883 protein-coding genes, 11 tRNA genes, 1 pseudogene and 4 riboswitches (2 of these 899 running past the window's edge) are annotated in these 885,329 nt (G+C 71.1%); of the genes and pseudogenes, 448 read left to right on the top strand and 447 right to left on the bottom strand.

Annotated features, from left to right (window positions below):
* The 6 genes from HCU73_RS00300 to acpS form a co-directional block, all read left to right on the top strand.
* On the top strand, positions 1-1,335 hold the 3' portion of the coding sequence (locus HCU73_RS00300) for a RelA/SpoT family protein (protein ID WP_168621416.1). 789 nt of this gene lie to the left of the window's left edge; the window shows 1,335 of its 2,124 coding nt (coding positions 790-2,124); its start codon lies off the left edge, out of view; its stop codon occupies positions 1,333-1,335.
* Between the two features lie 84 nt (positions 1,336-1,419).
* Positions 1,420-2,064 (top strand): DUF2062 domain-containing protein, encoded by a 645-nt coding sequence (locus HCU73_RS00305; RefSeq protein ID WP_168621417.1) that lies wholly within the window; start codon positions 1,420-1,422, stop codon positions 2,062-2,064.
* Positions 2,065-2,098: 34 nt separating this feature from the next.
* On the top strand, positions 2,099-2,842 hold the full coding sequence (locus HCU73_RS00310) for a pyridoxine 5'-phosphate synthase (protein ID WP_168621418.1): 744 nt from the start codon (positions 2,099-2,101) through the stop codon (positions 2,840-2,842).
* Positions 2,839-3,459: a LysE family translocator gene (locus tag HCU73_RS00315; RefSeq protein WP_168621419.1), complete on the top strand. Its 621-nt coding sequence runs from the start codon at positions 2,839-2,841 to the stop codon at positions 3,457-3,459. The genes HCU73_RS00310 and HCU73_RS00315 overlap by 4 nt, the downstream gene beginning before the upstream one ends.
* A gap of 97 nt (positions 3,460-3,556) precedes the next feature.
* Positions 3,557-4,000, top strand: coding sequence for a hypothetical protein (locus HCU73_RS00320; protein ID WP_168621420.1), 444 nt, complete (start codon positions 3,557-3,559; stop codon positions 3,998-4,000).
* A complete protein-coding gene (acpS, locus tag HCU73_RS00325; RefSeq protein WP_168621421.1) occupies positions 3,997-4,452 on the top strand; it encodes a holo-ACP synthase in 456 nt (151 codons plus the stop codon). The genes HCU73_RS00320 and acpS overlap by 4 nt, the downstream gene beginning before the upstream one ends.
* Positions 4,453-4,459: 7 nt before the next feature.
* Here the strand turns inward: acpS and HCU73_RS00330 are convergent, their stop codons facing one another.
* Genes HCU73_RS00330 through def (HCU73_RS00345) form a run of 4 tightly spaced genes read right to left on the bottom strand, consistent with a single transcriptional unit; the run spans position 4,460 to position 6,664 of the window.
* The gene (locus HCU73_RS00330; protein WP_168621422.1) at positions 4,460-4,729 is read right to left on the bottom strand and encodes a hypothetical protein; all 270 of its coding nucleotides are present in this window, start codon (positions 4,727-4,729) and stop codon (positions 4,460-4,462) included.
* A complete protein-coding gene (gene fmt, locus HCU73_RS00335) occupies positions 4,726-5,640 on the bottom strand; it encodes a methionyl-tRNA formyltransferase (RefSeq protein WP_168621423.1) in 915 nt (304 codons plus the stop codon). The genes HCU73_RS00330 and fmt overlap by 4 nt, the downstream gene beginning before the upstream one ends.
* The gene (gene def / locus HCU73_RS00340; RefSeq protein WP_168622318.1) at positions 5,640-6,116 is read right to left on the bottom strand and encodes a peptide deformylase; all 477 of its coding nucleotides are present in this window, start codon (positions 6,114-6,116) and stop codon (positions 5,640-5,642) included. The genes fmt and def (HCU73_RS00340) overlap by 1 nt, the downstream gene beginning before the upstream one ends.
* Positions 6,117-6,139: 23 nt before the next feature.
* The gene (gene def, locus HCU73_RS00345) at positions 6,140-6,664 is read right to left on the bottom strand and encodes a peptide deformylase (protein WP_168621424.1); all 525 of its coding nucleotides are present in this window, start codon (positions 6,662-6,664) and stop codon (positions 6,140-6,142) included.
* Between the two features lie 111 nt (positions 6,665-6,775).
* Between def (HCU73_RS00345) and HCU73_RS00350 the strand changes: the two genes are divergently transcribed.
* The 5 genes from HCU73_RS00350 (at position 6,776) to HCU73_RS00370 (ending at position 11,449) form a co-directional block, all read left to right on the top strand.
* Positions 6,776-7,948, top strand: a complete 1,173-nt coding sequence (locus HCU73_RS00350; protein WP_168621425.1) for a MalY/PatB family protein — start codon at positions 6,776-6,778, stop codon at positions 7,946-7,948.
* 163 nt (positions 7,949-8,111) lie between these two features.
* A complete protein-coding gene (locus tag HCU73_RS00355; protein WP_168621426.1) occupies positions 8,112-9,071 on the top strand; it encodes an L-malyl-CoA/beta-methylmalyl-CoA lyase in 960 nt (319 codons plus the stop codon).
* Between the two features lie 195 nt (positions 9,072-9,266).
* Positions 9,267-9,875 (top strand): LytS/YhcK type 5TM receptor domain-containing protein, encoded by a 609-nt coding sequence (locus HCU73_RS00360; protein WP_168621427.1) that lies wholly within the window; start codon positions 9,267-9,269, stop codon positions 9,873-9,875.
* A gap of 78 nt (positions 9,876-9,953) precedes the next feature.
* Complete coding sequence (locus HCU73_RS00365) at positions 9,954-10,919, top strand: acetyl-CoA carboxylase carboxyltransferase subunit alpha (protein WP_168621428.1); 966 nt, start codon at positions 9,954-9,956, stop codon at positions 10,917-10,919.
* Complete coding sequence (locus HCU73_RS00370; RefSeq protein WP_338051949.1) at positions 10,916-11,449, top strand: CIA30 family protein; 534 nt, start codon at positions 10,916-10,918, stop codon at positions 11,447-11,449. The genes HCU73_RS00365 and HCU73_RS00370 overlap by 4 nt, the downstream gene beginning before the upstream one ends.
* A 110-nt stretch (positions 11,450-11,559) precedes the next feature.
* Here the strand turns inward: HCU73_RS00370 and HCU73_RS00375 are convergent, their stop codons facing one another.
* From HCU73_RS00375 to HCU73_RS00395, 5 genes are read right to left on the bottom strand one after another with little or no spacing between them, the layout of a single operon-like run.
* A complete protein-coding gene (locus HCU73_RS00375; RefSeq protein ID WP_168621429.1) occupies positions 11,560-12,336 on the bottom strand; it encodes a 23S rRNA (adenine(2030)-N(6))-methyltransferase RlmJ in 777 nt (258 codons plus the stop codon).
* 4 nt (positions 12,337-12,340) lie between these two features.
* The gene (locus HCU73_RS00380) at positions 12,341-12,943 is read right to left on the bottom strand and encodes an MSMEG_1061 family FMN-dependent PPOX-type flavoprotein (protein ID WP_168621430.1); all 603 of its coding nucleotides are present in this window, start codon (positions 12,941-12,943) and stop codon (positions 12,341-12,343) included.
* A complete protein-coding gene (locus HCU73_RS00385; RefSeq protein ID WP_168621431.1) occupies positions 12,930-13,652 on the bottom strand; it encodes a lysophospholipid acyltransferase family protein in 723 nt (240 codons plus the stop codon). Before HCU73_RS00385 ends, HCU73_RS00380 begins: the two co-directional genes overlap by 14 nt.
* The gene (locus HCU73_RS00390) at positions 13,652-14,554 is read right to left on the bottom strand and encodes a cell division FtsX domain-containing protein (RefSeq protein WP_168621432.1); all 903 of its coding nucleotides are present in this window, start codon (positions 14,552-14,554) and stop codon (positions 13,652-13,654) included. Before HCU73_RS00390 ends, HCU73_RS00385 begins: the two co-directional genes overlap by 1 nt.
* Positions 14,551-15,225 (bottom strand): ATP-binding cassette domain-containing protein, encoded by a 675-nt coding sequence (locus HCU73_RS00395; protein ID WP_168621433.1) that lies wholly within the window; start codon positions 15,223-15,225, stop codon positions 14,551-14,553. Before HCU73_RS00395 ends, HCU73_RS00390 begins: the two co-directional genes overlap by 4 nt.
* A gap of 182 nt (positions 15,226-15,407) precedes the next feature.
* Between HCU73_RS00395 and HCU73_RS00400 the strand changes: the two genes are divergently transcribed.
* Complete coding sequence (locus HCU73_RS00400) at positions 15,408-16,304, top strand: zinc-ribbon domain-containing protein (protein ID WP_168621434.1); 897 nt, start codon at positions 15,408-15,410, stop codon at positions 16,302-16,304.
* Positions 16,305-16,322: 18 nt separating this feature from the next.
* On the opposite strand, the gene HCU73_RS00405 is transcribed toward HCU73_RS00400, so the two are convergent.
* Together HCU73_RS00405 and lysA are read right to left on the bottom strand one after the other, a co-directional pair.
* Complete coding sequence (locus HCU73_RS00405) at positions 16,323-18,956, bottom strand: DUF4175 domain-containing protein (RefSeq protein WP_239025403.1); 2,634 nt, start codon at positions 18,954-18,956, stop codon at positions 16,323-16,325.
* Between the two features lie 31 nt (positions 18,957-18,987).
* Positions 18,988-20,253 (bottom strand): diaminopimelate decarboxylase, encoded by a 1,266-nt coding sequence (gene lysA / locus HCU73_RS00410; RefSeq protein ID WP_168621435.1) that lies wholly within the window; start codon positions 20,251-20,253, stop codon positions 18,988-18,990.
* A gap of 123 nt (positions 20,254-20,376) precedes the next feature.
* On the opposite strand from lysA, the gene HCU73_RS00415 reads away from it, so the two are divergent.
* Complete coding sequence (locus tag HCU73_RS00415) at positions 20,377-21,351, top strand: quinone oxidoreductase family protein (RefSeq protein ID WP_168621436.1); 975 nt, start codon at positions 20,377-20,379, stop codon at positions 21,349-21,351.
* Between the two features lie 30 nt (positions 21,352-21,381).
* Here the strand turns inward: HCU73_RS00415 and HCU73_RS00420 are convergent, their stop codons facing one another.
* A complete protein-coding gene (locus HCU73_RS00420) occupies positions 21,382-21,696 on the bottom strand; it encodes a DUF2834 domain-containing protein (protein ID WP_168621437.1) in 315 nt (104 codons plus the stop codon).
* Positions 21,697-21,955: 259 nt separating this feature from the next.
* Here HCU73_RS00420 and HCU73_RS00425 point away from each other — a divergent pair, with 259 nt between their 5' ends.
* From HCU73_RS00425 to HCU73_RS00435, 3 genes are all read left to right on the top strand, one after another.
* Positions 21,956-23,608 (top strand): electron transfer flavoprotein-ubiquinone oxidoreductase, encoded by a 1,653-nt coding sequence (locus tag HCU73_RS00425; protein WP_168621438.1) that lies wholly within the window; start codon positions 21,956-21,958, stop codon positions 23,606-23,608.
* 98 nt (positions 23,609-23,706) lie between these two features.
* Complete coding sequence (locus HCU73_RS00430; protein WP_168621439.1) at positions 23,707-25,404, top strand: tetratricopeptide repeat protein; 1,698 nt, start codon at positions 23,707-23,709, stop codon at positions 25,402-25,404.
* Positions 25,401-26,243, top strand: a complete 843-nt coding sequence (locus tag HCU73_RS00435) for a 4-(cytidine 5'-diphospho)-2-C-methyl-D-erythritol kinase (RefSeq protein ID WP_168621440.1) — start codon at positions 25,401-25,403, stop codon at positions 26,241-26,243. The genes HCU73_RS00430 and HCU73_RS00435 overlap by 4 nt, the downstream gene beginning before the upstream one ends.
* 60 nt (positions 26,244-26,303) lie before the next feature.
* Here the strand turns inward: HCU73_RS00435 and HCU73_RS00440 are convergent, their stop codons facing one another.
* The gene (locus HCU73_RS00440; RefSeq protein WP_168621441.1) at positions 26,304-27,305 is read right to left on the bottom strand and encodes a polyprenyl synthetase family protein; all 1,002 of its coding nucleotides are present in this window, start codon (positions 27,303-27,305) and stop codon (positions 26,304-26,306) included.
* A 62-nt stretch (positions 27,306-27,367) separates the two neighbouring features.
* On the opposite strand from HCU73_RS00440, the gene HCU73_RS00445 reads away from it, so the two are divergent.
* From HCU73_RS00445 to HCU73_RS00455, 3 genes are all read left to right on the top strand, one after another.
* Complete coding sequence (locus HCU73_RS00445; protein ID WP_168621442.1) at positions 27,368-27,583, top strand: putative signal transducing protein; 216 nt, start codon at positions 27,368-27,370, stop codon at positions 27,581-27,583.
* Positions 27,580-28,335, top strand: coding sequence for a methyltransferase (locus HCU73_RS00450; protein ID WP_168621443.1), 756 nt, complete (start codon positions 27,580-27,582; stop codon positions 28,333-28,335). Before HCU73_RS00445 ends, HCU73_RS00450 begins: the two co-directional genes overlap by 4 nt.
* Before the next feature lie 105 nt (positions 28,336-28,440).
* Positions 28,441-28,605: a YdcH family protein gene (locus HCU73_RS00455; RefSeq protein ID WP_168621444.1), complete on the top strand. Its 165-nt coding sequence runs from the start codon at positions 28,441-28,443 to the stop codon at positions 28,603-28,605.
* Positions 28,606-28,959: 354 nt separating this feature from the next.
* Here the strand turns inward: HCU73_RS00455 and phbB are convergent, their stop codons facing one another.
* The 3 genes from phbB to HCU73_RS00470 form a co-directional block, all read right to left on the bottom strand.
* Positions 28,960-29,682, bottom strand: coding sequence for an acetoacetyl-CoA reductase (gene phbB / locus HCU73_RS00460; RefSeq protein ID WP_168621445.1), 723 nt, complete (start codon positions 29,680-29,682; stop codon positions 28,960-28,962).
* 133 nt (positions 29,683-29,815) lie between these two features.
* Positions 29,816-30,991, bottom strand: a complete 1,176-nt coding sequence (locus HCU73_RS00465) for an acetyl-CoA C-acetyltransferase (RefSeq protein WP_168621446.1) — start codon at positions 30,989-30,991, stop codon at positions 29,816-29,818.
* Between the two features lie 144 nt (positions 30,992-31,135).
* Entirely contained in the window at positions 31,136-31,957 is an 822-nt protein-coding gene (locus HCU73_RS00470) for an EAL domain-containing protein (RefSeq protein WP_420853570.1), read from the bottom strand.
* Positions 31,958-32,057: 100 nt separating this feature from the next.
* On the opposite strand from HCU73_RS00470, the gene HCU73_RS00475 reads away from it, so the two are divergent.
* Positions 32,058-32,624: a DNA-3-methyladenine glycosylase I gene (locus HCU73_RS00475; RefSeq protein WP_168621447.1), complete on the top strand. Its 567-nt coding sequence runs from the start codon at positions 32,058-32,060 to the stop codon at positions 32,622-32,624.
* 101 nt (positions 32,625-32,725) lie between these two features.
* Here HCU73_RS00475 and HCU73_RS00480 read toward each other — a convergent pair whose 3' ends face one another.
* Entirely contained in the window at positions 32,726-33,286 is a 561-nt protein-coding gene (locus HCU73_RS00480) for a TlpA family protein disulfide reductase (protein ID WP_239025404.1), read from the bottom strand.
* 27 nt (positions 33,287-33,313) lie between these two features.
* Between HCU73_RS00480 and argH (HCU73_RS00485) the strand changes: the two genes are divergently transcribed.
* The 4 genes from argH (HCU73_RS00485) (at position 33,314) to HCU73_RS00500 (ending at position 36,449) form a co-directional block, all read left to right on the top strand.
* A complete protein-coding gene (gene argH / locus HCU73_RS00485) occupies positions 33,314-34,705 on the top strand; it encodes an argininosuccinate lyase (RefSeq protein WP_168621448.1) in 1,392 nt (463 codons plus the stop codon).
* Entirely contained in the window at positions 34,702-34,851 is a 150-nt protein-coding gene (locus HCU73_RS00490; RefSeq protein WP_168621449.1) for an argininosuccinate lyase, read from the top strand. The genes argH (HCU73_RS00485) and HCU73_RS00490 overlap by 4 nt, the downstream gene beginning before the upstream one ends.
* 93 nt (positions 34,852-34,944) lie before the next feature.
* Complete coding sequence (gene greA / locus HCU73_RS00495) at positions 34,945-35,412, top strand: transcription elongation factor GreA (RefSeq protein WP_168621450.1); 468 nt, start codon at positions 34,945-34,947, stop codon at positions 35,410-35,412.
* Positions 35,413-35,447: 35 nt separating this feature from the next.
* A complete protein-coding gene (locus tag HCU73_RS00500) occupies positions 35,448-36,449 on the top strand; it encodes a hypothetical protein (protein WP_168621451.1) in 1,002 nt (333 codons plus the stop codon).
* 121 nt (positions 36,450-36,570) lie between these two features.
* On the opposite strand, the gene HCU73_RS00505 is transcribed toward HCU73_RS00500, so the two are convergent.
* The gene (locus HCU73_RS00505; protein ID WP_168621452.1) at positions 36,571-37,425 is read right to left on the bottom strand and encodes a molybdopterin guanine dinucleotide synthesis; all 855 of its coding nucleotides are present in this window, start codon (positions 37,423-37,425) and stop codon (positions 36,571-36,573) included.
* Positions 37,426-37,595: 170 nt separating this feature from the next.
* Here HCU73_RS00505 and HCU73_RS00510 point away from each other — a divergent pair, with 170 nt between their 5' ends.
* The 5 genes from HCU73_RS00510 to HCU73_RS00530 all read left to right on the top strand — a co-directional run bounded on the left by HCU73_RS00510 (position 37,596) and on the right by HCU73_RS00530 (position 41,411).
* Positions 37,596-38,303 (top strand): AzlC family ABC transporter permease, encoded by a 708-nt coding sequence (locus HCU73_RS00510; RefSeq protein ID WP_168621453.1) that lies wholly within the window; start codon positions 37,596-37,598, stop codon positions 38,301-38,303.
* On the top strand, positions 38,300-38,629 hold the full coding sequence (locus tag HCU73_RS00515; RefSeq protein ID WP_168621454.1) for an AzlD domain-containing protein: 330 nt from the start codon (positions 38,300-38,302) through the stop codon (positions 38,627-38,629). Before HCU73_RS00510 ends, HCU73_RS00515 begins: the two co-directional genes overlap by 4 nt.
* A 106-nt stretch (positions 38,630-38,735) precedes the next feature.
* The gene (locus HCU73_RS00520) at positions 38,736-39,782 is read left to right on the top strand and encodes a sodium-dependent bicarbonate transport family permease (protein WP_168621455.1); all 1,047 of its coding nucleotides are present in this window, start codon (positions 38,736-38,738) and stop codon (positions 39,780-39,782) included.
* A 42-nt stretch (positions 39,783-39,824) separates the two neighbouring features.
* Entirely contained in the window at positions 39,825-40,697 is an 873-nt protein-coding gene (locus tag HCU73_RS00525; protein WP_168621456.1) for a LysR family transcriptional regulator, read from the top strand.
* A 225-nt stretch (positions 40,698-40,922) separates the two neighbouring features.
* Positions 40,923-41,411, top strand: coding sequence for a hypothetical protein (locus tag HCU73_RS00530; RefSeq protein ID WP_168621457.1), 489 nt, complete (start codon positions 40,923-40,925; stop codon positions 41,409-41,411).
* A 93-nt stretch (positions 41,412-41,504) separates the two neighbouring features.
* Here HCU73_RS00530 and HCU73_RS00535 read toward each other — a convergent pair whose 3' ends face one another.
* Complete coding sequence (locus HCU73_RS00535) at positions 41,505-42,335, bottom strand: prephenate dehydratase (protein ID WP_168621458.1); 831 nt, start codon at positions 42,333-42,335, stop codon at positions 41,505-41,507.
* A 105-nt stretch (positions 42,336-42,440) separates the two neighbouring features.
* Between HCU73_RS00535 and HCU73_RS00540 the strand changes: the two genes are divergently transcribed.
* From HCU73_RS00540 to HCU73_RS00560, 5 genes are all read left to right on the top strand, one after another.
* On the top strand, positions 42,441-42,959 hold the full coding sequence (locus HCU73_RS00540) for a c-type cytochrome (RefSeq protein WP_168621459.1): 519 nt from the start codon (positions 42,441-42,443) through the stop codon (positions 42,957-42,959).
* 171 nt (positions 42,960-43,130) lie between these two features.
* Positions 43,131-45,047: an extracellular solute-binding protein gene (locus HCU73_RS00545; protein WP_168621460.1), complete on the top strand. Its 1,917-nt coding sequence runs from the start codon at positions 43,131-43,133 to the stop codon at positions 45,045-45,047.
* A 6-nt stretch (positions 45,048-45,053) separates the two neighbouring features.
* A complete protein-coding gene (locus HCU73_RS00550; RefSeq protein ID WP_168621461.1) occupies positions 45,054-46,208 on the top strand; it encodes a microcin C ABC transporter permease YejB in 1,155 nt (384 codons plus the stop codon).
* Positions 46,209-46,275: 67 nt separating this feature from the next.
* Positions 46,276-47,430, top strand: a complete 1,155-nt coding sequence (locus tag HCU73_RS00555; protein ID WP_168622323.1) for an ABC transporter permease — start codon at positions 46,276-46,278, stop codon at positions 47,428-47,430.
* A 22-nt stretch (positions 47,431-47,452) separates the two neighbouring features.
* Positions 47,453-49,033, top strand: coding sequence for an ABC transporter ATP-binding protein (locus tag HCU73_RS00560; protein WP_168621462.1), 1,581 nt, complete (start codon positions 47,453-47,455; stop codon positions 49,031-49,033).
* A 174-nt stretch (positions 49,034-49,207) separates the two neighbouring features.
* On the opposite strand, the gene hemN is transcribed toward HCU73_RS00560, so the two are convergent.
* Positions 49,208-50,563 carry an oxygen-independent coproporphyrinogen III oxidase gene (gene hemN, locus HCU73_RS00565; protein ID WP_168621463.1) on the bottom strand — a complete coding sequence of 452 codons (1,356 nt, stop codon included), beginning with the start codon at positions 50,561-50,563 and terminating at the stop codon, positions 49,208-49,210.
* Positions 50,564-50,650: 87 nt separating this feature from the next.
* Here hemN and fnrL point away from each other — a divergent pair, with 87 nt between their 5' ends.
* Complete coding sequence (fnrL, locus tag HCU73_RS00570; RefSeq protein WP_168621464.1) at positions 50,651-51,397, top strand: transcriptional regulator FnrL; 747 nt, start codon at positions 50,651-50,653, stop codon at positions 51,395-51,397.
* Positions 51,398-51,506: 109 nt separating this feature from the next.
* Here fnrL and HCU73_RS00575 read toward each other — a convergent pair whose 3' ends face one another.
* Positions 51,507-52,346 (bottom strand): universal stress protein, encoded by an 840-nt coding sequence (locus HCU73_RS00575; protein WP_168621465.1) that lies wholly within the window; start codon positions 52,344-52,346, stop codon positions 51,507-51,509.
* A gap of 197 nt (positions 52,347-52,543) precedes the next feature.
* Between HCU73_RS00575 and ccoN the strand changes: the two genes are divergently transcribed.
* From ccoN to ccoS, 8 genes are all read left to right on the top strand, one after another.
* Complete coding sequence (gene ccoN / locus HCU73_RS00580; RefSeq protein ID WP_168621466.1) at positions 52,544-54,145, top strand: cytochrome-c oxidase, cbb3-type subunit I; 1,602 nt, start codon at positions 52,544-52,546, stop codon at positions 54,143-54,145.
* 14 nt (positions 54,146-54,159) lie between these two features.
* Positions 54,160-54,888, top strand: a complete 729-nt coding sequence (gene ccoO / locus HCU73_RS00585; protein ID WP_168621467.1) for a cytochrome-c oxidase, cbb3-type subunit II — start codon at positions 54,160-54,162, stop codon at positions 54,886-54,888.
* A gap of 15 nt (positions 54,889-54,903) precedes the next feature.
* A complete protein-coding gene (locus HCU73_RS00590; RefSeq protein ID WP_168621468.1) occupies positions 54,904-55,122 on the top strand; it encodes a cbb3-type cytochrome c oxidase subunit 3 in 219 nt (72 codons plus the stop codon).
* Entirely contained in the window at positions 55,119-56,033 is a 915-nt protein-coding gene (ccoP, locus tag HCU73_RS00595; RefSeq protein WP_168621469.1) for a cytochrome-c oxidase, cbb3-type subunit III, read from the top strand. Before HCU73_RS00590 ends, ccoP begins: the two co-directional genes overlap by 4 nt.
* Positions 56,034-56,330: 297 nt before the next feature.
* Entirely contained in the window at positions 56,331-57,752 is a 1,422-nt protein-coding gene (ccoG, locus tag HCU73_RS00600; RefSeq protein WP_168621470.1) for a cytochrome c oxidase accessory protein CcoG, read from the top strand.
* Entirely contained in the window at positions 57,749-58,234 is a 486-nt protein-coding gene (locus tag HCU73_RS00605) for a FixH family protein (RefSeq protein WP_168621471.1), read from the top strand. Before ccoG ends, HCU73_RS00605 begins: the two co-directional genes overlap by 4 nt.
* A gap of 7 nt (positions 58,235-58,241) precedes the next feature.
* The gene (locus HCU73_RS00610) at positions 58,242-60,425 is read left to right on the top strand and encodes a heavy metal translocating P-type ATPase (protein WP_338051950.1); all 2,184 of its coding nucleotides are present in this window, start codon (positions 58,242-58,244) and stop codon (positions 60,423-60,425) included.
* Between the two features lie 7 nt (positions 60,426-60,432).
* Positions 60,433-60,591 carry a cbb3-type cytochrome oxidase assembly protein CcoS gene (gene ccoS, locus HCU73_RS00615; protein WP_168621472.1) on the top strand — a complete coding sequence of 53 codons (159 nt, stop codon included), beginning with the start codon at positions 60,433-60,435 and terminating at the stop codon, positions 60,589-60,591.
* 105 nt (positions 60,592-60,696) lie between these two features.
* Here ccoS and HCU73_RS00620 read toward each other — a convergent pair whose 3' ends face one another.
* Together HCU73_RS00620 and mnmC2 are read right to left on the bottom strand one after the other, a co-directional pair.
* A complete protein-coding gene (locus HCU73_RS00620) occupies positions 60,697-61,575 on the bottom strand; it encodes a DMT family transporter (RefSeq protein WP_168621473.1) in 879 nt (292 codons plus the stop codon).
* Positions 61,572-62,240 (bottom strand): tRNA (5-methylaminomethyl-2-thiouridine)(34)-methyltransferase MnmC2, encoded by a 669-nt coding sequence (gene mnmC2, locus HCU73_RS00625; protein WP_168621474.1) that lies wholly within the window; start codon positions 62,238-62,240, stop codon positions 61,572-61,574. The genes HCU73_RS00620 and mnmC2 overlap by 4 nt, the downstream gene beginning before the upstream one ends.
* A gap of 68 nt (positions 62,241-62,308) precedes the next feature.
* Here mnmC2 and HCU73_RS00630 point away from each other — a divergent pair, with 68 nt between their 5' ends.
* Positions 62,309-63,343, top strand: coding sequence for an NAD(P)/FAD-dependent oxidoreductase (locus HCU73_RS00630; protein WP_168621475.1), 1,035 nt, complete (start codon positions 62,309-62,311; stop codon positions 63,341-63,343).
* On the opposite strand, the gene HCU73_RS00635 is transcribed toward HCU73_RS00630, so the two are convergent.
* On the bottom strand, positions 63,340-63,879 hold the full coding sequence (locus HCU73_RS00635) for an NADPH-dependent FMN reductase (RefSeq protein ID WP_168621476.1): 540 nt from the start codon (positions 63,877-63,879) through the stop codon (positions 63,340-63,342). The two genes, HCU73_RS00630 and HCU73_RS00635, sit on opposite strands and share 4 nt — an antisense overlap.
* 55 nt (positions 63,880-63,934) lie before the next feature.
* On the opposite strand from HCU73_RS00635, the gene HCU73_RS00640 reads away from it, so the two are divergent.
* Complete coding sequence (locus tag HCU73_RS00640) at positions 63,935-65,557, top strand: thiamine pyrophosphate-dependent enzyme (protein ID WP_168621477.1); 1,623 nt, start codon at positions 63,935-63,937, stop codon at positions 65,555-65,557.
* 69 nt (positions 65,558-65,626) lie between these two features.
* Here HCU73_RS00640 and HCU73_RS00645 read toward each other — a convergent pair whose 3' ends face one another.
* Positions 65,627-66,991: a mechanosensitive ion channel family protein gene (locus tag HCU73_RS00645; RefSeq protein ID WP_420853571.1), complete on the bottom strand. Its 1,365-nt coding sequence runs from the start codon at positions 66,989-66,991 to the stop codon at positions 65,627-65,629.
* A gap of 247 nt (positions 66,992-67,238) precedes the next feature.
* Here HCU73_RS00645 and leuC point away from each other — a divergent pair, with 247 nt between their 5' ends.
* Complete coding sequence (leuC, locus tag HCU73_RS00650; protein WP_168621478.1) at positions 67,239-68,642, top strand: 3-isopropylmalate dehydratase large subunit; 1,404 nt, start codon at positions 67,239-67,241, stop codon at positions 68,640-68,642.
* A 79-nt stretch (positions 68,643-68,721) separates the two neighbouring features.
* Here the strand turns inward: leuC and HCU73_RS00655 are convergent, their stop codons facing one another.
* Together HCU73_RS00655 and HCU73_RS00660 are read right to left on the bottom strand one after the other, a co-directional pair.
* The gene (locus HCU73_RS00655) at positions 68,722-69,933 is read right to left on the bottom strand and encodes an MFS transporter (protein ID WP_168621479.1); all 1,212 of its coding nucleotides are present in this window, start codon (positions 69,931-69,933) and stop codon (positions 68,722-68,724) included.
* Between the two features lie 13 nt (positions 69,934-69,946).
* Positions 69,947-71,077: a HupE/UreJ family protein gene (locus HCU73_RS00660; protein WP_168621480.1), complete on the bottom strand. Its 1,131-nt coding sequence runs from the start codon at positions 71,075-71,077 to the stop codon at positions 69,947-69,949.
* 18 nt (positions 71,078-71,095) lie between these two features.
* Between HCU73_RS00660 and HCU73_RS00665 the strand changes: the two genes are divergently transcribed.
* The 10 genes from HCU73_RS00665 (at position 71,096) to HCU73_RS00710 (ending at position 78,422) form a co-directional block, all read left to right on the top strand.
* Entirely contained in the window at positions 71,096-71,905 is an 810-nt protein-coding gene (locus tag HCU73_RS00665) for a DUF4198 domain-containing protein (protein ID WP_168621481.1), read from the top strand.
* A gap of 46 nt (positions 71,906-71,951) precedes the next feature.
* On the top strand, positions 71,952-72,227 hold the full coding sequence (locus HCU73_RS00670) for a toxin (RefSeq protein ID WP_168621482.1): 276 nt from the start codon (positions 71,952-71,954) through the stop codon (positions 72,225-72,227).
* On the top strand, positions 72,224-72,538 hold the full coding sequence (locus HCU73_RS00675; RefSeq protein ID WP_210730443.1) for a CopG family antitoxin: 315 nt from the start codon (positions 72,224-72,226) through the stop codon (positions 72,536-72,538). Before HCU73_RS00670 ends, HCU73_RS00675 begins: the two co-directional genes overlap by 4 nt.
* 70 nt (positions 72,539-72,608) lie before the next feature.
* Positions 72,609-73,214 carry a 3-isopropylmalate dehydratase small subunit gene (leuD, locus tag HCU73_RS00680; RefSeq protein WP_168621484.1) on the top strand — a complete coding sequence of 202 codons (606 nt, stop codon included), beginning with the start codon at positions 72,609-72,611 and terminating at the stop codon, positions 73,212-73,214.
* Between the two features lie 319 nt (positions 73,215-73,533).
* Complete coding sequence (locus HCU73_RS00685) at positions 73,534-74,268, top strand: hypothetical protein (protein ID WP_239025405.1); 735 nt, start codon at positions 73,534-73,536, stop codon at positions 74,266-74,268.
* 149 nt (positions 74,269-74,417) lie between these two features.
* The gene (locus HCU73_RS00690; RefSeq protein ID WP_168621362.1) at positions 74,418-75,314 is read left to right on the top strand and encodes an endonuclease/exonuclease/phosphatase family protein; all 897 of its coding nucleotides are present in this window, start codon (positions 74,418-74,420) and stop codon (positions 75,312-75,314) included.
* Between the two features lie 77 nt (positions 75,315-75,391).
* Positions 75,392-76,495: a 3-isopropylmalate dehydrogenase gene (gene leuB / locus HCU73_RS00695; protein WP_168621486.1), complete on the top strand. Its 1,104-nt coding sequence runs from the start codon at positions 75,392-75,394 to the stop codon at positions 76,493-76,495.
* Between the two features lies 1 nt (position 76,496).
* The gene (locus HCU73_RS00700) at positions 76,497-77,240 is read left to right on the top strand and encodes an SDR family NAD(P)-dependent oxidoreductase (protein ID WP_168621487.1); all 744 of its coding nucleotides are present in this window, start codon (positions 76,497-76,499) and stop codon (positions 77,238-77,240) included.
* A gap of 52 nt (positions 77,241-77,292) precedes the next feature.
* Entirely contained in the window at positions 77,293-78,258 is a 966-nt protein-coding gene (locus tag HCU73_RS00705) for a DMT family transporter (RefSeq protein WP_168621488.1), read from the top strand.
* Between the two features lie 87 nt (positions 78,259-78,345).
* A tRNA-Pro gene (locus HCU73_RS00710) sits at positions 78,346-78,422 on the top strand.
* Between the two features lie 40 nt (positions 78,423-78,462).
* Here the strand turns inward: HCU73_RS00710 and HCU73_RS00715 are convergent.
* The 5 genes from HCU73_RS00715 to HCU73_RS00735 form a co-directional block, all read right to left on the bottom strand.
* Positions 78,463-79,530 (bottom strand): ABC transporter ATP-binding protein, encoded by a 1,068-nt coding sequence (locus HCU73_RS00715; RefSeq protein ID WP_168621489.1) that lies wholly within the window; start codon positions 79,528-79,530, stop codon positions 78,463-78,465.
* The gene (gene argH, locus HCU73_RS00720; protein ID WP_168621490.1) at positions 79,527-81,014 is read right to left on the bottom strand and encodes an argininosuccinate lyase; all 1,488 of its coding nucleotides are present in this window, start codon (positions 81,012-81,014) and stop codon (positions 79,527-79,529) included. Before argH (HCU73_RS00720) ends, HCU73_RS00715 begins: the two co-directional genes overlap by 4 nt.
* 70 nt (positions 81,015-81,084) lie before the next feature.
* Positions 81,085-81,969 carry a carbohydrate ABC transporter permease gene (locus HCU73_RS00725; RefSeq protein ID WP_168621491.1) on the bottom strand — a complete coding sequence of 295 codons (885 nt, stop codon included), beginning with the start codon at positions 81,967-81,969 and terminating at the stop codon, positions 81,085-81,087.
* 1 nt (position 81,970) lies between these two features.
* Entirely contained in the window at positions 81,971-82,909 is a 939-nt protein-coding gene (locus HCU73_RS00730; protein ID WP_168621492.1) for a carbohydrate ABC transporter permease, read from the bottom strand.
* Between the two features lie 75 nt (positions 82,910-82,984).
* Positions 82,985-84,244: an extracellular solute-binding protein gene (locus tag HCU73_RS00735; RefSeq protein WP_210730444.1), complete on the bottom strand. Its 1,260-nt coding sequence runs from the start codon at positions 84,242-84,244 to the stop codon at positions 82,985-82,987.
* A gap of 123 nt (positions 84,245-84,367) precedes the next feature.
* Here HCU73_RS00735 and HCU73_RS00740 point away from each other — a divergent pair, with 123 nt between their 5' ends.
* From HCU73_RS00740 to HCU73_RS00750, 3 genes are read left to right on the top strand one after another with little or no spacing between them, the layout of a single operon-like run.
* Entirely contained in the window at positions 84,368-85,522 is a 1,155-nt protein-coding gene (locus tag HCU73_RS00740; protein ID WP_168621494.1) for an ROK family transcriptional regulator, read from the top strand.
* A 16-nt stretch (positions 85,523-85,538) separates the two neighbouring features.
* The gene (locus HCU73_RS00745; protein WP_168621495.1) at positions 85,539-87,857 is read left to right on the top strand and encodes a PIG-L family deacetylase; all 2,319 of its coding nucleotides are present in this window, start codon (positions 85,539-85,541) and stop codon (positions 87,855-87,857) included.
* Positions 87,854-88,711: a DMT family transporter gene (locus HCU73_RS00750; RefSeq protein WP_168621496.1), complete on the top strand. Its 858-nt coding sequence runs from the start codon at positions 87,854-87,856 to the stop codon at positions 88,709-88,711. Before HCU73_RS00745 ends, HCU73_RS00750 begins: the two co-directional genes overlap by 4 nt.
* Positions 88,712-88,727: 16 nt before the next feature.
* Here the strand turns inward: HCU73_RS00750 and HCU73_RS00755 are convergent, their stop codons facing one another.
* The 8 genes from HCU73_RS00755 to HCU73_RS00790 form a co-directional block, all read right to left on the bottom strand.
* Positions 88,728-89,750 carry an SIS domain-containing protein gene (locus tag HCU73_RS00755; RefSeq protein WP_168621497.1) on the bottom strand — a complete coding sequence of 341 codons (1,023 nt, stop codon included), beginning with the start codon at positions 89,748-89,750 and terminating at the stop codon, positions 88,728-88,730.
* A gap of 105 nt (positions 89,751-89,855) precedes the next feature.
* Positions 89,856-89,930, bottom strand: a tRNA-Gln gene (locus tag HCU73_RS00760).
* A gap of 82 nt (positions 89,931-90,012) precedes the next feature.
* A complete protein-coding gene (gene kdsA, locus HCU73_RS00765) occupies positions 90,013-90,846 on the bottom strand; it encodes a 3-deoxy-8-phosphooctulonate synthase (RefSeq protein ID WP_168621498.1) in 834 nt (277 codons plus the stop codon).
* Between the two features lie 40 nt (positions 90,847-90,886).
* Positions 90,887-92,590: a KpsE/RkpR family capsule polysaccharide export protein gene (locus HCU73_RS00770; protein WP_168621499.1), complete on the bottom strand. Its 1,704-nt coding sequence runs from the start codon at positions 92,588-92,590 to the stop codon at positions 90,887-90,889.
* Positions 92,565-93,227, bottom strand: coding sequence for an ABC transporter ATP-binding protein (locus HCU73_RS00775; protein WP_168621500.1), 663 nt, complete (start codon positions 93,225-93,227; stop codon positions 92,565-92,567). The genes HCU73_RS00770 and HCU73_RS00775 overlap by 26 nt, the downstream gene beginning before the upstream one ends.
* A 188-nt stretch (positions 93,228-93,415) precedes the next feature.
* Positions 93,416-94,678 carry a Na+/H+ antiporter NhaA gene (locus HCU73_RS00780; RefSeq protein ID WP_168621501.1) on the bottom strand — a complete coding sequence of 421 codons (1,263 nt, stop codon included), beginning with the start codon at positions 94,676-94,678 and terminating at the stop codon, positions 93,416-93,418.
* A 60-nt stretch (positions 94,679-94,738) separates the two neighbouring features.
* On the bottom strand, positions 94,739-95,764 hold the full coding sequence (locus tag HCU73_RS00785; RefSeq protein WP_168621502.1) for a permease: 1,026 nt from the start codon (positions 95,762-95,764) through the stop codon (positions 94,739-94,741).
* The gene (locus tag HCU73_RS00790; RefSeq protein WP_168621503.1) at positions 95,757-96,110 is read right to left on the bottom strand and encodes an ArsR/SmtB family transcription factor; all 354 of its coding nucleotides are present in this window, start codon (positions 96,108-96,110) and stop codon (positions 95,757-95,759) included. Before HCU73_RS00790 ends, HCU73_RS00785 begins: the two co-directional genes overlap by 8 nt.
* A 133-nt stretch (positions 96,111-96,243) precedes the next feature.
* Here HCU73_RS00790 and HCU73_RS00795 point away from each other — a divergent pair, with 133 nt between their 5' ends.
* Positions 96,244-96,831, top strand: a complete 588-nt coding sequence (locus tag HCU73_RS00795; RefSeq protein ID WP_168621504.1) for a uracil-DNA glycosylase family protein — start codon at positions 96,244-96,246, stop codon at positions 96,829-96,831.
* Positions 96,828-97,604 (top strand): SseB family protein, encoded by a 777-nt coding sequence (locus HCU73_RS00800; protein WP_168621505.1) that lies wholly within the window; start codon positions 96,828-96,830, stop codon positions 97,602-97,604. The genes HCU73_RS00795 and HCU73_RS00800 overlap by 4 nt, the downstream gene beginning before the upstream one ends.
* Positions 97,605-97,720: 116 nt before the next feature.
* Here HCU73_RS00800 and HCU73_RS00805 read toward each other — a convergent pair whose 3' ends face one another.
* The 8 genes from HCU73_RS00805 to HCU73_RS00840 form a co-directional block, all read right to left on the bottom strand.
* Positions 97,721-98,653 (bottom strand): 2-hydroxyacid dehydrogenase, encoded by a 933-nt coding sequence (locus HCU73_RS00805; protein ID WP_168621506.1) that lies wholly within the window; start codon positions 98,651-98,653, stop codon positions 97,721-97,723.
* A 13-nt stretch (positions 98,654-98,666) separates the two neighbouring features.
* A complete protein-coding gene (gene rodA / locus HCU73_RS00810) occupies positions 98,667-99,806 on the bottom strand; it encodes a rod shape-determining protein RodA (protein WP_168621507.1) in 1,140 nt (379 codons plus the stop codon).
* Positions 99,803-101,755 carry a penicillin-binding protein 2 gene (gene mrdA / locus HCU73_RS00815; RefSeq protein WP_168621508.1) on the bottom strand — a complete coding sequence of 651 codons (1,953 nt, stop codon included), beginning with the start codon at positions 101,753-101,755 and terminating at the stop codon, positions 99,803-99,805. Before mrdA ends, rodA begins: the two co-directional genes overlap by 4 nt.
* A 4-nt stretch (positions 101,756-101,759) precedes the next feature.
* Positions 101,760-102,290: a rod shape-determining protein MreD gene (locus HCU73_RS00820; RefSeq protein WP_168621509.1), complete on the bottom strand. Its 531-nt coding sequence runs from the start codon at positions 102,288-102,290 to the stop codon at positions 101,760-101,762.
* Positions 102,287-103,240 carry a rod shape-determining protein MreC gene (gene mreC / locus HCU73_RS00825; protein WP_168621510.1) on the bottom strand — a complete coding sequence of 318 codons (954 nt, stop codon included), beginning with the start codon at positions 103,238-103,240 and terminating at the stop codon, positions 102,287-102,289. The genes HCU73_RS00820 and mreC overlap by 4 nt, the downstream gene beginning before the upstream one ends.
* Positions 103,241-103,283: 43 nt before the next feature.
* A complete protein-coding gene (locus HCU73_RS00830) occupies positions 103,284-104,321 on the bottom strand; it encodes a rod shape-determining protein (RefSeq protein ID WP_168621511.1) in 1,038 nt (345 codons plus the stop codon).
* Positions 104,322-104,568: 247 nt separating this feature from the next.
* Entirely contained in the window at positions 104,569-106,134 is a 1,566-nt protein-coding gene (locus HCU73_RS00835; RefSeq protein WP_168621512.1) for a 2-isopropylmalate synthase, read from the bottom strand.
* A 277-nt stretch (positions 106,135-106,411) separates the two neighbouring features.
* Entirely contained in the window at positions 106,412-107,206 is a 795-nt protein-coding gene (locus HCU73_RS00840) for a glutathione S-transferase family protein (RefSeq protein WP_168621513.1), read from the bottom strand.
* Positions 107,207-107,283: 77 nt separating this feature from the next.
* On the opposite strand from HCU73_RS00840, the gene HCU73_RS00845 reads away from it, so the two are divergent.
* From HCU73_RS00845 to wrbA, 4 genes are all read left to right on the top strand, one after another.
* Positions 107,284-107,949 carry an SDR family NAD(P)-dependent oxidoreductase gene (locus HCU73_RS00845; protein WP_168621514.1) on the top strand — a complete coding sequence of 222 codons (666 nt, stop codon included), beginning with the start codon at positions 107,284-107,286 and terminating at the stop codon, positions 107,947-107,949.
* Positions 107,946-109,478 (top strand): cryptochrome/photolyase family protein, encoded by a 1,533-nt coding sequence (locus HCU73_RS00850; RefSeq protein WP_168621515.1) that lies wholly within the window; start codon positions 107,946-107,948, stop codon positions 109,476-109,478. The genes HCU73_RS00845 and HCU73_RS00850 overlap by 4 nt, the downstream gene beginning before the upstream one ends.
* Before the next feature lie 107 nt (positions 109,479-109,585).
* Complete coding sequence (locus HCU73_RS00855; RefSeq protein ID WP_168621516.1) at positions 109,586-110,137, top strand: 2OG-Fe(II) oxygenase; 552 nt, start codon at positions 109,586-109,588, stop codon at positions 110,135-110,137.
* 127 nt (positions 110,138-110,264) lie between these two features.
* A complete protein-coding gene (gene wrbA / locus HCU73_RS00860; protein ID WP_168621517.1) occupies positions 110,265-110,855 on the top strand; it encodes an NAD(P)H:quinone oxidoreductase in 591 nt (196 codons plus the stop codon).
* 73 nt (positions 110,856-110,928) lie between these two features.
* Here wrbA and HCU73_RS00865 read toward each other — a convergent pair whose 3' ends face one another.
* The 3 genes from HCU73_RS00865 to HCU73_RS00875 form a co-directional block, all read right to left on the bottom strand.
* Complete coding sequence (locus HCU73_RS00865; RefSeq protein ID WP_168621518.1) at positions 110,929-111,852, bottom strand: MBL fold metallo-hydrolase; 924 nt, start codon at positions 111,850-111,852, stop codon at positions 110,929-110,931.
* Between the two features lie 127 nt (positions 111,853-111,979).
* Positions 111,980-113,104: a sensor histidine kinase gene (locus HCU73_RS00870; protein ID WP_168621519.1), complete on the bottom strand. Its 1,125-nt coding sequence runs from the start codon at positions 113,102-113,104 to the stop codon at positions 111,980-111,982.
* A gap of 108 nt (positions 113,105-113,212) precedes the next feature.
* Positions 113,213-113,629 carry a metallopeptidase family protein gene (locus HCU73_RS00875; RefSeq protein WP_168621520.1) on the bottom strand — a complete coding sequence of 139 codons (417 nt, stop codon included), beginning with the start codon at positions 113,627-113,629 and terminating at the stop codon, positions 113,213-113,215.
* Between the two features lie 66 nt (positions 113,630-113,695).
* Here HCU73_RS00875 and gltX point away from each other — a divergent pair, with 66 nt between their 5' ends.
* Complete coding sequence (gltX, locus tag HCU73_RS00880; RefSeq protein ID WP_168621521.1) at positions 113,696-115,021, top strand: glutamate--tRNA ligase; 1,326 nt, start codon at positions 113,696-113,698, stop codon at positions 115,019-115,021.
* 23 nt (positions 115,022-115,044) lie between these two features.
* On the opposite strand, the gene HCU73_RS00885 is transcribed toward gltX, so the two are convergent.
* Positions 115,045-115,599, bottom strand: a complete 555-nt coding sequence (locus tag HCU73_RS00885) for a gamma-glutamylcyclotransferase family protein (protein ID WP_168621522.1) — start codon at positions 115,597-115,599, stop codon at positions 115,045-115,047.
* Positions 115,600-115,674: 75 nt separating this feature from the next.
* Positions 115,675-115,768: riboswitch (glycine riboswitch) on the top strand.
* A gap of 142 nt (positions 115,769-115,910) precedes the next feature.
* On the opposite strand from HCU73_RS00885, the gene gcvT reads away from it, so the two are divergent.
* The 3 genes from gcvT (at position 115,911) to gcvP (ending at position 120,374) form a co-directional block, all read left to right on the top strand.
* Entirely contained in the window at positions 115,911-117,026 is a 1,116-nt protein-coding gene (gcvT, locus tag HCU73_RS00890) for a glycine cleavage system aminomethyltransferase GcvT (RefSeq protein ID WP_168621523.1), read from the top strand.
* A gap of 22 nt (positions 117,027-117,048) precedes the next feature.
* Positions 117,049-117,411 carry a glycine cleavage system protein GcvH gene (gene gcvH, locus HCU73_RS00895; protein ID WP_168621524.1) on the top strand — a complete coding sequence of 121 codons (363 nt, stop codon included), beginning with the start codon at positions 117,049-117,051 and terminating at the stop codon, positions 117,409-117,411.
* 125 nt (positions 117,412-117,536) lie between these two features.
* A complete protein-coding gene (gcvP, locus tag HCU73_RS00900; protein WP_168621525.1) occupies positions 117,537-120,374 on the top strand; it encodes an aminomethyl-transferring glycine dehydrogenase in 2,838 nt (945 codons plus the stop codon).
* 117 nt (positions 120,375-120,491) lie between these two features.
* Here gcvP and HCU73_RS00905 read toward each other — a convergent pair whose 3' ends face one another.
* Complete coding sequence (locus tag HCU73_RS00905; RefSeq protein ID WP_168621526.1) at positions 120,492-121,037, bottom strand: DUF4329 domain-containing protein; 546 nt, start codon at positions 121,035-121,037, stop codon at positions 120,492-120,494.
* Between the two features lie 145 nt (positions 121,038-121,182).
* Between HCU73_RS00905 and HCU73_RS00910 the strand changes: the two genes are divergently transcribed.
* A complete protein-coding gene (locus HCU73_RS00910) occupies positions 121,183-121,359 on the top strand; it encodes a hypothetical protein (protein WP_168621527.1) in 177 nt (58 codons plus the stop codon).
* Here the strand turns inward: HCU73_RS00910 and HCU73_RS00915 are convergent.
* The 3 genes from HCU73_RS00915 to HCU73_RS00925 all read right to left on the bottom strand — a co-directional run bounded on the left by HCU73_RS00915 (position 121,344) and on the right by HCU73_RS00925 (position 123,376).
* The gene (locus tag HCU73_RS00915; RefSeq protein WP_239025407.1) at positions 121,344-122,546 is read right to left on the bottom strand and encodes a geranylgeranyl reductase family protein; all 1,203 of its coding nucleotides are present in this window, start codon (positions 122,544-122,546) and stop codon (positions 121,344-121,346) included. The two genes, HCU73_RS00910 and HCU73_RS00915, sit on opposite strands and share 16 nt — an antisense overlap.
* A gap of 30 nt (positions 122,547-122,576) precedes the next feature.
* Complete coding sequence (gene trxC / locus HCU73_RS00920) at positions 122,577-123,017, bottom strand: thioredoxin TrxC (RefSeq protein WP_168621529.1); 441 nt, start codon at positions 123,015-123,017, stop codon at positions 122,577-122,579.
* Positions 123,018-123,169: 152 nt separating this feature from the next.
* Positions 123,170-123,376 carry a cold-shock protein gene (locus tag HCU73_RS00925; RefSeq protein WP_168621530.1) on the bottom strand — a complete coding sequence of 69 codons (207 nt, stop codon included), beginning with the start codon at positions 123,374-123,376 and terminating at the stop codon, positions 123,170-123,172.
* A gap of 358 nt (positions 123,377-123,734) precedes the next feature.
* Here HCU73_RS00925 and HCU73_RS00930 point away from each other — a divergent pair, with 358 nt between their 5' ends.
* On the top strand, positions 123,735-125,252 hold the full coding sequence (locus HCU73_RS00930; protein ID WP_420853572.1) for a P-loop ATPase, Sll1717 family: 1,518 nt from the start codon (positions 123,735-123,737) through the stop codon (positions 125,250-125,252).
* Between the two features lie 2 nt (positions 125,253-125,254).
* Here HCU73_RS00930 and ettA read toward each other — a convergent pair whose 3' ends face one another.
* Positions 125,255-126,910: an energy-dependent translational throttle protein EttA gene (ettA, locus tag HCU73_RS00935; protein ID WP_168621532.1), complete on the bottom strand. Its 1,656-nt coding sequence runs from the start codon at positions 126,908-126,910 to the stop codon at positions 125,255-125,257.
* A gap of 383 nt (positions 126,911-127,293) precedes the next feature.
* Here ettA and HCU73_RS00940 point away from each other — a divergent pair, with 383 nt between their 5' ends.
* Together HCU73_RS00940 and HCU73_RS00945 are read left to right on the top strand one after the other, a co-directional pair.
* Positions 127,294-127,521 carry a hypothetical protein gene (locus HCU73_RS00940; RefSeq protein WP_168621533.1) on the top strand — a complete coding sequence of 76 codons (228 nt, stop codon included), beginning with the start codon at positions 127,294-127,296 and terminating at the stop codon, positions 127,519-127,521.
* A gap of 78 nt (positions 127,522-127,599) precedes the next feature.
* Complete coding sequence (locus HCU73_RS00945; RefSeq protein WP_168622326.1) at positions 127,600-128,196, top strand: nicotinate-nucleotide adenylyltransferase; 597 nt, start codon at positions 127,600-127,602, stop codon at positions 128,194-128,196.
* Positions 128,197-128,199: 3 nt separating this feature from the next.
* Here the strand turns inward: HCU73_RS00945 and HCU73_RS00950 are convergent, their stop codons facing one another.
* On the bottom strand, positions 128,200-129,045 hold the full coding sequence (locus tag HCU73_RS00950) for a DMT family transporter (RefSeq protein ID WP_239025408.1): 846 nt from the start codon (positions 129,043-129,045) through the stop codon (positions 128,200-128,202).
* A gap of 129 nt (positions 129,046-129,174) precedes the next feature.
* Here HCU73_RS00950 and dacB point away from each other — a divergent pair, with 129 nt between their 5' ends.
* Both dacB and HCU73_RS00960 read left to right on the top strand, forming a co-directional pair.
* A complete protein-coding gene (gene dacB, locus HCU73_RS00955) occupies positions 129,175-130,656 on the top strand; it encodes a D-alanyl-D-alanine carboxypeptidase/D-alanyl-D-alanine endopeptidase (RefSeq protein WP_168621534.1) in 1,482 nt (493 codons plus the stop codon).
* 96 nt (positions 130,657-130,752) lie between these two features.
* The gene (locus HCU73_RS00960; protein WP_168621535.1) at positions 130,753-132,912 is read left to right on the top strand and encodes an esterase-like activity of phytase family protein; all 2,160 of its coding nucleotides are present in this window, start codon (positions 130,753-130,755) and stop codon (positions 132,910-132,912) included.
* 113 nt (positions 132,913-133,025) lie between these two features.
* Here HCU73_RS00960 and HCU73_RS00965 read toward each other — a convergent pair whose 3' ends face one another.
* Entirely contained in the window at positions 133,026-133,898 is an 873-nt protein-coding gene (locus HCU73_RS00965) for a LysR family transcriptional regulator (protein WP_168621536.1), read from the bottom strand.
* Positions 133,899-133,999: 101 nt separating this feature from the next.
* Here HCU73_RS00965 and HCU73_RS00970 point away from each other — a divergent pair, with 101 nt between their 5' ends.
* A complete protein-coding gene (locus tag HCU73_RS00970) occupies positions 134,000-134,995 on the top strand; it encodes an NAD(P)-dependent alcohol dehydrogenase (protein WP_168621537.1) in 996 nt (331 codons plus the stop codon).
* 6 nt (positions 134,996-135,001) lie between these two features.
* Here the strand turns inward: HCU73_RS00970 and HCU73_RS00975 are convergent, their stop codons facing one another.
* Both HCU73_RS00975 and HCU73_RS00980 read right to left on the bottom strand, forming a co-directional pair.
* Positions 135,002-135,340: a cupin domain-containing protein gene (locus tag HCU73_RS00975; protein ID WP_168621538.1), complete on the bottom strand. Its 339-nt coding sequence runs from the start codon at positions 135,338-135,340 to the stop codon at positions 135,002-135,004.
* 56 nt (positions 135,341-135,396) lie between these two features.
* A complete protein-coding gene (locus HCU73_RS00980; protein WP_168621539.1) occupies positions 135,397-136,869 on the bottom strand; it encodes an ABC transporter substrate-binding protein in 1,473 nt (490 codons plus the stop codon).
* A 227-nt stretch (positions 136,870-137,096) separates the two neighbouring features.
* On the opposite strand from HCU73_RS00980, the gene HCU73_RS00985 reads away from it, so the two are divergent.
* Positions 137,097-137,294 (top strand): hypothetical protein, encoded by a 198-nt coding sequence (locus HCU73_RS00985; protein ID WP_168621540.1) that lies wholly within the window; start codon positions 137,097-137,099, stop codon positions 137,292-137,294.
* Here the strand turns inward: HCU73_RS00985 and HCU73_RS00990 are convergent.
* Positions 137,279-138,574, bottom strand: coding sequence for an acetylornithine deacetylase/succinyl-diaminopimelate desuccinylase family protein (locus HCU73_RS00990; protein ID WP_168621541.1), 1,296 nt, complete (start codon positions 138,572-138,574; stop codon positions 137,279-137,281). The two genes, HCU73_RS00985 and HCU73_RS00990, sit on opposite strands and share 16 nt — an antisense overlap.
* 97 nt (positions 138,575-138,671) lie before the next feature.
* Between HCU73_RS00990 and HCU73_RS00995 the strand changes: the two genes are divergently transcribed.
* Both HCU73_RS00995 and HCU73_RS01000 read left to right on the top strand, forming a co-directional pair.
* The gene (locus tag HCU73_RS00995; RefSeq protein ID WP_168621542.1) at positions 138,672-138,935 is read left to right on the top strand and encodes a hypothetical protein; all 264 of its coding nucleotides are present in this window, start codon (positions 138,672-138,674) and stop codon (positions 138,933-138,935) included.
* A 9-nt stretch (positions 138,936-138,944) separates the two neighbouring features.
* Complete coding sequence (locus HCU73_RS01000; protein WP_168621543.1) at positions 138,945-139,550, top strand: DUF1523 family protein; 606 nt, start codon at positions 138,945-138,947, stop codon at positions 139,548-139,550.
* 37 nt (positions 139,551-139,587) lie between these two features.
* On the opposite strand, the gene HCU73_RS01005 is transcribed toward HCU73_RS01000, so the two are convergent.
* The 3 genes from HCU73_RS01005 to HCU73_RS01015 all read right to left on the bottom strand — a co-directional run bounded on the left by HCU73_RS01005 (position 139,588) and on the right by HCU73_RS01015 (position 143,575).
* Complete coding sequence (locus HCU73_RS01005) at positions 139,588-141,939, bottom strand: aldehyde dehydrogenase family protein (RefSeq protein ID WP_168621544.1); 2,352 nt, start codon at positions 141,937-141,939, stop codon at positions 139,588-139,590.
* 103 nt (positions 141,940-142,042) lie between these two features.
* Complete coding sequence (gene deoC / locus HCU73_RS01010; protein WP_168621545.1) at positions 142,043-143,044, bottom strand: deoxyribose-phosphate aldolase; 1,002 nt, start codon at positions 143,042-143,044, stop codon at positions 142,043-142,045.
* 84 nt (positions 143,045-143,128) lie between these two features.
* A complete protein-coding gene (locus HCU73_RS01015; protein ID WP_168621546.1) occupies positions 143,129-143,575 on the bottom strand; it encodes a DMT family transporter in 447 nt (148 codons plus the stop codon).
* A gap of 118 nt (positions 143,576-143,693) precedes the next feature.
* Here HCU73_RS01015 and rpe point away from each other — a divergent pair, with 118 nt between their 5' ends.
* A complete protein-coding gene (rpe, locus tag HCU73_RS01020; protein WP_168621547.1) occupies positions 143,694-144,374 on the top strand; it encodes a ribulose-phosphate 3-epimerase in 681 nt (226 codons plus the stop codon).
* Positions 144,375-144,438: 64 nt separating this feature from the next.
* Complete coding sequence (locus tag HCU73_RS01025) at positions 144,439-145,410, top strand: zinc transporter ZntB (RefSeq protein WP_168621548.1); 972 nt, start codon at positions 144,439-144,441, stop codon at positions 145,408-145,410.
* Positions 145,411-145,498: 88 nt separating this feature from the next.
* Here HCU73_RS01025 and ccrA read toward each other — a convergent pair whose 3' ends face one another.
* The 5 genes from ccrA to HCU73_RS01050 form a co-directional block, all read right to left on the bottom strand.
* Entirely contained in the window at positions 145,499-146,794 is a 1,296-nt protein-coding gene (gene ccrA, locus HCU73_RS01030) for a crotonyl-CoA carboxylase/reductase (RefSeq protein WP_168621549.1), read from the bottom strand.
* 116 nt (positions 146,795-146,910) lie between these two features.
* A complete protein-coding gene (locus HCU73_RS01035; RefSeq protein WP_168621550.1) occupies positions 146,911-148,326 on the bottom strand; it encodes a 1-acyl-sn-glycerol-3-phosphate acyltransferase in 1,416 nt (471 codons plus the stop codon).
* Positions 148,327-148,380: 54 nt separating this feature from the next.
* Positions 148,381-149,046, bottom strand: coding sequence for a hypothetical protein (locus HCU73_RS01040; RefSeq protein ID WP_168621551.1), 666 nt, complete (start codon positions 149,044-149,046; stop codon positions 148,381-148,383).
* Entirely contained in the window at positions 149,043-149,525 is a 483-nt protein-coding gene (locus HCU73_RS01045; RefSeq protein ID WP_168621552.1) for a hypothetical protein, read from the bottom strand. Before HCU73_RS01045 ends, HCU73_RS01040 begins: the two co-directional genes overlap by 4 nt.
* A gap of 144 nt (positions 149,526-149,669) precedes the next feature.
* Positions 149,670-150,080: a tellurite resistance TerB family protein gene (locus HCU73_RS01050; RefSeq protein WP_168621553.1), complete on the bottom strand. Its 411-nt coding sequence runs from the start codon at positions 150,078-150,080 to the stop codon at positions 149,670-149,672.
* 107 nt (positions 150,081-150,187) lie between these two features.
* On the opposite strand from HCU73_RS01050, the gene HCU73_RS01055 reads away from it, so the two are divergent.
* From HCU73_RS01055 to HCU73_RS01070, 4 genes are all read left to right on the top strand, one after another.
* Positions 150,188-151,837: a lysine--tRNA ligase gene (locus tag HCU73_RS01055; RefSeq protein ID WP_168621554.1), complete on the top strand. Its 1,650-nt coding sequence runs from the start codon at positions 150,188-150,190 to the stop codon at positions 151,835-151,837.
* A 156-nt stretch (positions 151,838-151,993) separates the two neighbouring features.
* Positions 151,994-152,971, top strand: a complete 978-nt coding sequence (locus HCU73_RS01060; protein WP_168621555.1) for a Hint domain-containing protein — start codon at positions 151,994-151,996, stop codon at positions 152,969-152,971.
* A 118-nt stretch (positions 152,972-153,089) separates the two neighbouring features.
* A complete protein-coding gene (locus tag HCU73_RS01065) occupies positions 153,090-153,503 on the top strand; it encodes a DUF4864 domain-containing protein (RefSeq protein WP_168621556.1) in 414 nt (137 codons plus the stop codon).
* 192 nt (positions 153,504-153,695) lie between these two features.
* Positions 153,696-155,987, top strand: coding sequence for a glycosyl hydrolase family 28-related protein (locus tag HCU73_RS01070; RefSeq protein ID WP_168621557.1), 2,292 nt, complete (start codon positions 153,696-153,698; stop codon positions 155,985-155,987).
* Positions 155,988-156,095: 108 nt separating this feature from the next.
* Here HCU73_RS01070 and HCU73_RS01075 read toward each other — a convergent pair whose 3' ends face one another.
* Both HCU73_RS01075 and HCU73_RS01080 read right to left on the bottom strand, forming a co-directional pair.
* Positions 156,096-156,425 carry a type II toxin-antitoxin system RelE/ParE family toxin gene (locus HCU73_RS01075; RefSeq protein WP_168621558.1) on the bottom strand — a complete coding sequence of 110 codons (330 nt, stop codon included), beginning with the start codon at positions 156,423-156,425 and terminating at the stop codon, positions 156,096-156,098.
* Positions 156,426-156,437: 12 nt separating this feature from the next.
* Entirely contained in the window at positions 156,438-156,695 is a 258-nt protein-coding gene (locus HCU73_RS01080) for a type II toxin-antitoxin system ParD family antitoxin (protein ID WP_168621559.1), read from the bottom strand.
* A gap of 129 nt (positions 156,696-156,824) precedes the next feature.
* On the opposite strand from HCU73_RS01080, the gene HCU73_RS01085 reads away from it, so the two are divergent.
* Entirely contained in the window at positions 156,825-157,310 is a 486-nt protein-coding gene (locus HCU73_RS01085) for a DUF427 domain-containing protein (RefSeq protein ID WP_168621560.1), read from the top strand.
* Between the two features lie 3 nt (positions 157,311-157,313).
* On the opposite strand, the gene HCU73_RS01090 is transcribed toward HCU73_RS01085, so the two are convergent.
* Genes HCU73_RS01090 through HCU73_RS01100 form a run of 3 tightly spaced genes read right to left on the bottom strand, consistent with a single transcriptional unit; the run spans position 157,314 to position 159,037 of the window.
* The gene (locus tag HCU73_RS01090; protein WP_168621561.1) at positions 157,314-157,808 is read right to left on the bottom strand and encodes a hypothetical protein; all 495 of its coding nucleotides are present in this window, start codon (positions 157,806-157,808) and stop codon (positions 157,314-157,316) included.
* Positions 157,805-158,284, bottom strand: coding sequence for a HugZ family pyridoxamine 5'-phosphate oxidase (locus tag HCU73_RS01095; RefSeq protein ID WP_168621562.1), 480 nt, complete (start codon positions 158,282-158,284; stop codon positions 157,805-157,807). The genes HCU73_RS01090 and HCU73_RS01095 overlap by 4 nt, the downstream gene beginning before the upstream one ends.
* Positions 158,285-158,305: 21 nt before the next feature.
* The gene (locus tag HCU73_RS01100; RefSeq protein WP_168621563.1) at positions 158,306-159,037 is read right to left on the bottom strand and encodes a hypothetical protein; all 732 of its coding nucleotides are present in this window, start codon (positions 159,035-159,037) and stop codon (positions 158,306-158,308) included.
* A gap of 112 nt (positions 159,038-159,149) precedes the next feature.
* Between HCU73_RS01100 and HCU73_RS01105 the strand changes: the two genes are divergently transcribed.
* From HCU73_RS01105 to HCU73_RS01135, 7 genes are all read left to right on the top strand, one after another.
* Positions 159,150-159,749, top strand: coding sequence for a carboxymuconolactone decarboxylase family protein (locus HCU73_RS01105; RefSeq protein WP_168621564.1), 600 nt, complete (start codon positions 159,150-159,152; stop codon positions 159,747-159,749).
* Positions 159,746-160,582: a DUF6206 family protein gene (locus HCU73_RS01110; protein ID WP_168621565.1), complete on the top strand. Its 837-nt coding sequence runs from the start codon at positions 159,746-159,748 to the stop codon at positions 160,580-160,582. Before HCU73_RS01105 ends, HCU73_RS01110 begins: the two co-directional genes overlap by 4 nt.
* Positions 160,575-161,057 carry a tRNA (cytidine(34)-2'-O)-methyltransferase gene (locus HCU73_RS01115; protein WP_239025409.1) on the top strand — a complete coding sequence of 161 codons (483 nt, stop codon included), beginning with the start codon at positions 160,575-160,577 and terminating at the stop codon, positions 161,055-161,057. Before HCU73_RS01110 ends, HCU73_RS01115 begins: the two co-directional genes overlap by 8 nt.
* Before the next feature lie 117 nt (positions 161,058-161,174).
* A complete protein-coding gene (locus tag HCU73_RS01120) occupies positions 161,175-161,651 on the top strand; it encodes a hypothetical protein (RefSeq protein WP_168621363.1) in 477 nt (158 codons plus the stop codon).
* A gap of 76 nt (positions 161,652-161,727) precedes the next feature.
* Positions 161,728-162,051, top strand: coding sequence for an antibiotic biosynthesis monooxygenase family protein (locus tag HCU73_RS01125; RefSeq protein ID WP_168621566.1), 324 nt, complete (start codon positions 161,728-161,730; stop codon positions 162,049-162,051).
* Positions 162,041-162,361 carry a DUF5665 domain-containing protein gene (locus HCU73_RS01130; RefSeq protein ID WP_168621567.1) on the top strand — a complete coding sequence of 107 codons (321 nt, stop codon included), beginning with the start codon at positions 162,041-162,043 and terminating at the stop codon, positions 162,359-162,361. Before HCU73_RS01125 ends, HCU73_RS01130 begins: the two co-directional genes overlap by 11 nt.
* Before the next feature lie 74 nt (positions 162,362-162,435).
* The gene (locus HCU73_RS01135; RefSeq protein ID WP_168621568.1) at positions 162,436-162,687 is read left to right on the top strand and encodes a TFIIB-type zinc ribbon-containing protein; all 252 of its coding nucleotides are present in this window, start codon (positions 162,436-162,438) and stop codon (positions 162,685-162,687) included.
* Positions 162,688-162,702: 15 nt separating this feature from the next.
* Here the strand turns inward: HCU73_RS01135 and HCU73_RS01140 are convergent, their stop codons facing one another.
* Positions 162,703-164,802 carry a xanthine dehydrogenase family protein molybdopterin-binding subunit gene (locus HCU73_RS01140; RefSeq protein WP_168621569.1) on the bottom strand — a complete coding sequence of 700 codons (2,100 nt, stop codon included), beginning with the start codon at positions 164,800-164,802 and terminating at the stop codon, positions 162,703-162,705.
* 82 nt (positions 164,803-164,884) lie between these two features.
* On the opposite strand from HCU73_RS01140, the gene HCU73_RS01145 reads away from it, so the two are divergent.
* Entirely contained in the window at positions 164,885-165,652 is a 768-nt protein-coding gene (locus HCU73_RS01145) for an aspartate dehydrogenase (protein WP_168621570.1), read from the top strand.
* 230 nt (positions 165,653-165,882) lie between these two features.
* On the opposite strand, the gene HCU73_RS01150 is transcribed toward HCU73_RS01145, so the two are convergent.
* From HCU73_RS01150 to HCU73_RS01165, 4 genes are read right to left on the bottom strand one after another with little or no spacing between them, the layout of a single operon-like run.
* Positions 165,883-166,071 (bottom strand): DUF2783 domain-containing protein, encoded by a 189-nt coding sequence (locus HCU73_RS01150; protein ID WP_210730445.1) that lies wholly within the window; start codon positions 166,069-166,071, stop codon positions 165,883-165,885.
* Entirely contained in the window at positions 166,071-167,684 is a 1,614-nt protein-coding gene (locus tag HCU73_RS01155; protein WP_168621572.1) for an FAD-dependent oxidoreductase, read from the bottom strand. The genes HCU73_RS01150 and HCU73_RS01155 overlap by 1 nt, the downstream gene beginning before the upstream one ends.
* Positions 167,681-168,199 (bottom strand): DinB family protein, encoded by a 519-nt coding sequence (locus tag HCU73_RS01160; protein WP_168621573.1) that lies wholly within the window; start codon positions 168,197-168,199, stop codon positions 167,681-167,683. The genes HCU73_RS01155 and HCU73_RS01160 overlap by 4 nt, the downstream gene beginning before the upstream one ends.
* Positions 168,196-169,143: an MBL fold metallo-hydrolase gene (locus HCU73_RS01165; protein ID WP_168621574.1), complete on the bottom strand. Its 948-nt coding sequence runs from the start codon at positions 169,141-169,143 to the stop codon at positions 168,196-168,198. The genes HCU73_RS01160 and HCU73_RS01165 overlap by 4 nt, the downstream gene beginning before the upstream one ends.
* A gap of 137 nt (positions 169,144-169,280) precedes the next feature.
* Here HCU73_RS01165 and HCU73_RS01170 point away from each other — a divergent pair, with 137 nt between their 5' ends.
* The 4 genes from HCU73_RS01170 (at position 169,281) to HCU73_RS01185 (ending at position 174,904) form a co-directional block, all read left to right on the top strand.
* A complete protein-coding gene (locus HCU73_RS01170; RefSeq protein WP_168621575.1) occupies positions 169,281-170,165 on the top strand; it encodes an NAD(P)-dependent oxidoreductase in 885 nt (294 codons plus the stop codon).
* A gap of 26 nt (positions 170,166-170,191) precedes the next feature.
* Positions 170,192-171,217, top strand: a complete 1,026-nt coding sequence (gene mnmH, locus HCU73_RS01175; protein ID WP_168622329.1) for a tRNA 2-selenouridine(34) synthase MnmH — start codon at positions 170,192-170,194, stop codon at positions 171,215-171,217.
* A gap of 146 nt (positions 171,218-171,363) precedes the next feature.
* Positions 171,364-174,498: a valine--tRNA ligase gene (locus HCU73_RS01180; RefSeq protein ID WP_168621576.1), complete on the top strand. Its 3,135-nt coding sequence runs from the start codon at positions 171,364-171,366 to the stop codon at positions 174,496-174,498.
* 73 nt (positions 174,499-174,571) lie between these two features.
* The gene (locus HCU73_RS01185; protein WP_168621577.1) at positions 174,572-174,904 is read left to right on the top strand and encodes a DnaJ family domain-containing protein; all 333 of its coding nucleotides are present in this window, start codon (positions 174,572-174,574) and stop codon (positions 174,902-174,904) included.
* A gap of 123 nt (positions 174,905-175,027) precedes the next feature.
* Here the strand turns inward: HCU73_RS01185 and HCU73_RS01190 are convergent, their stop codons facing one another.
* The 9 genes from HCU73_RS01190 to HCU73_RS01230 all read right to left on the bottom strand — a co-directional run bounded on the left by HCU73_RS01190 (position 175,028) and on the right by HCU73_RS01230 (position 183,678).
* Positions 175,028-175,441: a TadE/TadG family type IV pilus assembly protein gene (locus HCU73_RS01190; protein ID WP_168621578.1), complete on the bottom strand. Its 414-nt coding sequence runs from the start codon at positions 175,439-175,441 to the stop codon at positions 175,028-175,030.
* 1 nt (position 175,442) lies between these two features.
* Positions 175,443-175,934 carry a TadE/TadG family type IV pilus assembly protein gene (locus HCU73_RS01195; protein ID WP_168621579.1) on the bottom strand — a complete coding sequence of 164 codons (492 nt, stop codon included), beginning with the start codon at positions 175,932-175,934 and terminating at the stop codon, positions 175,443-175,445.
* Position 175,935: 1 nt separating this feature from the next.
* The gene (locus tag HCU73_RS01200; RefSeq protein ID WP_168621580.1) at positions 175,936-177,219 is read right to left on the bottom strand and encodes a CpaE/TadZ family protein; all 1,284 of its coding nucleotides are present in this window, start codon (positions 177,217-177,219) and stop codon (positions 175,936-175,938) included.
* A 26-nt stretch (positions 177,220-177,245) separates the two neighbouring features.
* Positions 177,246-178,436, bottom strand: coding sequence for a Flp pilus assembly protein CpaB (gene cpaB / locus HCU73_RS01205; RefSeq protein ID WP_168621581.1), 1,191 nt, complete (start codon positions 178,434-178,436; stop codon positions 177,246-177,248).
* Positions 178,437-178,518: 82 nt separating this feature from the next.
* Positions 178,519-179,994, bottom strand: coding sequence for a pilus assembly protein TadG-related protein (locus HCU73_RS01210; RefSeq protein WP_168621582.1), 1,476 nt, complete (start codon positions 179,992-179,994; stop codon positions 178,519-178,521).
* A gap of 5 nt (positions 179,995-179,999) precedes the next feature.
* On the bottom strand, positions 180,000-180,920 hold the full coding sequence (locus tag HCU73_RS01215) for a type II secretion system F family protein (protein ID WP_168621583.1): 921 nt from the start codon (positions 180,918-180,920) through the stop codon (positions 180,000-180,002).
* 14 nt (positions 180,921-180,934) lie between these two features.
* On the bottom strand, positions 180,935-181,900 hold the full coding sequence (locus tag HCU73_RS01220; RefSeq protein WP_168621584.1) for a type II secretion system F family protein: 966 nt from the start codon (positions 181,898-181,900) through the stop codon (positions 180,935-180,937).
* Positions 181,897-183,294 (bottom strand): ATPase, T2SS/T4P/T4SS family, encoded by a 1,398-nt coding sequence (locus tag HCU73_RS01225; protein WP_168621585.1) that lies wholly within the window; start codon positions 183,292-183,294, stop codon positions 181,897-181,899. Before HCU73_RS01225 ends, HCU73_RS01220 begins: the two co-directional genes overlap by 4 nt.
* 222 nt (positions 183,295-183,516) lie before the next feature.
* A complete protein-coding gene (locus HCU73_RS01230; RefSeq protein WP_168621586.1) occupies positions 183,517-183,678 on the bottom strand; it encodes a Flp family type IVb pilin in 162 nt (53 codons plus the stop codon).
* A gap of 676 nt (positions 183,679-184,354) precedes the next feature.
* Here HCU73_RS01230 and HCU73_RS01235 point away from each other — a divergent pair.
* Positions 184,355-184,939 carry a hypothetical protein gene (locus HCU73_RS01235; RefSeq protein WP_168621587.1) on the top strand — a complete coding sequence of 195 codons (585 nt, stop codon included), beginning with the start codon at positions 184,355-184,357 and terminating at the stop codon, positions 184,937-184,939.
* 134 nt (positions 184,940-185,073) lie between these two features.
* Here the strand turns inward: HCU73_RS01235 and HCU73_RS01240 are convergent, their stop codons facing one another.
* Together HCU73_RS01240 and HCU73_RS01245 are read right to left on the bottom strand one after the other, a co-directional pair.
* Positions 185,074-187,671, bottom strand: a complete 2,598-nt coding sequence (locus HCU73_RS01240) for an ATP-binding protein (RefSeq protein WP_168621588.1) — start codon at positions 187,669-187,671, stop codon at positions 185,074-185,076.
* Between the two features lie 2 nt (positions 187,672-187,673).
* Positions 187,674-188,186 (bottom strand): putative pterin-binding protein, encoded by a 513-nt coding sequence (locus HCU73_RS01245; protein WP_168621589.1) that lies wholly within the window; start codon positions 188,184-188,186, stop codon positions 187,674-187,676.
* Between the two features lie 235 nt (positions 188,187-188,421).
* Here HCU73_RS01245 and HCU73_RS01250 point away from each other — a divergent pair, with 235 nt between their 5' ends.
* Positions 188,422-189,033 (top strand): response regulator transcription factor, encoded by a 612-nt coding sequence (locus HCU73_RS01250; RefSeq protein WP_210730446.1) that lies wholly within the window; start codon positions 188,422-188,424, stop codon positions 189,031-189,033.
* Positions 189,034-189,211: 178 nt separating this feature from the next.
* Here HCU73_RS01250 and HCU73_RS01255 read toward each other — a convergent pair.
* Together HCU73_RS01255 and ychF are read right to left on the bottom strand one after the other, a co-directional pair.
* A tRNA-Ser gene (locus HCU73_RS01255) sits at positions 189,212-189,301 on the bottom strand.
* An 83-nt stretch (positions 189,302-189,384) separates the two neighbouring features.
* A complete protein-coding gene (gene ychF / locus HCU73_RS01260; protein WP_168622331.1) occupies positions 189,385-190,482 on the bottom strand; it encodes a redox-regulated ATPase YchF in 1,098 nt (365 codons plus the stop codon).
* Positions 190,483-190,681: 199 nt separating this feature from the next.
* Here ychF and HCU73_RS01265 point away from each other — a divergent pair, with 199 nt between their 5' ends.
* The 3 genes from HCU73_RS01265 to HCU73_RS01275 all read left to right on the top strand — a co-directional run bounded on the left by HCU73_RS01265 (position 190,682) and on the right by HCU73_RS01275 (position 194,094).
* Positions 190,682-192,019 (top strand): MATE family efflux transporter, encoded by a 1,338-nt coding sequence (locus tag HCU73_RS01265; RefSeq protein ID WP_168621590.1) that lies wholly within the window; start codon positions 190,682-190,684, stop codon positions 192,017-192,019.
* Positions 192,020-192,073: 54 nt separating this feature from the next.
* Positions 192,074-192,865, top strand: coding sequence for a tryptophan synthase subunit alpha (gene trpA, locus HCU73_RS01270; RefSeq protein WP_168621591.1), 792 nt, complete (start codon positions 192,074-192,076; stop codon positions 192,863-192,865).
* A gap of 503 nt (positions 192,866-193,368) precedes the next feature.
* The gene (locus tag HCU73_RS01275) at positions 193,369-194,094 is read left to right on the top strand and encodes a cobalamin B12-binding domain-containing protein (protein WP_168621592.1); all 726 of its coding nucleotides are present in this window, start codon (positions 193,369-193,371) and stop codon (positions 194,092-194,094) included.
* A gap of 15 nt (positions 194,095-194,109) precedes the next feature.
* On the opposite strand, the gene HCU73_RS01280 is transcribed toward HCU73_RS01275, so the two are convergent.
* Positions 194,110-194,724 (bottom strand): DUF1285 domain-containing protein, encoded by a 615-nt coding sequence (locus HCU73_RS01280; RefSeq protein WP_168621593.1) that lies wholly within the window; start codon positions 194,722-194,724, stop codon positions 194,110-194,112.
* 62 nt (positions 194,725-194,786) lie between these two features.
* On the opposite strand from HCU73_RS01280, the gene HCU73_RS01285 reads away from it, so the two are divergent.
* The 4 genes from HCU73_RS01285 to HCU73_RS01300 all read left to right on the top strand — a co-directional run bounded on the left by HCU73_RS01285 (position 194,787) and on the right by HCU73_RS01300 (position 201,643).
* Positions 194,787-195,794: an AAA family ATPase gene (locus tag HCU73_RS01285; RefSeq protein WP_168621594.1), complete on the top strand. Its 1,008-nt coding sequence runs from the start codon at positions 194,787-194,789 to the stop codon at positions 195,792-195,794.
* Positions 195,791-196,684 (top strand): DUF58 domain-containing protein, encoded by an 894-nt coding sequence (locus HCU73_RS01290; RefSeq protein WP_239025410.1) that lies wholly within the window; start codon positions 195,791-195,793, stop codon positions 196,682-196,684. Before HCU73_RS01285 ends, HCU73_RS01290 begins: the two co-directional genes overlap by 4 nt.
* A 121-nt stretch (positions 196,685-196,805) precedes the next feature.
* The gene (locus HCU73_RS01295) at positions 196,806-199,574 is read left to right on the top strand and encodes a DUF4159 domain-containing protein (protein WP_168621595.1); all 2,769 of its coding nucleotides are present in this window, start codon (positions 196,806-196,808) and stop codon (positions 199,572-199,574) included.
* A gap of 2 nt (positions 199,575-199,576) precedes the next feature.
* Positions 199,577-201,643, top strand: a complete 2,067-nt coding sequence (locus HCU73_RS01300) for a hypothetical protein (RefSeq protein WP_168621596.1) — start codon at positions 199,577-199,579, stop codon at positions 201,641-201,643.
* A gap of 176 nt (positions 201,644-201,819) precedes the next feature.
* Here HCU73_RS01300 and HCU73_RS01305 read toward each other — a convergent pair whose 3' ends face one another.
* Both HCU73_RS01305 and HCU73_RS01310 read right to left on the bottom strand, forming a co-directional pair.
* A complete protein-coding gene (locus tag HCU73_RS01305) occupies positions 201,820-202,044 on the bottom strand; it encodes a hypothetical protein (protein WP_168621597.1) in 225 nt (74 codons plus the stop codon).
* A 113-nt stretch (positions 202,045-202,157) separates the two neighbouring features.
* Positions 202,158-202,568, bottom strand: a complete 411-nt coding sequence (locus tag HCU73_RS01310) for a CopD family protein (protein ID WP_168621598.1) — start codon at positions 202,566-202,568, stop codon at positions 202,158-202,160.
* Positions 202,569-202,695: 127 nt separating this feature from the next.
* Between HCU73_RS01310 and HCU73_RS01315 the strand changes: the two genes are divergently transcribed.
* The 6 genes from HCU73_RS01315 (at position 202,696) to HCU73_RS01340 (ending at position 208,564) form a co-directional block, all read left to right on the top strand.
* The gene (locus HCU73_RS01315; protein WP_168621599.1) at positions 202,696-204,141 is read left to right on the top strand and encodes an FAD-linked oxidase C-terminal domain-containing protein; all 1,446 of its coding nucleotides are present in this window, start codon (positions 202,696-202,698) and stop codon (positions 204,139-204,141) included.
* An 88-nt stretch (positions 204,142-204,229) separates the two neighbouring features.
* The gene (locus HCU73_RS01320) at positions 204,230-205,345 is read left to right on the top strand and encodes an FAD-binding protein (protein WP_168622333.1); all 1,116 of its coding nucleotides are present in this window, start codon (positions 204,230-204,232) and stop codon (positions 205,343-205,345) included.
* A complete protein-coding gene (locus HCU73_RS01325; RefSeq protein WP_210730447.1) occupies positions 205,342-205,698 on the top strand; it encodes a hypothetical protein in 357 nt (118 codons plus the stop codon). Before HCU73_RS01320 ends, HCU73_RS01325 begins: the two co-directional genes overlap by 4 nt.
* 10 nt (positions 205,699-205,708) lie before the next feature.
* Complete coding sequence (glcF, locus tag HCU73_RS01330; RefSeq protein ID WP_168621601.1) at positions 205,709-207,028, top strand: glycolate oxidase subunit GlcF; 1,320 nt, start codon at positions 205,709-205,711, stop codon at positions 207,026-207,028.
* Between the two features lie 94 nt (positions 207,029-207,122).
* The gene (locus tag HCU73_RS01335; RefSeq protein WP_168621602.1) at positions 207,123-207,974 is read left to right on the top strand and encodes a trypsin-like serine peptidase; all 852 of its coding nucleotides are present in this window, start codon (positions 207,123-207,125) and stop codon (positions 207,972-207,974) included.
* Positions 207,975-208,117: 143 nt separating this feature from the next.
* Positions 208,118-208,564 carry an Hsp20 family protein gene (locus tag HCU73_RS01340; RefSeq protein ID WP_168621603.1) on the top strand — a complete coding sequence of 149 codons (447 nt, stop codon included), beginning with the start codon at positions 208,118-208,120 and terminating at the stop codon, positions 208,562-208,564.
* 52 nt (positions 208,565-208,616) lie between these two features.
* Here the strand turns inward: HCU73_RS01340 and HCU73_RS01345 are convergent, their stop codons facing one another.
* Entirely contained in the window at positions 208,617-209,798 is a 1,182-nt protein-coding gene (locus HCU73_RS01345; RefSeq protein ID WP_168621604.1) for an MFS transporter, read from the bottom strand.
* 4 nt (positions 209,799-209,802) lie between these two features.
* A complete protein-coding gene (locus HCU73_RS01350) occupies positions 209,803-210,675 on the bottom strand; it encodes a glycosyltransferase family 2 protein (RefSeq protein WP_168621605.1) in 873 nt (290 codons plus the stop codon).
* A gap of 157 nt (positions 210,676-210,832) precedes the next feature.
* Here HCU73_RS01350 and miaB point away from each other — a divergent pair, with 157 nt between their 5' ends.
* Positions 210,833-212,155: a tRNA (N6-isopentenyl adenosine(37)-C2)-methylthiotransferase MiaB gene (miaB, locus tag HCU73_RS01355; RefSeq protein WP_168621606.1), complete on the top strand. Its 1,323-nt coding sequence runs from the start codon at positions 210,833-210,835 to the stop codon at positions 212,153-212,155.
* 6 nt (positions 212,156-212,161) lie between these two features.
* Here miaB and HCU73_RS01360 read toward each other — a convergent pair whose 3' ends face one another.
* The gene (locus tag HCU73_RS01360; RefSeq protein ID WP_168621607.1) at positions 212,162-212,509 is read right to left on the bottom strand and encodes a hypothetical protein; all 348 of its coding nucleotides are present in this window, start codon (positions 212,507-212,509) and stop codon (positions 212,162-212,164) included.
* Positions 212,510-212,949: 440 nt separating this feature from the next.
* Here HCU73_RS01360 and HCU73_RS01365 point away from each other — a divergent pair, with 440 nt between their 5' ends.
* From HCU73_RS01365 to metK, 8 genes are all read left to right on the top strand, one after another.
* Complete coding sequence (locus HCU73_RS01365) at positions 212,950-213,504, top strand: OmpA family protein (RefSeq protein ID WP_239025411.1); 555 nt, start codon at positions 212,950-212,952, stop codon at positions 213,502-213,504.
* Positions 213,505-213,518: 14 nt separating this feature from the next.
* Entirely contained in the window at positions 213,519-213,875 is a 357-nt protein-coding gene (locus HCU73_RS18590; protein ID WP_210730448.1) for a hypothetical protein, read from the top strand.
* Positions 213,876-214,048: 173 nt separating this feature from the next.
* Positions 214,049-215,059 (top strand): PhoH family protein, encoded by a 1,011-nt coding sequence (locus tag HCU73_RS01375; RefSeq protein ID WP_168621609.1) that lies wholly within the window; start codon positions 214,049-214,051, stop codon positions 215,057-215,059.
* Positions 215,060-215,069: 10 nt separating this feature from the next.
* Positions 215,070-216,368 carry a flavin monoamine oxidase family protein gene (locus HCU73_RS01380; protein ID WP_168621610.1) on the top strand — a complete coding sequence of 433 codons (1,299 nt, stop codon included), beginning with the start codon at positions 215,070-215,072 and terminating at the stop codon, positions 216,366-216,368.
* A 50-nt stretch (positions 216,369-216,418) separates the two neighbouring features.
* Positions 216,419-216,916 carry an rRNA maturation RNase YbeY gene (gene ybeY, locus HCU73_RS01385; RefSeq protein WP_168621611.1) on the top strand — a complete coding sequence of 166 codons (498 nt, stop codon included), beginning with the start codon at positions 216,419-216,421 and terminating at the stop codon, positions 216,914-216,916.
* 43 nt (positions 216,917-216,959) lie between these two features.
* A complete protein-coding gene (locus HCU73_RS01390; protein ID WP_168621612.1) occupies positions 216,960-217,859 on the top strand; it encodes a hemolysin family protein in 900 nt (299 codons plus the stop codon).
* Positions 217,856-219,406, top strand: a complete 1,551-nt coding sequence (gene lnt, locus HCU73_RS01395) for an apolipoprotein N-acyltransferase (RefSeq protein WP_168621613.1) — start codon at positions 217,856-217,858, stop codon at positions 219,404-219,406. The genes HCU73_RS01390 and lnt overlap by 4 nt, the downstream gene beginning before the upstream one ends.
* A 15-nt stretch (positions 219,407-219,421) precedes the next feature.
* A riboswitch (SAM-SAH riboswitch) is annotated at positions 219,422-219,471 on the top strand.
* 10 nt (positions 219,472-219,481) lie between these two features.
* Positions 219,482-220,648 (top strand): methionine adenosyltransferase, encoded by a 1,167-nt coding sequence (gene metK / locus HCU73_RS01400; RefSeq protein ID WP_168622334.1) that lies wholly within the window; start codon positions 219,482-219,484, stop codon positions 220,646-220,648.
* A 1-nt stretch (position 220,649) separates the two neighbouring features.
* Here metK and HCU73_RS01405 read toward each other — a convergent pair whose 3' ends face one another.
* The 3 genes from HCU73_RS01405 to HCU73_RS01415 are packed head-to-tail and all read right to left on the bottom strand — an operon-like array spanning position 220,650 to position 223,929.
* Positions 220,650-221,357, bottom strand: coding sequence for an endonuclease/exonuclease/phosphatase family protein (locus tag HCU73_RS01405; protein WP_168621614.1), 708 nt, complete (start codon positions 221,355-221,357; stop codon positions 220,650-220,652).
* Positions 221,358-221,367: 10 nt separating this feature from the next.
* Positions 221,368-222,783: a cardiolipin synthase gene (cls, locus tag HCU73_RS01410; RefSeq protein ID WP_168621615.1), complete on the bottom strand. Its 1,416-nt coding sequence runs from the start codon at positions 222,781-222,783 to the stop codon at positions 221,368-221,370.
* Positions 222,784-222,795: 12 nt separating this feature from the next.
* Positions 222,796-223,929: a site-2 protease family protein gene (locus tag HCU73_RS01415; RefSeq protein WP_168621616.1), complete on the bottom strand. Its 1,134-nt coding sequence runs from the start codon at positions 223,927-223,929 to the stop codon at positions 222,796-222,798.
* Between the two features lie 138 nt (positions 223,930-224,067).
* On the opposite strand from HCU73_RS01415, the gene trmB reads away from it, so the two are divergent.
* The 7 genes from trmB to HCU73_RS01445 all read left to right on the top strand — a co-directional run bounded on the left by trmB (position 224,068) and on the right by HCU73_RS01445 (position 230,340).
* On the top strand, positions 224,068-224,775 hold the full coding sequence (trmB, locus tag HCU73_RS01420; RefSeq protein WP_168621617.1) for a tRNA (guanine(46)-N(7))-methyltransferase TrmB: 708 nt from the start codon (positions 224,068-224,070) through the stop codon (positions 224,773-224,775).
* A 184-nt stretch (positions 224,776-224,959) separates the two neighbouring features.
* The gene (locus tag HCU73_RS01425; RefSeq protein WP_168621618.1) at positions 224,960-226,330 is read left to right on the top strand and encodes an aspartate aminotransferase family protein; all 1,371 of its coding nucleotides are present in this window, start codon (positions 224,960-224,962) and stop codon (positions 226,328-226,330) included.
* A gap of 89 nt (positions 226,331-226,419) precedes the next feature.
* Positions 226,420-227,073 carry a DUF4178 domain-containing protein gene (locus tag HCU73_RS01430; protein WP_168621619.1) on the top strand — a complete coding sequence of 218 codons (654 nt, stop codon included), beginning with the start codon at positions 226,420-226,422 and terminating at the stop codon, positions 227,071-227,073.
* Complete coding sequence (locus tag HCU73_RS01435) at positions 227,070-228,356, top strand: DUF4178 domain-containing protein (RefSeq protein ID WP_168621620.1); 1,287 nt, start codon at positions 227,070-227,072, stop codon at positions 228,354-228,356. Before HCU73_RS01430 ends, HCU73_RS01435 begins: the two co-directional genes overlap by 4 nt.
* 4 nt (positions 228,357-228,360) lie before the next feature.
* Positions 228,361-228,546, top strand: coding sequence for a hypothetical protein (locus HCU73_RS01440; RefSeq protein WP_168621621.1), 186 nt, complete (start codon positions 228,361-228,363; stop codon positions 228,544-228,546).
* 16 nt (positions 228,547-228,562) lie between these two features.
* Positions 228,563-228,781: a DUF350 domain-containing protein gene (locus HCU73_RS18650; protein ID WP_239025412.1), complete on the top strand. Its 219-nt coding sequence runs from the start codon at positions 228,563-228,565 to the stop codon at positions 228,779-228,781.
* On the top strand, positions 228,778-230,340 hold the full coding sequence (locus tag HCU73_RS01445; RefSeq protein ID WP_239025413.1) for a polyamine aminopropyltransferase: 1,563 nt from the start codon (positions 228,778-228,780) through the stop codon (positions 230,338-230,340). Before HCU73_RS18650 ends, HCU73_RS01445 begins: the two co-directional genes overlap by 4 nt.
* Before the next feature lie 130 nt (positions 230,341-230,470).
* On the opposite strand, the gene HCU73_RS01450 is transcribed toward HCU73_RS01445, so the two are convergent.
* The 3 genes from HCU73_RS01450 to HCU73_RS01460 all read right to left on the bottom strand — a co-directional run bounded on the left by HCU73_RS01450 (position 230,471) and on the right by HCU73_RS01460 (position 232,601).
* Positions 230,471-231,076 (bottom strand): alpha/beta hydrolase, encoded by a 606-nt coding sequence (locus tag HCU73_RS01450; protein ID WP_239025414.1) that lies wholly within the window; start codon positions 231,074-231,076, stop codon positions 230,471-230,473.
* A gap of 41 nt (positions 231,077-231,117) precedes the next feature.
* Entirely contained in the window at positions 231,118-232,038 is a 921-nt protein-coding gene (locus HCU73_RS01455; RefSeq protein ID WP_168621624.1) for a ring-cleaving dioxygenase, read from the bottom strand.
* A 122-nt stretch (positions 232,039-232,160) separates the two neighbouring features.
* A complete protein-coding gene (locus HCU73_RS01460) occupies positions 232,161-232,601 on the bottom strand; it encodes an excinuclease ABC subunit B (protein WP_168621625.1) in 441 nt (146 codons plus the stop codon).
* Positions 232,602-232,712: 111 nt separating this feature from the next.
* On the opposite strand from HCU73_RS01460, the gene HCU73_RS01465 reads away from it, so the two are divergent.
* Positions 232,713-233,315 carry a rhodanese-like domain-containing protein gene (locus tag HCU73_RS01465; RefSeq protein WP_168621626.1) on the top strand — a complete coding sequence of 201 codons (603 nt, stop codon included), beginning with the start codon at positions 232,713-232,715 and terminating at the stop codon, positions 233,313-233,315.
* 64 nt (positions 233,316-233,379) lie between these two features.
* On the opposite strand, the gene HCU73_RS01470 is transcribed toward HCU73_RS01465, so the two are convergent.
* The 5 genes from HCU73_RS01470 to HCU73_RS01490 form a co-directional block, all read right to left on the bottom strand.
* Complete coding sequence (locus HCU73_RS01470; protein ID WP_168621627.1) at positions 233,380-233,718, bottom strand: EamA family transporter; 339 nt, start codon at positions 233,716-233,718, stop codon at positions 233,380-233,382.
* Between the two features lie 137 nt (positions 233,719-233,855).
* On the bottom strand, positions 233,856-234,734 hold the full coding sequence (locus HCU73_RS01475; RefSeq protein ID WP_168621628.1) for a dimethyl sulfoxide reductase anchor subunit family protein: 879 nt from the start codon (positions 234,732-234,734) through the stop codon (positions 233,856-233,858).
* Positions 234,734-235,480 (bottom strand): 4Fe-4S dicluster domain-containing protein, encoded by a 747-nt coding sequence (locus tag HCU73_RS01480; protein WP_168621629.1) that lies wholly within the window; start codon positions 235,478-235,480, stop codon positions 234,734-234,736. Before HCU73_RS01480 ends, HCU73_RS01475 begins: the two co-directional genes overlap by 1 nt.
* Positions 235,481-235,528: 48 nt before the next feature.
* Entirely contained in the window at positions 235,529-236,371 is an 843-nt protein-coding gene (locus HCU73_RS01485) for an alpha/beta fold hydrolase (protein ID WP_168621630.1), read from the bottom strand.
* A 118-nt stretch (positions 236,372-236,489) separates the two neighbouring features.
* Positions 236,490-239,315 (bottom strand): molybdopterin oxidoreductase family protein, encoded by a 2,826-nt coding sequence (locus HCU73_RS01490; RefSeq protein ID WP_168621631.1) that lies wholly within the window; start codon positions 239,313-239,315, stop codon positions 236,490-236,492.
* A gap of 172 nt (positions 239,316-239,487) precedes the next feature.
* On the opposite strand from HCU73_RS01490, the gene HCU73_RS01495 reads away from it, so the two are divergent.
* Positions 239,488-240,723: a Coenzyme F420 hydrogenase/dehydrogenase, beta subunit C-terminal domain gene (locus HCU73_RS01495; protein ID WP_168621632.1), complete on the top strand. Its 1,236-nt coding sequence runs from the start codon at positions 239,488-239,490 to the stop codon at positions 240,721-240,723.
* A 459-nt stretch (positions 240,724-241,182) separates the two neighbouring features.
* Here HCU73_RS01495 and HCU73_RS01500 read toward each other — a convergent pair whose 3' ends face one another.
* A complete protein-coding gene (locus HCU73_RS01500) occupies positions 241,183-242,370 on the bottom strand; it encodes a cupin domain-containing protein (protein WP_168621633.1) in 1,188 nt (395 codons plus the stop codon).
* Between the two features lie 173 nt (positions 242,371-242,543).
* Here HCU73_RS01500 and HCU73_RS01505 point away from each other — a divergent pair, with 173 nt between their 5' ends.
* A complete protein-coding gene (locus HCU73_RS01505; RefSeq protein ID WP_168621634.1) occupies positions 242,544-242,843 on the top strand; it encodes a hypothetical protein in 300 nt (99 codons plus the stop codon).
* Between the two features lie 76 nt (positions 242,844-242,919).
* Here the strand turns inward: HCU73_RS01505 and HCU73_RS01510 are convergent, their stop codons facing one another.
* Both HCU73_RS01510 and HCU73_RS01515 read right to left on the bottom strand, forming a co-directional pair.
* Positions 242,920-243,621 carry a winged helix-turn-helix domain-containing protein gene (locus tag HCU73_RS01510; protein WP_168621635.1) on the bottom strand — a complete coding sequence of 234 codons (702 nt, stop codon included), beginning with the start codon at positions 243,619-243,621 and terminating at the stop codon, positions 242,920-242,922.
* Complete coding sequence (locus HCU73_RS01515; RefSeq protein WP_168621636.1) at positions 243,593-243,877, bottom strand: hypothetical protein; 285 nt, start codon at positions 243,875-243,877, stop codon at positions 243,593-243,595. Before HCU73_RS01515 ends, HCU73_RS01510 begins: the two co-directional genes overlap by 29 nt.
* A 219-nt stretch (positions 243,878-244,096) precedes the next feature.
* On the opposite strand from HCU73_RS01515, the gene HCU73_RS01520 reads away from it, so the two are divergent.
* The 3 genes from HCU73_RS01520 (at position 244,097) to HCU73_RS01530 (ending at position 246,399) form a co-directional block, all read left to right on the top strand.
* Entirely contained in the window at positions 244,097-244,531 is a 435-nt protein-coding gene (locus HCU73_RS01520; RefSeq protein ID WP_168621637.1) for a hypothetical protein, read from the top strand.
* A gap of 45 nt (positions 244,532-244,576) precedes the next feature.
* On the top strand, positions 244,577-245,215 hold the full coding sequence (locus HCU73_RS01525) for a ribonuclease HII (RefSeq protein ID WP_168621638.1): 639 nt from the start codon (positions 244,577-244,579) through the stop codon (positions 245,213-245,215).
* An 80-nt stretch (positions 245,216-245,295) separates the two neighbouring features.
* A complete protein-coding gene (locus tag HCU73_RS01530) occupies positions 245,296-246,399 on the top strand; it encodes a site-specific DNA-methyltransferase (protein ID WP_168621639.1) in 1,104 nt (367 codons plus the stop codon).
* A 241-nt stretch (positions 246,400-246,640) separates the two neighbouring features.
* Here HCU73_RS01530 and HCU73_RS01535 read toward each other — a convergent pair whose 3' ends face one another.
* Entirely contained in the window at positions 246,641-247,597 is a 957-nt protein-coding gene (locus HCU73_RS01535) for an L-threonylcarbamoyladenylate synthase (RefSeq protein ID WP_168621640.1), read from the bottom strand.
* A 131-nt stretch (positions 247,598-247,728) separates the two neighbouring features.
* On the opposite strand from HCU73_RS01535, the gene HCU73_RS01540 reads away from it, so the two are divergent.
* The 4 genes from HCU73_RS01540 to HCU73_RS01555 all read left to right on the top strand — a co-directional run bounded on the left by HCU73_RS01540 (position 247,729) and on the right by HCU73_RS01555 (position 251,327).
* Positions 247,729-249,423 carry an acyl-CoA dehydrogenase family protein gene (locus HCU73_RS01540; RefSeq protein WP_168621641.1) on the top strand — a complete coding sequence of 565 codons (1,695 nt, stop codon included), beginning with the start codon at positions 247,729-247,731 and terminating at the stop codon, positions 249,421-249,423.
* Positions 249,420-250,445: an MBL fold metallo-hydrolase gene (locus HCU73_RS01545; RefSeq protein ID WP_168621642.1), complete on the top strand. Its 1,026-nt coding sequence runs from the start codon at positions 249,420-249,422 to the stop codon at positions 250,443-250,445. Before HCU73_RS01540 ends, HCU73_RS01545 begins: the two co-directional genes overlap by 4 nt.
* A 97-nt stretch (positions 250,446-250,542) precedes the next feature.
* Entirely contained in the window at positions 250,543-250,683 is a 141-nt protein-coding gene (locus HCU73_RS01550) for an aa3-type cytochrome c oxidase subunit IV (protein WP_168621643.1), read from the top strand.
* Positions 250,680-251,327, top strand: coding sequence for a hypothetical protein (locus tag HCU73_RS01555; protein ID WP_168621644.1), 648 nt, complete (start codon positions 250,680-250,682; stop codon positions 251,325-251,327). The genes HCU73_RS01550 and HCU73_RS01555 overlap by 4 nt, the downstream gene beginning before the upstream one ends.
* A 94-nt stretch (positions 251,328-251,421) precedes the next feature.
* Here the strand turns inward: HCU73_RS01555 and rpsU are convergent, their stop codons facing one another.
* A complete protein-coding gene (gene rpsU / locus HCU73_RS01560; RefSeq protein WP_025310998.1) occupies positions 251,422-251,628 on the bottom strand; it encodes a 30S ribosomal protein S21 in 207 nt (68 codons plus the stop codon).
* A gap of 117 nt (positions 251,629-251,745) precedes the next feature.
* On the opposite strand from rpsU, the gene HCU73_RS01565 reads away from it, so the two are divergent.
* Complete coding sequence (locus tag HCU73_RS01565) at positions 251,746-252,435, top strand: COQ9 family protein (protein ID WP_168621645.1); 690 nt, start codon at positions 251,746-251,748, stop codon at positions 252,433-252,435.
* An 80-nt stretch (positions 252,436-252,515) separates the two neighbouring features.
* Positions 252,516-253,496 carry an NAD(P)H-quinone oxidoreductase gene (locus tag HCU73_RS01570; protein ID WP_168621646.1) on the top strand — a complete coding sequence of 327 codons (981 nt, stop codon included), beginning with the start codon at positions 252,516-252,518 and terminating at the stop codon, positions 253,494-253,496.
* Positions 253,497-253,592: 96 nt separating this feature from the next.
* On the opposite strand, the gene HCU73_RS01575 is transcribed toward HCU73_RS01570, so the two are convergent.
* Entirely contained in the window at positions 253,593-254,201 is a 609-nt protein-coding gene (locus HCU73_RS01575) for a CDP-alcohol phosphatidyltransferase family protein (RefSeq protein ID WP_168621647.1), read from the bottom strand.
* 57 nt (positions 254,202-254,258) lie between these two features.
* The gene (locus HCU73_RS01580; protein WP_168621648.1) at positions 254,259-254,963 is read right to left on the bottom strand and encodes an HAD family hydrolase; all 705 of its coding nucleotides are present in this window, start codon (positions 254,961-254,963) and stop codon (positions 254,259-254,261) included.
* A gap of 93 nt (positions 254,964-255,056) precedes the next feature.
* Here HCU73_RS01580 and clpS point away from each other — a divergent pair, with 93 nt between their 5' ends.
* From clpS to HCU73_RS01595, 3 genes are read left to right on the top strand one after another with little or no spacing between them, the layout of a single operon-like run.
* On the top strand, positions 255,057-255,401 hold the full coding sequence (clpS, locus tag HCU73_RS01585) for an ATP-dependent Clp protease adapter ClpS (RefSeq protein ID WP_168622335.1): 345 nt from the start codon (positions 255,057-255,059) through the stop codon (positions 255,399-255,401).
* Positions 255,402-255,420: 19 nt separating this feature from the next.
* On the top strand, positions 255,421-256,413 hold the full coding sequence (locus HCU73_RS01590; protein WP_168621649.1) for a class I SAM-dependent methyltransferase: 993 nt from the start codon (positions 255,421-255,423) through the stop codon (positions 256,411-256,413).
* 30 nt (positions 256,414-256,443) lie between these two features.
* Positions 256,444-257,256 carry an SDR family NAD(P)-dependent oxidoreductase gene (locus HCU73_RS01595; RefSeq protein WP_168621650.1) on the top strand — a complete coding sequence of 271 codons (813 nt, stop codon included), beginning with the start codon at positions 256,444-256,446 and terminating at the stop codon, positions 257,254-257,256.
* 8 nt (positions 257,257-257,264) lie between these two features.
* On the opposite strand, the gene HCU73_RS01600 is transcribed toward HCU73_RS01595, so the two are convergent.
* Positions 257,265-257,846: a DUF4453 domain-containing protein gene (locus HCU73_RS01600; RefSeq protein WP_168621651.1), complete on the bottom strand. Its 582-nt coding sequence runs from the start codon at positions 257,844-257,846 to the stop codon at positions 257,265-257,267.
* A 131-nt stretch (positions 257,847-257,977) separates the two neighbouring features.
* Complete coding sequence (locus tag HCU73_RS01605; RefSeq protein ID WP_168621652.1) at positions 257,978-258,751, bottom strand: DUF1013 domain-containing protein; 774 nt, start codon at positions 258,749-258,751, stop codon at positions 257,978-257,980.
* A 128-nt stretch (positions 258,752-258,879) separates the two neighbouring features.
* Here HCU73_RS01605 and HCU73_RS01610 point away from each other — a divergent pair, with 128 nt between their 5' ends.
* The 3 genes from HCU73_RS01610 to HCU73_RS01620 all read left to right on the top strand — a co-directional run bounded on the left by HCU73_RS01610 (position 258,880) and on the right by HCU73_RS01620 (position 260,276).
* Complete coding sequence (locus HCU73_RS01610) at positions 258,880-259,512, top strand: ribonuclease T2 family protein (RefSeq protein ID WP_168621653.1); 633 nt, start codon at positions 258,880-258,882, stop codon at positions 259,510-259,512.
* A 66-nt stretch (positions 259,513-259,578) separates the two neighbouring features.
* Positions 259,579-259,878, top strand: coding sequence for a type II toxin-antitoxin system HigB family toxin (locus tag HCU73_RS01615; RefSeq protein WP_168621654.1), 300 nt, complete (start codon positions 259,579-259,581; stop codon positions 259,876-259,878).
* The gene (locus HCU73_RS01620; RefSeq protein ID WP_210730449.1) at positions 259,878-260,276 is read left to right on the top strand and encodes a helix-turn-helix domain-containing protein; all 399 of its coding nucleotides are present in this window, start codon (positions 259,878-259,880) and stop codon (positions 260,274-260,276) included. The genes HCU73_RS01615 and HCU73_RS01620 overlap by 1 nt, the downstream gene beginning before the upstream one ends.
* 182 nt (positions 260,277-260,458) lie before the next feature.
* Here the strand turns inward: HCU73_RS01620 and HCU73_RS01625 are convergent, their stop codons facing one another.
* The 4 genes from HCU73_RS01625 to HCU73_RS01640 form a co-directional block, all read right to left on the bottom strand.
* Positions 260,459-261,031: a cob(I)yrinic acid a,c-diamide adenosyltransferase gene (locus HCU73_RS01625; protein WP_168621655.1), complete on the bottom strand. Its 573-nt coding sequence runs from the start codon at positions 261,029-261,031 to the stop codon at positions 260,459-260,461.
* Positions 261,032-261,034: 3 nt separating this feature from the next.
* On the bottom strand, positions 261,035-261,241 hold the full coding sequence (locus HCU73_RS01630; RefSeq protein ID WP_168621656.1) for a twin transmembrane helix small protein: 207 nt from the start codon (positions 261,239-261,241) through the stop codon (positions 261,035-261,037).
* Positions 261,242-261,298: 57 nt separating this feature from the next.
* Complete coding sequence (locus HCU73_RS01635) at positions 261,299-262,120, bottom strand: SDR family NAD(P)-dependent oxidoreductase (protein ID WP_168621657.1); 822 nt, start codon at positions 262,118-262,120, stop codon at positions 261,299-261,301.
* Positions 262,121-262,187: 67 nt separating this feature from the next.
* Complete coding sequence (locus HCU73_RS01640) at positions 262,188-262,688, bottom strand: SH3 domain-containing protein (protein ID WP_168621658.1); 501 nt, start codon at positions 262,686-262,688, stop codon at positions 262,188-262,190.
* A 135-nt stretch (positions 262,689-262,823) separates the two neighbouring features.
* Here HCU73_RS01640 and HCU73_RS01645 point away from each other — a divergent pair, with 135 nt between their 5' ends.
* Positions 262,824-265,139 (top strand): DNA topoisomerase IV subunit A, encoded by a 2,316-nt coding sequence (locus HCU73_RS01645; RefSeq protein ID WP_168621659.1) that lies wholly within the window; start codon positions 262,824-262,826, stop codon positions 265,137-265,139.
* Positions 265,140-265,239: 100 nt separating this feature from the next.
* Here the strand turns inward: HCU73_RS01645 and HCU73_RS01650 are convergent, their stop codons facing one another.
* The 3 genes from HCU73_RS01650 to HCU73_RS01660 form a co-directional block, all read right to left on the bottom strand.
* Positions 265,240-265,611, bottom strand: a complete 372-nt coding sequence (locus tag HCU73_RS01650; RefSeq protein ID WP_168621660.1) for a glyoxalase superfamily protein — start codon at positions 265,609-265,611, stop codon at positions 265,240-265,242.
* A 67-nt stretch (positions 265,612-265,678) separates the two neighbouring features.
* Positions 265,679-266,497, bottom strand: coding sequence for a DUF2189 domain-containing protein (locus tag HCU73_RS01655; protein ID WP_168621661.1), 819 nt, complete (start codon positions 266,495-266,497; stop codon positions 265,679-265,681).
* 163 nt (positions 266,498-266,660) lie between these two features.
* On the bottom strand, positions 266,661-268,034 hold the full coding sequence (locus HCU73_RS01660) for a cytochrome P450 (protein ID WP_168621662.1): 1,374 nt from the start codon (positions 268,032-268,034) through the stop codon (positions 266,661-266,663).
* 124 nt (positions 268,035-268,158) lie between these two features.
* Between HCU73_RS01660 and HCU73_RS01665 the strand changes: the two genes are divergently transcribed.
* Both HCU73_RS01665 and tuf read left to right on the top strand, forming a co-directional pair.
* Positions 268,159-268,803, top strand: coding sequence for a hypothetical protein (locus tag HCU73_RS01665; RefSeq protein WP_210730450.1), 645 nt, complete (start codon positions 268,159-268,161; stop codon positions 268,801-268,803).
* A 130-nt stretch (positions 268,804-268,933) separates the two neighbouring features.
* Complete coding sequence (gene tuf, locus HCU73_RS01670) at positions 268,934-270,109, top strand: elongation factor Tu (RefSeq protein ID WP_168621663.1); 1,176 nt, start codon at positions 268,934-268,936, stop codon at positions 270,107-270,109.
* Between the two features lie 109 nt (positions 270,110-270,218).
* Here the strand turns inward: tuf and HCU73_RS01675 are convergent, their stop codons facing one another.
* The gene (locus tag HCU73_RS01675) at positions 270,219-270,893 is read right to left on the bottom strand and encodes a lysophospholipid acyltransferase family protein (protein WP_168621664.1); all 675 of its coding nucleotides are present in this window, start codon (positions 270,891-270,893) and stop codon (positions 270,219-270,221) included.
* Between the two features lie 128 nt (positions 270,894-271,021).
* On the opposite strand from HCU73_RS01675, the gene gndA reads away from it, so the two are divergent.
* The 3 genes from gndA (at position 271,022) to HCU73_RS01690 (ending at position 273,075) form a co-directional block, all read left to right on the top strand.
* Complete coding sequence (gene gndA / locus HCU73_RS01680; RefSeq protein WP_168621665.1) at positions 271,022-272,431, top strand: NADP-dependent phosphogluconate dehydrogenase; 1,410 nt, start codon at positions 271,022-271,024, stop codon at positions 272,429-272,431.
* Positions 272,432-272,488: 57 nt separating this feature from the next.
* Positions 272,489-272,564: transfer RNA gene (locus tag HCU73_RS01685), tRNA-Trp, on the top strand.
* Between the two features lie 175 nt (positions 272,565-272,739).
* The gene (locus HCU73_RS01690) at positions 272,740-273,075 is read left to right on the top strand and encodes an SH3 domain-containing protein (protein ID WP_168621666.1); all 336 of its coding nucleotides are present in this window, start codon (positions 272,740-272,742) and stop codon (positions 273,073-273,075) included.
* Positions 273,076-273,145: 70 nt separating this feature from the next.
* Here the strand turns inward: HCU73_RS01690 and uvrB are convergent, their stop codons facing one another.
* On the bottom strand, positions 273,146-275,338 hold the full coding sequence (gene uvrB / locus HCU73_RS01695) for an excinuclease ABC subunit UvrB (RefSeq protein ID WP_168621667.1): 2,193 nt from the start codon (positions 275,336-275,338) through the stop codon (positions 273,146-273,148).
* Positions 275,339-275,724: 386 nt separating this feature from the next.
* On the opposite strand from uvrB, the gene HCU73_RS01700 reads away from it, so the two are divergent.
* The 3 genes from HCU73_RS01700 (at position 275,725) to HCU73_RS01710 (ending at position 276,627) form a co-directional block, all read left to right on the top strand.
* Positions 275,725-276,036: an ETC complex I subunit gene (locus tag HCU73_RS01700; RefSeq protein WP_168621668.1), complete on the top strand. Its 312-nt coding sequence runs from the start codon at positions 275,725-275,727 to the stop codon at positions 276,034-276,036.
* On the top strand, positions 276,037-276,507 hold the full coding sequence (locus tag HCU73_RS01705) for a GNAT family N-acetyltransferase (protein WP_168621669.1): 471 nt from the start codon (positions 276,037-276,039) through the stop codon (positions 276,505-276,507).
* 43 nt (positions 276,508-276,550) lie between these two features.
* A tRNA-Arg gene (locus HCU73_RS01710) sits at positions 276,551-276,627 on the top strand.
* A 51-nt stretch (positions 276,628-276,678) separates the two neighbouring features.
* Here HCU73_RS01710 and HCU73_RS01715 read toward each other — a convergent pair.
* Complete coding sequence (locus HCU73_RS01715) at positions 276,679-277,149, bottom strand: hypothetical protein (protein WP_168621670.1); 471 nt, start codon at positions 277,147-277,149, stop codon at positions 276,679-276,681.
* Positions 277,150-277,264: 115 nt separating this feature from the next.
* Between HCU73_RS01715 and HCU73_RS01720 the strand changes: the two genes are divergently transcribed.
* The 9 genes from HCU73_RS01720 (at position 277,265) to HCU73_RS01760 (ending at position 287,152) form a co-directional block, all read left to right on the top strand.
* Positions 277,265-278,746 carry an alginate export family protein gene (locus HCU73_RS01720; RefSeq protein WP_239025415.1) on the top strand — a complete coding sequence of 494 codons (1,482 nt, stop codon included), beginning with the start codon at positions 277,265-277,267 and terminating at the stop codon, positions 278,744-278,746.
* Positions 278,727-280,067 carry a serine hydrolase domain-containing protein gene (locus HCU73_RS01725; RefSeq protein ID WP_168621671.1) on the top strand — a complete coding sequence of 447 codons (1,341 nt, stop codon included), beginning with the start codon at positions 278,727-278,729 and terminating at the stop codon, positions 280,065-280,067. Before HCU73_RS01720 ends, HCU73_RS01725 begins: the two co-directional genes overlap by 20 nt.
* Before the next feature lie 69 nt (positions 280,068-280,136).
* Positions 280,137-280,679, top strand: a complete 543-nt coding sequence (locus HCU73_RS01730) for a hypothetical protein (protein WP_168621672.1) — start codon at positions 280,137-280,139, stop codon at positions 280,677-280,679.
* 44 nt (positions 280,680-280,723) lie between these two features.
* On the top strand, positions 280,724-281,230 hold the full coding sequence (locus HCU73_RS01735) for a hypothetical protein (protein ID WP_168621673.1): 507 nt from the start codon (positions 280,724-280,726) through the stop codon (positions 281,228-281,230).
* Between the two features lie 73 nt (positions 281,231-281,303).
* Positions 281,304-281,912, top strand: coding sequence for a (d)CMP kinase (locus HCU73_RS01740; protein WP_168621674.1), 609 nt, complete (start codon positions 281,304-281,306; stop codon positions 281,910-281,912).
* Positions 281,913-282,121: 209 nt separating this feature from the next.
* A complete protein-coding gene (rpsA, locus tag HCU73_RS01745) occupies positions 282,122-283,801 on the top strand; it encodes a 30S ribosomal protein S1 (protein WP_168621675.1) in 1,680 nt (559 codons plus the stop codon).
* Between the two features lie 332 nt (positions 283,802-284,133).
* A complete protein-coding gene (locus HCU73_RS01750; RefSeq protein WP_168621676.1) occupies positions 284,134-284,685 on the top strand; it encodes a GbsR/MarR family transcriptional regulator in 552 nt (183 codons plus the stop codon).
* Between the two features lie 12 nt (positions 284,686-284,697).
* Positions 284,698-286,134, top strand: a complete 1,437-nt coding sequence (locus HCU73_RS01755) for a cytochrome ubiquinol oxidase subunit I (RefSeq protein WP_168621677.1) — start codon at positions 284,698-284,700, stop codon at positions 286,132-286,134.
* 4 nt (positions 286,135-286,138) lie between these two features.
* Entirely contained in the window at positions 286,139-287,152 is a 1,014-nt protein-coding gene (locus HCU73_RS01760) for a cytochrome d ubiquinol oxidase subunit II (RefSeq protein WP_239025416.1), read from the top strand.
* Positions 287,153-287,162: 10 nt separating this feature from the next.
* Here the strand turns inward: HCU73_RS01760 and HCU73_RS01765 are convergent, their stop codons facing one another.
* The 5 genes from HCU73_RS01765 to trmD form a co-directional block, all read right to left on the bottom strand.
* Positions 287,163-288,056, bottom strand: coding sequence for a sulfotransferase (locus tag HCU73_RS01765; protein ID WP_168621678.1), 894 nt, complete (start codon positions 288,054-288,056; stop codon positions 287,163-287,165).
* A gap of 115 nt (positions 288,057-288,171) precedes the next feature.
* Positions 288,172-288,981 (bottom strand): division plane positioning ATPase MipZ, encoded by an 810-nt coding sequence (locus HCU73_RS01770; protein WP_168621679.1) that lies wholly within the window; start codon positions 288,979-288,981, stop codon positions 288,172-288,174.
* Positions 288,982-289,156: 175 nt separating this feature from the next.
* Positions 289,157-289,378, bottom strand: coding sequence for a 50S ribosomal protein L31 (gene rpmE, locus HCU73_RS01775; protein ID WP_168621680.1), 222 nt, complete (start codon positions 289,376-289,378; stop codon positions 289,157-289,159).
* A gap of 11 nt (positions 289,379-289,389) precedes the next feature.
* The gene (gene rplS / locus HCU73_RS01780; RefSeq protein ID WP_168621681.1) at positions 289,390-289,773 is read right to left on the bottom strand and encodes a 50S ribosomal protein L19; all 384 of its coding nucleotides are present in this window, start codon (positions 289,771-289,773) and stop codon (positions 289,390-289,392) included.
* Positions 289,774-290,041: 268 nt separating this feature from the next.
* Entirely contained in the window at positions 290,042-290,851 is an 810-nt protein-coding gene (gene trmD, locus HCU73_RS01785; protein ID WP_168621682.1) for a tRNA (guanosine(37)-N1)-methyltransferase TrmD, read from the bottom strand.
* A gap of 120 nt (positions 290,852-290,971) precedes the next feature.
* Here trmD and HCU73_RS01790 point away from each other — a divergent pair, with 120 nt between their 5' ends.
* Together HCU73_RS01790 and HCU73_RS01795 are read left to right on the top strand one after the other, a co-directional pair.
* Positions 290,972-291,904 (top strand): ABC transporter ATP-binding protein, encoded by a 933-nt coding sequence (locus tag HCU73_RS01790; RefSeq protein WP_168621683.1) that lies wholly within the window; start codon positions 290,972-290,974, stop codon positions 291,902-291,904.
* Complete coding sequence (locus HCU73_RS01795) at positions 291,901-292,662, top strand: ABC transporter permease (protein WP_168621684.1); 762 nt, start codon at positions 291,901-291,903, stop codon at positions 292,660-292,662. The genes HCU73_RS01790 and HCU73_RS01795 overlap by 4 nt, the downstream gene beginning before the upstream one ends.
* Positions 292,663-292,768: 106 nt before the next feature.
* On the opposite strand, the gene rimM is transcribed toward HCU73_RS01795, so the two are convergent.
* From rimM to HCU73_RS01835, 7 genes are all read right to left on the bottom strand, one after another.
* On the bottom strand, positions 292,769-293,275 hold the full coding sequence (rimM, locus tag HCU73_RS01800) for a ribosome maturation factor RimM (protein ID WP_168621685.1): 507 nt from the start codon (positions 293,273-293,275) through the stop codon (positions 292,769-292,771).
* Between the two features lie 48 nt (positions 293,276-293,323).
* Positions 293,324-293,689 (bottom strand): 30S ribosomal protein S16, encoded by a 366-nt coding sequence (rpsP, locus tag HCU73_RS01805; protein WP_168621686.1) that lies wholly within the window; start codon positions 293,687-293,689, stop codon positions 293,324-293,326.
* 31 nt (positions 293,690-293,720) lie between these two features.
* Positions 293,721-294,026: a chorismate mutase gene (locus tag HCU73_RS01810; RefSeq protein WP_168622339.1), complete on the bottom strand. Its 306-nt coding sequence runs from the start codon at positions 294,024-294,026 to the stop codon at positions 293,721-293,723.
* 26 nt (positions 294,027-294,052) lie between these two features.
* Positions 294,053-294,601: a GNAT family N-acetyltransferase gene (locus HCU73_RS01815; protein WP_168621687.1), complete on the bottom strand. Its 549-nt coding sequence runs from the start codon at positions 294,599-294,601 to the stop codon at positions 294,053-294,055.
* 100 nt (positions 294,602-294,701) lie between these two features.
* Positions 294,702-296,204, bottom strand: a complete 1,503-nt coding sequence (ffh, locus tag HCU73_RS01820) for a signal recognition particle protein (RefSeq protein WP_168621688.1) — start codon at positions 296,202-296,204, stop codon at positions 294,702-294,704.
* A gap of 663 nt (positions 296,205-296,867) precedes the next feature.
* Entirely contained in the window at positions 296,868-297,410 is a 543-nt protein-coding gene (locus HCU73_RS01830; protein WP_168621690.1) for a hypothetical protein, read from the bottom strand.
* A gap of 46 nt (positions 297,411-297,456) precedes the next feature.
* Positions 297,457-298,047, bottom strand: a complete 591-nt coding sequence (locus tag HCU73_RS01835; RefSeq protein WP_168621691.1) for an FMN-dependent NADH-azoreductase — start codon at positions 298,045-298,047, stop codon at positions 297,457-297,459.
* A 111-nt stretch (positions 298,048-298,158) separates the two neighbouring features.
* On the opposite strand from HCU73_RS01835, the gene HCU73_RS01840 reads away from it, so the two are divergent.
* Entirely contained in the window at positions 298,159-299,049 is an 891-nt protein-coding gene (locus HCU73_RS01840; protein WP_168621692.1) for a LysR family transcriptional regulator, read from the top strand.
* A 47-nt stretch (positions 299,050-299,096) separates the two neighbouring features.
* Positions 299,097-299,948 (top strand): DMT family transporter, encoded by an 852-nt coding sequence (locus HCU73_RS01845; RefSeq protein WP_168622340.1) that lies wholly within the window; start codon positions 299,097-299,099, stop codon positions 299,946-299,948.
* Between the two features lie 40 nt (positions 299,949-299,988).
* On the opposite strand, the gene HCU73_RS01850 is transcribed toward HCU73_RS01845, so the two are convergent.
* Positions 299,989-300,324, bottom strand: coding sequence for an ArsR/SmtB family transcription factor (locus HCU73_RS01850; RefSeq protein ID WP_168621693.1), 336 nt, complete (start codon positions 300,322-300,324; stop codon positions 299,989-299,991).
* Positions 300,325-300,555: 231 nt separating this feature from the next.
* Between HCU73_RS01850 and HCU73_RS01855 the strand changes: the two genes are divergently transcribed.
* The 5 genes from HCU73_RS01855 (at position 300,556) to HCU73_RS01875 (ending at position 303,289) form a co-directional block, all read left to right on the top strand.
* Positions 300,556-300,891, top strand: coding sequence for an AtpZ/AtpI family protein (locus HCU73_RS01855; RefSeq protein ID WP_168621694.1), 336 nt, complete (start codon positions 300,556-300,558; stop codon positions 300,889-300,891).
* 106 nt (positions 300,892-300,997) lie between these two features.
* Positions 300,998-301,747, top strand: a complete 750-nt coding sequence (locus tag HCU73_RS01860; RefSeq protein WP_239025446.1) for a F0F1 ATP synthase subunit A — start codon at positions 300,998-301,000, stop codon at positions 301,745-301,747.
* A 71-nt stretch (positions 301,748-301,818) separates the two neighbouring features.
* Positions 301,819-302,055, top strand: coding sequence for a F0F1 ATP synthase subunit C (locus HCU73_RS01865; RefSeq protein ID WP_011453893.1), 237 nt, complete (start codon positions 301,819-301,821; stop codon positions 302,053-302,055).
* Positions 302,056-302,142: 87 nt separating this feature from the next.
* Complete coding sequence (locus HCU73_RS01870) at positions 302,143-302,709, top strand: F0F1 ATP synthase subunit B' (RefSeq protein WP_168621695.1); 567 nt, start codon at positions 302,143-302,145, stop codon at positions 302,707-302,709.
* A 4-nt stretch (positions 302,710-302,713) separates the two neighbouring features.
* Entirely contained in the window at positions 302,714-303,289 is a 576-nt protein-coding gene (locus HCU73_RS01875) for a F0F1 ATP synthase subunit B (protein WP_168621696.1), read from the top strand.
* A 79-nt stretch (positions 303,290-303,368) separates the two neighbouring features.
* Here the strand turns inward: HCU73_RS01875 and HCU73_RS01880 are convergent, their stop codons facing one another.
* From HCU73_RS01880 to HCU73_RS01925, 10 genes are all read right to left on the bottom strand, one after another.
* On the bottom strand, positions 303,369-303,929 hold the full coding sequence (locus HCU73_RS01880) for a hypothetical protein (protein WP_168621697.1): 561 nt from the start codon (positions 303,927-303,929) through the stop codon (positions 303,369-303,371).
* A 76-nt stretch (positions 303,930-304,005) separates the two neighbouring features.
* Positions 304,006-304,998: a P1 family peptidase gene (locus tag HCU73_RS01885; RefSeq protein ID WP_168621698.1), complete on the bottom strand. Its 993-nt coding sequence runs from the start codon at positions 304,996-304,998 to the stop codon at positions 304,006-304,008.
* Positions 304,995-305,345 (bottom strand): hypothetical protein, encoded by a 351-nt coding sequence (locus tag HCU73_RS01890; protein ID WP_168621699.1) that lies wholly within the window; start codon positions 305,343-305,345, stop codon positions 304,995-304,997. The genes HCU73_RS01885 and HCU73_RS01890 overlap by 4 nt, the downstream gene beginning before the upstream one ends.
* Complete coding sequence (locus HCU73_RS01895) at positions 305,342-306,082, bottom strand: glucose 1-dehydrogenase (RefSeq protein ID WP_168621700.1); 741 nt, start codon at positions 306,080-306,082, stop codon at positions 305,342-305,344. Before HCU73_RS01895 ends, HCU73_RS01890 begins: the two co-directional genes overlap by 4 nt.
* On the bottom strand, positions 306,072-306,491 hold the full coding sequence (locus HCU73_RS01900; protein WP_168621701.1) for an acyl-CoA thioesterase: 420 nt from the start codon (positions 306,489-306,491) through the stop codon (positions 306,072-306,074). The genes HCU73_RS01895 and HCU73_RS01900 overlap by 11 nt, the downstream gene beginning before the upstream one ends.
* Positions 306,492-306,495: 4 nt before the next feature.
* Positions 306,496-307,047, bottom strand: coding sequence for a hypothetical protein (locus HCU73_RS01905; protein WP_168621702.1), 552 nt, complete (start codon positions 307,045-307,047; stop codon positions 306,496-306,498).
* Positions 307,048-307,116: 69 nt separating this feature from the next.
* Positions 307,117-308,562 carry an aldehyde dehydrogenase family protein gene (locus HCU73_RS01910; protein WP_168621703.1) on the bottom strand — a complete coding sequence of 482 codons (1,446 nt, stop codon included), beginning with the start codon at positions 308,560-308,562 and terminating at the stop codon, positions 307,117-307,119.
* Positions 308,559-310,136, bottom strand: coding sequence for an ABC transporter ATP-binding protein (locus HCU73_RS01915; protein ID WP_168621704.1), 1,578 nt, complete (start codon positions 310,134-310,136; stop codon positions 308,559-308,561). The genes HCU73_RS01910 and HCU73_RS01915 overlap by 4 nt, the downstream gene beginning before the upstream one ends.
* Before the next feature lie 58 nt (positions 310,137-310,194).
* The gene (locus HCU73_RS01920) at positions 310,195-311,019 is read right to left on the bottom strand and encodes an ABC transporter permease (RefSeq protein ID WP_239025417.1); all 825 of its coding nucleotides are present in this window, start codon (positions 311,017-311,019) and stop codon (positions 310,195-310,197) included.
* A complete protein-coding gene (locus tag HCU73_RS01925) occupies positions 311,016-311,957 on the bottom strand; it encodes an ABC transporter permease (protein WP_168621705.1) in 942 nt (313 codons plus the stop codon). Before HCU73_RS01925 ends, HCU73_RS01920 begins: the two co-directional genes overlap by 4 nt.
* Positions 311,958-312,057: 100 nt before the next feature.
* On the opposite strand from HCU73_RS01925, the gene HCU73_RS01930 reads away from it, so the two are divergent.
* The 4 genes from HCU73_RS01930 to deoD all read left to right on the top strand — a co-directional run bounded on the left by HCU73_RS01930 (position 312,058) and on the right by deoD (position 315,898).
* A complete protein-coding gene (locus HCU73_RS01930) occupies positions 312,058-312,675 on the top strand; it encodes a class I SAM-dependent DNA methyltransferase (protein ID WP_168621706.1) in 618 nt (205 codons plus the stop codon).
* Positions 312,676-312,806: 131 nt separating this feature from the next.
* Positions 312,807-314,774 carry a protein meaA gene (locus HCU73_RS01935; protein ID WP_168621707.1) on the top strand — a complete coding sequence of 656 codons (1,968 nt, stop codon included), beginning with the start codon at positions 312,807-312,809 and terminating at the stop codon, positions 314,772-314,774.
* Positions 314,775-314,871: 97 nt separating this feature from the next.
* Positions 314,872-315,189 carry an H-NS histone family protein gene (locus tag HCU73_RS01940; RefSeq protein WP_168621708.1) on the top strand — a complete coding sequence of 106 codons (318 nt, stop codon included), beginning with the start codon at positions 314,872-314,874 and terminating at the stop codon, positions 315,187-315,189.
* A gap of 4 nt (positions 315,190-315,193) precedes the next feature.
* The gene (gene deoD, locus HCU73_RS01945) at positions 315,194-315,898 is read left to right on the top strand and encodes a purine-nucleoside phosphorylase (RefSeq protein ID WP_168621709.1); all 705 of its coding nucleotides are present in this window, start codon (positions 315,194-315,196) and stop codon (positions 315,896-315,898) included.
* A 72-nt stretch (positions 315,899-315,970) separates the two neighbouring features.
* Here deoD and HCU73_RS01950 read toward each other — a convergent pair whose 3' ends face one another.
* The 15 genes from HCU73_RS01950 to HCU73_RS02020 form a co-directional block, all read right to left on the bottom strand.
* Positions 315,971-316,771, bottom strand: coding sequence for a purine-nucleoside phosphorylase (locus HCU73_RS01950; protein ID WP_168621710.1), 801 nt, complete (start codon positions 316,769-316,771; stop codon positions 315,971-315,973).
* Positions 316,755-317,732: an ABC transporter permease gene (locus tag HCU73_RS01955; RefSeq protein WP_168621711.1), complete on the bottom strand. Its 978-nt coding sequence runs from the start codon at positions 317,730-317,732 to the stop codon at positions 316,755-316,757. The genes HCU73_RS01950 and HCU73_RS01955 overlap by 17 nt, the downstream gene beginning before the upstream one ends.
* Before the next feature lie 4 nt (positions 317,733-317,736).
* Entirely contained in the window at positions 317,737-318,852 is a 1,116-nt protein-coding gene (locus HCU73_RS01960) for an ABC transporter permease (protein WP_168621712.1), read from the bottom strand.
* Between the two features lies 1 nt (position 318,853).
* On the bottom strand, positions 318,854-320,383 hold the full coding sequence (locus tag HCU73_RS01965) for an ABC transporter ATP-binding protein (RefSeq protein ID WP_168621713.1): 1,530 nt from the start codon (positions 320,381-320,383) through the stop codon (positions 318,854-318,856).
* 89 nt (positions 320,384-320,472) lie between these two features.
* Positions 320,473-321,471 carry a BMP family lipoprotein gene (locus HCU73_RS01970; protein ID WP_168621714.1) on the bottom strand — a complete coding sequence of 333 codons (999 nt, stop codon included), beginning with the start codon at positions 321,469-321,471 and terminating at the stop codon, positions 320,473-320,475.
* A gap of 164 nt (positions 321,472-321,635) precedes the next feature.
* Positions 321,636-322,085 (bottom strand): GNAT family N-acetyltransferase, encoded by a 450-nt coding sequence (locus HCU73_RS01975; RefSeq protein WP_168621715.1) that lies wholly within the window; start codon positions 322,083-322,085, stop codon positions 321,636-321,638.
* Positions 322,082-322,741, bottom strand: coding sequence for a tRNA (adenosine(37)-N6)-threonylcarbamoyltransferase complex dimerization subunit type 1 TsaB (gene tsaB, locus HCU73_RS01980; RefSeq protein WP_168622343.1), 660 nt, complete (start codon positions 322,739-322,741; stop codon positions 322,082-322,084). The genes HCU73_RS01975 and tsaB overlap by 4 nt, the downstream gene beginning before the upstream one ends.
* Complete coding sequence (locus HCU73_RS01985) at positions 322,728-323,291, bottom strand: NifU family protein (protein ID WP_168621716.1); 564 nt, start codon at positions 323,289-323,291, stop codon at positions 322,728-322,730. Before HCU73_RS01985 ends, tsaB begins: the two co-directional genes overlap by 14 nt.
* 81 nt (positions 323,292-323,372) lie before the next feature.
* Positions 323,373-323,828, bottom strand: coding sequence for a DUF2267 domain-containing protein (locus tag HCU73_RS01990; protein ID WP_168621717.1), 456 nt, complete (start codon positions 323,826-323,828; stop codon positions 323,373-323,375).
* Positions 323,829-323,835: 7 nt separating this feature from the next.
* Entirely contained in the window at positions 323,836-324,291 is a 456-nt protein-coding gene (locus tag HCU73_RS01995; protein WP_168621718.1) for a universal stress protein, read from the bottom strand.
* 96 nt (positions 324,292-324,387) lie between these two features.
* A complete protein-coding gene (locus tag HCU73_RS02000; RefSeq protein ID WP_168621719.1) occupies positions 324,388-324,738 on the bottom strand; it encodes a YciI family protein in 351 nt (116 codons plus the stop codon).
* Between the two features lie 14 nt (positions 324,739-324,752).
* Positions 324,753-325,340 (bottom strand): hypothetical protein, encoded by a 588-nt coding sequence (locus HCU73_RS02005; RefSeq protein ID WP_168621720.1) that lies wholly within the window; start codon positions 325,338-325,340, stop codon positions 324,753-324,755.
* A gap of 96 nt (positions 325,341-325,436) precedes the next feature.
* Complete coding sequence (locus HCU73_RS02010) at positions 325,437-326,300, bottom strand: branched-chain amino acid aminotransferase (protein WP_168621721.1); 864 nt, start codon at positions 326,298-326,300, stop codon at positions 325,437-325,439.
* Positions 326,301-326,345: 45 nt separating this feature from the next.
* Positions 326,346-326,567 carry a hypothetical protein gene (locus tag HCU73_RS02015; RefSeq protein ID WP_168621722.1) on the bottom strand — a complete coding sequence of 74 codons (222 nt, stop codon included), beginning with the start codon at positions 326,565-326,567 and terminating at the stop codon, positions 326,346-326,348.
* Positions 326,568-326,672: 105 nt separating this feature from the next.
* Positions 326,673-327,167, bottom strand: coding sequence for a VOC family protein (locus tag HCU73_RS02020; RefSeq protein WP_168621723.1), 495 nt, complete (start codon positions 327,165-327,167; stop codon positions 326,673-326,675).
* Positions 327,168-327,321: 154 nt separating this feature from the next.
* On the opposite strand from HCU73_RS02020, the gene HCU73_RS02025 reads away from it, so the two are divergent.
* The 6 genes from HCU73_RS02025 to HCU73_RS02050 all read left to right on the top strand — a co-directional run bounded on the left by HCU73_RS02025 (position 327,322) and on the right by HCU73_RS02050 (position 334,134).
* Positions 327,322-328,950 carry an FAD-binding dehydrogenase gene (locus HCU73_RS02025; protein WP_168621724.1) on the top strand — a complete coding sequence of 543 codons (1,629 nt, stop codon included), beginning with the start codon at positions 327,322-327,324 and terminating at the stop codon, positions 328,948-328,950.
* Between the two features lie 54 nt (positions 328,951-329,004).
* Entirely contained in the window at positions 329,005-329,337 is a 333-nt protein-coding gene (locus HCU73_RS02030; protein WP_168621725.1) for a hypothetical protein, read from the top strand.
* 88 nt (positions 329,338-329,425) lie between these two features.
* The gene (gene creD, locus HCU73_RS02035; protein ID WP_168621726.1) at positions 329,426-330,856 is read left to right on the top strand and encodes a cell envelope integrity protein CreD; all 1,431 of its coding nucleotides are present in this window, start codon (positions 329,426-329,428) and stop codon (positions 330,854-330,856) included.
* A 307-nt stretch (positions 330,857-331,163) separates the two neighbouring features.
* Positions 331,164-332,333, top strand: coding sequence for a type III PLP-dependent enzyme (locus tag HCU73_RS02040; protein ID WP_168621727.1), 1,170 nt, complete (start codon positions 331,164-331,166; stop codon positions 332,331-332,333).
* A 116-nt stretch (positions 332,334-332,449) separates the two neighbouring features.
* Positions 332,450-333,376, top strand: a complete 927-nt coding sequence (locus HCU73_RS02045; protein ID WP_168621728.1) for a sulfite exporter TauE/SafE family protein — start codon at positions 332,450-332,452, stop codon at positions 333,374-333,376.
* Positions 333,373-334,134 carry a TIGR02186 family protein gene (locus HCU73_RS02050; protein WP_168621729.1) on the top strand — a complete coding sequence of 254 codons (762 nt, stop codon included), beginning with the start codon at positions 333,373-333,375 and terminating at the stop codon, positions 334,132-334,134. Before HCU73_RS02045 ends, HCU73_RS02050 begins: the two co-directional genes overlap by 4 nt.
* 86 nt (positions 334,135-334,220) lie before the next feature.
* Here HCU73_RS02050 and HCU73_RS02055 read toward each other — a convergent pair whose 3' ends face one another.
* The 3 genes from HCU73_RS02055 to HCU73_RS02065 form a co-directional block, all read right to left on the bottom strand.
* A complete protein-coding gene (locus tag HCU73_RS02055) occupies positions 334,221-334,955 on the bottom strand; it encodes an SDR family oxidoreductase (protein ID WP_168621730.1) in 735 nt (244 codons plus the stop codon).
* On the bottom strand, positions 334,952-336,478 hold the full coding sequence (locus HCU73_RS02060) for an ATP-dependent DNA helicase (protein WP_168621731.1): 1,527 nt from the start codon (positions 336,476-336,478) through the stop codon (positions 334,952-334,954). Before HCU73_RS02060 ends, HCU73_RS02055 begins: the two co-directional genes overlap by 4 nt.
* Positions 336,479-336,588: 110 nt before the next feature.
* Positions 336,589-337,752 carry an alpha-hydroxy acid oxidase gene (locus HCU73_RS02065; protein ID WP_168621732.1) on the bottom strand — a complete coding sequence of 388 codons (1,164 nt, stop codon included), beginning with the start codon at positions 337,750-337,752 and terminating at the stop codon, positions 336,589-336,591.
* Between the two features lie 145 nt (positions 337,753-337,897).
* Here HCU73_RS02065 and HCU73_RS02070 point away from each other — a divergent pair, with 145 nt between their 5' ends.
* The 3 genes from HCU73_RS02070 (at position 337,898) to HCU73_RS02080 (ending at position 339,726) form a co-directional block, all read left to right on the top strand.
* Complete coding sequence (locus HCU73_RS02070; RefSeq protein WP_168621733.1) at positions 337,898-339,010, top strand: pyridoxal phosphate-dependent aminotransferase; 1,113 nt, start codon at positions 337,898-337,900, stop codon at positions 339,008-339,010.
* Between the two features lie 61 nt (positions 339,011-339,071).
* Positions 339,072-339,443, top strand: coding sequence for a CopM family metallochaperone (copM, locus tag HCU73_RS02075; protein WP_168621734.1), 372 nt, complete (start codon positions 339,072-339,074; stop codon positions 339,441-339,443).
* 70 nt (positions 339,444-339,513) lie between these two features.
* Positions 339,514-339,726: a hypothetical protein gene (locus HCU73_RS02080; protein ID WP_168621735.1), complete on the top strand. Its 213-nt coding sequence runs from the start codon at positions 339,514-339,516 to the stop codon at positions 339,724-339,726.
* Between the two features lie 5 nt (positions 339,727-339,731).
* Here the strand turns inward: HCU73_RS02080 and HCU73_RS02085 are convergent, their stop codons facing one another.
* Complete coding sequence (locus HCU73_RS02085; RefSeq protein ID WP_168621736.1) at positions 339,732-340,931, bottom strand: pyridoxal-phosphate-dependent aminotransferase family protein; 1,200 nt, start codon at positions 340,929-340,931, stop codon at positions 339,732-339,734.
* Between the two features lie 129 nt (positions 340,932-341,060).
* Between HCU73_RS02085 and ygfZ the strand changes: the two genes are divergently transcribed.
* Positions 341,061-341,816, top strand: a complete 756-nt coding sequence (gene ygfZ / locus HCU73_RS02090; protein WP_168621737.1) for a CAF17-like 4Fe-4S cluster assembly/insertion protein YgfZ — start codon at positions 341,061-341,063, stop codon at positions 341,814-341,816.
* A gap of 181 nt (positions 341,817-341,997) precedes the next feature.
* On the top strand, positions 341,998-342,348 hold the full coding sequence (locus HCU73_RS02095) for a hypothetical protein (RefSeq protein WP_168621738.1): 351 nt from the start codon (positions 341,998-342,000) through the stop codon (positions 342,346-342,348).
* Between the two features lie 15 nt (positions 342,349-342,363).
* On the opposite strand, the gene HCU73_RS02100 is transcribed toward HCU73_RS02095, so the two are convergent.
* Genes HCU73_RS02100 through yghU form a run of 3 tightly spaced genes read right to left on the bottom strand, consistent with a single transcriptional unit; the run spans position 342,364 to position 343,909 of the window.
* Entirely contained in the window at positions 342,364-342,819 is a 456-nt protein-coding gene (locus HCU73_RS02100; RefSeq protein WP_168621739.1) for a methylated-DNA--[protein]-cysteine S-methyltransferase, read from the bottom strand.
* A complete protein-coding gene (locus tag HCU73_RS02105) occupies positions 342,816-343,016 on the bottom strand; it encodes a DUF3253 domain-containing protein (RefSeq protein WP_210730502.1) in 201 nt (66 codons plus the stop codon). Before HCU73_RS02105 ends, HCU73_RS02100 begins: the two co-directional genes overlap by 4 nt.
* A gap of 29 nt (positions 343,017-343,045) precedes the next feature.
* The gene (gene yghU, locus HCU73_RS02110) at positions 343,046-343,909 is read right to left on the bottom strand and encodes a glutathione-dependent disulfide-bond oxidoreductase (RefSeq protein WP_168621740.1); all 864 of its coding nucleotides are present in this window, start codon (positions 343,907-343,909) and stop codon (positions 343,046-343,048) included.
* Between the two features lie 145 nt (positions 343,910-344,054).
* Here yghU and lhpI point away from each other — a divergent pair, with 145 nt between their 5' ends.
* Positions 344,055-345,740, top strand: coding sequence for a cis-3-hydroxy-L-proline dehydratase (gene lhpI / locus HCU73_RS02115; protein WP_168621741.1), 1,686 nt, complete (start codon positions 344,055-344,057; stop codon positions 345,738-345,740).
* On the opposite strand, the gene ileS is transcribed toward lhpI, so the two are convergent.
* The gene (gene ileS / locus HCU73_RS02120) at positions 345,737-348,718 is read right to left on the bottom strand and encodes an isoleucine--tRNA ligase (RefSeq protein WP_168621742.1); all 2,982 of its coding nucleotides are present in this window, start codon (positions 348,716-348,718) and stop codon (positions 345,737-345,739) included. The two genes, lhpI and ileS, sit on opposite strands and share 4 nt — an antisense overlap.
* Before the next feature lie 230 nt (positions 348,719-348,948).
* Between ileS and HCU73_RS02125 the strand changes: the two genes are divergently transcribed.
* A complete protein-coding gene (locus tag HCU73_RS02125; protein WP_168621743.1) occupies positions 348,949-350,154 on the top strand; it encodes an FAD-dependent oxidoreductase in 1,206 nt (401 codons plus the stop codon).
* Here the strand turns inward: HCU73_RS02125 and HCU73_RS02130 are convergent.
* Genes HCU73_RS02130 through HCU73_RS02145 form a run of 4 tightly spaced genes read right to left on the bottom strand, consistent with a single transcriptional unit; the run spans position 350,105 to position 355,126 of the window.
* The gene (locus HCU73_RS02130; RefSeq protein WP_168621744.1) at positions 350,105-351,049 is read right to left on the bottom strand and encodes a DMT family transporter; all 945 of its coding nucleotides are present in this window, start codon (positions 351,047-351,049) and stop codon (positions 350,105-350,107) included. The two genes, HCU73_RS02125 and HCU73_RS02130, sit on opposite strands and share 50 nt — an antisense overlap.
* Before the next feature lie 41 nt (positions 351,050-351,090).
* Positions 351,091-352,707 (bottom strand): FAD-dependent oxidoreductase, encoded by a 1,617-nt coding sequence (locus tag HCU73_RS02135; protein ID WP_168621745.1) that lies wholly within the window; start codon positions 352,705-352,707, stop codon positions 351,091-351,093.
* A gap of 5 nt (positions 352,708-352,712) precedes the next feature.
* Entirely contained in the window at positions 352,713-353,714 is a 1,002-nt protein-coding gene (locus HCU73_RS02140) for a YcjF family protein (protein ID WP_168621746.1), read from the bottom strand.
* A complete protein-coding gene (locus tag HCU73_RS02145; RefSeq protein ID WP_168621747.1) occupies positions 353,711-355,126 on the bottom strand; it encodes a YcjX family GTP-binding protein in 1,416 nt (471 codons plus the stop codon). The genes HCU73_RS02140 and HCU73_RS02145 overlap by 4 nt, the downstream gene beginning before the upstream one ends.
* A 123-nt stretch (positions 355,127-355,249) precedes the next feature.
* Between HCU73_RS02145 and truA the strand changes: the two genes are divergently transcribed.
* Positions 355,250-356,017 carry a tRNA pseudouridine(38-40) synthase TruA gene (gene truA, locus HCU73_RS02150; RefSeq protein ID WP_168621748.1) on the top strand — a complete coding sequence of 256 codons (768 nt, stop codon included), beginning with the start codon at positions 355,250-355,252 and terminating at the stop codon, positions 356,015-356,017.
* Positions 356,018-356,141: 124 nt separating this feature from the next.
* On the opposite strand, the gene HCU73_RS02155 is transcribed toward truA, so the two are convergent.
* The 3 genes from HCU73_RS02155 to HCU73_RS02165 form a co-directional block, all read right to left on the bottom strand.
* The gene (locus HCU73_RS02155) at positions 356,142-357,215 is read right to left on the bottom strand and encodes a DUF2235 domain-containing protein (RefSeq protein WP_168621749.1); all 1,074 of its coding nucleotides are present in this window, start codon (positions 357,213-357,215) and stop codon (positions 356,142-356,144) included.
* On the bottom strand, positions 357,202-359,496 hold the full coding sequence (locus tag HCU73_RS02160) for a xanthine dehydrogenase family protein molybdopterin-binding subunit (protein WP_168621750.1): 2,295 nt from the start codon (positions 359,494-359,496) through the stop codon (positions 357,202-357,204). The genes HCU73_RS02155 and HCU73_RS02160 overlap by 14 nt, the downstream gene beginning before the upstream one ends.
* A 74-nt stretch (positions 359,497-359,570) precedes the next feature.
* On the bottom strand, positions 359,571-360,719 hold the full coding sequence (locus HCU73_RS02165) for a type III PLP-dependent enzyme (protein WP_168621751.1): 1,149 nt from the start codon (positions 360,717-360,719) through the stop codon (positions 359,571-359,573).
* A gap of 124 nt (positions 360,720-360,843) precedes the next feature.
* On the opposite strand from HCU73_RS02165, the gene HCU73_RS02170 reads away from it, so the two are divergent.
* The gene (locus tag HCU73_RS02170) at positions 360,844-361,275 is read left to right on the top strand and encodes an Lrp/AsnC family transcriptional regulator (protein WP_168621752.1); all 432 of its coding nucleotides are present in this window, start codon (positions 360,844-360,846) and stop codon (positions 361,273-361,275) included.
* Here HCU73_RS02170 and selD read toward each other — a convergent pair.
* Together selD and hrpB are read right to left on the bottom strand one after the other, a co-directional pair.
* Positions 361,272-363,404 carry a selenide, water dikinase SelD gene (selD, locus tag HCU73_RS02175; RefSeq protein WP_168621753.1) on the bottom strand — a complete coding sequence of 711 codons (2,133 nt, stop codon included), beginning with the start codon at positions 363,402-363,404 and terminating at the stop codon, positions 361,272-361,274. The genes HCU73_RS02170 and selD overlap by 4 nt on opposite strands.
* A 65-nt stretch (positions 363,405-363,469) precedes the next feature.
* Positions 363,470-365,878, bottom strand: a complete 2,409-nt coding sequence (gene hrpB / locus HCU73_RS02180; protein WP_168621754.1) for an ATP-dependent helicase HrpB — start codon at positions 365,876-365,878, stop codon at positions 363,470-363,472.
* A 210-nt stretch (positions 365,879-366,088) separates the two neighbouring features.
* Between hrpB and meaB the strand changes: the two genes are divergently transcribed.
* Entirely contained in the window at positions 366,089-367,087 is a 999-nt protein-coding gene (gene meaB, locus HCU73_RS02185) for a methylmalonyl Co-A mutase-associated GTPase MeaB (RefSeq protein WP_168621755.1), read from the top strand.
* An 83-nt stretch (positions 367,088-367,170) separates the two neighbouring features.
* Positions 367,171-368,058 carry a RadC family protein gene (gene radC, locus HCU73_RS02190; protein WP_168621756.1) on the top strand — a complete coding sequence of 296 codons (888 nt, stop codon included), beginning with the start codon at positions 367,171-367,173 and terminating at the stop codon, positions 368,056-368,058.
* A 16-nt stretch (positions 368,059-368,074) separates the two neighbouring features.
* Here radC and HCU73_RS02195 read toward each other — a convergent pair whose 3' ends face one another.
* The 4 genes from HCU73_RS02195 to dnaG all read right to left on the bottom strand — a co-directional run bounded on the left by HCU73_RS02195 (position 368,075) and on the right by dnaG (position 372,759).
* Positions 368,075-368,344 (bottom strand): HlyU family transcriptional regulator, encoded by a 270-nt coding sequence (locus HCU73_RS02195; RefSeq protein WP_168621757.1) that lies wholly within the window; start codon positions 368,342-368,344, stop codon positions 368,075-368,077.
* Between the two features lie 64 nt (positions 368,345-368,408).
* A complete protein-coding gene (locus HCU73_RS02200; protein WP_168621758.1) occupies positions 368,409-368,639 on the bottom strand; it encodes an RND transporter in 231 nt (76 codons plus the stop codon).
* Between the two features lie 63 nt (positions 368,640-368,702).
* Positions 368,703-370,706, bottom strand: coding sequence for an RNA polymerase sigma factor RpoD (gene rpoD, locus HCU73_RS02205; RefSeq protein WP_168621759.1), 2,004 nt, complete (start codon positions 370,704-370,706; stop codon positions 368,703-368,705).
* Between the two features lie 109 nt (positions 370,707-370,815).
* Complete coding sequence (gene dnaG, locus HCU73_RS02210; protein WP_168621760.1) at positions 370,816-372,759, bottom strand: DNA primase; 1,944 nt, start codon at positions 372,757-372,759, stop codon at positions 370,816-370,818.
* 144 nt (positions 372,760-372,903) lie between these two features.
* Here dnaG and HCU73_RS18595 point away from each other — a divergent pair, with 144 nt between their 5' ends.
* A complete protein-coding gene (locus tag HCU73_RS18595; protein ID WP_210730451.1) occupies positions 372,904-373,362 on the top strand; it encodes a hypothetical protein in 459 nt (152 codons plus the stop codon).
* A complete protein-coding gene (locus tag HCU73_RS02220) occupies positions 373,349-373,795 on the top strand; it encodes a hypothetical protein (protein WP_168621761.1) in 447 nt (148 codons plus the stop codon). Before HCU73_RS18595 ends, HCU73_RS02220 begins: the two co-directional genes overlap by 14 nt.
* 39 nt (positions 373,796-373,834) lie before the next feature.
* On the opposite strand, the gene HCU73_RS02225 is transcribed toward HCU73_RS02220, so the two are convergent.
* The 7 genes from HCU73_RS02225 to HCU73_RS02255 form a co-directional block, all read right to left on the bottom strand.
* Positions 373,835-374,386, bottom strand: coding sequence for a sarcosine oxidase subunit gamma family protein (locus HCU73_RS02225; RefSeq protein ID WP_168621762.1), 552 nt, complete (start codon positions 374,384-374,386; stop codon positions 373,835-373,837).
* The gene (locus HCU73_RS02230) at positions 374,379-377,312 is read right to left on the bottom strand and encodes a sarcosine oxidase subunit alpha family protein (protein ID WP_168621763.1); all 2,934 of its coding nucleotides are present in this window, start codon (positions 377,310-377,312) and stop codon (positions 374,379-374,381) included. The genes HCU73_RS02225 and HCU73_RS02230 overlap by 8 nt, the downstream gene beginning before the upstream one ends.
* Positions 377,302-377,571, bottom strand: a complete 270-nt coding sequence (locus HCU73_RS02235; protein WP_168621764.1) for a sarcosine oxidase subunit delta — start codon at positions 377,569-377,571, stop codon at positions 377,302-377,304. The genes HCU73_RS02230 and HCU73_RS02235 overlap by 11 nt, the downstream gene beginning before the upstream one ends.
* Before the next feature lie 13 nt (positions 377,572-377,584).
* A complete protein-coding gene (locus HCU73_RS02240) occupies positions 377,585-378,838 on the bottom strand; it encodes a sarcosine oxidase subunit beta family protein (RefSeq protein ID WP_168621765.1) in 1,254 nt (417 codons plus the stop codon).
* A gap of 111 nt (positions 378,839-378,949) precedes the next feature.
* Complete coding sequence (locus tag HCU73_RS02245) at positions 378,950-379,522, bottom strand: TadE/TadG family type IV pilus assembly protein (RefSeq protein ID WP_168621766.1); 573 nt, start codon at positions 379,520-379,522, stop codon at positions 378,950-378,952.
* 11 nt (positions 379,523-379,533) lie between these two features.
* Positions 379,534-380,097: a TadE/TadG family type IV pilus assembly protein gene (locus HCU73_RS02250; protein ID WP_168621767.1), complete on the bottom strand. Its 564-nt coding sequence runs from the start codon at positions 380,095-380,097 to the stop codon at positions 379,534-379,536.
* A 12-nt stretch (positions 380,098-380,109) separates the two neighbouring features.
* Positions 380,110-381,762, bottom strand: a complete 1,653-nt coding sequence (locus HCU73_RS02255) for a TadE/TadG family type IV pilus assembly protein (RefSeq protein ID WP_168621768.1) — start codon at positions 381,760-381,762, stop codon at positions 380,110-380,112.
* A 254-nt stretch (positions 381,763-382,016) separates the two neighbouring features.
* Between HCU73_RS02255 and HCU73_RS02260 the strand changes: the two genes are divergently transcribed.
* The gene (locus HCU73_RS02260; protein WP_168621769.1) at positions 382,017-383,450 is read left to right on the top strand and encodes a Glu/Leu/Phe/Val family dehydrogenase; all 1,434 of its coding nucleotides are present in this window, start codon (positions 382,017-382,019) and stop codon (positions 383,448-383,450) included.
* 4 nt (positions 383,451-383,454) lie between these two features.
* Here the strand turns inward: HCU73_RS02260 and HCU73_RS02265 are convergent, their stop codons facing one another.
* Positions 383,455-383,979, bottom strand: a complete 525-nt coding sequence (locus HCU73_RS02265) for a hypothetical protein (RefSeq protein ID WP_168621770.1) — start codon at positions 383,977-383,979, stop codon at positions 383,455-383,457.
* A 58-nt stretch (positions 383,980-384,037) separates the two neighbouring features.
* The gene (locus tag HCU73_RS02270) at positions 384,038-384,994 is read right to left on the bottom strand and encodes an NAD(P)-dependent oxidoreductase (protein ID WP_168621771.1); all 957 of its coding nucleotides are present in this window, start codon (positions 384,992-384,994) and stop codon (positions 384,038-384,040) included.
* A gap of 185 nt (positions 384,995-385,179) precedes the next feature.
* On the opposite strand from HCU73_RS02270, the gene HCU73_RS02275 reads away from it, so the two are divergent.
* Positions 385,180-386,091 (top strand): pirin family protein, encoded by a 912-nt coding sequence (locus HCU73_RS02275; RefSeq protein WP_168621772.1) that lies wholly within the window; start codon positions 385,180-385,182, stop codon positions 386,089-386,091.
* Positions 386,092-386,100: 9 nt separating this feature from the next.
* Here HCU73_RS02275 and HCU73_RS02280 read toward each other — a convergent pair whose 3' ends face one another.
* A complete protein-coding gene (locus HCU73_RS02280) occupies positions 386,101-386,472 on the bottom strand; it encodes a hypothetical protein (protein WP_168621773.1) in 372 nt (123 codons plus the stop codon).
* Positions 386,473-386,586: 114 nt separating this feature from the next.
* Between HCU73_RS02280 and HCU73_RS02285 the strand changes: the two genes are divergently transcribed.
* Positions 386,587-387,345 carry an alpha/beta fold hydrolase gene (locus HCU73_RS02285; protein WP_168621774.1) on the top strand — a complete coding sequence of 253 codons (759 nt, stop codon included), beginning with the start codon at positions 386,587-386,589 and terminating at the stop codon, positions 387,343-387,345.
* On the opposite strand, the gene HCU73_RS02290 is transcribed toward HCU73_RS02285, so the two are convergent.
* Both HCU73_RS02290 and HCU73_RS02295 read right to left on the bottom strand, forming a co-directional pair.
* Positions 387,342-387,833 (bottom strand): cytochrome b, encoded by a 492-nt coding sequence (locus tag HCU73_RS02290; RefSeq protein WP_168621775.1) that lies wholly within the window; start codon positions 387,831-387,833, stop codon positions 387,342-387,344. The genes HCU73_RS02285 and HCU73_RS02290 overlap by 4 nt on opposite strands.
* Before the next feature lie 64 nt (positions 387,834-387,897).
* Positions 387,898-388,077 (bottom strand): CTP synthetase, encoded by a 180-nt coding sequence (locus HCU73_RS02295; RefSeq protein ID WP_239025419.1) that lies wholly within the window; start codon positions 388,075-388,077, stop codon positions 387,898-387,900.
* Positions 388,078-389,097: 1,020 nt separating this feature from the next.
* On the opposite strand from HCU73_RS02295, the gene HCU73_RS02300 reads away from it, so the two are divergent.
* Together HCU73_RS02300 and HCU73_RS02305 are read left to right on the top strand one after the other, a co-directional pair.
* Complete coding sequence (locus tag HCU73_RS02300) at positions 389,098-389,373, top strand: hypothetical protein (protein ID WP_168621776.1); 276 nt, start codon at positions 389,098-389,100, stop codon at positions 389,371-389,373.
* Between the two features lie 133 nt (positions 389,374-389,506).
* Entirely contained in the window at positions 389,507-390,070 is a 564-nt protein-coding gene (locus HCU73_RS02305) for an REP-associated tyrosine transposase (RefSeq protein ID WP_168621777.1), read from the top strand.
* An 83-nt stretch (positions 390,071-390,153) separates the two neighbouring features.
* On the opposite strand, the gene lepA is transcribed toward HCU73_RS02305, so the two are convergent.
* Both lepA and HCU73_RS02315 read right to left on the bottom strand, forming a co-directional pair.
* On the bottom strand, positions 390,154-391,953 hold the full coding sequence (gene lepA / locus HCU73_RS02310) for a translation elongation factor 4 (protein ID WP_168621778.1): 1,800 nt from the start codon (positions 391,951-391,953) through the stop codon (positions 390,154-390,156).
* A 76-nt stretch (positions 391,954-392,029) separates the two neighbouring features.
* Positions 392,030-392,230, bottom strand: a complete 201-nt coding sequence (locus HCU73_RS02315; RefSeq protein WP_168621779.1) for a hypothetical protein — start codon at positions 392,228-392,230, stop codon at positions 392,030-392,032.
* Between the two features lie 230 nt (positions 392,231-392,460).
* On the opposite strand from HCU73_RS02315, the gene HCU73_RS02320 reads away from it, so the two are divergent.
* On the top strand, positions 392,461-392,778 hold the full coding sequence (locus tag HCU73_RS02320) for a hypothetical protein (RefSeq protein ID WP_168621780.1): 318 nt from the start codon (positions 392,461-392,463) through the stop codon (positions 392,776-392,778).
* Here the strand turns inward: HCU73_RS02320 and HCU73_RS02325 are convergent.
* Positions 392,775-393,215 (bottom strand): low molecular weight protein-tyrosine-phosphatase, encoded by a 441-nt coding sequence (locus HCU73_RS02325; protein WP_168621781.1) that lies wholly within the window; start codon positions 393,213-393,215, stop codon positions 392,775-392,777. The two genes, HCU73_RS02320 and HCU73_RS02325, sit on opposite strands and share 4 nt — an antisense overlap.
* A gap of 35 nt (positions 393,216-393,250) precedes the next feature.
* On the opposite strand from HCU73_RS02325, the gene HCU73_RS18655 reads away from it, so the two are divergent.
* Complete coding sequence (locus HCU73_RS18655) at positions 393,251-393,802, top strand: hypothetical protein (protein ID WP_168621782.1); 552 nt, start codon at positions 393,251-393,253, stop codon at positions 393,800-393,802.
* Positions 393,799-394,485 (top strand): Sir2 family NAD-dependent protein deacetylase, encoded by a 687-nt coding sequence (locus tag HCU73_RS18660; protein WP_168621783.1) that lies wholly within the window; start codon positions 393,799-393,801, stop codon positions 394,483-394,485. Before HCU73_RS18655 ends, HCU73_RS18660 begins: the two co-directional genes overlap by 4 nt.
* A 97-nt stretch (positions 394,486-394,582) precedes the next feature.
* Here the strand turns inward: HCU73_RS18660 and HCU73_RS02340 are convergent, their stop codons facing one another.
* Together HCU73_RS02340 and HCU73_RS02345 are read right to left on the bottom strand one after the other, a co-directional pair.
* Positions 394,583-395,083, bottom strand: coding sequence for a copper chaperone PCu(A)C (locus tag HCU73_RS02340; protein ID WP_168621784.1), 501 nt, complete (start codon positions 395,081-395,083; stop codon positions 394,583-394,585).
* Between the two features lie 48 nt (positions 395,084-395,131).
* Positions 395,132-395,500, bottom strand: coding sequence for a hypothetical protein (locus HCU73_RS02345; protein WP_210730454.1), 369 nt, complete (start codon positions 395,498-395,500; stop codon positions 395,132-395,134).
* Positions 395,501-395,669: 169 nt separating this feature from the next.
* Between HCU73_RS02345 and HCU73_RS02350 the strand changes: the two genes are divergently transcribed.
* A complete protein-coding gene (locus HCU73_RS02350; protein ID WP_168621786.1) occupies positions 395,670-395,960 on the top strand; it encodes a DUF1330 domain-containing protein in 291 nt (96 codons plus the stop codon).
* Positions 395,961-396,053: 93 nt separating this feature from the next.
* On the opposite strand, the gene rpmB is transcribed toward HCU73_RS02350, so the two are convergent.
* Positions 396,054-396,344 (bottom strand): 50S ribosomal protein L28, encoded by a 291-nt coding sequence (gene rpmB / locus HCU73_RS02355; RefSeq protein ID WP_168621787.1) that lies wholly within the window; start codon positions 396,342-396,344, stop codon positions 396,054-396,056.
* A 186-nt stretch (positions 396,345-396,530) separates the two neighbouring features.
* Here rpmB and HCU73_RS02360 point away from each other — a divergent pair, with 186 nt between their 5' ends.
* The 4 genes from HCU73_RS02360 to ribD all read left to right on the top strand — a co-directional run bounded on the left by HCU73_RS02360 (position 396,531) and on the right by ribD (position 399,310).
* On the top strand, positions 396,531-397,181 hold the full coding sequence (locus HCU73_RS02360) for a DUF2161 domain-containing phosphodiesterase (RefSeq protein WP_168621788.1): 651 nt from the start codon (positions 396,531-396,533) through the stop codon (positions 397,179-397,181).
* A complete protein-coding gene (locus tag HCU73_RS02365; RefSeq protein ID WP_168621789.1) occupies positions 397,163-397,582 on the top strand; it encodes a secondary thiamine-phosphate synthase enzyme YjbQ in 420 nt (139 codons plus the stop codon). The genes HCU73_RS02360 and HCU73_RS02365 overlap by 19 nt, the downstream gene beginning before the upstream one ends.
* Before the next feature lie 156 nt (positions 397,583-397,738).
* Complete coding sequence (nrdR, locus tag HCU73_RS02370; protein WP_168621790.1) at positions 397,739-398,209, top strand: transcriptional regulator NrdR; 471 nt, start codon at positions 397,739-397,741, stop codon at positions 398,207-398,209.
* A gap of 3 nt (positions 398,210-398,212) precedes the next feature.
* Positions 398,213-399,310: a bifunctional diaminohydroxyphosphoribosylaminopyrimidine deaminase/5-amino-6-(5-phosphoribosylamino)uracil reductase RibD gene (ribD, locus tag HCU73_RS02375; RefSeq protein ID WP_168621791.1), complete on the top strand. Its 1,098-nt coding sequence runs from the start codon at positions 398,213-398,215 to the stop codon at positions 399,308-399,310.
* Positions 399,311-399,451: 141 nt separating this feature from the next.
* On the opposite strand, the gene HCU73_RS02380 is transcribed toward ribD, so the two are convergent.
* The 3 genes from HCU73_RS02380 to HCU73_RS02390 form a co-directional block, all read right to left on the bottom strand.
* Positions 399,452-401,473 (bottom strand): capsular polysaccharide biosynthesis protein, encoded by a 2,022-nt coding sequence (locus tag HCU73_RS02380; protein ID WP_168621792.1) that lies wholly within the window; start codon positions 401,471-401,473, stop codon positions 399,452-399,454.
* Between the two features lie 6 nt (positions 401,474-401,479).
* On the bottom strand, positions 401,480-402,613 hold the full coding sequence (locus tag HCU73_RS02385) for a polysaccharide biosynthesis/export family protein (RefSeq protein ID WP_168621793.1): 1,134 nt from the start codon (positions 402,611-402,613) through the stop codon (positions 401,480-401,482).
* Between the two features lie 89 nt (positions 402,614-402,702).
* A complete protein-coding gene (locus tag HCU73_RS02390; RefSeq protein ID WP_168621794.1) occupies positions 402,703-403,992 on the bottom strand; it encodes a capsule biosynthesis protein in 1,290 nt (429 codons plus the stop codon).
* A 182-nt stretch (positions 403,993-404,174) separates the two neighbouring features.
* On the opposite strand from HCU73_RS02390, the gene HCU73_RS02395 reads away from it, so the two are divergent.
* The 8 genes from HCU73_RS02395 (at position 404,175) to HCU73_RS02430 (ending at position 409,918) form a co-directional block, all read left to right on the top strand.
* Complete coding sequence (locus tag HCU73_RS02395) at positions 404,175-404,762, top strand: riboflavin synthase (protein WP_168621795.1); 588 nt, start codon at positions 404,175-404,177, stop codon at positions 404,760-404,762.
* Positions 404,763-404,889: 127 nt separating this feature from the next.
* On the top strand, positions 404,890-405,468 hold the full coding sequence (locus tag HCU73_RS02400) for a hypothetical protein (protein WP_168621796.1): 579 nt from the start codon (positions 404,890-404,892) through the stop codon (positions 405,466-405,468).
* 58 nt (positions 405,469-405,526) lie between these two features.
* Positions 405,527-406,657 carry a 3,4-dihydroxy-2-butanone-4-phosphate synthase gene (gene ribB, locus HCU73_RS02405; RefSeq protein ID WP_168621797.1) on the top strand — a complete coding sequence of 377 codons (1,131 nt, stop codon included), beginning with the start codon at positions 405,527-405,529 and terminating at the stop codon, positions 406,655-406,657.
* Complete coding sequence (locus HCU73_RS02410) at positions 406,657-407,205, top strand: 6,7-dimethyl-8-ribityllumazine synthase (protein WP_168621798.1); 549 nt, start codon at positions 406,657-406,659, stop codon at positions 407,203-407,205. Before ribB ends, HCU73_RS02410 begins: the two co-directional genes overlap by 1 nt.
* Entirely contained in the window at positions 407,202-407,705 is a 504-nt protein-coding gene (gene nusB, locus HCU73_RS02415; protein ID WP_168621799.1) for a transcription antitermination factor NusB, read from the top strand. Before HCU73_RS02410 ends, nusB begins: the two co-directional genes overlap by 4 nt.
* Before the next feature lie 117 nt (positions 407,706-407,822).
* Complete coding sequence (locus HCU73_RS02420) at positions 407,823-408,743, top strand: calcium/sodium antiporter (protein WP_168621800.1); 921 nt, start codon at positions 407,823-407,825, stop codon at positions 408,741-408,743.
* A gap of 105 nt (positions 408,744-408,848) precedes the next feature.
* Positions 408,849-409,157, top strand: coding sequence for a hypothetical protein (locus HCU73_RS02425; protein WP_168621801.1), 309 nt, complete (start codon positions 408,849-408,851; stop codon positions 409,155-409,157).
* A 302-nt stretch (positions 409,158-409,459) separates the two neighbouring features.
* On the top strand, positions 409,460-409,918 hold the full coding sequence (locus HCU73_RS02430; protein ID WP_168621802.1) for an MmcB family DNA repair protein: 459 nt from the start codon (positions 409,460-409,462) through the stop codon (positions 409,916-409,918).
* On the opposite strand, the gene HCU73_RS02435 is transcribed toward HCU73_RS02430, so the two are convergent.
* Both HCU73_RS02435 and HCU73_RS02440 read right to left on the bottom strand, forming a co-directional pair.
* Positions 409,908-411,071, bottom strand: a complete 1,164-nt coding sequence (locus tag HCU73_RS02435; RefSeq protein WP_168621803.1) for a cation:proton antiporter — start codon at positions 411,069-411,071, stop codon at positions 409,908-409,910. The two genes, HCU73_RS02430 and HCU73_RS02435, sit on opposite strands and share 11 nt — an antisense overlap.
* 54 nt (positions 411,072-411,125) lie before the next feature.
* The gene (locus tag HCU73_RS02440) at positions 411,126-411,323 is read right to left on the bottom strand and encodes a DUF6324 family protein (RefSeq protein WP_168621804.1); all 198 of its coding nucleotides are present in this window, start codon (positions 411,321-411,323) and stop codon (positions 411,126-411,128) included.
* Positions 411,324-411,363: 40 nt separating this feature from the next.
* Between HCU73_RS02440 and HCU73_RS02445 the strand changes: the two genes are divergently transcribed.
* Both HCU73_RS02445 and HCU73_RS02450 read left to right on the top strand, forming a co-directional pair.
* Positions 411,364-411,861 (top strand): GNAT family N-acetyltransferase, encoded by a 498-nt coding sequence (locus HCU73_RS02445; protein WP_168621805.1) that lies wholly within the window; start codon positions 411,364-411,366, stop codon positions 411,859-411,861.
* Between the two features lie 52 nt (positions 411,862-411,913).
* Positions 411,914-411,990, top strand: a tRNA-His gene (locus tag HCU73_RS02450).
* Between the two features lie 2 nt (positions 411,991-411,992).
* Here HCU73_RS02450 and HCU73_RS02455 read toward each other — a convergent pair.
* Positions 411,993-412,310, bottom strand: coding sequence for a DUF6476 family protein (locus HCU73_RS02455; protein ID WP_168621806.1), 318 nt, complete (start codon positions 412,308-412,310; stop codon positions 411,993-411,995).
* Here HCU73_RS02455 and HCU73_RS02460 point away from each other — a divergent pair.
* The 8 genes from HCU73_RS02460 (at position 412,309) to HCU73_RS02490 (ending at position 417,988) form a co-directional block, all read left to right on the top strand.
* A complete protein-coding gene (locus HCU73_RS02460; protein WP_168621807.1) occupies positions 412,309-413,331 on the top strand; it encodes an RluA family pseudouridine synthase in 1,023 nt (340 codons plus the stop codon). The genes HCU73_RS02455 and HCU73_RS02460 overlap by 2 nt on opposite strands.
* 73 nt (positions 413,332-413,404) lie before the next feature.
* Positions 413,405-413,998, top strand: coding sequence for a right-handed parallel beta-helix repeat-containing protein (locus HCU73_RS18665; RefSeq protein ID WP_239025420.1), 594 nt, complete (start codon positions 413,405-413,407; stop codon positions 413,996-413,998).
* Positions 413,883-414,890, top strand: a complete 1,008-nt coding sequence (locus tag HCU73_RS02465; protein ID WP_239025421.1) for a NosD domain-containing protein — start codon at positions 413,883-413,885, stop codon at positions 414,888-414,890. Before HCU73_RS18665 ends, HCU73_RS02465 begins: the two co-directional genes overlap by 116 nt.
* 149 nt (positions 414,891-415,039) lie before the next feature.
* A complete protein-coding gene (gene rpoH, locus HCU73_RS02470; protein WP_168621809.1) occupies positions 415,040-415,936 on the top strand; it encodes an RNA polymerase sigma factor RpoH in 897 nt (298 codons plus the stop codon).
* A 131-nt stretch (positions 415,937-416,067) separates the two neighbouring features.
* Positions 416,068-417,036 carry a Gfo/Idh/MocA family protein gene (locus HCU73_RS02475; protein WP_168621810.1) on the top strand — a complete coding sequence of 323 codons (969 nt, stop codon included), beginning with the start codon at positions 416,068-416,070 and terminating at the stop codon, positions 417,034-417,036.
* Between the two features lie 2 nt (positions 417,037-417,038).
* The gene (locus tag HCU73_RS02480; protein ID WP_168621811.1) at positions 417,039-417,344 is read left to right on the top strand and encodes a DUF4389 domain-containing protein; all 306 of its coding nucleotides are present in this window, start codon (positions 417,039-417,041) and stop codon (positions 417,342-417,344) included.
* A 59-nt stretch (positions 417,345-417,403) separates the two neighbouring features.
* Positions 417,404-417,655 (top strand): CDGSH iron-sulfur domain-containing protein, encoded by a 252-nt coding sequence (locus HCU73_RS02485; protein ID WP_168621812.1) that lies wholly within the window; start codon positions 417,404-417,406, stop codon positions 417,653-417,655.
* A gap of 63 nt (positions 417,656-417,718) precedes the next feature.
* Positions 417,719-417,988 carry a DksA/TraR family C4-type zinc finger protein gene (locus tag HCU73_RS02490; protein WP_168621813.1) on the top strand — a complete coding sequence of 90 codons (270 nt, stop codon included), beginning with the start codon at positions 417,719-417,721 and terminating at the stop codon, positions 417,986-417,988.
* Positions 417,989-417,995: 7 nt separating this feature from the next.
* Here HCU73_RS02490 and HCU73_RS02495 read toward each other — a convergent pair whose 3' ends face one another.
* The 9 genes from HCU73_RS02495 to HCU73_RS02535 form a co-directional block, all read right to left on the bottom strand.
* On the bottom strand, positions 417,996-419,327 hold the full coding sequence (locus HCU73_RS02495) for an MFS transporter (RefSeq protein ID WP_168621814.1): 1,332 nt from the start codon (positions 419,325-419,327) through the stop codon (positions 417,996-417,998).
* Between the two features lie 44 nt (positions 419,328-419,371).
* Positions 419,372-420,325 (bottom strand): M28 family metallopeptidase, encoded by a 954-nt coding sequence (locus HCU73_RS02500; protein ID WP_168621815.1) that lies wholly within the window; start codon positions 420,323-420,325, stop codon positions 419,372-419,374.
* Between the two features lie 85 nt (positions 420,326-420,410).
* Positions 420,411-420,614: a hypothetical protein gene (locus HCU73_RS02505; RefSeq protein ID WP_168621816.1), complete on the bottom strand. Its 204-nt coding sequence runs from the start codon at positions 420,612-420,614 to the stop codon at positions 420,411-420,413.
* A gap of 48 nt (positions 420,615-420,662) precedes the next feature.
* Positions 420,663-422,492: a M3 family oligoendopeptidase gene (locus HCU73_RS02510; protein WP_168621817.1), complete on the bottom strand. Its 1,830-nt coding sequence runs from the start codon at positions 422,490-422,492 to the stop codon at positions 420,663-420,665.
* 252 nt (positions 422,493-422,744) lie between these two features.
* Positions 422,745-423,101: a DUF2059 domain-containing protein gene (locus HCU73_RS02515; RefSeq protein WP_168621818.1), complete on the bottom strand. Its 357-nt coding sequence runs from the start codon at positions 423,099-423,101 to the stop codon at positions 422,745-422,747.
* Positions 423,102-423,157: 56 nt separating this feature from the next.
* A complete protein-coding gene (locus tag HCU73_RS02520; RefSeq protein ID WP_168622346.1) occupies positions 423,158-424,168 on the bottom strand; it encodes an endonuclease/exonuclease/phosphatase family protein in 1,011 nt (336 codons plus the stop codon).
* Between the two features lie 19 nt (positions 424,169-424,187).
* The gene (locus HCU73_RS02525) at positions 424,188-424,895 is read right to left on the bottom strand and encodes a molecular chaperone DjiA (protein WP_168621819.1); all 708 of its coding nucleotides are present in this window, start codon (positions 424,893-424,895) and stop codon (positions 424,188-424,190) included.
* A 51-nt stretch (positions 424,896-424,946) separates the two neighbouring features.
* Complete coding sequence (locus tag HCU73_RS02530; RefSeq protein ID WP_168621820.1) at positions 424,947-425,417, bottom strand: GNAT family N-acetyltransferase; 471 nt, start codon at positions 425,415-425,417, stop codon at positions 424,947-424,949.
* Complete coding sequence (locus HCU73_RS02535; protein ID WP_168621821.1) at positions 425,414-426,025, bottom strand: VOC family protein; 612 nt, start codon at positions 426,023-426,025, stop codon at positions 425,414-425,416. Before HCU73_RS02535 ends, HCU73_RS02530 begins: the two co-directional genes overlap by 4 nt.
* A gap of 75 nt (positions 426,026-426,100) precedes the next feature.
* Between HCU73_RS02535 and HCU73_RS02540 the strand changes: the two genes are divergently transcribed.
* The 5 genes from HCU73_RS02540 (at position 426,101) to HCU73_RS02560 (ending at position 430,698) form a co-directional block, all read left to right on the top strand.
* The gene (locus HCU73_RS02540; RefSeq protein WP_168621822.1) at positions 426,101-426,667 is read left to right on the top strand and encodes a 5-formyltetrahydrofolate cyclo-ligase; all 567 of its coding nucleotides are present in this window, start codon (positions 426,101-426,103) and stop codon (positions 426,665-426,667) included.
* 53 nt (positions 426,668-426,720) lie between these two features.
* Positions 426,721-427,545: a TIGR00282 family metallophosphoesterase gene (locus HCU73_RS02545; protein WP_168621823.1), complete on the top strand. Its 825-nt coding sequence runs from the start codon at positions 426,721-426,723 to the stop codon at positions 427,543-427,545.
* On the top strand, positions 427,535-428,440 hold the full coding sequence (locus tag HCU73_RS02550) for a DMT family transporter (protein WP_168621824.1): 906 nt from the start codon (positions 427,535-427,537) through the stop codon (positions 428,438-428,440). The genes HCU73_RS02545 and HCU73_RS02550 overlap by 11 nt, the downstream gene beginning before the upstream one ends.
* 98 nt (positions 428,441-428,538) lie before the next feature.
* Entirely contained in the window at positions 428,539-430,323 is a 1,785-nt protein-coding gene (locus tag HCU73_RS02555; RefSeq protein ID WP_168621825.1) for an SLC13 family permease, read from the top strand.
* Positions 430,324-430,347: 24 nt separating this feature from the next.
* Positions 430,348-430,698, top strand: a complete 351-nt coding sequence (locus tag HCU73_RS02560) for a hypothetical protein (RefSeq protein WP_168621826.1) — start codon at positions 430,348-430,350, stop codon at positions 430,696-430,698.
* Between the two features lie 117 nt (positions 430,699-430,815).
* Here the strand turns inward: HCU73_RS02560 and bchJ are convergent, their stop codons facing one another.
* Positions 430,816-431,415 carry a bacteriochlorophyll 4-vinyl reductase gene (bchJ, locus tag HCU73_RS02565; RefSeq protein WP_168621827.1) on the bottom strand — a complete coding sequence of 200 codons (600 nt, stop codon included), beginning with the start codon at positions 431,413-431,415 and terminating at the stop codon, positions 430,816-430,818.
* Positions 431,416-431,420: 5 nt separating this feature from the next.
* Positions 431,421-433,073, bottom strand: a complete 1,653-nt coding sequence (gene bchE / locus HCU73_RS02570; protein ID WP_168621828.1) for a magnesium-protoporphyrin IX monomethyl ester anaerobic oxidative cyclase — start codon at positions 433,071-433,073, stop codon at positions 431,421-431,423.
* A 168-nt stretch (positions 433,074-433,241) separates the two neighbouring features.
* Here bchE and HCU73_RS02575 point away from each other — a divergent pair, with 168 nt between their 5' ends.
* The 3 genes from HCU73_RS02575 (at position 433,242) to carB (ending at position 438,712) form a co-directional block, all read left to right on the top strand.
* Positions 433,242-434,468 carry an SAM-dependent methyltransferase gene (locus HCU73_RS02575; protein ID WP_168621829.1) on the top strand — a complete coding sequence of 409 codons (1,227 nt, stop codon included), beginning with the start codon at positions 433,242-433,244 and terminating at the stop codon, positions 434,466-434,468.
* Positions 434,469-434,618: 150 nt separating this feature from the next.
* Positions 434,619-435,302 (top strand): cyclic nucleotide-binding domain-containing protein, encoded by a 684-nt coding sequence (locus tag HCU73_RS02580; RefSeq protein WP_168621830.1) that lies wholly within the window; start codon positions 434,619-434,621, stop codon positions 435,300-435,302.
* A gap of 80 nt (positions 435,303-435,382) precedes the next feature.
* Positions 435,383-438,712: a carbamoyl-phosphate synthase large subunit gene (gene carB / locus HCU73_RS02585; protein ID WP_168621831.1), complete on the top strand. Its 3,330-nt coding sequence runs from the start codon at positions 435,383-435,385 to the stop codon at positions 438,710-438,712.
* Positions 438,713-438,744: 32 nt separating this feature from the next.
* Here the strand turns inward: carB and HCU73_RS02590 are convergent, their stop codons facing one another.
* The 9 genes from HCU73_RS02590 to scpA form a co-directional block, all read right to left on the bottom strand.
* Positions 438,745-439,983 carry a ribosome-binding factor A gene (locus HCU73_RS02590; protein ID WP_168621832.1) on the bottom strand — a complete coding sequence of 413 codons (1,239 nt, stop codon included), beginning with the start codon at positions 439,981-439,983 and terminating at the stop codon, positions 438,745-438,747.
* Positions 439,984-440,088: 105 nt separating this feature from the next.
* Complete coding sequence (locus HCU73_RS02595; RefSeq protein WP_239025422.1) at positions 440,089-440,475, bottom strand: BrnA antitoxin family protein; 387 nt, start codon at positions 440,473-440,475, stop codon at positions 440,089-440,091.
* Positions 440,476-440,596: 121 nt separating this feature from the next.
* Positions 440,597-441,937 (bottom strand): proline--tRNA ligase, encoded by a 1,341-nt coding sequence (gene proS, locus HCU73_RS02600; RefSeq protein WP_168621833.1) that lies wholly within the window; start codon positions 441,935-441,937, stop codon positions 440,597-440,599.
* Positions 441,938-442,021: 84 nt separating this feature from the next.
* Positions 442,022-442,219, bottom strand: coding sequence for a hypothetical protein (locus tag HCU73_RS02605; protein WP_168621834.1), 198 nt, complete (start codon positions 442,217-442,219; stop codon positions 442,022-442,024).
* Between the two features lie 343 nt (positions 442,220-442,562).
* Positions 442,563-444,140 carry a Ppx/GppA family phosphatase gene (locus HCU73_RS02610; protein ID WP_239025423.1) on the bottom strand — a complete coding sequence of 526 codons (1,578 nt, stop codon included), beginning with the start codon at positions 444,138-444,140 and terminating at the stop codon, positions 442,563-442,565.
* 55 nt (positions 444,141-444,195) lie between these two features.
* Positions 444,196-446,370, bottom strand: coding sequence for an RNA degradosome polyphosphate kinase (locus HCU73_RS02615; protein ID WP_168621835.1), 2,175 nt, complete (start codon positions 446,368-446,370; stop codon positions 444,196-444,198).
* An 80-nt stretch (positions 446,371-446,450) separates the two neighbouring features.
* The gene (locus HCU73_RS02620; protein WP_168621836.1) at positions 446,451-447,128 is read right to left on the bottom strand and encodes an HdaA/DnaA family protein; all 678 of its coding nucleotides are present in this window, start codon (positions 447,126-447,128) and stop codon (positions 446,451-446,453) included.
* Complete coding sequence (locus tag HCU73_RS02625) at positions 447,128-448,210, bottom strand: AI-2E family transporter (protein ID WP_168621837.1); 1,083 nt, start codon at positions 448,208-448,210, stop codon at positions 447,128-447,130. The genes HCU73_RS02620 and HCU73_RS02625 overlap by 1 nt, the downstream gene beginning before the upstream one ends.
* 158 nt (positions 448,211-448,368) lie before the next feature.
* Positions 448,369-450,501, bottom strand: a complete 2,133-nt coding sequence (gene scpA, locus HCU73_RS02630; protein ID WP_168621838.1) for a methylmalonyl-CoA mutase — start codon at positions 450,499-450,501, stop codon at positions 448,369-448,371.
* A 174-nt stretch (positions 450,502-450,675) separates the two neighbouring features.
* Here scpA and HCU73_RS02635 point away from each other — a divergent pair, with 174 nt between their 5' ends.
* Positions 450,676-451,164, top strand: coding sequence for a DUF4174 domain-containing protein (locus HCU73_RS02635; RefSeq protein ID WP_168621839.1), 489 nt, complete (start codon positions 450,676-450,678; stop codon positions 451,162-451,164).
* A 46-nt stretch (positions 451,165-451,210) separates the two neighbouring features.
* Here the strand turns inward: HCU73_RS02635 and HCU73_RS02640 are convergent, their stop codons facing one another.
* From HCU73_RS02640 to HCU73_RS02670, 7 genes are all read right to left on the bottom strand, one after another.
* Positions 451,211-453,256, bottom strand: coding sequence for an acetyl-CoA carboxylase biotin carboxylase subunit (locus HCU73_RS02640; protein ID WP_168621840.1), 2,046 nt, complete (start codon positions 453,254-453,256; stop codon positions 451,211-451,213).
* Positions 453,257-453,398: 142 nt separating this feature from the next.
* Entirely contained in the window at positions 453,399-453,611 is a 213-nt protein-coding gene (locus HCU73_RS02645; RefSeq protein WP_210730455.1) for a hypothetical protein, read from the bottom strand.
* A gap of 298 nt (positions 453,612-453,909) precedes the next feature.
* On the bottom strand, positions 453,910-454,284 hold the full coding sequence (locus HCU73_RS02650) for a hypothetical protein (protein ID WP_168621841.1): 375 nt from the start codon (positions 454,282-454,284) through the stop codon (positions 453,910-453,912).
* Between the two features lie 72 nt (positions 454,285-454,356).
* The gene (locus HCU73_RS02655; RefSeq protein ID WP_168621842.1) at positions 454,357-454,503 is read right to left on the bottom strand and encodes a hypothetical protein; all 147 of its coding nucleotides are present in this window, start codon (positions 454,501-454,503) and stop codon (positions 454,357-454,359) included.
* Positions 454,504-454,708: 205 nt separating this feature from the next.
* Positions 454,709-455,122, bottom strand: a complete 414-nt coding sequence (locus HCU73_RS02660; protein WP_168621843.1) for a DUF6497 family protein — start codon at positions 455,120-455,122, stop codon at positions 454,709-454,711.
* On the bottom strand, positions 455,119-455,529 hold the full coding sequence (locus tag HCU73_RS02665; protein ID WP_239025424.1) for a RidA family protein: 411 nt from the start codon (positions 455,527-455,529) through the stop codon (positions 455,119-455,121). Before HCU73_RS02665 ends, HCU73_RS02660 begins: the two co-directional genes overlap by 4 nt.
* Positions 455,530-455,581: 52 nt before the next feature.
* Positions 455,582-457,114: an acyl-CoA carboxylase subunit beta gene (locus tag HCU73_RS02670; protein ID WP_168621844.1), complete on the bottom strand. Its 1,533-nt coding sequence runs from the start codon at positions 457,112-457,114 to the stop codon at positions 455,582-455,584.
* 241 nt (positions 457,115-457,355) lie between these two features.
* Here HCU73_RS02670 and HCU73_RS02675 point away from each other — a divergent pair, with 241 nt between their 5' ends.
* The 4 genes from HCU73_RS02675 (at position 457,356) to HCU73_RS02690 (ending at position 460,977) form a co-directional block, all read left to right on the top strand.
* Positions 457,356-457,709 (top strand): DMT family protein, encoded by a 354-nt coding sequence (locus HCU73_RS02675; RefSeq protein WP_168621845.1) that lies wholly within the window; start codon positions 457,356-457,358, stop codon positions 457,707-457,709.
* Positions 457,710-457,784: 75 nt separating this feature from the next.
* Complete coding sequence (locus HCU73_RS02680; protein ID WP_168621846.1) at positions 457,785-458,999, top strand: multidrug effflux MFS transporter; 1,215 nt, start codon at positions 457,785-457,787, stop codon at positions 458,997-458,999.
* 59 nt (positions 459,000-459,058) lie between these two features.
* Positions 459,059-460,453 carry a helix-turn-helix domain-containing protein gene (locus tag HCU73_RS02685; RefSeq protein ID WP_168621847.1) on the top strand — a complete coding sequence of 465 codons (1,395 nt, stop codon included), beginning with the start codon at positions 459,059-459,061 and terminating at the stop codon, positions 460,451-460,453.
* 56 nt (positions 460,454-460,509) lie between these two features.
* Entirely contained in the window at positions 460,510-460,977 is a 468-nt protein-coding gene (locus HCU73_RS02690; RefSeq protein WP_168621848.1) for an SRPBCC family protein, read from the top strand.
* A 28-nt stretch (positions 460,978-461,005) separates the two neighbouring features.
* Here HCU73_RS02690 and HCU73_RS02695 read toward each other — a convergent pair whose 3' ends face one another.
* From HCU73_RS02695 to HCU73_RS02710, 4 genes are all read right to left on the bottom strand, one after another.
* Positions 461,006-461,245, bottom strand: coding sequence for an HP1242/YdcH family protein (locus HCU73_RS02695; RefSeq protein WP_168621849.1), 240 nt, complete (start codon positions 461,243-461,245; stop codon positions 461,006-461,008).
* Between the two features lie 100 nt (positions 461,246-461,345).
* Complete coding sequence (locus tag HCU73_RS02700) at positions 461,346-462,038, bottom strand: HAD family hydrolase (protein ID WP_168621850.1); 693 nt, start codon at positions 462,036-462,038, stop codon at positions 461,346-461,348.
* A gap of 150 nt (positions 462,039-462,188) precedes the next feature.
* Entirely contained in the window at positions 462,189-463,118 is a 930-nt protein-coding gene (locus HCU73_RS02705; RefSeq protein ID WP_239025425.1) for a DMT family transporter, read from the bottom strand.
* Between the two features lie 40 nt (positions 463,119-463,158).
* Complete coding sequence (locus HCU73_RS02710) at positions 463,159-463,764, bottom strand: LysE/ArgO family amino acid transporter (protein WP_168621851.1); 606 nt, start codon at positions 463,762-463,764, stop codon at positions 463,159-463,161.
* Positions 463,765-463,854: 90 nt separating this feature from the next.
* Here HCU73_RS02710 and HCU73_RS02715 point away from each other — a divergent pair, with 90 nt between their 5' ends.
* Entirely contained in the window at positions 463,855-464,730 is an 876-nt protein-coding gene (locus tag HCU73_RS02715; RefSeq protein ID WP_168621852.1) for a LysR family transcriptional regulator ArgP, read from the top strand.
* On the opposite strand, the gene HCU73_RS02720 is transcribed toward HCU73_RS02715, so the two are convergent.
* The 5 genes from HCU73_RS02720 to serS all read right to left on the bottom strand — a co-directional run bounded on the left by HCU73_RS02720 (position 464,718) and on the right by serS (position 469,592).
* Positions 464,718-465,821, bottom strand: coding sequence for a M23 family metallopeptidase (locus HCU73_RS02720; protein WP_168621853.1), 1,104 nt, complete (start codon positions 465,819-465,821; stop codon positions 464,718-464,720). The two genes, HCU73_RS02715 and HCU73_RS02720, sit on opposite strands and share 13 nt — an antisense overlap.
* Before the next feature lie 158 nt (positions 465,822-465,979).
* The gene (locus HCU73_RS02725) at positions 465,980-466,630 is read right to left on the bottom strand and encodes a protein-L-isoaspartate(D-aspartate) O-methyltransferase (protein ID WP_168621854.1); all 651 of its coding nucleotides are present in this window, start codon (positions 466,628-466,630) and stop codon (positions 465,980-465,982) included.
* The gene (surE, locus tag HCU73_RS02730; protein ID WP_168621855.1) at positions 466,627-467,412 is read right to left on the bottom strand and encodes a 5'/3'-nucleotidase SurE; all 786 of its coding nucleotides are present in this window, start codon (positions 467,410-467,412) and stop codon (positions 466,627-466,629) included. Before surE ends, HCU73_RS02725 begins: the two co-directional genes overlap by 4 nt.
* A 154-nt stretch (positions 467,413-467,566) precedes the next feature.
* A complete protein-coding gene (locus HCU73_RS02735; RefSeq protein ID WP_168621856.1) occupies positions 467,567-468,307 on the bottom strand; it encodes a tryptophan-rich sensory protein in 741 nt (246 codons plus the stop codon).
* A complete protein-coding gene (gene serS / locus HCU73_RS02740; protein WP_168621857.1) occupies positions 468,300-469,592 on the bottom strand; it encodes a serine--tRNA ligase in 1,293 nt (430 codons plus the stop codon). Before serS ends, HCU73_RS02735 begins: the two co-directional genes overlap by 8 nt.
* Before the next feature lie 403 nt (positions 469,593-469,995).
* Here serS and yajC point away from each other — a divergent pair, with 403 nt between their 5' ends.
* From yajC to HCU73_RS02765, 5 genes are read left to right on the top strand one after another with little or no spacing between them, the layout of a single operon-like run.
* Positions 469,996-470,277, top strand: a complete 282-nt coding sequence (gene yajC, locus HCU73_RS02745; protein WP_168621858.1) for a preprotein translocase subunit YajC — start codon at positions 469,996-469,998, stop codon at positions 470,275-470,277.
* Positions 470,278-470,333: 56 nt separating this feature from the next.
* Positions 470,334-472,001 (top strand): protein translocase subunit SecD, encoded by a 1,668-nt coding sequence (gene secD / locus HCU73_RS02750; RefSeq protein ID WP_168621859.1) that lies wholly within the window; start codon positions 470,334-470,336, stop codon positions 471,999-472,001.
* Positions 472,002-472,005: 4 nt separating this feature from the next.
* Positions 472,006-472,974, top strand: coding sequence for a protein translocase subunit SecF (gene secF / locus HCU73_RS02755; RefSeq protein ID WP_168621860.1), 969 nt, complete (start codon positions 472,006-472,008; stop codon positions 472,972-472,974).
* Positions 472,967-473,719: a sulfite exporter TauE/SafE family protein gene (locus HCU73_RS02760; protein ID WP_168621861.1), complete on the top strand. Its 753-nt coding sequence runs from the start codon at positions 472,967-472,969 to the stop codon at positions 473,717-473,719. Before secF ends, HCU73_RS02760 begins: the two co-directional genes overlap by 8 nt.
* A 12-nt stretch (positions 473,720-473,731) precedes the next feature.
* Complete coding sequence (locus HCU73_RS02765) at positions 473,732-474,085, top strand: Mth938-like domain-containing protein (RefSeq protein WP_168621862.1); 354 nt, start codon at positions 473,732-473,734, stop codon at positions 474,083-474,085.
* A gap of 89 nt (positions 474,086-474,174) precedes the next feature.
* On the opposite strand, the gene HCU73_RS02770 is transcribed toward HCU73_RS02765, so the two are convergent.
* Together HCU73_RS02770 and HCU73_RS02775 are read right to left on the bottom strand one after the other, a co-directional pair.
* Positions 474,175-474,882, bottom strand: coding sequence for a DUF1194 domain-containing protein (locus HCU73_RS02770; protein WP_168621863.1), 708 nt, complete (start codon positions 474,880-474,882; stop codon positions 474,175-474,177).
* Entirely contained in the window at positions 474,876-475,304 is a 429-nt protein-coding gene (locus tag HCU73_RS02775) for a VOC family protein (RefSeq protein WP_168621864.1), read from the bottom strand. Before HCU73_RS02775 ends, HCU73_RS02770 begins: the two co-directional genes overlap by 7 nt.
* Before the next feature lie 189 nt (positions 475,305-475,493).
* Here HCU73_RS02775 and thyX point away from each other — a divergent pair, with 189 nt between their 5' ends.
* From thyX to HCU73_RS02790, 3 genes are all read left to right on the top strand, one after another.
* On the top strand, positions 475,494-476,399 hold the full coding sequence (gene thyX, locus HCU73_RS02780; RefSeq protein WP_168621865.1) for an FAD-dependent thymidylate synthase: 906 nt from the start codon (positions 475,494-475,496) through the stop codon (positions 476,397-476,399).
* Positions 476,399-477,382: a hypothetical protein gene (locus HCU73_RS02785; RefSeq protein ID WP_168621866.1), complete on the top strand. Its 984-nt coding sequence runs from the start codon at positions 476,399-476,401 to the stop codon at positions 477,380-477,382. The genes thyX and HCU73_RS02785 overlap by 1 nt, the downstream gene beginning before the upstream one ends.
* Positions 477,383-477,531: 149 nt before the next feature.
* On the top strand, positions 477,532-477,936 hold the full coding sequence (locus HCU73_RS02790; protein WP_168621867.1) for a DUF2177 family protein: 405 nt from the start codon (positions 477,532-477,534) through the stop codon (positions 477,934-477,936).
* 68 nt (positions 477,937-478,004) lie between these two features.
* Here the strand turns inward: HCU73_RS02790 and HCU73_RS02795 are convergent, their stop codons facing one another.
* Positions 478,005-478,214 (bottom strand): cold-shock protein, encoded by a 210-nt coding sequence (locus HCU73_RS02795; protein WP_168621868.1) that lies wholly within the window; start codon positions 478,212-478,214, stop codon positions 478,005-478,007.
* A 252-nt stretch (positions 478,215-478,466) separates the two neighbouring features.
* Between HCU73_RS02795 and HCU73_RS02800 the strand changes: the two genes are divergently transcribed.
* Positions 478,467-478,781 (top strand): ArsC/Spx/MgsR family protein, encoded by a 315-nt coding sequence (locus HCU73_RS02800; protein ID WP_168621869.1) that lies wholly within the window; start codon positions 478,467-478,469, stop codon positions 478,779-478,781.
* Here the strand turns inward: HCU73_RS02800 and HCU73_RS02805 are convergent.
* From HCU73_RS02805 to HCU73_RS18670, 4 genes and pseudogenes are all read right to left on the bottom strand, one after another.
* Positions 478,736-479,302 carry a DoxX family membrane protein gene (locus tag HCU73_RS02805; protein ID WP_168621870.1) on the bottom strand — a complete coding sequence of 189 codons (567 nt, stop codon included), beginning with the start codon at positions 479,300-479,302 and terminating at the stop codon, positions 478,736-478,738. The two genes, HCU73_RS02800 and HCU73_RS02805, sit on opposite strands and share 46 nt — an antisense overlap.
* An 11-nt stretch (positions 479,303-479,313) precedes the next feature.
* A complete protein-coding gene (locus HCU73_RS02810; RefSeq protein WP_168621871.1) occupies positions 479,314-480,051 on the bottom strand; it encodes an HvfC/BufC N-terminal domain-containing protein in 738 nt (245 codons plus the stop codon).
* A complete protein-coding gene (gene bufB / locus HCU73_RS02815; protein ID WP_168621872.1) occupies positions 480,048-480,908 on the bottom strand; it encodes an MNIO family bufferin maturase in 861 nt (286 codons plus the stop codon). The genes HCU73_RS02810 and bufB overlap by 4 nt, the downstream gene beginning before the upstream one ends.
* 137 nt (positions 480,909-481,045) lie before the next feature.
* Positions 481,046-481,357 (bottom strand): annotated as a pseudogene (locus HCU73_RS18670) (BufA1 family periplasmic bufferin-type metallophore); the annotation flags it as partial.
* Between the two features lie 361 nt (positions 481,358-481,718).
* Here HCU73_RS18670 and HCU73_RS02825 point away from each other — a divergent pair.
* A complete protein-coding gene (locus HCU73_RS02825) occupies positions 481,719-482,087 on the top strand; it encodes a hypothetical protein (protein WP_168621874.1) in 369 nt (122 codons plus the stop codon).
* A gap of 81 nt (positions 482,088-482,168) precedes the next feature.
* Here the strand turns inward: HCU73_RS02825 and HCU73_RS02830 are convergent, their stop codons facing one another.
* The 4 genes from HCU73_RS02830 to thrS all read right to left on the bottom strand — a co-directional run bounded on the left by HCU73_RS02830 (position 482,169) and on the right by thrS (position 486,476).
* On the bottom strand, positions 482,169-483,191 hold the full coding sequence (locus HCU73_RS02830) for a zinc-dependent alcohol dehydrogenase family protein (RefSeq protein WP_168621875.1): 1,023 nt from the start codon (positions 483,189-483,191) through the stop codon (positions 482,169-482,171).
* Positions 483,192-483,318: 127 nt separating this feature from the next.
* Positions 483,319-483,885, bottom strand: coding sequence for a TetR/AcrR family transcriptional regulator (locus HCU73_RS02835; RefSeq protein WP_168621876.1), 567 nt, complete (start codon positions 483,883-483,885; stop codon positions 483,319-483,321).
* On the bottom strand, positions 483,882-484,421 hold the full coding sequence (locus HCU73_RS02840; protein ID WP_168621877.1) for a dihydrofolate reductase family protein: 540 nt from the start codon (positions 484,419-484,421) through the stop codon (positions 483,882-483,884). Before HCU73_RS02840 ends, HCU73_RS02835 begins: the two co-directional genes overlap by 4 nt.
* Positions 484,422-484,517: 96 nt before the next feature.
* Positions 484,518-486,476 (bottom strand): threonine--tRNA ligase, encoded by a 1,959-nt coding sequence (gene thrS / locus HCU73_RS02845; protein WP_168621878.1) that lies wholly within the window; start codon positions 486,474-486,476, stop codon positions 484,518-484,520.
* Positions 486,477-486,587: 111 nt separating this feature from the next.
* Here thrS and HCU73_RS02850 point away from each other — a divergent pair, with 111 nt between their 5' ends.
* From HCU73_RS02850 to HCU73_RS02870, 5 genes are all read left to right on the top strand, one after another.
* On the top strand, positions 486,588-487,871 hold the full coding sequence (locus HCU73_RS02850; protein WP_168621879.1) for an MFS transporter: 1,284 nt from the start codon (positions 486,588-486,590) through the stop codon (positions 487,869-487,871).
* 80 nt (positions 487,872-487,951) lie between these two features.
* The gene (locus HCU73_RS02855; RefSeq protein ID WP_168621880.1) at positions 487,952-488,701 is read left to right on the top strand and encodes an alpha/beta hydrolase; all 750 of its coding nucleotides are present in this window, start codon (positions 487,952-487,954) and stop codon (positions 488,699-488,701) included.
* Positions 488,694-489,665, top strand: coding sequence for an alpha/beta fold hydrolase (locus HCU73_RS02860; protein WP_168621881.1), 972 nt, complete (start codon positions 488,694-488,696; stop codon positions 489,663-489,665). The genes HCU73_RS02855 and HCU73_RS02860 overlap by 8 nt, the downstream gene beginning before the upstream one ends.
* A gap of 85 nt (positions 489,666-489,750) precedes the next feature.
* Complete coding sequence (gene hisD, locus HCU73_RS02865) at positions 489,751-491,076, top strand: histidinol dehydrogenase (protein WP_168621882.1); 1,326 nt, start codon at positions 489,751-489,753, stop codon at positions 491,074-491,076.
* 170 nt (positions 491,077-491,246) lie between these two features.
* Entirely contained in the window at positions 491,247-492,002 is a 756-nt protein-coding gene (locus tag HCU73_RS02870; RefSeq protein ID WP_168621883.1) for an SDR family NAD(P)-dependent oxidoreductase, read from the top strand.
* A 9-nt stretch (positions 492,003-492,011) separates the two neighbouring features.
* On the opposite strand, the gene phaZ is transcribed toward HCU73_RS02870, so the two are convergent.
* The gene (gene phaZ / locus HCU73_RS02875; protein WP_168621884.1) at positions 492,012-493,274 is read right to left on the bottom strand and encodes a polyhydroxyalkanoate depolymerase; all 1,263 of its coding nucleotides are present in this window, start codon (positions 493,272-493,274) and stop codon (positions 492,012-492,014) included.
* A gap of 149 nt (positions 493,275-493,423) precedes the next feature.
* Here phaZ and HCU73_RS02880 point away from each other — a divergent pair, with 149 nt between their 5' ends.
* From HCU73_RS02880 to HCU73_RS02895, 4 genes are all read left to right on the top strand, one after another.
* Positions 493,424-495,202: a PHA/PHB synthase family protein gene (locus HCU73_RS02880; protein ID WP_168621885.1), complete on the top strand. Its 1,779-nt coding sequence runs from the start codon at positions 493,424-493,426 to the stop codon at positions 495,200-495,202.
* A gap of 127 nt (positions 495,203-495,329) precedes the next feature.
* Complete coding sequence (locus HCU73_RS02885; protein WP_168621886.1) at positions 495,330-495,785, top strand: Phasin; 456 nt, start codon at positions 495,330-495,332, stop codon at positions 495,783-495,785.
* Positions 495,786-495,967: 182 nt separating this feature from the next.
* Positions 495,968-496,528 (top strand): polyhydroxyalkanoate synthesis repressor PhaR, encoded by a 561-nt coding sequence (gene phaR, locus HCU73_RS02890; protein ID WP_168621887.1) that lies wholly within the window; start codon positions 495,968-495,970, stop codon positions 496,526-496,528.
* Entirely contained in the window at positions 496,528-496,842 is a 315-nt protein-coding gene (locus HCU73_RS02895; RefSeq protein WP_168621888.1) for a hypothetical protein, read from the top strand. The genes phaR and HCU73_RS02895 overlap by 1 nt, the downstream gene beginning before the upstream one ends.
* Positions 496,843-496,846: 4 nt before the next feature.
* Here HCU73_RS02895 and HCU73_RS02900 read toward each other — a convergent pair whose 3' ends face one another.
* The 8 genes from HCU73_RS02900 to HCU73_RS02935 form a co-directional block, all read right to left on the bottom strand.
* On the bottom strand, positions 496,847-499,096 hold the full coding sequence (locus HCU73_RS02900; protein ID WP_168621889.1) for a xanthine dehydrogenase family protein molybdopterin-binding subunit: 2,250 nt from the start codon (positions 499,094-499,096) through the stop codon (positions 496,847-496,849).
* Positions 499,097-499,099: 3 nt separating this feature from the next.
* Positions 499,100-499,564, bottom strand: coding sequence for a (2Fe-2S)-binding protein (locus HCU73_RS02905; protein WP_168621890.1), 465 nt, complete (start codon positions 499,562-499,564; stop codon positions 499,100-499,102).
* Between the two features lie 82 nt (positions 499,565-499,646).
* On the bottom strand, positions 499,647-499,973 hold the full coding sequence (locus HCU73_RS02910; protein ID WP_168621891.1) for a DMT family transporter: 327 nt from the start codon (positions 499,971-499,973) through the stop codon (positions 499,647-499,649).
* A gap of 125 nt (positions 499,974-500,098) precedes the next feature.
* Complete coding sequence (locus HCU73_RS02915; protein ID WP_168621892.1) at positions 500,099-501,037, bottom strand: ABC transporter permease; 939 nt, start codon at positions 501,035-501,037, stop codon at positions 500,099-500,101.
* Positions 501,030-502,037, bottom strand: a complete 1,008-nt coding sequence (locus tag HCU73_RS02920) for an ABC transporter permease (protein ID WP_168621893.1) — start codon at positions 502,035-502,037, stop codon at positions 501,030-501,032. Before HCU73_RS02920 ends, HCU73_RS02915 begins: the two co-directional genes overlap by 8 nt.
* 96 nt (positions 502,038-502,133) lie before the next feature.
* Positions 502,134-503,840 (bottom strand): peptide ABC transporter substrate-binding protein, encoded by a 1,707-nt coding sequence (locus HCU73_RS02925; protein ID WP_168621894.1) that lies wholly within the window; start codon positions 503,838-503,840, stop codon positions 502,134-502,136.
* A 29-nt stretch (positions 503,841-503,869) separates the two neighbouring features.
* Complete coding sequence (locus tag HCU73_RS02930; protein ID WP_168621895.1) at positions 503,870-504,907, bottom strand: ABC transporter ATP-binding protein; 1,038 nt, start codon at positions 504,905-504,907, stop codon at positions 503,870-503,872.
* Positions 504,900-505,907 carry an ABC transporter ATP-binding protein gene (locus HCU73_RS02935; protein WP_168621896.1) on the bottom strand — a complete coding sequence of 336 codons (1,008 nt, stop codon included), beginning with the start codon at positions 505,905-505,907 and terminating at the stop codon, positions 504,900-504,902. The genes HCU73_RS02930 and HCU73_RS02935 overlap by 8 nt, the downstream gene beginning before the upstream one ends.
* 236 nt (positions 505,908-506,143) lie before the next feature.
* Between HCU73_RS02935 and argE the strand changes: the two genes are divergently transcribed.
* The 5 genes from argE (at position 506,144) to HCU73_RS02960 (ending at position 512,199) form a co-directional block, all read left to right on the top strand.
* Entirely contained in the window at positions 506,144-507,304 is a 1,161-nt protein-coding gene (gene argE, locus HCU73_RS02940) for an acetylornithine deacetylase (RefSeq protein ID WP_168621897.1), read from the top strand.
* A gap of 5 nt (positions 507,305-507,309) precedes the next feature.
* The gene (locus HCU73_RS02945) at positions 507,310-508,482 is read left to right on the top strand and encodes a M20 aminoacylase family protein (RefSeq protein ID WP_168621898.1); all 1,173 of its coding nucleotides are present in this window, start codon (positions 507,310-507,312) and stop codon (positions 508,480-508,482) included.
* A 21-nt stretch (positions 508,483-508,503) separates the two neighbouring features.
* Positions 508,504-509,670 carry a M20 aminoacylase family protein gene (locus HCU73_RS02950; RefSeq protein ID WP_168621899.1) on the top strand — a complete coding sequence of 389 codons (1,167 nt, stop codon included), beginning with the start codon at positions 508,504-508,506 and terminating at the stop codon, positions 509,668-509,670.
* A gap of 21 nt (positions 509,671-509,691) precedes the next feature.
* Positions 509,692-510,855 (top strand): M20 aminoacylase family protein, encoded by a 1,164-nt coding sequence (locus HCU73_RS02955; RefSeq protein ID WP_168621900.1) that lies wholly within the window; start codon positions 509,692-509,694, stop codon positions 510,853-510,855.
* A gap of 105 nt (positions 510,856-510,960) precedes the next feature.
* Positions 510,961-512,199 carry an META domain-containing protein gene (locus HCU73_RS02960; protein ID WP_168621901.1) on the top strand — a complete coding sequence of 413 codons (1,239 nt, stop codon included), beginning with the start codon at positions 510,961-510,963 and terminating at the stop codon, positions 512,197-512,199.
* On the opposite strand, the gene HCU73_RS02965 is transcribed toward HCU73_RS02960, so the two are convergent.
* On the bottom strand, positions 512,196-512,666 hold the full coding sequence (locus tag HCU73_RS02965; RefSeq protein ID WP_168621902.1) for a hypothetical protein: 471 nt from the start codon (positions 512,664-512,666) through the stop codon (positions 512,196-512,198). The two genes, HCU73_RS02960 and HCU73_RS02965, sit on opposite strands and share 4 nt — an antisense overlap.
* Entirely contained in the window at positions 512,659-513,669 is a 1,011-nt protein-coding gene (gene moaA / locus HCU73_RS02970) for a GTP 3',8-cyclase MoaA (RefSeq protein ID WP_168621903.1), read from the bottom strand. The genes HCU73_RS02965 and moaA overlap by 8 nt, the downstream gene beginning before the upstream one ends.
* Positions 513,670-513,762: 93 nt before the next feature.
* On the opposite strand from moaA, the gene HCU73_RS02975 reads away from it, so the two are divergent.
* Positions 513,763-514,206 carry a hypothetical protein gene (locus HCU73_RS02975; protein WP_168621904.1) on the top strand — a complete coding sequence of 148 codons (444 nt, stop codon included), beginning with the start codon at positions 513,763-513,765 and terminating at the stop codon, positions 514,204-514,206.
* The gene (locus HCU73_RS02980; protein ID WP_168621905.1) at positions 514,199-515,821 is read left to right on the top strand and encodes an AMP-binding protein; all 1,623 of its coding nucleotides are present in this window, start codon (positions 514,199-514,201) and stop codon (positions 515,819-515,821) included. The genes HCU73_RS02975 and HCU73_RS02980 overlap by 8 nt, the downstream gene beginning before the upstream one ends.
* A gap of 97 nt (positions 515,822-515,918) precedes the next feature.
* Here the strand turns inward: HCU73_RS02980 and HCU73_RS02985 are convergent, their stop codons facing one another.
* Positions 515,919-517,199, bottom strand: coding sequence for a DUF3422 family protein (locus HCU73_RS02985; RefSeq protein WP_168621906.1), 1,281 nt, complete (start codon positions 517,197-517,199; stop codon positions 515,919-515,921).
* Between the two features lie 171 nt (positions 517,200-517,370).
* Entirely contained in the window at positions 517,371-518,132 is a 762-nt protein-coding gene (locus tag HCU73_RS02990) for an SDR family NAD(P)-dependent oxidoreductase (RefSeq protein ID WP_168621907.1), read from the bottom strand.
* Positions 518,133-518,344: 212 nt separating this feature from the next.
* Between HCU73_RS02990 and HCU73_RS02995 the strand changes: the two genes are divergently transcribed.
* Positions 518,345-519,919, top strand: a complete 1,575-nt coding sequence (locus HCU73_RS02995) for a Re/Si-specific NAD(P)(+) transhydrogenase subunit alpha (RefSeq protein WP_168622352.1) — start codon at positions 518,345-518,347, stop codon at positions 519,917-519,919.
* Between the two features lie 19 nt (positions 519,920-519,938).
* Positions 519,939-521,447, top strand: coding sequence for an NAD(P)(+) transhydrogenase (Re/Si-specific) subunit beta (locus HCU73_RS03000; RefSeq protein ID WP_168621908.1), 1,509 nt, complete (start codon positions 519,939-519,941; stop codon positions 521,445-521,447).
* 72 nt (positions 521,448-521,519) lie between these two features.
* On the opposite strand, the gene HCU73_RS03005 is transcribed toward HCU73_RS03000, so the two are convergent.
* The 4 genes from HCU73_RS03005 to HCU73_RS03020 form a co-directional block, all read right to left on the bottom strand.
* Complete coding sequence (locus tag HCU73_RS03005; protein ID WP_210730457.1) at positions 521,520-521,984, bottom strand: BLUF domain-containing protein; 465 nt, start codon at positions 521,982-521,984, stop codon at positions 521,520-521,522.
* A gap of 79 nt (positions 521,985-522,063) precedes the next feature.
* Positions 522,064-522,249, bottom strand: coding sequence for a hemin uptake protein HemP (gene hemP, locus HCU73_RS03010; RefSeq protein ID WP_168621909.1), 186 nt, complete (start codon positions 522,247-522,249; stop codon positions 522,064-522,066).
* Between the two features lie 77 nt (positions 522,250-522,326).
* Positions 522,327-523,463, bottom strand: a complete 1,137-nt coding sequence (locus tag HCU73_RS03015; RefSeq protein ID WP_168621910.1) for an arginase family protein — start codon at positions 523,461-523,463, stop codon at positions 522,327-522,329.
* Positions 523,460-523,996, bottom strand: coding sequence for a glutathione peroxidase (locus HCU73_RS03020; protein ID WP_168621911.1), 537 nt, complete (start codon positions 523,994-523,996; stop codon positions 523,460-523,462). The genes HCU73_RS03015 and HCU73_RS03020 overlap by 4 nt, the downstream gene beginning before the upstream one ends.
* 99 nt (positions 523,997-524,095) lie before the next feature.
* On the opposite strand from HCU73_RS03020, the gene HCU73_RS03025 reads away from it, so the two are divergent.
* Together HCU73_RS03025 and HCU73_RS03030 are read left to right on the top strand one after the other, a co-directional pair.
* On the top strand, positions 524,096-524,572 hold the full coding sequence (locus HCU73_RS03025) for an NUDIX hydrolase (protein ID WP_168621912.1): 477 nt from the start codon (positions 524,096-524,098) through the stop codon (positions 524,570-524,572).
* A gap of 46 nt (positions 524,573-524,618) precedes the next feature.
* Positions 524,619-525,056, top strand: coding sequence for a DUF1178 family protein (locus HCU73_RS03030; RefSeq protein ID WP_168621913.1), 438 nt, complete (start codon positions 524,619-524,621; stop codon positions 525,054-525,056).
* On the opposite strand, the gene HCU73_RS03035 is transcribed toward HCU73_RS03030, so the two are convergent.
* From HCU73_RS03035 to HCU73_RS03050, 4 genes are all read right to left on the bottom strand, one after another.
* Positions 525,053-526,255, bottom strand: coding sequence for a glycosyltransferase family 2 protein (locus HCU73_RS03035; protein ID WP_168621914.1), 1,203 nt, complete (start codon positions 526,253-526,255; stop codon positions 525,053-525,055). The two genes, HCU73_RS03030 and HCU73_RS03035, sit on opposite strands and share 4 nt — an antisense overlap.
* The gene (locus HCU73_RS03040) at positions 526,255-526,959 is read right to left on the bottom strand and encodes a class I SAM-dependent methyltransferase (protein WP_168621915.1); all 705 of its coding nucleotides are present in this window, start codon (positions 526,957-526,959) and stop codon (positions 526,255-526,257) included. The genes HCU73_RS03035 and HCU73_RS03040 overlap by 1 nt, the downstream gene beginning before the upstream one ends.
* A gap of 90 nt (positions 526,960-527,049) precedes the next feature.
* Positions 527,050-527,946, bottom strand: a complete 897-nt coding sequence (locus HCU73_RS03045; protein WP_168621916.1) for a hypothetical protein — start codon at positions 527,944-527,946, stop codon at positions 527,050-527,052.
* Between the two features lie 12 nt (positions 527,947-527,958).
* Positions 527,959-528,750, bottom strand: a complete 792-nt coding sequence (locus tag HCU73_RS03050) for a hypothetical protein (RefSeq protein ID WP_338051964.1) — start codon at positions 528,748-528,750, stop codon at positions 527,959-527,961.
* Between the two features lie 656 nt (positions 528,751-529,406).
* On the opposite strand from HCU73_RS03050, the gene HCU73_RS03055 reads away from it, so the two are divergent.
* Complete coding sequence (locus tag HCU73_RS03055; RefSeq protein WP_168621918.1) at positions 529,407-530,720, top strand: hypothetical protein; 1,314 nt, start codon at positions 529,407-529,409, stop codon at positions 530,718-530,720.
* A gap of 93 nt (positions 530,721-530,813) precedes the next feature.
* Here HCU73_RS03055 and HCU73_RS03060 read toward each other — a convergent pair whose 3' ends face one another.
* The 8 genes from HCU73_RS03060 to uraH form a co-directional block, all read right to left on the bottom strand.
* Positions 530,814-533,105, bottom strand: a complete 2,292-nt coding sequence (locus HCU73_RS03060; protein ID WP_168621919.1) for a sulfatase-like hydrolase/transferase — start codon at positions 533,103-533,105, stop codon at positions 530,814-530,816.
* On the bottom strand, positions 533,105-533,884 hold the full coding sequence (locus tag HCU73_RS03065) for a hypothetical protein (protein ID WP_168621920.1): 780 nt from the start codon (positions 533,882-533,884) through the stop codon (positions 533,105-533,107). Before HCU73_RS03065 ends, HCU73_RS03060 begins: the two co-directional genes overlap by 1 nt.
* A 143-nt stretch (positions 533,885-534,027) precedes the next feature.
* Entirely contained in the window at positions 534,028-535,479 is a 1,452-nt protein-coding gene (locus HCU73_RS03070; RefSeq protein ID WP_168621921.1) for a hypothetical protein, read from the bottom strand.
* Positions 535,480-535,533: 54 nt separating this feature from the next.
* Positions 535,534-537,291 carry a glycosyltransferase family 2 protein gene (locus HCU73_RS03075; RefSeq protein ID WP_239025426.1) on the bottom strand — a complete coding sequence of 586 codons (1,758 nt, stop codon included), beginning with the start codon at positions 537,289-537,291 and terminating at the stop codon, positions 535,534-535,536.
* A gap of 120 nt (positions 537,292-537,411) precedes the next feature.
* A complete protein-coding gene (locus tag HCU73_RS03080; RefSeq protein WP_168621922.1) occupies positions 537,412-538,620 on the bottom strand; it encodes a TsoY family (seleno)protein in 1,209 nt (402 codons plus the stop codon).
* Between the two features lie 151 nt (positions 538,621-538,771).
* Complete coding sequence (locus HCU73_RS03085; RefSeq protein ID WP_168621923.1) at positions 538,772-539,653, bottom strand: bile acid:sodium symporter family protein; 882 nt, start codon at positions 539,651-539,653, stop codon at positions 538,772-538,774.
* 5 nt (positions 539,654-539,658) lie between these two features.
* Positions 539,659-541,380 (bottom strand): AMP-binding protein, encoded by a 1,722-nt coding sequence (locus HCU73_RS03090; RefSeq protein ID WP_168621924.1) that lies wholly within the window; start codon positions 541,378-541,380, stop codon positions 539,659-539,661.
* A 128-nt stretch (positions 541,381-541,508) separates the two neighbouring features.
* Positions 541,509-541,862, bottom strand: a complete 354-nt coding sequence (uraH, locus tag HCU73_RS03095) for a hydroxyisourate hydrolase (RefSeq protein WP_168621925.1) — start codon at positions 541,860-541,862, stop codon at positions 541,509-541,511.
* Between the two features lie 106 nt (positions 541,863-541,968).
* Between uraH and puuE the strand changes: the two genes are divergently transcribed.
* Both puuE and HCU73_RS03105 read left to right on the top strand, forming a co-directional pair.
* On the top strand, positions 541,969-543,378 hold the full coding sequence (gene puuE / locus HCU73_RS03100) for an allantoinase PuuE (protein WP_168621926.1): 1,410 nt from the start codon (positions 541,969-541,971) through the stop codon (positions 543,376-543,378).
* Positions 543,375-543,863, top strand: a complete 489-nt coding sequence (locus HCU73_RS03105; protein WP_168621927.1) for an ureidoglycolate lyase — start codon at positions 543,375-543,377, stop codon at positions 543,861-543,863. The genes puuE and HCU73_RS03105 overlap by 4 nt, the downstream gene beginning before the upstream one ends.
* Positions 543,864-544,037: 174 nt before the next feature.
* Here the strand turns inward: HCU73_RS03105 and bhcD are convergent, their stop codons facing one another.
* The 4 genes from bhcD to bhcA form a co-directional block, all read right to left on the bottom strand.
* Positions 544,038-545,003 (bottom strand): iminosuccinate reductase BhcD, encoded by a 966-nt coding sequence (gene bhcD, locus HCU73_RS03110; protein WP_168622355.1) that lies wholly within the window; start codon positions 545,001-545,003, stop codon positions 544,038-544,040.
* A gap of 29 nt (positions 545,004-545,032) precedes the next feature.
* Positions 545,033-546,196 carry a 3-hydroxy-D-aspartate aldolase BhcC gene (gene bhcC, locus HCU73_RS03115; RefSeq protein WP_168621928.1) on the bottom strand — a complete coding sequence of 388 codons (1,164 nt, stop codon included), beginning with the start codon at positions 546,194-546,196 and terminating at the stop codon, positions 545,033-545,035.
* A gap of 82 nt (positions 546,197-546,278) precedes the next feature.
* Entirely contained in the window at positions 546,279-547,247 is a 969-nt protein-coding gene (gene bhcB, locus HCU73_RS03120) for a beta-hydroxyaspartate dehydratase BhcB (protein WP_168621929.1), read from the bottom strand.
* 12 nt (positions 547,248-547,259) lie between these two features.
* On the bottom strand, positions 547,260-548,450 hold the full coding sequence (bhcA, locus tag HCU73_RS03125) for an L-aspartate--glyoxylate aminotransferase BhcA (protein ID WP_168621930.1): 1,191 nt from the start codon (positions 548,448-548,450) through the stop codon (positions 547,260-547,262).
* Positions 548,451-548,622: 172 nt separating this feature from the next.
* Here bhcA and bhcR point away from each other — a divergent pair, with 172 nt between their 5' ends.
* Positions 548,623-549,459: an HTH-type transcriptional regulator BhcR gene (gene bhcR / locus HCU73_RS03130; protein WP_168621931.1), complete on the top strand. Its 837-nt coding sequence runs from the start codon at positions 548,623-548,625 to the stop codon at positions 549,457-549,459.
* Positions 549,460-549,520: 61 nt separating this feature from the next.
* Positions 549,521-550,594, top strand: coding sequence for a tartrate dehydrogenase (locus tag HCU73_RS03135; RefSeq protein WP_168621932.1), 1,074 nt, complete (start codon positions 549,521-549,523; stop codon positions 550,592-550,594).
* Positions 550,595-550,610: 16 nt separating this feature from the next.
* Here the strand turns inward: HCU73_RS03135 and HCU73_RS03140 are convergent, their stop codons facing one another.
* The 14 genes from HCU73_RS03140 to HCU73_RS03205 form a co-directional block, all read right to left on the bottom strand.
* Positions 550,611-552,512, bottom strand: coding sequence for a choice-of-anchor L domain-containing protein (locus HCU73_RS03140; RefSeq protein ID WP_168621933.1), 1,902 nt, complete (start codon positions 552,510-552,512; stop codon positions 550,611-550,613).
* A 53-nt stretch (positions 552,513-552,565) separates the two neighbouring features.
* Positions 552,566-553,234, bottom strand: coding sequence for a sugar transferase (locus HCU73_RS03145; RefSeq protein ID WP_168621934.1), 669 nt, complete (start codon positions 553,232-553,234; stop codon positions 552,566-552,568).
* Positions 553,235-553,304: 70 nt separating this feature from the next.
* Positions 553,305-555,365 (bottom strand): GumC domain-containing protein, encoded by a 2,061-nt coding sequence (locus HCU73_RS03150; protein WP_168621935.1) that lies wholly within the window; start codon positions 555,363-555,365, stop codon positions 553,305-553,307.
* Positions 555,362-556,213 (bottom strand): glycosyltransferase, encoded by an 852-nt coding sequence (locus HCU73_RS03155; protein ID WP_168621936.1) that lies wholly within the window; start codon positions 556,211-556,213, stop codon positions 555,362-555,364. Before HCU73_RS03155 ends, HCU73_RS03150 begins: the two co-directional genes overlap by 4 nt.
* A complete protein-coding gene (locus HCU73_RS03160) occupies positions 556,210-556,716 on the bottom strand; it encodes a glycosyltransferase (protein ID WP_168621937.1) in 507 nt (168 codons plus the stop codon). Before HCU73_RS03160 ends, HCU73_RS03155 begins: the two co-directional genes overlap by 4 nt.
* Before the next feature lie 17 nt (positions 556,717-556,733).
* Positions 556,734-557,201 (bottom strand): glycosyltransferase family protein, encoded by a 468-nt coding sequence (locus tag HCU73_RS03165; RefSeq protein ID WP_168621938.1) that lies wholly within the window; start codon positions 557,199-557,201, stop codon positions 556,734-556,736.
* A 112-nt stretch (positions 557,202-557,313) separates the two neighbouring features.
* Positions 557,314-558,546 (bottom strand): glycosyltransferase, encoded by a 1,233-nt coding sequence (locus HCU73_RS03170; RefSeq protein WP_168621939.1) that lies wholly within the window; start codon positions 558,544-558,546, stop codon positions 557,314-557,316.
* Positions 558,543-559,472 carry a glycosyltransferase family 2 protein gene (locus HCU73_RS03175; RefSeq protein ID WP_168621940.1) on the bottom strand — a complete coding sequence of 310 codons (930 nt, stop codon included), beginning with the start codon at positions 559,470-559,472 and terminating at the stop codon, positions 558,543-558,545. Before HCU73_RS03175 ends, HCU73_RS03170 begins: the two co-directional genes overlap by 4 nt.
* A gap of 27 nt (positions 559,473-559,499) precedes the next feature.
* Positions 559,500-560,834 (bottom strand): O-antigen ligase family protein, encoded by a 1,335-nt coding sequence (locus HCU73_RS03180; RefSeq protein ID WP_168621941.1) that lies wholly within the window; start codon positions 560,832-560,834, stop codon positions 559,500-559,502.
* A gap of 3 nt (positions 560,835-560,837) precedes the next feature.
* Positions 560,838-561,818, bottom strand: a complete 981-nt coding sequence (locus HCU73_RS03185; protein WP_210730458.1) for an acyltransferase family protein — start codon at positions 561,816-561,818, stop codon at positions 560,838-560,840.
* Entirely contained in the window at positions 561,815-563,071 is a 1,257-nt protein-coding gene (locus tag HCU73_RS03190) for a Coenzyme F420 hydrogenase/dehydrogenase, beta subunit C-terminal domain (RefSeq protein WP_210730459.1), read from the bottom strand. Before HCU73_RS03190 ends, HCU73_RS03185 begins: the two co-directional genes overlap by 4 nt.
* Positions 563,068-564,300 (bottom strand): oligosaccharide flippase family protein, encoded by a 1,233-nt coding sequence (locus HCU73_RS03195; protein WP_168621943.1) that lies wholly within the window; start codon positions 564,298-564,300, stop codon positions 563,068-563,070. Before HCU73_RS03195 ends, HCU73_RS03190 begins: the two co-directional genes overlap by 4 nt.
* Positions 564,300-565,547: a polysaccharide pyruvyl transferase family protein gene (locus HCU73_RS03200; RefSeq protein WP_168621944.1), complete on the bottom strand. Its 1,248-nt coding sequence runs from the start codon at positions 565,545-565,547 to the stop codon at positions 564,300-564,302. Before HCU73_RS03200 ends, HCU73_RS03195 begins: the two co-directional genes overlap by 1 nt.
* Before the next feature lie 168 nt (positions 565,548-565,715).
* Positions 565,716-566,318, bottom strand: coding sequence for a response regulator (locus HCU73_RS03205; protein ID WP_168621945.1), 603 nt, complete (start codon positions 566,316-566,318; stop codon positions 565,716-565,718).
* Positions 566,319-566,649: 331 nt separating this feature from the next.
* On the opposite strand from HCU73_RS03205, the gene HCU73_RS03210 reads away from it, so the two are divergent.
* Together HCU73_RS03210 and HCU73_RS03215 are read left to right on the top strand one after the other, a co-directional pair.
* The gene (locus tag HCU73_RS03210) at positions 566,650-567,159 is read left to right on the top strand and encodes a putative pterin-binding protein (RefSeq protein WP_168621946.1); all 510 of its coding nucleotides are present in this window, start codon (positions 566,650-566,652) and stop codon (positions 567,157-567,159) included.
* A gap of 86 nt (positions 567,160-567,245) precedes the next feature.
* Positions 567,246-569,771 carry an ATP-binding protein gene (locus tag HCU73_RS03215; RefSeq protein ID WP_168621947.1) on the top strand — a complete coding sequence of 842 codons (2,526 nt, stop codon included), beginning with the start codon at positions 567,246-567,248 and terminating at the stop codon, positions 569,769-569,771.
* 26 nt (positions 569,772-569,797) lie between these two features.
* On the opposite strand, the gene HCU73_RS03220 is transcribed toward HCU73_RS03215, so the two are convergent.
* Positions 569,798-569,865: transfer RNA gene (locus tag HCU73_RS03220), tRNA-Cys, on the bottom strand.
* A gap of 138 nt (positions 569,866-570,003) precedes the next feature.
* On the opposite strand from HCU73_RS03220, the gene HCU73_RS03225 reads away from it, so the two are divergent.
* The 13 genes from HCU73_RS03225 (at position 570,004) to HCU73_RS03285 (ending at position 579,666) form a co-directional block, all read left to right on the top strand.
* Positions 570,004-571,278, top strand: a complete 1,275-nt coding sequence (locus HCU73_RS03225; protein WP_168621948.1) for a tyrosine-type recombinase/integrase — start codon at positions 570,004-570,006, stop codon at positions 571,276-571,278.
* Complete coding sequence (locus HCU73_RS03230) at positions 571,275-571,730, top strand: hypothetical protein (protein ID WP_168621949.1); 456 nt, start codon at positions 571,275-571,277, stop codon at positions 571,728-571,730. Before HCU73_RS03225 ends, HCU73_RS03230 begins: the two co-directional genes overlap by 4 nt.
* A gap of 36 nt (positions 571,731-571,766) precedes the next feature.
* Positions 571,767-571,970 (top strand): helix-turn-helix domain-containing protein, encoded by a 204-nt coding sequence (locus HCU73_RS03235; RefSeq protein ID WP_210730460.1) that lies wholly within the window; start codon positions 571,767-571,769, stop codon positions 571,968-571,970.
* On the top strand, positions 571,967-572,167 hold the full coding sequence (locus HCU73_RS03240; RefSeq protein ID WP_168621950.1) for a hypothetical protein: 201 nt from the start codon (positions 571,967-571,969) through the stop codon (positions 572,165-572,167). The genes HCU73_RS03235 and HCU73_RS03240 overlap by 4 nt, the downstream gene beginning before the upstream one ends.
* Positions 572,168-572,335: 168 nt before the next feature.
* The gene (locus HCU73_RS03245) at positions 572,336-573,157 is read left to right on the top strand and encodes a hypothetical protein (protein ID WP_168621951.1); all 822 of its coding nucleotides are present in this window, start codon (positions 572,336-572,338) and stop codon (positions 573,155-573,157) included.
* 1 nt (position 573,158) lies between these two features.
* Positions 573,159-573,710, top strand: coding sequence for a helix-turn-helix domain-containing protein (locus HCU73_RS03250; protein ID WP_168621952.1), 552 nt, complete (start codon positions 573,159-573,161; stop codon positions 573,708-573,710).
* A gap of 501 nt (positions 573,711-574,211) precedes the next feature.
* The gene (locus HCU73_RS03255; RefSeq protein ID WP_210730461.1) at positions 574,212-574,580 is read left to right on the top strand and encodes a hypothetical protein; all 369 of its coding nucleotides are present in this window, start codon (positions 574,212-574,214) and stop codon (positions 574,578-574,580) included.
* Positions 574,573-575,967, top strand: coding sequence for a hypothetical protein (locus HCU73_RS03260; protein WP_168621953.1), 1,395 nt, complete (start codon positions 574,573-574,575; stop codon positions 575,965-575,967). The genes HCU73_RS03255 and HCU73_RS03260 overlap by 8 nt, the downstream gene beginning before the upstream one ends.
* Before the next feature lie 18 nt (positions 575,968-575,985).
* Positions 575,986-576,510: a hypothetical protein gene (locus HCU73_RS03265; protein ID WP_168621954.1), complete on the top strand. Its 525-nt coding sequence runs from the start codon at positions 575,986-575,988 to the stop codon at positions 576,508-576,510.
* A gap of 130 nt (positions 576,511-576,640) precedes the next feature.
* The gene (locus HCU73_RS03270) at positions 576,641-577,639 is read left to right on the top strand and encodes a major capsid protein (RefSeq protein ID WP_168621955.1); all 999 of its coding nucleotides are present in this window, start codon (positions 576,641-576,643) and stop codon (positions 577,637-577,639) included.
* On the top strand, positions 577,639-577,905 hold the full coding sequence (locus HCU73_RS03275; protein WP_168621956.1) for a spike base protein, RCAP_Rcc01079 family: 267 nt from the start codon (positions 577,639-577,641) through the stop codon (positions 577,903-577,905). The genes HCU73_RS03270 and HCU73_RS03275 overlap by 1 nt, the downstream gene beginning before the upstream one ends.
* The gene (locus HCU73_RS03280; protein ID WP_168621957.1) at positions 577,905-578,180 is read left to right on the top strand and encodes a hypothetical protein; all 276 of its coding nucleotides are present in this window, start codon (positions 577,905-577,907) and stop codon (positions 578,178-578,180) included. The genes HCU73_RS03275 and HCU73_RS03280 overlap by 1 nt, the downstream gene beginning before the upstream one ends.
* Positions 578,181-578,184: 4 nt before the next feature.
* A complete protein-coding gene (locus tag HCU73_RS03285; RefSeq protein ID WP_168621958.1) occupies positions 578,185-579,666 on the top strand; it encodes a hypothetical protein in 1,482 nt (493 codons plus the stop codon).
* Here HCU73_RS03285 and HCU73_RS03290 read toward each other — a convergent pair.
* Complete coding sequence (locus HCU73_RS03290; RefSeq protein WP_168621959.1) at positions 579,663-579,911, bottom strand: hypothetical protein; 249 nt, start codon at positions 579,909-579,911, stop codon at positions 579,663-579,665. The genes HCU73_RS03285 and HCU73_RS03290 overlap by 4 nt on opposite strands.
* 178 nt (positions 579,912-580,089) lie before the next feature.
* Entirely contained in the window at positions 580,090-580,323 is a 234-nt protein-coding gene (locus HCU73_RS03295) for a helix-turn-helix domain-containing protein (protein WP_168621960.1), read from the bottom strand.
* Positions 580,324-580,374: 51 nt separating this feature from the next.
* On the opposite strand from HCU73_RS03295, the gene HCU73_RS03300 reads away from it, so the two are divergent.
* A complete protein-coding gene (locus tag HCU73_RS03300; protein ID WP_168621961.1) occupies positions 580,375-580,749 on the top strand; it encodes a hypothetical protein in 375 nt (124 codons plus the stop codon).
* A gap of 80 nt (positions 580,750-580,829) precedes the next feature.
* Here HCU73_RS03300 and HCU73_RS03305 read toward each other — a convergent pair.
* Positions 580,830-580,903 (bottom strand) — tRNA-Cys (locus HCU73_RS03305).
* A gap of 153 nt (positions 580,904-581,056) precedes the next feature.
* On the opposite strand from HCU73_RS03305, the gene HCU73_RS03310 reads away from it, so the two are divergent.
* From HCU73_RS03310 to HCU73_RS03330, 5 genes are all read left to right on the top strand, one after another.
* Complete coding sequence (locus tag HCU73_RS03310) at positions 581,057-581,710, top strand: protein-L-isoaspartate O-methyltransferase family protein (protein ID WP_168621962.1); 654 nt, start codon at positions 581,057-581,059, stop codon at positions 581,708-581,710.
* A 90-nt stretch (positions 581,711-581,800) separates the two neighbouring features.
* Positions 581,801-583,186 carry a TolC family protein gene (locus HCU73_RS03315; RefSeq protein ID WP_168621963.1) on the top strand — a complete coding sequence of 462 codons (1,386 nt, stop codon included), beginning with the start codon at positions 581,801-581,803 and terminating at the stop codon, positions 583,184-583,186.
* Positions 583,187-583,346: 160 nt separating this feature from the next.
* Positions 583,347-584,459, top strand: coding sequence for a hypothetical protein (locus tag HCU73_RS03320; protein ID WP_168621964.1), 1,113 nt, complete (start codon positions 583,347-583,349; stop codon positions 584,457-584,459).
* A gap of 54 nt (positions 584,460-584,513) precedes the next feature.
* Positions 584,514-585,374, top strand: a complete 861-nt coding sequence (locus tag HCU73_RS03325) for a rhomboid family intramembrane serine protease (protein ID WP_168621965.1) — start codon at positions 584,514-584,516, stop codon at positions 585,372-585,374.
* A 254-nt stretch (positions 585,375-585,628) separates the two neighbouring features.
* Complete coding sequence (locus HCU73_RS03330) at positions 585,629-585,952, top strand: DUF6280 family protein (protein WP_168622359.1); 324 nt, start codon at positions 585,629-585,631, stop codon at positions 585,950-585,952.
* A gap of 76 nt (positions 585,953-586,028) precedes the next feature.
* On the opposite strand, the gene HCU73_RS03335 is transcribed toward HCU73_RS03330, so the two are convergent.
* The 7 genes from HCU73_RS03335 to HCU73_RS03365 are packed head-to-tail and all read right to left on the bottom strand — an operon-like array spanning position 586,029 to position 592,891.
* A complete protein-coding gene (locus HCU73_RS03335; RefSeq protein WP_168621966.1) occupies positions 586,029-587,522 on the bottom strand; it encodes an amidohydrolase family protein in 1,494 nt (497 codons plus the stop codon).
* Positions 587,519-588,172 (bottom strand): aspartate/glutamate racemase family protein, encoded by a 654-nt coding sequence (locus HCU73_RS03340; RefSeq protein ID WP_168621967.1) that lies wholly within the window; start codon positions 588,170-588,172, stop codon positions 587,519-587,521. Before HCU73_RS03340 ends, HCU73_RS03335 begins: the two co-directional genes overlap by 4 nt.
* Positions 588,169-589,053 (bottom strand): polysaccharide deacetylase family protein, encoded by an 885-nt coding sequence (locus tag HCU73_RS03345; RefSeq protein ID WP_168621968.1) that lies wholly within the window; start codon positions 589,051-589,053, stop codon positions 588,169-588,171. The genes HCU73_RS03340 and HCU73_RS03345 overlap by 4 nt, the downstream gene beginning before the upstream one ends.
* The gene (locus HCU73_RS03350; RefSeq protein ID WP_168621969.1) at positions 589,050-589,982 is read right to left on the bottom strand and encodes a polysaccharide deacetylase family protein; all 933 of its coding nucleotides are present in this window, start codon (positions 589,980-589,982) and stop codon (positions 589,050-589,052) included. Before HCU73_RS03350 ends, HCU73_RS03345 begins: the two co-directional genes overlap by 4 nt.
* Positions 589,979-590,764 carry a BtpA/SgcQ family protein gene (locus tag HCU73_RS03355; protein WP_168621970.1) on the bottom strand — a complete coding sequence of 262 codons (786 nt, stop codon included), beginning with the start codon at positions 590,762-590,764 and terminating at the stop codon, positions 589,979-589,981. Before HCU73_RS03355 ends, HCU73_RS03350 begins: the two co-directional genes overlap by 4 nt.
* The gene (locus tag HCU73_RS03360) at positions 590,755-591,777 is read right to left on the bottom strand and encodes a PfkB family carbohydrate kinase (protein ID WP_168621971.1); all 1,023 of its coding nucleotides are present in this window, start codon (positions 591,775-591,777) and stop codon (positions 590,755-590,757) included. The genes HCU73_RS03355 and HCU73_RS03360 overlap by 10 nt, the downstream gene beginning before the upstream one ends.
* A 1-nt stretch (position 591,778) precedes the next feature.
* Entirely contained in the window at positions 591,779-592,891 is a 1,113-nt protein-coding gene (locus tag HCU73_RS03365) for an SIS domain-containing protein (protein ID WP_168621972.1), read from the bottom strand.
* Positions 592,892-593,012: 121 nt separating this feature from the next.
* On the opposite strand from HCU73_RS03365, the gene HCU73_RS03370 reads away from it, so the two are divergent.
* The 6 genes from HCU73_RS03370 to HCU73_RS03395 all read left to right on the top strand — a co-directional run bounded on the left by HCU73_RS03370 (position 593,013) and on the right by HCU73_RS03395 (position 600,846).
* Positions 593,013-593,813 carry a DeoR/GlpR family DNA-binding transcription regulator gene (locus HCU73_RS03370; protein ID WP_168621973.1) on the top strand — a complete coding sequence of 267 codons (801 nt, stop codon included), beginning with the start codon at positions 593,013-593,015 and terminating at the stop codon, positions 593,811-593,813.
* 173 nt (positions 593,814-593,986) lie between these two features.
* Positions 593,987-595,033: an ABC transporter substrate-binding protein gene (locus HCU73_RS03375; protein WP_168621974.1), complete on the top strand. Its 1,047-nt coding sequence runs from the start codon at positions 593,987-593,989 to the stop codon at positions 595,031-595,033.
* On the top strand, positions 595,030-596,112 hold the full coding sequence (locus HCU73_RS03380; protein ID WP_239025427.1) for an ABC transporter ATP-binding protein: 1,083 nt from the start codon (positions 595,030-595,032) through the stop codon (positions 596,110-596,112). Before HCU73_RS03375 ends, HCU73_RS03380 begins: the two co-directional genes overlap by 4 nt.
* Positions 596,112-597,044 (top strand): ABC transporter permease, encoded by a 933-nt coding sequence (locus HCU73_RS03385; protein ID WP_168621976.1) that lies wholly within the window; start codon positions 596,112-596,114, stop codon positions 597,042-597,044. The genes HCU73_RS03380 and HCU73_RS03385 overlap by 1 nt, the downstream gene beginning before the upstream one ends.
* Positions 597,041-597,856 (top strand): ABC transporter permease, encoded by an 816-nt coding sequence (locus tag HCU73_RS03390; RefSeq protein WP_168621977.1) that lies wholly within the window; start codon positions 597,041-597,043, stop codon positions 597,854-597,856. The genes HCU73_RS03385 and HCU73_RS03390 overlap by 4 nt, the downstream gene beginning before the upstream one ends.
* Before the next feature lie 98 nt (positions 597,857-597,954).
* Positions 597,955-600,846, top strand: a complete 2,892-nt coding sequence (locus HCU73_RS03395) for an FAD-binding and (Fe-S)-binding domain-containing protein (RefSeq protein ID WP_168621978.1) — start codon at positions 597,955-597,957, stop codon at positions 600,844-600,846.
* Here the strand turns inward: HCU73_RS03395 and HCU73_RS03400 are convergent.
* The 5 genes from HCU73_RS03400 to HCU73_RS03420 form a co-directional block, all read right to left on the bottom strand.
* Positions 600,843-601,910 (bottom strand): Ldh family oxidoreductase, encoded by a 1,068-nt coding sequence (locus HCU73_RS03400; protein ID WP_168621979.1) that lies wholly within the window; start codon positions 601,908-601,910, stop codon positions 600,843-600,845. The two genes, HCU73_RS03395 and HCU73_RS03400, sit on opposite strands and share 4 nt — an antisense overlap.
* Positions 601,903-602,763: an ABC transporter permease subunit gene (locus HCU73_RS03405; protein ID WP_168621980.1), complete on the bottom strand. Its 861-nt coding sequence runs from the start codon at positions 602,761-602,763 to the stop codon at positions 601,903-601,905. The genes HCU73_RS03400 and HCU73_RS03405 overlap by 8 nt, the downstream gene beginning before the upstream one ends.
* A complete protein-coding gene (locus HCU73_RS03410; RefSeq protein WP_168621981.1) occupies positions 602,760-603,569 on the bottom strand; it encodes an ABC transporter ATP-binding protein in 810 nt (269 codons plus the stop codon). Before HCU73_RS03410 ends, HCU73_RS03405 begins: the two co-directional genes overlap by 4 nt.
* A complete protein-coding gene (locus HCU73_RS03415) occupies positions 603,566-604,594 on the bottom strand; it encodes an ABC transporter substrate-binding protein (RefSeq protein WP_168621982.1) in 1,029 nt (342 codons plus the stop codon). Before HCU73_RS03415 ends, HCU73_RS03410 begins: the two co-directional genes overlap by 4 nt.
* A gap of 63 nt (positions 604,595-604,657) precedes the next feature.
* Positions 604,658-605,584: a fumarylacetoacetate hydrolase family protein gene (locus HCU73_RS03420; protein ID WP_168621983.1), complete on the bottom strand. Its 927-nt coding sequence runs from the start codon at positions 605,582-605,584 to the stop codon at positions 604,658-604,660.
* A gap of 140 nt (positions 605,585-605,724) precedes the next feature.
* Between HCU73_RS03420 and HCU73_RS03425 the strand changes: the two genes are divergently transcribed.
* Both HCU73_RS03425 and HCU73_RS03430 read left to right on the top strand, forming a co-directional pair.
* A complete protein-coding gene (locus tag HCU73_RS03425) occupies positions 605,725-606,405 on the top strand; it encodes an FCD domain-containing protein (protein WP_168621984.1) in 681 nt (226 codons plus the stop codon).
* A gap of 185 nt (positions 606,406-606,590) precedes the next feature.
* Positions 606,591-607,274: a fumarylacetoacetate hydrolase family protein gene (locus HCU73_RS03430; protein WP_168621985.1), complete on the top strand. Its 684-nt coding sequence runs from the start codon at positions 606,591-606,593 to the stop codon at positions 607,272-607,274.
* Positions 607,275-607,339: 65 nt separating this feature from the next.
* Here the strand turns inward: HCU73_RS03430 and HCU73_RS03435 are convergent.
* Positions 607,340-607,425: transfer RNA gene (locus HCU73_RS03435), tRNA-Leu, on the bottom strand.
* Between the two features lie 284 nt (positions 607,426-607,709).
* Here HCU73_RS03435 and HCU73_RS03440 point away from each other — a divergent pair.
* Complete coding sequence (locus HCU73_RS03440; protein ID WP_168621986.1) at positions 607,710-608,504, top strand: hypothetical protein; 795 nt, start codon at positions 607,710-607,712, stop codon at positions 608,502-608,504.
* On the opposite strand, the gene HCU73_RS03445 is transcribed toward HCU73_RS03440, so the two are convergent.
* From HCU73_RS03445 to HCU73_RS03465, 5 genes are all read right to left on the bottom strand, one after another.
* Positions 608,489-609,028: an adenine phosphoribosyltransferase gene (locus HCU73_RS03445; RefSeq protein ID WP_168621987.1), complete on the bottom strand. Its 540-nt coding sequence runs from the start codon at positions 609,026-609,028 to the stop codon at positions 608,489-608,491. The genes HCU73_RS03440 and HCU73_RS03445 overlap by 16 nt on opposite strands.
* 29 nt (positions 609,029-609,057) lie before the next feature.
* Positions 609,058-609,726, bottom strand: coding sequence for a DUF2927 domain-containing protein (locus tag HCU73_RS03450; protein ID WP_168621988.1), 669 nt, complete (start codon positions 609,724-609,726; stop codon positions 609,058-609,060).
* A gap of 225 nt (positions 609,727-609,951) precedes the next feature.
* On the bottom strand, positions 609,952-610,851 hold the full coding sequence (locus tag HCU73_RS03455; RefSeq protein ID WP_168621989.1) for a dienelactone hydrolase family protein: 900 nt from the start codon (positions 610,849-610,851) through the stop codon (positions 609,952-609,954).
* On the bottom strand, positions 610,848-611,477 hold the full coding sequence (locus tag HCU73_RS03460) for a LysE family translocator (protein ID WP_168621990.1): 630 nt from the start codon (positions 611,475-611,477) through the stop codon (positions 610,848-610,850). Before HCU73_RS03460 ends, HCU73_RS03455 begins: the two co-directional genes overlap by 4 nt.
* Positions 611,478-611,771: 294 nt before the next feature.
* The gene (locus HCU73_RS03465; RefSeq protein ID WP_168621991.1) at positions 611,772-612,641 is read right to left on the bottom strand and encodes an S-methyl-5'-thioadenosine phosphorylase; all 870 of its coding nucleotides are present in this window, start codon (positions 612,639-612,641) and stop codon (positions 611,772-611,774) included.
* Positions 612,642-612,792: 151 nt separating this feature from the next.
* Here HCU73_RS03465 and HCU73_RS03470 point away from each other — a divergent pair, with 151 nt between their 5' ends.
* Complete coding sequence (locus HCU73_RS03470) at positions 612,793-613,356, top strand: hypothetical protein (RefSeq protein WP_168621992.1); 564 nt, start codon at positions 612,793-612,795, stop codon at positions 613,354-613,356.
* On the opposite strand, the gene HCU73_RS03475 is transcribed toward HCU73_RS03470, so the two are convergent.
* Complete coding sequence (locus tag HCU73_RS03475; protein WP_168621993.1) at positions 613,331-613,936, bottom strand: flavin reductase family protein; 606 nt, start codon at positions 613,934-613,936, stop codon at positions 613,331-613,333. The two genes, HCU73_RS03470 and HCU73_RS03475, sit on opposite strands and share 26 nt — an antisense overlap.
* An 84-nt stretch (positions 613,937-614,020) precedes the next feature.
* Between HCU73_RS03475 and HCU73_RS03480 the strand changes: the two genes are divergently transcribed.
* Positions 614,021-614,497 carry a GNAT family N-acetyltransferase gene (locus HCU73_RS03480; protein WP_168621994.1) on the top strand — a complete coding sequence of 159 codons (477 nt, stop codon included), beginning with the start codon at positions 614,021-614,023 and terminating at the stop codon, positions 614,495-614,497.
* A gap of 110 nt (positions 614,498-614,607) precedes the next feature.
* Here the strand turns inward: HCU73_RS03480 and HCU73_RS03485 are convergent, their stop codons facing one another.
* The 6 genes from HCU73_RS03485 to HCU73_RS03510 all read right to left on the bottom strand — a co-directional run bounded on the left by HCU73_RS03485 (position 614,608) and on the right by HCU73_RS03510 (position 622,570).
* A complete protein-coding gene (locus HCU73_RS03485) occupies positions 614,608-616,221 on the bottom strand; it encodes a GMC family oxidoreductase (RefSeq protein ID WP_168621995.1) in 1,614 nt (537 codons plus the stop codon).
* A gap of 79 nt (positions 616,222-616,300) precedes the next feature.
* Positions 616,301-617,572, bottom strand: coding sequence for a SulP family inorganic anion transporter (locus HCU73_RS03490; RefSeq protein WP_338051969.1), 1,272 nt, complete (start codon positions 617,570-617,572; stop codon positions 616,301-616,303).
* A 97-nt stretch (positions 617,573-617,669) separates the two neighbouring features.
* Positions 617,670-619,913, bottom strand: a complete 2,244-nt coding sequence (ptsP, locus tag HCU73_RS03495; RefSeq protein WP_168621996.1) for a phosphoenolpyruvate--protein phosphotransferase — start codon at positions 619,911-619,913, stop codon at positions 617,670-617,672.
* Positions 619,914-620,062: 149 nt separating this feature from the next.
* On the bottom strand, positions 620,063-620,290 hold the full coding sequence (locus HCU73_RS03500) for a hypothetical protein (protein WP_168621997.1): 228 nt from the start codon (positions 620,288-620,290) through the stop codon (positions 620,063-620,065).
* A gap of 140 nt (positions 620,291-620,430) precedes the next feature.
* A complete protein-coding gene (locus HCU73_RS03505; RefSeq protein ID WP_168621998.1) occupies positions 620,431-621,669 on the bottom strand; it encodes an aspartate kinase in 1,239 nt (412 codons plus the stop codon).
* A gap of 256 nt (positions 621,670-621,925) precedes the next feature.
* Positions 621,926-622,570, bottom strand: a complete 645-nt coding sequence (locus HCU73_RS03510) for an SDR family NAD(P)-dependent oxidoreductase (protein ID WP_168621999.1) — start codon at positions 622,568-622,570, stop codon at positions 621,926-621,928.
* 103 nt (positions 622,571-622,673) lie between these two features.
* Here HCU73_RS03510 and HCU73_RS03515 point away from each other — a divergent pair, with 103 nt between their 5' ends.
* Complete coding sequence (locus HCU73_RS03515) at positions 622,674-623,645, top strand: threonine dehydratase (protein WP_168622000.1); 972 nt, start codon at positions 622,674-622,676, stop codon at positions 623,643-623,645.
* Between the two features lie 364 nt (positions 623,646-624,009).
* Here the strand turns inward: HCU73_RS03515 and HCU73_RS03520 are convergent, their stop codons facing one another.
* The 4 genes from HCU73_RS03520 to glmU are packed head-to-tail and all read right to left on the bottom strand — an operon-like array spanning position 624,010 to position 628,465.
* Positions 624,010-624,693, bottom strand: a complete 684-nt coding sequence (locus HCU73_RS03520) for a DNA alkylation repair protein (protein ID WP_168622001.1) — start codon at positions 624,691-624,693, stop codon at positions 624,010-624,012.
* On the bottom strand, positions 624,690-625,286 hold the full coding sequence (locus HCU73_RS03525; RefSeq protein ID WP_168622002.1) for a GNAT family N-acetyltransferase: 597 nt from the start codon (positions 625,284-625,286) through the stop codon (positions 624,690-624,692). The genes HCU73_RS03520 and HCU73_RS03525 overlap by 4 nt, the downstream gene beginning before the upstream one ends.
* Entirely contained in the window at positions 625,283-627,094 is a 1,812-nt protein-coding gene (glmS, locus tag HCU73_RS03530) for a glutamine--fructose-6-phosphate transaminase (isomerizing) (RefSeq protein ID WP_168622003.1), read from the bottom strand. The genes HCU73_RS03525 and glmS overlap by 4 nt, the downstream gene beginning before the upstream one ends.
* Before the next feature lie 3 nt (positions 627,095-627,097).
* Complete coding sequence (gene glmU / locus HCU73_RS03535; protein ID WP_168622004.1) at positions 627,098-628,465, bottom strand: bifunctional UDP-N-acetylglucosamine diphosphorylase/glucosamine-1-phosphate N-acetyltransferase GlmU; 1,368 nt, start codon at positions 628,463-628,465, stop codon at positions 627,098-627,100.
* A 127-nt stretch (positions 628,466-628,592) separates the two neighbouring features.
* On the opposite strand from glmU, the gene HCU73_RS03540 reads away from it, so the two are divergent.
* From HCU73_RS03540 to HCU73_RS03555, 4 genes are all read left to right on the top strand, one after another.
* Positions 628,593-629,258 (top strand): HAD-IA family hydrolase, encoded by a 666-nt coding sequence (locus HCU73_RS03540; RefSeq protein WP_168622361.1) that lies wholly within the window; start codon positions 628,593-628,595, stop codon positions 629,256-629,258.
* Positions 629,259-629,301: 43 nt separating this feature from the next.
* Entirely contained in the window at positions 629,302-630,495 is a 1,194-nt protein-coding gene (locus HCU73_RS03545) for a DegT/DnrJ/EryC1/StrS family aminotransferase (protein WP_168622005.1), read from the top strand.
* A 77-nt stretch (positions 630,496-630,572) separates the two neighbouring features.
* Positions 630,573-630,998: a hypothetical protein gene (locus tag HCU73_RS03550; RefSeq protein ID WP_168622006.1), complete on the top strand. Its 426-nt coding sequence runs from the start codon at positions 630,573-630,575 to the stop codon at positions 630,996-630,998.
* Positions 630,986-631,408, top strand: a complete 423-nt coding sequence (locus tag HCU73_RS03555) for a hypothetical protein (RefSeq protein WP_168622007.1) — start codon at positions 630,986-630,988, stop codon at positions 631,406-631,408. The genes HCU73_RS03550 and HCU73_RS03555 overlap by 13 nt, the downstream gene beginning before the upstream one ends.
* Before the next feature lie 4 nt (positions 631,409-631,412).
* Here HCU73_RS03555 and HCU73_RS03560 read toward each other — a convergent pair whose 3' ends face one another.
* Positions 631,413-633,056, bottom strand: coding sequence for a CTP synthase (locus HCU73_RS03560; RefSeq protein WP_168622008.1), 1,644 nt, complete (start codon positions 633,054-633,056; stop codon positions 631,413-631,415).
* A gap of 170 nt (positions 633,057-633,226) precedes the next feature.
* Positions 633,227-633,595, bottom strand: a complete 369-nt coding sequence (gene secG, locus HCU73_RS03565; RefSeq protein ID WP_168622009.1) for a preprotein translocase subunit SecG — start codon at positions 633,593-633,595, stop codon at positions 633,227-633,229.
* A gap of 308 nt (positions 633,596-633,903) precedes the next feature.
* On the opposite strand from secG, the gene HCU73_RS03570 reads away from it, so the two are divergent.
* Together HCU73_RS03570 and HCU73_RS03575 are read left to right on the top strand one after the other, a co-directional pair.
* Positions 633,904-635,199, top strand: a complete 1,296-nt coding sequence (locus HCU73_RS03570; protein WP_168622010.1) for an adenylosuccinate synthase — start codon at positions 633,904-633,906, stop codon at positions 635,197-635,199.
* A 17-nt stretch (positions 635,200-635,216) separates the two neighbouring features.
* Positions 635,217-635,444, top strand: a complete 228-nt coding sequence (locus HCU73_RS03575) for a DUF2842 domain-containing protein (protein ID WP_168622011.1) — start codon at positions 635,217-635,219, stop codon at positions 635,442-635,444.
* A 63-nt stretch (positions 635,445-635,507) separates the two neighbouring features.
* Here the strand turns inward: HCU73_RS03575 and HCU73_RS03580 are convergent, their stop codons facing one another.
* Positions 635,508-638,123, bottom strand: a complete 2,616-nt coding sequence (locus HCU73_RS03580; protein WP_168622012.1) for a hypothetical protein — start codon at positions 638,121-638,123, stop codon at positions 635,508-635,510.
* A 121-nt stretch (positions 638,124-638,244) separates the two neighbouring features.
* Between HCU73_RS03580 and HCU73_RS03585 the strand changes: the two genes are divergently transcribed.
* The 7 genes from HCU73_RS03585 to HCU73_RS03615 all read left to right on the top strand — a co-directional run bounded on the left by HCU73_RS03585 (position 638,245) and on the right by HCU73_RS03615 (position 645,493).
* Entirely contained in the window at positions 638,245-638,964 is a 720-nt protein-coding gene (locus HCU73_RS03585) for a thiamine diphosphokinase (protein ID WP_168622013.1), read from the top strand.
* Positions 638,965-639,007: 43 nt separating this feature from the next.
* Entirely contained in the window at positions 639,008-639,796 is a 789-nt protein-coding gene (gene rpiA / locus HCU73_RS03590) for a ribose-5-phosphate isomerase RpiA (RefSeq protein ID WP_168622014.1), read from the top strand.
* 89 nt (positions 639,797-639,885) lie between these two features.
* Positions 639,886-641,328 carry a glutathione-disulfide reductase gene (gorA, locus tag HCU73_RS03595; protein ID WP_168622015.1) on the top strand — a complete coding sequence of 481 codons (1,443 nt, stop codon included), beginning with the start codon at positions 639,886-639,888 and terminating at the stop codon, positions 641,326-641,328.
* A gap of 98 nt (positions 641,329-641,426) precedes the next feature.
* On the top strand, positions 641,427-642,584 hold the full coding sequence (gene hflK, locus HCU73_RS03600) for an FtsH protease activity modulator HflK (RefSeq protein ID WP_168622016.1): 1,158 nt from the start codon (positions 641,427-641,429) through the stop codon (positions 642,582-642,584).
* Positions 642,584-643,474, top strand: a complete 891-nt coding sequence (gene hflC, locus HCU73_RS03605; RefSeq protein WP_168622017.1) for a protease modulator HflC — start codon at positions 642,584-642,586, stop codon at positions 643,472-643,474. Before hflK ends, hflC begins: the two co-directional genes overlap by 1 nt.
* A 13-nt stretch (positions 643,475-643,487) precedes the next feature.
* The gene (locus HCU73_RS03610; protein ID WP_168622018.1) at positions 643,488-643,688 is read left to right on the top strand and encodes a DUF2065 family protein; all 201 of its coding nucleotides are present in this window, start codon (positions 643,488-643,490) and stop codon (positions 643,686-643,688) included.
* Positions 643,689-644,122: 434 nt separating this feature from the next.
* Positions 644,123-645,493, top strand: a complete 1,371-nt coding sequence (locus HCU73_RS03615; protein WP_239025456.1) for a Do family serine endopeptidase — start codon at positions 644,123-644,125, stop codon at positions 645,491-645,493.
* Between the two features lie 78 nt (positions 645,494-645,571).
* On the opposite strand, the gene HCU73_RS03620 is transcribed toward HCU73_RS03615, so the two are convergent.
* Together HCU73_RS03620 and HCU73_RS03625 are read right to left on the bottom strand one after the other, a co-directional pair.
* Entirely contained in the window at positions 645,572-646,129 is a 558-nt protein-coding gene (locus tag HCU73_RS03620; protein ID WP_168622019.1) for a peptidoglycan-binding domain-containing protein, read from the bottom strand.
* An 86-nt stretch (positions 646,130-646,215) separates the two neighbouring features.
* Positions 646,216-646,596 (bottom strand): OB-fold nucleic acid binding domain-containing protein, encoded by a 381-nt coding sequence (locus tag HCU73_RS03625; RefSeq protein WP_168622020.1) that lies wholly within the window; start codon positions 646,594-646,596, stop codon positions 646,216-646,218.
* A gap of 123 nt (positions 646,597-646,719) precedes the next feature.
* Here HCU73_RS03625 and HCU73_RS03630 point away from each other — a divergent pair, with 123 nt between their 5' ends.
* The 3 genes from HCU73_RS03630 (at position 646,720) to aspS (ending at position 649,776) form a co-directional block, all read left to right on the top strand.
* Positions 646,720-647,043 carry a 2Fe-2S iron-sulfur cluster-binding protein gene (locus HCU73_RS03630; RefSeq protein ID WP_168622021.1) on the top strand — a complete coding sequence of 108 codons (324 nt, stop codon included), beginning with the start codon at positions 646,720-646,722 and terminating at the stop codon, positions 647,041-647,043.
* Positions 647,043-647,828: an FG-GAP repeat domain-containing protein gene (locus HCU73_RS03635; protein WP_168622022.1), complete on the top strand. Its 786-nt coding sequence runs from the start codon at positions 647,043-647,045 to the stop codon at positions 647,826-647,828. The genes HCU73_RS03630 and HCU73_RS03635 overlap by 1 nt, the downstream gene beginning before the upstream one ends.
* Before the next feature lie 169 nt (positions 647,829-647,997).
* Entirely contained in the window at positions 647,998-649,776 is a 1,779-nt protein-coding gene (gene aspS / locus HCU73_RS03640) for an aspartate--tRNA ligase (protein ID WP_168622023.1), read from the top strand.
* A gap of 97 nt (positions 649,777-649,873) precedes the next feature.
* Here aspS and HCU73_RS03645 read toward each other — a convergent pair whose 3' ends face one another.
* The gene (locus HCU73_RS03645) at positions 649,874-650,581 is read right to left on the bottom strand and encodes a response regulator (protein ID WP_168622024.1); all 708 of its coding nucleotides are present in this window, start codon (positions 650,579-650,581) and stop codon (positions 649,874-649,876) included.
* A 169-nt stretch (positions 650,582-650,750) separates the two neighbouring features.
* On the opposite strand from HCU73_RS03645, the gene mce reads away from it, so the two are divergent.
* Together mce and HCU73_RS03655 are read left to right on the top strand one after the other, a co-directional pair.
* A complete protein-coding gene (gene mce / locus HCU73_RS03650; RefSeq protein ID WP_168622025.1) occupies positions 650,751-651,155 on the top strand; it encodes a methylmalonyl-CoA epimerase in 405 nt (134 codons plus the stop codon).
* Entirely contained in the window at positions 651,155-651,436 is a 282-nt protein-coding gene (locus HCU73_RS03655) for a DUF1467 family protein (RefSeq protein WP_168622026.1), read from the top strand. Before mce ends, HCU73_RS03655 begins: the two co-directional genes overlap by 1 nt.
* Here HCU73_RS03655 and HCU73_RS03660 read toward each other — a convergent pair.
* From HCU73_RS03660 to tldD, 5 genes are all read right to left on the bottom strand, one after another.
* Positions 651,405-652,112: an EI24 domain-containing protein gene (locus HCU73_RS03660; protein ID WP_168622027.1), complete on the bottom strand. Its 708-nt coding sequence runs from the start codon at positions 652,110-652,112 to the stop codon at positions 651,405-651,407. The two genes, HCU73_RS03655 and HCU73_RS03660, sit on opposite strands and share 32 nt — an antisense overlap.
* Entirely contained in the window at positions 652,109-652,690 is a 582-nt protein-coding gene (locus tag HCU73_RS03665) for a nitroreductase family protein (protein ID WP_168622028.1), read from the bottom strand. The genes HCU73_RS03660 and HCU73_RS03665 overlap by 4 nt, the downstream gene beginning before the upstream one ends.
* A gap of 145 nt (positions 652,691-652,835) precedes the next feature.
* Positions 652,836-655,532: a type I DNA topoisomerase gene (gene topA, locus HCU73_RS03670; RefSeq protein ID WP_168622029.1), complete on the bottom strand. Its 2,697-nt coding sequence runs from the start codon at positions 655,530-655,532 to the stop codon at positions 652,836-652,838.
* 340 nt (positions 655,533-655,872) lie between these two features.
* Positions 655,873-657,036: a DNA-processing protein DprA gene (gene dprA / locus HCU73_RS03675; RefSeq protein ID WP_168622030.1), complete on the bottom strand. Its 1,164-nt coding sequence runs from the start codon at positions 657,034-657,036 to the stop codon at positions 655,873-655,875.
* Between the two features lie 174 nt (positions 657,037-657,210).
* Positions 657,211-658,635 carry a metalloprotease TldD gene (gene tldD, locus HCU73_RS03680; protein ID WP_168622031.1) on the bottom strand — a complete coding sequence of 475 codons (1,425 nt, stop codon included), beginning with the start codon at positions 658,633-658,635 and terminating at the stop codon, positions 657,211-657,213.
* 184 nt (positions 658,636-658,819) lie between these two features.
* Here tldD and coxB point away from each other — a divergent pair, with 184 nt between their 5' ends.
* The 10 genes from coxB (at position 658,820) to HCU73_RS03730 (ending at position 667,889) form a co-directional block, all read left to right on the top strand.
* Positions 658,820-659,710, top strand: a complete 891-nt coding sequence (gene coxB, locus HCU73_RS03685; protein ID WP_168622032.1) for a cytochrome c oxidase subunit II — start codon at positions 658,820-658,822, stop codon at positions 659,708-659,710.
* Positions 659,711-659,806: 96 nt separating this feature from the next.
* The gene (gene cyoE, locus HCU73_RS03690; RefSeq protein WP_168622033.1) at positions 659,807-660,745 is read left to right on the top strand and encodes a heme o synthase; all 939 of its coding nucleotides are present in this window, start codon (positions 659,807-659,809) and stop codon (positions 660,743-660,745) included.
* Positions 660,745-660,939: a hypothetical protein gene (locus HCU73_RS03695; protein ID WP_168622034.1), complete on the top strand. Its 195-nt coding sequence runs from the start codon at positions 660,745-660,747 to the stop codon at positions 660,937-660,939. Before cyoE ends, HCU73_RS03695 begins: the two co-directional genes overlap by 1 nt.
* Positions 660,936-661,505 (top strand): cytochrome c oxidase assembly protein, encoded by a 570-nt coding sequence (locus HCU73_RS03700; RefSeq protein ID WP_168622035.1) that lies wholly within the window; start codon positions 660,936-660,938, stop codon positions 661,503-661,505. Before HCU73_RS03695 ends, HCU73_RS03700 begins: the two co-directional genes overlap by 4 nt.
* Positions 661,506-661,532: 27 nt before the next feature.
* Positions 661,533-662,351: a cytochrome c oxidase subunit 3 gene (locus tag HCU73_RS03705; protein WP_168622036.1), complete on the top strand. Its 819-nt coding sequence runs from the start codon at positions 661,533-661,535 to the stop codon at positions 662,349-662,351.
* Positions 662,352-662,526: 175 nt separating this feature from the next.
* Entirely contained in the window at positions 662,527-663,201 is a 675-nt protein-coding gene (locus tag HCU73_RS03710) for an SURF1 family protein (protein ID WP_168622037.1), read from the top strand.
* Between the two features lie 14 nt (positions 663,202-663,215).
* Positions 663,216-664,604: a threonine synthase gene (thrC, locus tag HCU73_RS03715; RefSeq protein ID WP_168622038.1), complete on the top strand. Its 1,389-nt coding sequence runs from the start codon at positions 663,216-663,218 to the stop codon at positions 664,602-664,604.
* Entirely contained in the window at positions 664,601-665,863 is a 1,263-nt protein-coding gene (locus HCU73_RS03720) for an insulinase family protein (RefSeq protein WP_168622039.1), read from the top strand. The genes thrC and HCU73_RS03720 overlap by 4 nt, the downstream gene beginning before the upstream one ends.
* Positions 665,863-666,447 carry a GNAT family N-acetyltransferase gene (locus HCU73_RS03725; RefSeq protein ID WP_168622040.1) on the top strand — a complete coding sequence of 195 codons (585 nt, stop codon included), beginning with the start codon at positions 665,863-665,865 and terminating at the stop codon, positions 666,445-666,447. The genes HCU73_RS03720 and HCU73_RS03725 overlap by 1 nt, the downstream gene beginning before the upstream one ends.
* Positions 666,448-666,491: 44 nt before the next feature.
* The gene (locus HCU73_RS03730; RefSeq protein ID WP_168622041.1) at positions 666,492-667,889 is read left to right on the top strand and encodes an FAD-binding oxidoreductase; all 1,398 of its coding nucleotides are present in this window, start codon (positions 666,492-666,494) and stop codon (positions 667,887-667,889) included.
* Positions 667,890-668,086: 197 nt separating this feature from the next.
* On the opposite strand, the gene metG is transcribed toward HCU73_RS03730, so the two are convergent.
* The 3 genes from metG to HCU73_RS03745 all read right to left on the bottom strand — a co-directional run bounded on the left by metG (position 668,087) and on the right by HCU73_RS03745 (position 671,800).
* Positions 668,087-669,796, bottom strand: a complete 1,710-nt coding sequence (metG, locus tag HCU73_RS03735; RefSeq protein WP_168622042.1) for a methionine--tRNA ligase — start codon at positions 669,794-669,796, stop codon at positions 668,087-668,089.
* A 74-nt stretch (positions 669,797-669,870) separates the two neighbouring features.
* On the bottom strand, positions 669,871-671,085 hold the full coding sequence (locus HCU73_RS03740) for an MFS transporter (RefSeq protein ID WP_168622043.1): 1,215 nt from the start codon (positions 671,083-671,085) through the stop codon (positions 669,871-669,873).
* Positions 671,086-671,179: 94 nt separating this feature from the next.
* Positions 671,180-671,800, bottom strand: coding sequence for an ImuA family protein (locus HCU73_RS03745; protein ID WP_168622044.1), 621 nt, complete (start codon positions 671,798-671,800; stop codon positions 671,180-671,182).
* Positions 671,801-671,912: 112 nt separating this feature from the next.
* Between HCU73_RS03745 and HCU73_RS03750 the strand changes: the two genes are divergently transcribed.
* Both HCU73_RS03750 and HCU73_RS03755 read left to right on the top strand, forming a co-directional pair.
* Positions 671,913-672,959: an aldo/keto reductase gene (locus HCU73_RS03750; protein ID WP_168622045.1), complete on the top strand. Its 1,047-nt coding sequence runs from the start codon at positions 671,913-671,915 to the stop codon at positions 672,957-672,959.
* A gap of 204 nt (positions 672,960-673,163) precedes the next feature.
* Positions 673,164-673,790: an SGNH/GDSL hydrolase family protein gene (locus HCU73_RS03755; protein ID WP_168622046.1), complete on the top strand. Its 627-nt coding sequence runs from the start codon at positions 673,164-673,166 to the stop codon at positions 673,788-673,790.
* A 110-nt stretch (positions 673,791-673,900) separates the two neighbouring features.
* On the opposite strand, the gene HCU73_RS03760 is transcribed toward HCU73_RS03755, so the two are convergent.
* Complete coding sequence (locus tag HCU73_RS03760; RefSeq protein ID WP_168622047.1) at positions 673,901-674,764, bottom strand: helix-turn-helix domain-containing protein; 864 nt, start codon at positions 674,762-674,764, stop codon at positions 673,901-673,903.
* Positions 674,765-674,889: 125 nt separating this feature from the next.
* On the opposite strand from HCU73_RS03760, the gene HCU73_RS03765 reads away from it, so the two are divergent.
* The 3 genes from HCU73_RS03765 to HCU73_RS03775 are packed head-to-tail and all read left to right on the top strand — an operon-like array spanning position 674,890 to position 677,652.
* Positions 674,890-675,771 carry a fatty acid desaturase gene (locus tag HCU73_RS03765; RefSeq protein ID WP_168622048.1) on the top strand — a complete coding sequence of 294 codons (882 nt, stop codon included), beginning with the start codon at positions 674,890-674,892 and terminating at the stop codon, positions 675,769-675,771.
* A gap of 37 nt (positions 675,772-675,808) precedes the next feature.
* Positions 675,809-676,723: a DMT family transporter gene (locus tag HCU73_RS03770; protein WP_168622049.1), complete on the top strand. Its 915-nt coding sequence runs from the start codon at positions 675,809-675,811 to the stop codon at positions 676,721-676,723.
* Positions 676,720-677,652, top strand: a complete 933-nt coding sequence (locus tag HCU73_RS03775; RefSeq protein WP_168622050.1) for an AEC family transporter — start codon at positions 676,720-676,722, stop codon at positions 677,650-677,652. The genes HCU73_RS03770 and HCU73_RS03775 overlap by 4 nt, the downstream gene beginning before the upstream one ends.
* 87 nt (positions 677,653-677,739) lie before the next feature.
* Here HCU73_RS03775 and HCU73_RS03780 read toward each other — a convergent pair whose 3' ends face one another.
* Positions 677,740-678,408: an NUDIX hydrolase gene (locus HCU73_RS03780; RefSeq protein WP_168622051.1), complete on the bottom strand. Its 669-nt coding sequence runs from the start codon at positions 678,406-678,408 to the stop codon at positions 677,740-677,742.
* Positions 678,408-678,809: a DUF983 domain-containing protein gene (locus tag HCU73_RS03785; RefSeq protein ID WP_168622052.1), complete on the bottom strand. Its 402-nt coding sequence runs from the start codon at positions 678,807-678,809 to the stop codon at positions 678,408-678,410. Before HCU73_RS03785 ends, HCU73_RS03780 begins: the two co-directional genes overlap by 1 nt.
* Positions 678,810-678,943: 134 nt before the next feature.
* Here HCU73_RS03785 and HCU73_RS03790 point away from each other — a divergent pair, with 134 nt between their 5' ends.
* The 4 genes from HCU73_RS03790 to HCU73_RS03805 all read left to right on the top strand — a co-directional run bounded on the left by HCU73_RS03790 (position 678,944) and on the right by HCU73_RS03805 (position 680,973).
* Positions 678,944-679,459 (top strand): EF-hand domain-containing protein, encoded by a 516-nt coding sequence (locus HCU73_RS03790; RefSeq protein WP_168622053.1) that lies wholly within the window; start codon positions 678,944-678,946, stop codon positions 679,457-679,459.
* Positions 679,460-679,546: 87 nt separating this feature from the next.
* Positions 679,547-680,134, top strand: coding sequence for an RNA polymerase sigma factor (locus HCU73_RS03795; RefSeq protein WP_168622054.1), 588 nt, complete (start codon positions 679,547-679,549; stop codon positions 680,132-680,134).
* The gene (locus HCU73_RS03800; protein ID WP_168622055.1) at positions 680,124-680,492 is read left to right on the top strand and encodes a hypothetical protein; all 369 of its coding nucleotides are present in this window, start codon (positions 680,124-680,126) and stop codon (positions 680,490-680,492) included. Before HCU73_RS03795 ends, HCU73_RS03800 begins: the two co-directional genes overlap by 11 nt.
* Positions 680,485-680,973, top strand: a complete 489-nt coding sequence (locus HCU73_RS03805) for a periplasmic heavy metal sensor (RefSeq protein ID WP_168622056.1) — start codon at positions 680,485-680,487, stop codon at positions 680,971-680,973. Before HCU73_RS03800 ends, HCU73_RS03805 begins: the two co-directional genes overlap by 8 nt.
* Positions 680,974-680,976: 3 nt before the next feature.
* Here the strand turns inward: HCU73_RS03805 and HCU73_RS03810 are convergent, their stop codons facing one another.
* Complete coding sequence (locus tag HCU73_RS03810) at positions 680,977-682,359, bottom strand: diguanylate cyclase (RefSeq protein ID WP_168622057.1); 1,383 nt, start codon at positions 682,357-682,359, stop codon at positions 680,977-680,979.
* A 118-nt stretch (positions 682,360-682,477) separates the two neighbouring features.
* Here HCU73_RS03810 and HCU73_RS03815 point away from each other — a divergent pair, with 118 nt between their 5' ends.
* The gene (locus tag HCU73_RS03815; protein ID WP_168622058.1) at positions 682,478-682,756 is read left to right on the top strand and encodes a DUF3572 domain-containing protein; all 279 of its coding nucleotides are present in this window, start codon (positions 682,478-682,480) and stop codon (positions 682,754-682,756) included.
* Between the two features lie 11 nt (positions 682,757-682,767).
* On the opposite strand, the gene HCU73_RS03820 is transcribed toward HCU73_RS03815, so the two are convergent.
* Entirely contained in the window at positions 682,768-683,220 is a 453-nt protein-coding gene (locus tag HCU73_RS03820; protein WP_168622059.1) for a MarR family winged helix-turn-helix transcriptional regulator, read from the bottom strand.
* Positions 683,221-683,310: 90 nt separating this feature from the next.
* On the opposite strand from HCU73_RS03820, the gene HCU73_RS03825 reads away from it, so the two are divergent.
* The 5 genes from HCU73_RS03825 (at position 683,311) to HCU73_RS03845 (ending at position 688,870) form a co-directional block, all read left to right on the top strand.
* Complete coding sequence (locus tag HCU73_RS03825) at positions 683,311-684,018, top strand: HAD family hydrolase (RefSeq protein WP_168622060.1); 708 nt, start codon at positions 683,311-683,313, stop codon at positions 684,016-684,018.
* A gap of 141 nt (positions 684,019-684,159) precedes the next feature.
* The gene (locus HCU73_RS03830) at positions 684,160-685,719 is read left to right on the top strand and encodes a trimethylamine methyltransferase family protein (RefSeq protein ID WP_168622061.1); all 1,560 of its coding nucleotides are present in this window, start codon (positions 684,160-684,162) and stop codon (positions 685,717-685,719) included.
* Between the two features lie 119 nt (positions 685,720-685,838).
* A complete protein-coding gene (locus HCU73_RS03835; RefSeq protein ID WP_210730462.1) occupies positions 685,839-686,426 on the top strand; it encodes a heme NO-binding domain-containing protein in 588 nt (195 codons plus the stop codon).
* Positions 686,423-687,496 carry a GGDEF domain-containing protein gene (locus HCU73_RS03840; protein ID WP_168622063.1) on the top strand — a complete coding sequence of 358 codons (1,074 nt, stop codon included), beginning with the start codon at positions 686,423-686,425 and terminating at the stop codon, positions 687,494-687,496. Before HCU73_RS03835 ends, HCU73_RS03840 begins: the two co-directional genes overlap by 4 nt.
* A gap of 54 nt (positions 687,497-687,550) precedes the next feature.
* Positions 687,551-688,870, top strand: coding sequence for an ABC1 kinase family protein (locus HCU73_RS03845; protein ID WP_168622064.1), 1,320 nt, complete (start codon positions 687,551-687,553; stop codon positions 688,868-688,870).
* Here HCU73_RS03845 and HCU73_RS03850 read toward each other — a convergent pair.
* From HCU73_RS03850 to HCU73_RS03885, 8 genes are all read right to left on the bottom strand, one after another.
* On the bottom strand, positions 688,867-689,649 hold the full coding sequence (locus tag HCU73_RS03850; RefSeq protein WP_168622065.1) for a cobalamin-binding protein: 783 nt from the start codon (positions 689,647-689,649) through the stop codon (positions 688,867-688,869). The genes HCU73_RS03845 and HCU73_RS03850 overlap by 4 nt on opposite strands.
* Complete coding sequence (locus HCU73_RS03855) at positions 689,649-689,960, bottom strand: hypothetical protein (RefSeq protein ID WP_168622066.1); 312 nt, start codon at positions 689,958-689,960, stop codon at positions 689,649-689,651. Before HCU73_RS03855 ends, HCU73_RS03850 begins: the two co-directional genes overlap by 1 nt.
* A 107-nt stretch (positions 689,961-690,067) precedes the next feature.
* Positions 690,068-690,264: riboswitch (cobalamin riboswitch) on the bottom strand.
* Between the two features lie 80 nt (positions 690,265-690,344).
* Positions 690,345-691,463, bottom strand: a complete 1,119-nt coding sequence (locus HCU73_RS03860) for a cobalamin-independent methionine synthase II family protein (RefSeq protein WP_168622067.1) — start codon at positions 691,461-691,463, stop codon at positions 690,345-690,347.
* Between the two features lie 13 nt (positions 691,464-691,476).
* Positions 691,477-692,460, bottom strand: coding sequence for a cupin domain-containing protein (locus HCU73_RS03865; protein WP_168622068.1), 984 nt, complete (start codon positions 692,458-692,460; stop codon positions 691,477-691,479).
* Positions 692,461-692,613: 153 nt separating this feature from the next.
* Complete coding sequence (locus tag HCU73_RS03870; protein ID WP_168622363.1) at positions 692,614-693,597, bottom strand: ester cyclase; 984 nt, start codon at positions 693,595-693,597, stop codon at positions 692,614-692,616.
* Positions 693,597-694,613 (bottom strand): LacI family DNA-binding transcriptional regulator, encoded by a 1,017-nt coding sequence (locus tag HCU73_RS03875; RefSeq protein WP_168622069.1) that lies wholly within the window; start codon positions 694,611-694,613, stop codon positions 693,597-693,599. The genes HCU73_RS03870 and HCU73_RS03875 overlap by 1 nt, the downstream gene beginning before the upstream one ends.
* Entirely contained in the window at positions 694,610-695,602 is a 993-nt protein-coding gene (locus HCU73_RS03880) for an ester cyclase (RefSeq protein WP_168622070.1), read from the bottom strand. Before HCU73_RS03880 ends, HCU73_RS03875 begins: the two co-directional genes overlap by 4 nt.
* Before the next feature lie 4 nt (positions 695,603-695,606).
* Positions 695,607-696,647: an ABC transporter ATP-binding protein gene (locus HCU73_RS03885; protein ID WP_168622071.1), complete on the bottom strand. Its 1,041-nt coding sequence runs from the start codon at positions 696,645-696,647 to the stop codon at positions 695,607-695,609.
* A 285-nt stretch (positions 696,648-696,932) separates the two neighbouring features.
* On the opposite strand from HCU73_RS03885, the gene HCU73_RS03890 reads away from it, so the two are divergent.
* The 8 genes from HCU73_RS03890 to HCU73_RS03925 all read left to right on the top strand — a co-directional run bounded on the left by HCU73_RS03890 (position 696,933) and on the right by HCU73_RS03925 (position 705,600).
* A complete protein-coding gene (locus tag HCU73_RS03890; RefSeq protein ID WP_168622072.1) occupies positions 696,933-698,171 on the top strand; it encodes an ABC transporter substrate-binding protein in 1,239 nt (412 codons plus the stop codon).
* A 65-nt stretch (positions 698,172-698,236) separates the two neighbouring features.
* Positions 698,237-699,265, top strand: coding sequence for a carbohydrate ABC transporter permease (locus tag HCU73_RS03895; RefSeq protein ID WP_168622073.1), 1,029 nt, complete (start codon positions 698,237-698,239; stop codon positions 699,263-699,265).
* Between the two features lie 4 nt (positions 699,266-699,269).
* The gene (locus tag HCU73_RS03900; RefSeq protein WP_168622074.1) at positions 699,270-700,145 is read left to right on the top strand and encodes a carbohydrate ABC transporter permease; all 876 of its coding nucleotides are present in this window, start codon (positions 699,270-699,272) and stop codon (positions 700,143-700,145) included.
* A 23-nt stretch (positions 700,146-700,168) separates the two neighbouring features.
* Positions 700,169-701,173: an ester cyclase gene (locus HCU73_RS03905; protein WP_168622075.1), complete on the top strand. Its 1,005-nt coding sequence runs from the start codon at positions 700,169-700,171 to the stop codon at positions 701,171-701,173.
* 54 nt (positions 701,174-701,227) lie between these two features.
* Entirely contained in the window at positions 701,228-702,058 is an 831-nt protein-coding gene (locus HCU73_RS03910) for a 3-oxoadipate:acetyl-CoA acetyltransferase (protein ID WP_168622076.1), read from the top strand.
* Positions 702,059-702,188: 130 nt separating this feature from the next.
* The gene (locus HCU73_RS03915) at positions 702,189-703,151 is read left to right on the top strand and encodes a TAXI family TRAP transporter solute-binding subunit (RefSeq protein ID WP_168622077.1); all 963 of its coding nucleotides are present in this window, start codon (positions 702,189-702,191) and stop codon (positions 703,149-703,151) included.
* Positions 703,148-703,621: a DUF1850 domain-containing protein gene (locus tag HCU73_RS03920; protein ID WP_338051970.1), complete on the top strand. Its 474-nt coding sequence runs from the start codon at positions 703,148-703,150 to the stop codon at positions 703,619-703,621. Before HCU73_RS03915 ends, HCU73_RS03920 begins: the two co-directional genes overlap by 4 nt.
* Entirely contained in the window at positions 703,621-705,600 is a 1,980-nt protein-coding gene (locus tag HCU73_RS03925) for a TRAP transporter permease (RefSeq protein ID WP_168622078.1), read from the top strand. Before HCU73_RS03920 ends, HCU73_RS03925 begins: the two co-directional genes overlap by 1 nt.
* A 16-nt stretch (positions 705,601-705,616) precedes the next feature.
* On the opposite strand, the gene HCU73_RS03930 is transcribed toward HCU73_RS03925, so the two are convergent.
* The 5 genes from HCU73_RS03930 to HCU73_RS03950 are packed head-to-tail and all read right to left on the bottom strand — an operon-like array spanning position 705,617 to position 710,804.
* A complete protein-coding gene (locus tag HCU73_RS03930; protein WP_168622079.1) occupies positions 705,617-705,859 on the bottom strand; it encodes a DUF2934 domain-containing protein in 243 nt (80 codons plus the stop codon).
* A gap of 15 nt (positions 705,860-705,874) precedes the next feature.
* Positions 705,875-707,134, bottom strand: coding sequence for an ABC transporter permease (locus HCU73_RS03935; protein WP_168622080.1), 1,260 nt, complete (start codon positions 707,132-707,134; stop codon positions 705,875-705,877).
* A complete protein-coding gene (locus HCU73_RS03940) occupies positions 707,131-708,258 on the bottom strand; it encodes an ABC transporter permease (protein WP_168622081.1) in 1,128 nt (375 codons plus the stop codon). Before HCU73_RS03940 ends, HCU73_RS03935 begins: the two co-directional genes overlap by 4 nt.
* Entirely contained in the window at positions 708,255-709,766 is a 1,512-nt protein-coding gene (locus tag HCU73_RS03945) for an ABC transporter ATP-binding protein (protein WP_168622082.1), read from the bottom strand. The genes HCU73_RS03940 and HCU73_RS03945 overlap by 4 nt, the downstream gene beginning before the upstream one ends.
* Before the next feature lie 15 nt (positions 709,767-709,781).
* Positions 709,782-710,804: a BMP family lipoprotein gene (locus tag HCU73_RS03950; protein ID WP_239025429.1), complete on the bottom strand. Its 1,023-nt coding sequence runs from the start codon at positions 710,802-710,804 to the stop codon at positions 709,782-709,784.
* 205 nt (positions 710,805-711,009) lie between these two features.
* Between HCU73_RS03950 and HCU73_RS03955 the strand changes: the two genes are divergently transcribed.
* Positions 711,010-712,935: an acyl CoA:acetate/3-ketoacid CoA transferase gene (locus tag HCU73_RS03955; protein ID WP_168622084.1), complete on the top strand. Its 1,926-nt coding sequence runs from the start codon at positions 711,010-711,012 to the stop codon at positions 712,933-712,935.
* Here HCU73_RS03955 and HCU73_RS03960 read toward each other — a convergent pair whose 3' ends face one another.
* A complete protein-coding gene (locus tag HCU73_RS03960; RefSeq protein ID WP_168622085.1) occupies positions 712,936-714,117 on the bottom strand; it encodes a LysR family transcriptional regulator in 1,182 nt (393 codons plus the stop codon).
* Positions 714,114-714,995 (bottom strand): DUF1932 domain-containing protein, encoded by an 882-nt coding sequence (locus tag HCU73_RS03965; protein ID WP_210730463.1) that lies wholly within the window; start codon positions 714,993-714,995, stop codon positions 714,114-714,116. Before HCU73_RS03965 ends, HCU73_RS03960 begins: the two co-directional genes overlap by 4 nt.
* Positions 714,996-715,151: 156 nt before the next feature.
* Here HCU73_RS03965 and HCU73_RS03970 point away from each other — a divergent pair, with 156 nt between their 5' ends.
* The 3 genes from HCU73_RS03970 to HCU73_RS03980 are packed head-to-tail and all read left to right on the top strand — an operon-like array spanning position 715,152 to position 717,698.
* Positions 715,152-715,883, top strand: coding sequence for a PIG-L deacetylase family protein (locus tag HCU73_RS03970; RefSeq protein ID WP_168622086.1), 732 nt, complete (start codon positions 715,152-715,154; stop codon positions 715,881-715,883).
* A 15-nt stretch (positions 715,884-715,898) separates the two neighbouring features.
* Positions 715,899-716,570, top strand: coding sequence for a 4-carboxy-4-hydroxy-2-oxoadipate aldolase/oxaloacetate decarboxylase (locus HCU73_RS03975; protein WP_168622087.1), 672 nt, complete (start codon positions 715,899-715,901; stop codon positions 716,568-716,570).
* Positions 716,571-716,630: 60 nt separating this feature from the next.
* Positions 716,631-717,698: a 4-oxalomesaconate tautomerase gene (locus HCU73_RS03980; protein ID WP_338051971.1), complete on the top strand. Its 1,068-nt coding sequence runs from the start codon at positions 716,631-716,633 to the stop codon at positions 717,696-717,698.
* A gap of 164 nt (positions 717,699-717,862) precedes the next feature.
* Here the strand turns inward: HCU73_RS03980 and HCU73_RS03985 are convergent, their stop codons facing one another.
* Positions 717,863-718,729, bottom strand: a complete 867-nt coding sequence (locus tag HCU73_RS03985) for a LysR family transcriptional regulator (RefSeq protein ID WP_168622088.1) — start codon at positions 718,727-718,729, stop codon at positions 717,863-717,865.
* Between the two features lie 128 nt (positions 718,730-718,857).
* Between HCU73_RS03985 and urtA the strand changes: the two genes are divergently transcribed.
* From urtA to HCU73_RS04040, 11 genes are all read left to right on the top strand, one after another.
* Positions 718,858-720,126 (top strand): urea ABC transporter substrate-binding protein, encoded by a 1,269-nt coding sequence (gene urtA, locus HCU73_RS03990; RefSeq protein WP_239025430.1) that lies wholly within the window; start codon positions 718,858-718,860, stop codon positions 720,124-720,126.
* 69 nt (positions 720,127-720,195) lie between these two features.
* Positions 720,196-722,163, top strand: coding sequence for an urea ABC transporter permease subunit UrtB (urtB, locus tag HCU73_RS03995; protein ID WP_168622090.1), 1,968 nt, complete (start codon positions 720,196-720,198; stop codon positions 722,161-722,163).
* A 1-nt stretch (position 722,164) separates the two neighbouring features.
* Positions 722,165-723,334, top strand: coding sequence for an urea ABC transporter permease subunit UrtC (gene urtC / locus HCU73_RS04000; RefSeq protein ID WP_168622091.1), 1,170 nt, complete (start codon positions 722,165-722,167; stop codon positions 723,332-723,334).
* Positions 723,331-724,071, top strand: coding sequence for an urea ABC transporter ATP-binding protein UrtD (urtD, locus tag HCU73_RS04005; RefSeq protein WP_168622092.1), 741 nt, complete (start codon positions 723,331-723,333; stop codon positions 724,069-724,071). The genes urtC and urtD overlap by 4 nt, the downstream gene beginning before the upstream one ends.
* Before the next feature lies 1 nt (position 724,072).
* Positions 724,073-724,774: an urea ABC transporter ATP-binding subunit UrtE gene (gene urtE, locus HCU73_RS04010; protein WP_168622093.1), complete on the top strand. Its 702-nt coding sequence runs from the start codon at positions 724,073-724,075 to the stop codon at positions 724,772-724,774.
* A gap of 146 nt (positions 724,775-724,920) precedes the next feature.
* Positions 724,921-725,030, top strand: a riboswitch (guanidine-I (ykkC/yxkD leader).
* Positions 725,031-725,114: 84 nt separating this feature from the next.
* On the top strand, positions 725,115-726,179 hold the full coding sequence (locus tag HCU73_RS04015; RefSeq protein ID WP_168622094.1) for a putative urea ABC transporter substrate-binding protein: 1,065 nt from the start codon (positions 725,115-725,117) through the stop codon (positions 726,177-726,179).
* A 24-nt stretch (positions 726,180-726,203) separates the two neighbouring features.
* On the top strand, positions 726,204-727,016 hold the full coding sequence (locus HCU73_RS04020; RefSeq protein WP_168622095.1) for an ABC transporter permease: 813 nt from the start codon (positions 726,204-726,206) through the stop codon (positions 727,014-727,016).
* On the top strand, positions 727,013-727,804 hold the full coding sequence (locus HCU73_RS04025) for an ABC transporter ATP-binding protein (RefSeq protein WP_168622096.1): 792 nt from the start codon (positions 727,013-727,015) through the stop codon (positions 727,802-727,804). Before HCU73_RS04020 ends, HCU73_RS04025 begins: the two co-directional genes overlap by 4 nt.
* The gene (locus HCU73_RS04030; RefSeq protein WP_168622097.1) at positions 727,758-729,002 is read left to right on the top strand and encodes an agmatinase family protein; all 1,245 of its coding nucleotides are present in this window, start codon (positions 727,758-727,760) and stop codon (positions 729,000-729,002) included. Before HCU73_RS04025 ends, HCU73_RS04030 begins: the two co-directional genes overlap by 47 nt.
* Positions 728,992-729,447 (top strand): hypothetical protein, encoded by a 456-nt coding sequence (locus HCU73_RS04035; protein ID WP_168622098.1) that lies wholly within the window; start codon positions 728,992-728,994, stop codon positions 729,445-729,447. The genes HCU73_RS04030 and HCU73_RS04035 overlap by 11 nt, the downstream gene beginning before the upstream one ends.
* 3 nt (positions 729,448-729,450) lie before the next feature.
* Positions 729,451-729,621: a hypothetical protein gene (locus tag HCU73_RS04040; protein WP_168622099.1), complete on the top strand. Its 171-nt coding sequence runs from the start codon at positions 729,451-729,453 to the stop codon at positions 729,619-729,621.
* Positions 729,622-729,628: 7 nt separating this feature from the next.
* On the opposite strand, the gene HCU73_RS04045 is transcribed toward HCU73_RS04040, so the two are convergent.
* Genes HCU73_RS04045 through HCU73_RS04085 form a run of 9 tightly spaced genes read right to left on the bottom strand, consistent with a single transcriptional unit; the run spans position 729,629 to position 736,476 of the window.
* Positions 729,629-730,024 carry a CBS domain-containing protein gene (locus HCU73_RS04045; protein ID WP_168622100.1) on the bottom strand — a complete coding sequence of 132 codons (396 nt, stop codon included), beginning with the start codon at positions 730,022-730,024 and terminating at the stop codon, positions 729,629-729,631.
* Complete coding sequence (locus tag HCU73_RS04050) at positions 730,021-730,191, bottom strand: hypothetical protein (protein WP_168622101.1); 171 nt, start codon at positions 730,189-730,191, stop codon at positions 730,021-730,023. Before HCU73_RS04050 ends, HCU73_RS04045 begins: the two co-directional genes overlap by 4 nt.
* Positions 730,179-731,168, bottom strand: a complete 990-nt coding sequence (locus HCU73_RS04055; RefSeq protein ID WP_168622102.1) for an FAD:protein FMN transferase — start codon at positions 731,166-731,168, stop codon at positions 730,179-730,181. The genes HCU73_RS04050 and HCU73_RS04055 overlap by 13 nt, the downstream gene beginning before the upstream one ends.
* 3 nt (positions 731,169-731,171) lie before the next feature.
* A complete protein-coding gene (nqrF, locus tag HCU73_RS04060; RefSeq protein ID WP_168622103.1) occupies positions 731,172-732,395 on the bottom strand; it encodes an NADH:ubiquinone reductase (Na(+)-transporting) subunit F in 1,224 nt (407 codons plus the stop codon).
* Positions 732,392-733,003, bottom strand: coding sequence for an NADH:ubiquinone reductase (Na(+)-transporting) subunit E (gene nqrE / locus HCU73_RS04065; protein WP_168622104.1), 612 nt, complete (start codon positions 733,001-733,003; stop codon positions 732,392-732,394). Before nqrE ends, nqrF begins: the two co-directional genes overlap by 4 nt.
* Entirely contained in the window at positions 733,000-733,665 is a 666-nt protein-coding gene (locus HCU73_RS04070) for an NADH:ubiquinone reductase (Na(+)-transporting) subunit D (protein WP_168622105.1), read from the bottom strand. The genes nqrE and HCU73_RS04070 overlap by 4 nt, the downstream gene beginning before the upstream one ends.
* Before the next feature lie 3 nt (positions 733,666-733,668).
* Entirely contained in the window at positions 733,669-734,466 is a 798-nt protein-coding gene (locus HCU73_RS04075; RefSeq protein ID WP_168622106.1) for a Na+-translocating NADH-quinone reductase subunit C, read from the bottom strand.
* Positions 734,453-735,235, bottom strand: coding sequence for an RnfABCDGE type electron transport complex subunit D (locus HCU73_RS04080; protein ID WP_168622107.1), 783 nt, complete (start codon positions 735,233-735,235; stop codon positions 734,453-734,455). Before HCU73_RS04080 ends, HCU73_RS04075 begins: the two co-directional genes overlap by 14 nt.
* Positions 735,232-736,476, bottom strand: a complete 1,245-nt coding sequence (locus HCU73_RS04085) for a Na(+)-translocating NADH-quinone reductase subunit A (RefSeq protein ID WP_168622108.1) — start codon at positions 736,474-736,476, stop codon at positions 735,232-735,234. Before HCU73_RS04085 ends, HCU73_RS04080 begins: the two co-directional genes overlap by 4 nt.
* 111 nt (positions 736,477-736,587) lie before the next feature.
* Here HCU73_RS04085 and HCU73_RS04090 point away from each other — a divergent pair, with 111 nt between their 5' ends.
* Entirely contained in the window at positions 736,588-737,784 is a 1,197-nt protein-coding gene (locus tag HCU73_RS04090) for a cytochrome C (RefSeq protein WP_168622109.1), read from the top strand.
* A 7-nt stretch (positions 737,785-737,791) separates the two neighbouring features.
* Here HCU73_RS04090 and HCU73_RS04095 read toward each other — a convergent pair whose 3' ends face one another.
* From HCU73_RS04095 to HCU73_RS04140, 10 genes are all read right to left on the bottom strand, one after another.
* Positions 737,792-738,145 carry an Hpt domain-containing protein gene (locus HCU73_RS04095; protein WP_168622110.1) on the bottom strand — a complete coding sequence of 118 codons (354 nt, stop codon included), beginning with the start codon at positions 738,143-738,145 and terminating at the stop codon, positions 737,792-737,794.
* A gap of 13 nt (positions 738,146-738,158) precedes the next feature.
* Positions 738,159-739,097 carry a response regulator gene (locus HCU73_RS04100; protein ID WP_168622111.1) on the bottom strand — a complete coding sequence of 313 codons (939 nt, stop codon included), beginning with the start codon at positions 739,095-739,097 and terminating at the stop codon, positions 738,159-738,161.
* A gap of 54 nt (positions 739,098-739,151) precedes the next feature.
* Entirely contained in the window at positions 739,152-739,598 is a 447-nt protein-coding gene (locus HCU73_RS04105) for a response regulator (protein ID WP_168622112.1), read from the bottom strand.
* Between the two features lie 24 nt (positions 739,599-739,622).
* Entirely contained in the window at positions 739,623-741,245 is a 1,623-nt protein-coding gene (locus HCU73_RS04110) for a PAS domain-containing sensor histidine kinase (protein WP_168622113.1), read from the bottom strand.
* 203 nt (positions 741,246-741,448) lie between these two features.
* Positions 741,449-743,434 carry an ATP-binding protein gene (locus HCU73_RS04115; protein ID WP_168622114.1) on the bottom strand — a complete coding sequence of 662 codons (1,986 nt, stop codon included), beginning with the start codon at positions 743,432-743,434 and terminating at the stop codon, positions 741,449-741,451.
* Positions 743,435-743,655: 221 nt separating this feature from the next.
* Positions 743,656-744,582 (bottom strand): hypothetical protein, encoded by a 927-nt coding sequence (locus HCU73_RS04120; protein WP_168622115.1) that lies wholly within the window; start codon positions 744,580-744,582, stop codon positions 743,656-743,658.
* Entirely contained in the window at positions 744,582-745,112 is a 531-nt protein-coding gene (locus HCU73_RS04125; RefSeq protein ID WP_210730464.1) for a winged helix DNA-binding protein, read from the bottom strand. Before HCU73_RS04125 ends, HCU73_RS04120 begins: the two co-directional genes overlap by 1 nt.
* Entirely contained in the window at positions 745,109-746,413 is a 1,305-nt protein-coding gene (locus tag HCU73_RS04130) for a TRAP transporter large permease (protein ID WP_168622116.1), read from the bottom strand. Before HCU73_RS04130 ends, HCU73_RS04125 begins: the two co-directional genes overlap by 4 nt.
* 1 nt (position 746,414) lies before the next feature.
* Positions 746,415-746,975 carry a TRAP transporter small permease gene (locus tag HCU73_RS04135; RefSeq protein ID WP_168622117.1) on the bottom strand — a complete coding sequence of 187 codons (561 nt, stop codon included), beginning with the start codon at positions 746,973-746,975 and terminating at the stop codon, positions 746,415-746,417.
* A 74-nt stretch (positions 746,976-747,049) separates the two neighbouring features.
* Positions 747,050-748,030 carry a TRAP transporter substrate-binding protein gene (locus HCU73_RS04140; protein WP_239025431.1) on the bottom strand — a complete coding sequence of 327 codons (981 nt, stop codon included), beginning with the start codon at positions 748,028-748,030 and terminating at the stop codon, positions 747,050-747,052.
* Between the two features lie 205 nt (positions 748,031-748,235).
* Between HCU73_RS04140 and HCU73_RS04145 the strand changes: the two genes are divergently transcribed.
* Both HCU73_RS04145 and HCU73_RS04150 read left to right on the top strand, forming a co-directional pair.
* Complete coding sequence (locus HCU73_RS04145; protein WP_168622118.1) at positions 748,236-751,859, top strand: hydantoinase B/oxoprolinase family protein; 3,624 nt, start codon at positions 748,236-748,238, stop codon at positions 751,857-751,859.
* 143 nt (positions 751,860-752,002) lie between these two features.
* Complete coding sequence (locus HCU73_RS04150; protein ID WP_168622119.1) at positions 752,003-752,293, top strand: DUF1330 domain-containing protein; 291 nt, start codon at positions 752,003-752,005, stop codon at positions 752,291-752,293.
* 4 nt (positions 752,294-752,297) lie between these two features.
* Here the strand turns inward: HCU73_RS04150 and HCU73_RS04155 are convergent, their stop codons facing one another.
* From HCU73_RS04155 to HCU73_RS04180, 6 genes are read right to left on the bottom strand one after another with little or no spacing between them, the layout of a single operon-like run.
* Positions 752,298-754,157, bottom strand: a complete 1,860-nt coding sequence (locus tag HCU73_RS04155) for a 4-alpha-glucanotransferase (RefSeq protein WP_168622120.1) — start codon at positions 754,155-754,157, stop codon at positions 752,298-752,300.
* The gene (gene glgX, locus HCU73_RS04160; protein WP_168622121.1) at positions 754,154-756,235 is read right to left on the bottom strand and encodes a glycogen debranching protein GlgX; all 2,082 of its coding nucleotides are present in this window, start codon (positions 756,233-756,235) and stop codon (positions 754,154-754,156) included. Before glgX ends, HCU73_RS04155 begins: the two co-directional genes overlap by 4 nt.
* Positions 756,235-757,644, bottom strand: coding sequence for a glycogen synthase GlgA (gene glgA / locus HCU73_RS04165; protein ID WP_168622369.1), 1,410 nt, complete (start codon positions 757,642-757,644; stop codon positions 756,235-756,237). The genes glgX and glgA overlap by 1 nt, the downstream gene beginning before the upstream one ends.
* On the bottom strand, positions 757,641-758,906 hold the full coding sequence (gene glgC / locus HCU73_RS04170) for a glucose-1-phosphate adenylyltransferase (protein WP_168622122.1): 1,266 nt from the start codon (positions 758,904-758,906) through the stop codon (positions 757,641-757,643). The genes glgA and glgC overlap by 4 nt, the downstream gene beginning before the upstream one ends.
* Before the next feature lie 45 nt (positions 758,907-758,951).
* Positions 758,952-761,156 carry a 1,4-alpha-glucan branching protein GlgB gene (glgB, locus tag HCU73_RS04175; RefSeq protein ID WP_210730465.1) on the bottom strand — a complete coding sequence of 735 codons (2,205 nt, stop codon included), beginning with the start codon at positions 761,154-761,156 and terminating at the stop codon, positions 758,952-758,954.
* Between the two features lie 31 nt (positions 761,157-761,187).
* Positions 761,188-763,584, bottom strand: a complete 2,397-nt coding sequence (locus HCU73_RS04180; RefSeq protein WP_168622123.1) for a glycogen/starch/alpha-glucan phosphorylase — start codon at positions 763,582-763,584, stop codon at positions 761,188-761,190.
* Between the two features lie 174 nt (positions 763,585-763,758).
* Between HCU73_RS04180 and HCU73_RS04185 the strand changes: the two genes are divergently transcribed.
* Positions 763,759-765,654, top strand: coding sequence for an amylosucrase (locus HCU73_RS04185; RefSeq protein WP_168622124.1), 1,896 nt, complete (start codon positions 763,759-763,761; stop codon positions 765,652-765,654).
* A 99-nt stretch (positions 765,655-765,753) separates the two neighbouring features.
* Here the strand turns inward: HCU73_RS04185 and HCU73_RS04190 are convergent, their stop codons facing one another.
* Positions 765,754-766,734 carry a 2-dehydropantoate 2-reductase gene (locus HCU73_RS04190; RefSeq protein WP_168622125.1) on the bottom strand — a complete coding sequence of 327 codons (981 nt, stop codon included), beginning with the start codon at positions 766,732-766,734 and terminating at the stop codon, positions 765,754-765,756.
* A 95-nt stretch (positions 766,735-766,829) separates the two neighbouring features.
* A complete protein-coding gene (locus tag HCU73_RS04195) occupies positions 766,830-768,362 on the bottom strand; it encodes an acyl--CoA ligase (RefSeq protein ID WP_168622126.1) in 1,533 nt (510 codons plus the stop codon).
* A gap of 183 nt (positions 768,363-768,545) precedes the next feature.
* Between HCU73_RS04195 and cuyA the strand changes: the two genes are divergently transcribed.
* Both cuyA and cuyB read left to right on the top strand, forming a co-directional pair.
* The gene (cuyA, locus tag HCU73_RS04200) at positions 768,546-769,547 is read left to right on the top strand and encodes a D-cysteate sulfo-lyase (RefSeq protein ID WP_168622127.1); all 1,002 of its coding nucleotides are present in this window, start codon (positions 768,546-768,548) and stop codon (positions 769,545-769,547) included.
* Positions 769,544-770,236 (top strand): cysteate racemase, encoded by a 693-nt coding sequence (gene cuyB / locus HCU73_RS04205; protein ID WP_168622128.1) that lies wholly within the window; start codon positions 769,544-769,546, stop codon positions 770,234-770,236. Before cuyA ends, cuyB begins: the two co-directional genes overlap by 4 nt.
* Here cuyB and HCU73_RS04210 read toward each other — a convergent pair.
* Positions 770,228-771,139 carry a hydrogen peroxide-inducible genes activator gene (locus tag HCU73_RS04210; protein WP_168622129.1) on the bottom strand — a complete coding sequence of 304 codons (912 nt, stop codon included), beginning with the start codon at positions 771,137-771,139 and terminating at the stop codon, positions 770,228-770,230. The genes cuyB and HCU73_RS04210 overlap by 9 nt on opposite strands.
* Before the next feature lie 154 nt (positions 771,140-771,293).
* Between HCU73_RS04210 and katG the strand changes: the two genes are divergently transcribed.
* Positions 771,294-773,453: a catalase/peroxidase HPI gene (gene katG / locus HCU73_RS04215; RefSeq protein WP_168622130.1), complete on the top strand. Its 2,160-nt coding sequence runs from the start codon at positions 771,294-771,296 to the stop codon at positions 773,451-773,453.
* A 92-nt stretch (positions 773,454-773,545) separates the two neighbouring features.
* On the opposite strand, the gene HCU73_RS04220 is transcribed toward katG, so the two are convergent.
* A complete protein-coding gene (locus HCU73_RS04220) occupies positions 773,546-774,274 on the bottom strand; it encodes a helix-turn-helix transcriptional regulator (protein WP_168622131.1) in 729 nt (242 codons plus the stop codon).
* Between the two features lie 87 nt (positions 774,275-774,361).
* Between HCU73_RS04220 and HCU73_RS04225 the strand changes: the two genes are divergently transcribed.
* Entirely contained in the window at positions 774,362-774,784 is a 423-nt protein-coding gene (locus HCU73_RS04225; protein ID WP_168622132.1) for a RidA family protein, read from the top strand.
* A gap of 42 nt (positions 774,785-774,826) precedes the next feature.
* Here the strand turns inward: HCU73_RS04225 and HCU73_RS04230 are convergent, their stop codons facing one another.
* Genes HCU73_RS04230 through HCU73_RS04250 form a run of 5 tightly spaced genes read right to left on the bottom strand, consistent with a single transcriptional unit; the run spans position 774,827 to position 779,664 of the window.
* Positions 774,827-775,744, bottom strand: a complete 918-nt coding sequence (locus HCU73_RS04230) for a dihydrodipicolinate synthase family protein (RefSeq protein ID WP_168622133.1) — start codon at positions 775,742-775,744, stop codon at positions 774,827-774,829.
* Positions 775,745-775,748: 4 nt separating this feature from the next.
* Complete coding sequence (locus HCU73_RS04235; protein ID WP_168622134.1) at positions 775,749-776,423, bottom strand: aspartate/glutamate racemase family protein; 675 nt, start codon at positions 776,421-776,423, stop codon at positions 775,749-775,751.
* Entirely contained in the window at positions 776,420-776,815 is a 396-nt protein-coding gene (locus tag HCU73_RS04240) for a VOC family protein (RefSeq protein WP_168622135.1), read from the bottom strand. Before HCU73_RS04240 ends, HCU73_RS04235 begins: the two co-directional genes overlap by 4 nt.
* A complete protein-coding gene (gene hydA, locus HCU73_RS04245) occupies positions 776,812-778,227 on the bottom strand; it encodes a dihydropyrimidinase (protein ID WP_168622136.1) in 1,416 nt (471 codons plus the stop codon). Before hydA ends, HCU73_RS04240 begins: the two co-directional genes overlap by 4 nt.
* Before the next feature lie 60 nt (positions 778,228-778,287).
* On the bottom strand, positions 778,288-779,664 hold the full coding sequence (locus HCU73_RS04250; protein WP_168622137.1) for a phosphohexomutase domain-containing protein: 1,377 nt from the start codon (positions 779,662-779,664) through the stop codon (positions 778,288-778,290).
* A 123-nt stretch (positions 779,665-779,787) separates the two neighbouring features.
* Between HCU73_RS04250 and HCU73_RS04255 the strand changes: the two genes are divergently transcribed.
* Genes HCU73_RS04255 through HCU73_RS04265 form a run of 3 tightly spaced genes read left to right on the top strand, consistent with a single transcriptional unit; the run spans position 779,788 to position 782,797 of the window.
* Entirely contained in the window at positions 779,788-780,477 is a 690-nt protein-coding gene (locus tag HCU73_RS04255) for a hypothetical protein (RefSeq protein WP_168622138.1), read from the top strand.
* On the top strand, positions 780,474-781,577 hold the full coding sequence (locus HCU73_RS04260) for an AAA family ATPase (RefSeq protein WP_168622139.1): 1,104 nt from the start codon (positions 780,474-780,476) through the stop codon (positions 781,575-781,577). The genes HCU73_RS04255 and HCU73_RS04260 overlap by 4 nt, the downstream gene beginning before the upstream one ends.
* Positions 781,574-782,797 carry a DUF2201 family putative metallopeptidase gene (locus tag HCU73_RS04265; RefSeq protein ID WP_168622140.1) on the top strand — a complete coding sequence of 408 codons (1,224 nt, stop codon included), beginning with the start codon at positions 781,574-781,576 and terminating at the stop codon, positions 782,795-782,797. Before HCU73_RS04260 ends, HCU73_RS04265 begins: the two co-directional genes overlap by 4 nt.
* A 3-nt stretch (positions 782,798-782,800) precedes the next feature.
* Here the strand turns inward: HCU73_RS04265 and betA are convergent, their stop codons facing one another.
* The 4 genes from betA to betI are packed head-to-tail and all read right to left on the bottom strand — an operon-like array spanning position 782,801 to position 788,008.
* Entirely contained in the window at positions 782,801-784,471 is a 1,671-nt protein-coding gene (betA, locus tag HCU73_RS04270; RefSeq protein ID WP_168622141.1) for a choline dehydrogenase, read from the bottom strand.
* Positions 784,471-785,925 carry a betaine-aldehyde dehydrogenase gene (gene betB, locus HCU73_RS04275; protein WP_168622142.1) on the bottom strand — a complete coding sequence of 485 codons (1,455 nt, stop codon included), beginning with the start codon at positions 785,923-785,925 and terminating at the stop codon, positions 784,471-784,473. The genes betA and betB overlap by 1 nt, the downstream gene beginning before the upstream one ends.
* Complete coding sequence (gene betC / locus HCU73_RS04280) at positions 785,922-787,430, bottom strand: choline-sulfatase (RefSeq protein WP_168622143.1); 1,509 nt, start codon at positions 787,428-787,430, stop codon at positions 785,922-785,924. The genes betB and betC overlap by 4 nt, the downstream gene beginning before the upstream one ends.
* Entirely contained in the window at positions 787,427-788,008 is a 582-nt protein-coding gene (gene betI / locus HCU73_RS04285; protein ID WP_168622144.1) for a choline-binding transcriptional repressor BetI, read from the bottom strand. The genes betC and betI overlap by 4 nt, the downstream gene beginning before the upstream one ends.
* 89 nt (positions 788,009-788,097) lie before the next feature.
* Between betI and choX the strand changes: the two genes are divergently transcribed.
* The 3 genes from choX (at position 788,098) to choV (ending at position 791,079) form a co-directional block, all read left to right on the top strand.
* Positions 788,098-789,042 (top strand): choline ABC transporter substrate-binding protein, encoded by a 945-nt coding sequence (choX, locus tag HCU73_RS04290; protein ID WP_168622145.1) that lies wholly within the window; start codon positions 788,098-788,100, stop codon positions 789,040-789,042.
* A gap of 73 nt (positions 789,043-789,115) precedes the next feature.
* Positions 789,116-790,069, top strand: a complete 954-nt coding sequence (choW, locus tag HCU73_RS04295) for a choline ABC transporter permease subunit (protein ID WP_210730466.1) — start codon at positions 789,116-789,118, stop codon at positions 790,067-790,069.
* Positions 790,066-791,079 carry a choline ABC transporter ATP-binding protein gene (gene choV / locus HCU73_RS04300; RefSeq protein ID WP_168622146.1) on the top strand — a complete coding sequence of 338 codons (1,014 nt, stop codon included), beginning with the start codon at positions 790,066-790,068 and terminating at the stop codon, positions 791,077-791,079. Before choW ends, choV begins: the two co-directional genes overlap by 4 nt.
* Before the next feature lie 5 nt (positions 791,080-791,084).
* Here choV and HCU73_RS04305 read toward each other — a convergent pair whose 3' ends face one another.
* From HCU73_RS04305 to HCU73_RS04320, 4 genes are all read right to left on the bottom strand, one after another.
* Positions 791,085-791,606 carry a DUF6647 family protein gene (locus HCU73_RS04305; RefSeq protein ID WP_168622147.1) on the bottom strand — a complete coding sequence of 174 codons (522 nt, stop codon included), beginning with the start codon at positions 791,604-791,606 and terminating at the stop codon, positions 791,085-791,087.
* A gap of 110 nt (positions 791,607-791,716) precedes the next feature.
* Positions 791,717-792,769 (bottom strand): acyl-CoA dehydrogenase family protein, encoded by a 1,053-nt coding sequence (locus HCU73_RS04310; protein ID WP_168622148.1) that lies wholly within the window; start codon positions 792,767-792,769, stop codon positions 791,717-791,719.
* Positions 792,769-793,953: an acyl-CoA dehydrogenase family protein gene (locus HCU73_RS04315; RefSeq protein ID WP_168622149.1), complete on the bottom strand. Its 1,185-nt coding sequence runs from the start codon at positions 793,951-793,953 to the stop codon at positions 792,769-792,771. The genes HCU73_RS04310 and HCU73_RS04315 overlap by 1 nt, the downstream gene beginning before the upstream one ends.
* A gap of 1 nt (position 793,954) precedes the next feature.
* The gene (locus HCU73_RS04320; RefSeq protein WP_168622150.1) at positions 793,955-796,027 is read right to left on the bottom strand and encodes a 3-hydroxyacyl-CoA dehydrogenase NAD-binding domain-containing protein; all 2,073 of its coding nucleotides are present in this window, start codon (positions 796,025-796,027) and stop codon (positions 793,955-793,957) included.
* 134 nt (positions 796,028-796,161) lie between these two features.
* On the opposite strand from HCU73_RS04320, the gene pcaF reads away from it, so the two are divergent.
* Positions 796,162-797,364 (top strand): 3-oxoadipyl-CoA thiolase, encoded by a 1,203-nt coding sequence (pcaF, locus tag HCU73_RS04325; RefSeq protein WP_168622151.1) that lies wholly within the window; start codon positions 796,162-796,164, stop codon positions 797,362-797,364.
* 4 nt (positions 797,365-797,368) lie between these two features.
* Here the strand turns inward: pcaF and HCU73_RS04330 are convergent, their stop codons facing one another.
* Positions 797,369-798,583: an acyl-CoA dehydrogenase gene (locus tag HCU73_RS04330; RefSeq protein ID WP_168622152.1), complete on the bottom strand. Its 1,215-nt coding sequence runs from the start codon at positions 798,581-798,583 to the stop codon at positions 797,369-797,371.
* Positions 798,584-798,690: 107 nt separating this feature from the next.
* Between HCU73_RS04330 and HCU73_RS04335 the strand changes: the two genes are divergently transcribed.
* From HCU73_RS04335 to HCU73_RS04345, 3 genes are all read left to right on the top strand, one after another.
* On the top strand, positions 798,691-799,926 hold the full coding sequence (locus HCU73_RS04335) for an acyl-CoA dehydrogenase family protein (RefSeq protein WP_168622153.1): 1,236 nt from the start codon (positions 798,691-798,693) through the stop codon (positions 799,924-799,926).
* The gene (locus HCU73_RS04340) at positions 799,923-800,933 is read left to right on the top strand and encodes a phosphotransferase family protein (RefSeq protein WP_168622154.1); all 1,011 of its coding nucleotides are present in this window, start codon (positions 799,923-799,925) and stop codon (positions 800,931-800,933) included. Before HCU73_RS04335 ends, HCU73_RS04340 begins: the two co-directional genes overlap by 4 nt.
* Positions 800,934-801,041: 108 nt before the next feature.
* Positions 801,042-801,833 carry a creatininase family protein gene (locus HCU73_RS04345; RefSeq protein ID WP_239025432.1) on the top strand — a complete coding sequence of 264 codons (792 nt, stop codon included), beginning with the start codon at positions 801,042-801,044 and terminating at the stop codon, positions 801,831-801,833.
* Between the two features lie 69 nt (positions 801,834-801,902).
* Here HCU73_RS04345 and HCU73_RS04350 read toward each other — a convergent pair whose 3' ends face one another.
* Entirely contained in the window at positions 801,903-803,108 is a 1,206-nt protein-coding gene (locus HCU73_RS04350; RefSeq protein WP_168622155.1) for an FAD-binding domain-containing protein, read from the bottom strand.
* 124 nt (positions 803,109-803,232) lie between these two features.
* On the opposite strand from HCU73_RS04350, the gene HCU73_RS04355 reads away from it, so the two are divergent.
* Entirely contained in the window at positions 803,233-803,862 is a 630-nt protein-coding gene (locus tag HCU73_RS04355; RefSeq protein ID WP_168622156.1) for an ATP-dependent Clp protease proteolytic subunit, read from the top strand.
* Between the two features lie 153 nt (positions 803,863-804,015).
* Positions 804,016-805,278 (top strand): ATP-dependent Clp protease ATP-binding subunit ClpX, encoded by a 1,263-nt coding sequence (gene clpX, locus HCU73_RS04360; protein WP_168622157.1) that lies wholly within the window; start codon positions 804,016-804,018, stop codon positions 805,276-805,278.
* A 63-nt stretch (positions 805,279-805,341) separates the two neighbouring features.
* Here the strand turns inward: clpX and HCU73_RS04365 are convergent, their stop codons facing one another.
* The 3 genes from HCU73_RS04365 to HCU73_RS04375 form a co-directional block, all read right to left on the bottom strand.
* Complete coding sequence (locus HCU73_RS04365; RefSeq protein WP_168622158.1) at positions 805,342-806,103, bottom strand: fumarylacetoacetate hydrolase family protein; 762 nt, start codon at positions 806,101-806,103, stop codon at positions 805,342-805,344.
* 46 nt (positions 806,104-806,149) lie between these two features.
* Entirely contained in the window at positions 806,150-807,160 is a 1,011-nt protein-coding gene (locus tag HCU73_RS04370; RefSeq protein WP_168622159.1) for a hypothetical protein, read from the bottom strand.
* Positions 807,161-807,260: 100 nt separating this feature from the next.
* Positions 807,261-807,344 (bottom strand) — tRNA-Tyr (locus HCU73_RS04375).
* A gap of 116 nt (positions 807,345-807,460) precedes the next feature.
* On the opposite strand from HCU73_RS04375, the gene rlmB reads away from it, so the two are divergent.
* From rlmB to HCU73_RS04400, 5 genes are all read left to right on the top strand, one after another.
* On the top strand, positions 807,461-808,240 hold the full coding sequence (rlmB, locus tag HCU73_RS04380) for a 23S rRNA (guanosine(2251)-2'-O)-methyltransferase RlmB (RefSeq protein WP_168622160.1): 780 nt from the start codon (positions 807,461-807,463) through the stop codon (positions 808,238-808,240).
* Positions 808,241-808,255: 15 nt separating this feature from the next.
* A complete protein-coding gene (locus HCU73_RS04385; RefSeq protein ID WP_168622161.1) occupies positions 808,256-808,567 on the top strand; it encodes a hypothetical protein in 312 nt (103 codons plus the stop codon).
* 96 nt (positions 808,568-808,663) lie between these two features.
* Entirely contained in the window at positions 808,664-809,119 is a 456-nt protein-coding gene (locus tag HCU73_RS04390; protein WP_168622162.1) for a YHS domain-containing (seleno)protein, read from the top strand.
* Positions 809,120-809,297: 178 nt separating this feature from the next.
* Entirely contained in the window at positions 809,298-809,771 is a 474-nt protein-coding gene (locus HCU73_RS04395; protein ID WP_168622163.1) for a CoA-binding protein, read from the top strand.
* A gap of 15 nt (positions 809,772-809,786) precedes the next feature.
* Positions 809,787-810,266: a hypothetical protein gene (locus HCU73_RS04400; protein ID WP_168622164.1), complete on the top strand. Its 480-nt coding sequence runs from the start codon at positions 809,787-809,789 to the stop codon at positions 810,264-810,266.
* Here the strand turns inward: HCU73_RS04400 and HCU73_RS04405 are convergent.
* The 3 genes from HCU73_RS04405 to hisA all read right to left on the bottom strand — a co-directional run bounded on the left by HCU73_RS04405 (position 810,263) and on the right by hisA (position 812,128).
* Complete coding sequence (locus HCU73_RS04405) at positions 810,263-810,577, bottom strand: phosphoribosyl-ATP diphosphatase (RefSeq protein WP_168622165.1); 315 nt, start codon at positions 810,575-810,577, stop codon at positions 810,263-810,265. The two genes, HCU73_RS04400 and HCU73_RS04405, sit on opposite strands and share 4 nt — an antisense overlap.
* Complete coding sequence (gene hisF, locus HCU73_RS04410; protein ID WP_168622166.1) at positions 810,574-811,335, bottom strand: imidazole glycerol phosphate synthase subunit HisF; 762 nt, start codon at positions 811,333-811,335, stop codon at positions 810,574-810,576. The genes HCU73_RS04405 and hisF overlap by 4 nt, the downstream gene beginning before the upstream one ends.
* Before the next feature lie 76 nt (positions 811,336-811,411).
* Positions 811,412-812,128 carry a 1-(5-phosphoribosyl)-5-[(5-phosphoribosylamino)methylideneamino]imidazole-4-carboxamide isomerase gene (hisA, locus tag HCU73_RS04415; protein WP_168622167.1) on the bottom strand — a complete coding sequence of 239 codons (717 nt, stop codon included), beginning with the start codon at positions 812,126-812,128 and terminating at the stop codon, positions 811,412-811,414.
* Between the two features lie 163 nt (positions 812,129-812,291).
* Between hisA and HCU73_RS04420 the strand changes: the two genes are divergently transcribed.
* Positions 812,292-812,690: a DUF2147 domain-containing protein gene (locus HCU73_RS04420; protein WP_168622168.1), complete on the top strand. Its 399-nt coding sequence runs from the start codon at positions 812,292-812,294 to the stop codon at positions 812,688-812,690.
* A 72-nt stretch (positions 812,691-812,762) separates the two neighbouring features.
* Here the strand turns inward: HCU73_RS04420 and hisH are convergent, their stop codons facing one another.
* From hisH to HCU73_RS04455, 7 genes are all read right to left on the bottom strand, one after another.
* Positions 812,763-813,401, bottom strand: a complete 639-nt coding sequence (gene hisH, locus HCU73_RS04425; protein ID WP_168622169.1) for an imidazole glycerol phosphate synthase subunit HisH — start codon at positions 813,399-813,401, stop codon at positions 812,763-812,765.
* A 4-nt stretch (positions 813,402-813,405) separates the two neighbouring features.
* On the bottom strand, positions 813,406-813,993 hold the full coding sequence (hisB, locus tag HCU73_RS04430; RefSeq protein WP_168622170.1) for an imidazoleglycerol-phosphate dehydratase HisB: 588 nt from the start codon (positions 813,991-813,993) through the stop codon (positions 813,406-813,408).
* 62 nt (positions 813,994-814,055) lie between these two features.
* Complete coding sequence (locus HCU73_RS04435) at positions 814,056-815,135, bottom strand: DUF1972 domain-containing protein (protein ID WP_338051975.1); 1,080 nt, start codon at positions 815,133-815,135, stop codon at positions 814,056-814,058.
* Positions 815,136-815,227: 92 nt separating this feature from the next.
* A complete protein-coding gene (locus HCU73_RS04440) occupies positions 815,228-815,437 on the bottom strand; it encodes a hypothetical protein (RefSeq protein ID WP_168622172.1) in 210 nt (69 codons plus the stop codon).
* Between the two features lie 173 nt (positions 815,438-815,610).
* Complete coding sequence (locus HCU73_RS04445; protein WP_168622173.1) at positions 815,611-816,303, bottom strand: YjbF family lipoprotein; 693 nt, start codon at positions 816,301-816,303, stop codon at positions 815,611-815,613.
* Positions 816,294-818,459, bottom strand: coding sequence for a YjbH domain-containing protein (locus HCU73_RS04450; protein ID WP_168622174.1), 2,166 nt, complete (start codon positions 818,457-818,459; stop codon positions 816,294-816,296). The genes HCU73_RS04445 and HCU73_RS04450 overlap by 10 nt, the downstream gene beginning before the upstream one ends.
* A 231-nt stretch (positions 818,460-818,690) precedes the next feature.
* Positions 818,691-818,765: transfer RNA gene (locus HCU73_RS04455), tRNA-Gly, on the bottom strand.
* Between the two features lie 137 nt (positions 818,766-818,902).
* On the opposite strand from HCU73_RS04455, the gene HCU73_RS04460 reads away from it, so the two are divergent.
* On the top strand, positions 818,903-819,841 hold the full coding sequence (locus tag HCU73_RS04460) for a hypothetical protein (RefSeq protein WP_168622175.1): 939 nt from the start codon (positions 818,903-818,905) through the stop codon (positions 819,839-819,841).
* A gap of 34 nt (positions 819,842-819,875) precedes the next feature.
* Here the strand turns inward: HCU73_RS04460 and HCU73_RS04465 are convergent, their stop codons facing one another.
* Positions 819,876-823,316 carry a pyruvate carboxylase gene (locus tag HCU73_RS04465; protein WP_168622176.1) on the bottom strand — a complete coding sequence of 1,147 codons (3,441 nt, stop codon included), beginning with the start codon at positions 823,314-823,316 and terminating at the stop codon, positions 819,876-819,878.
* Positions 823,317-823,477: 161 nt separating this feature from the next.
* Entirely contained in the window at positions 823,478-824,623 is a 1,146-nt protein-coding gene (locus HCU73_RS04470; RefSeq protein ID WP_210730468.1) for an alpha-hydroxy acid oxidase, read from the bottom strand.
* Between the two features lie 162 nt (positions 824,624-824,785).
* Between HCU73_RS04470 and HCU73_RS04475 the strand changes: the two genes are divergently transcribed.
* Both HCU73_RS04475 and HCU73_RS04480 read left to right on the top strand, forming a co-directional pair.
* Entirely contained in the window at positions 824,786-827,242 is a 2,457-nt protein-coding gene (locus HCU73_RS04475; RefSeq protein WP_168622177.1) for an ATP-dependent helicase, read from the top strand.
* A 65-nt stretch (positions 827,243-827,307) separates the two neighbouring features.
* A complete protein-coding gene (locus tag HCU73_RS04480) occupies positions 827,308-827,592 on the top strand; it encodes a hypothetical protein (protein WP_168622178.1) in 285 nt (94 codons plus the stop codon).
* Here the strand turns inward: HCU73_RS04480 and HCU73_RS04485 are convergent.
* A complete protein-coding gene (locus tag HCU73_RS04485) occupies positions 827,582-828,175 on the bottom strand; it encodes a LysE family translocator (protein WP_168622179.1) in 594 nt (197 codons plus the stop codon). The two genes, HCU73_RS04480 and HCU73_RS04485, sit on opposite strands and share 11 nt — an antisense overlap.
* A gap of 73 nt (positions 828,176-828,248) precedes the next feature.
* Here HCU73_RS04485 and HCU73_RS04490 point away from each other — a divergent pair, with 73 nt between their 5' ends.
* Positions 828,249-828,701 carry an Lrp/AsnC family transcriptional regulator gene (locus HCU73_RS04490; protein ID WP_168622180.1) on the top strand — a complete coding sequence of 151 codons (453 nt, stop codon included), beginning with the start codon at positions 828,249-828,251 and terminating at the stop codon, positions 828,699-828,701.
* Positions 828,702-829,038: 337 nt separating this feature from the next.
* Here the strand turns inward: HCU73_RS04490 and HCU73_RS04495 are convergent, their stop codons facing one another.
* Positions 829,039-829,260, bottom strand: coding sequence for a DUF1127 domain-containing protein (locus HCU73_RS04495; RefSeq protein ID WP_168622181.1), 222 nt, complete (start codon positions 829,258-829,260; stop codon positions 829,039-829,041).
* A gap of 168 nt (positions 829,261-829,428) precedes the next feature.
* Between HCU73_RS04495 and HCU73_RS04500 the strand changes: the two genes are divergently transcribed.
* The 10 genes from HCU73_RS04500 to HCU73_RS04545 all read left to right on the top strand — a co-directional run bounded on the left by HCU73_RS04500 (position 829,429) and on the right by HCU73_RS04545 (position 840,703).
* A complete protein-coding gene (locus tag HCU73_RS04500; protein ID WP_168622182.1) occupies positions 829,429-830,655 on the top strand; it encodes an MFS transporter in 1,227 nt (408 codons plus the stop codon).
* A 42-nt stretch (positions 830,656-830,697) separates the two neighbouring features.
* Positions 830,698-831,786, top strand: coding sequence for an Mrp/NBP35 family ATP-binding protein (locus tag HCU73_RS04505; RefSeq protein ID WP_168622183.1), 1,089 nt, complete (start codon positions 830,698-830,700; stop codon positions 831,784-831,786).
* A 551-nt stretch (positions 831,787-832,337) separates the two neighbouring features.
* Entirely contained in the window at positions 832,338-832,859 is a 522-nt protein-coding gene (locus HCU73_RS18870; RefSeq protein WP_168622184.1) for a cell division/cell wall cluster transcriptional repressor MraZ, read from the top strand.
* On the top strand, positions 832,856-833,854 hold the full coding sequence (rsmH, locus tag HCU73_RS04515) for a 16S rRNA (cytosine(1402)-N(4))-methyltransferase RsmH (protein WP_168622185.1): 999 nt from the start codon (positions 832,856-832,858) through the stop codon (positions 833,852-833,854). The genes HCU73_RS18870 and rsmH overlap by 4 nt, the downstream gene beginning before the upstream one ends.
* Positions 833,854-834,225 carry a cell division protein FtsL gene (gene ftsL, locus HCU73_RS04520; protein ID WP_168622186.1) on the top strand — a complete coding sequence of 124 codons (372 nt, stop codon included), beginning with the start codon at positions 833,854-833,856 and terminating at the stop codon, positions 834,223-834,225. The genes rsmH and ftsL overlap by 1 nt, the downstream gene beginning before the upstream one ends.
* Positions 834,222-836,003: a peptidoglycan D,D-transpeptidase FtsI family protein gene (locus tag HCU73_RS04525; protein ID WP_168622187.1), complete on the top strand. Its 1,782-nt coding sequence runs from the start codon at positions 834,222-834,224 to the stop codon at positions 836,001-836,003. The genes ftsL and HCU73_RS04525 overlap by 4 nt, the downstream gene beginning before the upstream one ends.
* 20 nt (positions 836,004-836,023) lie before the next feature.
* The gene (locus HCU73_RS04530; RefSeq protein ID WP_168622188.1) at positions 836,024-837,508 is read left to right on the top strand and encodes a UDP-N-acetylmuramoyl-L-alanyl-D-glutamate--2,6-diaminopimelate ligase; all 1,485 of its coding nucleotides are present in this window, start codon (positions 836,024-836,026) and stop codon (positions 837,506-837,508) included.
* A gap of 22 nt (positions 837,509-837,530) precedes the next feature.
* Positions 837,531-838,949 carry a UDP-N-acetylmuramoyl-tripeptide--D-alanyl-D-alanine ligase gene (locus HCU73_RS04535; protein WP_168622189.1) on the top strand — a complete coding sequence of 473 codons (1,419 nt, stop codon included), beginning with the start codon at positions 837,531-837,533 and terminating at the stop codon, positions 838,947-838,949.
* The gene (gene mraY / locus HCU73_RS04540; RefSeq protein ID WP_168622190.1) at positions 838,950-840,032 is read left to right on the top strand and encodes a phospho-N-acetylmuramoyl-pentapeptide-transferase; all 1,083 of its coding nucleotides are present in this window, start codon (positions 838,950-838,952) and stop codon (positions 840,030-840,032) included.
* Positions 840,032-840,703, top strand: coding sequence for an SDR family NAD(P)-dependent oxidoreductase (locus tag HCU73_RS04545; RefSeq protein ID WP_168622191.1), 672 nt, complete (start codon positions 840,032-840,034; stop codon positions 840,701-840,703). The genes mraY and HCU73_RS04545 overlap by 1 nt, the downstream gene beginning before the upstream one ends.
* Positions 840,704-840,956: 253 nt before the next feature.
* Here HCU73_RS04545 and HCU73_RS04550 read toward each other — a convergent pair whose 3' ends face one another.
* Complete coding sequence (locus tag HCU73_RS04550) at positions 840,957-842,081, bottom strand: DUF418 domain-containing protein (RefSeq protein ID WP_168622192.1); 1,125 nt, start codon at positions 842,079-842,081, stop codon at positions 840,957-840,959.
* 87 nt (positions 842,082-842,168) lie between these two features.
* Here HCU73_RS04550 and HCU73_RS04555 point away from each other — a divergent pair, with 87 nt between their 5' ends.
* The 19 genes from HCU73_RS04555 (at position 842,169) to HCU73_RS04645 (ending at position 862,573) form a co-directional block, all read left to right on the top strand.
* Positions 842,169-842,762 (top strand): TetR/AcrR family transcriptional regulator, encoded by a 594-nt coding sequence (locus HCU73_RS04555; RefSeq protein ID WP_168622193.1) that lies wholly within the window; start codon positions 842,169-842,171, stop codon positions 842,760-842,762.
* A 68-nt stretch (positions 842,763-842,830) separates the two neighbouring features.
* On the top strand, positions 842,831-844,228 hold the full coding sequence (gene murD / locus HCU73_RS04560) for a UDP-N-acetylmuramoyl-L-alanine--D-glutamate ligase (RefSeq protein WP_168622194.1): 1,398 nt from the start codon (positions 842,831-842,833) through the stop codon (positions 844,226-844,228).
* A 49-nt stretch (positions 844,229-844,277) separates the two neighbouring features.
* Positions 844,278-844,658 carry a VOC family protein gene (locus HCU73_RS04565; protein WP_168622195.1) on the top strand — a complete coding sequence of 127 codons (381 nt, stop codon included), beginning with the start codon at positions 844,278-844,280 and terminating at the stop codon, positions 844,656-844,658.
* Between the two features lie 122 nt (positions 844,659-844,780).
* Positions 844,781-845,947, top strand: a complete 1,167-nt coding sequence (locus tag HCU73_RS04570; RefSeq protein ID WP_168622196.1) for a peptidoglycan glycosyltransferase FtsW — start codon at positions 844,781-844,783, stop codon at positions 845,945-845,947.
* Positions 845,948-845,951: 4 nt separating this feature from the next.
* Positions 845,952-847,055 (top strand): undecaprenyldiphospho-muramoylpentapeptide beta-N-acetylglucosaminyltransferase, encoded by a 1,104-nt coding sequence (gene murG / locus HCU73_RS04575; RefSeq protein WP_168622197.1) that lies wholly within the window; start codon positions 845,952-845,954, stop codon positions 847,053-847,055.
* The gene (gene murC, locus HCU73_RS04580; RefSeq protein WP_168622198.1) at positions 847,052-848,476 is read left to right on the top strand and encodes a UDP-N-acetylmuramate--L-alanine ligase; all 1,425 of its coding nucleotides are present in this window, start codon (positions 847,052-847,054) and stop codon (positions 848,474-848,476) included. Before murG ends, murC begins: the two co-directional genes overlap by 4 nt.
* A 30-nt stretch (positions 848,477-848,506) precedes the next feature.
* A complete protein-coding gene (locus HCU73_RS04585; protein WP_168622199.1) occupies positions 848,507-848,758 on the top strand; it encodes a DUF2484 family protein in 252 nt (83 codons plus the stop codon).
* A 1-nt stretch (position 848,759) separates the two neighbouring features.
* Positions 848,760-849,032: a DUF2484 family protein gene (locus tag HCU73_RS04590; protein WP_168622200.1), complete on the top strand. Its 273-nt coding sequence runs from the start codon at positions 848,760-848,762 to the stop codon at positions 849,030-849,032.
* A 57-nt stretch (positions 849,033-849,089) separates the two neighbouring features.
* The gene (locus tag HCU73_RS04595) at positions 849,090-849,491 is read left to right on the top strand and encodes a hypothetical protein (RefSeq protein WP_168622201.1); all 402 of its coding nucleotides are present in this window, start codon (positions 849,090-849,092) and stop codon (positions 849,489-849,491) included.
* 11 nt (positions 849,492-849,502) lie between these two features.
* A complete protein-coding gene (gene murB / locus HCU73_RS04600; RefSeq protein ID WP_168622202.1) occupies positions 849,503-850,435 on the top strand; it encodes a UDP-N-acetylmuramate dehydrogenase in 933 nt (310 codons plus the stop codon).
* A gap of 84 nt (positions 850,436-850,519) precedes the next feature.
* The gene (locus tag HCU73_RS04605; RefSeq protein WP_168622203.1) at positions 850,520-851,455 is read left to right on the top strand and encodes a D-alanine--D-alanine ligase; all 936 of its coding nucleotides are present in this window, start codon (positions 850,520-850,522) and stop codon (positions 851,453-851,455) included.
* Positions 851,443-852,411 carry a cell division protein FtsQ/DivIB gene (locus HCU73_RS04610; protein WP_168622204.1) on the top strand — a complete coding sequence of 323 codons (969 nt, stop codon included), beginning with the start codon at positions 851,443-851,445 and terminating at the stop codon, positions 852,409-852,411. Before HCU73_RS04605 ends, HCU73_RS04610 begins: the two co-directional genes overlap by 13 nt.
* Complete coding sequence (ftsA, locus tag HCU73_RS04615; protein ID WP_168622205.1) at positions 852,408-853,742, top strand: cell division protein FtsA; 1,335 nt, start codon at positions 852,408-852,410, stop codon at positions 853,740-853,742. Before HCU73_RS04610 ends, ftsA begins: the two co-directional genes overlap by 4 nt.
* A 198-nt stretch (positions 853,743-853,940) precedes the next feature.
* Positions 853,941-855,590 carry a cell division protein FtsZ gene (gene ftsZ / locus HCU73_RS04620; protein ID WP_168622206.1) on the top strand — a complete coding sequence of 550 codons (1,650 nt, stop codon included), beginning with the start codon at positions 853,941-853,943 and terminating at the stop codon, positions 855,588-855,590.
* Between the two features lie 277 nt (positions 855,591-855,867).
* The gene (gene lpxC, locus HCU73_RS04625) at positions 855,868-856,785 is read left to right on the top strand and encodes a UDP-3-O-acyl-N-acetylglucosamine deacetylase (protein WP_168622207.1); all 918 of its coding nucleotides are present in this window, start codon (positions 855,868-855,870) and stop codon (positions 856,783-856,785) included.
* Between the two features lie 134 nt (positions 856,786-856,919).
* The gene (locus HCU73_RS04630) at positions 856,920-857,813 is read left to right on the top strand and encodes an outer membrane protein assembly factor BamD (protein WP_168622208.1); all 894 of its coding nucleotides are present in this window, start codon (positions 856,920-856,922) and stop codon (positions 857,811-857,813) included.
* Positions 857,814-857,864: 51 nt separating this feature from the next.
* Positions 857,865-859,520, top strand: coding sequence for a DNA repair protein RecN (gene recN, locus HCU73_RS04635; RefSeq protein ID WP_168622209.1), 1,656 nt, complete (start codon positions 857,865-857,867; stop codon positions 859,518-859,520).
* A 319-nt stretch (positions 859,521-859,839) separates the two neighbouring features.
* On the top strand, positions 859,840-861,456 hold the full coding sequence (locus HCU73_RS04640) for a chloride channel protein (protein ID WP_168622374.1): 1,617 nt from the start codon (positions 859,840-859,842) through the stop codon (positions 861,454-861,456).
* Between the two features lie 40 nt (positions 861,457-861,496).
* Positions 861,497-862,573 (top strand): hypothetical protein, encoded by a 1,077-nt coding sequence (locus tag HCU73_RS04645; RefSeq protein WP_168622210.1) that lies wholly within the window; start codon positions 861,497-861,499, stop codon positions 862,571-862,573.
* 4 nt (positions 862,574-862,577) lie between these two features.
* Here the strand turns inward: HCU73_RS04645 and HCU73_RS04650 are convergent, their stop codons facing one another.
* The 6 genes from HCU73_RS04650 to HCU73_RS04675 form a co-directional block, all read right to left on the bottom strand.
* Positions 862,578-862,919: a DUF427 domain-containing protein gene (locus HCU73_RS04650; RefSeq protein ID WP_168622211.1), complete on the bottom strand. Its 342-nt coding sequence runs from the start codon at positions 862,917-862,919 to the stop codon at positions 862,578-862,580.
* 79 nt (positions 862,920-862,998) lie between these two features.
* Positions 862,999-864,801, bottom strand: coding sequence for a M24 family metallopeptidase (locus HCU73_RS04655; RefSeq protein ID WP_168622212.1), 1,803 nt, complete (start codon positions 864,799-864,801; stop codon positions 862,999-863,001).
* A gap of 156 nt (positions 864,802-864,957) precedes the next feature.
* Positions 864,958-866,832, bottom strand: coding sequence for a cobaltochelatase subunit CobT (gene cobT, locus HCU73_RS04660; RefSeq protein ID WP_168622213.1), 1,875 nt, complete (start codon positions 866,830-866,832; stop codon positions 864,958-864,960).
* A 127-nt stretch (positions 866,833-866,959) separates the two neighbouring features.
* Entirely contained in the window at positions 866,960-867,607 is a 648-nt protein-coding gene (locus HCU73_RS04665) for a hypothetical protein (RefSeq protein WP_168622214.1), read from the bottom strand.
* Complete coding sequence (locus HCU73_RS04670) at positions 867,604-868,542, bottom strand: threonine/serine dehydratase (RefSeq protein ID WP_168622215.1); 939 nt, start codon at positions 868,540-868,542, stop codon at positions 867,604-867,606. The genes HCU73_RS04665 and HCU73_RS04670 overlap by 4 nt, the downstream gene beginning before the upstream one ends.
* Before the next feature lie 44 nt (positions 868,543-868,586).
* On the bottom strand, positions 868,587-868,859 hold the full coding sequence (locus HCU73_RS04675) for a hypothetical protein (protein ID WP_210730470.1): 273 nt from the start codon (positions 868,857-868,859) through the stop codon (positions 868,587-868,589).
* Between HCU73_RS04675 and HCU73_RS18605 the strand changes: the two genes are divergently transcribed.
* Positions 868,851-869,039 carry a hypothetical protein gene (locus HCU73_RS18605; RefSeq protein WP_210730471.1) on the top strand — a complete coding sequence of 63 codons (189 nt, stop codon included), beginning with the start codon at positions 868,851-868,853 and terminating at the stop codon, positions 869,037-869,039. The two genes, HCU73_RS04675 and HCU73_RS18605, sit on opposite strands and share 9 nt — an antisense overlap.
* Positions 869,040-869,072: 33 nt before the next feature.
* Here the strand turns inward: HCU73_RS18605 and HCU73_RS04680 are convergent, their stop codons facing one another.
* The 3 genes from HCU73_RS04680 to cobS form a co-directional block, all read right to left on the bottom strand.
* Complete coding sequence (locus tag HCU73_RS04680) at positions 869,073-869,525, bottom strand: thermonuclease family protein (RefSeq protein WP_210730472.1); 453 nt, start codon at positions 869,523-869,525, stop codon at positions 869,073-869,075.
* A gap of 81 nt (positions 869,526-869,606) precedes the next feature.
* Positions 869,607-870,017, bottom strand: coding sequence for a hypothetical protein (locus HCU73_RS04685; protein ID WP_168622217.1), 411 nt, complete (start codon positions 870,015-870,017; stop codon positions 869,607-869,609).
* Positions 870,014-871,000 carry a cobaltochelatase subunit CobS gene (cobS, locus tag HCU73_RS04690; RefSeq protein ID WP_168622218.1) on the bottom strand — a complete coding sequence of 329 codons (987 nt, stop codon included), beginning with the start codon at positions 870,998-871,000 and terminating at the stop codon, positions 870,014-870,016. Before cobS ends, HCU73_RS04685 begins: the two co-directional genes overlap by 4 nt.
* Before the next feature lie 155 nt (positions 871,001-871,155).
* Between cobS and HCU73_RS04695 the strand changes: the two genes are divergently transcribed.
* From HCU73_RS04695 to msrB, 4 genes are all read left to right on the top strand, one after another.
* Complete coding sequence (locus tag HCU73_RS04695; protein WP_168622219.1) at positions 871,156-871,698, top strand: sigma-70 family RNA polymerase sigma factor; 543 nt, start codon at positions 871,156-871,158, stop codon at positions 871,696-871,698.
* Positions 871,695-872,453, top strand: a complete 759-nt coding sequence (locus tag HCU73_RS04700) for an anti-sigma factor (RefSeq protein WP_168622220.1) — start codon at positions 871,695-871,697, stop codon at positions 872,451-872,453. The genes HCU73_RS04695 and HCU73_RS04700 overlap by 4 nt, the downstream gene beginning before the upstream one ends.
* Positions 872,454-872,587: 134 nt before the next feature.
* The gene (locus HCU73_RS04705) at positions 872,588-873,142 is read left to right on the top strand and encodes a fasciclin domain-containing protein (protein ID WP_168622221.1); all 555 of its coding nucleotides are present in this window, start codon (positions 872,588-872,590) and stop codon (positions 873,140-873,142) included.
* Between the two features lie 251 nt (positions 873,143-873,393).
* Entirely contained in the window at positions 873,394-873,870 is a 477-nt protein-coding gene (gene msrB, locus HCU73_RS04710) for a peptide-methionine (R)-S-oxide reductase MsrB (protein WP_210730473.1), read from the top strand.
* A gap of 15 nt (positions 873,871-873,885) precedes the next feature.
* On the opposite strand, the gene HCU73_RS04715 is transcribed toward msrB, so the two are convergent.
* Entirely contained in the window at positions 873,886-875,673 is a 1,788-nt protein-coding gene (locus HCU73_RS04715) for a serine protease (RefSeq protein ID WP_168622223.1), read from the bottom strand.
* A 203-nt stretch (positions 875,674-875,876) separates the two neighbouring features.
* Here HCU73_RS04715 and HCU73_RS04720 point away from each other — a divergent pair, with 203 nt between their 5' ends.
* From HCU73_RS04720 to HCU73_RS04750, 7 genes are all read left to right on the top strand, one after another.
* Positions 875,877-876,812, top strand: a complete 936-nt coding sequence (locus HCU73_RS04720; protein ID WP_168622224.1) for a glycine--tRNA ligase subunit alpha — start codon at positions 875,877-875,879, stop codon at positions 876,810-876,812.
* On the top strand, positions 876,809-877,270 hold the full coding sequence (locus tag HCU73_RS04725; protein WP_168622225.1) for a DUF6446 family protein: 462 nt from the start codon (positions 876,809-876,811) through the stop codon (positions 877,268-877,270). The genes HCU73_RS04720 and HCU73_RS04725 overlap by 4 nt, the downstream gene beginning before the upstream one ends.
* 4 nt (positions 877,271-877,274) lie before the next feature.
* A complete protein-coding gene (locus tag HCU73_RS04730) occupies positions 877,275-877,961 on the top strand; it encodes an FkbM family methyltransferase (RefSeq protein ID WP_168622226.1) in 687 nt (228 codons plus the stop codon).
* Positions 877,962-877,965: 4 nt separating this feature from the next.
* A complete protein-coding gene (gene glyS, locus HCU73_RS04735) occupies positions 877,966-880,206 on the top strand; it encodes a glycine--tRNA ligase subunit beta (protein ID WP_168622227.1) in 2,241 nt (746 codons plus the stop codon).
* A gap of 106 nt (positions 880,207-880,312) precedes the next feature.
* On the top strand, positions 880,313-882,868 hold the full coding sequence (locus tag HCU73_RS04740) for a putative PEP-binding protein (protein ID WP_168622228.1): 2,556 nt from the start codon (positions 880,313-880,315) through the stop codon (positions 882,866-882,868).
* 162 nt (positions 882,869-883,030) lie between these two features.
* Positions 883,031-883,702, top strand: coding sequence for a cell wall hydrolase (locus HCU73_RS04745; RefSeq protein WP_168622229.1), 672 nt, complete (start codon positions 883,031-883,033; stop codon positions 883,700-883,702).
* Positions 883,703-883,775: 73 nt separating this feature from the next.
* Positions 883,776-884,720: a dihydroneopterin aldolase gene (locus tag HCU73_RS04750; protein ID WP_168622230.1), complete on the top strand. Its 945-nt coding sequence runs from the start codon at positions 883,776-883,778 to the stop codon at positions 884,718-884,720.
* On the opposite strand, the gene HCU73_RS04755 is transcribed toward HCU73_RS04750, so the two are convergent.
* On the bottom strand, positions 884,674-885,033 hold the full coding sequence (locus HCU73_RS04755; RefSeq protein WP_210730474.1) for a GNAT family N-acetyltransferase: 360 nt from the start codon (positions 885,031-885,033) through the stop codon (positions 884,674-884,676). The genes HCU73_RS04750 and HCU73_RS04755 overlap by 47 nt on opposite strands.
* A gap of 235 nt (positions 885,034-885,268) precedes the next feature.
* On the opposite strand from HCU73_RS04755, the gene folP reads away from it, so the two are divergent.
* On the top strand, positions 885,269-885,329 hold the beginning of the coding sequence (gene folP, locus HCU73_RS04760; RefSeq protein ID WP_168622232.1) for a dihydropteroate synthase. It continues 956 nt past the right edge of the window; only the first 61 of its 1,017 coding nucleotides appear in the window; its start codon is at positions 885,269-885,271; its stop codon lies off the right edge, out of view.

Genomic DNA, 885,329 nt, shown 5'->3' on the forward strand with positions numbered 1-885,329 from the left:
CGCGTGCTGACCGAGACCGAGGACGACTGCTACCGGGTGCTGGGCGCGATCCACCAGCGCTGGCGCGCCGTGCCGGGGCGGTTCAAGGACTACATCAGCCAGCCCAAGTCGAACGGCTACCGCTCGATCCACACCACCGTGTCGGGCCGCGACGGCAAGCGGGTCGAGGTGCAGATTCGCACCCGGCAGATGCATGACGTGGCGGAATCGGGCGTGGCCGCGCACTGGTCCTACCGCGACGGCGTGCGCTCCGAGAACCCCTTTGCCGTCGACCCGGCCAAGTGGCTGGAGACCCTGACCGAGCGCTTCGGCTCGGCCGAGGACAACGACGAGTTCCTCGAGCACGTCAAGCTCGAGATGTATTCCGACCAGGTGTTCTGCTTCTCGCCCAAGGGCGACGTGATCCAGCTGCCCAAGGGGGCGACGCCGATCGACTTCGCCTATTCGATCCACACCCGCATCGGGCATTCCTGCGTCGGCGCCAAGGTCGACGGGTTGCGCGTGCCGCTGTGGACGCGGCTCAAGAACGGCCAGTCGGTCGAGATCATCACCGCCGAGGGCCAGACCCCGCAGGCGACCTGGATCGACATCGCCGTGACCGGCCGCGCCAAGACCGCGATCCGGCGGATGCTGCGCGAGGAGGACCGCGAGCGGTTCATCAAGCTGGGCCGCGAACTGGCGCGCGTCGCCTTCGACAGCGTCGGCAAGAAGGCCACCGACAAGACGCTCGACACCGCCGCGCGGGCCATCGGGCTCAAGGACGGGGCCGAGATGCTGGCGCGCATCGGCTCGGCCGAGCTGTCGGCGCGGTCGGTGGTGGCGCGGCTCTACCCCGAGCTGGTCGCCACCTCGGAGGAGGCCCATGTCGAGGCCCGGCGCGCCGTCATCGGCCTGCCGCCCGGCGCCGAGATCCGCCGCGCGCAGTGCTGCCAGCCGGTGCCGGGCGAGCGGATCGTCGGCATCACCTACGCCGGCCACGGCCCGATCGTACACACCATCGACTGCCCGGCGCTGGCCGATTTCGACGAGCAGCCCGAGCGCTGGATCGATCTGCACTGGACGGACGGGCGCCACGCCCCAGTTCACAACGTGACCATCGACGTCACGATCTCGAACGAAAAAGGGGTGCTGGGGCGCATCTGCACATTGATCGGCGAACAGAACGCCAATATCTCGGACCTGCATTTCGTTGACAGGAAACCGGATTATTTCCGTTTGTTGATCGACGTGGATGTGCGTAACGCGGAACACCTGCACGCGGTCATGATGGCGGTGGACCTGGACAGCGGCGTGGCCAGCCTGCAGCGGTTCCGGTCGCTCGACCGGCGCCCCTGACGGCGCGCCCCGGGTCCGGGACAGGGAAGGGCCGGCCGGCGCCCGATTGGGTCCGGCGGGTCGGAAGGGAAAGGCAGGCTCGTCGTGGTCTTCAAGCGCCGCGATTCCCGATCGATCCCGCGCGTCGTGGCCGAGGCGTTCTGGCCGCGTGGCGGCTGGGTCCGTGCGGCGCATTACGTCAAGCACCGGATGCGCCGCCTGCCGGGCACCCCCGAGCAGATCGCGCGCGGCATCTTCGCCGGCGCCTTCACCGTGTTCACCCCGTTCTTCGGGCTGCATTTCGTGGTCGCGGGGCTCTTGGCGTGGGTGATGCGCGGCTCGATCCTCGCGGCGCTTCTGGCCACCTTCCTCGGCAACCCGCTGACCTATGTGCCGATCGCGCTGATCTCGCTGCAGGTGGGGCACTGGATGCTGGGCACCCAGATGCGCGGGTCGCTGGACGAGTCGGTGTTTTCCAAGTTCGGCGCGGCGGCCGGCGACCTGTGGCACAACTTCGTCGCCATGTTCACCCCCGAGACGGCGCATTGGGACGAGCTTTACCGGTTCCACCACGACGTGTTCTTCCCGTGGATGGTGGGGTCGATCATCCCCGGGCTGATCTGCGGTGCGGTCTGCTACTACCTGAGCGTGCCGGTGATCCGGGCCTATCAGAAACGGCGAACCGCCAGATTGAAAAAGAAGATGGAAAAGCTGCGCGATCAGGCTGGCGCGGCGGCGGTGAAACGCTAGGCTCCCGCCCCTGAACGGCACGGAGGGCCCCGCCATGGCAGAGCGTCTGAGACTCGGCGTCAACATCGACCACGTCGCCACGCTGCGCAACGCGCGCGGCGGCGCGTTGCCCGACCCGGTGCGCGCGGCCGTGATGGCCGAGCAGGCCGGCGCCGACGGCATCACCGCCCACCTGCGCGAAGACCGGCGCCACATCCGCGACGCCGACATCGGCGCGATCCTGGGCGCCATTTCCATTCCCCTGAACTTCGAGATGGCCGCGACCGCCGAGATGCAGGCCATCGCGCTGGCGCATCGCCCCCACGCCGCCTGCATCGTCCCCGAGCGCCGCGAGGAGCGCACGACCGAGGGCGGGCTCGAGGTCGCCGGCGACGAGGCGCGGCTGGCCGCCTACGTGGCGCCGCTGCGCGAGGCCGGCATCCGCGTGTCCATGTTCATCGCGGCCGACCCCGCCCAGATCGCCGCCTCGCACCGCATCGGCGCGCCGGTCATCGAGCTGCACACCGGGGCCTATTGCGACTTCCACGCCGAGGGCGACTTTGCCGCCCGCGACGCGGAGCTTGCCCGCCTGATCGACGGGGCCAAGCGCGCCGCCGACCTGGGCCTCGAGGTGCACATGGGCCACGGCCTCACCTACGACACGGTCGGCCCCATCGCCGCCCTGCCCGAGGTGCGCGAGCTGAACATCGGCCATTTCCTGATCGGCGAGGCGGTGTTCGTCGGGCTGTCCGAGGCCATCGCCACGATGCGCCGGGCGATGGACGCCGCCCGGGGATGACCGGGGCCGAGCTGGCGCTGGTCCTGACCGCCTGGGCGGTCGCGGCGGCGAGTCCCGGCCCCGCGACGCTGACCATCGCGTCGGCCGCGATGGGCGAGGGGCGGCGGCAGGGCGTCCTGACGGGCCTCGGCGTGCTGGGCGGGTCGGCCGCCTGGGGGCTGGCGGCGATGGGCGGCATGAGCGCGCTGATGCTGTCGCAGGGCTGGATCGTCGAGGCGCTGCGCTACGCGGGCGCGGCCTATCTCGGCTGGCTCGCGCTGAAATCCCTGCGCGCGGCGCTGCGCGCGTCGGCCGGCGCGATGCCCGCCCCGCGCCGGCGCGGCCTGCCACCGGTCTGGCGCGGGTTCCTCGTCCATCTGACGAACCCCAAGGCGATCTTTTCCTGGGGCGCGGTCTTTGCCGTGCTGGTCCCGCCGGGCGCGCCGATGGCCGATCTCCTGACGCTGTACCTGTCGCTCGGGGCCGTGTCGGGGGCGGTGTTCCTGGGCTACGGCGTCCTGTTCTCCACGGACCGCGTGGTGGCGGGGTATCGCCGGGCCGGGCGCTGGCTGGATGCGGCCTTCGCCGTCCTGTTCGGCGCGGCGGCGGTCAAGATCCTGACGGCGCGGCTGGGCTGAGCCGCCCTCGTGCGGCGGCGCCTCGCCGCCTTGCGATCCGCCCCGGAATCGGAGAGGGTCGCGCCGACCGACGTTCCGCCAGACCCGGAAAGACGTGATGCGCCTAGCCTCCACCCTGCTGATCGCGGGCCTTGCCGCCGCCGTGGCCGCGCCCCTCGCGGCGCAGGAGCTGCGCGACTGCAACCGCTGGGAGGCCAACGCGCAGAACCTGATGGACCCGCCCGAGGTGGCCGTGCGGCGCTTTGCCGAGGGGGCGATCCGGGTGATCGGCCTCGACACCGGCGAACCCGCCTGCTGCTCGGCGCACCTGATGGTGATGCACCCACTGCCGGGCGAGCCGTTCCCGGGCTGCACCCTGGTCTCGGACACCGGCGGCATGGGCTTTTCGGGCCTGCGGATGGAGGCGCTGACGGCGCGCTACGACCCCGCGGCGGGCCTGATCCTGACGGTGCCGGTGGGCGCCTACAATGGCATGGCCTCGGTGTTCCGCGACATGACGGTCACCGTGAACCAGGCGACCGGCGAGGTGACAGCGCGATGATCCTGGGCATCGGCACCGACCTTGCGAACATCGAGCGCATCCAGCGCGCGCTCGACCGGTTCGGCGACCGGTTCCGCGACCGGGTCTTTACCGTGACCGAGCGCAACCGCGCCGAGCGGATGAAGGACCCCGCCGCCGTCTACGCCAAGCGCTGGGCCGCCAAGGAGGCCTGTTCCAAGGCACTCGGCACCGGGCTGCGCATGGGCATCGCGTGGAAGGACATGGCGGTGTCGAACCTGCCGTCCGGGCAGCCGGTGATGCAGGTCACGGGCTGGGCCAAGGAGCGGCTGGAGCAGATGACGCCCGAGGGCTACACCGCGATCATCCACGTCAGCCTGACCGACGACCACCCCTGGGCCCATGCCTATGTGGTGATCGAGGCGCTGCCCGACGCCGAGGACGCGCAGCGCCCCCATGTGGGGCCGGTGTCGCGGCGGACGCCGCTGGCCTGACGGCGGCTCAGCGCCGGCGGCGGCGCTCGGTCCGGCGGCGGTTGGCGTATTCGGTGGGGATCAGGATCAGCGCCGCGGCAGAGCCGACGATGGCGGTGACGCCCGGCGAGCCGATGCTGATGCCGAACAGCGCCCGCAGGAAATAGAGGATCAGCACCGCCCCGAAGGCGATCAGGACCGACGGCACGATGCCGTTGTGGGTCCAGCCCCATTTCTCGAACAGGTAGGCGACGATCCCGGCCAGCATCAGCGACCCGAAGAACGAGAACAGGATCATTCCGTCACTCCCAACACCGTTCCGGGCGCAAGGCGCGCGCCCCTGAGATACGCCTCGGCCGGCATCCGCGGCTTGCCCTCGGGCTGGACCTCGGTGATCTCCACCGCGCCCTGCCCGCAGGCGACCGTGAGGCCCGCCAGCACCGTTCCCGGCGCGCCCGCGCCCTCGGCCAGCCGGCTGCGGATCAGCTTGACCCGCTTGCCGCCCGCCGTGGTCCAGGCCCCGGGGAGCGGCGACAGCCCCCGGATCTGCCTGTCGATATGGGGTGCGGGCCGCGTCCAGTCCACCCGCGCCTCGGCCTTGTCGATCTTTTCGGCGTAGGTCACGCCGGCGTCGGGCTGGGGCTCGGCCGTCAGGCTGTCGAGGCGGGCCAGCGCGTCAACGATGGCCGTGGCGCCGAGGGCCGACAGCCGGTCGTGCAGCTCGCCCGCGGTGTCCTCGGGGCCGATCGGCGTTTCGCGGCGCAGCAGCACGGGGCCGGTGTCGAGGCCGGCCTCCATCTGCATGATGCAGACGCCGGTCTCGGTGTCGCCGGCCATGATCGCGCGCTGGATCGGGGCCGCGCCGCGCCAGCGGGGCAGGAGGCTTGCGTGGATGTTGAGGCAGCCCTTTGCCGGGGCGTCGAGGATAGCCTGCGGCAGGATCAGGCCATAGGCGACGACGACGGCGACATCAGCGTTCAGGGCGGCGAAGTCGGCCTGTTCCTCAAGGGCGCGCAGGCTCTTCGGGTGCCGGACGGGCACCCTCATCGCGGCGGCGCGCTGGTGGACCGGGCTCGGCCGTTCCGCTTGCCCGCGGCCGGCGGGGCGGGGGGCGCGCGTATAGACGCAGACGATCTCGTGTCCCGCCGCCGCCAGCGCGTCGAGCACCGGCACCGAGAAGTCGGGCGTTCCCATGAACACGACGCGCATCAGGCCCGCACCTTGCCCGCGCGCTTCAGGAGCATGTCGCGCTTCATCTTCGACAGCCGGTCGACATACATCCGCCCGGCAAGGTGGTCGATCTGGTGCTGGACGCTCGTCGCCCAGAGCCCGGTGAACTCCTGCCGCACGCGGATGCCGTGGTGATCGGTGAAGGCCACCGTCACCCGTGCGGGCCGCGTGACCCTGGCCCAGACTCCCGGAAGGTTGGGGCTGGCTTCCTCGTGGTCGTTCGTCTCGTCCGAGGCCGCGATGACCTCCGGGTTCGCCATGCGGATCGCGCGGCCCCGCTCGTCCGAGGCATCCACCACCGCCAGCCGCAGCATCACGCCGATCTGCGGCGCGGCAAGGCCGACGCCCGGCATCGCGTCCATGGTCTCGATCATGTCGTCCCAGATCGCGCGGATCTCGTCGGTGATCGCGCCCACGTCGGCGGCGGGTGTCCTCAGCCGCCGGTCGGGCCACATCACGAAGTCGCGCCGGCGCCCGGTCACGCCTTTTCCCGCGCGCGGTCCTTCTTCAGCTTCACCATCTTGCGGGTGATCAGCTGGCGCCGGAGCGGCTTGAGGTAGTCGATGAACAGCACGCCGTTCAGGTGGTCGATCTCGTGCTGCACGCAGGTCGCCCAGAGGCCGGCGAAATCCTCCTGCTTCTCGGCGCCGTTGCGGTCGATCCAGCGCACCGTCACCTCGGCCGGGCGCTCCACGTCGGCGTAGATCTCGGGGATCGACAGGCAGCCTTCCTCGTAGGTGCTGATCTCGTCCGACTTGGCCACGATCTCGGGGTTGAACATGGCCAGCGGGCGGGGCGCCGCGCCCTCCTCCTTCACGCAGTCGAGCACGATCAGCCGGGCGTCCACGCCGATCTGCGGCGCGGCGAGGCCAATGCCCGGCGCGGCGTACATGGTTTCCAGCATGTCGTCGGCCAGCACGCGCAGATCGTCCGACAGGTCGGGGATCTGCGGCGCGACCTTCTTCAGCCGCGGGTCGGGGTGGATCAGGATCGGACGCTTCATGGCCCAGCATTTAGGCGAAGCGCGCGCGCCCCGCAACGCCCGGGCGCGCAAGGGTTGCGCCCGCCGCCCCACCGGCTAGCTTGGCCGCGGCAACACAGCAGGGGAGCGCCCATGTCCGTCTTCGACCAGATCATCGACCGCCGCGGCACGCATTGCGTGAAATGGGACATGATGGAGACGCTCTACGGCGTGTCGCCCGACGAGGGGCTGTCGATGTGGGTGGCCGACATGGAGTTCCGCCCGCCGGCCTGTGTGCAGGACGCGCTGCAGGCGATGCTCGACCACGGGATCTACGGCTATTTCGGCGACGACCGCGCCTACAAGGACGCGATCCGCTGGTGGATGCAGACGCGCCACGGCTGGGCGGTGGAACCCGACTGGATCTTCACCACCCACGGCCTCGTCAACGGCACGTCCATGTGCCTCGACGCCTTCACGCAGGAAGGCGACGGGGTGGTCCTGTTCACGCCGGTCTACCACGCCTTTGCCAAGGTGATCCGGGCGTCCAACCGCGACCTGGTGGAATGCGAGATGCCGATCGTCGATGGCCGCTACGTGCTCGACTTCGACGCCTGGGACGCGCAGATGAAGGGCCACGAAAAGATGCTGGTGCTGTGCTCGCCGCACAACCCCGGCGGGCGGGTCTGGACGAAGGCCGAGCTGGAGGGCGTGGCGGCCTTCGCCAAGCGGCACGACCTGATCCTCGTGTCGGACGAGATCCACCACGACCTCGTGCTGCCCGGCCAGACGCACACGCCGATGGCGCTGATCGAGGGCGTCGCCGACCGGCTCGTGATGATGACGGCGGCGACCAAGACCTTCAACATCGCGGGCGCCCATGTGGGCAACGTCATCATCGCCGACCCCGCGCTGCGGGTGCGGTTCGGGGCGCGGATGCTGGCGCTGGGGATGTCGCCCAACTCCTTCGGGCTGCACATGGTGACGGCGGCCTATTCGCCCGCGGGCGCGGCCTGGGTCGATGCGCTCTGCGCCTACCTCGCGGAAAACGCCCGGGTATTCGATGCGGGCATCGACGCGATCCCGGGGCTGCGCTCGATGCGCTTGCAGTCCACCTACCTCGCCTGGGTCGACTTCTCGGGCACCGGCATGGCGCGCGAGGAATTCACGGCCCGGGTGGAGCAGGGCGCCAAGATCGCCGTCAACTACGGCCCGACCTTCGGCAAGGGCGGCGACAGCTTCCTGCGCTTCAACATCGCCGCGCCCCGGTCGGTGGTCGAGGACGCGGTGGCCCGGATGCAGCGGGCGTTTTCCGACCTGCAGTGACCGGCCCCGCGGTGCGCCGTGAAGGCGCACCCTGCGCCTCGTGCCGTGCGGCCGACGGGCGGGCCTCGGCCCGCCGCCGCAGCGCAGCACTTGCATGCTGCGGCGCAATATCCTATCCCCCGGCACAGGCAACACGAAACATCCTTGCGCAAGGGACCGCATCATGAGCTTCCGCACCCAGCCCCCGCCCGTCGCCCGCCCGAACCGCTGCCAGCTTTTCGGCCCCGGCTCGCGCCCCGCGATCTTCGAGAAGATGGCGGCCAGCGACGCGGACGTGATCAACCTCGACCTCGAGGATTCGGTCGCGCCCAACGACAAGCCCGAGGCGCGCAGGAACGTCATCGCCGCCGTCTCGGGCGTCGACTGGGGCCGAAAGACCCTGTCCGTGCGGATCAACGGCCTCGACAGCCCATTCTGGTACCGCGACGTGGTGGACCTGATGGAACAGGCGGGCGACCGGCTCGACCTCATCATGATCCCCAAGGTGGGTTGCGCCGCCGACATCTACGCGGTCGACGCGCTGGTCAGTTCCATCGAGGCCGCCATGGGCCGCGGCCGCCGCATCGGCTTCGAGGTCATCATCGAAAGCGCCGCGGGCATTTCCCACGTCGAGGAGATCGCCGCCGCCTCGCCCCGGCTGCAGGCCATGAGCCTCGGCGCCGCCGATTTCGCGGCCTCGATGGGGATGCAGACCACCGGCATCGGGGGCACGCAGGAAAACTACTACATGCACCGCGAGGGCGCGAAATACTGGTCCGACCCCTGGCACTGGGCGCAGGCCGCCATCGTCGCCGCCTGCCGCACTCATGGTGTGCTGCCGGTCGACGGGCCGTTTGGCGATTTCTCGGACGACGAGGGGTTTCTGGCGCAGGCGCGGCGCTCGGCCACGCTGGGCATGGTCGGCAAATGGGCGATCCACCCCAAGCAGGTGGCGCTGGCCAATTCCGTCTTCACCCCGTCGGACGCCGCGGTGACCGAGGCGCGCGAGATCCTGGCCGCCATGGAAAAGGCCAAGGCCGAAGGGCAGGGCGCGACCGTCTACAAGGGGCGGCTGGTCGACATCGCGTCGATCAAGCAGGCCGAGGTGATCGTGAAACAGGCCGAGATGATCGCTGCGGGGTGATCCGGCAAGGGTCCGACGCGCAAGAGTTTTCTCAGGAACACGTCGGGGGCGGCCACGCAGGCCGCCCCCGCGGCCTGTCTCCGCCGCGCGTCCGGCCACCTCTCCCGTCTGCCGGCGCGCGACGCCGGAGGACCGCGTTAGCGTTGCCTTAAGTCTCTGCTGGCACTCTGCGGACCCGAAGCCGCGGAGTGCATGATGTGGGTCGACCCTGAGCTTGTGCTGGATTTCCTCAGCCCCCTGGCCGTGATCGCGATCCTGGCCTGGGTATACGGGCCGGTGCGGCACCGGCTGGCCGGGGCGGCCGTGGCGCCGATCCTGATGGGCCTTGCCTTCGGCCTCGTGGCGGTCCTGCAGATGCACGCGCCCTACCGGCCCGTGGGCGGTGTGCTGATCGACCTCGGCGCGGTGCCGGTCGCGCTGGCGGGCGCCTTCCTCGGGCGGCGGGGGCTGGCGGCCTGCCTCGCGGTGGCGCTGGCCGCGCGGGTGCCCCTGGGCGGCATCGGGCTGGCCCCGGACCTCGCGGGCCTTGTCTTCGCGGGGCTGGCGGGCTTTGCCTGGGACCGGGCGACCCGGGCGACCGTGCCGCGGGGGACGGGGCACCTGGTGATCCTCGCGCTCGCCATGTCCACCAGCCTGGTGCCCGGCCTGGCGCTGCCGGCGCCGCTGGCGGCCTGGTATCTGACCCACGCCGTGCCGATCCTGTTCCTGTTGCACCTTGTCTGCGTGCCGGCGCTCGCGACCCTGCTGGAACGCGAACGGCACCTGTCGCTTCTGGAGGCGGCGGCGCGCGCGCCGCCGCGCTGAACACTCGTGGCGAGTTGCATCCGGCGCCCGTCCCGGCCATATACCGGGCGGGTGCCGGAGTGACAGGATGCAGGGCCGATGACGACCACCTATCTCGACTTCGAGAAGCCGCTGGCCGAGATCGAAGGCAAGGCGGAGGAGTTGCGCGCGCTGGCGCGGCGGAACGCCGAGATGGACGTGGAGGCCGAGGCCGCCGCGCTCGACAAGAAGGCCGCGGACATGCTCCGCGACCTCTACAAGACGCTGACGCCCTGGCGCAAATGCCAGGTCGCGCGCCACCCCGACCGGCCGCATTGCCGCGACTACATCCGCGCGCTGTTCACCGACTACACGCCGCTGGCCGGCGACCGGAACTTCGCCGACGACCACGCGGTGATGGGCGGGCTGGCGCGGTTCGAGGACACGCCGGTCATGGTGATCGGCCACGAGAAGGGCCACGACACCCGCACCCGGATCGAGCGCAACTTCGGCATGGCGCGGCCCGAGGGCTACCGCAAGGCGGTGCGCCTGATGGACCTGGCCGACCGCTTCGGGCTGCCGGTGATCACGCTGGTCGACACGCCCGGCGCCTACCCCGGCAAGGGTGCCGAGGAACGCGGCCAGTCCGAGGCGATCGCGCGCTCGACCGAGAAATGCCTGCAGATCGGCGTGCCGCTGATCTCGATCATCATCGGCGAGGGCGGCTCGGGCGGGGCCGTGGCCTTCGCCACCGCCGACCGGCTGGCGATGCTGGAGCATTCGATCTACTCGGTCATCAGCCCCGAGGGCTGCGCCTCGATCCTGTGGAAGGACGCCGAGAAGATGCGCGAGGCCGCCGAGGCGCTGCGCCTGACCGCGCAGGACCTGCACAAGCTGGGCGTCTGCGACGTGGTGATCCGCGAGCCGCTGGGCGGCGCGCAGCGCGACCGGCAGGCGGCGATCGCCGAGGTGGGCCGGGCGATCTCGTCGATGCTGGCGGGGCTGAAGGGCGCGGACCGCAAGGCGCTGATCCGCGGACGCCGGCAGAAGTATCTCGACATGGGCGCCAAGGGGCTGGCCGCGTGATCACCCGGCGCGGGGTGCTCGTCGCTGCGCTCCTCGCCCCCGTCGCCGCCCGCGCGCAAGGGGCGCTGCCTGCCATGACACCGGCCGCCGATCTGGAGTGGAGCTACCTCGCCGACACGGTGATGGGCGGCGTTTCGCAAGGGGCGGCCCGGATCGAGGGCGGGGTGCTGCGGCTGACCGGGACGGTGTCGACGGCGAACCGGGGCGGTTTCATCCAGGCGCGGACGGCGCTGCCGGCCGGGTTGCCGGAGGGGACCACCGCGCTGCGGCTGCGGGTCAGGGGCAATGGCGAGCGGTATTTCGTGCACCTGCGCACCACGCGGACCCGGCTGCCCTGGCAGTATTACCAGCAGGGGTTTCCGACCGCGGCGGACTGGGCCGAGGTCGACCTGCCGCTGGCGGGGTTCACCGCCTCGGGGTCCCTGATGGCGGGCGCGATCCGGGCCGAGGAGGTGCGGTCGCTCGGCGTCGTGGCCTATGGGCGCGACCACGAGGCGGATGTCTCGGTGGCGGCGCTGGGGGCGGTCTGAGGGCGGCGAGCCGGTGGCGGGCCGAGGCCCGCCCTACGGTGCGTCAGGCGCCGTGGTGCCTTGGGGTGGCGTTGCTCCCGAAGGGCGTATTTGGGGAAAGATGAAGGGGATCAGAGCCTTGCGAAGAGGCGGGTGAGGCGTTGGGCCTCGTCCGACAGGCCGAAGGGTGGGTTGATCACGAACAGGCCCGAGCCGGTCATGCCATGGCCGGGGCGGGCCGGGGGGAAGCGGACCTCGTGCGAGAGGGCGTCGGGGAAGCTGGCGCGGAGGCTGCGGGCCATGGCGGCCTGCAGGCCGGTGGCGAGCACCGGGTACCAGAGCATCAGGACGCCGACGTTCCATTTCCGGTGCAGCTTCTGCATCAGGTCGGGGATCCGGTCGTAGTCGGTCTTCACCTCGTAGCTCGGGTCGATCAGCATCAGCCCCCGGCGCGGCTCGGGCGGGGTGCGGGACAGCGCCATCGCGAGGCCGTCCTCCTGCACCACCTGCACGTAGCGCTTGGGCAGGGCCTCGCGCAGCGCCGCGACTTCGGCGGGGTGCAGCTCGGCCAGCGTCATCGTGTCGAAGGGGCGCAGCAGCGCCGCGGCGAGGAGCGGCGAGCCGGGATAGGCGGCGGGCCCGTGGGCGGCGGCGACGGCGGCGCGGGCGCGGCTGTAGGGATGGTCGGCCGGGAACCAGCCCGCGACGCGGAGGATGCCCTGCGCGGCCTCGCCGGTCTTTGCCGCCTCGGGCCCGTCGAGCCGGTAGAGGCCGCGCCCGGCGTGGGTCTCGAAGTAGGACAGCGGCTTGTCCTTCCGCGTCATGTGGTCGAGGGCGACCGCCAGGAGCGCGTGCTTGTGCACGTCGGCCAGGTTCCCCGCGTGGTAGGCGTGCTGGTAGGACAGCATCGCGCTACCACATCCGCCTGGGCGCTTCGTCGGGGTAGCCGAGGTCGTAGCCCTCGGCGTCGAAGCCCGCGTCGCGTTCGGCGATGAACTGGCCGGCGGTGGGCAGGCCGCCGCTCTCGTCGCCGCGGGTCCAGAGGCCCGAGCGCATCAGCGCCTTGGCGCACTGGAAATAGGCCTCGGCCACGGTCACCACCACCACGGTCCGGGGATGCCTGCCGCCTTGCGTGAACTGCCCCGTCACGCCCGGATCGTCGGTCAGCACGGCGCGGCCGTTCACGCGCACCACGTTCAGCGACCCCGGCACCAGGAACATCAGCGACACGCGCCCGTCACGCACGATGTTGCGCAGGGCATCCAGCCGGTTGTTGCCGCGCCAGTCGGGCAGCCACAGCGTGGTGTCGTCGACGATGCGCACCACCGGGCCGTCGTCGCCGCGCGGCGTGGCGTCGGTACCCTCGGGGCCGACGCTGGTGAGGATGCAGAAGCGCGACGCGCCGATCCAGCGGCGGTAGAGCGGCGTCAGGCGGTCCACGACCTTGGTCAGCGAGGTCGGCACCGGAGCGTCGTAGAGCGCCTCCAGCGCCGCGATGTCCTCAACGATCCGCATGGAACCCCGCCTCGGCCATCAGCCGGTCGGAGGCGGTTTCCACCTCCGTCTCGAGCCGGGCCATGAAGCTGTCGCGGTCGAGGCCCGGCGCGATCGGCGGCAGGAACTCGACCACCGCCAGCCCCGGCTTGCGCAGGATGCCGTGGCGCGGCCAGAACACGCCCACGTTGGTCGCCACCGGCACGCAGGGCTGGCCCAGCTGCTCGTAGAGCGCGGCGGTTCCGACCTTGTAGGGCCGCTGGACGCCGGGCGCGACGCGGGTGCCCTGCGGGTAGATGATGAGCTGCCCGCCCTCCTGCCGGCCGGCCTTGACGTCGGCCAGCATCCTGGCGATGGCCGCGCCGCGCTTGCCCCGGTTCACCGGCACGCAGCCGATGCGCAGCGCGTATTGGCCGAGCAGCGGCGCGAACATCAGCTCGCGCTTCATGATGAACTTGCCGCGGGGAATCGCGTTGTAGATCAGCATGATGTCGAGAAAGCTCTGGTGCTTGGCGGCGATCATCACCTCGTCCGCGGGGGGCGTGCCGCGCACCTCGCAGCGCAGGCCGGTCATCCAGCCGAGCGTCCAGATCACCCAGCGGCAATAGGCGTGGCAGGCGGCATGGGCGCCCGCGCGCGACGCCAGCGCCCAGGGGAAATAGGCCACCGCCAGCACCAGCATGGCGACGTACATCTGGCCGATGAAGACGAGCGAGCGGACGTATTGCATCAGCGGAGCCCCCGAAGCGTGCGGAAGGCCGCGATGCGCGTGGCCCAGAAGGCGGTCACGGCGGCCAGCGGCGGAATGGCCAGCGGCCAGAGCCAGCCGGCGCCGGCAAAGCCGAGGCCGGTGAGAAAGGCGCCCTCGGCCGCCGCCCGCGGCAGCAGCGCGATGGCCAGCGTCCCGAGGCCCGCGCCCACGGCGGCGCCGGTCAGGGCGCGGCGGGTGAAGCGGCGGACGAAGGCCCGCGCGATGTAGGCGTCGCGCGCGCCGACCAGCCGCAGGACGCGCAGCACCTGCTCGTTCGAGGCGAGCGCGGCCTGCGCGGCAAGCGTGATCATCGCGGCGGTGGACCCGAGGATCAGGGCCAGCGACAGCCAGCCCAGCAGGCGCAGCCGGTCGGCGGCCTCGACCAGCGGGCGGCGCCAGCGGGTGTGGTCGTCGAGCACCGCGCCGGGCGCCTCGGCGGCCAGCCGCGCGCGCAGCCCCTCGGCGTCGTAGCCGGCGGGGGTCTCGACGATCTCGATCAGGCGCGGCACCGGCAGGTCGGCCACCGGCAGGTCGGGGCCGAACCAGGGCTCCAGCAGCGCGCGCTGCTCGTCGTCGGACAGGGCGCGCGCGCTTTCCACGCCGGGGGTCTGTTCCAGCACGGTCAGCACGGCCCAGGTCTGCGCCTCCATCTCGGCCTCGGGGGCCGAGAGGCGGATGGTCGAGCTTTGCGCCAACGCGCCCGCCCAGCGGTCGGCAAGCCGTCCGGCGGCCAGCGACAGGGCCAGCGCGAAGACGGCGAGAAAGGCCATGGCCCCCGACACGGCCAGCGTCAGCCGCGCCGCTTGCCCGCTGCGGGGCACCACGCGGTCGGCCTGCGCCTCGCCCTTCAGGAGCCCCAGGATGTCGCCCGCGACGCTCACAGGTCGGCCCCCGCGGTGCTGAGGCGGCCACCGGCGATGCGCAGGACGCGGGCCTGCACCTGCGCCTTGGCGGCGCGGATCAGGGCGAGGTCGTGGGTGGCGATCAGGATGGTCTTGCCCATCTTGTTCAGCTCGCACAGCAGTTGCAGGAGCCTGAGCGACATCTCCCAGTCGACGTTGCCGGTGGGCTCGTCGGCGAGGATCAGGTCGGGGTCCATGATGATTGCGCGGGCCAGGGCCGCGCGCTGGCGTTCGCCGCCCGACAGCTCGGGCGGGCGCGCCCTGGCGCGGGGCGACAGGCCGACCCAGGCGATCAGCTCGTTCAGGTTCGCGTCCTGCCCCGCGTCGCGGCCCGTTACGGTGAGGGGCAGGGCGATGTTGTCGCGGATCGGCAGGTGGTCGAGGAACTCGCAGTCCTGGTGCACGACGCCGATCCGCTGCCGGGTCAGGGCGATGCGGTCGCGGTCGAGCGTCGCGGCGTCCTCGCCGAACAGGGTGACGCGGCCGGCGGTGGCCAGCAGTTCGGCGTAGCAGAGCTTGAGGAAGCTGGTCTTGCCCGAGCCGGACGGGCCGGTGAGGAAATGGAAGGACCCGGGCGCGAGGCGCAGGGTCATGTCCGACAGGATCGGCTCGGCCCCGTATCCAAAGGCGGCGTCCTGCATGTCGATCACGGGGCGGCACTCCTTCGCGCGACGGCCGCCTCCGTCATGCAACGGATGCGCGGCGGTTGCAATCGGTCGGGCGCGAAAGCCTTGGACAGACAGGAGGCCCCTGATACAACATGCAGGGAGTGGATGCGGCAGGCCGCCCCGATCTGGGGGGTGCCGACGAAAGGGAACGAGCGGAAGACCGGATGCGGCTGACCTGCCCGAACTGCAGCGCGCGCTACGAGGTGGCCGACAGCATGATCCCGCCCGAGGGGCGCGACGTGCAGTGCTCGAACTGTTCGACGACCTGGTTCCAGCCCGGCCGCCGCACCGATCGCGCCCAGCCCGCGGTGACGGTCGACCGGTCCGCCCGCGCGATGGAGCCGCCGCCGCCCCCGCCGGAGCCCGAGGCGCCCCCCGTGGCGCAGCAGCCCGAGCCCGAGCCCGAGCCGGCCCCCGAGCCTGATCATACGCCCGATCCCGACCCCGAGGCCCGGCCCGATGCCGAGGCCGCCGAGGCCCCCGCGCCGGTGGCGCCGCGCCGCCGCGAGATCGACCCCGCCGTGCGCGACATCCTGCGCGAGGAGGCCGAGCGCGAGGCGCGCCTGCGCCAGGCCGAGGCCGAGCCGGTCGAGACCCAGGCCGAGATGCCGCTGGCCGAGGAGCCCGAGGACCGCCACCGCGCCCGCCGCCGGGCCGAGCTGGAGGCCGCCCGCGATGCCTTCGCCCCCGAGGACCCCGCCGCGTCCGGCGGCGCGCGGCGGGCCACCGCGGGGCCGGCGCGCGACCTGTTCCCGGACATCGACCAGATCAACTCCACCCTGCGCGACACCGGCGACCGCACCGGCGCCGAGCCCGACGCCAGCGACATCGACACGCTCGACACCGCGCCCCGGCGCCGGCGCGGCGTGCGGCTGGGGTTCCTGCTGGCCATCGCGCTCGCGGCCGGCGGCGCGGCGGTCTACGTCAATGCAGGGCGGATCGCGGACCGGGTGCCGGCGCTTGCCCCGGCGATGGCGGGCTACACCGGCGCGGTCGATGCGGCGCGCATCTGGCTCGACGACCTGGCCCGCCGCGTCGGCAGCGGCGCCGACGGGGCCTGATCCCCGGCCCCTGACCCCTCAGAACTGATCGAGCAGGCGGCGGAGGTAATCCAGCTCCACCTCGGGGCGCTCCTGTTCGGCCGAGCGGCGGCGCAGCTCCTCCAGCAGCTCGCGGGACCGGCGGAACGCCTCCTCGCGGTCGGCCATCGCCTCCTCGGAGCCGAAGGAGCCGGAATTGCCCGCCTGCCGCCCCAGCGGGTCCTGCAGCGGGCGGTCGGGGGCCATGTTGCCCTCGGCCTGGCCCTGGCCGGGCTCCTGGCCCATCTGCTCCTGCGCCAGCGCGCGGCCCAGTTCGGTCATGCCCTCGCGCAGCGCCTCCAGCGCCTCGGACTGCGCGTCGAGCGCGCCGGCGATGTTGCCCCGCTCCAGCAGCCCCTCGGCCTCCTCCATCGCCCGGCCCGCGCGGTCGAGCTGGCGCAGCGCCTCGTCGCCCGCCTCGGTGCCGGCGCCGGGCAGGCGGCGCTGCTGTTCCTCCAGCAGGCGGCGCAGCGCCTCCTGCCGTTCGGCCAGCGTCATGCCCTCGCCGTTCTCGCCGCCCTCGCCTTGGCCCTCGGGCAGCCCCTCGGGGCCGCCGCCGCCGGGGCCGGTCTCGCCCTCGCCCTGCTGCTGGCCGGGGGGGCCGGGCTGTTGCCCCGGCTGGCCCTGCTGGCCCTGCTGCTGGCCGGGCTGTTGTCCCTGCTGGCCCTGCTGGCCGGGCTGCTGCCCAGACTGCGGGCGGTTGGGGTTCAGGCGGTCCTGCAGCTCGCGGAAGGCGTCGTCCGACAGCTCCTGCTGGTCGCGCAGCGTGTCCTGCAGCCCCTCCATGGCCTGCTGGCCGGGGGTCTGCGGCCCGTCGCCGCCTTCGCCGCCCTGCACCATCTCCATGTTTTCCAGCATCTGCTGGAGGGCATCGAGCATCTCCTGCGCCTCGGCCATGCGGCCCTCGCGCATCAGCTCCTCGATGCGGCGCATCATCTCCTCGAGGTCGTTCATGGACATTTCCATGCGCTCGCCGCCCTGGTCGGGGTTGTCCTCGCCGGGCCGGGCGTTCTCGGCCAGCTGCTGCATGTAGTCGTCCATCGCCTCGCGCAGCTCCTGCATCAGCTGCGCGATCTCCTCGTCGCTGGCGCCCTGCTGCATCGCCTCGGACAGGCGCTCCTGCGCCCGGCGCAACCGCTCCAGCGCGTCGTCGAGGTCGCCCACCTCCAGCTCCATCGCCGCGTTCCAAAGGATCTCGGCGACCTGGTCGCGGGTCTCGGTCGAGATGCTGCCCACGCCCGACTCGAGTCGCCGGATCGCGGTGCGGATCTGCAGGTAGACGCCCTCGTCGAGGTCCGGCTCGGGGTTCCAGGTCAGCGCGCGCAGGACCTGCGCGGCACGGGGCGCGTTCTCGCGGTTCCACAGGATGTCGCGGCGCATCTCGATCAGGGCGTTGGCCAGCGGGTCGAAGAAGCGGCGGCCGGGCAGGCGCGGGATGTCGTAGCTGACGGTGCCGATCTGGCCGGCCTCGTCGGTAACGGTCAGCGTCAGGCTGACGGGCAGGTTGGCGAAGGGATGCTCGGACAGGTCCTCGAGCAGCACCTCGGTGAATTCGGACCGCGACCCGCGGAACGGCATCGGCAGGTCCAGCACCAGCGCCTCGCGCGGCTCGGGCTCCACCGCCAGGCCGTAGCGGCGGTCGGCCGCCTGCGGGTCCAGCCGGATCGTGGCGGTGCCGGAGACCACGCCGTAATCGTCGGTCGCGGTGAAGGCGAACTGCATCTGGCCCGGCGGCTCGCCCTCGACCTCGCCGTCCAGCGCCACGGCGGGGGCGGCGTCGGGCGTGACCGAGATCTCCCAGCTGCGCCCCATCGGGCCGGTCACGGTGAAGGTGCCCGAGCGTTCCACCGTCACCGACTGGGCATAGGCGTCGGCGGCCTCGGTCGGCATCGGGCCGACATCGGTGGACAGCGTGATCGCCCCCGGCTCGCCGTAGCTGCGGAAGGTGATGCGCGACCCCTCGGGGGTCTCGAAGGCGTCGGCCAGGATCTCGTTGAGGTAGAGCGACGGCAGGCCGGTGTAGACCGGCGGCTCCACCCAGCCCTCCCAGCTCGGCCCCGAGGCGACGGCAGGCCCGGCGCCGAGGCTCACGGCCTCGCCCACCTCGCCGACGCGGCCGATGGTCCCGAACAGGAGCGCCATGGCCAGCGCCGTCGCCGCCACGTAGCGCAGCGCGAAGGGGTCCTGCCGCGACAGGCGCAGGTCGGGCGCGGGGGCGCGGGCGGCGCCGGCGCGCAGCTCCATCCGCCGCAGGTGCGCCGCCCAGACCGACTGCGCCGCCGGGTCATCGGCGCCGATGGCGGGGTGGTCCAGCAGGGCGGAAATGGGACGGCCGGGCAGGGTCCGGTCGAGGCGTTCCAGCGCCTCCTCGCGGCTGGGCAGCCGGAACCGCATCACGCCGCGGGCGATGGTGACCGCCAGGAGCACCGCCACCCCCGCCAATCCCGCCCAGAGCGCGGTCGGCGACAGCTGCGCCGAGACGCCGAAGGCAAAGCCCGCCACGGTCAGGAAAATGATCGTCCAGACCGGCCAGAAGGCGCGCAAGGCGCGTTCGGCCGCCATGCCGGCGCGCGTCAGGCGCAGCGGCCAGATCAGGCGCGCCAGCGCCCGCTCGGTGGGGGAGCGATCGGTCATGGTCCCTTTCGGGGGCGGCGTGCCCCGTGGGTTATACCCATTCTGGAACTGTATCGCGGTTTATGATCTCGTCAAACGACGGCCGCGGGCGGATGACGGCGACGTGATCGTCCTTCACCAGCACCTCGGGGATCAGCGGCCGGGTGTTGTACTCGCTCGCCATCACCGCGCCGTAGGCCCCGGCGCTGCGGAAGGCCACGAGGTCCCCCGCCGCGACGGGCGGCATCGCGCGCTGCTTGGCGAAGGTGTCGCCGGTCTCGCAGACCGGGCCGACAATGTCGTAGGGGCGCTGGTCGAGGCCGGGTGCGGGCTCCACCACCGGGATGATGTCGTGCCACGCGCCGTACATGGCGGGCCGGACAAGGTCGTTCATCGCCGCGTCGAGGATCAGGAAATCGCGCCCCTCGCCTTCCTTGACGTAGATGACCGAGGACACCAGCAGCCCCGCGTTGCCCGAGATCAGCCGCCCCGGCTCGATCTCCACCTCCACGCCCAGGTCGCCCAGCACCTCGCGGATAAGCGCACCGTATTCGGTCGGCAGCGGCGGGGCGGTGTTCGACCGCTCGTAGGGGATGCCGAGGCCGCCCCCGAGGTCGAGGCGGCGGATGTCATGGCCGTCTTCGCGCAGGCGCAGGGTCAGGTCGCGGACCTTTTCATAGGCCAGCCGGAACGGCTCCAGCTCGGTCAGCTGGCTGCCGATGTGCACGTCGATGCCCACCACCTCGATCCCGGGCAGGGCGGCCGCCATGGCATAGACCTGCGGCGCCTTGGCGATGGGGATGCCGAACTTGTTCTCGGACTTGCCGGTGGCGATCTTCTCGTGCGTCCGCGCGTCCACGTCGGGGTTGACCCGCACCGTGATCGGCGCGGTGACGCCAAGGGTGCTGGCGACCTCGGACAGAGCGACCAGCTCGGGCTCGCTTTCCACGTTGAACTGCCGGATGCCGCCCGTCAGCGCCATCCGCATCTCGTCCCGCGTCTTGCCGACGCCCGAGAACACGATCCGCTCGCCCGGCACGCCGGCGGCCTTGGCGCGCAGGTATTCGCCGCCCGACACCACGTCCATGCCCGCGCCCAGCCGCGCCAGATGCGCGATCACCGCCTGGTTTGAGTTCGACTTCATCGCGAAGCAGACGAGGTGGTCGAGACCGGCCAGCGCCTCCTCGAACAGGCGGTAGTGCCGGGTCAGCGTGGCGCAGGAATAGACGTAGAAGGGCGTGCCGACCATCGCCGCGATCTGCGGCACGGGCACGTCCTCGGCGTGGAGGATGCCGTCCTTGTAGAGAAAATGGTCCATCGCCGCCGCGCCCCGTCAAGGTTTCCCGCGGGCAGGTAGCACGGGGCGCGCGCCCATCAAAGGGGGCTGGACGCCGCCCGCCCGCCCGCTACCCTGCCGGGCCGGGACAAGAGGGAGGCCGTCATGGCAAGAACCGCGATCATCGAGGCCCCGGGCGGGCCGGAGCAGCTCGTCATCGTCGACCGCGAGGTGGGCGAACCCGGGCCGGGGCAGATCCGCATCCGGCACCACGCCTGCGGGCTGAACTTCATCGACGTCTACCAGCGCTCGGGTCTCTACCCGCTGCAGATGCCGCTCGCGCTCGGCATGGAGGCCGCGGGCGTGGTCGAGGCGGTGGGCGAGGGCGTGACGCACCTGAAGGTCGGCGATCGCGCCGCCTATGCCGCAGCACCCCCCGGCGCCTACACCGAGGCCCGCGTGATGAATGCCGCGCAGGTCTGCCCGCTGCCCGACGGCATCTCCTTCGACGAAGGCGCGGCGATGATGCTCAAGGGCCTGACGGTGCAGTACCTGTTCCGCCGCACGACGCCGATCGCCAAGGGCGACACCGTCCTGTTCCACGCGGCCGCCGGCGGCGTGGGCCTGATCGCCTGCCAGTGGGCCAAGTCCGAGGGCATCCGCCTGATCGGCACGGCGGGCACCGACGAGAAATGCGCGCTGGCGCTGGAGCACGGGGCCGACGCCTGCATCAACTACCGCGGCGGCGACTGGGTGGCGAAGGTCAGGGAGCTGACCGGCGGCCGCGGCGTCGACGTGGTGATGGATGCGGTCGGCAAGGACACCTTCGATGGCTCGCTCGATTCGCTCCGGCCGTTGGGGATGATGATCTCCTTCGGCAACGCGTCGGGGCCGGTGCCGCCCTTCAACCTCGCCACGCTGGGCGCCAAGGGCTCGCTCAAGATCACGCGGCCGACGCTCTTCACCCACATCGCCGACCACGCCACCTGCCAGCAGATGGCGCGCGAGCTGTTCGACAAGGTGCTGTCGGGCGCGGTGAAGATCCGCATCGACCAGCGTTTCCCGCTCGACCGGGTGGCCGACGCCCACCGCGCGCTCGAGGCGCGGCAGACGACCGGGCAGACGGTGCTGTTGCCGTGACGTGCGGGGGTGCGCCGTCCCGGCGCACCATCACGCCTCGCGTTTCGCCTTGAGGAACAGCGCCAGCGGCAATCCGCAGCTGACCCCGATCCCGAAGGTCGCGGGGATGACCAGCAGGAACCAGCGGTTCCCCCGCACCGCCTCGACCACCGCCCAGACGGTCAGGGTGACGGCGGCGATGGTCAGGTCGTAGACCAGCGCGCTGGTCGCGTGGTTCACGTACCAGGCGTCGATCATCGGCCCGAGCGCCCAGCCATGTTCCGAGAACCAGGCGTAGAAATAGCTCCAGGGCAGGATCGCCCCGACGATGACGAGGGCGAGGTAGACGAGGCGAAGGGGGGTCATGGCGGTCTCCGGGACGGCGGCTTGGGCCAGACCTAGGCCGCATCGGCCCGCGGGGCCACCCACCCGCGCCGTCTTCCTGCAGGAAAACGGACGGGAAAACTGCAGTTTTCCGGTGCCGCAGGGGGTCTGACGCACCGTCCTGCGACACCGTGATGCCGCGTCACGATTGACCCGCGCGCTACCTTTCCCTACGCAAACGCGAAACATTGTTGCGCGCGCCGCCGTCCGGGCGGGCCAGACGAACAGCCGAGGGAACCAGATGTCCGAGATCGAACGCGAGAGCATGGAATACGACGTGGTGATCGTGGGTGCAGGCCCCGCCGGCCTGTCCGCCGCGATCCGCCTCAAGCAGATCGACCCCGACCTGAACGTCGTCGTGCTGGAAAAGGGCTCCGAGGTCGGCGCGCATATTCTGTCGGGCGCCGTGCTCGACCCCGTGGGCCTCGACCGCCTGATCCCCGACTGGAAGGCCAAGGGCGCCCCCGTCACCGTTCCCGTCCGCGAGGACCGCTTCTACATGCTGGGCGAGGGCGGCGCGGCCCGCATCCCCAACTGGGTGATGCCGGGGCTGATGAACAACCACGGCAACTACATCGTCTCGATGGCCAATGTCTGCCGCTGGATGGCCGAGCAGGCCGAGGCGCTGGGCGTCGAGATCTTCCCCGGCATGTCCTGCTCCGAGCTGGTCTACGGCGAGGACGGCGCGGTCCGCGGTGTCGTGGCCGGCGAGTTCGGCAAGAACCCCGACGGCACCCCCGGCGACGCCTACGAGCCCGGGATGGAGCTGCTGGGCAAATATGTCTTCCTGTCCGAGGGCGTGCGCGGGTCGCTGACCAAGGAGGTGCTTGCGAAATACGACCTCCAGAAAGGCCACTGCCCGCAGAAGTTCGGCCTCGGCATGAAGGAGATCTGGGAGATCGACCCCGCCAAGCACCGCGAGGGCTCGGTCACCCACACCATGGGCTGGCCCTTGGGCTCGAACGCCGGCGGCGGGTCGTTCATCTACCACCTCGACAAGAACCAGGTCTATGTCGGCTTCGTGGTGCACCTGAACTACGCAAACCCCTACCTGTCGCCCTACCAGGAATTCCAGCGCTTCAAGCACCACCCGATGGTGGCCGAGCTGCTGAAGGGCGGCAAGCGCATCGCCTACGGCGCGCGCGCCATTTCCGAGGGCGGCTGGCAGTCGATGCCCAAGGCCGTCGCGCCGGGCGTCGCGATCCTGGGCTGCGGCGTGGGGCTCGTGAACGTGCCGCGCATCAAGGGCAACCACAACGCGATGCTGTCGGGCATCGAGGCCGCCGAGGCCGCCGCCGCCGCCATCGCCGCGGGCCGGCAGGGCGATGAGCTGGCCGACTACGACGCGATGCTGCGCGACGGGCCGATCGCCAAGGACCTCAAGCCCGTGCGCAACGTCAAGCCGCTCTGGTCGAAATACGGCCTCCTGGGCGGTCTTGCGCTGGGCGGGTTCGACATGTGGACCAACAGCCTCGTCGGCGCCTCGGTCTTCGGCACGCTGCGGCACGGCAAGTCCGACGCGCAGGCGACCGGCAAGGCCAAGGATCACAAGCCCATCGACTACCCCAAGCCCGATGGTGTGCTCAGCTTCGACCGGCTGACCAACGTGTCCTTCTCGATGACCAACCACGAGGAAAGCCAGCCCGCGCACCTGACGCTCAAGGACGCCTCGGTGCCGATCCGGGTCAACCTGCCGGAATACGCCGAACCCGCGCAGCGCTACTGCCCGGCCGGCGTCTACGAGGTGGTCGAGGAGGCCGGCAAGGATCCCCGCTTCGTGATCAACTTCCAGAACTGCGTCCACTGCAAGACCTGCGACATCAAGGATCCGTCGCAGAACATCCACTGGACGGTTCCGCAGGGCGGCGACGGGCCGAACTACCCGAACATGTGATCGGATTTCGCCGGTCACGGCCCGGCGGGGCGCGGGCGTCCATTGCCTCACCCCGCCCCGGGCCCTACTGTTCCCCCGAACACCGGGAGACACCGCCCATGCGCCGCCGCATCCTGCCCGTCCTGCCCCTTGCGCTCGGCCTCGCGCTGGCCCAGCCCGTGGGGGCGCAGGTCGAGGGGCCGGGCCTTGCCGGCGCCTATCTCGCCGCCCGCACCGCGGTGATCGAGGGCAACCACCGCGCCGCCGCGATCTACTTCGAGAACGCGCTCGCCGCCGACCCCGGCAACCCGATGCTGATCGGCAACGCGATCTTCGCCAATGCCGCGCTGGGCCAGTGGGGCCGCGCCTCCACCATCGCCGAGATGCTGCCCGAGGGCGGCGACGGGCAGGACCTGGTGAACCTCGTCCGCATGGTGCAGGGGCTGGCGGCCGGTGATCTGGTCGGCGCCCGGGCCGCGATCGAGGCCGGGCAGGGGGCCGGGCAGCTGATCGACGAGCTGGCGATGGGCTGGATCCACCTCGGCGAGGGCGACATGCGCCGCGCGACCGAGACCTTCGAGGCCGCCGCGCAGGGCCCGCTGGCCGACATCGCCTATACGCACCTGGCGCTCGCGCGCGCCGCGGTGGGCGATTTCGAGGGCGCCGACGCGATCTTCTCCGGCGCCGAGGTCGGGCCGCTGCCCGGCAGCGAGCGCTCGGTCCGGGCCCGCGCCGAGGTGCTGGTGCAGCTCGACCGTCGCGACGCGGCGCTGGAACTGCTCGACCTCTACACCGCCTCGGTCCCCGACCCCGCGCTGCTGGCGCTCCGGGCCGACATCGCCACCCGCGACGGGACGCCGGCCTACGACTTCATCACCACGCCCACCGAGGGGCTGGCCGAGGTCTTCTACATGATCGCCCGCGGCCTCGGCGGCGAGGGCGGCTCGACCACCCTGCCGCTGCTCTACACCCGCGCCGCCCACGGCATCGACCCCGGCCACAGCGAGGCGCTGCTCTACGCCGGGCAGCTCCTGATGGACGCCGACCAGTACAGCCTTGCCGCCGACGCCTTTTCCGAGGTGCCGCCGGGCGACGCGCAATACGTCGAGGCCCAGCTCGGCCGCGCCGACGCCTATTTCGAGGATGGCCGCGAGGAGGCCGCCGTCACTGTGCTGCGGTCGCTGGCCGAGGCGCACCCGGACCTCGCCACCGTGCAGGCCGCGTTCGGCGACGCGCTGCGCCGGACCGAGCAGTGCACCGACGCGGTCGCCGCCTACACCGCCGCGCTCGACCTCGTCGACATCACCCAGCAGCGCTACTGGTTTCTCTACTACACCCGCGGCATCTGCCACGAGGTGCTGCAGGATTTCGCCGCCTCCGAAGCGGATTTCCGGCAGGCGCTGGTGCTGAACCCCGAACAGCCGCAGGTGCTGAACAACCTCGGCTACTCGCTGGTGGAACAGCGCCGCAACCTCGACGAGGCGCTCGGCATGATCGAGCGCGCGGTCGAGGCGCGGCCCGACTCGGGCTACATCGTCGACAGCCTCGGCTGGGTGCTCTACCGGCTCGGCCGCTTCGACGAGGCGGTGGAACCGATGGAGCGCGCCGTGGCGCTGCTGCCCAACGACCCGATCATCAACGACCACCTTGGCGACGTCTACTGGATGGTCGGCCGCCACCGCGAGGCGCGGTTCCAGTGGGAGCGCGCGCTCAGCTTCGAGCCCGAGGAGGCCGATGCCGCCCGCATCCGCCGCAAGCTCGAGATCGGGCTCGACCGGGTGCTCGAGGAAGAGGGCGGGGTGGGCGAAACCCAGTGAGGTTCTTCGCCCCCGCCAAGGTCAACCTCGCGCTGCACGTCACCGGGCGCCGCGCCGACGGCTACCACCTGCTCGACTCCCTCGTCGTCTTCGCCGGGGCCGGCGACTGGATCGACCTGCACCCCTCCGACGCCCTGTCGCTGACCGTGACCGGCCCGCGCGCCGCCGGCGTGCCGGTCGACCGGCGCAACCTGATCTGGCGCGCGGCCGAGCTGTTCCCGGCCGGGCAGGGGGCGGCGATCACGCTGGACAAGCACCTGCCCGCCGCGGGCGGCATCGGCGGCGGCTCGGCCGACGCGGCGGCCGCGCTGCGGGGGCTGGCCGCGCTCTGGGGCAGGCCGCTGCCGGGGCCCGACGCGGTGCTGTCGCTCGGGGCGGACGTGCCGGTCTGCCTGTTCGGCCGCCCCGCGCGCATGTCGGGCATCGGCGAGATGCTGGCCCCCCTGCCGCCCCTGCCGCCCGCCTGGCTGGTGCTGGTCAACCCGGGCGTCGAGGTGCCGACGGGCCCGGTGTTCAAGGCACTGGCCACGCCGGACAACCCACCGCTTCCCGACCTGCCCGCCGCGGGCTGGCCCGACGTGGCGGCGCTGGCCGGCTGGCTCGCTGCCGCGCGGAACGACCTCGAGGCGCCGGCGCGGGGGCTGGTGCCCGTGATCGGCACGCTGATCGACGCGCTGGCGGGGCAGCCGGGCTGCCGGCTGGCCCGGATGTCGGGGTCGGGGGGCACCTGTTTCGGGCTGTTCGCAGACGCCGCATCCGCCCGCGCCGCCGCCGCGCAGCTTGCCGCGGCCGAGCCCGGCTGGTGGGTCCACGCCGCCGAAATTCTGCAACCGGACTGAAATTCTTCTAGAAGAATTTCAGCTTCCAAAATCTTCTAGAAGATTTTGCCCCGCGGCGCGTCAGTTCAGCCGCGCGACCACGTAATCGGCCAGGTCGTGCATCATGTCGCGCAGCAGGTGCGCCGGCACCTGCGCCAGCGCGCCCTGCGCCCGCGCCGACCAGGCCAGCGCCTCGGCCCGCGTCTCCTCCAGCGTGCCATGCGCCCTCAGCAGCGCCATCGCCTCCTGCAGATCGCCATCGCGCTGGTCGCCCTTCTCGATCGTCCTGACCCAGAAGGCGCGCTCCGCCGCATCGGCCCGCGCCACGGCGCGGATCACCGGCAGCGTCAGCTTGCGCTCGCGGAAATCGTCGCCGGTGTTCTTGCCGATCACCCCGTCGCTGCCGCCCCAGTCCAGCAGGTCGTCGGCCATCTGGAACGCGATCCCCAGCCCGTCGCCATAGGTCGCCAGCGCCCGCACCACGGGCTCCGGCTGGCCCGCGATCACGCCGCCGACCTCGCAGGCCGCCTCGAACAGCGCCGCGGTCTTGCCGCGGATCACCTGCAGGTAGATGTCCTCGGTCGTCGCCAGGTTCGTCGCCGCGGTCAGCTGCAGCACCTCGCCCTCGGCGATCACGGCGGCCGCGTTCGACAGGATGTTCAGCACCCGCAGGTTCCCGGTCTCGACCATCAGCTGGAAGGACCGCGCGAACAGGTAGTCGCCCACCAGAACGCTCGACTTGTTGTCCCACAACAGGTTCGCCGTGGGCCGCCCGCGCCGCTTCTGGCTCTCGTCGACCACGTCGTCGTGCAGGAGTGTCGCGGTGTGGATGAACTCGACCGTCGCGGCCAGCATCCGGTGCGCCTCGCCCTCGTAGCCGCAGAGCCGGGCCGCGGCCAGCGTCAGCATCGGGCGCACCCGCTTGCCGCCGGCCTCGACCAGGTGCGCCGTCACCTCGGGGATGCGGGGGGCGTGGCGCGACGCCATCCGGTCGCGGATCAGGGCGTTCACGGCCTGCAGGTCGTCGGCCAGTGCGGCCTGCATCCTCTCATGCGGCTTGCTGGCTGCATCGTCGAGGCTCATGCGCCCGTCCTTCCCCAGATCCCTGTCTCGACAAGCGCCCGGCGGCTGCCTACATCCGTCCCATGCTGGAAATCATGCGCAGCACCGACCCGACCGAGATTGCCTTTGCCTCGGCGCTTTTGTCCGGCGAGGGTATAGAGGTGTTCGAGATGGACGTCCACATGAGCGTGCTGGAGGGGTCGATCGGCATTTTGCCGCGCCGCCTGCTGGTCCGCCGCGACGACGCCGACGAGGCCCGCACCGTCCTGCGCGACAACGACCTGCCGGTCAGCGAGTGACCGGGCCGGCCACGACCCGCGACGCCTTTCTCGGCGGCCGGCTGACCCTGCAGCAACCCGCCACCGGCTACCGCGCCGCGACCGACCCGGTGTTCCTCGCCGCCGCCTGCCCGGCCCGCCCCGGCGACACGGTGCTGGAGCTCGGCTGCGGCGTCGGGGCGGCCGCGCTTTGCCTTCATGCGCGCGTGCCCGGCCTGCGCCTGACCGGGGTGGAACGCCAGCCGGCCTATGCCGCGCTGGCCCGCGCCAATGCCCGCGACGCCGGCGCCGACCTGACCGTGGTCGAGGCCGATCTTGCCGACCTGCCCGCCGACCTCCGGCAGCACAGCTTCGACCATGTCCTTGCGAACCCGCCCTATTTCGCGGCGGGCGACGGCACCGCCGCCGCCGACCCGGGCCGCGAGGCCGCCAACCGCGAGGACACGCCGCTCGCCCTCTGGATCGCCACCGCCCGGGCGCGCCTGAAGCCGCAGGGCTGGCTGACCCTGGTCCACGGGGCCGACCGACTGCCCGACTGCCTGGCCGGGCTGCGCGCGGGCTGGGGCGCCGTCACCGTCCTGCCGCTGCAGCCCCGCCCCGGCCGCCCCGCAAGCCGCGTCCTGATCCGGGCGCGCAAGGGGGCGCGCGCGCCCTTCCGCCTGCTCGCCCCCTTTCTTGTACATGAATTCCCGGCCCATCCCGGTGACCGGCCCGACTACACCGCCGCGGCAGACGCCGTGCTGCGACAGGCCGCGGCCCTCGCCTTCGACTGAGCGCCGCCCCGCTTTCGAACAATCCTATCGGTTGTTTTGCGTGACACGACTCGGGTTCCGTGGTGCACTTGTGGCACGACAGTCATCAACGTGAGGAGGATGCCCATGTCGCTTGGCGCTCATCTGCAGGAACTGAAGAAGAAACACGCCAGCCTTTCGGCGAAAGTGGAAGAAGCGCAGCGCAGCCCGGGGATCGACGACCTCAAGATCCGGGAACTCAAGAAGGAAAAACTCCGCCTCAAGGAGGAGATTTCGCGGCTCGACAGCTGAGCCCGGCCCGGTCGCGGTCCGTTTGGGGCGCGGTTTCGGCACAGGTCCATGACGGCCAGCCTTGCATCCGGTGAAGACCGGCCTTGCGCGATTGCGGTCTGCTCGGGTCACAAGCACTGACCTATCTCTGCGGTCAAGGGAGACTGACCGCAGAGGATGAGACCGATGGAAAGCTTTGCCCACACCCCCGCGCTGCGCGCCCAGATCGCCGCGGCCCGCATCGAATGTGCCACCTATTTCTGGCGCGGGATCGGCGCCCTGTTCGGCCGCCGCGCCTGATCCGGGCCTGACCGGCACCAACGCAAAAAGGCCGGGGCACTGCCCCGGCCTTTCGCATTCCACGGCCCGGCGGCGTCAGACGAAGAACTGCGCCCCGTTGGCCGAGATGGTCGAGCCGTTGATGAAGCCCGAGTCCTCGGAGGCCAGGAAGGCCACGCAGCGCGCGATTTCCTCGGGCGTGCCGAGGCGGCCGGCCGGGATGCCCGCGATGATCTTGTCGCGCACGGCCTCGTCGATCGCCATCACCATCTCGGTCGCGATGTAGCCGGGGCAGATCGCGTTGGCGGTGATCCCGAAGCGCGCGCCTTCCTGCGCGAGGCTCTTCACGATGCCCAGGTCGCCCGCCTTGGTCGCGGCGTAGTTGACCTGGCCCGCCTGCCCCTTCTGCCCGTTGATCGACGAGATCACGATCACGCGCCCGAACTTGCGGTCGCGCATCCCCGGCCAGACCGGGTGCACGGTGTTGAAGACGCCGGTCAGGTTGGTGTCGATGACCTCCTTCCACTGGGCGGGGGTCATGCGGTGGAACATGGCGTCGCGGGTGATGCCGGCGTTCGCCACCACGGTGTCGATCGGCCCGAGATCAGCCTCGATCTGCGCGATGCCCGCGGCCGAGGCGTCGTAGTCGGCCACGTTCCACTTGTAGGTCTTGATCCCGGTTTCGGCGGTGAAGGCGGCGGCCTTCTCGTCATTCCCGGCATAGGTGGCGGCGACCTCGTAGCCCTCCGCCTTGAGGGCCTTGGAAATGGCCTCCCCGATGCCGCGGCTGCCGCCGGTGACGAGCGCTACTCTTGCCATGGTTTCCTCCAGTCTGGCGTCTCTCTTCGGAAATTGTGTTACGCGGACGGGTCCACGGTCGCAACAATATTGCGCCGGTCATCTTGCCGCGCCCGATGTGGAAAGGGCGCCCGAAGGCGCCCTTGTCACCGGCTCAGGGGCGCTCGACGCAGAGCGCGACGCCCATGCCGCCGCCGATGCACAGCGTGGCGAGGCCCCGCTTGGCGTCGCGGCGCTTCATCTCGAACAGCAGCGTGTTCAGCACGCGGCAGCCCGAGGCGCCGATCGGGTGGCCGATGGCGATGGCGCCGCCGTTCACGTTCACGATCGCCGGGTCCCAGCCCATGTCCTTGTTGACCGCGCAGGCCTGCGCCGCGAAGGCCTCGTTCGCCTCCACGAGGTCGAGGTCGCCGACCGACCAGCCCGCCTTTTCCAGCGCCTTGCGCGACGCGTAGATCGGGCCGACGCCCATGATCGACGGGTCGAGGCCCGCGGTCGCGTAGGACGCGATCCGCGCCAGCGGCTCGATCCCGCGCCGCTCGGCCTCGGCCGCCGACATCAGCAGCGTCGCCGCCGCGCCGTCGTTCAGGCCCGAGGCGTTGCCCGCCGTGACGCTGCCGTCCTTGGCGAAGGCCGGCCGCAGCTTGGCCATCGCGTCCATCGTCGCGCCGTGGCGGATGTATTCGTCGCTGTCCACCACCACGTCGCCCTTGCGCGACTTGACGGTCACGCCGACGATCTCGTCCGCGAACTTGCCGGCCTTCTGCGCGGCCTCGGCCTTGTTCTGGCTCGCCACCGCGAACTCGTCCTGCATCTCGCGGCTGATCTGCCACTGCTGCGCGACGTTCTCGGCGGTCTGGCCCATGTGGTAGCCGTTGAAGGCGTCCCACAGGCCGTCGCGGATCATCGTGTCGATGTAGGACATGTCGCCCATCTTCTGGCCCTGCCGCAGGCTCGCGGCATGGGGGCTCATCGACATGTTCTCCTGCCCGCCGGCCACCACGATGGACGCGTCGCCCAGCATGATGTGCTGCGCGCCCAGCGCCACGGCCCGCAGCCCCGAGCCGCAGACCTGGTTGATGCCCCATGCCGCCGCCTCCTTGGGGAGGCCGGCGTTGATATGCGCCTGCCGCGCCGGGTTCTGGCCCTGCGCCGCGGTCAGCACCTGGCCGAGGATGGTCTCCGACACCTCCGCCTTGTCGATCCCGGCGCGCTCGACCACGGCCTCGATCACGGCGCGGCCCAGCTCGTGGGCGGGCGTGTTGGCGAAGGAGCCGAGGAAGCTGCCCACCGGCGTGCGCGCGGCCGAGGCGATGACGACATTGGTCATGGAAGTCCCTTTCCCTGATTGCACCGCACCCCCGGTTGCGGGGGCAAGGCGGAGTCAACTCTCGGGGCCCCTGTTATCGTCCGCAACCGCCGGCGCACAACGGACACGGTGTCTCAGCCGCCGCATCGGCGGGCGCCCGCGGGGTCAGGGAGGACGCCCGCGCGCGGCCCAGGGCGGGGTCATCGTCGGCGCGCCGAAATGGTAGCCCTGCAGGCAATCCACCCCCGCCGCCGCCAGCCAGCGCGCCTCGCCCTCGGTCTCCACCGCCTCGGCCACGACGACCATCCCGAAATGCCGCCCCAGCGCGATCAGCGCCTCGCACAGCACCTGGTTGTCGGCATCGGTGTCGACGCCGCGGGCGAACTGGCCGTCGATCTTCAGGATGTCGAAGCAGAAGTGGCGCAAATGCCGGAACGCCGTGTAGCCCGCCCCGAAATCGTCCAGCGCGAAGGTGATGCCCTTGTCCTGCAACTCCTCCATGAAGACCTGCACGATCTCGGGCATCAGCATCGCGCTGGTCTCGGTGATCTCCAGGATCAGCCGGCGCAGCAGGTCCGGGCGCTGCCGGATCGTGCGGCGCAGGATCTGCATCCAGCCCGGGTAGCCCACCGACCGCGCCGACATGTTGATCGCCAGCCGCAGCGACGGCTGCGCCTTGAGCACCGCCAGCCCCAGCCGCAGCGCGGCGCAGTCGATCTGGCGGCCGAGGTCCTGCTCCTCCACCACGGTGATGAAATCGCGCGCGGGGATCACCCGGCCGGTCTCGTCCATCAGCCGGATCAGACCCTCGAAAAAGGCCACGCCGGCCCCGTCCGCGCGCATCACCGGCTGGTAGGCCAGCACCACGTCGCCGCGCTCCAGCGCCTGCCGCACCATCGCCAACGTGCCGCGGTCGCGCTGGCTGATCGCGGCGTCGAGCGGGCTGCCCAGGCCCGCCTCCACCAGCTTGCCGCGCATATGGCCCATGCCCGATCCCTCCGCCTGCAAATCCCTTGCCCTGATGCCATCCCGGCCCTTAAGGAAGGGTGAAGGTTTCCATTTTGTTCCAATTGTCCGGAGTTTCCCGATGCAAGACCCCGGCCGCTGCCCCTGGTGCGGCACCGACCCGCTCTACGTCGCCTACCACGACACCGAATGGGGCGTGCCCGAACGCGACGGCCGGGCGCTGTGGGAAAAACTGGTGCTCGACGGCTTCCAGGCCGGGCTCGCCTGGATCACGATCCTCAGGAAACGCGACGCCTTCCGCGCGGCCTTCCAGGGCTTCCACCCCGAGACCATCGCGTCCTGGGGCGAGGCCGAAATCACCCACCTTCTCGCCGACCCCGGCATCGTCCGCCACCGCGGCAAGATCGAGGCCACCATCGGCAACGCGCGGGCCTACCTGAAGATCTCCGACACCACGGATTTCGCCGAGTTCGTCTGGCGCTACGTCGACGGCCAGCCGCTCCAGACCGACCGCGCGACCATGGCCGAGGTTCCCGCCGCCACGCCCCTCAGCACCCGCCTGTCCAAGGACCTGCAAAAGGCCGGCTTCCGCTTCTGCGGCCCCACCATCACCTATGCCTGGATGCAGGCGACGGGCGTCGTGAACGACCACCTCGTGACCTGCCCCCGCCACGCCGAGCTCCGTTAATCCGTCATCAAGGTTAACGCGCCGCCGCCCCCCTCATCTTTGCTTCGAAAATACTCCGGGGGAGTCGCCCGGAACGGGCGACGGGGGCAGCGCCCCCAAATTCACCCCTCGCCACCCGCCAGCAACGCCTCGATCAGCGCGATCGCCTCGGGGCTGTCCCAATGCGCATCGCCCCGCAGGCGCGCGATCTCCCGCCCCTCGGGATCCAGGATCACCGTGATCGGCAGCCCGAACACCCCCATCTCGCGGGCGATCTGCTGGTTGATGTCGCGGTGCTCGGGCAGATCGGTGACGCCGGTTTCCTCGAAGAAGCGCCGGATCGCCTGCGGTGGGTTCCGCCCGGTCGCCAGGGTCACCACCGCGAAATCCTCGCCGCCAAGCCGGGTCTGCAGGGCCTGCAGCGACGGCATCTCCTCCCGGCAGGGCGCGCACCAGGTCGCCCAGAAATTCAGGACGACGTACCGCCCGGCGTAATCGGCCAGGCTCCCCTCGGTCTCGTCGGCGCGCAAAAACGGCAGGGCCGAGGCCGCCACCGGCTCCTCATGCACCACCAGCCCCCGCATCTCCCCGATCAGCAACGCCGACAGGTCCTGCGCCGGGGCGGCGTTTGCCATCACCCCCGCGGCGATGTAGAGCACGGCGAGACGCAGCTTGCGGATCATCGAATTCCCTCCGAAGGGCCAGCAGACATGACCGAGACCACCGCCAATGCCATGTGGGGCGGGCGCTTCGCCGCCGGACCCGATGCCATCATGGAGGCGATCAACGCCTCCATCGGCTTCGACAAGCGGCTGGCGAAACAGGACATCGAGGGGTCCCGCGCCCACGCGGCGATGCTGGCGGCCACGGGTATCCTGAGTGATAGCGACGTCGCCGCCATCCGGGAAGGTCTGCTCACGGTCTTGTCAGAGATCGAGGGCGGCGGCTTCCAGTTCTCCACCGCGCTGGAAGACATCCACATGAACGTCGAGGCGCGGCTGAAACAGGTCATCGGCGAACCCGCCGGCCGGCTGCACACCGCACGCTCGCGCAACGACCAGGTGGCGACCGATTTCCGCCTCTGGGTCCGCGACCAGGCAGACGCCGCGATCCAGGGGCTCGAGGCGCTGATGCGCGCCCTTCTCCGGCAGGCCGAGCAGGGCGCCGACTGGGTCATGCCCGGCTTCACCCATCTCCAGACCGCCCAGCCCGTCACTTGGGGCCACCACATGATGGCCTATGTGGAAATGCTGGCCCGCGACCGCTCCCGCTTCGCCGACGCCCGCGCGCGGATGAACGAAAGCCCGCTGGGCGCCGCGGCGCTGGCCGGCACCTCCTTCCCGATCGACCGGCACATGACGGCGGCCGCCCTCGGCTTCGACCGCCCGATGGCGAACTCGCTCGATGCCGTCTCCGACCGCGACTTCGCGCTCGAATTCCTCGCCGCCGCCTCGATCTGCGCGATGCACCTGTCGCGCTTCGCCGAGGAGCTGGTGATCTGGTCCTCGGCCCAGTTCCGCTTCGTGCGCCTGTCCGACCGCTTCTCGACCGGCTCGTCCATCATGCCGCAGAAGAAGAACCCCGACGCGGCGGAACTCATCCGCGCCAAGATCGGCCGCATCCTCGGGGCGAACGTCGCGCTCCTGACGGTGATGAAGGGCCTGCCGCTGACCTATTCCAAGGACATGCAGGAGGACAAGGAACAGGTCTTCGACGCCGCCGACACGCTGATGCTGGCGCTCGCCGCGATGGAGGGCATGGTCCGCGACATGACCGCCAACCGCGAGGCGCTGGAACAGGCGGCGGGCTCGGGCTTCTCCACCGCCACCGACCTCGCCGACTGGCTGGTGCGCGTCCTCGGCCTGCCCTTCCGCGAGGCGCACCACGTCACCGGCACGCTGGTGGCGATGGCCGAGCAGGCCGGCGTCGATCTGCCGGAGCTCAGCCTCGCGCAGATGCAGTCTGTCCATCCCGGCATCACGCAGGATATCTTCGCGGTGCTGGGCGTGCACAATTCCGTCGCCTCGCGCACCTCCTACGGCGGCACCGCGCCGGCGCAGGTGCGTGCCCAGATCGCCCGTTGGAAGGAGATGTTGCCTTGACCCGCCCCTGCCGCCCCCTCGCCGCGCTCCTGGCGCTTGCGATCCTTGCCGCCTGCGGCGCCGACGGCGCGCCCGAGCGCCCCGAGCCGCGCCCCGGTGTCACCCTGACCGGGACCGTCGAGGTCGGCGTCTCCAGCCGCCCCTGACACGGCCAGGACCCCGTTGAACCCCCGCCCGAACGGCCCTAACCTCGGCCGCTCGATGTCACCATTTTCCCATGCAGTCCAAGGCCCAAGTTGATGGAAAAGATCCCGATGACCCCCGCGGGCTACCAGGCCCTGAACGACGAGCTGAAGCAGCTGAAAAGCGTCGAGCGCCCGGCCATCATCCAGGCCATCGCCGAGGCGCGCGAGCACGGCGACCTGTCCGAGAACGCGGAATACCACTCGGCCAAGGAAAAGCAGTCCTTCATCGAGGGCCGCATCAAGGAGCTCGAGGGCATCATCAGCCGCGCCAACGTGATCGACCCGAAAACGCTGTCGGGCCCGGTCAAGTTCGGCGCCACCGTGGTTCTGGTCGACGAGGACGACGTGGAAAAGACCTTCCAGATCGTCGGCGAGGCCGAGGCCAACATCGAGAAGGGCCTGCTCAACATCAACTCGCCGCTCGCCCGCGCCTTGATCGGCAAGGAAGAGGGCGATAGCGTCGAGGTCAAGACGCCCGGCGGCGACAAGGATTACGAGATCGTCTCGGTAGCCTACGTCTGAGCGCCGCCGACCCCCCGCGGAGTGCGATCGCCCTGATGCGCGACGACCAGAAGCCCTCGACCCTCGAGCTGGGCCTCTACGCCCGGGAGGAGCCGGCGCGCCGCATCACGGTCATCGAGATCGCCGCGCTGATCCTGACCCTGATCTGGATCGTCGCCGTCATCCTGTTCGGCGGCGGCGACGGCGAGGGCGGCGACGGCTTCGCCGACGGCGTCCTGACCGTGCTCGCCATCGTCATGCCGATCGCCCTGATCTGGGTCGCGGCCAGCGCCGCCCGCACCGCCCGCGGCCTGCGCGAGGAGGCCGCGCGCCTGCAGGCCTCCATCGACGCCATGCGCGCGGCCTATGTCGACCAGCAGCAGCGCGCCGCCCTCGACCTCAAGCCCGCCGTTGTCGCCAAGCTGGAGGAGCTGGTGGAAACCCAGCGCAGCGCGGGGCAGGGCACCCCTGCCGTGTTCTCGTCCCTCCGCGCGCTCCCCCCCGCCGAGGAGCGCGCCGCCGTGCCGCCCCCCGCGCCCGAGCTGCCCCAGCCGGGCCTCGCGCTGGCCACGCCCGCGGAAAAGGACCCGATCTCGGTCGCCGATTTCATCAAGGCCCTGAATTTCCCGGAAAACGAGCACGACAAGGAGGGGTTCCGCACGCTGCGCCGCGCGCTCGAGGACCGGGCGACCGAACGCCTGATCCGCGCCAGCCAGGACGTGCTGACGCTGCTCAGCCAGGACGGCATCTACATGGACGACCTGCGCCCCGACCGCGCCCGCCCCGAGGTCTGGCGCCGCTTCGCCGCGGGCGACCGGGGCCGCGCCATCGCAGCGCTGGGGGGCATCCACGACCGGTCCTCGCTGGTCCTGACGGCGGGCCGGATGAAGAAGGACCCGGTGTTCCGCGACGCGGCGCACCATTTCCTGCGCCACTTCGACCGGACCTTCATGGAGTTCGAGAAGAACGCCTCGGACGCCGAGATCGTGGCGCTGGCCAACACCCGAACCGCGCGGGCCTTCATGCTGCTGGGCCGCGTCGCCGGCACCTTCGACTAGAGCAGCGGCTTTCCGCACCGGAGACCCGGGAAAACTGCAGTTTTCCCACCCGCGAAGCTGCAGCTTCGCGCCCGTTTTCCTCGAGGAAAACGCCGCGGAAAACGCGCGTTTTCCGCCCCCGTCACCGCAACGCCGCGACCAGCTCCGCCTCGTGCCCCAGCCCCGCGATCCAGCCCTCCACCGGGTCGCCCTCCCGCAGCATCGCGTCGAGCCGCCCCGGCGCCAGCCCCGCGAAGGCCTCGGCCAGCACCCGCACCTGCGCCGCGTCGAGAATTTCCCCCGGCCCCTGCCGCCGCCGCACCTCGGCGTCCAGCATCGACGGATACACCTCCGCCAGCAGGATCGGCGCCTCCCGCCCCTCGAAGGGCCGCACCGCGAGGTCCGCCCCGTAGCGCCGCCGCAACCCCTCCAGCCGCGGCAGGCCCAGCAGCGCCTGGCTTCCCACCGACCCCGTGGTGAACAGCTTCCACACCGGCTGCGCCCGCCTCAGCCGCTCCTCCACCGCGCGCCGCTCCGCCATCCCGTGCCCGTGCCGCGCCGTGCCCCGCATCGGCAACAGGCCAGATGCCCGCCCCGCCGGGCAGCCCCAGAATGGCCCCACGCCGGGGAACATCCCGTTCAGCCGTTCCGCTACCTCCCAGCGGCTGTTGCCGTTCCGGTCGTCGTCCGCGACCGCCTCCGCCAGCCAGCCCCACAGCGCCAGCGGATCGTCCCGCCCCGTCACCGCCCGCGCAAAGCCCCGCGGGTAGCCGAAGGGAAAGTCGAACCCCGCCAGCACGCGGCGCCCCTCGGCCAGCGCCGCGTCGAAGGCGGCCTCCAGCGCCGCCACCGCCGCCGCCCGCGTCCGGTGGTAGGTCACGCGCGTCTCGCCCGCCGTCCGCTCCGCGACGAAGATCGCGTCCTTCACCGGCCGCGCCGGCGACGGTGCCGACCGCGCCGACCAGTCGACCATGATGACGGTCTCCACCCCGCTCATCCCCGCGCCGCCCACGCCTCCGCAACCTCCAGATCCGCCCGGCCGTTCACGTTGAAGAACGCCGGCGGCCTGTCCAGATCCGTCATGCCGCCCCTCACAAAGCCTGAATTGCATCCCCCCGGCGGCTGGCCTATGCCCCCGCTGTCACAGCCAAAGGCTAGCCCGCCCCCATGCCCGCATCCAGCCCCCGAACCGCCTACTGGCGCGGCGTCCGCACCGCGCTGCCCTTCGTGATCGTGGTCGGGCCCTTCGGTCTCCTGTTCGGCGTGGTCGGCACCGAGGCGGGGCTGTCCATCGCGCAGGTCATGGGCTTCACCGTGCTGGTCATCGCCGGCGCCTCGCAGTTCACCGCGCTGCAGCTGATGCAGGACAACGCGCCCACGCTGATCGTGGTCGCCTCGGCGCTGGCGGTGAACCTGCGCATGGCGATGTATTCCGCCTCGCTCGCCCCGCATCTCGGCCCCGCGCCCCTTTGGCAGCGGGCGCTGATCGCCTACATGAATGTCGACCAGACCTACGCGCTCGGCCATGCCGACTACGAGGCGAACCCGCGCCAGTCGGTCGCCGAAAAGGTCGCCTTCTTCTTCGGCACCTCGACCCCCGTGATCCCGGTCTGGGTCGGCGCCACCGCGCTCGGCATCGTGGTGGGCGAGGCGATCCCCCCCGCGCTGGGCCTCGACTTCGCGGTGCCGATCACCTTCCTCGCCCTCATCGCCCCCGCGCTGCGCACGCTCGCCCATGTCGCCGCCGCCGTCACCTCGGTGGTCATGGCCATCCTGCTCGCCTTCCTGCCGTGGAACCTGTGGCTGCTGGCCGCGGGCCTTGCCGCCATGATCGTCGGCGCCGAGGTCGAGCGCCGGATGGAGGCGCGGCGATGAACTACACCCATACGGAGCTTTGGCTCATCATCCTCGCCCTCGGCGTCGGAACCTTCGTGATCCGCTTCTCCTTCCTCGGCATCCTCGGCGACCGGCAGCTGCCGCCCTGGCTGTTGCGCCACCTGCGCTACACCGCGGTCGCCATCCTGCCCGCCATGGTGACGCCCCTGATCCTCTGGCCGCAGGCGACGGGCGGGCAGATGGACCCGGTCCGCATCGCCGCGGCGGCGGCGGCGCTCGGGGTCGGGCTTTGGACGAAGAACGCGATCTGGGCGATCGTGGCGGGGATGGGCAGCCTCTGGGGGCTTGGCTGGCTGCTGGGCTGATCGTTCCATAAATCGGAACGGAAATGCCAGAACATGTATTTTTCTTTCTGACTGCCCCCGCGCATATCCCCGCCAACAGGCAACGCCCAAGCGGGGGACACGCGACATGGACATGATCTTCGGCAGCGCCGCGACGATCGTCGAGCAACTGCAGAAACCGACGCTCGCCTTCCTGATCGGCGGCATGGTGCTGGCCGCGATGGGCAGCAGGCTGACGGTGCCCGAGCCGGTCTACAAGTTCCTGGTCCTCGTCCTTCTGCTCAAGGTCGGCCTCGGCGCCGGCATCTCGGTGCGCGAGGCGGATGTCGTGGCGCTGGCCGTGCCGGCGCTGGCGGCGGCGGGGCTTGGCATCGCCATCGTGCTGTTGTGCAGCCGGACGCTGGCGCGCTGGCCCGGCGTGAACCGGATGGACGGGATGGCGACGGCGGGCCTGTTCGGCGCGGTCTCGGCCTCGACGCTGGCCGCGGGCATGGTGATGCTGGACGCCGAGGGCATCGCCTACGAGGGCTTCATCGGCGCGCTTTACCCGTTCATGGACATCGCGGCGCTGGTGACCGCGATCCTCATGGCCAAGATGAGCGCCGCCCGCGCCGTGGCCGCGCATTCGGTGGGCGGGGGCACGGCGACCGTCGCCATGGGTGGCGGCGCGGGTGACGGGATCGTCCGGGAAATCCTGGCCGACACGCTGAAAAGCCCCGCGATTTCCGCGTTGCTGCTGGGCCTCGGCATCGGCCTGCTGGGCCGGCCCGAGCAGGTCTACGAGGGCTTCTACGAGCCGCTGTTTCGGGGGTTCCTGTCGATCCTCATGCTGATCATGGGCATGGAGGCCTGGGCGCGGCTGGGCGAGATGCGGAAGGTCGCGCACGCCTATGTCCTCTACGGCATCGCCGCGCCCTTCCTGCACGGGCTGATGGGTTTCGGCGCGGGGCTGGTCGCGCATCACCTGACGGGCTTTTCCGCGGGCGGCGTCGTGCTGCTGGCCGTGATGGCGGCCTCCAGCTCGGACATCTCGGGCCCTCCGACGCTGCGGGGCGCGCTGCCCGAGGCGAACCCGAGCGCCTATGTCGGCACCTCGACCGGCATCGGCACGCCCGTCGCGATCCTGTCGATCCCGGTCTGGATCGCGCTGGCGGGGGCGGTCATCGGCTTCTAGAAACTGCTGCGCAGCCGGCCCGTCCGTTCTATAATCCCGAAGATGGACCGGCTGAACTACCACCACCTGCGCTATTTCCGCGAGGTCGCCCGCGAGGGGCACCTGACCCGCGCGGCGGAAAAGCTGAACCTGTCGCAGTCGGCGCTGTCGACGCAGATCCGGCAGCTGGAGGAGCGGCTCGGCCACGCGCTGTTCGAGCGCAAGGGGCGGCAGCTGATCCTGACGGAAGCCGGGCGGATCGCGCTGGATCACGCCGAGCGCATCTTCGGCACCGGCGAGGAGCTGCTGGCGGCGCTGGGCGACGGCGCGGGCGCGGCGCGGCCGCTGCGGGTGGGCGCGCTGTCGACGCTGTCGCGCAACTTCCAGATGCGGTTCCTGCAGCCGGTGCTGGGCGAGGTGCCGCTGGCGCTGGTGTCAGGGTCGGGGCCGACGCTGCTGCCGCGGCTGGCGGGGCTGGCGCTGGACGTGGTGCTGTCGACCGAACCTCATGACGCGGCGGCCTTTCCCGACCTGACCGCCCACCGCATCGCGGCGCAGCCGGTCGCGCTGGTGGGGACGTGGGACAGGATGAAAGGGCGCGACGCGGGGTGGCTGCTGGAGACGCAGCCGCTGATCCTGCCGACGGAAAGCTCGATCCGCACGGGGTTCGACGCGCTGTGCGCCCGGCGCGGCATCGCCCCCCGGATCGCCGCCGAGGTGGACGACATGGCCATGGTCCGCCTGCTGACGCGGGCCGACGTGGGCGTGGCGCTGGCGCCGCTGGTCGTGGTGCAGGACGAGATCGCGGCGGGCACGCTGGTGGCCGCGCCGGGCGACCTGGGCATCGTCGAGACCTTTTACGCCATCACCGCCGAGCGGAATTTCCCGCATCCGGCGCTGAAGCGCCTGCCGCCCGAGACGCGTTTCACCCCCTGACGACGGCCCGTTGGAGCGCCCGCCGCGAAGCGCAAGGGGGGCACCCGGTGCGCCGATAAACAGCTATGTGCATCAGCGCACGTTCATCACGGAAACGTCCAAGGTATGTGATTTGAAATGCAGCTCGGGAGATCCGATCTCGGGATCATCGACGGCACGACGCCGACACGAACCGCCGACCGGCAGGACCGCCGGGACCGGCACCAACCCGAAAGGATTTGCTTTATGAAACCGCTCTTTCTTGCAACCGCCGCCGCCCTCGCCCTTGCCGCTCCGGTGGCCGCGCAGACCCAGCTGGAAACCACGCTGGGCGTCACCCCCGGCACCTTCACCGCGGCCGAGCTGGCGGACCTGAACCGCGCTTATGAGGAGAACGACCAGACCCGGATCGACTTCATCCTGTCCGGCGGGTCGAACCTCGATGCCGCGACGATCGAGCGCCTTGGCGTGCAGCAGGCGATCGCCCGCGCCGTCGAGGAGGGGGACTACGCCCAGGCCCGCAACCTGCAGGCGGCCCGCGGCGTCTCGTCGGATACGTCGGTGGCGTCCTCGCGCGGCGAGACGGTGGCGACCGGCTGGCTTCAGTCGGTGGCCGATGACCTCGGGGTCGATGCCCGCGACTTCAGCCGCGGCGACCTGCTCGCCCTGGCGCGGTCGGTGGAGGAAGGTGACCGCGTGGCGGTGACCGGCATCCTCAGCCGCGTGCAGAACTGATCGCAGGGGCGGGACACGTCCCGCACCCCACGCGCAATACGCAGAGCCCCGAGGCCGCTCAGGCCCCGGGGCTCCCCTTTTTTTCGGGTCGGCTCAGTCCCGCACCGAGGCGGCGGGGTAGGTGCCGAGGATCTTGAGGAAGCTGGTGAAGTAGTCGAGTTCCTCAAGCGCCAGCTTCACGTTGGCGTCGTCGGGGTGGCCTTCGATGTCGGCGTAGAACTGCGTCGCGGTGAAGGAGCCGTCGACCATGTAGCTTTCCAGCTTGGTCATGTTCACGCCGTTGGTGGCAAAGCCGCCCATCGCCTTGTAGAGCGCGGCGGGGATGTTGCGGACGCGGAACACGAAGGTCGTCATCATGTGGGACGCGCGGCGCGCCATCTCGGGCTCGCGCGCCATGATGAGAAAGCGGGTGGTGTTGGTGTCGTGGTCCTCGATGTGGCGGGCCAGCACGTTCAGACCGTAGATCTCGGCGGCAAGCTCGGAGGCGAGCGCCGCCCTGGACCGGTCGCCCCAGGCCGCCACGTCGCGGGCGGCCCGCGCGTTGTCCGGGCTGACCTGGCCCTTGATGCCGTTCTCGCGCAGGAAGCGCGCGCATTGCGGCAACAGGACCAGGTGGCTGTGCGCCTCGCGGATGTCGGACAGCTGCGCGCCCGGCACGGCGAGCAGGTTGATGTGCACCCGGACGAACACCTCGTCGACGATGTGCAGGCCGGATTCCGGCAAAAGGCGGTGGATGTCGGCCACCCGGCCATAGGTCGTGTTCTCGACCGGCAGCATCGCCTGGGTGGCGCGGCCGGACTGCACGGCCTCGATCGCGTCCTCGAAGGTGGCGCAGGGCAGGGCCTCCATGCCGGGGCGGGCGTCGTGGATGGCCTGGTGCGAATAGGCACCCGGCTCCCCCTGGAAGGCGATGCGTGCGGTCATGTCTCCACCTTGGGATGTGGGCGTTTCGTCGCGCTCCCTACACCTTGCCTTGGGTTGGCGAAACCCCATACATAGCCCCGAAACCGCGAGACGAATGGGAAGACCATGTTCGACACCATGACCATCACCAAGGCCTTCGCCTCCGTGTGCGGCGCCATGCTGGTGCTGCTGCTGGGCGGCTGGGCCGCCGACGGGCTCTACAACATCGAGAACCACGGCGAGGATCACGTGCCGGGCTACGCCATCCTGGTCCATGAGGGCGACGACGCGGCCGAGCCGGAAGAGGTGGTCGAGGTGGCCTTTGCGGATGTCTATGCCGCCGCCGACGCGGGCGCGGGCGAACGGCTGTGGCGCCAGTGCTCGGCCTGCCACGCGCTCGACGGGCGCGACGGCGTCGGCCCGCACCTGAACGGCGTGGTCGGCCGCGCCAAGCACTCGGTGGCCGGCTTCAACTACTCCGACGCGCTGCGCGGCCTCGAGGGCGACTGGACCCCCGAGAACCTGGCCGAGTTCCTGCTCAGCCCCCGCAGCTACGCGCCGGGCACCGCGATGGCCTACAACGGCATGAGCGATGTCGAGGACCGGGCGAACCTGATCGCCTACCTCGCCACCACCACCGAGTGATCCGCGCCCCCGCGCGATGACAGGGCCGCCCCCCGTGGGCGGCCTTTCTGCATGGACCGGAGGGGCCGTTCACGCAATCTCGTCTTGAACCCGGGCCGGGCTGGTCTCTAACGTGGTGCGACACAGATAAAGGGGGACGCACCCCCGTTGTGGACGAGCACGGAGACCCGCATGACCGACCGCCCTGCCGCCGCCGTCGCGGTCCCCCGGACCGCCCCCTTCGCCCGCATGGCCCTGCCGCTGGCCGGCGCGCTGATGCTGGCGCTTGCCGCGCTGCCCGCCCGGGCCCAGGATGACGCCCTGATCGTGACCCACGGCGTGTCGACCTTCGGGGTCGACGACCTGACCTACCCGGCGGATTTCCCGCATTTTTCCTACGTCAATCCCGACGCGCCCCGCGGCGGCGAGATGTCGTTCTCGTGGTCGAGCAACGGCGGCACCTTCGACTCGATGCACCCCTACACCAACCAGGGCACGCCCGCGGTGCTGGCCAGCATCTTCTTCGAGTCCATGCTCGAGGGCCCGCTCGACAGCATCGGCGAAAGCTACTGCCTGCTGTGCGAGACCATGGCCTTCCCCGAGGACCGGTCCTACGTGATCTTCACCCTCCGCGAGGGCGCCCGGTTCTCGGACGGCACGCCGGTCACGGCCCGCGACGTGCAGTTTTCCTACGAGATCCTGCGCGACGAGGGGCTGCCGTCGTTCCGCGCAAACATCCCGCTGACCATCGCGGGGGCCGAGGTGCTGGACGAGCGGCGCATCCGTTTCGACTTCAACCCCGACAGCCAGATCCGCGGCCGGATCGAGGCCGCCGGCGGGCTGCCGGTGTTCAGCGAGGCGAGCCACATCGCCAGCGGCCTGCCCTTTGCCGACAGCCGCCTGACGCCGCTGATCGGGTCCGGCCCCTACGTGCTGCGCGAGGTCGATCCGGGCCGGTCCACCGTGTTCCTGCGCGACGCCGACTACTGGGGCTGGGACCTGCCGATGAACCAGGGGCGCTACAACTTCGACCGCATCCGGGTCGAGTACTACGCCGACGCGATCGCCGCCTTTGAAGGCTTCACCGCCGGCAACTACCTGTTCCGGCAGGAAAACTCGTCGCAGAACTGGGCCAACAGCTACACCTTCCCGCGGCTGACCGACGGCATCGTGATCCGCGAGGAGATCCCGCAGGGCCTGCTGGCGCCCGGGCAGAGCTTTGTCTTCAACCTGCGCCGCGAGAAGTTCCAGGACCCCCGCGTCCGCGAGGCCATCGCGCTGATGTTCAATTTCGAGTGGACCAACCAGACGCTGTTCTACGGGCTCTACAGCCCGATCGACAGCTTCTGGGAGAACACCGACCTCGAGGCGACGGGCATCCTGTCGGGCCCTGAACTCGCGGTGCTGGAGCCGTTCCGCGACCGGCTGCCCGAGGAGGTGTTCACCGAGGAGCCCTTTGCCACGCCGGCGTCGGACCCCGAGCGCAACTTCGACCGCCGGCAGGCCCGGCGCGCCACCGCGCTGCTGGAGGAGGCCGGCTGGACCCCGGGCAGCGACGGCCTGCTGCGCAACGCCGCCGGCCAGACGCTGTCGGTGGAGTTCCTGAACGCCGGGGCGCTGTTCGACCGGATCATCAACCCCTACGTCGAGAACCTGCGCGCCATCGGCATCGACGCGCGGCTGACGCGGGTCGACGGGGCGCAGATCGAGCAGCGCCAGCGCAGCGCCGATTTCGACATCCTGACCGACTTCTTCCAGACCGGCTACGAGCCCGGCACCTCGCTGCGGCAGCTGTTCGGGTCGATCGGGGCGGACGAGAGCCTGTTCAACGTGGCGGGCCTTGCCGACCCGGTGATCGACGAGCTGCTGGAGGTGGTGATCCGCGCCGAGACCCGCGAGGAGATGGAGATCGCCACCCGGGCGCTCGACCGCGTGCTGCGCAGCTACCGGCTCCGGGTGCCGCAGTGGTTCAACCAGAACGCCTGGGTCGCCTATTACAACCACTACCGCTACCCCGAGCCGCTGCCGCCCTACGGGATCGGCTTCCTCGACTTCTGGTGGGTGGACCCCGCGGCGGAACAGGCCCTGCGCGACCAGGGCGTGCTGTAACCCGGGATGGGCGCCTATATCCTCAGACGCCTGCTGCTCATGATCCCGACGCTGTTCGGGATCATGGTGATCAACTTCGGCCTGACCCAGTTCGTGCCGGGTGGCCCGATCGAGCAGGTCATCGCGCAGCTGGAGGGCGAGGGCGACGTCTTTGCCGGCATCTCGGGCGGCGGCAGCGAGACGATGGGCGCGCAGGACATCGAGGGCAGCGGCTACGAGGGGGCGCGGGGCCTGCCGCCGCAGTTCCTGGACGAGCTGAAGATCCAGTTCAACTTCGCCCGCATCGTCTGCGAGGACGGCTTTGCCGGCACCCCCGACCTGCGCGCCGAGGAATGCGTGGCCGAGGACATCCCCTGGCTGGAACGCTTCGGCCTGATGATGTGGGATTACATGCGCTTCGACTTCGGGGAGAGCTATTTCCGGTCGATCTCGGTGGTGGACCTGGTGATCGAGAAGATGCCGGTGTCGATCTCGCTGGGCCTGTGGTCGACGGTGATCGCCTACCTCGTGTCGATCCCGCTGGGCATCGCCAAGGCGACGCGGGACGGATCTAAGTTCGACACCTGGACCTCGGGCGTCATCATCGTGGCCTACGCGATCCCGGGGTTCCTGTTCGCCATCCTGCTGCTGGTGGTGTTCGCGGGCGGGCGCTATTTCCAGATCTTTCCGCTGCGCGGCCTGACCTCGGACGGCTGGGAGGACATGACGCTGATCCAGCAGATCGGCGACTATTTCTGGCACATCACCCTGCCGGTGCTGGCCTCGACCATCTCGGCCTTCGCCACGCTGACGCTTTTGACCAAGAACAGCTTTCTGGAAGAGATCAAGAAGCAGTACGTGATGACGGCCCGCGCCAAGGGGCTGGCGGAGCGGCGGGTGCTCTACGGCCACGTGTTCCGCAACGCGATGCTGATCGTGATCGCGGGGTTCCCGGCGGTGTTCGTGGGCGTGTTCTTCGGCGGGTCGCTGATCATCGAGACGATCTTTTCGCTGGACGGGCTGGGGCGGCTCGCCTTCGAGGCCGCGGTCAGCCGGGACTACCCGGTGATCTTCGGCACGCTCTTCGTGTTCGGCCTGATCGGCCTCGTCGTGAACATCCTGTCGGACCTGATGTATGTCTGGATCGATCCGAGGATCGACTTCGACACGCGGGAGACCTGAGATGGCGATGCCCGACGATCGCCCCCGCGGCCCCGACCCCGCGCGCCCGCGCATCGACCCCGAGCCGATGCTGCGCCCCACCCCGCCCCTGACGGTGCCGCCGTCGCGGCGCGGCTGGCTGTCGCCGCTGAACAAGCGGCGCTGGCAGAACTTCAAGGCCAACCGCCGCGCCTACTGGTCGCTGTGGATCTTCGCGGTGCTGTATGGCCTGAGCCTCTGCGCCGAGTTCATCGCCAACGACCGGCCGATCCTGGTGCAGTACCGCGGCGCCTACTACACGCCGATCTTCGCCTTCTACCCCGAGACCGAGTTCGGCGGCGATTTCCGCACCGAGGCGGTCTACCGCGACATCGAGGTGCAGTGCCTGATCGTGTCGGGCGGGCTGGAGGACTGCTGGGACGACCCCGCCGAGGTGATCGCCCAGGTGCGGGACACCGGCAGCTTCGACGGGGTCGAGGTGGAGCAGGGCTGGATCCTCTGGCCGCTCATTCCCTACAGCTACAACACCGTCAACGACATCGGCCGCGCCGCGCCGTCGCCGCCGGACGCGAACCACTGGCTCGGCACCGACGACACCGCCCGCGACGTGCTGGCCCGCGTGATCTACGGTTTCCGCCTGTCGGTCAGCTTCGCGCTGGTGGTGACGGTCCTGACCTCGGTCATCGGCATCGCGGCGGGGGCGGCGCAGGGCTACTACGGCGGCTGGCTCGACCTGATCTTCCAGCGGGTGATCGAGATCTGGAACTCGACCCCCAGCCTCTACATCATCATCATCATCTCGGCGATCTTCGTGATGAACTTCTGGCTGCTGGTGTTCCTGATGGTGCTGTTCGGGTGGACCGGGCTGGTGGGGGTGGTGCGGGCCGAATTCCTGCGCGCGCGCAATTTCGAATACGTCCGCGCGGCCCGGGCGCTGGGCGTGGCGGACGGCAAGATCATGTTCCGCCACGTGCTGCCGAACGCCATGGTGGCGACGCTGACCTTCCTGCCCTTCATCGTGACGGGGACGATCGGGGGGCTGGCGAGCCTCGACTTTCTCGGCTTCGGCCTGCCGTCCTCGGCGCCGTCGCTGGGGGAGATGACGCTGCAGGCCAAGAACAACCTGCAGGCGCCGTGGCTGGGCTTCACCGCCTTCTTCACCTTCGCGATCATGCTGTCGCTCTTGGTGTTCATCTTCGAGGGCATCCGCGACGCCTTCGACCCGCGAAAGACGTTCAGATGATGCAATCCTCCGGTTTGACCAGATGAGAGTTCTCGACGTCCGCAACCTCTCCGTCAGCTTCGGCGCCGTGCGCGCGGTGCGGGGCGTGTCGTTCCATGTCGACAAGGGCGAGACCGTCGCGCTGGTGGGGGAAAGCGGCTCGGGCAAGTCGGTGACGGCGCTCAGCACCGTCGCGCTGGTGCCGGGCGCGACCGAGATCACCGGGTCGGTGAAATACGGCGGGCAGGAAATGGTGGGCGCGGCCGAGGGGTTGTTGCGGCAGATCCGGGGCAACGACATCAGCTTCATCTTCCAGGAGCCGATGACGTCGCTGAACCCGCTGCACACGCTGGAAAAGCAGATCACCGAAAGCCTTGCGCTGCACCAGGGCCTGCGCGGCGAGGCGGCGCGGGCGCGGGTGATCGAGCTGCTCACCCGCGTCGGCATCCGCGACCCGGAAACGCGGCTGGGGGCCTATCCGCACCAGCTGTCGGGCGGGCAGCGCCAGCGCGTGATGATCGCCATGGCGCTGGCGAACGGCCCGCAGCTGCTGGTCGCGGACGAGCCGACGACGGCGCTGGACGTGACGATCCAGGCGCAGATCCTCGAGCTCCTGGCCGAGCTCAAGCGCGACATGGGGATGAGCCTTCTGTTCATCACCCACGACCTCGGCATCGTCCGCCGCATCGCGGACCGGGTCTGCGTGATGCAGAACGGCGAGATCGTGGAGCAGGGGCGCACGGCCGAGATCTTTGCCAACCCGCGCCACCCCTACACGCAGAAGCTGCTGGCCGCCGAGCCCAAGGGCGCGCCCGAGCCGGTGCCGGCCGACGCGCCCGAGATCGTGTCGACGCGCGACCTCAAGGTCTGGTTCCCGATCCAGCGCGGGCTGATGCGCCGCACGGTCGGCCACGTGAAGGCGGTGAACGCCGCAACGCTGAGCGTGCGGGCGGGCGAGACCGTGGGGATCGTGGGCGAAAGCGGGTCGGGCAAGACGACGCTGGCGCTGGCGATCATGCGGCTGATCGGGTCGGAGGGGCCGGTGATCTTCATGGGGCGCGACGTGCAGGGGCTGCGGTCGGCGCAGCTCAGGCCGCTCAGGCGCGAGATGCAGATCGTGTTCCAGGACCCCTACGGCAGCCTGAGCCCCCGGATGACGGTGGAGCAGATCGTCGGCGAGGGGCTGGAGGTGCAGGGCTTCGAGCGCGAGGTCCGCCGCGCGCGCGCGGCCGAGATCCTGGCCGAAGTGGGCCTCGACCCGGCGATGATGGACCGCTACCCGCACGAATTCTCGGGCGGGCAGCGCCAGCGCATCGCCATCGCCCGCGCCATGATCCTGCGGCCCAAGCTGGTGGTGCTGGACGAGCCGACCAGCGCGCTCGACATGACGGTGCAGGTGCAGATCGTGGAGCTGCTGCGCGGGCTGCAGCGGCGCAACGGCATCGCCTACCTGTTCATCAGCCACGACCTGAAGGTGGTGCGCGCGCTGAGCCACAAGGTGATCGTCATGCGCAACGGCGACGTGGTGGAGGCGGGCGAGACCGCGGCGCTGTTCGCCAGCCCGCGGTCGGACTACACCCGCGACCTGATGCGCGCGGCCTTCGGCGAGATCGGCGCCGCCTGAAAATATTTCCATTCGCGTTAGTTGTCTGATGGTGCATTTCGTGCAACCCTCGGTTGCATGATGCGCGACCACCCGATCCCCGGCCGGGCGCAGCGGGCCCCCGGCCCCGCCCGGCACGACAAGACATCAGGCCCGCCCCCCGCGGGGGCAGGCTGCGGGCGCCGGGCGCCTGTCTCAGATCGCCGAGGAATGCCCCTCGGCGCGCATCTCGTACTCGTCGAAGGCGCGCGCGATCATGCGCGCCAGCGGCCGGCCCTCGGGCCGGATCTCGAATCCCTCGGGCGTGACCCGGACCATGCCGGGGAACTGGTCGGCCGCGCGGGAATACAGCTCGGTCAGCCGCCGCGGCGGGACGCCGTGGTCGCGGGCGATCTCGGCGCTGTCGATGCGGAACTCGCACATCAGCATCTCGATCATCCGCGCGCGCAGCCGGTCCTCGCCCTTGAAGGCGTGGCCGCGCCCGGTGGCCAGCTCGCCGGCGCGCACCGCCTTCTGGTAGGCGGCGGTGGAGCTGGCGTTCTGCGCGTAGCCCTGCGGAAAGCGCGAGATCGCCGAGGCGCCCATGCCGATCAGCACCTCGCAGGTGTCGTCGGTGTAGCCCTGGAAATTGCGCCGCAGGTGCCCGGTGCGGGCGGCGACGGCCATGCTGTCCTCGGGCTTGGCGAAATGGTCGATGCCGATTTCGTCGTAGCCGTCCCAGATGAACAGGCGGCGGGCGGTCTCGAACAGCGCCAGCCGTTCCTCGGGCGAGGGCAGGGCCTCGGTCGGGATCATCGACTGCCGCTTGGCCATCCACGGCACATGCGCGTAGCCGTAGAGCGCCACCCGGTCGGGCGACAGCGACAGCAGCATCTGCACGGAATCGGAGATGCGCGCCTGGTTCTGGTGCGGCAGGCCAAAGAGGATGTCGGCGTTCAGCGAATGGATGCCGGCGGCGCGCAGCGCCTCGACGGCGGCGCGGGTGACCTCGTAGCCCTGCACCCGGCCGATGATCTGCTGGATGTCGGGGTCGAAATCCTGCACCCCGATCGAGGCGCGGTTCATGCCGGCGTCGGCCAGCGCGGCGATGCGGGCGGCGTCGATCTCGTTGGGGTCGATCTCGACCGAGAACTCGGCGTCGTCGGTGAAGGTGAAGGCCCCGTGCAGCGCCCCTGCCAGCGCGGTCATCAGGCCGGGCGCCAGCAGCGTCGGCGTGCCGCCGCCCCAGTGCAGCCGCGCCACCTGCACGCCCCGCGGCAGGAGCCGGCCGAGCGTGGCGATCTCCTGCTTGAGCGACTCGACATAGGCGACGACGGGCTCGTCCGTCCGCACGCCCTGGGTGCGGCAGGCGCAGAACCAGCACAACCTGCGGCAGAACGGCACATGCATGTAGAGCGAGATCCGGGCGCCGGCGGGAATTGCCTGCACCCAGTCTTGGAAAACCGGGCCGGTCACGTCGTTCGAGAACTTCGTGGCCGGGGGGTAGCTGGTGTAGCGCGGGACTTTTGCGTCGAAGAGCCCCAGGCGGCGAAGTTGATTGACGTTTTCCATTGTAATACCACTAGAAATGAAACGCGCCGTTTGACCTTGATCCAGATCAAGCGCGCCCCGATGGCCGCAAGGCGGAAGGGATAGACCATGGCCCAGAGACAGCTCGCCTTTCCCCAGGTGGAATGCGCCGATTGCCCGATCCGGCATCGCGCGGTCTGTGCCCGCTGCGAGACCGACGAGCTCGAGCAGCTGGAGGCCATCAAGTACTACCGCAACTACGAGGCCGGGCAGACCATCGTCTGGGCCGGCGACAAGATGGATTTCGTCGCCTCGGTGGTGCACGGGGTCGCCGCGCTGACGCAGACCATGGAGGACGGGCGCCGGCAGATGGTGGGCCTCCTGCTGCCGTCCGACTTCCTCGGGCGCCCGAATCGCGACCGCGCGGCCTACGACGTGACCGCGACCACGGACCTCCAGCTGTGCTGCTTCCGCCGGACGCCGTTCCAGGACCTGCTGGCCAACACGCCCCATGTCAGCCAGCGCCTGCTGGAGATGACGCTGGATGAACTGGACGCCGCGCGGGAATGGATGCTGCTGCTGGGCCGCAAGACCGCGCGCGAGAAGATCGCCAGCTTCCTGTCGATCATCGCCCGCCGCGACGCCACGCTGCAGCAGCGCCCGACCGCGGGCGAGGTCGCCTTCGACCTGCCGCTCACCCGCGAGGCGATGGCCGACTACCTCGGCCTGACGCTGGAGACGGTCAGCCGGCAGATGTCGAGCCTCAAAAAGGACGGCGTGATCCGGCTGGAGGGCAAGCGGCACATCGTGATCCCCGATTTCGACCTGCTGATGGACGAGACCGGCGACGACGCCGACGGCGGCGTGCTGGCCTGAACCCCGCTCCCGCGCGGGGCGGGCCGGATCCCGACACCGGGTGAGGGGGGCTTCGCGCCCCCGCAAGGGCCGGGTGCCCCGCGCGGGGACACCCGGGTCGCTGCGGCGCTCAGTGCGCCATGAACACCGGCACCTGGGCGTGTTCCAGCATGTTCCGCGTCGCGCCGCCGAGGATCGCCTCGCGGAACCGGGAATGGCCGTAGGCGCCCATCACCAGCAGGTCGGCATCGGTGTCGGCGACGTGGCGGGCGATCACCTCGGACACGCGCGGCAGGGTCTGGGCGAGGATCGTGACCTCGACCTTCACGCCGTGGCGGCTGAGCATCCGGCTCAGCTCGGCACCCGGGTCGGCGGCGTCCGAGCCGTGCCGCTCGGGGGCGACGATGCAGACGGTCACCGCGTCGGCCGACTGCAGCATCGGCAGGGCGCGGCGGATCGACGCCATCGCCTCGTTCGACTCGTTCCACGCCACCACGATCTTTTTCGGCGCGGGGTCGAGCCGCTTGCCCTCGGCCAGCACGACGACCGGGGCGTGGCCCTGGAACATCGCCGCCTCGACCACCACGGGGGCGTCGGCATACTGCCCCTCGCCGTAGGGCTTGGGCAGGATCACGAGGTCGGCAAAGCGCGCGCGCCGCGCCACCAGGCCCGCCACCGAGGCCGACTGCGCCACCAGCGCGTCGATCCCCCAGGAGATGTCGCTGCGCCCCAGCGCGTCCCGCGCCGCGGCCTCGACCTCGGTCGCCTCGGCCTGGGCCTGGGCGATGGTTTCCTCGTGCATCAGCGCGGTCGCGCCGGCGAAGTAGTAGCCGGTCTGGGTGCGGTCGATCCCGAGGCAGAGCACGTCGAGATGCGCGCCGCAGCCGGCCGCGAAGGGCACCGCCGCGCCAAGCACGCCGGCCACCTCCTTGGGGTCGGTCAGGATCGTCAGGATCGTTTTGTAGGCCATCTGCGCCTCCCTCAGTCTGTTCGCGTCCGGTCTAGACCGGGGCAGGACGCCGCACCTTGACCTGCGTCAACAGCCCCGCGGGGAGGGTTTGACATGGATCAAGGCTCTTTTCCGGCCCTTCCGCGATGTGGAGTGCAGATGGAACAGCTCCGGACGGCTGTGCGAGTCGGAACCGGGGCATGACGAAGGGACGATCAATGCTTGATTATGTGAAGCTACTGATCCTTGGCCTGGTCGCGGTCTGTGCCGCGATCGCGGCCAACTACGCACGGGACGCGGCCTACCTGGTCCATGCCCTGCTGATCATGGGCGCCGCGGCCATCACGTTCGTGGTTGTGCTGCGCCGCACCGGCGAGGCCAGGGTGCCCGCCCCGGCCAACGAATACATGGACGGGCCCGTCAAGGCCGCGGCGATCGCCACGGCCTTCTGGGGCGTCGTGGGCTTCCTTGCGGGCGTGTTCATCGCCTTCCAGCTGGCCTTCCCGGTGCTGAACTTCCACTGGGCCGAGGGCTACCTCAACTTCGGGCGGCTGCGGCCGCTGCACACCTCGGCGGTGATTTTCGCCTTCGGGGGCAACGCGCTGCTGGCGGCGTCGTTCTACATCGTGCAGCGCACCTCGGCCGCGCGGCTGTGGGGCGGCAACCTCGCGTGGTTCGTGTTCTGGGGCTACCAGCTGTTCATCGCCATGGCGGCGACGGGCTACCTGCTGGGCTCGACCCAGGGCCAGGAATACGCGGAACCCGAGTGGCTGACCGACCTGTGGCTGACCATCGTCTGGGTCGCCTTCCTGCTGCTCTACCTCGGCACGCTGATGAAGCGGAAGGAGCCCCACATCTACGTGGCGAACTGGTTCCTGCTGTCCTTCATCGTCACCGTCGCCATGCTCCACGTGGTCAACAACCTGCAGATCCCGGTCTCGCTGTTCGGCTCGGCCTCGGTCACCCTGTTCTCGGGCGTGCAGAACGCCATGACGCAGTGGTGGTACGGCCACAATGCCGTGGGCTTCTTCCTGACCGCCGGCTTCCTGGGAATGATGTACTACTTCATCCCCAAGCAGGCCGAACGCCCGGTCTACAGCTACAAGCTGTCGATCATCCACTTCTGGGCGCTGATCTTCCTCTACATCTGGGCCGGTCCGCACCACCTGCACTACACCGCGCTGCCCGACTGGGCGTCGACGCTGGGCATGGTGTTCTCGGTCGTGCTGTGGATGCCCAGCTGGGGCGGCATGATCAACGGCCTGATGACGCTGTCGGGGGCGTGGGACAAGCTCCGCACCGACCCGATCCTGCGGATGATGGTCACCTCGGTCGCCTTCTACGGCATGTCGACCTTCGAAGGCCCGATGATGTCGATCCGCGCGGTCAACAGCCTGTCGCACTACACCGACTGGACCATCGGCCACGTCCACTCCGGCGCGCTGGGCTGGAACGGGATGATCACCTTCGGGATGCTCTACTACCTGTTCCCGAAGCTGTGGAACCGGCAGTCGCTCTACAGCCTCAAGGCCGTCTCGTGGCACTACTGGCTCGCGACCATCGGCATCGTGCTCTACGCCGCCTCGATGTGGGTGACGGGGATCATGGAAGGCCTGATGTGGCGTGAGGTCGATGCGCAGGGCTTCCTCGTGAACTCCTTCGCCGACACCGTGGCCGCGAAATTCCCGATGTACGTGGTGCGGGGTCTGGGCGGGGTCATGTTCCTCACCGGTGCGCTGATCATGTGCTGGAACCTCTGGATGACCGTGAAGGTGGGCCAGGTCCGCAAGGACGCCCCCGTCGCGGCGCCGGCAGAATAAGGAGGGCCTGACAGATGGCACTTGAAGGTCACAAGAAGATCGAAACCAACGCGACCCTCCTGCTGACGCTCAGCTTCCTGGTCGTCACCATCGGGGGCATCGTGGAGATCGCGCCGCTCTTCTACCTCGAGAACACGATCGAGGACGTGGACGGGATGCGGCCCTACTCGCCGCTGGAGCTGGCCGGCCGGGAAATTTACATCCGCGAGGGCTGCTATGTCTGCCACTCGCAGATGATCCGGCCAATGCGCGACGAGGTGGAACGCTACGGGCACTACAGCCTCGCGGCCGAGAGCCAGTACGACCACCCGTTCCAGTGGGGCTCCAAGCGGACGGGGCCCGACCTCGCCCGCGTCGGCGGCCGCTACTCGGACGAGTGGCACGTCGACCACCTGATGAACCCGCAGTCGGTGGTGCCGGAATCGGTGATGCCGTCCTACGCGTTCCTCGCCGACAACGTGCTCCGGCCGACCTACATCGCCGACCTGATGTCGACGCACCGGCTGGTGGGCGTGCCCTACACCGACGAGATGATCGCCGAGGCGCAGGTCGACTTCATCCAGCAGGCGACCGATTTCGGCGACCCCGGCGTGGTCGAGCGCTATCCCGGTGCCCAGCAGCGGGATTTCGACGGCAACCCCGAGGTGACCGAGATGGATGCGCTCATCGCCTACATGCAGATGCTCGGAACGCTGGTCGATTTCTCGACCTTCTCCGAGGGCGAAGCCGTGGCGAGCCGGTAAGGGAGGGCCCGACGGATGGAAGACACCTACACCATCATGCGGGTCTTCGCGGGCAGCTGGGGGATGATGTTCATGCTCCTCAGCTTCCTCGGGGTGATCCTGTTCACGCTGCGACCCGGCAGCCGGCAGGTTCACCGCGACACCGCGAACATCCCGTTCCGTTACGATGACCGGCCGATGAGCGACGACAGCGCGCCGGCCCGGACCCGCCAGACCAAGGAGGCGCGGCAATGATCGAAGACCACAAGAAGCACCCCGAGGAGCAGAAGCTCATGGCGGGCGACCCGGACACCACGGGCCATTCCTGGGACGGCATCAAGGAGTTCAACAACCCCCTGCCGCGCTGGTGGCTGTGGACCTTCTACGCCACCATCGCCTGGGCCGTGGTCTACACGGTGCTCTACCCCGCCTGGCCGCTGGTCAACGGGGCGACGCCGGGGATCCTGGGCTTCTCGACCCGGGCCAACGTGGCCGAGGACATCCAGCGCTTCGACGACATGAACGCCGACATCCGCACCCGGATCACCGAGGTCGAGCTGGCGGCGATCAACCCCGAGGCCAACCCGGATCTCTACAACTACGCGATCCAGGGCGGGGCCGCGACCTTCGCCACGTGGTGCTCGCAGTGCCACGGTTCGGGCGCGGCCGGGGTGCAGGCGTCGGGCTATCCGAACCTGCTGGACGACGACTGGCTCTGGGGCGGCACGATCGACGACATCCACGCGACGATCAGCCACGGCATCCGCAACGAGGATGACCCGATGGCCCGCTACTCGCAGATGACCGCCTTCGAGGGGCTGCTGTCGGACGAGGAGATCGCCTCGGTCGTGCAGTATGTCCGCAACATCTCGGGGCAGGAGGCCGACGCCGCGCTGGTCGAGGCCGGGGCCACCGTCTACGCCGACAACTGCGCCGCCTGCCACCTGGATGACGGCACCGGCGACCGTTACCTCGGCGCGCCGAACCTGACCGACGCCATCTGGCTCTATGGCGGCTCGGAGGAGGCGATCGAGTACACGGTGCGCAACGCCCGCTTCGGCGTCATGCCGCCCTGGTCGGCCGAGGCGTCCGCCGCCGGCCGGCTGTCCGAGGCCGAGGTCCGTTCGGTCGCGGTCTACGTCCATTCCCTCGGCGGCGGCGAGTAAGCCGCCGGGGTCTCGGTTCCGTCGGCCCCTCCCGGTCGGCGGATCGGCACCGGTCCCGGTCCTGTTCGCGCGTTTCCTACGGGACCGGTGCCACACCATAGCCCGCCCCGCCGCCCCGGAAAGGGCGCGCGGGGCGGTTTGCCGTCCGGGCCCCCGCCGCCCGGCCTGCGACAACCTGTGACAGGGTCAATTTCCTTGCCGTGCCGGGGTTTGATCCACGTCAAGGAGGCGACGCGCCCCCCTTCCTACAAGGAACCTGCGCAGGACCATTATTCAGATTCCGGGAGTCTCACCGTCATGAGTGCCACCGAAGAGCCGCAGAAGCTCTATGCTGCGCGCGAACCCGTCTTTCCCAAGCGCGTGAAGGGCCGGTTTCGCAACCTGAAATGGGTCATCATGATCGTGACCCTGGGCATCTACTACGTGACGCCCTGGATCCGCTGGGACCGCGGCCCGGACCTGCCGAACCAAGCGGTCCTGCTGGACCTCGCCAACCGGCGCTTCTTCTTCTTCTGGATCGAGATCTGGCCGCACGAGTTCTATTTCGTCGCGGGCCTCCTGATCATGGCGGGCCTGGGGCTGTTCCTGTTCACCTCGGCGCTGGGGCGGGTCTGGTGCGGCTATTCCTGCCCGCAGACGGTGTGGACCGACCTGTTCTTCACCGTCGAACGCTGGATCGAGGGCGACCGCAACGCGCGGCTCAGGCTGTGGAACGCCAAGTGGGATTTCACCAAGTGGCGGCTGCGGCTGACGAAATGGGTGGTGTGGCTCCTGATCGCGGTGGCCACCGGCGGGGCCTGGGTGTTCTACTTCGCCGACGCGCCGACGCTGCTGGTGCAGCTCGTCACCGGGCAGGCGGCCTTCGTCGCCTACACGACCATCGGCATCCTGACCGCGACGACCTTCGTCTTCGGCGGCTTCATGCGCGAGCAGGTCTGCATCTACATGTGCCCCTGGCCGCGGATCCAGGCCGCGATGATGGACGAGGACACCATCACGGTGGCCTACCGCGACTGGCGCGGCGAGCCCCGCGGCAAGGGCAAGGACCGCGAGAACCTGGGTGACTGCATCGACTGCAACGCCTGCGTCAACGTCTGCCCGGTGGGCATCGACATCCGCGACGGCCAGCAGCTGGAGTGCATCACCTGCGCGCTGTGCATCGACGCCTGCGACGACATCATGGCCAAGATCGGCAAGCCGCGCGGCCTGATCGACTACATGGCCCTGACCGACGAGGCCAACGAACGCGCCGGCAACCCCAAGAAGAACGTGTGGAAGCACATCTTCCGCCTGCGCACGATCATCTACACCGTGCTGTGGTCGTCGATCGGCATCGGGCTGACGGTGCTGCTGTTCATCCGCTCCGACATCGACGTGACCGTCGCCCCGGTGCGCAACCCGCAGTTCGTGACCCTGTCGGACGGGTCGATCCGCAACACCTATGACGTGCGGATCCGCAACATGACCAACCAGGAAACCGACTTCCGCGTCACCGTCACGGCGGACGCCGCCTTTGCGGTGGAGCTGGAGGGGGTGCCGGGCGACACCGTCACGGTGGCGGTGGACAGCACCCAGCTGCAGCGTGTCTACGTGATCGCGCCGCCGGGCAGCGCGGCGGCCGACGGCAACCTGACCGACATCCGCCTGTGGGTCGAGGACCTGAGCACCACCACGCGCACGTACGAGGATACCACGTTCTTCGGGAGGGACATCGAATGAGCATCGACGCAGGGGCCCCCGACACGGGGCGCAAGCTGACCGGCTGGCACGTGCTGGCGATCTTCGTGGGCGGCTTCGGCATCATCATCGGCGTGAACGTGTTCATGGCGGTGCAGGCGGTCTCGACCTTCCCCGGCATGGAGGTGTCGTCCAGCTACGCCGACAGCCAGACCTTCGACGACCGCCGCTTTGCCCAGCAGGCGCTGGGCTGGACGGCCAGCGTCGAGATCCCGGGCGACGGCACGCTGGTGCTGCACCTGGTCGATGCCAGCGGCGCGCCGGTCAACCCGGCCGAGCTGCATGCGCTGCTGACCCGGCCCACCAGCCAGGCCGAGGACCAGGAGCTGGTGCTGACCCGCGTCAACGGCGCCTTCGTCGCGCCGGTGGAGCTGGGCGACGGGCAGTGGCGCCTGCGCCTGACCGGCACCGCGCGCGACGGCACCGACTACCGCCACAACATCACCTTCCGCCATTTCCAGTGAGGCCGCGGTGACCGCCACCTTCGAGCATGTCCGCCCCTCGGCCTGCCCGGCCTGCAACGCCGCCCCCGCGGCCGAGCACCTGGCCGAGCTGCCCCGGGACGCGACGCTGATGCTGTCCTTGCCGGGCATCCACTGCGCGGGCTGCATCTCGGGGGTGGAAAAGGCGCTGGCGGCGGTGCCGGGGGTGCGCGAGGCGCGGGTGAACCTGACGCTGCGCCGCGCCGCGGTGCAGGCCGGGCCCGAGGTGACCGCCGAGGCGCTGGCCGAGGTGCTGGAGCGCGCGGGCTACGAGGCGCACGAGCTCGACCCCGGCGTGCTGGCCACCACCGAGGCCGACCGGCAGGGCCGCGACCTGCTGATGCGGCTGGCCGTGGCCTTCTTCGCGATGATGAACGTCATGCTCCTGTCGGTGGCGGTCTGGTCCGGCGCCGAGGGCGTGACGCGCGACATGATGCACTGGATCAGCGCGGCCATCGCGATCCCGGCGGTGATCTTCGCCGCGCGGCCCTTCTACGTCTCGGCCTGGGGCGCGCTCCGGGCCTGGCGGATCAACATGGACGTGCCGATCACCACGGCGATGCTGCTGGCGCTCGGCACCTCGCTCTACGAGACCGCGCTGTCGGGGCACCATGCCTATTTCGACGCGGCGGTGATGCTGTGCTTCTTCCTGCTCGGCGGGCGCTACCTCGACCACCGCACCCGCAGTGCGGCGCGGTCGGCGGCGCGGGAACTGGCCGCGCTGGAAGTGCCGCGCGCGACGCTCCTGACCGAGGCGGGCGAGCGCGTCGTCGTGGCCGCCGAACTGGCGCCCGGCGACGTGGTGATGGTGCGGCCCGGCGGGCGCATCCCGGTCGACGGGGTGGTCCGCGGCGGCCAGTCCGAGCTCGACCGCTCGCTGATGACCGGCGAGAGCCTGCCGGCCTTTGCCGGGCCGGGCACCGAGGTCAGCGCGGGCGAGGTCAACCTGACCGGCCCCCTGACCGTCGAGGTGCGCGCCGCGGGCCGCGACACCGCCCTGCACCGGATCGCCGACCTCGTCGCCGTCGCCGAGGCGGGGCGCGCGAACTACAGCGTCCGGGCCGACACCGCGGCGAAGATGTACGGGCCCGGCATCCACGTGCTGGCCGCGGCGGCCGCCGTCGGCTGGTGGATGCACACGCAGGACATGCGGCTGGCCTTCAACATCGCGGCGGCGGTCCTGATCATCACCTGCCCCTGCGCCCTGGCGCTGGCTGTGCCCGCCGTGACCACCGCCGCCTCCGGGCGGCTGTTCCGCCGCGGGCTCCTGATCAAGAACGGCACCGCGCTGGAGCGGCTGGCCGAGGTCGACACCGTGGTGTTCGACAAGACCGGCACGCTGACCACCGGCACGCCCGAACCCGTGGCGCTGGAGGCCCAGCCCGAGGCCGAGATGCGGGTGGCGCTGGCGCTGGCCGAGGCGTCCTCGCACCCGCTGGCCGTCGCGCTGGCCCGCGGGCTGCGGGCGCGCGGGCTTCGGCCGGCGCGGGTGGAGGAGATCGCCGAGGTGCCGGGCTTCGGCATCGAGGGGCGCTGGCGCGACCAGCCGGTGCGGCTGGGCCGCGCGGCCTGGGTCGGGGCCGAGGCGCCGGACGTGACCGCCACCTTCCTGCGCATCGGGACGGGCGCGCCGCGCGCGCTGACCTTCACCGACACGCTGCGCGAGGGCGCGGCCGAGACGGTGGCGGCGCTGGTCGCGGCGGGCAAGCGGGTGATCCTGATCTCGGGCGACTCGCAAGGCGCGGTCGACCGCTTCGCCGCCCGCATCGGCATCGCCGAGGTGGTGGCCGAGGCGCTGCCCGAGGACAAGGTTGCGCGCGTGGCCGCGCTGGCCGCCGACGGCGCCAAGGTGCTCATGGTGGGCGACGGGCTGAACGACACCGCGGCGCTGGCGGCGGCGCATGTGTCGATCTCGCCGGCCTCGGCGCTGGACGCCGCGCGGACGGCGTCCGATATGGTCCTGATGGGCCGGTCGCTGGCGCCGATTTCGGAGGCCTGCGTGACCGCGACGGTGGCGGCCAAGCGCATCCGCGAGAATTTCGGCATCGCGGCGGCCTACAACATCCTGGCCGTGCCGCTGGCGGTGGCGGGCCTGTGCTCGCCGCTGATCGCGGCGCTGGCGATGTCGACCTCGTCGATCACCGTGTCCCTCAACGCCCTGAGACTGAAGTGAGACCGCGATGGACATTCTCGGCCTGCTGATCCCGGTCAGCCTCGGCATGGGCCTCGCGGGGCTCGTGGCCTTCTGGTGGATGCTGCGCAAGGGGCAGTTCGACGACCCCGACGGCGACGCCCACCGCATCCTGCGCGACGATTACGACGACAAGCCCAAGGAGTGAGGGCGCCAGCGCCTTGCAAGGCGCTGCGCCAGAGCCTTGCAAGGCTCTGGCCGCCTCTTGCAAGAGGCGGGCAAGGGTCTTGCAAGACCCTTGCGCCGCGGCCCGTCAGGCGCGCCCCTTTTCCTTGGCGCGGGCGCGCAGGAGCGTGAACACGCCGGCCGCCACCACCAGCGCCGCGCCGAGCGCCACGTTCCATTCCAGCCGCTCGCCGAACACCGTGATCCCCAGCGTCGCGGCGAAGACCAGCTGCAGGTAGGCGAAGGGCTGCACCGCGCTGGCCTCGGCCACGTCGTAGGTCTTGATCAGGAGCCAGTGCCCCAGCGCCCCGGTCACGCACAGGAGCGCCATCCACCCCCAGTCCGGGCCGGTCATCGGTTCCCAGAACCAGACGCCGACGGCCGTCATCACCACGCAGCCCACGGTGCCGGTGTAGAAGAAGCTGACCGTCGTGGTATCCTTGCGCGCCGCGTAGCGGGTCAGGAGCCCGTAGAGCGCGAACATGAAGGCCGCCGCCAGCGGCACCAGCGCCTCGGGCTGGAACACCCGCACCCCCGGCTGCAGGATGATGAGCACCCCCACGAAGCCGATCCCGATTGCCGTCCAGCGCCGCCAGCCGACCTTTTCGCCCAGGATCGGGCCCGAGAGCGCCGCCACCAGCAGCGGGTAGGAGGTGAAGACCGCGTGGCTTTCGACGAGGCCCAGCAGCACGAAGGCCAGCACCATCACGCAGATCTCGGTCGCCAGCAGCACGCCGCGCGTCACCTGCACCCAGGGCTGCGAGGTGGCCGCCGCGGCGCGCAGACCGCCCGCGCTGCGCGCGGCCATCGCGATGACGAAGGCAGCGAAGAACCAGTAGCGGATCATCACCACCATCAGCACGTTGTATTCGCCCGCCAGGTGCCGGCTGATCCCGTCCTGCATGGCGAAGACGAAGGTGGTGGCGACCATCAGCCAGATGCCGAGCCGCGTGTTCTGCGCGCTCATGGGCGGCGGCCCTTCGTCATGTGCCGCTTGCGCCCGTAGCCGGGGATGCGGTCCACCGTGAAACCCGCCGCGGCCAGCGCCGCGCGCACATGGCCCGCCGCCGAATAGGTCGCGCAGGTGCCGCCGGGGGCCGTGTGCGCGGCCACGGCGCGCAGCAGCGCGGGCTCCCACAGCTCGGGGTTGCGGGCGGGGGCGAAGCCGTCGAGGAACCACGCGTCGGCCTGGTCGTCCCAGGCCGGCACCGTGGCGCGCGCGTCGCCGAACACGATGCGGGCCGAGAGGGTGGGGGTCTCGATCCGCCCGTCCCCGTCCAGCGCCGCGGCGATGGCGTCGGCATAGGGCGCGGCCTCGGGGAAGGCCGCAAGCGCGGCGCGGGCCTCGGCGCCGGCCAGCGGGAAGGCCTCGAAGCTGGTGAAGCGGAGGGGGCCGTTGGTCCCGCTCGCGTCCCATGCCAACGCCGCGGCGACGAGGTTCAGGCCGGTGCCGAAGCCGAGCTCGGCGATGTGGAAGCCGGGCCGGAAGCGGTCGGGAAGGCCGTTGCCGGTCAGGAAGACGTGGCGCGTCTCGGCCAGCCCGTCCTCGAGCGAATAGAACGGATCGTCAAAGAGTTGCGAGACCGGCACGCCGCCCTCGCGCCACGCGATCTGATGTCTCGGCTGGTCCATGCCGCGCTGCTCGTCTAATCCTGCCCGGGATACGGCCGCGACACTGCGGCAAGCATGCGGGATTGGCAATGGCGGACGTGACGGTCCACGGGGCGGGGATCTTCGGCCTCTCGATCGGCTGGGAATGCGCCCGCCGCGGGGCAAAGGTGCAGGTGGTCGACCCTTTCGGGGTCGGTGCCGGGTCGTCGGGCGGGCTGGTCGGCGCGCTGGCGCCGCATGTGCCGGAAAACTGGAACGCCAAGAAGCAGGTCCAGTTCGAGAGCCTGGAGATGGCCGAGGGGTTCTGGGCCGGGGTGGCCGAGGCCGGGGGCACCGATCCGGGCTATGCGCGGACGGGCCGGCTGCAGCCGGTGGCGGACGAGGCCGCGCTGGCGCTGGCCCGGCAGCGGGCCGGGGGCGCGCGCGACCTCTGGCAGGGGCGCTACCTGTGGCAGGTGGTGCCCGCCGCCGACCACCCGGGCCTGCTCGACAGCCCCACGGGCTGGCTGATCCACGACACGCTGTCGGCCCGCCTCCACCCCCGCCGCGCCTGCGCCGCGCTGGCCGCCGCGATCGGGGCCACGGGCGGGCGCATCGGCGCCGAGGCGGAGGGGCCGGCCGGCGTGGAGGTCTGGGCCACCGGCGCCGCGGGGCTGCAGGAGCTGTCGCAGGCGCTGGGCAAGCCCGTCGGCACCGGGGTGAAGGGGCAGGCGGCGCTGTTCGCCGCCGACCTGCGCCATGCCCCGCAACTGTTCGCCGAGGCGCTGCACATCGTGCCCCATGCCGACGGGACCACCGCCATCGGCTCCACCTCGGAACGCGACTACGCCGACGCGACCGGCACCGACGCCCAGCTAGACGCGCTGATCGACACCGCCCGCCGGCTCTGCCCCGCGCTGCGCGACGCGCCCGTCATCGACCGCTGGGCCGGCGTGCGCCCCCGGGCCCGGTCGCGCGCGCCGATGCTGGGCGCGCACCCGGCGCGGCCGGGCGCCCATGTCGCCAATGGCGGCTTCAAGATCGGCTTCGGCATGGCGCCGATGGTGGCGCGGCTGATGGCCGACCTGATCCTCGACGGCCGCGACGCGATCCCCGACGCCTTCCGCCCGGAGGCGAGCCTCTAGGCGGCCGCCCGACGCAGATCGGCCATCAGCTCGGTCAGGAGCTTGACCGGCATCTCGTTCACCAGCCGCCCCTCGGCGTCGAATTCCCGGTCGGGCGCCGCGATCATCACTTCGGGGCCGGGCAGCACGCGGGCGCGGAACGGGGTCAGTGCGTGGCGGAGCGTCATCTGCGTCCGCTCGCCCCCCGCTCGCCCCGCCGCCGCCGACAGGATCGCCACGGGCTTGTCCCGCCACGGGCCGCCCTTGGTCCGGCTGACCCAGTCGAGCGCGTTCTTCAGCACGCCCGACATCGCCTTGTTGTACTCCGGCCCCGCGATCACGATGGCATCGGCGGCCTTGATCTGGTCGGCCAGCAGCTGGACCTCGGGCGGGATGCCGTGGGCGGTCTCGAGATCGCCGTCGTAGAGCGGCAGGCGCAGGTTCGCGTCGACGAATTCCGCCGGGTCGAAGATCCGCGCGGCCTCGAGCATCAGCTTGCGGTTCCACGACCCCGCCCGCAGCGATCCACAGATCCCAAGAAGCCTCAAGCTGGACATTCCCCGCGCCCTCCGTTCAAAACCATGTCCGCGGCAGATAAACCGGGAGGTCGCCATGTCCAAACGCCACGGGGGAAAAATCCTCGCCGACCAGCTGGCGATCAACGGGGTCAGGCGCGTGTTCTCGGTGCCGGGCGAAAGCTTTCTCGCCGCGCTCGACGGGCTTTACGATCACGCCATCCAGAATGTCGTCTGCCGGCAGGAGGGGGGCGCGGCGATGATGGCCGAGGCCCACGCCAAGCTGACGGGCGAGCCCGGGGTGCTGTTCGTCACGCGGGGGCCCGGCGCGACCAACGCGTCCTCGGGCCTGCACGTCGCGATGCAGGACCAGACGCCGATGGTGGTGTTCGTGGGCCAGATCGCCCTGACCGACCGCGACCGCGGCGCGTTCCAGGAGGTGGATTACCGGCGCTTCTTCAGCCCGCTGGTGAAGTGGGCCGCCGAGGTCGAGACCACCGCGCGGCTGCCCGAATACATCGCCCGCGCCTTCCATGTCGCCCGGTCGGGCCGCCCCGGCCCGGTGGTGCTGGCGCTGCCCGAGGACGTGCTGTCGGCCGAGGCCGATGTGCCCGACCTCGGCCCCGCGCAGGTGCCGCAGCAGCCGGTGGATGCGGGCGCGGCCCATGCGCTGCTCGACCGGCTCCTGTCGCATGACCGCCCGCTGGTCGTGGCCGGTGGCCCGGGCTGGAGCGCCGAGGCGCAGGCCGATCTGCAGGCGCTGGCCGAGGCGACGGGCCTGCCCGTGGCCGTCACCTTCCGCCGGCAGGACTACATGGACAACGGGCATCCGAACTACATCGGCGACCTCGGCGTGGGCATGAACCCGCGGCTCGGCGCGCGGCTGCGGGCGGCCGACGCCCTCCTGATCCTCGGCGCCCGGCTGGGCGAGACGGCGACCAACGGCTACACGCTGGTGGACCCGGCCGCGCCCGGCAAGACCATCCTCCACGTCCACCCCGACCCCGACGAGATCGGCGCGGTCTACCAGCCGACGGCGAGCCTCGCCGCGCCCGCCCCCGCCGTTCTGGCGGCGCTGCGCGGTGCGAACGGGCGCATCCGGGATGCTGCGTGGACGCAGGCCGCCCGTGCCGACTACGAGGCCTGGCAGGTGCCGCAGGAGACCCCCGGCGACGTCAAGATGGAACAGGTCGTGCGCCTGATCTCCGACCGCTACGCCGGCCGCGCGATCTACACCAACGGGGCTGGCAACTACGCCGCCTTCCTGCATCGCTACGGGCGCTACCACGGCTACCGGACGCAGCTCGCGCCGACATCCGGCTCGATGGGCTACGGGTTGCCCGCCGCGGTGGCGGCGAAACTGGAACACCCCGACCGCCCGGTGATCTGCTTCGCCGGCGACGGCTGCCTGCAGATGACGATCCAGGAGCTGTCGACCGCCCGCCAGCACGGCGCCGACATCACCGTCATCATCGCCAACAACGGCCGCTACGGCACGATCCGGATGCACCAGGAAAACCACTACCCCGGCCGCGTCTCGGGCACCGAGCTGTTCAACCCCGACTACGTGCAGCTGGCCGCCGCCTATGGCGGGACCGGGCACCTGGTGACGGGGATGGACCAGCTGGCGCCCGCGCTGGACGCCGCCGACCGGGGCGGGCTGCACCTGATCGAGTTGCGCCTCGACGCGCGGATGCTGAGCACGACGAAGTCCCTCTGACCTCATCTTTGCTTTCCAAATACTCAAGCGACGCCGGCCGCCGGGCGCGCCGCTGCGGGATGGGGCGCCTCAGTCCGCCACGGCGGCCCGCGCGGCGCTGTCCAGCACCGTCACCTCGCGCTGGGGGAAGGGGATGGTGATGCCGTTCGCCTTGAAGGCGTCCCACAGCGCCAGGTAGACGTTGCCGCGGATGTTGGTCAGCCCCTCGGTCGGGTCGCGGATCCAGAACCGCAGGATGTAGTCGACGCTGGAGTCGCCGAAGCCCACGATGTGGCAGACCGGCGGCTTGTCGTGCAGCACGCGGCGCACGCCCTTGGCGGCCTCGACGGCGATCCGGCGCACCTCGTGCGGGTCGTTGGCGTAGGCGGTGCCGAAGAACAGGTCGAGGCGCACGAACTCGTTGGAATGGGACCAGTTCACCACCTGCCCGGTGATCAGGTCCTCGTTCGGGATCAGGTATTCCTTGCCGTCCCGCGTCACCACGCTGGCGTAGCGGGCGCCCAGCGTCTCGATCCAGCCGAAGGTGTCGCCGAGGCTGATGACGTCGCCGGGCTTGATCGACTTGTCGAGCAGGATGATGACCCCCGACACCAGGTTCGACACCACCTTCTGCAGGCCGAAGCCGAGGCCCACGCCGATCGCGCCCGACAGCACGGCAAGGCCCGTCAGGTCGATGCCCGTGGCCCGGAGCCCCACGAAGATGGCCAGCCCGTAGAGGCCCAGCTGCGTCAGCTTGACGATCAGCACCTGCATCGAGGGGGAGATGTCGGCGTTGCTCTGGATCCGCGCGGCCGTCGCACGCGACAGGAGCCGCGCCCCGATCACCAGCGCCGCGACCACCACCGCCGCCTGCACCACCAGCAGGAGCGACAGCCGCATCCCGCCGAACGACACCCCGATCCCGTCGAGCAGCCGGGCGGCCTCGTCGCGGATGTTCAGGATCGCCAGCGTGACGTAGATCCAGGCACCGTAGCGCACCACCATGCGCAGGATCGCGGAGCGGATCAGCCGGGTCGTCAGCGCCACGAAGAGCCAGGCGGTGGCCAGCTCGGCCACCACGGTCAGAAGGTAGGACCGCGACGGCCAGGTGACCTCGCGCATGATCCAGACCGTGGTCCAGACCAGCGCCACGAAGAAGATGCCCATCAGCCGGCGGTGCACCACCACGAGGACGCGCATCCGCCAGGTCGGCCAGCCCTCGCGCGTGCCCATCCAGGCGCGGATGCGGTCGCCGAAGACCTGCCGCAGGATCCAGGCCGCCAGCAGCAGCGCCAGCGCGATCCCCAGCTGGTAGGCGTTCCACGGGCGCAGCAGCGTTTCAAGGAAGGTGGCGGCCTGCCCAAGGAGGTCGCGGCCGAGCGCGGCCAGCTCCTCGGGGCCGGGCATCTGCCCCGCTGCGGCGTCGGTCCCCGGTGTCGGGGTCTCTGGCTCCATGCCGGCCTTTCCCGTTGCGTACCCGAATCCTATCCCATCCCGCCCCCGCCGCAAGCGGAACACTTGGATTCGCCCGCGCGGCGATGTATCCGCGTCGCTGACATGACCGGGCTTTTCGACATCGGGGATCGGGCGCGCCTGCCCTGGCGCTTTCACGGCGCGCGCCGGTCGCGGCTGGGCGGTCTCTGACCGCGCCCGCCGCCTGCCTGACCCCCGAGACGCCCGCCCCCCGAAGGACACAGACCCGATGACCGGCAAGACGCTCTACGACAAGATCTGGGACGCCCACCTCGTGCACGAGGCCGAGGATGGCACCAGCCTGCTCTACATCGACCGCCACCTCGTGCACGAGGTGACCAGCCCGCAGGCCTTCGAGGGGCTGCGGATGACCGGCCGCAGCGTGCGCGCACCCGACAAGACCATCGCGGTGCCCGACCACAACGTGCCGACCACGGCGGGCCGCGAGAACCCCGCCGAGATGCCCGAGGAAAGCCGCATCCAGGTGGCCGCGCTCGACAAGAACGCGCGCGACTTCGGCATCCACTACTATCCCGTGACCGACATCCGGCAGGGCATCGTGCACATCGTCGGCCCCGAGCAGGGCTGGACCCTGCCGGGCATGACGGTGGTCTGCGGCGACAGCCACACCGCGACCCACGGCGCCTTTGGCGCGCTGGCGCACGGGATCGGCACGTCGGAGGTGGAGCACGTGCTGGCCACCCAGACGCTGATCCAGAAGAAGTCGAAGAACATGAAGGTGGAGATCACCGGCCGGCTCGCGCCGGGCGTCACCGCCAAGGACATCACCCTGTCCGTCATCGGCCACACCGGCACCGCCGGCGGCACCGGCTACGTGATCGAGTATTGCGGCGAGGCGATCCGGTCGCTGTCGATGGAAGGCCGGATGACCGTCTGCAACATGGCGATCGAGGGCGGCGCGCGCGCGGGCCTGATCGCGCCGGACGAAAAGACCTTTGCCTATGTCATGGGCCGGCCCCATGCGCCCAAGGGCGCGCAGTGGGAGGCGGCGCTCGCGTGGTGGAAGACGCTCTATTCCGACGATGACGCGCACTGGGACAAGGTCGTCACGATCCGCGGTGAGGACATCGCGCCGGTCGTGACCTGGGGCACCAGCCCCGAGGACGTGCTGCCGATCACCGGCGCGGTGCCGGCGCCCGAGGACTTCAAGGGCGGCAAGGTCGACGCGGCGAAGCGGTCGCTCGACTACATGGGCCTCAAGCCCGGCACGCCGCTCAGGGACATCGAGATCGACACGGTGTTCATCGGGTCCTGCACCAACGGCCGGATCGAGGACCTGCGCGCCGCGGCCGCGATCCTGAAGGGCAAGAAGATCAAGGTGAAGCGCGCCATGGTCGTGCCGGGCTCGGGCCTCGTGCGCGCCCAGGCCGAGGAGGAGGGGCTGGCCGAGATCTTCCGCGAGGCGGGCTTCGAGTGGCGGCTGGCCGGCTGCTCCATGTGCCTGGCGATGAACCCCGACCAGCTCCAGCCGGGCGAGCGCTGCGCGGCGACCTCGAACCGCAACTTCGAGGGGCGGCAGGGGCGCGGCGGGCGCACCCACCTGATGAGCCCCGCGATGGCGGCGGCGGCGGCTGTGACCGGCCGCCTGACGGATGTGCGCGAGCTGATGTGACGGCCGCGGGCAAGCGTCTTGCAAGACGCTTGCCCCGATCTTGCAAGATCGGCGGAAGGGTCTTGCAAGACCCTTCCCCTCACCCCGCCCGGGACAACGCCCGGGTCACCCAGACCATCGCCACCGACAGCCCGAGGCACCACACCGCCATCACGCCCGCCTGCTGCGGCACCGGGATGCCGGCGTCGATGATGACGCCCCCGACGCCCGGCCCCAGCGCGGTCGAGACGACCAGCACGGCGCTGGCGACCGCGCGGACCGATCCGATGTGGTTGGTGCCGTAGGTCGCGGGCAGGAGCGTGCCCCAGACCGTGTTGGCGATGCCCTGCGTCACCCCGATCAGCCCGATGGCGACGATCCAGGCCAGGGGGGTGTCCGCCAGGCCGATCATCGCGATGCCGACCCCCATCGGAACGGCCGCCAGCGGCAGGAGCCGGGCCGGCCCGAAGCGGTCTGCGAACCAGCCCGCGGCGAAGGCGGCTGCGACCTCGGACAGCGCCCAGGCGGGATAGGCGGGCGCCATGGCGACCAGCGACCAGCCCTTGATCTCGGCGATGTGGACCTGGTGGAAGAACACGACCGTTCCGACGTAGCCCGGCGTCAGCATCAGCGGCACCAGCGCCCAGAACAGCCAGTGGCGCAGCGCCTCGCGCCGCCGCCAGTGCCGCCCGCCGAGGCCCGGCGCGCCCGCGACGCCGCCGATGCTGCCCTGCGGGGACCGGTCTTGGGCAAGGAGCCAGAGGAGAAGCGGCAGGATCACCACCAGGAGGATCGCCGCCACCACCAGCCAACTCGCGCGCCAGCCGATCCAGCCCATCAGGAGCACGGCGGGCAGCGGCAGGAGGATCTGGCCCGTGGTGTAGCCGAGATTGGCGATGGCCATGGCGCGGCCGCGGGTGGCGACGAACCAGCGCGCCATCGCGGTCTGCTGGATGTGGCTGAACATGCCCTGCCCGCAGAAGCGCAGCAGGAACACGGCGATGCCCAGCATCCAGACGGCCTGACCGACCGCCATCAGCACCGCCGCCCCGGCAAAGACCACCGCCACCATCGGCGCGAGCCGCGACAGGGGCACCGTGTCGGCCCAGGATCCGCGCCCGAACAGGAGCGCGGCCGAGGCCAGCGTCGCGGCGGTGTAGATCAGGCCCCACTGCCCGTCGGTCAGGCCGTATTCGGCCCGGATCTCGCCCGCGAAGAGCGCGATGAACCAAGTGTGCCCGAGGCAGGCCCCGAGCGCCAGCAGGAGGCCGGTGGAGAGCCAGCGCCGGTTCTCGGCCAGGAAGCTCAGCATGTCGTGGGGGCCGTCAGAGGAGCGTGCGTTCCACCACCCAATACGCCCCCACCGCGGCGATGGAAAGCGAGGCCGGAATGGCGATGGCGCGCCGGTACCAGGGCCGCGCGATGAACCAGCCGGTCAGCGCGAAGGCCCCCGCGATCACGGCGAGCTGGCCGAACTCCACCCCGATGTTGAAGCCCACCAGCGCCTGCACGAAGCGCCCCGAGGCGATGCCGTAATCGCCCAGCACGCTGGCGAAGCCGAGGCCGTGCAGCAGCCCGAAGCCAAAGACCAGCGCCGTGCGCCCGCGGACATTGCCCCATCCCAGCGTGTTCTCGACCCCGACGTAGACGATGGTCGCCGCGATCAGCGGTTCCACCACGCTGGCCGGCACCGTCACCGTGCCGGTCGCCGCCAGCGCCAGCGTGATCGTGTGCGCCAGCGTGAAGGCCGAGACCTGCCACAGCAGCGGCCCCACCTGCGTGGCGAAGAAGTAGAGGCCGAGCACGAACAGGATGTGGTCGAGGCCCAGCGGCACGATGTGTTCGAACCCCGCCCCGATGTAGCGCAGGAACACCGCGCCGGCGCCCTCGGTCAGCACCTCGGCGCGGGGCAGTTCGGGCGTCATCTCGCCGCCGGCGAGAAAGCCCTCGTAGGCGTCGTCGCCGCCGCCCACCTGCCGCGGCACGAAGGTGCCGTAGCCCGGCGCGAGGCCCAGCCGCACGCCGGCCCCGCCGGGCGGCAGGTCCGCGGTGACGGTCAGGATGCTGTCGCGGGCCAGTTCCAGGTCGCCCGCGGCGGGGATGTCGACGGCGGCGATGACGGGCGTCAGGCGCTGGCCCTCGACCTCGATCAGGAAGCCGCGGCCGATGCGCGCCCAGTCGGCCCGGAGCGCCGCCTCCAGCCGCTCGGGCGCCATCGCGCGGAACATGTCGTAGAGCGCCGCCTCGGGCGCGTCGTTGGTGTTCTGCACGCTGTCGAGGTCGATGCCGGCCAGCAGCGTCTCCAGCGTGATCCGCAGGGTCAGGGTGACCTGCTCGGCGCCGACCTCGACGTCGGCGATGGTCGGCCGGATCTCGTGCGCGCGGGCGGCTCCTGCAATCGTGAGCAGGAGCGCCATTGACAGGCCGAGCAGCCGGGACAGGATCGGGCGGGACATCAGGGAAGGGACCGGGCGATGAGGATCTTGAGACTGGCCGTGACAGTTGCGGCGATTGCCCTCGGTGGCAAGGGGGCGCTGGCTCACGAATTCTGGATCGACCCCGACGCCTTCGTGGTCGCGCCGGGCGCGGTGGTCGCGGCCGACCTGCGCGTCGGGGAGGAATTCCGCGGCAATGCGCAGGCCTACCTGACGCGGAATTTCGACCGCTTCGAGATCCGGACCGGCGGAGAGGTGCGGCCGGTCGAGGGGCGGCTGGGCGACATCCCCGCGCTGTCGGTGGCGGGGCTGCCCGAGGGGCTGGCTGTCGTGGTGCACCAGACCCGCGCGCTGCCCCTGACCTGGTCGGAGTGGGAGCGTTTCCTCTCCTTCGCCGAGCACAAGGACCTGGGCGACGTCACCGCGATGCAGGCGGCGCGCGGGCTCGACCAGGTCGACGTGCGCGAGACCTACATCCGCTACGCCAAGTCGCTGGTCGCGGTGGGCGAGGGGGCCGGGCAGGACGCCCGCGTCGGTCTCCGGACCGAGCTGGTGGCACTGACGAACCCCTACACCGACGACCTGTCGGGGGGCATGGCGGTGCAGCTCTGGCTCGACGACGCGGTGCGGGCCGACGCGCAGGTGGAGCTGTTCGACGAGGCGCCCGACGGCAGCGTGACGATCACGCTGCACCGCACCGACGCAGACGGCATCGCGCGCCTGCCGGTGACGCCCGGCCACCGCTACATGGTCGACGCCGTGGCGCTGGAGCCGGTGGAGCCCGCGGCCGCGACCGACCCGGAGTGGCGCACGCTCTGGGCCAACCTGACCTTTGCCGTGCCGGGGTAGGCGGGATTGAGCGGCATGTCGTGATATTGTATATACAGAGTATGTTGTGGTTGCGTATCGGTGGAGTGCAGAGAAGGAGGCGGCGCTGCGGGCCGATCGGGGGCTGGAGTTCGACGCCCTCGTCCTCGCGATCGAGACGGGCGGCCTGCTCGATGATATCGAGAACCCCAGCCGCAACTTTCCGCACCAGCGGGCCTACGTGGTCGCCTGGGACGGGTACGCGGTCATCGTGCCCTATGTGAGGGACGGTGACACGGTGTTCCTGAAGACCGCCTATCGCAACCGGAAGGCGACGCGCCGCTATATCGGAGACCAGTCATGAAACGCCCGGGCCAGATGAAATTCGACGAAACCCCGCTCGACGACGAGGAGCGCGAGATCATGGAGGCCTTCGACAAGGCCTTCGACGAGGGCACGCTGGTGTCCCACCTGACCCCCGAACGGAAGGCCGAACTGGAGGAGATCGCGCGCACGACGCTGGCGGCCCGGCGCAAGCCGATCTCGCTGCGGTTGCCGGTCGAGGATCTGGAGCGGCTCAAGGCCCGCGCCGCCGAGCTGGGGATGCCCTACCAGACGCTGCTCGCCTCCATCGTGCACCAGTATGTCGAGGGCCGGCTGGTCGAGCGGCGCTGAGCCCCATCGCCGCCTTGCCCGCCCGGCCCCGAGCGGCTAAAGCGGGCGCGTCCGACCGAGGAGACGCCCCATGGAGAAGTTCACCACCCTGACCGGTATCGCCGCGCCGCTGCCGCTGATCAACGTCGACACCGACATGATCATCCCCAAGCAGTTCCTGAAGACGATCCAGCGCTCGGGGCTTGGCAAGAACCTCTTCGACGAGATGCGCTACGACACGGACGGCAACGAGATCCCCGATTTCGTGCTCAACCGGCCCGCCTACCGCAACGCGCAGATCCTGGTCGCCGGCGACAACTTCGGCTGCGGCTCCTCGCGCGAACATGCGCCCTGGGCGCTGCTCGATTTCGGCATCCGCTGCGTGATCGCGCCGGGCTTTGCCGACATCTTCTTCAACAACTGCTTCAAGAACGGCATCCTGCCGATCGTCCTGCCGCAGGAGGACGTCGACAAGCTGATGGACGACGCCGAGCGCGGCGCCAACGCCATCCTGACCGTCGACCTGGAAAACCAGACGATCACCGGCCCGGACGGCGGCTCGATCTCCTTCGAGGTCGACGCCTTCCGCAAGCATTGCCTGCTGAACGGGCTGGACGACATCGGCCTGACGCTGGAGAAGGCCGCGGCCATCGAGGCCTTCGAAACGCAGGCCGGACAGGCGCGCCCCTGGGTCTGAGGCCCGGCGGCGCCCGCCGGCGCTGTGATGCAAACCGGCGACACCCATGATGCCAATGCGGCGGAATTGTGGCGAAAGGGCGTCGCAATTCTTGCCAGCCCGTCAACCTTTAGGCACCTTGCCGCCAAAAGAATGCTTTCAATGCGTGGCGTTATGCGACGCATCGGAGTGATAACCGGCGGTCCCGATGCCGCCGCGATCGAGGTGAGAGGCAGTGCTGGCTAGGCTTGTGGGCGCCCTGGTGCGCGCGGCCATCGTGGTATTGGTCGTCGCGACTCCGTCGCTGCTCCTTCCGGGGACCACCCAGGAAGGCGCGCAGATGGTGATGCTCGTGGGGCTGACGCTGGGCCTGTTCACGGCGATCGAGTATGGCTCCACCTACCCCGCGCTGATCGAGTTCCGCGACGCGCCGCCCTTCAACCGGGTGCGCATCCTGTCGCTGCTGTTCATGCTGTTCTTCCTCAGCGTCGTGGCCGGCGGGTCCGATCCGGGCTCGACCCTGCCGCTGGTGCTGAACGCGCTCGGGCTTCTGATCGGCGAGGCGCTGGACGTCTCGTGGAGCCCGCTGACCGTGGTGCTGAACAGCATTCCGGCCACGGCGGCGCCGGTGTCGGCGCTGCAGGTCAAGGTCATGACCGGGCTTGCGGCCTTCATCTCGCTGGCGGCGCTGGTGGTGTTCGCGCTTCTCCTGCGGCTGCAGCAGTGGCCGAGCCGGGGGCAGGCCTTCAACGTGTGGGTGAACCTGCCCACCTTCGACCCCACGACCGGTGGCGACGTGGTCGCCCGGCTGACCCGGGACGCCCGCGTTAACATTATCTTAGGCATTAGCGTTGCATTCATCCTCCCGGTGGTCGGCCTGACCGCGGCCAACCACATCGGGCTGCAGGTCGTCGCCTCGCCTCACGCGATGGTCTGGGGGATCGCGCTATGGATGTTCCTGCCGCTCAGCATGGTCATGCGCGGCATGGCGATGGCGCGGATCGCCGGGATGATCCGCCAGCGCCGGGCCCGGCTGGTGGCCTCGGTCGGGGCGGACGCCGCGCGGCTGGCCTGATCCTTGCCATCCTTCTGGCCGCCGCGCCGGGGGCGTTCCCCCGTGCCGCGGCCGCCGACACCCTGCGGCTTGCCACCTTCCACAGCGGGCTGAGCCGGGACGGCCCCGGCCTCCTCCTGCGCGACATCCGCCGGGGCGAGGACGCGCAGGTGGCGGCCAGCCTGCAGGTCATCGCGGCGGCCGATGCCGACATCGTTCTCTTGCAGGACGTCGACTGGGACGCCGGGCTGGCCGCGCTCGACGCGCTGGCCGCGCGGCTGGCCGAGGCGGGCGCGGCCTATCCCCACCGGCTGGCGCTGCGCCCCAACACGGGCCGGCCCACGGGCCACGACCTCGACGGCGACGGGCGCAGCTGGCGGGCGCGGGATGCCCATGGCTACGGGCATTTCAGCGGGCAGGGGGGCATGGCGCTGCTGTCGCGGCACCCGATCGGGCCGGTGCGCGACTTCAGCGCCTATCTCTGGTCCGACCTGCCGGGCGGCGCGGCGGCGTCGGTCGTGCCCGAGGCCGCGCTGCCGGTGCTGCGGCTGGCGAGCGTGGCCGCCTGGGACGTGGCGGTGGAGGCCCCGGGCGGCCCGCTGCACATCCTGGCGCTGCACGCCGGCCCCCCGGTCTTCGACGGGCCCGAGGACCGTAACGGCCGCCGCAACGCCGACGAGCTGCGGTTCTGGCAGCTCTACCTCGACGGCTGGGCGCCCGGGGGGCCGGGGCTGGCGACCGACCGCTTCGCGCTGATGGGCACGCTCAACCTCGACCCCGACCGGGGCGAGGGGCGGCGCGCGGCGCTGGCGGCGCTGCTCACCCATCCGCGCCTGCAGGACCCGGTCCCGCGCCGCCCCAGCGGCGGGACCGAGACCGCCGACTGGCCCGAGCCGGTGCCCGGCGACCTGCGCGTCGATTACATCCTGCCCTCGGCCGCGCTACGGGTCGCGGCGGCGGGCGTGCTCTGGCCCGAGGGGGAGGACGGCGTGCTGCCCCTGTCGGTCGCGGCGGCGGCCTCGGACCACCGCCTGGTCTGGGTGGACATCGGGATCGCGCCGCCCTGAGCCGCCCGGGCTTGCTTGACGCCCCGTCACGGCTTGGCTAGGCGAGGCTGACCAATCCAGCCAAGGGACACCCGACCATGACCGACCGTTCTCTCCTGATCCTTCCCGGCGACGGGATCGGCCCCGAAGTGATGGCCGAGGTGCGGAAGGTCATCGACTGGTTCGGGACGCGGGGCATTTCCTTCACCGTGACCGAGGACCTGGTGGGCGGCGCGGCCTACGACGCGCACGGCACGCCGCTGACCGACGCCACCATGGCCAAGGCGCAGGAGGTGGACGCCGTCCTGCTCGGCGCCGTGGGCGGGCCGAAATACGACGTGCTGGATTTCAGCGTGAAGCCCGAGCGCGGCCTGCTGCGGCTGCGCAAGGAGATGGACCTCTACGCCAACCTGCGCCCGGCGCAGTGCTTCGACGCGCTGGCCGATTTCTCGTCGCTGAAGAAGGACGTGGTGGCCGGCCTCGACATCATGATCGTGCGCGAGCTGACCTCGGGCGTCTATTTCGGCGAGCCGCGCGGGATCATCAAGGAAGGCAACGAGCGCGTGGGCATCAACACCCAGCGCTACACCGAGTCCGAGATCGCCCGCGTGGCCCGGTCGGCCTTCGAGCTGGCGCGGCGGCGGGGCAACAAGGTCTGCTCGATGGAGAAGGCCAACGTCATGGAATCGGGCGTGCTGTGGCGGCAGGTCGTGCAGGAGGTGCGCGACGCCGAATACCCCGACGTCGAGCTGTCGCACATGTACGCCGACGCCGGCGCGATGCAGCTGACGCGCTGGCCCAAGCAGTTCGACGTGATCGTCACCGACAACCTGTTCGGCGACCTGCTGTCCGACCTCGCCGCGATGCTGACCGGGTCGCTGGGGATGCTGCCCTCGGCCTCGCTCGGCGCGCCGATGGAGAACGGCCGGCCCAAGGCGCTGTATGAGCCGGTGCACGGCTCGGCCCCCGACATCGCGGGGCAGGGCAAGGCGAACCCCATCGCCTGCATCCTGAGCTTTGCGATGGCGCTGCGCTATTCCTTCGACCTCGGGTCCGAGGCCGAGCGGCTGGAGCACGCCGTGAACGCGGTGCTGGCCGATGGCCTGCGCACCGCCGACCTGATGGGCCCCGAGGGCGGCACGCCGATTTCCACGGCGCAGATGGGCGACGCCATCGTCGCCAAGCTGGCCGCCAGCGTCTGACATGCGCAGGGCGCTCGTCACCGGCGCGGCGCGGGGCATCGGGCTGGCCACCACGCGGCTGTTCCTCGAGGAGGGATACCGCGTGGTCATGGTCGACCGCGACGCGCCCGCGCTGGCCGAGGCGGCCGATGGGCTGGCGGGCGTCGTGCCGGTGGTGGCCGATGTCTCGATCCCGGCGGAGGTCGCCCGCATGGTGGAGGAGGCCGGCCTGTCGGACGGTCTCCACGCGCTGGTGAACAACGCGGGCGTGGCCGATTTCGGGCCGATCGAGGCGACCGACTTCACCCGCTGGCGCAGGGTGATGGAGACGAACCTCGACGGCGTGTTCCTGGTCAGCCAGGCCCTGACCCCGGCGCTGCGGGCCGGGCGTGGGGCCATCGTCAACATCGCGTCGATCTCGGGCCTGCGCGCCTCGACGCTGCGGGTGGCCTACGGCACGTCCAAGGCGGGGGTGATCCAGCTGACCCAGCAGCAGGCGGTGGAGCTGGGCGAGCACGGCGTCCGCGCCAACTGCGTCTGCCCCGGTCCGGTGCGCACCAAGCTGGCCATGGCCGTGCACACGCAGGACATCATCGACGCCTACCACGACGCGATCCCGTTGAACCGCTACGGGTCGGAACGCGAGATCGCCGAGGCCATCGCCTTCCTCTGCTCGGAGCGTGCCAGCTACATCACCGGGCAGGTGCTGGCCGTCGACGGCGGCTTCGAGGCGGCGGGCGTCGGCCTGCCGGCGCTGCGCCGCTGACGGCGCGCGGACGGGTTTGACGGCGGGGCCGGGCCGGGGCAGTGTCCGGCCCATGACCGACACGAGCCCCATCCTCCGCGGCGCGCTTCTCGCGCTCCTGGCCTTCGGGATCTACGCCACCCATGACGTGATCATCAAGGCGCTGGGCGGCACCTATTCGCCGGTGCAGACCGTGTTCTTCAGCGTGCTGTTCGGCTTTCCGCTGGTGACGCTGCTGCTGCTGCGCGACCGCTCCGAGGCGAACCTGATCCCCAAGCACCCGCTGTGGACACTGGTCCGCACCGTCGCCGTGGTCATCACAGGGGTCACGGCCTTCTATGCCTTCTCGGTGCTGCCGCTGGCGCAGACCTACGCCATCCTCTTCGCCGCCCCGCTGCTGATCACGCTGCTTGCGATCCCGATGCTGGGCGAGCGCGTGGGCATCCGCCGTGGCATCGCCGTGGTGGTGGGGCTTGCCGGGGTGATGGTGGTGCTGCGCCCCGGGGCCGAGCCGCTGACGCTGGGCCACCTCGCGGCGCTCCTGTCGGCCTTCACCGGGGCGCTGGGCGCGGTGATCATGCGCAAGGTCGGGCGCGAGGAGCGGTCGGTGGTGCTGATCCTCTACCCGATGATCGGGAACTTCCTGTTCATGGGCGCGGCGCTGCCCTTCGTCTACCGGCCGATGCCGCTGATCGACCTGGCCGGCCTCGCGGTGATCGCCGCGCTGGCGCTGGTGGCGACGCATCTGGTGATCCGGGCCTACCGGGCCGCGCCGGCCGTGGTGGTGGCGCCGATGCAGTATTCCCAGATCCTCTGGGCGACCTTCTACGGCGTCGTCCTGTTCGACGAGTCGCTCGACCTGCCCACCGCGCTGGGGGCGGGGATCATCATTGCCTCGGGGGTCTACATCGTGCTGCGCGAGGGGCGCGTGGGCGTCTCGCGGACCACGCCGGTGCTGCGGACCCGCACGCGGCTGGGCCTGCCGGTGTCGCCGCGCGTGTCCACCCTGATGCGCGACCGGGAGGACCCGGCCGAGTGACCGGCGCGGCCGCCGCGGCGATCCGCGCGGGAGCGGCCGAAGCCTCTTGCAATGCCGCCCCGGCGGCGCTATCCCGCGCGGCACGGTCGGAGTGTAGCTCAGCCTGGTAGAGCACTGTCTTCGGGAGGCAGGGGCCGGAGGTTCGAATCCTCTCACTCCGACCAGTTCATCAGGGGCCCCATGGGCCCCTGTTGTCGTTTGGGGTCACGCCCGCGCTGTGCGCAGGGACTGGCCGCTGGCGCTGTCGAACAGGTGCGCGTTGTCCCCCGACAGGCCGAGGCCGATCCGGTCGCCCGCGCGGGGCGGCGTGCGGCCCGGGGCGGTCGCCGTCACCTCCACCCCGTCGACATCGACGTAGACCAGCGTCTCGGCCCCCAGCGGTTCGGCCACGGTCACGGTGCCCGACAGCACCGCGCTGGCGTCGGATTTCAGGTCCTCGGGGCGGATGCCGAAGCTGACGGGGCGGCCCGGCGCGATCTGGATGCCCGGCACCGCGATCTCGACCCCGTTCCAGAGGCGGACGCCCGTGCCCGTGCCCTCGGCCTTCAGCAGGTTCATCTGCGGTGCGCCGATGAACTGCGCGACGAAGGTGTTGGCGGGTTCGTGGTAGACCTGCGCGGGCGTGCCGATCTGCTGGATATGGCCGTCCTTCATGATGACTATGCGGTCGGCCAGCGTCATCGCCTCGACCTGGTCGTGGGTCACGAAGATCATCATGCGGCCGACGCGGGTGTGGAGTTTCTTGATTTCGAGCCGCATCTGGGTGCGCAGCTGCGCGTCGAGGTTCGACAGCGGTTCGTCGAACAGGAACACGGCCGGGTCGCGCACCATGGCGCGGCCGATGGCGACGCGCTGGCGCTGGCCGCCCGACAGCTGCGCGGGCTTGCGTTCCAGGTACTCGGTCATGCCTAGGATCGCGGCGACCTCGTCGATGCGGGCGTTCTTCTCGGCCTTGGACAGCTTCGCCGTCTTGAGGCCGAAGCCGATGTTCCGCCGCACGGTCATGTGTGGGTAGATCGCGTAGTTCTGGAACACCATGGCGATGTTGCGGTCCTTGGGTTCCAGGTTGTTCACCACGCGGCCGCCGATCTCGATGGTGCCGCCGCTGATCTCCTCCAGCCCCGCGATCATGCGCAGCGTGGTGGACTTGCCGCAGCCGGACGGGCCGACGAGGACGACGAATTCGCCCTGCTCCACGGTCAGGTTGATGGAATGCAGGACCTGCGTGGTGCCGTAGCGTTTCACGAGGTCGCGCAGGATCAGCTGGCTCATCGGGGGCCTTTCAGGTCTTGGAACGCGGCGTCGAGGCGCTGGGCGGCCGCGCTGCGGCGGGCGAGGCGGTCGGCCTGCGCCGCGGTGAGGGTGGCAAGCGTGTCGGCGTAGCCCGTGAAGGCCGCATCGAGGGCGGCGGGTGCCGGCCCGCCGATGCGGTCGCGGCGGGTGACGAAGCTTCGCGCGTCCACCGCCTCGGCAAAGGCGTCCCGCGTCAGGGCGGGGGCGCGGCCCGTGGTTTCGGCGAAGGCGGCGGCGAAGGCGGGGTAGCCCTGCTTGAGGGGGGCATCCTCCATGATCACGGCGCGGGCGGTGGCGGCGGCGATCTCGTGCGCCTGCCGGAAGCTGAGGCCCTCGGACCGCACCAGCGTATCGGCCAGTTCCGTGATGGTGATGCAGGCGGCATCCGTGGTGCGCGCGACGCGGTCGGCATTGATGGAACAGGCCGGCAGGAAGGCGGTCAGGAGGTCGAGCACGCGCGTGGCGTGCTCAAACGCCCCGTAGCCCGCCTGCTGCACCTCGCCCTCGCTGTCGTTCATGTCGGTGAAGGGGGTGTTGTGCATCGTGTTGACGATCACGTCGCAGCGCCCGGCGGCGACCGAGGCCATGTGGCGCAGGTGTTCGATCGGCACCGGGTTGCGTTTCTGTGGCATGATCGAGCTGATCTGCACGAGGCTGCGGGGGACGTGGAGCTGGCCGACCTCGAAGGCGGACCAGAACGCCATGTCCTGCACCACGCGGCCGAGGTGGATCATCGGCAGCTTCAGCGCGGAGTAGAGGCCGGTGACGTAGTCGACCGAGGCGATGCAGCCGTAGGCATTCACCTTGGGCGCGGCGAAACCGAGGAGGTCGGCCATGCGCGCGCGGTCGATGGGGAACCCGCTGGTGGTGATGGCGGCGGCGCCCATCGGGCAGAGGTCCAGGGGGGCGATGGCGGCGTCGAGGCGGCGGATGTCGGACAGGAGCACCTCGATGACCGCGGCGAGGTAGTGGCCGAAGGTCGAGGGCTGGGCGGGCTGTCCGTGGGTGTAGGCCACGATCAGCGTGTCGCGCTCGGCGCGCGCCTTGTCGAGCAGCGCCGTGGCGAGGCGGAGCATCCGGGCCAGCGCGTCCTCGGCGCGGGTCCGCAGCGCCATCTTGAACTGGGTGTGGTCCATGTCGTTGCGGGACCGCGCGGTGTGGAGCGCGCCGCCGAGGTCGCCGAGGCGTTTTTTGAGTTCCGCCTCGACGAGGAAGAACCAGTCCTCGTGCTCGCCGGTGTAGGTGAGCGCCGCGCGGTCGGTCTCGGCGGCGATGGCGTCGAGCGCCTCGGCGATGGCCTTGCCCTCTTCTCGGCTTAGAATCCCGGTGTCCACCAGCATCACCAGATGGGCGCGGTTGATCGCGTCCATGTGGTCGGCGAAATGGGTCTTCACGCCTTCGAAGAGCGGCGCCAGCACCGTGTCGCGGTAGACCGGATCGGGGAAGGTGGTGGTATCGGTCATGCCCGGGGCTCCGCCCGTTCGGGCCTCAAAAGGTCCACTGGACCTTTTGCCGACTTTGTCGGACCGGCCCTCACCCCTTCAACCCCGCCATCACGACCCCGCGGATGATGAACCGCTGGAAGATCAGGAAGAAGATCAGCGTCGGCAGGGTGGAGATCGCGGCACCCGTCATGATCAGCTCCCACGCCACGTCCGCCTCGTCGCCGAAGGACGCGAGGCCCACGGGCAGGGTGTAGAGGTCGGGCGAGGTGGTCACGATCAGCGGCCAGAGGAACGCCGTCCAGTTGCCGAGGAAGATGAAGATGGCAAGTGCGGCCAGCGCGGGTTTCACCATCGGCATCGCCACCTGCCACCAGATCTGGAATTCGTTCAGCCCGTCGATCCGCGCGGCCTCGAGGAAATCGTCGGGCACCGTCTCGAAGAACTGCTTCATCAGGAACACCCCGAAGGCGGTCATCAGGCCGGGGAACATGATGCCCCAGTAGCTGTCGAGCCAGCCGAAGCTCTGGCTCATCATGTACCACGGGATCACCAGCATTTCCGTGGGGATCATCAGCGTCGACAGGATCGCGATGAACACGATGTAGCGGCCCCGGAACTGGAACTTGCAGAGCGTGTAGCCCACGAGGCTGTCGAAGAAGAGCGCCGAGAGCGTGGTGATCGTGGCGATGACGAGGCTGTTGACGAACCAGCCGAAGAACCGCCCGTCCTCGAGCACGTAGGTGTAGTTCTCCAGCGTCGGTTCCTGCGGGATCAGGCCGATCTCGTAGACCTCCCACGGCCATTTCAGCGAGGTGGAGATCATGTAGGCCAGCGGCATCACCATGATGACGCCGCCCGCGAACAGGAGCATCCAGCGGACGAACTGCGCGGCGCTGGCCTGCTTGCGCGCCGCCTGCGCGCGCAGGAGCGTGTCCGAGGTGGCGCGGATCGTCAGCTCGTCGGCCTGTGCCATCTCAGCGGTCCCTCAACAGGCGCAGCTGGATCAGGCTGACCACCAGCAGGATCACGAAGAGCACCACCGTCTGCGCGGCGGCATAGCCCATGTCGTAGCTGGAAAAGGCGGTCTGGTAGATCATCAGCACCAGCGGCTTGGTGGAATTCAGCGGCCCGCCGGGGTCGGCGCTGGTCATGTTGAAGACATGGTCGAAGATGCGCAGGAAGCCGATGGAGCTGAGCACCACGATGAACACGATGGTGGGGCGCAGGAGCGGCAGGGTGATTTCCCACAGCACGGTCCAGCTGGAGACGCCGTCGATCTTGGCGGCCTCGTAGAAGCTGCGCGGGATGGCGCGCAGGCCGGCCATGAAGATGATGATCTGGAACCCCAGCCCGGCCCAGATCGCGGGGGCGAGGATCGCCGGCAGCGCGTTGGTGGTTGAGCGCAGGAAACTGATCTGCGGGATGCCGACCGAGGCCAGCATGTTGTTGAACAGCCCGATCGGCACGTCCTGGTAGAACCAGCGCCAGACCCAGGCCATCGCCACCGCCGAGGTCATGAAGGGCAGGAAGTAGAGCGCCCGGATCGTGCCGTGCAGGAAGCGCACCTGGTCGAGGTGGTAGGCGATCACGAAGGAGATCACGAGGCTGATCGGCGTGCCCAGCAGCAGGTAGGCGAAGGTGTTGCGGAACACCTGCCAGAACACCGGGTCGGCCACGAGGGTGCGGTAGTTGTCGAGCCCGGCCCAGGTGCGGTCGCCCAGCAGGTTCCATTCCTGGAACGACAGCACCATGGCGTTGCCGGTCGGGTAGAAGCGGATGACGACGTAGAACAGGATCGGCACCGCGAGAAAGCCCCAGGCCCACACGGTGCGCTTCTGCGCGACGCTGAGGCGCGCGTAGAGGCCGCCCCGTCCGGGCGTCTGCGAACCTGTCGGGGTGGTGTCGGTCGGCATCGGGGGCGGTCTTGCTCCGGCGCGGTCGGACCCCGCGCGCCGGTGGGCGCGCGGGGCCGTGGTCCCGTGATCAGATCACTGGTTGTAGTAGCTGTCGAGGATCGCCTGCTCCGCCGTCGCTGCGGCGGTCAGGCTTTCGCCCGGGTCCATGCCCTGCAGGCGCACCCGCTCGACCATGTCGACCATCACCTGCCGCTGCGCCGATTCGTCGGCGAAGATGGTGGTGTTGGCGTATTCGAGGCCGCGGATGAAGGGGCCGAACACCGGGTCGTCGGCGTTCTCGGGCGTCATGCCGACATCGACGCGCGCGGGCAGTTCGCCCACCACCTCGAGCCAGATCTCCATCGCCTCGGGCGAGGTGATGTACTCCATGAAGCGCACGGCGGCCTCGTATTCGGCGCCCTCGGCCGAGGAGGTGATCGCGTTCACCCAGTAGGAGGCGTAGTTCGACCGCGTGCCGTCGGGCCCGGCGGGCAGCTCGGTCACGCCCCACTGCAGCCCGCGGCTGTCCTGCAGCGCGCCGATGCGGAACGACCCGTCGATGTGGAAGGCCGCGCGCCCGGCGCGGAAGGCCGCCTGGGGTTCGTCCATGAAGCCGGTGCTGGTGACGCCCTGTTCCTCGAGGCCGAGGTAGAAGTCGAGCGCGGCCCGGCCCGCCTCGGTGTCGTAGTTCACGGTGCGGTAGTTATCGAGATAGGGCTCGCCGCCGAACTGGCGGATCAGCACCTCGCGGAACCAGTGGTGGTCCTGCGCGGTCATGCCGGTGGTCAGGCCGACCTGGGTGACGTTGCCGGCCCCGTCGCGCTCCGTGGTGGCGGCGGCCGCGGCGACCAGCTCCTCGAGCGTGGTCGGCACCTCGACGCCGGCGGCCTCGAGCAGCCGCTCGTTGTAGAACAGCGCCAGCGAGCGCACGGCGGTCGGCAGTGCGTAGTAGCTGCCGTCGACCTGCATCGCCTGCACCATCGGGAAGAACTCGGACCCGATCATCTCGGCCGAGAAGGGATCGGCCGGCAGCGGCTGGATCAGCCCCTCGGCGATGTAGTCGTTGAGCCAGCCGTAGAACAGCTGCACCACGTCCGGGCCCTCGCCCGCGGGGATCGCGACGGCGGTCCGGGTGCGGTAGTCGGCATAGGGGAAGTGCGTCATCTCGACGTTGATGTCGGGGTTCGCGGCCTCGAAATTCGCGATCAGCTGCTCCATCGCGGTGACGCGGCTTTCGAAGAAATACTGCCAGTACTCGATCGTCACCTGCTGCGCCTGGGCGCCGGGCGCGAAGGCGAGGGCGGCGGCGGATGTGGCCAGGGCGGCCAACGGTGTCCGGATGCGGCGGTTCATCATGTGGGTCTCCCTGATGGCGCGGGCCGTTCTGGCGGTCCGGCTCGTTGATGGCGAAGGGCCTGAAAGGGACGCTAGCGCAGCGGCGTTGAACCTTCAAGTGAGTTGAGTTAATCGTCGCGCATGGCCTCGACCCTCCTCACGCCCGGATCGAACGCGGAACGCAGCCGCCAGTACAACCGCGGCCTCGTGCTGGGCCACATCCGCCGCGAGGGCGAGGCGGGGCGGGCCGAGATCGCGCGCGCCTCGGGCCTCAGCACGCAGGCCGTCAGCAACATCATCGCCGACCTGCTGGCCGACGGCTGGGTGGTGGAGACGGGCCGCCGGTCGGGCCAGCGCGGGCAACCGGCGGTGACCTACGCGATCCGCGCCGAGGCCGGCGCGGCGCTGGGGGTCGAGATCCGGCCCGACGCGGTGCTGGCGGCCTGGATCGACCTTGCGGGCACGGTCCTGCACAGCGCGCGGGTGGCGCTGACCCGCGCCCGGCCCGAGGACGTGCTGCCGGTGCTGCAGGGCCTGCCCGGCCGTGTCGCCGGCTGTTCGCTGATCGGGGCGGGCGTGGTGATGCCGGGGCCGGTGGGGGTGACCGGCCTGTCGGGGCAGGCCAGCGAGCTGCCGGGCTGGGGCGGGATCGACGCGCAGGTGGCGCTGGAGGAGGCCCTGGGCCTGCCGGTGACGGTCGAGAACGACGCCAACACCGCCGCCATGGCCGAGCGGGTGATGGGCGCGGCGCAGGGCATCGACACCTTTGCCTGCCTCTACTTCGGCACCGGCCTCGGCCTGGGGCTGGTGGCGGGGGGCGAGGTGTTCGGCGGGGCCTTCGGCAACGCCGGCGAGATCGGGCACATCCCGGTGCCCACGCCCGAGGGGCCGACCCGGCTGGAGGACGTGGCCAGCCGGATGGCGCTGGTGCGGCTGCTGGCCGAGGCGGGGCTGCACCCGGCCACGGGCGACGACCTTGCGGCGCTCCACGCGCAGGCGCCACCCGCCTATCTCGACTGGCTCGACCGCGCGAGCACGGCGCTCGGGCACGCGGTGCTGCTGCTCGAGAACCTGTTCGACCCAGAGACCATCATACTGACCGGCGCTCTGCCGCCACCGATCCTCGACGACCTCGTGGCGCGCACGCCGCTGCCCGAGCTGTCGGTGTCGAACCGGCCCGACCGGCGGCACCCGCGCCTGATCGCGGGCCGGGTCGGGCGGCGGGCGGCCACGCTCGGGGCGGCCGCCCTTGTCGTCAACACCGCGCTGTCGCCCCGGCTTGTCGCAACCGCCTGAAGGACCGGACCCCACCATGCCCACACCCGACCAGACGCGCCTTCTGTCCGAGGCCCAGGACCCCCTGATCGCGCGGGTCTGGCGCGCCATGGCGGGGCTGCGCACCACCGTGACCTTCATGAACACCGGCGCCCATCCCGACGACGAGACGTCGGAGATGCTGGCCGCGCTGTGGCTGCGGGACGGTGTGAACCTGTCCTATGCCTGTTCGACCCGGGGCGAGGGCGGGCAGAACGACATCGGCACCGAGGGCGGCGCCGATCTCGGCACGCTGCGCACCGCCGAGATGGAGCGCGCGGCCGAGGTGCTGGACATGCGGCTCTACTGGCACGGGCAGTCGGCGGACGACAGCATCACCGATTTCCGCTTCTCCAAGTCGGGGGTGGAGACGATGCGGATCTGGGGCCGCGACCGGCTGATGGCCCGCTTCGTCGAGATCATCCGCACCGACCGGCCCGACATCATCTGCCCCACCTTCCTCGACATTCCCGGCCAGCACGGCCACCACCGGGCGATGACCGAGGCGGCGCACGCGGTGATCGCGGCCGCCGCCGACCCGGCCTTCCCGGGCTGTGACCTCGCGCCCTGGCAGGTGTCGAAGCTTTACCTGCCGGGCTTTTCCGGGGCGGGCGGGGCCTATGACGACGAGGTGCCGCCGCCGCCCGCCACCGTGGTGGTGCCCGGGCGGGGCGCCGACCCGGTGCTGGGGATGCCCTACGCCCGGGTCGGGCAGTGGTCGCGGCAGTTCCACCGCACGCAGGGCATGGGCCGCTGGGTGCCGGCCGACGCCGCGCGCGACTGGCCGCTGCACCTGGCGTGGTCCTGCGTGGGCGCCGACACCGGCGCCGTTACCGACAACCTGCCGCGCACGCTGGCCGACCTGGGCCTTGCCGAGGCGCAGGCCGCGATCGACGCAGCGCTGGCGGCCTTTCCCGACATGGGCGCGATGTGCCGGCTGGCCGCCCGCGCGCTGACCCTGCTGGAGGGCGCCGGGGTCGCGCCGGGGCAGGCGCACCGGGTGGACCGCAAGCGCGCGCAGCTGGCCCGGCTGATCCGCCTGACCTCGGGCGCCACGGCCCGCGCGCGGCCCGCGCGCGGCACGGTCGCGCCCGGCGAGGCCGTCGCGGTGGCGGTCGAGGTGGAGGCGGCACCCGGTGCGGACATCTCCGCCGCGCTGATCGCGGCACCGGGGCTGGACGTGACGCCCGGGGGTTATGCCGCCGCGCCCGACGCGCCGCCCGCCGATCCCTACCCCGACAGCTACGACCCGCTGGCCCCGCGCGCGCCGGCGCTGGCCGTCGAGGTGGTGGTGGAGGGCGTGGCCAGCCGCACCGTGGTACCGCTCGACACGCCGCTGCTGGTGCTGCCCGCCGCCCGCGCCCGGCTGTCCGAGGGGCGCGCCTTCGTCAACCTCGCCACGTCCGCGCGCACCGTCCGGCTGGAGGTCGCCGGCCGCAGCGCCGGCGCGGCCGCCTTCGACCTGCCGGCGGGCTGGGGGCAGGACTGGCAGGGCAACGCCGTGACCCTGACCCTGCCGGACGGGGCCGGGGAGGCGCTTGTGACCCTGCCGCTTGCGCTGGACGGGCGGCCCGCCCGCAGCGTGCGGCACATCGCCCATGACCATGTCGCCCCCCGCCTCAACCACGCCCCCGCCGCGCTGACGCTGCGCACGGCCCATGTGGCCCTGCCGGCGGGTCGCATCGGCTATGTCGGCGCAGGCAACGACCGGGTGGCGCACTGGCTCCGCGCCGCGGGGATGGACGTGACCGAGCTTGACGATGCCGCGCTTGCGCACCCCGAGGGGTTCGCTGGCCTCGATGCCGTGCTGGTCGGCGTCTTCGCCTACCGTTTCCGCCCGGCGCTGAAACCCGCCGTGCCGCGGCTGAACGCCTGGGTGAAGGCGGGCGGCACGCTGGTCACGCTCTACCACCGCCCCTGGGACGACTGGGACCCCGCCGCGACGCCGCCCGCGCGCATCGAGATCGGCCAGCCGTCGCTGCGCTGGCGCATCACCGATGCCGCGGCCGAGGTCGGCCTGCTGGAGCCCGACCACCCCGTCCTCGCCGGGCCGAACCGGATCACGCCCGCCGACTGGACCGGCTGGCAGAAGGAACGCGGCCTCTACTTCGCGAAATCCTGGGGCCCCGAATACCGCGCCATCCTGCGCATGGCCGACCCCGACGAGCAGCCGCTCGACGGCGGGCTGCTGGTGGGCGAGATCGGGCGCGGCTGCCACGCCCATGTCGCGCTGAACCTGCATCACCAGCTGGCCTGCCTGGTGCCGGGGGCCTACCGGCTGATGGCGAACCTGCTGGCCTTGCGCGGGCGGGGATGAGCGACCCGGCGCCGCCCCGGTCGGACAACCTGCGCGGGGCCGCCTGGCTGATCGCGGACATGAGCCTGAACATCTGGGCGCTCAGCATCGTCAAGGCGGTGGGGGCCGATTACCCCTCGGTGCAGATCGTGTTCCTGCGGGTCTGCGTGGGGCTGGTGGTGATCCTGCCCTGGGTCTGGCGCGACCGCGGCGTGCTGGGGCAGGGGGGGCAGTGGCGGCTGCAGGCGCTGCGCGTGGGGCTGTCGGCGCTGACGCTGGCCGCGTCCTTCCATGCCATCGCGCGGGTGCCCTTCGCGGTGTTCTCGGCGCTGAACTTCACCCGGCCGATCCTGCTGATGGTGCTGGCCGCGCTGCTGTTGTCCGAGCGCATCCCCGCGCGGCGCTGGGCGGCGGCGGGCGTGGCGCTGCTCGGTGCGCTGATCGCGGCGTCGCCGGGCGAGATCGCGGCCAGCTGGGGGCTGGCCGCGCTGGTGCTGGCGGTCGTCACGGGCACGCTGGCGGTGATCGTCACGCGGCGCCTCAAGGGCACGCCCGAGGTGGTGATGATGCTGGTCTACACCGCCGGCATCGCGGTGGTGATGGCGCCGCTGGCGGCGCTGTCGTGGGAGCCGGTCGCGGCGGGGCACTGGCCATTCCTGATCGTGGTCGGCATCAGCGCCCAGCTGGCGCAGCTGTGCTTCATCCGGGCGCACTGGCTGGGCGACGCGGGCGTGCTCGGGCCGGTGTCCTACCTGTCGCTGGTGCTGTCGACGGCGGCGGGCTACCTGGCCTTCGGCGAGGTGCCGGGCTGGCCGCTCCTGCTGGGGGCGGCGCTGATCCTTGCGGCGAACCTTGCCGTGACGCGGGCGCGCTGACGCGGAAAACGCCGCCTCAGGTCGTCTCGGTCACCTTGCGCAGATGCCGCGGCATGTCGGGGTCGAGCCCGCGGGCCACCGCCAGCTGCTCGATCATCGCGTAGAAGGCCACCACCAGCGCCAGCGGGTCGGCCAGCGGATGCCCCGTGCGCACCACCGGCAGCGCCCGCGCCGCGGCCACCCTGTCCGTGGTGGCGAAGACCTCGGCGCCCTTGGCCGCCAGCGCATCGGCCACCTCGGCCAGCGCCGTCTCGGCCGCGTCCGCCGCCGCGAAGGCCAGCACCGGGAACCCGCAGTCGACGATCGACACCGGCCCGTGCAGCACCTCGGCCGAGGAATAGCTCTCGGCGTGGACCTGCAGGACCTCCTTGAACTTGAGCGCGGCCTCGTTGGCGATGGCCCAGGCCGGCCCGCGGCCCAGCGTGAAGATCGACCCGCCCCCGAGCGCGGCCGCCACCGGCGACCAGTCGAGCCCCCGCGCCGTCTCCAGCACCGCCGGCAGGCCGTGGATGGCCGCAAGGAGATCCCGGTCCCCCTTCACCTCGGCCAGAAGCCACAGCCCCGCCAGCGCCGAGGTGACGAAGGTCTTGGTCGCCGCCACCGACCGCTCCGGCCCGGCGCAGATGTCGATGACCTGGCCCGCCACGCCCGCCAGCCGCGACCCGGCGTCGTTGGTGAGCGCCACGGTCAGCGCCCCGCCCGCGCCGAGCGACCGGGTCATCTCCACGATGTCGGGGCTCTGGCCCGACTGCGACACGGCCAGCGCCACCGCGCCCCGCACCCTGAGGCGCGCGCCGTAGACCGAGGCGACCGAGGGCCCGACCGACGCGACCGGCAGCCCGAGCAGCAGCTCGGACACGTATTTCAGGTAGGTGCAGGCGTGGTCGGACGACCCCCGCGCGACGGTCAGCAGGACGGCCGGATCGGCCGCGCGCATGGCCGCCGCCGCCGCGCGCACCGGCGCGTCCGCCCGGTCGAGCAGCCGCGCCACGGCCTCGGGGATTTCCGCGATCTCGCGGCGCATCTGGCTGTCGGACATGGGTCGCCTCCGTTTTGGCGCCACGCTGCCCCGGCTCGGGGCGAATGTCCACCGGCCCGCCGGCTGTGGGCGGCGGTCTGGCACGTCATGCTGTCGGGAAGATCATGGCTGGGGTGGTAGGATTCGAACCTACGGTACACGGTACCAAAAACCGCTGCCTTACCGCTTGGCTACACCCCAACCGTGCCGCGCTAGTTACGCGGGGAGCGCGGCGGGATCAAGACCCCGTTTCGACAATTCCGACGCTTTCCGCGCCGGCCCGTCAGAGGCGGATCGGGTCGCTCTTGGCCAGCCGGTCGAAGGCCATCAGCCCCGCCACCAGCGCCGGCATCTGCGCCAGCGGGATCATGTTCGGCCCGTCCGATGGGGCGCGGTCGGGGTCCTCATGGGTCTCGATGAAGACGCCCGCGATGCCCAGCGACACGGCGGCGCGCGCCATCACCGGCGCGAACTCGCGCTGGCCGCCCGACGATCCGCCCTGGCCGCCCGGCTGCTGCACCGAATGGGTCGCGTCCATGATCACGGGGTAGCCCGTCTTCATCATCTCGGGCAGCGACCGCATGTCGGCCACCAGGGTGTTGTAGCCGAAGCTCGACCCGCGTTCCGTCAGCAGGATCCGGCGGTTGCCGGTCGACTCGATCTTGGCGACCACGTTGGGCATGTCCCACGGCGCGAGGAACTGGCCCTTCTTGACGTTGATCGCGGCGCCGGTCTCGCCCGCGGCCAGCAGCAGGTCGGTCTGCCGGCACAGGAAGGCCGGGATTTGCAGGATGTCGCAGACCGCGGCGGCCGGCGCGCACTGGTCGGGGCCGTGGACGTCGGTCAGCACCGGGCAGCCGACCTCGGCCTTGACGGCGGCGAGGATGCGCAGCCCCTCGTCCATGCCGAGGCCCCGCTTGCCCGACAGGCTGGTGCGGTTGGCCTTGTCGTAGCTTGCCTTGAACACGAAGCCCGCGCCGGCGCGCGCGCAGGCGTCGGCCATGGCGCGGGCGATCATCAGGGCGTGGTCGAGGCCTTCCAGCTGGCAGGGCCCCGCGATCACCGTCAGGGGGGTGTCGTTGCCGAAGGCCACGGGGCCCGTTTCCACGATCTGCATGGGTGTCCTTTCCGGTCGTCTCGGCCCTGCAGGGGACAGGTCAGGAGCTGACCTGTTCCCGCAGGATCGTCGCTGTCATCGACACCATCAGGTAGATGCCGGAAAAGACGAGGAAGGCAAGCAGCGTGTTCTCGAAGGCGCGCGGGTAGGCGGCCTCGTCGGGGGCCACCGGGTAGACGCCGATCGACAGGTAGAGCGATTGCCGGTTCGCCTCGATCCGGGCGGATTCCAGCTGCTGCAGGGCCTGGGCCAGCATCATCTGCCGGGTCTCGAGGTCGGCCTGCGCGATCACCAGTTCGGACTGGATGCGCGCCAGCGACGCGCCGCCCACCTCGCCTTCGGTCAGGCCGCTGCGCAGGCTGGCGATCAGCGCCTCGAGCCGGCCGATGTTGGCCTCGGCCACCTGCACCCGGGTCGCGTTGGGGGCGCGGGCGGCCATGATCTCGGCCAGGCGCAGGCGTTCGTTCTGCAGTTCCAGCTCGAAGGTCGAGATCTGCTGGAAGATGGTCGACACCTCGGCGTCGGCCGACAGCACCCCGCGCCGCTCCTGCAGTTCCAGCACCCGGGTCTGCGCCTCGGTCACGCGGCGCTCGGCGTCCTCGTAGCTGTCGCGCGCGCCGGCCATCTGGTCCTCGCGCAGGCGCTGGCTCATCTGGTCCACCCGCTCCTCGGCGTAGCGGATCAGCGCCTCTGAGAAGGCCTGGCTGGTGGTCGGGTCGGCGGCCAGCATTTCCACCTTCACGACGCCCTCGGTGGGGTCGTAGCCGATGGTCAGCTGGTCGCGGTAGGTGGCATACACGGCCTCGTCCGGCGCGTCGGGGGCGAGCCGCAGGAGGGGGTCCATCTGCTCCGACGAGAAATGCGCGCGGAAGCCCAGCTCCTGGTCGAGCCGCAGCATCGCCTCGCGGCTTTCCAGGTAGCTCTGCACCACGATGCTTTCCTGCACGGTGGCAAAGCTGGTGCCGCCGAACAGGCTGCCGAGACCGCCCGCGGCGGCGCCGCCGCTTTCGGCCTTCTGGATCACGAATTCGGTGTGGGTGGCATAGAGCGGCGTGGCCACGCGGTAGTAGTAGTAGGCCACCAGCAGCGTCGGCAGCAGCACGAAGAAGGACAGCCGCGTCGCCAGCAGGAACAGCCGTTTGCGCCGGCGCCGCGCGATGTCGCGCTGGACCTTCATGATCTCGGCCGCGCGCGCGTCGGCGGTCAGGGGGGCGGGGCGCGCCGGGGCGGGCTGGGCCGGCAGCGGCGCGGCCCGGGTCGTGGCCGGCAGGTTCGCGCTGCGCTCCTCGGCCTCGGGTCCGAGGGCGTCGTCGACGACCAGTTCCAGCATGTTGGACTGCGCGAAGGGGTCGATGCCCCGCCCGCGCAGGAGCCGCACGGCGTCGAAATCCGACGTGGGCGTCAGCCCGTGCTTCTGCGCGGTGCGCCGCGCCATGCGCAGCTGCCGCCCGGTCAGGCCCTCGGCGCGGATCGCGGCGATCTCGTCCTCGAGGCTGCGCGGCGCGGCGGGTTCGGCCTGTTCGGGCGCCGCGGCGCGGCGGGTGGCGGCGGCCGAGCCCGGCAGCGCGAGGTCGCCGAAGCCGTCCTCGGGCTCGGCGGGGGCGGCCAGCAGCTCGTCGGGGGCATAGGCGCGCGCGGGGGCCGCCCGGGTCTCGTCGCGGGCGGGCGCATCCCCCGACGGCGGGGGGCGCAACGCATCGCTGCGGCGGATGCGGAACTTACGCGCCTTGGGTGCTGTAGTCATAGAGCTGCTTCGCCTCTTCGAGCGTGTCGAACTCGTACAACTGCCCGTCCCGCAGCACGGCGGCCCGGCGGGCGAATTTCTCGAGCGTCTGGGCCTGGTGCGACACGATCACCACGGTCGCCTTGCGCAGCCGTTCGGCCAGCAACGCGCCCGCCTTGCGGTTGAACTCGGCGTCGGTCGTCTGCGGCATGCCTTCGTCGATCAGGTAGATGTCGAACTCCAGCGCCAGCATCAGCGAGAAGCTGAACCGCGACCGCATCCCGGCGGAATAGGTGCCGACGGGCATGTCGAAGTATTCCTCGATGCCGCAGACCCAGCGGCAGAAGGCCTCGACGTAATCCGGGTCGAGGTCGTAGAGCTGCGCGATGTAGCGGGCGTTCTCGCAGGCCGAGAGCTTGGGCAGGATGCCGCCCATGAAGCCCAGCGGGAACGAGATCCGGGCGGTGCGGTAGATGTGCCCCTCGTCGGGTTTCTCCAGCCCCGCCATCATCTTGACCAGCGTCGTCTTGCCGGTGCCGTTGGGCGCGAGGATGCCGAGGGACGACCCCAGCTCGACCCGGAACGAGGCCCGGTCGAGGATCACCTTGCGGCGTTCCCCGGTCCAGTAGGATTTGGATACCTCGACGAATTCCAGCATGTCCGCGCGCGCTGCCCTCTGGGTCGGTGTCGCCTGTCAGCCATCGGATCGGGGGTCGGAACGCCCCCTTCAGATCATAGCACCCCTACATGGGATATGGGGCGGCATTATGTCCAATCCGCCCCAATCCCCAAGCATTGATGTCACGTTTAGGAAAATCCGGGGCCCGCGGCGCGCGCGGGCTCCGGTCAGACGTCCTGCTTCTCGACGCGGGTGAGCTTGCCCACCGCGATCGCGACCGCCGCGGCGGCGAAGCTGAACAGCGCGCCCATCTTGGCCGCGTCCTGCACCGGCCCGCCCTCGAAGGCGACCGAGGCCACGAACAGCGACACCGTGAAGCCGATGGCCGCCACGCAGCCCACCACCACCAGGTCGATGATCCGCATCCCCTGCGGGATGCCCAGCCCCATGGGCTTGGCCGCGATCCAGCCGAACAGGAAGATGCCCACCGGCTTGCCGATCAAAAGGCCCGCCAGCACCAGCCAGGTCGCCGGGCCCATCGACGAGAACTCGACGCCCGCGTTCATCAGGCCGAACAGCCCGAGGATGATCTCGACCGGGTATTTCAGCGCGTGCTCGATCTGGTTCAGCAGGTCGTGCAGGTGTTCCTCGGCCGCCGAGAAGATGCCGAAGGCGCGGTCGGCGTGCGGGATCGTCGGCACGATGGGCAAGAGGCCCAGCGCCGGGTGCAGGCCGCTTTCCTGGAAGCCGTACCAGCTCAGGCAGCCCGCGATCAGGTAGGGCCAGAAGCTGAGCGTCTTGCGCACCCAGGTCGAGCGCGGGCGCAGCTGGTCGCCCCGGTCCAGCCGCCGGGGCAGCCAGTTGAACAGCACGAACACGCCCACCGCCGCGCCCAGCGACAAGAGGAGCCAGACCGGCGCCAGGTCGCCCGACGGGTAGAAGATGGCGAGGATCAGCAGGCCCGCCGCGTCGTCGGCGATGGCAAGCAGCAGCAGGAAGCGCACCGCCGGGTGGCCCGCGCCGAACACCAGCCGCCCCACCAGGTAGGAGAACGCGATGTCGGTCGCCGTCGGGATGGCCCAGCCGTTCGCGACCGCGTTGTAGGTCTCGGATCCGAACAGCATCGCCAGACCGAGGTAGACCGAGATCGGCCCGATCATGCCGCCCAGCGTGGCGATCAGAGGCGTCGCCGCCTTCTTGCCGCGCAGCGAGCCGTTCTTGAGGATGACGGCCTCCCACACCTCCTTGGCGGCGATGGCGAAGAACAGCGCCATCAGCACGTCGTTGACGAGGTAGTGCAGCGTCAGCGTGCGCGTGACGTGGCCGTGGCCGTCATCGTGCAGGTGCCCGATGAAGAAATCGTCGATCAGCACGAATTCGACGAAGTGGTGATAGCTCTCGGCGTTCGTGTTGGCCCAGATCAGGGCGATGATCGCGCCGCCGATGAGAAGGAGCGAATAGCCCGTGATGAAATTCCAGACGCGATACATGCCGTCCTCCGCGTGTCCCTGACCGCGTGAGTAGCGGCTGGAACACGGGGGGACAATGGGTCAGGCGAGCGCAGCCCATCCGATACCCGCCATAAGTGCGCCGGCGATGGCAAAGCCGATATAGGCCGCGAAAACCCGTGGCTTGACCAGCGCCCAGACCGCGACGGCGGCGGGGATGCTGCTGACGCCGCCCGCGACGACGAAGGCCATCGCCGCGCCGGGGTTCATCCCCTGCTCGAGCAGCCCCGCCAGCAGCGGCACCGCGGCATAGCCGTTCAGGTAGGCCGGCGCGCCCACCAGCGCGGCCAGCACGATCGGCCCGATGCCGTCGCCGCCGATCACCCGCGCCACCAGCTCGGCCGGGACATAGGCGATCAGGAGCGCCTGCAGGAGATAGGCAAGCAGGAGCCACTTGCCGAGGAACAGGAGGTTCGACCACCCGCTTTCGGCAAAGATGCGGCGGCGCGGGGCGTCTTGCCAGAAGCGCCAGTTCAGGGTCAGGCGCTTGGCCTTGCAGCAGCCGCCGATGCGCGGCGCGGCCTTCAGCGGGTCGGCGAAGACCGGGGTCGCGGCCATCAGCTTGACGGTCAGGCCGCCCGCGAGCCCCAGCGCGATGGCGGCCACCGTCTTGGCGATGGCGAAGTCGAGGCCGAGGCCGCCCGCGGTGATCGCGAACATCGCCGGGTCCATCAGCGGCGAGGCGAGCCAGAAGGCCATCACCGCCGACAGGGGCGCGCCCGCGGCCAGCAGGGCCGCGACGAAGGGGATCACCTGGCAGGAGCAGAAGGGCGACAGCGCGCCGACCAGCGCGCCGACCACGATCATCCGGGTCTCGCGCCCCTTGAAGGCGCCGTCGAGCAGGCGCTCGGAGCCGCTGGCCTTCATCCCCGCGATGGCGAGCACGGCGAACAGGATGTAGGGCAGCGTGCCCCGGAAATGCTCCAGCGTCTCGGCGATGGTCGGGGCCACCGCCGCGCGGTCGAAGACGGCGAGCACCAGCAGGATCAGCGCGCCGGTCAGGGCGACCTTGTCGATGCGCGCCCAGATCCCGGCGACGGGGCGGGGGTGTTGCGTGAGGTCAGCCATCGGAGGGCTCCGTGCAGGGGGAAGGGGCGGGACCGCCCATGTCGGCGCAGCATTCGGCGACGAGGAAGCGGGACAGCGCGGCGACGGCGGCGTGGTCCACCGAGGACAGGATGCGCCGCCCGTCCCGCTGCTGGCGGACCAGCCCCGCCGACACCAGCTGCTTGAGGTGATGGGTCAGGACCGAGCCGGTGACGCCGATCTCGGCGCCGAGATCCCCGATCGGCAGCCCCTGCGGCCCGGCCCGCACGAGGCGGCGCAGGATGGCGAGGCGCGGCTCGGATCCCAGCGCGGCGAAGGCCGTGGCGGCAAGGGTCAGCTCGGGGAGGGGCGGCGGTGTCGTTTTCATGATTCTATGTTTATAGAAATGTAGGAATGTTGTCCAGCCCGCGCGCGACGCGGGCGCGGGCGCGGGGCCGGGTTCGCGGGACCAAGCGGCGGGCGGTTTGCGCCCGGGGAGGGCGCGCCCTATCTCTGGCCCCATGCCCGCGCTTGCGACCCAGATCTCCGACTGCCGCCTCTGCGCCGACCGCTTCGCCGCGACGGCCACGGCCCACGCGCCGCGGCCGGTGGTCTGGTTCCGGCCGGGGGCGCGGATCCTGATCGCCGGGCAGGCGCCGGGGCTGCGGGTGCACGCGGCCGGGCGGCCCTTCGCCGATCCGTCGGGCGACCGGCTGCGCGACTGGATGGGCGTCGACGCGGCCGAGTTCTACGACCGCGACCGCATCGCCATCGTGCCGATGGCCTTCTGTTTTCCCGGCTACGACGCCCGGGGCAGCGACCTGCCGCCGCCGCCGGTCTGTGCCGCGACCTGGCGGGGGCGGGTGATGGCGGCGTTGGGCGACGTGCCGCTGACGCTGCTGGTCGGGGGCTATGCGCAGGGCTGGCACCTGGGGCGCGGGCCGGGGGTGACGGCGCGCGTGGCGGGCTGGCGCGACCATGCGCCCGGGGTCTTCCCCTTGCCGCACCCGTCGTGGCGGAATACCGCGTGGCTGAAGACGAACCCGTGGTTCGAGGCCGAGCTGCTGCCGGCGCTCCGCGCCCGGGTCAGGGAGGTGCTGCACGGATGACCCCGCTCGACCATGCCCATGCCGCGATGGAGGCCGCCCCCGAGGACGAGGCCGCGCGGCTGCGCTTCTACGACCGGCTGGCCGGGGCGGAGCTGGTGCTGCTGCTGGAGGCCGAGGCCGAGGGCGACCGCATCCGGCCGCAGGTGTTCCCGGTGGAGGGGCAGCGTTTCGTGCTGGTCTTCGACCGCGAGGAGCGGCTGGCCGAGTTCGCCGGCGGGCCCGCGCCCTATGCCGCGCTGTCGGGGCGGCGGCTGGCCGAGATGCTGGCCGGGCAGGGGATCGGGCTGGGGGTGAACCTGGGCGTGGCGCCGTCCTCGATCCTGATCGAGGCGGGGTCGGTCGACTGGCTGGCGGCGACGCTGGCCGAGGCGCCGGAGGAGGTGGAGGAGCGCCCCGAGGAGATCGCGGCGCCGGGCGGCTTGCCCGAGCGGCTGCTGGAGGCGCTGGACGCGCGGCTGGCGGCGGCGGAGGGTCTGGCGCGGATGGCCTACCTGGTGGGGGCGACCTACGCCGGCGGGCGGCGCGGGCACCTGATGGCCTTCGTCGACCCGGTGCCGGGGGCGGAGCCCGCGCTGGCACGCGCGGTGGGGGCGGCGCTGACCTTTTCGGGGATCGAGGCGGGGAGCCTGGATGTGGGCTTCTTCCGGGCGTCGGACCCGGTGGCGGGGCGGCTGGCGCGGGTGGGGCTGCGGTTCGACCTGCCCGAGGCGCCGAAGGCCGAGGCGCCGGGCGCGCCGGGCATGGACCCGGACGCGCCGCCGCGGCTGCGCTGAGGCTGGCGGCTCGTCGGGGCCTTGCCCCTCCTCGCCGGGCCGACGGGCGCCCCGGGCCGGCGCGGTGCGGGGTGGCGGTGTCGGGCCTGCGTATTTGGGGAAAGATGAAGCGGGGGTCAGTAGCCGAGGCTGCGGTCGACCACGCCGATCATCGGTTCGCCGGCCTCGCAGCGGCGGATGTTCGCGGCGAGGCTGCGGGAGGCGGAGCCCGGCCGGGTCGCCGAGGCGATGTGCGGCGTGACCGTGACCCGCGGGTGGGTCCAGTAGGGGTGGTCGGCCGGCAGGGGCTCGATGCGGAAGGCGTCGAGGGTGGCATGGGCGATGCGGCCGCCGTCGAGCGCGGCGAGCAGGGCGTCGTCGTCGATCAGCGCGCCGCGGCCGGGGTTCAGGATCACCGCGCCCTCGGGCAGCAGCGCGAGGGTGTCGGCGTTCAGCGTGTCCTCGGTGGCCGGGGTGTTGGGCAGGAGCAGGACGGTGATCTGCGCCGTGCGGAGCGTCTCGGCGAGGCCGTCCGCGCCGTGGCGGCAGGTGACGCCGGGCAGCGCCTTTGGGCTGCGCGACCAGCCCGTGACGCGGAAGTTCAGGCTGGCGAGCATCGTGGCGCAGGCGGCGCCGAGTTCGCCGAGGCCGAGGATCGCCACGGTCCGGTCGCGGGCGAGCGGCGGGGTGGTCTCGGGGCGCCAGTTGCCGTCGCCCTGGAGGTGGGTGTCGATCCCGAGGTGGTGGCGCAGGACGTGGCCGGTGACGTATTCCACCATCCCCTCGGTCAGGCCGGGGTCGACCATGCGGGCGAGCGGGACCCGGAGCGTGGGGTTGCCGACCACGTCCTCGACGCCGGCCCAGAGGTTCAGCACCGCCTTGAGGCGGGTATAGGGCGTGAAGTCGGTGAGCCCGCTGTTCGGGGCGTAGACGATGTAGTCGACCGTCGCCGGGTCGGCCTCGGTGGTCAGGCGCGCGTCGGCCAGGCCGGCCTCGGCCAGCGCGGCGCGCAGCGGGGCCTCGTACTGGTCCCACCGCTCGGATTTGGCGGCGAAGAGAATGGTGGGCATGGGCAGGCTCCTGTCAGCGCGGGCGGTGGACATGCGCGCTTTGCACCAGACCGAAGGCCGCCATCAAGACCAGCATCGCCGATCCCCCGTAGCTGACCAGCGGCAGGGGCACGCCGACGACGGGGGCAAGGCCCATCACCATCGCCATGTTGATCGCGAAATAGAGGAAGAAGGCGACCGCGATCCCCATGACGAGGAGCGAGGCGTAGCGGTCGCGCTGCATCAGCGCGGTGGCGATGCAGAACACGAGGATGAGGAGGTAGAGCGACAGCAGCGAGGCGGCGCCGATGAAGCCGAATTCCTCGGCCAGCGTGGTGAAGATGAAGTCGGTGTGCTTTTCCGGCAGGAAGTTCAGCCGCGACTGCGTGCCCTCCATGAAGCCGCGCCCGGTCCAGCCGCCCGAGCCGAGCGCGATCTGGCTCTGGGTGATGTGGTAGCCCGCGCCGAGGGGGTCGTTGGTGGGGTCGAGAAAGGTGTCGATGCGGCGGTACTGGTAGTCCTGCAGGAGCTGCCAGGGCGTCCCGCGCGAGGCGAAGACGGCCGTCACCGCCCCCGCGCCGGCGGCGATCACGCCCGCGAAATAGGCCCAGTGGACACCGGCCACGAACATCACCGCGCCGCCCCCCATCAGGATCAGGAGCGCGGTGCCGAGGTCGGGCTGAAAGAAGGTCAGCCCGGTGGGGATGCCGACGAGGACGAGCGGGATCAGCACGTAGAGCGGGCGCGATTTCTTCGACAGGTCGAGCCAGTCGTAATAGGCGGCCAGCACCATCACCACGGTGATCTTGGTCAGTTCGGAGGGCTGCAGCCGCATGAAGCCGAGGTCGATCCAGCGCTGCGCGCCCATGCCGACGACGCCGAAGAATTCCACGTAGACCAGCAGCAGCACCGACACCGCATAGGCCAGCGCCGAGACGTTGCGCCAGAACCAGATCGGCACCATGGCGACCACGAACATCACCACGAGGCCGAGGACGAAGCGTTCCATCTGCGGCTCGGCCCAGCGGTCGAAGCTTCCGCCGGCCACCGAGTAGAGCATCAGGAAGCCGAAGCTCGCCACCGCGACCAGCAGCAGGACGAGCCCCCAGTTGAGGTAGAGCACCTTGCGCCAGCCGGTCGGCGTCGTCTTGACGTTGTATTCGAGGAAACTCACGCCTGGCTCCGCACGATGCGGCCGGTCGGCACGGGGGGCTCGCGCAGGATCGGCAGGCGGCGGTGCATCTCCTCGACGTCGCGGCGCTGGCCGACGGGGTACATCTCGGGCGGGGGCACCTCGCCCAGCTGGGCGCGCAGCAGGATGTCGCGGGCGATGGGCGCGGCCACGGCCGAGCCGCCGCCGCCATGCTCGACGATGACCGAGCAGGCATAGCGCGGGTTGTCGTAGGGCGCGTAGCCGACGTAGAGCGCGTGGTCGCGCCGTTCCCAGGGCAGGTCGGCGTTCGAGAGCACGCCCGCGGCGCGTTCCGCGGCGCTGATGTTGCGCACCTGGCTGGTGCCGGTCTTGCCGGCGATCTTGTAGGCGGCGACCTCGACGCGGCTGCCGTAGGCGGTGCCGCGGCCGTCGTTGTTCACCTGCCACATGCCGCGGTGGACGACGTCCAGATGGCGCGGGTCAAAGCCCATGTCGGGCGCCGTGCCGGGCAGCTGGCTGACCCCGTCGATGGAGCGGACGATGGCCGGCTCCACCGCCCGCCCGGTCGCCAGCCGCGCCGTCATCACCGCGAGGTGCAGCGGCGAGGACAGCACGAAGCCCTGCCCGATGGAGGCGTTGAGCGAATCGCCCACCAGCCAGGCGGCGCCGCGGTTCTGCACCTTCCATTCCATCGTCGGCGCCAGCCCCTCGGCGATGCCCGACAGGGGCAGCTCGTGGCGCACCCCGCAGCCGAAGCGGCGCGCCATGGCCGACATCGCCTCGATGCCGACGCGCTGGGCGAGCTCGTAGTAGAACACGTCGCAGCTCTGGCTGATGCTCTCGACCATGTTCATGCGGCCGTGGCCGCCCCGGCGCCAGCAGTGGAAGCGCCGGTCGCCGAGGTCCATGTGGCCGGGGCAGTGGATGGTTTCCTCGGGCGTGATCACGCCGGCCTCGAGCGCGGCCATCGCCACGATCATCTTGTAGGTCGAGCCCGGCGGGTACAGGCCCTGCGTCGCCTTGTTGGCGAGCGGCCGGTAGGGGTCGTTGTTCAGCCCGTTCCAGGCCGAGGTCGAGATGCCGCGCACGAAGAGGTTGGGGTCGAAGGTGGGCGCCGAGGCGAGCGCGAGGATCTCGCCGGTCTGGCAGTCCATGACTACGGCGCCCGCGCTTTCGCCGGTCAGCCGGGCCTCGACGTAGTTCTGCAGCCCGGCATCGACGGTCAGCTGCACGTCCGAGCCCGGGTCCGGCGGGTCGCGGCCGAGTTCGCGCATCTCGCGGCCGCCGGCGTTCACCTCGACCTGCTTGGTGCCGGCGCGGCCGCGCAGCGCCTGCTCCATCCGGGCCTCGACGTTGTAGCGGCCGACCTGGAAATCGGGGATCTGCAGCACCGGGTCGGTATCGCCGGTCTGTTCGAGGTAGTAGTCCGACACCGGGCCGACGTAGCCCACGACATGGGCGAAATCGCCGCCCATGGGGTAGACCCGGCTGAGGCCCACGTCGGGGTTCACGCCGGGCAGGGCGGGGGCGTTGACGGCGACCGCGCTGATCTCGGCCCAGCTCAGGCGGTCGGCGATCGTGACCGGCACGAAGGGCGGGCGGCGGGCGATCTCGGCGCGGGCGCGTTCCAGCGCCACCAGGTCGAGGTTCACGATGCGCGACAGCTCGTCCAGCACCGCGTCGACGTCATCGGCGTCCTCGCGCACCAGGGTGACGCGGTAGTTCTGCTCGTTGCCGGCCAGAAGCACGCCGTTGCGGTCGAAGATCAGGCCGCGGGCGGGGGGCAGCAGGCGGATGTTGATCCGGTTCTCCTCGGCCAGCAGGCGGAAGTCGTCGGCCCGCTCGACCTGCAGGTAGCGCATCCGCGCGGCCAGCACGGCCCCGGTGCCGAAGAACAGCCCGCCCACCACGAGGCTGCGGCGCCCGATCTGGCGCGCGCTGTCCTCGGTGTCCTTCTGGGTGCGTTTCATGGGGCTACAGCGCCTCGGCTTCGGCGGGGCCGATCTTACGCAGCCCGAACAGGAATTTCGAGACCGCCACGACGGCCGGGTAGATCGCCGCGGTGACGATCCCGTGAGCGAGCGTCAGGCCCAGCGGCGGCAGGTCGACCATCAGCACCCACAGGATCAGCCGGTCGGCCAGGATCATGGTGAACACGGCGCCCGCGAAGGCCGACCATTCCAGCAGGAAGGGGAACTCGGTCATCGTCAGCCGCCGCCGCCGCAGGCTTTCGGAGACCACGATCACCAGCAGCGTCCACAGGCCCGGGGGGCGCTGGAACAGGAAATCGGCCAGCAGGAACACCACGAGGATCGAGCCCAGCGGCACCACGGCCGGCTGGCGCAGGAGCCAGGCCAGCGTCAGCGCCAGCAACAGGTCGGGGCCGGGCACGCCGGTGTCGTCCAGGCTGAGCGGCAGCAGCTTGAAGCCGATCACCAGCACGCAGAGCCCGAGGAACAGCGCGCGGTAGGTCCAGACATGGCGCGGCGAGGTGAGCGCGTTCATTCCTGCGGCTCCCCGCGCGCGAGCCCCGCCGCCTGGTCGGGCCGCGGGACCGGGGCCATGCCCGGCGGCAGCACGAAGCCCTCCGGCGGCGGCCAGGGCGGGCCGATGAGCTGGCCGGGGTCGTCGAGCGAGGCGCCCGGGTGGCTGCGCAGCACCCGCAGGAAGGCCAGCCGCGCCATGTCGGCAGCCAGCCGCGCGCGCAGCATCCGGTCGGTGGTCTCGATCACCTGCCCGACCAGCAGGCCGGGCGGGAACAGGCCGTCGTCGCCCGAGGTGACGATGCGGTCGCCGGCGCTGATGTCCTCGGGGGCCTCGATGAACTGCAGCACCGGCGCCTGGCTGTTGTCGCCCATCAGCAGCGCCTGTTGCCCCGACGGCTGGATCGTGACCGGCACCCGGCTGGCGCTGTCGGTCAGCAGGAGCACCCGCGACGTGCGCTCGCCCACGCCCGAGATGCGGCCCACCACGCCCAGCCCGTCCATGGTGGCCCAGCCGTCGAGGATGCCGTCGCGCGCGCCCACGTTGATCAGGACCGAGCGGCGGAACGGGCTGCCGGCGTCGGCCATCACGATGCCGGTGACGAAGGTCAGCTCGGGGTCGAGCTGCACGCGGTTGAGGTCCAGCAGCCGGGCGTTTTCCTGTTCCAGCTGCAGCGCGGCCTCGCGCCAGGCGCGCATCTGCTGCAGCTCGCGGCGCAGATCCTGGTTCTGTTCGTAGAGGCGCGCGTAGCTCTGGAAATCGTCGAGCATCCGGGCCAGTCCCGTGACCGGCGCCATCGCCCATTCCATGTTCGGCACGACCCGGTCGACGATCGCCGCGCGCATCCGTTCCACCCGCGGGTTGTCGATGCGCCAGACCAGCACGAGCGCCAGCAACGCCAGCACCAGCACCGTCACCAGCAGGCGGCGGACCGGGCGGGCATAGGTCTGGTCATACGGCTCCCGTGCCATCTCGCTTCCTCGGCTCGGCGCGCAGGCGGCGTCCGGGTGTCGGTCAGCTGTCGTAGTCTATCGCATGGCGGAGGAGCTTTTCATACTCCAGCGCCTTGCCGGTGCCGATGGCGACGCAGTTCAGGCTTTCGTCCGCGACCGAGATGGCAAGGCCCGTCTGCTCGCGCAGCGCCACGTCCAGCTCGCCCAAGAGCGCGCCGCCGCCGGTCAGCATCACGCCTCGGTCGACGATGTCGGCGGCGAGGTCGGGCGGCGTTGCCTCGAGCGCGCCCATCACCGCCTCGCAGATCTGCTGCACGGGTTCGGCCAGCGCCTCGGCGACCTGCGCCTGGCTGATCTCGGTCTCCTTCGGCACCCCGTTCAGGAGGTCGCGGCCGCGGATCCGCATCGACGCGCCGCGCCCGTCGTCGGGCATCCGGGCGGTGCCGATGGAGGTCTTGATCCGCTCGGCGGTGGATTCCCCGATCAGCAGGTTATGCTGCCGGCGCAGGTAGGAAATGATGGCCTCGTCCATCCGGTCGCCGCCGACGCGGACCGACCGGGCATAGACGATGTCGGCCAGGCTGAGGACGGCCACCTCGGTCGTGCCGCCGCCGATGTCGACGACCATGGAGCCCGTGGGGTCGGTGATCGGCATTCCGGCCCCGATGGCGGCCGCGATGGGTTCGGCGATCAGGCCGGCCTTGCGGGCGCCCGCGCCCAGCACCGACTGGCGGATCGCGCGTTTCTCGACGGGCGTCGCGCCGTGGGGCACGCAGACGATGATCTTGGGCTTGGTGAAGGTGGTGCGCTTGTGGACCTTGCGGATGAAGTGCTTGATCATCTCCTCGGCCACGTCGAAGTCGGCGATGACCCCGTCGCGCATCGGCCGGATCGCCTGGATCGAGCCCGGCGTGCGGCCCAGCATCAGCTTGGCGTCCTCGCCGAAGGCCAGCGCCTTCTTGACCCCGTCCTTGACCTGGTAGGCCACCACGGACGGTTCGTTCAGGATCACGCCGCGGCCCTTGACGTAGACCAGCGTGTTGGCCGTGCCGAGGTCGATCGCCATGTCCGACGAGAAAAGGTTACCCCAGAACGCCATGATTCGCCCTTCGCCCATAGTCCAAGGGGCGTGCGCCGCGCCTCGATATTGAGACTCGGCCACGCCCCGACGAGTGGTATATAGGCGCTGCCCCCAAGGGGCGTAAAGGCCCAGCCCCGCGCCCGATCAGCGCGATTCCGCCGGGGCCGGGCCTGCGCGCCCGGCCCGGGGGGCGCCGGAAACCTCGCGGGTTCCGGCCGGGAAAACTTGCGGTTTTTTCCCTGCCGGATCCCGCTGGCCCGGGGCCTCAGCCGACGTCCTTGTAGGACACTTCCTTGGCGTCCGAGCCCAGCTTTTCGCGCCGCACGATCAGCCGGTTGAGCGCGTTCACATAGGCCTTGACGCTCGCCACGATGGTGTCGGTGTCGGCCGCCTGCCCGGTGGCGATGCGCCCGCCTTCCTCGATCCGCACCGTGACGGTAGCCTGGGCGTCCATGCCTTCGGTCACCGCGTGCACCTGGTAGAGCTGCAGCACCGCGTCGTTGGGATAGAGCGCCTTGACCGCGTTGAAGGCCGCATCGACCGGCCCGTCGCCCTGCGCCGTCGCCTGGCGGTCGCGGTCGCCGATGCGCAGGGTGATGTCGGCCGACTGCGGCGCCTCGGTGCCGCAGATCACGCGCAGGAACCTGAGTTCCAAGTGATCCTTGCTGCCGGCGGCTGCGGCATCGGTGACGAGCGCGATCAGGTCGTCGTCGAACACCTCCTTCTTGCGGTCGGCCAGCGCCTTGAACCGCACGAAGAGGTCGTTGAGCTGGTTGTCGACCATGTCGAAGCCGAGGTCCTTGAGCTTCGCGCGCAGCGCGGCCCGGCCCGAGTGCTTGCCCAAGGGAAGCGAGGTGCCCGACAGGCCCACGTCCTCGGGGCGCATGATCTCGAAGGTGTCCTTGGATTTCAGCATCCCGTCCTGGTGGATGCCGGACTCGTGCGCAAAGGCGTTCTTGCCCACGATCGCCTTGTTCGGCTGCACCACGAAGCCCGACACGGTCGAGACCCGGCGCGAGATGTGCATGATCTTGGTCGTGTCGATGCCGGTGGTGTAGGGCATGATGTCGTGGCGGACCTTGAGGGCCATCACGACCTCCTCCAGCGCGGTGTTGCCCGCGCGTTCGCCGAGGCCGTTGATCGTGCACTCGATCTGCCGCGCGCCGCCCGCCACGGCCGCCAGCGCGTTGGCCGTCGCCATGCCGAGGTCGTTGTGGCAGTGGGTGGCAAAGACCACGTCGTCGGCGCCCGGCACCTCGGCGATCAGGCGGCGGATCAGGTCGGCGGATTCCACCGGCGCGGTGTAGCCCACGGTGTCGGGGATGTTGATGGTGGTGGCGCCCGCCTTGATGGCGATCTCGACCACGCGCTTGAGGTAGTCCCATTCGGTCCGGGTCGCGTCCATCGGCGACCACTGCACGTTGTCGCAGAGGTTGCGGGCGTGGGTCACGGTCTCGTGGATGCGCTCGGCCATCTCGTCCATGGTCAGGTTCGGGATGGCGCGGTGCATCGGCGAGGTGCCGATGAAGGTGTGGATGCGCGGCGATTTCGCGTGGCGCACGGCCTCCCAGCAGCGGTCGATGTCCTTGAGGTTGGCGCGCGCGAGGCCGCAGATCGTGGCGTTCCGCGTCTGGCGGGCGATTTCCGAGACGGCGGCGAAATCGCCCTCGGAGGCGATGGGAAAGCCGGCCTCGATGATGTCGACGCCCATCTCGTCGAGCAGGCCGGCGATCTCCAGCTTCTCGTCGTGGCTCATGGTGGCGCCGGGCGACTGTTCGCCGTCGCGCAAGGTGGTGTCGAAGATGAGGACGCGGTTCTTGTCGGTGGTCATGGCTCTGTCCTTAGCGGGGTGTCTCCTGGGTGTCTCCGGCGCTGTCCCTCCTCTGAGCGGTCGCGCCGACAGGCACGCTCAGAGGCGGCTAAGGAGCAGCAGGCCAAGCAGGGCGGGGCGCGCCAAGGGCGCGACACGACCTGACGGCGCGGAGGGCGCGGCAAGGGTCGTGGTATGGGCCTGCATGGTCATGGCGCGGAAAATTACCGATCCGGGCGGGTTTGAAAACCCCCTTTCGGGTCAGGGCCGTTGACCGATCCCCGGGGGCGGCGCGGCCCTACACCAGCCCCAGTTCGGCGTCCGAGGCGATGCGGTCGTACTTGTCGCGCGGCGGCATCGGCCGGTCGCGCCAGTGCGGCGAAAAGGCAAAGCTCGAGGTGCTGCGCCCCTCGGCCAGCGCGCCGTTGCCCAGCCCGACCGCGTAGTCGTAGTAGAGCTTGACGATCTCCTCGCGGCTGACCTGTTGCGCGGCGGGATGGGACAGGCAGGCGTCGCGCCAGCGCCGGACGCAGTCGAAGGCGGCGTCCGCGGGCAGGTCGAACCCCTCGTAGTAGTCGAGGAACCAGAACCGCATGAACATCGGCGTGTAGACCAGATCGGCCAGCCCGTAGTCCCTAAACAGGAAGGTGCCGCCGGGATTGTGATGGCGCAGGAAATCGTCGAGCCAGGCGTAGTGGTCCACCAGCGTCTGCCGGAGCGCCGGCGCCTTGTCGCGGTCGCGGTTCATCACCATCAGGTAGCCCGCCATGGTGAAGGCCCCGGCGCGGTCGATCAACAGCCGCTCCACCCCGCGCTCGTAGGGGTCGGCGCGGGCGATCTGCGGGTCGGGAAAGGCCTCCTCGATGTAGCGCAGGATGACGAGGCTTTCCTTCAGCACCCGGCCGCCGCCGAGGTCCATGATCGGCAGGGCGGTCGTGCCCCGGGACAGCGCCAGCAGGGCGGGGTCGCGGGGCCGGGTGATGTCGACCACGCGGAACTCGACGGCGTCGCGCAGGCCCTTCAGCTCCAGCAGGATCTCGACCCGCTGCGAGAACGGGCAGACGGGGATGTGGTGGATGACGGGTTTCGACATGGGCGCCTCCTGTCGCGGCAGTTTGGCGCGCGGGGGCGGATTTGACCAGCGCGCGGTCCGGCATAGCTGCCCCCGTCATGGAAAACGCACTGGTGATCGGGGCCTCGGGCGGCATCGGCCGCGCCCTGGCCGAGGAATGGCGCGCCCGCGGCGCGCAGGTGACGGGGCTGTCGCGGTCGGGCGACGGGCTGGACGTGACCGATGCGGCCAGCGTCGCGCGGGTGATGGGCGGGCTGGAGGGGCCCTATGACGCGGTGTTCGTGTCGGTGGGCATTCTGGCCCCGCCCGGGGTCGCGCCGGAAAAGCAGCTGTCCGCGCTCGACGCCGGGGCGATGGCGCGCGTCTTTGCCGTGAACACCATCGGCGTTGCCCTGGTCCTGTCGCACCTGCCGCGGCTCCTGCCGCGAAAGGGGCGGTCGGTGACGGGTGTCCTGACCGCCAAGGTCGGCTCCATCGGCGACAACCGGCTGGGCGGCTGGTATTCCTACCGCGCGTCGAAGGCGGCGCTGAACCAGATCGTCCATGGCGCCGCCATCGAGATCGGGCGCAGCCACCGCGAGGCGGTGATCGCGGCGCTGCATCCAGGCACGGTCGCCACGGCCTTCACCGAGGGCTACAACCCGGGCTACGGCAAGACGACGCCGCAGGACGCCGCCCGGGCGCTTGCCGACGTGATGGCGGGCCTGACCCCGGCGCAGTCGGGCGGGTTCTACGACTACGCCGGGCAGGAGCTTCCGTGGTGAGCGCGCCGCGCCTGATCCTCGTCCTCGGCGACCAGCTGTCCGAGGGGCTGTCCAGCTTGCGCGAGGGCGACCCGGCGCGCGACGTGGTGGTCATGGCCGAGGTGATGGACGAGGCGTCCTACGTCCCGCACCACCCCAAGAAGGTCGCGTTCCTCTTCGCCGCCATGCGCAAGTTCGCTGCGCGGCTGGAGGCGGAGGGATGGCGCGTGCGCTACACCCGCCTCGACGACCCCGACAACAGCCAGTCGATCCCCGGCGAGCTGATCCGCCGTGCGGCGGAAACGGTCGCGACCGAGGTGCTGGCCACCGAGCCCGGTGAATTTCGCCTGATCGCCGCGCTGGAGGACTGCCCGGTCCCCGTCCACATGTTCCCCGACGACCGGTTCCTGTGTTCCCACGCCGAGTTCGAGGCCTGGGCCGAGGGGCGCAAGGAGCTGCGGATGGAGTGGTTCTACCGCGAGATGCGGCGCCGGACCGGCCTGTTGATGGAGGGCGACCAGCCCGCGGGCGGCAAGTGGAACTACGACCACGACAACCGCAAGCCCGCGCCGGACGAGATCGCCTTCGACGGCCCGCTGCGGTTCGAGCCGGACGCGGCGACGGTGGAGGTGCTGGAGCTGGTCGAGGCCCGCTTTGCCGACAACTTCGGCACGCTGCGCCCGTTCTGGTTCGCGACGACGCGGGACGAGGCGCTGCAGGCGCTGGATCATTTCATCGCCCGGGCCCTGCCCAGGTTCGGCGATTTCCAGGACGCGATGCTGGACGGCAACCGCTTCCTCTACCACTCCGTCCTGTCGATGTACCTGAACGCGGGCCTCCTGACGTGGCAGGAGATCTGCGCGGCGGCCGAGGACGCCTGGAGGGCGGACAAGGCGCCCCTCAACGCGGTCGAGGGCTTCATCCGCCAGATCATCGGTTGGCGCGAATACATGCGCGGCATCTATTTCCGCGAGGGGCCGGACTACGTCCGCCGCAACGCGCTGGGCTATGACCGGCCGCTGCCGTCCTTCTACTGGACCGCCGACACCGACCTGCGCTGCGTGTCCAAGGCCGTCGAACAGACCCGCGACGAGGCCTATGCGCACCACATCCAGCGCCTGATGGTCACGGGCAACTTCGCGCTGCTGGCCGGCATCGACCCGCACGCGGTGCACGAATGGTACCTCGCCGTCTACGCCGACGCCTACGAATGGGTCGAGGCCCCCAACGTCATCGGGATGAGCCAGTTCGCCGACGACGGTGTCGTGGGGTCGAAGCCCTATGTCTCGGGCGGCGCCTACATCCACCGCATGTCCGACCACTGCCGCCACTGCCGCTACGAGATCGGGGAAAAGACGGGCGCAAAGGCCTGCCCGTTCAACTACCTCTACTGGGCCTTCCTGCACCGCCACCGCGAGCGGTTCGGGCGCAACCCGCGCATGGCGCAGATGTACCGGACCTGGGCGCGCATGTCCGACGACAAGCGGCAGGCGACGCTGGACAGCGCCGACGCCTTCCTCGCCCGGCTGGACCGCGGCGCGCGGGTCTGAGCGGGGCCGCACGCGCCCCCTTGACCGGCGCCCGCGGCGGACGCATCTGCGCCTTGGCGACGGGGCCGGGGCAGGCCCGCCCGCGCCCCCTGTCCGGAGACCGACCGATGATCGCCGTTCATTCCGTGAGCGACGCCTTTTCGGGTGCCGACTGCACCCGCCTGCTCGACCTGATCGCCGAGGCGCCGACCCGCGATGCGGGCCTCGTGCGGCAGGCCCGCGACCACAACCTGCGCCGCGCCGACCTCGTCTGGCTGGACGACGTCGAGGGGAGCGCCTGGGTCATGGACCGGATGATCGAGCTGGTCCGCCACGCCAACCGCGAGGTGTTCGATTTCGACATCACCGATTTCGCCGAAAGCGCGCAGGTCGCCCGCTACGGGGCCGAGCGCGAGGGGCATTTCGGCTGGCATTCCGACATCGGCGAGGGGCGGCTGGCCGAGCGGCGCAAGCTGACCATCGTCGTGCAGCTGTCCGAGGCCCACGCCTATGCCGGCGGCGACCTCGAGGTGATGCCGGGGGCGAATGTCGTGGCCGCCGACCGCGCGCGCGGCACGGCGACGCTGTTCCCGTCCTTCGTGCTACACCGGGTCACGCCGGTGACGGCGGGCGAGCGCCATTCCCTGACCGTCTGGTGCCACGGGGCGCCGTTCCGGTGACGCCGGCCCCCGAGGGCCTGTGCATCGCCGAACAGCGCGCTTGCGGCGGCGCGGAGTTGAGCGCCCGCCCGGGCGGCTGCATTTCCCCCGGCATACCGCAACCTGCGACCAGGGAGTTCGCCCCGCCATGTCCGACGTCAAGCTCGCCATCGTGTTCTATTCCACCTACGGCACCAACCACCGCATGGCCGAGATCGCGGCCGATGCCGCCCGCGCCGCCGGCGCCGAGGTCCGCCTGACCCGCGTCGCCGAGACCGCCCCGGCCGATGTCGTCGCCGCGCAGGACGCCTGGAAGGCGCAGGCCGACAAGGTGGCCGGCATCCCCGTCGTGACCCATGACGACATGGAATGGGCCAATGCCTACCTGTTCATCGCGCCGACCCGCTACGGCGTGGTGGCCAGCCAGGTCCGCGCCTTTATCGACACGCTGGGCGGGCTGTGGTTCCAGGGCAAGCTGGCCAACAAGGCCGTCAGCGCGATGACCTCGGCCCAGAACCGCCACGGCGGCGTCGAGGCGACGCTGCTGTCGCTCTACACCACCTTCATGCACTGGGGCGCGATCCTGGTTCCCCCGGGTTACACCGACCAGTCGGTGTTCGAGGCCGGCGGCAACCCCTACGGCACCGTGACCACCGCGGGCGTGGTGGACGACAAGGTCGAGGCCGCCGTGCGGCACCAGACCAAGCGTCTCGTCGAGGTCGCGGCCAAGCTGGCCTGATCGACGCTCAGCCGAATGAAAAGGGCCGCGCCGGTCACCCCGCGCGGCCCTTCCTGTTTCGGCGAGGGCGGGCTCAGCCCATCAGCTGCCCGGCCTCGGGCACCCAGCGGAACTCGGCGCCGTCGCTGCCGGTGTCGACGTAGCCCACGGCGGGGAACGGCATGTGGTAGCCGATCGCCGGGATCCGGTCGGCGGCGATCATGCCCAGCACGCGGCGGCGGCTTTCGGCGGCGGCGGCCTTGTCGGCGTCGAAGCGGACCTCCCAGTCGGGGCGGGCGAGCGACCAGACCGGGTGGTTGGCGAGGTCGGCGAAGATCACCAGCCCCGCGCCCTCGGACTCGAGCCGGTAGACCATGTGGCCCGGCGTGTGGCCGAAGGCGGCCATGCCGGTGATGCCGGTCACCACGTCCTGCCCGTCGCCGAGGAAGGTCATGTTGTCCGCCATCGGGCGCACGCTGGTGTCGAAGCCCTCGTTGCCGGCCGCGGCCCAGTGGTCGAACTCGGCCTGGCCGGTGACGTAGCGGGCATTGGCGAAGGTCGCCGCGCCGTCGGTCATCATCCCGCCGATGTGGTCGCCGTGCATGTGGGTCAGGACCACGATGCTGACCTGGTCGGCGGTGTAACCCGCGCTCTCCAGCGCCGCGACGGTGGCCGCGCCGTTCAGGCCGGTGTCGAACAGCACAAGCTCGCTGCCGGTGTTCACCAGCGTGGGGGTGAAGAAGAACTGCGCGACCTCGGTCGACAGGAAGTTGGCGCGGCTCACCGCGGCGAAGTCCTCGGCCGAGACGTTCATGCCGAAGATCGACTGCGGTTCCTCGCGGGGTGTGGTGCCGGCGAGGATCGTCGTGACCTCGAAGCCGCCGATCATGAAGCGGCGGTGGCGGGCGAAGCTGGCGCCCATCATCGGGGCCTGCGCGGCGGCGGGGCCGGTGAAGGCGGCGGCAAGCGGCAGGGCCGCGCCCGAGGCAAGCAGCGTGCGGCGGGTGAACTCGGTCATCATTCGGAAACCTCCCGTGTGTGGCAATACCGCGTGAGATAGGCGGCCTGCCGCGCCCGACCTTCACGGCTGCGTGACCGGGGCCGGGCCCAGGCGCACAGGGCCTGTGCGCCCCTGCGCGGCGGCGTCAGGCGCGGCGCGCCGCGGGCGCCGCCACCGCCGGCAACAGGGCCCGGCCCGGCAGGCAGAGGCGGAACAGCGCGCCCGGCAGGTCCGGCGCGCCGGGGCCGCGCGCGGTGTCGAAGGAGCCGCCGCGGCTGGCGGCCAGCCGGGTCAGCGCGTCGAGCCCGAAGCCGCGCGACCCGTCGTGCCGGCGCACCGCGTGACTGAGGGCCGCGGGCGCCACGCCCGGCGGCAGGCCCGGCCCGTCATCGGCCACGTAGAGCGTCAGCAGCCCCGCGCGGGGGGCGGGGCAGAGCGCCACCGCGATCTCGGAGCGGGCGTGGCGGGCGGCATTCGCCATCAGGTTCCGCAGCGCCATCTGAAGCACCACGGCATCGGTCGTCACCTCGCCCTCGGGCAGCGCGATGCGCAGGCGGCCCGCGGGGTCGACCATCGCCGCGATGTCCCCCGCCAGCCGGCCGAGATCGACGCGCTCGGGCTGCGGCGGGCTGGTCTCGAGCGCGCGGCCCCGTTCCAGCGTGCCGCCGATCTGGTCGAGCGCGGTGGCCACCGTCCGGGCGCACAGGGCCAGCAGCGGCAGGTTGCCGGCATCGCCCCGCCCCTCGTCCAGCACCAGGTCGAGCAGTTCCGCGACGGTGGACAGGGGCCCGCGCGCATCATGGGCCGCCATGGCGGCGTAGAGCCTGAGGTCCTCGAACCGGCCGGCCATCTCGGCCAGCGCCTCGGCGGCGGCGAATTCGCGGCGCCGGGCCGCCGTGGTCTCGACGGCGACCCCCAGCACCATGCGCCCGGCCAGCTGCGGCGGGCGCGACAGGGTCGTCTGCCACCAGCTGTCGCGGCCGCCGATGGCCAGCGTTTCCTCGTAGGTGACCGAGGCGCCGGTCGCCAGGCAGCGCCGCACGTCGCGCGCCAGCCGCGCCGCCAGCCGGGGCGGCAGGACGGCGGCGATGTCGCGCCCCACGAGGTCGTCGCGCGTGAGCCCGAGCCGGTCGAGCAGCGCGGCATTGGCATGGGCAAAGACCAGCCTGTTCCCCGGCCGCCGTTCCACCAGGTAGATCGGCAGGTCGACCCCGTCGATCCAGGCGGCCATGCAGGACAGCGCGGTGCAGCCGAACGACGGGACGCCCATGACGAACTCTCGATTGTGAAACCCGACCCACCGTGCGCGGCCCGCGCCCCGGTTCCCCGGTGCTAGCCCGCAAGGGTTAACAGAAGGTTTCCGGCCCGCGCGGCCGGCTCACTCCCACCAGGGGTCGATGCGGGCGATGTCGTCGTCGGACCAGCCGAAGTGGTGCGCCAGCTCGTGCACCAGCACATGCGCCACCAGTTCGCCCAGCGTGACGTTGCCCCGGTCGGCCCATTCGTCGAGGATCGGCCGGCGGTAGAGCCAGATCGTGTCGGGGCCCATCGGCTGGTCCATCACCGATTTCTCGGTCAGGGGCACGCCGTCGTAGAGGCCCGTCAGCTCGAAGGGGTCCTCCATCTCCATGTCCGACAGGATCTCGGGCGTGGCGAAGTCCTCGACCCGGACCGCGACCTGCCGGGCGGCGCGGGCCCAGGGCTCGGGGATGGACAGGAGCGCGGCCTCGGCCAGCGCCTCGAACGCGTCGAGGCCGGGGGCGGCGAGGTCGGCGAAATCGGGCGGGCGTCTCATGGCCCCGATATGGACAATTCCGCCCCGATCTGAAAGACCTCCCGCGTGCTGAAAAAGGCCCCTGCCATGACCGTCACCACCCGTTTCGCGCCCTCGCCCACCGGCTACCTGCATGTCGGCAACCTGCGGACCGCGCTGTTCAACCACCTGATCGCGCGCAAGGCGGGCGGGCATTTCGTGCTGCGGCTGGACGACACCGACCCCGAGCGGTCCAAGCAGGCCTATGCCGACGCGATCCAGGAGGACCTGGAGTGGCTGGGCCTGACCTGGGACCGGATGGAGCGGCAGTCGGACCGGCTCGACCGCTATGCCGACGCCGCCGACCGGCTGCGCGCGGCGGGGCGGTTCTACGAGGCGTGGGAGACGCCGACCGAGCTGGACCTCAAGCGCAAGAAGCAGCTGAACATGGGCCTGCCGCCGGTCTACGACCGCGCGGCGCTGAAGCTGTCGGACGAGGACAAGGCGAAGATGCGCGCCGAACGCGGCGCGGGCGTCTGGCGCTTCAAGCTCGACCAGGAGCGGATCGAGTGGGTCGACGGCATCCTCGGCGCGCTGTCGATCGACGCGGCCAGCCTGTCGGACCCGGTGCTGATCCGGGCGGACGGGCAGGTGCTCTACACGCTGGCCTCGGTCGTGGATGACATCGACATGGGCATCACCCACGTGGTGCGCGGCGCGGACCATGTCACCAACACCGCGACGCAGATCCAGATCATGGCGGCGCTGGGGTCGGACCACCCGGCCTTCGCGCATCACTCGCTGCTAACCGGCGCGCAGGGCGAGGCGCTGTCCAAGCGGCTCGGCACGCTGTCCCTGCGCGACCTGCGCGCGGCGGGGGTGGAGCCGATGGCGCTGTTGAGCCTGATGGCGCGGCTGGGGTCGTCGCAGCCGGTGGTGCTGGCGTCCTCGATCGACGAGCTGGCCGAGGGCTTCGACCTGTCGCAGTTCGGCGCGGCGCCGACCAAGTTCGACGTGGACGACCTGTTCCCGCTGACCGCCCGCATCCTGCACGACACGCCCTTTGACACGGTGGCGGCCGAGATCGCCGCCCTGGGCGTGCCCGAGGCGCTGGCGCCGGCGTTCTGGGAAGTGGCGCGGGCCAACATCACCACCAAGGCCGAGTTGCCGGGCTGGTGGGCGCTGTTCCGCGACGGGGCCGAGCCGCTGGTCGACCCCGAGGACCGGGAATTCGTGGCCGAGGCGTTTTCCATGCTGCCCGAGCCGCCCTATGACGGCGAGACCTGGGGCAAATGGACGGCCGCCGTGAAGGACGCCACCGGCCGCAAGGGCAAGGGTCTGTTCATGCCGCTGCGCAAGGCCGTGACCGGGCGCGAGAAGGGCCCCGAGATGGCCGACGTGATGCGGCTGCTGCAGAAGAAACCGGCGTTGTGAGCGGCGCGCCGTGACGGCGCGCCCTACAGGCCGAGGTCCCTGAGCGCAGCGTCGACCATCGCGCGTTCGCGGTCGGTCGTGACCTGCGCGCGGGGGTAGCGGGGCGCGGCGCGGTCGTTCAGGATGCCGGCGTCCCAGCCGCGGGTCGTCTCGAAGAAGCGGGCGACGCCGGCCTCTCCGAATTCCCGCAGGTAGCCCTGCACCACGGTGTCGAGATAGCTGAGCAGGATCGGATGCGCGGCGGACGTGCTGATGTGGTGCGGCTCGACCTTGTAGATCATGATGCTGAGCGCTTCGGGGTGGTCGTGCGTGACCATCGCCAGCGGGTGCCGGGCATAGGCGCGTTCGCGGGCGTCCAGCGCCGCCCAGTCGCCGCCGGGCACCGCGGCGATCAGCCCCTCGATCTCGACCCCCGGCGCCTCGGTCGCCGACAGGTAGGCCACCTGCCGCAGCGAGGTGCCGCGCCACACCCGCGCCCAGCCGCGCACCCGGGCGCGGGAGGCGCGCGGGTAGTCGTGCGTCGCCCGGTTCACCAGGCTGCCGTAGCCGAAGAAATAGGGTGCGCCGTGCAGGTCCATGTCGGGTTTGATGGCCAAAGCGCCGCGGCTGCACAAGGGGCCTTGCGGTGCCCCCCGAGCCTGATATTTTCGGCCGCGTCGATGCAGGGAGACGCTGGCCGGTCACGGTCAGGGCCGAAGGAGCAACCGCCCCGGTAAACTCTCAGGCGCAAGGGACCTGTTTCGGCAAGACAGCTCTGGAGAGTGGTGCAGCGGCACCCGCCGAAGGGATAACGATCTCAGGCGAAAGGACAGAGGGGGCATCGACAGGCGCGGCCGGGGGCCGTGCGCACAAGATGCCGGGCCACAGGCCCAACACGAGACGGGGACACATGGCCGACACCGCCGCCGCCGAGACGCTGACCGAGCTGCCCCTGGCGGGGCTGCATGCCGGGCTTGGCGCGAAATTCGTGCCCTTCGCGGGCTATGCCATGCCGGTGCAGTACGCGGCCGGCGTGATGGCCGAGCATCTGTGGACGCGCGAGAAGGCCGGGCTGTTCGACGTCAGCCACATGGGGCAGGTGCGCCTGCCGAAGGATGCGCTGGCCGCGCTCGAGGGGCTGATCCCGGCCGATCTGTTGGGCCTGCCCGAGGGGCGGCAGCGCTACGGCGTGTTCACGAACGACGCCGGCGGCGTGCTGGACGACCTGATGGTCGCGCACCGGGCGGGCGACGTGTTCGTCGTGGTCAACGCCGCCTGCAAGGTGCAGGACCTCGCGCATTTGCGCGCGCATGTCGCGGGCGTGGAGGAGGTGACGGACCGGGCGCTGCTGGCGCTGCAGGGGCCGCTGGCCGAGGCGGCGCTTGCGGGGCTGGTGCCGGGCGTGGCCGCGATGCGGTTCATGGACGTGGCGGTGCTGGAGTGGGACGGCTGTGACCTCTGGATCTCGCGGTCGGGCTACACCGGCGAGGACGGGTTCGAGATCTCGGTGCCGGTGGAGCGCGCCGAGGCCTTCGCCCGCGCGCTTCTCGCCGACGGGCGCGTGGCGCCCATCGGGCTCGGCGCCCGCGATTCGCTGCGGCTGGAGGCCGGACTGCCGCTTTACGGGCAGGAGATGGACCAGGGCATTTCCCCGGTCGAGGCCGGGCAGGGCTGGTCCATCGGCAAGGCCCGCCGCCCCGGCGGCGCGCGGGCGGGCGGCTTTCCCGGCGCCGGTATCATCCTTGACCAGCTGGAGCGGGGCGCCCCCCGCCGCCGCGTCGGCCTGCGCCCCGAGGGCCGGGCGCCGATGCGCGCGGGCGTCACGCTGCACGCCGATGCCGACGGCCCCGCCATCGGCCACATCACCTCGGGCGGCTTCGGCCCCTCGCTCGGCGCCCCCGTCGCGCTGGGCCTGATCGACGCGGGCGTGCCCGCGGACGCGACCCTGTATGGCGACGTCCGCGGCAAGCGCCTGCCCGCGGCGCAGGTGCCGCTGCCCTTCGTCACCCCCGGTTACAAACGCTGATCCACGTCCCAAGAGGCCCCCGATGAAATACACCGAAGACCATGAATGGCTGAGCCTTGACGGCGACATCGTCACCGTCGGCATCACCGAGTACGCCGCCCAGCAGCTGGGCGACGTCGTGTTCGTGGAACTGCCCGAGGTCGAGACCCAGGTCGCCAAGGGCGACGAGATCGTCGTGATCGAGAGCGTCAAGGCGGCCTCGGACATCGTCGCGCCGATCGAGGGCGAGATCGTCGAGGTGAACGAGGCGCTGGTCGACAACCCCGCGCTGGTGAACGAGGACCCGACCGGCGAGGCGTGGTTCTTCAAGATCAAGATCGAGGACACCGCCGCGCTCGACGATTTCATGGACGAGGACGAGTACAAGGACCACATCGGGGAGTGACCGTCCGAGGGGGCTCTGCCCCCGCCGCGGCCCCGCGGGGCCGCGTCTCCCCCGGAGTATTTTGGAAGCAAAGATGCGGCGGGAGAGGGCCATGCGCCCGCCCGGCCCTTGAGAGGACGACCCCGATGCCCTGGACGCCCACCGCCTACGACCCGACCGATTTCGCCAACCGCCGCCACATCGGCCCCTCGCCCGCCGAGATGGCCGAGATGCTGAAGGTGGTGGGCGCGGCGAGTGTCGACGACCTGATCGACCAGACCCTGCCGACCTCGATCCGGCAGAAGGCCCCGCTTGAGTGGGACCCGATGTCGGAGGCGGAGCTGCTGGCGCACATGCGGGGGATCGCCGCGAAGAACAAGCCGATGGTCCAGATGATCGGGCAGGGCTATTCCGGCACCCACACCCCGCCCGCGATCCAGCGCAACGTGCTGGAGAACCCGGCCTGGTACACGGCCTACACGCCCTACCAGCCGGAGATCGCGCAGGGGCGGCTCGAGGCGCTGCTGAATTTCCAGACCATGGTCGCGGACCTGACGGGGCTGGAGATCTCGAACGCCTCGCTGCTGGACGAGGCGACCGCCTGCGCCGAGGCCATGGTGATGGCCGAGCGCGTGGCGAAGTCGAAGGCGCGGGCCTTCTTCGTGGACGAGAATTGCCACCCGCAGAACATCGCGGTGATGAAGACCCGAGCCGAGCCGCTGGGCATCGAGGTGATCGTGGGCGACCCCGCGACGCTGGAGCCGGGCCGCGTCTTCGGCGCGATCTTCCAGTATCCGGGCACCTATGGGCACCTGTCCGACCCGACCGACCTGATCGCGGCGTTGCACGCGGAGAAGGCGATCGGGATCGTGGCGACCGACCTCCTGGCGCTGACGCTGGTGAAGGACCCCGGGTCCATGGGCGCCGACATCGCGGTGGGCAGCGCGCAGCGCTTCGGCGTGCCGCTGGGCTATGGCGGGCCGCACGCGGCCTTCCTGTCCTGCCATGACGCGCACAAGCGGGCGATGCCGGGCCGGATCGTCGGCGTGTCGGTCGACAGCCACGGCCACAAGGCCTACCGCCTGTCGCTGCAGACCCGCGAGCAGCACATCCGGCGGGAAAAGGCCACCTCGAACGTCTGCACCGCGCAGGCGCTGCTGGCGGTGATGGCGAGCTTCTACGCCGTGTTCCACGGGCCCGAGGGGCTCAAGGCCATCGCGCAGGCGGTGCACCTGAAGGCGGTGCGGCTGGCGGCCTCGCTGGCCAAGGGCGGCTTTGCACCCGAGGCCGACGCCTATTTCGACACCATCACCGTGCCGGTGGGCGACAAGCAGAGCCGGATCATGGCCGCCGCCGTGGCGCGCGGGATCAACCTGCGCGACGTGGGGTCGGACCGGATCGGCATCTCGGTCGACGAGACCACGACCGAGCAACACCTGGAGGACGTGGCGCGCAGCTTCGGCGTGGCGCTCCTGCCCGCCGGCACGGCGCCGGCGATCCCCGAGGCGCTCCTGCGCACGACGCCCTACCTGACGCACCCGATCTTTCACATGAACCGGGCCGAGTCCGAGATGATGCGCTACATGCGCCGGCTGTCGGACCGCGACCTTGCGCTCGACCGGGCGATGATCCCGCTGGGGTCCTGCACCATGAAGCTGAACGCGGCCGTCGAGATGATGCCGGTCACCTGGCCCGAGTTCAATTCGCTGCACCCCTTCGCCCCCGCCGACCAGGCCGAGGGCTATGCCGAGATGATCGCGGAGCTGGCCGCGAAGCTGTGCGAGATCACCGGCTACGACGCCATGTCGATGCAGCCCAATTCCGGCGCGCAGGGGGAATACGCGGGCCTCTTGACCATCGCCGCCTACCACAAGGCGCGCGGCGACCATGACCGGCGCGTCTGCCTGATCCCGGTTTCGGCGCATGGCACCAACCCGGCCTCGGCGCAGATGTGCGGCATGGACGTCGTCGTCGTGAAGGCGGCCGAGAACGGCGACATCGACATCGCCGATTTCCGCGCCAAGGCCGAGGCGGCGGGCGACCGGCTGGCCGCCTGCATGATCACCTACCCCTCGACCCACGGCGTGTTCGAAAAGACCGTGCGCGAGGTCTGCGACATCACCCACGCCCATGGCGGGCAGGTCTACCTCGATGGCGCGAACCTGAACGCGATGGTGGGTCTGTCGCGGCCGGGCGACATCGGGGCGGACGTGAGCCACCTGAACCTGCACAAGACCTTCTGCATCCCGCACGGCGGCGGCGGCCCCGGCATGGGCCCGATCGGGGTCAAGGCGCACCTCGCGCCCTACCTGCCCGGCCACCCCGAGACCGGCGGCACCGAGGGCCCGGTGTCGGGCGCGCCCTACGGGTCGGCCTCGATCCTGCCGATCAGCTACGCCTACGTGAAGCTGATGGGCGGCGAGGGGATCACGCGGGCGACCAAGGTGGCGATCCTGAACGCCAACTACATCGCGCGTCGGCTGGAAGGAGCCTTCCCGGTGCTGTTCAAGGGCAAGAACGGCCGCGTCGCGCATGAGTGCATCCTCGACACGCGCCCCTTCGCCGAGGCGGGGGTCACCGTCGACGACATCGCCAAGCGCCTGATGGACGCGGGCTTCCACGCGCCCACGATGAGCTGGCCGGTGGCGGGCACCCTGATGGTGGAGCCCACCGAATCGGAGACCAAGGCCGAGCTCGACCGCTTCTGCGACGCGATGCTGGCGATCCGCGAGGAGATTCGCGAGGTGGAGGAGGGGCGCATGGCCATCGAGGCGAGCCCGCTGCGCAACGCCCCCCACACGATGGAGGACCTGATCCGCGACTGGGACCGGCCCTACAGCCGCGAACAGGGCTGCTTCCCGCCCGGCGCCTTCCGCGTCGACAAGTACTGGCCCCCGGTCAACCGCGTCGACAACGTCTACGGCGACCGGCACCTGGTCTGCACCTGCCCGCCGCTGGACAGCTACCAGGAAGCCGCCGAGTAGCAGCGACAAGGCCCGCGCTATCACCCGCGCGGGCCTGTCCCATCTTTGCTTTGAAAATACTCCGGGGGGAGTCGCGGAACGCGACGGGGGGCAGCGCCCCCCTTGGGCCCGCCGGGATCAGCGCGTCTGTCCGAACCGGGCGTAAAGCGCATCCAGCGAATAACTTTCGCCCACAGGCCCCTGGCTGCCCTCGACCGAGTTCGGGTCCTCGGGCAGGCAGCCCGGGCCGCAGACCTGCCGCATGAAGCCCGTGCGCCCGTCCACGAACCACAGCCGGCCGCCCGGCGTGCCGACCCAGCCGTTCACGCCCATGCGCATGTCGCCCTCGACGTCCTGGATCGAAGGGACCTCGTTGTCGTACTCCTCCGCCCAGGCGGCATGGGTGTGCCAGGACGACACCACGTCCATCCCGTCGGTCACCGGCAGAGAGGCGCAGGAGGCGTGGCCGCCCCAGCTGACCTTGGTGGAGGAATAGGCGCCGTTGGGGTGGCGCAGGATGTAGCCGCAGACCTCGCGGTTGAACCGCACCGACAGCGCGTTCATCGATTCCATCAGGCCCATCACATAGGCCGTTTCCTGTGCGCTCTGCGCCGGCGCCGGGCCGGGCAGGGCAAGCGCGAGGGCGGCGAGGGCGGCAGCAAGCAGGCGGGTGGGTCGAACCATGGTTGAACTCCGGTCGCGGGGACGTGATCGGATGATAGGGAGTTTTTCCGCTCAATCTAGCGAAACCCGGCGTGGTGCACTGGACCGACCGGCGCGGGCGCTTATGTTGCGGAACTGCGCGCGCGTAGGAGAGGAGAATACCCAGATGTCCCGCATGGAAGTCTTCGATGTGACGACCTCGGCCCTGACCGAGGTCAGCGCCGATTTCGCCCAGGACCCGGATATCCAGCTCTGGCTCAAGATGGGGCGCGCGGCGTTCTTCTTCTGCCTCTGGACCTCGATGGTGATTCCCGTCGCGCTGATCTACTACGCGCGGTTCTGAGCGGGGCCGGGCGCCCCGCCCCGCCAACTGCGCCAGATCGCCCGCGGCAGCCGCCACGCCACCAGCGCCAGCAGCGTCGGGTAGCCAATCTCGCCCGCCAGCATCCGCATATAGGCCTGCTTGACCCGCGATGAGCCCGCGAAGCGGCGGGCGAAGAGCGGCGCCATCGTCTCCGAGAACACGATCGGGCGCAGCACCCGCGCGATCGCCAGAGACAGCCGGATCTCGGCCGTCGCGGCGCGGTAAAGGCCCGCCGCCTCCTCGGCCCGCCCCTCGCGGATCGCGCGCGCCGCCGCCTCGGCCGCCAGCCGCCCCGACCCCAGCGCATGGGCGATCCCCTCGCCGGTGATCGGGTCGACGAAACCCGCCGCATCGCCGGCCAGCAGAACGTTGCCCCGCCCGGGCCGCCGTCGGTAATCGCCGAAGGGCAGGAAATGCCCCTTCATCCCCTCGGCGTCGCCCTGGTCCAGCCGCTCGGCATAGGCCCGCATCCGCGCCTTCATGTCGGGATTGCGCGCCTGCAGCCCGCCGACCCCCACGGTGGTCGAGCCGGGCTTGGGAAAGCTCCAGCCATAGCCCCAGTCGGCGACCCCGAAATCCACCCGCACGGTCGCCAGCGTCTCGGGGTCGCTGACCGGCGGCATCTCCTTTTCCAGCGCGAAACCGATCGTCGCGGGGTCGAAGGGCCGGCCGAACAGCGCCCGCGCCACCGCCGAGGTCACCCCGTCGGCCCCGACCAGCACCCGGTAGGCGACGGCCGTGCCATCCTCCAGCACCAGCCGGCTGGCGGCGAGGTCGATTTGCACCACCCGCGTGCCGGTGCGCAGCGTCGCGCCCGCCTCCCCGGCCAACGCCAGCAGATGCGCATCGAGCGGGCGGCGCATGGTCAGGTACATGGGCGGCACGTCGTCCATGCGCCCCATCGGCGTGGGCCCGAGGTGGAAGGCGATGGCGCGGCGTTCCGAGAACAGGGCGGGGTCGAGGTCGCGGCCGAAGATCCGGCGGTATTCGTCCCGCGCCCGCCCCGTGAACAGCCCCCCGCAGAGCTTGTCGCGGGGAAAGCGCGCCTTGTCGATCAGGAGCGTCCTGAGCCCCGCCCGCGCCGCGGTGGCGGCCGCCGCCGCGCCCGCGGGCCCGCCGCCGAGGATCACGATGTCATGGGTCTCCGCCGCCATGGCGCGGAGCATAGGGGCATTTCCGGCGACGGAAAGGGCCGCTCAGGCCCGGGCGCGGGCGTGGCTGCGCACGAAGGCCTCGATCTCGGCGGCCGGCCGCGCGCCGGTCAGCCGCGCCACCTCCTGCCCGTTGCGGAACAGGATCAGGAGCGGGATGCCCCGGATGCCGTAGCGCTGGGACGCGTCGCCGTGGACCTGGGTGTTCACCTTGGCCAGCCGGGCGTGGGGCGCGAGCGCGCGGGCGGCCTTTTCGAACTCGGGCGCCATCGCGCGGCAGGGGCCGCACCAGGGCGCCCAGAAATCCACCAGAAGGGGCAGGGTGTCCTTGGTCTCGGCCTTGCGCAGCGTGGCGGTGTCGAGGTCGTGGACCTTGGGCTCCACCAGCCGGGCGCCGCAGGTGCCGCATTTGGGGTGCGCGGTCAGCCGCTCCTCGGGGACGCGGTTCACGGTGCCGCAGGTCAGGCAGGTGAGGTGATGGGACATGGGGCAGGCCGGGTGGTTGTGATTTATCCTGTCAACGATCTGGGGGCATCGGCGGCGCCGTGCAAGCCTCCCGGATGCAGAAAAGGCGCGCAGGGCTGCGCGCCTTTCCGGGTCTTTCGGGTCCGCGCCGGGGATCCGGCGCAGGGGCCGGCTCAGGCCAGCGCGAGGTTGATCGCCGATTCGCGGCCGTCACGGCCGGATTCGACGTCGAAGGTGACCTTCTGGTCGTCCTTCAGAGTGGACAGGCCCGAGCGCTCCAGCGCCGAGATGTGGACGAACACGTCCTTGCCGCCGGTGGCGGGTGCGATGAAGCCGAAGCCTTTGGTGGCGTTGAACCATTTCACGGTGCCATTGGCCATCGTGATGTCTCCTACTTGGGTGCCGCCCACAGAATGCGGCGGCCTGGCGTGGTCGGTCTGGATCGAGGGACTGACAGCCGTATGAGGGAGACAGTGGTCGAAAGAGAATAACGTTCGCAGGGGGTACATGGGGGTTGGGGCGGCAGATAGCAAGGAGAAAGTAAAAAACCATGGTCAATTCGTACAATTCAGCACGGTGGCGCCTCAAGTGGTGTCGCGCTCACCCTTGGGTGGGCGTCAGGGGCCGGGTCGCCACACTGCGCATGGGGCGCGGTGTTCGCTGTTGACGCAAGAACCGTTGACGCGAATCGATGCCTGCTGCCTAATATTGTGTCAAATTGGAATCGGAGTGGCTGAAATGAAGATTAGAGATTTTGATTTCGGCGCGGAGGACGCTCGAAATCTTAGCCTCCTTTCTGAAGAAGAAAAACAACTGTTTCTGGAGAGCTTCGTTATTCCAGAGGCGTTTGATATTGAGCGTTTCTTCGATGGTCGAAAGTACTTTGTGTATGGAGGAAAGGGGTCAGGAAAAACTGCACTTCTCCAGTATATTCGAATACTATGTGAGAGAGACCTCGAAGCGTTTACTCATTTTTACTATTTCCAAAGTACGTTCTCTGATAAGCAGCTGGCCCGATTTAGGAAGACTCTCGCAGGCAGGCCCAACGAAGAGATAGTCAATGATAGCGTTTTTTCGGCAGATGAAGATGCAAGAGTTTTTTGGCGGTTGTTCCTACTGACTCAGATCTCACGCCTTCTTCGCAGGCGGAACATGACTGGGAGGCATGCAGAGACTTTCTTTAAATCTATTGAGGCGGCGCGTCTGATCTCTCAGTCTGAGCAGAACCGCAAGAGATATCCATCATTAGAGACTTTTCAATTGGAGCTCTCTAAGAACCCCAGCTTAACTCTACAGGGATCTTTTGCTGAGGCGGGCCCTAGTGACTTGGAGACCTACATTGAAATAGCAGAAGATGCACTTGAAGAGGTTTACTTGGCAAACTCGCCAATATTCGTCTTTATTGACGAAATGGAAATCTACAAGAGGGGCGATGATGGTGATCGAATCCAGGTTGCGGCGATATCCTCTTTAATTAGGGCAATAAGAGATTTTTCTGAACGATTTGAGGCTGGCGACATTCGAATTGTCGCAGCTATCCGGCGTGAAATTGTTGATGAAGTTGCTGAGGTTAAGTATGAGGTGCATCGAATTGTTCGCGATAGAGGTGTTGAGCTAGATTGGCCAAAATCTGTGAAGAGCGGGACCCATCCGCTTGAGCGGACCATCTTAAACAGGATGGCTGTTCAAGACCCCACTATTGACACGTCAGCCGGAATTACCACTAATGAAATCAATATTGTCAAAGCGCGATATTTTCAGCAGGGCTACCCGACGAACTTAATTGACAAGACTTGGTACCGCCCGCGCGACATGGCACTTCTTTTTGAGCTTGCGCAGAATTTTGATGGCTCCATGAACTTTTTTCGGAGAAAGACCCTCACAGAGAACGTGTTGCCAGACTTGGGAACAAGGCTTTGGCAGGACGCAAAGTCAGGGCTAGGCGTAAAGTTCGATCCAATTGCTCTTTCCGGTATCGACAAGCTTCTGCGTGGCGGGCGGCGAAACTATACGCGACCCCAGTGGTTGCAGAGGATAGCGCTTCTTCGCGACCAGGACGATTATGTAGCAACGCTAGAGGATTCCGGGTGGGATAACGTCCTACAGAGCCTATATCGAGTTGGGGTGATATTTTACTCTGCCACAGAAACGGGCTACAAGAATTTCTATTTTCGCGGAGATCCGATGCCAACGTTTACAAGTGATTTCAACATCGGTGTTCATCGGACGCTTTGGAACGAGTTGGCTTTGCATTAACATCACCGCGCGAACTTCTTGTACTTCAGCCGCTTCGGCTCGACCGCATCCGGGCCCAGCCGGCGCTTCTTGTCTTCCTCGTAGTCGGCGAAGTTGCCCTCGAACCACTCCACATGCGCCTCGCCCTCGAAGGCGAGGATGTGGGTGCAGAGCCGGTCGAGGAAAAACCGGTCGTGCGAGATGATCACCGCGCAGCCCGCGAAATCCTCCAGCGCGTCCTCCAGCGCCCGCAGCGTCTCGACGTCGAGGTCGTTGGTCGGCTCGTCGAGCAGCAGCACGTTGCCCCCCGACTTCAGCAGCTTGGCCATGTGCACCCGGTTGCGCTCGCCCCCGGACAGGAGACCCACCTTCTTCTGCTGGTCGCCGCCCTTGAAGTTGAACGCCCCGCAATAGGCGCGGGAATTCATCGACGCGTCGCCGAGCTCGATGATCTCGGCCCCGCCCGAGATCTCCTCCCAGACCGTCTTGGACGGGTCGAGCGCGTCGCGGGACTGGTCGACGTAGGACAGCTTGACCGTGTCGCCGAATTCGACCGCGCCGCCATCGGGCTGTTCCTGCCCGGTCAGGATGCGGAACAGCGTCGACTTGCCGGCGCCGTTCGGTCCGATCACGCCCACGATGCCGCCGGGCGGCAGGGAGAAGGACAGGTCCTCGATCAGCAGCTTGTCGCCATAGCCCTTCTGCAGCCCGTTCACCTCGATCACGCGCGAGCCGAGCCGCGGGCCGTTCGGAATGACGATCTGCGCGCGGGAAATCTTCTCGCGCTCGGACTGGCTGGCCAGCTCCTCGTAGGCGTTGATCCGGGCCTTCTGCTTGGCCTGCCGCGCCTTGGCGCCGGCGCGGATCCAGGTGAGTTCGCGCTCGAGCGTCTTCTGGCGCGACTTGTCCTCGCGGGCCTCCTGTTCCAGCCGCTTGGCCTTCTGCTCCAGCCAGCTGGAATAGTTGCCCTCGTACGGGATGCCCCGGCCGCGGTCGAGTTCCAGGATCCAGCCGGTGATGTCGTCGAGGAAATACCGGTCGTGGGTCACGATCAGGATCGTGCCCTTGTACTCGATCAGGTGCTGCTGCAGCCAGGCGATGGTCTCGGCGTCGAGGTGGTTGGTCGGTTCGTCCAGCAGCAGCATCTCGGGCGCCTCGAGCAGCAGCTTGCACAGCGCCACGCGCCGCCGCTCGCCGCCCGAGAGGGTCGCCACCGGCGCGTCGTCGGGCGGGCAGCGGAGCGCCTCCATCGCCACGTCGACCTGTGAATCGAGGTCCCACAGGTTGTTCGAATCGATCTCGTCCTGCAGCGCCGCCATCTCGTCGGCGGTCTCGTCCGAGTAGTTCATCGCCAGCTCGTTGAAGCGGTCGAGCTTGGCCTTCTTGGCCGCGACGCCCAGCATGACGTTCTCGCGCACGCTCAGGCCTTCATCCAGCTGCGGCTCCTGCGGGAGGTAGCCCACGCGGGCGCCCTGCGCGGCCCAGGCCTCGCCGGTGAAATCCTTGTCGATGCCCGCCATGATCCGCATCAGCGTCGACTTGCCCGCGCCGTTCACGCCGACGACGCCGATCTTCACGCCGGGCAGGAAGTTGAGGCGGATGTTCTCGAAGCACTTCTTGCCGCCGGGATAGGTCTTGGAGACGCCATCCATGTGGTAGACATACTGGTAGGAGGCCATTGGCTGCGGTCCGTTCGTTCATCGGGTCAGGTTGGCCCCGTATGTATCCATGCGCGCGCGGATCGGCAATCGCGGGGGCCGCGGAATCGGGGCCTTGCCGAAAAGCCACAGCCGCCGCGGCGTTTCCCGGGGAGGCGTGACAGGCGGCCCGGGGCCGGTGTATCGCCGGCCGGCCCGCAGAGCGGGCGTTTCGCAACCCCGGGATGTTCGACATGTCGCAGTCCTATCTCTGCCAGATTGCCCGTCCGGGCATGAACCTGCGCTAGGCGCGGCACCGGGATAGTCTCGACATCTCGAAGGCCGCCACGAGACGCGGCCTTCCCCACAGTTTGCGAGCGCCCCATCGCGTGGCGGCTTTCCCTCTCTCCAAAGGAAAGCCTGACATGACCACCCTGATCCTCACCCGTCCCTTTGCCCGCCTGCGGGCATGGTTCGCCCGGCCCTGGGCCGTTGGCCTGCGCGCCGCCCCGCGGCCGCGGCGGCCCCGGGTCCGTGACCTGAGCCAGCTGCCGGATCACCTGCGCCGCGACATCGGCCTGCCGCCGCAGCCCGCCGACCGGCCGCCCCGGCACGCGCCCCCCGTCCCGGTCGATCCGCTGCGGCACCTGTGACGCCGCGCGCGCCCCCGGCCGCCCGGGCCGGGGGCGCGCATTGACAGGGCGCGCGGCCCCTCTCATCAAGGCGCGATGATGCGCTCGGACCTTCCCTTCGCGGTGCCCGGGCAGGCCATCGGCCTGTTCGGCGGCTCCTTCGACCCGCCCCACGCGGGGCACCTGCACGTGAGCCGCGAGGCGCTGAAGCGCTTCGGGCTCGACCGTGTGTGGTGGCTGGTCAGCCCCGGCAACCCGCTGAAGGCGCGGGGGCCGGCGCCGTTGCCGCGCCGGATGGCCGCCGCCCGTGCGCTGGTGCGTGACCCGCGCATCCTGGTGACGGATGTCGAGGCACGCATCGGCACGCGCTACACCGCCGAAACGATCGCGCAGCTGCGCGGGCTGTATCCCGGCGTCCGCTTCGTCTGGCTGATGGGGGCGGACAACCTGGCCCAGTTCCACCGCTGGCAGCGCTGGGAGGAGATCCTGCAGACCGTGCCCGTGGGCGTGCTGGCCCGGCCGGGGCAGGGGATCTCGGCGCGCACGGCCAAGGCCGCGCAGGTCTACCGCCGCTTCAAGCTGCCCGCCGCGCAGGCCCGGCGCCTGGCCACGGCCGAGCCGCCCGCCTGGTGTTTCCTGAACCTGCCGATGGTCGATGTGTCGTCCACCGCGATCCGCGCGCGGGGCGAGTGGTAGGGCCTATCGCGCCGCGCGGAGCGTCAGGGTGGCCAGCCCCGAGGCCAGCAGGATGGCGAGGCCGAGGAGGGTGAGCCCGTCCGGCAGCGTGCCGAACACCGCCCAGCCAAAGGCCGTGGCGGCGATGAGCTGGGTGTAGACGAAGGGCGCAAGCCGCGAGGCCGGCGCCCTGCGCAGGGCGAGGATGAGGCACAGGTTGCCCAGCATCGACCCCAGCGCCGAGGCCAGCGTCAGCGCCGCCACCCGCGGCGTCACCTCGGGGATCGCGGGCAGGCCCAGCGGCGCCAGCAGCACCGCGCCCACCACCAGCTGGCTGAGAAGCAGCGCGCGCGGCCGGGCGAGGTCGGCCAGCCAGCGCGAGGCGGTGAGAAAGCCGCCGTAGAACAGCCCCGCCAGCACCGCGAAGCCGAGGCCGGGGGTCATGCCGAAGCCGGGTTTCACCACCAGGAGCACCCCGAGGAAGCCGAGGCCGAGCAGGGCGGCGCGCAGCCACGAGAAGCTTTCGCGCAGGAGCCAGACCGACAGGAGCCACGCGACGATCGGCCCGACGAAGAAGGCGCCGAAGACGTTGGCGATGGGTTCCGTCCGCAGCGCGGTCAGGATCGACAGGATGCCCCCCGCGATCAGCGCGCCCCTGAGCCACACCCGCCAGTCGAGGAACAGCCGCGGCGGCACGATGTGGAGCACGAAGGGCAGCAGCAGCGCGGCGCCGAGGGCAAAGCGGCTCCAGGCGGTGAAGACCGGCGCGACGCCGCCCTCGACCATGAGCTTGCCCGCCGTGTCCCCCGCGGGGATCAGCGTCATCGCCAGCAGCATCAGGGGAAGGGCCCGCAGGGTCTCGGTGTGCATGGGCCCTGCTATCCCATTGCCGGGCCGCCGGAAAGCCGGCGTTCACGCAGGCTTGAGGGGCCGAATCCCTTGAGTGGAAGGGGGCGCTGGGGTTTAGTGACGGGCGGAATTGAGACAAACGGCCTTTTCATGCTGTCGCGACGTGTATTCCTGTCGGGGACGGCGAGCCTCGTTGCCGCGCCCGCGCTGGGCGCTGCGCTCGAGGCGTCGCTGCGGCCGCAGCTGCGGCCCGAGGGGCTGTTTCGGCGCGCGCTGCCCTCGGGCGCCGAGCTGGTGGCCGAGGCACGTCTGGGCGGGCGCGTCGGCTACGCCGTGGCCGATGCCGCGACCGGCGAGATCCTCGAGGTGTTCCACCCGCTGCTCGCGCTGCCGCCGGCTTCGGTCGCCAAGGCCGTGACCTGCGCCTACGGGCTCGACCGGCTGGGGCCGGGCTTCCGGTTCCGCACGCGGATCATGGCCGACGGGCCGCTGGCCGACGGGCGGCTGGACGGCGACCTGTGGCTGGTCGGCTCGGGCGACCCGCTGCTCGACACCGACACGCTGGCGCGGATGGTGGCCGACCTGGGCGCCACCGGGCTGCGCGAGGTGACGGGGCGGTTGCGGCTGGCGGCGGGCCCCTTGCCCGAGATCTTCGAGATCGACCCCGACCAGCCGGACCACGTGGGCTACAACCCCGCGATCTCGGGGCTGAACCTGAACTTCAACCGGGTGCATTTCGAATGGGCGCGGACGGCGGGGGACTACACCGTCACCATGGACGCGCGGTCCGAGTCGCTGCGCCCCGCGGTGCAGATCGCGCGGATGCAGGTCGAGGAACGCGCGGTCCCCGTCTACACCTACGCGCAGGTCGAGGGGCGCGACCAGTGGACGGTCGCCCGCGGCGCGCTGGGCGAGAACGGGGCGCGCTGGCTGCCGGTGCGCCGCCCCGCGGCCTACGTGGCCGAGGTGTTCGAGACGCTGGCCCGCGCCCAGGGCCTGCGCTTCAGCGGGGTCGAGACCGGCGGCGCGGTCCCCGACACGGCGCGGGTGCTGGTCGAGCACATCAGCGAGCCGCTGGAGGACATCCTGCGCGGCATGATGCGCTGGTCCACCAACCTGACCGCCGAGGTGGTGGGCCTGTTGTCGACGCAGGCGGGCGGCGGCCAGCCCGCCGACCTGGCAAGCTCGGGCGCGGCCATGTCGGACTGGCTGCGCGCGCGGTCGGGCGCCCGGCAGGCCGCCTTCGTGGATCATTCGGGGCTGGGCGACCGCAGCCGTATCCGCGCCCATGACATGGTGCTGGCGCTGGTCGCGGCGGGGCCGAACGGGTTGTTGCGGCGGCTGATGCGCGACATCCCGATGCTGGACGAGCGCGGCAACGTCATCGCCGACCACCCGGTGCAGGTCGTGGCCAAGACCGGCACGCTGAACTTCGTGTCGTCGCTGGCCGGCTACGCCCGCACGCCCGGCGGCCGCGACCTTGCCTTCGGCATCTTCTGCGCCGACACCGACCGCCGCGCCACGCTGACCGAGGAACAGCGCGAGCGCCCTGACGGCGCCCGCCCCTACAACGCCCGCGCCAAGCGCCTGCAGCAGCGCCTGATCGAGCGCTGGGCGGTGATGTACCGCTAGGCTCCGACTGTCACGAAACCGAAACGCGGCTGTCATCCGCCCGTCGTGCCCGTGCGGCATGGGGGGCGCGCTGCACATCCCCTTCGGAGACCGTCGATGCAAACCCGCTCGCTGATGCTGACCTCGGCGCTGGCCCTCGTGGCCGCCGTGCCTGCCCTTGCGCAGGAGATGACCTTCAACCGGATCGCCTCGTTCCCCGTCGCGCTGAACACGCCCGACGCCGAGGAGACCTCGGCCGAGATCATCGCCGCCACCGGCGACGGCATGACGCTGGTCTATTCCGACAGCCCGGCGGGCGTGATCGGCTTCATCGACATCACCGACCCGGCGGCCCCCGTCGCGGCCGGCACCTTCGCCCTGCCCGCCGGCGAACCCACCGCGGTGTCGGCGCTGGGCCAGACCGTGTTCGTGGCCGAGAACACCTCCGAGGGCTTCACCAGCCCCTCCGGCGTCCTGCACGCGATCGACGCCGGCACCCGCGCGGTGATCGCCTCCTGCGACCTCGGCGGCCAGCCCGACAGCACGGCCGTCGCGCCGGACGGCAGCTTCATCACCGTCGCCATCGAGAACCAGCGCGACGAGGATGCGGGCGACGGCCGCGTCCCGCAGATGCCGGCGGGCCATCTTGTCATCCAGCCGCTGGGCGATGGCGGCGCGATGGACTGCGCCGCGCAGATCCGGGTGGACCTGACCGGGCTCGCCGGCATCGCGCCCGAGGACCCGGAGCCGGAATTCGTGGACGTGAACGCGGCCGGCGACATCGCCGTGACCCTGCAGGAGAACAACCACATCGTCGTCGTCTCGTCGGCCGGCGAGGTTCTGAGCCATTTCCCGGCCGGCACCGTCTCGCTCGAGGGCGTGGACACCGAGGAGGAGGGCGCGCTGACCTTCGACGGCCAGCTCACCGACCTGCCGCGCGAGCCAGACGCGCTGCAATGGATCGACGCCGACCATCTCGTCGTCGCCAACGAGGGCGACATGGACGGCGGCACCCGCGGCTTTACCGTGTTCCACCGCGACGGGACCGTGGTGTTCGAGAGCGGGCTGGCCTTTGAATACGCCGTGGCCGAGATCGGGCACTACCCCGAGGCCCGGTCGGGCAACAAGGGCGTGGAGCCCGAGGGGATGGAGGTCGCCGTGTTCGGCGGCGTGCCGATGATGTTCCTGTTGTCCGAGCGCGGCTCGGTCGTGGGCGTCTACGACATGACCGACCCCGCCGCGCCCGTGCTGGCGCAGCTCCTGCCCTCGGGGATCTCGCCCGAAGGCGCCATCGCCATCCCGGGCCGCAACCTGATCGCCACCGCGAACGAGTTCGACGGGCGCGAGGACGGCGCGGCGCCGGCCCACGTCATGATCTACGAGTATCAGCAGGCCCCCGCCGCCTACCCGCACCTGACCAGCGCCGGCACCGACGGGCTGATCGGCTGGGGCGCGATCTCGGGGCAGGTGATGGCCGAGGACGGCACGATCTACGCCGTGTCCGACAGCTTCTACGGGATGCAGCCCACCATCTTCCACATCGACGTGAGCCAGACCCCCGCCCGCATCGTCGACGCGATCCGCGTGACGCGCGAGGGGCAGCCGGCGCAGCTGATGGACATGGAGGGCATCGCGCTGGACGGCGAGGGCGGGTTCTGGGTCGCGTCCGAGGGGCGCTCCGACCGGCTGGTGCCGCACGCGATCTACCACATCGGGGCCGATGGCGCGATCGAGGACGCCATCGCGCTGCCCGAGGAGCTGCTGGCGGTGGAAACCCGCTTCGGCTTCGAGGGGATCACGCGGGTGGGCGACATGCTGTATCTCGCGGTGCAGCGCCCCTGGCGCGACGACCCGGCGCACCACGCCAAGGTGCTGGGCTACGACCTGGAGACCGAGGAGTGGTCGGTCATCCACTACCCGCTGACCGAACCCGCCACCGGCTGGGTCGGCCTGTCGGAGATCGTGGCGCATGGCGACCACCTCTACTTCGTGGAACGCGACAACCAGCTGGCGGGCGCGGCGGTGACCAAGCTCATCACCCGGGTGCCGCTGTCGGCGATGGAGGGCATGGTGGCGCTGGGCGAACCCCCCGCGGTGCTGGCGCCCGAGGTGGTGGTGGACCTTCTGCCCTACCTGACCTCCACCGGCGGCTACGTGCTCGACAAGGTCGAGGGGCTGGCCATCGCGGCGGACGGCACGATGTGGGTCTCGACCGACAACGACGGTGTCGACGACCACTCCGGCGAGACGATGTTCTTCGCGATCCCGCCGATGTGAGATTTTCCGCGGTCCCGCCCGCGCGGGGCCGCCCCACGGCATTTCACCGCCCCGATTTCTCGGTTCGCATTTCAGCAACGATCCCCCTGCGGCCCGTCCGCAGGGGGTTTTCGTCAGCCGGGGGTCAGCCCCTCGGCCAGCCGGTCGAACACCAGCCGGATGCGGCGCGACGAGTGCAGTTCCCGGTGCGCGGCGAGCCAGACCGGGAAGGTGACGAGCGGCGGCGCGCCGGGCTGGGCGCGGACGAGCAGCGGGTCGGGGTCGCCGACCCAGACCGGCAGGGCGGCGACGCCTAGGCCCGCGCGGGCCAGCGCCAGCTGCGTGTGGCTGTCCTCGGACAGGAGCGGGAAGGCGTCGGGCGGCAGGTCGAGGGCCCGCTGCGCAAGCATCCCGCGGTAGGTGTCGGCGAGGTCGAAGCCGATGAAGGGCAGCGTCTCGACCGGGCCTTGCGCCAGCAGCGCGGGCGTGGCGTAGAGCGCGGCCTCGTCCTCGCGGATCAGCCGCGCGGTCAGGTCGGGCTGGTCGGGGCGGGCGTGGCGGATGGCGATGTCGGCCTCGCGCCGCATCAGGTCGCGGATCGCGTTGGTGGCGACGACCTGGACCTGCAGCGCCGGCGCCTCGGCCCGGATCCGGGCGAGGATCGGCGGCAGAAGCTCCGAGGCGTAGAGGTGCGAGGCGGTGATGGTCACCGTCCCCGCGATGTCCTGCGACTGGCCCGAGGCGACGCGCGCGGTGGCCTCGGCGGCCTCGGCCATGCGGCGCAGGGGCTCGATCAGGTGCAGCCCGGCCTCGGTCAGCTCCATCCGCTTGCCGGCGCGGGTGAAGAGGGTCACGCCCAGTTCCTCCTCCAGCGCGCTGACCTGCCGGCCCAGCGTGGGCTGCGTCAGCCCCAGCGCCCGGGCCGCGGCGGACAGCGAGCCGGTCTCGGCGGTGGCCACAACCGCGCGGGCGCGGTTCCAGTCAAAGGTCAGGTGGGCCCAATCCATGCGAAATCGTATGGATATTCTGCGGATTTCGTCAATTCAATTGAGGTCTCTGCATGGGTAGATCTGGCACCACCCACGGAACACCCCACGGAGGCCCAGAGATGAAAGCTGCGATCAACACCCGTTACGGAGGCCCCGAGGTCGTGAGCCTCGCCGAGATCCCCCGCCCGCGCCCCGGCAAGGGCGAGGTGCTGGTGCGCGTCGCCGCCGCCGGCGTCACCACCGCCGACTGGCGCCTGCGCGCCGCGGCCTTTCCCGGCGCGATCATGGCGACGGTCGGCCGGCTGATGTTCGGCCTTTTCCGGCCGCGCAACCCGGTGCTCGGCAGCGACTACGCGGGCACCGTGGTCGAGGTGGGCAAGGGCGTCACCGACTTTGCCCCCGGCGACCGCGTCTATGGTTTCAGCGGCGGCGGGGCGCACGCGGAATACCTCGTCGCCAAGGCCGGCGGCGCCATCGCGCCCTTGCCCGCGGGCCTGTCGGATGCCGAGGCGGCGGCGCTGCCCTTCGGCGGGCAGACAGCGCTGGAATTCCTCGGCCGCTTCGCCGCGGTGAAGCCGGGCGAGCGGGTGCTGGTGCTGGGCGCCTCGGGCGGTGTCGGCGTCTACGCGGTGCAGGTCGCCCGCGCGCTGGGCGCCGAGGTGACCGGCGTGGCGAGCGGCGGCAACCTTGCCCTGGTCGAAAGCCTGGGCGCGGCGCACACCGTCGACTACCGAAAAACCGACCCCGCCGGCCTGACCGGGCCCTACGACGTGGTCTTCGACACCATCGGCGCGCTGGACTACGCCCGCGCCGCGCCGATGCTGGCGCCGGGCGGGCGCTTCGTGCCGCTGACCTACGGGCTCCGCGACGTCTGGCTTGGCCGCAAGGCGAAGCGCAACGGGCACCGGCAGATCGTGGCCGTGAACGGCGACAGCCGCGAGGGGCTGGACCGGCTGTCGGACATGGTGGCGGCGGGGCAGCTTCGGCCGGTGATCGACCGGGTCTACCCGTTCGAGGCGATCCGCGAGGCCCATGCCCATGTCGACAGCCGCCGCCGCAAGGGCGCGGTGATCGTGACGATCGAGCCGGGCAAGGCGCAGCTGAAGGTCGCGTGACGGCCCTCAGAGCCGGATCACGAAATCCTTGCGGGTGGTCTCGACCACCTCCCAGGTGCCGGTGAAGCCGGGGCGGATGACCCAGGCGTCGCCGGCCCGGAGCGTCACCGGCGTGCCGCCCTCGGGCGTCAGGACCGAGACGCCGGCGGTGAGGCGGAAATATTCCCACTCGTCATAGACCACGCGCCACGTGCCGGGCGTCGATTCCCAGACGCCGCACCACAGGCCGTCACGCTCCTCGGTCAGCCAGGTGCGGTGCTCGGGGTCGCCCGCGATCAGGCGCGACGGGTCGGGGCGGGAGATCTCGGGCGCGCCGGTGGCGGCGACCTGGACGACAAGGCTCATGGGCGTCTCGGGCAAGGGAAGGGGCGCCGCCCTTGGCGGGGCGGCGCCGGGTCGGGTCACTGGGTCCAGCGGACGCCGGTCAGGTCGTTGGCCTGCGTCGGCGAATTCGCCCAGAGACCTTCGATGGCGGCGTTGGCGACGCCGGTCTTGGCGAGCTGGAACAGGTAGCCGTTGACGTAGTCCTCGGCGATCATCTGCTGCATCTCGACCATCAGGGCCGAGCGCGCGCCCGGATCGGTCGTCTGCGCCAGCGTGTCGTTCAGCGCCACGAACTCGGGGCGGGCATACTGGAAGTAGTAGTCCGGCCGGGCGTAGATGCCGATGTCCATCGGCTCGGTGTGGCTGACGATGGTCAGGTCGAAGTCGCGGCCGCGGAACACCTGCTCCAGCCACTGCGCCCATTCCAGATTGGTGATCTCGGTCTCGATCCCCACCTCGCGCAGCTGCGCCGCGATGATCTCGCCGCCGCGCCGGGCGTAGGACGGGGGCGGCAGGGCAAGGCGCAGGGTCAGCCCGTCGGGCGCGGCCTCGGCCAGCAGGGCGCGGGACCGCTCGGGGTCGTAGGCCGACAGCCCGGTCAGGTCCACGTAGTCGGGGTTGTGCGGCGCGAAATGGGTGCCGATGGGCGTGCCGTAGCCGAACATGGCGCCGTCGATGATGTCCTGCCGGTTGATGGCATGGGTGATGGCCTGCCGGACGCGGATGTCGTCGAGCGGGGCCTGGGCGTTGTTCATGGCGAGGATCGTCTCGCCCTCGGTCGACCCGACGATGACCGAGAAGCGCGGGTCGGCCGCGAACTGGGCCAGCGTTTCCGGCGCGGGGAAGTTCGGGAAGGCGTCCACGTCGCCCGCCATCATCGCGGCGAAGGCGGCGTTGGGGTCCGAGATGAAGCGGAAGGTGGCGGCCTCGAGCGCCACGTGCTCGCCCCAGTAGCCGTCGTGGCGGACGAGGTCGACGCGGTCGCCCTCGACGCGGGAGGCGAAGCGGAACGGGCCGGTGCCGACCGGGTTGGTGGCGTTGGTCTCGGCCGATTCGGGGGCCACGATCACGGCATCGCCCCAGGCCATGTCGAACAGGAACGCCCCGTCGGGCCCGTCCAGCGTGACCACCACGGTCAGGTCGCCCACCGCCTCGACGCCGACGATGTTGGCGAACAGCGCGGGCTGCGCGTTGGTCGAACCCTCGGCGCGCGCGCGGTCGAGGCTGAAGACCACGTCATCGGCCGTCATCGCGGTGCCGTCGTGGAAGGTCACGCCCTCGCGCAGGTAGAAGGTGTAGACGCTGCCGTCGTCCGAGATCTCCCAGCTTTCGGCCAGCGCCGGCAGGACCGACCCGTCGGGGCCGAACCGCGTCAGCCCCTCGAAGACGTTGGCGTAGACGACTTCGTCGATGGCGGCGGCGGCGCCGGCGGTCGGGTCGAGGTTCGGCGGCTCCAGCACCATGCCGATGGTGATGTCGGTCTGCTGGGCCAGCGCGGCCCCGGCCCAGAGCGCCGAGATCGCCACGCCGCGGCGGAGATGATGGATCATTGTCTCTCTCCCTGAGGATGTTCCGGGGGCATATTGGCGGGGCGCGCGGGAAAAATCCCGCCCAAAATCGTCGCGTGTCCGCACGGCGGGCGGGCGTGGCGGGCCGATCTGCCACGCCGGGGCGGCGTGGCGTCGCAAGGGCGTCACGAATCGCTGGGGCGCGGCGGCGAATCGCGATAGGCGGGGCGGGTCTGCAGCCGGAAACACAGCTTGGGGGCCGAATGACCGTGCCGACGACCAAAGACATCCTGTCCGTCACCACGGACAGCATCGCCGATTTCATCCGCAAGCAGGCCGATGCCCGCACCCTCAGCCGCCTCGTCCGGCGCCTGAACGCCGAGCTTCTGGACGGCGACGAGGCCGCCCGCGACCTGGCCGCCGCGGCGCTGCGCCACCTGGGGTTCGTGGATCAGCTGCGGCCCTGAACCGGCGCCAGCAGCTCGGCCAGCGTCAGCGCCATGACCTTGGCGCTGTCGACCATGTCCTGCACCCCCACCCATTCGTCGGGCTGGTGCGCGAGGTCGAGGATGCCCGGCCCGTAGGCGATGCAGTTCTTCAGCCGGCCGATGCGGTCGATGTGTTTCTGGTCGTAGGTGCCGGGCGACACGACATAGTCGGCCTGCCGCGCCAGCACCCGTTCGATGGCGGCGGCCACCGTGGTGACCACGGGCGCGTCGCGGTCGGTCATCGTCGGCTGCACCTCGAACAGTTCCCGGATCTCGTAGGAAAAGCCGGGGCGGCGGGCGCGGACCCGTTCCATCAGGGCGGTGACCTCGGCCTTCACCTCGGCGGGGTCTTCTTCTATAAGATAGCGTCGGTCGATGGTGATGCGGCAGCGGTCGGGCACGCAGGGCGCGGGCAGGCCGGTGTAGTCGGCCTCCTGCTCGCGCTCGCCGCCGTGGATGGCGTTGATGTTCAGCGTGGACTGCCGCGCGCCCTCGGGGACCACGGGCATCGCGGTGCGCTTGGTCGCCAGGAGCGGGAACAGCGTGTCCTCCATCTCGGCCAGCACGGCACCCATGTGGCGCACGGCGCAGTCGCCGAGGAAGGGCATGGAGCCATGGGCGATGCGGCCGTGGGTCTCGATCTCGGCCCACCAGACGCCCCGGTGGCCGAGGCAGATGCGGTCCTTGTTCAGCGGCTCGGGGATGATGACGTGTTGCACGCGGGCGGGGTCGAACCAGCCGCGCTCGGCCAGGTAGGCGACGCCGCCGTAGCCGCCCGATTCCTCGTCGGCGGTGGCGCTGATCTCGATGGCGCCGGCGAAGTCGGGGTGGGTGTCGAGAAACGCCTCGGCCGCGATGACGCTGGCCGCGAGGCCCCCCTTCATGTCGCAGGCGCCCCGGCCGTAGACGCGGCCGTCGCGCAGTTCGCCGCCGAAGGGGTCGACCGTCCAGCCATGGCCGGTCTCGACCACATCGTGGTGCGAGTTGAAGTGCACGCAGTCGCCGGGTCGCCCGCCCGTCCGCCGGGCGACGAGGTTCCAGCGCGGATAGCGGTCGCTGTCGGCGGGCGCGCCGTGGGCGCGGACCAGTTCGACCGTGAAACCCTTGCCCTCCAGCCGCCCGGCCAGCAGCTCGCAGATCTCGCGGTAGTTGCGCCCCGGCGGGTTCAGCGTGGGAATGCGGATCAGCGCCTGCGTCAGCGCCACGAGGTCGCCCTCGCGCGCGGCCACGGCCTCCAGAAGTCTCGCGTCCGTCTCCATGTTTCGAGACTGCGCCGCCCGCGCGCCGCCCGCAAGCCCTGCCAATCCGCGCCGACATCCCCTATATCGGGGGAAAGACGCGGAAAGGACGGTGTGGATGATCCTGGGACTCGGGCGGATGCTTCTCCTCATGCTGGCGCTGCTGACGGTCGTCTACGTCAGCATGTTCCTCTACCTGCGCGCCGGCGCGCGGATGCGGCTGGAGGAGGACTGGGTGATGGAGGGCCGGCCCGGCGACCGCGACGACTGGATCGACGAGCGCATCGCCCCGGTGGCGCGGCGCATCCGCACATGGCTGGTGTTTCTGGTTTACGTCCTGCCCATCGCCGGCTTGAGCATCTACGTATACGTGACGAACTGAGGAACGCCCATGCGCTGGCCCCGGATCATCTTCATCGCCGTCCTGGTCCTGATCTTCGGGGCGTTCCTGCACTATACCCTGCCGCAGCGCGACATCGTGCGGATCACCGACACCGAGATCATCCGGCAGGATTTCTCGGGGCTGAACCGGATCTTCTACGCCCAGGGCGACAGCGGCAACGCGACCGTGGACAGCCGCGACCTGCGCCTGATCAACAGCGTCCTGCCCTCGGGCGAGGTGATGGTCTACCGCAACGAGGACACGGGCTTCGGCTGGCCGCCCTATTTCAAGCTCGATTCCGCGGACCTGCACGCCGAGGCGGCGAACCTGGTGTCCACCGCGGCCGAGCCGCAGTGGGTGGCCGTCACCCATTACGGCTGGCGGTCGCGGCTGCTGACGACCTATCCCAACGCGGTGTCGATCCGGCCCGTAGACGGGCCGGAGGTGACGCTGATCCCCTGGCTGAACATCGTCATCCTGCTGGTGCTGGCGGTGCTGGTCTTCATGGCCTGGCGCATCTGGGAACGGTTCGAGGATCGGGTGATCGACCCGATCCGCGACCGGCTGGCGGTGCAGTGGGCCAAGCTCAAGGACCGGGTCGGCGGGCGCGGCTAGGCCGGAGAACTGCAGTTTTTCGCTGCGCGCGGCAGCCTCACTCCCCGTAAGGCACCCAGATCGTCTTGACCTCGGTCGCCTGCTCGAGGAACGGCCGCCCCTCGGCGTCGGCCCCGAACCAGTCGGGCGCGCTGCGGTTGACCCACGTCCGCTTGAGGTTCCCGGCCGAGGCCGCCTCCAGCTTCGCCGCATCCACGCCGCCCGCGAAGGACCAGAGCGCCTCCACGTCCAGATGCGCGGCCAGCGTCGCGCCCAGCTCCTGCGGGTCGCCGGTGACGATGTTCACCACGCCCCCCGGCACGTCCGAGGTGTCGAGCACCTGGTAGAGGTCGGTGGCCGCCAGCGGATAGGCCGCCGACGGCACCAGCACCACCCGGTTGCCCATCGCGATGGCCGGGGCCATCAGCGACACCGCCCCGAGCAGCGGCGCATCGTCGGGTGCCAGCGCGCCGATTACGCCCACGGGCTCCCGCATCGCCAGCGCCACGCCGCGGATCGGCACGTTCGCCACCCGGCCGTCCATCTTGTCGGCCCAGGCGCCGTAGGTGAACAGCCGGTCGATGCTGGCCTCCACCTCGGCCTCGGCCCGCGCCGCGGTGCATCCCGTCAGGTCGCGGATGCGGGCGGCGAATTCCCCCGCCCGCGCCGACAGGTTCTCGCCGATGTAATACAGCACCTGCGCCCGGTTGTGCGCCGTGGCCTTGGCCCAGCCCGAGGCCCCGCGCGCGGCCTCGACGGCGTTGCGGATGTCCTTGCGGTTGCCGATGCCCGCATGGCCGAGGAGCTTGCCGCGTTTTGACCACACGGGCCGGGAATAGCCGCCGTCGGGGCGCGCCTGCTTGCCGCCCACATACATCTTGGCCGTCCGGTCGAGCCCCGGCGCGTCCGGCGTGGCGGGTTCGGGGAACGGGACAACGGGTTTCAGGGCCGCGCGCTTGGCCGACGGCTTGAGGTAGGCCGACAGGCCTTCCCACCCGCCCTCGCGGCCGAAGCCCGACTCGCGCACCCCGCCAAAGGGCGCGGCGGCGTCGAACAGGTTGGTCGCGTTCACCCAGACCACGCCCGCCGCCAGCTTCGGCGCCACGTCGAGGGCGAGGTTCAGGTTCTCGGTCCAGACCGTCGCCGCCAGCCCGTAGCGCGTGTTGTTGGCCAGCTCCACCGCCTCGGCCGGCGTGCGGAAGGTGGTGGCGACGAGGACGGGGCCGAAGATCTCCTCCTGCATCAGCGGTGCGGCGGGCGACAGGCCGGTGATCAGGGTCGGCGGGTAGAAACAGCCGGTCTCGGGCAGGGCCACGGGCGCGCGCCAGGTCTCGCCCTCGGTGTTGGCGTCCACCATCCGGGTGATCGCCTGGTGCTGCACCGGGTCGACCAGCGCGCCCACGTCGATGCACTTGTCGAGCGGGTCGCCCACGCGCAGCTTGGCCATCCGCGCCTTGAGCCGGGCGTAGAAATCCTCGGCGATGCCTTCTTGTACAAGAAGCCGCGAGCCCGCGCAGCAGACTTGCCCCTGGTTGAACCAGATCGCGTCGACCAGCCCCTCGATGGCGCTGTCGAGGTCGGCGTCGTCGAACACGATGTAGGGCGACTTGCCGCCCAGCTCGAGCGTCAGGGATTTCCCCATGCCCGCCGTCTGTTCGCGGATGCGCCGGCCCACAGCGGTGGACCCGGTGAAGGCGATCTTGGCGGTGCCCGGGTGGGTCACGATCGCCTCGCCCGTGCGCCCGTCGCCGGTGACGATGTTGACGACACCCTTGGGCAGCCCCGCCTCCTGGCAGATCTGCGCGAAGAGGAGCGCGGTGAGCGAGGTGTATTCGGCGGGCTTCAGCACCACGGTGTTCCCCGCCGCCAGCGCCGGCGCGATCTTCCACGCCAGCATCAGCAGCGGGAAGTTCCACGGGATCACCTGCCCGCAGACGCCCACGGGTTCCATCCCCGGCATCTCGGCATCGCGCAGCTGCGCCAGGCCCGCGTGGTGGTAGAAATGCCGCTGCGCCAGCGGCACGTCGATGTCGCGCGCCTCGCGGATCGGTTTGCCGTTGTCGAGGGTCTCGAGGACGGCAAAGAGGCGGGCGTGTTTCTGCAGCAGCCGGGCCAGCGCGTAGAGGTATTTCGCGCGGGCGTGGCAGGAGAGCTTCGCCCATTTCGGAAAGGCGCGGCTGGCGGCCGCGACGGCGGCGTCCACGTCCGCGGCCGTGCCTTGGGTGATCTGGGCCAGTTCGCGGCCGGTGGCCGGGTTGCGGGTGGCGAAGGTCTCGCCGGGCCGGGTGAAGCCGCCGTCGATGAAATGCCCGAAGGCGGGGCCGCGCGTCGCGATCCAGTCCAGCGCCTCGGTGGCGCCTTCGGGGGCCGGGCCGTAGTCCATCGTGTCGAAGATCTCGCGGGTGGTCATGTTCCTCGCCTCTCCTTCCGTCGCCGGAAAACTGCAGTTCTCCGACCCGAAAAACTGCAGTTTTTCGCGCCGTTTTCCTGCAGGAAAACGCGCCCTCGGCCCATCACGCCATCGGATGCCGCCACGACGCCGAGTAGGCCCCGGTGGCGAAGTGTTCCAGTTGCCGCTCGATGTCGCCCAGCAGCGACGACGCCCCGAAGCGGAACAGCTCGGGCCGGAGCCAGGGGTCGCCCAGCTCCTCCTTCATCAGCGACAGGTAGACCAGCGCGTCCTTGGCCTTGGAGATGCCGCCCGCGGGCTTGTAGCCGACCTTGACGCCGGTCGCCGCCTCGTAGGCGCGGATCGCACGGATCATCGTCAGCGAGACGGGCAGGGTGGCGTTCACCGCCTCCTTTCCCGTCGAGGTCTTGATGAAATCCGCCCCCGCCATCATGCACACCAGCGAGGCGCGGGCGACGTTGCGCAGCGTGCCCAGTTCGCCGGTGGCCAGGATCGCCTTCACATGCGCCGGGCCGCAGGCCGCGCGGAACTCGGCCATCTCGTCGTAGAGCGCCTGCCAGTTGCCGGTCAGGACATGGCGGCGGGAGATGACGATGTCGATCTCGGCCGCCCCGGCCCTGACGCTCTCCTCGATCTCGCGGACGCGGAGGTGGTAGGGCGACAGCCCCGCCGGAAAGCCGGTGGAGACGGCGGCGACGGGGATGCCCGACCCCTCCAGCGCCTCGACCGCCGCCGGCACCATCTCGTGGTAGACGCAGACGGCCCCCGTGGTGATGTGCGGCAGCCCCAGCCGGTCCAGCAGCTCCGCCCGCACCGGCTGCCGCGCCTTGGCGCAGAGGCGGCGCACGCGGCCCTCGGTGTCGTCGCCCGCCAGTGTCGTCAGGTCGATCAGCGTGACGGCCCGGGCGAGCCAGGCCGCCTGGTATTCCTTCTTGACCGTGCGCCGGCCGGGCAGGGTGGCCGCGCGGCGCTCGATGGCCGAGGTGTTGGCCTGCACGCCGCGCACCCAGTCGAGGTCGAGCGGCATGCCCTCGTTCCGCGGCGCGTGCAGCTGCGGCAGGTGGTCCCGCACGGGGGCGGCGGTGGCGGTGGTGGTCTGGCTCATCGGCGGCCCCTGGGGCGTGTCTGGCGGTGGGCGCAAGGTCTCACGCGGGACGCCCGAACGCAAGCTTGACCAAACGGTCAAAAACTAGAGCCGCGACAGCAGCAGCCCCACGCCGACGAAGCCCACGGCGGCGATGCGCGTCCAGCTGACCTCGCGCACCTGCAGGCCGAAGGCGCCCACCGCGTCGATGGCAAGCGCGGCCAGAAGCTGTCCGAACACCAGCGCCGCGACCATGGTGACCACGCCCAGCGTGCCGACCGACCACGCCGCCGCCCAGACATAGACCGCCCCGAGCGCGCCCCCGACCCAGGCCCACCAGGGCGCCGCCCCCGCCTGCGCCAGCCCCGGCACGCTGCCCTTCACCACCGTCGCCGCGGCGAGCACGAGGAAGCCCACCCCGAAGGACACCGCCGCCGCCGCGACCGGGTCGCCGAGGTGGCCGCCCAGACGGGCGTTGATCGGGGCCTGCATCGAGATGCAGGCGCCGCCGATGGCGATGGCGGCAAGCGCGAGGAGGAACTGGGCGGTCATGGCGGTCTCCGGTCTGTCGGCCCCGAGCCTGCGCCGCCCCGCCCGCCCCGGCAAGGGGGCGTGACAGCGACGGGCGCAGGGTCTAACAGGGCGCCAGCTGCCAAAGGGGGTGCCGACCATGTCCTTCGACCGTTCCGTGAAGATCGCGCCGTCGATCCTGTCGGCCGACTTCGCCAATTTCGGCGCCGAGATCCGCGCCATCGAGGCGCAGGGCGCCGACTGGGTCCATGTCGACGTGATGGACGGGCATTTCGTGCCCAACCTCACCTTCGGCCCGCCCGCGGTGAAGGCGTTCCGCCGCCATGTCACGACGGTGATGGACGTGCACCTAATGATCGCGCCGGTGGATCCCACCATCGACGCCTATGCCGAGGCCGGCGCCGACATCCTGACCGCCCATGTCGAGGCCGGGCCGCACATCCACCGGACGCTTCAGGCGATCCGCGGCGCGGGGATGAAGGCGGGCGTGGCGCTGAACCCCGGCACCCCGGCCGAGGCGGTGGCGCACCTGCTGGACCTCGCCGACCTCGTCTGCGTGATGACGGTGAACCCCGGCTTCGGCGGGCAGAAATTCATCGACATGACCGCCAAGGTGCGGACCCTGCGCGCCATGATCGGCGACCGCCCGGTCCATATCGAGATCGACGGCGGGGTCGACCCGCAGACCGCGCCGCTGGTGGTGCGGGCCGGCGCCGACGTGCTGGTGGCCGGCTCGGCCGTGTTCAAGGGCGGCTCGGTCGACGCCCCGCAGGTCTACGGCGACAACATCCGCGCGATCCGGGCCGCCGCCGCGGCCTGAGCCCGCGCTTGCCCGGCGCGGGCCGCTCGGCCATCCTGTCCCCACCCGGCAGGAGGACCGCGCCATGACCGCAGAGATCGCGCCCGACCCGCTGGCGCTGCGCCTCGACGGGCGCGGCGGGGCGGTGGACCTGCCCCCGGGCGAGGCCGCCCTCGCGGGCCCCGGCTTTACCTGGCTGCAGCTGCCCGTCACCGCGCCCGACACAGTGGCCCGCCTGCACGCCGCGGGGCTGGACGACTACGTGGTCGAGGCGCTGACCGCCGAGGAGACGCGCCCGCGCTGCACGGTGCACGAGGACGGCGTGATCCTGATCCTGCGCGGCGTGAACCTGAACCCGGGTGCCGAGCCCGAGGACATGGTCTCGGTCCGGCTCTGGGTCACGGGCGACCGGGTGATCGGGGCGACGCGCCGGCCGCTCCATGCCATCGACGACCTTGTCGCCGCCTGCCGCCGCGGCCTCGCCCCGCAGAGCCCGGGCGATTTCGTGTCCAAGCTGGCGCTGCGGCTTGCCGACCGGGCCGAACCGGCGGTGGCCGAGCTGAACGAGGTGATGGACGACATCGAGGAGGCCGCGCTGACCCCCGAGGACGGCATCCCGCGGGCGCCGCTGTCGGCCGCCCGGCGCAGCGCGATCCTGTTGCGCCGCCACCTCGTGCCGCAGCGCGACGCGCTGACCACGCTGGAGATCGAGGACCTGCCCTGGCTTGCCGACCGCGACCGCGCCCGCCTGCGCGAGGCCGCCGACCGCGTCACGCGCCTCGGCGAGGAGCTGGACGCGATCCGCGACCGGGCGCAGCTGTTGCACGACCAGCTGATGGACCAGCGCGCCGAGCGGCTGAACCAGCGCATGTTGCTCCTGTCCGTGGTCGCGGCGATCTTCCTGCCGCTGTCGCTCCTGACCGGGCTCCTCGGCATCAACGTGGGCGGCGTGCCCGGCGCCGGGCAGCCCTGGGCCTTCTGGGTGGTCGCTGGCGTGCTCGTCGCGGTCGGCGTCGCCCTCTGGGCCTGGGTGCGGCGGACGGGGATGTTGCGCTGAGGCGGAAAGCACAACGCCCCGCCCCGGGTGAGGCCGGGGCGGGGCGCGATGGACGCCGGGGGTGAGGCCCGGCGTATCGGTCAGGGCGTCAGGACGCGGTCGGCCCGGCCTCCAGCACGTCCTCGAGCGTGCGCAGCCCGGTGCGGGGCGCCTGCACCAGCACCGACATGTTGCCCGGCTTGTGCTGGTTGCGCAGCATCTTGAGGTGCGCCTGCGGAAGCTCGTCCCAGGGGAAGACCTCGGACATGCAAGGGTCGAGGCGCTGCTCGACCATCAGCTTGTTGGCCGAGGCCGCCTGCTTGAGATGCGCGAAATGCGAGCCCTGCAGGCGCTTCTGGTGCATCCACATGTAACGCACGTCGAAGGTGCAGTTGAACCCGGTGGTGCCGGCGCAGATCACGACCATGCCGCCCTTCTTGCAGACCAGCGTGGACACCGGGAAGGTGCTTTCGCCGGGGTGCTCGAACACCATGTCGACGTTCACGCCCTTGCCGGTGATATCCCAGATCGCCTTGCCGAACTTGCGCGCCTCCTTGAGCCAGGCGTTGTATTCGGGCGTGCCGACCTTGGGCATCTGGCCCCAGCAGTTGAAATCCTTGCGGTTGATCACGCCCTTGGCGCCGAGGCCGAGGACGTAGTCGCGCTTGCTCTCGTCCGAGATCACGGCGATGGCGTTCGCGCCCGCGGTGTTCGCCAGCTGGATCGCGTAGACGCCGAGGCCGCCCGAGGCGCCCCAGACCAGCACGTTCTGGCCGGGCTTCAGCTCGTGCGGGTGGTGGCCGAAGAGCATCCGGTAGGCGGTGGCGAGCGTCAGCGTGTAGCAGGCGCTTTCCTCCCAGGTCAGGTGCTTGGGCCGCGGCATCAGTTGCTGCGCCTGCACACGGGTGAACTGGGCAAAGGCGCCGTCGGCGGTCTCGTAGCCCCAGATCCGCTGGGTGGGGCTGAACATCGGGTCGCCGCCGTTGCACTCCTCGTCGTTGCCGTCGTCCTGGTTGCAATGTACCACGACCTCGTCGCCGACCTTCCAGTTCTTCACCTTCTCGCCCACTGCCCAGACGATGCCGGCGGCGTCCGAGCCGACGATCTGGTAGGGGTCGTCATTGCCGTCGAAATAGCTGATCGGCTGGCCCAGCGCCGCCCAGACGCCGTTGTAGTTCACGCCGGCGGCCATCACGAGCACCAGCACCTCGTTCGAATCGATCTTCCAGGTGTCGACGACCTCGACCTGGAACGCGGTGTCGGGTTCGCCGTGGCGTTCCTTGCGGATGGTCCAGGCGTACATCTTTTCCGGGACATGGCCGAGGGGCGGGATCTCGCCCATCTCGTAGAGGTCCTTTTTCGGCGCGTGGGTGGGGGCGGTCGCGGGGTTCGCGTCGAGGGCCATTCGCATGTCTCCGATCCTGTGTTCGATGCCGCAATGCGGAATCAGTCTTGCTGCTGCTGCGAGAGATATAGACGCTCGCGCAACAAAGCAAACCGGAAATGCCATTTTGTGAAATATTATGTCGCGGCAGATTTGCGTTCCCGCGCCTGCGGCAGCGCCGCCCCGGGGCGGTCCGAGAACAGGTGCGCCACCGAGGCGGCGTAGAAGGCGATGAAGGGCGCGCCGGTCGCGGGCACCTCAAGCCGGTCGCCGGTGCGGGTGACGAGGCGGCGCTCGATCAGCGCGCCGAGGCCGGCCTCGATGGCATGGGCGACGTCGTCGCGCGGGATGTGCAGGACCACGCCGCGGTCCTCGGCCTCGGCAATGCGCCGGCGCAGCAGCGCGTCGAGCGCCACCACGCTGCGCGCCCCGTCCGACAGGCCGAGCGCGACCAGCGGCACCGGCGTCACCGGCATCACCCGGGCGATGCGTTCCATCAGGTCGAGCCCCAGCGCCGCCGAGGGGTCGGCGTGGTCCTCGGACAGGAAGGCGGTCAGGCTGAGCGGGTCGCCGAAACTGACGGCGGCATAGCCGTAGAGATGCGGCCGCCCGGTCAGCCGGTGCCAGATCTGCCGCCGGACGTAGCGCCAGATCGGCCTGAGCGAAAAGCGGAAGGCGCGGGCGCCGGCCTCCTGCGCGGCGATCAGCGCGCGGTCCTCCATCACCCGGTCGTAGTTCAGCGCCACCGGCACGAACACCACGTCGCGCGACTGCCCGGCGCGGAACCCTTCGAGGATGTAGGAGATCAGCCCGAGCTTGGGCCGCCCCAGCCCGCCCGTGCGGCTGAGCCCGCCCTCGGGGAACACGGCCTGCGTCACCCCGGCCTCGGTCGCCATCTGCACGTAGCGCGCCAGCACCTTGCGGTAGAGCGCGTTGTTGTGCCGGCGGCGGATGAAATAGCCGCCCATCGCCCGCACCAGCTGCCGCAGCGGCCAGACCCGCGCCCATTCGCCCACCGCGTAGGCCAGCGCCGAGCGTTCCGCCACCAGCCAGGTGACCAGCACGTAGTCCATGTTCGACCGGTGGTTCATCACGAAGATGACCGTCGCGTCGTCGGGGATCGCCTCGAGCGCGTGGTCGTTGCTGCGCACCAGCCGCACCCGGTAGAGCGACTGGCTCAGCATCCGGGCGACGCGGATGGCAAAGCCGAAATAGGTGAAGGCGGAAAAGCCCGGCACGATCTCGCGGGCGTAGCGTTCGGCCTTCTGGAACACCACGTCCTCGCGCACGCCGTTGTCGCGGGCATGGTCTGCGATGGCCTGCGCGACAGCCGGGTCGTAGATCAGCCGCCGGATCGTATCGAGGCGACGGGCCAGCTTGAAGGGCTGGATCGGCCGCTTGAGCCGCCGGTTCAGCTGCTCGACCGCGCGCTCCAGCCGCCGGCGCAGGAACCAGCGCACCGAGGGGAACAGGAAGTGCGACGCGAAGGTCACCCCCGCGAACAGCAGGATCAGGACGAAGAGCCAGAGGGGCAGGGTGACGGGCGCGGTCATGACGGGGCGAGGGTGGCAGGTTTGCCGCCGCTGGGCAACGGGCGCGCCGGCGCCTCAGGCGCCCATCAGCACGATGGCGAGAGGCACCGGGCTGACGGCCACCGCGATGGCGAGGAACGTCTGCACCGGCGCGAAGATGCCGCTGAGGCCGGCCAGCATCATGATGCCGCCGCCGCCGCCGATCACCGAATTGCCAGGCACGTTCACGACCAGCGCCAGCGCGACGTAGCGGTGCCGCAAGGCCAGCCCGACGGTGCGCGGCGGCGCCCCGTCGAGCAGGAGCGCCAGGCGCGCGTCCGGGGGAAGCAGGGCGGCCCAGGCGACGAGGTCGGCCGCCTTGCGCAACCGCAGGATTGACAGGAGCCGGGCCAGCGTGGCCGGGGGCAGCAGGCGCCCCGCGCCGTAGGCGAGCATCATCGCGGCGACCGTCGCCGCATAGACCAGGGGCGCGATCGCGGCGCCGAAGGCCGCCAGCAGCGCAAGGCCGATCTCGGCCCCCGGCACGAAGGGCATGGCCAGAAGCACGACATAGGCGGCCATCCCGAGCATGATGCCGCGATGCACCCGCATCTCGATGGAGGGCATGATCGTCAGGTCGAGCGCGTCGCGGATCCAGTGCGCGGCCCAGGTTCCCGCGACGGCCAGCCCGACCAGCAGGCCGATGCGCAGCGCAAGGCCCGCGATCCCGGGGCCGCGGTCGGTCTGGGGTTGCGGCGTCACCCGGAGGTCGGCGGCGCGGCATCCGCGGACAGTGTGCCGTGGCCCGTCCCGGTGATCTGCTGGGTCCAGTACCAGCGGCGCGTGGTCCAGCTCATCGCGACCTCGATCCGCCCGTCCACGACCTGGCCCAGCCAGACGACGGTATGGGGCGCGGTCGGACAGCGCGTGGTGGCCGTGAAGTGGATCACCTCGCCCTCGGTCCAGGTCTGGTAGCCGGACCACCCGAAGTTGCAGTAGGTCTCGCAATCGACCGAGTGGAACCGCCCGTCGGCAAAGCGCAGCACGTCGGTTTCCTCGGCCCCGTTCTCGTTGATCACCGCCGTGACGGCGAAGTCCATGCCGTCGAGCTCATGGCCCGCCTGCCAGTTCGCGCTGGGGACGGGCATGTCGGCGATGTCGCTGTTCATGACCGAGACCGTCGCCGCGCCGGTGCCGAGAACGACGGCGGCCATGGCCGCGGCCTTGAGGATCGGGGTCATCGGTCAGTCCTCCTCGGGCCCGGTGCGGGCGGGATCCTGACAGCATAGCGCCATCGGTGTCCCTCGCATAGAACGGAGGCCGCAGTCCTGCGCGGCCCGTCGGTCGTCGGCCCGGGGCGTTGCCGGGCCGGCCCCGGCCGGTCGTCAGAGGGTCACGTGACGGGCGCGCGCGCCCCGCTCGATCGCCGCGGCATGGAGCCGGTCGATGTTCAGGACGTGCCGCAGCTCCTCGAGAAAGCGCAGCTCGGTCTGGGCCAGCGCGCCGTCGGCTGCGGCCACGTCGCAGGCGATGGCATAGGCGGTCTCGTAGATCCGCTCGGGCAGCGCGTCGGTGACCATGCCGAACAGGGCGTCCAGCCCGTCCTCCTCCTCGAACAGGTCGAAGACGATGTTGGCGACCTGGCGCATCCGGTCGGCGTCGTAACTGGCGAAGACGGGCAGGTGGTTCACGATCTGCTCGATCTTGACCAGCTCGGCGGTGCGGATCGCCTCGTCCGAGACGGATACCGCGACCATCACCGCGACGAGGGCGTCTTCGGGGCTGAGCTCGGGCATGGTGCGTCTCCTTCTGCCACAGGGTATTTATTGACCTCGCCGCGCCCGCACAATAGGGCGGGGGCGCGCGGGCGACGGGGCCCGCCACCAGATGGGACCGATGCGCGATGACCACCCTCCGCGATGCCGCGATGACCTCCAAGGCCTGGCCCTTCGAAGAGGCGCGGGCGGTGCTGAAACGCTATGAAAAGGCGCCGCCGGAAAAGGGCTACGTCCTGTTCGAGACGGGCTACGGCCCCTCGGGCCTGCCGCACATCGGCACCTTCGGCGAGGTTCTGCGCACCACGATGATCCGGCGCGCCTTCGAGGTCATCTCGGACATCCCCACGCGGCTGATCTGCTTTTCCGACGACATGGACGGGATGCGGAAGATCCCCGGGAACGTTCCAAACCAGGACATGCTGCGCGAGCACCTGCAAAAGCCGCTGACGCGCGTGCCCGACCCGTTCGGGGAATTCGAGAGCTTCGGCCACCACAACAACGCGATGCTGCGGCGGTTCCTCGACACCTTCGGCTTCGAGTACGAGTTCTATTCCGCGACCGAGTTCTACGCCTCGGGCGCCTTCGACGAGATCCTGCTGCGCGCGGCCGAACGTTACGACGCGCTGATGAAGGTGATGCTGAAATCGCTCCGCGAGGAACGCCAGCAGACCTACTCCATCTTCCTGCCGATCCACCCCGAGACCGGCCGCGTGCTCTACGTGCCGATCAAGCACGTGGACGCCAAGGACGGCACCGTCACCTTCGATGACGAGACCGGCCGCGAATGGACCGTCCCGGTGACGGGCGGCCAGTGCAAGCTGCAGTGGAAGCCCGATTTCGGCGCGCGCTGGGCGGCGCTGGGCGTCGATTTCGAGATGTACGGCAAGGATCACAGTACCAACACGCCGATCTACGACGCGATCTGCGAGATCCTGGGCGCGCCTGCGCCCGAGCATTTCACTTACGAGCTGTTCCTCGACGAGAACGGGCAGAAGATCTCCAAGTCGAGCGGAAACGGCATTTCCATCGACGAATGGCTGACCTACGCCTCGACGGAAAGCCTGTCCTACTTCATGTTCCTGAAGCCCAAGACCGCCAAGCGGCTCTATTTCGACGTCATCCCCAAGGCGGTGGACGAATACCACCAGCAGCTCAAGGCCTATCCCGGCCAGACGGTCGAGCAGCAGCTGGCCAACCCCGTCTACCACATCCACGGCGGCGACGTGCCCGCGAGCACGATGGTGGTGTCCTTCGCCATGCTCCTGAACCTCGCCAGCGTGTCCGGCGCCGAGGACAAGGACCGGCTTTGGGGCTTCATCCGCCGCTACACGCCCGAGGCCTCGCCGCAGGGCAACCCCGATCTCGACCAGGCGGCGGGCTTTGCCATCCGCTACTTCAACGACTTCGTGAAGCCGACCCGCGTGTTCCGCCTGCCCACCGGGCAGGAGCGCGCGGCGATGGAGGAGCTGTCGGCCTGCCTCGGCGACGACGCGCGCGCGGCCGAGGTGCTGGCCCGCAAGGCCGCGCTCGACGGCACCGAGCCGCCGGCCGGCCCGCTCGACTGGCACGACGACGAGGCCCTGCAGTCGCTGGTCTTCGCCATCGGCAAGCTGCACGGCTTCGAGCCGCTGCGCGACTGGTTCTCGGCGCTCTACGAGGTGCTGCTGGGCGCGTCGCAGGGGCCGCGGTTCGGCGGGTTCATCGCGCTTTACGGGATCGACGAAACCCGGGCGCTGATCGCCCGCGGGCTGGCCGGAGAGCTGTTGAAAGGTTGATTTGCGACCTGTCCGGGTCCTGACGCGATCGTGTCCTGAGGGTCACAATCCTCGGGAAAGACTCGATTTTCGGACATTTTCTTGCGAGCGTCGGGTTGAGCCGTCTGTCGTTTTCCCGCCTTCTGTGCCTGCGCACGGAAGAGAAGGACAACTGACATGAGCTTCACGGGGTATTCCGCCAAGCAGTATGCCGATGACGGCTCGGGGGGTGGGCTGGTGCCCGGCGACGGCGTCTACAGCCAGAGCCTCGATCCCTTCGTCCCCAACGGGTCCCCTCTTTTGGGCCCCCATTCGGGCGATGGATTGGACACCCAGTTTTCGCTGAACGAGGATGTCACCGGCGCCGGAAACCTGTACCTCGGAACGATCACCCACAACGGCGACCCCTTCCTCGTGCTGTCGGCCGAGTTCCCCTTTGTGCCGGGGCCGACCACGGCGGGCGATATCGTCCTCTTGGCCCCGCCCTGGGTGACCGCGGACTCGGCCAGCGCCTATCCCGACACTGTCGACCTGGCCGATCTCGACACCGCGCCCTTCACCTTCTGCTTTGCCGCCGGCACCCTGATCGCCACCACGGCGGGCGAGGTCGCGGTCGAGGATCTGACCCGCGACCACATGGTCCTCACCGCCGACGGCCGTGCCGTTCCGGTCGCGTTCCTCGGCTGGCAGGACATGCCGACCCGCTTCCCCTTCGCCAAGGGGTCGCTGGTGCGCATCGCCGCCGGCGCGCTGGGTGACGGGCTGCCCAAGCGTGACCTGACCGTCACCGGCGACCACGCCATGATGATCGACGGCACGCTGGTGAACGCCGCGGCCATGGTGAACGGGTCGAGCATCCGGTACCTCGGCGCCGACGAGGTGGAACCCATGGTCCGCGTCTACCACGTCGAGACCGCCCGCCACGAGGTGCTGCTGGCCGAGGGCGCCCCGAGCGAGAGCTTCATCGACTACGCCGGCCGCAAGCAGTTCGGCAACTACGCCGACTACCTCGCCCAGCACGGCGCCGACCGGCTGATCGCCGAGATGCCCGCGCCCCGCGTCACCGCCGCCCGGCACCTGCCCGCGGCGATCCGCGCGCGGCTGGATGCCGCCGCGGGGCTGGACGCCGGGGCGGAGCTCGCGACCGCCGTTTGACGCATCACGGACCGCGGCGGGTCGTGCCCGCCGCGTCCCCTCCGCCCCGGGGCGTGAAACCCCGGCCCCCTGCGCTACGTGTCTGACCACAGGACCGACAGACAGGGAGATCCCACACATGCTGCGCGCCCTCATCGCCGGGCTGTTCCTCGCGCTAGCCGCCCCCGTGGCGGCGCAGGAGGTGCTGGCCCCCAATCCCGATATCGAAGCGACCATCGCCGGCCAGTTCGACGCCTTTCTCGCCGAGGACGTCGAGACCGCGTGGCAGTACGCCAGCCCCAACATCCAGGGCCTGTTCCGCACGCCCGAGAATTTCGGCCGCATGGTGCAGCAGGGCTACCCGATGGTCTGGGCGCCCGCCGAGGTGGATTTCATCGACCTGCAGACCTTCAACGGCCTGATCGTGCAGCGGGTGCAGGTGATCGACGGGGCGGGCAACGCCCATTACCTCGGCTACCAGATGATCGAGACCGAAGGAGGCTGGCGCATCAACGGCGTGCAGATCCTGCCCGCGCCCGACGTCTCGGCCTGATCCCGCGGCGCCCGTTTACCGCCCGTTAACCTCCGCAGGGTAAAGAGGGCCTGTGTCCCGGAACCCAGGGCGGGGCGCGTCAGACATCGTTCCACAACCGAGGTGGCCGTTCAGCGGGCGCCTCGGTTGCCCCTGTCCGGCCCTCGACAACGCGCGCCGGGGCGCTCGCCCGCGCGGAAAGGGGTACCCGACATGAACCAGGTGATCACCGACGGTCTGGCGCTGATGCCGCCGCCGTTCTCCGACGGGCTGACCGTGTGGTCGCGGCAGGACGGCAGGCCGGGCAGCGACACCTGGGCCACCGCGCCGAATGCCGCGCTGGTGGCGGCCGACGCCGATTTCGGCGCCTGCCTCGAGATCCTCAAGACCGAGGCCACCACGCGCCTGCGCTACATGGGCCAGACGCCGATCATCCCCGGCCTCTACCTGCGCGTCTCGGCGCGGGTGAAGGTGCTGTCGGGCAACCTGCCCACCGTCCGCATCGCCGCGTGGGCCGGCACCGCCGCCGGCCAGAACCTGACCGGCGTGCCCCAGGCCGGCCCCGAAACGGGCCTGACGGCCTATGGCGAGGTCGTCACCGTCTCGGCGATCATCGGCACCGGCGCGCGCGGCGGGGTCGACATGCCCTGGGGGCCCGCGGCCGGGTTCGGCCATGTCGGGCTGGACCTGACCGGCCCCAACGGCGGGCAGGTGCGGATCGAGAGCATCACCGTCGAGGACGTGACCTCGGTCTTCCTGCGCAAGCTGATGGACTGGGTCGACGTGACCGATTTCGGCGCCCGCGGCGACGGCATCACCGATGACCGCGACGCCTTCGTCGCCGCCGATGCCGCCGCGGCCGGGCGCGAGGTGCTGGTGCCCGCCGGCACCTATCTCATCGGCTCCAGCCTGACCCTGACCAACCCCGTCCGCTTCGAGGGCAAGCTGACCATGCCCGACGGCGCGCGGCTGGCGCTGAACCAGAACTTCGACCTCAAGGGCTATGCCGAGGCCTTCGGCGACGACGTGCTGGGCCTCAAGAAGGGGCTGCAGCAGCTGTTCAACCAGTCCGACTACGAGGGCTTCGACCTTTGCGGCCGCCGCGTGGTGCTGGACGCGCCGATCGACGTGCAGGCCGTGGTCGGCAACCGCAACACCTATGCCAACCGCCGGATGCTGCGGAACGGGCAGCTGTCGGCGGCGCCCTCGCCGGCCTGGGACGACGAGGTGCACAGCCGCAGCGGCACCTGGTCGTCCTCGGACCCGCGCCGGATCAGCGGGCTGTCCAACGTCGCCGACATCCCGCTCGGCGCGCTGGTGACGGCGCCGCAGGGCGTGGGGCGCGAGATCTACGTCATCGCCAAGGACGTGGCGGGCGGCCGGGTGACGCTGTCGGGGTCGCTCAGCCGGGCGCCGGTGACCCAGACCTACACCTTCCGCCGGTTCCGCTACATGCTCGACTTCCTCGGCTGGCTGAACCTGCAGCGCTTCGTGATCTCGGACATCGAGTTCCTGTGCGCCGGTCAGTGCTCGGGCCTGAACCTGCCCATCGACGGGCTGGTGTTCCAGATCCATGACTGCTTCTTCACCGGGCCCAAGGACCGCGCCATCACCTCGGCCGGCGAGGGCTGCCAGGGGATGCAGATCGACCGCTGCCAGTTCCTGTCGAACGAACAGACGACCGACGCGCCGCTGCGCACCACCATCGCCTTCAACTCCAACTGCTCCGACATCAAGGTGCGCGACAACCGCGCGGTGAAGTTCCGCCATTTCGGCGTCATCGCGGGCACCGGCAACATCCTGTCGGGCAACCATTTCTTTCAGGGCGACGGGGTGACGGACGGGCCGCGCACGGCGGGGCTGGTGCTGTGCGACAACAACGCCAAGACCACGATCGAGGGCAACTACATCGATAACTGCTACATCGAGTGGGGCAACGAGCGCGACCCCGAGCCCGATTTCACCACCGGGTTGTCGTTCCACGGGCTCACGCTGAACGGCAACATCTTCTTCGCCACCGGCAGCGCGCCCTGGATGAACTTCATCCTCATCAAGCCCTACGGGACGGGCCATTTCATCAACGGGCTCAGCGTCTGCGACAACCTGTTCAAGAAGACCGGTGGCGCCGTGCTCGAGGCGGTGGAGGGGGTCGACACCACCTTCGCCCCCCTCGACCTGGCCCGGACCTCGGACCTGCTGTTCACCGGCAACACCTACCACGGGATCACCAAGCGCACCGAGAACCCGGTGACGGTGCGCCACGTGCAGGGCACCGCCAGCGCGACCTGGAACGTCGACCTGACCGACGTCGCGCCCTTCGGATCGGCGGTGCGCGGCGGGGTGTCCTTCCTGGCCGAGGGGCCGCTGCGCAGCGCGTCGAACGTGATCGTCTACCTCAGCCCCTACGCCGAGCCGGGGCAGGGCGCGGGGGGCCGCACGCTGCAGATGAAGTGGTCGCAGGACGTGCGCGGCACGGCCCAGATCACGGCGCGGTTCGACATCTGAGGGTGCGGGGCCGGCCATCCCGCAAGGCCGGCCCCGTACCAAGGCCCTGAGAGGGGGGAGCCCCGCTCCGGTCCCTGCGCGCCGGGCCCCTGCGGCCCGGCGCGCGCTTCACCCGCGCAGGTCCAATCCGGCCAGACGGCGCGGCAGGTCCGAGCGGCTGTGCAGGCAATCCACGATGATCACCTGCCCGGCGTCCTCGATGAACACGACGACATGCTGGCCGGCCCGGGCAAGGCGCAGCGCCCCGGGCAGGTCGGGGTCGATGATGTCCCGGCATGCCCGCGTCAGGGCGGTGCCCGCCGCGATCTGGTCACAGACCGCGATCAGGTCGTCCTCGTAGGCGGCCGCCTGGTTCGGCCCGAATGTCTCGATCGTCCAGCGGGCGATGTCGGTCAGCGCGGCCTCGGCTTGCCGCGTCAGGCGCCAGGGTCTCGACACCGTGAAGCCCGATCAGGCCCTGCTGCGGGCGGCCCGAAACGCGCGACGGATGGCGTCTTGGCCCGTTCCCTCCGCCAGATCGCCTCGAAGTGCCTCGTCCAACCCCGCCGTCAGCCGGGCGCGCAGGTCGCCAAGGTCCGCCTCGTCCCGCTCCAGCAGGCGCAGGCCCGCACGTAGCGCCTCGGAGGCGTTCTGGTACCGCCCCGAGGCGACCAGCTTGTCCACGAATTCCGATTGGGCGTCCGTCAGGACGACATTTCGCGTGACCATCACGACCCTCCGCGCTGCCATTGGCAGAATATGCCAACATTCCCGCGGATGTCTACCGCGGCCCCTCCCGCGCCTTTCCTTTCCCCCGCCCCCGGGCTAGCTGCGCCGGCAAGGAAGGAGCCCCGCCCGATGACCACCCTCTTGCCCGTCGAGAACGTCCAGGATTACCCCCGCCCGCCGCGGCTGGAGCGGGTGGCGCAGCCGCTGCGCGTGGTGTTCGCCGGCGTGCCCGTGGCCGAGACCGATCCGGGCGTGGCGTGGCGGGTGCTGGAAACCCACCACGCGCCCACCTACTACCTGCCGCCCGAGGCGGTGCTGCAGGCCGCCCTGGTGCCCTCCGCGCGCGAGACCTGGTGCGAGTGGAAGGGCCGCGCGGCCTATTTCGATCTGGTCCTGAACGGCCGCCGGGCGCGCAACGCGGCGTGGTCCTACCCGGCCCCCACGGCCCGCTTCGCGCCGATCCGCGACCACCTGGCCTTCTACGCCACCTCGGTCGACGCCGCCTATGTGGGCGACATCCGCGTGGTGCCGCAGCCGGGCGACTTCTACGGCGGCTGGGTCACGCCGAACCTCGCGGGGCGGATCAAGGGCGCCGCGGGCACCCTGCACTGGTAGGTCTCAGAGCGTCGCGGGGTCGACGAAGCGGGCCAGCTCCACCCAGCTGACCGGGTCGTGCAGCGTCCATATCCCGCCGCCGACGGTGTAGCCGTAGGTCGCCGTGCCGCCCTCGCGGAGCGTGTAGGTCACCTGCGCGCCGTTCGTGGCCAGCGTGGCCACCCGCTCCCGCGTCCATAGGGTGGCGCCGTCCTGACCCGCGGCCCAGATGCCGGTGTCGGTCGCGCCGTCCAGCGTCACCGTGTAGGTTCCGTCCGCCGCGAAGGACCACAGCGCCCCGGTGTCCCGGCCGCGCCAGTCGCCCTCGGGGGTCGCGCCCGCGCCGGCCAGCCGGTCGTGCGCCTCGCCCTCCCAGATCATCACCGCGCCGCCCTGCTCGTAGGCCACCGGGCTTTCGGGGTCGGCGACGTGGTAGCCGCCGTCGGCCTCGACCTCGTAGGTGCGCGGCTCGCCCGCCACGATCCAGACGCCGACGAGGTCGGGGTCCACAGCGCTCATGGCACTAGGTCCGCGGGCGACAGGCGGTAGGCCTTGCCGAAGCCGCCGTTCAGGTGCCCGGCCACCGGCACGAACCGCACCAGCGAGAAATCCCCGAAGTCGTAGTAGAGCGTCGCCTTGGGCTGTAGGCCCAGCACATGCGCCTTGAGCGCCGCCTTGTCGGCCGGTTCTGCGCGGGCCTGCAGGGTCAGGCGCGGGTGGGTCAGCGGGTCGCCCCTGGGCCCCGGCTCGCCCACCAGCAGGGAACAGGCCGGGTTCGCCGCCAGCGCGGCGGTGTGCGCCGACAGCGACGAGACCAGGCTCAGCGGCACGCCGTCCGGCCCCGGCACCAACGCGATGCGCGTGACCATGGGCGCCCCGGTCTCGGGGTCGATCACCCCCAGCGCCGCGTGGCGCGCCGCGTCGATCAGGCCGCGGGCGAGCCCGCGGGCGTCCTCGTCGGTGGGGCGGATCGGGTCGGTCCGGCGCTCGGTCATGGGGCCGAGCCTAGCCGCGGTTCAGAAGCTTTGCCAGAGGCCCAGCGACAGGCCCAGCGTCGGCGCGTCGCCGAGGCCCATCCGCGCGCCGACCTGCAGCGTCGTGCGGTCGCTGACCGACCAGGCCGCGCCCGGCGTCACCGTGTAGACCGGGTCGTCGCCCGGCCATTCCTCGGCCTTGGCCTGCAGCATCAGCCGCAGCCGGCCCGACACCGCCACGCCCAGCGTGGCCTCGGCCTGCCAGATCGTGTCGGCGCTGTCGACGTCGTAGAGGCCCGCCACATCCAGCGTCGCCCAGCCGCCCTCGTGGCGGATCGGCAGCCACCAGCGCGGTGCGTCGAGCCCGCCGAAACCGCGCCCGATGGAGGCGCCGAACCGGAGGAGACGGCGGTCTGCCGTCGCCGCCTCGGTCCTGAGCCCGACGCCCCCATCGAGCGCGATCTGCCACGACGCCTCGGGCGCCGTGACCGTGTAGCGGAGAAAGACCACGGCCTCCTCCGCCGTCTCGCCGCGGCCGAGCTGCCCGCCGAGGGTCAGCCGCCGGCCGAGGCCGTATTCGCCGTACAGCGCCACATAGCGCTCCAGCGCCGCATCGCCCCCGATCAGGGCCGCCGCGTCGCCGTCGGCCGTGGCCGACAGCGCGACGAACACCTCGCCGGCCTCCCGCGCCCAGGGCCCGGCCGTGGCGGGGCCGCCCGCCGCCCCCAGGGCGGTGGCCAGCGCAAGGAGGAACGTGGCGGCCCGGCAACGCATGGCCGCATTCTCGTCTCGCCATGGTTAACAAACCCCTAACCCGCCTTGCGGAACACCGGGCGCCACGGCAGCGTGGGGCCTTGCCACGACCACTCCGGGGGGAAACCACGTCATGGCCCTTGTTCCGCCACTCGACGAGGAGGCGATGGACGCCGGCCTGCGCGCCCATGTGCAGTTCTTCAAGGGGCCGCTCGGCGTCGTCCCCAACTCGGTGCGCACCATGGCGCACCGGGCGCCGATCGCGCGCGCCTTCACCGACCTGAACGTCGCGGTGATGACCGACTACGGCTCGGGCGTGACGCCCGCCTTCAAGCGCCTGATCGGGTATGTCTCAAGCTTCGCCTCGGGCTGCCTCTACTGCCAGGCGCACATGATCCTTGCCTCGGAACGCTTCGGCGCCTCCGAGGCGCGACTGGCCGACGTGTTCGATTTCGAGGACAGCCCCCATTTCACCGAGGCCGAGAAGGCCGCGCTCGCCTTCGCGCAGGCCGCGACGCAGGTGCCGAACGCCGTCACCCCCGAGATCGGCCAGCGCCTGCGCGCCCACTGGGACGAGGGCCAAGTGGTCGAGATCATGGGCGTGGTGGCCCTGTTCGGCTATCTCAACCGCTGGAACGATTCGATGGGTTCGGCGCTCGAGGACCTGCCGCTGTCGAAGGGCGAGGAGCGGCTGGCGGGCGCCACCGGCTGGAGCGTGGGCAAGCACAGATGAGCGAGCTTTCCGGACAGGTGCGCGAGGCGCTCCGGGCGCGCGGCGAGCCGGTCAGCCGGCTGGGCTATTTCTGCGCGCCGTTCCGCCCGCCGGCGGGGCCGCTGTCCGACCGGGTCATCAAGACCTACCGCGGCGGCCGCGACCCCGAGCTGCTGGAACAGCTCGCGCGCCGCCACGCGGCCTATGTCGACCTGCTCACCTGGGCCGGCGTGCGCCTGCCCGAGACGCGCTTCCTGATCCTGAACACCGCGGGCTTCCTGCAGCCGGTGATCGTGCAGAAGGCGCTGGACGAGCGCCTTCTGATGCGTCCGCAGGTCGAGACGGCCGAGCTGTCGCGCGCCCTCGACATCCTCGGGCAGGCCGCCGACAGCATCGCCGCCTTCTGGGCCCGCGTCGCGCAGCGCCCCGAGCGCATCGGCTACCACCCCTCGATCCGCAACTTCGCCATCGACGAGCGCGGCCCGATCTTCTTCGACACCTTCCCGCCGCTGATCGGCTACAGCCGCGAGGAGATGGGCCGCCTGCTGCTGCGCTTTTCCGAAAAGGGCCTGGTGCGCAGCGTGGGCGTGCTGATGCCGGAACGCATCCGCGCGATCCAGGACGAATGGTATTCGCCGGCGGGCACGCTTGTCGGCCTCGTCGGGTCGGCGGTGCGGCTCAGGCCGCAGGACGGCGCGGCGATCCTCGACTGGGCGCGGGGCTACGCCGCGACCGAGCTGTCCGGCAGCCTGCGCGCCGAGGTGCTGGCCGAGCTCGACCGCCCGCCGCGCCTGCCCGCCTTCTGGACGGGGATGCGCCGGGTGCTGGGCCTCGAGGGCAAGCCGAATGTCTGAGGCCGTGCGCCCGGACATGAAGGTCGTCCTCGTCACCCCCGAGATCCCCGGCAACACCGGCACCATCGGGCGCACCTGCGTCGCGCTCGACCTCGAGCTGATCCTGATCCGGCCCTACGGCTTTGATCTGTCGGAGAAATCCGTGCGCCGCGCCGGGCTCGACTACTGGAAACACGTGCGCCTGTCGGAATACGACGACTGGGCGGCCTTCCTCGCCGCGCGGCGGCCCCGGCGCGACCAGCTGTTCCTGTTCGAGGACGACGGGGCAGGGGGCACCGTCTACGACCCCGCCTACCCGGCCGACGCCTACCTGGTGTTCGGCAAGGAAACCAGGGGCCTGCCGCCCGAGGTCCTGTCGGGGCTGGAGGACCGCACCTTCCGCCTGCCGATGCGCTCGCCGCACATCCGGTCGCTGAACCTCGCCAACGCGGCGACGGCGGTCGTGTACCAGGCGATGCGGGCCTGGCTGGCCTGAAATTCCCGAAAAATTATCGAACACTGAGCCGGGTTTCGCCCCTTTTCGGCCCCGTTTTGCCGCGAGCCTGCCGCCATGCACATCACCACGCGCCGCGGCGCAGGCAGGAGTATCGTCATGAAGATCCGTAATTTCATCGCCGACGACTCCGGCGCCGTCGCCGTCGACTGGGTGGTGCTGACCGGGGCGCTGGTCGGCCTCGGGCTGGCCACGGCGGCCGTGGTGTCGGGCGGGGTGCAGGACCTCGGCGGCGAGACCCAGACGGCGCTCGGGGTCATGGATGTCAACGTCGGCTTCTTCGGCGCGGCCGCGGCCAGCGCGCTGCAGTCGGTCTGGGGCACGCTGCCGATGCTGTCGTCCTTCGCGGACCAGCAGGAGCGCGAGGAATGGGTCGCCAGCCGGGGTCTCACCCAGGCGAACGTGCAGGCGTATTACAACGGCCTCTATGCCAAGGCGTCGAGCGGCGACCCGCTGGCGATCGACGATCTGGGCGCGCTGGAGGCCTACGCGCAGGCGAACGGGCTGACCTTCAACACCAACGGCAACCAGACCTACGCGCAGCTGCACGCCACCTACACCGCGGCGAACCCGTGATCCGGCGGGCTGGCGCGCGTCACGGTTGGCAGAGCGGCGACAGGCTTGCTAGGCTGTGTCCGTAGGAGGACAGCCAATGCCAGCCATCACCGCCACCGCGGCAGTCCAGACCGTCATCACCACCTTCGAGACCTCGCCCGGCCAGTGCGCCGACCTGCTGGACGAACTGCAGGCCGCCTATGCCGAGTTCATCGCGAAACAGCCCGGGTTCGTCTCGGCCGCCCTGCACGTGAACGACGCCCAGACCCGCATCGCCAACTATTCCCAGTGGCGGCGGCGCGAGGATTTCCAGGCGATGCTGCGCTCGGACGAGATGCGCGTCCGCAACCGCCGCATCGCCACGCTGTGCCGCTCCTTCGAGCCGGTGCTCTACGACGTCGCGGCGACCTATGGCAGCTGACCCGGGCGGCCGCCGCCCCGACGACAGCGGGCCCCACGGCACGCTGGAGGAGGAGGTCCGCGCGCTCCGGCAGGAGCTGACGCTGATGCGCGCCCACAAGATGTTCCTGCTCTACCAGTCGGTGCCCCGGGTGCTCCTGTTCCGCTTTGCCGCGGGCATGGCCGCCGGCCTCGGCACCGTGATCGGGGCCACCCTGCTCCTGTCGGTGATCGTCTGGTCGCTCAGCCAGATCGAATTCATCCCGATCATCGGCGAATGGGCGGTGCAGATCGCCGAGCAGATCGAACGGTTGACCCGAACCGGCGACTAGCTTTCGCCTATCGCGCTTGCGCCCGGCGGCGCGGTGCCTATCTCGGGACGAGGGAACGCAACAGGAGCCCGCTCATGCAATGCCCCGTCGATGGAACCACCCTCGTGATGGCCGACCGCCAGGGGGTCGAGATCGATTACTGCCCCACCTGCCGCGGCGTCTGGCTCGACCGGGGCGAGCTCGACAAGATCATCGAGCGCTCGGCCCCCGCCGCCGCGCCGCCGCCGCCGCGCCCGCCCGCGGGCGGCTACGGCCAGGACGACGACCGCGGCTACGAGCGTAAGAAGCGCCGCGGATCCTTCCTCGACGACATCTTCGATTTCTGAAGCGGTCGCGTCACGTCACCCGTTCAGCGCCGCCCAGATCCGCGACGGGCTGAACGGCATCTGCGGCGGCGCCTTGCCGGTGGGCCGGAAGGCGTCGGTGATCGCGTTGATCAGCGCGGCCGGCGCCCCCGTGGTCGCGGCCTCGCCCACGCCCTTGGCCCCCAGCGGGTTCATCGGGCTGGGGGTCTCGCTGTGCGACAGGGTCAGCCAGGGGATGTCGCCCGCCCGCGGCATGGCGTAGTCCATGAAGCTGCCCGTCAGCAGCTGCCCGTCGCCGTCCAGCACGATCGCCTCCAGCATGGTCTCGCCCACGGCCTGGGCAAAGCCGCCGCGGATCTGCCCCTCGACCTGCACCGGGTTCACCATCACGCCGGTGTCGTCATGGGCATGGGCGCGCAGGAGCCGCGCCACCCCGGTCTCGGGGTCGATCTGCACCAGCGCGGCATAGGCCCCGAAGGCCCAGGCCTGCCCGGCGACCTCGTACTTGCTCTCGGCCGTCACCGGCAGGGGCGCGCCGCCCTCGACCAGCGCCTTGGCCTTGGCGCAGGCCTCCATCAGCGCGCTGCCGCCGATGGCGGTGGCCCGGCTGCCGACCGCGCCGATGCCCTCCTTGACGCTGCCGGTGTCGCCGGCTTCCAGCGAGATCGCCTCGATCGGGATGCCCAGCGCGTCCGACGCGATCTGGGAAAAGGCCGTCAGCCGCCCATGCCCCTGCTGCGTCGCGCCGGTGGCGATATGGGCCGTCCCGTCCGCGTTCAGCGTCACCCGCGCGTATTCCCAGCCATGGGCCGAGGGGTCGACGTAGAACGCCACCCCCAGCCCCGCGATCCCGCCGCCCGCCCGGATCGCATCGCGCCGGGCGCGCAGGCTGTCGAGGTCGGCCGCCGCCGAGAACGCGTCCAGCGCGGCGGCGTAGTCCCCGGAATCGAGCCGGTTCCCCGTCGCGGTGTCATGCGGCATCGCCTCGGCGGGCAGCAGGTTGCGCTTGCGGATCTCCACCGGGTCGAGACCCGTCGCCGCCGCCGCCTCCTCGATCAGCCGCTCGATGATGACGTTGGCCTCGGGCCGCCCCGCGCCACGGTAGATGCCGACCGAGGGCAGCGGGTGGGCATGGGCCTCGGCGGCGATGTCGAGCGCCGGGATCACGTAGCCCGAGGGCAGGATGCGCGCGGCGTTGTAGGCCGGCATCAGCGCGGTGCCCGTGGCCCAGTTGCCGAGCGGCGCCTCGATCCGCGCCTCGAGCCCGAGGAACCGGCCGTCCGCGTCCAGCGCCAGCCGCCCGCGCGAGGTCAGGCCGCGGCCGTGGGCTGCCGACAGGAATTCCTCGGACCGGGTGGCGATCCAGCGCACGTCGCGCCTCAGGTGCAGCGCGGCCCAGACGGCAAAGACCTCCTCGGGGTAGGCGAAGCCCTTCATCCCGAAGCCGCCGCCCACATCGGGCGCGACCACGCGCACCCGGTCGGGGTCGAGTTGCAGGATGCGCGTCACGTCCGACTTGGTCCGGTGCGGCGTCTGGGTGGAATGGAAGATCGTCACCCCCTCGGTCTCGGCGTCGTAGCGAATGGCGACGCCGCGCGGCTCCATCGGGGACGGGGCGACGCGGGGGTGCACCGTCTCCACCTCGACCACATGCGCGGCGGCGGCAAAGGCGCGCGCCGCGTCGCCCGCCTGCCAGCGTTTCCGCGCGATCCGGCGCGGCTCGGGCAGCTCGGCCTCGTCGATCTCCAGCATCACCAGGTCCACCGCGTCGGCGGCCCGCGCCGGGCTGTCGGCCAGGATGGCGGCCACCGGCTCGCCCACCGCGGTCACGCGGTCGCGCGCCAGCATCGGAAAGGGCAGCGTCGCCTCGATCTCCAGCACCGGCAGCAGGTCCGGCGGCGGGTTCGGCGGCAGGTCGGCGCCGGTCAGCACCGCTGCCACGCCGGGCGCGGCCAGGGCCTCCGAGGCGTCGATCGACCGGATGCGCCCCGCCGCGACGGGGCTGCGCAGGAAGGCGATGTGCAGCGGGTTGTCCAGCCGGATGTCGGCGGTGTAGCGCCCCGCGCCCTTCAGGAGCGTCGGATCCTCCCGGCGCGGCAGCGGCGCGCCGACGGCTTTCGTCACGGGTTTGTTCATCCCCTCGGTCCCTGTCCAAATGCTCACCCGCCCTGATACTGTCGCACGGGACGGGAATGGCAAGGCACGAGGGGGGCAAGACATGCGGGTGGCGGTGATCGGGGCGGGCAGCATCGGGCGCTGGGTGATCGCGGGATTGGCCCGCGATGGCATCGGCCCCGCGGCGGTGATCGTGCGGGGCGGTGCGCCCGAAGGCCAGCACGCCGTGCGCAGTGTCGCCGCGCTGCCCCCCGGCATCACGCTTCTGGTGGACTGCGCGGGCCATTCCGGCCTTGCTGCCCATGGCCCCGCCGCGCTGGCCGCCGGGATCGACGTGATCACCCTGTCACTCGGCGCGCTGGCCGACGACGGGCTGGCCCGCGCGCTGGCCGAGGCGGCCGAGGCCGGGGGCGCGCGGCTGCACCTCGCCAGCGGCGCCATCGGCGCGCTCGACGCGCTCAGGGCCGGGGCGGCGGGCGGGCTGCACCGGGTGTGCTACACCGGGCGCAAGCCGCCCTCGGGCTGGGCCGGGTCGCCCGCCGAGGCCGTGCTGGACCTGTCGTCGCTGACCGCGCCAGCGGTGCATTTCGAGGGCAGCGCGCGCGAGGCGGCGCTGCGGTATCCCAAGAACGCCAACGTGGCCGCCGCGGTGGCGCTGGCGGGCCTCGGCTTCGACGACACGCAGGCGCGGCTGGTGGCCGACCCGGGGGCCGCGGGGAACATCCACGAGATCGAGGCGGAGGGCGCGTTTGGATCGTTCCGATTCCAGATCACCGGCGCGTCCCTGCCCGAAAACCCGCGCAGTTCGGCGCTGGCCGCCATGAGCGCGCTGGCCGAGATCCGGCGGCTGCGGGCGCGGGTGACGACCTGACGGCGCGGCCCAGGCACCGTAGCCCGGGCCTTGGCCCGGGACGACGTCGGTCATGCCGGGCCAAGGCCCGGTCTACGGGTTGCCGCCACCGGAATCGCCGCGCGTAGACCGGGCTTCAGCCCGGGACACCGCCGCCGCGCCCCGGCCCAAGGCGCCCGCCCAGGCCATCGTCCGGCGTAGACCGGGCTTCAGCCCGGATCCCACCGCCGCCCCCCGATCCAAGCCCCGGGCTACCGCCTTGCCGCGGCCAGTGCTTCGCGGATGACATGCAGGTCGCCCACCTGGTTCATCAGGATCAGGATCAGCCGGGCGTTCAGCGCCTCGCTCTCCTCCCGCGTCAGGCCCTCGTGCGCCTCGATCAGCGCGGCATAGGCGTCGTCGGGCGCGGCGAGGTTCGGGTCGAGGGTCAGTTTTCCCATCACAGCCTCCCCATCGCGCGGTCCAGCGCGCGCGCTAGCTTCTCCGCGTCGCAGGCGGCCCAGCGGGCGGCGACGTGCTGGTCCGGCCGGATCAGGTAGAGCGCTCGCTCCGCCGTGCCGAGGTAGCGGTCGCGCAGGTGCGGGCTGGCCCCCGCGTCGAGGCGCAGCATCCGCAGCCCCTCGGGCCGGGTCGGCGGCGTCGCGCCCAGCACCAGCAGGGTGAACCCGTCCTCCTGCAGCTGGTCGAGCAGGTAGCCGCCCTCGGCCAGCGCGGCGTCGGGGCAGGGCGCCCCTGGCCGCGTCCGCGCGGGCCCGCCCGGCAGCGCGTCGGGCGTGTTCAGGGCCGAGCCGTCGTAGACCGCCGGCACCGACAGCCGGCCCGAGTTCACCATCGGGCGGGCAAAGGACGCGTGGGCGGCCAGCTGCAGCACCGCGTCGCGGAACACGCGGGACTGCGGCGTCTTGGGCGTGATGAAATCGGTCGAGCGGGTCGAGTTGCGGATGTTCTCGTCGGCGGCATGGATGCGCTCGGCATCGTAGCTGTCGAGCAGCCGCTCGGGCGCCTGCCCCTTGAGCACCGCGGCGAGCTTCCAGCCGAGGTTGTCGGCGTCCTGGATGCCGGAATTCGCCCCGCGCGCCCCGAAGGGCGACACCTGGTGCGCCGCGTCGCCCGCGAAGATCACGCGGCCGTGGCGGAACCGTTCCATCCGTCGGCACTGGAAGGTGTAGATCGAGGTCCAGTCCAGCTCGTACTCCACCCCCGGCCCCAGCATCTGATCGACGCGCTTGCGGATGCGCGCGGGGTCGAGTTCGGCCTTGCGGTCGATGTTCCAGCCCAGCTGGAAGTCGATGCGCCAGATGTCGTCGGGCTGCTTGTGCAGGAGCGCCGAGGCACCCGACTTGAACCAGGGTTCGAACCAGAACCAGCGCTCGGTCGGGAAATCGGCCTTCATCTTGACGTCGGCGATGAGGAAATTGTCCTCGAACACCCGCCCCTCGAACCCCAGCCCCATCATCTCGCGGATCGGGGACCGCGCCCCGTCGCAGGCGATGAGCCAGTCGGCCGTCAGGCTGTAGGGCCCGTCCGGCGTGTCGAGCCGCAGGGTGACGCCGTCTTCGCCCACCTCCAGCCCCGTCAGCCGGTTCCGGCCCCGGATCTCGATGGGCGCGCCCTGCGCCTTCGCCCGGTCCACCGCTTCCACCAGGAACCGCTCGAACCAGGGCTGCTGCAGGTTCACGAAGGCGGGGTAGCGGTGGCCGTCTTCTGGTAGAAGATCGAAACTGAACACCTCGTCCCGGTCGTGGAACACCCGGCCCCGGTTCCAGACCACGCCCTTGTCCACCACCTGCCGCCCGCAGCCCAGCCGGTCGGCGATTTCCAGCGTGCGCTTGGCGAAACAGATCGCGCGGGAGCCGAGGCCGACCCCCTCGTGGTCGTCCAGCACCACCACCGGCACGCCGCGGAGCGCAAGGTCGAGGCCCGTCGCCACCCCGATCGGCCCGCCGCCGACGATGGCGACGGGGTGATGCGCGGGCTGGCCCGCGTCCTGGTCGGCGGAGCGGGCGTAGGGATAGAGGCGGAAGGCGAGGGGGTAGCGGTCCTGGTAGGTCATCGCAGGTACTCCTCGGCGGTGGGGGCGCGTCCGAAGGCGGGAAAGAACTCGTCGAGCGGCGGGGGCGGCACGGCGGTGCCCGACAGCATGGCGTGGGCCTGGCCGCGATGGTGGACCTGGTGCTGGAACAGGTGCAGGAGCACGTCCTCCACCGTCTCGGTCGCGGGGCCGCCGCGCCAGTCGACGGAGACGGTGGCGTCGGGCGGGACGCCCCGGTCGCAGTAGGCGACGAGGCGGGCGTCGGCCGCGGCCTGCAGGTCGCGGAGGGCATGGGCGGTTTCCGGCTCGGTTTCTTCCGAGAAGATCGCGCGCCCCCGCCCGCCGCGCTCCAGCGCGTCGAGGTAGAACAGGTCCACCAGCCAGACATGCCCGAGCGTCAGCCGCAGCGACGGGAAGAAGCCGGTGCGCGGCGCGTCGAATGCCGCCTGCGGCAGCTGGCAGACGGCACCCAGAAGCGTCGCGTTGGCCCAGGCGTTGTTGCGGGCCATGCGGGAAAAGAGCGTGCGCCCGCTCATCCCTGCAGCGCCGCCCACATCTCGGCGTCGCGCTGGGCGGTCCAGATGCGGGGATGGTCGAGGCCCCGCGCCTCGTCGTAGGCGCGGGCGATGTTGAAGGGCAGGCAGTGCTCGTAGATCGCGAAATCGCCGAACTTGGGGTCGCAGACGGCGCGGGCGGCGGCCATCGCCTCCTTCAGCGAACCGCCCCTGGCGGCCACGCGGGCCACGGGTTCGTAGGTCGAGGCCACGAAATCCCGCGTGCTGGCGATGGCCTTGCCCACCGTCTCGCCCACCAGCGCGTCGCCGCGGCCGGGTGCGATGGCGCGGGGACGGAACCCAGCGATGACGTCCAGCGTATCGCCCCAGTCGGCGAAATGCCCGTCGCCGCAGTAGCAGGCCGAGTGGTATTCCACGATGTCGCCCGTGAACATCACCTCGGCATCCGGCACCCAGATCGCGGCGTCGCCCGCCGTGTGGGCACGCCCCGGCGTGAAGATGTCGACGCGGCGGTTGCCCAGATAGACCGTCATCGAGTCGGAAAAGGTCGTGGTCGGCCAGGTCAGGCCGGGGATTTCCTCGTGCCCCTGGAACAGCCGCGGAAACCGGGCGAATTCGCTGTCCCAGTCCTCCTGCCCGCGTTCCACGACCATCGACCGCGCCACGTCCGACATGATGACCTGCCCCGCGCCATAGGCCGAGGCGCCCAGCACGCGGACGGCGTGGTAATGCGTCAGGACGAGGTGGGAAATCGGCTTGTCCGTCACCGACCGCACGCAGTCGATCACCTTGCGGGCAAGGCGCGGGGTGGCCTGCGCCTCGACGATCATCACGCTGTCGTCGCCGATGATGACGCCCGAATTCGGGTCGCCCTCGGCGGTGAAGGCATAGAGTCCCTCGCCGATCTCGGTGAAGCTGATGGTCTTTTCGGTCAGGTCGCCCGCCGATGCGAAGGCCTTGGCCATGGTCTCCTCCCTCTGCTCGGGCGGCAGGTTAGTGCAGATGCAACGACCCGTCGATAGGGGGGCCGGTGCTCTGGACACCGGGGCCGCGGCTGCTAGGGTCTCGCGCGGTTCGGGACACGCGACGAAAGGGGCGGACGATGGCGAAACTGGCATTCCTGGGGCTCGGGGTGATGGGCTACCCGATGGCGGCGCACCTGCTGCGCGCGGGCCATGAGGTGACGGTCTACAACCGCACCGCGGCCAAGGCCGGGGCCTGGGTGGCGCAGCACGGCGGCGCCTGGGCCGCGACGCCGCGGGAGGCGGCCGAGGGCTGCGATTTCGTGATGTCCTGCGTCGGCAACGACGACGACCTGCGCTCGGTCTACACCGGGCTGGACGGGGCGCTGGCGGGGATGAAGGCGGGCGCCATCGTGGTCGACCACACCACGGTGTCCGCGACGGTCACGCGCGAGCTGGCGGCCGCGGCGGCGGACAAAAGCATCGGCTGGGTCGATGCGCCGGTGTCGGGCGGGCAGGCGGGGGCCGAGAACGGGCAGCTCGCCATCATGTGCGGCGGCGACGCGGGGCAGTTCGCGGCGGCCGAGCCGGTGATCGCGGCCTATTCCAAGGCGACCGTGCATTTCGGTGACGTGGGCGCGGGGCAGCTGACCAAGATGGTCAACCAGATCTGCATCGCCGGGCTGGTGCAGGCGATGTCCGAGGGGCTGTTCTTCGCGATGAAGGCGGGGCTTGACCCCAAGAAGGTGGCCGACCTGGTCAGCCAGGGCGCGGGCGGGTCGTGGCAGCTCAAGAACCGGGCGGGCACGATGGTGGACAACCACTTCACCCATGGCTTCGCGGTCGACTGGATGCGCAAGGACCTCGGCATCGCGCTGGGGCAGGCCAAGGAGATCGGCGTCTCGCTGCCCGTCACCGCCATCGTCGACCAGTTCTATGCCGACGTGCAGCAGCTGGGCGGCGGGCGCTGGGATACCTCCAGCCTGATCCAGCGGTTCCGCGCCATGAACGGGGATCCGCTCTGAGCCTCTCCAGTTTCCGTTTCACCGACCTGACGGCGCTCCGCGCGGCCGGCTTCGACGCGATCATCGACGTGCGCAGCCCCTCGGAATACGCCGAGGACCGGCTGCCCGGCGCGGTGTCGATGCCGGTGCTGTCCGACGCCGAGCGCGCCGAGGTCGGCACGATCTACGTGCAGCAAAGCCCGTTCCTCGCCCGCAAGATCGGCGCGGCGCTGGTCGCGCGCAACGCGGCGCGGCACATCGAGGAGCGGCTGATGGACCTCGACGGCGGCTGGCGGCCGCTGGTCTACTGCTGGCGCGGCGGGCAACGGTCGAATTCCTTTGCCTCGATCCTGAGCCAGATCGGCTGGCGCGTCGCGGTGCTGGAGGGCGGCTACCGGGAATGGCGGCGGCACGTGGTGACGCGGCTCTACGAAGGCGCGCTGCCCCTGCGGGTCGTGCGGCTGGATGGCTTCACCGGCACCGCCAAGACCGAGGTTCTGAAGCGCGTCGGCGCGATGGGCGGGCAGATGGTGGACCTCGAGGGGCTGGCGCGGCACCGCGGGTCGATCCTGGGCGACATCGAGGGGGAACAGCCGGCGCAGAAGGGCTTCGAGAGCGCGCTGGTCGCGGCGCTGGAGGGGCTGGACCCTGGCCGCCCCCTGCTGGTCGAGGCGGAATCGGCCCGCATCGGCGCGCTGCGCCTGCCGCCCGCGCTGTGGGTGGCGATGCGGGACGCGCCGCGGATCGTGCTGGAGGCCCCGGTGGACGCACGGGCGCGCTACCTCGCCGGGGTCTATGCCGAGCTGGTGGCCGATGCCGAGGGGCTGGCGCGGCGGCTGAACGGGCTGCGCGCGCTGGCGGGGAACGCCACGGTGGACGGCTGGCTGGAGATGCTGGCGGCAGGGCAGGCCGAGGCGCTGGCGCAGGGTCTGATCGAGGCGCATTACGACCCGGCCTACGGGCGGCTGCGGCGCGAGGACGAGAGCCCCGTGATGGCAAAGGTCGATGCCGGCGACCTGTCCGACGCGGCGCTGGATGGCGCGGCTCGGGAGGTCCTCAACGTGCTTGGCTGAAGAAGCGGCGGAATTCTTGAGAATTCCGCGCGTGAAAACTCGAGTTTTCCCGCGTCTTTCAGCGCTCCGAAACCGCGCCCCCCTTTCCCTTGGCCCCCCCATTCGGTAACTGACACCCCGACCGCAAACCGAGAGGCGTGGACCAGATGGACAAGAGCTTCAACGCCGCCGAGGCCGAACCCCGCATCTACGCGGACTGGGAGGCCAGGGGCTGCTTCAAGGCCGGTGCGAACGCGAAACCGGGGGCCGAGCCCTATTCCATCATGATCCCGCCGCCGAATGTCACCGGCGTGCTGCACGTGGGCCATGCCTTCAACAACACCCTGCAGGACGTGCTGACCCGCTGGCACCGGATGCGCGGCTTCGACACGCTGTGGCAGCCGGGCACCGACCACGCGGGCATCGCCACCCAGATGGTGGTGGAGCGCGAGCTGGCCAAACAGGGCAAATCCCGCCGCGACATGACGCGCGAGGAATTCCTGTCCCATGTCTGGGCGTGGAAGGCGAAATCGGGCGGCACGATCCGGCAGCAGCTCAAGCGTCTGGGCGCGTCGTGTGACTGGAGCCGGGAGGCCTTCACCATGTCGGGCGCACCGGGCGCCCCGGCGGGCGAGGAGGGGAATTTCCACGACGCCGTCATCAAGGTCTTCGTGGACATGTACGAGAAGGGGTTCATCTACCGCGGCAAGCGGCTGGTGAACTGGGATCCGCATTTCGAGACGGCGATCTCGGACCTCGAGGTCGAGAACGTCGACACCGCGGGCCACATGTGGCACTTCAAGTACCCGCTCGCCGGCGGCGCGACCTACGAATATGTCGAGAAGGACGCCGACGGGAACGTGACGCTCCGCGAGACGCGGGATTACATCTCCATCGCCACGACGCGCCCCGAGACGATGCTGGGCGACGGCGCCGTGGCCGTGCACCCCTCGGACGAGCGCTACGCGCCCATCGTCGGGATGCTCTGCGAGATCCCGGTGGGGCCCAAGGAACACCGCCGCCTGATCCCGATCATCACCGACGAATACCCCGACCCCACCTTCGGCTCGGGCGCGGTCAAGATCACCGGCGCGCATGACTTCAACGACTACGGCGTGGCCAAGCGCGGCGGCATCCCCTGCTACCGGCTGATGGACACCAAGGCCCACCTGCGCGCCGACGGGCTGCCCTACGCCGAGGCCGCCGCCATCGCGCAGGAGGTGGCGCAGGGCCAGCGCACCCTGACCGAGACCGAGGCCGATGCCCTGAACCTCGTGCCCGACCACCTGCGCGGCCTCGACCGTTACGAGGCGCGCAAGCTGGTGGTGGAGGAGATCACCGCCGAGGGGCTGGCCGTGATGACGCGGGCCGACGACCCGCGGCTGGGCAAGGATGCGGTGAAGCCGGGGGCCGAGGGCGCCGACGCGCCGGTGCCGCTGGTCGAGGCCAAGACCATCACCCAGCCCTACGGCGACCGGTCCAAGGTGGTGATCGAGCCGATGCTGACCGACCAGTGGTTCGTCGACACCGCCAAGATCGTCAGCCCCGCGCTCGACGCCGTCCGTGACGGGCGCACCCAGATCATGCCCGAGCAGCACCGCAAGGTGTATTTCCACTGGCTCGAGAACATCGAGCCCTGGACCATCTCGCGCCAGCTGTGGTGGGGCCACCAGATCCCGGTCTGGTACGGCTTCGACCTGGGCGCGCACGGCTTCCGCGACGACGAGGGCGACGGGGAACTGGACGCGGTGGAGCTTGCCCGGATCCTGTCGGCGCAGACGCTGCTGAAGGGCGACGAGCGGCATCATTCCGCCGCGGGCTTCGACGCGGTGAAGGAGCAGTTCGCCGACGTGCTGGCCGGGCTGCCGGTGCCGCTGAACCACGCCCGCGTGGTCGAGGTGGCCGACCGGGCCGAGGCCGCGCATATGTTCGCCGAAAGCCTCGCGCAGTACGCCGCGACGGGCGACCTGACGCGGCTGGTCTATCCCGTGTGGCGCGACCCCGACGTGCTCGACACCTGGTTCTCCTCGGGCCTCTGGCCGATCGGGACGCTGGGCTGGCCCGAGCAGACGCCGGAGCTGCAACGCTACTTCCCGACCTCGACGCTGGTGTCGGGCTTCGACATCATCTTCTTCTGGGTCGCCCGGATGATGATGATGCAGCTGGCCGTCGTCGGCGACGTGCCGTTCCGCGATGTCTACGTCCACGCCCTCGTCCGCGACGAGAAGGGGCGCAAGATGTCGAAGTCCATCGGCAACGTGCTCGACCCGCTGGAGCTGATCGACGAGTTCGGCGCCGACGCGCTGCGGTTCACCCTGACCTCCATGGCCGCCATGGGCCGCGACCTCAAGCTGTCCAAGGACCGGATCGCGGGCTACCGCAACTTCGGCACCAAGCTGTGGAACGCCGCCCGTTTCGCCGAGATGAACGAGTGCAGGCCGGTGGCGGGGTTCGACCCGGCCTCCGTCACCCAGACGGTGAACACGTGGATCGTGGGCGAGACCGCGCGGGCGCGCATGGCCCATGACGAGGCGCTGTCGGCCTACCGCTTCAACGACGCGGCGAACGGGCTTTATGCCTTCGTCTGGGGCAAGGTCTGCGACTGGTATCTCGAATTCGCCAAGCCGCTGTTCGCGTCCGGCGACGACGCCGTGATCGCGGAAACCCGCGCGACGATGGCCTGGGTGATCGACCAGTGCCTGATCCTGCTGCACCCCACCATGCCCTTCATCACCGAGGAGCTGTGGGGCGCCATCGCGGCCCGCGACACCATGCTGGTCCACGCCGACTGGCCGGCCTACGGGGCCGAGCTGATCGAGCCCGAGGCCGACCGCGAGATGGGCTGGGTCATCGGGCTGATCGAGGAAATCCGCTCGGTCCGGGCGCAGATGCATGTGCCGGCGGGCCTCAAGGTGCAGCTGCTGCAGGTGGAGCTGGACGCGCGTGGCCAGGCCGCCTTCGACCGCAACGCGGCGATGATCGAGCGGCTGGCGCGGCTGTCCGAGGTCAGCCGCGTGGCCGAGATGCCCAAGGGCGCGGTCACGGTCGCGGTGGAGGGGGGCGTGTTCGGCCTGCCCATCGCCGGGCTGATCGACGTGGCCGAGGAAAAGGCGCGGCTGGAAAAGTCGCTGGAGAAGCTCGGCAAGGAGATCGGCGGCCTGAAGGGGCGGCTCGGCAACCCGAACTTCGTGGCGAGCGCGCCCGAGGAGGTCGTGGAGGAGGCCCGCGAGAACCTCGCCGCGCGCGAGGACGAGGCGGGCAAGCTGCGCGCCGCGCTGGAGCGGCTGGCGGCGATCGGGTAAGGCGCGAGGCCGCGGGTTTCGCGGGGCCGGGAACCTCGGGATTTCCGGCGCCGCCCGTGGTAGGCTGCGCCCCATGTCCAGCTGGTTCGACCGCCTCGCCGAACGTCGCATGCTCAAGGCCAGGGCCGAGGGGAAACTCTCGGGCCTTCCGGGAGAGGGCAAGCCGCTGCCGCAGCACCCCGAGGCCGCCCTGGTCGACCCGGGCGAGGCCGTCGGCTTTCGCATCATGGCGGAACACGGAGCCCTCCCCGAGGAAATCGTGCTGAGAAAGCAGCTGGCCGAGGCCAAGGCCGCCTATGCCGCCGCGACCGGCGCCGAGGACAGGCGCAGCGCAATGGCGCGCATCGCCGAGCTCGACATGAAGCTGTCCATCGCCACGGAGGCCCGCCGCCGTTTTCTGCGATGACCCGGCCTGCCCCGAAGCACCGGGGCCGCGCACGGAGGCGATCGGGGGTCGCGGCGGACCCGGGGGTGCCGCGGATCGACACGCCGGCCGCTGCCCGCGCCGCTTGCCCGGCGGTCCTGCCGCTCAGGGGTCGGTGCAGAACCCGCTCAGGTCGCGCGTCGCCGACACGGTGACGGTGCTGTCGCCGTAGATCGGCACGATCAGGTCGAAGGTGTAGTCCAGGCTCAGCACGTGGCCGTTCGCCCCCGATGCCGGAACGATCGTCAGGGCCTGCCCGATCACGCCGAAGCCGTTGCCGCGCAGGACGGCCTCGGCGTCCTGCGACAGGGCGCAGTCGTCCGACAGGATCGAGAACCGCGCGGCCTGGTCGCCCAGCACCTCGACCGCGTTGCCGTAGTAGATCGCCCGCCCGAACTCGAACACGCCGAAGACCAGCAGGATCAGACAGCCGAAGACGAGGGCAAACTCGACCGCGACCGCGCCGCCGGTATCGCGGAGGAAGCTGCCGGACGCGGCCCGAGGGGAAACCCGCGCCATGCTACCGCGCCCAGGCCGGGAACTCGACCCGGATGGTCGCGCCGAGCATCCCCAGCCCGGACTGGACGGCCGAGGGCAACAGCACCCCGTCGTAGCCGAGCGACAGCGAGATCGTGTAGGCGCCGAAAACGGCGTCGGGCTCGCAGGTCGCGGTGCAGCTGACCGCCTGCGCCGGCGCGTCGGGGCAAAAGCAGCTTTCCGCCACCGAGAGCGTCTCGAGCGTGACGCGGGCCCCGTCCTGACCGGCGAAGGCCGCCTGCATCGCGTCCTCGACGGTCGTCCGGGTCGAGTCCGGCTGGATGGCGGCGAAGATCCCGGCCCGGAGGGTGTGCTCCATCACGATCCTCTCGCGCAGGAGGAAGCCGAGGTCGAAGGCGAGCACGAAGACCGGCACGAGCATGGCCGCGAACAGCCCGAACTCGACCGCCACGCTGCCCTCGCTGCCGCCGCCGAACCGGCCCAGCGCCCGGCCCATCGCACGCACCCGCCTCATGTCACCACCAGTGCCTCAGCTTCTCGGCAAGGCGCAGGTGCAGCGGCAGGGCCTTGCCATAGGCGAGGCCGCCGTTGATCCGCCCGGCGATGGCGATCAGCGCCTGGGCCGAGGCGCAGCCCTCCTTCAGCTGGACGATGCTGCTGCCGGAAAACTGCGCCCGGGTGAACAGGTCGGCATCGGCGGGAACCTTGAACACCTGCGCGGGTTCGAGACCGAGGACATCCATGAAGGCCCGGTCGGGGACGGTGTTGCCCCGGTGCATCCCGCACTTGTTGAGCACCAGCGTCACGTCGCGGCTGGCGCCGAGGACGCTGCGCAGGCTTTCGAAGGCCTTCTGCGCGCTGAGCAGGCACCCGAGCGTCGGTTCGGCGGAGATCACCACGTGATCGGCCTGGGCCAGCGTCTTGCGCGTGCGGGAATCCCAGACCGAGGGCATGTCGAAGAACAGGTGGCGGCCCCGCTTGTCGGCCAGGTTGATGACCGACTTGAGCGCCGGCGCCGCGAGGTGGGGGGAATTCTCGAAGCTCGGCTCGACCAGCAGGAGTTTCAGCCGCTCGTTCACGCTGACGAAGAGGCGCTCCATCAGGACGTCGTCGATCGGGCTGCGGCGCCTGACGACATCGGTGAGGGTGTAGGAGTCGAACTCGTCGAAGTTCAGCGCCACCGTGCCGTTCTGCTGGTCGAGATCGGCCAGGATGACCTCGGAGTCCGAGAACCGCGACACCGCGACGGCGGTGTTCTGGGCGATGCTGGACGAGCCGACGCCGCCGCGCACGCCGAGAAAGGCGGTCAGGCGGCCCTGCCGCACCTCGCCGATGTCGGCGGAGACCGACCTGATCGCCTCGACCACGTCCTGTTCGCTGAAGGGCGGAAACAGGAACTCGCTGACGCCGAGCTTGAACACGTCCCGCATGAGGCGCGGGTCGGGACGATCCTGTGCGTTCATCAGGATGACGCGGGTGCGCTGGTCGAGCACCAGCGACAGTTCGGTCAACCGATCGACCAGCGCCTCGGGCGAGAGGTCGACCTCGATCAGCAGGATGTCCGGGGCGTTGTCCTCGATGAACTGCTGCGAGATGTGGTTGAGGCGGCGGCGCTGGTAGCGCCAGGTCATGCGACCGCAGGCCGGGTGCTTCTGCGCGTCCCGGAGCAGGTCGATCAGGCTGTCGGTCATCGCCATCGCGAGGACCTCGAAGGGGGGCAACCGCACGCCGTTCCAGCGGCGCGCCATGCGCGCCATCTCGGTCTCGATGCCGCTGGTCGTGGTGGTGGTGTCCGTCATGTCAGGGCTCCGTGGGGATATCGGGGTCAGAGTTCGCCGGCGCGGCGGACCCGCACCTGGACGGCGGGCGCCGGCAGCGGCTGCACGTGGTACCGGGGGTCGGCCTCGCTGTCCGAGCGCAGGCTGATCGAGACCTGCCCGCGCTGCAGCGCGGTCGTGACGGCCTCCACCCCGGCCGGGTCCAGTTCCAGCGTGATGCGGTCGGACGGGGACGGCTGGTCCGACCCGGCGGGGTCGGGCCCGGCCGCGGGACCGATCACGCGGGCGTTGGAGACCAGCGCCCGGCTCGACGGCCACAGCTCGTCGCCCGGAGCGGGTGTGAAGATGATGTCGACCCGGTCGCCGGGCCGGACCTGGCCCGATGCGGCCAGATCGACGCCCGCCAGGACGAAGCCGCGCCAGCCCGAGGCGATGTCGCCCGCCAGGTCGCGGGGCGGTGCCGGCGGGGTCGGGGCGCCGGCCTCTCCGGGGTCGCGCAGCAGAAGCGTCAGCGCGCCGACCTGGGTGGCCGCCAGCACCTCGGTGGCGTCGCGCACCGACAGGGCGAGCACCACGTTGCGCACCGCGTCGCCGGGCCCGGGGGCGAGCCCCGTGTCCGCCTCGGGGTCGATGGCGAGGATCCGGGCGTCGGTCACGAGGATCCGGCTGACCGCCACGTCCGCGTCATCGGGGACGTAGACGTGCACGAGGTCGACGTGGTCGCCGGGCTGCAGGACGGACCCGAGCGGCCGGACGACCTCGACCGGCACCGAGACGGGGCGCATCCCCGCGCCGATCTGGCGGAGCGCGGTGTTGAGGGCGACCGTGTCCTCGACCGGCCGCGGCGCCTCGAAGGCGGCCGCCAGCACGGGGTCGCCCGCGGCCAGGTCGAAGCGGGCGACGAGGCCCGCGAGGTCGAGGGCGGCGTCGGGCTCGTCTTCGCGGAGGATGAAGCCCGACAGCAGCAACTCGGCCGGCCAGTCGATCCAGTCGAAATCCTGCGGCCGGAGCTCGGCGCCCTCGGCGATGTCGCGGGCCACCGCGAGCACCTCGGCGAGCTCGACCACCGGTTCGACGGCGGCCTCGGGCTCCGGGGGCGCGTCGACGGGGGCGGGCGCGGCGGCGGGCACGTCAACGGCCGCCGTTTCCGGCGCCGAGGTGGCCGGGCCCTGCATCACGAGCAGGAGCGCCCCGCCCCCGGACACCAGCGCGATCACAAGAAGTATCGTTCGGATCATGGTCAGTCTTTCCACATCATCATGAGGCTGGTCCGCGCGGGGCGGGCCGGGTCCGGGCTTCGGGGGGCGGAGGTCGCGGGGGTCATTGGACGATCACCACGCCGGTGTCGTCGTCGGTGCCCGCCGTGTCGCCGCAGGTGCCGAGTTGCGCGCAGAGCCGCAGGCGGTCCTCGTCGGTGCAGTCGATCTCCATCTCGCTGCGGCCGCCGAAGTCGAACCGCTCGGCCACGAAGATGTAGCAGCCCCGCCCCAGCGACCCGCGCCCGTCGATGTCGACCTCGTAGCCCGGCAGGAACACGATCCCGTCGAGGTCGGTCGACGAGAACCCCGCCTCCAGCAGGTCGTCGTCGTCATCGTCGTCGTCGTCGCCCTGGCGCGGCTGCGAGAACAGGACCAGCCCCGCCCACGGGCCCGGCCCTAGGCCGGTGCCGAAGCGCAGATCGGCGTTCCGGTGGAACTGGAGCTCGGCCCCGTTGATCAGGATGAAGGCCGCGCCGTCCTGCACGATCATGGTGGCGTTGTTGGCGATCTCGAAATCGCCGCCGTCGATGACGTAGAGCCCCGGCGTGAACACGTAGGTGCCCCGATCCAGGTCCAGCCCCCGGCGGAACCGGCGCACGGCCAGGCCGCTGGAATGGGTGCGCGTCGGGGTGATGGGTTCGCCGTCGGACTCGCGCCGCGACAGCGGGTCGTCGGGCAGGTCGTCGAGCCCGAGCAGGGGTTGCAGGTTCGCCAGCGCCGGGGCGAGCGGTTCGGTCTCGGTGTTTTCGCGGATGACCGCGCAATCGGTGCCGGGGGGGCCGAGGTTCAGGTCGCGTTCGACGCTGTTGGGAACGTCGGCCTCGCCGCGGGTGGTGATGCAGGCGGCCCGGATGTCGGTGTCGCCGTCGAACTCGATCGAGTCGTCGCTGTCGGAGTCGACCTGGATCCGGCATTCCGGCGCGTCGATCTCGGTGCGGCCGCCGGTCTCGAGGCCGGTGCCCCGGGTCGCGAGCGCATGGAGGCAGACCAGCTCGGGGCCGCCGTCGCCGTTGCCCGGGCCGCCGACCGCGTTGCTGGAGACAAGCGAGACGGTGCTGCTGCCCCGCGGGCTGACCGACAGGCCGGGCTGCGCGTCGGCGGCGCTGCCCGGGCGCGGCGCAAGGGCGCCGAGCAGGAACAGCGGGAGCGAGCGGTCGATCTGCACCCGCAGCTGGTCGCCCTGCGGGCAGCTGATCGTGATCGCGGTGCGGTCCGGCGGCAGACCGCTTTCGGTGGCGACGCGGCGGGCCGTGTCCTCGAGCGACTGCCAGGCCGCGGCGTCGTGCTGCAGCGCGGCGCAGTCGAACCCGCGCCGCGCCGCGTTGATGCCGACGGAAAAGGCCGCGGCGTCGGCGACGTTCTGCACCCGCCGCTGTTCCGACAGCCAGTAGCCCGTCTCGGTGGCCAGCGCGAGGCCGGCGATCACCACCGGAAAGGCGAGGACGACAAGGACCGACACGGCCGCCGCCTCGTCCCGGCGCCACGCCGCGAGGTGCCGGGCCAGGGCCGGACGGAAGATGGAGGAACGCCCGCTCATGCCCGCTACCCCGAGAAGTTGATGAAGGCGGGGGCGATGATCACCGCGAACAGCGCCGGCAGGAAAAACACGATCATCGGCACGGTCAGGCGCGGCGGCAGCGCGGCCGCCTTCTTTTCCGCCTCGCTGAAGCGGCGCGCGCGGTTCTCGCGGGCGAGCATCTGGAGCGTGCCGGCGATGGACGCGCCGTATTTCTGCGACTGGATCAGCGCCGTCACCACCTCGCGCACGGCGGGCAGGCCGGTGCGGTCGGCGAGGTTCTCGAGCGCGGCGCGCCGGCTCTGGAGGTAGTTCAGTTCGGACACGGTGAGCACGAACTCGTCCGCGATGTCGGGCGCCGAGGGCCGCATCTCGCGCGCCACCTTGGTCAGCGCCGCCTCCAGCCCCATGCCCGAGCGCATGCACATGTGCAGCAGGTCCAGCGCGTCGGGCCAGTTGCGCCGGATGCGCATCTGCCGGCGCAGGATGGTGTTCGTCAGCCAGACATCCGGCATCCAGTAGCCCAGCACGGCGGCGACCACGCCGACCCCTGCCGCCTGCCAGCGGCCGACCCCGTAAAGCGCCTCGACGAAGAGCGACGCGGCGACCGCGAACAGGATCGGCGACAGGATCTTGGACAGGATGAACAGGTTGACCCGGCCCTGCGGAAGCCCCGCGCTCCGCAGCCGGCGGAGGATGTGGACCCGGCGGTCGAAGGTCTGGCCGGACAGGTCGACGAGACGGAGCAGCGACCAGAGCAGGCCGTCGATGGGCCGCCGGACCGACACGCTGCGCTCCTCCGAGGGGCGCCGGCCCTTCACGTGCATGCGGATCACGCGTTGCCCCCTGATCCGCGCCGCGACGCGCGGCATCAGCACCACCAGGATGGAGGCGATCAGCGAGACGCCGGTGAGGACGATGCCAAGGGTGGATGTGTCGATCGTCATGCGCGCGCCCCCTCTCAGATCTCGAAATTGATCATGGCGCGCATCACGAGGATGCCGACGAGCGCCCAGGTCAGCGCGCCGAGCGCCACCAGGTTGCCCAGCGGCGTCGTCAGCAGCAGGCCGATGTACTCGGGGCTGGTGAAGGCCATGACCGCGCTGACGATGACGGGCAGCGACCCGATGATCGCGGCCGAGGACCGGGCCTCGCGGCTCATGATCGACACCTTCTCGCGCAGCTCGCGCCGGCTGCGCATCGTCTCGGCTGCCGATTGCAGCGTGTCGGCCACGGCGCCGCCGGATTCCGCCTGCAGGCCCAGCACGACCGCGAAGAACTGGATGTCGGCGATCGGCATCCGCGGGACCATGCGCTGCATCGCGTCCGAGAAGCGGATGCCGAGCGCCAGCTCGTCGATCAGCGTCCGGAATTCCCGCGCGACGACCGGATGCGCCTCGGACGCGACGACCCTCATGCTTTCGATCAGCGGCATCCCGGTGCGGATGCCGCGCACCATGATGTCGATCGCGGCCGGGAACTCGGCCTCCATGATGGTGGTGCGCTTGCGGATCGCCCGCACCGCGACGAGGTAGGACGCCCCCGCCACCAGCAGCGCGCTGGCGGCATAGGCCACCCAGCCCAGCGGGTTCAGCAGCGACAGGCCGTAGCCCAGGGCGATGGCCAGGATCGCGCGGGTGCGGAGGTAGCCGGTCACGCTGCCGCGATAGCCGGCGGCGACCAGGAAATCCCCGAACCCCTTGGCGAACGCCGAGCGCGGCCGCCACGTCGCCCGCAGGGCCTGCGCCGGGCCGTCCGCCGGGCGCGCGCCCGACCGCGCCCGCGCGGCGCGCGAGGCCTTGAGCACCGTCTCCAGCCGGCGGGTGGACTTGCGGCGGTCGGCCCGCCAGCTCAGCGCGAGCGAGACCATCGCGGCGGCGAACACGAGGAGGAGGATCACGGCGGGATCGGTCAGGCGGGCCATCATGCGGGACGATCCCCGTGCGGCGGCGGGGCGCCGGCCCCGGAGAGATCGGCAAGCAGGCGGGCGAGGCGCGCGCCCTCGCCGAAGTAGCGGGCCCTCGCGGCGAAGTCCTGCGTCGGCGGGTTGACCAGCCGGTAGCGCCCGCCCGGCTTCGCGGCCGCCCGCGGGTCGTCCGCGGCCGTCTCGAAGCGGAGGATGGGCCGGAGGCGGATCCCGCCGTCCTCGCCCACCTCGACCTCGGTGATGCGGGTCACCTTGCGCGCGCCGTCGCGCAGGCGTTCGACCTGCACGAGGATGTCGACGGCAGAGGCGAACATCGCCCGGATCACGTCGGGCTGGAGCGAGGGGTAGCCCATGGTGATCAGCGAGGTCATGCGGGTCACCGCCTCCTCGGGCGAGTTGGCGTGCAGCGTGCCCATCGAGCCGTTGTGCCCGGTGTTCATGGCCTGCATCAGGTCGAAGGCCTCGGGCCCGCGCACCTCGCCCACGATGATGCGGTCGGGCCGCATCCGCAGCGCGTTGCGCACCAGGTCGCGCATGGTGATCTCGCCCTGACCCTCGATGTTGGGCGGCCGGGTTTCCATGCGCACGACATGCGGCTGTTCGAGCTGCAATTCGGCGGTGTCCTCGCAGGTCACGATCCGTTCCGAGCCGCTGACCTGCGCGCCCAGCATGTTGAGCAGCGTCGTCTTGCCCGACCCGGTGCCGCCGACGACCATCACGTTGAACCGCGCCGCCGCGATGACCCGCAAGAGGTCGGCCCCGGCGGCGGGAAGGGCGCCGCGGGCCTTCATCTCGTCGAGGGTGATGCGCTCGCGGCGGAAGCGGCGGATCGTCAGCACGGGGCCGTCCAGCGCGATCGGCGGCAGCACGACGTTGACGCGCGAGCCGTCCTGCAGGCGGGCGTCGCAGATCGGGCTGGCCTCGTCGACGCGGCGGCCGACCAGGTTCACGATGCGCTGGCACACGTTCAGGAGCTGTTCGTCGTCCTCGAACTGCACCGCGCTCCGGGCCAGCAGGCCGTCGCGCTCGACGTAGATCGGGCGCCGGCCGTTCACCATGATCTCCGAGATCTCGGGATCGGTCAGGAGGCGTTCGAGCGGGCCATAGCCCAGCATGTCGTCGGCGATGTCGTCTAGCAGCGCGCGCTCCTCGGAGGCCGAGACCTGCATCCGGTCGCCGGTGATGACCTCGCTGATCAGCCGCGCCAGCAGCGCGCGGCCCTGTTCGACGTCGAGCCGCAGCAGCTCGCTGGGGTCCAGAAGCTCGATCAGCCGCGAGAAGATCGCCGCCTTCGCTTCCCGGAACCGCGCGTCGATCGTGCCGGATGCCTCACCCGCGCCGCCGGCGATGAGGAACGGGGTCGCCCCCTCTGCAAAGCGATCCGGCGCCGGCACGACGGCGGACCTGTCACCCGATACGGGCGTACTTCTTTTCTTGCCGAACACAGGACTATCCCGTCGTTGGTAGTACCTCGCCCCCGTCTAGACCCAGTGTTTTTCCATGCGTCGGTATCCGCACCCGCGATCCAATGCCCCGATCACAGGCGCGCGCGTCGAAGGTCGGCGTCCGGGCGGGCGGGCCGCGATGCGTGCCCCCGCCCGGACGCGCCCCGGTCGTTACAGGGCGTCGGCGACGGCCTGGAACTGGGTCACCAGGTCGGTGCCGACCGTGCCCAGGACAGTGACGATCGCCACGGCGATGCCGGCCGCGATCAGGCCGTACTCGATCGCGGTCGCGCCGCTTTCGTTGCCCAGGAAGCTTTTGAGTGCGTTCATCATGTTCGTGTACCCTTTAAAGGTTGCGTTGAGTTGCTTAGCGATGTGCCACGTCAGCCCCCGCAACGTCGCAAGGGCAGACTACCGAACCACGGCGCGGCGACCTTGCTGCCTTGGATGGATCCGCCGCTCCGAAAGACGCGGTCCTATCGAACGGGGAGTTCACGATCTCGAAAGTGGGCCGCCCGAAAAAACGCCCTGTCGCGGGAAAGGATCCTTGGTGTCCATGTCCCGCATCTTTCGGCACCCGCGATTGGCGGAACGGCCGACCGCAAGCCTTGCAAACCGCCACGATTCGGCCCGCCGCGGGACGTGACCGGCGCGGCACGGCCGCGGCCTTCCGGGCCTCGGGTCGGTTGTTTTCATGGCGATCATCGCCGCAGGGCGCCGTGGTCGGCGGGCCGTGACGGTCGCCCGGGCCGCCCCTGCGCCCCGGGCCGACGCCCCGGCGCGGCGGCCCTGTCCCGCACGATCGGGTTCGTCGGTATCTTTCGGCACGCGCCAAGCCCGACCGATACGTAGGCGTTTGCCCCGCGCCTGGGGTTTAATTCGCAGCCAGCGTAGCAGGTTCTTCGGCGCCTTCGGTCAGCCGATCCGATCCTTTCGGACATGTCACCAGTCACACCCGCCGCCGAAACCGATCGGTTGACAGATCTCATCCGCAGCGAAGGGCCCGTCCATGGAACACGCCTTCTCGATCCTCGATGCCAGGCTTCCGCATTGCCATCTTTTCATCGTGTCGGAGCCGGGCTGTCCGGTGCGGCACCACGCCGACAGGCTGAGGGCGCACATGGCGGGCGTCTGGACCGTCCCGTCGCTTGCCCTGGCCGGCGCGATGGCCGCGCCGCTCGGGGAGCAGGCGATCGCCCTCGTCAGCGCCGACATGTTTGCCGACCCGGATCACGCCCTGCCGCTCCTGGCCGGGTTTCGCGCGGCCAATCCCGCCCTGCGCATGGTCGTCGCGTCGCAACGCTTCGACCGGCACGGGTTCGACGGCGGGTGCAGCCATGCCGATGCCCTGCTGCGTCTCCCGGCCGGGCCCGTCGGGGTGACCCTCGCGCTCGGCGCGGCGATGACCAATCATGCCCGGGCGCTGGTCGAGGACCGGGCGGCGCAGGCTGCCGTCGCGGCGCAGGGCAAGGCCGAGGCCGCCTGTGCGCCCGATGCGCGCCGTCGGCTTCGCGGGGGGCGCGCAACCATAGAACCCCGGCTGCAACTTTCGTGTCGTTGCCTGAAAACCGGCCGCGCCGTAGGTGTTTCGTGAATGCCTGACCAATGCATTCACCCCGCCTGCTGGGCATCCGATCTGCCATATGGCAGTTACTCCAGGAATCGGATGCCCAGCACCTTTTTCAGCCGTTGCACCGGCACGCCCTGACGCCGGGCCCCGCCGCGGTGTCAGGCCGCCGTCAGCCGCGACAACGCCGCCTCGACCCGGTCGGCCAGGACCGAGATCCGGCCCAGCAGCTCGGGCGATACCCCCGCAGGACCGTCCGTCGCCGCCCGCTCCAGCGCCTGGAGCGCCTGGCCGAGGTCGGACAGGCCCATCATCAGCGCGGCGCCTGCCGCGGCATGGGCGGCCTCGGCGGTGGAGTCGGCCCCGGATGTTCCCTGCGCGACCGCGTCACGGGCGCCTGCGACGATGCTTGCGGCCAGGGCCAGCCCGACCTCCTGCCCGGTCAGGTCGAAGGCCTCGGACAGCGTCTCGACAAGGTCGTCCGGCGCATCGGTCGCCGCCCCCGGCGCGGCGTCGCGCGCCGCCAGGTGCGCCTCCAGCTCGCGCAGGCCGAAGGGCTTGGTCAGGACCGACGACATGCCCGACGCCCGGAAATCCTCGGTCTCGATCACGTCGACCTGGGCCGTGATCCCCACGATGAGGGCCTCGCGCGAGGCGCCGCCGGCGCGGATCAGCCGCGTCGCCGCGAACCCGTTCATCCCGGGCATCCGCAGGTCCATCAGGATCAGGCCGAAGCCCTCGGACCGGGCCAGCGCGACCGCGTCCTCGCCCGAGTGGCGGCACTGCACCGCGTAGCCCAGCCGTTCCAGCATCCGGGACACGAGGCAGGCGTTGACGTCGTTGTCGTCGACCACGAGGGCCGCCATCGACCCCGCCGACCGGGCAGGGGGGGCGACGGCCGGCTGCGGGCGGGGCCCGGCGCGCCCGTCGTCTTCGGGCCGGTCCGCCGCGCCGTCGCCCACGACCAGCGGCACGACGAAGCGGAAGGTGGCCCCGGCGCCCGGCGTGCTCTCGACCTCGATGCGGCCGGCCATGCGGGCGAGATCCTGCCGGACGATGGCCAGGCCCAGCCCGAAGCCGGGATTGGCCGCCGTTAAGGCCGTCGCCTCGGCCTGCTCGAAGGGGGCGAAGATGCGGTCGCGGTCCTCCGGCGCGATGCCGGGCCCGGTGTCCGACACCGCGGTGACCAGTTCGGCCTGTCCCGGCGCGACCCCGCGCCGGAGGTCGAGCCGGACCCGCACGCGCCCGCCATCGGTGAACTTGACGGCATTGCCGACCAGGTTGAACACCGTCCGCGCATAGGCCTTGGGATTGCCAAGCAGCCTCGGCCGCCCGTCGAAGCCGAGGCTGTCCATGCCGAGCGCGGTCTGCTTGCCCTGCGCCAGCGGCCCCATCTCCTCGAGGATCGAGCGCACGACGGCGACCGGGTCGATCTCGGTCGGGGCCTGGGGCCCGTCCTCGCTGCGGATCGCATCGAGCGCGTAGTCGATCTGGTCGAGGGCCCGCTCGCTGCACTTGCGCGCCGTGGCCAGCAGATCGCGCGCCTCGTCATCCAGCCGGTCCGCCGCCAGCAGGTCGAGCGACGCGACCACGCCATGCAGCGGTGTCCGCATCTCGTGGCTCATGGTCGAGAGAAAGCGGCTCCTGGCCTCCGCGTGCTTGCGGGCCTCGCGCAGCGCAAGCCGCAGCTTTTCCTCGACCGCGAGCCGGGCCGAGATGTCGCGGACGAAGACAAAGACGCGCGGCTCGCCCTCGGTCGTCTCCTCGACCCGCAGGGCGACGAGGGTGTCGATCACCGCGCCATCGGCGCGTCGCCCCTTGAACCGCACCGGCCCCAGCCCCGCGCCTTCGCCCGCCTCGCGCGCGGCGAGGATCGCGCGCATCCCCCGCCGGTAGTGGCGCAGGCGGTGCTCCGGCACCACGGTCTCCTCGAGCAGCCGCCCCTCGAGCCCGCCCTCGTCGTAGCGGAAGATCGTCCGGGCCGCGGGATTGCTCAGCAGGATGCGCCCGCTGCGGTCGCAGACCAGGACGCCCTCCTGCGCCCCTTCAAATGCCTTGTTCACCAGCGCCTGGGCGCGCTGGGTCTCGCGGGCCTGCCGCTGCATCATGCGCATGAGCCGCAACGCAAGCGCCGCCGACATGAGCGTCAGGCCGAGCAGAAAGACCGACTCGATCAGGAACCACCGGAACAGCCCCCGTTCGCGGATCCGGGCATCCTCGGCGCGCGCCACCAGCGCCTGCAGGGCCCCCACCGAGAGCAGGCGGATGCCCTGCTCCATCTGCGTGGCGATCCGGTAGACGTCGCCAAGGGTGCCGGCATCGGCCGGGACCGCCGCGTCGATCCGGCGCGCGATGTCGTCGCGTTGCGCGGTGAGAACGGCGAGGTCGGTCTCGAAGGTCGCCGTCAGGTCGATCTGCCGCAGGGTGGCCACGAAGGCCCGGATGCGGCTGTAGAAGATGTCGAACTGGAGCCGCATCTCCGCATCCCGGGTCGCCACGAGGCCGGGATCCTCCGCCTCGAGCGCCTGCTGCGCATCGCGGACCGCGATCACGAAGCCCTGGTAGTCGACCTCGAGCTGCGAGACGTTCCACGCCCTGTTGTCGCCCTGGGCCTCGCGCACGTCCCGCAGATTGCGATCGAACAGCCAGACGCTGGCGGCCAACGCGATCACGTTGAACAGCAAGAACGCCAGCAGCAGGTAGGCGATGGCGGGGCGGCCCGGCATCGACCCGAACACGCCGGCTTCGGACCTGGCCACGGTCAGAGGGCCTCGATGCGCCGCAACTGCCAGACACTGACGGCGAACACGGATTCCGACCGGAAGCGCGCGTCGGAGTCATAGGGAAAGACCAGCCAGAGCGGCCCCTTGTCCCGGACGCTGAAGGGCTGTCCGTCGATGCGGTTGGCGATGATCGGCGCCGCCGCCTCGATCCGGTCGGTCTCGATCTCGACCGAGTAATCGTTGAGGGCCGTCAGCCTGAGCCGCCGGACGTCCGCGGCAAGCCCCGCCGCCCGCAGCACCTCGGCCAGCGGCGGCCCGGAGAACTCGACCTCGCCCTCGGTCCAGATGGTCGTCGTGGTGAAGGTCTCCGTGGCCATCGCGGTCAGGTCCGCGTCGGAGAAATCCACGCCCGCGGCCCCCGGTGACGGGATCACGGTCAGGATGGTGCCGGGCTGCTGGGCCACGAGGCGGCGGCCGGGCACGACGGCACAGCCGGCCGCGACCAGGCCGATCAGAAGGCTTCGACGGGTGGGCAAACGGAGGTCATGCATACCGATATCCGCTGACACAGTTCCTCTGTTTCTTGAACATATCTAACGGGCATTCCAGATGTCTTTGGATATTTGGCGTGCAACTCTGTATGTTCGCACGACTTGGCCCCGTTTGTGCCTTTCCGGCGTCCAATTCCCGCGTAGATCGGGCGGTAGTGAAGCAGCCCGGCACGGCCGTCGGGCGCAGGCCCCGCATCAGGCGGCCGCCATCGATACGCGAATTGGGTAAGATTACATGCAAGGTGCACAGTCCAGGATCAAGCTGATCATCGCCGACGACCACGTGCTGCTCGGCCAGGCCGTGGCCGCCACGCTGAAATCCGAGGACCATTACGACGTCGCCGTGGCCAAGTCCCTGCCCGAGCTGCTGGCGGCCCTGAAGGAGACGTCGTTCGACATCGTGATGCTCGACCTCAAGATGCCGGGCATGGTCGGCCTGCCGTCGGTCAAGCAGGTGTGCGAGGCGACGGGCGACGGCAATGTCGTCCTGTTCACCGGGCAGGTGGACCGGCGCTTCGTCGCGGACTGCCAGGCGATCGGCGTGACCGGCCATATTCCCAAGGACCTGCCGCTCCGGTCGCTGGACAGCGCGCTGCAGCTGATCCATTCGGGCCAGCCCTTCCTGCCGATCATGGCAAGCCCCGACCCGGCGGCGGCCGATCTGACCGACCGGGAGCTGCACATCCTGCGGCTGGCCGCGGACGGAATGACGAACAAGGAGATCGCGCGCGACATCGCCGTCTCGGAGGTGTCGATCAAGATGCACATGCGCAACATCTGCCGCAAGCTGGGCGCCCGCAACCGCGCCCACGCCGCGATCATCGGACGCGAACTCCTGCTGATCTGACCGCATCTCCGGGGAGGCCCCCGTCACCGCGCCGCCGTCCTTGACCGACCCGACAGGGGGCGATCTCGACCGCCGGACGCGGAGACCCGACGGGCCCGAGGCGTGTTCGCCTGATCCGGGCAGACAACGGACCACCGGGGCCGGGGCCGCATCGGGGGGGATGTTGCAGGGGGAGGGGTGGCGGAGACGAAGGGATTCGAACCCTCGAGACGGTTTCCCGTCTGCACCCTTAGCAGGGGTGTGCCTTCGACCACTCGGCCACGTCTCCGCCGTTCCGTCTAATGGCGGCGCAGGGCGGGGACAAGCGAAAATCAGGGCGCAACGGCAAGGTTGCGGCCGGTCGCGGGGGCGTCAGGCGTTGAACAGGAAGTGCAGGACGTCGCCGTCCTTGACCTCGTAGCCCTTGCCCTCGACGCGCATCTTGCCGGCGTCCTTCGCCCCGGTCTCGCCACCCAGCGCGACGTAGTCGTCGTAGGCGATGGTCTCGGCCCGGATGAAGCCGCGCTCGAAGTCGCCGTGGATCACGCCGGCGGCCTGCGGCGCCATCGTGCCCTTGCGGATGGTCCAGGCGCGCGCCTCCTTGGGGCCCACTGTGAAATAGGTCTGCAGGCCCAAAAGCGCGTAGCCCGCCCGGATCAGCCGGTCGAGCCCGGGCTCCTCCAGCCCCATCTCGGACAGGAACATCGCGGCCTCCTCGGCGTCGAGCTGGGCGATTTCCTCCTCGATCTGGGCCGAGATGATGACATGCGCGGCGCCCTGCGCCTCGGCCATCGCGATCACCTTGGCGGACTGGGCGTTGCCGGTCGCGGCGGCGGCCTCCTCGACGTTGCAGACGTAGAGGATCGGCTTGGCGGTCAGCAGCTGGAGCATCTTCCACGCCTTCTGGTCGTCCTCGGCGACGGGCACCAGCCGCGCCGGCTTGCCGTCCTCCAGCATCGCCTGCGCGGCCTTCAGCAGGCGCTCCTGCGCGATCGCCTCCTTGTCGCCGCCGCGGACCTTGCGGGTGATGTTCTGCAGCCGCTTTTCCACCGACTCCAGATCGGCCAGCATCAGCTCGGTCTCGATGGTGTCGGCGTCCGCGATGGGGTCGACCCGGCCCTCGACATGGGTCACGTCGCCGTCCTCGAAGCAGCGCAGCACGTGGGCGATGGCGTCGCATTCGCGGATGTTGGCGAGGAACTGGTTGCCGAGGCCCTCGCCCTTGGATGCGCCCTTCACCAGCCCCGCGATGTCGACGAAGGTCATCCGCGCCGGGATGACCTGCCGCGACTGGGCGATGGCGGCCAGCCGGTCGAGGCGGGCGTCGGGCACCGCGACCTCGCCCACGTTGGGCTCGATGGTGCAGAAGGGGAAGTTCGCCGCCTGCGCCGCGGCGGTGCGGGTCAGCGCGTTGAAGAGCGTGGACTTGCCCACGTTCGGCAGCCCCACGATGCCCATCTTGAAGCCCATCCGCGCATCCTCCGCCAACCTCGGGAAATCCGCGCGCATGTAGGGGGGGCGGGGCGGCGGCGTCAAGGCGGGCTTGACTCGAAGGCCCGCGCGGGCCACCTGCCCGGTGCGGCGTGCGCGCCGTCCCCGCGTGGCTGGGGCGTTGGACCAGTGCTGACCGCACCCCGGGGGCCCGCCGGCGGTGCAGACGGATCGTCTGATGCCTGCCCTGCCCCGCACCGAACCCGGCGCGCTCCGCGCCGAGATCGGCCCGCTCCTGTCCCTGTCGGTGCCCATGATGGTGGGCCTGTCGGCCAGCACGCTGATGGGCGTGGTCGACACCGTCATGGTGGCGCCGCTCGGCACCGTGGCGCTGGCCGCCGTCGGCATCGCCTCGGCGGTGGGCATCCTGTTCCTGGCTGCGCTCTGGGGGATCGTCACGATCACCGGCGTGCGGATGGCGCAGGCGCAGGGCGCGGGCGACGCGGCGGGGGTGTCGGCCGAGCTGCGGGCGGGGCTGGCGCTCGGCGGGCTGACGGGCTTGGCCGGGGCGGTGGCCATGGTGGTCCTGCTGCCGATGCTCGGGCCGATCGGCCAGCCGCCCGAGGTGATCGCGGCGATCCCGGCCTACTGGGCGCTGGTTGCCGCGGCGCTGGTGCCCTTCACCGTGTTCTTCGTGCTCAAGGCGCTGTTCGACACCATCGGGCGGCCCTGGACCGGGGTGGCGCTGGGCTATCTGGGCGTCGGGCTGAACGTGCCGTTGAACCAGCTGTTCATCTTCGAGCTTGGCTTCGGGCTGACCGGGGCCGGAATCGCGAGCCTCCTGTCCCAGACCGCCACGCTGGCCGCGGCGCTCCTGCTCTGGCGGCACCTGCGCGCCCTTGCCCCGTTCCGCCAGCCCGCGCGCGGCCTGTGGGCCCGGGTGCGGGCGCAGTGGCGCGACGGCTGGCCGCTGATGCTGGGCTATGCCGGCGAGGGCGGCTCCTACGCGCTGATCGGGGTGATGATCGGCTGGCTGGGGGCGCAGGCGCTGGCCGCCAACCAGATCGTGCACGCGGTGGCGGGGGTGGCCTACGTGTTCCCGCTGGGCATGGCGGGGGCGGCCTCGATCCGGGTGGGGCTGGCCGTCGGCGGGGGCGGGCGGGCGCGGCTCCGGCCGATCCTCAAGGCCGCGCTCCTGATCGTGACGGGCTGGATGCTGGCGGTGATGGCGGTGCTGCTGGTCGCGGGCGAGGCCATCGCCGCGCGGCTGTCGGACGATCCGGCGGTGGTGGCGCTGGCCGGCACCCTGTTCCTTGCGGTCGCCGCGATGCAGGTGGCCGACGGGGTGCAGTCGACCACGCTGGGCGCGCTGCGCGGGCTGCTCGACACGCGCTGGCCCACGGTCGTGTCGCTTGTCGCCTACTGGCCCGTCGCGCTGCCGGCGGGCTACACGATGGGGTTCGTCCTGGGCCTGGGCGCGGTCGGGGTCTGGATCGGCTTCGGCCTTGCGCTGGCGGTGGCGGCCGTGGCGTTGCCGCTGCGCTACCGGCACCTGACGCGGCCGAAGGCCCATTGATTTCCGCGCGCCCATGGCCCAAACCCGGGCGGACCACGACGGAACGGGGCGGACATGACACGGATCGACGACACCTTCGCGCGGCTGAAGGCCGAGGGGAAGAAGGCCTTCGTGGCCTATGTCATGGCGGGCGATCCCGATTACGAGACCTCGCTGGCCATCGTGAAGGCGCTGCCCGGCGCGGGCGTCGACATCATCGAGCTGGGGATGCCGTTCACCGACCCGATGGCCGATGGCCCGACGATCCAGCTGGCCGGCCAGCGCGCGCTCGAGGGTGGCCAGACGCTCGACAAGACGCTGCAGATCGCGCGCGAGCTGCGCAAGGACGACCAGCGGACGCCGATCGTGATGATGGGCTACTACAACCCGATCTATTCGCGCGGCGTCGACCGCTTCCTTGCGCAGGCCAAGGAGGCCGGGATCGACGGCCTGATCGTCGTCGACCTGCCGCCCGAGGAGGATGACGAGCTCTGCATCCCCGCGCAGGCGGCGGGGCTGAACTTCATCCGGCTGGCCACGCCCACCACCGACGACAAGCGCCTGCCCAAGGTGCTGCAGAACACGTCGGGCTTTGTCTACTACGTGTCGATCACCGGCATCACCGGCGCCGCCGAGGCGCAGGCGGCCGAGGTCGGCCCCGAGGTCGCGCGGATCAAGTCGCAGACCGACCTGCCCGTGATCGTGGGCTTCGGCATCAAGACGCCCGAGGCGGCGCAATCCATCGCCGGCATCGCCGATGGCTGCGTCGTGGGCTCGGCCATCGTGGCCGAGATCGCGGCGGGCAAGCCGGTGGAGGCGGTGGCCCGTTTCGTGAAGGGGCTGGCCGACGGGGCGCATCGCGCCTGAGGCGCGTAAAGAGTCTTCGGCGCCTGAGGCGCGTAAAGACCCCTCGGCGCCCGAGGCGCGTCTTGGCCCTTGGCGCCTGAGGCGCGAGGATCCATGGCCACATCCGGCCGTGGTCCCGACCGGGAATCAGCCCCGACTCCGCCCTTCGAAGCCCCGCCGCGCAAGGATCTGTCGTTTCTGCACCGCAGAACGAAAAAAAGTGACAGGTGAAATCTTCAATGCCGCAAGGCGTTTCCGTGTCACGGCGCTTAACACTCGAAATGTAAACCTTGATTGACACACCGGCCGGTATACAGTCGCGTTCAGTGACACGACTGCGCAGGCGCGGGCAGGGCAACGGCCCCCGGAACCACGCCGCACGCGATGGACGACAAACGACCGGCATGACGAAGATGAACGATCGAGACCCCATTGCCGCGCTGCGCCGCCCTCTGGCGCTCACCGGCTTGTCCAGCCTTGCGGAGAACGCCTTGGCCAGACTTTGCGCAGAAACACGGGCCGGCATGGCCACGGGCGAGGCGGCCTCCGTCCTCGGCGACCCCTGTGCCGCCGCGATGGCCTACGCCCTGTGCGACGAGGATGACGCCGCGGCGTCGCTGCTCGTCGACGACCTGCTCGACGCGGGCGTCCCGGTCGAGGAGATCTGCCTCGACCATCTCGCCCCCGCCGCCCGCCGCCTTGGCGAGCTGTGGGACCGCGACCGGCTGCCCTTCACCGAGGTCGCGCTGGCGACCGCGCGCATCCAGTCGATCCTGCGCCGGCTGCCCGCCGGGCGCGGCAACCCCGGCGCGGCCGACGGGCGCGGGGCGATCTTCGCCGCGGTGCCCGGCGAACAGCACACGCTGGGCGTGATGATGGCCGCCGACCTGTTCCGCCGCGGCGGCTGGGACGTGAGCCTGTTCATCGGCCTCAGCCATGACGAGCTGTTGGCGCGGCTGTCGCGCGACGACCGGCCGGTGATCGGGCTCAGCTGCTCGGGCGACCATTCCTACCCGGCGCTGCGGCGGTTGCTGGCGGCGCTGGCCAAGGCGCGGCCTGACGCGCAGATCCTGCTCGCCGGCCAGATCCTCAAGCAGCCCGACAAGGTCGCCGACCTGCCCGCCCCGGTGGTGCCGGTCTGCGATATGGCCGGGGCCGAGGCCGAGATGGCCCGCATCGGCGCGATGCTGGCCGCGGCCACGGTGGCGCGGCTGGGGACGGCCCGGCGCAAGGCGACCTCGGCGGCCTGAGCGCCGCCGGCCGGGTCAGGGCATCAGCTCGCGCACCGGGATGATCGGGAAGAAGGCGCCGCCCGACCAGACGCCGAACCAGTCCTCGCCGCCGGTGCGGTGCGCCTCGCCGAGGTCCACCAGCCGGTAGAAGCTCTTGCGGTCGATCAGCGCCTCGAGCCCGGCGCGGACATGGACGTAGGGCGAGGGTTCGCCGGCCGCGTCCCGGACCACGCGGATCGCGTTCTCGGGCCCGGCCACGACTTTGTCGCCCACATTGGTGGTGAAGGTGATGACCTGCCCCGTGCCCTCGCCCCTGACCTCGAAATCCTGCGCCACGAAGGGCGCGTCCTCGACCCGGATGCCGACCTTTTCCACCGGCGTGACAAGGAAATACCGGTCGCCCTCCTTCTTCAGGATGGTCGAGAACAGCCGCACCAGCGGGGCCCGGCCGATCGGCGTGCCCTCGTGGAACCAGGTCCCGTCGCGGCGGATCTCCATGTCGATGTCGCCGCAGAAGGGCGGGGTCCACAGGTGCACCGGCGGAAGCTTGCCGGTCCTGGCGGCGGCCTGCGCCGCCTGCATCAGCTGGTCTGTTCCGGGCTTCGGGTCGTCCGTCACGATCTTTTGTCCCCCGTCGCGCTTTGCCATTTGTGGTCTGCGGAATAGGTCTGGTAGCACTACCCTACATAATGACGCCGCGGAGCAATGCCATGTCTGACCCCGACGCCCTCGTGTCCGAGATCGAAGCGCTGGGGGGCCGGCTGGCGGAGGCCAAGGCCTCCATCGCCACCCGGATCATCGGCCAGGAAGAGGTGGTGGACCTCGCCCTGTCGGCCATGCTGTCGGGCGGCCACGCGCTCCTGATGGGCCTGCCGGGGCTGGGCAAGACGCTGCTGGTCGACACGCTGTCGACGGTGATGGGCCTCAGCGCCAACCGCATCCAGTTCACGCCCGACCTGATGCCGGCCGACATCCTCGGCTCCGAGGTGCTGGAGACGGCGCAGGACGGCAGCCGCAGCTTCCGCTTCCTGCAGGGGCCGATCTTCTGCCAGCTGCTGATGGCCGACGAGATCAACCGCGCCAGCCCGCGGACGCAATCGGCGCTGCTGCAGGCGATGCAGGAGCGCGAGGTGACGATCGCGGGCGACCACAAGCCGCTGCCGCGCCCGTTCCACGTGCTCGCCACCCAGAACCCGATCGAGCAGGAGGGCACCTACCCGCTGCCCGAGGCGCAGCTCGACCGCTTCCTCGTCAAGATCGACGTGGCCTACCCCGACCGCGACACGGAACGCGGGATCCTGCTCGCCACCACCGGCACCGCCGAGGCAAAGGCGCATCGCGTCTTCACCCCCGAGGAGCTGATCCGGGCCCAGGGCCTCGTGCGGCAGATGCCGGTGGGCGAGACGGTGGTGGAACTGATCCTCGACCTCGTCCGCGCCTGCCGCCCGGACGGCGAGGAGGCGCCCGAGATCGTGCGCCGCACGGTCGCCTGGGGGCCGGGGCCGCGCGCGGCGCAGGCGCTGATGCTGACGGTGCGGGCGCGCGCGCTGCTCGACGGGCGGCTTGCGCCCTCGGTCGAGGACGTGGCGCACCTGGCCCGACCGGTCCTCAGCCACCGGATGGCGCTGACCTTCGGCGCCCGCGCCGAGGGGGCGGTGCTGGAGCAGGTCATCGACGAGGTCACCGCGCGCATCACCCGCGTCGAGGCCGCCGCTTGAGCGACACCGCGCTCCATACGCCCGAGACGCTCCGGTCCCGGTCCGAGACGGTCGCCGCGGCGCTGCCGGCCCTGATGGCCGACGCGCAGCACCTGTCGGCGACGGTGCTTCTGGGCGTGCACGGGCGCAAGCGGGCGGGCACGGGCGACGAGTTCTGGCAATACCGGCCTGCGCAGGCGGGCGACGCCTACCGCCAGATCGACTGGCGCCGCTCGGCGCGGTCGGACGGGCATTTCATTCGCCAGACCGAATGGCAGGCCGCGCAGGCGGTGCTGATCGGGGTGGACGACGCGGCCTCGATGACCTTCACCGGGCACAAGGGGCGGCCGTCCAAGCTCCGCCGCGCGCAGACGCTGGCGATGGCGCTCGCCATCATCGCGGTGCGGGGCGGCGAGCGGGTGGGCCTGACCCACCTGCCCGAACCGCCGCGGGGCGGCACGGCGCAGCTGATGCGGATGGCGCAGGCGCTGATGGACGGGCACGAGGCGGGCGACTACGGCGCGCCGCGGCCGCAGGTGATGCCGATGGGCAGCCGGGCGGTGTTCCTGTCGGATTTCCTGGGCGACCCGGCCGCGATCGAGGCGGTGCTGGGCCGCGCCGCCGACCGCGACGTGCGCGGTGCGCTGGTGCAGATCCTCGACCCCGACGAGGAAGCCTTTCCCTTCGACGGGCGCACGGTGTTCGAGTCGATGACCGGCGCGATCCGCTTCGAGACGCTGAAGGCGAAGTCGCTGCGCGAGGCCTACCTGGAGCGGCTGGCCGAGCGGAAGGCACGGCTTCAGGAGATGTGCCGGCGGACCGGCTGGCGCTACCACCTGCACCACACCGACCAGCCGGCGGAACCGGCGCTGCTGTGGCTCTACCGCGCGCTCGAGAAGGTGCGGGCGTGATGGCGGCGCAAGTTTCTTGCAAGAAACTTGCCAGAGCCTTGCAAGGCTCTGCCGCACGCCCTTGCAAGGGCGTGGCAAGACCCTTGCAAGGGTCTTGCGCGCCGGCTGAGGGGGCGCGCCGATGATTGCTAGCCTCGCCTTCGCCACGCCGCTGCTGCTAACCGCCCTGATCGCGCTGCCGGTGCTGTGGTGGATCCTCCGCGCCGTCCCGCCCGCGCCGATCCGCCGCCGCTTCCCCGGCGTCGCCCTCCTCCTCGGGCTCAAGGACGACGACAGCCAGACCGACAAGACGCCCTGGTGGCTCCTGCTGCTGCGCATGACCGCGCTCACCGCCGCCATCATCGGCTTCGCGGGCCCGGTCCTGAACCCGCAGGCCGAGCGCGCGGGCGAGGGGCCGCTCCTGATCCTGATGGACAGCTCCTGGGCCTCGGCCCGCGACTGGTCCGACCGGCTCGACCGCGCCGGGCTCCTGCTCGACGAGGCGTCCCGCGCCGGCCGCCCCGTTGCACTGGTGCAGCTGACCGCGCTGCCTCCCGGCGACCTGGCGCTGCAATCCGCGAACGCCTGGGCGGCGCGGCTGCCGTCGCTGGAGCCCGCGCCCTACGCCCCCGACCTCGCCGCCGCCACCGGCTGGGCCGCGGGGCTCGACGGCCCGCTCGAGACCTGGTGGATCGCCGACGGCCTCGACCACGCGGGCCGCGCCGACCTGACCGCCGCGCTGCAGGCGCTCGGGCCCCTGTCCGTGTTCCAGGGCAGCCGGGACGTGCTGGCGCTGGCGCCGCCGCGCTTCGAGGACGGCACCGTGCGCGCCGCCCTGACCCGGCTCGGCCAGCTTGCGCCCCTCAGCGTCGAGGTGATCGCCCACGGCCTCGACCCCGCCGGCATCCCCCGCGACCTTGCCCGCGCGACGGCCAGCTTCGACGCCGGCGCGGCGGAGGCCGAGGCCGAGTTCGACCTGCCGCCCGAGCTGCGCAACCGCATCACCCGCTTCGAGGTCGCGGGCCTGCGCGGCGCCGGCACCGTCGCGCTGACCGACGACGCGCTGCAGCGCCGGCAGGTCGCCCTGATCTCGGCCGGGGCCGAGGACGAGCAGCAGGCGCTCCTGTCGCCGCTGCACTACCTGCGCCAGGCGCTCGACCCGACTGCCGACCTGATCGAGGGCGCGCTGTCGGACATGCTGCTGGCCAGCCCCGACGTGATCATCCTCGCCGACATCGCCACCCTCTCGCCCGAGGAGGAGGACGGCCTGGTCGCCTGGGTCGACAACGGCGGCCTTCTCGTGCGCTTCGCCGGCCCCCGCCTCGCCGCCTCCGACGTCGCCCGCGACGCGGCGGGGCCGCTGATGCCCGTGCGGCTGCGCGAGGGCGGGCGCAGCGTCGGCGGTGCCATGTCCTGGGGCGAGCCCAAGGCCCTCAGCCCCTTCCCCGACGGCTCGCCGTTCTTCGGCCTCGCCATCCCGGCCGACGTGCAGGTCAGCGCACAGGTCATGGCCCAGCCCGACCCCGAGCTGTCGGCGCGCACCATCGCGTCGCTGACCGACGGCACGCCGCTCGTCACCCGCGCCGCCCACGGCCAGGGCTCGGTGGTGCTGTTCCACGTCACCGCCAACGCCGAGTGGTCGAGCCTGCCGCTCTCGGGCCTCTTCGTGCAGATGCTGGAGCGGCTGGCCATATCCACCCGGCCCGTCGCCCCCGACGCCGAGGATCTCGCCGGCACTGTCTGGACGCCCGAGCAGGTGCTGGACGGCTTCGGCACGCTGCGCGACGCGGGCACCCGCCCCGGCATCGAGGGCGCCGTGCTGGCCGAGGCGCCGCTCTCCGCCGACCTCCTGCCCGGTCTCTACGCCGCCGAGGACCGGCGCATCGCCCGCAACGTCATCACCGCCGACACGGTGCTCGCCCCCGCCGACTGGCCCGCCTCCGTGCCGGTCGAGGGGATGGAGGTGATCGCGCCCACCGACCTGATGGCCGCCTTCCTGACCGGGGCGCTGGCGCTCCTGTTGCTCGATGCCATCGCATCGCTCTGGCTGGCCGGCCGGCTCTCGGGTCTGGCGCGGGGCGCGGCGATCCTTGCCGTCGTGCTGGCCTTGCCGCAGGGCGGCCAGGCGCAGGAGGCGACGGCCCTGACGCCGGAGGAGGAGCTGGCGGTGCTCGCCACCCGCGACGTGGTGCTGGCCTATGTGCTGACCGGCGACGCCGAGCTCGACGAGATGTCGCGCGCGGGGCTGCAGGGCCTGTCGAACGTGCTGTGGCAGCGCACCTCGGTCGAGCCCGGCCCGCCCCTCGGCGTCGACCTCGAGCGCGACGAGCTCAGCTTCTTCCCGATGCTCTACTGGCCCGTCTCGCCCGACCAGTCGCTTCCTTCGGCCGCCGCCTACCGCCGGCTGAACGACTACCTCCGCTCGGGCGGGATGATCGTGTTCGACACGCGCGACGCCAACATCGGCGGCTTCGGCTCGGGCACGCCCGAGGGGCGGCGCCTGCGCCTGCTCGCCGCGCCGCTGGATATCCCGCCGCTGGAGCCGATCCCGCCGGACCACATCCTGACCCGCACCTTCTACCTCTTGCAGGATTTCCCCGGCCGCCACCTCGGCCGCGACGTCTGGGTCGAGGCGGCGCCGCCCGACGCCCAGCAGGTCGAGGGGATGCCCTTCCGCAACCTCAATGACGGGGTGACGCCGGTGCTGATCGGGGGCAACGACTGGGCCGCGGCCTGGGCGCAGGACGAGGCCGGGCGCGCGCTCTTCCCGGTCGGGCGCGGCGCGACCGGCGAACGCCAGCGCGAGATCGCGCTGCGCTTCGGGGTGAACCTCGTGATGCATGTGCTGTCGGGCAACTACAAGTCCGACCAGGTCCACGTGCCGGCCCTCCTCGAACGGCTGGGGCAATAGCCATGTCGCAGACGATCCTGTTCGATCCGCTCGTCCCCGTCTGGCTGATCTGGGTGCTCGGCGCCGCGACGCTGGCGGTGGTGGTTCTCGCGCTCTGGCGCGGGCTGTCGGGCTGGCCCTTCCGCCTGCTGGCCGCCGGCGCGCTGCTGGCCGCGCTCCTGAACCCGTCGCTGCAGTCCGAGGAGCGCGAGCCGCTGTCCGACATCGTGCTGGTGGTCGTCGACCAGTCCGCCAGCCAGCGCATCGCCGACCGCCCCGACCAGACCGCCGCCGCTGTGGCGGCGCTGGAGGCCGAGATCGCGGGCCTCGGCATGGAGATGCGGCTTGCCACCGTCGGCGACGCGCCGGACAACGGCGGCACGCTCCTGATGGCGGAACTGAACCGGATGCTGGCCGAGGAACCGCGCGCGCGAGTCGCCGGCGCGATCCTCGTGACCGACGGGCAGCTGCACGACGCGCAGCTGGTGCCTGACCTGCCCGCGCCGCTCCACGCGCTGATCACGGGGCGCGAGACCGACTGGGACCGGCGGCTGGTGATCGAGACCGCGCCGGCCTTCGGCATCATCGGCGAGGAGCTGACGATGACGCTCCGTATCGACGACCAGGGCGCGGTGCCGGGCGGCTTGTCGGGGCGCGCCGAGATCGCCATCGCCATCGACGGCGGGCAGAGCCAGACCTTCACCGTCCCCACCAACGAGACGCTGCAGCTGCCCCTCACGCTCCAGCACGCGGGCCAGAACGTGGTGCAGTTCACGGTGCCCGACGCCGAGGGCGAGCTGACCGCCCGCAACAACGCCGCGGTGGTGCAGATCAACGGCATCCGCGACCGGCTGTCGGTGCTGCTGGTGTCGGGCGAGCCGCACCCGGGCCAGCGGACCTGGCGCAACCTGCTGAAATCCGACCCCTCGGTCGACCTCGTCCACTTTACCATCCTGCGGCCGCCGGACCGGCAGGACGGGGTGCCGGTGACCGAGCTGTCACTGATCGCCTTCCCGACGCGCGAGCTGTTCATGGAATCGGTCGACGATTTCGACCTGATCATCTTCGACCGCTACCGCCGCCGCGGCATCCTGCCGATGACCTACATCGACAACATCCGCCGCTACGTCGAGGAGGGCGGTGCGCTCCTGCTTGCCGCCGGGCCCGACTATGCCTCGGCCGCCTCGCTCTACCGCTCGCCGCTGTCCGAGATCCTGCCGGGCCGGCCCACCGCGCGGGTGATCGAGGCCCCGTTCCTGCCCGAGATCTCGGCCCTGGGCCAGCGCCACCCCGTCACCGCGGGGCTGGAGGGGGCGCACGAGCCGCTGGCCGGCAGCGACCAGCCCTGGGGCCGCTGGATGCGGCAGATCGAGGTGACCGAACAGTCGGGCCAGACGGTGATGACGGGCAATGGCGGCGTGCCGCTCCTGGTGCTCGACCGGGTGGGCGAGGGGCGGGTGGCGCTGCTGGCGTCCGACCACGCCTGGCTGTGGGACCGGGGTTTCGAGGGCGGCGGGCCGCAGCTGGAGCTGTTGCGGCGGCTGGCGCACTGGATGATGGGCGAGCCCGACCTGGAGGAAGAGGCGCTGGTCGCCGAGGCCGACGGGCAGACGATCCGCGTGACGCGCCGCACGCTGGCCGACACGGTCGGCGCGCTGCGGGTGGTGGCCCCCGACGGGACCGAGACCGAGGTCGTGCTGCAGGAAACCGCGCCGGGCCGCTTCACCGCCGAGATCGACGGGGCGGAGCAGGGGCTCTACCGGCTGGCCGAGGGCGTGCACGAGACGGTGATCGCGCTTGGCCCCGCGGCCCCGCGGGAGTTCGAGGAAACCATCGCCTCGGGCGACCGGCTGGCGCCGCTGGCCGAACCGCTGACCGGGGGCGTGATGCGGCTGGAGGACGGGATGCCCGACCTGCGCCGCGTGTCCGAGGGGCGCAACGCGAGCGGGCGCGGCTGGATCGGGCTGACCACGCGCGAGGCCTATCTTACCACCGACGTGACGGTGACGCCGCTGGTGGCCGCGTGGCTGTTCCTGCTGCTGGCCGCCGCGCTGACGGTGGCGGGCTGGCTGCGCGAGGGCCGCCGCTGAGGCAGGTGGGATGGTCCGCCCTGCGGGCCGGGTAGGCTTTGGGTGCACAGCGGATCGAGGCGGGCGGTATCGCCGGGGTCGTCGAAATGCCCGCGGTTGGGCTGTGGGGATGGCGGGCCGAGGCCCGCCCTACAGGTCGATTGGCTGGGGGCGGGAGGGCCGGGCCGACGCCCGCCCTACAGGAACAGCTGGCCGTGGCAGGTGGGGCAGCGGGTGGTCTTGCGCCCGAGGCAGCCGTCGCAGCGCTGGAACTGGGGATGGCCGTTGCGGTCGGCGCCGCGGAGCAGCTTGCCCGACCCGCCGCAGACGCGGCAGGGCGCAAGGCCGGTGCCGTTGCAGCGGTGGCAGCGCCGGGGCGCCGTGTCGGCCTGGTGCTTGCGGAAGTTGCGCTGGATCTGCATGGCGGGGCGCTTCGGACAAGGATGGGAGGCTACCCTGGGGGCGGACTCCGGCAATCCGACGGCGTTTTCGCGGCCATCCGGTGACGGGCGGCGTGAAACCGGGGCGTCTGCCCTCAGAACGGCTTGAACACCACCACGATCAGCACCGCGATGGCGCCCAGTACGCTGATCTCGTTGAACACCCGCAGCCACAGGTCGCTTTCGGTGAAGACGCCCCGGCGGGCGCGCAGCACCAACCGCCCGGTCCAGCCGTAATGGGCGGCGAGCAGGCCGACGATCCCGAGCTTGGTCCAGACCCAGAGCGGGTAGCCCCAGAGCCAGCCGAGCCAGAGGCCGCTGAGGATGGCGATGACGCCGAGGCCGAGCGAGAAGCGGTAGATGCGGATCGTCAGGTCGCCGGTGGGCCCGAATTCGCCCAGCCGCGCGTACTCGCGCTTCCAGAAGATGATCGCGCGCGGCACCGCGAAGATGCCGGTCATCCAGCCGAGGACGGCCAGCAGGTGGAGCACTTTGATCCATTCCATGCCGGCACACATGCGCCGTCATGCCGTCTTCCCGCAACGTGCTGAGATGTCTCAGGCTGTTTTTCGTTGCCACATGGTCTGATTGGTTATATTTCTTTACCAATTCAGCGCAGAGGAGGAGCGCACCATGGAGATGCCAGCCCCCGACGCCGGGATTTTGTCCCGCAAGAACAGGATCGTGGAACGCCTGCGCGCCGCGCTGCCGGCCGCCGCGGTGATTCACGACGAGGCCGAGGTGCGCGCCTATGAATGCGACGCGCTGACCGCCTACCGCTGCCCGCCGCTGGCCGTGGTGCTGCCCGCCTCGACCGAGGAGGTGGCGACCGCGCTGAGGATCTGCCACGCCGAGGGCGTGCCGGTGGTGCCGCGCGGGTCGGGCACGTCGCTGGCAGGTGGCGCGCTGCCGACGGCGGACAGCGTGATCCTGGGCGTGTCGCGCCTGAACCGGGTGCTGGAGACGGATTACGACAACCGCTTCATCCGGGTGCAGTCGGGGCGCACGAACCTGAGCGTCACCGGCGCGGTGGAGCAGGAGGAATTCTTCTACGCGCCCGACCCGTCGTCGCAGCTGGCCTGCGCCATCGCGGGCAACATCGCGATGAACTCGGGCGGGGCGCATTGCCTGAAATACGGCGTGACGACCAACAACCTGCTGGGCGTGACCATGGTCACGATGGACGGCACGGTCATGGAGATCGGCGGCGCGCATCTGGACGCGGGCGGCTATGACCTGCTGGGCGTGATCTGCGGGTCCGAGGGGCAGCTGGGTGTCGTGACCGAGGCGACGCTGCGCATCCTGCGCAAGCCCGAGGGCGCGCGGCCGGTGCTGATCGGCTACGACAGCAACGAGGTGGCGGGCGCCTGTGTGTCCGACATCATCAAGGCGGGCGTCCTGCCGGTGGCGATCGAGTTCATGGACCGGCCCTGCATCGAGGCGACCGAGGCCTTCGCCAAGGCCGGCTACCCGATGTGCGAGGCGCTGCTGATCGTCGAGGTCGAGGGCAGCCCCGCCGAGATCGACGAGCAGCTGGGCCTGATCATGCAGATCGCGCGGCGCCACAACCCCGTCGAGCTGCGCGAGGCGCAGTCGGAGGACGAGGCCAAGCGCATCTGGCTGGGCCGGAAATCGGCCTTCGGCGCGATGGGGCAGATCAACGACTACATGTGCCTCGACGGGACCATCCCGGTGTCGGAGCTGCCCTACGTGCTGCGCAGGATCGGGGAGATGTCGAAGGAGTACGGGCTGGGCGTCGCCAACGTGTTCCACGCCGGCGACGGCAACATGCACCCGCTGATCCTGTTCGATGCCAACAAGCCCGGCGACCTGGAGCTGTGCGAGGCCTTCGGGGCCGACATCCTGAAGCTCTGCGTCGAGGTCGGCGGCTGCCTCACCGGCGAGCACGGGGTGGGGATCGAGAAGCGCGACCTGATGGTCACGCAGTTCGCGCCCGAGGACCTGGAGGCGCAGATGCGGGTGAAGGACGTGTTCGATCCCGACTGGCTGTTGAACCCCGCCAAGGTGTTCCCGCTGGCGGCGTCGCGTGCGCGGCGCGAGAGGGCTTTCGCCGCCTGACGGCGGCGACCCGTGCGAGGGGGCGCTGCCCCCTCGCGCTCCCCCGGAGTATTTGGAAAGCAAAGATGGGAAGGGAGGGGCGCCCGTGCTGCACCCTGCGAGCGAGACCGAGCTGAGCGAGATCGTGGCGGCGGCCAGGGGGCCCCTGCGCGTGGTGGGCGGCGGCACGCGGGCCGTGGGCCGGCCGGTGGCGGGCGAGGCGTTGTCGGTGGCCGGGTTGACGGGGGTGGAGCTCTACGAGCCCGGCGCGCTGACCATCGTGGCGCGGGCGGGGACGCCGCTGGCCGAGGTGGAGCGGGTGCTGGCGGCGGAGGGGCAACGGCTGCCCTTCGAGCCGATGGATCACCGGGGGCTGCTGGGCACCGCGGGCGAGCCGACCATCGGGGGCGTGGTGGCGGCGAATGTCTCGGGGCCGCGGCGCATCCAGGCGGGGGCGGCGCGCGACAGCCTGATCGGGGTGCGCTTCGTCGACGGGTCGGGGACCGTGGTGAAGAACGGCGGGCGGGTGATGAAGAACGTCACCGGCTACGACCTCGTGAAGCTGATGGCGGGGAGCTGGGGCACGCTGGGCGTGCTGACCGAGGTGGCCTTCAAGGTGCTGCCCGCGCCCGAGGCGGCGGCGTCGCTGGCGGTGGCGGGCCTGAGCGAGCTGCAGGCGGTGGAGGCGATGGCGACCGCGCTGGGCTCGCCCTTCGAGGTGACCGGGGCGGCGCATCTGCCGGGGGAGGGGCGGACGCTGCTCAGGATCGAGGGGTTCTCGGCGAGCGTGGCCTACCGCGCGGGGCGGCTGCGCGACCTGATGGCGCCCTTCGGCGCGGTGACTGTCGAGGCCGACGCGGGCCGCGTCGCGGCCACTTGGGCCGGCGTGCGGGACGTGGCGGGGTTTGCCGGCCGGGCGGGCGACGTGTGGCGGATCTCGGTCAAGCCGTCGGACGGGCCGGGGATCGCGGCGCGCACGGGCGGCGAGGTGATCTACGACTGGGGCGGCGGGCTGATCTGGGTGCTGGTGCCCGAGGGCACCGACCTGCGGGCGCGGCTCGGGGCCTTTGCCGGCCACGCGACGCTGGTGCGCGCGTCGGAGGCCACGCGCGCCCGGATCGCCCCGTTCCAGCCCGAGCCCGCGCCCATCGCCGCGCTGTCGGCGGGGCTGCGCGCCAAGTTCGACCCGAGGGGCATCCTGAACCCCGGGCTGATGGCGTCGTGAGGCGGGCCGTGCTGACCGACGCGCTGATCGTCGCGCTGCCGTCCGCCGCCCTGTTCGGGGGGCTGGCGTTGATGTCGGACCGCAAGCGCGGCGCGGCGCTGGCGCAGGGCGCGCTGGTGCTGGCGGTCATCGCCATGTTCGTCGCCATCACGGCGCGCGGGCCGCTGGCGGGCCTCGCCCCGATCCAGATCGCGGCCATCGCCACCGGGCTGATCGCGGCGGCGGTGGCGGGGATGCTGTATCACCTCTACCTCGGTCGCTTCGCGCAGGTCTGGTCCGCGCGGGGCGTGTTCACGGCGGTCTACCTGGGCCTGTCGGCCCTGTTCGGCCTTGTCTTCCTGAACCTTTTCTGAAAGCGCGGACATGCAGACCACATTCACGCCCGAGCAGTTGAAGGACCCCGCCATCGCGCGCTCGAACGAGGTGCTGCGGACCTGCGTCCATTGCGGCTTCTGCACGGCGACCTGCCCGACCTACCAGGTGCTGGGCGACGAGTTGGACAGCCCGCGGGGGCGGATCTATCTTATAAAAGATATGCTGGAGAAGGGCCGGCCGGCCGACGCCAAGACGGTGCAGCACATCGACCGCTGCCTGTCCTGCCTCGCCTGCATGACGACCTGCCCCTCGGGCGTGCATTACATGCACCTCGTCGACCATGCGCGGGAATACATCGAGCAGACCTACCGCCGACCCCTGTTCGAGCGGGTGCTGCGCTGGACGCTGGCGAAGATCCTGCCCTACCCGACGCGGTTCCGGGTGGCGCTGCTGGGGGCCAAGATCGGGCGGCCCTTCGCCTTCCTGATGCCCGACGCGCGGCTGAAGGCGATGCTGGCGATGGCGCCGAAGACCATCCCGCCGGTCAGCCGCAACGACGACCCGCAGGTGTTCCGGGCGCAGGGCGAGCGGAAGATGCGGGTGGCGCTGATGACGGGCTGCGCGCAGCGGGCGCTGAACACCGACATCAACGACGCCACCATCCGGCTGCTGACGCGGCTGGGCTGCGACGTGGTGATCTCCGAGGGGCAGGGGTGCTGCGGGGCGCTGACGCACCACATGGGCAAGACGGAGGAAAGCCACGCGACGGCGGCGAAGAACATCCGCGCCTGGCACCGGGAGATGACCGGCGAGGGGCTGGACGCCATCGTGATCAACACGAGCGGTTGCGGCACGACGGTCAAGGATTACGGGCACATGTTCCGCAACGAAGCACTCGCTCCGGAGGCGGCAGCCGTCAGCGCCATCGCCATGGACGTGTCCGAGGTGCTGATGAAGCTGGACCTGCCGGAGCAGGCGATGGGCCTCAAGGTCGCCTATCACGCCGCCTGTTCGCTGCAGCATGGCCAGCAGATCAAGACCTACCCCAAGGATCTGCTGAAGCGGGCCGGGTTCAAGGTGGTGGAGCCCGCCGACAGTCACCTGTGCTGCGGCTCGGCCGGGACCTACAACCTGATGCAGCCCGAAATTTCCGGGCAGCTCAAGGCGCGCAAGGTGCAGACGCTGGAGGCGACGCGGCCCGACGTGATCGCGGCGGGCAACATCGGCTGCATGATGCAGATCGGGTCGGGGACGGACATCCCCATCGTGCACACCGTGGAACTGCTCGACTGGGCCACCGGCGGGCCGCGGCCCGCCGCGCTGGACGCCGAGGGCAAGCGCGCGGTGCCGGTGCCGATCCTGCGCTGAGGGCGCGCGGCCCCGGGTCGCGCGCGTCGGCGCCACAATTCCGCCGGGTTGCGGCGGCAGCGTCGCCCGAGGTCCCGACAGGATGTCCGGTCGTATGCGTCGCCTTGTTCTCGCCCTTGGTGCGGCCACTTTGCTGGCCCACGCCGTGCCCCTCGCCGGGCAGGAAACCCTGCCCGACCCCGTGCCCGAGCCCGCCTTGCGGGCGCTGCTGACCGCCGATGCGGCCAGCCCATGGGAGGCCGTGGGGCGGCTCGATTCGGGCGTGTCCTTCTGCACCGCGACGCTGATCGCCCCCGACCTCGTGCTGACCGCGGCGCATTGCCTGTTCGACGCCGAGGGGCGGCGCCTGCCCGACAGCGCGCTGACCTTTTCGGCAAGCCTGCGGCTGGGCCGGGCCGAGGCGGTGCGCGGCGTCGCCCGCGCCCATCTGCCCGAGGGTTACGAGCACCCGCCGCTGGGCCGGGCCGAGTTCTCGGCCGTGGCGCAGGACGTCGCGCTGCTGGAGCTGGACCTCGCCATTCCGGCGGCGCAGGTCGCGCCGATGCCGGCCAGCCGGTCTGCGGCGGGGGCGGGGCCGGTGACGCTGGTGTCCTACGGGGCCGAGCGCGCGGCCTTCCCCTCGATCGAGGAGGAGTGCCGCGTGCTGTCGCGGGCCGAGGCGGTGCAGATCCTCAGTTGCCGCGCGGTCGAGGGCAGTTCCGGCGCGCCGGTGATGCGCATGGGGCCGTCGGGGCCCGAGATCGTGGCGGTGGTGTCGGGCCTGACCCGCATCTACGGCACCGAGGCGACGGTGGCGGTGGCGACGGCCGGCCTTCTGGCCGAGCTGGAGGCCGCCCGCGCCGCGGCGGGGGCGGGGGTGATGAGCCGCACCCCCGCGGGCATCCGCACGCTGGGCGGGGCCGACACCGGGCGCGACAGCATCGGGGCGCGGTTCCTGAGGCCCTGAGCGCGGGCAGGCTTGAAAGGCCGGGGCGTGCTGCCCACATCGGGGTCGTGGCGGTGCCAGTGAACCGGGCCGCCGCACGAACCCGTGGCCGTGCCCGAGATGGGGCGGCCCAGACACAGTTGTCGCTCACTGGAGGATGACAGATGCGGACCTACGACCTTTCGCCCCTTTACCGTGCCACCGTCGGCTTCGACCGGATGGCAGACCTTCTGGACCGTGTCCTGACGCAGGACAGCACCGTCCCGACCTACCCGCCCTACAACATCGAGAAGACCGCCGAGGGCGCCTATCGCATCTCGCTCGCGGTCGCCGGCTTCACCGAGGCCGAGCTGAGCGTCGAGCAGCGCGAGCAGGAGCTTGTGGTCGCCGCCCGCAAGGCCAAGGACGACACCCAGCGCACGTACCTGCACCGCGGCATCGCCACCCGCGCCTTCGAGAAGCGGTTCCAGCTGGCCGACCACGTGCGCGTGACCGGTGCGGTACACGAGAACGGGATGCTGCACATCGACCTCGTGCGCGAGGTGCCCGAGGCGCTGAAGCCGCGGCAGATCGAGATCAGCCGCGCCGCGCCGCAGGTGATCGAGGCCTGAGCCTCACCCCTCCGATACAGACACGCGGGGCGGCCTTCGGGCCGCCCTTTGCTCATGCGGGCAGCCGTTTCAGGAGCGCCGCGCCGAGGAGCGGGGCGGCGATGCACAAGGCGATCACCGCGCCGTAGCCCGCGAGGTCGGCCAGCACCGCGCCGAGGCCCGGCGCCGCGGCGAAGGCAAAGAGCGACAGCCGCGCGACCGCGCCCGCGCTTTCGCCGAAGCCGGCCTCGCCCATCACCTCGCGCGTCACCACGGGCCTGAGGATCGAGATAACCCCGTTGCCGAGCCCCTGCGCCACCGCGAACACCAGCACCAGCGCCGGCAGCGCCGTGGCCGCCCCCATCGCGACCGAGGCCGCGGCCAGCGTCAGGAAGGCCCCGAGCGCCACCCGCCGCGCCGCGACCTGCGCGCCCGCCAGCGTCAGGACGATGCGGCCGGCCACCTGCGCCGGACCGATGGTGGAGGCGGCCAGCACGGCCAGCCCGTCGGGCACGCCCAGCCCCTGCATCAGCGCCAGCATGTGCGACAGGAGGATCGCCGAGCCGAAGGCCGTCAGCGCGAAGCCCCCCGCCAGCGGCCAGAACCCCGGCCGCCGCGTGACCGACAGGGCGACGGCGCCGGGCGCGACCTCGACAGGGGTGCGCGCCTGCGCCTCGGCCTCGAGCCGGGCGGCGGCGAAGCGCACCAGCGGCAGGACCAGCACCAGCACGAGGCCGGCCAGCACCCAGATCGCCGCGCGCCAGCCCGCCGCGGCGGTGACGGCCGCCGTCAGCGGGTAGGCCAGCGTCGAGGCGAAGCCGGCGGCCAGCGTGATCGCGGTGATCGCCCGCCGGGCCCCGGCGCCGCGGGCGCGGGTGACGGTGGAAAAGGTCGCGTCATACAGGGTGAAGCCCATCATCAGCCCGAGCCAGGCCCAGACCGCGTAGAACTGCCAGAGCGCGCTGACCTGCGTCAGCGCGGCCAACCCCGCCAGCGCGCCCAGCGTGCCCAGCGGAAAGCCCGTGGCCGCGCGGCCACGGTCGATCAGCCGGCCCACATGGGGCGCGGCCAGCCCCTGCACCGCCAGCGCGAGGCTGAAGGCGCCCATCGCGCCCGTGGTGGACCAGCCGAATTCGCCCTGCCAGTGCAGCACCAGCGCCGGAAAGCTGTAGAAGATCGCGGCCCAGATCACCGTCTCGGCGACCATGAAGGCCAGCACGGGCGGGTCGCGCCAGGCGGGTGGCGCGGGCGTCATGGGGTCAGAACCACTGCCCCGGCTCCATCAGCCCCAGCTCCATCAGCTGCAGCGAGGACCAGTGGAACTGCGTCGAGCGGTGCCAGCGGTAGTCGTTGATGTCGTGGCGCGACCCGGGGTTGGTGCGCAGCGCCTTGGCGACGCGGAAGGAACAGATCGCCGCCGTCAGCGAATGGTGCCACGGGCAGGCGTAGGTATTCATTTCCTCGTCCGACAGGGTGTGGTCCTCGCGGAGCTGCAGCCCCGGCCTGGCCTGGAACAGGCCGACGCGGTCGATCTTGCGCTTGGGCTTGGCGACGTGTTCCTCGAAGCGCCAGCGCAGGCCGCCGTAGAAGTTCAGCTGCCGCTCCCGGGGGCGGCCGGTCTCGTCCGGGCGGGCCTCAGCGTAGTAGCCGGAGCTGTCCAGCAGCGCGGTGTCGAGCGACACGGCGTCGGGGTAGACGCGCAGGTCTGGGGCGTAGAGGTCGACGACATAGGTCAGGATCGCGCTGCGGCGTTCCTCCATCACCCAGGTCACCATCTCGCCGACGCTGCGATCCTCGCAGAACGGGTAGAACAGGTATTCGGCGTTGTAGCAGTAGTGCAGCCATTCGCCCGGCATCTTGTCGATCAGCGCGTTCACGGCGGCCTGCGTCGCGCCCGGCGCGCGGCTGCGGCCGCGGATCACGTGCAGCTTGGCCTTTGCCTCGGCGGGCAGGGGCGGCACCGTCACGTCGGGGGCGGCCACCACGAAGATCTGCCGGAACCCGAGCGAGCGGAGATGGTCCAGCGTCGAGCCGATCTCGACCCGGTCCTCGGCGATCAGCATCGCCGCGGGCCCCTTGCCGAAGCTGCCCGGCTGGGCCGCGGCGAACTGGTCGAGGTTGTCGAAATCCATGGCGGTCAGGTCGGGCCGGTCTGCTCTGTCGTGCCTCGGGCGCGAGTGTGGCGCGTCGCCGGGGCGAATTCAATCGCGGGATCGGTTGAAGCACGCGGTCCCCCCGTGTACATCCCGCGCGTCACCCTTTCCTTACCGCGGCAACCGGGCAGGCGCCATGACCGAGGCCAAGAAGCTCTTCGTCAAGACCTATGGCTGTCAGATGAACGTCTACGACAGCGAACGCATGGCCGAGGCGCTGGGCGCGCAGGGCTACGAGCAGGTCGACACCGCCGAGGCGGCCGACATGATCCTGCTCAACACCTGCCACATCCGCGAGAAGGCGGCGGAAAAGCTCTATTCCGACCTCGGCCGGCTGCGCCCGCTGCGCGAGGCCCGGCCCGACCTCAAGATCGGCGTGGCCGGCTGCGTCGCGCAGGCCGAGGGCGAGGAGATCATGCGCCGCATGCCCATCGTCGACCTCGTGGTTGGCCCCCAGACCTACCACCGGCTGCCGAAGATGATGGAGGCCGTGGCGCGCGGGGAAAAGGCGCTCGACACCGATTTCCCCGAGGAGGACAAGTTCGCCCACCTGCCCAAGGACCGGCGGGCGAAGCGCGGGCCGACCGCCTTCCTGACGGTGCAGGAGGGCTGCGACAAGTTCTGTTCCTTCTGCGTGGTGCCCTACACCCGCGGCGCCGAGGTGTCGCGCCCGGTGGAGCGGCTGTTGCGCGAGGCGCGCGACCTGGTGGAGCGGGGCGTGCGCGAGATCACGCTGCTGGGCCAGAACGTCAACGCCTACCACGGCCCCGGCCCCGAGGGCGGCGAATGGGGGCTGGCGCGGCTGGTGCGGGCGCTGGCCGGGATCGAGGGGCTCGACCGCATCCGCTACACCACCTCGCACCCCAACGACATGGAGGACGACCTGATCGCCGCCCATGGCGATTGCGGGAAGCTGATGCCCTACCTGCACCTGCCCGTGCAGTCGGGTTCGGACCGTATCCTGAAGGCGATGAACCGCAAGCACACCGCCGAGGCCTATGTCCGGCTGATCGAGCGCATCCGCGCGGCGCGGCCCGACCTCGTGCTGTCGGGCGATTTCATCGTCGGTTTCCCCGGCGAGACAGAAGCGGATTTCGAGGCGACCCTCGCGCTGGTGCGCGAGGTGGGCTATGGCAGCGCCTTCACCTTCAAGTATTCCGCCCGCCCGGGCACCCCCGCGGCCGAGCGCGCGCCGGTCGACCCGGCCGAGGCCGACGACCGGCTGCAGCGGCTGCAGGCGCTGATCGCCGAGCAGCAGCGCGCGACGCAGGCCGGCATGGTCGGCCGCACCGTGCAGGTGCTGTTCGAGAAGGCCGGCCGCGAGCCGGGCCAGATCGCGGGCAAGTCGGAATACCTGCACGCGGTCCACGTCGACGGCCCCGAGGCCCTGATCGGGCAGGTCGCCGCCGTCGAGGTGGTGGAAAGCCGCCCGAACTCGCTGGCCGGGCGGCTGGTCTGACCCGCGTCAGCCGCGCGGCGGGTTTTCCGCGAAGATCCGGTACATGGTGGCCTCGGCGTTCTCGGGCCGGTTGACCGAGGCGGCGTCGCGGCAGACCCGCTCGGCGATGGCGTGAGCCTCCGGGAAGCTGTAGCCGGCGGCGACGAGGCTGTCGACGAACTGCGGGTTCGGCCGATCCCAGATCACCTCGCTCGAGGGGCCGCGGAAGCAGCTGACGTTGATGACGACCGTGGTGGTCTGCTGCACGTGCGGGTGGTGCCCGCGGACCTGGTGGTCGGCGCTGGCCGGGCCGGCCATGGCGAGGAATCCGCCGCCGAGAACGGCAGCCGCAGAGAGAGCCTTGAACGCTGTCATGGTAAAGTCCTTCCCCCAAAGGATCTGTGGTCTGGCGGGTGGCAGCCCGCGCAGGATGCGGCAGCCTACCACAGCCGCCGCCGGCGGCGCGGTCACATTTCCGCCGTAATTCGCCGGAACCGTTTCATCATCGGAAACGGTCATGGCCCGCTGACCGGATTGGTTCGGCCACCCGGGGCATGAGGCGCCCGGGCGCGCCGGGAATGCCGGGCGCTGGGTCGCCGGATTGGCCGGGGACGGGCGAAAATGGCCGAATCGCCCCCTGCTTGTTTCCGATCCGGCGACATGTTCTCGAAGAAATCGCTTCCCTTGAATCCTGTTGCTGCTATCCTGCCGTAATCAAAGGTGTTTTCGCAGGGGTCCTGCCAGGCCGCGAAACCGGACTGTGACAGCGCCTGGAACAAGTGGGGGATGTTGATGTGATGGCCGCATTGTCACGCATGTTTGCGCGCGCGCTGGGCGGGGCCGCCCTGGTCGCAAGCGCCGTTCTGCTCGCGCCGCAGGCGGCCGAAGCCCAAAGCAGCACGACGATCACCGGGCGCGTGGAGCCCGGGATCTGGATCGACCCGGACGGCTGCATGCACTGGGTCGCCGACGGCGGCGTCGAGGGCTACATGGAAGGCCGGGTCAACCCGCACAACGGGATGCCGGTGTGCCTCGAGGTGAACACCTGCGCGGTGGCCAACACCGACGTGCTGTTCGCCACCGACAGCGCCCGCATGACGGCGAACGGCCGCGCCCAGCTGGAGCAGTTCTTCCGCTCGGCCGGCGCCTATGCCTACGCCATCTACGGCCACACCGACAGCCGCGCCTCGGACGAGTACAACATGAGCCTCAGCCAGCGCCGCGCCGCGTCGGTCGCGAACCTCGCCCGCTCGGTGGGCGCACGGGTCGCGCGCGAGATCGGCTATGGCGAGCGTCGCCCGGTCGCGCCGAACGACAGCGCCGCGAACATGCAGCGCAACCGCCGCGTCGAAATCGTGTGCTACCGCTGATCGGGGGAATGACCATGACCGGAACACTGAAACTGGCCACCCTGTTCGGCACCGCGCTGCTGGTCTCGGGCTGCGTCGAGAGCTTCGAGGGCGTGCGCCCCTCCACCGGCGACCCGAACGAGGTGCGCGCCATCGGCGAGGACCGCGGCCGCGACGCCGGCTCGCTGTCGCAGCTGGAGGCGGGCATCTACATCGACCCTGACGGATGCCACATCTGGATGATCGACGACGGCCTCGAGGGCTACTGGTCGCGCCGCCGCGACCCGGTCTCGGGCCTGCCGGTCTGCACCGACGTGGCGCCGCCGAACTCGATCGTCGGCAACATCAGCTCGAACCCCGGCATTCCCGACCGGGTGCCGCGCACGCGCTGACCCGCGGGCGCAGGGGCCATGCACCAGACGGGCGGTCCGCCGGGCCGCCCGTTTTTTCGTCCGCCCGCGCTACCGCATGAAGAAACTTCGGTGACACGCGCCACAATCTGTTGCGTTGCGTCCGGCGGGTTGCCACACTCGGACCCAGGCGCAACCCCAAACCGGAGCGTGATTTGGCGATCACCCCCCTGGCGGCCCCCACCGATGGCACCCCGGTCGAGCTGTCGCTCGAGTTTCCCGACAACCGTCTCCTGATCGAGCTCTGCGGCGAGTTTGACCGCAACCTGGCGCAGATCGAGCACCTGCTGTCCGTGCACCTGTTGCGCCGCGGCAACCGCCTTGCGGTGCTGGGCGAGGCGCGCGCCGAGGCGGTCGAGGTGCTGAAGAAGCTCTATGCCCGCCTCGAGGCCGGGCGCGGGATCGAACCCGGCGACATCGACGCCGCGGTGCGGCTCGGCGGGTCGGCCGAGGGCACCGGCGCCCGCGATGGCGACCAGATCGAGATGTTCCAGCGCGGGCCCCTCGAGATCGGCACCCGCAAGAAGACCGTCGAACCCCGCACCGAGGCGCAGCAGGCCTATGTGCGCAACCTGTTCACGCACGAGCTGGCCTTCGGCATCGGCCCCGCGGGCACCGGCAAGACCTACCTCGCGGTCGCGGTCGGCGTGAACCAGATGATCAACGGGCATGTCGACAAGATCATCCTCAGCCGCCCCGCGGTCGAGGCCGGCGAACGGCTCGGCTTCCTGCCCGGCGACATGAAGGAAAAGGTCGACCCCTACATGCAGCCGCTCTACGACGCGCTGAACGATTTCCTGCCGGGCAAGCAGCTGCAGAACCTGATGGCCGAAAAGACCATCGAGATCGCGCCGCTGGCCTTCATGCGGGGGCGGACGCTGTCGAACGCCTATGTCGTGCTGGACGAGGCGCAGAACGCCACGGCGATGCAGATGAAGATGTTCCTGACCCGGCTGGGGCAGGGCAGCCGCATGGTCATCACCGGCGACCGCAGCCAGGTCGACCTGCCGCGCGGCGTCACCAGCGGCCTGTCCGAGGCCGAGCGCATCCTCAAGGACGTGTCCGGCATCAGCTTCAACTACTTCACCGCCAAGGACGTGGTCCGGCACCCGATGGTCGCCAAGATTATCGAGGCCTATGACGCCGACGCGGGCCCGGTGGGCTGAGCCCCGCGCCATGCGTGGCCGCCGCCGGTTCCTCGGCCTGACGGGGGCGGCGCTTGCAGCGCCGGCCCTTCTGCGCGCCGAGGGTCATGTCGACGCCGAGGTCGTGGTGATCGGCGCGGGGGCCGCGGGCATCGCCGCGGCCCGGCAGCTGCTGGAGTGGGAATACGAGGTCGTCGTGCTGGAGGCGCGCGCCCGCGTCGGCGGGCGGGCCTGGACCGACGGCGGCGCCCTGGGGCTGGCGTGGGACCGCGGCGCGCAGTGGCTCCACAACGGCGGCGCCAACCCGCTCCGGGCCGAGGCGCGGGCGCTGGACCTGACCCTGACCGACAGCGTGTTCGAGGACATGCAGGTCACCCGCGGCGCAGAGGGCGAGGTGGACGAGGACGCGGCCGAGGCGCTGCTGGCCGCGCTGGGGCGGCTCGATGCCCGCACCGACGCCGCGGAGGCCGCGGCGGGCCCCGGCGCGACGCTGGCCGCGCTGGCCACCGGCGCGCCGTTCGAGGACGCCGCGCTGGCGCTGTCGGCGCTGTCGATGGGGGGCGACCCGGCGCGGGTGTCGCTGATCGACGCCGCCACGCTCGCCTCGGGCGAGGACGCGCTGGTCGAGGGGGGCACCGGCGGGCTGTTGCAGGCGCTGGCCCGGGACCTGCCCGTCCGCACCGGCCACGCGGTGACGCGGATCGACCTGCGCCCCGCCGATCACGTCGCGGTCTCGGGCGGGTTCGGCACGCTGCGGGCCGGCGTGGTGCTGGTGACGGTGCCGCCGATGGTGCTCGCGCGGGGCGGGCTGCGCGTCACGCCCGAGCTGCCCGACTGGAAGCAGGCGGCGCTGTCGGCGCTGGGTCCGGCCGAGTTCCTCAAGGTGGGCCTGCGGCTGGAAGCGCCCGCGCCGGAGGAGGCCGAGTTCGCGGTCGACCTCGACGCCGTGCTGGCCGGGCGGGGGGCGCTGTTGCACCTCGACCCGCGGGCGCCGCTGGCCTCGGTGCTGTTCGCGGGCGCCCATGCCAGTGCCCTCTCGGCCGAGGGCCCGCGTGCCGTCGCGGCGGCGGCGCGCGCGGTGCTGGACCACCACACCGGCCTTGCGGCGGTGGCGGTCGACCATCACGACTGGGCCGCCGACGCGCTCAGCCTCGGGCCCTGGGCGCGGGTCCGCCCCGGCGCCGACAGCGCGCGCGAGGACTACGCCGCGGCGGTGGACGGGCGGCTGTTCTTCGCGGGCGAGGCCGCACCAGGGCGGCTGGCGACCACGCTGGGCGGCGCCTGGGCGGCGGGGATCGCGGCCGCCGGCGAGATCTGGGAGGCCACCTGACGCGCGCGGGCCATTGACCGCCGCCGCGGGGCAGGGCAGGAGCCGGGGCCATGGAGATCGACATCCTGTTCGAGGACGACGGCTGGGACGAGGCCGGGGTCACGGCGCTGGCCGAGGCCGCCTGCACGGCCGCGCTGGCCGAGCTGGGGCTCGACCCGGCGCGCTTTGCCGTGTCGATCCTCGCCGCGGGCGACGACCGGATCGCGGGCCTGAACGCCGAGTTCCGCGGCAAGCCCGTGCCCACCAACGTCCTGTCCTGGCCCGCCGAGGAGCGCGGCGCCGAGACCCCCGGCGCGATGCCCGACCTGCCCGACCCCGACGCGGACGGCCCGCCCGAGGAGCTGGGCGACATCGCGCTGGCGCAGGGCGTGCTGGCGCGCGAGGCGGCCGAGGCGGGCAAGCCATTTGACCACCACCTGGCGCACCTGATGGTGCACGGGCTCCTGCACCTGTTGGGTTTCGACCACATCGACGATGCGGATGCGGCCCTGATGGAAGGTCTGGAAACCCGCATCCTTGCCAGACTGGGGGTCCCTGACCCATATTGATCCCACGGGCCGGTCAGGGCCCGGTTGTTTCTGGAAAGGAGCCATGAGCTCGAACCCCGATCCCTCGTCTCCTGCGGCGCGTGGCGCGCAGGGCGAGGATGACGACCCGCAGCCGCAGAGGCCGGGTTTTTTCGCACGATTGTTCGGCACAGGCGAGGACGCCGAGGCCGAGGAATCCCATGTAGACCATCATCCCGCTTCGGGGGGCGCGAACGGCACCGCGCTGCCCCAGTTCGGCATGTCCAACCTGCGCCGGATGCGCGTCGAGGACGTGATGATCCCGCGGGCCGAGATCGTCTCGATCTCCTGCGACGACGACCTGCCGGCGCTGGTGCGGGTGTTCCGCGACAGCGGCATGACGCGGCTGCCGGTCTACGAAGGCACGCTCGACAGCCCGATGGGCCTTGTGCACCTCAAGGACGTGGCGCTGCGCTACGGCTTCAACGGGTCCCATGACGGGTTCTCGCTGCGCACGATGCTGCGGCCGCTCCTGTACGTGCCGCCGTCGATGCCGATCGGGGTGCTCTTGCAGAAGATGCAGACCGAGCGCACCCACATGGCCCTCGTGATCGACGAGTATGGCGGGGTCGACGGGCTCCTGACCATCGAGGACCTGATCGAACAGGTCATCGGCGAGATCGAGGACGAGCACGACATCGAGGAGGCGCAGCCCTGGAGCCGCGAGGGCGAGGGGCGCTGGCTGGCGCTGGCGCGCGCGCCGCTCGACGAGTTCGAGGCCGAGCTGGGCCTGAGCCTGTCGGACGTCGACGACGAGGAGGAGGTCGACACGCTGGGCGGCCTCGTCTTCCTGTTGTCGGGCCGGGTGCCCGCGCGCGGCGAGGTGGTGCCGCACCCCTCGGGGGTGGAGTTCGAGGTCATCGACGCCGACCCGCGGCGGATCAAGCGGTTGCGCGTGCGGATGCCGAAAGGGGCGGCCGGTTGACCCATCCGACGGCGGCGCCGGGCCGCATCGGGAGCCTGTCGCCGCGCGCGCGGCTGGCGCTGGCCGCCGTCGCCGGGGCGGCGGCGGCGCTGGGGCTTGCCCCCTTCGACCTGTGGCCCCTGGGCCTTGCCGGGTTCGCCGGCGTGCTCCTGCTCGCCGGGGTCGCGCCGACGCCGCGCCGGGCGGCGCTGACGGCCTGGGTCGGGGCGACGGCCTATTTCGGCGTCGCGCTGCACTGGATCGTCGAGCCTTTCCTGGTCGATGTGGCGCGGCATGGCTGGATGGCGCCCTTCGCGCTGGTGTTCATGGCGGGCGGGCTGGCGCTGTTCTGGCTGGGGCCGGGCTGGATCGCGGCGCGCGCGGTGCCGGATCGGCCGGGGCTCCGGGTGGCGCTGCTGGCCGGGCTTGTCGTGCTGGCCGAGGCCGCGCGCGGCGTGGTGCTGACGGGGTTTCCCTGGGCGCAGCCGGGCCATGTGTTGATCGGGTCGCCGCTGCTGGCGCTGTCGGCTTTGGCGGGGCCGCAGGGGTTGACCCTGATCGTGATGGGCGTGGCGGCGGGGATCGCCGCGGCGCTCCTCGCCGGGCGGAGGGTGCTGGCGGGCGGGCTCCTCGCCGCGCCGATCCTCGCCGCGCTCCTCGCCCTTGCCGTGGTGCCCGAGGCGCCCGCGCCCGGCCCCGATGCGCCGGTCGTCCGGCTGGTGCAGCCCAACGCGCCGCAGCACCTGAAGTGGCGCGAGGACCTGATCCCCGTCTTCTTCCAGCGCGCGCTCGACCTGACCGCCGCCGCGCCCGATGGCCCCGCGCCTGCCCTGGTCCTTTGGCCCGAGACCACGCTGCCGGTGCTCCTGGAACGATCCGACGCCGCCCGCGCCCGCATCGCCGAGGCCGCGCAGGGCGCGCAGGTGCTGCTCGGCGGCCAGCGCTTCGAAGGCTTCCGTGCGCGCAACACCTCGGCGCTGCTGGCCCCCGACGGCCGCATCGCGCAGGTCTACGACAAGCACCACCTGGTGCCCTTCGGCGAATACATGCCCGGCGGCACCGCGGCCGAGGCGCTGGGCCTGCGCGGCGTGGCCGAGGTGCTGGCGGGCGGCTATTCGCCGGGCGACGGGCCCGCGCTGATCGCGCTGGGCGGCGGGCTGGGCACCGCCTTCCCGATGATCTGCTACGAGGCGATCTTTCCGGGCTACATCCGGCAGGTCGATCGCCCCGACTGGATGGCGCACCTGACCAACGACGCGTGGTTCGGCAGTTTCTCGGGGCCGTTCCAGCACCTCGCGCTGGCCCGGCTGCGCGCCGCCGAGCAGGGGCTGCCGGTGCTGCGCGCGGCCAACACCGGCGTCTCGGCGGTGATCGACGCGCGCGGCCGCGTGGTCGCGGCGCTGCCCCTGAACACGGCGGGCCAGCTCGACGCGCGCCTGCCGCCGCCGCTGCCGCCCACGGTCTATGCGCGCACGGGCGACTGGCCGGTTCTTCTGCTGGCTTTTCTTGCAACAGGCGCCGCCCTGCTGGCCGGCCGATGGAGACGGCCATTGCGCCCGAAGGCGTAACCGCGTAGAGCGCGGAATGCCCCACAACGGCTTCCTGGCGTGGGGTGATATTTTCCAATGGAGCACTTCCCCGACATGGCCCGCGACAACTACCTCTTCACCTCCGAATCCGTTTCGGAGGGGCATCCCGACAAGGTGTGCGACCGTATTTCCGACGCCGTTCTCGACGCCTTCCTCGCCGAGGAGCCCGAGGCGCGGGTCGCCTGCGAAACCTTCGCCACGACCGGCATGGTCGTCATCGGCGGCGAGGTCGGCCTCAGCGACAAGAACCGCCTCAAGACCTTCATGGGCATGATCGGCGAGATCGCGCGGGACTGCATCAAGGACATCGGCTACGAGCAGGAGAAGTTCCACTGGAACACCTGCCACGTGCTGAACTTCCTGCACGAGCAGTCGGCCCACATCGCGCAGGGCGTGGACAAGGACGGCGCCGGCGACCAGGGCATCATGTTCGGCTATGCCGTCGACGAGACGCCCGAGCTGATGCCGGCCCCGATCCAGTACGCCCACGCGATCCTGCGGCGCCTGGCCGAGGCCCGGAAATCGGGGCGTGAGCCGGTGCTCGGCCCCGATGCCAAGAGCCAGCTGACGCTGCGCTACGAGGGCGGCAAGCCGGTCGAGGCGACCTCGATCGTGCTGTCGACCCAGCACCTCGACGCGGACATGACGTCCGACGACGTGCGCGCCGTGGTCGAGCCCTACATCCGCGAGGTGCTGCCCTCGGGCTGGATCACCGAGAAGACCCAGTGGTGGGTGAACCCGACCGGCAAGTTCGTGATCGGCGGCCCCGATGGCGACGCGGGCCTGACGGGCCGCAAGATCATCGTCGACACCTATGGTGGTGCTGCCCCGCATGGCGGCGGTGCCTTCTCGGGCAAGGACCCGACCAAGGTGGACCGCTCGGCGGCCTATGCAGCGCGCTACCTGGCCAAGAACGTGGTGGCGGCGGGGCTGGCCAAGCGCTGCACGCTGCAGGTTTCCTACGCGATCGGCGTGGCCGAGCCCCTGTCGATCTACGTCGACACCCACGGCACCGGCGAGGTCGAGGAGGCCGCGATCGAGCGGGCGGTGCGCAAGGTCATGGACCTGACGCCGCGGGGCATCCGGCTGCACCTTGGGCTCAACCGCCCGATCTACCAGCGCACGGCGGCCTACGGGCACTTCGGCCGCGCGCCGGAGGCCGATGGCGGCTTCAGCTGGGAAAAGACCGACCTCACCGACGCGCTCCGCGCCGCGGTGTGACCTAGCCGCGCCGGTCCTCGGGGGCCGGCGCGAACTCCGCCCAGACCGGCAGGTGGTCGGACGCGTGCCGCGCCGCACCTTGCCGGATCACCCCCGCGCCCTTCACCGTCAGCCCCGCGCCATGGGCGAAGCGGTCGAGCGGCGCGACGGGGTAGGCGGCGTGGTAGCTGCGCCCCGGTGTCACCAGCGCAAAGCCGGGGCCCAGCGGCTCGAACCCGCCCTCGGGCGCCCATTCGTTGAAATCGCCGGCGATGATGGTGCGCGCGCGCGTCTCGGGCGCGATGTGCTCGCGGATCGCGTGCATCTGCAGCCGGCGCCAGCGCCGGATCAGCCCCAGATGCGCGCCGACCAGCGTGACGGCGCCGATCCCGGCGGCCTCGACCTCGACCTGCACTGCGCCCCGCGGCTCCAGCCCGGGCAGCGGCAGGCGGCGGACGCTGCGCACCGCGATGCCGGGCTTCACCAGGATCGCGTTGCCGTGCCAGCCGAGGCTGACGCCGGTCGCCCCGAGGTCGACGGCGTCGTAGTCGCTTTCGAGGTCGATCAGGTGTTTCGGGATCGCGGCGGGCCGGGCGCCGAGGCGCTTGTCGGCCTCCTGCAGGATGACGATGTCGGCGCCGCTGTCGGCGATCACGCCCATCACCCGTTCGGGGTTGCGCCGCCCGTCCAGCCCCACCGCCTTGCGGATGTTGTAGCTCAGGACCCGCATCGCCCGCCCCTCACAGGATCGGCGCGAAGAGCCGCGCGAGCGGTGCGCCCACGCGGATGCCCAGCGGCTGGCCCGACAGGGGTGTCGTCAGCCGTTCGGCCCGCGCGAAATCGCCCTCCAGCATCTCCGCCATCTCCCCGGCCAGCGCGGGGTCGAGGAAAAGCGCCATCGTCTCGAAATTCAAGCGGAACGAGCGGTTGTCGAAATTCGTGCTGCCCAGCCCCGAGAGCCGATCGTCGATCACGAGCGCCTTCTGGTGCAGGAACCCGTCGTGGTAGCGCCAGATGCCGACACCGGCCTCGACCAGCTCGTCGAAATAGGCGAAGGCCGCCAGCCACGGCAGGTGGTGGTCGATGCGGTCGGGCACGAGGATGCGCACGTCGCGCCCCTGCGCCGCGGCGTGTTTCAGCGCCGCGATCAGGGCGAGGTCGGGCACGAAATAGGGGGTCGAGATCCAGACCCGCGACCGCGCCGCGGCGATGGCGGCGAAGAACATCGCCGCCGCGCCGTCCTCGCCGTCGGTCGGGCCGGTGGCGACGATCAGCGCCTCGGTCGGGCCCGAGGGGGCGGGCGGCGACCAGTCGAGCTCGCGGCGGAGCGAGGTGCCGGTCAGCCAGTGCCAGTCCTCGGCGAAGATCAGCTGGAGCTGCTTGACCACCGGGCCGGTGACATGGGCGAAGGTGTCGCGCCAGGGGCCGAAGCGCGGGTCGCCGCCCATGTATTCGTCGCCCACGTTCAGCCCGCCGACGAACGCCTCGCGCCCGTCCACGATCACCGCCTTGCGATGGTTGCGGAAATTCACCTGCAGGTAGCGCGCCAGCGGCACGCGGCGGCCGCGCGCGATGCCCGCGATGCCGGCCGCCTGCATCTCCCGGATCGTGGCGCGCCCCAGCCGCGCGGACCCCACCGCGTCGACGTAGAGCCGCACCGCCACCCCGCGCCGGGCGGCGGCGATCATCCGGTCGATCAGGGCCCGGCCGGTGGCGTCGTCGCGCAGCGTGTAGAACTGCACCAGCAGGTCGTGCTCGGCCCGGTCGATGGCGTCGTGCAGCGCGGCATACGTCGCGGCCCCGTCGACCAGCAGGCTGACCGCGTTGCCGCCGACGAAGGGCATTCCCGCGATCCGCTCGAGGGGGTGGCGGTCGAAGCCGTCGGCGTCGGGGGCCGGGTGCGCGTCGGGGTCGGGGCGCTTGTCCTGGAACAGGAGGCGGCTCGCCCGGCGCTCGCGGGTGCGGCGGCGGTAGCGATGCGGGCCGAACAGCGCGTAGAGGAAGATGGCGATGTAGGGCGTGGTCAGCAGGAACACGACCCAGCCGACCGCCCCCTGCGGCGTGCGCGCGGCCCGGGCGGCGCGCCACGCGAGCAGGGCCGCGACCGCCACGACCAGCGCGGACAGGAGCGCGACAAGGGGGGCGGAGAGGACCATCGGCGCCCGCCGTCAGCGCGGTGCCGGGCCGCGCCCGAGCGCCTGCACCACGGCGATGTGGCCCATCAGGTCGCGCAGGCTGAGGATGCCGCGGAGCTGGCGGCCCTCGGCCACGATCAGCTTGCGGTGCGGGCCCTCGGCCAGCCGCGCCAGCGCCGCCTCGGCGGTCATGCGCGGCGGCACGATGCAGGCCTCGTCGAGCGGCGCCATCACCTCGGCGGCGGTGCGGGTGGCCCAGTCCGCGCGCGGGACGGCGCGCAGGATCTGCGCGTCGACGTAGCCCACGACCACGCCGCGTTCGACCAGCGGCACGAAGCTGACGGCGTGGGGCACCATCACCCCGTCGGCGATCTGGGCCAGCGTCATGTCGGGCGAGGCGGTCCAAGGATCGGCGGTCATCAGCTCGGCCACGCGGCGGCCGCGCAGGCTGTCCTGCATCAGCAGGCGCTGGTAGGTGCCGCGGCTGGCGTTCAGCACGAAGAAGCCGATCAGCACCAGCCAGACCCCGCCGATGCCGCCCCCCGACAGGGCCGAGAACAGCCCCAGCCCCATCAGCCCCAGCGCAAAGGCCGCGCCGGCGTTGCTGGCCTTGCGCGTGGCCTCCAGCATGTCGCCCGACCGGCTCCAGAGCCAGGCGCGCAGCACGCGGCCCCCGTCGAGCGGGAAGGCCGGCACCAGGTTGAACAGCGCGAGGATGAGGTTGATCGAGGCGAGATAGGCGAACAGCACGGCCAGCAGCCCCTCGGCCCCCACGACCAGCGCCGCCAGCGCGAAGAGCGCGGCCAGCGCGACGCTCATCGCCGGGCCGGCGACCGCGATCCAGAATTCCGACGCCGCGCTTTTCGGCTCGTCCACCAGTTCCGCCACGCCGCCGAACAGGAACAGCGTGATCCCCCCGATGCCGAGCCCGTAGCGGCGCGCCACCAGCGAATGGGCCAGCTCGTGCAGGATCAGGCTGGCGAAGAGGCCCAGCATCGCCACCAGCGCGAGGCCGAGGTAGGCGCCGTCGCCCAGGCCCGGCAGCACGTCGGGGAAGTAGCCCGAGGACAGGCTCCAGACGATCAGCGCCGCGATCAGGAGCCAGCTGGCGTCGATCTTGATCTCGAAGCCGAAGAGGTCGAACAGCTTCACGGAATGGCCGAACATCGGGCGCGCCTTTCGTCTCGTTCCTTGGCGAAGGTAAGCATTCCCGCGCGGAATAGAAGCGGGGCCGGGGATTGAGGCCCGCGCCCCGACCCGCTAGACCCGGCCGCCGAACCCACCCGCGCCGCGAGACCCCCGCCGATGACCGACGCCGCCCAGCGCCCCCACCGCAACTTCTACGGCCGCCGCCGCGGCAAGCACCTGCGCGAGAGCCAGGAGGGGTACCTGGCCGAGGACCTCGCCGCCCTGTCGCCGGGGCCGGTGGACTGGGACGCGAACCCCGACCGCAGGGCGCTGGACCTGGCCGCGCTGTTCGGCGGGCGCGAGGTCTGGGTCGAGGTGGGCTTCGGCGGCGGCGAGCACATGGTGCACCAGGCCGGGCTGAACCCGCAGGTCGGGATCATCGGCTGCGAGCCCTACATCAACGGCGTCGCCATGCTGCTCGGAAAGATCCGGCGGGCGGGCGTGACGAACCTGCGGGTGCATCCGGGCGACGTGCGCGACCTGTTCGACGTGCTGCCGGACGCATCGGTCGGCAAGGCGTTCCTGCTCTACCCCGACCCCTGGCCGAAGAAGAAGCATCATCGCCGCCGCTTCGTCACGCCCGAGCACCTGGAGCCGCTGGCCCGCGTGCTGAAGCCGGGTGCCGAGTTCCGGGTGGCGACCGACATCCCCGACTACGTGCGCCAGACGCTGGAGGAGGTGCCGCGCGCGGGCTTCGACTGGCTGGCCGAGGGGCCGGAGGACTGGCGCCGGCCCTGGGGCGACTGGATCCCGACGCGCTACGAACAGAAGGCGCTGCGCGAGGGGCGGGTGCCGCATTACCTGACCTTCCGCCGTCAGGGCTGAGGCGGGCGTTTTCCTCGAGGAAAACGCAAGGGAAACCTCGAGGTTTCCCGCGCGAAAAACTCGAGTTTTTCGCCCTCCGAACCGGCGTTTCGCCAATCCGCCCGGGCGCTCTGCCTGCCCACCCTTGCAGCCTGCCCGCGCGCGCCGCAGTCTCGCGCCCACGCCCGCCAGACAGGAGACGGCCATGCTGACCAACGACCAGCTTGCGAAATGGGACCGGGACCATTTCCTGCACCCCTCGACCCATCTCGCCCAGCACGCCCGCGGCGAGGCGCCCGGCCGGATCATCCAGACCGCCGAGGGCTGCTACATCACCGACCGCGACGGCAACCGCCTGCTCGACGCCTTCGCCGGGCTCTACTGCGTCAACATCGGCTACGGCCGGAAGGAGGTGGCCGAGGCCATCGCCGCGCAGGCGCATGAGCTGGCCTATTACCACGCCTACATGGGCCACGGCACCGAGGCCTCGATCACGCTGGCCCGCATGGTGATGGAGCGGGCGCCTTCACACATGTCCCGCGTGTTCTTCGGGCAGGGCGGGTCGGACGCGAACGAGACCAACGTCAAGCTCGTGTGGTACTACAACAACATCCTCGGCCGACCGCAGAAGAAGAAGATCATCTCGCGCTGGCGGGCCTATCACGGCTCGGGGCTGATGTCGGGGTCGCTGACGGGGCTGTCGCTGTTCCACAAGAAGTTCGACCTGCCGCTCGACACCGTGCGGCACACGACCTCGCCCTACTACTACCGCCGCGCAGACGCGTCCCAGACCGAGGAGCAGTTCAGCGCCCAGTGCGCCGCCGACCTCGAGGCGCTGATCGAGGCCGAGGGCGCCGACACCATCGCCGCCTTCATCGCCGAGCCGATGCTGGGCACCGGCGGCATCGTGCCGCCGCCCAAGGGCTACTGGGCGGCGATCACGCCGATCCTGGAAAAGCACGATATCCTGCTGATCGCGGACGAGGTCATCACCGGCTTCGGGCGGTTGGGCGAGATGTTCGCCTCGCCCTCCTACGGGCTGAAGCCCGACGTGATGACCATCGCCAAGGGCCTGACCTCGGCCTACGCGCCGCTGTCGGGGTCCATCGTGTCCGACAAGGTGTGGCGCGTGCTGGAGCAGGGCACCGACGAGAACGGGCCGCTCGGCCATGGCTGGACCTACTCGGCCCACCCGATCGGGGCCGCAGCGGGGGTGGCGAACCTCAGGCTTCTCGACAGCCTCGGGCTGGTGCGGAACGCGGGCGAGGTCGGGGCCTACCTGACGCGGACCATGGCCGAGGCCGTCGCGGCCCACCCGCACGTGGGCGAGGTGCGCGGCGCCGGCATGTTGACGGCGGTCGAACTGGTGGCCGACCGCGACACCCGCGCGGGCTTCGACCCGGCCGACAAGGTGGTGCCGCGCATCGTCGCCGCCATGGGCCGGCGCGGCGTGATCGCGCGGGCGATGCCGCAGGGCGACATCCTGGGCTATGCGCCGCCGCTGTGCCTGACGCGCGCCGAGGCCGACACCGTCGTCGCCGCCACCGCCGACAGCCTCGCCGAGATCCTCGGCTGAGCCCTGTCAAGGGGGGAGGTCCCGTGGCCCTCCCCCGCGACAAGCCCCTTGTCGCAAGGCCGGACAGGCCGCTAGGGTCGGCCGCAAGCTTGCGTGCCCGGTCCTTCTTCCGCGTGGAGACCTACGTGTCCCTGTCCTGCCCGAATTGCGGTTACGGCTTCGAGGACCTGCGGAAATCCACCCGCATGTTCGACTGCCCGTCCTGCGAGACGACGCTGTTCCGGCAGGCCGACGCGCTGGCGCCGATGGGCAACCACGGCGAGATGCACGAAACCCCCATGCTGGTCGGCATCGGCGACACCGTCGAGGCCGCGGGCAGCCGCTGGAGCGTGCTCGGCCATGTCCGCTACGACTACGGCCGCGGCACCTGGGACGAGCTGTGGGCCGAAACCTCCGACGGCGCCGGGGCCTGGATCTCGATCGACGAGGGCGACGTGGTGATCCAGCTGCCGGTGCCCCGCAGCAGCGTGCGGGCGGGCCTGGCGGACGAGCTGCGGCTGGGGGCGGGCGTGCGCGTCGACGGCGAGGTCTATACCGTCACCGAGATGGACAGCGCGAAGGCCGCCGCCTTCCGCGGCCAGCTGCCCGAGCAGATCGTGCTGGGCGAGACGCACCGCTTCGTCAACGCCACGAGCGACCAGGGCGAGCTCCTGTCGGGCGAGGTCTGGGACGGCGGCGAGGCGTGGTTCCTGGGCGACTGGCTCGATCCCTTCACCCTCAAGGTGCGGAGGGCCACCGGATGACGCGCGCGGCGGGCCTGAGTTCGATCAACTGCACGCAATGCGGCGCCGGCCTGTCGGTGCTGGGCGGCGGCCGGGTGATGACGCAGGTCTGCGGCTATTGCGGCTCGGTGCTGGACGCGCAGGACAACTACAGGATCCTCGACTCGATCGGGAAACGCGACCACCCCGACAGCCCGGTCCACATCGGCATGACCCTGCCGGTGCAGGGCGTGGACTTCGTGGTGATCGGGACGCTGGGCAAGGTGGAGCGCTGGCAGGGGCGGTCGTGGCGCTGGGTCGAGCACCAGCTGTTCTCGCCCACCCATGGCTATGCCTGGCTGACCTGGGAGGGCGAGAGCTTTACCTTCACCCGCAAGATCCGCGACTACGGGATCGGCAACGGCGTCACGCCCGCGGGCGTCGAGGTGTCCGAGACGCCGCCGGTCCGCGTCTACCGGGGCGAGCGCTACAAGTATTACGAGACCTCCACCGCCGAGATCGACTTCATGGAGGGGGAGTTCAACTGGCTGCCCCGGATCGGCGAGACGACGACCACGGTGGTGCTGCTCGGGCCCAAGGCCATGCTGGGCTTCCGCGCCGGCGAGAGCGAGGCCGAGGTGGAGCTGACCACGCTCCTCCCGCGGGAGGAGACGGCGCGGGCGCTGGGCGCGACGCTGCCCCCCGGCCGCCCGCCGCGCCACCCGCTGACGCCCTACCGCCCGCTGCGCGAGGAGGCGTTCATGCGGCTGGCCTTCGCCGCCTCGGCGGTGGTGGCGCTGGTGATGGCGCTGGTCCTGGCCCTGTCGGGCGCGCAGGTGTTCAACCAGTCGGGCATCCCGATCACGCAGCTGCCGGCGCGCTACGCCGTTCCGATCACGAACACGGCCCAGTTGGCCCAGCTGCGCGTGCGCGCCGATCTCGACAATGCCTGGGCCGTGTTCGGGGCCGAGGTGCGCGGGCCCGACGGGGCGGTGATCTTCGCGGGCGAGGGGGTCGCCGAACGCTACAGCGGCGTCGATGGCGGCGAGTCCTGGAGCGAGGGCAACAGCACCGCCGCCCTGACCTTCCGGCCGCGCGCGGCGGGGATGCACGAGGTCACGGTGATGCGCGGGCAGGAACAGACGGTGGGCCCGTTCGGCTACGGCCCGCAGCGCGTCGCCATCAGCGTGCACGAGGGCCGGTCCGCGGTGGCCTGGCTGATCGGGGCGGCGATCCTGTTCGGGATCGGCTGGATCGGCCTGACCGGGCGGCGCGCGATCCACGAGAAGCTGCGCTTCGCCGGCGGCGACTGGCACGAGGAGTGAGGCGATGACCCCCTTCCGCATCGTGATCGCCGCGGGCTGCCTGCTGCTCCTGTCCGGCGCGGGCTACCTGTCCTGGAGCGGGGCGGGGGCCGGCGGGGGCGGCGACGGCGTGCAGGCGGCCTCGGTGCGCACGGGCTCGCCCGGGACCGGCTCGACCGGCGGCTACGGGTTTTTCGGACGCGTCAAATGACCAGAAAGGAAAGCTGATGTTCCAGGGGATCCTCCTCTACGAAGTCGTCTCGATGCTGTTCTACACCGGCCTCGGCATGGGGCTGATGTGGATCTGCTGGAAGGTGGTCGACCTCGTGACGCCCTTCCCGATCATCAAGGAGATCGAGGAGGACCAGAACGTCGCGCTGGCGATCCTGATCGCGTCGATCTTCATCGCGATGGCGATCATCATCGCGGCCGTCATCCTGTCTTGACCGCCGCCAAGGGCCCGCCCCGCGGGCCGGACGTGACGCCCAAGGTCGCGTGGCTGCTGGCCGCGACCTTCGTCGTCGCCGTCGCCGGCCTGATCTACGAGTTGATCGCGGCCACGATCTCGAGCTATCTGCTGGGCGATTCCGTGCGGCAGTTCAGTTTCGTCATCGGGGTGTTCCTGACCGCGATGGGGGTCGGCGCCTATGTCTCGCGCTACGTGGGCGACGCGCTGTCGGGCTTCGTGCGGGCGCAGATGGCGCTGGGGGTGGTGGGCGGCGCGCTCGGGCCGGTCCTGTTCTTTTCCTACGCCTGGTACGGGGCGGTGGGGCTGCCGCTCTATGGCGGGTTGGTGGTGATCGGCATCCTGTCGGGGATGGAGATCCCGCTGATCACGCGGGTGATGAAGGAGATCGGGGCGGCCGAGTTCCGCTTCGAGAACGTGCTGACGGCGGATTACGTCGGCGCGCTGGCGGCGTCGCTGGCCTTTCCGCTGCTGATCATTCCCAACCTGTCGCTGATGGCGGCGTCGCTCGCCTTCGGCACGCTGAACCTGCTGGTGGCGGGGTTCTCGCTGTGGCTGTTCCGCGACCGGCTGCCGGCTGTCTACTGGGCGCCCTGGGGGGTGTTCCTGGCGGCGGGCCTCCTCGCGCTCGGCGGGGCCGAGCGGCTCGTCGGCGTGGTCGATGCGCGGCTGTTCGAGGACGAGGTGATCCTGTCCGAGACGACGCCCTACCAGTCGATCGTGCTGACCCGCTTCGACGACCGCTACCGGCTGTTCCTCGACCATTCGATCCAGTTCGACAGCCTCGACGAGCATCGCTACCACGAGGCGCTGGTGCACCCGGCGATGGGGCTGGCGCCGCGGGTCGCGGATGTGCTGGTGCTGGGCGGCGGCGACGGGATGGCGGTGCGCGAGGTGCTGCGGCATCCGGGCGTGGAGCGGGTGCGGCTGGTGGACCTCGACCCGCGGGTGACGGAGCTGTTCTCGCAAAACCCCGACCTCGTGGCGCTGAACGCGGGCGCGCTGACCGATCCGCGGGTGGAGATCGTGAACGCCGACGCCTGGGCCTTCCTGGCCGGGGACGACGGCATCTACGACGTCATCATCGCCGACCTGCCCGACCCCAAATCCATCGCCCTGTCCAAGCTCTATTCCATCGAGTTCTACGCGATGATGGCCGAGCGCCTGTCGGGCGCCGGGATCTTCGTGACCCAGGCGGGCTCGCCCACCTTCGCACCCGGCGCGTTCTGGACCGTCGAGGCGACGCTGGCGGCCACGCGCAATCCGCTTGCGCCCGGCGAGGGGCTGGGGACGCTGCCCTACCACGTCTACGTCCCGAGCTTCGGGGACTGGGGTTTCGTGCTGGCCGCGCCGATGCTGCCGGCCGAGGGGCGGGTGCCGGCGCTGCCCGAGGGCCTCAGGCACCTGACGCCGGAGGTCTGGGCGGCGAGCCGGGCCTTCGGGCCGGACCAGGGGCCGCGGGAGGTGGAGGTGAACTCGATCCAGGGGCACCCGCTGGTGGCGGAATACGAGCGCGGGTGGGGGTTCTGGTTCCGCTGACCCGGCCTTGCGCGGGTTGAGGGTGCGGGAGCCTCCCCTTTCGGCAGCGAAGTCGCCAGTCGGGCAGCGGGCGGGAGTATTTGGAAAGCAAAGATGGGGCAGGAGCGGTGTGCCGTCCCTGCCCGGTCTTTCAGTGGTTGAGGGTGGCGCGCATCGCGGTGAGCCCGGCGTCGGTCAGGCCGTGGCCGGGGCCGGGCTCGACGTGCAGGGCGGCATTCGCGCCGAGGGCGGCGAAGGCGGCGCGGCTGTCCTCGGCGCGCTTGAGCGGGATGTGGGGGTCCTGCTCGTGGACCGTGATCGTCACCGGCAGGCCGGTGAGGTCGGTCGCGTAGTCGAAGCGCTTGGGCGCATGGCCGTAGAGGGCGGGGTCGGGCGTGGGGCCGGCATCCCCGGTACCGACGAGGCCGGCGGAGAGGCCGAAGACGGCCGCCAGCCCACCCCGGCGCGCGGCGTATTCCAGCGCGAGGCAGCCGCCCTGGCTGAAGCCCGCCAGCGCGATGCGGCCGCAGTCGAGGCCCTCGGCCGTCAGGGCGGCGATGGCCGCGTCGACGGCGGCGAGGCCCTGGGCGACGTGGCGCTCCATCTGCGCCGAAGGGGCGAGGAAGGAGGTCGGCCACCAGCTGTGCCCCGGCGCCTGCGGGGCGGCAAGCGCCAGGTCGGGCAGGCCGAGCGCCGCGCCGAGGCGCAGGATGTCGTCGGCCGACCCGCCCCGGCCGTGCAGCAGGACGAGACCCATTCGTGCCGTCCCCCCGCCGGTGCCCGCGCGCGCGACCCCGGTCATCCGGCCACCCGCAGGGGCGGCAGGACGCGCTCGATCCGGGCGCGGTAGGGCTCGTATTGCGGCGGCAGCTTCAGCGCCTCGCCCAGATGCGCGGCGTCCTCGTCCACGGCGAAGCCCGGCGGGTCGGTGGCGATCTCGAACAGCACGCCGCCCGGTTCGCGGAAGTAGATCGCGTTGAAATACTGCCGGTCGCGCACCTCGGTCACGGCGTGGCCGGCGCTGCGCAGGCGCTCCTGCCACTCGGCCTGCACGGCGTCGTCCTCGGCGCGGAAGGCGACGTGGTGGATGGTGCCCGCGCCCTGCCGCCCGATCGACGGGGCATCGGAGCGGATCAGGTCGACCACCGTGCCGCGCGCGTCGCCCGGCGTGACGAGGCGCAGGCGTTCGATCCCGCCCGCGGTTTCGTGGCCGGCCTCGGCATAGCCGAAGTGGTCCGTCAGGAGGCGGGCGGTGGGGGCGAGGTCGGCCTCCCACAGCGTGACGGAGTGGAACCCGTCGAGCGGCTCGTCCGACACGCGGTTGGTCTCCACGAGGTCCACCGGCGCGCCGTCGGGGTCGCGCAGCGTGATGACGCGCTGGCCGAAGCGGTCAAAGGGGCCGTCGAAGTCAACGGCGTCGGCGGCCAGCCGTTCCATCCAGCCGTCGAACTGGCCGGCGGGCACGGCGTAGGCGTAGCCCGCGGCCATGCCGGGGCCGGCGCGGCCGGGGCCGGCGTCGACGAAGGGGAAGAAGGTCAGGATCGTGCCCGGCTCGGCGCCGGTGTTGCCGTAGTAGAGGTGGTAGACGTCGGGCGCGTCGAAGTTGACGGTCTTCTTGACCAGCCGCTGGCGCAGCGTGCCGGTGTAGAAATCGACGTTGGCCTGCGGCGGGCCGGAGATGGCGGTGACATGGTGGATGCCGGGGATGCGGCGGGGCATGGCTGTGGCCTCCTCAGGGATGCATGGGCGGGGCGGGGCCCCGGTTGCGGCTTGAGATGGCGCAGGGCGGGCCGCGCATCAATGCACATGGGCACAGGGTGACTGTGCAGGCCCGCGCAGGCTCAGGCGCTGGGGGCGGCGGTGCAGGCCTCGAAGGCGGCGACCTCGGGGGCGGCGCCCGCAAGCGAGAAGGGCACCGCGACATCGCCCGCCAGCATCGCGGCGACGAGGTTCCCGGACAGGCCGTTCAGGACATTGCCGAAGCCGCGGTCGGTGACGGTCAGCGACAGGCCGTCGTCGGACAGGCTGTGGCGGTCGGTGCCGATGGTCAGCTCGGCCCCGCCGAGGAAGGCGATCTCGAAGCGGGGGACGGCGGGCCAGGGCTCGGGCCGGGTGACGGTGATGGAATAGACCGGCAGGGACGGGTCGTAGGTCAGGCGCACCTCGCCCGCGGCGGGATCGCTGTGGGTGAGGGTGCAGAGCGCGCCCTCGACCCCGGCCTGCCAGGCGGCGGCGGGGCCCGCGGCGGCGACAAGGGCGGCGAGGAGGGCGAGGCGGCGCATGGCGCAAGGGTAGTGCGGCGGGCGGGGCCGGCCAGGGGTGCGACGACAGGCGGGTTGACCCAAGGGCCCGGCAGGCGGACCCTTGCGGGAGTGGAGACAAGGGAGGATCCCATGCGGAAGATGACCCTGACACTGGCGCTGCTGGCCCTGCCGGCGGCGGCGCTCGCCGACCCGGTCGGCATCACCCCCGACATGATGTCGGTCAGCGTGCCGACGGCGACCGGCATGGTCGAGATCATGCGCAACCAGGACAATGACAACCGCCTGTCGGGCGACTGGACGCTGACCTCGCGGCCCTGCCCCAATTTCTGCATCCAGCCGATGGTTCCCGCACCCGGCGTGACGCCGGTGGGCGAGCTGGAGGTGATCGCGGCGCTGCAGGACGAGGACACCGTGGTGATCGACGGGCGCGTCCGGCCCGAATTCGAGGCCGGCACCATTCCGGGCGCGGTGTCGGTGCCCTATACCGAGGCCGCCGACCGGCTGGGCGAGCTGGGCTGCGAGCCCGACTTCGACGGCTGGATCTGCGACGGCGAGGGCGTGGCCCGTGTCGTGCTGTTCTGCAACGGGCCGTGGTGCGGCCAGTCGCCCACCGCGGCGCGGCGGATGATCGAGGCGGGGTTCCCGGCCGAGAACATCAGCTACTACCGCGGCGGAATGCAGAGCTGGCAGATGCTGGGCCTGACCGTGGTGCCCGGCGGCGCGGGCGGCTGAGGCCGCCCCGCGGGGGCGACGGCCGCGGCCGGACGGGCGCAGGGGCGCGGCCGCCTGCGCCCGGTCATTCGACCCGTGTCATCAGCAGCATGGCGGCCAGCGCGCAGCCGATCCCGGCGCATTCGCGCAGGCCCAGCCGTTCGCCGAACACCGCCGCGCCGATCAGGGCGAGCGCCACCAGCGTCAGCATGGAATAGGCGACGCCGGCCTGGCCGAGGCTCAGGTGGCGCATCGCGCCGAACCACAGCAGCGCCGAGATGCCGTAGAGCACGATGCCGACCACCACGAGCAGCGACAGGGCGGCAAGGCCGCGGTCGGCGGCGAGCTTGAGAAGGAAATCGCCGGCGATCACCACCAGTGCCGTGACGGTGATGAAGCCGAACCCGAGTGTGATGCTTTGCATGATACGATCCCGCGCGCTTGCGCGGGCCTCCCGCTTAAAGGGCCAGCCTGCGGGCAGGGCGGCGACGGGACAATGGCGGATGTCCCTACCCTGGGCGGCGGTCGCGGGTCCGGCGGTGCGACCGGGCGTGCGGGCCGTCAGCCCCGCGCGCCGTAGTAGAGGCCGACGACGTGCTCGGCCTCGGCGAAGAACAGCCAGCGCGAGGCGAGCATCCCCGCGACGTGGCTCAGCACCGCGAGCCCGCCCAGCAGGTGCCCCGCGCCTGGCACCAGGATCAGCCCGAGCGGCAGGGCATAGCCGAAGGTCAGCGCGAGCGCCCGCAGCTTGCGCGCATGTTTGCGGCCGACGCGGTGCACCATTTCCCGCAGCAGGTAGTTCGTGCCCGTGTGCGGCGGCGCGAAGGCCCGGATGCGCCCCGGCGCCCCGAGCCCCGTGGCCGAGGCGAGGCTCTGCCCGACCTCGGCGAAGCGCGCGTCGCCGACCTTCCAGTGCCCGACCTGGATCAGCCCCGCCACCAGCAGGAGCACCGAGGCGGGCGTGATCTGCCCGGCGAGCAGCGCGCCCCCGGCGAGGCTGGCCGACACCAGGTGCAGCGGCGTCAGCACCTGGTTCCAGCGGGGGACGGCGCGGATCTGGGTGTAGATCATCGCGGTGGCCAGCACGGTGGCGAGCGACAGCGCCGCGCCGAGCCAGCCGAGGGGGGTGAAGGTGACGCCGAGAAACACCGCGGCGGCGGCATGGAGGCCCATCACGACAAGGGCCGCGACGGCGGCCCAGGCCTCGCGGCTGAGCCAGCTGGAGCGCCATTGGCTGAAGGCCTTGAGCGCGCGTTCGGGATGGCCGAGGTGGAAGGTCGAGGCGACGAGCCCACCGACGGCCAGCGCGTAGGCGATCAGGAAGAACCAGAACGCCGTCCAGCCGGTGACCTCGGGCTCGCCGATGCCGAGAAAGACGAGGAGGCCGAAGCCGAGCCCCGAGAGCACCGTGAACAGGATGACGGAAGGCGCCGGGTGCATCAGAGCCGCTCGAGCGCGCGGTCGAGCCAGCCGAGGAAGCCCTGCGGGCTGTCGGCGACAGGTTCGAGGAAGGGGGCGAGGACCGAGGCGTCCTCCCAGCGGTCCCTGGGGCGCGGGGGGAGGTACTTGTTGACGGGCTTCGTGCCGAGGTCGGGCATCAGGTCAAGGCCGGCGCGGTCGGCGACCAGCCGGCTGACCGCGCTGTCGGGGTCGGCGAGGTCGCCGAAGTGCCGCGCGCCGGTGGGGCAGGTGCGGACGCAGGCGGGCTCGCGGTCTTCTTCTGCAAGATTTTCGTTGTAGATGCGGTCGACGCAGAGCGTGCATTTCTTCATGACGCGCGCCGTGGCGTCCATTTCGCGGGCGCCGTAGGGGCAGGCCCAGGCGCAGAGGCCGCAGCCGATGCAGTCGGATTCATTTACAAGAACGATGCCATCCTCGGCGCGCTTGTAGCTGGCGCCGGTGGGGCAGACGGTGACGCAGGGCGCGTCGTCGCAATGCAGGCAGGATTTCGGGAAGTGGACGATCTGCGCCGGGGCGTTTTCCGGCGTGATTTCATAGGTATGGACCCGGTTCAGGAAGGTGCCCGAGGGGTCTGGGCCGTAGGGGTCCTGGTCGCTGAGGGGGGCGCCGTAATTCTCGGTGTTCCAGCCCTTGCAGGCGACGACGCAGGCCTGGCAGCCGACGCAGGTGTCGAGGTCGATGACGAGGCCGAGCTTGCGGTCGGTGCGGGCGGGCAGGCAGGTCATGGCGCGTCACATCCCGTACAAGGGGCGTACACAGCCTGTGCATACGGCTCAGCCATCGGCGCCCCCTGTGCCCTGCGCGGCCACGAAGCCCGCGAGATCGTCGGCGAAGCGGTCGGGCGCCTCGAGGAAGGGGGCGTGGCCGACGCCTGCGTAGCCGAGGAAGCGGCCGTTGGGCATGAGGCGGGCGGCGGCCTCGCCGGTGGCGGGGGTGACGACGCTGTCGGACAGGCCGTGGATGACGAGGCCCGGGCAGGCCATCGCGGCGTAGACCGGGCGGACGTCGACATCGGCGCCGAACAGCGCGCGGCGGACATGGGCGGGGCAGAGCATGTTGGCGCCGACGAGGCTGGCGTAGGTGAGGCGGTCCAGGGGCTGTTCGGTGCAGGCGTCCACGAAGCGGGCGGTGGCGGCCAGCCGGCGCGGCACGTCGTCGGTGTAGAGGTCGCGGTCGCGGCCGGGGGAGGCGGCGCCCACCATCCAGTCCTCGCGCGCGGCGCCGATGGCGAGGATGCCGCCCGCCAGCACGATGCCGGCGAGGTGGGCGTCGCCATGGGTGGCGATGTGGGCGGCGATGACGCGGGAGCCGTAGGACCAGCCGGCGAGGGTGGGGCGGTGGAGGCGTTCGGCGTCGATCACCGCCTGCACGTCGTCGCCCCAGAGCGCGGTGTCGGTGTAGGCGGCGGGGTCGGCGGGCTGGTCGGAGGCGCCATGGCCGCGCAGGTCCATCGCGACGAGGTGGAAGCGGTCGGCCAGCCGGTCGAGCGTGGGTTGCCAGCAGGTGAACTGCTGCGCCCAGCCGTGGATCAGGAGGATCGCCGGCGCGCCGGGGTCGCCCGCGGTGGTGTAGGCGATGCGGGTGCCGTCGGAGGATGTCGCGTGGCGGGTGGTCATGCGCTGCGTCTCGTGGAAGCGGAGGGGTTTCGCCCGCTTGTGCGGGCGACCGAAGCGAGGGGGGCTGTCTGCCCCCCTCGACCCCCCGAGAGTATTTGGAAAGCAAAGATGCGGGGGGTCATGGGCCGATCTTCCAGGCGAGGGTGGCGGGGCCCTGCCCGACGGGCGAGGCGAGCGGGGGGAAGGCGGGTTGCGATTCCTGCGGGGCGGGGGCCTTTTCGACGCGGACGCGGAGGTCGAACCAGGCGGCTTGTCCCGTCACCGGGTCGGAGTTGGCCCAGCGGTGGCCGTCGCCCCTGGGCGGCAGAAGTTCATGTATAAGATGATTGAGAAGGAAGCCGCGGGTCGCCTCGGGCGCCCTGGGGTCGAGCGCCCAGGCGCCCTTGCGCTTGCCGATGGCGTTCCAGGTCCAGACCGTGTGCGGGTTCAGGGCGGCCATGTGGGCGACGGGCACCACGATCTCGCCATGGGGGGAGGTGACGCGGGCCCAGTCGCCCTCGGCGAAGCCCTGCGCCTCCCAGACGGCGGTGGGCAGGTAGAGGGGGTTTTCCCCGTGGATCTGCCGGAGCCAGGCGTTCTGGCTGCCCCAGCTGTGATACATCGCCATCGGGCGCTGGGTGAGGGCGTGGAGCGGGTAGTCGGACTGGTCGATCGCGGCCTGTTCCAGCGGTTCGGACCAGTGCGGGAGCGGGTCCATCGCGGCGACGAGGCGGGCGCGGAGGTGGTCGGGCGGCTGGTGGTCGCCCTGGCCTTCGGCGGCGCGCTGGAAGCGGCGCAGCGGTTCGAGCCAGAGGTTGAAGAGGTAGGGCTGTCGCCTGTCCTGCAGGCCGAGCGCGATGGCCCAGTCCTGGTAGGCCGCGTTCCACGGCTTCATGAAGCGGGCGCCGGTGGGGATATGGTGGGTGAAGACGCCGCCGTTGTCGATGTAGCGCGCGATCTGGTCCCCGTTGGGCGCGCCGCGACCCGTGTCGGTGCCGTCGCCGCGGAAGCCCATCAGGGGGCCGATGCCGGGGCGGCGTTCGTGGCGCTGGATGTAGTCGGCGTAGTCGGCGTAGGCGGGGCGGCCGTCGTCGGTGACGAAGCCCGGCAGGCCCAGCCGCGCGCCGAGGTCGATCAGGACGGACTGGAAGCCGCGCACGTCGCGGTCGGGCTCCACCACCGGCCAGCGGATCGCGTCGCCCGCGGCGTCGGCCTCGGAGATCGGGCGGTCGAGCAGGCTGATGCAGTCGTGGCGTTCGAGGTAGGTGGTGTCGGGCAGGATCAGGTCGGCATAGGCGACCATCTCGGAGGAATAGGCGTCGGAGTAGATGATGCGGGGGATGACATACTCGCCCGTGTCCGGGTCGATGTCGGTGAGCATCCGGGTGACGCGTTCCGTGCCCATCGAGGAGTTCCACGCCATGTTCGCCATGTAGAGGAACAGGGTGTCGATCCTGTAGGGGTCGCCGGCATGGGCATTGGCGATGACCATGTGCATCAGGCCATGGGCGGACAGCGGGTTTTCCCAGCTGAACGCCTTGTCGATGCGCAGCGGCCGGCCCGCGGCGTCGACGGCGAGATCCTCGGGGCCGAGGGGGAAGCCGAGGTGCGGCCCTTTCAGCGGCTGGCCGGGGGTGGCGCGGGCGTTCGGGCGCGGCTGGGCCTCCATCGGTTTGGGGCAGGGCGGCTTGAAGCGGAAGCCGCCGGGGGTTTCCACGGTGCCGAGCAGGATCTGCAGCAGGTGCAGCGCGCGGGCGGTCTGGAAGCCGTTGGAATGGGCCGAGATGCCGCGCATGGCGTGCATGGCGACGGGGCGGCCGGTGACGGTTTCGTGGCGTTCGCCGCGGAAATCGGTCCAGGGCTCGGCGATCTCGATCGCCTGATCGAAGGCGACATGGGCGAGCTCGGCTGCCAGCGCCCGGATGCGGGGCGCGGGGACGCCGCAGCGGTCGGCGACCGTCTCGGGGGCGTAGTCGGGCGACAGGTAGCGGTCGGCTAGGATCTGGAACACCGGGCGGTGGGTGATGCCGGCGCGGCGGTAGCCATGGGCGAGGCCGGGTTTCACCCCGGGCGCGTCGAAGGCCACGGGCAGGCCGGTGCGGCGGTCGAGGACCAGCGGCTTGCCGGCGGCGTCGCGCAGGAACAGGCCGCGGTCGGGGCTTTTGGGGTCCTCGTTCACCAGCAGGGGCGCGTTGGTCCAGCGCGCGAGGTAGTCGAGGTCGACCTTGCCGGCCTGCAGGAGGCAATGAACCAGCGACAGGATCAGGAGGCCGTCGGTGCCGGGTGTGATGCCGATCCAGTCGTCTGCGACGGCGTTGTAGCCGGTGCGGATCGGGTTGATCCCGATGATCCGCGCGCCGCGGTCCTTGAGCTGGCCGATGCCGATCTTGATCGGGTTCGAATCATGGTCCTCGGCCACGCCGAAGAGGAGGAGGAGCCTGGCCCGCTCCCAATCCGGCTGGCCGAATTCCCAGAAGGCGCCGCCCATCGTGGCGATGCCCGCGGCGGCCATGTTGACCGAGCAGAAGCCGCCATGGGCCGCGTAGTTCGGCGTGCCGAACATCTGCGCCCACCAGCCGGTCAGCGACTGCGACTGGTCGCGGCCGGTGAAGAAGGCGAGTTTCTCGGGCGCGGTGGCGCGGAGCGGGGCCATCCAGTCGACGGCGGTCTGCAGCGCCTCGTCCCAGCTGATCTCCTCGAACTGGCCGGAGCCGCGCGGGCCGACCCGGCGCAGCGGCGCGCGCAGGCGGGAGGGCGCGTTGACCTGCATGATCCCCGCGCTGCCCTTGGCGCAGAGCACGCCCTTGTTCACCGGGTGGTCGCGGTTGCCCTCGATGTAGGCGACGCGGCCGCCCTTGAGGTGCACGTCGATCCCGCAGCGGCAGGCGCACATGTAGCAGGTGGTCTTGTGCGTCGCGTCGCCGATCGGCGGCGACAGGTCGAGCGTCGGTTGCTGGTGCGCCATCCGCCCTCCCCGCGGTCTGGGTGCCTTGGGGCCAAGGTTTGGCCGGGTCGGGGGGCGGATGCAAGGCACCAGCGGGGGTCCGTGCAGTGTCAGACCGGATGTGTAAACTCAAGTTGACACTTTCGGTCGCGGGGCGGATAGTGGGGGCCTGCCCTGTGACCGGACCTGCCCCATGCCCAAGGATCTCTCGACGCCCGGACTTGCCGTCCCCGTGCTGCCCGGCGCGGCGCGGCCCGGCCTCTGCACCGACTGCGGGGTCAGCCGGATGGGCGACGGGCGCGCCTGCGGGCGGGCCTGCCAGTTCATCCAGCCCGACTACGAGGGGACGGAGCACCGCGTCCATGGCCGGGTGGCCGACCCCGAGCTGGGCGAGGAGGCGTTTTTCGGCGTGACGCAGGCGATGCTGCGGGCGCGGCTGGCCCCGCCCGCGCCGGGGGCGCAGTGGACCGGGATCACCACGGCGCTGGCCGCGGCGCTGCTGGAGGCCGGCAAGGTCGACGCGGTGCTGGCCGTGCGCCCGCACCCCGAGGACAAGTGGCGCCCCGAGCCGGTGATCGTGACCGACCCGGCGGAGCTCGCGCAGTGCCGCGGGATGCGGATGGGCTACGCGCCGACGCTGGCCGCGCTGGCACCCGCGGCGGCGGCCGGCCACAGGCGCATCGCGGTGATCGGCATTCCCTGCCAGGTCTACGCGCTGCGCCAGATCGAGGCGGAGCTGGGGTTCCGCCGGATCTACGTCATCGGCACGCCCTGTTCGGACAACACCACGACCGAGAATTTCCACGAGTTCCTCGCGCTGCTGGACACGCGGCCCGACACGATCTCCTACCTCGAGTTCCGCGCCGATTACCGGGTCGAGCTGCGCTTCGACGACGGGCGGCCGACACGGACGGTGCCCTTCCTGAAGCTGCCGATTTCCAAGCTCAGGCCCGATTTCTTCCCGATGACCTGCAAGACCTGCGTCGACTACACCAACCGGCTGGCCGACATCACGGTGGGCTACATGGGCGGCGACGGCGACCAGTGGCTGATCGTGCGCAACCACCGCGGCGCGGAGATGCTGGAGGCGATCCGGGGTCGGCTGGAGGAACGCCGGCTGACCGACAAGGGCAAGCGCGGGGGCGCGGTGAAGGGCTTTCTCGCCAATACCGAGCGCGCGGCGGGGGGGCTGCCGCTGCGGGCGATGCCCGACTGGGCGCGACCCATCGTGGCCTTCCTGCAGCCGCGGATCGGGCCGCGGGGGCTGGAATTCGCCCGGGCGAGGGTCGAGATGAAGGCGATCGAGACGATCCTGCACCTGCGCCGCGCCTACCCGGCGCGGGTCAAGAACATGGTCCCGCCGCATGTCTGGCGGGTGGCGGCGCGCTACGGCCTTGTCCCCGCCGCGGGCGAAACGCGGGACGAGTGACCGCGCACCCCTGATCCAAAGGCGCGCGTTCCGCGCAAGTCCTTTGCCTCGCCGCCCCCCAAGGGGGTCGGCTCAGGCGGCGCGTGCTGCGAGGGTCTGCCCCTGGTCAGGCGGCGCACGCACGGCGAGGTTGGGCTTGAGTATTTGGAAAGCAAAGATGGGGCAGGGTCGTCCCCCGCCCGGGCGCCGGACGCAGCGGGTGGGGGACGCCTCATCTTCGCTTGCGGTCATCGGCTCTCCAGCCTGTACCGCGGGGCCATCCTGCGGCCCGAGTCGTCAAGAAACCCCTAACGGCTCATCTTTGCTTCGGAAATACTCCAGGGGGAGGCGCCAGGGGCGCCGGGGGGCTGGCCCCCCGAGGCGACGTTCCCCCCCAGCCACGGCGTCCGACAGGGGCCCCGCGCCGCGCAAGCGGCGCGCCCCCGGCGACGGCGCAGCCGGCGCAACCCCTGCCCGGGGTCAGTGCACCAGCATCAGCCCTTCGCGCACCAGCCGCCGCACCAGCACCAGCTTGCCCGCGTCGTCGAGGTCGCCGGGCAGGTCGCCGACGCGGAAATCCCGCGTCGCGATCGCGTATTCCAGCGGTTCCTTCGCGAATTCCGGCAGCTCGATCTCGGCGCCGTGGCACACCAGCCGCACCAGCCCCTCGTCGGCCAGGTGCCGCAGGTCGTGGATCAGGTGCGGCCGGGCGCCCACCCGGCTGTCCACGGTCAGCGCCTTGAGCCTGGCCACCTGCGCCATCTGCCCTTCGACCCGCGGCACCCGGCCGGTCAGGAATTCCTGGCGGAAGCTTTCCATCAGCTTGCCCAGCGGCGCCTCGTGCGCGACCAGCCCCAGCATCTCCTCGAAGGCGGCCTGGTGCTGCGCGTAGTCGTAGCCCGGGTTGGCGTAGCCCGGCGGCAGGGCATGGCGCAGCGACGGCTCCTTGTGGGCCATGACGTTGACCGCCTCGACCAGCACGTCGGCCCAGGTGCGGAACATCAGCCCGGTGGTGATGTGCAGCGACGGCTCGCCGGTGGCCACCGCGTCATGGGCCAGCCCGCGCGGCACGTAGAGCATGTCGCCCGGCTGCAGCAGGAAGCGTTCGGTTTCCTCCCCCACCTGCACGTCGTCGGGGTTGAAGGCCTGCGTGGTCAGCGGAAGCGGGACCGGCGTGTCGTAGAAGCGCCATTCCTTGGTGCCCGCGATCTGCATCACGATCACGTCGTGGTCGTCGTAGTGCGCGCGGAAGCCCTGGCTCTGGGCCTGGGTCATGTAGATGTTGGTCTGCACCCGGCAGGACATCACCGCCTCGAGCGCCCGGCAGAACCGCGCCAGTTCCGGCAGCCGCTCGTGCAGGCCCGACAGGATCACGGTCGCGCCCTCGTCGAACAGCCGCGTCACCCGCACCGGGTCGACGAAGCCGCTTTCGTAGGCGAAGTCCGCGGGCGTGATGCTGCCGCCGGCCTTGGTCACGTTGATCTCGGGCACCGACAGGCCCATGGTCGCCACCACCCGGTCGATGTCGTCGAAGGACAGGAGGCCGGCGTAGTAGCCGGGATCGTTCCGCGCGATGCGCAGCGGCTTCTTCTCGAAGTACTCGGTGAAGAAGGTGTCCTGGGTGACCGGGGCGAGGGTCCAGTCGAAGCTGTAGTCCTTGGAGGTCATGGTCGCTCACGTTTGGGCTGTCGGATCGGGTGCCGTGACACTCAGAGCACGCCCCGCCCCGGGTCTCAATCCCTTTCCGACCTCGGGGAAACCCGAAGTTGACCGGATGGTTAAGCTCTGCGATGGTGCCGCAGGGACCGACAGCAAGACAGCGGCTAAAGGAGACACGTGCCATGTCCAGCGACGACAAGAAGACCCCCAAGACGCTGTCCGACAGCGACATCAAGACCGAACACCATGCCGGCCGGCGCGGCTTTCTGGGCCTCGTGGCCGTCGGCGGCGCCGCCGGTGCCGCGGCGGCCCTGACGGGCGGCTCGGCCCAGGCCCAGGCGACCGACATCGACAACGGCAACTGGACCGACCGCGGCGGCTGCGGCCGGGGCGGCGGCGGCCTGTACACCGGCCGGACCGATGCCGACAACGGCAACATCACCGATGCGGCCGGCTACGGCCGCGGCGCGCCCTATTGCTGAGGCGCCTGAGCACCCAGATGCGGAAAACGCGGCCCCCGGGGCCGCGTTTTTCGTTTCAGGGCCCGGCGGCGCCGGGTCAGATCATGCGGATCACGTCCTTGTCGATCGCCAGCACGTAGCCGCGCCGGGCGATGTTCTTGACCAGGAGCTCGCTGACGATCTGGTTGCCCAGCGTGTCGCGCAGCCGCTTGATCCGGGTCGCGCCGGCGGCCTCGTCGGCGTCGCTCTCGTGCTTGCCGGACACCATCGCCTCGATCTGCGCGCCGGTCAGCACCTCGTCGTCGAGCCGCGCCTCGGCCAGCACGCTGAGCGTTTCCATCGCCGCGTCGGTCAGCTTGAACTCGAGGTTGTTGATCAGCACCACCCGTTCCTCCCGGCTGAGGATCAGGGACGACACCTGGATGCCCTGCCGCTCGATCTGGCCGATGCGGCGGTTCAGGGTCACGATGGTGACGAGGAACACGAGGCACGCCACCAGCAGTGCGGTGGCGAAGACCATCAGCACGAAGATCACCGCCCGGTAGCTGGCCAGCACCTTGGCGAAGGAGGTGCCGGTCTGCGCCATCACCTCCAGCACCCGCGTCGCGTCGGGGTTACGCACGTCGTTCAGGACGAACACCTCCTCGACCGCCGCGTTGAAGGCGTCGGCGTCGGGCAGGTTCAGGAACAGGAGCACCGCCGAGGTCACCAGGACGGCGACCACCGCGAGAATGCCCAGCTGCACGATCCGCGCCGAGGCGGCGCGCGTCTCAGAAACGGAGGTAATACTCTCCGGCATCCGCCCTCCTTGCGGCGAGGCCGGTCTCGTCGAAGACCGACACCACCTGCAACAACTGCCATCCCCCCGCCGCCAGCCGCTGCGCGATCAGCGGCGTGGCGGCCGGGATCGAACAGGCGTCGTCGGGCAGGTCGATCACACCGTAGTGCAGTCTGAGGGGGTTATCCATCTTTGCGCGATAGTCGGCGTAACAGGCCTGGGCGGGGCCGGCGGCGACGAGCGCGAGGAGGGCTGGGATCAGGAGGCGGGTCATCATGGGTCTGCTCTGGTCTCGGGCGGGGACCCGTTGCGTCGGGCCGTCCTGACCCGATGTGCGGCATGGGGGGGCGTCATGCAATGACGGTCGTCCGCGGTGCCGCCGTTATCCAATAACACGGCCCCGATATTGAGCGGCACGGGCGCAGGGGGGAACAGTGCGGGCAGGGCGTGCGGCACCTGGCGCACGCCGACCCATGCACCCGACCGGAGACCTGCCATGTTCCGCTCCCTACGCTCTTCCCTCTCCGCCTTCGCGCTGGCCGCGGCCGTCGCGCTGGGTGGCCTTGGCGCCACCGCTGCGCCCGCCCGTGCCGATGCCGACGATGCCGCGCGCATCCTCGGCGGGATCATCGCGCTCTATGCCATCGGCCGCGCCATCGAGATGTCGAACGACCGCAACCACCCGACGCGGCAATACCACGTGCCCGCCCCCCACGGCCGGATCGCCCCGGCGCATTGTTACGTCGAGTTCCCGGCCCGGGACGGCTATTTCCGCGGCTATTCCGGCCCCTGCCTGCAGCATTCGGTCCGCCACGGCCTGCCCGATGCCTGCGCCCGCGACTACCACACCCAGCACGGGCGGCAGACCTTCTACGGCGCCCGCTGCATGAGCCAGCACGGCTGGCAGCACGAGATCGGCTACGGCCACTGAGCCGCCCGGCTTGTGCCGGCGCGCGCGGCGTGGGATGACGCCCCCATGCCGCGCAGCCAGCCCGAACTGACCCACGAGATCGCCCTCGGCGGCCGCGTCGCCGGCGTGGACGAGGCGGGGCGCGGGCCGCTGGCCGGGCCCGTGGCGGCGGCCGCCGTCGTGCTCGACCCCGCGCGCCTGCCGCCGGGGCTGAACGATTCCAAGGCGCTGACCGCCCGCCGCCGCGCCGCGTTGTTCGACCTGATCCACGAGACCGCCGAGGTCAGCCTGGCCTGGGCCAGCGTCGAGGAGATCGACCGGCTGAACATCCGCGCGGCGTCGCTGCTGGCCATGCGCCGGGCGGTCGAGGGCCTGGCACGGGTGCCCGACGCGGCGCTGATCGACGGCAACGCCTGCCCCGAGGGGCTGCCCTGCCGGGGGGTGACGCTGGTGAAGGGCGACGCCCTCAGCCTGTCGGTCGCCGCGGCCTCGATCGTGGCCAAGGTCGCGCGCGACCGGGTCATGGCGGAGCTGGCGCGGGCCTTTCCCGGCTATGGCTGGGAGGTCAACCAGGGCTACCCCACGGCGGAACACCGCGCCGCCCTACAAGATATGGGGGTGACGCCTCACCATAGGCGGTCGTTCCGGCCGGTGCACAACATCTTGCTGTCGGGTGCCGCCCAACACATTGATTCCAAAAAATAAATTGACGCCGAATCGGTCTTGGGCGATTCTGCCTCCATCCCGAGACAAACGCCCGTCAGAGGCGCGGACCAGAGGCAGAGATGACAACGAAAACGAAATCCGAGGCGGCAGCCACGCTGCCGCGCAACACGATTCTGGCCGGTGACTGCATCGAGGTGATGCGGAGCCTGCCGGAGGCATCGGTCGACCTGATCTTTGCCGATCCGCCCTACAACCTGCAGCTCAAGGGCGCGCTGCACCGGCCCAACAACACGCTGGTCGACGCCTGCGACGATCACTGGGACCAGTTCGACACCTTCGCCGCCTACGACGCCTTCACCAAGGCGTGGCTGGCCGAGGCGCAGCGCCTGCTGAAGCCCGACGGGGCGATCTGGGTGATCGGCAGCTACCACAACATCTTTCGCGTCGGCGCCGAGCTGCAGAACCAGGGCTTCTGGATCCTGAACGACGTGGTCTGGCGCAAGTCGAACCCGATGCCGAATTTCCGCGGCAAGCGGCTGACCAACGCGCACGAGACGCTGATCTGGGCGTCGAAGTCGGAGGCGGCGAAGTACACCTTCAACTACGAGGCGCTGAAGGCGCTGAACGAGGGCGTGCAGATGCGGTCGGACTGGGTGATCCCGATCTGCAACGGCGGCGAGCGGCTGAAGGACGAGAAGGGCGACAAGGCCCACCCGACGCAGAAGCCCGAGGCGCTGCTGCACCGGATCCTTGTCGGCACGACGCACCCCGGCGACGTGGTGCTGGACCCGTTCTTCGGCACCGGCACCACGGGGGCGGTGGCCAAGATGCTGGGCCGCGACTGGATCGGGATCGAGCGCGAGGAGGCCTACCGCGCCATCGCCGAGAAGCGGCTGGGCAATGTGCGCCGGCTGGACCGCGGCGCGCTGGAGGTGGCGGTGTCGAAGCGGCAGGAGCCGCGGGTGCCCTTTGGCCAGCTGGTCGAGCGCGGGATGCTGCGGCCGGGCGAGATGCTGGTGAACGCGCGCGGGCAGATGGCCAAGGTGCGCGTCGACGGCACGCTGATCGCCGATGACGTGAAGGGCTCGATCCACCAGGTCGGCGCCCGGCTGGAGGGCGCGCCGTCGTGCAACGGCTGGACCTACTGGCATTTCCGCCGCGACGGGCAGACGGTGCCCATCGACGTGCTGCGCCAGCAGCTGCGCGCCGAGATGGAGCGCTGAGCCACCCCTGATCCCGGGTCCGCGCGCCGCCCGCGCGGGTCCCCCCTTGCCCCCGCCGCCCGCCCGGGACCGGCGGGGGTTTTTCGTCGCCTTCGGCGCCGACCCGCCGGGGGGCGCTGCCCCCCGGACCCCCCGGAGTATTTCGGAAGCAAAGATGAGGTGGGGTCTGGCGCCGTGGACAGGTGGTGCGCCTGAGGGCGGGGTCGCGCCGGAAGGGCGTATTTGGGGAAAGATGAAGGGGTCAGCCGCGCGGGGCGGCGGCGCGGCGGAGGCGGTCGTTGATGGCGCGGCCGAGGCCGGTTTCGGGGATCTCGGCGACGCGGATCGCGGGGGCGTGGCGGGCCTCGGCCAGCGCGTCGGCGGTGTGGAGGGTGGCGAAGAGCCTGGCCGCGGCCTCGGCGAGGTCGCCGGTGGCGGAGAGGGTGAGCTCGCCCCCGGTGGGGCCGAAGCCGATGGTGATCTCGCCGGGCTGCGGCTGGCCGCCGAGGTGGAGGGGCGCGCGGGGGGCGTAGTGGCTGGAGAGCTGGCCGGGGGCCTCGACCGCGGCGCCGGGCGTGGTGTCGAGAAGGAGGGGGCCGGTGAGGGGTTCGATCGCCTCGCGCGGGAGGCCGCCTTCGCGCAGGAGGCGGGTGCCGCCCTCGGCGGGGGCGAGGATGGTGGATTCGACGCCGACCGAGGTGGGGCCGGCATCGAGCACGGCGGCGATGCGGTCGCCGAGGCCGGCGGTGACATGGGCCGCGGTGGTGGCGCTGATCCGGCCGGAGGGGTTGGCGGAGGGGGCGGCGACGGGGCCGCCGAAGGCGCGCAGCACCGCCTGCATGGCGGGGTGGGCGGGGACGCGGATCGCCACGGTGGGCAGGCCGGCGGTGACGCGGGGCGGGAGGCCGTGGCCGGGTTTCAGCGGCAGGACCAGCGTGAGGGGGCCGGGCCAGAAGGCGCGGGCCAGCGCCAGCGCGGGGCCGGGGAAGGACGCCAGCGCCTCGGCCGCGGCGAGGTCGGGCAGGTGGACGATCAGCGGGTTGAAGCTGGGCCGGCCCTTGGCCGCGTAGATCGCGGCGACGGCGGTGTCGGAGCGCGCGTCGGCGGCCAGGCCGTAGACCGTTTCCGTCGGCAGGGCGACCAGCGCGCCGCCCCGGAGGAGCGCCGCGGCGCGGGCGTGGCCGTCGCGCGTGTCGGGGAGGATCTCGGGCGCGGGCATCGCTCTGACGTGACGTTCCGGTTGATCGGGGCGGGCGGGCGACCCTAGGTCAGGGACGACCGGGCCGAGGGGGTAGCGCGTTTGCCACGCCCGTGCAATGACAAGGCCCGCACCGACCAGGGAGACCCGCCATGCCCTACCGTGCCCCGACCGCGGAGTTCGAGTTCCTGCTGACCCATGTCGTCGGCTTCGACCGCGTGACCGCGACCGAGCGCCATGCCGAGGCGACGCCCGAGACCGTCCGCGCCCTGCTGGGCGAGGCGGGGCGGATCTGCGAGGAGGTGATCGCGCCGCTGAACCGCGCCGGCGACCTGCAGCCCTCGCGGCTGGAGAACGGGGTGGTGCGCACGCCGCCCGGCTATGCCGAGGGCTACCGGGCGATGGCCGAGGCCGGGATGACGGCGATCTCGGCCGATCCCGAGCACGGCGGGCTGGGCCTGCCGCAGACGGTGGCGACCTGCGTGAACGACATGGCCGGGGCGGCCTGCCTTGCGCTGCAGATGAACCCGCTGATGACGCAGGGCCAGATCGAGGCGCTGGAGCATCACGGGTCGGACGACCTTAAGGCGCTGTACCTGCCGAAGCTGACCAGCGGGGAGTGGTGCGGCACCATGAACCTGACCGAGCCGCAGGCGGGCTCGGACGTGGGCGCCCTGACGACCAAGGCCGAGCCCGCGGGCGACGGCACCTACCGGATCACCGGGCAGAAGATCTACATCTCCTGGGGCGACAACGACTTTACCGGGAACGTGGTGCACCTGGTGCTGGCGCGGCTGCCCGACGCGCCGCGGGGCACCAAGGGGATTTCCCTGTTCCTGGTGCCCAAGCTGATCCCGGACGCGGCCGGCAACCCGGGCGTCGCCAACGCGCTCAAGGTGGTCAGCCTCGAGCACAAGCTGGGCCTGCACGGCAGCCCGACCTGCGTGATGCAGTACGAGGGTGCGACCGGCTGGCTGGTCGGGGCCGAGAACGACGGCATGGCGGCGATGTTCACCATGATGAACAATGCGCGGCTGGGCGTGGCGGTGCATGGCGTGTCGGTCGCCGACGCCGCGACGCAGGCGGCGGTGGCCTATGCGGCCGGGCGCCGGCAGGGGCGGCCGCTGATCGAGGGCGGCACGGGCACGATCCTGGACCATGCCGACGTGCGGCGGATGCTGATGGAGATGAAGGCCGAGACCTTCGCGGCCCGCGCCATGGCGCTGGACCTCGCGGTGTCGATCGACCTCGGCCATGCGGGCGACGCGGCGCAGGCCGCGCGCGCGGCGGTGCTGACGCCGATCGCCAAGGCCTATGGCACCGAGACGGGGATCAAGGTCGCCAACATGGGCATCCAGGTGCATGGCGGCATGGGCTTCATCGAGGAGACGGGCGTGGCGCAGTACCTGCGCGACGTGCGGGTGTCGGCGATCTACGAGGGCACCAACGGGATCCAGGCCATGGACCTTGCGGGGCGCAAGATGTCGGACGGCGGCGCGGCCATCGGCGCGCTGGTCGACGCGGTCGAGGCCGAGGCCCTGGACGCGGGCGGCGACCTCGGCGCCGAGGTGGCCGCGATGGCGGCGGCGCTGCGGGCGGCCACCGGCGACATGCTGGGCCGCGAGCTGAACGACCGGTTCGGCGGCGCGGTGCCCTACATGATGGGCTTTGCCCGGGTGATGGGCGCGCTCTACCACCTGCGGGCGGCGCGCGCGGGCAGCGCGCGGGCGGCGCTGGCGCGGTTCTACATCACGCGGCTCCTGCCCGAGGCGCATGGCCTGTTCGCGCAGGCGCGGCAGGGGGCGGCGGACCTTTACGACCTGTCGCCCGACGACCTCGCGGCATGATCCAGACGCCCATCGACGCGGCCCCGGACCCCGGCGAGGCCATCGAGGTCGCGGACGGCGTGCTGTGGCTGCGGATCCCGCTGCCGATGGTGCTGGACCACGTCAACGCCTACGCGCTGCGCGACGGGGACGGCTGGACGCTGGTCGACACCGGCCTCGACACCCGCCGCATCCGCGCGACCTGGGAGGCGGCGCTGGCCGGGCCGCTGGCGGGCCTGCCGGTGCGGCGCGTCGTCGTGACCCATCACCACCCCGACCACGTGGGCCTGGCCGGCTGGTTCCAGGCGCGGGGTGCCGAGCTCCTGATGCCGCGGACCGGGTGGCTGTTCGCGCGGATGCTGACGCTGGACGAGCAGGCGGTGCCGGGGTCCGAGACCGTCGCCTTCTGGCAGGCCGCGGGGATGGAGGCGGCGCTGCTGGACAAGCGGCGGCAGGAACGGCCGTTCAACTTCGCCGACGTGGTCCACCCCATGCCGCTGGGCTTCACCCGGCTGTCGGACGGCGGGACGCTGACCATGGGCGGCCGCAGCTGGGACATCCGCTTTGGCCAGGGCCACGCGCCGGACCACGCGACGTTCTGGAGCCGCGACGACGCGCTGGTGATCGGCGGCGACCAGCTGCTGGCCACCATCTCGCCGAACCTCGGCGTCTACGCGACCGAGCCGGGCGCCGACCCGGTGGGCGAATGGCTGGCCAGCTGCGCCGGGTTCCAGCCGCTGGCGCGGCCCGACCACCTGGTCCTGCCGGGCCACAAGCTGCCATTCACCGGGCTGCCTGACCGGCTGCGCCAGCTGGTCGACAACCACCACGGCGCGCTGGCCCGCCTGGTGGACCACCTTGCCACGGGGCCGAAGACCGCCGTCGAATGCTTTCCACCGCTCTACAAGCGGCAGATCGACGAGGGCACCTACGGGCTTGCGCTGGTCGAGGCGGTGGCGCATCTCAACCACCTTCTGGCCATCGGCGCGGTCAGCCGCGAGCGGCGCGCCAACGGGGCGTGGCTGTGGCGGCGCGCGGGCTGACCTGCGGCGCCGTGCCCGAGGCTTGAGGGCTGACAGCCGCCGCGGAATGCGCTATCCGGGCCGCAGCGAAACAGGACCCGACGATAGGGGGAATACCATGGGCGATCACTCCCACAAGCAAGGCGAGATGGACATCACCGAGCAGGAGAAGACCTTCGCGGGCTTCATGCGCATGAGCGTGAATGTCGCCATCGTCTGCCTGCTGATCCTCGTCTTCCTGGCCATCTTCGCACGATGATCCGAGCCGGCCGGCTGCTTGCCGCCCTGGTGGTGGTGGCCGCGCTTGCGGGGTGCGCGGCCGAGGAGGTCGTGGCGCCCGAGGCGGTCGTCAGCGCCTCGGCCTACCGGCCCGGCGGCACGCCCACGCTGTCGCTGATCACGATGATCTCGAACCGCAGCGGGTCGGGCGGCCATTCCGCGCTGCTGATCGACGGCGAACAGCGCATCCTGTTCGACCCGGCGGGCAGCTGGCACCACCCGATGATCCCCGAGCGCAACGACGTGCTCTACGGGATGAGCCCGCAGTTCATGGGCTTCTACATGGACTACCATGCGCGCGAGACCTACCACGTGGTCGTGCAGGAGCTGGAGATCAGCCCCGCCACCGCCGCCAGCCTGATCGCGGCGGTGCAGGCCGCGGGCCCGGTGCCGCAGGCGCAGTGCTCGCTGTCGATCAGCCGCGTGCTGAGCCAGACGCCCGGCTTCGAATCGATCGGCACCAGCTGGTTCCCCGCCCGCACGATGGAGCGGTTCGCCCGGCTGCCGGGCGTGCAGGAAAGCCGGATCTACGACGATGATTCCGACGACAACCTGGAGCTGTTGCAGGCGCAGGCTCGCGCCGCGCTGAGCCAGCAGCAGGCCGCCGCCGCCGCCCAGAACTGAACCGCGCCGCGCCGTGGCCGGAAAAACGAAACCCCCGGGCCGGAGGCGCGGGGGTTCTTTTCTTGTGCGGCTCGCAAAAGCCGATCTCTGGCGTTCAGAGAAGCCCTTCGCGCTGGGCCTTCTTGCGCGCCAGCTTGCGGGCGCGGCGGATGGCCTCGGCCTTCTCGCGCGCTTTCTTCTCCGAGGGTTTCTCGTAATGCTGCTTGAGCTTCATCTCACGGAAAACCCCCTCGCGCTGAAGCTTCTTCTTCAGGGCGCGGAGTGCCTGATCGACGTTGTTGTCGCGAACACTGACCTGCATTCTGGTGTCACCACCTTCCTAAGTTAGAGTTGCAGATAAAACGCAGGAGGTGGCCGTATAGCAAAGGCCCCCTAACTTGTCTACTGTCCCCGGACCGACGCAAGGATGACCGCCGCGATGACCGAAACCACCGATCCGAAGGCCCGCCTGATCGAGGCCGCGCTGATGCATGTGCCCTTCGACGGCTGGTCCGAGGCCAGTTTCCGCGCCGCCGCCGCCGATGCCGGGATGACCCCCGCCGAGGCCCGCGCGCTGTGCCCGCGGGGCGCGGTGGACCTGGCGCTGGCCTTCCACGCGCAGGGCGATGCGGCGATGGTCGAGAAGCTGCGCGCGACCGATCTGACCGCGCTGCGCTACAGCGACCGGGTCGCCTTCGCCATCCGCACCCGGCTGGAGCTGGTTGAGCACGACAAGGAGGCGGTGCGCCGGGGCGTGACCCTGTTCGCGCTGCCGATCCATGCCGCGGACGGGGCCCGCGCGCTGTGGCAGACCGCCGACGCGATCTGGACAGCGCTGGGCGACACGTCGGACGACCTGAACTGGTACACCAAGCGCGCGACCCTCTCCGGTGTCTATTCCGCGACGGTCCTCTACTGGCTCGGCGACCAGTCGATGGACCACGCCGCGACCTGGGCCTTTCTCGACCGCCGGATCGACGATGTCATGCGGATCGAGCGCGCCAAGAAGGCGGTGCGCGAGAACAGGCTCCTCAAGCCGCTGATGGCCGGGCCCGAGTGGCTGGCCAGCCGCATCCGGGCGCCGTCCTCGGCGGCGCCGGCCGACCTGCCCGGCCGCTGGCGGGGCTGAGGCGCGGCATCGCCGCCCTTGCCCCCCGACGCATCCCCCGTCATCCCTAGTCCCCGGACGGAGGAGACGGAGGCCACCCCATGCCCGACACCATGCGCGCGATCGAGATTTCCCGCCCCGGCGGCCCCGAGGTGCTGGTGCCCTGCACGCGGCCGGTGCCGGTGCCCGGGTCCGGCCAGATCCTGATCGCGGTCGATCATGCCGGGGTGAACCGCCCCGACGCGCTGCAGCGCGCGGGCGCCTACGACCCGCCCCCCGGCGCGTCGGACCTGCCGGGGCTGGAGGCCGCGGGCACGGTGGCCGCCGTGGGCCCCGACGTGACGCGCTGGCGCGTGGGTGATGCGGTCTGCGCGCTGCTGCCCGGCGGGGGCTATGCCGAATTCGTGCTCACCCACCAGGACCACGCCCTGCCGGTGCCCGAGGGCCTGACAATGGCCGAGGCCGCGGCGCTCTGCGAGACGGCCTATACCGTCTGGTCCAACGTGGTGATGCGGGGCGGCCTGCGCGGCGGCGAGCGGTTCCTCGTCCACGGCGGATCCTCGGGCATCGGGACGACGGCGATCCAGATCGCGGCACAGCTGGGCGCGCGGGTCTTTGCCACCGCCGGCTCGGCCGAGAAATGCGCGGCCTGCGAGCGGCTCGGCGCCGAGCGCGCGATCAACTACCGTGAGGAGGATTTCGTCGAGGTGCTGCGCCGCGAGGGCGGGGCCGACCTGATCCTCGACATGGTCGGCGGCAGCTACCTGCCCCGCAACGTGCGGGCGCTGGCCGATGACGGGCGGCTGGTGCAGATCGCGTTTCTGGAGGGGCCGAAGGTGGAGCTGAACTTCGCCCAGGTCATGGTGCGGCGGCTGACGATCACGGGCTCGACCCTGCGCCCGCAGTCGGACGCCGCCAAGGCCCGGATCGCGGCGGAGCTGGCCGCCCATGTCTGGCCGCTGGTCGCCGCCGGGCGGGTGCGGCCGGTGATGGACCGGGTGTTCCCGCTGGCGGAGGCCGCGGCAGCCCATGCGCGCATGGAATCGAGCGCGCATATCGGGAAGATCGTGCTGAAGGTCTGAGGGCGGCGCGAACCTGCAGTTTCGCGCACCGGAAAACTCGAGTTTTCCGTCTGGGAAAACTGCAGTTTTCCCAGACGTTTTGCTGCAGCAAGACGTCTAGCCCGAGAACGCCCGCCAGCCCGCCGCGAAGCGCGTGATGCCCGTCACCGCGCAGGCCGCGGCAAAGACCAGCGCGATCTCGGCGAAGGCGCCGGGAAACACGCAGAACGCGGCAAAGACCGCGATGGTCTCGGCCCCCTCGGTCAGCCCGCCGAGGTAGAAGATGCCCTTCTGCGGGTAGTCCGCCGCGCTCATTCCCCGCTTCGCCGCCACCGCCGCGAAGGCAAGGAAGGACGTCCCCGACAGCACGAAGCTCGCCACCAGCACGGCGCCGGCCACGGCGTTCGCGCCAGGATCGGCCAGCACGAAGCCCAGCGGAAACGCCGCGTAGAACACGAAGTCGAGCGCGATGTCGAGGAACGCCCCCCGGTCCGTCGGCCCCGTGACCCGCGCCACCGCGCCGTCCAGCCCATCGGCCAGCCGGTTCAGCGCGAGGCCGAGGAGGGCGAGGCCGTACATCCCCAGCGCGGCAGCCCCGGCGGCCCCCAGCCCGACGAGGCAGCCCGCCACCGTCAGCTGGTCGGCCCGGACCCCGCGCGCGGCCAGCCACTGGCCGGGCGGGGCCAGCAGGCGGCGTTGCAGGGGCAGGAGGGCGGCGTCGATCATGGCGCAGACTTGGCTGCCGCGCGCCGCCCGGTCAATCGCCCGCCGGTCACGCTGCCGTCATCGCGCCAGCTCGGCCACCAGCGCCGGCAGCGGCCCGAGGTCGGGCAGTTCCCGGAACCGCGCATGGCCGTCGGGGGGCGCGGCATGTTCCACCACCCAGGTCAGCCCGTGCGGCACGAACACGCCCCAGGCCCCGGCCTCGAGCGCGGGGCGCACGTCCGACTTCATCGAGTTGCCCACCATCATCGCGCGGTCGGCCCCGTCGCCGTGGCGGGCAAAGGCGCCCTCGTAGGTGGCGCGCGATTTGTCCGACACGATCTCGACCGCGTCGAACAGATCACCCAGCCCCGACTGCGCCAGCTTGCGCTCCTGGTCCAGCAGGTCGCCCTTGGTGATGAGGACCAGCCGGTAGGACCCGGCGAGTTCCGCCACCACCTCGGCGGCATGGGGCAACAGTTCGATCGGGTGGCGCAGCATCTCCTGCCCGGCGCTCAGGATCTCGCCGATGACCGGGGCGGGCACGCGGCCCTCGGTCACCTCGATCGCGGTCTCGATCATCGACAGCATGAAGCCCTTGATGCCGAAGCCGTAGTGGCCGAGGTTGCGCCGCTCGGCCGCCAGCAGCCGCGCCTCGAGCGTGTCGCGGTCGGCGTAGTCCCGCAGCAGCCCGGCAAAGCGCTCCTGCGTCAGCCGGTAGAAGCTTTCGTTCTGCCACAGCGTGTCGTCGGCGTCGAAGCCGATGGTGGTGAGCCGGGAAACCATTGCGGAAGGCCCCTCTTTTCTGAATCGCCCGCTGCCTTATATAGTGCGACCATGCACGGCACGACCGGCAAGCCCAGCCCGACTGGAGACGCGATGCAGACCGACCGCTTGCGGATGATGGCGGACAAGCCCAAGACCGAGGGCGAGACCAACGTCATCACCAAGACCAAGCCGAAGACGCAGCGCCCGCCCCTGTACAAGGTGCTGCTGCTGAACGACGACTACACGCCGATGGAATTCGTCGTGCACGTCCTCGAGCGGTTCTTCGGCGTGAGCCATGCCCACGCGGTCGAGATCATGCTGACCGTGCACAAGAAGGGCGTTGCCGTGGTCGGCGTCTTCTCCTACGAGATCGCGGAAACCAAGGTCGCGCAGGTGATGGACTTCGCCCGGCGCAACCAGCACCCGCTGCAATGCACGATGGAGAAAGAGGACTGACGCGTCCTCTGCGACCCGCATGACCCCTGACAGATGGACCCTCGCGCTGGAGGCGGGCGAGCTTGCGCTTCCGCCCGGCCCGGTGCTGGTGCTGCGCGCGCGCGGCGACGGCGACTATGCCGCGCTGGGGCAGGTGCAGTGCGTGCAGGGATTCGCGCCCGACCATGATCGGCTGGCCGCGCGCGGGCTGGCGGTGTCGGTCGAGGTGCCCGAGGGCGAGACCTACGCCGCCGCGCTGGTGCAGATCGTCAAGGCGCGCGCCGGCACGCTGGCCAGCCTCGCCGAGGCGCTGATGGCGCTGCAGCCGGGCGGCCTCCTGATGGTGGACGGCCCCAAGGACGAGGGGATCGAGGCGATCCTGAAGCTCCTGAAATCCGAGTTCGAGATCGACGGCACCTATGCCAAGGCCCACGGCAAGCTGGTCTGGCTGACCCGCCCCGAGGTGTTGCCCGAGGCGGTGATGGGCTGGATGCCCGAGCCGGTCGAGACCGAGGAGGGCTACCTGACCGTGCCCGGCGGCTTTTCCGCCGAGGGGCCCGACCGGGGCTCGGAGATCCTCGTGGCGCTGGTGCCGCCGCTGACGGGGCGCGTGGCCGACCTCGGCGCGGGCTGGGGCTACATCGCGGGCGAGATCCTGTCCGAGCAGGACGGCATCGAGACCCTCGACCTGATCGAGGCCGACCACGCCATGCTGGAGGCCGCCGCCGCCAACATCGACGACCCGCGCGCGCGGTTCCACTGGGCCGACGTGACGCGGTTCCAGCCCGAGGCGGCCTACGACGCCATCCTGGCCAATCCGCCCTTCCACACCGGCCGCCATGCCGACCCGTCGCTTGGCCGTGCGTTCATCGCGGCGGCGGCGCGGATGCTGTCGCCGCGGGGGCGATTTTTCATGGTGGCGAACCGGCATCTGCCCTATGAAGACGCCCTGAAGTCGGCCTTCGGGACGGGGCGGCTTCTGGGGGAACTCGAAGGCTACAAGATCTACGAGGCGGCCAAGCCGAAACGCTGACCGCCGCCAGCCAGGGACCGCATCCGGGACATGACACTTTCCATCCAGGGCAAGACCGCCATCGTGACCGGGGCCGCGAACGGCGTCGGCCTCGCCATCGCGCGGCATTTCGTGGACCGCGGCGCGCGCGTCATGTTCGCCGACCGCGACAAGGTGCGGCTGGCCGACGAATGCGGCGAGATCACCGACGACGCGTCGCAGGTGCAGTATTTCGCGGGCGACCTGCGCGAGAAGCTGACCATCGAGAACCTCGTCTCGGCCACCATCGACGCCTTCGACGGCATCGACATCCTGGTGAACGCGAGCCGCCAGATCCTGCGGACCGATCCGCTGGATCCGGCCGACACCACGGTCGAGGGGCTGCTGGAACAGAACATGTTCACCGCGCTGCGCCTGAGCCAGGCGGTCGCCCGGCGCATGATCGCGCGCGCCGAGGCCGACCCGCGCGACGGCGACGGGGCCATCGGCTCGATCATCAACGTGTCCTCCATCGCCGCGCGGCGCACGCACCCGGACCTGCTGGCCTATTCGGTCGCCGCCGCGGCGCTGGACCAGACCACGCGGTCGCTGGCGCTGGCGCTGGCGCCGCACCGCATCCGGGTGAACGGGGTCGCCTTCGGGTCGATCATGTCCGCGAGCCTGAAGGCGTCGCTGGGTGAGACCTCGGGCCTGCGCGAGGAAATCAAGCAGAACACTCCGCTGGGCCGCATCGCCAGCGCCCGCGAGGTGGCCGGCGCGGTGCAGTTCCTCGCCTCGGAGGGCGCGGGCTTCATCACCGGCGAGGTCATCACCGTGGACGGCGGCCGCACGCTGCTCGACAACGTGACCTTCGCCGCGCACTGAGGCCCGGCTCAGCCCGCCTGCACGTCGCAGGGCAGGGGGCCGGGCGGGAAGTCGGCCCAGCCCCAGAACGCGCCCTTCAGGCTGTCGGGGTCCGGCAGCACCACGATGTAGTCCGACGCGCCGCGCGGGACGTGGCCGAACCCGATGGAGGCGCCGGCCGCGATCGTCCCCGCGACGGGCGCGTCGGGGCGAAGCCCGGTCCGCACCGCCACCGGGGCGCCGCGGTAGCCGATGCAGCCGCTCTCGAAGGGCTCGCGGACGGGGATGTCCTCCATCAGCCGGTAGGGTTCGACCGCGCCGGGGTCCGACAGGGCCGTGCGGGCGGTGTCGACGGCGCAGCCCTCCTCGGTCTCGCGCGCGCGGATCTCGGCGACCAGCGCGGCGAGGTCGGGCCGCAGGTCGGGCGCCCGGGTCGTGCAGTCGGCGTTGTCGAACAGGGCCTGCCCCAGCGGCGAGGTGAAGCAGTAGCCGGCGCGGTCGAAGATCAGGTTGCGGGCGAACCACCAGTCCTCGCAGAGCAGGTCCTGCGCGGCGGCGGGCGCGGCGACCCACAGGGCGGCGAGGCATCCGAGGGCGGCGTGGCGGCGCATGGCGGGATCTCCGGCGGGGCTGCGCCCAGCTTACGGCACGCCGGCGGCTGCTGTCGATCCGGTCCCGTCAAACGCGAACCCCCGGCCGTTGCGGGCCGGGGGCTGCGGGGGGATTGCGCGGCGCGGGACGTTCAGCGGCGGCGGCGATCGTCCTCGTCGTCCTCGTCCTCGTCGTCGGTGTTCGGCAGGTTGAACAGGCTGTCGGCGTCCAGCGCGGCGGCGCGGCGGGTGGTCTCGTCCTCTTCATCGTCCTGCGACAGCGAGAAGGTCTCGAGCCCCGCGATGGCCGAGGGGATGCGCGGCTCGGGCGCCATGCCGAGGCTGGTTTCGGTCGACACCAGCTTCATCCGCTCGTCGTCGGTCATCACGCCGCCCTCGCGGGCCTTCTTGGCGTTGGCCTTCTGCACGGCGGCGTCCAGTTCCGACTGCTTGCACAGCCCCAGCGCGACCGGGTCGATGGGCTGGATGTTGCCGATGTTCCAGTGCGTGCGCTCGCGGATGGTCTGGATCGTCGGCTTGGTGGTGCCCACCAGCTTGGAGACCTGTCCGTCCGACAGCTCGGGGTGGAACTTGACCAGCCACAGGATCGCGGCGGGGCGGTCCTGCCGCTTGGACAGGGGGGTGTAGCGCGGGCCGCGGCGCTTTTCCTCGCCGACGGCGGCGGGGTTGTGCTTGAGACGGAGCTTGTAGGCCGGGTCGGCCTCGCCCTTGGTGATCTCGTCCTGCGTCAGCTGGTTGTTGACGATGGGATCGAAGCCCTTGACGCCCTGGGCCACGTCGCCGTCGGCGATGCCCTGCACCTCCAGCTCGTGCAGCCCGCAGAAATCGCCGATCTGCTTGAAGCTCAGCGTGGTGTTGTCCACGAGCCAGACGGCGGTGGCCTTGGCCATGATCGGTTTGTTCATCGTGATCCGTCCTTCAGAAATGCCTTCTCCCCTGCCGGGCGGGCCGGCGGCGGAGCCTGTCCGCCATTCCTCGATTTCGGGGAAATCCCCGCGTATATAGGCCCCGGCCGTCACGGAGGGAAGAGGAAATGCGGGCACTGGCTTGGGCGCTGATCTGGCTGGGCGGCGCGGCGCTGGCCGAGGGTGAACGCGCGGGGGCGTTCGATTACTACGTCCTGTCGCTCAGCTGGACGCCGTCGTGGTGCGCGCTCGAGGGCGACGACCGCGGCTCGCCGCAATGCGACCAGGGGCAGGGCTACGGCTTCACCCTGCACGGGCTCTGGCCGCAGTACGAGGACGGCTGGCCGAGCTTCTGCCCCACGTCCGAGCGCCCGCCGTCGCGCGCGCAGACCGGGGCGATGGTGGACATCATGGGGTCGTCGGGGCTGGCCTGGCACCAGTGGCGCAAGCACGGGTCCTGCACCGGGCTGTCGGCCGAGGACTACTACCGCCTGTCGCGGCTGGCCTACGAGGCGGTGGCGCGGCCCGAGGTGTTGCGCCGGCTCGACCGCACGGTGCGCCTGCCCGCCGAGGTGGTCGAGGAAGCGTTCCTCGAGGCGAACCCCGATCTCGCCGACGAGATGATGACGGTGACCTGTCGCGCCGGCCATGTGCAGGAGGTCCGCATCTGCCTGACCCGCGGGCTGGAGCCGCGCGCCTGCGGGGCGGATGTGGAGCGCGACTGCACGCTGAGGGATGCGCTGTTTCCGCCGATGCGGTGAGGGGGGTTGACATGTTCCCAAATTGGGAACATCTCTGCCCCGAAGGCATCACGGACACCGCCGGCCATGCGCGTTCTGTCAAAGCGGACGCTCGTCGAGTTCTGGACCCGGCACGCCGCGGCGCGGGCGCCGCTGCAGTTCTGGTACGAGGCGGTCAGCGCGGCCCGCTGGGACCGGCCGCAGGACGTGAAGGACCAGTTCGGGTCTACCGTCGATTTCGTGGGCGACAGCCGGATCGTCTTCGACATCGGCGGCAACAAGTTCCGGCTCGTGGCCCGGGTGGTCTACGCGCCCTATCACCGCGTGATGGTCAAGTTCGTGGGCACCCATGCCGAGTACGACAAGATCGATGTGGAGAAGATCTGATGGATATCCGACCGATCCGGACCGATGCGGACCTCGACTGGGCGCTGGCGCAGGTCGAAGCCTATTTCGATGACCCGCCGGCGCCGGGGACCCCCGAGGCGGACCGCTTCGACCTCCTGAGCGACCTGATCGAGGCCTACGAGAACCGGGAATATCCCATCGACGGGCCCGACCCGATCGCCACGCTGCAGGGATACATGACCCTGACCGGCCGGCGCCCCTCGGATCTGGCCGAGCTGGTGGGCGGGCGTGGGCGGGCGTCCGAGATCCTGAACCGCAAGCGCCGCCTTACGCTGGGGATGATCCAGAGGCTGCACGAGGAATGGCGCATTCCGGCGCGGTCCCTGATCGCGCCCTATCACCTGGAAGCCGGCGGGGAGGCACAGGCGGACTCGTGAGGGGCTGCGCCTGGTTGCAGCCGGATCGGGGCGCGCGCGGGCGGATCCCCCGGGGCTCCGCCCTTCCGGTCGCCGAAGGCTCCACGGGAGCCTTCGCCGCTTTCAGCGGTTCGCGCCCGCCCTTGCGGGCCTGGGCTCCGCCCTTCCGGTCGCCGAAGGCTCCACGGGAGCCTTCGCCGCTTTCAGCGGTTCGCGCCCGGAACCCACAACACGTCGTCGCGGCCGTCGTTGTTGGCGATCCGCCCCGCGACGAAGAACCAGTCGGACAGGCGGTTGAGGTATTTCACCCCCTCGGCATTGATCGATTCGACCGTGCCGAGCTCCACGCTCATCCGCTCGGCCCGGCGCGCCACGGTGCGGCAGACGTGCAGGTGCGCCGACAGCGCCGAGCCGCCGGGCAGGATGAAGCTGCGCAGCGGCTCCAGCCGCGCGTTCATGGCGTCGATCTCGCGTTCCAGCCGGTCGACCTGCGCCGCGACGATGCGCAGGGCGGGGTAGGGGCGTTCGTCGTCCTTTTCCATGTTCGGCGTGCACAGGTCCGCGCCGAGGTCGAACAGGTCGTTCTGGATCGCCTTGAGCCGCTCGGCCATCTCGCCCTCGGCATGGAGGCGCGCCACGCCCAGCGCGGCGTTCAGCTCGTCCACCGTGCCGTAGGCCGCCACGCGCGGCGAATGCTTCGCCACCCGGCTGCCGTCGCCCAGCGCGGTCTCGCCGGCGTCGCCGGTGCGGGTGTAGATCTTGTTCAGCACCACCATGTCTCAGTTCCCCGTCTGGCCGCGGACCCAGACGAACAGCATGATCAGGACCACGGCCCCGAACTGTGCCATCAGGCGCCAGCGCATGTACTTGTTGGACTCCTTCGCCGACTCGGCCGTGCCCTTGCGGAAGGCGTTGATGCCCAGAAGCAGGATGACGAGCACGCCCAGGCAGGCGACGAGGGCGATGATCAGAAGCGGGTCTTGCACGTTGGTTGTCCTTCCGTCCGGTCGAGGCCCGGACCCTAGCGTGTCGCGGGCAAAAGGCTAGAGCCGCGCGACGATCCTGTCCTGCAGCGCGTCGGGCAGGATGCGGGTCAGCACCGCAGCGATGTAGGCTGGCGTGGTGATGTAGTAGCGGCGCCGGGGGCGCGGGCTTTCCAGCGCGTGGATCAGCTTCTTCACCACCGCCTCGGGGCCGAGTTCGAACAGGTCGCGGCCGGCCTCGCGGCGGGCGGTCCACTTGGTGAGGTAGAACTCGGCGTGGCGCGAGCCTTCCGCGTCGATCCAGCGGTCGAACTGCGCCATCGAGCGGTCGCGGAACCCCGAGGTGACCGGCCCGGTGTTCAGGATCGACACGTGGATGCCGGTGCCCTGAAGCTCCACACGCATGCATTTCGTCAGCCCCTCGAGCGCGTGCTTGGTGGCGACATAGGCCGCGCGCCATTTCAGCGCGGTGAAGCCCACCACCGAGGAATGCTGCACGATCCGGCCGCCGCCCTGCGTGCGCATGTGGCGGATCGCGTGGGTCGTCAGCTCGTGCAGGCCGAAGAGGTTGGAGGAAAACACCTCCTCCAGCCCGCCGCGGGGCAGGTCCTCGGCCGCGCCCGGCATCCCGTGGCCCGCGTTGTTGAAGAGCGCGTCGAGGCGGCCGCCCGCCAGCGCGACGGCCTCGGCAAAGCCCGCGGCAATGCTGGCGCTGTCGTGGTGGTCGATGCGGACGGCGGCGAAGCCCGCGGCCTGCAGGGCGGCCACGTCCTCGGGCTTGCGGGCCGAGGCGATGACGGTCCAGCCGCGGGCGCGCAGGCCTTCGCAGGCCGCCCGCCCGATCCCCGAGGAACATCCCGTGATGAGAACCGTCCGCGCCATGGTGGCGCCTCCTTCTGCCCGCGTCGCGCGCCCTGCCTAGGGCAGCGCCGCCGCGGCGGCAACGGTCTCAGTTGACCGGCGCGACGAAGCGGTCGGCCATGTAGCCCTCGACCCCGCCGTCGACGGTGCGGATCTGCACCCAGCCGTTGCCGAGCGCCGCGATCAGCTCGGCCCGTTCGCCCTGCACCAGCGCGTCGAGCACGGGCTGGTCGGTTGAGGGGCCGGCGCGCAGGTTCACGCTGGCCCCGGTGACCTGCACCAGCGGCAGGTCGGGCTGCCCGGCCGAGGCCGAGGCGATCACCGTCTCGGGCGCCCGGGTGGACACGGCGTGGATGGTGTCGCGGTCGGTGACCAGCGCCGCGGGGTCGATCACGGTGGCGATGGCCAGCACCCGGCCGTCGGCGGTGACGAGGCGACCGGTGGGCGTCGGCTGGGCCGGGGCGGTGGCGTCGACGCCCGCCGCGCGTGTCACGTCGACCCCGGGCGCGGCCGCATCGGGCGCGCGCTCGGAAAAGATCACCAGCCCCGCATAGATCGCGGCGCCCAGCATCAGGGTCAGACGCAACATGGCAGCACCAGACAAGCCCCGGTAATTCCTGGGCTTATAGTCCCCACGGGCCCGATTCGCCGACTCCGGAATCCCCGCACAGGGTGTTTCTCGTGGCTGGACGCCGGGCGTGGCCTCGGCTATCACGACATCCTGATGGCGGACCAGGACGACACACAAGATGCAGGGGGCGGCGAGCGCCAGGTCTCCGAGCCTTTGGCGCGCGCCATCGGCTCGCGCTACCTGCAATACGCGCTGTCGACCATCATGCACCGGGCGCTGCCCGACGCGCGGGACGGTCTGAAGCCGGTCCACCGCCGCATCCTCTACGCCATGCGCGAGCTGCGGCTGGCGTCGAACGGGGGGTTCCGCAAGTCGGCCAAGATCTCGGGCGACGTGATGGGCAACTACCACCCGCACGGGGACGCCGCGATCTACGACGCGATGGCGCGGCTGGCGCAGGATTTCGTGATCCGCTACCCGCTGGTCGACGGGCAGGGCAATTTCGGCAACATCGACGGCGACAACCCGGCGGCCTCGCGCTACACCGAGGCGCGCATGACGGCGGTGGCCGAGGCGCTGATGGAGGGCCTCGACGAGAACGCCGTCGACTTCCGCCCGAACTACGACGGCACGCTGGAAGAGCCCGAGGTGCTGCCGGCCGCCGTGCCGAACCTGCTGGCCAACGGGTCGTCGGGCATCGCGGTGGGGATGGCCACCAACATCCCGCCCCACAACCTCGACGAGCTGGTGGCGGCCTGCCTGCACCTGATCAAGGCGCCCGATGCGCGGGACGAGACGCTCCTGACCTACATCCAGGGCCCCGATTTCCCGACCGGTGGCGTGATCGTCGAGCCGAAGGAGAGCATGGCCGAGACCTACCGCACGGGCCGCGGCGCGTTCCGCCTGCGCGCTCGGTGGGTGGTGGAGGATCTGGGCCGCGGGACCTGGCAGATCGTGGTCACGGAAATCCCCTACCAGGTGCAGAAGTCCAAGCTGATCGAGCGGCTGGCCGAGCTGATCCAGCTGAAGAAGGTGCCGATCCTGGCCGATGTGCGGGACGAAAGCGCCGACGACATCCGCATCGTGCTGGAACCCCGATCCAAGAACGTGGACCCCGAGGTGCTGATGGGCACGCTGTTCCGCAACTCGGACCTCGAGACGCGGTTCAGCCTGAACATGAACGTGCTGATCGACGGGCGGACGCCGAAGGTCTGTTCGCTGAAGGAGGTGCTGCGCGCCTTCCTCGACCACCGGCGCGAGGTGCTGATCCGCCGGTCGCGGCACCGGATGGACAAGATCGACCACCGGCTGGAGGTGCTGGAAGGCTTCATCATCGCCTTCCTGAACCTAGACCGCGTGATCGACATCATCCGCTATGACGACGACCCCAAGGCGGCGCTGATGCGCGAGGACTGGGGGCGGGCCTTTGTCCGGGCGACGTCGGAGAAAGACTACGTCACGCCCCCGCCGGGCGACGGCGAGCTGACCGAGGTGCAGGCCGACGCGATCCTGAACATGCGGCTGCGCAGCCTGCGGCGGCTGGAGGAGATGGAGCTGATCCGCGAGCGTGACGCCCTGATGGCCGAGCGCGCGGGGCTTGAGGACCTGCTGGCCGAGGACGCCCTGCAGTGGGCGAGGATCGCCGAGGAGCTGCGCGAGGTGCGCGGCAAGTTCGGCGCCAAGGCGCCGGGCGGCGCGCGGCGTACGTCCTTTGCCGAGGCGGGCGAGATCGAGGAGGTGCCGATCGAGGCGATGATCGAGCGCGAGCCGATCACGGTGGTCTGCTCCAAGATGGGCTGGATCCGCGCCATGAAGGGGCACATCGACCTGTCGACCGAGCTCAAGTTCCGCGACGGCGACGAGGGGCGGTTCCTGTTCCACGCGGAGACGACCGACAAGCTCCTGATCCTGTCCTCCGCGGGGCGGTTCTACACGCTGTCGGCGGCGAACCTTCCGGGGGGGCGGGGCCTTGGCGAACCCCTGCGGCTGATGGTCGACCTGCCCAACGAGGCCGAGATCGTGGACCTGTTCGTGCACCGGCCCGAGGGCAAGCTGCTGCTGGCCTCGTCAGCCGGCGACGGGTTCCTCGTGCCCGAGGCCGAGGTGGTGGCGCAGACGCGGGCGGGCAAGCAGGTGCTGAACCTCGGCGACGGCGTGACGGCGCGGGTCTGCCGCCCGGTGGCGGCGGGCGACGACGCCATCGCGGTGGTGGGCGACAACCGCAAGCTGCTGGTCTTTGCGATGGACGAGCTGCCCGAGATGGCCCGCGGCAAGGGCGTGCGGCTGCAGAAATACAAGGACGGCGGCATGTCGGATGCGCGCAGCTTCCGCAAGGCCGACGGCTTGAGCTGGCTCGACCCCGCGGGGCGGACGCGGACCGAGCCCGACCTGACCGAATGGGATGGCAAGCGGGCGAGTGCGGGCCGCATGGCGCCGCGCGGCTTCCCGCGGGACAACCGGTTCACCTGAGCGCGGCCAGAGTTTTGCAAAACTCTGGCCAAGGTCCTTGCAAGGACCTTGGCACAGCCTTGCAAGGCTGTGGCCAAACTCTTGCAAGAGTTTGGCACGGTCAGCCGTCCCGGGGCTCCGACCAGAACACCAGCCGGTTGCCCGAGGGGTCGGTCACCGCCGCCTCGTCGAGGCCCCAGGGCTGCCGTGTCACACCGGGCCGCGACCGCGGGTAGGGCTTGGCGCGCAGCTCCGCCGACAGGGTGTGCACGTCCGCCACCCCGATCCGCACCGTGGATCCGGGCGTCGCGTCGCCGTGGTGCTCGGACAGGTGCAGTTCGCAGGCGCCCAGCCGCACCGCCAGGTAGAGCGGCGCCGTGGGGTCGAAGCGGTGCTCGAACAGGACCGCGAAGCCGAGGAAGTCCAGGTAGAAGGCCCGCGTCGCGGCCTCGTCGAAGCTGCGCAGGACGGGAATCGGGGATTGGAAGGGCATGGGCGGTCTCCGGTCGGGCCGGTGGAGCCTACACCCCGTGCGCCTGCCGCCAAGCCCCGCCCGAGGCTCAGGCCGCCGGGGGTGTCACGGCCCGCCGGTACAGGTGCCAGGTGGTGTGGCCGAGGATCGGCAGGGTGAAGATGAGCCCGAGGAACGCCGGGACGAGGGACAGGAGCATGGTGACCGAGATGATCGCGGCCCAGGCCAGCATCACCACCGGGTTCTCGGCGACGACCCGCACCGAGGTGATCATGGCGGTGACGATGTCGGTGTCCCGGTCCAGGAGCATCGGCATGGCGACGACGGTCACGGAAAACAGGACCGCCGACAGGGCCGCGCCCACGACCGTGCCGATGGCGAGGAAGGTCCACCCCTCAGGCGTGAAGAAGACGATGGTCAGGAACCCGCCGACATCCGAGAACGAGGAATCCTGCAGGATGATCGCAAGCCACAGCCGCACCTGGTAGCTCCAGACCCAGAACACGAACAGGGTGACGAAGGCCATCCACCCCAGCTCGCGCTTTCGCTGGTTGGCCATGACGGTCAGGATGTCCGCCCAGCCGAAGCCCACGCCCGCCTGCAGCCGGCGGGATATCTCGTAAAGCCCCGCGGCCGCGAAGGGGGCGACCAGCGGAAAGCCGACGGCCGCCGGGATGACCATCCAGATCGCGCCGAGCCAGACCAGGCACCACACGAACAGGATGCCGAAGGCCGCGTAGAACAGGCCGAAGAACCCGCTCATCACGGGCCGCGCGAGGAAGTCGGAGAACCCGGCCTTCAGAGCGGCGGTGATGTCCTCCGCCGTGACCCGGTTGATCGCGGGGGCGCGCCGGTCCTGCGGCGTCGGGTTGTCGGGTGCCGTGGGCCCGTCGCTGGTGGCTGGCATGACACACTCCTCCCAAGGCGTGACGCCGCGCCGGTCCCGCGCCGACGGAACCGGCGGTTGCGGGGACCGAGCTCCTGCAACCGCAAGTCTGCCCCAGGTCCGGCCTCGGGACAACGGGCGTGTCGGGCGTCGGATCGGGCGGGGCAGGCGGGCCGGGCGCCCGTCACGCCCGCGCCACCTCCAGCCAGACGCCCCCCTCGGGGCGCAGCGTCAGGATCATCACCGGCTTGGGCGCGCGCCCCGGCACCGCCGTGAAGCGGAACCGCGCGAGCAGCGTGGCGAGGATCACCACCGCCTCCTGCAGGGCGAAGCGCGCCCCGATGCAGATCCGCGGCCCGTCGCCGAAGGGCAGGTATTGCCAGCGGTCGATGGCGTCGCGCCGCGCCCAGCGGTCGGGGCGGAAGGCGTCGGGCTCCTCCCACAGCCGCCGGTGCCGGTGCAGCCCGTAGACCGGGATCATCACGGTGTCGCCCGGCCGGACGCCGGCGCCCGACAGCCGGTCGGCGGCCCGCGCCGTGCGCGACAGGAAGCCCCCGGGCGGGTAGAGGCGCAGCGATTCCTCCACGATCCGCCGGGTCAGGGTCAGGCGCTCCACGTCCGCCGCCCCGGCCGCGCGGTCGCCCAGCACCGCCTGCGCCTCGTCCCGCGCCGCCGCCTGCACGGCCGGGTCGAAGGCGCAGAGATAGAGCGCCCAGGCCAGCGTCAGGGCGGTGGTCTCGTGACCCGCCACGATGAAGGTCAGCAGGTTCTCGCGCAGCTCGGCCGCCGTCATCTGGCGTCCGGTCTCGGGGTCGCGGGCGCCGATCAGCAGGTCCATCAGGTCGACGCCCGCCCCCGGCCCCCGCGCCGCCCGTCGCGCGATCGCCGCGTCCATCGCGGCCTGCATCGGCGCGAGGTCGCGCACGGCCGCCTGCCGCCCCGGCCGGGGCACCCAGGCGGGCACCCCCAGCACGTCCAGCACGCTGACCCGCGCCGCCCGGTCGACATAGGCGTCGAGCGCCGCGCCCACCGCGGCCCGGTCGATGGCCGCCCGGTCCGACATGGTGACGTCCGCGATCACGTCGAAGGTGGCGGCCACCATCTCGGCCACCGCGTTCACCGCTTGCCGCCCGGCCGCCGCGCCGATCCGCTCGGCCGCGGCCTCGGCCGCCCGCGTCATCACCGGGGTGAGGGCCTCGACGTTGCGCGCGGCGAAGGCCGGCGCCGCCGCCCGCCGCTGCCAGCGCCAGTGGTCGCCCTCGGCCACGAGCAGGCTTTCGCCGATGGCGGGGCGCAGGATCGACTTGGTCGCCTCGGACTTGGGGTAGTCCTCGACCCGCTCCAGCAGCACCCGCCGGATCGCGGCCGGGTCCATCAGCATGTGCCAGCGCTGCGGCCCGGTGCGCCCCGACAGCACCGGAAGCTCCAGCGCCCGGGCCGGGATGATGCCGAGGATGTTCTCGCGCGCCGCCGTGTAGCTGTCGACCACCCCCATCGGCCGGGTCGGCAGCCGCGCCAGAACCGGCAGCCCGGGGGCGTGCTGTGTCAGGTCCGTCATCTTGGTCTCCGGTCGCCACGCAATAGATAGCGCGCGCCCGGCGCGGCTCCAGAAGCTGTCATTTGCGTCTGCGCCCCCCCTGCGCTATCTGACGGGGAACGCAAGACTGACCCCGGAGACGTGCATGTCCGCCCGCCTGACCCGCTTCGCGCCCCTGGCGCTCCTGACGGTGCTCTCCGCCTGCGCGGCGCCGGACCCGCTGACCGACGAGCTGCCGAACATGGGCGACTTCCGCCTCGGCCACAACATCGTGGTGGCCGACAACATGCAGCAGATCCCGCCGTCGCGGAACGCGACACCCGAGGAATGGGTCGAGATCCTGACCTCCGAGATCGACCGCCGCTTCGGGCAGTACGAGGGCGACCGCCTGTATCACATCGGCATCGCCGTCGACGGCTACGCGCTGGCCCCGCCGGGTATTCCGCTGGTGCTGAACCCGCGCTCGGTGCTGGTGTTGTCGGTCAACGTCTGGGACGACGCGCTGGGCGCCAAGCTGCATGACGAGCCCGAGCAGATCCTCGTGCTCGAGGGCGCCTCGTCGGAGACCGCGGTGATCGGGTCGGGCATCGCCCGCACCCGCGAGGAGCAGATGCAGGTGCTCGCCCGGAACGCCGCGCGGCAGATCCAGCGCTGGATGCTCGACAATCCCGAGTGGTTCAGCATCGACCCCGACGCGCCGCCGTTCCGCGAGGCCCCCGTCCCCGAGGCCGCGGTCGAGCCCGTCGCCGAGGCCCCCGCCACCCCCGCGTCGCCGCCCGCCGCCCCCTGAGGGCGGGCGCGCGCCGCCGCGCCGTTATCGGCTTGATTTTTCCCCGCGACCCGACTACCTCGCCCGCGATGTTGAACCGGGCCGCGGGCAGACCTTGCGCGGGCCCCCGAACGCACGAGGCGCCAGCGCGATGGCAAAAGGTAAGTTTGAACGCACGAAGCCGCATGTGAACATCGGCACGATCGGTCACGTGGACCACGGCAAGACGACGCTGACGGCGGCGATCACGAAGTACTTCGGCGAGTTCCGGGCCTACGACCAGATCGACGGCGCGCCGGAGGAGAAGGCGCGCGGGATCACGATCTCGACGGCGCACGTGGAATACGAGACGCCGGCGCGGCACTACGCGCACGTCGACTGCCCCGGCCACGCGGACTACGTGAAGAACATGATCACGGGCGCGGCGCAGATGGACGGCGCGATCCTGGTGGTGAACGCGGCCGACGGCCCGATGCCGCAGACGCGCGAGCACATCCTGCTGGCCCGCCAGGTGGGCGTGCCCGCGCTGGTGGTGTACATGAACAAGGTCGACCAGGTGGACGACGAGGAGCTTCTGGAGCTCGTCGAGATGGAAGTGCGCGAGCTTCTGTCGTCCTACGACTTCCCCGGCGACGACATCCCGATCGTGAAGGGCTCGGCGCTGCACGCGATGAACGGCACGCAGCCGGAGATCGGCGAGAACTCGATCCGCGCGCTGATGGAGGCGGTCGACGCCTACATCCCGACGCCGGTCCGCGCTGTTGACCAGCCGTTCCTGATGCCGATCGAGGACGTGTTCTCGATCTCGGGCCGCGGCACCGTGGTGACCGGCCGGGTCGAGCGTGGCGTGGTGAACGTGGGCGACGAACTGGAGATCGTGGGCATCCGCACGACGCAGAAGACGACCTGCACGGGCGTGGAGATGTTCCGCAAGCTGCTGGATCGCGGGGAAGCGGGCGACAACATCGGCGCGCTGCTGCGCGGCATCGACCGTGACGCCGTGGAGCGTGGCCAGGTGCTGTGCAAGCCCGGCTCGGTGAAGCCGCACACGAAGTTCGAGGCCGAGGCCTACATCCTGACCAAGGAAGAGGGTGGCCGTCACACGCCGTTCTTCGCGAACTACCGCCCGCAGTTCTACTTCCGCACGACGGACGTGACCGGCACGGTTCAGCTGCCCGAGGGCACCGAGATGGTGATGCCGGGCGACAACCTGAAGTTCACGGTCGAGCTGATCGCGCCGATCGCGATGGAAGACGGCCTGCGCTTCGCCATCCGCGAAGGCGGCCGCACTGTCGGCGCCGGCGTGGTGTCGAAGATCATCGAGTGATCTGTGGGGTGCGCCGTCACGGCGCACCTGCAAGACGACAAGGAAAGGGTCGCGCCAGTCGCGGCCCTTTTCTCTTGTCGAGGCGGGGGGCGGCGGGCCGAGGCCCGCCCTACAGGCGACGGTCCGCTTCGGCGGTCACGGTGTCCATGAAGGTGCCCAGCTCGGCGGCCAGCGCCTCGCCCGTCGCCTCGTCGAAGCGTTCGGGCACCGCGCGGTCCCATTCCCGCCAGAGCAGGACCAGCCGGCCGAAGGGCAGGGGGAAATGCATCCGGTCCCAGGTCTTCCAGGTCCAGACCCGACTGCCGGCGAAGGTGAAGACCACGACGGGCACCTGCGCGGCCCGCGCCCACTGGATCGGCGTGACCTTGGCCACCCGCGCCGGCCCCCGCGGCCCGTCGGGCGAGATGCCGATGGACACGCCCTCGCGCAGCCCCTTCAGGACCAGCCGCATCTCGGCCGCGCCCAGCACGCCCTTGGGCATCGGCACCGTGCCGTAGCCGAAGGCGCGGTGGATCCAGCCGACTAGCCGCCCGGCGCGGCCGGCCGAGGTCAGGCTCTGGATGCGGTAGCGCGACAGGTCGAACATCCAGGGCGTCAGCAGGATGCGCTGGTGCCAGCACACGATGATGACCGCGCCATGCCGGTCGACCAGCCGCGCCACGTGGTCCCACCCGTCCGCCTCGCGCCGCGAGGTGGCCCAGACCAGCCGCAGCCAGCCGCCGAACAGCGCGGCGACGGCCCGGTTCACGGCCGGGCTCGAGGCGAGGCGTTTGCGCAGGCTCATGGGTGGCGTCTCTCCCTTGGCCCTTCCTTGGACGGGAATGCCCGCACGGTCAATCTGCGTCCCCGCACTGGCGGGGCGGCGCCGGCTTGCCTAGCTTGGAGGTCAGGACAGCGACGGGAGGCACGCACATGTCGGACACGCGCGACACCGCCGAGATCGGGCTGATCGGGCTTGGGACCATGGGGGCGAACCTCGCCCTCAACATCGCCGAGACCGGCCACCGCATCGCGGTCTGGAACCGGACGCAGGCCCGCACCGAGACCTTCGTGGACGAGGCGGGCGACCTTGCCCCCAACCTCGTGCCGACCGCGTCGCTGGCGGAATTCGTGTCCGCCATCGCCCGGCCCCGCCGGATCATCCTGATGGTGCCCGCGGGCGAGGCCGTGGACGACCAGATCGACGCGCTGCGCCCGCTGCTCGACGCCGGCGACGTGATCGTGGACGCCGGCAACTCCGACTGGCAGGACACCCGCCGCCGGACCGCCGCCGCGGGCGAGATCCTGTATCTCGGCCTCGGCGTCTCGGGCGGGGCCGAGGGCGCGCGCAACGGCCCCTCGATGATGGCGGGCGGGTCCGACCGGGCCTGGGCCGCGCTGGAGCCCGTGCTGACGCTCATCGCCGCCCGCTTCGAGGGCGACCCCTGCGTGGCCCGCCTGGGGCCGGACGGGGCGGGGCATTACGTCAAGATGGTGCACAACGGCATCGAATACGCCGACATGCAGATGATCGCCGAGATCTACGGCCTGATGCGCGACGGCATGGGCCGCGGCGCGGCCGAGGTCGGCGCCGCCTTCGCGCGCTGGAACGAGGGGCCGCTGGCCTCCTACCTCGTCGAGATCACCGCCGCCGTGGCCCGCACCACCGACCCCGAGACCAGCCGCCCGATGCTGGACGTGATCGCCGACCGCGCCGGGCAGAAGGGCACCGGGCGCTGGACCGTCATCGACGCCCAGACCCGCGCCGCGCCGCTGCCCGCCGTCGAGGCCGCCGTGACCGCCCGCGTGCTGTCGGGCGAGGCCGCGGCGCGCGCCGAGGGGGCGGAGATCTTCGGCGCTGCCGGCACGCTGGACCTGTCCGACGCGGATCTTGAGGGCGCGCTGCTGGCGGCCAAGATCCTGGCCTATTCGCAGGGCTTCTCGCTTCTGGCCGCGGCCAGCGCCGAGGAGGGGTGGGACCTGCCCCTGCCGCGCATCGCCGAGATCTGGCGGGCGGGCTGCATCATCCGGTCGGCGCTGCTGGACGAGATGGCCACCGCGCTGACCGAGGTCCCCGGCCAGCGCCTCGCCTTCGCGCCGGCCTTCGCCGACCGGCTGCGCAGCCACCTGCCGGCGCTCCGCCGCACGGTGGCCGCCGCGGTGGCCGCCGGGCTGCCGGTGCCGGCGCTGGCCTCGGCGCTCGGCTACCTCGACACGCTGCGCCAGCCGCGGGGCACGGCGAACCTGATCCAGGCGCAGCGCGACTATTTCGGCGCCCATGGCTTCGAGCGCGTCGACCGCCCCGGACAGACCGGCCTGCACGGGCCCTGGACCGACGCCTGAGCCTGCCGATCCCATCTGGACAAGCCGCGCGTTTCGCCCTATCCCCGCGCTCGGCCTAGGGGTGTAGCTCAGTTGGTAGAGCAGCGGATTCCAAATCCGCAGGCCGGGGGTTCGAGTCCCTCCGCCCCTGCCACTCCGGCCCTCCCGGGTTTGCCGGCCGGCGGCGACGGTGACGGGATCGCGTCGGGCAAAGCCTTCCAGGTCAGAGCAGTTCGGGCGCGGTGAGCGTGGCGTTGACGGGTGTCAACCCGGCGTCCCGCGGTCGGGTCTATGCTGGACGCAGGTTCCCTGCCCGGAGGTCTCCCGCCATGCTCAGGCCCCTTGCCGCCCTCGTCCTTGTCCTCGCCCCGTCGCTGGCCGCCGCGGGCGATTGCACCGGCCATGTCGTCGGGGTGCGGCCCCTGTCCCAGTACAACCATGCCGCCGGCAACGGATTCCTCGCCGTGCGCACCGGCCCCGGCACGCAGTACCCGCAGCTGGGCGAGCTCTATCTCGGCGACGAGATCGCCGTCTGGGCGCGGGAGGGCGGCTGGTACCAGGTGCAATGCATGTCGGGCCGCTGCCTGAACCCGCTGTGGGGCCAGCCGAATCCCAACGGCTGGGTCTCGGGGCGCTACCTGTCGGTGGGCGGGGTGTGCCCGTAACGCCTGCGTTCCCAAACGGAACATGGGCGTGCCGGCCGGCTGGTCCGGGCGGTCCCGTGCCCTCTGGCTGTCAACGCCCCCGCCGCGCCTTGCCGCCCCGCTGGCCCGGCCGCCCCGCCGTGCTGCGGCCGGTCATCTTGACGGCATCCTCCACCGCCTCCTCGACCGCCGATTGGCGCGCCAGCGGGTCGTCGGCGACGGCCAGCTCCACCGCTTCCAGCCGCTTGATCTCGTCGCGGAGGCGGGCGGCCTCCTCGAACTCGAGGTTCTCGGCGGCCTTGCGCATCTGGGTGCGCAGCCCGTCCAGATGCGCGGCGAGGTTCGCGCCGACCATCGGCTTGTCGACCTTCGCCGTGACGCGGTTCATGTCCACGTCGCCCTTGTAGAGGCCGGCGAGGATGTCCTCGACGTTCTTGCGCACGGTCGCGGGCGTGATCCCGTGTTCCTCGTTGTAGGCGATCTGCTTGGCCCGGCGCCGGTCGGTCTCGCGCATGGCGCGTTCCATCGAGCCGGTGATCCGGTCGGCATACATGATGACCCGGCCCTCGGCGTTCCGCGCCGCCCGCCCGATGGTCTGGATCAGCGAGGTTTCGGAGCGCAGGAAGCCCTCCTTGTCCGCATCGAGGATCGCCACCAGCCCGCATTCGGGGATGTCGAGCCCCTCGCGCAGCAGGTTGATGCCCACCAGCACGTCGAAGGCGCCCAGCCGCAGGTCGCGCAGGATCTCGATCCGCTCGATCGTGTCGATGTCGGAGTGCATGTAGCGCACGCGGATGCCCTGCTCGTGCAGGTATTCGGTCAGGTCCTCTGCCATGCGCTTGGTCAGCGTGGTGACCAGCGTGCGGAAGCCGCGGGCCGCGACCTTGCGGATCTCGTCCAAGAGGTCGTCGACCTGCATCTCGACCGGGCGGATCTCGACCACCGGATCCAGCAGGCCCGTGGGCCGGATCACCTGCTCGGTGAAGACGCCGCCGGCCTGGTCCAGTTCCCAGGCCGAGGGGGTGGCCGAGACAAAGACCGACTGCGGGCGCATCGCGTCCCATTCCTCGAACTTGAGCGGGCGGTTGTCCATGCAGGAGGGCAGGCGGAACCCGTGCTCGGCCAGCGTGAATTTGCGCCGGTAGTCGCCGCGGAACATGCCGCCGATCTGGGGCACGGTGACGTGGCTTTCGTCGGCGAAGACGATGGCGTTGTCGGGGATGTATTCGAACAGGGTCGGCGGCGGCTCGCCCGGCGCGCGGCCCGTCAGGTAGCGCGAATAGTTCTCGATCCCGTTGCAGGACCCCGTCGCCTCCAGCATCTCGAGGTCGAAGTTTGTGCGCTGTTCCAGCCGCTGCGCCTCCAGCAGCTTGCCCTCGCCGACTAGCTGCTCCAGCCGCTGGGCCAGCTCGTGCTTGATGCCCTTGATCGCCTGCTGCAGCGTCGGGCGCGGGGTGACGTAGTGGGAGTTGGCGTAGACGCGGACGCGCTCGAAGCTGTCGGTCTTGTGGCCGGTCAGCGGGTCGAATTCGGTGATGGTTTCCAGTTCCTCGCCGAAGAAGGACAGCTTCCAGGCCCGGTCCTCCAGGTGGGCGGGCCAGATTTCCAGGCTGTCGCCCCGCACGCGGAAGCTGCCGCGCTGGAAGGCGGCGTCGTTGCGGCGGTATTGCTGCGCCACGAGGTCGGCCATCACCTTGCGCTGGTCGTATTCGCGCCCGGCATAGAGGTCCTGGGTCATCGCGCCGTAGGTTTCGACCGAGCCGATGCCGTAGATGCAGGAGACGGACGCCACGATGATGACGTCGTCGCGTTCCAGCAGCGCCCGGGTGGCCGAGTGGCGCATCCGGTCGATCTGCTCGTTGATCTGCGATTCCTTCTCGATGTAGGTGTCCGACCGCGGGACATAGGCCTCGGGCTGGTAGTAGTCGTAGTAGCTGACGAAATACTCGACCGCGTTCTCCGGGAAGAAGCCCTTGAACTCGCCGTAGAGTTGTGCGGCCAGCGTCTTGTTCGGGGCGAGGATGATGGCGGGGCGCTGGGTTTCCTCGATCACCTTGGCCATGGTGAAGGTCTTGCCGGTGCCGGTCGCGCCGAGCAGCACCTGGTCGCGGTCGCCGGCCCGGACGCCGGCCGACAGCTCGGCGATCGCCGTGGGCTGGTCGCCGGCGGCCCGGAATTCCGTATGCATGACAAAGCGCTTGCCGCCCTCGAGCTTGGTCCGCGCGCGCACGGCGTCGACCGCGCGCCCGGTGTCGGGCATCTGTTCGGGGGAGTTGTTATGCATCGCGCGTCTCCGTCATCCTGCCCAGATTGATCTTCTGCCGACCGGGTTCAACCCCGCGCCCCCTCGCGGCCGCCGGGCGCGGCGGAAGGCGGCAGAATGGTTAACGTAGCCCTTCTCCGATAGAGACAATTTTTACAACCTTAAGGAGAAATTCTCGTTGCAAGCGGCCCCGGGCTTGCCGTAAGGTTGTGGTGCAAGCAGCAGATGTGGTTGCCGGTCGGGCCCGAACCACCCACCCACCCCTCGCTCCCTCGGGGCCGGTCGGCAACCCTCTCTGCTTCCTTCCCCCGCAGCATAGGACGGCCCCGCGACAGCTTGGGATGTGGACAAGCGCGGCAGTCTTTCACATATCTGGCGCCGACCAGACCGACGGGGATCAGACGACCATGCGCGCCCGCATCTACAAGCCAGCCAAGACCGCCATGTCCTCGGGCACCGCCAAGACCCAGCACTGGGTCCTGGAATTCGCCCCCGAGGCCCCGCGCGAGGTGGACCCGCTGATGGGCTGGACCTCGTCGTCGGACATGAATTCGCAGGTCCACCTGCGGTTCGAGACGCTGGAGGCGGCGCAGGATTACGCCAAGGCCCATGGCATCGACGCCGTGGTGCTGAAGCCCAAGGCGCGCAAGCCCAACATCCGCGCCCGCGGCTACGGCGAGAACTTCGCCACCGACCGGCGCGGGGCCTGGACGCACTGAATGGACCGGATCCGGATCCGTCCGGCGGACCCCACCGATCCCGCGATCCGGCCGATCGTCGAATCGCATCTGGCATTCACCCGCTCGGTGACCCCGCCCGAAAGCTGCCACGCCCTCGGCCCCGAGGCGCTGGGCGGCCCAGATGTCCGGTTCTTCGCCCTGCTCGAGGATGACCGGCCGCTGGGAATCGGCGCCTTCAAGCGGCTGGGCGAGGGGCGGGCCGAGCTGAAATCCATGCATGTGCTGGCTGCCGCCCGCGGCCGCGGCTTGGCCGAACGCATGGTCCGCCACCTCGAGGCCGAGGCCCGCGCCGGCGGCGTGACGGTCGTGATGCTGGAAACCGGCTCCGACCGGCTCCCCGCCTTCGACCCGGCCCGGCGTCTCTACGAACGGCTGGGCTACACCCCCTGCCCGCCGATCCCCGGCTATGTCGAGGACCCGCTTAGCGTGTTCCTGCAGCGGGCGCTTTGAGCGTGGACCGATCCGGCCGCCTCTTGTATGCAGGCGCCCAAGCGACCCCTTAGCTCAACGGGATAGAGCAGCTGACTTCTAATCAGCAGGTTGAGGGTTCGAGTCCTTCAGGGGTCGCCATCGACCGCCCGGGCGCGACGGGCCCCCGGGGGGCGCGAGGCCCGACCCCGGTCACCCCCTGTGCAGCGGCCCGAGGGCGGTGAGAAGCGCCGCGAGGTAGGTGATGCTGTGCGCCGTGGCCTCGCCGAGGTCCGTGGCGGCCGCCGGCCCCACGGCAAGGCTGCCGTCTTCGTGGCGCATCACCCAGCCCCTCTGTTCGAGCATACGGACCTTGCGGCGGACGGTCTCGCGCGGGATGCCGGAGTATTCGGCCACCGACTGCAGGTTGATCGGGCGCTGCGGGGACCCGGTGTCGCTGCGATGCGTCAACTGGTTGTAGGTCAGGAGCTCCGGGGTCCAGTCGCCGGGGCGGGTGCGGTCCGCGATCACCGCCAGCACCAGCATCAGGTCGAGGTCTCCGCCGAACTCGGCCCGCAACCGCACCAGGAGGTCGGTGAACCCCGTCAGATGCACGGGCCAGACCTGGCCGAACGAGTCCTCGATCCGCTCCCGGGCGGCCTGTCTGGGTCTCGACGTGGGCATTCTGTCCTCGTGGTTGGGGCAAGGGCGCGTCGCCCATTTTGGGCGCCTATGATCTTGTCACGGAATTGGCACCGGTTTCAAATGCGTTAGCGCACATAGCTTCAGGTTTTTTTTCATGACCCAGCACAGGATGGGGCCACGGCCCACGACGGGGATGCGGACCGCCGGGGCGCGTCGCCCCGGGCGGCGGCGGATGGCCGCGCTGGCCGCGGCGGCCCTTGTCGGGCCCACGCTGGCCACGGCGCAGGGCGCGGATCCCTTCCTTCTCCACGAGGACAACAGCACCACGGTTCGCGCCACGCTGCAGTTCGGCGCGAACCTCGTCAGCGAGGGCAACCTGTTCTGGAACCTGGCCGATTTCGCGGCGCCCGGGTCCGGGTTCGACTCGGATGCCACCTGGCTCGAGATCTACGTGAAACCCGGGCTCAGCTTCGAGACCGCGCTGGACAACGGCGCGGCGATCTACGGGCGGCTGTCGGCGGTGGCCTCCTACACCTTCGGGACCGACGCCTTCGACGTCTCCGACACCGGGCGCCTGACGCTGGAGGAAAGCTACGCCGGCGTCCGCCTGCCGCTGGGCGACGGGCCGGTGCTGGATGTCTCGCTCGGCGCGCGCGAGCTGCGGCTTGGCACGGGCATGTTGATCTCGGACGGGGCCTCGGACGGGTTCGAGCGCGGGGCGCTCAAGTTCGGCCCGCGCCGCGCCTGGGAGATGGCGGCCATCGCCGAGCTGACGGCGGGCGACACCACCGGCACGCTGTTCTACATCGACCCGCGCGAATTGCCGGGCAGCGACAACGGTAACGCGCTGGCGGGCCTCGACCTGCGCTACGACGACCCGGCGGGCGGCTACCTCGGCCTGACCTACGTGAACGTGCTCGAATCCCGCGCGCCGTATCCGCAGGTGGTGGGCGGCGCGCCCAACATCATCCCCGGCGCGCGCGAGGGCACCAACACGCTCAACCTCTACGCGCGGACCAACCCCTTCGCGGGTGCGCTCGAGGGGCTCTACCTGACCACCGATCTGGCCTACCAGTGGAACGACCGGATCGACCTGACCTCCTGGGCGGGGCGGGTGCAGGTGGGCTATACCTTCGCCGACGCGCCCTGGTCGCCGACGATCAGCTACGGCTACCAGACCTTCTCGGGCGACGACCCGGACACGCCCGAACTGGAACGGTTCGACCCGCTCTACTACGACGGCTCGCCCAGCGCCTGGGCCACCGGCTCCAAGTCGGCGATGGTGTTCATCAACTCCAACGTGCAGTCGCACAACCTCGCGCTGTCGCTGCAGCCGACGCAGCGCGACACCTTCACCTTCCGCTACGCCCATGTGCGCGCCAACGAGCTGGGCAGCCCGCTCCAGTTCGGGCAGGCCACGCGGCCGGGCGGGGCGGGGGCGGACCTCGTGACCGGGGTGACCGACGCGCATCTCTCGGACGATTTCTTCATCGAGTACCGCCGCATCATCAACCGCAACACCTTCCTGACCGCCGGCATCAGTGTCGCCGTGCCCGGGGAAGGGATCCGCAGCGCATTCCCCGGGGAGGACCCGAACTGGGTAGGAGGTTTCGTCAATGTCGTATTCAATTTCTAGGCTGGTCCCCCTCGTGGCCGGCACCGCGCTGGGGCTGTCGGCCATGGTGACGGACGTGCACGCACAAGCAGATGGCTTTCTGTCCGCGCAGGAGTCAGACCCCCGCGTGATGGGCTGGATGGAGGGTTTTCCGCCGCCGCCCGAGCTGCGCATCACCAACCCGGACTCGGTGTTCTTCAGCTTTCCGCGGATGCGCTGGTCGGTCTGCCACCTGCGCGAGTTCCTGCCCACCGAACAGGTCAGCCGCGGCCTCGGCGCGCCCACGCCGCTGGAATACGCGCTGGACGACGGCATCGACGCCGTCACCTTCCGCCCGCTGCGCGGCGACGTCGAGGAAATGACCTGGGAAGAGTCGCTCTGGGCGAACTACACCGACGGCATCCTGATCCTGCACCGGGGGCGCATCGTCTACGAGCGCTACTTCGGCTGCCTCGAGGAGGCCGGCCAGCATGCCGCCATGTCGATGACCAAGTCCTTCACCGGCACGCTGGCCGAGATGCTGGTGGCCGAGGGCACGCTGGACGACACCGCGCTGGTGCAGGACATCATCCCCGAGCTGGAGGTCAGCGCCTTCGGGTCGGCCACGGTGCGGCAGGTCATGGACATGACCACGGCCTTCGAGTTCAGCGAGGATTACGGCGATCCGAACGCCGCGATCTGGGTCTACAACGCCGCCGCCAGCCCGTTCCCGCGGGCGGCCGACTACACCGGCCCGAACGGCTATTTCGAGTTCCTGCAGACGGTCGGCCCCGACCCGGACGGGCTGGAGCACGGGGTGGAGTTCCATTACCGCACGCCCAACTCGGACGTGCTGGGCTGGATCATCAGCCGCGTCAGCGGGATGGAGGTGACCGAGCTCCTGTCCGAGCGGATCTGGAGCCGCATGGGCGCCGAGCAGGACGCCTACATGACCGTGGACGGGGTGGGCACGCCCTTTGCCGGCGGCGGCCTGTCGGCGGGTCTGCGCGACCTCGGGCGGTTCGGGCAGATCGTGCTGAACGGCGGCGAGTGGCAGGGCGAGCAGCTGATCCCGGCGGCGGCCATCGACAGCATCCGCGGCGGCGGCAGCCTGGAGGCCTTCGCGGCGGCGGGCTATGCCGACCTTGCCGGCGGCAGCTACCGGGGCCAGTGGTGGATCTTCAACAACGCCCACGGCGCCTTCGCGGCGCGCGGCGTGCATGGCCAGACGATCTACATCGACCCGACCGCCGAGATGGTGATCGTGCGCTTCGCGTCCTACCCCATCGCCTTCAACAGCCGGATCGACCCCACGTCCCTGCCGGCCTACCAGGCGGTGGCCGAGTACCTGATGGCCCAGTGACGGGCGCGGGGGGGCCATGCGCGGCCCCCCCGTGTCCCCCAAGCCCCGCCGCATCCGGCAGAGCCGATCATGACCCGTATCCTGCAGCTTCTCGGACCCATGCTCGCCTGCTTCCTGATGCTGGCGGGGCCCAGCTTCGCCCAGGACCAGGCCGCCCGCGTGGTCGTGCCCGGCGCGCCGCCCGGCGGGGCCTATGTCGATGGCTGCTACCGGGTCGACCGGCCGCTGTATGGCCCCTACCGGATCCGGCTCTGCTTCGGGAACCGGGGGCAGGGCACCTACGCCGTGCAGGGGCCGCAGCTGACCTGCGAGGGGCGGCTGACCTGGCGGGTCGCCGGCGACACGGTCAACCTCTCGCTCCGGCGGACGTCGTGCAACCTCGGGCGGGCCTGGGCCGCGGCCGAGGTCACCTGCCGCCCGCGTGGCCTGGTGAGCGTGCTGCTGGACGAGCTGATCCGCGAGATCACCGGGCAGGGCAGCGGCCGGCCGCGCGTCGTGGTGCCCGACCGGCCGACCGTCGGGCGCCTGACCTGCACCTACTACCCGACCGTCGCGGGTGCCCCGATCCGGCCCTTCTTCGCCAACCGCATCCTGCAGGAGCCGCGCTCGTGACCGCCGCGCCCTGCGCCCGCAACACCACCCCCTGAGGCCCCCGCATGGCAGGACCCGCCCCGCACCCCACCACCGGCTGGCACGGCATCGACCGGGCCGCCTTCGGCCTCGTCTACGGCGCCATCACGGTGCTCAGCCTGCTGATGGCCATGGGCGACCACCCCGAGGCCCCCTACGAGACGGCCGCCATCCTGTTCGGCTCGGTGCTGGCGGTGACGCTGGCCAAGGCCTTTGCCGAGCTGCTCGCCCATGCCCTCGACACCGGCGAGCGCCTGACGCGTGGCGCCTGGCGCGCGGCGTGGCGGCACAGCGCGCCGACGCTGGCGGTGGCGAACCTGCCGACGCTCCTGTTCGTGGCCGCGGGCCTCGGCTGGCTGCGGGTCGAGGCGGCGGGCGGGCTTGCCCAAGGCGTCTGCGTGCTGGTGCTGATGCTGGTCGGGGCGCGGGTGGGCTGGGTGATCGACCGCAGGCCCCTGCCCGCGATCGGCGGGGCGTTCTTCGCGGGCGGGATCGGCGCGGCGCTGGCGCTGATGAAGTTCGTCATCCATTGACCGCCGCCGCCGACCCGCCGTGGCGCGCCCTTGGCCCTTGCCCATCGCGCGGTCCTCTGGTTCAACCGCCGCCATGAGCTTCACAGTCGCCATCGACGGGCCCGCCGCGGCGGGCAAGGGCACGATCTCCCGCGCCGTGGCGGCGCATTTCGGCTTTGCCCATCTCGACACCGGCCTGCTGTACCGCGCCGTGGGGCGGCGGATGCTGGCGGGCGAGGCCCCCATCGCCGCGGCCGGGGCGCTGACGCCCGAGGACCTGAGCGACCCCGATGCGCTGCGCACCGCGGCCATCGCCGAGGCGGCGAGCAAGGTCGCCGTCATCCCCGAGGTGCGGGCCGCGCTGCTCGACTTCCAGCGCGCCTTCGCCCGGCGGGCCGGCGGCGCCGTGCTCGACGGGCGCGACATCGGCACGGTGATCTGCCCCGAGGCCGAGGTGAAGCTGTTCGTCACCGCCAGCCCCGAGGTCCGCGCCGAGCGCCGGCTCAAGGAGCTGCGCGCCGCCGGCCACGACACCGACTACGCCACCGTTCTGGCCGATGTCCTGAGCCGCGACGCCCGCGACGCCGAGCGCGCGACCGCGCCGATGCTGGCCGCCGCCGACGCCCTGACGCTGGACACCAGCGCGATGACCATCGACGAGGCCGTCGCCGCGGCCATCGCGGCGGTCGGGGCGCGGCGTTAGGGCCGGACCCGCCCGTGCCCCTTGCGCCGAAGGCCCCGCGCGGGTATACGCGCGGCCGTCAACACGGCGATCAACGCCGGAAGCAGAGAGATCGAGCAGGGTCGGCCTTCACCGACCCTCTTTGTTTTCCGGACCGCCGCGAGGCACCCCAAAAGACCGGCGGAGACAACCGCGCGGCCAGCAAAAGCGAAAAAGGATACCGAGACCGCATGTGCGCTAAAGCCACCATGGAGGAATTCGAAGCCCTCCTGAACGAAAGCTTCGAAATCGACACGCCCGACGAGGGCAGCGTCGTCAAGGGCAAGGTCATCGCCATCGAGGCGGGCCAGGCCATCATCGATGTCGGCTACAAGATGGAAGGCCGCATCGACCTCAAGGAATTCGCGAACCCCGGTGAAGCCCCGACCATCGCCGTCGGCGACGAGGTCGAGGTGTACCTCCGCAACGTCGAGAACGCCCGTGGCGAGGCTGTCCTCAGCCGCGAGATGGCGCGCCGCGAAGCCGCCTGGGATCGCCTCGAAAAGGCCTATGCCGCCGAGGAGCGCGTCGACGGCGCCATCTTCGGCCGCGTCAAGGGTGGCTTCACCGTCGATCTCGGCGGCGCCGTGGCGTTCCTGCCCGGTTCGCAGGTCGACGTGCGCCCGGTGCGCGACGCGGGCCCGCTCATGGGCCTCAAGCAGCCCTTCCAGATCCTCAAGATGGACCGCCGCCGCGGCAACATCGTGGTCTCGCGCCGCGCGATCCTGGAAGAGTCCCGCGCCGAGCAGCGCGCCGAGGTGATCGGCAAGCTGAACGAGGGCGACGTGGTCGACGGCGTGGTCAAGAACATCACCGAGTACGGCGCCTTCGTCGACCTCGGCGGTGTGGACGGCCTGCTGCACGTGACCGACATGGCCTGGCGCCGCGTCAACGACCCCAAGGAGATCCTGTCGATCGGCGAGACCGTCAAGGTCCAGGTCATCAAGGTCAACAAGGACACCCACCGCATCAGCCTGGGCATGAAGCAGCTGCAGGACGATCCGTGGGATTCGGTCGAGCGCAAGTTCCCGCTGGAATCGGTCCACACCGGCCGCGTCACCAACATCACCGACTACGGCGCCTTCGTGGAGCTGGAGCCGGGGGTCGAGGGCCTGGTGCACGTCTCGGAAATGTCCTGGACCAAGAAGAACGTCCATCCCGGCAAGATCGTCTCCACCTCCCAGGAGGTCGAGGTCATGGTGCTGGAGATCGACACCCAGAAGCGCCGCGTGTCGCTGGGTCTCAAGCAGACCATGCGCAACCCCTGGGAGGTCTTCGAGGAGACCCACCCCGTGGGCACCGTGGTCGAGGGCGAGGTCAAGAACATCACCGAGTTCGGCCTGTTCGTCGGCCTGCCGGGCGACATCGACGGCATGGTCCACCTGTCCGACCTGACCTGGGAAGGCCGGGGCGAGGACGTGATCGGCGAGTATCGCAAGGGTGACGTGGTCAAGGCCGTCGTCACCGAGGTCGACACCGACAAGGAGCGCATCTCGCTCTCGATCAAGGCGGTGGAAGGCGACCCCTTCGCCGAGGCGATCGGCGGCGTGAAGCGTGGCTCGATCATCACCGTCACCGTGACGGCGATCGAGGATGGCGGGATCGAGGTGGAGTACGAGGGCATGAAGTCCTTCATCCGCCGCTCGGACCTGTCGCGCGACCGCTCCGAACAGCGCCCCGAGCGCTTCCAGAAGGGCGACAAGGTCGACGTCCGCGTCACCAACGTCGACCCCAAGACCCGCCGCCTGGGCCTGTCGATCAAGGCCCGCGAGATCGCGGAAGAGAAGGAAGCGGTCGAACAGTACGGCTCGTCCGACTCGGGCGCGTCGCTGGGCGACATCCTCGGCGCGGCCCTCAAGCGCGACGAGTGATCGCCGCCTGCACGGCATCGAAAGGCCCCGCTTCGGCGGGGCCTTTTTTCATGTGCGGGCCGCGCGAAATCTGTGGATAACCCCCGGCGCGCGGGCGGCTGTCATCGAGGTGTCACAGACCGCGCGCACCTTTCGCGGCGTCGGGCAGCTCGTCCCCAACATCCCCGCTGCCCGGCCCGCCGTCCCTTGAGCAGGCCCCGCGTCCCCCGACGCGGGGCCTGTGTCTTGTTCCGTCATTCTGTCGCATCCGTCTGCGGTTGCCCTTGCGGCTGAAAGGGTTACCTCCGTTTCAGAAATTTCTGAAATCTCTGCGCGAACAGGACTTCGGGACCATGACACTGACCCCCCTCCAGCAGGAGTTCGTCCTGCATTTCGGGGAAATGGGCAGCCGGTGGGGCATCAACCGCACCGTCGGGCAGATCTATGCCCTGCTGTTCCTCTCCTCCGTGCCGCTGAACGCGGAACAGATCACCGAGGCCCTCGGGATCAGCCGGTCGAACACCTCGATGGGCCTGAAGGAGCTGCAGAGCTGGACGCTCGTGCGGCTCAAGCATTTCCCCGGCGACCGGCGGGACTATTTCACCACCCCAGACGACCTGTGGGAGATCGTGCGCACGCTGGTGGCCGAGCGCAAGAAGCGCGAGATCGACCCCACCCTGACCAAGCTGCGGGAGCTCGAGATGCAGGGCCCCGCCGGCGACGACTACGCCGAGGCCCGCATCGCCGAGCTGCGCGAGCTTATCGAGATGATGACCGGCTTCTACGCCGAGATGGAAAAGCTCGAGACCGAGCGGCTGGTCAAGCTGATGACGCTGGGCGGCAAGATCGCCGGGCTGATCGACAGGACGGGCGGGATCATCCCGTCGCTCACGAAACGCAAGTAGGTAAAGATCGCCATGGACACGCTCGATACCCTCCTCCTCAGCCGCATCCAGTTCGCGGCGAACATCTCGTTCCACATCCTGTTCCCGACGATCACCATCGCACTGGGCTGGGTGCTGTTCTTCTTCCGCGTCCGCTTTGCGCAGACCGGCGATGACAAGTGGATGGCCGCCTACCGCTTCTGGGTGAAGGTCTTTGCGCTGTCCTTCGCGATGGGCGTGGTCAGCGGCATCACCATGTCGTTCCAGTTCGGCACCAACTGGCCGGGCTTCATGGAAACCGTGGGCAACATCGCCGGGCCGCTCCTGGCCTACGAGGTGCTGACCGCCTTCTTCCTCGAGGCGGTGTTCATCGGGATCATGCTGTTCGGCTTTTCCCGCGTGCCGGGGTGGCTGCACATGCTGGCGACCTTCCTGGTCGCCTTCGGCACCACCATGTCGGCCTTCTGGATCATCGTGCTGAACAGCTGGATGCACACGCCCCAAGGCTTCGAGATGATCGACGGGCAGGCCTTTGCCACCGACTGGTGGGCGATCATCTTCAACCCGTCGATGCCCTACCGCTTCGCCCACATGATGCTGGCCAGCTTCCTGACCGTGGGCTTCCTCGTCGCCGGCATCTCGGCCTTCCGCTGGCTGATCGGCGACCGCAGCCGCGAGGTGCGGGCGATGCTCAAGACCGGCGTCGCGATCGGCGCGCTGCTGATCCCGGTGCAGATCTTCATGGGCGACCTGCACGGCCTCAACACCAAGGAATACCAGCCGGCCAAGGTCGCCGCGATGGAGGGCTTGTGGGAAACGCAGGAAGGCGCGCCGCTGGTCCTGTTCGGCATCCCCGACGAGGAGGCGCGCGAGAACCGCATGGCGATCGAGATCCCCGGCCTCGCGTCCTTCATCCTGACCCATGACTGGAACGGCGAACTGACCGGCCTCAACGACTTCGTGGCCGAGGACGGCACCGTCCTGCACCCGCCGGTCGCGCCCGTGTTCTGGTCGTTCCGCGTGATGGTGGGCACGGGCGTCGCCATGCTGCTGCTCAGCTGGACCGCCGTCTGGTTCATGTGGCGCCGCCGCGCGCTGCACCAGGGGCGCATCGCCGGCCACTGGTTCGCGGTCGAGGGCCTGCCCAAACCCGTCCTCTGGGCGCTGGTGCCGATGGCCTTCTCGGGCTGGGTCGCCACGCTGGCGGGCTGGTACACCACCGAGATCGGCCGCCAGCCCTGGCTGGTGCAGGGCGTCATGACCACCGAGATGGCGGTGGCCGACGTGCCCGCGCCGATGGTCATGGGCACGCTGGTGACCTACCTCGCCATCTACGCGGCGCTCCTGTTCGCCTATGTCGGCGTCATCGTCTACCTCGCGCGCAAGGCCGCGCGCGGGCAGGACGGGCGGGCCAACGACATGACCCATTCCGGCAAGGCGCAGGTCGCCGTCCTCAGCCCGGCGGAGTGAGCCCATGCTGCCCGATTTCGCCAACCCCGCCGACTGGCTGCCCTGGGCCTTCGCCTCGCTGATGGGCCTGTCGATCCTGATCTACGTCGTGCTCGACGGGTTCGACCTGGGCGTCGGCATCCTGTTTCCGCTGGCCACGCCGGCGGAACAGGACCGCATGATCGGCTCCATCGGCCCGTTCTGGGACGCCAACGAGACCTGGCTGGTGCTGGCCGTCGGCCTCCTCCTCGTGGCCTTCCCGCAGGCGCACGGCATGATCCTGACGGCGCTCTACCTGCCGGTCTTCGTCATGCTGGTGGGGCTGATCCTGCGCGGCGTGGCCTTCGAGTTCCGCGCCAAGGCCCGCGACCACCACAAGCGCCTGTGGAACCGGCTGTTCTTCGCGGGCTCGCTGATGACCGCGCTGGCGCAGGGCTTCATGCTGGGCCTCTACATCATGGGGCTGGAGCAGACGCTGGCCACCTACGCCTTCGCCACCCTTACGGCGGTGTTCCTGGCCGTGGGCTACAGCTTCATCGGCTCGGCCTGGCTGATCCACAAGACCGACGACGCCCTGCAGCGCAAGGCCGTGCGCTGGGGCCGCGAAAGCCTGTGGGGGGTGATCCTCGGCATCGGGGCGGTGTCGGTGGCGACGCCGCTCGTCTCCACGCGCCTGTTCGACAAGTGGCTGAGCTTCCCCGAGGTCCTCTACCTCGCGCCCCTGCCGATCCTCTCGGGCCTGCTGATCCTCTGGCTCTGGCGGATGCTGCGGCAGATGCCCTACGCCGGCGACGCCCGGTCCTGGCTGCCCTTCGCGGCGGCCACGGCGCTCTTCGCGCTGGCCTACCTGGGCATGGCCTACAGCTTCTACCCCTACGTCGTGCCCGAGCGCCTTACGATCTACGAGGCTGCCTCGGCCCCCGAGAGCCTCCTGATCATCTTCGTCGGCGCCTGCGTCGTGGTGCCGGTGATCGCGGGCTACTCGGTGCTGGCCTACACCCTCTTCCGCGGCAAGGCGACGGAACTGCGCTACGATTGAGCAGGGCGCGTCAGGCCGGCTCTGGCATCAAGTACCCGAGTGCCCTCAGATCATGCGACACCAGTGTCTGCAGGATGCCGTTATCTGCCGTGACGACCTCGGCAAGTGCGCGCTCGATCATGCGTCGGTCGCGGCCAATGATCCGTTTCTGGAGGGCGTCGGGCATGACAGCCCCCGCCACTTCGCGGATGGTGCTGCGAACCCAGCGCAGATTGATCGTGGCATACCCGTTGGTCGGCGCCGGCACGGCCATCAGGTTGAGGAACGGGAGCAGTCGGTGGGCGCAGTATACGCCATATCGCCCACGGTTTTCGGTTCCGGGCATACTTGGGACGTCCCCGGCTTCCGCACCGATGAACCCGAGTATCCTGCGGAGCGTGTCCTCGGGCTGCGCGAACAGGATCTCGGCCGGAAGCACCATGACATTCCGCTGCCCGAATTCCCGATAGTACCAGTTCACCATGTGAGAGAACCGGTAGAACTGGATATTGTGCTGGGGCACCTGGCCGACCTGGCCGGGCGCCAGGAACCGTCTCAGGGATGCCGTTCCGCCGTGCCTGACGACGTAGTCCACATATGTCGAGAAGGCGAGTTTGCGCTGTTCGCGCAGCAGGATCAGGATCTTTGCGTCCGGGAAGGACTCCTTGATCCTTCTGCCGATGATCTCTCCGTAGACGCCCCCGCTGAACGGATGGCCTGCCCATTCCTCGTTGGAAACGACCAATCCCTCGCCCGGCGGCATCAGGCTCAGGGTATCCCTGATTTGCCATGATCTGTCAGTGGGTTCCCAGGACAGGACGCCGTTCCCGCCGGTGACCTGGTCGAAGAACAGGTTCGCCCCAGACTTCAGGTATCTCGCCGATCCCTTCCCCTGCCAGCGCGCCAGCCCGGGATCGTCCACCACGTGAAGTCCCGGATACCTGCCCGAAAAGAGCGTGGATTGGAGGAACGAACTGCCAGCCTTGGCAAGTCCGATATGGATCAGGAGTCTGCCACTCATGGTCGTTGCCCGGGATCCGCTAGAACTCCACGCTCACCCCGGGCAGGTTCAGCGCCCGCATCAGGTCGCGCAGCTCCTGCCTCGCGGCGAGGTTCGAGATGTTCAGCCGGTCCACCCCCAGCTCGCGCAGGTCCAGCAGCGTCATCCCCGTCGGGAACAGCTCGCGGAAGATCACGCGTTCGGAGAACCCCGGCGCCACGCGGAACCCGATGCGCTCGGACAGCTGCTCCAGCGCGCGGCCGACCTTGCGCTTGTTGTGCATCTCCTGCGCGCCGAGGCGGTTGCGCACGACGATCCAGTCCATCGGCTTCAGCCCCGCCTTGGCGCGCAGCTGGCGGGCGTGCCAGACCATCTCGGCGTAGACGCTGGGCCCGGTGATCTCGTAGCTCTCGGGGTCGATCCGCGCGAGCAGGTCGAAGTCGACGAAGCTGTCGTTCATCGGCGTGATCAGCGTATCGGCCAGCGAATGGGCGACCTGGCTCAGCCGGGTGTGGCTGCCGGGGCAGTCGATCACGATGAAGTCGCAGCGCCCCTCCAGCTCGGCCACCGCCGCCGCCAGCCGCTTGTCGAGCAGGTTTTCGCCCTCGGCCAGCGTCGCGGGGTCGATCTCGGGCAGCTCCATCAGCTCGGGCGCGGCGATGTCGAGGTGCCGCGCCGCGATGGTGCCGTGGCGGTTCTCGATGTAGCGGGCGAAGCTGCGCTGCCTGAGGTCGAGGTCGAGGCCCCCCACCACATGCCCCAGCCGCGCCAGCGCGGTGGCGACATGCATGGCCGTGGTCGACTTGCCCGAGCCGCCCTTCTCGTTGCCCAAGACGATGATATGCGCCACGGCCCGTCCCCCGGAGGTTGCCCCAACATCTATGCGCCCTCGTTTCCCGGGACGCGAATTGTAGCGAAGTCTACCGCAGCTACGCCGAAAGGTTAAGCGCCAATGGCCGCGTCGCCCCCGAACGGAAAACGCCGCCCGGAGGCGGCGTTTCGGGTCGGATCGACCGGGGCAGGGCTCAGAAGCCGAGGCCCTCGTACTTCTTCTTGAACTTCGACACGCGGCCGCCGGTGTCCATCAGGCGCTGGCCGCCGCCGGTCCAGGCGGGGTGCACCGTGGGGTCGATGTCGAGGGACATGGTGTCCCCTTCCTTGCCCCAGGTCGAGCGCATCTGGATCATGTCGCCGTTGGTCATCTTGACGTTGATGACGTGATAGTCGGGATGGATGTCTTTCTTCATCACGCCTCTCCTTACGCGTCCGCGCCGGTCTGCGCTTTGTAGGTGCTGTTCTCGGCGATCCGGGCCGACTTGCCGCGGCGCGCACGCAGGTAATACAGCTTGGCGCGGCGGACCTTGCCGCGGCGCACGACCTCGATCGACTCGATGTTGGTCGAATACAGCGGGAAGACGCGCTCGACGCCCTCGCCGAAGGAAATCTTGCGGACGGTGAACGAGCCCGCGATGCCCTTGCCGTTCTTGCGGCTGATGCAGACGCCTTCGTAGTTCTGCACGCGGGTGCGGGTGCCCTCGGTCACCTTGTAGCCGACGCGCACGGTGTCGCCGGCCTTGAAGTCGGGAATGGTCTTCCCGAGCGAGGCGATCTGTTCCGCCTCGAGTTGTGCGATCAGGTCCATCTGATGCGCTCCTCTGCTTGCCCACGGTTTGCCCGCGGAGATGTCGTGGCCTTGCGCCGAGAGCTCTGGTCTTCGTCCGGGTCCGCCATGGGTCCGCTTTGCGGGGCGCCCGCCAGAGATCGTCTGGCCATTCCTTGTTCGTCGGTTCCGTCCCGCAGGCCCGCGCCGAAGATCGCGCGACAAACGGAAATCCTGCCGGAGTTGCCTCCCGCGGGCGTGGGTGGCGTATAGGCCGGCGCGGCGCCGCTTACAAGCCTGATTCCGCGCCTCAGCCGTCCTTGCGCGCGAGGTATGCGGCCCAGAGGTCGGGGCGCCGTTCGGCGGTCAGCCGCTCGGCCTCGGCGCGGCGCCACTTGGCCACGGCCCCGTGGTTCCCCGACAGGAGCACGGTCGGGATCTCGCGCCCCTTCCATTCCCGCGGCTGGGTGTATTGCGGATGCTCCAGCAGCCCGTCCGAAAAGCTTTCCTCCTCGGTCGAGGCCGCGTTGCCAAGCACGCCGGGGATCAGCCGCACGGTGGCGTCGAGCACCGCCTGCGCCGCGATCTCGCCGCCCGTCAGGACGAAATCGCCGAGGCTGATCTCCTCCAGCGCGAACTCCTCGATCACGCGCTCGTCCACGCCCTCGAACCGCCCGCACAGCAGCGTCATGCCCTCGGCGGCGGCGAAGCGGCGGGCGTCGGCCTGCGTGAAGGGCTTGCCGCGCGGCGACAGGTAGACGCGCGGCCAGCGCGCGGGGTCGGCGGGCGTGCCGGTCGCGGCCATGCTCAGCGCGCGGCCCACAACGTCGGGCTTCATCACCAGCCCCGCGCCGCCGCCCGCGGGCGTGTCGTCGACCTGCCGGTGCTTGCCGGTGCCGAAGACGCGCAGGTCGATCGGTTCCAGCGCCCAGAGCCCGGTCTGCAGCGCCTTGCCGGTCAGCGACGCGCCCAGCACGCCGGGGAACAGCTCGGGGAACAGCGTCACGACCTTGGCGCACCACGCCCCCTTCAGCCGCGGCGTGTCGGACATCAGCTCGCGCGGTTTCAGGCTCGCCGAGATGGCGAGGCGGCCGTGGGATCTTCCGGGGGCGTCACTCATGGCGGCGGGTTTAGTCGCGCCGGGGGCGGCGCACAATGGCCCCCGCACAGGGGCCTGTGCGCGGCCCCCGGGTTGCAGCGGGGCGGCGACTGGCTAGGTTGAGGGGCGAAGGAGACACCCATGTCCGCCATCCTGACCGTCGACCGGCTGACCAAGACCTATGCCGGCGGCTTCACCGCGCTCGACGCCGTGTCGCTCGAGATCCGCGAGGGCGAGATCCTCGCGCTCCTAGGCCCGAACGGCGCCGGCAAGACCACGCTGATCTCGGCGATCTGCGGCATCGTGCAGCCGACCTCGGGCCGCGTCACCGTGGGCGGGCACGACACCGTCACCGCCTACCGCTCGGCCCGCGCGCTGATCGGGCTGGTGCCGCAGGAGATCAACCTCGAACCCTTCGAGAAGGTCATCAACACGGTGCGCTTTTCGCGCGGGCTGTTCGGCAAGCCGCGCGACGACGCGTTCCTCGAGCGCATCCTCCGGCAGCTGTCGCTGTGGGACAAGCGCGACCAGCCGATCCGGTCGCTGTCGGGCGGCATGAAGCGGCGGGTGCTGATCGCCAAGGCGCTGTCCCATGAGCCGCGCGTCCTGTTCCTTGACGAGCCCACGGCGGGCGTCGACGTGGAACTGCGCCGCGACATGTGGGAGGTGGTCCGACAGCTCAAGGAGGATGGCGTGACCATCATCCTGACCACCCATTACCTGGAAGAGGCCGAGGCGATGGCCGACCGGATCGGCGTCATCACCAGGGGCCGCATCCTGCTGGTCGAGGACAAGGACGCGCTGATGCGGCGGATGGGCCGCAAGGAGATGCGGATCGAGCTGAAGGAGCCCGTCACGCGGGTGCCGCAGGCGCTGGAGCCCTTCGGCCTGACGCTGGAGGGGGAGGGGCGGCGCCTTGTCTATGCCTATGACCGGCAGGCCAACCGCACCGGCATCGTGCGCCTGCTGACCGCGCTGCAGGAGGCGGGGCTGACCGTGGCGGACGTGGAGACGAAACAGAGCTCGCTCGAGGAGATCTTCGTGGGGCTGGTGAAGGAAGAGGTGACGCCATGAACCTGACCGCCGTCGCCGCGATCTACCGCTTCGAGATGGCGCGCACCTTCCGCACGCTGGCGCAGTCGGTGGTGTCGCCGGTGCTGTCCACCTCGCTCTACTTCGTCGTCTTCGGCACCGCCATCGGCAGCCGCATCGACGAGGTCGAGGGCGTCAGCTACGGCGCCTTCATCGTGCCGGGCCTGATCATGCTGACGGTCCTGACGCAGTCGATCTCGAACGCGTCCTTCGGGATCTACTTCCCCAAGTTCATCGGCACGGTCTACGAGCTCCTGTCCGCGCCGGCGTCCTTCCTGGAGATCACGGCGGGCTACGTTCTGGCGGCGGCGACCAAGGCGCTGGCGATCGGGCTCATCATCCTGGGGACGGCGTTCTTCTTCGTGGACCTGACGATCCTGCACCCGGGCTGGATGATCGCGTTCCTGGTGCTGACCTGCCTGTCCTTCAGCCTGCTCGGCTTCATCATCGGCATCTGGGCCAAGAACTTCGAGCAGCTGCAGCTGGTGCCGCTGCTTGTCGTGACGCCGCTGGTGTTCCTCGGGGGCGCCTTCTACTCGGTCAGCATGTTGCCGCCGGCGTGGCAGGCGATCAGCCTGTTCAACCCGGTGGTCTACCTGGTGTCGGGGTTCCGCTGGTCCTTTTTCGGGGTGGCGGACGTGGCGGTGGGCTGGTCGATCATGGCTATCGCGGGGTTCCTGCTGGCCTGCCTCGTCGCCATCGCCTGGATCTTCCGCACGGGGTGGCGGCTCCGGGCGTGATCCAACGGCGCGCGCCAGGGCGCGCGTTCCTGTCAGGTCGCTGCGCTCCCGTTTGGGGGCCCTGCCCCCAAGCCCCCGGAGTATTTCCGAAGCAAAGATGAGGGGGTCAGTCGAGCAGACCCTCGGGCGGGTCGATGATGACGCGGCCCGAAGCGAGGTCGACCGTGGGGACGACCGCCCGGGTGAAGGGCACGAGGACGGAGCCCTTGAGGCCCGGCCCCCGGAGTTCGAGGATGTCCCCCGCCCCGTGGTTCAGGACGGCGGCGACCTTGCCCAGCGTCTTGCCCCCGGTGTCGAGCGCGGTCAGGCCGAGCAGGTCGGCGTGGTAGAACTCGTCGTCGGGCAGGCCCGGCAGCGCCTCGCGCGGGGCGTAGAGGCGGGTGCCGCGGAGCGCGTCGGCGGCTTCCTTGGTGGGCACGCCCGAGAGGCGGGCGGCGAAGCCCGAGGTGACCGGACGGGTCAGCGTCACCTCGAAGCTGCGCGCGCCGTCCTCGGTCGTCAGCGGGCCGTAGGACGCGATGTCGGCCGGTTCGGCGCAGAAGCTTTTCAGCCGCACCTCGCCGCGGACGCCGAAGGCGCCCGCGATCGCGCCGACGCAGACCCGGTCAGCCATGGCCGGGCCTGCGGACGGTCGGGGCAGGGCGCATGGGGCGCGCTGCCGTCACTCGGTCGCCGCGGCTTCGGCGGCCTTCGCGGCCTTGGCTGCCTTCTCGGCGGCGCGCTCCTTGGCCTGCTTGCCGGGCTCGGCCTTCTTGGGGTTGTTGCGCGCCTTCTTGGCGATCACGCCGGCCGACTCGAGGAAGCGGCTCACGCGGTCGGTCGGCTGGGCGCCCTGGTCGAGCCAGTACTGCACGCGCTCGACGTTCATGCGCACGCGGTCCTCGCTGTCCTTGGCGAGCAGCGGGTTGTAGGTGCCCAGCTTCTCGATGAAGCGGCCGTCGCGCGGCATGCGGCTGTCGGAGGCGACGATGGAGTAGTGCGGGCGCTTCTTGGAGCCGCCGCGGGCGAGCCGGATCTTCATTGCCATGGGGTATCTCCTTTGGATGGCGTGGGGGGCGTCAGGCCCCGTTTTCCTGGTGAAGTTCGTGGTGACGGATGACTTCCTGAATGATGAACTTCAGGACTTTCTTGGCGAAATCCGGGTCGAGGTCGGCCCGCTTCGCAAGGTCTTCGAGCCGCGCGATCTGCGCCGCCTCGCGGGCGGGATCGGAGGGCGGCAGGTCGTGCTCGGCCTTGAGCCGGCCGACGGCCTGGGTGTGCTTGAACCGCTCGCCCAGCGTGTAGACGAGGATCGCGTCGAGCCGGTCGATGCTTTCGCGGTGCTCCCGGAGGAGGGCGGCGGCGCGGGCGGTGGCGTCGGTCATCGGGGTCTGGTCTCCGGTCGTGTCGGTCATGCCGCCAGCACCATCGCGGGGGCGGGGTGGCGCCAGACCATCAGGGGCTCGTCGCGGGCCGGGCGGTCGGCGGTCTCGTCGAGGGTGCAGCCGAGGCGGCGGGCCAGCGCGATGGAGCGGTCGTTCCGCGGGTCGATGTAGCTGACCGCGGTGGACCAGCCGAGATCGGCGTAGGCATGGCGGCGGAGCGCGGTCACCGCCTCGGCGGCATAGCCGCGGCCCTCGGCCTCTTCGGTCCAGATCGTCCAGCCGAGTTCCGGCTCGGGCCAGTCGCCTGGCATCCAGGGGCCGGCGGAGCCAAGCGGCCGGCCGGTGGCGCGGTCCTCGAGCACGAAGGTGCCCCAGCCGCGCAGGTGCCAGTGGCCGGTGATGATCGCGAGCACCCGCCAGGCATGGCCCAGCCCCTTGTCCGCGCCGCCGCCGATGAAGCGGGCGCGGTCGGACATGACGAAGGGCGCGAAGACCTCGAAATCCGAGGCCTGCGGGGCGCGGAGCGTCAGGCGCTCGGTCGTCAGCACCGGGGTATCCACGAGGCGGGCGATCATGCGGCGGCGGCCCCCGGCATGGCGAAACCGCAGGCCAAGGGCGCCTGTCCGGTGGACAAGCCTGTGGAGCGGTCGCGGATCTGCAAGGCGGCGGGCATCGTCACTTCTTCTTTCCTAACCCAGACAGGCCCGGCGGCAGCGCGCCACCGCCGAGGCCCGGCAGGCCGTCCATGCCCATGCGGCGGGCGGCGTCCTCCATCGCGGCGGGGTCCATCTTTGACGGGTCCATGTCCTTGAGCGCGGAGGGCGCGCCCTTGCCCATCAACGCGCCGAGGCCGCCGCGCAGCAGGCCCTTCTTGCCCATCTTGCCGAGCTTCTTCATCGCGTCGGCCATCTGGCGCTGCATCTTGAGGAGCTTGTTGAGGTCGCTCACGTCCTGCCCGGCGCCGGCGGCGATCCGCTTCTTGCGGCTCGCCTGCAGGAGGTCGGGGTTGGCGCGTTCCTTCTTGGTCATCGAGTTGATCAGCGCGATCTGGCGCTTGATCACCGTGTCGTCGAAGCCCGCGTCCTCCATCTGCTTCTGCATCTTGGCCATGCCGGGCATCATCGCCATCATGCCCTGCATGCCGCCCATCTTGAGCATCTGCTCCAGCTGGGCCTTGAGGTCGTTCATGTTGAACTGACCCTTCTGGAAGCGCTTCATCATGCGTTCGGCCTGCTCGGCCTCCAGCACTTCCTGCGCCTTTTCCACCAGGGCCACGATGTCGCCCATGCCGAGGATGCGGCCGGCGATGCGCGACGGCTCGAAGGTCTCGAGCGCGTCCATCTTCTCGCCGAGGCCGACGAAGCGGATCGGCTTGCCGGTGATCGCCCGCATCGACAAGGCCGCGCCGCCGCGGCCGTCGCCGTCCATCCGGGTCAGGACCACGCCCGAGATGCCGATGCGCGCGTCGAAGTTTTCCGCCGTGTGCACGGCGTCCTGGCCGGTCAGGCCGTCGACGACCAGCAGCGTCTCGCGCGGGGTGACGACATCGCGCACGGCCTCGACCTGCGCCATCAGCTCCTCGTCGATGGACAGCCGGCCGGCGGTGTCGAGCAGGTAGACGTCGTAGCCGCCGAGGCTGGCCTGCGTCTTGGCGCGGCGGGCGATGGCGACGGGGTCCTCGCCCTTGACGATGGGCAGCGTGTCGACGCCTATCTGGGTGCCGAGGATGGCCAGCTGCTCCATCGCCGCCGGGCGGTTCACGTCGAGCGACGCCATCAGCACCTTCTTGCCCTCGCGCTCCTTCAGGCGCTTGGCGATCTTGGCGGTGGTGGTGGTCTTGCCGCCGCCCTGCAGGCCGACCATCAGGACGGGGGCGGGCGGGTTGTCGATCTTGAGGCGGCCGGGGTCCTCGTCGCCGGTCAGGACGGCGATCAGCTCGTCGTGGACGATCTTGATGACCTGCTGGCCGGGCGTGACCGACTTGGTGACGGCCGCGCCCGTCGCCTTCTTCTCCACCGCCTTGATGAACTGGCGCGCGACCGGCAGCGAGACGTCGGCTTCGAGGAGCGCCACGCGCACCTCGCGCATCGCGGTGCGCACGTCGTCCTCGGACAGCGCGCCCTGCTTCGTCAGCCGGTCGAAGACGCCGCCAAGGCGTTCGGAGAGGTTCTCAAACATGGGCCATGGCCCCTTTCATCGGTCTCGGATGCCCCGCAAGGTAAGGGGCAGCGCGGAATGCACCAACACCCCCGTGGGCGAAACTCGCTGACGGGGGGCGATCCTGACGGGATCAGGACCGGAGTGCTGGCGCAATCCGGATGTTGAAGGCTGGGTAGTCCCATCGGCATGTGAAGTCAAGATGCGTAGACGGCAACCGCATAGAGGGCGCGCATTGGTGGTCGGGTCGTTGTTGAAGGCTTGATGCGCCTCGATCACCCCTCTGCTGGAACCGATCATCCTCGATCGCGCTGTCGAGTTGGCGCTTTGCCAACAAACACGATTGACGTAGGGGCGATAATCGTCATTATGCCGATCATCGCCTTGTAGTGAAGAGGACAAGACCGAAATGAGCGCAAGAGATTCACTCAATAATTTCGAGGTTGGTGCACGCCTGCGAGTTCTGCGCGAAATGCTTCAACTTGGCAAAATGGAGATGGCTGACGAGCATGGAATTGATCGAACAAACTATGGCCGCATGGAGGCCGGCACACGCAGATTACCTATCGAAATCGGTTACCGTTTGGCCGAGCGGTGCCACGTCACGTTGGACTGGCTCTACCGCGGGAGATGGGATCATCTCACGCTGGAGATGGCAGAGCGACTTCGGAAGGTAGGAAACGGCTAGTCGTTGCGTACTGGCAATGCGTCACGGCAATTGATGGCAAGCGCGGTCACGTCACCTGCCAGCCGGTCGTAGCCCTGCGCGTGGAGCGCGAAGCGGCGGCTCAGGTCCATCGCGTCCCAGCCGTCCTGCGTGAGCGGCGGCAGGTCGCCCGCCAGCGTGCCGATCCGGCCATAGAGCGTGATGAGCATGGGCCCGGCATAGTCGAGCCCGGCGAAGGACATGCCCTCGACGTCCCGCGCGTAGACGCCGAGGAGGTCGGCAGCGGGGCCGGGCGCCGTGGTCACGATGGCCCAGATCTCGCCGCGGATGCCGTCGCCCAGCCGCATCTCGCCGCGGGCCAGGTGGACGGTCGAGTCCCCCTCGCCCTGCAACCGGTCGCCGAGCAGGGTGAAGGCCCCGTCGCCCGACATGCGCGCGCCGGGCCGGATCTCGCCCACGCCCTGCGTCACCGCGATGGCATAGTCGAAACGGCAGGTCTGCGCCGGGGCCACGCCCGGCAGCAGACCCGCCAGCAGGATCGGAAACGCGCGTGCCCACATGGCGTCAGCATACCAGCCGGGGCGGGGCAGGGAAGGGGGCCGCCCGTCAGGCGGCGACCGCCAGCGCCTCGACCTGCGCGGCGGCCGAGGCCAGCGTCGCCTCGGGGTCCAGCATCAGCCGGTCGGCCGTCACGATGTCCACCTCGGTGATGCCGATGAAGCCCAGCACGTGGCGCAGGAAGCCGGTGGCGAAGTCCAGCTCGGACCCCGCCGCCGTGCCGCCCGAGGCGACCACAAGGATCGCGCGCTTGCCGGTCAGCAGGCCCACCGGCCCGGTCGCGGAATAGCGGAAGGTCACGCCGGCGCGGGCCACCAGGTCCACCCACGCCTTCAGCGCGGCGGGCACGCCGAAATTGTAGATCGGCACGCCGATGACCACGGTGTCGGCGGCCTGCAGCTCGGCCACCAGCGTGTCGGACAGCGCCAGCGCCGCGCGCTGTTCGGGCGTGCGGGGGTCGGCGGGGGTGAAGTTCGCGGTGACCCAGGCCTCGTCGATCAGCGGCAGGCCGTCGGCGAGGTCGCGGGTGACGACACTGGTGTCGGGGCCGAAGCGGGCGACGATGCGGTCGGTCAGGTCGCGCGAGACCGACCCGCTGCGGCGGGCCGAGGCGTCGATGCGGAGAAGCGTGCGGGGCATGGGCAGTGTCCTTTCGGGGAGAATGGGGGGTGTCTGCCCTGAGAGGTGGGTCTTGCGACAGGTCACACAATCTGCCCATATGGCGGCAAGTCTGTGAACAGGTGCACAAAGATGTCCTTTGACCATTGGGACGAGATCCGCACCGCCTACCAGGTGGCGCGGATGGGCACGGTCTCGGGCGCGGCCGAGGTGCTGGGGGTTCACCACGCGACGGTGATCCGCCACATCGACGCGCTGGAGGGGCGGCTGGGCGCCAAGCTGTTCCAGCGCCACGCGCGCGGCTACACGCCCACCGAGGCGGGGCAGGACCTGCTGACCGTCGCCGCCCAGACCGACGACCAGTTCACCCAGCTGGCCGGCCGCATCAAAGGCCGCGGCGACGAGGTGACCGGCGAGCTGATCGTGACCTCGCTCGACGCGCTGTCGCCACTGCTGGTGCCGTCGATCGGCGAGTTCATGCGCCGCCACCCCGACCTGCGGGTGCGGCTGATCACCGACCAGCGCCTGTTCCGGCTGGAATACGGCGAGGCGCACGTCGCCATCCGCGCCGGCAAGCTGCCCGACCAGCCCGACAACGTGGTGCAGCCCTTCTTCACCCAGACCCTGCGCCTGATGGCGTCGCGCGACTATGTCGACCGCTTCGGCACGCTGGAAACCGGCAACGTCGAGGACCACCGCTTCATCGGCGCCAACGAGGACACGCCGCGCGCGCCCTATTTCGTGTGGCTGAACGCCAACGTCCCCCCAGCCTCCGTCTATTTCCGCGTCTCGTCGATGAAGGCAGCCAAGGCCGCGGTGCAGGCGGGCATCGGCATCGGGTTCATCTCGGACTGGGACCGCGACGGCACCGACGACCTGGTCGAGGTGCTGCCTCCGCTCGAGGACTGGTCGGCGAAGATCTGGCTTGTCACCCACATGGACCTGCACCGCACCGCCAAGGTGCAGACCTTCGTCCGGTTCCTGAAGGACCAGGTGAAGGACTGGGGCGTGGCGCTGGCGTGACGGCCCGCGCCGACACCGGCGGCGCCGCGCGGCAGGGGCATCTGGCGATGCTGCTGTTCTCGGCCCTGATCGCGGGGTCCTTCTCGCTCGGCGGGCAGGTGGCGAACGAGATCGCGCCGGCGGCCCTGAACGCGGTCCGCTTCGCGCTGTCGGCGGCGGTGGTGGGCGCCGTCATCGTGGCGCGCGGCAGCTGGGGCGCCGTCGGCCCGGCGACGCGGGCGCCGTGGCGCTACGCCATCCTCGGCGGTCTTTTCGCGGTCTACTTCGTCACCATGTTCGAGGGGCTCAAGACCGCGCCCCCGGTCTCGGCCGCGGCGGTCTTCACGCTGACCCCGGTGATGAGCGGGATCTTCGGCTACCTCCTGTTGCGCCAGCTGATGGGTGCGCGCATCTGGCTGGCGCTGGGCCTCGGCGCGGCGGGCGCGCTCTGGGTCATCTTCCGCGCGGACCTCTCGGCGCTGGTGGCCTTCGAGATCGGGCGCGGCGAGGCGATCTTCTTCTGGGGCTGCGTGGCCCATGCCGCCTACACGCCGATGGTCCGCGTCCTGAACCGGGGCGAGCCGATCCTCGTCTTCACCTTCTGGACGCTGCTGACCACCTCGGCGATCATCGGGCTGTGGGGCTGGTCCGACCTGCTGGCGACCGACTGGGCGGCGCTCCGGCCGCTCGTCTGGGTCACGATCCTCTACACGGCCGTGGCGGCCTCCTCGACCACGGTGTTCCTGGTCCAGTTCGCCTCGATGCGGCTGCCGTCGTCCAAGGTGATGGCCTATACCTACCTGACACCGTCCTGGGTGCTGCTGTGGGAGCTGGCGCTGGGCCAGCCGGTGCCGCCGGTACTGGTGCTGGCCGGCGTGGGGCTGACCATCGCGGCGCTGGCGCTGTTGCTTAAGGAGTGAGCGGTGCGCCGTGAAGGCGCACCCTGCGGGCCGCCTTTGGCTACGGGTCGGGGCCCACGCCCAGCTCCTGTTCGAGAAAGCGCTCGAAGGCATCGAGGTTCACCGGCTCGAACTGCCCGAAGGACTGCATCCAGACCGACGCCGCCTTGAGCGCGTCGGGCTCGAGCTTGCACCACTTCACCCGGCCGCGTTTCTCCTGCGCGATCAGCCCCGCGGCGGCGAGGATGGCGAGGTGCTTGGAAATCGCCGCCAGCGACATCTCGAAGGGCTCGGCCACGTCGGTCACGGCCATGTCGTCCTCCAGCAGCATTCGAAGGATCTCGCGCCGGGTCGGGTCGGCGAGGGCGGCGAAGACGGTGTCGAGCGGGTCGGCCATGGCGCGCAGTAGACCGCGCCGCGCGGGAAAATCAACCGATCGGTTGAATATGCCATGCCGGCCCCATCCCCCCGCCGACGCCGCCACCCCGCGCCCTGCGTATTTGTCGCACGCGTCATAAACCTTTTTGTTTCAGTTGGTTGCGGGATTCCTTCTGCGCTGCGGCGTGCGTTGACTCTTGGACGCGCCCGACATAGCGTCCGCCGGACTTCCCAAGGGGGTTCCTGTGTCATGGCCGGCCCGCGCGACGACGAGCGCCTGAAGGCTCTCGAGGCCCGGATCGCGGCGGCCAAGAAGGCGCAGGAGCCGAAGCCCCACATGGAGGAGCACTATTCCCAGGCGCATCTGGCCTGGCGGATGGTGATCGAACTGGTCGCCGGGCTCGGCATCGGGTTCGGCATCGGCTTCGGGCTCGACGCGGTCTTCGGAACGCGGCCCTGGCTGATGATGGTTTTCACGATCCTGGGCTTCATTGCCGGGGTCAAGACGATGATCCGCTCGGCCGAAGAGGTCCAGCGCAAGCAGATCGAAGCGGCGGACAGCGCCGCGCGGGATGAAAAGGGGTAACGGCGTGGCGACCGAAAGCACCAATACGCAAGGCAAGTCCGGCTCCGGCCGCATGGTCTTTTTCGTGCTGATCGGGATCGCCGCGGTCCTGTTCGTGCTCGGCCTGATGGACGAGTACACGCAGGACGGCCCGAACATCCACCCGATGGACCAGTTCATCGTCAGCCCGCTGTTCGGCGACGGCCCGGTGCGCTGGTACACCCCCACCAACGTGACGCTGTGGATGGGCCTGGCCATCGCCGCCATCGCCGCGCTGATGGTCATGGGCACCCGCGGCCGCGCCGTGATCCCGTCGCGCAGCCAGTCGATGGCGGAACTGGCCTACGGCTTCGTGCGCAAGATGGTCGAGGACGTGGCCGGCAAGGACGCGCTGCCGTTCTTCCCCTACATCTTCACGCTGTTCCTGTTCATCCTGTTCGCGAACTTCCTCGGGCTGATCCCGATGAGCTTCACCACCACCTCGCACATCGCGGTGACCGCGATCCTGGCCGCGGGGGTGTTCCTGACGGTGACGCTGGTCGGCTTCATCAAGAACGGCGCAGGCTTCCTGAGCCTGTTCTGGGTGTCCTCGGCACCCCTGCCGCTGCGCCCGATCCTCGCCATCATCGAGGTGATCTCGTACTTCGTCCGGCCCGTCAGCCACTCCATCCGTCTTGCCGGCAACCTGATGGCTGGCCACGCGGTGCTCAAGGTGTTCGCGGGCTTCGCCGGGGCCATGGGGCTGGCCGGCATCGCGCCGATCCTCGGCGTGGTGGCGATCTACGGGCTCGAGGTGCTGGTGTCGGCCATCCAGGCCTACGTGTTCACCATCCTCACCTGCGTCTACCTCAAGGACGCGCTGCATCCGCATCACTGAGCGAACGGCGGGCCAGCCCCGCCCGACGCCGATCCGACTTCACAAGGCTTCCAACGTAAGGAGATAGGACAATGGAAGGCGATATCGCACAAATGGGTCAGTTCATCGGTGCCGGCCTGGCCGCCATCGGTTCCGGCGCGGCCGCCATCGGTGTGGGCCACGTGGCCGGCAACTTCCTGGCCGGCGCGCTGCGCAACCCCTCGGCCGCCGCGGGCCAGACCGCGACCCTCTTCATCGGCATCGCGTTCGCGGAAGCGCTGGGCATCTTCGCCTTCCTCGTCGCTCTGCTGCTGATGTTCGCCGTCTGAGCCAGAGTCTTCGAGAGACCATCCTTACGTCCGGGGCTCGCGCAGTGACGCGGGCTCCGGTGTAGACCCGGTTCCAGGAGGACGACCATGGCCGAAGACGCCGCACACGGCGCAGCCGACGCCGCCCATGCTGCCGCCGACGCCGCGCACAGCGCGGGGCCGGGGATGCCGCAGCTCGATTTCACGACCTTCCCCAACCAGATCTTCTGGTTGCTGGTCACGCTGGTCGCGATCTACTTCATCCTGAGCCGCGTCGCGCTGCCCCGGATCGCCTCGGTCCTGGCCGAGCGTCAGGGCACGCTGACCAATGATCTCGCCGCGGCCGAGGACCTCAAGCGCAAGGCGCAGGAGGCCGAGGAGGCGTACAACAAGGCGCTGGCCGATGCCCGCGCCGAGGCCCAGAAGATCGCCGAGGAGACCCGTGCGGGCATCCAGGCGCAGCTGAACGAGGCCATCGCGCAGGCCGACGCCGAGATCTCCGCCAAGGCCGCCGAAAGCGAGGGCCGCATCGCCGAGATCCAGGCGGGTGCCATCCGTTCGGTCGAAGAGGTCGCCCGCGACATCGCCGGTGACATCGTGTCCGCCGTCGCGCCCGGCCAGACGGTCGACGCCGACGTGCTCGCCGCCGCCGTCGCGGCCCGGGTGAAAGGGTAAGACCATGCGCAAGCTGATGATCCCCGCCCTGCTCCTCGCCGCCGGCCCCGCGCTGGCCGCCGAGCCCGGCTATACCCCCGGCTACGACTTCACGTCGCTGTTCAACACCGACTTCGTGGTGCTGATCGGCTTCCTCGTGTTCCTGTCGGTGCTGTTCTACTTCAACGTTCCGGCGATGCTGGGCGGGCTGCTCGACAAGCGCGCCGAGGGCATCAAGGCCGAGCTCGACGAGGCCCGCGCGCTCCGCGAGGAGGCGCAGACGCTGCTCGCCTCCTACGAGCGCAAGAGCCGTGAGGTGGCCGACCAGGCCGACCGCATCGTCGCCCAGGCCAAGGCCGATGCCGAGGCCGCCGCCGTCGAGGCACGCGCCGCGCTGGAGAAATCCATCGCCCGCCGCCTGCAGGCCGCCGAGGACCAGATCGCCAGCGCCGAGCAGAAGGCCGTGCGGTCGGTGCGCGACCGCGCCGTCGAGGTGGCCATCGCCGCCGCCGCCGAAGCCATCGCCAAGAAGATGGCCGCCGCCGACGCCAACCGGCTAATCGACGACGCCATCGGCGAGGTCGAGCGCCGGCTGCACTGAGCCGCCGCGCCAACGTGACATGAAAAACCCCGGATCGCCGATCCGGGGTTTTTCTTTGTCCGGGTCCGGGGCCGCGCGGTCACTGGCCGAAGCGTTCCAGCTCTCCGAACTCCATCTGCTCCAGGTGCGCGACCATGGTGTCGAGGTCGCCGCCCGAGGCCTGCACCAGCACCCGGTTGCCGATCAGCCCGGTCAGGTCGCCATCCTGGTTCAGGAAATTCTCGCGGTTCACCCGCACGATCTCGCCCATCATGGCCATCATCGCGCGGTTGCCCAGCATCGCGCCCATCTGCGCGACCATCGGGTTGTCGGCCATCAGCGTGATGGTGAAGCTGTCGCCGGGCCCGGTATAGGTCGCCTCGGCCATGATCCCGCCGCCGAGGAACGCGGCGCCGGCGCTTGCCTCGGCGCTCACCTCGCGCGTCCAGCCGTCCATCGCGGGCGGCAGGTAGGCCGTCAGCCCCTCGGCCTGCAGCCCCTGCAACAGCTGCTGCGCATAGGCCAGCTCGTCCAGCGCGTCGGCGATCTCGCCGGCCTCGTAGGCCTCGATGGCGGCGGTCAGGGCGTCGGTGATGTCGTCGGCCTGTGCCGGCGCGGTCAGCGCCAGGGTAGCGGCCAGGATCGGGGTCAGGACACGCATGGGTCGGTCTCCTTTCAAGAGGTCGGGCGCAGGCTACGCCCTTGTCCCGCGCGAGTCCAAGGCAGGAAAGCCGGACCTAGCCGCCGAAGCGCTGGCCCCAGGTCGGCATCGGGTCGCCCGGCGCGGGCGTCGCGGCATGGACACCCCGCGCGATGGCGCGGCTAAGGCACAGCGCGGCCACGTGGCCGAGGATCAGCGGCGTGCCCACCGGATCGGCCAGCGCCCGCGCGCCCGTGGCCGCGGTGAACACCAGGTCGCCGTCCATCGGCGTGTGGCTGGGCCAGATGGCGCGGGCCATCCCGTCATGGGCCGCGATGGCCATGCGCGTCGCCTGCGCCTGCGTCAGTGCGGCATCGGTCGCCACGATGGCGATGGTAGTGTTCCGGCTGTCCCCGCCCTTGACCGGCGGCACCTCGGCGGGGTCGAAGGCCGTCTCCACCCCCAGCCCGCCGAACTCGCCCCCCATCTCGTAGGGTGCCGCCCAGAACCGCGGGCCGCGGCCCACCGTGACCCGCCCCAGCGCGTTCACCGCCACCAGCGCGCCCACCGTGTAGCCCCCGACCGTGGCCGAGGCCGAGCCGAGCCCGCCCTTCAGGTCCGCGATCATCGCGCCGGTGCCGGCACCTTCCGACCCAAGCCCGAAATCCTCCGACGCCGCCGCCAGGGCCTCCCGCCCCAGCCGCTTGTAGGGGTTCTCAAGCCAGGCCTTGTCGCCGCCGTTCAACAGGTCGAACAGGATCGCCCCCGGCACGATCGGCACGGTCTGGTCGCCGACGGCAAAGCCGCGCCCCTGCGCGCGCAGCGCATCCGCCACGCCAGACGCGGCATCGAGCCCGAAGGCCGAGCCGCCCGACAGCACCAGCGCGTCGGCCTCCTGCACCGTCTTGTCGGGGGCGAGCAGGTCCGTCTCCCGCGTGCCGGGCGCGCCGCCCATCACATGCACCGCCGCGACGAAGGGCCGGTCGCCCACCAGCACGGTCACCCCCGTCTTGACGCCCATGTCCCGCGCGTTGCCCACGCGCAGCCCCGCGACGTCGGTGATCAGGTTCCGCGGCCCCGGCCGGATCATGGCGCGGGCCTGTCGGCGACCATGCGCGGCACGCGCCCCCGCCAGACCCCGAGAAAGGGCAGGATGCGGGTCGCCCGCACAGGGCACTCCAGCCCCGCGTAGGCCGCCGGCAGGATCAGCACCACGGTGTCCCAGACCCGCGCCACCGCCGCGATCTCGTCCGCGGTTTCGGCATCGAAGCGCGCGCGCAGCCGGGGCAGGGGGTCGCCCCGCAGAACCTCAACATGGCCGAGGTCGAGGGTGGGGCAATCCGCCAGCAGCTGCGCGAACACCGCCGGCTGCGAGGCGAAGTTGCCCGCGTGCACGGTGATGTCGCAGGGCAGGTCGTGGCGGGTCCAGCCGGTCATATGCAGCGGCCCCCGTCCACCTCCAGCGCGACGCCGGTGATCATGCTGGCCGCCTCGGAACACAGGAAGGCCGCGGCCTCGCCCATGTCCTGCGGGGTGGAGAAGCGGCCCAGAGGGATCGTCGACAGGAACTTCGCCCGCATCTCGGGCGTGTCCTCGCCCATGAAGGATTTCAGGAGCGGCGTCTCGCCCGCCACGGGGCAGAGCGCGTTGACGCGCACGCCGGCGGGGGCCAGCTCCACCGCCATCGCCTTGGTCGCGGTGATCATCCAGCCCTTGGAGGCGTTGTACCAGTTGAGCCGCGGCCGGGGGCTTAGGCCCGCCGTGGAGGCGATGTTGAGGATCGCGCCAGTGCGGGCGGCCTTCATCATCGGCACGATCTCGCGCGCGGTCAGGTAGACGGATTTCGCGTTGACGGCGAGGACGCGGTCGAACTCCTCCTCCGTCACCTCCTCCATCGGCTTGGGCAGGTGCGTGATCCCGGCGTTGTTCACCAGGATGTCGATGCGGCCCCAGGCGTCCCGCGCCGCCGCCGTCATCGCCGCGACCGACGCGCCGCTGGCCACGTCCACGACCTGCGCGATGCCGCCGACCTCGGCCGCCACCGCCGCCGCCGGATCGCCGTTGATGTCGGCGACCATCACCGTCGCCCCCTCGCGCGCGAAGACCCGCGCGATGCCCGCGCCGAAGCCCGATCCGCCGCCCGTCACGATGGCGGTCTTCCCCTCAAGTCTCATGGCAGTCCTCCCTCAAAGCCTCCAGCGCGGCCCGCAGATCGTCGGGGATCGCCAGCGCCCGCCGCGCGCGCAGGTCGAAAAAGACCGAGACGTTCTCGGCCCGGAACACCACCGCCCCGTCCGACAGCCGCGTCATCACATGGGCGAAGCGCGCCGATTTCGTGCCGACCGACACCACCCGGCTGTCGAGGCTGAGCACGTCGCCGGCCAGCATCTCGGCCAGGTAATCCGCCTCGATATGCGCGCCGACGAAGGACCGCTGCTGCGTCTCCACCGTGGCCCGCGACAGGCCGGCGGCAGTCTGGATCGTGAACATCGCGTCCGACACGACGTCGATGTAGGCGGCCACGTTCATGTGGCCGAGGATGTCGCAATCGCGCGGCGCGACGGGGCGGCGGACGGTCTGCATGGGGTCAGCCCGCCCGCTGCGCGGCCTGCGCGCTGTCGATGGCCTTGGCCCGCCGCATCGGCCAGAAGGCCAGCAGCGCGCCGAGGGCGCCCGCGGCATAGCTCGCGTCATGCATGAAGCCCGCGCGCAGGAAATCGGAGCGGTCCACGCCGGCGGGCGGCTGCACCACGTCGTCGAGCACGCCGGTGGCATCCGCCACCAGCCCGCCGACCAGCCCCGCCAGCGCGGCGAAGGTCGCCAGCACCACCACCAGCCCGATCGCCCCGATCCCGGCAGCGAGGTAGCTGCGCGCCGTCGGCACCGCGAAGAGGCCGTAGAGCATCGCCGGCAGCGCCACCGCCGCGCCCATCCACCAGCTGGCGAGCACCCCCACCTGCGCCGCGCCGACCCGGGGCGCGGTGCCCTCGGCGATGCCGAACTGGGGGAACTTGAGGCTCAGGAAATAGTCCGGGCCCACGCTGTAGCTGAGCTGGTTGTGCAGCGCGCCGAAGACCGCCGCGGCCAATGCCGCCAGCGCCATCAGGAGGAAGAAGGTGGGGAATTTTCCAAGGCGCATCGCGGGGTCCTGTCAGATATGCTGGCAGCCTAGCGGGCGGGGCGGGGGGCGTCCATGGGCGCCCGTGCCTCAGCCGTGGTGGGCGGCGACGGTCTTGAGCGTGGTGAAGGCGTAGAGCGCCTCGAACCCCTTCTCGCGCCCGTGGCCGGACAGGCCTGTGCCGCCGAAGGGCAGCTCCACGCCCCCCGCCGCGCCGTAGTTGTTCAGGAACACCTGCCCCGCGCGCAGCCGTTTCGCCAGCCGCATCTGCCGCCCGCCGTCGCGCGACCAGACCGAGGCGACGAGGCCGTAGGCGGTGCCGTTGGCGATGCGCACCGCGTCCTCCTCGTCGTCAAAGGGCAGGATCACCTGCACCGGGCCAAAGATCTCCTCCTGCGCCAGCGCGTGTTCCGGGGCGACGCCCGCGATCAGCGTGGGCGCGACGTAGTTGCCCCCCGCGGGCAGGTCGTCGGGCAGGGCGGACTGCGCGAGGATCTGGGCGGGGTCCGCCAGCGACAGGAAGCGGTCCACGATGGCCCGCTGCCGCCCCGAGATCAGCGGCCCGACCCGCCGGTCGGCCATCGCCGGCCCGACGGTCAGGTCGCGGTAGGCCGCGGCCATGCGGGCGCAGACCTCGGGGTAGATGGAACGTTCCACAAGGATGCGGGACGAGGCCGAACAGGTTTGCCCCGCGTTCTGGATGCCCGCGTTGACGAGGTAGGGCAGGGCGGCGTCGAGATCGGCATCGGCGAACACCAGCTGCGGCGACTTGCCCCCCAGCTCCAGCGTCACCGGCACCACGTTCGCGGCCGCTGCCGCCTGCACCTTGCGGCCCGTGCCGACCGAGCCGGTGAAGGAGATGTGCCGCACGCCCGGGTGTTCGGTCAGCGCCGCGCCCGCCTCCATCCCCAGCCCCGGCACCACGTTCAGCGCGCCGGCCGGCAGCCCCGCCTGCCCCGCGAGGTCGGCGAAGGCGAGGGCCGTCAGGCAGGCCTCCTCTGCCGGTTTCAGGACGCAGGCGTTGCCCGCGGCCAGGGCCGCGCCGACCGACCGGCCGATGATCTGCATGGGGTAGTTCCAGGGCACGATATGCCCCGTCACCCCGTGCGGCTCGCGCAGGGTGTAGACGGTGAAGCCCCGGTTGAAGGGGATCGTCTCGCCGGTCAGCTTGTCGGCCGCGCCGGCGTAGAACTCGCAGTAGCGGGCCAGCGCGATGACGTCGTTCCGCGCCTGCGACAGCGGCTTGCCCACGTCGGCGGCCTCTATCTCGGCCAGCGCGTCCGTGTGGTCGAGCACCAGCTGCCCCAGCCGGGCCAGCACGCGCCCCCGCTCGGCCGCCGTCATCTGCCCCCAGTCGCCGGCCAGCGCCGCCTCGGCCGCCCGCACCGCTGCGTCGATGTCGGCCGCGGCCCCGCGGGCGATGCGCGCGATCTCGGTCCCGGTCGAGGGGTCGAGGACGGGCAGGGTCTGGCCGCTGGCGCAGGGCTGCCAGCGGCCGCCGATGTAGACGAGCGAGGGGTCGAACCAGGGGGTCATGCCGGGATCTCCGTGAGGTCGGGCAGCCGCGGGGCGGCGGCCAGCAGTTGCCGGGTATAGGGGTGCGCGGGCGCGTCGAAGACCGCGGCGGTGGGGCCTTCCTCCACGATCTCGCCGGCCTGCATCACCAGCACGCGGTCGGTGATGGCGCGCACGACGGTCAGGTCGTGGGAGATGAAGAGGTAGGACAGGCCCATCTGCGCCTGCAGTTCCGTGAGCAGGTCGAGGATGCGGGCGCGGACGGACACGTCGAGGGCCGACACCGCCTCGTCCAGCACCAGGATCTCGGGCCGGGTGATCAGCGCGCGGGCGATGGCGATGCGCTGGCGCTGGCCGCCCGAGAATTCATGCGGGTATTTCCGCATGTCGTCGGGGGACAGGTGGACGGCGCGCAGCGCCTCGGCCACGCGGTCGCGGCGGTCGGCGCCGCGGGGCGGGTCGGGCAGGAGGTGGAAGGGCTCGGCCACCAGGTGCTCCACCCGCCAGCGCGGGTTGAAGCTGCCGTAGGGGTCCTGGAACACGACCTGGATGCCGGCGCGCAAGCTCGCGGGCATGTGCGGGACGATGGATTGGCCGAACAGGCGGATGTCGCCGCCCTGCACCGGGTCGAGGCCGAGGATCGCGCGGGTCAGGGTGGATTTCCCGCAACCGGATTCGCCGACGAGGCCGAGGCTTTCGCCGCGGTGCAGCTCGAAGCTGACGCCCTTCACGGCCGCGACGGACGGGCCACGGCGCAGGCCCTGCCGCGGGCCGGGGTAGGTGCGGAGCACGTTGTCGACGGCCAAGAGCGGCTCGGGCGCGGCCTGCGGGGCGCGGGCGGGCGCGTGGGACGAGGCGGCGAAAAGGGCGCGGGTGTAGGGGTGGCGACGTTCGGCCAGCACCTGCGCGGTGGGGCCGGTCTCGACGATCTCGCCCGCCTGCATCACCGCGATGCGGTCGGCCATGTCGGCCACCACGGCGAGGTCATGGGTGATGAGAAGGAGCGACATCCCCTCCTCGGCCACGAGGTCGCGCAGGAGGGCGAGGATCTGCGCCTGCGTGGTCACGTCGAGCGCGGTGGTCGGCTCGTCCGCGATCAGCAGGCGGGGGTGCAGCGCGACGGCGGCGGCGATGCAGACGCGCTGGCGCTGGCCGCCGCTCAGTTCATGCGGGTAGCGGTCGAGGGCGATGTGCGACAGCCCCACCCGGTCGAGCCGGTCGCGGGCGATGCGGCGCGCCTCGGCGCGGGTCGCCTTGCCGTGGATGGTCAGCGTCTCGGCCACCTGGTCGCCGATGGTCTGGACGGGGTTCAGGGCCGTCATCGGCTCCTGGAAGATCATGCCGATCTCGTTGCCCCGGAGGCGGCAGAGCTGGGGTTCGGTCAGCGACAGGAGGTCGGTGCCGTCGAGGCGCGCCGAGCCCGTCGCGCGGGCCCCTTGCGGCAGGAGGCCCATGAGGGCGAGGGCGGTCATGGACTTGCCGGAGCCGCTTTCGCCCACCAGGCCGAAGATCTCGCCGGGGGCGATGTCGAGGGAGACCTCGCGCAGGATGGGCGTGCCGTGGATCGACACGGAGAGGCGGTCGAGCGCGATCATGGGGCGGCTCCGAATTTTCGTACGAAAATTCGCAGGGTGGAATTTTTCGTACGAAAAATCATGCCCGTCCCCGCCGCAGCCGGGGGTCGAGCGCGTCGCGCAACCCGTCGCCCATCAGGTTCAGCCCCAGCACCATCAGCACGATGGCCAGCCCCGGCAGCACCGCCAGCATCGGGTGGGTGTAGATCATGGTCTGCGCCTCGGCCAGCATCCGGCCCCAGCTGGGCGTGGGCGGCTGCGCGCCGAGGCCGACGTAGGACAGCGCCGCCTCGGCCAGGATGCCGAGCGAGAACTGGATCGTCGCCTGCACGATCAGCAGGTTCAGGATGTTGGGCAGGATGTGCTCGGCCGAGATGCGGATGCGCCCCTTGCCGGCGGTGCGGGCGGCGAGGATGTAGTCGAGCGTCCACAAGGGCAGGGCGCCGCCGCGGGCGACGCGGGCGAAGACGGGGATGTTGAAGATCCCGATGGCGAGGATGGCGTTGGTCGCCGACGGCCCGTAGCGCGCGGTGATCAGGATGGCGATGACGAGCGAGGGGAAGGCGAAGATCAGGTCGTTGCCGCGCATGATGACCTCGTCGAGGAGGCTGCCGCGGCTGGCGGCGGCGGCAAGCCCGAGGGGCACGCCGAGCGCGACGCCGATGCCGACGGCGATGAGTGCCACCGCGATGGAGGTCTGCGCGCCGACCATCAGCATCGAGAGGATGTCGCGCCCGAGCTGGTCGGTGCCGAGCGGGTGGGCGGCCGAGGGCGGCTGCAGCCGGTTGGCGATGGCGACGCCATCCACCGCGTGCGGCACCCAGAGGAGCGATACCAGCGCCACGAGCAGGAAGGCGCCCGACAGCGCCGCGCCGAGGATCAGGGCGGGGGGCAGGCGGGTCATCGGCGGCGCAGCCTCGGGTCGACCAGCGCATAGGCGACATCGACCAGGAAGGTGACGAGGATCACGGCGAAGACCAGCAGCATGGTGACCGATTCCACCACGATCAGGTCGCGCTGGGTGATGCCCTGGAAGATCAGCCGCCCGAGGCCGGGCAGGAAGAACACGTTCTCGATGATGATCGCGCCGGCGATGAGGAAGGAGAACTGGAGCCCGATGATCGTCAGCACCGGGATCAGCGCGTTCCGCAGCGCGTGGCGGCGGATCGCCTGCGCGCGGCTGAGGCCCTTGGCCCGCGCGGTGCGGATGTAGTCCTGGTCGAGCGTTTCGAGGAGCGCGGAGCGCATGACGCGGGCGAGGATCGACGCCTGCGGCAGCGCCAGCGCGATGGCCGGCAGCGTGAGCGCCTTCATCGCCGCCAGCGGGTCGGACCAGCCGGGGAACCCGCCCGCCGAGAACCATTGCAGCGTGACGGCGAAGAGCAGGACCAGCAGCATGGCGAACCAGAAATTCGGCACCGCGATGCCGAGCTGTGTCGCGCCCATGATGCCGTAGTCGGCGGGCTGGCCCCGGCGCGCGGCGGCGAGGATGCCGATGGGGAAGGCGATGAGGGTCGACAGGGTCAGCGCGTAGAGCGCCAGCGGCAGGGATACCCAGAGCCGGTCGAGGACGAGGTTCGCCACCGGCACGCGGTAGGTGTAGGAGGTGCCGAAATCCCCCGTCACCATGCCGCCCACCCAGTCGAGGTAGCGGCTGAGGCCCGACCCCTCCAGCCCCAGCTCGGCCCGAAGCGCCGCGAGGTTTTCCTCGGTCGCGTTCAGGCCCATCATGTAGCTGGCCGGGTCGCCCGGGATCACCTCGATGAGCGCGAAGATCACCACGCTCGCCACGACGAGGCTGAGGCCGAGGGACAGGGCCCGGGTGAGGAGGTAGCGCAGCATGGGGCGACGCTAGACCGGCGCACATCTAGAGGCCAGAGGCTTGACAGCGGGTCGCCCGGGGCGGGACGCTCTGGCACGGACCACCCCGAAAGGCGCCCCCATGCCCGGCAGCGAACTCGACACCGCCTATGCCATCGACGGCCCCGACGGCGCGCGCCGGCTCTATGCCGACTGGGCCGGGACCTACGACGAGAGCTTCGGCGCGGCCTACGGCTACGTCGCCCCGCGCGAGGTGGCGCGGATCTACCGCGAACTGGGCGCCGATGCGCCGGTGCTGGACGTGGGCGCGGGCACGGGGCTGGTCGCAGCGCATCTGGGCGGGATTGCGGCGGATGCGCTCGACATCTCGCCCGAGATGCTGGCCGTCGCGGCGGGCAAGGGGCTTTACCGGGCCACCATCGAGGCCGACCTGACGCAGGCCCTGCCGCTGGGGGATGGCGTCTACAGGGGCGTGATCTCGGCGGGCACCTTCACCCACGGCCATGTCGGCGCGGGGGCGCTGCCTGAGCTCCTGCGCGTGGCTGCGCCGGGGGCGCTGTTCGTCTGCGGCACGAAACCTGACGTGTTCGACCAGATGGGGTTCGGCTCGGCGCTGGCGCTGTTGCAGGCGGCCGACCGGATCACCCCGCTGCGGTTCTTCGACATCCCGATCTACGAGGGCGCCGATCATCCCCACGCCGGCGACCGGGGCCTCGTGATGACGTTCCGCAAGGCGTGAGACGGACGCTGCGTCAGGCCGATTTTGCCGCGGCGCAGCGAATTGACAAGGACACAATATTGTCCATATACCCCGTCTGACGGAAGAATATTGCCAAGATGCAGCTGCCCCTGCCCTGAAGGAGCCCGCCCATGACCGCCCCCAAGCGCGACAATCCCTGGCTGATCCGCACCTATGCGGGCCATTCCACCGCCAAGGCGTCGAACGCGCTCTATCGCGGCAACCTGGCCAAGGGGCAGACGGGCCTCAGCGTCGCCTTCGACCTGCCCACCCAGACCGGCTACGACAGCGACCACGTGCTGGCGCGGGGCGAGGTGGGCAAGGTCGGCGTCCCGATCTGCCACCTGGGCGACATGCGGACGCTGTTCGACCAGATCCCGCTGCAGCAGATGAACACCTCGATGACGATCAACGCCACGGCGCCGTGGCTGCTGGCGCTCTACATCGCGGTGGCCGAGGAGCAGGGGGCCGACATCGCCGAGCTGCAGGGCACGGTCCAGAACGACCTGATGAAGGAATACCTCAGCCGCGGCACCTATATCTGCCCGCCGAAGCCGAGCCTGCGCATGATCGCGGACGTTGCCGAATACTGCTATACCAGCGTCCCGAAATGGAACCCGATGAACGTGTGTTCCTATCACCTGCAGGAGGCCGGCGCGACGCCCGAGCAGGAACTGGCCTTTGCGCTGGCCACCGCCATTTCCGTGCTGGACGAATTGCGCCCCCGCGTGCCGGCCGAGGATTTCCCGGTGCTGGTCGGCCGGATTTCCTTTTTCGTGAATGCGGGCATCCGCTTCGTCACCGAGATGTGCAAGATGCGCGCCTTCGTCGATCTCTGGGACGAGATCTGCGAAACCCGCTATGGCGTGGCCGACCCGAAATACCGCCGGTTCCGCTACGGCGTGCAGGTCAATTCGCTGGGCCTGACGGAACAGCAGCCCGAAAACAACGTCTACCGCATCCTGATCGAGATGCTGGCCGTGACGCTGTCGAAAAAGGCCCGCGCCCGTGCCGTGCAATTGCCGGCGTGGAACGAGGCGCTGGGCCTGCCGCGGCCCTGGGACCAGCAATGGTCGATGCGGATGCAGCAGATCATGGCCTACGAGACGGACCTGCTGGAATACGACGACCTGTTCGACGGCAACCCGGTGGTGGACGCCAAGGTCGCGGAATTGAAGGAGGGCGCCCGGGCCGAATTGGCGAACCTCGAGGCGATGGGCGGGGCGATCGCCGCCATCGAGTACATGAAATCGCGGCTGGTGGAATCGAACGCCGACCGGGTGAACCGGATCGAGCGGGGCGAGACCGTGGTGGTCGGCGTGAACAAGTACACGGCCTCGGAACCCTCGCCGCTGATGGGCGAGGACGGCGGCATCATGGTGGTCGACCCGGCGGTGGAGCAGGACCAGATCACGCGCCTGCAGGCCTGGCGCGCCGCCCGCGACGAGGCTGCGGTGCGCGCCGCGCTGGCCGACCTGCGCGCCGCGGCGGCCGAGGGGCGGAACGTCATGCCCGCCTCGATCGCGGCGGCGAAGGCGGGGGCCACGACGGGCGAATGGGCGGGCGTCATGCGCGCCGTCCACGGCGAATACCGCGGGCCGACGGGCGTGTCGAAATCGGTGTCGAACAAGACCGAGGGGCTCGACGACATCCGCGACGCGGTCGACGCGGTCAGCGACCGGCTGGGCCGGCGGCTCAAGTTCCTGGTCGGCAAGCCGGGGCTCGACGGCCATTCCAACGGGGCGGAACAGATCGCCTTCCGCGCGCGCGATTGCGGGATGGACATTTCCTACGAGGGCATCCGCCTGACCCCCGAGGAAATCGTCGCCGCGGCCAAGGCCGAGGACGCCCATGTGATCGGCCTGTCGATCCTGTCGGGCAGCCACGTGCCGTTGATCGAGGAGGTGATGGCCCGCCTGCGCGCGGCGGGGCTGGACCACGTGCCGGTCATGGTCGGTGGCATCATTCCCGACGAGGACGCGGCGAAACTGAAATCCTTTGGCGTGGCGCGGGTTTATACGCCCAAGGATTTTGAATTGAACCGGATCATGATGGATATCGTGGCACTGGCCGATCCGCAGCGGATGGCGGCGGAATAGAAATCACCGTTATTCGCGTTTCTGAATTTCCTTGCGTTTGCAGAAAGGCTGGGGCACACCGGCCATTGCACTCCGTGCAGAAAAAGGGACGCGAAAAATGACAAAAGAACTCGGGAAAATGAGCCTCGAGGAATTGCAGGCACACCAGCGCGACGTGGAGGCCGCCATCAAGGGCTACGAAAAGAAACGCCGCGCCGACGCGCTGGCCGCCGCCCGCGAGGCCGCAAAGGCGCATGGTTTCGTGCTCGAGGACCTCGTGGGCGGAAAGCCGGCGGCGAAATCGGGCACCAAGGGCGCCGCGAAATACGCCAACCCCGCCGATCCGTCCCAGACCTGGACCGGCCGCGGCCGTCAGCCGAATTGGGTGAAAGAGGCGCTGGCCAAGGGCAAATCGCTCGAGTCGATGGCCCTCTGAGGCGATGACGCCGCATATCTCCGCAAGGCGGGGGGAGATCGCCGAAACGGTCCTGATGCCGGGCGATCCCCTTCGTGCGAAATGGGCGGCCGAAACATTCCTCGAAAACCCCGTTTGCGTGAACGAGGTGCGGGGAATGCTCGGCTTTACCGGGACGTGGCGCGGGCACCGCGTCACGATCCACGGCTCGGGCATGGGGATGCCGAGCCTGTCGATCTACGCCAACGAGCTGATCCGGGAATATGGCGCCAACACGCTGATCCGCATCGGGTCGGCCGGGGCGATGCAGCCCCATGTCGCGATCCGCGACGTGGTGCTGGCGATGACGTCCTCCACGCTGTCGACGCCCTCGTGCGGCATCTTCCGCGAGCTGAACTTCGCGCCCTGCGCGGATTACGGCCTGTTGCGCGCGGCCCATGCGGCGGCGGAGGCCAAGGGCATCCGGGCGCATGTGGGCGGCATCTATTCATCCGACGTGTTCTACGACGAGCGCCCCGACCTCAACAAGCAGATGCAGCGCCACGGCATCCTGGCTGTCGAGATGGAGGCGGCCGAGCTCTACACGCTGGCCGCGCGCTACGGGGCGCGGGCGCTGGCGGTTCTGACGATCTCGGATCACCTGCTGACCCACGAGGCGCTGCCGGCAGCGGACCGGCAGTCGAGCTTCTCGGACATGGTCGAGATCGCGCTGGAGGCGGCCTTCGCCTGACGAAAAACTCGAGTTTTTCGTCAGGGAAAACTCGAGTTTTCCCGCGCGGAAAACTGCAGTTTTCCGCCGCCCTCAGCCGCGCAGCATCCGCCGCAGGATGCGTTCCAGCTTCGCCGCCCCCAAGGGCGCCATCGCCTTGGTGTGCTCGTGGCTGATCTTCTCGTCCGACAGGCCCGCCGCCTTGTTGGTGATGGTCGAGATCGCCGCCACCCGCAGCCCGAGAAACCGCGCCAGGATCACCTCGGGCACCGTCGACATGCCCACGGCATCGGCCCCGAGGATGCGGATCGCTCGGATCTCGGCCGGCGTCTCGAAGGAGGGGCCGGAATACCAGGCGTAGACGCCCTCCCTCAGCGGAACACCCTCCGCCTCGGCCGCCGCCTTGAGCGCGGCACGCAGGCCCGGGTCATGGGCCTCCGTCATCGGCACGAAGCGCGCGTCGGTCTTCTCCCCGATCAGCGGGTTCAGCCCGGAGAAGTTAATGTGGTCCGACAGGAGCATCAGGTCGCCCGGGTCCATATCCGGGTGCATCGACCCCGCCGCGTTGGTCAGGATCAGGCGTTCGCCCCCCAGCGCCTTCAGCACCTCAAGCGGCAGCCGCATCGCGTCGCCCCGCCCGCTCTCGTAATAATGCGCCCGGCCGCCGAAGACGCAGACGCGGGTGCCCTCCAGGTCGCCGATCACGAGCTTGGGGTTGTGCCCCGACACGCCCGCGTGGGGGAACCCCGGCAGGTCGGCGTAGTCGATCGCCACGCCGTCCACCGCGTCCGCGATGTGCCCCAGCCCCGACCCTAGGATCAGGCCATAGGCCGGCGGTTCCGCCCCAGCGCGGTCGCGGATCAGGGCGGCGAGGTCCTCAGCGTTCCTTGACATAGGGCTCCCCCCCGGCGCGCGGCGGAATGGCCTTGCCCACGAGGCCCGCCAGCACGATCACGACGAGGATGTAGGGCAGGGCCTGCATGAACTGCACCGGCACGATGAACTCGCCCAGCTGGATGTTCTGATAGCGGTTCCCGATCGCGTCGAAGAGGCCGAACAGCAGGCAGGCCGACAGCGCGTACCACGGCCGCCACTTGGCGAAGATCAGGGCGGCCAGCGCGATGAAGCCGCGGCCCGCGCTCATGTCCTTGACGAAGCCCGCGTTCAGCGCCGTGGCGAGGTAGGCGCCCGCAAGCCCGCAGAGCACGCCGCAGATCACCACCGCGGCATAGCGCAGCCCCACCACCGACACGCCCGCGGTGTCGACGGCGGCCGGGTTCTCGCCCACCGCCCGCAGCCGGAGGCCGAAGCGGGTGCGGTAGAGCAGGAACCACGTCAGCGGCACCATCAGCAGCGCCACGTAGACGAGGATGGAATGGCCCGAGATCAGCTCGGAATAGACCTGCCCCAGCGGCCCCTGCTGGGCGATGTCGCGGATGCGCGTCTCAGCCCCCGGCAGGACGATGTTGCCGAACCGCGACTCGGTGGCCAGCTGCGGGGTGCGGCCGCCCTGCTGGAACCAGGTCTGCGCGATCACCACGGTCAGGCCGGCGGCGAGGAAGTTGATCGCCACGCCCGAGATCAGCTGGTTGCCGCGGAAGGTGATCGAGGCGACGCCGTGCAGACCCGACAGGAACACCGACGCCACGATCCCGGCGAACAGCCCGAGCCAGACCGAGCCGGTGGTGAAGGCGATCGCCGCCGAGAAGAAGGCGGCGGCCAGCATCTTGCCCTCGAGGCCGATGTCGAAGATGCCCGCGCGTTCCGACCAGAGCCCGGCGAGGCAGGCCAGCAGGAGCGGCGTGGCCAGCCGGACCGTGGAATCGAGGATCTGAACGATGGTCAGGAAATCCATGGTCTCACTCCGCCGGGGTCCGGGCGCCCGCCTCGCGGCGGCGGCGCAGCGACAGGAAGAACGCCTGCATGGGCATCCGCACCATGTTGTCGAGCGCCCCGGTGAACAGGATCACGAGGGCCTGGATCACCACCACCATCTCGCGGCTGATCGCGGGCATCTCGAACTGGAGTTCCGCCCCGCCCTGGTAGAGCGCCCCGAACAGCAGCGCCGCCAGGATCACGCCCACCGGGTGCGACCGGCCCATCAGCGCCACCGCGATGCCGACGAAGCCCGCGCCCTCGACGAAGTCGAGCACCAGCCGTTCGGCCTCGCCCATCACCACGTTGATCGCCATCATGCCGGCCAGCGCGCCCGAGATGATCATGGTGATCATGATGATCTTGGTCGGGTTGATCCCGGCATAGACCGCGGCGCTGTCGGAATGGCCGAAGGCGCGGATCTCGTAGCCGAGCCGGGTGCGCCAGATCAGAAGCCACACGAAGACGCAGGCCAGCAGCGCGAGGAAGAAGGAGAAGTTGAGCGGCGTTGACCCCCGGAAGCCCAGGAAGCCCGCGAAGCTGGCCGCGTTGGGAAGGTGGACGGCCTCGGCGAAGGTCGCGCTTTCGGGCGACATCGAGCCCTCGACGCGGAACACGTTGACCAGCAGGTACACCATCAGCGCCGAGGCGATGTAGTTGAACATGATCGTGGTGATCACGATGTGGCTGCCGCGCTTGGCCTGCAGGTAGGCGGGCACCGCCGCCCAGACGGCCCCGAAGGCCGCCGAGAACAGCACCGCGGCCAAGAGCGCGATGGTCCAGTGCGGCCAGGCCACGCCGAGCAGGATGATCGCCACGCCTAGGCCCCCCAGCGCCGCCTGCCCCTCGCCGCCGATGTTGAACAGCCGCGCGTGGAAGGCGACGGCGACGGCCAGCCCGGTGAAGATGAAGTTGGTCGCGTAGTAGAGCGTGTAGCCCCAGCCATAGGCCGACCCGAAGGCCCCGCGCACCATGATCTCCATCGCGCGCCACGGGCTTTCCCCGATGATCGCCACGACCAGCCCCGAGACCACCAGCGCCAGCACCACGCTGATCAGCGGGATCAGGACGACATCCGCCCATTTCGGCATCTTGTCCATGTCAGGCGGCCCCCTGCGTCACCCCGGCCATCAGCAGGCCGAGCTCGTTCTCGTTGGTCTCGGAGGGCAGGCGCTCGCCCATGATCCTGCCGTCGAACATCACCGCGATGCGGTCCGACAGGCCCATGATCTCGTCCAGTTCCACCGACACCAGCAGGATCGCCTTGCCCTGGTCGCGCAGCGCGATGATCTGCTTGTGGATGAACTCGATCGCGCCGATGTCGACGCCGCGGGTGGGCTGGCCGACCAGCAACAGGTCCGGCGCGCGGTCCATCTCGCGGGCGACGACGATCTTCTGCTGGTTGCCGCCCGAGAAGTTGCGCGCGGGCAGGCGCGGGTTCGGCGGGCGCACGTCGTAGCGCGCCATCTTGTCGGCGCAATCGTCCTTGATGGCCGCGTTGTTCATCAAGAGGCCGGTGTTGTACTTCGGGTCCTGGTGGTAGCCGAAGGCCACGTTTTCCCAGGCCTCGTAGGCCATGATGAGGCCCTCGGTCTGCCGGTCCTCGGGGACATGGCCGATGCCGCGGGCGCGGCGGGTCTGGCCGTTGGAATGCTTGCCGGTGACGTCCAGCGGCTCGTTGTGCAGGGTGACGGTGCCGCCCTGCGCCGGGATCATGCCGCCCAGCACCTGCAACAACTCGGTCTGCCCGTTGCCTGCGACCCCCGCGATGCCCAGGATCTCGCCGCGCCGGATCTCCAGCGACACGCCCTTCAGCCGCTCCACCCCGCCGCGCACCACGCGCAGCTTGTCGACCTTCAGCACCACGTCGCCGGGCGTCGCGGGCGCCTTGTCGACCTCGAGCAGCACCTTGCGGCCCACCATCATCTCGGCCAGCTCGGCGGGCGAGGTGTCGGCCGTCTTCACCGTGTTGGTCATCTCGCCGCGGCGCATCACGCTGACGGTGTCGGTGATCTCCATGATCTCGCGCAGCTTGTGGGTGATCAGGATGATCGTCTTGCCCTCTTCCTTCAGCCGCTCGAGGATGCGGAACAGCTGGTCGGCCTCGGCCGGGGTCAGCACGCCCGTCGGCTCGTCGAGGATCAGGATGTCGGCGTGGCGGTAGAGCTGTTTCAGGATCTCCACCCGCTGCTGGTGGCCGACGCTCAGATCCTCGATCATCGCGTCGGGGTCGACCTTGAGGCCGTATTCCTCGGACAGCTCGGTCAGGAGCCGCCGCGCCTTGGCGATCGAGGGGCGGAGGAGCGCGCCGTCCTCGGCGCCGAGGATCACGTTCTCGACCACGGTGAAATTCTCGACCAGCTTGAAATGCTGGTGGACCATCCCGATGCCGGCGCGGATCGCGGCCTGGCTGTCGGGGATCGGTGTCAGTTTGCCGTCGATCCAGATCTCGCCCCGGTCAGCCTTGTAGAAGCCGTAGAGGATCGACATCAGCGTCGACTTGCCCGCGCCGTTCTCGCCCACGATGCCATGGATCGTGCCCTTGGCGACGGACATCGAGATATTGCGGTTCGCCTGCACAGGCCCGAAGGCCTTGGAGATGCCCTTGAGCTCGATGGCGTGTGCGGTCATGGCGTGCGGTCCCCGGCTGTGGTCCGATGCGGAACGGGCCGCGGCGTCTGATGCACCGCGGCCCGCGCCCGTGTCACGATCTCAGGCGATCACTGCATCTGAACGGGGCAGGTGCCGTCGGTGCGGTAGTCGTGCACCATCAACTCGCCGGCGATGATCGCCGCGCGTGCGGCGTCGACGGCCTCCTGCATCTCGGCCGTGATCAGCTCGGCGTTGAACTCGTCCAGCGCGTAGCCCACGCCCTCTTCCTCGAGGCCGAAGACATGCACGCCGGTTTCGACGTCGGGGCCCGCCAGGAAGGCGTCATAGACGGCCACGTCCACGCGCTTGAGCATCGAGGTCAGGACCGAGCCGGGGTGCAGGTAGTTCTGGTTGCTGTCCACGCCGATCGACAGGATGCCCTCGTCGGCGGCAACCTGCAGCACGCCGAGGCCGGTGCCGCCGGCGGCGGCATAGACCACGTCGGCGCCCCGGGCGATCTGGCCGCGGGTCAGTTCACCGCCGCGCACCGGGTCGTTCCAGGCGGCCGGCGTGGTGCCGGTCATGTTGGCGATCACGGTCGCCTCGGGGTTCACGGCGACGACGCCCTGGGCATAGCCGCACCCGAACGCCGAGATGAGCGGGACGTCCATGCCGCCGACGAAGCCGACGGTGCCGGTCTCGGACGCCATCGCGGCCAGCATGCCCACCAGGTAGGAGCCCTCATGCTCGGCGAAGATCACCGAGCGCACGTTCGGCGCATCGACCACGGCGTCGATGATGACGAAGGTGGTGTCCGGGTAGTCGGGCGCGACCACGGACAGGGGCGTTTCCTGCAGGAAGCCCGCCATCACGATGGGGTTCGCGCCGGCCTCGGCGAGGCGACGCATCGCCTGTTCACGCTGGGCGTCGGACTGCAGCTCGATCTCGCGGAAGGTGCCGCCGGTTTCCTCGGCCCAGCGCTGGGCGCCGTTGAATGCAGATTCGTTGAACGAGCGGTCGAACTTGCCGCCGAGGTCGAAAATGACCGCCGGCCCGTCGGCCAGCGCGCCCGTGGCGGTCAGGGCCAGCGCGGCAGCGGCGCCCATCAGCGTCTTCATCATGCTCATCAATACTCTCCCGGTTGGATCGGGCCACGGCGCGTTTCTTCGGCTGCGGTCCCGTTTTGGATGCAAAGATCGGATACGATCCCCCGCCCCGAATAAGGGCAAAGCCCGCGGGCAGGGTCAACCGGATTCTGCGGGGGCGAAGGCCTCCGGCCCTTGCCGCAAGGTCAGCTTTTGAAGGGCTTGCCGGTTTTTTCCGCGCCCGTGCGGCAGGCAAGCGTCAGGGCGTCGACCGGGGCCGCGCCGGGCCTTGCGTAGTAGCCCCGGCGCAGCCCGATCCGGCCGAAACCCGCCCGCGCATAGAGCGCCAGCGCCGGGGCGTTGTCGGCCGCGACCTCGAGGAACACCTGCTCGGCCCCCGCCGCCGCGGCCCGGTCGAGGATGGCGCGCACGAGCCGCGTGCCGTGGCCCCGGCCCTGAAGCGCGGGGTCCACCGCCAGGGTCAGGATCTCGGCCTCGGGCGGCAGGATCTGCACCAGCGCAAAGCCCGCCGCGCCCTCGGTCACGGCGGCGATCACGGGGCGGGACATCAGGGCGGCGATCTCGGCCTCTGGCCAGACCTGCCCGCGGCCCGCGAAGGCCGCGGCGTGGATCTCGGCCATGCGGGCGGGCGTCATGCGGGCAGGATGGCCGGCGGCACGGCGCTCGACGGCGCGGCATCGGCGGGGCGCAGGTAGAGCGGCGCGGGGCGGGGCAGGGCGGGGTCCCGCCAGCGCGTCGCGGCGTGGCGGGCGATGGCGACGGCGCGCGGCGCCTCCTCGGTCACCGCGGCGCCGAGGCGCGCGGCGACCTCGTCGGCGCGGTCGCCGGTGACGGTCAGGCCGGTCAGCGCCCAGCCGTCGAGACGGTCGAGCGCGGCCATCTCGGGCCCCCGCGCGACGCCCGCGCCGAAGCGCTGCAGGTAGAGCTGGTCGCGCGGCGCCGCGACACAGGCCAGCAGCGGCCGGGGCTGGTCCAGCGCCATGGCCTCCAGCCGCGTCACCCCCACCGCCGGCACCCCCAGCGCCAGCGCCAGCCCCCGCGCCGCCGCCACGGAAATCCGGATGCCGGTGAAGTTCCCAGGCCCCGTCCCCACCCCGATCGCGTCGAGATCGGACAGGGCCTTGCCCGCTGCCGCCATCACCTCGGCGACGAGCGGCATCAGCCGTTCCGCCTGCCCCTTGGCCATCGCCTCCTCGGCGCGGGCCAGCACCCGGTCGCCCGACAGCAAAGCGGCCGCGCAGTGCGCGGCCGATGTGTCGAAGGCCAGGATGAGGGGCTCAGACGTTGACAGGGCGCACCTCGAGAACCTCGGGGATGTAGTGCCGCAGCAGGTTCTCGATCCCCATCTTCAGGGTCAGGGTCGACGACGGGCAGCCCGCGCAGGCGCCCTGCATGTGCAGGTACACGACGCCGCGGTCGAAGCCGTGGAAGGTGATGTCGCCGCCATCCTGCGCCACGGCGGGGCGCACGCGGGTGTCGAGCAGGGTCTTGATCTGGCCGACGATCTCGGCGTCCTCGCCGCTATGCTCGGCATGGCCGCCGGTGCCGCCGCCCTCGCCCTCCATCACCGGCGCGCCGGACTGGAAATGCTCCATGATCGCGCCGAGGATCGCGGGCTTGATGTGCTCCCAGGCCACCGCCTCGGCCTTGGTCACGGTCACGAAATCGGTGCCGAAGAACACGCCCGACACGCCCTCGACCGCGAAGATGCGGGTCGCCAGCGGCGATTTCTGCGCCGCGTCCGCATTCGGGAAATCCGCCGTGCCCATCTCCAGCACGGTCAGGCCGGGCAGGAACTTGAGCGTGGCCGGGTTCGGCGTGGATTCGGTCTGGATGAACATGGGGGCATTCCTTATCGGTTTCGTCAGATATGCGGTGGCGCGCCCGCAGAGTCAAGATTTGGAACGGTTCTAAACTCTGCCTCAGAACCCGTGCGCCGCCAGCTCCGCCGCCGAATACCCCTCCACCGCCCAGAAGGCCCGCGCCCCGGGCCCGATCCCGTCGAGCGCGCGGGCCAGCCGCTCGGGCCCCACCGCCCGGTTGAGCGCGACCGCCACCGCCTCCCGCGCGCGGTCGGTGGCGAAGTTGTGGTCCGCCCTGAGCGCCTGGATCTCGGCCAGGTAGATCGTCGCATCCGCCCAGGGCCGCGGCGGCGCGGGCTCCCAGCCTTCGAGGAACAGGGCCCGCGGCATCGCCGGCAGGATCTGGGCGAAGCGCGCCACCTCGGCCACGGTCAGGCGCGCGCGGAAGGCGCGAAAGGCGCCCTCGGCGGTGGTGTAGGCCACGTTGTCCGACGGCGTGCCCATGACCTCGCGGATGTCGCCGAGGAACCGCCGCCATTCGCGGTCCCCGTGGCGGAAGGTCCAGGGCATCGGCATCGGCGCCTCAGGTGATCTGTTCCAGCTGTTCCTTGGACAGTTCCACCGGCACGATGGTGATCGGCACCGGCAGGCTGCCCGCCTGCTTGACCATCGCCGTGACCAGCGGCCCCGGCCCGCCCTTGCCCGACCCAGCGCCCAGCACCAGGACGCCGATCTCGGGCGTCGCGCGGATATGCGCCAGGATCTCGGTCACCGGCTCGCCCTCGCGGATCACCAGCGAGGGGTCCACCCCCTGCCGGTCGCGCATCCACTTGGCGAAGACGTTGAAATGCGCCTCGATCCGTTCCCGCGCCTCGGTGCGCATCACCTCGGCGACGCCGATCCAGTGGTTGAACTCGTCGGGCGGGATCACCGACAGGATCTCGACGCCACCCTGCGTGTGGGCGGCGCGCATCGCGGCAAAGCGCATCGCGTTCAGGCATTCGCGGGTGTCGTCGAGCACGACGAGGAACTTGCGCATCGGGTCCTGTCCTCCGGGCCGCCAGCATGGCGTCTCGGGGCAGGGCTGTCCATGGGGTCGGGGCGCGCGCGGCGGGAGGCACGCGCCCCGGCTCCGTCACCCGCGCGTCACCACGGGCCGCACCTCCACCGCGCCGCCGGCCGCCGCGGGGTTCCGCGCCGCCCAGCCGAGCGCGGTGTCGAGGTCGGGCACCTCGATCACGTAGAAGCCGCCCAGCTGCTCGGCCGTGTCGGCGAAGGGCCCGTCGCGTACCACCGCCCGGCCGCCTTCCAGCCGCAGCGTCGTGGCCGTCGGCGCGGGGTGCAGCGCCTCGCCGCCGACCAGCACGCCGGCCTCGACCAGCGACCGGGTGTAGGCGCCCCAGAGCGCACCCTCGGCCGCCTCGGCCACCGCCGCGGCGGTCGCGTGTTCCGAGGGGCGGGTGTAGTTCATCAAGATGAATTGCATCGCCTGTCCCTCCCTCACCGGAACGCCGGCACGGCCGGCAACAGCGCCGCGGGCCGCCGGTCGGGGGTGCAGAGGTCGTTGTCGGCGGGGCGGACGCCGAAATGCACGCCGGTCTCGTCCAGCGCGATCAGGTCGTGGTCCCAGCCGCAGACCTCGACCGGCGCCCAGCCGGCGCAGCCCGTCGCCGAGATGTCGGTTTCCAGGTTCACCGTCAGCCCGCAGTCGGCCATGCCCATCGCCGCGGCGATCCCCGCGTCGGGCGTGAGCAGCGTGACATGCTTCCACGCCTCCTCGAAATTCCCCTCGAAGGTGCCCGGCACCGCGGCCACCGGCGCGCCCACCTCGTAGCGGCCGCCGGTGCGGAACTGGAAGGTCCGCAGCGTCATGGCCGGGTCGAGGGCATGGGTGAAGGTCAGCTGCCACTGCCCGTCCGCAAAGACGAACTCGCGGGTGCCGAAACCGCCGTACCACGGCTCGGGCGCGGCGGAGCGGAAGGTGCCGTTGAGGTCGCGGATCGCCTCCGCCCCGGCGAACTCGGCGGCGGCGGGCATGGGCTGCGCTGCGAGGAGCGCGAGCGCGAGGAGCGTCTGTCTGGTCGTCATCTGGGTCTCTCCCGGTCAGGTCCGGCACCGCACCGCGCGGCGCCTGACCGAAAGAGCCCCGTCCCGCCCCTGTTTCGACAGCCGGGGCGGAATTCTTCAGGCCGCGCTCGCCGCCCAGTCCCAGTACATCTCCCGCACCCGTTTCGTGACCGGCCCGTGCTGGTAGTGGGTGCCGTCGAATTCCTTGACCGGCGTGACCTTGTTCAGGTTGCCCGACAGGAACACCTCGTCGGCCTGCCGCACGTCATGGAAGGACAGCACGGTTTCCACCACCTCGACCCCGTCCGCGCGCAGGTTGGCCATGTGGCGCTGCCGGGTGATGCCGTTCAGGAAGGTGCCGTTCGGGATCGGCGTGAACACCACCCCGTCGCGCACCAGGAACACGTTGGCGGTGGCGGATTCGGCCAGGTTGCCCAAGGCATCCGTCACCAGCGCGTTGTCGAAGCCTTTCGCCTTCGCCTCGGCCAGCATCCGCGCGTTGTTGGGGTAGAGGCAGCCGGCCTTGGCGTTGCACACGTTGTCCGTCAGGACGGGGCGGTGGAACTGCGTCGTTGTCACCCGCACCGCGGCGTCGGGCGCGGCCATCGGCACTTCCTCCAGGCAGATGCAGAACCCCGCCACGGTCTCGGCGGGCAGGATGCCGTAGGCGCCGCCGTCGATGCCCCAGAACATCGGGCGCACATAGACCGGCGTTGCCTTGGGGTAGCGCTTCAGCCCCTCCCACGCGATCTCGAAGATCTGCTGGCCTGTCAGGCCGGGGTGCAGCATCAGCGCGCGGGCAGAACGCACCACCCGCTCGCAATGGGCCAGAAGGTCGGGCGCCATGCCGTCGACGTAGCGCGCGCCGTCGAACACGGTCGTGCCCAGCCACGCGCCGTGATCGGCCGCCGCCATGATCGGCTGGTTGCCGTCATGCCACGCGCCGTTGACGTAGGTCTTGATGTTGGTGCCGACGGCCATCCGGTCTCTCCCCCGCTCCGAAACGGGGGAGAGCCTAAGGGTAGATCAGCCGGCAGGTCCAGAGAAGAAGCCCTGCTGGTAGTCCATCGAGGCCCCGCTGCGGGGCATGCGGCGCGGGGCGGGGCCCCGGGCGGCGGCGGCATGGGCGGTCGCGCGCCCGTGCTGGGCGGCATGGTCGGGGCGCAGGCGCCCCAGGCCGGGTGCGGTCTGGCCGGAGATACCGCGGCCGGTCGGGCGCGGGGCCCGCTGGTCGGTTTTCGTCGTCATGGGGTGCTCCCTTGATCGGTGATCTCAGGTCGAGCGCGTCTTTTGCCCTGCGCGATTGCGCAAGTCAATTCCCTTGTGATCGCTAACTGTGTGCGGCTGCGCACCTTACGTGGCGGCAAGGGCCAGCAGTCCGTCGAGGTCGAGGCGTGCGTTCACCATCTGCAACTGGCCTTTCGCATCGCGCGGCCAGTCCGCCTCGGCCCGGTCGCGGTAAAGCTCGATGCCGTTCCCGTCCGGGTCGCTGAAATAGATCGCCTCGGAGACGCCGTGATCGGCCGCGCCCTCGATCTCCACCCCCGCCTCGATCACCCGCCGGAAGGCCCGCGCCAGGGCCGTACGGTCGGGGTAGAGGAACGCGGTGTGATACAGGCCCACGGCATTGCGCGGCGGGCGCGGGCCGCCCAGGCTTTCCCAGGTGTTGAGCCCGAGGTGGTGGTGATAACCCCCCGCCGACAGGAACGCCGCCTGCGCCCCGTAGCGCTGTGTGACCTCCAGTCCGATCACGTCGCGGTAAAAGGCGATGGATCGTTCCAGGTCGGCGACCTTCAGGTGGACATGGCCGATGCGGGTGCCGGGCGGGGCGGTGTAGGCTTGGGTCATGGTCGGGGTCTCCTTTGGTCGGCAGGATGAGCAAACCCGCGCCGCCTGTCTCCCCCCGCCGCCGCACCGATCCTGTGCACGGACGGCCTGACGCCGCGTCCCGGCTGACAGGGGGGCAGGGGGCCTGCTAGCCTTGCCGCGGGGAGAGGCGCGCATGGACAGGGCGGATGTCATCGTGATCGGCGCGGGGCTCGCGGGCCTCGTCGTGGCCTGGCACGCGGCCGAGCGGGGCCGCCGCGTCCTGCTCCTCGACCAGGAGGGGCCGCAATCCATCGGCGGGCAGGCGTGGTGGAGCCTCGGTGGCCTGTTCATGGTCGACACGCCGGAACAGCGCCGGCTGCGCATCGCCGACAGCCGCGACCTTGCCGCCCGCGACTGGATGGGGTCGGCGCAGTTCGACCGGCCGGAGGACGCCAACCCGCGCGCCTGGGCCGAGGCCTACCTCGACTTCGCCGCCGGGCCGATGCGGTCCTACCTGCACGGCCTCGGGATGCGCTGGTTCCCGGTCGTCGGCTGGGCCGAGCGCCGCTATGCCCCGCAGGGCCACGGCAATTCCGTCCCGCGCTTCCACATCACCTGGGGCACCGGCACGGGCGTGGTGAAGCCCTACGCCGCCCGCGTCACCGGCCACCCGCGGATCACGCTGGCCTTCCGCCGCCGTGTCACGGCGCTGATTGTCGAGGCGGGCGCGGTCACGGGGGTGGAGGGCGACATCCTGGCGGACGACGCCGCACCCATCGGGGCGGCGACCAACCGCACCGTCACCGGCCATTTCATTGCCAAGGCCGAGGCCGTGGTGATCGCCTCGGGCGGCATCGGCGGCAATCACGCGCTGGTCCGCGCCGCCTGGCCGGTGGATCGCCTTGGGCCGCCCCCAGCCCGCATGGTCTCGGGCGTGCCGGCCTATGTCGACGGCGCGATGCTCGGCACGGCCGAGGCCGCCGGCGCGCAGGTCATCAACCGCGACCGGATGTGGCACTATTGCGAGGGCCTGAGGAACTGGGATCCGATCTGGCCCAACCACGGCATCCGCATCCTGCCCGGCCCATCGTCGCTCTGGCTCGACGCCACCGGCGAGCGGCTGGAGCCGCCCTGTTTCCCCGGCTTCGACACGCTGGGCACGCTTCGGCGCATCCTGTCCACCGGCCACGCCCACAGCTGGTTCCTCCTGACGCAATCCATCATCGAGAAGGAATTCGCGCTGTCGGGGTCGGAACAGAACCCCGACCTCACCTCGGGCCGCTGGCTGGCGGTGCTGCGCGAACGGCTGGGCAAGGGGGCGACGCGGGCGGTGGAGGCGTTCAAGGCGAAGGGCGAGGATTTCGTCGTGGCGACCGACCTCGACACCCTCGTCGCCGGCATGAGCCGGATCACGCCCGAGGCCCCGCTCGACGCGGGCCGGATCCGCCAGCAGGTCGAGGCCCGCGACGCCGCCGTCCTCGGCGGCCCGCCCGACCCGCAGGTCACCGCCATCCACGCCGCCCGCCACTACCTTGGCGACCGGCTGATCCGCACCGCGAAGCCCCATCGCCTGCTCGACCCCGCCCACGGCCCCCTCATCGCCGTCCGCCTCAACATCCTGACCCGCAAGTCGCTGGGCGGGCTGCACACCGACCTGTCCGCCCGCGTCCTGCGCCCCGACGGCCGGCCGCTGCCCGGCCTCCATGCCGCGGGTGAGGCCGCGGGGTTCGGCGGCGGCGGGCACCACGGCTACAACGCCCTCGAAGGCACCTTCCTCGGCGGCTGCATCTTCTCGGGCCGGACGGCGGGTGAGGCGGTCTGAATCACGCCATCCGCCGGCCCTTTTGCCGCCCAACGCCACGGCTAATCGCGCGGCATGGACAACGACAGCCCGATCCGATTCCTCACCCCGCCGGACCGCCCTGTTCCGTCCGCCCCGGCGGGGGATGCGCTCGACCCGGTGGCCCTCGCGGTGCTGGTCGCGATCGGCCTGGGGTTGTTGTTCTGGGCGGGTCTCGCCCGGCGCGCCGCCCGCCGCCTCGCGGCGCCTGCACGGGCGCGGCGGTCCTGCCGGTGGTATCTCGACCGGCGGCGCCACGGCGTGCCCATGGCACGCTTCACCTGCGCGGCCTGCGGGGTCGAGGCCTATTCGCAGGACGGCCTGCCGCCCAAGGAGTGCAAGCGCGCGTGGCGCCCGGCCTCGCTCTGATCCGGCCGGTCGCTTCCGGTTTCCCCGCCTTGCCCCGGGGCACCCCAGCGCCGACCCTGTGCCGGCCACGACTCCGAGGACCTAGCCCATGCGCGCCACCGGCACCCGTTTCCTGATCGTGGGGCTCCTCGCCCTCCTGATGTTCATCCCGCTGTTCTTCGTCTCGGCGGTGATCGACGACCGGGCCGAGTTCAGCCGCCGGGCCGTCAGCGAGGTGGGCTTCGAATGGGGCGGCAGCCAGCTGCTGTCCGGCCCGGTCCTGATCATCCCGGTGGAGGGCCCGGTGACCATCTCCGAACTGGTCCCCGTGATCGACCCCGCCACCGGCGAGACCCGGCAGGAGACCCGGACCCGCACCGAGACGCGGCCGCGCCAGCCTGTCCACCTGCTGCCCGAGGATTTCACCCTCGACATCGCCACCACGACCGAGATCCGCAGCCGCGGCATCTTCGACGTGCCGGTCTACACCGGCACCGCCGAGGCGCGGTTCGGTTTCGACCCGGAGGCGGCCGCCGCGCTTCTGTCCGACGGCGAGCGCCTGCTCTGGGACGCCGCCACCCTGCGCGTCACGGTCTCGGAGAACCGCGCGCTCCGGGGCGAGACCATTCTGACGCTCGACGGCCGCCCGGTGCCGCTGGAACCGCGTGCCGACGGCATCGCCGGCGTCACCGCCCGCCTCGGCGACCCCCGCGCGGCCACGGACTACGCCCTGACGCTGGGCTTCAACGGCGCGGCCGAGCTGCGGGCCACCCCGATGGGGCGCAGCACCACCGTCACCATGCAGAGCGACTGGCCGCACCCGAGCTTCGACGGTGCCTTCCTGCCCGACCGCTCGGAGGTGACGGAGCAGGGGTTCACCGCGACCTGGACGATCCCGCATCTCGCCCGCCCGCTGCCGCAGGCCGCGCGCGAGGATTACGACGGCATCGCGCGGCAGGGCTCGGCCTTCGGGGTGCGGTTCTTCCAGCCCAACGACTTCTACCAGCAGGCGTTCCGCGCCGCGCGCTACGGCATCCTGTTTATCGCGCTGACCTTCCTGACCGTGCTGCTGATCGAGGGGCGGGCGGGGCGGCCCACCCACCCGGTGCAGTACATCCTGATCGGGTTGGCGCAGTCGGTCTTCGTCCTGCTGATGGTGTCCTACGCCGAGCAGATCGGCTTCGGCCCCGCCTATGCCCTGTCGGCCGGGGCGACGACGGCGCTGCTCACGCTGTTCGGCTGGGTCGGGTTGAAGCTCGGGCGGCGCAGCCTGGTGCTCGGCATCATGCTGGCGGTGACCTACGGGGTGCTCTACCTGATCCTGCGCTCGGCCGATTACGCGCTGCTGGCGGGTTCGACGCTGGCCTTCGTGGCGCTGGCGCTGACCATGATCCTGACCCGGAACGAGGACTGGTACGGCCCCGAGGGTCCGGGCCGTCCCTGGTTCGGGGGCAAGCGCCCCGACCCCGCGCCGGGCGACCTGCCACAGCCCGCGGGGCCTGTGCCGGAGGGGCCGGGCGCGGCGATGCGCGGGCGGTAGCGCGCACGGGACAAGCCATTGTTTTCGTGACATGATCCGGGTGTGCCGGGGGTGCGTCGCCCGGCACTTGTCCACAGGGCTGCCGCCACGTCAGGCGCACAAGAAAAAAAACACCGGCCCTGCGAAAAAAACCTCTTGCTTCAGATCGGCACTGGCCTCATATCGCCCCGCAAGACGCCAACGCACGCGCCTCTGTCACGGGTGGTAATCCGGGTCACCGGCCTAACCATCGCAGTTACGTAGCGACGGTAACGTCTCCCTTGGAACTTTGTGGGGCCTTCTCGCCCCCGGTCTTTCGGAGATGACCATGACCGCTACGTACGCCGATTTCTCGGCCTCCTTTGCCGTTCCGTCCGCTCGTCTCGAGGGCTTCATCGCCGCGCACCAGTTCGAGCGTCCGACGCTCGTGATCGACCTCGACCGGGTCGAGACCCAGTACCGCGCCCTGGCCACCGGCCTCGGCCCGGCGGCGATCCACTACGCGGTCAAGGCAAACCCCGCGCCCGAGATCATCGACCGCCTGATCGCGCTCGGCTCGCACTTCGACGCCGCCTCCCGCGGGGAGATCGAGCTGTGCCTCGGCCTCGGCGCGCACCCCGACACGATTTCCTTCGGCAACACCGTCAAGCGCGTGTCCGACATCGCCTTCGCGCACCGCGCGGGCATCACCCTGTTCGCCGCCGACGCGTCGGAGGAGATCGAGAAGATCGCCGCGCACGCCCCCGGCGCCGAGGTCTACATCCGCCTGCTGGTCGAGGCCTCGGGCGCCGACTGGCCGCTGACGCGCAAGTTCGGCACCACCCGCGACACCGCGCTGCGCCTGATGGCGCAGGCGCGCGACCTCGGCCTGCGCCCGGCGGGCCTCAGCTTCCACGTGGGCTCGCAGACCCGCGACCCGGCGATGTGGGGTGCCACGCTCGACCAGGTGGCCGCCGTGTGGCAGGCCGCCGAGGAGGCGGGCTTCGCGCTCGACCTGCTGAACATCGGCGGCGGCTTCCCGGCCTTCTACGGCGAGGCGATCCCGCACCCGACGGCCTATGCCGGCGCGGTGATGGCGCAGGTGGCGCAGCGTTTCCCCGAGGGCATCCGCATCATGGCCGAGCCCGGCCGCGGCATGGTCGCCGAGGCCGGCATGATCGCCGCCGAGGTGCTGCTGGTGGCGCGCAAGTCCGAGGACGACCTGCACCGCTGGGTCTACCTCGACATCGGCAAGTTCTCGGGCCTGGCCGAGACCATGGACGAGGCGATCCGCTACCAGTTCGTCACGCCCCACGACGGCGAGGCGACCGGCCCCTGCATCCTCGCGGGCCCGTCCTGCGACAGCGCCGACGTGCTCTATGAAAAGCGCCCGGTGGCGCTGCCCATGGCGCTCAAGTCGGGCGACCGGGTGCTGATCCGCAACTGCGGCGCCTACACCTCGTCCTACTCGTCGGTCGGCTTCAACGGCTTCCCCCCGCTGGACGTCGTCGTCATCTGATCCCGCTCCCCGCCCGGCTGTTCCGATCCGTCGCAGCCGGGCGGGGTCCGTGGCCGCTGGCCATGCGCCCCGCAGCGCGCTAATGCTGGGCCAGTCCGGGAAATTGGCGCGCCCCCATGCAAGTCTACCTGCCCATCGCCGAGGTCAGCGTGAACGCGCTGATGCTGCTCGGGCTGGGCGGGCTGGTCGGCATCCTGTCGGGAATGTTCGGCGTCGGCGGCGGCTTCCTGATCACGCCCTTGCTGTTCTTCGTCGGCATCCCGCCCGCGGTGGCGGTGGCGACCTCGACCAACCAGATCGTCGCCTCGTCGGTGTCCGGCGTGCTGGCGCATCTCAAGCGCAAGACCGTCGACCTGAAGATGGGCAGCGTGCTGCTTGCGGGCGGTCTCGTCGGCACGGCGGTTGGCGTGCAGGTCTTTGCGGCGCTGGCGCGGCTGGGGCAGGTCGATCTGCTGGTGCAGCTGTGCTACGTCGTGTTCCTGGGCGTGATCGGCGCGCTGATGCTGGTCGAGAGCCTGCGCGCCGCCCGCCGCGCGCGCCGGCCCGGCGCGCCGCAGCCCGGGCCGCGCAAGGCGCGGGGCTGGCTGCAGATGCTGCCCTTCAAGATGCGGTTCCGGACCTCGGGCCTCTACATCTCGGTGATCCCGCCGCTGCTGGTGGGGGCCTTCGTCGGGCTGCTGGCGGCGATCATGGGGGTGGGCGGCGGCTTCGTGATGGTGCCGGCGATGATCTACCTGCTGGGGATGCCGACCAAGGTGGTGGTGGGCACCTCGCTGTTCCAGATCATCTTCGTCACCGGGGCGGCGACCGTGATGCACGCGACGACGAACTACTCGGTCGACATGATCCTGGCGCTGCTGCTGATCCTCGGCGGCGTGATCGGGGCGCAGGTGGGCACCCGGATCGGGGTCAAGATGAAGGCCGAGAACCTGCGCATCCTGCTGGCGCTGATGGTGCTGCTGGTCTGCGGGCGGCTGGCGCTGGACCTGGTGCTGGAGCCCGCCGAGCTCTATTCCATCGCCGAGGCGAGGGCGGGGCGGTGAGGGGGCGGCTCCTCGCGCTGCTCGTCGCCGTGCTGGGCCTCGGCGCCCCGGCCGGATCGGAGACGGTGGTCGCGGGTCTGAGCCAGGAGGCGATCTCGATCACCGCGAATTTCGAGGGCTCGGAGATCCTGATCTTCGGCGCCGTGCGCCGCGACGCCCCGCCGCCCGGCGCGGCGCCGATGGAGGTGATCATCACCGTGCAGGGCCCCAGCCGCCCGGTCACCGTGCGCCGCAAGGACCGCCGCTTCGGCATCTGGGTGAACACCGACCTGTCCGAGATCGACCTGGCACCGACCTTCTACGCGGTCTCGACCACCGGGCCGCTCGAGGCGGTGCTGACCCAGACCGAGGACCTGCGGCACCGGGTGTCGGTCCCGCGGGCGATCCGGGCCGTGGGCACCGGCCTGATCGACCAGGAGAGCTTTACCGAGGCGCTGGTGCGCATCCGCACCGAGGGCGGCGCCTACCAGCTGAACGAGGGGGCGGTGCGGTTCCGCGAGGAGACGCTGTTCGACACCGCCGTGCATCTGCCCGCCGCCCTGACCGAGGGGGATTACCTGACCCGGATCTTCCTGACCCGGGACGGCGAGGTGGTGGACCTGTTCGAGCAGTCGATCCCGGTGCGCAAGGTCGGGATCGAGCGGGCGATCTACACGCTCGCGCAGGAGCGGCCGCTGGTCTACGGGCTCCTGTCGCTGGTCATCGCGGCGGCGGCGGGCTGGGCGGCCTCGGCGCTGTTCCGGTACATCCGGAGCTGAGGGGGGCGTTGCCGGGGGGCTCTGCCCCCCGTCGCCCGTTCCGGGCGCCTCCCCCCGGAGTATTTGGAAAGCAAAGATGAGGGGGGTCAGCCGCGGCCGACGTAGGGCATCTTGGTCGCCATGATGGTCTGGAACAGGATGTTGGCCGAGGGCGGCAGGTCGGCCATCAGGCGGACGGCGCGGGCGACGTCGGCCACGTCCATCACCTCGGGGGGCGCGTCGCCGCGCGCCATCGCCTGGGCGGCGGCGTCGCGCAGGAGGTCGGTTTCCGCGTTGCCGATGTCGATCTGGCCGCAGGCGATGTCGTAGGGGCGCCCGTCGAGCGCGATCTGTTTCGTGAGCCCGGTGATGGCGTGCTTCGTGGCCGTGTAGGGGGCCGCGCCCGCGCGGGGGGCGTGGGCCGAGATCGAGCCGTTGTTCAGGATGCGCCCGCCCTGCGGGTCCTGCCGCCGCATGATGCGGAAGGCCATGCGCGCGCAGAGGAACATGCCGGTCAGGTTCACCTCGACCGCGCGGCGCCAGTCCTCGACCGCGATCTCGTCGAGGGGGGCCGTGGGGGTGAAGACGCCCGCGTTGTTGAACAGCGCGTCGAGCCGGCCGGTGGCCTCGGCGAAGTCGTGGAAGGCGACCTGCACGGCGTCGGCGTCGGTCACGTCGAGGGGGAGCGGGATGGCGCGGTTGCCGTAAGGCGCGGCCATCGCCTGCAGCAGGTCGGCGCGGCGGGCGGCGAGGCCCACGGTCCAGCCGGCGGCCAGCATCTCGTGGGCGACGGCGGCGCCGATGCCGGAGCTGGCGCCGGTCACGATCATGGTGCGGGTCATGCCTCGTCTCCTTCCAGCGTCAGGGCGGCCGCGGGGGCCGGCAGGTCGTCGATGCCGAGCGGGCGTTTCGGCCGCGACAGCGCGTAGCGGGTCACCCAGATCAGTTTTTCCTCGGCGCGGGTGATGGCGACATAGGCCAGCCGTTTCCACAGCGCCTGGCCCGCCTCGGTCCGGCCGGCGCGGGCGGCGGCGTAGAGGTCGGGGGCGAAGACCTGCACCTCGGGCCACTGGCTGCCTTGCGCCTTGTGGATCGTCACCGCCGCGCCGTGCAGGAAGGCCGCGCCCATGCGGGCGGCGTAGGGGATGAAGGGCTCCTCCTCGTCGGGCTTCTCGATCTTGACGATGGAGGCGGCGGAAAAGCGGGGGCTTTCGGCGCCGATCACGTGCAGGCGGGAAAAGCCGGGCTTGGATCCGGGGCCGAGGTAGATCACCGGCGCGCCCTTGATCAGGCCGCGCGCCTCGAGGTCGATCCGGCGCTTGCGGTGTTTCAGGGGCAGTTCGATGCCGTCGCAGATCAGGGGCTCACCGGGGATCAGTTGATCCTCGGGCGCGCCATGGGCGGCGCGGAAGGCGGTGATCAGGCGGATGCGGGTGGCGTTGCGCCAGACCAGCACGGGGCTGCGCGCCATCAGGTCGCTGTCGGCGCGCGGCGCGATCTCGACCCGCGGGTCGCGGCGGGCGGCGTCCTCGATCATGCGCTCGAAGCGCTCGAAGGACAGGTCGGGGTCGCCCAGCGCGTGGGCGAGGTCGAGGATGGGGTTGTCGGCGTCCTGCCGGTGGATGCGGGCGAGGTCGAGGCGGTTGCGGCCCTTGATCTTGTCGAACACCATCTGGCCCGACTGGTTCACCGGGGCCAGCTGCGCGGGGTCGCCGAACAGCAGGAGGAAGGGGAAGATCTCGGACAGGTCCTCGAACTGGCGGTCGTCGAGCATGGAGGACTCGTCGACGAGGCCGATGTCGAGCGGGTCCTCGCGCCGTTTCCACCCGGTGATGAAGTCCGAGCCGCGCAGGCCCGCGGAGGCCAGCGCCGCGGGCACGGATTTCGTGGCGTCGTAGACCTGCTTCGCGCGGTCCATGGCGGCGTCGGTCAGGGCCTCGATCACCGGGCGTTCGCCCTGGCCCGCCAGCCATTCGGCGACCTTTTCGAACTGCGGGTCGTAGACGGGGGTGTAGAGGATGCGGTGGATCGTGGTCGCGGGCACGCCGCGCTGGCGCAGGACGCTGGCGGCCTTGTTGGTCGGGGCGAGGACGGCGACGGTACGGCGGTCCTTGCGGCGGCGGCCTTCCCAGTCGCCGGAGATGACGTCGACGCCGGCGCCCTGCAGGGCGCGGACGAGTTCCGCCAGCAGCAGTGTCTTGCCGGAACCCGCCTTGCCGACCACGGCCATGACTCTTCCCTGGCCTTCGGCGGCGGGGCTGAGGCTTTCGTCGTCGATGTCGACGCCGATCTCGCGCAGCGCCTCGGCGATGCGGTCGTGGGCCTGGGCCTGGTCGTCGGAAAAGGCAAGCGCGGGGGCGGTCATGGCGCGCACCCTAGCCCGGCGGCCGGGCGAGGGCGAGGCGTTTTCCTGCAGGAAAACGGGGTGGCAAAACTGCAGTTTTGCCGGTCGGAAAACTGCAGTTTTCCGCCCCGTCAGGTCCAGCGCGTCGTGAAATCCGCGGGCAGGAGCAGGTTGTGCCGCCCGAGGTTCGCCACATCCCGCTCGCCGCAGAGCGCCATGGTGGTGTCGAGCTCCTTGTGGATCACCTGCAGGGCGCGGGTCACGCCGGCCTCGCCCATCGCGCCGAGGCCGTAGACGAAGGCCCGCCCGATCATCGTGCCCCGCGCGCCCAAGGCCAGCGCCTTGAGCACGTCCTGCCCCGAGCGGATGCCGCTGTCGAGATGCACCTCGATCTTGTCGCCGACCGCGTCCATGATCCGCGGCAGCATGCGGATGGAGGACAGAGCGCCGTCCAGCTGCCGGCCGCCGTGGTTCGACACCACGATGGCGTCGGCGCCCACGTCGAGCGCCTTCTTCGCGTCCTCCTCGTCGAGGATCCCTTTGAGGATGACGGGTCCGTCCCACCAGCTGCGGAACTGCTTGATGCGCTCCCAGTCCAGCGACGGGTCGAAGGCCTCCGCCGTCCAGCTCGACAGCGAAGACGGGTCGGTCACGCCCTTGGCATGGCCCACGATGTTGCCGAAGAACCGCCGCTTGGTCTGCAGCATCTCCAGCCCCCACGGCACCTTGGTGGCGAGGTTCAGCATGGAGGCCAGCGTGAACTTGGGCGGGGCCGAGAGGCCGTTCTTCAGGTCCTTGTGGCGCTGGCCCATGATCTGCAGGTCGACGGTGATGACCAGCGCCGAGCATTTCGCGTCCTTCGCCCGGGCAAACAGGCGCTTCATGAACTCGTCGTCCTTGAGCGTGTAGACCTGGAACCAGAACGGCGCCTTGGTGTGGCTTGCCACGTCCTCGATGGAACAGATCGACATGGTGGACAGGGTGAAGGGCACGCCGAACTTCTCGGCCGCCCGCGCCGCCTTGATCTCGCCGTCGGCGGCCTGCATCCCGCACAGGCCCACGGGGGCCAGCGCCACGGGCATCGCCACCTCCTGGCCCACCATGGTCGTTTTCGTCGACCGCCCGGCCATGTCCACCGCGATGCGCTGGCGCAGGCGGATGTCGTCGAAGTCCGAGGAATTCTCGCGGAAGGTCTGTTCCGTCCAGCTGCCGGTTTCCGCATAGTCGTAGAACATCTTGGGGACGCGGCGCTTGTAGAGGCGCTTGAGGTCCTCGATCTCGGTGATCACGGGCATGGTGCGGGCTCCCTTCCCCAAGGCTCGCCGGAATTGGTCAGGTTTTCCTACCAATGTGCGCCGCCCCCTCGCAATGCGTCAGATGCACCCGCCGGCCCCCGCTGGCCCCTTGCCTGCGGGCGGATTTCGCCCCATCACCTGCGCCATGACCACGCCCCGCTACACCGCCCTCGTCCAGACCCTGCCCGCCACGGTGCCCTTCGTCGGCCCCGAGACGCAGGAGCGCGCCCGCGGCGCCGCCTTCACCGCGCGGCTGGGGGCGAACGAAAGCGTGTTCGGCCCGTCGCCCCGCGCCGTCGCCGCGATGGCGCAGGCCGCGGCCGAGGCGTGGATGTACGGCGACCCCGAGGTGTGGGAGCTGCGCCAGGCGCTGGCCGCCCATCACGGGGTGACGGCCGGCAACGTGGTGGTGGGCGAGGGGATCGACGGGCTGCTGGGCTACCTCGTGCGCCTCCTGATCGCGCCGGGCGATGCGGTGGTCACGTCGGATGGGGCCTATCCGACCTTCAACTACCACGTCGCGGGCTTCGGCGGTGCGCTGCACAAGGTGCCCTATGCCGGCGACCGCGAGGATCCCGAGGCGCTGATCGACCGCGCCCGCGCCGTCGACGCCCGGCTCATCTACTTCGCCAACCCCGACAACCCGATGGGCAGCTGGCACGACGCGGCCACCGTGCAGGCGATGATCGACGCGCTGCCCGAGGGCTGTGTGCTGGCGCTGGACGAGGCCTATGCCGACACCGCGCCCGACGGCGCCATTCCGGCGCTGGACGTCACGCACCCGCGCGTGATCCGGTTCCGCACCTTTTCCAAGGCTTACGGGCTGGCGGGGCTGCGCGTGGGCTATGCGCTGGCCGCGCCCGAGTTCGTCACCAGCTTCAACAAGATCCGCAACCACTTCGGCCTTGGACGCATCGCGCAGGCGGGCGCCATGGCCGCGCTGGCCGACCAGGACCACCTGCGCGCGACCGTGGCCCGCATCGCCGAGGCGCGCGCCCGCATCGGGCAGATCGCCACCGAGAACGGCCTGACGCCCCTGCCGTCGGCCACGAACTTCGTGACCATCGACTGCGGCCGCGACGGCACCTTCGCCCGCGCCGTGCTGGCCAGCCTCGTGCGGCAGGGCATCTTCGTGCGGATGCCCTTCACCCCGCCGCAGGACCGCTGCATCCGGGTGTCGGCCGGCACGCCCGCCGACCTCGACGCCTTCGCCGCCGCCCTGCCGCGCGCGCTGGAGGAGGCCGTCACGGCGTCGTGACTTGCATTCCCGTAGCTGGAAGGCTGCAGCGATCCGCCATTGACCCAAACGGAGCCCCCCGATGCGCCGCCTGTTGCCTGCCGCCGTCCTGACCGCCGCGATCTTCCTCGGCCATGCCCTGCCCGGGCCGGCCCAGACCGACCATTCCGCCCACGGCGCCCATGGGGCGGCCGCCGCCGGCCCCGCCGAGGCCGCCTTTCGCGCCGTGAACGACGCGATGCACCTGTCGATGGCGATCGACTACACCGGCGACGCCGACGCCGATTTCATCCGCGGGATGATCCCCCACCACGAGGGCGCGGTGGCGATGGCGCGGGTGGTGCTGGAGCACGGCGACGACCCCGAGGTGCGGGCGCTGGCCGAGGCGATCATCGCCGCGCAGGAGGCCGAGATCGCCTGGATGCGCGACTGGCTGGCGCGGAACGGATACTGAGGCGCGGCCCTTCCCCTGCGACAAAATGGCGCTAGCTGGTCCGGCGACAGCAACACTGCCGGGCCGCGCCATGACAGCCTTCCGTTTCCTCTACATCCTGGCGCTGGCCCTGACGGTCTTTGCCCTGTTCGTGCTCTGGGTCTGGACCGGCCCGGTGGGCGTCATGGCCGCGGCGATGCTGACCCACGGGCTGCTGCGGCTGTGCGAGCGGCAGGGCGACGCGCAGGCCGCCGAGGCGCGGAAGGCGCGCGAGGACGACCTCGCCCGCGCCTTCCGCCGATAGCGGCGTCAGCCCTCGGCGATCACGTTCACCGCGGCTTCCAGGCCGGTGGGCCCGTGCGGGATCTGCAGCGCGGCCATGCCGGCCTGCAGCGAGGCCAGAACGCCCAGCACCATGTGCGCGTTGACGTGGCCCATGTGGCCGATGCGCAGGAAATCCTCCTTGCGCCCGTTCGGGCCCGCGATCTCGCCCAGCGGGATGCCCAGCGTGACGCCGGCGTTTGCCGTCATCCAGTCGCGCAGGCGCTGGCCGTTGCCGTTGCCGAAGTTCACCGTGGTCACCGCGTGGCTGCGCTTGGCGCGGTCGGCGATGTTGGGCCGCACCGGGCCCGCCTGCCCCCAGACCTCCAGCGCGGCCCAGACCGCGCGGGCGAGGACGGCGTGGCGGTGCCAGACGGCCTCCAGCCCTTCCTCCTTCAGGATCATGTCGAGCGCGGTGCGCAGGCCATAGAGGTGGTGGGTCGGCGCGGTGCCGTTGAAGTAGCGGTAGTATTCCTCGGGGTTCGCCCGAGGCCGCCAGTCCCAGTAGGAGGTCACGAGGTTCGCGGTCTCGCGCGCCCGGTCGGCCTTGTCGTTGAAGAAGACGAAGCCCATGCCGGGGGGCGTCATCAGGCCCTTCTGGCTGCCCGTGACCATCACGTCGACGCCCCAGTCGTCCATGTGGAACTCGTCGCAGGCGAGGCAGGCGATGTTGTCCGAGAACAGGAGCGCGGGGTGCCCCGCGGCGTCCAGCGTGGCGCGCAGGGCCGCGATGTCGTTCTTGACGCTGGTCGAGGTGTCGACCTGCACCGCCATCACCGCCTTGATCCGGTGGTCGGTGTCGGCGGCCAGCGCCTCGGCGACGCGGGCCATGTCGATGTCGCTGCGCTGGCCGAAGTCGATGATCTGGCAATCCACGCCCATCGCCGCCGCCATCTCGCCCCAGCCGAGGCAGAAGCGCCCGGTGCCGAGGATCAGGATGCGGTCGCCGCGGCTGAGCGTGTTGGCCAGCGCCGCCTCCCACACGCCGTGGCCGTTGGCGATGTACATGGCGACATGGTGCCGGGTGCGGGCGATGGCCTTGAGGTCGGGCACGAGGCTTGCCGTCAGGTCGACCAGCTCGCCGGTGTAGATGTTCGGCGCGGGGCGGTGCATCGCCTGCAGCACGCGGTCGGGCATGACCGAGGGGCCGGGGATGGCAAGGTAATGGCGGCCGTTGGCAAGGCTCATGTCAGGGGTTCCTCCGTCACGGACGGCCGAGAGGTAAAGCGGGGGCGGGGCCGGGTCAATCGGCCGGGGCGGCTTGGCCTCGGGCGCGGCGATGATTAGCTGTGGGATGCGAATTCAGCGGAGGTGATGATGGTTGGGGAACGGGCGAGCGATCGGGCGGTGCTGCGGATCGGCGGGGCCGACCGGGTGAAGTTCCTGCACGGCCTTGTCACCCGCGACGTGGGCGCGCCGGGCACGGGTCTGGTCTATTCCGCGCTGCTGACACCGCAGGGGAAATACCTGTTCGACTTCTTCCTGCTGAACCGGGGCGAGGACATCCTCGTGGACGTGAAGGCCGATGTCGCGGCGCGGCTGGCGCAGCGGCTGGCGATGTACCGGCTGCGCGCCGACGTGACGATCGAGGACAGCGGGCTGTCGGTGGTCCGGGGTCTGGGGGAGGCGCCCGAGGGGGCCTTTGCCGACCCGCGCGACCCGTCGCTCGGCTGGCGCGGCTACGGGATGGAGGGGGGCGATCCGGTCATCGAGTGGGACGCGATCCGGGTGGCAGCCTGCGTGCCGGAGACGGGGATCGAGCTGGTGCAGGACGACAGCTACATCCTCGAGGCCGGGTTCGACCGGCTGGCCGGCGTCGACCATCGCAAGGGCTGCTACGTCGGGCAGGAGGTGACGGCGCGGATGAAGCACAAGACCGAGCTCAGGAAGGGGCTGGTGACGGTGGGTGTGGAGGGCGCGGCGCCCGTGGGCACGCCGATCCTGGCCGGGGACCGCGAGGTGGGGGTGCTGTATACACAGGCAGGCGGGCGGGGGATCGCCTACCTGCGGTTCGACCGCGCGGGCGGCGAGATGCGGGCCGGGGATGCGAAAGTGACGTGGGAACCCGCGTGAGGGTGTGCCTAAGTCTTTAGATTAGTTTGATTTCCCTCCTTTCTTCCTTCATAGGTCTGGTTAAGTATTGTCGCTGGGTGCGAATGTCCGGGAAGCATGTAATCCGTCGAAACTTGGATGCTGTCGGCATCACCCACTGGCACGTCCGTCAAGTCCAAACCTCAATGGAGAAAATCCCCCGATGATGCGGTTGATTCCTCTCTTCGTGTTTTTCGCTCTTGCAGGCTGCGCCACAGACGTGATGCGCGGCTTCGTCGGCCAGGACGTTACCGCGGTTATGGTTCGCTATGGTCCGCCAGTTGCACAGTTCGATCTCCCAGATGGACGGACGGCCTTCCAGTGGGCCACCTCAACCCCGATTATCGCGCCGATGACCACGACTGTGACCGGTTACGGTAATTTCGCGACAGCACAGACAACCGGGGGTTATCTGGGCCAGCAGAACTGTGTTTACACTCTTTATGCTGCCCCTAACCAATCCGGTTCATTCACCATCACCGGCTTTGAGCAACCAACATTTGATTGCATGTAGTGGTTTCTAGGTCCCTCAGATCAGAAGCCCCGCAGCCCCTTCGTGGCGCAGCAGCCAGACCTTCGCCTCCACGCCGCCGGGGGCGCTGAACCCGCCGAGGCCGGTGGCCGACAGCACCCGGTGACAGGGGATCAGGATCGGCAGCGGGTTCGCCCCGCAGGCCTGCCCGATGGCCTGCGCCGGGGCGCCGAGGGCCTTCGACAGATCGCCGTAGGTGCGCGTCTCTCCCAACGGGATGGCGCCCAACGCGTCCAGCACCTGCCCCTGCAACCCGCCCCGCCCATGCGCCAGCGGCAAGTCGAAGCCCTGCCGCGTGTCGGCGAAATAGGCGGCCAGCTGCGCCAGCGCCTCGACCAGCAGCGGGTCCGCCGGCGCGCGGTCCGCCTCGCCCCAGCCGCTTGCCACCACCGCGCCGTCCCGCGCCTCGACCCAGACCGGGCCGAGCGCCGTGTCCAGCGCCGCCCGGCTCACGGGGTCAGCCCCAGCCGGATCGGGCCGCGCGCCGTCACCGGGTCCACGGCCGCGCCCTTCTGCGTCGCCACCAGCGGCAGCCCCGCCGCCACGCGCCGCACCTCGGGCATCAGGGGCCGCCAGTCCGCGGACAGGGCGCGGGCGGCCTCCGAGGGGCAGAAGCTCCGCCCAACCCCCCGGCGATGGGCGAGGTCCATCAGCGCATCCGCGATGGCCTCGTCCGGGATCACTCCGCCGCCTGCAGCTTGTCCTGCGTCCGGGTCTCGAAATCCGACGCGTCGTGGCGTTCCCACAGCTGCTCGGACAGCGGCCCGAAGGTGCGGTTCACCATCTTGCCGCGCTGCACCGCGGGCCGGGCGTAGAAGCGTTTCGCCCAGGCCACCACGTTCTCGTATTCGTGCACCGACAGGAACTCGCCCGCGTCATAGGCCTCGCCCAGCGCCAGCCGCCCGTACCAGGGGCAGATGGCGATGTCGGCAATGGTGAGGCTGTCGCCCACCATCCACTCCCGCCCCTCGAGGTGCTTGTTCAGCACGTCCATCTGCCGCTTGGCCTCCATGGCGAAGCGGTTGATCGGGTATTCCATCGGGTAGGGCGCGTAGGCGTAGAAATGCCCGAAGCCGCCGCCGAGATAGGGGGCGCTGCCCATCTGCCACATCAGCCAGGACAGGAGCTCGGGCCGGTCCTTGGGCGCGCCGAGGAAGGCGCCGAACGTCTCGGCCAGGTGCAGGAGGATCGCGCCCGACTCGAACACGCGCACGGGCTCCGGCCCGCTGCGGTCCACCAGCGCAGGGATCTTGGAGTTGGGGTTCACCTCGACGAAGCCCGAGCCGAACTGGTCGCCGTTGCCGATGCGGATGAGCCAGGCGTCGTATTCGGCGGCATGGCCGGCCGCCAGCAGCTCCTCGAACATCACGGTCACCTTGACCCCGTTCGGCGTGCCCATGGAATAGAGCTGGAACGGGTGGCGGCCCACCGGCAGCGCCTTGTCATGGGTCGGCCCGGAGATCGGGCGGTTCAGGCCGGCCCATTTGCCACCGTTCTCCTTGTCCCAGGTCCAGACCTTGGGGGGGGTGTAGGTCTCGGTCATCGCGGTCTCGGTCCTTTGTCCTGTGCGGTCGTTGTCCCTTGCGAAAATAACGGTGACAAGCCGATTTCCAATCCTGCGGGCTTGCACAGTGCCCCTGCGAAGGCCAGCCTGCGCCCGGGTGCGGCCGCGGGGCACGAGGGGCGACATGCAGGACACCGACCGGATCATCCTGGCCAGCGACGCGGCGGGCGACGTCGTGGTCTGTGCCGAGGGCTTGAGTTTCTGGGGCGGGGTCGACCCCGGCACGGGCCGGGTGATCGACGCCCATCATCCCGCCCATGGCCAGGACCTCGCGGGCCGCGTGGTGCTGATGCCGACCAGCCGGGGGTCGTGCTCGGGCAGCGGGGTGCTGTTGCAGCTGGCGCTGTCCGGCCGCGCGCCCGCCGCGCTGGTGTTCCACGAGGCGGAGGAGGTGCTGACGCTCGGCGCGCTGATCGCGGCGCGGATGTTCGACCGGCCGCTCGCGGTGCTGCGCCTGTCGGCGGCGAGTTACGCGGCGCTGGCGCGCGAGCCCGCCGCCACCATCGCCGGGGGGCGCCTGCGGGCCGGGGCGCTCGACCTGCCGCTGGCGCCTGTCTCGCCGGGCGACCTGGCGCTCGATGAGGGCGACCGGGCGCGGCTGGCGGGTGCCTCGGGGCGCGCCGTGCAACTGGCGCAGGAGGTGTTGGGCACCATGGCTGCCGCGCAGGGGGCCGCGCGGTTGATCGACGTGACGCGGGGCCATATCGACGGCTGCATCCTGGCCCATGACGCCAACCTGATCTTTGCCGAGGCGATGGCCGAAATGGGCGCGCGGGTGGCGATCCCCACCACGATCAACGCCATCTCGGTCGACCGGCAGGGCTGGCGCGCGCAGGGCGTGCCGCCCGTCTTCGGCGACAAGGCGAGCCGCCTGGCCGACGCCTATGTGCGGATGGGCGTCGCCCCCACCTTCACCTGCGCGCCCTACCAGGGCGTGTCGGTGCCCGCGCGCGGCGAGGTGATCGGCTGGTCGGAATCGAATGCGGTGATCTACGCCAATTCGGTGCTGGGCGCGCGGACGGCCAAGCACCCCGATTACCTCGACCTGTTCATCGCGATGACGGGGCGGGCGCCGGAAACGGGCGTCTATCTGGACGCCAACCGCGTGGCCGAGGTGGTGATCGAGGTCGAGGCGCCGCTGGGGGCGGATGACGCGCTCTGGCCGCTTCTGGGGTGGCTCGCGGGGCGGCTGGCGCCTGACCGGGTGCCGCTGCTGCGGGGCCTTCAGGGGCTGAAGCCCGGCCCCGACGACCTGCGCGCGATGTGTGCGGCCTTCGGCACCACCTCGGCCTCGGCGCTGTTGCATGTGGCGGGCGTGACGGCCGAGGGGGATGTGCCGCCGCGTGCGGATGCGCCGGTCCTGCGGATCGGGCGGGCGGAGATCGCCGCCGCCTGGGCGGAGTTCAACCAGGGCCCCGCGACGGTGGACCTCGTCGCCATCGGCAGCCCCCATGCCGCCCTGTCCGAGCTGCGCGCCTTCGATGCGGCGCTGGGCGGCCGGGCCAGCGCGCCGGGTGTCGCCGCGATCCTGACGGTGGGGCGCGACGTGCTGGAGGGGGCACGGGCCGAGGGGTTGCTGGGCCGGCTGGAGGCCGCGGGCGTGCAGGTCATCCCCGACCTCTGCTGGTGTTCGATCACCGAGCCGGTGTTCCCGCCCGGGGCCCGCACCCTGATGACGAATTCGGGGAAATACGCCCACTACGCCCCCGGCCTCAGCGCCCGGGCGGTGCGGTTCGGGTCCATCGCCACCTGCGCCGAGGCGGCGGTGACGGGCCGCGCGGATCCCGCGCCGCCCGCCTGGTTGGCTTAGCCCAGGGCCTCGTCGCAGCGGCCGCAGACGCCCGCGTGCGCGTGGTGGCCCACGTCGGGCAGGATCTTCCAGCAGCGGGCGCATTTCTCGCCGTCCGCCGCGTGGAACACCACGCCGATGCCGGGATCGTCGAGGCGGAAGGCGTCGTCCTGCGGCTCGCCCGCCATCACCGTCAGCGACGAGGTGATGCAGAGGTCGGCCATGTCGACGGCCTTCACCGTGGCAGCGAGCGCGGTGTCGGCGATCTGCACCAGCGGCGCGGCCTCCAGACTTGCGCCGATCACCTTGTCCCGGCGCTGCACCTCCAGCGCGGCGGTGACCACGCGGCGGACGCGGCGGATCTCGGCCCATTTCGTAGCGAGCGCTTCATCCCGCCACGCGGCCGGCGTCTCGGGGAAGTCCTGCAGATGCACGCTCGACGCATCGCCGGGGTGCCGCTCCAGCCAGACCTCTTCCATGGTGAACACCAGGACGGGCGCGAGCCAGGTCGTCAGCCGCTCGAACAGCAGTTCCAGAACCGTCCGCGCCGCCCGCCGCCGGGGCGTGTCGCCGTCGCAGTAGAGCGCGTCCTTGCGGATGTCGAAGTAGAAGGCCGACAGGTCCGTGGTGGCGAAGTTGAACAGCGCCTGGAACACGCCCTGGAAGTCGTAGGCGGCGTAGCCTTTGCGCACGACCTCGTCCAGCTCCGACAGCCGGTGCAGCACCCAGCGCTCCAGCTCCGGCATCTCTGCCGGGTCAACCCGGTCCGCCGCCGTCACGTCGCCCAGCGACCCCAGCAGGAACCGCATGGTGTTGCGCAGGCGGCGGTAGCTGTCGGCCACGCCCTTGAGGATCTCCGGCCCGATCCGCAGGTCGACGGTGTAGTCCGACTGCGCCACCCAGAGCCGCAGGATGTCGGCGCCGTACTGGTCGATCACCTCCTGCGGGGCCACGGTGTTTCCGATGGACTTGGACATCTTCATGCCCTTCTCGTCCAGCGTGAAGCCGTGGGTCAGGACGCCCCGGTAGGGCGCGCGCCCGATGGTGCCGCAAGCCTGCAGCATCGAGGAATGGAACCATCCCCGGTGCTGGTCGGTGCCCTCGAGGTACAGGTCGGCGATGCCGTCCTCGGACCCGTCCGGCCTGTCGCGCAGGACGAAGGCGTGGGTCGACCCGCTGTCGAACCACACGTCGAGGATGTCGAACACCTGCTCGTAGGCGTCGGCGTCATGGTCGTTGCCGAGGAAGCGCGCCTTGGCGCCGGGCTTGTACCAGGCGTCCGCGCCCTCCTGCTCGAAGGCCTCGAGGATGCGGGCGTTCACGGCCGGGTCGCGCAGCAGGTAGTCGGGGTCCGACGGCTGCGCGCCCTTCTTGACGAAGCAGGTCAGCGGCACGCCCCAGGCGCGCTGGCGCGACAGCACCCAGTCGGGGCGCGCCTCGATCATGGAATAGAGCCGGTTGCGCCCGGTCCTGGGCGTCCACTCCACCAGCTTGTCGATGGAGGTGAGCGCCCGGTCGCGGATCGTGTCGCCGTACTGGCCCTTGCCGTCGTCGAGCGCCTTGTCGATGGCCGCGAACCACTGCGGGCGGTTCAGGCGGATGACGGGGGCCTTCGACCGCCAGCTGTGCGCGTCGCTGATGGTGATGCGCTTGCGGGCCAAGAGCTTGCCGACCTCGACCAGCTTGTCGATCACCGCCTTGTTGGCGCCGCCGGGCTTGCCGTTCTCCTGGATGATCCGCTGGCCCGCGAAGAAGGGGATGTCGGGGCGGAAGCTGGAATCGTCGAGGATGTTCCAGGTCATCTCCAGCCCGTGCTTGCGCCCGATCTCGAAGTCGTCGTCGCCGTGGCTGGGCGCGGTGTGCACGAAGCCGGTGCCGGCGTCGTCGGTGACGTGCTCGCCGGGGAAGAGGGGGACGTCGTAGTCCCACTCGCCGTTCGCCCCCTCGGCGCCGCGCAGCGGGTGGGCGCAGGTGAGCGCGGCCAGCTCCTCGGGCGCGACGTCGCGCAGGCGGCGATACATCGACGGCTCCAGCCGCATCGCGCCAAGGGCCTCGGCGGCCAGCTTGTCGGCGATCAGGTAGCGGTCGCCGATCCGCGCCCAGCATTCCTCGGGGCGGCCGGTGATCTCGTAGAGGCCATAGGCGATGTCAGGCCCGAAGCAGATCGCGCGGTTCTGCGGCAGGGTCCAGGGGGTGGTGGTCCAGATGACGACCTTAAGCCCTTGAAGGGAAGGCCAATGCGGATCGACTGGCGTAGCTTGCTCGACCGGCACCAGCGGGACTTGCTCACCGACCGCACGGAAACCTTGTTGGTCTCGGCGTCCGACAACCTCGAACGGCACCCACACCGCGTCGGTCTGGCGGTCGTGATACTCCACCTCCGCCTCGGCCAGCGCGGTCTTTTCCACCGGCGACCACATCACGGGCTTGGACCCCTGGTAGAGCGACCCGTTCATGAGGAAGACCATGAATTCCTCGGCGATCACCCGCTCGGCGTGGAAATCCATCGTCAGGTAGGGCCGGTCCCACGTCCCCGTGATGCCCAGCCGCTTGAACTCCTCGCGCTGGACGTCGATCCAGCCCTCGGCAAAGCGCCGGCATTCCTGCCGGAAGGCGACGACATCCACCTCGTCCTTGTTTTGCCCGCGGGCGCGGTACTGTTCCTCGATCTTCCACTCGATCGGCAGGCCGTGGCAGTCCCAGCCGGGGATGTAGCGGGCGTCCTTGCCCATCATCTGCTGGCTGCGCACCACCATGTCCTTGAGGATCTTGTTCAGCGCGTGGCCGATGTGCAGGTTCCCGTTCGCGTAGGGGGGGCCGTCATGCAGGGTAAAGGCCGGGCGGCCCGGCTTTTCCCGCAGGCGGTCGTAGACGCCGATCTCCTGCCAGCGGGCCAGCCAGCCGGGCTCGCGCTGGGGCAGACCCGCGCGCATCGGGAAGTCGGTCTTGGGAAGGTTCAGCGTGTCCTTGTAGTCCACGTCGGTGGTCTCGGCGCACATCTCGGGCGCTCCTCATCAATCGGATCGACAGGGGGAATAGAAGCGGCGGTGCGATAGCTCAAGCACCTTGTCCCGGCGGCTCAGGGGTCAGAGCGCCGGGCGGCTAATTCGAATGATGATCGCGAAGGGCGTCGTCATGGGCGCCGGTATAGGCCCACGCCGCGCCCGCGTAAAGGGCGCGGGCGACGTGCCGCATGGGAGGGCGCGGGGGGCGGGCTAGGCTATGGCTCATGGAGATCGGAATCGCAGGGGCGGGGATCGGCGGGCTGGCGGCGGCGGCGCTGCTCGCGCAGGACGGGCACCGCGTGCGCGTCTACGACCGCTTCACCGCGCCGCAGCCGGTGGGATCGGGGCTGGTGATCCAGCCCGTGGGCCTCGAGGTGCTGGACGCGGTGGGCGCGGGGCAGGCGGCCCGTGCGCTGGGCGCGCCGCTCGCCGCGCTGCACGGCGACACCGCCGAGGGGCGCATCGTGCTGTCGGTCGCCTATGGCGCGACGCCCGCGCGGCAGGGCCTCGGCATCCACCGCGCGGCGCTGTTCCAGCTTCTGCTCGACGCGGCCCTTGCGGCGGGGGCCGAGCTGGTGCCGGGCCACGCGGTCACGGGGCGCGACGGCCCCCGGCTCCTGTTCGCGGGCGGCGGCCGCTCGGGGCGCTGCAACCTGATCGTGGACGCCGCCGGCGCGGGGTCCGTCCTGTCGCCGCTGCGGGCCCGCCCGCTGCCCTATGGCGCGATCTGGGCGACGGTGCCCTGGCCCGAGGCCACCGATCTGCCGGCCGACCGCCTGAGCCAGCGCTACCGCCGCGCCGACCGGATGCTGGGCGTCCTGCCCGTGGGCGCGCGCCCCGACCGGCCCGACCGGCGGCTGGCCGCGGTGTTCTACTCGATGCGGGTCGAGGACCACCCGGCATGGGCCGAGGGCAGCTTTGCCGACTGGCGCGCCGATGCGCTGGCCCTCTGGCCCGCGATGGCGCCCTTCCTGCACGACCGCCTCGGCAAGTCGGATTTCACCTTCGCCCGCTACAGCCACGGGTCGCTCCGCGCGCCCTGGGGTGACGGGATCGCCCATATCGGCGACGCCGCCCACCGCGCCAGCCCGCAGCTGGGGCAGGGGGCGAACATGGCGCTGCTGGATGCGCTGGCGCTGGCCCGCGCGCTCAGGCAGGCCCATGGCGAGGAGGCGCTGCGCCTCTACGCCGGGGCCCGGCGCTGGCATGTCGCCGCCTACCAGGCGATGAGCGCCGCCTTCACCCCGCAGTACCAGTCGGACAGCGCCGTGCTGCCGGTGCTGCGCGACCGCGTGCTGGCGCCCCTGTCGCGGCTCGGGCCGGTGCCGGCGATCCTGACGAGGCTTGTCTGCGGCGACCTCCTGCCGCCGATGCCCGCGCTCAGCCCGCGGGCGGTGCGGGGGTTCCCACCCGCGCTGCCGCCCGGCTGACGCTGCGTTCCCGCACGACGATGTAGAGCCCCGCCGCGATCGTCACCCCGATGCCGGCAAGGGCAAGGCCGTTGGGGAACTCGGCGAACAGCATCAACCCCACCAGCGCCGCCGCCGGGATTTCCAGGTACTGCATCGGCGCCAGCGTCGAGGCCGGCGCGAACCGCAGCGACCATGTCATCAGCAGGTGCCCGAGCGACCCCGTGACCCCCAGCGCGATCAGGAGCCACAGCGCCCCCGCGTCGGGCGGCGCGATCCAGCCCGTCAGGGGCGGCGTGCCCCCGATCCCCGGCAAAAGGAGCAGCGGCGCGAGGATCGGCAGCCCGATCAGCCCGCCAAGGCCCTGCAGCGCGACGGGGTCGATGTCCTTGGCCACCTGCCGCGTCACCAGCATGAAGAAGGCGAAGATTACCGCCACGCCCAAGGGCAGCAGCGCGGGCCAGCCCACGGCGGCAAAGCTTGGCTGCACCACCATCATCGTCCCGACGAAGCCCACCGCGCAGGCGGCCATGCGGCGCGGCCCGACCTCCTCCTTCAGCACGTAGTGGCCGAGGATCAGCATGATGAAGGGCATCACGAAGGCGATGGCGACCGCGTCGGCCAGCGGCAGGAACCGCAGCGCCGAGAACATCATCCCGATGCCGCAGATCTGCAGAGCCGTGCGGATCGCGGCCAGCCGCACCACGCGGCCCGACGGAAAGATCGTCGCCCGCATCAGGAGCGCGACCGGCAAGAGCAGCCCCGCCTGCGCGAGGAAACGCACGAGGATCAGCTGCAGCAGCGGAAAGTCGTCGCCCAGGATCTTGGCGAGCGCGTCCGAGAACGGGATCATGAGGCAGAAGCCCAGCATCAGCAGGATGCCGAGAAGCGGCCGGTCGGCGTGGGCGTGGGTCATGGGCCCGTTCTGCCCCGCGCAACCGGCAATGTCACGGCCCCTCAGCCCTCGCCGTTCAGGTAGCCCCAGACCGCCGAGATCACGACCGAGCCCTCGCCCACCGCGCTCGCCACCCGCTTGACCGACCCGGCCCGCACGTCGCCCACCGCGTAGATGCCCGGGCAGGAGGTGGCATAGGCCGAGCCCGCCCCGGCCGCGTCGCCGGTCAGGACGAAGCCGTTGTCGTCCAGCGCCACGTGCCCCGACAGCCAGCCGGTGTTGGGCGCCGCCCCGACCATGACGAAGACGGCCCGCGTGTCCTGCCGCCGCTCGCCGTCCGCATCCCGGATCGTGATGGCCTCCAGATGGTCGTCCCCGTGCAGCGCCACCATCGCCGCGCCGTAATGCACCGTGATCCGCGGGTGTGCCGCGATCCGGCCCGACAGGTAGCTCGACATCGAGGCGGCGAGCGAACTGCCGCGGACGAGGATGTGGACGTGCCGCGCCGTGCGGGCGAGGAACATCGCCGCCTGCCCGGCCGAGTTGCCGCCGCCGATCACCACGACCTCGGTATCGCGGCAATAGCGCGCCTCCACGTCCGTCGCGGCGTAGGAGACGCCCGCCCCCTCGAAATGGTCCAGCCGGTCGACCGGCAGGCGGCGGTACTGCACGCCGGTGGCCACCACGATCGACCGCGCGCAGGTCTCGGCCCCGTCCTCCAGCGTGACGCGGAAGCTGCCGTCCTCGTTGCGCGCCAGCGCGGCGGCCCGGCGCGGCATGGCGAAGCGGGTGCCGAACTTCATCGCCTGCACCTCGCCGCGCCAGCACAGGTCGGCGCCCGAGATGCCGGTCGGAAAGCCCATGTAGTTCTCGATCCGGCTCGAGGTGCCGGCCTGCCCGCCGATGGCGAGGTCCTCCAGCACCAGCGCCGACAGCCCCTCGGACCCGGCATAGACCGCCGCCGCCACGCCCGCGGGGCCGCCCCCCACGATCAGCACGTCGTGCAGCTCGTCCGCGTCGAAGGCGAGGTCGAGGCCCAGCCGCGCCGCCACCCGCCGGGGCGTCGGGTCGGGGATCACCTCGTCGCGCCCGAAGATCACGGCGGGCTGCGCCCGGCCGAGCGGGCATTGGTCGGCCAGCACCTCGGCCTCGTGCTCCTCCAGCGTGAGCGACCGCACGGGGATGCGGTTGCGGCCCGCGAAACTGGCGATCTCGCGGATGCGGCGGTCGCTCTCGGCGCCGATGAGCGTCAGGCTCGCCTCGCCGCTTTCGATCATGCGGCGGCGGCGGGCGGCCAGCACGGTGATGACGATGTCCGACATCTCGGGCATCCGCGCCATCAGCTCCAGCATCGCGTCCCGCGGCACGCAGATCAGGCGGGTCTCCCGCACCGCCCGCGCGCCGGTCAGGAGCCGCCCGCCCGACAGGAAGCCGATGTCGCCGAAGAACTGCGACGGACCCAGCGTCGCCGCGCCGTATCGCGCGCCGGTGCGGGCATCGACGGCTTCGAGCTCGCCTTCGACCACGTAGCAGAACCGGTCCATCCGGTCGCCCGCGCGGAACAGCGTCTCGCCCGCGGCGATGGTTTCCTCGGTGCCCGCCTCGCGCATGGCGGCGACGTGGTCGTCGTGGAGCGGCGTGCGCACCATGGTGCGGAGGTCGGCGGCGAGACTTTCCATGATCGTTACTCCTTTTGTCCAAACAGCCCCGTCAGCGCGCGGCGGACCAGCGCGGTGACACCGGGTTTGCGCCCCGCGCCGAAGGGCAGGGGGCGGCACACCTCCATCGCGGCGACGCCCACCCGGGCGGTCAGCGCGCCGTTGACCACGCCTTCGCCGAAGCGGCGGCTGACCTTGGACAGGACCGACCCGCCCGCGACCGAGCCGATCAGGTCGTCGCCGATGGCGACCGCGCCGGTGGCGACCAGATGCGTCAGCACCGCCCGCGTCAGCCGCCAGGCGCCCAGCGCGCCGGAGCGGCCGCCGTAGATCTCGGCGATGCGGCGGATCATGCGGATGTTGGCGGTCAGCGCGCCGATGACGTCGGCCATGGCCAGCGGCACCAGCGCGGTGACGGTGGCGACCTGCCGGGCGGCGGCCTCGACCTCGGCGCGGGCGGCGGCGTCGAGGGGGGCGAGGAGCTCGGCCTCGGCCAGCGCCAGCAGGGCGTCGGCGTCGAACACCTCGGCCTGCCGCTTCGCAAGTTCCGCGCGTCCCAGCGCTAGCTCCGCCCGCCCGCGGTAGAGCGCGTCGAGCCGCCCGACGACCCGGCGCGCGGCGGCGAGGTCGCCCCCGGCCAGCGCCGCCTCGGCCTCGCGGTGCAGCGCGTCGAGCCGCCCGAGGCGGGAAAAGGCCGCCAGCTCGCGCAGCGCGATCAGGAGGAGCGTGGCCAGCACCAGCCCCACCAGCCCCGCCGCCACCCAGCCCAGCGCCGGGTTCGCGGCGAGAAGGCCGGTGACGAAGTTCCACGCCGCGAGCGACGCCACCAGGCCGACGAGAGCGCCCGTCGCCGCCCAGAACAGCCGCGCCAGACGGCTCGGCCGCCGGGCGCCCAGCGTGGCGATGACCTGCATCGCCCGCCCCTCGGGCGGCAGCGGCCCGAGGTCGGGGACCGGTGGCGCATCCTGCGGCGCGGCGGCGGGTGCCTCGTCCAGCTCGATCAGCACGGGGCCCTTGCGGTCGGTCATCTGAGCTTGTCTCCCAGCAGGAACTCGGCCGCGCGGTCGAGGCGGATGTGGGGCGGCCCGTCGCCGGGCCTGAGCGACAGGGGCGCGGGGGCGAAGCGCATCACGCCGAACTCCCCGTCGAGCCAGCGGTCCGCCCCGTCGCGGGCGGGCGACAGCAGCACGGCGGGGTCGGCGGGCAGGTCGCCCGGGTGCAGCGCCGCGGGCTTGCCGGTGTCGAGCAGCGTGCCGCGCACGAGGTCGACCTCGCGGCCCTGCACGGTGCGGGTTTCCTCGACCGTGGCCCGCAGCGCGGCGATGGCCATGGCCTGCGTCTCGGCGCCGGCGAAATCGGCGCGGCGGCGGGCGTCGGCCACCAGCGCCCCCATCACCTGCGCCAGCCGGTCGTGCTGGTGGTGGTGCAGGTGGTCGGCCTTGGTCGCGGCGAAGAGGATGCGGTCGACCCGTTTCTGGCCGAGGAGCGCCGACAGGAACGCATTCCGCCCCGGCCGGAACGCGCCGAGGATGCCCGCCAGCGCCTGCCGCAGGTCCTCGAGCGCGCGGGGTCCGGCGTGGATCGCGCCCAGCGCGTCGACCAGCACCACCTGCCGGTCGATCCGGGCGAAATGGGCGCGGAAGAAGGGTTTGACGACCTGCGCCTTGTAGGCCTCGTAGCGGCGCGCGAATTCGCGGGCGAGCGACCCGCGGGGGGTGTCGCCAGGCGGCAGCGGCGCGAAGGTCAGGGCGGGGGAGCCGTCGAGGTCGCCGGGCAGGAGGAAGCGGCCCGGCGTGCAGTCGGAATAGCCCGCCGCGCGGGCGGCCGCGAGGTATCCGGTCCAGGCGCGGGCCAGCGCGGTCGCGGCGGGTTCGTCCAGTTTCGCGGTGGGGTCGGCGGCGGAGAGCGCCGCGCGCCAGCCCGCCGCCTCGGGCCGGGTCTTGGCGCGGGCCAGCGCGTCGCGGGACCAGTCGGCGTAGGACTGCTCCAGCAGCGCGAGGTCGAGGAGCCATTCGCCCGGGTAGTCCACGATGTCGAGATGCACCGTGCGCGGGCCCTGCAGCCCGGAGAGCAGCCCCTTGGGCCGCACCCGCAGCGACAGGCGCAGTTCCGACACCGCGCGGGTCGACTCGGGCCAGCGGGGGGTGGGGCCGGTGAGGGCCGCGAGGTGGCTTTCGAAGTCGAAGCGGGGGACGGTGTCGTCGGGCTGGGGCTGGAGGAAGGCCGCCTCGATCCGCCCCGAGCGCGCGGCCTCGAGCCCCGGCATCCGGCCGCGGTCGAGGAGGTTCGCCACCAGCGAGGTGATGAAGACGGTCTTGCCCGCCCGGCTGAGGCCGGTGACGCCGAGCCTGATCACGGGCTCGAAGAACAGGCCCGAGACCCCTTGGGTGACGCCTTCGATGCCGCGGCCGACCGTGTCCGCAATCGTTCCGATGACCAATGCCGCGGTTCCCTCTCGCTGTCGTGCCAGAGACTAAGCATCGCGGCCGCCCATTGCGAGGGGGCAGAGGCGCCGGGCTTTCCCCCTTGGCGGGGCGGGGGCTTTGCGCCTATGTCGCGGGCCATGCCCCGCTATGCCCTCCTCCTCGAATACGACGGCGCGCCCTTTGCCGGGTGGCAGCGCCAGTCCGGCCTGCCGAGCGTGCAGGGCGCGGTCGAGGCGGCGCTGGCGCGGCTGGAGCCGGACGTGCCGTCGATCGCGGCGGCGGGGCGGACGGATGCGGGGGTGCACGCGACGGGGCAGGTGGCGCAGGCCGACATGGCCCGCGATTGGGACCCGTTCCGCCTGTCCGAGGCGCTGAACTGGCACCTGAAGCCCGAGCCGGTGGCGGTGGTGGGCTGTGCGCGGGTGGCCGACGACTGGCATGCGCGGTTCTCGGCGGTGGAGCGGCGCTATACCTACCGGGTGATCTGCCGCCGGGCGCCGCTGGTGCACGACCGGGGTCAGGCCTGGCTGGTGAAGGGCGACCTGGACGTCGATGCGATGCAGGCGGGGGCGGCGCAGCTGGTGGGCCGGCATGATTTCACGACCTTCCGGGCGGCGATGTGCCAGGCGGCGAGCCCGGTGAAGACGCTGGACGAGGTGACGGTGGAGGAGGTCGCGCGGGCGAACGGCCGCGAGATCCGGTTCCACCTGCGGGCGCGGTCCTTCCTGCACAGCCAGGTGCGGTCGATCGTGGGCACGCTGGAGCGGGTGGGGGCGGGGGCCTGGGCGCCCGGGGATGTCGGTGCCGCGCTCAGGGCCGCCGACCGGGCGGCCTGCGGGCCGGTGGCGCCGCCGGACGGGCTGTGCCTGACGGGCGTGGGTTACCCCGAGCCGGTGTTCGGCTGACGCGCCGCTCCTCGGGGCCTGCCGGCCCCTCGTCGCGGGGACGGGCGTTCGATCGGCGGCGTGCCGGGTGGCCGGCGTTGCCCCCGAAGGGCGTATTTGGGGAAAGATGAAGGGGGTGGCGCGCTCAGGCGGGGGCGGCGGGCAGCGGCAGGCGCAGGCCGCGGGCGGCGGCCGCGGCGCGCGCCGTGGGGTGGAGGCGTTCGGACGGGTCGAGGCCCACGGGCCGGGTGTGGCGGAGGAAGAACAGCTTGCCCATGCCGCGATTCATGCCGATGGCGGGGGCGCCCGCGTCGGTGAGGAAGCGGTGCCGCCAGTGGACGGGCAGGGGCAGGCCCGCCGCCTCGGCCTCGGAGAGCATCCAGACCAGCGGGATGTTGGACAGGGGGCGCGTGGCGCGGAGGCCGTCGATCTGGCCGCCCACGTCGCCGTGGCTGCCGCGGAACCAGACCTGCTGCACCGCGCCGCCGTCGGCCTGTCCGGGCGTCGTTTCCCAGAGCACCGGGGCATAGGCGTCGCGGCGTTCGTCCAGCGCCAGCGCGTGGCGGGCGATCTGGGTCGCGGGGCCCAGCGCGTGGGAGTGGAACTGGTGCGGCATCGGCACGAGGCGCCAGAGGCCGGGCCAGCGCAGGCCGAGGGCGCGGACCGTGTCGTAAACGCCGAGAAAGCGGATCGGCACATCGGCGTGGCAGCGGGCGAGACGGAGCGCGCGGGCCTCGGGCGCGTCGTGCCGGCCTTCGCGGTAGAGGGCGTAGACCCGGTCGAGCGTGTCGGGGTCGATCTGGGCCGGGCGCAGGAGCCCCATGCGGTCGATCAGCCCCGCAAGAGAGCGCACCGCGTAGGCGCCGCGGGAATAGCCCATCAGCATGATCCGGTCGCCGGGCCGGTAGTTGCGGGCGAGGAACAGGTAGGCGCGCTTGATCTGGCGGTTGATGCCCACCCCCGCGAGCACCTCGACCGAGCGCTTCCAGCCGCGCCACTGGATGCCGGGTTCGTAGTAGAGCGTCACCCGGGCGCTGTCGGGCAGTTCCTGCAGCAGGCGGTAGGTGAGGCCGATGTTGGTTTCGTGGCCGCGGCGCAGCGTCGACATGGTGCCGTCGAGCAGCACCACGTGGGTATGGGGCGGGCGGGTCTCCGGCAGCCGGGGCGGCGCCGAGCGGTAGCCTGAGAGCCAGGCGCGGAGGGACCTACTCCGCGGCAATCGCCTCCGCCTCTCGCAACCAGGCCCAGACGCGGGAGGGCGTGAAGGGCATGTCGACCCGCCGCAGCCCGAGCGGCCAGAGCGCGTCCTGCACCGCGTTGGCCACGGCGGCCAGCGCGCCCACGGTGCCCGCTTCGCCGCAGCCCTTCATCCCGAGGGGGTTGGCGGTGGAGGGCACGGGTTCGGTGTGGAAGGCGATGAAGGGCGTGTCGTCGGCCCGCGGCATCCCGTAATCCATGAAGGTCGCGGTCAGGAGCTGCCCGGTGTCGTCGTAGACCACGTGTTCCGTCAGGGCCTGCCCGATGCCCTGCGCGACGCCGCCGTGCACCTGCCCCTCGGCCAGCAGCGGGTTCATCAGGTTGCCGAAATCGTCGACCACCGTGTAGCGGTCGACGCGGGTGGCGCCGGTCTCGCGGTCGATCTCGATCTCGGCGACGTGGCAGCCGTTGGGGTAGGAGCGGCCGGGAAGCTTGCGGGTCTCGGTGACCTTCGCCAGCTCGGCGCGGCCGGCGGCGCGGGCGCGGGCGGCGGCCTCGAGCAGCGTGACCACCACGTTGGAGCCCGGCGCGCGGAACACGCCCTCGCCGGCGTCGAAGGCGATCTCGCGGTCCATGTCGGCGGCGAGGAACCCGGTCAGCCCGGCGATCAGCGTGTCGGCCGTGGCCCGCATCGCCATGCCCTGCACCGTGACCGAGCGCGAGCCGCCGGTGCCGCCGCCCTTGGCGATCAGGTCGCTGTCGCCCTGCACGATCTCGATGCTGTCCAGCGGCAGGCCGGTCTGGTCGTGCAGGAGCTGGGCATAGACCGTCTCGTGGCCCTGGCCGTTGGACTGGGTGCCGACGTAGACCCTTGCGCCGGTCGTAGTGATCTCGATCGTCGCCGTCTCCTCGGGGTCGCCGAGGATCGACTCGATGTAGTAGCAGATCCCGACGCCGCGGAGCTGCCCGCGCGCCTCCGACGCGGCCCGGCGGGCGGGGAAGCCGGACAGGTCGGCCTCGGCCTCGGCGCGGGCCAGCACCCGGTGGAAATCGCCGACGTCGTAGAGCTCGCCGGTGGCGCTCCGGTAAGGGAAGGCGGCGCTGGGGATGAAATTGCGCCGGCGCAGGTCCAGCGGGTCCACCCCCAGCTCGCGCGCGGCGAAATCCATCGCGCGTTCCAGGGCATAGATCGCCTCGGGCCGGCCTGCGCCGCGGTAGGCGTCGACCTGCGTGGTGTTGGTGAAGACGCCGCGGTTGCGGAAATGGTAGGTCTGCACGTCGTAGGTGCCGGTCAGAACCTTGGAGTAGAGCGACGACTGGATGTTCTGGGCGAACTGCGAGACGTAGGCGCCGAGGTTGGCGATGCTGTCGGTGTGGAAGGCCACCAGCTTGAGGTCGGCGTCGAAGCCCAGCGTCGTGGTCACGACCAGGTCGCGGCCGGCATTGTCGGACAGCATCGCCTCGGTCCGCTCAGACATCCAGCGCACGGGCCGTTGCAGGACGCGGGCGGCGTGGGACACGAGGAAATGCTCGGGGTAGCCCATCCCCTTCATGCCGAAGCCGCCGCCGACGTCGGGGTTGGTCACGCGCACCTGCTCTGGGCTGAGGCCGAACCAGCTGACGAGGTCGCCCTTGGTGCCCCAGACGCCCTGCCCGTTGAAGGCGAGGTGCAGCCGGTCGCCCTCGACCTCGGCATAGCAGCCGCGGGGCTCCATGCTGTTCACGATCACGCGGTTGTCGTGGCTGGTGTGGCGGATGACATGGGCCGCACCGGCCAGCGCCGCTTCGGTCGCGGCCTCGTCGCCCATGGCGAAGTCGTAGGCGATGTTGTCGGGCGCCTCGGGGTGGAGCGTCTCGCCGCCCGGCGCGAGGTCGAGCTTGGCGGGGCGGTCGTCGATCTCGAGCACGATCAGTTCCGCCGCGTCCCGGGCCGCGGCCGGGGTGTCGGCGACGATGAAGGCGAGCGGGTCGCCGACGAAGCGGACACGCCCCTCGGCAAGGATCGGGCGGGGGGGTGCCGCGGCGCGCGAGCCGTCGCGGTTCCGCACCACGGCAAAGCGCATCGCGTTCTTCAGCCCGGCGGCGGCGAGGTCGGCCGCCGTCAGCACCAGGTGCACCCCGGGCGCGGCGCGCGCGTCCGACACGTCCAGCGCGCTGATGTCGCCATGGGCCACGGGGCTGCGCAGGACAAAGCCGTGCAGCGCGCCGGCGGGCGCGATGTCGTCGACGTAGCGGCCCTTGCCCGTCAGGAAGCGGCTGTCCTCGAGGCGGGTGATCGGCTGGCTGGTTCCGAACTTGCTCATCGCGTGCCCTTTCTCCTGTGGTCGTCCCGGCGTGCCCCGGACACTAGGCACGCGGGCCGCAGTGTCCAGTGCCGCTAAGCCGCCCCGAGCACGCGCACCGTGGCAAGACGCAGCCCGCCGTAGCCGTTGAACCGGGTCACGATGGCCGTCGAATAGGCGCCCATCCCGTCGACCAGCAGGTAATCCCCCTCGGCCAGGTCGGCGGGAAGCGCCACCTCGCCCGGGATCCGGTCGAGGCTGTCGCAGGTCGGCCCCCAGAGCCGCCGCGCCGTGGCCGCCCCCTGCCGCGGCGCGCCGTCGGGCCCCAGCACGCGGAGCCGGTCGGTCATGCCCATCACCGGCTGCTCGGCCAGCGCGCCGTAGATGCCGTCGTTCAGGAACACGCTGCCGTCGGGCCGGATCGCCTTGACGCGCACCGCAAGGCTGACCGCCTCGGCCACCATCGCCCGGCCCGGTTCGCAGACCAGCGCCGGGGCGTCGCCGCCAAAGGCCGCGCGGGTGGCCCGCGCGATGGCCTCGAAGATCGCCTCCAGCTGCGGTGTCGCGCCGCGCATCCGCCGCGCCGGGAACCCGCCGCCGACGTTCAGCCGCTCCAGCGTCACGCCCGCCGCCCAGGCGATGTCGCGCGCGCGGTGGATGTAGACGGCCCAGGCCTCGGGGTCGGTGCATTGCGTGCCGGGGTGGAAGGTCAGCGCCGGCCGGTAGCCCATCCGCACCACCTGCGCCAGCAGATCGGCGGCGTCCTTCGGCGATGCGCCGAACTTCTCGCCGAAATCATAGGCGCCGCCGGCGACCGGCAGCTTGAACCGCACCGCCACCTCGCGGCCGCGCGGGAACCCGCCCTCGGCCAGCTTGGCCAGCTCCCCCGCGCAGTCCACGCTGCACGACGCGACGTCCTGCCCGACGGCCGTCGCCACCTCGGCCCGCGAGCGCACCGGGTTGTTGTAGTGCAGCGCCGCACGGGGCGCGAGCGTGCGGACCAGCGCGATCTCGGATGGCGAGGCCACGTCGAAGCCGGTGATCCCCGCGGCGATCAGGTTCTCCAGCACCGCCTCGGCCGGGTTCGCCTTGACCGCGTAGGTCACGAGGCCGGGAAAGCCGTCGAGGAACCTGTGCGCGGTCGCCTGCAGCACCTCGGGCGACAGGAACAGTACCGGCTCGTCCGGCGCCTCGGCCGCCAGGTAGTCGCCCGGGGTCTGGTGGAAGGGCCGCGAAAGGGTCATCTGCCTGTCCTCGCCTGCTTTTCCCTGAATCATGCCGGGCGCCCGCGTTGATTTCTCTGGTCATTCTGCGCGGATTGACGGAAAACGCGGTCAGATCGACGAAATGCCGCGGCGGAGAGACAGGATGGACGATCTCGACCGGGACATGCTGCGCCTGCTGGCGGGTGACGCGCGGATGTCCGTCGCGGTGATGGCGCGCAAGCTCAAGGTCGCGCGCTCCACCTGCCAGGCGCGGCTGGAACGGCTGGAAAGCTCGGGCGTGATCGCGGGTTACACGCTCAGGCTGGGTGAGGCGCTGCGGGCGGGCCGCATCCGCGCCAGCGTGCTGGTGTCGATCGAACCGCGCAGCCAGGCCGGCATCCTGTCGCGGCTGAAGGCGATCCCCGAGGTGGAGCGCGTGCACACCATCTCGGGGCGGGTCGACCTGCTCTTGGAGGTCGGCGCGCCGACCACCACGGCGCTCGACGCCGTGCTCGACCGCATCGGCGAGATCGACGGGGTGCGCTCGTCGGAAAGCCTGATCCATCTGTCGACCAAGCTCGACCGCGCGCTCTAGGCGAAGCGGATCGCGGGCCCCTCCGTCACCGTCCCGATCCGCGCCGCGTCGAACCCTGCCGCCCTGAGCGCCTCGACCAGCCCCGCCGCCTCCGCGTCGGGCACCGCGGCGAGGAACCCGCCTGCCGTCTGCGGGTCGAACACCAGCGCGCCGAGCGGCGTGTCGGGCACCTCCACCCGGGCCGCCAGCGCCGCCCGGTTCTGCGGCCAGAGGGTCGAGCGCACCCCGGCCCCCGACAGCCTGAGCGCACCGGGCAGGAGGGGCAGGGCGGTCAGGTCCACCTCCGCCCCCACGCCCGAGGCCGCGCAGATGTTGCCGAGGTGGCCGGCGAGGCCGAAGCCCGTCACGTCCGTCATCGCCCGCGCCGATGCCGACAGGATCGCCGCCGCGGCCTCCTGCGGCGTCGTCACCTGCGCCCAGGTCGCCGCCACCTCGGCGCCTTGTGCCAGCATCCGCATCTCGCCGGCCAGCACCACGCCCGTCCCGATCCCCCGGCCCAGGACCAGCGCGTCGCCGGGCCGCGCGCCGGCCAGCGTGATCGCCTCCCGCTCCAGCAATCCCGTCACGGTAAAGCCCAGCGTCAGCTCGGTGCCCATGGACGAATGGCCGCCCACGACCTCCACCCCCTCGGCGGCGAACACGTCCCGCGCCGCCGCCATCACCTCGTCGAGCCAGGCCCCCTGCAGCCCCGCCCGCATCCGCGGCAGGATGACGGTGGCAAGCGCCGCCTGCGGCCGCGCGCCCATCGCCCAGATGTCCCCCATCGCGTGGATCGCCGCGGCGCGCGCCACCAGCACCGGATCCTCCGCAAAGGCGCGGATATGGTCGGTCGAGATCACCTGCCGCGCATCCCCCACCTCCAGCACCGCCGCGTCGTCGCCCGGCCTGCCGCCGAGGATGCCGGTTAGCGCGCCGGCCCCCAGCTTCGCGCCGCAACCGCCGCAGGGCGCGGGCCCCGCCATCTCCTGCGCCACGCCCGCGGCCGCGCCCTTCGGCGCCGCAGGCGACGGCATCGCGGGGTAGCTGCGGAACTTCTCCATGAAGCGCTGGTCGATCCGGTCCTTCCAGCGCCACATCGCCGGCCCGTCCCAGGTCCAGCCCGCCTTTTCCGCCAGCGCATCCTTGCCGCCCAGCGACACCAGCTTCAGGAAATCCCGCTGCGGGCGGAACCGCCGCCGCTGCGCCCCGGTCAGGTCGGCGCGCAGGTTCCAGGCCAACACCGGCGCCGCCCGCACCGCGAACACCCCCGCCTTGGGCCGCGGCGAGGCCGCCAGGTGCACGCAATCCCCCGCCCCGTAGATGTCCGGGTGGCTGACCGACCGCAGCTGGTCGTCGACCACCAGGAACCCGTCCCGCATCTCCATCCCGCAGTCGCCCAGCCACCCGTGCGGCACCGCGCCGGCCGCCCCGATGGTGAAGTCCGACGCCACCTCGCGCCCATCCGCCAGCCGCACGGCCGTGGCCGTCACCTCCACCGGCGCCGCCCCCTCGATCCGCGCGATCCCGTAGGCGTCCAGCGCCCGGATCAGCTGCGCCCGCCCGGGCCAGCCGCCCAGCACCGCGCCCCGGTCGATCACCGCGATCTCGGCGGCCCTCCCGAGGCCGTTCATCCGCTCCGCGCAGGCCAGCGCCAGCTCCACCCCCGCGACCCCGCCGCCGATCACCGCGATCCGCGCCGGACCCTCGCCCGTGCAATACGCCGCCCAGGCATCGGCGAACCGCCCCAGCGGTTTCGCCGCGATCCCGTGCTCGGCAAAGCCCGGCAGGCCGGCCATGTCGGACGTGATCCCGATATCCACCGACAACAGGTCATAGCCCATCGGCGCCCGCCCCGGCACCAGCACCTTCCGCGCCACCGGGTCGATCAGCTCCACCGCCCCCAGCACCAGCCGCGCGCCGGCGAAGCGCGCCAGCCGCACCAGGTCGATGTCGAGCTCCTCCCGCGCGTAATGCCCCGCCACGTGCCCCGGCAGCATCCCCGTGTAGGGCGCCGTCGGCCCCGGGTTCACCAGCGTCAGCCGCACCCCCGGCACCGGCCGCATCCCCCAGCGCCTGAGCACCAGCGCATGGGTGTGCCCGCCCCCCACGAGCACCAGCTCCTTCACCAGCGGCACGGTCGCGCCCAGCATGCCCATCCCCATCTTTGCTTCCCAAATACTCCCGGGGGCTTGGGGGCGGAGCCCCCAACTCCGACCTACGTCCCCCGCGGCTTCGCCCGCAAGGTCGGATCGGCCGCCCGCGGGTCCTCGGGCCAGGGGTGCCTCGGATACCGCGCCCGCATGTCCTTGCGCACATCGGCGTAGGAGCCGTCCCAGAACCCCGGCAGATCCGTCGTCACCTGAACCGGCCGCCCGGCGGGCGACAGCAGCACCATGCGCAGCGGCACCCGCTCCGGCCCGACGCGCGGATGCACCGTGGTCCCGAACACCTCCTGCAGCCTGAGCGCCACCTCCGGCGCCTCGCCGGAATAGTCGATGGGAATGGACCTGCCCAGCGGGCTCTCCCAGGTCGCGGGCGCCAGCCGCGCCACCTCCTGCATCCGCGCGTGCCCCAGCCAGGCCCGCATCGCCTCGGCCGGGTCGAAGCGCCCGAGATCCGCCGCCGTCCGCTCGGTGGTCAGGAAGGGCGCGGCCCAGTCCTCCAGCGCGCCCAGCAACCCCTCGTCCGACACGTCCGCCACCCCCGCCACCGCGATCCGCGCCCGCAGGAGGCGTGCCGCCTGGCTCCAGTTCAGGGCCGACAGCCCCAGGTCCCGGATCCCCTCCATGAGCGCCGCCGCCACGGCCTCGGCCGGCGCCTCCCGCCACGCCCGGTCGTCCAGCACCAGCGCGCCGAAGCGCTCCTGCTGCCGCGCCTCCACGCGCCTGTGCCGCCGCGACCAGCCGCAGGCCGCCTCCCACCCGATCCGGTCGCCGTAAAGCGCCCGCAGCTCTCCTTCCGTGATCGCCACCGCCTGCCGGATGCGCGCCTCGCGCGGGTCGCCGTCCAGATCCGTCGCCACGATCAGCCGCTGCCCCGCCAGCGCGTCGCCCTCGGGCATCACCGCGCCCTTTCCCCCCGAGAGCACATAGCGCGGCGCCTCCCCCGGCCGCCTGAGCCCCACCCGGTCAGGATAGGCCAGCGCCGCCTGCGCGCCGGGCGACAGGTCCGGCCCCGCCTCGTGGCGCCTGAGCCGCTTCGCCTCCTCGCGCACCCGGGCGACCACACCCCGGTCGGCGCCCATCCCGCCCGGATCCTCCAGCGCCCTCAGCCGCAGCATCAGGTCCACGCCCCGGTCTCTCAGCGCATCGCGCTCGGCGAGAAGCGCCGCCAGGCGCGCCGAGCCCGCGCCGCCCCTGAGCACCATGTGCCCCAGCCGCGGATGCAGCGGCAGCCGCGCCAGCGCCCGCCCATGCGCCGTGACCCGCCCCGCATCATCGAGCGCCCCCAGCTCCGCCAGCAGCCCCCGCGCCTCGGCCAGCGCCCCCTCGGGCGGCGGCGTGAGGAAGGCCAGCCCCTCCGCCCCGCCCCAGACCGCCAGCTCCAGCGCCAGCCCCGCGAGGTCCGCCGCCGCGATCTCGGGCGGCGGAAAGGCCGGCAGCGCCCCCTCCGCCCCCTTCGTCCACATCCGGTAGCAGACCCCCGGCGCGACCCGCCCCGCGCGGCCCCGCCGCTGGTCCGCCTCGGCCCGGCTGACCGGCTCCGTCACCAGCCGCGACATCCCCGAACCGGGGTCGTACCGCGCCCGCCGCGCCCGCCCCGCATCGACCACGATCCGCACATCCTCGATGGTCAGCGAGGTCTCCGCGATCGCGGTGGCCAGCACCAGCTTGCGCCCCTCCCGCGCCGGCCTGACCGCCGCCCGTTGGTCCGCAAAGGGCATCGCCCCGTAGAGCGTGTGCAGCGCCACCCCCTCGGGCAGCCGCTCCTGCAGCCGCGCCGCCACCCGCCGGATCTCCCCTTCGCCGGGCAGGAACACGAGGGCCCCGCCCTCGGCCTCCGCCAGCGCCTGCAGCACGAGGTCCGCCACCGCCTCCTCGAACCGCCGCTCCCTCGGTACCGGCGCTGGCAGGTGCCGCGTCTCGACCGGGTAGGCCCGCCCCTCCGACGTCAGCAGCGGCGCACCGTCCAGAAGATCCGCCACCGGCCCCGCGTCCAGCGTCGCCGACATCACCACCAGCTGCAAATCCGGCCGCAGCGCCTGCCGCACCTCCCAGGTCAGCGCGAGGCCGAGGTCCGCGTTCAGCGACCGCTCGTGGAACTCGTCGAAGATCACGCACCCCACCCCCGGCAGGTCCGGCTGATCCTGCAGCATCCGCGTCAGGATGCCCTCGGTCACCACCTCGATGCGGGTGCCCGCCGACACCGCGCTCTCGCCGCGGATGCGGTAGCCGACCGTCTGCCCGACAGGTTCCCCCATCACCTCGGCCATGCGCTCGGCCGCCGCCCGCGCCGCCAGCCGCCGCGGCTCCAGCATGACGATGCGGCCCGCCATATGCGGCAGGAGGGCCGGGGGCGCCCCGGTGGTCTTGCCCGCCCCGGGCGGCGCCTGCAGGACGGCGCGGCCTTCGGCGGCCAACGCCGCGACCAGGGCGGGCAGGATCTCGTCGATGGGCAGGGTCACGGGTTGGCCTCATGCTGCGGATCGGCCCGACCAGAAACGGCGCCGCGACCTGCGTCAACTCGAAACCCCGCGGCGAGGATGCCCGGAGGGCGGAGGAGCCGCCGGCGCGGCCGCGGCATCGGACCTCGGGCGGACAGGCTGGACAGCCCCGCACCCACGGGGCAGAAACGGGGGCGCCCCCCGAGGCCAGGCAGGAAAGACGACCCTTCCATGACGGATGCCCGCCCCCTCGCGGCTGATCTCGCCCCCCGCATCCTCGCCGGCGAACGCCGTGCGCTCGCCCGGGCCGTGACGCTGGTCGAAAGCACCCGCCCCGACCACCGCGCCGAGGCGACGGCACTGATCGAGGCGCTCCGCGGCCATGGTCGGCAGGCGCTGCGCATCGGCCTTTCGGGCACCCCCGGTGTCGGCAAGTCGACCTTCATCGAGGCCTTCGGCATGGCGCTGGTCGAGGCCGGCCTGTCGGTCGCCGTTCTCGCCGTCGACCCGTCCTCGGCCCGCTCCGGCGGGTCCATCCTCGGCGACAAGACCCGGATGGACCGCCTCAGCCGCGCGCCGCGCGCCTTCATCCGCCCCTCGCCCTCGGCCACCCATCTCGGCGGCGTCGCGCGGCGCACCCGCGAGGCGGTGGCGCTGTGCGAGGCGGCAGGCTTCGACGTGGTGTTGATCGAGACCGTGGGCGTCGGCCAGTCCGAGACCATGGTGGCCGAGATGTGCGACCTCTTCGTCCTCCTCCTCGCGCCCGCGGGCGGCGACGAGTTGCAGGGCGTCAAGCGCGGCATCATGGAGATGGCCGACCTCATCCTCGTCAACAAGGCCGACGGCGACCTGAAACCCGCCGCCACCCGCACCGTGGCCGACTACGCCGGCGCGCTGCGCCTCCTGCGCAAGCGTCCGCAGGACCCTGAGGGCTTTCCCAAGGCGCTGCCCGTCTCGGCCTACACCGGCGACGGGCTGCCCGAGGCCTGGGGCCAGATGCAGGCGCTTGCCCGCGCCCGCAAGGACAGCGGCTGGTGGGACCGCCGCCGCGCCCAGCAGGCCGCCCACTGGTTCGAGGAAGAGGTCCGCGCCGGTCTCCTCGCGCGCCTGCGGACCGACCCCGCGATCCGGGCCGCCATGGCCGGGCTGGCCGAGGATGTCGCCGCCGGCCGCACCACCCCCGACGCCGCCGCGGCCGAGATGCTGGCCCGGCTCGGCCAGGGCGGCTGACCTCGGGCCGCGGGCCTTAAGCGACCGTTAACCAATTGCGGCCAAGATCGCGGCGATGCGCCGTCAGACCGCGGGGGCCCTGCATGTCCGACCATGACCGCCCGAGCCGGGGCGCCGACCGCCGCGGCGGCGGCTTCTCCGAGGAGGCGCTCCGCCGCCTCGACGAGCTCGAGGCGCGGCTGCCCCCGCCCGATGCCGTCACCGCCCCCGCCTTTCGCCAGGGGTTCCGCATGACCCCGCGCCTGGCCGCCGACGTGGCGGCGGGCGGCGGCCTCATCACCGATGCCGCCGGGAACATCCGGCCGCATTACTGGGGCCACCGCGAACGGCTGCGCACCCGTTTCCTGCAGGGCGGGCACAAGCCGATGCCGGAATACGAGATCCTCGAACTCCTCCTGTTCAACGCCATCCCCAAGGTCGACGTCAAACCGCTGGCCAAACGTCTCCTCGCGGCCTTCGGCGACCTCAACGGCGTCGTCGCCGCCTCGGAGCACCGGCTGCTTCAGGTCGAGGGCGCGACGCCCAAGGTCTACCTGCAACTGCGCATCGTCGAGGCCTTCGCCCACCGCATGGCGCAGGCCCGCGTGCTCCACCGCGAGGTCGTGTCGTCCTGGGACGCGCTGATCGCCTATTGCCGCACCGCCATGGCGCACCGCGACACCGAACAGGTCCGCGTCCTCTACCTCGATCGCAAGAACAAGCTGATCGCCGACGAGGAACAGGGGCAGGGCACCGTCGACCACGTGCCCGTCTACCCGCGCGAGATCGCCCGGCGCTGTCTCGAACTGAACGCCTCGGCGCTCATCCTGGTCCACAACCACCCCTCGGGCGACCCCACGCCGTCGCGCTCCGACATCGACATGACGGCCCGCATCGTCGAGGCCTGCCGGGCGCTCGACGTCACCGTCCACGACCACGTCATCATCGGCAAGGACCGGGAATTGTCGTTCCGCTCCGAGGGGTTGATCTGACCGGCCCGGCGGCGCGTCAGCCGAACAGCCGGTCGCCCTGCTCGTCGATCAGCTGTTTCGCCTTGCGGATCGAGAACGCCTCGGCCTCCTCGGCCGACTGGATCCGGTCGGCGCGGATCATCCGGTGGGTCTGCATCGCGCCGCCCACCTCCTTCTCGATCCGCGCGCCCAGCCGGTAGCCGCCCTGTCCGGCCTCGGGCTCGGGGAAGATGCGGAAGCCCTTGTAGAGCTCGGGTTCCGGCGCGGGCTTCGATCCGCCGCCGAACAGGCGGGACAGGATGGACATGGCGGCTTCTCCTTTTCCGTCAGCCACAGGGTAGCGCCCCGCGATCGCCGGGCCAAGCCGCGCGTCAGGCGGGCCTGCGCCCGAAGGTCAGCTTGAGGGCGAGGAGGACGAAGGGCGCCGCGTGCATCAGCAGGTCGAAGATGTCGACGGGGCGCGTCAGGGTGCCCGCCGCCAGCATCTTGAGCTTTTCCCAGATGTGCGGCTCGGGCGTGAAGGGGGCGAGGCCGAGGGTGAGGCACAGAAGGCCAAGCGCCCAGAGGGGCAGCGCGTCGAGAAGGCGGCGGAGCGCGGTCACGGGCGGCGCGGGCCGGCGTCAGGTGCCGGCGCCGCGCAGGGCGTGGTGGGCAGGATGCCCACCCTACTGGTCGAGGAAGGACCGCAGTTTGCGGCTGCGCGACGGATGCTTCAGCTTGCGCAGCGCCTTGGCCTCGATCTGCCGGATCCGCTCGCGGGTCACGCTGAACTGCTGGCCGACCTCTTCCAGCGTGTGGTCGGTGTTCATCCCGATGCCGAAGCGCATCCGCAGCACCCGCTCCTCGCGGGGCGTGAGGGACGCCAGAACCCGCGTCGTCGTCTCCTTCAGGTTCTCCTGGATGGCACTGTCGAGCGGCAGGACAGCGTTCTTGTCCTCGATGAAATCGCCGAGCTGGCTGTCCTCCTCGTCGCCGATGGGCGTCTCGAGCGAAATCGGCTCCTTGGCGATCTTCATCACCTTGCGGACCTTTTCCAGCGGCATCTGCAGCTTCTCGGCCAGCTCCTCGGGCGTCGGCTCGCGGCCGATCTCGTGCAGCATCTGGCGGCCGGTGCGGACCAGCTTGTTGATCGTCTCGATCATGTGCACCGGGATACGGATGGTGCGGGCCTGGTCGGCGATGGACCGGGTGATCGCCTGCCGGATCCACCAAGTCGCGTAGGTCGAGAACTTGTAGCCGCGGCGGTACTCGAACTTGTCGACCGCCTTCATAAGGCCGATGTTGCCCTCCTGGATCAGGTCGAGGAACTGCAGCCCGCGGTTGGTGTATTTCTTGGCGATGGAGATCACGAGGCGCAGGTTGGCCTCGACCATTTCCTTCTTGGCCTGGCGGGCTTCCTTCTCGCCCTTCTGGACCTGGTTCACGATCCGGCGGAATTCCGAGATGTCGAGGCCGACATACTGGCCGACCTGCGCCATGTCGTTGCGCAGCTCCTCGACCTTGTCGCGGGAGCGTTCCATCAGCGCCTGCCAGCCGCGGCCCGACTTGTCGGCCATCCGCTCCACCCAGTTCGGGTCGAGCTCGTAGCCGCGGTATTCGTCGATGAACTCGCGGCGGTTGATGCGGGCCTGGTCGGCCAGCTTCACCATCGCGCTGTCGATCGACATGATCCGGCGGTTGATCCCGTAGAGCTGGTCGATCAGCGCCTCGATCCGGTTGTTGTGAAGGTGCAGCTCGTTCACCAGCTCGACGATCTCGGAGCGGAGCTTCTGGTACTCGGCCTCGTCCTTGACCGAAAAGCTGCGGTCCTCGTTCAGCGTGGCCGAGATCCGCTTGTCCTGCATCTCGGACAGGCGCGAATAATCCTCGGCGATCCGGTCGAGGGTCTCGAGCACCCGCGGCTTCAGCGCCGCCTCCATGGCCGCGAGGCTCATGCTGGCCTGGTCGTCGTCTTCCTCGTCGTCCTCGCGCATCAGCGGGTTGCCGTCGGCGTCGAGTTCGGGCTCGTCCTCGCCGCGGCGCCCGGCCGGCTGGGCGGCGCCGTTGGCCACCGGGGACACCACCGGCTCGTCCTCTTCGTCGCCGAGCGACCGGCCGAAGGTCGCGTCGAGGTCGATCACGTCGCGCAGCAGGATGTCCTCGTCCAGCAATTCGTCGCGCCAGATCGTGATCGCCTGGAAGGTCAGCGGGCTTTCGCACAGGCCCGCGATCATGGTGTTGCGGCCGGCCTCGATGCGCTTGGCGATGGCGATCTCGCCCTCGCGGGACAGAAGCTCGACCGAGCCCATCTCGCGCAGGTACATGCGCACCGGGTCGTCGGTGCGGTCGAGCTTCTCGGTCTCGGAGGTCGCCAGCGCGATCTCGCGCGAGGTCGAGGTCTCGACCACCTCGGTCGAGCCCTTCTGGGCGTCGCCGTCGTCGTCGGCCTCCTCGTCCTCGATGACGTTGATGCCCATCTCGGACAGCATCGACATCACGTCCTCGATCTGCTCGGACGACACCTGGTCGGGCGGCAGGACGGTGTTGAGCTGGTCGTAGGTGATGTAGCCCCGGGTCCGGGCCTCGGCGATCATCTTCTTGACCGCAGCCTGGCTCATGTCGAGGCCGATCTCCGGTTCCTCGCCATCCTGCTGCTGCTGCTGCTTGCGATCGTCGGAGTCTTTGGCCATGGGCGGATGTCCTTTGGCGTAACCTTGCGGAGGGTCGTCGCGGCGGGCGGCGGTCGATCCCTTGCGTATGCAACTTATGTAGCGCGAATCAGTGATTCGCATAGGGCGCTTAACGGCTTTTCTTCTCCCAGACGCGGGCCTCTATCAAGGCACGCAGCCCTTTGGACAGCGCGGCTGTGTCTTCGCTGACCGCCCCGGCGGTTTCGGCCGAGGCCGGGCGGGTGGCGGTCAGGCGGCGCTGCACCGCGTGGTTCAGGCGCCGCACCAGGCGGGTGTCGCCCTCCTCGGGGGCGCGGTCGAGATCCTCCAGCGCCTCGGCCATCTCGGCCTCGAGGGCGCGGGCGGCGTGGAGCTTGGCGAATTCCTCGGCAAGGCAGGTCGCGGCCTTGTCGGGGGCGGGCGGGCCGGCGAGCACCGGGGCTATCCGCAGATGGGCCATGCCCCGGAGCCCGTCAAGGGCGGGGCCGAGGCCATGGGCCGTGCAGGCGGCCTCCACCTCGGCCTCATGCGCGGCCGGGGTCGACAAGAGCAGGTCGGCCAGCGCGGCGTGGTCGGGGTGGCGCGGCGCGAGCCGGTCGAGGTCGGTCTCGAAGCGCTCGACCAGATCGGGGTAGCGGCACAGCGTGGCGAGGATGAGCGTGACGCGCAGGTCGTCGGCCGACAGCGCGCCCGACCCCAGCGCCGAGGCCCGCGTGCCCGCCAGCGGGGCCTGCGCCTCGGAAAAGCCGAAGCCGCGGCCGCGCCCCTCGCCGCGGGGCCGCCAGCCCTGCTGCGGCTGGAACAGCCCGCGGCGCAGGTCGGCCAGCGCCTCGCCGTAATGGCGTTTCAGCCCCGGGTCGCCGATCACGCCGATCGCCTGCCGCAGCCGCAGGTCGAGCGCGTGGCGGCGCTCGGGCGTGTCGAAGACCTGCCCCTCGGTCTCGCGCCGCCAGAGCATCCGCACCAACGGCTCGGCCGCGTCGAGCGCCGCGCGCATCGCCTCGGGGCCCTTGGCCTTGATCAGCTCGTCGGGGTCCATCCCCTCGGGCATCAGGCAGAAGCGCAGGGTCTTGCCCGGCTGCAGCAGCGGCAGGGCGAGGCCCACCAGCCGTTCCGCCGCCCGCAGCCCCGCCTTGTCGCCGTCGAGCGCGATGATCGGCTCGTCGGCCATGCGCCACATCAGGCGCAGCTGGTCCTCGGTGATGGCGGTGCCCAGCGGCGCGACGGCGGCGCCGAAGCCCGCCTGAACCAGCGCGATCACGTCCATGTAGCCCTCGGCCACGATCAGCGGCTGGCCCTTGCCCGCCGCCTCGCGCGCCGGCCCGTGGTTGTAGAGCGCGCGCCCCTTGTCGAAGAGCGGCGTCTCGCGGGTGTTGAGGTATTTCGCCTGCGCGTCCGCCGCCATGGCGCGCCCGCCGAAGCCGATGCAGCGCCCGCGCGCGTCGCGGATCGGGAACATGATCCGGTCGCGGAAGGCATCGTAGGGCGCGCGGCCGTCGTCGGGCGTGGTGGCGAGGCCGGCCTCGATCACGTCCTCGGGCTTCAGCCCCTTGGCCGTCAGCGCGGCAAGAACGCCCTGACGCGCGGGCGCGTAGCCGATCTCGAAGCGGTCGCGCGTCGCCGCGTCCAGCCCCCGCCGGGCGAGGTAGGCGCGCGCGTCCGCGGCGGCGCCGGTCTTCAGCTGCAGGCGGAAATGGGCGACGGCGGCCTCGTTCGCGGCGGCCAGCCGGCTGTTGCGGTCGGCCTGCTGCGCGGCCTGCGGGTCGCGGGCGGGCATCTGCAGCCCGGCCTCGCGGGCGAGGATCTCGATCGCCTCCATGAAGCCCACGTTTTCGGTCTCCTGCACGAAGCCGATGGCGTCGCCCTTCGCGTGGCAGCCGAAGCAGTAGTAGAACCCCTTGCGGTCGTCGACGTGGAAGGACGCGGTCTTTTCCTGGTGGAACGGGCAGGGCGCCCAGAGGTCGCCCTTGGCCTGGTTCGACTTGCGCTGGTCCCACATGACCTTGCGCCCCACGACCTGGGCGATCGAGATGCGGTTGCGCAGTTCGTCGAGGAAGCCGGGCGGGAGGGACATGGCGCGATTATCGGGCCTCTGCCGGACCCTGTCCAGCCGCCGCCGGAGCGAAAGCTGGGGGCAGAATTCCGATTTCCGTCATCGGGTCGGCCCTTTTCTGCCATCGCGCCGGGGCATCCGGGGGGCATGGTAAAGGAAAATTTAGTGAAAGGCGTGCTCATGGACACCGTCAGGGTTTTCCTGTCCGAAGAGGACGGGGCCATCACGGCCGACTGGGTCGTCATGTCGTCGGCGGTCGTCGGGCTGGGCCTGGCCGTGACCGCCGTCGTGTCCGGCGGCGCCGAGGACCTGTCGGGCGACCTGCAGACCGCGCTGGCGCAAACGGACATCGCCGGCGTGCCGGGCGGTGGCGAAGTCGACCGGCGCGCCTTGATCCTCGCCATGACCTTCGGCGCCGGCTATCCATCGGCGGAGGCGGCCCTCGACCATTTCGACCGCATCATGGAGACCCTGACCGATGCGCAGATCCGCAACCGCCACAGGAGCTGGAGCCGCGCGCTCGCCGATCCGACGCACCCAAATCATGCGCGTGCTGCCGATCGCCTGGCCGTGTTCGCCCTGGCGCTGGAGGCGCGCGGGCTGGAGCCGCATGGCGGATACTGAGATGCCGTCCCGCCCGCCCCGGCACCTCGGGGCGACCGGCGACTTCCTGCGCCGCGAATCGGGGGCCGCGAAGACGCGGACCGGGTTCTTCCTTGCCGCGGGGCTCGGGGTGCTGGTGGTGCTGGTGTTCCTGATGCTCGGCGGCGGGCAGCAGGGGCCCGAGGACGTGCGGCCGACGCCCGAGCAGGCGGCGCTGGCCGAGCTGATGGAGGGCGGCATCCGGCAATTCAACGCGACGCAGGTGCAGGTGCGGCTGGAGCGCTACCTGAACCCGGCCGAACGCACTGACGCGCAGCTGCGCAACGCACACCGCACCTGGGCCCGGCGCGCCGGCGACCGCAGCTATGGCGAGCCCGACCTCGCCCACGACATGTTCGCCATCATCGACGCGGCGCTCCGGCTGCGCGGGGTGCAGCCGCACGACGACATCTGAGCGGCGGGCTCGGCGCGCGGCCCCGCGCCCGGCCCCGTGTCAGAGCGCGGCCCGCGCCGCGACCGCGCGCATCGCCCGCGTCATCTCGTGCACCGCGGTGCCCGCCATGGAGCGGAAGACGAGGATCTCGAACCGGTCCCCGCCCGGATGCAGGATCAGCGCGCCCATGTGGCCGACCAGCGTCCGCCGGGCCGCGCCGGGCGGGCAGGCGCTGGGCGACAGGTCCACCGGCACCCAGCGCGCCAGCACGTCGCGGGCGGCCGGGCCTTCGAGGACCAGGTGCGTCCAGCCGTCCGACTGCTCGGTCAGCGCGGCGTGGTCGGCAAGCTTCTCGTCCGGTGCGGTGCCCATCAGGAACGCCATCTCCATCCCGGCCCAGGCAAGGCGCGTGCTGCCCTTGGACAGCAGCGCGCCGGGCTCGGGGAAGGGCAGGCCGTGGGCCTTCTCCAGCGCCGCCGACAGGGCCGCGGCCTTGCCGGCGTAGGGTGCGACGGCCCAGATCGGGACCATCGGCGCCTCGGTCAGCTTGGCGCCGCCGATCTCGACGGGCACGAGGCCCTGGGCGGGGGATCTTGCGATCAGGTCAGCCACGGGCGCGCCCTCCCTCGGGGTCGAAGAACACCGGCTCGCACACCTCGCACAGTGTGCGGACGCCCCGGACATGGTCGACGAGCTGGACGTGGTGGCCGGTGCGCTCCGGCCCGTGCCTCAGGAAGCCCAGCCCGATCATGTGCCCCAGCGTCGGCGAATACGCGACCGAGGTGACATAGCCTTGGTCGTACTGCCGTTTGTGCGGGTCGTCTGGCGTGAAGAGCCGCGCGCCGGCCGTCAGCCTGCCATCCATCTCCACGGGTTTCAGGCCCACCAGCCGCTCCCGGTCTGGCTCCAGCAGCCCCGGCCGCGCGGCGGCGGCCTTGCCGATGAAGTCCTTCTTCGGCGACAGCATCCGCTGCATCCCGATGTCGTAGGCGGTGACGCGGCCGTGGATCTCGGAGTGGGTGATGAAGCCCTTTTCCACCCGCAGCACGTTCAGCGCCTCCATCCCGTAGGCCCCGCCCCCCAGCGCCTCGGCGCGGGCCACCAGCTCGCGGTAGAGCGCGTCGCCGTGGCGGGCGGGCACCGCGATCTCGTAGGCGTGCTCGCCCGAGAAGGAGATGCGGAAGAGGCGCGCCTGAACGCCGTGCACCTTGACCGGCCCGCAGGCCATGAAGGGGAAGCCCGCGTCGTCGATCGGCGCGTCGAGGATCCCGTTCAACAGCTCGCGCGACAGCGGCCCCGCGACGGAGAACTGCGCCCACTGCTCGGTCACCGAGATGAACCGCACGTCGAGGTCGGGCCGCAGGCACTGCGCCACGAAGTCGAGGTGCTGCATCACCTGACCCGCCGCGGCGGTGGTGGTGGTCATCACGAAATGATCCTCGGCCAGCCGCGCGGTGGTGCCGTCGTCCATGACGTGCCCGTCCTCGCGCAGCATCAGCCCGTAGCGGGCGCGGCCGACCTTCAGGGTCGAGAAACTGTTCGTATACAAGAAGTCGAGGAAGGCGCCGGCATCCGGCCCCTTGATGTCGATCTTGCCCAGCGTCGACACGTCGACGACGCCGACCGCCGTGCGCACCATGCGCACCTCGCGGTCGCAGGCCTCGCGCCAGGTCGTCTCGCCGGGGGCGGGGATGTAGGAGGGGCGGTACCACAGCCCCGCGGTGATCATCGGCGCGCCGCGGGCGACCAGCGCCGCGTGAGAGGTGGTCTTGCGCTCGGGGGCGAAGCCATGGCCCTCGGCGAAGGCCCCCATGGCACCCAGCGTGACGGGGGCGAAGGGCGGGCGGTAGGTCGTCGTCCCGGTCTCGGGGATGCCGCGGCCGGTGGCGTCGGCCAGCACCGCGAGCGCCCCGATGTTGGAGTTCTTGCCCTGGTCGGGCGCCATGCCCTGCGTGGTGTAGCGCTTCATGTGCTCGACCGAGGTGAAGCCCTCCTGCGCGGCGAGCTTCACGTCCTTGGTCGTCACGTCATTGGCGAAGTCGAGCCAGGCGCGCCCCTTGCCCGGCACCGCCCAGAGGGTCGCGGCGCGGCCCGCCTCGGTGTCGGCCTCGGGCAGTTTCACCCCGCGGGGCGCGCGCAGCCCCAGTGCCTTCAGCGCCGCCTTCGCCGCCTCGTGCCCTTCGCGCAAGCAGTCGGCGGTGGACATGGCCCCGTTGCAGGCGCCCGCGGGCGTCAGCCCCGGCACCGCCCCGGGGGCGGGCAGGAACATGGCGCGGCCCGCGTCCCAGACGGGGCGCGCGCCGAGGTGGCAGGTCAGGTGCACCGCCGGGTTCCAGCCGCCCGACATGGCGAGGCAATCGGTGATCAGCGTGTCCGTCCGGCTGCCGGCGCGGTAGGTGACCTGGGTCAGCGCCTGCCGCCCCTTGGTCCCGATCACCTCGGCCCCGCGGATCAGGCGGTAGTCGCCCTGCGCGGTCGCGTCGGGCCGGCTGTCGATCACGGCGGCGACCTTCACGCCCGCGTCCATCAGCTCCACCGCGGTGCGGTGGGCGTCGTCGTTGGTGGCGAAGACGGTCACGTTCCGCCCCGGCGCGACGCCGTAGCGGTTGAGGTAGGTGCGCACGGCCCCCGCCATCAGGATGCCGGGCCGGTCGTTCATCGGGAAGGCGATGGGCCGCTCGTGCGCGCCCGCGGCCAGCACCGCCTGCTTGGCCCGGATGCGCCAGAAACATTCCGGCGGCAGGTCGGGCCGGGGCGCGACGTGGCGGCCGACGCGCTCCAGCGCGCCGTAGCTGCCGTCGTCGTAGACGCCGGTGATGGTGGTGCGGGTCATCACCCGGACGCGGCCGCTCGCCTGCAGCTCCTTCAGCACGTCCTCGACCCAGTAGGCGGCGGGCGTGCCGTCGATGTCCTGGCTGTCGGACAGGAGCCTGCCGCCGACCTCGGGCGTTTCTTCTACAAGAATGACATCGGCCCCGGCCTTGGCCGCCGTCAGCGCGGCCATCAGCCCCGCGGGGCCCGCGCCGATCACCAGCAGGTCGCAGAAGGCAAAGGCCTTCTCGTGCCGCTCGGGGCTGGCGGCCCGGGTGATCCGGCCAAGGCCCGCGGCGCGGCGGATGACCGGCTCGTAGAGCTTTTCCCAGAAGCTCCGCGGCCACATGAAGGTCTTGTAGTAGAAGCCCGCCCCGAGGAACGGCCACAGCAGGTCGTTGATCGACAGCAGGTCGCGGTCGAGCGGGCCCCAGCGGTTCTGGCTCTGGGCGACGAGGCCGTCGTAGATCTCCTGCACGGTGGCGCGCGTGTTCGGGGTCATCGCCGCGCCGGTGCCGACCTCCATCAGCGCGTTGGGTTCCTCGGACCCGGCGGTCAGCACGCCGCGCGGGCGGTGGTACTTGAAGGACCGGCCCATCAGCCTGACGCCCTTGGCCATCAGGGCCGAGGCGATGGTGTCGCCCTTCAGCCCCGTGACCGTCCGCCCGTCGAACTTGAAACTGACCGGCTGCGTCCGGTCGACCAGCCCGCGCCCCTCAACCCGCATGTTTCACCTCCCGCGCGAGGCGCGCGCCGGTGACGGCATGGGTGGCGGTGTCGCGTTCGACCACCAGCCAGGCGGTGCAGCCGGCGCCGTGGTACCACAGGTCGCGGGTCGCCCCGGCGGGGTTGTCGCGCAGGTGCAGGTAGGCGTGCCACGCCTCGGGCGCGGCGTCCTCGGCCGGGCGGTCGAGATAGGTCGCGTGACCCTTGTAGGTGAATTCGCGGATGTCGCGCGGGCCGCAGAGGGGGCAGGGGATTTGCATCTCGGTCGCTGTCTCAGTGCAGGTTGTGCTGGCTGCCGGTGCCTTCCTCGTCCATCAGGCCGCGGCCCGTAGCGAAGCGGTCGAGGCGGTAGCGGGCGGCGGCCTCGTGGGGGCGGTCGGTGGCGATCAGGTGGGCGAAGCAGTGGCCCGAGCCCGGCACGGCCTTGAACCCGCCGTAGCACCAGCCGCAGTTGAGGTAGAGCCCGTCGATATGGGTCCGGTCGATGACCGGCGAGCCGTCGGGCGACATGTCCATGATGCCGCCCCAGCTGCGCAGCATCCGCGCCTTGCCGATCATCGGCATCAGGGTCATGCCGGCCTCGATCACGTGCTCGGCCATCGGCAGGTTCCCCCGCGCGGCATAGCTGGCGTAGAAATCCAGGTCGCCGCCGAATACCAGCCCGCCCTTGTCGGACTGGCTGATGTAGAAATGGCCCATGCCGTAGGTCACGACATGGTCGATGCAGGGCTTGAGCCCCTCGGTGACGAAGGCCTGCAGGATGTGGCTTTCGATCGGCAGGCGCATCCCCGCCATGGCGGCCACCTGGCTGGAGCGGCCGGCGACGACGATGCCGACCTTTTTCGCCCGGATCGCGCCGCGGCTGGTCTGCACGCCGGTGACGCGGCCGTTCTCGATGTCGATGCCGGTGACCTCGCAGTTCTGGATCAGGTCCACCCCACGCTGGTCGGCGCCGCGGGCAAAGCCCCAGGCCACCGCGTCGTGCCGGGCGGTGCCGCCGCGCGGATGGTAGAGGCCGCCGAAGATGGGGAAGCGGGTTTGCTCGTAGTCGAGGTAGGGCAGGAGCTTGCGCACCCCCTCGCGGTCGAGGATCTGGGCGTCGTCGCCCTGGTTGATGATGGCGTTGGCGCGGCGGGTGTAGGCGTCGCGCTGGCCGTCGGAGTGGAACAGGTTGATGAGGCCGCGCTGGGAATGCATCACGTTGTAGTTCAGCTCGCCCTCGAGCCCTTCCCACAGCTTGAGCGAATGCGAGTAGAACTCGGAGTTGCCCGGCAGCCCGTAGTTGGCGCGCACGATGGTGGTGTTGCGCCCGACGTTGCCGCCGCCGAGATAGCCCTTTTCCAGCACGGCGATGTTGGTCAGCCCGTGCTCCTTGGCGAGGTAGAAGGCGGTGGCGAGGCCGTGGCCGCCGCCGCCGATGATGATGATGTCATAGGCGGGCTTGGGCGCGGGGTCGCGCCACGCCGGGCGCCAGCCGCCATTGCCCAATAGTCCCTGTGCCAGCACCTGCCAGCCTGAATAGCGCATGATGGTCCCCGTCGGTCGCCCGGTCCCGCATTCGGGCGCACTATCGGACGCGACCGGGGGAAAGAAAAGCCTCTGTGCGACACCGCGGGACGCGGCGGCGACGGGCGTGGCTCAGGAGCCGACCTGCACCGGCGGGGCGGTCACCGAGCCGTCGAACGGCACCTGCCCGGCATAGCGCGGACGGGTGAAGGTGAAGTTGCGGAAGGTGGTGAGCGTCAGCCCGATGTCGAAGGCGGGGCGGTAGGGGATGAAGGTCTCGACCAGGATGATCCGCTCGGCGTTGGCCATCACCGGAAACAGCTCGTCCATGTCGACGAGGTTCGCGGTGAACAGCCGGGCCTCGCCGTTGGTCGCGTAGGACCAGTCGACGCTGTAGGTGTCGGTCGGCTGGCTGTAGTTGATCTGCGTGACCCGCATCCGGGTGTCGCCCGAGTTGCGCACGAGGTGGTCGAAGATCACCTGCATGCCCTCGATGTCGTAGGCGAACACCGTGTTGGTCTGCCGCGACAGCACGTCGGCCACGGCGTAGGTCGCCTTGATCGAGCTGTTGTAGGTGCGGAAGGCGTCGAAGAACACGAAGCTGCCGACGAGGATCCAGGCCAGCACCGGCAGGATGATGACGGTTTCCAGGGCGACGGCGGCCCGGGTGTCGGCCCAGTAGCGGCGCAGGAGGCGGGTGAGCATGGGCGCGGTCCTCATTGCGGTTCGTTCACGAGGACAGAGGCCGCAGTCATGTGCAGGCCCCCGGTGTCGTCGCGGGCGAGGTTCAGCCCGAAGCCCGAGAAGGGCAGCAGCGGGTCGATGATCGCGCAGGTGCGGATCAGGATCAGCTCGTTGTCGGTGCCCTGCTGGAACTGGTTGCTGGGCTGGATGCTGAGGTCGCCGCGGTTCACGCAGGCGATGTCGGGGGTGGGCACGTCGTAGTTGGTCTGGTCGATCCGGGTCAGCTGCACCACCAGCACCTGGTCGCAGTTCGGGATCGCGCGGGTGTTGTCGCAGATCGCCTGCGCGATGTCGTCGGCGGTCAGGGGGCGGGGCTGGCCGGTCACCGGGTCCACGATGGTCCGCACCAGGCGCAGCAGGCGCACCGCCTCGTCCAGCGACCGCTCCATCAGCACCTGGCGCGACAGGATGATCCCGGTCTCGAACACCGCGATGAACAGCGTGATCACCACGGGGAACATGATCACGAATTCCAGGGTCGAGGTCGCCCGTTCGTCGCGGGCGAAATCGCGCAGGGTCTGCAGGAGGCGCGGCATGTCAGGGTCGCCTCACTGGATCAGCCGCAGCTGGTTGATGGTGCGCGCGATCGAGGCGAAGGCGTTCGAGATGTCGATGCCCTCCACGTCGTAGTAATGCGCGTCCGACGAGGCGCAGTAGCGCATGACCGACTGCCCGCGCGACGGGGCCTCGAACGAGATCGAGAACACCACGATGCCGCTGGCGTGGGCCACGTCGCACATCCGGCGCAGGCGGCGGTCGCCCTCGTCGTCCCAGACATACTGGTCGACGATGTCCCAGTATTCGTACAGGTCGCCCATCGCCTGGATGGTCGAGCGGCGCCACAGGTTCACGCTCGAGTCGCGGTTGTCGTGCTCTTCCCAGGCGTCGCGGTGGAACAGGTCCTCCTCGACCTCGCGCACCGGGATGTGATTCCACAGGTCGGCATAGTCGAGCCGCACCGCGTTGTTGTTCGGGCCGCCGTCGGGCGTGCTGCGCCAGGTGTCGTTGTCTTCCTGCCAGTAGAGGTTCCACTGGGCGTAGTAGACCGAGAAGTCGCCGTCGTCGGGGTCGCGCCAGAACGGGCTGGGGCCGCTGCGGTACTGTTCGGCCACGTCGTACTGCTCGGTGTTGGCGCCGTCGGTCATCAGAACCACGATCTTGAGCGTCTCGCCGTCGCCGTAGGCTGCCGGGCGCCCGTCGAAATCGGGGTGCACGTGGCCGTCCGAGACCAGCCCGCTCAGCGCCGGCCGGGCCAGCGGATCGAGCAGCGCCACCGCCCAGCGCATCCCGGCGTCGATCGCGGTGGTGCCGCCGGGGTTGAAGCTGTTGATGACGGCGTGCAGCTCGGCCTCGCTGTTCGACCAGGGCAGGATGGCGCCGTAGTCGTTGGTCGGGCAGCGCGGGTTCGGGATCGGGTCGACCCAGTTGTTCGTGCTGATGTCGAAATGCACCATGCGCTGGATCGGCACCGTCGGGTCCAGCCCCGAGACGGTGAAATCGTCCCAGTAGAACCGCGAGCAGCGCGAATAGCTGTGCTCGTTCGTCAGCGCGAAGACCGAGCTGAGGCGCGTGCCCACGTTGACGTGACCGTTGTAGGGCACGATCGACACCGACACGAGCTGGTCGTTGTTGGGGTTGTCGTTGGCCGCCAGGATCGAGGTCACGAAATCGCGGGCGGCGGGCTTGAGGTTGGTCATCCGGTTCGACGACCCCATCGAGCCCGAGATGTCGAGCACCATCGACACCTCGATGTTGCGCACCCGCTCCTCGGCGGCGCCGGCGGCCGGCGAGGTCAGCACGCGCTGGCCGAACAGGCTCATGAACAGGGTCTGCAGTTCCATCTCGGCCTGGGCCGAGACGCGGCGGAAGTTGATGCCTTCCTCGACCTGCACGCGCAGGCGGTAGTCCGCCAGGCCCGCGGTTTCGAAGTAGTTGCGCACCACGTCCTCGGGCTCCAGCGTCTGCGAAAGCGACGCCGCGGCCAGCACGGCGCGGTCGAGCGTGTATTGCAGCTGGGCGCGCTGGGTCTCGTAGCGCATCACGTCGACCGCGATGCCGCCGACGCCGACCATCAGCACGAAGACGATGACCGAGAACACGGTCACCGTGCCATCCTCGCGGCGGAGGAACCGGCGGGGAAGCCGGTGCATCGCCCGCAGGGCGAAGGCGGTGGAACGCGCACGGACCGCGGTATGGCGCATGGTGGTCTCTCCAGACTGCTCGGTCGGCCGCCCGTGTCGCAGGACACATTGAGCCGCCTGACTGTGTGACCGGCAAGGGCGGCGGAAATGAGGCAGGGATCTGTCAAAAGCAGCTTGTTTGCATGGAAGGACTGTTTCGGAATCGGGGCAGGTTCCGCACGCAAGGGTTGTCTGGCGGGGCCGGCTGTGCCCTGTTCTGGATCGAGTCGCGGGGCGGTCGTCCCCCGCGGCCCGGCGCAGGGGAGGAAACGCCAATGACCGGTCCGGTAGGTGAGCCGAGCTTCCGACAGTCCGTCGACCTGATGTTCAACCGCGCGGCGGCGCTGATGCAGCTGCCGCCCGGGCTGGAGGAAAAGATCCGGGTCTGCAACTCGACCTACACGGTGCGCTTCGGCGTCCGGCTCCGGGGCGAGATCCACACCTTCACCGGCTACCGCTCGGTCCATTCCGAGCACATGGAGCCGGTCAAGGGCGGCATCCGCTACGCCCCCACCGTGAACCAGGACGAGGTCGAGGCGCTGGCCGCGCTGATGACCTACAAGTGCGCGCTGGTCGAGGCGCCCTTCGGCGGCTCCAAGGGGGGGCTGTGCATCGACCCGCGCCAGTACGACGCCGACGAGATCGAGAAGATCACCCGCCGCTTCGCCTACGAGCTGATCAAGCGCGACATGATCAACCCCGCCCAGAACGTGCCCGCCCCCGACATGGGCACCGGCGAGCGCGAGATGGCGATCATCGCCGACCAGTACGCCCGGATGAACACGACCGACATCAACGCGCGGGCCTGCGTCACCGGCAAGCCGCCCCATGCCGGCGGCATCCAGGGCCGCGTGGAGGCGACGGGGCGCGGCGTGCAATACGCGCTGCAGGAGTTCTTCCGCCACCCCGAGGACGTCCGCGCCGCGAACCTGTCGGGCAAGCTCGACGGCAAGCGGGTGATCGTGCAGGGGCTGGGCAACGTGGGCTACCACGCGGCCCTGTTCCTGAGCACCGAGGACGGCTGCCGCGTGACCCACGTGATCGAGCGCGACGGCGCGGTCGAGAACCCCGCCGGCCTCGACATCCCCGCGCTGCGCGACTGGATCGTGGGCCATGGCGGGGTCAAGGGCTTCCCGGGCGGCACCTACCACGAGGCCGGCGCCAAGGTGCTGGAGGCCGAGTGCGACATCCTGATCCCGGCGGCGCTGGAAGGGGTGATCAACATGCACAACGCCCACGCCATCCAGGCGCCCCTGATCATCGAGGCCGCGAACGGCCCGATCACGGCGGGCGCCGACGACGTGCTGCGCCACAAGGGGACGGTCATCATTCCCGACCTCTACGCCAACGCGGGCGGGGTCACGGTGTCCTACTTCGAATGGGTCAAGAACCTGTCCCACATCCGCTTCGGCCGGATGCAGCGAAGGCAGGAGGAAGCGCGCCACCAGCTTCTGGTCGACGAGCTGGAGCGGCTGTCGGCCGACACCGGCATCGGCTGGACCCTCAGCCCCGACTTCAAGCAGAAATACCTGCGCGGGGCGGGCGAGCTGGAGCTGGTGCGCTCGGGGTTGGACGACACGATGCGCGCCGCCTACCAGTCGATGCGCGAGGTCTGGCACGGGCGGCGCGACGTCACCGACCTGCGCACCGCCGGGTTCCTCGTGGCGATCGACCGGGTGGCCAAGGCCTACCAGGCCAAGGGGATCTGACGGTTCAGCGCGGGCGGCGGGGCAGCTTGCCGTCGCGCTCGGCCAGCATCACGCTGATCAGGTCGGCGACCGGTTTGGCCTGGCTGCCGGCGGTCGCCCCGCCCACGGCCACCCGCTTGCCCGACCGCCACCACAGCGCTGGGGCGTAGACGCGCCCCCGCGCCGTCGGCGCCTTGAGCCGCACGAGGAACCCGCCCGCGGGCTTGAAGGCAAAGATCGAGCGGTCGACGCTGTCCACCTCGTCGATCGAGAACAGGACGCGGCCGCCGGTTTCCCGCAGCTCGCGCCGCGTCAGTTCCAGCCGCACCGCCGTCGCCGTCCAGACCCGCCAGCTGAGCCAGAGGCAGAACAGCCCCAGCACGACCAGGAACACCAGCCACACCAGGTCGGCCGGCGGCGTCGCCGCGGCGACATAGACCAGCAGCGCGCCCAGCACGCCGGTGACGCCCGTGGTGAACACGCGCCGCACCGGGTGCGGGTCGATGGTGGCCAGCACCTCGTCCGGGTCGTGGTCCTTGCGTCTTGCCATGGTCGCCTCGCCGCCTGCGCCTGCCCCTTAGCGCGTCGCGGGCGGCTTGGCGAGGGGCTCAGCCGCGCGTGACCTTCACCTCGGCGCCGCGTTCCTCGGGTTCGTCGTCGGTCATCTCGGCGGGGAAGCCCGGCGCGCGGATGTCGAGGCCGGTGGCGTCCTCGAGCCGGCGGATGATGTTGGGCGACAGCTCGCGCGGCCCGTAGCGGTTCATCCCGTCCTTGAAGATCGAGATCAGCAGCGGGTTCAGCTCCAGCGGCACGCCCGCGCGGTCGGCGACCTTCTGGAACAGGCTGATGTCCTTCATCACCAGGTCCATCGTAAAGCTGATGTCGCGCGAGCCGTTCAGGATCACCTGGCTTTCGGTCTCGTGCACGAAGGAGGTGCCCGAGGAAATCTTGATCGCCTCGTAGGCGGTGGCGAGGTCGAGCCCCGCGCCGGCGGCGACCGTCAGCGCCTCGGTGCAGCTGACGAGGTTCGCGGTGGCGAGGTAGTTGGTGATGACCTTCAGCTCGGACGCCGTGCCGATGGCGCCGGTGTGCAGCACCCGGCGGCCCATCAGCGTCAGCAGCGGCAGCACCCGCTCGAAGGTCGCCCGGTCGCAGCCCGCGAAGATCGAGATGTTGCCGGTGTCCGCCCGGTGGCAGCCGCCCGAGACGGGGCAGTCGACCGCGGCCGCGCCGGTCTCGGCCATCTTGGCGCCCAGCCGCGTGATCTCGGCCGCGTCGGTGGTGCTCATCTCCATCCAGATCTTGCCGGGGCCCGCCGTGTCCAGCAGGCCGTCCGGCCCTTCGACGACCTTCGCCGAGATGGTGGGGTGCGGCAGGCAGGTGATGACCACGTCGGACGCCGCCATCAGCGCCGCGGGCGTCGTGCCCGCCTTGGCCCCCTTGGCGGTGAACTCGGCCACCTTGTCGGCGTCGAGGTCGATGACCGTCAGGTCGATCCCGTTCCTGAGCAAGGTGCCGGCGAGCTTCGCCCCCACGTTGCCCAATCCGATGAAGCCCACCCGCATGTCGTTCCTCCCCGCGTGTCGTGGTTTGCCCGATCCTTCGGCCGCCGCGCGAATCCTGTCGCGTCCGAAACCGACCTCCATCCGCGACCTCTGCACGGGTGCACACCGCGTCTGTGCCGCTTCGGCTTTGTGTCCGGCGGATCGCCCGCTACATCCTGATCAGTCCCCAGCCGGAGGTCCCGCCCATGTCGATCCGTCCCGTCCTCGAAGCCCGCCGCGCCCAGCCCACGATGGAGGGCGCCGGCGTCCACCTGCACCGCGCCTTCGGGTTCCAGGACCCGTCCGAGCTGGACCCGTTCCTGCTGTTCGACGATTTCCGCAACGACGACCCGATGTTCTACAAGCAGGGGTTCCCCTGGCACCCGCACCGCGGGATCGAGACGATCACCTACGTTCTGGCCGGCACGGTCGAGCACTCCGACAGCCTGGGCAACCGCGGCCGGCTCGGGCCGGGGTCGGTGCAGTGGATGACCGCGGGCTCGGGCATCCTGCACCAGGAGATGCCGCTGGGGAACGCCCGCGGCCAGATGCACGGCTTCCAGCTCTGGGGGAACCTGCCCGGCGCCATGAAGATGACCGCGCCGCGCTACCAGGACATCCAGGGCGCCGAGATCCCCGAGGTGACCGATGACGACGGCACCGTGGTGCGTGTCATCGTGGGCGAGTTCTGGGGCAAGAAGGGGCCCGTCGACGGCATCGCAGCCGATCCGCAGTATCTGGACGTCTCGGTGCCCGCGGGCGTGCGCAAGACCTTCCGCATCGACACCTACCGCCGCGCCTTTGCCTACGTGTTCGAGGGGGCGGCGTCGTTCCGCGACGCGTCGCGGCCGCAGGGCGTGCTGCTGGAGAAGGAGGTGATGGGCCGCGAGGTGAACATCCGCGACCTGTCGGGCGACCGCACGCTGGTGCGCTTCGGCAGCGGCGACGAGGTGACGGTGACGGCGGGGCCCAAGGGGGTGCGCTTCCTCCTGATCTCCGGCGCGCCGATCGAGGAGCCGGTGGCCTGGCACGGCCCCATCGTCATGAACACGCAGGCGGAAATCCAGCAGGCGATGCGCGACCTGCGCAACGGCACCTTCATCAAGCCCGCCCACTGAGGGCGGGCGTCAGGCCCCCGCCTGCCAGTGCAGCAGCGCGAGGCCGAGGCCGATCAGCACCGCGACCTTGAAGCCGATCTCGGCCATCAGGAACGACCGGTCCCGCGCCGCGCGCTGGCCGGGCGGGTAGGCGGAAAGGCTCGCGCGGATCGTGTCGGCCGCCAGCCGGATGCGCGCCGGGTCGGTGCGGGCCGCGAGCTTGGGGTGCGCCAGCCGTGCCTCGAGCGACCGCATCTCGGCCGCCGCTCGCCGCGCCTGCGCCGGCAACAGCCGCCCCGCCCGCCGCACCGCGCCGTGAAAGCTGCGCGCGCGTACGTTCAGCCGCGCGGCGATCATCTGCCGCAAGTCCTCGTGCAGCGCCTGAAGCGCGTCGTGGTCCATGGAATCGGCCCCCCAAGGTCGGTTCTGCGCGCAGGATAGGGGCAGCGCCCCGTCCCGCTCAACCGTCTGTTTTCCTCTGGCCTTTCGCGCCCCTCCTCGCCTATCCCTGCCCCCATGCTGCGCACCGTGACCCAGGGCGACGACACCGCCCGCCCCCCGATCCTGATTGCCCATGGCCTGTTCGGCTCCGCCCGCAACTGGGGCGTGATCGCCAAGCGCCTGTCGGACACCCGCCGCGTGGTGACGGTGGACATGCGCAACCACGGCGAAAGCCCCTGGACCGAGACCCACGGCTACCCCGACCTCGCCGCCGACCTCGCGCAAGTGATCGAGGCCGAGGGCGGGCAGGCCGACGTTCTGGGCCATTCCATGGGCGGCAAGGCGGCGATGGTGCTGGCGCTGACGCACCCCGCCCGCGTGCGCCGCCTGATCGTCGCCGACATCGCCCCGGTCGCCTATGGGCACACCCAGCAGCACCTGGTCGACGCCATGCGCGCGGTGGACCTGTCGGCCGTCACGACCCGCGGTGATGCCGACCGGCAGCTGGCGGCCTCGGTCGCCGAGGACGGGGTGCGCGCCTTTCTCCTGCAATCGCTGGACGTGAAGGCGCGGCGCTGGCGGCTGAACCTCGACACGCTGGAGCGCGACATGCCCCTGATCCTGGGCTGGCCCGGGGTCACGGGGCAATTCGACGGGTCCGCCCTGTTCCTGACCGGCGCGCAGTCGGATTACGTGAAGCCTGAGCACCGCCCGGCCATCAAGGCCCTGTTCCCCAACGCGAAATTCGCCAAGATCCCCGGCGCGGGCCATTGGCTGCACGCCGACCGCCCGCGCGAGTTCGAGGCATCCATCGCGGCCTTCTTCGGCGGCTAGTCGACCGCCTTCATCATCCGCTTCATCAGGCCGGTCTTCCAGACCAGCTGGTGCACCGCCACCGCGCCGATGTGGGCGAGGACGAGCAGCATCAGCAGCGTCTTGAGCACCTCGTGCGCCAGCCCCGCCGGCGCCATCTGCCCGCCCCAGGCCAGCGCGCCCGTGACCGGCAGCAGGATGAGGAGCCCGTAGAGCGCCAGGTGCGCCACATGCGACAGGCGGCGGAACAGCGCGGGCTCGCCCGCGGGCGGCGGCGGCACGCCCCGGTCGTTGCGCAGGATCAGCCGCCAGCAGGCCAGCAGCAGGATCAGCGCGCCGCCGGCGATGTGGCCCAGAACCGGCGCGGAGAGCGCGTAGATTCCGGTGTCGCGGGCGATGTCGTAGGCGTCCGAGATGCCGTCGTGCAGCAGGAACTGCAGCGCGACGAGGACGACGACCACCCAGTGCAGGGTGATCTGCAACTGGCTGTAACCGCTGGGATTTTTCATCGGGTTTACCTTTTCGGCGGGGCCTGCGGCCGAGGCTGGCACGGGCCTCGCCGCAACACAAGCCTCAGAGCGCGCGGATCTTCTGGGTGGCGATCCAGGCGGCGGGCAGGGCGAGCACGGCGCCGATCCCGGCCGAGACGACGATGGGCTGCCAGCCGTCCATCCCGGCGGCGAGGACGGCGGTCACGCCGATCCCGGCAAGCGCAGTGGCGGCGAGGGTGAAGATCAGGAAGAAGAGACGCATCAGGGACTCCGACAGCAAGGCGCGTTCGTTGTCGCTGTTAAGCGAAGCGCGGCGCCGCGACCTTGATCCGGGTCAAACCGGGGCGGGCCGCTGTTGCCGCTTTGCCAGAGTTGCCGCGCGATGCGCCGGGCGGCCCCATATCTGGTTGTCAGCACCGGGCGCAGCCCGTAGATGTCGGGGCACAGGTGCGTACAGACGCGGTCGCATGCCTGACGGGCGAGGTTGGCCTGAACCGACCTCGCCTTTTCCGCATCCGCCGCGCGGACCCCGGACAAGATGAAGGCGCCAGGTGCTTAGACGCGGTCTTCGCATTGCCTGACGCCTTCTCTCGAACCAGCCGCCCCGAGGGGCGCCTCGCTCTGAGGATCGACCGGACCGAAGCCCACCCGATCCCGGTGCCCCGCGGTCCTGAAACCGTGGTCCACCTTCCCCCGATCGCCGCCCCTGAAGACGACCCCGAGGGCCACCGGATCCCCCCGCCCGAAGGCGGGCCGATCCAGCGCACGCCAGTCCCTGAAACGTTCCGGTAACGGCCCAAGTCCCTGATCCTGAAACCAGTTTCCCGGGTCCGCCCCAGTCCGCCGCGGTCCTCGAACGACATCCTTGCGGCACCTGTCCGCCAGTCTGTCCGCCTCGGCCGCCGGGCCTGTCGCGCCCCGCCGGGGTTGCCCCTTGCGGTAGGGGAACTGTCACAAACGCCCCCCGAGTCGGGCAAGCGTGAAGCACTGCAGCATGGAAATTTCCTGTGGAGGAAACCGGGGATTTCGCCTGAGCGGACGGTGAGCGGCGGCGATTCCGGGCCGGGTTTCAGCGGCTTGCCCGAACCGCCCCGGAGGTCCGCCGGCGGGCCCGTCTTTCTGCGGCTGCGAAGGGCGGGGCGCGGGGTCACAGGCCGTACACCGCGCGTACACACCCCGTACACCGGCCGACGCTTGATTCCGGTCAAGGCGCCCGGGCGCCGCCCGTGCGAGGATGAATGCCTTGGCGGGCCCCGGGGCGGAGGGGCCGAAAGGGGGGACCATGATCTCGCTCGACGACATGGAAGACATGTGCAGCCTGTCCCGCGCGGAGATCGCGCAGGTGGCCGACCACGACCACATCACGACCGAGGCCGCGGTGGCCGAGATCGAACGGCTGATGCACGAACACGGCGGGCCGCACCGGCTGGAGGAGATGCTCTGCGCCGACATTCGCGCGGCGCTCCACGCCGACGACGTGCCCGAGGCGCGGCGGCTCTTCGCGCTGCTCAGGGGGTTCCTGGCGGAGCACCCCGAGGCGGTGCGCGGGTCGCGCTGAGGGCTCGTCTCCGCCGCGAGGTCGTGGAGACCGGCGCGGGGGAGGCGGCCACCGGCACCCGCGGATGTGGCCGCGGCGGATGCCCCTTGGGGCGTTCACCTGCCCTTAACCTTGGTGCGGCGAGGGTCGGGGCATGTCCGTCTACCGCCGCCCCGCCGTCACCGGCGCCCGTGTCTTCTTTACCGTGACCCTTGCCGCGCGGGGCGGCGACCTGCTGGTGCGGGAGGTGGAGCTGTTGCGCGAGGCGGTGCGGGTGACGAAGGCAGAGCGGCCCTTCGGGATCGAGGCGTGGGTGGTGCTGCCGGATCACCTCCACGCGGTGTGGCAGATGCCGGCGGGGGACCGGGCCTACGGGGTGCGCTGGGGCGCGATCAAGGCGCGGTTCACGCGCGCGGTGCGGGAAAAGGGATGTAGGGTGGGTTTCCACCCCACCGATGGTGCGCCGGTTGGGCCGGGGATGGTGGGGTGGAACCCCACCCTACGGTCGGCCTCGAAGGTGCGGAAAGGGGACGCGGGGCTGTGGCAGCGCCGGTTCTGGGAGCATCACATCCGCGACGAGGCGGATTATTGGGCGCATGTCCGGTATTGCTGGGTGAACCCGGTGAAGCACGGGTTCGTCGCGCGGCCGGAGGACTGGCCGTGGTCGTCGGTGCACCAGGATGGGCGGTATGTGCCGGGGATTTGGTTGGGGATGTAGGGTGGGGTTCGACCCCACGCGGTGGAACGGTGGCGGCGGGGTGGTGGGGTGGAACCCCACCCTACACCGGGTGATGGACGGTGTTAGCCATCCATCTTGAGGGCGTTGATGAAGGCGCTTTGCGGGATCTCCACCTTCCCGAACTGGCGCATCTTCTTCTTGCCGGCCTTCTGCTTGTCGAGCAGCTTCCGCTTCCGCGTCGCGTCGCCGCCGTAGCACTTTGCCGTCACGTCCTTGCGCAGCGCCGCGATGGTCTCGCGGGCGATCACGCGGCCGCCGATGGCCGCCTGGATCGGGATCTTGAACATGTGGCGCGGGATCAGTTCCTTGAGCTTCTCGCACATCATCCGGCCCCGCATCTCGGCGCGGTCGCGGTGGACCATGATCGAGAGCGCGTCCACCGGCTCGTCGTTCACCAGGATCTGCATCTTCACAAGGTAGTCCTCGCGGTAGCCGATCATCTGGTAGTCGAAGGAGGCGTAGCCCTTGGTCACCGATTTCAGCCGGTCGTAGAAGTCGAACACCACCTCGTTCAGCGGCAGGTCGTAGACCACCATCGCCCGCTGGCCGGCATAGGTCAGGTCGAGCTGTTCGCCGCGGCGGTCCTGGCAGAGTTTCAGCACGTCGCCGAGGTATTCGTCGGGCACGAGGATCGTCGCCTTGATGCGCGGCTCCTCGATGTGGTCGACATGGGTCAGGTCGGGCATGTCGGCGGGGTTGTGCAGCTCGATCATCGTGCCGTCGCGCATGTGGACGTGGTAGATCACGCTGGGCGCGGTGGTGATGAGGTCGATGTCGTACTCGCGCTCCAGCCGGTCGCGGATCACCTCGAGGTGCAGCAGCCCGAGGAAGCCGCAGCGGAAGCCGAAGCCGAGCGCGGCCGAGGTCTCCATCTCGAAGGTGAAGGAGGCGTCGTTCAGCGCCAGTTTCTCGATCGCGTCGCGCAGTGCCTCGAACTCGGCGGTGTCGACGGGGAACAGGCCGCAGAACACCACGGGGATCGACGGCTTGAAGCCCGGCAGCGCCTGGGCGCAGGGTTTCTTTTCGTGGGTGATGGTGTCGCCGACGCGGGTGTCGCGGACCTGCTTGATCTGCGCCGTGAGGAAGCCGATCTCACCGGGGCCGAGTTCCGCGATGTCGGCCATGGCGGGCTTGAACACGCCCAGCCGGTCGACGGGATAGGTGCCCCCCGTCTTCATCATGCGGATGCGGTCGCCCTTGCGGATCACGCCGTCGATGACGCGGATCAGGACCACGACGCCGAGGTAGGGGTCGTAGTAGCTGTCGACCAGCATCGCCTTGAGCGGCGCGTCGCGCTCGCCCTTGGGGGCGGGCAGGCGGTGGACGATGGCCTCGAGCACGTCGGGGATGCCGAGGCCCGTCTTGGCGCTGATCGGGATGGCGTTCTGGGCGTCGATGCCGATGACGTCCTCGATCTGTTCCTTGACGCGGTCGGGCTCGGCGGCGGGCAGGTCGATCTTGTTGAGGACCGGCACGATCTCGTGGTCGGCGTCGATGGCCTGGTAGACGTTGGCCAGCGTCTGCGCCTCGACCCCCTGGGAGGCGTCGACCACCAGAAGCGAGCCCTCGACGGCCTGCATCGAGCGGCTGACCTCGTAGGCGAAGTCGACGTGGCCGGGGGTGTCGATGAGGTTCAGGACATAGGTGTTGCCGTCCTGCGCGGGGTATTCGATGCGGACGGTGTTCGCCTTGATGGTGATCCCGCGCTCGCGCTCGATGTCCATGCTGTCGAGGATCTGCTCCTGCATGTCGCGTTCGGCCACGGTGCCGGTCAGCTGGATCAGCCGGTCGGCGAGGGTGGATTTCCCGTGGTCGATATGGGCGACGATGGAGAAGTTGCGGATGCGGTTGAGGTCGGTCATGGCGGCCTGCTGGGTCCTGGGTCAGCAGGGGAGATAGCGGAACCGGCGGGGGGAGGAAAGGTCGGGCGGCGCGGCCTCAGAAATTCCCGCGGAACACGGTGCGCGTCTCGCGCTGGTCGTCGAGGGCGGACAGGAGCGACAGGCCGTCGGCGGTGACCTCGCCGTCGGTCGTGATCCAGTTGCGGCGCCGGGCGACGGCCTCGGGCGACTGGGATTCGCCGCGGCCGACATGGGCGGCGAAGGCGAGGATGCGGGTGAGGAGATCCTGGGCGGGCACGGGCACGTCCCCCTTGGGTTGATTGTCTTCCGATGGGGGACGTAGCGCGCCATGGCCTGCGTCAAGCCGCCACAGGGGTCACATCCGCATGAGGGGGCTGGGGCGGGACGGGTGGTGGCGGGCCCCGCCTGCCACCGGAATTGATCGGCGGGGCGTTTTCGGGCATCCTGAGGGGAAGGCGGGCAGAGACTCGCCCCCCCGAGCAGTTCCGTGAGACCGAGGCCCTGACGATGACCCGTCCCATCCTTCCCCTAGCGCTGGTGCTGGCCGTGCTGGCCGGCGCCGTGGCGCCGCTCCCGGCGGCCGCCAACCCGATCCAGCGCGCCTGCCTGCAATCGGACCGCGAGGCGGCCACGCCGTCGCTGTGTGCCTGCATCGGGTCGGCCGCCGAGCGCACGCTGACCCGCAGCCAGATGCGCGAGGGCGCGCGGTTCTTTCAGGACCCGCAGCGCGCGCAGGATGTGCGCCAGTCGGACCGGCGCAACCACGAGGAATTGTGGCAAGCCTGGCGCAATTTCGGCGAGACCGCCGAGGCGATGTGCAGCTAGAGCCGTGAGGCCCAGGCCCGCGCAGCGCGCCGGATGAGGTCCAGCGCGCCGTCGAAATCGCGCGTGAAGTAGGGGTCGGGCACGTCGCCGCCGCCGAGCGGTTCGAGGTAGCGCGCCAGCCGCGCCCCGGTGCCGGGGTCGAGGGCGGCGAGGTCGCGCAGGTTGTCGCTGTCCATCGCGAGAATCAGGTCGAAGCGGGCGAAATCGGCGCGGGTGACCTGCCGCGCCCGCAGCCCCGACAGGTCGAGCCCCGCGGCGCGCGCGGCCGCCTGCATCGGGCCGTAGGGCGGCTGGCCGACATGCCAGTCGCCGGTGCCCGCGCTGTCCACGATCGCGCGGTCGCCCAGTTCCGCCCGCAGCGCCGCCTCGGCGGTGGGCGAACGGCAGATGTTGCCGAGACAGACGCAAAGGATACGGTGGGGGCGCGGTGTCGTCATGGCACCGGGTGTCGCAGGCGTCGGGGGAGGTGTCCATGCGGCGTGTGATCGGAGGACTGCTTGCGGCCGCGGCGGCCGCGGGCGGCGCGGCGGCGCAGGAATCGCTGCGGATCGCGGTGCCCGAGGGCTTCGGGCTGGCCTACCGGGTGGAGGCCGAGGCCGGCGCGGTGCGCGAGTTCGTGCCGGCGGGCCAGACGGTGGACGACTGGCGGGAGATGCTGACGGTGCAGCGTTTCGCGGCGGCGGCGGGCGGCGACCCGGGCGCCTTCGTGGAGGGGGTGCTGGCCGAGTTGCAGGCGGTCTGCGCGACGCCGCTGGCGACGCCGGTGGAGCCGGGGCAGGCCCCGCCCTACGCCGACGCGCTGGCGGTGCTGGGCTGCGAGGTCAGCCCGCGCACGGGCGGGACCGAGATCTTTGCGATCCGCGCCATCGCCGGGCGCGAGGCGATGCACGTGGTGCAGTTCGCCTGGACGCGCCGCCCGACCGAGGCCGAGCTGGGCGCGGCGCTGGCGCTGGTGTCGGGCGCGGTGCTGTGCGACCCGGCCCGCACCGATGCGCCCTGCCCGGGCTGGGGCCTGCTGCCGTGACGCGGATCGTCATCCTGACCGGCGCCGGCGTTTCGGCCGAGAGCGGGCTGGGGACGTTCCGCGACAAGGGCGGGCTGTGGACGCGCTACGACCTGTCCGAGGTGGCGACGCCCGGGGGCTTCGCGCGCAACCCGGCCCTGGTGCACGAGTTCTACAACGCGCGGCGGGCCAACGCGCTGGACGCCGCGCCGAACGCGGCGCACCGGGCGCTGGCGCGGCTGCAGGGGGCGCGGGCGGGGGTGACGCTGGTCACGCAGAACATCGACGACCTGCACGAGCGCGGCGGCGCGCGCGAGGTGATCCACATGCACGGGCAGATCACCCGGGCGCTGTGTGCCGCCTGCGGCGCGCGCTGGGAGGCGCCGCGGGCGATGCACCCGGCCGACGCCTGCCCGGGCTGCGCCGCGCGGGCCACCCGGCCCGACATCGTCTGGTTCGGGGAGGTTCCCTACCACATGGAGCGCATCGCGGACGCGCTGGCGGCCTGCGACCTGTTCGTGGCGATCGGCACCTCGGGCGAGGTCTACCCGGCGGCGGGCTTCGTCGAGGAGGCGGCGGGGTTCGGCGCGGAGACGCTGGAGATCAACCTGGATCCGTCGGCGCCGGGGCGCTTCGACCGGGTGATCCGGGGGCCGGCGACCGAGGCGGTGCCGGCCTGGGTGGCCGAGGTGCTGGGCGGCTGAGGCGCCGCCGGGTCGGCACGCCCGCGCGGAGATGGACCGGCGGGCGTGCCGGGCCGGGCCGGGGAAGGGAAGAACCCGGGCCCGGAGCCGCGGGCGGTCAGCCGCCGGTGCCGTGCATGGCGCCGTGGCCGTGGCCGTGATGCATCCCCATGCCGGGCTGGCCGGGCATCCGTTCGAGATCGACGGGCACGGTGATGGTCAGCGGCGGGGCGGTCTCGAATTCCAGCGTCAGCTCGAAGGTCTCGCCCTGCAGCATCGGCCGGGTCAGCCCGAGGAACATGACGTGCAGCCCGCCGCGTTCCAGCGTGACGGTCTCGCCGGCGGGCAGGGGGATGCCGCCCTCGACCTCGCGCATCTGCATGACGCCCTCGGCGGTCTGGACATGGGTGTGCAGCTCGGCGCGCTCGGCGATGTCCGAGGTCGCGCCGACCAGGCGGTCGTCGGTGCCGGTGGCGTTGGTGATCGCCATGAAGGCCGCGCCCGACTGGGCCATCGGGCTGCCGGCGCGGGCATAGGGGTCGTCGACCTGCATCTGGGCGAGGGCGAGCGTGGGAAGGAGCGCGACGGCGCCCGCGAGAACGAGGGATTTGAGGGACATCTGTCCGGTCTCCGGTCTTCTGTGTTGGGAAAGGTCAGGCGTGGGGCGTCAGGCCGCGCGGGGCGGCGCCCGGGCCTGACCGCCCGGCGCGGCGCGCGACGGGGACCAGACGGAGAGGGTCGGCAGGAGGGGGGTGGCGTCCGCCACGGCCGGGGCCGCGGGCACGGGCGCGCGGGGCGGCAGGTCGAAGGCGACGACGAGGCAGTCGAGGCAGGCGGACCGGTCGAGCGTGACCGGCGCGCCCTCCGCATCGAAGAGCGGCAGCCCGTCATGGGCGAGCACCACCGGCGCGGGCCCGGTGACCGAGCAGAGCTGCCCGTCGGCGGCCATCGCGCCGCGGGCCATGCCGATGCCCGCGCCGGTGGCGACCAGCGCCACGGCAAGGAGGGACATCAGGAGGGCGCGCAACTGCGTCATGGGTGTTATCTGGCGGCTCGGGCCGTATCGGGGAACGCGACATAACGACAGGTGGGCGGGCACCGCACCCATTTGCGCGGCCCGCGGCGGCGATCGGCGTGCCCGGGCCTGTTCAAGGCCGGGACCCCGTGCTGTAACGGCGGCACACGATGCAGGAGAGACGCAGGCCATGGCCGAGACCGTGCTGGCGATGACGACGCTGAACCCCGATGGCGCCGCGGCGCTTGACACCTACCTGCGGGTCGTCGGGCCGCTGATGGAGCGGGCGGGCGCGACGCTTGTGCAACGCTACGCGGTGGCGGCGCCGCTGTCGGGCGGCGGGTTTCCGCAGTTCGTGTCGATCATGGAATACCCCGATGCCGACGCCGTCGCACGGGTGTTCGACCACCCCGACTACCTTGCCCTGAAGCCGGTCATCGCCACGGCCTTCAGCCGCTACGACGTCTGCGTCCTGTCCTGACGGTCCGGAGGCGCCCGGGGCCGGGACGCGAACGGAAAACGCCCCGGCAGGGCGATCCTGCGGGGCGTCACGATCCCGTCGGGATGCGAAGGATCAGGCCTGGGCGGCCTGCGCCTTGGCGATCTCTTTCTTGATCTTCAGGGCGCGGGCCGACAGCTCGTCGTCCTTGGCCTTGGCGAGGAAGGCGTCGAGCCCGCCGCGGTGATCGACCGAGCGCAGCGCCGCGTTGGAGATGCGCAGCTTGAAGCTGCGGTCCAGCACGTCCGAGCCGAGGGTGACCTCGGTCAGGTTCGGCAGGAAGCGCCGCTTGGTCTTGTTGTTGGCGTGGCTGACATTGTTGCCAACCATCGGGCCTTTGCCGGTCAGTTCGCAGACACGCGACATGGGTGGATCCTCGAAGCTCAGAAACGCGAAGGGCGCAGGCGGCAGGCCTACGCCCGGAAATCTGGGCGGGGGATACGGGTGGACCTTGGCGGTGTCAAGCCGGGAATCGGGGGCGCTTGTTCCGCGGGCCCGCGCGGGGCAGGATGGCCGCGCCGGCCCGGGACAAGAGGCCGGGCAGGGGCGCGGATGCAGGAAACCGATCTCTACCCGCCGGTCAAGGCGTTCCTCGAGGCCGCGGGCTACGCGGTCAAGGCCGAGATCGGGCCGGCCGACGTGGTGGCGGTGAAGGACGGCGAAGAGCCGCTGATCGTGGAGTTGAAGACCGGGTTTTCCCTTGCCCTGTTCCACCAGGGCGTGGCGCGGCTGTCGGTCAGCGACCTCGTCTACCTCGCCGTGCCGGCGGGGCGGGGGCGGCGGTTCCAGCGCGCGCTGGCCGAGAACACGCGGCTGGCCCGGCGGCTGGGGCTGGGCCTGATGACGGTGCGGCCCGAGACGGGGCTGGTCGAGGTCCATTGCGACCCCGGGCCCTACGCGCCGCGCAAGTCCGCGCCGCGCCGCCGGGCGTTGCTGGCCGAATTCGCGCGCCGGCGGGGCGACCCGAATCTGGGCGGCGCGCAGGGGGCCCGGGTGACGGCCTACCGGCAGGACGCGCTGGCCTGCGCCGCGCACCTGGCCGCCCACGGGCCGACCAAGGGCGCCGCGGTGCGGGACGCGACGGGCGTGGCGCGGGCCACGACGATCCTGCGCGACAACCATTACGGCTGGTTCGAGAAGGTCTCGACCGGCATCTACACCCTGACCGAGGCGGGGGAGGCGGCATGCAGACCGAGTTCGTGATCGAGACGGCGGGGCCGGGGCTGGTGGAGTTCACCGGGCAGGTGGCGCGCTGGCTGGCGGGTCGGGGCGACGGCCTCCTGACGCTGATGGTGCGGCATACCTCGGCCAGCCTGCTGATCCAGGAGAACGCCGATCCCGAGGTGCAGGACGACCTGGTGGAGTGGCTCGACCGGACGGTGCCCGGCGCCGACCACCCGGCGATGGCCTGGCTGCGCCACACCGCCGAGGGGCCCGACGACATGCCGGCCCACATCAAGGCGGCGCTGTTGCCCGTCAGCCTGCAGATCCCGGTGCAGGACGGGCGGATGCGGCTGGGCACCTGGCAGGGGGTCTATCTGGTGGAACACCGCGCCCGGCCGCAGCGCCGGCGCGTCGCCGCCCAGTTCCTGGCCGAGCGCTGAGGCCCCCCGGTGCCACATGCTGTGGGTCCGAAAAGCCATCTACCCAACACTTGCGCGCTCGCCTATAGTGCCTGTGGATAACCGGGGCGGCAGACCCCATGGATGAGGCAGGGGCAGGCTGCAACGGGCCGCCCGAGGGACGAAGAGGGGGACGCGATGCGCTGCCCGTTTTGCGGAAATGTCGATACCCAGGTGAAGGATTCCCGCCCGGCGGAGGATCACGTCGCGATCCGGCGGCGGCGGTTCTGCCCGGCCTGCGGCGGGCGCTTCACCACCTACGAGCGGGTGCAGCTGCGCGACCTCGTCGTGGTCAAGTCGAACGGCCGGCGCGAGGATTTCGACCGCGACAAGCTGGAGCGTTCGGTGCGCATCGCCCTGCAGAAGCGCCCGATCGAGCCCGAGCGCATCGACCAGATGGTGTCGGGCATCGTGCGCCGGCTGGAGAGCATGGGCGAGACCGACATCGCGTCCAAGCAGATCGGCGAGATCGTGATGGAGCGCCTCGCGGCGATCGACACCGTGGCCTACGTGCGCTTTGCCAGCGTCTACAAGAACTTCCAGGCGACCGACGATTTCGAGGATTTCCTGGCCGAGCTGGCCCCGCCTGGCTCCAAGACCGACAGCTGAGCGATGGCGACGGGCGACGACGCCCGCTGGATGCGGCTGGCGCTGGGGCTCGGGGCCCGGGGGCTGGGCCGGGTCTGGCCCAACCCCGCCGTGGGCTGCGTGATCGTCAAGGCGGGCCGCGTGCTCGGCCGTGGCTGGACGCAGCCCGGCGGCCGGCCCCATGCCGAGACGGTGGCGCTGGCGCAGGCCGGCGCGGCGGCGCGCGGCGCCACGGCCTATGTCAGCCTTGAACCCTGCAACCACCACGGCCTGACCCCGCCCTGTTCCGACGCGCTGGTGGCCGCGGGCGTGGCGCGGGTGGTGGTGGCGATGACCGACCCCGACCCGCGGGTCGCGGGCGGCGGGCTGGCGCGGCTGCGCGCGGCGGGGCTGGAGGTGGTGACGGGCGTCTGCGCCGACGAGGCGGCGGCGCTGCACCGGGGGTTCCTGACCCGCATCCTGCGGGGGCGGCCGATGCTGACGCTGAAGCTGGCCACCTCGTCGGACGGGCGCATCGCCACGGCGACGGGGCAGAGCCAGTGGATCACCGGGCCGCAGGCGCGGCGCTGGGTGCACGGGGCGCGGGCGCGCCATGACGCGGTGCTGGTCGGCGCGGGCACGGCGCGGGCCGACGACCCCAGCCTGACGGTGCGCGACCTCGGGATCCGGCAGCAGCCGGTGCGCGTGGTGCTGTCGCGGCGGCTGGACCTGCCCGCGGACAGCGCGCTGATGCGCACCGCGCGGGAGGTGCCGGTGTGGCTCTGCCATGGCCCCGAGGCGCCCGAGGCGGCGCGCGCGGCGTGGGACGCGGCCGGCGCGCGGCGGATCGAGGTGCCGGCGGGGGCGGGCGGCCAGCTCGACCTCGGCGAAGTGATGCAGGCGCTGGGCGCGGCGGGCCTGACGCGGGTGTTCTGCGAGGGCGGCGGGATGCTGGCGGCCGGGCTGCTGTCGGCCGACCTGGTGGACGAGCTGGCGGTGGTGTCGGCCGGGATGGTACTGGGCGCCGAGGGCACGCCGGCGCTGGGCGCGATGGGCATCGCGGCGCTGGCCGAGGCGCCGCGCTTCGGCTTGCGCGAGGTGCGGGCGCTGGGCGGCGACGTGCTGGCGATCTGGGGGCGGTAGGCGTCTTGCTGCCGCAGGACGGGGCGGAAAACTGCAGTTTTCCGGCCCCCGCGAACCTGCAGGTTCGCGCGTTTTCCTTGAGGAAAACGCACAGGAAACCTCGAGGTTTCCCGTGCGGAAAACCGAGGCGTTCCGCCGCCCTCAGCGCCGCCAGAGCCAGCTGTGGCCGGCGAACCAGCCCTGCAGCTTGGCCAGCACCCTGAGTGCCGGCCTGCGCCCCAGCCCCTCGCCCGTGGCGAGCCGGTCGAGCGCCACCTCGGGCGGGCAGGGCAGCCCCGTCACCGGGTCGTGGTAGCGCGGGTAGGCAATGAGCGCGGCATGGACCAGCGCCGCCAGCGAGGGCCGCGCGGTGCGGTGCGGCGGCACCGGGCCGAGGTCGCGGGTGAGACCCCAGCCCGCGTAGAAGGGCGCCCCCAGCACCGTCACCGGCACGCCGCGCAGGAGCGCCTCGAACCCCAGCGCCGAGGTCATCGTCACCACCCGGTCGACCGAGGCGAGCAGCCGCGCGGTGTCGGCCCCCGGCAGCACCGCGTCGGCCAGCGCCAGCGCGTCGTCGGGCACCGCGCCCGCGCGCAGGCCCGCGACCACGTCGGGGTGCGGCTTGTACACCAGCCACGCCTCGGGGTGCAGCGCGCGGGCGCGGCGCAGCAGGTCGGCGTTGGTGCGGGTCTGGCCCGCGCCCTTGAGGATCGAGGCGTCGTCCTCGACCTGCCCGGGCACCAGCACCACCCGGGGGCCATCGGGCAGATCCAACGCGGACCCGCCGAGATTGTACTTGGTCAGCCCCAGCGCCACGATCCGGGCAACCAGCCGTTCGGCGCGCAGCAGGCGCTTGGGGTCCATCGCCGCGGCCTCGGCGATCAGCCGGTCGAGCCGGCTTTCGCGGGTCGGGTCGTAGTAGATGCCGAGGTCGTCGACCACCAGCGACAGCGGCGGCACCAGCTCGGCCCCGAGGCCGCGCGAGCGCAGGAATCCGTCCTCGACCCGGTGCAGCGGCCGCTTGGCCAGCCTGCAGGCGGCGGCAAGCGCGGGGGTTTCGCGGCCGGCCCAGACCAGCACCGGGCGGCCGTCGGCGGCGGCCTTTGCCGGGTCGTCCTCGAAACGCATGGGGCCGAAGCTGGCGGTCAGGTGCGTGCGTTTCCACGCGCGCATCCCCACGGCGACATGGCCCGCGCGGTCCTGCCGCCAGGCGCGGGACTGTGCCTCGAGCGTGCCGATCACCTCCTCCACGCCGCAGAGCCGGTCGCGGTAGGGGTCGTACCAGCGCGGGTAGAGGATCAGGGTCGCGGCGGCCAGCTGCGCGCGGCTGAGGCGGCGCTGGCGGCGGGCGGGCACGGGCCGGCGGTCGTCGGTCAGGCCCCAGCCGGCGTAGAAGGGCACGCCGAAGGTGACGGGCCGGTGCCCGGCGAAGATCGCCTCGAACCCGAGGAGCGAGTTGACGCAGTAGACCGCGCGGGCGCCCTCGAACAGGCGGCGGGGGGCGATCGGGCGGTCCTCGAGCGTGACGCCGGGGGGCAGGGTCGCGGGGTCGAAATGGCCGGGGCGGTGGCCCGCGCGGGTTTCAGGGTGGGTCTTGATGACGATGGGCGCGCCGGGGTGGTCCTCCTGCGCGTGGGCCAGCATCTCGGCGAAGCTGTGGGTGTCGGCCTGCCCCAGCCGGATCGAGGCGTCGCCGCGGGTCTGGTCGATCAGGAGCACGTAGCCGGGCGGCGGCGGGTCCAGCGCGGGATCGACGGCAGCGTATTTCGTCAGGTGCGCGTCGGCGATGCGGGCCAGCGCCTCGCGCGCGCGGTCGAGCAGCGCGGTGTCGTCGAGCGGGTGGGTGGCCAGGAGCGTTTCGAGGTCCGAGGGGCGCGCGGCGTCGAAATACATCCCCTGCCGGTCGATCACGAGGCCGAGCGGCGGGTCGCCCTCGCGCCCGGGGCGGAGCGAGCGCAGAAAGGCGTCCTCGACCCGCACGAGGGCCGCGCCGGTCGCCCGCGCCACGGCCTCGCCGCGCGGGGCGTAGGGGGAATGGCCCCAGACCAGCACGTCGTCGTCGGGGCCGGGCTTGCCCAGCTTCAGGTCGTAGCCCGACAGCTGCAGGATGCGGCGCACCCGGGCGTTGGTCAGGAACCCCGCGGTGTAGGAATAGCCGCGCCGCCGCTGGCCCGCGCCGGCCATCGCCGGTCAGTTCCCGGAGCCGCTGACCGTCCGTGCGGCGCCGAGCGTGCCGGTGAGGGCGCCGATCGCGTTGTTCCACTGGGTGATCGGGGCGGCGGTGACATAGACCGTGTCCTGGTCGCGGATCACGAAGTCGCGCGCCTCGAACATGCCGGTGGGGGCGGTCAGGTCGAGCACGTAGATCATCCGCTGGGCGCCGATCAGGTCGTCGCGGCCGAGCACGGCGCGGGCGATGGGCTCGGGCTCGTTGCGCAGGACGAAGACGCCGGTGGGATCGGCGAGGGACGGGTTCAGGCCGCCGACCGAGGCGATGGCCTCGATGGCCGAGATCACCTGGCTCTCGAAGGGCACGATGGTCTGCGCGCCGGTGGCGCCGAGCGCGGTGAAGCTGCGGCTGTCCTCCTCGACGAGGATGCGGTCGCCGCCGCGCAGCGCGATGTCGACCGAGGGGTCGCGGAACAGGTCCTGGAACCAGATCGTGCCGCGGTGGGCGCCGCGCACCAGCGTGACCTGCGCGATCTCGGGCGAGATGCTGACGCCGCCGGCCGCGGCCAGCATCGCCGACAGCGTCCGGGTCGGCCGCTGGATCGGGTAGACGCCCTGGCCGCCCACGGCGCCGGTCACGGTGACGGTGGATCCGTCGCCCGCGGTGCGGCGCACGATGACCTGCGGGTCCGGGGTCTGTTCGTCGAGGCTGCGGGTGATGACGCCGCGCAGCGCCTCGGGGGTGTTGCCGGCGGCGCGGATGCGGCCGGCGTAGGGGATGAAGATGAAGCCCGCGCCGTCGACCTCGACCTCCTCGATCAGGGCGGCGGCGGCGCCTTCGCCGGCCAGCAGGCCGTCGGTGACGTTCTCGTAGATGGTCAGCGACACGGTATCGCCGGGGCGGATCACGTCGGTGTCGGACAGGCCCGCGCCGGTCAGCTCGGGCGGGAAGCCAAGCGCCGGCACCACGGCGGTGGCGGCGGTTACGCGCTGGTTCACCTCGACCACGAAGGCGTCGCCCTCGCGCTGGACGGAGCCCGCGAAGAGCTCGTTCCGGGTCGGGCCGGAACGGGGCAGGAGACCGCACGCCGTGACGGCGGTCACAACTGCGCAGAGCGCGGCCATGCGCGCGCCACGGGAGGCCAGCGATGTCACGGGGTGGCTCCTTCTTGCCTGAAACTGCCTCGGGTCTTTATCGTTTTTCCGCAACCTAGCGATTTTCGCCGCGCCGCGCCAGTGTTTGTCTACTTGACCAGCCGGAGGTGTTGCCGCGGTGCCGGGCGGCCGGCCTGCAGCGCCTCGTAGGGGTCCTCGGGCGACAGCATCATGTCGACGACCTGGCGCAGGAGCTGCCGGCGGCCGCGGGCGGAATAGAAGCTGCCGGTGATCTGCGAGGTTTCCAGCAGGAAATGCCGGTAGTCGCGGTAGGCGCGGCTGTCGGGGCGGCTGGGGTTCTGGAAGAAGGCGTCCATCGGCTGGTCGGACACGAATTCGGGCTTGAGGTAGACCGCCTGCCCGAAGGCCTTGAGCGGCAGGCCGCGCCAGAGCGCCTGCTGGGCGGCGGTGGAGTTCACCGTGACCGCCGAGCGGGCGTCGTTGAGGAGGCGGGCGAGCTTGCCGCCGCGGACGTAGTGGACGCGGGACGCCACGCCGTGCTCGGCGGCGATGCGGCGGATGTTCTGGCGCAAGGGCGTGCGGCCGTCCTCGAGCGGGTGGGCCTTGAACACGAGGTGGTGGTGCGACGGCGCGCCGTCCGCGAAGCCCGCGATCAGGACGCGCAGGAAGTCCTCCATCGTGGCGAAGGGGCTGTGGTCGCGGAAGCTGGCGTCGTGTTCGAGTTGCAGGAGCGCGAGGTGGTAGGGGAAGCCGCCGGTCTTGATCCGCCAGGTCGCCTGCACCCGGTCGGCCCAGAGCACCGGCATCAGCGCGAGGCGGCGGAGGTAGAGGCGAAATTCCTGCCCCACGCTGAGGGCGCGGTGCGGGCGGAAGCCGGCATAGGCGCGGTTCCTGAGGAACACGAAGTAGTGGTAGAGCGCGCCGTAGAAGACGTGCTGGCGCATGTCGCCCCAGCGCGCCGGCGCGTCGGGCAGGTCGAGGTCGAGCCCGTCGAGCGCGCGGCGCATCTGGTCGACGGTCAGGTCCATGATGCGGGAATGGCCGTTGGCGCCGCCGCGTTCGTAGGTGACCCAGTAGGGGCGCAGGTAGCCTTCCTCGAAGACATGCACGGTGATGCCGCGGGCCCGGGCGGCGGCGATCGCGTCGGCGTGGATCGGCCGCGTGTCGCCGTAGAGGACGAGGTCGGTGACGCCCTTCTCGTCCATCAGCGCGGCGGCGCGGGCGGGCCAGAGGCGCGCATCGGCGGTGAAGGGGAGGTAGCTGGCGGGGTCGGGCCAGAACGCCTCGTCGCCCTTGTTGAAGCCGACGCGCCAGGTCGTCGCGCCCGCGGCGCGGAGCATCCGGGCCAGCTGGGCGAAGAAGGGGCCGTGGGGGCCCTGCAGGAACAGGAAGACGCGGGTGGCGTGGCTGGGGGCCATGGCGGTCTTTATCCGGGAACGGCTATGGGGATGCGGTGTCCGGCGGAGGAAAGCAAGCGTTGCGGGCGTCAGCGCGGCGGAAACCTGACGGGATTGGGGCCGGCCCTGCCCCTTGAAGCGGCGGGGCGGGCGTGGTTTCGTCGCGCCGGACAACGGACGGGACAGACGGGAGAGACGCGGCGATGTTCACCGGGATCGTGACGGACCAGGGCGAGGTGCGGGCGCTGCGCCAGGCGGGCGACCTGCATGCGCGGATCGGGACGGGCTACGACACCGCCGGCATCGAGATCGGCGCCTCGATCGCCTGCGACGGGGTCTGCCTGACGGTGACGGCGCTGGGCGCGGACTGGTTCGACGTCGACATCTCGGCCGAGACGGTCTCGAAGACCAACGTCGGCGCCTGGGCCGTGGGGACGCGGCTGAACCTGGAGCGGGCGCTGAAGGTCGGCGACGAGCTGGGCGGGCACATCGTGTCGGGGCATGTGGACGGGGTGGCCGAGGTGGTTGGCGTGGCCCTGGAGGGCGAGTCGACCCGGGTGCGGTTCCGCGCGCCCGAGGCGCTGGCGCGCTTCATCGCGCCGAAGGGGTCGGTGGCGCTGAACGGCACCTCGCTGACGGTGAACGAGGTCGAGGGGGTGGAGTTCGGGGTGAACCTGATCCCGCACACCAAGGAGGTGACGAACTGGGGGTCGGTGGCTGTCGGCGACCGGGTGAACCTCGAGATCGACACGCTGGCGCGCTATGTCGCGCGGTTGCAGGAATGGGGCTGAGGCGCGCCTCGGCGGGCCCTGCCGGGCCCTTCTCGGCGCGGGTCCCCTGCGCGATGGCCCGGGCGGCGGCGCGGGGTGGCGGGTGTTGCATGAGTATTTGGGAAGCAAAGATGGGCGGGGGCCGGGGATGAGCGGGATCGGGCACAATGGCGGGCCGTCGCTGGAGCCGGGGTTCGGGTTCCGCAAGGTGGCCTGGACCAAGGCGCGCGCGGCGCTGTTGCCGACCCTGCCGCTGGAGGTCGTCCGCGTGCGGGTGGCGCGCGCCCAGCGGCTGGGGCTGCCCTACAGGACCTATGCGACGATCCGGGCGACCGCGGGGCGGGACATCGTGGGCTTCCTGTTTTCCGGCAATGCGCTGGAGCTGAGGGTGGGCGAGGCGCGGCTGGGCGCGCCGGTCGTGGACCGGGTGGCGGCGCTGGGCGGCGCGGTGGAGCGGCTGGCGGCGGTCTATGCGCCGGCGGCGCCGGGGGCGCTGGAGGCGGCGCATCCGGGGCTGTTCGAGGCGGCGCTGCGGGCGCCGGGGTTTACCGCGTCCTGGCGCGAGACGCGGGAGGGGCTGAGGGGCGCGCTGGCCGCGCGGCGGCTGCCCGCGGACGCGGTGCTGCTGGTGGCGGCGACCGCGGTGGAGCGGGGCTGGACCGCGACGGCGGGGCTGGCCGGCGTGATCGACCGCGACGTGATCTTCGCCGCGCCCGGGGCGGCCTAGCCATCGCCGGGCGGATGGACTATCTGCGGCGCGTGAGAGACGCAGGACGGGACGCGCGATGAGCCAAGCCTACGAGACGCCAGGAGCGGTTGAGCGCGACTGGTCCGACGCGATTTCCTCGATCGAGGAGATCCTGGAGGAGGCCCGCAACGGCCACATGTTCATCCTCGTCGACCACGAGGACCGCGAGAACGAGGGCGACCTGGTGATCCCCGCGCAATGGGCGACGCCGGACGTGATCAACTTCATGGCGACGCATGGGCGCGGGCTGATCTGCCTGTCGATGACCAGCGCGCGGATCGACCAGCTGGGCCTGCCGCTGATGTCGACCAACAACTCGTCGCGGCACGAGACGGCCTTTACCCTTTCGATCGAGGCCCGCGAGGGCGTGACGACGGGGATTTCCGCCGCCGACCGGGCGCGGACGATCCAGGTGGCGATCGACGCGGGCAAGGGCGCCCATGACATCGCCACGCCGGGGCACGTGTTTCCGCTGCGCGCGCGGGATGGGGGCGTGCTGGTGCGGGCCGGGCACACCGAGGCCGCCGTCGACATCAGCCGGCTGGCCGGGCTGAACCCGTCGGGCGTGATCTGCGAGATCATGAACGAGGACGGCACCATGGCGCGGCTGCCCGACCTGGTGGCCTTCGCGCAGCGGCACAATCTGAAGATCGGCACGATCAGCGACCTGATTGCCTACCGCCGGCGGCACGACAACCTGGTGAAGGTGCGGACCGAGCAGGCCATCGTCAGCGAGTTCGGCGGCGACTGGACCATGCGGATCTACACCGACGAGACGCAGGGCGCCGAGCACATCGTGCTGATCAAGGGCGACATCGCCGCGCCCGGGCCGGTGCTGGTCCGGATGCACGCGATGGACCCGCTGCTGGACGTGGTGGGCACGGGCCCGCGCGGCCGGGCGGGCGAGTTCGGCGACGCGATGCGGCTGATCGCGGCCGAGGGGCGGGGGGTTCTGGTGCTCCTGCGCGACCTGACCATGAAGCTGGCGGTGGAGGGCGACGTGAGCCCCCAGACGCTCCGGCAATACGGGCTGGGCGCGCAGATCCTGTCGTCGCTGGGGATCGGGGAGATGATCCTCCTGACCAATTCGCCGAAGCCGAAGGTGGTGGGGCTCGAGGCCTACGGGCTGTCCATCGTCGGCACGCGCAAGATCTCGGAGCTGGGCTGATGGCGGGACATTCGGACAACGACATGGGGCTGCCGGGTTTCGACAAGCCGGTCAAGGTGGCGATCGTGATCGCGCCCTACTACACCGCCATCGCCGAGGCGCAGCTGGCCGCGGCCAGGTCCGTGCTGGAGCAGGCGGGCGCGGACCACGAGGTGATCGAGGTGCCGGGGTCGCTGGAGATTCCCACCGCCATCGGCATCGCGCACCGGCTGTCGAACTTCGACGGCTACGTGGCGCTGGGCTGCGTGATCCGGGGGGCGACCAGCCATTACGACGTGGTGGTGAACGAGAGTTCCCGGGCGCTGACGCTGCTGGGGATGCAGGGGGTCTGCATCGGCAACGGGATCATCACGGTCGAGAACCGGGCGCAGGCCGAGGAACGGGCGGATGCGAGCCGCCTGAACACCGCGGGCGGGGCGGCGGCGGCGGCGCTGCACCTCATCGCGTTGACGCGGCGGTTCGGGAAGCCTAAAGGCGGCGTCGGTTTCAGGACCCGCCCGGACGTGATCGAGGTGGCGGGCGACAGCGAAGGCACCACCACGGCATGACGACAGACGAGGCCCCCGAGCCGCGCGCCCTCAAGGCGCCGAGCCGCGAGGAAAAGCGCCGGATGCGCTCCGCCGCGCGGCTTTATGCCGTGCAGGCGCTGTTCCAGATGGAAGTCTCGGGGCAGACCGCCCGCGAGGTGCAGCGCGAGTTCGAGACGCACCGTTTCGGGGCGGTCTACGACGGCGACGAGATGGCCGAGGGCGACCCCGACCTGTTTGCCAAGACGCTGGCCGACGCGGTGAACTGGCAGGCGAAGATCGACCAGATGACCGACCGGGCGCTGGTCGCGGCCTGGCCGATCAACCGCATCGACCCGACCCTGCGCGCCCTGTTCCGCGCCGCGGGCGCCGAGCTGGTCGAGGGCGACGCGCCGCCCAAGGTGGTGATCACCGAATACGTGGACGTGGCGCGGGCCTTCTTTCCCGAGGGGAAGGAGCCCAAGTTCGTCAACGCCGTGCTCGACCACATGGCGCGCGAGGCCCGGCCCGAGGCGTTCTGAGCGCAGGCGGGGAAAATCGCGCCTGCGGGGCTTGCCGCCCTGCGGGGCGCCCCCCATGTCGCCTCATACGGCGCAAGGACACCGGGCCAACGGCCCGGCATCGGGGACGGAATTCATATGGACATCGTGATGATGCTGGCAGGGCTCGGGCTCCTGCTTGGCGGTGGCGAAGGGCTGGTGCGCGGGGGCGTGGCGCTGGCCACGCGGATGCGGCTGCCGATGGCGGTGGTGGGGGCGGTGGTGCTGGGCTTCGGCACCTCGATGCCCGAGATGCTGACCTCGATCTCGGCGGCGCTGGCCGGGGCGCCGGGCATCGCCATCGGGAACGTGCTGGGCTCGAACATCGCCAACATCCTGCTGATCCTGGGCCTCGCCGCGCTGATCGCGCCGGTGACGGCCGAGTCGGCGGGCACGGAGGACCGGGCCTGGCTTCTCGTGGCGACGGTCATGGGCATCGGCGTGATGCTGGTCACCGCCACCATCGGCCGCGTCGAGGGCGCGATCCTGCTGGCGGCGCTGGGCCTCTATGTCTGGCGCCAGCTCAGCCGCGACGAGGCGATGGAGGCCGTGCCCGGGGTCGAAGGCATGGGCGCGGGGATGATCGCGGCCTATGTGCTGGGCGGCCTGGCCACGCTGATCGCCGGGGCCTGGCTGCTGGTCGAGGGCGCGACGGGCATCGCGCGGGCCATCGGCATCAGCGAGACGGTGATCGGCCTGACGGTGGTCGCAGTGGGCACCTCGCTGCCGGAACTCGCCACCTCGATCGTCGCCGCGCGGCGGGGCGAGGCGGGGCTGGCGCTGGGCAACATCCTGGGCTCGAACGTGTTCAACATCCTCGCCATCCTCGGCCTGACGGCGGTGATCGTGCCGATCCCGGTGCCGGCGGACCTGTCGACGGTCGACCTGGTGCTGGTGGCGGGCTCGGCGCTGCTGCTGCTGGCCTTCCTTGCGCTGGGGCGGATCGGGCGGGGCGGCGGCGCGCTGTTCGTGGCGGTCTACGCGGGCTATGTCGCGTGGCTGGCCGTGGGGGGCGCCTGATTTTTGGGCAATCCCCCGCCGCCGCCCGCGCCAGACCGCCGCGCCCCCTTGCGCCGTGGCGCGGGGGGCATACTCTCCAACCAACCGCATGAGGGAGACCGGCCGATGCCCGACCACATCAAGTTCATCCTGCGTCACGCCGCCTATGGCGTCGTCATCGCGCTGGCCTTCGTGGCGATGCTGCTGGCCTTCGACGTGGGCGGGCTGTGGCACCTCGTGACCCACACCGCCGAGGGGCCGATCGCGCTCCTGATGCTGGTGGTGTTCTGCTCCATCACCTTCGGGTCGGCGCAGATCGGCTACAAGATCATGACGCTGGGCGAGGACGACGACGACCGCGGCGGCAAGCGCGACGCGGTGCCGACGCTGGACGCGATCCCGGTGCCGGTGCGCGTGGACGACCGCCGTCGCTGAGCCGCGCGACAGGCCCGGATGCAGAAACGCCGCCCCCGGAAGGGCGGCGTTTTCATGTGACGGGGACCACAGCAACCGTGGAGGCGTGAATTCCCGAGGACCTGTTTGTACAGGTGGGCGCCAGGTAACCGGACCAGGATCCGGCCAGAGCCAGCCCCCTCGGAAATGCTTAAGGCCACCGGAATTTTGCCACAGGCACGAGAAGAGCAGATCCGTCACCGCCCGACATAGGCGCGTCCGCGGGTTGCGGCAAGGGGGTGCGCGGGCTTGCCTTTGTTCGCGGATTGTTCCATCTTTTTCCCATGTCCGACGCGGCCCCCTTCCTGCCCGACGCGCTGGCCCCCGGCCAGTTACTGGCGCGCGGGGTGTGCCGGCACCTGCGCGCGCATGACTTCGTGACGCTGGAGGAATTCACGCCCGAGCGCGGCAAGCGGCTGGACGTGATGGCGCTGGGCCCCAAGGGCGAGTTGTGGATCGTGGAGTGCAAGTCGTCGCGCACCGATTTCACGTCGGACGGCAAGTGGGCGGGCTACCTCGAATGGGGCGACCGCTATTTCTGGGCGGTGGACGAGGCGTTTCCGACCGACCTGCTGCCGGCGGACACGGGGCTCATCATCGCCGATGCCTACGACGCGGAAATCCTGCGGATGGGCCCCGAGACCAAGCTGCCGCCGGCGCGCCGCAAGGCGGTGACGCAACGCTTCGCCCGCTACGCGGCGCTGCGGCTGCAGGCGCTGCGCGACCCCGGCCTCATGGTTTGACGCCCACGCGCGCCACGGCGAGGCGGGTGATCGGCGGGCCGATCACCTCGAAGGCGACCGTGGTGCCGACGGTCAGCGACATGATCTGCGGGCCCCAGTCGGGGAACTGCTCGGCCGCGACCAGCGCCATCCCCACCGCCACCCCCGCCTGCGGCAGCAACGCAGGCCCGATCCAGCGCCGTTCCACCGGGTCGGCGCCGGCCAGCCAGCCGCCGGTCCAGCCGCCGATCACCCGCGCAAGGATGCGCAGCACGACGTAGGCGACGCCCACGCCGCCGAGCGCCCAGAGCTGCGCCACCTCGAGCACCGCGCCCGCCATCAGGAAGAACAGGAGCATGAAGGGCCACTGCACGTGCTCGATCTCGTGGAAGGCGCGTTCGTGGTGGGTGGCGAAATTGGCGATGATGGCACCCGCCACGAGACCCGCAAGCAGGTAGGACACGCCGAGCCAGCTGCACAGCCCCGCGGTCAGGAACACGAGGCCCAGCGCCTCGGCCTGCAGCGGTTCGCCCCGGCTGATGCGGCCGGTCAGCGCCGCGCCCGGCAGGCCGACGGCCAGCCCGATGGCGAAGGCGCCCGCGATGTCCTCGACCGCCAGCGCGATCAGCCCGTGCCCGTTCGCCCCGCTGAGCGCGGCCGCCGCGACCAGCACCAGGCTGAACACGATCAGGCCCCAGGCGTCGTCGATGGCGACGATGCCGCGCAGCGTCTCGGCAAAGCCGCTGTCGATGCCGGTCTCGCGCAGGATGTCCTGCATCGCGGCCGGCGCGGTGGCGCAGGCGATGGACGCCAGAATCATGGCCAGCGGCAGGGCGAGGCCGATGGCCCAGAGCCCCGCGGTGACCACGATCAGCGTGGCCGCCACCACCGACCACGACACCCACAGGATCATGCGCCCGTGCGCGCGCAGCTTGTCCAGCGTCAGCGCGTTGCCCAGCAGGAACGCCACCAGCGTCAGCGCCGCGATGGACAGAAAGCCGAAGATCTCGTCGAAGCCCGCCGGGATCAGGTCGAAGCCCGACCGCCCGGCGGCGACCCCGATGGCCAGCAGCAGCGTCACCCGGGGCAGCCGGGTCCGGCGCGCGGCGACATCGGCCACCAGCCCGGCAAGGAACAGACCGCCAAGGGTCAGGAAGAGCGGGGCGAGATCCATGGCGCCGACCCTAGACGGGCCGGGGCCGCGGTCCCTTGACCCCGATCAAACGGCTCAGCGCGATTTCTTCGCCATCTTGCGCGCGGCCGCGGCGGCGGCGCGCAGTTCGTCGGCGATCTCCTCGGCCTCCTCGGGGTCGAAGTCGAGCGGCAGGTCCACGCCCTCGCCCTCGACGTAGATCCGCACCATGCCGAGCGAGGTCGGCCCGATCTGCAGGTTCGCCGCGACGTCGCTTTCCTTGTTGATGCCCATGGCCCAACCCTCCAAGACTGGCCCCCGGAGGTAGCGGCAGATGGCGGTTTCCGCAAGCGACGTGGTGCTGGACGACCTGCGGATCGGCGATGCCGGCTGGCTGGTGATGCGCCACGCCGAGCTTTACGCCGCCGAGGAGGGCTTCGACGCGACGTTCGAGCCGCTGGTCGCGCGCATCCTCGCCGAGTTCCTCGACGGCCACGACCCGGCGCGCGAACGCGGCTGGATCGCGCGGGCCGGCGACCGGCGGCTGGGGTCGATCTTCTGCGTGCGGGGGCCGGCGCCCGGGCTGGCCAAGCTGCGGCTTTTTCTGCTGGAACCCGACGCGCGGGGGATCGGGCTGGGCCAGCGGCTGCTGGACACCTGCATGGGCTTCGCGCGCGGCGCGGGATACGCCCGGATGACGCTCTGGACCCATGAAAGCCACCGCGCGGCCTGCGCGCTCTATGCCCGGAACGGCTTTGCCTGCACCCGGTCGGTGCCCGTCGTGAGCTTCGGCCGCGACCTCGTGGAGCAGGAATGGGTGCGCGATCTCTGACGCGCCTGACCCCTTGCAATCGACGCCCCGCGCGATTATTCCGCCTGCCAGTGCCGCCTTAGCTCAGTTGGTTAGAGCGCTGGATTGTGGATCCAGAGGTCCCCCGTTCAAGCCGGGGAGGCGGTACCACCTCAGCCCCCGATCTCGATGTCCTGCAGCAACGCGCGGCTTTCGCTGTCGTAGACGCGGACCCGACCGTCGTCGCCGACGATCACCGTGCGCCCGTCGATCACGCTGATCCCCACCGCGCCGACGCCCGCGGGCAGGGCGAAATCGCCGGGGCTGACCAGAACGGGCACGGGATCGGCGTTCAGGCGGATGACAAGCAGCGCCACGATGGTTAGAACGCCCAGGATCATCACCGCCGTCAGCACCGTCACGAGGCCCTTGAGAAACCTCAGGTTCGCGGGCAGGGCGGCGCCGTCATCTCCGTCCGGGGTCGTCGTCATGGGCACCGCCACTCGCATCGTCACGGTCCTGATCGGCCCGGACCCGGCCAGCCGCCTTGATAAGGCACTGGGCGCGGCCGTGCCAGAGGCCGAATCCCTCAGCCGCTCGCGGCTCGTGCGGCTGATCGCCGAGGGCGCGGTGCGGGTGAACGGCGACGTGGTCACCGACGCGCGGGCGAAGGTCGCCGAGGGCGACGCGGTCGAGATCACGGTGCAGGAGGCGCTGGAGGTCGAAACCGCGCCCGAGGCCATCGCGCTCGAGATCCTGCACGAGGACGCCGACCTGATCGTGGTGAACAAGCCCGCGGGCATGGTGGTGCACCCCGCGCCGGGCTCGCCCGACGGGACGCTGGTGAACGCGCTCCTGCATCATTTCGGGGGCGAGCTGTCGGGCATCGGCGGCGAGAAGCGGCCGGGCATCGTGCACCGGATCGACAAGGATACCAGCGGCCTGCTGGTGGTGGCCAAGTCCGACCGGGCGCATCACGGGCTGGCCGCGCAGTTCGCCGACCATTCGATCGAGCGCGAATACCTCGCCCTGTGCCACGGCGTGCCCGACGCGGGCGACCCGCGGCTGAACGGGGTGAAGGGCGTCAACTTCGAGGCCGGCGGCGTGCTCAAGATCACCACCCAGCTCGCCCGCCACAAGACCGACCGGCAGCGGCAGGCGGTGCTGTTCCAGGGCGGCCGCCACGCGGTGACGCGGGTGCGGGTGCTGGAGGGGTTCGGCGCGGTGGCGCTGGTGTCCTGCCGGCTGGAGACGGGGCGCACCCACCAGATCCGCGTCCACATGGCCCATGTCGGCCACGCGCTGGTGGGCGACCCGGTCTACGGCGGGCGGCGCCGCGTGTCGGAGAAGGAGGTCGGCGCCGACCTTGCCGCGGCGCTGAACGGCTTCCCCCGGCAGGCGCTGCATGCGGCGCGGCTGGGCTTCGTGCACCCGGTCAGCGGCGACTGGCTGGCGTTCGAGGCGCCGCTGCCCGAGGACATGGGATCGCTGGTCGCCGCCCTGCGTGGATGACGGAGGTCAATGACCGGCCCGCCCGCCGCGCCCTAGCCTCGGCCCTGCCGGGATCTCGGGAGGAGCAAGGGCGATGCGGGTATGTCTCGGGCTGGCGCTGGCCGCGGTGACGGCCGCCGCGACGGCGGCGCAAACGGTGGACGTGCTGGGCCTCGACCCCGATCCGGCGACGCTGGCCGAGGCGCTGGCGGTGGCGCCCGCTGGGGCCGAGATCCTGCTCACGGGCAGCCACAGGGGCAATTTCGTGATCGACCGGCCCCTGACGCTGCGGGCGTCGGGTGCGGCGGAACTGGACGGTGCGGGCGCGGGCACGGTGCTGACCATCCTCGCCGATGACGTGCAGGTCGAGGGGCTGGCCGTGACCGGCTCGGCCGCGGCGGGCGACTACTGGCAGGCTTGGGGCCCCGCCGGCCTGCGGGTGGAGGGCGACCGGGCGCGGCTGTCCGGCCTCACTGTCACCGGAAACGCCTGGGGCATCCTGCTGCGCGGCGGCGAAGGCACCGTGCTCAGGCTCGCGCATCTCGGGCAACCAGCGCGACGGCGTCATGCTGATGGGCGGCGCGGGGCACGAGGTCTCGGGCAATGCCATCGACGGCAACCGGATCGGCGTTCTGGTCGACGCGATCTTCGGCGACAGCGACCGGGTTCTGGCGCCGCTGGTCCATGACCCGGCCTGGACGCAGCAGGTGGCGGCGCTGCTGGCCGCGGGCGTGCCGGCGGTCGACCACCGCATCCTCGACAACACCCTGACCGGCAATGCCAACGCGGGCGTCCGGATGCACTATCACGTCCGCGGCGTGACGGTCGCCGGCAACACCGTCACCGGCACCGGGATCGGGCGCGTGCCCGATGCCGCCGAGGCGGCCTTCTGGGCCGAGACGCTGGGTCAGGCGCCGGCAACCCCCTTCGAGACCACCGGCAGCGGCATCCTGCTCTACTGTTTTCCCGAGGAGAACCGGGTCACCGGCAACGACGTGCACGACAACCGCGCCATCGGCATCCTGATCGACATCGCGCACCGCAACCGCGTCGCGGACAACCGGGTGACCGGCAACGCCCACGGCATCGTCCTGTCCTCGGCCATCGGCAACGAGGTGACCGGAAACACGGTGAGCGGTCACGCCGGGCATGGCCTGTCCGTCGACGGCTGGCTCTGGATGGGGCTGGGGCGGTCGGACGGCAACCGGATCTGGCTGAACGATCTGGCCGGCAACGGCACCGACGCCTTCGACGGTGCCGGACGGCTCCTCTCGGCCGAGGAGATCGCGGCCCAGATCCCGCTGATGCCCTGGCCCGAGGAGATGCGCATGGTCTACGACAACCCGGCCATCGCGCTGCAGATGGCGCAGATGATGGTCGCCCAGCAGCAGGTCGGCGCGACGGCCTGGGACGACGGCACCCATGGCAATCGGCACGGGCTGTTCGACGAGCCGGCCGAGGGCTTCGTCGACCGCGACGGCGACGGCATCGGCGAGGTGCCGCGCCCGATCCCCGGCGGCAGCGCGGTGGATCGGTTTCCGCTGAGTGCCGCCGGTCTGTCCGCGGCGCTCGGGCGATGATGGGTGATGACAACCGGATCACCGGATCGTGCTTTGCGCCGCGCCGCGGTCTGCGGGATAACTGAACCCAACAGTTCACTTCGGCTCTTGACGAAAAGTTAATCGACTTTACATATGGATCAAAGGAGCCTGACAGGGGGTCTTGACCGATGTCCACTTACGCCAATCTCCCGGCACCGTCGCCGGAACAGGGCCTGAACCGCTACCTTCAGGAAATTCGGAAGTTCCCGATGCTGGAACCCGAAGAGGAATACATGCTGGCCAAGCGCTGGGTCGAGGACCAGGACACCGAGGCGGCGCATCGCCTCGTCACCTCGCACCTGCGCCTCGCCGCCAAGATCGCCATGGGCTACCGCGGCTACGGCCTGCCGCAGGCCGAGGTGATTTCCGAGGCGAACGTCGGCCTGATGCAGGCGGTCAAGCGCTTCGACCCGGAAAAGGGCTTTCGCCTCGCGACCTACGCGATGTGGTGGATCCGCGCCGCGATCCAGGAATACATCCTGCGGTCCTGGAGCCTCGTGAAGCTCGGCACCACCAGCGCGCAGAAGAAGCTGTTCTTCAACCTGCGCAAGGCCAAGGCCCGCATCGGCGCGCTGGAGGAGGGCGACCTGCGCCCCGAGAACGTCGCGCGCATCGCCCATGACCTCGGCGTGACCGAGGACGAGGTGATCTCGATGAACCGGCGGCTGTCGGGCGGCGACGCGTCGCTCAACGCCACCGTCGGGTCGGAGGACGACAGCTCGACCCAGTGGCAGGACTGGCTCGAGGACGAGGACGCCGACCAGGCCTCGCAATACGCCGAGCGCGACGAGTACACCCAGCGCATCGCCCTGATGGAAGAGGCGATGGCCGTGCTGAACGAGCGCGAGCGCGACATCCTCACCCAGCGCCGCCTGCAGGACGAGCCGGTGACGCTCGAGGACCTGTCGTCGGTCTACAACGTCAGCCGCGAACGCATCCGCCAGATCGAGGTGCGCGCCTTCGAGAAGCTGCAGAAGCGGATGCGCGAGCTGGCCCGCGAACACGGGATGATGGCGACCGCCTGACGCGGCCCATCCCCCGAACGCCCCCACCGGCGCGGCCGCGACATCGGCCGCGCCGGTTCGCGTTTCCGGTTGCCCGACGGGGTGCGTTACCGCTAACACGGTGGCCGCGACCGACCGACGGGAGAGGGGCGATGACCGACCATATCCGCTGGGGCATCCTGGGTGCCGCGGGCTTCGCGCGAAAGACCATGGCCCCCGCGATCACCGAGGCGCGGCGCTCGGCGCTGGTGGCGCTGGCCACCCGCGACGCGGCCAAGGCGGCGCCCTTCGCCGCCATCGCGCCGGGGCTGGCCGTGCACGACAGCTACGACGCGCTGCTGGCCGACCCCGCCATCGACGCGGTCTACATCCCGCTGCCGAACGCGCTCCACGTCGACTGGTCGATCCGCGCCGCCGAGGCCGGCAAGGCGGTGCTCTGCGAGAAACCCATCGCGCTGCAGGCCTCGGACTTCGACCGCCTGATCGAGACCCGCGACAGGACCGGCCGCCTGATCGCCGAGGCGTGGATGCCCGCCCATCACCCGCAATGGGCCAAGGTGCGCGACCTGATCGCGGACGGCGCGCTGGGCCGGCTGCACACGGTCACCGGTGTGTTCACCTACGGCCTTGCCGACCCGTCGAACATCCGCCTGTCGCCCGACCTGGCCGGTGGCGCGCTGCGCGACGTGGGGGTCTACCCCATCGGCGCCTTCCGCTTCGCCACCGGGCTCGAGCCCGAGATCCAGTGGGCCGACGCGATCCGCGAGGGCGGCGTCGACACCTCGGCCTGGGTGCAGGCGCGGGCGGGGGAGGTGCGGTTTTCCTTCCACGTCTCGATGCGCACGACGCGCTACCAGGCGATGGTCTTCGCCGGCGACGCCGGCCGCCTGACCGTGACCGCGCCCTTCAACGCGGGGCAGTACGGGCAGGCCGACCTGGTGCTGGTCCGCGACGGGCAGCCGACGCTGACCTACTCCTTCCCCGAGGCGCGGCAATACGCGCTGCAGGTCGAGGCCGTGGCCGCGACCCTTCTCGACGGCGCGCCCTTCCCCTATCCTCTGGAGGCCGCGCGCGGCACCCAGGCCGCGATCGACGCGGTGTTCGACCGACTGGAGGCGTAACGATGGACCGCAACGACGACGACCGCGTGAACGGGCGGCTGCACGGCGACCAGCCCGAGGCCGGCAAGGACGGCATGGCGATGCGGCTGCTCTACATGGTGATCATCGCGATCATGCTGAGCCTCAGCCAGACCGTGCTGACCCTCATCACCGTGATCCAGTTCGTCATCATGCTGGTCAACACCGGGCAGCGGAACCAGCGGCTTGCCGATTTCGGCACCGATCTCGGCATCTGGATGGCCAAGGCCGCGCGCTACCAGTCGGCCGCCTCCGAGGTGAAGCCCTGGCCCTGGACCGACCTCGATTGACAGCGTCACGCGGCGGGCCATGTCTGGGCCTGACACAGCCAGCCAGAGGAGCCCGCCCGATGTCCGACGACGCCGCACAGCCCATCGTTGCCCAGAAAGCCCCGTTCCCGATCGAGGTGACCGAGGGCAAGACCTATTTCTGGTGCGCCTGCGGCCGGTCCAAGTCGCAGCCCTTCTGCGACGGCTCGCACAAGGGCACCGGCCTGTCCCCGGTCAAGCACACGGCGGACAAGGACGGGAAGCTGTTCTTCTGCGGCTGCAAGGCCAGCGCCAAGGCGCCGTTCTGCGACGGGTCGCACAACCGGCTCTGACCCCGCGCTTGCCCCCCGTGGCCCCGCGGGCGTAGTCTGGCGGGCGTCAGGGAGGGGTTCGGCATGGCCGGCGGATGGACGCGCGACGGGGCGGTGGGCGACCAGATCGAGGCTTCGATCCAGGACGAGCTTGCCCGCCTCAAGGCCCGGCCCGCGCCCGTGGGCGACGGCCTGACCCACTGCGCCGACTGCGAGGAGCCGATCCCCGAGGCGCGGCGGCAGGCCATCCCCGGCGTCAAGCTGTGCCGCGACTGCGCCGCCGCGCGCGACGCACGCCCCGTGGCCCGGGGCGGCATCAACCGGCGCGGCTCCAAGGACAGCCAGCTCAAGTGACGCCCGCCTAGCCGTGGGTCGGCCAGCTGCGGTGCTCGTCGTCGATGACGAAGACGTGCCGGTGCCGCCGGCCGCCGTGGTCGCGCAGGTGCGGGTGGTCGCCGGGCAGGTCGGGGTGGTCGTGGGCCACCTCTTGCGGGTCGCCCGCGGGCCAGAGCCGCAGCGCCGCGACCACGCCCCCCGCGCCGACCCCGCCCAGCACCAGGAGCGTGCCGCCCATCCCCAGCAGGCCCCCGGCCCAGCCGGCCAGCGGGTAGGTCACCAGCCAGCAGGCATGGCTGAGCGCGAACTGCGCGGCGAACAGCGCCGGCCGGTCCTCGGCGTGCGACGACCGCCGGAGAAGCCGCCCCGACGGCGTCAGGATCGCGGAATAGGCCAGCCCCATCCCCGCCCAGCCGGCCAGCAGCACGGCCCAGGGCAGGGGGCCCGTCCCCAGCATCGCGGCGGCAAGCCCGAGGCTGAGCGCCGCCAGCCCCGCCGCCGCGGCCAGCATCACGCCCCGGTCGGGCAGCGTGTCGAGCAGCCGCGGCAGGGCCAGCGCCGCCAGCATCGACCCGCCCCCGAAGGCCGCCAGCGCGACCGCCACCTCGGCCTCGCCCAGCCCGTAGCCCGCCCGCACGATCACCACCGTGTTCACGATCACGAAGGCCCCCGCCGCCGCCGCCGTCAGGTTCAGGGCCAGGAGCCCCCGCAGCCGCGGCGTGGCGAGGTAGATCCGCACCCCCCGCGTGAGCCGGTCGCCAAAGCCCCGCCGCGCCTCAGCCCCCGCCCGCGCCGGCAGCGCGGTGCCCGCCACCAGCAGCGCCGAGCCGAGAAAGCCCAGCACCGTCCCCGCGAACAGGCCCTGGTAGCTGATGACCAGCAGCAGAACCCCCGCAAGCGCCGGGCTGAGCAGCGATTCGAGATCGTAGGCCAGCCGCGATAGCGACAGGGCGCGGGTATAGTCCCGTTCCTCGGGCAGGATGTCGGGGATCACCGCCTGGAAGGCTGGGGTGAAGCTGGCCGAGGCCGCCTGCAGCACGAAGATCAGGGCGTAGACCTGCCAGACCGCGTCGATGAAGGGCAGCGCCAGCGCCACGGCGGCGCGGATCAGGTCGGCGCCGATCAGCACCGCCTTGCGCGGCAGCCGCTCGGCCAGCGCCGCGGCGACGGGGGACAGGCCCACATAGGCCACCATCTTGATCGCCAGCGCCGTGCCCAGCACCGCCCCCGCCCGGTCCCCGGCCAGGTCATAGGCCAGGAGCCCCAGCGCCACCGTCATCAGCCCGGTGCCGACCAGCGCGACGACCTGCGCCGCGAACAGGCGCGCGTAGACGCGATGGGCGAGGACGGCGAACATTCCCCCGGTCTAGCACGCCGGCCCCGGCCCTGTCCGCCGCCTCGTCAGACCGCCCGCAGCGCGATGGCGGCGACGGTCGCCACGGTCAGCCGGGTGGCCTGCGTCAGCCGCGTGAAATCGACCCCGTCCACGGTGTCGCCGGTGGTGTGGTAGGCCGGGTCGCCCTCGACCGCGCCGCCGTCGTAGAAGCCGATGGCGGGGTAGCCCTCGGCCTCGAAGGGCATGTAGTCGCTGTTCCAGATGTCGGACCGGGCGATGGTGAAATCGGTGTGCCGCGCCGCCATCAGGGCCGCGATCTCGCCCGCCGCCTGGGCGGCGGCATCGTTCTCGGCGCGCAGGTTGCCCTCGTCGGCCTCGATCCAGAACGGCGCGCCGGGTTCGGGGCCGGTGCGGCCGAGCATGTCGAGGTTCACCATCAGCCCCAGCGGCCAGCCCTTGGCCCGGAACAGCCCCGCCAGCGCCGCCGCCCCCGCGTAGTCCTGTTCCTCGGCGGCGAAGGCGGCCGAGGCGATGCCGATCGGCAGGTCGGCCGCGGCGAGGATCCGGTGCGCCTCGATCATCGCCGCGACGCCGGTGGCGTTGTCGTTGGCGCCGGGGGCAAGGCGCATCGGGTCCTCGGACAGGCTGTCCATGTGCGCGCCAAGCAAGATCACCCCGCGCGGGTCGGCGGGATCCCCGGCAAGGATGTTGTGGCGGATCAGGCCCGGCTCCAGCTCGAAGGGGTGGTAGGCCAGCGCCCGCGGCCCGACCCCGATATCGCGGAAGGCCGTGGCCACCCAGTGTTCCACAGCGGGGAAATCGGGGTGCGGCGTGTAGCGGGTGGGAAAGGCGGCCAGCGCCTCGACCGTGGCGCGCAGCCGGTCGGTCGACACCTGCGCGACCAGCGGCGCCACCGGGTCGTCCTGCGCGCGCAGGAGGCCGGGGGTCAGGCTGGCCAGCGCGCCGGCCAGCACGCCGCGGCGGGTCAGGGTCAGGCTCGGCATCGGGGGGAGGGGCATGGGCGGCGCTCCGGCCAGGGGGGCGGCGCCGGCCGTCCCGGCGCCGTGCGGACACACTACCCCAGCCGCGCCCGAGTCGCACCGCCTATCGCCGGCGCCTGCCCCGCAGCCAGCGCACGAAGGGCACCACGTCCAGCGCCGCGATCGCCACGCCGAGGGGCAGCATCCACAGCCCGAAGACCGGCAGGATGGCCAGGAACCCGCCCGCGATGAACAGGAGCCCGAGGATCAGACGCAGGCCCGGCGGCACCCGCTGCCGCACCCGCACCAGCAGGCGGCGCGCCCACATCCGCCAACGCTGCCAGTCCTCCGTGCGGACGAAGGGGAGACGGCCGATCTATGCCTCCATCGCTTCCAGCTGGTCGATGAAGCCCTCGATCATCGACAGCCCCTTGTCCCAGAAGGCCGGGTCGGAGGCGTCGAGGCCGAAGGGTGCCAGAAGCTCCTTGTGGTGCTTGGACCCGCCCGCGCGCAGCATGTCGAAATACTTCTCCTGGAAGCCCGCGTCGCCCTCGGCGTAGACGGCATAGAGCGCGTTCACCAGCCCGTCGCCGAAGGCATAGGCGTAGACGTAGAAGGGCGAGTGCACGAAATGCGGGATGTAGGCCCAGAAGGTCTCGTAGCCCTCCATGAAGTCGAAGGCCGGCCCGAGGCTCTCGGCCTGCACGCTCATCCACAGCGCGTTGATGTCGTCGGGGGTCAGTTCCCCCTCGCGCCGGGCGGCGTGCAGCTTGCACTCGAAGTCGTAGAAGGCGATCTGGCGCACGACCGTGTTGATCATGTCCTCGACCTTGCCCGCCAGCAGCACCTTGCGCGCGGCGTCGTCCGGCGCGTCCTTGAGCATCTTCTGGAAGGTCAGCATCTCGCCGAACACGCTCGCCGTCTCGGCCAGCGTCAGCGGCGTGGAGGACAGCAGCTCCCCCTGGCCCGCCGCCAGCCGCTGGTGCACGCCATGGCCCAGCTCATGGGCCAGAGTCATCACGTCCCGCGGTTTCCCGAGGTAGTTCAGCATCACGTAGGGGTGCACGTCCGCGACGGTCGGGTGCGCGAAGGCTCCGGGCGCCTTGCCCTCCTTCACGGCGGCGTCGATCCAGCCCTTGGTAAAGAACGGCTCGGCCAGCTCGGCCATCCTGGGGTCGAAGCCCGCGTAGGCGTCGGTCACCAGCGCGCGCGCCTCGTCCCAGCCGAACAGCCGCGTCTCCTCCATCGGCAGGGGCGCGTTGCGGTCCCAGACCTCCAGCGTCTCCAGCCCCAGCCACTTCGCCTTGAGCAGGTAGTAGCGGTGCGACAGCCGCGGGTAGGCGGCGACGACCGCGTTGCGCAGCGCCTCGACCACCTCGGGCTCGACGTGGTTCGACAGGTGCCGGCCCATCTGCGGGCTGGGCAGCTTGCGCCAGCGGTCGGTGATCTCCTTCTCCTTGGCCAGCGTGTTGTGGACGCGCGCGAAGAGCGGCAGCTTCTCGGAAAACCCCTTCGCCAGCGCCCGCGCGCCCGCCTCGCGGCGGCTGCGGGCCTGCTCGGTCATCAGGTTCAGCGTCGCCTCGATGCCGAGGGTCTCGCCGTCCACCTCGAAGGACATCCCCGCGATGGTCTCGTCGAACAGCTTGTTCCACGCGCTCGCGCCGACCACCGACTGGTCGTGCAGGAACTTCTCCAGCTCGTCCGACAGCTGGTAGGGCTTCATCGCCCGCATCCGGTCGAACACCGGCTTGTAGCGCGCCAGCGCCGGGTCGCCGCCGAACACCTCGGCATAGCGCGCGTCGGGGATGCGGTTGAACTCCAGCCCGAAGAACACGAGTCCCGTGGTGTAGGTCGTGATCCGGTCCTGCATGTCCGACATGAACTTGGCGCGCGCCGCATCGGTCGTGTGCTGGTAGTAGCGCAGGCCGGCATAGGACATGATCCGCCCCGCCACGCTGTCGATCCGCTCGTAGCGCTGCACGCAGTCCAGCATCTCCGCGGTGTCGAGTTCGGCCAGCTTCCCCTCGTAGCTCGCGGCGAAGCTCACGCACTCCGCCTCCAGCCAGTCGAGATCGGCCTTCAGCTGCGGCGCGTCCGGCGCGGCGTAGAGGTCGCTCAGGTCCCAGTCCGGCAGATCGCCCAGCGGCTGGCCCCCGGCGTCGGCGGCGGCATCGCGGGGCAGGGCGGCGGGAAAGGGCAGGCGCATCGGGTATCCTTCGTCAGCTGTCTCTCGGGTCCGCCTGATATGGCCCGTCCCCGCGCCGGTCTCAAGCCGGACGGCGCGTACCGCGTGCAACTTCCCGCCGGAAACCGCCGCCGCGCCGAGCAGTGCAGATAGAACGCCCCCCTCATCTTTGCTTGAAAAATACTCCGGGGGTCGCCGTTGTTGCGCCATTGGTCCGAGCGACAATGGCGACGGGGCTGGCCCCCGGCGCCTGCACCGCGGGCGCACCCCGCTTCAGAGCTCGACCTCGCCCCCCTCGCCGACCTCGGGCAGCGGCTCCTGCCCCCAGGCCGGCGCGTCGGGCGCGCGCCGGATCATGATGTCGCCGTTCGGCAGCCGCTCGGGCAGCTCGTAGTAGGACAGGTCGTCCACCAGCTCGCCCAGCCGGTCGATCATCGGCAGCACCTCCTCCTCGAAGAAGGGCCGCGCCTCCTCCAGCAGGGGCCGCATCTCGTCCATCAGCCCCTCGAGGATCATCCGCGTCCCCTCGCCCAGCAGGTCGAGCCCGTCGCGCAGGCCCTCGCCCTCCTCCTGTGCCGCCGCCGGCGTCGCAAGGCCCAGCAGCGCCGCGACCAGAATGACCTTCCGCATCGTCATGTCCTCCGTCTCGCGTCCCCCGTCTCAGATAGGAAGCCGCCCGCGCCCTGTCACCCCGGCGGGGCCAGGTCGACCGACACCGGGAAATGGTCCGACGCCGCCAGCAGCGCCGTCCGCAGCCCCTCGTCCTCCCAGCAGCCCGGGTCCTCGAACGGGTGCCAGACCCGCCAGCCCCGCGCCGCCGCGCGCAGGCCGGGCGACACCATCACGTAATCCAGCAGCGCCGACAGGTAGCGCCCCTCCGAGGCGATGTAGAACCGCGCCGTGGTGGGCGCGGCCACGATCCGCCGCTCCAGCGCGCGGGCGGCGTGGGGGTCGTACATCAGCCCCGCCGCGCCGTCGTGCCAGCCCATCACGATCTCGACGCCCGAGCGCCCGAACAGGTCCTCGTAGACGTCGAGGCCGGGGCCGTCGTTCAGGTCGCCGGCCAGGATCACCGCCTCGCCCGCCGCCAGGTGCGCGTCGACCCGGCGCCTGAGCCAGATGCACTGCGCCAGCTGCTTGCGCCGGTTGGAGATGGCGATCTTCATCGCGTGGTCGGGGTCGCGCGCGCCGTGGGGGGCCTTGGATTTCACGTGCACCCCGATCAGGCGGATCGGCCCCAGCGCCGTTTCCAGCCGCGCCTCCAGCGGCGGCTTCGAGAACTCCACCAGGTCCTCGGTCGCGTCGATGTCGAGGTCGATGCGGAACGGCCGGTCGAAGCGCGGCGCGCCGATCTCCAGGGGGTCGTGCACCGCCGTCAACGCGTCGGGGTCGTAGAGCAGCATGATCTCCTGCTGCGTCTCGTTGGCGAACCCCATGCAGACCCGGCGCGCCCGGATCCCGGCATGGGCCGCGAAATTGGCCAGCGCCACGGCGCCGTCCCGGTGCGGCGACACGTCGGGCGCCTCGACCACCAGCACCGCGTCGGCGTCCAGCGCCCGGAACACGGTCGCCAGCCCCGCGATCTGCTGCGCCCGCGTCACGTTCTGCCGCGCCGACCAGCGGTTGTCGTTCAGCAGCCGCCCGGCGTCGTCGAACAGGGCGTGGAACCACTCGACGTTGTAGGTGGCGATCCTCAGGGGCCGCGCCGCCATCGCCTCAGGCCCGCGCCGCCGCCCGCGCCGCGATCTCCTCCCAGGCGCGGTTGACGGCGACCAGCCGCCGCTCGGCCAGCTTCACCGCCTCCTCGGGCACGCCGCGGGCGATCATCCGGTCGGGGTGGGTGGCGCGCACCTCGGCCCGCCAGGCGGCGCGGATCTCCTCCAGCGGCGCCTCGGGGCTGACGCCCAGCACCGCGAAGGGGTCGGGCGCGGCATCGGGCACGTAGCGGGCGCGCAGCCGGCGGAACTGCCCCTCCGCCATGCCGAAGATCTCGGCCACGCGGGTCAGAAAGGCATCCTCGGCCGGGTGGTACTGCCCGTCCGCCGTGGCGATGTGGAACAGCCCCTCCATCAGGTCGCACAGCACGCTGTCGATCCCGCAGGGCTTGCCGTCCGCGCGGAACATGGCCGCGATGCGGGCGGCGTAATCCTCGAACCCCGCCACGTCCTCGCGCGCCAGGTTGAACACCCGCGCCGCCGCCGCCTCGTCCTCGGGGGCCACGTGGAACACCTGCCGGAAGGCCGTGACCTCGTCGCGCGTCACCCGGCCGTCGGCCTTGGCCATCTTGGCCGACAGCGCGATCACCGCGATGGTGAAGGCGACCGTGCGCTCGGGCGGGGCGCGCAGCTTGTCGAACACCGCCGACAGCCCCTCGCCCTTGGCAAGGGCGGCCAGGGCCTCCTGTATGCGGGTCCAGAGCGACATGTCCCTTCCTACCGGAAACCGGTCCCCCTTGTCAGGGGAAACCGCCCCGGATCACAGCATTTTCTGCATCAGCACAAGGTCGTGCCAGCGGCCGAACTTCCACCCCACCTCGGGCAGCCGGGCGATCTGCCGGTAGCCGAGCGCGGCGTGGAAGGCCGCGCCCCCGGCGTTCTCGCCCGCGACGCCCGCGATGATCGAATGCATCCCCCGCCCACGCGCGTGGTCCTCGCAGGCGGCCATCAGCGCCCGGCCCAGGCCCCGCCCGCGCGCACCCACGGCGATGTGGACGGAGTGCTCCACCGTGTAGGCATAGCCCGGGCCGCCCCGGAACTGGAAATAGGTCACGAAGCCCGTCACCGCGCCCTGCTCCCCGGCGACGAGGTAGGGCTGCGTCGCCATCTGCCGGGCCAGCGCGGCCGCGTCCTTCTCCTCGGTGGTGAAGGTCTGGGTGGTGTCGCGGATCACCCGGTTCCAGATCGCGGCGATGGCGTCGGCATCCGCCGCGACGGCAGCCCGGATCACAGCACCACCTCGCCCCCGTGCGTGGCGATCACCGCCTCCATCCGCGGCGCGGGCCCTTCGACCACCTCGATCCGCTGATCCGCGACAAGCGGCGCCAGCGCCGCGCGGAGCGCCCCCGCCTCGGGCGACACCAGCCTGAGCCGCGACAGCCGCGCCCCCAGCTGCGCCAGCCGCGGGGCCGGGTGCGCCGTCCCCTCCCACTGGATCAGCGCCGGGAACAGCCCGCCGAAGGGCAGCTTGCCGTCCTTCGGCACCGCCATCCGCCACCGCAGGTCGGCCCGCGCCAGCGACCAGGGCACGCCCACCCCCTCGGGCGCCGCGGCCAGCGCCGCCTCCAGGTCGTCGCAGCGGCAGATCCAGGTCGTCGCCCGTGGCGCGCCCCGGAAATTGTCCAGGTCGAACCACCGCGGCTGCGCGGGGGCCTGCCCCTCGGGGTCGATGGCGATGACCTCCAGGTACTCGGGCCCCAGCCCCATCAGCCGGTTGTGCGTGCCCATGTGCGGGTGCTGCCCGCCCGGCTGCAAGGGCAGCCCCAGCGCGCGTTCCACCGCCGCCGCGCCGTCCTCCAGCCGCTCGGCCGCCACCGCGATATGATCCAGAACCAGCATCCCTGTCGCCCCCTGCCCGTGACCCGTCGCCCCCGGGTTTGCGCCGGGCGGCGAAAGGGGTTTTCCGTCCTCCCCATGTCCGACGTCAAGGCCACCCTCCGCCAGACCGCCTATGCCGCCCGCAAGGCCGCCTTCGACGCGCGCGCCGCGACCGGCGCCGTGGCCGCCGCCACCGCGCACCTGATGGCTGAGATCGGCCTGCCCGCCGGCCGCACCATCTCGGGCTACATGCCGATCCGCACCGAGCTCGACCCGGTCCCCGCCATGACCGCGCTGCACGGACTGGGCGCGCGCCTCTGCGTCCCGGTCATCGCGGGCAAGGGCCTGCCCCTCGACTTCCGCGCGTGGACGCCCGGCTGCGCCCTGACCGAAGGCCCCTTCGGCGCCATGATCCCGTCGGAGGGCGACTGGCTGACCCCCGACATCCTGATCGTGCCGCTGGTCGGCTTTGACGCGGCCTGCAACCGCCTCGGCTACGGCGGCGGCTTCTACGACCGGACGCTCGCGCGCCTGCGCGCCGCCGGCCCCGTCCGCGCCATCGGCCTCGCCTTCGCCGCGCAGGAACTCCCCGCCCTGCCGGTGGAGCCGACCGACATGGCGCTCGATGCCATCGTCACCGAGCGGGGCGTCCTGCGCCCCTGACCCACCCGATTTTCCGCCTTGCCGGAGCCGCCCGCCACGGCTAGGCCAAGCCCATGCGTATCCTGTTCCTCGGCGACGTGATGGGCCGCTCCGGCCGCGCCGCCATCACCGAAACCCTCAAGACGCTCCGCACCGGCTGGCGCCTCGATTTCGTCGTGGTCAACGCCGAGAACGCGACCGCGGGGGCGGGCCTGTCGGCGGCCCACGCGCGCGAGATCCTCGACGCCGGTGCCGACTGCATCACGCTGGGCGACCACGCCTTCGACCAGCGTGACATGCTGCAGGCCATCGCGCAGGAGCCGCGCATCCTGCGCCCGCTGAACTTCGCCAAGGACGCGCCGGGCGCCGGCGCGCGCGTGTTCCCCGCGACCAACGGGCGCAAGGTGCTGGTCACGCAGGCGCTGGGGCAGGTGTTCATGAAGCGCCCCTTCGCCGACCCGTTCTCGGCCCTCGACACGGTGCTCAGGACCTACCCCCGCGGCGGCGTCGTGCAGGCGTCGCTCGTCGACATCCACGCCGAGGCGACCTCGGAAAAGATGGCCGTCGGCCACTACTGCGACGGGCGGGCCAGCATCGTCGTCGGCACCCACACCCATGTGCCCACCGCCGACGCCATGATCCTGCCCGGCGGCACCGCCTACCAGACCGACGCCGGCATGTGCGGCGACTACCTGTCCGTCATCGGCATGGACCGGGCCGAGCCGATGCGCCGATTCGTCACCGGCATGCCAAAGGAACGCTTCACCCCCGCGGCCGGCCCCGCCACGCTGGCCGGCCTCTACGTCGAGACCGACGACCGCACCGGCGCCGCGACGCTGGTGCGCCCCGTGCGGCAGGGCGGGCGGCTCCTGACCGAAGGCCCCGCCGATGCGCCGTGACTGGGGGCTCTACGTCCTCATCCTGGTGTTCTGCGGCGCGGCCTGGGGGCTGGGCCAGCCCATGGCCAAGATCGCGGTCGGCGGCGGCTACCGGCATTTCGGCATCATCTTCTGGCAGTTCGCCCTCGGCGCGGCGCTGCTGGCCGCGATCAACGCCGCGCGCGGCGGCCGCCTGCCGCGCGCGCCGCGCCACCTGGCCTTCTACACCATCATCGCGCTGATCGGCACGCTGCTGCCGAACTCCGCCAGCTACACCGCCGCGATCCACCTGCCGTCGGGCATCCTGTCGATCGTCCTGTCCCTGATCCCGATGCTCGCCTTCCCCATCGCGCTGGCGCTGGGGATGGACCGCTTCTCGGCCACCCGCCTGCTGGGCCTCGCGCTCGGCCTTGGCGCCATCGTGCTGATCGCCGCGCCCGAGACCAGCCTGCCCGACCCGGCCATGGCGTGGTGGCTGCCGCTCGCCCTCGTCGCGCCCTTGTTCTACGCGGTCGAGGGCAATTTCGTCGCCCGCTACGGCACCGAGGGGCTGGACGCGGTGCAGGTGCTGCTCGGCGCCTCGCTGGTCGGCGCGGGCCTGGCCCTGCCGCTGGCGGTGATGACGGGGCAGTTCATCTCGCCCCTGCCGCCCTGGGGCGCGCCCGACGCCGCGATCGTCGTCTCGTCGCTGGCCCATGCGCTGGCCTACACCGCCTATGTCTGGCTGGTCACGCGGGCGGGGTCGGTGTTCGCCGCGCAGGTGTCCTACATCGTCACCGGATTCGGCATCCTCTGGGCCAAGCTCCTGTTGTCCGAGACCTATTCGCCCTGGGTCTGGGCGGCGCTGGTCCTGATGATGCTCGGCCTGTTTCTTGTGCAGCCGCGCAAGCCGCCCGAGCCGGTGCCCGTCGCCTGAGCGCCGCGCCGCCGCACCCCGCTTGCCGCGGCCCGCGCCATCGCTAAACTCGGGTCTCGCGCATCCCGGCTGCCGGCCGCCTGCCCGAAGGGACCCGAATGATCGACCTGCCCCTGTCCGAGACCGGCGAAGGCCTCCTTGCGCTCGCCATCCTGCTGGCCATGTTCGTCCTGTTCCTGCGCGAACGCTGGCCGACCGAGGTGGTGGCCATCGGGGGCGTCGCGCTCCTGCTGATCGTGGGCCTGTTGCCGGCCGACCGCGCCACCGAGGTGCTGGCCAACCCCGCGCCCTGGACCATCGCGGCCATGTTCATCGTCATGGGCGCGCTGGTGCGCACCGGCTCCCTCGACCGGCTGACCAAGTTCGCCGAGGCCAAGGCCGCCTCGAACCCCACCGTCGCGGTCGCGGCCCTGATCGCCTCGGTGATGGCGGCCTCGGCCTTCATGAACAACACCCCGATCGTGGTCATCATGATCCCGGTCTTCGTCCAGATCGCCCGCATCCTGAACCTCGCGCCCTCCAAGCTGCTGATCCCGCTCAGCTATGCCGCGATCATGGGCGGCACGCTGACGCTGATCGGCACCTCGACCAACCTGCTGGTCGACGGGGTGGCCCGCACCCAGGGGCTCGAGCCCTTCTCGATCTTCGAGATCACGCCCATCGGCCTCGTCGTCGTGGCCTGGGGGATGATCTACCTGACCGTCTTCGGCCGCCACCTCCTGCCCGAGCGCAGCTCCATGGCGGCGCTCTTGGGCGGGGGCGGGCGGGCCAAGCCCAAGTTCTTCACCGAGGTCGCGGTGCCCGAGGGCTCGGCGCTGATCGGGCAGAACGTGAACGAGGTCGACCTGTTCCGGCGCGAGGGCGTGCGCCTGATCGACGTGCTGCGCGGCGATGCCTCGCTCCGGCGCGACATGTCGGGCGTGGTGCTGCAGGCCGGCGACCGCGTCGTCCTGCGCACCGAGATGGCCGAGGTGCTGGGCCTGCAGGCGTCCAAGGAACTCAAGACCGTGGACAAGCTGTCCTCGGTCCGCACCACCACGGTCGAGGTGCTGATCACCCCGGGCGCCCGCATGGTCGGCCGCACGCTGGGCAGCCTGCGGCTGCGCCGCCGCTATGGCGTCTACCCGCTGGCCGTGCACCGGCGGAACCAGAACATCGGCAGCCAGCTCGACAACCTGTCGGTCCGCGTGGGCGACACGCTGCTGCTGGAAGGCGACCCCGCCGACATCGAACGCTTCGCCGCCGACATGGAGCTGGTCGACGTCTCCCAGCCCTCGGAACGCGCCTACCGCCGCGACAAGGCGCCCATCGCCATCGCCGCGATGGCGGCCATCGTCGTCCTCGCCGCGCTGAACGTGGCCCCGATCCTCGTGCTGGCGGTGATCGCGGTGGCCATCGTGCTTCTGACCGGCTGCATCGACGCCGAGGAGGCGTTTTCCTTCGTCGAGGGCCGGCTGCTGGCCCTGATCTTCGCCATGCTGGCCGTGGGCGCCGCCCTCGACCACACCGGCGCGGTCGAGCTGATCGTGAACCAGATCGCCCCCGCCCTCGCCGACATGCCGCCCTGGGTGCTGCTCTGGGCGGTCTACTTCATGACCACCGCGCTGACCGAGGTGGTGTCGAACAACGCCATCGCCGTCATCATGGCCCCCATCGCCATCGCGCTGGGCCAGGCGGTGGGGGTCGATCCGCGCCCGCTGGTGGTGGCGGTGATGATCGCGGCCTCGGCGGCCTTCGCCACGCCGATCGGCTACCAGACCAACATGCTGGTCTACGGGCCGGGCGGCTACCGCTTTACCGATTTCATGCGGATCGGTATTCCCCTGAACCTGAGCCTCGGCGTGGTGGTCTGTCTGGCCATCCCGCTGATCTGGCCGCTCTGAGCCCTGACCCGAAAGGCCGCCCCCATGCGCCGTGCCCTTGCCGTCCTCGCCGTTCCCGCCCTGCTGGCCGCCTGCGCCACCGGGCCCGCGACCCCCGAGCGCGTGACGCTCGACCGCGACCTGCTGACCGTGTCGATGTCGGACGGGTCCACCTGCCTCGGCCCCGGCGGGGGCGATGGCTGGTCCGGGCGGCTGACCGGCTGCCCGTGGGACTACGCCTACACCGTCGCCATCGACCCGCGCACCAACCCGCTGCGCTTCGTCCTTGAGGAGATCTTCGGCGAAGCGCTCGTCCAGCCCGTCGCCGAGGTGACGATCACCGACGCCACCGGCCGCGCCCGCCTGTTCCAGACCCCCGAGCGCATCGCGGACTGACGCGGTTTCCGCACCGGAAACCGGGGAAAACTGCAGTTTTCCCACCCGCGAAGCTGCAGCTTCGCGCGCCGAAAAACTCGAGTTTTTCGGCGCGGAAAACGCGCGTTTTCCGCCCCCTCAGTCCCCGTGCGGCGCCCGGTGCAGCTCGAAGCGGCAGGCGTCGTGCCCCTGCGCGCAGCACTGCGTCTCGACCGCCCGCCAGCGCGGGCCGCACAGCTCGGAAAACAGCCGCTCGAACACCGCCGCGTGCCAGTGGCACAGCGGCACCTCAGACCGTTCCCCCCGCACCACCGGGTTGTCCGCGATCTCGAACACCGGCGGCCAGCCCGACACCAGCCGGAACCGCCCCGACCCGCAGAAGGTCCAGGCGTGCCTCGCGACGGCCTTGGACAGGACCGGCGCCGACAGCCGCGCCGGCATCAGCTTCAGCAGCCGCTGCGCGCCCTGCGGGATCCGGTTCTCGAGGATGTAGCCCCCCGTCCGCCAGCCCGCCTCGCGCGCCAGCATCGGCGCCACCTCGGGGATCTCCAGCCGCATCGCCTGATGCAGCCGCGCGGCCGGCGCCTCGTCGATCAGCCCGCCCGCCGGGTCGGGAAGCTCGAACACGCCGGCCATCGTCATCACATGCGCCGCCCAGTCGCGGCCGCCCGCCTCCTCCAGCACCGGCACGAGCTGGAGGATCGCGTTTGGCCCGATCTTCGCCGTCACCGGGGCCATGGCCGTCACTCCGCCGGCTCGGTGGTGCGGGCCTCCTCCATCTGCTGGTCGCCCCCGCCGCAAGCCTTCACCTCGGCCCCGTTCGGCATCACGAAATCGCCCGTCCGCGACAGCTTGGCCGCGCGTTTCTGCGCCGCGATGTCCTGCTTGGACTGCCAGTCCTCCATCTGCGCCGGCGCGATCGTCCGCGTCCGGTCGAAGTTGAAGTTCAACTTGCCCTTCGACTGCGGCCCCCAGTAATCGACCTTGCCGAGATCGTAGAACTGCCGCGCGAAGCCCGCCTTCATGAAGGCCTTCAGACAGCCCAGCAGGTATTTCCGCCGGTAGCCCGTCCCGCGCCACGGGTAGTGGAACAGCGCCTTCTTGGAATAGAACCGCCGGTAGTTGTTCATCACCCGGTCCAGCAGCTCGTCCCGGTCCATCGCCGCGGGCCGCATGATCGGGGTGACGAAGTTGTATTTCGAGAAGTCGAAGATCTCGACCTTGTCGCCCAGCTCCTGGAACAGCGGCGTGAAGGGCCAAGGCGTGTACATCGCCCAGTTGGCCAGGTCCGGCTGCCAGTCCCAGGCCATCTGGTAGGTTTCTTCCAGCGTCTCGGGCGTTTCGTTGTCGAGGCCCACGATGAACTGCGCCTCGGTGAAGATGTCGGCCTCGCGCAGGAGGCGGATCGCCTCCTTGTTCTCCTCGACCTTGGTCTCCTTGTTGAACTGGTCGAGCTTCAGCTGCGCCGCCGCCTCGGTGCCGAGGCTGACATGCACCAGCCCCGCTCGGCGGTAGAGCGGCAGCAGGTCCTTGTCGCGCATGATGTCGGTGACGCGGGTGTTGATCCCCCACTGCACCCGCCGCGGCAGGTCGCGCCTGATCAGCTCCTCGCAGAACTGGATGAACTTGCGCCGGTTGATCGTCGGTTCCTCGTCGGCGAGGATGAAGAAGCCCACGCCGTGCTTGACCACCAGCTCCTCGATCTCGTCCACCACCTTGATCGGGTCGCGCACGCGGTAGTCGCGCCAGAACTTCCACTGGCTGCAGAAGGAACAGGTGAAGGGGCAGCCGCGCGCCATGTTCGGGATCGCCACCTTCACGCCCAGCGGCACATAGGTGTACTGGTCCCATTTCAGCAGCGACCAGTCCGGGCTGATCGCGTCGATGTCCTTGACCGTGGGGGCGGCCGGCGTCGCCACGATCTCGTCGCCGTCGCGGTAGGCCAGCCCCTTGATCGCGGCGCGGTCGGCGGGCCAGCGGCCGGCGTCGATGGCGCGGATCAGGTCGACGATGATCTCCTCGCCCTCGCCGCGGACGATGACGTCGATGTGCGGCGCCTGGGACAGCACCTGCTTGTACATGAAGGTCGCGTGGATGCCGCCCAGCACCGTCACCGCCCGCGGCAGCACCTCGGACGCCAGCTTCAGCGTCTCCTCGGCCACGTAGATCGAGGGCGTGATCGCCGTGGTGCCGACCACGTCGGGCTGCATCTCGGCCAGCTTGACCCGCAGGTCGGCGGGGCTGAGGTGGTCGGTCATCGCGTCGATGAAGTGGATGTCGGTGAAGCCGGCGGATTTCAGCGCACCGGCGATATAGGCCACCCAGGCCGGCGGCCAGTTGCCCGCGATCTCCGCGCCGCCCGAATGATAGTTGGGATGAATGAGACAGATGCGCATGGGCGACTCCCCGAATATGTCAGCCCATCAGATCACATTACCTGTCAACTTGACTTGACACAGATCAAGATCCCGCCGCCCCCGGGCCCGCCCCCTTTCATCGTCAACCATTTCCTGTAAACTGGTCCCCGCAGGTTTCGGCAGGCCACAAACGCGAGGGGAAACGCGATGTGGGACCGAGTTCTTGACAGGATGCTGCGCCAGTTCTTCGTGACGGGCGCGCTGGACCTGACCTACCCGAACGGCACGACGCGGCGCTACGGGCCGGGGGCCACGGCCGATGCGCATCTCGCGCTGACCGACCCCGCCCTGCCGCGGCGGCTGGTGCTCAGCACCGAGCTGGCGCTGGGCGAGGCCTACATGGACGGCACCGCGACGCTGGAGGGCGACGACCTCGACGGCTTCTTCGCCCTGATCGTCCGCAACAACCGCGCCTCGGACGCGGGCTGGCGGCGCTGGGGTGCCCGGCTGCGCAAGTGGAAGCGCGTGGTCGACCAGTACAACCCCGCCCACCGGGCGCGCGCGAACGTGGCGCATCACTACGACCTGTCGGGCGAGCTCTACGACCTCTTCCTCGACGCCGACCGGCAGTATTCCTGCGCCTATTTCACCCGCCCCGACCTGACACTGGAACAGGCGCAGGCCGCCAAGAAGCACCACATCGCCGCCAAGCTCTGCCTCTCCCCCGGCATGGAGGTGTTCGAGATCGGCTGCGGCTGGGGCGGCATGGCGCTGACGCTGGCGCAGGACTACGGGGTCCGCGTGCTGGGGGTGACGCTGTCCGGGGAACAGCACAAGGTCGCCACCGAACGGGCGGCGCGCGCGGGCCTGTCCGACCGGGTCCGCTTCGAGCTGCGCGACTACCGCGCCGTCACCGGCCAGTTCGACCGCATCGTGTCGATCGGCATGTTCGAGCATGTCGGCGTGCCGCACTACCGCGAATACTTCGACACCGTGCGCGAGCGGCTGCGCCCCGACGGCATCGCGCTGATCCACACCATCGGCCGCGCCGCGCCGCCGGGCGCGACCAGCCCCTGGATCCGCAAGTACATCTTCCCCGGCGGCTACGTGCCCTCGCTGTCCGAGGTGGCCGCGGCGGTCGAGCAGGCCGACCTCTTCCCGACCGACATCGAGGTCTGGCGCCTGCACTACGCCGAAACCCTGCGCCACTGGCACGACCGCTTCGCCGCCAACGAGGACCGCGCCCGCGCGCTCTACGACGCCCGCTTCTGCCGGATGTGGCGCTACTACCTCAAGGCCTGCGAGCACACCTTCCGCCACAACCGGCAATGCGTGTTCCAGGTCCAGCTGACCCGCCGGCAGGATGCGGTGCCGCTGACCCGCGACTACCTCTACCCGGCCGAGGCCCCGCGCCAGATGCGCGCGGCGGAATAGGCGGCGGGGCAGGGGCGGCGCCCCGGCGCGCCATGCTTGCACCCGGGCCGGGCGCGGGCGCATGAAGGGGGCGCCCCCATCCCAGCCCCCGAGGCCGTCCATGCCGCCGACCCTGCCCGCATCCCGCGCCCGTCCCCGGGGGGCCGCCTGATGCCCCCCGTCCTGTTCGAGATCGCCGGCATCCTCGGCGTGATCCTGTATCTCAGCGCCTACGGCTCGCTCCAGCTGGGCTTCCTGCGCGGGCACGGCTACCCCTATGCCTTCCTCAACCTCGGCGCCTCCTCGATGATGCTCGTGTCGCTGACGCAGAGCTTCAATCCCTTCGCCGCCGTCATCGAAAGCTGCTGGATCGCCTTCAGCCTCATCGGCATCGCCCGGCTCTTCATCCTCAACCGCGGCCTGCGCCTGACCCCCGAGGAACGCGAGTTCGTCGCCGCCAAGCTCAGGGGCATCGAGCCGATCCTCGCCCGGGCCCTCGTCGCCGCCGGCCGCTGGGAGGATGCCGCCCCCGGCACCGTCCTGATGGCCGAGGGGCAGGCCGTCCCGGCGCTGGTCTGGCTCCGCGACGGGCAGGCCCGCGTCACCGTCGGCGGCCGCGAGGTCGCCACCCTGGGCCCCGGCAACCTGGTGGGGGAATTCGGCGCGCCCGGCGGCCACCCCGCCATCGCAACCGTGACCCTGACCGCGCCCGCCCGCCTGTTTGCCGTTGACAGCGCCGCGCTTCAGGCGCTGATGCGCCGCAAGCCCGGCATCCGCGTCGCGCTCGACGCCGCCATCGGGGCCGAGGCGCGGGCCAAGTTCATCGCGTCGAACGCCCGCGCCGCCGCGGTCTGAACAAAGGGGCGGGCAGGGCTTGCGCCCGGTCCCGCAATCCCTATAACGCCAGCAATTTGCGCGCCGCCCGGGGAAGAACGATGCCGAAGAGAACCGATATCAAGTCCATCATGATCATCGGAGCCGGCCCCATCGTCATCGGGCAGGCCTGCGAGTTCGACTACTCCGGCGCGCAGGCGTGCAAGGCGCTGAAGGAGGAAGGCTACCGCGTCATCCTCGTCAACTCGAACCCCGCCACGATCATGACCGACCCGGGGCTGGCCGACGCCACCTACATCGAGCCGATCACCCCCGAGGTCGTGGCCAAGATCATCGAAAAGGAACGCCCCGACGCGCTCCTGCCCACGATGGGCGGCCAGACCGGCCTCAACACTTCGCTCGCGCTCGAGGAAATGGGCGTGCTGGCGAAATACGGGGTCGAGATGATCGGCGCCAAGCGTGCCGCCATCGAGATGGCCGAGGACCGCAAGCTGTTCCGCGAGGCGATGGACCGGATCGGGCTGGAAAACCCCAAGGCCACCATCGTCTCGGCGCCCCGGAAGGCCGACGGCAAGTACGACATCAAGGCCGGCCTGCAGGCGGCGATCGAGGCCATCGAATACGTGGGCCTGCCCGCCATCATCCGCCCCGCCTTCACGCTGGGCGGCACCGGCGGCGGCGTCGCCTACAACCGCGAGGAATACGAGTACTACTGCAAGACCGGCATGGAGGCCTCGCCGGTCGCCCAGATCCTGATCGACGAGTCGCTGCTCGGCTGGAAGGAATACGAGATGGAGGTCGTCCGCGACCGCGCGGACAACGCCATCATCGTCTGCTCCATCGAGAACGTGGACCCGATGGGCGTGCACACCGGCGACAGCATCACCGTCGCACCCGCCCTGACCCTGACCGACAAGGAATACCAGATCATGCGCAACGGCAGCATTGCCGTGCTGCGCGAGATCGGGGTGGAGACCGGCGGCTCGAACGTGCAGTGGGCCGTGAACCCCGCCGACGGCCGCATGGTCGTGATCGAGATGAACCCGCGCGTGTCGCGGTCCTCGGCGCTGGCGTCCAAGGCCACGGGCTTCCCCATCGCCAAGATCGCCGCGAAACTGGCCGTGGGCTACACGCTGGACGAGCTCGACAACGACATCACCAAGGTGACGCCCGCGTCCTTCGAGCCCACCATCGACTACGTCGTCACCAAGATCCCGCGCTTCGCCTTCGAGAAGTTCCCCGGCGCCAAGCCCGAGCTGACCACCGCGATGAAGTCGGTGGGCGAGGCCATGGCCATCGGCCGCAGCTTCCACGAAAGCGTGCAGAAGGCGCTGGCCTCGCTGGAAACCGGCCTGACCGGCTTCGACGAGATCGACATCCCCGGCGCCCCGGACGAGGCCGCGCTGGTCAAGGCGCTCAGCCGCCAGACCCCCGACCGCCTCCGCATCGTCGCCCAGGCCATGCGCCACGGCCTCAGCGACGACAAGATCCACGCCGCCACCAAATACGACCCCTGGTTCCTCGCCCGCATCCGCGAGATCGTCGACACCGAGGCCCAGGTCCGCCGCGACGGCCTGCCGGTGACCGAGGAAGGGCTGCGCCGGCTCAAGATGATGGGCTTCACCGACGCGCGGCTGGCGAAACTGACCGGCCGCGAGGAAAGCAACATCCGCCGCGCCCGCCTGAACCTCGGCGTCACCGCCCAGTTCAAGCGCATCGACACCTGCGCCGCCGAGTTCGAGGCGCAGACCCCCTACATGTATTCCACCTACGAACACCCCACCATGGGCGAGCCCGAATGCGAGGCCCGCCCCTCGGGCGCGAAAAAGGTCGTCATCCTCGGCGGCGGCCCGAACCGGATCGGGCAGGGGATCGAGTTCGACTACTGCTGCTGCCACGCCTGCTTCGCCCTCAGCGACACGGGCTACGAGACCATCATGGTCAACTGCAACCCCGAGACCGTCTCGACCGACTACGACACCTCGGACCGGCTCTACTTCGAGCCGCTCACCTTCGAGCACGTGATGGAGATCCTCCGCGTCGAGCAGTCCCGCGGCACGCTGCACGGCGTCATCGTCCAGTTCGGCGGCCAGACGCCCCTGAAACTCGCCAACGCGCTGCACGACGCCGGCATCCCGATCCTCGGCACCACGCCCGACGCCATCGACCTCGCAGAGGACCGCGAGCGGTTCCAGCAGCTGGTGCAGCGCCTCGGCCTGAAACAGCCCGAGAACGCCATCGCCACCACCGACGCCCAGGCCAAGGCCGCGGCCGAGAAGCTCGGCTACCCGCTGGTGATCCGCCCCTCCTACGTGCTGGGCGGCCGCGCGATGGAGATCGTCCGCGACACCGCCCAGCTCGACCGCTACATCCGCGAGGCCGTGGTCGTCTCGGGCGACAGCCCCGTGCTCCTCGACAGCTACCTCGACGGCGCGGTCGAGGTCGACGTCGACGCGCTCTGCGACGGCACCCAGGTCCATGTCGCCGGCATCATGCAGCACATCGAGGAGGCCGGCGTGCACTCCGGCGACAGCGCCTGCTCGCTGCCGCCCCACACGCTATCCGACGCGATCCAGGCCGAGATCATCCGCCAGACCGAGGCGCTGGCCCACGCCCTCAACGTCGTCGGCCTGATGAACGTCCAGTTCGCGGTCAAGGACGACGAGATCTACCTGATCGAGGTGAACCCGCGCGCCTCGCGCACCGTGCCCTTCGTCGCCAAGGCGACCGACAGCGCCATCGCCTCCATCGCCGCCCGCCTCATGGCCGGCGAGAAACTCTCGGCCTTCCCGGTCGCCCAGCCGCACCAGCCCGTGGACGACGCCACCGTCATCCCCATGGGCGACCCGATGGCGCTGGCGTCCTACCGCACGCCCTGGTTCTCGGTGAAGGAGGCGGTGCTGCCCTTCGCCCGCTTCCCCGGCGTCGACACGCTGCTCGGCCCGGAAATGCGCTCGACCGGCGAGGTCATGGGCTGGGACCGCACCTTCCCCCGCGCCTTCCTCAAGGCCCAGCTCGGCGCCGGCACCCGCCTGCCCGACGCCGGCACCGTGTTCATCTCGATCAAGGATGCCGACAAGGGCCCGATCCTCGTCGAGACCGCCCGCATCCTGACCGACCTCGGCCTGTCGATCCTCGCCACCAGCGGCACCGCGGCCTTCCTCAAGGCGCATGGGCTGGCCTCCGACGTGGTGAACAAGGCCTACGAGGGCGGCCGCACCGTGGTCGACATCATCAAGGACGGCGGCGTGCAGCTGGTGCTGAACACGACCGAAGGCGCCCAGGCGGTCGAGGATTCACGCTCCATGCGGGCGGTGACGCTGGCCGACAAGATCCCCTATTTCACGACGCTCGCCGCCAGCCACGCCGCCGCGCTGGCGATGCGCGCGAGCCGGGAAGGGGAGCTGGGGGTTCGGTCGCTGCAGGGGTGACGGGCCTATTCGTTCAAGGGTCTAAGTGGCGTTCATCCCCGAGGCCCAAGCTTGGAAACGAATGCCTCTGCGAGTCTTTGCACTGCTGTCCCTTGGTAATGGAATTCTTGCCCGACGTACTCTTTCATGTGTTCGCGCAGCAATTCCATTTTCAATTGAACTTCTTTCTCGTATCGTTCATCTTCTGTGAGTTCAAGCTCATGGGAGGCAGCAGTTGAAACATCTTTTGCAATGATGCTAATTTTGGAGAGATTGAGTCTCTGGCGATTAATCTTGATAATCTCAAAGACGAGGCGACCCACAACATATCCACATACTTCCAATAACGCAAAGGCTATAATGACAAATGGAAGCCTGGTTAGGAAGACGGTCCATATATCAATATCCTGCTCTTCTCGCCAGACTTGCGTTAGGTCGACTGCTCCCGAGAATAAAGCCCGAAGCACCACATAGATTACAATGATGAATGGAATTGAAAGGGCGGTGTACCAATAGATATTTCGGTTACCCTCTTTTACAAAGCCAGCAATTTCGCTTGGAAAGAGCCTTATCTCACGTGTTAATTCATTGATCTTTTCTTCATTTTTTCGAATTGCCGTTTCCTGTTCTTGACGTGACGCGATCAGTTCAGCCACGGTCCTTCTCAGCTGTTCAGCGTTCGCTCGTTCGCTGCTAAGTGTTGTACGCGTAGATTCAAGTTGTTGGGTGGCTTGCTGAAGCTCCGCTGAGGTCTTTCCAAGTTCCGAAGCAAGTTGCGACTTCTCTTTGGTTCGCTCTGAAATCTCTTCAATAAGTGTAGTCTTTTGTGCTTCTCTACTTTGTAGGCTCTTTTCGCGTTGCTCAAATTCCTTGATGGCCCACTCGAAGGCATGAAATTCATCTAGAGTAAGCCCTGTTACCACTACACGATCAATTGTCGTGCTCTTGAGGAGCTTGGCGTCGGGCCGAAAGCGGAAACTGTCGCAGAGCTTTCCAATTCCTACACGTGATGTAGACCCATCGAACTTAATTTCCTGATTGTGTTTCGTGCCATCAATGTGGGAAACTTCAAAAGACACCTCGTTCCAGCTATCATATCCAGTACCAAATACTTCAATCTTCTGGATGTATACTGGTTTTTCAAAGCGATACTCAAACCAGCGATGCTTCCCTTCAACCGCAGACTCCGCCGAGGTGTTGTTTATTAACTTGGTGGTCTTGTTGGATCGTGCCGAGAAAAGCTCAACAGAGAGAGGGTGCGGCATTCGAATGGAATTTTCTTGGTCAGACACTCCATCCATTTAATCCTCCATCAAAGTCAGAATACCATTACTCGTCTATGCGACTTACATTGCAGATGGAGCGCAAGGTTTGTCTAGGGTTTTTTAGTAGCGAACTCACCGCCCCCTCTCCCGCTCCGTCTCCCCCCACTCCGGCGCCTTCATCCGTGACTGCCAGCTCTCCCGGAACGGCTCGATCGTGTCGTCCCCGTGCAGCAACCCCGCCAGCTTCGCGTGCATGAAGGCCGACAGCACGTCGTTCATCCGCGGCTGGTAGCCCGGCCCCATCGACCGGAACCACTTCACCACGTCCGCATCCAGCCGCAGCGTGACCCGGACCTTGGCGCTGTCCCGCCGGGTGGCGATCTCGTGCCATTCGGGCGGGATGCGGGACTCGACCCAGATCCGCGAATGCATCTCGAACTCGAAGCGCCGGAGCGCGTCCGCCATGTAGTAGTGGTGCCGCCGCGCCGTGGCGCCCAGCGGCTTGTCCTGCGTGCCCATGCCCGCCCCCTCTTTCGGAAAGCGGCCAGTCTCGGGCGGCAGGGTTAAGGAACCCCTGACGCGCGCGCCGGTGTACGGGATGTGTACGGGGTGTGTACGCCCGGTGCGGCCGGGCGACCCACTACATATGGGGTGCGTAGATCCCGGCCACGCGGGCCACCGCGGCCTCGGGCGACAGCTCCTCGCTTGCGCCCGTGCGGCGGCAGGTCAGCTCCACCACGCCCGCGCCAAGGCCCCGCGGCCCCACCGTGATGCGCCAGGGCAGGCCGATCAGGTCCATGGTGGCGAACTTCGCGCCCGCGCGCTCCTCGCGGTCGTCGTAGAGCGGCTCCAGCCCCTTGGCGACAAAGGCTTTGTAGAGCCCCTCGCAGGCCCCGTCGCAGGCCGCGTCGCCCTGTTTCAGGTTCACGATGCCCACGTGGAAGGGCGTCACCCCCTCGGGCCAGACGATGCCCTTGTCGTCGTGCGACGCCTCGATGATCGCGCCGACCAGGCGGCTGACCCCGATCCCGTGGCTGCCCATGTGCACCGGCACCCGGTTGCCCTTGCCGTCATCGACCATGGCGCCCATCGGCTCGGAATACTTGGTCCCGAAATAGAAGATCTGGCCGACCTCGATGCCCCGGGCAACCCTTTGGCGTTCCGCGGGAATCTTGGCGAACAGCTCGGGGTCGTGGGTCTCGTCGGTGCGCGCGTAGCGGCTGGTGAATTCCTCCAGCACGCCCTGGCACTGGGCGCGGTCGTCGTAGTCGATCTCGCGGTCGCCAAAGCGCAGGTCGGTGATCTCGCTGTCGTAGAACACCTCCGATTCGCCCGTTTCGGCCAGCACCAGGAACTCGTGGGTGTCGTCGCCGCCGATCGGGCCGCTGTCGGCGCGCATCGGGATCGCCTGCAGGCCCATGCGCTCGTAGGTGCGCAGATAGCTGACGAGGTGGCGGTTGTAGGCGTGCAGCGCGTCTTCCTTGGTCAGGTCGAAGTTGTAGCCGTCCTTCATGTAGAACTCGCGGCCCCGCATCACGCCGAAGCGCGGCCGGATCTCGTCGCGGAACTTCCACTGGATCTGGTACATCGTCAGCGGCAGGTCCTTGTAGCTCGTCACATGCGCCCGGAAGATGTCGGTGATCAGCTCCTCGGCCGTGGGCGTGAACAACATGTCGCGGTCATGCCGGTCCGTGATCCGCAACATCTCGGCCCCATATGCATCATACCGCCCGCTCTCGCGCCACAGGTCGGCGGACTGGATCGTCGGCATCAGCATGGGCAGGTGGCCGGCGCGGATCTGTTCCTCGTGGACGATCTGCTCGATCCGGCGCAGCACCTTGTAGCCGAAGGGCAGCCAGGAATAGATGCCGGCCGAGGCCTGCTTGATCAGGCCCGCCCGCAGCATCAGCCGGTGGCTGACGATCTGCGCCTCGGACGGGGTTTCCTTGAGAACGGGCAGGAAATAGCGGCTGAGGCGCATGGGGCGCATCCCTCTGGCAAGTCACGTCTGGCGACGCATACGCCAAAGGAAAACGCCTCACAAGGCGGCGCGCTCGGGGGCCGGTCAGCCGCCCGCGGCGGTCGCGGGGCCCCTGCCGCGCGGGCCGTCCGTCGGTGGCGGGGCAGGGCGGTCGATGCCCCAGCCGCCCGCAGGCGTCTGGAACACGCCGGCATTGGCGGCCTGGATCCCGGTGAAGAGCACGAGGGCGGCGGCGAGGATCAGGACGACCAGTGCGGCGGACAGGATGTTGAACAGAGACATGGCAGCTATCCCTTTCGGATGGGTCTGAGGATAGGCGCGGCGGCCATGGCCCGACAGTGGGGCATTCCCTACCCCGCCCCCGGGCAGAAAAAGGCCCCCGGGCGATGCCGGGGGCCAGTCCGTCAGGGAGGAAAGGGGCGCGGGCGCGCCCCGTCACGCCGCAAGCGTCGCGGACCCGAAGATGAGCACCGTGAGCAACACCGCGACCAGCAGCACGAGGGACAGGGCGAGGGTGTTCAGGACGGTCATGGCAGCCTCCGGGGTCGGGACGCACGTGGCGTGATGGAGCAAGGCTACGCCCCGCCGGCCTGCGACCCTAGTCCGGGAATCCCTACCGCCTGGTTTACGCGGCCCCCACCACGATGGGTTCCACCCCCATCGCCGCGGCCAGCGCCTTGAAGCGCGCCTGCGCCACCTCGCCGAACAGGTCGCGCCCCTCGTCGCTGTGCAGCGTCAGGATCAGTTCCTTGCGCTTGGGCCGGTAGACGAGCGTGCCGTGGTCGATCGGGTTCGCCACCGCGAACATGGCCCCGAAGCGCATGGCGCGGCCCAGGATCTCGGCCTCGCGCACCTGGTCCTCGGGGAGAAGCTTGAGCAGCTCGGCGTTGAAGCCGGTGCCGGTGCGGCTCGACTTGTAGCGGTGCAGGAGCGCAAGCCCGAGGTAGACCCGCTCGGCATGGGTCATGCCGCCGAGGTTCGCCCGCGTCGCGTTGTCGAAGCAGACCTCGGCCCGGTAGTCGGGGTGGGCGCGCCAGCTCACGTCATGCAGCAGGCAGGCGGCGCGGATCAGGCGCTTCTTGTCGTGCTTGGCGCGGGGGAACAGGGGTTCCACGAAGCGGTAGAGCTTGCGCCCGAAGCCCGGCATCCGGGCCGATTGCGCCTCGGAGTGGCGGGCGGCCTCGATCAGCGGGTCGCGCGCCTTGAGCGCGGGCGACATCTGTTCGTAGAGCAGCCCCTCGCGGATGCCGTAGGAGGACACCGCGATTTCCTTGGGGTGCAGCTTGCGCACCAGCACCCGCAGCACCTCGGCGGCCAGCGGCACCAGCCGCATCCGCTCGGCGCTGGTGCCGGTGCGGGCGCGCAGTTCCTCGAGGTCGGTCTTGCCGATGTACTTGATCGTGTCGAGGATGCCCTTGGGTGTCATCCGGTACTCGTGCAGCACCTTGAGCGGGTAGCCGCGCCGCTCCATGTCGATGCGCGCGATCGCCCGCCACGACCCGCCGACCAGGAACAGCCGCCCGGGTTCCTCGGGGAAGCCCTTGGTCAGTTCCGCGAGCTCGGCCTTGATGTGGGCCCTCAGCGCCTTCTTGCCGCCGGTGATCCCCATCAGCTTGAGCGGCCCGAGGTCCGAGGTGGCGCGCTGGCCGACCTTGCCCGAGCCCTTCAGCTCGGCCAATTCCATGGACGAGCCGCCGATGTCGCAGATCAGACCGTGCGCGCCGGGCCAGCCCAGAAGCACCCCCTGCGCCGACAGCCGCGCCTCCTCGGCGCCGTCGATCACGTGGATGTCCAGCCCCGCCTCGGCCAGCACCCGGTCGCGGAATTCCTGCCCGTCCTCGGCGTCGCGCACCGCGGCCGTGGCGACGGCGAGCAGCGGCGAGACCTCGGCCGCCTTGGCCAGCCGGGCAAAGCGGCGCAGCGCCGCCAGCGCGCGGATCTTGCCCTCGGGGTTCAGGCGCCGGGTCTCGGCGAAACCGGCGCCGAGGCCGCAGAGGATCTTTTCGTTGAAGAAGTAGGCGGGGCTCCGGGCCGCGCCGTCGAAGATCACCATGCGGACCGAGTTCGACCCGATGTCGATCACGCCGACCCGCTGCAGCGACTGCGCCTCGGGGCCGTCGAACAGCGGCACGCCGAACGGGCCCCACTCGGGGTGGTGCTCGGGGCCGTCGGGCGAGGTTTCGGCGTGCATCTGCCTCGTCATGGCTCGACCTTGTGCATGGCGCCCCCCCGCGCGTCAATTGCGGGGGTGTCGCGGCTCAATCGTGACTGTGGGTCAGTTCGGGCACATCCTTGGCCCCGGCCGACCCCCGGCCCGACAGCGAGGGGTTCTCCATGAAGAAGCGGTGGCAGGAGAACGGCGCCTCGATCCCCGACAGCTCGGGCCGCAGGAAACTGCCGTCGGGCTGGAGCACCCAGCTTTGCGCCACGTCGGCGAGGTTCGCGGCCATGATCTGGCTGACGATCTGCGCCTTCACGGTGGCGTTGGTGCATTCCACCAGCGTCTCGACCCGGCGGCTGAGGTTGCGGCCCATCCAGTCGGCCGAGCTGATGTAGACCTTGGCCTTCTTGGAGGGCAGCCCGTGGCCGTTGCCGAAGCACACGATGCGGGAATGTTCGAGGAAGCGGCCGACGATGGATTTCACCCGGATGTTCTCGGACAGGCCCTTCACCCCGGGCCTCAGGCCGCAGATGCCGCGGATGATCAGGTCGATCCGCACGCCCGCCTGCGACGCGGCGTAGAGCGCGTCGATCACGTCGGGTTCGATCAGGCTGTTGAGCTTGACCCAGACCATCGCCGGGCGGCCGGCGCGGGCGTGCTCGATCTCGGCGGCGAGGTTGTCGAGGATGCGGCTCTTGAGGCTCAGGGGCGAGATGGCGAGGTTTTCCAGCCGCTCGGGTTCGGCATAGCCGCCGACGTAGTTGAACACCTTGGTCGCGTCGCGCCCCAGCGCGTCGTCGCAGGTGAACAGGCTGAGGTCGGTGTAGATCCGCGCGGTGATCGGGTGGTAGTTGCCGGTGCCGAAATGGGTGTAGGTGACCAGCCGGTCGCCCTCGCGCCGGACCACGGTCGAGATCTTGGCGTGGGTCTTGTAGTTGATGAAGCCGTAGATCACGTGCGCGCCGGACCGTTCCAGCTTGCGCGACTGGCGGATGTTGGCGGCCTCGTCGAAGCGCGCCTTCAGCTCGACCAGCGCCGTGACCGACTTGCCGTTCTCGGCCGCCTCGCACAGCGCATCGACGATGGGGCTTTCGTTCGAGGTGCGGTAGAGCGTCTGCTTGATCGCCACCACGTTGGGGTCGCGCGCCGCCTGGCTGAGGAAGCGGATGACCATGTCGAAGGTCTCGTAGGGGTGGTGCAGCAGCATGTCCTTCTGCCGGATCGCGGCGAACATGTCGCCGTCGTGGTCCTGCACGCGCTCCGGCACCCGCGGGGTGAAGGACGGCCACAAGAGGTCGGGCCGCTCGTCGATCACCAGTTCCTTGAGGCGGACAAGGCCGATCATGCCCTTGACCTCGACCACCTCGGTCTCCTTGACGTGGAGCTGGTGGATGATCTCGGCCCTCAGGTCGTCGGGGGCGCCGGCGCTGATCTGCAGGCGCACCACCTCGCCCCGGCGGCGGCGCTTGAGCGCGGTCTCGAACTCGCGCACCAGGTCCTCGGCCTCCTCCTCGACCTCGAGGTCGCTGTCGCGCAGCACCCGGAACATGCAGGACCCGGTCAGCGCGTAGCCCGGGAACAGCGCGCCGATGTGCAGCCGCAGCAGTTCCTCCAGCGGCAGGAAGCGCGCCTTGCCCTCGGCGGCGGGCAGGCGCAGGAACCGGTCGATCTGCGCCGGGATCGGCAGGAGCGCCTTGAGCACGCGGCCGTCGCGCTGCCGCTTCATGCTGAGCGCCAGCGCGATGCCCTCGTTGGGGATGAAGGGAAAGGGGTGCGCCGGGTCGATGGCCAGCGGCGACAGCACCGGGAACACGCGGGCGAAGAACACGTCTTCCAGCGTCTTGCGGTCGCCCGCGGTCAGCTTGGAGGCGGTGACGACGCTGAGGCCCTTGTCCTCCATCTCGGCCTTGAGCGCGTTCCACGCCGCCTGCTGGTGCTGCATCAGGCGGCGGGCGTCGGCGTGGATCAGCTTGAGCTGCTCGGCGGGCGTGCGGCCGTCGGCGGCGGGCGTGGTGTTGCCCTCCTGCGCCAGCTCTCGCAGGCCCGCGACGCGCACGGTGTAGAACTCGTCGAGGTTGCCGGCCGAGATCGACACGAAGCGCACCCGTTCCAGCAGGGGCACACGCGGGTTCATCGCCTCCTCCAGCACACGCCAGTTGAAGGCGAGCCAGCTGAGTTCGCGGTTGAAGAAGCGCTGCGGCCCGGTGATCTGCGCCTCGGGCAGGGTCACGGGCTCGGGCAGGGGCGCGGTCAGGAAATCGGCGAAACTCATGGGCGGGGCGTAATCCGGGTGGGTAACGGTCAGGTGACGGCCGCCATTCTGCGCGGGCGGCGGCGCGGCGTCGAGGGGGCTCAGGCCTGCAGCCGCGCCAGCACCGCCTTGACGTGACGCAGGCCGGGTTTCTGCTGATGGGCCAGCGCCTCGGCATCGAGCGCGGCGACCACCGCCTGCACCATGCCGAGCGACCGGTCGATCCGGGGCAGGATGTAGGCCACCACCGCCGGGCTGAGTGCCAGCTGGCGGTCGGCGGCGAGCTTGACCAGAACGGCCGCCACCAGCGCGTCGTCGGGGGGCGACAGGGCCACCAGCCCCGCCTGCTGCATCCGGCTGGCGAGGTCGGGCAGGGCGAGGCCCCAGCGCGCCGGCGCCGCCCGCGCGGTCAGGAGGAGCGGCGTGCCGCGCCCGGCGGCGGCGTTGTGCAGGTGGAACAGCGCCTCCTCGGCGCACGCGTCGCCGGCGATGCGGTCGGCGTCCTCGACGGCCAGCGCCGGGGCCTCGGCCATCGACGCGGGGTCATGGCCGGGCAGGTCGGCGGCGGGCAGGATGCGCGCGCCCGCCTGCGCGGCGAAGACATGGGCGAGGTGCGTCTTGCCCGACCCCGCCGGGCCGGTCAGCACCAGCTTGGCGCCGGGCCAGCTGCGCCAGCCGTCCAGCGCCGCGACCGCGGCGGCGTTGGCCTCGGAGACGAAGAAATCCGCCCGCCCCATCGCCGCGCGGAACGGCAGGTCGAGCACCAGCTGCTCGGCCATCACGCCTCTCCGTCGTCGGCCTCCGCGCGGCCCGCGAGGCCGCGGTAGAGCAGCCCCTGCTGGTACTGCGCGAGGAAGAAGCGGACGAGCACGCCGATCGCGGCCGCGACCGGCACCGCGACCAGCATTCCGACGAAGCCGAACAGCGTGCCGAAGGCCGACAGCGCGAAGATCAGCGTCACCGGGTGCAGGCCCACGGAGGAGCCCACCAGCTTGGGCGTCAGGATGTTGCCCTCGAACATCTGGCCGACCTGGAAGATCGCGGCGACGGCCACGATCAGCCACCAGTCGCCCCAGAACTGGAACAGGGCAAGTCCCACCGACAGGGCGCCGCCCACCAGCGCGCCGACGTAGGGGATGAAGGTCAGAAGCCCCGCGATCAGCCCCACCACCAGACCGAACTGCAGCCCCACCACCATCAGCGCCACCGCATAGAAGGTGCCGAGGATCAGGCAGACCGTGCCCTGCCCGCGGACGAAGCTGGCCAGCGTCTTGTCGATCTCGCCGGCGAGGTGCCGGATCACCGGGGCGTGGTCGCGCGGCAGGAGGTCGTCGATGCGGGCGACCATGTGGTCCCAGTCCATCAGCATGTAGAAGGCGACGACAGGCACCACGACGAGGAACACCACCACGTTCACCACGCCCGCGGCCGAGCTGAGGACCTGCTGCAGGAAGGCGCCGCCACGCGATTCGATGGTGGTGCCGATCGAGGCGAGCGACTGGCGCAGCGGCGAGCCCTCCTCCATCACCTGCGGGAACTGCTCGGTCAGCCAGTTGCGCAGCTGCTCGAACAGGGTGGGGGCGGACCGGATCAGGTCGTTGGCCTGCTGGATCACCAGCGGCACGATCACCAGCAGGGCAAGGATCACGACGGTGATCAGCACCACGAAGATGATCACGGTCGCCAGGATGCGCGACATGCCCATCCGTTCCAGGCGGTCCGCGACGGGATCGAGGAAATAGGCCACCGCGCCGCCGACGAGGAAGGGCAGGATCACCCCGCCGAGTGCCCAGAGCAGGAACAGGAACACCGCCGTGGCGAGGCCCCAGTAGGTGAGTTGCTGACGGACGGGCAGGGCCATCGGTGCGCCTCCTTCGCTCCGCCCCTAGATGCGTCAGGGGGCGCGGCCGGGCAAGGGGCAGCGTGCATCCCGCCCCGTGCCATGGCGGAAAACTCGAGTTTTCCGCGGGGGAAAACTGCAGTTTTCCCTCACGAAAAACTGCAGTTTTTCGGTCGCCCTCAGGCCGCGCGCGCCGCGCGGATCAGCGACAGGATATCCCGCGCCGCCTCGGGGATGTTGGTGCCCGGCCCGAAGATCGCCTTGACCCCGGCGGCCTTGAGGAACTCGTAATCCTGGTGCGGGATGACACCGCCGCAGATCACCAGGATGTCGCCCGCGCCCTGCGCCTGCAGCGCCTCGATCAGCTTGGGCGCCAGCGTCTTGTGGCCGGCCGCCTGGCTGGAGATGCCCACCACGTGCACGTCGTTGTCGATGGCGTCCTGCGCCGCCTCCTCGGGGGTCTGGAACAGCGGGCCCACGTCCACGTCGAAGCCGATGTCGGCAAAGGCCGTCGCGATCACCTTGGCGCCGCGGTCGTGGCCGTCCTGCCCCATCTTGACCACCAGCATCCGCGGCCGGCGGCCTTCCTCCTCGGCGAAGGCCTCCACGTCCTTCTGGATCGCGGCAAAGCCCTCGTCGCCGTCGTAGGCCGCGCCGTAGACGCCCGCGAGCGTCTTCACCTCGGCCCGGTGCCGGCCGAACACCTTTTCCATCGCCATGCTGATCTCTCCCACGCTCGCCCGTGCCCGCGCCGCGGCCACCGCCGCCTCCAGCAGGTTGCCGCCCTCGCTCGCCCGCCGCTCCAGTTCCGCCAGCGCCGCGTCGCAGGCGGCCTGGTCGCGGCCCGCGCGGATGCGCTGGAGGCGGGCGACCTGCGCGTCGCGCACGGCGTTGTTGTCGATCTCGAGGATGTCGATGGGGTCCTCCTTGTCCTTGCGGTACTTGTTGACCCCCACGATGACCTCCTCGCCGCGGTCGATCATCGCCTGCCGCCGCGCGGCCGATTCCTCGATGCGCAGCTTGGGCATCCCGCTGGCCACCGCCTTGGTCATGCCGCCCATCTCCTCGACCTCCTCGATCAGCGCCCAGGCCTTCTCGATCAGGTCGTTGGTCAGCGCCTCGACGTAGTAGGAGCCCGCCAGCGGGTCGACGACCTTGGTCACGCCCGTCTCTTCCTGCAGGATCAGCTGGGTGTTCCGCGCGATCCGCGCGCTGAACTCCGTCGGCAGCGCGATCGCCTCGTCCAGCGCGTTGGTGTGCAGCGACTGGGTGCCGCCCAGAACCGCGCTCATCGCCTCGTAGGCGGTGCGGATGACGTTGTTGTAGGGGTCCTGTTCCTGCAGGGACACGCCCGAGGTCTGGCAATGGGTGCGCAGCATCTTGGAGCGTTCCGACTTCGCCCCGAACTCGGTCATGATCCGGTGCCACAGGGTGCGCGCGGCGCGCAGCTTGGCCACCTCCATGAAGAAATTCATGCCGATAGCGAAGAAGAACGACAGGCGGCCCGCGAACTTGTCCACGTCCATCCCGGCCTGCATGGCCGCCCGCACGTATTCGCGCCCGTCCGCCAGCGTGTAGGCCAGCTCCTGCACCAGGTTCGCCCCGGCCTCCTGCATGTGGTAGCCGGAAATCGAGATCGAGTTGAACCTGGGCATCTCGTTCGAGGTGTACTCGATGATGTCCGAGATGATCCGCATCGAGGGCTCGGGCGGGTAGATGTAGGTGTTGCGGACCATGAACTCCTTGAGGATGTCGTTCTGGATCGTTCCAGACAACACCGCCCTGTCATGTCCCTGTTCCTCGCCGGTGACGATGAAGTTCGCCAGCACCGGGATCACCGCGCCGTTCATCGTCATCGAGACGCTGACCTGGTCCAGCGGGATGCCGTCGAACAGAATCTTCATGTCCTCGACGCTGTCGATGGCGACGCCGGCCTTGCCCACGTCGCCGATCACGCGCGGGTGGTCGCTGTCGTAGCCGCGGTGGGTGGCGAGGTCGAAGGCGACGCTGACGCCCTGCTGACCGGCGGCCAGCGCCTTGCGGTAGAAGGCGTTCGATTCCTCGGCGGTGGAAAAGCCCGCGTATTGCCGGATCGTCCAGGGCCGGCCGGCATACATCGTCGCCTTCACCCCGCGGGTGAAGGGCGCGAAGCCGGGCAGGGTGCCCAGGTGGGGCAGGGCGGCCGTGTCGGCCTCGGTGTAGAGCGGCTTGACGCGGATGCCCTCCAGCGTCTCCCAGGTCAGGCTGTCGGGGTCCTGCCCGCCCAGTTCCTTCGCGGCGAGCTTGCGCCAGGCGTCCAGAGTGTCGGTCATCGGGGTCGTCCTCTTCCTTGTCCTGTCGGGCGCAGGGGTCCGGCCCCGCCCGTCTCCGTGCCGTGCGGCGCCCGCGCCGCGATCTCGTCCCGCCGGGTGCGCGTGGCCGCACCCCGGGCAAATCCCTTCGCTTTCCCGGGGGGCGTGCCTATATCTCCCCCGAACGGAGGATGAATGCGACCGACCCCCCTTGCCCTGACCGCCGCCCTGCTGCTGGCGATGCCGGCGCTGGCCCAGACCGCCGCCGACGCCGTCGCCGTGGCCGCCGCCGACGCGCCCGAGACCGGGATCGAGGCGGTAGACCCGATGGAGCCGCGCAACGCCGCCGACGTGACGCTGGAGGAATTCATCTGGATCGCCCGTCCGGTCATCGTCTTTGCCGACACCCCCGCCGACCCGCGCTTCATCGAGCAGATGGAGATGCTGGCCGCGCGCCCCGAGCCGCTGATCGAACGCGACGTGGTCATCATCGTCGACACCGACCCGGCCGCCCGCACCGCGATCCGGCAGGCGCTGCGCCCGCGCGGCTTTGCGCTGGTGGTGATGCAGAAGGACGGCAACGTCGGTTTCCGCCGGCCCAGCCCCCGCGACGTGCGCGAGATCACGCGCGGCATCGACAACTTCCAGTTCCGACAGGAAGAACTGCGGTCCCAGGGGCGGTAGCCCCCGGGTTCCCCGTCGATCTCCGGCGCGGTGCTGGGCATCGGCTTCACTCGAACTCCATGATCACTTCGTCGACGGCCAGGCTGTCGCCCGGGCCGCACTTGATCGCCGCGACCACGCCCTTGCGCTCGGCGCGCAGGATGTTCTCCATCTTCATCGCCTCGACGGTGCACAGCGCCTGCCCCTCCTGCACCTCGTCGCCGATGGCCACGTCGATCTTCACGATCAGGCCGGGCATCGGGCAGAGCAGCATCTTGGAGGTGTCGGGCGGCAGCTTTTCCGGCATCAGCCGGGCCAGCTCGGCCTGCCGCGGGCTGCGGACATGAACCTTGAGGTCGGCACCGCGCGTGCGCAGGCGGAAGCCGCCGGGCACCTTGCCGACCTTCAGCACCAGCGGCGCGCCGTCCACCATCAGGCGGGCCAGCTGGTCGCCCGGCGTCCAGTCCGACGTGACCCGCATCGCGTGGCCGTCCTCGAAGGTCACGGTCGACCCGTCGTGATCGGCCGCGATCACCACCGGGAACTCGGCGCCCTGCAGCCGGACCACCCAGTCGGTGCCGACGCGGCGCTCGTGGTTGTCCATCCGCCCCGAGACGCGGGTGCGCCGGATCTCGGCCACCCGGTGCATCGCCGCCGCCGCCGCCGCCACCCGCCGCAGCGCGTCGGCCCCCAGCGTCACGCCGTCGAAGCCCTCGGGGTATTCCTCGGCGATGAAGGCGGTGGTGATGTTGCCCGACACGAAGCGGTCATGGTCCATCACGGCGGACAGGAAGGGCAGGTTGTGGCCGATCCCCTCGACCTCGAAGCTGTCCAGCGCGACCCGCATCGCCTCGATCGCGCCCAGGCGGTCGGGCGCCCAGGTGCAGAGCTTGGCGATCATCGGGTCGTAGAACATGCTGATCTCGCCGCCCTCGTAGACGCCGGTGTCGTTGCGGACGGCGGTGTCGCCCCTGGGCGCCTCGCCCTGCCACTTGCCGGTGGCGGTCAGGGGGCCGGCCTGCACCTCCTGCGGCGGGCGATAGCGCGTCAGCCGCCCGATCGAGGGCAGGAAGTTGCGATAGGGGTCCTCGGCATAGAGCCGGCTTTCCATCGCCCAGCCGGTCAGCGTGATGTCGTCCTGCGTGAAGGGCAGCTTCTCGCCCGCGGCCACGCGGATCATCTGCTCCACGAGGTCCACGCCGGTGATCAGCTCCGTCACCGGGTGCTCCACCTGCAGGCGCGTGTTCATCTCGAGGAAGTAGAAGTTGCGGTTGCCGTCGACGATGAACTCCACCGTGCCGGCGCTGGTGTAGCCCACCGCGCGCGCCAGCGCGCAGGCCTGTTCGCCCATCGCCTTGCGGGTGGCGGCGTCGAGGAAGGGCGACGGCGCCTCCTCGATGACCTTCTGGTTCCGGCGCTGGATCGAGCATTCCCGTTCGCCCAGGTAGACGCAGTTGCCGTGGGCATCGGCCAGCACCTGGATCTCGATGTGCCGCGGCTGGGTCACGAACTTCTCGATGAAGATGCGGTCATCCCCGAAGGACGACTTCGCCTCGTTCTTCGACGCCTGGAAGCCTTCGCGCGTCTCGCGGTCGTTCCACGCGATCCGCATCCCCTTGCCGCCGCCGCCGGCGCTGGCCTTGATCATCACCGGGTAGCCGATCTCGTTCGAGATCTTCACCGCCTCGTCGGCATCCGCGATCAGCCCCATGAAGCCCGGCACCGTCGACACGCCCGCCTCGGCCGCGATCTTCTTGGAGGTGATCTTGTCGCCCATCGCCTCGATCGCGCCGGTCGGCGGGCCGACGAAGGCGACGCCCGCCTTGTCCAGCGCCTCGGCGAACTTCATGTTCTCGGACAGGAAGCCGTAGCCCGGATGCACCGCCTCGGCGCCGCTGGCCTTGATCGCGGCCATGATCTTGTCGATCACGATGTAGCTTTCGGACGCCGGCGGCGGGCCGATGTGGATCGCCTCGTCGGCCATCTTGACGTGCAGCGCGTCACGGTCGGCGTCGGAATAGACCGCGACCGTGGCGATGCCCATCTTGCGCGCGGTCTTGATGACGCGGCAGGCGATCTCGCCCCGGTTGGCGATCAAGAGCTTCTTGAACATGGGTCAGCGTCCCTTCCTTGCGGGGCTTGGGCCCCGTTCTGGTGCAAAACGGCAAAAGGCCACCGGGGGCTGTCCGCCCCGGTGGCCCGATGTGTGGCTGGTTCGGCTCAGGCCGCGCGCGCGGCCCGGGCGGTGCGCGGCGTCAGCAGAAGCCGATGTCGTCGCACAATGCCCCGCCCGCCGCACCGATGAGGATGCCGGTGCCGACATTCCCGTTGAACGCGGCTGCGGTGACGCCGCCCGCAGCGGCGCCGATGCCGGCGCGCTCGAGGTCGGACGTGACGCAGCCCGACAGCCCGAGGGCTGCGGCGAACAGGGCGGCGGTGAGGGAAGTCTTGGTGATGGTGGCGCGCATTTTGCGTCTGCTCCTGTCGATGTGCCTCGTGCCGGACATCCTACACGGGTTCCGGGCACGCCGATAGTGCGGCTATCCCCACCCTCCGCCGCGGCGGAAAAAGGCGGCCGGCGCAGCAAGCTGGCCGGCCGCTTCGAAGGGGAAGGGTAACACGTCTTGTCGTCACCGGCCGAAGAGATGCTGGGGACATTGGCCGGCGCAGTCACATTGCCACGGAAATCGCCCCGCGAAAGGGTCTTGCGCGGGGCACCCCCGCCATGCGCACGAAACCGCGCAACACCGGACAGCGCTGGCAAGATCATGCCGATCGGCCCTCCCACAGCCCGTCGCCGTCGAAGGCCTCGGGGAAGGCGGCGCGCGCGCGGTCCTCGTCGATGACCAGAAGGGCCTCGTAGCTTTCAGGGTCGAACGGGTCCTCGGCGGGCAGCACCTCGCGGCCGAACAGCCACGACAGCCGGCCCGCGTCGAGGTTGCCGCGCTCGAAGGGCTCGGTGCCGAAGTAGAGCCACAGCGCCTCCATGAAGGCGGCGTCGGCGCGGCGGTCGGCGGGTTTGCGGTCGGCGTAGCGCTCGCGGCGGATCAGCTTCGTCGCCCCGTCCGCGTTCCCGCGGCGGATGGTGAACTGGTAGTCCGTGCCCGGCAGGCGCGAGGGAAAGCCCTTGTGCTTGATCATGCGCGCAGCTCCCGGGCCGGGGCGGGCGCGAAGACCCGGGCGACGCGCTGGCGCCGCCCGGTCAGGGGGTCGTCAGTCGTACTTGTTGTAGACCGGCTCGTGTACGATCGGGGCCGGTTCGATGAAGATGATCTCTTCCTGCTCGGGCGCCGGTGCGGCGCAAGCTGCAACACCTGCCACAAGGCCCAGGGCAAGAAGCGCTTGGATGATGCGCGACATCTCGCTCTCCTTTGGTTTTGGACCGTGACCGGATCGAGCGACCCGGCCACGGCCAGAGGTACAGCTGCACGGGGGCAGCTGGGGCCGAGGATACCGCGCGGGGCCGTTTCTCCACAGGAGTTTCCACAGGCTCCGGGCGCCTGTGACTGGCTTGCATCAAACCGGGGGGCGCTTGAACGTCGCGCCGCAAGATGTTGTGCGGGCATCAGAAAAGCTCCCAAATGCAGATGGGCCCTTCGAGCCGGTAGGTCTCGAACAGGCGCCGGATGTCGGGGGTGGGCTCGCCGCGCGGGGCGGGGGCGGCCATCATCTCGACCACCACCCAGTCGGGCGGGCTGGCCAGCGTGCCGGCGGCGGGCAGGCCCCAGGTGTCGCAGGCCCAGTCCATGTCGCCGCGGATCACGGTGTAGAGCATGGTCTCGTCGGCGATGGCGGGCGCCAGCAGCCGGACCACCACCTGCAACTCGCCCGACCACGGGTTTTCCTCGAACAGCAGCTCGTCCAGCGCCACCGCCTGCCCCGAGGGCGCCGCCACCTCGCCGGTCGGCCAGGCGTCCGCCGCCGCGGTCAGCGGGGCGAAGGCCATCAGGGCGGCGACGGGGGCGGGGCCGAGGATCACGGGCGCGCGCCCTCCGGCCGGCGGGCGATGCAGTCGATTTCGACCAGCGCGCCGACGGCCAGCGCGGTCACGCCCACCGTGGTGCGCGCCGGGCGCCGGTCGGGCGGGAAGAAGGACTGGTAGGTCTCGTTGAAGGCGGCGTAGTCGCGCTCGAACTCGGTCAGGTAGGCGCGCATCTGCACGACGTGGGACAGGTCGAGGCCGACGCCCTGCAGGATCAGGCGCAGGTTCTCCATCACTCGGACGGTCTGCGCCGCCACCCCTTCAGGCAGGGGCGCGTCGGGGGCGGCGGGGTCGGTCGGCATCTGGCCGGTCAGGATCACCCAGCCGTCGGTCTCGACCGCGTGCGAGAACGGCGCCACGGGGCGCGGGCCGCCGGAGATCATGTGGAAGATGGGGTCGGTCATGTCAGGCTCCGTAGGGCGGGGCTTGTCCCGCCGCGCCGGCCGGGTCGGCCGGTCACAGCGGAATGTTGTCGTGCTTCTTCCACGGCATCTGCTTGCGCTTCGTACGCAGCTGCGCGAAGGCCCGGCAGACCCGCTTCCGCGTCGACCGCGGCTGGATCACCTCGTCGATGAAGCCGCGTTCCGCCGCCACGAAGGGGTTGGCGAAGCGGTCCTCGTATTCCTTGGTGTGCGCCGCGATCTTTTCCGGCTGGCCGAGGTCGGCCCGGTGCAGGATCTCCACGGCCCCCTTGGCGCCCATCACCGCGATCTCCGAGGTCGGCCAGGCGTAGTTGATGTCGCCGCGCAGGTGCTTGGACGACATCACCACGTAGGCGCCGCCATAGGCCTTGCGGGTGATGACCGTCACCTTCGGCACCGTCGCCTCGCCATAGGCGAAGAGCAGCTTCGCGCCGTGCTTGATGACACCGTTGTATTCCTGCGTCGTCCCCGGCAGGAAGCCCGGCACGTCGACGAAGGTCAGCAGCGGGATCTCGAAGCAGTCGCAGAACCGCACGAAGCGTGCCGCCTTGCGCGCGCTGTCGATGTCGAGCACGCCGGCCAGAACCATCGGCTGGTTGGCCACCACGCCCACCGTCTGCCCCTCGAGCCGGATGAAGCCGGTAATTATGTTCTTCGCGAAATCCTCCTGGATCTCGTAGAAATCCCCCTCGTCCGCGACCTTCAGGATCAGTTCCTTCATGTCGTAGGGCTTGTTGGGGTTGTCGGGGACCAGCGTGTCGAGGCTTTCCTCGATCCGGCCGGGGTCGTCGTAGAAGGGCCGCACCGGGGGCTTCTCGCGGTTCGACAGCGGCAGGAAGTCGATCAGCCGCCGCACCTCGGCCAGCGCCTCGACGTCGTTCTCGAAGGCGCCGTCGGCGACGGACGACTTGCGGGTATGCGTGCTGGCGCCGCCCAGCTCCTCGGCGGTCACCACCTCGTTCGTCACCGTCTTGACCACGTCGGGGCCGGTCACGAACATGTAGGAGCTGTCCTTCACCATGAAGATGAAGTCGGTCATCGCGGGGCTGTAGACCGCGCCGCCGGCGCAGGGGCCCATGATAAGGCTGATCTGCGGCACCACGCCCGACGCCTCGATGTTGCGCTGGAACACCTCGCCGTAGGCCGCGAGCGAGCTGACGCCCTCCTGGATCCGCGCGCCGCCGCTGTCGTTGATGCCGATGACGGGCGCGCCGTTCTGCATCGCCATGTCCATGATCTTGCAGATCTTGGCGGCGTGGGTCTCGGACACCGACCCGCCCAGCACGGTGAAATCCTGGCTGAACACGTAGACCATGCGGCCGTTCACGGTGCCCCAGCCGGTGACCACGCCGTCGCCGCGGGGCTTGGATTTCTCCATGCCGAAATCGACGCAGCGGTGGGTGACGAACATGTCGTATTCCTCGAAGGACCCCTCGTCGAGCAAGAGCTCGATCCGTTCCCGCGCGGTCAGCTTGCCCTTGGCGTGCTGCGCCTCGATCCGCTTCTGGCCGCCGCCGAGCCGCGCTTCGCCGCGGCGCTGTTCCAGCTCCTGCAGGATGTCCTTCATGTCCGTCCCTTCCCGAGTGTTCCGGTCTTTTCCCCTGCGTAGCGCAAGCCACCCCGGATTGTCGCGGACCCTATGGCCGCAGGGGCCGGTCCGGCGAGTCGGAAAGCGCATATTTGCAAATCACTTTGCGGTCGGTTTGAATATTTTGCGAAATTGCTAATCCCTTGCGCCGCGCCTCCCCGCCCGCGGCGCGGCGGGCTACACCGGCCGCACCCGCCCCAGCCCCGCCCGGTGCCCACCCATGCCGCAGATCCCCGTTCCCGTCACCACCATCGGCCTGTTGATCCTGTCGAACGTCTTCATGACCTTCGCCTGGTACGGCCACCTCAAGTTCAAGACCGCGCCGCTCTTCGCCGTCATCCTGATCAGCTGGGGCATCGCCTTTTTCGAGTATCTGCTGCAGGTGCCGGCGAACCGGATCGGCCACGGGCATTTCTCGGCGGCCGAGCTCAAGACCATCCAGGAGGTCATCACCCTGACGGTCTTCGGCATCTTCTCGGTGCTCTACCTGCGCGAGCCGCTGGCCTGGAACCACCTTGTCGGCTTCGCCCTGATCGCCGCGGGCGCCTTCTTCGTGTTCCACCGCTGGACCTGACCGCACAGGCCCCCGTGCGCCCCTGCACCGCACGGGGTCTGGACCGCGGCGCCGGATCGGCCTAGTTCCGTTGCCATGGCAACGACCGATCCCGTGCGGTTCCTCGACCGCACCTCCCCGCCCCACATCTTCACGCTCATCGCGCTGACCGGCATCGGCGCGCTGTCGATGAACATCTTCCTGCCGTCGCTGCCGCAGATGACCGAGTATTTCGCCACCGACTACCGGCTGATGCAGCTGTCGGTCGCGCTGTATCTCGCCGTGAACGCGATGCTGCAGATCGTGATCGGCCCGGTGTCCGACCGCTACGGCCGGCGCCCGGTGCTGCTGGCATCGATCGTGCTGTTCCTGGTCGCCACGCTGGGCTGCATCCTTGCGCCCACGGTCGAGACCTTCCTGTTCTTCCGCATGATGCAGGCGGTGATCGTCGCGGGCCTCGTGCTCGGCCGTGCCGTGGTGCGCGACATGTACCCGGCCGACCAGGCGGCCAGCCAGATCGGCTACGTCACCATGGGCATGGCCGTGGTGCCGATGATCGGCCCGGTGATCGGGGGCATGCTGGACGAGACCTTCGGCTGGCACGCGAATTTCTGGCTGCTGTTCGGCCTCGGCGCGCTGGTGCTGGCGCTGGTCTGGCGCGACCTGGGCGAGACGGCGCGCACCAGCGGCGGCAGCTTCGCCGCGCAGTTCCGGGAATACCCGGTCCTTTTCGCCTCGCGCCGGTTCTGGGGCTACTGCCTGTCCGCGGCCTTCGCCTCGGGCGCCTTCTTCGCCTATCTCGGCGGGGCGCCCTATGTCGGGTCCGAGGTGTTCGGCCTGTCGCCCGCGGTGGTCGGCTTCTTCTTCGGCGCGCCCGCGCTGGGCTACTTCTTCGGCAACTGGATCTCGGGCCGCTTCTCGGTCCGGGCCGGGATCAACGCGATGATCCTCTGGGGGTCGGCGATCTCGGCCCTCGGCCTTCTCCTGTCGCTCCTGCTGTTCCTCGCGGGGTTCAAGACGGCCTATGTCTTCTTCGGCTTCATGACCTTCGTGGGCTTCGGCAACGGCATGGTCCTGCCCAACGCGACCTCGGGCATGTTGTCGGTGCGCCCGCAGCTGGCCGGCACCGCCTCGGGCCTCGGGGGCGCCATCATGATCGGCGGCGGCGCGGCGCTGTCGGCGCTGGCCGGCGCGCTGCTGACGGGCGGCAACGGGGCCTATCCGCTGATCGGGATCATGCTGCTGACCTCGTCGCTGGGGGTGGCGTCGATCCTCTACACCATCCGGCGCGAGCGGCAGGTCGCGGGCTGAGGCTTGCCAGCGGCTTTGCAAACCCGCAGAACGGGATTGCAAACCGTACCGGAGGCCCGATGTCCCCCCGCAAGCTCTATGCCGGCGCCAAGCTGCGCGAGATCCGCACCCGCCTGGGCCTGACGCAGAAGGATTTCGCGGGCAAGCTGGCGGTGTCGCTGCCCTACCTGAACCAGATGGAGAACAACAACCGCCCGGTCTCCACGGCGGTTGTCCTTGGGCTGGCGCAGGAATTCGGCGTCGATGTCACGGAACTGCGCGCCGGTGACGCCGAGCGGCTGGTGTCCGACATGCGCGAGGCGCTGGCCGACCCGGTCTTTGCCGATGCGGCGCCGCCGCTCGCCGACCTGCGGCTGGCGGCCTCCAACGCGCCCGCGCTGGCGCGCGCCTTTCTCGACCTGCACCGCGCCTACCGCCAGACGCACGAGCGGCTGGCGTCCCTCGACGAGGCGCTGGGGCAGGAGCGGCTGGCCGCGCCCAGCCCGTGGGAGGAGGTGCGCGACTTCTTCCACTACTGCGACAACTACATCGACGCCGTGGACCGCGCCGCCGAACGCTTTGCCGAGAAGGCCGAGGGCGACCTTGCCGCCCACACGCAGGCCGTGCTGGGGGCGATGGGCGTCACGATCCGGCACGAGGCGGGGCAGGGCGTGCGCGCCTATGACCCCGCCACCCGTGTGCTCACCCTGTCCCCCCGCGCCGCGCCGACGACCCAGCGGTTCCAGCTCCTGCACCAGTATGCGCTGCTGGGCCAGGCGCAGCTGATCGAGGCGACGCTGGACCTTGCGCGGTTCCAGTCCGACACCAGCCGCGAGATCGCCCGCATCGGCATGGCCAACTATTTCGCCGGCGCGGTGCTGATGCCCTACACCCGCTTCGCCGCCGCCGCGCGCGAGACGCGGCACGATCTGGAACGGCTGTCGATCCAGTTCGGCGCCTCGATCGAGCAGGTGGCCCACCGCCTGTCCACCCTCCAACGGCCCGGCGCCAAGGGGATCCCCTTCTTCTTCGCCCGCGTCGACCAGGCGGGCACGGTCACGAAACGCCATTCCGCCACGCGGCTGCAATTCGCCCGCTTCGGCGGGGCCTGCCCGCTCTGGAACGTGCACCAGGCCTTCGAAACGCCCACCCGCTTCCTGCGCCAGCTGGCCGAGACGCCGGACGGGGTGCGCTACGTCATCCTCGCCCGCGACGTGTCGAAATCGGGCGGGGCCTGGGGCACGCCGACGCGCCGCTTCGCCATCTCGCTGGGGTGCGAGGTGCGCCACGCGCCCGACCTCGTCTATGCCGACGGGCTCGACCTCGACCGCGATGCGGCGTTCCAGCCCATCGGCATCTCCTGCCGCATCTGCGAGCGCACCCACTGCCACCAGCGCGCGGTGCCGCCGCTGGAACGGCAGCTGACGGTCGACCCCAACCGCCGCGACGTGCTGCCCTACGAGATCAGGCGTTGACGCGGCGGCGCCTGCGCCGCTACGCCTGACCCCGGTCCGAGACGGAGGGAGACCCCATGGAGCTGCACGCCACCCGCACCATCGCCGCCGACCGCATGACGGTCTGGGCCGCGCTGAACGACCCCGAGGTGCTCAAGGCCTGCATCCCCGGCTGCAGCGAGCTGACCGGCTCGCCCGAGGACGGCTTCGAGGCGGTGGTGACGCAGAAGGTCGGCCCGGTGAAGGCGACCTTCAAGGGCGCCGTCACCCTGACCGACGTGGTGCCGGGCACCAGCTACACCATCTCGGGCGAGGGCAAGGGCGGCGTCGCGGGCTTTGCCAAGGGCGCGGCGCAGGTGTCGCTGTCGGACGCCGAGGGCGGCGGAACCGATCTGCATTACGACGTCGAGGCCAAGGTGGGCGGCAAGCTCGCCCAGCTGGGGTCGCGTCTGGTGGACAGCTTCGCGCAGAAGATGGCCGACCAGTTCTTCGAGCGCTTCCAGGCCCGTCTCGAAGGACCGGCCGAGGACGGCGCCGGGGCCTGACCCGGCGCCTCCCCGCGGCCGTCCCGCGTCAGGCCTTGGCGAGGATCGTCGCGATCTGGTCCTTCAGGGCCATGCGTTCCTTGCGCATCTTCTGGTCGGTGAAGTCGTCCACCGGCTCCACCCCGCTCTCGGCGCGGTGCACGGCGCGGTTCACCTCGTGGTAGGCGTCCATCAGCTTGGCGAAATGCGCGTCCGACGTCTTGAGCGCGTGGATCTTCGCCGCGTCCTGCGGGAACTCCTCGGCCAGCTCGTGGGGGGTGTGCGACATGGGTGTCTCCTTCCTCGCGTTCCTGTGCGAGGCAGAGACTAGGCGCCGCGCGCCCCGCCCGACCTTGAGCCAGATCAACCGGCCGGCGCTTTCCGTGCCGTCACTCGGCGGCCTGGCTCTTGGCGCCGCTCCAGGCCGCGGTCAGCCCCTCGGGGCTCAGGACATGCGCCATCGGGGCGCCGCCGAAGACCTCGGGCTCGGCCTCGGCCAGCCGGCCCGGGAAGGCCAGCACCGGCAGCCCCGCCGCCCGCGCGGCCTCCAGCGCCACGTTGGTGTCGACCACCGCCACCGCGCGGCCCTGCCCGATGCCAAGCGCCGTCACCGCCGCCACCATCGCCTCGGGGTGCGGCGCCATCCGCTCCACGTCGTCGCGCAGCACCGCCACGTCGAACGAGGCACCGCCCCGCTCCCGCGCCGTCGCCTTCAGAAGCGCGCGCACCGGCTCGACTTCGGACCGGCTGACCAGCGCCAGCTTCACGCCGCCGCGCGCCGCCCAGTTCATCACCCGGGCCACCCCGGGCCGCAGCGGCACGCCGCCGGCCAGCATGGTGGCGAAGTGTTTCTGGTGGGTGCGGTCGAGCGCCCCGGCCTCGACCACCTGTCCCAGATGCGCGGCGTAGCGCGCGGCCAGCTGCCGGTCGCCGCCGGGCCGCATCAGCTCGGAATAGGTGTCCCAGGACCATGACCACGGCACGCCGTGGGCCCGAAAGGCCGCGTTCCAGGCAGCCCGGTCGATGTCGGCCACCTCCGCCAGGGTGCCGATGCCCACAAAGATCAGTGCTTCCAATGTCATCAGGTGCCTCCGCCCCACCATCGGAGCGGAGCCTGCGGCCGGCACAAGCGGCACGCCCGGCTTGCTGCGGCGCGGCAAGGGGCTTTGTCTCAGGCCTGTGCGCGGGGCCGGGGCGTTGCACAGTTTGCAGGCGAAACGAAAAGCGGCCATTCAAGCGCCGGGTGCATCGGGCGGCGGCGTCACCGGGCGTTTGCGGCGCGCCTCGCGCCAGGTCACCACGCTGATCGCCGCGATGATCATGGCGCCGCCCAGCATCACGAAGCCGTCCGCCGCCTCGCCGAACACCACCACGCCCAGCAGCGTCGCCCAGACCAGCTGCAGGAAGGTCACCGGCTGCGTCACCGTCAGCGGCGCCGCCGTGAAGGCGAGCGTCATGGTGTAGTGCCCCGCCGTGGCGAAGCAGGCGGTCAGGAACAGCCAGCCCAGCTGTTCCCAGCTGACCGGCACCCAGACCGCCACCGCGTAGGGCAACAGTACCACCGGCACGATGGCCGACAGCATGAACACCACCACCTGCGGCCTGGCCCGCCCCGACAGCAGTTTCGCCATGAAGTAGCTGCCCGCCATGGCGGCGGCCGTGAACAGCATGGCGATGTGGCCCACGTCGATCTCGCGGAAGCCGGGCCGCACGATCACCAGCGTGCCGAGAAAGGCCACCCCGACCGCCCCGATCCGCCACGGCCCCAGCCGTTCGCCCAGGAACAGCACCGCCAGCAGCATGACGTAGATAGGGTTGAGGTAGTTCAGCGCGGTGACATCCGCGATCGGGATGCGGGTCATCGCGTAGAACCACAGGATCACCGCCGCCGAGTGGCAGACCCCGCGCAGCCCGAACAGCACCCACGTGCCGCGGTCGAGCCGCGCGGCGCGCATCGCGGGCCACATCGGGATCAGGAACACCAGCCCGAGCGCGTAGCGCAGGAAGGCCGACTGCGGCGCCGGCACCTCGGTGCCGACCATCTTCACGCTCGCCGTCACCGCGACGAAGCACAGGCCCGTCAGGATCATCCACAAGACGCCCGCGACCGGCCGCGCGGCTGCGGCGGCGGGGGGGCGGGCGGTGTCGGGGGCGGCGGTCATGCCCCCGACATGGCGCAGCGCCGCGGGACTGTCCAGCCGGTTACCCGGCCAGCGCCAGCTTGGCCGCCAGTGCCAGCATGGTGACGCCGACGACCGCGTCCAGCACCCGCCACGCCGCGGGCCGCGCGAACAGCGGCGCCAGCGCCCGCGCACCGTAGCCGAGAAGGACGAAGAACAGCACCGAAGCCGACAGCGCGCCCGCGCCGAACACCCAGCGCGCCGGGCCGTAGGTGGTGGCGACGGCCCCGATCAGCCCCACGGTATCCAGGTAGACATGCGGGTTGGCCCAGGTCAGCACCAGCGCCGTGCCGACCGCGGCCCGCAGGGACTGCACCGCCGCGCCGCCCGTATCCAGCGCCTCGGCCGCGCCCCAGGCCGCCCGCAGGCTGCGCAGCCCGTAGGCCACGAGAAAGGCCGCCCCGCCCCAGCGCATCGCCTCGATCGCCCAGGGCGCGCGGGCGGCCAGCGCGCCGAACCCGGCCACACCCGCAAAGATCAGCACCCCCTCGGAGACGCAGCAGACGGCGACCACCGCGCCCAGATGCGCGCGCCGCAGCCCCTGCCGCAGGACAAAGGCGTTCTGCGCCCCGATGGCGAGGATCAGGCTGAAGGACAGGGCGAAACCGGCAAGCCAGGCGGCGGTCATCGGGGGCTCCGTGAAGGCGGACCGGCGCGGGGTAGCCGCCCTGTGCGCATCGGTCTAGCGAAATAAAGTTGTGCAGCATAAGCTGCGCTGATGATCGACCGCGCCGCCCTCGCCGCCTTTGCCGCCGTGCTGCAGACCGGCTCCTTCGAGGGGGCGGCGGGGCAGCTCGGCGTGACCCAGTCGGCGGTGTCGCAGCGGATCAAGGCGCTGGAGGAGGCGCTGGGCACCGCGCTCGTCCGCCGCAGCCGCCCCGCCACGCCGACCGGGGCCGGGCGCCGCCTGATGGCCCATGCCGAGGCGGTGGGCCTGCTGGAACGCGATCTCAGGCGCGACCTCGCGCTGGCCCGCCCCGATCCCGGCACGCCGGTGCGCATCGCCGTCACCGCCGACAGCCTCGCCACCTGGGTCATCCCGGCCCTCGCCGCGGTCGAGGGGCTGCTCTACGACCTCGTCATCGACGACCAGGACCATTCCGCCGAACTGCTGCGCGCGGGCGAGGTGGCCGCCGCGATCACCGCGTCGGACCGCCCGGTTCCGGGCTGCGACGTGCGGCCCCTCGGCGCGATCCGCTACCTCGCCTTCGCGTCCCCCGGCTTCGTCGCGCGCCACTTTCCCGACGGTGTCACCGCCCCGGCGCTGGCCCGTGCGCCGGCGCTGACCTTCAACCGCAAGGACAGGCTGCAGCGCGCCTGGGCCGAGGCGGCGACGGGGGAACGGGTGTTTCCCGTCACCCACTACCTCGGGTCCACCCATGGCATCACCGACGCGGCGCTGGCGGGCCTCGGCTGGGCGGTGAACCCCGAGCCGCTGGTCGCGCCGCTGGTGGCCGAGGGTCGGCTCGTCGACCTCGACCCGGCGGTGCGGATCGACACGGCCCTCTATTGGCAGGTGCCGCGGCAGGGGGCGGCCGCGCTGGCGGACCTCACCCGCGCGCTGCGGCGCGCGGGGGCGGATCAGGGCAGGTAGCGGGTGGGGTTCACCGCCTCGAAGCCGCGGCGGACCTCGAAATGCAGGAAGGGCGGGTCGCCCGCGCCGACCTCGGCGATGGTCTGCCCTTGGGTGACGCTGTCGCCGCGGGCCACGCGGATGTTGCGGATGTTGGCATAGACCGTCAGCAGCCCGTCGGGGTGGCGCACCACGAGGATCGGGATCTGGTCGGTGTCCTGCGTGATCGCCGCGACCTCGCCGTCGCCCGCCGCGCGCACCGCGGTGCCGGTGGCCGCGCCGATGTCGATGCCCTCGTTGCCGTTGCCGTAGGGCCGGATGATGCTGCCCGCGACGGGCTGGATGAAGCGCGTCGTGGCGGCGGGCGCCGCGGGTGCGGGGGCCGGGGCGGGTGCCGCCTGTGTGCCCGGCGCCGGCAGCGGCGCCTGCGAGATCGGCTCGGGCAGCGGCGACGCCGCCGAGGGCGGCAGGGGCGCCACGGTCGTGCCAGGGGCCGAGCCGGCGGGGGCCGCGGCCTCCTCGATCACGATCGGGATGATGAGGTATTGCCCCTCGCGCACCGCGAGGTCGGGGCCGAGGCCGTTCCATTCCGCCAGCGACCGCACCGACACGCTGTAGAGCCGGGCGATGGAATAGGCGGTCTCGCCGCGGCCGACGCGGTGGCGGATCGGCTCCTGCCCGGGCTGCAGCGCGACCGGCGCGGCCCCGCCGGCGCCCTGCCGCGCCTCGGCGGCCGCGATGGCGCCCGAGGCGATGGCGGCGATGTCGGTGCCGCCGCCGGCGCCGGGGCTGACCCGGCGGGGCAGGGCCAGCACCTCGTCGGGCCGCAGCAGGTCGGAGGACGTGCGCCCGTTGAAGCGGGCCAGTTCCTCGGGGTCCATGCCGATGCGGCGGGCGACGTCGCTGACGGTGTCGCCGCGGCGGGCCACGACCATCTGGTAACTTTCGTAGGTGATCAGGCCGTTGGCGTCGGGCTCGGGGCGCGGCGCCGTCTCGCCCGCGCCGCGGGTGCTGATGCGGTCGGGGCGCAGGTCGAAGTCGATGTCCGACGACACGCAGCCGGCAAGCAGCGGCAGGCACAATCCGAGGGCAATCAGGGAGGCGCGGGGCATCGCTCGGGTCTTCCTCAACATCGTCGGCCGGTGACTGGCCGTTCCACCAACACGTCACAGCCCCGTGGACCGGGGTCTCGGGCTGTCCCGCTTCTACATCGAAACCGCGCCGCGGATAAAGCCCCGCAGGCGGACAATCGCCGGGCGCGGCCGTGGCGTCAGTCGCGCGGCAGCCCGTCCACCAGCGGCACGAAGCGCACCGGCATCAGCTCGTCGTAGTCGAAGCCGCTGCCGTCCTCGCGCCGGGTCACGCGGATCAGGCTCTGCACCGCGTCGGACTGGCCCACGGGCACGACCATGACGCCGCCGGGCTTCAGCTGCTGCAGGAGCGGCCCGGGCGGGTCCTCGGCGGCGGCGGTGACGAGGATGCGGTCGAAGGGCCCCTGTTCCGGCAGGCCGAAGCTTCCGTCGCCGGTGAGCACCGTGATGTTCACGAGGCCCATCTTGGTGAACAGGATCTCGGCCTCGCGGGTCAGCGTGCGGTAGCGGTCGATGGTGTAGACCCGGCGCGCCAGCTGCCCGAGGATCGCCGCCTGGTAGCCCGAGCCGGTCCCGATCTCGAGCACGGTGTCGCGCGGCTGCACCTGCAGGGCCTGGGTCATCAGGCCCACCACCGAGGGCTGGCTGATCGTCTGCCCGGACGCGATGGGCAGGGGCATGTCGTCATAGGCGCGGTCGGCGAAATGCCCGCGCACGAAGGCGCCCCGGTCGATCACCTCCATCGCCTTGAGCACGCGCAGGTCCGTCACGCCCTTCTGGCGGAGGTGGAACAGGAACTGCATCTTGCGCGTGGCGTCCTCGGGCGTCATTCCAGCGCGGCCCTCAACGCCTCCAGCCGGTCATGCGCCGTCAGGTCCACCCGCATCGGCGTGACCGAGATGTAGCCCTGCAGGTTCGCATGGGCGTCGGTGCCGGGCGCCGTCGGGACGTCCTGCCGCCCGCCCTTGATCCAGAGGAACCGCCGCCCGTTGGGCGCGACATGCGGCTCCACGCCAAAGCGCGTCTCGCGGCGGTAGCCCTGGGCCACGACGCGGGTGCCGCGCACCTCGGCGGCGGGCAGCGGCGGGAAATTCACGTTGTAGAAGATGCGGTAGTCGGTCTCGTCCCAGTGCCCGCTGTCGAGCAGCTTGCGGATCACGCCCGCGCCGTGGCGGGCGGCGGCCTCGAAGCTGTTGCCCAGGGTGACGTTGCCGGGGCCGTAGTACTGCGACAGGGCGATGGCGGGCAGGCCCTGCAGGGCGGCCTCCATCGCGCCGCCGATGGTGCCGGAGTAGAGCACGTTCTCGGCCGCGTTGTTGCCCCGGTTCACGCCCGACAGCACGAGATCGGGCGTGCGGCCCTTCATCACGTCGTAGAGGCCCGCCAGCACGCAGTCGGCCGGCGAGCCCTCGGCGGCGAAGCGGCGGGGGCCGAGCTCGGCGATCATGGTGGGGTGGACGTAGGAGATGCAGTGCCCGACGCCCGACTGCTCGAAGGCGGGGGCGACGGTCCAGACCTCGCCGCCCGGCCCCGCGATCTCGGCGGCGATGGCCTCCAGCACCTTGAGGCCGGGGGCGTTGATGCCGTCGTCGTTGGTGATGAGGATGCGCATGGGGTCGTCCGTCGGCAGGAGTCGGGTCAGGGTCTAGCGGCTGGGTCCCCCATGGGCAAGCCGTGCGCGGGCGGCAGGCGGCGGATGGGGGCTCTGCCCCCGTCGCGGCCCTGGGCCGCGCCTCCCCCGGAGTATTTTTCAAGCAAAGATGTGATCAGGCGCGCGATTGTTTCAGCGCAAGGCAGATGAGGCCCGCCGCACCACCGGCCGCCGCACCCGCCAGCGCGGGGGCAGTCGTGGCATTGGCCGCGACGACGCCGATCAGCGCCCAGGCCACGGCGATGGGGTAGGTGGGCACCCGCAGCCGCAGGGTCAGGGGGACGGCGAGGGCGAGTGCCAGCGCGAGGCCCGCCCAGCTGAGCGCCGTCTCGCCGCCGAGGCCGTGGCCCATGGCGACGGTGCCGAGCGCGACGCAGGACGCCGCCGTCAGCCAGCCGGCGTAGAGGCCCAGCGGCAGGGCGTTCCACCCCCGGTCGCGGGCCGGCGCGCGCATCAGCGCCCAGAGCGCGCCGCCGAGCATGATCCAGATGAACAGGGTCGCCGTGACCGGCGCCGTCAGCGCCACGCCGATCCAGGACGCGCCGAGGGCGGTGCTGAGGAACAGGCCCCAGCGCCCCGCGTCCCAGTCGGGCGCGGTGTCGCGCTTCACGAGACCGTAGCCCGCCGCGGCCAGCAGCCACAGGTAGATCACGCCCCAGATCGAGAAGGCATAGCCCGCGGGCTGGATCGGGGGTTGCTCGACCGGCACGGGCAGCAGCTCGGGCGGGAACCCGGTGAAGGGCTGGGTCAGGAGCGGCGAGAGCACGAAGGCGATCGTCGCCACCAGCACCAGCACGGCCTTGAGCCGGGCGGTATCCCTGGGGTCGTCGGGGCGTTCGAGGTCGAGATCAGGCAAGCTGCCCCTCCGGCGTGATGCGGGTCATGCCCCCGATGTAGGGGTGCAGCGCGGCCGGGAGAAGCACCGAGCCGTCGCCCTGCTGGCCGTTCTCCAGCACCGCGATCAGGCAGCGGCCCACGGCGAGGCCGGAGCCGTTCAGGGTGTGCAGGAACTCGGGCTTGCCGCCGCCGGCGGGGCGGAAGCGGGCGTTCATCCGCCGCGCCTGGAAGTCGCCGCAGGTCGAGACCGAGCTGATCTCGCGGTAGGTGTCCTGGCCCGGCAGCCAGGCCTCGATGTCGTAGGTCCGCCGCGCGCCGAAGCCCATGTCACCCGTGCAGAGCACGACGGTTCTGTAAGGAATCCCAAGGCGTTCGAGGATGCCCTCGGCGCAGCGGAGCATCCGCTTCTGCTCGTCGTCCGAGGCGTCGGGGTGGGTAATCGAGACCATCTCGACCTTCTCGAACTGGTGCTGGCGCAGCATTCCGGCGGTGTCGCGGCCCGCGCTGCCGGCCTCGGAGCGGAAGCACAGCGAGTGGGCGGTGAAGCGGAGGGGCAGCTGCGCCTCGTCGAGGATCTCGCCCGCGACGATGTTGGTCAGGCTGACCTCGGAGGTGGGGATGAGCCACCAGCCGTTGGTGGTCTCGTAGCTGTCCTCGCCGAATTTGGGCAGCTGGCCGGTGCCGAACATGGTTTCGGGGCGCACCAGAACGGGGCCGTTCACTTCGGTCAGGCCGTTCTCAAGTGTATGAACATCCAGCATGAATTGCGCCAGCGCCCGGTGCAGGCGGGCGACGGCGCCCTGCATCACGACGAAGCGCGCGCCCGAGAGCTTGGCCGCCGTCTCGAAGTCGAGGAGCCGGGCCACGCCCGCGATCTCGTAATGCTCCTTCGGCGTGAAATCGAAGGTGCGGGGCGTGCCCCAGCGGTTGATCTCGACGTTGCCGGCCTCGTCCTCGCCGTCGGGGACGTCGGCGTAGGGCAGGTTGGGGATGCCGGCGAGCAGGTCGCGCAGCTCGGCGTCCCTGGCCTTGGCCTCCTCCTCGAGCCGGGCGATTTCGTCTTTCTTTTCAGCGACAAGGGCGCGGAGGCGCTCGAACTCGGCGTCGTCGCCGCGGGCCTTGGCGGCGCCCACTTCCCTGGAGGCGGCGTTGCGGTCGGCCTGCGCGGTCTCGGCGGCGAGGATGCAGGCGCGGCGGGCCTCGTCGAGCGACAGGATGGCGGGCGACTGCGGCGCGAGGCCCCGGCGGGCCAGCGCGGCGTCGAAGGCGGCGGGGGTCTCGCGGATCGCGCGGATGTCGTGCATCGGGGGGCCTCGGGTCTTGGGTCTCGGGCGGGGTATGCCAGAGGGGGCAGGGATGGGGAAGGCCCCGGTTGCGGGGCGTCACACCCCGTGCACGGGGCGTACACAGGCTGTGCATACGTTGTGCGCGCACGGGAAGCGGGGTGTTTGGGTGAGTCTGTGCGGATATTCGGGGTGCCGGAGGCGAGGCGGCGGGTCTTTCGCGGCCCGCGCAGCCCCCGCGATCCGGCCCCGGCGGGGTGCGCCCGGCCCCTCCGGCCACACCCCCCTTGCCCCCGTCCGCCCCTGCGCCCATCTGCCCCTGACCGCGCCTTGCCTTCGCCCATGGCCGCCAGTAGGGTGCGCCGACTTTTTCCCGGGGGGGCTCCGTCGCCCCCGACCGCCGTACCAGAGGACCGCGCCGCACATGGAAGCCTTCGCCCAGTTCGTCCCCCTGATCCTGATCTTCGTGATCATGTACTTCCTGCTCATCCGCCCGCAGCAGAAGCGGGTGAAGGAGCACCAGGCCATGGTCGCGGCGCTGCGCCGGGGCGACGAGGTGGTCACCCAGGGCGGGCTGATCGGCAAGGTCACCAAGGTGAAGGACGACGCCGAGCTGGAGGTCGAGCTGGCCGAGGGCGTCCGCGTCCGCGTCGTGCGCCCGACCATCGCGCAGGTGCGCTCCAAGACCGAGCCGGCCAAGGACTGAGCCGGCGCCGCGCCGCCTGACCTGACCGACACGGACCGGCCGAAAGGGCCCGAGACATGCTGCAGATCCCGCTCTGGAACCGGCTGATGATCGTCCTGGTGGTGCTGGCGGGGGTTTCCTTCGCCATGCCCAACCTGTTCTACGACCGGGTCGAGCGGCACAACGACGCCGTCGCCGCGATCGAGGAGACGGGCGCCACCACCGACGCGCTGGCCGCAGACCGGGCGCTGTGGCCCGACTGGCTGCCGTCGACGCTGGTGAACCTCGGGCTCGACCTGCGGGGCGGCGCGCATCTGCTGGCCGAGGTGCAGGTCGCCGACGTCTACGAGGCGCGGATGGACGGGCTGTGGCCGGAGGTGCGCGACGCGCTGCGCGACGTGCGCGACCAGGTCGGCACGATCCGCCGGCAGGACGCGCCGGCGGGCGAGCTGCATGTGCGCATCAGCCAGCCCGAGGGCCTGGCCGCCGGCGTGGCCGCGGTGCGCACGCTGGCCCAGCCGGTGGTCAGCCTGACCGGCGTGGGATCGCCCACCCTGGAGGTCAGCGGCACCGGCGACCTGATCGTCGTCACCCTGTCCGAGGCCGAGCGCCAGGCCACCGACGACCGCACCATGCAGCAGTCGGTCGAGATCGTGCGCCGCCGCGTCGACGAGGCCGGCACCCGCGAGCCGACGATCCAGCGCCAGGGGCAGGACCGCATCCTGATCCAGGTGCCCGGCATCGGCAGCGCGCAGGAGCTGAAGGACCTGATCGGCACCACCGCGCGGCTGACCTTCCACCCGGTGGTGGGCCGCACGCAGGACCCCGAGGCCGATGTCGAGGCGCGCCAGCTGCTGCTGCCGTCGATGGACGAGGACGGGGTGTTCTACATCCTGGAGCAGACCCCGGTGGTCACCGGCGACGACCTGGTCGACAGCCAGCCGGCCTTCGACCAGCAGACCGGGCAGCCCTCGGTCACCTTCCGGTTCAACCCCGCCGGCGCGCGCGATTTCGGCGACTACACGGCCGCCAACGTGGGCGCACCCTTTGCCATCGTGCTGGACAACGAGGTGATCTCGGCCCCGGTGATCCGGCAGGCGATCACCGGCGGGTCGGGGCAGATCACCGGCAACTTCACCGTCGAGACCTCGACCGAGCTGGCCGTGCTGTTGCGCGCGGGCGCGCTGCCGGCCGAGATGGTGTTCCTGGAGGAGCGGACCATCGGCCCCGAGCTGGGGGCCGACTCGATCGAGGCGGGCGAGATGGCGGCGCTGGTCGCCTTTGCCGCGGTGCTGGTGTTCATGGTGCTGAGCTACGGCCTGTTCGGGGTCTTCGCCTGCATCGCGCTGGTGCTGAACGTGGGGCTGATCTTCGGCATCCTGTCGGTGATCGGGGCCACCCTGACGCTGCCGGGCATCGCGGGCATCGTGCTGACCATCGGCATGGCGGTCGACGCCAACGTGCTGGTGTTCGAGCGCATCCGCGAGGAGCTGAAGACCGCCAAGGGCCCCGCCCGCGCCATCGAGCTGGGCTACAGCCGCGCGCTGAGCGCCATCGTCGACGCCAACCTGACCACTTTCATCATCGCGGTGATCCTGTTCACGCTGGGCTCGGGCCCGGTGCGGGGCTTCTCGGTCACGCTGGGGATCGGGATCATCACCTCGGTCTTCACCGCGATCTACGTGACCCGCCTTCTGATCGTGACCTGGTTCGACCGGCGTCGCCCCAAGACAATCGAGGTCTGATCCCATGCGCCTGCGGCTTGTCCCCGACCAGACCAGCATCGACTTCTTCAAGTATGCCCGGCTGACCTTCGGCGCCTCGGTCGTCGCCATGGTGCTGTCGTTGGGCGTCTGGCTGAGCATGGGCCTGAACTTCGGCATCGACTTCCTCGGCGGCACGACGATCCGCACGGAATCGGCCGAGGCTGTCGACGTGGGCGTCTACCGCGACGCGCTGGCGCCGCTGGCCTTGGGCGACGTGTCGATCACCGAGGTGTTCGACCCGACCTTCGGGCCCGACCAGAACGTCGCCATGATCCGCATCCAGGCGCAGGACGGGGCCGAGGCGGTCACGCCCGAGACCATCGCCGCGGTCGAGGCGGCACTGGTCGCCGTGGTGCCGGACATCACCTTCCCCTCGGTCGAATCCGTGGGCCCCAAGGTGTCGGGCGAGCTGATCCAGACGGCGATCATCGCGGTGCTGGCCTCGCTGGGCGCGATCCTGGTCTACATCTGGCTGCGCTTCGAATGGCAGTTCTCGGTCGGGGCCGTGGTGGCGCTGGTGCATGACGTGATCCTGACCATCGGCATCTTCAGCCTGCTGCAGATCCGGTTCGACCTGGCCACCATCGCGGCGCTGCTGACGATCATCGGCTATTCGATCAACGACACCGTGGTGATCTTCGACCGGCTGCGCGAGAACCTGATCAAGTACAAGACGCGCGAGCTGCGCGACGTGATGAACCTGTCGGTGAACGAGACGCTGAGCCGCACGGTGATGACCTCGGGCACCACGCTGCTGGCGCTGCTGGCGCTGCTGGTGCTGGGCGGCGACGTGATCCGGGGCTTCGTTTTCGCGATCTTCTGGGGCGTGATCGTCGGCACCTATTCCTCGGTCTACGTCGCCAAGAACGTGGTGCTGTTCATCGGGGTCAAGCGCGACTGGTCCAAGCCCGACGCCAAGGCCGGCACGCAGTTCTCCAACATCGATGCCTGACGCCCTCGCGGCGGCGTTCGCGCTGCCGGGGCTCTGGGCGCTGATCGGGGCGATCCTCGTCTCGGGCACGGTCTACGGTTTCGCGGGCTTCGGCGCGGCGCTGGTGTTCCTGCCGGTGGCGGTGGCGCTGGTGCCGCCCGAGCTGGCGGTAGCGGCGTTTTCCCTGACGGCGGTGTCCTCGCTGGTGACGGTGGTGCCGCGCGCCTGGCCGATGACGGGCAAGCGCACGCTCGGCCTGATGCTCGCGGGGGCGACGGCGGGGTTTCCGCTGGGGGTCTGGGTGCTGCGGGCGGCGGACGAGACGGCGATCCGCTGGGCGGTGTCGGGGCTGGTGCTGGCGACGCTGGCGGCGCTGGTGGCGGGCTGGCGGATGCGGGCGGCGCCGGGCACGGGCGCGCTGTTGGGTGTCGGCGGGGCGACGGGGGTGATCGGCGGGGCGACGGGGCTGACCGGGCCGGTCGTGATCCTGTTCAACCTCGGGGCGGGCGCGCCGGCGGCGGTGACGCGGGCGAACACGCTGGTGTTCCTGACACTGGCCTCGGCGCTGTTGCTGCCGCAGCTCTGGGCGCAGGGGCTGCTGCGGCCCGAGGCGCTGTGGCTGGGGCTGATCCTGATGGGGCCCTACGCGGTGGGCAACTGGATCGGGCAGGCGATGTTTGACCCCGCGCGCGAGGCTTTGTATCGCCGGGTCGCCTACGCGATCATCGGGGCCTCGGCGCTGGCCGGGCTCCCGGTCTGGGATTGAGGGAGACGACAGATGCGCATGAACGAGGTGAGCTTCGACGACAGCCGGCCGGTCGACGGCTACGGCCCGGGCTTCTTCCGCGTGGGCGGCGAGGTCGTGGCGGGCGCGGTGGTGATCCTGCCCTCGGGCGTCTCGGGCTGGGGCGGCTACGACGACCGGGCGCGGCTGCTGGAGCGGGCGGGGGAGATCGACGTGCTGTTCATCGGCACCGGGGCCGAGATCGCGCAGATCCCGGGCGACCTGCGCCGGGCGCTGGAGGCGGCGGGGATCGGCGTGGAGATCGCGGCGAGCCCGGCGGCCTGCCGGACCTACAACGTGCTGTTGTCCGAGGGGCGGCGCGTGGGGCTGGCGGCGTTGCCAGTTTAGCCGGTCGCGTGGTGCGCCAGACGGCGCACCCTACGGATGCACAGACGCGGCGGTGCAGGGTGCGCCGTCTGGCGCACCAGCGCCGCCCGTCACATCGGCAACGGCAGCTGCCCGGTGGGCAGGGCCAGCCCGCCGAGGATCATCACCCTGAGCTCGCGCTCCAGCTTGCGCCGCAGCGCCGCGGCGAATTCGTCGTGGCCCCGGGCGAATTCGACGAAGGCGCCGGGGCCGCGGATCACCTCGCGCTCGAAATACTCGGCGATGTCGTTCGACGCGCCGCCGATCGCCAGCCCGTTCACCGTGATCTCGTCGAAGGGGAAATGTTCATAGGCCGAGGCCGGCGGGAAGCCGTCGTTGTTCTGCCCGTCGCCCGACAGGTCGAGCGTCTGGAACAGGCAGGGCGGCGCCTCCTGGAAGCGGGTCGCGGCGAAGCCGAGCGCGTAGCCGATGGCGGTGGGGAAGTCCTGCGGCCCCCGCGTCTCGCGCGCCACGCGTTCGGCGATGCGGGTCAGGTCGGCCTCGGAGGTGATCAGCGTCCAGTCGATGATCACGTCCTGCTGGAACCGCCCCGACCATTCGAAGATCGACAGCGCGACCGGGCCGGGTCCGTTCAGGAACGCCTCGACGATCTCGGGCGCGATCAGGGCCGACGCGATCCCGGCGGTCTGCTGGAGATACTCGGCCTCGTCGACCGAGGCCGAGACGTCGAAACCCAGCTGGAGCGCGAGGCGGCACTGATCCTGGGCCGCGGCCGGTGCGGCGGCAAGACCCAGGATCAGCGCCGCCCCCCTTACCAATGCCCGGTGTTCCCCATCGAGGCCCAGGGCTCGGCCGGGGCCAGCGCCTCGCCGGCCTGCAGCAGTTCCACCGAGATGTTGTCGGGCGACCGCACGAAGGCCATGCGCCCGTCGCGGGGCGGCCGGTTGATCGTGACGCCGTTCTCCATCAGGTGCCGGCAGGTCTCGTAGATGTTGTCGACGCGGTAGGCGAGGTGGCCGAAATGCCGGCTGTCCGACGGCAGCCCCTCGTCGCCGTCCCAGTTGTAGGTCAGTTCCACCGGGCAGTCCTCCTGGCCAGGGGGCGCCATGAAGACCAGCGTGAAGCGGCCCTGATCATTCTCGTAGCGCCGCGTCTCGCGCAGGCCCAGCAGCTCGTAGAAGGCCATAGAGGCCGCGAGGTCCTTTACCCTGACCATGGTGTGCAGATACCGGATGCCCATGGGCCGTCCTCCTGTCTTTCCTGTCTGCCGCGATCCTAGCGCGGCGGGGCGCAGGGCACAGCCCATTCGTCCGTAAATTTCCTGTGGGTAAATGACCCGCGGTGCGCCCCCTTTATCTTGCGGTCCGCAAGGCGCGTGATGCAAGATGTTGGGGCACCCATCCCGTCCGACGACAGAAGGAGCCGCTCGATGCCGCTCACCCCCGACGCCCAGGCCGAGATCGACGCCGCCCGCGCCACGCCCCGGCCCACGCTGCGCGCCGTCAGCGAGGGGATGGAGGCACATCTCTACACCGCCCACCCGGTGCTGGATCACGGCTTTGTCCGGGTCATCGACTACATGGGCGACGACGCCGCCATCGTGCAGGCCGCCCGCGTCAGCTACGGCGCCGGCACCAGGAAGGCGCGCGACGATGCGGGCCTGATCCGCTACCTGATGCGGCACTGGCACTCGACGCCGTTCGAGATGTGCGAGGTCAAGTTCCACGTCAAGCTGCCGGTCTTCGTGGCGCGGCAGTGGATCCGGCACCGCACCGCCAACGTGAACGAGTATTCCGCGCGCTACTCGATCCTCGACCGGGAGTTCTACATCCCCGCGCCCGAGAACCTGGCCGCGCAGTCCACCGTCAACAACCAGGGCCGGGGCGAGACCCTGTCGGGCCCCGAGGCGGCCCGGGTGCTGGAGATCCTCAAGGCCGACGCCGCCCGGTCCTACGACCATTACGAGGCGATGCTGAGCCAGGACGGCCAGCAGGGGCTGGCGCGCGAACTGGCGCGGATGAACCTGCCCGCCAACATCTACACCCAGTGGTACTGGAAGACCGACCTGCACAACCTGTTCCACTTCCTCCGGCTGCGCGCCGATGCCCACGCCCAGTACGAGATCCGGGTCTATGCCGAACTGATGTGCCGGCTGGTGGCCGACTGGGTGCCGGCGGCGTATTCGGCCTTCGAGGATTACCGCATGGGGGGCGTGTCGCTGTCGGCCAAGGGGGTGGAGGTGCTCCGCCGCCGGCTGGCGGGCGAGATCGTCACGCAGGAGACCAGCGGGATGAGCAAGGGCGAGTGGCGGGAGTTCGAGGAGGTGTTCGGGTGATGAGTGAATTGTCGAAGGGTGGAAATGGCTCGGACGTAGTTTCTGTCTCGGGAAAAGATGTAAGCATTCAACTTCTGCAGGATGTCTATCACTCCCTGACGGGAAAAACAGAGCATCTGCAACGGTTCTTTTTTGATCCGCATGTGGTAAAGGCAGAAGACTTCAAGAACCTCCATACATTAATCCAGCAGGCGTTGGAGCAATATTATTGCTTAGACTTGGTTGACTCTTTCTTGGTTCGCTATGTGGGCGGAAGATCAGAAAGATTCAGTGGGTTTGGGCGCTTCTCTGCTCAGGCCTTCAATCGCAGTTTATGTGTTGAAGAGGTTCAAATTGATTATGATTTTCTTATACACTTGCCTCAGTCTAAAGAGGCTAAGCCGTACAAGATATCTATCCGTCTGAGGAGCACACTCGCTACGTTGCAAGATGCACGGGATCGTAGCGCCAGCAATTCAGAGATAGACATGCTACTTCGCTTCACTCAAGTCACAGCGCACTTTGAAGTGCAATATGTTGATATTGCGGTTGCCAGGGCCTTGGAGGCTCACTTTGAGGACTGGTATCGTAGCATTGCCAAGGTCAGATCAGGATTTTCCCGTTTCTGTTCGAAGGTTTCAGGGTTTGTAGATATTCTGATTAGAGTCCTTTCGATATTCTCTGCTGCGATTGTGCTTCTAGTCCTGTTTTCCGGATCGGTAGATGGTCAGGAGGCTCAATTTTCAGCAATTGTAGCTTCAATTGCTGTGCTGGCCGTAGTTCGCGTAGCTACTTTCCCCTTAGGTGATATCGCTGAAAGATGGTTGAAGGGGCTCTCACCTCAAAGCTCACTCTTGCTGTCATCGGCGGATCAAGACCTTGTCGATGCGCGCAACAAGTCAGTCGGTGTCATTGTTGTAAAGGTCTTCCTCAATGCGTTCTTTTCCATTGGTTGTGGTGTCGCTGCGGCGTTGCTCGGTTGGTGGATCGGAATTGGTTCGTAGCAAGCGTAGGATAGGCTTACCCCTCCCCCCACCATCGTGGGCAGAATGCCCACCCTACACCCAGCCCCCGCGGGTCGGCGCAGCCCCGCAGCCTCGACTCCGCCCCCCGGCGCCCTACCTGCCCGGCGACCGTCTCGACCGGAGCCCCCATGTCCCTTGCCGTCCTGTTCCTCGCCACCAGCGTGATCTTCCTCGTGGCCGATGCCGTCATGCTGCGGGCGGTGATCCAGCCCGCCTTTGCCCGCCACCTCGGCGACGGGCTCTACCCCGGCGGGTTCCGGCTGCTGCCGGCGGTGCTGTTCTATTTCACCTACATGGCGGGGGTGCTGTATTTCGCCGGCTGGCCCGCCCTGCGCGACGGGGTGCCGGCGCAGGCGGCGCTGAACGGGGCGGTGCTGGGCTTCGTGGCCTACGGGACCTACGAGTTCACGTCCTGGGCGGTGATGCGCGACTGGCATCCGCAGATGGTCGCGCTGGACCTGGCCTGGGGCACGGCGGTCACGGCGCTGGCGGCCTGGGGCGGGGTCGTCGTGGCGCGGATGCTGGTGGGCTGACGCGGCGCGGGATCATCGCGCCGCCGCGGGGGCGCCGGCGCTGCCGGGTCGGGGCGGGCAGGGGCCGGTCAGTCGGCCTTTTTCAGGTCCACCGCCGAGGCGCGCCCGTCGCGGCCCTCGCGCAGTTCGTAGCTGACCTTCATGTTGTCGGGGAGGCCGGTCATCCCGGCGCGCTCCACGGCCGAGATGTGCACGAACACGTCCTTCCCGCCGCCATCGGGCGCGATGAAGCCATAACCTTTGGTGGTGTTGAACCATTTCACGGTGCCGGTGGGCATCGGTCTCAGTATCCTTCTCAACTCCAGTCCCGCCCGCGAACGCCGCGGCGGCGTGGTGCAGCAGGGGGCCCGAGTGACCGGTGTTCGGCCTTCTTGAGAGGGCGGTTCACGGGTTGAAACCTGACGTCACACAGAAAATGATGGCGCGGCCCGTCCAAAAAACAAGGGCGGCGTGCGGCGCCGGCGCGGGCTGGCCGGTTTTCGCGCGGCGCGTGTATGCGGGCCGGGCAGGATGCTGAAAGAGGGGGCAGGATGAAGGTCTACGGGTTGAAGAATTGCGACACGTGCCGGGCCGCGGTGGCGGCGCTGCCGGGGGCGGAGCTGGTGGATGTCCGGGCGCTGCCGTTGTCGGAGGCCGACCGCGCGCGGTTCCTGGCGGCGTTCGGCGACGCGCTGGTGAACCGGCGGTCGACCACCTGGCGCGGGCTGTCCGAGGCCGAGCGTGCGGGCGATCCCGCGGCGCTGCTGGCGGCGCACCCGGCGCTGATGAAGCGGCCGGTGATCGAGGCGGGCGGGCGGCTCTACCTCGGCTGGGACGCGGGGGTGAAGGCGGCGCTGTTGCCCTGACGGCGGGCGAGGAGCGCGTCGAGCGACAGCGGGCCCGCGCCCTTGAGCACCAGGAGGATCAGCGGCAGGAGCCACAGGAGGCGGGTGTCGACCAGCCCGTCGGCGTGCCGGTCGAAGGGCAGGCCGAGGGCGACCCCGTGGCCCAGCACGTCGACCCAGGTCTGCACCAGCACGAAGCCGATCATGCCGAGCGCCGACAGCCGGGTCAGGAGGCCCAAGGCGAGCAGGACGGGCAGGATCAGCTCGGCCCAGGTGCCGGCGACGACGATGGCCGTGGCGAGCGGCCCCAGCGCCGAGGGGTTGTAGCCCGCCGCCTCGAAGGCGCGGGGCAGGATCTGGATGTAGGCGCCGGGGTCGGGGCTGAAGGGGCCGTCGCCGATCTTGGTCAGGCCCGAGCGCCAGTAGTAGGGCAGAAGGACGGCGGCGAAGGTCAGCCGCGCCAGCGTGGGCAGGAGCGCGGGCGCAAGCCGGGCCTCGAGCGCGCCGAAGACGCGGGCATGGAGCTGGGTCAGGGCCTGCATGGCCGGTCCTTTCAGGCGGGGTCGGGCGTGAGCGCGCCCGAGGTCAGGAACAGGGTCAGGAGGGCCGCGGCATCGGCCCCGGGGTGATCCGCCAGCGCGCGGGTCAGCGCCTCGGACAGCGTCAGCCGGCCCTTGAGCGCGCGGGCGAAGGTCAGCCCGCCGGGCGGCAGGAGATGCGGGGCCGGGTCGTAGCCCGCCCGCGCGATCAGCACGTCCTCGGGGCCCGGCGCGGGTTTGGGCGCGTCCGGGGCGTGGCTGAAGCGCCAGATGCCGTGCACCGGGTGGCGCGAGGACAGGACCAGCGTGGCGGGCGCGAGGCGCGGCTTCAGCGCCAGCACGGCGGCAGGCGCAAGCCCCGCGGTGTCGAAGGGCGCGGCGTCGGCGGCGTGGTAGGATTGCCGAAGCCCGAGGTCGAGCCGGGCGATGTCGGCGAGGTAGGGCAGGCGCGCGAGCGGCGGGAACCCCGCGACGAACCCCGGAAAGGTGGTGCCCCAGCTGGCGAGGCGGGGATCGGAGGGCGGGTGGGCGCGCAGGAACACGCCGGCGAGCGCCTTGAAGTAGGCGTCGCCCACCAGCCTGCGGACGGTGGGAAAGCCGGTTTCCAGCGCCTCGGTCAGCGAGACCGCGACGTTGTTGCGGTAGACGTCGAAGCGCTTGCCCGCGGGGCCGCCGAACGGGTCGCGGAGCCCCTCGGGCACCGGGGCCGATGGGTCGAGCAGCGCGGCGGCAAAGGCGGTCTGGCCGGTCATCGCGCGGCCTCCACCGGCGAGAGGAGCGCGCCGGCGCGGGCGGCCTCGGCCATCAGCGTGGGCAGGGGCGGCACGTCGGTGTCCCATTCGATCAGCGTGGGGCGCGGGCCGCCGCGGGCGAGCGTGTGGGCGTAGAGCGCCCAGACGGCGCCGACCACGGGGCGGCCGTGGCTGTCGATCAGGAGCGGGCGGCCGTGCTCGTCGCGGTCCTCGTCATGGCCGCCGAGGTGGATCTCGCCCACCGCGTCCAGCGGGAAGGCGTCGATGTAGGCGCGGGCGTCCCAGCCCTGGTTGGTGGCCGAGACGAACACGTTGTTCACGTCGAGCAGCAGCCCGCAGCCGGTGCGGCGGGCGATCTCGGACAGGAACTCGACCTCGGTCCGGTCGCTCTCGGCGAAGGCGAGGTAGGTGGCGGGGTTTTCCAGGAGCATCCGGCGGCCCAGCACCTCCTGCACGCGGTCGATGTGGGTGCAGACGCGGGCGAGCGTGGCGTCGGTGTAGGGCAGGGGCAGCAGGTCGTTCAGGAAGCCCGTGTCATGGGTCGACCAGGCGAGGTGCTCGGAGAAGCTGGCCGGTTGCAGCCAGTCGCAGAGGTGGCGGAGGCGAGCGAGGTGGTCGGCGTCGAGCGGGCGTTCGCCGCCGATCGACAGGCCGACGCCGTGGACGGAGATGGGGAAGCGCTCGGCCAGCGCGCGCAGTTGCGCCAGCGGGCGGCCGCCGGCGCCCAGGTAGTTCTCGGCGTGGATTTCCAGCCAGCGGACCGGGCCGGGGTCGGCCATGAGGCCCGCGAAATGCTGCGGCTTGTAGCCGAGGCCGGCGGCCAGCGGCAGGCGGCGGGGGGCGGCGGTGTCGAGCATGGGGCGCGGGTCCGGTGTGCGGAAGGGGGGTGCGCCGCCCCGGGGGCGGGGCGGCGCGGTCGGGCTCACATGTCGAGCATCGAGGCCAGCGCGTCGGGCGCCATGTAGGTCGCCACCACGTCCGCCGCGACGCCCTCGGGCAGGTCGCGGTTGATGCCGGCGTAGCCCCACTCGGTCAGCTGGGTGTCGGTCGCGGCCATGCGGCCGTCGGGCAGCTCGATGTCGTTGCAGGTGCCGGCGGGCACCAGCGTCCAGGCGTTGCCCTGGTAGTCGACGGTCGAGGTGCCGGCGCAGGTGGTGCCGGGGCCGGCGGCGCAGTCGTTCTCGCCGGCGAGGCTGGCGCCGAAGCATTTTTCCTGCTCCTGCGCCTGGGCGCCGGTCACGCCGTGGGCGGTCAGGGCGGCGGTCACGGCGCCGAGGAGGGCGAGGGATTTCGTGGCGGTGGTCATGGGTCTTTGGCTCCCGTTCTGCGATGCGTGCAGGGTTCTGGTTGTGTGATCCGGGCGGCTGCACCGGATGGCATCACCCTGCGCCGGGGCTGCCATCAACAGCCAATCACGGCCCCGTGGGACACGCGGGCGTGACGCGCCGCGAGGGCCCCGTGAGGCGGGCCGGAGCGGGGCGCCACGGGAAATCAACGGGTTGCGTCGCGGATGCGGCAGGGGCGCTGACCTTGCCACCGGCGCGATGTGTCGGGCGGCAAGGGGGAGGCCGGGGGAATGTTTCACCGCGGCCGCAGCCGCACCCGGGCCTTTCACGGGCGCCCGTCCCCGACTATGTGAACGGGACGGCAGGACAGGAGGCAGAGACATGCGCAACGCGGCGCTGGTGCTGGGGCTGATCGGGGGCGTGCTCGCCATGGTGGTGGGCTTCTTCGTCTACGGCTACGTCGTGTTCATCGACTGGTTCGGCGAGGTGCCCGACCTCGCGCGGCAGGTCGAGGACCCGCAGATGAAGCAGGCGGTGTCAGTGATCGCGCCTCTGGTCGGGATCGCGGGCGGCGCCATGGCGCGGGCGCGCGCGCTGTGGGGCGGGGTGCTGATGCTGCTGGCGGCGGGCGGCATCTGGCACGGGCTGGGCTTTGGCGTGTTCACCATCTTCCCGATCGCCTGCCTGGGGCTCGGCGGCCTGCTGGCGCTGGCGGCGGGCAAGCCCGACGAGGAAAAGGCGCATTTCTGAGGGCGGCGGAAAACGCGCGTTTTCCGCCCGGGAAACCCCGGGGTTTCCCGGGCGGTTTCCCCGGGGAAACCGCGCCCGGCGCTACGCCGTGCGCCCGGTCCCGATCCCGATGCAGATGTTGCCGAAGACGGCCTGCGCCTCCATCGCCCGGAATGCCTCCGGCGCCTCGGTGAAGGGGTAGACCCGCCCGACCACGGGGCGCAGCCCGTGCTGCGCGATGGCGCGGGCCATGGCCGCGAAGCCCTGTTTCGAGCCGACCGTGACCGACCTGAGCGTCAGTTGGCGCGTCAGGATCGCGGGCAGGAACAGCTCGGCCCTGTTGCCGGTGACGTTGCCGATCAGGATGACCTGCCCGCCCGTCCGGGTGCAGCGGATCGCGTCGGGCAGCGTGGCCGCGCCGCCCAGCTCCAGCACCCGGTCGACGCCGCCTGTCGCCGCGCGCACCTCGGCCGCCCAGTCGGGGGTCGCGCCGCGGTCGACGACGTAGTCGGCGCCGAGCGCCGCGATGCGCGCGGCCTTGTCGGGGGAGGAGGTGGTGACGATGACCGCCGCGCCGGCGGCCTTTGCCAGCAGCACCGCCATCAGCGCCACGCCGCCGGTGCCGAGGATCAGCACCGTCTCGCCGGGGCGGACGGGCGGGGCCGCCATCAGCGCGCTCCAGGCGGTCAGGCCGGCGCAGGGCAGCGTGGCGGCCTCGGCGTCGGTCAGGTGGTCGGGCACGGGGACGACGCCGGCCGCCGGGAAAACGCGGTGGGTGGCGAGCACCCCGTCCAGCGGCCCGCCGAGGCGGCCGGAGTCGAGGTCGGCGGGCGGGTCGCCGCCGTCCCAGTTCTGGAAGAAGGCGGGGCAAACGCGGTCGCCGGGGGCGATGCCGGTGACGCCCGGGCCGGTGTCGGTCACGACGCCCACCCCGTCCGACAGCGGGATCAGCGGCGGCTGCACGGCGCGGCCGTGCTGGCCGCGCAGGACGACGAGGTCGCGGTAGTTGAGCGAGGCGGCGCGCATCTCCAGCAGCAGCTCGCCGGGGCCGGGGCGGGGGGTGGGGCGGTCCTGCAGCGCCAGGTTCCCGAAGCCGAAGCCGGTCGTGAACGTCCATGCCTGCATGGGTGGCCCCCCTGTCCGCCGCTGCGCCCTGCGGCCAGCCTGCCTCCGGCGGGAGTATTTGGAAAGCAAAGATGGGGCGGCCGGGCCCCGGCAAGGGTGTGTGCGAAGCGGCACGGGTGCCGGTCTGTCATGGGCCGCCGCGAGGCGCGGGGGCGGCGGTGTCGAGCAGCCAGTCGAGCGTCGCGGCGTAGCGGGCCTGGAGCGCGGCCGCATCCTGCCCGGCGTGGCAGAGCGCGAGGATCGTGCCGTGGGCCTGATCGACGAGGATGTCGCGCAGGTGGCCGCCGGCCGCGGGGTCGCCCGTCAGGGCGGCGCAGTCCTGCGCGAGCGCCTCGCCCAGCCGCGACAGGTCGGGCCCGACCAGCGCCGGGTCGGCCAGCGTCAGCTGCATCAGCCGGGGGTGGCGCGCCGCGCGGGCGACGTAGGACAGGAGCGTGGCCCGCAGCCGGCCGCGCGGATCGCCGTCCGGGGACGGGGCGATGCCGGCGAAGACGCGCCCCGTCATGGCGCGGAGGAGCGCCGCGCTGTCGCCGACGTGGTGCCGGACGGCCATCGCGGTCACGCCCAGCTCGGCCCCGAGCGCGCGGAAGCTGATCGCCTCGCCCGCCTCGACCCGGCGGAGGCCTGCGTCGAGGATCGCGGCCCGCCCCGTGGCCGCCGCCCGCGCCGGGCGCCCGGGCCTGCGGTCGGTCATGGCGCGGGCACCGTCCAGGTGCTTTGCACCAGCCCCGAGGGGAAGCTGCGCGTCGCCTCGTGCCGGAGCGCGATGTCGGGGCCGGTTCCGCCGAACAGGGGCCGCCCCGCCCCGATCAGCACCGGCAGGGTGGAGATGGTCATCCGCCGGATCAGCCCCGCGCCGAGGAAGGACCGGATCAGCGCCCCGCCGTCGACATAGGCGCGCCGCCAGCCTTCTGCCCCGAGGCGGGCCATCAGCGCCGCGGGCGGGTCGGCCAGGACGCGGACATGGGGGCGCAGCGCCGGGGGCAGGTCGGCCTCAGCCATCGACCGGCTGAGGACGACGACAGGCAGGGCGTAGGGCCAGGGGTCGAAGCCCGCCACGGCGCGGAAGGTGCCGCTGCCCATGACGACCCCGTCCATGTCCGCGAGAAAGGCGTCGTAGCCGTGATCCTCGCCGCCGAAATCCCGCCCGGTCAGCCAGTCGAGCGCGTGGTCGGGCCGGGCGATGAAGCCGTCGAGGCTGGTGGCGATGAAGACATGGCCTTCGGTCATGGGGCGCCCCTATCGCTGGAATTATACACCGTATAAATCAGGGCGCGAAAAAGGGCAACGGCCGTGCGCGCGTTGCCCTTTCCCGTGGTTTGTCGCTCAGCGCAGGTCGGGCGGCACCGCGTCGGCTGCAAGCTCCGCCACCACCTCGGCCAGCGGCGCGACGCGGGTCTGGGTCTCGCCGAGGCGGCGCAGGGTGACCGTGCCGTCCTCGACCTCCTTGCGGCCGACGGCGAGGATGACGGGCACCTTGCCCACGGAGTGTTCGCGGATCTTGTAGTTGATCTTTTCGTTGCGGATGTCGGCCTCGGCGCGCACGCCGGCGGCCTGAAGCGCGGCCACCGCCTCCTGCACGAAGCCGTCGGCCTCGGACACGATGGAGGCGACGACGACCTGCCGGGGGGCGAGCCAGAACGGCAGCTTGCCCGCGTGTTCCTCAATCAGGATGCCGATGAAGCGCTCGAAGGAGCCGAGGCAGGCGCGGTGCAGCATAACCGGGCGGTGCTTCTCGCCGTCGGGGCCGATGTAGGAGGCGTCCAGCCGCTCGGGCAGGACGAAATCCACCTGGTGGGTGCCGCACTGCCATTTCCGGCCGATGGCGTCGGTCAGGGTGAACTCGAGCTTGGGCCCGTAGAAGGCGCCTTCGCCGGGGTTCACCTTGGGCTCGATCCCCGCCGCGCGGGTGGCCGACAGGAGTGCCGCCTCGGCCTTGTCCCACACCTCGTCACTGCCGGCGCGCACGTCGGGGCGGGTCGAGAACAGCACCTCGAACTCGGGGAAGCCGAGGTCGCGGTAGATGTTGGACAGGAAGTCGATGAAGCGCGCGGTCTCGGCCTCGATCTGCGCCTCGGTGCAGAAGATGTGGGCGTCGTCCTGGGTGAAGCCGCGCACCCGCATGATACCGTGCAGCGCGCCCGAGGGCTCGTAGCGGTTGCAGGAGCCGAACTCGGCCATCCGCAGCGGCAGGTCGCGGTAGGATTTCAGGCCCACGTTGAAGATCTGCACGTGGCAGGGGCAATTCATCGGCTTGAGCGCGTTGATCGCCTTTTCGCGGGCGTGTTCCTCGTCGACTTCCACGAGGAACATGTTGTCCTGGTATTTCTCCCAGTGGCCCGAGGCCTCCCACAGCTTGCGGTCGACGACCTGGGGGGTGTTCACCTCGACGTAGCCGCCGCGCTTCTGCTGGCGGCGCATGTAGTCCTGCAGCGTGGTGTAGACGGTCCAGCCGTTGGGGTGCCAGAACACCTGGCCGCGGGCCTCCTCCTGCATGTGGAACAGGTCCATCTCGCGGCCGAGGCGGCGGTGGTCGCGCTTCTCCGCCTCCTCGAGGAAGGTCAGGTACGCCTTGAGCTGGTCGCGGTTCTGGAAGGCGACGCCGTAGATGCGCTGGAGCATGGGGCGGCTGGAATCGCCGCGCCAGTAGGCGCCAGCCACCTTCATCAGCTTGAAGGCGTCGGCGGGCAGCTGGCCGGTGTGCTGGAGATGCGGGCCGCGGCAGAGGTCCTGCCAGTGGCCGTGCCAGTACATGCGGATCGGCTGGCCCTCGGGGATCGCCTGCACCAGTTCGACCTTGTAGGGCTCGTTGTTTGCCTCGTAGTAGCGGATCGCGCGGTCGCGGTCCCAGATCTCGGTGGTGACCGGGTCGCGGCGGTTGATGATCTCGCGCATCTTGGCCTCGATCTGGCCGAGATCCTCGGGGGTGAAGGGCTCGGCGCGGTCGAAGTCGTAGTACCAGCCGTTCTCGATCACGGGGCCGATGGTGACCTTCACCTCGGGCCAGATCTCCTGCACCGCGCGGGCCATGACATGGGCGAGGTCGTGGCGGATCAGCTCCAGAGCCTGCGGCTCGTCCTTCATGGTGTGGAGCGCCAGCGTCGCGTCGGACGGGATCGGCCACTGCAGGTCCCAGTGCTTGCCGTCGACGGTGGCGCTGATGGCCTTCTTCGCCAGCGAGGGCGAGATGTCGGCGGCGACCTCGGCGGGGGTGACGCCGGCGGGGTAGCTGCGGCGCGCGCCATCGGGAAGGGTCAGGGAAATCTGGGACTGGCCGTCAGGCATGGCCTCGTGCTCCTCGTCGGTCTGGCGCCCACGGAACGCCCGGTTGCGGGTTTGTCGTGCTGCGCTATCTGACCGGCGCACCCGGCGAAGTCAATCTCAGGGGGGCCGGCGATGCCCGACAGCTTCGAGGAAACCGCCTTCGAGGCGCTGTTCGACACCGAGACGGCGGGCGACCTGCCCGATGCGCAGGCCGCGGCCGAGCCGCGGAACGCCCTGCGCGCCGCGGCCAGCCTGACGCTGACCAAGCTGGCCGACGGGCTGATCGACCCCAAGCTGGTGCTGTCCTGGCTGCTGACGGCGCTGGGCGCGCCGGCGCTGTTCGTGGGCCTTCTGGTGCCGATCCGCGAGGCCGGCGCGCTGTTGCCGCAGCTGGCCATCGCCGACCGGGTGCATGCCATGGCGCGGCGCAAATGGGTCTGGGTCGCGGGCAGCGCGGGGCAGGGCGTGGCGGCGGCGGGCATCGCGCTGGCGGCGCTGGCGCTGTCGGGGGCAGCGGCGGGGCTGGCGGTGTGCCTGTGCCTCGCGGCGCTGGCGGTGTCGCGCAGCCTGTGTTCGGTCAGCTTCAAGGACGTGCTGGGCAAGACCGTCGCCACCAGCCGCCGCGGCACGGTGACGGGGCTGGCCGGGTCGGTCGCCTCGGCGGGGGTGGTGGGGTTCGCGGTGCTGCTGATGACCGGATGGAGCGACCGCTACGTCCTGGTCGTGGCGGCGCTGGTGCTGGCGGCGGGGCTGTGGCTGGCCGGGGCGGCCCTGTTCGCGGGGCTGGCCGAGACCGCCTCGGAGCCCGGGGCGCCGGGTGGATCGCCGCTCCGCCACCTGGCGTTGTTGCGCGACGACCCGCAGCTGGCGCGCTTCGTGGCGGTGCGGGGGCTGTTGACGGGCACGGCGCTGGCGCCGCCCTTCCTGGTGCTGATGGCCAGCGGCGTGGCGGGGGCGGCCTTTGGCCAGCTGGGGGCGCTGCTGCTGGCCTCGGCGGCGGCGGCGACGCTGTCGTCCTATGTCTGGGGGCGGCTGTCGGACCGGTCCAGCCGCACGGTGCTGATCGCGGCGGGGGGCGTCGGGGCGCTGGCGCTGGCGGCGGCGGCGGGGCTGTCGGCGGCGGGGCTGTTCGACCGGGCCCTTGCCGTGGCGGCCTGCCTGTTCCCGCTGATGATCGCCTACCACGGCGTGCGCTCGGGGCGGTCGACCTACCTGGTCGACATGGCCCCGCCCGAGGCCCGCGCCGCCTATGCGGCGGTGTCGAACACGGTGATCGGCGGGATCCTGCTGGCCTCGGGCGGCTTCGGGGTGCTGGCGTCGCTGGCCGGTCCGGCCTTGCCGGTCTGGCTGTTCGCGGGGATGTGCGCGCTGGCCAGCCTCGTCGCGCTGGGGCTGGACGAGGTCGAGGGCGCCTGACGCCGCGCCGGGGATTGCCCCCCGTGCGGGCTTGGCGCAGGTTGCGCCTGCGCTGACCACGACCCCGGACGGAGACCGCCATGGCCGAGCCCCAGTTCCTCGACACGCCGCAGGGCCGCCGCCTCGCGTGGCACCGGTTCTCGGGGCGGGAGCCGGGGGTGGTGTTCCTCGGCGGGCTCAGGTCGGACATGACGGGCACCAAGGCGATGCACCTGGAGGACTGGGCGCGGCGGACCGGCCGGGCGTTTCTGCGGTTCGACTATTCGGGCCACGGGGCGAGCGGCGGCAGCTTCACGGACGGCTGCATCGGCGACTGGGCCGAGGACGCCGCGGCCGCCATCGCCGCGCTGACCGAGGGGCCGCAGGTGCTGGTCGGCTCGTCGATGGGCGGCTGGATCAGCCTGCTCCTTGCCCGGTCCATGCCCGGGCGCGTCGCGGGCCTCGTGACCATCGCCGCGGCGCCGGATTTCACCGAGGACGGGATGTGGGCCGAGTGGTCGGACGACCAGCGCAGGGCCTGCATGGAGGAGGGGCAGGTCGCGCTGCCGTCCGAGTACGGCGAGGACATGATCATCACCCGCCGCATGATCGAGGACGGGCGCGACCACCTGGTGCTGCGCACGCCGCTGGCCCTGCCGGTGCCGGTGCGGATGCTGCAGGGCACCGCCGACCCCGACGTGCCGATGGCGGTGGCGCTGCGGCTGTTGGATCACCTCGAGGGGCCCGACATCCGGCTGGAACTGGTGAAGGGGGCCGACCACCGGTTTTCGGACCCGGCCTGCCTGGAGACCATTCCCCGTGCCGTCGAGGAGGTGCTGGCCCGTGCGTAACCTGACGCGGATCCTGCTGGTCCTGGTGATCCTCGGGGGGCTGATGGCGGGCCTCGGCCCGCGCGAGCCCGCGGTGCGGACCCCGGGCGCGGCGCCGGGACAGACCGCCGACCCCGCGGTTCTTGCCGCGCGCGAGGCGGCCCTTCCCGACATCGTGCCGGGCGCCGAGGCGCGGGTGGTCTGGGCGGGCGAGGCGGGCGCGGTGACGCCCTGGTCGGTGCTGTACCTGCACGGCTTCTCGGCCAGTTCCGAGGAAATCCGCCCCGTGCCCGACCGCGTGGCCGCGGCGCTGGGCGCCAACCTGGTCTTTGCCCGCCTGCCCGGCCATGGCCGCAGCGCGGAGGCGATGGCCGAGGCGACGGCGGGCGACTGGCTGGACGACACCGACCTGATGCTGGACGTGGCCCGCGCGGTGGGCGAGCGCGTGCTGGTGATCGGCACCTCGACCGGCGGCACGCTGGCCGCCTGGGCCGCGACCGAGCCCGACATGGCCGACCGGATCGCGGGCGTCGTGCTGGTGTCGCCGAACTTCGCCGTGGCCGACCCGGCGGGGGTCCTGCTGGAATGGCCCTTCGCCGCGGTCTTCGTGCCCTGGATCGTCGGGCCCGAGCGCGGCTTCGAGCCGCTGAACGAGGCGCAGGCGACCTACTGGACGGAACGCTACCCCAGCATCGCCACGGTGCGGCTGGGCGCGCTCTTGCGCGAGCTGCGGGGGCGCGACCTTGGCACGGCGGGGATGCCGGTGCTGGTCCTGTTCTCGGAGGCCGACAGCGTGGTGTCGGTGGCCGCGACCCGGGCCGCCGCGGCGCGCTGGGGCGGGCCGGTCACGCTGGCGCCGCAGGTCCTGCCCGGGACCGGCGTCGACCCCTCGGCCCATGTCATCGCCGGCGACATCGTGAGCCCCGCGATGACCGGGCCGGTGACCGACGCGATCCTGGGCTGGGTGGCGGAACTGCCGCGCTGAGCGGGTTTGCAAACGTATGCAAATTCCGCTTGCGAAGGCCGTTGGCCCTTGTATCCTTGAGCGGGTCACAGCGGGAGGAGCAGCCATGGCGGAGTATCTGAAACGCGGCAAGCCGGCCGAGGCGCGGGCGGAGGACGACGCCAAGGTGCGCGCCACCGTGGAGGGCATCCTGGCCGATGTCACGGCGCGCGGCGACGCGGCGGTGCGCGAGCTGTCGGCCAAGTTCGACGGCTACGCGCCGGCCGCCTTTCGCCTGACGCCGTCCGAGATCGAGGCGGCGATGCAGAAGGTGACGGCCCGCGAGATGGCCGACATCCGCTTTGCCCAGGCCCAGATCCGGCGCTTTGCCGAGGCGCAGAAGGCGTCGATGCGCGACATCGAGGTCGAGACGCTGCCGGGCGTGATCCTCGGCCACCGCAACATCCCGGTGAATTCCGTGGGCTGCTACGTGCCGGGCGGCAAGTTCCCGATGGTCGCTTCGGCGCACATGTCGGTGCTGACGGCCAAGGTGGCGGGGGTGAAGCGAATCGTGGCGAGCGCGCCGCCGGTCAAGGGCGCGCCGCACCCGGCCATCGTGGCGGCGATGCACGAGGGCGGCGCGGACGAGATCCTGGTGCTGGGCGGCGTGCAGGCGGTGGCGGCGATGGCGCTGGGCACCGAGACCATCGCGCCGGTCGACATGCTGGTCGGCCCCGGCAACGCCTTCGTGGCCGAGGCCAAGCGCCAGCTGTTCGGGCGCGTCGGGATCGACCTGTTCGCCGGGCCGACCGAGACCATGGTGATCGCCGACGACACGGTCGACGCCGAGATGGTGGCGACCGACCTGCTGGGGCAGGCCGAACACGGCTACAACTCGCCCGCCTGCCTGATCACCAATTCCCGCAAGCTGGCCGAGGCGGTGCTTGCCGAGGTCGATCGGCTGCTGGCGATCCTGCCCACGGCCGAGACCGCGGCGGTCAGCTGGCGCGACTACGGCGACGTGATCCTGTGCGCCGACCACGACGAGATGCTGCGCGTGTCCGAGGAGATGGCCTACGAGCACGTGCAGGTGATGACGGACCGGGACGACTGGTACCTTGAGCACATGACGAACTACGGGGCGCTGTTCCTCGGGCCGCGGACCAACGTGGCGAACGGCGACAAGGTGATCGGGACGAACCACACCCTGCCGACCAAGCGGGCGGGGCGGTACACCGGCGGGCTCTGGGTTGGCAAGTTCATCAAGACGCATTCCTACCAGCGGGTGCTGACCGACGAGGCGGCGACGCTGGTCGGCGAATACGGCTCGCGGCTGTGCATGTTGGAGGGCTTCGTCGGGCATGCGGAGCAGTGCAACGTGCGGGTGCGGCGGTATGGCGGGATCAACGTGCCCTATGGCGAGGGCGCGCCCTACCGGGAGGCGGCGGAGTGAGTTAGTGGGGGTGGGCGGGCCCGCCCGCCCACCCCTTTTTGGGGGCTTTGCCCCCTTGCCCCCCAGAGTATTTTGGGAAGCAAAGATGGGGAATGCGGTGTGACGCACCGTGACACACAGGCTTGTCCACAAGGCTTCTTGTAGTTCTCCAACCTGACGGGAGGTCTCCCATGCAGCTGCCCCGCACCCCCTCCTTCCGCCTCGACGGCCGCCGCGCGCTGGTGACGGGGGCGTCGCGCGGGATCGGCTTGGGCTGCGCGGTGGCGCTGGCCGAGGCGGGGGCCGAGGTGGTGATGGTCGCCCGCGGCGCGGCGCAGCTGGAGGCGGCGGTGGCGGCGATGCGGGCCGCGGGGCTGACGGCCGAGGGTCACGCGCTCGACATCACTGATCGGGGCGCGGTGGCGGCGCTGCTCGACGCCGTGGGGCCGGTGGACATCCTGTGCAACTCGGCCGGCCTCGCGCGGCACGCGCCCGCGCTGGAGACGGCCGAGGCGGACTATGACGCGGTGATGGAGATCAACGTGAAGGCCGCCTATTTCCTGGCGACCGCGGTCGCGGCGCGGATGGGGCGGGGCGGCTCGATCCTTCAGGTGTCGAGCCAGATGGGCCATGTGGGCGGGATCGACCGGGCGGTCTACTGCGCGTCGAAGCACGCGCTGGAGGGCATGACCAAGGCGATGGCGATCGAGTGGGGCAAGCGCGGCATCCGGGTCAACACGATCTGCCCGACCTTCGTGCGGACCGAGCTGACGGCGGCGACCTTTGCCGACCCGGCCAAGCGCGCCTGGATCGAGGGCAAGATCAAGCTGCCCCGCGTGGCCGAGGTGGAGGACCTGATGGGCGCCGTCGTGTTCCTGGCGTCCGACGCGGGCGCCATGGTGACGGGCAGCGCCTTGATGGTCGACGGCGGCTGGACGGCGGGCTGAGGCGCGCGGTCAGCCGACCACGCGCACCGGCGATTTCGGCACGCTGCAGTTGGCGTCGATGAAGTCGAGCACCAGCGGCCGGATCTTGTCGCGCCAGCTCTTGCCGGCGAAGATGCCGTAGTGGCCGGCGTTCGGCTCCAGGTAGCTCGCCTTCTTGTGGTCGGGCAGGCCGGTGCAGAGGTCGAGCGCCGCGACGCACTGGCCGGGGGCCGAGATGTCGTCCTTGCCGCCCTCGACGGTCTTGACCGCCACGGTGGTGATCTTGCCGATGTCCACCTTCTTGCCGTTCACGGTGAAGCGGTTCTGCGCCACCTCGAGGCCCTTGAAGATGCGCTCGACGGTCGAGAGGTAGAACTCGGCCGTCATGTCCATCACGGCGAGGTATTCGTCGTAGAACTTGTTGTGCTTGTCGTGGTCCGAGGCCTGGCCCTTGGCGACGCGCAGGATCTGGTTCGAGAAGGCGGTCGCATGCTTTTCCGCGTTCATCGCCATGAAGGAGGTCAGCTGCTGCAGGCCCGGGTAGACCATGCGGCCGGCGCCCGCGTATTTGAAGCCGACGCGCTGGACGACGAATTTCTCGAGCTGGCCCATGGTGACGCGGCGGCCGAAGTCGGTGACGTCGGTCGCGGCGGCGTCGGGGTTGATCGGGCCGCCGATCAGCGTGAGGGTGCGGGGCTGTGCCGCGGGGTCTTCCTCGGCGAGGTAGGCGGTGGCGGCCAGCGCCAGCGGCGCGGGCTGGCAGACGGCGATGACATGGGTGTCGGGCCCCATGACGCGCAGGAAGTCGACGAGGTAGAGGGTGTAGTCCTCGACGTCGAACTTGCCGGCCGAGACCGGGATGTCACGGGCGTTGTGCCAGTCCGTCACATAGACGTCGCAGTCGGGCAGCAGACTGAGCACCGTGGAGCGGAGGAGAGTCGCGTAATGCCCCGACATCGGCGCGACGAGCAGCACCTTGCGCCCGGTCGGCGCGCGGCCCTGCACCTTGAAGCGGATCAGGTCGCCGAAGGGGCGGGGGACGACGCGTTCGACGCTGACGCTGTGGTCGCGGCCGTCGTCGGCGGGAATCGAGTAGATGCCCCAGTCGGGCTTGGTGACCATGCGGGCGAAGCTGCGCTCGGTCACTTCGCCCCAGGCGGCGGTAAGCTTGATCATCGGGTTCGCGTAGAGCCCGAGCTGCGGGTAGGAACACATCGCGCGGGCCGTGGATCCGAACCACTGGTTCGTCACGCGCAAGGATTCCATGAAATCATAGGTGAGCATGTAGCGCATCGACGTCTCCTGCCTGAGCACCGGGGGGGTTGGCACGCCCCCGGATCAAATCGTCGCTTTGCCCCCTCACCGTGGCGCAGCTAGGCTTCTAGGTGAACCAAACACGGGGTAAAATCAAGGTGGCACAGGATGACGCACAGGAGCACGCGATGGGTGAGAGCCTGGACCGCCTGAACCAGAACCTCGCGAAGATCGAGAATCTGTCCAAGCGCCTCGTGGCGGCGCTGAGCGCGCGCAAGCCCGGCGACGCGGGCCTCGAGGGCCCCGGGCAGGACCTGTTCCTGAAAACCGGCATGGCGCTGTGGCAGGAGGCACTGACCAATCCCGCCCGGCTCATGGAGCGCCAGGTGGAATATTGGGGCCAGGCGCTGACCCATTACGCCGAGGTGCAGAAGGAGCTGGCCAAGGGGCACCTTGCGCTGGAGGGCGAGCCGGCCGCCGGCCCCGAGGACAAGCGGTTCGCGAACCCGCTGTGGCGCACGCACCCCTATTTCAACTTCGTCAAGAACCAGTACCTGATCTCGGCCGAGGCGATGAAGAAGGCGGTCGAGGACCTGGAGGGCCTGACCCCCCGCGACCGCAAGCGGGTGGAGTTCTTCGCCGGCCAGATCATCGAGATGTTCTCGCCCACCAACTACTTCGCCACCAACCCCGACGCGCTGGAGAAGGCGGTGGAGACCGAGGGCGAGAGCCTGGTGAAGGGGCTGGAGAACCTGGTGCGCGACCTCGAGGCGCGGCACGGCGAGCTGTTGCCGGTACTGGCCGACCCCAACGCCTTCACCGTGGGCGAGAACCTGGCCACCGCGCAGGGCGCGGTCGTCTACCGCAACGCGATGATGGAGCTGATCCAGTACACGCCCACCACCGAGCAGGTGCACAAGACGCCGCTGGTGATCTTCCCGCCCTGGATCAACAAGTTCTACATCCTCGACCTCAAGCCGCAGAACTCGCTGATCCGCTGGGTGGTCGACCAGGGCTACACGCTGTTCGTCGTGAGCTGGAAGAACCCCGACGAGACCTACGCCGACACCGGCTTCGAGACCTACATCGAGGAGGGGTATCTCAAGGCGATCGACGTCGCCTGCGAGATCACCGGGGAAAAGCAGATCAACGCGGTGGGCTACTGCGTGGCGGGCACCACGCTGGCGCTGACGCTGGCGCTCAAGGCCAAGCGCGGGCAGGCGCGGGTGAAGTCGGCCACCTTCTTCACCACGCTGACCGATTTCACCGACCAGGGGGAATTCACGCCGTTCCTCGACGACAGCTTCGTCGACGCGATCGAGCGGCAGGTGGACGCCGAGGGCTACCTGGACAGCCACTACATGTCCAAGACCTTCTCCTACCTGCGGCCCAAGGACCTGGTCTACGGCCCCGCCATCCGCAGCTACATGATGGGTGAGCCGCCGCCGGCCTTCGACCTGCTGTACTGGAACGGCGACTCGACCAACCTGCCCGGCAAGATGACGGTGCAGTACCTGCGCGGCCTGTGCCAGGCCAACGGCTTTGCCGCCGACGGCTTCGACCTGATGGGCGAGCGGCTGCATGTGTCGGACGTGACGCTGCCGATCTGCGCCATCGCCTGCGAGACCGACCACATCGCCGCGTGGAAGGACAGCTTCCGCGGGGTGGTGCAGATGGGATCGAAGGACAAGACCTTCATCCTGTCCGAGTCGGGCCACATCGCCGGCATCGTGAACCCGCCCTCCAAGAAGAAGTACGGCCACTGGCGCGGCCCCGAGGCGATCGGCACGCCGGACGCCTGGAAGGCCGCGTCCACCTACCACGAAGGGTCCTGGTGGCCGTTCTGGGACGAGTGGCTGTCGCAGCGGTCGGGCAAGATGGTTCCGGCCCGCCAACCGGGGTCCGAGTCGCACCCGGTGCTGGCCGCCGCGCCCGGCACCTATGTTCGCGAAACGGTAAAGGGCTGATCCGCCGATACAATCTCAGGGCGATGCTGCGGTGCAGAAAAACACTTGACTTGCTGCACTGCAGCATTCATATATGTGGCATACGCAGCAATGCCCCGGCGCTCGGGGCCCAGCCCGGAGAAGACCCATGGCCGCCAAGACCAACGATTTCACCAAGACCATGACCGAGATGATGTCCGCCTTCCCGATGGACATGTCCGCCATGAACGACGCCTTCAAATCCTCGGCCGCGATGGGCGAGAAGATGTCGAAGGTCATGCTCGACGCCGCCGAGAAGTCGACCGACATCTCGTCGAAGTTCACCAAGGACACGATCGCCAAGCTGGCCCACGTGACCGCCGTCAAGTCCGAGCCGACCGACTACACCAAGGCGATGACCGACTTCGCCTCGGCCCAGGCCGAGATGGCCGCCGAGACCATGGCCGCCTTCGCCGAAGTGGCCAAGAAGGTGCAGATGGAAACCGTCGAGCTGATGATGGCCGCCGGCAAGGAAGCCACCGAGGAAGCGACCGCCGCCGTCAAGAAGGCGACCGCCGAGGTGACGACCGCCGCCAAGAAGGCCACCGCCGCCGCCGCCAAGTGAGCGGACGGCCCTCGGGCCACAGGAATTTCGTGCCAGTGTCCTCCCCACCGGCATGAATGACAGAAGGGCGAGCCTCCTCCCGGCTCGCCCTTCGCGCTTTCTGCCCCTGCACAATGAATTTGCATTTCCCGCCCATAGGCGTAGGCTCGCCGGTGCTGCACTGCGGGAAGGGAGGGCAGGACATGGCGGGCAAGAGCGAACCGCTCCTCATCAAACGGTATGCGAGCCGCCGGCTCTACAATACCGAGACCTCCGACTACGTCACGCTCGAGGACATCGCGGGGTTCATCCGCACCGGCCGCGACGTGAAGATCGTCGACCTGAAGTCCGGCGACGACCTGACGCGCCAGTATCTGCTGCAGATCATCGCCGAGCATGAAAGCCGCGGCGAGAACGTGCTGCCGATCACCGTGCTGACCGACCTGGTGCGCAGCTACACCACCCAGACCGGGTCGGTGGTGCCCGATTTCCTCGCCATGTCCTTCGAGATGCTCAAGCAGGGGCAGTCGAAGATGATGGAGAACATGACCGTGATGAACCCGATGGCCAAGATGCCGGGGTTCGAGGCCATGCGCGCCCAGCAGGAGGCCTTCATCAAGGCGATGACCGGCGGGCTCGGCGCCCAGTGGTCCGGCCCTGCCGCCGACGACGCCGAGGAGGGCGCCGACAAGTCGGCCGCCGACGAGCTGGACGACATCAAGCGCCAGCTGGCCGACCTGCAATCGAAACTCAGCCGGATGTGATGCCCGCCCGCCTGGTCCGCCCCGCCCTGGCCGCGCTGGTCGCGGCGCCGCTCCTGTCGGGATGCGCGCTGTTCGGCTTCGGGCCGCGCCCGGCGCCCGCCGACCCGTCCGAGACCGTCTACCGCGCCGCGATGGAGGATCTGTCGCTGTGCATCACCGCGGCGGACCCCGCCGCGCGGGTGGCCGCCGCCGCCCGTCTGGCCGAGGCCGCGGCGCTGATGCAGGCCGAGACCCGGCCCACCAACCCCGACCATTTCTACATGGCCGACCGCGTCGCCGCCGGCGCGGCCTTCTGCGCCGACGAGATCGGCTGACCCGTCAGGCGACGAAGCGCACCCACCGGTTCAGCGGCAGGTCGCGGATGCGTTCGCCGGTCAGGTCGAACACCGCGTTGGCGAGCGCCGGCATCGACGGCGGCGTCGCGGGTTCGCCCACGCCGCCGATGTGGTCCTGCGTCTGCAGGATGCGGACTTCGACCTCCGGCACCTGGTGGATGCGCAGCGCGTCGTAGTCGGGGTAGTTCCACTGCTGCACCTCGCCGCCGGCGAAGGTGATTTCCTCCATCATCGCCGCCGACAGGCCGAAGAACAGGCCCGAGACCATCTGCGCCTCGATGATCGAGGGGTCGAGCGCGGTGCCCACGTCGCAGGCGACCCAGGCCCGCGTCAGCGCGACGGCGCCGTCCCGGTCCGCGACCTCGATGACCACGGCGACGGGGGTGTGGAAGGAATGGGTCATCGCCACGCCCATGCCGGTGCCCGCGGGGCGCGGCGCGGACCAGGCCGACATCTCGGCCACCGCGCGCAGCACGCCGGCCGTGGGCGCGTGTTCCGCCTCGGCCAGCTCCAGCCGGAACCCCAGCGGGTCGCGGCCCGCCGACAGCGCCATCTCGTCGATGAAGCTTTCCATGAAGAAGCCGTTGAAGGAATTGCCGACCGACCGCCAGAACCCGACCGGCACGGCGAGATCGGCAAGGTGGCCTGTCACCCGGTAGTTCGGGATGGCGTAGGGCTGGTTGAACAGGCCCTCGACATGCCCCTTGTCGGGCCCGGGCGGTGCGCTTCCGGTCAGCCGCCGCATCGACTGCCGCGTGACCGAGGGCGCGGCGACGCGCCCCTCCAGCGCATGGGCAAAGCCGTTGCGCAGCACGCCCCGCATCCGCGCCGCCGCGGCGGGGCGGTAGAAGTCGTGGCGCATGTCCTCCTCGCGCGACCAGGTGACCTGCACCGGCGTGCCCTGCATCGCCTGCGCGACGCGGGCGGCCAGCACGGCGTAGTCCACCTCGCCCCGGCGCCCGAAGCCGCCGCCGAGATAGGTGACGTGCACCGTCACCTGATCGGGGTCCAGCCCCACGGCCGCGGCCGCCGCCAGCTCGGCAAAGCCCGGCGACTGGCTGCCGGTCCAGATTTCCAGCCGGTCGCCGTGGTGCAGGGCGGCCGCGCTCATCGGCTCCATCGTGGCGTGGGCGAGCCAGGGCACGGTGTACTCGGCCTCGATCACCCGGTCGGACGGGTCCACGTCCATCGCGTCGACGTCGCCGTCGTCGCGCAGGGTGGAATTCGGGGGGTCGTCCAGCGCGGCGCGGATCACCTCCATCAGCGCGTCCGAGGTCTCGGGGTAGGGGGCGGGGCCCCATTCGATCGCCACCGCCTCGGCGGCCCGCATGGCGAGCCAGGTGTTCGTCGCCACCACCGCGATCCCGGTGCCGAGGTCGATCACCCGCTCGACCCCCGGCATCGCCTCGGCGGCGGAGGCGTCGAAGGACACCATCCCGCCGCCCAGCCGCGGGCTCATCCGCACGGTCGCAAAGCGCATCCCCGGCAGCCGCACGTCGATGCCGAACTCGGCCGTGCCGGTGACCTTGGCCACCATGTCGGTGCGCGGCATCGACCGGCCGAGGTAGCGCCAGCGCGACGCCGGGCGCAGCTCGACCCGGCGGGGCGGGTCGATGGCGGCGGCCTCGACGGCCAGTTCCTGGTAGGTCAGTTCCAGCCCGCCCGGCGCGATGACGCGGCCGTCGCGGGTCTCCAGGCTGCCGACCGGCAGGCCCAGCCGCGCGGCAGCGGCCTGTTTCAGCGTCTCGCGCGCCGTGGCGCCGGCCTGGCGCAGCTTGTCGTAGGCGTCCAGCGTCGAGGTGGAGCCGCCGGTGACCTGCAGGCCGATCATCCGGGGCAGGACCGACATCGCCTCGATCATCACCTCCTGGAACCCGGTGCGATCGTAGTCGGTCGTGGGCAGGGCGTGGCTCATCAGCCCGGCGTTGTAATAGGCCTGCGCGGCGGGGCCGTGGATGACGCGCACGTCCTCCCAGGCGACATCCAGTTCCTCGGCGATCAGGGCGGGCAGGGTGGTGTAGACGCCCTGGCCCATCTCGGCGCGGGCGGCGACCAGCGTCACGCCCTGCTGGTCGATGATGATCCAGGGGTTCAGCGTGACCTCGCCCTCGCCGGGCTGCAGGGGGTTCGGCAGCTCGCGGCGGTACTGCCAGACGCCGAAGGCGACGCCGCCCGCCACGGCGGCCGAGCCGGTCAGGAAGGTGCGGCGCGCGATCTTGCCCCAGCTGGCCATGGCTCAGCCCTCCCGCAGGGCCGCGGCGGCGGCATGGATGGCGGCGCGGATGCGCGGGTAGGTGCCGCAGCGGCAGAGGTTGCCGGACATGGCGGCGTCGATGTCGTCGTCGGTGGGCGCGGGCGTCTGCGACAGCAGCGCGGCCGCCTGCAGGATCTGCCCCGACTGGCAGTAGCCGCATTGCGCCACCTGGTGCTCGACCCAGGCCGCCTGCACGGCGTGAAGCGCGTCGGGCGTGCCCAGCCCCTCGATGGTGGTGACGGGCCCCCAGACATCGGCCAGCGCCACCTGGCAGGAGCGCACGGCCTCGCCGTCGATCTGCACGGTGCAGGCGCCGCAGGCCGCGACGCCGCAGCCGTATTTCGTGCCGGTCAGGCCCAGCTCGTCGCGCAGCACCCACAGGAGCGGCACGTCGTCGGGCAGGTCGATCTGGTGCGTCGTGCCGTTGACGGTGAGGGGGGTGGCCATGGCTCCTCCGCTGGGCTGCCTCGGATCCTAGCCTAGAGGTGGCGCCGGCGCCGTCAACGCGCAAGGCCCCCGCGCCGTGTCGTCAGTGGGCGGCGCCCGACCAGAGGTTCAGCACCAGCACGCCCGCCACGATCAGCGCGATGCCCAGCACCGCCGGCCCGTCAAGGCGCTGGCCGTAGACCAGCCAGCCGATCAGCGTGACCGCCGCGACGCCCGCGCCCGACCAGATGGCATAGGCGATGCCGAGCGGGATCGTGCGCAGCACCTGGGCCAGCAGGTAGAAGGCCACGCCGTAGCCCAGCACCACCATCAGGCTGGGCCAGAGCCGGGTGAACCCGTCGGACGCCTTGAGGGCGGAGGTGGCGACGACCTCGCCGGCGATGGCGAGGGTCAGGTAGAGCCAGGGCATGGGGGCGGGCCTTTGCGGGTGGGGTCGGACCCGGCTTAGGATGCCCGGACGTGGCCGGGCAAGCGCAGCGGTGCCGCAGCGGCCGGAAAACTCAAGTTTTCCGCGGAAACCGCGCGGTTTCCGCCTTACCGCCCCCGGATCCGCGGGTCGAGCGCGTCGCGCAGGCCGTCGCCGATGTAGTTCACCGACAGCACCGTCAGGGAAATGGCGAGGCCCGGCCAGATCACCCGCTCGGGGTTCTGCGTCAGCCAGTCGGTGGCGTCGAACAGCAGCCGCCCCCAGGTCGGGAAGTCGGACGGGAAGCCGAGCCCGAGGAAGGACAGCGCCGATTCGGTTATGATCGCGTTGGCGATGCCCAGCGTCGCCGACACCATGATGGGCGACATCACGTTGGGCAGCAGGTGCCGCGTGATCATCCGGTGGCTCGGGGTGCCGATCGACCTGGCCGCCAGCACGAACTCGCGTTCCTTGAGCGCGAGCACCTCGGCGCGCACCACCCGCGCGGTCTGCATCCAGGAGGTCACGCCGATCATCACCACGATCAGGATGAAGATGCCGCCCTCGGGCCCGAAGCTGGCGCGCAGCGGGTCGCGGAACAGCATGATGGTGACCAGCAGCAGCGGCAGCAGCGGCATGGCGAGGAACAGGTCCGTCGTCCGCATCAGCAGGCCGTCGAGCTTCTTGAAATAGCCCGCCATCACCCCGATCAACGACCCGAGGAACAGGGCCAGCGCCATCGCCGTCAGGCCCACCGCGATCGAGGTCTGACCGCCCGCCATCATCCGCGCCATGGTGTCCCGGCCCAGCTGGTCGGTGCCCATCGGGTGCGCCCAGGTGGGGCCCGAGTTGCGCGCGCGGATGTCGATGAACTGCGGGTCGATCCGCCACACGAGCGGCCCGAGATAGACGAACAGCAGCGCGAAGATGAAGAAGCCCAGCCCGAACAGCGCGCCCTTGTGGGTCTTGAACTGGTCCCAGACGTCCCACCACTGGTTGCGGGGGGCGCGGTAGGTCTCGAACTCCATCGCCGGGGGCGGGGTCGGGCGGTCCGTCGTGTCAGTCATAGCGGATCCTCGGGTCGAGCACGCCGTACAGGAGATCGGCGATCAGGCTGAACAGCACGATCAGCACGGCGAAGATGAAGCTGACGGTCTGCACCACGGGCACGTCGCCGCTCTGGATCGCGATGATCAGGAGCTGGCCGATGCCGTTCACCTTGAACACCTGCTCGGTGATGATCGCGCCGCCGAACACCGCCGGCACGTTCAGCGCGATGACGGTGACGACCGGGATCATCGAGTTCTTGAGCACGTGCACCAGCACCACGACGCGCTCGTTCAGGCCCTTGGCGCGCGCGGTGCGGACGTAGTCCTGGTTGAGGTTGTCGAGCATCGAGGCGCGCAGGTAGCGGCTGATCTGGCTGGCGTTGTAGAGGCCGAGCACCATCACCGGCATGATGATCTGCTTGAGCTGCACCACGAAGCTGTCCCAGTCCGTCACCTCGTGGGTGGTGTCGTAGACCGAGGGGAACCAGCCGAGGTTGACCGCGAAGATCACGATGAACAGGACGCCGGTGAAGAAGGTGGGGACCGAGAAGCCGACCATCGAGATGAAGGTGCCGACCTGGTCGAACACCGAATACTGCCGGTAGGCCGAGATGATGCCGAGGGGCAGGGCGATCAGGATGCCGACGATGTAGGAGGTGCCCACCACCCACAGCGTCTGCGGCAGGCGTTGGATGATCAGCTCCATCACCGGGCTGCGGGTCTGGTAGGAGATGATCCGCGGCCCCTCGGGGGCGACCTGCCAGCCGGTGGCGTTCTCGATCAGGTGCAGGGGTTCGTCCCACACCATCAGCTTGAGCCACTTGAAATACTGCACCAGCACCGGGTCGTTCACCCCGAGGCTTTCGCGGATCTGCTCGCGCACCTCCGGCGGGATGGTCAGGGGCAGGCCGGCCGTGGGGTCGGAGGGCGACAGCTTCACGATCAGGAAGATGATGAAACTGATGAACAGAAGCGTCGGGATCGCGAGGATCAGTCGTCGGATCGTGTAGGTCAGCATGGGCCAACGCCTCGGGTCAGAAGTTTTCTTGATCTTGCCTGCGAAATGGCCCGCGCCACTTGGGGCGGCGCGGGCCGGTCGTGTCGGGTCAGGACGTCACTGGGCGCGACGCCAGTCCATGATGTTCCACAGCTCCGAGTCCCAGTCGGACATCAGGATGCCCTCGAGGGTCACGGCATGGGCCGAGACGCCGCCGCGGTGCACCAGCGGGATGATCGAGTAGCTCTGGACGAGCATGTCGTTCATCTCGCGCGCGATGCGGCCGCGCTCCTGCAGGTCGGCGGTGCCGGCCAGCTCTTCGATGAGGGCGTCGTACTCTTCCATGCAGAAGCGCTGGATGTTCGAGCCCTGCCACTGGGTGTCGGGGCCCGGCCACTCGTCGCAGGCCCAGTTGGCCATGTAGGCCTGCGGGTCCACACCGGCGAAGTTGTTGGTGTACATCTCGATGTCGGCATAGAACTTCTGGAAGGTGTCGGGCGAGGCCGGGTCACCGCCGAAGAAGACCGACGCGTCGATGTTGCGCAGCTCGGCGTCGATGCCGATCTCGGCCCACCACTGCTTGATCAGCGCCTGGGTGTCCTGGCGGACGGCGTTGGTCGAGGTCTGGTAGAGCACGCGCAGCGGGATGCCGTTGTACTCGCGGATGCCGTCGCCGTCGGTGTCGACGATGCCGGCGCCGTCAAGCAGCGCGATGGCGCCGGGGATGTCCTGCACGAGGCAGGCATCGTTGGCGGTCGAGGCATAGAGCTCGGGCGCGGGCAGCACGTTGCAGGTCGGCTGGCCGCCGGCGCCGTAGCCGATCTCGGTGATCAGCGCGCGGTCGATGGCCATCGACATCGCCTGGCCGACGATCGGGTCGGTCAGGAACGGGTGCGGGCCGGCCTCGGCCGTCGAGCGGATGTCACCCAGCGCCGGGTCGGGGTTGGTCTGGTTCAGGTGCAGACGCTCGACCGAGGTGCCGAAGGCGGTGACCACGTTGCAGCGGCCCTGCGCTTCCATCTGCGCCAGGATCGTCGGGTCGATCTGCAGGTTCCAGGCGTAGTCGAACTCGCCGGTCTCGCAGACAGAACGCGCCGCCGCGGTGGCGTCGCCGCCGCCCTTGAAGGTCACGGTGGCGAAGTACGGACGATCCGGGAAGCGGAAGTTCGGGTTCGCCGACATCTCGATCACGTCGTTCGGGCGGAACTCGTCCACCACGAAGGGGCCGGTGCCGATCGGGCCGAAGTTGGCGTCGGTGCACTCGGGCGCGCGGGCGCCGAGGCAGTCCGCGAACTGCGCCGCCTGGATCACCGGGCTCTCGGAGCCGACGAAGGCGGTGTAGGGGAAGGGCGTCGGCGCGCCGAAGGTCACGCGGACCTGGTTGTCGCCCACGGCCTCGACGTTGGTCACGCCGTCATAGGAGCTCGCCTGCGCGCAGCCGCCCTCGGGATGGGTGCAGTACTGCCAGGTGAAGATGAAGTCGGCGGGCGTGAGCGGCGTGCCGTCCGACCAGGTGATGCCGTCGCCGATCGTCCAGGTGATCGAGGTCAGGTCCTCGGAGACGCCGCCGTTCTCGATGGTCGGGATCTCGGAGGCCAGCCACGGCACCATGTTGCCGTCCTGGTCGAAGCGGGCCATCGACTCGAGGATCAGCGAGGCCGATTCCACCTCTTTCGTGCCGCCCGAGAGATACGGGTTCAGGGTCGAGGGCGCCTGCCAGTAGATGATGTTCAGGTGGCCCGACGACCCGCGCTCGGCCATCGCGGCGGCCGGCGCAAGCGCCAGCGCGGCCGCGCCGAGCAGAAGGGAATATCGTTTTTTCATTGGTCTGTCTCTCTCTCCTTGTTGGATGCTCATGCCTCGGTGGGCTGCGCCGCGTTGCCCGCGGTCTCTGGTCGTGTCTCGTTGTAGAGGTGGCAGGCGACGAAGCGGCCGGGTTTCACCTCGCGGAATTCGGGGTCGATCTGGCGGCAGATGGCCATGACCTTGGGGCAGCGCGTGCAGAAGTTGCAGCCCTGCGGCGGGTTCGCCGGGCTGGGCACGTCGCCCTGCAGGATGATCCGGTTCGCCTCGTCGTGGCTGACCGGGTCGGGCTCGGGCACCGCCGACAGGAGCGCCTCGGTATAGGGGTGCAGGGGCGCGTCGTAGAGCACGTCGCGCGCGCCCAGCTCCACCACCTTGCCCAGATACATCACCGCCACCCGGTCGGCGATGTGGCGCACCATCGACAGGTCGTGGCTGATGAACAGGTAGGTCAGGCCGAACTCGTCCTGCAGTTCCTCGAGCAGGTTCACCACCTGCGCCTGGATCGACACGTCGAGCGCGGCGATGGGTTCGTCGCAGACGATGAACTTGGGGTTCAGCGCCAGCGCGCGGGCGATGCCGATGCGCTGGCGCTGGCCGCCCGAGAACTCATGCGGGTAGCGGTTGGCGAAGTCGCGGTTCAGGCCCACCGCGTCCATCAGCTGGTAGATGCGGTCGAGCCGTTCCTTCTCGGACAGCTTGGTGTGCTCCATCAGCGGCTCGCCGATGATGCCCGCGACCGTCATCCGCGGGTTCAGCGACGCCTGCGGGTCCTGGAACACCATCTGCATCTTGGGCCTTAGCCGGCGCAGCTTGTCGAAGGGGGCGGTCGCGATCTCCTCGCCGTCCAGCTTGATCGACCCGCTGGTCGGTTCGTAGAGCCGCAGCACCGCGCGCCCGCAGGTCGACTTGCCGCAGCCCGACTCGCCCACCAGGCCCAGCGTCTCGCCCTCGAAAATGTCGAAGCTGACGCCGTCGACCGCCTTCACCGCGCCCGTGACCCGGCGCAGGAGCCCCGAGCGGATCGGGAAGTGCATCTTGAGGTCCCGGACCTCGACGAGCTTCTTCGCGGTCTTGGCGTCAAACATTCCGCGGCGCTCCTGCCTTGAAGTCCCAGAAACAGGCCGCGTCGTGGCTGGGGCCGACATCGTGGCGCGCCGGGTTCTCGCGCGCGCAGCGGTCGAAGGCCTGCGGGCAGCGGGCGCGGAACGGGCAGCTTTCGGGCGCCTTGGACAGGATCGGCGGCTGGCCCTGGATCACCCGCAGCTTCTGCTGCCGCTCGCCGCGGATGTGCGGCACGGTCTCCAGCAGCATCCGGGTGTAGGGGTGCTGCGGGTTGGCGAACAGCTCGCGCACGGGCGCCTGTTCCACCACCTGCCCGCCGTACATCACCATCACCCGGTCGGCGATGCCCGCGATCACGCCCAGGTCGTGGGTGATCCAGACGATGGCCATGCCGAGCTTCTGGCGCAGCTCCTTGATCAGCTCGAGGATCTGCGCCTGGATCGTCACGTCGAGCGCGGTCGTCGGCTCGTCCGCGATCAGCACCTTGGGGTCGCAGGCCAGCGCGATGGCGATCATCACGCGCTGCCGCATCCCGCCCGAGAACTGGTGCGGGTAGTCGTCGAGCCGCCGCCGCGCGTCGGGGATGCCGACCAGCTCCAGCAGCTCCACCGCCCGGTCGGCCGCCTGCGCCTTGTTCAGGCCCATGTGCGTGCGCAGGGGTTCGGTGATCTGGTAGCCCACGGTGAACACCGGGTTCAGGCTGGTCATCGGGTCCTGGAACACCATGCCGATGCGGGCGCCGCGGATGGCGCGCATCGTGTCCTCGGGGACGCGGGCGAGGTCCTGGCCCTCGAACATCACGCTGCCGCCGCGGATCTCGGCGGGCGGCATCGGCAGGAGCCGGATCAGCGACATCATCGTCACCGACTTGCCCGAGCCCGACTCGCCCACCACGCCCAGCAATTCGCCGGGCTTGAGCGTGAAACTGACATTGTTGACCGCGTGCACCTCGCCGCCACGCGTGCGAAAAACGGTCTTCAGGTCCTTGACATCAAGGACGAAGGGCGTGGCCCCGTCGGGCATCGGCAGATGCTCCTCAACCTGTTGGTGCGCCGCCTCTTGTCGATGCACGGGCGGCTGCAATCGTTAATGACGCTAACATGAAAAAACTCGCCCGCAAGCTGCAATCGGTCGCTGACGGGCTGACCTTGCGTGCAGTTTCGGCAGATGCCCATACCTTGGGCAGACACGCCCCGACCGGGCTTGACGACCCCGCGCCGCTGGCACAGGCTCCGGCCCGTGTCCATCCGGAGCATCCCATGACCGACGTGTTGAGCCCGCGGGCTCTGCTCGACAAGCTCGTGTCCTTCCCGACCGTCAGCCGCGACTCGAACCTCGCGCTGGTGGACTGGGTGCAGGACTACCTCGCCGGCCACGGCATCGCGTCGTGGCGCGACTACGACGAGACCGGGCAGAAGGCGAGCCTCTATGCCCATGTCGGCCCCGCCATCGAGGGCGGCGTGATCCTGTCGGGCCACACCGACGTGGTGCCGGTCGACGGGCAGGACTGGGTCACCGACCCCTTCACCGTGGTGGAGAAGGACGGCAAGCTCTACGGCCGGGGCACCTGCGACATGAAGGGCTTCGACGCGCTTGCCCTCTGGGCCACGGTCGAGGCGCACCGCCGGGGTGTGAAGCGGCCGCTGCAGCTGTGCCTGTCGCGCGACGAGGAGATCGGCTGCACCGGCGCGCCGCCGATGATCGAGGCGATGCAGGCCCACATGCCGCGCGCGTCGATGGCCATCATCGGCGAGCCGACGGAATGGGGCATCGTCAACGGCCACAAGGGCGGCGTCGGCTTCGACCTGCATTTCCGGGGTTTCGAGGTGCATTCCTCGATCGCCTACACCGGCGTGTCCGCGATCATGGAGGCCGCCCGCCTGATCGACTGGGCCAACGACGTGAACGTCGAGAACGCCGCCAAGGCCGACCCGGCCAACGCCTACGACCCGCCCTACACGTCGCTGCATGTCGGCATGATCAAGGGCGGCACCGCGCACAACATCACCGCCAAGGACTGCACCTTCGTGCTGTCGGCGCGCACGATCCCCGCCGAGCCCAACGCCGAGTGGGCCGCGCGCATCCGGGCCGAGATCGACCGCATCGCCGCCGGCATGACCGCCGTGCGCCCCGAGGCCGGCATCACCGCGGTGCCGCGCTGGGACGTGCCGGGCCTGAAGGCCGAGGTCGAGGGCGAGGCCGAGGCGCTGGTGCGCCGGCTGACGGGCGAGAACGGGTCGGGCGTCGTCAGCTACGGCACCGAGGCCGGGCAGTTCCAGGCGGCGGGCTATTCGGCGGTGGTCTGCGGGCCGGGCAACATCGCCCAGGCCCACCAGCCCAACGAATACATGACCGTCGCGCAATTCGAGAAGGGGCAGGCCTTCATGGCCAAGCTCCTCGACCACCTGCAGGAAGGCTGAGACCCATGCCGATCAAGAACCGCCTCGCCGAGCTGATGCCCGAGATCGCCGCCTGGCGCCGCGAGCTGCACGAGAACCCCGAGATCCTGTTCGACCTGCCCAAGACCACCGCGATGGTCGAGGCGAAACTGCGCGAGTTCGGGGTGGACGAGATCCACACCGGCATCGGCCGGTCCGGCATCGTCGCGCTGATCCGCGGCAAGACCGACACGCGCGGCTATTGCGTGGGCCTGCGCGCCGACATGGACGCGCTGCCGATGGACGAGCACACGGGCCTGCCCCATGCCTCGAAGACGCCGGGCAAGATGCACGCCTGCGGCCATGATGGCCACACCGCCATGCTGCTCGGGGCCGCGAAATACCTGTCCGAGACGCGCAACTTCGACGGCACCGTGGCGCTCATCTTCCAGCCCGCCGAGGAGGGCGGCGGCGGCGGGCACGAGATGGTCAAGGACGGCATGATGGAGCGCTTCGGCATCGACGAGGTCTACGGCATGCACAACGAGCCGGGCCTGCCGGTGGGCGAGTTCGGCGTCTCGCCGGGGCCGATCATGGCGGCGTCCGACAGCTTCGAGCTGCGCGTCGTCGGCAAGGGCGGCCACGCCGCGCGGCCGCACATGTGCGTCGACCCGACGCCGGCCGCCTGCACGCTGGTGATGGCGCTGCAGACGGTCGCCAGCCGCAACGTCGACCCGATCAAGCAGATCGTGGTGTCGGTCTGCACGGTGAAAACGTCGTCCGAGGCGTTCAACATCATCCCCTCCGAGGTGCTGGTGCGCGGCACCGTCCGCACGCTGGATGCGGGCGTCCGAGACACCGCCGAGGCGCGGATCCGGGCGCTGTGCCATTCCACCGCCGAGGCCTATGGCTGCGAGGCGCATCTGGACTACGAGCGCGGCTATCCCATCGTGGTGAACCATGATGCCAACGCCGAGATCGCCGCCGAGATCGCCCGCGCCGTCGCGGGCGAGGACAAGGTGCGCTGGGGACGCCCGCCGCGCATGGGGGGCGAGGATTTCGCCTACATGCTGCAGGCCCGCCCCGGCGCCTTCATCAATGTCGGCAACGGCGACACCCACGGGTTGCACCACCCGCAGTATGACTTCAGCGACGAGGCCATCCCCTACGGCTGCAGCTTCTTTGCCGAGCTCGTCGAACGACGCATGCCCGCGGCCTGAGCCGCGGGGGAGAGAGGACAGATGCCGATCAAGAACCGCTTCGCCGAGATGCTGCCCGAGATCACCGCGTGGCGGCGGCACCTGCACCAGCACCCCGAGCTGCTCTACGAGGTCCACGAGACCGCCGCCTTCGTCGCGGGCAAGCTGCGCGAGTTCGGGGTGGACGAGGTGACGGAAGGCATCGGGCGCACCGGCGTCGTCGGCGTGATCCGCGGGCGTAACGGCGGGGTGGGGCGGACCATCGGGCTCCGCGCCGACATGGACGCGCTGCCGATCATGGAGGCCACCGGCCTCGACTATGCCTCGACGGTCCCCGGCAAGATGCACGCCTGCGGCCATGACGGCCACACCTCGATCCTGCTGGGCGCCGCGAAATACCTGGCCGAGACGCGGAATTTCGACGGCACGGTCGTCCTGATCTTCCAGCCCGCCGAGGAGGGGGGCGCGGGCGCCAAGGCGATGATCGACGACGGGCTGATGGACCGCTGGAAGGTGGACGAGGTCTATGGCCTGCACAACGCGCCGGGCATCCCCGTGGGCACCATCGTCACGCGGCCGGGGCCGTTGCAGGCCAGTTCCGACGAGTTCGAGATCGTGGTGAAGGGCAAGGGCGGCCACGCCGCCGAGCCGCATCAGGCCATCGACACCACGCTGGTCGCGGCCCACATCCTGATCGCGCTGCATTCCATCGTCAGCCGCAACGTCAACGCGCTGAAGCGGGTGGTGCTGACCGTCGGCACCTTCCGTACCGACAGCGGGGCGTCGAACATCATCCCCGACGAGGCCCGGATGGAGGGTACCGTGCGCACCCTCGACCCCGAATACCGCGCGATGATGGAGGGCCGCATCCGCGAGGTCGCGACCCACACCGCCCAAGCCTTCGGCGCGAAGGCCGAGGTGCACTGGTTCCCCGGCTACCCCGTCACCATCAACGACGAACAGGGCGCGGCGCACGCCGCCGCTGCCGCCCGCGCGGTGGCCAATGCCGTCGACGACAACTTCGACCCGATCATGCCGTCCGAGGATTTCAGCTACATGCTCGAGGCGCGCCCCGGCGCCTACGTCTTCCTCGGCAACGGCGACACGCCCATGTGCCACCACCCCAGATACGTGTTCGACGACGAGGCGATCCCCTACGGGTGCAGCTTCTTCGCCGAACTGGTCGAGCGCCGCCTGCCGACCGCCTGACGACAGAAGGAGACCGCCAAGATGCCCGTCAAGAACCGCTTCGCCGAACTGCTGCCCGAGATCACCGAGTGGCGCCGCGACATCCACGAACACCCCGAGATCCTGTTCGACACCCACCGCACCAGCGCGCTGGTGGCCGACAAGCTGCGCGCCTTCGGCTGTGATGAGGTCGTCACCGGCATCGGCCGCACCGGGGTCGTCGGCATCATCAAGGGCAAGTCGAACAAGTCGGGCCGCACCATCGGGCTGCGCGCCGACATGGACGCGCTGCCGATCCACGAGGAGACCGGGGTGGAGTATGCCTCCAAGACCCCCGGCGCGATGCACGCCTGCGGCCATGACGGGCACACCGCCATGCTGCTCGGCGCCGCGAAATACCTTGCCGAAACCCGCAACTTCGACGGCACCGTCGCGGTGATCTTCCAGCCCGCCGAGGAAGGCGGCGGCGGCGGCCGCGAGATGGTCGATGACGGCATGATGGAGCGCTGGAAGATCGAGGAGGTCTACGGGATGCACAACTGGCCGGGCGTGCCGACGGGCAGCTTCGCCATCCGCTCGGGCCCGTTCTTCGCCGCCGCCGACCAGTTCGACATCTACGTCACCGGAAAGGGCGGCCATGCTGCCAAGCCGCAGGAGACGATCGACACCACCGTCATCGCGTCGCACATCGTGCTGGCGCTGCAGACCATCGCCAGCCGCAACGCCGACCCGGTGAAGCAGGTGGTGGTGTCCGTGACGAGCTTCGAGACCGGCTCCAAGGCGCACAACGTCATCCCCGAGACGGTGCATCTGAAGGGCACCGTCCGCACCCTCGACCCCGCCATCCAGGACCTTGCCGAGCGGCGGCTGAAAGAGATCGCCGAGGGCACGGCCGCCACCTTCGGCGGCGCGGCCCGCGTCGACTACCGCCGCGGCTACCCGGTGATGGTGAACTCGGACGAGCAGACGGAATTCGCCGCCGAGGTCGCGCGCGCGGTGTCGGGCGACTGCGCCGAGGCGCCGCTGGTCATGGGGGGCGAGGATTTCGCCTTCATGTCCAACGCGAGGCCCGGGGCCTACATCCTTGTCGGCAACGGCGACACGGCCAACGTCCACCACCCGAAGTACAACTTCAACGACGAGGCGATCCCGGCCGGCTGCAGCTGGTGGGCCGAGATCGTGGAGCGCCGCCTGCCCGCCGCCTGATCGGCGGGCCGCCGCCGGCGGGGGCGTGACGCGACGTTCGGGGGTGTTCCCAGCCGGGCTGGCGCTGCCTAGACTGTTGGCAGCGTCAAGTCCCGGAGGGTTTCCATGTCTCGCCTGTTCACGCTCCTCGCCGCGCTTGTCCTTGCCACCGCCGCGGCGGCGCAGGAGACGCGCAGCCTGACCGGCACGGTCCTCTACCGCGACCGGATGGCGCTGCCGCAGGAGGCGCTCCTGATCGTCGAGGTCATCGATGCCGCGGGCGCCCTGCGGGCCGAGGCGCGGCTGCCGACCGAGGGGCGGCAGGTGCCGATCCCCTTCCGGCTCGACCTCGCGGCCGATGTCGAGGGCACGCTCCGCGCCGGCCTGTCGATCGGCGCCGAGGTGGTCTGGCTTGGCGATCCCGTCGCGCTGGGGCCGGACACGCCGGCCGACCTGGGTGAGCTTGTCCTGCACCGGCACCAGCCCACGGGCTTTGCCTCGGCCTTCCTGTGCGGCGACCGGCGGGTGATGGTGGGCTTCGCGGGCGAGGCGCTGGTGATGGACACCGGGCGCGGCGACCGGCTGGTCCTGCAATCCTTCCCCGCCGCGTCGGGCGCGCGCTACGAACTGCCGGGCGATCCCGGCACCAGTTTCTGGACCCGGGGCGAGGGCGCCCTGGTTTCCCTCGGCGGGACGAACCTGCCCGACTGCCGGCTGAGCTTTCCCATGACCGACACGACCGCCTACCGCGCCGGCGGCAACGAGCCCTTCTGGTCCGTGACCGTCGAGGCCGCCACCCTGACCCTCGTCCGTCTCGGCATGGCCGACGTCGTGCTGCCGGTCTCGGCCACCGGCCTCGGCGACACGGGCGACATCATGGTGATGGCGGGCGACGCCACGCTGCGGCGCCAGCCCGTCCTCTGCCGCGACAGCATGACGGGGATGCCGCACCCCGAGACCGTGACCCTGACGCTGGGGGCCGAGACGCTGGCCGGTTGCGGCGGCGACCCTGCCGCGCTGCTGATCGGGCCGACTTGGGTGGTCGAGGACATCGCGGGCGCCGGGATCGTCGATGACAGCCGCGTCAGCCTCGGCTTCTTCGGCGATGGCCGCGTGGCCGGGTCGGCCGGCTGCAACCGCTGGTTCGCGGACGTCGCGCTGACGGGCGAGGGCCTGACCCTCGGGCAGGCGGGGGCCACGATGATGGCCTGCGCCGACGCGCTGATGGCGCAGGAGATGCGGTTTCTCGAGGCGCTGGCGCAGGTGACCGGCTTCGACATCGACGCCACCGGGGCGCTGGTGCTGAGGGGCCCCGAGGGCGCGCTGGTCACCGCCCGGGCCGCGACCGACAGCAGCGCCCCCTAGCCGCGCCGCACCAGCCGGTCGAGCCCGAGAAACCCGCCCAGCCCCAGCGCCATGAGCGCCGGGGTCAGGACGGGGTGCCACAACAGCACCGCGAAGGGTTCCCACCAGTCCCAGTCGCCCGGGAACCCGTCGCGGTAGCCCGACGCCATCCCGACCAGCGACCACAGGTATTGCAGCGCCCAGAACCCCGCGCCGAGGCCCGTCCGCGCGCGCCCCGCCGCCCAGATCGCGCCGATCGCCGCGAAGGCGAAGGCCGCGCCGATGGCCTTGGCGATCAGCCCGGTGACGACGGTGCCGGTGGTCAGGCAGGGCGGCGCGGGGCAGGGGGTGGACCCGTTCCCGATCAGGTCGTGGCCGGCGGGCCCGAAGACCAGCATCTCGTGCAGGACCAGCGCGGCGAACAGCGTGACCGCGCCGGCCAGCGCCAGCGACAGGGCCGACCGCAGCCGGCCGGGGCTGTCAGCCACCCGTGTGGCTCATGTGGCGGCTGACCTGGCCCGCGACCTTCTGGCGGGAATAGTCGAAGTCGTGGCCCTTGGGCTTGCGCGCGATGGCGGCGCGGATCGCGTCCTCCAGCACCGCGTCGTCGGCCGAGGCGCGCAGCGGCGCGCGCAGGTCGGCCATGTCCTCCTGCCCGAGGCACATGTAGAGCTCGCCGGTGCAGGTCAGCCGCACCCGGTTGCAGCTTTCGCAGAAATTGTGGGTCAGCGGCGTGATGAAGCCGATCTTCTGCCCGGTCTCCTCCAGCCGCACGTAGCGCGCCGGGCCGCCCGTGCGCTCGGCGAGGTCGGTCAGCGTGAAGCGCTCGGCCAGCCGCGCGCGCAGGTCCTTCAGGCTCCAGTACTGGTCCAGCCGGTCCTCGTTGCCGAGGTCGCCCATCGGCATGACCTCGATGAAGGTCAGGTCCATGTCGCGGGATGCGCACCAGTCGGCGAGGGTGAACAGCTCGTCCTCGTTGAAGCCCTTCAGCGCGACGGCGTTGATCTTGACCTTCAGCCCCGCCGCCTGCGCCGCGTCGATCCCCTCCAGCACCTGGGGCAGTCGGCCCCAGCGCGTGATGTCGGCGAATTTCTTCTCGTCCAGCGTGTCGAGCGACACGTTCACCCGCCGCACGCCCGCGTCGTAAAGCTCGCCGGCGAAGCGCGCGAGCTGGCTGCCGTTCGTCGTCAGCGTCAGTTCCTTCAGCGCGCCCGAGTCGAGGTGCCGCGACATGGCGCGGAAAAAGGTCAGGATGTCCCGCCGCACCAGCGGCTCGCCGCCCGTGATGCGCAGCTTCTGCACCCCCATCCGCACGAAGGCCGAACACATCCGGTCCAGCTCCTCCAGCGTCAGAAGTTCCTTCTTGGGCAGGAAGGTCATGTTCTCGGCCATGCAGTAGACGCAGCGGAAATCGCAGCGGTCGGTGACCGAGACGCGGAGGTAGCTGATCGCGCGGGCGAAGGGGTCGATGAGGGGGGCGGTCGTGTCCATGGCGCCAAGCTATGCGCGAAGGCCCGCGCGGGCAAGACGGTGCCGCGGCGCGGGGTGTTGAAGCGGGTGCGGAATGCCCCTAGTGTCCGCGCCATGACACGCCTGATCGCCCTTGCCCTGATCCTTCCGCTGGCCGCCTGCTCGGGCGGCGTCGGCGGCGGCCTTTTCGGCGGCCGAGACGAGCCCGAACTCGTCATCGACACGCCCCCCGCCGGCGGCCCCGTCGCGGTGGCCGCGGACCCGTCCGATCCGGCCGCGGCCGCGGCGCCGACGCCCGCGGGCGACGGCCTCTTCATCGGTTTCACCGTGGCCAGCCTGGGCGACGCGACCGTGCCCGGCCTGTGGCTGGAAACCCCGCTGGTGACCGAGGAAGGCCCCGGCCGCGTGGTGGCCGAGAACGGGATGCAGCTGTTCCTGACGCTGCGCCCCTCGGGCGGGGCACGCAGCGCGGGCTCGCGCCTGTCGCTCGGCGGGTTCCAGGCGCTGGGGCTCGACATCACTTCGCTGCCGACCCTCACCGTCATTTCCGATGCCTGACCTGCCCGACCGGCGGCTGTTTCGACAGCGCGCCGGGTGGGACGCGCTCCGCGCCGGCTTCCGCTGGGCCGTGCCCGCGCGGATGAACATCGCGCGGCTCTGCTGCGACGACTGGGCGGCGGTGGCGCCGGACCGGGTCGCGGTGATCCACCGCCATGCCGACGGGCGGCGGGAGACCTGGACCTACGGCCAGCTGAAACGCGCCTCGGACGGGCTGGCGGTGGCGCTGGCGGGTCTCGGCGTGGCCCCCGGCGATCGCGTCGCGGTCCTCCTGCCGCAGCACCCCGCCGTGCTGGTTACGCACCTGGCCGCGATGAAGCTCGGCGCGGTGTCCCTGCCGCTGTTCACCCTATTCGGCGAGGACGCGCTGCGCTACCGGCTGTCGGACTCGGGCGCGAAGGCCGTCGTCACCGACGCCGCCACCCTCGACCGGGTCATGGCGCTTGCCCCCGGCCTGCCGGACCTCGCCACCGTCATCACCACCGGCCCCGCCGCCGCGCCCGTCCACGCCTTCGACACGCTCATCGCCACCGACCCGCGCCGCTTCACCCCCCGCGACACCGCCGCCGAGGACCCGGCGGTGATGATCTACACCTCGGGCACCACGGGCGACCCCAAGGGCGTGCTGCACGCGCACCGCTTCCTCTACGGCCACCTGCCCTGCATGGAGCTGAGCCAAGGCTTCTTTCCGCAGCCCGGCGACGTCGGCTGGACGCCGGCCGACTGGGCCTGGATCGGCGGGCTGATGGACATGGCGATCCCCTGCCTGTTCTACGGCGTGCCCCTCGTCTCGCACCGCTTCGCCAAGTTCGACCCCGAGGCCGCCCTGCGCCTGATGGCCGAGGAGCGGGTGACCAACGCCTTCATCCCACCGACCGCGCTGCGCCTGATGCGGCAGGCGCGGGTGTCCGACGGCCTTGCCCTCCGCGCCATCGGCTCCGGCGGCGAGGCGTTGGGCGCGGACCTGCTCGACTGGGGGCGCGAGCGGCTCGGCTGCCCGATCAACGAGTTCTACGGCCAGACCGAGGCGAACCTGGTCGTCGCCGCCTGCGACGGGCTGATGACCCGGGTGCCCGGCGCGATGGGCCTGCCCGTGCCGGGCCACGAGGTGACCCTGCGCGACGCGACCGGCGAGGTCGGCACCGGCCAGGTCGGCGAGGTCTGCGTCCGCGCCCCCGACCCGGTGATGTTCCTGCGCTACTGGAACAAGCCCGAGGCGACGGCGAAGAAGGTGGTCGACGGCTGGCTGCGCACCGGCGACCTCGCCACGCGGGACGCCCATGGCCAGATCACCTTCCACGCGCGGGACGACGATGTCATCACGTCCGCCGGCTACCGCATCGGCCCGGTGGAGATCGAGCAGGCGCTGGCCACCCACCCCGACGTGGTGATGGCCGCCGTGGTGGGCGCGCCCGACCCGGTGCGCACCGAGATCGTGGTGGCGCATGTGGTGCTGCGCGACGGGGCCGACTGGTCGGGGATGGAACAGGCGCTGCAGGCCATCGTCCGCGACAAGGTGTCGGCCCATTGCGTCCCGCGCCGGGTCATCCGCGCGGAGAGCCTGCCGATGACGGCGACCGGCAAGATCCTGCGCCGCGCGCTCCGGGGGGCGTGAGGCCAGACCCTTGCAAGGGTCTGCCCAGCCTTTTGCAAAAGGCTGGGCAAGGGTCTTGCAAGACCCTTGGCAGACCCTTGCAAGGGTCTGCCCGCGCTCACTTCTCCATCGAGCGCCGGATCGAGTGCACCGTCAGCCACACCGCGACCACCACCGGCACCACCGCCAGCGCCGTCAGCAGCGTCTTGGACATCCCCATCGGCTCGGCCAGCGGCGCGATCAGGTACACGACGAGGTTGATGGCGTAGTAGCTGATCGCCACCACCGACAGCCCCTCGACCGTCTTCTGCAGCCTCAGCTGCAGGTCCGCCCGCCGGTCCATGCTTTCGAGCAGCGCCTGGTTCTGCGCCGAGCGGTCCACGTCCACCCGCGTCCGCAGGAGGTCGCCCGCCCGGATCGCGCGTTCCGTCATCGACAGGAGCCGCCGCTCGGTCGCCTTGATCGTCCGCATCGCGGGGTCGTAGCGGCGCATCATGAACTCGCCGAAGGTCTGCCGCCCGAGGAAGCGTTCCTCGCGCAGCACCTCGATGCGCTGGTTCACAAGGGCCTCGTAGGCCCCCGTCGCCCCGAAGCGGAAGGCGCTTTCGGTCTGCAGCTTTTCCAGCTCGGCCGCGATCGACAGGAGCTGCGACAGGGTCTCGTCCGGCCGCGCGAGGTCGCCCGTCATGTCGTCGACTAGCCGCACCAGCCCCTCGTCCATCTCGCCCATCCGCGCCGAGATCTCGCGCGACATCGGCAGGCCCAGCATCGACATCGCCTTGTAGGTCTCGATCTCGAAGATGCGCTGCACGATCCGCCCGATCCGGCGGCTGCCCGTGTCGCTCTTGCAGAACACCGCAAAGCGCATGTGCCCCTGGCTGTCGATGCGGAAATCCCCCGCGATCACGGCGGTCTGGTCGAGGACATGGCTGACCGCGAGGCTCTCGGGCACCATCCAGTCCTGCAGCTTGTCCGCGATCGCCTCGTCGCCCGGCGCGATCTCCACCCGCAGGTGGGCCGAGGTGATCCGCACCCCCGGCGCCCTCGCCAGCCAGTCCTCGGGAAACACCTCCCAGGCCGCCGGGTCGAAGGGGCGTTCGCCGTTCGACGGCAGAAAGGCGGTATAGGTCACGAACTCGGTGTGCTGTTCCCACTTCAGGCTGAACTTGCCGAGGTCGCCGAAGTAATGCGTCGCGTCCGGCGCCGGGTGGTCGACGCCGAAGCGGTCGAGCAGCGCCAGCAGATGCGCCCGGTCGAGGCCCCGGTCGCGCTTGGCGGCGTCCTTCGGCTGCTTGATGGCGAGGTAGATCGCCTGCGCCGGGGCCGCGATGTTGGGGAAGGGGCGGGCGTGCAGCTCGTTGGCGAGCCGGTAGCGCAACGGGTGGTCTTCGAGCGGCATCGGCGCGGCTCCGTCAGGGTGTCTGGATCCCAGATATACCTTACGATCCCGGTGTAAACCGGAAAAATTCAATGAATTTCGTGACTTGCCGGGATGCGACGGCATACGGAGCCGCCCAAGTCGCGGACAAGTCACGATAATCTGTTCTGCGCTGCAGCATCGCCTGCGGCCTCACGTCACCTGCCCGCCGGCGATCTGGATCGACTGCCCGTTCACGCTGCGCGCAGCCTCCGAGCACAGCCACATCACCGCGCCCGTCACTTCATCGGTCTGCAGGAGCGTCTTGTGCCGGTTGCCTCGGGCGAGGTAGGCGCGCGCCTCGGCCTCGGTGATGCCCTGCCGCGCCGCGATCTCCACCGCGTTGCGGTCGACGATGGGCGTTTCGACATAGCCCGGGCAGACCGCGTTGAAGGTGACGCGCCCGCCCATGTATTCCTCGCTCAAGGCATGGATCAGCCCGATCACCCCGTGCTTGGACGCGGTGTAGGCGCTGCCGCCCTTCAGCCCCTTGAGCCCCGCGATGGACGAGATCGCGACGAACCGGCCCCAGTCCTCGCGCCCCAGCGTCGCCAGCGCCGCCTGCAGGGTCAGGAACACGCCGTCGAGGTTCGTGACCATGATCTGCCGCCAGTGCGCCAGCGTCTCCTTGTGGAACGGCGCGGCCTCGGCGATGCCGGCGTTGGCCACGCAGATGGCGACGGGGCCACGCGCGGCGGCCGCCGCCGCGATGCCGTCGCGCACCGAGGCCTCGTCGTCCACGTTCATCTGCAGCGGGTGCAGCCGGGGCGTCCCCGCCGCAACCTCCTGCAACCGCTGCAGGTTCCGCCCCGTGATCGTCACCTCGGCCCCCGCCGCGGCCAGCGCGCGGGCGATGTCGAGCCCGATCCCCGTGCCGCCGCCCGTCACCAGCGCATGCCGTCCCAGATGCTCCATGGTGTCCTCCGTCTCCCTGCGGTCCCGCCCGTTCTACCCCATTGCGCGCGCGCGCAAATCCCCCTTGCCGGTGACGCAACGGCACCCCTGAACACTTCGCAAACGGTATGCCATTGTATGCGCAATAAAATGTCGCGCAGCCCCCCGTTGTGAAGCGCGGCGTGTGTTGCTATGGGGCGACGGGACACGGCCATGTCGAAGAGGGGATGACAGTGAAGATAGGGGCTCCGAAGGAGATCGAGCCGGGCGAAGCACGGGTGGCGATGACCCCCGACAGCGCGCTCCAGCTGCAGAAACTCGGCTACGACTGCGTCATCGAGGCCGGCGCCGGTGCGGCCGCGGGCTTCACCGATGCGGCCTACGAGGCCGCGGGCGTGACGGTGGTGAAAACCGCCGCCGCGCTTTGGAAGGACGCCGACATCGTCGCCAAGGTGCGCCCGCCGACCACGGCCGAGGCCAAGAAGTTCCGCGAGGGGCAGCTGGTCATCTCGTTCTTCTACCCGGGCCAGAACGAGAAGCTGATGGAGGCCGCCAAGGCCGCCGGCACCAACATCATCGCGATGGACATGGTGCCGCGCATCAGCCGCGCGCAGAAGATGGACGCGCTGTCGTCAATGGCCAACATCGCCGGCTACCGCGCCGTGATCGAGGCCGGCAACAACTTCGGCCGCTTCTTCACCGGGCAGGTGACGGCGGCGGGCAAGGTGCCGCCGGCCAAGGTGCTGGTCGTGGGTGCGGGCGTCGCGGGTCTGGCCGCCATCGGCACGGCCACCAGCCTCGGCGCGATCACCTACGCCTTCGACGTGCGGCCCGAGGTGGCCGAGCAGATCGAATCGATGGGCGCGGAGTTCGTGTTCCTCGAGTTCTCGGCCGACGAGCTGCCCGACGGCGCGGCCACCGGCGGCTACGCGCCCCCGCAGAGCCCCGAGTTCCAGGCCAAGCAGCTGGCCAAGTTCCGCGAGATCGCGCCGGAGATGGACATCGTCATCACCACCGCGCTGATCCCGGGCCGCCCGGCGCCGGTGCTCTGGACCAAGGACATGGTCGAGAGCATGAAGCCCGGCTCGGTCATCGTCGACCTTGCGGCGGAACGCGGCGGCAACTGCGAGCTGACGCAGAAGGACGAGCGCATCGTCACCGACAACGGGGTCATCATCGTCGGCTACACCGACTTCCCCAGCCGGATGGCGGCGCAGTCCTCGACGCTCTACTCCACCAACATCCGCCACATGATGACCGACCTGACGCCCGGCAAGGACGGCACGGTCGTGCACAACATGGAGGATGACGTGATCCGCGGCGCCACCGCGGTGTTCGGCGGCGAGATCACCTATCCCCCGCCGCCGCCCAAGGTCGCGGCCATCGCGGTGCAGAAGCGCGAGAAACCTAAGGAACTGACGCCCGAGGAAAAGCGCGCGAACGAAATCGCCGCGTTCAAGGCGCAGACCCGCAACCAGGTCACGCTGCTCGCCGTCGGCGGCGCGGCTCTGCTGGGCGTGGGCCTGATCGCGCCGGCGACCTTCATGCAGCACTTCATCGTGTTCGTGCTGTCGGTCTTCATCGGCTTCCAGGTGATCTGGAACGTGGCCCATTCGCTGCACACGCCGCTGATGGCCGTCACCAACGCGATCTCGTCGATCATCATCCTCGGCGCGCTGATGCAGGTCGGGTCCAGTTCGGTGCTGATCACCGTGCTGGCCGCCCTAGGCATCTTCATGGCCGCCGTGAACATCTTCGGCGGCTTCCTCGTCACACGGCGGATGCTCGCCATGTTCCAGAAGTCCTGAGCGGGCAGGGGTAGAACAGATGGATTTCGGTTTCACCATTGCGGCCTACGCCGTCGCCGGCGTGCTCTTCATCCTGTCGCTCGGTGGCCTCTCGGGGCAGGAAAGCGCCAAGCGCGCGGTGTGGTACGGCATCGCCGGCATGGCCATCGCCGTGCTCGCCACCCTGATCGGCCCGGGCTCGGGCCTGTGGGTCATGTCGCTGATCCTGATCGCGGGCGGCGCCGCCGTCGGCTACCAGCTCGCCACCCGGGTGCAGATGACCCAGATGCCCGAGCTGGTCGCGATCATGCACAGCCTCGTGGGCCTCGCCGCCGTGTTCGTCGGCGTGAACGCCCATGTGGAGATCGGCAACGTCGCCGCCGTCTTCGCCGAGGCCGGCCTGCCCTTCCCGCAGCCCGAGGGGCCGCTGTCGCCCGAGGCCTACACGCTGCTCGGCACGCTGTCGAACTTCGCCGAACTGATCGGCAAGAAGACCGCCGTCGAGATCGGCATCCTGCGGGTCGAGCTGGTGCTCGGCATCTGGATCGGCGCCGTCACCTTCACCGGATCGGTCGTCGCCTACGGCAAGCTGTCCGGCAACTCGAGCCTGCTGCCCTTCAAGATCGACACGGCGGCGAAACAGCTGCCCGGCGGTCACATGCTGAACGCCGCCGCCGCGGCGGGGTCGCTGGCGCTGCTGGCGCTCTACCTCGGCGGGGCGGGCACCTGGGCGCTGCTGCTGCTGGCGCTGCTCGGCTTCTTCATCGGCTACCACCTGATCATGGGCATCGGCGGCGCCGACATGCCCGTGGTCGTGTCGATGCTGAACAGCTACTCGGGCTGGGCCGCGGCCGCGATCGGCTTCTCGCTGGGCAACGACCTGCTGATCGTGGTCGGCGCGCTGGTGGGTTCGTCGGGTGCGATCCTGTCCTACATCATGTGCAAGGCGATGAACCGGTCCTTCGTGTCGGTCATCCTGGGCGGCTTCGGCGGCGCCAAGGGCGAACAGCAGGCCATCGAGGGCGAGCAGGTCGCCATCGACAGCGACGGTGTCGCCACCGCGCTGAACGAGGCCGACAGCGTCATCATCGTGCCGGGCTACGGCATGGCCGTCGCCCAGGCGCAGCAGTCGGTGTCGGAACTGACCCGCAAGCTGCGCGCCAAGGGCAAGGAGGTGCGGTTCGCCATCCACCCCGTCGCCGGCCGCCTGCCGGGGCACATGAACGTGCTCCTGGCCGAGGCCAAGGTGCCCTACGACATCGTGCTCGAGATGGACGAGATCAACGAGGACTTCCCGGACACGGACGTCGTCATCGTCATCGGCTCGAACGACATTGTGAACCCGGCGGCGCAGGACGACCCCAACAGCCCCATCGCCGGCATGCCGGTGCTGGAGGTGTGGAAGGCCAAGCAGGTCTTCGTGTCCAAGCGCGGCCAGGGCACCGGCTACTCCGGCATCGAGAACCCGCTGTTCTACAAGGAGAACACGCGGATGTTCTACGGCGACGCCAAGAAGTCGCTGGACGAGCTGCTGCCCAAGATCGCCTGAAACGGCCGATCACCAATGCTTAAGAAGGGCTCCGGTGACGGGGCCCTTGCCATGTCGGCGGGTCGCGCCGCCTCAGCGGCCGCGCCGGGCCTGCGCCGCCAGCGCCTCGAACACCTGCCGCGCCTCGGCGGGGCGGATCCGTTCCGTCAGGTCGGCGGCGTCGGCCGTCTGCGACCACATCAGCGACTGCACCGGGTCGTGCAGCATCGCCCAGTCGGGGAACAGCCGAACGGCCACCGGCTCGGACGACAACAGCCGCACCTCGACGTGCCGGTCGTCGCGCCGGATGCGGGCAAAGGCCGCCCGCACCGCCGAGGGCCGGCCTTCCAGCAGTTGCAGGTAGATGTCGTGCCGGCAGATCAGCGCCCCGGTGATCCCGTCCCGGCTGTTGCAGCGCCGCGCGTCCAGCAGGACGCCGGCAAGGCTCGCCTCGTCGAAGCCGAAGGGCCGGGATGTGTAGATCAGCTGGACAAGATCCGGAATGACGGTCGCTCCTGCAGGGTGCGGCCCGTCCCGGACCGGGGCGCGGCACGGCAACCGGCGCGGCACCCGCCCGAGGCTACCGGACCCGCCCGGCCAAGTCTTGCGAAATCCGCGCAGCGGCGGCGCGCCCCGCCTATTTCGTCAGGATCAGCTTGCCCGCCCGCGTGATGCGCAGGGTGTAGGTCTTGTCGTCCAGCACGATCATCGCCGTGCCGGCCCCGTCGGTCAGGCGCCGGGCGTCGTAGACGGCCACGCTGTGCTGCGGCGGCGCGGTGCGGCTGGTGTCGGGGCTGTCGATCCTCTGTCCGTGAAAGCTCATCGCTGCGTCTCCGGTCCTGTCAGTGCCGTCCCCGCATACCTGACGAAAAGAATCGGATATGTCAATTCCCGAGTGTTTCAGTCTGGAAAATGGCCACGTGCCGCAGGGCGCCGCGCCAGCACCGCCACCCGTCCGGCCACCTCGTCGCGCACCGGCCCCGGGCGGGGGGCGTCGCGCAGCGTGGTGAACCAGGTCTCGGGCGGGTTGCGGCCCGCGCGCGCCCGGTTCCAGGTGAGGGCGCGCAGCACGGCCTCGGCCTCGGGCGTGACCCGGTCGGGGATCTCGTGGCCGTTCAGCGTCGCCCAGACCCCGGTCCAGAGGCGTCCCACCGACCACGGGTTGTAGCCGCCGCCGCCCAGCACCAGGAGGCGGGGGCAGCCCAAACCCATCAGCCCCGCCACCACCGCCCAATGGGCGTTGTTCGACAGGGTCAGCCGCGACAGCGGGTCCTCCTCCACCGCGTCGGCGCCGCATTGCAGGACGATCGCGTCGGGCCGGAAGGCGGCCACCGCGGGCAGGATCAGCCGCTCGCGGATCTCGGCCATCTCGCTGTCGTTCAGGCCGCGCGGCACCGGCAGGTTCAGGCAGTTGCCGCCGCCATCGTCCTCCAGCGCGCCGGTGAAGGGCCAGCGCCGTTCCTCGTGGACCGAGATCAGGAGCGTCTCGGCGTCGCCGGCCAGCCCGTGCTGCACCCCGTCCATGTGATGCGCGTCGATGTCGACATAGGCCACCCGCCGCGCGCCCGCGCGCCGCAGCGACAGGATCGAGAGCACGGGATCGTTCAGGTAGCAGAACCCGCCGGCGCGGTCGGGAAAGCCATGATGCGTGCCGCCGCCCGGGTGGTAGATCACGCCGCCCTCCGCCAGCAGTTCCCCCGACAGGAGCGACGCGCCCGCCGAGGTCGCGGGCCGGCGGAACATCTCGGGAAAGACCGGGTTCGCCACGGTGCCGAGGCCGTGGCGGTCGCGGACCCCGTCGCTGACGGCCTGCTCGGCCTCGGCCCGTTCCAGCGCGGCGACATACTCGGGCGTGTGCCAGATGGTCAGGGCGGCCGGTTTCGCGCGCGGGCTGGTGCGGAACTGCTCCCGCGGGAGCCAGCCCATGGCGCGCGAAAGGTCCATCACGGTCGAGACCCGCGGCACCCGCAGCGGGTGCCACGGCCCGTAGCTCGATCCGCGGTAGATCTCCGAGCCGAGGAACAGGGGCCGGGTCACGCCCCCAGCAGCGCCTCGATCTCGCGCCGGATGCGGTTGCCCGTGGGCCGGGTGTTGGAGCCGAAGCTCTGCACCATCCGCCCCTCGCCATCGAGCAGCACCTTGTTGAAGTTCCACCCCGGCTCGAACCCGTAGGTGTCGCGCAGCCAGCGGTAGAACGGGTGCGCGCCCGTGCCCCGGACGGGCGTGATCGTGGTCATCGGCAGGGTCAGGCCGAAGTTCACGTCGCAGAACTCGGCCACCTCGGCGTCGCTGGACAGCTCCTGGCTGAAATCGTCGGACGGCACCGCCAGCACCACCAGACCGCGCGGCCCGTATTCCTCGTGCAGCGCCTGCAGCTCGTCGTATTGCGGGGTGTAGCCGCAGAGCGAGGCGGTGTTCACCACCAGCACCGGCCGCCCGCGCCAGTCGGCCATGTCGTACTGCCCGCCGTCGATCGAGTCGAAGCGGAACGTGCCCTGCGCGCGCGCCGGGCGCGCCAGCGCGGCCAGCGGCAGGGCGGCGAGGGTCAGGGTCAAGCTGCGGCGGTCCATCGGCGCCTCCTTCGTCCGGTCCGCGCCACAGCTATGTCCCGGCCCGGCCCGGTCAAGCGCCCTTTGCAACCCGCGGGGCCGCGTGCATAACTCGACGTCATGACCCGTTCCACCCCCGTCCAGGCCCCGCTGCGCATCCCCTCCGCCTCCAAGCGCGAGACGCGGACGCAGTTCGCCGCGCTGCCCTTCCGCGCTAAGAAGAAGGACGGGGCGGAATTCCTGCTGATCTCGTCCCTCGACACCGGGCGCTGGATCATCCCCAAGGGCTGGCCGATGGACGGGATGCGCCCCGCCGAGGCCGCCGCCGAGGAAGCCTGGGAAGAGGCCGGCATCCGCGGCCGTGTCTACGACGAGGTGCTGGGCCTCTATTCCTACGCCAAGTGGCTGGACGAGGAACTGTCGATCCCCTGCATCGTGCTGGTCTTCGCGCTGGAGGTCTCGCATTTCGACGAGGCGTTTCCCGAGGCCGGCCAGCGCAAGCGCAAGTGGATGAGCCGCAAGAAGGCCGCCGCCCGGGTCGAGGAACCCGAGCTGAAACAGATCATCGAGCGGTTCGACCCCGACCGCCTGCGCTGACGGGGCGGCTTGAACCCGCCGCAGGCTCGCATAGATTTGCCCGACCATGATCCGCTACGCGCTGAAATGTTCCGAGGGCCACGGCTTCGACAGCTGGTTCCAGTCGGCCGACGCCTATGAGGCGCTGGCGGCCCGCGGTCTCGTGTCCTGCGCCGTCTGCGGCGGGACCGAGGTGGCCAAGGCGCTGATGGCCCCCCGCGTCGCCGCGGCCGAGGACGCGCCCGCGCCCGCCCCGGTCGAGAAACCCCTGTCGCAGCCGGCCCACCCGGCCGAGCCGATGCTGCGCGCGATGCGCGAACACCTCGCCAAGAACTCCACCTATGTCGGCGGCCGCTTCGCCACCGAGGCGCGCGCCATGCACCTGGGCGACGCCGAGACGCGCATGATCCACGGCGAGGCCCGCCCCGAGGAGGCCCGCGCCCTGATCGAGGAAGGCATCCCCATCGCGCCGCTGCCGTTCCTGCCGCCCGACAAGGCCAACTAGAAGCCGCCCGCCGGCACCACCCCCATCGCCCTGAGCTCGGCCGCCTCGCGCGCGTCGCGCTGCGCCTCCAGTGCCTGCACCGCCCGCGCGATGTGCCGGGCGATCTCGGCGTCCGGCACGCCCGCCGCCCGCATCTCGGCCACCCGCCGCTTGCCCGCCGGCGTCAGCGGCTGCACGAAGAGGAGCCCGTCGAGCGCGTCGTAGGGCACCGCCGCCGCCCGCTCCAGCGCCGCCATGCGCGCGGCGAACCCGGGTGTGTCGCGCAGCGCCCCGAGGCGCGCCCGGTGCCAGTCGATGCTGGCCCGTAGCAGCCGCTTCAGTTCCGCGTCCTGCAGCCAGTCGTCCACGAGCGCGGCCACCGCGGGCGACCAGCGCGACAGCTGCGGCAGGGCCTCCTCGTTGCGGTCGAACACGGCGAAATAGGTCGCGTCGTACTTGTCGGGCTTGAGGTTCACGTTGCCCCGGTCGCCGCGCAACAGGTAGGCCTCGCGGCTCTGCACCGCGAAATGGGCGATCTCGGCCAGCCCGTAGCCCGCCGTCGCCGCCGAGCAGCGCCAGCCGTCCTGCAGGAAGGAGGGCGGCATCGGCACGCCCGAGCCGTTCACCCATCGCCGCGCCATCAGGGCCGCCATGCGGCCCTCGTCGCGCTTCGCCCCCTTGATGGTCGGCCGGTGGATGCCGAGCTTCTGGTGCGGGAACGGGCGGAACAGCGTCTTGACCCCCCAGCCGCGCCGGAACCCCTCGGGCGCGCCGCGGGTGAACTGGTCGAGCAGGGGCGCGGCGGACCAGTCCGCGATGCCGTTCGATCCCATCGTCCGCCACGGGATCGCCACGCCCTCGGTGCCGTCGGGGCAGGCCGCCAGCAGGGCCGGCAGCGTCCCGTCGCCCGCCTTCACGTGCAGGAACTCGTCGGCATCCAGCACGATCATCCAGCCGGTGTCGGCCACGCCCGGCGTCCTGTCGGCGAGGCCCAGGGCATGGGGCTGCGGCTTGCGCCCCGGCGGAACGTCGTTCGGCAGGTGCCGGCACAGCCCCATCGCGGCCAGCCGGTCCAGCATCGCGTCGGTCCCGTCGCGGCAGTCGTTGGTCCAGATCCAGACCGTATCGACGCCGATCAGCCGGTGATAGGCCAGCCACTCCAGCAGCCGCGGTCCCTCGTCCTTCATCATCGAGACGAGGCTGTGGCGCCCCTTGGCCATCAGTAGTTCACGTAATGGCTCTGGATGACGGGCTTCGGCGCGCCGTCGCGGGGCGTCTTGCGCACCACGTAGAACAGGAACTGCGGCGCGCTGTAGCGGTGTTCGGCGCCGCGCGGCATGTTGGTCGGGTCGGGGATCTTGCGGGGCCGTTCGGTGCCCTTGCGGGTCATCGTCCAGCAGCCCAGCACCTCGTAGCCCAGGGAATGATGCCAGAAGCGCCACGGCACGTCCGGCCCGATCTGGTAGAAGCCGTGGCCGAACCAGCCGTCGGTGCCGACGCAGGACACGAAGATGCCGCCGTCCTCCAGCATGGCGTCGATGTTGCGGAAGCTCTGGGCGATGTCGAAGACATGCTCGGTGGTGCCGCCGTCGTAGATCAGGTCGAAGCGGCCCGTCAGGTCCTCGCCCACGGGCTGGGACAGGTCGTGGACATACTCCGCCCCGTCGATCGGCGAGAAGTCGAGGCTTTCCAGCTTCGGCCAGCCGATGGTGTTCAGGTAGGTCTCGCAGAACCCGTCTTCCTGGAACAGGTCCTCGGGCGTCGCCGTGATGCCCAGCCGCGCCAGCTTCTTGATCAGGCGGTCGGTCCAGCCGGGCGGGTTGAAGTGCATCTTCTGGCGGCCCAGCATGATGCCCTTGCGGCAGTCCTTCACCATCGGCGCGAGATAGGCCAGCTGCAGCGCGATGTTGATGCTGATCCCCATGGCTATCCTCCTGAGCGGCGCGGGACGGCCACCGCGGGCCGGACGGCCGTCGTCGCATGGGCGAGCCTGGTCATGTCGCGCGCGCCCCGGTCAGCCGGGGCCGGCGCCGGCCGGGATGTCGTCGTCGGGTTCGGACACGTCGAAGATGCGCCGGATCCGCTTCACCCCCACCATCGCCTTCAGGGCATTGTAGCCGTCCTGCGCCAGCCCGGCCTCGTCCAGCACCTCCCATTTGCGGTAATGCACCGCCGTGATCGGCTTGTGGCGGGGGAAGGGCTTGCCGCGCAGGCGGCCGCCGAGGATGAAGTGGTCGTTCTCCTTCAGCTCGTTCCACCCCAGCCCCGCCCGCCGGATCGCCACAGGCAGGCTCATCTGGTCGAGGTAGGGCCGCCGGAAGGGCTCGAGTTTCTCCACCCGGTCTAGCGCCTGCGCCGTCTCCATCCAGGCCGAGGGGAAGCCGCTGTCCTCGGGGAACATCACGAAGCCCGACGAGAAATAGGGCACCATCGGCCGCCGCCGGTCGCGCATCAGGGTGATCCGCTCCTCGGGCACCGGCAGGCCGAAGGCGCCGTAGACCGTTTCCCACAGGTCGTCCGGCTTCCACAGGATCGAGGCCGCCGCCGAGCAGGTCACATGCCCGGGCCTGAGCAGCCGCCCGATGTCGTGGGGCTGCAGCACCAGGATGTCGCTGTCCATGAAGCCCGCCCAGGCCGTCTCGCGCGGCTGCTGGCAGGCGATGATCTTGTTGCCGTGCGGGTAGGGCGGGTCGAACACCCCCTCGGTCTGCATCGGCCGGACCTCGCAGCCCATCCGGCGCAGCGTCTCGACGGCGGCCGGGTCCAGCTCGTCCATGCGGTGGGCGGGGCAGTAGCCCACCAGCGTGATCCCCGGGTCGAGGTGCTGGCGGATCGAGGCGGCCAGGTAGCACGACAGGTACTGGTAGGTCGGCGGCTCGACGACGAAGAACAGGGTCAGCGAGGGGGCCATGACCGCGCCCCCTCAGTCCGTTTCCAGCGCCGCGGCGGGGTCGATCCCCACCTCCTGGCACATGCGCCAGGCGTAGGAGTTCTCCAGCGGCGGGTTCTTGCGCCACCACGGCTTGGTGCCGTTGGTGTAGAGGTGCACGGACACGGTGGCGTCGGTGAACCAGCCCTCCACGCGGCCGTGCGGGTCGTAGAAGATGTCGTTCAGCTGGAAGGGAACGGGGTAGATCACGTCGGGGGTCATGGCGCGCTCGTAGTCGCCGGTCTGCTGCGCGAAATACGTGAAGGCCTGCGGGCCGAAGGCGGTGCGCTCGGTGCGGTAGATCTTGACCGCGTGGGGCGCATCCTTCTGTTTTTCCATCTTCTTCCGCTGCTGCTTGTTCCACCAGGGCGGCGCGTCGGGGAGGTTGTCGTAGTAGTCGAGCAGGCGGTCCATCAGCTCGCACTGTTGCGGGAGGCCGACGACGCCGCAGTTCAGCGCGCCGCGCATCCCGTGGCCGGCGAAGATCCACTCCCACTCGTCGGGAAAGGGCTTGTGGCAGAAGGCGTCGCAGTCGATCCAGATCGCGCCGGTGGCGCGTATCATCTTGTAACGAAAGACATTCGACAGGAAGGAGGCGGAGGTTTCCTCGACGATGTCCATGGGGATGTCCATGATCTCGGAGGCTTTCCGCACCTCGACGCCCTCGGGGGCGTTCTGCACGTCATCGGTGCAGTAGAGCGTCACGGGGTGGCCGTGCCGCAGGTGGGATTTCAGGCACAACTGGTTGAGATACTGGAGCTTTTCCCCGATCCAGAGGGAGGCCACGGGCCTGCGATTGCGTTCCACCTTGGGTACCTCGTGAAGCTGCTCATGTCGCGCGTTCTGGGGCGCTGTTGCGCAAGTTGTCGCCTGTTTCGGGGGGCAAGGCAAAGGGTTTCCGGGAGAGGCCCGGGGGGTGTTGCGGGGGTGCACGGGCGGCCGGGGCGGGGGGCACGGGGCGTACACCGGGCGTACACAGGGCGTACATACGCGGTTTGGGTGGGGTCGGGGCGGGGATGTTGGGTGAGGGCGCGGTCAGGCGCCCATGCAGCCTAGTGCGATACGGCCTTTCGTCTAAGCTGACATTTCGCTTTGGTCATCTTGGAGACTGGCCGCAAACGGCAAATCACCCGTGCATATATGTTGTCCTATCAATTCGGTATTGTCTACAATGGGCTACTGCACTACCAACATTGGCTTGAATCAGAAACCATATTATCTAGCTAGGAGTGTTAGTGCCTTCGATGCGGTTGCCCACATGAAGCATGAAGCATGGAAACTTAGATGATGATGAAGAGTCAGGTGTGTGTAATTCTAGCTATACTTAGTCGTCAATACGAGTCTGGATTTCAAACGGACGTCACCTTGCACCTCCTTGGGTCATGGTCTAGCGTTCGGAAATTCAGCTCATTGATGCTAATTTAATTTGAAGGAGTAGTAATTTGTTTAATAGAATCCACAAAGAGATTGTGGAAAATTTGTTGAGTTCTATTACGCTTTCAATGGGGGGCGACGGTGCTGAGCATTCTTTCCTCTTTGGGCCTCCCGGTGCTCGGCTCTGGGAAAGAAGGCTGGGAGTAACGATCTATTATCACTCTGTTGAGCTGAACCTCACTGCGTTACAGGTCAGAAGTGTTGGCGCAAATTATTTGAGAGCCCTCCCCCTCGACGAAATATGCTCCAACTTGAAGCATTTCATTAGCGAAAACTTTGACTATATTGGAGATGTGGTATTCGGAAATAGAGATCAGCGACCTTTCAATGAATGGATACCCGAAGCGAACAAAGCTGCGTTGGCGGCCGCTCTAGCTGCGTGCCATCTCTTTAAGCCAAGATCCGAGCTAACTGTTTTTCCACTTGTGCCAGTTTCGGTGGGGTCTAGTTTTGTGTCCGATCAGTATTTCTTTTCGTCACCACATGAAGAGAACCCATTTTTTCTTGAAGACCAGCAGCAAATGCGTGAACTTGACCCCCGCGTTTTTCCTCCTCAGCTCGGGTTCGCGGGGAAAGTTCGCAGGCCTGGGGCTTGGTTAGGAGTATACTCTCCGGACTACCGGGCCTCTCTGAAGACCCGTTCATCGGTCTTGGGAGCCTTGGCATTAACGGCATTGCCAGACTATAGGCACATGTTCTCGGGCAGAGAACTGTTCGGCGGTAGATGCACGATATCCAAGAATGGACTCACGTATTCATTTGAAAAGGTACATACGCCACCGTGTATGCACGATATCGAAATTACTGATATTGATGCGGGTTGGATGAAGACGCTTTCTGATAAGCTGCGATCGCCAGACAGCGAGGTGTTGCGGGAGCTGAAAGCATTAGAGTACTTCTATCGTGCTTGGTCGCTTTCGCCTGAGGAGCGCTTCCCTATTCTTTGCATGTCACTTGATGCGGTGCTCGGGGACTCAAACAACGCTACCCAAGCCGTAATTGATGGTGTTAATTCTATACTTGGCAATGATATTCCTCAAGGGCAGTTGCGAGCATTACTTGGGTTACGCGCATCAGTTATTCATGGAGGTGCACCAGACGTATACGACTCGAGCAAATATCCAAAATACTACAAGCAGTATGGATGTGATCCGATCCGAGATCTTGAACTAGTCGTTAGTGCGTGCTTGAGGGAAAAAATCTTCGGAGGTCAGTTAGCCGAACACCCCGACCCCAACGCTGAGATAATAAAAGCTGCACAGGACGCTGGAAGGTTGCCTCCCACGACCAGGAGTGTGTCGATATTCAATCCAAAAGCCTAGCTAACTTTGGATCCTGCGTAATTTATTGGCCTTGGAAAAGGAAGTGGCCGACGTCATGTTCGTTGTTTTTTTTTGACGAACCATGCTGCCTCCTCACACCACCTGCCCCCCCAGATCCACCCCCGCCGGCACGCCCGTCACCTCCACAATCCCGAGCCCCAGCCGCAGCCGCCAGACCCCGCCGCCGCGCGCCGTGACCTCCGGCGGGGCGGGCCAGCCCGACAGGTCGTAGACCTGCCCCGCATCCCAGCCCCGGATCACGCAGACCCCGCCCCAGGCGATGCGGAACCGCTTGGCGCCGGGCGCGGCGTCGATCTCGGTCACGCCGGTGCCCACGATCACCTCGTGGTCGCCGGGCCCCAGCGTGACAAGGTTCCGCCCCGGCCCCGGGTCGACGGTGGAGGCGCCCTCGCCGTCGTGGATCACGTCGTTGCCGTGCCCGCCCCGGATCAGGTTGCGCCCGGTGTAGCCGTAGATCACGTCGTCGCCGGTGCCGCCGTCGAGCGTGTCGCGCCCCGGGCCGCCGTGGAGCGTGTCGTTGCCGGCCTCGCCGTAGAACTCGTGGCGGCGGTTGGCCTGCTTGGCCTTGGCGATCATCAGGTCGTTGCCCGCGCCGCCCCGGAACACCGCGCCGCCGTGTTTCGGGCCGATCATCACGTCGTCGCCGTGGGAGCCGGTCAGGTCGATCTCGACGCGCTCGGAGGTCTCGAACTCGATCGGGCTGTCGGGGTGGGCGACGATGCGGATCGTCTTGCCGGTCTGGCCGTCGGCCTCGGACCGGCTGACCACGGTGGCGATGCGGATCTTTTCCACGTTGGCGGGGCAGTGCAGGACGTAGTCGTCGGGGCCGGCCATGTACCACAGGGTGTCGGTGCCGCCGTCGCGGTCCTCGACGATCTTCTCGGCGTCGGCGCCGTAGGCCCAGTAGTCGTTGTCGCCGCGCCCACCGGCGAGGATGACGGAGCCGTCGACGGCCATCATCGCGTTGACGCCATCGGCGGGGTTCTCGTGGCCGCGGAGGTCGAGGCCGAGGTTGAGGGCGCCCTTGACCAGTTCCGCGCGGAGGGTGTCGAGGGGGGCGGTGGCGGCGATGTTGGTGGTCTCGCCGGGGTCGGCGACGAGGTCGTAGACGTGTTCCTCGCCGTTGGGGTAGCGGAAGTAGCGCAGGTGCTCGAGGCCCGGGGTGGAGGGGCGGACGGAGAGGGTGCCGAAGACGCAGGTGACGGGGGACCATTGCCGGTCGTAGGCGCCGAAGGAGGGGTCGATGAGCGGCAGGAGGGATTGGCCCGAGGTCCAGTCGGGGCGCGGGGGGAGGCCCGCCAGGTCCATGATCGTGCGGGGGATGTTGTGGAGGGAGACGGGGGTGGCGATTTCCGTGCCGGCGGTCATGGCGGGGTGGCGGATGCCCAGCGGGATGTGGGCGGCGCTGTCCCATTGCGACATCTTGTGGAAGCTGTCGTGGGTGCCGAGGTTGAAGCCGTTGTCGGAGAAGAAGATCGTGGTGGTGTGGGGCCCGAGGGGGGAGGCGTCGAGGGCGTCGAGGAAGCGGCCGAGCTCGTGGTCCATGTGAGAGATGGCGGCGAAATAGGCGCGGACGACCTGCCGCCAGGCCTCGTCGCCGGCCTTTTCGGGGGTCCACTGGCCGTTGGCGATGTAGGCGGCCTCGTAGACGGCAAAGCCGGGCTGGGGGCCATGGTAGTCGTCGGCGTGGGCGATGGAGGGCCAGCGGATCTGCGCGGGGTCGTATTGCGCGTAGAAGCGGTCGGGCGTGATCAGGTTGTAGTGCGGGTGCTTGAAGCCGAGCTGGATCAGGTGGCGGCGATTGGGGTCGGCGCGGCCGAGGAAGTCGATGGCGTTCTGGGCGACCTGGAAGTCGTAGAAGCGGTCGTCCTGTGACCCGTCGTCGTCGGGGTGGTTCACCCCTTTGATGCCCGGGCCGCGGTCCAGGTAGGTCTTGACGCCCGAGCGCCGGCCGTTGTCGTCGGCGGCGGGTTCCTCGTGGAACAGGATGCGGCGGTAGGCCTCGGGCATCGGCTGGTAGTTACTGTCCACCTTGCCGGTGGTGAAGGTGTGCCAGCCGGCGCGGCGGAGGTCGTACTGCCACGCCTTTTCCGGCCGGTAGACGTCGCGCCAGAAGCGGTTGAGGTCGACGAGGCCGGAGCGGAACGGGCTGATGCCGGTGGCGATCTCGGCGCGGCAGGGGGCGCAGAGCGGCACGGTGGCGTAGGCGTTGGTGAAGCGCGCGGCGCGGGCCATGAAGCGGTCGAGGTTCGGCGTCCGGATGCGCAGGCCGAAGGCGTCGCGCCAGGTGTAGACGTCGATCAGGTCGTCGACCCAGATCACGCAGAGGTGCCCGCCCGCCACGCTGTCGCGGGTGAAGCCCATCAGGCGAACTCCGTCCAGACGCGGTAGCGCCGGAGCGCGAGGATGGGCGCGCGGTCGGCCTCGGCGTCGGACAGGAGCAGGGCCCGCCCCGGCCAGAGCCAGACATCGGCGATGAGCGCGCCGCCCAGCGTCTTGAGGAGCTTGGGGCGCTGGTTGCGGCAGCCGAAAAAGAGGCTCGCCGCCCCCGACAGCACCGGGGCCCGCGCGGTGGCCGCGGCCTCCGCCCCGCCGGGCAGGGCGACGGCCAGCCGCGTGCCGTCGAGCGACACCACCACCAGCCGCGACTGGTCGCCCGCTGGGGCAGGCAGGGTGGCCTCGACCAGGCCCTGGTCGTCCTTGACGGTGATGCGGCCCTCGGCCTCGGACAGGAACAGGTAGTTCTCGTCCTCGCCCTTCTTGACCGCGCCGCCGGTGTTGAGGGTCAGGACGGTCCGGGCCTCCTCGCCCCAGGACGGCAGGTAGCGGACGGCGAGCGTGACGGTGCGGGCGTCCTGCACCACGGTTTCCGCGACGAGGCCGCAATGCAGACCGTCGCGGCATTGCAGCCCGGCGAGGTCGCCGGCCGCGGCGATGCGGGCGTTGCCGGTGTTGGGCGCGGTCGGAACGGCGGTGACGGGGCCGAGGCGCGGCGCCCAGCCGGTCACCGCGCCGGCGTGGTCGGCGGTCAGGCCCGCGCCGGTCCACCAGTGCGCGCCGGTCACCTCGAGCGTCTCGGCGAGGAGGTCGTCGGGCCGGTCGCAGAGCGCGCCGGGGGGCAGGGGCTGGGGCAGCTCAAGCATGGCGGCCTCCGGGGAGGGCGACGGAGGCGCCGGCGGTCAGCGGTCGGGGCAGGTCCGGCAGGGCGGCGGCCCGGGACGGGCCGGCGGCGCGGAGGCCCCGGCGGTGGCGGGGCGCGGCGGCGGCACCGGAGGGATGGCGCAGCTCAAGCATGGCGGCCCTCGCGGACGGGGAGGATCGCGGGCAGTGCCCGGCGGTGCAGCTTGGCGCCCGTGGCGCTGTCCATCGCCCAGTCGTCGCGGAGCGCGCCGGGGGTGCCCGCGGCATAGGCGAGGCGCAGGCCCGCGGCCCGCGCCGTCACCCGGACCAGCAGCGCCTGCGGGTCGTCGGGGGCGATCTCGACCGCCTCGACCCGGTTCCCCTCCGCGCCGAGGAGGGTGAAGCCCGAGGAGGCGCCCGCCTCCAGCCCCAGCGGCCCCTCGGCCTGCGCCGTCACCCGGATCACCGGCGCGTCCCCCGGCTCCCATTCCGCGAGGAACAGGGTCGGGCAGCGCCAGCCCGCGCCCTCGGCCAGCGCGGCCGCCGTCATCTCGGCCATCTGCCGCCGCGCCTCGGGCGTCGGCCGGTCGTAGGCGTCGCGGGCGAAGCCGTAGGAGGGCGCGGCGAAGATCAGCCGGTGGTCGCCATGGTTCCAGGCCAGTTCCCACTGCCCCTCGATCACCGCCGCCGCCGTCTCGGGCGCCAGCCCCGCCTCGAAGCGCGCCACGAACAGCGGGCGGTCGAAGCCAAGGCGTCCGAGCCCGTCCTCGACCGCGCGCATCGTGGCCAGCATCCCGTCGCGGTAGGCAATGGCGTCGCCGGTCACGTGTTCCAGCGCGTAGTCGAGGCAGACGGCGAGGATCCGGGCCCGCTTGCCCATGCGGGCGGCGGCGGCCCCGAGGTTGCCGGCCGCCGCGATCAGGTTGGCCACCGCCATGCCGCGCGCAAGGTCGGCCGCGCTGGCCGAGGCGTCGGTTTCCACGCGAGTGAAGATCAGCGGCAGGGGCGCGAATTTCTCCATCTGCCAGTGCAGGATGACCTCGGCGACCTGCGCCTCGAGCGGGCATTCGCGCAGGGGCTCCAGCCTGTCGGTCGCGGGTGCGGCCTCGATCCCCGCCATGCCGACCGCGCCGATGTCATCGGCGGGGCCGACGACATGGTGCGGAAAGGCCGGCGCGCCGGGCGTGGCCAGCGCCGCCCGCGGCCCGCCGAGGCCGAGAATGCCCAGCACCGCCCCCGGCCCGTCGCCCAGCACCGCGCCGCCGGTGACGTGCCGGCGGAACCCGCGCACGCCCTGCGCGCCGGGCATCCGCGCGGTGAAGCGGAGCCAGTCGCCCTCCCGCGTCACGCCCCAGGCGTCGAGGCCGTCGAGCGCGTCGAGCGCGTCGGCCGCGTCGACCGGCGCGGTCGCGGTCGGCGGCGGGGGTGCGGGGGGGGCGGCGGGGCGCGGGTCGGCGGGGGACTGGCCCAGCCGCAGCGCGATGTCAGCGATCACCTGGTCGGACAGCCGCATCACCAGCCCGGTGGGGTCGTAGCGGATCACGTCGCCATTGGCCGCGCGCACCACGACGCCGTGGCCGGCGATGCGCGTGTCGTCCCTGTCAGGTCTGTCGGCCACTGGCCCCTCCGATTGCTCGCCGCGCCCCGAGGTTAGGGCAGGGCGCGGGCGGCGTCACCCGTCCTTGCGGTCGAATTGCAGGCTGCCCGAGCCCTCGCGCTCGGCGTCCTCGGCAAAGCCGAGGTCGGCCAGCACCGGCGCGTAGGCGGCGCGCAGGGCCCCGGCCTCGGCCCTGGTGGCAAAGGGCAGGATCACGCGGCGCACCGGCCCGAGCTCGAGGGCGGCCAGCGCCGCGGGCGGCAGGTCGTCGGCACGGGACAGGCGCAGCGCGTCGGGGCGGACCTGCGCGATCAGCGCGGCGGGCGGCCCGTCGGACCAGCCGAGCCGCGGCCCGGCCCCGAGGCCGGCGCGGCGCGCGATGTCGCGCCCGAGCCCCAGCAGCGCGGCGCGGCCGTCCTGCACCAGCGCGCTGGTGCCGGCCTCGACCTGCACCAGCCGCATGGCGACGAAGCCGATGCCGGCGCCGATGTCGAGCAGCCGCGTGCAGCCCGCGGCGTAGCCCGCGATGTTGCGGGCGTGGCGGCGTTCGAAGCGGCCGGCGACGATGGCGTTCAGCACCTCGGGGCGGAACACGCGCGGGTCGGCGGGGACGGGCAGCTCGTGGTTCGGCACCCAGTCGCAGGCGAGGTCGCCCGACAGGTCGATGGGGCCGTCGACATAGGGGTCGCCGCCCGCCTCCTCCGCGGCGCGGGGCGCCTTGTCGGCGCGGCCCTGTGCCTTCTTCTCGACCTCGGTCATCAGGGCCGCGATCTTTTCGGGGTCGCGGGCCTTGGGCGGTTTCGCCTCGACCTTGGTGATCGGCACCTTGGACGCCTCGATCAGCCCGTCGCGCAGCGCGCGGTAGGCGTCGGTGTCGCGGAACTGGGCCAGCCGCGCCTCGACCCGCTCCAGCGCGGCGTGGTGGAGGCGGTTGAGCACCGGGTCGGTCAGCAGCTCGGCCATGATGCGGGCGCGGGCGGGGGCGTGGCGCAGGATCGACCGGTCCTCGACCTCGTTGCGGTCCTGCAGGGACCAGTAGTCGGCGTTGTACTTGTCGGCCTTGTTGTTCACGTTGCCGCGGAACTTGCGCACGGCGTAGCTGTCGATGGATTTCACCGCGTAGTGGTTCATCTGCGCCCAGTCGTAGCCGACCGTGCGCCGGATCGACCGCCACCCGCGGAACTTGAAGTAGTCCTCCATCGGCTGGCCCGAGCCGTTCAGCCACTGCACCTCGTCGGGGAAGCCCGTTTCCAGCCACTTGTTCTTGATCGAGGGGCGGTGGATGCCGAGCTTCCAGTGGTCGGGGTCGAATTTGAACAGCGTCTTGACCCCCCAGCCCTTGTTCCACAGGGGCGGCGCGGCGCGGGTGTACTGTTCCGTCACCGGGGCGCGGGACCAGTCGATCACCCCGCCCGAGCCGAAGATGCGCCAGGTGATGACGACACCGTTCGCGCCACGGGCCACCGTGTCGTCGAGCATCCCCTCGAGATTGCCGGAGGGGTGGTTGATGCACAGGAACTCGTCGGCGTCGAACACCAGCACCCAGTCGGCGGCGCCGACCAGGGGCTCGGCCTGGGCATGGGCCAGCGCCGAGGGCTGCGGCTTGATCCCCTCGGGGATCACGTTGCGGCGGTGGTAGCCGAGGCCCAGCTCCTCGAGCCGGATCAGCATGTCGTCGGTGCCGTCCGAGCAGTCGTTGGTGTAGACGAGGATGTCGGTGAAGCCGACGGCAAGGTGGTGGGCGAACCATTCCAGCAGGAACGGCGCCTCGTCCTTCATCATCGACACGGCCATGACCGTGCCGTGCTTCGACTGCGGCTTGAGGTGCTGCATGCCCCGACCTGGCCTCTTGTAGGTGGACCTTCGGGGCGGGTCATACCACGTCGCGGGCGGGCGTCCAAACGAAAGACCGGCGCGGGGGCCGCGCCGGTCCGTGGGGCGTGTCGGGGTGGCTCAGGCGGTGCGCATCGCGGCGCCGCGGCTGGCGCGGAAGTGGCGGCGGTGCAGGAAGATCACCAGCGCCACGGCGACGGCCTGGAAGGCCAGCGCGACGGCGGTCAGGGCCCAGTAGGCGGTGCCGAACTTCTCGATCAGGCCGGCGCCGACGAGGCCGGTGTTGATCCAGAACTGGGTCAGGACCGACAGGGCGACGGGCGGGCAGACCAGCGCGTAGTTGCCGGGGCTGATCGCCTCGCCGGTGAGGAAGCGGCGCACGTAGCCGGTGGCGGCCAGCACGGTCAGGCCGAACAGGGCGAAGATCACCTCGACCGACAGGAGCCGGGTCAGGAGCATCATCTTTTCCGCGCCGTCCATGTGGACGCCGAAGCTGACCTCGAGGCCATGGGCCTGGCGCAGCATCAGGATGCCGAGGATGGTGGTGATCGGGACGACCATCATCAGCGTCGGGGCCTGTTCCGCGGCGACGCCGTTTTCCATGATCGAGCGCAGGCCGAGCACGAGGCCCACCAGCACGATCAGGGCGGCGGCGACGAGGAAGAAGCTGGAGAGAACGAGGGAGATGCCGGCGACGGTGGCGTTCGCGCTCATCGCCGCGGGGGCCGACAGGCCGACGCCGGTCATCGCCAGGGCGAAGGCGGGCAGCATCTGGGCGAAGGAGTTGTTCTTGGCGCAGTCGAAGCCGCCCGAGGCGGTGACGCGGGCGATGAACTGCCCGAGCTGGCGGAAGGCGAGGACGCCCACGGCGAGGAAGGCGACCATCGCCAGCGGGAACAGGTATTCGACGACCGACCAGAGGCCGGGGACGAAGACGAGGCCGAGGATGAAGCCGCCGTTGATCGACATCGCCAGCGCCAGCGGCAGGGCCATCATCTGGGTCTGGGCGTTGGAGGCGGCCAGCGCCTGCGCCTTTTCGGTGGCCCGGAAGGCCGACAGCTTGCGCAGGTTCCAGACCAGGAGCGACAGGTTCAGCGCGCCGAACACGGCGATGCCCGCCAGCGCCACGGCGATGGCGAGGGTGCGCCCGGTGTGGCCGGTGGCCAGCGCGGCGGCGATGTCCTCGAACACCGGGACGGTGCGGCCGGGGTGGGGCACCCAGAACATGAGGTACATGAAGAAGGTGACGGACAGGCCGCCGGCGCCCACGGAGGCGAGGAAGTAGAGCGGCGACCAGGTGTCGGCGGGGCGTTTCAGGATGTTGGACATGGCATGGGTCTCCTTGACTGGAGACCGGTCTAGGCCGGGCGGGCGGGGCCTGTCGGTGACTTTGTTACCGGCGTCAACGACCTGCGACAAAGGGGGCGTTTTCCTGCAGGAAAACGCGGGGGAAACCGCGCGGTTTCCGGCGCCGGGGGCGTTACAGCAGGCTGTCGGGCATCTTCTGTTCGGCGGCCGTGTTGGCGCGGCGGAACACCAGCGTGACCAGCGTCGACACGATCACGATGAACAGCGAGTAGAGCGCGGGCACCGCCATGTAGCTCTGCGCCTCGTCGCCGGCGAAGGTGAAGGCGATGATGGCGATGGCGAGCGGCCCGTTCTGGATCCCGGTTTCCAGCGCCACGGTGCGGGCGTTGCGCGGGTGCAGCCTCAGCGCGCGGGCGAAGCCGTAGCCGATGATCATGCCGAACAGGCCCAGCCCGATCGCCGCCACGTAGGTCGCGGGCGTCGTCGTCAGCAGGAACTGCCAGTTGCGGGGCACCCAGCTGATCATGATGAACAGGATGAAGAACAGCGCCAGCGCCGAGCCCATCACCTCGGTCACCGCGCCGACGTTCGCGTTCAGCTTGCGCAGCCCCATCCCGATCGCCACCGGCACCAGCAGCAGGACCAGCGTGATGATGATGTTCTCGCGCGGGATCTCGAGCTCGAGCGCGGTGGCGTAGATCACCAGGATGATCGGGATCAGGATGACGCCCGTCACCGTGGAGGTCACCGTCATCAGCACCGACAGCGCCAGGTTGCCCTTGGAGAAGTAGGTGAAGATGTTCGAGGTGGTCCCGCCCGGCATGCAGGCCATGATCAGCACCCCCACCGCGATCGCCTGCGGCAGCGGCAGCAGCGTGATCAGCAGGAAGCCGAGGAACGGCATGATCCCGTATTGTGCGACCACGCCGATCATCAGCCCGTAGGGCCGTTTCAGCGCCAGCCAGAAGTCGCGCGGCGTCAGCGACGCGCCCATGCCCAGCATGATGACGAAGATCATGAGCGCCAGAAGCGCCTGCTCAAATGCCCCGACCATTCAGCCTACTCCGCCGCCATCTGCGCCAGCGCCTCGGCGCGCAGGTCTTTTCTCAGGATCTTGCCGACGTTCGATTTCGGCAGCTCGTCACGGAACTCCACCCGCTTGGGCACCTTGTAGCCAGTGAGGTGCTCCTTGCAGTAGCTGCGCAGCGCCTCGGCGGTCAGGCCGGGGTCGGATTTCACGACATAGGCCTTCACCGCCTCGCCGGTTCCCTCGTCGGGCACGCCGATCACGGCGCATTCCAGCACGCCGGGGTGGGCGGCCAGCACGTCCTCGACCTCGTTGGGGTAGACGTTGAAGCCGGAGACGACGACCATGTCCTTCTTGCGGTCGACGATGCGGACATAGCCGTCGGGGTCCATCACGCCGATGTCGCCGGTCAGGAACCAGTCGCCCAGCATGACCTTGGCGGTCTCGTCGGGGCGTTTCCAGTAGCCGGCCATGATCTGCGGGCCGCGGGCGGCCAGCTCGCCGGGTTCACCCTGCGGCACGGGGGTGCCGTCTGCGCCGAGGCAGGCGATCTCGGTCGAGGGCACCGGCACGCCGATCGACCCCTCGCGGGTCTTGCCGAGCGGGTTGAAGGTCAGCACCGGCGAGGTCTCGGTCAGCCCGTAGCCCTGCAGGACCGGCCGGCCGGTCATCGCCTCCCAGCGCTGGGCGACGGAGGTCTGCAGCGCCATGCCGCCGGCGCTGGCGAATTTCAGGTGCCGGGGCGGCGTGTCCTGGAACCAGACCTCGTTCATCAGCCCGTTGAACAGCGTGTTCACCCCGCTCATCCAGGTGATGCGGTAGTTCTCGAAGGCGCGTTTCAGGTTGGTCAGCGGCCGCGGGTTCGGGATCAGGATGTTGCGCGCGCCGAGCCAGTAGAACCCCAAGAGGTTCACCGTGAAGGCGAAGATGTGGTAGAGCGGCAGGGCCGTCAGGGCGATTTCCTTGCCCTTCTCCACGCCCTCGATCAGCTCCATGGTCTGTTCCATGTTGAGGATCAGGTTGGCGTGGGTCAGCATCGCACCCTTGGACACGCCGGTGGTGCCGCCGGTGTATTGCAGCACCGCCACATCGTCGCCGGTGACGCCCTGGTGGTAGCCGTCGACCTCGACCCGGCCCTCGGCGACATGCGCCCGCCCGGCGGCCAGCGCGTCGGGCAGGCGGACATGGGCGAGCTGGATCGGCGCGACCGAGCGGTCCCAGTATTTCTGCACCAGCCCCACGATGCCCCGCGGCATCGCCGGAAGGAACTCGGCCACGCGGGTCACGATGATGTTGGGGATCGGGTGGCCCGCCGTCGCCGCCGGGATCTTGTCGGCGAACATGTCGACGATGATCAGCGCGTGGGGTTCGGAATCGGCGAACTGCCGCGCCATCTCGTCGGCGGTGTAGAGCGGGTTGACGTTGACCAGCACGCAGCCCGCCTTGAGCACCCCGAAGGCCGCGACGGGAAAGGACAGGCAGTTCGGCATCTGCACCGCCACGCGGTCGCCCTGCTTGAGCCCCGCCACCTCGCGGAGATAGGCCGCCAGCGCGTCCGACATCTCGTCGACCTGGGCGAATGTCAGCGTGCCGTTCATCCCGTTCGGCAGCACGCAGGTAAAGGCCGGCGCGCGCCCGTAGGTTTCGGCGACCGACCGGATCAGGTCCGGCAGGTTGCGATAGGCCGGGGCCGCGATCTCGGCGCGCGCCCCCGCCCGGTAGAAGGCCGTCCAGGGCCGTTCCGGATGCTCCATGAGCCTCCCCCTCATGTCACTCCACTGGGGTCGGACGCTAGCGCAACTCGGTTTCGCTTGGAACGGAAAAGCGATTGGACGTTGCGTCAGCGCAAGGCGGCTTCGATAGGACGATCCTATCCGCCCGCTCAGCTGCCCCGATAGGTCGAATAGCCGTAGGGCGAGAGCAGCAGCGGCACGTGGTAATGGTCGACCTCGGCCATGCCGAAGCGGATCGGCACCTCGTCGAGAAAGACCGGCTCCTTGCCGGCCTGGCCGGTCCGGCGCAGGTAGTCGCCGGCGTGGAACACCAGCTCGTAGGTGCCGGTCTGGAACGCCTCGTGCGGCAGGATCGGCGAATCCGTCCGGCCGTCGGTGTTGGTCAGCATCTCGGCGATCTTGCGGTGCGACTTGCCGGTGACCCGGTAGAGCGTGATCTTGAGCCCCTCGGCCGGGCAGCCGCGGGCCGTGTCGAGGACATGGGTGGTCAGAAAACCGGGCATCGGGCATCTCCTGTCAGCGCGCCGACCCTCGGGCAAGCCGCACCCCCTTGCAACCCCCCCCGCGCTTGGCCAAGCCTGACCCCCGTGACCCGAGGAGGCCCCGACGATGCAGCGTTACCCCCGCGACATGACCGGCTACGGCGCCAATCCCCCCGACCCCCGCTGGCCGGGCGGGGCGCGGATCGCCGTCCAGATCGTGCTGAACTACGAGGAGGGGGGCGAGAACAACATCCTGCACGGTGATGCCGCGTCCGAGGCCTTCCTGTCCGAGATCACGGGCGCGCAGCCCTGGCCGGGGCAGCGGCACTGGAACATGGAATCGATCTACGAGTACGGCGCGCGGGCGGGGTTCTGGCGGTTGCACCGGATGCTGTCGGGCCTGCCCGTCACCGTCTACGGCGTGGCGACGGCACTGGCCCGCGCGCCCGAGCAGGTCGCCGCGATGCAGGCCGCCGGGTGGGAGATCGCGTCGCACGGGCTGAAATGGGTCGAACACCGCGACATGCCCGAGGCCGAGGAGCGCGCGCAGATCGCCGAGGCCATCCGCCTGCACACCGAGGTGACGGGCGAGGCCCCGCGCGGCTGGTACACCGGGCGCTGTTCCATGAACACGGTGCGGCTGGTGGCCGAGACGGGCCAGTTCGCCTATGTCGCGGACGAATACGCCGACGATCTGCCCTACTGGCGCCGCGTGGGCGACCGCGACCAGCTGATCGTGCCCTACACGCTCGACGTGAACGACATGCGCTTCGCCATCCAGGCGGGCTATGCCGAGGGCGCGCAGTTCGCGCGCTACATCACCGACAGCTTCGACTGCCTCTATGCCGAGGGTGCGGCGGGCCGGCCCGCGATGCTCTCCATCGGCCTGCACTGTCGCCTCGCCGGCCGCCCGGGCCGGGCGCAGGCGCTGCAACGCGCGCTGGCCCACATGGCGGGCCACGAGGGCGTCTGGTTCGCCACCCGCCTGCAGATTGCCGAGCACTGGGCCGCGACCCACCCCGCGCCGACCCGCCCGCGCCCCTCCGGGATGGACCGCGCCGCCTTCGTCGCGGCCTTCGGCGGCATCTTCGAACACTCGCCGTGGATCGCCGAACGCGCCCATGCGCTGGAACTCGGCCCCACCCACGACACCGCCCGGGGCGTCCACTCCGCGCTCGCCCGCGTGTTCCGCAGCGCGACCGAGGCCGAGCGGCTGGGCGTCCTCAACGCCCACCCCGACCTCGCCGGGAAACTGGCGGCGGCGAAACGCCTGACCCCCGAAAGCACCGCCGAACAGGCCAGCGCCGGCCTCGACGCGCTGACCGACGCGGAACGGGCGGAGTTCACGGCCCTCAACACCGCCTACACGGAAAAATTCGGCTTCCCCTTCATCATCGCCGTGCGCGACAACACCAAGGCCACGATCCTCGCCGCCTTCCGCCGCCGCCTGCACCAGGACCGCGCCGCGGAATTCGCCGAGGCCTGCCGACAGGTCGAACGCATCGCCGAGTTGCGCCTGATGGAGAAGCTGGGATGAGCCGCGTGATCCTGATCGAACCCCTCACCGCCGCCGCCTTCGCCCCCTTCGGCGAGGTGCTGGAGACGGCCGGCGACCCCGACCGCCTGATCAACCAGGGCCTCTGCGGCCGCTGGCACGACCGCGCGACGCTCGACATCCTCGACGGCCGCGCCGGGATCAGCCTGTTCCGCTCGGAAACCCGCGCGCTGCCCTACCGGCTCGACATGGTCGAACGCCACCCGCAGGGCAGCCAGGCCTTCCTGCCGATGTCGCACGACCCGTTCCTCGTGATCGTCGCCCCCGATGCGGGCGGCACCCCCGGCACGCCGCGCGCCTTCCGCACCGCGCCGGGGCAGGGCATCAACATCGCCCGCAACTGCTGGCACGGGGTGCTGACGCCGCTGCACGCCCCGGGCCTCTTCGCCGTGATCGACCGGATCGGCGAGGGCCCGAACCTCCAGGAACACTGGTTCGACACGCCCTACACGGTGCAGGACGGCTGAGGCCCGCGCCCCCCTTCATCTTTCCCCAAATACGCCCTTCGGGAGCGACCTTTCCACAGGCACGACGCCCGTCAGGGGCACCACCGCACCCGCGCCGCAAGGCGCGGGTGCCGGGCCCAAGAGGCAAGGGCGCGCGTCAGCGCGGCCCGCGCCCGCGGGAGCGCCCCCTTGCGGTCAGAGCGGCACGACCGTGGCCAGTCCCCGCGCCAGCGCCGTCTCGACGATGGCGTCGGCGACCGCGAGATCCTGCAAGCCAACGCCCGTCCCGTCGAACAGCGTGATCTCCTCGGCCGAGGACCGGCCGGGGTGCGCGCCGTTGATGACCGCGCCGATGGGCGTCACGTCGCCCGCGCCGATCAGCCCGGCGGCGACCGCGTGCTGCGCCTCGCCGATCGACACCGACTGCGCGACCTCGTCGCAGAACACCGTGGCCTTGCCCAGCAGCGCCGCCTCGACCTCCTGCTTGCCCTTGGTGTCGGTGCCCATGCAGGCCAGGTGCGTGCCGGGCGACACATGCGCCGCCATCAGCGACGGCGCGAAGGACGAGGTGATGGTGACGATCACGTCCGCCTCGGCCAGGCCGGGCAGGTCCACCGCCTGGAAGGGCACGCCCATCTCCTCGGCCACGGCGGCGAGGCCGGGCAGCATCTCGGGGTGGTAGTTCCAGCCGATCACCTTCTCGAAGGCGTGGGTCTCCAAGGCGGCACGCAGCTGGAACTTGGCCTGGTGGCCCGCGCCGACCATGCCCAGCACCTTCGCATCCGCCCGCGCCAGGTGCCGGATCGACACCGAGGACGCCGCCGCGGTACGCAGCGCGGTCAGGAGGTTGCCCCCCACCATCGCCTTGACCCGCCCCGAATCCGGGTCGAACAGGAACACCGTCGACTGGTGGTTGATGAGGCCGCGCCGTTCCAGGTTGTGCGGCCAGTAGCCGCCGGCCTTGAGGCCCAGCACGCCGCCGGCGCGGTCGAAGCCGCCCTTGAAGCCGTAGAGCGCGTCCTCGTGCCCCAGCGCCTCGCGCACCACGGGGAAGTTGTAGGCGTCGCCGGCCGCCATGGCGGCGAACACCTTCTCCACCGCGTCGAAGGACGCCTTGCGGGTCAGCAGGTCGGCGATCATCCCCTCGGGGACGATCGCCAGTTCATGGGCGGGTGCCTTGCCGCCGTCCATCAGTAGGCCTTGCCGCGGGCCGAGACCGGCCAGACCACCTCGACCTTGCCGCCGCGCACGCCGACGTACCAGTCATGCACGTTGCAGGTCGGGTCGCAGTGGCCGGGGACCAGCCGCAGCTTGTCGTTGACCTTGAGCACGCCCTCGGGGTCGGCGACGACGCCGTGCTCATCCGAGCACTTGACGTATTTCACGTCCGTGCGGCCGAAGATCACCGGCAGGCCGGAGTCGACCGACTGCGCCTTGAGGCCCGCGTCCACGATGGCCTTGTCGGCCTTGGCGTGGGACATGACCGAGGTCAGGATGAACAGCGCGTTTTCCCATTCGCCCTGGTCGATGCGCTTGCCGTCCTTGTCGAGGATGCGGCCGTAGTCGGCATCCATGAAGGCGTAGGAGCCGCACTGCAGCTCGTTGTACACGCCCGAGGTCGACTCGAAGTAGTAGGAGCCGGTGCCGCCGCCGCCGACGATGTCGCACTCGATGCCCTCGGCCTTCAGCGTGTCGACGGCGTCCTTCACCATGGCGACCGCGACGTCGATCTTGGCCTTGCGGTCCTCGTAGCTGTCCATGTGCTGCATCGCGCCCTGGTAGGCCTGGATGCCGGCGAACTTGAGGCCCGGGGCGGCCTCGATGGCCTTGGCGATCTCGACCACGGCGGGGGTGGTGGTCACGCCGCAGCGGCCCGCGCCGCAGTCGATTTCCACGAGGCATTCGATCTGGGTGCCGTGCTTCACCGCCGCCGCCGACAGGTCGGCCACGTTGGCGAGGTCATCGACGCAGCAGATGGTGCGCGCGCCGAGTTTCGGCATCCGGGCCAGGCGGTCGATCTTGGCGGGTTCGCGGACCTGGTTCGAAACCAGCACGTCCTTGATGCCGCCGCGGGCGAAGACCTCGGCCTCGGAGACCTTCTGGCAGCAGACGCCGCAGGCGCCGCCGAGTTCCACCTGGAGCTTGGCCACGTCGACCGACTTGTGCATCTTGCCGTGCACCCGGTGGCGCATCCCGTGCGCCTTGGCGTAGTCGCCCATCTTCTTGATGTTGCGCTCCAGCGCGTCGAGGTCGAGGATCAGGCAGGGGGTCTGGATCTCGCCCTCGGGCATGCCGGGCAGGGCGGGGATGTCGTAGCCGACTTCCAGGGTTTCGATGTCGATGACGTCTTTCATGGGTCTCACTCCCGTTCGGATTTGGTCCCGGGCCAAGGCCCGGTCTGCGGCTTAGGTAGACCGGGCCTCGGCCCGGTCCTGCTCATTTCATCCAGGGCAGCTTGTCGAGGTCGACGTTGCCGCCGGTCACGATCACGCCCACGCGCTTGCCGCGGAACACGTCGGGGTTCTTGATGATCGTCGCCAGCGGAACCGCGCAGGACGGCTCCATCACGATCTTCATCCGCTCCCAGGTCAGCTTCATCGCGTCGATGATCTCCTGCTCGGACGCCGTCAGGATGTCGGTCACGTAGTTCGACACGAAGTGCCAGGTGTTCTCCTTCAGCGGCACCTTCAAGCCGTCGGCGATGGTCACCGGCGCGTCGTCGGCGATGATGTGGCCCGCCTTGAAGGACCGGTAGGCGTCGTCGGCCTGTTCCGGCTCGGCGGCGTAGATCTTCACGTCGGGCGCGATGTTCGACAGCGTCAGGCAGCAGCCCGACACCATGCCGCCGCCGCCGATCGGGGCGATGACGGCCTCCAGCCCCTCGACCTGCTCCATCAGCTCGCGCGAGCAGGTGGCCTGGCCCGCGATCACGCGCGGGTCGTTGTAGGGGTGGACGAAATCGGCGCCGGTGCGGGCGTGGACCTCGGCAAAGACCGCCTCGCGCGAGGTGGTCGAGGGCTCGCATTCGGTGATCGTGCCGCCGTAGCCGCGCACGGCGGCCTTCTTGGCCTCGGGGGCGGTGCGGGGCATGACGACGTGGCAGGGGATGCCGCGCCGGCCGGCCGCGTAGGACAGCGACAGCGCGTGGTTGCCCGAGGAATGGGTGGCCACGCCCTTGGCGGCCACCTCGTCGGACAGGCCGAACACCGCGTTGGACGCGCCGCGAACCTTGAAGGCGCCGGCCTTCTGGAAGTTCTCGCACTTGAAGAACAGCTCCGCGCCGGTCAGCTCGTTCATGAAGCGCGAGGTCAGGACCGGCGTGCGGTGGATGTAGGGCTTGATGCGCTCATGCGCGGCCAGCACGTCGTCGTAGCTGGGGATGTGGGTGTCGACTGCGTCTTTCATCTCAAGCCTTCCTCATTCGGCCGCCAGCGCGAGCGGCTGGGCCGTGGTGCGATAGATTTCCTGCGCCGCGGCGACGCCCGAGCCGAGCCGGATCTTCAGGCCCAGGTCGGCCATCACCATCTCGGCCGCGGCGATGCCCGACAGGGCCATGACGTCGGTCAGGCTGCCGAGGTGGCCGATGCGGAACACCTTGCCCGCGACCTGGCCGAGGCCGGCGCCGAAGGCGATATCGTAGCGCTGGCTGGCGTGCTTGACGATGCGGGCGGCGTCGAAGCCCTCGGGGGTGCGGATCGCGCTGACCGTGTCGGAGTAGAGCGCGGGCCGCGCGGCGCAGAGCTCCATCCCCCAGGCATGGACGGCGGCGCGGACGCCCTCGGCGATGCGGGTGTGGCGGGCGAAGACGTTGTCCAGCCCCTCGGCCAGCAGCATCCCCGAGGCGACCTTGAGCCCGTTCAGCAGCCCCACGGCGGGCGTGTAGGGGTAGCCGTTGGCGGCGTAGCCCTTCACCATGTCGCGGATGTCGAAATAGGTGCGGGGCAGGCCGCCGGTCTCGGCCGCCGCCATGGCCTTTTTCGAGAAGGCCGCGATGCCGAGGCCCGCGGGCAGCATGAAGCCCTTCTGGCTGCCGGTGACGGCGATGTCGACCTTCCAGCCGTCGAACTCGAAGGGCATCGAGCCGATGGAGCTGACCCCGTCGACGAACAGGAGCGCGGGGTGCCCCGCCGCATCCATCGCGCGGCGCACGGCTGCGATGTCGGAGCGGACGCCCGTGGCGGTCTCGTTATGGGTGGCGAGGACGGCCTTGATGGCATGGCCCTTGTCGCCGGTCAGGATCTCCTCGAAGCGGTCGGCGGGGATGCCTTCGCCCCAGGGGGTCTCGACGATGATGACCTCCAGCTTGTGGCGCTGGCACATGTCGATCCATTTCTGGGAGAACATGCCGTTGCGCGCCGCCAGCACCGTGTCGCCGGGCGACAGGGTGTTGGTGATCGCCGTCTCCCAGCCGCCGGTGCCGGTGGAGGGGAACAGGAACACCTCGGCGTCGGCCGATTTCAGCACGCGGCGGACGCCGTCGCGGGCGGGGTGCAGGATGTCCGCGAACAGGCTCGACCGGTGATCGATGGTCGGCAGGTCGCAGGCGCGCCGGAGGCTCTCCGGCATGTTCGTCGGGCCGGGAATGAAAACCGGGTTCTGGTGGTGCATCGGGCCGTCTCCTCAACTCTCGCCGATCACAGTATGCCGGACGACCCGCCCGCACAATTTTTTTGAAAAGGTTTTTCAGAAGTGATAGGTTGTGGATCATGTGAAGAATTTCAATGACTTGGAATTTTTCATATGATGAAAGCATTTTTCACTGCACTGCAGCGAGACCCCGATGCGCGACGATACCGCCTCCGAATCCCCCCGTCGCACCCGGGGCCGCCCCAAGGCCTGGGACGACAAGACCGACCAGAACACGATCAAGTCGCTGGACCGGGCGATGGCCGTGTTCGAGCACCTGTCCGACACGACCGGCGCGACCCTGTCGGAGCTGGCCGCCGACACCGACCAGTCGCCGGCAACCACCTACCGGATCCTGACCACGCTGGAGGGCCGCGGGCTGGTGGAATTCGACGCCGCCGCGCAGCTGTGGCAGATCGGACCGCGCGCCTTCCTGATCGGGGCGCGCTACCTGCGCCGCACCTCGGTGGTGGACCGGGCCCGGCCGATCCTGCGCCGGCTGATGGAGGCGACGGGGGAAACCGCGAACCTCGGGATCGCGCGCGAGGCGCATGTGCTGTTCGTCAGCCAGGTCGAAAGCCACGCCTCTATCCGCGCCTTCTTTCCGCCCGGCACGCTGTCGCCGATGCATGCCTCGGGGATCGGCAAGGCGCTCCTGGCGCAGATGACCGATGATCGGCTGTCGCGCTACATCGCCACCGCGCCGCTCGACCGGTTCACGGCGCGCACGCTGACCGACCCGATGGCGCTGCGGGCCGACCTGCAGGAGACCCGCGCCCGCGGCTACGCCATCGACGACGAGGAGAAGAACGAGGGGATGCGCTGCATCGCGGCCCCGGTCTTCGACTGGCAGGGCGAGGCGGTGGCGGGGCTCAGCGTGTCGGGCCCGGTCGCCCGCGTCTCGACCCGCGAGGTGCCCCGGCTGGCCGAGGCGGTGACGAAGGCGGCGGCGGACCTGTCGGCGGCGCTCGGGGCCGACCGCAAGGGGTAGGGCCTTGCGTCGCCCCGCGCCGCCGCGCATTCCCTGAGCCGACAGCACAGGGAGGACCGCCATGACCGTCTACAAGATCGCCGCCATCCCCGCCGACGGCATCGGCCCCGAGGTGATCGGTGCGGGTCTGCAGGTGCTGGAGGCGGTCGCCGCCCGCGACGGCGGCTTCACCCTCGACGTGACGGAATTCGACTGGGGCTCGGACCACTACAAGCGCACCGGCGCGATGATGCCCGCCGACGGGCCCGAGCGTCTGAAGGCGTTCGATGCGATCTATTTCGGCGCGGTCGGCGCGCCGGACGTGCCCGACCACATCACGCTGTGGGGCCTGCGCCTGCCGATCTGCCAGGGCTTCGACCAGTATGCCAACGTGCGGCCCACCCGCATCCTGCCGGGGATCCGCGCGCCGCTGGCGGGTGTGGGGCCCGGCGACCTGGACTGGGTGATCGTGCGGGAAAACTCCGAGGGCGAGTATTCCGGCCACGGCGGCCGCGCCCACAAGGGGCTGCCCGAGGAGGTGGCGACCGAGGTCGCGATCTTCACCCGCGTGGGCGTGACCCGGATCATGCGCTACGCCTTCGCGCTGGCCCAGTCGCGGCCGCGCAAGCTGCTGACCGTCGTCACCAAGTCGAACGCGCAGCGCTTCGGCCTGGTGATGTGGGACGAGATCGCGGCCGAGGTCGCACGGGAGTATCCCGACGTGACCTGGGACAAGATGCTGGTCGACGCGATGACCATGCGGATGGTGCTGCGGCCGCGGTCGCTCGACACCATCGTGGCGACGAACCTGCACGCCGACATCCTGTCGGACCTCGCCGGCGCGCTGGCGGGGTCGCTGGGCGTGGCGCCCACGGCCAACATCGACCCCGAGCGGCGCTACCCGTCGATGTTCGAGCCGATCCACGGCTCGGCCTTCGACATTGCCGGACAGGGCATCGCCAACCCGGTGGCCAGTTTCTGGACCGCCGCGCAGATGCTGGAGCACCTGGGCCAGCCCGCCGCCGCCGGCCGCCTGATGGCCGCGGTCGAACAGGTCTGCGCGGCCGGCATCCTGACGCCCGATGTGGGCGGCACCGCCACCACGCAGGCGGTGACGGACGCCGTGGTCGAGGCGGTCAGGGGCGCGAACGCCTGACCGCCCCGGCCCCGGGTCACAGGATCAGCGTGTCGAAGACGATCGCGCCCATGTCGAAGGTGGCGAAGTCGGTCTGCGACAGGACGATCCGGTCGCCGGCGTCGCCGTATTCGATCAGCATCCCCGCGCCCCAGGCGCGGACCGAGATGTCGCCCGCGTCGACGCCCGACAGGACCAGCCGGTCGGTGGCGAAGTCGAAGCCCTTGACCACGTCCTGCCCGTCGCCGAGGGCAAAGACGAAGGTGTCGCCGTCGCCGTTGCCGTAGAGCACGTCGTTGCCGGTGCCGCCGACCAGGATGTCCTGGCCCGCGCCGCCGATCAGCACGTCGCGGCCCGCGCCGCCCTCGAGCCGGTCGTCGCCGGTGCCGCCGTCCATCTTGTCGTCGCCGAGCCCGCCGAGCAGGAGGTCCGCGCCCGCCTCACCGTCGATGCGGTCGTTGCCCGCGCCGCCGTCGAGGATGTCGTCGCCGCCGCCGCCGTAGAGCTGGTCGCGCCCGTCGCCGCCCTCGATCCGGTTGTCGAAGCCGTTGCCGACCAGCTTGTTGTCGGCCGCGTTGCCGATCGCCTCCAGCGCGGTCGCCACCTCGTTCAGCCACAGCTCCTCGAAGCCCTGGCCCAGCGCGTGCGAATGGTCCGACTTGACGATGTCGTGGCCGTTGCCGCCGGCCTCGGACACCACGTCGCCCAGATCGTCGATGAAATAGACGTCGTTGCCGGTGCCGCCGTACATCATGTCGGCGCCGGCGCCGCCGTCCAGCATGTCGTTGCCGTCGCCGCCATGGAGGATGTCGTCGCCGTCGCCCGCGCGGATGTTGTCGTTGCCGCCGTAGCCGTGGATCACGTCCGACAGGCCGTCGGCGCCGTCGACGATGTTGCCTTGGGCGTCGGTGAAGCCGACGAAGATCTTGTCGTGCCCGGCGGTGCCGTCGACGGGCGAGGTGCCGATGGTGACGAAGCCCGTGTCGGTGGTGCCGTCATCGCTGGCGATGGTGTAGGACAGCGTGTTCAGCGCCTCGGCGGTGCCGCCGGTGATCTCGATTCGGCCGCCATCCAGCAGGCGGATGGTCTCGCCGGTGACCAGCGTGATGGTGTCGCCCACCTGGACGGGGATGTCGTTGATCCGCGTGATCTCGACCCCGTCCAGCCCCGTCACGGTGTCGTTGGCCAGGAGGTTCACCGTGGTCGTGCCCAGCGCCGAGACCGACACGATGTCGTCGTTGGCGATCAGGGCGGTCTGGATGCTGTCGGCCACGATCAGGAGGTTGCTGTCGTAGATCGAATCGCCCGCGTCCGCGATGGCGATGCGCAGCGTGTTGACCTGACCGGGGATCACCGGCGCCTTGACGGTCAGGATCACGGTGATCCCGTCCATCTCGGTCGAGAAGCTGCCGTCCGCGTTGTCGCGGAACAGGTTGGCATTGCTGGTCGTGTTGATGTTGTCGATCGAGATCTCGCCGTCGCCGATGGTGAGGGTGGCGGGCTGCCCGTTCACCGTGATGGCGACCGCGTCGTTGAAGCCTGCGTTGACCCATTCGAGGTATTCCTCGGAGCCGAAGGTCAGCTGCATGGTCAGCGTGTCGCCGGTGGGGATGAAGCTGCATTCCAGGATCGCGGCGTCGTAGGTCGGCACGCCGGCCACGGCGTTCAGGATCTTGTCGCCGTTCACGCCGGCGGTGTTGGTGCCGGTCGAGCCGGAATCGTTGGGGCCCGCGAAGTTCGTGGCGAGGCCGGTGGACAGGATCACGCCGCTGTCGGCCGGGACCACGTCACCGGCGGCGGCGCCGTTCTGGTAGATGGCGCTCGACCGGGCGTCGCCGGTGTAGCTGGCCGACACCACCTCGACGCCGGCGCCGAACATGGTCTCGGCCATCTGCATCGCCGTGGCGGTGGTATCGAAGGTCAGGGTCTGGGTACTCATGGGACTGTTCCGTCAGGTTCGGCCGGGCCGCGCGGGGGCGACCCGGGCAGGGGTCAGTAGGCGCCGCGCCCGGAGAGGACGGCGGGAATGGTGAGCAGGAGCACGGCGAGGTCGCGGCGCAGGCTGACCGAGCGGGCATAGGCGATGTCCATCTCGACCATCTGGTCGAAGGACACGTCGGCCCGGCCCGAAACCTGCCACACGCCGGTGATGCCGGGCAGCGCGGCCAGCCGGCCCAGCGCATGGGCGGGGTAGGCCGCGACCTCGGAGGGCAGCGCCGGGCGCGGGCCGACCAGCGACATGTCGCCCTTGAGCACGTTGATCAGCTGCGGCAGCTCGTCGATGGAATAGCGGCGGATGATGCGGCCCACGGACGTGACGCGGGGGTCGTTCTTCTGCTTGAAGCAGACGCCGCCGCGGTCGGACTGGGCCAGCAGCGCGGCGCGGCGCGCCTCGGCGTCGCGGTACATCGACCGGAACTTGATCATGCCGAAGGTCTGGCCGTTCAGGCCCACGCGGGTCTGCACGAAGAAGACCGGGCCGGGGCTGGTCAGCTTCACCGCCAGCGCGGTGACCAGCATCAGGGGCGACAGGATCAGGAGCATCAGCGCCGAGACGGCGATGTCCAGCATCCGCTTGCCGGCGGGGATGGCCGCGCGGCCGCGGCGGTCGGAGGTCAGGGCGCGCGCAAGCGGCGCCTCGTTGGTCGAGATCATGGTCATGGCAGGGGTCTCTTGGGCAGCGAGGGAGAGAGAGAGAGAGAGAGAGAGAGAGAGAGAGAGGGGGGGAGGATCAGGTGCGGACGGCGAGCCAGGGGTCGCCGGGCAGGGCGCGCCGCATCACGGCGACGGCGCCGTTGCGGGGCAGGCTGTCGAGGCGGTCGACCTGGCCCAGCACCGCGGCGCGGGCGTCGGTCGGTTGCAGGGAGAGCACGCCCACGTCGGCCGCGGACAGCAGGAACTGGCAGGACAGCCGGTCTTGCAGGCTGCCGCCCGAGACGATGATGACATCGAAGGAGCGGACGAGCTTTTCCAGCGCGGCGCGCACCATCGGGGCCGAGACCGCGCGGTCGTCGACAAGGCCCGCGCTGCCGGCCGACAGCTCCCACAGGCCGGGGCCTTCGGAGGCGTCGGGCAGGGCGACGGGCTGGCCGGAGAGCAGGTCGCTCCAGCCGATCTCGGCGGCGTCGTCCGACGCCATCCCGAGGTCGGCCTCGATGAAGAGCGCCTTCATCCGGGCGCGGGCGTAGCTTTCGGCCAGCGCGCGGCCGAGCTCCGAGGTCTCGCCCGCCCCGGCGCGGACCACCGCAACGACGGGGGCCTTGCCCACCAGCCGCGGCCGGCGCAGCGGGTGCAGCTGCAGCTCGTTGCGCAGCCGGTCGGCGGCGTCGGCGTCGCCCTCGCCCGCGGCCGAGACCTGCAGCACGGGCAGGCGGTGCTCGACCGGCGTCAGCGTCTCGGCAAAGCGGACGCGGCGCTCGGTCAGGCCGAGGATGAGGGCGATCAGCAGGGCCAGCGCCGCGCCGCCCGCAAGGCCGCCCGCGGCCAGCATCTTGCGGCTGTCGTCGGCGGGGTTCACGGGCTCGGACGGCGGCGACATCAGCACGGTGTAGCCGGGCAGGGCGCGGCCGGATTCGACGCGGATCACCTCGAGCGCGCGGCGGGTCTCGTCCAGCAGTTCCTCGGCCGCGGCGATCTCCTGCTCGACCCGGTCCAGGTCGATGCGGCGGCGGTTGAGGTCGCGGGCCTCGGCGCGGGCGGTTTCCAGCTGGGCCGCGACGCGGTCGCGCAGGCTGCGGATCTCGGCCAGGCTCTGTTCCTCGCTCTGGGTCGGCGTGTCGGTCAGGGCGCCGGTCTGGGCCAGCACGCGGATCTGCTCGCGCCGGTCCTCCAGCGCGGCCTCGACCACGGCGATTTCCTCGACCAGCGACCGTTCGCGCTGTTCGAAACGCGGGTTGGTGCGGTCGGCGAAATCGACGCGCAGGCTTGCGAGGTCGCCCAGCAGCCGCGCGCGTTCGGTGCCGAGCGCGCCGATGATGTCGTCGAGCAGGGTGGCGCGCATGATCTCCTGGTCGGCGCCGTCGACCGAGGTGCTGCCGCCGTCTGCTTCCAGCGCGGCGAGCGTGGTCTCGATCTCGCCCAGACGGATCGCCAGCGCGTCGATCTGGGCGATCTTTTCGACGTGGGCGCGGGAAATCGCGCTCATGCCGAACTCGCCGCCGATCTCCAGCTGGTCGGCGCGCAGGTCGGTGAGGCGCGTCACCAGCTCTTCCTCGCGCTGGAACAGCTCGGCCAGGCGCACCTCGGAGCGGGCGGCCTCGGCCTCGAGGTTCATGGCGAGGTAAGCGCCCACCACCGCCTCGAGCTTGTCGGCGGCAAAGCCGGGGTCGCGGCTGCGGGTGGTCAGCACGATCAGGCTGTCCGAGCGGCGGATCTCGATCGAGCCGGTCAGGTCCGACACCGTGAGGTCGGCGGCCAGGTCGGGCCGGCCGGCGGCCAGCGTCTCGACCGCGCGCGCCATCACCGGGTGCGAGGCGACATAGGTCGTCTCGGCGCGCACGAAGCTGTCGAAGGTGCGCAGCACGCTGTCGTCGCCGGTGGCGTAGAGGATGTTCGATTCCTGCGGGAACACCCGCAGGATCGCCTGGCTTTCGTAGAGCTGGACGCCGGACAGGTAGCCGCCCGCGGCCATCACGCCGCCCAGCAGCACGGCGCCGCCGACGGTGGCCTTCCAGCGGCCGCGCATGGCGCGCAGGACGCCCGCGACCGGGTTCGGCTCGGGCGCCTCGGGCAGGGGCGCGCCGGTCATGTCGGGCAGGTCGTCGACCGGCAGGGGGGTGGCGACGGCGTTCATCGGCCCGGGCCCTCCCCGCGGGTGGTCAGGTCGCGTTCCCAGCGGGGCGCGGGGCCGGCGCGGTCCACGAGGAGCGACAGGCGCACCCAGACCGACACGGCGAGGAACACGGCGACGGGCCACAGGTCGGCCGGCGAGGCCAACGCGCGGCGGATCATGGTGCGGGCGCTGCCCCGTTCCGGGCTGGCCTTGCCCATCCGGGCCACCTCGCGGGCGCCGCGCAGGCTGCGGCGGCGGACGCGCACGAGGCTGGCCAGGGTGCGCGGCGCGCGGGCGACGAAGCGGCAGCCGGGGACGAAGGCGATCTCGGCGGGCGCGAAGCTGCGGCGGATGTATTCGTCGTCGGCGGTGATCTCGGGCAGCGGGAACACGCGGGCCGCGCCGGCGGGCGACAGCGCGAAGAGGCCGCCGAACTTGCCACGGGCGAAATAGGGGTTGGTGCGCCAGCCCTGGTAGAACACGCGCACCGGCGCCGCGACGGCGGCGGTGTCGACGTCCATCTGCCCGCAGGCGGCCAGCGCCGTGCCGTCGGCCAGCGGCGCGACCAGCGCGGCGACGGCCTCGGCGGTCACGTCGAGGTCGGCGTCGAGGCAGACCACCGGCGCGTCCTTGTCCGCCGCGGCATAGCCGAGATTCAGGGCGTGGCACTTGCCGGGGCGGTCGGTCTCGATGACCGTGGCCTGCGGCAGGGCCGCGCGGGCGCGGGCGGCGGTGGCGTCGGTGCAGCCGTTGGCGATCACGACGACGCGGACCTCGGCCAGTGGCAGGCCGCGCGACAGGTACCACAGGGTGCGGCCGATCACCTCGGCCTCGTCGTGGGCGGGGATCAGGATGGAGGCGCGGGTCATGCCATGGCCCCCCGGTTCCAGACGAAATCCCGCACCGTTTCGATCAGCGGCGCGAGGGCGTCGCCCCCGGCCACGCCGCGCCGCGCCGGCGCCTCGAAGCCGCGGGCCCGCGCCGCGTCGAGCGCGGCGTGCAGCGCCTCGCCGTCCTCGACCACGGTCACGTTGGACAGCCGCGCCATCTCGCGCACGGTGTCCTGCTGGTGGTCGTTGCGGTGTTCGCCGAACTTGGCGCGGCGGGGCATCAGGATGACCGGCTTGCCCATCTCGGCGGCCGACAGGATGGTGCCCATCCCGGCATGGGACACGATCAGGCGGGCGTCCTGCATCGCGGCGCGGAACGCGGGCTGGCCCATGTGGTCCACGCAAGCGATGTGGCGGAAGCGGCGGCGCGTGGCGCCGGCCTGGGCCAGCACGGGCACGCCCGGGTTGGCGGCGGCCCAGCTGTCGAGGCCGAGCAGGAGACGGTCGAAGGGCAGCTGCGTGCCCACGGTGGCGAAGATCATGGCGATGTTCCGTTGGATCAGAGGACGGCGCCGCGGTATTCCGCGCCGGTATGGGCGGCGACCTGCGGCCACTGCGACAGCACCCGGTCGGCCACGCCGAGGGCGAGCCGGGCCGAGATCGACAGCTCGCGGGCATTGGCGATCGAGTCGATGAACATGGTCCGCGCGCCGATCAGCCGGGCGAGGCGGATGGCGAGGAACCCGCCCGCGGCCCCGGTCGAGACCACCACGTCGGGCCGCACGCTCAGCACGATCCAGGCCATGCGCAGCAGGCACAGGATCAGCCGCAGGGGCGTGTCCTTGTTGGCGTCGGGGAAGACGTGGACGCGGGCACGGCCCAGCGTCTCGGCGGCGGTGGCGTCGGTGGTGGCATAGTGCACCTCGGCGCCGGCGAAGGCGGCGCTGAGGCGCTGAATCTGCACCCAGTGGCCGCCGCCGGACGAGACGGCGAGGATCACGGGGCGGGAACGGGAACGGTCGAACATGGGGTGGTGTCCAGGGTCGTGACTGCGGTTTTCGCGGTCTGGTTAACCCGGACTAACCATCTGATGTTACTGCGCAAACAGCAGGGACTACGGCGATCCTGGAGGGGGTTGCCTATCCTTTCGGATGGGTCGCGGGCGCAGTCGGGTGGTCCGTGATCTGCTGGTAGAGGGCGACCATCCCATCGGCCTTGGCCGACCACAGACCTTCGCGCAGGACCTTGGCGCGCGCGCCCTCGCCCAGCTCGGCCCGGTGCCCCGGAAACATCGCCATCCGGCGCAGCGCCGCGGCGATGTCGGCGGCGAATCCGGCGGGGTCCGTGACCGGGACCTTGATGCCCGAGGTCGCGTCGACGATGGCCGCCGGGCCGCCGCGGTCGGCGGTGATCACCGGCAGGCCGTGGCGCATCGCCTCGTAGAGCACGCCGCCCGCGGGCTCGCGGAAGGAGGGGAAGCAGAACAGGTCGTGGGTCTCGTAGAGCCGCTCGACCTCGGCCCGCGGCACCCGGCCGAGGAAGCGGACGCGGTCGGCCACGCCCAGCTTTTCCGCCTCGGCGCGGCACAGCTCAAGCTCCTCGCCGGCGCCGGCGCTGGTCAGGGTGACGCCCGGCAGGTCGGGCAGGAGCGCGAGCGCCCGGATCACGTCGCGCAGGCCCTTGGTGCGCACCGCGCGGCCGACGTGGAGCACGTCGAGCCGCCCGACCTCCATCCGCCGCGGGCGGGCGGGGGCCACGTCGTCCACGCCCAGCTCCAGCACGCTCTCGAAGCGGTTCAGCGGCACGGCGGCCAGCACGTCCCGCACATAGGGCGCGACGCCGAGCACGCAGGCGGCCCGGGTGTAGCTGGCGCGCAGCCACGGGTCGAACCGGAACCGCGTCGCGTCGAGCGCGCGCAGCCGGGTGAACAGGGGCGCGCTGCCCGCCTCGGCGCGGAAGGCGGCTGGCGTGTCGAGCGCGCCCCCCAGCGGGCCGATGATGTAGGGCGTGGCGAAATGCCGGAGCGGCGAGGGGTAGCGCGCGGCCTGCGGCATCAGCTGGTGGGCGATGTCGAAGCGGTCACCGCGCCCCTCGGCCGCCGCGATCCAGCGCCGGACATGGCCGGCAAAGACCGGCCAGGCGGGTTTCAGCATCGCGTTCAGGCGTTCGCGCTTCAGCGCCCAGGCGGGTTCGGGCCAGGTGACGACGCGGGCGCCGGGCAGCTGCGCGGCGACGGGCGTGCGGCCCGGCCGCTGGAAGCACAGCACGGTCAGCTCGACCCGCGAGGCCAGCGCCTCGGCCCATTTGAAGGCCATCAGCGCCTCGCCGACATCGGTGCCGTCGACGTTCGGGGCGATCAGCAGGACCTTCATGCCCGCGCCTCCCGCGTCGGCCAGGCGCTGGGCAGGTCTGCGACCACGGCGCGGAAGTGCCGCGCCCGGGCGCGCGCGCCCCGGTTGCCCATCAGGGCCAGCGCCGTCCAGAGCACCGCGCGCGAGGCGTTGTGGGCGGCGAGGATTGCAAAGCAGGCGATCCCGGCGGCAAGGCCCCCGTGCTTGCGGTGCAGCCGGGTGGTGCCTTGCGTCATCAGCACGTCGCGGCGGTGGTTCAGGCGGTGCGCCGCGCCGCCGCCGAAATGGGTGATCTCGGGGATCGGCACGAAGCGCAGCTCCCACCCCGCGCGGGCGAAGCGGTGGCACCAGTCGGTTTCCTCGCCGTAGAAGAAGAACGCCTCGTCGAGCAGCCCGACCTCGTCCATCGCCGCTCGGCGGACGAACATGGCCGCGCCCGAGATCACCTCGACCCGCGCCTCGGTCGTGCGGTCCCAGCCGGTCATGCGGTAGCGGTCGAGGCGGCGGATGCGGGTCAGGCCCAGGGTCTGCATGGCCAGGTGCGTCAGCGACGGAAAGGCGCTGGACGACGGCTGCACCGTCCCGTCCGCGTTCAGGACGCGGGGGCCCATCACGCCGACCTGCGGGTGCGCGTCCATCCAGGCCACCGCGCGCGGCAGCACGTCGCCATGCACCAGCGTGTCGGTGTTCAGGAGCATGACGTGCCGCCCCGTGGCGATGCGCAGGGCGACGTTGTTGCCGCCGGCAAAGCCGAGGTTGCGGCCGGTCTCGATCAGCTGCACCCCCGGGAATTCGGCCCGCACCATGGCGACCGAGCCGTCCGACGAGGCATTGTCGACCACGATCACCTCGGCCTGCACGGGGCCAAGCCCGGCGAACACGCTGCGCAGGCAATCGCGCAGCAGATCCTCGGTGTTCCAGTTCACGATGACGACGGAGAGATCCATGGGGCGGGTCCTTGGGGAATGACGGTATCAGAAAAGGCGGGCCGGCTGCAGCGGCCGGGCGGCGATGGTCGGGCGGGGGCGGCGGGCCGCGCCGGGGACGGCGGGGCGGGCGGGGCCGGGCTTGGCGTCGAGCAGCCAGGCGCCCGCGCCGATCAGGAACAGGAACAGCACGAAGAGCGCGTTCCACAGGTGCACGGTGGCCGCGGCGACGGTGATGCCGAACAGCGTGAAGGCCCAGGCGTGGCGCGCGCGGCGCCAGTCCGCCGGCAGGCCCTTGCGCTGGCCCGCGGCCCAGATCAGCCCGAGCAGCAGCGCCACCAGCAGGAAGAAGGCCGGCAGCCCGTAGCGCACGGCGGTGACGAGCCAGAAGTTGTCCATGCTGTCGGACATCCAGCTGGGGCGTTCCCAGTCGCCCAGCCCGATACCGAAGATCGGGTGGCGGGCGACCTCGGCGGTGCCGTATTCGAAGATCAGGATGCGGTTGTAGGCCGACTGCCGCGAGAAGGTGAAGTTGTTCACGAAGACGTGGAAGGGCGTCTTGGTCGAGAACAGGTCGATGGCGATGTACATCAGGGCGAAGAGCGTGAAGAGCGCGGCCCAGCGGCCCTGGATCTTGCCCAGCACCCGCTGCCACGCCGCGACGAAGCACTGCATCATCAGCACGACGTAAGGCCCGCCCGAGGCCGACATGAAGGTGGCGAGCCCGACGCCCACGACCTTGGCCATGCCGCGGCCGTTCATCAGCCGCGCCTCGGCGAGGACGAAATAGGCCAGCGAGAAGGCCGCGGCCGAGAACACGCCGTAGAGGATCGGGTGGTCGAAGGGGCCGAAGGTGCGCTCCAGCCCCATGCGCGGCTCGATGAAGGGCGCCATCGGCCCGCCCAGCGCGCCCGAGATGGTGTCGTGCAGGATGTGCACGCCGGTCAGCGCCTCGGGGATGGTGAACAGGAGCGTGCCCAGCACGAGGCCCACGTAGAGCCGCGCCATCGCGGCGAAATCGGCGTAGCCGCGGATGTAGACGCGCGCCAGCAGGTAGGCGCCGGCGAATTCCACGATGTAGATGCCGCCCGACTCGATCCCTTGCGCCACGCCGCCCCAGTTGATGAGCGCCAGCAGCGCCCAGGCGCAGTGGGCAAAGACCAGCATGTCGAAGATGTGGATGCGGCCCGCCCGCCCCGACAGGAGCTGGATCAGCATGGGCAGGAACATCACGATCAGCACCACCCGGTAGGCCGACAGGCGCAGGCCGCCCAGGTTCACCGACACCGCCGTCGGCAGCATCATGGCGACGAAGAACAGCGCGACGGCGACGGGGACGCCGAAGACGCGCTTGACCTTGGAGGGGGCGGCGGCGGTGGTCATGGTCTACACCGTGACCGCGCGGCGGGGGAGCGCGGGGCGCTCGACCAGGTGCCAGCTGGCGATGGCGAGGGGCAGGGTGGCGGCCAGGCTGAGGGCGGCCAGCGCCACGGGGCCGATGCCGGGCAGGAGGTGGACGATCGTCTGCGCGACGGGCCAGCCGTAGATGTAGACGCCGTAGGAGATGTCGCCGGGCAGGGGCGGGGCGGGGGCGCGGAGCGCGAGGGTGAGCGCGGCGTAGGCGAGGGCGGCGATGGCGAGGGGCCAAGGCGCGACGGCGACGAGCGGCAGGGCGGCGAGGGCGAGGACGGGCGACAGGGGCAGGCGCGCCCGGAAGATATGCGCGGCCATGCCGAGGGCGAAGGCGGCGAACAGGGGGGCGAAGGTGCCGATGCGGCCCGGCAGCGCGTCGGCAAGGAGCGCGGCGAGGGTGGACAGGGTCAGGAGGGCGGCGACCGCGAAGGGCCGGCGGGTACCGCCGAGCGCGACGAAGGCGAAGCACAGCGCATAGGCCGCGACCTCGTGGAACAGGCTCCAGAGCGGGCCGTTCAGGACGAGCGGATAGGGGTTGGCGGCGAAGGCGCCGGTCAGCCGGTGCTCGATCGAGACGAGGGTGAGGGCGCGGAGGACCCAGGCGGCGGCCTCGGCCAGCCCCGCGGTGGCGCCGCTGGCATAGGCAAGGCCCAGCGTGACGAGGAGCGCCGCGCCGAGGCCCGGCACGATCCGGCGCATCCGGGCGGCCCAGAAGGCGCGGGCCGTGCGGCGCTCGGCGCTGGCGGTGACGAGCAGCCCCGAGAGGAAGAAGAACAGGCCCACGGCCCAGCCGCCAAGCGCATGGCCCGTGAGCCCCGCCAGCGGCTCGGCGGTGCCGGGCCCCAGTGCCAGCGGCCAGGCGTGGCTCACCACGACAGCGGCGGCCAGCATCAGCCGCAAGCCGTCGAGGTTGCCACTCCGCCCCTCGGCAAAGGCCCGGGCCAGCGTCATCATTTCGCGGCACCGACCACGACGGGGCGCCAGAGCCGTTCCCGCACCACCCGCTTCCAGGTGCCGGCGACCGACTGCAGCTTTTCGCGCAGGGGCAGCCCGCACCACATGGCGAAGAGGCCGAGGCCCCGGTCACGCGGCGCCCGCAGGCCCACGGCCCGCATCGCCACGCGGCGGCCCCAGACGGCGCCATGGGTCGCCTTAAGGTTGGGCTGGGCGGCGGCGATCACGTCGCGCCCGCGGGGTTCCGCCACCAGCACGCCCGCGGCGATGGCGGCCTCGACAAAGGCGCGGCCGCGCGCCGTGCGCGCCACGATCAGCGAACGGCCCGCGTCGGTGTGGCCCTCGGGCGGGTTGTGCCACGGGTCGCCCACCGAGATGTCGGCGAAGGCGCCGGTGTGGTCGGCGCACACCCGGCAGCGCCAACGGCGTTCCGATTGCAGGATGCGGCCCCAGCCCTCGGCATAGGGGATACCCTCGGAGACGTGGCGGGTGCCGTCGGCGTCCAGCCACGCGGCCTGCATCAGCCCCGGCCAGCCTTGCCCGCGATAGCGCAGGTCGACCAGCTGGCCGTCCTTGGGCACGCCAAGACGGTCGAGGAGCCTGTCGGTGGCCACCAGGTTCGGTGCGCCGGCGCAGAAGATGGCGATGGTCAGCGGGATCTTGGCGGCAAGATCAGCGTCGGCGCGCATGGCCTTGTGGGCGCTGGCGACATCGCAGGGCTTGCCGATGAAGGCGACGCGGTCCTCGCCCCGCGCGATGCGGCCGAGGCTTTCGGCCGGGCTCGCCTGCGCATAGCGCGACCCCGCGCCCCGCAGGAGGCCCGCGCGGTCGCGGCTGATGACGGCCTCGTTCAGCCGCGGGTCGTCGGCGCGGGCGGCGATGTGGGCCACGCCGTCGGCCGCGCCGCTCTCCAGCGCGAAGCCGGCCAGCGCGGTGACGGCGCCACCGGAGGAGCCTCGGTGGCGGATCTCGTCGTCGGCGGCCCAGCCTTCCCAGGTGGCCAGCACCGGGCCCCAGTCGGCGTCGATGGCGTCGGCGCGGGGCAGCGCGGTCCAGTCGCTGGCCCCGCCCGCGCAGAGCGCCACGGCGTCCTTGGCGGCGGCGCGGGCCTCGGGCGTCGCGGCGACCACGGGGCGGCGGCCGTTCACGGGGTCGTCGACCATCCGGATGAGGTCGGGGAATGCCCCGGCGCAGGCGCCGCAGCCGGTGCAGAGGTTGCAGGCGACCATGGTGGTGATCGGATCGGCGGTCATGCGAAGCTCTCCATGGGGGCAGGGCGGCGGGGCAGGGTGAGGTGCCAGGCGCGGAGCGTTGCGCCGGCCTCGCCCAGCGCGGCGGCGGCGGCGATGGCGGCCAGCGGCAGGCCGAGGTCGGCGGCGCCCGCGGCGGGGATCAGGGCCAGCGCGCGGACCAGGTTGGCGCGGGCGGGGTCGCCGGTGCGGCCGGTGGCGACGGCCAGCTGCGAGAAGGGGGTGCGCAGGACGCGGAAGCCTGCGGCAAGGCCCACGGCCAGCGCCAGCGCGGCGTCGGGGCGGAAGGCCGCGCCGTAGACCAGCGCGATGACCGGCGCGGCCAGCAGCGCGAACCCGGCGACCAGCAGGGCGGCGAGTGCGGCGTGGGCGGCGACGAGGGGCGGCCAGACCGCCGCCATCCGCCCCTGCGCCAGCGCGGCCCGCAGCCGCGGCAGCACCAGCGAGCCCGCGGCCCGGCCCACGATCTGCGCGGGCAGGAGGGCCAGCTGGAGAACGACGCCGTAGAGCGCCAGCGTGGCCCAGTCATGGGCCCCGGCGACGATCAGGCGGTCGGCGTAGAAGGTCACGAACATCAGGAGCGCGTTCAGCATCAAGGGCGCGCCGAAGCGCCAGACGCGCCGGAGCGCCGGGGCGGAGAGGCGCAGCCGGTAGCGCCGCGACGCGACCGCGTGGGACAGCAGGACCAGCGCGGCGGCGTGGGCGATGAGGACCCAGGCCATCGCCCGGTGATCGCCGAGGACGGCGGCGGCGGGCAGGATCGTGGCGGCCATCGCCAGCGTCGCGCCGCCCTCGACCATTGCCATCGGGCGGTAGCGAAAGCCGCGCTCGGCCCGGCGATAGTCGAGGTGGGTCAGCCCGCGCAGGAGCGGCACGAGGGCGAGCAGCGCGTAGGACGCGGCCGACGGCCCGTCGGCAAAGAGGGCGGCGAGGATCGGGGCGGCGCAGAGCAGGACCAGCGCGCCCAGCAGCCCGCGCAGGGCGAAGGCGCCGTGCAGCTCGGCCTGAAGGGTGGCGGAATTGCCGTCCTTCGCCTGCAGGATCAGCCGGTCGGCGCCGAGGTCGCTGGCCATTTCCACCAGCCGCACGGTCAGGGCGAGCATCATGGCGCGGCCAAGCTCGTCCGGGCCGATCGCCCAGGCGAAGGCCACCGAGCGGCCGAGCGCGGCGGCCTCGGCCAGCATCGGCACGCCCCAGGCGAGCGCCCGTCCCTTGGTCGCGCGGCGCACCATCAGAGGCCCGCCTGCGCCGCGATGGCGTCCATCTCGGCGGCGGCGCGGGCGCGCAGCCCGGCGACCCGCGCCGACAGGTCGGCCGCGCGGGCGGCCCGGGCGCCGTAGGAGGCCACGGCGCGGGCGGCGAGCGCGGCGGCGTCGAGGCGGCGGAGGTCGGCCACGTCCGCGGCGATCCCGCATTCGGCAAACACGCCCTCGGCCTTGTCGGAATAGCCCAGGCCCAGCGTCGGCGTGCCCGAGGAGAAGGCGCCGATGGTGGCGTGCATCCGGGCGCCCGCGAACCAGTCGAGGCGCGACAGCACCCACTTCAGCTCGGTCGCGGGGAGCGGGGCGTCGAGCACCCGCACGCGCCCCTCGGCCCGCGAACCAAGGCGCAGCTTCAGCGCCCGGGCGGCGTCGAGGTCGCTTTCGGGGTCGCCGTCGGGGCGGTGGACATGCGGCACCAGCAGCAGCCGCAGGCCCGGGTCGGCGTCGAGGAGCGCGGTGGCCAGCGCCTCGATCTGGGCGTCGTGGCGGTCGGCGAGGCCGAAGGCGCGGCGCGCGCCGGCGGCGTCGTTGCACAGCAGCCCCGACACGTTCAGCCCCGCCAGCGGAAAGCCGCGGTCGGGGGCGAGCCAGGCCATGGTCTCGCGGTCAAGGCCCTCGGGCGCCTGCGCGGGCAGGGCCACGGCCACGTCGACGGCCAGGCGGTGGCGGGCGGGGTCGAAGCCGTCGCCAAGCGCCGCCTGCAGGAAGGCGAAGCTGCCGGCGTCGCGCACCCAGACGGCGGCGGCGCGGCGCAGGATGTCGACCGCCTCGGCCTCGTTCGCGGGGTCGCGGAACGGCCCCAGCTTCTGCGGCAGGAGGATCAGGGGCACGCCGGCGGCCAACGCCAGCCGCTTGGACAGCACCATGGCGCGGAACCGCCGGGGCCCGTAGAGGTCGGTGAAGCTGTCGCCGCCCGAGATGTCGAGCACGGCCCTGGAGCCTGCGACGACGCGGGCGGGCAGGGTGCCCGGCACGCCCAGCCGCAGCATCGCGTGGGTGGCGCGCAGGTTGTCGCCGCGCCACACCCGGCGGTGATGGGTCAGCCCCACGAGGTCCACCTGCGCGTCGCCCCAGTCGGCCCGGCGCAGGCCGCGGCCGTGGTCGGCGACGGCGAGGCGGCGGGCGCCGCGCTGCCAGAGCCCGGCGACGACGGAATGGCAGAGCGCGCTGACGCCCTGGTTGCCGGTGTCCGGCGCGGCATTGAGAAGGGTGATCATCGGAAAGCCTCGTTTGGTCGCGGCGAGACATAACCGGTTGCGATCCCCGGGTCTTTTGCGCAGGGGGCGAGGTCGGCCATCGGTCGGACAGGTGCACCTACCCGATCGGATAGGAGCAGGCGCCGGACGCCCGGCGGGGCCGGGCGCTGCGCGGCCGGCGGCGCGGGGTCAGACGAGGTTGCGGTCGCGCGCGATCATCGCGGCGTGGGTGCGGTTCTTGGCGCCGAGCTTGCGGCTCAGCGTCTTGACATGCAGCTTCACGGTCGCCTCGTGGAGGTCGTAGTCGAGCGCGATTTCCTTGTTCGACTGCCCGCGGCAGATGCCGCGCAGCACGTCGGTCTCGCGCGGGGTGAGCAGCTCCGAGGCCGCCTCGGCCTTCTGCTGCACCAGCTGGAACGGCGCGTAGATCTCGCCCGCGGCCATGAAGCGCGCGGCGGTGACCATGGATTTCGACGCCAGCGTCTTGGGCACGAAGCCCGCGGCGCCGGCCTGCAGCACCTCTTCGGCGAGGGCGCGGGTGGTGGTGCCCGAGATGATCGCCACCGGCTTGTCGGCGTTGGCCGCCCGCATCTGCCGCAGCCCGTCGAGCCCGTTCATGCCGGGCATGTTGTAGTCGAGCAGCACGAGGTCGTAGGCGCCGTTCTCCTTCACCGCCAGCAGGGCCTCGGCCAGGGAGCCCGCGGTGGCCACATCGGCCGCGGCCTCGGCCTTGAGGAAGGCGGCGATGGTCTCCCGGACGAGGTCGTGATCGTCGGCGACAAGGATGCGCATCGGTGACTCCAGACTTGGCGGCCACAGGCCGGAACTTCGCCCCGCAGACCTACCGCCCGATTGCGGCAGGACCTTCACCCGATTGTGGCCTTGGCCGCGCGGACCCTCGCAACGGCCGCCGTGGTCGCGGCCACCCCGGGGTAGCCGCCGACCGGGCGCCTCGTCAATCGCCTCCGCGGCCGCCGCCGCCGGTCGTGCCGGCGCGGGCGCCCTATACCAAAGGATAGAACGCTCTCCCATTGCGCGGATGACGTGCGGGCGTGGCTGTGGCACCACACGCACACGCAGACATCAGGTGCACCATGGGATGGTGCCGTCGGGAGATTCGGGAATGTTCACGCGCCAGATTGTCAGGTCCATGGTCCTCGGGGCCGCCCTGTTCGCCGCCGGCGCCGCCGCCGCGCTCGAGCCCGCCGAGGGCGAGGTGCTGCTGACGGTGACGGGCGCCATCGCGCACACCAATGCCGACGGCGCGGCCCAGTTCGACCTGGCGCTGCTCGAGGGGTTCGAGACCGTGGCGATCGAGACCACGACGATCTGGACCGAGGGCGTGCAGGTCTTCGAGGGGGTGGAGCTGGCCGACCTGCTGGCCGCCGTGGGGGCCGAGGGCGCCACGCTGCGGGCGATCGCGCTGAACGACTACGCCGTGGACATCCCCGTGGCGGACGCCGTCGAGGGCGGCCCGATCATCGCCTTCCTGCGCAACGGCGAGACCATGAGCCTGCGCGAGAAGGGCCCGCTGTGGGTGATCTACCCGTTCGACAGCAACCCCGAGTACCAGACCGAGCAGATCTACGCCCGCAGCATCTGGCAGCTTGACCGGATCGAGGTCCAGCCCTGAGCACGGTCCCCGACCAGAGCCGCCGCGGGCGGTCACGCCTGCGCGGCCGGGCGCTGCGCCGTGTCCTCGCCACGGCGGCGGCCACCGTGCTGATCGCGCTCGCGCTGGGCTACCTGGTGCAGATGGCGCAAGAGGTCCGGCGCGAGATCGACGCGCTGGCCACGGCGAATTCCGACAACACGCAATGGGCGCTGGCCCAGGCCGATGTCGACGTGCTGGCGCTGCAGGCCGCGATCGCCGCCGCCGGCGCCGCGCCTGACACGTCCCTGCGCGACGTGCGCAACCGCTTCGACATCCTTTTCAGCCGCGTCCGCATCCTGTCCACCAGCCCGCTCTATGCCCTGATGCGACAGGATCCGGGCGTCGTGGCGGCGCTGGGGCGGATCGACGTCTTTCTGGCCGAGACCGTCCCGCTGATCGACGGGGACGACGCCGGGCTCCGCGCCGCGCTGCCGGCCCTGTCCGCGCGCACCGAGGCGATCCGGGCCGAGGTGCGCTACGTCACGCTCGAGGGCGTGGCGGCGCTGGCGCGCGAGTCGGACGTGCAGCGCACGGGCGTGGCCGCCACCCTGTCGCTGGTGTCGACCCTGACCGCCGCGCTGTTCTTCGTGATGATCGTGCTGCTGGCGTTGCTGGCGCATTTCGTGCGGCAGGAACGGGCCCGCGCCCGCGCCGAGCGGCACACGCGGGCGCGCCTTGCGTCGATCATCGCCACCTCGCTCGACGCGGTGCTGGTGGTCGACGAGGACAGCCGCGTGATCGAGTTCAACGGCGCGGCCGAGCAGATCTTCGGCTACACCCGCGACGAGGCGCTGGGCGCCCGGATGGAGGACCTGATCGTCCCCGACCACCTGCGCATGGCGCACAAGGACGGCATGGCGCGCTACCTCGCCACCGGCCAGAAGCGCATGATCGGGCAGGGCCGGATCCAGCTCGAGGCGCGGCGCAAGTCGGGCGAGGTGTTCCCGATGGAGCTGTCGGTGTCCTCGGCCGAGACCCGCGGCGGCGAGATCTTCGTGTCCTTCGCCCGCGACATCTCGCGCCGCGTGGCGGCCGAGCGCGAGCTGATCCAGGCCCGCGACAAGGCCGTCGCCGGCGAGAAGGCCAAGGCCGACCTGATCGCGGTGATGAGCCATGAAATGCGCACGCCGCTGAACGGGATGCTCGGCACGCTGGAACTGCTGGACACCGCCGGCCGCGACGCCCGCGAGGCCGAGTATCTCGACATCATCCGCGCCTCGGGCCGGCAGCTCCTGCACCATGTCGACACCGTGCTGGAGATCTCGCGCGCCGAGGCCGGCAAGATCGTGTTCGCGCAGGAGCCCTTCTCGCTGCCCGCCCTGCTGCGCGAGCTGGTCGAAAGCCAGCGCGTCGTCGCCGAGCATCGCGGCAACGCGCTGTCCCACCGGGTCGACATGCAGGGGCACGACCAGGTCGTCGGCGACCCCGCCCGCATCCGCCAAGTCCTGCTGAACCTCGTCGGCAACGCGATCAAGTTCACCCGCAACGGGACCATCTGGGTCGAGGCCGAGCGCCTCGGCGGCAGCGACATGGTCGAGCTGCGGGTCGTCGACGACGGCATCGGCATCGACGCCGCCGACCAGGCCCGCGTGTTCGACGATTTCGTCACCCTCGACACCTCCTATACCCGCGCCGTCGGCGGCACCGGCCTCGGGCTCGCCATCGTCCGGCGCCTCGTCGTGGCGATGGGCGGCGAGGTGGGGCTGAAAAGCGAGAAGGGCGCGGGCAGCGTGTTCTGGGTCCGCCTGCCGCTGCCGTCGGTGACCCGCCTGGCCGCCGCGCTCCCGCCCGCCGTCCCCGGCCCGGCCGACGCGGCGCCCGTCCCCGGCCCGGTGCCGCCGATGAAGGTGCTGATCGTCGAGGACAACCGCATCAACCGCGTCGTCCTGCGCGACCTCCTGGAGCAGGACGGCCATCGCGTGGACGAGGCGCATGACGGGCAGCAGGGGGTCGAGGCGGCGGCCCGCACCGCCTATGACATCGTGCTGATGGACATCTCGATGCCGGTGCTCGACGGGGTCGCGGCGACGCGCGCGATCCGGTCGGCCGAGGCGCGCGGCACCCGCCTGCCCATCGTCGCCCTCACCGCCCATGCCGCGCCCGCCGACAAGGAACGTTTCCGCGCCGCGGGGGTCGACGAGATCCTGGTCAAGCCGATCTCGCGGAAGGGCCTGCGCGCGGTCCTCGCCCGGTTCTCGCAGCACGGCGCCGCGGCGCCGTCCGAGCCCGGGGCCGAGGCGGCCGACCCCGCGCCGCTCGACCGGGCGCAGCTCGACGAGCTTGCCGCCGCGCTCGGGCCCGAGAAGGTCCGGGCGCTGGTCGGCGCCTACCTGTCCGAGACCGGCGCGGCGATCGCGGCGATCGTGGCCCGTCTCCAGACCGGCGCGGTCGACGCGTCGCTGGCCGACGCGGTGCACCACGCGGCGGGATCCTCGGCGCTGTTCGGGGCGCAGGCGCTCCGCGGCGCGCTGGCGGCGCTGGAGGACCGGATCCGCGACGGCGACGCGCCCGACGCGCAGGACGCCTCCGCGCTGGCCGAGGTCTGGACCCGGACCGCGCAGGCGCTGGAGGCGCTGAACACGGGCGCCTGACCGGGGATGTCGGGGAAGGGGGGCGTTGGAGGCGAGTACCGGAATCGAACCGGTGTGCACGGATTTGCAATCCGAAACACTGTACTATGACGCCCGCAGACACTTGCCCATGTAAGCCGACAAAGCCCTTGTAAATAAGGCGTCTGGTGCCCATAGTATCCGATACAAGCGGACACCTGCGGACATATCTAGTAGGTTCGCCAGCTTACAAATCGCTTACACGGGGGCACCGATGGCCGACAGGAAGAAGCTCACCAAGACCGCGGTGGAGGCGATCGCGCCGCCCGAGGCGGGGCAGGTGCTTGTGTGGGATACCGAGCTTCGCGGCTTCGGTCTCAGGGTCTCGGCGGGTGGCGCGCGGGCCTACATCATGCAGCGCAAGGTCAACGGGCGCGACCGGCGGGTGACGATCGGCCGGGCCGACGACATGAGCGCCGAGGCCGCCCGCAAGGCCGCGCTCAAGCTTGCCGCGCAGTTCGCCGAGGGCAAGGACCCGGTGGCCGAGGCGAAGCGCCAGAAGGCTCGCCAGCTCACCCTGGCCGACGCCTTCGACGCCTATGCGAAGGCCCCGAAGAAGAAGGGCAACGGCCGCGGAGCTCCGAAGAAGCCGCGCACGGTGCGCGACATCGAGGAGGCCGCCCAGCGCTTCGCCGATTGGCTGGACAAGCCCGTCACGGAGATTACCGGCAAGATGGTCCGCGACCGGCATGCGAAGCTCGCCGAGGCGTCGCCGGCACAGGCCAATCTGGCCATGCGCTACCTGCGCGCGGCGCTGAACCATGTGATTGCCGACAGCGACGATGAGGACGACCCGATCCTCAAGCGCAACCCGGTCGACCGGCTGAACCGGCTGAACCAGTGGGCGCCCGCCATGCGCAAGACCGGGCATATCCCCGAGGACCGGCTGGCCGACTGGATCGCGGCCGTCCGGGGCGAGCTGGTCGGGCTCAAGCACGACGCCGAGCTGCGCGACGCGCTCCTGTTCATGCTCCTGACCGGGGCGAGGCGCGCCGAGGTGCTGGGCAACCCGCAGGATGGATACGCACCGCTGCGCTGGGCCGATGTGGACCTCGACCGGCTGACTGTCACCTTCGAGAATACCAAGAACAGGACCGACCACGAGCTGCCCCTCTCCGACCAGCTGGCCGACCTCCTGCGCGCCCGCAAGGACGTGGCCCGCGGCGAATTCGTTTTCGCTGATGCCGAGGGCGTGGTGCCGACCGACCTACGCAGCGCGCTGGCGCGGCTGGAGCGGGCGACCGGCTTCCGGGTGACGGCGCACGACCTGCGGCGCACCTTTGCCACGGTGGCCGCCCGCCTCGACATCTCGGCGTACAAGCTCAAGCGGCTGACCAACCACATCTCGGGGGGCGACGTGACGGCCGGGTATGTGCAGGTCACGACCGAGGATCTGCGCGACGCGATGCAGCGGATCGCCGACTACATGCTCAGCCCCGGCCGCCGGAAGGCCGAGAACGTGGTGCAGCTCCGGGGGGTGGCGGGGTGAGCGACATCGCTGATCTGGCCGACCCGATCGAGGTATGGGAGATGGCGCTCGGCCGGCCTGCAGCCCTGGTCGAATTGCTTGAGGGCGGCGGGCCAATTTCGGCCCGCACGCGCGCAGCTCTGGCGCTGTACTTCCGCGGCGAGCTCAAGATGAAACGTGGGCGCCCGGGCGGTCAGGCCATCGCTTCCGTGTGGGCGCGCGAGATGGCCGAGTTCGAATACTGGCGGATCGCTCAGCGGCTTCGACAGCGGCGACGCTTCAAGGGCAAGCGAGATTGGCTGATCGAAAAGGTGGCGCTTCGGCATGGCCTGACCTTTGAACAGCTCAGGGACTTCATCAATCGAAAGGACAAGCCGAAGAGCGGGCCTACATTCGGTGAGGGCGAGCGGTATGCCCTTTGGGCGGCACGGAATGGGCGTGATTTTTCGTTGAAGAAAGACAGCGGCGGCTAACGCCAGTCTGCCCTCACAATCAATCGTGAGGGCATCATGACAGACACCCACAACACCCTGCCGAAGCTGCGCACGACCGTTCAGGCAGCGCAGTACCTTGGCGTCAGCCCTAAGTGGCTGGAACGCGACCGCATGAACGGGGCGACCGTCCCCTTCATCCGCGTCGGGCGCCATGTCCGCTACAGCGAGACCGACCTGGCCGCCTTCCTATCCGCGAACCGCGAGGGGGTGGCGGCATGAACATCGAGCTTGCGAACGCACGGGCCACCAAGATCGCTTTGCTGACCGGCACCATGCTTCAGGCCGAAGCAGAGCTTGCCGCGGGGCGGATCCCGCCTCACCGGGTCGAAGCCGTGCGCGTCGCGTCCGATGCGATGCTGTCGGTGTGCCGAAAGCAGGCCGCCGAGCTGGTGAAGGCCCTGGCCCCCCAGAAATAACAACCCCCGCCGGCGGCACGGCGGGGGCTGGGACTTCGTGAGGCTTGGACGGCTTCGTGGGGTATCATGGCACCGCGCGCCGCCGGGGGCAACTCCCACGGCACAGCGAGCAGAGATATGGTTTATCAGGCCAGCCCGATAAAGCGGGCGCGAGCGACGAAAGACGAGATGGAGGAGCGCGCGGCGTTCCTCATCGACTACGCGAGGGCGCACGGCCCCGTGACAGTGCGGGGCCTATTCTACGCTGCGACAACGGCCCGGATGCCCGGCATCGAGAAAAGCGAGCTGGGGTATGCCAAGGTACAGTCCCAGGTGCTGAAGCTTCGGCGCGAGGGCCGCATGCCGTACAACGCCATCGCCGACGCGACCCGGTACATGCGCAAGCCGCGCACCTTCGACGGGGTGGAGGATGCGCTCCAGAGCACGGCGCAGCTCTACCGCAAGGCCCTGTGGGCAGAGGCCGGCGAAGAGGTGGAGATCTGGGTCGAGAAGAGCGCGCTGGCCGGTGTGCTCTACCCGGTCACAGCGGAGTACGATGTACCCCTGATGCCGACCGGCGGTTACACGTCCGAGACCTTCGCCCATGAGGCTGTCGACAGGATGAGGCGCACCGAGCGCACCCTGGTGATCTACAGCCTGTACGATTTCGACCGGAGCGGGAAGGACGCCGAGCTGTCGTTGCAGGAGAAGGTCGAGAGGTTTGGCGCTGAGTACGGGGTGCCGGTGGAGTTCAACTCCCTCGGGCTCAGCTTCGAGCAGGTGCAGGCCATGGACCTCCCGACCCGCCCGGCGAAGCGCAAGACCGTCGCCGACCAGCGGTGGCCCTATTCCTTCGCGGCCGAGCTGGACGCGATCCCGCCCCATACGCTGCGCGAGATGGTGCGCGACGCGATCGAGGATCACCTCCCGCGGTGGCGGCTCGACCAGCTCAAGAGGATCGAGGCGGAAGAGCGCGCCCTGATGATGCGCTTCGCCGAGCAGGTGGCATGACATGGGCCGCGACCGGCGAAACGAAGGCGCCCCGGAGCACTTCACCAAGATGCTGCGGGTCAACATGGAGGCGCCCGCCTGGCGCGCGCTCAGCGTCCATGCGCAGGCGCTTTACCCATGGCTCAAGCTCGAATGGAAAGGGCCTCAGGCGAACAACAACGGGCGTATCGAGATGTCAGTGCGACAGGCGGCCGACCTCCTCGGGTGCTCGCGGGAAACAGCCGCGCTCGCGCTGCGCGACCTCCAGCGCAAGGGGTGGCTGGCGGTGACGCAGGCGGCATGCCTGGGGCTCAAGGGCGCTGCCCGCGGCAATCAGTATGAGCTGACCGAGATTGCGCTACCGGGAGAAGGCCGAAGGCCGCGGAACCTGTTCCGCGACTGGAAGCCCGACCGCGAATTCCCCTTCGCCGACATCCGCACCAACAACCCCTCCGGCAGGAACGGAAGGCAGAAGCCTGTCATGCGTAGCAGGACGCCACGTCATGCCCAGCAGGACGAAGCGGAACACCACGTCATGGCAGGCAGGACGTCAGAGGCGGCCACGTCATGCTGAGCAGGACGAAAGGCCCCGAAAATCGCCCGGCACGTCATGCTGAGCAGGACACCCTTATCTACCAGCCCCATGGGGGCGCGACCTCTACGCCCTGCGCTCTCCTACCCGACGCATCGACGGCAGGGGCGCGCGTCCTTGGGCAACTTGCCCAAGCACAGGACCACTCCGGCACCGCTACGCCTCAGGGGGCTTTACCATGCCAGCCTGATAAACGGTCGGGCCAACGTACCGCCGCGCTGTCGCAACTTGCGACAGGAGCAGTCGGGCGATCCGCACTTCCAACTTGGAAGAGGACATCGCTGATGGTGAGCAGCAAGTTGATGCTCACGCCAATACGGGCTGGGGCAGGGGTCGGAGCCGATCGAGGGCCGAAAGTGCCCCTGATAGCACGCATCGGACACTGTATCCGGTGCAATCAACGTGCAAAGGCTTGTTATGCATTGGTGATCTTCCGATCATCATGCAATAGTAAGCCAAGTGTAAGCGAGAAAGGCTGAGAACGTGCCCAAACCCGTGGTCCCCGACCGCTTCGAAGCGGGATACCTCGACCGGATGGACGGCCGCACCGCGCTGGCCGCCGAGATGCGCGCCCGGTGGCAGGAGCTGACCGACGACCTGGGCGGGGCTGACCGCATGTCCTATGCCAAGCGCAGCCTGTGCGAGCGTGCCCTGTGGCTGGAGCACTGGATACGGGAGGCCGAGCGGGCGCTGGCCGAGGGGCGCCCCGAGGACTTCGACGTGTCCCGGTGGGTGTATGCCAGCAACTCCCTGCAAGGCATCTTCGCCAAGCTGGGCCTCGACCGGGTGGCGCGCGACGTGACCGACCTGCGGGAGTACATGGCGAAGGCCAAGGCGGGCGGCGATGGCTGACGGCTTCACCATCCTCGACGCCATGACCGACCCGGCGCTGTTCGGCGACCAGTTCGGCGGGCCGTCCTTCGCGGGCTGGCGCGCCCTCCTGGCGGCCTTCTATGGCCTCGACCTGACCGACGAGGACCGGGCGCTGGTGGCGTCCATCACCGGGCGCGAGGAGGCGACACCGGACACCCTGCGCGAGCTGTGGCTGGCTGTGGGCCGGCGGGGCGGCAAGAGCAACGTGTCGGCGCTGGTTGCGGGCTTCGAGGCGGCCTTCCGCGATCACCGGGACCGGCTGTCACCGGGCGAGTGGGCCACTGTCCTCCTGATCGCGGCCGACCGGGCGCAGGCCCGCACCCTGATGCGCTACGTCCGGGGCCTGTTCGAGAACCCCATGCTGCGCCGCATGGTGGTGCGGGAGACCGAGACCGGGCTGGAGCTGTCCAACCGCTGCGCCATCGAGATCGGTACGGCGAGCTTCCGGTCGGTCCGCGGCTACACGCTGGCGGCCGTGGTCTGCGACGAGATAGCCTTCTGGCAGGTCGAGGGGGCCTCGCCTGATGCCGAGATCATCGCGGCTCTTCGTCCTGCCCTAGCGACGCTGGACGGGCGGCTGGTGGCCCTGTCCTCGCCCTACGCGCGGCGGGGCATGCTGTGGGAGACCTACCGCCGGCACTTTGGGGGCGAGAGCGGGCGTGTGCTGGTCGCGCAGGCGCCATCGCGGACGATGAACCCGACGCTGCCCGAGCGGGTGATCGAGGAGGCCATGCGGGAGGACCCGGCGCGGGCCAAGGCCGAGTACCTGGCCGAGTTCCGCACCGACATCGCGTCGCTGATCGCGCCCGAGCTGATCGAGCAGGCGACGCGGCCGAAGCCGCTGGAGCTGCCCCCGGTGCGGGGCGAGCGGTACGTCGCCTTCGTGGACCCTGCGGGCGGTGGCGCGGACGAGTTCACGCTGTCGATCGCGCACCGGGAGGGCGACGCGGTGGTGGTGGACCTGGTACGGGGCGCCCATGGGAGCCCGGCGCAGATCGTGGAGGAATATTCGTCGCTCCTGAAGCGGTACGAGCTGCGCGAGGTGACGGGGGACCGGTACGCAGGCCGCTGGCCGCGCGACGAGTTCCTGCGCTGGGGCATCCGGTACGAGGTCAGCGAGCTGGACCGGTCGGCGCTGTACCTGGAGCTCCTGGCGGCGATGAATTCGGGGCGGGTCGAGCTGCCCCCTTGTCCGCGGCTGGCGCGGCAGTTGCAGGCGCTGGAGCGCCGCACGGGCCGCAGTGGGCGGGACATGGTGGATCACCCGCCGGGCGGTCACGACGACCGGGCGAACGCGCTTGCCGGTGTGGCGGCGCTGGTGACGGCACCGCGGCACTTCTGCCGGGTGGCCGAATTGAGGCTGTAGCGATGAAAGGACAGCAGGATGGCTGACGACGACGACAAGGACGGGCTGGAGCCCAGCGGTCTTGTGGCGAAGAACAAGGAGCTCCTGGCCGAGGTGAAGGGCCTCAAGGCTCGCGTAAAGGAGCTGGAGGAGGAGCTGGGCAAGGCCGCCGGCCGCGCCGAGGTGGCCGAGGCCGAGGTGCGGCGGATCACGCTGGACGAGCCGGTGGAGGCCGTGCTGGGCGACCTGTTCGCGGTGAAGCTGAAGTACGTGATGCCCGACCTGCGCGAGCACTTCGACTTCCGGCTTGAGGACGGCGCCGTGCGCTTCGTGACCGCCGAGGGCGAGCCGGTGAAGATCGAGGAGGCCGGCGGCAAGCGTGACGCGCAGTTCACGGCCTCCGATGTGCGCCGGGCGCTGGAGGCCCATGGCGGCTTCGACCAGGTGCTGGTTTCCGAGTTCAAGGGCGGCTCCGGGAAGCCTCCGGGGTCCAACTCCGGCGGCATCCGAGTTCCCCCAAAGGACCGGCAGGCGAAGGTTGAACCGCGATTCGGCCTGCGGTAGACTGCAACCAGCGCGTGGCGGCATGGCCCGAGGTCAGCCGCCCGCGCGTCCCCAGCGGCCGAGCCGCACCGACAGCGCCTCAGAGGGGCGCGGCGTCTTTCCCCGAAATCGAGAGACATGAGGTGCAGCTATGGCTGTCGTCCAACTCGCGGACGTGATCGTCCCTACCGTATTCACCGACTACGTGGTGCAGAACACCATGGAGACCAGCGCTCTGGTGCAGGCCGGCATCGTGGCGCGAAACGCGGCGATGGAGCAGCAGCTCCAGGCCGGTGCGGACTCCTTCGCCGTTCCCTTCTGGAACGACATCGCCGACGACGAGGCGAACATCACCAACGACAACCCGGCCTCGACCGCGACCCCGCGCAAGATCGGGACCGGCAAGCAGGTGGTCCGCAAGAGCTTCCTGCATAATTCCTGGTCCGCGATGAACCTGGCGAGCGAGCTTGCCGGCGCCAACGCGCTCCAGCGCATCCAGGACCGCGCGGCGGCCTACTGGACGCGGCAGCTCCAGCGCCGGCTGATCTCGTCGCTCAACGGCATCCTGGCCGACAACGTGGCGAACGACAGCGGTGACATGGTGGTGGACATCTCCGGCGAGACCGGGGCCGCGGCCGTGTTCTCGGCGTCTGCGGTGATCGACGCCGCCGCGACCATGGGCGACCAGATGGGCGCCGTCTCGGGCATCGCCATGCACTCGGACGTCTACACGCTGGCGCTGAAGAACGACATGATCGAGACCATCCCGGACAGTCAGGGCGGCATGATCCGCACCTTCCGCGGGATGGCTGTGATCGTGGACGACCTTCTGCCCGTGTCGAGCGGCGACTACACGACCGTCCTGTTCGGGCCGGGGGCCGTGGGCTGGGGTCTGACCGCGCCGCGCATCGCGCAGGGCACCGAGGTGGAGAACCTGCCCGGCGCCGGCAACGGTGGCGGCCAGCAGATCCTGCACTCGCGCATCAACATGGCGATGCACCCGGCGGGCTTTCAGTGGCTCGAGGGGTCGGTCGCGGGCGAGAGCCCGACCATCGCCGAGCTGGCCCTGGCGGCCAACTGGAACCGCGTGGTGGAGCGCAAGGCCGTGGGCCTCGCCTTCCTGATCGCCCGGGTCGAGGCGGCCGCCTGATGACCCGTGATCCATTCGATGATCGCCGGTCGGGTCTGAACGACCCGGCCGAGGGCCTGATCCAGGTCACGCCCTCCGACACGACGGATCTCGGCGTCATCTGCCGGGGCCTCTACGTGGGCAACGCTGGCGACGTGGCGGTGCGGGCCTCCGACAACACCGAGGGGGTTTTCGAGAACGTGGCGGCAGGGACTTTCCTGCCGGTGCGCGCCCGCCGCGTGCTGGAGACCGGGACGACCGCGACCGGCATCCTCGGGCTGTACTGATGGCCCGGGGCGCCGAGATCGCCGGGTTGGAGGTCCGGGACATCGAGCTGTACCAGCCGCCGCAGGTGGTGGACAGCTTCGAGGTCCTGGCCTCCTTCACCCTGCGGATCTGGCCCTTCAAGATGCGCGGCTGCGAGCTGGCGCGGGCTGAGAACGGCAAGATCGTCCCATGGCTTCCCGAGGACGTGTTCCTCCTCAAGGCCAAGGTGCGCGACGTGCTGACCCACGAAATCCTCGCGCGCTTCCGCGACGCGGGCCACGACCTCAAGGAATAGGCCGATGGTCGATATCGCAACGCTCGCCATCGCGGTGGACAGCACGCGGCTGCGGCAGGGCACCCGGGACCTTGACCGCATGGGCGACCAGGCAACGGCCACGGGCGCGCAGGTCGCGCGCTCGGCGGCGCAGATGACCAACGGCTTCAACACGACCGCCCGTGCGGCCCAGGGCATGGGCGGGGCAGGTCTGCGCAACACCATGATGCAGCTCTCCCAGGTCGCCCAGCAGGCCAGCGCGACCGGCCGGCCGCTCCAGGCGCTGGCGATCCAGCTTCCCGACCTGACGCTCGCCTTCGGGCCCCTGGGCATTGCGCTGGGCGCGGCGGCGGGCGCCTTCCTGCCCTTCATCGCCAACGCGCTCCGGGCCGAGGATGTGACAGGCGACCTGATCGCTGAGCTCACGCAGATGCCGGGCGGGCTAAGTGCCATGCGGGCGAGCATCGCCGAGCTGTCCGATCTCCAGGACGCCTACACGCAAGCCATTCACGCCAGCGGCGGCGCCTCGACCGGGCTGGCCGCCCGCGTGGTTGCCAACTCCCGGACCGAGTTCGAGGCCCGGCGCGAGGTGCTGGAGGTTGAGATGCAGCTCCTGCGCATCCGGGGCGAGGAGCAGCGCATGCAGCTCCAGAACCTCCAGGACCAGCAGCGAATGCAAATCGGCAACCGGATGGAGCAGATCGAGTTGTTCCGAGGTCAGGAGCGAGATGGGTACTGGTCCCCGATCGGGGCGCCGAACATGGGGCTTGGGACCGAGCTGCACGGGTCCGCGGTGGACCGCATGCACGTCCTGGCGATGCAGCGGCTCAGGGCCGAGCTGTCCCTCACGGAGCTGGCGCTGGAAGAGGCCGACGCGGCGCTGGAGGCGAGCTTCCTCGGGCCGGGTGAGGCCGGCGACCTGCCGGGCACAGGGGGCGGCCGTGCGCGCGCCGCGCAACTCGCCGACGAGGTGGAGCAACTGACCGAGGCGATGGAGTTCCTGGAGGCCCAGCAGCAGACGATGCAGGACGGCTTCCTGGACGCCATCGTGGCGGGCGAGGACCTGACCGAGGTATTCCAGCGGCTGGCGGCCACCATCGCCCGCGCGGCGCTGGAGGCAGCCTTGTTCGGCGACGGTCCCCTCGCCGGGCCCCAGATGGGCGGCGGGCTCCTCGGGCCGCTGTTCTCCAGCATCTTCGGCGGCTTCCGCGCAGGCGGCGGCCCCGTGTCCTCTGGTCATGCCTACATGGTGGGCGAGAACGGCCCGGAGCTGTTCGCTCCGCACGCCCCTGGCACGGTGGTGCCTGACGTCGGCGGGAACAGCGGCCCCGGCGTCACGGTGAACGTCATCAACAACTCGGGCGAGCAGGTCGAGACGCGGGAAAGCCGCGGCCCCGATGGCCAGCGCCTCATCGAGGTCGCAGTGGGCCGCGCTATCGCCTCGGGCAGGTTCGACCGCGCGCTCGGCTCCCGCTACGGCAGCAAGCCCCAAGGAACGCGCCGCTAGGCCGCCAAGCTCTCGATCTCTGCCTCGCACACATACTCATGGGTCAGCCGGATCACGTCTTCGACACTCAGGCTATAAGGTACCGGCGACATGCCATCCGCCTCGATCCACGACCCGACGACTTCATTGAAGACGAGGATCGCGTAACCCTCTCCACGCTTTACGAGCTTGAAGCCGATCTTGGCTAGCCGTTTCTGCATGCGCTTGGCGAGACGTTCTTCGGTGGGGGTCTTAAAGCTCTTCATGGGACATACCCTTTCAATGCGCTGATGCGCTGTTTCAGTGGATATGCGCCTTACCGCGGAGCCTTGCCCTGCTACCCCTTGGCTGTGCCATCTGCGGCGATGGCGTTGGGGCAGGACTATAGGATGTAGCGGCCGACACCCGCCGCTCCCTGAAACCTGGCACGTCAAATGGGCCGCGTCAAGGATCGAGCTTCCTGAGCCTCACGCCGGGGCCGCCCCCGTTCTCGGGGATGAACTCGACACCGGCCTCGACCAGGGCGCGCTCGATGGTCGCGTGCGCGTATCCAGGTCCGGTGGCTTCCGTCTCCGCGCGCGTGACGGTGTTCCGGTGGACGCCAGCATGCTCGGCGAGGTCGCGCACCGACCAGTTGAGGAGCGCACGCGCCGCCCGAATTTGTGCACTTGTCACCATTCTCTGCCCCTGATATTGTGCCTGTGTCACCATTACCCCCATGAGGAGACCATGACAATGACCGTCGAAAAGCTTTCGCTGCACCAGCGCCGCAACTTCGAAAATACCGAGGACGCCATCAACCGCCTGCGTGGGGTTTTGACCGCGATCGACGCGCTGTCGCAGGACACCAACGCGCTTTCGCATTGCGCCGAGAGCGACGCGATCCTGGTGCTGGTCGGGATCTCTCAGGACCTTCTCGCGGTGGTGCAGCGCAGGCATGCGCAGGAGTGGGTCGGGCTCGGCGGGCACTCCGATATCCTGACCGAGGCCGAGGAGGCCGAGGCGCTCGGCAAAGATGCGGTGGCGGCCGATCTCGATCTGGCGGCGAAGGCGGCGCAGCTCATGGCCGACAGCATCAGCAGGTCGTCCAGCGCACCCGCCTGAGCGGCTTACTTTCCGCTTACTAACGACAAGGGCGCCTCTCGGGGCGCCCTCTGTTTTTCGTCTAAGTGCTTGAAAAGATTTGGAGGCGAGTACCGGAATCGAACCGGTGTGCACGGATTTGCAATCCGCTGCGTAACCACTCCGCCAACTCGCCGTCGCCGGGATACCGTGTCAGGTATCGCAACGGGGCGCCCCGCGCAAGGCGCGAAAGGGGGCAAACGTCGCAGAGACGCAGCCGCCCGTTGCGCGATCCCGCGGGCTGTGCCAAGACTTCGACAGCTCAACTAGACGAATTGGTTCAGTTCCCATGGCAGACTTCGCCGCCCGTCGCCGCACCATGGTCGACACCCAGATCCGTCCCTCGGACGTCACCAGCTTTCCGATCCTCGACGCCATGCTCAGCGTCCCGCGCGAGGCCTTCGTGCCCGGCGGGATGCGCGATCTGGCCTATGTCGGCGGCCCGGTGCCGCTGTCGGCCGGGCGTCAGCTGATGGAGCCCCGCACCATCGCCAAGATGCTCGCCGCGCTGAAGGTGACGCCGTCCGACCTCGTGCTCGAGATCGCGCCCGGCATGGGCTACACCACCGCGCTGCTGGCGCGCATGGCCGAGGCCGTGGTCGCCGTGGAGGAGGACGAGGGCCTGGCCCGCGAGGCCGAGGCCGCGCTGTCGGCCCACGACATCCACAACGCCGCCGTGCTGACCGGCCCGATGGCCGCGGGCAGCCCCCGCAACGGCCCCTACGACGCCATCGTCGTCTTCGCCGGCGTCGAGGAGATCCCCCCGGCGCTGATCGACCAGCTCAAGGAGGGCGGGCGCATCGCGGCGGTCTTCATGCAGGGCGCGCTGGGCGAGATGCGGCTGGGCCACAAGGTGCACGGCGCGGTGTCGTGGCGGATGGAGTTCAACGCGACGGCCCCGGTTCTGCCGGGCTTTGCGCGGGTGCCCGGCTTCGTGTTCTGACCGGGCCGCCGCGCCGGGGCGCCCGGGCAGGCAGGGCGCACCGATACGTGACGAACAGGGCGGCAGGCCCGACAGGTATGAGGTGACGCGATGACGAGCAGGATCTTCCGCACGGGCCGCGGCCTGGTCGCGGCGCTGGCCGTGGTGGCGATGACCGCCGGGGCCGCGGCGGCCGACTCGCTGCGGCAGGCGATGGCCGACGCCTACCGCAACTCGCAGCTGCTGGAACAGAACCGCTACCTCCTGCGGCTGTCCGACGAGGGCGTGACCCAGGCCGTCGCGCAGCTCTATCCCACGCTCACCTTCATCGCCGGCACCAACCGCGACCTGATCAACGACACCACCACCTCGACCGCCCGGCTGGTGGCCGAGATGGTGATCTACGCCGGCGGCGGCCGCACCAGCGCCCGGCGCGGCGCCGAGGAGACGGTGAACGCCGCCCGCCAGCAGCTGGTCGCGCTCGAGGCGCAGGTGCTGCTGGACGCCGTCACCGCCTATCTCGAGGTCTGGGAGGCGCAGCAGGTCGTCTCGGTCCGCGAGGCCAACGTGCGCGTCCTGACCCAGCAGCTGCGGGCCGCGCGCGACCGCTTCGAGGTCGGCGAGGACACCCGCACCGATGTCGCGCAGGCCGAGGCGCAGCTGGCCACCGCGCGCTCCAACCTCGCCGCCGCGCAGGGCACGCTCGAGATCGCGCGCGAGATCTTCAACCTCGCCGTCGGCCGCTATCCCAACGGCCTGACCGGCCCCGGCGGCCTGCCGAACCTGCCCCGCTCCGAGGCCGAGGCCGGCCAGCTGTCCCGCCAGCAGCACCCCGCCGTGCTGGCGCTCCAGCACGAGGTCGCCGCCGCCGAGTTCGCCGTGCAGGAGGCCCGCGCCGCGACCCGGCCGAACATCACCCTCGACTTCACGGCCACCGACACCTTCCAGGCGACCAACCCGTTTCTCGAGGGCGAAAGCGCCTCGGTCGGCCTGACCCTGACCCAGCCGATCTACCGCGGCGGCCAGCTTGCCTCGATCGAACGCCAGGCGCTGGCCCAGGTCGAGGCCGTGCGCGCCGCGCTGAACCGGCAGACACAGCTGAACCTGCAGGCGGTCGGCACCGCCTTCGCGCGGTTCCAGATCGCGACCGCGCAGATCCAGGCCTCGGACCAGCGCATCCGCGCCGCCGAGCTGGCCTTCGAGGGCGTGCGAGAGGAGGCGGCGCTGGGCGCGCGCACCACGCTCGACGTGCTCGACGCCGAGCAGGACCTGCTCGAGGCCCGCATCAGCCGCATCGAGGCCGAGGCCGACCTCTACGCCTCGGCCTATGGCATCCTTTCCGCCGCCGGCCTGCTGACCGTCGGCCGGCTGGACCTGCCGGTGCCCGAATACGACGTCGAGGCCTACGGCGCGGCCTTCCCCGGCGGCGTGCCGCGGGTGCTGTCGCCGCAGGGCGAGCGGCTCGACAGCCTGTTGCGGTCCATCGGCCGGGACTGAACCGCGGGCGCGGATCCGTCGCATTCCAGCTATCCGTTGTGCGGACGGGCACTTGCGGCTATCCTGTGCGGCAAGGCTCCCGGCCGAGGGGCCGTCTTGTCATGGCCGCGGGGCGCGGGCCGACCCGTCCCAGCCCATGGATGTCGAGGAGTGAGCGGTCATGTCGGACCCCGCGAAATCCGCTACCGAGATCGAGGACGTGCTTGCGTCCATCCGCCGGCTGGTGGCGGACTCCGGCTCCGCCGCGTCCCGCGCGGCCGCGCCGCCGGCCGATGCCGGCGACAAGCTGGTGCTGACGCCCGCCCTGCGCGTGACCGACCCCGACGACCCCTGGGCGCCCGTGCGCCGGCAGTCCGCGCCCGCCGCCGTCGCCGCGGACACCGCCGCCGATGACGATGGCGACGACGACACCGATGACGACCCGGAATGGGGCCTCGAGGACCGGCTCGCCGACTGGGGCGAGATCGAGGAAAGCGGCGACGAGGCCGTGGCCGAGGCCCTTGCCGAGGGCCATGCCGACGACACCGGCCCGCCGCCCCCGCTGTCCGATCCTGCGCCCCGTCGCGTGGCCGAGTTCGTGGCCGAAGTCACGCCCGACGAGTTCGTCGCCGAGGTCACGCCCGGCGAGTTCGAGCCCGAGACCGGCGACGCCGATTGGCCCGGCACCGGCGCCGACCGGGCCCTGCGCGAGCTGGCGATCGTCCGCGGACAGGCCGCCGCCGAGCCGGACCCCGCGCCCGAGGCGGAGCCCGAGGCGGTCGAGACCGCCGCCTGGTCCGACGCCGCACCCGAGCCGGCCCCGCACGCGGCCGAAGGCGACGCGGCGGACGCCCCCGAGATGGTCGGGGCCGAGACCGCCGACTGGTCCGCCTCCGAGCCGCAGATGCCCCCCGACACCCCCGACGAGGCTGCAAGCCCGATGACCCCCGACGACCGTCCCGAGGCCCCTGCCGATGCGGAGACCGCCGATCCGGGGTTCACGCCGATCTTTTCCCGCCGCACCGAGGCGCGGCGCTGGTCCGGCCCGGCCGACGGCGACGCGGCGGGCGGCGACGCCCACGCCGAGATCGAGGATCTCGGCGAGACCGAAACGCCCTTCACCTTCCCCGACCCCGAGGAGGGCATCCTCGACGAGGAAACCCTGCGCGAGCTCATCGCCGAGGTGATCCGCGAGGAGCTCCAGGGCGTGCTTGGCCAGCGCATCACCCGAAACGTGCGCAAGATGGTGCGCCGCGAGATCCGGCTCGCGCTCGCCGCCGAGGATTTCGAGTAACCCCGGGCCCCGCCGGCCCTTGACCGCCGGGGGGCGGCACCCGAGGTTACGCCCATGTTCCCGATCCGCGACCACAACCCGTCGAACCGCACGCCCTTCGTCACCTGGGCGCTGATCGCGCTGAACACGGTCATCTTCCTGAGCTACTTCCCCAGCCTCTCGCAGGCCGAGCCGCTGCTGGCCGCCTTCTTCGCCGACTGGGCGCTGGTCCCGGCCGAGGTGCTCTCGGGCCTCGACGGCCACACGGTCGTCACGTCGATGTTCCTGCATGGCGGCTGGATGCACCTGATCGGCAACATGCTGTTCCTGTACATCTTCGGCGACAACCTCGAGGACCTGATGGGGCACTTCTGGTTCCTCGTCTTCTACCTCGCCTCGGGCATTGGCGCCGCGGCGGGTCAGATCCTGTCCGACCCGACCTCGACCGTGCCCATGGTCGGCGCCTCCGGGGCCATCGCGGGGGTCATGGGGGCCTACCTCCTGTTCTTCCCCCGTGCCCGGATCGACGTGCTGGTCATCATCGTGGTGCTGATCCGCATCTTCACGATCCCGGCGTGGCTGATGCTGGGGCTGTGGTTCGGCCTGCAGCTGGTCAACGGGCTGGCGATGGACGTCGCCGGCGGCGGCGGGGTGGCCTACTGGGCCCATGCCGGCGGCTTCGTGGCGGGGGTGGTGCTGGCGCTGCCGCTGTGGCTGCGGCTGGGCGGGCCGGGCTACTGGCAGCGCTGGCACGGCAAGCCGCCCCATGACGAGGTCGAGTACGTGATCGAGCGCGGCCGGAGCAGCCCGATTCCCCGTGTCCGCCGCGTCACCTCCACCCGCGCGGCCACCCGCCCGCTTGCGGATCTGGCCCGCGTGCCCCGCAGCGGCACCCGCCGCGGGCCGCGCTCGCCCTGGTCCGGCGGCCGCGACTGACCCGCCCGGGCCGCGCCGGGCGTCGGGCCCCGATGAATCGTGGCAATATCGTGACAAAAACTTGATGACCGCGTGACCGCACCTATATTTCGCGCTCGGGGCTTCATCCGGATACCGGAAACTGTGCGTTTCCACTCCAAGCCATGCAACCAGCACATACCATGTATGTCGAGATTGCATCACAGAATCGCACGCTTTTCGGGCAGAAGGGTCGCCACGCCGAAATTGCAAGAGCAAAAACAAGGAACGACGAAATGCGAGATTTCGTTGATGGCACGGCCTTCAACTTCGAACAGGGTCAACGCGCGCGGAAGCTTTTCGCGGCGGTGGTTCTGGCTGCGCTCGACGACGCGATCGCGGATGACAAGAAATACGGCAACGGCCCGGAGCAGATCGCCCGCTGGGCCCGCTCGCGCGATGGCCGCGAGGTTCTGAGCTGCGCCGGCATCGACCCCAACGAGCGCGTCGTGCAGGGGCTGATGAAGTTCGTGGCGCAGGGCGTCCGGACCTCGGTCGCCCTCAGCCGCGAGGAAAGCGAGCGCCGCAACCAGGCCGAGGCCGAGGCCGAAGCGGCCTGAGCCCGGTCCCGACCCGGATCGGAAGCGCGCCCTTCGGGGCGCGTTTTTCATTGCAGGCGGCGCCGCCGCTGCCGGGTCAGATCCAGTCGCGGTAGAACGCGGCCACGGGCCCGTGGAGCGCCTTTGCCAGTCGCGCGAGGGCCATCTCCGCCTCGCTCCGCGGCGCGTCGAGGGCGCGGGCGATGGCCTCCAGCACCGCGTCGCGGTCCACCCGCGTGAAGCGGCCGTCATGGTACACGGTCTCGCCGCCCACCAGCACCGTGCGGACCGCGCCGGCCTTGGCCCGCCGCACGAGCACGTCGACCAGCGGCAGGCCGGGGTCCTGGTGGGGCCAGGTGACCGCGCGCCAGTCCAGCAGCACGATATCGGCCAGCCGCCCCGGCGCCAGCCGCCCGATCCGCCCGGCGAAGGGCGTGGTGGCCGCGCCGTGCTCGGTTGCCATGCGCAGGATCTGCGTGGCCGTGGGGCAGGGGCTGGCGTGGCCCGGCGCCCGGTGCAGCGTCAATGCCAGCCGCATCTCCTGCAGCATGTCGCGGTCGTCGTTGATGCCGGCCTCGTCGATGCCGAGGGCCACCGGCACCCCGCTGGCCAGGAACCCGTTCAGGTCGGCGGTGCCGCTCTTGAGGCGCAGGTTGGACGAGCAGTTGTGGCACAGGCAGCCGCCCCGCTCGGCCAGCAGCGCGATGTCGTCGGGCGTCATCCAGACCCCGTGGCCGATGGTCAGCTGCGGGCCGACGAGGCCGAAGCGGTCGATATGCTCCAGCGCCGAGCCGCCGGTGCGGCGGCGGGCGTATTCGGCCTGGTAGGGCGTCTCCAGCAGGTGCATGTGCATCGGCGCGCCGGTGGCCTCGGCGATCCGTGCGGCGCTCTCCAGCGCGGCGTCCGACAGCCAGTGCAGGTTCGACGGCGCGATCTGGATGCCGATCAGCGGCGCGGCCGCCCAGCGGTCCCGCAGCGCGTGGAAGACGGCGATCTGGTCGGCAAGCGGCAGGCCGAACCCCGTCAGGTAGGCCGCCGTGGGCGCGCGCAGGTCTTCGGGCAGCGATGCCACGAAGGCCGCGTCGGCGTCGTAGATCATGCGGTTCTGGTCGCGCAGCGCGAAGGAATAGGACGCCCGCATCCCCAGCTCGACATAGGCGCCGAGGATCGCCTCGGCCCGCGCGATGACCGCGTCGGTGTCGCCGGGCGCCCGGCTGTGCAGGTGCTGGACGGTGGTGACCCCCGAGGCCACCATCTCGAAGGCCGAGAACAGCGTGTCGAGCCGCGGGTGCACGTCGCGCATGGCCAGGCGTTCGGGAAACCACAGCTCCAGCGGCTGGTCCCGCGCGCCCAGCTGGAACGGCGTCAACCCGACGTGGTGGTGGGCGTTCACCAGACCCGGGATCGCGACCATGCCGCGGCCACCGACCTCGGGCGCCTCCGGGTGGGCACGGCGCAGGTCGGACGCCGGGCCGATTGCGGCGATGGTCGCGCCATCGACGAGGATCGCGGCGTCCTCGACGATCTCGGGCGTGCCGTCGGCGGCGAAGCCCGTCACGATCCGGTCGGCGACGACAAGCGTTCCGCTCATGCCTGCGCCCCCTGCTGCAGCCGCGCGACGGACAGGCGTACCGCGGCCGGCACCGGCTCGACCAGGGGCACGGGCGTGCGGGCGGCCAGCGCGCGCGCGGCTTCGGCCAGGGGGCCGCCGCCGATCACCACGGCCTCGGCGCCGCCCTCGGCCACGGCCGCCTCGATGGCGGCGGCCAGCGCGTCCTCCAGGGCCGCGGCGTCGGCGGTCAGGGCGACGGGGTCGCCGGGCGTCGTCCAGGTGCCGGCGAAGTGCCGGTGCCCGTGCCGGGCCGCCGTCGCGGCGATGGCAACGGCCAGGGCCGGCGTCGTCGTGACGACGGCAAAGCGCCGCCCGCCCCGCGCGGCCTCGGCCATGCCCGCCTCGGCGATGCCGGTGACGGGGCAGGGCAGGGCGGCGCGCAGGGCGTCGAGGCCCGGGTCGCTGAAGGCGGCCACGATGACGGCGTCGGCCTGCCCGAGCGAGGGCGCCAGCGCGGCCACCGCCTCGGCCGCGACGACGAAGGCGGCGGGCTCGGTGATCAGCGGCGCGCCGAAGGCGGCGGTGTGGCCGATCACCTCGGCCCGGCCCCCGGCCTCCCGCGCGGCGATGGCGACCATGCGGCGCGTGATGTCGGCCGAGGTGTTGGGGTTGACCAGCGCGATCCTCATGGCGCGGCCTCGCGGAAGGCACGGGCGATGTCGATCCGCCGCGCGATCCAGAGGCGGTCGCGTCGGCGGGCGAGCTCGGCGAGGATGCGGTCAAAGGCCGGGAACCGGGCGGGGCGGCCGACGATGCGCAGGTGGAACCCGATGTTCAGGAGCCGCGGCAGCCCCGCCTCGGCCTCGGCCTGCAGCACGTCGAGCGCCTCGGTGACGTAGTCCACCATCTCGCCGGGCCGCACGAAGCCGTTGGGGTGGAAGAACTTCATGTCGTTGGTGTCGAGCGCGTAGGGCACCACCACAAGGCCCGAGGGGTCGCGGTAGGGCAGGTCGTCGTCGAAGGCGTTGGAGGTGTAGACATAGCCGCGCTCGGCCAGCAGTTGGCGGGTCCAGGGGCTTTCGGCACCGCGGCAGAAAAAGCCACGGGGGGCCTCCCCGGTCGCCGCCGCGATGGCCGCGCCCGCGCGGTCGAGATCGGCGCCCTCGGCCTCGGGGGTGTCGTAGTCGGCGTGCGGGCGCCAGAGCCAGCCGTGGCAGGCAGTCTCGTGCCCGTCGGCCGCCAGCGCCGCGAGCACGGGCGCGGCCCGCTCGGCCGCACGGCCACAGGCGAACAGCGTCGCGGGGATGGCGTGCCGGCGCAGCGCCGCGGCCATGCGCCAGGCCCCCGCCCGCGTGCCGTAGGCGAAGATCTGCGCCTGTCCGGGGTCGGGCCGGTCATCCGGCACCACCGACAGCACCTCGCCGATGCGCTCGTTCGCCGGGTCGCCGTCGATCACCTGCCGCTCGGCGCCTTCCTCGACGTTCACCACCACCGACACGGCCAGCCGCGCGCCGTTCGGCCAGCGCAGGTCGGGCCAGGCGCCGCCGTAGCCGATCAGGTCGCGGGTCATGGCGCGAACCCGGCCGGGCAGGGGCGCGGCGCCCAGTCGGGCAGGCCCAGCCCCGCGCGCCAGGCCCGGGCGATCTGGGCCCGGGTCGCGAACCAGACGCCCTCATGCCGCAGCGCGTGATCGAGGAACGCCTCGAGCCCGCCGATCCGCGCCGGCCGCCCGATGATGCGCGTGTGCAGCCCGATCGACAGCATCCGCGGCGCATGGCGCGCCTCGGCGTGGAGCCGGTCGAAGGCGTCGATGCAGTAGCGCGCGAAGTCTGACCCGAAGACGAAGCCGCCGCCGTTGTAGAACCGCATGTCGTTGGTGTCGAAGGCGTAGGGCAGCACCACGTGCGGGCCCGCCGCGGTGTCGACCATGTAAGGCAGGTCGTCGTTGTAGGCGTTGCTGTCGTAGAGGAACCCACCCTGTTCAATCAGCAGCGACCGGGTGAGGGGCGACGTGGCCGAGCGCGTGTGCCAGCCGAGCGGCGGCGTGCCCGCGGCCCCGGCGATGGCGGCCACGGCCTGCGCGATCGCGCGGCGCTCGGTGGCTTCGTCCATGTGGACGTGCCGTTCCCAGCGCCAGCCATGGGCGGCGACCTCGTGGCCGTCGGCGACCGCCTCGGCGGCGATCCAGGGCGTCGCGGCGACGGCGCGGCCGCAGGCGTTGAGGGTGACCGCCACGCCGCGCCGGCGCAGCGCGTCGCGGATGCGCGGCCAGCCGGCCCGCGGCCCGTATTCGAAATGGCTTTCCATGCAGAGGTCGCGGACGCCCTCGACGCGCTCGACCGCCTCGTAGATATGCTCGTTGCGCTCGTCGCCGTCGCCGAGGGACAGCTCGGCGCCCTCCTCGATGTTGACGACCACCGACACCGCCAGCCGCGCCCCGCCGGGCCAGGTGATGTCGGGGGCGCCGCCCCGGTAGCCGGCGAAGTCGCGCCCGGTCATGCCCCGCCCGCCGCGTCCATGAAACGCCGGCACAGGTCGGCGTCCCAGCGCAGGATGTCGTCGTCGCCGGCCCCCGCCCGCATCAGCGCGCTCGAGACGATCACACCGTCCGACGCGGCCAGGGCCTGGGCGGCATTGTCCTCGGTTACACCGCCGCCGATCAGGATCGGCCGCCCGGGCACCGCCTTGCGCACCGCGGCGATGCGGTCGAGGGTGTCGGCAAAGCTCCCCCCCGTGATGATCAGGCCGTCCGCCCCCACCTTGGCCGCCCAGTTGGCGGCGAAGGGCTGCGGCTCGTCCGACAGGGGTCGCGCGGTGCGGTCGTGGACATCGGCGAGGATCGCGATGTCGGGCCGTCCCAGCGCCGCCCGGTACGCGACGGCCGCCGCGCCCAGCCCGTGCCGGGGGCCCTCGGCCGTCATGGCCCCGCCGACGAAGACCTTGAGCCGCACGAAATCGGCGCCGGCCGCATGGGCGACGGACAGGGCCGCCACCGGGTCATGCGCCTCGATGATGATGCCGAGACCGAGACCCGGCACCTCGGCCCGGATCAGCCGCCCGAGGCTCGCCATCAGGGCCAGCGTGTCGGGGGTGGCGGGCCCGGCGGTGCGGGTCTGGTCCTGCAGCTTGATCCACGGGATGCCCGCCGCGGCGAAGACGCGTGCGTTGGTGACCGCGTAGTCCTCGTACCAGGCGACCGAGCGGTGCCGCGACAGGGCGAAATCGGGCAGGTGCAGCGCGGCGATGACGGGCGGCCGGGATGCGAACAGGGTCAGGGGCATTCGGCGACCTCCTCGCCAAGGGTGGCACGCAAGGCGGCGCGGTCGGGGGGCAGCGCCCCATCGGCGCCGAAGCATTCGACGATCCGCGCGGCCGAGATCGCGCCGTGGCGCGCGGCGCGCAGCGGGTCGCCGGTCTCGACCAGACCGGCCAGGAACCCGCCGCAGAAACTGTCGCCCGCGCCGGTGGGGTCGAGCGTGCGCGCCGGCGCCGGCGGCACGGCGACGGGGGCGGCCGCGGCCCGATCCCAGACCAGCACGCCCCGCGGCCCGAGCTTGACCGCGACCGCGCCGGGGCAGCGGGCGGCGATCGCCGCCAGCGCGTCGGCGATGCCCGCGCCGGGCACCAGCGCGCGCAACTCCACCTCGCTGGGCAGGAAGGCGTCGATGCGGGCCAGGATCGGCGTGATCTCGTCGAGGGTGTAGTCGGCCAGCTGCCAGCCGGGGTCGGCGGTGACGACCGCGCCGCCCGGCGCGAAAACGTCCAGCATGGCCAGCATCACCCCGGGCTGGCTGGGGGCCAGGTGCACGCCCCGCGCATGGCGCCAGGCCTCGGGCACCTGCGACGGGGTCAGCGGATGGCGCACGCGGAAGTCGGAATAGCTGATCTCGCCGGGGGCCTCGCGGCGCGCCAGCAGGTCGCGCCATCGGGCGATCTGCGCCGCGGTCAGGCGGTCGGTCGGAAAGCCGGCCTCGGCCAGCGCGTCTGGCGGGCTCGACAGGCCCTCGTCGCGGTGGCCGTCGGCGTCGTAGATGAACCAGTTGCAGGAGCTGAGCCGCTCGTCCGACCAGGCCACGCCGCCGAGGTCGATGCCGTGCTGTTCCAGCCGGGCGATGGTGGCCCGTGGATAGCTCTCGACCGCGCAACTGACGAGGCCGACACCCGGCGCCCACATCAGGGCGCCGACCGCCGAATAGGCGCCGTTGCCGCCGGCCTGCGCCAGCGCGACCTGGCCGTCGGCCGAGATCACGTTGTCGACCGTAAGCCCCCCGACGGTGACCAGCTCGGGCGCCACCTCACCCTCCGAGGCGCGGCGCACCGAGGCCCAGCGCGTCCCGCTCCACCGCAGCGTGGTAGCCGAACAGGTGCAGCGGCACGCTGTAGAGGATCGGGGCGGTTTCCCAGGCGACGGCGGGCAGGCGCCAGACGACATCCGCGATTTCGGCGATCTCGGTCTCGCCCTCGGGCACCAGCGCGATGCAGACGCCCTCGCTCCCGCGGCTCATGATCGCGGTTTCCACGGCCCGCGGGTGGCTGGCCATGTCGGGCGCGATCAGGAACATCGGGTCGCCGGCCTTCTGCGTCCGGTAGTGGTGATATTCCTCCAGCGGGAAGGCGTAGGCGTGGATCGGCGCCAGTTCCTTGAGCTTGGCCGCGCCGAAGGCGGCGGGCGCGTAGTGCGGGCCGGCGCCGGCCAGCAGCACGAGGTCGGCGCGCGCCAGCCGCGCCGCCAGGGCGCGGGCCGGCTCGTAGAGCGCCTCGGCCACGGCATCGACAAGGCCGGGCAGGGCGTCGAGCGCCGCCTGCAGGGACGCCGTGTGCTGCCCGCGCGCCTCGGCGATCGCGGCGACGAGCGCCAGCTTGAGCGCCATCGCCGCCGTGCTCGACTGGGTCGGCCAGCCGCCGCGGGTGGCGCGGATGTGTAGCGCGCCCGGGAACTCCTCCATCAGCGGTGAGCCCAGCGTGTTCGACAGGCCGATGGTATAGGCGCCGCGGGCCGCGGCCCCCTTCAGCCCCTCGATCACCGGCTCGGTCTTGCCGCTGGAGCTGAGGCCGATGACCACCGTCTCCGCGTCCACCACGTCGAGGCCGTAGGTGGCGAAGTCGAACGCCTCGCAGGGCTCGCATACCGCGCCGAGCGTCCGTTCCACCACGTGGCGCACGCCGTAGCCCGAGATCCAGCTGTCGCCGCAGCCCACCATCGCCACGCGGCGGATGCGCCGGCCGGCCAGGTCCGCGGCGATCTTCGCCAAGGGGCCGGTGTTGGCCTCGAGCGTCGCGCGGATCGCTTCGCCCTGCGACATCATCTCGGTCCGCGTGAGCGCGACGCGCCGAAACCGTTCGGGATCGCCGGCCGCATCGGAGGACGATTCGCGGCGGATTTCCTGCAGGCGTTGCTCAATACTCACGTCGCTCTTCCTTTCGTGTCATCCTGACGCGGCGGGGCGGCCGCTGTCGCAAGAAACTGCTTCGCTTTCGGTATCTGTCACTTAAGTAAGAAACACAAGACTGCATCGTGAGGGTCCTGCCATGTCCGACGCCAGCCAGGCAACGCAACTCAATCCGCGGCACGAACGCATCCTGGAAATGCTGAACCGCGACCGGGTGGTGGAGGTCGCCAGGCTGTCCGAGGTGCTTGGGGTTTCGGCGGTGACGATCCGGTCCGACCTCGACACGCTGGAGCGCCGGATGCTGCTGCGCCGGATCCGGGGCGGGGCGACCTCGGTGCAGGCGGCCCGCTTCGTGCGGCCGCTCGAGTTGCCCAGCCAGAGCTTCGGCGCGGAAAAGGAGCGCATCGGCGCCATGGCCGCGCGCATGGTGCGCGACGGTGAGACGATCATCCTCGACGCCGGCACCACGACGCGCGCCATGGCGCTGGCGCTGCCGGCCGACCTGCGCGACGTGGTCGTCATCACGAACAGCCTCGATATCGCCATTTCGCTGGAAACCCACGCCGGCATCACGGTCATGCTGACTGGCGGCACGGTCAAGAAGACCGGGCGCAACCCGCGGTCCCGGTCGCTGATCCCGCCCTTCGCGGGGCTGGTCCTGGCGCAGCTCAATGCCGATTGCGCCTATCTGTGCTGTGCCGGGGTCGACGCGGACCGCGGCTTTACCAACGCCCATTTCGAGGAGGTCGAGATCAAGCGCGCGATGCTGGCCGCGGCCCGCCGGGTGGTCGTGCTGGGCGATCACGGCAAGCTGGGCCATGTGGCCGGCGCGCGAATCGCGGGGCTCGAGGAGGTCTCCACGCTGGTCACGGACGCCGGCGCGGGGCCCTCGGATGTCGCCGCGCTGACCGCTGCGGGGCTCGACGTGATCCTCGCCTGATCCGCGGATCGCCGCTTTTTTGTGCGCCCGGGCCGGCGGCCGGTGAGCAAAGCCGCAAACGCGCTTGACCGACTCGGGTTATTGCGAAAGGTTTCGATTATAGGAAAAACAAAAGTAACGTTGGGCGATGCGGGCCAGAACCCGCGGATGACCACAGCACAGGGAGCTGACCAATGAGACTGACCCGAAGGACGGTGCTGGGCGGGCTTGCCGCCACGACCACGCTGGCAAGCCCCTCGATCCTGCGCGCGCAGACCCGCGAACTGGTGATGATCGGCTACGGCAACGACCAGGACGCGCCGCTGATCGCCGCCGGCGCCGAGCTGGGGCGCCGCCATCCCGGCGTGAGCCTGCAGGTCATCGGCGGCCTGTCGGCCGAGGCGCTGGCCCAGATCAAGGCCGCGCGCGGCAACTCGCCCTACGACTTCGCGGTCATGGGCTCGCCCGCGATCATCAACGCGCTGGCCGAGGACGTGCTGGTGCCGCTCGACTTTTCGCGCATCTCCAACTCGGCCAATGTCGACCCGCGCTTCATGCCCTACGGCTACGACGTCGGTCAGCCGATCTGGTTCGAGGGCATCGGCGTCGCCTACGACACCACCAAGATCTCGACCCCGCCGACCACCTGGGCGGATCTCTGGAGCGGCGAATACAACGGCCGCATCGGCATGTGCCGGCCGCAGTCGAACCTCGGCCTCGGCGTGCTGGCCGCCACCTGCGAAGCCTTCGGCATGGCGCAGGACGACATGACCTTCGCGCTGGAGAAGTGGCAGGAGCTGGACCCCCTCGTCGGCCGGAGCCCGCCGCTCCTGCAGCAGATGATCGAGCGCGGCGAGGTCGACCTTGCGCCGCTGTGGCACGTCAACTCGGCGCTGGCCGCCTCCACGGGCCTGCCCATCGGCTACGCCAAGCTGACCGGGCCGGGGCCGCTGATGCTGCCGACCAACATCGTGCAGTTCGTCAACACCGCCGAGGGCACCGCGGACCTCGTGCACGAGTTCACCGACATCCTGCTGACGCCCGAGATCCAGACCATGGCGGGCAGCGCGCCGATCTACTTCGGCACGGTGGTGCAGGGGATCGAGGTGCCGGCGGACGCCGCGCCCTACGTGCCCTCGACGCCCGAGGAACTGGCCGGCACGACCTCCCTCGACTGGCCGTCCTTCGCACCGCTGCGCGGCGAGACGGTGGAGACCTTCGACCGCATGTTCGCGGCATGATGCAAGGACCGACCGGTCCTGCGACCTCGGTCGCCACGACGTCCCCGGTGCTGCGCATCGGGGGCGTCGGCAAGCGCTTCGGCACGTTCACCGTGCTGGACGACTGTTCGCTCGACGTGGCCGAGGGCGAGATCGTCACGCTGCTCGGGCCGTCGGGCTGCGGCAAGACCACGCTCCTGCGCTGCATCGCGGGGTTCTGGGATGCCGACAGCGGGTCGATCACCATCGACGGGCAGGACATGGCCCGGGTGCCGGTCAACCGCCGCCCCGTCGGCGTGGTGTTCCAGAGCTATGCGCTGTTCCCCCACCTCACCGTCGCCCGCAACGTCGGTTATGCGCTGCGGATGCAGGGGGTGCCCCGCGCCGAGGCCGCGCGCCGGGTCGCCGCCGCGCTCGAGACGGTGTCGCTGACCGGGTTCGAGGACCGCTATCCCGCCCAGCTGTCGGGCGGCCAGCAGCAGCGCGTCGCCATCGCGCGCGTGCTGGTGATGGAGCCGCGCGTCCTGCTGCTGGACGAGCCGTTCAACGCGCTCGACGCCAAGCTGCGCGGCACCATGCAGGTGGAGCTGCGCCAGCTGATCAAGAGCCTCGGGCTGACCTCGATCTTCGTCACCCATGACCAGGAGGAGGCGCTGACGATGAGCGACCGCATCGCCGTCATGCGCGCCGGGCGGATCGAGCAGGCCGCCCCCCCGGACGAGATCTTCGACCGCCCCGCCACCGCCTACGTGGCCGATTTCATCGGCTCGTCGAATTTCTGGCCGTCCCTGGTCGCCGATGGCCGCGTGTCCCTGCCCGACGGGCAGAGCGTGGCCACGGGTCTCAGGGGCGCCGTCCGCGTGATGGCCCGCCCCCACAACCTGCAGATCGCGCCGCCCGCGGCCGGCCCGTGGCAGGGCCGGGTCGCCTTCCAGCGCTCGGTCGGGCCTCTGGTCGAATACCATGTCGAGACGGAGGGCGGCGACGCCATGGTCAAGGTCGTCGCCATGCGACGCGCGCAGGACCGCGGCTTTGCCGACGGCACCGCCGTCAGCCTGCGCATCGTCGATCCGGCGCTCTGCGCCGTCTACCCCGCCTGATGGCCGAGGCATCCTACACCGCGCCGCTGGCGACCCGCGGCCTTGGCGAGCGCCTCGTCGATGCGCTGCTGTCGGGGCGCGGCATCTGGCCCGCGGTGCCCGCGATCATCGTGCTGACCGTCGTCGCGGTGATCCCCTTCGTCATCCTGCTGTCGCTCGGCTTCTCGGACATGGAGGTGTCGCGCGGGGCCATCGTCTCGCAGACCTTCTCGCTCCAGCACCTCACCAACGCGCTGACCGATCCGCTGTACTGGACGACCTTCCAGCGCTCGATGACCCTTGCCCTGACCACGACGGCCCTCTGCATCTTCTTCGGATACCCGGTGGCCTACCTGTTCCTGATCGGCGGGCGCTGGACCCGGCGGCTGATCCTGGTGCTGACCATCGCGCCGCTGCTGACCAGCGGCATCGTGCGGACCTACGCCTGGCTGGTGATCCTGGGCGGCCGCGGCGTGGTGAACTCGACCCTGATGAGCCTCGGGCTGATCGACCAGCCGCTGCGGATCATGAACACGCACTGGGCCGTGCTGATCGGGATGGTGCAGATCCACCTGCCGGTGATGATCCTGCCGCTCATCGCGGTGATGAGCCGCCACGACGGCCGTCTTGTGGAGGCCTCGGCCAATCTCGGCGCCTCGCGGCTGGGAACTCTGCGCACCGTGATCCTGCCGCTCAGCGTGCCGGGCATCGGCACCGGGGCGGCGCTGGTGTTCACGCTCAGCTACACCACCTTCGTGGTCCCGCAGCTGCTGGGCGGAGGCAACTACCTGAACGCGGCGACGATGATCTACGAACAGGTCGTCTATTCGCTGGAATGGAGCAAGGGGTCGGTCAGTTCCATGATCCTGATGGTGACCTGCCTGATCGTGCTGGTGGCCATCGCGCTGGTGACCAACCATTTCACCCGCTGGACCAAGGGGCGCGACGCATGAGGGCGTTCCGGCATCTGTCGCTGTCCGATGCGCTGGGCATCGGCCTGATCCTCTGCGTGGCGGTGTTTTCGCTCCTGCTGCTGGTGGCGCCGTCGATCATCGTGGTGATGATCTCGTTCGACACCCGCGCCTTCGTCAGCTTCCCGCCCGAGGGGTTCACGCTGCGCTGGTATGCCGAGGTGTTCGAGCAGGGCGAGCTGGTCGATGCCATGCTGAACAGCCTGCAGGTCGGCCTGACCGTCACGCTCCTGTGCATCCTGCTCGGCGTGCCGACGGCGCTGGCCTGCGCGCGGGGGCGGTTCCGCGGCACCACCGCGCTGTCGGTCTTCGTGCTGGTGCCGCACATGGTGCCAGGGATCGTGCTGGGCGTCGCGGTGCTGTTCGCGGGCGCGCTGGTGGGCGTGTCGCCGTCGATCTGGCTGCAGTCGGTCGCGATCACCGTGTTCATCCTCGCGGTGATGGTGCGCACGGTGCAGAGCCGGCTGGTGCGCCTCGACCCCGCGCTGGAGGAGGCCGCCGCCAACCTGCGCGCGACCCCGTTCCAGAGCCTGCGCACCGTGACCTTCCCGCTCCTGATGCCCGCGATCCTGGCCGGCGCCGTCTTCACCTTCGTCGAAGGCTTCGACAACCTGTCGGTGGCGATCTTCACCCACGGCTTCCGCGACCGGCCGCTGCCGGTGGAACTGCTGGCGCTGGTCCAATACACCAGCTCGCCCCTCGTCGCGGCGGTGTCGGGCGTGCAGATCGTGCTGGCCATCGCCGCGCTGGTGGCGGTGTCGCTCAGCATCGGCCTCGACAACGTCAACGACTGACCGAGGCGGCCGCCGCAGGCCGGTGCGCGGCCCCGAATTTCGTTGTGAACGGACCGCGCCGCACCTACGCTTTTCAAAAGACGTGCGCCGGAGCGGGAATGCCCAAAGACAGTGCCGATCTGGCGAGAACCCTCGCGCGCAGCGTCGAGGGCGACGTGCTGGCCGACCCGTTCTCGCGCGGGCGCTATGCGACCGATGCCTCCTTCTACCAGATGATGCCGCGGGCCGTGCTCGTGCCGCGCCACGCGGACGACATCGCGGCCGCCATCGCGGTGGCGCGCGATGCGGGCGTGCCGATCCTGCCGCGTGGGGCGGGCACCTCGCAGTGCGGGCAGACGGTGAACGACGCGCTGGTCATCGACACCACGGTGCATGTCAACGCGCTGCTGGAGCTCGATGTCGCGGGGCGGCGCTGCGTGGTGCAGCCGGGGATCGTGCTGGACGACCTGAACCGGGCGCTCAGGCCGCACGGGCTGTGGTTCCCGGTCGATGTCTCGACGGCGTCGCGGGCGACCATCGGCGGCATGGCCGGCAACAATTCCTGCGGGGGCCGGTCGCTGCGCTACGGGATCATGCGCGACAACGTGCTGTCGATCGACGCGATCCTGGCCGACGGCACGCGGCGGCGGTTCGGGCCGGTGGAGGGCGCAGACGATCCTCTGGCCCGCGATCTCATCGCGCTGGGTGTCCGCGAGGCGGCCGAGATCGACGCGCGGTTCCCCAAGCTGATGCGGCGCGTGGGCGGCTACAACATCGACGCGCTGGTGCCGGGCGCGGGCAGGCCGAACCTGGCGCATCTGCTGGTCGGCTCCGAGGGGACGCTGGCCTTTTCCACCGCGATCGAATTGAAGCTGTCGCCCCTGCCGGGCGTGGTCGGACTGGGCGTCTGCCATTTCCCGACCTTCCACCAGGCGATGGAGGCGGCGCAGCACCTGGTCACGCTGGGCCCGCAGGCGGTGGAACTGGTCGATGCCACCATGATCGCGCTGGCCCGCGACATCCCGCTCTTCCGCGCCACCGTGGCCGAGGTGGTGACCGGCGAGCCCGACGCCCTCCTGCTGGTCGAATTCGCCGAGGGCAGCGCCGAGGCGAACGCGCGCAAGCTGCGCGAGCTCGACCAGATGATGGGCGACCTCGGCTTTGCCTGGTCGGGCGAGGGGCGGCGCCGGGGCGGGGTGACGGCCTTCACCGACAAGGGCCTGCAGGACCGGATCGCCCATCTGCGCAGCGCGGGCCTCAACATCATGATGTCGATGAAGGAGGCCGGAAAGCCCGTGTCCTTCGTCGAGGATTGCGCCGTCGCGCTGCCGGATCTCGCCGACTACACCGCCGGGCTGACCGAGATCTTCGCCCGCCACGGCACGCGGGGCACCTGGTATGCCCACGCCTCGGTCGGCTGCCTGCACGTGCGGCCGATCCTGAACCTCAAGCTAGAAAAGGACGTGGCCGCGATGCGGGCCATCGCCGAGGAATGCTTCGACCTCGTCGCGCGCTACAAGGGCTCCCATTCGGGCGAACACGGCGACGGCATCGTGCGGTCCGAGTTCCACGACCGCATGTTCGGGCCGCGCATGGTCGCGGCCTTCGGCGAGGTCAAGCAGCGCTTCGACCCCGCGGGCCTGTTCAACCCCGGCAAGATCGTCGACGCGCCCCGCATGGACGACCGGAGCCTGTTCCGCTACCCGCCGGCCTACGCGGCCTCCACCCTGCGGCCGGCGCTGGACTGGTCCGCCTGGCCGGGCGGGGCCGGGGGTTTCCAGGGCGCGGTCGAGATGTGCAACAACAACGGCGCCTGCCGCGCGCTGAAGGGGGGTGTCATGTGCCCCTCGTTCCGGGTGACGCGGGCCGAGCGCGACCTGACGCGCGGGCGGGCCAACGCGCTGCGGCTGGCGCTGTCGGGGCAGCTGGGGCCGGACGCGCTGACCTCCGACGCGATGGCCGAAAGTCTGAAGCTCTGCGTGTCCTGCAAGGGCTGCAAGCGCGACTGCCCCACCGGCGTCGACATGGCGCGCATGAAGATCGAGGTGCAGGCCGCCCGCGTCGCGGCGCGGGGCCTGACGCTGCACGACCGGCTGGTCGGCTACCTGCCGCGCTATGCCCCGGCCCTGTCGCGGGCGCCTTGGCTCGTGGGCCTGCGCAACGCCGTGCCCGGCCTCGCGCGGCTGGCCGAGGGGGCCACGGGTTTCACCGCAACCCGGCCCCTGCCGGGCTGGAGCCGCCGCCCGTTCCGCGACGCCGAGGCCGATGCGGCGGAGCCGGGGGCGATCCTGCTGGCCGACTGCTTCAACCGCTACATGGAGCCCGAGACTCTCCGGGCGGCGGGCCGCGTGCTGGCCGCCGCCGGTCTGCCGGCCCGGACCGCGCGGGCCCCGGACGGCGGTCGGCCGCTCTGCTGCGGGCGGACCTTCCTGTCGGTCGGGCTGGTCGAGGAGGCGCGGGCCGAGGCCTCGCGGCTGATCGCGGCGCTGCTGCCGCTGGCGCGGGGGGGCGTGCCGATCGTCGGGCTGGAACCCAGCTGCCTCCTGACCCTGCGCGACGAGATCCCCGCGCTCCTGCCCGGCCCCGAGGCCGAGACGCTCGCCCGGCAGGCGGTGCTGCTGGAGGAGCTGATCGCCGCAAGGGCCGATGCGGGCGAGCTTTCGCTGGCGCTCCGGTCACCGGCGCCGCGCGTTATGCTGCACGGGCATTGCCACCAGAAGGCGATGGGCGTGATGCCGGCGATCCAGCGCAGCCTCGCGCTCCTGCCCGACACCGAGGTGGAGGTCGTCGAGAGCAGCTGTTGCGGCATGGCGGGCGCCTTCGGCTACGGGGTCGAGACGCACGAGATCTCGCGCAAGATGGCCGAGCTCGACCTGATCCCGGCGGTGCGGGCGGCGGGGGACGACACGCTGATCGTGGCCGACGGCACGTCGTGCCGGCACCAGATTGCGGATCTTGCCGGCCGCAGCGCGCTGCATGTCGCGCAGGTGCTGGACCGGGCGCTGGCCTAGCCCTCGCCCGGAAAGGGCGCCGCGATCCGGCAGTCGGCGGCCAGCGCGTTCAGGTCGCGGCGCAGCGCCGGCGTCAGGGCCAGCCCGTCGCGGCGGCGGGCGGCGGCCTTGGCGGTCTTGCCGTCGCCGGGCAGGCGCACCGGGTCGTGGCCGGGCAGGGGGGGCGAGGCGCGGAATTCGGCGAAGACGCGCGCCGCCGCCTCGGCAAAGCCGTCGCCCAGCCCGAAGGCCGCGGGGTCGAGGGCCGCGACGAACTGGCCGGTGTTGGTCTCGGAGGTCGTGTCGGTGGTGAAATCCACCACGTCCGACCCGAAGGCCGCCCCGTTCAGCAGCCCCGCCAGCAGCCCGATGGCGACCGACAGGCCGTAGCCCTTGGCGCCGCCGATGGGCAGCAGGAACCCCTCGCCCCGGCGCGCGGGGTCGGTCAGGGGCTGGCCGTCGCGGCCGACCATCCAGCCCTCGGGCATCGGCAGGCCCTGCTGGGCGAGGGTCTTGATCTTGCCCATCGCGGCGACCGTGGTGGCCATGTCGAACACGAAGGGATCCGGCCCGGCCGTGGGCGCCGCGATGGCGACGGGGTTGGTGCCGAGCAACAGGTCGGTGCCGCCCCAGGGCGGCAGGTGGTTGGCGCTCCCGACGGCGGCGGCGAGGCCCAGAAGCCCCGCCTCGGCCTGCGGGCGGACGTAGAGCGCCAGCGGGCCAGCGTGGTTGCCGCGCCGGACGCCGACCCAGCCGATGCCCGCGTCGCGCGCCTTGGCGATGGCCAGGTCGCGCGCCGCGGCCATGGCGAGGTGCCCCAGCCCGTTGTCGCCGTCGATCAGCGCGGTGGCGACCGTCTCCTTCACGACGCTGACGCGCGCCGCGGGGTTGCAGCCGCCGCCGGCCAGCCGCGCGAGATACTGGCGCAGGCGAAACACGCCGTGGGTGCCGTAGCCGTAGATGTCGGCCTCGACCATCAGGCCTGCGACGGTGTCGGCGTCGGGGCCGGGCACGCCGCGGCTGGCCAGCGCCTGCGCGACGAAGCCGCGCAGGCGCTCGGCTGGGATCGGGCCGGCCTCAGCCATCGTAGGCGCCGACGCGTTCCTTGTGCCAGAACACGACCTTGCGCTGGGTCCAGGTCACCAGCGCGTAGAGCGCCAGACCGACCAGGCTGAGATAGAGGATCAGCGAGAACACCCGGGGGGTGTTCAGCTGCGAGGCCGCGACGCGGATCAGCTCGCCGAAGCCGCGCCCGCCGCCGAGGAACTCGCCGGTGATTGCGCCGGCCATGACGCCGACGGCGCCGATCTTGAGCCCGGTGAAGATCTGCGGCAGCCCCGTGGGCAGCTTCATCTTGATCAGCGTCTGCCAGCGGCTCGCGCCCATGGTCTTGAACAGCATCCGGGCGTTCTCGTCGGCCGAATGCAGGCCCGCGGCGGTGCCCACCACGATCGGGAAGGTGGCGATGAAGGCTGCAAGCGCGACCTTGGATTCGATCCCGAAGCCCAGCCAGGCCACGAACAGCGGCGCGAAGGCGACCTTGGGCATGGTGTCGATGGCCACGAGATAGGGCATTACCGCCTTTTCGCCGAAGGCCGTCTCGCCCACCAGCACGCCCAGCGAGAAGCCGATCGCGATGGCCAGCGCGAAGCCGTAGATCACCTCCTTGATGGTGATCCAGAGCGCGCCCAGCATGTAGCCCCCGGTCAGGAGGTTCTGGCCGACGAAGATCATGTCCTCGAGCGTTTCCCACGGCGTCGGCAGGATGATGGGCGAGACGATGCCGAGGCTCGTCACCAGCTGCCAGACGCCTATGAACACCACGAAGACGAAGGTCATCGCGGCCCAGCGCGGGACGGAGTCGATGAAGGCGACTTCCTGGACCCAGACGGTGTCCTGCCCGTCGTCCACGGCACGGTCGGTCTGAACGTCGCTCACATGTCTTCTCCCTTGTCGAGCATGCCGCGGATGTAGTCGACGATCTCGCCGAATTCGTGGGTCGTCATCATGTGCAGGGTGCGCGGGCGCGGCAGGTCGACCTTGACCACCTCCGCGATGCGGCCCGGACGGGGCTTCATGACCACGATCTCGTCCGACAGGATCACCGCCTCCTGGATCGAGTGCGTCACGAGGAAGGCGGTGGCCTCCTGCTCGCGGCAGATCCGCTGCAGTTCCATGTTCATCATGTCGCGCGACAGCTCGTCGAGCGCGCTGAAGGGCTCGTCCAGCAGCAGCACGGCGGGTTCGGTGATCAGCATCCGGCAGATCGAGGTGCGCTGCGCCATGCCGCCCGACAGCTCGTTGGGAAAGACGTTCTCGAACCCCTTCAGGCCGACGAGCTCCATCAGCTCATGCGCCTTGTCCAGCGCCTTCTTGGCGGCCGCCTTGCCGTCCCGGATCTCGATGGGCAGCACGATGTTCTCGGCCGCCGTCTTCCACGGGAACAGGGTGGCCTGCTGGAACATCATGCCGATGTCGCGGCGCGGGCCGGTCACCGGCTTGCCCTGCAGGACGACGCGCCCCTTCGTGGGCGGGATCAGCCCCGCCATGATCTTCAGCAGGGTGGACTTGCCGCACCCGCTCGACCCGATGACCGAGGTGAAGCTGCCCTTGCGCAGCGTCAGGTTGACGTCCTGCAGCGCCACCACGAGGTTGCGCGCGTAGGTCTTGCTGACGTTGCTCAGCTCGTAGACCGGCGCGCCAATTGGCGCGCCGGCATAGTCGTGAACAAGGGCCGCGGTCATCCGTTGATCGCCGCGTTGGCCGCGATGACGAAATCGTTCGTCCAGGCGGCGCTCAGGTCGTCGAGCGGGCCGGGGATCTCGCCGCCGGCGACGAGCGAGGCCTGCCACTCTTCCCAGACTTCCGCCGGGTAGAGGCCGAGCGGCCCGCCTTCCTCGACCGGCAGGGTCTTGGAGCGCACCGCGTCGAACAGCGCTGACTGGAACTCCCGGTCCTCGCCTTCCTGCGGGTTGCCGGCCGCGAGATGGGCCAGCGCCGCCTCGCGGTTGGCATCGTCGAGCGCGAAGGCGTGGCCGCGCATGTGCGCCCGCACCCAGGCCTCGACCAGGCCGCGGTCGTTGCGGATGATGTCGCCCATGGTTGCGATGCCGTTCCCGAAGAAGCGCGCGAACTCGGGCGGGGTGATGTCGCGCACCGCCATGCCGCGCTGGTTCAGGATCGCCGCGTCGGCGGTCGAGGCGGAATAGGCGCTGATCTCGCCGTTCAGGAAGGCCGCCGTCGCCGGGCCGCCGTCACCCACCGTCAGGAAGGTGTAGTCGGTGCCCTCGACCATGCCCGACCCGTTCAGCACGTTCCGCGCAAAGCCGACCTCGGCGCCGTCCGCCGTGCCGGTGCCGATCACCGTGCCGCGCAGCCCCTCGACGCCCTGGATGTCCGACCCGTCCTGCACGACGATGCCGAAGTTCGACCGCGCCGCCACGTTGTAGATGGCGACCGCGTCCACCCCGCGCGAGCGCGCGGCGAGCACAGGGCCGGGACCGGGCCGGCCGAACTGCGCCTGGCCGGCCGACAGGGCCTGCAGCACCGCGCCCGAGCCGTTGATCGCCTCGACGCGCACGTTCAGGCCCTCGTCCGCGAAGTAGCCTTCGCCGATCGCGATGAAGACCGGGAACGAGTTGATCGCCGAGGGGCTGGGCTGCACGAAGGTGACGTCGCGCATCCCCTGGGCCCATCCGCGGCGGCCGAGCAGCCCGAGCGCCGGCACCGATGCCAGCGCCGAGGCGGTGAAGCTTCTTCTGGTAATCATCTCTGGTCTCTCCTCCCTTGTTGTGCAGCCCTTCGGTCGCGCGGTGGCGCGGCGCGGGGGCCCTCAGACGGCGCGCACGGGGTTCCTGAGCGTGCCGATGCCGGAAATCTCGCAGACGACGACGTCGCCATCCTTGAGGAAACGGGGCGGGTCCATGGCGTAGCCGACGCCCGAGGGCGTCCCGGTCGCGAGGATGTCGCCCGGCTCGAGCGTGAGCCCCTCGGAGAGCGAGGCGATGAGGGTCGGGATGTCGAAGATCATGTCGCCCGTGTTGCCGTTCTGGCGCCGCTCGCCGTTCACGGTCAGCCCTATGGACAGGGCGTGGGGGTCGCCGATCTCGTCGGCGGTCACGATCCACGGGCCGAGCGGGCAGGACCCGTCGAGCCCCTTGCCCTTGAAGTACTGGCCGCCGTGGCGGCGCTGGATGTCGCGGGCGGTGATGTCGTTCAGGATCGTGTAGCCGAACACATGGTCGTAGGCCGCGGACTTGGGGATGTTGCGGCCGCCCTTGCCGATGACCAGCGCCAGCTCGACCTCGTAGTCGATCGCGGTGGAAACGGCCGGGAACACCAGCACGTCGCCCTCGGGCGGCACCAGCGCGGTCGGCGGCTTGGTGAAGAACACCGGGTGCTCGGTCACGCCCACGTTCTGCTTCTGCGCGCGGTCGCCCTCGGCGATGTGCTCGGCGTAGTTGCGGCCGACGCAGAAGATGTTCTTGCGCGGGGCCGGGATCGGCGCCATCAGCGGCGCGCCCCCGGGCGCCATCGCGCCCCCGTGCCGGCCGCCCTCGGCCTCGGCCACGAGGGCCGCAAGCGCCGCCTGCGCCCCGGGGCCCGCCTCGATCAGCGCCTGCAGCGAGCCGGTGCGCAGGGCCTCGCCGGCCGGCCCGGCCACGTCCCTAGCGGCCAGCGCCACGTCCAGCCGCGCGCCGGAGTTCAACACGGCGACGCAGCGCGCCCGCCCATCCACGGAAACCGTAGCCAGTCTCACCCGGCGCTCCTCCCTCTGTCAGACGTCCCCCGGCGCCCCGCAGCTCCCCCCGCGACTCGCCCCTCGTCTTTCGTCTTTCGCTCATTTTCCTGCCGGGATATCGTTTCGAGCAATCAACCAATCAGCGGATTGGGCGGACCGTGACGGCATCGAACGACCTTTCACACCGGCTGCGCGACCTGATCGACAACGCGGGCTATCGCCACAACGACCGGGTCCCGCCCGAGCGCGAGCTGTGCGAAGCGCTGGGCACCACGCGCAACAAGCTGCGCCGCGCGCTGGCCGAGCTGGAGGCGCAGGGCCTGATCTGGCGGCACGTGGGCCGGGGCACCTTCGTCGGCTCGCGGCCGGTGCTGAACCTCGAGGATGTCACCTTCCTGCGCGACCAGATCAAGCCGCACCAGGTCGTGACGGTGCGGTTCACGATCGAGCCGGAACTGTGCCGCCTGGCCGCGCGCCACGCCTCCAAGTCCGACCTCGAACAGATGCGGCTCTGCGCGGCGCGCTGCCGCGAGGGCGAGGACTGGCGCACCTACGAGGCGTGGGACAACAACCTGCACCACGCCATCGCGCGCGCCACCCACAACCAGCTTTTCCTCTATTTCTTCGAGACGCTGAACTCGGTGCGGCGGGCCATCGTCTGGGGGCAGCCGCGCGCGACGCGCAAGCCGGGCGAGAACTACTCCAGCTTCCTCGAACACGATGCCATCGTGTCGGCCATCGCCGCGGGCGACGGGGACGAGGCCGCGCGGATGATGGTGACGCACCTCAAGTCGGTCTATTCCCGGGTGCTGCCCTCCAGTATCCCCGCCGACGCGTGATCCCGCGCGCCTGCACCAATTCCCGAATTGGTTCCTGCCGATCGCGCAGCAGGGTCTTGCAATCGGGCCGTGTCCGTCGTGATCAATCGGCACGGCCGTGACGCACGGGACGGCGGGGCCGCGCCCCGACCCGCCCGCGCGTCGCCTTGCCGGGCTTGCAGCCAGGACCGCTCAGGAGGAAGAGAATGCCCGATCACGTGATCCCCGCCCCCCAGGTGCCGACCATCCCGACAGCCGATGGCGGCGCGTTTCCCGTCCGGCGGGTCTATTGCATCGGCCGTAACTTCGCGGCCCATGCGGTCGAGATGGGGCATGATCCCGACCGGGAACCGCCGTTCTTCTTCCAGAAGAACCCCGACAACCTGGACGCCTCGGGCGAGTTTCCCTACCCGCCGCATTCCTCGGACGTGCACCACGAGGTGGAACTGCTGGTCGCGCTGAAGTCGGGCGGCACCAACATCCCGCTGGCCTCGGCGCTGGACCACGTCTGGGGCTACGGCGTGTGCCTGGACATGACCCGGCGCGACCTGCAGGGCGAGGCCAAGAAGATGGGCCGCCCCTGGGAGATCGGCAAGGCGTTCGAGCGCTCGGGCCCGGTCGGCCCGCTGCGGTCGGTCGCCGAGGTGGGGCATCCGTCCGAGGGCCGCATCGCGCTCCTCGTCAACGGCGAGACGCGGCAGGAGGGCGACCTGAACCAGATGATCTGGAAGGTGCCGGAGATGATCTCGTACCTGTCGGACTATTTCGAGCTGCAGGCCGGCGACGTGATCATGGCGGGCACCCCCGCCGGCGTGAACGCCGTGCAGCGCGGCGACGTGATGGACGCCACCATCGACGGCGTGGGCACGCTCAGCATCAAGGTCGTCTGACCGGCCGCGCCGGACGGTCGCGCAGATGGCCGCGTGCCGTCTGCGGGCCGGTCGGCGCGCAGGGCTGGTGCGGGCGGTGGGACTCGAACCCACACGGCCTGACGGCCCACGGATTTTAAGTCCGATATGTCTACCATTCCATCACGCCCGCACGGGCGCCATGGCTAGCCCCTCGGGGGCGGCTTGTCCATCGCCGGGGCCCGGGGGGCTGCGCGCCCGGACAGGGCGCGCAGCGCGGTGGCTGTGGCAAGCAACGGACAGCTCCGCCGGACCCGAGCCGGCGGGCACCGCGGAGTGTCGCAAGCAAGGGTTAACGCCGCGTTGACGGCCCCTGGGGCGGCCTGCGGGCGTATTGCGGCAGATCAAGGCGCGCCCCGGCACGATCCGGCATCCTGTCCCTCGACGCGCGGGCGAGTGATGGCAAGGAGAGGGGTCATGACCCATCGCAGCCGGGATACGGTGACGGTGTCACCGCCTACCTTCGACCGGATGGATTTCGCCCGGGTCGACGCGACGCTCCCCGCCGCGCATGCCCCCTTCGACCGCGACTGGCTGATGGCCCGCTTCGCCGAGGGGCTGCAGATCCGGATGCTGCGGCCGCCCTGCGAGGGGCTGGTCCTGTTCCAGCCCGGCCGCCTGGCCTGGCGCCCGGTCGAGGGCGCGGACCGGGCCGTGGTGGTCCATGACCTGCGGGTCGGGGCGGGGCCGCTGGCCCGCGAGGGCGCCGCGCGGCTCTGGGCGGCGGTGGAACGCTTCGCGGCCTATTACGGCTATGCCGCCGTGCTGGCGCTGACCGGTGCGGGGCCGGGGCTGATCGCGCCCGCGAACGGGCCGGGCCGCGGCTGGCTGACGCTCGACCGCAGCCCCTTCGGCGACCGGCTGGTGGGGCGCATCCTGCAGGGGCCGCTGGCCCTGCCGCGCCTGCCGCAGGACTGGGCGATGCGCGCCGCGGCGCTGGGCCCCGGCGTCGTGATCCAGACCACCGGCGAGAGCGCGACGCTCGAGGCCCGGGCCCGCGCCGTCACCGCCGCGCTGGCCCCGCATGGCGTGCGCGTCCGCCACGACCGCGCCACCTGCGCCGAGGAGACCCGGTGCTGCGCCGTGCGGCCGGGCGCCGCCTATGCCGTGGTCCTCGACGGCCGCTACCTCGGCGGGCCGGAGCTGGGCCCCGAGGGCATCCTGCGCGCCGCCCTCGGCGCCGTCGGCCCCGAGGCCTACAGCCCCGCGTAGGTGCACAGCGCGTGCACCGGCACGCCCATGGCCTCCAGCCGCTTGCGACCGCCGAGATCGGGCAGGTCGACCACGAAGGTACAGCCCACCACCTCGGCCCCCAGCCGCTCGATCAGCCGGATCCCGGCCTCGGCGGTGCCGCCGGTGGCGAGCAGGTCGTCGACCAGCAGCACCTTCTGCCCCGGTTCCAGCGCATCGTCGTGGATCTCGACCGTGGCGCGGCCGTATTCCAGCTCGTAGTCCTGCTCGATCGTCCGGGCGGGCAGCTTGCCCTTCTTGCGGATCGGCACGAAGCCCTTGGACAGCTGGTGCGCCACCGCGCCGCCGAGGATGAAGCCGCGCGCCTCGAGACCCGCCACCATGTCGATCTTTTCGCCCACGAAGGGCGCGAGCAGCTGGTCCACCGCGAGGCGGAACCCGCGCGCGTCCTGGAACAGGGTGGTCACGTCGCGGAACAGGATGCCCGCGTGCGGAAAGTCGGGGATGGTGCGGATGTAGTCCTGGACGGTCTTTTGGCTGGGCATCTGGGGCAACGAGTCCTTGCGTGGGCGGCTCAGAGGCGGGGGTAGTGACGGCGCAGCGCGGCGGCATCCTGCCCGCGCAGCCAGACGGTGGAATTGCCGGTCTCCGAGAAGATCGAGCGCGTGTAGGCCGGCGAGGCGATGTCGGTCGGCAGGCCCATGGCCTGCACCAGCTCCTCCAGCACCACCGAGGCGATCTCGCGGCGGCGGATGTCGGCGCTGATGGCGATGGCGGCGGCGACGATGTCCTCGCCGCGGGAGCGCAGGGCGACGCGGGCGATGGCGATCTCGGCGCCGTCAAGCTCGGCCACGCTGGTGCCGCCGATGGTGCCGCCCTGGGGCGTGTCGACGAGGTAGAGCGGCACGTCGAGCTCGCCCTCGTAGGCGCGGGTCAGGTAGAGCCCGGCGCCGACCGCGTTGATCTCGGCGATGGCGTCGTCGAGCGCCCGGTCGATCAGGTCGAGCTTGTAGGTCGGGAAGGCGGCCGCGACGGCGGCGATGCCGACCCGGAGCTGCAGGCGCTGCTCGTCCGGCCAGCGGATCAAGGGTTTGGCGCAGGCGCCGCCGGGCGGGGCGGCGCAGGCGACGAGGCGGTAGAAGGCCTCGTCGGAGATCAGGTCGGGCACCGCGATGAATTCCTGCGCCGACGCCTGCGGCGCGGCGAGGAGGACGGCGAGGGCAAGGGGCAGGGCGGACCGCATGGGCACAGGTGAGGCCAAAGGCCGGTCGCGTGCAAGCGGGGGCCGGCGCTTGCGCGCGCGGTTGTTGCGCGGCTGCCGCCGCGCGGGGGCGCGCCGCTGCCGCGGCGCGGGGGGCGGTGGCCCGGCGTGGCGCGGGGTGGGGGCCGGGCAGGGGGGCGCTGCCCCCGTCGCCTGCGGCGACTCCCCCGGAGTATTTCGGAAGCAAAGATGAGGGGTGGGGTGGCGTCAGGGCCGCAGGTGGCGGGCGAGGAAGGCGAGGGAGGCGGCGCGCATCGCCGGGGTCTCGACGTGGCCGGTGGTGTCGGAGAGGTGGATCTCGAGCGCGGCGGGGGCGGCGGCATAGGCGCGGCGCAGGCGCGCGAGGGCCGGGTCGCGGGCCGCGGGCGGGGTCAGCGGGTCGGCCGCGCCGAGCGCCACCAGCTGCGGCCGCGGGGCGACGAGGGCCGCGACGTCGCCCATGTCGCCGCGGGGCAGAAGGCCCGGCACGGTCATGTAGGGCCCGTGCAGGTCATGCGCGCCGGTGGCGATCAGCGGCTCGATGTCGGCCAGCACGCAGAGCTGGGCGCAGGCCGCCACCCGCGGCTCCAGCGCGGCGAGCCAGTAGGCGTGGGTGCCGCCCATCGACAGGCCGAGCGTGGCGATGCGGCCGGCGTCGATCTCGGGGCGGGCGCCGAGCCAGCCGAGCGCGCGGCCGAGGTCGGCCAGCATCGCGCCCATCAGGGGCTGCCCGCGCCAGAGCCCGGCCTTGGCCAGGGCCGCCTCGGGGCCCTCGCCCTGCCGCGCGCCGAAGGGGGCGAGGTCGATGGCGAGGCTCGCGATGCCGAGATCGGCCAGCGCCGGGCCGTAGGGGCCCCGCAGGGCCGGGCGGCCGGCCAGCAGCTCCTCGGCGCCGGTCTCGTAGCGGTTGCCGTGGGCGTGGCAGTAGAGCACCGCCGGGAAGGGCCCGGGGCCGGCGGGGCGCAGGTAGAGGCCGGGGATCGGCGCCTCGCCCGGGAAGGTCAGGCGGTGCAGCGCGTGGCGGCCCAAGGGCTCGGCCGGCCCGATCCGCGCCGGGGCCGCGGCCGGGGGCGCGGCGGGCAGGCCGAGGAGCGCCCGCAGGACCGCACGGTCGAGGCGTCCGCTCATGCCGCCCCCCGCTCGACCGTGGCCATCAGGAGCGCCATCCCGATGATCCCCGCCGCCCCGGCCCGCGCCACCCAGGGCAGCACCGCCGGCCGCAGCAGCCGCGCCCGGAGCCGGTCGGCCATCAGCGCGTAGCCGAGCGCGTTCAGCGCGGCGAGCGTCATGTAGCTCGGCACCATGATCGCCGCCTGCACCGCGTAGGGGCGGGCGGGGTCGATGAACTGCGGCGCGAAGGCCATGAAGAAGGCGATCGCCTTGGGGTTCAGGACCGTCACCGTCACCGCCCGGCCGAAGCTCTGGCGCGTGGCGACCGTGCCGGTGGCCGCCAGCGCCCGCCCGGCGCCCGGCGCCGCGCGCCACAGGCCAAGCCCGAGCCACAGGAGGTAGCCGACCCCCACCCATTTCAGCACCTGGAACAGCGTGGGCGAGCCCATCACCAGCGCCCCGATCCCCGCCAGCGACAGGGTCAGGGCCACCGCCCCGCCCAGCGCCACCCCCGCCGCCGTGGCCAGCGCCACGCGCCGCCCCTGGCTCAGCGCCAGCGACACCACCAGCATGACCGTGGGCCCGGGCAGCACGAGGATCGCCACCGACGCCGCGAGGAAGGCGAGCCAGCTGTCGAGGGGCATGAGAGGGGCGGGCTCCGCGGGTGACCTGTGGCCGCCACTCAAGCCGCAAAGCGCGCGATTGTCACGCGGCCTTGTGGGGGGCAGGGGGTCACAGGGCGCCATGGGCTCACCGGCCGCGCCCGACGGACCGGGCGCCGGCGCGCCCCGCGGGGCCGGGGATGCCGCGCGTCGCCGCGCTGACCCGCACCCCTTCATCTTTCCCCAAATACGCCCTTCGGGAGGACCGGCTGCCCGGGGCGCAGCGTCGCTCATCGCCGTAGGGCGGGCCTCGGCCCGCCGCCCCCTTCCGCCGCCTCAGAGCACTCGCCCCGCCACCGCCGACAGCCTCTCCACCATGCCCGGGTCGCGGGCCCCCGGCGCCGTCAGGATGGCGTGGTCGAGCGCCCGGTCGCAGCCATGCGGGCAGGGCGCGCGCTCCGGCCCCAGCAACCCCGGCAGCCGGGCCACCAGCGCGCGGGCCTTGTCGGCGTTGCCGGTCAGCGTCGCCACGATCTGGGTGATGTCGACCGAGCCATGCTCGGGGTGCCAGCTGTCGTAGTCGGTGATCATGGCGACCGAGGCGTAGCAGAGCTCGGCCTCGCGGGCGAGCTTGGCCTCGGGCATGTTGGTCATGCCGATCACGTCGCAGCCCCAGACCTCGCGGTAGAGCCGCGATTCGGCCAGCGACGAGAATTGCGGCCCCTCCATGGCGAGGTAGGTGCCGCCCTCGTGCACCGTGATCCCCTCGGCCCGCGCCGCCGCCGCGCAGGCCGCGCCCAGCCGCGGGCAGGTCGGGTGCGCGACCGAGACATGGGCGACGAGGCCGGGGCCGAAGAAGGATTTCTCCCGCGCGAAGGTGCGGTCGATGAACTGGTCGACGATGACGAAATCGCCCGGCGCCATCTCCTCCCGGAACGACCCGCAGGCCGAGACCGCGATGACGTCGGTCACCCCCAGCCGCTTCAGCGCGTCGATGTTGGCGCGGTAGGGCACGGAGGTGGGCGTATGGACATGGCCGCGGCCGTGGCGGGGCAGGAAGGCCATCGGCACGCCGCCGAGCCGCCCGGTCAGGATCGCGTCCGAGGGTGCGCCGAAGGGGCTGTCGACGGTCACCCAGTCGGCCCCCTCCAGCCCGTCGATCTGGTAGACGCCCGAGCCGCCGATCACCCCGATCATCGTCTGCATCCCGCCGTCCTCCGTCGCTGCGCCGCCTGCCCACAGGGAAACCACGCCCGCCCCCCGACCGGCAAGGGGCAAGGCGCACGTTGATCGGCGTCAAGGCCGCGGGGCGGGCAAGGGTGGTAAGATGCTTTCCAGGATCGGGAGGAGACCTGCCATGACCGCACGGATCGTCGTCTATTCCCTCACCGGGGTGACCCGGCGCCTTGCGCAGCGCCTGTCGGGCGAGACGGGAATGCCGGTGTCCGAGATCCGCTGCCCGGCCCATGCCGGGCCGCTGGGCCTGCTCCGCGCGGTGCGCGACGCGATCCTGGGGCGCGTGCCCGAGATCGAGGTGGTGCCGCCCATCGGCGCGGCCGAGGCGCTGGTGGTGGGCGGGCCGGCCTGGTTCGGCCGCCTCGCCCCGCCCTTGCGCAAGCTCCTGTCGCAGGCGCGGCGCCTGCCGCCGGTGGTGGGCGTGATCGTGACGCGGGCCCATGCCGGCTCGGGCTACCGGATCGAGCGCGACCTGGCGTCGTTCCTCGGGGCCCACGCGCCGGGGCCGCTGGTGCTCCTGTCGCACGAGGTCGGCCAGCCCGAGGCCCGCGGCCGCGTCCGCGACTACGCCGACAGCCTCCGCGAGCGCCTGACGCCGCGCGCCGCGAACCTGCCGCGCCCGCCGGTGTCGCCCGCCCCCCGCCGCGGACGGGTGCCCGTCACTCGCCGGGACGGTTCAGGCTGAAGGTCTCGCGGATCACCGAGTAGTCGCGGTAGCCCATCCGCGTGAGCGGGTGGAAGGCCAGCACGTCGAACACGCCGTCCCGCAGGCAGTCGTCGCGCAGGTGCACGCCCGTCACCTCGCCGAAGACGGCGAAGTTGCTCTCGCCCTCCAGCTTCACGATCTGCGTCAGCCGGCATTCCAGGTTCGCCGGGGCGCCCGCGACCCGCGAACAGGCGATGGTCCGGCACGCCGCCCGCTCGATCCCCGCCAGCGCGAACTCGTCGGTGTCCCTGGGCCAGGGCCCCGAGGTCCGGTTCATCGCGTCCTTCATCGCGTATTCCACAACGTTCACGCAGAACACGCCGGTCTCGCGGATGTTGGCGACCGTGTCCTTGGTGTCGCCCCGGTCGGGCTTGGCGCTGGTCGAGGCGAACATCACCTGCGGCGGCACGTAGGCCACCGCGTTGAAGAAGGAGTAGGGGGCGAGGTTCTCCGACCCGTCCGCGCCGCGGGTGGAAATCCAGCCGATGGGCCGCGGCGTCACGATGGCGTTGAACGGGTTGTGCGGCAGGCCGTGGCCGTCCTCGGGGCGGTAGAACATCGGGCGTCATCCCTCCTCGCGTTTGTGCGAGACCTATCGGCGTGATAGGGGCGATACCAGAGGCGCAGGGCAAAAAAGACGGGCATGTATCAGCTGATCCAGGAAAAGCCGGAGGACCGCTGGGAGGTCGAGGCGCTCTACGATCTCTGCTTCGCGCCCGGCCGAACGGCGCTGTCGTCCTACCGCCTGCGCGACGGGGTGCCGCCGGTCGCCCGCCTGTGCCTCGTCGCGCGCGACGCCGACGGCATCCTGGCCGGCGCGATCCGGTTCTGGCCGGTGCGGGTGGGCCGCGCCGAGGCGCTGCTGCTTGGCCCGGTGGCGGTGCACCCCACGCGGCAGGGCGAAGGCCTGGGCGGGCTGCTGATGCGCGAGGGGCTGGCCCGCGCCGAGGAGGACCGCTGGCCGCGCATCCTGCTGGTGGGTGACGAACCGTATTACCGGCGCTTCGGCTTCACGAAGCTGGAGGGCGTGGAGATGCCGCCGCCGACGAACCCCGCCCGCGTTCTGGGGATCGGCGACTGGGAGGGGGTCACGGGCAAGGTCAGGCCCTGGGCGCACTGACGGCGTCGTCGGAGGCCGGAAAACTCGAGTTTTCCGGCCCGAAAAACGCGCGTTTTTCCGGCGAGAGCCTGCAGTTTCTCGACAGGCAAAACTGCAGTTTTGCCAGCGCGTTACCCCCGCAGCCGCGCCCGGATCATCTCGGCCGCTTTCTCCGCGATCATCGTCACCGGCGCGTGGGTGTTGCCGCTGGTGATCGTCGGCATCACCGAGGCGTCCGCGACCGACAGCCCCCCGATCCCCTTCACCACCAGCTCCGGCGTGACCACCGCGCCCTCGTCCGGCCCCATCCGCGCCGTCGAGACCGGGTGGAAGATCGTGGTCGAGATGTCGCCTGCCGCCTTCAAGAGCGCCTCCTCCCCGTCGACCTGCGGGCCGGGCTTGATCTCCACTGGCCGGAACTCCGCCATCCGCCGCGTCGCCATCAGCGCGCGGGCATGGCGGATCGAGTCGACCGCGACCTGCTGATCGGCCGGGGCCGACAGGTAATTCGGCTTGATCGCCGGGGGCTTCATCGGATCGGCCGAGGCGATGTGCACCGAGCCCCGGCTTTCGGGGCGCAGGTTGCAGACCGACACCGTCAGCGCGGGGAAGCGGTGGAGCGGCTGGCCGAAGGCGTCGAGCGACAGGGGCTGGACGTGGTACTCGATGTTCGGCGTCTCGTGCTCGGGCGAGGACCGGGTGAAGATGCCGAACTGCGACGGCGCCATCGCCAGCGGCCCCGAGCGTTTCAGCGCGTAGTCGAGCCCGATCTTCAGCTTGCCCAAGGGGCTCGCGTACCAGTCGTTCAGCGTCCGCGCCCCCTCGATGCGGAAGATGGTGCGGATCTGCAGGTGGTCGGCCAGGTTCTCGCCCACGCCCGGCGTGTCCTGCACCACCCCGATCCCGAGTTCCTGCAGCAGATCCGCCCGCCCGATCCCCGACAATTCGAGAATCTTCGGCGTCCCGATGGCGCCCGCCGACAGCACCACCTCGCCCTCGGCCCGCGCGTGGTGGGCCGCCCCGTCCTGCCGGAACACGACGCCCGTCACCCGCCGCCCGTCGAGCGTCAGGCGCAGCACCTCGGCCCCGGTCACGATGCGCAGGTTCGGCCGCTTGCGGGCGGGATCGAGGAAGGCCTTGCGCGCGTTCCAGCGCAGGCCGCCCTTCTGGTTGACCTCGAAATACCCCGCGCCCTCGTTGTCGCCGCGGTTGAAGTCGTCGGTGCGCGGGATGCCCAGCTCCGCCGCCGCCTCGGCCACCGCGTCGAGGATCGGCCAGCTGAGGCGTTGCTTTTCCACCCGCAGCTCGCCCTCGCCGCCGTGGTCGGCGTCGCCGCCGCCGTGATAGCCCTCGGACCGCCGGAAATAGGGCAGCACGTCGTCCCAGCCCCAGCCGGTGTTGCCCATCTGCCGCCACAGGTCATAGTCCCGCGCCTGCCCGCGCATGTAGATCATGCCGTTGATGGAGGAGCAGCCGCCCAGCACCTTGCCGCGGGGGTAGTTCAGGGCGCGGCCGTTCAGCCCCGGCTCGGCCTCGGTCTTGAGGCACCAGTCGAGCGAGGGGTCGCCCATCGCGTAGAGGTAGCCCACCGGCACATGCACCCAGAGGCGGTTGTCGCTGCCCCCGGCCTCCAGCAGCAGCACCTTGAGCGACGGGTCCGCCGACAGCCGGTTCGCCAGCACGCAGCCCGCCGAGCCCGCGCCCACGATCACCACGTCCCAACCGCCGAAATCCCGCAGCTCCATCGCGCCCTCCCGCTTGCCCGCCGCCGGGTTTACCCCCGGCCCGCGGCCCGCGTCCAGCGTGCGTGGACCGGCGCGCCCGTCACCGGTCCGGAGGCGTCCACTCCGCCGGCGGCACATCCCGCCGCCGGAGCCGCAGCGCTAGCCCCAGCGCCACGCCGACCCCGATCGCCACCGTCAGGTCGGCGAAGACCGTCAGGACCAGCGTCAGCCCCAGGAGCACCCGGTCCGACACCCGCCCCGCCGTCGCGTAGCCGCGCCAGTGCTGCGGCTCGGACATGTTCCAGGCGGTCACCAGCAGGAGCCCCGCCAGCGCCGGCATCGCCAGATACCCCGCCAGCGGCGCCGCGGCCCACATCACGACGAGGATCGTCAGCGCGTGGAAGATGCCGGCCAGCGGCGTGCGCCCCCCGGCGCGCACGTTGGTCGCCGTGCGCGCGATGGCCCCCGTGGCGGGCAGGCCGCCCATCAGCGCCGAGCCGATGTTCGCCACGCCCTGCGCCAGGATCTCGGCGCTGGGCCGGTGCTGCCCGGCCACCATGCGGTCGGCCACCATGGCGGACAGGAGCGACTCGACCCCCGCAAGGAACGCGATGATGAGGGCCGAGGGCAGCAGCTCCACCAGCCGCGCGACGCTCATCTCGGGGATCGCGGGCCGGGGCAGCGTCGCGGGCAGGGCGCCGAAGCGGGCACCGAGCGTGTCGACCGGCAGCGCCAGCAGCGCCACCGCCGCCGAGGCCCCGGCCACCGCCACGATCAGGCCGGGAAAGCGCGGAAAGGCGCGGCGCAGCGCCACGATGGCGACGACGGTGCCGACGCCCACGGCAAGGCTGGCCCAATCCAGCGTGCCGCGCGCGGCCCAGATCGCGGGCAGGCGCTCCAGTGCCTCGGCCGGCGTGCCGGCGGGCAGGGTGATGCCCACCGCGTCGGGCAGCTGGCTGAGCGCGATGATCGCCGCAATGCCGATGGTGAAGCCGTTGATGACCGGCTCAGGCACCAGCCGGATCAGGCTGCCCGCCCGCATCAGCCCCGCCGCGACGAGGATGACGCCCGCCATCAGGGTGGCCAGGATCAGCCCGTCCAGCCCGTGCTCGGCGATCACCGCGTGGACCACGACGATGAAGGCCCCCGTCGGCCCGCCGATCTGCACCCGGCTGCCCCCCAGCGCCGAGATCAGGAACCCCGCCACGATGGCCGTCACCAGCCCCGTCGCGGGCGGCGCGCCCGAGGCGATGGCGATGGCGAGGCTGAGGGGCAGGGCGACCATGGCCACGGTGATGCCCGCGACCAGATCGGCCAGCACGCTGTTCGGCGTGCTCTGGGGCAGCGTGGTCAACAGCTTGGGTGTCAGCATCGGGCACGTCGGGCGGGCCACGCCGCCGGGGCCGTCCCCCTTGCATCCGTTGGCCGTGCCGATGATTGCGCCGCCGCAGGGGTGGGCGCAAGGGGCCTCAGCCCTGCCGCTTGAGCCACTCCATCACGGCGGGGCGGACCGACTGCGCGCCGCTGGCGCGCGCCTCGTTGATGACGGCGCGGGCCTCGCGCAGGTCGACCCGCCGCAGCAGCGACTTGACCGGCCCGATCGAGGCCGGGCGCATCGACAGGGTGCGCAGGCCGATGGCCGCGAAGCACACCGCCTCGACCGGCCGCCCCGCGTCCTCGCCGCAGAAGCTGAGCGGCGTGTCGGTGTCGCCGCAGCGGTGCACGATCTGTTCGAGGAACGTCAGGAAGCTGACGTTCAGCGTGTCGTAGCGCCGCCGCACCCGCTCGTTCTCGCGGTCGGCGGCGAAGAAGAACTGCTTGAGGTCGTTGCCCCCGATCGAGATGAAGTCGCAGTCCTCGAAGAACCGCCGCGGCGCGAAGGCAAGGCTCGGCGTCTCGAGCATCGCGCCGATCTCCAGCTTCTCGGGCAGGGTGTGGCCCAGCGCCGCCTCGCGGTCCATCTCGCGCAGCAGGTGGTCGCGCGCCTGGGTGTATTCCTCCAGCTGGGCGACGAAGGGGAACATCACCGTCAGCGCCCGGCCGTTGGCGGCCCGGATCAGCGCCTGCAGCTGCATCCGCATCACGCCGGGCTTGTCCAGCCCCACCCGGATCGCCCGCCAGCCGAGCGCCGGGTTCGGCTCCTCGGTCGGCTTCATGTAGGGCAGCACCTTGTCCGAGCCGATGTCGAGGGTGCGGAACACCACCCGCTTGCCGCCGGCGGCGTCCATGACGCGGGCGTAGAGCGCGGCCAGCTCGCCCCGCCGCGGCACCTTGTTGCGGGTCAGGAACTGCAGCTCGGTGCGGAACAGGCCCACCCCCTCGGCGCCCGACGAGGGCAGCGACGGCAGGTCGGCCATCAGCCCCGCGTTCATCTGCAGCGACACCACCGTGCCGCACAGCGCCTCGGCCGGCTTGTCGCGGATCGAGGCGTAGCGCTCCTGCGCCTCGGCCTGCATGGCCAGCTTGTCGCGGAAGGCCGAGGCGACGGCGTCCTCGGGGCGCAGGTGCACGATGCCCTGGTCGCCGTCGACCAGAACGAGGTCGCCGTTCAGCGCCTCGGTGGTGATCTGCCGGGCATGGATCACCAGCGGGATCGCCAGCGCGCGGGCCACGATGGCGGCATGGCTGCCGACCGAGCCTTCCTCGAGGATCACCCCCTTCAGCCGCCGCCCGTAATCCAGGAGCTCGGCCGGCCCGATGTTGCGCGCGACCAGCACCGGGTCGGCGGGCAGCTCGGCGCCGGTGTCCTTGCCCTGTCCCGTCAGCCGCCGCAGCAGCCGGTTCGACAGGTCGTCGAGGTCGTGCAGCCGGTCGCGCAGGTAGGCGTCGGGCACGGTTTCCAGCCGCGCGCGCGCGGTCGACTGCTCCTTTTCCACCGCGGCCTCGGCGCTGAGGCCGCGGGCGATGTCCTCCTCCATCCGGCGCATCCAGCCGCGGGAATGGGCGAACATGCGGTAGGCCTCCAGCACCTCCCGCTGCTCGGCGTCGCCGGTCGGCGCGCGGGTCAGCATGTCGTCGATGTCGAGGCGCAGCTGGTCCACCGCCGCGTGCAGGCGCTTGAGCTCGGCCTCGGGGTCGTCGGCCACGGGCCGCGTCACCACCACGCGCGGCTCGTGCAGCCAGACATGGCCCATGGCCGTGCCCTCCTGCGCGCAGGTGCCGCGGATCATCACCTGGCTCTTGTGGCGTTCGGCCAGCGCCGCGCCCTCGCCGATGAAGGCGCCCAGCTCGGTCATCTCGGCCAGCACCATGGCCACGACTTCGAGCGCGTAGATCTCGTCGTCCGAGAACTCGCGCGCCTCCTTGGACTGGACCACCAGCACGCCCAGCCGCTCGCCGAGCCGCTGGACCGGCACGCCGAGGAAGCTGGAATAGCGCTCCTCGCCCGTCTCGGGCATGTAGCGGAAGCCGCGCTCGGCGGGCGCATTGGCGGTGTTGATCGGCTGGGCCGAGCGCGCGACGCGGCCCACGAGGCCCTCGCCGATCCGCATCCGGGTGACGTGGACCGCCTCGGGCGCGAGGCCCTGGGTGGCGCACAGCTCCAGCGTGTCGGCATCGCGCAGCAGGTAGATCGAGCACACCTCGGTGCCCATCGAATCCGCGATCAGATGGGTGATCCGGTCGAGCCGCTCCTGCCCGGCGCTCGCGTCGGCCATCACCGCCTGCAGGCGGCTGAGGAGCTTTCTGCTCTCTGTTTCCGTACCCTGTGCCATCACCCTCGCCCGCGGACGCGTCCTGCGGCGGCCGCCGTCCCGGGGATCAGGGATAACGTGCCGCGGGGGCGCGGCGCAACGGGCATGGCGGGATTACGCCACGACGGGAAAGGCCGGGGGCGTCCATGCCGCACCCGGCCGGGCGGCGCTCAGGCGTCGAAGGCGTCGGCGAAGACGTGGCGCACGATGTCGTCGCGCTTGAGGCCGATGCGGGCCAGCTCGTCGTCGCTCAGGGCCTGCAGCCGCTGCACGCGGTCAAAGCGCGCCTGGGCGTTGCTGCCGAGCGCGACGGCCCGGGCCAGCGCCCGGAAGAAGGCCGCGACCGGCGCGGTGCCCCGGCTGGGGATGGCGGAAAGGGGAAGGGTCTGGGTCGTCATGGGAACCTCCGCGAGACGCGTGTGTTGTCCTGTCGACCCCTCAGATAATCCGATGCGCCGGGCCTGGTTAGGCCCGATGCTGCAATGCAGCATTGCACATGGTGCATGTGTCCCCGCGCGCCCGGCGCGGGGGTGGGGCGTCAGGCCGCGCGGTCCAGCCCGAAGGCGTCGTGCAGCGCCTGCACGGCCAGTTCAAGGTACTTGCGGTCCACCAGCACCGAGACCTTGATCTCGGAGGTGGTGATGACCTTGATGTTGATGCCCTCGTCGCGCAGGGTCTGGAACATCTTGGCGGCGACGCCCGCGTGGCTGCGCATCCCGATGCCGACGATCGACACCTTGCAGACATCGGTGTCGGCGACCAGCCGGCCGAAATCGACCAGCCCGGCGGCCTTGGCGTCGGCCATCGCCTTTTCCGCCCGCTTCACCTCGTTCACCGGGCAGGAGAAGGTCATGTCGGTGGTGCCGCCCTCCGAGATGTTCTGCACGATCATGTCGACGTTCACGCCGGCCTCGGCCAGCGGCCCGAAGATCGCGGCGGCGATGCCGGGGCGGTCGGCCACCTGGGTCAGGGTCAGCTTGGCCTCGTCGCGGGAATAGGCCACACCGGCCACCACGTTGCTTTCCACGATATCCTCCTCGGCACAGACGAGCGTGCCTGCCTCATCCGACATTTCCTCGAAGCTCGACAGAACCCGGAGCTTCACGTTGTAGCGCATGGCCAGCTCGACCGACCGGGTCTGCAGCACCTTGGCCCCGAGGCTCGCCAGCTCCAGCATCTCCTCGAAGGCGATCCGGTCGAGCTTGCGCGCCTTGGACGTGATCCGCGGGTCGGTGGTGTAGACCCCGTCCACGTCGGTGTAGATGTCGCAGCGCTCGGCCCCGAAGGCGGCGGCGAAGGCGACGGCGCTGGTGTCGCTGCCGCCGCGCCCCAGCGTGGTGATCCGGCCCTCGCGGCTGATCCCCTGGAAGCCCGCGATCACCGCGACCTTCATGCCTTCCTCGAACTTCTTCAGGATGTTGGCGGTCGGGATCTCCTCGATCCGCGCCGCGGCATGGGCGGACGTGGTGATCAGCGGCACCTGCCAGCCCTGCCAGCTGCGGGCCGGCACGTCCATCTCCTGCAGCGTCAGGGCCATCAGCCCCGCGGTCACGTTCTCGCCCGAGGACACCACGGCGTCATACTCGCGCGCGTCGTAGAGCGGCGAGGTCTCCTCGACGAAGCCCACCAGCTTGTTGGTCTCGCCGGCCATGGCCGAGACGATGACGATCACGTCGTAGCCGTTCGCGACCTCGCGGCCCACGCGCTTGGCGGCGCGGCGGATGCGGTCGAGCGTGGCGACCGAGGTGCCGCCGAATTTCATCACCAGAATGGGCATGGACGTCCCCTTGCCAGACGCCGCGCGTCATACGGCGCGCCGCCCCGCCCCGCAAGGGTGCGGTTGCCGCGCCCTGCGCGACCCATCCCCTTCATCTTTCCCCAAATACGCCCTTCGGGAGCACCGCCTCCACCCCGCCCCACGCCTGCCAGACGCCGTAGGGCGGGCCTCGGCCCGCCACCCCCGTCCAACCGGCGCCCCCGTAGGGCGGGCCTCGGCCCGCCACCCGGTCGCCGCCCGCAGGCGGCGAAACCCCTCAGAACGCGTGCGCCCGCCCGTCCCAGGTCTCGAAACACCCGGTCGTCGCCACCGCCAGCGCCGCGAAGCGCTCCACCAGCCCCGCCACGGCCTCGTCGGTGCCGATATCGGCGCCGGTCCCGCCCATGTCGGTGCGCACCCAGCCCGGGTGGTAGATCCCCACCGCGATCCCCCGCGGGGCGAGGTCGGTCGCAAGATTCCGGCCGAGGTTGATCGCCGCCGCCTTGGATGCCCGGTAGATGTAGCTGCCCCCGGTGTTGCGGGTGGACGACCCCATCTGGCTCGCCACGATGGCGATCTTCGGTGCCGCGGATCGCGCGAGGTTCGGCAACAGCGCCTGCACCGTCAGGAACACGCCCGTCACGTTCACCGCGAAGGTCGCCGCCCAGAGCTCGGGCGCGAAGCCGTCCTCAAGGCTCTGCCCCTTGTCGAGGTAGACGCCCGCGTTGCAGATCAGGAGGTCGACGGCCCGGTCGCCCATCTTGTCGGCCAGCACCTTGACCGACACCGGGTCGGTCACGTCGAGCGCGAGGCAGCCCGCCGCGTCGCGCGCCGTCGCGGTGACCTCGGCGCCCCGCGCCCGGTAGGCGGCGGCAAGCTCCGCGCCGATGCCGCGGTTGGCGCCCGTGATCAGAACATGCATGGCCGGTCCCTTCCTGTTGCGGTCCCAAGGGGTAGCCCGCGGCCCGGGGATTGCAAGCCGCGCCCCCCCGCGCCACGCTGCCCCGCGACAGGAGGACCCGCCGATGCGCTTCACCCAAGACGAGCTTCGCGCCGCCCATGCGCTGGTGACCCGCCACATGGCGCCGACGCCGCAGATCGCCTGGCCGCTGCTGGCGGAACGGACCGGGGCGCAGGTCTGGGTCAAGCACGAGAACCACACCCCCACGGGATCCTTCAAGCTGCGCGGCGCGATCACCTTCATCGACTGGGTGCGGCGCGCCCACCCCGACGCGCGCGGCATCTGCACCGCGACCCGCGGCAACCACGGGCAGGGGCAGGCGCGGCAGGCCCGCGCCGCGGGGCTGGTGGCCAGGGTCTACGTGCCGCGCGGCAACTCGGTCGAGAAGAACGCCGCGATGCGGGCCTTCGGGGCGGAGCTGATCGAGTTCGGCGACGACTTCGATGCCGCGCGGGAGGAGGCCTACCGCGTGGCCGACGCCGAGGGGCTTGTCGTCGTGCCGCCCTTTCACCCGGAGCTGGTGCGGGGCGTGGCGACCTACGGGTTGGAGCTGTTCACCGCGGTGCCCGACCTCGACACGGTCTACGTGCCGATCGGCTGCGGCTCGGGCATCTGCGGCACGATCCTCGCCCGCGACGCGCTGGGGCTGAAGACCGAGATCGTGGGGGTGGTGAGCGAGAACGCGGCCACCGCCAAGCTGTCGGTCGAGGCGGGGCGGCCGGTGCCGACCGACAGCGCGCGCACCTTCGCCGACGGCATGGCGGTGCGGGTGCCGGTGCCCGCGGCGCTCGACATCTACGGGCCGGGGGCGGCGCGGATCGTGAAAGTGTCGGACGCCGAGGTGGCCGGGGCGATCCGGGCCTATTTCACCGACACCCACAATGTCGCCGAGGGGGCGGGGGCGGCGCCGCTGGCGGCCATGATGCAGGAGCGGGAGCGGATGGCGGGGCGGAAGGTGGGGGTAATCCTGTGCGGCGGGAACATCGATACCGACTGGTTCCTGACGGTGATGCGGGGTGGGGTTCCGGTGGTCTAAGCGCGCCTGCCGGACGTCGCGCGGGATGGAAATACCCGGGGCGCTGCCCCGGACCCCGGAGTATTTCTGAAGCAAAGATGAGGGGGCGGGGGCGGCGCCGCTGGCGGCCCTGATGCAGGAGCGGGAGCGCATGGCGGGGCGGAAGGTGGGGGTGATCCTGTGCGGCGGGAACATCGATACCGACTGGTTCCTGACGGTGATGCGGGGTGGGGTGCCGGTCGTCTGACGTCGCGTGGGGTGAGCAGCCCCGGGGGCTCTGCCCGTCGCCATTGTCGCTCGGACCAATGGCGCGCCAATGGCGACCCCCGGAGTATTTCTGAAGCAAAGATGAGGGGGGCGGGGGCGCGTTAACCTTAACGGGGGGTCAGGCGGGGAGGTATTTGGCGGCTTCCTTGCGCGCGAAGGGCTTCAGGGTTTCGCCATGCGCGGCGAGCCAGGCGGCGACCGTCGCGGGGTCGCGTTTGGACAGGTCGCGCAGCCACCAGGCAATGGCCTTCTGGATGAACCAGTCGCGGTCGGGGGCCAGCGTCGCGCACCAGCCGAGGATGCGGGTCCGCGCGGCGGCCTCGGTCGGGTTCGGGTGGCGGGATTTCGTGAAGGGCAGGGTGAAGACCAGCGCCGCGCGGCGGGTCCACATGTGGTCGGAGGTCACCCAGCCCTCGACCTCGTCGAGCCGGGCGGGGACCTGCACCATCCGTTTCTGCCCCGACTGCGCCACGGCGTCGGCGATGGCCCAGCTGTCGAACTCCGGCACGAAGCCCGCGAGGCAGGCCCAGGCCGCGGCGTCGTCGGGGCGCATCCGGGCCTGCAGGAACAGCTTTCCGGCGACGATCCGCGCCTCGAAGATGTCGCTGGCCCAGAGACCCTGCGCCAGCGCCACCAGCGCCGGCTGGTCCAGCGCCTTGCGCCAGCCCTCGGCCATCTCGCCGGTGAGCGCGTTGGACAGGCCCAGCACCTCGCGCGTCTGCTTGTGGTAGGCGGCCATTTCGGCCGCGCGGGCCGGGTCGGCCTGGGCCCGCAGGGCGGCGATGGCGTCCTCGGGCGTCATCGGGGCCGCGCCAGTTGCCAGTCGAGGTGCGCCCGCACGGTGGGCCAGTCGCCGGCGGTCACGGAATAGACCGCCGTGTCGCGGATCGTGCCGTTCGGCAGGCGCATGTGCGCCCGCAGGATGCCGTCGAGCTGCGCGCCCAGCCGTTCGATCGCGCGGCGGGACTGGGCGTTGAGGCGGTGGGTGCGGAACTCGACCGCGAGGCATTGCCACACCTCGAAGGCGTGGCCGAGCATCAGGCGCTTGGCCTCGGTGTTCACGGGCCCGCGCTGGGCCGAGGGGGCGATCCAGGTGGAGCCGATCTCGACCCGGGGGCCGGCGTGGTCGATGTGCATGAAGCTGGTCATGCCCACGGGCCGGCCGGTGGCGTCGCAGGTGGTGAAGGGGATCATGGAGCCCGCCTCGCGCAGGCCGAGGCGGCGGTCGATCTCGGCCGCCATCCCCTGCGGCGATGGGACGGAGGTGTACCACAGGTCATGCAGCCCGCCTTCGGCGCTCGCCGCGGACAGCGCCGGGGCGTGGTCGGGCGACAGGGGCAGGAGCGTGACGTGCCGGCCCCGCAGCGTCAGCTCGGGCGGCCCCAGCCGGGTCATTCCACCGTCACCGATTTGGCGAGGTTGCGCGGCTGGTCGACGTCGGTGCCCTTGTGCAGGGCCGTGTGGTAGGCGATCAGCTGCGCCGGCACCGCGTAGAGCATGGGGGCGAAGACCGGGTCGACCGTGGGCATCACCAGCCTGTGCCAGACGCCGTCGCCCGCGAGGCGCCCGCCCTCGGCATCGGTCACCAGCCAGACGCGGCCCTCGCGCGCCATCACCTCCTGCATGTTCGACACGGTCTTGTCGAACAGCCCGTCGCGGGGGGCGAGGACGACCACCGGCACCGACTTGTCCACCAGCGCGATGGGGCCGTGTTTCAGCTCTCCACTCGCATAGCCCTCGGCGTGGATGTAGCTGATTTCCTTGAGCTTCAGCGCGCCCTCCAGCGCCATCGGGAACATCGCGCCGCGGCCGAGGAACAGGACCGACTGCGCCTCGGCCAGCCGCCGGGTCTGCGCCTCGATCTGGGGTTCGAGCGCCAGCGCCTGGTTGATGAGGCCCGGCAGGCTGCGGAGCGTGCCCAGCAACTCCGCCTCGCGGGCGGAGTCGATCCGGCCGCGCTGGCGGGCGGCGAGGATGGCGAGATGGGCCAGCGCGCCCAGCTGGTTCATGAAGGCCTTGGTCGAGGCGACGCCGACCTCGACACCGGCGAGGATCGGCAGGGCGAGGTCGGAGTCCCGCGCGATGGAGCTTTCGGGCACGTTCACCACCGACACGATCCGGGCGGCCTTGTCGCGGGCGTAGCGCAGGGCGGCCAGCGTGTCGGCTGTCTCGCCCGACTGGCTGACGAAGAGCGCGGTGGCGCGGTCCGACACCGGCGGCTCGCGGTAGCGGAACTCGGACGCGATATCGACGTCGCAGGGCAGGCCCGCCAGCTGCTCGAACCAGTATTTCGCCACGAGGCAGGCGTAATGGGCCGTGCCGCAGGCGACGAGGATCAGCCGGTCGGTCTGCGCGAAATCCAGCTCCCCCTCGCGGATCGTCACCGCGGTGCCGTCGGAATAGTGGCGCAGGCAGTCGGACAGGACGGTCGGCTGCTCGTAGATCTCCTTGAGCATGAAATGCCGGTGGCCGGCCTTGTCGACGGCGACCGACTGGCCCGAGATCGTCCGCATCTCGCGGTTGGCGCGGCGGCCCTCGGCGTCGAAGATCTCGACGCCCGCGCGGGTGACGTAGGCGATGTCGCCTTCCTCGAGGTAGGTGATGCGGTGCGTCATCGGCGCCAGCGCGATGGCGTCCGAGCCCACGAACATCTCGCCCTCGCCATGCCCGATGGCCAGCGGTGACCCGCGCCGGGCGGCGACGAGCAGGTCCTCCTCGCCCTCGAACAGGAAGGCCAGCGCAAAGGCGCCCTCCAGCTCCCGCACCGTGGCGGCGGCCGCCTCGCGCGGGGGCAGGCCGTCGGCCATGTGGCGCTCGCAGAGCCGCGCCACGGTCTCGGTGTCGGTCTCGCTCTCGAAGGGGCGGTCGGACAGGCGGGCGCGCAGGTCGCGGAAATTCTCGATGATGCCGTTGTGCACCACGGCGACGCGGCCGGCGCGATGCGGGTGGGCGTTGGCCTCGGTCGGCGCGCCGTGGGTGGCCCAGCGGGTGTGGCCGATGCCGGCCTTGCCCGGCAGGGGGTCGTGCACCAGCCGGTCGGACAGGTTGACGAGCTTGCCCACCGCGCGGCGGCGGTCGAGATGCCCCTCCTGCAGCGTGGCGATGCCCGCGCTGTCATAGCCGCGGTATTCCAGCCGCTTCAGCGCCTCGAGGATCAGCGGGGCGACCTCGTGGTTCCCCAGCACGCCGACGATGCCGCACATGGCCTACCCTTTCCTCGACGCCTTGATCGCGCGGAGCCGATCCATCAGCTTTTCCGCCAGACCAAGCTTGTTGACCTGTTTCGCCCGCCCCAGCGCCAGCGCGCCGGCGGGCACGTCCTGCGTGATGACCGAGCCCGAGGCCGTCATCGCCCGGTCGCCCACCGTGACCGGCGCGACCAGCATCGTGTCCGACCCGATGAAGGCGTTGCGGCCCACCACCGTGCGGTGCTTCATCACCCCGTCGTAGTTGCAGGTGACGGTGGCCGCGCCGATGTTGGTGCCCTCGCCGATCTCGGCGTCGCCGATGTAGCTGAGGTGGTTGACCTTGGCGCCCTCGCCGATCAGCGATTCCTTCACCTCGCAGAAGTTGCCCACATGGGCGCGGTTGCCGATCTCGGCGCCGGGGCGCAGACGGGTGTAGGGCCCGACGATGGCGCCCGCGCCGACATGGCAGGCCTCGAGGTGGCTGAAGGCGCGGATGCGCGCGCCCGATTCCACCGTGACGCCGGGGCCGAAGACGACGTAGGGCTCCACCTCGGCGTCGCGGCCGACAAAGGTGTCGAGGGCGAAGATCACCGTCTCGGGCGCGGCCATGGCGACGCCGGTTTCCACCATCTCGGCGCGTTTCGCGGCCTGAAAGGCGCGCTCGGCCGCGGCAAGCTCGGCGCGGGAGTTGATGCCGAGCGTCTCGGCCTCGGGGCAGAGGATGGCGGTGGCGCTGAGGCCCTCGGCGATGGCCAGCGCGGGCACGTCGGTCAGGTAGTATTCGCCCGCCGCGTTGGCGTTGCCGACCTGCCCGAGCAGCCGCAGGAGCGTCGCGGCATCGGCCGCCATGAGCCCCGAGTTGCAGGTGGTGACGGCCAGTTCCTCGGGCGTCGCGTCCTTGGCCTCGACGATGCGCAGGAGGCGGTCGCCCTCGCGGATCAGCCGGCCGTAGCGGCCCGGATCGGCGGCCTCGAAGCCCAGCACCACGATGTCGTGGGCCGCGCGTGCCGCGCGCATCGCCTCGAGCGTGTCCGCGCTGACGAAGGGCGTGTCGGCGTAGAGGACGATGGCGTCGCCCTCGAACCCCTCCAGCGCCGGGGCGGCCTGCAGCACCGCGTGGCCGGTGCCCTGCTGCACCTCTTGCCGGACGCAGGTGGCGAAGGGCGCGAGGTCGGCCACCGCCGCCTCGACCTCCTCGGCGCCGTGGCCCGTCACCACCACGACGCGCGACGGCTCCAGCGCCGCGCCGGCGGCCAGCGCGTGGGCGATCAGGGGCACGCCGCCCAGCTTGTGGAGCGGTTTCGGCAGGTCGGAGTTCATCCGCGTGCCTTGGCCCGCCGCCAGCACGATCAGCGCGACGGGGCGGGGGCTGCCTGTGTCGGACATGGGTCTGCCTGCCTTCCTCGAGTTGTGGCCGTTTTACCCCAGGCGGGCCGTGGCGCAAGCCGCGCCGGCTTCACTTTGCCCAACGCCCTGTTACATGGCCGGGCGGAAACCCGCCGAAAGGACGCCGATGCGCTGCGTGATCTTCGACCTCGACGGAACGCTGGCCGATACGGCGGGCGACCTGATCGCCGCCTGCAACGCGGCGCTGGGGGTGCTGGGGCACGCCCCGCAACTGGCGATGGGGGCCGACGATGCGACCGCCTTCCGGGGCGGGCGGGCGATGCTGCGGCTGGCGGCGGGGCGGCTGGGGGTCGACGACGCCGAGGCGCTGGTCGAGGCGGGCTACCCGGTGCTGCTGGCGGCCTATGGCGAGGCCATCGACCGGCACACCACCCTCTATCCCGGCGCGATGGCGGCGGTGGCCCGCCTGAAATCCAACGGCATCGCGGTGGGCATCTGCACCAACAAGCCCGAGGGGCTGGCCGAGACCCTGCTGCGCCGCATGGGGGTGCGCGACGATTTCGCCGCGCTGATCGGCGCCGACACGCTGCCGGTGCGCAAGCCCGACCCCGCGCCCTTCCGCGAGGCGGTGGCGCGGTCGGGCGGCGCGCTCGACCGGTCGATCCTGATCGGCGACACGATCACCGACCGCGACACCGCGCGCGCCGCCGGGCGGCCCTGCGCGCTCGTCACCTTCGGGCCCACCGGCCGCGCGGTGGCCGAGCTGGCGCCGGAGGCGCTGATCGACCATTACGACGGGCTGGACGCCATCATCGACCGGCTCATTCCCTGACGGGGCATTGACGTGCGGGGCAGGGCGGCCAATTCTCCGCCCCATGGAAAAACCCGTATTCACCGGCAAGTTCACCCAGCAGGAGCCGATCCCCGAGGCCGCGATCGAGGCGGCCGTGCGGGTCATGCGCTCGGGCCGGCTGCACCGTTACAACCTTCTGCCGGGCGAGGAGGGCGAGGTGTCCGCCCTCGAACGCGAATTCGCCGCCTATACCGGCGCGCGGTACGCGCTGGCCGTCGCCTCGGGCGGCTACGCCATGGGCTGCGCGCTCAGGGCGCTGGGCGTCGGGCCGGGGGACCGGGTGCTGTCGAACGGCTTCACGCTGGCCCCGGTGCCGGGCGCGATCGCCTCCGTGGGCGCCGAGCCGGTCTTCGTCGAGACGACCGAGAGCCTGACCATCGACCTCGATGACCTCGCGGTGAAGGCCGCATCCTCGGGCGCGAAGGTGCTGCTCCTCAGCCACATGCGCGGGCACATCTGCGACATGGAACGGCTGGTGCAGGTCGCCGCCGCCCATGGCCTGCAGGTGGTCGAGGATTGCGCCCACACCATGGGCGCGGCGTGGAAGGGCGTGCCGTCCGGGCGGCACGGGATCATCGGCTGCTACTCGACCCAGACCTACAAGCACATGAACTCGGGCGAGGGCGGACTGCTGGTCTCGGACGACGCCGACGTGATGGCGCGGGCCATCATGTTGTCAGGATCCTACATGCTATACGGCCGGCACTCTGTGGGTCCATCTGTGGATAGGTACGAAAACGTAAAGTACGTCACCCCCAACGTCTCGGGCCGGATGGACCATCTGCGCGCCGCGATCCTGCGCCCGCAGCTGGCCGACCTGCCTGCCCAGATCGCCCGCTGGAACGCGCTCTACCGCACGGTCGAGGAGGGGCTGCGCAACACCCCCGGCCTCAAGGTGATCGAGCGCCCGCCGCAGGAAACCATCGTCGGTTCCTCGATCCAGGTGCTGCTGCCCGGCTGGGCGCCCGACCGGGTGCGCGCGCTGGTCGCCGGCTGCGCCCGGCGGGGGGTGGAGCTGAAATGGTTCGGCGCCGAGGAACCCGTCGCCTTCACATCGCGCTACGACAGCTGGCGCTACGCCCCGCCCCAGCGCCTGCCCAGGACCGACGCGATCCTCGCCGGCCTCATCGACATGCGCCTGCCGCTCACCTTCTCCGAGGCCAACGCCCGCCTGATCGCCGAGATCATCCGCGACGAGGTCCGCGCCGCCGCCTGACCCCCCGAAACGGGGGATGGCGGGGCGGGCCCGCGCGATGCCAGATCGCCGCAACCGCACGCTTCGAGGGTTCCGCCATGCTCCGCCGCACCGTCCTTGCCCTGGCCCTGCTTGCCGCGCCCGCCCCGGCCCTGGCCGAGTGGGTCCACATCCCGTCCGCCGCCCGTGCGCAGGCGACGGGGGAGGGCGGCGTGATGCTGGCCGTCGAGTGCGGATCGACCGGCGTGCCCGGCCTCAACGTCGAGGAGATCTGGCCGACGACCGAGTGGGTCTCGGTCGACATCGTGATCGGCACGACCGAATACCGCCTCGAGGCGCGCTGCGAGGCCGGGGTCTGCCCGCTGAACCTGATGAGTTTCCCGATGATCGCCGACGTGATGGAGACGCTGCAATCCGGCCGCGAGGCGGTGATCTCCTACACGCAGGGGGCCTACATCGGCCGCGTCCCGCTGGCCGGGTCGCGCGACGCCATCGGGCGGGTGCTGGCGGAATGCCCGGTCTGATCCGCGCCGCCGTTGCACTGATGCTTGCCGCCGGCCCGGCGCTGGCCGACTGGACGTACGACCCCGCGACGCAACGGGCCCAGCCCGCCGACCCCGTGGGGCCCTTCCTGGCCGTGACCTGCGCGGCGCCCTTCATCGACCTCACCCTCGAAGGCCACGCGCCGCCCGAGGCCGACACGGTATTCCTGCTGAGCATCGACGACGAGACCTGGGCCTCCGGGGCCGTCTGCCGCGATGGCGTCTGCCTGATGGACGTGGGCCCCGTGCCCATGGCGCGCGCGATCTTTGCCGGGCTGCGGGCGGGGGAAACGGCGCGGGTGACGGACGTGAACGGCGCCGAGATCGTCACAGTGCCGCTGGCCGGGGCGCGGCCCGCGATCGTCCCGGTGCTCGACGCCTGCCCGCTCTGACGCGTCAGACCAGCCGGGAATTGTCCTTGGCCGCGCGCACGAAGTCGCGGAACAGCGGGTGCGGCGCGAAGGGCTTGGATTTCAGCTCGGGGTGGAACTGCACCCCGATGAACCACGGGTGGTCCTCGACCTCGACGATCTCGGGCAGGCGGCCGTCGGGCGACATGCCGGAGAAGCACAGCCCCTTGGCCTCCAGCGCCTCGCGGTACTTGATGTCGACCTCGTAGCGGTGGCGGTGGCGTTCCTCGATGGTCAGCGACCCGTAGATCCCGGCCACCTTCGACCCCTGCTTCAGCACCGCGTCATAGGCGCCAAGGCGCATGGTGCCGCCCTTGGCGTCGGTCTTCTTGCGCGTCACCTTGGCGTTGCCCTGCACCCATTCCTTGAGGTGGTAAACCACGGGCGTGAAACGCTTTTTCCCCGCCTCATGGTCGAATTCCTCGGATCCCGCGTCGGACAGCTCGGCCAGGTTCCGGGCCGCCTCGATCACCGCCATCTGCATGCCGAGACAGATGCCGAGATAGGGCACCGCGCGGGTGCGCGCGAACTCGGCCGCCTTGATCTTGCCCTCGGTCCCGCGCTCGCCGAAGCCGCCGGGCACGAGGATGGCGTCGAATTCCTCGAGGTAGGGCGCCGGGTCCTCGCGCTCGAAGATCTCGGCGTCGATCCACTCGGCCTTGACCTTCACCCGGTTGGCGATGCCGCCATGGGTCAGCGCCTCGGCGATGGATTTGTAGGCGTCCTCCAGCTGCGTGTACTTGCCCACGACCGCCACCCGCACCTCGCCCTCGGGGTTGGCGATCCGGTCGGCCACGTCCTCCCAGCGGCTGAGGTCGGGGCGGGGCGCCGGGCTGATCTGGAAGGCGTCGAGCACCGCCTGGTCCAGCCCCTCGCGGTGGTAGGCGAGCGGCGCCTCGTAGATCGACGACAGGTCCTGCGCGGCGATCACCGCGTCGGGGCGCACGTTGCAGAACAGCGCGAGCTTCTCGCGCTCCTTCTGCGGGATCGGGCCTTCGGAGCGGCACACCAGGATGTCGGGCGCGATGCCGATCGAGCGCAGCTCCTTGACCGAATGCTGCGTCGGCTTGGTCTTCAGCTCGCCCGACGCCTTGATGTAGGGCAGCAGCGTCAGGTGCATGAAGATGCACTGGCCGCGCGGCCGGTCCTGGCTGAACTGGCGGATCGCCTCGAAGAAGGGCAGCCCCTCGATGTCGCCGACCGTGCCGCCGATCTCGCACAGCATGAAGTCGACTTCGTCCTCGCCGATCTTGAGGAAGTCCTTGATCTCGTTGGTGACGTGCGGAATCACTTGGATCGTCTTGCCGAGGTAGTCGCCGCGGCGCTCCTTCTCGAGCACGTTGGAATAGATCCGGCCCGAGGACACGGAATCCGTCATCCGCGCGGCGACGCCGGTGAAGCGCTCGTAATGCCCGAGGTCCAGGTCGGTTTCCGCGCCATCGTCGGTCACGAAGACCTCGCCGTGCTCGAAGGGCGACATCGTGCCCGGGTCCACGTTCAGGTAGGGGTCGAGCTTGCGCAGCCGCACGGTGAAGCCGCGGGCCTGCAAAAGCGCCCCCAGCGCCGCCGAGGCCAGGCCCTTGCCAAGCGAAGACACCACACCGCCGGTGATGAAGATATAACGTGCCATGTCAGCCTGGTCTCCCGTGCCGGGATGTGCCGCGGGGGCCGCGGGCCTGTCCCTATCCCTCTATCACGGGGTTTGAAGATAACCGGATTCGGACGGGCGCTGCAAGGCGCCCAGCCACATCATGTTGAGCGGGGAGGGGGTGACCCCCAAAATATGTGGGTGGTGCGGGCTCAGTCGGCCCGCGGCGGAAGCACCGGCGAGTCGCCCGTGATCGGCGGCAGCAGGTCCGAGGCGGGCGGCAGGGCCGGGCCGTCGGTGGCCGGGGCCTCGTCGGTGGGGGCGCCCGTGCCGATCCGGTCGAGCACCGAGGAGCCGGCCGAGTTCTGCGCCGCCAGGATCGTCAGCGTGATCGAGGTGGCGAGGAAGGCGATGGCGAAGGCCCAGGTCAGCTTGCCCAGCGCGGTCGCCGCCTGGCGGCCCGTCATCACGCCGCCGCCGCCGCCCATGCCCAGACCGCCCCCTTCGGAACGCTGCAGAAGCACCACGCCGATCAGACAGATCGCGAGGATGAGGTGGACGACGAGGATGACATTTTCCATGGGCGAGTTCCTGGCGAGGCCGGCTCGGATTTGCGCCTACTTATGGGATGCGGCATGCCGCCGCAAGCCTTTCAGGCACAACCATAGCGCGAGTCGGTGATGTTTGCGCAAGCTATTTGTTCCAGTTGAATGGAATTTGCTGACGGCACACGACTGTATGCCGACGCATGCCGCCGGCCAGTTTCCGGCAGGGGTGCGGCGGCATGTCGCAGCCTTGGGGCGGTTTCGCCCGGTTCCGCGAGACTCCGCTTTCAACCGGGCCGTGGCCCCGGTATAGCCGCCGCGGGCCGCAAACCGGAGGATCCGCCATGGCTAACGTCGTCGTCGTCGGTGCCCAGTGGGGCGATGAGGGCAAGGGCAAGATCGTCGACTGGCTGTCCGAGCGCGCCGACGTGATCGCGCGCTTCCAGGGCGGCCACAACGCGGGCCACACGCTCGTCATCGACGGCACCGTCTACAAGCTGCACGCGCTGCCCTCGGGCGTGGTGCGCGGCGGCAAGCTCAGCGTGATCGGCAACGGCGTGGTGCTCGACCCGTGGCACCTGCTGCGCGAGATCGAGACGATCCGCGGGCAGGGGGTGGAGATCACGCCCGAAACCCTGATGATCGCCGAGAACACGCCCCTGATCCTGCCGATCCACGGCGAGCTCGACCGCGCCCGCGAGGAGGCCGCCAGCCCCGGCGCCAAAATCGGCACCACTGGGCGCGGCATCGGCCCGGCCTACGAGGACAAGGTCGGCCGCCGGTCCGTCCGCGTCGCGGACCTGGCCGACGACGCCACGCTGGAGGCGCGGGTGGACCGCGCCCTGACGCACCACAACGCGCTGCGCGCCGGCCTCGGCATCACGCCGGTCGACCGCGCCGAGCTGATCGCGAAACTGAAGGAAATCGCGCCCGAGATCCTGAAATACGCAGGCCCGGTCTGGAAGGTGATGACCGAGAAGCGCAAGGCGGGCAAACGCATCCTGTTCGAGGGCGCGCAGGGCGCGCTGCTCGACATCGACTTCGGCACCTACCCCTTCGTCACCTCGTCCAACGTGATCGCGGGGCAGGCGGCGACGGGCGTGGGCATCGGGCCGGGCGCCATCGACTACGTGCTCGGCATCGTGAAGGCCTACACCACCCGCGTGGGCGAGGGGCCGTTCCCGACGGAACTGCTCGACGCCGACGGCGACCGGCTGGGCCAGCGCGGGCACGAGTTCGGCACCACCACGGGCCGCAAGCGCCGCTGCGGCTGGTTCGACGCCTGCCTCGTGCGCCAGACCTGCGCCACCTCGGGCGTCAAGGGCATCGCGCTGACCAAGCTCGACGTGCTGGACGGGTTCGAGACGCTCAAGATCTGCGTGGGCTACGAGCTCGACGGCGAGCGGCTGGACTACCTGCCGACCGCCGCCGACCGGCAGGCGCGCTGCCGACCGATCTACGAGGAGATGCCGGGCTGGGCCGCCTCGACCGAGGGCGCGCGCAGCTGGGCCGACCTGCCCGGCGAGGCGGTGAAATACGTCCGCCGGATCGAGGAGTTGATCGAGACCCCGGTGGCCCTACTGTCCACCTCGCCCGAGCGGGACGACACGATCCTCGTGACCGACCCCTTCGCGGACTGATCCACAACGGGGGGCCCATGGCACTCAGCTACAAGACCCGGCGGCGGCTGTCGCTCCTGATCCTTCTGTTCGGCCTGCCGGCCTACATCGGCATGGCCTGGTGGATCATGAGCCTGTTCGAGCGCCCGTCGCTGTGGCTGGAGTTCGGCATCTACGTGCTCCTGGGCATCCTCTGGGCGCTGCCCCTCAAGGCGGTGTTCAAGGGCGTCGGCCAGGCCGACCCCGACGCGCCGCGCGACGAGTGACCCCCTGACAGGAAAAAGGCCCCGCGGCGGAACCGCGGGGCCGGCGCGCGGGACGAACGCGCGTCATTCGGTGTCGGTGGCCGGCATCAGGCGGAAGGCGCCGCGCGCGACCCGGGTGATCCGGCCGCGCCGCATCAGCCCGCCGAAGGCCTGCAGCATGTCCTCGCGGCTGATCGAGTTGTCGGTCGCCTCGGCGATCATCTGGAACAGCTCGGGCCGGTCGAAGGTGTTGCCCCCGAACTCGGCCTGGGCATAGGCGGCGGCCAGTTCCACCACCTCCTCGATCTCGACCGCGTCGCTGCGCTCCAGCCGCAGGGCGAAGCGTTCGCTGTGGGTCAGCGCGATCTCGGCCTCGGGCACCGCCTCGGCATGGGGCGGGGCGGTCGGGGCGACGCGCACCGGCGACGGGGCCGGCGCGGGCTCGGGCTCGGCCTCGTGGGCGCGCGCGGCGCTGCCGCCGCGGGCGAGGTTCATGATCATGCCGGCCCGCTGGGCCAGCTGCGCAAGGCTGTTGCCCACCCGACGCGGCGCCGCATCGGCAGCCCCGGCCGTTTCGGTCACGCGGAGCGGTGCCGCGGCGGTCTCGGGGGCGGCCTCGCCGGCGCTGACGCGGCGCGGGCGGACGGGCTCGGCGCGCGCCGCGCGCTCCTCGTCGACGCGCTGTTCGGACACCAGCACCAGCGGCGCCTGCCGCGTCTCGGTCCGGCGGCGGGTCACGTCGACGCGCACCCGGCGCGGGCGCATCACCTGCGCCAGATCCTCGCGGTAGTCCGCGGTGGCGTCGCGGGGGTCGGCCGCGCCCTCGGGCGCCAGCTGCCGGTCGGCGCTGCGGGCGGCGACGGCGGCCTTCAGGTGCTCGATGTTGGCGCGGCGGCGCGTCGTCTCGGCATGGGACAGCCGGCTTTCGGTGGCGTCGAACAGCCGGTCGGCCTGCTCGGCGGCGGCCTCCAGCCCGGAGCCCCGGGTCGGGGCCGGGGCCTGCGTCTCGGGCTCGGTCGCGGCGCGCAGGGCCGCGGCGATCGCCGCCGTATCCGCATCCTCGGCCGGAGCCGGATCGGTGTCCGCCTGGGCCGCCGCGGCGGCCGCGGCCTCGACCCGGTCGAGTTCCTCGTCGGCGTCGGCGTCGGCCTCGGGCGCGTCGTCGTCCTCATCCTCGGCTTCGGTTTCGGCGACCTCGGCGACCTCGTCGGCCTCGTCGGAGGCCTCGGCGACCGCCACCTCGGCGCGGGACCGGACCGCCGCCGCGGCGAGCGCGGGTGCGGTGGCCGCGGCGATGGCCGCCGCCAGCGCGTCGTCGTCGTCGGTCGGTTCGTTGTCGTCCTCGCCGAAGTCGGCCTCGGCCATCGGCATCCGGGCCGCGGCGGCGGGCTGCGGGGCCACGTTTTCGTCGGCGTGCCCGTCCTCGTCCCCGTCCTCGTCGTCGTCCTGCGCGCGGGTGGCGGGCTCCATGTCCTCGTCGTCGGTGGCGGCCCGGCGGATTCGGGCCAGCCGCTCGGCGACCGACACGCCGTCGAGCGGCGCACCGAGGCCGCTGTAGACCGCGACGTCGATCTCGTCCTCGTCCTCGTCGAGCGCGGCGAAGATGGCAGCCTCGGCGTCCTCGTCCATGGTCTCGGCAACGGCCTCGTCCATGGGCTCGGCGACGACCTCGTCCATGGTCTCGGCGACGGCCTCGTCCACGGGGGCCGGCTCGGGGGTCGGCGCCGTGCCGGCGAGCGCGGTGGCGATGGCGGCCAGGGTGTCCTCGCCGCCGCGACGGTCTTCCGCGTCGGCGGGCTCGTCCGCGCCTTCGTCCTCGATCCCGGCGAGCTCATCGGCGTCGATTTCGGTTTCCGCGACCTCGACCACCTCGATGGTCTCCTCGACGGCCCACGCCTCGGCGACCTCGGTCTCCTCGGCGATCTCGGCGGCGTCGTCCTGGATCTCCTCGATGTCCTCGGCCGTCTCGACCTCGGTTTCCTCGGCGGCTTCGATCTCGCTCTCTTCCGCGATCTCCGCGGCCTCGATCTCGACCTCGGCGTCCCCGGTCTCCGCCTCGGCCTCATCGACCGCCGGCTCGCCCTCGGGTTCCTCGACGGCGGTGTCGTCGGCGGCCTCCGCGGCGATCTCCTCGACCGTCTCCTCGGCGGCGACGTCGGCATCGTCGGTGGCGGTCTCGGCGACCTCCTCCTCCGCGGCGTCCTCGGCGTCCTCAATGGCCTCCTCGGCCGCGATATCCGCGACGTCCTCCTCCTCGGCGGCGGTCTCGGCAACCGCCTCCGCCGGGGTGTCCTCGGCGGGCGCTTCTTCGACCTCGGCCTCGGCAATCCCGTCGTCCAGCACCGCGAGGGAATCGTCTCCCGCGCTGTGCGGGGCCACCGGCGCCTCGGCGGCGGGCGTCTGCACGGGCTGCGGCGCAGGGGCAGGGGCGGCGGGCGCCTCGGCCGGCTGGGCCCGCAGCAGGAGCCCCGATTCCAGCATCCGAGCCTCGACCCGGCGCTGGATCGCGGCCTCGGTGATCCGGTGCAGCATCTCGGCGTCCGGGGTCGGCGGCTCGGCGCCGAAGTACCTGTCCTCGGCCGCCAGGTCCCGGAAGTACTCCGCGATCGCCTTCATCGCCTCGAACGGCTTGTCGAAGCCCTCCAGCGTGCAGGAGAAGGTGCCGTAGGACACCGTCAGGATCTTGTTCGCGTCGCTCATGGGTCTCTTCGCTCTGCTCGACCGGACGAAGCCGGATTCTTAATCGTTGCCTTCTGTCTCCCAAAGTGATTCCCCACAAACGGGACCTCATTTGGGCGTTTCAAAGGAGATTATCCTGAAAATGGGCGACAATGTGCCAAGGCCGGCGCCGCTGTTCCGGTCCGACACCGGGGTCACGCTCCTGGGCGGGGGGGCGCTGGGGCCCGGCGATCTCGACGCCGCGCTGGCGCTGGCGCCCCGTCTCGTGGCCGCCGATGGCGGCGCCGCCGCGGCGCTGGAGGCCGGCCACATGCCCGAGGCGGTCTACGGCGACATGGACAGCCTGCCGGACGCCGCGCGCGCGAAGATCCCGGCGGCCCGCATCCACACCGTGCCCGAGCAGGAGAGCACCGATTTCGACAAGGCGCTCCGCCACATCGTCGCCCCCGTGGTGCTGGCGGCGGGCTTCACCGGCGCGCGGGTCGACCACGAGCTGGCCGTCTATCACGTGCTTGCCGCCCGCGCCGCGGCGCGTTGCATCGTGATCGGGTCTGCCGACCTCGTGCTCCATGCGCCGCCCCGGCTCGCGCTTGACCTGCCGGCGGGCACGCGCCTGTCGCTGTTCCCGCTGGCCGAGGTGACGGGCCGGTCCGAGGGGCTGGCCTGGCCCATCGACGGCCTCGCCTTCCACCCCGCCCGCCGCATCGGGACCTCGAACCGGACCACGGGATCGCGCGTCGCGCTGGACTTCGACGGGCCGGGCATGTTGCTGATCCTGCCCCGCGCCGCGCTGGCCCGGGCGGCCGCCGCGCTGGCGTCCGCGTCAGTTTGGTCTCGCACCGCGCCCCCGGGTTCGGTATGAACGGGGCAGGACGACCCCGGGGCAACAGGAGACAGGCCGCATCATGACCGCCCAGCTTTCCCCCATCGACAAGGCCAAGTACGTCGCCGCCCGCCGCGCGGTGGAATTCGTCGAGGACGGCATGCGCGTGGGCCTCGGCACCGGCTCGACCGCCGCCTGGATGGTGCGCTGCCTGGGCGAGCTGATCCGCGACGAGGGCATGAAGATCACCGGCGTCGCCACCTCGACGCGCACCGCCAAGCTGGCGGCCGAGGTCGGCATCCCGGTCAAGACGCTGGACGAGGTGCGCTGGCTCGACCTCACCATCGACGGCGCGGATGAATACGACCCGAACCTGAACCTCATCAAGGGCGGCGGCGGCGCGCTCCTGCAGGAAAAGATCGTGGCGACGGCCTCCGATCAGATGATCGTGATCGCCGACCTGTCCAAGCAGGTCGACACGCTGGGCGCCTACCCCCTCCCGGTCGAGGTGATCCCCTTCGGCTGGCAGACCACCAAGGCGCTGATCGAGGAGATGCTGTCGAACCTCGACGTGATGGGCCGCAATTCCAGCCTGCGGCTCAACGGCACCGACCCGTTCCGCACCGACGAGGGCAACTTCATCCTCGACCTGCACCTGCGCCGGATCGGCAACCCCACCCAGCTGAGCCTGGTGCTGAACCAGATCCCGGGCGTGGTCGAGAACGGGCTGTTCCTCGACATCTGCGACGTGCTGGTGATCGGCAATGCCGACGGCACGGTCGAGGTGCGCGACATCAACAACGGCACCGTCGAGCACGAGCGCATCGACATCAACGACACCGAGAACCTGTTCGTCGAAACCGGCGAATAGGCCGCCCGCGACACGGCGCGGTCTGGCGCCCGGCCGCCGTCCGTGAAATACCTCGCCCCCGGACACAGGACAGGACCGACCGGGGCAGCATGGCGGATTTCGACTACGACCTCTTCGTGATCGGCGGTGGATCGGGCGGCGTGCGCGCCGCGCGCGTCGCCGCGGCCACAGGCGCCCGCGTGGCGCTGGCCGAGGACAGCCGCATGGGCGGCACCTGCGTGATCCGGGGCTGCGTGCCGAAGAAGCTGATGGTGTTCGCCTCGGCCTACCGCGAGGGCTTTGCCGACGCCCGCGCCTATGGCTGGGACGTGACCGAGGGCGATTTCGACTGGGCCCGCTTCTCGGGCACGTTGAACGCCGAGCTCGACCGGCTTGAGGGCGTGTACCGCAAGCTCCTGCAGGGCTCAAAGGTCGAGATCTTCGACCTGCGCGCGCGGCTCGCCGACCCCCACACGGTCGCCCTGTCCGACGGGCGCAGCGTGACCGCCAAGCACATCCTCGTGGCCACCGGCGGGCACCCGGTGCGCCCCGACCTGCCCAACGCGCATCTCGGGATGGTGTCCGACGACATCTTCCACATGGCGCGCCTGCCGCGGTCGATCCTGATCGTGGGCGGCGGCTACATCGCCTGTGAATTCGCCTGCATCCTCAACGGCCTGGGCGTCGAGGTGACGCAGTTCTACCGCGGTGCGCAGATCCTGCGCGGCTTCGACGACGAGGCCCGCGGCCTGATCGCCGACATGATGCAGGAGCGCGGCGTCGCGCTGCACCTCGGCACCAACATCGTCGAGATGGCCGCCGCCACCGCCGATCACATGGACCTGCCGACCGAGGAGCGCATGGGCGCCCCCGCCGACGCGCCCCCGGCCGCCACGTCCGGCGCCACCTCGGGGCCGATCTGGGTCAAGGGCTCGAACGGGCTCGAAGGGGTCTACGACGCGGTGCTCTTCGCCACCGGCCGGGCCCCCAACACCCGCGACATGGGGCTGGAGGAGGCGGGCGTGCAGATCGGCCGCCGCGGCGAGATCGTGGTCGACCAGTATTCGCAGACCTCGGTGCCGTCGGTCTACGCCATCGGCGACGTGACCAACCGGGTCAACCTGACACCGGTGGCGATCCGCGAGGGCATGGCCTTCGTCGAGACCGTCTTCCGCGGCAACCTCACCCCGGTCGACCACGAGCTGATCCCGTCGGCCGTCTTCACCCAGCCCGAGTTCGGCACCGTCGGCCTCAGCGAGGAGGAGGCCCGCGAGCGGGAGCCGGTCGAGATCTACTGCACCTCGTTCCGGCCGATGCAGTCGGCCTTTGCCGGGCGGCCCGACCGGGTGCTGATGAAGCTGGTGGTGTCCAAGGCCACGCGCCGCGTCCTGGGCTGTCATATCGTCGCGCCGCAGGCCGGCGAAATGATCCAGCTGGCGGGCATCGCGGTCAAGATGGGCGCCACGAAAGAGGACTTCGACCGCACCGTTGCGGTGCATCCGACCATGGCCGAAGAGCTGGTGACGATGAAATCGCCCGTGCGCACGGCTTGATTTGAGGGCAAAAACGCACAGCTTGGCGTGAAACCCGGGGCAAGGTGCCCCATATGTGTTGCGACAGACGATCCGATTTGTGAGGGGAACGACGATCAATGGCTGGCAATAGTGGCGGACCCTGGGGCGGCGGTGGCGGCTCCGGCGGCGGTGGCAACCGCGGCAACAACGGCTCGGGCGGACCGGGCGGGCGGCGTCCGGGCGGCCCCGACCAGCAGATCCCCGAACTCGACGAGATCGTCCGCAAGGGCCAGGAACAGCTGCGCGTCCTGATGGGCGGCCGTGGCGGCCGGTCCGGCGGCGGCGGGGGCGGGGGCGACAACCCGATCAGCCCGCGCACGCTGTGGGTCGTCGGCCTCGTGGCCGCGCTCGGCTTCTGGGCCTACAACTCCTTCTACACGGTCCGGCCCGAAGAGCAGTCGGTCGAGCTGTTCCTGGGCGAGTTCTCGTCGATCGGGAACCCGGGCCTGAACTTCGCGCCCTGGCCGATCGTCAGCGCCGAGGTGGTCAACGTCACCTCCGAACGCAACGAGTCGATCGGCGCCAGCCGGTCGGGCATCGACGACAACGGCCTGATGCTGACCACCGACGAGAACATCGTCGACATCGACTTCGAGGTGGTCTGGAACATCTCCGACCCGGCCGAGTTCCTCTTCAACCTGCGCGACCCCGAGGCGACCATCCGCGCCGTCTCCGAGGCCGCCATGCGCGAGGTCATCGCCCAGAGCCAGCTCGCGCCGATCCTGAACCGCGACCGCGGCCTGATCGCCGACACCGTGCAGACGCTGATCCAGCAGACGCTCGACAGCTACGACTCGGGCGTGAACATCGTCCGTCTGAACCTCGACCGCGCCGACCCGCCGGCCGAGGTGATCGACGCCTTCCGCGACGTGCAGGCCGCCGAACAGGAGCGCGACCAGCTGGAACGCCAGGCCGACGCCTACGCCAACCGCGTCCTCGCCGGCGCCCGAGGCGAAGCCGCGCAGATCTTCGAACAGGCCGAAGGCTACCGGGCGCAGGTCGTGAACGAGGCGCAGGGTGAGGCGAGCCGCTTCCTCGCCGTTCTCACCGAATACCGGCAGGCCCCCGAGGTCACGCGCCGCCGTCTCTACCTCGAGACGCTCGAGCGCGTGCTCGGCGACGTCGATCTGGTGATCCTCGACCAGGAGGGCGGCGGCAACCAGGGCGTCGTGCCCTACCTGCCGCTCGACCAGATCCGCCGCAACACCACCACCACGACGGGGAGCTCGAACTGATGCGCCGTATCACCTTCCTCGTGCCCGTCCTTGTCCTGGGCGTGGCGGTCCTTCTGAGCTCGGTCTTCGTGGTCGACGAACGCCAGCGCGCGCTGGTGCTGCAGTTCGGCCAGATCCGCCAGGTGATCGAAGAGCCGGGCCTGAACTTCAAGATCCCTTTCATCCAGGAGGTGGTCTACTACGACGACCGCATCCTGTCGGTCGACACGCTGCCGATCGAGGTGACGCCGTCCGACGACCGCCGCCTCGTGGTCGACGCCTTCGCGCGCTACCGCATCATCGACGTGGTGCAGTTCCGCCAGGCCGTGGGCGCCGGCGGCATCCGGGCCGGCGAGGACCGGCTCGAGGGCATCATCAACCCGACCATCCGCGCCGTGCTGGGTGCCGATGGCGTGACCTCGAACACGATCCTGTCGCCCGAGCGGACCGTGCTGATGGAGCAGATCACCGCGCAGGCGCGCGCCCGCGCCGCGGCGCTGGGGATCGAGGTGCTGGACGTGCGGCTGAAGCAGACCAACCTGCCGGCGCAGAACCTCGAGGCGACCTTCGCCCGGATGCGCGCCGAGCGGGAACGGGAAGCCACCGACGAGCGCGCCCGCGGCGAGGAAGCCGCGCAGCGTGTCCGCGCCCAGGCCGACCGGACCGTGGTCGAGCTGGTGTCCGAGGCGCAGCGCGAGGCCGAGATCATCCGAGGCGAGGCCGATGCCGAGCGCAACCGGATCTTCGCCGAGGCCTTCGGGCAGGACCCCGAGTTCTTCGAGTTCTACCGCTCGATGACGGCCTACGAGCGCGCCCTGCGGCGCAACTCGACGATGGTCATTTCGCCCGACAGCGAGTTCTTCGAGTATCTCGGGGGCTCGGGCGTGGCCATTCCCGCCCCGGTCCAGTAAGGGGCGCCGGGCCGTGGGCCTGATCCTGGTCCTCGGCATCGGCATGGTGCTCGTGATCGAGGGGCTGGTGTTCGCACTGGCCCCTTCGCGCCTGGACGACCTGCTCAAGCTGATGAACCAGATCCCGGTGGAGACCCGGCGCCTGATCGGCCTTGCGGCCGTCACGCTCGGGGCGGTGCTGGTGTCCTGGGCGATCAGCGCCGGCGCGATGTGACCGCCCGCGGGGCGCGACGTCCGGGCCGACCCCCGGCACCCAGAGCCCTTTCTTTCCTGCGCCCGCGGCTGTCCCCAGCCCGGGGCGCGGGGTCAGGCTTTCCCCACCCCGCGCAACAGGCGCTGGCATTCGGCCCCCGTCCCGGTAGCATATGTCACGATGAAGTGACGCCGGCCCTGTCCCGAACCCGCCGCGCCGGGATTGATCCGGGGCCGCCGGCGGCAAATATCAGCAGGGCGAGGGCGGGCCCGCACCCGTCCCCCAAGGCTTGGACAGGAGGAAAGTTCGTGACGATCCAACAGGCCCCCCACATGACCGCGCGCCGCGCCGTGCCCGCGCTGGCCGCGACCCAGGCGTCGCCGACGGCCCTCTACCGGACCGCGACCGCGCTCCTGATTTCGGCGCTGGTGATCCTCGGCACCGTCCTCGGGACGATGCAGGCCCGCGCGCAATCGGCGCCGCCCGCGACCTTCGCCGACCTCGTCGACCAGGTCGGCGACGCGGTCGTGAACATCACCACCTCTGCCATCGTCGCCGGCCGTCAGGGGCCGGGGCCGATGGTGCCCGAGGGCTCGCCGCTCGAGGATTTCTTCAACGACTTCCTAGACCGCCAGAACCCCGAGCGCGGGCCGCGCCGCAGCCAGGCGCTTGGCTCGGGCTTCGTGATCTCCGAGGACGGCTACATCGTGACGAACAACCACGTCATCGAGGGCGCCGACGAGATCCTGATCGAGTTCCGCGAGGGCTTCACCCTGCAGGCCGAGCTGGTGGGCACCGACCCCAACACCGACATCGCGCTGCTGAAGGTCGAGGCCGACGGCCCGCTGCCCTTCGTGTCCTTCGGCGACAGCGAGGCGATGCGCGTGGGCGACTGGGTGATGGCGATGGGCAACCCGCTCGGTCAGGGCTTCTCGGTCTCGGTCGGCATCGTGTCGGCCGCCGGCCGCGCGCTGTCGGGCACCTATGACGACTACATCCAGACCGACGCCGCCATCAACCGCGGCAACTCGGGCGGCCCGCTGTTCAACATGGCGGGCGAGGTGATCGGCGTGAACACCGCGATCCTGTCGCCCACCGGCGGCTCCATCGGCATCGGCTTCGCCATGTCGTCGGACGTGGTCACCAACGTGGTCGCCCAGCTGCGCGAGTTCGGCGAGACCCGCCGCGGCTGGCTCGGCGTGCGGATCCAGGACGTGACGCCCGACATCGCCGAGGGGCTCGGCCTCGACGCGGCCCGCGGCGCGCTGGTCACCGACGTGCCCGAGGGCCCGGCGCGGGACGGCGGCATCGAGGTCGGCGACGTGATCCTCAGCTTCGACGGCGACGACATCGCCGACACCCGGGAGCTTGTCCGCATCGTCGGCGAAAGCGCCGAGGGCCAGACCATCCGCGTGCTGGTGTTCCGCGACGGCGAGACCCAGACGCTGCGCGTCACGCTCGGCCGCCGCGAGACCGCCGAGGGGCTGGCCGCGACCACCCCCGACGGGCGCGTGGTGCCGCCGCAGCCGGCCGAGGTGCTGGGCCTGACCCTGACGCCGCTGACGGACGAGACGCGGCAGCAGCTGGGCGTGCCGGGCACCACCACGGGGCTGGTGATCGAGGCGGTCGATCCGGCCTCGGACGCGGCCTCCAAGGGCCTGGTGGCGGGCGACGTGATCACCGAGGTCGCGCAGCAGCCCGTGGCCGACGTGGCCGCCTTCCAGGAGCGGGTCCAGACCGCGATCGACAACGGGCAGAAGTCGATCCTGCTGCTGATCCGCCGCGGCGGCAACCCGCGCTTCGTGGCCCTCAGCCTCGAGGACTGAGCCACCCCCCAACCGCGACAGACAAACCCCCGGGTCGATGGCCCGGGGGTTTTTCCTTGCCGACCGTCGCGCCGAGCCTCAGCCGCCCCCGTCGGCCGCCAGCTCGGGGTTCCACAGCGACAGGCCCAGCTGTCGCGCGGCGGCCAGCGACAGGGTCGCGCTGTCCAGCCCCTGCGGCGCCTGGAAATCGCGGATCGCCCGCTCGGTCCGCCGGGTCATCGTGCCGGTGACCGGCCCGCTGTAGTAGCCGCGCGCGGCCAGCGCCCGCTGCAGCGAGGCGATGAAGTCGGGGTCGGCCACCTGCAGCTCGCAGGGCACCTGGAACCACAGCTCGCGCCGCTCCTCGACGATGCGCTGCTGCGTCTCGGTGACGAAGACCGCGGGCTCGATCACGCGCCCGTCGGTGGCGATCTGCGGCGGCTGGATCATCACCTGCTCGGTCACGGTCTCCACGATCGCCGGGGTGGCCTCGTGGCCGTAGCAGGCGCTGGGGTCGGCGTTGGGGGGACCCGCGCCGCGCATCACCTCGATCGCGCCCTCGCGCGCGCTGAGGGGCTCGGCAAAGGCATCCCGCTCGCCCGCGGGCACGCAGGCGGACAGGGCCAGAAGGCCGCAGAGAAGGGCAGGGGCGCGCATCTGGGGGACTGCTCGTCGCGCTCGGGTCTGTTTTCGTTGGCGGCCAGCATAGCCGGTTTCGCCGCGCCGCGAAAGCCGCGCGTGGCTCAGGGCTGATCGGCGGCGCGGGTCGGCTCGTGCAGGTGCACCAGCTCGTCGAGCATCGCCGAGATGTCCTCGACCGTCTCGGCGACCACGTGGGTCACGCCCGACTGCCGCTGCACCCGGCCCGTGACCCGCAACAGCCGCCCCGCGATCACCGCCCGGCGGAACCGCTGGTAGATCGCCTGCCAGACGACCACGTTGCAGACCCCGAACTCGTCCTCGAGCGTGACGAAGATCACCCCCTTGGCGGTGCCCGGCCGCTGCCGCACCAGCACCAGCCCCGCCACCGCCACCCGCGCCCCCTCGGGCGGCAGGTGCAGCAGGTGATGCGGCAGGCAGGCCGGCGGGCGCGGCCAGTCGGGGGGTCGGACAAGGGGCTCCATGAGAACGAAGGTAGAACATTTCCGGGCGCGCGCAACCGCGGCAATTCGGGCTGGAAAGCCCCCGGTCGGCATATTACCTACGGGCGGACCCGGGCGCGCGGCACCGCAAAGGAAAGGCAGACGATGGCGAAGATCACCTACATCGAGCACAACGGAACCGAGCATGTCGTGGACGTGCCGAACGGCCTGACCGTGATGGAAGGCGCGCGCGACAACAACATCCCCGGCATCGAGGCCGATTGCGGCGGCGCCTGCGCCTGTTCGACCTGCCACGTCTATGTCCACCCCGACTGGGTCGACCGGCTGCCCGAGATCGACCCGATGGAGGAGGACATGCTCGAGTTCGCCTACCAGCCCGACCCCAAGCGGTCGCGCCTGACCTGCCAGCTGAAGGTGTCGGACGCACTGGACGGGCTCGTGGTGCAGATGCCGGAAAAGCAGATCTGATGCGCGCCGCGGCGGGGCTGCTCCTCGCTGCGCTCTTCGCCGGGCCCGTCTCGGCCTGCGCGGTCGCGCCCTGGGAGGGGCGGGCTATGGACGGGTCGCTGGCCCGGCTCGACGCCGCCGCGGGCCCCGTCGCCGCCTGGTACGAGGACCCGACGACGCGCTACGCCCATGGCGTGCTGGGCGACGCCGTCGAGGCCGGCACCCTTGCCGTGCAGATCGCCCCCTTTCCCGACTGCCGCGTCGCCCGCGTGACGCTGCCCGAGGTGGAGGTCTTCGAGGACCTCGCCCCGCGGCTGGCCGACCTCGACGGCGACGGCCGCGCCGAGCTGGTCGTGGTGCAGAGCCACCGCGACCTCGGCGCGCGCCTGGTGGTCTACGCGGCCGGCGACGAGGCCCTCACGCTCGCCGCCGCCACCCCCAACATCGGCCGGCCGAACCGCTGGCTCGCCCCCGTCGGCGCCGCCGACCTCGACGGCGACGGATTGACCGAGATCGCCTACATCGACCGCCCGCACCTTGCCCGCACGCTGCGCGTCTGGCGCTACGGCGACGGCCGGCTGACCGAGGTCGCGGCGCTGGAGGGGTTGACCAACCACCGCATCGGCGACGCACACATCCCGGGCGGCCTGCGCGACTGCGGCGACGGCCCCGAGATCATCACCGCCGACGCCGGCTGGACCGCCGTCATGGCCACCCGCCTGACCGCGGAGGGTCGCCTCGACACCCGCCCCCTCGGCCCCTGGTCCGATACCGCCGCCGCCGCGGCCCTCGCCTGCGCCGACTGACCCCCGCCTTCACCCGCCGTTAAGGTTAACGCGGCACCCCCGCCCCCTTCATCTTTCCCCAAATACGCAAAGCCCCGGCCGGCCGTCCGGCGCCGCCGCCGGGGTTGACTTCGCCGCCCGGCGACGCTCTATCGGCGCGACGCCCGAGACGCGCAAAGGAACCCGCCAGATGCACGCCTACCGCAGCCACACCTGCGCCGCCCTGACCGCCGCGAATGTCGGCGAGACCGTCCGCCTGTCGGGCTGGGTGCACCGCCGGCGCGACCATGGCGGGGTCATCTTCATCGACCTGCGCGACCATTACGGCATCACGCAGGTGCTCTGCGACCCCGACAGCCCGGTGTTCTCCCAGGTCGAGAAGCTGCGCGCCGAATACTGCATCCGCATCGACGGCGTGGTGAAGGCGCGCGACCCGCAGCTGGTGAACGCCAAGATCCCGACCGGCGAGATCGAGGTCTTCATCCGCGACATGGAGGTGCTGGGCGGCGTCAACGGCGACCTGCCGCTGCAGGTCTTCGGCGACCAGGACTACCCCGAGGAAACCCGCCTCAAGTACCGCTACCTCGACCTGCGCCGCGCGCCGATGCAGCGCAACATGGTACTGCGCTCGGATGTGGTCGCCTCGATCCGCCGCCGCATGTGGGACATTGGCTTCCGCGAATACCAGACGCCGATCATCACCGCCTCCTCGCCCGAGGGCGCGCGCGACTTCCTCGTGCCCTCGCGGCTGCATCCCGGCAAGTTCTACGCGCTGCCCCAGGCGCCGCAGCAGTTCAAGCAGCTGCTGATGGTGTCGGGCTTCGACCGCTATTTCCAGATCGCGCCCTGCTTCCGCGACGAGGACCCGCGCGCCGACCGCTCGCCGACCGATTTCTACCAGCTCGACCTCGAGATGAGCTTCGTCGAGCAGGAGGACGTGTTCCACACGCTGGAGCCGGTGCTGAAGGGCCTCTTCGCCGAGTTCGGCGGCACCCGCACGGTCGATCAGGTCTGGCCGCGCATCTCCTACGCCGACGCGGCGCTGTGGTACGGCACCGACAAGCCGGACCTGCGCAACCCGATCAAGATGCAGGTCGTGTCCGAGCATTTCGCGGGCTCCGGCTTCGCGATCTTCGCCAAGATCTTGGAGCAGGACGGCACCGAGGTCCGCGCGATCCCCGCGCCGGGCGGCGGCTCGCGCAAGTTCTGCGACCGGATGAACGCCTGGGCGCAGCAGCAGGGCCTGCCGGGGATGGGCTACATCTTCTGGCGCGACGGGGAAAACGGGCTCGAGGCCGCGGGGCCGCTCGCCAAGAACATCGGCGAGGAGCGGACCGAGGCGATCCGCCGGCAGCTGCACCTCAAGGCGGGCGATGCCGCCTTCTTCCTCGCCGGCAAGCCGGCCGAGTTCGAGGGCGTCGCGGGCCGCGCGCGGGTCACGATCGGGCAGGAGCTGGGGCTGGTGGACGAAAGCCGCTTCGCCTTCGCCTGGATCGTCGATTTCCCGATGTACGAGAAGGACCCCGAGACCGGCAAGATCGACTTCTCGCACAACCCCTTCTCGATGCCGCAGGGCGGCCTCGACGCGCTGCAGGGCGACCCGCTGGCGGTCAAGGGCTACCAGTACGACCTCGCCTGCAACGGCTACGAGATCGTCTCGGGCGCAATCCGCAACCACAAGCCCGAGATCATGTTCAAGGCCTTCGAGCTGGCGGGCTACGGCGCGGACGAGGTGCGCAAGCGCTTCGGCGGCATGGTCAACGCCTTCCAGTACGGCGCCCCGCCCCATGGCGGCTGCGCGGCCGGGATCGACCGGATCGTGATGATCCTCGCCGACACCGCGAACATCCGCGAGGTCATCCTGTTCCCGATGAACCAGCGCGCCGAGGACCTGATGATGGGCGCCCCGTCCGAGCCGACGAGCGACCAGCTGATGGAGCTGGGCCTGCGGGTCATCCCGCGGGATTGATCCACAGCTTATCCACAGGGCATCGCGGAACTGAAAGGGAACGGGGCCAAGCGCCCCGTTTTCCATGTCGGAATATCGTATCCTTTCGCATCCCGTCTCACATCGCCAGCGGCAGCGCCTGGATCCGCCGCGAGAGGGAGGCCCGGAGCGCCCGCCGCTCGCCGCTCTCGATCCCGCTGCCGATGCGCCCGGCCTCGTCCTCAAGCCCGGCGTCGTGCGCCCCGCGCGCCACGCCCAGCAGGAACCGCCGGAGGTATCCGGCCGGCGGCTCGTCGAGCGCCAGCAGGTCCATCGCGTGGGCGAGATCCTCGCGCAGCGCGATCACGTCGGGTTCCACCGGGCCGGTGTCGGCGGGGCGGGGCGCCTTGGGGCGCAGGTCGGCGGGCAGGCGGCGCAGGATCGCGTCCTGGAACACGGCCAGCGACTCGACCGGCTTGGGCAGGAAGCCGTCGGCGCCGGCGGCCCGCGCCTCCTGCTCGGCGGCCTCGCGTTCCGCCCCCGAGGTGCCCAGCAGGATCGGCACCCGCGGGCGCATCGCGTGCATGCGCGCGATCAGGTCGAGCCCCGAGCCGTCGGGCAGGCCGAGGTCGACGATGGCGACCGACGGGCGGTAGACGTTCAGGTGCCGTTCGGCCGACTGGATGCAGTCGGCCCGCCGGATCCGGGCGCCCGACCGCAGGCACAGAAGCCGCATCGCCTCGGAGGCGAAGCGGCTGTCCTCCACCACCAGCACCGTCAGCCCGAGCAGCGGCCGGTCGGCCGTGGGCCGCGGGCGCAGGTCCATCTCCGTGATCGTGTCGTCCATGCCGCCATCCCCCGATGCAAGCCGGGCCCGAGTCGCCCGCCCCCCGATTAAGGCCCCGTTCAGGTTGCCGCCGGGTTAACGGCCCGCCTGCGGCGCTTCATCCCTTGGCAGGGCGGCGGGGGCGGGCCATATCTCGCCCCGACCCGCAGACGCGAAAGGAGCCAAGCCCATGATCGGACGCCTGAACCACGTGGCCATCGCCGTCCCCGATCTGGAGGCCGCCGCCGCGCAGTACCGCGACACGCTGGGCGCCAAGGTCGGCGCGCCGCAGGACGAGCCCGCCCATGGCGTGACGGTGATCTTCATCGAGCTGCCGAACACCAAGGTCGAGCTGCTGTACCCGCTCGGCGAGAACTCCCCCATCAAGGGCTTCCTCGACAAGAACCCCTCGGGCGGCATCCACCACATCTGCTACGAGGTCGAGGACATCCTGGCCGCCCGCGACCAGCTGCGCGCCGCCGGCGCCCGCGTGCTGGGCGACGGCGAGCCCAAGATCGGCGCCCATGGCAAGCCCGTGCTGTTCCTGCACCCCAAGGATTTCACCGGCACCCTCGTCGAGCTGGAGCAGGTGTGATGGGCGTCGTCACCGGCCTCGTTCTCTACGCGATCATCTGGTTCATGACGCTGTTCGTCGTGCTGCAGGTGGGCGTGACCAGCCAGTCCGACGCGGGCGAGCGGGTCACGGGCACCCACGGCTCGGCCCCGGTGAACCCGCAGCTCAAGCGGCGCTTCCTCGTCACCTCGGGCGTGGCCGCGGTGATCTGGGCGGCGATCGCGGGCGTGATCCTGTCGGGCGCCATCACCATCGCCGACATAGACCTGTTTACCCGCTTCGGCCTCGGCCAGCCCGGCTGAGCATGTGGTAGAGGTGGGTGAAGGTCGCCGCGCCCAGGATCGGCACCAGCAGGTTCACCACCGGGATCGTCAGCGGCACCGCCATCAGCACGCCGGCCACGAACAGGGTTCCTGAATTGGCCTTTCGGAACGCCCGCGCGCCCGCCGGGTCGCTGCGGCGGAGCGCGACCAGCTGGCCGTATTCCCGGCCCAGAAGGATGCCGTTCACCACCCAGAACAGGATCGGCGCGACGGGGGCGAAGATCAGGTAGGCGATCAGCGCCACCAGGTTCACCGCCACCACCAGGCCCAGGAACCGAGCGGCGTCGGCGATGCCTTCCAGCACGCCCACGCTGCGGGCGGGGGGCAGGCCGGGGTAGTGCACGTCCTCGACCGCGTCGGCGACCTGTTCGAGGAAGATGCCCATGAAGGCCGAGGCCACGGGCACCATCAGGACCACCGACAGCAGCAGGAACAGCGGCACCGCCGCCCAGCTGAGCGCGGTGTCGGCCCAGGTGATCTCGCCGATCCAGGGCAGGGTGAAGGCGTCGGGCACGAACCAGCCCACGACCGTGACGAAGGCGAGGTAGAAGCCGACGAGGAGCAGCAGCGTCAGCCCGACGCCGAGCGCGAGGACCCCCAGAAAGCGGCGGTCGGACAGTTGGCCGATGGCCTTGAGGAAGGCGGAAAAGATCATGTCTCGATCCAGCGGGTGAGGGCGTCGATGTCGGGGCGGGGCCGGTCGGCGGGCTGGTGCCTCGGCGTGCCGAGATGGACGAAGCCCGCGACGACCTCGGGGGCCGCGATCGCGAAGGCGGCCTGCAGGAACGCCGCGTCGCGCGCCATCCAGCTGGTCAGCCAGTGGCCGCCATAGCCCGCGGCCTCGGCGGCATTGACGAGGCTGAGGCAGGCCAGCGCGGCGGATTGTTCCTGTTCGACCAGCGGCACGGTGCTGACGGTGTTGGGCCGGCAGATCACTGCGACGGTCAGGGGCGCGTCGTCGAAGGCGCCGGCCTGTTTTTCCAGCTTGTCGGGGTCGCGGCCCTGCGCGGTGCCGATCTCGCGGGTCAGGCGGGCGAGCCGCGCGATGGCGGGCTTGCGCAGCACCTCGAAGCGGAAGGGGACGAGCTTGCCGTGGTCGGGCACCCGCGCGGCGGCGGTCAGGAGCGTGCGCAGCGTGGCGTCGTCGGGCACGGGGTCGCCCAGCATCCGCACAGGCACGGAGCGGCGGGTCAGGAGGAAGTCGAGGGGCGTGCGCGGATCCATGTCCGCCATGTCAGCGCTGTGGCGCCGCCGATCAAGGGGGAATCCGGGGCAGGGCGGCGCGAAACTGCAGTTTCGCGCGGCGGAAAACCGCAGTTTTCCCATACGGAAAGCTGCAGCTTTCCGCCTGCGTTGTCCTGCAGGACGACGCCCCGCCTCAGCCCTTGGCCGATTTCCCCTTGGCCTTGGCGGGCGCCTTGGCCTTCGCCTTGGCCGCCGGCTTCTTGGCCTTGCCCTTGCCGCCCTTGGCCGCCTTCTCGGCGATCAGCTCCAGCGCCTGCTCCAGCGTCACCGCCTCGGGCGCCACGTCCTTGGGCAGCGTCGCGTTGACCTTGTCCCACTTCACGTAGGGCCCGTAGCGGCCCGGCATCACCTGCACCGGCCCGCCGTCCGGGTGCTCGCCCAGCTCCTTCAGCGGCGCCGCGGCGGCCCCGCGCCCGCGCCCGCCCGCGGCCTTGGCCGCCAGCAGTTCCACCGCCCGGTTCATGCCGATGGTCCAGACCTCGTCGACCTCGGGCAGGTTGGCGTAGAGCGGCTTGGCCGCCTCCTTGGCCTTGTAGCTGACGTAGGGCCCGAAGCGCCCGATCGCGGCCTCGACCGGCGCGCCGTCCTCGGGGTGCGCCCCGACGAGGCGGGGCAGCGACAGGAGCTTCAGCGCCTTCTCGATGTCCATCGCGTCAGCGGCCCAGCCCTTGGGCAGCGAGGCGCGCTTGGGCTTGGGGTTGTCCTCGGTCGCGTCGCCCAGCTGCACATAGGGCCCGAAGCGCCCGTCGCGCAGCGTCACCGGCTGCGAGGTGTCGGGGTCGACGCCCAGCATCTTGCCGTCGGGGCCGATGCCGGTGCCGTCCTCGGCATCGGGGTTCGGCGGGCCGAAGGGGCGGGTGTAGCGGCACTCGGGGTAGTTCGAGCAGCCGATGAAGGCCCCGCCCGAGCGCGCGGTGCGCATCGACAGCCGGCCGTTGCCGCAGACCGGGCAGGCGCGCGGATCGCCGCCGTCGGCGCGGGCCGGGAACAGGTGCGGCTCCAGCACCTCGTTGATCTTGTCCAGCACCTCGGTGATGCGCAGCTCCTCGGTCTCGGCCAGCGCCGCCGAGAAGTCGCGCCAGAAGGCCTGCAGCACGTCCTTGTAGGCGCGATCGCCGGCGCTGACCTCGTCGAGCTGGTTCTCGAGGTCGGCGGTGAAGTCGTACTCCACGTAGGTGCGGAAATAGTTGACGAGGAAGGCCGTCACCAGCCGCCCGATGTCCTCGGGGATCAGCCGGTTCTTGTCCTTGCGGACGTAGCCGCGGGCCTGGATCGTGTCGAGGATCGAGGCGTAGGTCGAGGGCCGCCCGATGCCCAGCTCCTCCATCCGCTTGACCAGCGTCGCCTCGGTGTAGCGCGGCGGGGCCTGGGTGAAATGCTGCTGCCCGATCACCGCGCCGTCGCCCGACATCAGCGCGGCCTCGTGCTCGGCCATGGCGCCCGACGCGGGCGGCTGGCCGGTGATCTTGCCCCATTCCGCGGCGTAGGCGCGGGCGCTGGGCTTCACCGCGTCGCCCTTGGCGATCTGCGGCAGGCGGCGGTCGTCCTCGTCCTCGGCGTCGTCGCGGCCTTCCTCGTAGACCTTGAGGAACCCGTCGAACAGCACCACCTGGCCCGTCGCACGCAGCTCCACCTGCCCGTCGGCGGCGGCGACGGTGACGGTGGTGCGCTCAAGGCGCGCGGCCTCCATCTGGCTGGCGATGGTGCGCTTCCAGATCAGCTCGTAGAGCTTGCGCTGGTCGTCCTCGGACAGGCGCAGGTCGCCGGGGCCCTTGGACATGTCCGTGGGCCGGATGCACTCGTGCGCTTCCTGCGCGTTCTTGGCCTTGTTCTTGTACATGCGCGGGCTCGACGGCACGTAGTCCTTGCCGTAGCGCGCGGCGATGGCGTCGCGGGCGGCGTGGACGGCCTCGGGCGCCATGTCGATGCCGTCGGTCCGCATGTAGGTGATGTGCCCCGCCTCGTAGAGCCGCTGGGCCGCGCTCATGGTCTGGCGGGCGCCCATGCCGAACTTGCGGCTCGCCTCCTGCTGCAGCGTCGAGGTCATGAAGGGCGGCGCGGGGTTGCGCGCCGTGGGCTTGGCCTCCACGTCGGTGACCGACAGCGCGCGGGAGGACACGGCCTGCACCGCAAGCGACGCCTCGGCCGCGGTCTTGAGGTCGTAGCGGTCGAGCTTCTTGCCGCGGAGGTGCGTCAGCCGCGCCTCGAAGCTCTGGCCGCGGGGGGTGTCGAGCATGGCGCGCACCGACCAGTATTCGCGGGGCCGGAACGCCTCGATCTCCATCTCGCGGTCGACGATGATGCGCAGCGCGACCGACTGCACCCGGCCCGCGGATTTCGCGCCGGGCAGCTTGCGCCAGAGCACCGGGCTCAGGCTGAAGCCCACGAGGTAGTCGAGCGCGCGGCGGGCGAGGTAGGCCTCGACCAGCTCCATGTCGACCTGCCGCGGCGCCTTCATCGCCTCGGTCACGGCGGATTTGGTGATCGCGTTGAACACCACGCGGCTGACCTGGGTGCCGGCCTTGATCGCCTTGCGGCTGGTCAGCGCCTCCTGGAGGTGCCAGCTGATCGCCTCCCCCTCGCGGTCGGGGTCGGTGGCGAGGATCAGGGTGGGGTCGTCCTTGAGCGCGTCGGCGATGGCCTTGACGTGCTTCTTGCTCTCGGGGGCGACCTCCCACTGCATCTCGAAGCCCTGTTCGGGGTCGACCGAGCCGTCCTTCGAGGGCAGGTCGCGGACATGGCCGTAGGAGGCGAGGACCGTGTAATCGCTGCCGAGATACTTGTTGATGGTCTTGGCCTTGGCGGGCGATTCGACGACGACGACGGGCATGGGTACGCTTCCTCTCGGGCCGGGGGGGCCTCGTGGCGGCGGACCATGTGGGGTCTCGGCCCGGCTTGTCAATGCGGCAGGGCGGGGGCGGAAGCGCCTAATTTTCAATGAGGGTTTTTTCGGGGGGCCGCGCGGGCCGGGGCCGGGACGGGTTGGAGCCGTGCCGCCGGGCCCGCCGTTCCCCGGACGATCCTGCCGGCCGATGCGGGCACGGCGGGGCCCCGACCCACGCCCCGGACGACGCGGCTGGGGCGTGGACCCGCCGGCCTCGGGGACCGGCCCGGCACCGGGCGGGTGGAGGGGCACGGCCCTGCCCGGCCGCCGCGGGCCCGGGCGCGGGTCAGAGCCGCGTGACGAGGCCGCCCCCGCCGCGGGCGATCCGGCCCGCCATCTCCAGCACGGCCAGCGCCTGGGCCACCGCGCGGGCCGGGCGGCCGAGGTCGCGGATCAGCTGGTCCTCGGCCACGGGGCCTGCGCCGAGCAGGTCGAGGATCGCGGCCTCGTCGCCGCCGGGCGGGGGCGGGGCAGGGGGCGCCGGTGCGACCGGCGCCTCGGCCCTGGGCGCGGCGCGGGCCGGGGCGGGGGCGCCCCCGGGCGTGCCGAGCGCCTCGATCACGTCCTCGGCGCCGCGCACCAGCAGCGCGCCGTCGCGGATCAGGAGGTTGCCGCCCCCCGCCCGGCTGTCGAGCGGATGGCCGGGCACCGCCATCACCTCGCGGCCCTGGTCGAGCGCCATCCGCGCCGTGATGAGCGAGCCCGAGCGCGTCGCCGCCTCGATCACGATCACGGCGCGCGACAGGCCGGCCACGATGCGGTTGCGGCGCGGGAAGTGGCGCGCCTGCGGGTCGAGGCCGAAGGGCATTTCCGACAGGCACAGGCCGCGCTCGGCGATGGCGCGGGCGAGGTCGGCGTTCTCGGGCGGGTAGATCACGTCGAGGCCGCCCGCCATCACGGCGACGGTGCCGGTCTCGAGCGCCGCTCGGTGCGCGAGCGCGTCGATGCCGCGGGCCAGCCCCGAGACGACGACGAAGCCCGCCGCGCCGAGGTCGGCGGCCAGGTGGCGCGCCATCCGCGACCCCAGCGCCGAGGCGTTGCGGGTGCCGACCAGCGCCAGCATCGGCCGGGCCATGAGCGACGCCCGCCCCCGGGCCCAGAGCACCGGGGGCGCGTCGGCGATGCCGGCCAGCGGCGCGGGGTAGTCGGGATCCCCGAGGCAGATCATGCGGGCGCCGGCGCGGGTCGCCGCGCGCAGCTCGGCCAGCGCGACGGGCTCGGGGCAGGGGCTGTAGCCCTCCACGCCGGCGGCGCGGGCGACCTCGGGCAGCGCCGCGAGCGCGGCACCTGCGTCGCCGTGTTCGCCCATCAGCCGCAGGTAGGTGGCGGGGCCGACACGGCGCGACCGGATCAGGCGCAGCCGTGCAAGGCGCTCGGCCGCGTCGGCGGCGGGGGGCGGGAGGCTGGCGGGGGCGGATTCGGCGAATCCGAACTCGGTCTCGGGGCTCATGCCCGGCAGGCTAGGCCCGTGCCGGTTAACGCGAGGTTACCGGCGCCGACCGGGGGCGGGAGAGTTTTGCAAAACTCTCCCCACGCCCTTGCAAGGGCGTGGGCCAGAGCCTTGCAAGGCTCTGGTCCGTTTCTTGCAAGAAACGGGCCAGCCTTTTGCAAAAGGCTGGTGCCCTCAGGCCGCCGAGCCGCCCACCGTCAGCCCGCCGATCAGCAGCGTCGGCTGGCCCACGCCCACCGGCACCCACTGCCCCGCCTTGCCGCAGTTCCCCATGCCGGGGTCGAGCGCCATGTCGTTGCCGATCGCCCGGATCTGCTGCAGCGCCGTCGCCCCGTCGCCGATCAGCGTCGCGCCCTTCACCGGGGCGCCCACCTTTCCGTTCCTGACCCGGTAGGCCTCGGTGCAGCTGAACACGAACTTGCCGTTGGTGATGTCGACCTGCCCGCCGCCGAAGCCCACGGCGTAGATGCCGTCTTTCACCTCGGCCACGATGTCGGCGGGGTCCGTGTCGCCGCCCAGCATGTAGGTGTTGGTCATCCGCGCCATCGGCGCATGGGCGTAGCTCTCGCGCCGCCCGTTGCCCGTGGGCGCGACGCCCATCAGGCGGGCCGACTGCCGGTCCTGCATGTAGCCCACCAGGATGCCGTCCTCGATCAGCACGTTCCTGCCCGAGGGCGTGCCCTCGTCGTCCACGCTGATCGACCCGCGCCGGTCGGGGATCGTCCCGTCGTCCAGCACCGTCACCCCCGGCGCGGCCACCCGCTGGCCCATCAGCCCGGCGAAGGCCGACTGCTTCTTGCGGTTGAAGTCGCCCTCGAGCCCGTGGCCCACCGCCTCGTGCAGCAGGATGCCCGGCCAGCCCGGCCCCAGCGCCACGTCCATCACGCCCGCGGGCGCGGGTTCCGCCGACAGGTTCACCACCGCGATTCGCAGCGCCTCGCGCGCCACGCCCTCCCAGTGGCCGCGGGTCAGCAGCCCGGTCAGCCCGATCCGCCCGCCGCCGCCCGCCGAGCCGGATTCGCGGCGGCCGTTCTCCTCGACGATGACCGACACGTTCAGCCGCACCATGGGGCGCACGTCGCGCACGCGCGTGCCCTCGGGGCGCAGGATCTCGACCTCCTGGTGGCTCGCGGCGAGCGAGGCCGACACCTGCACCACGCGGGGGTCGAGGGCGCGGGCGAAGGCGTCGATCTCGGCCAGCGTCTGCAGCTTGACCGCGAACTCGGCGCCCGACATCGGGTCGGCGTCGGTGTAGAGGCGGCGGTTGGTGCCCATCGGCGCCTCGGCCATCGTGCCGCCGCCGTCGCCCACGGCCAGCCGCGCGGTCTCGGCGGCCCGGCGCAGCGCCGCCTCGGAGATCTCGGTGGAATGGGCGTAGCCCGCGACCTCGCCCTTCACCGCGCGCAGGCCGAAGCCTTCGGCGGCGTCGTAGCTGGCCGTCTTGACCCGGCCGTCGTCGAACACCAGCACCTCTGACCGGCGGCGTTCCAGGAACAGCTCGCCGTCCTCGGCCCCGTCGGTCGCCGCGCGCAGGATCGCCAGCGCCGCGCCCTCGTCCAGAAGCGTGTCGAAGGGGCGGAACGGGGTGGGATCTGACATGGCGGCTCCGGGGGATGCTTCGCTGCGGCGCAAAATGATCCAGGTCAACTTTGCGCGGGGTGAGACATTTCGACCAAATGCGTCGGCTCGCCCCCAGCTATATGGTCCGCCCGACGTTGAACGCAACGGTGGGCCGTGCGAGGGAGCCACGGGCGGCGCGCCGCGAATGACAGGACAGACGGGAATGACGTTTCGCAAGACGCTGAGCGGCCTCTGGGCCGGTATTGGTGCAACCCTCGTGGCCGGCGCGGCCGCGGCCCAGACGGCGAGCCTGCGCGAGGGCCTCGAGATCATCGGCGCCCCCACGCCCGGTGCGATCGGCTTTCAGCCTGGCGTGACCGAGGTCGCGCGCGACATCCGCGCGCTCGACAGCTTCCTGCTGGTCATCATGACCGTGATCGTGCTGTTCGTGACCGCGCTGCTGATCTGGTCGATGGTGCGGCACAACGCCCGCGCCAACCCCAAGCCCGCGACCTTCACCCACAACACCAAGATCGAGGTCACCTGGACCGTCGTGCCGCTGGTGATCCTGGTGGTGATCGGCGCCTTCTCGCTGCCGGTGCTGTTCAAGCAGCAGACCATCCCCGAGGCCGACGTCGTCGTGAAGGCGACCGGCTACCAGTGGTACTGGGGCTACGAGTACCCCGAGCACGGCATCGCCTATGACAGCTTCATGCTGCAGGAGGACGAGCTGGCCGAGTACGGCTACGGCCCCGACGAGCACCTGCTGGCCACCGATACCGCCATGGTCGTGCCGACCGGCGCCACCGTCGTGGTGCAGGTCACCGCCGCCGACGTGATCCATTCCTGGACCGTGCCGGCCTTCGGCGTGAAGCAGGACGGCGTCCCCGGCCGCCTGGCCGAGCTGTGGTTCGAGGTCGAGGTGGGCCAGGAAGGCGTCTACTTCGGCCAGTGCTCCGAGCTCTGCGGCGTGAACCACGCCTACATGCCGATCACCGTCTTCGCCGTGACGCAGGAGGAATACGACGCCTGGCTCGCCGGCGAGGCGCAGGAATTCGCCTCGATCGGCAACATGCGCGCCCCCGGCGTGATCGAACTGGCCTCGGCCGAGTGACCGAAGGGGCCGGGCCTTGGGTCCGGCCCGCAGACCGGGCCCTGGCCCGGTGAACCTTCCGGGCCGAGGCCCGGTCTACGGACCAAAGCGAGCACGATGACCGACCTGACCACCAACACGACCGCCAAGGCCGCCGAGGGCGAGGCCCGCTTCGGCGACTACGTGCAGCTGCTCAAGCCGCGCGTGATGTCGCTCGTGGTGTTCACAGCGCTGGTCGGCCTGCTGGTCGCGCCGGTTCCGGTCGACCCGATGATCGGCTTCACCGCGATCCTGTTCATCGCGCTGGGCGCCGGCGCCTCGGGTGCGCTGAACATGTGGTACGACGCCGACATCGACCGCGTGATGCGCCGCACCGCGCGCCGCCCCGTGCCCGCGGGCCGGGTCGAGGCGGGCGAGGCGCTGTCGCTGGGGCTGTGGCTGTCGGCGATCTCGGTGGCGATGCTGGGGCTGGCGACGAACTGGATGGCCGCGGGCCTCCTGGCCTTCACCATCTTCTTCTACGCGGTCGTCTACACGATGTGGCTCAAGCGCGCGACGCCGCAGAACATCGTGATCGGCGGCGCGGCCGGCGCCTTCCCCCCGATGGTGGGCTGGGTGGCGGCGACGGGCTCGGTCAGCCTCGAGGCGCTGCTGATGTTCGGCCTGATCTTCATGTGGACGCCGCCGCATTTCTGGGCGCTCGCGCTGTTCATGAAGTCGGACTACCACGAGGCCCGCGTGCCCATGCTGACCGTGACCCATGGCCGGGCCGAGACCCGGCGGCAGATCCTGATCTACACCGTGCTGCTGGTGCCGGTGGCGCTGGGCCTGGGCTTCACCTCCGTCGCGGGCCCCGTCTACCTGGCGGCCGCGCTGGTGCTGAACGCGGTGTTCCTCAAGGGCGCCTGGGACATCTGGCGCCGCGACGAGGCCGCGGCCGAGGCCGACGGCTACGCCACCGAAAAGCGCGTGTTCCGCTTCTCGCTCTATTACCTGTTCCTGCATTTCGGCGCGCTCCTGGTCGACGCCGGCCTGCGCAGCTGGGGGATCGCCTGATGCCGATCACCGAAACCCATGACCTGCACAAGCGCCGGCTTGGGCGCAACGTGGGCGTCGCGCTCAGCCTCGTGGCCTTCGCGGCCATCGTCTTCGGCCTGACGGTCGCCAAGATCCGGCAGGGCGCCTCGATGGAGGCCTACGACCACGCGCCGCGCGTGTCGATCACCCCGCCCGTGGAGACCGGCCGATGACCCAGAACCAGAAGGTCGTGACCCGGCTGCTCGGCGTGATCGTCCTGATGGGCGGGCTCGCCTGGGCCTCGGTGCCCTTCTACGACTGGTTCTGCCGCGTGACCGGCTTCGGCGGCACCACGCAGGTGGCCGAGCAGGGTAGCGAGACGGTTCTGGACCAGACCATCCGCGTCCGCTTCGACGCCTCGCTGGCACGCGACATGCCCTGGGAATTCCGGGCGATGCAGCCGCACATGGACATCCGTATCGGCGAGACGGGGCTTGCGTTCTACGAGGCCTACAACCCGACCGACCAGCCCGTCGCCGGTACCGCGAGCTTCAACGTCGCGCCCTACGAGACCGGGGCCTATTTCGTGAAGATCGCCTGCTTCTGCTTCGAGCTGCAGGTGCTGCAGCCCGGCGAGCGGGTCGAGATGCCGGTCAGCTTCTTCGTCGATCCCGCCATCCTCGACGACGCCGAGGCGCGGGGCACGCCCGCCATCACCCTGTCCTACACCTTCCACGTGACGGACATGCCCGAGGATTACGCCGCGCTCGGGCCCGAGCCCGAGACCGTGGCCAACTAGAGAACAACCGGACCGAGGACGACACCCATGGCCCATACCAAGAACCACGACTACCACATCATCAACCCGTCGATCTGGCCGCTGATGGCCGCGGGCGCCGCCTTCATCATGCTGTTCGGCGCGGTGAACTGGATGCACGGCGGCGCGCCGTGGATGTTCGCGATGGGCTTCGTCGCGGTGCTCTACGTCATGTTCGGCTGGTGGGCCGACGTGGTGGCCGAAAGCAACGCGGGCGACCACACGCCGGTCGTGCGCATCGGCCTGCGCTACGGCTTCATCATGTTCATCATGTCCGAGGTCATGTTCTTCGCGGCGTGGTTCTGGGCCTTCTTCAAGCACGCGCTCTACCCGATGAGCGAGTACGAGGCGTCGCAGTACGTGATGCCCGAGATCTACGCGGTGGACCCGTTCCACCTGCCGCTGATCAACACGCTGATCCTGCTGCTGTCGGGCTGCGCGGTGACCTGGGCGCACCACGCGCTGGTCCATGGCGGCCCGCGCCGCGACGTGGCCAACGGCCTGATCATCGGCGTCGTGCTGGGCCTGGCCTTCACCGCGCTGCAGGCCTTCGAGTACTGGGAACTGATCGCGCACTACGACTGGGTGTTCGGTCAGGACAAGTTCTTCTCGACCTTCTTCCTGGCCACCGGCTTCCACGGCCTGCACGTCATCATCGGGACGATCTTCCTGTTCGTCTGCTGGCTGCGGGTGCTGAAGGGCCATTTCACCGCCGAGAAGCACATCGGGTTCGAGGCCGCGGCCTGGTACTGGCACTTCGTCGACGTGGTATGGCTGTTCCTCTTCTTCGCGGTCTACATCTGGGGCCAGGCGCAGGTCGTGCACTGACCCTGCGCGCCGGGCGCCCGTGACCCCGGTCGCGGGCCTGCCCGGCGGCGCGCCCCGCGGCCGGCGTCTGTCCTTGCGTATTTGGGGAAAGATGAAGGGGCAGGGCGCGCGTTAACCTTAACGGGACATGAAGGGCCTGCCGTCGGGGCGGGCCCTTTCCTTGGGAGAGGATGGCATGGGACGGGTGATCGGGGCGCTGGTGCTGGGGCTCGGGGGGGCGGCGATCCTGCTGTCGCTCGGGGTCTGGCAGGTGCAGCGGCTGGGGTGGAAGCAGGGCGTGCTGGTCGAGATCGAGGCGCGCATCGCGGCCGACCCCGTCGACCTGCCCGCCACGCCCGACCCGGTGGCCGACCGCTACCTGCCCGTGGCGGTGACGGGCGTCTTCGGGGAGGGTTTCGTCCGCGTGCTGGTCAGCCAGCGCGGGATCGGGGCGGGCTACCGGATCATCTCGCCCCTGGAGACCGCCGAGGGCCGCCGCCTGCTGGTCGACCGGGGCGTGGTGCCGGTGGCCGACGCGGTGCCGCTTGCGCCCGAGGGCGTGGTGACCGTCACCGGCAACCTGCACTGGCCCGAGGAGCGCGACGGCTTCACGCCCGAGAACGATCTCGACGACAACATCTGGTTCGCCCGCGAGGTCGACGTGCTGGCCGCGCATCTGGAAACCGGGCCGGTGCTGGTCATCGCGCGGTCGCTGGACCCGGCCGAGGCGGGCGTGACCCCCCTGCCGGTGGGGACCGAGGGCATCCCGAACGACCACCTGAACTACGCCATCACCTGGTTTTCGCTCGCCGCGGTCTGGTTGGGGATGACAGGCTTCCTGCTCTGGCGTATCAGGCGGCGATCTGAGTGAGGACGGCCGCGCCGATGCGCTACATCTCGACCCGGGGGCGCGCCCCGGAGCTGAGCTTCGAAGACACCATGCTGACGGGCCTTGCGCGCGACGGGGGCCTTTACGTGCCCGCCGAGCTGCCGCGCATGACCGAGGCCGAGATCGCCGCGCTGGCGGGCGTCAGCTACGAGGAGGCCGCGTTCCGCGTGATGCGGCCCTTCCTCGGCGACGCCTTCGCCGACGACGAGTTCCGCGGGATCATCGCGCGCGCCTACGCGGGCTTCGGCCATGCCGCCCGCGCGCCGCTGAAGCAGCTGCAGGACAACCATTTCCTGCTGGAGCTGTTCCACGGGCCGACGCTGGCGTTCAAGGATTTCGCCATGCAGCTGATCGGCCAGCTGTTCCAGGCGGCGCTGGCCCGCCGGGGCGAACGGGTGACGATCGTTGGCGCGACGAGCGGCGACACCGGGTCGGCGGCGATGGAGGCCTTTCGCGGCCTCGACAACGTGAACGTGTTCATCCTGTTCCCGCATGGCCGCGTGTCCGAGGTGCAGCGCCGGCAGATGACGACGGTGACCGAGGCCAACGCCCATGCGCTGGCCATCAGCGGCACCTTCGACGACGCGCAGGCGCGGCTGAAGGACATGTTCAACGACTTCGACTTCCGCGACGAGGTGCGGCTGGCCGGCGTCAACTCGATCAATTTCGCCCGCGTGCTGGCGCAGGTGGTCTATTATTTCACCTCCGCCGTCGCCCTGGGCGCGCCGCACCGCGCCGTCAGCTTCTGCGTGCCCACTGGCAATTTCGGCGACATCTTCGCAGGCTACCTCGCCAAGCGGATGGGCCTGCCGATCGAGCGGCTGGTGGTGGCGACGAACCAGAACGACATCCTGCACCGGGCGCTGGCCTCGGGCGATTACGAGACGCGCGAGGTGGCGCCCTCGATCTCGCCCTCGATGGACATCCAGGTCAGCTCCAACTTCGAGCGCGCGCTGTTCGACGCCTACGGCCGCGACGGGGCGGCGGTGGCGCAGCTGATGGACGAGTTGAAATCGGGCGGCGGGTTCCACATCTCGCAAGGGGCGCTGCAGGCGCTGCGCGGCGATTTCGCCAGCGGCCGGGCGTCGGAGGCCGAGACCGCCGCCATGATCGCCCGCGCCCGGGCCGAGATGGGCGAGCTCCTGTGCCCCCATTCCGCCGTGGGCGTGCATGTGGCCCAGGACTTCCTCGGCGCGACGCCGATGGTCACGCTGGCCACCGCGCACCCCGCGAAGTTCCCCGACGCGGTCGAGGCGGCCACCGGCATCCGGCCGCCCCTGCCGCCCCGCATGGCCGACCTCATGCAGCGCCCCGAGCGGGTGACGCGGGTGGGCAACGATCTGACCGAACTGGAAACCCTGATCCGAAAGGCGCTCGCCGCGTGACCCTCGACCTGCACACCCTGAAGAACGGCCTGCGCATCGTCACCGAGCACATGCCGGGGCTCGAATCCGCGGCGCTGGGCCTGTGGGTCTCGGCGGGCGGGCGGCACGAGGCGGCGGACCAGAACGGGATCGCCCATTTCCTCGAGCACATGGCCTTCAAGGGCACGAAACGGCGCAGCGCCCAGCAGATCGCCGAGGAGATCGAGGACGTGGGCGGCTACATCAACGCCTACACCTCGCGCGAGGTGACGGCCTATTACGCCCGCGTGCTCAAGGACGACGTGCCGCTGGCGCTGGACCTCGTGGCCGACATCGTGCTGAACCCGGTGTTCGACCCGCGCGAGATCGAGGTGGAGCGCGGCGTGATCCTGCAGGAGATCGGGCAGGCCGCCGACACGCCCGACGACATCATCTTCGACTGGCTGCAGGAAGAGGCGTACCGCGGCCAGCCGCTGGGGCGCACCATCCTGGGGCCGGCCGAGCGCGTGCGCGCCTTTGGCCGCGCCGATTTCGACCGCTTCGTCGCGCAGCATTACGGGCCGGGGCAGCTCATCCTGTCGGCGGCGGGCGCGGTGGACCACGACCAGATCGTGCGGCTGGCCGAGCAGGCCTTCGGGCACCTGCCCGCCTCGGCGCCGGTGACGCCCGAGCCCGGCGCCTTCACCGGCGGCGAGCGGCGCGAGGTCAAGGCGCTGGAGCAGGCGCATTTCACGCTGGCCCTCGAGGCGCCCGGCTACAAGTCCGACGACATCTACACCGCCCAGATCTACGCGACCGCGCTTGGCGGCGGCATGTCCTCGCGCCTGTTCCAGGAGATCCGGGAAAAGCGCGGCCTGTGCTACACGATCTATTCGCAGGTCGGCAGCTACGACGACACCGGCCTCCTGACGATCTACGCCGGCACCTCCGGCGAGGAACTGCCCGAGCTGGTCGGCCTGACCATCGACGAGATCCGCCGCTCCACCGAGGACATGACCGAGGCGGAACTGGCCCGCGCGCGGGCGCAGATGAAGGCGGGCCTGCTGATGGGCCTCGAAAGCCCCTCGGCCCGGGCCGAGCGGCTGGCGCGGCTGGTGGCGATCTGGAACCGGGTGCCGCCGCTGGAGGAAACCGTCGAGCGGATCGACGCGGTGACGCTGGCGGGCCTGCGCGACCACGCGGGCGCGCTCCTCCAATCGGGGCGGGCGGCGATGGCGCTCTATGGTCCCGTCGCGGACGCGCCCGAGCTTGGCCGCGTGACGGAGCGTCTGGCCGCCTGATGCTGTCGCGGAAACGGCACCTCCGGCTGGACACGGGGCGCCTGTCGCTCCGCCTGCCGCGCCATGCCGATTTCCGCGCCTGGACCGCGCTGCGCGAGGCGTCGCGCGAGTTCCTGTCGCCATGGGAGCCGACGTGGGCCGTCGACCACCTGAGCCGCAAGAGCTTTACCGGCCGCGTCTACTGGGCGCAGCGGGCGGTGACGCAGGGCACGGCGGTGCCGCTGTTCATCTTCGCCCGCGACGACGAGACGCTGCTTGGGGCGATCACGCTCGACAACATCCGCCGCGGCCCGGCGCAATCGGCGACGCTGGGCTACTGGATCGGCGCGCCGCACGCCCGCAACGGCTACATGCGCGAGGCGATCGAGGCGGTGGTGCACTATGCCTACCGGGTGCAGGACCTGAGCCGGGTCGAGGCCGCCTGCCTGCCCGAGAACGCGGCCTCGCGCGGGGTGCTGGAAAAGACCGGCTTCAAGTACGAGGGCGTCGCCCAGAGCTACCTGCAGATCAACGGGCGCTGGCGCAACCACGTGCTCTATGCCCACCTGCGCCACGACCGCCGCGGTCGGACCGAGATCGGCTGACGCCGCCGCTTGCCATTCCAGCAGAAGGGCCCAGTTTCCCCGCCATGACCGACATCCTGACCCGCCTTGCCGCCCTTCTGCCGCCCGCCGCCCTGCGCGAGGCCGGCCCCGCCTACCTCGAGGAGCCGCGCGGCCGCTGGCAGGGCAAGGCGCTGGCCGTGGTGGCGCCGGGCAGCGTGGCCGAGGTGGCGGCGGTGCTGCGGCTCTGCAACGAGACCGGGACGGGGGTCATTCCCTATGGCGGCGGCACGGGCCTCGTCGGCGGGCAGCTGGCCGAGGACGGGGCGCCGCCGGTGATCCTGTCGCTGGAGCGGATGCGCGCGGTGCGCAGCTTCGACGCCGAGGCCGGCACCATGGTGGTCGAGGCGGGCGCGGTGCTGGCCGACATCCACGCCGTGGCCGAGGCCGAGGGCTGGATCTTTCCGCTGACGCTCGCCTCGCAGGGGTCTGCGCGGCTGGGCGGGCTCTTGGCGACGAATGCCGGCGGGGTCAACGTGATCCGCTACGGCAACGCGCGCGACCTGGTGCTGGGGGTCGAGGCGGTGCTGGCCGACGGCACCGTGGTGAACACGCTGTCGCCGCTGCGCAAGGACAACACCGGCTACGACATCCGCCACCTGCTGATCGGGTCCGAGGGGACGCTGGGGGTGATCACGGCGGCGTCGCTCAGGCTGTTCCCCAAGCCCGCCGCGACCGGGGCGGCGATGATGGTGGTCGAAAGCCCCGAGGCGGCGCTGGCGCTGTTGCGCATGGCCAAGGCGCGGATCGGCGATGCGATCTCGGCCTTCGAGCTGATGGGCAAGGAGGGCTTCCTGTTCCTCGACGAGGTCGGCCCCGAGACGCGCCAGCCCTTCGACCCGCGGCCCGACTGGGTGTGCCTCGTCGACGTCGGCATGGGGGCGGGGGGCGACCCCTCGGGCGCGCTGGAGGCGCTGTTCGCCGAGGCCTTCGAGGCGGGGCTGGTCAGCGACGGGGTGATCGCCCAGTCCGAAGCGCAGCGGGCCGAGTTCTGGACCCTGCGCGAGAACATCCCGGCGGCGAACCGGCGGATCGGGGCGGTGTCGTCGCACGACATCTCGGTGCCGGTGGCGGCGATCCCGCGCTTCATCGCCGAGGCGCCGGCGCGGATCGGGGCGGAGGGGCAGTTCCGGCTGAACTGCTTCGGCCACATGGGCGACGGGAACCTGCACTACAACGTGTTCCCGATGCCGGGCAAATCCCGCGCCGACCACGACAACCAGCGCTCGGCCATCAAGCGCGCGGTGCATGACCTGGTGCAGGAGCTGGGCGGGTCGGTCTCGGCCGAGCATGGGGTGGGGCGGCTCAAGGTCGACGACCTGGAGCGCTACGGCGACCCGGGCAAGCTGGTCGCGATGCGGGCGATCAAGGCGGCGCTGGATCCTAGGGGCATCCTGAACCCGGGCGCGGTGCTGCGGGGCTGAAGCGGGCGCCTCGTCGCTGCGCTCCTCGGCGGGACCGCGCGATGCCCGGCCCTGGCGTGGGTGGAGGGTGCGGGAGCCTCCGGCGGGAGTATTTCAGAAAGCAAAGATGAGGGGGCGCGCCTCTGCCCATCTTTGCTGTCCAAATACTCCGGGGGGAGGCCGCAGGCCGGGGGGCTGGCCCCCCAGCGCGGTCGCCGTCAGCTCCGGACGCCGGAAAAGCGCGCCTGCCACTCCGCCCGGGTCTCGTCCGCGATCTTGGCGAACATGACCTCGGGCACCGTGAAGGCGTGGCCCGGCGGCAGGGCGTGGAGCGCGGCCACGGCGCTGTCGGGCCAGGCGGGGTCCACCCCCATCGCGCCCGCCATGGTGGCTGCGGCGTCGGGAATGAAGGGCGAGGACAGCCCCGCGTAGAAGGGGATCAGGTTCAGCGCGAAGCGGGTGATGGCCGCCGCGCGCGCGGGGTCTTCCTTGAACACCGTCCAGGGGCCGGCGGCCTGCAGGTACTCGTTGCCCGCGACCCAGATCGCGCGCAGCTCGGCCGCGGCCTTGCGGATGTCGATGGCATCCATGTGCGCGGCGTAACGGTCGAGGCGCGCCTGCAGGTCGGCGATCAGGGCCTGTTCCTGGTCCCCGTAGGCGCCGCCTTCGGGCACCGTCTCGCCGAATTTCGACCGGCAGAACTTGGTGATCCGGCTCACGAAGTTCCCCAGCACGTCGGCGAGGTCCTTGTTCACGTCCTGCTGGAACGCCTCCCAGGTGAATTCCGTGTCCGAGGTCTCGGGGGCGTGGGACAGGAGCCACCAGCGCCAGTAGTCCGCCGGCAGGATCTCCAGCGCCTGGTCCATGAACACGCCGCGGCCCTGCGAGGTGGAGAACTGGCCGCCGTCGTAGTTCAGGTAGTTGAAGGACTTGATGTAGTCGACGAGCTTCCATGGCTCGCCCGAGCCGAGGATTGTCGCCGGGAAGCTGAGCGTGTGGAAGGGCACGTTGTCCTTGCCCATGAACTGGACGTAGCGCACATCCTCCGCGCCCTTGTCCGTCCGCCACCAGCGTTCCCAGTCGCTGCCCTTGCCCGCGTCGACCCATTCGGCAGCGCAGGCGATGTATTCGATCGGCGCGTCGAACCAGACGTAGAAGACCTTTCCCTCCATCCCCGGCCAGTCCGCGTCGCCCTTTCTGACCGGGATGCCCCAGTCGAGGTCGCGGGTGATGCCGCGGTCCTGCAACCCGTCGCCGTCGTTGAGCCATTTCCGGGCGATCGAGGTGGTCAGGATCGGCCAGTCGGTCTTGGAGTCGATCCAGGCGGACAGCTGGTCGCGCATGGCCGACTGGCGCAGGTAGAGGTGCTTCGTCTCGCGCACCTCGAGGTCGGTCGAGCCCGAGATGGCCGAGCGCGGGTTGATGAGGTCGGTCGGGTCGAGCTGTTTCGTGCAGTTCTCGCACTGGTCGCCGCGGGCCTTCTCGTAGCCGCAGTTGGGGCAGGTGCCCTCGATGTAGCGGTCGGGCAGGAAGCGGCCGTCGGCGTGGGAATAGACCTGTTTCTCGCTCACCTCGCGGATCAGTCCGGCTTCGGCCAGCCGGCCCGCGAAATGCTGGGTCAGGCGGTGGTTCTGCGGGCTGGAGGACCGCCCGAAATGGTCGAAGGACAGGCGGAAGCCGCGGGCAAGCTCGGCCTGCACCGCGTGCATCTCGGCGCAATACTCGGCCACCGGCTTGCCGGCCTTGGCGGCGGCCAGTTCCGCGGGCGTGCCGTGCTCGTCGGTGGCGCAGAGGAACAGCACCTCGGCGCCGCGGGCGCGCATGTAGCGGGCGTAGAGGTCGGCCGGCAGCTGGCTGCCAACCAGGTTGCCCAGGTGCTTGATCCCGTTGATGTAGGGGATCGCCGAGGTGATGAGGATGCGCGCCATCTTGGCCTCCGGGGCTCTGGTCCGGTGCCCCGTTTAGCGCCGCCGCCCGGCGCTGGCCAGAGGGCAGGCGCGGGTCATTTCGACCGGCGGAAGATGCGCCCGACCAGGAACGAGGTGCGGGGGATCCAGACATAGGGGTTGCGGGTGCCCGCCGAGGGGCGTGTGCGCATCCGCACCAGCCCGAACAGCAGCAGCCCCACATGCGCCGCCGCGATGAAGGCGAACAGAGCCGGCGGCCCGTAGGCGGCGATCAGCCACGAGGTGGTCAGCGGCGCCGCGATGGCCCCGATGGCGTAGAAGAACATCAGCGCCGCCGACAGCTCCACCCGCTCGCTGTCCTCGGCCCAGTCATGGGCATGGGCGGCGGCGATGGAGTAGATCGGAAAGCTCGCCGCCCCGAACAGGAGCGCGGCCAGGAACACCGCCACGACGCCAAGCCCCGAGGACGCGACCGTCACCCCGCAGGCCGCGATGGAGGCCACCGAGAACCAGACCAGCACGTGGCGCCGGTCGTGCCGGTCGGCGGCCCAGCCCGCCGGCCATTGCGCGACCGCGCCGCCCAGCACGAAGGCGGCGAGGAACAGGCCGATCTGGTCCGCCGTCAGCCCCACCTGCGCCCCGTAGAGCGGGCCGACCATGCGGAAGGACGCGCCCGAGACGCCCGACACGATCACGCCCGCCACGGCCAGCGGCGACAGGCGCCAGGCGATGCCCGGGCGCAGGCGCGGCGCGGCGCCGGTCTCGGGCTGGGGCGCGCGGGTCAGCGTCAGCGGCAGCAGCGCGGCGCAGCACAAGATGCCCAGCAGGTTGTAGGAGACGTAGGATGCGGGCTCCAGCACCCCGATCATCAGCTGCGCCAGCAGGCTGCCGCCGGTGTCCACCATCCGGTAGGTGCCCATGGTGCGGCCGCGGTTGGCGTTGTCGGTCTTGGCCTGCAGCCAGGCCTCGATGACGGTGTAGCAACCCGCCACGCAGAACCCCGTGGCCGCGCGCATCACCGCCCAGGCATAGGCGTCGACCACCATCATGTGCGCCAGCAGGCCGATGGCGCCCGCCGCCGTGAAGGCCGCGAAGGCGCGGCTGTGCCCGACCGAGCCCATGACCCGCGGCGCCCACCAGCAGCCGATGAAGAAGCCGAAGAAATGCGCCGACCCGAGCAGGCCGATCTGGCCCGTGGTGAAGCCGAGTTCGGTGCCCGACAGCACGTCGAGCGGCCCCACGCCGCCCGACGAGAGCTGCAGGAGCAGCACCGAGAGGAACAGCGCGGCGAAGGAGACGAGAAGGCGCATCGGGTCTTTTCAGGGCGTTACCCTGCCTGCCTAGCGGGGCAGGGCGGGGACTGTCACGCGCGTTTGCGCCATTTCGGCGTCCGTTTGCGCGGGCTCAGGCGGGCTCGGCCATGTCGGCGGCCGCAGGCGCCGGGCGCCCGTCGGGGCCGCGCGCCACCGCCCAGTCGCCCGGGCCCCCGTCGCGCGCCCGCAGCCGCGACAGCCGCCAGCCCGCGGCCTCGGCCCCGTGCGCGGGCTCCAGCCGCCAGCGGCTCTCCACCCCCGCCGCGCCGCCCTCGCCCGGCGTCAGCAGCAGGGCCAGCGGCGCCGTGCCCTGCGCCTCCGCCCCGGCCTCGGCGGCCAGGTGCAGCCGCCGCACCGGCGTCAGGCCCGGCGGCTCGGGCAGGTCGCAGACCACCAGCGGCACCACGCCCGCCCGCAGCGCCTCCTCCATCGCCCACAGCAGGTCCTCCGCCCGCTCGGGCTCCACGAAGATCAGCCGGCCCGGGTCGATCTCGGCCCGGACGCCGGCCATGTGCAGCCGGTCGGGGTGCCAGGCGGGCCGGATCCACAGCACCGGCCCCTGCGCCTCGGCGGCCAGCCACAGCGCCAGCCGCCGCCGCGCGCCGCCGCACAGCTCGTGCGCCCGCGCGCCGGTCAGCCGGAACCGGCCGAGAAGCGGCAGGCCGGGCCGGTCCCGGCGGTGCGACTGGCGGGTCAGTTTCGTGAGGTCCATGGGCCGGAGTATAGATGTTCATGAAATGTTCTCAAGTCCGCCCCGATCCCGGGTTGCACATCCCGCCCCGGCCCCTAGTTTGCCGCCGCGACGCGACGAAAAGGGACAGGACATGCGCAGCATCACCCTCGGCTCGACCGACCTCGAGATCACCGACTACTGCCTCGGCACGATGACCTGGGGCAACCAGACGCCCGAGGATGACGCGCACCGGCAGATGGACATGGCGCTGGATGCCGGCATCACCATCGTCGACACCGCCGAGATGTACCCGGTCAACCCGGTGACGCCCGAGACCGTGGGCCTGACCGAGACGATCCTGGGCAACTGGAACGCCAGGAACCCCGGCCGCCGCGGCGACTACGTGCTGGCGACCAAGATCACCGGCAAGAACGCGGGCTTCGTCCGCCCCGGGCAGGACATCACGCCCGAGACCTTCACCGCGGCGCTGGACGCCTCGCTCGCCCGCCTGCAGACCGACGTGATCGACATCTACCAGCTGCACTGGCCCAACCGCGGCAGCTACCATTTCCGCCAGAACTGGGGCTTCGACCCCTCGAAACAGGACCGCGCCAAGACCCGCGCCAACATGCTGGCGGTGCTCGAGGCCGCGCAGACGGCGGTGCAGGCCGGCAAGATCCGCCATTTCGCGCTCTCGAACGAAAGCGCCTGGGGCACGGCGCAATGGCTCCAGATCGCCGAGGCCCACGGGCTGCCGCGGGTGCAGTCGATCCAGAACGAATATTCGCTCCTCTGCCGCCTCTACGACACCGACCTCGCGGAGCTGGCGGTGAACGAGCAGGTGACGCTGCTGGCCTATTCGCCGCTGGGCGCCGGGCTCCTGACCGGCAAGTACCAGGGCGGCGCCCTGCCCGAAGGTAGCCGCATGGCGATCAACGGCAACCTCGGCGGCCGCAAGACCGACCGGGTGTTCCCCGCCGTCGCCGCCTACCTCGAGCTTGCGGCCAGGCACGGCCTCGACCCGGTGCACATGGCGCTGGCCTTTACCGTGCAGCGGCCCTTCCCGGTCTCCACCATCTTCGGGGCGACGACGGCCGACCAGCTCGGCCGCATCCTCGCCGGGCTCGACGTGACGCTATCCGCCGAGCTGCTGGCCGAGCTCGACACGGTTCACGCGGCGCATCCAATGCCGTTCTGACGCTTTGTGGATAAATCTGGGGATACAACGCGAAAGGGGAATCTTCGCGCCGGTTTTTCGCGGATGTGCGACGAACCTGTCTGAGAAATGAAAGCTGGGTTCGCCCATGCACACGCGGCATCACGCGCCGCCTCCGCGAATTCCCCGTGACAGGCGCGCCGCGCGGCGCGAGACTGCGCCGACCCTGACATGAGGCCCCGACCCATGCCCGTCGTGCTCTGCTATGGCGACAGCAACACCCACGGCACCAAGCCGCTGACCGCGCTCGGCGTCTTCGGCCGCTACCCGCGGGGGCACCGCTGGCCCGACGTCATGGCCGCCGCCCTCGGCCCGGACGTGCAGGTCATCGCCGAGGGGCTGCCCGGCCGCACCACCGTCCACGACGATCCCGTGGAGGGCGGCTGCCGCAACGGCATCGCGGTGCTGCCCGCGATCCTGCACAGCCACCGCCCCATCGACCTGATGGTGGTGATGCTCGGCACCAACGATCTCAAGACCCGCTTCTCCGTCTCCGCCTTCGAGATCGCCCGCTCGGTCGAACGGATCTGCACGCTGGCCCGGGCCGAGGGCGTCGTCGCCGACCTCCTCGTCGTCGCCCCCGCCCCGGTGCGCGAGGCCGGCATCCTCGCCGACACCTTCGCCGGCGCCGAAACGCGCCAGCAGGGCCTCGCCGCCCAGCTCGAGGCCGCCGCCCGCCGCCTCGGTGCGGGCTTCCTCGACGCCGGCGCCCATGTCACCGTCTCGCCCGTGGACGGCGTCCATTGGGAGGAAGACGCCCACCACCGTTTCGGCGCCGTGATGGCCGAGGCGGTCGCGGCCCGTCTCGCCTGACCCGCCCCTTCATCTTTCCCCAAATACGCCCTTCGGGAGCGCCCCATCCGCCCCGCACGACGCCAGCCCACCGCGCGCCCCGCCGAGGAGCACGGCGACGAGGCGCCCCCTCACCCCACCACCTCCCGCAACTGCGCCAGGTAGGCCGGGATCGCCCGCGCCGACACCTCCGCCTCCCGCACCAGCCCGTCGAAATGCCGCGTCACCGTCCGCACCCGGTCGCGGTCGCGGAAGGCGATGTAGTGCCGCCCCATGTAGATCACCGCCATCTTCGGCCCGAACACCGTCACCGGCGCCGAGAACACCTGTCGCGCATCGAACAGGAAGATCCGCAGCGACGGGTAGAACTGCTCGTAAAGCTCCGCGAACCAGTCGATCTGTGCCCGCCGCACCTCCGCGCCCAGCCCAGCGTAGTAACCCTGCCCGCGGGCAAAGCTCTCCAGCTCGTGCACCGGCAGCGCCATCTCGTAATCGGCCTCGGTCAGCCGCATCCAGTCGAGCCGCTCCGCCGCCGCGTCGATCGCCGCGTCGGGGCGCTTGTGCGTCACCGGCGCGTATTCCCAGCGCAGCATCGCGTTGGTCTTCAGCATGTCGGGCAGGGTCGCCGGCACGTGCCGGATCTTGTAGCCCTCGGCCTCCCGGTGCCAGGCGAAGATCTGGTCGTCGAGCCCCGTCGCCCGTCCCGTCTCCGAGATCGACAGCGAGGAATCGACCAGCGCGCCTGCCTGCTCCGGCCGGTCGGTCAGCCCCAGCAGCCAGTCCGCCGACACCCCCAGCGCCTGGGCGCAGGCCGCCACCACATGCCCCCCCGGCATCCGCGTGTCGCCCTCGGCCAGCATCTGCGTCACGCTCGACCGGTCCACCCCGATCGCGCGCGCCAGCGCCGCCCGGCTCAGCCCTGCCGCCGTCAGCCCCGCGCCCAGCCGCTCGCGGAAGGTCGCCGCGACGCCGCGCTTGTCGATTTTCGTCACCATCGTTGAGAATCCATCACAACGTTGAGAATTGGTGGAGAAAACCCTGACTGCCCAACCTTTTCAAGATCACATATCCGTGACGGCAGGCGCGACCCTCGCGCCCGCACCCGACCCCGAGGGCCACCATGCGCGTCGAATGGCCGACGTTCCTCTTGATCTGCGCCACCTACGCCGCCTTCGCCGCCTGCCTGGTCTGGCTCCCCGGCCTCAGCCTCGCCCTCGCCATCCTCGCGCTGATCCCGGTCATCGCGCTGCAATCCTCGCTGCAGCACGAGGTGATCCACGGCCACCCCTTCGCCGAACGGCAGCTGGGCGAGATCCTCGCCTTCCCCTCGCTCAACCTCGCCATCCCCTACCTGCGTTTCCGCGACACGCATCTCGCGCACCACATGGACGCGACGCTGACCGACCCCTACGAGGACCCGGAATCGAACTACCTCGACCCGGCCGTCTGGGCTCGCCTGCCGCGCCCGGTGCGGGCGCTGCTCAACGCCAACAACACGCTCGTCGGGCGGATGCTCCTCGGCCCCGCCATCGGCCAGGCCGCCTTCATGGCCGCCGATCTCCGCCTGATCCGCGCGGGCGACCGCCGCGTGCTGGCGGCCTGGGCCTGGCACCTGCCCCCCACCGCCGCGATCGTCGCCCTCGTCCTCGCCTCCGACCTGCCGCTCTGGGCCTATCTGGTCGCCTGCTACGGCGCGCTCTCGGTGCTCAAGATCCGCACCTTCCTCGAACACCAGGCGCACGAGCGCGCCCGCGGCCGCACCGTCATCATCGAGGACCGCGGCCCGCTCGCCTTCCTGTTCCTCAACAACAACCTGCACGTGGTCCACCACATGCACCCCAAGCTGCCCTGGTACCGGCTGCCGCGGATCTACTTCAACAACCGCGACAAGTACCTGTCGCGCAACGCGGGCTACCGCTACGCCAGCTACGCCGAGGTGTTCCGCCGCCATTTCCTGCGCGCCAAGGACCCGGTGCCGCACCCGCTCTACCCGCAGAAATAGATTGCAGGCCGGGGGCTTGCGGCGCATGTGAGGCGCCATGCCCCTCTGGATCACCGCCACGATCTTCGCCGCCTTCCTGCAGAACCTGCGGTTCCTGCTGCAGCGGCACCTCAAGGTCACGACGCTCTCGACCATGGGCGCGACATGGGCGCGCTTCGCCTTCGCCACGCCCGTCGTGGCGGTCTCGCTCGCGCTCTGGCTCGGGGTCAGCGGGCAGGCGCTGCCGGGGTCCACGCCCGCCTTCTGGGCCTACGCCGTCATCGGCGCCATCGCGCAGATGCTGGCCACCGCCTGCGTCGTGGCCCTGTTCGGGCGGCGCAACTTCGCCGTCGGCGTGACGCTGGCCAAGACCGAGGTGATCCTGACCGCGCTGATCGGCCTCGTGGTGCTGGGCGAGGCGGTGTCGGCCCCGGCGCTCCTGGCCATCGGGATCGGCTTCTTCGGCGTGATCCTCCTGTCCGACCCCCCGAAGACCGACGTGGCCCTGCCCTGGCGCGCGCGGCTCTTCAACGCCGCCTCGGGCTACGGGCTGGCCTCGGGCCTCCTCTTCGGGGTCTCGGCGGTCTGCTACCGCGGCGCCACCCTCAGCCTCACGGGCGGCGACGAGCTGCTGCGCGCGGCCACCGCGCTCCTGACGGCGACGACGGTCCAGACCGTCACCCTCGGCCTCTGGCTCGCGGCGCGCGAGGCGGGCCAGATCGCCCGCGTCCTCGCCGCCTGGCGGGTCTCGGCGCTCGTGGGCCTCACCTCGGCGCTCGGCTCGCTCGGCTGGTTCACCGCCTTCGCCCTGCAGACGGCGGCCTATGTCAAGGCGCTCGGCCAGGTCGAGCTCCTGTTCACCTTCCTGTTCTCGGTGTTCTGGCTCCGCGAACGGTCATCGGCCAAGGAGATCGGGGGCGCGGCCCTCCTCGTCGCCTCGGTCCTCCTCATCTTCCTCGGGGCCCTCGCATGATCGCCATCGCGCTCTCCATCGCGCCGATCTTCCTCCTGATCGTCACCGGCTACGCGCTCCGCCGCGGCGGCATCCCCTCCGAGGAATTCTGGACGCTGAACGACCGCCTCGTCTACTTCGTGCTGATGCCGGCGCTGTTCTTCGTGCTGATCTCCGACACCGACCTGTCCGACCCCAACCTCATCCCCTTCACCGCGACGCTCTACGCCGGTTTCTTCCTCGCCGTCGGCGCGGCCACCGCCGCCGCGATCCTGCTGCGCTACGAGGGGCCGCAGGCGACCTCGATCCTGCAGGGCGCCAGCCGCTTCAACACCTTCATCTCGCTCGCCGTGGCCGAAACCCTCTACGGCGCGCCCGCGCTGCAACTGGCGGTGCTGGCCGCGGCGGTGCTGGTGCCGGTGGTGAACCTGACGGTGGTGGGCCTGTTCTCGGTCCTCCTGCCGCGGCCGGGCAGCCCGGTGCTGGTGAACGCGGCGCGTGGGCTGGCGACCAACCCGCTGATCCTGTCGATCCTGGCGGGGGCCTGCGTGAACTGGCTCGGCTGGGGCCCGATCCCGGTGCTGCAGGACACGCTCGCGGTGCTGGGGCAGGCGGCGCTGCCGATCATGCTCCTGTGCGTCGGGGCCAGCCTCAAGCTCCGCGGCCTCCATGCCGAGCTGGTGCCGATGGCCATCGCGGCGGGCACCAAGCTGGTGCTCTTCCCGCTGGTCATCCTGGGCCTCGCGCTGCTTCTCGGCCTGCCGCCCCTGACGGCGCAGGTGGCGCTGATCTACGGGGCGCTGCCCACCGGGGTCGCGGCCTACACGCTTGCGCGCCAGATGGGCGGCGACGCCCCCCTGATGGCCGCGATGATCACGGTGCAGACGCTCTTGGCCTTCGCGCTGATGCCGCTCTGGCTCAGCCTCGGGGAACGGGTCTTCGGGCTCTGACCCCCCCCTTCATCTTTCCGAAAATACGCCGGGGGGTGCGGGGGGCAGCGCCCCCCGCGGGTCGCCGCCGCAGGCGGCGAACCCCCGTCAGAGCCGCGTGAACCGGCTGACCTCGTCGCGGTTGTCGAAGAACGGGACCCCGGGCGCCGCCGTGCCCTGCAGCCGCGCCGACAGCTCGGCCAGCACCACCTCGGTGATGAAGGGCATGTCATAGCCCCGGACGGCGTCGAGCGGCACCCACTGCAGGTGGCCCAGCTCCTCCTCCGCCCGGCTGAAATCGTCGGGGTCGTTGCGCAGCGCCTCGGCCTCGACGAGGAAGAACCGCGCGTCGAAGCGGCGGGGCCGGCCCGGCGGCGTGATCGCCCGGAACAGGAAGGTCGCGTCGGTCCCGTCGGGCAGGTGCCCGGTGGCGATGTAGCCGCGCCAGCCCTGCGGCGCGGGGAACGCGGCGGCGCGCGCATCGGGCGCGCCGATCAGGAGGCCGGTTTCCTCCCACAGCTCGCGGGTCGCCGCGGCGATCAGGGTGTCGGGCGGCAGGGCGCTCTGGTTCGCCAGCGCCGCGGCGCAGGTGGCGGCAGGGGGTGCCGCCAGCGGGATCGTCGCGTCGACGGCATCGACCGCGCCGCCCGGGAATACGAACTTGGACGGCATGAAGGCCGCGTCGCGCCCGCGCTGGCCCATCAGGACGCGCGGCCGCGTGGCCGCATCGCGCAGCACGATCACCGTCGCCGCGTCGCGGATCGCGGTCTTGTCCATCAGAACCCGTGCATCCGCTTCGCCCACTGCACCCCCACGATCAGCCCCTTGAAGCGCGGCAGCAGGAACAGCGCCATCGCCACCACGCCGACCGAGAACACCGAGGCCAGCACCCAGGGCGACGGCAGGAAGGTCTCGTAGACCACCAGCATCAGCGTGCCCATCACCTTGGCGGTGACGAGGATCGACAGGTAGGCCGGCCCGTCGTCGGCGCGGGCGTGGCTCAGGTCCTCGCCGCAGGCCGGGCAGGCGGGAGCGAGCGTCAGGTAGCCCTGGAACAGCGCGCCCTCGCCGCAGCTGGGGCAGCGGCGGGCCAGCCCGCGGCGGATCGCGGGGCCGGCGGGGCGCTCGGGCGGGCCGGGCAGGAATTCGGGGCGGAGGGCGGCGTCGTCGTGGCTCATGGCGCCCTACATGCGGCGGGGGTCGGGGGTCGTAAAGGGCGCTGTCGTCGCGGGGGGCCGAAATTTTCCGCGACGGAACCGGCGGGCTGCCGCGTGAGACAGGTCAGACAGGCACGAACACAGGAGATTTGCCCATGTCCACCCTCAAGACCGCCACCCTCGCCCTGCTGATCCCGCTGGCGCTGGCCGTCCCCGCGCTCGCCCAGCAGGGCCCCGGCGATGGCCGCGGGCCCGGTCCGCAGATGCTGTTCTCCGAGATGGACCTCGACGGGGACGGCGCGGTCACGCTGGAAGAGATGCAGCAGGCCCGGCAAGGCCGCTTTGCCCGCGCCGACGCCGATGGCGACGGGCTGCTGACCCGCGACGAGCTGGTCGCGCAGGCCATGGCCCGCGCCGAGGCCGGGATCGACCGGCTGCTGGAGCGCGCCGATGCCGACGGCGACGGGGCGCTGAGCGAAGCCGAGCTCGACGAGATGCGCGACGCGCGCCGGATGGCGGGGCTCGAGCGGATGTTCGAGCGCGTCGACGCCGATGGCGACGGGCAGGTCACCGAGGCCGAGTTCGACGCCGCGCTCGCCCGGATGCACGAGCGCCGGGGCGACCGCGACGGTCGCGGCCATGGCCACGGCCACGGCTTCTGGCGCGGCTGAGGCCTGTGCCCGGGCGGCGCCGGCCCTGTCCCCCGGCCCGGCGCCGCCCCCCTTTCCCAGCCCCCGGAGGGAGCGCTAGTCTGGGTCATGTCCGGCGAACCGCCCGCCTATGCCGCGCTTCCCGACGGGGCGCTGATGGTCCTCTTCGCCAATGGCGACCCGGGGGCCGCGCGCGTTCTGACCGGGCGGCTCCTGCCGCGGGCGCTGAGCCACGCGGCCCGCGTGCTGGGCGACCGGGCCGAGGCCGAGGACGTGGCGCAGGAGGCGATGATGCGGCTGTGGCGCGCCGCCGGCGACTGGCGGCAGGACGGCGGGGCGCAGCCCGCGACCTGGCTTTACCGGGTGGTGGCGAACCTCTGCACCGACCGGCTCCGACGGCGCGGGCGCATGGACCCGCTGGACGACCCCGACGCGGCGGCCGACGGCACGCCGGGGGTCGAGGCGCGGATGCTGCAGGCCGACCGGCTGGCCGCACTCGATGCCGCGCTGGCCACCCTGCCGGACCGGCAGCGGCAGGCGGTGGTGCTGCGCCACATCGAGGGGCTGTCCAACCCCGAGATCGCGGCGATACTGGATGTGGGCGTGGAGGCCGTGGAAAGCCTCACCGCCCGGGGCAAGCGGGCGCTGGCCGCCGCGCTTGCAGGCAGGAAGGAGGCCCTGGGCTATGGCGACTGAACGGGATGACGACGGGCTGGAGAGCTTCTTCGCCGCGGCGCGCGGGGCCGGGCGGCCCTCGGACGACCTTGTCGCGCGGGTGCTGGCCGATGCCGCCGCGGTGCAGGGTGCGGGCCGCGCGCCTGCGCCGGCGCCTTTGCCCCGGTCCGGCGGCTGGTTCTCCGGCCTTGCCGGGGCGCTGGGCGGCTGGCCCGCGGTGTCGGGCGTGACGCTGGCCGGGGTGGCGGGGCTGGTGCTGGGCTTCACCGCGCCCGACCTCGTCGACAGCTGGTCGGGCGGGCAGATCTGGTCGCTGTCCGGCGGTGTCGGCACGATGCCCGAGATCGGGGCGCTGTGGGAGGAGGCGGGCGATGTCTGATCCGGCAGCAGCCCCCAAACCGGCCCGCAGCGGCCGCGGCGTCAGGATCGCGCTGGCCCTGTCGCTGGCGCTGAACCTGCTGATCCTCGGGCTGGTGGCCGGGGCGGTGCTGGCCGTGGGGCCCCGGGGCGGCGACGACCCGCGCCTGCGGACGCTGGGGCTGGGACCCTTTGCCCTCGCCCTGTCGCGGGAGGACCAGGAGGCGGTGCGCGGCCGGATCGACCGCGACGCGCTGCGGACCGAGCGGCGGGCGCTGGGGGCGAGCCTCCTGCAGCTGCGGCAGGCGCTGCTGGCCGAGCCCTTCGACCGTGCGGCGGCCGAGGCGGCGCTGGCGCGGTCGCGCGCGGCGGCCGAGGCGCTGCAGGGGCAGGGCCACGCGGCGCTGCTCGACCAGATCGGGACGATGGACGCGGCCGAGCGCGCGGCGCTGGCCGACCGGCTGGAGCGCGCGCTGCGCCGGCTGGCGGGCCGCGACCGCTGAGGCTCAGGCGGCGGGCAGGGGCGACAGGGTGACCTGGTCGCGCCCATGGGCCTTGGCGCCGTAGAGCGCCCCGTCGGCGCGGTCGATCAGGCTCTGCCCGGCCTCGCTGCTGCCCGGCGCGGCCAGCGCGATCCCGACGCTGAGCGTGATCGTCAGCGGCGGCACCTCGCCCCCGACGAGAAACGGCGTCTCTCCGATGCTGGCCCTGAGCCGCTCGGCGCAGTCGAGCGCGGCGCGGCGGTCGCTGTCGGGCAGGGCGACGAGGAACTCCTCCCCGCCCATCCGCGCCAGCAGGTCGCCCGTCCGCAGCTGCGCCCGCAGGCGGCGCGCCACGAGGCTGAGCACCGCGTCGCCGACGGAATGGCCGTGGCGGTCGTTGACCTGCTTGAAATGGTCGATGTCGAGCAGCATCACCGCCACCCCGCGCCCGGGCCGGGCGATCATGCGGTCGAGCTGGAACAGCGCGTAGCGGCGGTTGTGCAGGCCGGTCAGGCTGTCGGTCACGGCCATCTCCAGCCCCGCCTGCAGCGAGGCGCGGAGCCGGTCGGCCTGCCGCTTGCGGCCCAGCTGGGTGCGGATGCGCAGCGCCAGCTCCTGCGCGTCGACCGGGTCGTAGAGGATGTCGTGGGCGCCGAGGTCCAGCGCGATGGCGGCGCGCTCGCCGTCGCCGGCGGGCAGGATCATCACCGTCGCCGCGTTGCGCGTCGCGGGGCGCGACAGGAGGTCGGACAGGAGCCGCAGCCCCTCGTTCCGGTGCGTGAGGTCGGCGGCGATGACGAAGACGTCCGGCGCCTCGCCCTCCTCGGAGCCGACGCCCATCAGCGCCGCGTCGCGCGGCAGGATCGACACCTCGCCGCCAAGCCGGTCGTCGAGCGCGGTCTTCCACAGCACCGCGCCCTTGGGCCCCGGCGCCACCAGCGCGATGCGGCCCGGCCGTTCCTGCCCGGCAAAGGTCGCGGCCGCCTCGGCGAAGCCCAGCGCGGGTTCGCCCCGCTGGCGCAGCTCGCGCGCCGTGTCGCGGGCGCGCAGGAGCGACCGCACCCGCGCCAGCAGCGTCACCTCGTCCACCGGCTTGGTCAGGAAATCGTCGGCGCCCGCCTCGAGCCCCGCCATCTTGGAGGCGCGGTCGGTCAGCGCCGTGATCAGGATCACCGGGATGTCCGCCGTCTCGGGCTCGGCCTTGAGCCTGCGGCAGACCTCGAGCCCCGACATGTCAGGCATCACCACGTCGAGCAGGATCAGGTCGGGCCGCCCCGCGCGGGCCGCCGCGAGGGCAGCCTCGCCGCAATCGGCCTGATCGACGGCGTAGCAGGCGGCGGCGAGCTTCACCTTCATCACAATTCGGTTCGTGGCCACGTCGTCTACGACCAGAATTCGCCCTGTCATCCGCGCCTCTCGCCCGGTCCTCGTGCATTCGCCTCGACACGGGGGCCGGGCGAACTGTAGGACCGTTGTGGCCTCGCAATGGTTAACAAACTCTTTAATCCATGAGCGGAACTTGGGGATGAAGCAAGATTTGGCGGAAACCCGCGCGCTGGCGGTGCTGGGCTGGCTGGCGGCGCAGGACGAGCTGTTCCCGGTGTTCCTGGGCGCCACGGGCGCGTCGGAGGCCGATCTGCGGCGCCGCGCGGGCGATCCCGAGTTCCTCGCCTCGGTGCTGGAGTTCCTGATGATGGACGACGCCTGGGTGCTGGACTGCGCCGCCGCGATGGGCTGGCCGCCGACGGACATGGCGGCGATCCGGGCGGGCCTGCCGGGGGGCGACCTGCCGCACTGGACCTGAGGGCCGACGGGTCAGTCGGAGGGCGGCAGCTCGCCGGCGCTCAGCCGCGTCAACAGCGCCTTGAGCGTCATCAGCTCGTCGAGGCTGAGCTTGCCGTGGAAATGCTGCATCGCCTCGCGGCAGGTAGGCAGGGCGGCGCGGAACTGGGCCTCGCCCAGCTCGGTCAGCCGCACCTCGGTGGTGCGCCGGTCGTCGCGGCCCATCTCGCGGGCGATCAGGCCGTCGGTTTCCAGCACGCGCAGGGCGCGAGACGTGGCGGTCCGGTCGATGCCCACGAAATCGGCGATGTCGGAGGGGTTCTTCTTGCCTTCCTCGGCCACGGCCAGCAGCACGCACCAGCCGACCCGCGTGAAGCCGAACTTCCGCAGATCCGCCTCGACCCGCCGCTCGATGATCCGAGCCGTGCGGGACACGTGATGGCCCACACTGTCGTGCAGCCCGAACTTGAGATGCGTTCCGTCCATGGTGACCCCGCGCTATAAGGGGAGTGTAGGGCGCTGTCACGGGTTTTCGAGGGCAAGCGATCCGGTCTGCCAGCGAGGTGCCGAATTTCCATGCAACCGCGACATGCGCCCGCCGGGCTCCTGTTCGACAAGGACGGCACCCTGTTCGATTTCCAGCGCAGCTGGGGCGGCTGGGCCCGCGACGTGATCTCCGACCTCGCGGGGGGTGACCCGGGGCTGGCCGCGCGCCTGGCCGACGCGTTGGGCTATGATGCGGGAAACCTTGTCTTTTTGCCCGGTAGCCTGTCGATCGCCGGCACCGTGCGCGAGCAGGCCGAGGCGATCGCGCCGCACCTGCCGGGCCGGGGTGTGGCGGCCCTCGAGGCCCGGCTGGTCGCCGCCGCCGGGCGGGCGCCCATGATTCCGGCGGTGCCGCTCCGGCCCCTGCTGGCGGCGTGGCGGGCGCAGGGCCTGTCGCTGGGCATCGCAACAAATGATGCCGAAGTTGCAGCAAGGCAACAGCTGGAAGCAACTGAAATAATTGACGTTTTTCACTTTATTGCCGGGTATGATTCGGGGTTCGGCGCCAAGCCGGGGCCGGGAATGTGCCTCGCGTTCGCCGAAGCGCGCGGGCTCGACCCGTCCGACTGCGTGATGGTGGGCGACAGCCGCCACGACCTCGAGGCCGGCCGCGCGGCGGGGATGCGCGTGGTGGGCGTGCTGACCGGCCCCGCGGGCGTCGACGACCTGGCGCCGCTGGCCGATGCGGTCCTGCCCGACATCGGCGCCCTGCCGGCCTGGCTGGCGGCCGCCGGCTGACCCGGGCGGGCGGCGCCGCGCTGGGAAGAATGCGACGCCCCGGTGTCGGAGACCGGCAATCCGGCCGCGGACCGATGCGCAAGGGTGCCCCCGACGTCGCGTGAGGACGCGCCGCACCCGGCGCAAGGAAGGCCAGACCCGATGAACGACATCGCCCCCAACCGTCGCCGCCGCGCCGGCGGCCGCAGCGGCCACACGGCCCGCAGCGGCGGCCATGCGATCGAGCAGATGCCCTGGCGGCTGCCGCGCAACACCGACCGCCCGATCGAGCCGCTGCCCGAGGAAGGCGTGCGCGCGATCCACGACGGCGCCATGCGGGTGCTGGCCGAGATCGGGATCGAGTTCCTGAACGACGAGGCCATCGGCCACCTGCGCGCCGCGGGCTGCAAGGTCGAGGGCCAGACCGTCCGCTTCGAGCGCGCCTTCGTCGAGGAGATGGTCGCCCGCGCGCCCGCCTCCTTCACGCTCACGCCGCGCAACCCCGACCGCGCGATCACACTGGGCGGGGGCTACATCCTGTTCGGCAACGTGTCCTCGCCGCCGAACGCCTGGGACCTCGAACGCGGCAAGCGACCGGGCGATTTCGAGACCTACCGCGAATTCATCAAGCTCACGCAGTATTTCAACTGCATCCACTTCGCCGGCGGCTACCCGGTGGAGCCGATCGACATCCATGCCGGCGTGCGCCACCTCGACTGCCTCCACGAGAAGCTGACGCTGACCGACAAGGTCGTGCACGCCTATTCGCTCGGCCCCGAGCGGGTAGAGGACGTGATGGAGATGGTCCGCATCGCGGGCGGGCTGACCCATGCCGAGTTCGACGCGAGCCCGCGGATGTACACCAACATCAACTCGGTCTCGCCGCTCAAGCACGACTGGCCGATGCTGGACGGCGCCATGCGGCTGGCGCGCCGGGGCCAGCCGGTGGTGGTCACCCCCTTCACGCTGGCGGGCGCGATGGCGCCGGTGACGCTCTCGGGCGCCGTGATGCTCAGCCTCGCCGAGGCGCTGGCGGCCATCGCGCTCCTGCAATGGATCGCGCCGGGCTGCCCGGTGGCGATCGGCACCTTCACCTCCAACGTCGACATGAAGTCGGGCGCGCCGGCCTTCGGCACGCCGGAATACATGCGCGCGACCCAGATCACCGGCCAGATGGCCCGGTTCTACGGGCTGCCGCTGCGGTCGTCCGGCGTCTGCGCGGCCAACGTGCCGGACGGGCAGGCGATGTGGGAGACCATGAACTCGCTCTGGGCGGCGGTGCAGTCGGGGACCAACATGGTCTACCACGCGGCCGGCTGGCTCGAGGGCGGGCTGATCGCAAGCCCCGAGAAATTCGTGATGGACTGCGAGGTGCTGCAGCAGATCCAGCGCTATTTCGAGCCGGCGCTGCTGGGCACGACCGAGGCCGACCTTGCCATCGACGCCATCGCCGAGGTGGGCGCCGGCGGCCATTTCTTCGGCTGCCAGCACACGCAGGACCGCTACCAGACCGCCTTCTACGGGCCGTTCCTGTCGGACTGGCGCAACTACGAGGCCTGGCAGGCGGCCGGCGGGGTCTGGACCGCCGAGCGCGCGCACGGGATCTACAAGAAGATCCTCGCCGAGTTCGAGCCGCCGCCGATGGACGAGGCCATCCGCGAGGAGCTGGCCGACTTCGTTGCCCGCCGCAAGGCCGAGGGCGGCGCGCCGACCGACTTCTGACGCCCCCGGAAATGCCTTGATATTGCCCCGGTTGGGCAAGGCTTCGTTTACGCTTGGCCCCTAATCCTGCCTGACAGGCCGGGCGCGCGGTGCGCCGGGCAAGGGACGAGGCGGCGGCGATGCACGGCATGATCAACCGCGCCCTGCAGGGCTTCCTGACCACGACCTACGGCGACGCGGTCTGGGCCGAGGTGCGCAGCCAGGCGGGCCTGCCCTTCGCCGACTTCGAGGCGATGCTCGACTATCCCGATGCCCTGACCATGGCCTGTTTCCAGGCCGCCTGCCACGTCCTCTACAAGCACCCCAACGCGCTGCTGGAGGATATCGGCACCTGGCTGGTGACCGACGCGCACCTCGAGCCGCTGCGGCGGCTGATGCGGTTTTCCGGGCCCAGCTTTCTCGATTTCCTCCTCTCGCTCGAGGAGATGGGCGAACGCGGCCGCCTTGCCGTGCCCGACCTCGACATGCCCCGGATCGAGGTCGACCGGATCGACCCGTCCAGCTTCCGCATCCGGGCGCAATGGACGCTGCCCGGCATCGCGCCGATCCTGATGGGCTGCCTGCGCGCAATGGCCGACGACTACGGCGCGCTTGCGGTGCTGCGCCTCGACGGGGTCGAGGCGGGGGGCGAATGCCTGCACGTGCAGCTGCTCGACGCCGCCTATTCCCAGGGGCGCAGCTTCGACCTCGGCCGGGTGCGCGCATGACCGGCCTGCTGCCCTCGCTCGACCGCGTGATCGGCCTGTCCGAGGGGGCGCTCGACACGCTCCTGCCGATGCATGTCTGGGCCGACCCCGCGGGCCGGATCGTGCAGGCTGGCCCGACATTGACCAAGATGGCGCGAATGGGCGACCTGACCGGGCGGTCCCTGTTCCGGGTGGTCGAGGTGCGGCGCCCGGCGCGGGTCGACGGGGCGCCGGCGCTGGCCGCGTTGGCCGGGCAGCGGATCGGCCTCGTCCTGACCCGCGCGCCGCACCTGCCGCTGCGGGGCGCGCTGGCGCCGCTGCCGGCGGGGGCGGGGATGATCCTCGACATCTCGCTCGGCCTGTCCTTCGCCCGCGCCGTGGCCGAGTTCGGCCTGACGCTCAACGATTTCTCGCCCTGCGACCAGACGGTCGAGCTTCTGTACCTGCACGAGGCCAACGCCTCGACCACGGCTCTGTCGCGGCACCTGACGCGGCGGCTCGAGGCCGCGCGCGCGGCGGCCCTGTCGCAGGCCCTGACTGACCCGCTGACCGGGCTGGCCAACCGCCGCGCCATGGACGCCGAGATCGCCGCCGCACTGGCCGACCCGACGCGGGAATTCGGCCTGCTGCACATCGACCTCGACCTGTTCAAGCAGGTCAACGACGGCTTCGGCCACGCCGCGGGCGACGCCGTGCTGGAACGCGTCGGCGCGGTCCTGCGCCACATGCTGCGGCAGGACGACGTCGCCGCCCGCGTCGGCGGCGACGAGTTCCTGGTGATCCTGCGCGACTGCATCGAGCCCGAGGATCTGGGCGCCGTGGCCACCCGCCTGATCGCCTCCATCGAGGAACCGGTGGAGTTCGAGGGGCATGTCTGCCGCATCTCGGCGTCGATCGGCGTCACCGCCAGCACCGATTACGCCGAGCGCCCCGGCCTCGACCGGCTGCTGGCCGACACCGACGCGGCCCTCTACGCGGCCAAGCGGGCGGGCCGGGGCCGCCACGCGATGCATGGCGCGCCGGACGGGGACCTGCCGCGCCGCCGCCTCGACGACCCGATGCCGCGCCCGGCGGCGCGCGCGGGGGATTGAGACCTGCGGCGGCGGGGCTAGCTCTGCGCCCATGTCCCTGCACCGCGCCCCCCGATGACCGACCACCCCGATCCCCGTTCCCGCCCCGTGCCGGCCGGCCGGCTGGCGCGCGCCCGCGCGATGGGCGGGCTGGCCACCGGCCTTGCGGGCGGCGTCGCGCTGTCCGGCGCGCAGGCGCTGATCCGGGGCCGCCGGCCCCGCCTGTCCGAGCTGGTGCTGACGCCCGGCAACATCACCCGGCTGGCCGACCGCCTGTCCGAGATGCGCGGCGCGGCGATGAAGCTGGGCCAGCTGTTGTCGATGGAGGCGGGCGACCTGCTGCCCCCCGAGCTGGAGGCGATCCTGTCCCGCCTGCGGGCCGAGGCGCACGTGATGCCGCCGCAGCAATTGAAGCAGGTGCTACAGGACGCCTACGGCCCCGATTTCCGGCGGCTTTTCCGCAGCTTCGACACGCGCCCGCTGGCCGCCGCCTCGATCGGGCAGGTGCACCGGGCGCTGACGCCCGAGGGGCAGGCGCTGGCGGTCAAGCTGCAGTACCCGGGCGTGCGCGCGGCCATCGACAGCGACCTCGACAATGCCGCGGCGCTGATCCGGTGGTCCGGTCTCTGGCCGGCCGAGCTGGACATCGCGCCGCTGATGGCCGAGGCGCGGCGCCAGCTCCACGAGGAGGCGGACTATGCCCGCGAGGGCGTGGCGCTGGCCCGCTTCGGCGACCTCATGGCCGGCGACGACCGCTTCGTCGTGCCCCGCCTCGACCCCGACCGCAGCCGCGCGGCGGCGCTGGCCATGAGCTTCGAGGCCTCCGAACCGATCGAGCGGCTGGCCGAGGCCCCCGCCGACCTGCGCGACCGGGCGGTGACGGCCCTGATCGAGCTGTGCCTGCGGGAGCTGTTCGAGTTCCGGCTGATGCAGACCGACCCCAACTTCGCCAACTACCGCTGGCGGCCCGACACCGGGCAGATCGTGCTGCTGGATTTCGGCGCCACGCGCGAGATCTCGGCCGGGGTGGCCGAGGGCTACCGCGCGCTGATGGCGGCAGGGCTCGAGGCCGACCGCGAGGCGGTGCTGGCGGCGCTGGAGCGGATCGGCTTCATTCGCGCCGGCCTTCCCGACCGCCACCGCGCCACGCTGGCCGACATGGCGGAGATGGGCTTTGCGATCCTGCGCGGGCCGGGGCCGTTCGATTTCCGCGGCAACGACTTCGCCGACCGGGTCCGCGCGCGCGGTCGCGAGATCGGGTCCGAGCGCGAGCTGTGGCACCTGCCGCCGCCCGAGACGCTGTTCCTGCAGCGCAAGATCGGAGGTCTTTACCTGCTGGCCACGCGGCTCGGGGCGCGCGTCGACATCCCCGCGCTCGCGCGCCGCTTCGCCTAGGCCAGCGCCGCCACGATGGCATCCAGCCCGTCGGTCAGGGCCGCGGGGCCGGGTTGCAGGATCAGGGGCGACTTGATCTCGGCGATGCGCCCGTCCCGCACCGCGGGCAGCGCCGCCCAGCCGGGGCGCGCGGCGATGCGCTCGGGGCGCACCTTCTTGCCGCACCACGAGGCCAGGATCACGTCGGGCCGCCGCGCCAGCACCGCCTCGGGCGTCACGATCCGGTCGGCGGCGCCCTGCGCCCGGGCCAGCTCGGGAAAGGCATCCTGCCCGCCCGCGATCCCGATCAGCTCGGACACCCAGCCGAGGCCCGAGATCATCGGCTCGTCCCATTCCTCGAAATAGACCACCGGGCGCGGGCCGGGGCGGCGGGCGGCCTGCGTCGCCACCGCGTCGAGACGGCGGGCGAAGCGGTCGGCCAGTTCCGCCGCCCGCTCCGGCTGGCCGACCGTGGCGCCGAGGTGCCGGATCATGGCGAGGATGCCCGCCACGTCGCGCTGGTTGTAGGCCATCACCGTGACGCCCTGCCGGATCAGCCCCGCCGCGATCTCGGCCTGCAGGTCCGAGAAGGTCAGCACGAGGTCGGGCGCCAGCGCCAGGATCTTCGGCAGGTCGGCCGAGGTGAAGGCCCCCACCCGCGGCTTGTCGCGCCGCACCTGCGGCGGGCGCACCGCGTAGCCCGTCACGCCCACGATCCGCGCCTCCTCGCCCAGAAGGTAGAGCGTCTCGACCGTCTCCTCGGTCAGGCAGACGATGCGCTCGGGCGGGAAGCGCCGCATCAGAACGACAGCCGCCGCATCCGCGCGCCGCCGCGCCGCCGGGGCAGGGTCAGCGACAGGTTCAGCGGCGCCAGCGGCGCGGCGGCCGAGACTTCGAGCAGGCGGCAGAACTCGGCCACGGCGCGGCTGGCGTCGCGGAAAGGTTCGGCCATCGCCAGCGCGCGTTCGGCCGCGGGCGCGTAGGGCGCGGCCCCGGGCAGGCCGGCCAGCCATTGCATGTAGCCCATCTGCCCCAGCGCGCAGGCGCGCTCGGAGGTGTCAGCCGGGTCGGATTGCCCCAGCAGCTGGATCAGGGTTCGTTCGGTCAGCATTGCGCCCTCCGCGCAAGGGGCGGGCGCGCAGGGCACAGTCGGGCGATGTCTCGGGCCGGGATCGGGCCATGTCTCGCGCTCCTGAACCGGGGCACCCCGCCCGGGTTTCGGTTTCAACGGCGATGGCAGGTCTCCTGGCTTGCGGGTCGTCGCTTGCCCGATCCTTCCCGGGCCGGGGCCCAGTGGATGCTGTCGGGGTCGCTCGCCGCTCACAGTTGCGGGGGCAGCCGCGGGGTTTCACCGCGTTCCCTTTTCAGACCGGGGCAGGCGGGCCCGCCCGGTCACCATCGCCCGCAGGGGACGCCCTTTCCGCCCCGCGGTCAAGCGAAAGCCGGCGCCGCGGCGTTTGGGTCGCGGGGCAGGGGCGCCCGGGGCCCGCCGGGGTCAGACCCGCGCCGCGCCCTCGGCCAGCGTGGCCAGCTTGGCATAGGCGATCGCCGGGTCCACCGCGCCGAAGCCCGCGAAGGTGCCGAAGCCGCAGTCGCTGCCGCCGATCACGCGGTCCGCCCCCACGATGTCGACAAAGCGGCGCAGGCGTTCGGCCACGAGGTCGGGGTGTTCCACGAAGTTCGTGGTGGAATCGATCACCCCCGGCACCAGCACCTTGTCGTCGGGAATATCCGCCGCCCGGTCGCGGAACACCGCCCATTCATGGCCGTGGCGGGGGTTCGACGTCTCGAACAGCAGGTGGCGGGCGTTCACCGACATCAGCGTGTCGAACATCGTCGCCATCGGCACGTCGCAGACATGCGGGCCCTCGTAGTTGCCCCAGCAGATGTGCACGCGCACCCGGTCGGGGTCGATGCCGTCCAGCGCATGGTTCAGCGCCTCGACATGGGAGGCCGCGACCTTGACGAACTCGGCGTCGGTCAGGTCGGTGAAGATCATGTGGCGGCTGAGCGCGAGGTCGGGGCAGTCGAGTTGCAGGTCGAGGCCCGCGTCGACGATGGTGCGGTATTCGTCCCGCATCGCGTCGGCCAGCGCGGCGAGGTAGGCCTCGCGCGAGGGATAATGCGCGTTCGGCAGGAACAGCGAGATCACCCCCGGCGAGGCCGCGTTCATGAAGCCGCGAGAGACGCCATGGGCGGCCATCGCCGCCTTGAGGTTGGCGATGTCCTTTTCCAGCTCGCCCTGGCCCTTCGACCGCACCTCGCCCGTGCATTTCGGCCGGGCGTAGGTGGGGGTGCCGCCCTCGTCCTTGATGCGGGTGAGGAAGGAGGGGAACATCTTGAGGTCGGCGGGCGCGTTGCGCGGGCTGTCGCCCTCGAAGCCGGTGTAGCGGTCCTTGACGTAGGTGGCGTAGCTGATCTTGGACGTTTCGCCATCGGAAACGATGTCGACGCCCGCCTCCTTCTGTTTCCGCACCGTGTCGTCCACCGCGGCCGTCATGCAGGCATCGAAGGCCGCCGCGTCGTAGGGCTGCCCCTTCTCGCGGGCGAAGATGAAATCCACCACCTGCTGGCTGCGGGGGAGCGAGCCCACATGGGTCGTCGGAACGGGCATGGGTCGGGTCCTTTCAGGCGGTCCAGGTGGGGCCGGCGGGGTCGCCGGTGGCCACGACATGGTAGAGCGCGGCCTCGCCGGTCATCGACGGAAACGCCGTGTGGTCGAGATGCTCGGGCACGCTCATGGTGTCGCCGGGGGCCAGCGTCGCCTCGCCGGCGGGGTAGTGGGCGTTGCCCTCCCACACCACGCGCCAGTGGCCCTTGACCGGCATCAGGACCGAGGGGCGGTCGTGGCGGTGCATCTCGGTCGTCGACGAGCCGCGGGTCAGGAACCCCACCTCGAAGCCCGGGCGGTCGCGCAGCATCCCGGTTTCGCCGATCACCAGCACCGGCTTGCGGTCGGACAGCGCCACCATGTCCCAGTAGCGGGCGACGTAGCCGGGGACGACCTCGGCGGTGGTGGGCTCGGGGAAATTGGCCAGCTCCTGCTCGGACAGGAGCGGCATGGGGCCGACGCCGGCGGGCAGGGCCTGCCCCTTCTTGGTGTCGTAGAGCTTGCCCTGTTCCGACAGGACGAGGCCGTGGGCCCTGGCGTCCTCGATCACCTGCGGCGCCCAGATCACGCCGCCGCCCGCGTCGTCGCCGCCGAGGATGGCCATGATCATCCCGTAGTCGTCGCCGATGTTCTCGAAGCCGCGGAAGATGCCGGTGGGGATGTTGAAGATGTCGCCTTCCTCCAGCACCACCTCGCCCGCCTTGCCCCAGCGCCCCCAGAAGAACCGCCAGCGCCCCTTGAGGACGAAGAACACCTCGGCCGTGCGGTGCGAATGCAGCGAGTTGCGGCACTTGGGCGGCTGGCCCGCCGCGCCGATGTTGAAGCCGTGCGGGATCGTCAGGTGGACGTGCTGGTCCGCCGCCTCGGACACGCCGCCGCCGATGATGGTGAAGTTCTCCTTCTGGTCGCTGCCCGGGGTGTGGGCGTCGATGAAGGCGGTGCGGCAGGGCTTGAGGTCGCCGTAGCGGACGATGCGGGCTTCCATCTCGGGCGGGGTCATCACACGGGGTCCTTCCTGTGAACGGCCGGGGCAAGATCGTTGCAACGATCTTGCCCCGCGATTTGCAAATCGCGGCCAAGCGGCTTGCAAGCCGCTTCGCAAGGGTCTTGCAAGACCCTTGCGGCGCCGGGCGGGGCGGGGCGGCGCATTGGCTCAGGCCCCCGCCAGCAGGATCTGTTTCCAGACCGCGGTCTCGTCGAAGAGCGTCCAGTCGCGGCGCAGGGTGATGGGCCCATCGCCCAGCCGTCCGAATTCCGCGTGGGTGATGCCGAGCACGTAGACCATGGCGCCCGTGGGCGCGCCGAAGCTGCCCCAGCCCGAGTGTTTCCCCCAGAGCGACCAGCGCACCGCGGCGCGGGGGGGCATGGCGTCGTCCTGCCGGCCGATGACGTGGTGGATCGTGAACTCCGCCTCGGGGAAGGCCGCGCGCAGGCCCATCCAGAACCGGTCGGCGGCGTCGGTGCCGTGGGTGGTGACCCCGCCCGGGTAATGCAGCGTGCAGGCGCGGTCGTAGACCTCGGGGATGGCGGCCATGTCGGCGCCCATGATCCGGGTCAGGAGGTCGGCGAGCCGCGCGCCGGCGGGGTCGTCGTTGCCGCGGTCGGTGTAGGGGCCGGGGCGGTCGGTCTCGGGGGTCAGGGGCTTTACGCAAGCGCCCGGCCCCCCTTCGCGCGCGATCAGGTCGGCGGCGAAGTCCTTCGGCGCCCAGCCCAGCTGCCGCACGATGGCGCCCTGGTCGCGGATCAGCCATTCGTCGTCGATCACGTTCGCCTTGGCGTGGCAGTCGGCGATGATCCGGTAGGTCAGCCGCCTGCCCGTCGCCGTGCCGTAGACGCCGTCGCCCGCGTGGGTCGCCATCGACAGGATGCGGTGCGACGACAGCATCCCCGCCTCGGGCGTGCCCGACCAGATCACGTCCTCGCCCAGCAGCACCCGGTCGGGGAACTCGGCCAGCGTCGCCATCGTGGCGCCGATCACGCCCTGGTTGCCCGTCACCACGGACCCCGGCGACCGCACCACGATGTCGGGGGCGTAGTAGCCGTGCAGCGTGTGGATGCCGCGGTCCTCCCAGATCTCCTTGGTGATGCCGAGGATGTAGTCGGGGAAATCGCGGAACTTGGGGTCGAAGCCCTGCATCATGTCCATCCTTGGGGAATGCGGGCCGAGCCGCGCAGCACCAGCGGCCCCGCGATCTCCACCTTCTCGGTGCCGCGATCGGGGTCGTCGATCTCGGCCAGCAGGGTCGCGACGGTCGCCTCGACCATCCGGTTCAGCGGCTGGCGCAGCGTGGTCAGGTCATAGGCAGGCCAGGCGGCCATCGGCACGTCGTCGTAGCCCACCACCGACACGTCCTGCGGCACGCTCAAGCCCAGCTCGAAGCGCAGCACGTCCATCACCGCAAAGGCCATGTGGTCGTTGCCGACGAAGATCGCGTCGGGGGGCGTGGGGCCCGCCATCAGGGTCCGCGCGGCCTCGGCCGCGGCCTCGCGGGTGTACATGCCGTCGATGACCTGCGGCGCGGGCGCGCCCACCTCCTCCAGCGCGGCGAGGAACCCGCGGGTGCGGTCGCGGCCGGTGGACGACCCCTGCCAGCCCGCGATGTGGGCGATGCGGCCATGCCCGCCCGCCAGCAGGAACTCGGCCACCTTGCGCCCGCCCTCGACGTTGGCCGAGGTGACCGAGGAATGGGCCGTGCCGTCCTGCCCGCGGTTGAACATCACCACCGGGATGCCCAGCGCCGCGCAGCGGTCGGTCAGGTCCGAGGACATGGCGACCGAGGCGGTGATGATCCCGTCGATCTGGTAGCTCATCAGCTCCTGCATGACGTGGTCGATGCCCTCGGGCGAGTTGCCCGCCATCAGCAGAAGGATGTGGTAGTCGCGCGCCTGCAGCGCCTGGCTCAGGCGCTCGATCGCGACCGGGTAGAACTGGTTGTCGAGATAGGCGACCACGAGGGCGATGATCCGGCTCTTGCCGGTGATCATGGCCCGCGCGAGCGAATTCGGTCGGTAGCCCAGCTGCTCGGCGGCGGCGCGCACCTTGGCGATGGTGGTCTGCGACGCCGAGGCGCCGGAGAACACCCGGCTGACCGCCGACTGGCTGACCCCCGCCAGCCGCGCCACGTCTAGCGAGGTGACCTTGGCGTCGCTCATGCCCGCTCCTCCATCCGCGCCAGCACGTCGAGACCGATCTGGTCGCAGAAATCGAGCAGGTCCACCAGCACCCAGTTCTCGCGGATCAGCCCGCCCTCGACGCGCCAGAAATCGAGGCTGCGCAGCGTGACCTCGCGCCCCGAGGGCGCAAGGCCCAGGAACCCGCCGCCCCGGTGGGTCAGGCGCATGTTCGGCCAGCCGGTCTCGGCGACGTAATCGCCCTCGGCGATCCAGTGCGACATCAGGTTGCCCAGCGCGTCGAGCTTGCGGTCGGGAAAGGCGCGCAGGAACGGGATCTGGTGGTGGCGGCGGAACCCGTCGATGCCGCGCGCGGTGCCGATGCCGGCGGGCCCGTACCAGTTGACGCGCGGGTGCCAGTGCGTCTCCAGACGCATCACCGCCGGGTCGGGGTCGGCGGGGTGGCGACAGAGGTCGGTCAGCATGTCGACGACGCGGGTCATCGCGGCGCTGCCGTCGCCCGACACCGCCAGCCCGTCGCCCGACATCGGCCCGGGCGTGGCGAGGTAGGCCCCCAGCTGCGGTGCCAGCGGCCAGGCGCCCGCCTGCATCATCAGCTCGGGGATGTCCCAGATCGCCTGCATCTCGGTAACGCGGCCGTCCGCGACGCGGAAATACTCGTGGTAGCGCATGTGCGCGAGCCGCCCGGTGGGCGGGATCCCGAGGAACGGTGCGTCGAAGCGGCCCATGTAGCTGCCCATGCAGGCGACCCAGTCGGCGCCCTCGGGCGTGGTGCCGGCGACCACGATCATGTCGCGCCGCTCGAGGTCCGGCAGCGCGGCCATCAGCGGCCCCAGCGCGACCTCGACCAGCGCGTCGGGCCCGGCCAGGTCGCCGAAGGGGTGGCACAGGTGCAGGACCGCGTCGGGCGCGAACAGCGCGCGCGCGGCGGCCCGGGCCGCGTCGGGTGTCGCCGTCGCCAGCGCGGTGCGGAACGGGACAATCAGGGATTTCAGCGCGGCGGGGGTCATGGCCTCAGCGGCGCGCCCCCGTGGCCGCGTCGAAGACATGGCAGATCGACGCCGGGACATGCGCCGAGAAGCTTTCGCCGATCTCGGCGCGGAAATCCTTGGGCGCCTTGACCGACACCAGCGCGCCGCCCGCGCGGACCGTGACCATGGTGCTGTCGCCCAGCAGCTCCAGCGTGTAGATCGGCGCCGTGATCTCGCTGCCGGCGCCGGGGCCCGCGTCCTCGGCGCGGAAGCCCAGCACCGCGCGGCCGTCCGGCGCGGACAGGCCGGGCACGCGCACCCGGGCGCCCTCGAACACGCCGCCGCGGATCTCGCCTTCCATCAGGTTCATCGCCGGGCTGCCGATGAAGCCCGCAACGAAGACGTTGGCGGGGCGGTCGTAGATGTCGGTGGGGGTGCCGACCTGCTGCACCACGCCCTTGTTCATCACCACCACGCGGTCGGCCAGCGTCATCGCCTCGATCTGGTCGTGGGTGACGTAGATCGTGGTGACCTTCAGCTCGTGGGACAGGTTCTTGATCTGCGCCCGTGTCGACACCCTGAGCTTGGCGTCGAGGTTCGACAGCGGCTCGTCCATCAGGAACACGTTCGGCTGGCGCACGATGGCACGGGCGAGCGCCACGCGCTGGCGCTGGCCGCCCGACAGCTCCGCGGGGCGGCGGTGCAGGAAATCGGTCAGTTCCACCATCTCGGCCGCCCGCATCACCCGGTCGCGGTGGGTGGCGGGGTCGATCCGGCGCACCTTCAGCGGAAAGCGGATGTTCTCGTAGACGTCGAGGTTGGGGTAGAGTGCGTAGCTCTGGAACACCATCGCCACGTCGCGGTCCTTGGGGTCGAGGTCGTTGACCCGCTTGCCGCCGATCAGGATGTCGCCGCCCGTGGCCTGCTCCAGCCCCGCGATCATGCGCATCGTCGTGGTCTTGCCGCAGCCCGAGGGGCCGAGCAGCACGAGAAACTCCCGGTCGGCGATGGTCAGGTCGAAGTTGTCGACGCCGACAAAGCTGCCCCAGCGTTTCGACAGGTTCCTGAGCTGGATTTCGGCCATGGGGACGGCCCCTCCCGCGGGGCTGGATTGCATACGATTTCATCGACGCTACCGCCGAATCCGAAACGCAGGCAAGCCTTATTTTCAGGAAGTTGCCCTAAGCCAACGCCTCGCGAAAATTCCTTGCCAGACCGGGTATCCTGCCTCAGGATTGAAAACGTATGCAAGCCGGGTGCGATTCGCAGCCGCCCGGGGCGCAGCACACCGGCGAACAAGATGCGCGGCATGTCGCAGCGGGCCCGGGGCCCGGCGCAGGCCGCGACGACAACAGGGAGCTATGCAGCCATGTCCTTCCCCCGCCTGACGACCCTGACCGCGGTCGCCACGATCCTCGGCGCCAGCGCCGCGATGGCCGATTGCGGCATCGCCTCGGGCCGCGTCGCGATCCTCTCCAACGACTTCCCGGCGCTGCAGGCGATGGCCGCGGCCGCCGCCGAATGCGCCAGCGCGACGGTCACGGTCACCGCGAACCAGACCACCGAACACCGCGACATCCAGGTCGCGGCGCTGACCGCGAACCCGGCCGAATACACCTCGGCCGTGGTCGCCAACTCGTCGATCGTGCCGCTGATGAACGCCGGCCTGATCCGCCCGCTGGACGACCTGATCGCCCAGTACGCCCCCGACCTGCCGCAGCTGAACCGCATCACCATCGACGGGCAGACCATGGCCGTGGCCTTCATGGCCAACGCCCAGCATCTGTACCTGCGCGAGGACGTGCTGGCGCAGGTCGGCGCCGAGGCCCCCGCCACCTACGAAGAGGTGCTCGAGGTGCTGGCCGCGATCCGCGAGGCCGGCATCATGGAGCATCCCTTCGCCATGAACACCGGCGCGGGCTGGAACCTGGGCGAGGAATTCGTGAACATGTACCTCGGCCACGGCGGCGACCTGTTCGAGCCCGGCACGGCCAACCCCTCGATCAACAACGAGACCGGCGTCGCCACGCTGGAGATGCTGGCGGCGCTGAACGCCTATGCCAACCCCGACTTCCTGACCTTCGACAGCAACGCCACGCAGGCGCTGTGGGAATCGGGCCAGATCGCGGTGGGCTACATGTGGGGCTCGCGCGCGGCCGGCATCCTCGACGCCGAGAACTCCACGCCCGAGATCACCGGCGCGACGGCGCTGGCGGCGGCGCCCACCGTGGGCGGCGGCACGGTCCCGGCCTCGACCCTGTGGTGGGACGGCTTCACCATTGCGGCCAACATCTCGGACGAGGACGCGGCGGCGACCTTCCAGGCGCTGATGCACGGCCTGCGCCCCGAGGTCATCACCGCCAACAACGACGCGGCGGTCTGGCTGATGCCGGGCTTCACCCCCGGCGCCTCGGCCGAGGGCGTGTCGGCCACCGCCAATGCCGGCGCGCGGCCCTACCCGATGCTGCCCTACGCGGGTCTGCTGCACACCGCGCTGGGCAACGAGCTTGCCGCCTTCCTGCAGGGCCAGGAAAGCGCCGAGCAGGCCCTGGCCGATGTCGAGGCCGCCTACATCGCGGCCGCCCGCGAGCAGGGCTTCCTGCAGTAACAGCGGACCCCGGGCGCGGCGGCATCTCCGCCGCCGCGCCTGTGCCCCGTGCCGGACCCCGCCCGATGCCGCATCGCACCTTCCTCTGGTTCATCCTGCCCTCGCTGACCGCGATGATCCTGTTCATCGCGCTGCCGATCGTGTCGGTGGTGATCCAGTCGCTGCATGTCGAGCACGAGCAGGTGCTGGTGACGGTGGAAAACTGCGGCCCCTTCGGCTGCACCGAGGAAACTCGGGTCGACCGCGCCGCGACCGAGGCGCTGCGCGAGGCCCAGCCGCTGGGCCGGTTCAACGGGCTCGGCACCTACCTCGACCGCCGCCACCTCGCCACCGCCGAGGTGGCCGAGGCCTGGCGCAGCAGCGAGACGATGGGCCAGTTCTGGGGCCGGCTGATGAACCTGCCCTTCTACAAGGCGCTGGCCTTCACGCTGGCCTACACCTTCATCGTGACACCGCTGGTGCTGGTCCTGGGCCTCGCCATCGCGCTGGGGGTGAACGGGCTGCCGCGGCTGATGCGGGGGCCCACGATCTTCTTCTCGCTGCTGCCGATGATCGTCACGCCGCTGATCGGGTCGCTGGTGTTGTTCTGGATGATCGACGCCGACGGCGTGATCGGCGCGACGCTGGCGCGGCTGTTCGACGATCCGAACCTGTCGCTCAAGGCGTCGCCGACGCTGACCTGGATCACCATCTTCGTCTACGGCGTGTGGCACTCGGCGCCCTTCGCCTTCATCGTGTTCTACGCGGGCCTCCAGACCGTCCCCGAAGAGACGCTCGAGGCCGCCATGATCGACGGCGCCAACCGCTGGGAGCGGATCCGCTACGTCGTCATCCCGCACCTGATGCCGCTGGCCGTGTTCATCACGCTGATGCAGCTGATGGACAATTTCCGCGTGTTCGAGCCCATCGTCGGCTTCCAGGCCCAGGCCAGCGCGACCTCGCTCAGCTACATCATCTATTCCGACCTGCGCGGCGACGTGCAGCAGTTCGGCTCGGCCGCGGCGACCAGCGTGCTGACCATCCTCGGCGTCGCCATCCTGCTCGCCCCGGTGCTTGTGCGCACCTGGCGCGACTTCAACCGGAAAAGGGCCTGAGACCATGGGCGCGTCCCGCCGCTCCACCGCCCTTGTCGTGATCTCCACCGCGCTGGTGGCGCTCTGGGTGATCCTGGCGGCCTTCCCCTTCCTCTGGACGCTCTGGGGGTCGTTCAAGGTGCAGGGCGATTTCTTCTCCCGCTCCGACTGGATGAACGCGCTGACCGGGCCCCTGACGCAGGAGCAGACGGGCGGCGCCTTCACCGGGCAGGGCTACTGGGGCGCCTGGGTCGAAAGCGGGTTCTGGCGCAACGTCGTGAACACCGGGATCGTGGTGGTCTGCACGGTGGTGATCTCGCTCACGCTGGGCACCCTTGGTGGCTACGCGCTGGCGCGGTCGGGGTTCCGCTATGCCTTCTGGCTCCTGATGATCGCGCTGGTGTTCCGGGCGATGCCGCACATCACGCTGGTGTCGGGCTACCTCTTGCCGTTCTTCGAGTGGAACCTCTGGGGCCACCTGCCGACCGCGATCATCGTGCTGGTCGCCATCAACCAGCCCTTCACGCTGTGGATGCTGCACAGCTTCTTTCTGAACATCCCCAAGGACCTGGACGAAAGCGCCATGGTCGACGGCTGCACGCGGTTCCAGGCGTTCCGGCATGTCATCATGCCGGTGATGTGGCCGGGGGTCATCACCACGGGGCTGTTCAGCTTCCTGCTTGCCTACAACGACTTCGCGGTGACGGCGATGCTCCTGTCCTCGGAGAACCAGACCATGGTGCCGCGCATCGCATCCTTCCTCGGGTCGGTGCAGCAGGAGGGCAACGTGATGTTCGCCGTCGCCGCCGTGGTCTCTGCCACCGCGCCCTTGTTCGTGCTGATCCTGTTCTTCCAGCGCCAGATCGTGTCAGGTCTGACGGCGGGGGCCGTGAAGGGCTGATCCGACATCCCATGGGGACCGACATGACCGAGTTCCAGGCGGAAAAGGCGGTGGTGCGGGCGCACCACGCCGCCATCGCCGCGGCCGCGCCCGACGGCATGGCCGCCGCGCTCGCCGCCCACACCGCGCCCGGCTGGCACTGGCGCGGCATGTGCCCGATCTACGAGCACAAGGGCGAGGAGGCGGTGGCCGCTGCCTTCTGGACGCCGCTCAAGACCGCCCTGACGTCGATGCAGCGGCGCGAGGACATCTTCTTCGCCGGGCTGAATCAGATCGACGGGTTCCGCTCGGTCTGGGTGGTGTCGATGGGGCACCTGATGGGCCTGTTCGACGCGCCCTGGCTGGGCATCCGGCCGACGGGCCGGCTGGCCATGCTGCGCTATGCCGAGTTCCACCGGGTCGAGGGCGGCCGCATCGTGGAAACCGCGCAGTTCTGCGACATCCCCCACCTGATGCAGCAGGCGGGGCAGAACCCCTTCGGCCCCCAGACGGGCGCCGCGCTGGTCCAGCCCGGGCCGCTGACCCATGACGGCCTTCTCCACGGCCCGCAGCCCGTGGCCGAGGGCGAGGCGACGCTGGCCGCGATCAACGCCATGATCTCCGACCTCGGCACCTGGCAGCTGGGCCTGCCGCTGGAGGAGGAGCTGCGCCGCACCTGGCACGAGGACATGCTGTGGTGGGGCCCCGCCGGCATCGGCGCGACCTACACCATCCCCCGCTACGCGAAACAGCATTCCGGCCCCTTCCGCGCCGGCTTCCGCGAGCGGACGGGCACGGGGCACATCGCCCGGCTGGCCGAGGGGCACTACGGCGGCTTCTTCGGCTGGCCGAACTTCACCGCCGTGCCCACGGGCGGCTTCATGGGCCTGCCCGCGACCGGGACGAAGGCCGAGTTCCGCGTCGTCGACATCTACCGGCGGCAGGGCGGCAAGCTTGCCGAGAACTGGGTGTTCATCGACCTCCTGCACATGCTGCGGACGCAAGGCGTGGACGTGCTGGCGCGGATGGAGACCCTCGGCCCGTCTTGACCCCGCCCCCCGTTGGCGCGACACCGGACCCGGTTTCGAGGGGAGGGGAGGACCATGACGAACCCGTGCATCATCTGCGTCGCCATCACCGGATCGGTCCCGCGCAAGGCGGACAACCCGGCGGTGCCCATCTCCATCGCCGAACAGGTGGAAAGCACCCACGCGGCCTTCGAGGCCGGCGCTTCGATCGTCCACGCCCATGTGCGGATGGAGGACGAGACCCCCACCTCCGACCCCGAGCGCTTCGCCCGGCTGAAGGAGGGGCTGGAAAAACACTGCCCCGGCATGATCCTCCAGTTCTCGACCGGGGGCCGGTCGGGGGCGGGGCGCGAGCGCGGGGGGATGCTGCCCTTGCGGCCCGACATGGCGTCGCTGACCGTGGGGTCGAACAACTTCCCGACCCGCGTCTACGAGAACCCGCCGGATCTGGTGGACTGGCTGGCCGCCGAGATGCTGGCCCATGACGTGAAGCCCGAGATCGAGGCCTTCGACCTGAGCCACATCTTCCAGGCCGCGAAGATGGCCGCCGACGGGCGGCTCAAGGGGCCGCTCTACGTCCAGTTCGTGATGGGGGTGAAGAACGCGATGCCGGCCGACAGGCCGTCCTTCGACTTCTTCGTGCAGACGCTGCGGCGGCTCGCGCCCGACGCGCTGTGGTGCGCGGCGGGGATCGGGCGGCACCAGATCGAGGTGAACGAATGGTGCGTGGCCGCCGGCGGGCACTGCCGGACCGGGCTCGAGGACAACGTGCGCCTCGACCGCGACCGTCTGGCGCCGTCGAACGCCGCGCTGGTGCGCCGGGTGGCGGATCTGTGCGCCCGCCACGACCGCCCCGTGGCCACCCCGGCCGAGGCCCGCGCGCTGCTGGGGCTGCGCGCCGCCTGACCCTTGCGGCTGCACAAATCGCGGGCATCGCACAACCCTGCCGTGTATCGCGCCAGAGCGGGGTTGGCGCGCGCCGAAGAATTCCGTAAATCGACCCCACAACAAAATGTGATCAGGGAGGAAAATGATCATGAAACTCGTCCAGGCCCTCGCGGCCAGCACCCTCGTCGCCCTCGCGGTTCCGGCCGTGGCGCAGGAACAGCTGTCGATCGCCACCGGCGGCACCGGCGGCGTCTACTACCCGATGGGCGGCGGTCTCGCCGAGATCATCAACGCCAATGTCGACGGCTACTCGGCCACCGCCGAGGTGACGGGCGCCTCGGTCGAGAACATGGGCCTGATCGCCACCGGCGACGCCGATCTCGCCATCGCGCTGGCCGACACCGTGGCGCAGGCCTACAGTGGCACCGGCCGCTTCGAGGGCCAGCAGCTGCCGATGGTGCGCGGCCTCGCCTCAATGTACGCCAACATGGTCCAGATCGTCGCGCTGGAAAGCAGCGGCATCACCTCGCTGCAGGACCTCGTCGGCCGCCGCGTGTCGGTCGGCGCGCCGGGCTCGGGCACCGAGGTCAACGCCGACGCCATCCTGCAGGCCAACGGCATCAGCTATGACGACATCGACGAACAGCGCCTGAACTTCAACGAGACCGCCGACGCGCTGGCCAACGGCGACATCGACGCGGGCTTCTGGTCCGTGGGCGCGCCGACCTCGTCGATCCTGAACCTGTCGACGACCAACGACATCGTCATCATCCAGCTGACCGAGGAAGAGCTGGCCGCCGCCCAGGCCGCCGACGCGACCTTTGCCGTGACCACGCTGGCCGGCGGTACCTACACCGGCGTCGACGCCGACATCACCGTGCTCGGCATCCCGAACGTGCTGGTCGTGTCGTCCGAGATGTCGGACGATCTCGCCTACGCGATCACCCGCGCGATGTTCGAGAACATCGCCGACCTGCAGGCGGTCCACCCGGCGGCGAACGAGACCACGGTCGAGTTCACCATGTCGGCCACGCCCGTCCCGCTGCACCCCGGCGCGATCCGCTACTACGAGGAAATCGGCGCCGCGATCCCGGACGACCTGCGTCCGTGACGGCCAGGTCGGGAGGGGGGCTTGCCGCCCTCCTCCTGCTCGCCGCCCTCGGCGCCGCCCACGCCGGTGAGCTTGTGGCCACCCGCGAGGACGGCACCGAGATCGCCCGCCTGACCGTCCCCGAGGGGGCGGGCTGGTGCATCCTGTGGAACCATTCGGTGCAGGGCTTCCCGGTGACGGACTGCTACGAGAACCGCGGCGGGCACATGGTGCTGGTGCGCTCGCGCCAGCCCGACTTCGCCGCCGGGCTCGGGCATATCCCGGGTCGCGGGCGGCAGGTGTCGGACGGGCAGGGGGGCTACTGGATCCTCGACATCGACGAGCCGGTTCCGGGTGACGCCTATGTGCTGCGCCCCGGGGCGGGGCCCGTCGACCACCGGCTGCAGGTCGGCGACACCATCGTGTCGCTGTCGGCCGCGGCCCCGCGCGAGCGCGTGCGGATCGCACTGATCACAAGGGACGAGAACTGATGGTCACCGACACCCACCTGCCGCAGGAGCCCGTCCAGCCCCGCTTCGTGCTGCGCGCGATCGCCGTCATCGGCATCCTGCTGTCGCTGTTCCAGCTCTACGCCGCGGGCCTGCAGCCGCTCGGCCTGTTCTTCCAGCGGCCGATCCACCTCGGGTTCATCCTCGTCCTGTGCTTCCTGATCTACCCGGTCTGGGGCCCCGCGCGGCGCCGCGGCCCGCTCGGCTGGGCCATCGACGGCACGCTGATCGCGGGCGGCGTGCTGGTCGGCGCCTGGGTGCCGATCAACATCGACATCATCGCCAACCAGATCTTTCCGCGCGACATCGACGTCATCGTCGGCATCCTGACCATCGTCGTGGTGCTCGAGGCCGCGCGCCGGGCCGTGGGCCTGGGCATGACCATCATCGGCGCGGTGTTCCTCGCCTATGCCTTCGCCGGCAGCCGGGGCGAGCTGCCCTTCCTCGCCGACTGGATGCCCGGCATCCTGAACCACCGCGGCTATTCGCTGGAACGCGTGGCCAGCCAGATGACGCTGGGGGCCGAGGGCATCTTCGGCCTGCCGCTGGGCGTGGCCGCGACCTTCATCTTCGTCTTCGTCCTGTTCGGCGCCTTCCTCGAGGTGACGGGCGCGGGCAAGTTCTTCATCGACCTCGCCTATGCCGCCACCGGCAAGCAGCGCGGCGGCCCGGCCAAGGCGGCGGTGATCGCGTCGGCCGGCATGGGGTCGATCTCGGGCTCGGCCATCGCCAACGTGGTGACGACGGGCGCCTTCACCATCCCGCTGATGAAGAAGCTCGGCTACCGGCCCGCGCAGGCGGGCGGCATCGAGGCCGCGGCCTCGACCGGCGGGCAGATCATGCCGCCGCTGATGGGGGCGGGGGCGTTCCTGATGTCGGAATTCACCCGCGTCCCCTATTCCGAGATCGTGCTGGTCTCGATCTTCCCGGCCTTCCTCTATTTCGGGGCGGTCTACCTCCTGGTGCACATCGCCGCCGTCAAGCAGGGCATGACCGGCATGAGCGCCGACGAGCTGCCCAGCGTGCGAAAGGTGCTGGCCGAGGGCTGGCATTTCCTGCTGCCGCTGGTGGCGCTGACCTGGCTGCTGGTGGCGGGCTATTCGCCGATGCGGGTGGGTTTCTACGCCATCGTCTCGGTCATCGCGGCGGCCTCGGCCAAGGCGCTGTGGGTGTTCCTGTCGGACCGGCCCAGCTGGGAGGGCTTCGTCGCGCTGTGCGGGCGGGGCCTGACCCTGACGCTGCAGGCGCTGGAACTGGGCGCGCGCAACGCGGTCGCGGTGTCGATGGCCTGCGCGGTGGCGGGAATCATCGTGGGGGTCGTGGGCCTGACGGGCCTGGGGCTCAAGTTCTCGGCGATGATGATCGCCTTCTCGGGCGGCAACCTGTTCCTCGCGCTGGTGCTGGTGCTGATCGCCAGCCTGATCCTCGGCATGGGCCTGCCGGTGACGGCGGCCTACATCGTCCTGATCATCCTCGTCGGCCCGGCCCTGACCGAGGAATTCGGCGTGCCGCTCCTGATCGCGCACCTGGTGGTGTTCTGGTATTCGCAGGACAGCAACGTCACCCCGCCCGTGGCGCTGGCGGGGTTCGCGGGGGCCGCCATCGCCGGGTCGAAACCGATGGAGACCAGCCTGCAGGCGTGGAAGTTCGCCAAGGGCCTCTACCTGATCCCGCTGTTCATGGTCTACAACGAGTCGATCATCTACGGCGGGCCGCTGCCGCTGGTTCTGTGGAACGGGTTCATCGCCATCGTCGCGCTGGTGGGCTTCGCCGCCGCGCTGGAGGGGTTCCTGTTCCGCACAATGCCGCTCTGGCAGCGCGTGCTGCTGGTGCCGGGCGTGGTCGCGGTGTTCTGGCCCGACCTCACGATCGAGGCGGCGGGCACCGCGCTGATCCTTGTCCTGCTGGCGCTGAACTGGTGGGGCGGCCGCGGCGCCGTGGCCGGACCGCGGACCGCCTGACGCCCGCGGGGCCGCCTTACCCGGGGCTCCGGCCCTTGCCGGTGCCGCGGCCCTTGGCGGTCGGCGCCGGGCCGCCGGCCGGCTTGCGCGGGGCGCGGGCGGGTTTCGGCGCCGGCTTCGGGGCCTCGGCCCCGGTGCCCAGCGCGGCCCGGGCGCGGTGCCAGTGCGCCTCGTCCCGGCCCTGCGGCCGGCCCTCCGCGATCCAGATGTAATAGGCGGCGGTGCGGATCGCCTCGTCGTCGGGCTGTCTGCCTGCCATGCCGGTCCTCCCCTTCTAGTCCTTGACGTAGGGCTTGCCGTCCGCCGCCGGCGGGCGGGCCCGGCCGACCAGCCCCGCCACCACGACGATGGTGGCGATGTAGGGGGCCATGGCCAGGAACTCGGACGGGATCGGTGTCTGCAACAGCGCCAGTTTCTGCTGCAACGAATCGGTGAAGCCGAACACCAGCGCCGCCATCAGCGCGCCCACCGGGTGCCAGCGCCCGAAGATCATCGCCGCCAGCCCGATGAAGCCGCGCCCGCCGGTCATGTTCTCGTCGAAGCGGCCGACCGACCCCAGCGTGAACCACGCCCCGCCGAAGCCCGCGACCATGCCGCCCAGCGTGACGTGGATGTAGCGGGTGCGGTAGACGTCGATGCCCAGCGTGTCGGCGGCGCGCGGGTGCTCGCCCACCGCCCGGGCGCGCAGGCCGTGGGCGGTGTGGAACAGGTAGTAGGTCGACACCGCGACCATCACCAGCGCGCCGTAGACGAAGATGTTCTGGTCGAACAGCATCGGCCCGATCACGGGGATGTCGCCCAGCACCGGGATCTTCCACGACCGGAACACGGGGGCGTTGTTCAGGTGCCGCATCTCGGCAAAGACCTGGCTCGAGACGTAGCTGGTCAGCCCGAGGACGAAGAGGTTGATCACCACGCCTGCGATGATCTGGTCCATCCGGTAGGTGACGACGAGCGCGGCCAAAAGGAAGCCGAACACCCCCCCGACCGCCACCGCCGACACGAGGCCCCCCCAGCCGCCGATCACCGAGCCCATCAGCGCGCCCGTGAAGGCGCCGGCAAGCAGCATCCCCTCGACCGCGATGTTCACCACCGCCACCCGCTCGCACAGCGTGGCCGCCAGCCCCCCGAGCGCGATCGGCACCGCGCGCACCATGGTGGCCTGCAACATGCCGGTCAGCGAGAACGCCTTGCCCGCCGTCGCCCAGACCAGGAAGGCCATCACGAACAGCGCCAGCCCGACGCCCAGCGACAGGGTCGTCCAGCGCCCGCCGCCGCGCAGGAACTGCCGCGCGCCGAGAAAGGCCGTCAGCGCGGCGGCGATCTGGATGACCGGCAGGGCGGGCACGATCAGGTCGCCCAGCACCCAGGCGTCGCGGGGGCGCGACAGGCGGAAGGTCGCGTCGCCCGCGGCGTCCCCGAACAGGAGCAGGATGACGCCCGCCAGCACGATCAGCGCCGCGCCCGTGCCCCGCTTGCGGCGGAGCGCGCCGAGGTCGGCCACGGCGGGCGCGCGCGGGTCGATCGCCGTCATCGCGCGCCCCCCTTGTCGCGGCGGCGGAAGCCCCAGGGGAAGATCGCCCGCACGAGGAGCGGCGCCGCGATGAACACGATGATGAGGGCCTGGATGATGCCGATCAGGTCGATGGAGACGCCCGCGTCCACCTGCATCTGCCGCCCGCCCGCCTCGAGCGCCCCGAACAGGAGCCCGGCGAACAGCACGCCCACCGGGTGCGACCGGCCCAGAAGCGCCACCGCGATGGCGTCGAAGCCGATGCCGGCGGAAAAGCCCGGGGTCGCCCGGCCCAGCACCCCCAGCACCTGGTTCGCGCCCGCCAGCCCCGCCAGCGCGCCCGCCAGCGCCATCGCCAGCACGATCACCAGCGAGGCCCTGATCCCCGCGTAGCGCGCGGCGTCGGGGTTGGCGCCGCTGGCGCGGAACTCGAAGCCGAGCTTGGACCGGAACAGGAGCCAGTGCACCGCCCAGACCGCCAGCAGCATCAGGAAGATGCCGGCATGGACCCGCAGGTTGGGGTCGAGCCAGTCCAGCAGGCGGGGCAGTTCGGCGTTCGGCGGCACGGACCGCGACACCGGGTCCGACCGCCCCTCGCGCTGCACCCAGTCGAGGCTCAGCATCCAGTCCAGCAGGCGGTAGGAAATGAGGTTGAGCATGATGGTGGAAATCACCTCGTGCGCCCCCGTCGCCGCGCGCAGGTATCCCGCGATCGCGGCGTAGAGCGCGCCGGTCAGCGCGCCCGCAAGCAGGCAGAGCGGCATCAGGACAGGGAAGGGCAGGCCCGGGAAGCTGAAGCCGAAGATCACGGCGGCCAGCCCGCCCATCAGGAGCTGCCCCTCGGCCCCGATGTTGAAAAGCCCGGTGCGGAACCCCAGCGCCAGGCCCAACGCCGCCAGCACCAGCGGCACGGCGGCCGTCAGCGTCTCGGACAGGGCGCCGAGCGAGCCCACCGACCCCTGCAGCAGCGCGACGTAGGACCGCCCGATGGTGGCCATGTCCACCCCCGTCGCCAGCATGGTCAGCGCGCCCAGGATCAGCGCGACCGCCACCGCGAAGAGCGGCACGATCACGAGATCCTCGAATTCCGCCCGTCCCGGCGCGGCCCGTTGCAGCAGGCTGTCCACCGCCCCCCGGTCGCTCATGGCGCGGCCCCCGCCATGGCGAGGCCCACCGCCGCCTTGTCGGGCGGCGCGGCGCTCGCGTCGAACTCGGCCACGATGCGGCCCTTGAACATCACCACGATCCGGTCGGCCAGCGACAGGATCTCGTCCAGCTCGGAGGACATGATCAGCACCCCGTCGCCCTCGGCCCGCGCCGCCATCAGACGGGCGTGGATGTATTCGATCGAGCCGACGTCGAGGCCGCGCGTCGGCTGCGCCGCGATCACCAGCTTGGTGTCCCGCATCAGCTCGCGCGCGACGATCAGCTTCTGCTGGTTGCCGCCCGACAGGTGCCCGGCCTGCGCGAACACGGTGGGCGTGCGCACGTCGAAGGCCTCGGCCGCCTCGGCCGCCCAGCGGTTCACCGCGCGCCAGTCCATCGCGGGGCCGTTGGAGAAGCGGTCGGAATAGTAGCTGTCGAGCACCATGTTCTCGGCCACGGTGAAGTCGGTCACGAGGCCCATGCGCTGCCGGTCCTCGGGGATATGGGCCATGCCCATGGCGTGCCGGGCGCGGGGGCTGGCATCGGTGATGTCCTGCCCGTCGAACAGGATGCGCCCCGTGACCGCGGGCCGGAGCCCCGTGATCGCCTCGATCAGCGCGGTCTGCCCGTTGCCCTGCACCCCCGCGATGCCCAGCACCTCGCCGGCATGGACCGTCAGGCTGACGCCGTCGACGGCCACCTCGCCGGTGTCGTGCAGCACGGTCAGCCCCGCCACCTCCAGCCGCGGGGCGCCGGGGGTGAAGGCGGTCCGCTCCACCTCGAAGCGGACCGGCCGGCCGACCATGATCTCGGCCAGCTCGGCCCGGCTCATCGCGCCGGGGTCGCCGCCGCCGACGATGCGGCCCGCGCGCAGCACACTCACGCGGTCGGCGATCTCGAGGATCTCCATCAGCTTGTGGGTGATGAAGATGATCGCCTTGCCGTCATCCCGCAGCGCCCGGACGATCTGGAAGAACTCCTCCACCTCCTGCGGGGTCAGGACGGCGGTGGGTTCGTCGAAAATCAGGACGCGGGCCGACCGGAACAGCACCTTGAGGATCTCGACCCGCTGCTGCACGCCCACCGGCAGGTCCTCGATCCGGGCGTCGGGGTCGACGGTCAGGCCGTAGGTCTCGCCGATCTCGCGCACCTTCGCCCGCGCGGCGGCAAGGTCGAGCCGGTTCAGCGCGGCCACCGGCTCCACCCCCAGCACCACGTTCTCGGCCACGGTGAAGACGGGGACCAGCATGAAGTGCTGGTGCACCATGCCGATCCCCGCCGCGATGGCGTCGCCGGGGCCCGCGAAGGCGACCGTCCGGCCGTCGATCACGATCTCGCCCTCGTCGGGGCGGTAGAGCCCGCACAGCACGTTCATCAGGGTCGATTTCCCGGCCCCGTTCTCGCCGAGGAGGCCCAGCACCTCGCCGCCCTTCGCCACGAGGTCCACGGCCTCGTTGGCGATGACCGGGCCGAAGCGCTTGGTGATCCCCCTCAGCTCCACGTCCATGGTGCGGGCCCGCGCCTACATGCCCCCGACGGCGATGGAGCCGTCGATGATGCCCGCGCGCACGGTGGCCAGCTCCTCGGCCAGCGCGGCCGGAACGGACCCCTCGAAGTCGTGGAAGGGCGCGATGTCCACCCCGCCGTTCTCGAGCGTGCCGACGATGACGCCGCCCTCGAAGGTGCCGGCAATGGCCTGCTCGATCACCTGGAACACGGTCGCATCCATGCGCTTCATGATCGAGGTCAGGTAGACCTGCCCGCGCTCGGGGTCGGTCAGGTAGAGGTCGGCGTCGACGCCGATGATCATAAGCTCGTCGGGGCCAAGCTCCGCCGCCAGCGCCGCCGAGCCGAGGCCCACCGGCCCCGCCACCGGCAGCACGATGTCGGCGCCCTCGTCGTAGAGGTTCTGCGCGAAGGCGCGGCCGTCATCGAGCGAATCGAAGTTGTTGGTGAACAGCCCCTCGCGGGTGTCGGGGTCCCAGCCCAGCACGGTGACACTGGTGCCGTGGACGCCGTTGTAGTGGTCCACCCCCCAGGCGAAGCCGTCCATGAAGATCGTCACCGGCGGGATGTTGATGCCGCCGAAGACGCCGAGGATGCCGGTCTCGGTCATCCCCGCCGCCAGGTAGCCCGCGAGGAAGGCCGCCTCGTCGGTGGCATAGACCTGCCCCAGCACGTTCGGGATCGCCGGGTCGTAGGCGTAGTCGACGATCGAGAACATCTGGTCGGGGTTGGCCAGCGCCGCGGCCTGCGTGGCGTCGCCGAGCAGGAAGCCGATGGTGAAGATCACGTCGCACTGGCCGCCGAGCAGCGAGGTGATGTTGGCCTCGTAATCCGTCTCGGCCTGGGATTCGAGGAAGCGGGCGTCGATGCCCAGCTGCCCCTGCGCGTCCAGCACGCCCTGCCAGGCGGTCTGGTTGAAGCTGTTGTCGTCGATCCCGCCGGTGTCGGTGATCTGGCAGGCGGTGAAGGCCCCGGCCTCGGTGGCGAGGCCGAGCGCCAGCGGCAGGCAAATCGCTGCGCGTGTGATCCTGTGGGTCATGTCCATCCTCCTCTGGGCTGCGACCGCGCGGCTGCGCCGGTCTGCAAACCCCTGGCCCTGCGGGAGGACGAGCCTCCCCCCTGGGCCGAGAATCGGCCAAGCGCCCCCGGCCCGCATTGATGGCCGACAACGCGCGGGCGCCGGTCCCCGCTGGACAAGGGCGGGGGCGGCGGTGAACCATCCGCCCGCAAGGGGAGAGACAGCCATGCGCAGGAAAACCGTCTCGGCCGCCGACGCGGCGGCGCTGATCCAGGACGGGGATACCGTCACCACCTCGGGCTTCGTCGGCATCGGCGTGCCCGACGCGCTGCTGGCCGCCGTCGAGGCGCGGTTCCTGGCCACCGGCCACCCCCGCGACCTGTCGCTGGTCTTTGCCGCGGGGCAGGGGGACGGCGGCGAGAAGGGGCTGAACCGGCTCGGCCACGAGGGGCTCCTGCGGCGCGTCGTCGGCGGGCACTGGGGCCTGATCCCGCGCGTCGCCCGGCTCGCCGTCGAGGGCAAGATCGAGGGCTGGAACCTCCCGCAGGGCTGCATCAGCCAGCTGTTCCGCGACGCCGCCGCCGGCAAGCCGGGGATGCTGTCCAAGGTGGGGCTGGAAACCTTCGTCGACCCGCGGCAGGGCGGCGGCGCGATCAACGCCCGCTCGACCGAGCCGCAGGTGCGGCTGATGGAGATCGACGGCGAGGAGGTGCTCTACTACCCCGCGCCGCGGCTGACGGTGGCGCTCCTGCGCGGCACCACGGCGGACGAGGCCGGCAACATCACCATGGAGCGCGAGGCGCTGGTGATCGACAACCTCGCGCAGGCGATGGCGGTCAGGAACGCGGGCGGCGTCGTGATCGTGCAGGTGGAGCGGCTGGCGCGCGGGCGCAGCCTGCCCGCCCGCGAGGTGCAGATCCCCGGAATCCTTGTCGACGCTGTGGTGGTCGCCCCGCCCGAGCTGCACATGCAGACCTACCGCACCGCCTTTTCCCACGCCTTCACCAACCGTATCCGCCCCCCCGCGGGGGAGATCGCGCCGATGCCGCTCGACGAGCGCAAGGTGATCGCCCGGCGCTGCGCCTTCGAGCTGCCGGTGAACGGGGTCATCAACCTCGGGATCGGGATGCCCGAGGGCGTCGCCGCCGTCGCCGCCGAGGAGGGGCTCTTGGAGCACGTCACGCTGACGGCCGAGCCCGGCGTGATCGGCGGGCAGCCCGCCTCGGGCCTCGACTTCGGCGCGGCGGTGGACGTGGACGCGGTGCTGCCGCAGAACGCGCAGTTCGATTTCTACGACGGCGGCGGGCTCGACATGGCCTGCCTCGGGCTGGCGCAGGCGGATGCGGCGGGCAACGTGAACGTCTCGCGCTTCGGCCCGCGGCTGGCCGGGGCGGGGGGCTTCATCAACATCAGCCAGAACGCCCGCGCGCTGGTCTTTGCCGGCACCTTCACCGCCAAGGGGCTGGACGTGACCGTCGCGGACGGGGCGCTGGCGATCCGGGCCGAGGGCGCGTCGCGCAAGCTGCTGGCAGAGGTGGAGCAGGTGACGTTTTCCGGCGCCCGGGCCGCGCGGCTGGGGCGGCCGGTGCTCTACGTCACCGAACGCTGCGTGTTCCGCCTGCGGGCCGACGGTCTCCAGCTGATCGAGGTCGCGCCGGGGGTGGACCTTGACCGCGACATCCTCGGGCAGATGGGGTTCCGCCCCATCGTCGAAGAGGTGGCGCAGATGGACCCGCGCCTGTTCCGCGCCGGGCCGATGGACCTGAAGCGCGAGCTGCTGCACCTCGACCTGCCCGACCGGATCGCGCTGGATGCCGACCGCCGCCGCCTCTTCATCAACTTCGAGAAGATGCGCGTGCGCGGCCGCGAGGACGTGGACCTGATCCGCCGGCAAGTCGAGGCCGTCTGCGCGCCGCTGCCCGACAAGGTGGACGTGGTGGTGAACTACGACGGCTTCCGGCTGGATGACGAGGTGGCGCGGGACTACGCGGCGATGGTCGCGGACCTCGAGGCGCGGTTCTACCGCACCGTCACGCGCTACTCCGGCTCGGCCTTCATGCGGCTCAAGCTGGGCGAGACGCTGGCGGGCGCGGCGCCGCATATCTTCGAGACGCGCGAGGCGGCGCAGGCCTTTCTCGACCGCGGCGCGTGATCACCCGGTCAGGCGCGCCGCGACGGCCCGGATTTCCCGCACCAGCGCGGCCTGCGCGGCGGTCGGCAGCCAGCCGGCCCGGTGCGTGATGCCGATGGCGCGGCCGGGCCAGTCCACCCCGGTGTCGAGCCGCACCAGCAGGCCACGGTCGACCTCGGCGGCCGCCTGCTGGTCCGAGATGCAGCCGAGCAGGTCGCTCCGCCCCAGGAGCTCCCGCATCAGCAGGATCGAGCCGCATTCCACCAGGCTGTCGGGCAGGGGCAGGCCGCGGGCCGCGAACAGCGCGTCGAACTGCGCCCGCGACGGCGTGCCCTCGCGCGGGACCGCCCATGCGTAGCCCGCCAGCCGGTCGAGCGACACGCGCCCCGCGCCCGCCAGCGCGTGCCCCGGCCGCGCCAGCACCGACAGCCGGTCCTCGAACAGCGGCTCCTGCACCACGTCGCCGATCGGCAGGGGCACGCGCAGCGCGCCGAGGATCAGGTCGATGTCGCCGCGGCGCAGCCCCGCCAGCATCTCATCGTAGGGCCCGTCGATCACGGTGATCCGCTGGCGCGGGCGGTGCGCGCGGAACCATGCCAGCGCCTCGGGCAGGATCACCGAGCGCGACAAAGGCAGGGCGCCCACGACGATGCGGCCGGCCTCCCGCCCGTCGATCTCGGCCAGCTCCGCCTCGGCCTGCGCGATCTCGGAAAAGGCCAGCTGCGCCGCGCGGGCCAGCCCGCGGCCGGCGCGGGTGGGCACCACGCCGAGCGAGGTCTTTTCGAACAGGGCGCGGCCCGCCCCGGCCTCGAGGTCGCGCACCGCGCGGTGGACGGTGGGCTGCGCGAGGCCGAGCGCGCGGGCGGCCAGCGTGTAGTTCTGCGCCTCGGCCATGGCGGCCAGCGCCTGCAGCTGCGCGTGGCTGGCCGTCACCGCCAGCCGGGGCGACAGCTCGGCCAGCGCGGCGTCGAGACGGCCCATCGCCCGGGCGATGCGCGCGGCCAGCACCGCGCCGCGCGGGGTCAGGGTAAACCCCCCGGGCGTCCGGTCGAACAGCGCGCCGCCCGCGGCCTGCTCCAGCTTGGCCAGCGCCTGGGTGACGGCGGGCTGCGACAGCCCGCAGCGGTCGGCGGCCCGCGTCGGCGAGCGCAGCTCGGCCACCGCCAGGAACACCCGCAGGTGCCTGAGGTTGCGCGGGATCACAGCCGGGCGAGCACGCGGTCGGCCCGCGCGATCAGCTCGTCCTCGCCGGGGTCGGCGCCGAGGGCCGCGATGGCCGCCTGCCACCGGGCCGAGCCACGGCTCATCGCGTCGGGCAGGCCGAGGTCCGCCACGGTGCGGGCGACCTCCTGCATCTCGGCGGCGCGGCGGGTGCCGTGGACCATCATCCGCTCGAGGTTGTAGGCCCCGCGCCCGCGCCAGTCGATGCCGGGGTCCGACGCCTCGAGCGAGGCGATCACCTCGGCCTCGACGCCGGCGCGCCGGGCGGCGAGGAAGCATTCGGCGGTCAGCGCCTCCAGCCCCTTGATCATCACCGAGCGCAGCATCTTGATCGACGACGCCTGCCCGATCCGGTCGCCCGCCTGCGTCGGCCGCATGTCGAGCGCGCGCAGCACCGCGCAGGCCTCGGCCGCGTGCGGCCCCGACACCAGCAGCGGCACGTGGTGGCGCTTGGGGTAGACCGGCGCCATCACGGCCACGTCGACGTAGCGCCCGCCCGCCGCCTCGATGCATTTCGCCGCCGCGGCCTTGGTGCCCGGCGCGCAGGAGTTGCAGTCGAACCAGAGCGCGCCGCGGGACAGGGCGGGCGCCGCGGCCTCGGCGGCGGCCAGCGCCTGGTCGGCGGTCACGGTGCTGAACACGGCCCGGGCACCGGCCACCGCCGCGGCGGGTGTCGCGGCCCCGGTGACGCCGTGGGCGGCGTAGCGCGCCTGCATCCCGTCGCGCGCGGCGGCGGCGTCGGTCTTGACGTCATAGGCGGAGACATGGGCGGGCCTGCCCTCGTCCCAGCCCGTCAGGAAGGCCGTCGCGGCCTCGCCGAAGCCGATGAAGGCAAGATGCGTCAAGGGGTTGTCTGTCATGGGGTCGTCCGTCCTCTGCCCTGTTCCGGCCCGCCGTCCCGGGCGGGTGCGCGGGCAGTATAGCCCTGCCTTATGCCGGGGGGCAGGCTTCGAATTTGCCGACGCGGCGCGCGGGTGCGACAAGGCCGCCACAGGACCGACCGGAGGGGAGCCCCCATGACCAGCCCGAAGACCGCCCTCGTGATTTCCGCCCACGCCGCCGATTTCGTCTGGCGCGCGGGGGGTGCGATCGCGCTGCACGCCGAGATGGGCTACGAGGTGACGGTGGCCTGCCTGTCCTTCGGCGAGCGCGGCGAGAGCGCGAAGCTGTGGAAGGAGGGCAAGGGCCTGGAGGAGGTCAAGGCGATCCGCCGGGCCGAGGCCGAGGCGGCGGCCGCGGTGCTGGGGGTGCACCGGCTGGAGTGCTTCGACCTGGGCGACTATCCCCTCCACCTCGAGCGGGAGGACAAGTTCCGGCTTGTCGACCTGATCCGCGAGGTGCAGCCGGCCTGGATGATGAGCCACAGCGCCTACGACCCCTACAACACCGACCACATGTACATGACGCAGGTCGCGCTGGAGGCGCGGATGGTGGCGCAGGCCTGGGGGCACAACCCGGGGCAGAAGGTGCTGGGCGCGCCGCAGCTCTACCTGTTCGAGCCGCACCAGACCGAGCAGATGGGGTGGAAGCCGGACGTGTTCCTCGACATCACGCCGGTCTGGGACAGGAAGCGCGCCGCGATGGAGCACATGAACGGGCAGGTGCACCTGTGGGATTATTATACAAGAGTCGCCCAGCAGCGCGCCAACCACTTCAAGCGCAACTCGGGCGGGCAGTCGGGCGGGCGCGACTGCAAGTACGCGGAGGGGTTCCAGTCGATCTTTCCGCGCACGGTGGACGAGCTGTAACGGGAGGGCGGGCGCATGGGCGTGGTGGTGCGGGACATTCCGCGGGCGGACAGGCAGGTCATTGAAAAGCTTGGGCAAGCGGGCGTCGCCACGGTGCACGAGGCGCAGGGGCGCACGGGGCTGATGGGCGCGCGGATGCGGCCGATCCAGATGGACAAGGGCATCGCGGGAAGTGCGGTGACGATCAGCGCGCCGCCGGGCGACAACTGGATGATCCACGTCGCCATCGAGCAGCTGCAGGAGGGCGACATCCTGGTGCTGGCGCCCACGGCGCCCTGCGACATGGGCTATTTCGGCGACCTGCTGGCGACCTCGGCGATGGCGCGGGGGTGCCGGGCGCTGGTGATCGACGCGGGCGTGCGGGACACCAGGGACTTGAGAAACATGGGGTTTCTGGTCTGGTCCACGGCGGTCAGCGCGCAGGGCACGGTCAAGGAAACGCTGGGGTCGGTGAACGTGCCGGTGGTCTGCGCCGGTGCGGCGGTGGCGCCGGGCGACGTGATCGTGGCCGATGACGACGGCGTCTGCGTGGTGCGCCGGGAGGATGCCGAGACGGTGCTGGCGGCGGCGGAAAAGCGGGTCGCGGGCGAGGCGGCGCGGCGGGCGCGGCTGGCGGCGGGCGAGCTGGGCCTCGACATCTACGACATGCGCGGGCGGCTGGCGGAGAAGGGGCTCAGGTATGTCTGACCGGGCGGGGCACAGGGCGTACACAGCCTGTACACACCCGGTACACCGGCGGGGGCGCAGGTGAGCGGCGGCATCCCCTGCCTATGGATGCGGGGCGGCACGTCGAAGGGGGCCTATTTCCTGGCCGCCGACCTGCCCGGCGACAGGGCGGAGATCGACGACCTTCTCCTGCGGGTCATGGGCAGCCCCGACCCGCGCCAGATCGACGGGATCGGGGGGGCGGACCCGCTGACCTCCAAGGTCGCGATCCTGTCGCCCTCGGGGCGGGCGGATGCGGATGTGGACTACCTGTTCCTGCAGGTCTTCGTCGACCGGGCGCTGGTCAGTGACGCGCAGGGCTGCGGCAACATCCTGGCGGGCGTGGGCCCGGCGGCCATCGAGCGCGGGCTGGTGCCGGCGCGGGACGGCGAGACGCCGGTGCGCATCCACATGGTGAACACGGGCGAGGTGGCGGTCGCCCGCGTCGCCACGCCGGGGGGCGTGGTCAGCTACGAGGGCACAGCGCGGATCGACGGGGTGCCCGGGCGCCATGCGGGCGTGCCGCTGATGTTCACCGGGCTGGAGGGGTCGATGACGGGCGGCGCGATGCTGCCCACCGGGAACGCGGTGGACGTGATCGGGGGCGTCGCCTGCACGCTGATCGACATGGGGATGCCGATTGTGGTGATGGACGCGGCCGATTTCAGGATCACGGGGCAGGAGAGCCGCGAGGTGTTGGACGGGGACGCGGGCCTGAAGGCGCGGATCGAGGCGATCCGGCTGGAGGCCGGGCCGATGATGAACCTCGGGGACGTGACCGAGAAGAGCGTGCCGAAGATGACGCTGGTGTCCGCCCCGGTGGCGGGCGGCGCGATTTCCACCCGCAGCTTCATCCCGCACCGCTGCCACGCCACCATCGGCGTCTTTGCCGCGGTCAGCGTCGCCGCGGCCTGCGTGCTGCCCGAGGGGCCGGCGGCGCGGCGGGCGGTGCTGCCGCCGGACGGGCTGTTCCGGGTGGAGCACCCCACGGGCGCGGCCGAGGTGATGCTGGAGCGCGACGCCGCGGGCCGGATCACCGGGGCGGGCACGCTGCGCACCGCGCGCAAGCTGATGGACGGGTTGGTGTTTCCCGGGCCGGTGCGGGCGTAGACCGGGCCCCGGCCCGGTGGCCCCACGGCTGACTGCGGGGGTGCCGCGAAGTGCGGGAGAGGGCACCGGGACAAGGCCCGGTCTACGGGGGGCCGCGTCGGGTCGCCGGGCAGAGCGCCGGTCCACGGGGGCGGCAGCGTCGGGCCGCCGGGCCAAGGCCCGGTCTACGCCACCGCCTCGTCCAGCCGGCGCTGGAGCACCGTCAGGAACGCCTGCGCGGGGCGGATCATCGGCACCCGCGCGGCGCGCAGGACGCAGAGTTGCACGTCGCCGAGGGGCAGGGGCAGGCGCGCGGGGGCCGTGGTCCCGGCCTCGAACACGGTTTCGGGAAAGAGCGCGACCCGCGGGCTGCCGGGGAGCTGCTGCGCCAGCTGCGCGGCGGGCAGGGCCGAGACGGTGCCCTCGGCCAGCCTGTGCCGGCGCAACAGGTGGCTGATCGCGACGCGCGACCCGGTGCCCTCGGGCGGCATCAGGAGGCGGCCGGCGACCAGGTCCCAGAGCCCGCCGGGGGCGGGCCCGGCGCGGGCGCCCTGCCAGGCGACGAGCGCGAGGCGCTGGGCGTGGACCACCTCGAGCGCGTCGTCGGTTTCCGGGTTGGTCAGCAGCGCGAGGTCGGCCTCGCGCCGGTGCAGGGGCAGGGCGCTGTCGGCGGTGCCGATCTCGACCGAGACGCCGGGAAACGCCTCCTCGAACTCGCGCACGGCGGCCAGCAGCGTGCCCGCGCCGATGTCCGAGCCCAGCGACAGGCGCAGCACGCCGCTGAGGCCCTCGCGCAGGTTCACCAGCTGGGCGCGGAAGTCGTCGAACTCGGTCAGGTGGCGGTCGATCAGGTCGAGCAGCAGCTCGCCCGCCGCGGTCAGGCGCACGCCGCCCGGCACCCGGTCGAAGACGGGCAGCCCCATCTCCTCCTCGAAGCCCTGCACCGACCGGTTCAGCGCCGAGGGCGAAACCGCCAGCAGTTCCGCGGCCTTGCGGATCGAGCCGGTGCGCTGGATGAGCCGAATGGCCCGGTAGATCCTGAGGTGGCGCATGGGCGTCTGTCCCGGGGTGGTGCAGAAAACGCACCACGGTGGCGCCAAAATAACGGCAGACAACAGCGGGTCAATCCGGGTTCACTTTGCTGCGGCAGCGAAATGCCTGCTTGAGAACCTGGGACGAAATGATGAAAAAACTCCTCCTTGCCAGTGCCTTGTCCGTCGTTTCCGCACATGCCGCGAGCGCGGAAATCCGAGTCGGCATCCTGCACTCGCTGACCGGCACCATGGCGATTTCGGAAACCACGCTGCGCGACGTGATGCTGATGCTGATCGAGCAGCAGAACGCGGCCGGCGGCCTTCTGGGCCAGGAGATCGTGCCGGTGGTCGTCGACCCCGCGTCGGACTGGCCGCTGTTCGCCGAGCGCGCGCGCGAGCTTCTGACGGTGCATGACGTGGACGTGATCTTCGGCTGCTGGACGAGCGTCAGCCGCAAGTCGGTGCTGCCGGTGATCGAGGAACTGAACGGGCTGATGTTCTACCCGGTGCAGTACGAGGGCGAGGAAAGCTCGCGCAACGTGTTCTACACCGGCGCCGCGCCGAACCAGCAGGCGATCCCGGCGGTGGACTACTACCTGGAGGAGCTGGGCGTCGAGGTCTTCGCGCTGCTCGGCACCGACTACGTGTACCCGCGGACGACGAACCGCATCCTCGAGCAGTACCTGCTCGACGCGGGCATCCCGCAGGAGAACATCTTCGTCAACTACACGCCCTTCGGCCATTCCGACTGGTCGTCGATCGTGGCCGACGTGGTCGCGCTGGGCGAGGGCGGGCAGCAGGTCGGCGTGATCTCGACGATCAACGGCGACGCCAACGTGGGCTTCTACGCCGAGCTTGCCGCGCAGGGCGTGTCGGCCGACGACATCCCCGTCGTCGCCTTCTCGGTCGGTGAGGAGGAGCTGGCGGGCTTCGACACCGCGCCGCTGGCCGGCCACCTGGCCGCGTGGAACTACTTCATGTCGGCGGACACGCCCGAGAACGAGGCCTTCATCGAGGCCTGGCACGCCTTCATCGGCGACGAGAACCGCCCGACCAACGACCCGATGGAGGCCCATTACATCGGCTTCAACATGTGGGTGCAGGCGGTCGAGGCTGCGGGCACGACCGACGTGGATGCGGTGCGCGAGGCGATGTACGGCATCCAGGTGCCGAACCTGACCGGGGGCGTGGCCGAGATGCTGCCGAACCACCACCTGACCAAGCCGGTGCTGATCGGCGAGATCCGCGCGGACGGCCAGTTCGACATCATCAGCCAGACCGACCCGGTGCCGGGCGACGCCTGGACCGACTACCTGGCGGAATCGGCGGTGCTCGAGTCCGACTGGCCGGGGCTGGGCTGCGGGATGTACAACACCGAGACGCAGAGCTGCGTCCAGATCCAGTCGAACTACTGAGCCCATGCTTGCGGCGGGCGGTCCCCGAGGGGGCCGCCCGCATCCTTTTTCCCGAGCAGTCCCCGCACCATGATACGTCACGTCCTCGCCGCGCTGGTCGGCGTCCTTCTCCTCGCGCTGCCCGCGCCCCGGGCCGAGGCGCAGGAGGCCACGGGCGAGCTGCAGGCGCTGCTGCAGTCCCGCGCCGAGCTGGTGGCCGACGCCTCGCGCCGCACAGTGCAGGAGGTGCTCGACCTGCTGGTCGACAGCGAGCTGCCCGAGGTGCCGCGGTTCCTGGCGACCTGGGCCGCGCGCGAGGTCTACCGGCGCAACGCCGACGGGCTGTTCGTCTATGTCGAGGACGGCGACGCCACCCCCCTGACGCTGATTGACATTTCCACCGGCGCGGTGGTCGGCGCCGCCACCAGCCGCGAGGTGACGCAGCTGCGCCCCAACCGCGGCGTGCAGACGGTGATCGCCTCGGCGCTGGTCGCCTTCCAGCTGGCCTCGGACGACCCGGCCGAGCGGCTGGCCGCGCTCGACGCCATCGACGACGCGCCGGACGAGACGCACCTGCCGCTGTTGCGGGAGCTGTTGCAGACCGAGACCGACGAGGACGTCATCGCGGTGGCCGAGGTGCTGCTGCCGAAGCTGGTGATCGCCTTCGACCGCGACGACGCCGACCGGGTCGCCGCCATCGAGAGCCTTGCGGGCAACGTGAGCCTTGCCGCGCGGGCCACGCTGAACCCGCTGCTGGCCACCACGGCGGGCGTCGGCACGGCGCTGCCCGAGGGCGAGAACCTCGCCCGCGTGCTGGAGCCCGGCGGCGACATCGCGCGCGAGGCAGCCTATGCGATGCTGGTCGAGGCCGGGCTGGCGCCGCCGCTGGTCAGCCGCGCGCAGATCCGCGACACGCTGGCCGCGAACGTGGTCGACGGGCGCGTGGGCGGGATGCCCGTGGGCCAGCTGAACACCGAGGCCGCACGCGACCGGGCCTATGCCGTGCTGGTGGAGGCCGGCGTCGCCCAGCCCGCCCCGACCGAAGCCGAGGTGGAGGCCGCGCTGGCGTCGCACGTGTTCTACGAGACCTACCGCGAGCCGTCGCAGGCCGTGACGGATGCCGCCCGCGCCACGCTGGACGGGATCGAGACGCGGGTGGGCCTTTACCGCGTGTTCGACCTGTCGCTGGACGGGCTGTCGCTGGCGTCGATCTACTTCCTCGCGGCCATCGGGCTGGCCATCACCTTCGGCGTCATGGGGGTCATCAACATGGCCCATGGCGAGTTCATCATGATCGGCGCCTACACCGGCTATGTCGTGCAGACGCTGGTGCCCGACTACACCCTGTCCATCGCCATCGCGATCCCGCTGGCCTTTGCCGTGACCTTCGGCGGCGGCGTGGCGATGGAGCGGCTGGTGATCCGCTGGCTGTATCACCGGCCGCTGGAGACGCTGCTGGCGACCTTCGGCATCTCGATCGCGCTGCAGCAGATCGTGCGGCAGATCTTCGGCACGCAGGCCCGGCCGCTGACGCCGCCCGAGTGGCTGGCGGGGTCGGTGTCGCTGAACGACGTGGTGTCGATCAGTTCGATCCGCATCGCCATTTTCGTCCTCGGCGCGGTGTTCTTCGTGCTGCTGTGGCTGATCCTGAACCGCACCCGGCTGGGGCTGGAGGTGCGGGCGGTGACGCAGAACCCGCGCATGGCGGCGTCGATGGGCATCAACCCCGACCGGATCAACATGCTGACCTTCGGCCTCGGCTCGGGCATCGCGGGGATCGCGGGGGTGGCCATCGGGCTGTTCGCGCAGGTGGTGCCTGACCTCGGGTCCAACTACATCGTGCAGAGCTTCATGACGGTGGTCGTGGGGGGCGTCGGCAACATCTTCGGGACGCTGATCGGGGCCGGCATGATCGGCGGCCTGCAGAAGTTCATCGAGTGGCTGAACCCGACCAACACGCTGGCCGCCCAGACCTACATGATCCTGTTCGTGATCCTGTTCATCCAGTTCCGTCCGCGCGGCATCATCGCGCTGCGCGGCCGTGCGGCGGGGGATTGAGATGGAAGGGTCGATTTTCACCCGCAACCGGTCGGTGCCCGTGTTCATCGGGGTGCTGACGCTGCTGGCGCTGGGCGTGACCGTGCTGTCGGAGGCCTATGGCACCGGGGCGCTGTCGGTCAGCTTCACCAAGGTGCTGGGGATGACGCTCTGCCTGTGCCTGGCCGCGCTGGCGATGGACCTGGTGTGGGGGTATTGCGGCATCCTCAGCCTCGGCCATTTCGCGTTCTTCGGGCTCGGCGGCTACGTCATCGGCATGTGGCTGATGACGGCGCGGACCGAGACCATCGTGCGCGCGAGCCTGGAGGGCGCCGTGATCCCGCCGACCGAGGCGGAGGTCAGCACGGCGACCGCGCTGCAGATCTTCTCGGTCGTGGGCGCGACGGACTGGCCGTGGATGTGGGCGGTGTCGGACAGCCTGTTCCTGAGCCTCGTCATGGTGGTGCTGGTGCCGGGGCTCCTGGCGCTGGTGTTCGGCTGGCTGGCGTTCCGCAGCCGGGTGACGGGGGTCTACCTGTCGATCCTGACGCAGGCGATGACGCTGGCCCTGTCGCTCTACCTGTTCCAGAATGACACGGGCCTGCGTGGAAACAATGGCCTGTCCGGGCTCCAGAATATCCCCGGATTGGAAACAATCGGGCAGGACCGGATTTCGGTCTGGTTCTTCTGGGCCTCGGCGCTGGTTCTCGGCCTCGCCTATGTCGGGGCGGCCTGGATGGTGTCGGGCAAGTTCGGCAACATCATCCGCGGCATCCGCGACGACGAGCAGCGGGTGCGGTTCCTCGGCTACCGGGTCGAGGGCTACAAGCTCTTCGTCTTCACCTTCACCGGCATCCTCTGCGGTGTCGCGGGAGCGCTCTACTACCCGCAGGCGGGCATCGTGAACCCCGACGAGATCGCGCCGATCGCGTCGATCTACCTGGCGGTCTGGGTCGCCATCGGCGGGCGCGGGCGGCTCTATGGCGCGGTGATCGGGGCGGCGGTGGTGTCGCTGTTGTCGACCTACTTCACCGGCGGGCGGGCGCCCGACATCGACCTGGGCGTCTATGTCATCGAGTGGGTGGACTGGTGGCCGGTGCTGCTGGGCCTCGGCTTTGTCTTGGTGACGCTGTTCGCGCCCAAGGGGCTGGGCGGGCTGGTGGACAGCCTCGTGCGGAAGGACGCGCCATGAGCACGCTCTTGGAGGTTCAGGGGATTTCCGTCACCTTCGACGGGTTCCGGGCGATCAACAACCTCAGCTTCGTCATCGGCTGCCCCGAGATGCGGGCGGTGATCGGGCCGAACGGGGCGGGCAAGACCACCTTCATGGACATCGTCACCGGCAAGACGCGACCCGACACGGGCACGGTGCGCTGGGGCGAGATGGGCACCTCGCTCCTGTCCATGTCCGAGGCGCAGATCGCGCAGGCGGGGGTGGGGCGCAAGTTCCAGCGGCCGACCGTGTTCGAGGACCAGACGGTCTGGGACAACCTGCGGGTGTCGCTCAAGAAACCGCGCGGGCCGCTGTCGGCGCTGTTCGACCGGGTGACCGAGGCCGACCGCGCGCGGATCGCCGAGATCGCGGCCGAGATCGGGCTGTCTGACCAGTTGCAGCGCCCTGCGGGAATCCTCAGCCACGGGCAGAAGCAGTGGCTGGAGATCGGGATGCTCCTGGCGCAGGACCCGAAGCTGTTGCTGGTGGACGAGCCCGCGGCGGGCATGACGACCGAGGAGCGGGAGCATACGACGGCGCTGCTCAAGCGGCTGGCCGAAAGCCACGCGGTGGTGGTGGTGGAGCATGACATGGAGTTTGTGCGCCGCCTCGACTGCAAGGTGACGGTGCTGCACGAGGGGTCGGTGTTGGCCGAGGGGTCGCTGGATCACGTGATGGCGAACGAGCGCGTCATCGAAGTCTACCTGGGGCGTTGAGATGCTGGAAACCCGCGACCTGACGCTCCACTACGGCGGCAGCCAGATCCTGAACGGGGTATCGATCACGGCCGAAAAGGGGCAGGTGACCTGCGTCATGGGCACCAACGGGGTGGGCAAGACATCGCTGATGAAGGCGATCTCGGGCACGCACCCGCGCTCGGGCGGCGAGGTGATCCTGAACGGGCAGCGGCTGGGGAAATTGCCGGCGCACCGGCTGGCGCAGATGGGGGTGGGCTATGTCCCGCAGGGGCGGATGATCTTTCCGCTGCTGACCGTGCGCGAGAACCTGGAGACGGGCCTTGCCTGCCTGCCCAAGGCGGAGCGGGTGGTGCCCGATCGCATCTACGAGATGTTCCCGGTTCTGAAGGAGATGCAGAACCGGCGCGGCGGCGACCTGTCGGGCGGGCAGCAGCAGCAGCTGGCCATCGGGCGGGCGCTGGTGACGCGGCCGAAGCTCTTGTTGATGGACGAGCCGACCGAGGGCATCCAGCCCAACATCATCCAGCTGATCGGCCGGGTGATCGAGCAGCTGCGCGCCGAGGGCGAAATGGCGATCGTGCTGGTCGAGCAGTATTTCGATTTCGCCTACGACCTCGCCGACCGGTTCTACGTCCTGAGCCGGGGCGCGACGGTGTTTTCCGCCGCCAAGGCCGACACCAGCCGCGACGCGGTGCAGGCGGCCTTCAGCCTCGGCAAGTGACTCGCGCGCCCCTGCCGTGGGGCGACTGCCCAGAAAACAGGCATCCGCCCGCAAACCCGCCACTTGGTCGCGCGTCGGCGTGCACGGGGGCGGCCGGGGCGCCCGGCGGCTTTGACCGGGCGGGGCCGGAGGCGCAGCGTGGGGGTGCGCAGAGCATTTAGGGTTCCGCCCGGGGCGTCCCGGGGCCAGGTCCGAGAAATGCAGCCGAGCCGGTCAATCCCGGCGCGGTACACGGCGGGACAAAATCCCGGGAGAACCCTGCGCGATAGGTTCGGCCGCTCCCTGAACGCTTTCCTTCGGTCGGACTTTGAACATTCGCATCCGATCGGAGGAACCGACGATGACCAGACTTGCCCTCGCCACCACCACCGCGCTGACGCTTGCGCTGAGCCCCGGTTTCGCCACCGCGCAGGAGCGGACGGAATTCCGCGTCGCCTGGTCGATCTATGTCGGCTGGATGCCCTGGGGCTACCTGGAGGACTCCGGGATCATGGACGCCTGGGCCGAGCGCTACGGCATCGACATCGAGATCGTGCAGATCAACGACTACGTCGAGTCGATCAACCTCTACACCGCGGGCGAGTTCGACGGGGTGAGCGCGACCAACATGGACACGCTGTCGATCCCGTCGGGGTCGGGGGTGGACACCACCGCGCTGATCGTGGGGGATTTCTCCAACGGCAACGACGCGGTGATCCTGAAGGGCGAGGGCACGCTGGAAAGCCTGGCGGGGATGCCGGTGAACCTCGTGGAGCTGTCGGTGTCGCATTACCTGCTCGCCCGCGCGCTCGACAGCGTGGGGCTGCAGGAGCGCGACCTGGCGGGCGTCATCAACACGTCGGACGCCGACATGATCGCGGCCTTCCAGACCGACGACGTGCAGGCGGTGGTGACGTGGAACCCGCTGGTCTCGACCATCGCCGAGGACCCGGCGGCCAACATCCTGTTCACCTCGGCCGACATCCCCGGCGAGATCATCGACATGATGGTCGTCAACACCGAGGTGCTGGAGGCCAACCCCGATTTCGGCCGCGCGCTGGTGGGGGCGTGGTACGAGCTGATGACGATCATGTCGTCCGACACGCCCGAGGGGATCGCCGCGCGCACCGCGATGGCCGAGGCGTCGGGCACCGACCTTGCGGGCTATGACGCGCAGCTGGCCTCGACCCAGATGTTCTGGAACCCCGCCGACGCCGTCGCCTTCGTGGAAAGCCCGGCGCTGCCCGAGACCATGGTGAACGTCGCCGAATTCCTGTTCGAGCGCGGCATCCTGGGCGAAGGTGCGCCGTCCGCCGATTTCGTCGGCATCGCGTATCCGAACGGCGTGGTGACGGGCGACCCGGCGAACATCCAGCTGCGGTTCGACCCGAGCTTCATGCAGATGGCCGCCGACGGGTCGCTGTAAGGGCCGCGGGCGGGGGGGCGCGCGATGCGGTGGATCAACCGGCATCCGGGGGCGGCGGGGCGGCTGATGCTGGCCGCGCTGCCCTTCCTGCTGGTCGCGCTGGTCTATTCCGCGGCCTCGGCCGCCCGGCTGGCCGAGAACCCGCAGGACCGCATCCTGCCCAGCTTCGCCACGCTGGGCGACACCGCCCTGCGGCTGCTGACCGAGGAGGACCGCCGCTCGGGCGAGATCCTGTTCTGGGGCGACACGGCGTCGAGCCTGTCGCTCCTGGCCTCGGGCGTGGGCATCGCGGCGCTGCTGGGTCTGTGCGTCGGGCTGGCCATCGGGTTGGTGCCGATGGTCCGGTCGACGTTCCAGGGCTTTGTCGCGGTGCTGTCGATGATCCCGCCGCTGGCGCTGTTGCCGATCCTGTTCATCTCGCTGGGGGTGGGGGATGCGGCCAAGATCGCGCTGATCGCCATCGGCATCACGCCCTTCCTGATCCGCGACCTGTCGGCGCGCACGCTGGAACTGCCGCAGGAGCAGCTGGTGAAGGCGCAGACGCTGGGGGCCTCGACGCTGGCCATCGCGGTGTCGGTGGCGCTCCCGCAGATCATGCCGCGGCTGATTTCCGCCGTGCGGCTGTCGCTCGGCCCCGCCTGGCTGTTCCTGATCGCGGCCGAGGCGGTGGCGTCGGAAAGCGGGCTGGGATACCGCATCTTCCTTGTCCGGCGCTTTCTCGCGATGGACGTGATCCTGACTTATGTCGCGTGGATCACGCTCTTGGCCTTCCTGATCGACTGGGGCCTCGCGCGGCTGTCCCGCTGGGCCTACCCCTGGGCGGAGGCGCGGGCATGAGCCTCGTGGAGGTGCGCGACATCTTCCAGAGCTACGGGCAGCGCCCGATCCTCGAACGGGTCAACCTGAGCGTGGCCGAGGGGGAGTTCGTGTCCATCGTCGGCGCCTCGGGCTGCGGCAAGTCCACCTTCCTGCGGCTGCTCTTGGACCAGGAGCGGCCGACGCGGGGCGAGATCACCGTGGACGGGGAACCGCTCAAGGGCGAGCCGGACCGGACGCGCGGGATCGTGTTCCAGCGCTATTCGGTGTTCCCCCACCTGACCGTGCGCGACAACATCGTGGCGGCCGAGGCCCTGTCGCGGCCTCTCGGCCGGCTGTTCGGGGGCGTGAAACGCGCCGCCTGCGCACGGGCCGAGGCGGCGCTGGAGCGGATCGGTCTGGCTCATGTGGCGCAGCAATACCCCTCGGCGCTGTCGGGGGGGATGCAGCAGCGGCTGGCCATCGCGCAGGCGCTGGCGGCCAAGCCGCGCATCCTGCTGCTGGACGAACCCTTCGGCGCGCTCGACCCCGGCACGCGGGAGCAGATGCACCGGTTCCTGCTCGACCTGCGGGCCGAGACCAAGATGACCGTGTTCATGGTCACCCACGACCTGCCCGAAGCCTTCAAGCTGGGCGACCGCGTGGTCGTCTTCGACAAGACCCGCTGGGACCCGCACGACCCCGCCGCCTATGGCGCGACGATCACCTACGACTTCGACGCCCGGAACGGCGGCATCCCCTACCAACTGAACGAGGACCAAGATGGACTTCCTGACCCCGCGCCGCACCCGGTCGCTGAGGCCGGCTGACGCGCCCGCCCGAGACCGCCGCGCGCATCACCCCGACCTGACCAAGCTTCTGGGCTGGAAGGCGATGCGCGCCGAGGCCGACATCCCCGGCACCCGCTGGGACGAGGAACGGCGCTGGGCGCTGCGCATGGGCCTGACAGGCGCGGACAGCATCGAGGACAAGTCGATCCCCACCTTCGCGCGGGGCGAGCTGCCGCATTACGCGGGCATCAACACGTTTCTGAAGGCGCCCTATGCCGAGGACGTGCTGGAGGTGGCGCATTACGACGCGACGGTGCTGGGCATCCCCTTCGACGGGGGCACCACCTACCGCCCCGGCACCCGGTTCGGGCCGCAGGGGGTGCGCAAGATCAGTGCGCTTTATACCCCCTACAACTACGAGATGGGGGTGGACCTGCGCGAGCAGATGACGCTGTGCGATGCGGGGGACGTGTTCACCATTCCCGCGAACCTGGAAAAGAGCTTCGACCAGATCAGCCGGGCGGTCAGCCACGTGTTCTCCTCTGGCAGCTTCCCCGTGATGATCGGCGGCGACCATTCCATCGGCTTTCCCTGCGTGCGGGGCATCGCGGAGTGCACGTCGAAGAAGATCGGGATCGTGCATTTCGACCGCCACGCCGACATCCAGGAAAAGGACCTGGACGAGCGGATGCACACGACGCCGTGGTTCCATTCCACGAACCTGCCGAACGTGCCGGCCAAGAACCTGGTGCAGATCGGCATCGGCGGCTGGCAGGTCCCGCGCGAGGCGGTGAAGGTGGCGCGCGAGCGCGAGACCAACATCATCACCATGTCCGACATGGAGCGCATGGGCATCGACAAGACCGCCGAGATGGCGCTGGAGATGGCCTGGGACGGGGTGGACATGGTCTACATGTCCTTCGACATCGACAGCATCGACTGCGGCTTCGTCCCCGGCACGGGCTGGCCCGAGCCGGGCGGGTTCCTGCCGCGCGAGGCGTTGGCGCTGGCCTCCAAGGTCGCGGCCGAGGGCCTGTGCGGGATGGAGCTGGTGGAGGTGTCGCCGCCCTACGACACGTCCGACATCACCGCGCTGATGGGGACGCGGGTGATCGTGGACGTGCTGGGCTCGATGGTGGCGCATGGCACGCTGGGCAAGCACAAGGCGCATATCGACAAGCCGGTCAGCATCCCCCACGGCGAGTTCGAGGGGCGGAGGTGGTCCAATGCCCCATGACCATCACCACCACGGGCACGGGCACGGGCATCACCACCACGACCACCCGCACGGGCACGGCCACAACCACGCCCATGCCGATCACCTGCATTCCCATCTCATGCCCGAGGACGAGGCCGCCGACCTGCAGGTGCTGACCGCGCAGTTCATCGACGGCTTCGTCAGTGCCCGCGACAAGGCCGCCTACCTGCGGCTGGCGGGCGTGCCGCTGGAGCGGCCGGGCAAGACGGGGCCGAGCACGCTCAAGCTGGTGGACGTGGAGCTGAAGACCGAGTGGCAGGTGGGCACCGCCTCGCCGTCCTTCGGCACGCGGGAGCTGAGCTACCTGCCGTTTCCGGGCGAGATGATCCGGGAACGCACCAACATGGCGCTGGTCTATGTCTCGATGGACGAGAAGGACCGCCTCGATATCCGCGATTTCCTCGCTGCACGTGAAAGGACCTGACCGATGAAGACCGTGATCGCCGCCCTTGCCCTGACCCTGCCCGCCGGTGCCGCCCTGGCCCACGAGGCGGGCGCCGTGGCCCACATCCACCCCCATGGCGGCGAGGCCGTGCTGGCCGCGCTGGCGGTGATGGCGGGCGTGGCCGTCCTGTGGTGGCGCAGCCGCCGCGGCTGACCCTGCCTCAGCCGCGCGCGAACAGCGCGGCCAGCACAGCACTGCGCTCGAGCATCCCCACCAGCCTGCCGCCCTCGATGACGGGCAGCACGCGGTGGGGCACCTCGAGGAACAGCTCGGCCGCGCGGACGATGTCGTCGCCGGCGTCGACCGTCACGACCGTGGCCGACATGTGGTCGCGCACGGTGCCGCGCCATTCCTGATAGTAGCTGGCATGGAGCGCGGGGCGGAAGCAGTCCTTTTGCGTCAGGATGCCGACCGGCGCGCCGCCAGCATCGACCACCGGGGCGGCGGCGGCCCCGGCCGAGATCAGCGCGCCGATGGCGCGGCGGATCGGGTCGTCGGGGGACAGGCGCAGGATGTCGGCCTGCATGACGGTGCGGACGCGGAGGTCGGTGCTCATGGCTGCCGCCTTGCCCGCGCCTTGGGGCAGCCGGCGCAGGCGGGGCCGGCGGCGCAGCTGTCCTGCCCGCCGCAGCTGGCCCGCGGGGCGCGGCCGCCGAGCAGGAGCCCGAGGCCAAGGCCCCCCGCGGCCAGCAGGAAGATCGGGACGGCGATCAGGAGTTCCATATCAGCGCCTCCGGGATGTCGCCGGTCGTCTCGGCGCGGAGCGTGTCGCCGTCTTCCGACAGGAACAGGGCGGAGAGGCCGTGGCGGCGGGCGAGCGCGGGGCCGTCCGCGGCCCCGGCGGCGAAGAGGGCGGTGGCCCAGCCATCGGCGGTCATGGCGTCGGGGGCGGTCACGGTGACGGAGCGCAGCGCGCCCTGCGCCGGCGCGCCGGTCGCCGGGTCGATGATGTGGCCGTAGGTCGCCCCGCCCGGCAGCGCGTAGCCCTGCGCGCGCAGGCCCGAGGTGCCGACGGCGCGGTCGGTGAGAGACAGGAGGGCCGCGGGGGTGTCGTGGCCGGGGCGCGGGTCCTCCACCGCCACCTGCCAGGGGCGGCCGGAGGGGTGGCGGCCAAGGGCCAGAAGCTCGCCGCCGATGTCGAGGAGCAGGCTGTCGTGGCCGGCGTCGCGGGCCAGCGCCGCGACCCGGTCGAGCGCGCGGCCCTTGGCGATGCCGCACAGGTCGAGCGTCAGGCCCGCCCGCGCCTTGGCGATCCGCGCGCCCTCGACCTGCAGGCCGGCCCAGCCGGTCGGGCCGTCGCCGTCGATCGGCCCGAACCCCCAGCGCGCGACCAGCGGGCCGACCGTGGGGTCGAAGTGGCCGTCGCTTGCCTCGGCCAGCGCCAGGGCGGCCTGCGCCACATGGGCGGTCTCGGGCGACACGGGATGCACGCCTTCGCCGCCCCGGTTCACCACCGTGATCTCGCTGTCCGCGCGCCAGGGCGACACCTGCGCGTCGACCTCGGCCAGCAGCGCGGCTATGGCGGGCCGGAGCCGCTCCAGCCCCGCGCCGCCGGGGGCGACCAGCTGCCACTGCGTGCCGAAGGCCGGGCCGCCGATCCGCTCGACGCCGGTCGTGCCCGCGCGCGCCAGCGCCGGGAGGGTCAGCGCGCCGGCGGCGAGGCCGAGGACGTGGCGGCGGGGCAGGGAGGTCATGGGCATGGCTCAGACTCCGAAATCGTCGTTGAAGATGGACCGCGGCTCGACGCCCAGCCGTTCCAGCGTGGCCAGCACCGCCGAGATCATCACCGGCGGGCCGCAGAGGTAGTATTCGCAGTCCTCGGGCGCGGGGTGGCCCTGCATCTCGCGGCGCACGGTCTCGTGGATGAAGCCCGTCGCCCCGCGCCAGCGGTCGCCCGGCGCGGGGTCGGACAGCGCGGGCGTCCAGCTGAAGTTGGGGTGGGCGGCGGCCAGCGCCTCGAATTCCTCGGTGTAGAACAGGTCGGCGGCCGAGCGCGCGCCGTAGAAGTAGCGGATGCGCCGGCCGCTGCCCTTGCCCAGCGTCTCGTGGATCATGGCGCGCAAGGGCGCCATGCCGACGCCGCCGCCGATGAACACCATCTCGCGGTCGGTGGGCTGGACGTGGAAGTCGCCGAAGGGCCCCGACACCTCGACCGGGTCGCCGGGCTGGACCGAGAACAGCCAGGACGACACGATCCCCGGCGGCACCGCGCCCTCGCGGCCCGCGGGCGGCACGGCGAGGCGGATGTTGAACACGGCATGGCCGTGGTCCTCGGGGCGGTTCGCCACCGAGTAGGCGCGGGTGACGGGCGCGTCGGAGGCGACGGTCAGCCGGTCCCAGCCGGCGATGCGCCAGGTCTCGGCGAAGGCGGGGCCGGGGGCGAGGGAGGCGAAGTCGAGCCGGTAGGCCGGCGCGGTGATCTGCATGAACTCGCCCGCGCGGTAGGAAAACGGCTGGTCCTCGGGGATCTTCAGCACGATCTCGCGGATGAGCGGCGCCAGCATCCGGGCCGAGGCGACGGTGCAGGTGTAGCCGCCGCCCGCGCTGAGGATGTCGGCGGACACCGTGACCGCGCAGTCGCCGCGGAGCGCGGTCTGGCAGGCCAGCCGCACGTGGTCGCGCCGTTCGCGGGCCGAGAGGATGCCGCGCTCGGTCGCCTGCGGCTCGCCCGCGCCGGCGCCGGTGACGGTCACGCGGCAGAGCCCGCAGGTGCCCGACCCGCCGCAGGCCGCGGGGATGCCGATGCCCGCCCCGTGCAGCACGCCCAGCAGGCGGTCACCGCGGGCGGCGGCCAGGTGGGTGGTGCCGTTCACCGTCACGTCGATCGCGCCCTGCGGCACCAGCCGGCGGCGCGCGTACAGCAGGCCGATGGCCAGCCCCGTCACGAGCAGGATCACGGTCAGGCTGCCGACGAGGATCTCGGTCATGGCGCGGCCATCAGGGTGAAGGACGCGAAGCCGAGCGACATCAGCCCGGCGAGGACGAAGGCGATGCCGAGCCCGCGCAGGCCATCGGGCAGGTCGGCATAGGCGAGCCGCGACCGCACCGCGCCCAGCATCGTCACGGCCAGCGCGAAGCCCGCGCCGGAGCCGAGCCCGTAGACGGCGGATTCCGCCAGCGTGAACTGGCGTTCCACCATGAACAGGCTGCCCGCGAGGATGGCGCATTGCACCGTCAGGAGGGGCAGGAACACCCCGAAGGCCGCGTGGATCGCCGGGAAGAAGCGGTCGAGCGTCATCTCCAGCAGCTGCACGGTGGCCGCGATCACGCCGATGAAGGCGATCAGCGACAGGTAGGACAGGTCGAGGTCGGGCATCCCCGCCCAGGCCCAGGCGCCGGGGGCGAGCAGCGCGGTGTAAAGGAGCTGGTTCAGCGGCACGGTCACGGCCATCACCGCGGTGACGGCGATGCCGAGGCCCAGCGCCGTCTCGGGCCGCCGCGACAGGGCAAGGAAGGTGCAGAGGCCGAGGAACAGGCTGAGCGGCATGTTCTCGGCCAGCGCGGCGTCGAGGAAGAGGGACCAGAGCTCGGTCATTCCGCCGGCTCCCCGCGGCCCATGGGCGCGTGTTCGGGCGTCTCGGCCTGCTCGGGCCGCAGCGTGCGGATGGCCCAGACCAGCCCGCCCAGCAGGAAGAAGGCGCTGGGCGCGAGCAGCATCAGGCTGAGCGGCGTGAACCAGCCGCCCTGGTCGGCGAGGGGCAGGACGGCGAGGCCCATCAGCTCGCCCTTGCCGAACAGTTCGCGCAGCGCGCCGATGATGACGAGGATCAGCGAATAGCCGAGCGCGTTGCCGAGCGCGTCGACCATGGACGGCAGCGGCGGGTTGTGGCGGGCATAGGCCTCGGTCCGGCCGAGGACGAGGCAGTTGGTGGTGATGAGGCCGACGAAGACCGACAGCGCCTGGCTGATCTCGAAGAACCACGCCTGCAGCACCTGGTCGATGACGATGACCAGCGAGGCGATGATGACGATCTGCACGATCAGGCGGATCGTGTCGGGGATGTGGTGGCGGATCACGCTGATCAGGCCCGCGGCGAGCGTCAGCACCACGGTCAGCGAGGCCGCCATGGTCAGCGCGGTGGCGAGCGAGGTGGTGACGGCCAGCGCCGAGCAGATGCCGAGGATCTGCAGCGTCACCGGGTTCTCGCGCAGGAGCGGCGCGGTCAGCGTGGTCCAGAGCGAGGGGCGCGCGGGCATGGCCTAGAACTCCCCCCGGCGGATCGCGGCGAGGAGCGGCCCGTAGCCGTCGGGCCCGAGCCAGAAGCGCACCATGCGGGTGACGGCGTTCGACGTGCGGGTGGCGCCGGTGATGCCGTCGACCTCGTAGACGCTGGCCGCGGTGCCGCGGGCGACGGCGAAGCGCAGGGTGCCGTCCTCGTCGCGGGTGCGGGTGCCGGGGAAATCGGCGAGCCAGCCGGCCTCCTCGATTCGGGCGCCGAGGCCGGGCGTCTCGGACTGCCGCGTGACCGACAGGCCGGCGATGGTGTTCATGTCGCCCGACAGCGCCAGCACGGCGTCGATGCGGCCGTTGTAGCCCGCCCCGCTGATCGGCAGGAGCACGACCGACACCTCGCCCGCGTCGCGCAGCAGGTAGATCTGCGCGTAGTCGGGCCGCTGGCCGAGGCCGGCGAGGTCCTGCCCTGCGTCCAGCGCGGTCCAGTTGGCGGGATCGGCCAGCGCGGTCGCCAGTGTCGCCGGCGTGACGTCGCTGGCGGCGCGGCCACGGACGAGGTCGATGACGACGGTGCCGAGCGTGCCGCCCGACTGCGCCAGCAGGTCGGCCATGCCGGGGATGCCCGCCACCAGCGCCTCGATCCTGGCCTGTTCCTCGGCGGCGCGGTTGGCCGACTGGATCGGGCGCAGCATCACGGTCGCGCCCGAGACGAGGATGGCGCAGACCGCCGACACGGCGAAGGCCACGGCCAGCGTCTTGCCGCGGCTTTCGTTCGGCAGCGCGAGGAACCGGCGCCACGCGCCCAAGGGGTCAGGGCCTGCCATGACGCCTCCGTCTTTGCTGGAGCCAGAGCGCGATCGCCGCCTCGTCGAGAAGCGGCGCCGCGAGGGACGCGAGAAGCGCGGCCGCCACGCAGACCTGCACCGGCGCGGCGCCGGCCCAGCCCGCCGCGAAGACGAGGACGAGGGCGGCGTAGAGCGCGCCGTTGAGCCAGCGGCCGAGCGGGGTGGCGGCGCTGGCGACCGGGTCGCAGACGAGCAGCACCAGCACCAGCCCCGCCACCGGCAGCACCGGGCCGAGGTCGGCGCCGGCGGCCAGCGCGAGGCCCGCGACGGCCGTGGCGCCCGCGACGACCCCGAAGGGCATGACCCCCAGCGCGATCCCCAGCGCGGCCGCGGGGATCGCGGCCCAGGCGACGGGGGCGACGAACTCGGGCCAGGGGAAGGCCGGGAAACCGAAGCCGAGGAAGGCCAGCGTGACCGTCGCGGGGTTGACCACGTTGCGGCCCCAGCCGCCGAACACCAGTTCGCCGAACACCGCGCCGAAGCTGATGCCGAGGACGAGGCGGAAGAGCCCCAGATCCTCGGGCGCCAGCATCGCCACGGCCAGCGCCGCCAGCGCCCCGGCCAGCGACGGCGGCTGCGCGCGGGCGAGCATGAAGACGCCGTGCCAGGCCCCCGAGACGACCAGCGCCAGCGCCAGCCGCGCCACCGCGTCGATGCCGCCGAACCACAGCCACATCAGCGCCACCGGCATCAGCGCGGCCAGCAGGAGAAGCGCCACAGTCTCGCGGTCCCAGAGCCCCCGGATCATGGCGCGGCCTCCGCCTCGGCGCGGTCGAGGAGCGCGCGCAGGTGGTGGGCGAGTGGCGGCTCGGCCCCGGTCACGTAGTCGATCAGGGCCAGGTCCTCCTCGAGCAGTGACAGGGCGCCCAGCTTCACCGCGGTCTCGTCGTCGCCGATGGACAGCGCGCGGACCATCGCCATGACCGGAAAGGCCCCGCCCGCCGCCTGGTGCAGCGCGGCCGAGGGGATCACCGGCCGCGGCAGGGCGGAGCGGGTCAGCGCCGACAGGAACCAGTGCGGCACGCGCGCGGCGGCCGGCCCGGGCAGCACGGTCGCCTGCCGGTGCAGCGGCGCGAGAAAGCGCGCCTCGTGCCCGTCGAGCGCCGAGCCGGACAGGATCCGGTGCGGCCCCGGCTGCACCGCGCCGTAGGCCAGCGCGCGCAGGTCGGCGCCGATCTGGCAGGTGAGGGTGCGGGTCTCGGTGAGCGCGGGGCCAGCCACGGTGACGCGCCGGGTCTGCGGCAGGCGGCCGGTGGCGAGCAGCGTGCCCAGATGCGCCGCGTCCTCGGCGTGCAGGTCCCAGACCGGGGCGTCGGGGCGGGCGGGGAAGGCGGCGTGGAGGCAGAGGCCCGGCAGGCCCTGCGGGTGCCGGGGGCCGACCGCGATGCGGCGGAGGCGCGGGCCGGTGAGGCCGGGCAGGGCACCGGGCGGCGCGCAGAGGCAGACCGGCCCGTCGGTCAGCCGCGCCAGCGCGGCGAGGCCGCGGGCCAGCGCCTCGGCGTCGACGTGGAGGTCGGGGGCATGGGGCCGGGTGTCGGCGGCCATGACGAAGATCGCGGCGGGCCGTTCGGCGGCGGCGGGCATCCGGCCGAAGGGGCGGCGGCGCAGGCGGCGCCAGACCCCGGCGGCCTGCATCAGCCGCACAAGCCCCGCGGGCGTGTCGGCCCCGGCGCGGTCGTGGGTGGCCACGTCGCCGCCGGCCTCGCGGAACAGCACGATCTCGGACAGGCGGTGGCCGGGGCGCAGGCCGACACGCCCGACGCGGGCGGGCATGGGGGCCACCAGCGCGATGCCGGGCGCGTCGCGGAGCCGGGCCACCGCCGCCCCCTCGGCCACCGCCGCGCCCTCCTCGACCAGCAGGTCGACCCGCAGCTCCTCGCCGGGGGAGACCCCGATCGCGGCCTCCTCGGTCACCATCCCGGCCTCGGGCGCCGGGGGCGGCGAGGGCAGATCGGGCCTGAGGCCGGGGCGGGCGGAGGGGCCTGCCATCATGTCGCGTCGATCGCCCGCAGCATGGGAGACTTTCTTGTTTCACGCAAAAGTTGTATCCCGAAGGTAGACCAAGCGCGCGACTGCACTCAAGCACATGGAAGGATCGACATGCGAAACTTCACCCTTGCCTTGTTCGTCGCGCTGCCACTGGCGGCGATTCTGGCGGCAGGAACCGCGTTCTGGCCGGTGTCCGCCCAGGAGGCGCAGGGCGATGCGCCCGTGACGCTGCCCCTGTCGGGCGACGAGGTGCTGCTGCCCTACGTCATCCCCGAGGCGGGGCCGTTCAACCCCGAGCAGATCGAGATCGAGAACAACCAGGCCATCGCGGACTGGTTCCGCTCGGCCCATGCCGATGCCGCCGCCGAGGCGTTCCGGCACTGGGACGACGAGGAGGGCATCCGCCCGGTCTGCGCGGTGTGCCATTCAGGCGCCGGGTTCCGGGCGTTCCACGGGCTCGACGGCAGCCCGCCCGGCATCCCCGAGGAATCGGTGGACGTGGGCGGGGTGGTCGACTGCGAGACCTGCCACAACCAGGGCCTGTCGCGGATCACCGAGATCAGGATGCCCTCGGGCGTGATGCACCCGGTGCAGGGGGTGGAGGCGTCGTGCATGACCTGCCACCAGGGCCGCACCGCCGGCGTGACGGTGGTCGAGGCCGTGGCGGGCCTGGCCGAGGACGGGCCGAACCCGGACCTGCGCTTCATCAACCCGCACTACGCCACCGCGGCGGCCACCTGGCTGGGCGGCTACGGCGGGGCTGGCTACCAGTACGAGGGGCGGGACTATTCCGGCCGCTTCTTCCACGCCCGCCCGGTGGCGAGCTGCGTGTCCTGCCACCAGCCGCACACGCTGGAGGTGGCGACGGACGGCTGCCGGACCTGCCACGAGAACGGCACGCCCGAGGAGATCCGCCTGGCGCGGCAGAGCTATGACGGGTCGGGCAACACCACGCAGGGCATCCGGGTGGACATCGCCAACAACGCCGCGACGCTGATGTCCTTCGTCGAGCGCTACGCCGCCGAGGTGGTGGGCGTGCCGATCTACTACGACGGCGGGCGCTACCCGTATTTCTTCGCCGATGCGAACGGGGACGGGGTGGCGGACACGGCCGACGGCAACCCGGTGGTCTATGCCAGCTGGACGCCGCGGCTGCTGAGGGCGTCCTACAACTGGAAGCTGGTGACGGCCGATCCCGGCGCCTACGCCCACAACCCGCATTACGCGCTGGAGCTGCTCTACGACTCGATCGAGGACCTGGCCGGCGCGCTGGGGGTGGAGATGGCGAGCCTCGGGCTCCTGCGGTAGCGGGGGTTCAGCGCCCGTCGAGGTCGGCGTCGAGCAGGCGCTCCATCTCGTCGAGCATGGCGCCGGTGCGCCGGGCCGCCTCGGTGTCGCCGAGGCGGCCGTAGCCGAAGCCCCAGCCCTCCTCGACGGCGCGGGCCAGCGTGCCAAGCTCGTCGAAGCCCAGGCTCGGGGCGACGCCGGCGGTCTTGTGGGCGCGGTGCACGATGGCCTCGCGCAGCTCGGGGCGGGGGCCGTCGCGGTCCATCGCCTGGAGGATGGCGTCGATCTCGAGCACCCGGTCGCCCAGGCGGTCGAGGAAGGACCGGCGGATCCGGTCGAGGTGCGCCGCGAGGTCGGTGGCCATCGGCATGTGCATGGTCATGGCCGGCCCCGGATCACGCGGTCCGGGTCAGGCCGGCGCCCTGCCGCCGCACGCCGGTGACGGCCTCGTCGATGATGCGGTCGGGCGCGCGCAGGTGGCTGGCGCCGCAGGCCACGGGCGTGCCCACGGCCACGGTCGGCAGGGTGATCCCGAGGTCCTTGTAGACCAGGTGGAATTCCTCGATGTAGTGGCTGAGCCGGGCGGCCAGGCGCTCGCCGTCCTCCAGCTCGGAGCGGTTGGCGAGGAACACGAAGGTGCCGCCGCCGGCATAGCTGATCATGCGCAGCCGGCCCTGCAGGCAATCGGACAGGCAGGTCGCCACGTCGACCATGATCTCGCCGAAGACGGCGCCGCCCTCGAGGTCGTAGATCTCGCGCGCATTGACCACCTGCACCGCGACCGCCGAGGTCGCCATCGCCCGGAACAGGCCGAGCGCGTTCAGGTAGTTGGCCATGGCGAGCCGGTCCATCGCGCCGACGACGCGCTTCATCGGGATGCCGTCCATGAAGCCGTAGGAGGCCATGGCGCGCATCGCGCCGTTGCCCTGGGTCACCGCGATCTGGGCGCGCAGGCGCTCGAGCACCAGCTGCTCGATCACGCCGAGGCGGGCGCGGATCTCGATCGGGTCGACGGGCTTGGTCAGGTAGTCGGTCGCGCCGGCGGAAAAGGCGCGGTCGATGTGGTCGCGGTCGGACATGATGGTGTTCATCATGATCGGCGCGTCCCGGTACTGGGGCAGCGCGCGGATGCGGCGGCACAGCTCGATGCCGTCCATGCCGGGCATCTTGATGTCCAGGATGAAACAGTCGAACGGCACTTGCGCGTAGCCGATCTTGCGCAGGGCGTCGTCGCCGGACACGGCGGTCGTCACCCGGGTGTATCCCAGCGACTGCAGCGTCGACTGGAACAGCGCGAGGAAGTCGGGATCGTCGTCTACTGCCAGGATCTTCATGGTCTGCCTCATCGTTGGGAGGGAATCGGCCAGCGCCTCACCCGCCTTTTTTTGTTAGATAGTCTGCAACATTGTCGGAAATTTGGCGGGATTGCGGTTTGACTGGCCCACACCGGGGCCGGTGGCCCGCGCGTAGGCCGCGCGGATCTCGGCCCCGAGCGTCATCGGGTCGAAGGGCTTGGTGATGACGGCAAGCGCGCCCTGGCCCACGAGGTCGTCGGTGGTGCTGTTCTCGGCCTGCGCGGTCATGAAGATCACCGGCACGTCGCGGAGGGCCGGGATGTCGCGCAGGGCGGCCCAGACCTCGGGCCCGGTCATGTCCGGCATCATCACGTCGAGCAGGATCAGGTCGGGGCGCAGGCCCGGCGCGGCGGCGATGGCGTCGCTGCCATTGTTGAACTGGTGCAGCTCGAACCGGTCCACCAGTTCCAGCGCCATGCGCGCGATCTCGAGGATGTCCCGGTCGTCGTCCACGTGCAGGATGGTGCGCAGCTCGGTCATCGGGTCTTGCTCCTGTGGGTCGGGTCAGGCCGCTGCGGTTGCGTTGGCGTTGGCGTTGGCGGCTCCGGCGGTCGACGGCTGCGCCGCCTTTTCCAGCTCGAAGTGGAAGGTGGAGCCGCGGCCGAGTTCGGTGTCGAACGAGATCACGCCGCCGTGCTTGTGGATGATCTTGCGGCAGATGGTGAGGCCCAGGCCCGTGCCCGGATGCTTGGCCGAGCGCACGCCTTCGACCTGCGTGAAGCTGTCGAAGATCGTCTCGCGCGCCGATTCCGGGATGCCGGGGCCGCGGTCGGTGACGGCCACGCGCCAGGCGTCGCCGCGTTCTTCGACCGACAGCGACACGCGGCTGCCCGGCGGCGAGAACTTGGCCGCGTTCGAGATCAGGTTCGACATCACCTGCATCAGCCGGTCGGAGTCGGCCGACACGAAGGCCGGTTCCTCGGCGCGGGTGACGTCGAGGGTGACGTCGCATTCCTGCGCGAAGGCGGCATTGGCCTCGGCCGCTTCGGCCAGCAGGTCGCGCAGGTCGATCGGGCGGCGGGCAAGGACCACCTCGCCCGAGGACAGCTTTTCCAGCACGAGGATGTCGTTGACGATGGTCAGCAGGCGCTCGCTGTTGCGGCTGGCCACGCCCACGACCCGGGCGATCTCGGGGGTGAGCTCGCCCACCACGCCCGATTCCAGCAGCTTGAGCGCGCCCTTGATCGAGGTCAGCGGGGTGCGCAGCTCGTGGCTGACGGTCGAGACCGAGCTGAGCTTGGCCTGTTCGGCCCGGCGCCGTTCCGAGATGTCGCGCACCACCGACACCAGGTGCCGCGTGCCGTTCGGCGAGGTGTCGATGTGCGTCAGCACCTCGACCGGGCCACGGACGTGGTCGATCTCGATGCGCGCGGTGGTCTGCTGGCCCTGCAGGAGCGGCGCGATGTGCCGCCGGAACATCGAGATTTCTTGCGGGGTGAAATAGTCGATCAGGCAGGCGCCCGACACGGCGTCGGCCTCGATCCCGACGCGCTTGCGGGCGCGGGCGTTCACGTAGACGAAGCGGAAGGTCTCGGGGTGGTAGATGTAGACCTCGTCGGGCAGCGCCTCGACGAGGGCGTTGCGGCCCTCGCTCGCGCCCTCGGTCAGGGCGCCGGTCAGGTCGGTGCGGATGAACAGCGCGTCCTTGACGTTGCCGTACTGGTCGAAGCGCGGCAGGATCGAGGTCTGCACGCGCACCACGTGGCCGTCCTTGGCCAGGAGCCGCTGCATCCCCTTCCAGGGCTGGCCCCGCGCCACGGTCTCGCGCAGGTCGTAGAGCTGCGGCAGGTCGCGCTCGGCGTAGAGCATCTCGCCCTTGTGGCCCACGATCTCGTCGGGGGTGTAGCCGAAGGCCTCGAGGAAGCCGTTGTTCACCGACAGGATCCGGCCGTGCAGGTCGCTGATGCTGACGATGGTGTGTTCGTTCAGCGCCTCTTCGCGCAGGCCGATCTCGAGGTCGCGGATGCCGAGGATCCGGGCGCTGGGGGTGCTGCTCATGCGGGCGTGGTGCAGGCTGAGCGTGGTCACGAGCGCGGTGAAGGCCGACACGACCGTGAACAGGAGGAGGAATTCCAGCTTGGTATCCACCTCGAACAGCCGCTCGAACCGGGTCAGAAACAGAGTCAACGTGAACGCAATCGCTCCGTTGCTCAGCAGCAATGCCAAACTTGAAATCGAACGCATCGGTACACCTTCACTGCTCTTTGAAGCTGTCTCGGCCTTGGGGCGGGCGGCTTCTCATTATGTCTTCCGATCCTCAGCTTACCCGAAAGATCGGCGAAATCATGACGCAAAGCGTGTGAGTTGGCGACAGGTCGGGGGCGGCCCGGTCATGCGGCCTGCCGCGAGGCCGGGGCCTCGAACGGGCGCAGCCGGAGCCGGAACACGCTGCCGGCGCCGGGCGTGCTGCGCACGGTCAGGGTGCCGCCCAGCAGCGTCGCCAGCTGGCGCGCCACCGGCAGGCCGAGCCCGAGGCCCGCGGTGCTGCTGCGGCGCGCGCCGCCGAGCTGGCTGAAGCGCTCGAAGATCAGGTCGAGATGCTGGGCCTCGATGCCGCAGCCGGTGTCCTCGACCTCGATCCAGCCGTGGTCGCGGTCGCGGCCGGTGCGCAGGGTCAGCGTGCCCTTGTCGGTGAACTTGAGCGCGTTGCCGAGCAGGTTCTCGAGGATCTGCCGCACGCGGCGCGGGTCGCCGCGCACCGCGACCGGCGGCCCCTCGAGCCGCAGGTGCAGCCCCTTGGCGAGCACCGCCTCGCGCGTGCCCGCCGCGACCTCGGCCGCGATCTCGGACAGGTCGACGCGGTCCATCGCGATCGCGACGCCGCCGTCCTCGAGCGCCACGATGTCGAGGATGCCCGAGATCAGCTGCATCAGGTGCTGCCCGGCGGTGTCGATCTGCCCGGAGAAGCGCTGCAGCTCGGCGTGGAAGGTCGCCAGCCGGTCACCTGCCGCCGCCGCGTCGCCCGACGCCAGCGCCGCCTGCAGCGCCGCGAAGCTGGGCAGGCGGTCGGGGTTGCCGACGAAGGCGTTGTAGCCCAGCACCACGGTCAGCGGCGTGCGCAGCTCGTGGCTGACGGTGTTGAGGAACCGGGTCTTGGCGGCGCTGGCCGCCTGGGACCGCGCAAGGGCCTGTTTCAGCTCGGTAATGTCGACGCGGAAGCCCACGGTGTTGCCCGACGGCGTGCGCCGTTCGACCACGCGGACCCAGCGGCCGTCCTGCAGGTGCTGCTCGGTCGCGCCGCGGGGGTCGGCGTGGGCGGCGAGGCGCTCGGCCAGCCAGGCCTCCTCGCGGCCGAGGGCGTCGGTGTACTGCCCGGAGGCGAGGCCATGGCGCAGGATGTCCTCGAAGCGCGTGCCCGGCTGCATCGCGTCGGCCGAGGCGGCGTAAAGCGCCTTGTAGGTGTCGTTGCACATCACCAGCCGGTCGTCGGCGTCGTACACCGCAAAGCCGTCGTCGAGCGCGTCGACCGCCTCGCGCAGCGTCGCCTCGGCGCGGGACCGGCGCCCGTCGGAGATTTCGAACAGCCGCGTGACCGCCATGACGAGGCCGCCGGCCAGCAGCACCAGCACCCAGATGAAGGGCAGGTTCGGCGATCCGGTCGCCCAGCCGCCCGCCGGGATGGCGGCGACCTGCCAGCGGATGCCGGGCGCGATCACGTCGCGGCGGACCGGCGACATCGCGTCGAGCGGCCCCTCGCCGTAGATCAGGGTGCCCTCCGGCCCCTCGACCACGATCCGCGCCTCGGAAAAGCCATGCCCGAGGCCGGCCGCCTCGAACAGCGCGTCGCTGTCCAGCACCAGGGACACGACCCCCCAGAGCTGCCCCGCGCCGCGGTCGTCGTGCACGACTGACCGGGTGATCAGGCCGCGGCCGCCCTGCACCAGCTCGTGGGGGCCGTCGATCATCGCCTCGTCGGTCTCGACGGCGCGCCGGACCGCCTCGGCAAAGCGGGGGTGCCGGTCGAGCCGCAGCCCGATCACCGGCTCGTTGCCCTCGCGGGGGAAGTTGAAGCGGACCGTCATCCCGGGGGCGGCGGCGACGTTGATCAGGCCCGGCACGCCGCGCGTCAGCCGCTCGGCCAGGCGCGCGTAATCCGCCTCGGGCAGGTCGGGGTCGGCCTCGAAGGCGGCGGCGAGGCCGCGGGTGATCAGGGTCTGTTCGTAGAGCAGCCGTTCGACCGCGGCGGCGGCGACGGCGGCGATCTCGGTCATCTGCACCGTCTGCTCGGCACGGTAGCGCCGGCTCTCGAGCACGGTCACGGCGAAACCGGCCGCGACCACCGAGACCATGAGCGCAACATAGCGCAGGGACGGCATGCCGCCCGTCAGAAACTGCCTCGTCCGGTTCACCGTTTTTTGGACCCTGTCTCCGCAGGATGCGGCGCTCACCCGGGGCAACCATACGCGGGCGCCGGGGAATTGTCGGACCGCGCCCGCGCCGGAGTCAGCGATCAGGGTATACTGTTGCGCAACGCACACATCTTTGGACAGGTGCGCCCGGCGGGCCTGTGGTGCGGCGGGGTGCGGCCGGGGCGCTGTCAGGGCCGGGGCCGGCCGCGCGCGAGGATCCGCGGCAGGACCAGCGGGGTCAGGTACATGGGCACCTGGTAGCAGCCGATGAGGAGGAGCAGGTCGTCGGTCAGCGCCGCGGGCAGCACGCCGAGGAACAGCGCCACGTTGCGGTTGCCGGCCGCCACCGCCAGCGCCGGGGCCTCGGCCCGGTCGGGCCAGGCCAGCGCGACGATGGCCTGCAGCCCGAAGGCGATGCCGCAGACGAAGCCCATCGCGGCGAGGAACCCGGCCGGGTCGGTCCTGAGGGTCTCGCCCGCGGCGGTCATCATGCCCACCACCACGGCACCCAGGAGCAGCGCGGCGGCCGCGTCGATGGCCGTCATCGCGGCGGGCGTGGCGGGCACGATCCCGCGCTGGCGCAGGAGCAGGGCAAGCCCGCCGGCGACGCCGATGACGGCAAGCAGGCGCAGGACGGCGGCGATCACCTCGGCCGCCGAGCCGAAGGCCGGGGCCAGCGCGAAGACCGGCACCACCGTCAGCGGCAGCAGCGCCGTGCCGATCACCGTCTGCCGCAGCGCGGGCGCGGGCGCGCCGCCCGCCATCACCGCGATATGCGCCGCCCCGGTGATCGGCGCGGCGGCCAGGATCAGCACGGCGCCGAGCGCGTAGCGGGCATCGAGCAGCCCCGCGGCGTAGAGCGGCAGGGCGACGGCGAGCGGCAGGGCCAGCTGGAACAGCGCGGCGATGCCGATGGCGCCGAGGAGGCCGCTGCGCCCGATCCTGAGGCCCGCCGGCCCGATCCTGAGCATGGCAAGGAACAGGAGCGCCACCACCATCGGCCCGACGGCGGGGCGCATCGCCTGGGCAAGATCGGGCAGGGCCAGCCCGACGACGAGCCCCGCCACCAGCATCCAGCGCCCGGCGGCCGCCACCAGGACGGCAAGGCGCTGCATCACAGCGCCGCCGCGGCCCGCGCGGCCTGGTCGTAGCTGCCCGACAGCGCCCGCAGGAGCGAGGCGACGCGGCTCATGTCCTGCGCGTCGTGGCCGAGCTGGCGGGCGGCGCGCACCAGCAGCGCCTCGCGCACCTCCTTGTAGCGGCTGCAGAGCGCGGCGCCGGCCTCGGTGATCTGGACGGTCTTTTCCTTGCCCTTGCGCCCGGCCTTGAGGAGCTTGGCCTGCGTCAGCTTCTTGATCGCGTAGTTGGCCAGGTGCGTGTCCTCGATGTTGAGGATCAGGCAGACCTCGGCCAGCGTCTTGGCCCGCCCGCGGTGGTGGACGAGGTGCAGGATCAGCACCTCGAGGGGCGACATCGCGGGCCCGCCCGCCGCCGTCATGCAGCGCACCATCCAGCGCTGGTAGGCGTGGTTCATCATGGTGAGCGCGAATTCCACCTCGGACAGCGCGGGCAGGGCGCTGTCGGCCAGGTGCGCGGACGAGACGACGGGGCCGATGTCGGGCGGTGTCGGGCGGGGGTCGGTCATCGCGCGGACATGGTCGAGGGCAGCCAGAGCGCGATCTCGGGGAACAGCGTCAGGATCACGGTGGCCGCGACGAGGAGGAAGAAGAAGGGCGCCGCGTAGCGGGCGACGGTGAAGATGTCCCGCCCGGTGATGGATTGCAGGACGAAGAGGTTGAAGCCGACGGGGGGCGTGATCTGGCTCATCTCGACCACGAGGACGAGGAAGATGCCGAACCAGATCGGGTCGATGCCGGCCGCCAGCACCATCGGCAGGATCACCGAGACGGTCAGCACCACGATGGAGATGCCGTCGAGGAAGAAGCCCAGCACGATGAAGAACAGGAGGAGTGCCGCCAGCAGCGCGTATTGCGACAGGCCCTGGTCGCCGATCCAGGCCGCCAGCGTGCGCGGGATGCCGGTGTAGCCCATCGCGCCGGTCAGGAAGGCCGCGCCGACGAGGATGAAGCCGATCATGCAGGAGGTGACGGCGGCGCCTTTCAGGCTGTCCCAGGCGCCCTTGCGGTCGATGCCGCCCGAGAGCCCCGAGATCAGCAGCGCGCCGACGACCCCCACCACCGCCGCCTCGGTCGGCGAGGCGAGGCCGCCGTAGATCGAGCCGATGACGGCAACGATCAGGAGGACCGTGGGCAGGAGGAGAGCGGCGGCGCGCAGTTTCTCGCGCCACGGCACGGCCGGCTCGGGCGGGGGCATCCGGTCGCGGTTCCGCCAGGCCCAGAACATGGTGTAGCCGGCGAACATGGCCGCCAGCATCAGGCCGGGCAGGACGCCGGCAAGGAACAGGCGCGCGATGGATTGCTCGGTCGCGGCGCCGTAGACGATCAGGATGATCGAGGGCGGGATCAGGAAGCCGAAGGTGCCCGAGCCCGCCAGCGTGCCGATCGCCATGCGGTCGTCATAGCCCCGCGCGCGCAGTTCCGGCAGCGACATGCGGCCCACGGTGGCGGTGGTCGCGGCGGACGAGCCCGAGACGGCGGCGAAGAGCGCGCAGCCGAGGATGTTGACGTGCAGAAGCCCCCCCGGCAGCCGCCGGGTGAAGGGGGCGAGCCCGGTGAAGAGGTCCGAGGACAAGCGCGAGCGGAACAGGATCTCGCCCATCCAGATGAACATGGGCAGGGCGGTCAGATCCCAGATGTTCAGGGCGGCCCAGGCCTTGGTGGCGAAGACGGCGCCGACCGGGGCGGGGGTGGCCAGCGTCATGGCGGTCAGGCCGACCACCATGAGCGAGAAGCCCACCCAGAGCCCCAGCGCGAGGCAGACGAACAGGACGCCCAGCAGGATCAGCGACAGGGTCAGCAGGTCCATCTCAGTGCCCCCCCTCGTCGATGGAGCGCGCGCCCTCGGCGGCCAGGAAGGCGGGGTCGCGGCCGGTGACCGCGGTCACCAGCTCGTCGAGCAGCGCCAGCGCGAAGAGGCCCAGGCCCGCGGTCATGGCGCCCTGCGGCAGCCAGAGCGGGATGCGGATCATGCCGAAGGAGACCGAGTTGAACTTCCAGCTGTCGAAAACCTGCGCGGCGCTGTGCCAGGTGGCGAAGGCGGCCAGCCCCAGCGCCGCGGCGAGGACGACGACCGTCAGGCCGCGCGCCAGCGGCGGGGGCAGGGCGCGGGCGAGCATCGTCACCCGTACATGGCCCGCGGCCCGGAGCGTGGCGGGCAGGGCGAGGAAGGCCGCGCCGACGAAGAGAAAGCCGCCGATCTCGGCCAGCGACGGGATCTGGAAGCCGAGGGCCTCGGCCCCCGTGGCGACCAGCACCCGGTCGAGGATCCGGCCGCCGATCTGCAGGAAGACGAGGACGGCGATGGCGACAAGCGCCGCGGCCGAGGCGACCAGCGCCGAGGCATAGACAAGGTCGAGCGAGCGTCGCATGGGCGCCTCCCGGGGGACTGCGGATTGCCGGATGGAGAAGGGGCCGGGCGATCAGGCCCGGCCCCCGTTTGGCGTCACTGCGCGGCCTGGTAGGCCTCGAGGATCGCGGCGCCCGCGTCGCCGGCGCGCGCCAGCCACTCGGTCGTCATCTGCTCGCCGGCGGCGGCCAGCGCGGCCGACAGCGCCTCGGAGGGCTGCACGACGGTCATGCCGTTCGAGGCGAGGGTCGCGATCTGGCTCGCCGTCTCGGCCTCGGACATCGCCCAGCCGCGGATCTCGGCGATTTCGGCGGCCTCGAGCAGCGCGGCGCGCTGGTCTTCCGGCAGGGCGTTCAGCGCGTCGGTGTTCACGAACACGACGTTCTTGGGCAGCCAGGCGTTCACGTCTACGTAGACGCTGGTGAAGTCCCAGGCCTGCGAGGATACGCCGGTGGAGGGCGAGGTCATCATCGCGGCAACGCGCCCGGTGGCGAAGGCGGTGGGGATGTCACCGGCCTCGACCTGGGTCGGCACCATGCCGAGGATGTTGGCGAGCTGTTCCGTCGCGGTGTTGTAGGCGCGGAAGGTCACGCCCTGCAGCGCCGCGGGGTCGGTGACCTCCTCGTTCAGGTAGAGCGACTGGCCCGGCCACGGCACGGCGTAGAGGAGCGTCAGGCCCTGCTCGGCCAGCAGCGCCTCGACCGCGGGGCGCGAGGCCTCCCACAGGGCGCGGGCGTCGGCGTAGCTGTCGGCGAGGAAGGGGATCGAATCGGCCTCGAACACCGGGTTCTCGTTCGCGAGCCGCGACAAGAGGATCTCGCCGATGGGCGCGAGGCCGCGGCGGACGGCGTCCTTGATCTCGGGGTGGCCGAACAGCGAGCCCGCGGAATGCACGGTGATGTCGAGCTGGCCGCCGGTGGCCTCGCGGACCTCGTCGGCGAACTGGATGATGTTGGCGGTATGGAACACGCTGTCGCCGTAGGGGGTGGGCATGTCCCATGCGGTCTGGGCGGCGGCGGGCAGGGCCAGCGCGCCGAGCGCGGTGGCAAGCGCGAGGCTGCGGAGGGAAAGGGTCATCGGTGTGTCTCCCGTGTTGGTGGCCCCGGGGCTGGTCTGGCGCCGGGACGGGGGTGGCCCGGGCTCTTGTTGACCCGGCGTAAGGTTGAGCTTGACCAGTCATCGACAATTTGTCAACAAAATGTCATTGGAATGTGGGGGACGGCCCGGGCCGCCCGCCGGACCGCCCGGAAAACGGGCGGCAGGACCAGCAGGGAGACGACAGATGGCACATGCGACGGCGCCCGCGCTTTGGGATTTCTGGATCGACCGTGGCGGCACCTTCACCGACGTGGTGGGGCGCGCGCCGGACGGGTCGCTGACGCCGCTGAAGCTGTTGTCGGAGAACCCCGAGGCCTATGCCGACGCCGCGATCGAGGGCATCCGGCGCCTGCTGGGCGGCGCCATCGACCCGTCGCGGATCGGCACGGTCAAGATGGGCACCACGGTTGCAACCAACGCGCTCCTGGAGCGCAAGGGCGACCGGACGATTCTGTTGATCACCAAGGGCTTCCGCGACGCGCTGCGCATCGCCTACCAGGCGCGGCCCGACATCTTCGCCAAGGAGATCGTGCTGCCCGAACAGCTCTACGAGCGGGTGGTCGAGGTCGAGGAGCGGCTGCGGGCGGATGGCAGCGTGGAGCTGGCGCTGGACGCGGAGCCGGTGCGCGGGCCGCTGGCCGAGGCCAAGGCCGACGGGATCGAGGCGGTCGCCATCGTTCTGATGCATGCGTGGAAGAACCCCGCCCACGAGGCCGCGCTGGCCGAGCTGGTGCGCGGCATGGGCTTTGCGCAGGTGTCCGTCAGCCACGAGGTCAGCCCGCTGGTCAAGCTGGTGGGCCGGGGCGACACGACCGTGGTCGACGCCTACCTGTCCCCGATTCTCCGCCGCTACGTCGCCCGCGTGGCCGACGCGCTGGGCGCGACGCCGGCGGGTGAGCCGGGGCCAACGCTGCAGTTCATGATGTCCTCGGGCGGCATGACCGCGGCCGAGAAGTTCCAGGGCAAGGACGCGATCCTGTCCGGCCCCGCGGGCGGCGTGGTCGGCATGGTCGAGACGGCGGCCGATGCCGGGTTTTCCCGCGTGATCGGCTTCGACATGGGCGGCACCTCGACCGACGTGGCGCATTTCGCGGGCGACTACGAGCGCGCTTTTGATACCGAGGTCGCGGGCGTCCGCATCCGCGCGCCGATGATGCGGATTCACACCGTCGCGGCGGGCGGCGGGTCGATCTTGCACGCCGATCCCGGCCGGTTCAGGGCCGGCCCCGATTCGGCGGGCGCGAACCCCGGCCCCGCCTGCTACCGCCGCGGCGGGCCGCTGACGGTGACGGATGCGAACGTGATGCTGGGCAAGCTGCGGCCGGAGTTCTTCCCCAAGGTCTTCGGGCCGGGGCAGGACGAGGCGCTGGATGCCGACGTCGTCCGCGCGAAGTTCGCCGAGATCGCCGCGGCCGAGGGCAAGACTGCGGAGGAGGTGGCCGAGGGTTTCCTGACCATCGCGGTCGAGAACATGGCCAACGCGATCAAGAAGATCAGCGTGCAGCGCGGCTATGATGTGACCAAGTACCTGCTGAACGCCTTCGGCGGCGCGGCGGGTCAGCACGCCTGCCTGGTCGCGGATTCGCTGGGGATGGAGGCGGTGCTGATCCACCCGCTCTCGGGCCTGTTGTCGGCCTACGGCATCGGGCGGGCGACCGTGTCGGCCAGCCGCCAGCAGGCGCTGGTGGAGCCGCTGGGCGAGCAGAGCCTGTCCGCCATCGACCGCCTCGCTGCCGATCTGCGGGCCGCCGTCGCGGCCGAGCTGTCGGAGCAGGGCGTGGACCCCGAGGCCGCGGGTGCGGTGACGCGTCTGCACCTGCGCTACGCCGGCACCGACACGGCGCTGCCCGTGGTCTGGTCCGGCGACGCGCCCGCCGCCCGCGCCGAGTTCGAGGCCGCGCACAAGGCGCAGTTCGGTTTCGTCAGCCCCGATAAACCCGTGACCGTCGAGGCCGTCGAGGTCGAGATGACCGAGGCCGCGCACGAGAAGGGCGCCAGCGCCGTGGCCGAGGCGACCTCCCGCGCCGCCGACAGCGACCGGCGCGTGCCGGTGTTCTGTGGCGGAAAGACCGTTGAGGCCGCCGTCTACCCGCGCGAGGCCCTGTCGCCCGGCGACCGGGTGCGCGGCCCCGCCCTCATCATCGAGCCGAACCAGACGGTCGTGGTCGAACCCGGCTGGACTGCCGAGCTGACCCCGCGCGACGACATCCTGATGCGCCGCCACGAGAAGATGGCCCGCACCTCCGCCGCGGGCACGGTCGAGGCCGACCCGATCCTGCTCGAGGTGTTCAACAACCTCTTCATGAACATCGCGGAACAGATGGGCGTGGCGCTGCAGAACACCGCCCATTCGGTCAACATCAAGGAACGGCTGGATTTCTCCTGCGCCGTGTTCGACGCGACCGGGGCGCTGGTGGCGAACGCCCCGCACATGCCGGTGCACCTCGGCTCGATGGACCGCAGCGTGGAAACCGTGATCCGGCTGAACGCGGGGCGCATCCGGCCGGGCGACGTGTTCGCCTTGAACGCGCCCTACAACGGCGGCACGCACCTGCCCGACATCACCGTGGTCTCGCCCGTCTTCGGCGATGACGGCAAGACGATCCTGTTCTGGGTCGCCAGCCGCGGGCACCACGCGGACGTGGGCGGCACCGCGCCGGGGTCGATGACGCCGCTGGCCAAGACCGTGGACGAGGAAGGCGTGCTGTTCGACAACTTCGTGCTGGTCGAACAGGGTACGTTCCGGGAAGAGGCGCTCCGGCACCTGCTGACCGACCACCCGTACCCGGCCCGCAACCCCGACCAGAACATCGCCGACCTCAAGGCCCAGATCGCCGCCAACGAGCGCGGCGCGGCGGAGCTGCGCCGGATGGTGGCCGAGTTCGGGCTGCCGACCGTGCAGGCCTACATGGGCCATGTGCAGGACAACGCGGCCGAGGAGGTCGCGCGGCTGCTCGGGCGGCTCGAGGATTGCGAATACGAGTACCCGACCGACACCGGTCAGGTCATCCGCGTGAAGATCACGGTGGATCGTGACAAGCGCGAGGCGACGGTGGATTTCACCGGCACCAGCCCCGCGATGGAGAACAACTTCAACGCGCCCGAGCCGGTGACGCGGGCCGCGGTCCTTTATTGCTTCCGCGTGATGGTCGAGGCGCCGATCCCGATGAACGCCGGGTGCCTCAGGCCCATCCGCATCATCATCCCCGAGGGCTCGATGCTGAAACCCGCCTATCCGCGCGCGGTGGTGGCGGGCAACGTCGAGACCTCGCAGCACGTGACCAACGCGATCTTCGGCGCGCTGGGGACGCTGTCGAACAGCCAGGGGACGATGAACAACCTGACCTTCGGCAACGCGACCTACCAGTATTACGAGACGATCTGCTCGGGTTCGCCCGCGGGCGTGATGAACAACGGGCGCGGTTTCGCGGGGACGTCGGGGGTGCATGTGCACATGACGAACTCGCGGCTGACCGACCCCGAGGTGCTGGAAATGCGGTTCCCGGTGCTGCTGGAGCAGTTCGGGCTGCGGCAGGGCTCGGGCGGCAAGGGCGCGTTTCCGGCGGGCGACGGGACGGAACGGCGGCTGCGGTTCCTCGAAAAGATGGACTGCGCGATCCTGTCCTCGCACCGGGCGGCGCCGCCGCGCGGCATCGCGGGCGGCGGCGACGGGCAGGTGGGCAAAACGTTTGTCCGGCGGAACGACGGGACGGTGCAGGTGCTGAACGCCTGCGACCAGACCGTGCTGGAACCGGGCGAGGCGGTGACGGTGGTCACGCCGACCGCCGGGGGCTACGGCGCCGCCTGAGCGCGGCGTTTTCCTCGAGGAAAACGCACGGGAAACCTCGAGGTTTCCCGTGCGGAAAACCCGGGTTTTCCGCCGCCCCGGCTTGTGCGCGCGCGCCCCGCGCCGCACAAGGGGGGCCACATCTCACCAGAGGGAGGCACCCCATGCCCAAGGGCTACATCATCGGCCACATCACCGTCCGCGACCCCGAGGCCTACAAGGAATACGTCGTCCGCGACACGCCGATCCTGCAGGCCCTGGGCGGGCGCTTCATCGTCCGCGGCGGGCAGGCGCAGGTGATGGAGGGCGAGACCCTGATGCGCCACGTGGTCATCGAGTTCCCGAGCTACGAGGCGGCGCTGGCCGCCTACAACGACCCCGACTACCAGGAGGTCGCCGACATCCGCCGCCGCACCGCCGACAGCGTGATCCTCGTGGTGGAAGGCACCGAGTGACGGTCTAGCGCCCCGCGTCCCGCATCTGCGCCGCCACGGCGTGGAGCCGCGGGTCGCGGGCCAGCGCGGGGCCCGCCACTGGCAGCTTGCGGCGCCAATTGGGGTAGTCGTCGATGGTGCCGGGCAGGTTGGTCTGCTCGGCCACGCCCAGCACGTCCTCGGCCTGCACCGCGACGAGGGTGGAGCCCGTCCGCGCCAGAACCCCATGCAGCGCGCCCGCGTCGGCCCCGCCCGCCGCCTCGGCCAGCGCCTGCCCCTCGCGCGCCCGCTGCGCCAGTTCGCGCGCGGCGACCTCGGCCCCGATCCGGCCGATGCCATGCCGCGCGCGGATGTCGCCGCCGTCGGCCCAGCCCGCCATGGTGGGCAGGTCGTGGGTGCCGAAGGACGCCAGCGTCAGGGCCGGATACCCCTCGGGCGGCGTCGCCCGGCCCGCCCCGTCCCGCTCGAACTGCATCAGCCGGCAGCCGAGGATGCCCGCCTCGGCCAGCGCGCCCTGCAGCCCGTCGGGGATGTTGCCCAGATCCTCGCCCACGATGGTGGCGCCCGCGCGCGCCGCCTCGATCCGCACCACGGCCAGCATGGCGTCGCGCGGCATCCGGACATAGGCGCCGGGCAGGCCGGGCGGCACCCAGAAGGCGCGGTCGAAGCCGAGGATGTGGTCGATCCTGAGGAGCCGCGCGTAGCGGAGGGGCTGGCGGATCGTCTGTGCCAGCGTGCGGTAGTGCCCGGCGGCCAGCGTCAGGGGGTTGAGGGGGGCAAGTGTCCAGGTCTGCCCCTCGGGGCCGAGGGCGTCGGGCGGCGCGCCGAGCGAGACGCCGGCGGCGAAGCTTTCGCGGTCGGTCCAGGTCTCGGCCCCGGCGGGGTGGGTGCCGACGGCCAGGTCGAGGTAGAGGCCGTGCCGCATCCCCGCCGCGGTCAGGCCCATCTGCGCCAGCGTCAGCTGGCTGTGCGCCATCCACTGCAGCCAGGCGTGGTAGCGGATCTCGTCGGGCGGCACGCCGGCCACGGCGGTGGTGGGGTCCTGCAACCGGGCGGGCCAGTCGGTCCAGAACGGCCCGTGGCGCTCGGACAGGGCCTGGTGCGCGGCGAAGCGGGTGAGGTCCGGGCCCTCCATGGCGACCCAGAGGTCGAAGCCCGGACTGTCCGTCGCCCCGGCGTAGAGCGCCCGGAGCGCGGCGCGCTTGGCCGGGATCTCGGCGGCGTAATCCACCAGCGGCCCCGCCGCCACGCCCGGCCCGGTGGCGATGTGGAGCGGGTTCAGCCGCCGGCGGTGCGACGGGGAATAGGGGCTGGCCCAGCCCGCCTCGGTCGGGAAACCGGCGTGGATCGGGTTGATCCCGAGGAACCCCGCGCCGCTGGCCGCCAGCGCGACGCCGGTACGCCGCAGGTCGTCGTAGTCGCCGAAGCCGGGCCGGTCGGGGCCTGCAAGACCCCAGAGCGGCGCGGTCATGCCCCAGCCGCGGGGCGGGAGCGGCAGGGCCGGGGGGGCGGTCAGGAGCGTCGTCTCCTGCCCGCCCGCGCGCAGGACATGGAGGCCGAGGGGCAGGGCGGGCAGGTCGGGGCCGCGGCCCTCGGTTTCGCTGCCGTCCTCGCGCAGGAGCGCCCAGTCGCCCGGATCGGCGGGCAGCCGCGTCGGCCGCCCCGGTGTCGTGACGATGTGGCGGGGCAGGGTGCGCGCCGCTTCCCCGGCCTGCAGCGCGGCGAGGCGGTCGGCGGCCTGCGTCTCGGTGCCGGCGTCCACCCCCAGCGCCGCGATCAGCGCCAGCGCGGTGTCGCGCGAGGTCTCGCGCACCCCGCCCATCTGGTCGGTGTAGCGCGGCAGGATGCCGAGGGCGGCGGCGAGCGCGCCGATCGGGTCGCTCATGGGGCGGGCTCCAGCACGAAGGCGAGCACGGCCTCGGCCGGGCAGGCGACCGCGCCGGCGGCGGGGCGGTCGACCGCGGGGTCGGAGGCGCTGGTGTCGATACGGCAGACCCAGCGCCGCGCCTGCGGGCAGGCGGGCAGGGTCACGCGGACCTCGGGGCCGGCGTTGAACACGAGGAACAGCGCCGTCTCGAGCGCGGCATAGGCCGGCGTTCCCGCCGCCGTGCGCTTTTCCACGCACAGCACGCGGCGGCCGCCGTCCTGCCAGTCGGCCGGCGTCATCTCGGCCCCGTCCTCGCGCCACCAGAACAGGTCGGGCAGGCCGTCGACGGCGCGTTCGCGGGCGTGGAGGAACCGTTTCTGCCGCAGGATCGGGTGTGCCTTGCGGAAGGCGACCAGCGCCGCGACGAAGCCCGCCAGCCCCATGTCGGGGGCGTCCCAGCCGACCCAGCCGATCTCGTTGTCCTGGGCGTAGGCGTTGTTGTTGCCCGACTGGGTGTTGCCGATCTCGTCGCCCGCCAGCAGCATCGGCGTGCCCTGCGACAGGAGCAGCGTCGCCAGCATGTTGCGCACCCGCCGCGCGCGGGCCGCGCGGATCGCGGGGTCGGCGGTGGGGCCCTCGACGCCCATGTTGTCGGACACGTTCTCGCCGTGCCCGTCGCGGTTGCCCTCGCCGTTGGCCTCGTTGTGGCGGCGGGCGTAGCTGACCACGTCGGCCAGCGTGAAGCCGTCATGGGCGGTGACGAGGTTGACCGAGGACGTCGCGGGCCGGCCCGAATGGTCGAACTGCCGCGCCGAGCCGGTCAGCCGGTCGGCGAGCCGCGGCGCCTGCCCCGCGTCGCCGCGCCAGAAGGCGCGCACCGTGTCGCGGTAGCGGTCGTTCCATTCCAGGAAGGGCGGCGGAAAGGCACCCAGCTGGTAGCCGCCCGGGCCCACGTCCCAGGGTTCGGCGATCAGCTTGACGCGGGTCAGGACCGGGTCCTGCCGGATCGCGTCGAAGAAGGACGCGCCGGGGTCGAAGCCCGTGGCCGTGCGCCCCAGCGTGGCGCAGAGGTCGAAGCGGAAGCCGTCGACATGCATCACCTCCACCCAGTAGCGCAGCGAATCCATGATCATCCGCAGCACCATGGGGTGATCCACGTTCACCGTGTTGCCGGTGCCGGTGTCGTTGACGTAGTGCCGCCGGTCCGGCGCGAGGCGGTAGTAGCTGGCGTTGTCGAGCCCGCGGAAGGCGAGCGTGGGGCCGCGTTCGTCGCCTTCGCAGGTGTGGTTGTAGACCACGTCGAGGATCACCTCGATGCCGGCGGCGTGCAGCCGCGCGACCATCTGCTGGAACTCCGAGATGTCGCCCGCCTGCAGGTAGCGCGGATCGGGGGCGAAGAAGCCGAGCGTCTGGTAGCCCCAGTAGTTGGTCAGCCCCTTGTCGTGCAGGAACTTGTCGTCGACGAAGGCCTGCACCGGCAGAAGCTCCACCGCCGTCACGCCGAGGCGCGTCAGGTGCTCCAGCATCGGGTCCGAGGCAAGGCCGAGGAACTTGCCCCGCGGCGTGGCGGCGGGGTGCAGGCGCGTCAGGCCCTTGACGTGGGCCTCGTAGATCACGCTGTCCTCGACCGGGGTCTCGGGCGGGCGGTCGGCGCCCCAGGAAAAGGCCGGGTCGACCACCGCCGCGCGCGGCACGTAGGGCGCGCTGTCGGCGGTGGAAAAGCTCAGGTCGCCGCGCGCGGGGTCGTAGCCGTAGAGCGCGTCGTGCCAGACCGGGTGGCCGGTCAGCGCCCGGGCGTAGGGATCGACCAGCAGCTTGTTGGGGTTGAAGCGGTGCCCCTCGTGGGGCGCATAGGGCCCGTGCGCGCGGTAGCCGTAGTGCTGGCCGGGCCGGAGCCCCGCGATGTAGCCGTGCCAGACGTCGCCGTCGCGCTCGGGCAGGTCGAGGCGCTGGACCTCGCGGCCGTCCTCGCCGAACAGGCACAGCACCATGCGCGTGGCATGGGCCGAGAACACGGCGAAGTTCACGCCCTCGCCGTCGAACGTGGCCCCGAGCGGCGCGGCGCGCCCGGCGGAAATCGCGTGTCTCGTGGTCATCAGGTCCGGATCAGGCCGTCATAGAGTGCGGCGTACTCGGCCGCCGACTGGTCCCAGCCGACCGGGTGGCGCATCGCGTTGCGCTGCATCCTGAGCCACAGATCGGGCTGCCTGTAAAGCGCGCAGAGCCGGTCGAAGGCGCGGCTGAGGGCGGCGGCGCTGACCGGGTGGAACTGGACCCCGGTGGCGACGCCGGCGCGCAGGCCCGCGGGCGAGGCATCGATCACGGTATCGGCCAGCCCGCCGGTGTAGGCCACCAGCGGCAGGGTGCCGAAGCGCAGGCCGTAAAGCTGGGTCAGGCCGCAGGGCTCGAAGCGCGAGGGCACGAGGATGGCGTCGCCGCCCTCGATCAGCAGGCGGGCCAGCGCCTCGTCGTAGCCGAAGGTGACGGCCACGCCCGGGTGCCGGGCGGCGGCAGTGCGGAAGGCGGCCTCCAGTCCCGGCTCGCCCGAGCCCAGCAGCGCCAGCTGCCCGCCCTCGTCCAGAAGCCGCGGCAGCGCCTCGAGCAGCAGGTCGAGCCCCTTCTGGTGCGTCAGCCGCGAGACCACGACGCAGAGCGGCCCGTCCGCCGCGGGCAGGCCCATGGCGGCGCGCAGCCGCGCGGTGTAGCGGCGCTTGCCCGCGGGGGTCTTGTAGGACGGCGTCCAGGCGTCGAGGTCGACGCCGTTCAGGATGCCCGACAGCACGTCCTGCCGGGCGCGCAGCACGCCCTCCATGCCCATGCCGAACTCGGGCGTCAGGAGCTCGTCGGCATAGGTCGGGCTGACGGTGGTGATCCGGTCGGCGGCGACGAGGCCCGCCTTGAGCGCGCTGATGTTGCCCCAGTATTCAAAGCCGCCGGGGGTCATCCCGTCGGGCGGCAGGCGCAGGCGGGCCAGCCGGTCGCCGGGGGCGAGGCCCTGGAAGGCGATGTTGTGGATCGTCAGCACGCTGCCGACCGGCGCCTGCGGATGCCGGTCGCGCAGGTACCAGGGCGCGAGGCCCGCCTGCCAGTCGTGGCAGTGCAGCACCTGCGGCTGCCAGTCCGTCAGCGCGCCCCCCGCGATTTCGGCCGCGACCCAGCCGAGCGCCGCGAAGCGTTCGGGGTTGTCGGGCCAGTCGCGGCCGTCGGGGCCGTTGTAGGGCGCCCCCTCCCGCCCGAAGAGGTGGGGGGCGTCGAGGACGAGGAGGTCGAGGCCGCCGGCCCGGGCCGCGATCACCCGGGCCGGGCCGCCGAACAGGTCGGGGTCCTCCAGCACGGCCTTTCCCCTGCCCACCGCGGCCATCACCCTGGGATAGCCGGGCAGGAGGGTGCGCATCTCGACCCCAAGGGGCGCCAGCGCGCCGGGCAGGGCGCCCGCCACGTCGGCCAGCCCCCCGGTCTTGACCAGCGGCGCGCATTCGGAGGTGACGGAAAGGACCCGGATCATTTCGCGGCCAGCCATGCCTCCACCATCGGTGCGGTGATCAGCGTCACGCCGCCCGGCGTGACGTGGAACCACTTGCCGTCCTCTTCCGGGTTCTCGCCCACCACCAGCCCCTCGGGGATGCGGACGCCGCGGTCGATGACCACGTTCTTCAGCCGGGCGTGGCGTTCCACCACCACGTCGGGCAGCACCACGGCGCGGACCAGTTGCGAGTAGGAATTGGTGTGGACGCGGGTGAACAGGAGCGATTCCCGCACCTCGGTGCCCGAGATGATGCAGCCCCCCGACACCATCGAGGACACCGCGCTGCCGCGGCGGTCGGCCTCGTCATGGACGAATTTCGCGGGGGGGACGCTTTCGGAATAGGTCCAGATCGGCCAGTTGGTGTCCCACAGGTCCAGCTCGGGCGTGAAGCTGGTGAGGTCGATGTTGGCCTTCCAGTAGGCGTCGACCGTGCCCACGTCGCGCCAGTAGGCCGGCGCCTCGGCGGAATGGCGGACGCAGGACGCCTCGAAGCGGTGCGCCATCGCCTTGCCGCCGGCCACGATCTGCGGGATCAGGTCGCCGCCGAAGTCGTGTTTCGAGGTCGGGTCCTCGGCGTCGCGCGCCAGCAGGTCGCGCAGGAACGGCCAGTTGAACACGTAGATGCCCATGGAGGCGAGCGTCACATCCGGGTTCTCGGGCGTGCCGGGCGGGTTCTTGGGCTTTTCGAGGAAGCTGGTGATGCGGTCGTTCGCGTCGATCGCCATGACGCCGAAGGCATGAGCCTCGGACCGGGGCACCGTCAGGCAGCCCACGGTGACGTCGGCGCCGCTGTCGACGTGCTGGCGCAACATGACCTCGTAATCCATCTTGTAGATGTGGTCGCCCGCCAGGATGACGACGTAATCGACGTCGTAGCTGTCGACGATGTCGATGTTCTGGAACACCGCGTCGGCGGTGCCCTGGTACCAGTGCACCTCGTCCACGCGCTGGGACGCCGGCAGGATGTCGAGGTATTCGTTGCGTTCGGCGCGGAAGAAGTTCCAGCCGCGCTGGCAGTGGCGGATCAGGCTGTGGGCCTTGTACTGCGTGGCGATCGCCATCTTGCGGATGCCCGAGTTCAGCGCGTTGGACAGCGCGAAGTCGATGATCCGGCTCTTACCGCCGAAATAGACGGCGGGTTTCGCCCGCTTGTCGGTCAGCTGCATCAGGCGGCTGCCGCGCCCGCCCGCCAGCACGAAGGCCATCGAGCGTGCGACAAGCCTCTGGGATGGTCCAGCCATGGTCGTTCGTCCTCCCTCTTTTGCGCCGCTCCCCACGGCGCGGTGTCAGTCCCCCGGTGCCAGGAACAGCGTCGTGAGCGGGGGCAGGTAGATCTCGGCATGGGCGGGCTGGCCGTGGCTGGCCCCGTCGCGCGCGGCGACCTCGCCCATGTTGCCGCGGTTGCCGCCGCCGTACAGCGCGGCGTCGGTGTTCAGGATCTCGCGCCAGGGCCCCGCGTGGGGCAGGCCGAGGCGGTAGCCCTTGCGCTCCACCGGGGTGAAGTTGGTCACCATTACCACGGGCGTGTCGCCGGGGCCCCCGCGCCGGATCCAGGCGATCACCGACTGGTCGGCGTCGCCGCCCTGCAGCCACTGGAACCCGTCGGCCTCGCAGTCCTTGACGTGTAGCGCGGGCAGGCCGCGGTAGAGCGTGTTGAGGTCGCGCACCAGCCGCTGCAGGCCGGCGTGGCCCGGGTCGGCCAGGTGGTGCCAGCCGATCTGGGCGTCGTGGTTCCATTCGGCCTGCTGCCCGAACTCCTGCCCCATGAACAGGAGCTTCTTGCCCGGATGGCCCCACATGAAGCCGTAGTAGGCGCGCAGGTTGGCCAGCTTGGCCGCGTGGTCGCCCGGCATCCGGGTGTACATCGAGCCCTTGCCGTGCACGACCTCGTCATGGCTGATCGGCAGGACGAAGTTCTCGGAAAAGGCGTAGTGCAGGCCGAAGGTCACCTTGTCGTGGTGGTAGCGGCGGTACACGGGATCCTCGGCCATGTAGCGCAGCGTGTCGTTCATCCAGCCCATGTTCCACTTGAACCCGAAGCCGAGGCCGCCCGCGTCGACCGGCGCGGAAACCTTGGGGAAGGAGGTGCTTTCCTCGGCCACGGTCATGATGCCCGGGTGCGCGCCGTAGGCGGCGACGTTCATTTCCTGCAGGAAGGCGATGGCCTCGAGGTTCTCGTTGCCGCCGTGGATGTTCGGCACCCAGTCGCCCGGGGCGCGGGAATAGTCGCGGTAGAGCATCGAGGCCACCGCATCCACGCGCAGCCCGTCGATGTGGTATTCCTCCAGCCAATACAGGGCGTTGGCGATCAGGTAGTTCTTCACCTCGCGGCGGCCGTAGTTGTAGATCAGCGTGTTCCAGTCGCGGTGGAACCCTTCCTTGGGGTCGGCGTGCTCGTAGAGCGCGGTGCCGTCGAAGCGGCCGAGGCCGTGGGCGTCGGTCGGGAAATGGCCCGGCACCCAGTCGAGGATCACGCCGAGGCCCGCGCTGTGGGCGGCATCGACGAAGTCGCGGAACTCGTGCGGGGGGCCGAAGCGGATGGTTGGGGCGTAAAGCCCGATGGGCTGGTAGCCCCAGGACCCGTCGAAGGGGTATTCGCTGACCGGCAGCAGCTCGAGGTGGGTGAACCCCATCTCGGCGGCGTAGCCCACCAGCTCCTCGGCGGCCTCGCGGTAGGAGATCGGGCGCCCGCCGTCCTTGCGCCGCCACGACCCCAGCTGCACCTCGTAGATCGAGATCGGCGCGGTGCGCGCGTTGGCGGCCGCGCGGGTGACCATCCAGCCTGCGTCGCGCCAGCCGTAGCCGGTGATGTCGCGCACCACCGAGGCGGTCTGCGGCGGGTGCTGCGAGCCGAAGCCGACCGGGTCGGCCTTGAGCGGCAGGTGCTGCCCCTCGGGGCCGAGGATCTCGTACTTGTAGACCGTCCCTTCGCCGAGGCCGGGCAGGAAGATTTCCCACACGCCGGTCGCGCCGCGCTTGCGCATCACGTGGCGGCGCCCGTCCCAGCCGTTGAAGTCGCCCACCACCGACACCCGCCGCGCGTTGGGCGCCCAGACCGCGACATGGGTGCCGCGGCTGCCCTCGTGGTCGATGACATGGGCACCGAGCGCGTGCCACAGCGCGTGGTGGGTGCCCTCGCCGATCAGGTATTCGTCGATCTCGCCCAGCACCGGGCCGAAGCGGTAGGCGTCCTCCGTCTCCCAGCTGGCGCCGTCCGCGGCGGTGCCGCGCAAGCGGTAGGGACCGTCGCCCGGCACAGGGCCGGCGAAGAGGCCGGGGGCGTCCGGCATGGGGGACAGGGCCACGGTCTCGCCGCCGACGAGCGCCGCCATCGCGGCCGCGCCGGGGTCGAAGGCGACGACCCAGCGCGCCCCCCCGATGCGGTGCGGCCCGAGCACGGCGAAGGGGTCGGTGCAGCGGCCCGACAGGATGGCGGCCGCGATCTCCCCGGGGAGGTGATCGGCCAGCGCGCTGTCGGGTCCGGTCGTCATGCCCCCGACGCTACAGGAGCCCCGGGACAGGTCAAGCGCGCGGCCCCAGCGACGCGGCGCCCCAGATCTCGGCCATGTAGCCGCGGATCGTCCTGTCCGACGAGAACCAGCCCGACCGCGCGGTGTTCAGCGCCGCCATCCGCGTCCAGTGGGCCGCGTCGCGGTAGGCCGCGTCGACCTCGCGCTGGGCGCGCCAGTAGTCGGCGAAATCCGAGCAGACGAGGAAATAGTCGGGCCCGCGCAGGTTGCCGGTGATGTCGTGGTAGCGCGTCGGGTCGCCGGGCGAGACCGCGCCGTCGTGGATCGCGGCCAGGGCCGCGGCCAGCCGCGGGTCGGCGGCGATGGCCTGGCCGGCGTGCCCCTCGACCGCGCGGCGGGCGACGACCTCCTCGGCGGTCATGCCGAAGAGGAAGAAGTTCTCGGCCCCGACGTGGTCGCGGATCTCGACGTTGGCGCCATCCAGCGTGCCGACCGTCAGCGCGCCGTTCAGGGCGAATTTCATGTTGCCGGTGCCCGACGCCTCCTTGCCGGCGGTCGAGATCTGTTCCGACAGGTCGGCGGCCGGGATCAGCCGCTCGGCCAGGGTGACGTTGTAGTTGGGCAGGAAGATCACCTTGAGGTACCGGCTGGTCACCGGGTCGGCGTTCAGCACGGCGGCGACGTCGTTGACCAGGCGGATGATCTTCTTGGCGAAGACGTAGCCCGGCGCCGCCTTGCCCGCGAAGATCTTGATCCGCGGCGTCCAGCCCGCGTCGGGGTTGGCGCGGATCGCCTGCCACAGCGCCACCGCCTCGAGGATGTTGAGGTGCTGGCGCTTGTATTCGTGGATGCGCTTGATCTGGACGTCGAACATCGCGTCGGGGTCGACGGACAGGCCGTGGGTCGCCCCGATCCAGTCCGCCAGGTCGGCCTTGTTGGCGCGCTTGGCGCCCGCGATGGCCTGCTGCAGCCCCGCGTCGCCCAGGTGCGGCTCCAGCTCGGCGAGCCGCTCCAGATCGCCGATCCAGCCTTCGCCGATGGTGCCGGTGATGATCCCGGCCAGCCGCGGGTTGCAGGCGTGCAGCCAGCGCCGGGGCGTCACGCCGTTGGTCTGGTTGACGATCCGGCCGGGGTGCAGGGCGTGCAGGTCGGCGAACACCGTCTGCTTCATCAGCCCGGTGTGCAGCGCCGAGACGCCGTTGACGCGGTTCGCCATGATGAAGCTGAGGGCGCCCATGTTCACCTCGCCATCGGCCACGGCATGGGTGGCGCGGGCGGGGAAGCGGGCGGCGTGGTCGGCGTCGATGCGCTCGATCAGCATCATGTGGCGCGGCAACAGGCGGGCCATCAGCGGCACCGGCCATTTTTCCAGCGCCTCGGGCAGCAGCGTGTGGTTGGTGTAGTTCAGCGTGCGCCGGGCGATGTCGACGGCCTCGTCGAAGGGCAGGCCGCGGGTGTCGTGCAGCAGCCGCACCAGTTCCGGCCCCGCGATGGCGGGGTGGGTGTCGTTCAGCTGGATCGCCACCTTTTCGGGCAGGAGCCGGATGTCGCCGTGTTCGCTGTCGAAGCGGCGCAGGATGTCGTGCAGGCTGGCGGCGGTGAAGAAGTATTCCTGCTTCAGCCGCAGCTCCTTGCCGGCCTCGGTGGTGTCGTCGGGGTAGAGGACGCGGCTGATCGCGCGGGCCAGCATCTCGGGCACCGCCGCGCCGACGTGGTCGCCGTGGTTGAAGCGGGCAAGGTCCAGCGGGTCGATCGCGCGCGCGGCCCAGAGCCGCAGTGTGTTGGTCCAGCGCGCCTCCCAGCCGACGACGGGGGTGTCGTAGGCCTCGGCCAGCACCGCCTCGGCGGGGGTCCAGACCATGCGGCCGTCCTGCTCGGCGACATGGCCGCCGAAGCCGATGGAATAGGCCGCCTCGGGGCGCTCGAATTCCCAGACATGGCGCTGCTGCAGCCAGGTCTCGGGCGCCTCGACCTGCCGCCCGTTGTCGAAGCTCTGGCGGAACAGGCCGTGCTCGTAGCGGATGCCGTAACCCATGGCCGGGCAGGCCAGCGTCGAGAGCGATTCGAGGAAACAGGCCGCGAGCCGCCCGAGGCCGCCGTTGCCCAGCGCCGCGTCGGGTTCGTCGTGCAGCACCGCGTCGAAGTCGAGGCCCAGCCCCTCGACCGCCGCCTTGGCCTCGCCGTCCAGCCGCAGGTTGACCAGCGCGTCGCCGAGCAGCCGGCCGATCAGGAATTCCATCGACAGGTAGTAGACCCGCTTGGCGCCGGCCTCGTAGCTGGCGCGGGTCGAGGCGAACCAGCTGTCCACGATCCGGTCGCGCACCGCGAAGGACAGGGCCAGCCGCCAGTCGTGCAGCGTCGCGTGGGCCGCGTCCTTGCCGATGGTGTAGGTCAGGTGATGCAGGATGCCGTCCTGCAGGCCCGGGGTGCGGGCGTCCTGGTAGGTCATGTGCCTGCCTCGATGACTGGAGCGCGTTAGCGCTAACTACTCCTGTGACCCCGAAAGTGAAAGCGCTTTGGGAACCCTCTGGCACATCCGTGTCGACCGGGCCGAGAATGTCGCCCGGGCGCCCGGCGTCAAGGCCCTTGCATCCCCCGGGCGGGCGGGATTGTTCTGTCCGGCATGACCCTGCCCGACTCCCCCGCCGTCACCGACGCCGATCTCTACGCGCTCCGCGCCGCCCGCAGCCACGACGACCTGTGGCCGATGCTGGAGCGGCTCTATGGCACCCATCCCGGCTATGCCGGGTTCCGCGACCGGCTGGAGGCGGCGATGCGCGCCGCCTGGGCCGCCCGCGCCCCGGCGCTCAAGCGGCTGGACCTGCAGCGCGATCTCGAACCCGACTGGTTCCAGCGCCCCGACCGGGTCGGCTACGTGATCTACATCGACCGCTTCGCCGGCGACCTGCGCGGCGTCCGCGACCGGCTCGACTACCTCGCCGGGCTGGGCGTGACCTATGTCCATTTCATGCCCTGCCTGAAACCACGGCCCGGCGACAGCGACGGCGGCTACTCGGTGCAGGACTACCGCGCCATCGACCCCGCACTCGGCACGATGCAGGAGTTCGAGGACACCGTCGCCGCCGCCCGCGCCCGCGGGATCAGCGTCTGCATCGACCTGGTGCTGAACCATACCGCCAAGGAGCACGCCTGGGCGCAGGCCGCCCGCGCGGGCGATCCGGCCTTCCTCGACTACTACGTGACCTTTCCCGACCGCACGCTGCCCGACGCCTACGAGGAGACCGCCCACGAGGTGTTCCCGGCGCACGCGCCCGGCAACTTCACCCGGTATGAGGACATGGGCCGCTGGGTCTGGACGTCCTTCAACGAACACCAGTGGGACCTGAACTGGGCCAACCCGCAGGTGTTCCTGGAGATGGCCGAGGTGATGCTGTTCCTCGCCAACCGGGGGGTCGAGGTGCTGCGCTTCGACGCGGTGGCCTTCCTGTGGAAGCGGCTCGGCACGCGCTGCCAGTCCGAACCCGAATGCCACATGATCCTGCAGGCCCTGCGCGCCGTCACCCGCATCGTCGCGCCCGCGGTGATCCATCTGGAGGAGGCCATCGTCGGCCCCGAGGAGATGCTGCCCTACCTCGGCCGCGGCGAGCATGACGGCAAGGAGGGGAACCTTGCCTATCACAACTCGCTCATGGTGCAGGTCTGGTCGGCGCTGGCGGCCCGCGACACGCGGCTGATGACCCATGTGATGGGCACCCATTTCCCGCCGGTCCTGAACAACGCGACCTATGCCAACTACCTGCGCTGCCACGACGACATCGGCTGGGCGGTGACGGATGCCGACGCGGCGGCGGTGGGCCTCGACGGGCGGCTGCACCGGGCCTTCCTGTCGGATTTCTACGAGGGGGTGTTTCCGGGCAGCTTCTCGGCGGGCGAGCTGTTCCAGCACGACCCCGACACCGGCGACAAGCGGATCAGCGGCACCTGCGCGTCGCTGGCGGGGGTCGAGCGCGCGCTGGCGGCGGGCGACCCGGTCGCGCTCGACCGGGCCATCGACCGGGTGCTGATGGGCCACGCCCTGATCGCCAGCTACGGGGGCATCCCGCTGGTCTACATGGGCGACGAGCTGGGGATGCTGAACGATTACGGCTACCGCGAGGTGCCCGAGCAGGCCCATGACAGCCGCTGGCTGCACCGGCCGCGGATGGACTGGGAGCTTGCCGCCCGCGCGCAGGCCGAGCCCGGCAGCGTGGCGGGGCGGCTTCATGCCGGGATCCGGGAGATCATGGCGCGCCGCGCGGCGACGCGGGAGCTGCACGCGCGCAATCCGACCGAGATCCTGCAGACGGGCAACCCCGCGCTGTTCGCCTTTGCGCGGCGCGCGCCGACGGGGGCGTTGCTCGGGCTGTTCAACTTCACCGAACGCTGGCAGGCGCTGTCGGTCGACTGGGCGCGGGCGCAGGGCGCGTCGGAGATGTTCGACGCGCTGTCGATGGCGCCGGCGGGGGATGGCAACGGCATGATCCCGCTGCCGCCCTATGCGCGGGTCTGGTTGCGGTAGGCGCGAAAAACTGCAGTTTTTCGCCTCGGAAAGCTGCAGCTTTCTGGCTGGGAAAACGCGCGTTTTCCCAAGCCGTTTTCTTCGAGGAAAACGCCGCCCTCAGGCGCCGTAGAGCCCCGCCACCCGCGCCCTGAGCGTCACCAGCGCCAGCACCGTGTCGATGGTGGGCGTCGGCGTCTCGGTCACGCGCCCCAGTTCCTGCACGGAACCCAGCAGCGCGTCGATCTCCATCGGCCGGCCGGCGTCGAGATCCTGCAGCATCGAGGTCCGGTGCGCGCCCACCGCCGCGCCGCCGTCGATGCGGCGGTCCACGTCGATGGGGAACTTGACGCCCAGCTTCTCGGCGATCTCCTGCGCCTCGAGCATCATGTTGCGCGCGACCGCCCGCGTGCCTGGGTCGGTGCAGAGCACATCCAGCGTCGCGTGGGTCAGCGCCGAGATCGGGTTGAACGACAGGTTGCCCCAGAGCTTCACCCAGATCTCGTCGCGCAGCCGCGGCCGCACCGGCGCCTTGAGCCCGGCCTTGCCCAGCGCCTCGGAGAGCCGCACCGCGCGGTCGGATTTCGACCCGTCAGGCTCACCCAGCGAAAACCGGTTGCCCTCGATGTGCTTGACCACGCCCGGCTCGATCACCTCGGCCGCCGGGTAGACCACGCAGCCCAGCACGCGGTCGGGGCCGAAGCCGTCCCACTGCGCGTCGCCGGGGTCGACCGACGCCAGCCGGGTGCCCTCCAGCGGGCCGCCGATTTTGTGGAAATACCACCACGGCACGCCGTTCACGCCCGACACGATGGTCGTGTCCGGCCCGATCAGGGGCTGCATCCGGCCCACCACGGGCGGCACCGAATGCGCCTTGAGCGTGACGATGACGTAATCCTGCTGCCCCAGCGCCGCCGCGTCGTCCGAGGCGTTGACCTTGAAGGTCTTTGTCTCGCCCTCCTCGATGAGCGTCAGGCCCTTCTCCTGCATCGCCTTCAGATGCGGGCCGCGGGCGACGAGGCTCACCTCGGCCCCCGCCTCGGCCAGCTTCGCGCCCATGTAGCCGCCGATCGCGCCGGCGCCGAAAATGCAGATCTTCATGCTGTCCCCCCGGGGCCTACGCCTCGCCCCCTGTCTTCATCTTTCCTGAACTGCGCCGGGGGCTTGGGGGCAGGGCCCCCAAACCTTGGCGCGGCTCAGGCCTGTTCGGTCAGCCCCAGCTTCTCGGCCAGGCCGATCCGCTGCAGCTTGCCGGTCGCGCCTTTCGGGATCTCGGACAGGATCACCACCTTGCGCGGCACCTTGAAGGCGGCCAGCCGCTCGCCCGCGAACTCGCGGATCTGCGCCTCGGTCGCCTCGGCGCCTTCCTTGAGCACCACGGCCGCGCCCACCTCCTCGCCCAGCTTGGGGTGCGGGATGGCGAAGGTCACCACCTGCGCCACGGCGGGATGCGCCGACAGGACGCCGTCCACCTCCAGCGGCGACACCTTCTCGCCGCCGCGGTTGATGATCTCCTTCAGGCGGCCGGTCAGGGTCAGGTAGCCCTCGTCGTCGAACTGGCCCTGGTCGCCGGTGCGGAACCAGCGCCGGCCCTCGGCCTCGAAGAAGCTCTTGGCGTTGGCCTCGGGGTTGCCCTCGTAGCCCGGCGTCACGTTCGGGCCCGAGATCACGATCTCGCCCACGCCCTCGACCAGCCGGTTCTCGATCTCGTGCGCGACCCGGACCAGCGGCCCGGCCTCGACGCCGACCGAGCCCGGCTTCTGCGCGCGGGGCGGCAGGGGGTTCGACGCCATCTGGTGCGCGGCCTCGGTCATGCCGTAGCCCTCGATCACGGGTGCGTTGAAGGTGGCGGCCAGCTGCTCCATCACCGGCCCCGGCAGCGAGGCCGAGGACGACCGCAGGAAGCGCAGCGGGATCTTCTTGATGGTCTCGGCGTTGCGCGAGGCGCGCGCGAGGATGGTCTGGTGCATGGTCGGGACGGCGGTGTACCAGGTCGGGTGCGCCTCCTCCATCCAGCCGAAAAACTTCATCGCGTCGAACCCGGGCGCGCACCAGACCGACCCGCCGGCGGCCAGCGACGAGGACACCGCCGCGATCAGCCCATGGATGTGGAACAGCGGCATCACGTTCAGGCAGCGGTCCGCCGGCGTCAGCGCCAGCGACGCCCCGATGTGGCGCGCCGAGGCCGCGACGTTCGACTGCAGCAGCGGCACGATCTTGGGCCGCGAGGTGGTGCCCGAGGTGTGCAGGATCAGCGCCACGTCGTCCGCGCCCGGCGCGGCGGTGTCGGCGGTGCCGGCGCTGCCCTCGGCCGTCAGGGTGAACACGCCCGCCGGGTCGGCGGCGTCGAAGGACAGGCGGATGATGGCCAGACCCTGCGACTTGGCGGCGGCATGGGCCGCGCCGGTCTCGCCCGCGGCCAGGATGATTGCCTTGGCCTTGAGGTCGGAGAGGTAGAAGGCGAATTCCTCTTCCTTGTAGGCGGGGTTCAGCGGGCAGGTCGTGGCCACGCCCGCCACGGTGACGAAGGCCACCGCCATCTCGGGCCCGTTCGGCAGCACGATGGCGACCCGGTCGCCCCGGCCCACGCCCGCGGCGTGCAGCGCCTCGGCCACCCGAGCGCCCTGCGCCCTCAGCCCGTCGAAATCGAGCCAGCCGCGCCCCGGTGCGCCGATCGCCAGCGCCCCGCCGTCCTGCGCCGCGATCAGCGCCGCCAAAGTGTCCGTCATGCCGTCTCCTCCCTTGCCATCCGCGCCCTGGCCGCGGACCCCGCCAAAGACATAGGCCGCGCCTCGCCGCTGACGAGGCGCGCGTCCGAGAACAGCGCCGGATTTGCAGCGCCGGCGGCGATTGTCAATTGCTGACAAAGAATGCAAGGCTGCGCGCGACCCTCACGGCCCGGAGTCCCGCCCATGCATCTCGCCCGTTTTCCCCGCGTCTTCCTCGCCCATCTGCCGACGCCGCTGGAGCGGCTCGACCGGCTGTCGGCGGCGCTGGGCGGACCCGAGATCTGGATCAAGCGCGACGACTGCACGGGCATGTCCACCGGCGGCAACAAGACCCGCAAGCTGGAATTCCTGATGGCCGAGGCGCTGGCCGAGGGCGCCGACATGGTGATGACGCAGGGCGCGACCCAGTCGAACCACGCCCGCCAGACCGCGGCCTTTGCCGCCAAGCTGGGGCTGGCCTGCCAGGTCTTGCTGGAGGACCGCACCGGCTACCAGGACCCCGACTACACCCAGAACGGCAACGTGCTGCTCGACCACCTGCACGGGGCCACGACCGAGCTGCACCCCGGCGGCAACGACATGGTGGCTGCGATGACCGCCGCCGCCGAGGCCGAGCGCGCCAAGGGGCGCCGCGTCTACGTCATCCCCGGGGGCGGGTCGAACCCCACCGGGGCGCTGGGCTATGTGAACTGCGCGCTGGAACTGCTGGCGCAGGTCAACGACCGCGGGCTGGTGATCGACCGGCTGGTGACGGCGACCGGGTCGTCGGGCACGCAGGCGGGGCTGGTTGCGGGGATGTGCGCGCTGAACGCGGGCATCCCGGTGCTGGGCATCGGCACCCGCGCGCCGAAGGAGAAGCAGGAGCAGATGGTCTACGACCTCGCCTGCAAGACGGCCGAGAAGCTGGGTTGCCCCGGCGTGGTCCGGCGCGAGGACGTGGTGGCGGATACCGGCTACGTCGGCGCGGGCTACGGGCTGCCGCGGGAGGACACGCTGGAGGCGATCCGTATGTTCGCGGAACTGGAGGGGATCCTGCTCGACCCCGTCTATTCCGGCAAGGGGGCGGCGGGGCTGATCGACTGGTGCCGAAGCGGTCGCTTCAAACAGGGCGAGCGGGTCGTGTTCCTGCACACCGGCGGGTCGGTCGGCCTGTTCGCCTACAAGGGGGCGCTCGCGCGGGGATGAGAACGGTCGGCATCCTCGGCGGGATGGGGCCCGAGGCGACGGTGCTCCTGATGCAGAAGGTGATCGCCGCGGTGCCCGCCCGCGACGACGCCGACCACGTGTCGATGATCGTGGACCAGAACAGCCAGGTGCCCAGCCGCATCGCCCGGCTGATCGAGGGCACGGGGGCGGACCCCGCGCCGGTGCTGGTGGCGATGGCCCGGCGGCTGGAGGCGGCGGGGGCGCAGGCGCTGGCCATGCCCTGCAACACGGCGCACCACTACGCGCGCGACATCCGCGGGGCCGTCGCCATCCCCTTTCTCGACATGGTCGCGGCCGCGGCCCGCGCGGCGCGCGCCGCGGCGGGGCCGGGGGCGCGGGTCGGGCTCCTAGCCTCGCCCGCCGTGGCGAAGGTGGGGCTGTTCGACCGGGCGCTGGCCGCCGAGGGGCTGACCGTGGTTCACCCCGAGGACGGCCCCGCGCTCCTGTCCGCCATCCGCGCGATCAAGGCGACGGGGCCGGACGAGGCGGCGCGCGGGGCGCTTCGGGCCGCATCCCGGGCGCTTCTGGACAAGGGCGCCGCGATCCAGCTGATCGCCTGCACCGAGTTCAGCCTGATCCCCGAGGCCGTCGCCGCGGGCGTCACGGCGATCGACACGCTCGACGTGCTGGTGTCCGAGATCGTCGGCTTCGCCACCGCCTCAGGCTGAGGCCGCGGCGTACATCGCCTCGGCCGACTGCCGTACCAGCTCGGCCACCTCGCGCAGCTCGCGCGCCAGCGGGCTCTTGCGCCGCCACAGCATCCCCACCGTCCGCGCGGGCCGCCCCGCCGCGAAGCGCTGCACCGCGACCGGCGCGCCCCGGGTCTCGACCCCCACCGCCATCTCGGGGATCAGCGTGACGCCGATGCCGGCCCCCACCATCTGCACCAGCGTCGACAGCGACGAGCCGTCGAGCCCGGCCCGCGGCGCGCCCGCGCGCAGGCCGCAGACCGCCAGCGCCTGGTCGCGGAAGCAGTGGCCCTCCTCCAGCAGCAGGAGCTGCATGTCCGGCAGCGCCTCGGGCGACGGCACCGGCGCGGCGGCCTCGGCCTCGGGGCGCACCAGCACGAAGGTCTCGGAAAACAGCGCCACCTCCTCCAGCCCCGGCTCCGACACGGGCAGGGCAAGGAGCGCGGTGTCCAGCCGCCCGTCGGTCAGCTCGGCGATCAGGCGCTCGGTCTGGGTCTCGCGCACCTGCAGCTCCAGCCCCGGGTAGCGCGCCGCGAGGTCGCGGATCAGCCGCGGCAAGAGGTAAGGCGCGATGGTCGGGATCACCCCCAGCCGCAGACGCCCGCCCGGCCCGTCGCGGCGGGCGCGCGCCACCTCGGCCAGCTCGTCGGCCGCCCGCAGGATGTCGCGGGCGCGGGCGGCGATCTCTTCGCCGAGGCCGGTCAGGCGCAGGGGCCGTGCCCCGCGCTCGACCAGCGCGCCGCCCAGGCTGTCCTCCAACTCCCTGATCTGCATCGACAAGGCCGGCTGCGAAATCGCGCAGGCCTCGGCCGCCAGCCCGAAGTGCCGGTGCCGGGCCAGGGCGTCGAGGTAGCGGAGCTGCTTGAGGGTGATCGGGTTCATAAGCGCAGCTTATCAGGAAAATCAGGAAATCCAAGTTCCCCTAATCGGACCGCTTTGCTAGAACCATTCTAGGAAACGGGGAATCACGCCGCTGGCGCCCCGTCTGGCGACGCGCGCCACGACAGTTTGCAGCTTGCATGGGAGAGAGACGATGATGGACGGAGACGACAGGTCCGCCGGTAAATGCCCGGTGATGCACGGGAGCATGACCAACCGCGAGGCGGCCGTCACCGACTGGTGGCCCAAGACCCTGAACCTCGACATCCTGCACCAGCATGACAGCAAGTCGGACCCGCTCAAGGGCTTCGACTACCGCGAGGCGGTCAAGACGCTCGACTTCGACGCGGTCAAGGCCGACGTCACCGCGCTGATGACCGACAGCCAGGACTGGTGGCCGGCCGATTGGGGCCACTACGGCGGCCTGATGATCCGGCTCGCCTGGCACTCGGCGGGCTCCTACCGCCTGCAGGACGGCCGCGGCGGCGGCGGCAGCGGCAACATCCGCTTCGCGCCCCTGAACAGCTGGCCGGACAACGGCAACCTCGACAAGGCCCGCCGCCTGCTGTGGCCGGTCAAGAAGAAGTACGGCAACAAGCTGAGCTGGGCCGACCTGATCCTGCTGGCCGGCAACGTCGCCTACGAATCGATGGGCCTGAAGACCTACGGCTTCTCGTTCGGCCGCGAGGACATCTGGGCGCCGGAAAAGGACGTCTACTGGGGCTCGGAGCGCGAGTTCGTGGGTGACGCCAGCCAGCGCTACGAGGACATCATGAAGCCCGACACGCTGGCCAACCCGCTGGCGGCCGTGCACATGGGCCTGATCTACGTGAACCCCGAGGGCGTGAACGGCAAGCCCGACCCGCTCAACACCGCCGAGCAGGTGCGCGTCACCTTCGCCCGGATGGCGATGAACGACGAGGAAACCGCGGCGCTGACCTGCGGCGGCCACACCGTGGGCAAGGCGCACGGCAACGGTGACGCCGGCGCGCTCGGCCCCGAGCCCGAAGCGGCGGGGATCGAGACCCAGGGCTTCGGCTGGGTGAACCCCAACCTCGGCGGCAAGGCGTCGAACGCGGTCACCTCGGGCCTCGAAGGCGCGTGGACGACCAACCCGACGCAGTGGGACATGGGCTACTTCAAGCTGCTGTTCGGCTACGAGTGGGAGCTGAAGAAGTCGCCCGCCGGCGCGTGGCAGTGGCAGCCCATCGGGATCAAGGAGGAGGACATGCCCGTCGACGCCTCCGACCCGACCAAGCGCACCATGCCGATCATGACCGACGCCGACATGGCGATGAAGATGGACCCGGCCTACAACGCGATCTGCCAGAAATTCATGGCCGATCCCGACTACTTCGCCGACACCTTCGCGCGGGCGTGGTTCAAGCTGACCCACCGCGACCTCGGCCCCCGGACCCGCTACATCGGCCCGGACGCGCCGCAGGAAGACCTGATCTGGCAGGACCCGGTGCCGGAAGGGTCCAAGGGCTACGACGTGGCCGCGCTCAAGGCCGCCATCGCGGCGTCCGGCCTGCCCGTCGCCGAACTGGTGGCGACGGCCTGGGACGCGGCCCGCACCTACCGCCAGTCGGACCTGCGCGGCGGCGCCAACGGGGCGCGCATCCGCCTTGCGCCGCAGAAGGACTGGGCCGGCAACGAGCCCGAGCGCCTGGCGCGCGTGCTGGCGGTGCTCGAGCCGCTGGCGGCCAAGCATGGCGCGTCGGTCGCCGACACCATCGTGCTGGCCGGCAATGTCGGTGTCGAGCAGGCGGCCAAGGCCGCGGGCTTCGACGTGACCGTGCCCTTCACCCCCGGCCGCGGCGACGCGACCCAGGAGATGACGGACGCCGAGAGCTTCGCGGTGCTGGAGCCGCTGGCCGACGGCTTCCGCAACTGGATGAAGGAGGACTACGCGGTCGCCGCCGAGGAGCTCCTGCTCGACCGCGCCCAGCTTCTGGGCCTGACCGGGCCGGAGATAACGGTGCTGCTGGGCGGGATGCGGGCGCTGGGCGCCAACCACGGCGGCGCGGCGCACGGCGTGTTCACCGACCGCCCCGGCGCGCTGACGACGGACTTCTTCGTCGCGCTGACCGACATGGCCTACAAGTGGGTGCCGAAGGCGTCGAACCTCTACGAGATCGTCGACCGCAAGTCGGGCGCGGTGAAGTGGACGGCGACGCGCGTGGACCTGGTGTTCGGCTCGAACTCCATCCTGCGCGCCTATGCCGAGGTCTACGCCCAGGACGACGCGCCGGCCAAGTTCGTGCAGGACTTCGTCGCGGCCTGGACCAAGGTCATGGAGAACGACCTGTTCTGACGCGGATCCGGACAGGCGCCCGTGGCCCCGGGTCACGGGCGAGGAAACGCGGAACAGACACGGCCCGGGGGCGACCCCGGGCCGTGTTCGTGTCAGGCCGGCGAACGCCCCAATGCGCGGTAGGGGCAGACATCCTGGTCGAAGGGCACGTGGCGGCGGCGGAACGGGCGTGCCTCGACCAGCTCGGGCGCGCTGATCCGGTCCATGCGGAACCGCCGGAAATCTCCCCGCGCCGGATCCCAGGCCACAAGATACCACAAGGGCGGCAGGATCAGCAGCGCCTGCGGCTCGACCTCGCGCCGGGTCTCGGCGCCCTTCGCGTCGCGGTAGGCGAAGCGCAGGTGCCGCTGCCCCAGGAAGGCCGCCTCGAAGGCCGGCAGCAGTGCGTCGTCCATCGCCCCCATGGTCGACAGGTCCTGCAGCGGCGACAGCCGGCCGACATGGAGACAGTCGAGCAGGCGGCGCAGATCGCGCACGGCGTCGGGGCGCAGCGACCGCTCGATCTTGGCCAGCCCGGCATCGGCCAGCCCGGCAAAGGGCAGCGACCCCGCCGCCCGCATCGCCGCCACGCTGATCAGCAGGGCAAAGACCTCGGTCACGGTCAGCCGCGCGGTGCGCTGCAGCGACGAGGGGTCGAGGTGCACACCGCCGCCCCGCCCGCAGTCTGACCGGATCAGGAACCCCTGTTCGCGCAACGCGCCGATGTCGCGCAGCACTGTGCGCCGCGACGCGCCGACCTCGCCGGCCAGCGCCGCGACGGTCGCGCTGCCGCTGCGGCGCAGGTGGCGCAGGATGGCGTCCTGTCTGTCCCGGGCTGTCATGGGGCGACCCTAGCACAATTGGTGCCAGTCGGTGTCACCGTTTCGCCCTATCCCGCGCGGGTCATCACACCCCACAGGAGACCCGGAATGACACACCAAGCCCCCGCCGCCGCCCTGCCGGTGATCGTGAACCCCGCCCAGTTGGCCGACCCCACGCCCTTTGGTTACAGCACCGCGGTGCTGGCCCCGGCCACCGGCCGGCTTGCCTTCATCTCGGGGCAGGGCGGGCAGGACGCCACCGGCGGCCTGTCGCCCGATTTTGCGGCGCAGGTCCGGCAGGCCTATGCCAACCTCGGCGCCGTGCTGGCGGCGCTCGGGGCCGGGCCCGCGCGCGTGATCCGGCTTACCGTCTACGTCGTCGACCACGACATGTCCAAGCTCGGGGTGCTGAGCGAGGCGGTGATCGAGATGTTCGGCGACCGCCTGCCCGCGCAGACGCTGGTGCCGGTGCCGAAGCTGGCGCTCGACCCGATGCTGTTCGAGGTCGACGCGGTGGCGCTGATCGACTGACGCGCCGGGCGGCCGGCGGGGCCTCCCCTCCCCGCCGGTCCGTCACCCCAGCGCGGCCAGCCGCGCCTCCTGCCGGGCGATCAGCGTCTCGACCTCGGCCAGCGTCTCGGGCGTGAGCGCCGGGCCCGGCCGCCGCACGGTGGCATGGGCGATGGCGCCGCGCCGGGCGAGGATGTGCTTGCGGATCGCAAGGCCCAGGCCGGGCTGGCTCTCGTAGCGGATGAGCGGCAGATAGGCGTCGAACAGGTCGCGGGCGCGGGCCTCGTCGCCCGCCTGCATCAGGCGCACGACATCGGCCATCATCTCGGGGTAGGCGAAGCCGGTCATCGCCCCGTCTGCGCCGCGGATCATCTCCTCCAGCAGGAACTGCCCGCCGTTGCCGCACAGGATCGACACCCGCCGCGCGCCTGCCGCCTCCTGCCGGCGCAGCGTGGTGATCTTGTCGAGGCCCGGCCAGTCCTCGTGCTTGAGCATCACGCAGGTCGGGCAGGCGTCGAAGATCGCGCGGCACACCTTGGCCGTCATCTGCACGCCGGTGACCAGCGGGAAATCCTGCAGCACCCAGGGCGTCTCGCCCAGCGTCTCGGCCACCATCTGGAAATAGCCGGTGATCTGGTCGTCGGTGCGCAGGTGCCCCGGCGGGGCCACCATGACGCCCGCCGCCTCGCGGTCCATCGCGGCGTCGGCCAGCGCCTTGAGCGCGGCGAGGCCGGGCGCCGAGACGCCCACGATGACGGGCACGCTGGCGCGGGTGACGACGCGGTCGATGACGATGCGGCTTTCCTTTTCCGACAGCTTGCCGGCCTCGCCCATCATGCCGAGGATCGTCAGGCCGGTCGCGCCCTTCTCCTCGTAGAAGGCGACCATGCGGTCGAGGCTGTCGAGGTCTAGGGTGCCGTCGGGCAGGAAGGGGGTCGCCGCGATGGTGAACACGCCGGTCGCGGTTTCGTCGAGGAGCATCTGGTCAGCCTTTCGGTCGGTGGGTCTGGTGAAGCGCGATCCGCCCCAGCGCCATGGCGACGGCGGCCTGGCAGGGGTCGATCACGGGGATCTGCAGCGCGGCCTCCAGCATCGGCCGGTAGCGCGCCATGCCGGCGCAGCCGAGGATCAGCACCTCGGCCCCGTCGGTGTCCTTGAGGGCGCGCCCGGTCTCGACCAGCCGCGCCCCGGTCGTGGCGGGGTCGGCCAGCTCGGCCACGCCCAGCCCCAGCGCCCGGTCGCCCGCCAGCCGGTCGAGGACACCCATGGCGCCGAGGCTGCGCAGGTGGCGCGGGATCGAGGCGGGCAGGATCGCGATGATGCCGAAGCGCTGGCCGAGGGTCAGGGCGGTCGCGACCGCGGCCTCCTGGATGCCGAGGACCGGCTTGGCCGTCCGGTCCCGCAGCGCATGGACGCCCGGGTCGCCGAAACAGGCGATGACGAAGCCGGCGGCCTCGGGTTCCAGCCGGGCGGCCAGCCGCAGCATCGGCGCGATGGTCTCGTCGGCCTGGGCCTGGCTTTCGATGCCGGGCGGGCCCTCGGGCAGCGTCAGGCAGTCGATCGGCGTGCCCATGCCGTGCAGGGGGGCAATGGCCTGGGCGATGCCGGCGGTGACGGTGTCGGACGAGTTGGGGTTGATGACGAAAAGGGTGCCGCTCATGCCTCCGCCCGGATGGCCTCCTGGATCTCGACCTGGTAGCCCTCGGGGTCGCGGAACACGAAAGCGCGGATCCCGATCTTTTCATTTCGGAACATCTGCGACAGGTTGTCCACGCCTTTTGCGCCGAGATAGGCGTACCAGGCTTCTACATCCTCAACCCTTACACAGAGTTGTACACATTTGTCCTGCTGCCAGCGGTTCATGCCCTTCGCCTCGTCCACCAGCCCCACATGGGCGTTCGGTGCGATCTCGAGGATCTTGGCCAGATCGCCCTGGTCGATGGCCAGAGGGAACCCCATGACATCGCGGTAGAAGGCGAAGGCGCGGGGCAGGTCCTTGTAGTAGAGAAACGTGATCGCCAGCACGTTCGGCGCGGTGGGGCGGTCGGTCATGATTTGCCTCCGGTCAGGTCCTTGGGGCGGGTGCCGATGGCGTCGCGGCGGAGCCACTGGCCGGCGCCGGGCGTGCCCAGATACTCGCCCTCGCGCATCACAGGCACCCCGCGCAGCAGCGTGGCGACGGGCCAGCCGGTGACGGTGGTCCCCTCCCACGGGTTGTAGCCCACGTTGTCGTGCAGGTCGTTCGCGCCGTAGGTGACGGACCGCGCGGGATCCCACAACACGAGGTCGGCGTCGGCGCCGGGTGCGATCCGCCCCTTGCCGGGCAGTCCGTAGAGGTCCGCCGGCGCCTCGCAGGTCGCGCGCAGGAACCCCGCAAGGCCCGTCCGCCCGCCCGACACCATCGCGTCGAACATCAGCGGCTGGCGCGGCTCCAGCCCCGGCATCCCGTTTGCGATGGCGGGGAAGGGCGCATCCAACCCGTTGGAAAACTTGCCCGTCTCGTCGAAGCGGTAGGGCGCGTGGTCGGACGACACCACCTGCAGGTGCCCCGCCGCCAGCCCCGCCCAGAGCGCGCGCTGGTCGGCCTCGGTGCGCTGCGGGGGCGAGCACATCCATTTCGCGCCCTCGCGGCCGGGCTTGTCCAGCACAGCCTCGGTCTGGAACAGGTAATGCGGGCAGGTCTCGGCCCAGACCGGTGCGCCGCGGGCCCGCGCGGCGGCGATCTCGGCCACGCCTTCGGCCGTCGAGACGTGGAAGATCATCACCGGCGCGCGCGCCGCCTCGGCCAGCCGGCACATGCGCGCGATGGCCTCGATCTCGGCCTCGCGGGGGCGGGACGCGGCGTGGTCGACCGGGCGCACCCGCCCCTCGGCCAGCAATCGCGCGCGGGCGTCGGCGATGATCGCGTCGTTCTCGGCATGGATGCAGGTCAGCGCCCCGGCCTCGCCCGCGATGCGGAGAATCGCAAGGATATCCGCATCTTCCAGCTTGATGTTGTAGGTGGTGAATACCTTGATCGACCGGTGCCCGGCCGCGATCAGGTCGCGCAGGTCGGTCTCGAAGCCCGGCACCGAGGCATCGCTGACCGAGATGTGGAAGGCATGGTCGATGGCCGCCCCGCGCCGGGCGCGCGCGGTGTAGTCGGCCACGGCCTCGGCCAGCCGCTGCCCCTTCCGCTGGGCCGCGAAGGAGATCACGCTGGTAGTGCCCCCCATCGCCGCGGACCGCGTCGCGGTCTCGAAGGTGTCGGCGTTCATCAGGCCCATGCCCGACATCTGCTCGATGTGGCAATGCGGGTCGACGCCGCCGGGCGTGACGATCAACCCGCCTGCCTCGATCACCTCGGCCCCGTCGAGCCCGGACCCCAGCGCCGCGATCCGGCCGCCCGTCACGCCGATATCGGCCTCGGCCAGCACGCCGCCCGTCGCGACCCGCCCGCCGCGGATGACCAGATCAAATCCCATGCGCGTCCCCTCGCTTGCGGGGCGAGCATGGTCCGGCGCTCCGGCCTTGTCCAGACCGGCTCAGGCCTCGATCAGCGCCCGCATCTCGGCCAGCTTCGCCGCCACCAGCTCGGGCTTGCCGCGCGCCTCGATGTTGAGCCGCAGGAGCGGTTCGGTGTTCGACGCCCGCAGGTTGAAGCGCCAGTCCCCGAAGGACAGCGACAGACCGTCGGTCTCGTCCCGCGCCTCGGCCCTCGGGCCGTACTGCGCCTCGATCCGGGCGATCACGGCGGCCTGGTCGGCGACGCGGAAATTCACCTCGCCCGAGGAGGGGTAGGCGGCGCGGATGCCCGACAGGATGTCCTTGAGGCTTTCACCGCGGCGGCAGACCAGCTCGATCATCAGGAGCATCGGGATCATGCCGCTGTCGCAGGCCATGAAGTCGCGGAAGTAATGGTGCGCGCTCATCTCGCCGCCGTAGACGGCGCCGGTCTCGCGCATCACCTGCTTGATGAAGGAATGGCCGCATTTCGACTGGATCGCTTCGCCGCCCATCTCGGCCACGATGGATTGCGTCGCCCAGATGACGCGCGGGTCGTGCACGATCTTCTGCCCCGGCTCCTTGGCCAGGAACGCCGCGGCCAGGAGCGCGACCACGTATTCCCCCGGCACGAAGCCGCCCTCGTGGTCGAAGAAGAAGCAGCGGTCGAAATCCCCGTCCCAGGCGACGCCCATGTCGGCGCCCTCGGCCACCACGGGGTCGGCCGTCAGCGGCTGGTTCTCGTCGAGGAGCGGGTTCGGGATGCCGGCCGGAAAGCTGCCGTCGGGGTCGTGGTAGACGCGGACGAAGTCGATCGGCGCGCCCCGGGCGGCCAGCGCGTCGGCGATGGCGTCGAAGGTGGGGCCCGCCGCGCCGTGGCCCGCGTTGACCAGCACCTTGAGCGGGGTGAGCGCGGACACGTCGACGAAATCCATCAGCTTCCCGACATAGGCGGCCCGCGTGGCGCTCGCGTCGGTCACTGTGCCGCCGGGGCGGGCCTGGGCGAAGGCGCCGCTTTCGGCCAGCGCCTTGATCGCGGCCATGCCGTCGGCCTTGCCGATCGGGGCCGAGCCCGCCTTGACCATCTTCATCCCGTTGTAATCCATCGGGTTATGGCTTGCCGTGACGCAGATGCCGCCATCGGCGCCCAGATGCGTCACGGCGAAATAGGTCTCCTCCGTCCCCGAGAGCCCGAGGTCCAGCACCTCGACGCCGGCCTCCATCAGCCCCTTGGCGACCGCGTCCGCCAGCGCCTCGGAGGTCGGGCGGACGTCGCGGCCCAGCACCACCCGGCGCGCGCCCATCACCTCGGCGAAGGCGCGGCCGATGCGGTAGGCGATCTCCTCGTTCAGCTCGTCGCCGAGGCGGCCGCGGATGTCGTAGGCCTTGAAACAGGTGAGGGGGGGAAGCGCAGTCATGGAAATTCGGGTCCCTGTGGGTGCAAAGCTCGGGCCTACAGCTACCGCATCCGGGCCCGATGGCAAACCCGTCGCGGGGGCCTGCCCATTGGCGCCGCCCGGTTTCGCGCTAATCTGGCGGCCATGTTGATCGTCACCGACGCCACCATCGCCAACCGCGGCGTGCTGGAAACCCGGAGCCTGCCGAAGAAGTTCCTCGGCCGGGTGCAGCTGCTGCCGCGGCGGGGGGGCGTCGGCCTGTGGCTCCGGCTGATCGTGGAAATCCAGATCCTGCGCTACCTGTCCGCGCTCCTGCCGTTTGTGGCCATCCCCTTGATGTCGCGCGATCTTGCGCTGCCGGTGACGCAGGCGCCGCTGGCCATGCTGATCGTGATCGCCTTCGTCGAGATGAAGGTGCTGCGGCTGTCCAAGGCCGGGCGCCAGCGCGCGGTGTCCGAGGACGAGGCCGCGCGGCGGCTCGACACGCTGGCCTTTCGCGCCCGCGCCTGCCTGCGCCGGATCGCGGCGCGGCACGGCATCGCCGAGGGCGAGCTGCGGCTGGTGATCGAGCAGTCGGAACTGGCCCGCATCCCGCCGCTGACGCTGGTGTCGGTGCAGATGGAACACCCTGCGCCGCGGCTCCTCGCGCTCGACGCGGCCGACCGGGCAGTGCTGCGGGAGGGGCTGTTCGACGCCGAGCTGACCGAGCGCGCGCTCCTCGCCGTGAACCACCGGGCCGACCTCTACATCCGCGACATCGCGCAGGAGGCTCGCGCGGTCTCGGCCCATGCGCGGCTGGCGGCGGCGCTGGAAAAGCGGGCGGCGGCGGAATGAGCGTGAACGCGACCACGGTCTCGGCCGGCGAGGCGCTCCGGGTGCTCGAGGCCGGCTGGGCGGCGCAGGCGGCGGGCGGGTTGACGGCAAGCTGGATGCTCCACGGCCGCCCCGGCGTCGGCAAGACCGAGGTGGTGCAGACGCTGGCCCGCCGCATCGGGGCGGACTTATTCGACCTGAGATTGACCACGATCGAGCCGCAGGACCTCCGCGGCTTGCCCTTTTTCGACCATGAACGCGCGCGCACCGTCTGGTACCGCCCCGAGGACCTGCCGGACGGCGACGGCCCCGCGATCCTGTTCCTGGACGAGCTGACCGCCGCCGCGCCCGCGCTCCAGCCCACCGTCTACGGGCTGTTGCAGGAGCGCCGCGTCGGCCGGCACCGGCTGCCCGACAGCGTGCTGATCGTGGCCGCCGGCAACCGGGTCGAGGACGGCGCCATCGCCTACGACATGGGCACGGCGCTGTCGGACCGGCTGATCCACGTCATCGTGCAGGCCTCGGCGGAGGATTGGCTGAAGACCTACGCCGTGCCCGCGGGCATCCATCCGTCGGTCGCGGCCTTCATCCGCACCCGGCCGGACCTGTTGGAAACCACCGAGGACAGCCTGCGCCGGGGCCAGATGATCGCCTGCACCCCGCGCAGCTGGACCCGCGTCAGCCGGATCATGGACACGGTCCCCGACCGCGCGCTGCGGCAGGTCATGGTCGCGGGCACGGTCGGCGCGGCCCCCGCGGCGGAATTCGCGCTGCTGGCCGACGAGATCGCTGCGACGGTGCAGGTCGACGCGATGCTGGCCACGCCCCGGCGCGAGCGGGCGGCGATGTATCCCCGCACGCTGCACGGGCTGACCGCGCTGGTCTACGGGTTGATCGGCGCGGCGACGCGGGAGAACCTGTCTACGGCCATCGAGATTCTGGCCGATCTGCGCGGGCTTGGCGGGCAGGGCTACAGTGGATTGCCTGTGAGTGAATTGGCGTCCTTCGGCTTCGAGCTGCTGATCGGCCGGGCGCTGGAGCGCGGCTGGGAAGAGGTGTTCGGCCAGAGCCCCGACTATGCCGCCTATGCCGCCGAGCGGCAGGCGGCGGGGCTGCCGTGAGCCTCCATTCCACCCGCGCCGCCCGCGCGCTGGCGCATCTGGGCGAGGTCGACCCGGCACTGGCCGTCCTCGCGCTCTGGTGCCGCCACCGCGACGGCGATGGCGCCACGCGGACGGACGGCGACACCATCACCTATGGTCCCGGTTTCGACACGCTGGGCCTGCCCGAGCAGGTCGGTCTGGTGGCGCACCACGTCCTCCACGTGGCGCTGCGCCATTCCGACCGGCAGGCGGGGCTGGCCGAACGGCTGGGCGAGGGGTTCGATGCCAGCCTGTTCGGGCTGGCCGCGGACGGGATCATCAACGAAACGCTGATCCTCGCCGGCCACGCCCTGCCGCGCCCGGCGGTGACACTGACGGAGCTGCTGGCCGAGGCCGGGCTGGCCGCGCCAAGCCCCGTCGCGGCGCTGGAACGCTGGGATGCCGACCGCCTCGCCATGGCGCTGCACGCCGATCCGAAGCGGGCGGAGAAACTGCGCGACTGGGGCGCAACCCGCGGATTTTCCGTCGATCTCGGCCTCGGCGAGCCCGACAGCGAGGGCGAGCGCCAGAGCGCCGCCGACTGGCGCAACCAGATCCTGCGCGCGATGGAGGCGGGGCGGAAGGCGGGGGCGGGGATCGGGCGGCTGGGCGCGATCCTGGCCGATCTGGCCCCGGCGAAGGTGCCGTGGGAGCTGCACCTTCGCGGCCTGCTTGCCCGCGCCCTGACCGAGCGCCCGCGCCCGAGCTGGCGCCGGCCCTCGGGCGCCTGGGTCGCCCGCATGGCCGAGGCGGCGCGGTCGGGCGCGCCGGTGCCCGCCTTCGAGCCGGGGCGGCAGCGCTTCGATCACCGGCCGCGCCTCGTGATCGGGCTCGACACCTCGTCGTCGATCGACGCGCAGACGCTGCGCCTGTTCACCGCCGAAGCCGAGGGGATCGCGCGGCGCACCGGGGCCGAGGCGCACCTGATGGCCTTCGACGAAGCGGTTTTCGCCGAGGAACGGCTCGACCCGGGGCGCTGGCAGGCGCTGCGCGACGGTGGCCTGCGCAGCGGCGGGGGCACCGACTACGCCGATCTCCTCGACAAGGCCGGCCGGCGCGCGCCCGCCCTTGCGGTGGTCCTGACCGATCTCGACGCGCCCCTTCCGCCCGCGCCGGCGTTTCCTGTGCTCTGGGCGGTGCCGCGGCCCGTGGCGGCGCCGCCCGCCTATGGCAGGGTGCTGGTGATCGGCGAAGGCTAGGCGCTACTCGGCCGCCGCCGCCCGCGCCGCCCCCTCGCGCTGGCTGTGCTCCCAGTCGGGGGCGATCCAGGGCTCCAGGTTCTCGGACGGCAGGCGCCGGCCAAGGATGTGGTCGGCCGCCTTTTCCCCCACCATGATCGAGGGCGCGTTGAGATTTCCGTTCGGAATCAGCGGAAAGACCGAACTGTCGGCAAGGCGCAGGCCCTCCACCCCGATCACGCGGGTCTCGGGGTCGACCACGGCCATGGGGTCGTCGCGGCGCCCCATGCGGGCGGTGCCGCAGGGGTGATAGGCGCTTTCGGCATGTTCGCGGATCACGGCGTCCAGCGCCGCGTCCGACTGCGCCGCGGCGCCGGGCTGGATCTCGTGGTCGACGTAGCCCGCGATGGGGTCGGTGGCGAAGATCTCGCGCGTGAGGCGGATCGCGGCGCGAAACTCTTCCCAATCCGAGGCTTGCGACATGTAGTTGAACAGGATCCGGGGGGCGTCGGCCGGGTCGGCCGAGCGCAGGGTCACGCTGCCGCGGCTGGCCGACCGCATCGGGCCGACATGCGCCTGGAAGCCGTGGCCCGCGGCGGCCGTCTTGCCGTCGTAGCGCACCGCGATGGGCAGGAAATGGAACTGGATGTCGGGGTAGTCGATCGCGGCGCGGCTGCGGATGAAGCCGCAGGCCTCGAAATTGTTCGACGCGCCGAGGCCGGTGCGGGTGAACAGCCACTGCGCGCCCACCAGCGCCTTGCCCCAAAGCGACCAGTAGGGCGCGAGGCTGACGGGCTTGGTCGAGGCATACTGGACGTAAAGCTCCAGGTGATCCTGCAGGTTCGCACCCACGCCGGCGCGGTCGGCGATCACGGGAATTCCGTGCTCGACCAGGTGCTTGGCGGGCCCAATTCCACTGAGCATGAGAATTTTCGGCGAATTGATCGCGCCGGCGGCCAGCACCACCTCGGCCCGGGCGCGGATGACCTGCCCGCCGGCCAGCCGCACGCCGGTGGCGCGGCCCTCGGCGATCTCGACCCGCTCGACCAGCCCGCGCGCAAGGCTGCAGCGCCCGGTCTTGAGCGCGGGCCTGAGATACGCCTTGGCCGCGGACCAGCGCTCGCCCTGCCAGACGGTCATCTCGAAGGCGCCAAAGCCCTCCTGCCGATACCCGTTGTAGTCGTCCGTCGCGCCGTAGCCCGCCTTTGCCCCGCTCTCGATAAAGGCCTGGAACAGCGGGTTTTTCCGGGGGCCGCGGGTGATGTGCAGGGGGCCGTCATGGCCGCGGAACGCCGGGTCGCCCGCATCCCCGTGCCAGCATTCGGCGCGCTTGAAATAGGGCAGCACGTCGGCGTAGCCCCAGCCCTCGGCGCCCATCTCGGCCCAGGTGTCGAAGTCGCGCGCATGGCCGCGGACGTAGATCATGCCGTTGATCGAAGACGACCCGCCGATCACCTTGCCGCGCGGGCAGGCCATGACGCGGCCGCCCATGTGCGGCTCGGGCTCGGTCATGTAGCCCCAGTCGTAGCGGCGCATGTTCATCGGGTAGGACAGCGCCGCGGGCATGTTGATGAAGGGGCCCCAGTCGGTGCCGCCGTGTTCCACGACGATCACCGATTTCCCTGCCGCGGCAAGGCGATACGCGATGGCGCAGCCCGCGCTGCCGGCGCCGACGACGACGTAGTCCGCTTCCATCAGTAGGCCGCCTCCACCGGTGCCATGCCCACGTAGACGGTCTTGAGCTGCGAATAGGCCTCGAGCGCGGCGCGGGAATTCTCGCGGCCGATGCCCGAGCCCTTGACGCCGCCGAAGGGCACCTCGACCGGGGTCAGGTTGTACTGGTTGATCCAGACCGAGCCCGCCTCGAGCGCGTGGACGACGCGGTGCGCGCGGGCGTGGTCGCGGGTGAAGACGGCGCCCGACAGGCCCAGGTCGGTGGCGTTGGCGCGCGCCACCACCTCGTCCTCGGCGTCGAAGTCGAGGACGGACATGACCGGGCCGAAGATCTCCTCACGGGCGATGGTCATGTCGTCGGTGACATCGGCGAAGATGGCGGGCTGGATGTAGCAGCCGGGCCGGTTCAGGCGGTTGCCGCCATGCACGAGGCGCGCACCCTCGGCCTTGCCCTTTTCGACGTAGGACAGGACGATGCCGAGCTGATCCTCGCTCACCATCGGCCCGAGGTTGGTGGCCTCGTCGCGGGGGTCGCCGATGACGGCCTTCGACACGCGCTCGACCAGCCGGTTCAGGAACGCCTCCTTGATGCCCCGCTGCACGAAGACGCGGGTGCCGTTCGAGCAGACCTGCCCGCTGGCGAAGAAATTCGCGTTGATCGCGGCCGACACGGCGCTGTCGAGCTCGGCGTCGTCGAAGATGATGAGGGGCGACTTGCCCCCCAGTTCCATGGTGACGTGCTTCATCTGGGCCGCGGCGGCGGCATAGACCTTCTTGCCGGTCTCGGCGGAGCCGGTGAGCGAGACCTTGGCGACGCGGCCGTCCTCGACCAGCGCGCGGCCGACGGTGCCGGCGCCCTGCACCACGTTGAACACGCCCGGGGGCGCGCCGGCCTCGACCAGGATTTCCGCGTATTTCAAGGCGCTGAGCGGTGTCTGTTCACTCGGCTTGAACACCATCGTGTTGCCGCAGACGAGCGCCGGGGCGCTTTTCCAGGCGGCGACCTGGGTGGGGTAGTTCCAGGCGCCGAGGCCGACGCAGACGCCGAGCGGGATGCGCATGGTGTAGGCCCAGTCGCCGCCAAGCGGGATATGCTCGCCGGTCAACGTGCCGGCGAGGCCGCCGAAATATTCCAGCGCGTCGGCGGCCGAGGTCGCGTCGGCCACCAGCGTTTCCGAGATCGGCTTGCCGGTGTCGAGGGTTTCGAGCTCGGACAGCTCGCGGTTGCGGGCGCGCATGATGTCGGCGGCACGGCGCAGGATGCGGCCGCGCTGGACGGGCATCATCGCGGCCCATTCGGCCTGCGCGGCCTTGGCGGCGGACAGCGCGGCCTCGATCACGGCGGGGGTGGCCTCGTGGATGGTGGCGATCTGCTCGCCGGTGCCGGGGAAGATCACCGGCATAAGCGCGCCGGCGGTGTCTTCCACGTACTGGCCGTTGACGAAATGGCTGGCTTTGGGTTGGGCGATCATCATTCCCCCCTTGGGAAGCGTTGGCTGTCTTCGAGGACGTTCAGGTCCATGTGGTTGCGCATGAAGCGCTCGGAGGCGGCGCGGAGCGGCTGGAAATCCCACGGGTAGTAGGCGCCGTTTCGCAGGCTTTCGTAGACGACCCAGCGGCGGGCCTGGCTTTCGCGGACCTCGGCGTCGAACTGTTCCAGGTCCCAGCGGGCGGCGGCCATGACGCGGAACCGCTCCAGCGTCGCGGCATGGGCGGGGTCTTCGGCGAGGTTCACCCGTTCGTGCGGATCGGCCGACAGGTCGAACAGCTGCTCGGGGTCGGCGGCGCAGTTGGTGTATTTCCACCGCCCCTGGCGCAGCCCGACCAGCGGCGTGATCGATGCCTCGGCGGCGTATTCCATCGCCACGGGGCTCTCGCGGCGGCGGCCCGCGGCCAGCGGCACCAGCGTCTCGCCGTCGGTCCAGGGCATCACCTCGGCCATGGACACGCCGGCGAGGTCGCAGAGCGTGGGGCAGAGGTCGATGGTGGAAACCGGGTCGTCCACGCGGCCGGGCGCAAGGCCGGGCGCGGCGATCATCAGCGGCACGCGGGCGGAGCCCTCGTAGAAGTTCATCTTGAACCACAGCCCGCGCTCGCCCAGCATGTCGCCGTGGTCGGAGACGAAGACCACGATGGCCTCCTGCCTTGTGCGGTCGAGCAGGTCGAGGAGGCTGCCGATCCTCTCGTCGAGATACGAGATGTTGGCGAAGTAGGCCCGGCGCGAGCGGGCGATGTCATCCTCGGTGATGTCGTAGGCGCGCCAGTCGTTGGCGTCGAAGATGCGCTGCGCGTGGGGGTCGTGATCTTCGTAGGGCAGCGCCGGAACCTCGGGCTGCAGGTGCGTGCAGTCCGCGTACAGGTCCCAGAACCGGCGGCGCGCGACGTAGGGGTCGTGCGGGTGCGTGAAGCTGACCGTCAGGCACCAGGGGCGGGCGTCCTTGGCCCGCGCGAGGTCGTAGAGCTTCTGCTCGGCCATGAAGGCGACCTCGTCGTCGTATTCCATCTGGTTGGTGATCTCGGCGACGCCCGCGCCCTTCACCGAGCCCATGTTGTGGTACCACCAGTCGATGCGCTCGCCCGGCTTGCGGTAGTCCGGCGTCCAGCCGAAATCGGCCGGGTAGATGTCGGTGGTCAGCCGGTCCTCGAAGCCGTGGAGCTGGTCGGGGCCGACGAAGTGCATCTTGCCGGACAGCGCGGTGTAGTAGCCCGCCCGGCGCAGGTGATGCGCGTAGGTGGGAATGGACGAGGCGAATTCGGCCGCGTTGTCGTAGACGCCCGTGCGCGACGGCAGCTGGCCCGACATGAAGCTGGCGCGCGCCGGCGCGCAGAGCGGCGAGGCCGTGTAGGTGTTGGCGAAACGGGCCGAGCGGGCGGCCAGCGCCTTGAGGTGCGGCGCGTGCAGCCAGTCGGCGGGGCCGTCGGGGAACAGCGTTCCGGTCAGCTGGTCGACCATCACGATCAGGATGTTCGGGCGCGTCATCGGGCGACCCCCGTGGCAAGGTCGAGGTAGCGGGCGACGGTGGCCATGGCCGCGGCCGCGTCGGGCGGGCCGGCGTCGGCCAGCGCGTGGCGGATGTAGAGCCCGTCGATCAGCGCCGCGACGGTGCGGGCCACGGCCACCGGATCGGCGCAGAGCGGGCGGGCGGCATGGGTCAGGTTCGACACCAGCCGCCGCTGGTAGACCCGGAGCAGGCGCGCGGCCTGCGGCTGGGTCTGGGCGAGGACATAGAAGTTCAGCCAGGCCGCCACCACCTCGGGCTGGAAGTTGCGGCCGCCGAAATTCGCCCGCACCAGCGCGTCGAGCCGGGCGCGGGGGGTGCCCGCAGCGGCGAGGCCCCGGCGCGCCTCGGCGCCGAACTCGGACAGGATCGCGCGCATCGCGGCGAGGAACAGCTCGTCCTTCGAGCCGAAATAGTGGTGCGCCAGCGCCGAGGACACGCCCGCCGTCCTGGCGATCTGGCCCACGGTCACGTCGAGCGAGCCGCGACGGCCGATTTCGCCAATCGTCGCGTTGACAAGCGCGTCCTTACGCAGTGCCATCATTCCCACGCGCGGCATCGAACCCCCTTCTGGTTGCAGAGCCGCAGGAAATCGGATTTTAATTGACTGGTCAATCAACAAAACGACCAGAACAGGGAGAGACGACCATGACCATCCTGACCCGCAGCGCCGCGAGCGTGCTGGCAATGACCCTCGCCGCCGGCACGGCGCTTGCGCAGGACGACTGCGCGACCGTGACCTTCTCGGATGTCGGCTGGACGGACATCACCGCGACCACCGCGGCCACCACCGTGGTGCTGGAGGCGCTGGGCTACGAGACCGAGATCCGCGTCCTGTCGGTGCCGGTGACCTACACCTCGCTGGCGGCGGGCGATCTCGACGTGTTCCTCGGCAACTGGATGCCGACGATGGAGGCCGACATCGCGCCCTACCGCGAGGCGGGCACCGTCGACACCGTGCGCGCCAACCTCGAGGGCGCGAAATACACGCTGGCCACCAACGCCGCGGGCGCGGCCATGGGCATCGCCGATTTCTCCGACATCGCGGGGATGGCCGACGCCCTCGACGGCGACATCTACGGGATCGAACCCGGCAACGACGGCAACCGCCTGATCATGGACATGATCGCGGCCAATGCCTTCGGCCTCGGCGACGCCGACTTCCAGGTGGTGGAAAGCTCGGAGCAGGGGATGCTGGCGCAGGTCGCCCGCGCCGTCGACCGGGCCGAGCCGATCGTGTTCCTCGCCTGGGAACCGCACCCGATGAACGCGAACTTCGATCTGACCTACCTGACCGGCGGCGACGACTGGTTCGGCCCCGACCTCGGCGGCGCGACGGTCTACACCAACACCCGCGCGGGCTATGTCGAGGCCTGCCCGAACGTCGGCGCGCTCCTGAACAACCTCGTCTTCACGCTGGCGATGGAGAACGAGATCATGGGCGCGATCCTGAACGACGGGCAGGACCCGGCCGAGGCGGCGACCGCCTGGATGACGGCCAACCCCGACGTGGTGATGGGCTGGCTCGACGGCGTGACCACGATCGACGGCGGCGACGCCGCGGCGGCGGTGTCGGCGGCGCTGGGTCTCTGACCGGACCGCGAGAACCAGACCGGGCTGCGCGCGATCCCGTCCCGCGCAGCCCTTTCCATGACGGGGGGACGTCATGCTGAGATGGCTGACCGAGTGCGACGAGGGCTGGCCCGCGGGCATGGGCCCGCTGGGCGCGCTGTCGGAGTGCAAGCTGCGGGTGGGCGATGCGGCCGAGGCCGGGTTCGACTGGCTGCAGGACAACCTGTCGGGCCTGTTCGACGCGATGGCCGCCGCGCTGGAGGTGATGATCGGCGCGATCCTTGCCGTGCTGCAGGACCCGCCGAACACCGGCTGGATCTGGGACCTGCGGCGCTCCGAGATCACCTACCTCTACCCCGAGGCGTGGCATCCGATCCTGGTGTCGGCGATCTTCGTGGCGCTGGCCTGGTGGCTGCACCGCGGCTGGCGGGTGCCGGCGCTGATCGCCGGGGGGCTCCTGTTCATCATCAACCAGGGCTACTGGGAGGAAACGACCGAGAGCCTGACGCTGGTCCTGTCGGCCTGCGTCGTGTGCATGGGGCTGGGCGTGCCCATCGGCATCGCGGCGGCGCACCGGCCGCGGCTCTATGCCTGGATGCGGCCCGTGCTCGACCTGATGCAGACGCTCCCGACCTTCGTCTACCTGATCCCGGCCATCGTGTTCTTCGGCATCGGCATGGTGCCGGGCCTGATCGCCACGGTGATCTTCGTGCTGCCCGCGCCGATCCGGCTGACGCATCTGGGCATCACCGCCACGCCCACGGCGCTGCTCGAGGCCGCCGACGCCTTTGGCGCCACGCCGCGGCAGAAGCTGTGGAAGGTGGAACTGCCCTACGCCGCGCCGCAGATCATGGCGGGGCTGAACCAGACCATCATGCTGTCGCTGTCCATGGTGGTGATCGCCGCGCTGGTCGGCGCCGATGGCCTGGGCGTGCCGGTGGTGCGCGCGCTGAACCAAGTGAACACCGGGCTCGGCTTCGAGAGCGGGTTCATCATCGTGGTCGTGGCGATCCTGCTCGACCGCCTCTTGAGGGTGCAACGCCGATGACAACCGCCGTCCGTTTCCACGAGGTCTGCATCATGTTCGGCGACGCGCCCGCGCCCGCGCTGGAGCGCGCCGATGCGGGGGAGACCCGGGCCGAGATCCAGGCCGCCACGGGCCATGTGCTGGGCGTGCACGACTGCACGCTTGAGGTCGAGGAGGGCGAGATCCTGGTCCTGATGGGCCTGTCCGGCTCGGGCAAGTCCACGCTCCTGCGGGCCGTCAACGCGCTGAACCCGGTGGTGCGCGGCCATGTCGAGGTGCGGGTGGGCGACCGCATGGTCAACGTGACCGAGGCGCGGGGGGCCGAGCTGCGCCACCTGCGGCAGACGGCGGTGGCCATGGTGTTCCAGCAGTTCGGCCTGCTGCCCTGGCGCACGGTGCGCGAGAACGTGGGGCTGGGGCTGGAGCTGGCCGGGCAGGCGCCCGAGGCGCGGCGGGATGCCGTCGACCGGCAGCTGGCGCTTGTGGGCCTGACCGACTGGGCCGAGCGCCGGGTCGGCGAGCTGTCGGGGGGGATGCAGCAGCGGGTGGGCCTTGCCCGCGCCTTCGCCACCGACGCCCCGATCCTGTTGATGGACGAGCCCTTTTCCGCGCTCGACCCGCTGATCCGCACCAAGCTGCAGGACGAGTTGCTGGACCTGCAGAGCCGGCTGAAACGCACCATCGTCTTCGTCAGCCACGATCTCGACGAGGCATTCAAGATCGGCAACCGCATCGCCATCATGGAGGGCGGGCGCATCGTGCAATGCGGCACCCCGCGCGAGATCTTCTCGCGGCCGGCCAACGCCTACGTCGCCGAGTTCGTGGCGAACATGAACCCGCTGGGCGTGCTGACGGCGCGCGACGTGATGCTGCCGGTGCCGGGTGACGGCGCGCGCATCCCCGCCGAGATGTCGGTGCGCGAGATCCTCAGGCATTTCGCCGAAAGCCCCGCGCCGCTGGCGGTGGAGGAGGGCGGCGCGGTGATCGGCCGGGTGACGCCCGACAGCGTGACGGCGCGGCTCGGGGCCTGAGCGGCTCAGGGGTCGGCCCCGGGGCAGCGGGACAGGGCAAGGATCATCCGCCAGTCGAAGGGGTGGCGGACGCCGCGCTCCTGCAGCCAGCGGTCCTGCAGCAGGTAGGCCTCGAGCTCGGGCGCGCCGGTGCAGGCCCAGTCGCGGTTGGTCAGCTGGACGTGGTGGATCAGCTCGTGCAGCAGCACGGACTGGTCGAACAGGCTCACCGGCGACCACGGGTGCGTCAGGAAGATATGGGTCTGCCCGTGGTCGTAGGCCGCCAGCAGCGCCGGGTCGACGATCAGGTCGGCCTGCGCATAGGCGATTGTCTCGCCGACCCGGCAGAACGAGACCGTGGGCGGATCGGTGTAGGTGGGCAGGAGGTCGTAGTCGGTCGCCAGGGCGATCCAGCCGACCAGCCCGTCGAACAGCGGCCGGCCGATCGCCTCGGGCAGGGGCGGGCCGAGGGGCGCCGGGGGGCAGCCCGCGGCGTCGTCGCCGGCGTGGCCGGGCCCGGCGGCAAGCGCGGCGCAGAGCAGGGCCACAGCCCCTGCGGCGCGTCCCCACGTCCCGGCTGGCCGTGTCGGCATCGGGTCCTCCCTCGGCGGTCACGGGGCAGGCTAGGGGGCGTCGCGGCGCCCGGCAATGACCGGCGTCACCCGGCCTCCAGCATCCCCATCAGCCGTTCGAGGTGCCAGTCGCTGTCGCCCATCTGGTGGTCGATCATCACCAGCCGCTTGGCGTAGTGGCTGACCGGGTATTCCCAGGTCATCGCGATGCCGCCATGCATCTGGATCACCTCCTCGGCGACCTGCCGGGCGATGCGGCCGACGAGGTGCTTGGCCTGGCTCACCCGTTTCGCGCGCTCGGGCGTGTCCATCGCCGAGGCCGCGAGGATGACGATGGAGCGCGCCTGTTCGATCTCGATGGCGAGGTCCACCGCCCGGTGCTGCAGCGCCTGGAAGGTGCCGATGGGCTGGCCGAACTGCTTTCGCGTGGCCAGGTAATCGGTGAGCATGGCAAAGGCCGCTTCCATCGCCCCCAGCGCCTCGGCCGACAGGGCCAGCGCGGCCCAGTCCCGCGCCTCCTCCAGCGCGGCGCGGGCCTCGGGGATCAGGCAGCTGGCCGGGGTCGCGTCGAGGAACACCTCCGCCGCCGGCCCGCCGTCGATCATGCCGTAGCCCGCGACCTCGGCGTCGCCGGCGGCGACATCCCACAGGCCCGGCCCCGCGGCGGCGACCAGCAGGCGGTCGGCGCCGGCACCGCCGTAGACCACCGTCTTGCGGCCCGTCAGGCGCCCGTCCGCGGCGCGGGTGGTCAGCGCGTCGAGATCCCAGCCCGCCTCGGCCTCGTCCAGTGCCACGGCGGCGCGGGTCTCGCCCGTCAGCAGCGGCTCCAGGTCTCCCCCGGCGGCGAGGGTCAGCCGGATTGCCATGAGCTGCCCCAGCACCGGCTCGGGGCAGAGCGCGCGGCCCAGCTCCTCGAACACCACGGCGACGTCGAAGCCGGTGCCGCCGATGCCGCCGCGGTCCTCGGGCGCCAGCGCGTGGAACAGGCCCAGCCCGGCCAGCGCGGCCCATTGGGCGGGGTCGTGGAACGGCGCGGCATAGGCGACGCGGGTGCGGTGATCGACCGGGTATTGTTCGAAAAGGTAACGGCGCAGCGTATCGGTCAGCATCCGGCGGTCGTCGGAGATCGAGAAATCCATCAGCTGTTCAAACCCTTGGCAAGGATGTTGCGCTGGATCTCGTTCGATCCGCCGTAGATCGAGATCTTGCGATTGTTGAAGTAGCTGGCGGCGTTGCGGGCATGGCCCTCGGGCGCGATCTGCAGGTTCGCCTCCAGGTCCTCGGAGGGGAAGGGCGCCGCCGCGGGCCCGAGCGCGCGGCGGGCGAGGTCGTTGATCGCCTGCCGGATCACGGTGCCCTTGATCTTCAGCATCGAAGGTTCGGTCGTCAGCCGCCCGCCCCGCGCGGCGCGGTCGAGCATCCGCAGGTTGGTGATGCGCATGGCCTCCAGCTCGGCCTCGACGGCGGCAAGGCGCGCGGCGAACAGCGGGTTGCGGATCAGGGGCTTGCCGCCGCGGGTGACGCGGCAGGCCAGTGCCTTGACCTGCTCCAGCGCCTGAAGGGAAAAGCCGACGCCGGCGATGTTCGTCCGCTCGTGGCCGAGCAGGAACTTGGCGATGGTCCAGCCCTCGTTCTCCTGCCCGACGAGGTTGGTCACGGGCACGCGCACATCGGTGAAGAACACCTCGTTCACCTCGTAGCCGCCCTCGATCAACCGGATCGGCCGCATCTCGATGCCGGGCGTGTCGAGGTCGACCAGCAGGAAGGAAATCCCCTCCTGCGGCTTGCCGTCGGTGCGGGTGCGGACAAGGCAGAAGATGCGGTTGGCGTGCTGGCCCAGCGTCGTCCAGGTCTTCTGCCCGTTCACCACGTAATGGTCGCCGTCCCGCACCGCGCGGGTCTTGAGGCTGGCGAGGTCCGAGCCCGCGCCGGGTTCGGAATAGCCCTGGCACCACCAGTCGCGCCCGTCGAGGATGCGCGGCAGGTACTCGGCCTGCTGCGCGGGCGTGCCGTAGGTCATCAGCACGGGGGCCAGCATCTTCAGGCCGAAGGGCACGATCCGCGGCGCGTTGGCGCGGCAGCATTCCTCCTCGAAGATGTGGCTCTCGACCGGTCCCCAGCCCTGCCCGCCGAACGCCTTGGGCCAGGGCCCCGCCAGCCAGCCCTTGGCGTTCAGGATCGCGTGCCAGCGGTCCATCTCGGCCTTGCCCAACTCGCGCCGCGCCGCGACCTTGGCGGCGATGTCGGGCGGCAGGGCCTCGGCGAGGAAGGCCCGCACCTCGGCCTGAAAGGCCCGTTCCTTGGGCGAATAGGTCAGGTCCATCTCAGTCCTCCCGGTTCAGGTCGGCGAAGCGGCCGCCCGCGCGCGCCATCCGGCGCAGGATGTCCGGCACCTGCCAGAAACGAGGGTTGTCAAGGGCATGGCGTTCGATCCTCGCACAGATCTCGGCCGCGCCGATGGCGTCGGCCTGGTGCAGCGGCCCGCCCTTCCAGCGGGGAAAGCCGTAGCCGAACAGGAACACGGCATCCACGTCGATGGGCCGGAGCGCGATGCCCTCCTCGACCACGCGGGCGGCCTCCATGATCATCGCGGTCTCGTAGCGGGCCACGATGTCGGGGGCGTCGAGCGGTCGTGGCGTGATCCCCTCGGCCGCCTGTATCTCCCTCAGAAGGCGGGGGATTTCCGGGTTCGGCACGGGGCCGTCGCCGCTGTGGTCGTACCAGCCGCGCCCCGTCTTGCGCCCGAACCACCCCGCCTCGCAGAGCCGGTCGGCCAGCGCCCCGTGGTAGCGCGCGGCGGGGTCGCGGGTGGCGGCCTGCCGCTTGCGCGCGGCCCAGCCGATGTCGAGGCCCGCGAGGTCGCCCATTTCGAAGGGGCCCATGGCGAAGCCGTAGCCGCGCACGGCCGCGTCGATGGCCGCGATCGGCGTGCCGTCCAGCGCCATCAGGTCGGCGGCCTTGCGATAGGCCGACATGATCCGGTTGCCGATGAAGCCGTCGCAGACGCCCGCCCGCACCGCGATCTTGCCAAGACGCCGGGCCAGCGCGAAGCCCGTCGCCACGACCTCGGGCTGCGTTTCGGCGGCCACGACGACCTCCACCAGCCGCATGACATGGGCAGGGGAGAAGAAGTGCAGACCGAGGAAATTTTCCGGGGCGTCAAGGCCCTGCGCCATCTCGTTCAGGTCGAGATAAGAGGTGTTGGTGGCGATCAGCGCGCCGGGGCAGGCCAGTTCGATCTCGGACAGCACCGCCTGCTTCACGGACATGTCCTCGAACACGGCCTCGATCACGAGGTCGCAGCCGGACAGGGCCGCGGCCGCGGTCGCGGTGTCGAGCGACAGGGCGGCCCGGGCCTCGGGCCTGAGCTTGCCGCGGCTCACGGCGCCGTCGAGGTTGCGGGCGATGGCGGCGCTGCCCCGGGCCAGCGCCTCGGGGGATTTTTCCACCAGAACAACGGGATAGCCTGCCAGCAGGCAGGCCGTGGCGATGCCGCTGCCCATGGTGCCCGCGCCCACGACACCGATCTGCCCGACCGGGCGGGGCGTGGCGGTAGCCTCGCGGATCTTGGCGACCGCGCGCTCGGCGAAGAAGGCGTGGATCAGGCCCGCGCGCTGCGGGCTGTCCATGCAGAGCCGGAACAGGCGCCGCTCCTCCGCGAGACCTTCGGGCAGCGGCAGGGCAGCCGTGGCGACCGCCTCCACACAGCGGTGCGGGCTGAACAGGTGGGGCTGTGAGTGCTTCAGGGCTTCGGCTGTTTTCTCAATCGCTTCGGGGTCTGGGGTGATGTGGATATCCCCCGTGCGCCGGGTCGGGAGCCGTCCGGCCAGCACCTGCCCGGCCGCGGCCAGCGCCACCGCGCGCGGGTCGCCCTGCGTCACCTGATCGACGAGGCCGAGCGCCAGCGCCTCCTCGGCCCCGATGCGGCGGCCTGTGGTGATGAGGTCGAGCGCGGCGGCCACGCCGATCAGCCGGGGCGCCCGCTGGGTGCCGCCCGCGCCGGGCAGGATGCCCAAGGTCACCTCGGGGAAACCCAGCGTGACGCCGGCGACGGCGACCCGGGCATGGGCCGCTATGGCGACCTCGAGCCCGCCGCCAAGCGCCGCGCCGTGCAGCACGGCGACGACGGGTTTTTCACAGGATTCCAGGCGGTTGCAGATCTCTGGCAGCCAGGGACCGGCCGACGGCCTGCCGAATTCCCGGATGTCCGCGCCGGCGATGAAGCTGCGCCCCTCGCCGTAGAGCGCGATCACCTCGACCGCGGGGTCCGCGGCCAGCCGGTCGAGCGCCGCCACCAGCCCCGCCCGCAACGCCGCCCCGGCGGCGTTCACGGGCGGATTGTCGAGTGCGATCAGGCCGATCCGCCCCTCCACGCCGGTCCTGACGAATTCTGCCATCGCGTCCTCCCTCGCGCCGTCCCGGCCAAGACTAACACGGGCGCCCGCCGGGGCCAGCCGGACGCTGCGTCCCCGCGCATGGACAGGCGCGGGCCGACCGCCTATCCCTTGGGCGACACGGGGGGGAGGGAGCCATGCCAGAGGCCTTCATCTGCGACTACATCCGCACGCCCATCGGCCGGTTCGGGGGCGCGCTGAGCGCCGTGCGCGCCGACGACCTCGGTGCCATCCCCTTGAAAGCCTTGCAGGATCGGAACCCGGGCGTCGACTGGGCGGCTGTGGACGAGGTGATCTACGGCTGCGCCAACCAGGCCGGCGAGGACAACCGCAACGTGGCCCGCATGTGCGCGCTGCTGGCGGGCCTGCCCGAGACCGTGCCGGGGGTGACGGTGAACCGGCTCTGCGGGTCGGGGATGGACGCGGTGCTGGCCGCGGCGCGGATGATCCGCACGGGCGAGGCCGACCTCGTGATCGCGGGCGGCGTGGAAAGCATGAGCCGTGCGCCCTTCGTCATGCCCAAGGCCGAGACGGCGTTTTCCCGCAGCGCCGAGATCTTCGACACGACCATCGGCTGGCGCTTCGTGAACCCGGTGATGAAGGCGCAATACGGCATCGACTCGATGCCCGAGACGGCCGAGAACGTGGCCGCCGATTTCGCCGTCGCCCGCGCCGACCAGGACGCGTTCGCGCTGCGGAGCCAGGCGCGGGCCTCTGCCGCGCAGGGCTCGGGGCGGCTGGCGCAGGAGATCGTGGCGGTGCCGATCCCGCAGCGGCGGGGCGATCCGGTGCTGGTCGGCCAGGATGAACATCCCCGCGCAACCACCCTGGAATCCCTTGCTAAACTGCCCGCGCCCTTTCGCGCCGGCGGCAGTGTGACGGCGGGCAACGCCTCGGGCGTGAACGACGGGGCGGCGGCGCTGATCCTCGCCTCGGAGGCCGCGGCCAAGGCGCATGGCCTGACGCCCATCGCCCGGGTGCTGGGTGGGGCGAGCGCGGGCGTCGCGCCGCGGATCATGGGGGTGGGGCCGGTGCCCGCGACGCGCAAGCTCTGCGCGCGGCTGGGCCTGACGCCCGCCGATTTCGACGTGGTCGAGTTGAACGAGGCCTTTGCGGCGCAGGCGCTGGCCGTGCTGCGCCAGCTCGGCCTGCCCGATGACGCGGAACACGTGAACCCCAATGGCGGGGCCATCGCGCTGGGTCATCCGCTGGGCATGTCGGGCGCCCGGATCACCGGCACGGCGGCGCTGGAGCTCAAGGCACGGGGCGGGCGCCGGGCGCTCGCCACAATGTGCGTCGGCGTGGGCCAGGGGATCGCCCTGGCCCTCGAGGCCGTCTGAGGCGTCAGAAGAACGCCTGCAGCCCGGTCTGCGCGCGGCCGAGGATCAGCGCGTGCACGTCATGGGTGCCCTCGTAGGTGTTGACCGTCTCGAGGTTCTGGGCGTGGCGCATGACGTGGTATTCCGCCATGATCCCGTTGCCGCCATGCATGTCACGCGCGGCCCGGGCCACGTCCAGCGCCTTGCCGCAATTGTTCCGCTTGATCAGGGAGATGAGCTCGGGCGCGCAGCTGCCCTCGTCCATCATCCGGCCGGCGCGCAGCGCGCCCTGCAGCCCCAGTGCGATCTCGGTCTGCATGTCGGCGAGCTTCTTCTGGAACAGCTGCGTCTGCGCCAGGGGGCGGCCGAATTGCGTCCGGTCGAGGCCGTACTGGCGCGCGCGGTGCCAGCAGTCTTCCGCGGCCCCCATCACGCCCCAGGCGATGCCGTAGCGCGCCCGGTTGAGGCAGCCGAAGGGCCCCTTGAGCCCCTCGACACCGGGCAGGAGCGCGTCCTCGCCGACCTCGACGCCGTCCATCACGATCTCGCCGGTGACCGACGCCCGCAGGGACAGCTTGCCGCCGATCTTGGGCGCGCTGAGGCCCTTCATGCCCTTTTCCAGCACGAAGCCGCGGATCTTGCCGCCATGCGCCTCGGACTTGGCCCAGACCACGAAGACATCGGCGATGGGGCTGTTGGAAATCCACATCTTGGACCCCGACAGCCGGTAGCCGCCGTCGATCTTCTTGGCCACCGTCTTCATGCCCGCAGGGTCGGAGCCGGCGTCAGGCTCGGTCAGGCCGAAGCAGCCGATCAGCGTGCCGGCAGCGAGGCCGGGCAGGTATTTCGCCTTCTGCGCCTCGGAGCCGTAGGCGTGGATCGGGTACATGACCAGCGAGGACTGCACCGACATCATCGAGCGGTAGCCCGAATCCACCCGCTCCACCTCGCGCGCGACGAGGCCGTAGGTGACGTAGCCCGCGCCCAGCCCGCCGTATTCCTCGGGGATGGTGACGCCCAGAAGGCCCATGGCGCCCATCTCGGCGAAGATCTCGGGCGCGACGCGCTCGTTCAGGTAGGCGTCGGTGACGCGGGCCGCCAGCTTGTCCTGCGCGTAGGCGCGGGCGCTGTCGGCGACCATGCGCTCCTCTTCGCTGAGCTGCTCGGCGAGGTGAAACGGGTCGGCCCAGTCGAAGGGCGCGAGCGAGGGGCCGGAATGGCGGGCGTGTCCGTCGGGCATGGGATCATCTCCTCTGGCTTTGCCCCCAATCATAGCATTTGCACCGGTTGTGCAACCCCGCGCGCATCACTAGCGTCGCGGTGGGAGATCGCAGGGAGGGCAGGGCGATGGATCTGGGGCTGTCGGACAAGGTGCGGCCGCTGGTCGAGGAGGTGCGGCGGATGGTGCGCGAGGACATCGCGCCGCTGGACGCCGAGTTCCACGCCGAGGTCGGGCGTCACCCCTCGGGCGACCGCTTCGCGATGACGGACCGGCAGGTGCAGATCCTCAAGGATCTGAAGGCCAGGGCGCAGGCGCAGGGGCTGTGGAACTTCTGGCTGACGGACAGCGACAAGGGGTTCGGGCTGTCGACGGTCGAATACGCCTATCTCGCCGAGGAGATGGGGGCGGTGACCATCGCGCCCGAGGTGTTCAACTGCAACGCGCCCGACACCGGCAACATGGAGGTGCTGGAGCGCTACGGCACGCCGGCGCAAAAGGCGCGCTGGCTGCCCGGGCTGATGGCCGGCGAGACGCGTTCGGCCTACCTGATGACGGAGCCGGGCGTCGCGTCCTCGGATGCCACGCAGATTTCGCTCAAATGCGAGCGGCAGGGTGAGCACTACGTCCTAAACGGCGAGAAATACTGGGCAACCGGCGCCGGCGACCCGCGCTGCGTCCTGTATATCGTGATGGCCTGCACTGATCCGGCCGGGGCCAAGCACGCGCGCCACACCATGCTGCTGGTGCCCGCCGATACGCCCGGCATCGAGAAGCTGCGGCCGATGCAGGTCTTCGGCCATGACGACGCGCCGCACGGGCACATGCACATCCGGTTCACCGACGTGCGGGTGCCTGTCGACGCGGTGGTGCTGGGCGAGGGGCGCGGCTTCGAGGTGGCGCAGGGGCGGCTGGGCCCCGGGCGCATCCACCATTGCATGCGGGCGATCGGACGGGCCGAGTATGCCCTTGAATTGATGTGCAAACGGGCCCTGAGCCGCGAAGCCTTCGGCAAGCCGCTGGCCGAGTTGGGCGCGAATTACGACATCATCGCCAACGCCCGGATTGAGATCGAGATGACGCGGCTCTTGTGCCTCAAGGCGGCCTGGATGATGGACCACGCGGGCGTTCGGGCGGCGCAGCCGTGGATCTCCAAGATCAAGGTGCAGGCGCCCCTGATGGCGCTCAAGGTGGTGGACGAGGCGATGCAGATGCATGGCGCGACGGGCCTCAGCCAGGACACGCCGCTGGCGGCGCTTTACGCCGATTTGCGGACGCTGCGGCTGGCCGATGGGCCGGACGCCGTGCACCGGCGGCAGGTGGCGCGGGCGGAGCTGCGCAAGTATTCCAACGCGGCGCGATGAGCCTCGATCTTCAGGCCGTGGCCGGTTGGATGGCGGGGCAGGGGATCGACCTGCAAGCCCCTCTGACGGCCGAAAAATTCGCGGGCGGGCAGTCGAACCCCACCTATCTTCTGACCGACGGGGCGCAGGAATGGGTGCTCCGCCGCAAGCCGCCCGGCAAGCTCCTGAAATCGGCCCATGCGGTCGAGCGGGAGTTCCGGGTGCAGCGGGCGCTGGCGGGGTCCGAGGTGCCGGTGGCGCGAATGGTGGCGCTCTGCGAGGACGACGCGGTCATCGGCTCGGCCTTCTACCTGATGGCGCGGGTGCGGGGGCGGAGCTTCGACGACCCCCGGCTGCCGGAGGTGCCGCAGGCGGAAAGATCGGCCTGCATCAACGAGATGGGGCGCGTTCTTGCAGCCATCCATAAAATTGACCTGACCGCCACGGGCCTCGCCGACTACGGCCCGCGCGGCAACTACTACCGGCGCCAGATCGACCGCTGGTCGCAGCAATACCGCGCGACCGAGACCGGGGCGATCCCGGCGATGGACCGGCTGATGGCCGCGCTCGACGCGGCCTGCCCCGAGGATGACGGGCGCGCGACGCTGGTGCATGGCGACTACCGGATCGACAACCTGCTGTATGCGCCCGACGCCCCCCGGATCGTCGCGGTGCTGGATTGGGAGCTCAGCACCATCGGCCACCCCTTCGCCGATCTCGCGGCGGTCGTCATGCAGTGGCAGATGCCGCCGGGCGCGCAGGGACGGGGCCTGAAGGGGGTGGACCGCGCGGCGGCGGGGCTGCCCACGGATGCCGAGTTCGTGGCCGGCTACTGCGCGCGCATGGGTCTGGACCGCATAGAGAATTTCGGCTTCTACGTCGCGTTCTGCTTCTTCCGCATGGCGGCGATCCTGCAGGGCGTGAAGAAGCGCGCGCTCGACGGCAACGCGTCGGACCCAGAGCGCGGGCTGCAGCTCGGCGCGTTGGTGCCGCTCTACGCCGAGGCCGGGCTGGAGGCGCTGGGGTGACGCCCTGCCCGGATTTCGGGCGCCGCGATGCACGGGGTGCGGGCCGGCGACGTTCCCGGTGGACAGCGCGCGCCGGTCGCGCCTAGCTGGGGCAAAACGGAGACGCCCATGACCCTGCCCCGCCCGCACTGGCGCGAGATGACGACGCGCGAGTTCGCCGACAGCGACACCTCGGAGTGGATCGCCGTCCTGCCCATCGCGGCGATCGAGCAGCATGGCCCGCACCTGCCCGTGGGGGTGGATTCGCTTCTGGCCGAGGCGATGGTCGCGCGGGTGGTGGCGGCGCTGCCGGCCGACCTGCCGGCGACCTTCCTGCCGGTGCAGCAGGTGTGCAAGTCGAACGAACATATTGAATTCCCCGGTACTTTGACCCTGACCTGGGAGACGGCGATCAAGGTCTGGCTGGAGATCGGGCAGAGCGTCGCGCGCGCCGGGCTGCGCAAGATGGTCATCGTCACCAGCCACGGCGGCAATGTCGCGCCGATGGAGATCGTCGCGCGCGAGCTGCGCCAGACCCTGCGCATGGCGGTCGCCACCACCGCGTGGACGCGGCTGGGCGGGGCGCGGGTCTACAACTATCCCGAAGGGCCGATGGTGGACATCCACGGCGGGCTGTCGGAGACGTCGATGATGCTGGCAGCCCGGCCCGACCTGGTGCGGTCGGAGCTGGCCGAGGATTTCCAGAGCCGCCAGACGGCGCTGCGGCAGGGGTCGGCCAAGCTGGGCTACCACATGGCCGAGGCCAACCTCGGCTGGCTTGCGAATGACCTGAACCCCAAGGGCACGGTGGGCGACGCGTCCTCAGCCAGCGCGGAGCTGGGCGAGGCGGACCTTGCGGCGCAGACCGAGGGGGTCATCGCGCTGCTGCGGGACATGCAGCGCTACAGGGTGGAGTCCTGATTTTCATTTTCGCGCCAAGAAGGTTCGATTTTGAAAATCTATTCAGAAATATCTTTCAAATAGCCAACGTCACCGCTCGGCCTGAAGCCCCGCCACGATCTCCGGTATCCGCTCCTTGAAGCGAAAGAACCCGTGGGTGGCGTGGGGCCAGGCGGTGCGGTCGTAGTCGCGCAGCACGCGCACGAGCCGGATGCCCTCGCGGGACAGCCGCCGGTCGAGCCGGGCAAGCGCCGTGGCCGCCGGGCCGACCGGGGCGTAGGGCGTGACGATCTGGTCGATGCCCTCCGCCACGGCCCAGTCGACGACGGCCGCGGGGTCGTCGGCCACCGGCCCACGCGGGCCCAGCCGGTCGGCCCAGCGGTCCGCCGCGTCGCGCGCCGCCGCGGCCGTGAAGCCCAGAACGCCCTCGGCCACGGGCCGCGGCGACCGGCCGGCGGCGGACAGGAGCACGGCATGGCCCACCGGCGCCGGCCCCGGCAGCGGCAGGAGGAACCCGGGCGCAAGGTCTTCCTCGGTCAACAGGATGCCGGTCCGCATCCCCGGCGCGGGGGTATCGCCCCCGGGCACCGGGCCCCGGGGCGGGTGCGGCGGGCCGGACAGCGGCGCGGCGTCGGTGAATAGGCCCTTGGGCGAGAACCGCCCGTCGGTGTAGCGCGCGATGTTGTCGGCGCGCGCGAGGTAGTGCTTGCCCGGCGTCTGCAGCCCCGCGACCCAGCGCCACGACAGGGTGTTCGACGCGGGGTCGCCGTCGAGCAGGTGGCGCAGGAAGAAATCGGCCCCCGCCTCCCACGGCAGGCGCAGGGTGAAGATCCAGATCGAGGCCAGCCACATGCGGGCGTGGTTGTGCAGGTAGCCGGTCTCGACCAGCTCCGCGATCCAGGCGTCGAACCCGTCGATCCCGGTCGCGCCGGCCTCGGCGGCGGCGAGGCGGTCGGCCATCCGCCCGTCCGACAGCGCCCGGTCGAGCCCGTCGCGGTAGTCCGACCAGACCGCGGGCCGCAGCTCCAGCCAGCCCTTCCAGTAGGTGCGCCAGACCACCTCCTGCACGAATTTCTCGGCGGCCTGCAGGGAATGGCGGCCGAGGACGGCCTCAAGCACCTCGGCCTCGGTCAGCAGCCGGTGGCGCAGGAACGGCGACAGGCCCGAGACATGCGGGTGCCCCGGCAGGTCGTGGTTGCGGCGCGCGGCATAGTCGCGCCCGGCATGGGGCAGGAAGCGGGCGAGGCGGCTCAGCGCCTCGGTGCGGGTGGCGGGGGGCAGGGGCGATCCGGTCATGGCGCGGGAGCTAGGGGGCCGCGGCGCGCTGTCCACGGAAATGGCCGCCTGCCCTTGCGGCCCCCCGGACCCACCACTAAGACTCGGGGACAACGACGCCATATCGCATGCGAGGCAGGCCGCCATGAAAGACCCCGTCGATCTCTACATGAACACGCTCGTGCCGATGGTGGTCGAACAGACCAGCCGCGGCGAACGGGCCTACGACATCTTTTCGCGGCTCCTGAAGGAGCGGATCATCTTCGTGAACGGCCCCGTCCACGACGGCATGTCGAGCCTGATCGTGGCGCAGCTGCTGCACCTCGAGGCCGAAAACCCGTCCAAGGAAATCTCGATGTACATCAACTCGCCCGGCGGGTCGGTGATCGCGGGGATGAGCATCTACGACACGATGCAGTACATCAAACCCAAGGTCTCGACGCTGGTCTGCGGGCTGGCGGCCTCGATGGGCTCGGTGATCGCGCTGGGCGGCGAAAAGGGGATGCGCTTCTCGCTGCCGAACTCGGAGTTTCTGGTGCACCAGCCCTCGGGCGGCAGCCAGGGCACCGCGGCCGACATCCTGATCCAGTCGCGCCACATCGAGCAGACGCGGGAGCGCTTCTACCAGCTCTACATGCGCCACACGGGGCAGGATTACGAGACCGTCCAGCAGGCGCTCGACCGCGACAAGTGGATGACGCCCGAGGAGGCGCTGGAGTGGGGTCACATCGACGAGATCGTGACCAGCCGCGCCGCCGCCGCCAGTGGCGCCTGAGGCCGCCTTCACGGTCCCGTGCCCGCGGGGTGCCCGCGGGGAATTTGACGTTGTGGTGACCGGTGGCCTGTTCTAGGCTTTCGGAAATCCGCGGTCCGGGATGCGCCCGGGCCGGGGCCGGCATGGCCCGCAAGACCCGGTAAGGTGGACGACATGGCGAATTCATCCGGCGACTCGAAGAACACGCTCTACTGCTCGTTCTGCGGCAAGAGCCAGCACGAGGTGCGCAAGCTGATCGCCGGTCCCACGGTGTTCATCTGCGACGAGTGCGTCGAGCTGTGCATGGACATCATCCGCGAGGAAACCAAGACCTCCGGCCTCAAGTCCTCCAGCGGCGTGCCGACCCCGCAGGAAATCTGCGACGTGCTCGACGACTACGTGATCGGCCAGCGCCACGCCAAGCGCGTGCTGTCGGTCGCCGTCCACAACCACTACAAGCGGCTGAACCACAGCGGCAAGACCGACATCGAGCTGTCGAAGTCGAACATCCTGCTGATCGGCCCCACCGGCTGCGGCAAGACGCTTCTGGCGCAGACGCTGGCGCGCATCCTCGACGTGCCCTTCACCATGGCCGACGCCACCACGCTGACCGAAGCGGGCTACGTGGGCGAGGACGTCGAGAACATCATTCTCAAGCTGCTGCAGGCCTCGGAATACAACGTCGAGCGGGCGCAGCGCGGCATCGTCTACATCGACGAGGTCGACAAGATCACCCGCAAGTCGGACAACCCGTCCATCACCCGCGACGTGTCGGGCGAGGGCGTGCAGCAGGCGCTGCTGAAGATCATGGAGGGCACCGTCGCCTCGGTGCCGCCGCAGGGCGGGCGCAAGCATCCGCAGCAGGAATTCCTGCAGGTGGACACGACCAACATCCTGTTCATCTGCGGCGGCGCCTTCGCCGGCCTCGACAAGATCATCGCGCAGCGCGGCAAGGGCAGCGCGATGGGCTTCGGCGCCGACGTGCGCGACCCCAAGGACAAGACGCCCGGCGAATACTTCAAGGAACTCGAGCCCGAGGACCTGCTGAAGTTCGGCCTGATCCCCGAATTCGTCGGCCGCCTGCCCGTCATCGCCACGCTCGAGGATCTCGACGAGGCGGCGCTGGTCACCATCCTGACCCAGCCCAAGAACGCGCTGGTCAAGCAGTACCAGCGCCTGTTCGAGCTGGAGGACGTGAAGCTCAAGTTCACCGACGACGCCCTCAAGGCGATCGCCAAGCGCGCCATCGCCCGCAAGACCGGCGCGCGCGGCCTGCGCTCGATCATGGAGGACATCCTCCTGAACACCATGTTCGAGCTGCCCAGCACCGACGGCGTCGAAGAGGTGGTGGTGAACGAGGAGGCCGTGGCCTCCGAGGCGCAGCCGCTGATGATCTACGCCGAGCGCAAGAAGGAAGGCCCGGCCACCGCCGGGTGACCGGGCGCGTCGCCGGAAAGGATCGACGGCCTCGCCCTTGGGCGGGGCCGTTCGCGTTTGGGCTCAGGCCAGCGTCACCGCCACCCCGCCGATGCCGTCGATGACGACCTCCACCACCTGCCCGGCCTTGACCGGCCGCGCGCCCAGCGAGGTGCCGCAGGCGATCAGGTCGCCCGGGTTCAGCGTCATGTCGCGCGACAACAGGCTGACCACCGTCGCGGGGTCGAGGATCATGTCGGCCGCCGGGTAGGATTGCCGCTCGCGCCCGTCGACCAGCACCCGGACGGTCAGCTCGCGCCAGTCGAGGCCGGTGGCGATGACCGGGCCGACCACGCCGAAGCCGTCAAAGCTTTTCGCCCGCGTCCACTGGGCAAAGCTCGGCTCGGCGTTCAGCACGTCGAGCGAGGTGAAATCATTCACGCAGGTGTAGCCGAGGATGGCGGCGGCGGCCTCCTCCGGCGAGGCGTCCCTGATCCGGGCGCCGATGACGATGCCCAGTTCCCCCTCGAACACCACGCGGCCCGCGCTTTCGGGCAGGGTCACGGTGGCGCCGGGGCCGGCGAGCGAGGTGTCGGCCTTGAGGAACCACAGCGGGTGCGTCGGGTAGGCGTTGCCGGCCTTGTCGGCGGCGGCCCTGAAGTTGTTCCACAGGCCGATGAACTTGCCCGGCGCGACCGGCGGCAGGAGCGTCACGTCCGACAGCGGCACCGGCGCGCCCGCCGCGGCGTCGGCGCCCAGCCTCGCCCGCGGGTGCAGGTGGTCGCCCTCGATCACCCCGGTGATCGTCGCCCCTTCCGGGGTCGTGCCGCGGGCCCATGCCGTCATGTCCTGTCCTCCCTTGCGCGCCCTGCCGGCGCGGTCCCTGCCTTGGTCAGCGCAGCCAGAGCTTTTCGCGCTTCAGCGTGTTGCGGATGACCTGTTCCTTGCGCGGCAGGGCCTCGCGGTCGAACAGCGCCCGCGCCTTCTGGCCCTTGCCCTGGTAGATCATGCGCTTCATCGGCTCGTAGGCCTTGAGCACCCGCTTGATCCGGTTCGGCGCGGTCACTTCCTCCATCAGGTCGATGACCCGCTGCGGTTCGCGCGCGTAGGCCAGAGGCAGCACGCGGTAGTGGCAGCTGTGCGACCCGTCGAGCCAGCCCGCCGGCAGCGCGTCGCGTCCGCCCCCCAGCGCGTGGATCACCAGCGGCAGCGCCACCTGGTCGAGCCAGGGGTCGAGCGACTGGCACACCAGTTCCGGCGGCGGGTCGTCGCGGATCGAGACGGCATACTCGGCAAAGCGGCGGCCGAATTCGGCCGGGTCGCGGTAGTAGAAGAAGCCCGCGTTGAAATAGAGGTAGCGGCGCCAGTATTCCTCGGGCCAGGCGGTGTCGAGCGAGGCCTCGAAATCGAGGCCGAACCGGTCGTAGAGCGATTTCCACGTCTGCGTGTAGCCCGGCCCGTAAAGCTGGATCTCGGGCCAGGTCGCCTCCACCCGCAGGCTGGCCGAGGGCCGGTCGAAGTCGAAGGGCACCTCGGTCAGATCGCCGGTGATCACCGTGTCGGTGTCGAAGAACACGAAGGGCTCGCCTTCGGGCAGGGCGGCCAGCGCCTCGATCTTGTTGCCGTAGGGGTAGCTGGCGCCGAAATGGCGCGACTCGAAGGGCAGGATCTCGGCGCCGAAGGCATCCGTCAGCAGCGCGCGGGCGTCCGCATCGGCGATGCGCGGGTCGCCCGGCCAGCGGGCCCCGGGCTGCGGCTCGGCGACGATCAGGCGGCCGGGAAAGGCCGGGTTGGTGTGCCGGAACGCGGCGGCGAACAGCAGGGCCTCGTAGGTCAGCCGGCCGGCCTGCGCCACGATCATCACGTGGAACGGGGGGCGGCGGGATGTGTCTGCTGCGGCCATGTGCTGCTCGGCTCTGCCCTCGGCTCTTGGCCCGCAGACTAGCCGCGCCGGGCGCGCCGCGCCAGTGCCAAGGGGCCGTGTCCTGATGGGGAGGGGGGAGTGGTGGGCGACCCTGGAATCGAACCAGGCATGGGTCTCCCCGGCGGAGTTACAGTCCGCTGCCGCACCTTGCAGCTCGTCGCCCGACGCGAGGGGACGGATAATCAGGCGGGCGGGGGGCGTCAACCGGAAAACGCGGGGACCACTTGGCATTCGCCACCGCCCCGCGTAACCCGGACGGGCAAGACGGGAGCGCGGATCGTGGCGAAGAAACCGGCCTGGGTGATCGACAAGGAACGCGAGCGCCGCGCGGCGGCCTCCGAGACGCTGTGGCTGTTCGGCCTGCACGCGGTGCGCGACGCGCTGGTGAACCCCGCGCGCGAGCGGCTGAACCTCGTCGTCACCCGCAACGCCGCCGACAAGCTGGCCGACGCCATCGCCGCGGCCGGGATCGAGCCCGAGATCGCCGACCCGCGCAAGTTCCCCGCGCCGCTCGACCCCGGGTCGGTCCACCAGGGCGCGGCGCTCGAGGTGCGGCCGCTCGACTGGGGGCGGCTCGAGGATCTGGCCGAGCCGGGGCAGGGCGCGCCGCGGCTGGTGCTGCTCGACCGGGTCAGCGACCCGCACAACGTGGGCGCCATCCTGCGTTCGGCCGAGGTGTTCGGCGCCCGCGCCGTGATCGCGCCCGCGCGCCATTCCGCGCCCGAGACCGGCGCGCTGGCCAAGACCGCCTCGGGCGCGCTGGAACGGCAGCCCTACCTGCGGGTGCCGAACCTCGGCAACGCGATGGAGACGCTGAAGGCGATGGGCTACGTCTGCCTCGGGCTCGACGGCGCGGGCGACGCCGAGATCGGCGAGACCGCCGCGCGCTACGTCCAGCACCCCGTCGCGCTGGTGCTGGGGGCCGAGGGGCCGGGCCTGCGCGAGCGCACGCGGGAGCTGTGCGACCATCTCGTCCGCATCCCGGCGGCGGGGGCCTTTGGCTCCCTCAACGTCTCGAATGCGGCGGCGGTGTCCCTATATGCGGTCACACGCCCCTGACGGACCGGATTGCCCATGCCCGATACCAAGATCGCCACCTGCTCCTATTGCGGGCGCCGACAGGCGCTGCGGCTGACCGCGCGGGGCGGGCACGAGCTGGCCTGCGGGTCCTGCGGGGCGCCGCTCCACGAGATGAAATGGCTGAAGCCGCCGGACCCCGCGCACCCGGTCAAGCGCAGCCCGCGCGCGCCCGCGCCCCATGGCGGGCCGCTGCCGCCGATGCCGGTGGACGACCCGCGCCAGCGCCGGCCGGTCAAGCGGCGCAAACCGCTCTGGCGCCGCGCGCTGGAGGAGGCGGTGGACCTGATCGAGGACATCTTCGACTGACGCCGCGCTCACGGGCGGTCACGCTTGCGTGGCGGGGCTGTCGCGGGCGGCGGGCGCGGGGCATCCTCGGCGCGTGACCCAACCGGAGACGCCGCCATGATCCCCCGCCGCACCGCGCTTGGCCTGCTGGCCCTCGCCCCCGCAACCCTGGCCCTGCCGCGCGCCGCCCGCGCCGCCGAACCGCGCGTGTTCCAGCGCGGCGGCCTCGCCATCAACGGCATCGACCCCGTCGCCTATTTCGACGGCAACGGCCCGGTGCCGGGCCTGCGCGACTGGTCCCACGACTGGGACGGCGCGACCTGGGTTTTCGCCGGTGCCGCCAACCGCGACGCCTTTGCCGCCGATCCGGCGCGCTTTGCCCCGGCCTTCGGCGGCTACTGCGCCTTTGCCGCCTCGCGCGGCTACCTTGCGCCGACGATCCCCGAGGCGTGGTCGGTGCACGACGGGCGGCTGTTCCTGAACGCCAGCCTGCGCGCCCGCGAGCTGTGGCTGGCCGAACTGCCCGGCGTCATCGCGGCGGGCGAGGCGAACTGGCCCGCGATCCTCGGCTGAGGGCCGCCCCGTGATCACGTTTTTGTGGACAACCCTTAAACACCGCGGACTGCGACCCATATGTCACTCATGACGTTGTGGTTCGGAACACCACACGTCCATCACTGTCCCTCGTTCCGTGACTTGCGCCCGCGCTGACATAGCTGCGGGCGCTTTTTCTTCGTGCTATCAGGGGGGCATGACCGAGACCTATCCCGACGATCTCCTGCGCGACATCCTCAAGCGATCCCGCGTGTTCGCCTGCATCGGCGTGTCCCCGAACCCGGTGCGCCCCAGCCATTACGTGGGCCGCTACCTCGGGCTCAAGGGCTACCGGGTGATCCCGGTGAACCCCGGCCATGCCGGCGAACGGCTCTGGGGGGTGGAGGTCCGCGCGCGGCTGTCCGACATCGACGAACCCGTGGACGTGGTCGACATCTTCCGCCGCCCCGAGGCGGTGCCCGCCATCGTCGACGAGGCGCTGGCGATGGAGCCGCGCCCCAAGGTGATCTGGATGCAGATCGGCGTGACCCACCCCGAGGCCGCGGCCCGGGCCGAGGCGGCAGGGCTGACGGTGATCCATAACCGCTGCCCCAAGATCGAGTACCAGCGCCTGTTCGGCGAACTCAGGATGGGCGGCTTCGCCACCGGCATCATTTCCTCGAAACTCTGAGACGGAGACAGCACGATGGCAGCCCGCGACCGGCGCAGCACCTCGGTTCTGGCCTCGGCCTCGCTGATCCGCTGGATCGGGCGGCGGCTGTGGCGATCCTTTTTCCTCGTGATGTTCGCGGCCACGCTGGGCCTGCTGGTCTGGGCGCTGACCTCGGCGCCGGCGTTCACCCGCCTGTCCGCCGCGCTGGGCGCCGTCTGGCCCGAGGCGCCGCTGGTGACCGACGCGATGGCGCGCGACCTGTCCGCCGAACGCGACGCCCGCGCGGCGGCCGAGGCCGAGGTAGCGGCGCTGGCCACGCGGCTGGCCGAGGCCGAGGCCCGGCTGTTTGGGGTCGAGGCGGCGCTGGCCGACAGCGTGGAGGCGGGGGCCGCGGCCGAGGCGCTGGCCGAGCGGCGGCTGGAGCAGCTCGCCGCGACCACCCGGCGCTGGCTCGACCTGCAGCGCGAGGTGGCGCGGCTGGAGGCCGAGGCGGCGGAGAGCGCGGCGCCCTAGCGGCTGGCCTTTTCCTCGATCCCCGAACGGCCCTCGCGGCGGTCGAGCTCGGCGTAGACGTCGGCCAGCGCCACGTCGCGCGCGGCCAGCATGACGAGGAAATGGTAAAGCACGTCGGCGGCCTCGGCGGTCAGCTTCTCGCGGTCGCCGCGGGCGGCCTCGATGATCGCCTCGATCGCCTCCTCGCCGAATTTCTCGGCGGCCTTCGCGGGGCCCTTGGCAAGCAGCTTCGCGGTCCAGGACGACTCGGGGTCCGCGCCCTTGCGCGCCTCGATCGTGGCGGCGAGCCGCAGCAGCCTGTCCTCGCTCATGTCAGCCTCACGGGGATGCCGGCGGCGGCCATGTGGGCCTTGGCCTCGGCGATGGAATAGGTGCCGAAATGGAAGATCGAGGCGGCGAGGACCGCGCTCGCATGGCCCTCGATCACGCCCTCAACGAGATGGTCGAGCGTGCCGACCCCGCCGCTGGCGATCACCGGCACCGGCACGGCGTCGGCGATGGCGCGGGTGAGCGGGATGTTGAAGCCCTGCTTGGTGCCGTCGCGGTCCATCGAGGTCAGCAGGATCTCGCCCGCGCCCTTGGCGACCACGGTCCGGGCGAAGTCCACCGCGTCGATGCCGGTGGGGCGGCGGCCGCCGTGGGTGAAGATCTCCCACCGGCCGGGCGCGACGGTCTTGGCATCGATGGCCACCACGATGCACTGGCTGCCGAACTTGTCGGCGGCGCGGGCCACCACGTCGGGGTCGGCCACGGCGGCGGAGTTGAAGCTGACCTTGTCGGCGCCGGCCAGCAGCAGGTTGCGCACGTCCTCGACCGTGCGCACGCCCCCGCCGATGGTCAGCGGCATGAAGCACTGTTCCGCGGTGCGGGTGGCAAGGTCGTACATCGTGCCGCGGTTCTCGTGGGTCGCGTGGATGTCGAGAAAGCACAGCTCGTCGGCCCCCGCGGCGTCGTAGGCGCGGGCCTGTTCCACCGGGTCGCCGGCGTCGACGAGGTCGACGAAGTTCACGCCCTTGACCACGCGGCCGTCGGCGACGTCGAGGCAGGGGATGATGCGGGTCTTGAGCATGGGTCTGGCCTAGCCGATTGGCGGGGGTGAGGGAAGGCCGGCGTTCAGCCTGCGTATTTGGGGAAAGATGAAGGGGTCAGGCCAGCGCGTTCAGGGCCTCGGCCAGGTCGAGCGCGCCGTCGTAGAGCGCCCGGCCCGAGATCGCGCCGGCGATCACGCCGGTGTCGCGCAGCGCGACGAGGTCGGCCAGCGACGACACGCCGCCCGAGGCGATCACCGGGATCGACGTCGCCCGCGCGAGATCGGCGGTGGCGGCCACGTTCGGCCCCCCCATCGCGCCGTCGCGGTCGATGTCGGTGTAGATGATGGCGGCGACGCCCGCGTCCTCGAACGCAGCCGCGAGGTCGGTGACCATGACGTCGGTTTCCTCGGCCCAGCCCTTGGTGGCGACGCGGCCCTTGCGGGCGTCGATTCCGACGGCGACCTGCCCGGGGAAGGCGGCGGCGGCCTGCCGCACCAGCGCGGGGTTCTCCACCGCCACGGTGCCCAGGATGACGCGCGCGATGCCCTTGGTCAGCCAGCCCTCGATGGTGGCCATGTCGCGGATGCCGCCGCCGAGCTGGGCGGGGACGGAGGTGGCCGCCAGGATCGCCTCGACCGCGGCGCCGTTCACCGGCTGGCCCGCGAAGGCGCCGTTCAGGTCGACGAGGTGGAGCCACTGGCAGCCCGCGTCCTGGAAGGCGCGGGCCTGCGCGGCGGGGTCGGTGTTGAACACGGTGGCCTTGTCCATCTCGCCGCGGAGCAGCCGGACGGCCTGGCCGTCCTTGAGGTCGATGGCGGGGTACAGGATCATGGCCGGTCCTTTCGCTGGGGTCGGCGCGCTTTTGCCCCGCTGGCCGCGCGGGGGCAAGGGCGCGCGCGGGCCTGTGCGCCCGCGATCTGGCGTAACGTCACACTGGACAGCCCCGGGGGCACAGCGGCTAGATCGCCGCATCACTCATGGGAGGAGATGAGTCATGCGGAACTTCCTGCTTGCTGCGGTGGCCCTGATGGCGATGGGCGGTGCGGCGATGGCCGACAACCTGATCGGCGACTGGCGCACCGCGCCCGACGACAACGGCAACACCGGCATCATTCGGATTACCCAGTGTGGCCAGTCGCTCTGCGGCACGCTGGTGCAGGCCTTCGACGCCTCGGGGGCGGTGATGCAGTCCGAGAACGTCGGCCGTCAGATCGTCTGGGACACCAACCCGACCGGCGAGGCGGGCCAGTACCGCGGGATGCTGTATTCGCCCGACCGCGGGCGCGAGTACCGCTCGCGGCTGCAGCTGTCGGGCAACCAGCTGTCGGTGTCGGGCTGCGTCATGGGCGGCGCGGTCTGCCGCGAAGGCGGGGTCTGGCAGCGCCAGAACTGAGCCGCGCCGGCCAGGATCGATGACAAGGGAAGGGGCGTCCGCAGGGGCGCCCCTTTTTCCATGCCGGTGCGCTCAGGGCCGCCAGCCGAGGAAGTTGGCGATCAGGCGCAGGCCCGCGCGCTGGCTTTTTTCCGGGTGGAACTGGGTGCCGACCACGTTGTCCCGGCCGACGATGGCCGTGACCGGCCCGCCGTAATCGGCGTGGGCCAGCAGATGCGCGGGGTCCGCCACCGTCATCGCGTAGGAATGCACGAAATAGGCGTGGTCGCCGGTCTCGATCCCGTCCAGCACCGGGTGCGGGCGGTCGATCACCAGGTCGTTCCAGCCCATGTGCGGCACCTTGAGGCCCGGGTCGGACGGCGTGATGCGCAGCACCTCGCCGGGGATCCAGCCGAACCCCGCCACGTCCTCGTATTCGCGGCCCCAAGTTGCCAGCATCTGCATCCCGACGCAGATGCCGAGGAAGGGCACGCCGCGGATCTCCACCGCCTCGACGATGGCCTGTTCCAGCCCGTCTATGGCCTGCAGCCCGCGGCGGCAGGCCGGGAAGGCGCCGTCGCCCGGCAGCACGATGCGGCTGGCGCGCGCCACCGCGTCGGGGTCGGCGGTGACGGTGACGGGGCCTGCCCCGGCCTCGGCGGCCATGCGCTGGAACGCCTTTTCCGCCGAGTGCAGGTTCCCCGAATCGTAGTCGATCAGGACAGTCGCCATGGGGTTACAGGCTGCCCTTGGTCGAGGGGATCGCGTCGGCGCGGCGCGGGTCGGGCTCCACCGCCTCGCGGAGCGCGCGGGCGACGGCCTTGAACGCGGCCTCGGCGATGTGGTGGCTGTTGATCCCGGCCAGTTTCGTGACGTGAAGCGTGATGCCGCCATGGGTCGACAGCGCCTGGAAGAACTCGCGCACCAGCTCGGTGTCGAAGCTGCCGATCTTCTGGGTGGGGAAGTCGACGTCCCACACGAGATAGGGCCGCCCCGACAGGTCGAGTGCCGCGCGCAGCAGCGCGTCGTCCATGGCGAGGTGGAAGCTGCCGTAGCGCCGGATGCCGCGCTTGTCGCCCAGTGCCTTGGTCAGCGCCTGGCCGAGCGCGATGCCGACATCCTCGACCGTGTGGTGATCGTCGATGTGCAGGTCGCCGGTGCAGCGCACCTCGAGGTCGATCAGCGCGTGGCGGGCCAGCTGGTCGAGCATGTGGTCGAAGAAGCCGACGCCGGTCTTGTTGTCGTAGCGGCCCGTGCCGTCGAGGGCGACCGACACGGAGATGTCGGTCTCGGCGGTGGTGCGGGTGATCCGGGCAGTGCGCATGGCGGCCTCCGTCTGTCTCGGACGACCCTATAGACGCGGGAATCGGGCGGGGAAAGGGCGGGCTAAAGGCCGAGCAGGTCGAAATAGGCCTGTGTGACATCGCGCCAGCGGTAGCGCCGGCGGGCGATGGCGGCCAGTTCGGCGCCCATGCCGTGGGCCAGGCGCGGGTCGGTCAGCACGGGGACGAGGGCGTCGAGGCTGTCGGCGCTGTCGAAATAGGCCGCCGCGTTGTCGGTCGTGGCCCGGTTGAAGGGGCAGTCGAAGGCGGCGACGGGGATCGCGAAGCCCATGATCTCGACCAGCGTGGGGTTGGTGCCGCCGGCGGAATGGCCGTGGACATAAAGCGTGGCGCCGTCACGGATGGCGCGCAGGCGGCCGGGGTCGTACTCGGCCTCGAGAAGGTGCAGGTGCGGGTGGCCGGCGTAACGCTGGCGCAGGTCGCGGCCGTGCGCCGTCGCGCCCCAGTTCGCCATCACCACCAGCGGCGGGCGCGGCGGGCGGGCGGCGAAGGTTCGCAGGATCAGGGCGAGGTTGTTCTCGGGCTCGGCCCGGGCGATCGACAGCGCATAACCGCCCCGGGGCAGACCGAGGTCCGAGATGTCGGCGGGCGGCGTGCTGCGGGCCGCCTCGTGCCCGTAGGTGATGGCCAGCGTCTCGCGGCCGTAGCGGTCGCGGACATGGCGGGCGATCTCGGGGTTGTCGGCGATGACCTCGTGCGACCAGCGCGCCGCCAGCGCCTCGGACCCGCGCAGAACGCCGCGGGCGAGGCGGCCCCATTTCGGCCGCCGCCACTCGATCCCGTCGAGGTGGGTGACGATTCGCAGCCGCGTCGTGGCGCGGATCAGCGGCAGGGCCGAGGCGCCGGACACACCGAGGACCAGGGCCGCGGCGTGGCCGCTGCGGGCGGCCTGCATCAGCGACAGGGCGTCGTAGGGGATCGACTGGGGGCCGTTGGCCTTGAGGGGCAGGTAGCGCAGCCGGGCGCCGAGAAAGCTGTCGGGGTGCGGCGCGGAGGTCTGCGGGCGGCTGCACCAGATCGTCAGCCGGTGCGCCTTGCCGGCGGCGGCGGCCGCGCGGACCAGTTCCTCGGCCAAGGTTTCGAACCCGCCGTAGCGGGCCGGAACGCCGACGGTTCCGATCACGGCGATCTGTCCGGCTGCGACCATCGTCAACAGAGGAAAGGCCCGCGACGGGGATGCCGTCGCGGGCCTTCATGAGTCGCGGTGATGACCGATCAGGTGCCGTCCGACGCCAGGCCGATGATGACGCCGGCGAGGACGACGAAGCCGCCGACCACGATGGCCCCCGCGGGGATCGTCGTCAGGATCGGCAGGGTTCCCGCCTGGGTCGATGCGGTGGTGTCGAGCGGGGCGATCTGCTGCGCGGTCGCAGCGGTGCCTGCCAGAAGGGTCGCAATCAGGGTCGTTCCGATAATCTTCTTCATCGTGAAGCCTCCAATAAGTAGCTTGGGAAAGGGATACCGCAGGGACCCGCGTCCGATCAATGCTCGATTGCCCGGCTGGCGGAATTCCTCGCATCGCTGCCATGCAGCGTGTCCGAAATGCCGCGCCCATGTCGCGTTTGCCTGCGCGTTGTGCAGGTTGCGGACAGGCCGGATCACTCCTTGAGCCGGGTGATGCGCAGGTGGCCGATCTCGGGGCCGACCCACTGGTCGGACTGGATCGTCCGCCCGGCGCTGTCGAGGCGGTAGATGTTCTCGTAGCGGTCCGCGCCGGCCTGGCAGGTTTCGGTCATCCGCGTCAGGCTGCGGCTCGCGCCCGCGATCACCACCGGCTCGGGCCCGTCCAGCCGCAGGGTGCAGCTGTGCACCTCGCGCAGCTCTTGCGCCTCGCCGTCGAGGCGGACCATGAGCCGGTCCACCGGCCCCGTGCGCCGGGCCGCAAGCGCGGCGGCGACGGGCCGGACATCGGTCGCCATCAGGTCGAAGCCGAGGCCGCGGGTCGACCGCAGGAGGCCCCCGGCGCCCAGGGTGATGCCCCAGTCCTCGGGGCTGCGCCAGGTGGCGTCCGGCCCGTTCTGGCCGACGCGGGTCATCAGGCTGGCGCTGCCGAGGCGGGTCGCCTCGACAAGGATCAGCGGGCCCTGCAGCTGGGCCACTACGGCGGGCGGCACCGTCGCCGCGGTCAGGGCCGGGCCCGTCGCCGCGACGGCCCCGCCGCCGAGGCCGGTGGCCCCGACGATGGTGCGGACGCCCTGCACGAGCGGATCGCTGCGGCCGTCGCCGCAGGCGGCCAGCGACACGGCCAGCGCGGCACAGCCGAGCAGGCGCAGGAAGGGGCTCAGCGCCATATCATGCCTCGCGTGTCTTCGAACCGGGGCCGGTGGTAGTCGGTCACCAGGCCGTTCAGCCGCCCCTCGATGTTGAGCGTCGCGCCCCCGTCGCGCAGGACGGGGCGGATCGTGGCGGCCACGTTCTCGCGCGTCGCGGTGCCCGCGGTCCAGCCCAGCGGGATGTCCAGGGTGATCCCCTTGTCGAAGCTGCCCTCGCCGAAATCGTCGAAGGAGACGTCGGTGAAGGTGGCGAAGGCCCCGACGCGCCAGCCGTTGTCGAACACGCGCTCCAGCCGCAGGGTCGCGCCGTAGTCGCCCGCCAGGTAGCGGCCGGCATCGACCTGCGCCTCGAAATCGCCGCCGAGGTCGAAATAGGCCGACACATGGCCCATGGTCACGTCGTAGTCGCGCAGGCCGAAGCCGCCGTCGAAGTCCCGCTGCCAGACGTGGTTGACCTCGATCCCGAGGCCGAGGCGGCTGTCGACCGGCCGCCACAGCAGTTCGCCCGAGACCCCGGCATACATGCGTTCCAGGTAGCCCACCGTCAGGCGGCTGTATATGTTGCGCGCCGGCCGGCCGTAGTGGCTGAAGGTCAGGCGCTCGACGCGCGCGTCGCTTTCGCGGTTGTAGAGATAGGCGTCGGTGCGCACCGGGTAGGGGGCGGTCGGGCTGGCGACCGGGCCGTCGACCTGGCGCTGCTCGTCGAGGTTGCCGGCGACACGGGCGCGGACCTCGCCCTCGGCGACGAAGCCGTTGCCGAATTCGTAGCGCGCCTCGGCGCGCACGCCCACGTCGGCGCGGATCGGGGCCGAGGGGTCGAACAGCGCGGTCTCGAGGTAGGGCGACACGCCCCAGGTGAAGCGGCGGCCGGGTTCCAGGATCTCGATCAGCTCGGGGTCGCGGGCGCCCAGCGGGTCCTCGACCTCGGCGCGGGCGAGCAGCTGGGCGGCGCCGTCGGGGGCGTGCTCCAGCGCCTCGATGTCCGAGCGGGACATGCGGACGCGGCTGACGTCCATCCCCTCGACGACGAAGACGACCTCGAACACCTCGACCGAGTGCGGCATGGTGATCGACAGCACCCGCATCGCGCGGCCGAGCGCCATGCTCTCGAACTGGTAGCGGGTGTTGCGCACCCGGATGACGGCGCGGCCGGCGTCGAGCGACAGGCCCAGCAGGTCGAGCCCCTCTTCCTCCATCAGCCGGGCGACGTTGTCGCGCAGGATCGCCGGGCCGTCGGGCTGGGCGGTCCAGCCGGTGGCGTAGGGCTGGGTCCGGGGCGGGCGCGGCGCGACCGGGTTCGGCGCCGCCGTGACCAGCGAATTGGCCGCCGGGCGGCGCGGGTCGATCAGCAGGCTGTAGCTGAGGCCGAAGGTGTTGCCGTAAAGGTAGTGCGCCCCGATCGTGGCGTTGCGGCCGAGCCGGTAGGTCGCGCCGATGTTGATCGGGCTTTCGACGCTCAGGAGCCCGTCCGCCGCCTCGGCGAGGTAGAGGTCGGAGGAATATTCCACCTGCACCCGCAGCCGGTCGGTCGCCTGCCATTCGATGCCGCCGAACAGGGCCGCGTCGCCGCGGAAGAACTGGTCGAAGTCGACGTTGCCGCCGAGCCCGATGTCGATCGGCGGGCGCGGGCCGAAGGGCTGGCCCAACGGGCTGCGCTGGCCCAGCCGGCCCCAGCCGATGCCCGCCGTCACCGCCAGCTGGTCGTCGGCGCCGAAATGCCGGGTCGCCACCACGTATTCGCCGCCGTAGATGCCGGTGCCCACCACGTCGCGGATGCCGACCGCGACGGCCGGCCACCAGCCGCCCTCGGGAATCGCGAGCCAGTGCAGGTCGAAGCTGCGGTCGAAGTAGAACTCCTGCGCCGGCGGCGAGGCATCAGGCGTGAAGAAGCCGCCGATGACCGAGTAGCGCAGGGTGGCCGTCACGCGCGGCAGCACCTGGAACGACAGGGTGCCCCGGGTCTGGTCGGCGAAGTGGACCACGGTGGTGGCGAGGTTCCCGTCGGGCATGGCCCCGGCGCTGGGCATGTCCATCAGGCCGGGCAGGCCGTAGAAGTTCAGCGTGGGCTGCGCCGACAGGCTGCGGTTCGGTTCGGTCTGGGCGCTCGCGGCCTGCGCGCCGCCGAGGGCGAGGGCCGCGAAGGCGAGCGTGCAGAGCCTGGAGGTCGTCCTCATCCATCCGATCCCGTCGTCACCGCACCCGATCGTCCGGCCGGGGCCGGGCGGTGCACTATCTTTGGTGTGGTGATACCGCCATTTTTCCGGTGGTGCCCGCAAGCTTGTGCCACCCGGGCCGCATTGGTGCCCGAGCGATGCAATCGGGTCACGCTGGGCGGCGGGCTGCACAGGATTTCGGCAGCGCGGGAAACGAAAAGGCCCGGGTCCGAGGACCCGGGCCTTTGCGACTGGAGCGGGTGATGAGATTCGAACTCACGACCCTTACCTTGGCAAGGTAATGCTCTACCCCTGAGCTACACCCGCTCTGTGGACGCGGGTATTAAGCGGAAGCGCGGGGGGGTGCAAGGGGGAAATTCGACCTTTTTCTTGACCCGGCGGGGGTCATGCCGGACGATTGACACGGGACATGATCGGGATCGTTTGGCAGGAAGGAAATCCCCATGAAAACAACGATCATCGCCACCCTCGCGGCGCTGGGCTCCGCGTTGCCCGCGGCCGCGCAGTCGCTGCTGACGCCGGTTTCGGTGTCGGTCCAGCGCTACGACGAGATCGTCAGCCCCAACGGCAACGCGGGCCTGTCCTGCTGCGCGCCCTTGGTGCTCGAAAGCGGGCCGGGCGCCGATTTCTACCATGTCCGCATGGTCTTCGACGCGGGCTTCTCGGAGACGGTCGACCGCATCTCGATCAGTTCCAACGACATCACCCTGTGGCTTCCGGGCGCCGCCGAGGGGCAGCGCACGGTGGGCCGTTACGACTACGTGGGCGTGTTCGAGGACGGCTCGCCGTCGATCTTCGCGCGCCGCCCGCGCGACTGGCCGGCCGAGACCGAGCAGGGCTTTCTCGAGGCGGTCTGGCTGGTGCCCGACGGGGTGACGGCGGCGACGGTGCACATCGGCCCGGCCGACGCGCTGCTGCAGGTGCCGATCGACCTGAACGTGGCGCCGACCCAGCCCGTCACCCCCGGCCAGACGCTGCAGGTGGCGGTCACGGGCTTCGGCGCCGAACCGGCGCTCGCGCTGACCACCCGGATCAGCGGGCAGGACCTGGCCGGGCGCGTGGTGCCCACGGCCGGGCAGGCGCTGCGGCTGGAACTGACGGCGACGCCGCTGATGTCGACCGCGACCGACGCGCAGGCCGGCGAGAACCGCGCCTTCATGCAGGCCGAGAGCTTCGCGCTGGTCGGGCCGGACGGGCTGCCGCTGTCCTATCTCGGCTACGAGACCAGCGACGGGGTGCGCACGCGCTGGAGCATCTCGTCGAGCTGGACCGACCAGCCTCGGCCGAGCGAGCTGACGCTCTACTACCTCGGCGCGCCCACGGCGGGCACCTGGACGGTCTACTACCTTCAGGACCCGGTCGCGCAGTTCAACCTGCAATAGGGGCCACGCGCGCCTGCCCCGGGGCGGGCGCGCGTCATTCCAGCTCGATCAGCAGGTCCTTGGCGTCGATCTGGCCGCCGGGCGAGACGTGGACGGCCTTGACCGTCGCGTCGCGCTCGGCGTGGAGGCCGGTCTCCATCTTCATCGCCTCGATGGTCAGAAGGAGGTCGCCGGTCTTGATCTTCGACCCCGCCGTCACCGCGACCGAGGCCACCACGCCCGGCATCGGCGCGCCGATGTGGTTGGGGTTGCCGGTCTCGGCCTTGGCGCGCTTCACCGCGGTGCCCGCGATCTTGCGGTTCGGCACGCGGATGGTGCGGGGCTGGCCGTTCAGCTCGAAGAACACCTTGACCTCGCCGTCGTCGGTGGTCTCGCCCACCGCCTGAAGCTGGACGACCAGCGTCTTGCCGGGGTCGATCTCGGCCTCGATCTGCTCGCCGGGCTCCATCCCGTAGAAGAAGGTGCGGGTGGGCAGGGTGCGGACGGGGCCATAGGTCTTGTGGCGGGTGGCGTAGTCGGAAAACACCTTGGGATACATGAGGTAGCCCATCAGGTCCTCGCCATCGAGCTCGACCTCGAGCTTCTCCGACACCTCGGCGCGGGTCTTGTCGAGGTCGACGGGCGGCACATGCTTGCCAGGCCGGTCGAGGATCGGCTGCTCGTCCTTCAGCACCTTCTTCAGGATGCCCGGGGGGAAGCCGCCCGGCGGCTGGCCGAGGTTGCCGCGGAGCATGTCGATGACCGACTCGGGGAAGGCGACCTCCTTCTCGGGGTTCTCCACGTCCGCCCGCGTCAGGCCCTGGCTCACCATCATCAGCGCCATGTCGCCCACCACCTTGGAGGACGGCGTGACCTTCACGATGTCGCCGAACATGCGGTTCACGTCGGCGTACATCTGCGCGACCTCGTGCCAGCGGTCCTCCAGCCCCATGGATCGCGCCTGCGCCTTGAGGTTGGTGAACTGGCCGCCCGGCATCTCGTGCAAATAGACCTCGGACGCGGGCGCCTGCATCCCCGATTCAAAGGCCGCGTAATGGGCGCGGACGGCCTCCCAGTAGTCGGAGATCTCGCGGATCGCCTTGATGTCGAGCCCGGTGTCGCGGTCGGTGAACTGGAGCGCCTCGACGATGGTGCCCAGCGTCGCCTGCGACGTGTTCCCCGACAGCGCGTCCATCGCGCAGTCCACGGCATCGACGCCGGCGGCCGAGGCCGCAAGGATCGTGCCGCAGGCGATGCCGGCCGTGTCGTGGGTGTGGAAATGGATCGGCAGGTCCACCGCATCCTTCAGCGCCGGGATCAGCACCGCGGCGGACGCCGGTTTCAAGAGCCCCGCCATGTCCTTCAGCCCGAGCACATGCGCGCCCGCGGCCTCCAGCTCCTTGGCCATGCTGACATAGTATTTCAGGTCGTACTTCGCCCGGTCCGGGTCGAGGATGTTGCCGGTGTAGCAGATCGTGCCCTCGCAGATCTTGCCGGTCTCCAGCACCGCGTCCATGGCGACGCGCATGTTCTCGACCCAGTTCAGGCTGTCGAAGACCCGGAACACGTCGACGCCGGACTCGGCCGCCTGCCTGACGAAGGCCTGCACCACGTTGTCGGGGTAGATCGTGTAGCCGACGCCATTGGCCCCGCGCAGCAGCATCTGCGTCATGATGTTGGGCATCGCCGCGCGGATGTCGCGCAGGCGCTGCCACGGGCATTCCTGCAGGAACCGGTAGGCCACGTCGAAGGTGGCCCCGCCCCAGCATTCCACGCTGAACAGCTGCGGCAGGTTCGCGGCGTAGGCGGGCGCGACCTTGATCATGTCGATCGACCGCATCCGGGTGGCCAAGAGCGACTGGTGCCCGTCGCGCATGGTCGTGTCGGTGACGAGGAGCTGGGTCTGCTCCTTCATCCACTTCGCCACCGCCTCGGGGCCGTGCTCGTCCAGAAGCTGCCGTGTGCCCATCGCCGGCCTCTCGGCCTTGAGCGCCGGGGGGCGCGGGTCCTTGACGTCGGCGCGGGGGCGGGGGCGCCCCTCGGTCTCGGGGTGCCCGTTCACCGTGATGTCGGCGATGTAGGTCAGGATGCGCGTCGCCCGGTCGCGCCGCGGCTTGAAGTCGAACAGCTCGGGCGTCGTGTCGATGAACTTGGTCGTGTACTGGTAGTTCAGGAAAGTCGGGTGCTTCAGGAGGTTGATGACGAAGTCGATGTTCGTGCTGACGCCCCGGATGCGGAACTCGCGCAGGGCCCGGTCCATCCGCGCGATGGCGGCCTCGGGCGTCGGCGCCCAGGCCGTGACCTTTTCCAGCAGCGAATCGTAGTAGCGCGTGATGACCGCGCCCGAATAGGCCGTGCCGCCATCGAGCCGGATGCCCATGCCGGTGGCACCCCGGTAGGCGGTGATGCGGCCGTAGTCGGGGATGAAGTTGTTGGCCGGGTCCTCGGTCGTCACCCGGCACTGGATCGCGTGGCCGTCCAGCGTGATGTCGTATTGCGAGGCGACGCCGGTGGCCTCCACCAGCGACTTGCCCTCCGCGATCAGGATCTGGGCGCGCACGATGTCGATGCCCGTCACCTCCTCGGTCACGGTGTGCTCGACCTGCACGCGGGGGTTCACCTCGATGAAGTAGAATTTCCCCGTGTCCATATCCATCAGGAACTCGACCGTGCCCGCGCACTCGTAGTTCACGTGCTCGCAGATCTTCTTGCCGAGCAGGCAGATCTCCTCGCGCTGGGCGGCCGACAGGTAGGGGGCGGGGGCGCGTTCCACGACCTTCTGGTTGCGGCGCTGGACCGAACAGTCGCGTTCATAGAGGTGGTAGATGTTGCCGTGGCTGTCGCCGAGGATCTGCACCTCGACGTGGCGGGCGCGCAGGATCATCTTCTCCAGGTAGCCCTCGCCGTTGCCGAAGGCCGCCTCGGCCTCGCGCCGCCCCTCGCGGACCTTTTCCTCAAGCTCCTTTTCCGAGGTGATCGGCCGCATCCCGCGCCCGCCGCCGCCCCAGCTGGCCTTGAGCATCAGCGGATAGCCGATCTCGGCCGCCTGCGCCCGGATCGCGGCCATGTCGTCACCCAGCACCTCGGTCGCGGGGATGACGGGCACGCCCGCCTCGATCGCCACGCGCCGGGCGCTCGCCTTGTCGCCCAGCGCGCGCATGGTGTCGGCCTTGGGGCCGATGAAGGTGATCCCGGCCTTGACGCAGGCATCCACGAAGGCGGGGTTTTCCGACAGCAGGCCATAGCCCGGGTGGATCGCGTCGGCGCCCGACTGCTTGGCGACGCGGATGATCTCGTCGATCGACAGGTAGGCCGCGACGGGGCCGAGGCCCTCGCCGATCTTGTAGGCCTCGTCCGCCTTGAAGCGGTGCAGGCTCAGCTTGTCCTCGTCCGCGTAGACCGCGACCGTGCGCTTGCCCAGCTCGTTGGCGGCCCGCATGACGCGGATGGCGATCTCGCCGCGGTTTGCGATCAGGATCTTCTTGAAGTCGGGCATCGGTCACGGGCCTTTCGTCTCGCGGTTGCAGCATGTGTAGGCCTGCGGACCGCGCCGGGCAACCGCCGTGTCGTCGCGGGATGCCTTGTTTTTCAAGCCGTTTCGCATGCAACGGTGCACCGGGGCGCCGGGCCGGCCCACACGCGGCGCGCGAGTGCCGGTCAGCCCGGCGTGGCCAGCCGCTCGGGCAGGTCCGACAACCGCTGCGCGCCGATCTGGGCCATGTTCGACGCCATGTCCTTGACCAGGATGTCATGCCAGTGCGCCGGGCCCTCGCGCCCCAGCGCCCCCAGCGCGAAATGCCAGGGCCGGCCCATCATCACGAAGCTCGCCCCCAGCGCCAGCGCCCGCATCACGTCGAGCCCGCCCTCGATGCCGCTGTCGAACAGGATCGGCAGCCGCGTCGCGCCGCGCACGTGGCGCAGGCCGTCGAGGCTGGCCGGCGACCCGTCGAACTGGCGCCCGGCGTGGTTCGAGACCCAGATCGCGTCGACCCCCTCGGCGTCGGCGCGGGCGGCCACCTCGGCCTCCATCACGCCCTTCAGGATCAGCGGCCCGTCCCATTCCTCGCGCAGCGCCCTGACGTAGTCCCAGTCGGGCGCCGCGCGCAGCAGGTAGCCGACATGCGCGGTGGAGGGCAGGGGGCCGGTGGCCTTCTGGTCGGCGTAGCTGTCCATCAGGCGCATCCGCGGCATCCCCGTGGCCTGGATGCCCAGGGCCCAGGCCGGGCACAGCGCCACCTGCGCCATGAGCCGCGGCGTCAGGCGCGGCGGCTGCACGAGGCCCCCGCGCGTCTGCCGCTCGCGCCGCGAGGCGGCGGGCACGTCCACCGTCAGCACCAGCGTGTGGAACCCCGCCTCGCGCGCCCGGCGCAGCATGTCGGTGCGCATCCCCGGGTCGCGGGGCGGATACATCTGGAACCAGCCCTGGTCGCCGATGTCGCCCTTCAGGTCCTCGGGCGTGCGCGTCGCCACGGTGGACACCGTGTAGGGAATGCCGGCCCGGGCCGCGTGGCGGGCCAGGTGCCGCTCGGCCTCGGGCCAGATCAGCCCCGACATGCCCAGCGGCGCGATGCCGAAGGGCGCCGGGTAGCTCCGCCCCAGAAGCGTGGTGGACAGGTCCGCCTTCACCTCGCCCCGCAGCGCCGCGGGCCGGAACAGCACCTCGTCGAGCGCGGCGCGGTTGCGTGTCGTGACCGTCTCGGCGCCGGTGGCGCTGTCGAGGTATTCCCACACGAAATGCGGGATGCGCCGGCGCGCGCGGGCCTTGAGGTCGGAGAGGGCGGGGTAGCGGCTGTGCAGGTCCATGGCGCGCAGCAAGCCGTGGGACGCGCGCCTTGTCCAGACCCCGCCGACCGCATCCCCTTCATCTTTCCCACAAATACGCAGACCCGGCCCGCCGCCGGGCGCGGACGGAACATTCTGCGAACAAACCTTTAAAGCCGCGGCGTTCCGCACTATCCTTGCCGCATGAGCAGTTTCGACGACTCCGACGCCTTCGAGGCCGCGTCCTCCCAGTCCCTGTCCGCGCGGGCGATGGCCGCGCGGCCGATGCCGCATCTCGACGGGCTGAACCCCGCGCAGCGCGCCGCGGTCGAGGCGCTGGAGGGGCCGGTCCTAATGCTGGCCGGGGCCGGCACCGGCAAGACCCGCGCCCTGACCGCCCGCATCGCCCACCTGCTGCAGACCGGCACCGCGCGGCCGAACGAGATCCTCGCCGTGACCTTCACCAACAAGGCCGCGCGCGAGATGAAGCTGCGGGTCGCGGCCCTGATGCGCCAGCCGGTCGAGGGGATGCCCTGGCTCGGCACCTTCCACGCGATCTGCGTCAAGCTGTTGCGCCGTCATGCGGAGCTGGCGGGGCTCAAGTCGAACTTCACCATCCTCGACACCGACGACCAGGTCCGGCTGATGAAGCAGCTGATCCTCGCCGAGGAGATCGACGAGAAACGCTGGCCCGCCCGGCAGCTGGCCGGGATCATCGACGGTTGGAAGAACCGCGCGCTGACCCCCGACAAGGTGCCGGCGGCCGATGCCGGCGCCTTCAACCGGCGGGGCATCGACCTCTACGCGCAATACCAGCAACGCCTGCGGGAGCTGAACGCCGTCGATTTCGGCGACCTCCTGCTGCACATGATCGCCATCTTCCAGGCCCACACCGACCTGCTGCAGCAGTACCAGCGCTGGTTCCGCTACATCCTGGTGGACGAATACCAGGACACCAACGTCGCCCAGTATCTCTGGCTGCGCCTGCTGGCCGCCGGGCATTCCAACATCTGCGTGGTGGGCGACGACGACCAGTCGATCTACGGCTGGCGCGGCGCCGAGGTGGGCAACATCCTGCGGTTCGAAAAGGATTTCCCGGGCGCGCAGGTGCTCCGGCTGGAGCAGAACTATCGCTCCACCGGCCATATCCTCGCCGCCGCCTCGGGCGTCATCGCGGGCAACAAGGGCCGGCTGGGCAAGACGCTCTGGACCGAGGGCGAGGACGGCAAGAAGGTCCACCTGATCGGCCACTGGGACGGCGAGGAGGAGGCGCGCTGGATCGGCGAGGAGATCGAGGCGATGACCCGCGGCACCCGCGGGATGGACCCGATCAGCCCCGATGGCATGGCGATCCTGGTCCGCGCGTCACACCAGATGCGCGCCTTCGAGGACCGCTTCCTGACCATCGGCCTGCCCTACCGGGTGATCGGCGGCCCCCGCTTCTACGAGCGGATGGAGATCCGGGACGCCATGGCCTATTTCCGCGTCGTGGTCAGCCCCGACGACGACCTCGCCTTCGAGCGGATCGTCAACACGCCCAAGCGCGGCCTCGGCGACAAGGCGCAGGCGACGATGCAGAAGCTGGCGCGGTCGAACGGCGTCAGCCTGCTGGAAGGCGCGCGGCTGGCCGCCGAGACCGGCGCGATCGGCGGCAAGGGCGGCAAGGAGCTCAAGGCGCTGCTCGACGGGCTTGCGCGCTGGCGCGACCTGATGCTGGGCGGCCTCAGGCCCGTCACGCCGGGCGCGGCCGACGACGACCTCTTGGTCGAGGAGGACCGCCCCGCCGCGGAGCGGCTGTCGCACATCGAGCTGGCCGAGCGGATCCTCGACGAGTCGGGCTACACCGCGATGTGGCAGGCCGACAAGACGCCCGAGGCCCCGGGGCGGCTGGAGAACCTCAAGGAACTGGTCAAGGCGCTGGAATCCTTCGAGAACCTGCAAGGCTTCCTCGAACATGTCAGCCTGATCATGGACAACGAGCAGGAGGACGGCGAGCCCAAGGTCACGCTGATGACGCTGCACGCCGCCAAGGGGCTGGAGTTCCCCGCCGTGTTCCTGCCGGGCTGGGAGGACGGGCTGTTCCCGTCCCAGCGCGCCATGGACGAGGAAGGCATGAAGGGCCTCGAGGAGGAGCGCCGCCTCGCCTACGTCGGGATCACCCGGGCCGAGCGCGTCTGCACCATCTCCTTCGCCGGCAACCGCCGCGTCTACGGGCAATGGCAGAGCCAGATGCCCTCGCGTTTCATCGACGAATTGCCCGAGGATCATGTCGAGGTGCTGACGCCCCCGGGCCTCTACGGCCATGGTGGCGGCATGGGGGCCAGCGCCTCGCCGGTGGCCGACCTGATGCGCGGGTCCGACCTGCACGCCGCCGCGGCGCGGGCCGATGTCTACAACTCGCCCGGCTGGAAGCGGCTGCAGGCGAATCAGGCCCGCCCCGGCCTGCGCCAGCCCGCCGAGGCCCGCCACATGACCGTCGACGCCGAGGCGGTCAGCGCCTTCGCCCTCGACGACCGCGTTTTCCACCAGAAATTCGGCTACGGCACCGTGGTTTCGGTCGAGGGGGACAAGCTCGGGGTTGATTTCGACAAGGCCGGGGCGAAACATGTCTTGGGGAGGTTTCTCGTCGCTGCTGGCGCGGCGGGGGACGTGCCGTTCTGACCGGGACGGCAGCGGGGACGGCACAGCACGGACGACCTGGTGCAATCCGGCGGGGAGGACGCCTGATGAAGACCCTGGTTCTGGAACCCGACCCGATGCGCGCGCAAAGCTGGGTGGCCCTCTATGGTGGCGTCATGGGCGAGGTGCATGTCGCCCGCAGCCCGGCGCAGGCCCGCCTGATGCTGGCCGGCGGCAGCTACGACCGGCTGTGCCTCGCGGCGGAGGGCGCCAGCCTGGCGCTCCTGTCGGTGGTGCGCGCCGTCAACCCGGGCTGCGAGATCGTCGACCTGGGCACCCGCCGCGCGCGCCCGGCGAACGGCGCGGCCGATCCCTGGCCCCTCACCCCCTGAGCATCGGCCACAGCGACGCGACCAGCAGCAGCGCCATCGTCACGTTGAAGGCCCGGAGCCGCCCCGGCCCGTCCAGCCAGCGCCGCAGCTGCGTGCCCGCCGCCGCCCAGACCGCGACCGAGGGCAGGTTCACCAGCGCGAACACCCCCGCCACGACCAGCGCGCCCCAGAGGCCGCCGTCGGGCGCGAAGTTGGTCTGGGCGTAGATCGACATGTACCACGCCTTGGGGTTCACCCACTGGAACCCCGCCGCCTGCAGGAAGCTGAAGGGCCGCCCGCCCGGCCTGGCCTCGCCCGGGGCGGCGGCGTTGGCGATCTTCCACGCCAGCCACAGCAGGTAGGCCGCCGACACCGCCATCAGCGCCCCGCGCAGCCAGGGCAGGGCCTCGAACAGGCCGAGCAGCCCGAGCCCGACGAGCGCCGTCATCACTGCATGTCCGACCGAGATGCCCAGCATGTGCGGCACCGTGCGCCCGAGGCCGAAATTGGCGCCCGAGGCGAGCAGCATGATGTTGTTCGGCCCCGGGGTGATCGAGGACGCGAAGGCAAAGACCGCAAGGGCCAGGAGCAGATCGGGTGTCATGGCGGGCAGACTGCGCCGCCCGTGGCGCAATGAAATTGCAATCCGTGTGCAGGGCGGGCAATCTGCGCAAGGAATGACGACGATTGACCAGAAAGACCGCCAGATATTGCGCGTGCTGTCCCGCGAGGGGCGGATCAGCAACCTCGACCTCGCCGAGCGGGTGGCGTTGAGCCCCTCGGCCTGTTCGCGCCGGGTGCAGGCGCTGGAGGCCGCGGGCGTGATCGCGGGCTACCGCGCGGTGCTGCCGCCCGACCGCCTGGGCCTGGGCTTCGTCGCCTACATCACCGTGGGCCTCAGCGAGCATACCAAGCGCGCGCAGGAGGCCTTCGAGCGCGCCATGCAGGCCGCGCCCGAGGTCCGGGAGTGTCACAACATCACCGGGGCGGTGGAATACCTGCTGCGCGTCGAGGCGGCGGACCTGCCGTCCTACAAGCGGTTCCACACCGACGTGCTGGGGGCGCTGCCGCAGGTGGCGACGATCACGACCTATGTCGTGATGGGCTCGCCCAAGGACGAGCGCGCATAGCGGGGACTGAAGGAAAAAAGGCGGCGGCATCCTAAGGGAGGAGGTGGATGCCGCCGCCAGCATACAGCGCCAAGGGAGGAGGAGGCGCCGATCTGCGGGTCGCAAGGCGCAGGGCCTTGCGGGAATGGGGTGGCGGCAGGGCCAAGGGAGGAGGAGAGCCCCGCCGCCGGTCGTCACGGTTCCCCCAAAAGGGAGGAGGAGAGGGAACCGGTCCGTGTGGCCCGTTGCCGGGCCGGGTAGATGCGGACCCATCCTAGGGAGGAGGGAGATGGACCCGCGGGCCGGGCGATCCGAAGGGAGGAGGAGGATCGCCAGGCTGTTCCGTGTGTCAGGCCGGTCAGACCTGCTTGCCGTAGGCCGCTTCCAGCGCGACCGAGCGCAGCGTCGTCGGGTTCAGCCCGAGATCCGCCAGCTCGCGCGGCGAGAGCGCTTGCAATTCGGCCAGCGTATGACGATAGACGCGGTAGGCGCGCCACGCATCGGACAGGTCCTTGCGGATCTCGGCGATACGGTCGCCAAAGCTCAGGGTCGCGCTGCGGTTGCTCGAAACATATGCCATGTTCAGTCTCTTTCCTCGGTCATCGGGGTTGCGCCGGATTGCGCTAACATCTTCCCCGTCAGGGCGTTGTGTCGTGTCCGCCCTTGTTGAAACCGAAGATAAGCGAATGCTGCGTCTGCACAATGGACGATGGTTCAATGCTGCTTTGCAGCAAATGCATGGCTGGGGATGACGTTGCGGAAGGGTGCCCTTGACATCTCGGGGCTGGCGGGCGGGGCGTTCCGCGACGGGCAGTTCCGGCTGTTCTTCGTCGGGATCTTCTTTGCCGTGCAGGCGATCTGGGTGCAGCGGGTCACGCTGGGCTGGCTCGCGTGGGAGCGCACGGGCTCGGCCGGCTTCGTGGGGCTGGTGGCGGGCCTGAGCCTTGCGCCGGCGCTGGTGCTGGGCCCGTTCTTCGGCGTGATGGCCGACCGGGTCGACATCCGCCGCGCCTCCTTCACCACCAACGGGTCGATGGCCGCGGTGCTGGCGGCGCTGGCGCTGGCGTTGCCGTGGACGGGGCCGGGGGCGCTGGTGCTGGCGGCGCTGGCGATCGGGGTGATCTCGTCGGCGCATCATCCGGTGCGCATGTCGCTGGGCCCGCGGCTGGTGCCGGCGGCGATGGTGCAGCACGTCGTCAGCATCACGGCGCTGAACTTCAACCTTGCCCGGCTGGTCGCGCCGGTGCTGGCGGGCTGGGTCATCGCCACCGCGGGGGCGGGGGTGGCGCTGTGGCTGTCGGTGCTGTGCTACGTGCCGATGCTCCTTGTGCTGCCGCGGCTCCGGCCGCGCGCCCTGCCGCCGCGTGCCCGCGCCTCGGTCCTGAGCGATCTCGTGGAGGGGCTGCGCTATGCCGTCACCGCGCCGCTGGTGCGGAGCGCGCTCCTGCTGACGCTGTCCTTCGCCACGGCGGTGCGCGGCGCGCTCGAGGTGCTGCCGGTGCTGGCCGACGGCGCCTTCGGGCGCGGGGCGGCGGGGCTGGGCGTGCTGACGGCGGCGGCGGGGGCGGGGGCGCTGGGCTCGGCGGTGCTCAAGGCCGCGGGCGCCGACGCGGTGGGCGCGCGGCTGTCGCCGGCGGTGCTCTGGGCGACGATGGTCGGGCAGGGGGCGGTGGTGGCGATGGGCGTGGCGCCCGCCTGGCCGCTGGCGGTGCTGGCCACCGCGCTGACGGGGTTCTGCGCCACCTGGGTCGGCGTGTCGATGCAGGCCTCGATCCAGTCGGACCTGCCCGACGCCTACCGCGGCCGGGTGATGAGCCTGTGGGTGGTGGTCGGCTTCGGCACCGTGGCTCTGGGCGCCTTCGCCATCGGTGCGCTGGCGGAATGGATCGGCATCGGCGCGGCGCTGGCGGTGGCGGGGCTGACCGGCGCGGCGGTGCAGGGCGCGCTGATTCTGGGGGTGCACCCGCGCCGCTGACGCCCTATGTCAGTCGCGACCGCAGCCAAGCCCGAGACGACCATGACCCAGACCCGCGAGACCATCCTCGACGCCCTCCGCCGCCTGACGCTGCCCGATGGCGGCGACGTGGTCAGCCGCGACATGGTGCGCGCGCTGCGGGTGGACGGCGGCAAGGTCAGCTTCGTGCTCGAGGCCGAAAGCCCCGAGGCGGCTCGCGCGATGGGCCCGGTGCGGCTCGCCTGCGAACAGCTGGTGGGCAAGCTGCCCGGCGTGGACAGCGTGGCGGTCGCGCTGACGGCCCACGGCCCCGCGGCCAAGGCGCCGGCCGCCCCCGCCGCCGCGCCGCCGAGCCTGAAGATCGGCGGCCACCCCACGCCGCAGGCCGGGCCGATGAAGCCCGCCGGCGTGCAGCGGATCATCGCCGTCGGCTCGGGCAAGGGCGGCGTGGGCAAGTCGACGGTCGCCTCCAACCTCGCCGTGGCGCTGGCGCGGGCGGGCAAGCGGGTGGGCCTCCTCGACGCCGACATCTACGGGCCGAGCCAGCCGCGCATGATGGGCGTGAACAAGCGCCCGTCCTCGCCCGACGGCAAGACCATCATCCCGCTGCACGGCCATGGCGTGACGCTGATGTCGATCGGCTTCATGCTGCCCGAGGAAAAGGCGGTGGTGTGGCGCGGGCCCATGCTGATGGGGGCGCTGCAGCAGATGCTGACGCAGGTGGAGTGGGGCGAGCTGGACGTGCTGATCGTCGACCTGCCCCCCGGCACCGGCGACGTGGCGATGACGCTGTGCCAGAAATCCGAGGTGACGGGCGCCATCGTGGTGTCGACGCCGCAGGACGTGGCGCTTCTGGATGCGCGCAAGGCGCTGAACATGTTCGACCTGCTGAAGACGCCAGTCCTGGGCCTGATCGAGAACATGGGCGTCTACCACTGCCCGAACTGCGGCCACGAGGCGCATATCTTCGGCGAGGGCGGGGTGAAGGCCGAGGCCGCGCGGCTGGGCCTGCCCTTCCTCGGCTCGCTGCCGATCGACCTCGACACGCGGCTCGCGGGCGACGCGGGCACGCCCATCGCCACGGGCGACAGCAGCATGGCCACGGCCTACGCGGCGCTGGCGCGGCGGCTGATCGACGGCGGGATCGTCTGACCGGCCCGATCACGACGGGGTGATTCGCGCCGGGCAGTGCCCCGGCGCGCGCCCCGGATCGGCATTTCGGCCCATGGGTGGAAAAATCTGGGCGGCGATCCCACGCCGTCCCACCGACCGGCCGACCCCTACATCTAGGGATTGTTTCCACGCCACCTACTAAAGCTGCCGTCCGCCCGCCTGGCGCGGGCGCTAGATGCTGTTTTGCGGGTGCCTCGTTTCCCACATCTTGGGATGTTTTCCCAAAAAAAGGGTTTGCATGGGAGAAAACTCCATGGCATCAATTGGACATCGGCAGACGAGATCAACGACGGGCCGCAAAGGCCTGAACCAAAAACAAAATAGGCAGGTTCATACAGGCATCTCTAACGCCAGAAAGAAGAGATCCGGCGCGCAAGCGAGCAGACATCCCCCCAGGTGGCCTGCGTAGTCGGACACCCAGCAATGGGACGAGGGCGGCGGTTTGAGCAGTGGCAGCTTGCTCAAACCGCCGTTTCCGTTCCCGGCGGTCCGATTACGGCCGCTTTGAGGCAAAAAAAGGGCGAAGTCCCGTGGAACGCGAGTTCACCGGCGTCAGCCGGAACAAGGTGGACGGAAAGGGCCGGGTGTCGATCCCGGTCAAGTTCCGTCGCGTCTTGCAGAACTGCGACGCCGACTACACGCCCGACAGCCCGATCCGCCTGCACATCACCTTCGGCGACCCCTCCAAGCGCTTTCTCGAGTGCTGGTCGGCGGATGCCTACGCGCGCCTGCTCGCGCGCATCAGCGCGATGAAGTCGGGCTCCGCGCAGAAGCGGATCATGTCGTATTACTACAAGACCATGTCCGAGACGGTGACGCTGGACGACACCGGCCGGCTCGTTCTGTCCCAGGAATTGCGGGACAAGATCGCGCTGGACGAGGAAGCCGCCTTCGAGGGGCATGGTGAGAAATTCCACATCCTCAGCCCGGCCGAGGCGGACCAGCAAGCCGCCGCCTTCGCCGCGCTGCTGGCTGAACTTGGGCAGGGCGATGAGCATTTCGACGCGCTTTCTCTTCTTCCCGACGATCCCGCTCCTGCGGGCGCGGAATGACCGGGCGCGGGGCGGCAACGGGGCCCCGGGCACCCCACGTTCCCGTCCTGCTGCGCCCGCTCCTGGCGGCCGTGGCGCCGGTCCGGGGCGTGTGGCTCGATGGAACCTTCGGCGCTGGTGGCTACGCCCGTGGCTTGCTTGAGGCGGGGGCGGCGCGCGTGATCTGCATCGACCGCGACCCGCTGGCCTTAGAGATGGCCGCGCCCTGGGCGGCGGGCTACGGCGATCGGCTGGCGCTGGTGGCGGGCACCTTCTCCGATCTCGACCGGCTGGCGGGCGTGCCGCTCGACGGCGTGGCGCTCGACCTCGGCGTGTCGTCGATGCAGCTCGACCGCGCCGAGCGCGGCTTTTCCTTCATGGCCGACGGGCCGCTCGACATGCGGATGGGGCAGGCGGGCGTCTCGGCCGAGGACATCGTGAACGACGCACCCGAGGCGCTGATCGCCGACATCCTCTATCACTACGGCGAGGAACGCGCCGCGCGCCGCATCGCCAGGGCCATCGTCGCGGAGCGGGCGAAGGGGCGCATCACGTCCACGCTGCAACTCGTCGCCATCGTCGAAAGCTGCCTGCCGCGCCGCAAGCCCGGCCAGAGCCACCCCGCGACCCGCAGCTTCCAGGCCATCCGCATCGCGGTGAACGACGAATTGCGCCAGCTGGTCGACGGGCTGGAGGCGGCCGAGCGCGCGCTGGTCCCCGGCGGCAAGCTGGCGGTCGTGACCTTCCATTCGCTCGAGGACCGGGTGGTGAAACGCTTCCTCGCCGAGCGCGCGGCCGAGGGCGGCGGCGGCTCGCGCCACGCGCCCGAGGCGGCGCGGCAGGATCCAGGTTTCGTCCTGACGCCGAAAAAGGCCATCGCCCCCGACGACGCGGAGCTGGCCGACAACCCCCGCGCACGGTCCGCCCGGCTGCGCGTCGCCACCCGCACCGAGGCCCCCGCCGCGCCGGTCGACCGCACCAAGCTGGGTCTGCCCCTGCTGCCGGAGGTGTTGTGATGCGGGGCTTTGCCACGCTCATGGCCATGCTCGCGGTGATCGGGCTGGGCTACTGGGCCTACCACCAGACGATCCTGACCCAGCAGGCCGAGCGCCGGGTGGAGCAGCTGCAGCGCGACATCGGCGCCGAGCGCGAACGCCTGGCGATCCTGCGCGCCGAATGGGCCTACCTGAACCGCCCCGACCGCCTGCGCGAGCTGGCCGATTTCAACTTCGACCGGCTGGGCCTCCTGCCGCTCGCGCCCGAGCAGTTCGGCCGCGCCGCCCAGATCCCCTATCCGCTGCCCGAGCCCGAGCCCGACCCCGAGCTAGAGGCGGCCGACGAGGTGCTGCTCGACAACGCCTCAACCCCCGAGGAGCGCATCCCATGACCCTGCGGACGCCGCTCCGCCCGCTGGCCCGCATTCTCGACGCCCGCGCAAGGGGCGAGAACCCCGACGCCATCATGCGCGAGAACCTGCGCCTGCGCCACGAGGCCGAGCGCGACCGGATGCGCCAGCGCGCCGAGGGGCGGCTCCTGCTGATGGCGCTGGTGTTCCTGATGGCCTTCGGGTCGGTCGGCGTGCGGATGGCGGCCCTCGCCACCACCGAGGCCGAGGAGCCGAGCGTCGCCCAGTCGACACCGGCCATCCACACCACCCGCGCCGACATCGTCGACCGGCAGGGCCGGGTGCTGGCGACGAATTTCGCCACCAACGCGCTCTATGCCCACCCCCACGAGATCGTGGACGCCCGCGCCGCGGCTGACGGGCTGGCCGAGATCTTTCCCGAGATGAACGCCGACACGCTCTACGAGCGCTTCGCCTCCGAACGCCGCTTCCTGTGGCTCAGGCGCTACCTCAGCCCGGAACAGGAGCAGCAGGTGCACGACCTGGGCGAGCCGGGGCTTCTGTTCGGCCCGCGCGAGATGCGGCTCTATCCCAACGGCTCCATCGCGTCGCACATCCTGGGCGGCGCGGGCTTTGGGCAGGAGGCGGTGAACGCCGCCGAGGTCATCGGGGTCGCCGGGATCGAGGCGATGTTCGACGAGGAACTGCGCGACCCCGGCCGCGACCAGCCCCTGACCCTGTCGCTGGACCTGACCGTGCAGGCCGCGCTGGAGGAGGTGCTGGCCGGCGGCATGGCCCTGATGAACGCGCGCGGCGCGGCCGCCGTGCTGATGGACGTGCACACCGGCGAGATCGTGGCGCTGGCCAGTCTGCCCGATTTCGACCCCAACGCCCGGCCCGCGCCCTTGACCGAGGGCGACCCGGCCGACAGCCCGCTGTTCAACCGCGCGGTGCAGGGCGTCTACGAGCTGGGGTCCGTGTTCAAGGCCTTCACCATCGCGCAGGCCATCGACCTCGGCCTGTTCAACGTCGACGACATGATCGACACCCGCGGGCCGCTGCGCATGGCGGGCTTCGCGATCCGCGACTTCCGCAGCTACGGGCCCGAGCAGTCGGTGCACGACGTGTTCATCCATTCCTCCAACATCGGCACGGCGCGCATGGCGCAGGTGATCGGGCCCGAGCGCCAGCGCGAGTTCCTCGCCCGGCTGGGCCTGCTGGAGCCCGCCCCGGTCGAGATCGTCGAGGCGCGCAACGCCCGCCCGCTGGTGCCCGGGCGCTGGGGCGAGCTGTCGACCATGACCATTTCCTACGGCCACGGCGTGTCGACCTCGCTGGTGCACCTGGCCGCGGCCTATGCGTCGCTGGTGAACGGCGGCACGCTGGTCCGGCCCACGCTGCTGCGGCAGGACGTGCCGCAACAGGGCGAGCGGATCGTGTCCGAGGCCACCAGCCGCGACATCCGCGACCTGATGCGCGCCACCGTCACCGACGGCACCGCCAGCTTTGCCGAGGTCGAGGGCTATTTCGTCGGCGGCAAGACCGGCACCGCCGACCTGCCGCGCCCCTCGGGCGGTTACTACGACGACCGCAACATCAACACCTTCGCCTCGGCCTTCCCGATGCACGACCCGCGCTACGTGCTGATCGCGATGTTGCAGGAACCGGTCGAGACCTCGGGCCCCGAGCCGCGCCGCACCGCCGGCTGGACCGTGGTGCCGGTCGCCGCCGAGATCATCCGGCGGGCCGCGCCGCTCCTTGGCCTCAGACCCGAGATTGAACCCCTCCGCGAGGATGAGCTATCCAGCAGTTCACGGTGACTGCGCGCGGGGGGTGAGGCATGGCGCCTCGGACAAGGCATCTGTCGGACCTGGGGCTGACCCCCCGGACGGGCGGCGACGTTCCGGTCACGGGCCTTGCGCTCGACAGCCGCAAGGTCGGGCCGGGCACGCTCTTCGCCGCGCTGCCCGGCACGCGGGTGCATGGCGCGGCCTTCGCCGGCACGGCGCTACGCCTCGGCGCGGGCGCGATCCTGACCGACCGGGCCGGGGCCGAGCTTGCCGCGGCTGACCTCGCCGGGGCGCAGGCGGCGCTGGTGGTGGTCGAGGACGCCCGCGCGGCGCTCGCCCATGCTGCGGCGCTGTGGTTCGGCGCGCAGCCCGATACGGTCGTCGCCGTCACCGGCACCAACGGCAAGACATCCGTCGCCAGCTTCACCCGCCAGATCTGGGCCGCGCTGGGCCACGAGGCGGTGAACGTCGGCACCACCGGGGTCGAGGGTGCCTTTGCCGCGCCGGGCATCCACACCACGCCCGAACCCCTGACGCTGCACCGGGTGCTGGCCGAGATGGCGGGCGCGGGCGTCACCCATGTGGCGATGGAGGCGTCCTCCCACGGGCTCGACCAGCGGCGGATGGAGGCGGTGCGGCTGGCCGCGGCGGGCTTCACCAACCTGACGCAGGACCACCTCGACTACCACGGCGACATGGAAAGCTATTTCCAGGCCAAGCTGCGGCTGTTCACCGAGCTTCTGCCCGAGGAAGGCGTGGCGGTGGTGAACCTCGACGACAGCTACGGCCCCCGCGTGGCCGAGGCCTGCGCCCGGCGCGACATCGAGGTGATCGGCGTCGCGCAGTATGCCGAGGGCGCGGCGCTCAAGATCACCGGTCGGCGGCTGGACGAGACCGGGCAGGACGTGCTGTTCCGCTGGCAGGGCCAGCCGGTGCAGGCCCGCCTGCCGCTGATTGGCGGGTTCCAGGCGATGAACGTGCTGACGGCGGCGGGCCTGTGCATCGGCGCGGGCGAGGAGGCGGCGGCGGTGTTCTCCGTCCTGCCGCGGCTGGCGGGGGTGCGCGGGCGGATGCAGCTGGCGGGCCGCCGCGCCAACGGCGCGCCGGTCTTCGTGGATTACGCGCATACGCCCGACGCGCTGGAAACCGCGCTGAAGGCGCTGCGCCCGCATGTGCTGGGCCGGCTGGTGGTCGTGTTCGGCGCCGGCGGCGACCGCGACCGGAGCAAGAGGCCGCTGATGGGCAAGGCCGCGGCCGAGCATGCGGATGTGGTATTTGTGACAGACGATAACCCGAGATCCGAGGTTCCGGCCGCGATCCGGGCAGAAATTCTGCAAGGCTGTCCCGAGGCGACCGAGGTCGGCGACCGCGCCGAGGCGATCCTGCGGGGCGTCGACGCGCTGGAACCGGGCGACGCGCTCCTGATCGCGGGCAAGGGGCACGAGACCGGGCAGACCATCGGCGACGTGGTCTACCCCTTCGACGACGTGGAACAGGCAAGCGTGGCGGTGGCCGCGCTGGAGGGTCGCGCATGAGCGCGCATCTGGAGGGGAATGCATGACCGCCCTGTGGACGGCCGCGGAGGCCGCCGCCGCGACGGGCGGCACGGTGGCCGGCGACTGGGCCGTCACCGGCATCGCCATCGACAGCCGCACCATCGCGCCGGGCGACCTGTTCGTGGCGCTGTCGGCGGCGCGCGACGGGCACGACTTCGTCGCCGACGCGCTGGCCCGCGGGGCCGCGGCGGCGTTGGTGTCGCGCATCCCCGAGGGGGTGGACCCCGCGCGGCTCCTGCTGGTCGATGACGTGATGGACGGCCTCCGCGCGCTCGGCGCCGCGGGCCGGGCGCGGACGCAGGCCCGCGTCATCGCGGTGACGGGGTCGGTCGGCAAGACCACCGTCAAGGAGATGCTGCGCACCGCGCTGGCGCCGCAGGGCCGGACCCATGCCGCCGAGGCCAGCTTCAACAACCACTGGGGCGTGCCGGTGACGCTGGCCCGGATGCCTGCCGACACCGAGTATGCGGTGATCGAGATCGGCATGAACCACCCCGGCGAGATCGCGCCGCTGGCGCGCCTCGCCCGGCCCCATGTGGCCGTCGTGACCACCGTCGCGCCCGCGCATCTGGAGGCGTTCGGCGTGATCGAGGGGATCGCCCACGAGAAGGCGTCGATCTACGAGGGGCTGTCGGAGGGCGGCATCGCGCTGGCCCATGCCGATGTGGACACGGCGGGTATTCTGTTCGACACCGCAAGGGCTTGCGGGGCGCAGCTCATCCGCTTCGGCAGCAAGGACGAGACCGAGGCGCGGCTGGTCTCGGCCGAGGTCGCGGGCGAGCGCACGGCGATCCGGGCGGTGATCCACGGGCGGGACCGGGCGTTTTCCATCGCCGCGCCGGGGCGGCATTACGCGATGAACGCGCTCATCGCGCTGACGGCGGCCGAGGCCGCGGGCGCCGACCCCGAGGCGGCGATGCAGGCCCTGTCGGGCTGGTCCCCCTACCGGGGCCGCGGCACCCGCGAGCGGGTCACGCTGGGCGACGGGCCGACCATCCAGCTGATCGACGACGCGTTCAACGCCAACCCCGCCTCCATCGCCGCCGCGCTGGAGATGCTGGCCGCGGCCGAGCCCGAGGGGCAGGGCCGCCGCATCGCGGTGCTGGGCGACATGCTGGAACTGGGCCCCACCGGCCCGGCGCTGCACGCCGCCATCGCCGACCACCCCGCGCTGGCGCGGATCGCCGCCGTGCACAGCGTCGGGCCGCTGATGGCGCATCTGCACGCGGCGCTGCCGGGGGCGCTGAAGGGTCTGCACACCCCCGCCGCCGACGCCATGGCCGAGGCGCTGCCCGCCCGTCTGCGCGAGGGCGACGTGGTGCTGGTGAAGGGCTCGAAGGGCATCAAGGTGTCCCGCGTGGTTGACGCCCTGCGGAAACTCGGGCAAGCGGCTGGCGATCAGAGGCGAGGATCCCCCTAGATGTTGTACTGGCTGAGTGCGCTGTCCGATGGCGGGGACGTCTTCAACCTGTTCCGCTACATCACCTTCCGCGCCGGCGGGGCGTTCTTCACCGCGCTGGTGTTCGGCTTCGTCTTCGGCCGCCCGCTGATCAACGCGCTGCGCCGGAAATACGCCGCGGGCCAGCCGATCCGCGAGGACGGGCCGGCGCACCACATGTCCAAGGCGGGCACGCCCACCATGGGCGGCCTCCTGATCCTTGCCGCGCTGACGCTGTCGACGCTGCTCTGGGCGCGGCTCGACAACCCCTATGTCTGGATCGTGCTGGGCACGACGGTCGCCTTCGGGCTCGTCGGCTTCGTCGACGACTGGGCCAAGGTCAGCCGCCGGTCGAGCAAGGGGGTGCCCGGGCGGGTTCGGCTCCTGATCGGCTTCGCCATCGCGGGCGTCGCCGCCTATGTCGCCACGCTGGTGCATCCGGCCAGCCTGTCCGGCCAGCTGGCCGTGCCGGTGTTCAAGGACGTGCTGTTCAACCTCGGCTGGATCTTCATCCCCTTCGCCATGTTCGTGATCGTGGGCTCGGCCAATGCCGTGAACCTGACCGACGGTCTGGACGGGCTGGCGATCATGCCGGTGATGATCGCGGCCGGCACGCTGGGGGTGATCGCCTACGCCGTGGGGCGGGTCGACTTCACCGAGTATCTCGAGGTGCATTACGTGCCGGGGACCGGCGAGCTCCTGATCTTCACCGCCGGGCTGATCGGCGGGGGGCTGGGCTTCCTGTGGTACAACGCGCCGCCGGCCGCCGTGTTCATGGGCGACACCGGCAGCCTCGCGCTGGGTGGCGCGCTGGGCGCCATCGCGGTGTCGACCAAGCACGAGATCGTGCTGGCCATCGTCGGCGGCCTGTTCGTGGCCGAGGCGGTCAGCGTGATCGTGCAGGTCGCCTACTTCAAGGCGACCGGCAAGCGGGTCTTCCTGATGGCGCCGATCCACCACCATTTCGAGAAGAAGGGCTGGGCCGAGCCGCAGGTGGTGATCCGGTTCTGGATCATCTCGCTGATCCTCGCGCTGATCGGCCTCGCCACGCTGAAGCTGCGCTGATGGGCCGGCCCGCTCGCCCCACCGCGCTGGTCACCGGCGGCAACCGCGGCCTCGGGCGCGCCATCGCCGCGGGGCTGGTGGCGCGCGGGATGCGCGTGGTCATCGGGGTGCGCGACCTGGAGGCCGGGCGCGGCGTCGCCGACGCGATCGGCGCGCAGGCGGTGCGGATGGACGTGGCCCGGCTCGACAGCCTGCACGCGGCGGTCGACAAGATCGGCGGCGTCGACGTGCTGGTGAACAACGCGGGCGTGCTGATCGACGCCAACCTGCTAGAGGATCCGGGCCCGTTCCACATGTCGATCGACGTGATGTTCCGCGGGCCCTACGAGCTGATCCGGGCCTGCGTGCCGCACATGGGTGCGCAGGGCTGGGGCCGGATCGTCAACGTCTCGTCGGACTGGGGCAGCTTCGCCTCGGGGCTGGAGGGGCCGGGGGCCTATGGCGTCGCCAAGGCGGCGCTGAACGCGTTGACCAAAGCGCTGCCGCGCGATCTGCCCGAGGGGGTCAAGGTCAACGCCATGTGCCCGGGCTGGGTGCAGACGCGAATGGGCGGGGAGGGCGCGACGCGCACGCCCGAGGAGGGGGCCGAGACCGCGATCTGGCTGGCCGACCTGCCCGAGGACGGGCCCACCGGGCGCTTCTTCCGCGACGGGCTGTCGCTGCGCTGGTAGGGATTGCGCCGGCTGCGCCGTCGCCGGGGTGCGGTTTCTCCTGCGAAAAATCGCGGGCGCGGGCGGGTCCGCTGCGCGCCTGCCGGGCGGGGCGTCCGGGGCCGGCGTCGCGTCTGCGTATTTTCGGAAAGATGAAGCGGGGCCGGGCCGCATCGGTCGGCTGGTCGTGGTGCCGGGCTGGCCGGGCGGGGCAAGTCCGGGCCGCCGGCGGGGCGCGGGCGGGTCATGCCGTCGCGCCGCTGCCCCGCCCGCCTCAGGCGGGGCGCCCCGCCGCGCCGTAGGTGAGGCGGCGCAGCAGCGCCTCGAGCGGCCCGGTGCGCGCGAGGCGCAGCCACAGCCGCAGCAGGAGGTCGGTGGCCAGTGCCACGCCAAGCGCCACCGCGACCAGCCCCGCGAGGCCGATCTGCCCGTGCAGGCCCAGCCCGTAGCCGTTGAACAGGAGCCCCGCGATCACGCCTTGCAGGACGTAGGCGCTGAGCGAGACGCGGCCGGCGCCGGGATGGCGGGAGGGCCCGAGCCGCCGCGCGAGCCGCACCGTGGCCCAGAACCAGACCGCCGCGAGCGTCGGGCTGCCGAGCGCGAGGCAGGCCCAGCCCGCCGCCGCGAGGCCGGGGGACAGGCCCGGCACCGTCGCCGCGGCGGCATAGGCCGCGTTGGCCGGGATGGCGACGGCGAGGAGCCAGGGCAGGGCGCGCTCCAGCCGGGCGAAGCCCGCGCTGCCGGGCAGGAGCAGGCCGCGCCGGTGGCCGAGGTAGCCGAGCGCGAAGGCCCCGATCGCCAGCGGCCCGTTGAAGGCCAGCACCGAGGGAAAGGCGGTGGTCCAGTCCGCCACCCGCTGCGCCACCGCCGCGCCGAAGCCGCCGAGGTAGCCCGGCCCCGTCTGCGCCGCCAGCGTGTCGGGGGCCAGCGCCAGCGCCGCGCCGATGCCGGCATAGACCAGCGCGGCCAGCGCCACCGACCCCGCCGCGATGCGCATCAGTGTGCGGTCGGAGGCGTCGCGCAGCGCCCAGAGTCCCAGCCCGAGGATCGCGTAGAGGATCAGGATGTCGCCGAAGAACACCAGCGCCGCATGGGCCGCCCCGATCATCGCGAGCCCGCCGAGGCGGCGCAGGAAGGGCCCCCGCGCGTCGGTGCCGCGGCGCGCGGCGCTGGCCAGCTGCACGCCGAAGCCCCAGCCGAACAGGAACGAGAACAGGACGAAGAACTTGCCGTGCACCAGCGCCGCCGCGGCGACGGCGGCGAGCCGGTCGACGCCGCCTCCGGGCGGGACCACCAGCGCCTCGAAGGGCAGGGCGAGATAGGGGATGTTGGCGAGGCAGATGCCGTAAAGGGCAACGCTGCGCAGCAGGTCGACCTCTTGCACGCGGGGGGCGGTCATGTCACAACACTCCGGGTTTGAGCACGTGCTCAATGATGATGGGCAGGTATTGAGCACGTGCTCAACGCTTGTCAAGGAGGATCTTCGATGACCGGAGACAGCCCGCGGACCGAGACCCCGCCGGACCGCCGCGAGACGCTGATCGAGGCGGCGGCCGCGCTGATCGCCGAGCGCGGGATCGCCGCAGTGCGGACCCGCGACGTGACCGCGCGGGCGGGCGTGGGGGTGGGGCTTCTGAACCACTATTTCACCTGGTCCGAGCTGCGGGCGGCGGCGCTGGAGCGGGTGCTGGAGGCGGCCGAGGGGGCGGTGCTGGGGCAGGCGGCGGGCGACCCGCCGGCCCGGCGCGACGCGGTGCTGCGCGCGGCCTTCGACCCGGGCCACGAGGCGCTGCTGCAGGTCTGGATCGAGGCCGAGGACCTGGCCCGCGGCGACCCGGCGCTGGCCGACGTGCTGGCCCGCGCGATGGCAGAACTGCGGGCGGGGCTGGCGGCGCTGATCGCCGAGGGGGTGGCGCGTGGCGACTGGGCCTGCCCCGACCCCGAGGGCGCAGCGCTGCGGCTGATCGCGCTGCATGACGGGCTGGTGGGCTTCCTGCTGACCGGGGTGCCGCCGCTTGACCGGGGCGCGGCGACGGCGCATCTGGCGCGCGCCTTCGCGCTGGAGTGCCCGGGCGGCTGACTTGCGACTGGCGAGGGCCGCGCGGCCGGGCTAAGGCTGGCGGTGGACCACGGAAATTGGGGGGCGCGATGATCCCGGTACAGGGGTTCGACGGACGGAAGGTGATGGTGCTGGGCCTCGGGCGGTCGGGGCTTGCCACGGCGCGGGCGCTGCGGGCCGGCGGGGCCGAGGCGCTGTGCTGGGACGACGGCGCGGCCGGGCGTGCGGCGGCCGAGGCCGAGGGCTTCGCGCTGCACGACCCGATGGCGCCCGGCGCCTTCGACGCGGTGGCGGCGCTGATCACCTCGCCCGGCATCCCGCATCTCTACCCGGCGCCGCACCGCGCCATCGCGGCGGCCTGGGCCGCCGGCGTGCCGGTGGACAACGATGTCGGGCTGTTCTTCCGCTCGCTCGGGCTGGCGGGCTGGGACGGGCTGGACGAGCCGCCCCGGGTGGTCGCCGTCACCGGCTCGAACGGCAAGTCGACCACTTCGGCGCTGATCGCGCATATCCTGCGCACGGCGGGCCGGTCGGTGCAGCTGGCCGGCAACATCGGGCGCGGCGTGCTCGACATCGACCCGCCCGAGAGCGGCGGGGTGGTGGTGCTGGAGCTGAGTTCCTACCAGATCGAGCTGGCGCGCGCCCTGACGCCCGACATCGCGGTGTTCACCAACCTCTCGCCCGATCATCTCGACCGGCACGGCGGCATGGGCGGCTATTTCGCGGCAAAGCGGCGCCTGTTTTCCGAAGGCGGGCCGGACCGCGCGGTGGTCGGAGTCGACGAGATCGAGGGCCAATACATGGCCAACCAGCTGGCCGAGGGGCCGGGCGACGCCCGCGTGATCCGGGTGTCGGCGCGCAAGCTGGAGGGGCCGGGTTGGGACCTGGTCACGCGCAAGGGCTGGCTGGCCGAGATGCGCAAGGCCAAGCAGGTCGCCGCGATCGACCTGCGCGCGGTGCGCGGCCTGCCGGGCGCCCACAACCACCAGAACGCCGCCTGCGCCTATGGCGCGTGCCGGGCGCTGGGGCTGGCACCGAAGGAGATCGAGGCCGCCTTCCACAGCTTCGAGGGGCTGCCGCACCGCAGCCAGCGCGTGGCCGAGATCGGCGGCGTGTCCTACGTCAACGACAGCAAGGCCACCAACGTCGATGCCGCGGTCAAGGCGCTGGGGGCCTTCACCCGCATCCGCTGGATCTGCGGCGGGCTGGAGAAGGAGGGCGGGCTGGCCGCGCTGGCGCCCGCGGCGGGCGAGGTGGTGAAGGCCTATGTCATCGGGCGCGAGGCCGCGGCCTTCGCGCTGAAGCTGGGCGCGATCCCGCACGAGATCTGCGGCGACATGGCGACCGCGGTGGCCCGCGCGGCGGCCGAGGCGCAGCCGGGCGACACCGTTCTGCTGGCGCCCGCCGCGGCCAGCTTCGACCAGTACGACAGCTTCGAGCACCGCGGCCGCGACTTCATGGAACAGGTGGGCAAGCTTCGCGGCTGATCCCGTGCTATGCTGCGGGTATCCGCAGCGGAAGAAGGCAGCACTGGCCATGGCCAGGGTTCTGGGACTGGGCGGGGTGTTCTTCACCTGCGCCGACAGCGCGGCGACGACGGCGTGGTATGCCCGCGTGCTGGGCATGGCGCCCGACGCCGACGGCGGCCTCGCCTTCCTGCACGGCGACAGCGCGGCGGCCTTTCCGCAGGGCGCGCGGACGGTCTTTGCGCCCTTTCCCGACGCGGGCTACTTCGCGCCCTCGACCGCGCCTTTCATGCTGAACCTCATCGTCGACGACCTCGACGCCGTGCTCGCCCGCGCCCGGGCCGAGGGCGTCGAGGAGGTGCAGCCGCGCGAGGATCACCCCTACGGCCGCTTCGGCTGGATCATGGATCCCGACGGCCGCAAGCTGGAGCTGTGGCAGCCGGCGGGGTGACGCAAATAGGTCACGGTCAAGCAAAGGCTGGCCCCGCGCCCCGTTTCGCGGTAGGCTGACTCGCGAGACCCGGAAAACGGGCGCATCGAGGCAGAGCAAGGCAAGACGGGCGGGCATTCCCCATGACGGAAATCGCGCATGGCACGGTCATCGTGCAATCCGGCGAAGCCGTTCTTCCACGCTGGTGGCGGACGGTGGACCGGGTCACGATCTTCTGCGTGCTGACCCTGTTCGCGATCGGCATCCTGCTGGGCTTTGCGGCCTCGCCGCCGCTGGCCGAGCGGAACGGGCACGACCCGTTCTACTATGTCATCCGGCAGGCGGCCTTCGGCGGCATGGCGCTGTCGGTGATGCTGTTCGTGTCGATGATCGGCCCCGTCACGATCCGCCGCCTGGGCGTGATCGGCTTCTTCTGCGCGATGACGGCGCTGGCGCTGCTGCCGGCCTTCGGCACCGATTTCGGGCAGGGCGCGACGCGGTGGTATTCGCTCGGCTTCGCGTCGCTGCAGCCGTCCGAGTTCCTCAAGCCGATGTTCGTCGTCTTCACCGCCTGGATGATCGCCGCCAGCCAGGAGATCGGCGGCCCGCCCGGCAAGACCGTGTCGCTGGTGGTGATGATGACCATCGTGGGCTTCCTGGTGATGCAGCCCGATTTCGGGCAGGCGGCGCTGGTGATCTTCGCCTGGTCGGTGATCTATTTCGTGGCCGGCGCGCCGATGCTGATCCTGTTCGCCGTGATGGGGGCCGTCGCGCTGGGCGGTGTCGTCGCCTACAGCAACTCCGAGCACGTGGCGCGCCGCATCGACGGCTTCCTGTCGAACGAGATCGACCCGCACACCCAGATCGGCTACGCCACCGACGCGATCCGCAACGGCGGGCTGTTCGGCGCCGGGCTGGGCGAGGGCACCGTGCGCTGGACGCTGCCCGACGCGCACACCGACTTCATCATCGCGGTCGCGGCCGAGGAATACGGCGTGGTGCTGGTGTTCCTGATCATCGCGCTCTTCGCCACCATCACGCTGCGCGCCTTCTTCCGCCTGATGCGCGAGCGCGACCCGTTCATCCGGCTGGCGGGCACGGGCATCGCCTGCCTGCTGGCGCTGCAGGCCTTCATCAACCTCGGCGTCGCGGTGCGGCTCCTGCCGGCCAAGGGCATGACGCTGCCCTTCGTCAGCTACGGCGGCTCGTCGCTGATCGCCACGGGCATCGCGGTGGGGATGCTGCTCGCCTTCACCCGGTCGCGTCCGCAGGGCGAGATCGGCGACATCCTCCTCAGCCGGCATCGCTAGCGCCATGACCCCCGCCAACCCTCATCTCATCATCGCGGCCGGCGGCACCGGGGGGCACATGTTCCCCGCCCAGGCACTGTCCGAGGTGATGCTGCGCCGGGGCTGGCAGGTGACGCTGTCGACCGACGCCCGCGGCGCGCGCTATACCGAGGGCTTCAGCCACGCGGTCGAGGTGCGGCAGGTGCCCTCGGCCACCTTCGCCCGCGGGGGCGTGCTGGCCAAGCTGCTGGCGCCGTTCCGCATCGCCGGCGGCATCCTGCGCGCGACGCTCAGGATGTGGCGGGAAAAGCCCGACGTGGTGGTGGGCTTCGGCGGCTACCCGGCGATCCCCGCCATGGCGGCGGCCTGGCTGACGCGGACGCCCGCGATGATCCATGAACAGAACGGCGTGCTCGGCCGGGTGAACCGGGTCTTTTCCCGGCGCGTCGACGTGGTCGCCTGCGGCAGCTGGCCCACCGCGCTGCCCGCGGGCGTCGAGGCCGTGCACACCGGCAACCCGGTGCGCGGCGCGGTGCTGGAGCGCGCGGGCGCGCCCTACATGCCGCCCGGCGACTGGCCGATGAGCCTGCTGGTGTTCGGCGGCAGCCAGGGCGCGCGCATCCTGTCCGACACCGTGCCCGAGGCCATCGCCCGCCTGCCCGAGGCGCTGCGCGGCAACCTGCGCGTCGCCCAGCAGGCCCGCCCCGAGGACCTGCAGCGCGTGACCGACGCCTACGCGCAGATCGGCGTCCGCGCCGAGGTCGAGCCCTTCTTCCGCGACATCCCCCGCCGCCTGTCCGAGGCGCAGCTGGTCATCAGCCGCGCCGGCGCCTCGTCGGTCGCCGACATCGCCGTGATCGGGCGGCCCGCCATCCTGATCCCCTACGCCGTGGCCGCCGGCGACCACCAGACCGCCAATGCCCGCGGCCTGTCCGAGGCCGGCGCCGCCCTTGTCCTCCCCGAATCCCGCCTCTCGCCCGAGACGCTGGCCGGGGCCATCCAGTCCATTCTCACCGACCCCGCCACCGCCGACCGCATGGCGCAGGCAGCCCTGTCCGCCGGCGTCCCAGACGCCGCCGACCGGCTGGCCGCGCTGGTCGAGGAGCTGGCCCGGAAAGGAGCCGCATGAACGCCGCCGTCACCAAACTCCCGACCCAGCTCGGCCCGATCCATTTCGTCGGCATCGGCGGGATCGGCATGTCGGGCATCGCCGAGGTGCTCCTGAACCACGGCTACGAGGTGCAGGGCTCGGACCTGAAGCCGTCCAAGATCACCGAGCGGCTGGCCGGCCTCGGCGCGCGCATCTTCATCGGGCAGAAGGCCGATAACCTGGACGGCGCCGCGGTCGTGGTGATCTCCAGCGCGATCAAGCCCGGCAATCCCGAGCTCGACACCGCCCGCGCCCGGGGCCTTCCGGTCGTGCGCCGCGCCGAGATGCTGGCCGAACTGATGCGGCTGCGCTCGAACATCGCCATCGCGGGCACCCACGGCAAGACGACCACGACCACGCTGGTCGCCACGCTGCTGGATGCGGGCGGGGTGGACCCGACCGTCATCAACGGCGGCGTGATCCACGCCTACGGATCCAACGCGCGGGTGGGGCAGGGCGACTGGATGGTGGTCGAGGCCGACGAGAGCGACGGGACCTTCAACCGCCTGCCGGCGACCATCGCCATCGTCACCAACATCGACCCCGAGCACATGGAGCACTGGGGCACGATCGAGAACCTGCGCAAGGGCTTCCTCGATTTCGTGTCGAACATCCCGTTCTACGGCCTCGCGGTCTGCTGCACCGACCACCCCGAGGTGCAGGCGCTGGTGGGCAAGATCACCGATCGCCGCGTCGTGACCTTCGGCTTCAACGCGCAGGCCGACGTGCGGGCGGTGAACCTGACCTACAAGGGCGGCGTCGCGCATTTCGACATCGCCCTGCAGGCCGAGGGGCAGGTGATCGAGGGCTGCACCCTGCCGATGCCGGGCGACCACAACGTGTCGAACGCGCTGGCCGCGGTCGCCGTCGCCCGCCACCTCGGCATGAAGGCGGCCGAGATCCGCGGGGCGCTGGCCGGCTTCAAGGGCGTCAACCGCCGCTTCACCAAGGTGGGCGAGGTCGGCGGCATCACCGTCATCGACGACTACGGCCACCACCCGGTGGAAATCGCCGCCGTGCTCAAGGCCGCCCGGCAGGCCAGCGAGGGCCGCGTGATCGCCGTGCACCAGCCGCACCGCTACACGCGTCTGTCGAGCCTCTTCGAGGATTTCTGCACCTGCTTCAACAATGCCGACGTGGTCGGCATCGCCGAGGTCTATTCCGCCGGCGAGGACCCGATCCCGGGCGCCAGCCGCGACGACCTGGTCGCCGGGCTGGTCCGCCACGGCCACCGCCACGCCCGCGCGGTGATGTCCGAGGATGACCTCGAACGCCTGGTCCGCGAACAGGCGCGGCCGGGCGACATGGTGGTCTGCCTCGGGGCCGGCACGATTTCCACCTGGGCGCACGGGCTGCCCGAACGGCTGAAGGATCTGGACAGGCGCGCCGCCTCGGGGTGAGATCGCGCGCAGGGGAGAAGGGAAGGGCACATGCCGCTGTCGCTGACGCTCGCGTCGCTCTGGGTGGTCGCCGCCGCCGCCGTGGCGATGCTGCCGATGCGCTGGCAGTGGGGGCCGGGCCTGTTGCTCCTGATCCTTGCCGGGCCGCTCCTCGTGCTGATCGGGCGCGAGGTCGGCTGGCCCTGGGTCGCGGCCGTGCTCCTCGCGATCCTGTCGATGTTCCGCCGGCCGCTTTTCGGCCTTGCCCGCCACCTTCACCGCCGCCTCACGGGGAGTGCCTGACATGCCTGTCGCCCTCACGCTGGTCTGCCTCTGGATCGTCTGCGCCGGTGTCGCGGGGTTGTCGCCCAGCCGCTACCACTGGCCGGCCGCCTGGGTGCTGATCGCCACCGGCATCCCGCTCTTGGGTCTGCTGACCTTCACCATGGGGCCGGTCTGGGGGCTGATCGGGCTGGCGGCGGGGGTGTCGATCCTGCGCTGGCCGATCCTCAAGGCGGGCCAGCGGCTGGCCGGCCTCCTCGCCCCGCCGCAGGAGCGCGAACACCCCGGCGAGTGACCGCCCCCCTGTTCGGGGTGTTGTCCCGCCTGTCGCCGCCGTGCCAGCCTGCCCGTCATGGAAGGTCTCGTCGCCCTCGTCCTCCTCTATGCCGTCCTGACCGGCGTGCACCGGCTGTTCCGGGTCTGGGCTGGCCGCACCGGCCCCGAGGCGCCGGGGGCGGTGGCGATCCTGCTGACCATCGCCCTCATCTTCCTGCCCCTCGTGCTCTTTGCGCCGCAGCCGGTCCGCGTGGCCCCGGACAGCGGCGTCGCGGGGGTGGTCGGGTCGGCCATCGGCGGCGGCATCGGGCGCGCCTTCTCCGGGTTCGTCATGCTGGTCGGCCTCTGCCTCGCGGTGCTGTTCGGCGGGGCGATGGCCTGGGGCATCCGGTCGGGCACCCGGCCGACGCAGGCGCCGCCCGCCCTGCCGCAGGCGCGCCGCCCGCCGCCGCTGGACAGCGATCCGCCCGCGCGCTAGCACCGGGCGCCATGAGCCTGCCCCCCGACATCCCCCTGCGCGGCCGCCTGACCGCCGACCGGCCGCTGGCCGACCTGACCTGGCTGCGCGTGGGCGGCCCGGCCGACTGGCTGGTGCAGCCCGCCGATGCGGAGGACCTCGCCGGTTTCCTCGCCGCGCTCGACCCGGATGTGCCGGTGTTCCCGATGGGCGTGGGGTCGAACCTGATCGTGCGCGATGGCGGCATCGCGGGCGTCGTCATCCGCCTCGGGCGCGGGTTCAACGCCATCACGGTCGCGGGCGACCACGTCACCGCCGGCGCCGCCGCGCTCGACGCCCATGTGGCGATCAGGGCCGCCGAGGCGGGGCGCGACCTGACCTTCCTGCGCACCATCCCCGGCTCCATCGGCGGAGCCCTGCGCATGAACGCGGGCTGCTACGGGTCCTATGTTGCCGACCATTTCGTCTCGGCCCGCGCCGTATTGCGCGACGGGCGGCAGGTGACGCTCGGGGCCGGCGACATCGCCTTTGCGTACCGCCAGACCGACCTGCCCGAGGGCGCGGTGGTGACCGAGGTGACGCTGCGCGCGGAACCCGGCGACCCCGACGCGCTCGCCGCCCGCCTGGCCGAGCAGCTGGCGAAACGCGACGCGACCCAGCCTACCAAGGACCGCAGCGCCGGATCGACCTTCCGCAACCCCGCCGGGTTTTCGTCCACGGGCCGGGCCGACGACACCCACGAGCTGAAGGCGTGGAAGGTGATCGACGACGCCGGGATGCGCGGCGCGCGGCGGGGCGGGGCGCAGATGTCGCAGATGCACTCGAACTTCCTCATCAACGCGGGCGGGGCCACCGCCGCCGATCTGGAGGGCCTCGGCGAGGAGGTCCGAAAAAGGGTTTTCGAGACGCAGGGAATAGAGCTACAATGGGAAATCATGCGCGTCGGGCGACCGGCGCGCGACTGACCCGGATCAACCGGGCGGGCAACACCGGGGACAACGCTCCCCGGCAGCTGACCGGGCAAAAGAACCCGGCGGATTGAGGCACAGGTGGCGGGATCGAGCGGAACATCCCCCCGTGTCGCGGTATTGATGGGCGGCCCCTCGGCGGAGCGCGAGGTGTCGCTGTCGTCGGGCCGTGGCTGCGCTGAGGCGCTCCGGGGCGAAGGCTACGAGGTGGTCGAGGTCGATTGCGGCCCCGACCTGCCCGCGCGGCTGGCCGACCTGCACCCCGATGTCTGCTTCAACGCGCTGCACGGCCGCTGGGGCGAGGACGGCTGCGTGCAGGGCCTGCTCGAATGGCTGCGCATCCCCTACACCCATTCCGGCGTGCTGGCCTCGGCGCTCGCCATGGACAAGACCCGCACCAAGGACACCTACCGCGCCCACGGTCTGCCCGTGGCCGAAAGCGTCATCGTGACCAGGGCCGAGGCGATGGCGGCCCATGTCATGGCGCCGCCCTACGTGGTGAAGCCCAACGCCGAGGGCTCGTCCGTCGGGGTCTACCTGGTGGCCGAGGGCGCCAACGCGCCGCCGCGCCTGTCCGACGCGATGCCGGCGACCGTGATGGTCGAACGCTACGTCGCGGGCCGCGAACTGACCTGTTCGGTGATGGGCGCGGGGCCGCAGGACCGCGGCGCGCTGACCGTGACCGACATCCTGACCGACGGCTGGTACGACTACGACGCGAAATACAAGCCCGGCGGATCCCGCCACGTGGTGCCGGCCGAGCTGCCGAAGCAGATCTTCGACGCCTGCATGGACATGGCCGCGACCGCGCACCGCGCGCTTGGCTGCCGGGGCGTCAGCCGCACCGATTTCCGCTGGGACGAGGGGCGCGGCCTCGACGGGCTGATCCTGCTGGAGACCAACACCCAGCCCGGCATGACGCCCACCTCGCTGACGCCCGAACAGGCCGCGGTCTGCGGCATCCCGTTCGGCGCGCTCTGCCGCTGGCTGGTGGAGGACGCGTCATGCGACCGCTGATCGCCCGCCGCGACACGCCGCCCCTGACCGCGCGCCGCGGGCCCGTGGCGCCGCCGCCCGCGCCGCCCCCGGTGGCCGAGCCCGTGCACCGCGACCCCGCGCCCTCGATCTGGTCCTACCGCGTGCAGCGGCTGTGGCTGACGCCGCTGTTCCGCCGGGTGCTGCGGGTCGGCGTGCCCAGCTTCGCGCTGGTCTTCGGCACCGGGCTCTACTTCTCGGACGAGGGCCACCGCACCGCCATCCTCGACGGGCTGCAGGAGATCCGCCGCGAGATCGAGGCCCGCCCCGAGTTCCGCGTCAACGTGCTGGGCATCGACGGCGCCAGCGACCGCCTGACCGCCGAGATCCGCGGCGCGCTGGCGCTCGACCTGCCGGTGTCGTCCTTCGACCTCGACCTCGAGGCGCTGCGCCAGCGGGTCGAGGCGCTGCCCGCCGTCGCCCGCGCCGACCTGCGCATCCAGTCGGGCGGCTACCTCGCCGTGCGCGTGACCGAGCGGGTGCCGGCGCTGATCTGGCAGACCCGCGAGGGCATCGTGCTGATCGACCGCGAGGGGCATTTCGTCGACGCGCTGGGCGACCGCCAGCTCGAGGCGCCGCTGCCCATGGTGGCGGGCGAGGGCGCCGACCGCGTGGTCGACGAGGCGCTGGCGCTGCACGCCGCCGCCGCGCCGCTGGGCGACCGGCTGCGCGGTTTCGTGCGCATGGGCGAGCGGCGCTGGGATGTCGTGCTGACCGACGACCGCCGCATCCTGCTGCCCGAGCGCGGCGCGGTGCAGGCGCTGGACCGGGCGCTGGCGCTGCAGGATGCGACCGACATTCTCGGCCGGGACGTGCTCAGACTCGACCTGCGCAACCCCGACCGTCTGACCGTGCAACTCACCCCCGCCGCGATCGAGGAGCTGCGCCGGCTCCGCGCGCTGGAACGGGACACCCTGACCGGAGGCACCAGCGGATGAACATCCTGTACCAGTCCCAGCGCGCCATGCGGGCCAAGCGGCAGGACGCGCTGCGCCGGGGCGTGATCGCCGTGCTGGACATCGGCACGCACAAGATCTCCTGCCTCGTGCTCAAGTTCGACCAGACCGACGCCGCCGCGCCCGCCGAGGGCATCGGCGCGATGGCGGGGCAGGCGAATTTCCGCGTCGTGGGCGCGGCGACCACCCGGTCGCGCGGGGTGCGCTTCGGCGAGATCGACAGCTGCCAGGAAACCGAGCGCGCGATCCGCACCGCGGTGCAGGCGGCGCAGAAGATGGCGCAGGTCCGCGTCGACCACGTTATCGTCGCGCTGGCGGGCGCGCGGCCGCGCAGCTACGGGCTCGACGGCGAGGTGACGCTGACCACCGGCACCGTCACCGACCACGATGTCGGCCGGGTGCTGGCGGCCTGCGACCTGCCCGATCTGGGGCAGGGGCGCGAGGTGCTGCACGCCCAGCCGGTGAACTTCTCGCTCGACCACCGCACCGGCCTCAGCGACCCGCGCGGCCATGTCGGCAACCGGCTGATGGTCGACATGCACCTGCTGTCGATCGAGGCCCACGCCATCGAGACGCTGCTGCACTGCGTGAAACGCTGCGACCTGGAACTGGCGGGGCTGGCATCCGCGCCTTACGTCGCCGGCACCTCCAGCCTCGTCGAGGACGAGCAGGAGCTGGGCGCGGCCTGCATCGACATGGGCGGCGGCACCACCAGCCTGTCGATCTTCATCAAGAAGCACATGATCTTCGCCGACACGGTGCGGATGGGCGGCGACCACGTCACCGCCGACATAAGCCAGGGCCTGCAGATCCCCATGGGCCATGCCGAGCGCATCAAGTGCCGCTTCGGCGGCGTCATGGCCACCGGCATGGACGACCGCGAGATCATCGAGCTGACCGGCGAGACCGGCGACTGGCACCACGACCGCCGCACCGCGACGCGGGCCGAGCTGATCGGCGTCATGCGCCCGCGGGTCGAGGAGATCCTCGAGGAGGTCCGCGCCCGCCTGGACGCCGCCGGCTTCGAGCACCTGCCCTCGCAGCGCATCGTCCTGACCGGCGGCGCCAGCCAGATCCCCGGCCTCGACGGGCTGGCCAGCCGCATCCTCGGCAACCAGGTCCGGTTGGGCCGGCCGCTGCGCGTGCAGGGCCTGCCGCAATCGACCTGCGGGCCGGCCTTTTCGGCCTGCGTGGGCCTGGCGCTCTTTGCCGCCTACCCGCAGGACGAGTGGTGGGACTTCGAGACGCCGGCCGACCGGCTGCCCCAGCGCAGCCTGAAGCGGGCCGTCAAATGGTTCCGCGACAACTGGTGACCCCTCGATCTGGTGGCTGACCCCCAGAGCCCGCGGCTTCGGCGGAATCTTGCCCCATATTTCGCGGTTTTCTGGGAATTTCCGCGTGACGATGCGCGTGGAAACGGGTAGCATCATGCAATCTGAGGCAGACATGGCCAGCCGACGGCAAGATCGGGGCCGATCCAGACGACGATCGAAGAACAGGCGGACAGACCCATGACACTGAACCTGATGATGCCGGACAACCAGCCGGACATGAAGCCGCGGATCATCGTCTTCGGCGTCGGCGGCGCCGGGGGCAACGCGGTCAACAACATGATCGACCAGAACCTCGACGGCTGCGAGTTCGTGGTCGCCAACACCGACGCCCAGGCGCTGGCCCAGTCGCGGGCGACCAGCAAGATCCAGATGGGCGCGCGGGTGACCGAGGGGCTCGGCGCGGGCGCACGGCCCGCCGTGGGCGCCTCCGCCGCGGAGGAGTCGATCGAGGACATCGTCGATCATCTCGCCGGGTCGCACATGGCCTTCATCACCGCCGGCATGGGCGGCGGCACCGGCACCGGCGCCGCGCCGATCATCGCGCAGGCCGCGCGGGAACTCGGCGTGCTGACCGTGGGCGTCGTGACCAAGCCCTTCCAGTTCGAGGGCGCCAAGCGGATGCGCCAGGCCGACGAGGGCATCGAGCAGCTGCAGAAGGTGGTCGACACCCTCATCATCATCCCGAACCAGAACCTGTTCCGGCTCGCCAACGAGAAGACGACCTTCACCGAGGCCTTCGCGATGGCCGACGACGTGCTCTACCAGGGCGTCAAGGGCGTGACCGACCTGATGGTCCGGCCCGGCCTCATCAACCTCGACTTCGCCGACGTCCGCGCCGTGATGAACGAGATGGGCAAGGCCATGATGGGCACCGGCGAGGCCGACGGCGACAGCCGCGCCCTGCAGGCCGCCGAGAAGGCCATCGCCAACCCGCTGCTGGACGAGATCAGCCTCAAGGGCGCCCGCGGCGTGCTGATCAACATCACCGGCGGCTACGACCTGACGCTGTTCGAGCTGGACGAGGCCGCCAACCGCATCCGCGAGGAAGTGGACCCCGAGGCCAACATCATCGTCGGCTCGACGCTCGACACCGCGATGGAAGGCCGGATGCGCGTGAGCGTCGTGGCCACCGGCATCGACGTGGCCGAGGCCCGCGCCGAGGCGCCCTCGCGCAGCTACGCCGCCGCCGCCGTCATGCCCAAGCCCGCCGCCGCGCCGCAGCCGGCCCCGGTCGCCGCGGCGCCGGCACCCGTGGCAGCCGCCGCCACCACCGCCTACGATGACGAGGACGACGACGCCGATTTCGGCGCCGGGGCCCAGCCCGCGCCGTCCCTGTTCTCGGGTCTCGGCATCGACGCTGAGGAGGACGGGCTGGCCGAGGACGACGTGCCGCCGCCGGCCTACCGCCCGGCGCCGCGCGCGCCCGAGCCCCGGCTCGACCCCCGCATGCTGGCCGCCTCCGAGCCCGACGTGGGCTACGTCGCGCCCAAGCCCGCCCCCGCCGGCAAGCCGACGCCCGAGGCGCTGGCCCGCCTGCGCGCCGCGATCCAGAAGGACGCGCCCCGCGGCGCCGCCCCGGTCCGCCCCGAGCCGCAGCCCGAGGCCCACGCCAAGTCGCGCTTTGGCATCAACTCGCTGATCAACCGCATGACCGGCCACGCCGAGGAAGCCCCGGGCGAGCGCCGCCAGCCGCAGATGTCCGGCGCCCTGCACCGCACGGCCCCGGCCCAGGCCCCGGCGCCCCACGCGCACGAGGAGGACGGCATCGTCGACCCCGAGCAGGAGCGCATCGAGATCCCCGCCTTCCTGCGCCGCCAGGCGAATTGACGGGTTCACAAATCGGATCGGAGGGCCGGCCTTGCGCCGGCCCTTTTCTTTTTGAAAGCAAGGGGTTGGCCTGTCGAATCGACCAGATAGGCAAAACATTGCCGATCCGTCCCCGCTTTGTTGCAATGAGTCATAAAGGTTGAATTGTGGCCTCGACCGCGCCCCGGTATCCCCTCAGTCAGCGGATAAGCGGCCCGATCCAGATGGCCTCCACCGCGACGCGCGCAGCAAGATACGTCCCGCGCGCAGAGGGTCGAAGGGACGTTCGGAGAGCTTCATGCAGGCAACGCTCAGGCATTCTGTCGGCTTCTCGGGTGTGGGGCTCCACTCCGGGCGGCTGGTGCGGATGGTCGTCCATCCGCAGGCCGCGAACATGGGGCTGTGGTTCGCCCGCAGCGACAGGCCCGACGCCGCCCTGATCCCCGCCCGCTACGACGCCGTGCCGATGAGCCGCCTCTGCACCAAGCTGGTGGGCGACGACGGCGCCGAGATCTCGACGGTCGAGCACCTGATGGCCGCCTTCGCGGGCTGCGGCATCCACAACGCGCTGGTCGAGGTGGACGGCCCCGAGCTGCCGATCCTCGACGGCTCCGCCGCGCCCTTCGTGCGCGCCTTCCTCGCCGCCGGCATCCAGCGCCAGTCCGCGCCGATCCACGCCATCGAGGTGCTGCGCGAGGTCACCGTGACCGAGGGCGACGCGCGCGCCACCCTGTCGCCGGCCGACGGGCTGGTGATGGATTTCACGATCGAGTTCGAGGACGCCGCGATCGGCCGCCAGCAGCGCGTGGCGAACCTCGCCAACGGGCGCTTCGTGCGCGAGTTCTGCGACAGCCGCACCTTCTGCCGCAAGGCGGACGTCGACGCGATGCACGCCGCCGGCCTCGCGCTGGGCGGCACCTACGAGAACGCGGTGGTGGTCGACGGCGACCGGGTGCTCAGCCCCGGCGGCCTGCGCCACGCCGACGAGGCGGTGCGCCACAAGATGCTGGACGCGCTGGGCGATCTGGCTCTGGCGGGGGCGCCGATCCTCGGGCGTTACACCGGCGTCCGCGCGGGTCACATGCTGACCAACCAGCTTCTGCGCCGGCTCTTTGCGACGCCTGGCGCGTGGCGGGTGGTCGAGTGCAGCGCGGGCCAGGCCGCGCGCCTGCCGGGCATGGGCGTGACCGGCGCCGATCTGGCCCACGTGGCGTGATCCGTGGGCGGCGCGCCGCAGCCGCCGGCAAAGACCCATTTCAGGCGTTTTGCCCCCAGAAAGAATATGCTAGGACCGCAACCAGACGGTTCGGTTCAGCCGCAACCGCGCGGGTAACGACAGGGTTTTCGAGAATGCAGCGGAGCGGGGACGGCAGGATCCGGAAACTGGGCCTCGGCACGGGGCTCTGTCTGGTGATGGCGCTCTCGGCCTGCGGCGGGGGCGGGGGCCTGTTCGGCGGCGGCGGCGGCGGTCTGTTCGCAAGCCGGTCGAGCGCGGTGCCGCTCGAAGAGCTTGACGCCGCGACGATCTTCCAGCAGGCCGAGGCCGAGCTCGAGGCCGGCAATCCCGACGACGCCGCGGCGCTGTTCGTCGAGGTCGAGCGCCTGCATCCCTATTCGGAATGGGCCAGCCGGGCGCTGATCATGGCCGCCTTCGCCTACCACGACGACGAGGATTACGAGAACGCCCGCATCGCGGCGCAGCGCTACCTCGACTTCTACCCGGCCGAGGAGGACGCCGCCTACGCGCAGTACCTGCTGGCACTCAGCTACTACGACCAGATCGACCAGGTCGGCCGCGACCAGGGCATCACCTTCCAGGCGCTGCAGGCGCTGCGCGAGGTGATCGAGCGCTACCCCGACAGCGAATACGCCCAGGACGCGATCCTGCGTTTCGACCTCGCCTTCGACCATCTCGCCGGCAAGGAGATGGAGATCGGCCGCTACTACCTGCGCCGCGAGCACTACACCGCCGCCATCAACCGCTTCCGCGTGGTGGTCGAGCAGTTCCAGACCACGAGCCACACGCCCGAGGCGCTGCTGCGGCTGGTCGAGGCCTATCTCGCGCTGGGGCTGACCGACGAGGCGCAGACCGCAGGCGCCATCCTCGGCTACAACTTCCAGTCCTCGCCGTTCTACGACGACGCCTTCCGGCAGCTGACCGGCCAGAACCTCGCGCCCGAGGCGCAGGGCGAGGGCTGGCTGCGCGACGTCTGGCGCCAGACCGTGCGGGGCGAGTGGCTCTGATCCATGGCGCGCCCTTGACGGGGCGCGGGGGGTAGGGGACACCGGGCGGCGATGCTGCGTCACCTCGACATCCGCGACATGCTGATCATCGACCGGCTGGAGCTTGCCTTCCAGCCGGGCCTCAACGTGCTGACCGGCGAGACCGGGGCCGGCAAGTCGATCCTGCTCGACGCGCTGGGCTTCGTGCTGGGCTGGCGCGGGCGGGCGGACCTGGTGCGCAGTGGCGCCGAGCAGGGCGAGGTGGTGGCCGAGTTCCAGCTGGCGCCGGGGCATCCGGCGCTGGGCGTGCTCGAGGAGGCCGGCCTGCCGGCCGAGGAGACGCTGATCCTGCGCCGGGTGAACACGCCCGAGGGGCGCAAGACCGCCTGGGTCAACGACCGCCGCGCCAGCGGCGAGGTGCTGCGCGCCCTGTCCGACGTGCTGGTGGAGCTGCACGGCCAGCAGGACGACCGGGGGCTCCTCGATCCCCGCCAGCACCGGGCGATGCTGGATGGCCATGGCGCGCTCGGGGATCTCGTCGCCGCGACCCGCGGCGCCTGGGCCGAGCAGCGCCGGGCCGACAAGGCGCTGCAGGCCGCCGAGGCGCGGCTGGCCGAGATGCGCGCCGAGGAGGAGTTCCTGCGCCACGCGGTCGCCGAGCTCGACGCGCTCGACCCGCAGCCCGGCGAGGAGGAGACACTGGACGCCCGCCGCCGCCTGATGCAGGCCGCCGAGCGGATGCGCGCCGATGTCGCCCGGGCGCTGGCGGCCCTGGGGCTCGAGGGCGCCGAGGGGGCCATGGGCGACGCCCGGCGCTGGCTCGAGGGCGTGTCGGACCGCGCCGAGGGCGGGCTCGACGCGGCCCTTTCGGCGCTGGAGCGCGCGCTGGTGGAGCTGACCGAGGCGCAGGCAGGCGTCGAGCGCTTCGCCGAGGCGCTGGAGTTCAACCCCGCCGAGCTGGAGGAGACCGAGGACCGGCTCTTCACGCTGCGGGCGCTGGCACGCAAGCATGGGGTGGCGCCCGACGATCTGGCGGGGCTCGCCGACGGGCTGCGGGAGAAGCTGGCCGCGCTCGACGGCGGGGCAGGAGAGATCGCGGGGCTCGCCGCCGCCGCGGACCGCGCGGCCCGCGCCTATGCCGAGGCCGCCGCCCGCCTGACCGCCGCGCGGGCCGAGGCCGCGGTGCGGCTCGACGCGGCGATGGCGGCCGAGCTGGGGCCGCTGCGAATGGAGCGCGCCGTCTTCACCACCGAGATCGCGCCCGCGCCGCCCGGCCCCGACGGGGTGGATGCGGTGACCTTCACCGTCGCCACCAACCCCGGCGCGCCGGCGGGGCCGCTGAACCGCATCGCCTCGGGCGGCGAGCTGTCGCGCTTCCTGCTGGCGCTCAAGGTCTGCCTGACGGCCGACGACAGCGGCCTGACGATGATCTTCGACGAGATCGACCGCGGCGTGGGCGGCGCGACCGCCGACGCGGTGGGCCGGCGGCTCAAGGCGCTGGCCGACGGCGGGCAGGTGCTGGTCGTCACGCATTCGCCGCAGGTGGCCGCCCTCGGCGCGCATCACTGGCGCGTCGCCAAGGAGGTGGCGGGCGAGGTGACCCGCAGCCGCGTGGTGCCGCTGGACCCAACTGCCCGCGTCGACGAGGTCGCGCGGATGCTGGCCGGCGACACCGTGACCGAGGCGGCACGGGAGGCGGCGCGCGCGCTGCTCGGCACCGCGCGCTGAGGGGCAGGCGCTGGGGGCTCCGCCCCCAGACCCCCGGAGTATTTCGGAAGCAAAGATGGGGCAGGGGCCTTCGGTCCGGGTCCGGGGCAGCCCGGCGAGGTGTCACGAAACCCTTCACCGCCTGACGCAATGCCGGAAGGATCGTGAAGCCATCCGGGCTTTTCACTGGTCGGCCCGTGCCTTACACCTGACCCACCCCGGGGCGGGCCCACATGCCCGGCGGGGCGCTCGGTGAAAGGACAGGCAGGTGGCCGCGACGGGGCGTGCTGTGGTGAGGGACCGGCTGGCCGCCGGCGCGCAGGTGGTTCGCCGCGGCTGGATGGTGCTGCGTCAGAAGGGGCCGACCCAGGTCCAGTTCTGGCTGATCGCGCTCCTGATCGGCATCGCCGCGGGCTTTGCCGCGCTCCTGTTCCGAAAGGGCATCAGCTGGCTGCAGGAGACGCTCTACGGGGTCGAGGACGTGCGGCTGATGCACAGCTTCGCCGAAAGCCTGCCCTGGTACCTGATACTGCTGATCCCGGTGGCGGGCGGCCTGGTGGTCGGCCTGCTGCTGCACTGGTTCACGCCGGATGGCCGGGTGCGCTCGGTCGCCGACGTGATCGAGGGCGCGGCGCTGGCCGACGGGCGGGTCGAGCAGAAGGCGGGCCTCGCCTCGGCGCTGGCGTCGATGATCACGCTGGGCTCGGGCGGGTCGTCGGGCCGGGAGGGGCCGGTGGTGCACCTGGCCGCCGTGATCTCCAGCCGCGTGTCGGACTGGATCAAGGCCGACGGCATCACCGCGCGCGACCTGCTGGGCTGCGCGGTCGCCGCCGCCGTCTCGGCCAGCTTCAACGCGCCGATCGCGGGCGCCCTTTTCGCGCTCGAGGTGGTGCTGCGCCACTTCGCCGTCCACGCCTTCGCGCCCATCGTCATCGCCAGCGCCGCGGGCACGGTCATCAACCGGCTCGAGTTCGGCGGCGTGACCGAGTTCACCCTCGGCGGGGACGGCGCGCTGCAGTTCTACGTCGAGCTGCCGGCCTTCCTGATCCTCGGGCTTCTGTGCGGCCTCGTCGCGGTCGCCTTCATGCGCGCGACCTTCTGGGCCGAGGACGTCGCCACCGCCGCGCAGCGGGCGACCGGGCTGCCGCGCTGGCTCCGGCCGGCGGTGGCCGGGCTGATCCTCGGGGCCATCGCGATCCCCTTTCCGCACATCATCGGCGTCGGCTACGAGACCACCTCGGCGGCGCTGACGGGCGAGCTGTTGCTGCACGAGGCGATCATCTTCACCGTCCTCAAGGTCGCCGCCGCGGCCATCACCATCGGCGGGCGGATGGGCGGGGGCGTGTTCTCGCCGTCGCTGATGATCGGGGCGCTGACCGGCCTCGCCTTCGGGATCGTGGCGACCTCGATCTTCCCCGACCAGTCGGGCGAGGGCACGCTCTACGCGCTGGCCGGCATGGGCGCGGTGGCCGCCGCCGTGCTGGGCGCGCCGATCTCGACCACGCTGATCGTGTTCGAGCTGACCGGCGACTGGCAGACGGGGCTGGCGGTGATGGTGGCGGTGTCGATGTCGACGGCGCTGTCGACGCGGCTGGTGCACCGGTCCTTCTTCCTGACCCAGCTGGAGCGGCGCAACATCCACCTCGCCGCCGGGCCGCAGGCCTACCTGCTCGCCATGTTCCGCGTCGGCAAGGTGATGCGCCCGATGGACCAGGAGAACGCCGCCCCGCAGGAGCAGCTCCTGACGCTGATCGAGCAGGGCATCTTCACCGACACCAACGCCACGCTGGAGCGCGCCCTGCCGATTTTCGAGCGCACCGGGCTAGACTTCATCCCGGTGGTGCAGCTGGCCCCGGGCGACGGGCCGCCGGCGCTGGAGGGGGCGCTGTTCCACGTCGACGCGCTCAAGGCGTACAACCGGGCGCTCGCCGCCACCGCCGCCGAGGAACACAGCTGACGCGCTTGACCGGGGCCGGGCGCGGGCGCAGCCTCGGGCCATGCCGGTCCGTCGCCTCCTGAGTCTGTGCCTGTCCCTCGCGCTCGCGGCCGGCCCGGCCGCGGGCGACACCGCGGTTGCGACCCTGCGGGCGGCGCTGGCCGCGATGCCGCGGGGCGCCGTCGCGGCCCCGCCCGGCACACCGCTGCAGGTCGAGTTCGGCGAGCCTGCGCGGATGGGCCCGGTCCTCGACGTGCATCTCGCCCACGGCGGCACGCTCGACCTGCCGCAGGTGGGGGTCGCCCTCGGCCGGGCGCTGCCGGCTGAGATGCGCAACTACGTCGAGGTGCTGACCGGCGACGGCCTCGCCGCCGCGACCGGCCTGACGCCCGGCGACATCGGGTCGATCCTGTCCGTCAGCGCCCCGCCCGAGCGGCTGGTGATGGCCTGGATCGCGCCGGGCGCGGCCGGCCGCATGGTCGCCGCCCTGGAGGCGACGGGCCACGCGGTGGACCCGCGCGGGCCGGTCACCGTGCTCAGCCGTGGCGCCGATTTCGCGGTCGACTTCGCCCTGCGCGACCCGGCCAACCCTTTCGGCGGCAGCCTCGGCCAGTCCTCGCGCTTTGCCGTGGCCGAGGGCGTCATGGCCTGGGCCCCGGCCACGCCGCTGCTCGCGCCGGTGCTGGCGGGGCAGGGGCCGAGCCTCGCCGACCACCCCGGGCTGCAGGCGCTGCTGGCGGGCGTCGACGCCGCGGCGGTGGGGGCGGGGGGCCTTGTCTACGCCTTGGCGCTGGTCGATGGCCCGTCGCCCGACCTGCTGGTCGCCGACCTCGTGACCGGGGACACGGAGACCGGCCTCCTTGCCCTCGCGGCCCCCGACACGGCGGCGGCCGAGGCGATGGCCACGCTGATCCGGCGGAACTGGGCGGGCCGCGCCAGCCCCGCCGCCGGCCGCCCTTTTGCCGATCTGATGCCGGGCGAGATCACGGTCACCGCCCACCCCGGCACGCCCGCCGCCGTCACGCTGCGCCGGACCCTGCCGCGCGGCGCTGACGACCCGCTATGGCGCAACGCGGCCGCCGACGGGGTCCTGCGGCTGGTGATGACACGGGACCTCGACGCGCTGCTGGCGCCCTGAGGCGTCAGAGCTGCTCGACCGTCACCCGGTCGGTGTAGAACGCGATGTGGCCTTTGATCGCGGCCACGCCCTCCTTGGGGTCCTCGTAGGACCAGGCGGCGTCGGGTATGTCGCCCGCAGCGCTCGACACCGTGTAGTAGCTCGCCGTGCCCTTCCACGGGCATTTGGTGGAGCTGGCGGTCTTTTCCAGGAACGCCATGCCGATGTCGGCGCGGGGGAAGTAGATCACCGGCGGGTAGTCGCCCTCGGTCAGCTCCAGCGCGTTGGCGCTTTCGGCCAGCACGGCGCCGCCGGCGCGCACCACCCATTTGCCGGGCGCCTTGCGGATCCTGATGTGGTCGGCCATGGCGGGTCCCTCCGTTCTCCGTCGTGCCACTTCTACGTCCCCGCCATCCCCGATGCCAAGGGCATGTGACAGGGGGATGTCAGATCGCCGCGCAGGCCGCCTGCAGCCAGGTCCGGGTGTCGGCGTCGACCAGCGGCCCGATCTTGCCCAGCACCTCGGCGTGGTAGGCGTTCAGCCAGTCCCGCTCCCAGGGCGCCAGCATCGCGGGCACCACCAGCCGCCGGTCGATCGGCGCCCAGGTCAGCGTCTCGAAGCCCAGCATCGCCCGGTGCGCGTCGCCGCCCGCCACCGGGGGCGCCTCGACCACGACGACCAGGTTCTCGATGCGGATCCCGAAGTCCCCCTCGCGGTAGTAGCCGGGCTCGTTCGACAGGATCATCCCCGGCTCCAGCGGCAGGGTCGAGATCCGCGCGATCCGCTGCGGCCCCTCGTGCACGCCGAGGTAGACGCCGACGCCATGCCCCGTCCCGTGGTCGTAGTCCCGCCCCGCGGCCCAGAGCGGCGCGCGCGCCAGCGCGTCCAGGTGCCCCCCCGCGACGCCCTTCGGGAACCGCGCCCGGTGGATCGCGATCATGCCCTGCAGGACCTGCGTGAAGGCCTCGCGCGCCACCTGCGCCACGCCGTCCCCCACCGGCAGGGTGCGGGTGATGTCGGTGGTCCCGTCCTCGTACTGCGCGCCCGAGTCGATCAGGAACAGCTGCCCGGGCCGGACGGGGGCGTTGGTCTCCCGCGTCACCCGGTAATGCACGATGGCGCCGTTCGCGCCGGCGCCCGCGATGGTGTCGAAGCTGATCTCCTTCAGCACGCCGGTCTCCCGGCGGAAGCCTTCCAGCGCCTCCACCACGTCGATCTCGGTCAGCTGCCCCTTCGGCGCCTCCCGGTCGAACCAGGCCAGGAAGCGCGCCACCGCCGCCCCGTCGCGCAGATGCGCCGCGGTCGTCGCGGCGATCTCGGCCGGGTGCTTGCGCGCCTTGGGCATCAGGCAGGGGTCGGTGCCCTCGACCACCTCCGCCGCCCCTTCCTCCAGCAGCGCCTTCGCCGCCGCCGGCGCGGAACTCCCGTCGACCCGCACCCGGCCCGTCTCGGCGGCCAGCACGGTCGCCAGCGTCGCGGGGTCGCGCAGGGTCACGCCGTCGGGCAGGTCCACGCCCGCCAGCTTCTCCGCCGCAACGAACAGGTCCAGCGCGCCAGACCGCCTGAGGATCCCCATCGCCTGCATCAGCGGCGTGTGCGCCACGTCGGCGCCGCGCAGGTTCAACAGCCAGCACAGGCTGTCGGGCTGGGTGATCAGCGCCGCATCCTCTCCCGCCTCGGCCAGCGTGCCGGCGACCAGCGCCAGCTTCTCCGCCGCGCTCCGCCCCGCATGCGCCACCGGCCAGGCCCGGGCCGGCGCCATCGGCGGCCCCGGGCGATCCGCCCAGACCGCGTCGACCAGGTTGGCCATGGGCCGCAGCGCGATCTGCCGGCGGCCCAGCGCCGCCTCCAGCCGCGCCACCTCGGCCGCCGTGTGCAGCCAGGGGTCGTAGCCCACCACGCCGCCCTTCGGCAGCTGCTCGATCAGCCAGTCCTCCAGCTTGGTCTCCGGCCAAGCCACCGGCGTGTAGACCGACAGGTCCGCCTGCGCCTTCACCTGCACCCGGTAGCGCCCGTCGATGAAGACCCCCGCGATGTCCGACAGAACCGCCGCGAAGCCCGCCGAGCCGGTGAAGCCCGTCAGCCAGGCCAGCCGCTCGTCGCAGGGCGCGACGTATTCCCCCTGGAACCGGTCCGCCCGCGGCACGAGGAACCCGTCGACCCCGGCCTTCGCCATCTCCGCCCGGAGTGCTGCCAGCCGCGGCGCCCCGTCCCCGGGCCGCGTCTTCGCCTCGAAACTCTGGAACACCGGCCCCTCCTTCATCTTTCCCCAAATACGCCCTTCGGGAGCGACGCAGTTGCAGGGCGCGTCGTCCATCAGGCGCCGCGGAAAACGCCCCGCGTTTTCCGCCCCGGTCGCCGCGCCAGCGGCGAAACCCCTCCGGTCGCGTCTGCGGCGACCCGTTCAGCCCGCCCGCTTCATCCCCATGACGCGCGCCCGCGCCCGCGGGTCGCTGTCGAACAGGCTCGCCAGCTGCTCGGTGATCGCGCCCGCCAGCTGCTCGGCATCGGTGATCGTCACCGCGCGCTGGTAGTAGCGCGTCACGTCATGGCCGATCCCGATGGCCAGCAGCTCCACCGCGCGGCGCCGCTCCACCATGGCGATTACGTCGCGCAGGTGCTTTTCCAGGTAATTCGCCGGGTTCACGCTCAGCGTGCTGTCATCCACCGGCGCCCCGTCCGAGATCACCATCAGGATCTTGCGCGCCTCGGGCCGCACCAGCATCCGGCGATGCGCCCATTCCAGCGCCTCGCCGTCGATGTTCTCCTTCAGGAGCCCTTCCTTCATCATCAGGCCCAGGTTGTCCCGCACCCGCCGCCACGGCGCATCGGCGCTCTTGTAGACGATGTGGCGCAGGTCGTTCAGCCGCCCGGGCTGCTGCGGCCGGCCCTGGGCCAGCCACTCCTCGCGCGCCTTGCCGCCCTTCCAGGCCCGGGTGGTGAAACCCAGGATCTCCACCTTCACCGCGCAGCGCTCCAGCGTGCGCGCCAGCACATCGGCGCAGATCGCCGCGATCGAAATGGGCCGCCCGCGCATCGATCCCGAGTTGTCCAGCAGCAGCGTCACCACCGTGTCGCGGAACTCGGTGTCCTTCTCCACCTTGAAGGACAGCGGCGTCGTCGGGTTCGCCACCACCCGCGCCAGCCGCCCGGCGTCGAGGATGCCTTCCTCCCGGTCAAACTCCCAGCTGCGGTTCTGCTGCGCCTGCAAGCGCCGCTGCAGCTTGTTGGCCAGCCGCGACACGGCGCCCTTCAGGGGCTCCAGCTGCTGGTCGAGATAGGCGCGCAGGCGCTCCAGCTCCTGCGCCTCGGCCAGCTCCTCGGCGGCGATCTCCTCGTCATGGGCGGTGGTGAACACCTTGTAGCCCGGGTCGGCCTCGGAATGGGGCGCGGGCGGCGGCGGCTCCAGCGGGGCCTCGCCGTCGGGCAGCTCCTGCTCCTCGGCCTCCTCCATGTCGCCCTGGTCGTCCATCTGGACCTGCGCCTGGGACTGGTCCTGCTGCTGGTCCTGGCTGCGCTCGGGGTTGGCCTCGGCGTCCTCTTCCTGGCTGTCGTCCTGGCCGGTGGAATCGGGCTGGTCCTCCTGCTCCTCGCTGGCCTCGTCCTCGCCCTCGTCGTCCATCTCGTCGGGGTCGTCGCCCAGCTGGTCGCCGTAGCCCAGGTCGTCGATCATCCGCCGGGCAAAGCGGGCAAAGGCCGCCTGGTCGGCCAGCACGCCGCCCAGATCCTCCAGCGTGCCGCCCGCGCGGTCCTCGATGAAGCCGCGCCACAGTTCCATCACGTTCGCCGCCTCGGGCGGCAGCGGCCGGCCCGTGGCGAGGTGCCGGATCAGGTAGCCCGCCGCGACCGACAGGGGCGCGTCGGCGGCGTTGCGGATCTCGCCATAGCCCTTGCGGCGGGCCTCGTGGCCGATCTTGGCGTCGATGTTGCCGGCGGTGCCGGGCATGGCGCGGGCGCCCACCGCCTCGCAGCGGGCGGTCTCCATCGCCTCCATCAGGTCGCGCGCCATGGCGCCGGGCGGCGCGTAGCGGGCGGCGGTGCCGGTGTCGTGGTAGCGGTGGCGCAGCGCCAGCGCGTCGGCGGTGCCGCGCGCGAGCAGCACCTCGTCCCGCGTCATCCGGCGGCTGACCTGCGGCAGGCGCAGGGTCTCGCCCGACAGGCCGGGCGGGTCGACGGTGTAGGTCACCGCGAGCTCGGGGTCGTCGGCGAGGACGCGGGTCGCCTCGGCCAGTGCCTTCTTGAAGGGATCGGCCGGGTTGTCGGTGGGGTGCTTTGCCATGGGGCGGAATGTGGCGCGAACCCCGGGGGAGGGCAAGGGGCCACGGGCGGGGTCCACGCCCTTGCAAGGGCGTGGGGAGAGCCTTGCAAGGCTCTGGCCAGTTTCTTGCAAGAAACTGGCGCCGCCCTCAGTCCGTCGCCGCGAACAGGGCCTCCGCCGCCGCCGTGCAGGGGGCGGGGACCAGCGCGTCGTGGGTCCAGTCGGCGGCGGCGATGCGCAGCGGCTCCATCCGCCCCTCGGCGGCGTGGACGGCCTGCGCCGCGCCGGTCGCGTCGGGCACGCTGGCCTCGGCCACGAAGGCGCCGGACAGCAGGTTCACGTCGCAGCGGGCGCTGCCGCCACGGGCGCGGTCGTAGCTGTCCCAGGTGAAGCCCGCCACCACGAAGCGCCCCTCGCGCCAGGCCAGCGTCAGCGTCTGCATCCACGGGAACCGCCCGATGCCCGTCTGTTCCGAGCGCAGCAGGAGCGACCCGTTCTCGGCCTGCGCCAGCGACGGCGCCATGCCCCACATCGCCCCGTTGAAGGCGATGCCGCGCGCCACCAGCAGGGGCGCGGCCGCGGGGTCGCTGCGCCGGTCGGTCAGCACGATCAGGTCGGCCAGGTCCGGCTCGGTCCCGGAGGCGAGCAGGATCGCCTGTTCGCAGCCGGTGTGGTCGGCCGCCAGATCGAGGCAGGCGCTCTCGATCAGCCGGGGCAGGGTCGCGGCCTCGGGCGTGGCCAGGTCCTGCGCCGCGGCGGGCAGGGCCAGCAGCAGCGGCGCGAGGGCCCGGATCACGCGACGAACCAGTCGGGCTCGGCGTTGCCGCCGCACAGGAGCACGCAGACCCGCTCGCCCGGTTCGGGCACATAGGCGCCCGAGGTCAGCGCCGCGACCGCCACCGCGCTGCCGGGCTCGCCCACCAGCCGCGTGCCTTCCCAAAGCCGCCGGGCCGCCTCGAAGACCGCCGCGTCGGGCAGGACGATGGCCGCGTCGACATGTTCGCGGATCACCTCGTAGGACATCACCCCGAGTCGCGGGCCACCCAGCGAGCTGGCGGCGATCCCCGTCGCCTGAACGCTGATGTCGGGCCCCTCGCGCAGGCTGCGCTCCAGCGTGTTCGTCCCCTCGGTCTCGACCGACACCACCTTGACCCGGTCGCGGAACCACGCCGCGACCCCGCCGATCAGCCCGCCGCCGCCCGTGGAGACAAGGATCGTGTCAAGCCCGCCCATCTGCGCCTCGATCTCGCGGGCCACGGTCCCTTGCCCCGCCAGCGTCGGAAAGGTGTCATACGGGTGCACCGACAGGGCGCCGGTGCGCGCGGCGTGGGCGGCATAGGCCGCCATGCAGTCCTCCACCGCGCCCTCGGTCAGGATCACCTCGCCGCCGAACATCCGCATCCGGCGGAGCTTCTCCTCCTTGGCGATGGCCTTGGGCACGAAGATCACAGACCGGTGCCCCAGCTCGGTGGCCGCATAGGCGACCGCCGCGCCGTGGTTGCCGCCCGAGGCGGCGACGACGCCCGCTTCGGGCACGCCCTTGGACAGCATCGTGTTGAAGGCGCCGCGCACCTTGAAGGAGCCGGTCACCTGCGTGTGCTCCAGCTTCAGCGTGACGGGGTGGGGCAGGCCGAGTGCTTTGCCCTCCACCTGCAGGATGGGCGTGTGCCGGACGCGGCCCGCGATCAGGGCGGCGGCGGCGGCGATGTCGTCGGGGGTGGGGTATGTCATGGCGCGGACGATGGACCGGTCGCGCGGCGCGGTCAATCGGCGGCTCAGCTGCGCTGGGGCGCCGGCGCGGGGTCGGGCAGCACCACCAGCGCCGCGCAGCCGAGGATGTAGCGCCGCGCCGTGTCCGCGGCCCAGCCCGCGCCGCCGAAGCTGCCCGCCGACAGGAGCTGCCGGTGCGCCGCCCGCGCCGAGACGCGCCGGGCGCGGGTCTCGGCCGTGCCGCCGGGCTCCATCAGGTCCAGCACCGCGGTGACGGCGTCGAGCATCGCCTCGGTCTCGGCGGCGGCGGGGTCCGAGAGGAGCCATTCATGCTCCATCTGCGCCACCAGCCGCCCGGCACACTCGGCGAAGAGGGGGAGGGGCTGACCGCCCGCATCGGCCCGCGCCGGGGCCGGGGTCAGAAGGAGACAGCCGAGAAGGGCCGTCAAACCTGTTTTCAAACCGCCCATGAAACAAGCGAACAGGCAAAATTATCGCCTGTCAATTGTGCAGTATGAAAACTTTGCGAAGGCCGCCGAGCTGTGGCCCTGTCACCCCAGCGCCGCGCACCAGTTGACGCGCGGCCCGCCCGTGTAGGGCACGGCCAGCCCCTCGGCGATCAGCGTCGCGCCCACGTCGCGCCCGTCGAGGCGGAGGCCCACCAGCCGGCGCCCGTAGCGGTCGAGGTCGCCCAGGCGCGCCTCGACCGTCGCGGCCTGCCGCACCAGCGCGCGCAACCGGTCCGTCGCGGCGCGGGCGGCGGCGGCCTCGGCGGCGCAGCGGGGCTCGTGGGATTCGGGCGTGTCGAAGCCGGTCAGCCGGGCGCGGAACCGGCCCGCGCCGGGGCAGGTCATGTCGACCGTGTCGCCATCGACCACGTGCACCACGCGGCAGGCGGGCGCAGCCGAGGCAACGGGCCCCGGGGCGGCGTCGCGGCAGGCGGTTACAAGGACGGCCGCGGCGCAGATCAGCGCGGCGCGGAACAGGGCAGGGGCAAGCGGCATGGGCCGGAGATGGCGCAAGGGCCGCCCGGCGTCGAGGGGGAAAATTAACCTTTGGTTAACCTGTCCGGGCGGGTGGCCCGGTCAGCCGCTGACGATCGAGATGCAGTCGGCGCTGTCGGCGGCGTAGAGCGGGTCGGCGTCGAGGTTGGGCGTGGCGCGCATGTGCGCCTCGTAGAAGCCCGTCCACTGCACCAGCCCGTCGGTCACCTGCGCCTCGGCAGTGGGCCGGTCGAGCCCGCCCTCCTCCAGCGTCGCGACCGTGGTGACGACAAGGAGCGCGACGAAGTTCGAGGTCCGGGTGCGCAGATCCTCGGGCAGATCATCGCCAAAGGCCGCCAGCCCGCCCGCAAAGAACCCCGCGCAGCGCATCCCGATGTAGGCGGGCGGCTCGCCCGCCGCGACGGCGTCGCGCAAGGTGGGGGTGTCCTGTGCCGCGGCGGCGGCGGGGATCAGCGCGAGGAGGGCGGCACCCGCAAGCCTGCGGGCGCTCATCCGAGGCTCATCGAGGCGGCGCTTTCCGGCAGCTCCTCGTCGAAGCAGCGCTGGTAGAACTCGGCCACCGTCTGCCGCTCCAGCTCGTCGCACTTGTTGAGGAAGGACAGCCGGAAGGCATAGCCCACGTTGCGGAAGATCTCGGCGTTCTGTGCCCAGGTGATGACCGTCCGGGGCGACATCACGGTCGACAGCTCGCCGTTCATGAAGGCCGTCCGGGTCAGGTCGGCGACCGTCACCATCTGGCTGACGGTGCGGCGCCCCTTGTCGGTGTTGTAGTGCGGCGCCTTGGCCAGCACGATCGCGGTCTCCGCATCGTGCGACAGGTAGTTCAGCGTGGCGACCAGCGACCAGCGGTCCATCTGCGCCTGGTTGATCTGCTGGACCCCGTGGTAGAGGCCCGTGGTGTCGCCCAGGCCCACCGTGTTGGCGGTGGCGAAGAGGCGGAAATACTTGTGCGGCGTGATGATCTCGTTCTGGTCGAGCAGCGTCAGCTTGCCGTCATGCTCCAGCACGCGCTGGATCACGAACATCACGTCGGCGCGGCCGGCGTCGTATTCGTCGAACACGATGGCGACCGGGTTGCGCAGCGCCCAGGGCAGGATGCCCTCGTGGAACTCGGTCACCTGCTTGCCGTCGCGCAGCTTGATCGCGTCCTTGCCGATCAGGTCGATCCGGCTGATGTGGCTGTCGAGGTTGACGCGCACGGCGGGCCAGTTCAGGCGGGCGGCGACCTGTTCGATGTGGGTCGACTTGCCGGTGCCGTGGTAGCCCTGGATCATGACCCGGCGGTTGTAGCCGAAGCCCGCCAGGATCGCGAGCGTGGTGTCGGGGTCGAACTTGTAGGTGCTGTCCAGCTCCGGCACGCGGTCGGAACGGTCGGCGAAGGCCTTGACCTTCATGTCGCTGTCGATGCCGAACACCTCGCGGACCGAGATCTCCTCGGTCGGTTTCGCGTCCAAGCTCAAGCTGCCGTCTGCCATCGGGTCCTCGGGGTGTTCTGTACGTGCGTCGGATTGCGTGCCGGGATGCAACATATCGCGGGGGGCCGCAAGGGGAAGGCCGAAAAAGCCGGGCTGGCCAAGCCCGCGCCGGCAGGGCAGGATGGCCCGCGCGACAGGGCAGAAGATACGGGCGGATGACGGACAGGAGCGACCTGGAACAGCTGATCGCGCGCATCGCGATGCGCGACCGCGCGGCGTTCTCGGCGCTCTATGCCGCGACCTCGGCGAAACTATTCGGCATCTGCCTGCGTGTCTTGCGGGACAGGGCGAAGGCCGAGGACGCGCTGCAGGAGGTCTACGTGAAGATCTGGCACCGCGCCGACCGCTACCGCGTGACGGGACACAGCCCGATGACCTGGCTGATCACGGTCGCACGCAACCACGCCATCGACCGGCTGCGCGCCGAGGGGCCGCCGACGGCCGACCTGGACCAGCTGGCGCCGCTGGCCGCACCCGGGCCCTCGCCCGAGGCCAGCGCCATCGCCGCCTCCGAGGCGCGGCGCATCGGCGCCTGCCTGGGCGAACTGCCCGCCGACCGCGCCGACGCGGTGCGGGGCGCCTACCTGGAGGGGCGCAGCTATGCCGAGCTGGCCGAGCGCTACGGCGTGCCGCTCAACACGATGAAGACCTGGCTGCGCCGCAGCCTGCTGAGCCTGAAGGAGTGCCTGTCGCGATGACCGACCGGCCCGAGGACCAGATGCCCGACGAGATCGAGGCGCTCGCCGCGGAATACGCGCTGGGCCTGCTGGACGCGTCCGAGCGCGCCGCGGTCGAGGCCCGGCTGCGCGCCGAGCCGGCGCTGGCCCGCGCGGTCGCCGACTGGCAGGCGCGCTTTGCCGCGATGGCCGAGGCCGAGGTCGCGCCCGTGACCCCGCCCGCGCGGCTGCAGGCGGCGGTCGAGGCGCGGCTGTTCGGGCCCGCGCCCGCGCGGCTCTGGGACAGGGTGGCGGTCTGGCGCGGCCTGTCGGCGCTGTCGACGGCGGTCGCCGCGGTGGCGGTCGGCGTGGCGATCCTGCCCGACAGCCGGCCCCCGGCGCTGGTGCCGACCCCGGGGCAGGTGCCCGACCTCGACAGCGGCGCGAACCCGCCCGGCACGATCCTGCTCACGCATCTTGTGCCGATCGAGGGGTCGGGCCTGGGCCTTGCGGCCACCCGCGACCCCGACGGACGGCTGCAGCTGCGCCGCGTCGCGGGCGGGCCGACGCCGGGCCGGGCGCAGCAGGCGTGGCTGATCCCCGGCGCGGGCGCCGCGCCGATCCCGCTGGGCCTTCTGGGCGACGAGCCCCTCACGGTGTTCGAGCCGGCGCCCGAGGTTTCCGCGCTGTTCGGCGCGGGCGCGCTCGTCGCCATCTCCGACGAGCCGCCGGGCGGCTCGCCCACCGGCCAGCCCACCGGCGCGATCCTGGCGCTCGGGACCCTCGTCGCGCTCTGAGCCGGGCCGCGTCCGCGCGCCGCTCACGCAGCCGTGATCGCACCCTCTGAAACCTCCGCGCGGCCGCCTCCGTGGCTTCGGCATCGTCCCCCGAGACACGGGGGCGCAAGCCAGACCGACAGATGGAGGACCCCATGTCGAAACTGACCCTGACCACCGCCGCCACCGCCGTCCTGATCGCCGGCGCCGCGCTGGCGCAATCCGTGCCCATGGTGGGCGGCGCCCCGATGTTCCCGCAGCGCAACATCGTCGAGAACGCCGTGAACTCGGCCGACCACACCACGCTGGTCGCCGCCGTGCAGGCCGCGGGCCTGGTCGAGACGCTGATGGGCGAGGGCCCCTTCACCGTGTTCGCCCCCGTGAACGACGCCTTTGCCGCCCTGCCGCAGGACCAGGTCGCCCGGGTGCTGGAGCCCCGCAACCGCGACCGCCTGACCGAGATCCTGACCTGCCACGTGATCGCGGGCGAGGCGTTCTCGTCCGACCTCGCCGGCATGATCCGCGGCGCCGGCGGCAGCTACAGCTTCGAGACCGTGGGCGGCTGCACCTTCACCGCCACCATGCGCGGCAGCCGCATCATGATCGAGGACGAGCAGGGCCGCATGGCCACCGTGACCCAGGCCGACGTCGACCAGTCGAACGGCGTCATCCACGTGATCGACGCGGTGCTCCTGCCCGACGCGATGTGATCCCCTTTGCCGGGCGGCCCGCGGGTCGCCCGGCGACGATCCGGCCCACCCCCGTCCCCCTTTGGCTCGGGCGGGGGAGGGCCGCGGCCGGCGGAAGCGCCCCTCATCCAGAGGGGGGCGTGCGGGGCGTTCACTCCGCCCCCGGCGTGACAGCCGCCCAAATGCCCCCGGGCAAGCCCCGCCCCACGGGGTGCTGTCACGCCGACCGCCGGCCCTTTTTTTTCCCTGTCCCACAGCCCCCGGAGGTTCCGATGCTCCCGACCCGACGCCATGTCCTGACCGCGGGGCTGGCTGCCCTGATCCTGCCCCGCGTCGCCGCGGCGGCCATCGCCGAAGGGCCCTTTGCGGTCACCCGCAGCGCGGCCGAGTGGCGCGCGATGCTGACGCCCACCGAATACGCCGTGATGCGCGAGGGTGAGACCGAGCGCGCGGGCTCCAGCCCGTTGAACGCCGAGACGCGGCCGGGCGTCTACCACTGCCGGGGCTGCGACCAGGCGCTCTACGATGCGGCGGCGAAATACGACAGCGGCACCGGCTGGCCCAGCTTCTTCGACGTGCGGCCGGGCGCGATCGGGACGATGCAGGACCGCAGCTTCTTCATCACCCGCACCGAATGCCATTGCAGCCGCTGCGGCAGCCACCTCGGCCACATCTTCGACGACGGGCCGCAGCCCACCGGGCTCCGGCACTGCCTGAACGGCGTCGCGCTGGTGTTCCGCCCGGCGTGACCCGGGCGGCGCGGGTCAGTTCCAGCAGCTGACCGTCACCGTCATGTCGGCGCCGAGGCGGGCCAGAAGCTCGCGGTTGAGCGAGGTGGTCCGGGCCGAGACGGTGGGCGTGACGCCCGCCGCCGACAGCACTGCGGCCAGCCGGTCGGCCCGGAGCGCCAGCGTCACCTCCTCGGGCAGCACGCGGCCCTCGGCGGTGCCGGGCAGCACCATGCCGATCACCGTGCCGCTGGCGTCGAAGACGGGTCCGCCCGCCTCGCTGTCGGCGGTGGCGAGGTCGAGCCGCTGCACCGTGTCCTCGCCGTTGATCCCGCTCAGATCGGCCAGCGTGCCGAAGGCCATCGAGGCCGTGCCGAGCGCCCCGTCGAAGGGGAAACCCGCCACCGCGACCTCGGCCCGGAGCCGGCCCGGCTCGGACGCGATCTCGGCGAAGGCCATCGGCGCCAGCGCCTGCCGCGGCCGCAGCACCGCCAGCCCCAGCGCGTCGTCGCGGTAGGCGATGTCGGCGGCATAGGCGTCGTCGATCAGGACCTGCGCGCACTGGCCGTCCACCGCCTCGGTGGTGGTCAGAACCGCGCCGCGCGCGTCGATGAAGAAGCCGGTGCGCACCCGCGTCGGCTGCCGCACGTCGAGGCCCGACACCATGTCGATGCTCTGGTCCATCCCCTCGGGCACCGCGCCGGGGTCGAGCACGCCGCCGAGCGCGGTGAAGCTGTCCTGCATCATCGGCAGGACGCGCGCCATCTGCGCGTCGCGCTCGGGCGGCCAGACGAGGGTGAAGCCCTTGACCGCGCCGTTGACCAGCCGCGCCTCGGTGTGGCTGCGCAGCGTGTCGGACTGGCCGGTCAGCAGGAACCGGTCGCCCTGCCGCTCGCGCTCGCCTTCCAGCGGCACGATCTCCAGCGTCTGCATGATCTCGTAGAGGCCGAACAGCGTGTTGCGGTCGCCCGGCTGGCTGATCAGCAGGACCTGCACGCCGCTGTCGTTGATCGGCTCGAACTGCGAGAAGGGGAAGTTGTGGCCCGCGAAGCGGACCATCGCCATCGGCAGGCCGATCTCGATGCCGGCGCGCTCGTCGCGGACGGTCTCCATCCCCAGCGCGGCCAGCTCGCCCTGGTACTCGGACAGGAGCTGCGCGCGCTGGCGCGAGGTCAGGATGCCGGTGGGCTCGACGCCGCGGGCCTCCTGCCAGGCGGTCATCGCGGCCCGGGTGCCGGGGCCGAAGGCGCCGTCGATGCCCGAGGTGTAGAAGCCGAACCACTGCAGCGCGATCTGCAGCGCCTCGCGGCCCGTGCGGTCCAGCGCGGCCTCGGACTGGCGCGCCTCCTGCGGGGTTTCCTCGGGGATGCCGGGGGCCACCAGCGCGACGGGCGCGGTGGCGGCGGGTTCCGCCGCGGCGGGGGCGTCCTGCGCCGTGCCGGTCACCGGTTGCGCGGGCTGGGCCAGCGCCGTCGCCCCGACCGGGAACACCTGCGCCACGTAGGGCAGCGCGTCCTGCAGGAAGCTGTCGGCCGGCACCACGCCGCGGGCCAGGAGGTCGCGCAGCAGCACCTGCGCGTCGGCCGGCGCGTAGGGCCCCAGCGCGATGGCGTAGAGCCCGGTGCGGGCCTGGAACCCGTTCACGTTGTCGAGCAGCTGCGCATAGGCGCGGGCGCGGCTTTCGGTCTCGCCCAGGGTGGCGTGGCTCTCGATCTGGATGAACACCGCCTCCTGCGCGCGGGCGGTGCCCGGCCACAGCAGGGCCAGCCCCAGGGCCGCCGTCAGCACCAGGGCGAAAAGCCCGCGAAATCCGTCAAGTCGCATCGTCTCAAACTTCCTCAGTCACCCGGCCCCTGGCGCCAGCCCCGGGCCGGCGCCGTCCGTCGGGCGGGACGTTAACAAAACCCGGTCCGAATGCACCAGAATTCCGCGTGAAGGCAAGGAGAACGGGGCAGGGGCCGCGTTGACCGCACCGGCCTGTGACACTAGAGAGACCGCGCCGACCCCCAAGACGAGCGATGCGCGCCATGCCCGACACGCCCAAGAGCTTCCAGGAGATCCTGCTGCGCCTCCAGGCCTACTGGGCCGCGCAGGGCTGCGCCATCATGCAGCCCTACGACATGGAGGTGGGGGCGGGCACCTTCCACCCGGCGACGACGCTCCGCAGCCTCGGCAGCCGGCCCTGGGCCGCGGCCTACGTGCAGCCCTCGCGCCGCCCGACCGACGGGCGCTACGGCGAGAACCCCAACCGGCTGCAGCACTACTACCAGTTCCAGGTGCTCATCAAACCCAGCCCGCCGAACCTGCAGGACCTGTATCTGGGGTCGCTCGAGGCGATCGGCATCGACATGGCGCTGCACGACATCCGCTTTGTCGAGGACGACTGGGAAAGCCCGACGCTCGGCGCCTGGGGCCTGGGCTGGGAGGTCTGGTGCGACGGGATGGAGGTGAGCCAGTTCACCTATTTCCAGCAGGTCGGCGGCCATGACTGCCACCCGGTCTCGGGCGAGCTGACCTACGGGCTGGAACGGCTGGCGATGTATGTGCTCGGCATCGACCACGTGATGGACATGCCCTTCAACGACCCGCACTCGCCGATCCCGCTGAGCTACGGCGACGTGTTCCGCCAGACCGAGGAGGAATACTCGCGCCACAACTTCGACGCGGCCTCGACCGAGATGCTGTTCCGCCACTTCGAGGATGCCGAGGCCGAGTGCCAGCGCCTGCTCGGCGCGGGCGCCGACGACCCCCGCAGCGGCAAGCGCATCGTCATGGCCCACCCGGCCTATGACCAGTGCATCAAGGCCAGCCACCTGTTCAACCTGCTCGACGCCCGCGGCGTGATCTCGGTGACCGAGCGGCAGGCCTACATCGGGCGCGTGCGCGCGCTGGCCAAGCTCTGCGCCGACGCCTTCGTCACGACCGGGGCGGGCGGCTGGACGCCGGAGGGGGCCGGCGCATGACCTCGGGCCGCTGGGTCGTGCTGGCCATCCTCGTCGTCACCGCGGTGTTCGCGGGGGCGCAGTGGTGGTTCCAGACGCGCGCCTATTACGAGCCCATCGACACGGCGGACCTGGCCGTGACCCTGCCCGACGGGGCTACGGAACCGCTTGATTTCGCGGCCTTCTCCGGGATCGACGCCGACACCTCGCCGCTGCGGTTCCGGGCCTGCTTCACGGTGGCCGACCCCGCCGCCCTGCTGGCCCGCGCGGCCCCCTACCCGGAGGCCGAGCCGCTGATCGCGCCGGACTGGTTCGACTGCTTCGACGCGGTCGCCATCGGCACGGCGCTCGAGGACGGCGCGGCGCAGGCGATCCTGTCGCAGACCGAGATCCGCCCCGGCGCCGACCGGGTCATCGCCCTGTTCCCCGACGGCCGGGCCTATGCCTGGCACCAGTGGAACGGCAGCCTGGAGGACTGAGCCGATGGACGACCTCGCCGCCGCCCACGCGGCCCTCAAGGCCGAGCACGACAAGCTCAAGCGCCGCCAGGCGCGGAACGAGCGCGCCCAGTTCGCACGCGGGCTGATGCAGGGCATCCTGTCGATGCTGAAACCGGGCGACGTGGTCATCGACTGCGGCGCGAACCTCGGCGACGTCACCGCGCCGCTCGCGGCCACCGGCGCCACCGTCCACGCCTACGAGCCCGACCCCTACGCCTTTTCCCGCCTGTCCGAGCGGGTCGGCGCGTTGCCGAACGTCGTCCTGCACAATGCCGCCGTGGGCGTCACCGACGGCACCGTGCGCCTGATGCGGGCGGCGAACTTCGACGACAACCCCAAGGCCGGCTCGGTGAAGTCCACCGTGATCGCCGGCGGCCGCAACATCGACGAGGGCGAGGCCATCGACGTCGCCATGGTCGCGCTGCCCGGGGTGATCCGCAGCCTCGCCGCCGAGGCGGGCGAGATCGCCTTTCTCAAGATGGATATCGAGGGGGCCGAGCTCGACCTTCTCGAACACATGCAGGCCGAGGGGCTCTTCGACCTCGTCCGCCTGACGGTCGCCGAGACCCACGAAAAGAAATTCGCCGACCTCCGCCCCCGGTTCGCCGCCCTGCGCGAGGCCGTGGCCGCCGCGCACCCCGTCACCCGCGTCAACCTCGACTGGATCTGAGCCGATGCCCGACCTCCTCCTGGAACTCTTCTCCGAGGAAATCCCCGCCCGGATGCAGGCCCGCGCGGCCGACGACCTGAAGCGGCTGGTGACCGACGGTCTCGTCGAGGCCGGCCTCACCTACGCCTCGGCCGGCGCCTTCGCCACGCCGCGGCGGCTGGTGCTGACGGTCGAGGGGCTGGCGGCCCACAGCCCCACCACCCGCGAGGAACGCCGCGGGCCCCGCACCGACGCGCCCGAGGCCGCGATCGAGGGCTTCCTGCGCGGCGCCGGCGTCACCCGCGACCAGCTCGAGGCGCGGGCCGACAAGAAGGGCGAGGTGTTCTTCGCCGTGATCGAACGCGCCGGCCGCCCCGCCGCCGAGATCGTGGCCGAGGTGGTCCCCGCCGTGATCCGTGACTTCCCCTGGCCCAAATCCATGCGCTGGGGCTCGGGGAGCCTTCGCTGGGTGCGGCCGCTGCAGTCGATCCTGTGCCTGCTGACCAGCGAGGCGGGGGCCGAGGTGGTGCCCTTCGCCGTCGACGGGATCGCCGCGGGCGACACCACCGAGGGCCACCGCTTCATGGCGCCGGGCCGGTTTTCCGTAAGCTCCTTCGCGGATTACGAGGCGAAGCTCAAACGCGCCCGGGTGATGCTGTCGGCCGCCGAGCGCGCCGACCACATCCGCCACGACGCCGAGCAGATGGCCTTTGCCGCGGGGCTGGAGATCGTGCCCGACGACGGGCTGCTGGCCGAGGTCGCGGGGCTGGTGGAATGGCCCGTGGTGCTGATGGGCCGGATCGAGGACCGCTTCCTCGACCTGCCGCCCGAGGTGCTGCAGACCTCGATGCGCGAGCACCAGAAGTTCTTTTCCGTGCGCAACCCCGCCACGGGCCGGATCGAACGCTTCGTCACCGTCGCCAACCGCGAGACGGCGGACCACGGCGCGACGATCCTCGCCGGCAACCAGAAGGTGCTGTCGGCGCGGCTGTCGGACGCCAAGTTCTTCTGGGAGAACGACCTGCGCGTCGCAAAGGCGGGCATGGGCGAGTGGCTGGACGGGCTGAAATCCGTGACCTTCCACGCGAAACTGGGCTCGCAGGCCGAGCGGATCGACCGCATCGCGGCGCTGGCGCGCGAGATCGCGCCCTTCGTCGGCGCCGATGAGGCGCAGGCCGAGGAGGCCGCCCGCATCGCCAAGGCCGACCTGCGCTCGGGCATGGTGGGCGAATTCCCGGAACTGCAGGGCGTGATGGGCCGTTACTACGCGCTCGCCGCGGGCCGCGCGCCCGAGGTGGCCGACGCCGCCCGCGACCACTGGAAGCCGATGGGGGCGGGCGACGAGGTGCCGGCCGCGCCGCTGTCCGTCGCCGTGTCGCTCGCCGACAAGATCGACACGCTGACCGGCTTCTGGGCCATCGACGAGAAGCCCACCGGGTCCAAGGACCCCTACGCGCTGCGGCGGGCGGCGCTGGGGATCATCCGCATCATCCTGTCGGGGCATCTGCGGCTGCGGCTCGACCGGGCCGTCGATGCGCAGCTTCTGCGCCACAAGATCGCCCTGAGCCGCCCCAAGGTCGGCGACGACGTGATCGACACCCTGCAGGAGATCCTCGAGGACGTGTCCGAACGCGGTGTCTTCGGCGCCGCCTTCCATGCCGTGACCGACCGCCTGCGCGCGGCGGGGCAGGAGCCGTCCGAGGCGCTCCGCACCGTGGGCGACCTGGTGCCGGACCTGTCCACCGACCTCCTCGCCTTCTTTCACGACCGCCTCAAGGTCCACCTCCGCGACGAGGGGCTGCGCCACGACGTGATCGACGCGGCGCTGTCCAAGCCCCCGGTGGACGACCTCGCCCTCGTCGTGGCCCGCGCCCGGGCGCTGTCGGCCTTCCTCGCCACGCCCGACGGCGAGAACCTCGTGCAGGGCTACCGCCGCGCCAACAACATCCTGACCCAGGCCGAGGCCAAGGACGGGGTGGAGTACCGCTTCGGCGCCGACCCGAAATTCGCCGAGACCGACGCCGAGCGCGCGCTCTTCGCCGCGCTGGCCAAGGCGCGGGCGGCCATCGCCCCCGCGCTCGAGGCCGAGGACTTCGCGGCGGCGATGTCGCAGATGGCGGCGCTCCGCGGGCCGGTCGATGCCTTCTTCGAGGCGGTACAGGTCAATGCCGACAACCAGATCGTGCGGCGCAACCGCCTGAATCTGCTGCACAGCATCGTGGAAACCTGCGGCGCGGTCGCCGACCTGTCGCGGCTGGAGGGCTGAGCCGCGGCGGTCCGGCGTCCGCCCGGCCTGACAGAATTCGCGACGGAGTCACTGGACACTTCACGCGTGGGTTGTATCTTTTGCTGCAGATGCAAACGGGCCCCCCATGCTGACCACGCCGGACTTCACCGAGATCACCGCCACCGCCGAGATCCGGACCTCCACCCATGGCAACCGCGCCAAGTGCCTGCAGCGTCTGGTGCGGCTCGACCTGCCGGTGCCCAAGACCGTGGCGCTCAGCTTCGACACCGTGCGCGCCATCGCGGGCGGGCGCCTGCCCGACCTGCGCGCGCTGATCGGGGTGTTCGACGACGGCGCGCTCCTGTCCGTCCGGTCGTCCTCGCAGATGCATGACTGGGGCGGGCCGGGCACGATCCTCAACATCGGCATGACCGACGCCAAGGCGGCGGACCTTGCCCGGACCCACGGGCAGGACGCGGCCGACGCGCTCTATGTCGGTTTCATCCGCAGCTACGCGGTGGACGTGCTGCGCCTCGACGCGGACGGGTTCGAGGGGCCGATGACGCCGCGGCTGGCCAAGGCCGAGTTCGAGGCCGAGATGGAGGAGCCGTTTCCGCAGGACCCGGCCGAGCAGCTGGCCGAGGTGCTGAAATCCATGGCCCGCGCCTGGGAGGGCACCACCGCGCGGCTTCTGCGGCAGGCGCAGGGCGCGCCGGCGGATGCGGGGCTGGGCCTGGTGGTGCAGGAAATGGCGCTGGGCATCGGGCAGGGGCTGTCGGGGTCGGGCGTGGTGCAGTTCGCCTCGCCCGAGACCGGCGAGCCGCAGGTGACGGGCCGCTGGCTGCCGCAGGGGCAGGGCCGCGCCGCGCTGTCCGAGGCCGACGCGCAGTTCATCGTCCGCGACCCGCGCGGCAAGGCGCTGGAGGACGGCGCGCCCGAGCAGGTCGCGGCGCTGAAATCCGCCGGCCGGCTGACCCGCGAGCGGCTGCGCGAGGAGATGCAGATCGAGTTCACCCTGATGAACGGGCAGCTCTCGATCCTCGACGCGGTGAAATGCCCCCGTTCGGGCCGGGCCGAGGTGGCCATCGCCGTGGCGCTGGCCGAGGACGGCATCATCACCCGCGACGAGGCGATGCTGCGCATTCCGCCCTTCACGCTGAACCAGCTCCTGCACCGGCAGGTCAGCCCGCTGGCCGACCGCGACGTGCTGACCCGTGGCATCGCCGCGGCCCCCGGCGCCGCGACCGGCAAGATCGTGTTCACCGCGACCGCCGCGCAGGCGATGGCCGCGCAGGGCGAGGCCTGCATCCTCGTGCGCCGCGAGACCAGCCCCGAGGACATCCGCGGGATGCACGCCGCGCAGGCGATCCTGACCGAGCGCGGCGGCATGACCTCCCACGCCGCGGTGATCGCCCGCGGCCTCGGCCTGCCCTGCGTCAGCGGCGCGACGCGGCTGCAGCTCGACGCGCGCAAGAAGATGCTGACCGTGCCCGGCCGCAAGGTGTTCCACGAGGGCGACATCATCACCGTCGACGGCTCCACCGGCGAGGTGCTGGTGGGCGCGCCGCCGCTGGTCGAGCCCGCGCTGGGCGGGGCCTTCGCCACGCTGATGGACTGGGCCGACGCCGCCCGCGACATCGGCGTGCGCGCCAATGCCGACACGCCCGAGGACGCCGCCATGGCGCAGCGCTTCGGCGTCGACGGGATCGGGCTCTGCCGCACGGAACACATGTTCTTCGACTCCGCGCGCCTGACCGTGATGCGCGAGATGATCTTCGCAGAGAACCCGGCCGACCGCGCCGCGGCGCTCGACCGGCTGCTGCCGATGCAGCGCGCCGACTTCATCGAGCTGTTCCGCATGATGCAGGGCCAGCCGGTGACGATCCGCCTGTTCGACCCGCCCCTGCACGAGTTCCTGCCCGGCGACCGCGACGGAATCCGGGCGCTGGCCGAGGCGCTGGACCTGCCGGTGTCCCGCGTGCAGGCCCGGATCGAGAGCTTGCAGGAATTCAACCCGATGCTGGGCATGAGGGGCGTGCGGCTTGGGGTTACGGTCCCCGAGATTTACGAAATGCAAGCCCGCGCCATTTTCGAGGCGACGATCAAGGCGTCCCGCCAGGGCGCGCCCGTGGTGCCCGAGATCATGATCCCGCTGGTGTCCGCCCGCCGCGAGGTCGAGCTGGTCAAGGGCCGGATCGACGCCATCGCGGCCGAGGTGAAATCCAAGACCGGGACCGAGTTCACCTACCGCCTCGGCGTGATGGTCGAGACCCCGCGCGCGGCGCTGCGGGCCGGCGAGATCGCCGAGCATTCGGCCTTCCTGTCCTTCGGCACCAACGACCTGACGCAGATGGCCTATGGCCTCAGCCGCGATGACGCCGGGCGCTTCATGTCGGCCTATGTGCAGCTGGGCGTGTTCCCCGAGGATCCGTTCCAGCAGCTCGACATCGACGGGGTGGGCGAGTTGATGCTGCTGGGTGCCGAGCGCGGGCGCCATGCGCGCCCCGACCTCATGCTGTCGATCTGCGGCGAACATGCCGGCCACCCCGCCACCATCGCCTTCAGCCGCAAGGCGGGGTTCGACTATGTCTCCTGCTCGCCCTTCCGGGTTCCGGTGGCCAAACTCGCGGCGGCGCAATTGTCCATTCAGGACAAGCATTTGCCGCAGAGAGTTGAGACGCTGCATGAAGATCGCGGCTGATCCTGCGCGAATCTAATCTAATTCTAGAGGTCGCCTTGGCCTCGCCCGCAAGATTCGGTGCGCGTTTGGGAATTCGCGGCATCGGGGGTATGACCCCGAATCAGCGGCATCATTGAGAGAGCAGGCCGGAGCGGGGCGCAGACCCCGGAAAGGGTAAACGACATGACGGCTCGACGGTTTCTCGTCGCGCTCTGCGCGGCGGCCCTGACGCTTGCGGCCCCGGTGCGGGCCGACGTCACGGCCAGTTCCTCCACCCCCGGTGCGTCCAGCGACATCGGCCTGCGCCTCGGCGCGCTGATGGGCGTCGAGACCAGTTCGCTCGCCGGGCTGTCGGGCGACCGTTTGCGCCGGATCGGCGCGCCCTTCACCGGCCGCGGCGGCGGCAGCGACCCGCGGGTCATGTCGGCCTCGGCCCTCGACGCCATGCCGCGCCCCCGTGGCAACCGCCAGTGGCGCTGCCTGACCGAAGCGATCTACTTCGAGGCCCGCGGCGAGAGCATCGAGGGCCAGTATGCCGTGGCCGAGGTGGTGCTGAACCGCGTCGACAACGCCAACTACCCCGGCTCGATCTGCGAGGTGGTGAACCAGGGCACCGGGCGCCGCTACGCCTGCCAGTTCACCTACACCTGCGACGGCATCCCCGAGGTGGTCACCGACGACCGCGCCTGGAACCGGGCCGGGCAGATCGCCCGCATCATGATGGAGGGCGCGCCGCGCGACCTGACCGCCGGGGCGACGCATTACCACGCCGACTGGGTCAGCCCCAGCTGGGCCCGCGTCTACCCGCGGACGGCCCGCCACGGCAGCCACCTGTTCTACCGCCAGCAGTACTGACAGGTCGCGGACCGCCGCCGGCCTGCCGCCTCCGGGCATGGCCGGGGCCGCGCCCGCGTGCTAGGCCGGCGCCATGAGCGACGAGATTTCCCAGGCCTTCCGCCACCCCTCCGAACGCGCCAAGGCGCTGGCCGGCGACCCGCCGCGCGACCGCATCTCGATGACCGGCCACCGCCGCGAGGTCGAGATCGGCGCCTTCCAGTCCGAGCGCGGCGTGACCCAGACCGTGCAGTTCGACGTGGTGGTCGAGGTCGAGACCCGCGCCGAGCAGGCCGTCGACGACGTCGACCGCATCCTCAGCTACGACACCATCGTCGAGGCGATCGACGCCGCGCTGGCCGAGGAGCGGGTCAACCTGCTGGAAACGCTGGCCTCCCGCATCGCCGACCGCATCCTCGCCCACCCGCTGGCGGCGCGCTGCATCGTGCGGATCGGCAAGCTCGACCGCGGGCCCTACGTGCTGGGCGTCGAGATCCTGCGCAACGCGCCCGAGAACCGCCGCCGCCTGCGCCTGCTGCCCGAGGACGCGCCGCACCCGCGCATCGTGTTCCTGTCGGCCGAGGCCATCGCGCGGCCCGACCTGTCGGCGCTGCTCGACCGGCTGGAGGAGGGCGGCGCGCCGCTGATCCTTTGCGTCGGGCGGCCCGACCTGCCGGCCCCGCAGGCCGCGCACCCCCTGCCGCAGCGGCGGATCAACCTGCTCGCCATCGAGCAGGCGGCCTGGGTGCTCGCCGCCCGCGACCCGCGCTGCGTGGTGGTCGACAGCCGGACCGAGCTCGACTGGGCCATGCGCCACGGCCGGATCAGCGTCTGGGCGCCGTCCAAGCTGGTGCTCGACGCCCATGACGGGCCGCCCGCGTCGGTCACCGACCCGCTGGCCCTCGCGCTTTGGCTGGCGCAGGGGTTCGAGGCGCTGGAGGTGCTCGCCTTCGGGGGCGCCGAGGGCGTGGCCGCGCCCGCCGGCCTGCGGCTCAGCCGTCTTGGCCCGCGCGATCCCGTGCCCGCGGCCGCATCTTGAGCCGCATCAGGATCTCGCCCTTGACGGTGCCGTTGCGGACGAAGCCGGCCTTTTCCAGAATGCGGATCGACGCCGCGTTGTCCGCCGCCACCAGCGCGAAGAAGTGGTCCTCGCGCAGCACGTCCACCGCGTGATCCAGCGCCGCCTGCACGAATTCGCTGGCCAGACCCTGGCCCGCCAGCTCGGGCAGGAAATGGAAGCTCAGGTCGAGCCCCTCGTCGCCGAAGCCGATGCGGAAGCCCGCCACCCCGACCTCGTGGCCGGCATGGGTCAGGACCCAGGGCGCGACCGCGTGCAGGGTCCAGTCCTGCATGTCGGCCTCGAGCCGCACCGGCCCGCGCACGGGGCCGAACAGCGATGCATAAAGATCGGCCGCACCGGGGTGCGGCGCCCGACCCGAAAGGCGGGCGCTTCTGAAAAGGGTTTGCGCGTCCATGCGCGCATGAGGCGGGGAAACTTACGTTGCGTCAAGTGACGCTTTTGCGATTGGGTCCGTCCTTGCGCGCCCCCCTTGCCAAGCCGCCCCCCGGGCGGATAGGCGCGCGGTCATGACCGACATCCGCCTGCGCCCGATCCCGCTGACCGACCCCGCCCATGGCCGTGGCGGCC

The sequence above is a fragment of the Roseicyclus persicicus genome (assembly GCF_012395815.1).
Classification (GTDB): domain Bacteria; phylum Pseudomonadota; class Alphaproteobacteria; order Rhodobacterales; family Rhodobacteraceae; genus Roseicyclus; species Roseicyclus persicicus.

Coding starts and splice junctions, on each gene's coding strand:
- HCU73_RS03620 (WP_168622019.1), bottom strand. CDS start 646,129: ATGCGCGCCCCTGCCCTTCTCTGCGGCCTTCTGGCCCTGTCCGCCTGC.
- HCU73_RS02290 (WP_168621775.1), bottom strand. CDS start 387,833: ATGAAAAATCCCAGCGGTTACAGCCAGTTGCAGATCACCCTGCACTGG.
- HCU73_RS03765 (WP_168622048.1), top strand. CDS start 674,890: ATGCGCGTCGAATGGCCGACGTTCCTCTTGATCTGCGCCACCTACGCC.
- HCU73_RS00990 (WP_168621541.1), bottom strand. CDS start 138,574: ATGGAGACGGACGCGAGACTTCTGGAGGCCGTGGCCGCGCGCGAGGGC.
- HCU73_RS04465 (WP_168622176.1), bottom strand. CDS start 823,316: ATGCCCGACTTCAAGAAGATCCTGATCGCAAACCGCGGCGAGATCGCC.
- HCU73_RS01095 (WP_168621562.1), bottom strand. CDS start 158,284: ATGACCGAGCGCCGGACCGACCCGATCCGCCCCACCGACGAGGACGCC.
- HCU73_RS02260 (WP_168621769.1), top strand. CDS start 382,017: ATGACCGGTCCGGTAGGTGAGCCGAGCTTCCGACAGTCCGTCGACCTG.
- HCU73_RS00470 (WP_420853570.1), bottom strand. CDS start 31,957: ATGGGCCATATGCGCGGCAAGCTGGTGGAGGCGGGCCTGGGCAGCCCG.
- HCU73_RS04385 (WP_168622161.1), top strand. CDS start 808,256: ATGCCCGATACCAAGATCGCCACCTGCTCCTATTGCGGGCGCCGACAG.
- HCU73_RS04500 (WP_168622182.1), top strand. CDS start 829,429: ATGACGTTGCGGAAGGGTGCCCTTGACATCTCGGGGCTGGCGGGCGGG.
- nrdR (WP_168621790.1), top strand. CDS start 397,739: ATGCGCTGCCCGTTTTGCGGAAATGTCGATACCCAGGTGAAGGATTCC.
- HCU73_RS02910 (WP_168621891.1), bottom strand. CDS start 499,973: ATGCCCTGGCTCTACCTGACCCTCGCCATCGCCGGCGAGGTCGTCGCC.
- HCU73_RS04680 (WP_210730472.1), bottom strand. CDS start 869,525: ATGCCGCTTGCCCCTGCCCTGTTCCGCGCCGCGCTGATCTGCGCCGCG.
- HCU73_RS03445 (WP_168621987.1), bottom strand. CDS start 609,028: ATGCCCAGCCAAAAGACCGTCCAGGACTACATCCGCACCATCCCCGAC.
- HCU73_RS04340 (WP_168622154.1), top strand. CDS start 799,923: ATGAGCCTCGATCTTCAGGCCGTGGCCGGTTGGATGGCGGGGCAGGGG.
- trpA (WP_168621591.1), top strand. CDS start 192,074: ATGACACGGATCGACGACACCTTCGCGCGGCTGAAGGCCGAGGGGAAG.
- HCU73_RS01555 (WP_168621644.1), top strand. CDS start 250,680: ATGATCCGAGCCGGCCGGCTGCTTGCCGCCCTGGTGGTGGTGGCCGCG.
- kdsA (WP_168621498.1), bottom strand. CDS start 90,846: ATGCAGATCGTGGAAACGGGCCCCGTGGCCTTCGGCAACGACACCCCC.
- HCU73_RS02475 (WP_168621810.1), top strand. CDS start 416,068: ATGACCGACCATATCCGCTGGGGCATCCTGGGTGCCGCGGGCTTCGCG.
- HCU73_RS01380 (WP_168621610.1), top strand. CDS start 215,070: ATGCGTGGCCGCCGCCGGTTCCTCGGCCTGACGGGGGCGGCGCTTGCA.
- HCU73_RS02040 (WP_168621727.1), top strand. CDS start 331,164: ATGACCGCTACGTACGCCGATTTCTCGGCCTCCTTTGCCGTTCCGTCC.
- HCU73_RS03910 (WP_168622076.1), top strand. CDS start 701,228: ATGACGAACCCGTGCATCATCTGCGTCGCCATCACCGGATCGGTCCCG.
- thrS (WP_168621878.1), bottom strand. CDS start 486,476: ATGCCTGACGGCCAGTCCCAGATTTCCCTGACCCTTCCCGATGGCGCG.
- HCU73_RS01500 (WP_168621633.1), bottom strand. CDS start 242,370: ATGACCTCCAAGGACTACAGCTTCGACTGGACCCTCGCCCCGGTCACC.
- HCU73_RS00910 (WP_168621527.1), top strand. CDS start 121,183: ATGTCCCGCATGGAAGTCTTCGATGTGACGACCTCGGCCCTGACCGAG.
- HCU73_RS00705 (WP_168621488.1), top strand. CDS start 77,293: ATGACCGACACGAGCCCCATCCTCCGCGGCGCGCTTCTCGCGCTCCTG.
- cuyA (WP_168622127.1), top strand. CDS start 768,546: ATGCATCTCGCCCGTTTTCCCCGCGTCTTCCTCGCCCATCTGCCGACG.
- HCU73_RS00620 (WP_168621473.1), bottom strand. CDS start 61,575: ATGAGCGCGCAGAACACGCGGCTCGGCATCTGGCTGATGGTCGCCACC.
- HCU73_RS02235 (WP_168621764.1), bottom strand. CDS start 377,571: ATGCAAATCCCCTGCCCCCTCTGCGGCCCGCGCGACATCCGCGAATTC.
- ccoO (WP_168621467.1), top strand. CDS start 54,160: ATGGCACTTGAAGGTCACAAGAAGATCGAAACCAACGCGACCCTCCTG.
- urtD (WP_168622092.1), top strand. CDS start 723,331: ATGAGCACGCTCTTGGAGGTTCAGGGGATTTCCGTCACCTTCGACGGG.
- ybeY (WP_168621611.1), top strand. CDS start 216,419: ATGGAGATCGACATCCTGTTCGAGGACGACGGCTGGGACGAGGCCGGG.
- HCU73_RS04115 (WP_168622114.1), bottom strand. CDS start 743,434: ATGCCGTCCCTGCGCTATGTTGCGCTCATGGTCTCGGTGGTCGCGGCC.
- HCU73_RS01280 (WP_168621593.1), bottom strand. CDS start 194,724: ATGGCAAAGCGCGACGGGGGACAAAAGATCGTGACGGACGACCCGAAG.
- rpsU (WP_025310998.1), bottom strand. CDS start 251,628: ATGCAGGTCAGTGTTCGCGACAACAACGTCGATCAGGCACTCCGCGCC.
- HCU73_RS03480 (WP_168621994.1), top strand. CDS start 614,021: ATGTATCAGCTGATCCAGGAAAAGCCGGAGGACCGCTGGGAGGTCGAG.
- HCU73_RS02870 (WP_168621883.1), top strand. CDS start 491,247: ATGCAGCTGCCCCGCACCCCCTCCTTCCGCCTCGACGGCCGCCGCGCG.
- HCU73_RS01035 (WP_168621550.1), bottom strand. CDS start 148,326: ATGACCGCGCCCGTCACCCTGCCCCTCTGGCTCTTCGTCCTGATCCTG.
- HCU73_RS00870 (WP_168621519.1), bottom strand. CDS start 113,104: ATGGGCGTCCCGTCGTTCGGCTGCACCGCGCTGTCCTGCATGGCCGCC.
- HCU73_RS00545 (WP_168621460.1), top strand. CDS start 43,131: ATGACCGACCGCCCTGCCGCCGCCGTCGCGGTCCCCCGGACCGCCCCC.
- murC (WP_168622198.1), top strand. CDS start 847,052: ATGAACGCCGCCGTCACCAAACTCCCGACCCAGCTCGGCCCGATCCAT.
- HCU73_RS01085 (WP_168621560.1), top strand. CDS start 156,825: ATGACCACCCTCTTGCCCGTCGAGAACGTCCAGGATTACCCCCGCCCG.
- HCU73_RS02510 (WP_168621817.1), bottom strand. CDS start 422,492: ATGCGCCTGCCCTTTCCCGCCGCCCTGCCCCGCGATGCCGCCGCCGAC.
- rpe (WP_168621547.1), top strand. CDS start 143,694: ATGTCCTTCGACCGTTCCGTGAAGATCGCGCCGTCGATCCTGTCGGCC.
- HCU73_RS02655 (WP_168621842.1), bottom strand. CDS start 454,503: ATGTCGCGCATCATCCAAGCGCTTCTTGCCCTGGGCCTTGTGGCAGGT.
- HCU73_RS01565 (WP_168621645.1), top strand. CDS start 251,746: ATGACCGAAACCACCGATCCGAAGGCCCGCCTGATCGAGGCCGCGCTG.
- HCU73_RS02160 (WP_168621750.1), bottom strand. CDS start 359,496: ATGAGCAAGTTCGGAACCAGCCAGCCGATCACCCGCCTCGAGGACAGC.
- HCU73_RS04250 (WP_168622137.1), bottom strand. CDS start 779,664: ATGACTGCGCTTCCCCCCCTCACCTGTTTCAAGGCCTACGACATCCGC.
- HCU73_RS03645 (WP_168622024.1), bottom strand. CDS start 650,581: ATGGACGACACGATCACGGAGATGGACCTGCGCCCGCGGCCCACGGCC.
- HCU73_RS01000 (WP_168621543.1), top strand. CDS start 138,945: ATGCGCTGGCCCCGGATCATCTTCATCGCCGTCCTGGTCCTGATCTTC.
- HCU73_RS03045 (WP_168621916.1), bottom strand. CDS start 527,946: ATGGCCCCCTCGCTGACCCTGTTCTTCGTCGTCGAGCCGCCGACCTAC.
- HCU73_RS01880 (WP_168621697.1), bottom strand. CDS start 303,929: ATGCGTGTCCTGACCCCGATCCTGGCCGCTACCCTGGCGCTGACCGCG.
- HCU73_RS00940 (WP_168621533.1), top strand. CDS start 127,294: ATGACCACCCTGATCCTCACCCGTCCCTTTGCCCGCCTGCGGGCATGG.
- yajC (WP_168621858.1), top strand. CDS start 469,996: ATGGAAGCCTTCGCCCAGTTCGTCCCCCTGATCCTGATCTTCGTGATC.
- HCU73_RS04730 (WP_168622226.1), top strand. CDS start 877,275: ATGGACGACCTCGCCGCCGCCCACGCGGCCCTCAAGGCCGAGCACGAC.
- HCU73_RS03210 (WP_168621946.1), top strand. CDS start 566,650: ATGTTCACGCGCCAGATTGTCAGGTCCATGGTCCTCGGGGCCGCCCTG.
- HCU73_RS01610 (WP_168621653.1), top strand. CDS start 258,880: ATGCGGGCACTGGCTTGGGCGCTGATCTGGCTGGGCGGCGCGGCGCTG.
- HCU73_RS18650 (WP_239025412.1), top strand. CDS start 228,563: ATGTTCCAGGGGATCCTCCTCTACGAAGTCGTCTCGATGCTGTTCTAC.
- HCU73_RS00645 (WP_420853571.1), bottom strand. CDS start 66,991: ATGGAGCCAGAGACCCCGACACCGGGGACCGACGCCGCAGCGGGGCAG.
- HCU73_RS02725 (WP_168621854.1), bottom strand. CDS start 466,630: ATGACGCCCGAGGACGCCACGCGCAAGATGCAGTTCCTGTTCCACCTC.
- HCU73_RS01465 (WP_168621626.1), top strand. CDS start 232,713: ATGCGGAAGATGACCCTGACACTGGCGCTGCTGGCCCTGCCGGCGGCG.
- glyS (WP_168622227.1), top strand. CDS start 877,966: ATGCCCGACCTCCTCCTGGAACTCTTCTCCGAGGAAATCCCCGCCCGG.
- HCU73_RS00915 (WP_239025407.1), bottom strand. CDS start 122,546: ATGCTCCGCGCCATGGCGGCGGAGACCCATGACATCGTGATCCTCGGC.
- HCU73_RS01110 (WP_168621565.1), top strand. CDS start 159,746: ATGAGCGAGCTTTCCGGACAGGTGCGCGAGGCGCTCCGGGCGCGCGGC.
- HCU73_RS02400 (WP_168621796.1), top strand. CDS start 404,890: ATGAGCGGGATCGGGCACAATGGCGGGCCGTCGCTGGAGCCGGGGTTC.
- HCU73_RS03500 (WP_168621997.1), bottom strand. CDS start 620,290: ATGACGACCCAGACCCTTCCCCTTTCCGCCATCCCCAGCCGGGGCACC.
- hisH (WP_168622169.1), bottom strand. CDS start 813,401: ATGGCGACTGTCCTGATCGACTACGATTCGGGGAACCTGCACTCGGCG.
- HCU73_RS00945 (WP_168622326.1), top strand. CDS start 127,600: ATGCGCTCGGACCTTCCCTTCGCGGTGCCCGGGCAGGCCATCGGCCTG.
- HCU73_RS00675 (WP_210730443.1), top strand. CDS start 72,224: ATGAAACGCCCGGGCCAGATGAAATTCGACGAAACCCCGCTCGACGAC.
- HCU73_RS04675 (WP_210730470.1), bottom strand. CDS start 868,859: ATGGAGCATGAATGGCTCCTCTCGGACCCCGCCGCCGCCGAGACCGAG.
- ettA (WP_168621532.1), bottom strand. CDS start 126,910: ATGGCCTCCTACCAGTATGTCTACCACATGGATGGCGTCTCCAAGACC.
- HCU73_RS02350 (WP_168621786.1), top strand. CDS start 395,670: ATGGCCGAGACCGTGCTGGCGATGACGACGCTGAACCCCGATGGCGCC.
- HCU73_RS01615 (WP_168621654.1), top strand. CDS start 259,579: ATGCGCGTTCTGTCAAAGCGGACGCTCGTCGAGTTCTGGACCCGGCAC.
- HCU73_RS03725 (WP_168622040.1), top strand. CDS start 665,863: ATGCTGTCGCGGAAACGGCACCTCCGGCTGGACACGGGGCGCCTGTCG.
- ychF (WP_168622331.1), bottom strand. CDS start 190,482: ATGGGCTTCAAGATGGGCATCGTGGGGCTGCCGAACGTGGGCAAGTCC.
- HCU73_RS04080 (WP_168622107.1), bottom strand. CDS start 735,235: ATGATCCGGGGGCTCTGGGACCGCGAGACTGTGGCGCTTCTCCTGCTG.
- HCU73_RS04725 (WP_168622225.1), top strand. CDS start 876,809: ATGACCTCGGGCCGCTGGGTCGTGCTGGCCATCCTCGTCGTCACCGCG.
- HCU73_RS02900 (WP_168621889.1), bottom strand. CDS start 499,096: ATGGCCAGCTGGGGCAAGATCGCGCGCCGCACCTTCCTGACCGGCTCG.
- HCU73_RS02485 (WP_168621812.1), top strand. CDS start 417,404: ATGTCCGACGACGCCGCACAGCCCATCGTTGCCCAGAAAGCCCCGTTC.
- HCU73_RS03165 (WP_168621938.1), bottom strand. CDS start 557,201: ATGTTCGACCGTTCCCGTTCCCGCCCCGTGATCCTCGCCGTCTCGTCC.
- hisD (WP_168621882.1), top strand. CDS start 489,751: ATGGCGGAGTATCTGAAACGCGGCAAGCCGGCCGAGGCGCGGGCGGAG.
- HCU73_RS02195 (WP_168621757.1), bottom strand. CDS start 368,344: ATGTCCATCCTGTCCCGCCTGTTCGGCGGCGGATCGAAGCCCGCGCCG.
- HCU73_RS03830 (WP_168622061.1), top strand. CDS start 684,160: ATGAACGACATCGCCCCCAACCGTCGCCGCCGCGCCGGCGGCCGCAGC.
- HCU73_RS00560 (WP_168621462.1), top strand. CDS start 47,453: ATGAGAGTTCTCGACGTCCGCAACCTCTCCGTCAGCTTCGGCGCCGTG.
- HCU73_RS04015 (WP_168622094.1), top strand. CDS start 725,115: ATGACCAGACTTGCCCTCGCCACCACCACCGCGCTGACGCTTGCGCTG.
- HCU73_RS02435 (WP_168621803.1), bottom strand. CDS start 411,071: ATGGATCTCGCCCCGCTCTTCCTGACCCTTGGCGGTCTGTTCCTTGCC.
- HCU73_RS00590 (WP_168621468.1), top strand. CDS start 54,904: ATGGAAGACACCTACACCATCATGCGGGTCTTCGCGGGCAGCTGGGGG.
- hflC (WP_168622017.1), top strand. CDS start 642,584: ATGCGCCGTATCACCTTCCTCGTGCCCGTCCTTGTCCTGGGCGTGGCG.
- HCU73_RS00380 (WP_168621430.1), bottom strand. CDS start 12,943: ATGCGGATCGTTGAGGACATCGCGGCGCTGGAGGCGCTCTACGACGCT.
- HCU73_RS01480 (WP_168621629.1), bottom strand. CDS start 235,480: ATGACCTGCCTGCCCGCCCGCACCGACCGCAAGCTCGGCCTCGTCATC.
- HCU73_RS00430 (WP_168621439.1), top strand. CDS start 23,707: ATGCGCCGCCGCATCCTGCCCGTCCTGCCCCTTGCGCTCGGCCTCGCG.
- HCU73_RS00980 (WP_168621539.1), bottom strand. CDS start 136,869: ATGATCCATCATCTCCGCCGCGGCGTGGCGATCTCGGCGCTCTGGGCC.
- HCU73_RS00730 (WP_168621492.1), bottom strand. CDS start 82,909: ATGCCGACCGACACCACCCCGACAGGTTCGCAGACGCCCGGACGGGGC.
- HCU73_RS04030 (WP_168622097.1), top strand. CDS start 727,758: ATGGACTTCCTGACCCCGCGCCGCACCCGGTCGCTGAGGCCGGCTGAC.
- HCU73_RS02455 (WP_168621806.1), bottom strand. CDS start 412,310: ATGACGACGACCCCGGACGGAGATGACGGCGCCGCCCTGCCCGCGAAC.
- HCU73_RS03280 (WP_168621957.1), top strand. CDS start 577,905: ATGGCCCGGGGCGCCGAGATCGCCGGGTTGGAGGTCCGGGACATCGAG.
- truA (WP_168621748.1), top strand. CDS start 355,250: ATGCCCCGCTATGCCCTCCTCCTCGAATACGACGGCGCGCCCTTTGCC.
- HCU73_RS00530 (WP_168621457.1), top strand. CDS start 40,923: ATGAAACCGCTCTTTCTTGCAACCGCCGCCGCCCTCGCCCTTGCCGCT.
- HCU73_RS01885 (WP_168621698.1), bottom strand. CDS start 304,998: ATGATCCGGCCGGGGCCGCGGAACCTGATCACCGACGTCGCGGGGCTG.
- HCU73_RS03585 (WP_168622013.1), top strand. CDS start 638,245: ATGGGCGACAATGTGCCAAGGCCGGCGCCGCTGTTCCGGTCCGACACC.
- HCU73_RS03285 (WP_168621958.1), top strand. CDS start 578,185: ATGGTCGATATCGCAACGCTCGCCATCGCGGTGGACAGCACGCGGCTG.
- HCU73_RS01910 (WP_168621703.1), bottom strand. CDS start 308,562: ATGACCCCCTGGTTCGACCCCTCGCTCGTCTACATCGGCGGCCGCTGG.
- HCU73_RS03390 (WP_168621977.1), top strand. CDS start 597,041: ATGAGGGCGTTCCGGCATCTGTCGCTGTCCGATGCGCTGGGCATCGGC.
- bhcB (WP_168621929.1), bottom strand. CDS start 547,247: ATGAAAGACGCAGTCGACACCCACATCCCCAGCTACGACGACGTGCTG.
- HCU73_RS02550 (WP_168621824.1), top strand. CDS start 427,535: ATGCGCCGTGACTGGGGGCTCTACGTCCTCATCCTGGTGTTCTGCGGC.
- HCU73_RS00605 (WP_168621471.1), top strand. CDS start 57,749: ATGAGCATCGACGCAGGGGCCCCCGACACGGGGCGCAAGCTGACCGGC.
- choX (WP_168622145.1), top strand. CDS start 788,098: ATGACCATCCTGACCCGCAGCGCCGCGAGCGTGCTGGCAATGACCCTC.
- rplS (WP_168621681.1), bottom strand. CDS start 289,773: ATGGACCTGATCGCACAACTCGAGGCGGAACAGATCGCCTCGCTCGGG.
- HCU73_RS02950 (WP_168621899.1), top strand. CDS start 508,504: ATGCCGATCAAGAACCGCTTCGCCGAGATGCTGCCCGAGATCACCGCG.
- HCU73_RS03855 (WP_168622066.1), bottom strand. CDS start 689,960: ATGCTGACCGAACGAACCCTGATCCAGCTGCTGGGGCAATCCGACCCG.
- HCU73_RS04220 (WP_168622131.1), bottom strand. CDS start 774,274: ATGACAGCCCGGGACAGACAGGACGCCATCCTGCGCCACCTGCGCCGC.
- HCU73_RS00540 (WP_168621459.1), top strand. CDS start 42,441: ATGTTCGACACCATGACCATCACCAAGGCCTTCGCCTCCGTGTGCGGC.
- HCU73_RS00315 (WP_168621419.1), top strand. CDS start 2,839: ATGACCGGGGCCGAGCTGGCGCTGGTCCTGACCGCCTGGGCGGTCGCG.
- HCU73_RS03450 (WP_168621988.1), bottom strand. CDS start 609,726: ATGCGGTCCGCCCTGCCCCTTGCCCTCGCCGTCCTCCTCGCCGCGCCG.
- HCU73_RS02920 (WP_168621893.1), bottom strand. CDS start 502,037: ATGCTGACCTACACGATCCGACGACTGATCCTCGCGATCCCGACGCTT.
- HCU73_RS03395 (WP_168621978.1), top strand. CDS start 597,955: ATGCCCAAAGACAGTGCCGATCTGGCGAGAACCCTCGCGCGCAGCGTC.
- HCU73_RS04530 (WP_168622188.1), top strand. CDS start 836,024: ATGGCGCCTCGGACAAGGCATCTGTCGGACCTGGGGCTGACCCCCCGG.
- urtB (WP_168622090.1), top strand. CDS start 720,196: ATGATACGTCACGTCCTCGCCGCGCTGGTCGGCGTCCTTCTCCTCGCG.
- HCU73_RS01305 (WP_168621597.1), bottom strand. CDS start 202,044: ATGCAGATCCAGCGCAACTTCCGCAAGCACCAGGCCGACACGGCGCCC.
- HCU73_RS03145 (WP_168621934.1), bottom strand. CDS start 553,234: ATGACCATGATCTCGACCAACGAGGCGCCGCTTGCGCGCGCCCTGACC.
- HCU73_RS04715 (WP_168622223.1), bottom strand. CDS start 875,673: ATGCGACTTGACGGATTTCGCGGGCTTTTCGCCCTGGTGCTGACGGCG.
- ftsZ (WP_168622206.1), top strand. CDS start 853,941: ATGACACTGAACCTGATGATGCCGGACAACCAGCCGGACATGAAGCCG.
- HCU73_RS01505 (WP_168621634.1), top strand. CDS start 242,544: ATGTCCAGCGACGACAAGAAGACCCCCAAGACGCTGTCCGACAGCGAC.
- HCU73_RS02340 (WP_168621784.1), bottom strand. CDS start 395,083: ATGTCCCTCAAATCCCTCGTTCTCGCGGGCGCCGTCGCGCTCCTTCCC.
- HCU73_RS02580 (WP_168621830.1), top strand. CDS start 434,619: ATGCCCCCCGTCCTGTTCGAGATCGCCGGCATCCTCGGCGTGATCCTG.
- bufB (WP_168621872.1), bottom strand. CDS start 480,908: ATGCTCGACACCGCCGCCCCCCGCCGCCTGCCGCTGGCCGCCGGCCTC.
- HCU73_RS00415 (WP_168621436.1), top strand. CDS start 20,377: ATGGCAAGAACCGCGATCATCGAGGCCCCGGGCGGGCCGGAGCAGCTC.
- HCU73_RS03560 (WP_168622008.1), bottom strand. CDS start 633,056: ATGGCACGTTATATCTTCATCACCGGCGGTGTGGTGTCTTCGCTTGGC.
- HCU73_RS04495 (WP_168622181.1), bottom strand. CDS start 829,260: ATGGCATATGTTTCGAGCAACCGCAGCGCGACCCTGAGCTTTGGCGAC.
- HCU73_RS03575 (WP_168622011.1), top strand. CDS start 635,217: ATGGCACTCAGCTACAAGACCCGGCGGCGGCTGTCGCTCCTGATCCTT.
- HCU73_RS01970 (WP_168621714.1), bottom strand. CDS start 321,471: ATGAGCATGATGAAGACGCTGATGGGCGCCGCTGCCGCGCTGGCCCTG.
- HCU73_RS03705 (WP_168622036.1), top strand. CDS start 661,533: ATGGCCCATACCAAGAACCACGACTACCACATCATCAACCCGTCGATC.
- HCU73_RS02305 (WP_168621777.1), top strand. CDS start 389,507: ATGTCCGTCTACCGCCGCCCCGCCGTCACCGGCGCCCGTGTCTTCTTT.
- HCU73_RS00700 (WP_168621487.1), top strand. CDS start 76,497: ATGCGCAGGGCGCTCGTCACCGGCGCGGCGCGGGGCATCGGGCTGGCC.
- HCU73_RS04610 (WP_168622204.1), top strand. CDS start 851,443: ATGCGACCGCTGATCGCCCGCCGCGACACGCCGCCCCTGACCGCGCGC.
- argH (WP_168621490.1), bottom strand. CDS start 81,014: ATGACCGATACCACCACCTTCCCCGATCCGGTCTACCGCGACACGGTG.
- HCU73_RS03160 (WP_168621937.1), bottom strand. CDS start 556,716: ATGATCTTCGCCACCGTGGGCACGCAGCTGCCCTTCGACCGTCTCCTG.
- HCU73_RS04685 (WP_168622217.1), bottom strand. CDS start 870,017: ATGAGCGCCCGCAGGCTTGCGGGTGCCGCCCTCCTCGCGCTGATCCCC.
- HCU73_RS00995 (WP_168621542.1), top strand. CDS start 138,672: ATGATCCTGGGACTCGGGCGGATGCTTCTCCTCATGCTGGCGCTGCTG.
- HCU73_RS04240 (WP_168622135.1), bottom strand. CDS start 776,815: ATGACCGACCGCCCCACCGCGCCGAACGTGCTGGCGATCACGTTTCTC.
- HCU73_RS03860 (WP_168622067.1), bottom strand. CDS start 691,463: ATGCCCGTTCCGACGACCCATGTGGGCTCGCTCCCCCGCAGCCAGCAG.
- HCU73_RS00885 (WP_168621522.1), bottom strand. CDS start 115,599: ATGGACCTGCACGGCGCACCCTATTTCTTCGGCTACGGCAGCCTGGTG.
- wrbA (WP_168621517.1), top strand. CDS start 110,265: ATGTCCGACGTCAAGCTCGCCATCGTGTTCTATTCCACCTACGGCACC.
- HCU73_RS03845 (WP_168622064.1), top strand. CDS start 687,551: ATGACCGACCACCCCGATCCCCGTTCCCGCCCCGTGCCGGCCGGCCGG.
- HCU73_RS03140 (WP_168621933.1), bottom strand. CDS start 552,512: ATGAGTACCCAGACCCTGACCTTCGATACCACCGCCACGGCGATGCAG.
- HCU73_RS03300 (WP_168621961.1), top strand. CDS start 580,375: ATGACAATGACCGTCGAAAAGCTTTCGCTGCACCAGCGCCGCAACTTC.
- HCU73_RS04255 (WP_168622138.1), top strand. CDS start 779,788: ATGTTGATCGTCACCGACGCCACCATCGCCAACCGCGGCGTGCTGGAA.
- HCU73_RS01100 (WP_168621563.1), bottom strand. CDS start 159,037: ATGCGTTGCCGGGCCGCCACGTTCCTCCTTGCGCTGGCCACCGCCCTG.
- HCU73_RS01120 (WP_168621363.1), top strand. CDS start 161,175: ATGAAGATCCGTAATTTCATCGCCGACGACTCCGGCGCCGTCGCCGTC.
- hflK (WP_168622016.1), top strand. CDS start 641,427: ATGGCTGGCAATAGTGGCGGACCCTGGGGCGGCGGTGGCGGCTCCGGC.
- HCU73_RS01580 (WP_168621648.1), bottom strand. CDS start 254,963: ATGGTTTCCCGGCTCACCACCATCGGCTTCGACGCCGACGACACGCTG.
- HCU73_RS02005 (WP_168621720.1), bottom strand. CDS start 325,340: ATGACGACCAGACAGACGCTCCTCGCGCTCGCGCTCCTCGCAGCGCAG.
- betI (WP_168622144.1), bottom strand. CDS start 788,008: ATGCCGCGCGTGGGAATGATGGCACTGCGTAAGGACGCGCTTGTCAAC.
- HCU73_RS01830 (WP_168621690.1), bottom strand. CDS start 297,410: ATGTGGGCACGCGCGTTTCCGATCCTGCTGGCGGGTCTGCTGCCGGGC.
- HCU73_RS04440 (WP_168622172.1), bottom strand. CDS start 815,437: ATGAAGAAGATTATCGGAACGACCCTGATTGCGACCCTTCTGGCAGGC.
- clpX (WP_168622157.1), top strand. CDS start 804,016: ATGGCGAATTCATCCGGCGACTCGAAGAACACGCTCTACTGCTCGTTC.
- HCU73_RS00905 (WP_168621526.1), bottom strand. CDS start 121,037: ATGGTTCGACCCACCCGCCTGCTTGCTGCCGCCCTCGCCGCCCTCGCG.
- HCU73_RS01345 (WP_168621604.1), bottom strand. CDS start 209,798: ATGACGCCCGCGCCACCCGCCTGGCGCGACCCGCCCGTGCTGGCCTTC.
- HCU73_RS03270 (WP_168621955.1), top strand. CDS start 576,641: ATGGCTGTCGTCCAACTCGCGGACGTGATCGTCCCTACCGTATTCACC.
- HCU73_RS03570 (WP_168622010.1), top strand. CDS start 633,904: ATGGCTAACGTCGTCGTCGTCGGTGCCCAGTGGGGCGATGAGGGCAAG.
- ptsP (WP_168621996.1), bottom strand. CDS start 619,913: ATGGCACAGGGTACGGAAACAGAGAGCAGAAAGCTCCTCAGCCGCCTG.
- uvrB (WP_168621667.1), bottom strand. CDS start 275,338: ATGCATAACAACTCCCCCGAACAGATGCCCGACACCGGGCGCGCGGTC.
- gndA (WP_168621665.1), top strand. CDS start 271,022: ATGTCGGACACGCGCGACACCGCCGAGATCGGGCTGATCGGGCTTGGG.
- HCU73_RS00405 (WP_239025403.1), bottom strand. CDS start 18,956: ATGACCGATCGCTCCCCCACCGAGCGGGCGCTGGCGCGCCTGATCTGG.
- HCU73_RS00630 (WP_168621475.1), top strand. CDS start 62,309: ATGGCGGACGTGACGGTCCACGGGGCGGGGATCTTCGGCCTCTCGATC.
- HCU73_RS01850 (WP_168621693.1), bottom strand. CDS start 300,324: ATGGCCGACCCGCTCGACACCGTCTTCGCCGCCCTCGCCGACCCGACC.
- HCU73_RS04235 (WP_168622134.1), bottom strand. CDS start 776,423: ATGAGCGGCACCCTTTTCGTCATCAACCCCAACTCGTCCGACACCGTC.
- HCU73_RS04400 (WP_168622164.1), top strand. CDS start 809,787: ATGGCAGCCCGCGACCGGCGCAGCACCTCGGTTCTGGCCTCGGCCTCG.
- dprA (WP_168622030.1), bottom strand. CDS start 657,036: ATGAGCCCCGAGACCGAGTTCGGATTCGCCGAATCCGCCCCCGCCAGC.
- HCU73_RS02285 (WP_168621774.1), top strand. CDS start 386,587: ATGCTGCGCACCGTGACCCAGGGCGACGACACCGCCCGCCCCCCGATC.
- HCU73_RS00635 (WP_168621476.1), bottom strand. CDS start 63,879: ATGTCCAGCTTGAGGCTTCTTGGGATCTGTGGATCGCTGCGGGCGGGG.
- hisA (WP_168622167.1), bottom strand. CDS start 812,128: ATGATCCTGTACCCCGCCATCGACCTCAAGGACGGCCAGGCCGTCCGG.
- HCU73_RS03195 (WP_168621943.1), bottom strand. CDS start 564,300: ATGGTGCGCCGCGCGACCAAGGGACGGGCGCTCGCCTGGGGCGTGCCG.
- HCU73_RS03880 (WP_168622070.1), bottom strand. CDS start 695,602: ATGACCCCCGCCGCGCTGAAATCCCTGATTGTCCCGTTCCGCACCGCG.
- HCU73_RS03470 (WP_168621992.1), top strand. CDS start 612,793: ATGACCGCACGGATCGTCGTCTATTCCCTCACCGGGGTGACCCGGCGC.
- HCU73_RS01520 (WP_168621637.1), top strand. CDS start 244,097: ATGTTCCGCTCCCTACGCTCTTCCCTCTCCGCCTTCGCGCTGGCCGCG.
- thyX (WP_168621865.1), top strand. CDS start 475,494: ATGCCGCTCACCCCCGACGCCCAGGCCGAGATCGACGCCGCCCGCGCC.
- HCU73_RS02800 (WP_168621869.1), top strand. CDS start 478,467: ATGAAGGTCTACGGGTTGAAGAATTGCGACACGTGCCGGGCCGCGGTG.
- fmt (WP_168621423.1), bottom strand. CDS start 5,640: ATGCGCGTCGTGTTCATGGGAACGCCCGACTTCTCGGTGCCGGTGCTC.
- HCU73_RS03925 (WP_168622078.1), top strand. CDS start 703,621: ATGGTCACCGACACCCACCTGCCGCAGGAGCCCGTCCAGCCCCGCTTC.
- HCU73_RS04475 (WP_168622177.1), top strand. CDS start 824,786: ATGAGCAGTTTCGACGACTCCGACGCCTTCGAGGCCGCGTCCTCCCAG.
- HCU73_RS02935 (WP_168621896.1), bottom strand. CDS start 505,907: ATGCCCGACGGGGCCACGCCCTTCGTCCTTGATGTCAAGGACCTGAAG.
- HCU73_RS01150 (WP_210730445.1), bottom strand. CDS start 166,071: ATGGGAAAACTGACCCTCGACCCGAACCTCGCCGCGCCCGACGACGCC.
- HCU73_RS02895 (WP_168621888.1), top strand. CDS start 496,528: ATGCCCGCCCGCCTGGTCCGCCCCGCCCTGGCCGCGCTGGTCGCGGCG.
- HCU73_RS02645 (WP_210730455.1), bottom strand. CDS start 453,611: ATGCGCGCCACCATCACCAAGACTTCCCTCACCGCCGCCCTGTTCGCC.
- dnaG (WP_168621760.1), bottom strand. CDS start 372,759: ATGTCCCTCCCGCCCGGCTTCCTCGACGAACTGCGCAACCGCATCTCG.
- lpxC (WP_168622207.1), top strand. CDS start 855,868: ATGCAGGCAACGCTCAGGCATTCTGTCGGCTTCTCGGGTGTGGGGCTC.
- meaB (WP_168621755.1), top strand. CDS start 366,089: ATGACGGATGCCCGCCCCCTCGCGGCTGATCTCGCCCCCCGCATCCTC.
- HCU73_RS01455 (WP_168621624.1), bottom strand. CDS start 232,038: ATGCCCCGCCGCATCCCCGGCATCCACCATGTCACCGCCATCTCCGGC.
- gorA (WP_168622015.1), top strand. CDS start 639,886: ATGGCGGATTTCGACTACGACCTCTTCGTGATCGGCGGTGGATCGGGC.
- HCU73_RS02280 (WP_168621773.1), bottom strand. CDS start 386,472: ATGGACCACGACGCGCTTCAGGCGCTGCACGAGGACTTGCGGCAGATG.
- HCU73_RS04315 (WP_168622149.1), bottom strand. CDS start 793,953: ATGGACCTGACCTATTCGCCCAAGGAACGGGCCTTTCAGGCCGAGGTG.
- HCU73_RS02445 (WP_168621805.1), top strand. CDS start 411,364: ATGGCGGTTTCCGCAAGCGACGTGGTGCTGGACGACCTGCGGATCGGC.
- msrB (WP_210730473.1), top strand. CDS start 873,394: ATGCTCCCGACCCGACGCCATGTCCTGACCGCGGGGCTGGCTGCCCTG.
- aspS (WP_168622023.1), top strand. CDS start 647,998: ATGCACGCCTACCGCAGCCACACCTGCGCCGCCCTGACCGCCGCGAAT.
- HCU73_RS04355 (WP_168622156.1), top strand. CDS start 803,233: ATGAAAGACCCCGTCGATCTCTACATGAACACGCTCGTGCCGATGGTG.
- HCU73_RS00420 (WP_168621437.1), bottom strand. CDS start 21,696: ATGACCCCCCTTCGCCTCGTCTACCTCGCCCTCGTCATCGTCGGGGCG.
- HCU73_RS01965 (WP_168621713.1), bottom strand. CDS start 320,383: ATGACCGCACACGCCATCGAGCTCAAGGGCATCTCCAAGGCCTTCGGG.
- HCU73_RS01985 (WP_168621716.1), bottom strand. CDS start 323,291: ATGTTCATCCAGACCGAATCCACGCCGAACCCGGCCACGCTCAAGTTC.
- HCU73_RS00320 (WP_168621420.1), top strand. CDS start 3,557: ATGCGCCTAGCCTCCACCCTGCTGATCGCGGGCCTTGCCGCCGCCGTG.
- HCU73_RS03235 (WP_210730460.1), top strand. CDS start 571,767: ATGACAGACACCCACAACACCCTGCCGAAGCTGCGCACGACCGTTCAG.
- HCU73_RS04405 (WP_168622165.1), bottom strand. CDS start 810,577: ATGAGCGAGGACAGGCTGCTGCGGCTCGCCGCCACGATCGAGGCGCGC.
- ftsL (WP_168622186.1), top strand. CDS start 833,854: ATGCGGGGCTTTGCCACGCTCATGGCCATGCTCGCGGTGATCGGGCTG.
- urtE (WP_168622093.1), top strand. CDS start 724,073: ATGCTGGAAACCCGCGACCTGACGCTCCACTACGGCGGCAGCCAGATC.
- HCU73_RS01870 (WP_168621695.1), top strand. CDS start 302,143: ATGGCCGAAGACGCCGCACACGGCGCAGCCGACGCCGCCCATGCTGCC.
- def (WP_168621424.1), bottom strand. CDS start 6,664: ATGAAGCGTCCGATCCTGATCCACCCCGACCCGCGGCTGAAGAAGGTC.
- HCU73_RS02440 (WP_168621804.1), bottom strand. CDS start 411,323: ATGGGCATCAACAAGGAAAGCGACGTCGCGGCGAACCTGCAGATCGGG.
- HCU73_RS01365 (WP_239025411.1), top strand. CDS start 212,950: ATGTTTGCGCGCGCGCTGGGCGGGGCCGCCCTGGTCGCAAGCGCCGTT.
- HCU73_RS02615 (WP_168621835.1), bottom strand. CDS start 446,370: ATGAGTTTCGCCGATTTCCTGACCGCGCCCCTGCCCGAGCCCGTGACC.
- selD (WP_168621753.1), bottom strand. CDS start 363,404: ATGCTGGGCGCGACCGTGCCGCTGGTGAAGGAGCTGGTGCTCGTGGGG.
- HCU73_RS01550 (WP_168621643.1), top strand. CDS start 250,543: ATGGGCGATCACTCCCACAAGCAAGGCGAGATGGACATCACCGAGCAG.
- HCU73_RS03850 (WP_168622065.1), bottom strand. CDS start 689,649: ATGCGGCGCTTCCCGCCCGAGCGCATCGTCTGCCTGACCGAGGAGACG.
- HCU73_RS04630 (WP_168622208.1), top strand. CDS start 856,920: ATGCAGCGGAGCGGGGACGGCAGGATCCGGAAACTGGGCCTCGGCACG.
- HCU73_RS01340 (WP_168621603.1), top strand. CDS start 208,118: ATGCGGACCTACGACCTTTCGCCCCTTTACCGTGCCACCGTCGGCTTC.
- HCU73_RS02825 (WP_168621874.1), top strand. CDS start 481,719: ATGCGCAACGCGGCGCTGGTGCTGGGGCTGATCGGGGGCGTGCTCGCC.
- HCU73_RS03755 (WP_168622046.1), top strand. CDS start 673,164: ATGCCCGTCGTGCTCTGCTATGGCGACAGCAACACCCACGGCACCAAG.
- HCU73_RS03820 (WP_168622059.1), bottom strand. CDS start 683,220: ATGGACGGAACGCATCTCAAGTTCGGGCTGCACGACAGTGTGGGCCAT.
- HCU73_RS04505 (WP_168622183.1), top strand. CDS start 830,698: ATGACCCAGACCCGCGAGACCATCCTCGACGCCCTCCGCCGCCTGACG.
- HCU73_RS02795 (WP_168621868.1), bottom strand. CDS start 478,214: ATGCCCACCGGCACCGTGAAATGGTTCAACACCACCAAAGGTTATGGC.
- HCU73_RS01265 (WP_168621590.1), top strand. CDS start 190,682: ATGCCTGCCCTGCCCCGCACCGAACCCGGCGCGCTCCGCGCCGAGATC.
- HCU73_RS00925 (WP_168621530.1), bottom strand. CDS start 123,376: ATGGCCAATGGCACCGTGAAATGGTTCAACGCCACCAAAGGCTTCGGC.
- HCU73_RS01755 (WP_168621677.1), top strand. CDS start 284,698: ATGGACACGCTCGATACCCTCCTCCTCAGCCGCATCCAGTTCGCGGCG.
- HCU73_RS01170 (WP_168621575.1), top strand. CDS start 169,281: ATGGCGAAACTGGCATTCCTGGGGCTCGGGGTGATGGGCTACCCGATG.
- HCU73_RS00365 (WP_168621428.1), top strand. CDS start 9,954: ATGACGACCACCTATCTCGACTTCGAGAAGCCGCTGGCCGAGATCGAA.
- HCU73_RS02300 (WP_168621776.1), top strand. CDS start 389,098: ATGATCTCGCTCGACGACATGGAAGACATGTGCAGCCTGTCCCGCGCG.
- HCU73_RS03090 (WP_168621924.1), bottom strand. CDS start 541,380: ATGGAGCATCCGGAACGGCCCTGGACGGCCTTCTACCGGGCGGGGGCG.
- betA (WP_168622141.1), bottom strand. CDS start 784,471: ATGGAAGCGGACTACGTCGTCGTCGGCGCCGGCAGCGCGGGCTGCGCC.
- HCU73_RS02085 (WP_168621736.1), bottom strand. CDS start 340,931: ATGAGCCTTGCCAACGGCCGCCATTACCTTGCCATCCCCGGCCCCTCG.
- HCU73_RS04070 (WP_168622105.1), bottom strand. CDS start 733,665: ATGCCCGCGCGCCCCTCGCTCTGGACCACGCTGACCGCGCCGCTCCTG.
- HCU73_RS03225 (WP_168621948.1), top strand. CDS start 570,004: ATGGCCGACAGGAAGAAGCTCACCAAGACCGCGGTGGAGGCGATCGCG.
- HCU73_RS01900 (WP_168621701.1), bottom strand. CDS start 306,491: ATGCAGACCGTCCGCCGCCCCGTCGCGCCGCGCGATTGCGACATCCTC.
- HCU73_RS02925 (WP_168621894.1), bottom strand. CDS start 503,840: ATGAAAAAACGATATTCCCTTCTGCTCGGCGCGGCCGCGCTGGCGCTT.
- HCU73_RS03150 (WP_168621935.1), bottom strand. CDS start 555,365: ATGAACGCCGTCGCCACCCCCCTGCCGGTCGACGACCTGCCCGACATG.
- HCU73_RS02420 (WP_168621800.1), top strand. CDS start 407,823: ATGGACATCGTGATGATGCTGGCAGGGCTCGGGCTCCTGCTTGGCGGT.
- HCU73_RS03580 (WP_168622012.1), bottom strand. CDS start 638,123: ATGAGCGACGCGAACAAGATCCTGACGGTGTCCTACGGCACCTTCTCC.
- ccrA (WP_168621549.1), bottom strand. CDS start 146,794: ATGGCCCTCGACGCGAACCCCGCGACCGCCCCCACCCACGCGCCGAAA.
- HCU73_RS03840 (WP_168622063.1), top strand. CDS start 686,423: ATGACCGGCCTGCTGCCCTCGCTCGACCGCGTGATCGGCCTGTCCGAG.
- HCU73_RS04755 (WP_210730474.1), bottom strand. CDS start 885,033: ATGCAGGACTGGACCCTGCACGCGGTCGCGCCCTGGGTCCTGACCCAT.
- HCU73_RS01135 (WP_168621568.1), top strand. CDS start 162,436: ATGCAATGCCCCGTCGATGGAACCACCCTCGTGATGGCCGACCGCCAG.
- HCU73_RS02830 (WP_168621875.1), bottom strand. CDS start 483,191: ATGCAGGCATGGACGTTCACGACCGGCTTCGGCTTCGGGAACCTGGCG.
- HCU73_RS01155 (WP_168621572.1), bottom strand. CDS start 167,684: ATGACCTACCAGGACCGCTACCCCCTCGCCTTCCGCCTCTATCCCTAC.
- HCU73_RS02240 (WP_168621765.1), bottom strand. CDS start 378,838: ATGCGCTATTCAGGCTGGCAGGTGCTGGCACAGGGACTATTGGGCAAT.
- HCU73_RS03730 (WP_168622041.1), top strand. CDS start 666,492: ATGACCGACATCCTGACCCGCCTTGCCGCCCTTCTGCCGCCCGCCGCC.
- HCU73_RS02560 (WP_168621826.1), top strand. CDS start 430,348: ATGCGCCGTGCCCTTGCCGTCCTCGCCGTTCCCGCCCTGCTGGCCGCC.
- HCU73_RS03780 (WP_168622051.1), bottom strand. CDS start 678,408: ATGGACAAGACCGCGATCCGCGACGCGGCGACGGTGATCGTGCTGCGC.
- HCU73_RS04395 (WP_168622163.1), top strand. CDS start 809,298: ATGACCGAGACCTATCCCGACGATCTCCTGCGCGACATCCTCAAGCGA.
- HCU73_RS01730 (WP_168621672.1), top strand. CDS start 280,137: ATGACCCGTATCCTGCAGCTTCTCGGACCCATGCTCGCCTGCTTCCTG.
- HCU73_RS01015 (WP_168621546.1), bottom strand. CDS start 143,575: ATGACCGCCCAGTTCCTCCTCGCGCTTGCCGCCATCGCCATCGGCGGC.
- HCU73_RS02540 (WP_168621822.1), top strand. CDS start 426,101: ATGTCCGACGTCAAGGCCACCCTCCGCCAGACCGCCTATGCCGCCCGC.
- HCU73_RS03290 (WP_168621959.1), bottom strand. CDS start 579,911: ATGAAGAGCTTTAAGACCCCCACCGAAGAACGTCTCGCCAAGCGCATG.
- dacB (WP_168621534.1), top strand. CDS start 129,175: ATGCTGTCGCGACGTGTATTCCTGTCGGGGACGGCGAGCCTCGTTGCC.
- rpsA (WP_168621675.1), top strand. CDS start 282,122: ATGTGCGCTAAAGCCACCATGGAGGAATTCGAAGCCCTCCTGAACGAA.
- HCU73_RS00770 (WP_168621499.1), bottom strand. CDS start 92,590: ATGACTACAGCACCCAAGGCGCGTAAGTTCCGCATCCGCCGCAGCGAT.
- gcvH (WP_168621524.1), top strand. CDS start 117,049: ATGAAATACACCGAAGACCATGAATGGCTGAGCCTTGACGGCGACATC.
- HCU73_RS04330 (WP_168622152.1), bottom strand. CDS start 798,583: ATGCCCGACGGACACGCCCGCCATTCCGGCCCCTCGCTCGCGCCCTTC.
- surE (WP_168621855.1), bottom strand. CDS start 467,412: ATGCGCATCCTCATCACCAACGACGACGGCATCAACGCCCCCGGCCTC.
- HCU73_RS04350 (WP_168622155.1), bottom strand. CDS start 803,108: ATGACCGGATCGCCCCTGCCCCCCGCCACCCGCACCGAGGCGCTGAGC.
- HCU73_RS01975 (WP_168621715.1), bottom strand. CDS start 322,085: ATGACGCCCGCCCGCATGGCCGAGATCCACGCCGCGGCCTTCGCGGGC.
- HCU73_RS04595 (WP_168622201.1), top strand. CDS start 849,090: ATGGAAGGTCTCGTCGCCCTCGTCCTCCTCTATGCCGTCCTGACCGGC.
- HCU73_RS03490 (WP_338051969.1), bottom strand. CDS start 617,572: ATGCTGACACCCAAGCTGTTGACCACGCTGCCCCAGAGCACGCCGAAC.
- HCU73_RS03795 (WP_168622054.1), top strand. CDS start 679,547: ATGTCCGGCGAACCGCCCGCCTATGCCGCGCTTCCCGACGGGGCGCTG.
- HCU73_RS02275 (WP_168621772.1), top strand. CDS start 385,180: ATGTCGATCCGTCCCGTCCTCGAAGCCCGCCGCGCCCAGCCCACGATG.
- HCU73_RS01995 (WP_168621718.1), bottom strand. CDS start 324,291: ATGCGCAAGTTCCTCGTCGTGCTCGACGACACCCGCGAATGCCTGAAC.
- HCU73_RS04745 (WP_168622229.1), top strand. CDS start 883,031: ATGACGGCTCGACGGTTTCTCGTCGCGCTCTGCGCGGCGGCCCTGACG.
- HCU73_RS04460 (WP_168622175.1), top strand. CDS start 818,903: ATGAAAACAACGATCATCGCCACCCTCGCGGCGCTGGGCTCCGCGTTG.
- HCU73_RS01220 (WP_168621584.1), bottom strand. CDS start 181,900: ATGATGGCCCGCCTGACCGATCCCGCCGTGATCCTCCTCCTCGTGTTC.
- HCU73_RS01130 (WP_168621567.1), top strand. CDS start 162,041: ATGGCAGCTGACCCGGGCGGCCGCCGCCCCGACGACAGCGGGCCCCAC.
- HCU73_RS02945 (WP_168621898.1), top strand. CDS start 507,310: ATGCCGATCAAGAACCGCCTCGCCGAGCTGATGCCCGAGATCGCCGCC.
- HCU73_RS02855 (WP_168621880.1), top strand. CDS start 487,952: ATGGCCGAGCCCCAGTTCCTCGACACGCCGCAGGGCCGCCGCCTCGCG.
- HCU73_RS02325 (WP_168621781.1), bottom strand. CDS start 393,215: ATGACGACACCGCGCCCCCACCGTATCCTTTGCGTCTGTCTCGGCAAC.
- HCU73_RS01660 (WP_168621662.1), bottom strand. CDS start 268,034: ATGACGGACCTGACACAGCACGCCCCCGGGCTGCCGGTTCTGGCGCGG.
- HCU73_RS02535 (WP_168621821.1), bottom strand. CDS start 426,025: ATGCTGGTTCTGGATCATATCGCGGTGGCGGCCGAGCGGCTGGAGGAC.
- HCU73_RS01600 (WP_168621651.1), bottom strand. CDS start 257,846: ATGCGCCGCCACGCCGCCCTCGGATGCCTCGCCGCCCTGTGGGTCGCC.
- HCU73_RS01955 (WP_168621711.1), bottom strand. CDS start 317,732: ATGGATTTCCTGACCATCGTTCAGATCCTCGATTCCACGGTCCGGCTG.
- HCU73_RS04155 (WP_168622120.1), bottom strand. CDS start 754,157: ATGAGCGACCCGATCGGCGCGCTCGCCGCCGCCCTCGGCATCCTGCCG.
- HCU73_RS03660 (WP_168622027.1), bottom strand. CDS start 652,112: ATGATCTTTTCCGCCTTCCTCAAGGCCATCGGCCAACTGTCCGACCGC.
- HCU73_RS01650 (WP_168621660.1), bottom strand. CDS start 265,611: ATGCCCTTCCAATCCCCGATTCCCGTCCTGCGCAGCTTCGACGAGGCC.
- HCU73_RS02670 (WP_168621844.1), bottom strand. CDS start 457,114: ATGAAGGACATCCTGCAGGAGCTGGAACAGCGCCGCGGCGAAGCGCGG.
- HCU73_RS01295 (WP_168621595.1), top strand. CDS start 196,806: ATGATTGCTAGCCTCGCCTTCGCCACGCCGCTGCTGCTAACCGCCCTG.
- HCU73_RS02985 (WP_168621906.1), bottom strand. CDS start 517,199: ATGCCGCTCGAAGACCACCCGTTGCGCTACCGGCTCGCCAACGAGCTG.
- choV (WP_168622146.1), top strand. CDS start 790,066: ATGACAACCGCCGTCCGTTTCCACGAGGTCTGCATCATGTTCGGCGAC.
- HCU73_RS18655 (WP_168621782.1), top strand. CDS start 393,251: ATGCGGCGTGTGATCGGAGGACTGCTTGCGGCCGCGGCGGCCGCGGGC.
- glgA (WP_168622369.1), bottom strand. CDS start 757,644: ATGATCCGGGTCCTTTCCGTCACCTCCGAATGCGCGCCGCTGGTCAAG.
- HCU73_RS03700 (WP_168622035.1), top strand. CDS start 660,936: ATGACCCAGAACCAGAAGGTCGTGACCCGGCTGCTCGGCGTGATCGTC.
- def (WP_168622318.1), bottom strand. CDS start 6,116: ATGTGGCCCGACCGGCGGCTGAGGACACCCGCCGCCGACGTGGGCGCG.
- HCU73_RS01235 (WP_168621587.1), top strand. CDS start 184,355: ATGGAACACGCCTTCTCGATCCTCGATGCCAGGCTTCCGCATTGCCAT.
- HCU73_RS03475 (WP_168621993.1), bottom strand. CDS start 613,936: ATGTTCTACCGCCCCGAGGACGGCCACGGCCTGCCGCACAACCCGTTC.
- rpmE (WP_168621680.1), bottom strand. CDS start 289,378: ATGAAGAAAGACATCCATCCCGACTATCACGTCATCAACGTCAAGATG.
- glmU (WP_168622004.1), bottom strand. CDS start 628,465: ATGTCCGACACAGGCAGCCCCCGCCCCGTCGCGCTGATCGTGCTGGCG.
- HCU73_RS04700 (WP_168622220.1), top strand. CDS start 871,695: ATGACCGACCGGCCCGAGGACCAGATGCCCGACGAGATCGAGGCGCTC.
- HCU73_RS00660 (WP_168621480.1), bottom strand. CDS start 71,077: ATGTCCCGCCCGATCCTGTCCCGGCTGCTCGGCCTGTCAATGGCGCTC.
- HCU73_RS03245 (WP_168621951.1), top strand. CDS start 572,336: ATGGAGGAGCGCGCGGCGTTCCTCATCGACTACGCGAGGGCGCACGGC.
- puuE (WP_168621926.1), top strand. CDS start 541,969: ATGCAGCGTTACCCCCGCGACATGACCGGCTACGGCGCCAATCCCCCC.
- HCU73_RS04035 (WP_168622098.1), top strand. CDS start 728,992: ATGCCCCATGACCATCACCACCACGGGCACGGGCACGGGCATCACCAC.
- HCU73_RS03635 (WP_168622022.1), top strand. CDS start 647,043: ATGCGCGCCGCGGCGGGGCTGCTCCTCGCTGCGCTCTTCGCCGGGCCC.
- HCU73_RS01750 (WP_168621676.1), top strand. CDS start 284,134: ATGACACTGACCCCCCTCCAGCAGGAGTTCGTCCTGCATTTCGGGGAA.
- betB (WP_168622142.1), bottom strand. CDS start 785,925: ATGATGATCGCCCAACCCAAAGCCAGCCATTTCGTCAACGGCCAGTAC.
- HCU73_RS04720 (WP_168622224.1), top strand. CDS start 875,877: ATGCCCGACACGCCCAAGAGCTTCCAGGAGATCCTGCTGCGCCTCCAG.
- HCU73_RS04190 (WP_168622125.1), bottom strand. CDS start 766,734: ATGAAGATCTGCATTTTCGGCGCCGGCGCGATCGGCGGCTACATGGGC.
- ftsA (WP_168622205.1), top strand. CDS start 852,408: ATGAACATCCTGTACCAGTCCCAGCGCGCCATGCGGGCCAAGCGGCAG.
- rimM (WP_168621685.1), bottom strand. CDS start 293,275: ATGGCTGACCGGGTCTGCGTCGGCGCGATCGCGGGCGCCTTCGGCGTC.
- HCU73_RS03205 (WP_168621945.1), bottom strand. CDS start 566,318: ATGCGCATCCTTGTCGCCGACGATCACGACCTCGTCCGGGAGACCATC.
- HCU73_RS02345 (WP_210730454.1), bottom strand. CDS start 395,500: ATGACGCAGTTGCGCGCCCTCCTGATGTCCCTCCTTGCCGTGGCGCTG.
- trxC (WP_168621529.1), bottom strand. CDS start 123,017: ATGTCCCATCACCTCACCTGCCTGACCTGCGGCACCGTGAACCGCGTC.
- HCU73_RS03185 (WP_210730458.1), bottom strand. CDS start 561,818: ATGATGACGCTGGCCCGGGCCTTTGCCGAGGGGCGGAGTGGCAACCTC.
- HCU73_RS01050 (WP_168621553.1), bottom strand. CDS start 150,080: ATGCCCGAGCTCAGCCCCGAAGACGCCCTCGTCGCGGTGATGGTCGCG.
- ygfZ (WP_168621737.1), top strand. CDS start 341,061: ATGGTTGGGGAACGGGCGAGCGATCGGGCGGTGCTGCGGATCGGCGGG.
- HCU73_RS03915 (WP_168622077.1), top strand. CDS start 702,189: ATGAAACTCGTCCAGGCCCTCGCGGCCAGCACCCTCGTCGCCCTCGCG.
- HCU73_RS04585 (WP_168622199.1), top strand. CDS start 848,507: ATGCCGCTGTCGCTGACGCTCGCGTCGCTCTGGGTGGTCGCCGCCGCC.
- lysA (WP_168621435.1), bottom strand. CDS start 20,253: ATGGACCATTTTCTCTACAAGGACGGCATCCTCCACGCCGAGGACGTG.
- HCU73_RS03460 (WP_168621990.1), bottom strand. CDS start 611,477: ATGCCCCTCGACAGCTGGCTCGCCTTCCTCGCGGCGTCGGTGGCGATC.
- HCU73_RS04490 (WP_168622180.1), top strand. CDS start 828,249: ATGACGACGATTGACCAGAAAGACCGCCAGATATTGCGCGTGCTGTCC.
- HCU73_RS02715 (WP_168621852.1), top strand. CDS start 463,855: ATGATCGACCGCGCCGCCCTCGCCGCCTTTGCCGCCGTGCTGCAGACC.
- HCU73_RS04640 (WP_168622374.1), top strand. CDS start 859,840: ATGGTGCTGCGTCAGAAGGGGCCGACCCAGGTCCAGTTCTGGCTGATC.
- rpiA (WP_168622014.1), top strand. CDS start 639,008: ATGACCGCCCAGCTTTCCCCCATCGACAAGGCCAAGTACGTCGCCGCC.
- HCU73_RS04705 (WP_168622221.1), top strand. CDS start 872,588: ATGTCGAAACTGACCCTGACCACCGCCGCCACCGCCGTCCTGATCGCC.
- HCU73_RS03275 (WP_168621956.1), top strand. CDS start 577,639: ATGACCCGTGATCCATTCGATGATCGCCGGTCGGGTCTGAACGACCCG.
- HCU73_RS02460 (WP_168621807.1), top strand. CDS start 412,309: ATGGGCACCGCCACTCGCATCGTCACGGTCCTGATCGGCCCGGACCCG.
- HCU73_RS03035 (WP_168621914.1), bottom strand. CDS start 526,255: ATGGCCAAGGGGCGCCACAGCCTCGTCTCGATGATGAAGGACGAGGGA.
- HCU73_RS03870 (WP_168622363.1), bottom strand. CDS start 693,597: ATGCAGGGCTTCGACCCCAAGTTCCGCGATTTCCCCGACTACATCCTC.
- HCU73_RS03030 (WP_168621913.1), top strand. CDS start 524,619: ATGATCCGCTACGCGCTGAAATGTTCCGAGGGCCACGGCTTCGACAGC.
- HCU73_RS02165 (WP_168621751.1), bottom strand. CDS start 360,719: ATGACCCTTTCGCGGCCCTTCCACCAGACCCCGGGCGACTACCTGGCG.
- HCU73_RS01815 (WP_168621687.1), bottom strand. CDS start 294,601: ATGATCGCCCGCCTCGTGGATACCCCGGTGCTGACGACCGAGCGCCTG.
- HCU73_RS02425 (WP_168621801.1), top strand. CDS start 408,849: ATGCCCGACCACATCAAGTTCATCCTGCGTCACGCCGCCTATGGCGTC.
- hydA (WP_168622136.1), bottom strand. CDS start 778,227: ATGGGATTTGATCTGGTCATCCGCGGCGGGCGGGTCGCGACGGGCGGC.
- HCU73_RS04480 (WP_168622178.1), top strand. CDS start 827,308: ATGAAGACCCTGGTTCTGGAACCCGACCCGATGCGCGCGCAAAGCTGG.
- HCU73_RS03190 (WP_210730459.1), bottom strand. CDS start 563,071: ATGACCGCCGATCCGATCACCACCATGGTCGCCTGCAACCTCTGCACC.
- HCU73_RS02230 (WP_168621763.1), bottom strand. CDS start 377,312: ATGCGGGTTGAGGGGCGCGGGCTGGTCGACCGGACGCAGCCGGTCAGT.
- HCU73_RS00750 (WP_168621496.1), top strand. CDS start 87,854: ATGAGCGACCCGGCGCCGCCCCGGTCGGACAACCTGCGCGGGGCCGCC.
- HCU73_RS03085 (WP_168621923.1), bottom strand. CDS start 539,653: ATGGTCGGGGCATTTGAGCAGGCGCTTCTGGCGCTCATGATCTTCGTC.
- HCU73_RS01675 (WP_168621664.1), bottom strand. CDS start 270,893: ATGAGCCTGCGCAAACGCCTCGCCTCGAGCCCGGCCGTGAACCGGGCC.
- HCU73_RS00775 (WP_168621500.1), bottom strand. CDS start 93,227: ATGCTGGAATTCGTCGAGGTATCCAAATCCTACTGGACCGGGGAACGC.
- HCU73_RS03550 (WP_168622006.1), top strand. CDS start 630,573: ATGCTCCGCCGCACCGTCCTTGCCCTGGCCCTGCTTGCCGCGCCCGCC.
- cyoE (WP_168622033.1), top strand. CDS start 659,807: ATGACCGACCTGACCACCAACACGACCGCCAAGGCCGCCGAGGGCGAG.
- HCU73_RS01115 (WP_239025409.1), top strand. CDS start 160,575: ATGTCTGAGGCCGTGCGCCCGGACATGAAGGTCGTCCTCGTCACCCCC.
- HCU73_RS03510 (WP_168621999.1), bottom strand. CDS start 622,570: ATGCATGTTCTGATCACGGGCGCCAACCGCGGCATCGGCGCGGAGCTT.
- HCU73_RS01005 (WP_168621544.1), bottom strand. CDS start 141,939: ATGACCACCCGCGAGATCTTCGACACGATGGACTACGGCCCGGCCCCC.
- HCU73_RS02680 (WP_168621846.1), top strand. CDS start 457,785: ATGGCAACGACCGATCCCGTGCGGTTCCTCGACCGCACCTCCCCGCCC.
- HCU73_RS03760 (WP_168622047.1), bottom strand. CDS start 674,764: ATGGTGACGAAAATCGACAAGCGCGGCGTCGCGGCGACCTTCCGCGAG.
- cuyB (WP_168622128.1), top strand. CDS start 769,544: ATGAGAACGGTCGGCATCCTCGGCGGGATGGGGCCCGAGGCGACGGTG.
- HCU73_RS03330 (WP_168622359.1), top strand. CDS start 585,629: ATGCGAGATTTCGTTGATGGCACGGCCTTCAACTTCGAACAGGGTCAA.
- HCU73_RS00740 (WP_168621494.1), top strand. CDS start 84,368: ATGGCCTCGACCCTCCTCACGCCCGGATCGAACGCGGAACGCAGCCGC.
- HCU73_RS03520 (WP_168622001.1), bottom strand. CDS start 624,693: ATGACGCCCGAGGACGCCATCGCCGCCCTGCGGGCCCAGGCCGACCCG.
- HCU73_RS02135 (WP_168621745.1), bottom strand. CDS start 352,707: ATGGAAAGTCTCGCCGCCGACCTCCGCACCATGGTGCGCACGCCGCTC.
- HCU73_RS04135 (WP_168622117.1), bottom strand. CDS start 746,975: ATGCGACGCTCGCTCGACCTTGTCTATGCCTCGGCGCTGGTCGCCTCG.
- ileS (WP_168621742.1), bottom strand. CDS start 348,718: ATGTGCGCCGAGACCACCGACGTGGACTACAAGGACACGCTGAACCTT.
- rpsP (WP_168621686.1), bottom strand. CDS start 293,689: ATGGCAATGAAGATCCGGCTCGCCCGCGGCGGCTCCAAGAAGCGCCCG.
- HCU73_RS02055 (WP_168621730.1), bottom strand. CDS start 334,955: ATGACCCGCACCATGATCGTGACCGGCGCCAGCTCCGGCATCGGCGCC.
- HCU73_RS01185 (WP_168621577.1), top strand. CDS start 174,572: ATGTCCAGCTGGTTCGACCGCCTCGCCGAACGTCGCATGCTCAAGGCC.
- HCU73_RS04450 (WP_168622174.1), bottom strand. CDS start 818,459: ATGAGGACGACCTCCAGGCTCTGCACGCTCGCCTTCGCGGCCCTCGCC.
- HCU73_RS02610 (WP_239025423.1), bottom strand. CDS start 444,140: ATGACGAGGCAGATGCACGCCGAAACCTCGCCCGACGGCCCCGAGCAC.
- HCU73_RS02080 (WP_168621735.1), top strand. CDS start 339,514: ATGACAGCCTTCCGTTTCCTCTACATCCTGGCGCTGGCCCTGACGGTC.
- mraY (WP_168622190.1), top strand. CDS start 838,950: ATGTTGTACTGGCTGAGTGCGCTGTCCGATGGCGGGGACGTCTTCAAC.
- HCU73_RS01855 (WP_168621694.1), top strand. CDS start 300,556: ATGGCCGGCCCGCGCGACGACGAGCGCCTGAAGGCTCTCGAGGCCCGG.
- HCU73_RS02250 (WP_168621767.1), bottom strand. CDS start 380,097: ATGCCGCGCCTCCTGCAGACCCTGCGCGATTTCGCCCGCGACGAACGG.
- HCU73_RS00725 (WP_168621491.1), bottom strand. CDS start 81,969: ATGGCACAGGCCGACGAGCTGACGATCCGCGCCACCTCGGACACGCTC.
- HCU73_RS04195 (WP_168622126.1), bottom strand. CDS start 768,362: ATGACGGACACTTTGGCGGCGCTGATCGCGGCGCAGGACGGCGGGGCG.
- copM (WP_168621734.1), top strand. CDS start 339,072: ATGCGCCGCCTGTTGCCTGCCGCCGTCCTGACCGCCGCGATCTTCCTC.
- HCU73_RS00515 (WP_168621454.1), top strand. CDS start 38,300: ATGAACTACACCCATACGGAGCTTTGGCTCATCATCCTCGCCCTCGGC.
- HCU73_RS00715 (WP_168621489.1), bottom strand. CDS start 79,530: ATGAGCCAGCTGATCCTGCGCGACCTCGTGAAACGCTACGGCACCACG.
- HCU73_RS03785 (WP_168622052.1), bottom strand. CDS start 678,809: ATGAGCCACGACGACGCCGCCCTCCGCCCCGAATTCCTGCCCGGCCCG.
- HCU73_RS01105 (WP_168621564.1), top strand. CDS start 159,150: ATGGCCCTTGTTCCGCCACTCGACGAGGAGGCGATGGACGCCGGCCTG.
- HCU73_RS03370 (WP_168621973.1), top strand. CDS start 593,013: ATGTCCGACGCCAGCCAGGCAACGCAACTCAATCCGCGGCACGAACGC.
- HCU73_RS03875 (WP_168622069.1), bottom strand. CDS start 694,613: ATGAGCGACGCCAAGGTCACCTCGCTAGACGTGGCGCGGCTGGCGGGG.
- HCU73_RS01145 (WP_168621570.1), top strand. CDS start 164,885: ATGCGGGTGGCGGTGATCGGGGCGGGCAGCATCGGGCGCTGGGTGATC.
- HCU73_RS04695 (WP_168622219.1), top strand. CDS start 871,156: ATGACGGACAGGAGCGACCTGGAACAGCTGATCGCGCGCATCGCGATG.
- tuf (WP_168621663.1), top strand. CDS start 268,934: ATGGCAAAAGGTAAGTTTGAACGCACGAAGCCGCATGTGAACATCGGC.
- HCU73_RS03410 (WP_168621981.1), bottom strand. CDS start 603,569: ATGACCGCGGCCCTTGTTCACGACTATGCCGGCGCGCCAATTGGCGCG.
- HCU73_RS02220 (WP_168621761.1), top strand. CDS start 373,349: ATGGCGGATACTGAGATGCCGTCCCGCCCGCCCCGGCACCTCGGGGCG.
- secD (WP_168621859.1), top strand. CDS start 470,334: ATGCTGCAGATCCCGCTCTGGAACCGGCTGATGATCGTCCTGGTGGTG.
- trmB (WP_168621617.1), top strand. CDS start 224,068: ATGACCGACGCCGCCCAGCGCCCCCACCGCAACTTCTACGGCCGCCGC.
- ccoN (WP_168621466.1), top strand. CDS start 52,544: ATGCTTGATTATGTGAAGCTACTGATCCTTGGCCTGGTCGCGGTCTGT.
- HCU73_RS04145 (WP_168622118.1), top strand. CDS start 748,236: ATGGCACATGCGACGGCGCCCGCGCTTTGGGATTTCTGGATCGACCGT.
- HCU73_RS03060 (WP_168621919.1), bottom strand. CDS start 533,105: ATGGGCTTCACCCGCGACAGCGTGGCGGGCGGGCACCTCTGCGTGATC.
- HCU73_RS00665 (WP_168621481.1), top strand. CDS start 71,096: ATGAGGATCTTGAGACTGGCCGTGACAGTTGCGGCGATTGCCCTCGGT.
- HCU73_RS01210 (WP_168621582.1), bottom strand. CDS start 179,994: ATGAGCGGGCGTTCCTCCATCTTCCGTCCGGCCCTGGCCCGGCACCTC.
- HCU73_RS02030 (WP_168621725.1), top strand. CDS start 329,005: ATGGACAACGACAGCCCGATCCGATTCCTCACCCCGCCGGACCGCCCT.
- HCU73_RS02705 (WP_239025425.1), bottom strand. CDS start 463,118: ATGACCGCCGCCCCCGACACCGCCCGCCCCCCCGCCGCCGCAGCCGCG.
- HCU73_RS03260 (WP_168621953.1), top strand. CDS start 574,573: ATGGCTGACGGCTTCACCATCCTCGACGCCATGACCGACCCGGCGCTG.
- HCU73_RS00655 (WP_168621479.1), bottom strand. CDS start 69,933: ATGCTGAGCTTCCTGGCCGAGAACCGGCGCTGGCTCTCCACCGGCCTC.
- HCU73_RS03835 (WP_210730462.1), top strand. CDS start 685,839: ATGCACGGCATGATCAACCGCGCCCTGCAGGGCTTCCTGACCACGACC.
- HCU73_RS03065 (WP_168621920.1), bottom strand. CDS start 533,884: ATGCTTGAGCTGCCCCAGCCCCTGCCCCCCGGCGCGCTCTGCGACCGG.
- HCU73_RS03105 (WP_168621927.1), top strand. CDS start 543,375: ATGAGCCGCGTGATCCTGATCGAACCCCTCACCGCCGCCGCCTTCGCC.
- HCU73_RS03655 (WP_168622026.1), top strand. CDS start 651,155: ATGGGCGTCGTCACCGGCCTCGTTCTCTACGCGATCATCTGGTTCATG.
- HCU73_RS01300 (WP_168621596.1), top strand. CDS start 199,577: ATGTCGCAGACGATCCTGTTCGATCCGCTCGTCCCCGTCTGGCTGATC.
- HCU73_RS01275 (WP_168621592.1), top strand. CDS start 193,369: ATGGCCACGGGCGAGGCGGCCTCCGTCCTCGGCGACCCCTGTGCCGCC.
- HCU73_RS03200 (WP_168621944.1), bottom strand. CDS start 565,547: ATGATCACCCTTCTCAATGCCGCGCCGGACACCGGCAACCAGGGCGTC.
- murG (WP_168622197.1), top strand. CDS start 845,952: ATGACCCCCGCCAACCCTCATCTCATCATCGCGGCCGGCGGCACCGGG.
- HCU73_RS03250 (WP_168621952.1), top strand. CDS start 573,159: ATGGGCCGCGACCGGCGAAACGAAGGCGCCCCGGAGCACTTCACCAAG.
- HCU73_RS00930 (WP_420853572.1), top strand. CDS start 123,735: ATGAAGATTAGAGATTTTGATTTCGGCGCGGAGGACGCTCGAAATCTT.
- HCU73_RS02555 (WP_168621825.1), top strand. CDS start 428,539: ATGATCGACCTGCCCCTGTCCGAGACCGGCGAAGGCCTCCTTGCGCTC.
- HCU73_RS02480 (WP_168621811.1), top strand. CDS start 417,039: ATGGACCGCAACGACGACGACCGCGTGAACGGGCGGCTGCACGGCGAC.
- HCU73_RS00780 (WP_168621501.1), bottom strand. CDS start 94,678: ATGTATCGCGTCTGGAATTTCATCACGGGCTATTCGCTCCTTCTCATC.
- HCU73_RS01655 (WP_168621661.1), bottom strand. CDS start 266,497: ATGCCAGCCACCAGCGACGGGCCCACGGCACCCGACAACCCGACGCCG.
- HCU73_RS00950 (WP_239025408.1), bottom strand. CDS start 129,045: ATGCACACCGAGACCCTGCGGGCCCTTCCCCTGATGCTGCTGGCGATG.
- HCU73_RS02955 (WP_168621900.1), top strand. CDS start 509,692: ATGCCCGTCAAGAACCGCTTCGCCGAACTGCTGCCCGAGATCACCGAG.
- urtC (WP_168622091.1), top strand. CDS start 722,165: ATGGAAGGGTCGATTTTCACCCGCAACCGGTCGGTGCCCGTGTTCATC.
- HCU73_RS03505 (WP_168621998.1), bottom strand. CDS start 621,669: ATGCCCATTCTGGTGATGAAATTCGGCGGCACCTCGGTCGCCACGCTC.
- HCU73_RS00455 (WP_168621444.1), top strand. CDS start 28,441: ATGTCGCTTGGCGCTCATCTGCAGGAACTGAAGAAGAAACACGCCAGC.
- HCU73_RS01620 (WP_210730449.1), top strand. CDS start 259,878: ATGGATATCCGACCGATCCGGACCGATGCGGACCTCGACTGGGCGCTG.
- HCU73_RS02500 (WP_168621815.1), bottom strand. CDS start 420,325: ATGCCCCTCCCCCCGATGCCGAGCCTGACCCTGACCCGCCGCGGCGTG.
- HCU73_RS00575 (WP_168621465.1), bottom strand. CDS start 52,346: ATGGCCTACAAAACGATCCTGACGATCCTGACCGACCCCAAGGAGGTG.
- HCU73_RS01215 (WP_168621583.1), bottom strand. CDS start 180,920: ATGACGATCGACACATCCACCCTTGGCATCGTCCTCACCGGCGTCTCG.
- HCU73_RS01065 (WP_168621556.1), top strand. CDS start 153,090: ATGCTGCGCGCCCTCATCGCCGGGCTGTTCCTCGCGCTAGCCGCCCCC.
- HCU73_RS01515 (WP_168621636.1), bottom strand. CDS start 243,877: ATGATGACCCGCCTCCTGATCCCAGCCCTCCTCGCGCTCGTCGCCGCC.
- HCU73_RS03825 (WP_168622060.1), top strand. CDS start 683,311: ATGCAACCGCGACATGCGCCCGCCGGGCTCCTGTTCGACAAGGACGGC.
- HCU73_RS03935 (WP_168622080.1), bottom strand. CDS start 707,134: ATGACGGCGATCGACCCGCGCGCGCCCGCCGTGGCCGACCTCGGCGCG.
- HCU73_RS03485 (WP_168621995.1), bottom strand. CDS start 616,221: ATGGAGCTGCGGGATTTCGGCGGTTGGGACGTGGTGATCGTGGGCGCG.
- yghU (WP_168621740.1), bottom strand. CDS start 343,909: ATGACCGAGACCTACACCCCCCCCAAGGTCTGGACCTGGGACAAGGAG.
- HCU73_RS04040 (WP_168622099.1), top strand. CDS start 729,451: ATGAAGACCGTGATCGCCGCCCTTGCCCTGACCCTGCCCGCCGGTGCC.
- HCU73_RS02835 (WP_168621876.1), bottom strand. CDS start 483,885: ATGACCGACCGCAGGCCCGGGCGCCCGGCGCGGGCGGCGGCCACGGGG.
- HCU73_RS01495 (WP_168621632.1), top strand. CDS start 239,488: ATGCCCAAGGATCTCTCGACGCCCGGACTTGCCGTCCCCGTGCTGCCC.
- HCU73_RS03895 (WP_168622073.1), top strand. CDS start 698,237: ATGCCGCATCGCACCTTCCTCTGGTTCATCCTGCCCTCGCTGACCGCG.
- HCU73_RS02410 (WP_168621798.1), top strand. CDS start 406,657: ATGGCGGGACATTCGGACAACGACATGGGGCTGCCGGGTTTCGACAAG.
- HCU73_RS04750 (WP_168622230.1), top strand. CDS start 883,776: ATGAGCGACGAGATTTCCCAGGCCTTCCGCCACCCCTCCGAACGCGCC.
- HCU73_RS00535 (WP_168621458.1), bottom strand. CDS start 42,335: ATGACCGCACGCATCGCCTTCCAGGGGGAGCCGGGTGCCTATTCGCAC.
- urtA (WP_239025430.1), top strand. CDS start 718,858: ATGATGAAAAAACTCCTCCTTGCCAGTGCCTTGTCCGTCGTTTCCGCA.
- HCU73_RS04180 (WP_168622123.1), bottom strand. CDS start 763,584: ATGACCTACCAGGACGCCCGCACCCCGGGCCTGCAGGACGGCATCCTG.
- HCU73_RS02685 (WP_168621847.1), top strand. CDS start 459,059: ATGTCCCCCCGCAAGCTCTATGCCGGCGCCAAGCTGCGCGAGATCCGC.
- HCU73_RS02775 (WP_168621864.1), bottom strand. CDS start 475,304: ATGGGCATCCGGTATCTGCACACCATGGTCAGGGTAAAGGACCTCGCG.
- ribB (WP_168621797.1), top strand. CDS start 405,527: ATGAGCCAAGCCTACGAGACGCCAGGAGCGGTTGAGCGCGACTGGTCC.
- nqrE (WP_168622104.1), bottom strand. CDS start 733,003: ATGACCGAGCTCTGGTCCCTCTTCCTCGACGCCGCGCTGGCCGAGAAC.
- glcF (WP_168621601.1), top strand. CDS start 205,709: ATGCAGACCACATTCACGCCCGAGCAGTTGAAGGACCCCGCCATCGCG.
- HCU73_RS04335 (WP_168622153.1), top strand. CDS start 798,691: ATGGATCTGGGGCTGTCGGACAAGGTGCGGCCGCTGGTCGAGGAGGTG.
- bhcA (WP_168621930.1), bottom strand. CDS start 548,450: ATGCACCACCAGAACCCGGTTTTCATTCCCGGCCCGACGAACATGCCG.
- HCU73_RS02765 (WP_168621862.1), top strand. CDS start 473,732: ATGCGCATGAACGAGGTGAGCTTCGACGACAGCCGGCCGGTCGACGGC.
- HCU73_RS04670 (WP_168622215.1), bottom strand. CDS start 868,542: ATGACATACCCCACCCCCGACGACATCGCCGCCGCCGCCGCCCTGATC.
- HCU73_RS04075 (WP_168622106.1), bottom strand. CDS start 734,466: ATGGCAGGCCCTGACCCCTTGGGCGCGTGGCGCCGGTTCCTCGCGCTG.
- HCU73_RS00475 (WP_168621447.1), top strand. CDS start 32,058: ATGCAAGACCCCGGCCGCTGCCCCTGGTGCGGCACCGACCCGCTCTAC.
- HCU73_RS01460 (WP_168621625.1), bottom strand. CDS start 232,601: ATGCGCCGCCTCGCCCTCCTCGCCGCCCTTGTCGCCGCCGCGGGCCCC.
- HCU73_RS04420 (WP_168622168.1), top strand. CDS start 812,292: ATGCGGAACTTCCTGCTTGCTGCGGTGGCCCTGATGGCGATGGGCGGT.
- HCU73_RS03465 (WP_168621991.1), bottom strand. CDS start 612,641: ATGCAGACGATGATCGGGGTGATCGGCGGCTCGGGCGTCTACCAGATC.
- HCU73_RS02265 (WP_168621770.1), bottom strand. CDS start 383,979: ATGGCAAGACGCAAGGACCACGACCCGGACGAGGTGCTGGCCACCATC.
- HCU73_RS03815 (WP_168622058.1), top strand. CDS start 682,478: ATGAAGCAAGATTTGGCGGAAACCCGCGCGCTGGCGGTGCTGGGCTGG.
- HCU73_RS03695 (WP_168622034.1), top strand. CDS start 660,745: ATGCCGATCACCGAAACCCATGACCTGCACAAGCGCCGGCTTGGGCGC.
- HCU73_RS04365 (WP_168622158.1), bottom strand. CDS start 806,103: ATGACGGCATGGGCCCGCGGCACGACCCCGGAAGGGGCGACGATCACC.
- HCU73_RS00735 (WP_210730444.1), bottom strand. CDS start 84,244: ATGAACCGCCGCATCCGGACACCGTTGGCCGCCCTGGCCACATCCGCC.
- HCU73_RS01545 (WP_168621642.1), top strand. CDS start 249,420: ATGATCCAGACGCCCATCGACGCGGCCCCGGACCCCGGCGAGGCCATC.
- moaA (WP_168621903.1), bottom strand. CDS start 513,669: ATGGACACGACCGCCCCCCTCATCGACCCCTTCGCCCGCGCGATCAGC.
- bhcR (WP_168621931.1), top strand. CDS start 548,623: ATGCGCGACGATACCGCCTCCGAATCCCCCCGTCGCACCCGGGGCCGC.
- HCU73_RS00840 (WP_168621513.1), bottom strand. CDS start 107,206: ATGTCGAAACCCGTCATCCACCACATCCCCGTCTGCCCGTTCTCGCAG.
- HCU73_RS02095 (WP_168621738.1), top strand. CDS start 341,998: ATGATGCGGTTGATTCCTCTCTTCGTGTTTTTCGCTCTTGCAGGCTGC.
- HCU73_RS04345 (WP_239025432.1), top strand. CDS start 801,042: ATGACCCTGCCCCGCCCGCACTGGCGCGAGATGACGACGCGCGAGTTC.
- HCU73_RS01575 (WP_168621647.1), bottom strand. CDS start 254,201: ATGATCGACGCCGCCCTCCTGCCCCTGCAACGCCGCCTGCTGGCCCCG.
- HCU73_RS01740 (WP_168621674.1), top strand. CDS start 281,304: ATGAGCTTCACAGTCGCCATCGACGGGCCCGCCGCGGCGGGCAAGGGC.
- HCU73_RS01310 (WP_168621598.1), bottom strand. CDS start 202,568: ATGGAATGGATCAAAGTGCTCCACCTGCTGGCCGTCCTCGGCTGGATG.
- HCU73_RS03665 (WP_168622028.1), bottom strand. CDS start 652,690: ATGGCGGACATGGATCCGCGCACGCCCCTCGACTTCCTCCTGACCCGC.
- HCU73_RS01835 (WP_168621691.1), bottom strand. CDS start 298,047: ATGCCCCGCACGCTTCTCCGCATCGACGCCTCGGCCCGCCGCAGCGGG.
- HCU73_RS02105 (WP_210730502.1), bottom strand. CDS start 343,016: ATGGACCTCGCCCATCGCCGGGGGGTTGGGCGGAGCTTCTGCCCCTCG.
- HCU73_RS02430 (WP_168621802.1), top strand. CDS start 409,460: ATGTCCGACGCGGCCCCCTTCCTGCCCGACGCGCTGGCCCCCGGCCAG.
- HCU73_RS01415 (WP_168621616.1), bottom strand. CDS start 223,929: ATGTTCGGCCATTCCGTGAAGCTGTTCGACCTCTTCGGCTTCGAGATC.
- HCU73_RS04125 (WP_210730464.1), bottom strand. CDS start 745,112: ATGACCGACCCCCGCCCGACACCGCCCGACATCGGCCCCGTCGTCTCG.
- HCU73_RS02990 (WP_168621907.1), bottom strand. CDS start 518,132: ATGGAGCATCTGGGACGGCATGCGCTGGTGACGGGCGGCGGCACGGGG.
- HCU73_RS01090 (WP_168621561.1), bottom strand. CDS start 157,808: ATGAGCGCTGTGGACCCCGACCTCGTCGGCGTCTGGATCGTGGCGGGC.
- HCU73_RS02000 (WP_168621719.1), bottom strand. CDS start 324,738: ATGCAATTCATCTTGATGAACTACACCCGCCCCTCGGAACACGCGACC.
- HCU73_RS03950 (WP_239025429.1), bottom strand. CDS start 710,804: ATGACCCACAGGATCACACGCGCAGCGATTTGCCTGCCGCTGGCGCTC.
- bchE (WP_168621828.1), bottom strand. CDS start 433,073: ATGCGCATCTGTCTCATTCATCCCAACTATCATTCGGGCGGCGCGGAG.
- metG (WP_168622042.1), bottom strand. CDS start 669,796: ATGGCGCGCATCCTCATCACCTCGGCGATCCCCTACATCAACGGGATC.
- HCU73_RS04320 (WP_168622150.1), bottom strand. CDS start 796,027: ATGGCAGAATTCGTCAGGACCGGCGTGGAGGGGCGGATCGGCCTGATC.
- HCU73_RS01905 (WP_168621702.1), bottom strand. CDS start 307,047: ATGCGCCTTGGAAAATTCCCCACCTTCTTCCTCCTGATGGCGCTGGCG.
- HCU73_RS03355 (WP_168621970.1), bottom strand. CDS start 590,764: ATGCCCCTGACCCTGTTCGCATCCCGGCCGCCCGTCATCGCCGCGCTG.
- HCU73_RS02790 (WP_168621867.1), top strand. CDS start 477,532: ATGTCCCTTGCCGTCCTGTTCCTCGCCACCAGCGTGATCTTCCTCGTG.
- HCU73_RS02930 (WP_168621895.1), bottom strand. CDS start 504,907: ATGTTTGACGCCAAGACCGCGAAGAAGCTCGTCGAGGTCCGGGACCTC.
- HCU73_RS02045 (WP_168621728.1), top strand. CDS start 332,450: ATGCAAGTCTACCTGCCCATCGCCGAGGTCAGCGTGAACGCGCTGATG.
- deoC (WP_168621545.1), bottom strand. CDS start 143,044: ATGAGCCAGACCACCACCGCCACCGCCGCCCCCGTGCGGGACCACCTG.
- HCU73_RS03295 (WP_168621960.1), bottom strand. CDS start 580,323: ATGGTGACAAGTGCACAAATTCGGGCGGCGCGTGCGCTCCTCAACTGG.
- pcaF (WP_168622151.1), top strand. CDS start 796,162: ATGCCAGAGGCCTTCATCTGCGACTACATCCGCACGCCCATCGGCCGG.
- HCU73_RS03380 (WP_239025427.1), top strand. CDS start 595,030: ATGATGCAAGGACCGACCGGTCCTGCGACCTCGGTCGCCACGACGTCC.
- HCU73_RS02025 (WP_168621724.1), top strand. CDS start 327,322: ATGGACAGGGCGGATGTCATCGTGATCGGCGCGGGGCTCGCGGGCCTC.
- HCU73_RS03545 (WP_168622005.1), top strand. CDS start 629,302: ATGGAAAAACCCGTATTCACCGGCAAGTTCACCCAGCAGGAGCCGATC.
- HCU73_RS01700 (WP_168621668.1), top strand. CDS start 275,725: ATGCGCGCCCGCATCTACAAGCCAGCCAAGACCGCCATGTCCTCGGGC.
- HCU73_RS03345 (WP_168621968.1), bottom strand. CDS start 589,053: ATGACCCGCGACCTGATCGGCTACGGCGGCGCCTGGCCCGACCTGCGC.
- HCU73_RS02495 (WP_168621814.1), bottom strand. CDS start 419,327: ATGTTCGCCGTCCTCGCCCATCGCGTCTACGCGCGCCTGTTCGCGGCG.
- HCU73_RS03885 (WP_168622071.1), bottom strand. CDS start 696,647: ATGGCCGAAATCCAGCTCAGGAACCTGTCGAAACGCTGGGGCAGCTTT.
- HCU73_RS02960 (WP_168621901.1), top strand. CDS start 510,961: ATGTCTCGCCTGTTCACGCTCCTCGCCGCGCTTGTCCTTGCCACCGCC.
- HCU73_RS01200 (WP_168621580.1), bottom strand. CDS start 177,219: ATGACGGACACCACCACCACGACCAGCGGCATCGAGACCGAGATGGCG.
- HCU73_RS01960 (WP_168621712.1), bottom strand. CDS start 318,852: ATGGACAAGATGCCGAAATGGGCGGATGTCGTCCTGATCCCGCTGATC.
- recN (WP_168622209.1), top strand. CDS start 857,865: ATGCTGCGTCACCTCGACATCCGCGACATGCTGATCATCGACCGGCTG.
- HCU73_RS01190 (WP_168621578.1), bottom strand. CDS start 175,441: ATGGCGCGGGTTTCCCCTCGGGCCGCGTCCGGCAGCTTCCTCCGCGAT.
- HCU73_RS03155 (WP_168621936.1), bottom strand. CDS start 556,213: ATGACCCGCGCCTCCATCCTGATCCCCGCCCACGACGAGGCCGAGGTG.
- HCU73_RS03540 (WP_168622361.1), top strand. CDS start 628,593: ATGCGCTGCGTGATCTTCGACCTCGACGGAACGCTGGCCGATACGGCG.
- HCU73_RS02360 (WP_168621788.1), top strand. CDS start 396,531: ATGCAGGAAACCGATCTCTACCCGCCGGTCAAGGCGTTCCTCGAGGCC.
- rsmH (WP_168622185.1), top strand. CDS start 832,856: ATGACCGGGCGCGGGGCGGCAACGGGGCCCCGGGCACCCCACGTTCCC.
- HCU73_RS04740 (WP_168622228.1), top strand. CDS start 880,313: ATGCTGACCACGCCGGACTTCACCGAGATCACCGCCACCGCCGAGATC.
- HCU73_RS02490 (WP_168621813.1), top strand. CDS start 417,719: ATGGCCGGCGGATGGACGCGCGACGGGGCGGTGGGCGACCAGATCGAG.
- HCU73_RS00350 (WP_168621425.1), top strand. CDS start 6,776: ATGTCCGTCTTCGACCAGATCATCGACCGCCGCGGCACGCATTGCGTG.
- HCU73_RS02785 (WP_168621866.1), top strand. CDS start 476,399: ATGAGTGAATTGTCGAAGGGTGGAAATGGCTCGGACGTAGTTTCTGTC.
- HCU73_RS02915 (WP_168621892.1), bottom strand. CDS start 501,037: ATGACTGACACGACGGACCGCCCGACCCCGCCCCCGGCGATGGAGTTC.
- HCU73_RS03175 (WP_168621940.1), bottom strand. CDS start 559,472: ATGGATCTCTCCGTCGTCATCGTGAACTGGAACACCGAGGATCTGCTG.
- HCU73_RS03890 (WP_168622072.1), top strand. CDS start 696,933: ATGTCCTTCCCCCGCCTGACGACCCTGACCGCGGTCGCCACGATCCTC.
- katG (WP_168622130.1), top strand. CDS start 771,294: ATGGACGGAGACGACAGGTCCGCCGGTAAATGCCCGGTGATGCACGGG.
- HCU73_RS00465 (WP_168621446.1), bottom strand. CDS start 30,991: ATGACCAATGTCGTCATCGCCTCGGCCGCGCGCACGCCGGTGGGCAGC.
- HCU73_RS04095 (WP_168622110.1), bottom strand. CDS start 738,145: ATGACCATGCACATGCCGATGGCCACCGACCTCGCGGCGCACCTCGAC.
- metK (WP_168622334.1), top strand. CDS start 219,482: ATGGCCCGCGACAACTACCTCTTCACCTCCGAATCCGTTTCGGAGGGG.
- HCU73_RS04120 (WP_168622115.1), bottom strand. CDS start 744,582: ATGCAGCGCCTTGCCGTCCTGGTGGCGGCCGCCGGGCGCTGGATGCTG.
- HCU73_RS01950 (WP_168621710.1), bottom strand. CDS start 316,771: ATGTCAAGGAACGCTGAGGACCTCGCCGCCCTGATCCGCGACCGCGCT.
- HCU73_RS01055 (WP_168621554.1), top strand. CDS start 150,188: ATGACCACCCTCCGCGATGCCGCGATGACCTCCAAGGCCTGGCCCTTC.
- HCU73_RS01070 (WP_168621557.1), top strand. CDS start 153,696: ATGAACCAGGTGATCACCGACGGTCTGGCGCTGATGCCGCCGCCGTTC.
- HCU73_RS02650 (WP_168621841.1), bottom strand. CDS start 454,284: ATGATCAAGCACAAGGGCTTTCCCTCGCGCCTGCCGGGCACGGACTAC.
- HCU73_RS02020 (WP_168621723.1), bottom strand. CDS start 327,167: ATGACCCAAGCCTACACCGCCCCGCCCGGCACCCGCATCGGCCATGTC.
- HCU73_RS00855 (WP_168621516.1), top strand. CDS start 109,586: ATGATCGCCGTTCATTCCGTGAGCGACGCCTTTTCGGGTGCCGACTGC.
- hemN (WP_168621463.1), bottom strand. CDS start 50,563: ATGGAAAACGTCAATCAACTTCGCCGCCTGGGGCTCTTCGACGCAAAA.
- HCU73_RS02060 (WP_168621731.1), bottom strand. CDS start 336,478: ATGACCGCCCCCGCGCTTGCCTTTTCCGACGACCAGGCCCAGGCCCAC.
- topA (WP_168622029.1), bottom strand. CDS start 655,532: ATGCCCGTCGTCGTCGTCGAATCGCCCGCCAAGGCCAAGACCATCAAC.
- HCU73_RS04370 (WP_168622159.1), bottom strand. CDS start 807,160: ATGGCCGCAGCAGACACATCCCGCCGCCCCCCGTTCCACGTGATGATC.
- HCU73_RS01195 (WP_168621579.1), bottom strand. CDS start 175,934: ATGAGGCGGGTGCGTGCGATGGGCCGGGCGCTGGGCCGGTTCGGCGGC.
- HCU73_RS01930 (WP_168621706.1), top strand. CDS start 312,058: ATGCCCGGCAGCGAACTCGACACCGCCTATGCCATCGACGGCCCCGAC.
- HCU73_RS01705 (WP_168621669.1), top strand. CDS start 276,037: ATGGACCGGATCCGGATCCGTCCGGCGGACCCCACCGATCCCGCGATC.
- HCU73_RS03180 (WP_168621941.1), bottom strand. CDS start 560,834: ATGACCACCGCCGCCGCCCCCTCCAAGGTCAAGCGCGTCTTCGGCGTC.
- HCU73_RS03455 (WP_168621989.1), bottom strand. CDS start 610,851: ATGAGCGGACGCCTCGACCGTGCGGTCCTGCGGGCGCTCCTCGGCCTG.
- HCU73_RS01045 (WP_168621552.1), bottom strand. CDS start 149,525: ATGACCCCGATCCTCAAGGCCGCGGCCATGGCCGCCGTCGTTCTCGGC.
- HCU73_RS03930 (WP_168622079.1), bottom strand. CDS start 705,859: ATGGCAGGCAGACAGCCCGACGACGAGGCGATCCGCACCGCCGCCTAT.
- HCU73_RS03615 (WP_239025456.1), top strand. CDS start 644,123: ATGCAGGCCCGCGCGCAATCGGCGCCGCCCGCGACCTTCGCCGACCTC.
- HCU73_RS04085 (WP_168622108.1), bottom strand. CDS start 736,476: ATGGCAGGCCCCTCCGCCCGCCCCGGCCTCAGGCCCGATCTGCCCTCG.
- HCU73_RS02515 (WP_168621818.1), bottom strand. CDS start 423,101: ATGCGGAAGGTCATTCTGGTCGCGGCGCTGCTGGGCCTTGCGACGCCG.
- HCU73_RS01440 (WP_168621621.1), top strand. CDS start 228,361: ATGACCCCCTTCCGCATCGTGATCGCCGCGGGCTGCCTGCTGCTCCTG.
- lepA (WP_168621778.1), bottom strand. CDS start 391,953: ATGACCGACCTCAACCGCATCCGCAACTTCTCCATCGTCGCCCATATC.
- HCU73_RS01865 (WP_011453893.1), top strand. CDS start 301,819: ATGGAAGGCGATATCGCACAAATGGGTCAGTTCATCGGTGCCGGCCTG.
- carB (WP_168621831.1), top strand. CDS start 435,383: ATGCCGAAGAGAACCGATATCAAGTCCATCATGATCATCGGAGCCGGC.
- hisB (WP_168622170.1), bottom strand. CDS start 813,993: ATGCGCACTGCCCGGATCACCCGCACCACCGCCGAGACCGACATCTCC.
- HCU73_RS03430 (WP_168621985.1), top strand. CDS start 606,591: ATGCCCGATCACGTGATCCCCGCCCCCCAGGTGCCGACCATCCCGACA.
- HCU73_RS00375 (WP_168621429.1), bottom strand. CDS start 12,336: ATGCTGTCCTACCAGCACGCCTACCACGCGGGGAACCTGGCCGACGTG.
- cls (WP_168621615.1), bottom strand. CDS start 222,783: ATGGTCCTCTCCGCCCCCCTTGTCGCGCTCCTGTCCGCGCTGGTCGTG.
- mrdA (WP_168621508.1), bottom strand. CDS start 101,755: ATGAAACGCACCCAGAAGGACACCGAGGACAGCGCGCGCCAGATCGGG.
- betC (WP_168622143.1), bottom strand. CDS start 787,430: ATGACGCGCCCGAACATCCTGATCGTGATGGTCGACCAGCTGACCGGA.
- HCU73_RS00445 (WP_168621442.1), top strand. CDS start 27,368: ATGCTGGAAATCATGCGCAGCACCGACCCGACCGAGATTGCCTTTGCC.
- HCU73_RS01760 (WP_239025416.1), top strand. CDS start 286,139: ATGCTGCCCGATTTCGCCAACCCCGCCGACTGGCTGCCCTGGGCCTTC.
- HCU73_RS00830 (WP_168621511.1), bottom strand. CDS start 104,321: ATGGCGTTCTGGGGTAACCTTTTCTCGTCGGACATGGCGATCGACCTC.
- choW (WP_210730466.1), top strand. CDS start 789,116: ATGCTGAGATGGCTGACCGAGTGCGACGAGGGCTGGCCCGCGGGCATG.
- HCU73_RS02255 (WP_168621768.1), bottom strand. CDS start 381,762: ATGCGCCATACCGCGGTCCGTGCGCGTTCCACCGCCTTCGCCCTGCGG.
- HCU73_RS02395 (WP_168621795.1), top strand. CDS start 404,175: ATGTTCACCGGGATCGTGACGGACCAGGGCGAGGTGCGGGCGCTGCGC.
- HCU73_RS18665 (WP_239025420.1), top strand. CDS start 413,405: ATGCGGGTATGTCTCGGGCTGGCGCTGGCCGCGGTGACGGCCGCCGCG.
- HCU73_RS04020 (WP_168622095.1), top strand. CDS start 726,204: ATGCGGTGGATCAACCGGCATCCGGGGGCGGCGGGGCGGCTGATGCTG.
- HCU73_RS03320 (WP_168621964.1), top strand. CDS start 583,347: ATGTCGGACCCCGCGAAATCCGCTACCGAGATCGAGGACGTGCTTGCG.
- secG (WP_168622009.1), bottom strand. CDS start 633,595: ATGGAAAATGTCATCCTCGTCGTCCACCTCATCCTCGCGATCTGTCTG.
- HCU73_RS01435 (WP_168621620.1), top strand. CDS start 227,070: ATGACGCGCGCGGCGGGCCTGAGTTCGATCAACTGCACGCAATGCGGC.
- HCU73_RS18590 (WP_210730448.1), top strand. CDS start 213,519: ATGACCGGAACACTGAAACTGGCCACCCTGTTCGGCACCGCGCTGCTG.
- argE (WP_168621897.1), top strand. CDS start 506,144: ATGACCGACGTGTTGAGCCCGCGGGCTCTGCTCGACAAGCTCGTGTCC.
- HCU73_RS00820 (WP_168621509.1), bottom strand. CDS start 102,290: ATGAACGCGCTCACCTCGCCGCGCCATGTCTGGACCTACCGCGCGCTG.
- HCU73_RS03335 (WP_168621966.1), bottom strand. CDS start 587,522: ATGAGCGGAACGCTTGTCGTCGCCGACCGGATCGTGACGGGCTTCGCC.
- HCU73_RS01570 (WP_168621646.1), top strand. CDS start 252,516: ATGCCCGACACCATGCGCGCGATCGAGATTTCCCGCCCCGGCGGCCCC.
- HCU73_RS04390 (WP_168622162.1), top strand. CDS start 808,664: ATGATCCCCCGCCGCACCGCGCTTGGCCTGCTGGCCCTCGCCCCCGCA.
- HCU73_RS00385 (WP_168621431.1), bottom strand. CDS start 13,652: ATGCAATACGTCCGCTCGCTCGTCTTCATCGGCCAGATGTACGTCGCC.
- HCU73_RS01530 (WP_168621639.1), top strand. CDS start 245,296: ATGACAACGAAAACGAAATCCGAGGCGGCAGCCACGCTGCCGCGCAAC.
- glgC (WP_168622122.1), bottom strand. CDS start 758,906: ATGGCTGGACCATCCCAGAGGCTTGTCGCACGCTCGATGGCCTTCGTG.
- HCU73_RS04130 (WP_168622116.1), bottom strand. CDS start 746,413: ATGGACCTGCTGACCCTGTCGCTGATCCTGCTGGGCGTCCTGTTCGTC.
- HCU73_RS03375 (WP_168621974.1), top strand. CDS start 593,987: ATGAGACTGACCCGAAGGACGGTGCTGGGCGGGCTTGCCGCCACGACC.
- phbB (WP_168621445.1), bottom strand. CDS start 29,682: ATGGCAAGAGTAGCGCTCGTCACCGGCGGCAGCCGCGGCATCGGGGAG.
- HCU73_RS01595 (WP_168621650.1), top strand. CDS start 256,444: ATGACACTTTCCATCCAGGGCAAGACCGCCATCGTGACCGGGGCCGCG.
- HCU73_RS02605 (WP_168621834.1), bottom strand. CDS start 442,219: ATGTCTCTGTTCAACATCCTGTCCGCCGCACTGGTCGTCCTGATCCTC.
- HCU73_RS01285 (WP_168621594.1), top strand. CDS start 194,787: ATGTCTGACCCCGACGCCCTCGTGTCCGAGATCGAAGCGCTGGGGGGC.
- HCU73_RS04485 (WP_168622179.1), bottom strand. CDS start 828,175: ATGACACCCGATCTGCTCCTGGCCCTTGCGGTCTTTGCCTTCGCGTCC.
- HCU73_RS04150 (WP_168622119.1), top strand. CDS start 752,003: ATGCCCAAGGGCTACATCATCGGCCACATCACCGTCCGCGACCCCGAG.
- HCU73_RS04055 (WP_168622102.1), bottom strand. CDS start 731,168: ATGCCCATGACCTCCCTGCCCCGCCGCCACGTCCTCGGCCTCGCCGCC.
- HCU73_RS00400 (WP_168621434.1), top strand. CDS start 15,408: ATGCGGCTGACCTGCCCGAACTGCAGCGCGCGCTACGAGGTGGCCGAC.
- HCU73_RS02140 (WP_168621746.1), bottom strand. CDS start 353,714: ATGACCGACCGCAAGGGCCCCGTGCTGATCGAGCTGGACGAGGCACCC.
- gltX (WP_168621521.1), top strand. CDS start 113,696: ATGACCGTCACCACCCGTTTCGCGCCCTCGCCCACCGGCTACCTGCAT.
- rpoD (WP_168621759.1), bottom strand. CDS start 370,706: ATGGCCAAAGACTCCGACGATCGCAAGCAGCAGCAGCAGCAGGATGGC.
- ccoS (WP_168621472.1), top strand. CDS start 60,433: ATGGACATTCTCGGCCTGCTGATCCCGGTCAGCCTCGGCATGGGCCTC.
- HCU73_RS00805 (WP_168621506.1), bottom strand. CDS start 98,653: ATGCCCACCATTCTCTTCGCCGCCAAATCCGAGCGGTGGGACCAGTAC.
- HCU73_RS01590 (WP_168621649.1), top strand. CDS start 255,421: ATGACCCCTGACAGATGGACCCTCGCGCTGGAGGCGGGCGAGCTTGCG.
- HCU73_RS01180 (WP_168621576.1), top strand. CDS start 171,364: ATGGACAAGAGCTTCAACGCCGCCGAGGCCGAACCCCGCATCTACGCG.
- HCU73_RS00685 (WP_239025405.1), top strand. CDS start 73,534: ATGGTGATGCTCGTGGGGCTGACGCTGGGCCTGTTCACGGCGATCGAG.
- HCU73_RS02015 (WP_168621722.1), bottom strand. CDS start 326,567: ATGACGACGAAAACCGACCAGCGGGCCCCGCGCCCGACCGGCCGCGGT.
- HCU73_RS01160 (WP_168621573.1), bottom strand. CDS start 168,199: ATGAGCGGGCGCACGCTCTTTTCCCGCATGGCCCGCAACAACGCCTGG.
- HCU73_RS01860 (WP_239025446.1), top strand. CDS start 300,998: ATGGACGAGTACACGCAGGACGGCCCGAACATCCACCCGATGGACCAG.
- HCU73_RS01720 (WP_239025415.1), top strand. CDS start 277,265: ATGACCCAGCACAGGATGGGGCCACGGCCCACGACGGGGATGCGGACC.
- HCU73_RS01540 (WP_168621641.1), top strand. CDS start 247,729: ATGCCCTACCGTGCCCCGACCGCGGAGTTCGAGTTCCTGCTGACCCAT.
- HCU73_RS00975 (WP_168621538.1), bottom strand. CDS start 135,340: ATGAGCCTTGTCGTCCAGGTCGCCGCCACCGGCGCGCCCGAGATCTCC.
- secF (WP_168621860.1), top strand. CDS start 472,006: ATGCGCCTGCGGCTTGTCCCCGACCAGACCAGCATCGACTTCTTCAAG.
- nusB (WP_168621799.1), top strand. CDS start 407,202: ATGACGACAGACGAGGCCCCCGAGCCGCGCGCCCTCAAGGCGCCGAGC.
- HCU73_RS01875 (WP_168621696.1), top strand. CDS start 302,714: ATGCGCAAGCTGATGATCCCCGCCCTGCTCCTCGCCGCCGGCCCCGCG.
- HCU73_RS04545 (WP_168622191.1), top strand. CDS start 840,032: ATGGGCCGGCCCGCTCGCCCCACCGCGCTGGTCACCGGCGGCAACCGC.
- HCU73_RS03945 (WP_168622082.1), bottom strand. CDS start 709,766: ATGGACGTGGAGCTGAGGGGGATCACCAAGCGCTTCGGCCCGGTCATC.
- HCU73_RS02810 (WP_168621871.1), bottom strand. CDS start 480,051: ATGACCGGCCAGACCGCCTTTGCCGCCGCGCTGCTCGACCCATCGGCC.
- HCU73_RS00960 (WP_168621535.1), top strand. CDS start 130,753: ATGCAAACCCGCTCGCTGATGCTGACCTCGGCGCTGGCCCTCGTGGCC.
- HCU73_RS00330 (WP_168621422.1), bottom strand. CDS start 4,729: ATGATCCTGTTCTCGTTCTTCGGGTCGCTGATGCTGGCCGGGATCGTC.
- HCU73_RS02710 (WP_168621851.1), bottom strand. CDS start 463,764: ATGACCGCCGCCTGGCTTGCCGGTTTCGCCCTGTCCTTCAGCCTGATC.
- HCU73_RS02270 (WP_168621771.1), bottom strand. CDS start 384,994: ATGCGGGTGGGCTTCATCGGATTGGGCAACGTGGGGGCGAAGCTCGCC.
- HCU73_RS03800 (WP_168622055.1), top strand. CDS start 680,124: ATGGCGACTGAACGGGATGACGACGGGCTGGAGAGCTTCTTCGCCGCG.
- HCU73_RS00875 (WP_168621520.1), bottom strand. CDS start 113,629: ATGAGACGCCCGCCCGATTTCGCCGACCTCGCCGCCCCCGGCCTCGAC.
- glmS (WP_168622003.1), bottom strand. CDS start 627,094: ATGTGCGGCATCGTCGGCGTGCTGGGGAACCACGAGGTCGCCCCGCTG.
- HCU73_RS02635 (WP_168621839.1), top strand. CDS start 450,676: ATGCGACCGACCCCCCTTGCCCTGACCGCCGCCCTGCTGCTGGCGATG.
- HCU73_RS00505 (WP_168621452.1), bottom strand. CDS start 37,425: ATGAGCGGGGTGGAGACCGTCATCATGGTCGACTGGTCGGCGCGGTCG.
- HCU73_RS00525 (WP_168621456.1), top strand. CDS start 39,825: ATGGACCGGCTGAACTACCACCACCTGCGCTATTTCCGCGAGGTCGCC.
- HCU73_RS00555 (WP_168622323.1), top strand. CDS start 46,276: ATGCTGCGCCCCACCCCGCCCCTGACGGTGCCGCCGTCGCGGCGCGGC.
- leuB (WP_168621486.1), top strand. CDS start 75,392: ATGACCGACCGTTCTCTCCTGATCCTTCCCGGCGACGGGATCGGCCCC.
- HCU73_RS03515 (WP_168622000.1), top strand. CDS start 622,674: ATGCGCTTCACCCAAGACGAGCTTCGCGCCGCCCATGCGCTGGTGACC.
- HCU73_RS04470 (WP_210730468.1), bottom strand. CDS start 824,623: ATGGACCTGCACAGCCGCTACCCCGCCCTCTCCGACCTCAAGGCCCGC.
- hemP (WP_168621909.1), bottom strand. CDS start 522,249: ATGAGCTTTCACGGACAGAGGATCGACAGCCCCGACACCAGCCGCACC.
- ffh (WP_168621688.1), bottom strand. CDS start 296,204: ATGTTTGAGAACCTCTCCGAACGCCTTGGCGGCGTCTTCGACCGGCTG.
- HCU73_RS01935 (WP_168621707.1), top strand. CDS start 312,807: ATGACCGCCCCCAAGCGCGACAATCCCTGGCTGATCCGCACCTATGCG.
- HCU73_RS01475 (WP_168621628.1), bottom strand. CDS start 234,734: ATGCACCCGGCGCCTTCCGTCATCCTGTTCACGGTGCTCTCGGGGCTC.
- HCU73_RS00795 (WP_168621504.1), top strand. CDS start 96,244: ATGCCCGCGCTTGCGACCCAGATCTCCGACTGCCGCCTCTGCGCCGAC.
- HCU73_RS03740 (WP_168622043.1), bottom strand. CDS start 671,085: ATGCGCCTTCTCGTCTCCTTCGCCGCGCTGTTCCTCTCGGTGCTGCTC.
- HCU73_RS01125 (WP_168621566.1), top strand. CDS start 161,728: ATGCCAGCCATCACCGCCACCGCGGCAGTCCAGACCGTCATCACCACC.
- HCU73_RS01350 (WP_168621605.1), bottom strand. CDS start 210,675: ATGGATTTCGACAACCTCGACCAGTTCGCCGCGGCCCAGCCGGGCAGC.
- mce (WP_168622025.1), top strand. CDS start 650,751: ATGATCGGACGCCTGAACCACGTGGCCATCGCCGTCCCCGATCTGGAG.
- HCU73_RS02390 (WP_168621794.1), bottom strand. CDS start 403,992: ATGGCCCCCAGCCACGCCACCCGCGTCTTCCTGTTCCTGCAGGGCCCC.
- nqrF (WP_168622103.1), bottom strand. CDS start 732,395: ATGACCGAGATCCTCGTCGGCAGCCTGACCGTGATCCTGCTCGTGACG.
- HCU73_RS00550 (WP_168621461.1), top strand. CDS start 45,054: ATGGGCGCCTATATCCTCAGACGCCTGCTGCTCATGATCCCGACGCTG.
- HCU73_RS03080 (WP_168621922.1), bottom strand. CDS start 538,620: ATGTCCAACATCCTGAAACGCCCCGCCGACACCTGGTCGCCGCTCTAC.
- coxB (WP_168622032.1), top strand. CDS start 658,820: ATGACGTTTCGCAAGACGCTGAGCGGCCTCTGGGCCGGTATTGGTGCA.
- HCU73_RS03955 (WP_168622084.1), top strand. CDS start 711,010: ATGCGCAGGAAAACCGTCTCGGCCGCCGACGCGGCGGCGCTGATCCAG.
- HCU73_RS02575 (WP_168621829.1), top strand. CDS start 433,242: ATGTGGGACCGAGTTCTTGACAGGATGCTGCGCCAGTTCTTCGTGACG.
- phaR (WP_168621887.1), top strand. CDS start 495,968: ATGGCGGGCAAGAGCGAACCGCTCCTCATCAAACGGTATGCGAGCCGC.
- HCU73_RS04050 (WP_168622101.1), bottom strand. CDS start 730,191: ATGGAACTCCTGATCGCCGTCCCGATCTTCCTGCTGGCCGCGGGGGGC.
- HCU73_RS03020 (WP_168621911.1), bottom strand. CDS start 523,996: ATGGACCGCCGCAGCTTGACCCTGACCCTCGCCGCCCTGCCGCTGGCC.
- HCU73_RS02980 (WP_168621905.1), top strand. CDS start 514,199: ATGCCTGACCTGCCCGACCGGCGGCTGTTTCGACAGCGCGCCGGGTGG.
- HCU73_RS01605 (WP_168621652.1), bottom strand. CDS start 258,751: ATGAACAAACCGATCATGGCCAAGGCCACCGCCGTCTGGCTCGTGGAC.
- mnmC2 (WP_168621474.1), bottom strand. CDS start 62,240: ATGGACCAGCCGAGACATCAGATCGCGTGGCGCGAGGGCGGCGTGCCG.
- HCU73_RS02245 (WP_168621766.1), bottom strand. CDS start 379,522: ATGCTCACCCGCCTCCTGCGCCGCTACTGGGCCGACACCCGGGCCGCC.
- HCU73_RS03900 (WP_168622074.1), top strand. CDS start 699,270: ATGGGCGCGTCCCGCCGCTCCACCGCCCTTGTCGTGATCTCCACCGCG.
- HCU73_RS03325 (WP_168621965.1), top strand. CDS start 584,514: ATGTTCCCGATCCGCGACCACAACCCGTCGAACCGCACGCCCTTCGTC.
- HCU73_RS03135 (WP_168621932.1), top strand. CDS start 549,521: ATGACCGTCTACAAGATCGCCGCCATCCCCGCCGACGGCATCGGCCCC.
- HCU73_RS01245 (WP_168621589.1), bottom strand. CDS start 188,186: ATGCATGACCTCCGTTTGCCCACCCGTCGAAGCCTTCTGATCGGCCTG.
- cobS (WP_168622218.1), bottom strand. CDS start 871,000: ATGGCAGACGGCAGCTTGAGCTTGGACGCGAAACCGACCGAGGAGATC.
- HCU73_RS04535 (WP_168622189.1), top strand. CDS start 837,531: ATGACCGCCCTGTGGACGGCCGCGGAGGCCGCCGCCGCGACGGGCGGC.
- HCU73_RS02365 (WP_168621789.1), top strand. CDS start 397,163: ATGCAGACCGAGTTCGTGATCGAGACGGCGGGGCCGGGGCTGGTGGAG.
- HCU73_RS00800 (WP_168621505.1), top strand. CDS start 96,828: ATGACCCCGCTCGACCATGCCCATGCCGCGATGGAGGCCGCCCCCGAG.
- HCU73_RS03805 (WP_168622056.1), top strand. CDS start 680,485: ATGTCTGATCCGGCAGCAGCCCCCAAACCGGCCCGCAGCGGCCGCGGC.
- HCU73_RS03555 (WP_168622007.1), top strand. CDS start 630,986: ATGCCCGGTCTGATCCGCGCCGCCGTTGCACTGATGCTTGCCGCCGGC.
- HCU73_RS01625 (WP_168621655.1), bottom strand. CDS start 261,031: ATGGTGGTGCTGAACAAGATCTACACCCGCACCGGCGACGCCGGCGAG.
- lhpI (WP_168621741.1), top strand. CDS start 344,055: ATGCAGGACACCGACCGGATCATCCTGGCCAGCGACGCGGCGGGCGAC.
- HCU73_RS04045 (WP_168622100.1), bottom strand. CDS start 730,024: ATGAGCACCGACCTCCGCGTCCGCACCGTCATGCAGGCCGACATCCTG.
- HCU73_RS03025 (WP_168621912.1), top strand. CDS start 524,096: ATGACCCGTTCCACCCCCGTCCAGGCCCCGCTGCGCATCCCCTCCGCC.
- HCU73_RS04100 (WP_168622111.1), bottom strand. CDS start 739,097: ATGAAGATCCTGGCAGTAGACGACGATCCCGACTTCCTCGCGCTGTTC.
- HCU73_RS02975 (WP_168621904.1), top strand. CDS start 513,763: ATGACACGCCTGATCGCCCTTGCCCTGATCCTTCCGCTGGCCGCCTGC.
- ribD (WP_168621791.1), top strand. CDS start 398,213: ATGGCGACGGGCGACGACGCCCGCTGGATGCGGCTGGCGCTGGGGCTC.
- tldD (WP_168622031.1), bottom strand. CDS start 658,635: ATGTCAGATCCCACCCCGTTCCGCCCCTTCGACACGCTTCTGGACGAG.
- HCU73_RS02545 (WP_168621823.1), top strand. CDS start 426,721: ATGCGTATCCTGTTCCTCGGCGACGTGATGGGCCGCTCCGGCCGCGCC.
- bchJ (WP_168621827.1), bottom strand. CDS start 431,415: ATGGCCCCGGTGACGGCGAAGATCGGGCCAAACGCGATCCTCCAGCTC.
- HCU73_RS04225 (WP_168622132.1), top strand. CDS start 774,362: ATGACACACCAAGCCCCCGCCGCCGCCCTGCCGGTGATCGTGAACCCC.
- thrC (WP_168622038.1), top strand. CDS start 663,216: ATGCGCTACATCTCGACCCGGGGGCGCGCCCCGGAGCTGAGCTTCGAA.
- HCU73_RS01895 (WP_168621700.1), bottom strand. CDS start 306,082: ATGAGACTTGAGGGGAAGACCGCCATCGTGACGGGCGGCGGATCGGGC.
- HCU73_RS00440 (WP_168621441.1), bottom strand. CDS start 27,305: ATGAGCCTCGACGATGCAGCCAGCAAGCCGCATGAGAGGATGCAGGCC.
- gcvP (WP_168621525.1), top strand. CDS start 117,537: ATGCCCTGGACGCCCACCGCCTACGACCCGACCGATTTCGCCAACCGC.
- HCU73_RS03770 (WP_168622049.1), top strand. CDS start 675,809: ATGCCCCTCTGGATCACCGCCACGATCTTCGCCGCCTTCCTGCAGAAC.
- HCU73_RS02885 (WP_168621886.1), top strand. CDS start 495,330: ATGGCCGCCAAGACCAACGATTTCACCAAGACCATGACCGAGATGATG.
- HCU73_RS00500 (WP_168621451.1), top strand. CDS start 35,448: ATGCGCGACGACCAGAAGCCCTCGACCCTCGAGCTGGGCCTCTACGCC.
- HCU73_RS01635 (WP_168621657.1), bottom strand. CDS start 262,120: ATGGCGCGGACGGTTCTCATCACGGGATGTTCCTCGGGGATCGGGCGG.
- HCU73_RS01470 (WP_168621627.1), bottom strand. CDS start 233,718: ATGCAAAGCATCACACTCGGGTTCGGCTTCATCACCGTCACGGCACTG.
- HCU73_RS03985 (WP_168622088.1), bottom strand. CDS start 718,729: ATGCGCCACCTCAGGATCTACCGGGCCATTCGGCTCATCCAGCGCACC.
- HCU73_RS03075 (WP_239025426.1), bottom strand. CDS start 537,291: ATGCAGCACCTCAAGCCGCAGTCGAAGCACGGCACGGTCATGGCCGTG.
- deoD (WP_168621709.1), top strand. CDS start 315,194: ATGACGCCGCATATCTCCGCAAGGCGGGGGGAGATCGCCGAAACGGTC.
- HCU73_RS01665 (WP_210730450.1), top strand. CDS start 268,159: ATGTCCGCCCGCCTGACCCGCTTCGCGCCCCTGGCGCTCCTGACGGTG.
- HCU73_RS01840 (WP_168621692.1), top strand. CDS start 298,159: ATGTCCTTTGACCATTGGGACGAGATCCGCACCGCCTACCAGGTGGCG.
- HCU73_RS02620 (WP_168621836.1), bottom strand. CDS start 447,128: ATGGCCGAGCAGCTGGTGCTCGACCTGCCGTTCCGCGCGGCGATGGGG.
- HCU73_RS02700 (WP_168621850.1), bottom strand. CDS start 462,038: ATGACATTGGAAGCACTGATCTTTGTGGGCATCGGCACCCTGGCGGAG.
- cobT (WP_168622213.1), bottom strand. CDS start 866,832: ATGGCAAAGCACCCCACCGACAACCCGGCCGATCCCTTCAAGAAGGCA.
- HCU73_RS01915 (WP_168621704.1), bottom strand. CDS start 310,136: ATGATCGCGCTCGACCGCCTCTCCGTGTCGATCCACGGCACGCCCATC.
- HCU73_RS00785 (WP_168621502.1), bottom strand. CDS start 95,764: ATGGCTGACCTCACGCAACACCCCCGCCCCGTCGCCGGGATCTGGGCG.
- rpmB (WP_168621787.1), bottom strand. CDS start 396,344: ATGTCGCGTGTCTGCGAACTGACCGGCAAAGGCCCGATGGTTGGCAAC.
- HCU73_RS01335 (WP_168621602.1), top strand. CDS start 207,123: ATGCGTCGCCTTGTTCTCGCCCTTGGTGCGGCCACTTTGCTGGCCCAC.
- HCU73_RS00835 (WP_168621512.1), bottom strand. CDS start 106,134: ATGACCACCGACAAGAACCGCGTCCTCATCTTCGACACCACCTTGCGC.
- HCU73_RS01810 (WP_168622339.1), bottom strand. CDS start 294,026: ATGACCGACGCCACCGCCCGCGCCGCCGCCCTCCTCCGGGAGCACCGC.
- HCU73_RS01060 (WP_168621555.1), top strand. CDS start 151,994: ATGAGCTTCACGGGGTATTCCGCCAAGCAGTATGCCGATGACGGCTCG.
- murB (WP_168622202.1), top strand. CDS start 849,503: ATGAGCCTGCCCCCCGACATCCCCCTGCGCGGCCGCCTGACCGCCGAC.
- HCU73_RS03905 (WP_168622075.1), top strand. CDS start 700,169: ATGACCGAGTTCCAGGCGGAAAAGGCGGTGGTGCGGGCGCACCACGCC.
- gcvT (WP_168621523.1), top strand. CDS start 115,911: ATGGCCGACACCGCCGCCGCCGAGACGCTGACCGAGCTGCCCCTGGCG.
- HCU73_RS04090 (WP_168622109.1), top strand. CDS start 736,588: ATGCGAAACTTCACCCTTGCCTTGTTCGTCGCGCTGCCACTGGCGGCG.
- HCU73_RS01140 (WP_168621569.1), bottom strand. CDS start 164,802: ATGAACAAACCCGTGACGAAAGCCGTCGGCGCGCCGCTGCCGCGCCGG.
- HCU73_RS01405 (WP_168621614.1), bottom strand. CDS start 221,357: ATGCGGGTCCTGAGCTACAACATCCGCAAGGCGGTGGGGCTGGACGGG.
- HCU73_RS02675 (WP_168621845.1), top strand. CDS start 457,356: ATGCCGCAGATCCCCGTTCCCGTCACCACCATCGGCCTGTTGATCCTG.
- HCU73_RS03040 (WP_168621915.1), bottom strand. CDS start 526,959: ATGGGGATCAGCATCAACATCGCGCTGCAGCTGGCCTATCTCGCGCCG.
- leuC (WP_168621478.1), top strand. CDS start 67,239: ATGACCGGCAAGACGCTCTACGACAAGATCTGGGACGCCCACCTCGTG.
- mreC (WP_168621510.1), bottom strand. CDS start 103,240: ATGGCACGGGAGCCGTATGACCAGACCTATGCCCGCCCGGTCCGCCGC.
- HCU73_RS00360 (WP_168621427.1), top strand. CDS start 9,267: ATGTGGGTCGACCCTGAGCTTGTGCTGGATTTCCTCAGCCCCCTGGCC.
- HCU73_RS01250 (WP_210730446.1), top strand. CDS start 188,422: ATGCAAGGTGCACAGTCCAGGATCAAGCTGATCATCGCCGACGACCAC.
- HCU73_RS02625 (WP_168621837.1), bottom strand. CDS start 448,210: ATGGCCCTGCCCGTCCGTCAGCAACTCACCTACTGGGGCCTCGCCACG.
- HCU73_RS02505 (WP_168621816.1), bottom strand. CDS start 420,614: ATGTGGGCGCGCCGCCTGCTGGTGCGGGTGCGGCAGCGGGTGCCGCCG.
- cpaB (WP_168621581.1), bottom strand. CDS start 178,436: ATGATCCGAACGATACTTCTTGTGATCGCGCTGGTGTCCGGGGGCGGG.
- HCU73_RS01640 (WP_168621658.1), bottom strand. CDS start 262,688: ATGTTGCGTCTGACCCTGATGCTGGGCGCCGCGATCTATGCGGGGCTG.
- HCU73_RS00355 (WP_168621426.1), top strand. CDS start 8,112: ATGAGCTTCCGCACCCAGCCCCCGCCCGTCGCCCGCCCGAACCGCTGC.
- HCU73_RS04525 (WP_168622187.1), top strand. CDS start 834,222: ATGACCCTGCGGACGCCGCTCCGCCCGCTGGCCCGCATTCTCGACGCC.
- leuD (WP_168621484.1), top strand. CDS start 72,609: ATGGAGAAGTTCACCACCCTGACCGGTATCGCCGCGCCGCTGCCGCTG.
- HCU73_RS01890 (WP_168621699.1), bottom strand. CDS start 305,345: ATGACCGGCTGGACCCGCCACGACCTGCCCTGCGACATCACCGTGCAC.
- HCU73_RS04550 (WP_168622192.1), bottom strand. CDS start 842,081: ATGACCGCCCCCCGCGTGCAAGAGGTCGACCTGCTGCGCAGCGTTGCC.
- HCU73_RS03350 (WP_168621969.1), bottom strand. CDS start 589,982: ATGACCGGGCGCGACTTCGCCGGCTACCGGGGCGGCGCCCCCGACATC.
- HCU73_RS02525 (WP_168621819.1), bottom strand. CDS start 424,895: ATGTCGCTCTGGACCCGCATACAGGAGGCCCTGGCCGCCCTTGCCAAG.
- HCU73_RS02805 (WP_168621870.1), bottom strand. CDS start 479,302: ATGCAGGCCCTGACCCAGCTCCATGCCCGCGTCTTCGGCGCGCTCGAG.
- HCU73_RS02295 (WP_239025419.1), bottom strand. CDS start 388,077: ATGCGTCTCTTCTTCCTGATCTTCACCCTCGCCGCCACTGCGCTTGCC.
- HCU73_RS01425 (WP_168621618.1), top strand. CDS start 224,960: ATGCTGACCAACGACCAGCTTGCGAAATGGGACCGGGACCATTTCCTG.
- HCU73_RS03965 (WP_210730463.1), bottom strand. CDS start 714,995: ATGACAGACAACCCCTTGACGCATCTTGCCTTCATCGGCTTCGGCGAG.
- HCU73_RS02690 (WP_168621848.1), top strand. CDS start 460,510: ATGGAGCTGCACGCCACCCGCACCATCGCCGCCGACCGCATGACGGTC.
- ccoP (WP_168621469.1), top strand. CDS start 55,119: ATGATCGAAGACCACAAGAAGCACCCCGAGGAGCAGAAGCTCATGGCG.
- HCU73_RS04555 (WP_168622193.1), top strand. CDS start 842,169: ATGACCGGAGACAGCCCGCGGACCGAGACCCCGCCGGACCGCCGCGAG.
- HCU73_RS04650 (WP_168622211.1), bottom strand. CDS start 862,919: ATGGCCGACCACATCAGGATCCGCAAGGCGCCCGGCAAATGGGTGGTG.
- HCU73_RS03750 (WP_168622045.1), top strand. CDS start 671,913: ATGCGCAGCATCACCCTCGGCTCGACCGACCTCGAGATCACCGACTAC.
- HCU73_RS03315 (WP_168621963.1), top strand. CDS start 581,801: ATGACGAGCAGGATCTTCCGCACGGGCCGCGGCCTGGTCGCGGCGCTG.
- murD (WP_168622194.1), top strand. CDS start 842,831: ATGATCCCGGTACAGGGGTTCGACGGACGGAAGGTGATGGTGCTGGGC.
- radC (WP_168621756.1), top strand. CDS start 367,171: ATGTCCGACCATGACCGCCCGAGCCGGGGCGCCGACCGCCGCGGCGGC.
- HCU73_RS03240 (WP_168621950.1), top strand. CDS start 571,967: ATGAACATCGAGCTTGCGAACGCACGGGCCACCAAGATCGCTTTGCTG.
- HCU73_RS02595 (WP_239025422.1), bottom strand. CDS start 440,475: ATGGGCACGCAGGACAAGCCGCTGGGCGCCACGGCGCGGCGGCACCAC.
- HCU73_RS01450 (WP_239025414.1), bottom strand. CDS start 231,076: ATGGGTCTCGTCCTGCTGCACGGCCGGGGCGGGTCGGCCGACGACATC.
- HCU73_RS01690 (WP_168621666.1), top strand. CDS start 272,740: ATGCTCAGGCCCCTTGCCGCCCTCGTCCTTGTCCTCGCCCCGTCGCTG.
- HCU73_RS03415 (WP_168621982.1), bottom strand. CDS start 604,594: ATGATTACCAGAAGAAGCTTCACCGCCTCGGCGCTGGCATCGGTGCCG.
- HCU73_RS03265 (WP_168621954.1), top strand. CDS start 575,986: ATGGCTGACGACGACGACAAGGACGGGCTGGAGCCCAGCGGTCTTGTG.
- HCU73_RS01510 (WP_168621635.1), bottom strand. CDS start 243,621: ATGCCGGAGAGTATTACCTCCGTTTCTGAGACGCGCGCCGCCTCGGCG.
- HCU73_RS01525 (WP_168621638.1), top strand. CDS start 244,577: ATGCCGCGCAGCCAGCCCGAACTGACCCACGAGATCGCCCTCGGCGGC.
- HCU73_RS01485 (WP_168621630.1), bottom strand. CDS start 236,371: ATGACCACCCGCCACGCGACATCCTCCGACGGCACCCGCATCGCCTAC.
- rpoH (WP_168621809.1), top strand. CDS start 415,040: ATGTCCACTTACGCCAATCTCCCGGCACCGTCGCCGGAACAGGGCCTG.
- HCU73_RS03790 (WP_168622053.1), top strand. CDS start 678,944: ATGTCCACCCTCAAGACCGCCACCCTCGCCCTGCTGATCCCGCTGGCG.
- HCU73_RS01795 (WP_168621684.1), top strand. CDS start 291,901: ATGAACCTGACCGCCGTCGCCGCGATCTACCGCTTCGAGATGGCGCGC.
- HCU73_RS04185 (WP_168622124.1), top strand. CDS start 763,759: ATGACCCTGCCCGACTCCCCCGCCGTCACCGACGCCGATCTCTACGCG.
- HCU73_RS01080 (WP_168621559.1), bottom strand. CDS start 156,695: ATGGTCACGCGAAATGTCGTCCTGACGGACGCCCAATCGGAATTCGTG.
- clpS (WP_168622335.1), top strand. CDS start 255,057: ATGCAGACCGACCGCTTGCGGATGATGGCGGACAAGCCCAAGACCGAG.
- HCU73_RS01790 (WP_168621683.1), top strand. CDS start 290,972: ATGTCCGCCATCCTGACCGTCGACCGGCTGACCAAGACCTATGCCGGC.
- greA (WP_168621450.1), top strand. CDS start 34,945: ATGGAAAAGATCCCGATGACCCCCGCGGGCTACCAGGCCCTGAACGAC.
- uraH (WP_168621925.1), bottom strand. CDS start 541,862: ATGCCCGGTTTTCTGACCACCCATGTCCTCGACACGGCCCGCGGCTGC.
- HCU73_RS02850 (WP_168621879.1), top strand. CDS start 486,588: ATGCCCGACAGCTTCGAGGAAACCGCCTTCGAGGCGCTGTTCGACACC.
- HCU73_RS03940 (WP_168622081.1), bottom strand. CDS start 708,258: ATGAGCGACCGGGGGGCGGTGGACAGCCTGCTGCAACGGGCCGCGCCG.
- HCU73_RS03975 (WP_168622087.1), top strand. CDS start 715,899: ATGGGCGTGGTGGTGCGGGACATTCCGCGGGCGGACAGGCAGGTCATT.
- HCU73_RS02170 (WP_168621752.1), top strand. CDS start 360,844: ATGGACGATCTCGACCGGGACATGCTGCGCCTGCTGGCGGGTGACGCG.
- HCU73_RS01725 (WP_168621671.1), top strand. CDS start 278,727: ATGTCGTATTCAATTTCTAGGCTGGTCCCCCTCGTGGCCGGCACCGCG.
- HCU73_RS00965 (WP_168621536.1), bottom strand. CDS start 133,898: ATGGATTGGGCCCACCTGACCTTTGACTGGAACCGCGCCCGCGCGGTT.
- HCU73_RS01645 (WP_168621659.1), top strand. CDS start 262,824: ATGGCGGACCAGGACGACACACAAGATGCAGGGGGCGGCGAGCGCCAG.
- glgX (WP_168622121.1), bottom strand. CDS start 756,235: ATGACCACGAGACACGCGATTTCCGCCGGGCGCGCCGCGCCGCTCGGG.
- HCU73_RS03170 (WP_168621939.1), bottom strand. CDS start 558,546: ATGAAGGTCCTGCTGATCGCCCCGAACGTCGACGGCACCGATGTCGGC.
- HCU73_RS00425 (WP_168621438.1), top strand. CDS start 21,956: ATGTCCGAGATCGAACGCGAGAGCATGGAATACGACGTGGTGATCGTG.
- ccoG (WP_168621470.1), top strand. CDS start 56,331: ATGAGTGCCACCGAAGAGCCGCAGAAGCTCTATGCTGCGCGCGAACCC.
- glgB (WP_210730465.1), bottom strand. CDS start 761,156: ATGACGACCGGACCCGACAGCGCGCTGGCCGATCACCTCCCCGGGGAG.
- HCU73_RS01490 (WP_168621631.1), bottom strand. CDS start 239,315: ATGGCGCACCAGCAACCGACGCTCGACCTGTCGCCGCCGATCGGCGAC.
- HCU73_RS04590 (WP_168622200.1), top strand. CDS start 848,760: ATGCCTGTCGCCCTCACGCTGGTCTGCCTCTGGATCGTCTGCGCCGGT.
- HCU73_RS04445 (WP_168622173.1), bottom strand. CDS start 816,303: ATGGCGCTGAGCCCCTTCCTGCGCCTGCTCGGCTGTGCCGCGCTGGCC.
- HCU73_RS00510 (WP_168621453.1), top strand. CDS start 37,596: ATGCCCGCATCCAGCCCCCGAACCGCCTACTGGCGCGGCGTCCGCACC.
- HCU73_RS18605 (WP_210730471.1), top strand. CDS start 868,851: ATGCTCCATCTGCGCCACCAGCCGCCCGGCACACTCGGCGAAGAGGGG.
- HCU73_RS04645 (WP_168622210.1), top strand. CDS start 861,497: ATGCCGGTCCGTCGCCTCCTGAGTCTGTGCCTGTCCCTCGCGCTCGCG.
- HCU73_RS02380 (WP_168621792.1), bottom strand. CDS start 401,473: ATGGCCGGCGCGGGCCAGCGGCGGCGCGGCTATTCCTACACCGCGGGG.
- HCU73_RS01315 (WP_168621599.1), top strand. CDS start 202,696: ATGGAGATGCCAGCCCCCGACGCCGGGATTTTGTCCCGCAAGAACAGG.
- HCU73_RS00755 (WP_168621497.1), bottom strand. CDS start 89,750: ATGTCCGACAGCCAGATGCGCCGCGAGATCGCGGAAATCCCCGAGGCC.
- HCU73_RS00480 (WP_239025404.1), bottom strand. CDS start 33,286: ATGATCCGCAAGCTGCGTCTCGCCGTGCTCTACATCGCCGCGGGGGTG.
- creD (WP_168621726.1), top strand. CDS start 329,426: ATGCGCGCCACCGGCACCCGTTTCCTGATCGTGGGGCTCCTCGCCCTC.
- HCU73_RS02695 (WP_168621849.1), bottom strand. CDS start 461,245: ATGTCGCACACCCCCCACGAGCTGGCCGAGGAGTTCCCGCAGGACGCG.
- HCU73_RS03865 (WP_168622068.1), bottom strand. CDS start 692,460: ATGACCCCGCCCGAGATGGAAGCCCGCATCGTCCGCTACGGCGACCTC.
- HCU73_RS03525 (WP_168622002.1), bottom strand. CDS start 625,286: ATGACCCGGCTGGGGCCGCCCGAGCTGACGCTGCGGGGCCGGCACGTC.
- HCU73_RS02905 (WP_168621890.1), bottom strand. CDS start 499,564: ATGGCCACCCCCCTCACCGTCAACGGCACGACGCACCAGATCGACCTG.
- HCU73_RS01735 (WP_168621673.1), top strand. CDS start 280,724: ATGGCAGGACCCGCCCCGCACCCCACCACCGGCTGGCACGGCATCGAC.
- HCU73_RS00745 (WP_168621495.1), top strand. CDS start 85,539: ATGCCCACACCCGACCAGACGCGCCTTCTGTCCGAGGCCCAGGACCCC.
- HCU73_RS02665 (WP_239025424.1), bottom strand. CDS start 455,529: ATGACCGACCCCATCTTCCACATGATCTCCGGCGGCCCGCGCCCCGTG.
- HCU73_RS02880 (WP_168621885.1), top strand. CDS start 493,424: ATGGGTGAGAGCCTGGACCGCCTGAACCAGAACCTCGCGAAGATCGAG.
- proS (WP_168621833.1), bottom strand. CDS start 441,937: ATGCGCCTCAGCCGCTATTTCCTGCCCGTTCTCAAGGAAACCCCGTCC.
- HCU73_RS04105 (WP_168622112.1), bottom strand. CDS start 739,598: ATGACCGAGCTGCGCACCATCCTGCACGTGGACGACGACCGGGACATC.
- HCU73_RS00790 (WP_168621503.1), bottom strand. CDS start 96,110: ATGAAAACGACACCGCCGCCCCTCCCCGAGCTGACCCTTGCCGCCACG.
- HCU73_RS01230 (WP_168621586.1), bottom strand. CDS start 183,678: ATGATGAACGCACTCAAAAGCTTCCTGGGCAACGAAAGCGGCGCGACC.
- HCU73_RS03440 (WP_168621986.1), top strand. CDS start 607,710: ATGACCCATCGCAGCCGGGATACGGTGACGGTGTCACCGCCTACCTTC.
- HCU73_RS02065 (WP_168621732.1), bottom strand. CDS start 337,752: ATGCCCGTGATCACCGAGATCGAGGACCTCAAGCGCCTCTACAAGCGC.
- miaB (WP_168621606.1), top strand. CDS start 210,833: ATGACCGAGGCCAAGAAGCTCTTCGTCAAGACCTATGGCTGTCAGATG.
- HCU73_RS03710 (WP_168622037.1), top strand. CDS start 662,527: ATGGGACGGGTGATCGGGGCGCTGGTGCTGGGGCTCGGGGGGGCGGCG.
- HCU73_RS02640 (WP_168621840.1), bottom strand. CDS start 453,256: ATGTTCAAGAAGCTCTTGATCGCCAACCGGGGCGAGATCGCCTGCCGC.
- HCU73_RS01025 (WP_168621548.1), top strand. CDS start 144,439: ATGACCGCAGAGATCGCGCCCGACCCGCTGGCGCTGCGCCTCGACGGG.
- HCU73_RS03385 (WP_168621976.1), top strand. CDS start 596,112: ATGGCCGAGGCATCCTACACCGCGCCGCTGGCGACCCGCGGCCTTGGC.
- HCU73_RS04310 (WP_168622148.1), bottom strand. CDS start 792,769: ATGGATTTCTCGATCTCCGACGACCGCCGGATGCTGACCGATACGCTG.
- HCU73_RS03400 (WP_168621979.1), bottom strand. CDS start 601,910: ATGGCTGAGGCCGGCCCGATCCCAGCCGAGCGCCTGCGCGGCTTCGTC.
- serS (WP_168621857.1), bottom strand. CDS start 469,592: ATGCACGACATCCGCGCGATCCGCGAGACCCCCGCCGCCTTCGACGCC.
- HCU73_RS01990 (WP_168621717.1), bottom strand. CDS start 323,828: ATGCCGATGCCCTGGACCTTCCGCCACGGGGACCGCGAATGGCGGCGG.
- acpS (WP_168621421.1), top strand. CDS start 3,997: ATGATCCTGGGCATCGGCACCGACCTTGCGAACATCGAGCGCATCCAG.
- HCU73_RS04210 (WP_168622129.1), bottom strand. CDS start 771,139: ATGAACCCGATCACCCTCAAGCAGCTCCGCTACCTCGACGCCCTGGCC.
- HCU73_RS04025 (WP_168622096.1), top strand. CDS start 727,013: ATGAGCCTCGTGGAGGTGCGCGACATCTTCCAGAGCTACGGGCAGCGC.
- HCU73_RS03000 (WP_168621908.1), top strand. CDS start 519,939: ATGGATTTCGGTTTCACCATTGCGGCCTACGCCGTCGCCGGCGTGCTC.
- HCU73_RS03970 (WP_168622086.1), top strand. CDS start 715,152: ATGACCAGCCCGAAGACCGCCCTCGTGATTTCCGCCCACGCCGCCGAT.
- HCU73_RS02720 (WP_168621853.1), bottom strand. CDS start 465,821: ATGCCCCGCGCCTCCCTGATTGCCCTCGGATTGTGCCTGCCGCTGCTT.
- HCU73_RS04260 (WP_168622139.1), top strand. CDS start 780,474: ATGAGCGTGAACGCGACCACGGTCTCGGCCGGCGAGGCGCTCCGGGTG.
- HCU73_RS02125 (WP_168621743.1), top strand. CDS start 348,949: ATGGAGATCGGAATCGCAGGGGCGGGGATCGGCGGGCTGGCGGCGGCG.
- HCU73_RS00520 (WP_168621455.1), top strand. CDS start 38,736: ATGGACATGATCTTCGGCAGCGCCGCGACGATCGTCGAGCAACTGCAG.
- trmD (WP_168621682.1), bottom strand. CDS start 290,851: ATGAGTGACGCCCCCGGAAGATCCCACGGCCGCCTCGCCATCTCGGCG.
- scpA (WP_168621838.1), bottom strand. CDS start 450,501: ATGACCGACACTCTGGACGCCTGGCGCAAGCTCGCCGCGAAGGAACTG.
- HCU73_RS01165 (WP_168621574.1), bottom strand. CDS start 169,143: ATGGCCAAGGCCTTCGCATCGGCGGGCGACCTGACCGAAAAGACCATC.
- HCU73_RS00640 (WP_168621477.1), top strand. CDS start 63,935: ATGTCCAAACGCCACGGGGGAAAAATCCTCGCCGACCAGCTGGCGATC.
- HCU73_RS00310 (WP_168621418.1), top strand. CDS start 2,099: ATGGCAGAGCGTCTGAGACTCGGCGTCAACATCGACCACGTCGCCACG.
- HCU73_RS02465 (WP_239025421.1), top strand. CDS start 413,883: ATGGGCGGCGCGGGGCACGAGGTCTCGGGCAATGCCATCGACGGCAAC.
- HCU73_RS00865 (WP_168621518.1), bottom strand. CDS start 111,852: ATGACCGAGTTCACCCGCCGCACGCTGCTTGCCTCGGGCGCGGCCCTG.
- HCU73_RS01715 (WP_168621670.1), bottom strand. CDS start 277,149: ATGCCCACGTCGAGACCCAGACAGGCCGCCCGGGAGCGGATCGAGGAC.
- HCU73_RS01845 (WP_168622340.1), top strand. CDS start 299,097: ATGCTGCTGTTCTCGGCCCTGATCGCGGGGTCCTTCTCGCTCGGCGGG.
- HCU73_RS04140 (WP_239025431.1), bottom strand. CDS start 748,030: ATGACCCTTTCCCTCCGCAGCCTCGCGCTTGCCACCGCGCTCGGCGCG.
- HCU73_RS03745 (WP_168622044.1), bottom strand. CDS start 671,800: ATGGACCTCACGAAACTGACCCGCCAGTCGCACCGCCGGGACCGGCCC.
- HCU73_RS01360 (WP_168621607.1), bottom strand. CDS start 212,509: ATGACAGCGTTCAAGGCTCTCTCTGCGGCTGCCGTTCTCGGCGGCGGA.
- HCU73_RS02840 (WP_168621877.1), bottom strand. CDS start 484,421: ATGACCGAAGGCCATGTCTTCATCGCCACCAGCCTCGACGGCTTCATC.
- HCU73_RS02760 (WP_168621861.1), top strand. CDS start 472,967: ATGCCTGACGCCCTCGCGGCGGCGTTCGCGCTGCCGGGGCTCTGGGCG.
- HCU73_RS02010 (WP_168621721.1), bottom strand. CDS start 326,300: ATGGCCGTCGGCACCAACATCAAGACCTACGTCAACGGCGCGTGGCAT.
- HCU73_RS01940 (WP_168621708.1), top strand. CDS start 314,872: ATGACAAAAGAACTCGGGAAAATGAGCCTCGAGGAATTGCAGGCACAC.
- HCU73_RS04565 (WP_168622195.1), top strand. CDS start 844,278: ATGGCCAGGGTTCTGGGACTGGGCGGGGTGTTCTTCACCTGCGCCGAC.
- HCU73_RS03630 (WP_168622021.1), top strand. CDS start 646,720: ATGGCGAAGATCACCTACATCGAGCACAACGGAACCGAGCATGTCGTG.
- HCU73_RS02070 (WP_168621733.1), top strand. CDS start 337,898: ATGACCACGCCCCGCTACACCGCCCTCGTCCAGACCCTGCCCGCCACG.
- HCU73_RS02320 (WP_168621780.1), top strand. CDS start 392,461: ATGACCCGTCCCATCCTTCCCCTAGCGCTGGTGCTGGCCGTGCTGGCC.
- fnrL (WP_168621464.1), top strand. CDS start 50,651: ATGGCCCAGAGACAGCTCGCCTTTCCCCAGGTGGAATGCGCCGATTGC.
- HCU73_RS00970 (WP_168621537.1), top strand. CDS start 134,000: ATGAAAGCTGCGATCAACACCCGTTACGGAGGCCCCGAGGTCGTGAGC.
- hisF (WP_168622166.1), bottom strand. CDS start 811,335: ATGCTCAAGACCCGCATCATCCCCTGCCTCGACGTCGCCGACGGCCGC.
- HCU73_RS04570 (WP_168622196.1), top strand. CDS start 844,781: ATGACGGAAATCGCGCATGGCACGGTCATCGTGCAATCCGGCGAAGCC.
- HCU73_RS01535 (WP_168621640.1), bottom strand. CDS start 247,597: ATGCCCGCGCCCGAGATCCTCCCCGACACGCGCGACGGCCACGCCCGC.
- HCU73_RS03340 (WP_168621967.1), bottom strand. CDS start 588,172: ATGAGGATCGCGCTGGTCAACCCCAACACCTCGGCCGACATCACGCGC.
- argH (WP_168621448.1), top strand. CDS start 33,314: ATGACCGAGACCACCGCCAATGCCATGTGGGGCGGGCGCTTCGCCGCC.
- HCU73_RS03810 (WP_168622057.1), bottom strand. CDS start 682,359: ATGACAGGGCGAATTCTGGTCGTAGACGACGTGGCCACGAACCGAATT.
- HCU73_RS03775 (WP_168622050.1), top strand. CDS start 676,720: ATGATCGCCATCGCGCTCTCCATCGCGCCGATCTTCCTCCTGATCGTC.
- HCU73_RS02130 (WP_168621744.1), bottom strand. CDS start 351,049: ATGACCCACGCCCACGCCGACCGGCCGCTTCTCGGCATCCTGCTGATG.
- HCU73_RS01920 (WP_239025417.1), bottom strand. CDS start 311,019: ATGACCCGCCTGCCCCCCGCCCTGATCCTCGGCGCGGCGCTGTCGGGC.
- bhcC (WP_168621928.1), bottom strand. CDS start 546,196: ATGAAAGACGTCATCGACATCGAAACCCTGGAAGTCGGCTACGACATC.
- HCU73_RS03310 (WP_168621962.1), top strand. CDS start 581,057: ATGGCAGACTTCGCCGCCCGTCGCCGCACCATGGTCGACACCCAGATC.
- HCU73_RS03625 (WP_168622020.1), bottom strand. CDS start 646,596: ATGGAGCCCCTTGTCCGACCCCCCGACTGGCCGCGCCCGCCGGCCTGC.
- HCU73_RS01925 (WP_168621705.1), bottom strand. CDS start 311,957: ATGCTGCGCTACCTCCTCACCCGGGCCCTGTCCCTCGGCCTCAGCCTC.
- HCU73_RS00845 (WP_168621514.1), top strand. CDS start 107,284: ATGGAAAACGCACTGGTGATCGGGGCCTCGGGCGGCATCGGCCGCGCC.
- HCU73_RS04230 (WP_168622133.1), bottom strand. CDS start 775,744: ATGCTCCTCGACGAAACCGCGACCGGCGTGTTCACCATCGCGGCGACC.
- HCU73_RS01390 (WP_168621612.1), top strand. CDS start 216,960: ATGAGCTCGAACCCCGATCCCTCGTCTCCTGCGGCGCGTGGCGCGCAG.
- phaZ (WP_168621884.1), bottom strand. CDS start 493,274: ATGCGCTACATGCTCACCTATGATTTCATGGAATCCTTGCGCGTGACG.